Source organism: Alteromonas stellipolaris (genome assembly GCF_001562115.1).
Lineage (GTDB): Bacteria > Pseudomonadota > Gammaproteobacteria > Enterobacterales > Alteromonadaceae > Alteromonas > Alteromonas stellipolaris.
The window spans coordinates 1-922,746 of the sequence record NZ_CP013926.1; the positions used below are offsets into that span (position 1 = coordinate 1).

Below are 922,746 nucleotides of genomic sequence, written 5' to 3' on the forward strand. Positions count from 1 at the left end.
CAAATTCTCGCTGCTACCCAACAGTACACATCCGCCTGATTCCTATTCTTGGCGCGCATCTCGGTGCCTTTTTCTTTGTATTGGTTGTTATTTGCGAGTTACCGGAGCTAAGTAACTTACATGTCTTTATGGAATCAATGTCTTGAGCGTTTGCGTCAAGAATTACCCACGCAACAATTCAGTATGTGGATCAGACCTTTGGTTCCTCAAGAGGAGGAAGGTGTTGTAGCCTTATTTGCCCCTAACCGTTTTATTCTTGATTGGGTAAGGGATAAGTACCTCGATAACATTACTGGGTTATTACGGGAGTTTGCAGGTCCTAACGCACCTCAGTTACGCCTTGATGTTATGAGTAGGGAAAGTTTAAGCCGCAGTAGAGCCGCTGCTTCATCTGCGCCCCAGCAACCTCAAAACCAAAATCAAAGTCACAGCGAGAATCAGAGCTTCAGCCAAGATCAGAGCCAAGCACCTGATCAATCGTATAACCAGGCACCTAGTCAGTCATTTAGCCAAGGTTCTGGTCAATCGTCTAACCAATATTCAGGGCGATCATCAGGAAATATGGCGGGTCAAGCGGGGAACGATCAACATTCTATTGATAATAACAATAGTACTGCGCGATCACCTGTACAGGCGAGTGCCCGCTCTGCCATGCCTCAAACTGGGTACAGTCAGCAAAGCCACTCTACGTCTAATCATGACAATAGACAGTATGATCAAGGAAGAGCTGGATCTAACACAATGCGATCTGCGTCTCAGCAGCCTAAAGTGATCCCGATCCCAGAAGCGGCTAAGCATAAAAGTAATATCAACCCGACGTATCAATTTGACAACTTCGTTGAAGGTAAATCTAACCAATTGGCCCGTGCTGCGGCTACTCAAGTGGCAAATAACCCAGGTAGCTCTTATAACCCGTTATTTATTTATGGCGGAACGGGTTTAGGTAAAACGCATTTATTGCACGCTGTAGGTAATGGCATTGTCGCAAATAATGAAAATGCTAAAATCGTTTATATGCACTCTGAGCGCTTTGTTCAGGATATGGTTAAGGCACTACAAAATAATGCGATAGAAGACTTTAAACGCTTCTATCGTTCAGTAGATGCGTTATTAATTGATGATATTCAATTCTTTGCTAATAAAGAACGTTCTCAAGAAGAATTCTTTCATACCTTTAATGCACTACTTGAAGGTAATCAGCAAATCATACTCACGTCTGATAGATACCCTAAGGAAATTGATGGGGTAGAGGACCGCCTTAAGTCCCGTTTCGGCTGGGGCTTAACTATTGCTATTGAGCCTCCTGAATTAGAAACTCGTGTTGCCATCTTAATGCGTAAAGCTGCAGAGAACCGTATTCACTTACCTAATGAAGTTGCCTTCTTTATTGCCAAACGTTTACGTTCGAATGTTCGTGAGTTAGAAGGGGCATTGAACCGAGTGATTGCCAACGCTAATTTCACAGGTCGTCCGATAACCATCGATTTTGTGCGTGAAGCCTTGCGTGATTTATTAGCGCTTCAAGAAAAATTAGTTACGGTTGATAATATTCAGAAAACTGTGGCAGATTATTATAAGATAAAAGTTGCTGACATTTTATCTAAGCGAAGAAGTCGAAGTGTTGCAAGACCCAGACAAGTGGCGATGGCTTTAGCGAAAGAGCTGACCAATCACAGTTTGCCTGAGTTAGGAAATGCCTTTGGTGGACGAGACCATACAACGGTACTTCATGCTTGCAGAAAAATAACGCAGCTTAGAGAAGAAAGTCATGATATAAAAGAAGACTATAAGAACCTCATTCGGACTTTGTCTTCCTAAAAATGACCTTTAGAGGCGAGATAGCACAGCAATGAAATTTAGTATAAGCCGCGAACAATTTTTACAACCCCTTCAGCTGGTATCGGGGGCTGTAGAGCGTAGACACACCTTACCTATTCTCTCCAACGTGCTCATTAAAGTTAGTGAAGACGCACTATGGCTAACAGGTACAGATTTAGAGGTTGAGCTCATTTCTAGCGTTAAGTTAGAAGGGGAGTTCACCGAAGGCGAAATCACCGTTCCTGCCAAGAAACTCTTCGATATTATTCGAGGTATTTCTGAAGGCACCGATATTCATTTCTCTATAGATGGTAACAAAGCGCTTATAAAAGCAGGGCGTGGTCGTTACACCCTATCTACGTTATCAGCTAACGATTATCCGAACCTAGAAGATTGGGAAGGCGAAGTAGAGTTTGAAATCACCTGTAGCGATATGAAACGCTTAATTGATTCAACAAGCTTTTCAATGGCTCAGCAGGATGTTCGATATTACTTGAACGGCATGTCGTTAGAAACCGAAGAAAATATTATTCGTACTGTGGCAACTGACGGTCACCGTCTTGCACTTTGTCGTTTAAGCTACGAAACAACACTTCCTGCCCGACAAGTTATTATTCCTCGCAAGGGTGTACTTGAAATATCGCGTTTAATTACGGAAGACGATAAATCATTAAAAGTACAAATAGGTGCAAACCATTTACGTATTTTTTCAAACGACTTCATCTTTACCTCTAAATTGGTAGATGGCCGATTCCCTGATTATCGTCGTGTACTTCCACAGGATGGCGATAAAGAAATTATTGCCAGCAAAGCGGTATTAAAAGATGCTTTTTCTCGTGCAGCTATTTTATCCAATGAAAAATTCCGCGGTGTTCGATTAAATCTTTCTTCTGGTGAACTGAAAATTACAGCGAATAACCCAGAGCAAGAAGAAGCCGAAGAAATCGTAGATGTGAATTATCAAGGCGACGACTTGGAAATTGGTTTCAATGTAGCTTATCTAATCGATGTATTGAACTCGCTAGGTTCTGATGATGTGAAAATCAGTTTGTCTGATTCTAATGCAAGTGCTCTGATTGAAGATGCTGCCGATGATGCTGCACTTTATGTCATTATGCCAATGCGTCTGTAGTTATTAATACACTTCATTATTTATCGGCGATGCGTTTGTATCTAAATTCTAGGATTTCTAGATTCATTCCATCGCCGTTTATCTTTTTTTATTACCTTGCTTTTTACCGAGTTTTCTTATGAAACTGGACAAAGTCCAGCTTACGAACTTCCGTAACATTTCTTCTGCAACCCTTTCACCTTCGCCTGCATTAACAATTATTCGCGGTGTAAATGGCAGTGGAAAATCCTCACTTGTTGAATCTATTTTCTATTTGGGTTTTGGAAGATCGTTTCGTACCAGTAAACATACTTCTGTTATCAAAACAGGGGAAGATGAATTCAGTGTATTTGCAAGTTGCCGGAATGAGGACAACGAGAAACTGAATGTAGGGTTTCAGCGTCGACGCAACGATACGTTTACCTGCAGCATTAACGGTGAGCATTCAAATAAGCTTTCTGATTTAGTCAGTTTAGTACCCGTTCAATTATTTACTCCCCAAAGTACTGATCTTATTTTAGGGTCACCTTCTGAACGTAGACGTTTTTGTGACTGGGGATTGTTTCACGTGGAACATGACTTCCAAACGCTCTCGGTACAGTTTTCTAAATTTCTTAAGCACCGTAATGCATTATTGAAACAACAGTCCGACTTGTCGGCACCTCAAAATCAATACTGGGAGCAATGTTTTCTAGAGCGGGCGGAGGCACTATCCACGAAACGCGAAGAATATATATCAAAATTGGCGCCTATTTTTAAAAAATATGCGACAACATTTCTAGCTGAGTACGAAGTTTCCCTCAATTACTATAAAGGATGGGAAAAAGATGCGTCTTTAGCAGAAAGCTTAGTTAAAAAACGTGAGTATGATGGTAAAATAGGTCATACAACTTCTGGCCCCCACAAGGCTGATATTAAGCTGAAAGTGAATGGGGTTAATGCCCAAGAGCTATTGTCTCGAGGGCAGCTTAGAATGGCTGTTGCGGCGCTGCAAATGGCGCAAACAGAACTATTTAATACTTTAACTAACAGAAAGAGTATCTTCTTGTTAGATGATGTAGGCGCAGAACTTGACGCCGATAAACGTGAGTTATTTATAGACGGGCTGTTGGATATGGATACGCAGGTTTTCGTTACTGCAATTGAATCTTCGCAGCTTGAATTCATACAAAAATATAACGAAAAGAAAATGTTTCACGTGGAACATGGAAGCGTGAAAGAGGAGTAAAACCTAGTATGTCAGAACAGAATAATTACGACTCGTCCAGTATCAAGGTACTTAAAGGATTAGACGCCGTACGAAAGCGTCCTGGTATGTATATCGGTGACACGGACGATGGTACAGGACTTCACCACATGGTTTTCGAGGTTGTTGATAACTCGATAGATGAAGCATTGGCTGGACACTGTTCAGAAATCGTTGTGCAAATACACACAGATGGCTCTGTTTCTGTTTACGATGATGGTCGCGGAATTCCAACTTCAGTGCATGAAGAAGAAGGTGTTTCTGCAGCAGAAGTTATTATGACGGTTCTGCATGCCGGCGGTAAGTTCGATGATAATTCTTATAAAGTATCAGGCGGACTTCACGGTGTAGGTGTATCTGTAGTAAACGCTCTTTCAAGTAAATTAAAGCTACGTATTCGTCGTGAAGGTAAAACTCATGAACAAGAATACCAGCATGGTGTTCCTCAAGCACCTTTAGCCGTAATTGGTGAAACTGATAAAACAGGTACAAGTGTACGTTTCTGGCCAAGCTCAGATACTTTTACGAACACCTTGTTCCACTACGATATTCTAGCTAAACGCTTAAGAGAACTATCTTTCCTTAACTCTGGTATTTCCATTCGCTTGAAAGACGAGCGTGATGGAAAAGAAGACCATTTCATGTACGAAGGTGGTATTAAAGCTTTCGTTGAATACTTGAACCAAAAGAAAACACCTGTTCACCAGAAGGTTTTCCATTTCACTCATGAACAAGAAGATGGTATTTCAGTAGAAGTATCTATGCAGTGGAATGACGGCTTCCAAGAGAATATTTACTGCTTTACCAACAACATTCCTCAAAGAGACGGTGGTACTCACTTAGCCGGTTTCCGTGGTGCGTTAACGCGAACGCTTAACAACTACATGGAAAAGGAAGGGATGAACAAAAAGGCCAAGACAAACGCCAGTGGCGACGACGCCCGCGAAGGTCTAACGGCAGTTGTATCTGTAAAAGTACCTGATCCTAAATTCTCTTCACAAACTAAAGACAAGCTTGTTTCATCAGAAGTGAAATCTGCAGTTGAGTCGGCAATGAATGAGAAGCTTGCAGAGTTCTTGCTTGAGAACCCTGCAGAGAGTCGAATTATCGCTGGTAAAATCATCGATGCAGCTCGAGCACGTGAAGCTGCACGTAAAGCCCGTGAAATGACTCGCCGTAAAGGTGCATTAGACTTAGCTGGTTTGCCAGGTAAACTTGCTGATTGTCAGGAAAAAGATCCTGCATTAAGCGAACTATATATAGTGGAAGGGGACTCTGCTGGCGGTTCAGCCAAGCAGGGACGAAACCGCAAGAACCAAGCTATTCTTCCGCTTAAAGGTAAAATACTGAACGTTGAGAAAGCACGTTTTGACAAGATGCTCTCTTCACAAGAAGTGGCCACGCTGATCACTGCACTAGGTTGTGGTATTGGACGCGATGAATATAACCCAGAAAAACTACGTTATCACAGCATCATTATCATGACCGATGCTGATGTGGATGGCTCGCACATTCGTACATTGCTACTGACATTTTTCTACCGTCAAATGCCAGAAATCATTGAGCGTGGTTATATCTATATTGCACAGCCGCCGCTTTATAAAGTGAAAAAAGGTAAGCAAGAACAGTATCTGAAAGATGATGATGCGTTAACTGCATACCTAACTTCTATCGCTATTGATGGCGCATCTTTGCATACTAGTGATGATGATCCAGGTATCAGCGGTGTCGCGTTAGAGCAATTGGTAACGTTATACCAATCTGCAGAGAAGATGATTACGCGCATGAAGCGTCTAATGCCTTCCTCTATTCTTTATAGAATGATTTATACGCCTACATTGAATCTAGAAGATTTAAAAGACGAAAGCACGCTAGCGAACGTGGCGGAGCACTTTGTAGCACAGCTTACTGAACGTGAAAATGATGGCGCAACATACCGTTATGAAATTCGCAGAGACATCGAACTTAGCGAGTTCTATATCACCATTATTATGCGTATGCATGGTATCGATTACGAATACGTAATTGGTCACGACTTTATTGAGTCTACTGAATATCAGCGTCTTAAAGAGCTTAATTTGGCGATTAACGACATGATGAGTTCTAATGCGTTTATACAACGTGGTGATCGTAAAATGCCTGTAGAGTCATTCAAAGAAGCATTAGATTGGTTAATGAGTGAAGCTAAACGCGGTCAGTATATTCAGCGCTATAAAGGGCTAGGTGAGATGAACCCAAGCCAGCTTTGGGAAACCACCATGGATCCTGAAGGTCGTAGAATGCTTCAAGTGAAAATTGAAGATGCAATAGCGTGTGATCAATTGTTTACTACGCTAATGGGCGACCAAGTAGAACCAAGACGAAACTTCATTGAAGCTAACGCGTTAAGAGTAGAAAACTTAGACGTGTAAAAGGTCAATGACCGACACCATAGTGTGAATGTAATAAAGAAAAGCCTGGCTTCTTTAACAAAAAAGAATCCGGGCTTTTTTGTTTTTAAACCACGCTTATATTCGTAGCCTCAATACATATATTTCAGCGCAGGGTATCCGCCTACAACCGATTATGTTCCGTTTGACTTGCTACCACTTGAAGCGCAAGAAACCCATTGAAGCGCCCATGGAGCCGCGCCTGAAGTATTTGATGGGGCAAAGCTAGTGTCGGGTGGTAAACATTATGGCTTTTTAGAAGTAGAAGTTATTCCATCAGGTACTGATGATTATGAAGTTATAATGACGCCGCGCTATGTCTTTCCATTAATGGATGAAACTGGTGTGGCGACAGGTGAATATGAGCAACGACAATATGACAACGTAGTGACGATTTTAGTCGGGCGTTAATTCGTAATGTTTAGGGATAGAATAGGTAGGGATTAGGTGTAGGTAATTGAGATAATAATACGCTAATACTAAAAACCTGGTTAATAAAAGAGCAGGCTTAATGCCTACTCTTTTTCTTTATTATAGCGCTATGAACCAGTGATGTAGCCGTTCAGGAACTAAAGCCCTACGGCTTTCTAGTTATCACCAAACTCACTTCGTTGTCATCTGCCGGAGCAACCTGAAAACGATAAATGCCGGTATTAGAGGGTGTGAATTGCAGGTTCTCAGAACCCTGTTTACAAACTAAAAATATTTTAGTGCTTACCATGACAGGCTGGCCCTTGTAATTACCTCCGCAACTTTGACTCGGTGTCCAAATAGCATCAGACAAACGAAAGTCATAGGGTTGTCCATCAGCAATAAGCTCTACATTGACGTACCAACCGTTACTATCTTTATTAAATTGATAGGCTGATGTGGCTTCCCACCAGTTAAATACGCCTCGAAGAAACAAGTTTTCAAACTGGATTTTTGGTGATGGCTGCGCCACTTCTGGAATAGAAAAACCACTTCTGCTTGAACAGGCAGAAACAAAAAGCGAAAAAATAATGACTAATAGGGTTTTATTCACACTAACTCCAATAAAAAACGCTCAACAGATGTCGAGCGTTTTTAGTCTATAACGTACTTACCAAACTAACTTAAGACTTCGCCAACAAGGAAACATCTGCGGTAGTTAGGAAAAGTTGCCTTAAAAGCGATAACAACGCAAGTCTGTTTTGTTTAACCGCGTCATCTTCTGCCATTACCATTACGTCATCGAAGAAACTATCAATTGCACTACGTAGTGTAGCCATAGTAGAAAGTATCTTAGTGTAATTTTGAGTAGCAACAGCTGTGGTTACCACAGACTCAGCAGAAATTAGCGCGCTATAAAGTGCTTTTTCAGCATCTTCACTTAACAATGATTCATCTATAGAAGCATTAACGCTACTATCGACACCTTGCTTCGCTAGAATATTCGCTACACGCTTATTAGCTGCTGCCAATGCTTGGGCTTCTTCAAGTTGTTTAAACTCGGCTACGGCGTTTACACGGGCTACATAATCGCTTGGTTGAGTAGGCCGTCTTGCTGAAACCGCTTGAATAACATCAATAGCGATACCTTGGTCTTGCAACACCGCGACAAATCTTGCTAATACAAAGTCGACAACTTGTGTTTGGAAGTCTTGGTTAGAAAGCTTATTTCCATACACTTCACCCGCTTTAGCAACAAGCGCTTCAAGATCGAGAGGTAGTGAAAGCTCGGTGATAATCCGTAGCACACCAATAGCGGCACGGCGTAACGCGAACGGGTCTTTATCGCCTTTCGGTAGTTGGCCAATACCGAAAATTCCAACCAGCGTATCTAGCTTATCAGCAAGCGCTACTGCAGCACTAACACCTGGTGAAGGTAAAGCATCGCCGGCAAACCTAGGCATATACTGTTCGTACAGGGCTTCAGCAACCGCAGCATCTTCACCATCATTTAACGCATAGTATTTCCCCATAACGCCTTGTACGTCTGGGAATTCCATTACCATATTGGTCATTAAGTCAGTTTTAGCAAGTAAACCTGCACGAGCCGCAAGGGCTTCATTCGCGTCGATTTGTGAAGCAATAAAACCAGATAACGCAGAAATACGTTCAGATTTTTCTTTAAGTGTTCCTAATTGCTTTTGGAAAAGCACGCTCTCAAGGCTAGCAAGTCTGCTTTCAAGTGATGTCTTTTTATCACTGTTAAAGAAGAACTCAGCATCAGCTAGGCGAGGGCGAATAACTTTTTCATTTCCGCTTATTACCTGAATAGGATCTTGGCTTTCAATATTACTTACAAATAAGAACGTATTAGAAAGCTGACCTTCGCTATCAAGCAATGGCACATATTTCTGATCGTCTTTCATGGTGTAAATAAGCGCTTCTTTAGGCACCGCTAAAAAGCCTTCTTCAAAGCTTGCTTGCATCACTACCGGCCATTCAACCAATGAAGCAATTTCTTCAAGCAGGTCTTCATTAAAATCGGGTGTAAGCGAAAGCGCATCAGCAGCCGTTTGTAGTTGCTGACGTACCTTGTCTTTACGCGCGGCAAAATCAGCTACCACGTAATGGGCTTCCAAGGCGCTTGCGTAGTTGTCTGCATGGTCTAGCTCAAAGCGCGCGTCACCATGAAAACGATGGCCTTGAATAGTCCTTCCGCTGGCTAAGCCTAACGCGGTTAAGTTCACTACTTCACTGCCATACAGCGCAGTAAGGGTATGAACTGGGCGAATAAATTGCGTAGTGTAATTACCCCAACGCATCGCTTTAGGGATTGGAAGCTTAGCAATAGCCTGGTTAAGTAAAGACTCAACTAGCTCACCAATCTGTTTACCAGGCACGTGCGCTTTGTGTAACAGCCACTCACCTTTGTCGGTAACAAGGCGCTCAGCATCTTCTACACTAATACCATTACCACGGGCCCAACCTTGAGCGGCCTTGGTAGGAGTACCATCTGCGTCAAAAGCGGCACTTACAGCAGGGCCGCGTTTTTCTACTGTTTTATCAGCTTGGCTTTCAGCCAAAGCAGACACATAGACAGCTAAGCGACGAGGTGCAGCAAACCAACTTACGCTGGTAAAACTAAGTTCAGCAGCGGTAAGTGCTGCCTCAAATTGCTGTGCAAAGGCTTCGCCAAGAGACTTAAGCGCTTTAGGTGGAAGCTCTTCTGTTCCAAGCTCTATCAAACAATTCTCTGTTCGCACCCTTAAGACTCCTTATTACAAAGTGGGAAACCAAGCGCTTCACGCTTCTGGAAATAACTTTCAGCACATGCTTTTGCAAGAGTACGTACGCGTAAAATGTAACGTTGACGTTCTGTTACTGAAATAGCATGGCGAGCATCAAGCATATTAAATGCGTGAGATGCCTTCATTACTTGCTCGTAGGCAGGTAATGGTAAATTTTTCTCGATAAGTAGTTGGCTAGCTGCTTCGCATTCATCGAATGTACGGAATAGGGCATCAACGTTGGCATATTCAAAGTTATAGGTAGATTGCTCTACTTCATTTTGATGGAATACGTCGCCATAGGTGACTTTACCCATAGGGCCATCTGCCCATACTAAATCGTAAATGCTATCTACGCCTTGTACATACATGGCTAAACGTTCTAAGCCGTAAGTAATTTCGCCAGTAACTGGCTTACATTCAATACCGCCAACTTGTTGGAAGTAAGTAAACTGAGTCACTTCCATACCATTTAGCCATACTTCCCAACCAAGGCCCCAAGCGCCAAGGGTAGGTGACTCCCAGTTATCTTCAACGAAGCGAATGTCATGCACTAGTGGATCGAAACCTAATTCTTTCAAAGAACCCAAATACAATTCCTGAATATTGTCAGGAGAAGGCTTCAACATGACTTGGAATTGATAGTAATGCTGTAAGCGGTTTGGGTTTTCACCGTAACGTCCATCAGTAGGGCGACGGCAAGTTTGAACATAGGCACTGCTCATAGGCTCTGGGCCTAATGAACGAAGAAATGTCATTGGGTGAAAGGTACCCGCACCTACTTCCATATCAAGGGGCTGAATTATAACGCACCCTTGACGCGCCCAATAATCTTGAAGCGCAAGGATCAAACCTTGAAAGGTATTAATATCGTATTTCTGCATACATCCGCTGCTTGTTGGTTATCTGTATCTTCAAAGGTGGGATAGTATACAATTTGTAACGCATAGTATGTAGGTGTAAAGCGTTAAAAAGCGCCATCAAATCCGCTAAAAGATGACTAAAAGGTCGATTGAAGAGGCTATTTAAGATTATGACATCAACTAGATTGAATCGTTGTGGATGGGTGAGCGATGACCCTCTATATCAAAAATACCACGACGAGCAGTGGGGGCGACCCGTTATAGACAGCAAAGAGTTGTTCGCTAAACTTTGTTTAGATGGTCAACAAGCCGGATTGTCGTGGATAACCATCTTAAAAAAACAAGCAAATTACGAAGCCGCTTTCCATGACTTTGAACCAACAAAAATAATTCAAATGGATGAGCAAGAAATAGCGGCATGCTTGCAGAACCCTGGTATTGTGCGCAACAAGCTAAAAGTGGCGTCAATTATCAAAAATGCCCATGGCTATTTAAATATCGAAAAGCGCCAACGTTTTTCTGACTTTATTTGGCAGTTTACCGACGGTAAAACTATCATTAATGAATGGGAAGACTTTAAGGAGGCGCCTACCTTTACCGCTGAATCCAAAGCTATGTCAAAGGCGCTGAAAAAAGAGGGTTTTTCATTTGTAGGTGAAACCATTTGTTATGCCTTCATGCAAGCGGTAGGCATAGTGAACGACCATGTTACAAGCTGCCACTGCTACGAGGAAACGCGAAGTTTAGCAAGGCGCTAATCTTTATTAAATCCCAAAAACCCAATAAAAAAGCGCTTCTCATGAAGCGCTTTTAAAAAACATACACATACCAACAACGATAAGTACTTAACTAATAGACTGGCAATAAGCCTTGATTGCTGGCATTTCACTTAACACTTTAGATTCATAATCTGACTCAATTTGCTCTCTAGCCAAGTCTTGCTTACGCCTTTCTTGTTTAGTCAGTTTCTGCCTATCTTCTAGCACGGCAAAGCCGCTAACTTCTACGAATAACGCATAAGTATGAGGGTAGGAGGCTTTATGATCTGGCGGAGACAAAATAGGTAATGCACCCAATAAGTTGACTATCCGAATAACCCCTTCAGATAAGTCGCACTGTTGTTGCTCCATAGCTTTAGCGATAGTGTAAATACTTTCGCTAATCGTTTTTACGCGCTCGTCTCTGACCTTCTGCTGGCGTTGGTTTTGTTGCTTTAGCTGGAACAACAACCGACCGGCATAAAAACCAAGTGCGACGATAACTAATAGCGCCACAATAACTAACACTGTCCACAGCATAAAACAGAGCCCGCCTTACTATTTCTTAAAGTCGTTAATATCTATAGCGTCTAAATCGTCTAATGGATCCATCTCGTCGTCATCCTCATCATCGTCTTCTACGATGCCAAGCAAATCACAAAGAATGCGGTGGCGTGCCATTTTTTCATCAACGTAAGATTGTTGCTCTTTAGTAAGTTGCTTGTCGTCATCAAGCTTATCTAACAATGACGCTAAACGCTGATCTGCTTCAAGTGCCGCTAGCTCTTCGCTAGGTGTGGCGAATTTCTGCTTTTCTTTCGGCGTGGTAATTGTCGTTTTCTTAACGACTAAAGGAATAGGTTTCTTACTGCCTAAACGTGGGTCTTGATTTTCACGACGTTTAGAAGCACCGTTTTCACCTTGCTCAACGTTGTGACGGCTACCCGCTGGTTTGCCTTTATGCTTCTTTGGACGAGGAGTACTTTCCAGACGTTTTTGCCCAGGTTTACGATCAGGATCTTTCCTGACGCCAATGAGTCCAACTTTACGAGACTTTTTTGATCTTGCCATATATAAAAGGTATCAAATTTTTAGTGATTGAAAGGGCATATTATAGCGCGAATTGCTCAAAGCTTCTTCATCAATACAGCATGATTCATCTGAAAGTGAATATACCGTTTAGTGTGTTCGCGATAATATAACTAGAGGAACTACGAAAAAATAGGTGTTTGCCGAATAATGCGTATTACAAACGCTGGATAATCGTAAATTTCGGCAAGAAAAAAGGCGATGGCTTTCACCATCACCTTACATTGTTTGAGTGTCAGATGACACCTCTCCCGTTATTTACACTTCTATGTGTAATTGTGCTTCCCAGCTTGGCTCCCCTTTTTATTAGTTTTAGCAGAGCTCATTTTGTTCTTGGCCTTCTTGGCGCTTTATCCAATCTTCCGTGTTGTATTTTTGTTATTATTCTTGTTATTTAGCCTGTAAAGTTTCAGACAAACCTACAAACTATTGCGATAGACTACACGAATATTTTTGAAATACAACTTTATACGCAACAATTAATTAACAAATGCGCATATAATTTCAGAGTCTTAGTGTAAGCCCGCGATATAGTTAGATAAAATTTCGATATCTTCATCGGTTAATTTCATCGCAATATCACGCATCATGCCATTCATATCGTTGTGGCGCTCGCCTGCACGGAAAGATTTCAATTGTGCTGCAGTATAGGTCACATGCTGGCCACTGATATCAGGGAAACCCGCTAAGCCCATACCGTTACCTTTAGGACCGTGACATGCAATACATGCAGTAATACCACGAGACTCATCGCCGCCTTGGTATAAAGCACGACCAGCTTCAATGTATTGTTCTGGCGTTTCACCTTCTTTAGGTGTTTGGCTAGAGAAGTAAGCGGCGAGGTCTTTCATGTCTTGTTCTGAAAGAGGGGCTGCCATACCATTCATTACGGCATTGTTACGGCCTTCTTCGCCACCTGTCTGTGACGCAAGCTTGAACTCCATTAATTGCTTAACGAGGTACTTTTCGTGTTGTCCTGCTATTTTGGGATTCATGTCTATCATGCTGTTACCATCAGGTCCATGACATGCTGCACATACTGCAGATTTTGCTTTACCGGCTTCAGCATCACCTTCTGCCATCGCAGAAACTGAAATACCTAAAGACACACACAATAACAAACACAGTTTTTTCATAATAAATCTCTTAAATGGATCCAACGGCTCGCGTAACATACGTGATATCATGCGTATTTTACACATTTAACGCGTCAGAAAAACCTATTCCATGATAAAACTATGGTTTTTAGCAGGTTTAGATCATTAATAGAGTTTAATTCTAGGGTTATGACGCATTTGAGGTAAGTCTAGATGTCGTATTACACCAAAGCAAAGTTCTTTACCAGTGCACCTGATATTCGCCATTTAAAAGATGATAGCGGTATTGAGGTAGCGTTTGCTGGCCGTTCTAACGCGGGCAAGTCGAGCGCGTTGAATACACTCACTCGTCAAAAGAACCTGGCAAGAACCAGTAAAACACCGGGTCGTACACAACTTATAAATGTTTTTAATCTTGAAGAAGACCGTCGTTTAGTCGATTTGCCTGGTTATGGCTTTGCCCAAGTACCGCTTGCGATGAAAAATAAATGGCAACAAGCATTAGGTGAATACCTTCAAAAGCGTAAATCGCTTAAAGGTTTAGTTGTGCTAATGGATATTCGCCACCCATTTAAGGATCTTGATCAAGATTTGATTCACTGGGCGGTAGATTCCAATATCCCAGTATTAGCCTTACTAACTAAGTCAGATAAGCTTAAATCAGGGAAGCGAAAGGCTCAGCTACTTATGGCGCAGGAAGCTGCACTGGCGTTTATGGGTGATGTAACGGTAAATACCTTTTCATCATTAAATCGTCAGGGATTACCTGAACTCGAGAAAGTGTTGAATAAATGGTTGGCACTTGACGAAAAAACGGCTGACGAAGAATAAAAATAAAAGGCTAGATAAAAGAAAGCCCCGCTAAAAAGCAGGGCCAAAATACTGAGAGAAAACACATAAAAACCGAATATATAGAGTGTGCAGATTTCGGTTAGTTCACTTTAAATTATAAAATTATCTATTCTTTAATTTAAGTTCAAGATTTTTAAGTTCTTTTATTTCTGAATTTTTGGAAACTTTATTGCAGACATAAAAAAACCCCGACAAATCTGTCGGGGTTAAAGCAAAGGTTTGAAAACAGATTTCTCACCTCTGTACCCTACACGCATTAGGGTACAATAATGGTGAAAAAAGGCAAGTAAGAGTGTAATAAAATTACCAAACTTGCCCATTTTTGAGCTATTGCTCACTATTTTCTGTAATCTAATTACTTTTTAGTGAGCTTCATCCCAGTTATCGCCCACGCCCGCTTCAACCACCAGCGGCACATTTAATACAGCGGCTTGTTCCATCAAGCTGACGATATTTTTAACCTGTTCCTCTAGATGTTCTTCTTTAATCTCAAACACCAATTCATCGTGTACCTGCATCATCATGATTATATTGTCGCTTTCAAGTGAGGTGATCCAGTCATCAACCTTTATCATGGCCATTTTAATGATGTCGGCAGCTGTGCCTTGCATCGGCGCATTAATTGCTGCCCGTTCTGCGCCTTTACGGCGCGCCCCATTACTGGCTTTAATGTCGGGTAGGTACAAGCGTCGACCAAACACTGTTTCCACGTAACCTTTTTCTTTAGCGCCTTCTCTAGTGCTGTCCATGTACTCAAGCACGCCAGGGTAGCGCTCAAAATATAAGTCCATGTATTTTTGTGCTTCGTGACGTGGAATATTAAGTTGTTTGGCAAGGCCAAAGGCGCTCATTCCATAGATCAAACCAAAGTTTATGGCCTTAGCACTACGACGTTGCTCCGTTGTCACTTCATCAAGCGTAACCCCAAATACTTCTGCAGCGGTAGCTTTGTGAATGTCTCTGCCGTGAGCAAATGCATCAAGAAGACCTTCATCGCCCGACAAATGGGCCATTATTCTAAGTTCAATTTGAGAATAATCGGCAGCTACAATCTTATAGCCTTCACGTGGAACAAATGCTTGTCTTACCTTACGGCCTTCTTCATTTCGAATAGGAATGTTTTGAAGGTTAGGATCCGTTGACGACAACCGGCCCGTTGCCGTAATAGCTTGATGGTAGGAAGTATGAACACGACCCGTGCGATGATTAATCATTTTAGGGAGTTTGTCGGTATACGTATTCTTAAGCTTGGTTAACCCTCTATACTCCATTAACTTTTTAGGTAACGGGAATTCAAGGGCAAGTTCTTGTAATACTTCTTCAGAAGTAGAAGGGGCACCCTTGGGGGTTTTCTTGATAACCGGTAACGACATCTTCTCAAACAAAATGTGTTGAAGCTGTTTTGGTGAACCTAAATTAAATACTTCGCCTGCTTCTTCATGCACTTCTTTTTCTAGCTCAGCAATACGCGTAGCTAAGTCTTGGCTCTGCTGGCGCAACCGTTGGCTTTCAATTAATACACCTTGCTGTTCCATACGAGATAAAACACAAGCAACCGGCACTTCAACATCAACCAACAACGTTTTAAGTTTGGGTTCGTTCTCTAGCTTTGCCCATATTGCTTGATGAAGGCGCATAGTAATATCAGCATCTTCGGCAGCATAAGGGCCAGCTTCTTCTAACCCAATTTGGTTAAAAGTAAGCTGTTTAGCGCCTTTGCCGGCAATTTCTTCAAAGTGAATCGTTTTATGACCTAAATAGGCAAGGGCTAGCGAATCCATGTCATGTCGCTGCGCGGTGCTGTTTAACACATAGCTTTCCAGCATAGTGTCAAAGCCGATACCATTTAGGATGATGTCGTAATGCGCGAGTACATTCTTGTCATATTTAATGTGCTGACCCACTTTGATGATGGTTTCAGACTCTAAAATAGGCTTCAATGCTGCTAGCACGTACTCTCTTGATAACTGCGTGGGTGCATCAGGGTAATCATGAGCAACTGGCACGTAAGCCGCAGCACCAGGTTCAATACAAAAAGAAACACCAACAAGTTCAGCTTCCATGTAGTTAACACTGGTCGTTTCAGTATCAACAGCAATAAGCGGTGCTGCTTTTAGTTTTTCAATCCAAGCCTCAAACGTAGCTTCATCTAACACCACCTCATAACCAGATTTATCGATATTACTTTCTGGTAATACTTCATCTGTATCGCTTGAATCTGATCCGCTCTCAACACTTGTTGGCTTTGAGGACTCACTACCATCACCTGCGATCAATGCGCTAATTTCGGTATGCCAGCGCTTGAATTCATACTCTGCAAACATCGACTGTAAGGTTTGGTTATCCGGAGCAGTAGGGCGAAGCTCATCTATTTTGTATTCTAGATCTAAATCAATGGCAATCGTGGCAAGGGTGTATGACAAGCGAGCTTGTTCTTCATACTCTTGCATTTTAGTTGCCATCGTCTTGCTCCCTCTAAATGAGAGATCGGCAATTTTATCAAGATTGTCATAGATAGCACTGATGCCACCAATACCGTTTAATAGCGCTTGGGCACTTTTATCACCCACACCGGGTACGCCAGGAATATTATCTACCTTGTCACCCTTAAGGGCTAAGAAGTCGATTACCAGTTCCGGTGGAATACCGAATTTCATGTTTACCCCTTCAATATCCATAATCTGATTCGTCATGGTATTGATCAAGGTGACATTGTCGTTGACGAGTTGCGCCATGTCTTTATCGCCAGTACTGATCAACGTATCGATACCGTGCTCTGTGGCACGACAGGCTAGGGTACCTATAACATCATCGGCTTCAACGCCAGACTCAACGATTACAGGTAACCCCATGGCTTTGATGATGGTATGTAATGGTTCTATTTGACTACGTAACTCTTCCGGCATAGGTGGGCGATTCGCTTTATATTCTTCATAAATATCGTCGCGAAACGTTTTACCTTTGGCATCAAAGATGACTGCCATGTGAGTAGGGTTGTACTGTCTAATCAAGCTTTTCAGCATGTTGACAACACCATAGATCGCACCGGTATCCTGACCTTTTGAGTTCGTCAGAGGTGGTAATCCGTGAAATGCTCTAAATAGATAAGATGATCCATCTACTAGAATAAAAGGGGGCTTTTTCGAATCTGTCATAGCTATGCATTAACCAAGCTTAGAATAAGGCGCAAGCATGCCATAGGCGCTAGTGGATCGCCATAGAGCATAACAACATAAATAAAGGGATCATCTGTGGATAAGATTGTGATCTAATAAAATAAGCACAACAAAATGAACGATCTTTGTTTATAGAAAGATTGTCCTGTAAAGCAATAAAAATAAGGGAATGTAAAATAAGAGTGTGGACTGCGTACCTGCAACTCATCATTCCGTTTTATGTGGATAACTTGGTGAACTTATTTTTTTCGTTTAACCAAATTGGTCAGATAATGTAGCATAACAAATTAACAATCCAATACAGGTTATTAAGACTTTTTTTTGAACAGTTGGTGGTTTTATAGCCAAAAATAGAATAAGTCGGTTTGGCAAGGTCTAGGAGGACATTATGAAACAAGTTGCAGTTATTTTAAGTGGTTGTGGTGTATTTGATGGCGCTGAAATTCATGAGTCAGTATTAACGCTTTTAGCTATTGAACAAGCCGGGGTAGGTTACCAATGTTTTGCGCCAGATAAAGCTCAAATGCACGTAGTGAATCATTTAACGGGAGAAGTTTCAGAGGATGAAACGCGTAATGTATTGGTTGAGTCTGCACGAATTGCCCGAGGCAATGTTAAGCCTATTACAGAATGTAAGGTATCAGACTTCGATTACCTTATCTTACCTGGTGGATTTGGGGCTGCTAAGAATTTGTGTTCATTTGCAGTTGATGGTGAAAAAAGCACGGTAGATAAGAACGTACTCGCGGTATGTACCGACTTTGCGAAAGCAAAAAAACCTGTGGCCTATGCATGCATTGCACCTGCTATTGCAGCTAGCGTATACGGAAACGATGTTAAACTGACCATTGGTAGCGATGAAGATACCGCCAATACCTTGAACGCGTTAGGAGCATGCCACGTAAACTGTGAAGTAGATGAAGTGGTGGTAGACGTGGAAAATAAACTGGTTACTACGCCAGCTTATATGTCGGCACAAAATATCTTACAAGCCCATGCTAGTATTAATAAAATGGTAGAAACGGTACTAGCGATGAAATAATTTGCTTATGGCCCTATAATCGCGTCAATGTAGTAGAAACCTTGTATCCTCTAAAAACCGCGACAACTGTTAATCGCGAGTTTACTAATAACGAAAGGCATAAAGAAGCATGCACTACCGTGCCATTGTACGAATTTTAGGGCTCCTTATTGCGCTATTTAGCGTAACCATGATCCCACCTGCTGTGGTATCTCTGATTTATCAAGACGGTAGTGGTTTGCCCTTTACCCTTGCGTTTTTTATTTGCGTGGGTGGTGGTATGGTGCTTTGGTACCCAAACCGACAGCAAAAAAATGATTTGCGAGCGCGAGAAGGCTTTTTAATTGTTGCTCTATTCTGGTCGGTACTAGCAAGTGTGGGTGCCATTCCACTTATGTTACTAGAACAGCCTAGCATGACCGTCACTGATGCTTTTTTTGAATCATTCTCAGGGCTAACTACAACCGGTGCGACGGTCATTGAAGGCATTGATTTCCTACCTCATTCGGTGCAGTTCTATCGACAACAACTACAATGGCTTGGCGGCATGGGTATCATTGTACTCGCCGTAGCAATATTGCCTATTTTAGGGGTTGGGGGCATGCAGCTATACCGTGCAGAAACTCCTGGGCCGGTTAAAGATAATAAAATGACCCCCCGTATTGCAGATACGGCTAAACACCTTTGGTACATTTATCTTTCTATCACTATTGCATGCGCTGCCGCTTACTGGTTGGCTGGTATGGATATGTTTGATGCTATTTGCCATGCGTTTTCTACGGTTGCCATTGGGGGCTTCTCTACCCACGATGCTAGCCTTGGCTACTTTAATAGCCCAATGGTGAATGTGGTTTGTACGGTCTTTCTATTAATCGCTGCACTTAACTTTTCACTCCATTACGCAGCAGTGAGTACCCGTTCGGTAAAAGGCTATTTTAACGACCCAGAATTTAAAGCTTTTTTCTTTATTCAAGCCACACTTATCATGCTGTGCTTCTTAGTACTCACCCTATCTGGGTTTTACGACTCTGCGGAAACAGCGCTCGATCAAGCTATGATTCAAGCCGTATCAATCAGCACTACGGCGGGGTTTGCCACCACAGACTTCTCAATTTGGCCTACGTTTTTACCCATACTACTCATCTTTTCAAGTTTCATTGGAGGCTGTGCTAGCTCTACGGGGGGCGGGTTAAAAGTGGTTCGTGTCTGTTTGTTATTCCTGCAGGGTAAGCGTGAAGTAGACAGGCTTATTCATCCTAAGGCGGTGTATTCCGTTAAGTTAGGTGAGCGAGCAATGCCGGATAAAGTCGTCGAGGCGGTATGGGGCTTCTTCTCGGCTTACGCTGTTGTGTTTGTGATACTAATGATAGGCCTAATCGCCACAGGGCTAGATAACTTAAGCGCGTTTACCGCCACTGCAGCCATGTTAAATAACCTTGGTCCTGGATTGGGCAGTGTTGCATCTAACTATGCGGGTGTGACCGATGCTGGAAAGTGGATTTTAGTTGTGGGAATGGTGTTTGGGCGACTGGAAGTCTTTTCCTTGCTGGTACTATTCTCTCCTACTTTCTGGCGAAGCTAGTGGGATAGCGAGCTGCTGGGTGCTTTTACCAACGCATCACCAAAGTGCGTAAGCAAACCGAGTCTTTCTTTTTAACCAAAGAAGAATGCGCTGGGTTGGAACAGTTTTTCTACATCGCCAATATATTTTTTGTCGACTAAGAACAAAATAACGTGGTCATTTGCTTCAATAAGCGTATCACTATGGGCAATGATTACTTGGTCGTCTCTTACTACCGCGCCTATGGTAGTACCAGGAGGCAGTTTAATTTTACCGATTTCTTTACCCACAACCTTAGAGGTATTTTCATCGCCATGGGCAATCGCTTCTATTGCCTCTGCAGCACCACGGCGTAAAGAATATACGTTTACAATATCTCCGCGTCTAACATGGGTAAGTAGGGCCGAAATAGTTGCTTGCTGTGGCGAGAAAGCAATGTCTATTTCACCACCTTGTACTAAGTCTACATAAGCACTACGTTGAATCAGTACCATGGCTTTTTGTGCGCCCATGCGCTTGGCCAACATGGCAGACATAATGTTAGCTTCATCATCATTAGTTACCGCAATGAATGCATCGACTTGCTCGACATTTTCTTCACTGAGTAACTCTGGATCTGATGCATCACCGCTAAAGACAATAGTTTTGTCTAAGTGGGCAGAAAGGTATTTTGCTCTTTCGTGACTAAACTCGATCAGCTTTACGTTATGTTTGTGCTCAAGTTTTTTCGCTAGCCCTGCGCCAATTAAGCCGCCACCGGCTATCATAATGCGTTTATAGCTAGACTCTAATTTTTGAAGTTCACTCATTACCGCACGAATATGCTTTGTTGCAGCAATAAAGAATACTTCATCATCGGCTTCTATAACCGTAGTACCCAGCGGTCGAATAGGGCGACCACGGCGATATATTGCTGCCACCCGGGTTTCCACATTGGGCATGTGGTCTTTTAGCGCGGATAACGCATGACCTACCAGTAAACCACCATAATACGCTTTTACCGCCACTAAGCTGGCTTTACCGTCAGCAAATTCAACAACCTGCAAGGCGCCAGGGTAGTCTATAAGCCGTTTAATGGCTTTAGTCACTAACTGTTCAGGGGCAATGATATGGTCTACAGGAATGTCCTGCTGTTTATAGAGTTGTTCTTGGTAAATAATGTATTGTTCTGAGCGAACGCGAGCAATCTTGGTCGGGGTTTTAAATAAACTAAAAGCCACTTGGCACGCAAGCATATTACTTTCATCACTGTTCGTTACAGCGATAAGCATGTCGGCATCTTCTGCACCGGCTTTTCGTAATACGTCAGGGTGAGAACCCACCCCATTAACCACCTGTAAATCTAATCGGTCTTGAAGCGCACGTAAGGTATTAGGATCAGAATCGATAACGGTAATATCGTTCTTCTCTCCTACAAGGTTTTCAGCAAGTGTTCCGCCAACCTGACCTGCGCCTAAAATGATGATTTTCATCGGTGTTTATGTGCCTTATTGCTTTTATTTGCTCAACGACTTTACCAGTCTCGCATAGTAGAAACCATCCATTTGTTGCTCACCAGGTAGGATTTGTCTACCAGGGTTACTCGGAGTTTCCGTTTTTATAACAGGTACTAATGTGGCATCTGCATTACGTTCTAAAAATGCGCTAATCTGTTGGCTATTTTCTTGTGGCAGTATAGAGCAGGTGGCGTAAAGCAATGTGCCACCGGGCTTGAGTGTTTGCCATAAGCTAGTCAGTATTTCAGCTTGTAGTGCTGCAAGTGCATCAATATCACTCGACTTTCTTAGCCAGCGAATATCAGGGTGGCGTCGAATAACACCCGTGGCAGAGCAGGGTGCATCAAGCAAAATTCGGTCGAAGTGTTGCCCATCCCACCATGTATCAGGCTTAGCCGCATCGCCTTGCTTTATAACCGGCAGATTGGTTTGCGTATGTTGCAGGCGAGCCATGTTTTCTTCAACGCGCTTTAAGCGATTCTCGTCAGCATCAAGGGCAAGGCAATAGGCTAAGTCGGGAGTACGCTCAATAATATGACCTGTTTTACCACCCGGTGCCGCGCAACAATCTAATACGCGCTCATGTGGTTGAGCGTCCAAATAATGGGCTGCAAGCTGAGCTGCACCATCTTGTACAGCAAAGTGGCCTTTTTCAAACCCTGGAAGCCCAGTAATATCTTCACGGCCTTCAAGTCTGATGGCGTCTGGGTGTGCAGGACTGAGTGAATAGCTAATCTCAGCAGCATCCAATGCAGCAGCGTAATCGCTAATAGATATTTGTTTGGTATTAACCCTTAGCCAAATTGGCGCCATGGCATTGGTAGCTTCTCGCACGGCATCAGCATCTTGACCATAGGCATCTTCTAGTGCCTTAAATAACCACTTAGGTAACCCACTGGCAATAATGGGATTATCGATAGGCTTGTTAATCAGTTCTTGACGCATGAAGTTGCGCAGTACAGCGTTCACTAACCCTTTTAATGCTGTGCCGCCTAAGTAAGGCGAGGCATTAACGGTTTCGCCCACCGCAGCATGTTGACTTACACGAGAAAACGCTAACTGGTATAACCCCAACAGAATAAGGTGCTCTATTACCTTCTTATTCCCCTTTAAAGGGCGGTCGAGTAACTCTCGTAACCAATGCTGCAAAATGGGAAGTTTACGCATGACGCCCAAAGACATTTCTTGAATCCACGCATTGTCTCTAGGGTGATGACGACGTTGAACCCGCTCTAGGCAGTCTCTTGACGATTTACCTTGTTCTAGAATTTGATATATCACCCATGCACAATCGGCACGAAGGTTTTTTTGTTTCGGTAATGGAGTGGGTTTCACTATTCTTCCGTACTGGCAATGCAGTTACCTGGTGCGAACCAGTCTTTGCGAGCATTAACGACATCTGCAGCGGGCAATGCTTTTTTCCCAGGTATTTGCAGGGTGTTGATTCGTAGGGCACTTGAGCCCGTAGCTACCACAATGCCGTGCTTGTCAGCTTGAATGATAGTACCTGGGGCATGTGAAGTCGGTAGGCCATCAACCACATCCACCGACCAAATTTTAATATTTTGCGATTCAATTTTAGTCCAAGCTACAGGCCATGGATTAAAGGCGCGCACGTTTCGTGCAATTTGCGCTGCGCTATCGTGCCAATTAATAAAAGCTTCTTCTTTGGAAAGCTTTTTGGCGTAAGTTGCTTCGCTATCATCTTGCTTCACAGGTGATAGGGTGTCGATACTGTTTACTACATCTAATAATGCAGTAGGACCAAGTTCTGCTAGCTTCTCGTAAAGCGACGCACTGGTATCGCTTTCGCTAATAGGCAAGGTGGCTATATGCAACATGTCGCCGGTATCTAGCCCTTCATCCATCTGCATGATTGTAACGCCAGTCTCACTATCGCCAGCCCATATCGACCGTTGGATAGGTGCAGCACCACGCCATTTAGGCAAAATTGAGCCATGCACATTCAGACAGCCTAATTGGGGAGCATCAAGTACAGACTTAGGTAAAATTAACCCATAGGCAACCACAATCATTAAATCGGCTTTAATGTCTGCCAATATTTTCTGCGCTTCGTCATTCTTTAAGCTGGCTGGCTGATAAACTGGAATCTCATGTTCTTGAGCAAGTACTTTTACGGGGCTTGGTGTAAGTTTTTTGCCTCGTCCAGCAGGACGGTCTGGTTGGGTGTACACCGCAACAACTTCATGAGTGCTAGATAATAAAGCACTCAGATGCTGAGCAGCAAAATCCGGTGTGCCGGCAAAAATGATGCGTAATGGTTTTATCAAAACTAACCTCAGTCGCGTGCAGCTAAACGTGCTTCTTTTTCAAGCTTTTTACGAATACGCTGGCGTTTAAGCGGAGACAAGTAATCAATAAACAGTTTGCCTTTGAGATGATCCAATTCGTGCTGAATACAAATAGCCAATAGACCGTCTGCTTCCAACTCAAATGCTTCACCATTTTCATTCAGTGCTTTTACCGTAATTTCTTCTGCGCGCTCAACTTTTGCGTAGTTGCCTGGAACCGAAAGACAACCTTCTTCACTAATAGTGCTGCCGTCTTTTTTGGTGATTTCCGGGTTGATAAAAACACGAGGCTCGTCTTGATCTTCCGCTACGTTCATTACAACAACTTGAACATGTCTGTCGACTTGAGTAGCAGCCAAACCAATTCCATTCTCGTCTTTCATGGTTTCAAACATATCTGAAACCAATTGTTTAATGTCGTCATTCACTTCTTCTACCGGTTTTGCTACGGTACGAAGTCGCTCATCGGGAAAACTTAATACGTCTAAAATTGCCATGTGTCGCTTATTTAACCTTTTCGCTGTATAAATTCATATACGATCTAGTCGCTCGCACCCTTTACAGTGCCTTTTGAGTTACTATTCTAACGTATATCGAGTTATATCGTGCAGTTTTTTGCTGCCGCGCCACAGTATTGGGGCACAATATCGATATAGTAGTATTGTCTGAAATTTCAACAGTAAATGGCAGTGGAAAAATTGCGGAAGGTTAATTTGAAAAATCGATTGAAGAATGTAACACGTGCAATGGTATTGGTAGTGGCGTGTTTTGCCGCATTTTCAGCAATGGCCAAACCGCTAAAAGAATCCGCGCCAGATACTTACACAGTTCAACAAGGTGATACCTTATGGGGCATCGCTAATCTTTTTTTAAATCAGCCATGGCTGTGGCCTGAACTTTGGCGTCACAACACCCAAATAGATAACCCGCATTTAATTTACCCCGGTGATGTTATCTCGGTGTCTTATATAAATGGTGAACCCGTATTTTCGATAAATCGAGATAAGCCAACCCTAGTGCTTTCGCCTGGTTCTACCCGAAGAGTGAAGAGTACACCTATAGAGACCCTATCATGGTCGGTATTAGCCCCTTATATAAAACAACACACGCTGGTATCTGAGGAAGAGTATGAATTACTTCCTCATTTATTAGGTAATCACGATGGTAATGTGAGTTTTGTGTCTAACGACCTAGTGGTAAGCCAAAAAGAAAACCGCACTGAGGATCAGTATCAGGTGGTAAGAAAGCAATCTATTATACGCAATATGCAGGGTAAGGTGCTTGGTGTGCAACTTACCCATGTAGCGAAAGCTAGCTTAGAGAATGACGTGTCATTGCCAAACGCTAGAATGGTGAAGCTTTCAGATTCAAATCAAGAAGCAAAACGTGGAGATAAGCTACTTACGGGTAACTTTACGTTAGACGATGATTTAGTTCTGCAAGAAGCAACATCACAACGAGGATTTGTAATTGGCGATTTACACGATCACGACTTACTCGGCCGTTACGATGTTGTGGTTTTAGATTTAGGCGCACGTGAGCTAACAGCTGGCACCGTAATGGGCATCTACGCTGGTGGGCCTGACATTATAGATGGCGAAGAACCCCAATACGCAAGCAATCGTGATGTTATAAAAGGAAACGGGCTTTTTACCGATAAAGTACAGCAACCTGCACTTAAAATTGGTGAAGTCATTGTGTTTAAAACTTTTGATTCAGCTAGCTACGGCATTATAACTCGAGCAAAAGAAGGCGTAAGACGCGGCTTCATTGTGGCAAAACCCTAATACGTTATTGCCGCTTATTATTTAGGAGCGGCAATGACAACTTCCCAACCACATGAAGCAAGTAGTGATTCTGTTCAAGTATTGGATAAAACCTTAAGCAAAGAACAGATGGCGTGGGTGACAATGGCGTCAGCAATAAATATCGCTACAGGGAAGTGGCTCAAGGCGCTTGAAGCACACTCTCTTAGTGAAGTAGCATTACTCGATGCTTTTCACAAAACTGCTTTCACCTCGGGTGTTCTTCATACCCTTACACAATCAATATCTCTCAACTTACTTGAAAAAGCGAAACACTGGCACGCTTCACATGCAAAGCATCATATCGTTACCCTAGGGTGTGCCCATTACCCTGAACTATTAAAAACCCTGCCAAACCCACCACTGGTGCTATTCGTTATAGGTAATATTAATACCTTGGTGATGCCCCAAATAGCGATAGTAGGGAGTAGGCGAGCTAGCCATCAAGGTAAGCAAATTGCTACTGAATTTGCTGAAGCACTAGCAACTAATGGGGTAGCCGTAACCAGCGGGCTGGCTGCAGGAATAGATTCAGCTGCCCATACAGGTGGGTTGGCGTGCGAGGGTGGCACGATAGCGGTAATGGGAACGGGCCCTGATATTGTCTACCCCCCTAAAAACGTATCGCTACACCGTGACATAGTGAACGCAGGGGGAGCCTGTATCACCGAGTTCTTTCCAGGTGTATCTGCTAAGCCTTGGCATTTTCCCAGGAGAAACCGAATAATTGCGGCTATGTCACTTGGAACCTTAGTAATAGAGGCAAAAATAAAGAGTGGCACCTTGATAACTGCGAATTTGGCCGCAGATATGGGGCGTGAAGTATTTGCAGTTCCTGGAAGTATCTTCCATGCTTACTCCGAAGGCTGTCATTGGTTAATTCAGCAAGGCGCTAAGCTGGTTACCTGTGTTGATGACATTTTCGATGAAATTATAGTGTCTGCTGGTGAGAGAGAATGCCAGAGTGAAGCGTTAAGTAAAAAAAGTGAAGTGAATAACTTGGCAACCGATAAATTATTAGATAGTGTGGATTACGACATCACCGCTATTGATGTTATAGCGCAGCGCTGTACCTCTCCTGTTAATGAGGTTATGGCATCATTATTAGAATATGAGTTGCGTGGTTTAGTAGCCGCTGTCCCTGGTGGCTACATTAAATTGAGGGGAAAATAATATGTTCGATATCCTCATGTACCTGTTTGAAAACTTCATTCACAGTGAAACTGAAATTCGAGTCGATCAAGACGAGCTTACCGAGGAGTTGGTACGCGCGGGTTTCCATCATGATGAAATCTACAAAGCATTAGCGTGGCTTGAAAAGCTAGCGGCTTTGCAAGAAACAGATATTAAGCCTTATTTTTGTAAAGGGATTAGTACCAGCCTTAGTCGTATTTACACACATGAAGAGCAAATGCGATTAGACGTGGAGTGCCGTGGCTTCTTGCTATTTTTAGAGCAAGTAGGTGTGGTAGATGCGTCAACCCGAGAAATGGTAATAGACAGAGTAATGGAAATAGACTCTTCTGAATTTTGTTTAGAAGACCTAAAGTGGGTAGTGCTCATGGTACTGTTTAATGTACCAGGTAAAGAAAAAGCCTATGCACAAATGGAAGATTTATTATTTGATGAACCTGACGGCGTGTTGCACTAATGTGCATCATGTCGTGCTAGTTTATGTCAAAAATTGATCATTCACTTTTCTCTGCGCACGAACATGCCTTAGAAGACGCTTTCGGTGATTGCCCCGATTGCGGTAAACCACTGCATATAAAAAACAGCAAATCAGGCCCTTTTATTGGCTGCACAGGTTACCCAGACTGTCATTTCAGCAAGCCATTACACGATAAACAAACCACCTTATTAAAAGTACTTGATGGCGTTAGCTGTCCAGAATGTGATTCTACCTTGGCTATCAAAAAAGGTCGCTTTGGTATGTTTATAGGCTGTACCAATTTTCCTGAATGTCATTATATCTCACCAATTAAACAGCAAGAAGACACCCATGTTATTTGCCCCAAGTGTAAAAAAGGGCAACTTACATCACGTACCAATAAATACGGTAAGCAGTTTTTTGCGTGTGATCATTATCCCCATTGTCGTTATGTGCTAAATTTCACGCCAGTAAATGAAGCATGCCCCGATTGTGGCTGGACCGTTCTGATAAAAAAGAAAGGCCAAATTTGTTGCCCTCAGCCAGGGTGTGGCTTTAAAAAAGACGATAAATAACACCTATAGAGAAAAGCATTAATGAGTATCCCGACCAAGGGGCAAATAGGCACTAGCGATCCAATTGTCACCGCGTTTAAAAATGGTGACCTATTGGTTTACCCTACCGAAGCAGTTATGGGCATAGGCTGTGACCCAGATAATGAAGCGGCTGTAATGTCGCTTTTAGCATTGAAGCAGCGCCCTATAGAAAAAGGGGTAATCTTAATTGCTGCTAACTATTCTCAGCTATTACCCTATATAAATGATGAAGCCATACTTCAGCACAAACGTACTGAAATTGTGTCCAGTTGGCCTGGGCCAAATACTTGGTTGCTACCTAAGTCGGCGTCGGCCCCACTATGGTTAACCGGCAAGCATGAAAAAATAGCGGTTCGAGTAAGTAACCACCCAGTGGTTAAAGCTTTATGTGAAAAGCTAGGAAAGCCGCTGGTATCTACAAGTGCCAACCTAACTGGCCAACAACCCGCAATAACCCAGCAGGAAGCAACCGATATATTTGGTGATAGTGTTTTCTATGTTGATGGGGAAGTAGGTGGCCACGCTAAACCCAGTACCATCCGTGACGGCGATACCGGAGAGATAATAAGATCATGATTGACCCCCAACACGTAAACCAACAGTTAGACGGTAAAGACGCCGCTGAAGTGATAGAACAAGTTAAAGCGTACTTACTGTCATTACAGGACAACATTTGCCAAACCCTTGAGCTCGCCGATGGTAAAGGGCAGTTCAAAGAAGATTCGTGGGTTCGCGAAGAAGGCGGTGGTGGTCGTTCTCGTGTTATCAAAAACGGTGCAGTGATAGAGCAAGGTGGGGTGAACTTTTCTCACGTGTTTGGTAGCCAAATGCCTGCGTCAGCTACGGCTAACCGCCCAGAACTGGCCGGTAGAAACTTTCAAGCCATGGGGGTCTCGTTGGTTATTCACCCACATAACCCTTATATTCCTACATCTCATGCGAATGTGCGCTTTTTTATCGCCGAAAAAGAAGGTGAAGCACCTATTTGGTGGTTTGGCGGTGGGTTCGATTTAACCCCGTTTTACCCCTTTAAAGACGACGTACTACATTGGCACAATACCGCTAAGAAATTATGCGCCCCCTTTGGTGAAAACGTGTATGGAAAATATAAGAAATGGTGTGATGACTATTTCTTCTTAAAGCATCGAAATGAAACCCGCGGTGTAGGTGGCTTGTTCTTTGACGATTTAAACGATTGGGGGTTTGAAACGTCATTCAACTTTATGCAGGCGGTAGGAAATGGTTTCGTTGATGCTTATGTACCTATTGTAGAAAAGCGCAAGAGTACGTCGTACGGCGAAAGAGAGCGTGACTTTCAGCTATATCGCCGTGGTCGCTATGTAGAGTTTAACTTAGTATTCGATAGAGGCACCTTGTTTGGATTACAAACTGGAGGCAGAACTGAATCAATCTTAATGTCTATGCCACCACTTGCCCGATGGGAGTATTGCTATACTCCGGCGCCGGGGAGCGCAGAAGCAAAGCTAACCGACTGGCTTCAGCCTACAAACTGGTAATATTTTGCACCATGGGAATACCCTGTGGTGCAATTCCTTTGATCCACATCAAATTCCCTCATTACCAAGGTATATAGAGATATTGCACCTTGCGCTGGATCAAAGGATTTTCTTTTTAAACGTATACAGTGTCGTCATTATCATTAAACACATGAGAGACACACAATGCGTACACACACACTTTCAGCCATATGTATTTCTTTAGCGCTTGCCGCCCCTTTTGCTTCAGCTCATGAAAAGGGTGACTGGTTAGTTCGTGGCGGATTAACAACAGTAGCGCCCGACGAGTCAACCTCAAACATCATTGCAGGTGGTAGCGATTTAGGTGTAGCACTGACTATCGATAACGATACCCAGTTGGGATTAAACGTTGCCTATTTCATTACCGACAATATCAATGTTGAATTATTGGCCGCAACACCGTTTACTCACGACGTGAATTTTTCGGTAAGCGATCCACTAGGTACAGGTAACACATTGGGAGAGGTCACGCACTTACCCCCTACTATTACCGTTAACTACTACTTCAACGACGCAAACTCAGCGTTTCAGCCATATATTGGTGCGGGTTTAAACTATACCTTTATCTTTGATGAATCATTTACTGCTGCAAATAAGGAAGCAGGGCTTGATGATTTATCTTTAGATAACTCTGTAGGCATTTCTGCACAAGTAGGGATGGATTATCAAATAGATAAAGAGTGGCATGTAAATGCGTCAGTACGTTACATCGATATTAATACCGAGGCGTCATTTACCGTAGGTGGTGCAGAAGGTAGCGTAAACGATATTGACATCGACCCTTGGGTTTATACCTTGTCAGTAGGTTACACATTCTAAGGTTCGTTTAATAAGGTAAGTTGCCTTAAATAAGCAGCTTAGCAAGGCGTAAAACCTTATATCGTAATCTAAAGCGTTCCGTGTTTTACGGAGCGCTTTTTTATTTACTATTAATCATATGCTCGGCAAGTTGATCGAGTGCATTAAGAAGTTGCTGTGCGAGGGGGAGGTCATCAACAGTCTCGTGCATGGCTTTGCGCATACAATACATCCACTGGTCTTTTAATTCAGGTGTAACACTAAAAGAAAGATGCCGTGAACGTAACCTTGGGTGACCATATTGTTGCTGATAGGTGTCAGGTCCGCCTAACCACAAACTTAAATAAAGAAAAAACACTTCTCTAATTCTATCTGTTGGCTGAGGATGAATGGCGTAAAGCTCCTTCGCAATAGGATCATCACGCATAACATCATAAAAGCGGTTTGCCAAAAGGCGTACCTTATCTTCTCCACCTATACGGTAATATGGTGTAGTCTCTGACACAGCAGGTTTTTCCTTTCGTATCGATTTAAAGAAGTTAGACATTCCCATGACAGACAGCCTTATTAATAATCCAATGAAAAAGTTTGCCGTTTTCGGTAACCCTATTGTTCAGAGTCTATCACCAACTATTCATGAAATGTTCGCTAAGCAATGTGGCGAGCAAATTAGTTACGAAAAGATCCTTGCGCCAGAAGATGGTTTTACGCCTGAAGCGAAGGCATTCCTAGCGCAACCAGACGCTATAGGTTGTAACGTTACTATGCCGTTTAAACAAGATGCCTTTGCCCTTGCTAACGTAGACGACCAGGCTGCGTTAGACGCAAAAGCAGTTAACACCTTAATGAAGCGCAGCGATGGCACTGTTGCAGGTTTTAATACCGACGGGGTGGGACTGGTGAATGATTTACTTAACCACGGCGTACAGCTAAAAAATAAACGTGTGCTATTAATAGGTGCAGGTGGAGCAGCAAGAGGCGTGATAGCGCCACTTATTGCTTCAGGCATAGCGTCGTTACATCTTACTAACAGGACAAAGGCTAAAGCAGAAATAGTGGCAAGTGAAACGGGCGGAGGAAAGGTTAAGGTTGTTGGTATAGAAGACTGCGATACAGTAGCCCCACATATTATTATCAATTCAACAGCCGCCAGTTTGAGTGAAACACTGCCTTTTGATATGAGCCCTACGTTATTTGCAGAATGTGAAACAGCGTATGACATGGTTTATCGTGCAGAGCCTACTTATTTTATGCAGCAAGCATTATCGTTAGGTGCTTCACGGGTACTTGATGGTTTGGGTATGCTGGTGGAACAGGCTGCTGCATCATTTACGATATGGACAGGTTACAAACCACAGACCAGTGCGGTAATTGATGTATTACGTAGCCAGTTAAAAGCAAAGTAATCGAGACTGATATGAATAAGCAGGCTGTTAAGCCTGCTCTTCTCTATATTCATCTTTTAGTTTTACGTAGTTCAATGCTGATTGTTTAAGGAAGGCTGTCTCGCTTTCTTTTAATGGGCGTTTCTTAACGGCAGGGTTCCCTACATATAAGTAACCACTTTCAAGTCGCTTATTCGGTGGTATTAATGCACCGGCTCCAATAAAGACATCGTCCTCCACAATAACACCGTCCATAACAATAGCGCCCATCCCTACCAAAATACGATTTCCAAGCACACAGCCATGAAGCATACATTTATGGCCCACAGTAACATCGTCACCAATAATGAGTGGAAAACCGTCTGGGTTGGACACAGATTTACGAGATACATGTAACACACTGCCATCTTGAATATTGCTGCGTGCACCAATCGAAATATAATTTACATCTCCACGGGCAGCGACCAATGGCCAGATACTGGCATCGTCGCCTAGGGTAACGTCGCCAACGATAACGGCAGACTCATCTATATAACAGCGATCACCGAGTGTGGGAGAAGTTGATTGATAGGTTCTAATTGTCAAAATTGCACCTTTATACATAAATTCACCAATAGTGATTGCATTAAAACAGAGAACAGGGGGAAAGAACCAACCTTATTCCACCACTGTTTGAGTAAAAGTAGGCAATGGACGTAATAGTTAATTGGCAAAAATCCGTATTTATGTGTGATTTATAGGCTGTGTGGTTGGTATTTTAAGCAGTTAAACGAAATGTGACACTTTTTTTAAATCAGAGGTTGACGCAGGCTCAGAAATCTCTAGAATGCGCATCCGCTTCGACAGGAAAGTGAAATAACTTACACTGACAAAGCAAGTCACTACTTACCTTTAAGGCCAAGTGTGACGGGGTTTTAAAGAAAACACTTCAGAAAATAAAAATTCAAAAAGTGTTGACACTGAAAACTTCAAGCGTATAATACGCACCTCGCTCAAGCAGAGTGAGTCACGAAGAGGCAACGGCTTCTAGTGAATTGCGACAACCAAGGTTGTCCGCTAGCAAGGAAAATGAATCAACTGAGAGTAATGTTGGTCCTCCTTGCGCAGAAGTCACGACAAACAGCGTCGCGATTCTGCACTATGTTCTTTAACAATTTAGACAAGACAATCTGTGTGGGCACTCATTAAGAGTGTCACACAACGACGATTCATATTCGATATATTTAATTGAAGAGTTTGATCACCATTCGAAGAAAGGGCTATCCTAACGGATAGCCCTTTTTTTATGCGTGAAAGAAGTGCTAGTTAGCACTACGTTCGTAAATTAGCACTTATCAATGAACGCCTATCTATAAGCCCGTTACCAATGTCAGTCATTAAGATCTTATTAGAAATCAGTAAAAGGCTACTGCGACTTCTCGGAAAGAAAGAGGGTAAGATGAAGATCTGAATAAAGATGATCTGCTGCTAATGACATCAGGGTAAAACAAATGCCCTTACATGCTTCATAGTAAATCACCTAGTATAAAATTACGGGTAACTAATAGGCTAAGCTACAGATTTCACGCCATAGCTTATCTGACTGTTTTAGAAAATAAGTGAAAACGAAACGCGTAGAATGCGCATCCGCTTCGAAGAGAAGCGCTCATCGAAAAGGCAACGGCCGTTCGGGTGAGGTGAGGAAGTCTAAGCAACTATATGTAGTGTTAGTCCTCCTTGCGCAAAAACAGAATGCTTCGCATTATGATTTTTGCACGATAGTTCTTTAACAATTTATAACAAGACAATCTGTGTGGGCACTCATTAAGAGTGTCACACAACGACGATTCATATTCGATATATTTATTTAATTGAAGAGTTTGATCATGGCTCAGATTGAACGCTGGCGGCAGGCCTAACACATGCAAGTCGAACGGAAACATGTCTAGCTTGCTAGATGATGTCGAGTGGCGGACGGGTGAGTAATGCTTGGGAACTTGCCTTTGCGAGGGGGATAACAGTTGGAAACGACTGCTAATACCGCATAATGTCTTCGGACCAAACGGGGCTTCGGCTCCGGCGCAAAGAGAGGCCCAAGTGAGATTAGCTAGTTGGTGAGGTAAAGGCTCACCAAGGCAACGATCTCTAGCTGTTCTGAGAGGAAGATCAGCCACACTGGGACTGAGACACGGCCCAGACTCCTACGGGAGGCAGCAGTGGGGAATATTGCACAATGGGGGAAACCCTGATGCAGCCATGCCGCGTGTGTGAAGAAGGCCTTCGGGTTGTAAAGCACTTTCAGTTGTGAGGAAAAGTTAGTAGTTAATACCTGCTAGCCGTGACGTTAACAACAGAAGAAGCACCGGCTAACTCCGTGCCAGCAGCCGCGGTAATACGGAGGGTGCGAGCGTTAATCGGAATTACTGGGCGTAAAGCGCACGCAGGCGGTTTGTTAAGCTAGATGTGAAAGCCCCGGGCTCAACCTGGGACGGTCATTTAGAACTGGCAGACTAGAGTCTTGGAGAGGGGAGTGGAATTCCAGGTGTAGCGGTGAAATGCGTAGATATCTGGAGGAACATCAGTGGCGAAGGCGACTCCCTGGCCAAAGACTGACGCTCATGTGCGAAAGTGTGGGTAGCGAACAGGATTAGATACCCTGGTAGTCCACACCGTAAACGCTGTCTACTAGCTGTTTGTGACTTTAAGTCGTGAGTAGCGAAGCTAACGCGATAAGTAGACCGCCTGGGGAGTACGGCCGCAAGGTTAAAACTCAAATGAATTGACGGGGGCCCGCACAAGCGGTGGAGCATGTGGTTTAATTCGATGCAACGCGAAGAACCTTACCTACACTTGACATGTTGAGAAGTTACCAGAGATGGTTTCGTGCCTTCGGGAACTCAAACACAGGTGCTGCATGGCTGTCGTCAGCTCGTGTCGTGAGATGTTGGGTTAAGTCCCGCAACGAGCGCAACCCTTGTCCTTAGTTGCCAGCATTTAGTTGGGCACTCTAAGGAGACTGCCGGTGACAAACCGGAGGAAGGTGGGGACGACGTCAAGTCATCATGGCCCTTACGTGTAGGGCTACACACGTGCTACAATGGCATATACAGAGGGATGCGAGACAGTGATGTGGAGCGGACCCCTTAAAGTATGTCGTAGTCCGGATTGGAGTCTGCAACTCGACTCCATGAAGTCGGAATCGCTAGTAATCGCAGGTCAGAATACTGCGGTGAATACGTTCCCGGGCCTTGTACACACCGCCCGTCACACCATGGGAGTGGGATGCAAAAGAAGTAGTTAGTTTAACCTTCGGGAGAACGATTACCACTTTGTGTTTCATGACTGGGGTGAAGTCGTAACAAGGTAACCCTAGGGGAACCTGGGGTTGGATCACCTCCTTACCATGTCGATGGTGACATTGTTAGTGTAGTGCCTACACAGATTGTTTTGTTATTAAATGAAGAACGACACGAAGTTTTTTGTAGTTATACAGAAAATGGGGCTATAGCTCAGCTGGGAGAGCGCCTGCCTTGCACGCAGGAGGTCAGCAGTTCGATCCTGCTTAGCTCCACCACTACAGGCTTGTAGCTCAGCTGGTTAGAGCGCACCCCTGATAAGGGTGAGGTCGGCAGTTCAAGTCTGCCCAAGCCTACCATTTACCTTCACTTGCTTTGCAAGTGGTCGTAAAAAATCCGCTTAACCGGAAGCGGAGCTTCCTGACGGTTTTTCTACTCGCTAAAGTTAGCGGTAGTTATGAATCAACTTAGAAAGCTTGTTTTTGTGTCATGTTGGACCATGAATCCTAATGAATTTTTACTCGAATGAGTAAGCATTGATTAGGGTTTTTTACTCTAAGGAAGAAAGTAATGCTTTTAGCATGAAATATCCAACGTTCTTTAACAATTTGGAAAGCTGATATTTAATTAGTAAATCAATCAAACGAAAGACGTACTTACTACTCTACTTGACTTGAATTGCTTGTTATCAATCTTAATTTGATAGCAAGGCAATTTCACGATTAGCTTGTCATGCATACAACTGAGTTAGATCTCATCCAGTCCTGATTTCAAAAGGCGGGAGAGCTCTTCGCTCAATCATTGTTTTAATATCACTTCGGTGTGTATTAGCGCAATGGGCGAGGTAACAGTTTCTAGTCGACTAAATCGACGCGTAAGCGAAGGCACATACTTTTAGTATGTAACTGAGCGAACGAGGAAAATTTAGGAAGAATAGGAAGTGTTAACGAAGGCCATTTGGGGACTAAGCGTATACGGTGGATGCCTTGGCAGTTAGAGGCGATGAAGGACGTGTAAGTCTGCGAAAAGCTGTGGTGAGCCGACAAAATGCATTTGAGCCACAGATGTCCGAATGGGGAAACCCACCTATTTATAGGTATCGTTACATGAATATATAGTGTAACGAGGCGAACGAGGGGAACTGAAACATCTAAGTACCCTTAGGAAAAGAAATCAACCGAGATTCCCCTAGTAGCGGCGAGCGAACGGGGATTAGCCCTTAAGCAATTATGAACGTAGTGGAAGCCTCTGGGAAGTGGCGCGATACAAGGTGATAGCCCTGTACACGAAGTGTTTGTTTTTGTGAAATCGAGTAGGTCGGGACACGTGTTATCTTGACTGAATATGGGGGGACCATCCTCCAAGGCTAAATACTCCTAACTGACCGATAGTGAACCAGTACCGTGAGGGAAAGGCGAAAAGAACCCCTGTGAGGGGAGTGAAATAGAACCTGAAACCGTATACGTACAAGCAGTGGGAGCCCCATCACTAAGTGCCTTTAGTGATGTGACTCACAAAGTGCAACCGTTTGATAAGCGCGTAACGTTGACCTGCGAAGCAGCCAACGGTAAACCGCCAAAAATCAAGCAGGGTGCTTAGTGATGGGGTGACTGCGTACCTTTTGTATAATGGGTCAGCGACTTATATTTAGTAGCAAGGTTAAGCGAATAGCGGAGCCGTAGCGAAAGCGAGTGTTAACTGCGCGTTTAGTTGCTAGGTATAGACCCGAAACCCGGTGATCTAGCCATGGGCAGGTTGAAGGTTGAGTAACATCAACTGGAGGACCGAACCCACTAACGTTGAAAAGTTAGGGGATGACTTGTGGCTGGGGGTGAAAGGCCAATCAAACCGGGAGATAGCTGGTTCTCCCCGAAATCTATTTAGGTAGAGCCTCGGACGAATTCCATTGGGGGTAGAGCACTGTTAAGGCTAGGGGGTCATCCCGACTTACCAACCCTTTGCAAACTCCGAATACCAATGAGAACTATCCGGGAGACACACGGCGGGTGCTAACGTCCGTCGTGAAGAGGGAAACAACCCAGACCGCCAGCTAAGGTCCCAAAATATTGCTAAGTGGGAAACGATGTGGGAAGGCATAGACAGCTAGGAGGTTGGCTTAGAAGCAGCCACCCTTTAAAGAAAGCGTAATAGCTCACTAGTCGAGTCGGCCTGCGCGGAAGATGTAACGGGGCTAAGCAATATACCGAAGCTGCGGATACGTGTTTACACGTATGGTAGGGGAGCGTTGTGTAAGTGGATGAAGGTGGATTGAGAAGTCTGCTGGACATATCACAAGTGCGAATGCTGACATGAGTAACGATAATGGGAGTGAAAAACTCCCACGCCGGAAGACCAAGGTTTCCTGTCCCATGCTAATCAGGGCAGGGTAAGTCGGCCCCTAAGGCGAGGCAGAAATGCGTAGTCGATGGGAAACGGATTAATATTTCCGTACTTATATAATCAGTGATGGAGGGACGGAGAAGGCTAAGCAAGCTTGGCGTTGGTTGTCCAAGTGAAAGCAAGTAGGCCGAGTGTTTAGGTAAATCCGGACGCTTAAAGCTGAGATGCGAGACGAGCTACTACGGTAGTGAAGTTGTTGATGCCCTGCTTCCAGGAAAAGCTTCTAAACTTATGATTATATAAACCGTACCCCAAACCGACACAGGTGGTCAGGTAGAGAATACTAAGGCGCTTGAGAGAACTCGGGTGAAGGAACTCGGCAAAATTGTACCGTAACTTCGGGAGAAGGTACGCCCTTGTTTGTGATAGGACTTGCTCCTTGAGCAGATGAGGGCCGCAGTGACCAGGTGGCTGGGACTGTTTATTAAAAACACAGCACTCTGCTAACTCGCAAGAGGACGTATAGGGTGTGACACCTGCCCGGTGCCGGAAGGTTAATTGATGGGGTTATCTTCGGAGAAGCTCTTGATCGAAGCCCCGGTAAACGGCGGCCGTAACTATAACGGTCCTAAGGTAGCGAAATTCCTTGTCGGGTAAGTTCCGACCTGCACGAATGGTGTAACCATGGCCACGCTGTCTCCACCCGAGACTCAGTGAAATTGAAATCGCAGTGAAGATGCTGTGTACCCGCACCTAGACGGAAAGACCCCGTGAACCTTTACTACAGCTTGGCACTGAACATTGAACCTACATGTGTAGGATAGGTGGGAGGCTTCGAAGCACAGTCGCTAGATTGTGTGGAGCCGTCCTTGAAATACCACCCTTGTATGTTTGATGTTCTAACATTGGTCCCTTATCGGGATTATGGACAGTGTCTGGTGGGTAGTTTGACTGGGGCGGTCTCCTCCCAAATAGTAACGGAGGAGCACGAAGGTTAGCTAATCACGGTCGGACATCGTGAGGTTAGTGCAATGGCATAAGCTAGCTTAACTGCGAGACAGACACGTCGAGCAGGTACGAAAGTAGGTCATAGTGATCCGGTGGTTCTGTATGGAAGGGCCATCGCTCAACGGATAAAAGGTACTCCGGGGATAACAGGCTGATACCGCCCAAGAGTTCATATCGACGGCGGTGTTTGGCACCTCGATGTCGGCTCATCACATCCTGGGGCTGAAGTCGGTCCCAAGGGTATGGCTGTTCGCCATTTAAAGTGGTACGCGAGCTGGGTTTAGAACGTCGTGAGACAGTTCGGTCCCTATCTGGTGTGGGCGTTGGATGATTGATGGGAGCTGCTCCTAGTACGAGAGGACCGGAGTGGACGAACCGCTGGTGTTCGGGTTGTCATGCCAATGGCATTGCCCGGTAGCTACGTTCGGAACGGATAACCGCTGAAAGCATCTAAGCGGGAAGCCGGCCCAAAGATGAGTCATCCCTGACTTTTAAAGTCCGGAAGGGTTGTTATAGACGATGACGTTGATAGGCAGGATGTGGAAGCGTTGTAAGGCGTTAAGCTAACCTGTACTAATTGCCCGAGAGGCAGAGGCTTTATATCTTGAGTGTTGTAAGACAAAGCTGATTAAAGCAACGAGAGTAGTAGTACTCAGTGCTCAAAAGATTGATTACGTGAATATCAGAATTCCTAAATTGTTAATTATTAAAGTAATATGGACTAAATAAGTCGGTATTACGCAAACTAACGTTTGCAAAAGTTTTTGCTTGGCAGCCATAGCGATACGGTACCACCTGATCCCATTCCGAACTCAGAAGTGAAACGTATTAGCGGCGATGGTAGTGTGGGGTTTCCCCATGTGAGAGTAGCACACTGCCAAGCTCCCATTCGAAGAAAGCCCTTATCGTATGATAAGGGCTTTTTTTATGTCTAATAGAAAATAATATTAGCAGTTACGCCGTAGTAAAAAACTGAGCGTACTGCAGGTCCTCCTTGCGCGCTCATTCCAAAAAAGCATCATGATTCTGCACCCAGTGGTATATGAGCCACCGAACTCTGAAGTGAAACGTATTAGCGCATGCCGAGACTCGGCGGCCAGTAACTGGCGTGGGGATAGTGCGGGGTTCCGGTGACCGGCCCAGCCAGTGTGGCCCAGCTAGTGTGGCCCAGCCCCATGGGACAACGTGCAAGCCATGAAATGGTTGCCAGAGTTAGCACGGGGTGGCCCTCCACACTGCCATAGTTCGTTGTGAAGCAATCCCATTCGAAGAAATTGCTTCACAACGATTGCTTCACAACGATTGCTTCACAACGATTGCTTCACAACGATTGCTTCACAACGATTGCTTCACAACGATTGCTTCACAACGAAGCCTATCCTAACGGATAGCCTTTTTTTATGCTTGTAAGAAAGTGAACAGGCAATAAAAAGCCCCGCAGGGGCGGGGCTTAAACTAGGCGACTATTATTTCAATTCAACAAATTTAGGTATTCTCATAAGACTCACCAAGTGAAATAGACATAAAAGTATTTATGGGCATATAGCCCACTACGCTAGAAGTAATGACTATTAGAAGCTGTATGCGTACGACAGGTTCATGAAATCTAATCCAGGGTTATCACTATTAAACCCACCATTGGAGAAGTGCATGTAGCGCAAGGCGACGTGTTGGCTTTCATCAAGCTCAAGCACTAAACCGAGCCTATCTTCGAATTGGTAATTAGACCCTATATCCTTACCTGCTACTTTCTCATCATTAATGAAACTTGCCCCTATACCTGCTTCAACATACAAAGGGTAGTCATACACAGTGCTAATTTGTTTCATAAATATTGGCGTTATTGAAAGCGCGTAGCTTGTGCTATGGCTATTATCTTCGCCGTATTCCCAATGGTATGCGCTAAGTTCCCAGTAAAGTTTGATATTACCAATCCATCCAGTGCTTAAGTTATGTTCTATGGGGCGATAGGCAAATCGAATACCGTCGATATCGTCAAAGCCATGCATGTAATCAACGCTGACGGTTTGTTTAGCTTGAACTAAGCTTGGTACTAAAAGCAAAGCTAGGACGGTAAGTTTGAATGTATGTTTGAACATGTTGTCTCCTTAATATACAAGGAGAGAAGCAAAATTATTACCAGAAATAAAAGTCTATTATTTTCAAAGCATTAACGTTATTTAGAATGCTTATGTATTTTTTGCTATTTAATAATTTTCTTGAAATAAGTAATTATTACAGGGGTTTCCACACATCGTCTTCCTCAACATTTTGCTCTGTTCGAAACCTTTCTATAAGATCTTCAGGTAGACTTATATCGTATTTTTCGTAAATGTCAGATATCAACCTAGGGTTATTCACTAAGAATAGGTTTAACTCTTTTATTATTTCAGGGTGACGTAAAGTAGATAATAGAAAAGGGACATCAATAAAGGGAAGTGTAACATCAACGGAAAAAGGACCTAGTTGAGGGTAACTCTGTGTAAAATACTTTCCAACATGATATTCAACATCTACTGCATCCACTTCTTTATGTTGAAGTAGTGAAAGTGCATTATAAGTTTCTTCAATGGGAACTACAGATAAAAGGTTATCATCAATTCTCTTTTGCCATTTAACCGGCGTAAACCCCTGTGGAATAGCTAATTTCTTAATGAAGTTTAGCCCTTTTCCAATATCTTCCGATCTAATGAGTGTTCCAGATAAGGTATGAGCAACAGGTTTAGAAAAAGTTTTTTCACCTAGGGTTGTACCTTCGCTATTCCAACGGGGGTTATCAGGATAGACGAAATCTACATTCCCTTTATTTAATTCAATTTGTAACCTTCGAACGGGCATGTCTAAATATACGAATTCATGGCCTGATACATCAGAAAACGCTTCTAATATTGCCCAACCAACACCCTTATCAACATTCGAAGTGAAGTCATAGTGGGGAAAGTACTCAATATTTTGAGCACCAATAATATACTGTTCTGCTTGCGCTAAATTGCCGCCGAAAAAAAAGAGAAGGCAGTAGAAAGTCCGTTTTATGTCGCCCACTGATGTTACCTTATTGATGAATACTATTATTGAACACAGAAATTAATAGTAGCTCATAAACGCTTATTGAGGCTGCCAAATGTCTTTGTCTTCAATAGTAAATTCAGTTTGAATTTGTTGTGTCAGTGCTTCTAACGAAGTAATGCCGTAGCGCGATCTAATTGAATCAATAATCGCAGGGTTGTTATTTATAAAAGCATTAAGTTCCTCAATGACTTCCTGATGTCTTAATGCAGAAAGCATAAACGGGATCTCATTATGGGGCAGAGTAATATCCAATATGAAAGGACCGATTTGCGGCGACTGACTAGTATAGTAATTACCCACATGGTATTCGAAATCTATGGCGTCTACACGCTCTAGCTGTAGCAAGGACAAGCCTGCAAAAGTATCAGAGATGGAAACTATTTTAATAAGGTTTTGATCTAATCTTGTTTGCCAATTCACTGGAGTAAAACCAAGAGGCATAGCAATTCTCTTGATGGAGCTGATACCTTTATTTACATTTTTGGGTTTAACAAAAGTACCTGTAACAGCGCGGGTAAGTGCAATCGAGAAGTATTTTTCTTTGGTCTTAGTGACATCGTTATACCAACCTGGATTATCGGGATACACAAAGTCCACATGTCCTTTAAGCATTTCCATTTGAAGACGCCGAATAGGCATGGTTAGGTACGAAAACTCATGACCAGATGCTTCTGAAAAAGCTTCAAGTATTGCCCAGCCAACACCCTTATCAATAGGTGAAGAAAAATTATAATGGGGGTAATACTCTATATTTTGTGAGCCTACGATAAATTTTTCTGCAGTTGCCGCTGTACTAATCCATATCAGTAAAAGGCAAAACAACCCCTGCTTCATGCCATACTCCTACTCATTATGATAATAAAATACCCAAGCCTGCGCGAAGTGTATATACGTAATTGGACTTAGTGAAAATCTCTAGATGGCATAGAGATATTCTCTAGCCATGAAGTGCGGTCAATTAACTTTCCCGCAATAATATGAATAACCCCTTCCTTAGAGCGCTCAATAATACCATCAACTTGCATAAGTTTAGCTTTTAAAAAGGTTTTATGCTGGGCGCGCGAGGTCGCTTGCCATACGACAACGTTAATATTTCCGGTATGGTCTTCTAGCGTTAGAAAAGTAACCCCTGCCGCACTGCCTGGCGCTTGTCGCCCAGTCACGCATCCAAGTATTTTTACCATTGATTTATGGGGCTTTTGGCGTAAAGCTTTAGCTGGGGTAATAAAACCTAGCTCTCGCTCTCTGTGCAGCAGTGCCACAGGGTGATCGTTAACCGAAAGCCCTATAGAAGCATAATCTTCAATTAAGGTTTCTGCTACGCTCGGGGCAGTATTAAAAGTGTCCTCGTTACTAGTATTTTCAAACAGTGGTAAATCGGCTTGCTTGTCCATAAGCCGCCAGCGTGTTTGATAGCGATTACCTGCAATAGCTCTAAAAGCATCTGCACTAGCTAATGCTTCTAGCTCGTCAGAACGTATGGCGAGGGTTCGCACAGCCTCTATATTTTTATAACCTGCAGATGGCCTGCAGCTAACAATAAGGTTTGCACTCTTTTCGTTTAAGCCTTTTACAAGTGTTAGGCCAAGCTGAATTTGCTTCTCGTCTTTGCATTCAACAATCAAGTGTTCGTAGTTTGATGCATTCACGCAAGGCGCATGTACGGCAATATGATGACGTTTAGCATCTAGTACCAGTTGTGAAGGTGAATAAAAGCCCATTGGCCAACTGTTTAACAAGGCAACATAAAACTCTACAGGGAAATAATACTTTAACCAGCTAGACACATAAGCTAACACGGCGAAGGATGCTGAGTGCGACTCTGGAAAACCATAGCCAGCAAAGCCTTTAATTTGTTCGAATAGATTATTTGAAAAAGAGGCATCGTAGCCGCGTGATACCATGCCTTTTATCAGCTTTTCTTTGAACTCAAAAATACGGCCATCTTTTTTCCAGCTAGCCATCGCGCGGCGTAGTTGATCTGCTTCACCGCCACTAAAGCCAGCAGCTACCATAGCAAGTTTTATCACTTGTTCCTGAAAAATGGGAACGCCCATGGTGCGCAACAGTACTTCTTTCACTTCCTCAGAAGGATAGGTAATTGCTTCCTTTTTGTGCCGTCGTAGTAGATAAGGGTGCACCATATCACCCTGAATAGGGCCTGGTCTTACTATGGCTATTTGCACCACTAAATCGTAATAGCGACGAGGTTTTAAACGAGGTAGCATCGACATCTGTGCGCGAGATTCAATTTGAAATACGCCCACGGTATCAGCCTGACAAATCATATCGTAAACCTGTTTGTCATCGCCTAATTTGGTAATGAAAGGAATATCTATATCGACAGGGAATTGCTTGTTAAGTAAGTCGAAAGTGCGTCGAATAGCACTTAGCATGCCTAGTGCTAACACATCAACTTTAAGCAGCCCTAGCGTCTCAATATCATCTTTATCCCACTGAATAATAGTGCGCTCTTGCATAGCGGCGTTTTCAACAGGGACCAACTCATACAATGGCCCAGAACTAATAACAAAGCCACCAACGTGTTGAGAAAGGTGGCGAGGGGTACCCATTAATTGCTCGGTGATACTAACTAGAAGTTTTACCCTTTCATTCACCGGGTCGAGCCCTAAATTCGCGAGTTGAGACTGCCAAGGAATGACACTGTCTCGGCGATTAATTTGCTTCATCACAAAGCTTAATTGCGACTCGCTGAAGCCCAAGGCCTTACCTACATCTTTAAACGCTGATTTAAAGCGGTAGCAGATAACCGTAGAAGCAATGGCGGTTCTTTCCCTGCCATATTTTTCATAAATGTATTGGATAATTTCTTCACGACGTTGGTGTTCGAAATCTACGTCGATGTCAGGCGGTTCGTTTCGTTCTTTAGAAATAAAGCGTTCGAACAAAACATTAATTTGTCGTGGATCAACGGCGGTAATTTCTAAGCAATAACACACGATAGAGTTAGCAGCAGAACCTCTGCCTTGATAGAGAATTTTGCGCGCCTTAGCAAACTGTACAATGTCGTAAATGGTCAGGAAAAAGTACTCATATTCTTGTTCACGAATGAGTGAAAGCTCTTTTTCAATAAGTGCCCTCAGCGCATCGGTCAGGCCATCCGGGAAACGCACTTTTATGCCTGCTTCTACACGCTCTCTTAAATAGATAGTAGGCGATGTACCTTGGGGGATAAGTTCAGAAGGGTATTGGTAGCGTAGTTCTGCTAACGAAAACAGGCAGCCTCTCGCGACATCAATGGCATTGGAAATCCATTTTTCAGGGAACAGTTTTTTTAATTTTGAAACGGTACGCAAGCTACGCTCGGCATTGCTTAATGCTGCTCGCCCCAATTTACTTACTTGCGTATGTGCTTGGGTGGCATGAAGAACATGTTGAAGTGGAAGATTATCTACATGGTGCATAAGCACACCAGTACACGCCACTACAGGAAACTCAAATTTTTCCTGTAGTTGTGTGTAAGTCGCAAATCGATGATGGTCATACCCATCAAGTAAACGTTGCGCACCTACGTATGTTTTTATATTGGGCTGACTGGTTAGCCACGTCGCCCAGTAATTATTTTTTTCTTCCTGAGTATTGGGAAGCCATATAAAAATGCAGTGACGAATGGTCCGCAAGTCCCACTCTGCAAGTTGATACTCACCCTTTTGGCTGCGTCTTCTGGCATTTGTAATTATGCGACAAAGCTCGGTATATGCCGCTTTATTGGGGCAAAGTAATACAAAAGACAATGCATCATCGAAGCGGAAATAGCTGCCGACAATGAGCTTAATAGGGAGTTTTTGCTGTGTAATTTCAGCATAAGCTCGCACCACTCCCGCCACAGAACATTCATCGGTAATCGCTAACGCTTCGTATCCAAGAAAAGAGGCGGTAGTCACTAACTGTGCAGGCGAAGATGCCCCTGTTAAAAAGCTATAGTGGCTCTGACAGAAAAGTTCGCTATACATTAGCTGTATACGCCTTGTGTCCACCAACAGGCATTTACATCTTTAAAGACGAGCAAGCGTACACCGTGATTAGTTTCTGCTATAAAATAATCTTTCTGGCTAGCAGCGCTACTCCACCACTGCGTTTGAAGTCGTATAGGGCCAAAGCAAATACGTGTTGGTAGATTTAGGGGCATGGGGCGCTCAAACAAAAATGTCGGAATGATATCAGCGGTATAAGCAGGTGTAGTTTCCTCTACTTGATTGACTGTCATGCCTTCAAAAGTATGACTGTTTCCAGCTTTAGGGTGAAGCGTGCTGTTGTCGCCTAATTTGGCTTTTAACCTTCCAACAAGTTGCTTTTGTGCCACTGAGGTAAATCGATGAGAAAAAAAATCATTCCCATCGTTTTCAATGGGCTCAAATTGCTGGCAGGTTAGGGATATAGCGATAGCGGGCTCGGGCAGTAGAAGGGACTCAACTTTAAGCTCAACCAGCGCTAACCAGTCTTTCTGCGTGGCAAAAGGCATAGCACCATTAACCGCTATAGATAAAGGCTCTGCTTCTCTAAAATGCACCTGAAAAAGTATAGATGACGTGAGTAAATTGCGTGCGCGTAAGTAGTGTTCTAACGAAATTAGTAGCGCTTTAATGCTCGGCAATAAGTGTTGAGTGTTTTCCACTTCAAACGATAAATTTTTTAACTGCTTGAAGCTTATCGATGGCCTGAATAAAACGTATTTGGGAAAGGTTTCCCCCCGCAGTGCGGTTAAATAGCGAATAGTATCGTTTGAAAATCGTTGCCCAAGTTCATGGACGGGAAGTTTAAGTAGTTGGCCTACCTGTCTAACACCGACTTTAGCAAGTGTGGCAATGGTTTTCGAATCAAGGGCAGTTTGTTCTAGCTTACAGCGTGACAATAACAGAGTTATGTTTTCTTTATTATCGGTATAGCGATTGGTTTTATTTTTAGCGAGAAGGCGTGCTGCATCCACTCCCCATGCAGTGGCGAAATAAAAGTGAATACCAGTAGAATGTAGCTCGTTTGTAAGTACATGCCATAAAGCGTCAAGACCACCGTAATACTGCAGTAAATTGTCTAGTCGAATAGCAATGGCGTTGTGAGCTTCAATCACAATGTCTGAAGCGAGTGGGTATAACCGATGTGCAAGAAATAGAAGGGTCTCTTTTTCAGCTTCGCGATTAAACGCTAGAATGTGCACGTGAGGGCAAAGCGCAGCCGCTTGTGCAAGCCCTTGACCGCATTCAACACCTTCGTTTATAGCCTGAGAATTAGCTTGAACTACTTGGTTGCTTTGTTCGTGATAAACCACAGTAGGTATATCACCGTCTGTGAAGCCGCCATCTTTTTTATGGGAATCAAGAGTTAACTGATAGCAGTAAAAGTAAGCCCATAGCATCATTAAATCACCGAGTGTAATGCTGGCTCGGTGTTCTTATTGTTTTGCATGGCTGATTGAATGGCGCGATTGTTAGGGGTCCATGAATGGGGGATCACGATATCGGATACGGGCCATCCATGACGCTGTTTAATAATGTTAACAACCAATTGCGCATCACGAAGATGCAGACTTAAATCTAGGGTAATTGGAAAAGAAGCCCTTTGTTGGTTAGGGGAAGTAAACAGTAAGCACAGCGTATCGTTATGCGACGCCGCCACTTGCAAACGCCGAGCAGCTTTTGCATCCATGGTGTTATTCCAAAGCAATACACAATGACAAGCTGCACTTTTTAAGCATTGCTCTGCTGCCCACAAGGCTTCTTGATCTGTTTTTGGAAGCACGACGATGACTTGTTCTAAGTCTACGCCTAAGCTGCTTAACCAAGGCGCTTGGAGCTGGGCGGGTGGTTTTATAAATACACGTAGTTTGTGTGTGCGATGCGTAGTTAAAACATGTTTGAAAAGCGTGATTTCCCCAATACCCGTTAATGACGCAACTCTTACGACGCCTGATGTGGCGATACCACCGTGCAGGGCTTCATCCAATATAAGATTACCCAGCAAAAACTTGTTTTCGCTTACAGGCTTCTCTCGAGCTCGCCATATATGAGGGTGCTTATCAAAAAGCGCTGCCTTTGAACGAACTTCATTAATGGGTGAAATAGGAATATTCATAACACTATAATACTGTATATTTGTACAGTATTATAGTGTAGAGGTTTGTCTTTTCAAGATGGGTGAAATAGTTAAGGCTGTGAGGACATCTAACTATTTGAAAAAAATGCTTAAATAATTACGCCGTACTGGCATCGCTGCTAGCAGGGCTTTTTTTAGTGTTACCTCCCACCGAGCTAGTTATTAATTGGCAGGCTGCAATAAAACCATCAGCGCTGTTTTTAGACCAAGCCATACGAATGGGGCCAGGCATTTCTTTAATCACGTCTCGCACATCGCTTTGTGATACCTCGGTGCTGCTTAATGCAGAATCTAATGCTTCTTCTAACGTAGCGCCTTTTTCACAGCACGCCATTACAATACTAGAGAAGTTAAGCATAAGCGGCATAAGAGCAGTATGTTGTTGCTGACTTATCAGGCGGCTTTTATAAGCACTTTCGATACGAGCAGCATACGCTTTTTCTAGCGCATCAGTGACGAGCACTAAATTCTTATAAGCATGGTTAACTTTATTACCATTTTGTTTTGCAGATGAACGCGTAAGCGTAAGTTCACGTTGTAGCGTTTGCACACGAAGCGCTAGATAAATCAAAAACAGGACAAGTAGTCCTATGATCCCGAATGCAAATATCATTATCTTGCCGCCTTTTGTTCTTCTATGAATTGGTTAATTTTTTGTTCTAAAATGAATAATGGCACAGAACCATTTTCTAAAACTGCTCGGTGAAATTTACGTACATCGAAATGCTGACCTAGCGCAACCTCAGCCTTTTCACGTAGCGCCTTTATTTTAATTTCACCAATTTTATAAGATAGGGCTTGTGCTGGCCATGATATGTATCGGTCTATCTCAGTATTCACATTATGCTCTGACAAAGCCGTATTGGACATCATAAAATCAACAGCTCTTTCGCGGCTCCATCCCATGGTGTGCATGCCGGTATCTACGACAAGGCGACACGCGCGCCACATTTCGTAGCTTAAGCGACCGAAATTATCATAGGGGTCTTCATAAATTCCCGCTTCAATCCCTAAGAATTCAGAATACAAACCCCAACCTTCACCAAAAGCTGAAATATAAGTGTTACGGCGTACCATGGGTAAACTTTCTAATTCCGCCGCTAAAGATATTTGCAAATGATGCCCAGGCACAGCCTCGTGCAAGGTAAGAGCTGGAAGGGCATAAAGCGGACGCTTATCTAGCGCATAAGTATTTACCCAGTAGTAACCGGGTTGATCGTCTCGACTAGGGTGAATATAACGACCCGTGGTGTACTTCGGGGCGATACTATCGGGTACAGGAGCAACGCCATAAGGCGTACGAGGTAAATATTCAAAGAGCGATGGTAATTTTGCGTCCATCTTTTTCGCAATAAATGAGGCCTCTTTAAGCAGCTCTTCTGCGCTGGTGGCATAAAACTGAGGATCATCACGTAAAAAGGTAATGAACTCATTAATACTGCCATCGAATTCAAGGCTATCTACCACGCTTTGCATTTCAGCTCGAATACGCTTTACTTCTTTTAAGCCAAGAGTATGAATGTCTTCGGGGCTCATATCTGTGGTGGTGTAGTGCTTGGCGCGGTTAGCGTAATAAGCTTTGCCATCAGGCCATTCGTTAGCAGCAATGGCGGCTCGCGCGCCAGGAATATACTCATCAACCATGAAGTCATAAAATGCTTGGTAAGCAGGGAAAACGCTGGTGGTAATGGCTTTTTGGCCTAGTTGGGCTAGCGCAGCTTGTTGTGAAGCATCAATATGTTTTGGAAATCGAGTAAATGGACTGTAGAAGCCACTTTTCACTGGGTCGTCCAGAATATAAGCGGCTACCGCATCTTCGAAGCCTTCAAGAACCACTTTAGGTTGGGTGTAACCCTCTTTTAGCCCTTGGCGCATATAGGCAATTTGTTGTTCAAAGTAGGAGGTAAGTGCATTCAAACGAGACAGGTAAGCGTGATAATCCTCCACCGTTTTAAATACAGATAAATTTGGCAAGGATGCCATGGCACCATGAAAACCGTATTCGGAATTAATGGGGACAAGATAAGCGCGAAAGTGATATTGGCTAATATAATTCTCTAGCCGATACTGCTGCATAAGCAACGAGATAAAAGCGTCGTCAGATAGATTTTCCTTAGAATACGCTTTCAATGCATGACGGTACGTTCGCCATTGTTGATCTTGAGTGGCTAAGCCTTGTGGTGAAATATCCGGTAGCTCGCTATTTTGCGAACTGTTGCCTTGTCTCGAAGCTAGAAGCGGGGAAACACTTAGTTCGTATTTCCAAATTTCATCTAACAAAGCATAAAACGACTTATCCTCGTTGGAGCTTGCCAATGAGGTAAAGCTAGTAAGTACTAGTATAAAAGTTAACAAATAACGGTACATGAAAGCCTCCGGTAACCTTAGACCGGATTATCAACGGTGGGTTACTCTTTGTTAGGTGTATAAATTGGGCTAGGGAAAGGCATCACTTTATCAGACTTATTATCTAATTTAGTAATTTTGGCTGTGCCTTTTTTCCTCACCGCATCAATTCGAAGGATGTTATGCATAGGAATATACGTACTGGTAACATCTGCGAACTCTGATTTAAGCTTTTCATGGCTTGGATCTACCACTATGCCTGTGTGGGTGTCCCACACAAATTCCCCAATTTCCACAAATCCAAATAAGCCACTTTGAGAAAGTGATTTGACGTACACATCGTAGCGTTCGCCATTACTTATGAACTGTACTCGATACAAAGGGTCGGTTTTTGTCATGGGTTTATTAACATGTTGATGAATTAAAGGGCGTGAATTTTACAATGGTCTAGAAATACGGGCAATGGTCGAAAATCGTTAGGCTTAAACGTTACGGAATCGCTTGGGTAAGGTAATATGTAAAGACCTCAAAAATAGTGGAAATACAATGATAAAAAAACTATTACTTGGAAGTGCGATGACGGCGATGGCATTTGCTGCCACTGCGCATAACCATGAAACGACAGAAAATAGCTTTAACCCTGACACTCAGCGTATAAAGTCACACTTATTTTTCTTAGCCGATGACTTACTTGAAGGCCGTGATACGGGGTCTCGAGGGCATGAAATTGCCGCGTTATACATAGCGACAGAATTCGCAAAATACGGTTTAAAGCCAGCAGGTACAGAAGGCTACATGCAACAGGTAAGCTTCCGTAAAGCAAATCTATTGCAAGAGTCGCCAGAATTTACGCTTACTCGTAATGGCGAAAAAATTGATTTTGCTTACCCAAAAGAATATTTAGCAGGTCCTAGCTTACTTAGCGTAGATGCTAATGTTTCAGGCGAACTTGTGTTTGTTGGCTATGGCATAGTGGCTGACGAGTTGTCTCACAACGATTATGAAAATATCGATGTAGAGGGCAAAATTGTGGTTTCGCTAGCCGGTAAACCCAGTGATTTTCCTTCGGAAGAAGGTGCTCATTTTGCCTCAGGGTATCAAAAGCAAAAGTACGCCGCTGAGCATGGTGCAATTGGTATGATCACCATCACCACGCCTAAAAACGAAAAGGTACGTCCTTACCAAAGCCGCTTAAGCTATATTCATACACCGCGCATGGCTTGGTTAGATGACGAAGGGCAGCCAGCCAATACCTTCCCGCAAATTAAAGGTGGTGCGTATTTAAGTGAAGCTGCAGCAAAAACCTTATTTGAAGGGGCTGAGCGGGAACTTGTCGATATTTATGCCGATCTTGAGGCAGATAAAGTACCAACAGGCTTTGCATTACCTGGCACAGTAAGCTTAAGTAAAAAGAGCACTCACGAAGTAGTGACTAGCCCGAATGTTGTTGGCGTGCTTGAAGGTTCAGATCCAGCGCTTAAAGATGAATATGTCGTCTTTTCCGCGCACTCTGACCACATTGGTTTCGCGAAAACAGTCAAAAAAGACAATATCAACAACGGCGCTATGGATAATGCCTCTGGCACATCGGTAATGCTAGAAACTGCACGCTTATTCAGCGAAATGGACGTAAAACCTAAACGTTCGATATTGTTTGTATCGGTAACAGGTGAGGAAAAAGGATTATTAGGGGCAGATTACTTTGCTCGCAATCCTACCGTGCCGGTGACGTCAATGGTGGCAAACGTTAACCTTGATATGCCCATTTTAACCTATGAGTTTGCCGACGTAATTGCGTTTGGTGCAAACCACAGTGATTTGAAAGCGTCGGTTGAAACCGCTGCAAGTAATGCTGATATTTCATTAAGCCCAGATCCTTGGCCAGACCAAGCGCTATTTACTCGCTCAGATCACTACGCATTTGTTAAACAAGGCGTACCAGCAGTATTTTTAGTTCCTGGTTTAACATCAAAAGATCCCGAGGTAGATGGTAGTAAAGTGTTTGGTCACTTCTTATCAACGAATTACCACAAACCTAGCGACGATATTAACCAGCCATTTAATTGGAATGCTGCTGAAGCCTTTACCAAAGTAAATGCACAAATTGGTTGGACCTTAGCTAATCAAGAAGACAAACCGAAATGGAATGAAGGTGACTTCTTCGGTACTACCTTCAGTAAGTAACGAATCTTTATTCTAAATAGAAAAGCAGCATATATATATGCTGCTTTTTTTGTAGGTGAGTTTTGATCCCGTTACGAGATTTGAAAGCCCTTTGAGGTTAAGCATAGCCTGTATCGATGCCGCACTTGGAAATTGATGCTAGAGGATATTTAAACCTACATTTTTTTACTAACACAGAACTAGTAAGCTTTTTGCTACTCTAAATCAGGTATTACATGGAATTTTTACGTTTGAGTTATCAATTAGTAAAAAAGTATCTTCTAAATTTTTACTGGTAGCATTATGTTTCAGCACTTTATATTAACTCGCTTCAACCTTAGGAAAAAGGTTGGGATGAGACAAAATCTCAATCTAAAGTTTTAACCCACAGCTGGATGGAAAATAGATTAAAACTGTTTGAACAGTATTGTTATTCTTCGATGAAAGCTCAAAATAAAAAGGATTTTGAATGGTTAGTGTTTTTCGATAAAACTACACCACAAATTTTTCGTGAAAAAATTAGTGAGCTCTCTTCTAATTTTTCCAAATTCATACCTATTTATGCAGATGGAATGGACGATTTTTTACCGTCTATTACCAGAGAAATAAAAAATCGCCTTACAGAGCCTTATTTAATTACAACTAGATTAGATAACGACGACAGCCTTCATCAAGATTTTGTAAAAGAAGTACACAGTCAATTCTCTAAGCAAGAATTTAGGGTTATAGATTTTGTTGACGGTTATACACTGCAAGTTGCACCGCGGGTAAGGTTTGGTCAACATTCACATGTTCACAACCCATTTATGAGTTTGATTGAAAAGAGTGAAAACTTTAAAACAATATGGACTCAAGAAAGGCATGGCTATTGGCGCAGTGTAAAAGAAGTTACCCCTGTTCGTGGTAAAAGGTTGTGGATGTCAGTAATACACAGTGAAAACAAAGCAAATGAATATAAAGGCTATGGTAACGTAGCAAAGAGCGCTATTGATTCATTTAATCTGAACCCACAAGCATTAGAAAATTTCAAATCTAATGCAGAAAATCTTCATTTAAATAGAGCGGGCGCTTTTAAGCATAAGCTAAAAACAAATTGGAAAGTTAACTTCAAGTTATTAGAGAGAAGGTTATTTTCTTAGTTATTTATTGTAGATGAAAATAAATAAATAAAATCTAATCTAATTATTTAACCTACACAAATCAAAAAGGCGCTGTATTAAAATTAAAGCGCCTTTATTTAATCCGTGATTTGCCTTAAATAAACATCTGCTTAAAAGCAGCCCACTGTTCATTGAACTGTTCGGTTGGTTTACGGGTGAAACCACTTCGAATAAACAAGTTAATGCGGCCATCGGTGTAACAAATAAGCATATTAGCAATTATCGCTTCATCGGCTGCTAGGGTTTTTCCTTCACGCAACTTGCGCTCACGTAGCACCTGCTTAAGCTGAGTCTCAAGTCGTTCAAAGAGTTTTGCAATACGCGCACGCAATCTGTCTTGCTCACCCATCAAAGCATCACCGTTTAATATACGAGTAATGCCTGGGTTCTTTTCGGCAAAGCCTAAAATGAGGTGAAGAATAAGCTGACATCGAGTAAGCGAATCTTTTTCTTCGTTAACTATTTTATTAATGCGGGTAAACAAGGTTTCTTCGATGAACTCAATGAGTCCTTCGAACATTCTGGCTTTACTTGGGAAGTGGCGATATAACGCCGCTTCTGAAACGCCCACTTTTTCAGCTAATTTTGCTGTAGTGATACGTTGACCAGGGTTTGTTTCCAACATTCCCGCTAGGGCTTGCAGAATTTGGGCTCTGCGATTTGTTTTTTTGACAGCAGGCATGATGAGAGTAATTCCTCCGCAACCGGACTTAAGAGGTCCGTTCCATGTTAAGTTGGCTCAGGCCAAATCGTTATTATGAGTTCTTGTTATTATCGACACGCAGAATACTTGTATTAGCGTATATCGTTATTTTTATTTTTGAGTGATGTTCTAAGCTTGGCTATTGAACAATATTCTTACTGTTAAATCGATTCGCAATAAGTAGTAACAATGCTTCAGCTAACTTAGGTTTTGTGGTGGCAGGTAAGTGTTTATCGCCATCGTCCCAAATTACATGTAACGCATTATTGTCGCTATTAAAACCAAGTCCGTCTGCAGTTATGTCATTCGCCGCAATCATATCAAGCTTTTTGTTTTTCAGCTTTCCACGGGCGTACAATTCCACATCTTGGCTTTCTGCGGCAAAACCAACACAGAAAGGTTTGTCAGTTCGCATTGCAATCGTTGCTAGAATATCAGGGTTTTTAACAAAAGTAAGTGTTAACTCATCACCGATTTTCTTAATTTTATTTTCGGCAACCTGAACCGCTTTATAATCTGCTACCGCAGCTGTAGCGATAAAAATATCGGATTCAGAAACCGCTTGCTCGCATGCCGCTAACATTTCATCGGCGGTAGCCACATTAATACGCTTACAACCATCAGGTGTTGGTAAGTTTACTGGGCCTGCGATAAGGGTAACGTCGGCGCCTGCTTTAATGGCCATGTCAGCAATAGCAAAACCCATTTTTCCTGAACTATGATTGGAGATATAACGGACAGGATCCAGTGGTTCTCGGGTTGGGCCTGCTGTAATAAGGATGTGCTTGCCCGATAAAATCTTATCATTTGGCGCACTTAAGCTTCTGTTAATGGTTGAAGCAATTTCTACCGGCTCCACCATGCGGCCTGAGCCTACATCACCACAAGCCTGCTCTCCATCAGCTGGGCCAATAAATAATGCGCCATGCTGCGTCAAGATGCCTAAGTTCACTTGCGTTGCTGTCGCTTTCCACATTTGCTGATTCATTGCAGGGGCAATAAATATTTTCGCTTCTGTGGCCAAGTACAAAGTGGTGAGCAAGTCGTCAGCCAATCCATGCGCCAGCTTAGCCATAATATTGGCTGTAGCGGGGGCGATAAGCAAAACATCTGCCCACTTAGCCAATTCAATGTGACCCATCGCCGCTTCTGCAGCGGGGTCTAGCAAATGTTGGTGTACCGGGTTACCTGAAACCGCTTGTAACGAAAGAGGGCTTACAAATTCAGCCGCAGAGCCTGTTAGTACTACCCGTACATTAGCGCCTAACGCGGTAAGCTTACGCACTAAATCTGGAGTTTTATAAGCGGCAATCCCACCACTAACACCAAGCAGAACATTTTTATTTGCTAAAGACATATTTGAAACATCATTTTTTACATAACCTAAGACTATCATGATGGCTATTTTTGCGGTAGCTGAACAAAAGTACACTCACTATTTCAAACGCACCTATGAGTAAGGCATTTCAACAAGAACTCGCCCAATGATCAGTCGATTATAAATAGACTACTGCGCTATAACCCTATATTCATTTTGTGTGTGAGAAATTAATAATGTCGATAAAAGTGTGGCCTATTAAAGAACGGCCAAGGGAAAAACTACTTTATTATGGTGCTGAATACTTAAGTGACGCTGAGTTAATTGCCGTTATGCTAGGCGCTGGAGTAGCAGGGAAAACGGCATTAGGTTTGGCCAGAGATCTGTTAGAGAAAGTGGGATCGCTACGAGGCGTGGTTGCGGCAAATGAATCAGAGTTTACCGATGTGAATGGTCTCGGCGCCTGTAAATTTGCACAATTTCAAGCCGCTTTTGAGATATTTAGGCGTAATTTAGAAATCCCACTTGCTAGACAAGACGTATTCAATAATGTGGATGATACAAAGCGTTATTTGCAAGCAAAACTACGGGACTGCCAGCAAGAAAAATTTTTGCTATTAATGTTAGACAGCCAGCATCAACTCATTGCATGTAGAACCATGTTCACAGGTACCATTAATAGTGCGGCGGTATATCCTCGAGAGCTTTTAAAGCAAGTGATGAAAGATAATGCAGCGGCCGTGATCTTAGTTCATAATCATCCCTCAGGCGTGGCAGAACCGAGTCAAGCAGATATTAGGCTGACCGGGGAGATCCAGAATGCTATGGCAATGATCGACGTTTCTGTTCTAGATCATTTTGTGGTCGGAGACACGGAAACGGTTTCATTTGCCCAGCGAGGCCTGTTAACATAGAAATTGTTAGTCATTCATCGAATATAATCTAGTCAAATCGTTGAAAATGATTTAGCATGTGACTCTAATGGGTAAATTTTCTGAAAGGACTAATATGAAAAAGTCAATTATTGCATTGTTTGCAGCAGCAGCTATGTCTGCTGGTGTTAGCGCTCAAGACGCCGAAGGCGGAGCTGGATCTACAGGGCTTGGTGCTGTTACTGCTCCAGTTGTAGCTACTGCTGCTGTGGTAGCTGGCGTTGTTGCTGGTGTTGTTTCTAATAATTCATCAACTACTCCAGTTGAAACAGTTACATCGTGTGAAGGCGATGATCCGTTAGTAGACGGTGTTTGTGTTGGTACTACTGAAACAGTAACTGTTACAGGTACTGCAACTGCTACTACAACTATCACTGTTCCAGTGACATTTACTTACGCACCGACCGTACAGTAATAATAAATAGTTTCGAAAAAGCCGCTTTCATTAGCGGCTTTTTTATTGATGCAAAGAAAGTGTTCTTATTACTAAATAATAGTTGTCGAAATTTTCAATGAAAACATCCCTATTACTGATTGTTATCAGCCTGCTATCTCTTCTTGTTTCTGGGTGCTCCTCCACCGTTAATGCCTATATTAAAACCATTAGTCTTGCCCTTGAGGATCGCACCGTTTCCTACACCGTAGATGAAATAGCGGCAAGTAAAGCAGACTTACTACAGATTAAAGCGGGTGGGCGTGATGCTGCTTCACTTGCTCTTGCCTATATTGATGGTGATAAATACCGCTGGGTATCAGGCGATAAAGTTATTTTCACCATGCATCATGGCGTGATAGTTCGCACCGAAGGGCTAGATAATGAGCTGTATTATACGGGGAATTTAAAGCATAACCCATTAGCCAGTAACGATGTACTAGCCTACTCATGGCAAAGAAAACTCGACTTAGAAAACGTAGGTTATGGGCTACCGGTTAGTTCTACATGGCGAGTGCACGGTGAGGAAACTCAGACTTATCTAGGTACTACTTTCACGGTCACTAAAATAACGGAAACTGTTATTTTTCCAGAAACCACGCCTTTTATAGACACTAATTTGGAATGGAAAAATACCTACTACCTTGAAGCCAAATCAAAACAACTTTTAGCCTCTACACAAAAGTTTAGCCCACAAGGTGATGTATACGACATGGTCTATTTAAGTCGAGTAGTACGTTTAATTAAAAGTAAGGAGCAGTAAATAAAATGAGATTTTTTATTACCTTACTAATGAGTTTTTGGCTTTTACTATTTACCGCGTCAGTATCTGCCCAAGTGACCATCATAATAAATAAGCAATCTTACGAGTTTGCGCAGCCCATAAGGCTTAACAGTGTATTGTCAATTGTGGCTGAATCTGGTGATTGGTATTGGCCAACATCAGGTATTTACAACTTGAATGACGCTTATGCTGAGCGAGAAAAAGGCGCTGTTTTATCAGAAATTCGTATGGTTTTAAAAAGCTACAATTCGAACAGTGATACATACCGCGCGTTAGAGAGCCTCTATCAGCAGGTATCTTCTTGGACAGTATCTACTCGTGTTATCACGCCAATATCCTATAACCGTGCACGTTTGATTGCTGAAGAAAACCCTATGTTCCAACCAGGACGATATTTGCTTCGCATTAGTCCTCGTCCGTCAGTTGTGCATTTTTCAGGGTTAGTTATTAAGCCTGGCGCTTATAGACACGGTGATGACCTTTCTATTTTTTCTACCGCTAAGTCAGTCACTAAAGCCTCCGATGCTGATAAAAGCCATGTTTTCGTGATTAATCCAATGGGCGAGATAGAGAAACGTGGTATTGCCTACTGGAACATTGATTACTCGCAATTAATGCCAGGCAGCCAAATTTATGTACCCATTACAGGGCAGATATTCAGTTCAACGTTGGATGCACTCAATACCCGCATCGCAAACTTAGCAGTACATAGGATCCTTCCTCAATGAGCGCTTTTCCTTATAAGAAAACATCTTTAGCACTCATCATTAGTGCATCAGCCTGTCCCGCTTTGGCTGATACAGATAACATCGACACCGAGTTTCGGGTTACTCCTTCGCAAATGGTGCAAGGCGGTAACGGGCTTATTCAAACCCCTACAGCGCGTATGCGTGAAGAAGGGGGATTAGCAATAAACTACACCGATAACGGTGAATATCGCTTTTGGTCAGTAAACCTACAATTATTCGATTGGATGGAAGCGACTGCTCGCTATACCGACGTGCGTACACAATTTTATAGTGATGTTGAATCGTTCAGTGGCGATCAAACCCTTAAAGATAAAGGCTTAGATGTAAAATTTAGGCTGTGGAAAGAAGGCTACTACACGCCAGATATTTCGGTTGGTTTTCGCGACTTTGGCGGTACAGGATTCTTTGAAAGTGAATATATTAACGCGAGTAAATCGTTCGGACCTTTTGATGTTCATTTAGGATTAGGTTGGGGCTACTTAGGTACGGCAGACGATATCACTAACCCACTTTGTGAGTTTAGAGACAGTTACTGTGATCGACCCACAGGGTTTTCTGGTCGCGGCGGAAAGGTTGATTACGATCAGTTCTTTAAAGGGACAACGGCCTTTTTTGGTGGTATCGAATATCAAACACCTTGGGAGCCATTAACGCTTAAGCTTGAGTTTGAAGGTAACGATTACTCTCTAGATAGAGCTGGCGAGTTGGAGCAGGATTCTCGCTGGAATGTGGGTGCGGTGTATCGCTGGAAAGAATTTGATTTCAGTATGAATTATCAGCGCGGAAACACGTTTGGTTTCGGCGTAACCTATCGCTTCAATATGAATACCATAAGCCAAGTTAAGTACGATAAGCCACCAAAAACATTAATGGCTAGGGAAGTACCAAATACTATCGATAAAGTCGATAAGTCACGCTTGTATAATACGCTTGTGCAGTCTGGTGGCTTTGCATTGTCCGACGTTAATATTGAAGAAGACAAAGCTGTATTTTATGGCACGCAGTTCGTTTACCGTAATCAAGATGAAGCGATTGAGCGCATAGGACGCATTGTTGCCTCAGAGCTTCCTGATTCGGTGACGGACTATCACATTGTTGAAAATAGTGGTGGTCAGCCTATGGTTGATACCATAATAGATGCTGAACAATTTATAGCGGCAGCACGCTATGAGTCGATAGATGCAGACATCACCACGTCTTATGCGCGATCAACACCTTCTAAAGAGGTGATGGATGCTTATGAGCCCACGAATACCCACGGGTTGTTCTATAGCGCTAATTTCTTCTGGACACAATCATTTGGTAACCCCGAAGATTTTTATTTGTATCAAACAGGCTTAATATTAAGCTCAGGGTATGCATTTAACAATAAGCTATCTGTTATGGGCAGTGCTCGGGTTACCTTATTAGATAACTTTGATAAATTTAACTTCTTGGTTGATAACGAAGAAACCGTATTACCACGAGTAAGAACACGCGTACGGGAGTATGTGTCAGAAAATCCTATTGGGCTAGATACGGCTTTCGTTCACTATAAAGACAGTATTAGTGAAAATGTATTTGGGCAAGTCTACGGTGGATATTTAGAAACGATGTTTGCTGGTGTCGGTGGTGAAATTTTATACCGTCCTGTCGATAGTAGATTGGCATATGGGTTTGACATAAACTATGTGAAGCAGCGTGACCCTTATAATCAATTGTCAACTCTAGATTACGATGCTATCACCGGCCATGCCAGCGTTTATTGGCAACCTGAAATGCTTAAAGGTACCCAATTAACCGTCAGTGCTGGCCAATTTTTGGCAAAAGACAAAGGCGTTAATATCGATTTCGCAAAACGCTTCGATAGTGGAATTGTTGTAGGTGCGTATGCAGCTTTCACCGATGTCTCATCTGAAGAATATGGGGAAGGTAGTTTTACCAAAGGCTTCTATATCTCAATTCCTTCCGACTTGTTCTTACTGCAACCTTCGAAGGGGCGAGGAACATTCCCATGGGTGCCAATCTCTCGTGATGGCGGACAAATGTTAGGGCGGCCAGTAAGACTTATCGACTCCACGGCAGTACGCTCACCGTTTTACGATTAGCTAGTTAGGTAAGCACGGAGTAACGATTACTCCGTGCTTATTTTCATCGTAACTAAAGATTTTTTCCACAAGCTTTTGATAACATTAACAACGCGTTAATCGCTGCTTTCCTTTATTATTTCAATAATTTCAGTGGTTGAAATAGAGGGGGTTCGAGGCAGATAAACCACGTCGCATATATCCTTAAACTCATCAAATTTACCGTACCAGTCATCACCCATAACCAACACATCCGCTTTATGTTGAATAATGTAATCACGTTTCTTTTCTAAAGATTCTTCGGTAAAAATTTTGTCGACAAAGCGCAAGGATGCGAGTAATTCCTCCCTACTGTGGTAGGGATAAATAGGAGTCCGCCCTTTTTTACTTAAATTGAGTTCGTCTGAAGAAAGACCCACTATAAGTGCATCGCCTTCTGCGCGAGCACGTTTAAGAATTCTTATGTGACCAATGTGCAGTACATCGAATGTACCGAAGGTTATAACGCGTCTCAAAATGCCACCTGATTATTGTGTTGTAAGATATTCGGCAATGCGGTTGCTGCATTGACCATCAGTAATGCCTACCATTTCTTGCGTGATTTTTTTGCGATTTACGCTTAATTCCATCGGCTGTTTTAAGCACTCTACTATCAACATATTCGCTTGAAAAGCATTGCTAGCTCTATGTGATATCTGGTTAAACAGGGCGATATCGGGATCGAGTCGTTTCTTTAATCTGAAATTGAAGAGGCCTGAGTAATTCCAGCGTGTATGAAAAAAGTCGCACCATACGATTGGGCGATCTATCGAAGCAAATTCAAAAATAGCGGATGATGCATCAGAAAGCATAATATCGGCGATTTGCATGAATGGCAGTAGGTCAAAGTCTTTTGCATTTGCCAAGTACACATTTTCATAACGACCCCATGCTTCAACCCTTTGCTTTTGAGATTTGTATTTAGGTTTTGTCAGGCTAAAGAAATGAGGTTTAACAATAATATTTACGTTGCTCAGGGTTTCAGGCCAGTGTGGGGGAAAACACTCGATACTTGATGGGAAAAAGGTGGGCGCATACAGTACAGTAGGCTTGATGGAGTCTAGCCCCAATGCTGACAAATCAATAAGTTGTTCGGTTTCATTAAATATTGGGTCGAGTTTCGCGTAGCCTGAATTTATAAAGTGTCTATCAGGGTACATTTCTTTTAGTCGTTCAAGGCGACTTTCCCCTTCAACAAATCTAACATCGAAGGGAAATTCAGAGACATCGTAATAGCATGCTTTAGGGCCGATGCCGTGCAACATAAGCGCAAGGCGTGAAGTAATATGCTTTTTTTGTTCGGCATTAAAATAAGGTCGATTTCCGAATACAATCCAGTCAGCGTTACTTTTGCTGTAAAGGGACAGTGTTTCATCTTTATTTGAAATAAATTGAAATTGAAAGCCTTCTTTCTCTATGACTTCCTGTTTCAAAGCATCTAAACCAAGTTCTTGGTGTAAAACGAACTCGCATAAAACACCCGCTTTTAACAGTGTACGGGCCACAGGTATATATTGGGGAAGGTAGTAAAGGTGTTGTACATCAAAGAGGACTTTACCTAGCATTTGAAACGCTCCGACATCGCGGCGGCAAAGTTATTAAACAGACGCACCGTCAATTATTATTATTTTTATTGCGTATAATCTGCGTTTAACGCAGTATAGCGCGCGTTCGTAAAACAGTAACAGAGATTAAGCGCGATGACTTTACACTTAAGTGTAATTTTTTAGCTCTTTTTAAAAATAATCGTTATTTTTGACTAAAAATGTGACAAAAATTGAGCTTTTTTCCTTTTCTTATTGAAATTGGGATCTGTTTGCTGTATAAAATGCGCCCTCTAATTTATAGTAATACGTCATTTGATCCAGTGACCTTTTGATAGGTGGAATCGATTGACGCGACAGTTATCGTTGTTCTGGAGACAAATCAATGTCAAGAGTATGTCAAGTAACAGGTAAGCGCCCTACGGTTGGTAATAACCGTTCGCACGCAAGAAACGCGACTCGTCGTCGTTTTTTACCAAACCTTCACTCTCACCGTTTTTGGGTTGAGAGCGAAAACCGTTTCGTTAAGCTACGTTTATCTGCTAAAGGTATGCGTATCATCGATAAAAATGGTATCGATTCAGTACTAACTGACATCCGTGCCCGTGGTGAGAAAATCTAAGGAAGCCTACAATGCGTGATAAAATTAAATTAGTTTCTTCAGCAGGTACAGGTTTCTTCTACACCACTGATAAGAACAAACGTAACATGCCTGGTAAAATGGAGATCAAAAAGTTTGATCCTGTTGTACGTAAGCACGTTATGTTCAAAGAGGCCAAAATCAAGTAATAAACTTGCTTTTGTCTCCACGAAAACCCAGCCTTTGCTGGGTTTTTTGCTTTTCTGAGTTTGAAAATATTGCTGCTGGAATGTGACGGTCTCAGGCATTACCATACAAGCTATATTCGTTAAATAGGATTGCTGGTGGCAAGACTCTCACAACGCGCGATGAACAATGTGGTTATTGTGGCTATGTTGGTCATGATTGCGCTTTTTAATTTAGACAGCTTCCTGCCTAAACGTGCCGTTCCCGAATTAAGGCCGCTACTGCCACCTGACGCCTATGTACTTAAAATAGAGCATGCCAGTAGCAAGTTAGAGAGAAATGGTCAGCAGTGGCGTCAAGTGTCCTCTAAAGGGGCCTTGCCTGTATCAGCACAGGAGCAAATTGCAGCGTGGCAAGCCGCTCAGCTTAAAACGGCGTCTTTGGTAGACAACGCATTTCAGTCAATTGAGCCCATAGTGGTGGTTATCTGGCTAGCAGGGCAAGCGAATGGCCATGTCTTTGCGTTTTATAACAATACGCAGCCGGTTACTGTAAAATACAACGGCCTTTGGTACACCCTTGAAAATACTGAACTGAACGCGCTTCTTCCATGGCTTAGTGAACCCGCTAATTAATTAAGCGTATTAGCCTAGTCACTACTGTCAGTGACCGGTGACGCTTAACCAATCTTCATTGCAACGAACTAGACAACCCAAAGCTGGAGGGGAAAATGCCTGAGTTACCAGAAGTCGAAGTAAGCCGTTTGGGCGTATCCCCTTATCTGCTAAACGAAACTATAGACAATATTATTGTGCGCGAACGCAGAATGCGCTGGCCTATTCCCGAAGACGTGGCGTTAGCTATCGGACAAAAGGTGATAGCCGTTAAGCGTAGAGCAAAATACCTCATGATCGAAACCGAAGCGGGTACGCTTATTTTGCATTTAGGCATGTCGGGTAAATTGCGGGTTATTGATGCGTCTACACCTGTTGCGAAACATGATCATGTTGATATTGTGATGGCGACAGGGAAATGCTTACGTTTTAACGATCCTAGGCGCTTTGGGGCCTTCTTATGGCAACCCCCGGGCGAGGCCTTGAAATTACTTGCTAACCTAGGACCAGAGCCGTTGACTGACGATTTCGATGATGCGCGTTTGTTCGCTTTATCTAGAGGCAAAAAAAGTACCGTGAAAAACTTCATCATGGACAATGCAGTTGTGGTGGGCGTAGGGAATATTTATGCCAATGAAGCTTTATTTTTAGCGGGTATCGACCCAAGAAGAGAAGCAGGGAAAGTCAGTAGCGCTCGCTACAAAAACCTTACGCAAATTATTAAGCAGGTATTAGCAAAAGCGATAGAGCAAGGCGGCACTACACTAAAAGATTTTGCGCAAACTGATGGGAACCCTGGCTACTTTGCACAGCATTTGAATGTGTATGGAAGAAAAGGAGAGCCGTGTGAGGTATGCAAAACAGAAATACAAAGTAAGGTGATTGGCCAGCGAAATACGTTCTTTTGTAAACAGTGCCAGCGCTAGTTTTAGTGCACACTAGATAGAACACGTTAGATAAAACAGACTGAGCTCAATAGGCATGTTGAGCGCAGTGTGTTTAACATTTTTTATTAAAGCGTTTTAGTCTTCTCGGCGCAGTCTATCTTGCAATGCTTGATCGACCACCGGATGGCAAAAACCACCTACCTTACCTCGATGCAGTGCAACTTCTTTTACTAACGTAGATGATATAAAAGAGTTTTCTTCTGCTGGTGTCAAAAACACACTTTCTAATTTTGGATTCAAACGGCGATTCATATTTGCTAGCTGAAATTCGTATTCGAAATCAGATACCGCACGTAATCCGCGAATAAGAATGGTGGCTTTTTGCTCATCGGCAAAATCTGCAAGTAAGCCCGTGAAACCCATCACTTCTACGTTAGGTAAATCGGCGGTAACCTTACGAATCATTTCCACTCTCTCATCAAGGGTGAACAATGGTTGCTTGTTGGGGTTAGCGGCAATTCCAACTATTACATGAGAGAAAAGCTGTGATGCCCTTTCTATCAGGTCTGCGTGCCCATTAGTAATGGGATCAAAAGTGCCTGGATAAAGTGCTCGTGTATGCATGTTAATCTAATCTTTATAGTTGTAAGGCAACAGTATCGATAAATATGGGTAGATGCAATTGCAATTCAGTTGCTTCTGTAACCCTCTAAACAATACTGCCAGTCATCTTGTGTCCAGTAAAACTGAGTATTCAAGCTTTTCTCTTTGTTTAAAGAACGTAGTAAACGAGAGAGGTTATCTTTCTTCCAATGATTGCCTCTACGCTGGTGGCAGCGATCAAAATCTATCAGCCAAATATTACGTTCGTTATCCATCATAATATTTCTGATGTTCGCATCGTGATGATAAATTTGGCAGGCATGCATTTTAGCCAAAGCTTCACCTACGGCATACCAGTCTGCTTTAGTTAATGGCTCGCGGGTAAGCATGTGATGCAAGTCTTGGCTTGCAGGGATATTCTGGGTAATAAGATTACCGCGATAAATAAAGCCTCTACGGTGTATATGGGCACCAACCGGAACCGGAACGCGCAGGCCATGCTCTCGCATTTTGGCGAGCAAGCGAAACTCTTCAAATGGCCGGGAACGTTCAACGCCTAGAAAAAAGTACTGATCACTTAAGCACTTTCCTACTAGGCCACCCCGTCTAAAATGACGAAGTACCCAATGCTGCGTATCATGCTCAATAAAAATAGTGGTACCACGACCCTTGGCCTCACCGGTAATTTTATTCTGAAATAGCCAAAATTCATGGCTGAACATATCTACGCTAGGTTCAGTCATTAACTTATCGTTATATAAGAAGTGATGCCCTGCACCTAAGTCTCGTCGTATTATCGCCATGACGCCTGTTACTTATGGTAAAATTTACCATTCTAATGAATTATTTCGGCATTTCAGCAACGAGAGAGCATTTGTGGGAAAAAAGATTTGCTTAATGCGTCTATCTGCTATTGGTGATGTTTGCCATGCAGCCGCTATGGTAACACGTATTCAAACCCATTGGCCTGACGCTGAGCTAACTTGGGTCATTGGCAAGGTAGAGTATCAACTGGTTAAACTAATGCCGAATGTGCGCTTTATCATTTTTGATAAAAAACAAGGCAAAGCAGCGGTTGAAAGCTTAAAAAATGCAGTGAAAGGTGAAACCTTCGACGCATTGCTAATGATGCAAGTTGCCCTACGCGCGAACATGGCCTCTAGAGTTATAAAGGCGAAGCGCAGAATTGGTTTCGACTGGGCCAGAAGCAAAGAACTGCATTGGTTATTCGCGAACGAGCGCGTAGCGCCACGCCAACATTCTCATGTGCTCGACGGTTTTATGGATTTTGCCGACGCGCTAGGCGTGCCAAAAGTCGCTACGCCATCATGGAATATCCCTGTTAGCGAAGAAGATGAACGCTGGGGTGAAGAACAGGCCGCAGCGCTAGGCGACTATGTGGTTATTGCGCCTGCCGCCAGCAAAGCCGAACGTAACTGGCTTCCCGAAAGGTATGCTGAAACCGCTGATTATTTATCGCAACAAGGTAAATCTGTCATATTGGTGGGCGGTCCAGGAGATCTCGATAAAACCACTGCCAATGCTATTTTAGCGTGTAAGCCCACCATTAAAGCCGACTTTACTGGCAAAACTAGTCTTCACCAATTATTGGTATTGTTAAAGCACGCAAGTTTAGTACTTGCGCCTGATACCGGCCCTGCTCACATGGCAACCACGGTAGGCACGCCCATTATTGGATTGTATGCCCATTCAAACCCTATTCGCACTGGTCCGTATAACAATATAGATAACACGGTCTCCGTGTACGATGAATGTATTGAAAAGCAAAAAGGAAAAAAGTGGGAACAATTACCTTGGGGAATTCGCGCAAAGGGCGATAACTTGATGGAAGGTGTTACCACAGATGCGGTATTCTCAAAAATTAATGCATTGCTTTAATGAATAAATACTATTTCTGGGAATTTCTTCTAACCGTTATCTACACTTAGCGTATACGCGCCAATTTTTCTAAGATATGGAGAGCGCCCTTTGGTGATTATGCTCGCATTGATTAAACGAATACGAGCTTTAACTAGCAATTCAGAGTACTCAGCACTGATGCTCAGCATGCTATTTTTAGCTTGTAGTCCCGTTGCTCTTGCACAACAGGCCGTTGTTGTCGCAAATGAGTCGGTGGATAACACATCCCTTACTCAATCAGAATTACGCCAAATATTTACAGGCCACAAACAATACTGGAGCAACGGAGAAAAAATCCATGTTGTTGTTCTTGAGGATGTTCACATTCTGCATAAAACCTTTTGTCGTGAAAATATACAAATGTTTCCCTATCAACTCTCTCGGCTTTGGGATCAACTTACTTATTCTGGTCAAGGAGTTACACCTACACGGGTGTCATCGCAAGAAGCCCTTCTCAACATGGTTGAGAATACGGTTGGCGCTATTGGATATGCTGATATCAGCAAAGTAAAAGATGTACAAGTTATCGAGGTGCGTGAACAATGAATAAGCAAGTGTTCGTATGGTTTCTACGCGCTGTTTTACTTACAGCTCCTAGTTCAATGGTCATGGCACAAGAAGAGCCCAAGTTTTCATGGCATGGCTACATAGCTCAAGGACTAACGCAGTCTATTGATAGCGATTTTATTACCGAAGATAATAATATTACTGGTGAGTTGTCTGAAGTCGGTATTAACGGCCATTATCGTTTGAATAGCAATTTATCAGTAGCGGGGCAGGTGGTTTATCTTGACGCAGGAAATAGGTTTGAAAAGGGTACAAGGTTAGATTATCTGTTTGTCGATTGGACTATCCCCGATGTGGCAGGGTGGCAAGCGCAAGTGCACATTGGCCGCTTTAAAAATACGCACTGGTTATATTCAGTCACTCGCGATGTCCCTCAAACTAGAGATACTACAGTTTTGCCTCAATCAATATACTTCGATGGTTTTCGCGATATTGCGTTAGGGAGTGATGGGCTGCAGGCAAAATTTAAGAAATACTCAACAGACAATATTTGGGAAGTAAATTGGAGTTACGGGCGTTCTCCGCTAAATGACGCCCAAAGAGACTTTTTCCTAGGTGACGATGCTCAGGGGAAAATAGAACAAGACTTTGTACATCAAGCCAGCGCATTTTGGCAACCTGCCACAATGGCGTGGAGAGTAGGCCTAAGTTGGCTTGAGTCCGATTTTGGATACACCGCAGCGCAGGAAGACAATCGGTTAGACGGCGGTGCGAATATCCGCAGGTTCATGTTCTCCATGCAATACTTTAGTGAAAAATGGCAATTTAGCAGCGAGCTAGTTAGAGAATTACAAGAATATAATGGTCTCTTCGCCCCTGATTATGTGGATAGGATCACCGGAGAAGGCGGGTTTGTTCAATTTAGATACTTATTCAACAACCGCTTTAGCGGCCTTATTGGTTACGACACCTATGTGAATAACAGCAACGATCCAAATGGCGAAGACCTTGAAATAAGTACTGGTGGCCTTGTTCCTTCTTATTTTGGTTATATGGATACAGTTACCGTTGGGGCAAGATGGGATATCTCACCAGGGTGGCGTTTACAGGCAGAGCATCACTGGGTTGATGGAGCCGCAAGAGTGGTAAGCTTGCTTGACCCTAGCATACGGGATCATTCACAGGAGCACTGGCGTATGTGGTCTGTACAACTTATGTATTGGTTCTAGGTTCAATCATGAAAGTGGAGATGTCGTTTACCACTAAAACCATCATTATGCTGATGGCGATGGTGCTTACCGTCACTGTGGTTATCTCTATGGTGCTCATTCGTGAGTCTGATTCAAGCTTGGTTTTTCAGCAGGAAGAAGAGCAACTAAAAAACCAACGTCGACTACAGCTTTTCGAAGATATTCTGCATAACCGTATGGTGTTGTGGGTAGACATGTTTAGCCACATAGAAATGTCGGAGCATCAGGATTTAGGCTACTTTTATGAAAATCTTCAGCGAAATCAGGAATACCTGATGCTGAACTTTCATGTGGAACAGCTGTATCTGTTTGACCGAAACGGCGTAGTGGGAGAGCAATCCACCCCCATTAGCGATTTTGTTCTAAAATTAGTGCGCAGTACGCAGCAGTCTCTTAGCAGCAGAGCCTTAATTCGCTGCGAGGACGTGTGCACTCATTATTTATCTGTGCCCATCATGACCGACGACGAGGTAGTACCTGTCGTTATTCTATCTGCTTCAATGCGTGAGCTTTTGTCATTGTTTAATCGCTCTACCGATGCCCATAAGGTCGTCATGGTTCAGCACAAGCAAAATGACAATAATAAACCCGCGTTAACCCTATCTAGCCAGCTTTCACAATCTAATCAAGACTATTTAACCGAGCTGATTGCCGCTTTTCCCAAAGAGTGGAGTGCAGAAAAGCTTGTGGTTAAAGGGCTTCGAGTGTCATTTCAGGGAAAAGAGTTATCGGTCAGCCTGTTACCCTTTGCCCATAGTATGACCGAGCAACCTTACCTCATGGTAGTGCAAGATATCTCTGCACTGGTAAATCAAAAAGAGCAATACGAATTACTGGTTATAGTAAGTGCGATTGTGCTGTTTATTCTGTTTTCATTACTTCTAAGGCTCTTTCTAAATCAATACCGTATAAGACTATTGGGCATCAGTGAGCGTTTACCCATGCTTGCCGACCACAAATTTGCAGAATACCGTAAACTGGTTGAGAAAAAGCATCACGCTTCGCTTTGGCGATTAAACGACGAACTTGATGTGGTAGAAGATGCTGCGAATGCCCTGGCAAAACAACTGGAAGACTTCGATGGCCAAATGGCGGTGAATACTGCCAAACTTGAAAAAATGGCCATGTTCGATGTGCTTACCGGCCTGCCGAACCGGAATATGCTGACCTTTCAAATTGAAAACCAACTTGCCCACTCAGCGCGAGACGATAGGTTGGTTGCACTGATGTTCATGGACTTAGACGACTTTAAAAAAGTTAACGACAGCTATGGTCATGACGTGGGAGATAAGCTTTTAAAAGCCGCGGCTATGCGGATATCGCGGCCTATTAGAGAAACTGATATTGCTTCACGATTTGGTGGTGATGAGTTCGTTGTATTGTTATCTAGCATCGAAAACAAAGAACAAGTGGAACACGTTGCGAAGAAAATCATTGAAGAGTTTGACCAGCCGATTGAAGCGGGTGGCATGCAATTTTACGTCTCTATTAGTATAGGTGTGGCCGTGAGCCGCCATGCCAGAGCTACGCCAGTGGAATTGTTACGGCATGCTGATATTGCTATGTATGAGGCAAAATCGAAAAAAGGGGCGGGCTTTAGAGTTTACGATGCCACCATGAACTTGAAGGTAATGAAAAAGGTTGAACTTGAAGCCGAAGCGCGGGTGGCGCTAAGAGAAAGTCAGTTCAGTTTGGCCTTGCAGCCTCAAATCGACTTGCGAACCAATGAATTAATAGGCTTCGAAGCACTACTTCGCTGGTATCACCCTGTTAAGGGGACCATATCACCGGCAGAGTTTATTCCTTCACTTGAAAACACCTCTTTCATGCTAGAGCTAGATTATTGGGTAATAGCCAAGGCCACTTACCTTATTAGAGAACTGAACGCGAATGGTTACCCTAATGTGAAGTTAGCGATTAACCTGTCTGCTGGGCAGTTTCTTGACCCCAGTCTTCCTGATTTTTTGCAGCAGCAAATTATTCGCAATGATATTTCACCATCCCAAGTGTGTTTGGAATTAACAGAAACCGTATTGGTCACCGACATTGAACGTGCAACCTCTATTATGCGTACTATTAGAGACATGGGGTGTACTTTGGCCATTGATGACTTTGGTACGGGCTACTCGTCACTCAGTTACTTAAAATCACTGCCCGCTGACTTTATAAAAATCGACCGTTCTTTTGTAGCCAATATCGTCGAGAATGCCGACGATAGAAACATCGTGCATTCAACCATTGCCATGGTGCGAAAAATGGGGTTAATTGTGGTAGCTGAAGGCATTGAAACAGCAGAGCAGTTTGAAATGCTATGTCACTTTGATTGTCAGATGGGGCAGGGGTATTTAATTAGTCGACCCATTCCAGAGCCAGACATTTGGACCACCCTAAGCAAGAACGTACACATGGGCATATGGGACAGTACGCGGTCTAACGAATAGGGCAGCCTAGCCAGTTAGATTTTTAGCCACAGCTAACAAGTGTGCTAAAAAGTTTACAGCTACAAGTTTTAATACTGTTAAAACGCCCCCTTCCTTGTGTAACCTTTATATCGCTTTCTTTAAAATACATTTTTTATTAATTTCGGAGTCTGACATGTCAGCGGCATTTATCTCTCACCTGCAAGCGCAAATTGAGGCCACTAAAGAAGATGGTCTGTATAAAAAAGAGCGCGTTATTACTTCACAGCAACAAGCAGATATAGACGTGGCCAATGGCGAGCATGTCATCAACTTCTGTGCGAACAACTATTTAGGTTTGGCTAACCACCCTGATCTTATCGCTGCGGCTAAAAATGGCCTTGAAACCCACGGGTTTGGCATGGCGTCTGTGCGTTTCATTTGTGGTACGCAAGACATACACAAACAGCTAGAAACCGAAATTAGTGGCTTCCTAGGTACCGAAGACACTATTTTATACCCTTCATGCTTCGATGCGAACGGCGGGTTATTTGAAACCTTGCTTGGCCCAGAAGACGCCATTATTTCTGATGCGTTAAACCATGCGAGCATTATTGACGGCGTGCGTTTGTGTAAAGCTAAGCGCTACCGTTATGCCAATAACGACATGGACTCACTGGAAGATCAACTTAAGCAAGCCATTGCCGACGGCGCACGATTTAAAGTGATTGCTACCGATGGCGTGTTCTCGATGGACGGTGTTATAGCCAACCTTGCAGGTATTTGCGACCTTGCTGAAAAGTACGATGCACTGGTGATGGTAGATGATTGTCACGCTACAGGCTTTTTAGGCGAAAACGGCAAAGGTAGTCATGAATACTGCGACGTAATGGGCCGAGTGGATATTCTCACTGGTACTTTAGGCAAAGCTATGGGCGGCGCATCAGGCGGTTATACGTCAGGCAAAAAAGAAGTGGTTGAGTGGTTACGTCAACGCTCTCGCCCGTACTTATTCTCAAACTCTGTTGCTCCACCTATAGTTTCGGCTTCACTTAAAGTATTTGAAATGATGAAAGATGGCGCAGCATTGCGTGAACAACTATGGCGCAATTCAGCCCACTTTCGTTCTCGTATGGAAGATGCTGGCTTTACCCTTGCAGGTAAAGATCACGCTATTATTCCTGTGATGCTAGGCGATGCGCGTGTTGCTAGCGAGATGGCAGACAAGCTACTTGAAAAAGGTATTTACGTGATTGGTTTCTCATACCCTGTAGTACCTAAAGGGCAAGCTAGAATACGCACCCAAATGTCAGCTGGGCATTCTATTGAACACGTAGACAAAGCCATTGATGCGTTTATTGAAGTAGGCCGTGAAATGGGAGTTATTGCATGAAGTCGTTAGTTAAAGCAAAAGCTGAAAAAGGCATTTGGCTTCAAGATACCCAAGAGCCTGAAGTTGGCCATAACGATTTATTAATCAAAATTCGTAAAACCGCCATTTGCGGCACCGACATGCACATTTACAACTGGGATGAATGGTCGCAGCAAACCATACCTGTACCTATGGTAGTAGGTCACGAGTACGTAGGTGAAGTGGTTGGCATGGGCCAAGAAGTACGTGGGTTTGCTATTGGTGACAGAGTATCTGGTGAAGGCCATATTACATGCGGACATTGCAGAAACTGCCGTGCAGGCCGTCGCCATTTATGCCGCAACACTGAAGGCGTTGGCGTAAATCGCTCTGGCGCCTTCGCAGAGTATTTGGTTATTCCTGCGTTTAACGCATTTAAAATTCCCGATAATATTAGTGATGAACTGGCATCTATTTTCGACCCATTTGGTAATGCTGTGCACACCGCCCTTAGCTTCGACTTAGTGGGTGAAGATGTATTAATTACCGGTGCTGGTCCTATTGGTATTATGGCAGCTGCAGTGGCGCGTCACGTTGGTGCGCGCCATGTGGTTATCACCGACATCAACCCGTATCGCTTAGAGCTTGCTAGGAAGATGGGCGCAACTCGCGCCGTTGATGTTAGCAAGGAAGACTTGCAAGACGTGATGAACGAGCTTGGGATGAGTGAAGGCTTTGATGTTGGCCTTGAAATGTCGGGCGTACCGGTAGCCTTTCGCGACATGCTAAAGAAAATGAATCACGGCGGAAAGGTGGCAATGCTAGGTATTCCACCACAAGATGTATCGGTTGATTGGAACCAAGTTATTTTTAAAGGGTTAGTGATCAAAGGTATCTACGGTCGTGAAATGTTCGAAACCTGGTACAAAATGGCAAGTTTGCTGCAAAGTGGCTTAGATTTGTCGCCAATCATCACACATACCTTTTCGGTTGATGACTTTCAGAAAGGTTTTGATACCATGGGTTCAGGACAATCAGGCAAAGTTATACTGGACTGGCAATAATGACAGCATTTTCACACATTAGTGTACAAGACGTAGCAAACTTCAGTGGCGATGTAGCCATTGTAGATATTCGTGACCCGCAATCTTTTGCTAATGGTCACATGCCAGAAGCGAAGCCGTTGAATAACGATAACTTCGCGGCCTTTGTAGAACAAACGCCAAAAGAAACCCCTGTGGTAGTAGTGTGCTATCACGGCGTAAGCAGTCAGCAAGCCGCACAGGTTATTGCCGAGCAAGGTTTTAACACCGTTTATAGTATGGACGGTGGTTTCGAAGCATGGCGATTAGGTCAGTCTGTGGTGTCTGAAAATTCGTGAGCCATCCTTTAATTGCTTTTCGTCAGCAAGGCGTGGCGCATTTACTGGCTAACTACTTAGGTAGCCAGAATATCACCGCCACGGTAAAGCCTACTGAAACGGGTGATGAGTTTGTTGTATTATTGGCCGACGACAACGATGCACTTAAAGCCCGCGCCATAACTGAAGAATTTATTCAGCAACCGAACAATCCTAAATATCAGCAAGCTGCTTGGCAGCATGGTGAAAACGTCGATTTAGTGCCCTCACGTCAGTTTGATATGAAAGGGTTCATCAACAATGCATTGTCGGTACCTTTAACCAGTATTGTGTTTGTACTTTGTGTATTGGTGTATGGTTTGTCGTTGCTAGGCTTGTTCAGCCCCATTGCGCAACACCTGCTCATGCAGCCACTTAGCGTGCTTGCTGAAAACCATGAATGGTGGAGGCTATTAGGGCCCGCGTTTATTCACTTCAGCGCACTGCATATTATCTTCAATCTGCTTTGGTGGTGCATGTTAGGCGCCAAAATAGAAAGTACCTTTGGTAAAAGCATGCTGTTTGTGGTGTTTGCACTATCGGCCATTATATCGAACGTGGCTCAAGCCATGTTTACCACGCCAGTTCAAGGTAACTTAATGTTATTCGGTGGGCTTTCAGGTGTGGTATACGCCGTAATGGGCTTTGTGTGGTGGTTGGGTTGGCTGAAGCCACAGTGGGGCTTGTCGCTGCCTAAATCGGTAATCGGTTTTATGTTGGTATGGTTAGTATTAGGCTTTGCCGATGTGCTTTGGGTGAATATGGCTAATGCAGCCCACACGGCAGGGTTAATTACCGGCTGTTTGCTAGCAGGGCTATTAAGCCTTGGGGCCGATAAACGAAAGCAAGGGCAATAGCGCGAGCCTTCGTTCTTGACTAGGTGCTGCTGTAGTAGCGCCTAGCCCTGGTATAAATATTTGGTAAAGATAACGTTTTTAATAACCTCGCCACCGGTTTCTTTTTTCATATGATCTTGAAGCGCTTTTAGAATGGCGCGGCGAATATCTTCTCTGCCCGTTAGCGATTTTACTTTTTCTTCAGGCTGTCTGCCGAAAATATCGATGGCCGTTGCACGTAATAGCGGCATATGGTGTTCTGCAATTTCCAGCTGATCTACGTCATAAATCATTAATTCAACGGTAACGCGTACATAACCAAGCTTTCTAGAAGACTCGCCAATGTAATTGGTAACGATGTCTGGCTCTAACCCAAGATAAGCAAAATTTGCCTTTTCTTGCGCAAATGCAGGCGTGAAAGCACTACTAACTAATAGAGCGGTAGCTATAAAGCGTGAAGCAAGTGACTTTGTCATGATTTGAGCCAAAAATACCAATTAATTTAGATGACAGGCTGTAGTGTAGCAAATCATAGGTTAATGACACTACTGCAAAAGTACTAAGGTACACGTAAAATCAATATGCTAGCTATTAGCAATCAGATAAACCACCATGTCACCAACAAGTGATATGATACTTTTTTTATCGTGTAAAATTATGACAGAGATTTGGTAGTGAGTTTTCCTAGCAGCTTTCCCGTTGGCTTAAATGTAGAGTGGATGCAAGCCGACAGTGCGCCCCGTAACAATCCGTATTTAAAAAATTGGTTACTAGATACGGGCTCCTTAACCGAGCGGGTGCAGTCGCTTTGCCATCAATTTTCGTTAAGCGTGCTAGGGCAAGCTGAAACCGCACTTCATGCCAATGAGCAAAGCCTGCTGTCGAACCAGCTATCACATCAGCTTTCGCAGGCATTTCAGGTACGAGAAGTACTGTTATGTGGTAACACCCTGCCATGGGTTTTTGCCCGTTCCGTTATTCCCCAGCGTTTGGTAGAAGCAGAACTAGCAAATTTAGGCAGTGAACCGCTAGGTAAGCGGTTGTTTAACGATGCTAGGTTCATACGCTCTGAGTTTGAATTGTGCCAATTGCCTGCCACGGCACTAGGCTTTGAGCGCAACCAACAATTATGGGGCCGACGTTCATTATTTACGTTGGGTGAAGACAGCATGATAGTGGCCGAAGTTTTTCTACCCGATGCGCCCGTTTATTATTCAAGGTACGACAATGGCACAGAGCTTTAACCTGACCCAGAATTTGAAGCATATGAAAGAAAATAAAGATGCGTATATTCGCCTGATGCGGCTAGACAAGCCCGTAGGTATTTACCTGCTGCTTTGGCCCACCTTTTGGGCATTGCTTATGGCATCAGAGGGCTTGCCCAGTATAGGCATGGCGCTTATTTTTACCGCCGGCGTGGTAGTGATGCGCTCAGCGGGCTGCGTCATTAACGACTACGCTGATAGAAAAGTAGATGGCAGCGTAAAGCGCACCGCCACGCGGCCATTAGCTACAGGGGAAGTTACCCCTAAACAAGCGTTAAACCTGTTTGGAGGGCTAATTATACTGGCCTTCTTGTTAGTGTTTATGTTGAATTGGCAAACCGTTGCCTTGTCGGTTATTGCGCTATTGCTTGCTGCGAGTTACCCCTTTATGAAACGCTACACCCACTTGCCACAAGTGGTATTGGGCGCTGCCTTTGGGTGGGCAATTCCGATGGCGTTTATGGCGGTGTCTGAAACTGTGCCTGCGTATGGCTGGTGGTTGTTTGTGGCAAATCTATTATGGACGGTAGCTTACGACACCATGTATGCCATGGTAGACAGAGACGACGACCTAGAAATAGGGGTTAAATCTACCGCCATTTTATTTGGTAAGTACGACGTGCCCATCATTATTGGGCTTCAAGCTGCTACATTAACGATTTTGTACTTTATCGGCGGGGCTATTGAAGCGCACTGGCCGTATTACCTATCGCTAATCATTGGGGTAGGGTTGTTTTATCGTCAGTACCAATTTATTAAGCACCGGCAGCGAGAAGGGTGTTTTACCGCTTTTATCGAAAACCACTATGTAGGCTTGGTATTTACGTTAGGTTTAGTGGCGAATTTTTGGATAGGCTAGGTATTTTTGTAGAGGCTAAAGGCTTAGCAAGTAAGCATCCCCTTGCATCACATGCGTTGTCTAAAGCTATTGCGATGTGTAGCAAGGGAGTGTGGAAATTAGCGTTTAGCTACTCAGGTTTAGCTGCTTCTGCCGCTTTCGCTTCTAATTGAACAATGCGAGCTTCCATTGCGTCTAACTTTTCGCGAGTGCGAATAAGCACCTGGCTTTGAATATCGAACTCTTCACGAGTCACTAAATCAAGCTTCGAAAGCTGCGACTGTAAAACCTGTTTAATTTTACCTTCTGCGCCTTCAGCCATGTTACGCACACCCGGTGGTACGGCGTCAGCAATCTGTTTCGCTAAATCTTCGAGTTTTTTCGGATCCAACATGGATTTCCCTTATAATGCGCTTCGTTAGAATAGGCTTCTATTCTATCGGTATCGCCACTTCTTGCAATGAAAAAGCACGTTAAACAAAAACAAGCCTTATCGTAAGGCGCTTTAAAGTAAGCACGGCACACATTACACCTGTTAGCTTTTAGGAACGTAATTTAGGAACGCGATGAAATTAAACGATGCGCAACAATCAGCTGTCACCTTTGTGTCTGGCCCCTGCTTAGTATTAGCGGGCGCCGGCAGTGGTAAAACTCGGGTTATTACCAACAAAATTGCGCACCTTGTCAGAAATTGCGATATGCCAGCACGGTATATTGCAGCGGTAACCTTTACCAACAAAGCCGCCCGAGAAATGAAAGAGCGGGTAGCCGAAACCCTAGGGAAGCCAGAGGCACGTGGTTTGAAGGTATGTACCTTTCACACCATGGGGCTAACCATTATAAAAGCGCATATTAAAGAGCTAGGCTTAAAACCTGGTTTCTCATTGTTCGACGACAAAGACTCGTTGGCACTGTTAACCGATTTAACCGGAGACACGATAGATGGCGACAAAGATCAGCTTTCACTATTACAAAGCTGTATTTCAAACTGGAAGAACGACTTACTGCTGCCCGAAGCGTTACTAAAACAAGCCACCAGTACCGGTGAGCGAGAGTTTGCAGAAGCTTACAAGCGCTATCAAGATAACTTACGGGCCTATAACGCCCTTGATTTCGATGATCTTATTTTATTGCCCACACTGCTATTAAAAACCAGTGAAACCGCACGGGCCAAGTGGCAAAACAAAATTCGTTATTTGCTGGTGGATGAGTACCAAGATACCAACACCAGTCAGTACGAACTAGTAAAGCTATTGGTAGGCGAGCGCTCTCGCTTCACCGTAGTAGGCGACGACGACCAATCTATTTATTCATGGCGCGGTGCCAAGCCACAGAACTTAAACTTGCTACAGCAAGATTTCCCGCGCTTGAACGTTATTAAGCTTCAGCAGAACTACCGCTCTTCAGGGCGAATACTGCATTGCGCAAACATCCTTATTCAGAACAACCCGCACTTGTTCGACAAAACCCTGTTCTCTGAGCTGCAATATGGCGAACCGCTTAGAGTTATAGAAGCGAAAAACGAAGAACATGAAGCTGAACGCGTGGTTGCAGAATTGCTAGCGCACAAGTTTATGAACCGTACTAAGTTTAAAGACTACGCTATTTTGTACCGAGGAAACCATCAAAGCCGCTTGTTCGAGAAGTTACTAATGAGCAACCGCATTCCTTATAAAATTAGTGGCGGTATGTCGTTCTTCGGGCGTACCGAAGTGAAAGACATCATGGCTTACTTGCGCTTGTTGGTGAACCAAGACGACGATAATGCCTTACTACGTGTAATTAATACGCCAAGTCGCGGCATAGGGCGCGTTACACTAGAAAAGCTAGGTAACTTTGCGAACAGCTTAGGCGTGCCCATGTTTGAAGCGGCCACTCACCCAAATTTAAACAGCGTGTTGTCGGATAGAGCATACGATGCCGTATCGGGGTTTGCTCGTTGGATAGTGGAAGTGTCTGACAACGCGACTCGTGGCGAAACTAAAGATGCCCTTCGCGGCATGATCAAGTCGATGGGCTACGAAGAGTGGTTATACGAGCAAAGCGCTAGCCCTAAAGCGGCTGAAATGGGCATGGCGAACGTAAGTACGTTGTTTGGCTGGGTAACCGACATGCTAGAAGGCAACGAGCTTGATAGCCCTATGAACCTTACCGAAGTAGTAAACCGCCTTATCTTGCGCGACATGATGGAGCGAGGCGAAGACGACGGTGATGGCGACCAAGTACAGCTAATGACACTGCACGCTTCTAAAGGACTAGAGTTTCCAATTGTGTTCTTAGTAGGTATGGAAGAAGGTTTGTTACCCCATCAAAGCAGTGTAGATGAAGACAACGTAGAAGAAGAGCGCCGCCTCGCGTATGTAGGCATTACTCGTGCGCAGCGAGAGCTTATTTTCAGCCTAGCCAAAGAACGCCGCCAGTTCGGTGAAGTTATAAACCCTGAACCAAGCCGCTTTCTTTACGAGTTGCCCACAGACGACCTTCAATGGGAAAACCAAAAGCCGAAAGAAAGTGCCGAGGTACGCCAGCAAAAAGGCCAAAGCAGTATTGCTAATTTAAGAGATATGCTGGGTAAGAAATAGTGCTAACAGCGTTGACGGCTATGAACGTAAGGTAATACAGGCCCCTACAACAAACTGCGCTGATAATCTGAATTAAAAGGTGTTAGTAATAACTAGCAGGGGAAGATAGCAACAAACAGCTAGCCTGCTAGCTGTTTCATATCAAGCACGGTTGCGCGAGTAAGCACTTTACCTTGGGCGTAATTACACTCAATGTCGGTAAGCGCATTTAGCTGTGCAGGTGAATCAACCCCTTCGGCAATTACCTTAAATTTAAGGTGTTCAGAAATAAGCATCACCGATTGAATAAGCTTAAGGTTTCGCTGTGAACGCGGTAGCGAGCGCACAAATCTGTGGTCAATTTTGATGAAATCGAACGGGTAGGCGAATAAGTAACTAAGCGACGCTAACCCACTACCAAAGTTATCAAGCACTAAGGTCACCCCAGCACGTTTCAACTTCTTAATAGCGGGCAAAATAAACTGCGAACGACGATTTAAATCGTTTTCATCAAACTCAAATACTAAATCATGAGGCGATATTTTGTATTCGTCTATAAGCGAAATCATTTGATTCACCATAGACGCTTGCAGCAAATGAATAATAGAAACGTTTACCGCAATTCGGCCAGTGTCTTCGCCTGTTGTTTTCGCGTGAGCCAGTAGCTCGCAAGCTTTGCGTAACTGAAACAAATCTAAATCTAATGTTAAGCCACTTTGTTCGGCCACTTGGCGAAACTGCTCTCGGGCTATTTTGCCGAAAGTAGGGTGGCTCCAACGCACGTACATCTCGTTATAAAGCGTTGTGTTGTCTCTTAAATCAATAACAGGCTGCAAGAAGTATTCAAACTCTTCATCGCGCAAGGCACGGCGAAATTCGTTCTCTAGCTCAAGCTCTTCAATTAAGCGGTCGCGCATGCTCTTATCGAACATAACAAATCGGCCTCGGCCCAATGTTTTTGCCTGATACATAGCAGCATCAGCATCACGCAGCACTTCATCGGCACTACGGTAATACGACTCTAAATTAGCAATGCCGATACTGGCACCCGAATACATTTCTCGGCCTTCCAACAAAAAAGGCTCGGAGATTGAGTTGATAATACGCGATGCCACTTCTTGCACATCGGTTAAATCTTCAAAGTTATCGAGTAAAACAACAAACTCATCGCCACCTAAGCGGGCCAGTAAGTCATGCCCACGAATGCATAATGCAATACGTCTAGCCACTTCAACTAAGAACTCATCACCCGCGTGATGGCCTAAGGTATCGTTAATAACTTTGAATCGGTCCAAGTCGATGAACAACACCGCAAAGTAATTTTCGGTGTAACGCTGCTTACTGGCAATGGCTAATTCAAGCCTGCTGGTAAACATTGAACGGTTCGGAAGGTCGGTGAGTGAATCGTGATGTGCATCGTGAATAAGCTTAAGCTCAATTTCCTTACGCTCTTCAATTTGCTGCTTTAAGTATTTGTTGGCTCTATCGAGCTCGGCAGTACGCGCGGCAACCCTAAGCTCAAGCTCACTGTTATGGCGTTGAATTTCTTCAGTACTGCGCTTACGCTCCATGGTTACCGCAATATGGTGTGAAACAAAGCGCAGTAACTCTAGGTCTCTGGCGTTGTATTTGGCATGCTTACCATAGGTTTGTACCGCAATAACCCCAAACACTTCACCATCTACCACTAGGGGTGACCCAAGCCAAGAGTTGGCACTGTTTAGCATGCTTTGGGCAACAGACACATCTATTTCACCCGCTTCGGCAAGTTCCAGTACCCGTGGCGGGTTAATCAGTTCAGCTTGGCCGGTACGCAGTACAAATTCCGTTAAACCTAAGCCCATAGGCCTAGCTTCAACGCCGGTGTCTTCAACATCACTGAAATACGGAAACTCTAGCATTTGCTTCGATTCATCAATAATAGAGATAAAGCAGTTTGGCGCACTAATAAGGCGGGCTAGAATTTCGTGCAGGCTAGAATAGAAGACCGACATGTCGCCTTCTAGGTTGGCCGCTAATTCAGAAATTTCAAATAAGGCTTGTTGTAACGACTCTACTTTTTGGCGCTCAAGAATTTCCTCTTGAAGGTCGTCGTTAATTTTTCTTAGCTGGCGAGTACGTTCACGAATGGTACGTTCGGTTAGTTCACGGTTTTTAACCCTGTCTACCGTGGTAACAATGTGCTGAGAAACAAACAGAAGTACTTCGAGGTCTTCTTGGGTGTAATGCACACCTTCATCGTAGGTTTGAACCACCATAGCGCCAATCACTTGGCTGCCACGTTTAAGTGGAACCCCAAGTAACTCAAAAGGCTGCGAGCCTACTAGTTTAATACCGTGATCTTCAGCAAAAACTTCTTCTTCTTCACGCTTGTAGAATAAGTGCTGACCGGTGCGCAATATAAAACCCGTCATGCCATCCATTAAGGAATTTGCGGGTAACTGCTTTACGGTTTGTTCGTCAAACTCGTCAACGAAATAGGCGAAGTCGACAATTTGGCTGTCTTGTTCGTAGAAGGCAACAAAGAAGTTATCGGCGTTCATGAAATCGGCAATGATTTCATGGATTGCGGTGTAAAGACGGTTTAGATGACTAACAGAACTTGCAAGCTCGGAAATGTCGAATAGCGCTTTCTGAACTCGTTCAGCACGCTTATATTTATTAGTGAGTTGTTGAAGCTGCGGTATAATTTCCCGCAGCTCTTCTTCTGTCAACTCATATTGCGTTGAATCTGATGACATTCCGTTCGCCGGCAAGTAAAAAGAGCTTATTCTTAGATGCAGTTAAATTACCCGATCTACTCGAAAAACGCTACTTTTTCCAACATATTGTTAGTAAATGTCGAAGGTTAGATACCTTCAATCATGTACTCAATTGCGGCTTTAATTTCATCATCTGAGCACGAAGCACAAGTACCACGAGGAGGCATAGCGTTTATACCGTTAAGGGCATTTTGCCATACGCCATCTAGGCCTTTTTCGTCTAAACGAGGCTGCCAATCAGCGGCTACGTGAACTTTAGGTGCGCCAAGCACACCAGAACTATGACACGCTACACAGGCAGAGTTATAAACATCTTCACCCGACTTAGCACCACCACCTGCAGCAGCAGGACCAGCAGCTTCCGCGCCAGCTACGTGTATCTGACCAACCGGTTTAATACGGTTAGCAATATCGTCGTTACTCATTTCTTGTGCTTGCGCCGCAAACACAGTAAGTGCTGTAGCTGCAACAATAAACCAGGTTTTCAATTTCACATCTGTCTCCAGGCAATCATGAACTTTAAATTAAAGTATAACTGGCCAGATTATAACGGTAATTCAAGCCCGAACAACTATTTGCTATCAATTACCTATAAAAAGTAGGGATAAAGTACTTTCAAAACCCATTAAAGTAAGAGAATTACACAAACCAGTTGATGCGAGCCCATGGCCTAAGTATTATTACGCCGCGCTTAAGCAGGAAGTTTAACAACACCACGTTCTTATTCCTTTAGAACAGGTTAAATTTTTATCATATTAAGCCATTATCAATGCACCCGTAGCTCAGCTGGATAGAGCGTCGCCCTCCGGAGGCGAAGGTCACAGGTTCGAATCCTGTCGGGTGCGCCATTTTTAAAGGGCTGTAGTTCCATTCTCTTCTTCGAAAAATTCCCTTTTTGAAATATGTAGCAAATGTGTAGCAGTTAATGTTGTCAATTAAACCCTTTTTTGTGAATCTATGATTTATGAAAGCACATTAAGGATGAACAATGCTTGCGCCAACGATCAAAAGTGAGGGAACAACTCCCACTGAAAAGCTGCTAGTAGAACTCTCGGACAAAAGTTTTTTTGGGTTATGGAGCTATCCAAATGTATTTACCGACGAAGGGAAAACTTCCGGTGTTGGGATTGGCAAAGAGCTTTGCGACTTGCTGGTTGTATTCGATAAGCATGTATTTATATTTTCGGATAAAGATATCAAATTTAACTCTTCTAAAAATCAAGGAGTGGCTTGGAAGAGATGGTTTAAGAAGTCAGTCATAAATTCTGCGAATCAGCTATTTGGGGCTGAGACATGGATAAAGAGGTTCCCAGATAGAATTTTTCTGGACAAAGAATGTCAAAATCCGTTCCCGCTGGACTTGAGTGACAGTGAGCTAAAAATACATCTGATAGCAGTAACCTCGAACATTGAAGAACCGATAAAAAGCCATTTCGGTGGTAGTTCTGGAACATTATTTCTTCTTCCAAGCCTAAACGCACAGGATTGTTTAGAAACTCCTTTTTTCACAGGGGATCTTTATCCAAACAAAACATTTGTGCATGTTCTCGATACTTCTGCTTTAAAGCTGCTTATGAAACAGCTTAATACGATAGTAGACTTTGCAAACTATCTGCTTCAAAAGGAATACTTTTTAAGGACAGAGAATGTCGCAGTAGTTGCAGGTGAGGAGGAGTTACTGGCATTTTATCTTTCGAATCCAGCAGCGGATGATGGGCTGTCAACTCTGGCTCATCCAGCTCCAAAATCCGATAGGGCCTTAGCGATTGATACTGGGGTCTGGGAAGAATATAGGGAATCTGTAGAGTATCAGCACAAGCTAAAATTAAATTCAGATAGCCACTTCTGGGACATGTTGATAAATGACTTTTCGAATTTGATACTGAGTGGAAATGTAGGGCTTGGACAGAGCCAAACTTTTAGCACACATGAAACAGCAATAAGACTGATGGCTGAGGAAAGCAGATTTTCACGGGCTATCTTATCTCAGCATTACCTCGATAAGCTTGCCCGTGTGCCGTCAAATCATAGAAGCTCAGCGATAGTCCAGTCCCTATCTAAAAAAAATAAATGTTTCATATTTCTCTTCTGGCCTAGACATAAGAATGAAGGCTACGAAAAATACCGAGAAGAAAGAGTCTCTGTAGCGGAAGCCTATTCACTTAGTATTAAATATCATTACCCACAAATAGAACAAGTGGTTGTTATTGCTACAGAGCCCAAGCATGCAGAAGGCAGGTCTACTGACATTCTTTGTTGTGAATTTGACAGTGTATTAACCAAGGTGGAAAGAGAGCATGTCAAAGGGTTGATGCATGAGTTTAGTATACTCACAAAACATACTATGCAACAAAAATCATCTTTAAAGTCGCTGCAACATATAGCAGATAAAGGTAAAAAAATTGGTAGAAATGATCCTTGTTATTGTGGTTCTAACAAAAAATACAAAAAATGTTGCCTTTAAACTTTTGTCTGTCTGTCTTTCTTTCTTCGATCGATTGCAATTTGTTAATTAGTATACTTATTTACAGAACTCCAAGTAAAAGCATGTGAGCCGCTATGCGGCTCTAGTTCCACGGTTTTCAATACGCCATTCATGAACTCGGGTAATCACTTCTTTTTCTCCTAGCTTTACGCCTCGCAATGAAATCGAAATAACTTCATCAAAGTAAGTTTGTTTGAGCTCACCCGTATCTGTGTTCACTTTCTCTTTGTATAAAGGACGTATAGGTTGCTCATCCCGCTTACAGAATACACCACCCATTAACGTTACGAATTCAGCCCATGCACCTTTGTCAGCGGCGTCATGTATTTTTGAGAAGCTTTCATTTTCACCTAGTAACTCTTTCAATCTTCTTAGTTCACGCCATACGGTTACTGAGCCTGCCCCTATTTGCTGAAATTGGCGTATGCCCCAACAACTAGCCCAAGCCTCTACACGTTGCGATGCTTCTATTGCATTACCACCGTCAATATCACTGTCTAAGTTCGCACCATTTACGTTCTTACTTACGTATTTTGCTATGTAGCCTATAGCGCTGCCTCTTGAGTAATCAATGTCTTTAAAGTCGCAGCGGTTCTCTATTGCGCCCGCTTCGTCACCATCTTCGCGTAACGCATAATGCTCAATGATTCCTTTGAACTGTTCTGCCTGCTCTTGCTGAACGAATATAAGCATGTGCCAGTGTGGTGTTCCGTCGTGCTGGGGTTCAGCAATGCGAAACTCGTAAACTTTAATTCTCGGAGGCGAAGGTCACAGGTTCGAATCCTGTCGGGTGCGCCATTTCTTCCAAATGTATTAATTTTTCTTAGTCACAAGACTTTTCAAAGTAGTTATACTCCTTCTCACTACTTCATTTTTAAGTGTGACAACTTGTCTTTAACTTCGCCTCACCCAATGCGTAGCCCCAGCTTTGCCCAGTCATTGCTATGTTTCAGCGTTATTGTAGCGTTGATAGCGGGCGGTTTGTTTGGCTTAGGCATTAGCCTGCATGCACTAATTTTCTTGTGTTTGCTTTGGGCTGGTATTAATGCTTTTAGTTTAGGGTACAAATACCTGCAAATCCGTGAGCTAATGACCAGTGCATTAACGCGGGCAATGCCGGCAATATATATTTTTATCCTTATTGGAATGGTGATCGCCAGCTTCATGCAAAGCGGCACTATCTCAACCCTCATTTATTACGGCCTAAGTTGGCTGAACCCTAGTATATTCTTAGCGGTGGGACTAATTCTGTGTGCGGTAATGTCGGTAGCCACAGGTACGTCGTGGGGCACGGTGGGAACTATGGGGGTAATGCTAATGGGCATTGGCGAAGCCATGAATATTCCGTTACCTATCATCGCGGCCATGGTGGTGTGTGGTGCTACGTTTGGCGATAAAATGTCTCCGGTTTCTGATACCACCAATCTCGCGTCGATGAGTGCGGGCACCACTATTTATCGGCATATGTATGCCATGCTGCTAACTACACTGCCTAGCTTTCTTCTAACATTCGTAATTTTCTTAGTTATGGGATTTACCTACGCAAGCCAAAGTTTAAATGTTGAGGAGATATACGAAATCAAAGCAGCGCTTGCCAGCCACTATAACCTTGCGCCTTACATTACTTTGTTACCGCTGGTGTTGCTAACGGTTATGAGCATTAAAAAAGTCCCAGCTGAAGTCGCCATGTCATGCAGCATTCTTCTTGCCGTTATCATCGCTATTTTCTACCAAGACACCAGCACAATTAGCGTACTCAACGCACTTTGGGAAAACACCCCACAAAATACAGGTATAGCAAATTTAGATGCATTACTAGGCCGGGGCGGCATCAGCAGTATGAGTTGGACGCTATTACTCGCGTTAATGGCCATAGCATTGGGCGGAATATTACACGGTACAGGCTTTTTAGCGGCGTTATTGTCGGGCATTATTAAAAGGGTAAAGCGCACCGCAACGTTAATCGCCGTTACCATAGCATCTGGTTTTTTAGGAAACGTGGCAATGGGCGAGGCGTATATCTCTATTATTTTAAATTGCCAATTGTTTAAATCAAAATATCAGCAACAGAAGCTTGATCCTGCCGTGCTGTCTCGGTCAGTGGAAGAAGGCGCCACCATGACCACGGGCCTTATTCCTTGGACAACAGCGGGGGCGTTTTACTCTGCAACCCTAGGGGTTGAGGTTCTCGACTACGCGCCCTATGCATTTTTTAACTATCTAAATGGTGTTGTTGCGATAACCATGGCTGCATTGGGCGTAGGTTTATTGAAAGGAAAAAGGGCACAACACCACTGACGTACCAATAAGCAGCCCGCCTGCTAAACCGGCTAATGGTTCAAACGGGGTTGTTGTCCCGTTTTCCAACGCGTTCTTAACGTTTAACTTTGCACGTACTAATGCCCAAAATCATTTAAGCATTGTTGTGGGTCGCAGGGACGTGAACTATCATTCTTGACCATTTTTTAAGAAGTACAAATCAGAAAATCCCATTTTTACAAATTCGGCATCTCTAAAATTTCTTACGGTTTTTTTATCTTTACTGATTGAGGCAAGTTGCTGTTCAGTTTGCAAAAACTGGGTAAGGTCTATTCCCTCAGCATCGGCCACTGCTTCATGCATATTTTGATAGCGGCTGTATGAAAAATTTATCTCTTTTGCCACACCATTAAACTTATAACGTACTTTATGGGCCATGTTCTACTCAGGTTGGTCGATGTAATTCAAAAACTGTTTAACCGCCATTATAAACTCAATTAGCGGTACGTAATCAAAAAGCTTAACAATAAAACCATCGACGCTTGGTGAACATTAAGCTTAAATTCGGCTCAGCATTTGGCATGTTAGGATGCATTTTTTGTTTTTAAAACGGCACAATTAACTTTTTCTAGAAACTAGTTGTGCTACCGTAATTACCATCAATTGCCCTAAATTCTTAAACATTTAGCAAGTAGCAAGTAGCAAATAGCAGCATGTCAGTAAAGAATTATCAAAAATTCTACGAACCACTAAACGCGGTACGCTCGGCTGACTTTAACCGCTGTATTTACTGTGGCTGCGAAGCGGCACGCCCCGACTTTATCCCACCCATAAAATTTATTCACGACTGGCGAGACGTAAACTCAAGTGCTGATTTTATTTGTGTACCCTCATGCAATGAATGCTGCGACCTACTTAAAAATGAAAACAGCGGCACGCTAGAACCCAGAATTACTGTGTTAAAAAAACTATTGGCAGCAAAATATGAAAAAGCCATTAGAGTGTTTAACCACTGGAGCATGGATGAAATTGAAGAAATGGATACCGCATTTCAAATAAGCCTTAAAGGCGGCATGCATTTAGGCAAAGAAGCCCTTTCACGGCTTCAATTTGCTGGGTTCGACTATGAAGTAAACGGCAGCATAACGCGGGTAGCCAAACCGCAGCGCGAAGTGTTTAAAGTGTTCGATGAAGAATTCGAGAGCTTCAGAGAAGCGTTAGCCTTTGCCAGCGAAACCTACCAAATAAAGAAAAGCCGACTAAGCCAACTTTATTATGAGCATGATGAAAGCTTTGATAGGGCGGTTGAGGTTTTTCATGGGTTGGGGAAAAATCAATAGAGCATATCTGTAGTGACATTTCAGGTTAAGCTTCACGATTAGAGATGTCTATTTGATATTCGCCATTACATTAAATTGAACCACTTTGCGCCCAGCTCTCAGAGTTTCTACTATCTTTGGTAACGACGCAGAGATCTTTCAGTATGTTGATCTTCATATCATCCTCTAATGCGCATCTTAGTATAAATAAAACAAGACAACCGTTGCTCTCGCTATGCTCAACCGGTTGAGTATCTTAAATATCGATGTATACAACTTTTCGAAGGGCCGCCCAAAAAGCCAAGGTCACAGGTTCGAATCCTATCGGCTGCGACACTTAAAAAGCTATTGCAGCAAAGCTTCCCATATCCCGTGGTATGCTATTGAAAATTATTTCCTTGGTACATTGTTCGATACTACTTTTGCTTTTGTCGCAACCATTCAAAAGAATCTAAACCTACTCTAGCAAGCTGTGCAGCCAAACCATTAACAATAGCTTGAGATATTGTAAATTTGAATTCACCGCACCATTCGTATTTTTCATTCGCCTCACTTAAAAATTCTGGAGTTTCGTTAGCGTTGATGACTGAAAGTACGGTCTTCTTCTCATCATTAGCTTGGAAACAGATAGACTTTAATTGTTTAACCGAGGAAACTATTTTTAACTTCAAATGGCCATCCCTTTTTCTCATGACATGAGTAAAATCACCATTACTTAGCCGTGTTTCTATAAAAGTGAAGCTTTGATTGCCGGTCAATCTGACAGTGTCACATACTGGCTGAATACAAAGATAAAACTTGCTATGCCTACATTTTATCAATGTTCCTTGCTTGAGTACTGGTGTATGCTTTTTAAGGCTAACAATGTCACGCCTAGTGCTTTCTAAAGAGCACAAATCAAGTAATGGCTCCGTACTGTAATTATCAAAACTCAATTGTATTAGAGCTTTGTTAAATGTATCGATCGTTGATGTTTCTTTATTTCCTTTTATATCTAAATCATCTTCTAGGACTGTAATTAAGTCTTCTTCTTTTGAAGCAGATATAAGCTTTTCCATCGTCTTGTTGTTAAATTCAACCTTTTTTGAACCCATCTTAATTTTGAAACGATTAGCTTTTTGTTTTGGACTCATGTGTTGAGGCCATGACTTTAATATTTCCTTTGATAAGCTATCTTTTACGATTTGGCTTATTTGTAATTCTGACTTCAACTCTTCTGAAATTAGATCTACAGCATAATCAAATGCAACCTCATTTGCTTGTTCGCGCATATCAGGCGAAGAAATTAAACCTAAAACATGTGATAGGTAAGCAGTGTCAAGCTCCTTGTTGAATTTATGCAACAAATTGTGGGTATTGTCACGAATCGAAGCAATAGAAGATAATGCAGCATTAGATAAAAGGCCTGCTGTTAACTCTGTAAACGAATCAATAAGATACTCACATAACTCAATCTCTTGGGTATCACCTTTATTAACTACTTCAATTTTCCAATGTGTTAAGTTAGATAAACCAAAAGTTAAAGTGCACTTAGATACATTTGGCTGAAGAGAATTAAGTGACTTTTGAAGTGTATCTACAACCGCGCTCGCTTCTTTTGCGGTATAAATGCAAATTAACCGAGTTCTCCCACCTTCTTTAATATCAATCTCAGATATATTAAGGATCGTATTTGTTGCAAATTCGCCATCAGGCGCACCTATATCCATTTGCCAATCTAGTATTGTGATATCAGCGTTCTTAGATGTATTAACAACTGCTTTCAATGAAGATGCGACATCGCCTTCAGGTGCAAAACCACCACATATAATTCCTTTAATCGCAAATTCGTGAGATAAATCTTGATAATATAGCTCATGAGAAAGAGCTGGGGTCACTTCCTGTTTATTGCCACCAGTCTCAAATTCACCCAAATCAGCATCATCAGGCTCTATTAATTTTTCATTGCTCAAATCAGGTCTTGGCTCAAATTTAATATTGTCATCTACTGCTACAACCGATTGTAGAAAGTGCTGTGCAATCTTTTTCGAGTTTTCTTTAAAACTTAACACTGGTGTCATCCCTTACGCCTCTGCATCGATTACTGCTTGTTCTAGTTTGGGTGCTATAGTAAAGCACGCCCCTTCATTAGGGTTATATGGAGCTAACGATATTTCAAACCCTTCATCTTCTAGTGTCTTTCTTACTACGTATAAACCCATTCCGCGGCCGCCAGATTTTCGAGAGAAAGCAAATTCGAACACATTATCTTTATCTATAGTTGGAATACCAGGGCCTGAATCTTTTACGATAAAACCAGTACTTGTAGCATCTAATGTTATTACTTTTTCCCCACTAGCTTTGCCAAGCCAAAAAATAGAGTTATCGATTAGGTTTATGATCGCGGGGTATATAGTAGAGGTAAATCCTATAATGCTTTGCTTTAAAAAGTTATCGGTAACCTTTAATTGAATTTTTTCATTGTCTAAACGATCCCAGAAAACACTATTAACAAAATCAGATACCGCTTTACCTGTTATAGATACTTTCTTTCTAGTTAATCTTCTAGTGAGTGGAGTGAACACTTTAAGGTAACCTTCAAGATGTTCAAAACCGCTCCGAATATCTTCGTATATCAAATTGAGTTTTTCATTTTTATTTGCCCAGGGTTGCATTTCCTTTAATGCTCGCCTTATACCCAATACATTTCCGCTAAACTCATGGTGTATAATTCCAATCGCCATACCTAAATGGACCATTTCAGAATTTCGATCATTTACTTCTTTTAGATGTTCATATTCTGACTCAAGTATTTCAGTAAGCTTATTTCCTGCTATTGAATTTTGCTCATTACCTTCTCTGATTGTCTGAATTTGTTCAGCTATATGTTCTACCCTCTCTAGAACAATATTTGCTGTTTCAGTTATTTTTCCCTCTAGGGAGGCTTTAAGCTCATATAACTCATCAGCAGATCTTTCATTAAAGCTTACAGAAGATAGATCATGTTTAACCTGTTCTAGAGTCGTTTTAGCTAATTCTCTATTTCTAGAAATTTCGTCCTTAGTCCAGCCTTCTAATTCTTCTAGTACTTTATTAGCTTTGTAATAAACCGCATTGAGTTGCTTTTTTTGGAATTCCGTTTGTGAATCAATAGAATCAGTAAAACGCCTTCGCATACCTGTTCGATTTCCAAATTTGTCCTCAAATACTACTAAGCGTTTTTCTGTTTTTGTCTTTAGTTCATTAATGTTGTATTGAATTTTATCTTTTTTTACTTTATACAAATCACACAGGTCTGTAAGCGTTTTACCAAATCCTACTCCTGCTGGAAAAGTGATATTGAGATTATTTACTAGTGGTTTTAGTCCATTTGATAAGATCTCTTGAACTTCAAAAATAAAATCATCGGCAGACTCAGATTGCTTATCAAAATCTTTAAATCTATAATTGATTTTCTCAGATATACTTGTTAATCGACTGCTCCAATAGTCATTATCGTAACGTTTGAAAAACACTTCTAGTTGCTGTTGCAGCCTTTTTTTCTTGGTGCTTGTAAGGTTCTCTCGCTTTTTGAGTAAATCATATGCTTCTTGATGTCTTGACCTTATTTGTAAAAATTGTTCTGATAAGTCACCTTTTTCATTAAAAAAATCGCGTGCTGCTTGTATAAAGAAGTTCTCTAAAATTGATTTGAATTGTTTATAAGCCTTATTTTCTATAAACCCTTCTCGGCCAGCTTTCTCGTGTAATGCATAATTGTTTTCTTTAGTTAGCTCGACGCTTCCAAGCATCCTACGATAGGAAAAGAAAGCTTGACCAGTCTTACTTCTTCTTTGCTCAATGTGTAAAAAATCAACATCTGAATCACCATAAGGAAGAACGCGAATTCCATCTCTATAAATGTACAGCCCACCGATTTTGTTGGTTTTATGGTAAATTTCTTGCCATAAGACATTTGGTAGTTTTGATTCTCTGGCAGTTCCCATAATGACAGCCAAATTAATTTTAAAATGTCCACAAGTTACAGGCTTGTTAAGTCCTTCAGGCCAAGACAATACATATTCTCTTTTTTCTTCACCATAGATAGTTACGGTACCTGTAAACTGACCAAATTCGTTGAATGAGCCTTTGATATGATGGTCAGATTGCTCAAATTCCTGTGGAGTAAAAAAGATTGATTCACTTATTCTATCGACGACTGAGCCATCTGCTGTGTGGTCTCTAAAACGAGCCAAAATAGGTGGTTTATTATCTTTGTCCATTGTATTGGTAAAACCAAGCAAAGCTTTTTCTAAACGAGATGCTTGGTCTGTCGCAGCTCTTGCAGCCAAGTCGCCTTCAACCTCTTCATTTAAGATCTCATCTACTGGGGATATGACAAAGTGAGTTCCAAAACCGTCTTCATCTAAATAGAGCTTTCGAGTTGATGTGATACCATCACTTTTTAATTGGTCATCGACTTTAGCATCAAAAGCTTTCAAGTTTCGATACCAGACTTCAGGATTGAATTCAAAGGAGTCGATCTGATGAACAACAGCGTCAATTTTATCTTGAGATATTTTATTATTTAATGTTTTTACGTTGTCTTTTGCTTGCGATAACAAATTTAAAAACTGGTCATTTGTTATCATTTTATTATTTCTAATTTCAATTAAAGGGATGTCTATATCGCTTAAATCTAGAGCAGGAAGTGAAAATAATGTCCAATTTATAAAGCTCGCAACTAGGGTTGATAAACCATCCTCTCTTTTTGCCCTAGTCAAAACTAGTACCTGAGGACCTATAGCAGCAATTGATAGTCGGCCTATACCTTTCTCGCCCATAACAGGACGAAGGGCTTTCGACATGTTTGTTGCAGGTAAAGCAATGCTATTTTCATCAACAAACTTGCTGTCTGTGCCTATTGTTAGCCATCGCTCTTCAAACTCATCACGAGTCATCCCAAGACCATCGTCTCGAAGAATTAAAAGGTTCCTTTTACGTATGTAATCGACTTCTACATTGTCTGCATACGCATCATGTGCATTCTTAAATAATTCGCTTAAAGCTGTTGGAATACCTGCTATTTGCTGCCTTCCTAACATATCCAAAGCTCTTGCTTTTGTTTTAATCTGAGCCATTACTCTTGTCCTTCCTGAACGCGATTAAAATGATTTAAAATTGCTAAACCAAAATTTCTAGCCAACTCGCAGGGTACGGCATTTCCTATTTGTTTAGCCATGGAAGTAAGTGTACCTGAAAAAATATAGTCGCTTGGAAATGTTTGAAGGTTTGCAGCTTCCCTCATGCTTATTGGCCTATTTTGATTTACATCTGGATGTCCAAATCTACCATTAGAGTAACCATTACATCTTGTAGTTAGTGTAGGTGATGGTTTGTCCCAACTCATCCTCCCATATGTGTCGTAGTGTCCGTCATAATCTTTATGAGCTTTATTTACCAACCTGGTGGGCCAATTCCTTCTATCACCCCCTTCAGGTGTCAAACTAATTCGTTCAAGATTGATAGAATCTAAATTAGAGCATCTATGAACTGGATCTTCGCCAGATACTTCTCCCGCGCGAAGTGCTGGTAGCATAAAAATTGCGTCTCTGACTGTAACGTATGGGATACCATTTACACCGTGTGTTTTCTCTGGTTCCTCTATTCTTCCGAGTCTACTTGCTAATAGAACCAACCTTTTTCTTTTTTGTGGGACGCCGTATTCTTCGGACTTTGCGATAAATTTTAAGTGTTGGTAGCCGTTTTTTGACAAGAAAGATAGAAAGCGACAGAATGGCCCTTCGACATTAGGGTTAACGTTTTGCATTCCTGGTACATTTTCAAGCAATATATATTCAGGATTAAAGGCTAATATAAACCGATGTGTTTCATCTAAAAGAGTTCTTCTTATATCAGCATCAGACTTTTTATTGTTTTGATTTGAAAAAGGCTGGCAAGGCGCGCAAGTACATATTAACAAAGGCTCTTCGGTGATATTGGGAACTTTGGTAACAATATCTTCAACTGTTATATTTCTGACGTCATCTAAAATAAACTGTGCGTCTGGGAAATTGGCTTTATAAGTCGAAGCAGCATTCGGTTCGAAATCTATCCCTAATGAGATATTACAACCAGCCTGCTCTAATCCTTTGCTTGCCCCGCCGCAGCCACTAAAAAAGTCAATTACATTCAACGTTTATACTCAAAAAACTATAATTATTCTCGTGTAGATGGTATCAGGTTAGTGTTGTATCGTCATTACTGGGTCAGTTCTACGACAAAAAGATTATCTATGTAGTGAATACCCTTGCATTAGAAGTTATAGACATAGATAGATGTATTTTCGAAGGTGCGCTCCAGAGTCGCAAAACTAAAGACTGTAATTTTTCGAGAGCTATACTCTTCTTTTTGTGAAATATAGAAAAATCTCGCAAGTTAGATACCTTCATACCAATTATCACCAATCCCACCAGCCTCTACATGTTTATTAAAGTAAGCCTCCCCATCACTACGCATCTGCTTCCTTATTAACTCTATATCGCCATTTTCTAGGTTCTCCCATAGCACGGGGTCGAACGCCAACTTATCTAACTCCTTTGAGTGGTACATGAAGTTTTTGCGTTCAAATTTTTCGAAAGGGTTTTGCAATATACTTTTTGTAATAGCTGGTACATCATCTAAGTATTCTTCATTGTTCAGCGGGCTATTGGTTTTTTCCGCTTGGCCGTATTTTGTCAACAGCTTTTTATAAAATGATTGATAATCCGCTCTCAGTAGCGAAAGAGTAACTTCCCCAGTTTTATCAGCATGCTTTAGCATCAGTAGTAGAAATATAATTTTGAACGAAAACGAGTAATCACGTTGTTCTAAAAACTCGAAAAAATCATCTCTTCGTGTGTCTTCATTACGGTACTTGAGATTTTTCTCCTCGCGTATTTCATCCACTCTACTTTGTTCATAGTAATTGAGCGTATGGCTACCAAACGGCAACTGTTTATCTGGTAATAAACTTTGGTTTTTTACCCAAGCTTTAACTGTACCAGTCGATACAAAAAGTTCTCTAGCGAGTTGTTCATCATTAATGTAATCACCAAACTCATCTTCAAAGTTAAATAGCTTGATGGGATGAAGTTTGCGCTCGTGTTCGTAAAGGTGATCGAGAATCACTTCTTCGCCTACAAACGCCTCGTTTGGATTAAATATGTCAGCAAAGGGCTTATAACCATCAAGATTGAATATACTGTGTAGGCTCCATGGTTGCAGCGCGGGACCATAGCTATCTACCACATCTATCGCGTAAAGTGCTTCCTTGCCAGGATGATTACGTGTGCCTCTTCCTAGTTGCTGCATATATAGCACTTTTGACATCGTGGGCCGTGCCATTACCACAATGGAGGTATTGGGCGCATCCCATCCTTCATTTAATAAATCGCAAGCACATAAAAACCGAACATTACCTTCTTTGTATTTCTTCAATCCTTCTCTGCTATTTGCAGAAACGCCTTCAGCGCTAATTTTGTGTTTATTTAGAAGCGCAGCTAATCGATTGGCGTGTTTCACGTCAACACAGAAGATAACACCTTGCAGCGTCGCTAAAGACTGGCCTGTTACAGCATCTTGTTGAGTAAAGTATTTTGAGAGTACGTCTACAATAAGTTGGTCTCGGGAGGGCAAAATGACGCGCTTGTTTAAGTCGCTTTTAACGAACTCTTTTCCGTTGAATCTAACCTGAGAAAAATCAATGTTACTTTCCAAACGAAAAGCGCGAATTGGTGGTAATAGCTTTTGTTTAATCGCCTCTTCAAGAGTCATGTTCAATTGATATCGACCGAATATTTCAGCAAGATCTTTTTGGTCGAGTCTTTTATCCGTAGCGGTGCAACCAAACAACGTTTTTGGATTGAAGTGTTCTAATACTCGTTTGAGGCCTTGTGCAGGGGCATGATGAGCTTCATCCACCACAATATAATCAAAATGATCCGTTGAAAGCGAAGCAAATTGTCGTTGGATTGCTTGTGTCGTTTGCACTATTACATCAGCTGATGAGTCCAAAATGTTGGAGGAAACTATGAGGTTGGGGTTTCGTTCTATGAACCGTGCTTTTGTTTGTTCGCGTAAGTCTTTGAACGGAACAATGACTAACGCTCTATCAGCGTTGCCTAATTTTTTTTGATTGCTGTGGTCTGCAATAAATACTTCGGTTTTTCCGGTTCCAGTCGGCAGTACTAGCAAAAACGTATTTTTACCCTGCGTTCTGCCATTTTCAATATCTAAAAGCGCATCTTGCTGGTGTTTGAAAAGTGAAAAACTAATGTTTCTAAATTGGCTTGCTGTTGGCTTACTGCAAAATTTTTCTTCTTCTCCAAAGTAGAGGCGAATTTGATCTGCAAACTTCTTCTCATCAGCCATTCCCGCATTAGACCAGCGATATACTTTGATACCGTCTTTCATAAGCGAGTTTTGCTTAAGTAGCTGGGATTGATAGCGGCTTTGTCTAATGTGCAGTGGATGGTGAAAGCTTTCACCGTTAAGCTCTATGGCAATTTCGCCTTCAATAGTTTTAAGAACGTAATCCACATATCGGCTTTTACCAAGCAAGTCTACATACTGATATTCTCGCTCTAAAGCATGCAGATATTTTGAACCATAAACCTGCTCAAATAGACTCTCAAAATTGTATTCTGGGCGAGTTGGGTCTGTTTCACTAATCTGTCTGTCAGCGCCAAACTGCCGAAAATCATACTCATCAGTACTGTCATTCAATATCGCATCAATTAGCAATCTATCTTCGTGTGCTTCGCTGTCGATAAATCGGTATAGCCGCTCAAATTTATGCATCAACATGTTTTGCCACGAAGTATATTCGTGGTAGCGATAGCTGGGTTTATTGGTTCCATACAGTTGCGTATCGATGATGATACCGACTTTTTGAGTGTTATCACTGAAAAGGTAGGAAGTGAATTGAGAATCTATCTGTTGAAAACCTAGGCTTCTGAGATAGTCTGATAAAGTCATTTAAATCTATCCATGATCGATTCCTTCTTCACGTCGTGTGAACATTGTTGTATCCATCTTCAAATCGCTAGAGTTAGCGCACTACAAAAGATACTTTAAATATGAGCATAATGGAGGATTGATTGTCCAGACAAACGTATGAATAGTAGTGATATTTGCTATGTTAATGTACGCGGCGCTAGTTAGCACACTCGCCGTGAAAACTCTTACCCTACTGCTGACTAGTTATTGTTTGAAAAATATCTTAGCTATTGGGTAGTGACTGGCTGTTTTTTCTATCTAACACGGCTGGGTTAATCATCATCCACCAACCCCAACCCCAACCCCAACCCCAACCAACAACACACCCATCCCCCCAGCCACTACAGCGAACACGGCCAGTATCAATGACGTGCTTTTTAGTATGTCGCCGTCGCGGTTTTGCAAACCCAGAATAGCGGTAACGGCCACTATGTTATTTATGCACACCATGTTGCCCATGGCGGCGCCTACACTTTGCAGTGCCAATATAGTGGTAAGGGGTAATGACAGTTGTTCGGCAATAGTGGTTTGAATACCCGCGAAGGTTAAATTAGAAATTGTGGCCGACCCTGAAAAGAACGAACCTAGCGCGCCTAAAAGCGGGGCGAAGAAGGTCCAGTTTGCGCCCGTTATTTGTGCCAAGTGATGACCTATTTGGGCTACCGCTGCGCTGTTTTGGCCAGAACTGTCGCCAAGCATCATCATGTTCACAAAAACAAGCGCGCCTAGCATGGCGAAAAAAGGTGTGCGCATGCGCGTTAGAGTTTGTTGGCTTGCTGTTTTTAATGAGTTCGAGTCTGATGAATGACGAAATAGCCACAAGGTCGCGCTGCCTGTTACCGCAAAAGGAATGATAGACGGAATATACAAAACGCTATGTTTCCAAGTTACCGCGGTATCTAAAATGCTGGTTAAGCTGGCCACTAAACTTGTGCTTATGTGAAAGGTGCCTAAAAAACCTAGGCTAATGTGTAATGCAGGTTCGGTGGCTTGTAAAAGCGCTTTAAGCCCTAGCTCGGGCAGGCGAGTTAATACTAACAGTAACACAGTGCCCCACAGCGGGAACGCGGCTTTTATTAACGTTTTCAGTGGTACCGTATTCTCTGGGGTTTGTTCTGGGGGTTGTTTTGGGGAGTGTGCGGTGGCTGCTGTTCGATTAGCTGCGGGTCGATTTACTGCCGGTTGATTTGTTGTCTCTGTCCCTATTTTATATTTCGCCAGTAACAGGGTAATAACTAAGCCAATTAACCCGCCTAGTAACGAAGGAAATTCCACACCAAAATAACTTAGCCCCAAATAGGGCAGGGTGCATGCGCAGGTGGAAAGTAGAATAAAAAGCAGGTTCTTTTTAATATCGGCGGTATCGCTCACTACTAATCGTAATGCCAATATCACAATGATAGGTGCGGCTATGGTGTTAATAAGGGCCGCTTGCTGGGCTATTTCTAGCACGCTTTGTTGAGGTAGTTCCAGTAGCGATAAGCCAAACCATACGGGTGTGCCCATGGCTCCAAAAGTAACGGGAATGGTATTAAGCACTAAACAGAACAGTGCCACTCGTATCGCGGGAAAACCAAGGCTGTAAAGTATGGGGGCGGCAATGGCGGCAGGTGTACCAAAGCCACTGGCACCTTCAATTAGAAACATAAACGCCCAGCCCACAATCATTAGCTGGGCTACGGGGTTTGCACTTACGCCGTCTAGCGCTTTGCGTAAAATAGCTAATGCACCGGTAATTTCCATGCATTTAAAAAGGAATATAGCGCCTGCAATAATAGACAGCGGGGTGAGTGCTAGCAATGCGCCACTTATTACATTGGCATTCACTAACCTTGCATCTTGCTTAAATACTAATAGCACCACCATATAAGCAACTACAGCGCTTAAAGGTAAAGCTTTGCTAGATGGCATAGGGTTCTTTTTTACCATTAAGGTAATAAGCAAAATAAGAGGTAGGTAAGAGAACGCTAAATTCATCATAGTGAGAAGGTTTCGCTTAGTGTAAGCATCTTTATACTTTGCTAGTTGCCTATTAACTAGTCAAATTATTAGCACATATGAGTTACAGCGCAATTAAATAGTTTTACAACACCTTCTCATCTTTCAATATTTTAAAAATAGCGTCGGCTGCTTCTTGGTTGTTATAAATGACCTTTCCTGCGCCGCCTTGGGCTTTGGCTGTGGCGGCTTTGAATCTATCAGCTGCAGTTTTGGCTTTAATTATTTTAAGCCGTTTAGGGCGGGGTTGAGCTGGGGTTATTTTCCATTCGGCTTGCAAGGTTTCGCAGTTTGTTAAATCAGGTGAAATAGATGCGCTACCCGCCGAATCTGTATGGGCAGCGATGGTATCTATTACAGTAATTTTACCTCGCATGGCTGCACCAAAAGCACTTTGTCGTGGCGCTTGCGCGGCCATATCGACAGTTGCGACAAAAGGCAGTTTTACGCTTATTTTTCTGCGCTGGCCTCTTGGTAGGGCTTGCAATAGTTCTGCGTATCCGGCTGTTTTATTAATGCATAAAATTTCGGTTATGCTGGGTACTAATGCCATGCCTAATTTTTCAGATAATACATAAGGTGTCATGCCTGACGATTCGCCGGTTTCGGCGCGTATTCCGGTAAGTAGAATATCGGGGATATTTTTATCAAAAGTGTTAATTAACGCGGTAAGGCTATCGTTTTCATGCGGTATGTTTAAAAGCTTAATTTCGGGTAAGCCCATACCTAAATAGTCTTTTAATACGGTATTGGTTTGCACATTGTTTGCAGCGCCTGCGTGCATCACCTGTAGGTTGGTATCAGGTACATTCAGCCCAATTTCTAACGCTCTAGCGTCTTGTTCTGCTCGCCGTGGGCGCTTTGATAGCGGGTGCTCTCCTACCGACACTAATACGGTTATATTCACGTTATCTTCAACGGTCTGTTTATGCATGCTGAGCCTCCGGTGCGTTCTTGGCCGTTGCTCGATATGGGGTTAACCCTGAAGTATCGCTGGTGGCGTTATTGTTTTTCTGATCGCGTTTCTGATTGCCTTTGAGTGCGCTTTTTTGCTCATGTACCAAATCGAGTAACGCGGCTAATATTGCGCTGCTATCCCCTATGGCGCTTAAATCGGCGCGTTTAACCATGTCGCAGCTATCATCGGTATTAATGGCAATGACCTTTTCACACTGTGCTATGCCTTGCATGTGCTGAATTGCGCCAGATATACCTACCGCAATGTACACCTTTGCTGTAACCCAGGTGCCGGTTGCGCCTACTTGTCGTTCACGTGGCATAAAGCCATCGTCTACCGCTACACGGCTTGCGCCTTCGGTAGCGCCCAATATAGCGGCTGCGTGGTGAAATTGATCCCAATCGGTAATGCCATTACCGCCAGATAAAATAAACCCAGCTTCGGCCAAATTAATATCGTTAGGGTTCACGCTTTCATTGCCTAGGTCTGTAATTTTTTGTTCGTAGGTATTTGTTATCGCTTGTTCTAGTGTTTGATCAGATGCCTGTTTAGGAAGCGGAATAAGTGGCTGCTCAAGCACTTTGCATTCGTGCCTAGTATCACTCACCGGCTCATTGCATTCTTCTAATGCCAGCATAATGTTTGTAATTGGGCGGGTAATGTCGGTTTTACCTGCCGAGCCTCGGCATACTATTTGGTTACCATTAACTTTCCACACATTGCTGGCCACCGTGGTATTAAGCTTTGCGGCTAGTCGGCGGCCTAAATCTGCTCCGCCATGAATGCTATCTGGAAATAAAATATGTTTAGGATTTATCTGGTTTACTAGCTTGTATAAATCGGCGCACCGCTTTTCAGGGTTGTATTGCTGATATTCATTGCCTTCAAAATTTACCAGCCTGTCTATGCCGGCGGTGTCTAGCTTTTCTTCGGTAATGGTATCGAAAAATACCGCCACTACTGCGCCTGTTCTTTCGCCTGGGTCTACACCTACACCTGCATCTACACCTGCACCTGTTCGTGCTTCGTTGCCTCCAGTACCTTTATCAAAAGCTGCGTCATTTTCGATAGTCGCAGGCTGGGTTGCCAATTTATGGGCTAAGCCTAAGATATCTCTGTCGTGGCTAGATAATCGGCCTGAAACGCCGTCTACCACCACTAGAATATAAAAATCTGGGTTAGCTACTTTGTGTAGCGGTAGCACAATCTCTTCTTGGGCTGCTGACTTACTACCTTGAGCCGATTGTCTGTTTAGCTGTTTGAAAGAGCCCGCAGCGCCCGACCTATCAATTCGCTTTAACCCATTCGGGCCAATAAAGCCGATGGCGTGTACGTTTTTACGCAATAAACCGGTAGGGCCACGTTGAACTAGCTGGCCTTCAGGTACATGTAGTGGATGTAGCCTGTTTCGGGCAATCCATTGGGCTCGTGGGTCGCGACGAAATAGGTTAGACATCGGCAGTACTCGCTATTTCGCCTGAAGCTTTCGCATCTGCCGCTAGTGCCGCAGTGGGTTTAAGGTTTACGGCTGGCGCTTGAAAATCAACAGCAGTTTCGGCTACTAAAGCCTGTGTAACTAAAGTCTTTGTATCTAAAAGCTGCGTATCTAAAACAAGCGCATCTAACATTAACTCGGCAATGTCTTTTACCTGTGGGCGTGGCTCTACAACCCCCTCTAGCATTAAGCTACATTGTGGGCAGCCCACTGCGATAATGTCTGCGTTAGTTGCTTTTGCGTCTTCCATTCGCATATCGGGAATGCGCTGCGTGCCGGGTATATCGGTAACGGGGGCGCCGCCACCGCCGCCGCAACAGCGGGCTTTTGTTTTGCTTCGCTCCATTTCCTTTATGTTAATACCCATCGCTTCAAGTAAGTATCTAGGGGCGTCGTATTCGCCGTTGTATCGTCCTAAATAGCATGGGTCGTGGTAGGTAAGCGATAAGGCTTTGTCGGTGCTTAAGCGTAGCTTTTGGCTTTTCACCAAATCTGCGAAAAAACCGGTGTGGTGATACACATCGTAATGGCCGCCAAAATCACTATATTCATTTTTAAGGCAATGAAAGGCGTGGGGGTCGGCGGTAACAATATGCTTAAATTGATATTGCGCCATGGTGGCAATATTGGTTTTCGCCAAACGCTGGAAGGTGGCTTCATCGCCTAGTCTACGTGCGGGATCGCCACTGTCGCATTCGCTATCGCCCAATACTGCAAAATCTACGTTAGCAGCGCGCAATAAACTTACCATGGCACGCAAGGTACGTTGGTTTCGCATATCGAAAGCGGCATCGCCTATCCACAACAATACGTCTGCTTTATCTACATGTTGGCCAAATACGGGTAAATTCTGATCTGCTGCCCAGTTCATTCGGCTGTTAGGGGCATAGCCGTTGGGATTGTCGGTGGTTTTTAAGTTCTCGAGCAATTCAGCACCTTTGCCCGGTGTTTGGCCTTTTTCTAAAGTTTCGAAGCGGCGCATATCAACAATGGCGTCTACATGTTCAATCATCATGGGGCATTCTTGAACACAGGCGCGGCAGGTGGTGCAAGACCACACGGTTTCAGAAGGTACTAGCACGTTCACTATAGGAATAATTGCGCCGCCTTTATGAGTTCCTGCCTGCACGCCAGGGTAGGGGCTGCCAGCAAACTGCGCATCGCTACCTCCGGCCATGCCAACTACCATGTCTTGAATAAGCTTTTTAGGGTTAAGTGGTTGGCCTGCTGCAAAGGCAGGGCAGGCTTTTTCGCATCGCCCGCATTCTACGCATGCGTCGAAACTAAGTAGCTGGTTCCATTTAAAGTCTTCAGGCTTTTCTACGCCTAGCTTTGCTGTTTCAAGGTTAATGCTTTTAAGGCCTGTTGAGCGCCCGCCGCCAAAACGTTCTTGCCTGCGGTGAAAGCCTAAATGCAGCGCGCCAGCAAAGGCATGTTTCATGGGCCCGCCCCAGGCCATGCCTAAATACATTTCGCCCACGCCCCAAGTTATGCCAAGCAATAACACCACGGCTAACAACCAACCGCCTGTGTTTGCGGGTAACAGGCCGGTGGCGGGTAAACTTAAAATAAAGAAGCTACTTGCATAGGTTAACAAGCTATAGGGTAGGCGCGACCACGGCCCTTTAGACAAATTAGGCGGTGGGTTCCTACGCCGTAAAAATACAAAAACTGCGCCAATAAACATAAGGGCGCTACTGGCCAGCAAGGCATAGTTTAAAACAGAGCCTGTTATGCCGAATAAGTAAATGCTTAGCACTAAAATTGTCGTTAAAACAAAGCCGCCCGCGGTGGCCACGTGGGTATTTGAAATGTATTTGTCGCTAGCAACTACGTGATGAAGGTCTACCAAATAGCGCCTTGGAATGGAAAGTAAGCCAGCCCAATGCACAGTAGAAGCCTGACCTTGTCGCCATAAACGCACGCGGCGTCCCGCGCCAATTAGCGTAAGCAGTACCGACACTAACAACAGCACAAATAATACAGCCGGTAAAAAATCATCAGCAAACATGACAACGCCTATGGTGGTTCGATTTCTCGTTTTTTATCGCCAAACACTTAGCAGGGTTGGCGCCGTATATGGTCAAAGAGGAAAAGAAGGCGAAGTAAGCCAAGCTTTCCTCTGATATTAGAAATCTTTGCATAGCCTTAGGGCGTCATAAATGGCGGCGTGTGTGTTGCGCTGGGCCACGCAGTCGCCAATTCTATACAGCAAATAGCCGCTGGCCTCTTCTAAAAGCATAGGCTGAGGTTTTGCGTCGTATAGGGCTTCAATATCTATTTGCCCTTTATTGCGAGAGTCTTGTTTTAGTTGGTAGTACAGCAATTCGTCGGGGCGGGTGCCGTTTTCTACTACAACTTGGTCAACCACGCGTTCTTCTTGCTGCCCTGTGTACTCGTTTTCAAGCACGGCCACAAGCTTGTCGCCTTCCTTGTATACCCTTTCTAGTAACAAGTCAGAGGTCATAATAACTTCTCGCTCGTACAAGCTGCGGTAATAAGTTGGGAAGGTGGTGCCGCCTACTGCTGCACCTGGCTTAATATCATCGGTAACTACTTCTACTAATGCGCCATTGTGGGCCAAGAAGTCGGCAACCGATAAGCCGCTGAATTCGCAAATGGTGTCGTACACCAATACATTTTTGCCCGGCTCAATGTGGCCGTTTAATATATCCCATGAACTCACTACTAAGCCGTCATCAGCACCCCAATGTGGGTTTTGGTTAATGAATGGTGTCGCGCCGGTGGCAAGAATGACTACATCAGCATTGAACCCGCGAATACTGGCTTCGTCGGCGGCAGTATTTAGCTGAATATCTACCCCTAAGCGTGCAAGTTCTAGGGCGAACCAGCGAGTAATGCCCGCTATTTGGTCCCGCTGCGGCGCTTTGGCAGCTATGGTAATTTGACCGCCTAGCTCACTGCTTTTTTCTATTAGGGTTACTTTGTGGCCGCGCTCAGCGCAAACTCGCGCCGCTTCCATGCCCGCAGGGCCGCCGCCTATAATCACTACAGTGCGAATAGGGCCGTCGGTTTTTTGAATAATATGGGGCATAGTAGATTCACGGGAAGTAGCCGCGTTTTGAATACACAGTACATCTAACCCTTGGTATTGGCGGTCTATGCAATAGTTCGCGCCCACGCACTGCTTTATTTGATCTACTTGGTTAAGCTTAATTTTGGTTATGAGGTGCGGGTCGGCAATGTGCGCCCGTGTCATGCCCACAAAGTCTACGTAGCCTGCTTCTAATATGCGCTGCGCTTGGTTAGGATCTTTAATGTTTTGTGCGTGCATAACCGGCACGCTCACCACTTCTTTAATGCCTGCCGCTAAGTGCAAAAATGGCTCTGGTGGGTAGCTCATGTTAGGAATAACGTTAGCAAGGGTATTGTGGGTGTCGCAGCCCGAGCCTACTACGCTAAAAAAGTCGAGTAGGCCGGTATTGTTGTAATAGGCCGCTATTTCTTTCATGTCGTCGTGATTAAGGCCATCGGCGTGAAATTCATCGCCAGTAATGCGTAAACCTACGGCGAAATCGCGGCCTACTTCTTCACGTACGGCTTTTAGTACTTCCATGCCAAAGCGCATGCGGTTTTCAAAGCTGCCGCCCCATTCGTCGGTGCGCTGGTTTACCCTAGGGCTCCAAAATTGATCGATTAAATGTTGATGTACTGCTGAAAGCTCAATGCCATCTAATCCGCCCGCTTTAGCCCGGCCTGCAGCTTTAGCGAAGTCGCCAATAATGCGCTGCATTTCTTCTATTTCAATGGTTTTACAGGTAGCACGGTGTACTGGTTCACGAATACCACTTGGGCTAAGTAGGGTGCTCCAATTGCCCCCGTCCCATCTAGAGCGCCTTCCCATATGCGTAATTTGAATCATAATTTTGCCGCCGTGTTTGTGCACGGCATCGGCTAAATTTTGAAAATGAGGGATAATACGATCGGTAGATAAATTAACAGATTTCCACCAATCTTGAGGGCTATCAATAGATACCACGCTCGACCCGCCACAAATACACAGCCCTACACCACCTTTGGCTTTCTCTTCGTAATATTTTACGTAGCGTTCTGTGGTCATACCGCCTTCGGTGGCATACACCTCTGCGTGAGCCGTACTCACTACTCGGTTTCGAATAGTCAGTTTATTAATTGCTAATGGCTTAAATAAGGCTTCAAACTGCGCCATGGTGTTCCCTCAAGAAATGCGTATTGCGACTGCGTGTTTCAATCAATATGGTTGTGGCTACAAAGGAGACACTTCAAAAATGCCATAATCACAGCCTTCTTCGGCGGCGCATTGGGTTTGCTCGGCTTGCGTTTTCACCGTGTAGCCTAGGCTTTGGGCAATTTGATCCATGGCGCCAGCAAACCAGCCTGTAAACATGTAGTCGACCTTGCGGTTCACGTTGCCGTACTGATACACAAAAGCGGAATTTTCAAGGCGAACGCGGGCAGTGCCCGCTTCTAAGTCTAGGGATTCGGTAATGAAAAAACCCCAGCCGCGCTGAGATAAACGCTTCATGTAATGCTCAAATACCGCTTCGCCCGATATGCCGTGGGCCTCTGCTTCCTTTTCGCACCAGTAATAAGCCGATTTATAGCCCGCTCTATAAAGAATGTCGGCATACTTTTCTGCGCCAATTTCTTCTTCAATGCCCATGTGGTTATTCACAAAAAAGTGACGTGGTACATAAAGCATGGGCAGGGCGTCGGTGGTCCATACGCCGGTTTCATCGTCTACTTGTATTGGCATTTCTGGGCTGTGATACGACATCATTATTCTCCCCACACTTGTTTTAAAACGTTAACCCAGTTTTCACCCATCACTTTTTTAATTTTTTGCTCCGACCAACCGTGCTTTAACATGGTGGCGGTTAAATTGGGGAACTCGCCAAGAGTACGAATACCAAGTGGGTTCACAATTTTTCCAAAGTTAGTGAGGTTACGTGCGTAGCCTTTATCGTGAGTTAGCATGTCGAAGAAGGCTTTATCGTGGCCTTGAGTGAAATCTGTGCCAATACCTACGCAGTCTTCCCCTGCAATATCAATCACGTAGTCCATGGCTTCTACGTAGTCGTCTACGGTGGAATCGATGCCTTTTGCCAAGAAAGGGGCAAACATGGTTACGCCAATGAAGCCGTTTCTGTCGGCAATGAATTTCAGTTCTTCATCTGACTTATTGCGGGGATGATCTTTCAACCCTGATGGTAAACAGTGGGAGTAACACACAGGTTTAGTAGATGCTTCAATGACTTCAATTGAGGTTTGTGGGCCTACGTGGCTTAGGTCGCACATAATGCCCACGCGATTCATTTCAGCTACAATTTCACGGCCAAAACCCGATAAGCCGCCGTCCCGTTCATAGCAACCTGTACCTACTAAGTTTTGCGTGTTGTAGGCCATTTGCACTATGCCTACACCCAGTTTCTTAAATATTTCTACATAGCCAATTTGGTCTTCAAAAGCATTCGCATTTTGAAACCCTAAAATAATGCCAGTTTTACCAAGCGCTTTTGCGGTGGCGATATCAGCAGTTTTGGTTACCGGCATGATAAGGTCACTGTCGGTTTCAAAAAACTGATTAAATTCCACGATGTTATCTATGGTGCTTTTAAAACCTTCCCATACCGATACCGTACAATTCGCTGCGGTTAGGCCGCCGCGATGCATGTCTTCAAACAAATCTCGGTTCCATTTGGCTATCACTAAACCGTCGAATATTATCGAGCTGTCGTGTAACTCTTTAGCGTCTTGCATGGGAAAATTCCTTTACTAAAAGCGGTTATTTACAGGCGCTTTGTGCTTACAATTTGGAAATTAGAATAGCACTAGCAAATTGGCCGATTAGAGCTAATACGACTCATTATTTGCTAAATGCGTCGTGTGAAGCAGATAGTTGAAAATTGTTGTTAAGGCTAAATTTCAAGTGCAAAGGCTAGTGACGTTGCGCCATTGAAAAAAAGCCAATTTATGCAATTGAAAATAAGTAAAAAGGGGATAGGAAAATAGTCTGGCAGGAGGTTTAAAGCGAGCATTTCATAAAAAGGGAAAAGTGAAACAGCGTTATAGAAATGCCCGCTTACCAGTTAATCTAAGATAAGTGAGCATTAACTAATGCGTGTTTTTGAGGGTATTTACATTAGCCACATTCTAACTGCGGTGTAGGTAAGTGATGTATTTTAACGGTACCGTAAGTAGATTCGCCACTGGCATTATCAAACTGTAAGCCGCGGTTGGCGCGTTCTTCTCGAGGCGGTATTTTAAACGCGTTTCGATAACACTTACTAAAGTGAGGAGTAGAAACAAATCCACAGCAAATAGCTACTTCAATAATAGAAATATTGGTTTGCTTAATAAGCTGCCTTGCGCGGGTTAAACGAATTTGCATGTAATAACGATGGGGGGAGCAGTGCAAATACCGTTGAAACAAACGTTCTAACTGCCTGCGAGACAAATTCACAAAACCAGCTAGCTCGTTTAGATTCAAAGGCTCTTCAATATTGGCTTCCATCAAATGCACTATATCTTGAAGCTTAGATTGATTAGCGCCTACAACGTGCTGAAGTGGAATGCGCTGCATTTCTGATTCGTCGCGAATATGCTCATGGGCAAACATCTCACAAATCGCAATTTGAAGTTCTTTTCCGTACTCTCTGCCTATTAGGCAAAGCATCAAATCCATAGGGGCAGTGCCACCGGAACTACACCAACGTTTATGTTCAATGGTGTAAAGTTGGTTGGTGCTTTTAATTTTGGGGAAGTCTTCTTGCCAGCTGGCTAGCATTTCCCAGTGAATGGTGCAGTTTACGTTATCTAACAATCCCGCTTTTGCTAATGCATAACTTCCCGTGCAAATACCACCCAAAATCACGTTCTTTCTGGCTAAGTAATTTAACCAGTTCAAATCGAGTTTGGTAATGTTTTCTTTTACCGCAACGCCGCCGCAAACCATTACCGCCGAGTAGCTTTCATGGTTTTCGTATCGGGCGCTTACGTTAACACTCAAACCGTCACTAGCAACAACGGGTTCTCCGCTGGCGCTAATGGTAGCCCAGGTGTACAAGGTTTTACCTGAAAGATGGTTTGCCATGCGCAAGGGTTCAATGGCAGACGTTAATGCCATCATGGTGAAATTTGGCAGTAACAAAAAGCCAATATGACGAACACGGTCGCCCTTTCCTTCGTACTTTGTCTGTATCGGTATCATTGCATTAGCCTCTAGCTTGCCATGTTTTTATTATTTTTAGTGGGTCTATTTTTTGATCAAAATTTGATTCAAATAACCGTCAGATTAGCGATGAGGCTAGGTGACGATTATTGAATCACTACAGGCAAATGCAGTATAAAAATAACGACTTTATCTATTCTAATTGCGTCATTTTTATTCAAAATACAAATTTATTGATGTTTTATTACACATAACGAAAGTTTTTTCTACAACGAATATGCACTCTCGTTAGTTTGTGTGTACAGGTTGATAAAATTAGTATGGTGAAAGCTGGTTGATTTAGGCCTCTTAGCTTAACCCTCTTATTTTATATCTTTCAGTTAAGGCCTTTTGGTTAAAGCCCTTAACTGCGAGTTGTCGACGTCGCAATATTCACTTGCATGGTGTAACTAAACCAGTCGATAAAGTTAATTACTCCAAACTCATAAGTGGCAGAATAAGGCCCTGGTTGATAGGCTATTGAATTAATACCTCGTTGGTTGTTTTCTACCAAACGTCTATCTTGTTTATTGGTTTCATCCCATACATAGGTGAGTCTTTCAGGGTCGTAATCTACACCTTCAACCGCGTCTTTATGTACCACCCACTTTGTTGTTACTTCTGTTTTACGTGGTCCAAGGGGTTTAACTTGAAAGGCAACAATATGGTCACTTTGCGCATGGTTCCACGAATTCGGCAGGTGCAAAATTCGCATTGAACCTAACTCTGGGTTTTTAATCCTTCCCATTAATTTCTTTACCGCTAATTGGCCATCTACTGTCATTGCTAGCGTCCCCTCTTTTAACGGCATACGAACAATGCGGTTGCGCTTGGCGTACCCGTGAGAAACGTGCTTGTGAGGAATTCCTTCTGCGTCCCATAACGCCTGCTTCGATGCTACTAGAAACTTAAACTCATCGCTGGCTCTTGGATCTTCAGTATCATCCCACTCCAGCAACGAGCCTAAAAGCTCTGGATGCGAGCCGCTACAGTGATAGCACTCACGGTTGTTTTCTATCACTAGCTTCCAATTTGCCTCTTCTACTATGGTCTTTTCAACGGCCACTTTTGCATTTTCTAAATCGTAGGGTTCAAGGTAGTGGGCAAGATCTTCAAAGTAATCGTCGATATTGGTTGGGTTGTCACTAAGCGAAATATAAATGTACCCGCCCGCATTTCGACAATGCACAGGGTGTAAGCCGAATTTTGATTTATCAAAATCGTCACCCATGTCGGTACCAGCGTACAGTAAATTACCATCTAGTTCGTACGTCCATTGATGGTACGAACATACTAGCTTGGCCGTTTTACCTTTTTCGGTTAAACACAATTTCGAACCACGATGGCGGCAAACATTATGAAATGCGCGTACTTCGCCGTTTTGATCGCGCACTATTGTGATAGAGCTATTACCAATTTGCTGAGTCATGAAATTACCTTTCTTAGGAATTTCGCAGCTAAGCCCTACAAACAACCATTCTTTTTGAAAGATTTGCTCCATTTCAACATCGAAGTTGGCTTGCTCGGTGTAGAAGGGCTGAGGAAGCGACAACGAGATAGGGTGCGCTTTTAAGCTATCCGCTATCGCTTGCTCTTTGGTACAAGGTATTGTCGAACTCGGTATAATATTTAGGTTTGCCATTCTATGTGTTTCCTTGCCCTGTATGGTTTCCAGCGTTTTTATATGGTTAAGCTGGTGAAGTGTTGGTTTTACAGAGCCTTTGTATGTTCGACATGTGCTCTACCTGAATTTTTTGATTTTGCAGCGCCTGAGTGATTAAAGCATTTCCAAAAACGACAAAACTAGCGTGCAATTCCGACCTGTCGCGTTTTTTCTTAACCCGTTTAATTTGCGCAAGCGAGATTGGATTTTTACTGTTGGTGTTATTGGTTATAGGCTTGTCGTTTTTGAATAAGTGGGGCATTTCTTACTAGTAGATATTGAGCGCATATCCCGTTTAGTTTTATGGAATGTGTTCGCAATGAGCGAGAATTTTTTAACCGATGTAAATACGCAAAGTTGGGCCAATGGGCGCCATGAAGTGCAGTGCGTTAACGTTATCTATGAAACCATGGATGTGCGCACATTTTGCTTTAAGGCAAGCTCACCGGTTATGCATTTTTTCAAGCCAGGGCAGTTTGTTACCTTTGAATTGCAAATAAACGGTGAGCAAGTATTTCGTAGCTACACTATTTCGTCGTCACCCTCTGTGCCCTACAGCTTTTCCGTTACCATAAAACGCATACCTGGCGGCCAAGTATCTAACTGGATGCACGACAATTTGAAGCTTGGTGATCTACTCACTATTCACGGCCCCGTTGGTGCATTTAATTGCTTTGATATTGTTAGCGACAAAGTCTTATTGCTATCTGGCGGGGTAGGTATTACCCCTATTATGTCAATGACACGCTGGTGGTACGACACCAATGCTAACGTAGATATCACCTTCGTTCACAGCGCCAGAACACCTAGAGACATCATTTATTATCGCGAACTGAAATTAATGGACTCGCGCATTGATAACTTCAATTTAAATATCGTGTGCGAGCGTTACGAAAATGGTGAAAGTTGGAATGGTTATTATGGGTTTGTCGATCAGCGCCAACTAGAAATTATTGCCCCTGATTTTATGCAGCGAACTATTTTTTGCTGCGGACCGCCAGCCTACATGGATGCCATCAAAAAGCTGCTTACGGTAGTGGGTTTCAACATGGAAAATTACCATGAAGAAAGCTTTGGCTTGCCGCCTACCGAAGCCCACGAAGATGCGCAGCAGCAAGCTGACGATAATGCGAATATCGATATTGATACCGACGATTTATTACAGGTTGAATTTAGTAACAGCGGTAAATCAATCAAAATTCAACCCGATCAAACCGTGCATACCGCCGCGGCATTGGTGGGGCTGCATATTCCCAAAGGCTGCGGGCTAGGCATGTGCGGTACTTGTATGGTGAAGAAAACAGCTGGCGAAGTTGAAATGTCACACAACGGCGGTATTACCGATGAAGATGTGGAAGATGGCTATATTCTAAGCTGCTGCAGCATACCTAAAGGCGATGTGTCGATAGAGTATTAAGCGCCCTCATTCATATTTCCATACTGATTACTTTCCTATTAAAAATTCCGGCTAGCCCGGAATTTTTCGTTTTTATAACCCTTTTTTTACAAGCCTTTTGATAAGCCAAATGGGTGAGTTAAGCCAAGTTTTTACGCCATGAAAAAATGTCGCTAATGGTGGCAATTGTGGCGTTAGCAGAACTATTAGCCAGTAAAACGAGGGCTAATATGCTGCACAAGAAGTCGAACTAAACAGCGAAAAGATTCACTTTGAATCAGCTAGATACAAAGCGCCTTCGTCCAAAAGTTAGTGTCATTACATTCACATTTATTTACGACAATGTTCGCTGCTGTCGGTGCTGAGGAAAGAAAAATGTTTTGCAAAGATGATCAGATTGCCGAGTACGATAATGAAATTTGGCAAGCTGTGCTTGAAGAAGAAAAACGCCAACAGGATCATGTGGAACTGATTGCGTCTGAAAATTATACCAGCGCCCGGGTGATGCAGGCGCAAGGCACTCAGCTAACGAATAAATATGCTGAAGGTTACCCTGGTAAACGTTACTACGGCGGTTGCGAACATGTTGACGTAGTAGAGCAATTGGCTATCGATAGAGCGAAAGCGTTGTTTTCAGCTGATTACGCAAACGTGCAACCCCATTCTGGATCGCAAGCTAACGCCGCTGTATTTATGGCATTGCTCGAGCCAGGCGATACGGTATTAGGCATGAGCTTAGCGCACGGTGGGCACCTAACCCACGGTTCAAAGGTTAGCTTTTCAGGCAAAATTTATCATTCTGTGCAATACGGTTTAAATGAAGCTACTGGCGAAATCGACTACGACCAAGTAGCGGCGTTGGCGCACGAACACAAACCTAAAATGATTATCGCCGGTTTTTCGGCTTATACTCGCGTAGTAGATTGGCAGCGTTTTCGCGATATTGCCGATGAAGTTGGCGCATGGTTCTTCGTTGATATGGCCCATGTGGCAGGCTTAGTAGCGGCGGGGCAGTACCCTAACCCAGTACCCATTGCCGATGTGGTCACCACCACTACCCATAAAACCCTTCGCGGCCCTCGTGGTGGGCTTATTTTGAGCAAACACAATGAAGCTTTAGAAAAGAAATTTAACTCGGCGGTTTTCCCTGGCGGCCAAGGTGGCCCGCTAATGCATGTTATTGCAGCCAAAGCCATTTCGTTTAAAGAAGCGATGGAAGCAGACTTTGTTGAATACCAAAAGCAGGTTATCGATAACGCCCGTGCCATGGCCGATGTATTTAAAAAACGTACTTATAAAGTGGTGTCGGGCGGTACCGATAACCATTTATTTTTGCTCGATTTAATTGATAAAAGCATGACCGGTAAAGATGCTGATGCCGCCCTTGGTAAGGCAAATATTACGGTAAATAAGAACTCAGTGCCTAACGACCCTCAATCACCTTTTGTGACCAGCGGGCTGCGTATAGGTACGCCAGCTATCACCACTAGAGGGTTTGGCATTCAACAGGTGACTGACCTAACCCATTGGATTTGCGATGTGTTAGACGACATTCACAACGAAGACATGATAGCCACCGTACGCGCTAACGTGTTGGCTCTGTGTGAAGCTCACCCGGTCTATCGATAACATCTTAGCCATTTTTACTATGACTAGCAGCCTACAGAAGTAGGGTTGGCATTAATAAACAGATATTGCTGCGCGCAATGAATGAAAGGTAGAACCATGCAAAAATACTCTGGGTTCGGACTGCTAAAGCATTCCTTGAGTCACCACGAAAACTGGCAGCGAGTATGGCGAAACCCAACGCCTAAAAAGCACTACGATGCCATTATTGTTGGCGGTGGTGGTCATGGTTTGGCCACGGCCTATTACATGGCAAAAGAGCATGGCATGACCAATATTGCCGTGGTTGAAAAGGGCTACCTTGGCGGCGGCAATACGGCGCGTAATACCACCATTATTCGTTCCAATTATTTGTGGGATGAAGCGGCGCATTTGTATGAACATTCATTGAAGTTGTGGGAAGGCTTGGCCCAAGATTTAAACTACAACTTAATGTTCAGTCAGCGAGGAGTGCTTAACTTAGGTCACACATTACAAGACATGCGTGACATTGAGCGAAGAGTAAGTGCTAACCGACTTAACGGTATCGACTCTCAATTACTTAATGGTCAAGAAGTACAAGACCTAGTGCCAATTCTTGATTGTTCTAAAAACGCACGTTACCCCGTTATGGGGGCATCGTGGCAACCCCGTGGCGGCACAGCTCGTCATGATGCCGTGGCATGGGGCTATGCCCGCGCCGCAGATGCCCTAGGCGTAGACTTATTACAGCAAACCGAAGTAACCGGAATTCGTCGTAAAGACGGTGCAGTTTGTGGTGTAGAAACCAATCGTGGCTTCATTTCTACCGATAAAGTTGCCTGCGTAGCCGCAGGTAACTCGGGTACGCTAGCCAAAATGGTTGGCATGGAGCTGCCATTGGAGTCTCATCCTTTACAAGCCATGGTGTCTGAGCCCATTAAACCCATACTCGACACGGTTGTTATGTCTAACCATGTACATGGTTACGTAAGCCAATCGGATAAAGGCGACTTAGTCATAGGCGCGGGAATCGATGGCTACTTGGGCTACGGGCAACGTGGCTCGTTTAATATTCTTGAACATACTATTTCTGCCATTATCGAAATGTTCCCTATTTTTAGCCGAGTAAGGCTTAATCGCGCATGGGGCGGCATTGTTGATACGTGCCCTGATGCCTGCCCGATTATTTCGAAAACCCATATTAAGGGGCTGTACTTTAATTGCGGTTGGGGCACCGGTGGGTTCAAAGCTACGCCGGGGTCGGGCCATGTTTTTGCACACACAGTGGCAAAAGATGATCCACACCCACTTGCCAAAGCCTTCGATGTGAACCGTTTTACATCGGGCAAACTAATTGACGAACACGGCGCTGCCGGTGTTGCGCACTAAGCCAGGGAGATTAAAACATGTTACATATCTACTGCCCTTATTGCGAAGAATATCGCGAAGAAGAAGAGTTTCATCCCCATGGTCAGGCCCACATTGTGCGCCCTTTAGCGCCAGAGTCGTTAACTGATGAAGAATGGTCTCAGTATCTGTTCTTCCGCAAAAACCCACGTGGTTTACACCATGAAATGTGGGTGCATGCAACTGGGTGTCGAAAGTTCTTCAATATGACCCGACACACCGTGACCTACAAAATACTCGAAACTTACAAAATGGGGCAGCAGCCCAGTATTACTGCTGAGGACACACAATGAGCCAAGTAAACCGTCTTGAACAAGGTGGCCGCATTAATCGGTTTAAAGCCTTAAATTTCACGTTTAATAACAAAACCTATCAGGGCTTTGAGGGCGATACACTCGCCTCTGCATTATTAGCTAATGGCGTTGATGTAGTCGGCAGAAGTTTCAAATATAGCCGCCCCAGAGGGATTATTACCGCTGATGCCCAAGAGCCCAATGCTATCTTTCAAATAGGCTCGAACGACGCTTCTACTATTCCCAATCCGCGGGCAACCCAAACCGAGCTGTATCAAAACCTTGTGTGCAACGCCACAAACGGTTGGCCTAATGTAGATTTCGATTTAATGGAAACGGTAGGCAAAGTAGGCGGCGCAGCTATGCCTCCGGGTTTTTACTACAAAACCTTTATGTTTCCGCAGTCTATGTGGATGTCGTATGAAAAAATTATTCGCAAAGGCGCTGGTTTAGGCAGTAGCCCATTACAACCCGACCCAGATACCTACGACAAAATGTATCATCATTGTGATGTGATGGTAGTGGGTGCTGGCCCAGCTGGTTTATCTGCGGCATTAGCTGCAGCGCAAGCAGGCTGCCGCGTTATTATTGCCGATGAACAAAACGAAATGGGTGGCAGCTTACTGTGCTCTACCCAATTGCTTGATGGAATGAGTGCATCTGCTTGGGTGGCCAATACCCTAAGTGAGTTAGAGCAAAATGAAAACGTTACGCTACTTCCACGCAGCACCGTATTCGGTTATTTCGACCATAACTTTTTAGGTATTAACGAGCGCCGTAGCGATCATATTGGTGAAACTGATAGCAATGGCACGCGTCAGCGGGTGCATAAAGTACGGGCTAAACAAGTTATTCTGGCCACGGGCGCCCACGAACGGCCATTGGTGTTTGGTAATAATGATGTGCCGGGTTGTATGTTGGCGTCTGCGGTTTCTACTTACATTAATCGTTATGCGGTAGTACCTGGCAATACATTGGCCTTAATGACCACCAACGACAATGCCTATAAAGCAGCAATAGCTTGGCATAACGCTGGTAAACAGGTGGCCTTAATAGCAGATACACGGCCTACCCCAGAAGCTGGTACTGAAGGCGATTTGGTAAAACAAGCCATTGAGCTTGGCATTAAGGTTTTATTCGGCCACGCCATTATTAACGTAAAGGGCAGTAAGCGGGTTAAATCGGTGGAAGTGGCACCTATTAGCAGCAATGGCGAAAAGGTTGAGGGTGAAGTGGTGAGCTACACCTGCGATACCGTCGCCAGTTCTGGCGGTTGGAGCCCTGTACTGCATTTATCGTCGCACACTGGCAGCAAACCAGTATGGCGAGATGATATTCAAGGTTTTGTGCCAGGTAAAACCGAGCAAGCTCAGCTTATCTGTGGCGGCGTTAATGGCGTATATTCGTTAGCACAAGTGTTGAATGATGGTATGCAGTGCGGCACTAAAGCATCACAAGCGGCAAACGGTGAGTTGGTGCTAGAGCCTTCAGCGGATCAAGAGCCTTCAGCGGATCAAGAGCCCTCAGCGGGTCAAGAGCCTTCAGCGGATCAAGAGCCCTCAGCAGGTCAAGAGCCCTCAGCGGGTAACAAGCCATCAGCTGAACCAGCTCCCAAATTAAAGCTAGTAGAGCCAAGCAGTGCACCTGTTATTAATGAGCCAGTTGAAGCACCCGCCATGGCACTATTTCATATTCCGCATGTGAAACCTACTAGTCGTGCTCCAAAACAGTTTGTCGACTACCAAAACGACGTGACCGCCGCAGGTATCGAGCTTGCAAACCGCGAGGGCTTTGAGTCTATCGAACATGTTAAGCGTTACACCGCGCTGGGATTTGGAACCGATCAAGGCAAGCTAGGTAACATTAATGGCATGGCCATTACTGCCAAGTCATTAGGTAAAACTATTCCTGAAACAGGCACCACAATTTTTCGGCCTATGTATACGCCGGTTACCTTTGGTGCGCTGTCGGGCAGTGATGTTAAGCATCTTTTCGACCCCGCTCGCTTTACCGCTATGCACAGCTGGCATTTAGCCAATGGCGCAGAGTTTGAAGATGTAGGTCAATGGAAGCGCCCATGGTATTTCCCTAAACCAGGTGAAACTATGGAGCAAGCACTGCAACGTGAATGCTTGGCCACTCGCAACAGCGTAGGTATTTTAGATGCTTCAACCCTTGGCAAAATAGACATTCAAGGCAAAGACGCTCGAGAATTTTTAAACCGTGTTTATACCAACCCATGGAGCCAGTTAGCCGTAGGGAAATGTCGCTACGGGGTAATGTGTAAAGAAGACGGTATGGTCTTTGATGACGGGGTTACCTCGTGTATTAACGACAACCGCTTCTTAATGACCACCACCACAGGCGGCGCGCCTGCTGTTTTAAGCTGGCTAGAACTATGGCATCAAACTGAATGGCCTGAATTAGAAGTGTACTTCAGCACGGTTACCGATCATTGGTCTACCATGACCATTTCGGGCCCTAATAGCCGTAAAGTGTTGGAAAAACTCACTGATGCTGATGTGAGCAACGAGGCCTTTCCATACATGGGCTGGATTGCCACAGAAGTGGCTGGTGTGAAGGCGCGTATCTTCCGTATATCGTTCACTGGTGAACTGTCTTTTGAAATAAATGTGCAAGCCAACCATGGGCTTCATACATGGGAAGCAGTAATGGAAGCCGGAGCGGAGTTCGAAATAACCCCATACGGCACGGAAACCATGCACATATTACGGGCTGAAAAAGGCTTTATTATAGTGGGGCAAGATACCGATGGCTCGGTAACGCCGCAAGATTTAGACATGAACTGGGTGGTAGGGAAAAAGAAAGAATTCAGTTACCTAGGTAAACGCTCGTGGACTCGAGAAGATAACCAGCGCAGCGATCGTAAACAATTTGTAGGGTTAAAACCCAAAGATAAGCACTTCGTATTACCCGAAGGCGCGCAGCTTGTGTTCGACCCCAACGAAAGTATTCCTATGACTATGGTGGGCCATGTTACCTCTAGCTATTACAGTGCGTGCTTAGGTCACTCTTTTGCACTGGCTGTTGTGAAAGGAGGTCTTGAGCGCATGGGGCAGTCTGTATTTGTCCCTCTGGCCGATGGCACCACAGTGGAAGCCGAGATATGCAGTTCCGTATTTTATGATGCCAAAGGAGACCGTCAAAATGTCTAATATCGTTAATGTACAGTCACCTTTGTACCATGCAGATTTTGAGTCTTTAGCTAGTGTAACTAACGAAGGCGGCGTATCTCTTCGTGAAGCTAAATTACTGGGGCACCTTAATTTACGAGGTAATAGCGACAGTCCAGAATTTAAAAACGGTGTAGAAAAAGCACTGGGTTTAACCTTACCGCTAACCCCGTGTACGTCGGTAGAAAACGATGACGCTACTATTATGTGGTTATCGCCCGATGAGTGGCTAATTATTATTGAAGGCGGGAAGGAAGAAGCAATAGAAGCAGCCCTAAGAGAAAGTATCACTGGGCACTTTGCGGTGTCTGATATTAGTGGCGGGCAAACTATTCTTGAGCTTAGTGGGCCTGATTGTATCAAGGTACTAAAAAAATCAACGGGCTACGATTTCCACCTTAAGCAGTTCCCTGTTGGTAAGGTTATCGGTACCGCATTCGCTAAATCGTCAACTCATATTCGCCGCACAGGTGATTACAGTTTTCAGCTTATTGTACGCCGCAGCTTTGCCGACTACTTTTGGTTGTGGATACAGCAAAGCAGCAAAGAATATGGCTTGCGTGTAACCCTCTAATTGGGTCTACATCTTTATATTTCGTGAAAGGAACCGTAATGGCGCTGCCTAGAAATACTCAACAACAAAACGCGCAAGCACAAATTATTACTGCTAGCTGTTCAAGTAAGTTAGGTACGGTCGATGTGGTCACCCGTTATTTGTATCAAAACGGCTTCTACATTACCGAAATTCACTCGTTTGACGACACTGAAAACGAACAGTTCTTTATTCGCATCGAATTTCGGCCAGACAACGGCGCGAACTTCGACAGGCAAGCCTTCTTTGACGGTTTTAGCCCGCAAGCCGATAAGTTTTCGATGCAATGGCAGTTGGTCGCAAAGGCATATAAACCTAAAATTGTGATCATGGTGTCGAAGCAAGATCATTGCTTAAATGATTTGTTATACCGTTGGCGGGTGGGCAGTTTGGCGGTAGATATACAAGCTATAGTGTCTAATCACCCCGACTGCGAAAGCCTAGCAAAATGGCACAATATTCCTTACTACCACTTTCCTATTAGCAGCGAAACTAAGGCTGAACAAGAAGCCTTGGTTTGGGGAGTCATTCAGCAATACGATACGGATTTAGTGGTACTTGCACGGTATATGCAGGTGTTGTCGAACGACATGTGCGTGAAGCTAAAAGGCCGCGCGATTAATATTCACCACTCGTTGCTACCTGGTTTTAAAGGGGCTAAGCCTTATCATCAGGCTTATGAAAAAGGCATTAAATTGGTAGGCGCTACTGCCCATTATGTTAGCGATGAACTTGATGAAGGGCCTATTATTAGTCAAGGCGTGGAAACGGTAGATCATGGTTTCTTGCCGCAAGACCTAGCTGCAAAAGGGCGTGACGTAGAGTGCTTAACTCTGGCTCGCGCGGTACAAAATCACATTGAAAACCGCATATTTCTGTATGGGCAAAAAACCGTGGTGTTCACTAAGTAACGCCACGGCAGTATATGCGCGTATTTCTATGGTTTAGCCTAAGCATCTGGTTTTGGTTCATGCTCACCATAAGCGGCTGACGTAGAGTCCTGTTCTAGTCCAAAAGCGGGCGCGTATTCTGTTACTGGCTCTGGCTCTGAAGCTGACTCAACAGCTGAAGCTTCCTCAGAATTAACAGGCTCTTCTTCATCAATACCCACTTCTATAACTTCATGGGTCGTTTTGCTTACACTTACGAAAGGCATGAAGTGCTCACGGTCTACCTTGTGGAATTTAATTCGGTACACCGTCCAGCAAGCCAAAATGAAAAAGGCGAGGGCGGACACTATAAATAAAGCATGCGGGGTGTATTTAATTAACGAAGACACCACTATTGGCCCAAATACACTGCCTAAGCTATTCATCATTAACACACCGCTCCCAATCTCAATCACCGATAGGTCGGTGTTATCGTTAGCGTGGGCTAAGCACAGTGCATAAAGCGGAAAGACTAAACCGCCGAATAAAAACATGGTGATGAATATAAACGATGGGCCTTCAAAAAAGGGCTGCACAGCAATAATACAAATAATGAACCCAACAACAGCTAGACCAGCAATGACTAGGCGTCGGTCGATAAAGTCAGATAATCGACCTAATGGGTATTGCAACGCGGCCCCCCCTAGCAGGGTGACGGCCATAAAAATACCCACTTGGCCTGCATCAAGGCCATTGCTGTTGGCGGCCACAGGCCCTAATGCCCAAAAGCCGCCTGTCACAAAGCCGCCTAAGAAGGCTCCTACCATGGCAATTTGTGAAACCGACATAATACGTTTAAAACTAAATTTTATATCAGGAATAGGATTTGGCGCTGTGCGTGAGGTTAACCCAATAGGTAATATGCCTAGTACTAATAGTGCCGCGGCCAGCATGAATAGCCTTTCAAAGCCAATATCGAAGCCGACCAACACTTGCCCTATACAGATGGCGAATAACGTAATAACCGCATATATTGATAGAATACTGCCGCGATGATCAGAGCTAGTTTTCTCGTTAAGCCAGCTTTCAATTACCATGTAGATACCCGCCATCGACCATCCCATCAGCAATCGCGCTATCAACCAAGATTCAAAATGGTTCACCATGCCAATGAACAGCATAGAGGCAGTAGTCAGGGCAATTAACACAGTAAACACTCTGATATGACCTACCCTAGCTACAAGCTTTGGCACACTTAAACACCCAAATACAAAGCCAAGAAAATAGCTAGAACCGATATAGCCTATGGTAGAGGGCGCCCAATCTAGACTAACAGCATACAAAGGCACTAGGGTATATTGTAGACCGTGGCCTATCAGTAAAATGGCCGCAGAAAGCAGCAATGAAAACATAGATTGAAGTAAAACGCGCATAACTCTACTCAATGTAAGAGGCGCTAGTAGGGTAGTTTACTAACGCCATGCCTGTAACTGGTTAATTGGAAAAGGTTAAAAGCCTTCAGGAGGGTCTATATTCCTGTGGTTTTTTGCTGGCTTCGGTTCCAGCATATTGCCACGAGCTACGCGGTATATCAGCACAAATAATGAAGCGTTTACGCAAATAATGATAAACATGGCAGGCAGGCCGCCTAAATTCGACATCATTTTAATGCCGTCAATACTGGCAAAGCTCACCATTACCCATGCGATAACGCCAATACTAATACCCCACACGAATTTAAGCATTAACAATGAGCCCGAGTTTGCACTCGCATCTTCGGTGGTATCTGTGGCGCATTCAACACTAGCAGCTGTCTCTGGTTCATCGGAATCTGTAGAGCACAAGTTACTCATGGTGTCGGTGTTGGAGTCGGCGGCGGTAACGTAAGAAATAAACGTGATACAAATGAATATAGTCGCCACGATAGCGCTAATTGGCAGGTTATCAAATAGCGAGTAAATAGCGCCTTCAGCCCCGCTGGTATCCATAGCTTGGCGAATGCCGCCATTTAATTCTTGGTCAAAGAACAAGGTGCTGCCAGAAAACGTAGACATCCATATCATGGCGAATAAGGCAGGAAGTACTAAGTTCACCACAATGAACTGCCTAACGGTGTAACCACGGGCAATTCTTCCTAAAAATAACGCTACCACGGGGGCCCATGCGTACCAATTTGCCCAATAAAACACTATCCATAACTTCGGCCAGTCGTCGTTCGGTCCGGTGTAAGTATTTAGGCTTCGGGCAAAAAAGTTAGTGCCATAGTCAATTAACCCTTCAATACCTAACGAAAATACATAGCTGGTGGGGCCGAATAAAAGTACAAATATACAAGCAACGATAAAGATTTTAGCGTTCAGATTAGATAGCTTAGCAATACCTTTTTGTAACCCACTTACCGCAGATGCCACGAAGGTAATAACAATGGCGGCACACACTAATGCCATCACGGTTTTCGTATTGGGCAGCCCTAATACTGACTCTAACCCGCCGCTTAACATCAACACTCCTGTGCCTAACGAAGATGCCATACCGGCAACTAACGCAAACAGCGCAATCGCATCGATAACCTTGCCTGTTGCTGGGGTGATGAGCTTGCCTAAAAAAGGCCTTAGTGACGAGCCAAGAGAAAAGGGCATTTGTAAGTTGTAAAAACACAGGGCAAATACCAATGCTGGCAAGCAGTAAATAGCATAGGGGGTGAACGTCCAATGCATAAACATGGTGGCCATGGTAAATACCGCTGCGGCTTCACTTTGCGCTTCAATATTGAGTGACACGGGCGGTTCATAGAAATGGAACATGGGCTCTGCCGCACTCCAAAACAAAATGCCGGTGGCTAATGTGGTACATAAAGTAATAGAAAACCACTGCCATTTAGAGAGCAATGGAGTAGCACGGCTACCACCAATTCTAATTTTGCCTAACGGGGAGAAAAAAGTAGCGATAAGTGAGAGCAGCAAACACAGCGTAGAAAAGCTAAATAACCATGCGAAGGTATCTAATATCCAATCATTGATGTTGGTAACCACGCGTAAGAAATGTGCTAAATCAATAAAACTGAAAACCATGGCGGCGAGAAGGAGCAAAAAGGGAGGCCAAAATACGCTGTGTTTAATATCGTTTTTAAAATCGAAGCGTAGCCATGCAGGGGGCTTTTTAGCTAGGGCTTTTTTTGCATTTAATGCTTTAGCTGCATTATGAGACATTTTTTACCTTCTTTTGCTTATTGTTTGCTGTACGAAGCAGCGCTTTAAATTTTTAAGGTAAAGCCAAGATTTGGTGAATGTAAATTGTAAATGGCAATCACAGTGTGAATGTGTTTTTTGCCCAGTTTTTGTTCTCACCAAACTTCTTGTCGATTGCGAAAAGTGAACAAACCTTGTTCGGTTATTGCTTATTAATGATGCCATTGTTGTAGTCAAAAAATGGCAGTGAGTATGTTCACTATTATTCTTGAATAGGGCTCTTTGTGCCAGATTAGCATTCAAGGGTGTTGATATTTTGATTATAACGACTCATAACTTTCTAAATACGTCGCTACAAGTTTAAAAATTATTTCCTTTGATTATCTGGTTATAAAAATTAATTTTTAAGCTTGTAAATCATTTAGCATTTTTTAATTAGACCTGAGTTTTTCTCTGGCTTTACCAATTTTCACGTTTTTTTAGTTTGGAATTAATACAAACCAATTTTTAGTATATAGAAATAAAATTCGTATGTCTTATATGAACCAGTAAATGTCTTGATTGGAAAAGTGAAACATATCTACAGTGCTTTAATAGACGGCTATTCAGGGTAAAAATTAATTTAACGAGTAAGCCATGATCAGCGTCTTCGATATGTTCAGTATTGGTATAGGGCCGTCAAGTTCTCATACCGTTGGACCCATGCGTGCTGGCATCGCCTTTTGTGAACAGCTGAAGTACCTTCAGTTGTTTGAGCAGGTTGATGAAGTACGTGTAGAGTTGTTTGGATCGCTAGGGCAAACGGGTAAAGGGCATGGCACGGGAAAGGCGGTTATATTAGGCCTTCAAGGTTTTACCCCAGAGTCTATTGAGATAGAAAGTGTCGAGCGCAATTTGGCTGATGTTGCACATCAACAATGGCTAAAATTGCATGGCCAGCGACAGGTTATTTTTAAGCGTGAAAACGCTATTGTATTTCATCGCCGCAAAACACTGCCCCTTCATGCAAACGGTTTGACCTTCCATGGGCTTCAAGGGCAACGCATAGTCGCTAGCCAAAGTTACTATTCCATTGGTGGCGGTTTTATATTGCGGGATGAAGACTTCCATCAAGAAAAGGCAGCAGCGGTCCAACAAGACGATAAAAGCGTACCTTACCCTTTTTCCTCAGCGTCTGAATTACTGCGTTTATGTAAAGAGCACGGGTTATGTATTAGTTCTCTGATGTTGGCAAATGAAAGCGCAGTGTGTAGTAACGGTGAAGTTAAACAGAAGCTATGGCACCTGTGGCAGGTTATGCAAACCTGTGTATCTAATGGTATTGCCAACGAGGGAATTCTACCAGGAGGCTTAAAAGTGACACGGCGTGCCCCTAAGTTATTCCGCCGACTTCAAAATGAACGTACCACCGATCCTATGCAGGCAATGGACTGGGTTAACTTATTTGCATTGGCTGTAAATGAAGAGAATGCGGCGGGCGGCCGAGTGGTTACTGCACCTACTAATGGTGCGGCGGGCATTATTCCTGCTGTACTGCATTACTATGAAAAGTTTGTTCGCCCGGTAGATGAAGATATTGCGGTACGGTATTTACTGACGGCAGCGGCGATTGGTATTTTATACAAGAAGAATGCGTCTATTTCTGGGGCTGAAGTAGGTTGCCAAGGTGAAGTGGGTGTGGCTTGCTCTATGGCCGCTGGGGCGTTAACCGAGATACTTGGGGGCACGGTAAGCGAAGTTGAGAATGCGGCTGAAATTGGCATGGAGCACAATTTAGGGCTAACGTGCGACCCTGTAGGTGGCTTAGTGCAAGTGCCTTGTATAGAAAGAAACGCGATGGGAGCGGTAAAAGCAATTAATGCCTCTCGACTGGCGCTTCGGGGCAACGGCGATCAAAAAGTCTCCCTCGATAAAGTGATTAAAACCATGCTTGAAACCGGCAACGATATGAAATCAAAATACAAGGAAACCGCTCGTGGAGGCTTAGCGGTTAATATTATAGAGTGTTGACATAAATGCGTGGGTGATTGAGCTCACAAGCCTGTAACGCACAAAGCATTGAAAAGCTGAAGAATGTTAGATAGCGTCCTCTGCAAATAAGACATTAAGGTCTTACACTATACCTGGGAAGTGATTTTTAGCATCCAGTCAAAGAAGTGTTTAACATCAGGTTTGTCTTTGTCTTCCTTGCGACAAATAATACCCCAGCTTCCAGAAAACGTGGTTTCATGCTCACAGGGCTTTACCAATCGACCCATGCGTAAATCATCGTCTATAAAGGGCCCATTCACCAACGCCACCCCTTCATTATTAATGGCCATTTCAAGGGCAACAGCTTTTGTATCTACCACCATATAAGGTGTAATAACATTGGGTGTAAGATTGGCGCTCTCAAACCACCGCTTCCAATAATCTACTTCGGTTTCTACAGACAGTAGGGGTAAATCTAATAAATCTTCGGGTGTTAATTTACCATCGTATTTTTCAAGCAAGGTTGGGCTACACACCGCGTATACACGGGAGTCGAAAATGGGCTCCCAATGATACCTGTCTGAAGGCGCGGTATCGCAATACACTATGCCTACATCTGAAGATTCTTCGTCGAATTCCCATTTCGAAGCATACGTATCAAGTTGAACATTTACCGTGGGGTGTTCATCGTGAAAAGCGGGTAATCGGCGAGCCAGCCAGCGTATAGATAGGGTGACATAAGTTTGTACTCGCAGTGGCGCGTGCTCTACCGCTTTTTTAACCGTTGCCACACCTAAAGCAAGTTGCTCAAGTGCTTCTAGAACATAGGGGTAAAACAACTTTCCTTCATCGCTAAGAATGACATTTCTGCCGTCGCGATTAAATAGTTTTACTCCTAAGTGCTCTTCTAAGTTTTTGATTTGATGGCTAATCGCTGGATGCGTTAAATTTAACTCTTCCGCCGCTGCGCGGTGGCTCAGCCTGCGTGCAGCGGCCTCAAAACCGCTTATGGTACTGAGTGGCGGAAGTAACCGACGTTCCATTTAGAGACCTTAATCATTGAAAAATTATCACAACATAACTACCAAACAATGGCGTAAAATCCAACTAATAACTACAGATAGACCCGCGAAAGTAGTTGTTTTCACACCTAAACGCATAAGCTTAAAGGCATTAACCTTAAGCCAATAAGATGAAGGCAACCCGTTCAGGTTGCCTTCTAGTAAAGGTGCTGCCTAGTGCAATGTTTTCTTAGTTAAGCATGCGATAAATGGAAATAATGGCTTTAGTAATCGCTTCTTAGTGGCACCACAACTTCGTAGCCTTTTTCTTCTGGCTCGTCGTCAACCATAAACGCCGGAAAGCCTTTACCAAGTACTTTAACGTCGCAAGCATCTTCCATTCGGCGAATGATATTAGGCGAATATTCACGAGGGCCGTAGCGCTCTTCACCATCTTTAAATATATCTACCATTAAAGGTGCAAGCTCTAAAGGTATGCCTGCGCGCTTTGCCACTTCGTCAAACAGGCCAACATCTTTGGATACCAAATCCATAGTAAAGCCAATATCACGGCTACCGTTAAGTATTACCTGAGATTCAGTTTCGTGAACGAACGAATTACCCGATGACGCTTTAATGGCTTCATAGGCTACGTTCATGTCCATCCCCATCACTTTAGAAACCGTTAATGCCTCTGACAATGCAGCAAGGTGCACTGTGCAAAGGTAGTTAGTCACTACTTTTAGGGTTGATGCAGAACCAAGCGCGCCAGTGTGAAGCACACGTCTGCCCATAATGGTCAAAATAGGTAGAACGGTATCGAACGCTTCACGGTCGCAGCCTGCAAAAATAGAGATGTTGCCCGTATCGGCACGATGGCAACCTCCAGATACTGGGCAATCGACAGGCATGGCGCCTTTTTCTTTTACTAAGGCGCCAATGCGGCGAACTTCAGCTTCATCGGTTGTACTCATTTCTAGCCAAATCTTACCAGGACTAATACCTGCCAACACGCCGTCTTCGGCTTCCATAACGAGAGAACATGCGGCTGGAGAAGGTAAGCATGTGAATATAACATCACACTTTTCAGCTATCTCTTTTGCTGAGTCGGCAGACTTGGCACCACGTGCAACAAAGTCTGCGACGAATTCTGGATTTAAATCTCTAACGGTAAGGTCGCAGCCGTTACGTATTAAGCTCCCTGCTAATTTGCCACCCACATTACCTAATCCGATGAATCCTATCTTCATGTGTTTACCTTTTTATTATATTGCGGTGTGCCATTGCAAAGCACAGCTGTTGGCCTGTTGAAGTTCGTATAACTTCAAGAAAACCGATAGTTATATAAAAATGGATTAGGTAAAAATGATTAATTTTGGGTGTATGGTTAATTTTTCTAACCAATCACATTTTGGTTATTCGAGGCCTCACTGACCTGGAGTGAAGCAAAAGCGAGGCAAGAGCAAAGCAAGATCTCAGCAAGGGCGAAATAGGAATGAAGCGGTATGCCTTTGCACCGTGATAATCTTAATGAATAACCATTTAGGGGGACCGCTATCGCTCTAAACGATGTGGGCAGACAATTGACGAGCGGCTTGAACCAGATTTTTTGAATAGTCTCGAGCGCTTTGTTTACTTAAAAAATCAGCGTTTATCACTACACTTATTGCCGCAATAGGCTCGTTTCTTAAATTCAATACTGGCGCGGCAATGCAGCAATAATGGCTACCGTTCTCTCGCTGAGTAACCGCATACCCCAAGCGTTTAGCCCGTGCTAACTCCTCGTGTATCTTTGGCAACTGGTTGCTGATACTAGGGTCATGCTTTTGCTCTACATCAAAGTAGTTTTTTTGTAGTACTGGAGATTGCATAGACAAGATGGCTACCCCAGATGCAGAACAATGCATGGCAGTGGTTTGCCCTAAATGGAAGGTTAAAGGGCCGCTCAGTGAAGAGTCTACCTTTGCTACTGTTACCACCCGATTACCTACTGGGGAATACAAAAAGATAGATTTATGAATTTCGTTTTTTAAAATTTCAGCCACGGGATAGAAGAACGGGATGATGCTTTGTTTGTTGTAAATCGTAGAGGCAATTTGAAAGATTTTAGAGCCAATGCAGTAGGCTTTTTTACGATTTGGATCTAGGGCAATCATCTGATGCTCTAACAACGCGTTAATAATACGGTGCCCACTGGCCGGCGGCATGTCTAGCTGAGAGCAAATTTCAGAAAGGGTTAAGGGGTATGACGATGTAGCAATTAAATTCATCATTAAAATAGAGGCATCTACAGCCGGCGCTTTTGATTTTGCTTTTAACGTTTCCATCGACCATTTGCCGCTATTTTATATATAAAAAAATAATCTTACGTTATCTGGTGTAGTAAGGCCAGCAGGTAGGTACGGTAAATCTAAGATTAGCTTAAGATGGAACTCGGCTAGATGTACGTAAATAAAGCCCTCTAGGCCACAAAATTAGGTGGGGGCAATCAAAAGCAACGGCTAGTTGGCTATTTCAATGTATGAAATAAACAGAAGTTTAATACTTTATGCATTAATTTGACTTCAAAAAATAAAGAATACACCGCTAATTTTTCCATATATGGAATCAATATTCTAAATATAATAAAAGTTTGACTTGAAATTTTAACCCTGCTTACAATGGATTAACTAAGATTTAAGGCCTGCCCAATGAGAATCGAAAAGAACTTTATTAACAATGAATTTGTTAGCTCTACTCAAAATTCATTAATAGACGTTTATGATCCTGCAACTGAAGTGCTTATTGCTCAGGTTCCAGCGGCAAGCCCAGAAGAAGCTGCATCGGCAATTGAAAGTGCTACAGAAGCACAGCGCGCATGGCGAAAGCTTACCAGCATAGAACGTGGTGGTTACTTACAGAAGTTGGCTGACACCCTGGTATTACGCAAAGATGATATTGGTGCTGCGCTGGCTGAAGAGTCAGGAAAGAGCCTAGAAGACGCGACCAACGAAGCTGTGTATGCCGCTGATATAACTCGTTATCATGCTGAATGGGCGCGCCGTATCGAGGGTGAAATTATTCCCAGCGATACTCCAGATGAAAACCTGTTATTGCAACGAGAAGCTATTGGCGTTGTGGTGGCATTAATCCCGTTTAACTACCCTGTTTACACATTTCTTCGCAAAATTGCACCGGCTCTTATTACCGGAAATACGGTGGTAGTTAGGCCCAGTAACAACACGCCTTGTTCAGCATTTGCCATTGCCAAAGTTATTCAAGAAGCGGGCATTCCTAAGGGTGTAGTGAACGTACTTACCATGACCCACGCTACGGCGGAATTGGTGTGTACACACCCTAAAGTAGGCATGATTACCCTTACGGGAAGCGTTGGCGCTGGGCGCAAGGTTCTAGAGTACTCGCAGGTTAATATTGCTAAATCGTCGTTGGAACTAGGCGGAAAAACCCCCGCGATTGTTGAGCCAGATGCCGACTTAGAAAAAGCGGCCAGAGAAATCGTTGGTTCTAAAAATACCAACTGCGGCCAGCTTTGTACTGCGGTAGAGCGGGCTTACGTACACGAAGATATCTACGATGAATTTGTAGCCTTGCTGCATAAGAACATGAAAAGCCAACAGTTTGGTAGCCGTGTAGACAACCCTGGTTTCATGGGGCCATTAGTTAACGGCAATGCGCGATTGAACATTCATCAAATGGTGGAAAGAGCGATTGATGATGGGGCTAACCTAGAGCTTGGTGGTTTCATTCCTGAAGGTAAAGGCTATTTCTATCCGCCGACCTTACTGACTAATTGCCGCCAAGATATGGAAATCGTTCAAGAAGAGATATTTGGACCTGTATTACCTGTTTTGAAATATTCAAATGTAGATGAAGCACTGGCGTTAGCTAACGATCACCAGTTCGGTTTGGCGTCAGTGATTTACACCGAAAACTATCGTACTGCAATGAAAGTGGCGAACGAAATGGAAGCCGGTGAAGTGTACATCAACCGTACTCCTTCCGACCCTTATCAAGGCTTTCACGCCGGGTGGAAACGCTCAGGTTTAGGCGGCGATGATGGTAAGCATGGCATGCTGGAATACACGCAAACTCGCTTAGTTGTTCTTAAATACTAGTTTTGAATCAATAGTTTATTCAACCCAAATACGTTAGTGCTCGTTCGATAAAAGTTTGCGCTTATACATCAGTTTTGCTGGCAACAATGCCAAACTGCTACACAATTTAAAAAACTCGCACCATGGTGCGGGTTAAAAAAAAGGTAAAACCATGAAAGTTGTTTCTTGTGAATCTTATGTCGTTGCTACGCCGCCTCCTCACGTTGGGGGTATGTACTGGATTTTTGTTTCACTTAGAACCGACTGTGGTATTGAAGGTATTGGTGAGGTTTACGCCGCTACCTTTCACCCTAGTGTAATGACTCATGCAATTGAAGATGTGTTCGATCGCTACCTAAAAGGTTTCGACCCCCATCATGTAGAGCGCTTTTTTCGTGCAGCGTATTCTAGCGGCTTCACACAGCGCCCCGACTTAAGCATGATGGGCGTGGTCAGCGGGTTAGAAATGGCGTGCTGGGATATTATCGGTAAGGCAGCAGGCAAGCCGGTTTACGAACTTATTGGCGGAAAAATTCACGATAAACTTCGTACTTATACCTACCTTTACCCTGAAAACAAAGACGGCGATTACGATTACGACAATCTTGAGTTGGCGGTTGAATGTGCCGAAAAAAATATGGAGCAAGGTTTCACTGCATTGAAGTTTGACCCCGTAGGGCCTTATGGGAATTACTGTGGTCATCAACTGTCTTTAGAAGCTATTGATAAAGCCGCTACTTTCTGCGAGCGAATTCGCAAAACTGTGGGTAATAAGTGCGACTTACTGATGGGTACCCATGGTCAAATGACGCCAGCAGGGGCTATTCGTTTGGCAAAACGCCTCGAACCGTTCGATCCTTTGTGGTTTGAGGAGCCTGTTCCTCCTGGTCAAGCATCGGCCATGGCCGAAGTGGCCAAAAATACCAGCATTCCAGTGGCTACCGGCGAGCGCTTAACCACGAAATACGAGTTCTTCGATTTACTTAAGCATGGCGCTGCGTCTATTTTGCAAATGAATTTGGGCCGAGTAGGCGGAATTCTAGAGGCTAAGAAGATAGCCAGTATTGCAGAAGTACATTACGCCCAAATAGCCCCCCATTTATACAATGGCCCAGTTGGTGCGGCTGCTAGTGTGCAGCTTGCCACTGCTACGCCAAACTTCCTTATTCAAGAAAGTATTATGACGTGGGACGGTTTTCATGCCGACGTTCTACAACAAAAAATTGAATGGAAAGACGGCTACATAATTCCGTCTACCAAGCCTGGCTTGGGTGTTGAGTTAAATATGGATGTAGTGAAAGCACATTCGCCCTACACAGGCAAAGCACTACATTTATCCATGGATGCCAAGCCCTACGATGTGAAAGAACAGTCTAATCAAGACTGGAAACGGTAGGCGCATATGAGTATCTCTGAGTACGACTTTATCATTACCGGTGCAGGGTCAGCAGGATGTATTCTTGCTGATAGGCTCAGTGAGTCTGGTGACTATTCCGTACTCTTAATTGAAGCTGGGGGGAAAAACCGCTTACCTTGGATTAAGTTGCCTATTGGTTTTGCGAAAACCTATTATCACCCCACCTACAATTATATGTATTACAGTGAAGAAGAGCCGAACATGGCGGGGCGTAAAATGTATGCCCCACGTGGTAAAGGGCAAGGCGGCTCGGGCTCCATCAATGCAATGATATATGTACGGGGGCAAGCCTCAGACTTCGATGCGTGGGCACAAGCTGGCAACGAAGGCTGGTCGTATGCCGATGTATTACCTTATTTTAAAAAGCTAGAGCGACACCCCTTAGGCGACACCGAACACCATTCTGGCAGTGGAAAGGTGGGTATTACTCAAATGAAAAAAGGGGCACACCCTTTTTGTAGTCATTATTTGAAAGGCGCTGAACAGCTTGGCTTCACATTAAATGACGACTTCAATGGTGCCCAGTTTGAAGGGATAGGTATTTACGATGCCAATATCTACAAAGGCTTTCGCCATTGCAGTAACTCGGCACACCTCAAACCTGCACTAAAGCGCCCTAACTTGCATGTATTGCGCGATACGGTGGTCGAAAAAGTCTTATTTAATGAAGACAACCATGCTTATGGTGTACAAGTAAATACCGCGGGTGTTCAGCAAACCCTTAAGGCGAAAAGAGAAATTGTGCTGTCAGCTGGCGCAGTAGACTCGCCAAAATTACTTCAGCTTTCAGGGGTTGGAGATACTCGCTTACTCGATAAGTATGGTATTCCTGTTGTCACTCACTCTCCTGCTGTAGGCCAAAACCTTCAAGATCACTTATGTGTTAGTTACTACTTCAAAGCAAAAGTAAAAACATTGAACGACGATTTGGGGTCGTTGTTCGGGCAAGCTAAAGCGGCGTTACAGTATGTATTTACACGTAGCGGGCCTTTATCGATAAGCGTTAACCAAGGTGGAGGCTTTGTAAAAGGGTCAGATACCGAAACGCTGCCTAATCTTCAGTTGTACTTCAACCCCATGTCATATCAAATTCCGGCCGATCCTAATGCTAAGTTAGCGCCGGACCCCTATTCAGGTTTTTTAGTCGCGTTTAATTCTTGCCGACCTAGCAGTAAAGGCACGGTAGAGTTGTCATCGAACAATCCCAGCGACAAGCCATTTATCCGTCCTAATTATTTATCTACCGAGAAAGACATAGAAGAAGTGCGTCAAGGGAGCCGACTCATCAGGCGCTTAATGCAAGCACCCGCATTAAAAGCGGTTACCGCAGAAGAAGTAAAACCAGGTGATGCTGTTAATGATGACGATAGCATGCTGCAGTACTTTAGAGAGCAAGGCGGTTCGATTTACCACCTATGCGGAACCTGTGCCATGGGACCTGAGCAAAGTAATGCAGTCGTAGATGCAAGACTGAAAGTTCATGGTGTTACCGGCCTTCGTGTTGTAGATGCTTCCATTTTTCCAAATATCACGTCGGGCAACATCAACGCACCTGTAATGATGGTGGCTGAAAAAGGCGCCGATTTAATTTTAGAAGACCAAATAAATCACTAGTTTTGGCTTATTACATTTTTCATGAAAAGTAAATTTAAGCTTGGCTTAGTTTTCTATAAAAGACCAAAAAGTGATTATTACGTCAAAGATATTTTAATTTCTAATTAGTGTTAACTTTTTCAATTTAATTCTATTCACTTGTTGTGTTGAAAATTAATAAAAATGGCAGTGATATTAAAGGTCGGCGCGTCAATATTTCCATTTATATGTGAAATTTTTTAACCGACTTACGCATAGGTTAGAAATTTTAATGAATAATCAAATAATGCTCAATTGTGCCTTTGTCATATTTAGATTTATGATTGATGAATAAATGAGCAAAAAAGTATCAAGAGGTTTTATACATGCCATCCACGTTGTTGAATAAATCAGATCCTGCAAAGTTTTCACTCGAAGATTGGGTAAGTATTGCAGAAGATTTGGAAATACAATCTGACTTATTCATAAATGGTAGTTATGTTTCTGCAAAAGGTGGCGAAACCTTCGATTCTATTAATCCGGCAAATGGCGAAGTTAACGCTAAGGTTGCATCAGCAAGTGATGCAGATGTCGATGCAGCCGTAAGTTCTTGTAAAGCGGCTTGGGATGATGGGCGCTGGAGACACATGCCTCCTCGTGAGCGGGTGAATGTTCTTTTACGATTGGCTGACCTGGTAGATGAACATGCGGGCGAACTCGCATTACTAGACAGTTTAGACATGGGTAAACCCATTACCGATTGCTTAACTATTGATATACCCGAAGTGTCAGTGTCACTACGATTCTTTGCTGAGTGTATTGATAAAGTAAGTGGTTCGGTCACCAACACCGAAAATAATGCATTGCATATGATTCATCACGAACCACTGGGCATAGTGGGGGCCATTTCGGCATGGAATTACCCGTTACTGATGGCTATTTGGAAAGTGGCACCTGCGTTAGCTGCAGGTAACTGCGTTGTATTGAAGCCTTCAGAACAAGCTCCACTGAGTTGCACGCGATTAGCTCAACTGTTTATCGAAGCTGGCGGGCCTGTAGGCGTTTTTAATGTAGTCAATGGTTATGGTCATATTGCCGGCAAGGCATTAGCACTGCATATGGATGTAGCCAAAATAAGTTTTACAGGGTCTACCGCGGTTGGCAAAAAGCTAATGATGTACTCCGGTGAATCAAATTTGAAACGTGTGGCATTAGAAACGGGTGGTAAAAGCCCACAAATATTCATGCCAGACCTCGCTGACTTAGATCAGGCTGTAGATATTGCCATCGCTGGCATCTACGACAACGTAGGCCAGGTATGTAACGCAGGCTCTCGATTACTGGTTCACAAAGATATTCACGATGCCTTTGTGGAAAAATTTATTGAGAAGAGCCGTGAAGTATACCAACCGGGTAATCCATTAGATCCAGCTACGAGTTTGGGCCCCATGGTTTCACTGCAGCAACGCCAAGGCGTATTAGAAAAAATTGAAGCAGGTAATAAAGAAGGCGCAAAACTGGCGTTTGGCGGAGAAGTGCCTTCAGGCTTAGAGCATGGCGCCTATATACAGCCAGCACTATTTACCCAAGTTACGTCTGATATGTCTATTGCTCAAGAAGAAATTTTCGGCCCTGTTGTGGCGTTAATTCCCTTCGATGACGAAGCGCAAGCACTAAAGATTGCGAACGATTCTAAATATGGATTGGCGGCGGGCTTGTGGACTTCTGACTTAAATACCGCGCACAGAATGACAAAGTCGATTGAAGCCGGTGTGATTTGGGTGAACTGCTTTGGTGACGGAGACATGACACAGCCGTTTGGTGGTTATAAACAGTCGGGTAACTCTAGAGATAAGTCCCTTGAGTGTTTCACTGCCTACACCCAAAGTAAATCGACCTGGATAAACCTAGCTTAAAAGCAACCGTAAACTAATTCAAATAACCAAGAAGTAAGGCATTAAAGCCCAAGCAGTAAAGCCCAAGCAGTAAAAAGGTACCCTAAGTAACAACATAACGAGCGTGTAAGAGAATTATAATAAAAATTGGAGATATTCATGAAAATGTTAAGAAAGACGAAAGTCAATTATGCAGTATGTATAGCGATGGCGGCTGCTGTAGATGTTCCTCTAGCGTTTGCGGATATTCAAGAAACACAGCAAGCAACTGAACAAGTTGCTGAGGAAACACAACCCACTAAAAAGCCCAAACGGGCAGCTATTGAGCTTATTGAAGTAACGGCAACCCGCCGGGCTCAAAGTATTCAAAGTGTACCTATTTCAGTTACCGCACTGAGTGAAAGGGCCCTTAAAGAAAACAACATTTCTAAGTTCGATGATTATATAGAAATGATCCCTAGCGCAAGCATGGGTGGACGTGGTCCGGGTCAGTCTGACGTTTATATTCGCGGATTAGCATTAGGCCATAATGGTATTACCGGTACTGAGTTTACCCCAGCACCAACAGTAGGCTTATACCTAGATGACATGCCAATTAGTGCAACAGGGCGTAACCTAGATGTTTACGTCACTGACGTTGAACGTTTGGAAGTTCTGGCTGGTCCACAGGGAACTTTATTCGGTGCGAGTGCGCAAGCAGGTGCATTGCGCATTATTACAAACAAGCCGGATTCTGGCGGTTTTGATGCAGGTTTCGAACTCGATTATTCACAAACCAAAGGCGGCGATGACAGCACTTCGATTGAAGGCTTTGTCAATATTCCTATCATTGAAGATGAGTTGGCGGTACGTATTACTGCATACAATGATAAGCAAGGTGGCTATATTGACAACGTCTACAGCACGTTCACGCTAGACCCAACTATAAACCCTAACGCTAACCCAGACTTTTTTAATAATGGTGATGTTGAGCAAGGCTTAAAAGACCAATGGGTAGACGCCACCTATACCGAAATAGATAACGAAGAGTTTGTTGAAGACGATTTCAACGACAGCGAATATATTGGGGTTCGTTTCGGCGTTAGCTGGGAACCAACAACTGATTTCAGTATCTTGTTACAACATACCCATCAAGACTTAGACGTTGATGGCGTATTTGATTACGATCCAACATTAGGTGAAATGAACGTTGCACGTTTCGATGATGACAGGCTGGAAGATAGCTTCGACTTAACCTCTTGGACTATCGAGAAGCAGTTAGAATACGTAGACATTGTTTATACCGGTGGTTATTTAGATCGTGATATCTATCAAACCGTTGACTACATTGGTTACAACAACAGTGGTGCATTTGCCGCCGATTATTACACCTGTACTTACACCGAAGTAAGACAGTGTTTAGATCCAAGCAAGCGCTTTGTAGGTCAGGTAACTAACGAACGTTTAACGCATGAAATTCGTTTCAGCTCGCCTTATGATAAGCCGGTGCGTGGTGTGCTTGGCTTGTTCTATGACGATCAAACTATTACCCACGATGGTGAGTATGATTACGCCGCTGCACCAGAGCTCGGTTTCTTCCAAAATAGACCAAACGTAGGCTCTACGGCGAACAACCCTGACTTTAGAGAACCAGGTGTTACCTTCATTAACGACTTAACACGTGAAGAACAGCAAACGGCTATTTTTGGTGAACTAGCGTGGGATATTACCGATAAACTTACCGCCACAGCTGGTTTACGTTATTACGAACTAGAAGCGACCTTCTTAGGTTCATCTGCCTTTGCCAACACTAGCGTGTTTGGCGCGACAGAAGACTTCCCTGACTACGGCCGTAACTATGATGTCAGCTTGGCTGATATCTCGCCGCTAAAACAAGATGGCACTATTACTAAATTCACGTTGGACTATCAGTTCAGTAAAGATATTTTGGTGTACGCTACGTACTCAGAAGGTTACCGCGCAGGTGGATTCAACCGACTGTCTGGCCCGGCAATAAACACCAATAACCTGCCTGAGTTCGAAGACTTCGTGGTACCAGATACCTACGAAAGTGATGAAGTGGTTAACATGGAACTGGGTTGGAAAACCACGTTTAACAACGGTAACCTGAAGATTAATGGTGCAATTTACAAAATTGATTGGGACAACATCCAAGTCGCCATTCTTGATAGTGCCAACATCTTACAGTTAACCTTTACTGACAACGTGGCTGACGCAGAAATTCTAGGTATAGAACTTGATGCAGCATGGACTGCAACCGACAACTTAACCCTATTCGCCGCTGTGTCTAACAACCATTCTGAAATTACCGATTTAGTCAGTGGTATTTCGTTTACATTGGCACCAGAGGGTAGCGAATTAGCATTGTCGCCCGAGCTTAACTACAGCTTGCGTGGACGATATGATTGGACGGTGAAAAACGTAGATGCTTACGGTCAAGTCACCCTTCAATATACTGACGAGAGCTATAGCTCCATGTATATTGATGCCCGTGAAAAGCAAGACAGCTACACATTAGTTAATGCTTCAGTAGGTGCAAACTTTGATGAGTGGGGAGTTGAACTATACGTTGATAACCTTACTGATGAAATTGCAGAAAAGTACATTAACACCATCGATGATATAAGACGGGTAACCACCAATCGCCCTCGTACCATTGGTATGCGTGTGTCTTATGCGTTTAACTAATGTAAATAGCTAGACAACACGTATCAAGAAGCGGCTTACCCATAGCCGCTTTTTGTTTATAAATGTAAGTCATGTATGCTAAATCTGTGTTTGTCTAAATAGGCAACTGCCAGTCTTTATAGGTAGTTTGGCACTTTAGTTAAGATTAGTGTAATAAGTGATTGAGCTGGAGTAACGTATATGGGTGTTTCTGAACCCACAAATTCTGAAGCTAAAACCAAGCAGTTTAGTAATGTTAGTAGCATGAGTGATAGCATCACTGAAGCCAAATTGTTGCTGCAAAAAAAGCAATTTTCAAACGCACTAGCCATTACCTCAAACCTACTCACTCGTTATCCAGACAACATTGAAGCGCTGTATTTAACGGCGGTATGTCAGCGTTACTTACAACAGCCCCAGCAAGCATTAGCTACACTGAATACACTTAAAAGCTACCATCCAAATTACGCGAGGGCCTATCAAGAAGAAGGCCACAACTATCGGCTGAGTAATAGCCAAGCCGCTATTAGTGCGTATGAAAAAGCAGTACAACTGAATGCCGCTCTGATTGCGAGTTGGAAAAATTTAAACGAACTGTATCGCGCAGAGGGCCAAATATGGTCGGCGGATCACGCCCAAAACCAAGTGGATTATTGGTCTGGCATGCCTCAAGCGTTAGTGAGTGTAAGTAGTTTAATCAACGAAGATAATGTGGTTAAGGCGGAAGAAATATGTCGCTTTTTCCTTAAAAAACAGCCTAAACATACCGAAGCGATGCGCTTGCTTGCTGCTATTGGTGTGAAACATAAAGTGTTAGACGACGCCGAGTTTTTGCTTGAAAGCTGTTTGCACTTCGACCCTGAGTTTCATCAAGCACGATTAGATTACGTCAATGTTTTGCATAAAAGGCAACGCTACGAAAAAGCCTTAGAGCAAGCACTACTTTTGCGCAGTAAGTCACCAAATGATGTGCGCTATCAAATGGCCGTAGCGAATGAAAGCCAAGCCGTAGGCGAGTTTAATCAAGCTATTCATATTTATCGCGAAATACTCAATCAGCTACCAGATAATTCAGGCGTACTTATTATGTTGGGGCATGCGTATAAAACGGTAGGGGAAACCGACAATGCCGTTACCGCCTATCAAAAAGCGGGTGCGTGCCAAGAGAATTTTGGCGATGCATTTTGGAGCCTAGCGAACCTTAAAACATACAGCTTTAGCACCGATGAAATTACGACTATGCAAGCGCGTGAACAGGCGCCCAATACTCCCTTTGAAGATAGATTTCATTTAAGCTTTGCGTTAGGGAAAGCATTTGAAGATGCAGGCGATTACTCACAAGCCTTTTCCTATTATGCCAAAGGGAATGCGCTTAAAAAGCAGCAGTTGGGCTATCAAGCTGCGCGGGTAGATGCTGAATGTAAGGCACAGATAGAAGTATGTACGCCCGCGCTGTTTTCGCAACACGCACCTCCTTCGAACACGCCGAACCCCCCGAACATACAAACGAGCCAGGCAACGCCAATTTTTATAGTGGGCCTGCCCCGTGCTGGTTCAACCTTGTTAGAACAAATATTGTCTTCCCATTCCATGGTTGATGGCACCATGGAATTGCCTAACATAATGTCACTTTCTCATCGATTAAATGGCCGTGGCGGTATTGATAAGCCAAAGCGTTACCCGCAAGTTCTCGCTGAACTTTCGGCAGAGCAGTTAGGCAAATTTGGCGAAGAATTTATTAGAGATACAGAAGTTTTTCGCCAAGGAGCTCCTTTCTTTATAGATAAAATGCCAAATAACTTTAGGCATATAGGGCTTATTCATCTCATTTTACCGAATGCGATAATTATTGATGCGCGAAGAGACCCTATGTCATGCGGGTTTAGTATCTTTAAGCAGTTGTTTGCGGAAGGACAGGAATTTAGCTACAACCTTGAAGATATTGGAAAGTACTACAATAATTATGTTGAGCTTATGGCGCACTGGAACACGACGCTACCAGGTAAAATTTTGAAGATGCAATATGAAGACGTAGTCACCGATTTTGAAGAACAAGTACGTAAATTACTTGATTTTTGCGGGCTACCCTTTGAAGAGAGTTGTTTAAATTTTTATAAAACCAAACGCTCAGTAAGAACCGCTAGTGCTGAGCAGGTTCGCCAGCCTATTTATCAAAGTGGAATGCAGCAATGGAAGCATTTTGAATCAGATTTAGGGCCATTAAGTACTTTGGTGTCAGCATTAACGTAGCCATTAATAGCCAAAGCTAGCTTATTTGCGGTACGGTACGACTTAGGTGTTATACTTTAGTATAATGCGATAGCCGTTGCAGTAACCCGAAAGGATGCATTGTGGTCAATAAAGTCTCTAAATCAGCACTCTTTATTTCTATTTTCTGCGTATTATTTATAGGTATCTTGGCGGTATTAGCCAATATCTTGTGGATAGAAACTAAGCGGTTTAGTCATGACGCTATCAGCCAACAATTCGATGTCCTGCATCAAAATTTTCAGAGCGAAATAAACCACGTCATATTGGATGCGCGTTCAATCGCTATTCAAGAAAGTAAAAGTACCCTTATTGTTGATTCACTCGTTGAAGGCGATGCTAAGCGGTACCTTACTGCACATTGGTCAGCACTGTTCGATGCGTACCCAAGTTTACAGCAAATTCGTTATATTGCGCTTGATGGTAATGAACAACTGCGTGCTGAAAAATCAGCCGAAAGCCTGATTTGGCGAGACACCAAAGACCTGCAAAACAAAGCTGATCGGTATTATTTTATTGAAGCCGTTGAGTCACCTAAAGACTATTACATATCGCCCTTAGATTTAAACAAGGAGCGGGGAATAATAGAGCTCCCTTATCGTCCAACTATCAGAAGTGTTGCTAAATACCGCGTTGATGGAGAAGTTTTAGGGTTAGTTGTATTGAATTTTGATTTGCGTGAATTGTTTTCACGCCTAAAAGCGCTGCAATCCACAAGCGCGCATTGGCTAATAAACCCTGATGGATTCTTTTTATCTTCACCGAATAACTCAGCGTGGGGCTGGCTGCTCGACAGGCCTAAAAACCAAGTAAGTATGCAGTTTCCAGGTTTTGAAAAACGCTTTAATGGCAGCGAAGATGATACCCCAGACGGCAATTTTACGAGCCGATTCAAACACGGCATTATTCCTATTGGTAAAAGAAATACTGACGACACAGACATTGAAGATGCTTACTACTGGTTAGTTATGGAAAAGCCCACTGAGGCCGTGGCGTATTTGGAGCGAACCAAGCACTTTTTTATTTTCGGCTTTGTTGCCGCAGCTTTGTTTCTAATAGGTTTGGCGTACTTATTGATACGACTGCTTAATCAATTGAGCTTGGAAAAAGAGCTTGCCATAAAGGCAAAAATTAAAGCCAATAATGCCGAGAAATCCAAAGCCGATTTTCTTGCCAGAATGTCACATGAAATTCGAACCCCTATGAATGGTGTATATGGCCTACTTCAAATTACGTTGGGTGAACGTAACTACAAAAAAATCAACGATAATATAGAGCAAGCTATCACAAGCTTTTCTTTATTAAGCCGAATTATTGATGACGTGCTCGATTTTTCTAAAATTGAAGCTGGGAAACTCGATATGGTTGAGGCACCGTTTCGTTTAGATAGTTTGCTTAATCAAGTTGGCAAAATGATGGGCCGTGCTGCTTACGGTAAACACATTGAACTATGGATTGATGTTGATCCTAAATGCCCTAAACATGTTGTGGGCGATGCGATTAGGCTCAATCAAATTATCAGTAACTTAATTAGCAACGCCATTAAGTTTACCTCTCGCGGGGAAGTAAACTTAAGCGTTGAACTATTAGGCGAAAACGAAGACACCGTTCAGTTAGGATTTGAGGTTCAAGATACGGGTATTGGCATGACTGAAAAGCAAGCCAATCAAGTATTTGGGGCGTTTACTCAAGCTAGCCGCGATACCAATACTAAGTTCGGCGGTACAGGGCTGGGGCTAAGTATAGCGAAGCAACTTGTTGAAATGATGCACGGAAAAATTGGTGTGGTGAGCCAGCAGGGTAAAGGCAGTAAATTCCATTTCAATGTGTTGCTTAAAAAAGCTTCGGCAGCGCAAGCAGAAAGCTTAAGTGAGCAAGATGTCGTGTCTTATCAGGCGATAGTGCTTACGCAAAATGTGAACGTAGAAACTGGCATTCAGCGCCAATGTTCTGTTCTTGGATGGCCGTCCTATGTCGCGAAAAGTGTTGAAGACTTAATGTCTCATAAAGTGTCGAATAGCCTACCTAGGGTAGTTATCATTGATGAAGCAATCTTGAGCGTTATAAGTAAAGAAGCATTGGCAGATTGGCAGCAAGAACAAAAAGAAATTACCCATTTAGTTGTGGTTTCACACAACACAGAAAGCTTTGATAAAAATAGCTTGGTGTTATTCGATGACCTCTTATACAAGCCATTCACGCCTTCTACGTTGTACGACACGGTTATTTCGTGTAATCAATCTACCGATGAATTAGCGCAAAAGCCTGTGGTTGAAGATGATGAAAAGCTGTTGGCTAAAAGGTTAGTGCTGGTGGTAGAGGATAACCCCATTAATCAGCAAGTTGCGGGCGCAATGCTTAAAAGCGCAGGGGCTATTGTTAAATTTGCCGAGAACGGACAAGAGTGTTTAGATCTTCTCCTGAGTGGGTTTAAACCTCACTTAATATTGATGGACATGCAAATGCCAATTATGGGCGGCGTAGAAGCCGCAGAGCACATTCGCGCAAATGCTACCTGGGACAATATACCTATTCTGGCTATGACAGCTAACGCCATGGAAGCTGACAGAAAGCGTTGTATCGATGCCGGTATGCAAGGGCATATTGTTAAGCCCGTGGTGAAACAAGATCTTATCACGCAGGTGAAGTTGAGGCTTACCGACAACTAGTATTTTCACTATCCAGCAAAGGCCGATGGCGCTAGCTTCTTCGGCCTACTCAATTACCTCATTTATATTTTGAATACGTCACAATGCCGATCATTTTTACTTAAAGATCGCGCATTGTGATAATTATGTAAATGCTAATAATTATCATTTGCGATCCATCTCTACTTACGTATAATCCTCTGCGACTAAAAACTAAACCAAAATCACTGTAGAGAACACAATGAAACTGACCACGCTCTTTGCGCTTACCCCCATCGCGCTTGCTTTTTCGATTAACGCTCAAGAAACTCAACCAGACACAGCAACTGTAGAAGAGTCTCAGGTAGAGAAAATTCACATTGTTGGTGTACGTCAAAACCGCGTAAGTCGCGGGGCAACTGGCTTGACAATGGAGCTAAGCGAAACGCCTCAGTCAATTAGCCTTATCTCTGAAGAGTTGATGCAGTCGTTTGGTGCCTACAATGTTAACGATGCACTTAAACTTGCGCCGGGTATTAACGTAGAAGAGTGGGAAACGAACCGAACGAACTACACCGCCCGTGGTTTTGAAATTAAAAATACGCAAATTGATGGCGTAGGTTTACCTAACGATTGGGGTATTGTAACGGGCGCACTTGAAGCTTACGGCTATGAAAAAATTGAAGTTATTCGTGGTGCGAACGGCTTACTAACCGGTGTTGGGAATGCATCTGGTACATTAAACTATGTACGCAAGCGCCCCACCAATGAAGAAGGCGGTGAAGTCACAGTGAGCGCAGGATCGTTTGATTTTAAACGCTTGCAGGCTGATTACTCTACTTTGCTAACCGAAGATGGCCGTTGGGCTGCACGTTTTGTAGGTGCTATAGAAGATAAAGAGTCTTACTTGGATGGCCTAGAGAACGATCGCACCTTTTTATATGGCGTAGTAGATGGGCAACTTACCGATAACGCCACCATTACCTTGGGCTACTCTTACCAAGACGCTAACACGGATGGAAACAATTGGGGCGGGTTAGTATTTAATTACACCGACGGCACACAAGCCGAGTGGGATGTTAGTGATACCACAGCGCAAGAGTGGGCAATGTGGGACACTGAAAACACCAACGCCTTCGTTGAATTCGATTATATTTTCGATAACGACTGGCAAGTAAAAGTAAGCTACAACTACCGTGGCTACGAAGAACAAGATAAGTTGTTTTACGCTTACGGTGCTATCGATAAAGACACGGGCTTAGGCTTAGTAGGCTGGCCGGGTCGTTATGATTCATACATAGACTCAAACTTAATAGAAGCGCGTACTTTTGGTACTTTCGAGCTTTTCGGTCGCCAGCATGAAGTGAATGTTGGTGTAAGCCATGCCTCAAGCAGCGACACCATGTATCAGTACGGTTTCGACTATGCCAATACGCCTGCCTACGGCGCAACCCCAGCGTTCCCGTATGCATTTGATGCCATTGCTGAGCCTGACTGGTTTGACGCGGTACTTTATTCTGACATTGAACAAGATCTTACCCGCTACTTTGGCTCTACAAAAATTAGCCTAACCGATGAATTGTTCGTTATTGCGGGCTTCAATGCGATTGATTTTGAGCGCAGTGGTAACAATGCGGGCACCACTATCGACAACGGAGAAAGTGAAGCCAGCCCTTACATTGGGGCGACCTACGCGGTAACCGAAAACATCAATACCTATGTAAGCTATTCAGATGTGTATCAGCCGCAAGAGCAATATGATTTATCTGGCCAATACTTAGCACCCACTAAAGGTAAAAACTTTGAAGCTGGTGTTAAAGCTCAGTGGTTGGACGATACCTTAATGACCACATTTGCTTATTTCACTGCTGAACAAGACAACTTAGCCTCTTTTGCAGGAATTAACCCTGAAAATGGTCAGTACTACTATGAAGGCGTGTCGGTTGAGTCTGAAGGTTTTGAAGTAGAAGTCGTTGGACAAATTACCGATGCCTTACGTGTTCAAGCATCGTATACCGCAATTGATGTAGAAGATGAAGCAGGCAACGACGCAAACCTGTGGGCTCCACGTGATGTAGTGACATTCCAATTAGGTTACGAACTGCCGGCAGTACCAGAACTAACGGTTGGTTTAGGCGGAAGATGGCAGTCTGAAATCAGCAATACTGACTACAACGTAGAGCAAGACAGCTACTTCTTAGCAAATGCCTATGCGACCTACGCGGTAACCAACGACCTTACCTTGCGTGCAAACATCAATAATATCTTTGACGAAAAATACATTACCAGCCTACACACCATAGGCTTTTATGGTGCACCAGTGAATGGTTCAGTGAGCCTGACTTACGCATTCTAAAATGTATAAAATAAGACACTAAAAAGCGCCCAAGGGCGCTTTTTTTATATATGTTGACCCGCCCTAAATAACGTTGGCGTTAGCATTAGCTCGATAACCCTGTGACTAACTCAGAATATATCAGCGTGTTTTTGCACGGTATCGTTCAACCAATCTAAAAATACATTTACTCTGGCTAAGTGCCTTACATCGCGATGGGTTGCTAGCCAAAAGGTGCGGGTAATGTTTATTTTATCTTGCAGTACCGGTTGTAGCTCATGGGCATTTTTGGCAATAAAATGAGGCAGAATGCCTACACCCGCTTTGTTTCGTAGCATTTGAAATTGCGCATTAATACTGGTGCTTTTAAGGGCGTGAAGCGGCGAAAGTAGCGATTCTTCAATGAAGTTAAGTTGGGGTGCATAAATTAAATCGGGCACATAACTGACCAAATTGAAGGGGCTTAGCTGCTCGATAGAACTAGGGGCGCCATGCTCTGCTACCAGGTCTTCGTGCATGTACAAATTTAAACGGTAGTCGGTAAGTCTTTTAGTGTACAACAGGCCTTTCGTGGGTTTTTCTAGCAAAATGGCAATATCGGCTTCCCGTTTATTGATATTTAAAAAGCCACTGTTTGCCACTAACTCCACACAAATAGCGGGGTAGCGCTGCTTAAATTCAGCCAACGCTGGGGCCAACACCCAAGAACCAAACCCTTCAGATGCACTGACCCTCACCGTGCCGGAAAGCTCCTGACGCTCGTCGGTTAAATCATTTTTCGCTTCTAAAATGTGTCTTTCTGCATGTTCAATATAGTGCACTAAGCGCTTACCGTGATCGGTAAGTAAATAGCCTTTGTTACTTAGCTCAAACAAGTTGCAATTAAGGGCTGTCTCCAGCCTTTTTACACGGCGAATGAGCGTAGTTGCATCAAGATGTAAGTTTCTGGCAGCAATGCTAATTTTTCCATTTCTGGCAAGGCCAAGAAACAGTCTTAAGTCATCCCAATTCACGTGATTACCTTTTTGACTTGCTGCAAAAATGCAGCACTGTGCTGTAACTATATTGACTTGCAGTTTTTAACGCAAGGTTTCAAAATTGTAAATAATCTGTTTTATTTTTTAGTTGTCGAGGTAGGCCATGAGAACCATAACGCACTTTATTGAAGGCAAAGATTATATTGCTGAAGGCGAGCGTCACGCCGATGTATTCGCCCCTAACACGGGTAAGGTTCAAGCCCACGTTACGCTGGCTACCGTGGAAACGGTAAACCACGCTGTTGAAGTAGCCCAAAAAGCCCAGCGCGAATGGGCCGCCACAAACCCTCAACGCCGCGCACGTGTCATGTTTGAATTTAAACGCCTTGTTGAGCAAGACAAAGACAGGCTTGCCCAGTTGCTATCAAGCGAACACGGTAAAGTGCTATCTGATGCCCAAGGCGATATTCAACGAGGACTAGAGGTTATTGAGTTTGCGTGCGGTATTCCTCATGCGCAAAAAGGGGAGTACACCGATAGCGCAGGGCCGGGTATTGATGTGTATTCCATGCGCCAGCCATTAGGTGTGGTTGCGGGGATAACGCCGTTTAATTTCCCAGCAATGATACCCATGTGGATGTTCGGCGTAGCCATTGCCTGCGGGAATGCCTTTATTTTAAAACCTTCAGAGCGGGATCCGTCGGTACCTGTTGAATTAGCCAAGCTCATGCTACAAGCAGGGTTGCCTAAAGGCGTATTGAACGTGGTACATGGTGACAAAGTAGCGGTTGATGCGCTGCTTGACCATCAAGAGGTAAAAGCGGCCAGCTTTGTGGGCTCATCTGACATTGCCAATTATGTTTATGAACGTGGTGCTCGAGCTGGCAAACGTATTCAAGCCATGGGCGGCGCCAAAAACCACGGCATTGTGATGCCAGATGCTGATTTAGATCAGGTGGTGGCTGACTTAGTGGGCGCAGCGTATGGGTCTGCGGGCGAGCGATGCATGGCATTGCCTGTGGTAGTGCCAGTAGGTGAAGGCACCGCAGAAAAGCTTATCGACAAACTTATTCCAGCCATTAAAGCTATTAAAGTAAGCCATTCAGAAGATAAGTCGGCGCACTACGGCCCTGTGGTAACGGCTACCCATAAGTCACGTATTGAAGAATATATTGAACTTGCCATATCGGAAGGTGCGAATCTTATTTACGACGGCCGCACGTCGCAAATACCCGAGCACACCAATGGCTATTTCATTGGGCCCACATTGTTCGACAATGTAACGGCAGATATGCGCTCTTATCAGGAAGAAATCTTCGGGCCAGTACTACAAATTGTGCGCGCCACAGACTTTAACCATGCGGTATCGTTGGCGAGCGATCATCAATACGGTAATGGCGTGGCCATTTACACCCGAAACGGCCATGCCGCCAGAGAGTTTGCACAACGGGTGAACGTGGGCATGGTAGGTATTAATGTGCCAATTCCCGTCCCTGTTGCCTATCACACCTTCGGTGGTTGGAAGCGTTCAGCCTTTGGCGATACCAATCAGCACGGCATGGAAGGGGTGAAATTCTGGACCAAAGTGAAAACGGTTACTCAGCGGTGGCCTGATGGTTCTGATACTAACGACAATGCGTTTGTTATTCCTACTATGGAATAAGCTGTGTCCATCGACATAAATCTGGAGTGAATAATGACTAAAAATATTGCGTTTATTGGCCTAGGCAATATGGGCTCGGGCATGGCTAAAAACCTAGTGAAAAATGGGTTCAGCGTATTGGCGTTTGATTTAAGCAATGAAGCTATGGTCATGGCAAAAGAGAATGGCTGCGAATTAGCTGAATCTGCCAAGCAAGCCGTAGAACGCTGTGATGCGGTGGTGACAATGTTACCTGCAGGCAAGCACGTTAAGAGTATATACGAAGGCACTGTGTTGCCTAACGCAAAAACCGGTACTTTGATATTAGATTGCTCGACCATAGATGTGGCGACTGCCAAGGACGTGGGTGGCATGGCAAAAGCGCAGGGCTTGCTTATGGTAGACGCGCCAGTGTCTGGAGGCACTAAAGCTGCTGGCGACGGCACTCTTACTTTTATGGTGGGTGGCGAAAGCGCGGCCTTCGAACAGGCAGAAAAAGTGCTTTCAGCCATGGGTAAGAAAATTATTCATGCGGGGGAGTGTGGGGCAGGACAATCTGCGAAAATTTGCAATAATATGCTGCTAGGTGCCAGCATGATTGCAACCTGTGAAGCATTTCAGCTAGCAGAAAAGCTAAATTTAGATCCGCAGGTGTTTTTCGATATTGCGTCGAATGCGTCGGGTCAAACATGGTCGATGACCAGCTACTGCCCAGTAAAAGGGGTAGGGCCAGTTAGCCCTGCAGATAATGATTTTGCCGGTGGTTTTGCCGCCGCGCTTATGTTGAAAGACTTAACCTTAGCCATGCAGGGCGCTGAGTCTGTGGGAGCAAAAGTGCCTATGGGAGAAAGAGCCGCCGAGTTGTATCGTGACTATTGTGAAAAAGCGCAAGAAAACGGTGGGCTGGATTTTTCTTCTATTATCAAAACCCTTTAGCCCAACGCCTTAAATCAAGGGTTTTAGCTAAAAAGCTTTGTTTAAAACTAAGTTATTCAAGGTGTAAAAATGTGAGGCTGACTCTCATTTTTGCACCGTTCTCAGGTTCTATAATCTCTTACTTTCCATACAGCTACCCTCACTCACGCTTGTGAACAATGCCAGTGTTAAAAACGCCAACCTACTACTCGATCAACACTGACTTTTGTTGATTTAGAACAAAGATGCTTCTTTCCCAATAGGTAAAATGAGTAGTTCATCTAGTAAGCCAAATAATTGATTAAATCACGGGGGCAGCTTATGCGTTCCCCACACCGTGAAACTACTCGCGCTTTTCAGGCAGCGAGATTCATTACACAGGAAGCGTTGCCGTGAAGACAGTGAAGAAGACCCCCTTCGTTTTAGTTTTTTTGTTGATTGTATTGTTAGTGCTTGGCTATAACGCCCTCTTCGGTGGTGCAGAGCAAGAAGATGTGGTGTCGAGTAATGGTCGAATTGAAGCGATTGAAATTGGTATTGCTGCTAAGGTAGCGGGAAGAGTGGAAGCCATTTATGTGGATGAAGGTGAGCAAGTAGAGGCAGGAATGCTAGTTGCTAAGCTCGATACCACGACTATTCAAGGGCAACTTCGTCAAGCCAATGCACAGCGCGTGCAGGCGCAAAGTGCAGTAGCCGCAGCGCACATGGCCATTGCACAGCGTGAAAGTGAAAAAGTCGCGCTAGAAGCAGCGTTACTTCAAACCGAAGCCGAGTTAAAAGCGGCAGAAGCCCACGCTAAACGCACCGATGAGCTTTCAAAAACTGGCGCTGTGTCGAAACAATTGGCGGAAGATAACCAAACTACGGTAGAAAGTGCAAAGGCGGCAGTAAATGCCGCGGCGGCCAGGCTTGCAGCGGCAGACGCCACTATTGAAGCCTCTAAATCTCAGCATTTATCAGCCCAAGCGGCGGTAACGGCAAGCGATGCTACCATCGCGCAAATTGAATCTGAAATAGACGATATGTTATTAAAAGCGCCGCGCAACGGGCGTATTCAATACCGTGTTGTGCAACCTGGTGAAGTAGTGGCCGCGGGTGGACGTGTGCTAAGCCTTGTAGATTTAACCAATGTTTATATGACATTTTACTTGCCTGCTACTCAAGTAGGGCGACTTTCTATTGGCTCTGAAGCACGTATTGTTTTAGATGCCGCATCTGATATTTCTATTCCTGCCAGTATTTCTTACGTGGCAGATGTCGCGCAGTTTACGCCCCGTTCAGTGGAAACCGAAAGTGAGCGAGAAAAGTTAATGTTCCGAGTAAAAGCGCAAATTCCTAAAGACTTACTACAAAAACATATCGAAAAGGTAAAAACAGGCTTGCCTGGCGTGGTATGGGTTAAGCTTGATGATAACGCCACGTGGCCAAGTGATGTGCCTGAGTTGGTTGCGCTATGACAGACGTCATTACCTGTGAAGGTCTGACGGTTCATTACAAATCAACTACCGCTATCGCAGATATATCACTTCGAATTCCCCGTGGTGCAACAGTTGGTTTTATTGGGCCTGATGGCGTAGGTAAATCTACTCTTTTATCGTTAATTGCGGGCGAGCGTATATTGCAGCAAGGTACGCTTAATGTGCTGAATGGCGATATGCGTGAGCGGGCTCACCGAGAAGCCATTTGTGCGGATATTGCTTATATGCCTCAGGGCTTGGGCAAGAATCTATACCCTACTTTGTCGGTGGAAGAAAACTTACAGTTTTTCGCCAAGCTATTTGGGCATGGGCGCAGCGAGCGCCGCAAACGTATCGATAATTTAACTAAGCGTACTGGGCTGTTTCCTTTTTTATCTCGCCCTGCGGGCAAGCTATCTGGGGGCATGAAGCAAAAGTTGGGCTTATGCTGTGCCCTTATTCACGACCCTAAATTACTGATTTTAGATGAGCCTACTACCGGCGTAGACCCCTTAGCGCGCAGCCAATTTTGGCGTTTAATTGCAGATATTCGAAAAGGTGGGGCTGATAGAGAGCAATCTGATTTAACCGTGCTGGTTGCTACTGCGTATATGGATGAAGCGCAGCAATTTGAACACCTCATCGCCATGAATGATGGTCAGGTACTCGCGATAGGTACGCCGCAAGAGCTGCTGGCGAAAACTCAAACCGACAATCTAGAGTCGGCATTTATTGCGTTGCTGCCCGAATCGATAAGACGCAAACACCTGCCCGTTGTTATTACCCCCATAGATGAAAGTGCTCACGCGCCTATTGCCATAGAGGCGAAAAGTCTCACCATGAAGTTTGGTGATTTTACTGCGGTTGATAACGTCAGTTTCTCTATTCGAAAAGGCGAGATATTTGGCTTTTTGGGTTCGAATGGTTGCGGTAAATCTACCACCATGAAAATGCTGACTGGCCTTCTGCCACAAACTTCTGGCGAAGCATGGATGTTAGGCAGTGTATTAGATCCGAACGACATTGCCACGCGATACCGTGTGGGCTATATGTCGCAAAGCTTTTCCTTGTATACCGAGCTTACCGTTGAACAAAATTTGGTACTACACGCGCGGCTATTTACACAGGCTAATACTCAAGATAACAAGCAGCGTGAGGCTCGCGTACAAGAGATGCTTGAGCGCTTTTCACTAAGTCATCACAAAGATGCGTTGCCCGCATCGTTACCGTTAGGGTTGCGTCAACGGTTGTCGTTGGCGGTGGCCATGGTACACAAACCTGAAGTACTGATTCTAGATGAACCCACATCGGGGGTAGACCCCATCGCGAGGGATAATTTCTGGCGTTTGCTCATCACCTTGGCCAGAGAAGATGGTGTGACTATCTTTATTTCCACACACTTTATGAACGAAGCGGCAAGATGCGATCGCATTTCGCTTATGCACGCTGGCAAAGTGCTAGTAACTGATTCACCTGAGGCTATTGTGGCCCGTAAGCAAGCTGCTAGCTTGGAAGAAGCGTTTATCGACTATTTAGAAGCCGCGCAGCCAAGTAAAGACATTGCCCAAAGTGAAGAGGCTAGCTTAAAGAAAGGTGTTTCTGCAGCGAGACAAGAAGCCAGTCCAGAAAAAGAAAATACCAGCGCAGTGCCTGCGGCTACGAAACAAAAAAGCCGCTATAAACAGTCGCTACAACGTTTAATGAGTTACGCCACTCGAGAGACGTTGGAGCTAATGCGAGATCCTATCCGGCTAACTATGGCATTTTTAGGCTCTATCGTGTTGATGATGGTGATTGGCTACGGTATTACCATGGATGTAGAAGACCTTCAGTACGCGGTGTTTGACCGCGATAGGTCTGCTATTAGTGAGCAATACACCAATAGCCTTGCGGGTTCACGGTATTTTGTTACCCAGCCTGATATCACCAGCTATGAAGATATGGATAGGCGAATGAAAAGTGGCGAGCTGTCACTTGCCATTGAGATACCGCCTGATTTCGGTCAAAAGCTACACAAAGGTGAAAATGTACAAATTGCCGCGTGGATAGATGGCTCTATGCCTTCTAGAGCAGAGACCATTGAAGGCTATGTTGAAGGTATCCACTTAACCTGGTTGTTAGAACAAGCCTCTCAAATGAGCACTACCACTTCTACCTCGCTTATCGATGTGCAGTCTCGCTATTTGTATAACCCTGATATTAAAAGCCTGGTGGCCATTGTACCTGCGGTTATTCCAATGTTATTGCTGATGATCCCGGCATTACTTACGTCATTAGCCGTGGTACGAGAAAAAGAACTCGGCTCAATTATTAATTTGTATGTCACCCCAGTATCAAAGCTTGAATTTTTGCTTGGCAAACAAGTGCCCTATATTCTCACTTCATTTGTAAGCTTCATTTTATTGGTGCTTATGGCGGTGTACTTTTTCAATGTACCCCTAAAAGGCGATGTATTCGCGTTTGCCATAATCGCGTTACTGTTTGTAACCTTTTCTACCAGTTTTGGCTTGTTGGCGTCAGTTTTTACCAATAGCCAAATTGCCGCCATACTGCTTACTACCATAGGCACCATGGTGCCAGCGGTTCAATTTGCGGGCATGATCACGCCGGTTTCAGCACTAGAGGGCGCAGGAAAAATTATTGGTGAGATGCATCCCATTAGTTACTTTTTATTAGCCAGTCGAGGCATTTTCAGTAAAGGGTTGGGCTTTGGTACATTAGATTTTGCGGTGTATGCCATCGCTATCAGCATTCCTATTACCCTGTGGTTGTCAGTGGTGCTACTTAAGAAACAGGAACGCTAAGTCATGAAACTTAACAATGTATTGCATCTTAGTGTAAAAGAATTGTGGAGCTTATGGCGCGACCCTGTGATGTTGGTGCTCATTTTCTATGTGTTCACCTTAAACATTTACACGGCGGCCACAGCAGTGCCTGAGTCTTTGCATAACGCGCCGATTGCGTTTGTGGATCATGACCGTTCGCAGCTTTCTCATCGGGTGATAGACGGCTTTGTGCCTCCCTATTTTTTAACCCCCGTCATTATTTCTGAACAAGACGTTACCCCCAGCTTAGATACGGGAAAGTACACCTTTGTCGTGACGATACCTCCTGAATTTGAAAAAGACGTAATGAAGGGTTCAGTACCTGATGTGCAAGTTAACGTAGATGCTACCCGCATTAGCCAGGCGTTTACCGGTAACGGCTATATTACTGAAATTATCGGCGAAGAGGTGGCCGCTTATGTGGCGGGGTATAAGTCAGAAACCAGTTATACCGTAGATTTAATCATGCGCGCGCGGTTTAACCCTGCCTTAGAAAGTTTCTGGTTTGGTTCAGTGATGGAGCTCATTAATGCGGTGACGATGATTGCGATTATTTTATCGGGCGCTGCGCTTATTCGAGAAAAAGAGCGGGGTACAATAGAGCATTTATTGGCAATGCCAGTATCAAGCAGTGAAATAATGTTATCGAAAATTGCCGCAACATTGTTGATGGTGTGGCTTGCTACACTCATGTCGGTGTATTTGGTCATTCAATACGTGTTGGGTGTCCCCATTAATGGCGATGTGTGGTTATTTATGCTGGCGGTGGCTATTCACCTATTTGCGGTGAGCAGTTTAGGTATATTCATGGCTACTATTGCACGCTCTATGCCGCAGTTTGGGCTTTTACTCATTCTTGTATTATTACCGCTTCAGTTATTATCTGGCGGAGTAACAGCAAGAGAAAGTATGCCTGAACTAATCCAAAACATTATGCTTATTGCCCCTAATACTCACTTTGTTATGGCATCACAAGGCGTGCTGTATCGAGGGGCTGGGCTAAGTGTGGTGTACCCTCAACTTATTGCGTTAACTGTCATTGGGGGGGCATTTTATTATATTGCTCTGCGCCGATTCAAAAGCACAGTGGGCAGCATGGCCTAAAAAGAAGGTGTTGCCAAGAAAGCCGCGAACCCAAGCTGTAGTCAGTAAGAAGGCCCAGTAGTCATCCTTTTGCTTAAATATTGTACACGTGCTAGATTAAGTTTAACGCATCAATAAAGGAAAACATGATGAAGGCACACACCACTTTCGCTATATTTAACGCCCCCGTGAAGTACCTAACAGGTTTATTCACAGTGGTTACCTTACTGTTTAGTAGTGCAGTATTAGCGCAGCACGATAAAACTCGAAAATATGAGCAGTTTGAAATACTTGGCCAAAAAACAAAACCGCAATTACAGCGTGAATTCGATAAAGCTAAATTTGATTTCTTGGATATGTATCATGAAATAAATGAAGTGGCGAAGTTTGACGTGCTATGTTCTTACCATCGGCCTCTAGGCAGTAAAATTGCCAAAAAAACCTGTGAGCCTCGGTATGTTAAAGCTGCGCGAGCACTGTATATCAAAACCATGTCTACTAGCCCAGGGATTGACTTTAATAGATTACCTAGTGACGAAATGATTAAATTTTTAACCAAACAAACTCGCGAAGAAAGCTATGAACATGTAGCGGCGTTAGTTATGACGAACCCTGAGTTGAACAAAAGTTTTGCCAAACTTGAGTTTCTTCATAGTCGTTTAAATGAAGACAGTGAATAACTTAAGTACCCATGTGGGACGATAGACGGTGAACGAAGAATAGTGAATATGAAAAAAGGGGCCTACTTAGAAGAGTAGGCCCTTTTTTTGTTCGACGCTCAAGGCTATTTATAAACGCTCAGGGCTGTTTATAAACGCTCAGGGCTGTTTACTCGCTCAAGGCTGATTACCCGCTCAGGGGTGTTTACCCGCTCAAGGCTGTTCTAACTATTGATACTTTCTAAGCTCTATGCGTGACACCATGCCTTTATGTACTTCATCGGGGCCATCGGCTAATCGAAGTGCGCGAGCGCCTGCGGCAAATCTTGCTAATGGGAAGTCGCTACACATGCCTGCACCGCCGTGAATTTGTAGTGCCATGTCTACTACCGATTGCAGCATGTTAGGCACCACCACTTTAATGGCAGATATTTCTGTCATGGCGTGCTTCACGCCAAGGTTGTCTATCTTCCATGCGGCATGAAGGGTTAATAGTCTGGCTTGCTCTATGGCCATACGTGCTTCAGCAACACGCTCTAAATTACCGCCTAAGCGAATAATGGGCTTACCAAACGCGACCCGTTCGTGGCCACGTTTAAGGGCAAGCTCTAGTGATTTTTCAGCCATGCCGATGGCGCGCATACAGTGGTGAATTCGGCCAGGGCCTAAACGGCCTTGAGCAATTGCAAAGCCTTTACCTAAACCCATCACTAGGTTTTCTTTACTTACCCGTACATTATCAAAATGCATTTCACCATGACCATAAGGGGCATCGTAATCGCCATACGCATCTAGCATACGGGTTATGGTAATTCCTGGTGTATCTAGTGGCACAATCACCATGCTATGGCGGCTGTGTTTGTCATTTTCTGGGTTAGATAAGCCCATGAATATGGTAAACGCTGCATTAGGATGGCCTAAACCAGTAGACCACCATTTTTTACCGTTGATCACTACATCATCGCCATCTTCAATAATGGTTGCTGCCATATTGGTGGCGTCAGACGATGCCACGTCAGGCTCTGTCATACCAAACACGGAACGTATTTCGCCTGCTAGTAACGGCGTAAGCCACTTGGCTTTTTGCGCATCGTTACCAAAGTGATAAAGCACTTCCATGTTGCCTGTATCTGGCGCGTTACAGTTGAATATCTCAGGGGCGAAAAGAAATCTGCCCATACGCTCAGCCATGGGCGCATATTCAAGGGTAGTTAACCCTTTGCCAAGCTCAGCATCGGGTAAAAACAAATTGGCTAACCCTGCCTCGCGCGCTTTTCGTTTTAGTGCCTCGGTGCCAGGGTGTAGCTTCCATTTCTTCCAATCACTGTGGTGATTCTCTTTATGATGAAAATCATAAACTTCATTTTCAATGGGCTCGATATGTTCAGCAATAAATGCATCAAGTTTTTCGAGTAGGGCGTTTGTTTTATCGTTATGCGAAAAATCCATGACTATCCTCGGGTGCTTAACAAATGGCGATTAGCTTAAAAAGCAGTGGGCAATAAATTTGATAGCTATAGAGTAGTTTAGTTACTAAAATGAATGAAATGAAATGTAGTCCGACAGTGTTGTGAATTGCATTCATGGAGCATTGCTCTTACAAACCGGTCTCAAAACCAGTCCCAATGCCGGTACTGAAGCTGGTTTTAAGAGTTGGTTTGCTAAGTAGCGTGTGAACCGAGCGTTTCAGGCACCATAGGAATAAGTCTTTATGCAAGATGATCGACAATTCGAAAAGCTCGACTTAAATTTACTGAAAGTGTTTGAGGCCTTGTGGCAGCAGCGTAACATGACCCATGCAGCTGAATCGCTACATATCACCCCATCAGCGGTTAGCCATGCCATGCGAAGGTTTCGCGAAATTCTTGGCGACCCACTATTTGTTCGTGAAAAAAATCACATGCTGCCTACTGCCGCCTGCGAACGTTTAGCACCTCAAATTCTAGAAGCGCTAGCCAATATTCGCCGTGCATTAAGTGAATTTACGGCCTTTAATCCAGCTCACAGCCATCAGCGCTTTGTTATTGCTATGCAGGAATCGCTAGAACTCAGTGTTCTCCCTGCACTATTGGCAAAACTTGAAGTGCATGCACCTAATGTTGAAATTGTGAGTGCGCGATTAAATCGTGACACTATGGTGGCAGACTTAAGCAATCGCAATTTACATCTAGTGGTAGACATAGGGCGGCCAATTTCGCCGCCGGTTGAACATTGTTTGCTAACCCGTGACAACTACGCTGTACTAATGAATACACAGCATGATTTACGTGACAGCCTAAGTGCAGAGGTTTACCTAAATGCCCGTCATATTACGGTGTCGAATAGAATTAAAGGGGCATCGGTAGAAGAAATTGCCCTGCAGCAACTTGGCGTAAGTCGCCCTTCACTATGGCGTTGTCAAAATTATAGAGCAGCGGCAGAGGTTACCGCGAACACCAACGCACTGTTAACCTTACCAGGCTCCATTGCCAGCGCCCTTGCTGACGAAAGCTTAAGTATCGCGGCACTGCCATTCGACCTACCTGCATTAGAAACACATCTGTACTGGCATCAGCATCAAGAGGGCGAGCCAGGATTAATGTGGCTAAAGGCGCTAGCATTACAGTTGTTTGCATGAACTGGTTATTGCGTGTAATGTTTGCTAGTATTTCAGCATAAATTATTGGCTTGCTGCGCTATAAAACATGCCACATTTGAAGCGCACGTATCAATGATGACAGCGTTTAACGCCTTGAGAATCTATATGAAGATCCACACCATTTCTGGCTACATTCAACACATCTACCTAGCAGAGCACGACCATGGCTTACTGCTATTAGATGGCTGTAGCCGCGCAGATGTTGAAACGGTGAGCCGGTTTATCACTGATACCTTGCATCGGCCGTTAAGCGACTTAAAATTAATTGTGGTCACACATATGCACCCCGATCATGCTGGTGGGGCGGTTCGACTAAAAGCGTTAACCGGGGCGCCTATTGCAGCGCACCCAAAAGCAAAAAGTTGGTATGCAGGTTTAATGGGCAGAGCAGCTCACGCCATTGATTTGGGCCTGACATGGTGGGTGGCAAATCGCATAGGCAAGCAGCGAGAGTCTATTTGGTATAACCCTGTATTGTGTGCTGATATTCTGCTGGAAGATAATCAAAATCTGCCCTTATTTAACGAGTGGAAAGTGCTTTACTCACCTGGTCACACTGATCACGATATAAGCATTATGCACGAACCCACCCGACAAGCTTACGTTGCCGATTTATTGGTGAAGGTAAAAGGTGAGTTAGTACCACCTTACCCCTTGTGTCATCCGAATCAGTACCGTAAGTCGTTACAACGCATCGCACAGTCGTCTATAGAAACGATTTTCTGTGCCCATGTGGCACCGGTACAGTTGGTTGATATTCCCTTTGACCACGTTATCGAGAATGCGCCAACCCTGCCAAAGAATCACTGGCATTCAGCCAAAAATCGCATTAACCGAAAGCTGTTCGGCAAAACCGCTCAGCACTAGTGGATTCAGTAAAAGTGCATATTGCAAAAGTGCGAAAGCGGCTGTATGTAAAAGCGCTATAGCGGTAGCCGCTTTAATACAAAGTCTTTTAAAGACAAAGCCTCCTGATGACAAAGCCAGCACGCTCTCTTCAGTTAACGTGTATTACCCTTGGGTAAATTGCTCGTAGGCTAACATGGCATCAGCGGCATACATTAATGATGGGCCGCCACCCATATAAATGGCCATGCCTAGGGTTTCTTCTAACTCTTCTTTGGTTACGTTTAAATCGACCAGTGCTTTTACGTGAAAGCCAATGCAGCCGTCACACCGCGTTGAAATACCAATGGCTAATGCAATTAGCTCTTTGGTTTTTTTATCTAGGGCGCCGTCTTGAGTTGCTGCTTTCGCCATAGCTGAAAAACCTTGCATGGTGTCGGGTATGCCAGCTCGAAGAGACTTCATGTTATCTGAAATGCGTTTAGTTATATCAGGGTACGACTTGCTCATTTGATGATCCTTTTTACTATTAACGGTAAAGACTAAGCACAAAGTAAACAAATTCTTATATGCACATTAGCTTATGTATCAGTGCGTCATATAGTCGTCAACTTAGATTAAGGTGAAATTGCGGAAGTTGTAACAAAACGTGCAATATGCTTGTCTTACATCAATTAATGACCACATTATGTAGAGGCACGTATGGTTAAGTGCAACTAAAAGGGAACGGGTGGCTCATGCAAAACAGTTTGTCTTCTTTACTTGATAAGGTGCGCTTAGCCGCGTCAGCATCAGGGGAAACCCTGTCTGATATTTTCAGTAAAGAAACCCATAGATTTACCATTACCGGCTTAAGCCGAAGCGGAAAATCTATGTTGTTCACCAGCTTAATGACCATGCTGAAAAGTCGCAGCGAAGAAGGTTATGCTTGTATGCCTTTGTTGCGATATCTTCCGCCTTCACAGGTAGAATTCATGCGGATTGAACCCATAGACGGGTACAAGCCTTTCCCTCTCAAAGAGAACATGGATGCGCTGGCATCAGGTCGGTGGCCTGAGGCTACCGAAGAAGCTTATGGATTTAAGCTTGTTGTGCGGTTAACACAAACCATGAGTATTAAGCGCCACCTTTTGCCCCACACCGATATTGTTTTTGAATTTATCGACTATCCAGGGGAGTGGATAACCGATATTCCTATGCTAGGTAAAACCTACGCTCAGTGGTCTGATTCTGCATGGGCGCAATTAAGTAGCGGGCCTCAGCAGCATTTTGCGAATGAGTGGAAAACGGTGGTTAACGCCTTTGACTTCGAACAACTGCCCACACAAGAGAACATTAACGCGCTCGTGAGTGCCTATCGACATTATTTAGTGGTGGCGAAAAAAAATGGAATATCCTTGCTACAACCCGGCAGCTTCTTATTAGATTCGAGTGATTTTGACTGGCAGCAGTTAGGCTTTGCGCCGTTACCATCAAGTATTACCAGCGATGTATCTCATCCTTGGTATAAGGTATTTGATGCGCATTTTACGAGGTTTCAAAAAGACTGGTTAACGCCGTTAAAACAGTCTGTATTTCGGGAAACCGACAAACAAATTATTTTGGTGGATTTATTCGAAGGGTTAAATCACAGCCGCCAGCATTTGTATCAATTAAAAGAAACGCTTAGTCATTTGGCCGACACCTTTGTGTATGGCCAAACAGGGTGGTTTGCCCGCAATGTTATGCGCAAAGAAGCCATTGGCCGAGTGGCTTTTGTAGCCACAAAAGCGGATTTAATCCCGGTGTCTGAGCGCGAAAACTTGTTATCGTTACTCAAGCAGGTCACCGAAGGTGCAAGAGCTCGGTTTGTTGATAAGCCTATTAAGTTTGAGCATTTTTTAGTATCGGCAATACAAGTCACGGATGAAGGCAGCTCGCCAAATGCATTGCGTTATCAAGATGCCGAGAATGGTTATGTAGAAGCGGCATTTGAACCGATACCGGCTTCACTTAAAGCCATGGAAGCAGATGCACATTTTCCAGTATTGAACACCCAAGTGCCGCAAGACTATATGGCGCGAATACTATCCGGCAGAGGGTTGGACAGACTACTGCAATTCTTATTGGCCGAAGGAGTTTCCAATGAATAAACAAGACTCGATGAGCGAACAAAGCTCGATGGATGAACAAAGCTCGATGTATAAAGATACCGAGAAACTAGCAAGTGCAACTCCGCCAGCCTATCGCCCCAAAGTAGTAAAGCAGCGTATTGATGTTACGCCCCCGGATACGGCGATGCCCGCAAAAACTGAAACCAACGAATGGCAAATGGACAGCGCAAAAGCGCGTATTTCTACTGGCGGATTAACCTTGGGGCTAGGTGTACTTTCCATTATTGGCTTCTTTGTTTTCGATGCCTACACCACGCTTACGGCAAGCGTAGCTGAGCATCCCATTGCTAGCACTGCTTTGGCCGTACTACTTAGTGGTTTTGTGGCCTGTTTCAGTTATTTGAGCTTTCGAGAATGGCGAGGTTATAAGCAAATCAATAAGGCCATTGATGATGGGCAAACTATCGCTTCGTTAACCGGTGAAGATAGCATTGAGACCGTCGACAAAGTACTCAAACGCCATGGTAGCCGTTTTACATCATCGTCTTATGCTGCGCACTGTTTCGCTATTTATCAAAAGCAGCTGCACAATGATATGTCTGCCAAAGAGCGGCTGGGGCTGTATCACGATACGGTATTAAACGCGGTGCAGCAAAAAGCGCAAAAAGTGCTAAACAAAGAGTCGATAACCGCAGGAAGCTTGGCATTTATTAGCCCAAATAACTTAATTCAAACTTTTGCAGTCATGTGGATAAGCTTTCGTACCATAAGGCGCATGGCCAAAATTTATGGCCTTCGACCTGGCACCATAGGCAATTGGAAACTACTCGGCGTACTTGCCCAAAATATTGCCGCACAGGGGGTATTCGACTTGGCTACCGATGAAGTAGCCAATCAAATTGGCGGTTCGTTAAGTGCAAAATTTATGGAGAATTCCGCTGAAGCCGTCGCCGCAGGGGCGCTTAACGTGCGTTTAGGAAAGGCATTAATGAAGCTATTAAAATAGGGCGAATAACAGCGTTATTCATAACGCTGTTATTTCCCAAGTGATACCTTTTACAAGCATGAATACGTGACGAAAAGTCGATGTATCTTGCTAAGCTACCCCCGCACTACAGGGCTTTTTTAGTTGGCATTACAACGTTAGCAAATATAAGCCCTGCTACTAGCGACATAAAAATCAAGAACACTTCCTGACCTAAATGATCAGCTTGTACAAAGTCTTGCCCCGAAATAAACGAGTTTAACCCAATATAGGTTTTAGACCCCGGTACCAATACAATCAACCCATGCATAGCCACAATGGTAGCAGGCTGATTTGCAATGCGGGTAAACGCATTGGCAAAGAGACCTAGCGCGAAGGCTCCCACGAAAGCCCCTAAACCTTGGCTCATATAGTCAGAGCTCCACGCCGTGGCACTGTATGCAATAAAGGCTGCCGCCATTGCCCACGGAATATGTTTAACCCTTGTGCGAAATATAGCCACTAGCGCTAAACATAACAAAAATACTGATAACCACGTTGCCCAATAAGGCAAAGACTCGGCAGGTTGATACACATTCTCGCCAAATAAGCTAAAGCCTGCAGATACGCCTAAAAAAGCACCGAAGTAAAGCTTAAACAACTGCATTACCGCGTCCATGGTGCGAGCGGTGCCCGATACCATATTGCGTGATGAAAGCTCGGCAAGCCCCATGGTAAGGGCAAGGCCAGGAACAAATACAATTACCGAGGAAAGTACGATAAGAGGGATATTAATACCTGGGTCGATATAAGTACCAATAGCACAAGTTAATAAGGCGGCAATAAAGGCTGTAGCCGGTTCAAGCATTAAGTTAACCCGCTTAGAGCGCTGGGACCAAAGTGTCCACACATAGGCGAGTAAGCCTAACAACCCTGACCAACCAATCTCTGCCCAACTTGCACCCATTAGCATGGCAAAGGCACTGGTAGCCATACCATAAGCGCCACCAGTCAGCCATTTTCCATATGGGCTTCCCATAGCATCTATTTCGTCTAAGCGCTTATCAGCCTCGGCAAGCGTTAAATCACCACTGAGTAATGAACTTGCTAGTTCGTCGGTAAGTGATAACGCATTCATGTCTAAGTCGCCTGGCAGTAGGCGAGATGCATGGTTGTATTCGTCTTCGTGCCTGTCACTCCAAATAACAAAAGTTAATGAAGTTGGGGTAGAAATGAATGAGGCGTGTACGCCCAAGTAGCTAGCTACTTCTAATAAGTAAGCTTCTAGTCGAAAAGCAGGTGTACCGTACTTATGCAGCATTTTGCCAAGCTTTACAATAAATCTCCGAATTTGAATAAATTCTACAGTGTCCAACGACTTGTCCTACTTGGGGGCTATATTTCTAAAAAACTAAGAGTGCATTCACCGCTAAGCACGGCAGCGCGAAACGCCAAGCCTGTTATTTAACATTTAAAAAGGTTTGGCTAAAATTTGCGCGGATTGTAGAGGCAAAATAGATATAACGCAAAAAACATTTATTATTTATTCACGTTAGAAAATCTAATCCATCTTCTTAAGATGGTTTGGGTGGCGGTGGACGATTTCCTGGCGGTCCACGTCGCACATCGCAATGCATACTGTCACCTTCAATAGCGCAACCTGAAGGTGCACTGAAGCAGGCTAAAATTTGGTTACTTCCAGCATCTCCCGCATGGTAGTGGTAACCAATTCCTTCTTGTCCACCAACACCACTTCCATCGATAGCATGCCCACCACAGTCATCAAGATCATCAGGCACTAACCCATCAGGGTGTTTGCGTTCAAAAATAGTAAAACCGTCTAGTGCCACACCTAACATTTTTCCGTGGGTAGAAAGCGCAGTATCAATAGATGAGCACTCGGTAATTGCATGGTAATGGTACCCAACATGCGGGTTAACATGGCCACCGCAGTCATCAAAAGGTGCCAGAGTGTAGGCGCCTAATATGGCATCAACCGGTGCCGGCGCATCCATCTTTACACCGTTAAATGCAAGGCCGACACCACCATGAGGGTCGAATTGGGTAATACGTGATGCTTTTTCAGGGTAGGCGGGAATGAGGTACTTTTGTGGTTCAACATCTTCTGCGTATTCAGGTAGGCATTCAACGCAGTAGTTCTGATATTTGGGGTCGACATCGGGTCGCGCAGCTGCAAGGCAAGCATCTTTGCTGTCAGTGACTTTAATTTCGCCAGTTTCAGGGTTAAATAGCTGCCAATTGTCGTCACTATAGAAGGTGGCTAGGTTTTCGATAAAATTGCCATCTGCATCGTATACTTCGTTATCATTTAACCAAATACCTGCGTCTTCAGCGGTATCGCTAATATTACGTGGGCACCAAGGGCCTTTGTCGTGGCCAACATCAATTTCACTATTTATGGGCATAGTAACGATGTAACAGCTAGTTTCGGTTCCATCGCTTAATGTACATTCTACAAGACTGTCACTAACTATAACGTCATCAGTAAAGTAGTTGGTAATGGTTGGGAGTGAAGCGGTTGTACTTTGTTTTCTTGCTTCATTTTGGGCGTGGACATGGGCTTCTGAATTGGAATGATCGCCGCAGGCGGTGAGTGTACCAAGGGTTAATACCCCTGCGATCAACGCTAATCTTCTTACATTGATATTCTTCATTGCCATCCTTTTTCCACTGTTAAAACAAAGCTGCTTAGTAATAGTAGCTTACAAAGGGCTTTTTGGATTAACACTCAGAAACAATAAACGTTTACTCATCGCTTAACTAGCATGATGGGAAAGTGTTATAGCTATATCCAGCGACTAGAAATAGGCGAACGCCAGTGGTTAGAAAAAGAGATATACAAAATGGCTAGCTAAAAGCCATCCAGTCTTTCCATACGGGCTCCAATCCTTTCGCTTCAATAGCCGCGGCTACCAAATTTACGGGGCGAGTATCATCTATATCAAACTGGTTAAGCGCTTCTGACGGCGCACTGTAACCGCCTGGTTGAGTTTGTGACCCTGCTGACATAGTAGTAATGCCTAATGGCAACACACCATCGCGAAATCGCGCCGATTCACGGGTAGATAGGGACAGCTCGGCTTGTGGGTTAAACAAACGGTGAGCGCATATCAATTGCAATAGTTGTGTTTCGTTAGGAAACTGCTGGGTTAATAAATTAGCTGAATCGTTAGTGTTGCCTTCACATTGTCGTAACCTGGGGAAAGAAATCGCCACTCGACTTCGCCAGTAATGTTGCTGAATTAGTTGGCCGTGAAGGGCTGTCATCACACTATCGGTGCGCCAATCACCTAGCCCTAATAAGGCACCAATGCCTATTTTATCGATACCTGCTGCGCCAATACGATCGCAGGCCTGTAAACGCCATAAGAAATCCTGCTTTTTGCCTCGAGTATGGTAACGTGCGTACTCTTGAGGGTTATAGGTCTCTTGGTAAACCAGTACCGCATCCACCCCTAACAACTTTAAGGTTTCGTAGTCTTTTTGTGGCAACGGCTGTACTTCCATCATTACATTGCTCACTTTAGCCCTGATTGTGGGTATCACCTCACTAAAATAAGGCATGCCTACCTTTTGCTCGTGCTCGCCTGTTACCAGCAATACTTGTGAGAACCCCATATCGGTAATGGCGGCTATTTCTCTTTCTATTTGGTTTATGTTCAGCACTGTGCGCTTTATTTTGTTACTCATGGTGAAGCCGCAATATGTGCATTCGTTCGCACACAAGTTGGCAAGGTATAGTGGCACAAATAACCCCATGGTATTGCCAAATCGTGCCCGGGTTAGCATTTGAGATTGCGAAGCCATCTCTTCTACATAAGGTGTGGCAGCAGGTGATATCAACGCCATGAAATCATCTAAATTACGGCTGGTTTTACTCAGGGCTTGCTCTACGTGCTTGCTGGTTTTGCTTTGAATAGAAAGGGCTATATCTGATAAGTTTTGCGACATGAGTGTGCTTGCTATACGCATGACTAACTACTCCTGCACCAAAAACTGCGTTAAGGGGCTAGAAGGCTTCGCATTTTGCTGCGTAATAGGCATGCCCGCTTCATAAGCTTTGCGGCCTATTTCAACGGCTTTAGAAAAAGCGCTCGCCATGGCAACAGGATTGCTTGCAGTAGCAATAGCCGTATTCACCAATACAGCATCTGCACCCATTTCCATGGCAGCCATGGCTTCGCTGGGTTTGCCAATTCCCGCATCAACAATAACGGGCACATTCGCTTGCTCAATAATAATGCGCAAAAAAGGCGCCGTTTGTAACCCTTGGTTGGTGCCAATAGGCGCGCCTAATGGCATAACTGCAGCGCAGCCCACTTCTTCTAATCGCCGACAAAGCACAGGGTCAGCATGGCAATACGGTAGTACATTGAACCCCTTTTTCACCAATGCTTCGGCAGCCTGTAAGGTTTCGATAGGGTCAGGTAAAAGGTGCTGCTGGTCAGGGTGAATCTCTAACTTTATCCATGGTGAACCTAGTACTTCGTAGGCTAACTCAGCGGCAAAAATGGCTTCTTGTGCATTTTTTGCTCCGGAAGTATTTGGCAATAGCGTAACGTCTAATTCTTTCAACAAGGCTAAGGAATTATCGTGTTCAATATGCGCAGAGAGCCGCTTCATGGCTAGCGTCACCATGGTGCTTTTGGCACTTTTCACACTGCGTTTCATTATGCTAGGCGAGCTAAATTTACCTGTGCCCATTAATAGGCGTGATGAAAATGTCTGGTTAGCTAAGGTAAGCATTTACCCTCCTGCTACAAGCGTGAAAACGTCAAGCTTGTCGTTATGTTGTAAGTGGCTGTCACCCCAAAGAGGCTTGGCTAAAATACTGCCGTTTTTAGCCACAGCAGTGCCGTCTTGGCTTGTGTCTTGGATTACGCCTTGGGCTGTTAGAAATGCTAACACCGACGTATTTGGTGCACAGTTAGCCTGCTCACCATTTAATGAAATATTTATGTGTGACATTGGCATACCTCGCAGTGTTTGTAAGGCGGAAGTGAGAAAGATTGAAACTGTGCGGAGGCCACATTCATGATGGTGTATTGCCCCCACGTAATGTTTACCTTGGGGTTGGCCATATACAGCAGGGCTTGGGTAGCTTGATAGCACGCGGCCATACCTACCACTGGGCCTAAAATCCCTTGGCTGATACAGTCTTCTTGTACTTTGGTTTGGGCAAGCAAGCATGCATAGCAACCGTGGTTGTTTTCATTCAACTGCAGGTTTAACGCTTGCCAGCTGCACTGGCTAGCGGCGGCAATAAAAAGTGCTGTGCGCTGGTTAACGCAAGCAGCATTAATGGCTTTTCGGGTAGTGATGTTGTCGCTGCAATCAAGCACGCAATGGGCACCGGATATCAATGAGGCTAAGTTACTGCTATTTGCTTGAACCTCGGCCAGTTCAATTTGGGTGTTTGGGTTTACAAGGCGCAATTGGGCATAGCTAGCTTGGGTTTTGTGCTGGCCGATATGGTCTTGGTTGAACAGCACTTGCCGATGAATATTACTTTTATCCACAGTGTCGTTATCTACCAGCAATACTTTGCCAATACCTGCACCTACCAAATAACGCGCAACCAAGGAGCCCAGGCCACCTAGCCCGATGACAACCGCGTAAGCTTGTTTAAGGCGCGCTTGCCCTTTTTCGTCAATGTCATCTAGCATCAACTGGCGACTATAGCGGCTGATGTCGTCGCTAGATAAGTGCGCATTATTCATGGTTAAGTCCGTGTTGAACCGAAGTGCTAACTTTGTCGGTGTCATCATCAATGACATCGCTAATTACCTCGCCACCACTCATCTGTTGTCGCAGGTTGTGATATGCCGCCGCGGGATCCTTTGCTTGCGTAATAGCACGTACTACTGCAATACCCGATACACCAGTACTGGCTACCGGATTAATTCGCGCCAAGTTAATACCGCCAATGGCCACTGTTGGCGTATCTCCACAAAGACGAACGTAACGTGAAAGGCGATCGAGTCCTTGAGGTTTCGATGGCATATCTTTGGTGGTGGTGGGAAATATATGGCCAAGTGCAATGTATGAGGGGTTTAGCCATTTTATACGTTGAAGTTCACAGTAACCGTGGGTTGAAATGCCCAGTCTAAGCCCTGCACGCGAGATGGCGTGTAAGTTGGCTGTTTCGAGATCTTCTTGGCCTAAGTGCACGCCGTAAGCACCATGCTTGATGGCTAGCTCCCAGTCATCATTAATAAATAACTGACAGGGCGTGTTTTTTACCATCTCAACAGCCTTAGCAATTTGTAAAGACTTATCATCTTGAGTGCCAAACTTTATTCGTAATTGAATAATCACGGCGCCTGCCTCTACTAGCGCTTCCAATTGCGATATATCGTTCAGTACTGGGTAAACCCCTAACGAAGTGTCGGTTAATCTAGGGAAATGCATTGGGGTTTGACGCCGGATTGGGTCGCTTTCACCAAAGCGAACGGAAGGGTAGTGTACCGGTGTTAATGGAAAACCAACCAATTCTGCGCAATGTATATGATCGGCAGAACAGACGGAATTGGTAGAAAGCAAGGATGCGTTGCGCACTTTATGCAGGTAAGCATTAGCGAGCGTTAGCGCATCTTGAATATCATAGTCGCTTGCCACAAAACCAGCTAATGCACTGGCAAACATGCAGCCTGTACCTCTAAGGTTCCCCATGTTGTCTCGGGGTTGCTGAAAAATTCGAACCGCATGCGTAGACACAAAAGTATCAATGGCTGTACTTTGCCAATGCGCGTGGCCGCCTTTCACGTATACCGCCTTAGCGCCACGGGCGATAAGCACCTTTGCCGCTGCTAACAGTGATTTTTCACAGTGCACAGGCCAGCCTGATAACTGGGATAGCTCTTTCACGTTAGGGGTTACAATATCCACAGCCGCAATAAGCGCATCAACACTTTGTTGGCTAAGTTCACTTAATACACCTCCTGAAGAACTCACCAACACCGGATCCCAAACAACAAAACAACTTGTGCTTTTATATTGTTTTATTTTTGTCACATGCTCACACAAGAACAGGGCTTGTGCTGTGTTTGCAATTGCGCCAATTTTTATTGCCTTAGGGGGAAGTTCGATTTCTAGCGCTTGCCATTGTGCATTGAGCGTTTCGATACTCAATGCCGATGCACTTCGCATTGTTGAATGAGACTGGTTAGCGACTTGTGTGGTTAATACGCATGCATGCACACTTATATCAGCAAGTGTGATGGCGTCGCGGGTAATACCCGCGCCTCCACTTGTATCTATGCCACCAATAACCCACGCAACAGGCTCTTCGCTCATGGCTTGTGTCGCAGCTTTAAGTGTGTCTTGTGTTGAAGCTTCGCTCACGGTAGCTGTACCTTGGTATCGGCACCGTGATATAGCGCGGCGCCAGATTCGTTAAAGGCGGTAGCCATGTCTTGCATGCCTTTTTCCTGATTAGCTTTGGCTACATCTCGCACTTCTTGAGAAATTTTCATAGAGCAAAATTTGGGGCCACACATAGAACAAAAATGTGCCACTTTACCTGAGGCCTTGGGTAGGGTTTCATCGTGATAGGCTCGGGCGGTATGAGGGTCCAATGCTAGGTTAAACTGGTCTTCCCAACGAAACTCAAAGCGAGCTTTCGACATGGCATTATCGCGAATTTGTGCACCAGGGTGACCTTTGGCTAAGTCGGCCGCGTGTGCCGCAATTTTGTAGGTAATTAGCCCTTGCTTAACGTCTTCTTTGTTTGGTAAGCCCAAATGTTCTTTAGGGGTAACGTAACAAAGCATGGCGCAGCCATACCAGCCAATCATGGCGGCACCAATGCCTGAGGTAAAGTGGTCGTAACCTGGCGCAATATCGGTAGTTAACGGGCCTAACGTGTAAAAAGGCGCTTCATGACAATGGGTTAGTTGCTCTTCCATGTTGGCTTTAATCATATGCATTGGCACATGTCCTGGGCCTTCAATCATAACCTGAACATCGTATTCCCAGGCTATTTTAGTGAGCTCACCCAAGGTGCGAAGTTCAGAAAATTGTGCCTCATCGTTTGCATCGGCTACGCTGCCTGGGCGTAACCCGTCACCTAAAGAAAGCGATACATCATAAGCGGCACAAATTTCACAAATATCGCGGAATCGTTCGTACAAAAAGCTCTGTTTGTGATGACTTAAACACCACTTGGCCATAATAGAGCCGCCGCGCGACACAATGCCCGTTACTCGATTTGCGGTAAGTGGCACGTATTCAAGCAATACGCCTGCGTGAATGGTGAAGTAATCTACCCCTTGTTCGGCTTGCTCGATAAGGGTGTCTTTAAACAACTCCCAGGTAAGATCTTCAGCCACGCCATTTACTTTCTCGAGGGCTTGGTAGATGGGCACAGTACCTAAAGGGATTGGGCTGTTTCGAAGCAGCCATTCACGGGTTTCGTGAATGTTGCGGCCGGTGGATAAATCCATAATGGTATCGGCGCCCCAGCGTGTAGACCACACCAGCTTTTCCACTTCCTCTTCAATAGACGAGGTTACCGCTGAATTCCCAATGTTGGCGTTAATCTTTACTAAAAAGTTGCGGCCAATAATCATGGGTTCTAGTTCAGGGTGGTTTATATTCGCAGGAATAATCGCGCGACCTGCTGCCACTTCTTGGCGAACAAACTCAGGGGTAATGTTCGAAGGCAGGTTGGCCCCGAAGTGTTCGCCTTTGTGTTGCTGACTTAGCGGGCTGTCTTTTAATGCATCACGCCCCATGTTTTCCCGAATAGCAATGTATTCCATCTCGGGCGTGATAATGCCTTGGCGAGCGTAATGCAGCTGTGTCACGTTTTTACCTTCTAGGGCTTTACGTGGTTTTAGCGTTCGGGTGAAGCGAAAATCTTCGGTGACAATATCTTGCTCACGCTGTTTCGCAAAGCGTGACGATACGCCTTCAAGTTCGTATGTATTTTCACGTGCTTTAATCCAGTTGCCTCGTAGCGGCGCTAACCCTTTTTGCACGTCAATGGTCACGTCTGGATCGCCGTAAGGGCCGGACGTATCGTAAACCCCAATGGGTGGGTTACTTTCAAATATGGGGTTTTCTTCGGTGCCGCCTATTAAGCTGTCGTGCTGATGAATCAGTCGCATGGCAACGTTAATATCGTCGCGGCTGCCTGTCTCGTAATGACGAGTAGAATTAGGGTAGGCTTCACCAGCCAATTGATTAATAAAGTTTTGCGCCTGTTGGCGCTGTTCGCGTCGAGTCGACATAGCATTTTCGCCTGTTAGTTTAGGTTATAAAATGCTTGTCAGGAGTGGAGGAGAGAATACAAAGGGCGCAAAAGCATGACCGGTACTACAGGCAAAATCCCGCAGGATAAATTCTTGCCATACTACATGGTTTCACTTTTACAATTTACGACTTACCACTTTGTACTTTCTTGTTCCCTTCGCAGGTATTAGCCTGATCAGGTTCAACGGATCCCGCTTTCGCGGTCTCAGCTCACTGGATTAATTCAGTTGAGCACTCCGACAAGTAACTATATTCAGTATAAAGCGAAAGAAATTTAAATATCAAGCCTTGATTTGGCGTGGTAGGGGGATGGTGTGTTCCTCAGAAACACGGCGTAGACCCATCCATGGGGCCTCTCTACAGCATCCATGCTGTAGAAGGTTTCTGAGGAACACACCATCCCCCTTATAACAAAACTTGAAATTTTAGAGAGGGTTGAGAGGTGTGGGGCCTCTACTGGCAGCATCCATGCTGCAAAAGATTTCTAAGGTGAACGCACTAACACTCTTGTTCAAGGTGGAATTTGGCGGTGAGAGGTGAGGGGGCCTCTCTACAGCATCCATGCTGCAGAAGATTTCTGAGGAACACACTATCCCCCTTATAACAAAACTTGAAATTTTAGAGAGGGTTGAGAGGTGAGGGGGCCTCTGCTGGCAGCATCCATGCTGCAAAAGATTTCTAAGGTGAACGCACTAATACTTTAGCGCGAATGATATGTATTTGGTGGGGGTTGGCTTGCTCTCGTTAAAGCTTTACACGGGCAACGAGAAGGTAGAATGGGGTAAGTTTGATTACACTAAATTCACGTAAATAAAAGATAAAAAGACCCCAAAAGGGGCCTTTGCTTACAGGATGTTCGTTGAGCGGTTTTATATCTGTATCCGCAGCTAACCTTTCATAGATTAGAAATTACGTCTAACGGTTACGCCGTAAGTGCGTGGTTTCGCATAAGAGATTTGTGATGTACCGTAGAAACCTGATACGTCAAAACCAATTAATTCGTGATCTGAATCGGTAAGGTTATCTACGTAAGCGGCTACGCTCCATAAATCTTCTTTGTCAGTCCAGGTAATGCGTGCATCAGCTTTGAAGTGGCTTTCAATGGTATGCGCCGTAAAGTTTCTCGCGTTGTGGAAAGATTCAGACTGGTATGAACCACTGATTAGCGCTGCAATACTGCCGCTGTCTATATCCCATGTGTAGCGCACTAAACCAGATGATTGCCATTCAGGTGTGTACGGCGGGGTAGTGTCTACAAATACGCCTGAAGCCACCTCTAAGTCTTCAACAACGGCATCGGTGTAAGACACGCCGAACATGATGTCTAACGCATCAATAGGGTTTAATAGTAGTTCAACTTCAGCACCGGTAAATTGCGCGTCTTCGTTGAAAACCACACCGGCATTGTTTACCCATGAAAACGACTGATAGTCAGTATAATCATAGTAGAAAATACTACTGTTTAACTGTGCTTTGCCGTCCATTAGAGTTAGCTTCGCGCCCGCTTCATAGGCAAGAAGTACTTCAGCGTCGTAGGTGCTAAAACTGCCGCCTAAAGGCGCGTTGAAGTTACCGGCTTTTACGCCTCGGTTAATACCGGCATATAACAGGGTGTCTGAGTTTGGCTTATAGTCTAACTGTAGCTTTGCAGACCACATGGTTTCATCGTTATCCATGGCTACATCTACTAATGGATCAAGGCTGTAATCTACTTCAATATCACGGTCTACCAAGTTGGCATTTTGGCGTAGCTGGCCGTCCATCGACTTATTTTCACGTACTAAACGTAAGCCCGATACCAGTACTAGTTCGTCGGTTAAATCGTAGTCGATTTGCCCAAATACTGAGTATGAATCGGTATCGATAGTGGCTAATGTGTTTTGTTCTTCACCGGCCAAATAGCCGCCTGTTGGGCTTGCGGCTAGACCTTGTAAGTAGTCGGTTTCAATGCTTAAGTAATAAAAACCTGCTACCCATTTACTGTTCATGGTGTTGCCGCTTACTCGCAACTCTTCACTGAACTGGGTAATGTCGCCATCTGACTGGAAAATTAATTCTGGTGAGGCGGTTTGATCTGAATCTAGGCCGATAACGCGAGTAAAGTTCTTCCAGTCGGTCACCGAGGTAAAAGTGAAGTCGTCAAAATCATATTCGTAAGTTGCTGCTAGGCCGCGAGACTTAATTTTGTTTTGATCTTCAAAGGCGAAGTCTTTATTTACTTTTTCGCCGCTTCCATCAGGGTCGATATTACCGTTAAAGTCACCGCCTTGAACTGGGCGCAGTGGGTCGCCGTTAAAGTTACCATCTACACAAGCGCCAGCTTGAATAGTGTCACAACCTAGTGGATCGTCAGCGGCATAAATAACATCAATAACATTGCCAGCAGCGTCTTTTACTTCTGTGGTATTAACCACTTGATAAGGGCCTTCACTTTTGGTTGTATCTGCCCAGTTTGCACTAACTAGTAGGTTTGAATTAGCGCTTAAATCAAAGTTTAACTGAGCACGGAATGCCTTGGTATCGTCGTTGTAACCGTCTTCACCGCCGCCAATGCTGCCCGCACGAGTATCTGGCGCGGCTTCATCTTCATACACGTTCTCAAGGATGTTACCCATCTTGTTTGCCATCACCGAGATACGGCCAGATACTTTGTCGCTTAGTGCGCCCGATACCGCACCTTCAAACCGTTTTTGTTCGAAGCTAGCAAAGGTGAGTTCAGCGTAACCTTCCACTTCTTCGGTAGGCTTCGCTGTAATGGTATTTACCATACCGCCAGTGGCGTTCCGGCCAAAAAGGGTGCCCTGTGGGCCTTTCAAAATCTCAACACGGGCGATATCGAATAAACCAAATGTTTGCGCTTGTGTACTGGCTAAGTACCCGCCATCTACGTATACCGCCACCGGAGCTTCAGCAATGTCTGCGTAATCGTTTTGTACCACACCACGAATATTAAAGATGGCGCGTTGACCACCAATATCACCAGCTAGGGAAACACCTGGCGTAAATGCAATTAGGTCGGTGCTGCTTTCAAAACCCAATGACTCCATTTGCTCGCCACTGAATGCCGTTACCGCAATACTTACGTCGTTTATGTATTGCTCACGCTTTTGCGAAGTAACCGTAATTTTTTCAAGTACCACCGAATCTGCTGCTGCAGTGTAGGAAGATTGAAGCGCCAATCCTATTGCTAAAGCGCATAGCGTCTGTTTCGATTTCATGATGTGTTCCCTTCTTGTTGTTGTTACATCTACAAACTACATAGAAGTATTTTTTGTTTTTTATTTGATTAACTTTTGTTCTAACGAAACTAAAGGGGTTTTACCAAGGGGTAAATATTCATGTGTCGAAGTCATGTTTCATGTTTATGAAACTAAGTGGTACTTACTTTCCTTAATTTACAATATATTAACAATGAGGCGGTATTGGTTAATTCGAACGGTTTGTTGTTAAGCTTATGATATTAAAAAATAAAGTGGGGTTTTTGGGGCTTTAAAGCTGTTTTGGGGTAAAGGGTTTATTGATATGGGTATAAGAAAACGCGATAGCGTAGGGCTAAGTTACGCGCAAATTAAATGACAATAATTTACGTGAAACTCGCCCTAGGCTAGCCATCAAATTTAGCGGAAAGCAGGGATAACTTCTTTGCCGTAACGAGTGATAATATTTTCTTCATCACCGTTATCTAAATAGATATTAAATTGCGTGGTTCCAGCGTTTTTAAGCGCCTGAATTTTAGTAATGTGATCTTCAGCTTCACCTAACACACAGAAGCTTTTGACGATGTCGTCAGTAATAAAGTCTAGGTAGGGGTTATCGCTTTGACCATGCTTCGAGTAATCGTAGCCACGACGTTGTTCAATATAATCGGTTAAGCTTTTTGGTACTAAGCCTGAATCTGTACCGTATTTTTCAACAATATCGGCCACGTGATTACCTACCATGGCAGGGAACCACTTGGTTTTTTCAATACAGGTTTCCATGTCACCAAAGTAAGCAGGTGCAGCGGCTTGAACTTTGAAGTTGCTCATGTCGCGCTCAACTTTGTTCCCGGCATCTTGGCACTGTTGACCAAACCATTGCACCAAATCTGGGTCGCCAATTTGAAGAATGACACCATCGCCATGTTCACCGGCTACTGCTAAGGCTTTCGGACCATAAGCGCCCACCCAAACTGGCAGTTCATAGCCTGTAGCCCACGGGAATTTAACCGGCTTTTCGCACTCGCCGTACATCACTTCTTCACCACGCACCATGGCTTTCACTTTATGGGTGAATTCGGTTAAGCGAGCAAGGTTCGCAGGCTTTTTACCCATTACACGCATAGAAGAATCACCACGACCTAAACCAATGTCGAAACGGCCATTACTTTGCAGTGCCAAACTGGCGTATAAGCTTGCCGCTACAGACCAGTCACGTACGTTAGGGTTGGTCACACACGGGCCAAAGCGCATTTTGGTGGTGTGCTCCATACACATGGCCATTGCCACGAACGACTCGCGCCAAAGGATGTGTGAATCGTAAAACCAGCAATAATCGAAACCGGCTTCTTCAGCCATTTTTACTAATTTACGGGCACGATCTGGGCTAACAAAGCCTTTAAATGTGATACCAAATTCCATGAGTTTTTCCTCTGTTTCTTTATATTTTGTTTAATGCGTGTTTTTGCTTAATTTATTTAGTAGCTAATCACTAGCGGCTTACGTTGTTTTTGACCTGCCCGTATTAATGATCCGGTGGGCAAATACGAATGCCTGCATGACTAAATGGCACTGCTTTGGATATGTTTAAGCGAATTAAAATAGGGGTAATGGCTTCAATACAACGGGCGCTTTCAGCTAGGCCAGCGTTGTAACTTTGAACGCCTAAGTTATCTAGTAATGCTATTACTTTGTTTTTCGCTTCAAGCTGATTACCGCACACCAAAATGTCGCAGTTAATGCTTTGCTCAAGATTGTTAAGGGTGACAGCTGATACATTATGCAGCGCGCCGACTACGGCATAGTCATCGCCTAATAATGCTTGAGCAGATTCTGTGGCTGAACCTTCTGGTGGCATAGCAACCGCTTTGGGGTTGTTTTCAGCCAACGGCACGACAATGTCGATAACAATTTTGTCGCGAAGTAATGGGCGAATTTGATCTAAGGTCGCGTGATGTGCTGCCCAGGGTACTGAAATAATCACGAATTCATCTGCTGCCGATGTGGCTGCAATAGTGTCTGTGCCACTGATGGTGCCAGTAGTGGCAGTACTTGCCGCAGCAATGGATTCTTGTAGTGCTTTAGCTTTTTCTGCTGCCCGTTCGCCGTCTCGCGAACCAATAACTACGTCTATTCCCGCTAGGGCGAAGCGTTTCGCTAGCCCCGAACCTTGCGGGCCAGTGCCGCCTAAAATAGCAATCTTCATGCGAATAAATCCTCTTGGGTTGGTCTTAACAGGTCTGAGGCTTTACTGTCTGGGTTACTTTCCCATTCAAGCCCTTTAAATAAAATAACGGGGCACTTACCTTGTTTACTCATCAGCAAACCAGAGGCTGCAGCAAGTTCATCGGCAAGGGCAGGCGCGGTAACTTTTAGGGGGCGACCCCACGCATCACATTCACCATAAAGTGGGTTTAGTGCAGGCACATTCGCTACGCCAATGGCCACGTTGGTTTGGCCTAAACGCCATGGGCGGCCAAAAGTATCGCTTATCACCACACCAATACTGTGCTCTGGTGCGCCGTAATATTTGCATAAGCTTTCGGCAATAATGCGTGCGCTGGTATCAGGGTCTTTAGGTAATAAAATCAGCTCGCCTGGGTTATCGGTATTCGATTCATCCACTGCGGCATTGGCACTTATATGGCCTAATCTGTGCTCGGTAATAATAATCCCTTCATTGGCAGCAGGGTGTTTATGCACTTTTACTAAGCGAGTAGATTCAGACAGAATCACAGTAACTTTACGAGGGTCTTTATTCACCTTTTCAGCCACGTCGATGGCTTCTTCGGTAGGGGTAATATCGTCAACATGGCAAACCGCGCCTTCCGCTTTCGATATGATTTTTTGTGCGATAACCAGTACATCGCCTTCACATAACACCTGTCGCTGTGCGGTAAGCTTTTCAATTATCAATTCCACAAGGTTGTCGCCTTCGCGAATATCCGGTAAGCCTTCTATGGTGTTGATGGTAAGTGCTCGCATACTTTAAACCTCAAGCAATTAAGGAGTCGACAACGTCATTCACATGACGAAGATCGTCTGGATGGTCGATGTCTTGACTTAAAAATTTAGGCTGAACGGTCACGCACTTTAAGCCTTTTTCAATGGCCGCTTGGTGATGCTCATAAGAAGATGATTTGCCAAATGCAAAATCAATGGCGTTAGGGGGCGTAGTGCATAGTGCGTTAGTGCCGCCATCATATGCACTGCCAATAACCACTGATGTATCGCCTGAGGCCAATGATGCAATAGAACTCAGCTCTTTTTCTTCTAACCGAGCAATATCAGCAGGCAGAATAAGTTGATGGCTAAACCCTTGTGACATACTCCATTCGGTGGCTTGAGTTAAGGCTGTGTTTAAGTTGCTGCCTTTGGTCTCAAATATTACTTTGCAGCCTAAGCTGGTGGCTAAATCGGCGATATATAGCGACGGCGTTACCACTAGTTTTTGCCATTGTGGAAATGAACCGTTTAACGACATAACGGTTTTCTTGAACAACTTAATGGCTAACGCTTTACGTACGCTGGCAGGCAAATGTGGTGACAAACGCTGCTTGCTGAACGCAGGATCTTTCATGGGGATAACAACGCATAGTTTATGCACAAGGCACCTCCGGTTGATAAGTGGTGGCCGCCGAAATAACCTCTTCCATTAGTGCTACTTTGTCGTGATCTGATTTCATTAAGGTTGAAGTGCAATGAGCGTGCAACCCAAAACTTTCGATAACGTTTGTTTCGCCTTCATCTTGATTATCAATGACCAATACATCGCAAATATCTTGGTAAAATTCAGCAATGCCTTTGTTACCGGGTGTATAGCTCATTTGTTGTAGTAGCTTTTCAGCAGGGCCTTTTATGGCCTTGCCACCAATTAGCGGCGAAACCGCAATTTTGGTGGCGTTGCTTGCTGATAGCGCATCGCGAAATTGGGGTATGGCTAACATGGGAGCAATACTGAGTAGCGGGTTGCTAGGGGCAAATACGATAATGTCAGCAGCGCTAATGGCCGCCAACACTTCAGGAGTAGCAGAAGCAAGATGTGCCCCTTCGTACGCAATATTGGTTACGTTAGCTTCGCAGCGTTGGTGTACAAAGTAAGTCTGAAAATCCACCCAGCCGTTTTCAGTTTCAAGACGAGTTTGCAGAGTATCGTCGGTAGCTGGCAGCAAAGGTACGGTAATACCTAATCGGGTGGTAATTTGGCGAGTAATCGCCGTCATAGTCATGCCTTCGGCCCGCTTAGCGCTTCTGAAAATATGGGTGGCAATATCCATATCTCCCAAATGCATCCATGTGCTTGAACCAAATTGAGCAAGCCGAGAAAGAATGCGGCAGCTGTCGTTTTTAAGCCCCCAACCAGTAACTGGATTCACTTCGTTCGCTAATGTGTAGGTAAGCGTATCTAAGTCAGGCGACACCCATAAATTATGGAATTCGTCGTCATCACCTACGTTGCCAATAATGGATAGGTTATCTTTGTAAGCCGACTGATACAGGCCCTTCGCAGCTTTTGCACCGCCTACGCCACCGGCGAGTAACACAATGTTTTTCATGCGCTTACCTTCACGGGAATGTGAGATGACGTGTTAAATGGGCTAAAGACTGTTTTGTCTTTTTGTGGGGCTGCTGGGCTAGCAGTTTCTGAGCCCACAAGCGCCGCTTGGTGAGCAGGCTTTTTGTCACGGCCGTACGGGGTAATTACGTCGTACAAAGTATTACGTTGATGGGCGCTTAGCCCAGCGCGCTGAATAAAGTTCACCATATCCCGAGGGACAATTTCTTGACCGTGGCTAGCACCTGCTGCACGAGAAATACTCTCGTTCATTAGGGTGCCTCCTAAATCGTTAGCCCCTGCACGAAGCACTTTCGACGCCATATCTGGCCCCATTTTCACCCACGAGGCTTGAATGTTATCGATGTAACCTTGCAACACTAATCGCGCAATGGCGTGCATTTTGAAATGCTCATCGGCTGTTGGGCCAGTTCTTACTTCGCTAGGGTTATTTTTATAAAGGGGGCTGTCGTTATGTATAAAGCCTAACGGAACAAATTCGGTAAAGCCGCCAGTACGAGCTTGCATGTCGCGCAATAAAATAAGGTGAGCGGCCCAGTGTGATGGCCCATCTATGTGCCCATACATAATGGTAGATGTTGTCGGTAAACCAACGTTGTGCGCGGTTTCTATGATTTTAAGCCAGTTTTCGGTGCTAAGTTTGTTTTTAGTTAGTTTGCGTCTTACTTCAGTATCTAGAATTTCAGCTGCCGTACCAGGCATAGATGCTAAGCCGCGCTGTTTTAAGTCGGTTAATAAATCTGTGTAGCTTTTGCGGCCTTTCATTGCGCCATACCAAATTTCAAAAGGCGAATAGGCATGAATGTGAACATCAGGCACGGTAGATGACACCGTATCGAGTAAGTCGCCATAAAAACTGGCGGGTAAGTCAGGGTGAAGGCCACCTTGAACACAAATTTCAGTTGCGCCCCGAGCGTGGGCTTCTTTGGCTCTAGCGGCCACTTGATGAGGGGCCAAAAACTCTGCATCGCCGGCGTTTTTATTCACCCCGAAATTACAAAACTGACAGCCCATATGGCATACATTGGTAAAATTAATATTGCGAGTTATTACAAACGACCCGTCATTACCGGTACGCAGTTCGCGCACAATGTCGGCGGTGTGCAATAGGGCATCGGTTTCCGGCCCTTGGCAATAAAACAAGGCTTCCGCTTCTTCATGATTAAGCATTTTGCCTTCTAAAGCCCGCTGTAAGATATGGGCAATAGCAGGGCGAAGTTGGCTTAGCTTAGTTTGAATAGGTGTATCGCTGTAGGGCAAGGTGAAGTCGCCTGCTGGCGTTAAGTCGCAAGGTGAAACCGAGGTGATATTTTGCAGTATGTTACCCATGAGCAACTCCTTGAAAAGTGGTGTTATCAATACATTGCTCTACGGCAAGACCGTCGTTGCGCCAAGCCGGCATAGCTTGATGGAGCGCCTTGGTAACGTAACGTTCGCCAGCTTGTAGGTACTTCGGATATACGGTTAAACGTTCTTGCAATGCATAGCCTTGTTGCTCGCATGCATTTGCTAATTCTGTAATTTGCGGCCAGCTGCGCTCTGGGTTAATAAAGTCTTTCGTTAACGGTGAAATACCGCCCCAATCGTTAATGCCTGCAGCAATGTAATGAGGGTATTCTTGGGCTAAATTCGGCGGCGCTTGCAGAGAAATTGCTGGGTCTAAAATTAACCGAGCCATGGCCAGCGTGCGGCGCATATCATCAAGGGTTGGCTCTGGCGCATTGGCCATAGCGGTACCTGCTTTCGCTCGAAAGTTTTGAACGATGACTTCTTGAATATGGCCATATTCTTGGTACATCGTGTTTATGGCCATTAAGCTATCAACACGCTCTTCCCAGGTTTCACCAATGCCAATAAGAATGCCGGTGGTGAAGGGGATATCTAGCTTTCCTGCGTCTTCCAACGTCTTTAAGCGTATACCTGGTACCTTGTCTGGACAGGCATAGTGGGGTTGGCCTTTTTTCATTAACCGGTCGCTGGTGCATTCGAGCATCATCCCCATGCTGCCGCTTACATTTTTTAGCTGTTTCAGTTCGTTAAAGGTTAACGTTCCCGCATTCACGTGGGGGATCATTAAACTTTTATCCAGCACCATTTCACACACTTCGGTTAGGTAATCCACCATGCTGGTATGGCCCAATGTGGCCAACCAATCTTTCGCGTAGCGATAACGCTTCTCGGGTTTTTCGCCCAAGCTGAACAAGGCCTCTTTACACCCTTGCGCTTGGCCTTTTAATACAGAAGCCAACACCTGACTTGGGTTTAAAATATTGGCTTGGCCTGAGTCTGGGTGTTTTACAAACGTGCAATAACCACAGGTATCACGACACATGTTAGTCAGCGGAATAAATATCTTTCGTGAGTACGTCAGGGTATTAGGCCAGTGCGTATCGCGAACGCCTGCAGCTTGTTCGCAAAGTGCATCAAGCTGTGCACCTGTAGCATGTTCAAGGGCAATGGCGTGTTGGCGCGATAGCATAATAGGCGTCTCCTGCAAGTAAGGTTAATGCACTAAATATTCAATTTAGGCTGTTGCTTTTTTAATCTTTATCATGGTTTTTACCAAATGGTAAAGAGATTATTTGCAGGTTTTTTTGGTGCGAAGTGTGTCTCAAAATAGAGCAAGTTGGGTGTGCTGGCAGGGTATTTAATAGGTTTTGTTGATAGGGTTTTTATGATTAAAGTTGTTTTATTACAGTTACTTATGTTTGTTCTTTGACGGTGGTGGAATAGGGCGAGTAGAAAGTAAAAGGCGCGCTTTTACGATGAAGCGCGCCAAAAAAAGTAGGGTAAATTAAATTTTATGCACTAGTGTTGTGCATCTAGGGCGCTTAAAACGAAATTGCATAAAAATTCAGTGGCTTCGTTAAAATCATCTTGCTCTAACGCGGGTTTACCTAGCAACAACTGAATTTGCGTAGAGAAGTCGGCATAGGTTTGTGTGGCAGCCCAGATGGTAAAGAATAGATGCTTAGGATCAACAGGGCGAATGTGACCTGCTGCTATCCAGCGCTCAAGAATTTTCACGTCTCGTTCAAACGCAGGCTTTAAATTTTCTATCAAATACGTTTTCAGTACCGGTGCGCCGTTTATGATTTCATGGGCGAATACTTTCGAACCATTGGGGTAATCACGAGATAATTCTATTTTCTGCTGAATGTACTGACGAATGGTACTGGCTGGAGATGCCTCAGGGTCGTCGTTGAACTGCATTTTCTCAAGCCATAAATCAATCATGTTTTCGAGTACGGCTTGGTACAACTTATCTTTGCCTGAAAAGTAATACAAAATGAGTTGTTTAGAGAGGCCGGCTTGTTGCGCCACTGCATCCATTGAAGAGCCAGCAAACCCTTTTTGTGCAAATATTTCTTCTGCGGCGCGCAGAATTCCGGCCTCTGTTTTTGCACGATTGGCCTGCGTCTTTGTAGGTTTTGTCATTTTTATGTCCTGTTACCGCTTCCATGTGGCGTTGTGTAAAGTTGCCACTTGTTGTTCTTGTTTGTTTTCTTAACCGCTTTCTTTAACCATTTTGAGGTGCTCATGTAACAGAGCCTCAATGTCTTAGAAATGGGTAGTCACTGTGCTAAATAGCAATGGGTTCTTCCTTCCCATGTTCTTTGGCAAGCGCTTCTAAAAAGAGCTCTACCAAGCGGGTGGGCTTAGGTGACTTACGATAAATGGCCGCGAATTCACAATGATAGGCGAAATTATTGGGCTCGATAGCCCGCATCTGGCCTTTTTTTACGAAAGACTCTGCATAATGATCAGGCAAGAAGCCTAAATAACAGCCCGAAGAAATCAGTGTGGCAATACCTTCTTGATCGTTCGCAACCGCCATTTTGTTAAGCCCCAGAGACATACTTTTGTCCATATTTGGGCTGTGAAAGCTTAGCCCCGCATACTTGGCGTCGCAAATCTCTTCACGGGAAATATCCCCTAGTTCTATGTAAAAAGGGTGCTTGCGTCCGCAATACAAATGCATCTGCTCACCAAACAAGGGTAAGTAATTTAGGCTTGAGGAAGAGCGATGGGTAGGAATAATGCCAATATGATAGCGCCCATCCAATATACCTTGCTCAATGGTATTAACTGGCACCACATGAATTTCGACATTCACATTAGGCGCCTGCTGCTGATAGGTGTATATGGCTTCATTCACTTTACATGCATCGTTCGACACGGTTTTATCAAACATGGCTACCACCACATTGCCCTGCAAATGCCGATGCATGTCGTTTACTTCGTTTCTAAAGTCTTGCAACGACAACAACAAACGCTGTGTAGATTCATAAATACGCTTTCCTTCTTCGGTAAGCGAAAAGCCCCCACGGCCTCGATGACAAAGCACCATACCTAATCGGGTTTCTAAATCTTTCAAATGTCGGCTAATGGTAGAACGCCCAATATTGAGTTCAAGCTCGGCAGCAGAAAGGCCGCCAGCCTGTGCCACCACTATGAATACTCTCAATAAGCGAATGTCTGTATCTGATAGGTTTCCAAGAATTGCGCGCATAGTTTCATATTTATGAAAGTAAGATTTGAATATTTATAATTTATCGAACTTATGCGGCTGGGTAAAGTAGACCAAGTGAACAAATACCATAGGAAAACAATTATGACCCAGTGGGCTTCCAAGCTATCACAACCGCAAATGGACGCGTTGTGGATGCCTTACACTGCAAATCGCCAGTTTAAAGCATCGCCTAAAATGATTACCGGTGCACAGGGCAATTACCTCATTGATGACAATGGTCGTAAAATCTTCGATGGATTATCTGGGTTATGGACATGCGGCGCAGGGCACAATCGCCCTGAAATTGCCGAAGCAGTCGCTAAACAGTTAACAACACTAGATTATGCACCCGCCTTTCAGTACGGCCACAATTTGGCGTTTGAGCTAGCCGACAGGCTAGCCAACATGGCGCCGGCTGATATCAATAAAGTGTTTTTCACTAACTCAGGTTCTGAAGCGGCTGATACGTCAACCAAAATAGCCCGTGCTTATTGGCGCCAGCAAGGTCAGCCTACTAAAACTCGCATTATCGGCCGAGCGAAAGGCTACCACGGTGCAAGCTGGGGCGGCATTAGTTTTGGCGGCATTGGCGCAAACCGCAAAATGTGGGGGCCAGCCATGGAGTCTGATCACCTTTCACATACCTTGCTGCCGAATAATCAATTCTGTAAAGGCGCACCGAACTATGGTGAAGAGCTTGCTGATGAGCTTATCGAAATGGTGGCATTACATGATGCGTCGAATATTGCGGCGGTGATTGTTGAGCCAATGAGTGGTTCTGCAGGGGTTATTGTTCCGCCAAAAGCCTATTTACGCCGCTTACGTGAATTGTGTAACCAGCACGATATTCTGCTTATTTTCGATGAAGTAATTACCGGCTTTGGTCGCACAGGTAGCTTATTCGGGGCCGATGCGTTTGATGTAGTGCCCGATATGATTAACGTGGCCAAGCAAATCACCAATGGCGCCGTTCCTATGGGCGCGGTACTGGCTCGTGAATTTATTTACGACACCGTAGTTAACGCAGGCGGTGCCGATTACAACATTGAGTTACCACACGGTTACACCTATTCCGGCCATCCTGTTGCTTGCGCGGCCGCCATGGCTGCCCTTGATATTTTAGAACAAGAAAACCTCGTCAGCCGCGTTGCCGAACTTAGCCCTTACTTTGAAGAAGCGGTGCATAGCTTAAAAGGCATGCCATTCGTTAGTGATATTCGAAACTTCGGCTTTGCCGCAGGCTTCAGCATTGAAAGCTACCCAGGCGAACCGGCTCGACGCCCTTATGAAATCGCTGACGCCATGTGGAAGAAGGGGTTTTACGTACGCTACGGCGGCGACACTATTCAGTTAGGCCTTCCGTTTACCACTGAAAAAACGGAAATCGACACCTTAATTAACGCGATGCAAGACACGTTAATGGGCAAATAGCCCTTTACCGTCTTGGTCCACTTACGCAAAAAAAGAGATACAGATATGACTTCATTGGTAGGACACTTTATTCATGGCGAACACGTAGCGCCGCAAGATGGAAATTTGATTGATATTCACAACCCTTCTACTGGCGCTGTGTGCGGAAAAGTAGAAATGGCCTCGGCTGCGTTGGTGCAAAAAGCGATAGATTCAGCAAAAACGGCGTACCCAGCATGGCGTGCTACGCCACCAGCAAAACGTGCACAAGTGATGTTTCGTCTAAAAGTATTGCTAGAGCAACACAGCGATAAAATTTGTGAATTAATCAGTGAAGAGCATGGCAAAGTGCTACACGATGCGAAAGGTGAATTACAACGCGGTATTGAAAACGTTGAGTTTGCTTGTGGCATGCCTCAATTACTTAAAGGCGAACACAGCAAAGATGTGGGCCCAGGTATAGACGCGTGGAGTGAATTCCAGCCGCTAGGTGTAGTGACAGGTATTACGCCGTTTAACTTTCCGGCCATGGTGCCTTTATGGATGTGGCCCAGCGCTATCATGTGTGGCAACACCTTTGTGTTGAAACCATCCGAAAAAGACCCTTCCAGCGCACTATACATAGCAGCCCTAGCGGCAGAAGCCGGTTTACCACCGGGTGTACTTAACGTGGTAAACGGCGACAAGTCAGCCGTTGACCAACTGTTAGAAGACCCGACCATTCAAGCGGTAAGCTTTGTAGGTTCAACCCCTGTTGCTGAAGCTATTTATCAAAAAGCCAGTGCCAACGGAAAGCGTTGCCAAGCTTTAGGTGGTGCGAAAAATCACGCCATTGTTATGCCAGATGCCGATGTAGATAACGTAGTAAATGCACTAATGGGCGCTGCGTTTGGATCATGTGGCGAACGCTGTATGGCGTTATCGGTCGTGCTTGCGGTAGGTGACGAAATGGGCGATACCCTGCGCGACAGATTGTCAGCGCAAATTGAAACGCTCAAAGTGGGTGCGGGTAACGACAATAGCAATGACATGGGGCCGTTAATCAGCGCTCAACATTTCGATACAGTGAGTGGGTTCATCGACTCTGGCGTTAGCCAAGAAGCTGATTTGGTCAGTGATGGTAGAAAGCTCAGTGTAGAAGGTTTTGAAGATGGCTATTTCTTAGGGGCTACTTTGTTCGACAAAGTAAAACCTCACATGGAAATTTACCAAAAAGAGATCTTTGGCCCCGTGCTTGTGATGTTACGTGTCCCCGATATGCAAACGGCACTTGAGCTAATTAACGCGCACGAATATGGAAATGGTACCTGTATCTTCACCCGTGACGGCGAGGCCGCACGCTTCTTTATCGATCAGGTTCAAGTGGGCATGGTGGGTGTGAACGTACCGTTACCTGTACCTGTGTCTTACCACAGCTTTGGTGGGTGGAAGCGCTCATTGTTTGGCGATTTACATGCGTATGGCCCAGATTCAGTGCGTTTCTACACGCGCAGAAAAGCCATTACACAACGCTGGCCGTCAACGAACTTGCGTGAAGGCAGTCAATTTTCTTTCCCAAGTAACTAATATCTCAAACAACAAAGTTCGCTAAGACAGCGAACTTTGTTGGTCATTAAAAACCGGTGCAACGGTCTCTGGCACAGGCGCTGGCATAAATGTTGAAAGTCCAAAATATAAGAATTTACCATTCGGTCAATTTTTACAGTGTTATTGGCATTAATTAAGCGCCTAAAAATAGAACAGCGCATTAGACAAAAGAATAATCACGCCCTTTGCTTTAGGCGTCTCAGCAATAGTAGCGATACATAATAAACAGTGAACAATCAGCATAAAAATAGAGAAAAAATTTATTTACCGTTTGGTAAATAAAGTTATCAAGATTGCACTCTTATAGTACGTTCGTTGAGCTAACTTGGGGCAAAGTGTTAATAGGAATAACCTTCCACCTGCGAGGACAAAACAATGGATAAGCTTAGAATTAACAGTCAAAGATTATGGGACAGCCTGATGGAAATGGGCGAGATTGGCGGCACTGAAAAAGGCGGTTGCAATCGCTTAGCCGGCACAGATCTAGACAAGCAAGCTCGAGACTTGTTTTGCGCATGGTGTGAAGCCACGGGGTGTGAAATTAGCATAGATAAGTTTGGTAATATTTTTGCTAAACGCCCGGGCATCAATAACGAACTACCTTCAGTGGCGACCGGAAGCCACTTAGATACTCAGCCTACAGGCGGAAAGTTCGACGGCGTATTCGGTGTATTATCCGGCGTTGAAGTACTTCGAACCCTACATGAAAACAACATTACTACCCCAACCCCAATTGAAGTCAGCGTTTGGACGAATGAAGAAGGTTCTCGCTTTCAGCCCGCCATGCAAGGCTCTGGTGTTTACGTTGGGCGCTTCGACTTACAAGAAGAATTAGATAAAACCGACGTAAACGGTTTGCGTTTAGGCGATGAACTCGCGCGCATAGGCTACTTAGGTGAAGAAGAATTAGGAAGCCGCAACATAGGCGCATTTTTTGAAGCCCATATCGAGCAAGGCCCAATATTAGAAGATGAAGAAAAACGCATTGGTGTAGTACGTTTAGGCCAAGGTATTCGCTGGTATAACGTAGAAATACAAGGTCAAGAATCTCATTCTGGCACAACGCCAATGCACTTACGCAAAGATGCCATGGTAGCCACAGGTAAAATTGTGGCAGAAATCGAATCGCTAGCTAATCGTTATGACAATGGTCTTGGAACAGTAGGTTTCATGCAGGTATATCCTAACTCACGTAATACTATTCCTGGAAACGTGAAGTTTAGTGCCGATTTACGCAACCCTAACCCAGATGTGTTGGCCACTATGCATGAAGAGTTTGTGGCTTACTGTGATTCGGTAGCCAAAGAGCGTAACTTAGAAATTACCGTGGATAACTTCTGGTACTTTGCGCCAGTAGAGTTTAATGCCTCTGACGATGTAAAAGCTGCCACTGAAAACTTAGGATATTCACACATGGATATCTACGCGGGTGCTGGTCACGATGCCTGTTACATGGCCGACCTAGTGCCAGCGGGCATGATTTTCACTCCATGTGAAAATGGCATTAGCCACAACGAAATTGAATACTCTAGCCCAGAGCAATGTGCAGATGGTGCAAACGTATTGCTTCATACCATGTTAACCGCCAGCAAGCGTATTGCTGAAGCCGCCGGTGCTTCAATTACTGAAGATGAAGGGGCAAGCGTATGAGTTCAGAAATTAGTGAGGTCACACTCAGTAAATCGGTGACCGAGAGTGATTATTTTAACGAAGACTTAGCGCCGACTAAATTATCGGAGCGTACTTGGGGTACAGGTAATATTGCCGCGCTTTGGGTGGGGATGGCGGTTTGTGTGCCTACCTATACCTTAGGCGGTGTTCTCACCACTTACTTTGGTCTGTCGGTCATTGAAGCCTTGTTTACTATTTTGTTGGCGAACATAGTGGTACTAATTCCGCTTACGTTAAATGCATTTCCAGGCACAAAGTTCGGTATTCCCTTTCCGGTGGTACTGCGCTCGTCATTTGGCATTGTAGGCTCTAACATTCCCTGTTTGATTCGGGGGTTTGTCGCCTGCGGCTGGTTTGGCATTCAAACCATGTTTGGTGGCCTGGCCATACATTTGTTTCTATCCTCTATTTCAGATGGCTGGGCACAGCTTGGCGGTATGGGAGAGGTCATTGGCTTCTTCGCATTTGGTGCATTAAATGTCTTTATTGTAATTAAAGGGTCGGAGTCAATTAAATGGCTAGAAACCTTAGCAGCTCCCTTGCTATTAATCGTAGGTGCCGGGCTAATCTGGTGGGCAAGCGACAAAGTATCGGTAACTGAAGTGTTGGCTACCCCAGCTAGCAGACCCGAAGATGCAGGCTTCTTTAGCTACTTCTTTGCAGGGCTAACTGCCATGGTCGGGTTTTGGGCAACATTGTCGCTGAATATTCCTGATTTCAGCCGTTATGCTAAAAGTCAAAAAGCCCAAGTTACTGGGCAAATCATTGGCTTGCCACTCACCATGTTCATGTTTGCCGCCCTTGGTGTGTTACTGACTTCAGCCTCTACCACGCTGGTAGGTGAAACGGTTTCAGATCCTGTTACCTTAATAGGTCATATCGATAGCCCATTTTTTGTGGCCATTGCCATGCTACTTATTATTGTGGCTACCTTATCTACTAACACCGCCGCAAACGTAGTATCGCCCACCAACGACTTTCAAAATATTGCCCCTAAGTACATTAATCACACCCGTGGGGTATTGCTAACTGGCATAGTTGGCGTGTTATTAATGAGTTGGGAGCTTTTGAAAAAAGCTGGGCTTATTGAATCTGATGTAAGCGTAGATAGCTTGTACTCAAATTGGCTACTTGGCTATTCAAGCTTACTAGGCCCTATTGCGGGCATTATGATTGTTGATTACTTCCTGATTAGAAAACAAGAGCTAGATGTAGCGGCGCTTTACACCAGCAGTGCTGCCTACCCGAAAGTGAATTGGGCCGGTTTTGTTGCCTTTTTAATTCCAGTAGGTATTACCCTGCTAGCCATAACCGCAGATGTACTAACGTGGTTCTATAGCTACGGTTGGTTTACCGGTTCTATTTCGGGCGCCATCATTTATTACTTTGCTGCAGGCAAGCTAGTTAACACCGTGAACACGAACGTTGGTGAACTAGCAAAAGCTTCATAAATTAAAGCGAACAGGACACAAAAATGGCCATATTATTACGCGGTGGTACCGTAGTTACCCACGAAATGACTTACAAAGCTGATGTACTTTGCGAAGACGGCAAAATTACTAAAATTGGCGAAGACCTTTCAGTAAATGATGTTTCTGTAGAAGGCACTGATGTAGAAATTGTTGATGTATCTGAAAAGCTAATCATGCCGGGTGGCATCGACCCGCATACCCATATGCAACTGCCATTTATGGGCACGGTAGCCGCCGATGACTTTGCTTCTGGTACAGCCGCCGCCCTTGCTGGTGGCACCACGACGATTATCGATTTCGTTATTCCAAGCCCAGGTCAGCCTCTGATGGAAGCGTATCAGCAATGGCGCGATTGGTCTGAAAAATCCATGTCTAACTACACCTTTCATGTGGCAATAACGTGGTGGGATGACAGTGTTCATAAAGACATGGAAACCCTTGCTACCGAATACGGTATTAATAGCTTTAAACACTTTATGGCGTACAAAAACGCCATTATGGCCACCGATGATATTTTGGTATCAAGCTTTACTCGTTGCATGGAGCTAGGTGCTATTGCCACGGTTCATGCTGAAAATGGCGAATTGGTGTACCACTTACAACAGCAATTAATGGATAAAGGGATCACTGGGCCAGAAGCCCATCCGCTATCTCGACCGCCCATGGTTGAAGGCGAAGCGGCTTACCGTGCTATTAGTATTGCTGAAACCCTAGGCGCACCTTTGTATTTAGTGCATTGCTCGGTAGAAGAGTCGGTTGATGCGATTCGTTATGCGCAGCAGCGCGGGCACCACGTTTATGGTGAAGTCTTAGCTGGGCATTTAACAGTAGATGATAGTGTGTATCAAGATGTAAGTTGGGAGCGTGCAGCAGCCCATGTTATGAGCCCGCCGTTTCGTCCTAAAAAGCATCAAGACGTACTATGGAAAGCCTTACAAGCGGGCACGTTACAAACCACCGCTACCGACCACTGCGCTTTTTGTAATGAACAAAAAGCCATGGGTAAAGACAACTTCACTCAAATTCCAAACGGCACTGCCGGGGTAGAAGAACGCTTGGCAGTATTATGGGAAAAAGGCGTTAACGGCGGAAAAATTACCCCTAACGAGTTTGTGGCAGTGACGTCTACCAATGCGGCTAAAATCTTCAATATGTATCCTGCCAAAGGCGCGGTACGGGAAGGCTCCGATGCCGATTTAGTGATATGGGATCCGAAAGGCACAAAAGTGATTTCTGCTGAAACCCATATGTCGAATATTGAAACTAATATTTTCGAAGGTATGGAAATTACAGGTGTGCCCGTTATGACCATTTGTAACGGTAATATCGCGTGGCAAAATGGCGAGTTATTAGCAAAGGCGGGCGATGGTAAATACGTGATGCGCCCCACTTACGCACCGTTTTACCAGTCGCTGCAACGGCGTAAAGCCTTAGCCGAACCTAAAGCGGTAGACCGCACATCAGCGTAAAACTCAGCGTATAGCGTAAATTAAAAAAGAAAAAGGCCAGTCAATTGAAATGACTGGCCTTTCTTTTATCTTCTTTTAAATTAAAAGTGAACAGCGTAAAGCTACACCAGCTGTTGACCTTCCTTATAATATTGCAACGCCGTGGTGCTATCGTGTCTACGCTCACTAATGGCTGACAGCAATAACAGGTCATCTTTGTTCGATTCCATCTTCACGGCTTTTAATAACACTTTCTCCGCTAGAATGTCGTCACCAGCGTTAAACGCGACTCTTCCCAGCGTTGAATATAACTCAACATTTTCGCTGTCTTGTTTAATCCAGCTTTCCAGCAACCGCAGTGAGGGGGCAGCATTCGGAATGTTCAACTGGGTGAAATAGGGAAATAGAGCAGGGTGCGGGCCACGTTTTTGCCACTCTACTAGCAGCGTTTGTGCTTCGGCATGCATGCCTTGTTCAAGCAATTGTTGAATATAAGCCGCGCGATAAGCATCGTCTTGCTTAATTTTACGAGGTAATCCTTCCCAGTGGGTTTTAAGCTCAGCAGCGCCATTCTTACTGGCAATTTCAGCTAGCTTACCCTTGGCAATTCTCTGTGACCATGCGGTATAATCTTCTTTTGGTAACGCCTTGCGCCAACCACTTAGCTTTTCTTGCAAGATTTGCCATTGACCTTGTTCTGCCATTATCGACGCTTTTAGCTTTATTACTTGCGGATTGTTGGCTTCTTCTTCATCTAAGTTGTCTAACTTTTCAAGCGCCTCGGTATACTTACCTTCTGTTATATCAATACGTGCCATCACTATCGTGGCTGCAACTTTGGCACTGTCATACTCTGCCGCTTGCAGTAAGAAGTAACGGGCTTTTTGTGGGTCATTTTGGCTTTGAGCCACTTGCGCAGCGGCCAAGTAATTTACCCCTTCAAAATCGCCATTGGTGGTTTGGCTTAACGCCTTGTGAGCACTTTTTAGGTCACCCGCTGCCAATGACTGTAGTCCATGATAGAAAGCACGCTTACGTTTACGTTCACCTAATGCACCAAACCAGCGGTGAGAACCCGTTACTAGGCTTAACGTCCATAACACCAACTTAGAGATGATATACCAGCTGATAATGGCGCAGATAATGATAATGCAAAAACCAATTAGGCTGGTTTCTATCGCGGTATTACCTAACGAAATGAGTACATAGCCTTTGTCGCCCAAAATCATAGGGCCAACAATAAGCGCAACAATAAATGCGGCCAGCACCGCAAGGGCAATGACTAACCATTTCATAATGCGCTAGCTCCCTGACTGAATGCTTGTTTTACACGAGACTCCAATAACTGCTCTAGCGGCTTTTGTGAAACTAACTGGCTAGGGATTGGTTGTGAAATGTCGGTATCAACAAGGTTATCTAGTGCTGAGATAAAACCAGTAACCTGAATCTTTTCAACATCATAATGCTCTTCAAGCATGGTTTTAGCGTAAAGCAAAGATTGCTCATACAAACCTGAGTCTGCTTTAAGAGCAGCAGACTGAGCATGCATCAACTGCAAGCGAAGCTGTTCTTTAACTAAAAACTGGGCTTGTAATGACATTACCGGTTCAACCGGGCCTTCTAAACTTTTCACTGTTAAAAAGCCATCAACAATGGAGTGCCACACTTTCGCTAGGTTCTCTTTCCAGTCGTCTGCCGATTCAGATAGCTCATTGCTATCAGCATCTGCCTCTACTGGCTTTTCAAAAGTATCTAACGGTAATTTGTCAATTTGCGCCAGCATGCCGGTAAGGGCAAGAGCCACCGAACTTTGAGATACAGGGTTCATTTGTTGAAGGGTTTGAATGTCTTCAGCAAGCTTGGCGCGAACCGGTAGTACGGAAGGATCTGCTAGTGATTTTAAACGCTTATCGGCGTTTACTAACAATAAGGTTGCTGTGCGTACATCGTTTTCTAACCACAACTTTCTACCCGCCATGCGAACTAAATAATCAGCCTCGGCTATAAGCCAATCGGCAGGGCGTTGACCTTCCATGCTATTAAGTTGCTGTTGTGTTGCTTCGGCTTGTTGCACTAAGGCACTATTTTGTTGCTGCAATGAATCTACAGCGTCTTTTAGTTCACCGTTCTGCATGTTGAGCATACGCAACGTGTCTGCTGTTTGCTTACGATCGGAAAGCATGTCGTTAACTTGCGCGGTATTTGCCTGTTGAGCTTTAGCAAGGGAATCGCTGCTGCCTTGTTGTTGCATGTAGTACCAATACCCAGCACCAATAATGCCTAGTACTAAAAGGAAAATAACAATAACCACAAACCATAGAAGCTTGGTTCCTGATGATTTTTTCGCTTTTTTCGGCGTGTTTTTATCCGTACCTTTAGGTGATACTGTATCTGTGCTTGATGCGGTGTTCGCTGACGTCGCTTCTGATGTCGTACTAGATGATGATTCCACGCTTACCAATTCCCCATTTTGAGGGTCCTTCTCATTCTTGTCAGACATTTAATACTCCCAATTTTCCTTTACCCAGGCAATTAATGCCTGATCGGTGGCGCGGTTGCACACCGAAACGCGTGCTATCCCAAGATTACGTAAACTCGTTGCAACTCGTTCACTTACCGTTAACCAGGGCAACGCTAATAATTGCATACTATGGCTAGAAATAAGCTGTTTTGCCATATTCTCGCTTGTAGCGATAATGCCGCTAACATCGCCAATTTTCCAGACTTTTGTGTAAATTGGGTTTGTAAGTGGTTCTCTTTTATATACACAAAACTCAGTAACCGATATACCTCTGCCGCCTAAAACATGAGCCAGCGTATCCCTGCCACCTTCACCCTTAATAATAACGACTTGTGTACAGTTTGCCTCATTAAGTTGCTGCATGACCAGTATACCTTCGGATGTATGTAGCGAAGGTGTAACAATTTTGAAAGGTAAATTCGCGCTGTGTAGCGCATTGGCTGTGGCATCGCCTACCGCAATTAACGTAGTAGGCGCAGATAACAACGAGACATGGTTGAGTGCATCAAGCGTCGCTGGCACGGCATAAATGCTGGTGACAATAATGCTATTAACGCTGGGCGAGCTCAACAAAAACTGTTGGAGCTCGTTTGCCTTGCTGGGGATGCTTTGAATATCTGATGTAGCAACCCCTACGGCATTAATACCCGCCTGCTCGAAAGCCTCTGCACTTGCCTGTAACTTAGGAAGAGGACGGGTTATCAATAACATATACTAGTTATACAACGCGCTAAGAATCTCTCCAGCGCCTTGTTCGAGCAGTGCCTCGGCGACTTCTACGCCTATGCTCTTTGCATTTTTTGTAGGGCCTGTGGCAGAAGCAAATAATAAGGTTGAGCCATCGGGCTGTCCGACCATACCGGTTAAGGTTATGCTGTCGCCATCAAGGGTAGCAAAACTGCCGATAGGAACTTGGCAGCCGCCTTCCAAACGTTCGTTCATCGCGCGCTCTGCGCTCACTCGGGTTTGGGTTTCATCGTGGTTCAGCGCTTGAAGTAACGCAATAAGTTCGGCATCGTCATTGCGGCATTCAATACCTACAGCCCCTTGCCCTACGGCGGGAAGCGATACCGAAGCCGGCAAACCGGTTTTAATCCGTTCTTCCATGCCCAAACGGATAAGGCCAGCAGAGGCAAGAATGATGGCATCGTATTCGCCAGCATCGAGTTTAGCGAGGCGGGTATTCACATTACCGCGCAAATCTTTAATTTTTAGGTCGGGACGATGCTTACGAATTTGGCACTGGCGGCGAAGACTAGAGGTTCCAACCACAGCACCTTCTGGCAATGCATCTAAATCATCAAAATGGTTTGATACAAAGGCATCGAACGGATTCTCACGTTCGCAAATGGCGTGAAGCCCAAATCCTTCGGGGAATTCAACGGGTACATCCTTCATTGAATGCACCGCAATATCGGCTCTGCCTTCTAGCATGGCAACTTCAAGTTCTTTGATAAACAAGCCCTTACCACCAATTTTTGCCAGCGGCGTGTCAAGAATTCGATCACCTTGAGTGCTCATAGGAACCAGCTCAACGACAATTGAATCATGGTGTTCTAACAGTTTCGCTTTCACATATTCAGCTTGCCATAGCGCTAGTGCGCTTTTGCGAGTGGCGATACGAATTGTTCTCTTAGGTGCTGCTTGCATTATTAATATCCTGTCTAGGGCCTTGTCTAAGGCATAGAACCTAAAGCAATCACATGGCTTTTGCTTAAGGCTATCGTTCGACTTATAAGTACATTGTACTTAAATCTTTAACTTGCGCACAGGTTTACGGTTGCGAAATTGTACGTAGAGTGACTATGCTTATTGCAATCATAAGATATGGATAAGCCTCCAGTTATATGGATAGTTCCTCGTTAAGCCAATTTCTCGAAAATACCCATTTAAATAGTGCTGAAGTGAAGCGCCGCCGTTTAACTTTGTATTTCATCTCATACATTGGCGGTATTATTATGGCCGTGTTAGCCGCTAAAAATTTAGTGCGGGGTGATCACTTTCTCGCCTTTTGGTTGGGGCTTTTTTCGTTTTCAGTTTTTGCTAATGCGGCGTTGTCGCATATCTTTAAAAATAATAATATTTTCTACTATATTGCAGGATGTATTGTTACTGCTATGGTGGCGGTAATCTCTGTTACTGGTGGTTACCATGATACGGGGCTGCACTTTGTTTACCCACTTATTTTAATACAAATTATTATTGTGCGTTTTAGAGCGGCCATTTTTTACGTCACGGGTACCGTCGGCGCGGTGGCCTTTATCGTTTACCACCAAGAATCTATTCCTGCTACCTATCGGGCAGAGGATGTATCTCGCTTCCTAATAGCGCTTGGTTGTTTCATTACAGTGGCTTTTATTTCTGAATACTTTTGGCATAAAAGTAGAAAGGAGATGTTGACCGATAATTTAGAGAAGCTTCGTCAAGCTAACTCTGACCCTCTGACCAAAGTACCCAATAGGCGATTTTTAGAATCGGTTTATTTTGAGCGCGCAATAAAAAACCCAGCGGATTACTTTCCGTTAAGTGTTGTTGTAGTGGATATCGATTACTTTAAAAAAATAAACGATAACTACGGGCATGACGTTGGAGACAGAGTATTAATTAACGTTGCTACATTAATGAAAAAAGCCATTAGAGCCACCGATGTTGTATCACGCACTGGTGGAGAGGAGTTTTTAATTTTATACCCCAAAACAACCTTGAGTATGGCGGTAAAGTTGGCTGAAAAAATTCGTGTAGAGATTGAAAGCTCGCCATTTATAGAGGGAGACATTCATCACCCGATCACAGCCAGTTTTGGGGTGGCAACAGCATTAACTGACGCCAATATTAATGCCACGGTTAAGTTGGCTGACGAGCACCTTTACGAAGCGAAAGGTGCGGGTAGGAACCGCGTCATGTAGCGCTATCCCAGAAAGCTACCAAAGCAGCCATTAGATAGAGCTATAAAAGCGAAGCGATTAAGCCCAAAGCCTTTGGTAAAAGTGCCTAGTAAAAGACCTTAGCTCAAAAAGACTAAGCAAGTACCTTTTGTAGCCAAGCTGAAATATCGTTTAACTCTTGCATGCACACATTGTGTTGCATGGTGTAGGTTTGCCAAGTGGCGTTAAAACCATTCTCGGTTAACGTCTTATATGCCGCATTACCCATAAAAATGGGCACGACTTCATCTTGATCGCCATGGGCCATCATAATGGGGATGTCACGATTGATCTCAGTCGCTTCATTGGCTAATAAGTTTGGCTCGCACATATAAGTGGAAAGTGCCAATACACCGGCAAGTTTGTGTGTGAAGCGAGGCGCCAAATGAAGTGCAATTACGCCACCTTGAGAGAACCCTGCTAACACAATGCGGTTTGTAGGAATGCCTTTATCTACCTGTTCTTGGATAAGGGCTTCTACTTGACTCGCCGACTCAAGTACACCAGTTAAATCTGCGCGACTATTGAAATCGAGTGATTTGATGTCGTACCACGCACGCATACGCATGCCACCGTTAATGGTAACGGGGCGTTCTGGCGCGTGGGGGAAAATAAATTTCACTGACATGCTATCAGGTAGCTTTAGCTCAGGTACGATAGGCGCGAAGCCATGACCAGAATCGCCTAAACCATGAAGCCAGATCACGCAGGCATTTGGAGTAGAGCTGGGTTTTTGTTCAACGTACGGCAAAAGTTCTTGCGCCATGTTGGTGTGTTCCTACTTCTTGTATTTTCCTAAAACAGCACGGGTATTAAACGCGCTGTAAACTCATCACACTGTTTGAAGTGTTGGCGCAGGCATCGAGAGTGTGTTTAAACGATTGCTACTACGGCTTAACGGTTCAATATGCTATCATTGCTCCACGAAATCACCATATTTTAAAATATATTTAATACTTTCATGGCATCATTACTCGGTAATTTATTTATACTTGCAGCGCCCTCAGGCGCAGGAAAATCCAGCCTTATAAAGGCGTTAATGGAAAAGTACGCGTCTAATAGCAACAATGCAATGGAAGTGTCAGTGTCCCACACCACGCGTAAACCTAGACCGGGTGAGGTTGATGGGCAGCATTACCATTACGTAAGCCGAGAGCAATTTGAAGCGCTGATTGAACAAGGTGTTTTTTTTGAGTGGGCAGAAGTGTTCGGAAACTATTATGGCACTTCTCGGGTAACCATTGAGCAAACGTTGCATCGTGGCATCGATGTTTTTTTAGATATCGACTGGCAAGGTGCGCGTCAGGTACAAAAGCTCATGCCAGATACCTGCGGTATTTTCATATTGCCCCCTTCAATCGAAGTGTTAGAGCAGCGTTTAACCAATCGTGGGCAAGACAGCGATGAAGTGATTGCCGGTAGAATGAAAGAAGCGGTGGCAGAAATGTCCCACTTTAGTGAGTTTAGTCACGTTATTGTTAACGATGATTTCGCCACTGCGCTTAACGATTTAGAAGCGATTGTGATTTCACAGCGTTTACGAACAATGAAACAACAAATGCGCTATCAGCCTTTATTGGACGAATTGCTCGGATCTGCTTAATATATTGTTTTAAATTCAAACAAACCGCTAGGATCGTGCCCTACAAGGGTGTATACTACGCGGCCGCTTTTTGAATTACTTGATCAACCTAATTTTCGGAGAAATACATGGCCCGCGTAACAGTTGAAGATGCCGTAGATAAAATTGGTAACCGCTTTGATTTGGTTTTGGTAGCTGCTCGTCGTGCTCGCCAAATTGCCACCGAAGGTAAAACTCCAATGGTTGATGTGCAAAACGATAAGCCTACTGTAACTGCACTTCGTGAAATCGAAGAAGGTTTGGTAACTGCTAGCACACTAGAGCAAGACGATTTGCGTGATCAGGAACAACAAGAACACGCTGAGTTTTCTTCAGTAGCAAATATTCTTTCTGATCAATAGTTACACCATAAGGGTAACTATTGTATGTTTAGGCGCCAGTGCTTTGAAAAAAGCACTGGCGCTTTGCTTTTTGGGTATTGGCTAAAGGCTCAATTCTACGTATTCTTAAGGTTGTAACGTTAATCAGGAGTCGCACTAGTCCGTGTATTTGTTTGAAGGCTTAAAACAGAAAGTAATAAAGTACCTGCCTGCTGACCGAGTTCAGCTGGTACAAGAGGCGTTTGTGTTGGCGCAAGAGGCCCACGATGGACAAATGCGCTCAAGTGGCGACCCTTATATTACGCACCCTGTTGCTGTTGCCAGTATTCTGGCCGACATGCATTTAGACCATGAAACCCTCATGGCAGCCTTGCTACACGACGTGATTGAAGACACCCATTACAGCCAAGAAGATCTTGCTGAGGCGTTCGGTGAAACCGTTGCCGAGTTGGTGGAAGGGGTCAGTAAGCTAGATAAAATTGCATTTAGCAGTAAGCAAGAAGCACAGGCTGAAAACTTCCGTAAAATGATGATGGCCATGGTGCAAGACATTCGGGTTATTCTGATTAAGCTAGCTGACCGTACCCATAATATGCGTACACTAGGTTCGCTTCGCCCTGATAAGCGCCGCCGTATAGCTCTAGAAACCCTTGAAATTTATGCGCCTATTGCCCATCGCTTAGGTATTCACGATATTAAAAATGAGCTAGAAGACCTAGGTTTTCTTGCCATGTATCCCATGCGTCACCGCGCGCTTAAATCGGCGGTTCGCCAAGCCCGTGGTAACCGTAAAGAAATTATCGAAAATATTCGTGAAGAACTCAGCACTCGTTTAGCGGCTTATAAAATTGAGTCGGACGTACTTGGCCGCGAAAAGCACCTGTACTCTATTTACCGTAAAATGCGTAACAAAGAGCTAATGTTCAACGAAGTGATGGACATTTATGCATTTCGTATTGTGGTCGACTCGGTAGATAATTGTTACCGCTCGTTAGGGGCTATGCATAGCTTGTATAAGCCGATTGAAAACCGTTTTAAAGATTACATTGCCATTCCACGTACCAATGGCTATCAATCATTGCACACCTCGCTTATTGGCCCCCATGGTATTCCGGTAGAAATTCAAATTCGTACCCAAGAAATGGATCAGATGGCAGATAAAGGGGTTGCTGCGCACTGGCTTTATAAAGAGCCTGGCGACAACGGCACTACTGCGCAATTAAGAGCGCGTAAGTGGATGCAATCGTTACTTGAGCTTCAACAGTCTGCCAGTTCATCCTTCGAATTTATTGAATCGGTTAAAACAGATTTATTCCCAGAAGAAATTTACGTATTTACTCCAGATGGTCGCATTATTGAACTGCCTATGGGCGCTACAGCCGTAGATTTCGCGTATGCAGTGCATTCAGATATTGGTAATACCTGTGTAGGTGTGCGGGTAGAGCGCAGAAACTACAGCCTAAGTAAGCCATTACAAAATGGTCAAACCGTAGAAATTATTACCTCGCCTAAAGCTAAACCCAATGCTAATTGGCTAAACTTTGTAGTCAGTGCTCGCGCACGCACTCGTATTCGCCAATATTTGCGTAAACAGCACTCTCAAGAAGCGGTAAACATGGGTAACCGCTTACTGCGCCATGCCTTAGGTGAAGTGAAGCTGGACGATATTCCAGAGGCCGATATTGAACGGGTAGTGGCTGAAACTAAGCACGACGACTTTGATTCTTTACTTATCGATATAGGCTTGGGTAACGAGCTAAGCGCTATTGTTGCCCGCAGATTGCTAGGTGAAAACACAGACTTACCAGAGAAGAAAGGTAACGTAGCTATTCGTGGTACCGAAGGTCTATTGGTGCATTATGCCCGTTGTTGTCACCCTATTCCTGACGATGAAATTGTGGCGGTGTTAAGCCCAGGTCGTGGTATGACGATTCACCAAATTGGTTGCAACAACATTCGCAAGCTTTCAAAAGAAGAGCCTCAGCGCGTATTACCAATGCGTTGGGACGATGAACCTCAAGGTGAATTTAAAGCCTCGCTGCGAATTGAACTGTTTAATCATCAGGGGACCCTTGCTACCCTAACGAACACAATTTCTGGTTGCGATTCCAATATTATTGGACTGCAAACAGAAGAAAAAGAGAGTAATATCTACTTTATCGACATCGAAATTACCACGCAAAATCGCGTACATTTGGCAAGAGTGATGAAAAAAATCCGCACCATGCCAGAGGTTCAGAAAGTGTCACGTCATAGTCAGTCCAGACACTAACTTTTAAAAAATTTTTAGGATCCATTATGTCTAAGTCTATTATTCAGACCGATAAGGCACCTGCCGCTATTGGTACTTACAGTCAAGCAGTTAAGGCTGGCACTACGGTTTATCTTTCAGGCCAAATTCCTTTGGTTGCAGAAACCATGGAAATGGTGTCAGAAGACTTCGCTGAACAAGCGGTACAGGTTTTTGAAAACTTAAAAGCCGTGTGTGATGCCGCTGGTGGCACCACCAACGACTTGGTAAAAGTGAACATTTTTCTTATCGATTTAGGTCACTTTGCTACGGTTAATGAAATTATGAGCCGTTACTTCAACAAGCCATACCCGGCTCGTGCTGCAGTACAAGTTTCTGCATTGCCTAAAGGCGCACAAATTGAAATCGACGGCGTGATGGAATTGCCGGAGTAAGCAATGTCGCCCGAGCGCTACCTTCGCATTCGTAGTGCGTTGGCAAAAAGGCAAACCGACCTTACGGTTTGCCTCGAAAATGTACACAAACCCCACAATGTATCGGCGGTAGTTCGTACCTGTGATGCCATTGGTATTCACCGTGTTCACACCGTGTGGGAAGAGAAATATCAGTTTCGTGGCGACACCGCCATGGGCAGCCAGCAATGGGTTCGCCAAACTAATCACGACAGTTTAGGTAATGCTATAGGTGCGCTAAAGCAGCAGGGTATGCAGGTATTAGTCACTCACTTATCTGATACTGCAGTGGGCTTTCGTGAAGTTGATTACACCAAACCTACCGCGATTATTTTTGGGCAGGAACGTTACGGTGCTACCGATGAAGCCATTGCCATGGCCGATCAGGATATCATCATCCCTATGGCGGGCATGGTGCAGTCGTTGAATGTGTCTGTAGCGGCAGCACTTGTGCTTTATGAAGCGCAGCGCCAACGTGAACTAGCAGGCATGTATGATGTTGAGCATTTACCGGAAGAAGAATGTCAAAAACTCTTGTTTGAAAGAGGTTACCCAAGGCTGTGCGCCTTAAGTAAAACGAAGGGGGTTCCATACCCTGCGATTGATGATATTGGCCGCATTGATGCACCAGCAAGTTGGTGGAAGCAAATGCAGCTAACGCCTGAAGCGTTACACGCCCTATCTGACAATGACGAGGCAGTGTCTACGCGCGCCTAGCCTGCTCATACTTATAGTACCTGTCATACTGGTCTTAAACCATACTCGCCAAGCTTCTCGCAATCTATTACACTTCGTTTCTAATAAATGATTGCTTTCATTACCCTAATGAAATCATACGCTTGTTTTAAGGAATGTCGGTCAAATGCAAACTCTTGCCACCACGCCCATCACCGCCCTAAAAGGGGTAGGCGCTAAAGTGGCCGAAAAGCTGGCTAAAATTGGCTTATTTACCTTACAAGACGTGCTGTTTCACCTGCCGCTACGTTATGAAGACAGAACTCGGGTTTACAGTGTGGCCGAGTGCCGCCCGTTTACCCATGTTAGTGTACAGGGCGAAGTAAAAAGCGCCGACATTCAATACGGCAAAAAACGCATGTTAGTGGTGAAGCTAAGCGATGGTACAGGCACTATTACTTTACGCTTTTTTCACTTTGGGGCAGTACAACGCACGATGATGACGCCGGGCAATGTTATTCGTTGCTTTGGTGAAGTTCGCACCGGTAAGTGGGGCATTGAAATGATGCACCCTGAGTTCAAACTCATTGATGAAGACGCGCCGCTTGAAGCAGAATCTCTAACACCTGTTTACCCCACCACCGAAGGGGTAAAGCAACTTACCTTGCGAAATTTAACCGACCAAGCCCTTAAAATGTTAGATAAAGGCGCACTGGCCGACTTACTGCCTGAAGGCATGTACAGCGACCAGATTAGCTTAAATGAAGCATTGCATGCGGTACATCGGCCTGCGCCCGATACCGATGTGCATGAAATGGAAGAAGGGCTTCATCCTGCGCAGTACCGGTTAATTCTAGAAGAGCTTTTGTCACACCATTTAAGTGTACTCAAAGTACGTAAGCTTTCAGATGCTCAGCCTGGCATTAGCATAAGGGTAGACAAGCCCCTTATTGAAAAGATGTTGGCGCAGCTGCCATTTTCACCCACAGGGGCACAACAGCGAGTTGTGGCTGATATTCAGCAAGACATGCAACACCCCAGGCCTATGATGCGCTTAGTACAAGGCGACGTGGGCTCAGGGAAAACCTTAGTAGCAGCTCTAGCTGCGCTATCCGCTATTGGCGCAGGTCATCAAGTAGCATTAATGGCGCCTACCGAATTGCTTGCCGAACAACATGCGAACAACTTTCGCGAATGGTTTGCACCGCTGGGCATAGAAATCGGGTGGTTAGCCGGTAAGCTTAAAGGCAAAGCCCGCACCGAAGTATTGTCGCGGCTTGAAAGTGGCGACGTGCAAATGTTGGTAGGCACCCATGCTATATTTCAAGAAAGCGTGACATACCAACAACTCGCCTTGGTGATTGTGGATGAACAACACCGATTTGGTGTGCATCAGCGCCTTGCGCTTCGCGATAAAGGTGAACAACAAGGGCGATACCCTCACCAGTTAATTATGACAGCAACCCCTATACCTAGAACGCTGGCCATGACCGCCTATGCCGACCTAGACACATCGATTATTGATGAACTACCCCCAGGGCGAACCCCAGTAACCACGGTGGTGTTACCTGACTCACGTCGAGCCGATGTGATTGAGCGAGTTCGCACGGCGTGCAAAGCAAATGGCAGGCAAGCCTACTGGGTTTGTACCCTTATTGATGAGTCTGAAGTATTGGAATGCCAAGCGGCTGAAGATGCTGCGGTTATTCTTCGCACCGCATTACCTGAACTTAACGTAGGTTTAGTGCATGGACGCTTAAAGCCTGCTGAAAAACTACAAGTCATGGCCGATTTTAAAGCTGGTGAGCTCGATTTGTTAGTCGCCACCACGGTAATTGAAGTAGGGGTAGATGTTCCTAACGCTAGTATTATGATTATTGAGAACCCTGAACGGTTAGGTTTAGCCCAATTGCATCAGCTTCGAGGCCGAGTAGGGCGTGGCGCAGTAGAAAGCCAATGTGTACTCATGTACCAAAGCCCCTTGTCTAAAACGGCAACTCAGCGATTAAGCGTACTGCGTGAGTCTAATGATGGGTTTTATATTGCGCAGCGAGACTTGGAAATTCGTGGCCCAGGGGAGTTTATGGGTACTCGTCAAACCGGCATGGCAGAGCTTAAAATTGCTGATTTAGTGAGAGACGCCGCGCTTATTCCCAAAGTACAAGAAATTGCGTATACCTTATGGGAACAATATCCTTCCCACGCACAAGCGATTATCAACCGCTGGATAGGGCATAAGGAGCAATATGGCCATGCTTAGTACTCTGCCTCTAGTGATTGCTAGCACCGAAATAGATGCGAATTTTGAAAGCGACAAAGCCCTCGCCCTGACTATCAGTGGAAACTGGGGTTTTCCTATTGATGAAAAACCTGTTGAAGGTTTTTACTTGCAGGTTAACGACAATGTACTTGGGCTTGCAGATGCAAACGAAAAGAAAACCCTGCCTGTTGTGGTAGATTTTGCTTCTCCTGCCAGTTTATATCGCAAAGCCCATGGCGGTGGCAGAAAAGAACCTATCGTGAAAGCCATCGGGTTTAAAGGCAATACGCTTAAAAGTACTGATTTTAAAAATACTGATCTTAAAAGTACAGAGCCATGGCATGTAGTAGACGCTACGCCGGGTTTAGGAAGAGATGCTTTTGTGTTGATAAGCGTAGGCTGCAAGGTCACTATGATTGAGCGTTCGCCAATTGTAGCGGCGTTGCTTGAAGATGGTATTCGACGTTTAAAAACTGCCTACCCAGAGCTTGCAGATCGATTCGCCCTACAACATGGAAATAGTGCCAATGTAATGCAATACTGGAATGGTGAGAACGTAGATGCGATTTACTTAGACCCTATGTTTCCGCACAAAAAGAAATCAGCCTTGGTGAAGAAGGAAATGCGATTGTTTCAACAATTGCTTGGACACGACCCCGACGCCGACGCCTTACTCGCGCCCGCGTTGGCATTAGCGTCGTCTAGAGTAGTGGTGAAACGGCCTAACAGCGCAGCAGTGTTAGCCGGAAACAATCCATCAATGGCAATAGAAAGTAAAAAACATAGATTCGATGTGTATTTACGTCAAAAATCCTAGGAGAGCAGCATGATAGAAGTAGGTAGCACCTTGCCAGAGGTGGATTTCAGCCTTTTAGTAAATGGTGAGATGACAAACCCCGGCACTGCCGAGCTTTTTAACGACAAGCGTGTAGTAATGTTTGCAGTGCCTGGCGCGTTTACGCCAACCTGCTCTCAAGCACATTTACCAGGCTATGTCGCATTGGCAGACAAAATCAAAGCAAAAGGCGTAGACACGGTTATTTGCTTATCGGTAAACGATGCATTTGTAATGGATGCATGGGGTAAGATGAACAACGCTGAAGAGATTATGATGCTGGCAGATGGTAACGGTCACTTCACTAAGCAAATTGGCTTAGACATGAATACCAGTGACTTTGGTGGCCTGCGTTCTATGCGTTACGCCATGCTAGTTGAAGACTGCGTAGTGAAAAAAATTAGTGTTGAAGATCCAGGTCGCTTTGAAGTAAGTGACGCTGAAAGCATGCTAAAAAGCTTGTAACAGTAAGTGTAGTAGTTAGCACTAAACCTATCGAAAGGCTTGAGCATAATGTGAAGTGATGCTCAGGCCTTTTTTTGATCGCAAAATTTACCAACCACGCTCAGTTTGCCAGCCTAAGTTAGTCAACGTCATAAAAATATCAATAGCTTTTTACGATTGCTTCGCATCAATAAAGTTGATCGCATCGTGTCGTTAAAATGTAATATAACTATGCTGTAAACAGCCAGTAAATGGCGGTTATACGATGAATTGCTTAACGCTACTTTCACTGAAAACACCGTGGTTACTGACTTTAAAGCCAATTTGGTAATGCGAAAGTATGACATAATCATACGTCGAGTTACCTTTACTTAATTAATGATAATAAGTATCATTTGCATAATTAAAAGCGTACTAGGAAAAATGATGACAACAACACTTAAGAAGCTAAGTGCCTCGGTATTAGTATTAGCAGTGACCTTTTCATTCGGCACAAGCAGCGCCTTTGCAAATGGTGTGATCAGCGAACATGTAAACAACCTTCAGGCTCATATTGGTGAGTACACGGAAGAAGTACACTGGTTAGAAGAAAAATTCGGCAGTGTTGTAGATGCTTACGAAAAAGACAGCAAGAACGTAGACACAGACGTGTTAATTGAATATTGGGAAGAAGTTGATTTCCATTCCGCGATAGAAACTCAATATGTGCCTGTTTATGCATCTATCTGGCAAGGTATCTATGGCATTAAAATGGGTATCGAAAACGGTAAATCACTAGAAGACGTTCGTGCAGAGCAAACCAAACTTAATCAAGCCTTGTGGCAAGCGTTAGGCGCAGTTAAACTTGCGTCACAATATCAAAAGCAGGGTTTGGTTGCCAAAGTACAAACCACTGAAGTTGAACCAACTACAGCGCCTGAAGTTATCGACGATATTAAAAAGCGTTTAGATCGCGTAGTGGCAAAGTCGGCTGAGCAACTAACTGAAGTTGCCACCACATTGGTTCACGATACTTACTTACAGCGTTTTGAAGGGGTAGAAGGGGCGCTAATTGAATTAGACGCTGACCTAGTTGAAGACTTAGAGAAAGACTTTAACGTAACCCTTCCACAAGCAATTACTGGCGGTAAAGGTGTAGAAGCGGTGCGTGGCGTAGTGGAAACTATGCAGACGAAATTAGATCGCGCTCGTTCCTTGTTAGTAGAAGCAGAAAAAAGTCGTAAAGACGTTTTCTAAGGAATAGTTTTTTCAAATGCAACGTAGAACATTTTTACAAGGTTTAGCCGCCGCAGGTGCGTTAGGTAGTTTACCTATCAGCAGTTTGAGCTTTGCCAACACTATCGCAAGTGTGTCGGTAGAATCACTGCCTAAGTTGGAAGGTGATCTCACCCTTTATTTGGGGCGTGGTGAAGGTGGTTTGTATGAAAATGTGCTCGATGCCATTAAAAAACGAAATCCAAAGCTTAACTTAAAAATTAGGCGCGGCGCTTCAGCCGCGTTAGCTAACACCCTTGCTGCGGAAGCAAAAGCTGGGGTGAAACGCGCCGATTTATTTTGGGCAGTAGATACCGGTAGCATCGGCATGGTAACCGACTCAGGTTTAGCTAAGCCGTTACCTACCGACTTAACCACCCAATTGAAAGACGGTTTCCAGTATCCTAGTTGGACACCGGTTACCGGCCGTATTCGTACGTTGCCGTATAACACAGAACGTGTAACACCTGACCAAATTCCCGATAGCGTAATGGCCTTAGCCGATAGTGATTTAGCACTAGGCTGGGCACCTGCGTATGCATCGTTCCAGTCATTTGTTACCGCTATGCGCATTTTAGAAGGCGAAAAGGCTACGGCCGATTGGCTTAAAGGCGTTAATAGCAAAGCGAAAAAATACGCAGGCGAACTTGGCGTAGTGATGGGCGTTGAACGAGGCGAAGTGGATATGGGCTTTGCAAACCATTACTACACACTGCGTTTAAAGGCCGGTAAGCCAAACGCGAATGTTGCTCTTGCCTATACGCAAAACGATGCAGGCTGCTTAGTGAATGCCTCTGGTATTGTGGCGTTAAGCGAGGGTGATTTACCTGTGAACTTCATTCGCTATTTACTTAGCCGTGAAGTGCAAGGTTATTTGGCAAGCGAAGCGTATGAAATTCCGCTGGTACAGGGGGTAACACCACCGCAAGGTTTACCTGCATTATCTGAAATATCACCGCCGGATATGGATCTTCGAAAACTAGCAGATTTACGCCCTACGCTTAACCTTATGCGAAAAGTCGGGGTGCTGTGAGCAACTGGCCAAAGTCGTACCCGCTGGCTCTAATTATCGCGTTAATGGCATTGTTGCCAGTAGGCGTTTTATTTTCGTTAGCATCAGATAGCGCAGAAATCTTCGACACCCACAATTTGCGCGTACTCGGGAATACCGTATCTCTTATGGTGTTAACCATTATTGGCTCGGTGCTAATAGGCGTGCCGTTAGCGCTGTTTACTGCCTATGTTCAAATGCCCTTCAAGCGGTTTTGGTTAATTTTATTAGCCGCGCCCTTAGCTTTACCCAGTTATATTGGCGCCTTTGCCATGTACTTTTCATTTGGTCGTGGCGGCGAAATAGAAAACGTATTAGGTATTTCCACTCCCAGTATTGATGGCCTATGGGGTTCAGCGCTGGTTATGTCGTTGTACACCTATCCTTTTGTGATGATGACCACACGGGCATCGTTACTAAGCCTTGATGCCAGCCTAATAAACGCGGCTCGCACCCTTGGCGTATCTTTATACACCAGCTTATGGCGTGTGGTATTGCCCCGCGTCGCGACCAGTATTGCTGCCGGTGCCTTATTAGCTGCACTTTACGCTCTGTCTGATTTCGGTACGCCTGCCATCATGGGGTTAGACACGTTCACTCGGGTTATATTTGTTGAATACAATGCCTTTGGCTTAAGCCAAGCTGCCATGCTGAGCTTGCAGCTAATGGTGATTGTAGGATTAATCTTATTTATAGAAAGTCGAATTAGCGGCGCTAAAGAACGCCCCGGTAGGCATTTAAGTCTATGGCCAGCACGTTGGCAGTGTAACCTTATGTTACTAGCTGCAATGCCTATATTATTGCTGGCAATTGTATTGCCTCTAGCGGTATTTACCCTGTGGTTAATACGGGAAGGGACCGGTGGGTTTGAATTCAGCTATGCATGGAATTCGGCTTATGCTTCATTCTTGGCGGCGATTGTGGCGGTTATTCTAGCCATACCCGTTGCCCAAGCGGCTATTGCAGGCAAAGCCGGCCGTTTAATGGAACGCATTACTTATTTTGGTTTCGGCGTACCCGGTATCGTAATGGGTACCGCGTTGGTTTATGTCGGACTTCAGTTGCCCTACCTATATCAAACTTTGGGTTTGTTGGTAATGGCGTATGTACTGCGGTTTATCCCCCTTGCTGTGGGCAGTGTGCGTAGTACCGCAGAAAATTTAGATACTGGATTAGTGAAAGCGGCGCGAGTATTAGGTGCAAGCCCTCGTGAAGCATTTATGCGCATTACCTTGCCACTTACCCTAAGAGGCATGATAGCCGGTGCCGCGCTGGTGTTTTTAGAAGCCATGCGAGAACTACCTGCCACTCTAATGTTAGGGCCCACAGGGTTTGAAACTCTAGCCACCTACATGTGGCGAGTATACGAAGCAGGTTATTTTGGCCGCGCAGCTGTTCCAGGTTTATTGCTGGTATTGCTATCAGGCTTTGGATTAATATTAATGCTTTCTGGCGAACGCCGCGCCCAGTTTACCGTTTCCGAGGATGAACGTAGTTAATGCTTAAAGTTAGTGAGTTGTCAGTTGATTATGGTGCTACCCGTGTAGTGAATAAGCTAAACCTAGCATTAGGTTCAGACGAAATTCTTATGCTGGTGGGTCCAACAGGCTGCGGTAAAACCACTATTTTACAGGCATTAGCTGGACTTATTCCTATTTCAGAAGGGCAAATGACCTTAGGGAATTGGACCGCCACACCTAAGAAAACTGTTCCCCCTGAAAAACGTAATGTGGGTATGGTGTTTCAAGATTTCGCCCTGTTTCCCCATTTAACCGTTCAGCAAAATGTCTGCTTTCGATTAAAAGACACTAAACTTGCCGATCACTGGTTGAAGCTTCTCGGTCTTGAAAATTTTCGTGATGCCAAGCCTGCTCGCTTATCCGGTGGTCAGAAACAACGAGTTGCGCTAGCCCGCACCTTGGCACACGAACCCGCTTTCGTGTTGCTAGATGAACCGCTTTCAAACCTAGATGCCGCCTTAAAAGACAGCCTTCGTTGGGAAATACGTGATGCCCTTAAAACCGCCGGTGTACCTGCTATTTGGGTAACTCACGACCAAGAAGAAGCGTTAAGCGTAGGTGATAGAGTCGGTATTTTAAACAAAGGTGTACTAGAGCAACTTGCTACCCCAGAAGCTTGTTATTCAGAGCCTGCTAGCCGATTTGTGGCCCGCTTTATGGGTGAAGCTAGCTTCGTTCCCGGTACTTTCACGAACGATACTGTCACCACTGAAATTGGCACAGTGCCCGGTACCTCAGTAGATGGTGCTACCGGCAAAGTGGATTTGTTAGTGCGCCCTGATGATTTAAGTTTAAGTGCGCAGCATGAATCACCCAATGGCACCGTAGATTGGGTGCGTTACGAAGGCGAAAGCCGCCTATATGCCGTAACCCTAGACAGTGGCAGCCAATTGAAAGTACGAGTAAGCCACGAAAACGCTATCAAACCTGGTGCTAGAGCACACATGGCGCTAATTACTACGCACCCATTAGCGGTGTTTGCGCAAGCATAAGTCTTCGCACTTAAAGATTAAAAACCCCTAACTACCAATACCCTATGCCAGTGGTTTAAAATTAAACTGCTGGCACACATTGTAGCCCCCCAGCAATTACGTATAATTCAGCTCTTTTTTGCCCTAATGCCTTACTTTTTTCGTGTTCGGCTAAGCAAAAGTTTAAGTCAGGTATAGCAATTAAAGGTGAGTAGTGTGAAACAGCGTGATGTAATCGTAATTGGTGCTGGTGCAGCTGGGCTGTTTTGTGCAGCGCAAGCCGGTGCCCGTGGGCGCAGTGTAGAAGTGCTCGATCACGCCAAAAAGGTGGGCCGCAAGATACTTATGTCAGGAGGCGGACGCTGCAACTTCACCAATATGTACGCTGGGCCTGAAAACTTCTTATCGCAAAACCCGCACTTTTGTAAGTCGGCCCTAAGCCGATACACCCAATGGGACTTTATTGGATTGGTTGCCGAGCACGGCATTGCATACCACGAGAAAACCCTAGGCCAGTTATTTTGCGACGACAGCGCGAAAGATATTGTCGAGCTTCTGCTAAAAGAGTGCGACAAAGCTGGTGTAACCATTACCCCTCGCTGTGAAATACTAAGCGTTGAGAAAACCGAAACAGGTTACACGCTCAATACCTCTATGGGTGAATACCAGTGTGAGTCACTCGTTATTGCCACCGGCGGCTTGAGCATGCCGAAGCTAGGCGCCACACCGTTTGGCTACAAAGTGGCAGAGCAGTTTGGCTTGAGCGTGCTGCCCACCCGAGCGGCACTAGTACCTTTTACTCTGCAAGATAAAGACAAAGACGTACTAGCAGAACTAAGTGGCATTGCCATAGATGTAAATGCAGAATGTAACGACACCTCATTCCGTGAAGCCATGCTATTTACCCACCGCGGCCTAAGCGGGCCAGCCATGCTACAAATATCAAGCTATTGGCAAGCCGGTGATGCGCTAAGTATTAATACTATGCCTACCGAAGATGCGCAGGCGCTTATCAACACCGCTCGCACCGACACCCCAGATGCCTTACTGGCAACCTGTTTAAACAAGGTGTTCCCTAAACGCATGGTACAAAGCTTTATTGAATACCATCAATGGCGCAACGTGCCGGTGAAGCAACTAAGCCACAGTGAATGCGAGGCTATTGCCAATACGCTAGAAAACTGGCAAATAAAACCCAACGGCACCGAGGGTTACAGAACCGCTGAAGTTACCATAGGTGGTGTAAACACCGACGAGTTATCGTCTAAAACCATGATGGCTAAGAATGTAGAAGGTTTGTATTTTATAGGCGAAGTGGTAGACGTAACCGGCTGGCTAGGCGGCTTTAATTTCCAGTGGGCCTGGAGCAGCGGCTGGGCAGCAGGGCAGGTGGTATAGTTATAAATCAAGTTATGAATCAAGTCATAAATTAAGTCAAAATGCGCATACTAAAAAGCGACTGTTCAGTAACATTGAACAGTCACTTTTAGCTATTTTTACATAGCTGCTTTTGTGCTTACCTGTGTCACATCAAAACTAGTTACTGGTTAGTTTCGTTAACCAAAATAACTTTACGATGTGGGAATGGAATTTCAATGTTCGCCTCATCAAGCCCTTTCTTAATTTGCTCAGGCACTGAGTAACGAATATCGAAGTAGTGCTGACCTTCACAGAAAGGACGCACAATGAAGTCTACCGAACTGTTGTTTAAGGTTTCAACTTCAACAAACGGTGCTGGCTCTTTAAGTACATGCGGGTGTTCAGCAAGTACTTTATCGATAACGGCGCGAGCTGCATCGATACTTTCACCATAAGCGACACCAAAGGTCATATCTACACCGCGAATTTCATGGTGTGAGTGGTTGGTAATTTGCTCGCCCCAAATTTGGCTATTTGGAATGATGATGTGTTGGTTATCGAAAGTTTGCAAAATAGTCGTGAACATATCTATTTCGGTGACTTTCCCAAACTTGCCTGCTGCTTCTACAAAGTCATCTACTTTGTATGGGCGGAAGATAAGAAGCATAACGCCAGCGGCTAAGTTAGACAGTGTGCCTTGTAGCGCTAGGCCTACGGCAAGCCCGGCTGCGCCCAGTAATGCAATGATAGAAGCGGTTTGTACACCAAAGCGGTTAAGTACGGCTATGCCCACAAACGCTAAGATGGTATAGCGTATTACGCTGCCAAAAAACTTAAATAGGGTGTCGTCTAATTGGGGGTATCGACCGGCTAGTGCAACCATGCCCTTATAGGCTTTGCCTGCTACCCACATGCCTATAATTAATATAAGTAACGCAAGTAGTATATTGGTGGCCCACGCTAGTGCGCCAGGGAGATACTGATCAACATCAAGTGATGCAATAAATTCTTCCATGTTAAAATTCCTCATAACGATGATTATTCTTTAATGATTCGTAAGGGTGCTTCAAGCCGCTATGTTATAGGCCATAATCAACATTAAAGGTATTCATCAATAGTATGAAGAGGTGAAAGTAAAGCAGTGAAATAAGCAATTTTTCCACTGCTTTATTTATATTAATCAGATGATTAAGGGTTTTTAAAAGGAATAGCGAACAAAGGCGGCAAACACTTCAGAATCGGAGAATTTGGTATATTCACCGCCAACTGCTATTGAATCCCAAAAGTATTGCGTGCCTAATTTATAGGCTTTTTGATCAGAACCTTCATCCCACTTCTGCCATTCTAATCCGCCATATATTTCCAGATTGTTTGTGATCATATGTCGAATATTGGCTTCACCGGTAAAGTACTCGGTGCCTGCAGAAACGGCATTGTCACTGTCGTTTATTTTAATATCAATTTCACCATAGCCAATTTTACCGTCTAATACTGTGCGGTTCGAGAAATGGTGAATGTAGCCAAGTGCTACTTTCCAGCGATCCACATCCATGTTTACCCCTTGGGTTTTGTCATCAGCCATAAAGTAGGTGGCTTCGCCAAAGAAGTTCATGCCAAATTCTTTACTTGCCTTGAACTCAAAGCCTTTCGGGGTAAACATATCTATATCAGCAAATTCCGTTTGCACTAATGAAACCTGCGCAAAGTCGTAGGAGGGGGCATTATTAATAGGTTTATCAGCCGCAAATACAGCACTGGCTGCTAAAAAACAGGTTGGAGCGATAAGTAGTTTATACATTGAATATCCTTATTAGGTTGGGAGAACTAATAAGAAGAATAGGGGATGTGAGATGAACGAAAAATGAACGCTAAGTTAATCAATATTCAGGTAAAAAGAAGACGTTTTTACCTATGCTGAATAGTGAAAAAAGTTGTTTGTATGCTGCGCAAAGTACTTTATAAATGATGTATTACAACAAGCACTTTGCGCGGCATTATCAAACTAGTACTTAATCCCAAAGGTAAGCCTAACGGTTCTTGGTTCTACGGGGTGGTAGTGTAAGTCTTCTACCCCTTCTTCTGGCTCGCCAGGTAAACGAGAGGCGTAGTAATAATCGATGTCGTGTGCATCGTTATCAAGCAGGTTCAATACCTCTAAACCCACTTGCCAATCGCTATGTTGATAAGCAACTTGGGTGTTTAACAAAAAGGTTGAAGGCGGTTCAATAACATCAAAGCTATCTACTGTGCGTGAACTTAAGTACCTTGCACGCAAGGTATAACTGAAGCCTTTTTGATTGCTTCGCTGGTACCACGTAGCACCCGCACTGACTACTACAGGTACTGTGCCGTCTATATGATCCCCTTCACCATCAACGGTATCGCTAAAGCGTGCCTTGGTGTATGCCGCTTCTACATCGGCAGTAAGGTGATGACTTAACCAGTAATAAGCGCTTAGCTCCACCCCGTAACGTTTAGAGGGGCGGCTTGCTTCGGTAAAGCCCGCATCACCTACGTATACTAACTCACTGTCTAATTCTAACTGCCAAAGCGCAGCTGAAATATTGTACGTTTTGTCGTCAGTCCAGTTAATGCCGGTTTCGTAACCTAGTGAGCGAACCAATAACGGTGCGGGCTCTACGGCTTCACCTGTGACCGGGTCTTGAGTAATGGTAGTCCCTCGAGCATCGTTCGAATGATAACCCTGGCCTATGTTGGCAAAGGTGGTAACCGTGTCGGTAACGCGATATTTCAGGCCCGCTTTTAGGCTAAACATACCATCGCTTTCGCTACCGCTGTTTTCACTTTGGCCGTCTACCTCTACGTCAAAGTAGTCGTAACGTCCACCTAGTGATAGAGACAGTGCATCTGAGAGCATTATTGTTGACTGGACGAAGGCAGCGTAAGAACTACTTTCTATCGCATCTTCACGAATGATACCTTCGCCATTAGTACCTATACGCTGCAAGTCTTGTGTGCGATACAACCCTACATTATCGATATCGTCATATCGCCATTGCCCACCCAAGGTAATACTGCTTCCTTCGACAACGGTAAATGGAGTAGAAAGAGGAAGTGTTGTAGATAATTCACCCCCATAGATTTTTCTATCATCAGCTTGTTCGAATTGATCTCCCATATCTGGGTTATCTAAGAAATAGGTGAAGTTAGAGAAAAGGGTAAGGTCGGTATCGATAGCATAAAGCGATGCATTTATCGTGTCGCTGCTGTATTGCGCTGACAAACTGTATCGCGACGAATCACCGCCTACTTGAGTATCAATCGAGCCTAATCGGTCTATTAGGCCGCTTTCAATAGCTCTAGCAGGGACTTGGTCGGCGCTATTCCAATTGTTTTCATAAGCCATGCCGCTAATGGCTAATTCACCATCAAATAAAGGCACTATATAACGTAAATTAGCGTTCTTTTTCTTTACGTCTTCGTTAATGTCTGTCCATGGGCCGTCATAGGTTTGGTATTCCAAAGCGGCAATAGCCGTCCCTTTACCAATACTGGCTGAATTTAGGGTTACGGCACGGCGATAGTTGTCTTCACCTAAGGTTACAAACAGTTGGTTACTTTCAAGGCTATCTTTAGAACTAAAATACGCGCCGCCAGCGCTAGAGAAATCGCCAATGTTGGCGTAGTAGGTGCCTTTAAAATAGCTTAAGTTGTCTACCATTTCAGGAATTACAAAATTAAGATCTGAGTAACCCTGTCCGTGGCCATGGCTTCGCATATTTACTGGCATGCCATCTACACTGACTGCGAAGTCGGTACCATGGTCTAAATTAAAGCCCCGTAAAAAGTACTGATTCGCTTTACCTGAACCACTGTGCTGGGTCACCATCATGCCTGGAATAAACTCTAGCATTTCGCCTGTGCGAAGCATGGGGCGCTCGACTAATGTATCGCCCGATACCCAACCTTGAGAGGCTGAAACAAATTGCCCACTTTGTGTTTGCGTGCTGCCTTGAATGCGTATGCGTTCAATATCTGGTTCTGGTACCGCGTCGGGATCGTCTAGTGCGTAACTAACGGGTATGAAAAGTGTTGATGACAATGCAAGCGCAATGGAAACGGAAGAGAAACGTAAAGGCAATTGAGCACAGCGTAAATACATGAAAAGTTGTCTTTTTTGATGGTGATATTAACCTTACGCGTAAGATAACGTATTGGACGCAGCTTTTTTATTCGTAAGAGTTAATATTTAGATTTTATAAGACAACTGTCTTGGGCACCTTCTCACTAATTACAGATAAATAGTTTCATATTTAATCGGGGCTAATTTTTGCAGTATTTGATTTTCTTGCTGATAAGTCAGCCCTACATCTCGCATAGCGCCCTGAACGTACTCCACCAGAATATAAAATTCTCGTTCTTTAATATTTAAATCTTTGTGGGTCTCTAACATGGCTTTGCCTTCGTAAACACAAGGGCCGCCAATAAGCTCGCAAGTTTGTGATACCAGTTGTTTGCGTAAATGACTTTTAGGCACGCCATTAAAATAATGCCCTATAACAGGGTCTTTATAAATTCGATTAATAGCAACACCAAACACAGTGTTAAGGGTTTTACTGCCACCTATTTCATCGTACAGACTAGCAGAAGTTTGGCTTGCCGTTAGCGTAGAAGTGCACCCGCTTATACCTCCTAACATACTTAAAAGTAACGCGATTGCGGCTGTCGTTATTCTTTTTTTCTGTAAATAGCTACTCATCATCACCAACTTAAAAATTTGCAGTGGCAGTTAGATAGAAGCCTGTCGAACTAGGCTGCATAGGCAAGTTGCCCAAATCTACATAAGCTGCGGTGAGGGAAAATGACTTATTGGGAAAGTAAGCAATGAAGGCGTCGGTTACCGTATCCTCTTCAGCTAACCCGCCTAGGCGATTGGTTTGAGTTCTAAACTCAACGCCGATTACGGTTGAAGGGCTAGTTAGCAGCGCTAAGGAGCCTTCCCATTCCACTTTATAACTATCGTCATTCTCACTAGCAAAACCAAGTAAGCCAAAGGTGTTAGCTTTGGTATAGCGGGCAGTTAAATTGGTCAATAAGTTAAAGCCGTTAATGTGGCCTAAATAAAGTTTGGTGGCAGAAACAAAAAAGTCAGTACCGCTATCATCTTTAGCGCCCAGTATGCGTGCTACACCTTGATTGGGAAGTGGGCCGCTGCCATCAGGCAATAGAAGGGTGGTATCAAAATCTCGGTGCTTTTTATATTGGGCACCAACAGCCACTTGGGGCATCCAAGAACGTTGAGTAAATACACCATCACCCAACACTTTCACTTTTGCAGACACAATATCCATGTCGATACGGGTAGATTGGGCGGCGCTAATTGCTCCATCGGTGAGTAAACTGAAGACATTGCTAGTAATACCAGATGAAATATCCAAGCTTTGGCGCTGCACACTTAATTCTATGCGGTCGTAAATGCCTAAGCTGGCACCAAAGGTGGTTAAGGTGTAGTCGTTTAAATGTAGGTATTGAACGTTGGCGGTGCCGTTAATTTCTTCTTTACTGCCATAGCCGCTAATAAAGGCCCAAGGGGTGATACCACCACCAGCGGTACCTTCAAACCCGGTAATGCCGCCCGTTGCAGTTAGGCGAGAGCCCGTGTTTGCACAGCTGAAAAATGAAATTAAACAAAAGCCTAGGCAAAACAATATCGCTTTGATCATAAAGTCCCTTTCTTGAAGGTTACCTAAATAATAGGTCAGTTTTGCCAGAAATAAAGCCTTGCACGCGTTTTTCCTAAGCTGCAACCGTGAAGCGATTTTTGCCAGCACGCTTAGATTGGTATAGCGCTGTGTCGGCAGACTCCATTAGTGATTTTACGTCTAAAGCAATAAACTTATTTTGATCATGATAAGCCACGCCCAAACTAGCCGTTACACTAAAATCTGCGCCTTCTTTCGTGATAAAACGGTGACTTCTAATATTCTCGAGAATTCGTTTGGCTATTTCTTTAGCTTGTAACAGTGTGGTGCGGGGAAGGGCAATAATAAACTCGTCTCCCCCAATACGTGCAATAACGTCATTAGTACGTAGCGTATTTGCTGCAGTTTGCGCCACGGTTTTAATGACTTCGTCGCCCACGTGATGACCAAGGTTGTCGTTAATGTGTTTGAAGTTGTCTATGTCGAAAGAAATGAGTGCCAATCCAACATGGTTGGGGTTCAGCTTAACCAAGTTATTTTCAAAGTAATCAAAGAAATAACGCCGATTGTGCAGGCCAGTAAGCTCGTCTCGAATAGATAACGCCAGTAGTTTTTTTGCGTTTTTATTTTGGAAAATCACAAAAATAAGCAATAAGGCAAATATTAATGCTACTCCTGATAGCATCATATTTTTCTGTCGTACTTTCAGCGATTGCTCCCTTGCCGTTACCGCTTGCAGTTGGGTTTGTTGTTTTAATAGGGCTATTTCTTTGTCTTTACGCTCGGCCTCCATCGTAGCCTGTACTTGTGTGACATATTCTGAATTGTTTAATCGCTGCAATTCAAGAAAGTCTTTGTAATACATATGAATATATTCAAAAGCTTGCTCGAAGCGATTATCTTTAAATGCCACTAAACCTGCAATGTAATCAAGCTCTAAATGCCACTGCGTATTGTGTAATGCTTCTATGCCGTTAAAGATAGTACGTGCTTTCGATAAATCTTGTTTAGCTGCAGACAAGTTATCAAGGGTCAAATTGCATAGGGCGCGCTTTTTGTATAGTTCTGCGTTGTAATCAATGGGCCCCGATAAGCTCAATGCATCATCAATAGCACCAATAGCAAGGTTACACTCTCCTTTTTCTGCCATCGTCATGGCGCGGCCATAATGCAAATAGAAATTTTCGCTGTGATTGTCAGTAAAGCTGAGTGCTATTTCGTAACGGTTAAAATAGGAAAGTGCATCATCCCAACTCTCTAGTTTCCGGTTCACCATAGCTAAACCCAACAAGGTACTGGCAACATGGGGTTGGTAGCCAATTGACTCGAAGAAGGTAAGAGCACCTTCGTAATACTCAATGGCTTTTGTGTAATTCCCCAAATAGTTATAGGTGTCGCCTAAGCTCTCTTCTAATAACCCATTAAAAAAGGGGTTGTTTAAAGTGACAAGGTTTTTATAAGCATCTTGCAGTATGAGGGTGGCGCGGTAGTAGTCCCCTGAAAGTGCAAACCCATAACCTAATTCTCTAATAGCGAGCACATAAATAGTACTGTTAGTGTTTTCTTTGGCGACTTCAACTGCATACTTTAAAGTGTCGATAGCGCCTGAAATATTGCCTGTTTGGTGCATCCGACTCCCTTGTAAATAAAGCCACAGCGCATGCTGCTCGTTGGTCATTACATTGGCGAGCGGTGCAACAGTAACTAGGGTGGCATCCATTTCTTTGTATAGGGTTAATACATTTTCGGACTGTGCTTTTCGTAGCAGTAACCAAACTCGGCCTTCATTGCTGAAGTCATTTGCTTGCGCGAGTGTGACTAATTTGCGGTAGGTTTGCTGAGGATGCAGAAAAATGGACTCTTCAAAATCACGTAATGCATTCTCGCTAATTGCACCTGGTGTAGTGTCAGAAGCAGCTGTGGCTTCAGTCTCAGGGATTGCAGACACAGAAAAAGAAAGGCTAAACAGCATCCCCAATGCGGCGAAAAGTATTAAGAAACAGGTACGTCTATTTACTACAGCCAAAAAAAGCCCTCCGGATGGCTACAACTTTGCTTAATTAACTGTGCTTGAATAACGTTGCTGGGATTTATGTTGCTTATTTAACCTGCAATCGAGCACTAGGTTAGTATGAAAAGTGTTCGGAGTGAAGCGACATTTCTGCTTATTTTGTAAAGATCAATGTTTGCCAACTCACCCCTTGACGGTGCAATTTGTCACTAGAGGCGATGTTATGCATTAAGGTTAAGCCGCAAGATTTTGCGAACTCGATGGTGTCACTTACATTCACCGGATTAGCTACCCGTTCGTCATCAAATTCGCCGTGTCGTAAAGTAATTACTAAATGTCCTTCGGCAAAAAGCAATTGGCTACATCGTTGCAAGCTTTGCTGTTGCTGAACGTGGGTTAGATGCATCCAAACGGCACTAATTAAAATTAACCCGTAGTGTTGTTTTTTTTGTGATGTCAGTAAGGGCAGGGTATCTTTAATCCACGTTACCGACTCTCCTGTAAAGGCCATGCCCGATTGCATTAACGCGCTTGCAGGCTCAATAGCAGTAACGTGATTTCCCATATTGGCCAAGGCTTTCGCGTCTCTGCCTGCCCCCGCACCTATGTCTAATATAGTGGTATGGGTTGGCGATGGTATATGTGACAACCATTCACCATGTACATCCTCAAATGCAACGCTAGTATATTGTGAAGCAAGCTTTGAAGCATGCTGGTGGTAATACGCGATGTGTTTATTGTACTTCATGGTGTTAGCTGTTCTTTTGATATGTGTTTAACCATTTGGCTAAAATCGCCAAGGGCACTTGATGCCTGTTCTGTCCAATGCCAAAACAAAGGCACACCTAATTGTTTGCTAGGAAATAGCGAGATGAGCTGGCCCGATTCAACTTCTTGTTTAACTTGTAAGGTTGGCAATAACGCCCACGCTACGCCTTCTATGGCCATTTTTGCAAATCCATGAGACGACGGATACCAATGACATGTGGTTAGGGACGGTGCGAAGTCTAAACACTCTCGCTGATAATCGGTGAGTAGGGTGGCATCAAATTCGTCATAAAGTAAGCCCGGTGTGCCCATTACCCGCTCAGGGCTTACGTCATTTTTAAGGTAACGTTTTATAAAGCTGGGTGATGCATAGAGTTGATAATTCATGGTTCCCAGCCTAGCTGACTGCCCGCCGGTAATGGGAGTGCCAGTTTGGCTAATGCAGGCCATGACTTTACCTTGCTGCAATAGGGTGCGGGTTTGGGTTTGATCAGCATTATAGATATGTACGGGGTTAGAACGTATCTCGCTGAAGCTTGCCATCACCTCAGTAAACCATGTAGCTAGCACATCGTTGTTTACTGCCACACTCAGTGGCGAAGCACTGTCCGCCGCCCCGCTGCGTGTGGTTAGTTGCTCTTCTAATACACTCACTTTTTGCACGTGGGACAAGAGTTGTTCGCCAAGTGGCGTGGCTTTCAACGGTTTCATTCGTACCAAAACCGGCCCGCCCACTTGTTGTTCTAGTCGCTTTATCTTTTGCGAAACTGCCGACTGAGTCAGGTTGAGTGCTTGTGCACCGCGCTCAAAACTACCGTAGCGTAGTACTTCGCGAAAACTGTGTAGGGCGGCGTAATCAAGCATGATGGAGGCTGGTTCTCTAATTAACTAAGTGCTCTTGATTGTATTAATTAAATTAATAACAAAGAAAAATTATTAATTTAATTTAGTCTAAAAGAGTAGCTAAAATCAACGCCTCTTATTCAATCATTTCAATTTTTGAGGTTTAGTTCATGTTTGCGGCAGCGTTGAGTGGTTTTGTGATGGGCGGCACCCTAATAATTGCCGTTGGTGCACAAAATAGCTTTTTAATCGAACAGTCTTTAAAGCGTCAATGGACAGGGTTGTTCGTACTGCTGTTTATCGTGAGCGATGCCATTTCCATTAGCTTAGGAGCAATGGGGTTCGGGCTGCTGTTACAAGAATATCCGTTGTTGGTATCAGTAACTAAATGGGCCGGCGTTGTGTTTCTTCTATGGTTTGCGTTTAACAAGCTTAAAGCTTCTATGGCTGATGATGCACTTGTGCTTGAAATGTCGAAGAAGCAAACGTCATTCAAGCGAGCCTTTCTTATTGCCATGGCGGTGACGTGGTTGAATCCTCATTTTTACTTAGATACGCTGTTGTTGATGGGAAATCTAGCTAGCCAGTGGCAACTGAATAAATGGTGGTTTGTCTTCGGTGCAATTTGGGCATCTATCGTATGGTTTGTGGGACTAAGTACCCTAACCGCTAAATTCGCGCACCATATGCAGCGCCCGTCATTTTGGCGTTGGTTCAACCGCTTAAACGCAGCAGTATTAGGGGCGGTAAGTATTCAATTGGCTAGCTTGTAGTACAAGGCCAGTAGTTAAAGCGATTGGTGAAAGGCTGAGGGTAAAAGGAGATAAAATGAGCTGGGTTTATTTGATTGTGGCTGGCTTATTAGAAATAGGTTGGCCGGTGGGTTTGAAGCTGTCTCAAGAGGCTGAAACCCGCGTGATGGGGATATTGTTAGCGATAGGGTTTATGGCGGCCAGTGGTTTTTGTTTATGGATGGCGCAAAAAAATATTCCCATAGGTACCGCATATGCTGTGTGGACAGGCATAGGCGCAGCAGGAACGTTTTTAGTTGGGGTCGTGTTTTATGGCGATCCTACTTCTATCGCGCGCTATTTTGGCGCAGCCCTTATCGTGGCAGGCGTAGTGGTATTGAAATTAGCTCACTAAGCTCACTAAGCTCACTATCAGAATGTCGGGTATAAAAAAGCTCAGGTAGTACCTGAGCTTTTTTGTGTATAGCCTAACGGTAACGATTAGTTAGCGTCTAGTTAGGGTTTAGTTGGGCGCGAAGTGCAGTTAAAAAGGTATCGATGCGCTCGGCGTTTTTACCTAAATCGCTTCTACCAACCCGAGACTTACTACGAATATCTACCAGGGTGTTATCGTCTTTAGCTTTAAGGCGAATAACCACATCATCTTTGAATCCAAACCACTGGGTGGTGTCAGTCGCTTCTAATGTATAGGGCAATGCGCCATCGGCAACACGCTCCCAGCCTAGTGCGTCAATAGTACGCTCGCTAGCGGCAAAGACTTCATCAATACTTTGCGCCAATAATTGGGTTCTAATTTCAGGGTAAGCATCGATTTGCTGACGCGTTACCTCACCACCTTCGTAAGTAATAGGATTTGGTGCATTTTCACGCAGCGGTGCAATAGCCACAAACGCCGGAGGATTGGTCACATCGGTAGTAATATCGTGAATAGGCGGTACGGTACTGGCTTTGCCCATCATGCTTACTGGCATGGCGACGGCAATTAACGCTAATACAGCAAAAACAAATGTACTTCCCCAGCTGACGCTTTTACGTTTTATTAGTACTTGTAGAATAATAAGTATAATGGCTGCGCCACCCACATATACGCCATAGCGCAGCGAGGTAAATGCGGTACCTAAATCGACGCCTGCGTATTGATATAGCGGGCCTGGTAGTACCACCATTAAAAATCCGATAATGCTGGTCAATGCAATAAGTGCTTTCAAGTGAGCTCCTAATTATTATTGTTGCTTTGAATAACATAACTTTAACAGCCATTTGGCTATTTTGGTTCAAATTTTCCACTAAATTTGTGGGAGAGGTTTTTTGATATATTACAAAAATCATATAGAGCAGTGAAATTACAAAGGTACCAGAAGCCCAAGTGCGCTTTTAGGTAAGGGGAATTAAGCATCCTCTGCTATGCTATAGGCTGATACAAACATGAGGTTTACCATGGGGAATGCCCAAGAGATACCTTCTTTTAACGTAACAAATGCGCAAAAAGTGGAGTTGTTGTTAGACATACTTTCCACTAAAAAAGCAGAGTTTGAGGAAGGGATGACAGAGTACGCGCTAATTTCTCAACTTAAGTCACCTCCTTATCAGTTGTTCAATGACAATGCGCTGCGCGATCCCCTCGCTTTGTTCAATACGCACTTTATCTTGTTTCATGCCCTATATTTACTAAGAAACCTTTGGCGTGATGCCCTGGTAGGCGAGCTAGATATTCATACTACCCGTATAGTGCTATTGCCCTTGAAATCGAGTGCTCAAAGCAACGGTGAGAGTAACACCACAACATTGGGTAAAAGCGATTCACTTGCTGACTACTACCTGAACTGGCAAAACTTAACCAGTACTGGCGAAGCCGATGTAGAAGCTTTATTGAATAGTTTTTGGCAGCGAATGACGGGGGCCGACCCCGTTTTTGATTCAAAAGAAAGTATTGAGCAATGTCACACTTTACTCAATTTAGACGAATCTGTATCCATCACATTAGCGATACTTAAGAGGCATTACCGAAAGCAGTTGGCAACAGTGCACCCAGACAAAGGGGGAAGCCATGAAGCAGCGCAGAATGTAATTTCGGCGTACCAAACTTTATTGCGGTATTACGGGCTCTGATGCTAAAAGTTGAATGAGAAGCGAGTTTTACTCCCTTAGTTTACCGTTGCAGTATAAAAATACTGCAACTGACCGACAAGATTTGCATCTTCGACTCCCTTTACTTTTAATCTTTAGTATATGCGCACACAATGCAAATATTGTGTCAGGTATGCCATGAATATAGGTCTGTCATTATTCGTGCTGGCAGGAGAGTAACCCCTTCGTCACAGTAATTTGCTACTTTGCTAAGTTACTGCAATGTCGCGCTGCATTTGAAGTTTACGATCTCATTAGTCCAGTTGGATGTGATCGGGCTGAGTAATGCCAAGGTATTTATAACTCGGCGCATGGAAGCTACCTAAAATAATATTGGTTCAAAATTTAAGTTTATGGGTTAAACGTTCTCGTTTGCCGGTAACCGTTAGTTTTTAAATTCGAGAAATTATTATGAAACGCGTTTTTTATGTCATCACTACCCTAGCTTTGTTGGTAGGTGCGATTGGGTGTTCGTCTGAGTCTGAACAGGCGGGTGCAGGGCAGCAAGCTATGCCGCCACAATCTGTGTCTGTGCTTACGATTGCTCGCCAATCGGTAACCCATGAAATGATCCTTCCAGGAAGGGTAACGCCGTCTCGGCAATCGCAAGTACGTCCACAGGTCGATGGGGTGATTACAGAGCGTTTATTTGAAGAAGGTGCACAGGTTGAAAAAGGCCAGCAGCTATATCAAATTGATGATGCGCGCTACCGTGCTCAGTTAAATAGCACCATCGCTGATGTTAAAAGCGCCGAAGCGAATTTGAAAACGTTAGAAGCGAAAGCTCGTCGCTACGACGACCTGATTAAAAAAAATGCGATTAGTCGCCAAGAATACGACGATGTTATTGCGCAAAAAGAACAAGCACAAGCGGCAATTATTGTTGCTGAAGCAGCGGTAGATTTAGCGCGAGTTAACTTAGGCTACACCAAAGTGTATGCGCCAATTAGCGGCCGTATCAGTCGCTCATTTGTAACCGAAGGTACGCTAGCGACTACCAACCAGACGCAACAACTTGCCACTATCACGCAATTAAACCCTATCTTTATTGATATGCAGGAGTCGGGTCGCGCTATTTTAACCCTTCGCCAAGCTATGCAAAAGCAGGGCTCTATGCCTGTTGAGCTAACACTTGATGAAGCCACAGGTAAAAAATATGAACACACAGGTAGCGTGAAGTTTTCAGAAGTTACCGTAGATGAAAGTACTGGTTCAGTTGCCCTTCGCGCCGAAATGCCAAATCCAGATGGCTTGTTGTTACCAGGTTTATTCGTGAAAGGCCATGTTATTACCGGTACAGAACAAGCGTTATTGGTGCCTCAGCGCGCCACTATGCGTCAACAAGATGGTTCGTTATCGGTATATGTAGTCAACAGCAATGACGAAGTAGAAGTTCGCGCACTAAAAACTAGCGATATCTACAAAGACCAATACATTGCCACTTCGGGTATTAAAGAAGGCGATAGACTTATTGTTTCTGGTTACCAAAAAGTGAAACCTGGCAGTAAAGTAAACACCAGCGAGTGGCAGTCAACGTCACGCGGCTCACGTTAAGATAGGATTAGTTTACTATGGCTCGCTTTTTTATCGACAGACCCGTCTTTGCGTGGGTACTTGCAATAATTACGATGATGGCAGGGATACTTGCCATCTATACCCTACCCATTGAGCAATACCCTAAAGTTGCGCCACCCACGGTGACTATCACCGCAACATACCCTGGTGCTTCAGCGGAAACCGTTGAAAACTCTGTCACGCAGGTGGTCGAACAAAACTTATCAGGTATAGATAACTTACGTTATTTCTCCGCCAGTAGCTCAAACAGCAGCATGTCTATTAGCCTTACCTTTGAGCCGGGTACCGACCCTGACATTGCGCAGGTTCAAACCCAAAACAAAGTACAAGCGGCGCTTCCGTTGCTACCAGCACAGGTGCAGCAACAAGGGGTTACGGTTGCGAAATCAAACTCAGCGTTTTCGTTAGCCATTGGCTTTTACGATGAAACGGGGCAAATGAGTCAGTACGACTTAAGTGACTTGTTGGTGTCTCAATTTCGCGATTCAGTCTCCCGTGTGAATGGTGTGGGTAGCGTGCGAGTCTTTGGTGCCCAGCGCTCAATGCGAATTTGGTTAGATCCAGACAAACTATACAGCTACAACCTAACACCGGTAGATGTTCAAGCCGCGGTAGAAGTGCAGAATACCGACGTATCCGCAGGGCAATTAGGCGGTTTACCGGCCATTCAAGGCCAGCAAATTAACGCCACTATTCAAGCTCAATCGCGCTTACAAACTGTAGATGATTTTGAAAGCATCGTGCTGCGTGTAAACACCGATGGTTCTCAAGTACGAGTACGCGATGTTGCACGAGTTGAACTAGGTGCAGAAAGCTACGATGTTATCGTTCGTTACGATCGTCACCCTGCCTCAGGTATGGCGATTAGCTTAGCGTCTGGTGCGAACGCGCTAGATACCATCAACGCAGTGAAACAACGTGTTGAAGAACTACGGGTTAACCTGCCTGACAGCGTAAAAGTGGTTTATCCGGTTGATGCGTCGCCCTTTATCGAATTATCAATTGAGTCGGTGGTGCACACACTGATAGAAGCCGTGGTACTGGTTTTCTTTGTCATGCTGCTGTTTTTGCAAAATTGGCGCGCTACCCTTATTCCTACTATCGCGGTTCCGGTGGTATTGCTAGGTACCTTTGCAGTACTACTGGCGTTTGGTTACAGCATTAACGTATTAACTATGTTTGCCATGGTGCTCGCCATCGGCTTGCTAGTGGACGACGCTATCGTAGTAGTTGAAAACGTTGAACGTATTATGGAAGAAGAGGGCTTACCACCTGCTGAAGCCACTAAAAAATCCATGACACAAATTACCGGTGCGCTGGTAGGTATCGCCGCCGTGTTATCAACAGTATTTATTCCTATGGCCTTTTTCAGTGGATCTGCTGGGGCCATTTATCGTCAGTTCTCAATAACTATCGTATCTGCCATGGGATTCTCGGTATTGGTGGCAATTATATTGTCACCTTCATTGTGTGCCACGCTGCTAAAACAGCACGACCCCGAGCACAACAAAGACAAAGGCTTCTTTGGTTGGTTTAACCGTACGTTCAACAAAGGCCGTGACCGCTATCAAAGAACCACTACCCACATGGCGAAACGCGCCAAGCGTTACTTCGCTGTGTACGGTATTTTAGTGGCGGGTATGGCGTATATCTTTGCCCAATTGCCAGGTGCGTTCTTACCCGATGAAGACCAAGGTCGCTTAATGGTGCTAATCAGCACGCCTCCAGGAGCAACCGCTGGGCGCACCTTAGAGTCGGTTAAGAAGGCAGAAGACTTTTTCTTAGACCAAGAGCAAGGAGCAGTTAATGGCTTGTTTACGGTAGTCGGTTTTAGTTTTGCAGGCCAAGCACAAAACGCAGGTATGGGGTTTGTAAACTTGAATGACTGGAGCGTGCGAGATGAAAGTGACTCAGCATTTGCACTAGTAGGCCGAGCCTTTGGGGCATTTAGTCAGATTGAAGATGCATCGGCATTTCCTATCGTGCCACCGCCTATTATGGAATTAGGTAACGCGACAGGTTTTGATATGCAGCTTGTGGATCGGGGAAGTAATGGTCATGTGGCCTTAATGAATGCCCGTAATCAGTTGCTCGGTATGGCCGCACAAAACCCTAAACTTGCGGGTGTTCGCCCGAATGGCTTAAGCGACGTACCTCAGTTTAAGGTGAACATAGATAGCGAAAAAGCATCTGCACTGGGGTTGAACCTAAGTGAAATAAACAGTGCACTGCAAATTGCGTGGGGCTCAAGTTACGTAAACGACTTTATTGATAAAGGCCGTATTAAACGGGTGTACATGCAAGCTGATGCTCAATATCGCATGTCGCCAGACGACTTAGATAAGTGGTTTGTACGCAACGCCGACGGTGATATGGTGGCCTTCAGTACTTTTGCCTCTACCCAGTGGGTTTACGGCTCGCCTAAACTAGAGCGTTTTAACGGTATTTCGTCGGTGAACATTCAAGGTAGCCCTGCTGAAGGTATTTCATCCGGTGAAGCCATGGAAGAAATGGAGAAACTGGTTGCTCAATTGCCTGATGGTTATGCCATTGAGTGGTCAGGGTTATCTTTTGAAGAACAACAAGCTGGCTCGCAAGCGCCTATGCTGTATGCTATTTCTATTCTCATCGTATTTTTATGTCTAGCGGCATTATATGAGAGTTGGTCTGTGCCATTTGCTGTAATGCTGGTGGTACCTTTGGGTATATTAGGGTCTGTGACGGCAGCGTTTTTATTCAATCTGCCAAACGATGTTTACCTACAAGTTGCGTTTTTAACCACGGTTGGTTTGGCGGCGAAAAATGCCATTCTTATTGTAGAATTCGCAAAAGACCAATACGAAGAAGGCATAGACTTAATGACGGCGGTATCAAACGCAGCTTCTCAGCGTTTTCGCCCAATATTAATGACATCTATGGCCTTTATACTCGGGGTAACACCGCTGGCATTGGCTAGTGGTGCAGGTTCAGCAAGCCAAAACGCGATAGGTATTGCGGTAATGGGGGGCATGTTTGCTGCCACCTTCTTAGCTATTTTCTTTGTACCTATGTTCTACGTGATGGTTGAAAAGCTGTTTCATAAACAAGATAAATAACTTAGACGTTGAGGTTTTACGATGACAACTGTCATTTTTTCTCATGGAAAAGAAAGTGGCCCTTGGGGCAGTAAGATCACTACATTGTCTAATGTAGCTAGCGATGTTGGCTTTAATGTTATTAGTGTGGATTACCAAGATTTACCATCGCCGGAAGATCGTATTACCCGGTTGGTGGATACGGTAGAAGAGCAAGGCGATGAAGTCATACTGGTTGGGTCTAGTATGGGCGGTTATGTGTCTTTAGTGGCTGCTGAGCGTGTATCTGCAAGGGGCTTGTTCTTACTAGCGCCAGCACTATATATGCCAAGCTATGAAGTGCAAGAATATAACTACACAGGCAAAACCAGTGTTATCCATGGCTGGAACGATGATGTTATTCCTGTTAGCCACAGTATTGATTATGCGAAGCTGCGTAATTCGCAGTTACTACTGCTAGAAGATGGTCACAGGCTGTCAAAGAGCATGTTCGCCATATCACCTTTCTTTCGCAATTGGTTGCATCCGTTTACACTGAACTAGTGGATGCTTTGCCGCTTTAACGTTTTTCCCGCTGTCTTGCCAGCTTGGTAACGCACAACGGGAAAAATGTGTCATTATAGTGGTACAGATTAGCGGGAGTAAGGCCGAGGGTATGGCAATAGGTTTACCGTCTGAACCAGATTGGAAAGCGCTGATAAAATCGGGCTGTCGATTATTTGTGGGTGGCAATGCATCAGTACCTTACGCACTGATTCAGCACTTAATTGATAATAGCGATGGCTTTAGCGATATTGAATTAGTACACATGCTTGCACTTGGCGATACGCGCTGGGTGAACGATGAGTACAAAAATTTATTTAAAGCCAATACCTTCTTTATTGGTGGTCAGGCCATGCGGCAAGCCGTTGATGAAGGCCGAGCCGATTACACTCCCGTATTTCTCTCTGAAATTTCAAGTTTATTTAGTGATGGCACCCTGTCTTTAGATGCCGCGCTGGTAAATGTCAGCCCCCCTGATGAATTCGGCTATTGCTCCTTAGGTGCGGCAGTTGATATTGCCATGTCGGCAGTACGTCAAAGCAAATACGTGATTGCACAAATAAACCCACAAGTTCCCCGAACAGCTGGTCATTCCTATATTCACGTCAGTGAAATTACCGCATGTATTGAAGCAAACGAGCCCTTAGTGGAAGTTATGCCGCCACCTATTGATAGCGTGGCCGAGCGTATCGGCCAGTACGTTTCAATGCTGGTTGATGATGGCGCTACATTACAATTCGGTATAGGCAAAATTCCTAGTGCCACACTTAAGTACCTTTGCCATCACAAAGACTTAGGTATTCACAGCGAAATGCTTACCGACAGCATTATTGAGTTGCTAGCATCAGGCGCAGTGACCAATAAGAAAAAAACCTTCCACCCCGGCAAGGTGGTCACTAGTTTCGCCATTGGTACTCGTAAGCTCTACGATTTAATCGACAACAATCCGCATATTGAATTTTACCCTAGCAGTTATGTGAACAAGCCTACCAATGTGGCTAAAAACGACAATATGGTGGCTATTAATAGTGCTTTAGAAGTTGATTTGACGGGGCAGGTGGTTGCCGACTCACTGGGATATGATTTCTATAGTGGTATTGGTGGTCAGGTCGATTTTGTCACCGGTGCATCTATTAGCAAAGGGGGCAAAGCCATTATTGCACTGCCATCAACGGCCAAAAATGAAACCATATCTCGCATTACGCCGCGCCTTGCTGAAGGCGCTGGAGTAGTTACCTCGCGGGGGAACGTGCAATATGTTGTTACCGAGTACGGTATTGCCTCGCTAAAAGGTAAAAGTATTCGTGAGCGGGCGCTTGAGCTTATTCGGGTGGCACACCCTAAGTTTCGATCTCAGCTATTAGAAGAAGTTAGGCAACATTATTGGGTGCCGCATTACCAAGAAAAGTACCCGACAGATATCCCAGAGCTAGGCGCCATTCAGCTTAAAAGGCTAAATATTCAGGGCGAAAAGTTTTACATGCGCCCGCTGAATCCCGCTGACGAACGCCGCCTTCAAGAGTTTTTTTATTCGCACACCAAAGAAACCCTGCGACTTCGCTACAACTACGACCCCAAACAAATGTCGAGAGAGAAGTCGTGTAACTTGGTGAGTGTAGATCAAACCTCTGACGTGGCCTTGTGCATAGTGCGCCAAGAAGGGTCTCGAATTACCATTCATGCCGTGGGCCGGTTTTATTACAACGCCAGCAATAACTCCTGTGAAGTGGCGTTTGTTACCCGAGAAACACAGCAGGGTAAAGGCATGGCAAGTCGGCTGTTGAACGAACTCATTCGTATAGCGAAAGCGCGTGAAATAAATCAAATGGTTGCCTATGTCAGGGGAGAAAATACCCCCATGATCACAATCTTTGAACAAATGCAGTTTAGACGGCTTTTTACCGGTGACCCCAGTGACGTTGAATTGGTATTAAACGTGAGTGAGTTACCATGACCATTCGAATTTATCGCACTAAACATGGCGTTAAACATGACTTAGGCTCAGAGCATCCTGAGTCGCCAGATAGGTTGTATGCAATAGACGACCAGCTATTAGCATCGGGTTTAGAAATGGTGTGTGAACACGCGGATGCAAAGCCTATCGCTGAGGCTTACCTTACCTTGGCGCATAGCCCAGAGTACGTGCAAAGTGTATTTGCCCGGGCGCAGCATCTGTCTGCATCAGCAAAAGCACACCCTGATGCAAATCATAAAGACAACAACCCAGTCACTTGGTTAGATGATGATACCGGCATGATGGAATATACTTTGCCCGCCGCATTAGAATCGGCAGGGGCAGGTTGTAATGCCGTAGATTGGGCTATGCAGGGCGATGATAGGCAGGCCTTTTGTTTAGCGCGCCCGCCTGGGCATCATGCTACCTACGATGGCTCAATGGGCTTTTGCCTATTTAATAATGTAGCCATAGCTGCACGCTATGCTCTACAAAACTATCAGCTTTCTCGTGTGGCAATTATCGATTTCGATGTTCATCACGGTAATGGCACTGAAAATATTATCGCAGGGGATCAACGCATCATGATGTGTTCTAGTTTTCAGCACCCGTTTTATCCTCATAGCGGTGCGCCTGTGTCAGCAAGCAATATTTTATCTGTGCCTATTGAAGCGGGTTCTACCGGCGAGGTATTTCGAGAAAAAGTATCCCATTGGTTTAATGCGCTAGAGAATTTTCAGCCTGAGCTTATCTTTATATCGGCAGGATTTGATGGCCATGCTGAAGACCCTATGGCGCATCTTCGCCTTACCGAAGATGACTATTTTTGGGTGAGCCAGCGCATCAGGCGTGTTGCTGATATATGCTGTAATGGCCGTGTTGTGAGTACGCTTGAGGGGGGGTATGACTTAAGCGCGCTTGGGCGCAGTGTGGTGGCGCATTTGAAAGGGCTATCTCACCCCTAACGGTGCGGGCTGCAAAAACACCCATCAGCTTCGGTTTTTACCACGGCACTTATGTAAGACGGATTTGATGCATACCCGCTAATCTCATCCACTAAATTTTTGCCAGTGAAGCAGCCATAGCCTGTTGCATAAGGGCCCAAGTAGCGAAGGTTATATAGGGTGTCCACAACAATAAGGGCAGGTACCGAAGGCAATATAGCGGCGAGTTCTGGCACATTTTCAATGTCTAATCTTAACCCGCTGTAGCCTAATTGACTGAGCTTATTAAACAGCTGAGTTTGATGAGAATCGGTAAGATTGTCGCAGTAACATTTTTCCTGCGTACCCACATGAACAATACTGCCTGCTGGTACATCATAGTCTTTAAGCAGCGTTATCAAAGAAGCGTCAAAGGTGACGCTTGTTGATTGATGCAGCAAAGTGCTTTTAGGATCGAACTCAGAAATCTGACGCTGGCTATAAAACAAAACAGCACTTAGTAAGCTGATTGCCCATACAAGCAGCAGCGTCCAACTTCCCTTTTTCGACATTACAGCTTAAAGCGACCTATAGCACCGCGCATTTGTTGTGAAATTTGAGACAAAATTTCCACTTCTGCTGACAACGATTCCGCCGTAGCTAGCTCTTCAGAAGTCAGTTCACTTAACCGTGCTGTACTTTCTGCGATGGAAGCCGATGCGGTTTCTTGCTCAACGGCAGAGGTCGCAATTTCTGTCATGCTCTCACTGGCAAACTGAATTTGCGACATGATTTCAGACATTGCTTGGGTGGCAGTATCAGCCGATAGTACCGCTTCATCAACAAGCTGAATACAGGTTTGCATTTGGTCTACCGAACTTGCCGTTTGACTGACTAATTGCTCGGTAACCGAGGTAATTTGGTCAGCACTTTCTTTTGAACGAATGGCCAATGTACGCACTTCGTCAGCAACCACAGCAAACCCTCGGCCGTGCTCACCAGCACGGGCTGATTCGATGGCCGCGTTCAGCGCTAACAGGTTAGTCTGCTCTGCCACTGAGGTAATGGCACGCATGGCTTCTGAAATGTGTGAACATTGTTCGTTAAGTGCAGTGTTAGTTTTTGCCGCGTTATTTAGCGTACTACGCAGCGAATCTATGGTTCGACTGGTGGTTACGATAGAGTCGCGAGTTGAACCTGAAGAGGCCTCTGCCGCAGACGCTTTGTCACTAGCGCGGGTTGTCTGTTCAGCAGACATTTGCATGGTTTGCGCAATTTCTTCAGACGAAGCAGACACCATGGCAATTTCTTGGTCGGTATTGCGGCTAATCTCAAACATATTGCTAGCCGCCGTTTCCATTTTCTCACAGCCTTTAACGACTTCATTCATTAATGAAGACGCTAAAGCAACCAAGTCTTTAACTTGGTCAATAAGTTCGCCAAATGGACGAAGTATTTCGTTTTCTCTCTCAAAGGATACAGATAAATCTATTTGCCCTTCAGATTTCTGCATATTCTCTATAGCGATACGTAACTCTGCGGCGCCAGCACCTTCTTGATGGGCTTGTTTGGTCATGTACATCAAAAGGCCACCTTCCGCTACTGCAAAAGCCGCGTGCATTAATAATATAGGGAACGTTAGGTCCCCCTCTTGAAAGATAAATACAGGAGCACCTTGCGTAGCAAGAATATAAAAGCTGATGTGATGTACCGCAACCACGGCAGTGGCGGTTGCAATTACCTTCCAGTCTCTGAAATAAGAAAGAAACGCCAGTGTCACGAATATTTCAAAGTGCATTTCAATAAGCCCGAAGGTTTGGTGAATATGCAGCGCTGTGAGTAATTGTATGCCAATGGCAACCGCATGACGGCTAATAACCGACTGGGGCTGTTGAAAGCTGAAGTAAAGAGGTAGAGCAGCGATAGGAATGCCAAGCACCACGGCAGTGAAGATATCGCCTGTCACAAAGCCGATGATAAAAGAAATGGCTAATTGAATAAGTATAACTACTCGAAAGATCTTGTGTCCTTCTAGTATCCAAGGGTACTGCATATTGTTTTCTCTCCACTAAAGCAGTTTGCCTAAGTGTAGGCAAGAAATGCTAAGAGCGCTATTTTGACCAATCATACGATTAAAAATATTAAAATCTATTAGCCTTTGTACTAATGCCTTGAAAATTAATTATTTTTAATTATTTTTAATTAATATTTATGGTTGGTTAAACGCTAGCTACAGCCAGCGCTTCCACAGCATCGCTACCAACATGCAGATGCTTAGCGCTCCCATTCCAAGCATTAAATATAAAAAAGCATTGGCAGATTCGGTACCCGGTAATCCGCCTACGTTCATGCCGAACACACCCGTTAAAAACGACAAGGGCAAGAAAATCGCCGTTACCATCGACAAGACATACATGCGAACACCTTGTTGTTCCGCTATTCGGTTTCGCAATTCGTCTTGAAGTACTATTGCCCTTTCTCGCAATAAGTCCATGTCTTCTACATACCGGCTCATGCGGTCGGTTTGCTCACGCAGTTCAAAACTCTGATTTTGCGATAACGCATCGGGCAAACGAAGTAGGGCATCTAACGCATCACGTTGTGGCGCAAGGTAGCGCCTGATAGATGCGGCTTGGCGTCTTACGATAGATAAATTTTGCCTATCTTCCTTTCGAAGTTGTTCACGGGTTTCAAACCCTACTAGGCTCTCGTCCATTTCATCCACCGTGTCCAAAATGGTGTCAGCGACTTTCGTGATCATGTTCAGTAAGAGTGCCGATGGGCTTATAGGTACCTGTGCCGAAGCTATTTCATCTCGAAGGTTTTGAATGGAGGCTAATCGCCTGTTTTTACGCCGAGCACTCACAATAATATTTTTGTTGTACCACGTACGTAGCGACACCATATCTTCTGGGTCGGCATCAGGGTTTTTATTGATGCCTCGCAAATACACCAAAGTTCCCTGATGTAAGGTCATGGCTCTTGGCCTTGTCTCTAAAGCAAGTAAGCTGTCTATAACCGTTTGGTGTAAGCCACTAGATTGCAACAAGGTGCCAGCGTCTTCAGCATCTGATTGGACATGCAACCAAAGGTATTCATCGCTGAACGAACATTGTGCTAAGGCGTCAGGAATGGCTTTCGCTTCAATGGTTTTAGTTTCACCATTGGGAGATAGTAAATAAGCCCATAATAAGGCTTGAGGAGTTGAGGCTGCGTGCATATGAACCATTACCATCAGAAAAAGTTACCTCATACTACGCAGAGATAAAGCCGCTTGCCATCTAAAAACAAACGCGCCTGTATGAACAAGCCGCGTTTGGTTTTTACGTTGGTGGCGTGTTTGCCTCAACCGGTTTAGTCTCAACCTACTTCTGTGAATGAGATTTGCTTTGCCCGCTTCTGTTACGGTTTACGTTGCTTTGCCTGCTTACGCTTTTCTCTCGACTTACGCTTCTGTCACGACTAGTGCTGCGATCAACATTTCGTGTAGCACGTTGTTGCGACATTGACGAACGGTTAGACGCTGTACGAGTATCCCTAGTTTGCGCCCGCTTTACATGAGTAGAAGCGCCTTGCTGGTACTTCTGCCCTGAAGCCTTATTACTCTCACGCTTCACGGTTTTAGTGGTCGTGACTGTTCGCGTTGTAGTGCTATTTCTAGGAGTCACTGTTCGTGGTGTTTTTAACGGCTTGTTTGCCACATTTACATTGCGCGAAGTTTGTCCTTTAAGTTGATTATTGTGTTGTATGTTTCGATGATTATTTTGAGAGACGCTTGTCTGCGTGTGCCTTGAAGACTTAGCGTTGATAACCCTAGTGTTACCACGCTCGTTGCTTCTTACTTTCACTGAACGATTGGCGCTATATCGTTTAGGCGCACTATGTACTACGCGGTTAGAGTAGCGGGCTCTACGGTGGTCAGCATTATGCTGCCAGCGCTGATAACCTTTGCTATAAACGCGTTTATTGGGGGTGCCTCTGTAATAATGGCGCACTGGTTCTCTGTGGATCACTACATGGCGATTGCTCCAACGAATACCACCAAAATAGAAGAAGCTTGAAAGCCTAACTTGCGGTGCCCAGAAAAAATTCCCGCGATGACGGTAGCTAACCCTATGATGCCAGTGCACAGGCGCTATGGCATGAGACCAAAGCCCAAACACAATAAGCGTGTCGTAGTAAGGCACGTAAACCACATCTCTATGGCGAGGTGCGATAACAATCACGCTGCGCTCTTGTTCTATCTCACGTTCGACTTCCAGATAATCATTCGATTGTAAGTTACCGGTGTTAAGGGCGTGTTGGCGAAGCAACTGCACTCTATCCAGTACACGGGCTTCACTAATTAGCACGTTATCACCAAGTTGCTGTAACCAATTAAGATCTTCGGCCATGGTGTGCAGAATATCGGTAAATGCTGCCAAGGCTTTTACACTCGGATCCCAAGTAACCGGATCTAGCGCTTGCTCTACTTGTTCAGGGGTAAGGTGCAAATTGCTTTGACGCCACCTGTCTGCTGCCACTACATCAAGAGGGTAGGTGGCCGCAATCATAATATGAGTAAGCAAGGTGTCAGGGTATAGCGCAATGGGCGCAAGTAAGCTATCTAGCTCAGCGTCTGAATACTGGTAGTTATCTACACTAGTTTCTGGTTCAACTGATGCCGATGCGAGCATGGGGAATGATGTTGATAGGGTTCCCATGGCTACGAGTAAAGCTAAAGTCAGTTTTTTCATACGTTCTCCTTACATTACTCTGCATGAGAGTGCTTAAACTAAGCACTTTTACAGGCAATGTCACAAAGTCTGTATGTGTTATAACGCTTCTGGTATTAACGTAACCTGAACCAACCTGAATTATTGTCATTCAGGTTGGAATAGATTGAATGGAAAAGTGACTTACTTGAAAGAGTGGGGGTCAAATGCGTGACCAAGCTTTTCAGTCTTGGTTTTGATGTAGTTTTTATTGTCTTCCGTAATGCCATGATCGATGGGCTTACGTGCCACTACATCAATGCCCAACGACTTTAACGCTGCTAACTTCTTGGGATTATTAGTCATCAACTCAACGCGATGAACATTTAAGGTATCCAGCATTAGCTTACAAATATCATAGCTACGTAAATCGGCATCAAAACCTAAATGTTCATTAGCTTCAACCGTATCCATGCCGCTATCTTGTAAATTATAAGCGCGAATTTTATTCAGTAACCCAATACCTCGACCTTCCTGACGAAGATAAAGTAAAACGCCAAAACCATTTTCGGCTATATTCTGCATGGCTTTTTCTAACTGAAAACCACAGTCGCAACGGGTGCTGAAAAGGGCATCTCCCGTTAGACACTCAGAATGAATGCGGATGGGCACCACATCGTTTTCTTTCCATTCACCATAGGAAAGCGCCACGTGCTCCTGTCCACTGGTTTCAACGAAACCATGGATTTTAAAATTACCATGACGAGTAGGTAATTTTGCGGAACTGACATATTCGTATTTAGGTTGTTTGCTGCTCATGTTACTTCTACACCTGGATCATAAGCGTTATGTGGGGGTGTTCTTGCCTTTTACAAGGGCTTGAGACAGGCACATCTCCCCATTCATTAATCCGCGAATGTTACAATATACCCCTTTTAAAGTGTAGCAATACCATAGCCTAATCGGTTTTAGGTTATAACGGTTTGAAGTCGTCAAGCAGAGCGGGCTCAGCTACACCGTAGCCTTGGGCGAAATCGATGCCCATATTACCTAGCTGCGTCATAGTGGCATCAGACTCTACAAATTCACCTACGGTCAGCATTCCTAAGGCTTTCGCAACATCTTTAATAGAAGACACCATAGCCACATCAACAGGATCTGCTCGCATGTCTTTAATGAAGGTACCGTCAATTTTGACAATATCGACAGGTAGGTGTTTCAGATAACCGTATGACGCAAACCCTCTGCCGAAATCGTCTAACGCAAAGGAACAGCCCAAACGATGGAAGGTACGCATGAAGTCGATGGTATACTCCATTTTGATAATCGCGACAGACTCAATCATCTCGAAGCAAATTTTATCGTACGGAATGTTGTAACGTTCAAACGCGTTTAGCACGAAGAGCTTAAAGTCTCTGTCGGCTAAGGAATGGCAGTTTAAATTTATACTACAGCGTTTTAATTCCGCCAAATGCTCAGGGTGCTCATTTAACCAACTAAAGGTATTAACAATGACCCACTTATCTATTTTGACGTTCATTTCGAAACGTTCAGCGGTAGGCAAAAATGCGGCGGGCTCTACAATGCGACCGTCGGTTTCTTTCATGCGCAGAAGTACTTCATAATAGTGGCCATCATTGGGCCGGCTTAATGGCCTAAGCGGTTGGTAGTAGAGTAGGAATCTGTCTTCTGATAATGCCGAATGAATACTGTTTACCCAATCAAGCTCATTTTGATAGCGCAGCGTACTTTCATCGTCTTTGCTGTACTTATGAATCTGATTACGACCCTGATCTTTAGCGTAAGAACACGCGGCATCAGCCATGCAAATATATTGCTCGGCACTGGCGTCGGGGTCGGTGCACACTACCATACCAATGCTAACCCCTAAGCTGAAAATACGGTTTTCCCAAGAAAAGCGATAAGCCTGAACGGCATTTAATAATGTGGTTGCTTGCAAGTAAGCTTGTTCTTCAGGCTGATTTTCAAAAATAACACCAAATTCATCGCCGCTTATCCGCGCCAGCATTGCCTCATTGGGAAGTGACTTTTCTAGCAAGTGGGCAATGTCTTTAATCAGCGCATCGCCCGCTTTGTGACCAGAGGTGTCATTAACAATTTTAAAGCGATCTAAGTCTAGGTACAGCACGCACGGCGGAATGGGAGACTTTTCGCTTAGCCTAGCGGTTAAAGTAGTTTCAAACTGTCGTCTATTATAAACCCCCGTTAGTGAGTCGTGAGTAGCCATAAATTGTAGGCTAGAGTCTGACTGCTTTTTCTCGGTTACATCGATAATAGAGCCATACAAAAAGCTACCACTGTCGTTTTCTCGTACTTGGCAAGATATAGAAAACCAAAATGCACTGCCGTTGGCGCGCATACCTTTAATTTCCCGCGCCGCTACCTGCCCGCTATGAAGTAGCTCTCCTACCAGTACGTCGCGGTCTTCTGAGTTGGCGTAAAACTGCTTCGTGTTTTTCACCTGTGCTAACATTTTAGCTTCATCTGGATAGCCAAAGAGGGCACACATGGCAGGGTTAACCGTTTTTAATTCCCCGTCTAAGGTTGAGGTGTATAGGCCTTCACTGGAATTTCTAAACAAATCATAAAAGTGATGAAGACTACTAATCGTGGCTTCACTTTCAGACAATTGTAGTCTGCTCACGTTTTGCTCTTTTAATTCAACAGCAAAGCCGATGCATAAAAGAGCCAAAGTCAGTAGGGTCAAAATAATCATGACAATGGGTGCGGTGTAAAAGGCATCGTCGAAGGCGATTTTTACGAATACAGCATACAGCATGAATACGAACACCCAGGCGAAGGCGAACAACCGGCTGGGTGCGAGGTTTTGTTTATCCTTAAAAATAAACGCTAAGCCAATATGATAAGCAGCAATAAATGGGCTGGCGGCAAAAAGGATGCGGGTCGCGTCGTACGCGCTTGTTGCCACCGCCGCGATAGCCATACCAATAGGGAGCGCAAAGCTAAGCAGCCTTAGCGCTAATGGAATGGGAGAAAACAAACTGTGAGTTACTTTAGCTAGTGTTACAAAACTAAGGCCAATGAGTACGGCAAAGGTTATTTCGCTTGCGTTAGTCAAAGATGGCCATGTTGCGAGCCCGCCTTGTGCCATAAAAAACAACGCAAATAAAACGAAATTGGTTACCGCTAGCCAGAATCGGGCTGGGGTGCGCTGATATAAATATGACAGCAGGAAGTAGCCAGTTAATACCGTGAGCATTCCCAGCACGATACCAAGTAAGATCAGCATGGTTTCATCGTATTGTTGAATCGCTTGTTTTTCCCATAGTGAAATAGGGAAATAACGAAGGCCATCGTCATACACACCAATAACAAGCCTGACATTTTCTTGTGGCGTGAGTGAGAAGTTTAGACGGATGGCAGAGAAGGGTTTTTTTAATGAAAAATCCCCTTTACCCGCTTGGTAACGGTAAGACTTGATAATTCGTGCGTTACCATCAAGCAAGTAAATTTGAAGGTCGTTAATATTTAGCCTGTCTATATTTAGCACGAGGGGAATAGTACTAAACCCCTCGTTCCTCAATTCATTAGAAATCCACAGTCGACTGTTATTTCTATCAAGGGGAATACTGCTGGTTAAGGGGCTTGAAGGGTGGAGTACATCTAAATATGTCATTGATTTGTGTGCGACAAAAAACGAGCTGCTTTCGTTAATGGTGGCAACACGAAAAGACTGATCAATAGTAAGCTCTGACGCGACAGCTGAATTTTGGATAGCGTCACTTAACGCCCATGTACATAAGGTGATACAAGCAATGAAGAATGCCAACATTCCTTTTCTTGTGAATGGCATAGCTACCTTATTAACGTAAATTCTCAAAGATCAGTAAACTAATAGTAACGGAAGATTCTGATTTTGGGGAAAGAAATAATGAAAAGAATGATGAAAAGTCATTCACGTTTCATTAAATAGATAGTCGTACAGGTCCTGTGCATTTTCATGACTTCCTATTGGTTCAAGCCAAATGGCTTCGCAAAGCCACTCGATAAATAACATACAGCTGAAGCTGCCGTTGCTTAACGTAACTTGATAGCGATCGGCTCCCCACTCTTGATGCGTCGCCGTTAAATTAAAAAGTGAACAGAAAGTTTGCTCCCACTGCTGAGTTTTTAAAGGCGTAGCGGGAAGCGGCGTATCGATGAATAGAGATTGCCCATTTATTTTTGCTGATGCTTTAATGTTTTGAATAGTTAACTGCTGCATGACAAGCTCGTGTGTGTGGATGATGAAGGTGGCTTTGAAAATGGATGCGTGTCCCATTTAGTATCAAAGGGGGTGCTTGTAGCTTCTAACAAGGCTTCAGAGAATGAAAAGTCATTGTTTTCGGCCAATTCAATTGCCTGCTGAAGCAAATGCGTGCGAGGAATAACCGCAGGGTTTAGCGATAAAAGCTCGGTGTCTTCTTCTCTTGCTAAACGAAGCTGGCGGTAGCTTTCCCACCATGCATCTAGTTTTTCTCTGTCAACGAATGTATCGCGAAAAGGACACTCGATACTGCTTACATTTGCTAACGCCAACTGACGAAAGTTATAAGTGTAATCTTGATTTTCGGTTTCAAGTACTTGGAGCCATGACTGCATTAGCGCAAGGCTTTGCTCTTGCTCACTAGTCTCAAGGCCCATACGGGAGAGCATCAGGTGTTGATATTGCGAAATGAAAGTTGGCTCGAAGGTAGATAGAGCGGCTTTTATTTCATCCACCGAACAATGACCTGAAAAGGCATGGGCAAGGGCATTTAAGTTCCAAAGGGCAATACCTGGCTGTTGATTAAAGGCATAACGGCCTTGATGGTCAGAGTGATTAAAGACCGCGCCAGACTCGTAGTTATCTAAAAAGGCAAATGGGCCATAATCAAAGGTAATTCCATGAATAGACATATTGTCTGTATTCATTACGCCATGCACAAAACCGTGGGTTTGCCACAGCGCGACCAATCTAGCGGTACGCCTTACTACCGCGCCTAGTAACGCAGCATAAGGGTTTGTAGCCTCTTTGCTTTCGGCAAAATGATGCTTAATGGTGAAGTCGAGTAAGCGTTGTAGCTTATCAGTTTGGCTAGCATAAAAGTAATACTCAAAGTGCCCGAAGCGAATATGGCTGGGTGCGGTTCTTATCATCATGGCACCGGTTTCTGAACGCTCTCGGTACACGGTATCTGAACTAGTAAAAAGGCACAGTGAACGGCTAGATGGAATACCTAAATAATGCAGTGCCTCAGCGCCAATATACTCTCTTAGTGTTGAGCGCAGTACCGCTCGTCCATCAGCACGTCTGGAATAAGGTGTTGGTCCAGCTCCTTTTAAATGGAGATCGTGAGGCTGCGCGTTTGAATCGATAACTTCCGCTAAAAGTAGCCCTCGTCCATCGCCTAATTCAGGGTTCCATTGACCAAACTGATGACCACCGTATTTTTGCGCAAATGCCCGTTGTGTGAGGGGCGTAACAGGGGAATGTAGCCAATCAAGCATGTTTTGAGGCTTCATTAAGGGCTCGGGAAGCGCAAGCTCATTGGCTAGCGTAGTGTTAAACAAGCCAACTCGCATGTCTTTAAGCGGTTCTGGAAGTATAAAACTACCCAGTTCAGGCAGGGTTTCTGCATAACGATTTAATAAACCCATTTGTTACTTATTTCCCGATAGCGTGCCACAATCTATAGGGCGGAAAGTAGCAAAATGTGAGGGCTAATAAAAGTGCCATTTACATCAGTGAGACACAGTGCAACTTATCACAGATTAAAATTAAACTTCCCTTCTATAAAGCGTGTATAAAAGACGCAAGCCAGCAATAATAAAAAACGGCCTTATTTGGGCCTAAAGGAAGCATTATGCTCACATTACATCACTTAAATAATTCTCGATCTCAACGCATTTTATGGTTATTGGAAGAGCTAGGCGTTGATTACAATATTGAACATTATCAGCGAGATAGCACCACAAACCTTGCACCGGATTCGTTACGTGCTGTGCATCCTCTTGGCCGCTCGCCAGTACTGACTACCCCTGAGGGCGCCATTGCTGAGTCGGGTGCCATTGTTGAATACTTAGTGCGTAAACACGGACAAACCCATTTTACCTCTCCAGAGAGTGGTGAAAACTTGCAGCAATATCTGTTTTGGTTACACTTTGCTGAAGGTTCGCTAATGCCACCCTTGGTCGCCAGGTTAGTGCTGGAAAAAGCCCGTCAAAAAGGTTCTAAGCCTTTCTTTATCAAACCCATCACGAACAAGTTAATTGATGGTATTTTGAATGCCTATTATGGGCCGAATTTAGCCCAGAGCTTGCGCTACGTAGAGTCTTACCTTGCTCATCACACGTGGTTTGCGGGTGAACAACCAACGGGCGCTGATGTGCAAATGATTTTCCCGTTGGAATCATTAGTGGCAAGTGGTAATGCCAAAGATTTTCCTGCTATTCGGGAATACGTGAAACGGGTACATGCAAGGCCTGCGTATAAGCAAGCGCTAGAAAAAGGTGGTGAGTACGCTTACGCCTGATGCGCAATGTTGAGCCTATCTCTGTTTGGATATAGGCTCTGATTAGGAATAGGCTTGAGCTAATTCACGTGTTAGCTGAAATGCGACACGCCAGTGCTAACCAAGCGCTACTGCTCGCGATGAATGTAATCGTTTATCAACTGCATAAAGGCGTCGCCATAGCGCGATAGTTTGGTTTGGCCTACGCCGCTTACATCTAGCATAGTGTCACGGGTGGTCGGTAGCTTAGCGGCCATGTCTACCAGTGTAGCATCACTGAATACTACATACGGCGGCACTTCGTTTTCTTCTGCCAGTACTTTACGTAGGTGCTTCAAGCGCATAAATAAGGTGCGGTCGTAGTTAGCCGGTGCTTGTTTGGCCTTTTTATCTGGCTTGAACTCTAATCTAGGCACCGCGAGTTGTACCGCAACTTCCCCTTTCAACACCGGGCGGGCAGCTTCTGTTAATCGAAGTGCTGCGTTGGCGGTAATATCAACCCGTATTAACCCCTTATGAATAAGTTGGTTAATCATGTTGTGCCAATAGCTGTCAGATTTGTCTTTGCCAATTCCATACGTTGAAAGCTGGTGGTGACCTGCTTCTTGCAAGCGCTTTAGTTGTTTGCCGCGCAGTACATCAATAAGATACTGCGTAGAAGCTTGCTGCGAAAGCCTAAGAATACAAGAAAGCACTTTTTGGCTAATGACCAAGCCGTCAATCATGGTGGGTGGATCTAGACAAATATCACAGTTGCCACAGGCGCTATCACTAAACTGAGAAAAGTAGTTAAGCAGCACTTGTCGACGGCAGGTTTGGGCTTCAGAAAATGCTTCCATGGCCGCAAACTTTTGAAGTTCGATGGCATTTCTATCGGCCTGCTCACCTTGTTCTATCCACTGACGTACCCGGGCTGCGTCTTTTTCATCAAACAGCAACATTGCCTCAGACTCAAGGCCATCTCGTCCCGCGCGCCCTGTTTCTTGATAGTAGCTTTCAACGCTTCGAGGTACATCGTGGTGTACAACGTAACGCACGTTCGACTTATTAATACCCATGCCAAAAGCGACTGTGGCTACCACAATATCAATTTTATCGTTCAAAAATTGACGCTGTACGAGTTCTCGTTCATCGGCATCCATACCCGCATGATAAGCCGCGCAGCGAAAACCTTGCTTGAATAGCTTGGCATGTAAGTCGTCTACTTTGGCGCGACTATTACAATAAATAATCCCGCTGCCCTCTTGTTGCTTAACGTAGCTAACAACTTGTTCAAAGGCTTTGTACTTCGACATCACCCGATAACGAATATTCGGTCTATCGAAGCTGCCTTTATAAACCAAGGGGTCATTAAGTTGCAGTTGGGTAAGGATATCGCTTTGGGTAGCGATGTCAGCTGTAGCCGTTAACCCAATAACAGGTATATCAGGAAAGCGGGCTTTAATCTGGCCGAGTGCACGGTAGTCATGCCTGAAATCATGCCCCCAATGGGATACGCAGTGCGCTTCATCGATAGCAAACAAGGCGACATCTGTTGTTCGAAGAGTTTGCTGAAAGCCAAATTGAAGCAAGCGCTCAGGGGAGACATACAATAAATCTAGCTGATTAGACACCATTTGCTCTGAAATGCTGGCTTGCTCTTCCTGACTAAGTGTTGAATTCAGGTAAGCGGCCTTCACCCCCAAGGCTTTTAACTGTTCTACTTGATCTTGCATTAACGAGATAAGCGGCGACACCACAATGCCAGTACCCGCGCGGATAAGCGCTGGTATTTGGTAGCACATTGATTTTCCACCACCGGTAGGTAGCAATACAAGTGCATCTCCACCTTTGCACACATGGTGGATGACGTCTCCTTGTCCATCGCGAAATTCGTCGTACCCGAACACATTTTTTAAAACGTTTTCAGGGGTTAGCGCATCAAAAACGGGAGAACTAATAGTGGTGTCGGCAATTACAGTAGTCATGGCGGGGGATTTTACGCGTTTTTCCATCGTTCTTCACGAAACAAACGCAAAAACTGGACTAAAATTCAGAAGTCATATGAAAAGGTATAACAAATAAAAACAGTGCAGCCCTTTAAAGTAGGCTAACGTCGAAGTAATGCTACTCATAAGAAAGGATGCAAGATGCGCACTTCAGACAATAAAAATATGCCTAGCCGCAACGATATGATTGCACATGTTATTAGCTTATTTCGTGATACTATGCCGTTTAACCAGTTATTAGGGCTAGAGTTTATTCGCTCGAATGAAGGGTTAGAAAGTGACAGCATAGAACTTCATGTTTCTTGGCGTGAAGCCTTAACCGGAAATCCACTGCAAAAAATTCTTCATGGCGGCGTGACAGCCACTATGCTAGATACCATAGGCGGCTTGGTCGCTATTATTGAAGCGATTAAACGAACTAACGATGCCGACCTAGCAAGCTTGCAAACCCGTTTACCGAAAATGGGCACCGTCGATATGCGCGTTGATTATTTACGACCAGGTCGCGGTGAACAATTCATTGCCACGGCCAAGGTAATTCGCGGTGGTGCTAAGCTGGCGGTTTGTAGGATGGAGCTTCACAACGAAAAAGGCGATCATATTGCCTTTGGTACGGGTACCTATATGTTGGGGTAGCCGGTAGAAAACGTATTTTGGAGGTGTTGAGTGGCGGAGCCATTACCCGATCTTATCGAAGAGTTTGTAACAGATGGTATGGGTGATGACCCAGCGTCTATTCTTACCGCATTAAGTGGGCAGGATACTGTCTACATTGCCTCCTTATTAGAATCGTTACCCCTAGAGCGACGTCTTGTCGTTTGGGAAGGCATTCCACGTGACCGCAAGCTTAGCGTGCTGGTGGAAATGCGTAGCGACCCCCGTGAAATTCTTATCGACGCCACGCCGCATAACGAGTGGGCGTCTATTTTTGCCGATATTGACGCAGAAGACTTACTTGAACTACTCGACTCACTACCCACTCGATTAGTTGATGTTGCCTACGAGGCACTAGATAGCCAAGAGCGTAAATACTTCCGCGAAGCGACTCAATTCCCTGATGAACAAGTGGGTCACTGGGTTAGTCATGAGTTGTTAGTACTGCCGGCTAATGCAAAAGTGAAAGAAGGCTTACGGCTTTTGCGACGAGACATACCTCAGCACTGCGATAGTATTTACCTAGTGAATCGTTCTGGTCAATTTACAGCACTGGTGAAAATTCATCGTCTTTTTGCAGCGCAAGAACACAGTTCACTGATTAGCATGGCCGAAGAAAATGTCACTATGCTAGTGGGCACCGATGAATCAACCGCCGCTTCATTACAAGTGCAGCGCTCGGGGCTATCCTCATTACCTGTGGTGGACGAATCGAACAAACTGATTGGCCGTTTAGATATAGCTTCGGCCAGTGAGTTAATGAATGAGTTTTACGAACGCCAAGTAATGGCGTCGGCAGGTATGGATGAAGACGAAGATTTATTCTCACCGGTGGCGAAAAGCGCGAGAAACCGTGCATTGTGGCTAGGTATCAACTTGCTAACCGCATTTTTAGCGTCTTGGTTTATCGGGCTGTTTGAAGCTACATTGCAGCAGGTGGTTGCCCTTGCGGTACTGATGCCCGTGGTCGCCAGTATGGGCGGTATAGCAGGTAGCCAAACCCTTACGCTGATTGTGCGCGGGTTGGCACTAGGACAGGTAACCCCAGCCAACTTACGTGCGCTTATGATGAAAGAGCTCAAAGTTGGAGGGCTAAATGGCGTGATATGGGCGTTAGTGATAGGCATAGTGGCCTATTTCTGGTTTGCCGATGCGCTACTGGGCATGGTGATTTGTCTCGCCATTCTGTTTAATATTGTAGCTGCAGCCCTTGCCGGTGTGTTTGTGCCCTTTATTTTAGACAGACTAAAGATAGACCCAGCGCTATCTGGCTCTGTTATTCTTACCACGGTAACTGACATTGTAGGCTTTGTTGCCTTTTTAGGTTTGGGAACGCTGTTTCTGCTGTAGCTGTAAATATAAGTAGGTTACGCACCTAACAAACTTTATCGAAAAATACCCCATTCTGGGCGCTATAGGCTTGTTATCTTAGGCAAGGTAATGAACACTATGCGCCTTTTTGCAGCCTTAAAAAGTGATAGCTAACTATGCGCGTTCAACAAGCCAGTGCTGCCCAAGTCGGAATAATGTGTGCCATTGCGGCTTACACCATGTGGGGCATAGCGCCAATCTACTTTAAACAACTTACTGTACTGCCGGCAGCAGAAATTCTAATGCACCGTATAATTTGGTCGGTATTGGTGCTTGTAGGGTTAATTGTGGCGTTAAATCAGTGGACCAAGGTCATGGCTGCCTTTCGCAACAAAAAGGTGATGCAGGTGTTATTGGTCGCTGGCATTTTGCTAGGCGCCAACTGGCTACTGTTCATCTGGGCCGTAAATAACGATCACATATTGGATGCTAGCTTAGGTTACTACATCAACCCGCTTATTAACGTTTTTCTTGGGCGGCTTTTTCTGGGCGAAAGGCTAAGAACGTTTCAGCGAGTGGCGGTGGTATTAGCCATCGTGGGCGTGGCTATTTTGATTTTCTCTTACGGTCATGTGCCTTGGATTGCACTTGTATTGGCGGGCAGTTTTAGTATTTATGGTATTTTACGCAAGCAGGTAGCGGTAGATTCTTTGCCGGGCCTTTTTATCGAAACGTTAATGTTATCACCCTTAGCTTTAGGGTATTGGCTGCTATTTGGTTCAGAATACAGCAACCTTTTTAATAACGACGCTAGCTTAAACATGCTTATTTTAGCCGCCGGTATTGTGACCACTGCGCCCTTATTATGCTTTACCGCAGCAGCACGGCGTATCATGTATTCAACCTTAGGTTTTTTGCAATACATAGGGCCAACACTCATGTTCGTGCTGGCGGTTTACTTGTACGATGAGCCGTTAGATGAGGCTAGGCTAATCACCTTTGGTTTTGTGTGGCTAGCACTTGCAGTATTTAGTGTCGACTCTCTTATTGCCTACAAAAAACAGCGAAAAGCCCTAAAGGCATCGGTGCAGTCGGCTAAGGTAACCAGTGAAACTCAAACTTCTTGAGTTTCACTGTTTAGGTAAACCTGGTTACGCCCAGCATGTTTTGCTTTGTATAAAAGCTTATCTGCGCTACTTAGCAAGGTTTCAATATTTTGCGTAGGTGTATTACAAAGCCCAATACTGCAGGTTACTTTCACGCTTTCTTCGCCTAATTGAATTGGCGTTTTCTCTAACGCTATTCTGAATCTATTTAGCCGCTCTTGTGCGTTATTAAGGTCGATTTTAGGCAAGTAAACGCAAAATTCTTCCCCACCAAAACGTGCAACCAGCGTATCGTTAAAATGCACTTGCAATAGGTTAGCTACTGCTTTGAGCACAAGATCGCCCGCATCATGCCCGTAGGTATCGTTAATACGTTTAAAATGATCCAGGTCGATAAGCGCTAAAGCATGCTGCTCAGGAAGCTTTTTGTACTGCACGGTAACGGTATAAAAGAAATGACGGCGGTTAGGCAACCCAGTTAAGTAATCGGTATTGGCCGCACGTCGAATGGCTTCTACGCTTTCGATATATTCAATATTCTGCATCACGCGGCATAAAAACTCTTCATGACAGTAAGGTAAATGCAAAAAGTCGTTCGCGCCGCTTTTTATGAAATGCGCAGACATAAGCGGGCGTTGGTCGCTTGCTAGCCCAATAATGGCTAACTGCTCTTTTGAAAAGGCTTTACGCAGGCCTGAAATAAATTGCGTGCCCGTCATATCTGGAAGCGCGTTGTCGGTGATAACCAACCTGATATGCGCATGCTCAGCCAATATGCTCATAGCATCGCTGGCAGTAGGGCAGTCATAAACCACAAAGTTGTGTCGATAAAGCAGTGACAGCATTTTTCGTCTAGATGAGCGGTGAGTACTAACAACCACAACACCGGTAGATTTGTTCTTCTCTAACCTAAACAGTAAACGGCTTAAATAATCGTAATTTTGCGCGTTTTCTTTGGGAATGTAATCAACGACGTCTTTTTCTAACACCTTGTCTCGGGTTTTTGCTTCTAACGCATCAGTAGTGACGATGGCTGGAATGAAGGCGTCAATGGCGAAGTCGATGGCTTCGCCATTCGGGGCATCCGGTAAGTTATGAGCAACAATGGCGCACAAAAAACTCTCTGGCATCATAAGCGCAAAACGTGCGCTCGCTTCCGTCAATGAGTGGGCGCCAACAGGGGTTAACCCTGCTTTTCTGACAAGTTTTGATACAACGTCTAAATTTTTATCGCTGTTTTCTATCACCAGCACGTTTTGCGGCATATTTCTCTACTTGGGTTCAGGCTTCTTGCCAGATGACTATGCTTTTTCCAATTTAGCATAGGCGAGAACGAGCCATTTTGTACCGAATTCGTCAAAATTAACTTGTACCCTAGCGTGTTCACCACTGCCTTCGTAGTTTAATACTATTCCTTCACCGAACTTGCGATGAGCCACTTTTTGGCCCAACTGAAAGCCGGTCTCTTCAAAAGAGGCATGTGATGTTGCTTGGCTGAATCGGTTATGTATCGGTCGAGAAATAGTAGACTTGAGCCTTACTTCTTCAACACAGTCAGCAGGAATTTCACGAATAAAGCGAGATGCCGTGTGATACTTGTCTTGCCCGTACAAACGGCGGCTTTCCGCGTAAGTAATATACAGCTTTTCCATGGCGCGGGTCATGCCCACGTAACACAGGCGGCGTTCTTCTTCCATTCTGCCAGGTTCATCATTGGTCATTTGGCTTGGAAACATGCCTTCCTCAACACCGGCCATAAACACCATCGGGAATTCTAGCCCTTTTGCGGTGTGAATCGTCATCATCTGCACTGCATCTTGGTCGGTACCTGCTTGGGTTTCACCCGCTTCTAACGAGGCGTGAGCAAGGAAGGCTGAAAGCGGCGTCATTTCCTCTGCTTCGTCAGGTACCGTAAATTGCTTACAAGCGGTAACCAATTCTTCCAAGTTTTCTAAGCGCGCTTGAGCCTTTTCGCCGCGTTCGGCTTGATACATGGCGTATAAGCCTGACTGCCTAATAGCCACATCGGCGTGTTTTTCTAATGGCTCGTCTACCGTAGCTTGTTCAAGCTCGGTAACTAACAGCACGAAACTTTGAAGGGCGTTAAGTGCACGGCCTTTTAGCGCGTTTTCGTTAATGAGAAGTTGGCTAGCCTGCCACATAGAGCAATTATGTGCTCTGGCGGCTTCTCGTACTTGTGAGAGGGTTTTCTCACCCATACCGCGAGTAGGTGTATTCACCACACGTTCAAAGGCGGCATCATCATGAGGGTGATTCATCATACGAAGGTAGCCAAGTGCATCTTTAATTTCTTGGCGTTCGAAGAATCGAAGGCCACCATAAATGCGGTAGGGTGTACCTTGGTGAAGTAAGGCCTCTTCTAATACCCGCGACTGGGCGTTATTGCGATACAAAATCGCGGTGTCTTTTAGTGCATTGCCTTGGTTCAGCCAGTCTTTAATTTTCGACACAATAAAGCGGGCTTCGTCTAACTCATTAAACCCAGCATAAACAGATATGGGCTCGCCATCGTTGCCGTCTGTCCAAAGCTCTTTGCCTAATCGGCCTGTGTTGTTATCAATAACCGTATTGGCGGCTTTCAAGATGGTGCCGGTAGAACGGTAGTTTTGTTCTAATCGAATGGTTGTGGGGTTATTGAAGTCTTTTAAGAAGTGCTGAATATTATCAACATTCGCGCCACGCCAGCCGTAAATAGATTGGTCGTCATCACCCACAATCATAATATTGTTTTGATTGCCGCTACATAACATGCGTAGCCACGCGTATTGAATGTTGTTGGTATCTTGGAATTCGTCCACTAATACAGCGCGGAAGCGGCGCTGGTAGTTGGCGAGTACTTCGGGGTTTTTAGCCCAAAGTTCGTGAGCACGTAACAACAACTCGGCAAAATCCACAAGCCCTGAGCGGTCGCACGCGTCTTGATACGCGGCGTAAATTTCACGCATTTTTTGTTGGGTTTGATCGTTGTGGGTTTCAATATGTTGAGGACGTAGCCCTTCGTCTTTATTACCGTTGATGTACCACTGAATTTGACGGGGCACCCAGTGCTTTTCGTCTAAATTCATGGCTTTTAGAATACGTTTAATCAAACGGTATTGGTCATCTGAATCAAGAATTTGGAAGTTTTCAGGCAAATTAGCTTCTGCATGGTGGGCGCGAAGCAGCCTGTGGGCTAATCCGTGGAAAGTACCAATCCACATGCTATTAAGACCACGGCCCATCAACGATTCTATTCGGCCACGCATTTCTTTGGCGGCCTTGTTCGTAAAGGTTACGGCCAGAATGGAAAAGGGGGCAATATTTTCCACTTCCATTAACCATGCTATTCGATGTACTAACACCCGAGTTTTACCGCTTCCTGCGCCAGCTAAAATGAGGGCGTTAGAAAGAGGGGCTGCTACCGCTTCACGTTGTTTGTCGTTAAGCTCGTCAAGCAGTCGGGATACATCCATAATATGGTCAACCTAATTTGTCTAGTTTCAATGCTGCAACATTATGCCAGCTGACTGTGAATTTATACAGGCCTGTTTAATGAAGCTTAGCGGCTAGGGGATAACTTTTACCCTGTTAAGCTGATATCGGCCGTATTCACGGGCGGGTTATCGATAAGTTGAACAATTTTCACGCTTGAAGCGTAGTCTGTAGGTGTTGTTTTTATGGTGGCTCATGTACACTTCGAGCCATTAAGCTGCCTACTACAATCTAGGCTTTGTACCATCTTGTGCCTTTTACCCGCACTTAGCGGGGTTTGAACTTTACTTTTACAGGAACTGCCTCATGCACGCACTCTCTCCATCGACTGACTTTTGGTTATCGTTAAAAAAAGAAGCGCAAACTGTGGCAGAAAGCGAGCCGCTATTAGCGAGCTATGTTCATGCCTGTATTTCAGCCCATCACAATTTTGAGTCGTCGTTAAGCTTTATACTATCAAGCAAAATGGCTGATGAAGTGATGCCTGCTATTGCCATTCGTGAAGTATTTGATGAGGCCTATTTGTTAGAGCCGTCGATTAGTGAGTCGGCAATGGCCGATATTAACGCGATTCGTGCTCGAGACGCGGCAGTAGATGACTTCTTAGTGCCATTACTGCACTTTAAAGGCTTTCATGCCGTGCAAGTTCACCGTATGGCGCACTACTTGTGGTTGCACGGTAGACATCAACTTGCCTTGTTCTTGCAAAGCCGTAACTCGGCTACCTTCGGCGTAGATATTCACCCTGCCGCTAAGATAGGTAAAGGCGTGATGTTCGATCACGCCACCGGTATTGTAGTGGGTGAAACTGCGGTTATAGAAGACAACGTGTCTATCTTGCAAAGCGTAACCCTGGGCGGAACCGGGAACGAGTCGGGCGATCGTCACCCTAAAATTCGCCAAGGCGTGTTAGTTGGCGCAGGTGCTAAAATTCTTGGCAATATCGAAATTGGCGAAGGGTCTAAAGTGGGCGCAGGTAGTGTTGTGCTAGACAATGTTCCACCTCACGTTACCGTAGTGGGTGTACCTGCAAAAGTCGTTGGGCGGCCGGTATGCCAGCGCCCTTGCGATTCTATGCGCCAAAACGTGCTAGAAGACAACCAGCCTTATTCGCAAAAGCCTTAAGCGCTATTTACTGCTTTTCTTATAAGAAGTAAGCTAACTCGTCTAACGAATCTAGTGTCACGTGAGGGAGTACAGATGCTCTCTCACGGGGTAAATGCATTTCTCGATTGCATGCAAACCACGCTGACTGAAACCCTGCATTTATCGCCCCATACACATCTTTAATGATGTTATCGCCCACGTGCAGTATATGTTTGGGCGCTTCCCCTATAAAGCTTGCTGCTTCATCAAACATAGCCCGTGAAGGTTTCATAGGGCGGCTAGTGCTAGCATGTAAAATGGTATCAAAATAAGGCGTTATACCTATTTGGTCGGCATTTACATTGCCGTTAGTTATACCCACTAGTGTCATATTTTCACTTAAAATCGATAAGGTTTTATGCACATCATCAGCCAACTCAAACTCGCTTCTGGCATGGTAAAAACAGTCGAAACATGCTTGCACAGCAGCCTCTAATGTGTGGCTATCTTGGGTTGGAATATCGTGTATCAATGCCGCATTTAACACCGCTAGGCGAAGCTTTCCCATATCAGACGAATAAGCAGGATTGGCTGCAAGCGCGTCGCGCTTTAGTTGCTGCCAGTGAGAGGGGGGTAAGTCAGCCGCTTTAGGGTGATGCTGCTTTAAATGCGCATTTAAGGCCGCTTCTGCTTGGCGAATAATAGGTTCGTTATTATATAAGGTGTCATCAAGATCGAAGGTCATTGCCTTCACGGAATTAATGGCTCTGAAGAACTGCATAATAGTTAAAGGCCTATTTTCAATAGAGGATTATTTTTTGTGTGCTCTAGGGTGCGCGGCATCGTAAACTTTGGCTAAATGCTGAAAATCTAAATGGGTATACACTTGCGTGGTAGATAGATTGGCATGGCCTAATAATTCTTGTACCGCCCGTAAATCACCGCTCGACTCTAATACGTGCGTGGCGAAAGAATGGCGCAGTTTATGGGGGCTAACTTTCTGACTAAGGCTTTGCAATTCAGCCATTTGATTAAGTCGATTTGCCACTTGGCGATTTGAAATGCGGGTTTTACGCTTGCTAACAAAAATAGCGGGCTCGTAGGGTGAAGCATAAGCGGGACGCACTTTAAGCCAAGCATGTAGCGCCTTTTGCGCTTGTCGGCCTAGGGGCAAAATACGCTGTTTACTGCCCTTACCCGTCACTTTAATGGTGCCGTCTTTCGGGTAGTCACTTAAGTTCAAACCCGTTAGTTCGCTTAATCGAAGTCCGCAGCCATAGAGCAATTCAAACATGGCAACATCGCGGCAAATAATGCCTTCATCCGTATCGCCGCTGGCGCCTTGCTCATTTGACAACAACTGCTGCATTTCATCAACGCTAAGCTGTTTAGGTAATGGTTTGCCTTGCTTGGGCGCTTGAATACCTTCCACTGGGTTGCTAAAAAGCTGTTCGTTATCAATAAGGTATTGGCAAAAGGTACGCAAGGCAGACAGGCGCAATGCAATACTACGAGGTTTATGCCCGTCCATTTTTGCTGCGGCCATTACACGTTTTACATCAGAGGGCGTAATTCCTGACCATCCATAAAGCCCTAGAGTAATGGCAATACTGGTGAGTTGTCTGCGGTAGTTGCTAATGGTTAAGGGGGATAACCCTCGTTCAACTTGTAGGTGAAGCAGGAATTTTTCAAGCCACAGATGGCAGGGTTCGCTAAGCATAGTTTCCGTTGTCACGAAAACTAGTACCCCATCATCTCGGGCAATATAATATTAAGCACTTGCTGCAACTGTTGTAGCAACAAGGTATCCATATCAGGGGTGAAATGGCTTGCGTCACTACTGCTAATGCCCAAAATACCGATATCTTGGTTGTCGCCTAATAGCATTAGTGCAACAGATTCTGCGCTGCTATCACTAAATAATAACTGACGTTCGTGCTGCGATAATCGTCCAAAAAAGAAGTTCGACGTTTTAAAACGTTTTTCGGTAAATAGCCTGCGTTGTAATTCAGGTATGGCGTGGGGGCCTTTGAAGCTTTTTATCACCGCAGAAGATAACTGCAAGCGTTCTTGCAACACGTCTTCAAGGGTGAACTGAACTTCTGCCACACTTTCGCAACGCAGTAGTTGTACGTTTAGGTCGGTGTACACGCGGTAAATTTTTTCGTTTTGCTTGGCAATACTCACCAGTTGGGTAAGCTTATAATTCAACTGGCGAACTTTTTTGCGCAATTGCTCACTTTGAATTTCAACCAGCGAGACGCTGCCTTTATGCGAATGAGGAATTTTGAGTTTTTCGAGTAGTTCGGGATGTTGAGCAAAAAAATCAGGGTTTTCTAACAAAAAAGCGCGAACCTGCTCTGAGGAAACATCGCTGTCGCCTGAAAACACTTCTACTACCGACGATGCGCTAGCTTGTCCTGATAATTCACTCATAAATTTATATGTCCGTCGTACACATGGTCGGCGGGCCCTGTCATTTTTAATACATTATCTGGGCCTGGCCAACGGATCCGTAAACTGCCTCCGGGCAAATCTACCCGAACATCTTTGCTTAATTTACCTTGAATCTGACCGATTGCAACTGCTGCGCATGCACCGCTGCCACATGCCAAGGTTTCACCCGAGCCACGTTCAAATACGCGCAATCGAATGTGCGATTCATTAATAATTTGCATAAAGCCCACATTCACGCCTTCTGGAAAGCGTTCATTGCGTTCTACGAGTGGACCTATTTCTTTAACGGGAGCGGTATCTACATCTTCCACTTCCATGACGCAATGCGGGTTACCCATAGATACGGCACCGTAAAACAAGGTTTTATCGTTTACCCGTAATATATAGGTGTTTTCTTGCTTGTTCGCTTTAAGTGGAATTTTAGCCGGTTCGAATTCGGGCTTGCCCATATTCACGGTAACTTGGCCGTCTTTTTCCAAGTACAACACCATTTTTCCGGCTTTGGTGCTCACCACTATTTTATTGCGGTTAATTAAGCCTTTTTGCTTTACGAAACGCGCAAAGCAGCGCGCACCGTTACCACACTGTTCTACTTCCGAGCCATCAGCGTTAAAAATGCGATAGTGAAAATCTTGTTCAGGATCGTAAGGCGGTTCAACCATAAGCAATTGATCGAAACCTATACCGAAGTTTCGATTTGCTAACTGCTGTATTTTGTCTTTCGAGAAAAAGACGTTCTGGGTGACATTATCAATCACCATGAAGTCGTTCCCCAGACCGTGCATTTTTGAAAACTGAACCTGCATTAACCGCGCATCTTTATTATGAGTTTAACCCTAGTTTACGTAAGTTTGTGCTCACCTTTCCAGAGATCTTTTAGAATTTCTCTTTCACGCACCACAATTGTGGCATCACCATCTACCATAATCTCTGCTGGACGGCAGCGGCTATTGTAGTTCGATGCCATGGCAAAGCCATACGCACCGGCACTTCGCACTGCCAACAGGTCGGTTGGTTCAATAGCAAGTTCACGGTCTTTACCGATGAAATCACCGGTTTCACATACCGGGCCTACAACATCATAATTGCGTGCTGTGGCAGTACTTTCTTGTTTTACTGGAATGATATTTTGCCATGCAGAGTAAAGTGCAGGTCGAAGCAGGTCATTCATAGCGGCATCAACAATAGCGAAGCTTTTCTCTTCACCTTCTTTAATAAACTCAACCTCAGTAACCAAAATACCTGCGTTTGCGGCAATGGCTCGACCGGGCTCTAAAATGAGCTTAAGGTTCTCACGACCCACCATTTTTTCTGCCATGGCCGCAGCGTAAGCTTTCGGATGCGGTGGTTCTTCATCGTTATAAGTCACGCCTAAACCACCACCAACATCTAAATGATCAATGGTAATACCGCGCTCTGCTAATTCATCAATAAGCAGCAATAGACGCTCTAGTGCATCAACAAAAGGCCCAATTTCAGTCAATTGCGAACCAATGTGGCAGTCCATACCCACTACGTTCAAGTAAGGAAGTGATGCGGCAAGTTCATAGGTTTGCAGTGCACGTTCACGGGCAATACCAAACTTATTTGCTTTCAATCCTGTTGAAATGTAGGGATGCGTTTTTGCATCTACATCTGGGTTTATGCGAAGTGAAATGGGCGCTTTTTTGCCGAGCGATTCGGCTACCGCGTTAATACGATGCAATTCAGGCTCAGATTCTACGTTAAAGCACATAATGCCTTGTTCTAACGCGTAACGAATTTCGTCTGCTTTTTTACCTACACCCGAAAAGACCACTTTGCTGGCATCACCACCGGCTTCAATAACTCGGGCAAGTTCACCACCAGAAACAATGTCAAAACCAGAGCCAATTTTGGCTAATGTACTGAGTACACCTAGGTTTGAATTGGCTTTTACTGCATAACAAATAAGGTGAGGGTGCTCACCAATTGCATCATTAAAGGCATGCCAATGACGTTCTAACGTTGCCCGTGAGTAGACATAAACAGGGGTTTGGTACTGTGCAGCAATATCTGCAACGGCAACATCTTCAGCGAAAAGCTGGCCGTTTTTATAAGCGAAAAAATCCACTAGTGAGATTCTCCTGGTGTGGAGGCGGGTTGGCTTTGCGTGTTTGGTGAAGACGCTGTTTCGTCTGGCTTTTCAGTAGGCGTCGTTTGTTCTGGCGCTTGTGGAATATACAGCGCCCCTTTATAGCCACAACCACTGAGTAGAATGGCTGCGAATGTAACTAAAACCCACTTCTTAAGCACGAAAAATCCCGCGAATACGACAATAAATGCCGTTATCATCGCATTGCGTGATTAAAATGCAAGAGACAATAAGCGTTCTTGTGTTTTATCGCCGTAACGAACCTCTTTCCACAGTGAGTTACATAGGCTCTGGGTATCTTGCAAGTCACCTTTTTTCAGCCAATCAATTAATACATCAGGGTTGTCTGGGAACTGAATGGCCTCTATATCTACTGCTTCTAGCCACTCTTCAACAATGTCCGTATCCAGTTGAAATAGGGTGTGGCACAGGTCGAGCTTATTAAGTGTTAATACATTCGACAGCTGCTCAAATTGCCCATGAAGGGGTTTAATAAGTAGCTTCTTACCTAATTGTAGGGCTTCGCTAGAAAGTTCAAAACCACCGTTCGCAATAACGCCGTTACAATGCTGTAGTGCTCGCTGGAAATGTTGTTTCGACGTCGGGTTCCACTGAATGTGACCAGTGTCCTTAATTTCGCTAATATCTGGGTGGAAACACTGAAATTGTTGGTCGCTCAAAGGCTCTAGCATTTGCTGAACGTCGCTTACATCTTCAAATGGTAAGTAAACCAATACATGGCCCTTACCCGGCACTGATAAAGGTTTGTCTGCCACAAAAGGCGGAATAATTGGTTGATTAAAGTGAAACCAATGTACGCCTAACTGAAGGTCGGTGGGGGCGAACTTTTTCATTAGCAGCCTATCAATGATGGTGTCGCCAGATTTTGGCACATCATAAGAAAATGCGGCTTGGTGGCTAATTGAAATTGACGGAATATGCTGTCGCTTTGCTGCCCATGCTGTGACAGGCTCGAAGTCGTTAACGAGAAGATCGTATCCGCTTGCATCAAAACGTTTCACGTCTTTTAGAAATTGACTGATGTTGGCTTCTTTAATAGTTTGCCAACGGTCTACGCGGCCACTTTTAGTAATAAAGCTTAAGCCTGTGAAGGTGCGATAGTCGCCAAATACATCCATATCGAAATATTTATCTGGTTCACGACCTGTGAAAACAAAATCTACTTCAACATCTGAACGCTTAGCTAGCGCTGCTGCCATAATTCGTGCACGAGCAATGTGCCCGTTTCCGGTGCCTTGCACGCCATACAATAATTTCATGTTACCCCAGGATGGAAATACTCAACGATGCGATAGTGATACCAAGTAACATACCTGCAACTACATCTGATGGGTAGTGCACGCCTAGCAAGACGCGAGACAGGCCGATTAGGGCTGCCCAACTGTATGCCAGTACCGCGAATGGTGGATAGTAATGCGCTACAATACTTGCCATTAAGCAGGCAGCAGCAGTATGCCCAGAGGGCAGAGAGAATTTATCGGATGGCGTAACGTGTGCTGTTAAATCCAATAGAAAATCACAAGGGCGCGGGCGCTTGAACATTTTCTTAAGCAGCACATAGATAGGTAACTCCAGCGCGTATGCCATCAGCGCCGTATAGAGGAAAAGTTCGCCGTGTTCCGGTTCAAAAGCCCATAGTAAGGCGCCAATAACCAAGTAAAGGTATCCATCTCCGGTTTTTGACAACCAGATGATACTGCGACAATCTCGTTTTACGGTAAGACTGTATAAGCGATAGAACAAATTTGTATCGTATTTGGTCAAGGATTTAAGAAGCATTAGCCTTGCCCCCTTTCGATTGATTATTGAACAATTTAAAAGCATTCTGTGACCAACCAGTGACAGAAAAAAGAAACCTTTATGACAGATTAAGCGGTGCGTTGGTCACGCTGTACTGCACGTATTAACTTCTATTTGGTGCAGTGCGGTAGCGAGTTGGTCTTTTGTAAAAAAGTAAGCAAGTTACGTGCTAAGTAGGTGGAAATGTCTTCACTAATAAAAGTGGCAGTCTATTTAGTGGAAAGGTTGTTGCTGTTTCCCTGAAACTTCATAAATCAGGCGTTTTCAACTATCAAATTAATGCTATGCTAGAACAAGGTAAATAACCTACTACTCTCAATTAAAGTAAGGTAGAGCAATGGATTACAACACTTCTGAATTGTGCGATTTATTTGCAGACAGCGTCGACGTAGTTGACCCTATCTTCGCAAGCTTTGGCGGCCGTTATTCTTTTGGTGGCGAAATCACCACGATTAAGTGTTTCGAAGACCGTGGTCTTATCGACCGTGTATTGGCTCAACCTGGTGCAGGTAAAGTTCTGCTGATTGATGGTGGTGGTTCTACGCGTCGTGCCTTATTCGATGCAGCGCTTGCTCAAGTGGCAATAGACAACGACTGGGAAGGCATCGTGTGTTACGGCAGTGTACGTGAAGTAGATAACTTAGCCGAGCTAGATATTGGCGTGTTAGCGGTAGCGGCGATTCCCGTTAACGCGGAAAGCGAAAGCATTGGCGATGTTGATGTACCGGTAAACTTTGGTGGCGTAACCTTCTTACCTGAAGATCACCTTTATGCTGATAGCACAGGCGTTATTCTTTCTCCAGAACCCCTTGATATTGACTAAAGGTTTTATAGTAGCGGCTCACGCATACGGTAAATTAAAGCTTACTAAGCTAAACCTATAGCGAATTCATGTGGTTCGGGTAACAAAAAGCGGAGGCAGCTGAATAGAGTGCCTCCGCTTTTTTGTGCCTAAAATTTGCTGGTTTGCGATTAGGGCTTACTTATCAAAAGTTTCGTTCAAGTACATAGCAAGTCGAATACCTGCCATTTGTAAGCGCTGCTTCGCGGTAGGGAGGTGCTGATATAAGTAGTCGTAACTCATGTTGTTGGCATCTTCAGGGTAAATTTTGTCACGGATGTTGGTGCTCTCTTCAATCCACACCAAAGGGTCTGTAGTTGCCCAACTACGAATGTCGCTCGGTGTGATATGTTGTGTAAGCCACGTTGTCCATTCTGTATAAGAAAGACTACGTTGCTCTAGCATTTGAGAGTCCCACACTCGATGTAAGTTAGAGTTCTGCCAAAAGAAATTTACTTTTACATCGTTACCACCGCGATCGCTACCATCACCCGCATGTAGTGGTTGGTGCAAATCACCAATGATGTGCACAACAAAACGTAGCGCTAAGCGTTTTTCTTCAATAGTGGCCGAGTCGCTTTTTAGCGTCTCTGTATAGGCTTCTAGTGCGGTAACGGCGTCGCCTTGTCTAGGCGCACCAACTTCAGCATAGTCTTTCCCTTGAGGTACTGTTACGTAGTGCCAATGGGTAGACATCTTTTGCCAAAAATCGCTTGGGTCTGAGCGCATTTCATCCGCATAAGTTGACGCTTCAGCTAACGAACCGTGTGGCAGTAGTTCTGCCACTGCCGCTTGAGACAATGGGCTTAAATATTGCTGTGCAATAGCACCGGTAATCCGATGGCCTGTTTGGCCCCAGCCAAATGCCGGAGACGCCATCAGTAATGTAATAAGTGAGCTAAGCGCAACGGCGAAAGTCCTGTTTCTCAACGCTGTCATTAATATTCCTCTGTACTAGTTATAAGTAGGTGGTTTTAAGTGGATAGTTAGTTTTTAGGAGTATGTTTAGCGGTCTCGTAACCCCAGCGTGCCACTAAAGATTGTTCAACGCCAAGATGATCAAGAATACGGGCCACAACAAAGTCGACCAAATCTTCGATGGTCTTAGGGTTATGATAAAAGCCAGGCGCCGCAGGCATTATTGTCGCCCCCATTTGTGACAGTTTAAGCATATTTTCCAAATGGATAGAGGAAAGGGGCATTTCTCGTGGCACCAGAATGAGCTGGCCTCTTTCTTTTAATACTACATCGGCAGCTCGCTCAATTAAGTTGTCACTGGCGCCGATAGCAATAGATGAAAGGGTACCCGTAGAGCAGGGGCACACCACCATCTTAGACGGTGCTGCTGAGCCTGAGGCGACAGGCGAAAACCATTCTTCTTTTCCAAATACTTGCACTTGGCCAGGCTTGCCGCCGCAGTGCTCAATGAAAAATGCACTAGCGTCTTCAGGCCTAGCGGGAATTTTTATGTTTTCTTCTGTAGCCATAACCACTTTGGCGGCAGAAGAGATAAGCACATACACTTGGTAGTCAGCTTTTACTAACGACGTTAACAGTGAGAGTGCGTATGGGGTACCTGAAGCACCCGTAATAGCTAGGGTGATTTGCTTATCATGTTTCATTTTTCTACCTCGATTGACGGGGTAAGTACGCTTAAAACACGGCTATGGATGCCTTCAAAACCACCATTACTCATAATAAGAATATGATCGCCTGGGCGCACTTCGCTTTGCAATACTTTTACAATCTTTTCAACATCATTGAATACTGTGGTTGGCGCTGGACTATTCGCTGCGGCTTCCTTCAAAGACCAGTCTAGACCTTGCGGTTCATAGACATAAACCGCATCAGCGGCCTGCCAAGAGTGGGCAAGAGTATTTTTATGTACCCCCATTTTCATGGTGTTAGAACGAGGCTCTAGCACAGCAAGAATGCGGTCGTTACCTACTTTCTTGCGAAGTCCGTCAATGGTGGTGGCAATGGCGGTGGGGTGATGAGCGAAGTCATCATAAACCGTCACGGGTTTACCTTCAGCCGCCAATGTCACTGCGCCCTTTATTTCCATGCGGCGCTTAACATTTTTAAAACTTGATAGCGCGGCAATAGCATCATTGAGGGTAACACCAGCATGATGAGCCGCCGCAATAGCCATAAGTGCGTTATCCACATTATGCTGGCCAAGCAGTTCCCACTGCACTTCACCTACAAGGTCGTTGTTAAATAACACGTTAAACTGGCTGCCATCTTTATTGATAAGTTCTGCCGACCATTCTTTGCCTAGAGATTGGCGTTGTGTCCAGCAACCCTTTTTAAGGGTTTCCTCAATAGCAGGTGTGTGATTGGGCGTAAGAATAAGACCGTTTTCTGGCACCATACGCACAAGGTGGTGAAACTGGGTTTGAATGGCTGCTAAATCGGCAAAGATGTCAGCATGGTCAAACTCTAAGTTATTAATCACAAGCGTTTTAGGGCGGTAATGCACAAACTTAGAGCGCTTGTCGAAAAAGGCACTGTCATACTCATCGGCTTCAATAACAAAAAACGGGCTTTCTCCAATGCGGGCAGACACACCAAAGTTTTCAGGCACACCACCAATAAGGTAGCCGGGATTCAATTCGCTGTACTCTAAAATCCACGCCACCATACTGCTGGTGGTGGTTTTGCCGTGGGTGCCCGATACGCCAATTACCCATCTATCTTTTAATAAGTTATCAAGTAACCACTGTGGGCCACTGGTATATGGCAAGTTTCTATTTAACACATACTCAACTGCTGAGTTCCCGCGAGACATGGCATTACCAATAATAACGATGTCAGGAATTGGCTCAAACTGGTTTGTATCGAAGCCTTCGGTAAGTTCGATGCCAAGGGCTTCAAGTTGGGTACTCATGGGCGGATAGACATTGGTATCTGAGCCTGTGACCTTATGGCCCAAGGCTTTCGCAATGGCTGCGATGCCACCCATAAAGCTACCGCAAATACCTAAAATATGTACATGCATAGCGAATTCTCATTTTTTACTGCATTGAATACTGGCTACTTTATCAGAACCATTGCAGGTTAAATAATGCATTTTCACTCATATTGCCTGCTTTCACTGGTATGTTGTGTAGATTGGCAGCGCCTGCCTTATTCCACTTCGGTGCATTCACGGTTACAATCAATTTAACAAGCATATAAAGCAGTGCTTGTTGGTAGTGCAAGAGAAAGCCGGTAAGGAAAGCTGCGCGCCTTGTATTGTCATACCCTACACACTAAAAAAAGGCTTAACTAAGATGAAACGTTTAAATTCCCAGTTGCAAGAAGATGGTGCCCCGCTAGAGCTCATATTGCTTATAAGAACCTTGTTGGCGAGCTGCAAAGAAATTTCATTCCGGGTGAGTCAAGGTGCGCTTGCTGGCGTATTGGGTTCTACTTTGTCAGAAAACGTACAAGGTGAAACACAAAAGAAGTTAGATGTTATCTCTAATCATATTATTAAAGATACGCTTCGCGAATCTGGCTATGTAAAAGCCATCTCATCAGAAGAGGAAGATGATGTAGTACCTTGTCATCCTGATGGGAAATACCTTGTTAGTTTCGATCCGTTGGACGGCTCTTCAAACACAGAAATTAATAGCTTAATTGGTACTATCTTTTCTATTACCCATGCACCTCAGTGGATGGAGCCAGATGATCCATCAGCGTTTCTTCAGCCGGGGACACAAATTGTTGCAGCAGGCTACGTACTTTATGGACCTTCTACTATGCTTGCTCTTAGTACTGGGCGTGGCACACATATTTATACCTTAGATAAAACTCACGGTGGTTTCCTTCTTACTCACCCTAATATTCAAGTGCCAGAGCAAACCACTGAGTACTCTATTAATGCATCGAACCAGCGTCATTGGGAACCTGCGATGCAAGAATACATTGCCGACTTGATAGCGGGTAAAGATGGCCCTCGTGAGAAAAATTTCAACATGCGCTGGGTAGCAGCCATGGTGGGCGATATTCATCGGTTGTTATGCCGCGGCGGTATTTTCATGTACCCATACGATAAACGTGACCCCTCTAAGCCGGGTAAATTGCGTTTACTTTATGAAGCAAATCCTATGGCATTTTTGATGGAGCAAGCCGGTGGTAAAGCGGAAACTGGTACAGGGCGTATACTTGAAGTAATGCCTGAAGAAATACATCAACGTGTGCCATGTATTATTGGTTCTAAAGAAGAAGTTGAAACCTGTTTAAGCTATTACGGTAAAAGTGAATAGAAAAATCGCTAAATAAAGGCGGTTTTGCGTGTGATTAGCGCTAAACCGTTTTTATTTTGCCGCCGTCACCGTATACTTAGCGCCAAATTTTTTAAAACATCATTGAAAGGACCTTAGAATGAGCTTGAATGATATTCCTGCGGGCAAGAACTTGCCTGAAGAAGTGAATGTAGTTATCGAAATTCCAGCACACGCTGACCCGGTAAAATACGAAGTAGACAAAGACTCAGGCGCTATGTTTGTTGACCGTTTCATGGCAACTTGCATGCATTACCCAACTAACTACGGTTACGTGCCTAACACCTTGTCTGAAGACGGTGACCCAGTTGACGTATTGGTAATGACACCATTTCCATTGCTAGCGGGTTCGGTAATTCGTTGTCGCCCAATTGGTGTTTTGAACATGACTGATGAGTCTGGTAAAGATGCTAAAGTATTGGCAGTGCCAATCGACAAGCTTTCTACTATTTACCGTAAAGTACAAGAAACTGAAGACGCACCTGAGTTGCTACTACAGCAAATCGAGCATTTCTTCTCTCATTATAAAGATCTTGAACCTGGTAAGTGGGTTAAGATTGACGGCTGGGCTGGTTCAGCTGCAGCGAAAGAAGAAATTGTCGCAAGCGTTAAGCGTTTCGAAGCAGAATAATTCACGCTGCTTACAAGACATGCTAAAAAGGGTCGGTGCTGGTAAGTACCGGCCCTTTTTATTTTAATAGCTACCCTTTTTTATTTAAGTGAGTGTTATGTTGAAAGTCATGGGAAAGGCATTGGTTTTAGCCTTGGTGATATTGCTTCCGTCGTTCTCAGCGTATAGCGACGAAGAACCTATAGAAGTGTATTGGGAAGATTTGGTACCAGAAGGGTTTAATGAACTTGCGCCTCCCGCCGTTCAGCACAACGGAGAAATGTCACAGTTGCAGCCTGATGCGCCAGTGGTCGATACATTCGATGGTAAGCGGGTCAAAATTCCTGGCTTTGTGGTGCCCCTTGAAGGCACGCCTGAGCTCACGACCGAATTTTTGCTAGTGCCTTACTTTGGCGCTTGTATTCATGTGCCGCCGCCTGCGTCGAACCAAATTGTGTACGTGACGTTTGAAGAAGGTATTCCTCTTGATAATATATACGACGCGATTTGGGTAACTGGCGAGCTTACCACTGAAGGCTGGAAAGGCGATATCGCATCGGTAGGCTATCGACTTAAAGGTATCGAGGTAAGTGCTTTTTAGGGTAATGCTGGCTTCGCTTAAGCCAAGATAAGCTCCACTTAGCTAGGGAGCTCATAATCAAAAAGAGTGGCCTAGCCTTGTGGTGTATAGATTTGTTCTGCACGATTGAACAATAGCCACGAAGTAAGAATGTACTTGTCGTTGCTTCTAGGTATTTGCCCACGGTGAGTATGGGTAAAATAAGCAGGGGCAATGACCATTCTGCCTGCCTTAGGCTTTACGGCTTTATCTTGATAATAAAATTCCGTTTCCCCACCATCTTCCACATCATTTAAGTAAAACATAAACAGTAATACTCGATGCAAAGCTTCATTGTGAGGCGCTTGCGGATACACTTCCGAATGCCAGTAAGGGTAGCCGCCATTACCTGCGGTGTAGCGCTGTGCGTTAATGTCGCCAATACGAAAAAGATAGTTGACCAAATTATGAAGGTTAGGTTTGCCTATTTCTTCAAAGTTTTCACCGGTAAGCTTAACCGGTTCTCCCGTTTTGGGATGGCGAACGGTTAGGCCAATAGGACCAACTAGTGCGTAATAGTATTTCTCTATATACTTCACCAATTGCTCGCCTGTTAGCTGCATCACCTGCTTAAATAAGTCTGCAAACTCAGGCTGCTGAGAGATAGACACATCAACACTACGCTTCTTATCTAAATCGACACCGCCGCCAGTTTTACCTTGAGTTAGGTTTGGGCTTTTCTCGAAACGCGCGATAAGTTGAGTACACAATTCGGGTGACAGAACGTCATCAATAACTTCAATTAAATCAGTCATTAGGTAGCGCCTTAAAGTGTGCTTGTAACGTAGCCTTTATATCGTCAGGAATGGGGGCTGAGCGCTGCTGCTTATAGTCGAAATGTACCATAGTCGTTATCCCCGTTGAGCACAGGTTACCGTCTTGCCAAAGTTCTTGGTACACATCAAACGCACTGTTCCCTAAACGACTGATAAATGTTTTTACGGTAACGGTTTTGCCGTAAAAAATTTGCGCAAGAAAATCAACTTTGTAGCTTGCTAAAATAAGCGGCCAGTTCTGTAAATCCATCGTTGGCGTGAACATTCTGAAGATAGGGTCCCGAGCAGCTTCAAACCAGCTGACTAACGCGGTGTTGCTCACATGTTGCAGGGCATCGGTCTCACAAAACCTTACTTCGAATGACATTTCCATAGGGATGGTTTCAGATGGAGTTACTGCTGACATATCGCCTCTAATTTTATTGTGATGTGTCTTCACTTTATCACGCTACATTGGGTTTTTCAGTAATCTGGCTCAATCTGACAGGCCATTGGAAACGAAATTAAGATGAAAAGTGATTCCAGCGTGGTTTTAAATTACAATCTGCGCCAAATTTCTGATTAAACAATAATTATGACTGCAATTGGGATTGATTACGGTACCTCAAATTCTGAGGTGGTGTACTTTGATGGCGCTACCCATAGACATATAAAGCTCGACCCGTCACTTGAACAGGGCAATAAAATTCGCTCGTCTGTGTTTATATACTTTGAGGATGAGCTGCCGCCTCCGCCTGATGCCATGGTGGAAGCTAAAGTGTCGCAGTTGCAGCGTTTAATCAACGAGCAAATAGACAAAGCCAAGCAGGGCTATTACGACGCTAAAGATCCCAAAGAGCAGTCGCGCTATAGCAACCGTATTGAATCGCTTCGTGGTGAATACCATAACCGACCTGCGTTGCAACGTAAGGCTATTCAGCAGCTTATGCACGCGATGTCACTGGAAGAAATTCCATTGTTACGCTTAGTGGAACATGGCAAGTTTGCCTTCGGTGAAGAAGGGTTTAAACGCTTTTTAAAAATGCCTGATAAAGGCCGCCTAATTTACTCACCTAAAAATTTCTTAGGTGCATCATTAGATGGCGACCAGAAAAAGGCGTTCATTGGCATTATTGCCAAACAGTTAGCCTATTTTAAACAGTGTGCAGAAACCCAACTAGAAACACCGGTTTCTTCGGTAGTTATAGGTCGCCCGGTTAAATTTCACGGTACTCGTGGTGAAGTGGGCAATACCCAAGCCATTCAGATTATGACCGAAGCAGCATCTAACGCTGGCTTCAGTAAAATTAATTTTCTGGATGAGCCAATTGCGGCAGCGTATAAAATAGAGCAGACATTACCCCGCGATACCACAGCGCTTATTGTGGATATAGGCGGTGGTACGACAGACATCTGTTGTATTAATCTTTCACCAGAACGAAATAACCAACTGGATAGAAAGCAGGACGTGCTATCGGTTACCGGAAGACGCTTAGGCGGCATGGATTGTGATAAGAGTCTGTTGCTGAAAGTAGTTGCGCCTGAAATGGGAATGGGGCTTAAAATGATTAATGGCCTGCCTATTCCCCCTACTTATTATTCTGATATGTGTGCGGTGGATAATATTCCAGCTCTTACTCGCTTTTTCTCTGACGATTACGGTTTAGAGATTTCTCAAACCATGTCAGTAACCAAACATCCTGAGCAATTAGAGCGTTTGCTGCTAGTACAAGAAAATAAGTTGTCGGCGCGGGTGGTGAACTCGGTGAGAATGGCAAAAGAACTGCTTTCTAGCAAAGACAAGATCACCTTACCGCTGCATTACATTGAAGAAGATTTTGATGTGAACATTAGTACCGAGGACTTAAAAAGTGCGTTAAAGCCATGGTTAAGTAAGGTAAAAGCCTTAGTGGTGGAATGTTTAGAGAAAAGCGCTGCGGCACCTGAGGTTGTGATGGTTACCGGTGGTATGAGCTTATCGCCTATTATTATCGACGCATTGTATGAGGAGCTACTGACCGGATTGCCTCGATTAGAGAACGATGCGTTTAACTCTGTGTGCGAAGGCTTGGCTATTCAAGCCTCTAAGTTTTAAAGCATAGTTATGCTAGCTGCCTAGCTGCTAAGCTAATCAAGCGCTGAAGTATTTAACAGTGCGAAAAAGAAAAACGCGCCGAAAGGCGCGTTTTTTTTCTTGATTCTAAGCCTTAAATACCAGGCCTTAAAAGCCAAACCTTAAAAGCCAAGCCTTTGAAGCTTAGGAGCTTAAGCTTGTGCTTCAAGCATTGGCTTTAAGAATCGGCCGGTATGAGAAACCTTAGATTCAGCCACTACTTCTGGCGTACCTTCAGCAATAATTTGACCACCGCCTGAGCCACCTTCAGGGCCTAAGTCGATGATCCAGTCGGCAGTTTTGACCACATCAAGATTGTGTTCGATAACCACCACTGTGTTGCCATGGTCACGGAGTCGGTGCAGTACGGCTAGTAACTGTTTAATATCGTGGAAATGCAGCCCTGTGGTGGGCTCATCCAAAATATACAGGGTTTGGCCGGTATCACGTTTCGACAGTTCTTTGGCTAATTTTACCCGCTGTGCTTCACCGCCCGATAAGGTAGTGGCTGCTTGGCCCAAACGAATATAAGCCAAGCCTACTTCTTTCAGCGTTTGCAGTTTACGGGCAATGGCAGGAATGGGATCGAAGAAATCTCGAGCATCTTCTACCGTCATCTCTAGCACTTCGTGAATGTTCTTGTCTTTGTATTTCACTTCCAAGGTTTCGCGGTTGTAGCGCTTGCCTTGGCAGACGTCACACGGCACGTATACATCGGGTAAGAAGTGCATTTCTACTTTAATTACACCGTCGCCCTGACACGCTTCACAGCGACCGCCTTTCACGTTAAAGCTAAAGCGACCTGGTTTATAACCGCGAGAACGTGCTTCCTGTGTACCGGCGAATATTTCACGAATAGGCGTGAAAATTCCGGCGTAAGTTGCAGGGTTTGAACGCGGTGTTCTACCAATAGGGCTCTGGTCGATATCGACCACCTTATCAAGCTGATCTAACCCCGTCATCGAAATATAAGGCGCTGGCTCAGAGGTAGTAGCTTTGTTTAATTCACAGTGGGCGATTTTATAAAAGGTGTCATTAATAAGGGTAGATTTGCCTGAACCAGATACACCGGTTACGCAGGTCATCACGCCCATAGGCACTCGCAAGTCTACTGACTTCAAGTTGTTGCCTGTGGCCCCTTTTAGCTCCAACCATTTATCATCTTTAATAGGTGTGCGAACTTCAGGAATAATAATTTTTTCACGGCCAGATAAGTATTTTCCAGTAAGTGAGTCTTCACTTGCTAGAATATCTTCAAGCTGACCTTCAGCAATAATTTCACCGCCATGTACACCGGCTCCAGGGCCAATATCTACAATATAATCGGCTTCACGAATGGCGTCTTCGTCGTGCTCTACCACCAATACCGTGTTACCCAAATCACGCAAGTGTCTAAGGGTCTTCAATAAGCGTTCGTTGTCACGTTGGTGAAGCCCAATAGAAGGCTCATCAAGAACGTACATTACACCTACTAATCCAGCACCAATTTGGCTCGCCAAGCGAATACGCTGCGCTTCACCGCCCGAGAGGGTATCGGCACTGCGTGAAAGGGATAAGTAGTTCAAGCCAACGTTAACCAAGAAGCGTAAACGATCGAGAATTTCTTTTAGAATTTTCTCCGCTATTTGGGCTTTTTGGCCTGTTAACGATAAGTTTTCGAAAAACTCGTAGGCATCGGCAATAGATTTATCTGCAATGGTAGGCAGTGTAGTGTCTTCAATAAAGACATTACGGGCTTCTACGCGCAAGCGTGTACCATTACAGCTGCTACAGTGCTGTTGGCTTAAGTATTTAGCAAGTTCTTCACGTACCGCGTTAGACTCGGTTTCCCGATAGCGGCGCTCCATATTTGGAATAATGCCTTCAAACGGATGCTTACGCTCCATTACATCGCCGCGTTCGTTAATATACTTAAACGCTAACGACTTACCTTTAGAGCCATACAGCACAATGTCTTTGTGTTTTTCATCTAGCTCGCCGAAGGGGCCAGTAAGGTCGAATTCGTAATGATCGGCAACCGATTGCAGCATCTGAAAATAATAATAACTGCGTTTGTCCCAGCCACGCACTGCGCCGCCTGCAAGGCTTAACTCGTCGTTACCCACCACACGTGTTGGGTCGAAGAACTGTCGTGTACCTAAACCATCACAGGTTGGGCACGCCCCAGCAGGGTTATTGAACGAGAATAATCTAGGCTCTAATTCACTAATACTGTAACCACAGTGCGGGCACGCGAAGTTAGCTGAAAATACAATTTCTTCAGCATCGCTGTTGTCCATGTCGGCTACAAGCGCATTGCCGCCAGCTAACGCTAATGCGGTTTCAAAAGATTCTGATAAGCGCAGCGCTAAGTCATCGCGCACTTTAAAGCGGTCTACTACCACTTCGATAGTATGCTTTTTGTGTAAATCTAATGGCGGTGGATCGGATAAGTCACATACATCGCCGTCTATTCGCGCACGAATAAAACCCTGGGCAGACAAATTCTGCAGAGTTTTTAAATGTTCACCTTTACGTTCTTTCACGATAGGTGCTAGCAGCATTAACTTGCTGCCTTCTGGCATTGCCAGCACCTTGTCTACCATCTGACTCACGGTTTGCGCATCAAGCGGCACATCGTGATCTGGGCATCGTGGCGTGCCAACACGGGCAAACATCAAACGAAGGTAGTCGTAAATTTCGGTAATAGTACCCACGGTTGAACGAGGGTTGTGTGACGTTGACTTTTGCTCAATGGATATAGCCGGTGACAAACCCTCTATATGGTCAACATCAGGTTTTTCCATCATAGATAAAAACTGACGGGCATACGCAGACAACGACTCAACGTAACGACGTTGACCTTCTGCGTATAGGGTATCGAAAGCTAAAGACGATTTACCTGAGCCTGACAGCCCAGTTATCACTACCAGCTTGTCTCGTGGCAGTGTTAAATCGATATTTTTCAAATTGTGGGTGCGAGCACCGCGTATCTCGATTTTATCCATTGAAGCCTAAGTGCGAAAAAAAGAATCAGTATGCCATAGTCGTCAAGCAAATTGATATTGCATTGCATGATCAAGTTATACTGATTGGCTATCAATGAGATCAACTTAAGATTACATTAATCGAATATTTCGAACGTAGGCAGCTTACTAATATATGCTACACTTCGCGCCCACATTGATTTAGAGGAACGGTACAGCTTTGAACGCTCTGGAATTGCGCGCCTCGCTAGCGCTAGCATCTGTTTATGTATTACGCATGCTGGGATTATTTATGGTGATGCCGGTGTTAGCCGTCGCTGCTATGGATTATTCAGACTACTCACCTTTAATGGTGGGGCTAGCGGTAGGTGGATACGGTTTAACACAGGCTGCTTTGCAAATTCCAATGGGTATGATGTCTGACAAATGGGGACGAAAACCCGTTATTTTGTTCGGACTGGCTGTATTTGCGTTCGGGAGTTTCGTGGCGGCCAATGCCGACACTATGGCGTGGCTGATTGTAGGGCGTATATTACAAGGAGCAGGCGCCATCGCCGGGGCCATTATGGCATTAGCCACCGACGTTAGCCGTGAAAGCCAACGGGCAAAAGTACTGGCAGTTATCGGCATAGCAATTGGCTTTTCCTTTTACATGGCAGTGCTGTTAGGGCCACTCATTGCGAATAATTGGGGCTTGGCGGGTATTTTCGCTATAACCGGTGTGTTAGCCATTGTTTGTATGCCGTTGGTGCAATGGGTTGTGCCTAATGGCGAAATACTCAGCAGCGGCGATACGTTACCTCAAAAGGGTCAACTTAAACGCTTAGTGTTCTCTTCACAGCTTTGGCGCTTAAACGTTAGCGTGCTTATTTTGCACATGCTTATCACTCTGTTGTTCGTGCAACTACCTTTAACCTTACTGCATTTTGATATGGCCCTTGATAGCCATTGGACCGTGTACTTACCGGTATTAGGTATTTCGGTGGTGGGGTTAGTTATTATGATGGGTATGGCCAGAGGCCGCACACCAAAATCCTATCTACTTTTCGCCGTGGTACTTATGGGCAGTGCATTTGCAGCCCTTGCCATGAAAGACCATAGTTGGTGGATAACGACTGCAGCTGTCGTGCTTTTTTTCACTGGGTTTAATTATTTAGAAGCCAACTTTCCCTCTCTTGTTTCCAGTATTGCGCCGGCAGGTCAAAAAGGCACTGCCATGGGCATTTACGCTAGCTTCCAATTCTTTGGCGCCTTTTTAGGTGGCATGTTATCTGGATTTGTAACCGATATTTGGTCGCCTGATATCGCCTATATGATTGGTGGGGTAAGTACGTTACTTTGGCTCTATATTATTTATGGGCTAAAAGAAGTAAGCCGCGTTAAGCGTGTCATGATGAACGGTAGCTTTAACTCGCATCAGGAAGACGCGTTAGAGAAAAATATTTCTTTGGTTCCAGGTGTTTTAGAGGTGACTTTAAATAGTCAAAATGGCACGGTATATTTAAAAGTGAACCGAGACTTCGATGCTACCCAAGCTAGGGCGGTAATTGATAGCGCTTAGTAAACAAAACCTAAGCTTAAATAGGCTGAAATAACGAACGTAAGGAGTGCGACCGTGATAGATTTATCGTCTTTTAAAGGCATTATTTTTGATATGGATGGCACCCTAGTTGATTCAATGGGCAGACATATCAACGCGTGGCAAGTGACCTGTGAAGTATTCGGCTACCCATTTGATGCTGATTACATCCACAGTTTAGGGGGCGTGCCAACACTTGAGACTGTTGAGATGTTGAACGCCAAATACAACAAACAAAATGATGCTGAAGAAGTCGCTGGTTTTAAAAAGCGTACTTCTGAAAATTTACCCGATATCCCTACGTTAATTCCAGATACCCTTGCCGTATTTAATCACTACATACAAAGCCACCCTATTGCGGTAGGCACAGGCTCTGACAGACCCCATGCCGAGTGGTTACTAAGTCATCATAATATTATTGAGCAATTGAAAGCATTGGTCACGGCTGATGATGTCAAAAATGGCAAACCCCACCCAGAAACCTTCCTTATGGCTGCAGAAGCAATGAATGTTGCGCCAGAAGATTGCGTAGTATTTGAAGATACTGAAATGGGTCAACGAGCTGCGTTAGGTGCAGGAATGACATGTGTTATGGTAAAAGACGGTAAGATAGTAAATTCATTGGTGTAAGCAAACACTTAGTCAACAAGGATTGTGATATGACATTCTCGAAAATATTTACTGTGGCGGTTATGTCATTAGGCTTAGCCGCCTGCGCAATTAATGTGACGCCAAGTGCTTTTTTTCATCAAGACACACAAACAAAGCCCCTGACAACCACGAAGCTACATGCGGCCATTGAGCAAGATAAAACTTCGGCGGGGATTACTCGCGTAGAAATTGATAATGAGCAAGGCCTAACGTTAAGAGGCGTTGCTGTGTCTTATGCCGAGCCTGTTGTGAATATTGTTTTTTACGCCGATAACCGTATGCCAGTGAGCGAAAACAATAGTGTGCTGCATCGCTTAGGAAAGATTCCAGCGAATATTCTTTGGATGGATTACCAAGGTGTGGGTGCCAGTGATAAATCTGAAAAGCTCAGTATTAACGCCATTAAAGCCGATGCATTGACTATTTTTGATTACGCTGAAGGTATATTCGATAAGTCGTTACCCACTATTGTGCATGGCAGAGGCGTGGGCAGTTACTTTGCCAGTTATGTGGCGGCGAATAAACCTATTGGCGGGCTAGTGCTCGATGGAGCGTTTAACAACATATCTGACCTTATCGCTAACATGGTACCTGGGTTTTCCAATTCATTGACCAGCATGAAACTTCATCCTGAAGTACACCTAATGCAAATAGCGCCTATTTTACGACATTATGAAGGCCCTTTGTGGCTGTTGGTTGGTGAGAAAGACGTTATCACCCCTTTTGAAATCAGCAAGCAATTGTTAGCGACCGCAGCCAGTGATGCGAAGTACATAAGTGTTGTACCGGGTGCTACCCATAACGCAACGCTCAAGCACGATTTCGCTATACAAGAATATCAACGTTTCATCAGCCATATAAGCCCGTAGAATCAAGGTTTATCACACTTTTTAGCCTGTGGATAAAGTGTGGATCAAGTTGTTGGTAACTCCCTTATCGTATAAATTTAAAATAAGATCGTGATCTGCCTAGACTAACTGGTCAGATCACGTTAACTCAACTAAATCAAGGGCTGTAGCAAGTTTATTTTAGATCGGTCAATAAGTAGATCTTTAGCAGTATCAGGATCGCTAGTAGCAGGGGATTGGGGATAAAAGTTTTCGTCAACAGATCAAGCTCAGTAAGTTGTCAAGATCTATCATCCATGAAATTTTCTAACAGATAGCGACTTACCTTCATAATTTTTACCTATCGATGAAGGTAAGTACCAAGCCTCGCTCTAGGATAGGAAAATAGCGAGCTAGACCCTTACCACCGAGTCACGTTTAACGATAGTAGGCGTATATTTAAAAGTAAGACCTTCTTCAGGTTTTGCCCCAGCAGCGTATTTCAGCGCAAGTTCTGCCGCTTTTGCTGCCATCATTTCTATTGGGTAACGCAAGGTGGTCAATTTAGGGCGACAATATTTGGCTAACAGCACATCATCATAGCCCATCACCGACACTTGCTCGGGTACAGCGATACCATGGTCTTGTAACATGGTCATTGCGCCAGACGCCATAGCATCGTTATAGGCAAGCACCGCAGTAAATTCAGCGCCAGTAGCGAGTAAGTTCTGCATGGCCAATTCGCCGCCTTCTTGATCTGGCGTCGCATACTCAATCATGCTTTCAGGTAAGGTAAGCTTGGCTGCTTCGGTAGCGTTAACTATGCCTTCTAAACGGTGATTAGGATCATCAATACGGTATTGGCTGCTTATTACCGCCAGTTTTTTATGACCTTGATTGATAGCATGTTCAGCCATCAAGCGCCCGCCGGTGACGTTATCTAACCAAACGCAACGATTAGCAATCTCGGGAATAAAGCGGTTAATCAGCACAAAGCCCGGCACTTGCTTAGAAAAGTCGATAAGGGTTTTATCATCTAACGCCTTACTGTGAACCACCATGGCTTCTACGCGGTGTTCCAGTAAAATTTCGATAGCACGCAATTCGGTTTCTTTTTCTATTGAGCCCGCACTTAATAGAATTTGAACGTTATTCTTACGAGTAACGGTTTCAACACCATGGGCAAGCATTGCGAAGAAAGGGTCGTGAAGTTCAGCTAACACTACGCCTAGCGATGCACTGCGCTTGGTCACTAAAGCTCTGGCATTAGCATTGGGTCTATAACCCATTTCTTCCATGATGAGTTTTACCCGCTGACGGGTATCTTTGCCAACCTTTGGGCCGTTATTTATAACGCGTGAAACGGTTGCAAGAGATACACCTGCAGCCTGAGCAATGTCTTTAATCGTAGCCATACAGAAAAATTAGCAATTATTATTAGGTTATAGAAGTGAAGACACGCAGTTTAGGTAGGCCAGTAAGCATTTCTGCCACTCACTTTAGGCATATTGGCTGCAACTATCCTCTGTTATGGCGTACAGCGTACAGTATATTTACAAAAAAACATAAAAATGTTCTACCAAATAGCACTATAAACAGAATAAGAAAACGTATACCCTCCTTGCTGTTGAGGTCGTGCCAGCCTATTAATTAAAAAATGGTAATCTTCATTTCTTGCAAAAAAGGTTAATGCATTGTTATGAAAGTTGAAGCGTCTGATTTTGGTGTCGTTAATGGTGATAAAGTCACCCTTTACACGTTAAGTAATTCACAAGGTATACAGGCAAAAATTTTGAATTATGGCGGCATAATTCACGAATTAAATGTGCCAGATGACCAAGGTAAGCTTCATGCTTGCGTGCAGTCATATTCAACCATAGATGGCTATGTGGACGATCCCAGTTACAGAAATGCAATAGTAGGGCGTTTCGCTAACCGCATTGGGCATGGAAAGTTCACCTTGAAAGGTACTGAGTATCACCTCGATAAAAATGGGGGGGAACATAACTTGCACGGCGGCATTCCAGGTTTCCATAAAAAGATGTGGAAAGCTAAGGCAGAAACGCATGCAGATAGTGTTTCGTTATCTCTAAGCTTATTTAGTCCTGACGGCGAGGGAGGTTTTCCTGGCAACGTAAATGTTGAGGCTGTTTATACCCTAGATGATTCTAATACATTATCGCTCTCATTGAATGCTACTACAGACAAAGCGACCCCTTTCAGCCTTACCCAGCACGCATATTTTACGTTAAGTAAAGATGAGACAGTGGAAAACACGTTGGTGCAAATTGACGCTGAACGGGTTACCGATGCAGACAGTACTTTATTGCCAACAGGTAAACTTATAGAAGTAGCCGGTACGCCCTTCGACTTTAGCGCACTCACCAGGGTGAACGAAAACAGCGCAAAATCACATGACTTGTATAATTTAGTGGGTGGATACGATCATAACTTTGTATTAAATAAGGTGGAAGCTGGAAAGCCTCAGGCACAAGTGTTTGCTGAAGATACAAATCTGCAAATGGATTTATACACCGACTTACCGGGTATTCAATTCTATACGGGTAGCTTAGAAACTGACAGTCAGCTTGGCGCATTATGTTTAGAGCCCCAGCACTTTCCCGATGCACCGAATAAACCAGAGTTTCCTGATTGCATCATTTCTCCCGATAAACCCTTTAGCGCTAAAATTCGGTATCAATTTACGCTGAATTAAACGAAAAGATAGTACATTTGAATTGTTAATTTATTTAACAATGTATTATCTTTATTCGATAATTGATAATCGTGAGCCCTTACTATATTATTGAGGGTAAACGTTTAACCTTTTTGGTTTGATTACACCCACTCACACAAAATTTATTTGGTGACGGTGTGGCAAAATTGCAACGAAAGCCAAATAAATAGTGAGAGAAATTATGGGAAAGCCCTTCGACCCAACTGACGATCCACATCGCCGTTATAACCCATTGCTAGGTGAATGGGTTTTAGTGTCGCCACATCGCGCTAAGCGCCCTTGGCAAGGACAATCTGAAGAGCCTTCGAACGAGCAAAAGCCATCATACGATCCCACTTGCTATTTATGCCCAGGCAATACTCGGGTAAACGGTGAGGTAAACCCTCATTACACAGGTACTTTCGTTTTTGAAAATGACTTTGCAGCGTTGAAAAAAGATACCCAACAAGCCAGCGAAAAGAGTGGGTTGTTCCAGTTTGAAACCGAGCAAGGTTGCAGCCGTGTTATCTGCTTCTCTCCAGATCACAGCAAAACGTTGCCGGAACTTACCGACGATGAACGCACTGAAGTGGTGAATTGTTGGAAAGCACAAACCGAAGAGCTAGGTAAAGAATTTACTTGGGTTCAAGTGTTTGAGAACAAAGGGTCAGCGATGGGGTGTTCAAACCCACATCCTCACGGTCAAGTATGGGCGCAGCAGCACTTACCTTCAGACCCAGCGAAAAAGCTAGTTCAACTTGGTCAATACTACGCAGAAAACCAGCGCCCAATGCTGCTTGATTACGCCGAACAAGAAGTTGAAAAGCAGGAGCGCGTAGTTTGCCAAAATGATGATTGGGTTGTCGTGGTGCCATACTGGGCTGCTTGGCCTTTCGAAACCTTATTGCTTCCGCGCTTTGACGTACAGTCATTAGATAAAATAACCGATGCTCAAGCGTACTCGTTGGCACAAATTATTGGTGATATCACCAGCCGTTACGACAACTTATTTGAAACGTCATTCCCGTATTCGATGGGCTGGCATAGTGCGCCGTTCGATAACGAAACGCATCCAGAATGGACTGTACACGCCCATTTCTTCCCACCACTTCTACGCTCAGCAAGTGTACGTAAATTTATGGTTGGCTACGAAATGATGGCTGAAGCTCAGCGCGACCTTACGCCCGAGCAAGCGGCAGACCGATTAAAAGCACTGCCTGTAGTGCATTATAAGAAACGCGAGAACACCAATGGATAACCAGTTACTTTCATCAGAATTTACACGTTGTTTCGGCACAGAGCTTACGCTTATTGCCCACGCGCCAGGTCGAGTGAACCTAATCGGTGAGCACACCGACTACAACGAAGGATTTGTGTTTCCAGCCGCCATTAACTTTGGTACTTGGGTTGCTGCATCAAAACGTGATGACAACGACATTGTTGTGACAGCCCTTGATTATGAAAACCAACAAAACCAGTTTTCATTGGCTGATATTCAGTATGATGATAATCAAGGCTGGGCCAACTATGTGCGTGGCGTGGTCAAAGTCCTTAAAGATGCCTTACCCGATTTTGCTGGTGCTAATCTTGTTGTAACAGGCAACGTGCCACAAGGCGCGGGTTTAAGCTCATCTGCTTCTTTTGAAATCGCTATTTTGAAAGCCCTTAGCGCATTATATGAATTACCGTTAGACGGTGTTCAAGCGGCCTTACTTGGTCAGAAAGCTGAAAACACCTTTGTGGGTTGTTCGTGCGGTATTATGGATCAACTGGTATCGGCCATGGGTCACGAAGGAAGTGCAATGTTGCTTGATTGCCAATCACTGGCGATTGAACATTCTCCACTGCCTTCATCACATCAAATTGTGATCATTAACTCAAATGTAAAACGTGGCTTAGTAGACAGCGAATACAATTTGCGTCGTGAACAGTGTGAGCAAGGCGCATCGTTATTAAGCGTTCCTTCGTTGCGTGAAGCGACTATTGAAATGCTCGAAACCGCTAAGCCTCATATGCCTGAAGTGGTTTATCGCCGTGCCCGTCATATTATTACTGAAAACGCTCGTACATTAAGTGCAAGTGAAGCATTGAAGATAGGTGATATCACTACGGTGAGCGAGGCGATGGCTGAATCTCATGTTTCTATGCGCGATGACTTTGAAATTACCGTACCGCCAATTGACTACCTTGTAGAGATTATTGGCGAAGTGTTAGGTCAAACCGGTGGCGTTCGCATGACTGGCGGCGGTTTTGGTGGCTGCGTTGTGGCGTTAGTTCCAACCGACTCAGTGGTTGCGGTTAAGCAAGTGGTGGCCGACAAGTACTTCGATGAGACGGGCTACAAAGCCGATATTTATGTATGCACAGCCACTCAAGGTGCCTTTGCTTAATTTTTCATGTAATACACAAGCCCCCCGTTAACGATTACTTGTGCCCCTTGCGTTGTTTTGAATTTCAAGATAACGCTTTTTTTTGCCTTAAATTTATATTTCTTGTTCATCCAAGTTAATGAAATGTGATATTAATGATGCGCTTTTTGGCGAAGTCATAAAGAAAGTCATGGTGTGGACTTTAACTTTAATAATAATACCAATAGCCTTCATCGACCCTGCATCGAGAAAATTCGCACCGCAAAACTAAAATAATCGTTGGGAAAAACTATGAAATTAGCATCGTTAGATATCACAGTGTTTGTGATCTATGTGGTGGCGCTTATCGGCATCGCATGGTGGGTATCAAGGGAAAAGCAGGGGCACGAAAAAGATACAAACGACTACTTCTTAGCAGGCTCTAGCTTGCCTTGGTGGGCAATAGGGGCATCGCTGATTGCTGCTAATATATCGGCAGAGCAGATCATTGGTATGTCAGGCTCTGGCTACCAGCTGGGATTAGCTATTGCCTCTTATGAGTGGATGGCAGCCATCACACTTATTATTGTAGGAAAATACTTTTTACCCATTTTCTTAAAGCACAAAATATATACCATGCCGCAGTTCTTAGAGCAGCGTTACGACCATCGCGTACGTAAAGTCATGGCAGTATTTTGGTTAGGGGTTTACGTATTTGTAAACTTAACCGCGGTATTGTGGTTAGGTGCCTTGGCCATTAACACTATTGCTGGTGTGGACATGGTTTACGGAATGATATTCCTAGGTGCTTTCTCACTAGCTTATTCGCTATACGGCGGGCTAAAAGCCGTGGCACTCACCGACATTATTCAAGTGGTACTGTTGATATTCGGCGGCTTGTTTTTATCCTATACTGCGCTTAATTTAATCAGTGGTGGTAATGGCCCTATTCAAGGTTTTATTGACCTAAGTAACCAGCTACCTGAAAAATTCGATATGATTTTATCGAAAGATAATCCGCATTATATGGACTTGCCGGGCATTTCAGTCCTCATTGGTGGTATGTGGATAATGAACCTGTCGTACTGGGGCTTTAACCAATACATTATTCAGCGCACACTGGCGGCGAAAAGCCTACAAGAAGCCCAAAAAGGGATTGCGTTTGCGGCATTCCTTAAACTGTTAATGCCATTGATTGTGGTGTTACCAGGCATTGCGGCAGTGCTATTAGTGCCGGAGCTTTCAAAGCCTGATCAAGCCTACCCATCACTAATGAGCATGATGCCAGTAGGGTTGAAAGGGATTATTTTTGCCGCGTTAGTAGCAGCGATAGTATCGTCGTTAGCTTCGATGACCAACAGTGTATCGACCATTTTCACTATGGATTTATACAAAGATAAACGCCCAAATGAAAGCCAACATCACTATGTGAAGGTAGGCCGAATTGTTAGCTTTGTATCACTTATTATTGCCATGATTACCGCAAAACCATTATTGGGTAATTTCGATCAAGCCTTTCAATATATACAAGAATTTACAGGCTTCTTTACGCCAGGTATTTGCGCCTTGTTTGTATTGGGTATGTTCTGGAAGAAAACCACCGCGACCGGTGGACTGTGCGCGGCATTAGGTTCGTTTGTTCTTAGTATAGTATTCCGTCAATTCTGGCCTGAACTGCCGTTTATTGACCGTGTTGGTATCGTGTTCTTACTTTGTGTTTCTGTGGCAATCATCGTGTCGCTTGCCGAGAAAAAAGGTGTACATGAAAATGCGGTAGATTTAGATGAGGTCGAATTCGCCACAACGAAAGGGTTTAATATTGCAGCCTTCGCCGTAGTGTGTTTGCTTATCGCCTTCTACGGCGCTTGGTGGTAAAGACTGCTGCTGGTAAAGCGCTGCTGGCGGTAAAAAGCCACTGGAGGTAGAAAGTAACTGGTAATGGTTTGGGCGCTTAATCTATCAAGCGCCCAATAAAACCATGCGAAAGTTCAGCCGACAAGCTATGAATATTTTGATAGCGTTCAAATTTGAAAGCGAGTGGGAAAGAAAAAACTTAATTTCTCCCGTTCAAAATAAGATATACTAATCGGCTAATATCGATGAAACTTTCGCACTTGTTGTTGTCACAAAGTGATAGATCAGCAAGGCACTAAATACGTTACAGGAGACACCAATGGCAACGAAAGGCGTTAACAAGGTCATACTTGTGGGAAATCTAGGTAATGATCCTGAAGTACGATACATGCCTAACGGTAACGCCGTTGCGAACCTAAGCTTGGCTACCAGCGAAAGCTGGAAAGATCCGCAAGGCCAAATGCAGGAACGCACTGAGTGGCACCGCCTTACTATGTACCGTCGCTTAGCAGAAATTGCCGGAGAATACCTGAAGAAGGGTTCTCAAATTTACGTTGAAGGTAAATTGCAAACGCGTAAGTGGCAAGATCAGTCAGGCCAAGACCGTTACACCACAGAAATCATTGTAGACCAAATGCAAATGCTTGGTGGTCGCGGTGGCGAAGGTGGTGGTGGTAATGCGGGTGGCGGTTATCAACGCCCTCAGAACAACCAGCAAGGTGGGTATCAGCAACAAGGTGGTCAAAGCCAAGGCGGTTATCAGCAGCAAGGCGGCCAGAGCCAAGGTGGTCAAAATCAAGGCGGTTATCAACAACAAGCGCCTAACCAAGGCGGTGGTCAGTCACAGCCTAAGCAGCCTCCAATGGCTGAGCCGGACTTTGATTTTGATGACGATATTCCGTTCTAGTCTTCCAACCTTTACAGTGTAAAGAAATTTTCATGAAAAGCCCTGTTAATACAGGGTTTTTTTAAGAAAATTTATTAGATATTATGATTGATTTTGTCGAGAACGCATCAAAATACATTTGCTCAGACAAAGCGGAGTGTTGAAGCGATGCTGACCGTTATAACACACTGGGCGACTGTCGGGTTAATCGTTCTTGGGATGGGCGTAAGATTTGCTTTGATTTTAAGTGTTCGATGATATCTGTCGTGTTCTCATCGCCCAGCGTCTCTGCAAGGTCAAGTAATGCCTGATCTCTTTCGCCATTAATCTTTCTTAAAATGCGATTATTTTTTATATCAAAAATAAATTGCTTATCTGATAACGTCTTGGTTTGCATAATGTTGACTGAAATACTCAGATCATTGGGTGGGATTTGTGTATGAATGTCAGAATTTATCCCCATGTGCAACACGTTGCCAGGTTTGAGCTGATACTGTTCATGACCATAAATCGGTACGCTCTCTCCCGATATACCTTCAATAGAGTTTACATCATATTGATAAATATCAGTTTTATAACCATCACCTAGGTAACCCAGGGTGATGAGGTTAAAGTTATGGTCGTGCGGAATATCGTAAATAAACGCTTTGTCTGACGCCAACCCCGACGCTGGCATCCAAATTGGTGCTCTTACATTAAAATATTTCTCTTGCGCAATCATGAAAACCTGAAATGTATAGAAATTCTTGTCTTCCTTTGTGAAATCTTTGAGCAGTGAGTTGAGATGCAAGGTTAAGAATCGTCGATTATTGTAAAGCTTTTTCAGGGCAAGGATTGATTCTTCAATATGATTGTCATCAAAAATTTTTGTATCAAATGATCGCAATAAATCAATTAACTCATCTAATTCAATACTTTCATTGATCGGCTGCTGATATATCTTTGCCATCTTTATATACCATTCATAGTTAGTGATTCATGAGCCGCCAGGCGAATTTCATGGTGCGGGTCGTTCAAAGCATCTTTCAAAAGCTCTTCAGCGTGCTCTGGACTAAGAAACGCCATGGTTTCGATGGCTGACCAGCGTAAAAAATGTTGATGATGATTCCGAGCGATTTTCGCAATGATAGGAATCGAATTCGCATCGCCAATCGATTTAAGTGCATTCATGGCGCTTTCCAGTCTAGAGCTACCTACGTCGGCCGCGGAGGGATAAAGCATGGTTTTAGACTTTGGATCGAAATTCCACACAATGTCACTATGTTTAAGTGCACTCACTTCAAACATCGCTAATTTATCAATCTTTAATATTTGCATTCCAGTGTCACCAGCGTGAAGCATAACGCTGTGTCCGTTTCGGAAGGTGACTTTCTCGCATTTCTGAATTTTTCTTTGTGCCTCGAAGTTGTTGTCGTTTTCGACGGCTTCAAATTCATAAATAATGGCTTCACATACTCCATCGCCATGAAAAAAAATGAACATATCGTTCGGCGTCAAAAAATGAGGTTCATTTGCGTTGTGAGGCGAACCCTTAAGGATCTTAATCACAAAATTTGCCACATCACTTTTGGCTATACGCCATGTTAGCGATGTAGTTTCCTCGTTGATTGATTCGCTCGATAGCGACGCTGAATTATTACGCAGTAGAATATCAGGGAGGTTTTCATTGACCAACTGAGAGAGTTCTCCCGTTTGTAATAACCTCTCAATTTTCGTCCGCGAAGCAGATTCATCAGGTGGTGACGACACAATATCGTTAATCGGGTGGTTACTATTCTCTTGAATTAAAAACAAGAAGTTCTCCTCTTTGCTAGACTTAAACTACAGACAGTGAATATCACCACATACATAGGATTAATTTGCACTGCGAAAAGCATCCTACAGCGAGTGTGTGATGATATTTATTTGAAGGCAGTCAATACTTAGCTAGCAGAACCATGTCTGCCGATAAACACGACGAAACATGGTGTATTATTTGTAAGGGCTCCCTTGTCGGCTGCTTGTACTATATTTTTCAGCTTTGCAATTTTCATTGTTAATTCCTCTATTTGGTATAGATTTAAAATTACTAATTAAACTTTTCTAATAATGTTGATTTTTTTATTCTGGTTAAATTCTCTTTGGTTTTTATGTTGTTTTCTCTCCCTTTGCCTTAATTTTTATTAGCGTGATGTAATGGTTGTTATATTTAGTGTAGGAACCATGGAAAACACCATCGGTTGGCGTATTTTTTCCCAGTAAATACGGAATAACGATGTTGAAATGTGCGTTGCGTTCATCTACATGCACGATTTCCGATGCGCTAAAATCTAAATATTGCGGAATAAACTGAAAAATAGCTTTGAACAAGCTCTCTTTTGCGGAGTAAACAAATGTAACGGCTTCGCTTTCATTCATCGCAAGCGTATTAAAATATTTGCGTTCATTGTTAGACATGACCAAACGATGCACATCGTTTGCTACGCCTAAAGACATGATAGGTTCTATGTCTACGCCCAGTGCAATGTGCTTTTGTCGTATTGAAGAAATACATATTGCTATTGAGTCACTGTGCGAAATTGACCCAATCGTTCCAGGCGGCCAAACTGGTGCGCGTTCAATACTCCGACCCACTTGCTTGTCTGGCACGTTTATATGTTTCAAGGCTTGCTGTGCTGCATACCGTCCAGCCAGAAATTCAGCTTGCCGTTTGTAAACTGCGCTGTTTAATTCCACTGGTTTTTCTATATTCAGCGCTTCAAAATAATTTGGATGGAAATGGTGTGGCACAAAATGACATACACTCAAACATATGTTCGTGCTATCAAGGAAACGCGTTGTTTGCTTTGAGACAAACCGTGTGAGAGCCGACTGTTTAGATGTTAGCGCGAGGCTATTCATTTAACTCACCATGTCCATTTTGGGTTTAGTGAACAACGCAAAACACCGAACAATTAAACGGCTGATTTCAGGTATTACATGAGGGTTTTGGTTGATAAAAAAGTGTCCGCCAGAAAAACACCTTACGCACCATGAGGACGTTGTAAATGATCCCCACTTTTTAACCAGCCCTTCGGGCACTTTATAATCTTCGTCGCCACATATCGCAGTTATCGGGCAGTCTAGAGGAATAGCTGTGCTAGTGTATTGTTCTGCTATTTTGAAATCCGCCCGAAAGGTAGGTTCCAGTAGGTGAAGCATTTCTTGACTCTCCCTCACCTCATCAGGTATCCCCCCCATTTCTAGAATAGTATTCATAAACTCTGAAGAGGGCAGCGAGTGTGTAGGAGAGGATACTTTAGGTCCATTAGGCGCTCTGCTGCCAGACGCAATAAAATGCAAGGGAGCAGGATAACCAAGTTGCGTAGCACGTTTTGCAAACTCGTAGGCGACTCTGGCGCCTAAACTGTGTCCTAATAAAATGTAAGGCTTGCGCTCTAAAACGTCTGCCTCATCTAGTAGACAATTTACCAGAGCGTCCATATTATCGAAAGCGGGCTCAGCAAAGCGCGCCCCTCTGCCCGGTGCATGTAGCCCTAGCAATTCGATGTCCGCACCCAAAAAGTCAGCCCAGCTTTGAAACATGGATGCATTGCCTCCTGCACACGGGAAGCATATCAATTGATATGGGGCTGACGCATTTTCCACAACGGGTTTCAAAAGTCGCGGTTCAGTCGATTTGAGTAAACTATTTTTCATGTTCATCATTGCACTCTTCACTGCTGAGGTTTTTGAGTAGTTTTTTTCAATCGAAACTTACTCAGTTGAGAACGATTTATAAGCTGTAGCTGTATTCCCCGCGTGTAGATGACAAAGAGCGCTGGTAGCAGCAACAGGCTTATTAATGTCGCGAAGAGCACTGACCAGCCAAGTGACACAGCCATTGGAACTATAAGCTTTGCTTGTAAGCTAGTTTCGAACATCAAAGGGAGTACGCCTGCAAACGTGGTGAGTGACGTGATCAATATGGGGCGAAAACGCACGCGCCCAGCCTCCATTATTGCCTGGACGCCGGCTATTCCACGCGCTTTAGCGTTATTAATGTAATCAATCATTACCAGAGAGTCATTGATTACGACACCTGCAGCGGCGACCAGACCAAACACGGACATTGTGCTTAGCGGTATCGAAAATAGATAATGCCCTAACACAGCGCCGGTATAACTCAGTGGTATTGCGATTAACACCAGTAGAGGCTGGACATAGGACTTAAGCGGAACGGCCAGCATAATGTAAATACCAATAACACCGATACACAAGAACAGCAGTTGCTCACTCATCTGGCTATTTTGTTCCTGAATGTCACCGCCAAGCTCTGTGGATACGCCAGGAAACTTTTGCATAATCATTGGTAAAATAGCTGACTTAATGACTGTAACAGCGTGGTGAGGCGATACAACTGAAGCATCAACTGAACCCCATACATAGACGTTTCTTACACCTTCTTCTCTGCGGATTGTGCTTGCTCCAGGAACAAGGGACAGGGCCGCAATATCGCCAAGCATGACTTCCTGACCAGAGGGCGAGGTTACACGCGCATATTGCAGAGATGCTACTTCTCTTCTGATATTCGAGGGATAGCGAACTAAGACTCGGACTTCCTCGTTCCCGTTCATTACTCGTTGCGCTTCACTTCCATAGAAGCCAAAGCCAACTTGAGTAGCAACATCTTTTAGTGTTAACCCCATATCATAAGCAACAGGTTTAAGGCTCAGTTGTATTTCTTTACTGGCCATATCCACCGACGAGTTAATATCAACCAGCCCATTCTGTTCTCTTAGTTCGTTGACAAGTGTTGATGCTGCAGTGCGAAGTTGCGCTATATCGGCTCCATACAATCGATAGCCGAAGTCTCCGCCACTATCTGAGCCATTTAAATCATCCTTGATCGAGATAGCTTTAACGCCAGGTAGGGTGGGAATGGCTTCGCGCCAACGTCTTGATAGCTCGAACGTATCGTATGGTCGTGAGTCATCGTTCACGAGAGGAATGATTAGCCTTGACGCGGTTCTGCCATCACTTAGTGCCAGAATATCGCGAACCATTTTTTTTCCGAATTCCTGTTGGGTTTGTGCATCAACACCACGAACTACGCGTTCCACTTTTTTAAGCGTCTCAATAGTTCGCTCAACTGAGCTGTCGTTGGTCATTTGTATGCTTATCATCGGAAAGTCATGCGGAACACTTGGGTTCGCAACAAACTGGACTCGGTTTGACGTTACCAACGATAGTGTTACTACAAACACGGCAATGAATGCGGTCAGGGTCAACCAGGCATTGTGAATACATTTTTGCAGTAATGCCTGATAAGGACCTTTAATAAAGTGGTTGAGGTAGCCATTAAACCTAGCTCGCCATCGTGATTGATTCTGAGTCCCCAGAGTGAGCGTTGATAAATGTGCGGGCAAGATGAGCTTTGACTCAACCAAGCTAAACACCAGACACAGAATGGCTACCATCGCGATAGTGAAGAATGTGGCGCTGTCAGGCCCACTAGAAAATACAAACGGAAAGAATACAGCCATGGTCGTTATTACGCCAAATGTAGCAGGTGTAGCGACTTTTTTGACGCCCGCGATGACGTTGTCGATGCGGCTACCTTTCGCTTCGACCTCAGTATAAACGCTCTCTGCCGTAACGATGGCATCATCAACAACAATTCCAAGCACCATAATAAAGGCAAAGAGTGAAATAATGTTGATACTTAGTCCAAATAGCGGCATCAACATTACCGCACCGAAAAAGCAAATAGGCAGCCCGGCCATTACCCACATGGCAAGTCGGAACCTAAGGAATATCGTTAAAAGCAGTGCAATTAGACATGCACCTTGCAGTAAGTTAGAAATCATCATCTGCAGGCGTGCATCAAGATAGTAAGTGTAGTCAACAAGCGTTTCCAACATCATCCCTGGCGGAAGTGTAAGGTTTTTCTGGATAATGTATTGCTTCACTGAGCTCGCGACATCCACAATGCTCTGCTCTTCAGTAGCATTAACAATCAGAGAAACCGCATTTCTACCTGAAAAAGTAAGGTAGCTTTCGCCATCTACATAATTGCGGGCTATGTGGGCAATCTCTCCCAGCAAGACTTTCCCGCTATCATTACCGTACTTAACCGGAATCGAAGCAAAGTCTTCCATTGATAGTGCTTGCTTGTCAGCTCGAATCGCAATGTTTCCTTGGTCAGACGTTATCATTCCAGCCGATTGTGTAAGTGAATGGTTAGATATTGATGCAGATACGTCGTGGATGGTCAGGTTAAACGCCCTGAGTTTATCGGGAGAAATTTCTATCGCAATCTCGTCTTTCGGTGCTAATAGTTCAACCAAAGAGACCTGGTCTAACAGAAGTAATTCGTCTTTTATCTTTTGACCGGCCAGCTTTAGCTGACTGGGCGCGATATCGCCAACCAAAGAGATTTCCATCACGTTTTTTGCCGCATTGTCCAGTGTTACCAGAGGTGGACTCATGCTTATAGGGAATGTCTCAATACTGGCGACCTGAGTTTTGACCTGTTCTAACGCCCGCGATTGGTTTGATTTATTCGCCAGCCGCAGTGTGAGTCTTCCTTGTCCTCGACTCGCATTCGAAATAACATTTTCAATTTCAGGAATACCTTTCAAGGTAGCTTCGACTTTTATAATAAACAACTCTTCAACTTCTTTTGCAGACGCACCGGGTAATGTTGCCGACACTCTAATGCTGTCTGGGCTTTGAGAGGGGAATAGCTGCTGTTTGACGGTTAGATAACTAAGCAAACCAATCAACACAATGAATGTCATCAAAAGGTTAGCCGCAACTGGGTTCTTGGCAAAATAGGCGATGAGGCCAGTGTGATTGTTGTTCGATTGGAAAGCCATCATTCCCTCACAATACCGGCGAAGCGGGTGAACGAGGGTTGACGATAGTGCCTTCAATTGGAAAATCCGGCAGACTAGTCACTATAAGAGCAGTATTGCCCAAATCCCCTTTTACTAAATAAAAACCAGGCTCGGAACGCAGTACTGATACCGATTCATTCTTCAGCTGGTTATCTTCATTGATAAGCCATACACCTTGGTCAACCAATGACTGGCGAGGTACTTTGTACGCTGACGTTATTTGCTTTCCCAGAAAACTAACTTCGACAAACTCACCAAAACGCATGGGTTGCCTATCTGTTGCAATTCCGTAAGGATCGTCAACCTTAACTACCACCTTGCGCATTCTCGTTATGCTATCGACGATACCAAGATCTCGTGAAATATTAACTTGTCTTGAAACTCCGGTCGCGCTTTCTACTTTCGCTGGTAAGTCATTAATTTGGTCAGGCAAAAATGCGGCGTCGAAACCTGCAATGGGTACATGAATTTCTGCAAATTCAATGTTATGTAACAGGGCGACCGTTTGTCCCACATTGACAAATTGCCCTTTGCCAATGTCTCGCCGCACAACAAGTGAATCAAATGGTGCTACCACATTACATTCATCCAGCATTCGCTCTGCGAGTTCTAGCTCTGCTAATGCAGCGTCAACTGCACGCTGAGCCTGAAGGAGTTGTGGCTCGCGTAAATACAGGGCGCTAATTTTTTCCTGTGCTACATCTGCTACGTCTTTGGCTGCAACATTAGCTTTGGCGCGCTCTTCAATTAGACGAGTTCGTGCCATGGCATAATTTTCTTTCGATCTTAATACACGTGCGTGATAAGTATCGCTTTCTATTTTGAAGAGTAGTTCCCCCTTTTTGATGACTCCACCAGGGGTAAATTCTGGATTCCACTGTATGACTTTTCCCGACAACTCTGAAGAAAGTTGAGTACTTTCATAAGGAGCAATCTCACCATACCCACGGATCATAATTTGGTGCTGCCTGAGTTCAACCTTTTGAATATCTACAACAGGAATGAAATCACTTCGAATATGACCGGTTTGCTCTACGGCAGTGGCATTGATAACTAACACCATTATCAATGCCACTGAGCAGATTAAACCTACTAAACGTGTGCTTGAGATTAGTTTTTTCATTTCACACTCCGTGCAGGGCCGAAGTGATACCACTTCGTAGCCCAAGGTTTGCGTTCGCGTTTACTGCTAAAAGTTGATTATGAATCGGTGGCGTCACATACAGGTATGATGTAACAATGTAACGGCTTTGAGGAATCATCATCGGTTTGGCTATTTGTATCGTCAGCGGCGTGCGCAAATGCAGTAACTGTTGAAAACATTAAAATCGCAATGACCTTTGTAATTGCAGTAGTTGGATTAAAAGTGGCCTTCGAGTTCATTGTAACTTTTCCTTGTATTTAAATATTAAGATTGAGTGTGCTGGGGCGGTTGCCGGAAACACAATCTCACTTTAGCCATAACCCAATGAACTTACATGCAACTTCTCATGACTAGTCATTACGTATTAGCGGTAGTGGCGTAAACGGAGGCGTGGAGATGTTACCTTTTGAGGTTTAAAATCAATAAAAACATAAGCTTGGAGTGGGTAACAAATAGTCACACGGTATTGAAGTGATGAGGTTTGACAAACAATTCTTTCTCTTTGAAAAATATAAAAATAGGTTTATTTACACGCTATTCTGCTAAATAAAGACTACATTTTTGAGAAAAGTCACACGATGGGTCTATTAAGACAAGAAATTAAATAAACAAATTAGAATGGTTACCGGAAGAATGGGTGTCATTGAAGAAAAAAAGCCTTTGGGAATGGTGCAATCAAGTGCATAGCACACGTTGAGTTAGCCCGTTGCTAACTATTCTCGCTTTACTCCGTTTCATTTGGCAGGAGGTCACAGGTTTCTTATTTCTACCAACTCGGTAGAGGGAGTGTTTTCTTGCAATAACAGTAACTTCTTCCCACTGGAATGCAGTTCAAATTTTGCATAGTAGGTGTTTTTCAGCCAGGGAATTGTGGTAGTTTGCTTCGTTTGCATGTCGATTTTATTTAACGTAAAGTTTTTACCTTCTGGTGCTGAGTAGTAAAGTGTGTGGTCAAAGATATGCCAAGAAATATTTGAAAAGATAGGGATATTGCCTATAAATTTGCTCTGTTCAAGATTCCCTATCTGCGCTTTATGTAACTCACCGTCATTATTGAGGAGGTAGATGTGGCGACCTCCCTTGTCTTCTTTGGCCTCGATGATGTTCTCTAACAGCCGTTCGTGCTCTCCACTCTGTAAATTGTATTTGATGAGTGCAGTGGTGCCCAGTTCACGACGAGAGTAATAAATGCTCTGGCCATCGTCACTCCAGTTAGGGCGCTGGGCATTTTCCATTTGCTTGCTAACAAACTCAATATTTCCAGTACCCACGTCTAAAACAAATATCTGTTCCTCTTGAAGGCCTAATACAAGATCTTGCTTTGGATTAAACTGTAGGTTGTTAATTCGGTAACCTCGATCAAACTGGGTAAGTACTTCAAGACCGACTTGTGCAGAGTAACTTACTATTTGTGAGGTATTTTTGATAACGGCCCTAAATACGACTTCGTCGGGATCGTTGCTGTAAATTGGATGCCCTTCATCTCCTAACATCGGTAATTCAAAGAAATCTAACTGGTCATTTTCAGATGAAAAAAATGGGTTGGCTAACTCCTTAACATCGCGATTGTTGTCGTCAGCCGTATTTGCTATAAGGCAATCATTTCCGCAATGAGCGAACACAGATTTTAATTCGTATCCTTCGATAGGGAGGCTAGTGAAGGATTGCTTTTCATTGTTGAAAAAGTGTAGTTTTCCTTTAGTGGAAAAGTAGACACCAGTGCTTTTATTGTTCCAACTTAACGTTATCGGCGTACTTTCAACTTTTCTATCGCTAAGTATCTTGCCCCTTGTCACATCCACAATAATAAGATGAACAAGGCCGTACCTCAAATACCTGAAGGTTGCTAAAAATCTTCCATCAGGGGAAAACTGTGCGGCGTAATCACCCAAGTTACCAATATTGGGAAAGGTAATTTGCGTAATTTCCCGCGTAGTAATGTTGATTGAAAAGATGGAATAGGGGTGATCTATGCTTTGACGGTGTGCAAAGTAAAGTGAGCTGTCATCAGGCGACCAATCCAGACTCGGCTGAAGCGAGTCGTAGGAATAAATAACCTCGGATTTTTCAACTTTCATACTTTCTGAGATCGAAAGTATAACCAACTCTGCTTTATCACCTAATTGACGTTGATAAGCAATTTTCTTCCCATCATTAGACCACGAAGGTGCATTGTGGTTTGCACCGCCATTGGTTAGCTTTCTTATCGTATGCTTATCGGCCGTCCTAAGGTAGAGATCAAAAAAACCGTTGGCCGTTTTTCGGTGAGAAAAGATAATCGCACTGTTTTGCGCATTGTAATCTGTCCAATGCTCCTCGCCAGGCATAGACATCAAAGGTGTAATGGAAACAGTGTCATCAGACTTGAAAACTGTGGATGAAAGTAAATACAGTGCGAATATTAGGGCAAAGACTGTAAGCAAAGTCAGAACAACAAGTTTTCTCGTTTTATGTTTATCTGATGTTTTTGTAACTGGCTGCGGTTGTTTGCTCTGAAATGTTTTCAGGTCAGTGCTTGATGTTTCATTTTGGTCAGCTTCTATGGCAGTTTTAGGAATAGGGGGTATCGGTTGATGCTCATCAATAACAACATCGGCGATGAGCAAATAGCCTTTATTTGGTACTGTTTTTATGTATTTGGGATCCCTAGGTTCGTCACCTAAGGCATCCCTCAATTTTTTTACAACACGACGAATCGCGTTATCAGAAACGACCCGGCCACCCCATACATTTTTAAGCAATTCTCTTTGACTAACATATTCACCTTTACGAGAAACAAGGTAGCAAAGCAATTCCATAGCGAGTGGCTCTAGCTTAATACGTTCTTCGCCGCGGGAAATACGCGACTTTTTGAAGTCAACGGCATAATCACCAACGATTATAATATTGCTGCCAAGCCAGTCTAAATTTCCATATTTTTCTATACTTATCATATAGTAATTCGCAATGTTATTAGTGTGATTATATGTTACCAAGCCAATATAGCACAAATAATAACGAGAAGTGTTTTGGCATGTATGATTTTTCACCACAGTATAGATTTACGACTTAAACAACGTGATTTGAACAGCTGTTAGGGGAAGAAATCCTGTGGTGTACTTGTTATTAATAAACAAAGTTAATACGCAGTTTGTTGTACTTGCTGTGTGTCTGCTTCATTTTCCTGCACACGTTGCCGAAATGGAATTGGCCAATGTTGTTCGTGATACCACTGGTGGCAGAAGCAATGCGACTACGTTTTATTCTCGGTTACTGAAAAGCGGTGTTCTCGCAGCAGCCTCATCTCTTTTTCCACATCACCATCAAATAACGAGAAACGCAGACAGCAATCAGCTTTCTTCTTTCAGTCAAATAACACTCGGCGATTGTTATATCAACAGTCCAAAAGGTGAGGACGCGACGAGATCTTCAAGCACCCAGCGTATGCAGGGGCTGCTCAGATACGTAGCTGAACAGAATAGGGGATCGCTCCCGATAGATCACCGCATATTAGAAAAAGACGCCTGGAGCCTATGCAGCGCAGTAGAGTTTGCATTCGGTCCGGTTTCACCACTCCATTTCATCACCGGCAGTCATCCGTCCGAACCAAGAGGCAACGATATCGGTGACGCACAATTTCAAACTTACAAAACAGGGAACTTCAATGAATTGTGAAAGCGCATCACCTCCAAATAGTTATTCGTTAACGTCTTCACAGATGGAGATATATCTGGATCAGGCTCGCGACCCCAGTAGTACAGCGTACAACACAGGTGGCTATGCACGATTTTTCAATCCACTTGATGTCGAAGCGATGCAACGCGCCATTGATAGTGTAATCAAGAGTCATGACGTGTTTCATATTGCATTTACAGAGCAGGACGGAGAAGTCGTACAAACCTATAATACGTCAAAGACAAAAGTACAGTACCTGGATTTTGCCGATTGTGAGGATCCGCAAACTGAAGCTCGAGTATGGGTTGAAGAGCAATTTCAACTGGTATTTCAGCTAAATGAGCATGGCCTCTACAGCACTTATGTCCTCAAAGTCTCAGATAAGGAGTATTGGTTAGTACTCTATGCACATCATCTCATCTTGGATGGCCTAAGTTACGGCATTTGGACCGAAAATATTTTCAGAGAATATTTTGCTCTGACAGGGGGGCGGTTCAAAGAGGTTGACGAACCAGTCCAATTTCAAGAGCTCGCCGAAAAATCATACAAGTATGCAGCAAGTAAGTCCTTTGCGAAGTCGGCTGGATTCTGGCAGCAGCAGTTGGAGCGTCAGTTTGAACCAGTTTTAAAGCCACGCCACACGTTAAGCGATAGTGACTCTGGAACATGTATGGTGAGCAAAGTAATTTGCCCTGCCTATTATCAACGCCTGATTGATTTTTCAGAATCTATCGGTACCACTATTCATCAGCTTTTTATCGGCACACTTTACAGTTACTTCGCAGCGTGCTCCGGAAGGAAACTGATTCCAATTTGTTTACCTTTTCACAATCGTACCGGCCCTGCAAAGCGGGCGATAGGGTGCTTTGCCAGTGTAAGCCCGTTGTTGTTGAATGTTGATACGACCAGCTCTTTCCCCGATTTACTTGCTGGCTTAAGCGATGGGTTACGGTCAATATCGCGACACACTAAATATCCAATCAGTAAGGTGCTGCATCAGGCCCGAAAACATCAACCACATATCAATCATCTTTTTGATATTAATTTTAATTACTACAAAGTTGCATTCGATATTGATACGAATGGCGCTGAACTTGAAACAAACTCATTGCGCACAGGACAGCAGCCCCCTTTCAAGTTTCATTTGTGTGAGTTCAGGGCTAAGCAGGACATTCAAATACAAATAGAGGCACAGCTAGCCTATTTCTCAGAGCATGAGTGTGAAAGCATTTTAGAACGAGTCATGTTCATGATTGAGCAAATTGTCGCTAACCCACAAATTCGTATAGATGAGTTCAAGCTTGTTGGTCCCAAAGATCAAAACAATTATGCAAATCTCAATCACAGAGCTAATGAAGTCAGTAGCCTTAGCAATATAACGCTTTGTCAGCTATTTGAACAACATGCTCATGACAAGCCTCACGATAGTGCCATTGTATTCAAAGACCAATCTCTCACGTTTGAGGCGCTGAATAAAAAAGCGAATCAATTGGCCAATAAGATTTTAAACCTTAACGCCAAGACTGATACAAATGTGCCCAAACCGGTTGGCTTATGTGTTAATCGCTCTATCGAAATGCTCATCGGGCTATTAGGCATTGTCAAAGCGGGAGCCGCTTACGTGCCGATAGATCCAAAAGCCCCCGCAGAGCGGCTTAGGTACATACGAGAAAATGCAGATTTGGACATCATTGTTTCAGATCATAGCAGCAGCGTGCTTTTGCCAGATGCCCTGCCGCATACAGTGCTAATCGATGAGGCGCTCGATCCTCAATGGCTCGCGCAATACTCGGTCAGTAATTTGGGTGTACCTGTGTCATATGAGGACGCGATGTACATTATTTACACCTCTGGCTCTACTGGACATCCCAAAGGCGTAAGTGTTTCCAACGCCAATGTCATGCACTTGCAAAATGCTATGGTGAAGACACTAAGCGAACATAATTTGCAAGCCCCATTCAAATGGGCCTGGAACGCGCCCGTATACTTTGATGCCTCCGTTCAGGCACTTACCCTTCTTGCAAAAGGCGCAGAGCTATATCTTCTGGATGATGAGCACAGAACTGAGCCTGATCTGCTTGCCCGATATCTGGATAGCCAGAAGATTGACCTTCTGGATACCACCCCGTCACTGCTGGATGTTCTGATTAAAGCGGCTGACTTCGCGCAAGTGAAATTACCTAACTTACTTGTTGGTGGAGAAGCGATTTCATCGACACTCTGGCAGCAAATCAGCAAGCACTGTAATCGTTCAAAGCGTTTTGCTCTGAACGTGTATGGGCCGACAGAGTGCACGGTAAACACAACATTTGCGCTAATTGAAGCGAACCGGGCACCAACGATAGGTAAGAGTTTACCTGGAACGGAAGTATTTGTTCTTAATGAAAGCAAGCAGTTACTCCCTCATGGTGTTGAAGGTGAGCTGGCAATTGGTGGTCATGGCGTCGCCCAGGGGTACATCAATAATCCGGTGATGACTGATAAACATTTTATCAGTCATCCAAACATTGGCCGACTTTACCTTACTGGTGATCTGGTCAGTTTGTCAGCGGACGGAAACCTGGAATACAAAGGTCGTGTTGACCATCAAATAAAGCTGCGCGGCCACAGAGTTGAACTTGGGGAAATTGAGGAAGTGTTATGCCGACATGACAGCGTCAGCGGTGCGGTAGTAACGTTTGAAAATGAACAACTTAGAGCCTTTGTTGTGTCAGAGGACGTTTCTCAGAATGCGCTTCAGCGATACCTTAAAAAATTGCTCCCTTCCTATATGCAGGTTAGCCACATCGAATTTATTCCAGAGATTCCCATCACGATAAATGGGAAGAAAGATCGCAAAAAACTTGCGGCGATGAAAGTGGAATCAATTACAGACCAGTACGTTGCTCCTCAAAACGAGACTCAAAGTGCCATTCAACAAATTTGGCACAAGCTCCTTGAGCGCGAAGACATTGGCATAGAAGACAACTTCTTCGATATCGGCGGGCATTCGTTAATGGCTATTCGCATTGCCAGTGCCTGTAGGGAGTTGTTTCAGGTGGAAGTCAAACTTTCTGAATTTATGGAAGCACCAACCATAAAGCAACTTGCCGAACGAATCATTAATGCAGCAAAGGCTCACAGCGCTGCTGCTCAAGTTATACACACAAATCTGAATCCTAAAAATAATCAAAGGGTAATACTATGAACGCGGAAAACATTATTAATATTTGTTTAGAGCAAGAAATCTATCTGTCGGTCGACAACGGTAACTTGCAGGTTGATACCAACAAAGATGCGCTCTCAGAGGATACGCTGGCTTTGCTAAAGGCGCAAAAGCAAGAATTGGTGCGCTACATTCAGGCGTTTCAGGCTCAACAGACGGCCTTAACGCGTCAGCAATTGAAAAAAGTAACTCACGACGGCCCGATACCGTTATCATTTGCTCAACAGCGTTTGTGGATTGTTGACCGAATGGAAGAGGGCGCTGCACAAAGCAATGTCTCCGCGCCTTTTCTATTGCATGGCAAGCTAAATAAACACGCCATGCAAAAGGCTGTTAATACCATTATCGCTCGTCACGAAGTGCTTCATTCAGTGTATCGAGAAAAAAATAATGCATGTTTTCAAGAACCTCTGACTCAGTTTGATTCTACTATTCCGTTAATTGATTTAAGTCAATTAACGGACGATGAATTTGATCAAAAAGTGAGAGAGTTGGCAAAGGTAGAAGCACTCACGGCCTTCGATCTGGCGAATGACCTGATGTTGCGAGTGACGTTACTGAAACATGCTGAAGATAAACATGTTGCTTTATTCAGCATGCACCATATCGCTTCTGACGGCTGGTCTGTTGGTATTTTTATTAAAGAACTCAATCAATTATATAGCGCTTTTTGTCAGGGACTGGAAAACCCACTTCCTGAACTGGAAGTCCAATACAGTGACTATGCGCACTGGCAGCGAGAATGGATGCAGGGTTCCGTCTATGAAGAGGAGTTGGATTACTGGTTAAATACCCTAGATGGTGCACCACCAGTACATGACATCCCGTTAGATAAGCCCCGTACAGCCAAGCCCAGTATTGTTGGTAAAAAAATAAACCGGACGTTGTCGTCCTCTACACTTAAAAAACTCAACGATCTTTGCAGGTCTGAGGGCGTTACTCTGTTTATGGCATTGCAGACGCTGTATGCCCTGACGGTGAGCAAATTCAGCAATGAAGATGACATCGTTATGGGCACCCCGGTAGCAGGCCGAATGCATCAAAATGCTGAGCCGCTTATTGGTTTCTTTCTCAACAATCTAGTCTTGCGTTCGAATGTGAGCGGCAACCCAACCCTCACAGAGTTGTTAGCAAACAACAAAAAAACCATTCTTGATGCCTTTGAGCATCAAAATTTGCCGTTTGATGCATTGGTGGAGGCGATTAACCCAGAGCGTACCAATAGTCACCAAGCGCTCTTCCAACTTTGGTTTGTGTTGCAAAATCATGAGAGTACTGACTTTGCATTACCAGAATTGAGCATGACACTGCAGGACTGTAATGAGTTTATCCACTTTGATTTGTCGTTAGAAGCGATAGAAAAAGACGGGCAATTAGAGCTTGGCTGGCTCTATCAATCGGACATATTTGAACAGCAAACGATTGAGCAAATAGCCACTGCTTTTGAAACTCTAATAGAAAGCGCATTGAAAAACCCTGAAAGCAAAATCAATCGCTTGGAGTTTGTTAGTAAGCAAAGTAACCAGCCATGGCTGACTTACGTTGAATCAGACAACACGAACGACCGCTCATTAATCAGCATGATTGAACAGCGTAGCAAGCTAAACCCTGAAGCTACGGCGTTGATGTATGAAGGGAAAATGCTGAGCTACGGACAGCTTGACGAAAAATCAAACCAGTTAGCTAACTATTTGATAATGAACGGTGTTGAACCTAACTCATCGGTTGGTCTTTGTTTACCACGTTCACAGGAATTGCTGATCGCTATGCTAGGGATTATGAAAGCAGGCGCAGCTTATATACCACTCGATCCAAATACACCAGCGCAAAGGCTCGACTATATTCTGAATGAAACGCAGGCGAGTGCATTAGTTGCGTTTTCCGACACTAATATGTCCGGTGAAGATGCGCAGGTGTTTGTGGTCAACATGGAACACGAGGGGTGGAGAACAGCTAGTCATGCGCAACCAGGGATTCAGATTAGCAGAAATGATTTAGCCTACATACTGTTCACATCCGGCTCTACCGGACGACCTAAAGGCGTCGCCGTCTCGCACGGTAGTGTAACTAATCTGGCAAACGCCATGCAGGAGATTCTGGCAGATCGGGGCTTAGTTGGCAGTTATAACTGGGCATGGAATGCACCCACCGTATTCGACGCCTCTGTGCAGGCTTTAACTCAGCTGGCGTTTGGCGTTGAACTGCACATGCTCACTGAGGAAATGCGTCGGGACCCCAAGGCATTAGCAACCTATATCAGCGAAGCTGAAATCGACATATTGGATACCACTCCGTCATTGGCCGAGCTGCTTGTGCGGGAGTGTGTTGAGATGGGGGGAGATCTTCCCAGCATGCTGATTGGAGGTGAGGCAATCAGCGCTGAGTTATGGCAACAACTTGCAAATTATTACGGTCAGCGAGATACATTCGCATTAAATGTATACGGTCCTACAGAGTGCACGGTTAACTCAAGTTTTGCAGACATCACGCCATCTAGCACACCCAATATTGGCTCAGGGCTACCTAATGTCAGACTGTTTGTGATGGATAAAAGTGGTGAGGTACTGCCCGCAGGTGCAAAAGGCGAGTTGTACATCGGCGGCCAAGGCGTGGCCCAGGGGTATGTAAATAACTCAGCACTGACAAAAGATAAATTCATCAATTCAGATCAGTGGGGAAGATTGTACAAAACCGGCGACCTCGCCAGATATGACAGCAACGGTCAACTCGATTTCCTCGGCAGAGTTGATTTCCAGGTGAAGCTGCGTGGCTATCGAATTGAGTTGGAAGAAATTGAGTCAGTAGCCCTTGAGCACCCGGGTGTTCAGGAAGCGGTGGTTTTGGTCAAAGACGAGCAGCTGGTGGCTTTCTTAGTTTCTGATGTCATGCACGAGAACCACATTCTTTCATTTCTTGAATCCCGCCTCCCTAAATATATGTTGCCTTCAAAGGTCGTCATGCTGTCTGAGGTACCTGTCACCTCCAATGGTAAGCGAGACCGAAAGGCATTGTTAACGTTAGATGTTGAAATAGAGCCGGTAACGTATGTTGCGCCTGAAACAGAATTGGAAGCAAATATTCAGGCCATTTGGCAGGAGTTGCTTGGACTAGAAAATATCAGTGTGGATGCAAACTTCTTCGAAATTGGAGGGCATTCATTACTTGGAATTCGTCTTGCTAGTGCCTGCAGAGAGAAGCTTGATGTAGAACTGCCTTTGAAAGTGTTAATGGAAGGTCCCACGATTAGGGCGTTGGCACAGCAATGTGAATTTTACGAAAAGCAACGCCAGGTATTAGCAGCGACAAGCCAGACATTTGCGTCTGCTGATGCGGAGAGAATTGTGATATGAAAATGCAGCACATTATTGAACAATGTGCGCAGCAGGGGATCAGTATCACTCTGGAGGAGAGTGGTATTGGTCTTACCGGCGACAAGCACATGCTAACCCCAGAACTATTGTCACTTATTAAAAACAATAAGGAAGAATTAACCGCTTACATTCAGTCTTTCAATAATGGGGCTACCAAGGCAGATGGCAGCACTATTAAGGCAATTGACCGCGGTCAGACACTGCCGTTGTCACCTACTCAGGAAAACATTTGGCTCGCCAATAAAGTGACTGGGGCATCTGCTGATTTTAATATGCCCGGCGCGTGTGAAGTTAAGGGCGCATTCAATTTTGATGCAGCCACGTTCGCGCTTAACGAAATTGTACGTCGCCATGAAATTTTAAGAACGTGTTATGTCAATATCAGTGGGGCGCCTGCTCAATTTATTCAACAAGAGAATAGACTCGCAATTACGCGCCATGATTTGACCAGCGTTGCGCCCGATATTAGGGCGGATGCGTTAATCGAGTTACTAAGAGAAGACATAAAAAAGCCGTTTGATCTTGAACTAGACTTAATGTTACGTGCCTCCTATATCGAGCTGGAGCGAGGCGAAAACCAGCGCGGAGTTCTGTTGTTCAACACTCATCATATTGCGTTTGATGGATGGTCAATGGAAGTGTTGCATAGCGAGTTCTTTGAACTCTACCATGCCTTTATTACAGGTACACCAAGTCGGTTGCCAGAGCTGTCAATTCAATATGCAGATTACGCCAGCTGGCAAATTAACCTCATTGAATCACAGGTGTATCAACAGCAATTTGCCTATTGGAAAAAACAGCTTGAAGACGCACCAGCATGTCATTCGTTACCGCTATCGTATGAAAGGCCTCTGGAAAAGCAGCAAGAGGCCGCGATTGTGGAGCGTAAAATATCCGCTCATACCGCAAAAAAGTTAATCAATCTGGCTTGTGCTTTCAAAATGACACCATTCATGTTGCTACATGGGGCGTTAGCGCTGGTGTTGGCAAGGCATAGTGGCAGCCAAGATATCGTGATAGGCACGCCGTTCGCTAATCGACAGCAACCCGAACTTGCTTCGTTGATTGGCTTTTTCGTAAATACGTTAGTTTTGCGTTGTAATACCAATCACCAACAGCTCGGTGAATACTTAAATCATATAAAACAAATTCATGTTGAAGCGCAATCAAATCAGGATGTCCCTTTCACGAAACTGGTTGATACACTCAAGATTGCCCGCAATCCTGCATATGCCCCTCTATTTCAGGTCATGCTTACCACCCAAAACAATTTTGGCGTCGCACAAGGTGAGCCCACTATGGCGCTTGCAGGCAGCACGTTATCTGTCCTCGCACCTGACGCGGTGTCAGTTTCTTCCGCTTATGATTTAGATGTCAATATTAGCCTGAGTGAGAAGGGGGCCAGTGTGAAATTCGTCTACGACATTGCCCTGTTCAGCTATGATAATGCGGACGAACTCAATCTGCATTTATGTCAGCTATTGGAGAACCTAGCAAGTCATGCTGAGACGGTACCATCAGATATCCCCATGTCAGCACTCACGTTACTGTCCGAAAAAGAAACAGACAAACAGTTCGCGTTGTTAAACGGTCCCAAACGAGCATTCGACAAAAGTGTGTGTGTACAAACCGTTATCGAAGAACAGGTTGCAGTTTGTCCTGACAAAATTGCTGTCGCGTTTGAAGGTAAGCGCTACACCTACCAACAACTTAATGAGAAAGCCAATCAACTTGCCCATTTGTTAATTGAAGAGTTTGGTGTCGGACCCGACACTATTGTTGGGGTTAGCATGAAGCGCTCGTGCGAACAAATCGTCACAGTGTTGGCGATCATGAAGGCGGGGGGAGCGTATTTACCGCTCGACCCAGATTACCCGTCTGATCGGCTCAGGGAAATGATAGCCGATGCAGGAATAAGCCTGTTGGTGGCTGATGAACGGTCTTCTGCGGCCCTGCGGCTTGACTCTTGCTGTGTACTTGCATTTGAAACGTGTGATTTTAATAATTTCCCCTGTACCAATATTGACCCTGTCAGCATAAACCTTACGTCGAATAATCTTGCGTATGTCATTTACACATCTGGCTCAACAGGTCGTCCAAAAGGCGTAATGATTGAACACAGAAACTTGCATCACTTTTTGTTGAACACTAGGGAACGCTACCGAATAGCCACGAGCGATAATGTTTTGCAGTTCTCCACCATTAATTTTGACATTTTTGTGGAAGAAGTATTTGCGACGCTGTGTAGCGGCGCCACGTTAACCCTACGAAATGAAAAATGCGTATCTAGCCTAGATGACTTCTGCCGTTTTTGTAAGCAAAACCAAATAACCGTGGTAAGTCTTCCCACTGCATTTTGGCATCAGCTTAATGCGGGGCGATTCAAGCTCAATTTTAATGGCTTACGTTTAGTTATTTTAGGGGGGGAAGCATTACAACCTGAGGCGGTGACTGAGTACTTTGAGCAGGTTGAGGACGTTGAGTTAATCAATAGCTATGGGCCGACGGAGGCTACGGTTACGGCAACCAGCTACCACCTGTATGGTGAACACGTAAACAAAACAGTGCCCATTGGCGAGCCAAACGTCAACACTAGTCTATTTATTCTTGATAACCAAATGGGGCTGGTACCCACCGGTTCAGTTGGAGAGCTGTATATCGGTGGGAATGGATTGGCGAGAGGGTATTTAAACCAGGATGCGCTTACTTCAGAACGTTTTTTGCCGAATCCCTATTTCAACTCAGCGGATGAACTCAGTAGTCGCAGGCTGTATAAAACCGGTGATTTAGTTTCCTGTGATGGCAGTGGAAACCTGAGGTTTCATGGCCGCTTAGATGACCAGGTTAAAATTCGAGGATTTAGAATTGAATTAGGTGAGATTGAAAACAGGCTCGCGCAACTACCCACGGTAGGCATGTCGATGGTTATGGCGCCCAGAGGTCCGGGCGGTAAAAGTCTCGTCGCTTATGTGCAAAGTACACACAACGTGCCGGACCGATATGAGTACATTACCTCATTGAAGACGGAGTTATCATCGCAGCTGCCAGACTATATGGTACCGCAGACCTTCGTTATCGTTGAGCAGTGGCCTTTAACGAAAAACGGGAAAGTGGATAAGAAAGCGCTTGCAGAACTGCGAAGCGACGATGTCAGTTCTACATTCTGTGCACCCCAAAATGACCTTCAAAAATCGCTTCTCAAAATTTGGTCAGAGGCGTTACAAATAGCGCCAGACAAGTTGAGCGTTACAGCCAACTTTTTTGAGATGGGCGGCAATTCCTTAGCGGCCGTGAAACTGGTTACTACGATAAAAGATCAACTTCATCTCGACATTTCGGTGGCCGACATCTTTAAAGCGCAAACGATTTGTAATCTGGCTGGCAAACTCGAATGCAGTATCCCACTGAATCGTGCACCGATAACAAAGGCGAAGCGAGAGAAGCAGGGAATGCCGTTGTCATTTCCTCAGCAACGCCTCCACTTCATCGATAAGCTTCAAGGCTCCAGCGCCGAATACAATATGCCAGCGGCACTCGAGGTAACGGGTACGCTTGATGAAAACGCAACGCGTATGGCATTCGAGGCCATTGTCCAGCGCCACGAAGTCCTGAGGACTGTTTTCAAAGAATCTGAAGAAGGTGTTGTACAATATATACAAGAAGGGGTTCCATTTACGTTGAGTCGCTTTGATCTATCCCACTACAGCAAAGACCTACGCGACCAAAAATTACAACAGCTTATCGAGAATGATGCCAAAGCTCCTTTCGACCTAGGCCAGGATATCATGCTGAGAGCGAGTACTATTCTACTGGCGGAGGGCGATGCGAACAGCCCGCGTCAAAGTATTTTGATGTTCAACATGCACCATATCGCTTCTGATGGCTGGTCGATGGATATCCTTGTGAATGAATTTCTGATTCATTATCACAATGTCACTACCGCACAGACTAGGATGCTGCCCGCACTTAATATTCAATACGCTGACTTTGCCGTATGGCAACGAGAGTGGCTGAAGAATGACATATTGGAAGAGCAAACGCGTTACTGGAAACAAAAATTGGAAGGTGCGCCGACCTTACATTCACTCCCATTGGATCAGGTAAGACCGAATAAAAAGCAATTCGATGCTGGACTCATAACCGATAGTATGCCAAGCGATATAGGAACGGCTTTAGGTTGTGTTGCGAGAGAATTTAGCATGACTCCCTTTATGCTTTTACACAGTGCCCTAGCGCTTGTACTGTCTCGCCACAGTAACAGTACAGATATGGTTATCGGTACGCCTGTAGCTAATAGATTAAACCCCGAAGTTGAACACCTTATCGGCTTCTTTGCCAATACTCTGGCGCTACGGGTGAATACAGATCACGAGTCGCTAGCCGATTACCTAAACCAGGTTCGCCAGGTGCATTTGGAAGCTCAGAAGTATCAGGATCTACCATTTGACTTCTTGATAGAGCAGTTAAGAGTACCGCGTGACACTGCGCATTCACCACTGTTTCAAATAATGTTAACCACAGGAGAAAAATCAACAGGTCGGGAACAGGCACCTTTATTGGACGCTATTCCCGGAGTGCAAATTACGCCAATGGCGTCAGACAACGTCGTTGCCAAATTTGATCTCTCTGTACATTTAGATATGGATGATAATGGCGTGATATTACGCTGGATATACGATAAATCATTGTTTAATGCTACGTCCATTTCCAGATTAAATACGCATTTGAAAAACTGTTTAGAAAGCCTTGCAGCGGTTAGTGGTTTCTCTGAAAATACGCCCCAGTTAAGAGACATTGCAATCTTGTCTGAATCGGAAATACAGGACCTAGTAACTACTGCTAAAGGAGCGTTTTCTACTTTCCCAGCTGACATGGCGCTGCATCACTATATTGAAGCGTATGCGAATGAGACACCCGATAAGACAGCGCTCTTGTGTTGTGGACAGCGTCTTTCATTTGCGCAGTTAAATGAAAAAGCTAATAAGCTTGCGCATTATCTGATTGAAGAAAATGACGTTAAGCCTGGTCAGTTAATCGGTTTGTGTACCGCGCGTTCGAGTGACATGGCCGTTGGTATTCTATCTATTCTTAAATCGGGTGCGGCATATGTGCCGTTAGATCCCGCATCCCCAAAATCACGGCGTGACTATATTGTAGAAGACGCAAAGTTGGAGCTTGTCCTATCGCAATCGAAGTATGTAATCAACAGACAGTTTGAGAATGTGAAAGCAATCAATTTTGAGGCAGGGCAGCGCCAGCATCTGGCGTCTCACAACCCGAATGTTCAGCTGCCACAAGCGAACAGCGAACAACTGGCCTATGTCATTTACACCTCTGGTTCTACCGGCAAACCTAAAGGCGTGTGTCAGTCCCACAAAACACTATTGTCTTTTTGCCATGAGTTTGAAGAGCAACTTTCCATATTGAACTCCAGTGATGAATCGCCCTGGCTATGGACATCATCTTATTCATTTGACGCCTCTTTAAAAGGGCTCGCAAGTCTGGCACGTGGTAAGGCCGTTGTCATTGCAACGGATGACGAAGCTGTCAACCCGGCTAAATTAGCCAAGCTGATGGCTGAGAACAATGTCGATGTATTTAACGCGGTACCTCAGCTATTAGATTTGGTTGTCGATGAGCTTTCATCTGAACCAGTAAACCTCATTTCCAGTGGTGACACCCTGTCAGGAAAAATACTGAATAAATTGCTTAACTACACCCGTACCGTGGGGACAAAGCTGCTCAATGCCTACGGTCCTACAGAAACCGGTGTGAACAGCAGTTTCGCGCTAATCGAGGATCAGAGTGTTATCGGTAAAGCGACGCGTAATACCGAATTGCTGATTTTAGATAGTTGCGAGCGGTTAGTACCGCAAGGAGCCATTGGCGAGCTACACATCGGTGGTGAAGGCCTAGCAATAGGTTACTTGCATAAGTCAGAACTGACGTCTGAGAAGTTTGTTTCTAATCCCTATTACGACGATACCTGCATCAGCAGTAGCCCAAAGCTATATAAATCTGGTGACTTAGTACGCATGTTAAGTGACGGTAATCTTCAGTTCATTGGCCGCATTGATGACCAGGTCAAGATCAGAGGATATCGAATTGAATTGGGAGAGATTGAGTCTGTTTTATCCAGCCATAAGACCATTGTGTCAGCAGCGGTTGTCCTGAATCAGTCCTCAGAAGACAACGCACAATTGGTTGCTTACGTCGCAGTACGTAACGCTGACACAATAAGTCTGGAGAGCCTCAAAAGTGATTTAAGGCAGGCATTGCCTAGTTACATGGTGCCAGATCACTTTGTTGTATTAGGCAGTCTGCCTGTAACAACGAGCGGGAAGCTTGACCGAAGTGCCCTGCCAGCGCTTTTCGAGCGTCCAATCAATCCAACCTTTATGCCTGCGCGCACGGCATGGGAGGAGAAGGTTGCAGAGATCTGGGCTGCGCTCTTAGGTGGCAGTGCCACACGTTTGAGTATAACCAGCGACTTCTTCATTTCTGGGGGGCATTCCTTGTTAGTGATAAAGCTGCTCAATGAGATGAAAAAACGTTTTGATATAGACGTCACATTGGCCGAATTGTTTGAGGCCAGCAGCATTCAAAAGCAAGCTTTGCTAGCAGAGCGTAAACACAATTCGTGTAGTAAAGCGCATGAAGTGCAATCGTTTGAAGAGCAGAGCCTAGTAACACTGCAAGCAGGTGCATCAAATCAACGGTCTGTATTCTTGATACATCCAGTCGGAGGCAGTGTTGTTTGTTACGGCGAACTGGTTAGCAGGCTCTCTGACGATCTGCCTATTTACGGCATTCAGACACCACAGGATAGCTTTGAAAGTCTTACCGCGATGGCAGGTCACTATCTAGCGCTGATTCAAGCCAAGTGTCCTTCTGGGCAGATTCAGGTTGCAGGTTGGTCTATGGGTGGCGTTATCGCGCATGAAATCCAGAGGTTAGCGTATCTTCAAGGCGATATTGGCGTTGAAGTTGTCATGATCGATTCCTATCCGACAACCCACGATGGTGAGCTTACAGATGACCTGTCACTCATGTACACCATGGCAAATGAAATGGGTATATCGCTGTCACAGACGCAAATTGAACAAGCTAGGTTGAATGGTTCTAAAGCAGCGTTACAGCAGCTACATGCAGTGGCAGTAAGGCAGAGCCGACTTCCTGCTGATTTTGGTATTGAGACGTTTTATCAGCGTTTTAACGTGATAAGACAAAATCACACGCTGCTCAATCAACACAAAATGGAACAAAGTCCCGGACACATTGTGCTTATCGCCTCTGATGACCAACCTTCACCACATGATTGGGAGGCCTATTGCGAAAGCCTTGAGACCACCGTTATCAGCAACAGCGATCACTTTAGTATCGTGACGTCACCCTATATCGAGCAGTTAGCAGAAGCGCTTGCTCGGCTACTCATTAACAGCACTCCATTGCAGTGTGCTAACTAACACAATCTCACTTTACCGATAAGGAAAAAAACTATGAGCATTTCTATTAAACCAGCTGGAGTTGAATCGAATTTACCTAATCAGATTATTGGGAAAGAGTTGTTTCGGCAGAACGATGTGTCTGAATCCGTTTTGTGTGAAGAAAGGGGTTTCCCTCTACTCCTTCGGTCCAACTCGAAAAGCACATCGCCAGCTCAGTGGATTGCACAGAATCAGCAAAAGATTCAGCAATCGCTCAATCAATATGGTGCGTTATTGCTCAGAGACTTTCAGCTTTCAGACGAAAATGATTTCAGAGAAGCGGCCAATCAGTTTATCCCCACTATTGCTAAATACATGGAGGGAGCTACTCCTCGCACAGATTTAGGAAAAGGGACGTATACTTCAACGGAGTTTCCTAACGAATTAAGTATTGCGCAGCACAATGAGTTGTCTTACGTAACGCAATGGCCTATGAAAATTGCGTTTTGTTGTCTCGTTGCGCCAGAGCAAGGCGGGGCGACGCCCATTGCTGATGTCCGCCAGGTTTTAGCATTTATAGACAAAGATGTTCGCGATAAGTTTGACGCACTGGGTTGGACACTGGTACGAAATTTTGGAAATGGATTAGGCCCAACCTGGCAAAAATCATTTAATACTCACGATATCGAAGAGGTTAAAGCGTATTGCCAACGCGCAGAAATCGATCTTGAGGTAATCAGTGAGTATCAAATCAGAACGCGCCAAACCCGACCGGCTATTCGCAGGCATATTCATACAAACGAGCAAGTCTGGTTCAATCACGCCGCGTTTTGGCACCCTTCAAGCCTCTGCCCAATTATCCGTAAAGAGCTCGTGTCACAATTTGGGGAAGATGCCCTCACTTACAACACTCTTTATGGAGACGGGTCTGTTATTGAAGATGAGGTGATAACGCATATCAACGAGGCATATGACAAAGCGACAGTGTCATTCCCATGGAATAAGGGAGACTTGATGTTGATGGATAATATGCTGGTGTCCCACGGGCGGGCCCCATTCGAGGGGCAGAGACGTATTGTTGTATCAATGGGTGACCCTGTGAACAGCGAAGCTAGCATGTCATAACCTCAGTTGCTTTTACTTTTAAGCCTAAAAATCAGAGAAACAATTATGTTATTTTTCTTCTTAAAAAAATTCAAAGGGATCATGCTTATCTCAGGTCTTCTGAGCGTTTTCACTGCGGCGGCGTCTCTAGGCCTGTTTCATGTGGTGGGCGAGTATGGTGAACAAGGCTTTTCGTTAACGACGGGTGGTATTTATCTTGGACTGCTAACCTTTTTGTTATGCAGTTCTATGCTCGCCAGCTATGCGCTGTCGTTTTTTACTTCACGTTCTATACACGGTGTGAGGCACTCGCTGGTAACCCGGATCTTAGGGAGTAAATTCACAACCTTAGAGAAAGCCGGTCGTTCGAGGCTATATAACGTCTTAACCAATGATGTGAATGCAATATCTAATGCACTGGCGGAAATGCCTGCCTTTATCTATAACGCGCTGTTGATGATAGCGTGTTTTGGGTATCTGATTTACCTGTCACCAATTGTTTTTGCCATAGTGATATCTACCGTCGTTGTTGCAGGTGTGTTCACCAGCGTCATTATGAAGCGCATCAGCAAGGATGCTTTTGCGCTACGCAGTCGGCAGGATGAGGTTTTTGAAGGCTATAAGGGGCTGCTGGAGGGGTCTAAACAACTCGCGTTAAGTTCCTTCAGGAAAAAGCACTATTTGGCCAACGTATTAAACCCACAGTTGGATAATCTAAAGGAAAGTGAGCGACGCTACGGTTTTTCTTGGGATATCAACCGCAATATCAGTCAGTCTTTAATCTTTTTGGTTCTTGGGGCTGTCATTATTGTTAGCCAAACGATGCAATCCAGCCACTTGGTAATGAGCTATTTGCTCATTTTAACCTACCTTGCCGGCCCTTTTGGGTATGTAATGGGGCTGTGGCAATCAATTATCAGAGCAAAAGTGTCACTACAGAAGATAGAAAGCTTACAGCTCGATGATCAAATGTATTCTAATTGTGAGATTAGTCATGAGCAACCTGATATGCACTGGGATTGTATTCATTTTGCAGATATCGGGTTCAAATACACGGAAAGTGCAGAACAATTTACTTTGGAGCGGATTAACTTTTCCCTGAAAAAGGGAGAGGTAGTTTTTGTCACAGGCGGCAATGGCAGTGGTAAGTCAACTTTCATGCACATATTGTTAGGGTTGTACAAGCCCACGTCCGGTCAAATATTGTTGGATGGTGAGCCCGTAACAGAGGCTACTATTTCGCAGTATATGAACAAAATGGCTATCGTTTTGCCGGACTTTTACTTATACAAGTCTTTGGTAGGGAAAAACGGGCAAGAAGTTGATCGAGAAAAGGTCAATGACATGTTGCGGCGTTTCGATTTAGATCAGAAAGTAGTGCTGGATGAATATGGTTATGAGTCCGTTTCATTTTCTATGGGACAAAGAAAACGTCTAGCCCTGATTTCTGCCATTTTAGAAGACAAAGAGATATATGTTTTGGATGAATGGGCTGCTGATCAGGATCCTCACTTCAGACATGTTTTCTATACACAAATTATTCCTTGGTTAAAAAGTCAGGGAAAAACTATTGTCGCTGTCACACATGACGATAAGTATTTTGATTGCGCTGATCACCAAATTAAGTTCGACCTGGGTAACATGGAAGAAGTAAACCGCCAACTAACCTCTGCAGCGTAACAACGCTAACGCAAACCTGGCTTGGCATCGAACTGAATGTTCGATGCCTTTTTTGCGGTGTTACTGGTATTTTGTCTTTACCAACATGCCCTCTACATGACAGACACCTTTGTAAATTTAAATACACATAGCGGAGTTTGATAGACTGTTCAATTTCCGTTTTGTCACAAATGGCTTAAGATCGAAGTAACGATCAGGCAACACCCTCACCATTATTGATAGGCGCGATTTATGGACGACTTAATTGCCTAAATGGTTAAAGTAATAGTTTTACTCACTCGGTTTGTTTTTTTTCACTACCATAGTTCAAAGCGCGTTGCTGATCAGACAAATTTAGAGGAATATTGATATAAGAAATCTCTTATCGACAAATAAAGGAAGATACGGCAGCATAACTTAAAAAATGAACAGTTGAACGCACGCGTTTGGTTGGAATTTGTATGAACAAGGAAGAATGGGATGGCAGTATATATCCGAGTGTTCGTTATCTTTTTGAGTTTCTTAGTGATAACTAACGCAAGTGCAGAATCGACTAGTATTGGTCCCGACGTCGAGACCTTATTAGCACTTAAAACAGACGCTATAGAATATGCAGAGAGCGGGGCAGTAATACTCAGTCGCAAAACCGAAATTACGGTTGACGAGCAACGCTTAGAGTCTACCAAATATTACCGCGCTATCTATATTGCAAGCGAAGAAGCGGTATCTGACTATTCAAAATTAGTTAACTCGTTCAATGCTTATTACCATACTAGTAGTATCGATTTTGCTCGGGTAATTGCTGCTGATGGTCAAATTTTCAATATGCAAGACGATGCTATCTCTGAGGTGGCAGCGAATAACGACGATTACCTTGATGATATGAAGCGAATTGAGTTCGCTGTGCCTCAGTTAAAAGTGGGTAATATTATCGAGTACCAAATTAACGAAAAGCAGACCAAAGCGATTATCGATGGTGAATGGTTCACCGGCATTCGCTTTAACCACGTAAAGTTTTTGCCGCAGAAAAACTGGGTGCGAATCGATCCTATTCTGACCTCGTTAACAATACTCACTATTCCAAATTCCGTTGATTTATATATCGAAAGTCGAAACACTGATTTGTCTCCGCTTGTGACGAAAAGTGGAAGCACAACGCAATACGAGTGGAAAATGGATAAGTTAGAAGGTATTGAAATTGAGTCTGGCATGCCGCCAATCGATGAAACCTTACCCCTCGTTTACGTCTCTACTATGAACAATTGGAAAACAGTAGATGATTGGTACTGGGACTTATTCAAGCCAAGCCTGATGCCAGCAGATAATGTTACCGCGTTAGCGAATGAACTGTTCAGTGGCCAAGATACCCAGACCGGCAAAGTAAAAGCGGTGTTTGATTACATGCAAAAAAATGTTCGTTATATAGGTGCGCATGTTAACCGTGGAGGCTACCAACCTCATACTGCACAAGAAGTGCTACAGAACGCCTACGGCGATTGTAAAGACCAAACCACTCTTATTGTTGCTCTGCTCAACGAAGCCGGTATTAAAGCATCGCCAGCGTTAGTTAATACTTACAACGGAAGTGTTGTATTTGATGATTTACCAGCACTTAACTTTAACCATATGATCACCTACGTGACCACGGATGAAGGTAGTTATTGGCTAGATACTAGTGGTCAAACGGGCACTTTCCCGGGATTGAGCGCCATGCTTGGGGGCAAACGTACATTCGTGATAACTGGCAACGCGGGTCAGCTCGTGGAAGTTCCCCATGTTGACCCTGAAGAGAATGTGGCAAAAGTGGCGGTTGATTATTCACTGAATGATTCTGCATTAAGCGCATCAGTGAAGATGAGTTTTGACGGTCAAGTGGAAACGAATCTTCGAAATTATTATCAATTTTCGCCAGAAAAGCGCGCTGTAGTAGAGCAACTTCTGTCGCCATTTGTTCACGATAATCGAGTAACGTCGTTTACAGCAACTGATCCTGCAGACTCTGCCACACCTTTTGAAATAGAAGGGAAGTTTGTAGATTTACTTTCTATTACCGAAGACATTTCTCGTTTTCATTACAGCATGAACTATGCGCAAATTTTAAAAGTCTTTACCGGTTTTTCTATCATGGAACCTGTATCTGAGCGTGCTCAAGACCTATATATACAAATACCCATTACGGTAGAACTTTTTATTACTTATCCAGCCCCTTGGTCAGATGCAGAACTAGTGCAAAATGGGCCTGCCAGTAATTATCAAAACCCATTTTTTGAAATTACACATACTGCGCAGCCTAGTGACAACGAGGTAACAAGTACCTCAAAGTTTGTACTGTATGCGCAAACCATACCGGTTGAAGAATATGCGGCCTTTTTTAATGCTATTGATGCCTTTCAAAAAGGCAGCGAGAGTATGTTCGTCTATGACAAGGTGATGGCAACATCACCGCAAAGCCACGAAGCGTTATCGATAGAAGAGCAAATAGCGCACTCGCGAGCCTTACTTGATAGTGGGCGCTTTGACGAGGCGTTGGAATATGTTACCGAACTTGCTAATGGCAACAAAGATAATGGGGAAGTGCAGTTTTTACTGGGTATTGTGCATGGTTTCAATGGCAAAGACGCGCTGTCTGAAGCGGCGTTCGAGCGTGCTGAATCGCTTGGCTATCAGTATTAGTACATAAAGGATTATTAGATGATGTTTTACCGAATTGTACTACTTGCTGGTGCGATATTACTGAGCGGCTGTGAGTCTACTTCAACCCAAAATGTAAATGCCTCGCCTGAACTCGTTGGTTTAGAGCAGCAGGTTAAGAGTTATCCCAACGATTCGCAGGCATTACGCAATTTAGTTGAGTACCAGCTGAAGGCGTTTGAGCGAGAGCCGGATTATGACTTATTGAATAAGCTGCAAAGCAATTTGCAACAAGGCATAAAACAAGCGCCTAACGATCGGTATTTTGCTTTTCACTATTACCGGTTGAATTTGCAATTAGCATTTGTAGAGCAAGAGTACGACGAACAAAAGTGGCAAGGTTTTTATAATCAGCACCCGTTCTTGAGTACGTTAGATATTGCACCGCCGGTGTATGTCTCTTACTTACTCGAGCAACCCCAAGATGAAAAAATGTTAGCGGCGTTAAAACAAACGGTTCGTGACAATCCATTTTTTATGAATGGGGCTTTAGAGTTAGCTTATTATTATTATAATCAGGATCAGGTTGAATTAGCGTTATACATTGTAGATGCGGCGCGCAAGCGAGATGACAACTACCCAGATCTAAAGTCGGACTGGGTGCTTTATCAAACCGAGTACGCACTTAAAAATATGTGTGATACCGGCACTTACAAGCCATTAGACGATATCATTACCGAAAGCCGACTTCTTACGCAGTCGTTTCCCAATGACCCATTTCAGTTTAATTTGCTCGCCGATTTATTTCGTCTTAGCAATAAAACCACACTGGCCGTGTATACCGCACAAAAAGCGGCAAAGTTAGATCCTAGTTATCAAAGTTACTTAAATGAAATGTATTTATGGGATACCAAAATCGATAAAGTCATCGACTATGAAATAACTGATGCAGATAGCAAAGCAGAGGTTTTACTTACCCAAATTTACGCAAATATTGTGGCGGGTAATTGGGATAAGGTAGGCAGTCTTGCTAGTCGTTATAGTCAAGTTGATGAGGCTAGAATTTATGGGGTACTTTATGGTGCTTATGGCTATAAAATGCAGGGCAATAGCCAAGGACATCGTGAGTTATTAAACTTTGCCTCTGAGCACCTCGAACTGGACGATTGGCAAAAAGGGATGCTTAGCTTTGCCAAAGGCAGTATTGATGAAGCGCAATTGATGGCACGGGCGAGTGATCGCTGCGAACAGTCTGAAGCCCTATTCATTGCAGCGCTAAACCACATAGAAAACGACAACGCTGAACTTGCAGAGACCTACTGGCAGCGTATTTACGAACTTGATATAAGAACGTTTTTCGAATTCGCAGTAGCGAAGAATAAAATTAAAGCTGCAAAAAAGTAGCAGGGCTAGACCTATTTTAACGTAACGGGGTTCCCGTCAGGGTTCCCCATACAGCTTTTTTTTCAAATAAAACGGTGAATAATTACCTAAATGTTTGTTTAAGCCTTAGGGATATATTTTTCAATTAACCTATCAAACGAGCTTTTTTGCAGGGGCTTAATAATGTAACCCTTAGCTCCCTTTTGCATCGCTTTAGTCACCGTGGCTTTATGTTTATCCCCCGACAACATAATAATTGGTGTGTCAGCATTTAGGCTTTGCTCCGAGTTAGCCTGGCCTACAATGTAGATGCCGTTAGTGTCTGGTAAATTCACATCCATCAGCACAAGATCGTACTTTTTGGCGGTCAAAGAAGCGAAGGCTTGCCTGCCTGTGGTAACGGTATCGCAATGCATCTTATATCTATCAATCAATCGCTTAGTTAATTGAATGCTAATAATGTCATCCTCAACCACAAGAATAGAGGGCGCGTCGTTCTTTTTTGCCAGTATTTTTTCAGGGTCGATATCTTGGTTGTATAGTCGGTTAAAGACATAGCCCTTGTCTTTTTCGTCTGCGCTTGTTTCAGTGCTCGCACCTGTCGTTGCTTCTTCAGCGTTAGTCTTTGACGTTAATTCTGCGGTTTTTAAATCAAGGGTTTTTTCTAATAAGCTAATTGCCCTTGCTTGCAGTTTAATTAGCTCTGGGCGAATTTGGTCTGACTTTATTTTAGATAGGGTCTCTTGTAACTTGGCAATATCAAGGTCTACGGACTGCTCCATTTCTACCCGTGTTACTGCGCGTTCTAATGCGTTTTCAATTTCTACAATAGAGCTTTCAAACTCTAACTGTAATTGATTTTTGTAGTCTAGGCCTTGTTTTAAAGCCTGCTTCATTTTGTCATCAAAATGGTCGATTTTGCTAAAGTAGGTTTGTTGAGCCAGCATCTCTTTATCTTGAACATGCACCCCTAGTTCGCTGAATAAATGTTCGCAAATTAATATAATGCGATGTAGTTCATAAACCGGCCGGGCAATCATGTAATCATCGATAATCCCAGCCGCATGGGCTTCATAAGCTTCTCTTTCAAACTGACGAGGTATTAAACTAACTATCTTGTGGTTGCATAGATGGTATGATTTTAGTGCTTCCAGTGTGCGGTAATAAGTAAACAAGCTTTTCTCTAATGAGTCGCCTGTCAGCAAAAGCACTTTGGGCTTAGAATCAATTAATAGCTTGCATAAGTCTCTTAAAGAATCACAGGTAACGTAGTCATCAAAGTGCTTCTTAATAACCTCAAGAACGATTTCGTCACTTTGCGGCTCTGTAATGTAGAGTATAATTTGGGCTTCACTGGAGTGAGTCATGATTTTCCAAATACTTCCTTATATGGGTAATGAGCTCTTCAATAGCGAGTTTCATTTCTTCCCAATCTAACAATATGAGTGGTTCTGCGGGAATTTGACGCCCTATATGTTCCACCGTTTCGCACTTCTGGCTTAAATGATAAGCACCAACAATTCTGGCACTACTTTTCAATCTGTGAGCAAACTTCGAGAGGGTTTGCCAGTCTTCAACATCCACTACATCAAGCATAAGAGGCAAGTCTTTACTCAGGCTTTGTTCAAACCCGCATAAATAGTCGTACTCCTCTTGTGGGCTAATATCGCCAACAATTTCGGTGAGTGCTGAAATATCAAAAACACGCGTAGAATCAACCTTACTATTAACCTCACTACTGTCATCAAAAAAGTCCGCTTCAAAGAGGAGATTTTCCGCATCGTGTTCATCTGTGACGGTTTCCACAGAGGAAGTCAGGGCGGATTGTTCGCTGTTAAGACGGCTAATTAAATCTGCTAGGGTTTGCAAGGTTAAGGGCTTCATTAAGATTCTATCGACACCCACCTCGTTACAGTGAGCCTGACACTGCTTAGAATTGTCGGCGGTAAGGATTAGCATGGTAGACTTGGGTCGCTGTTCACTTTCTTCTAAACATCGCAAAATACCAATCAGTTCTCCACCAGTAATGACGGGCATCTGGTAATCGCTAATAACCACATTGAACGGCTGTTGTTCGAAGAAAATAATCGCTTCTTCAGCAGACATTGCAAAGCTTGCTTTAATGTTCAGCGCATCAAACTGTTTTTTGAGCACGTAAATATTATCTGGGTTGTCCTCTACTACTAAAATTCGCAATCGGTCGGAAATGTTTTTGGGTGACATACTTGCAGCAGTAGCCGACAAGGAAGGGCAGTGTGGTGCTGCTAGGCTTAACAATTCGGCTAACTTGAGTGGAGCGAGATGAATTTGCTTAATAGTTAACTGGGCATGCATATTCACATTATCCACGAGCAGCGCGATTTGATGCACAGGGATAGGAGGCCTGTTATCTTGCAATGCCTGTTCAATATTAATCAATTCGGTTTCACAGCCGCTAGATGCATCCAGTAAGTAGAAGTGGTTTGGCAATGCGTTACTGGGTAAGGCGTCTGTTAAGATGGCCTTAAAGTGGAATCGCTGTGCATAGCGATTGAGGTCGTTAAAAAATACCGCGCTGTTAGTTTCAAAAGTGAACGTGTCTAAATTTGCTGGCGCTAGCTCTATTTCCGGCGCAGAACAGGCTTCTAATGGTAGTTGCACCACAAAGGTAGAGCCTTTGCCTAGCTCACTGTCTACATAGATACCGCCACCCATTAACTGTACTATTTTCTGACAGATGCTTAACCCAAGCCCGGTGCCACCAAACGTTTTGTGAATATCATCATTAGCTTGGGTGAAGCGATCAAAAATCGTATGTACTTTAGTACTCTCTATCCCAATCCCATTATCAATAACGTTGAAGTGAATGTAGTTGGTTAAATCATCTTGCAATACCTCAAGGCGAAGTGTTGCATTTAGCTTTTGATTAAATTTCAGACCATTGCTAATAAGGTTTGTGAGTACTTGGGTAAGGCGAAGTTCATCTACACTAACAATTCGAGATATGACGGGATCGACAAACAACGTAAGTTCCACATTTTGCTGCTTTGCCTGTCCATAGAAGGTGTTAATTAGCTCTTCACACAGTACTCTCAAATTAACGTCTGACGGCGAGAGCTGTACCATATTGGCATCAAACTTAGTGAAATCTAAAACATCATTGATGAGGCTTAACAGCGAGATAGAGCTTTTAGACACTCTTTTTAATAGCTCATTCCCTTTAAACTCTTCTTGATGCTCGCATAAATCTAGCAGACCTATAATGCCATTTAATGGGGTGCGTACCTCATGACTCATTGCTGCCATGAAGTTGCTTTTTGCATTGCTAAGTGCGGTGGCTTCATTAAAAGAGATTTCGAGTTGCTCGTTCAGCCCTTTTATTTGTGACTCATTGATAATGAGGCCAACACGTCCACCTGTGAAAGTGAGATTATCGCGATACTCATAGAATTGTCCGTCGGGCGCTGTGAACGACAAAGACATCTCTTGCTTACTATTAAATTTCCGTCGTAAAAAGCGATAGGTAACAGCCTGTAGATGGCTATCCCCTTGTGCGAAATAGTCACTAAAATCGTTAAGAATGGAATCTAATGGCACACCGTTTAAACTTTTGTTCCCGCAAAAAGGGAATATGTTTTGGAATTGCTCATTAACTAGGTCAATCTTTCCGTCACTACAAATTATTGCGGCATCGGGTATCTTATCGATTGCGGTAACCAAGTTATAGTATCGTTTTGCTAGCGCAGATGGCTTAGAACGAGCAATTTTAACTAGAGTCCTCCCATGTTCCATGGGCATGGCCGTGCACAGTTTTTCTTCGCCTTCTATCACGCAAAAAGCCAGTTCTTGCTCGCCGTTTAGCAAAGGTACTATGGCATCTATAATAATTGGCAAATTGGAAGACAGTGCCTCACTTTCATTCAACTTATTATTTGAAGCCAGAATGTCCAAGTCGTTATTAACCACAAGCACGGGATGATAAAACAGATTTATGAGACTTTGGGTTTTTTTCAGGTCTCTATTAATTTCAATATCTTTTATAGTCATGAAAAGGTGGTCTATTATTGAAGAATCGCCAAACAGTTTTATAAAAGCCTGTCTTAAATATTTATTACATAAGGTTTTTCTAATTAATTTTGTTCTCGCTTTGTAATAAAGCCAGTTAAAACCGCGACAATTTTAATGTAGATGACAATAGCGATAATTGCGAAGATCAGCGTGGTTTAGATAAGGACAATTATTGCTTCCCAATGCATTTTAATTAGAGGCCGATTTTCAGCCGCAGCCTAGTAATCTTATGGAGTAGCCGATGGTGAAGGATGTGTTAACTGCAAGGCAGCTTGTATTTAACGAAAACCACGAAATCTATGCTTGTGAGTTCTTATGCTTAGATGAAGGGGCGGAAGATACCTCTTCAAGTGTAAATGTGTGCCCATCAAAAAGGTTTATGACCACAAAGCGATTAGCCAGTGTTTGTGAGAGTATCGCTGAAAGTGAACGGCATTTAGATGTACCTATTTTTATCAATGTCGATCAAACCTTCTTGAGTGAAACTGATGATATTTATGCGGTAAAACCAAACATAATTTTGGAGATATTGGCTTCGGTAGAGCCTACGGAATCAAACCTGAAACGTATTCAGCAATTGCGACGCAAAGGCTTTGATTTTGCGCTAAGCGAATATGCATTAGACCCATCTAAAGCTTCTTTTTTTAAATACCTTAAAGTAATAAAAGTTGATGTGCTTAACGTGACCCAGTCACAACTTAGTAAAAGCCTACCAATTTTAAAGAAGTCGAAGTGCTTAATACTGGCAGAAAAAGTGGAAAGCCAAACGGTATACGAAAATTGTAAAGCGCTAGGGTTTGACCTATTTCAAGGCGACTTCCTTGAAAACCCTACCATTATTGGTGGAAAAGAAATAAGCGAAAAACAAAACAGTAGTCTGCAGCTAGTATCTGAATTCAGTAAAAACGACATAGAGGTTGATAAGGTCGCAGAAATCATTTCATTAGATCCTGTGCTGACTACTAAAATTTTGCTGTTAATTAACTGCCCGCTTTATCAACTGGTTCGAGATGTAAACAGTGTACGGGAAGCCGTTGTTATCTTAGGGCTAGATGTTGTTAAGCAGTGGGCAATTGTTATGTCGCTAATGTCTGTTTCTACTAGCCCAACTGAATTATTCCGGTCATTGTTAGCGCGGGCAAAAACCCTCGAACTTATTGCGTTTAATAATCAGGATGAGGAGGTTTCGCTTGACCCCTTAGAATGTTTTCTAGTGGGATTGCTCTCAGGTGTAGATGCCATTTTTAAAGTGAACATGGAGACATTAGTCGGCAGTTTGAAACTAGAAGCCCATTTAAAACAAGCGTTACTAACACATGACAATGCGCTAGGTTCCTTGCTTATTAATGTGATTGGTATTGAGCGATTTGATAGCCAAACGTTCGAGCGCTTATCAAACCAAGATATTTGTCTTTATGGTCGTTGCCAACAAGACGGCGCGTTATGGGCAGATACCGTAATGAAAAATCTATGATCAGCTTTTCAAAAGCATAAAATGTTGTTCTAGTTTAGAAGGTAACGACATGTATGTGGGCGAATGATAAGTGTATGATTGATGTATAGTAACGTTAATCGCTTAAATACATCGCTTGCCCTTCGCATTAGGAGCCTCCATGTTCACCGGATTGTGTGCTTTTCCTCTTACGCCCTTTCACCATGAAAAAATTGATTTTCACGCTTTTGAAAAGTTGATTGGTAACCTGAAGCAGGCCAATGTTGAGTCGATTTGTGCAATGGGGTCTACAGGTTTATATCCCTATTTATCAAGGGATGAGCTAGTTAAGGTGACTGAATCGTCAGTAGGAATAGCTGGCGACACGCCGGTAATGGTAGGCATTGGCTCACTGCGTACCTATGATGTATTGAAGAACGCAGAAGCCGCGCAACAAGCGGGTGCGAAAGCGCTGCTGTTAGCACCGGTTTCTTATCACCCGCTACACGACGCTGAAGTATTTGGCCTGTACGAGAAGGTTACCGCTGAAATCTCAATTCCCTTATGTATTTATGAGAACCCTGGAGTGACCCAGTTTAGTTTCAGCGACGAGCTATATCGCCAAGTTACCCAGCTTCCCAACGTTGGCGCGATTAAAATCCCCGGAATGCCTTTTGGTGATAACAATGCTAACGGGAAAATACGGCTTTCTAGCCTGCGAAATATAGTGCCAGAGCATGTCGCCATTGGGGTAAGTGGTGATAAATTTGGTGCCTTGGGGATGCATGCGGGATGCGATTTATGGTTATCTGTGCTCGGAGGCTTATTCCCTAATACGGTGAGAACCATGATTGCATCGAGTCAATCAACATCGCCGCAAGCAGCAATAGCACAATCTGAACGCTTAACCCCGTTGTGGGATTTATTCGCCCGCAATAAAGGCGGTATGCGCGTAATGGCCACCGCGGCGGCAATACTGGGGTACACAGAAGCAAACTGCTTACCACATCCGTTACAGCCCCTTCAGGGCGAAGATAAACAGAAACTCGAAGCGATTTTAACGCAACTATCACTGGATTAAGTTATACGTGACCCAGTTTAAATCTGTTGCTAATGCTAACGTACAGAGCCAAAGAGTAGCCCACCGTTGAACAAGGACCATTTCTCACCATTACTCAAATATGTTGTGTCTGCCATTATCGCGCGCACAGCAACAGGTGGTGCTATTGTTGCCATCGTATTGCTTGCTAGAAACCTTGAGCTTGATGGCAAAGCGGCAGGCATTTTGGCGGCGTGTTTAACGCTGCCCCACTTGTTAGGGCCAGTATACGGGCGTTGGTTAGATGGGGTTTCGCAGCCTAAGTATCTTATTAGCGCGGCGGCGCTGAGTTACACCGGCTTTTTTCTTTTGGCTATATTCAGTTTTGAGAAGCATTTGGCTTGGTTGTTGGCGTTTTCATTGTTGTTAAGTGGTGTTTGCAGTTCGTTTATAATGGGGGGATTAGGCACCCAGTTGCCAAGTTTAGTTAGTGCAAGCAATACATCCCTTAGAAAGGCGCAAAGCTGGGATACCATTACCTATGGGGTAGGGCACACGTTGGGGCCGTTTATTATTGCTTCCTTGTCGGCGCTGTTCTCGACAAAGGTGGCTGTCAGTGTGCTGGTGTTGACACCTATGTTAGCTGGCATGCTCATTTTAACTTTCCCTAAAAAGCATGTACTGCCGAAAAGTGATGCCTCATTAGATATAGGGTTTAAAAGCGTATTTTATGCGTTTAAAGACTCGAGCGCTTTGGTGCGTACGTTAGTGATGACATCGGGGGCGGCATTCAGTATTGCAGCCTTGCCTGTGTTGGCAGTTTATCTTAGCGAACATTGGCAGCACGCAGAGCATCATGGGGCTTATCTGGTCACGGCTTACGGGGTAGGAAATTTAAGTGGTGCGCTATTTCTCATCTTTAGGCCACTCTCGAAAGAGCCCCTAACATTGTTAAAGCGCTCAGGAAGCTTTTTGTTGGTTGCGTTACTGGTCACAACCCTAAGCCCTTCTTTCGTTCTTGGGGCGGCGGGCTACTGGTTATGTGGTGTTGCCAATGCCATTTTTTTTACTTCCAGCCTAGCGGCACGAACTGAGTTTGCCCCAGCGCACAGCGCGGCGCAAACGTACATGTGGGTTGCCGCGGCTAAGGTGGGAGCAGGCGCAATAGGTGCTTTAGTCGCTGGAACATTGTTAATACAAGGGGTAACCGTTTCGTTGGTAACATCTTGCGCTACCCTCGCACTCATTCTTATCGTGTGCTTTGCTGTATTCAAAGTACAAAAATAGTCTTTGGGTTATACGTTTACATTTTTGCTTTCAAAATTGCCGTTTAAATCTACTAGTCTTATTGATGACAATTCATTTAAACAATGGGCTATGCCTTGTTTATTGAGGTTATAGAGGTAATATGAGCTATGCACAATAATTAACATAAATTTAGCAAATTATGAAAACGTTATCCCTATTATGTACCGCAGCATTATTAGCAGCCACACCGGCATATTCAGCGCAGACGCTTTATCAAGACTATCCTAGTGATATTACGCCTGAACTAAGTGAAAAAGGTGCCTACCAAGTGGGTGTTAAAACCTTAACCGTTAACTATCCTAAGCCCGTAGTTACCTTACAAGGGCAGGTTGTTGAACGCGCGTTGAAATTGGAAGTTTGGTATCCCACCACTGATAGCGGCGCGTCAACAACGTATAAAAACCAAACCCGCAGTGGTAACGAATTTAGCATTCAAGCTGATGCTATTCGCGACGCCAGTGTGGCTAAAACGCAAGACAGTTACCCTATTGTTGTGTTATCACACGGCTATACGGGTTATCGCACAATAATGTATTACCTTGGTGAGCACCTAGCGTCTCATGGTTATATTGTGGCAGGGATAGACCATACCGACTCTACAAACGAAGATGTAGATTTCGCCGATGCTCCTTTTGCAGGTTTCCCTAGTACCTTATTGAATCGTTCGCGAGATCAAGTGTTAACACTTCAAGCGGTGAGTGAGCATGCGCTGTTCAGCGGTGTTGCCGATACCCAAAACGCTGGGCTTATTGGCTATTCTATGGGTGGTTTTGGTGCGGTGAATACCGTTGGCGGTTGTTATAACTTTGGCGCTGAAGCTACCGCAAGCTTTACTGGCGTAACCGATCCGGCGATTATCAGTGCGTTACAAAATGCACTTAACACCTGTGCTGGTGGTAACGCCGACGCTAAAAGCGTAGATACGCGCTGGAAAGCGGCTATGGCGTTAGCGCCGTGGGGCGGTCAACACAAAGTGTTTTCAGAAGATGCACTCGGTAATATTAAAGTTCCAATGCTATACGTAGCCGGCGATCATGATGATATATCTGGTTACCAAGGTATACAGTGGTTATTTGAAAATACGGGTAACAAAAACAGTAAACTGCTTACGTATAAAAATGCCAGACACAATATTGCTCCACATCCCGCCCCTAAAGAAGCATTTGGTAGCGAGTTTGATATTGGCCACTACTTAGAACCTGCATGGCGCTCAGAAACTATGAATGACATTAATGAGCACTTTGCATTGGCAATGATGGAATGCCATGTGAAAGGAAAAGCTGATTTTTGTGACTATTTAGATGTTGAAGGCGATAGTGGGCAAGTTGCCGTAGACGGGAAAGTACCAGAAGTCTGGAAAGGCTTCGACAATCGCTATGCGTTAGGCTTAATAATGGAAGGTAAGTCTAAGAAATAGGCGTTTACTTTACCATCATTCTACAAAGAAAAAATACAGTAAAGGCCTAACCACATGTTAGGCCTTTTTTGATTTTGCTCTGTATTATTCCCATAAGCGAACAGTTCATTAAGTAAGACATGCTTTGTTACTTATTCAATTAGAGAAGTCATTTTAAGCATGCTAATTTACTACCTCACGCTTATTCATTTGAGGCAAAGGAATGTTCCCCCAGCAAAACAACTTAACTGTTCTCTACCGTTTGTTTCCACGTGCTGTTACCGCGTTAAAGGGAGCACATGTAGCCGTGCTGCTGTGTTTATCATTCTTGGTATCATTTGCTAATGCTAATCCACTACCTTCTGACGATGCGTTAGACGCTATGTTTCAAGCGCAGGAATATGAAAATATAGTGAACGTACTTGAACCCATACCGTCGAAAACTCCGAAGCAATATAACGTGTTAATTTCGGCGTTAATGAATACAGATTTAGATGATGCTGAGGATATGGCGGCTAAATTTGTTGACGATCATAAAGACAATTATCGGGCCTACCATATGCACGCCAGCGTAATGGGTGCACAAGCGATGGATAGTGTTTTTTCCGCCTTAGGTTATGCCAAAAAAGCCAAAGCGAGCCTACAAAAAGCGATTGAAGTAGCACCAGATGAAATTGAAGTTTATCAGGCGCTAATGCAATTTTACATAGTGGCGCCGTCTATCGCTGGTGGCGATATAGACGAAGCCAAAATACTTGCCGATAAAATTACACAAATGGATGCACTTGAAGGTAAGTTCGCAACTGCAACAGTATATGCAGCTGACGATAAAGCTGCTGAAGCAAAGACGATGTTAAATGGGCTTAGCGAACAGCCTGAGTTCGAAGTTCGCGCACGTTTGGAACTTGGTCGATTGCATATAGATGGTGAAGAATACGATGACGCGATAGCCGCGCTAACCCCATTATTAAGCACTAACGTAGCTAAAGCCCATAAATCTGATGCACAAGCCTGGGATGTCTATTCAAACCGCAAATTTAGTCAGCTTTATGGCACCTATCGTATAGGGTGGGTAGCGGTAGAAACCAGTCAATATACTGAGTCGGGAATTGATGCACTTAACTATTACTTGGCTGAATTAGAGGCGACAGATATTGATACCCATCAGTTGCCAAGTAAGAACTGGGCTAATTTACGTTTAGCCGAGCTGTTTCTAAATGCTGATGATGTTTCAATGGCATCTAGCACCCTTGCTAAAGTGACAAAAGACGATGACAAACGTTTGGCAAAAATAATGAAAAGCCTTAAAAAACAAATAAAAAAGCGAACCTAGTGGTTCGCTTTTTTTGAAGCTTTATGTCGTGTATCTTTTTATGACACTACACCGCTTTAACAGTATAAATAAGCGCGGTTTGCGGGAATAATACCGGCATTTGCATACCGTACTTCATTAACGCTTCACCGCTAAATACTTGCCCATCGGTTTGTTGCAAAATAGACGGAGAGTATTCTTTTAAGGTACCCGGCCATACGCGTTCAAGCGTGTATGACTTATCAGCATCAAGCCCCGCAAAATAGAAGCGAGACGGCATGGTACGGCCAGTTTCTTTTACGCTGTTGTACGCAAATATACCTTCAGATTTATCTTTCGATACATAGCCAAATTTCACGTTAAGGCCATCGTCATCCATACGGAATAAATCGCCGCCGTGGGTAATATGGCGGTATTTTTTATATAGCGAAATAGCCGATTTTAGGGTCTCTTGCTCATGGTCAGTAAGTTCACGAGGGTCCATCTCAATACCCATGTGGCCAAACATCGATACTGCTGAACGAATCTCAATAGGTAAGTTACGCCCTGTAATATGGCAATCACGAGGCCCTACGTGTGCACCCATCACTTCAGAAGGGAAGAAGTATGAGAAACCCCGCTGAATGTACAAGCGGTCTAATGCATCGTTAGAATCTGACGTCCAAAACCGGTCGGTGTGAGGTAAAATGCCCAAGTCCACACGGCCACCACCAGAACAACAGCTTTCAATTTCAATACCCGGATGTGCTGCTTTAACACGGTCAATTAGGGTATATAAAGCCGCCATTTGGCCATGCATTGCAGGTTTACCTTTAAGGTTTCCTGGATGATTCACATCGCGGTTCATGTCCCACTTAATATAGCTAATTTTAGGGTAGGCCCTTAGTACGTCTGTGATGACTTTATAAAGGTACTCAACCACTTCAGGGTTAGTTAAATCAAGTACATACTGATTTCGAAACGGAACATGAGGGTTATTCTTGGTGTGCAGTGCCCATTCAGGATGTGCGCGGTACAAGTCGCTATCTGGGTTAACCATTTCTGGTTCAAACCATATTCCGAATTCCATGCCTTTATCGGTAACGTGGTCAATAAGCCCATCTAGCCCTTCCGGGTAAATGGCTTCATCAACAGTCCAGTCCCCTAAGCCCGCTTTGTCGTTTCTACGGCCTTTAAACCAGCCATCATCTAATACAAAACGTTCAATACCTAGCGGCGCTACTCTATCAGCAAGGGCTTTAAGTGTGGCTTCATCGTGGTCGAAATAAATACCTTCCCACGTGTTGTAGTGAACAGGGCGGGGCTTGTAATTTGCACTGGTGTTGTCAGCGCTGTGGGTTAACACATTGCTTCGAATAAAGTTATGAAACTGCTGTGAAAGAGATGAAAAGCCAGCGTCGCCGAACCCTGCATAAAGCACAGGCGATGTATAACTTTCACCCGCTTTAAGCGTCACTTCACCTGGAAACAATAGCTCGCCAAATTGAACGTAGCTTCTGCCATCGGCCATCATTTCAGCGCGGAATTTATGGTTAGCTGAAGCACCTAAATGAAAGCCGAAACACTCGCCGGCAAGCTCACCGGTTCCATTAGCATACGCAATTAAACCTGGGAAAGTATCGTGAGATGTTTTGCCGCGGCGGTTTTCACGCACATAACTACCGAAGAACAAGTCATGATCGGTAGTTTGAAATTCATTAGACCATCTACCTTCAAAGCTTTTAATTTTGCTCATGGTAGTTGGCAAGGCAAGACTCGCCGCATTTAAGTAATTTAACTGTAAGGTGCTTTCACCTTGGTTTTCGATACTTGAGGTAAATGTAGCTACTGTCGTTTCAGCATCTAGCACTACCCGAGTAATCAATTGCATTTTTCTGTCGGCATCAACCGCTGTAAACGTTACGCTGGTATCGGCTTGCTCAATGTTTGATAAAGTAAAACCTGCCGACCATTGATCTGCATCCCCAGAAATTTCAAGGCCAGGTGAGCCCGTCACCCCTTCACCGTGGGTTGGTACCAATGAAATAGGAGGCTCGATAACCGGCGCACATTTCGCTTCTTGGCGGGTGTTAAGCAGCGCAAGCATCTCTTGTGTTGTTGCATTGTTCAACTGCTGGCCGTAGTAAATCAGAGTAGGCATGCGCCCTTGGCAGTCAAAAATTAAAGTCGTTTTTTCATTGGATAAGCGAGCGAAGGCCGATAATGACGACATGAAAACCTCACAGTTATAAAGTTGTAAACAGTGTAGATAGCACTTAGTTTGTTAGCAATTTATAGCACACAAAGTAGTGCAGCTTAAGTCAATTCCATTAGATAGGGTAAACGTTTTACTATCAATGATAACGCGGTTTTGAGGCAATAAGAAATCAGACCAAGAAAAGCCATGCCGTATTGTTATTATTTTGTATAAAAACCAGGGAGGGTGTTTGTACAACACCTTCCCTGTTTAATGTTACTTAGCTTCTTCTTCTTTGTACAAAGCCAAACTAAATTCAGCTTTCTGATTGAAGATGACCTTGTTAGATATTAGTGCAAATGATACACAGGCAATCAGAGTGACAAACATTAAGTGAATGTAGTGCAGCCCAAAAGGTGCATACATAGGAGAGAACTCAAAAGACATTGCCGAGTACAAGGCGACACCAAAGAGTACCGAACCAATAGCCGCATTCGCATGAACGTTTCTAAACAACAGGCCCACAATGAATACCGATAAGATAGGCATGCTTAACAATCCGTAAAGCTGTTGAATAAGGTTAATAATGCTATCGGCTTGCTGGTAAACAGGGATTAGCGCTAACGACACTAAACAAAGCAGTACCGTAACGTAACCACTGAGTTTTGGAACATTTGGTGTCTTGTTAACGTAGCTTTCGTGAATATCACACACATACAAAGCAGTGGCTGAGTTCAAGTTACTATTGAATGTAGTCAGTACTGCTGCAGCCATTGCCGCTGCGAATACACCCGACAACCAATCTGGTAATACAGTGGCTACAATTTTTCCGTAAGCACTGTCACCAATATCGCCAAACAGTTTGTAAGATACTATGCCTGGGATCACGATGATTGCTGGCACGATTAGTAAGCGTATACCTGCTGCGGCAAATACACCCTTTTGTGCTTCTTTCAATGATGGCGCAGCCATAGCACGCTGAGTAATAACCTGGTTGGTTCCCCAGTAAAACATCTGAATGAAGATCATACCGGTGAGTAGTGTATGCCATGGAATTGGTGAGTCGTTGTCGCCAATCAGTGTTAGTCGCTCTACTGGAATACCATCGAAGTTATAATCGATCGCTTGAAGTGCCAATATAACCACTAACACAGCCATAGTAAGCAGTAATACGCCTGAGTAAGTATCTGAAACCGCAACGGCTCTAAGACCACCGAAAATAGCGTACAGCGCACCTACAACTACAAAAGTTACTGCGATGTACATAAGAGGTAAATCTACACCGAACATAGACTGCATAAATAATGAGCCAGAGTAGATAACCGCTGGGCAAAAAATTAGCGCACTACCTAAAAAGAACAATGCACTAATTACTGCTCGAATGTGTTTATCGTGATAGCGCTGTTCTAGCAGCTCTGTGGTCGTGGTGCATTTGAATTTGTAGTAAACCGGTAAGAATACCTTGGCTAAAACAAATAAACCTACCACAGCGGAAAACTCCCACAACGCAAGAAGCGCCATTTGGTTTCCGTTCATACCTACTAATTGATCGGTACTCAGGTTCGTTAGCGTGATACTACCGGCTACGAAGTACCAAGCAAGGCCACCACCAGCAAGAAAGTATTCTCGATTTTGGTTTTGCGAACTACGATTTTGGCCGCGACAACTTAAATAGGTTAAAAAACCGATTAGGGCAGTCACGAATACAAAAACAGACACTTGGATAGTGCTGGAAAACATTTATAAGCTCCTCGCTAAGGGTTATGACTTGCTGGTTTCGAATTTAATATTGCTTACAGAGCGGTCAGGGAATTTCGTGTTATGGAATCGAATTAACCTGTTTACTTGAAAGATAGAACCAAGAATATTGAAAACGACAGAAAGGACATTTTTTTGATTTAACGTATTTAGCTCTTCAGCGGTGAGAGCTTGAATACGGTGTTCGTTAAGGGTGGCTAAACCGCCAACCCGCTGTTGTGTGTTATCAGAAAACTCAATGACTAAATCGACAGGTTGAATCAGGCCTAATTCCGCTATTTCATTAAGAATACTTGCCGTTTGCGACATGGCTGACACGCGCTCTTTAAGTAATTTTTTCTTGTTGTCAAAATACGCAGTCGGTCGATTGGTCGATAAATAAAGTGCCTCGCCCTCACTGTGAGAAACAGCAGGTGAGTGGGTATCAATTAATACTGTAGGCTCTTGCTCAGCCGTTTCAAATTGAAGCGTAAAAGGTAGCGTCTTCAAACTAAGTGGTGTGTAAAGTGCCTGCCAAGATTGCTTAATTTCAAACACATTTTCACCCGGCGCTAAACCACAAAGAGCAGATAGTGCCCATTGATTAGCATTCGATACTTTACTGAAAAACAGGGGATATTCACCCGCAGCTTGTATCGCTTCGCCTATTTCAATATTGACCAAATGTGATGTTGAAAACTGGCTAATAAGCTTGCTTTCATCGATACGAATTTGGTTATGTTTTTCTGGTGATACAGTTTCAAAGTTCGTCATGCTTTTATCGTTCCATTACCCTTCTAACCATTGCGAAATATAATCGCGATGGTTAGGAAGGCTACTTAATTTTTGTTGAGTAATGAGCTTATTTTGACTCATTACTTTATCTGCAAGCGCTTGATCTCGATAGAAGTGAGACTGCAAACTAAAGTCGGGAGAAAAACCCATGCCGTAAAGCACATACTGATAACTTGCAGCAGGAAAAAGCTCTATAGCCGCCGAAAAGTCGGCTATCTGAGGGCCTCTATATTTCCATATCTCAAGATCTTCTTTTAATGATTCAGGAATGGAAGATGGGTCTCTATTCGCTACCCAATAAGGCTCGCTTCGCTGGTTGAAAATATAATGCAGTTTTAGAAAATCGATAATACGTTGCCAGCGATACTGCATTTGCTTATTAAATCGTTGGCTTACAATAGGCATAGCAGCTTGGGGAAGCGGCATTTGCTCAGCAATATATCGTGCCGATATTTCAATTAACATTAACGCGGTGGCTTCAAGGGGCTCTACAAAACCAGCAGAAAGGCCTACACCAACACAGTTTCCTTTCCAGATTTGCTTTCTATAACCCGATTCGAACCGGATAACTCTCGCCTTTAACTTAGCGTCAGTGTCGCCCACGTAGTTACGAAGAATAGACTCGGCTTGATCGTCAGAGGTGAAGTCCGTAGAGAAAACATGTCCAACGCCGCGTCTTGAAGATAAGCCAATGTCCCAAATCCATCCCGCTTCTTGTGCGGTCGCTTGGGTGTAAGGCTTTATCTCATAATCGCCATCGTAAGGCACATGTAAGGCAATAGCAGAATTATTGAATAGCACATCATTAGTGGAAACAAGGGGTTCTTTTAATGACTCACCAAGTAGCAATGAGCGAAAACCAGAACAATCCACAAACAAGTCTGCATGGTATTGTGAGCCATCATTTAATTGAATTGATTCAATATTGTCACTGCCATGAGCTTTTTTGACACTGTCGACGGTAGCGACTTTATGGCTTACCCCTAGCTTGTCTTTGCAAAACTCTTTAAGTAAGTCGGCAAATGCACCGGCATCTAAATGATAGGCATAATTTGATTGCGCGCTACTGTATTCCGCTTCGCTTAACGTACGCGGTGCCATGTTTTGTTCGCACACATGCTGCTGGAAATTGGTCGCATTAGCAAAGTTGGCGATATCATCAAGGTATGGCGCCATTTCAACTCGGCCATAACCTAACGGTACGGTGAAAGGGTGGTAGTAAGCGTCACCTTGGGGTTTTACCCAGTTAACGAATTTTCCACCTTGCTTAAATGCTGCAGAGCAGCGTCTAAACACTTCTTTTTCCGATAAACCAATATCTTTTAGCGTATTGCGCATGGTAGGCCAAGTGCCTTCACCCACACCAACGGTTGGAATGTCACTAGATTCTATTAAGGTAATATCGAGCCCACATTCACTAGGCCCACTGTTGTGTTTGGCTGCAATAATAGCCGCAGACAACCAGCCAGCGGTTCCGCCGCCAACAATGACAATACGTTGCTTAGATGAATGCTGAGAAGACTGTGCCATGAACTACCACTAAGTATGCGATTTATTTTATTTATTCATAGATTAACTGAAATAGCCAATTAACCTATGAATAAATGGCAGGGTTCTCACCCTGCCAGTATATTCTTAGAATGAACCTCGAATACCTACTGCGTAACGAGAGCCGTTATCTTCAATAGAGTATGTTTGGTCAGCAAAGCGACCAACCTGTGAAAGTTCTTCTTCTGTTACGTTAATGCCTTCAAAGAACACAGTGAAATGCTCGTTGATGTCATAACTTGCACTTACATCCCACTGACCGTAAGTTTCTGTGGTTACTGGCTCGCCAGTAGCACCGCCTACAGAAGTGTTATCAAGTGCAAACAAGAAGGCTTCACGGTTGTTAAATGCAACACGTGCCTGGAATGCGTCTCTTTCGTAGAACATAATCAAGTTCTGAGAATCACCAAGACCTTCAAGTGCAAACGTTTGTGTAACGTCATCAGATACTTCAGCATCACTGTTTACAACAGTCGCGTTAGCAGTAATACCGAAACCGTTATCCCAAACGTGAGTTAGCGCAACTTCATAACCATTAACCGTTGCAGTTTCACCATTTTGAGGGCGAGTTACTGTGTAAATCTCGCTTTCGCCATTTAACTCTTCAGTGTCAGCGACTACGTCACGAGTTGGATCCGTAGGGTCAAGTTGAACACCTACTGCACAAGTATCTTCTGCACATCGGTAACCGTTCGCTGCACTACGATCTGTCATAGAATAAGATTCTTCACCAGATAAGGTAACGATGAAGTTTTCAACTTCTTTACTGAACAATGCAAATGAGAACACAGAGTCGTCACTGTAGTACCACTCAAATGAGATATCCCAGTTTTCAGCTTCGAAAGGCTTAAGGTTAGGGTTACCACCACTCGCTTGTAAGTTCTGACGACGAGGTTCACCGAACGTAGTCGCTGGCGACATTTGATCCATAGTAGGACGAGATAATGAGTCGTAACGTGAGAAACGAACAATCATGTCTTCTTGAACTTCTAACTTCACGTTGATGCTTGGAAGAACATTAGCGTAAGAGCTTGAACCAGTAATATCTTCAGCTGGTGCGAAACGGTTAGCGAACAACGTTAAGTCGGTGGTTGGAACGATATCAGAGATAAATGCTTGAACCGCAGTAACCGAAACGTTGGTCTCTTCGTAACGAGCTCCAAAGTTCATGGTTAACGGCATATCACCGATGTCGTATCCAAACTCAAGCTGTGCGTAAAGCGCAGTAACATCTTCATCGATATTGTAGTAGTTAGGTTGCAGTGTTGGTATTACTGGTGCACCTTGCGACGCTAGGTAGTCAAGGTATGCATCACCGTCATAAGTGTACCAAGTGTCAATCAAACCGCTGAAGTAGTTGTTTGCTGTAAATGGACGAATGTTTAGTTCATCGATTGGAGCTTCTGTGCCGTAACCGCAGAATAAACATTCTGAAGCAAACATTTGGTAAACGTATTTTTCACGCTCTGAACGAAGAATACCGAAATCTGCTTTACGGAACACGTCAGAGTCTGGCAAATATGTAAAATCAGCTTTGTATTCAGTTACTTCGTCATCAGACGCTACCGTGTTTCCTAGGTCGTTGTAATGAAGGCGGTTTAAAGCAATATCTGGTAGTTGACCGTCTACAAAACCATCATGACGAACGGTTGGAACGCCACCCGTGCCGTCGAACTCATAGTTATTGATGATACCAACAACGTTAAAGCGACCTTCGCCAGCGATGTCGTTCTCTGCAGTAGAGTTAGAAACATCAAACGTTGCTGAAAGTGCATCGTTAATTTGCCAATCAACATTAAGTCCGAAACCTTTACTGGTTACGTCACGAACGTTACGAGTAGAAGATACGAAGTCAGAAGCAGGGTTACCACTACCTTGGTGCAAATCAATTTCTTGTGTGAATTGAATTGCGGTGCCTGTTTCTGGGTTGATGGTAGCCGAGCCCACACGATCTGGCTCAAACCATGATGCTAAATCAGTTACTTGAGAATCAACTTCAAATTTTGATACAAAACCATCAAGAGTAATAGTTACGTCATCAGTAGGTGCGTATTGCGCAACCAAAGATGCGTTAGTACGAGTACGCTCTTGCTGATCTACGATTTGATCCCAGTTGCGAGGCAGGTAAACGTTTTCAGCAATTACGCCGTCGTTACGGTTTGAAAGCGTTAAACCTGGACGCCAGCCCGCGGTTTGAATTCGGTTAATTTGAACTTCACGTTCCTGATGAGAAACGGCGAGCAATAGACCAAGTTTGTCGTCTGCAAAGGTATTGCTTACTAAGAAAGAGGCTTGAGGAGATACTTCCTCAGACAAACTTTCGTACATACCTTTAACGCTGCCTACTGCTTGGAATCCATCGTAATCGAAAGGACGAGCAGTAGAAACGTTGATAGTAGAGCCGATGCCACCTGATTGAAGGTTAGCAACGCCACTCTTATAAACATTAGCACCTGTAATTTGGTCTGCGGCTAAAATGTCAAAGTTAAACGCGCGACCCGCGTCATCAGAAGCTAACTGACGACCATTTACAAGTACAGTATTGAACTGAGGACCGAAACCACGCACAGTAACTTGTTGACCTTCACCACCACTACGGTCAATTGACACACCCGTAATACGTTGTAGTGATTCAGCAACGTTCAAATCTGGGAATTTACCCAAATCTTCTGCAGCGATACCATCAGAAACAGCTAAGTTTTCTTTCTTGTCAGCCATGGCACGCTTCAAGCTGCTTACAATACCGCGTACTTCGATAACCTCAACAGGGGCATCGTTCGCAGAGCTTGTATTAGCTTCTTGAGATAGTGCAACTGGCGCGTATAGGGCAGAAGCGACAGCAACACCTAAAAGTGAGCGTTTCGCGATAGGACCTATCATTGATGTGTTGGTTTTATGTGTCACTATGTTTTCTCCGTATTTCGGCTGTGTTTTACATATTTTAATTAACATTTAGCTTATATTTGGCATCTTGACCAAGCTAGTTAACATTTTCTTTACACATTCTTTAACCCAAAGTTCAATTTATTATTATTAACGCTATGAATTTTATAGGGTTTTATTTGTAAGGAAAAAGGTAAACGTTTTCCTTAATTTTTGATAGTAACACAAATTTACATTGTAATGACAATGTTATAAAAATATTTTTTTATATTAAAAGCGCGGTTTATTACCGCGCTGTATAAGGGAGGGGTAAATTAACTGCAGCGAATGCGAGCAACGGCGTTTTTCCAGCCGTCATAGGCCTTATCGCGCTCTTCTTTTGAAAGTCGAGGTGTGAAAATACTATCGCTTTTCCAGCACTCGGTAAGAGAATCAACAGAGGTAAATACACCAGCTTGAAGGCCAGCAAGGAATGCGGCACCAAGTGCGGTGGTTTCAGTAATTTCGGGGCGTTCAACTTCTGCGCCCAATACATCAGACAAGAATCCCATTACCCAATCGTTTCGAGACATCCCGCCATCGACTCTAATGGTCGTTGGCCTTGCGCCATCACTTTCCATGGCTTTTTGTAAGTCTTTGGTTTGATAACATACCGATTGCAAACCCGCGGCAACAATTTCGCTAATGCCGGTGTCTCGAGTTAGGCCTAGAATCGCACCTCGGGCGTCGGGATCCCAATAAGGAGCGCCTAATCCGGTAAATGCTGGTACAAGGAATACACCATTATCTTGTCGCGCTCTTTGTGCCAAGGCTTCGGTTTCGGATGCATCGTCAATAAGCTTCAAGCCATCCCTTAGCCATTGCACAGTAGCGCCGGCCATAAAAATACTGCCCTCTAAGGCGTATGTGGTTTTACCATTCAGCCTGTAGCCGACGGTAGTTAACAAACGGTTCTTAGATTGAAGCGGCTCATCACCTGTATTTAAAATCATGAAGCAGCCTGTACCATAGGTACTTTTTGCCATGCCTTTTTCGAAACAAGCTTGGCCAACAAGCGCAGCCTGCTGGTCGCCGGCTACACCTTGAATAGGGATAGTACAGCCCAAGATATCTTTACTCACAACACCAAATTCATCAGCACAATCCATGACTTCAGGAAGCATTGATTTAGGAATATTAAAGGTGGTGAGTAAACGCTCATCCCAACATTGTTTATTAATATCGAACAACATAGTACGGGATGCGTTGGTCGCATCGGTTTTGTGAGATTCGCCGTTGGTCAAACGCCAAATTAAAAAAGTGTCCACCGTACCGAAAAGAAGATCGCCAGCTTCGGCTTGTTCTCTCGCACCTTCAACGTTGTCTAAGATCCAAGCCAGTTTAGAGGCTGAAAAATAAGGGTCTAGCAACAAACCTGTGGATTCGGTGATATGCGCAACCAAACTCTCATCGTCATCGAGTTCGCGGCATTGCTGAGCGGTACGTCTGTCTTGCCACACTATAGCGGGGTATACAGGCTTTCCTGTGTCTTTGTTCCAAACCAACGTGGTTTCACGTTGGTTGGTGATGCCAACCGTAGCGATATCTTCAGGTGATAACGAGCACTTATCAAATACCTGTTTCATGGTAGTGGTTACGCTTTCCCAAATTTCTTCAGGATCATGCTCTACCCATCCATCTTGAGGATATTTTTGAGAAAACTCTTGTTGCGCAACGGCTACAATGGCGCCATCTGGTGCAAAGATAATGCTACGTGAACTCGTAGTTCCTTGGTCTATGGCAAGAATATATTGGCCCATGACACGTCTCCTGAACATAATTTGCTAAGAGTTTGCACCATTTACACCAGTTTAACAATGCTATATTTTCGAAAACGAACATTTGAGTGTTCGAATTGCCATAGGCAGGCAAAGGTGAACCACGTATAATGGCTAAATCGCCACAAGGAATGACCCAATGAACCAAACGCAAAGACACGAAAAAATTGTTAGCTTTATCAAACAAAATGGCTTCATGTCTATTGACGACTTGGTCACTCGCTGTGACGTTACCCCCCAAACTATTCGTCGCGATCTAAACCAGCTTGCTGAGGCTGGTATTGTTAGTCGATACCATGGTGGCGCTGGGCTTAATCGAAGTTGGGAGAATACCCCTTATCAAGAACGCAAAACACAAAACAGCGAAGTAAAAGAACGAATCGCTGAGGCCGTGGCTGACATGATCCCCGACGGAGCTTCATTATTTATAAATATTGGCACCACCACCGAAATGATAGCGAGTAAGTTGCTTAATCATAAAAACTTGCACGTGGTAACAAATAACATTCATGTCGCGACCATTCTTTCTGCGAAAGAAGACTTTTCAGTGATTATCGCCGCGGGCGAAGTACGCTACCGAGATGGCGGTATTATTGGGGAAGCCACCTGCGACTTCATTAGTCAATTTCGAATGGATTACGGCATTATAGGCATAAGTGGAATAAGTGCCGACGGTGCCTTGCTTGATTTTGACTTTAGGGAAGTAAAAGTATCCCAAGCGATACTGGAACACACCCAACACGTTATTCTTGCAGCAGATTACAGTAAGTTTGAGCGCCGAGCCATGGTAGAACAAGGGCATATTTCTCAGGTAGATTGCCTAGTGTGCGACCAAACACCGCCTCCTGCTATTCGAAAAATTATCGACGAAAACAATATCAGTTTCATTAAAGCCTAAGCGGCCAATCTATTACCTTTGTAACAACTTAACAGTGTCATCACTAACTCCAAAAAAACAGCATTGTGATTGGCATTGCTGTAGTAGCCCAACAGCCTTGTTAGCCACGTATTAACTGCTATGGTTATGTAAGCTAATGGCTATACATAAAGCACGTGGGCATACCTAATCTCCTTAAGAGTTTCTTTTAAACTGTGAGCCTATGTTTAACCGGCGGTTCAGTCGTGTAGGTTAAAATTGCGCAAGAATGTTCGTTAATGTTCGTTTTGTGTTGACATGTTTTCTTTTTGGTTGTCAAATAGCCAGCATGCTAGTGAAGCCGAAAGGGGCGAGAACATGAATCAGAATACAAATAGTACACAAACCGTTGACGTATTAGTGGTTGGCGGCGGTGTAAATGGTGCCGGAGTAGCATTAGATGCGGCTGGTCGCGGACTTTCGGTAGCACTATGTGAAAAAGGCGATCTTGCAGGTGCAACGTCTTCGTCTAGCAGCAAGTTAATTCATGGTGGTTTACGTTATTTAGAGCATTATGAGTTCCGCCTTGTAAAAGAAGCACTCGCCGAGCGTGAAGTACTATTAGAAAAAGCCCCACATATTATGTGGCCTTTACGTTTTCGTTTACCTCATCAAAAGCATCTTCGTCCTGCATGGATGATTCGTATTGGTTTGTTCTTGTACGATTCACTAGCCAAACGCAATGTATTACCGCGTTCAAAGAAAATGTCTACGTCACCTACAGGCCCGTTGGTTAACGATATTACAACCTGTTTTGAATACTCAGATGGTTGGGTAGATGATGCTCGTTTAGTGGTATTAAATGCACTAGCGGCGCAAGACCAAGGTGCTAGCATCTATACACGTACTGAATGTATTAGTGCTGAAAAACAAGATAAGTTATGGAAAGTCACTTTAAAAGACGCATTAGGGAAAACGTTTACAATTAATGCTAAGGCTGTTGTCAATGCAGCTGGCCCATGGGCTGTTTCATTCCTAGATAGACTTGCCGACACCAAAAATCCTAACGCAATGCGTATGGTGAAGGGCAGTCATTTCATTGTGCCTAAACTTTACGACACAGAAGAAGCTTATATTCTTCAAAATAAAGATGGCCGTATTGTTTTTGTTATTCCTTACGAAGATGATTTTTCACTCGTTGGTACTACCGATGAGAACTATGTTGGTGAGCCATCGCAAGCCGCTATTTCTGAAGATGAAACTGAATATTTGGTCGAAGTGGTAAATACGTACTTTAAAACGAAAATTGATGAAAGCGATATTGTTCATAGCTACAGTGGCGTGCGCCCATTGCTTGAAGAGAAAAATGCGTCTGCTCAAGAGCTAACTCGCGATTATAAAGTGGAACTAAGCGGAACTGAGTCTTCGCCAATATTGCTTAATATTTTCGGTGGTAAAATTACGACCTATAGAAAACTTGCCGAGCATGCAGTAGATAAGCTAACTAGTTTGTTTCCAAAGGCAGGGAAAGCCTGGACGAAAGATGTACCACTTCCAGGTGGCGCGTTCACTAATAAAGAAGATTTGATTAAACAGCTTCAACACGACTATCCATGGTTATCTGAGTCGTTAGGGGTTCGCTATGCGCGTCAATACGGCATGTTATGTATTAAGTTCCTTGAAGGCAAAAACGGACTCGATAGCATGGGTGAGAACTTTGGTGCCGACATGTACAAAGCTGAAGTTGACTACCTTATTGATCACGAATGGGCGATGTCCCTTGAAGACGTAATTTGGCGCCGTACTAAACATGGTTTACGTTTAAACCAAAGCGAGCAAGCCAACCTAGAAAGCTATATAACGAGTCGCGTTTCAAAAAGTGTCGATATGCAGCAATCTGCGTAGATATTAACTATAAAATCTTAACAGCCCGCATCTTTACTTCACAAAGTGCGGGCTTTTTTTATGTTCAATATACTTAAAAATGACAATATATTTAGCTATCTAGCTTTGATGCTATTAGTAAAAAGGAGGATAGGATGAAGGAAATAATTCTGATCCGGCACGGGAAGCCACTGTCTGCTCACAATAATAAATTAAGTGCAGGCGAATTTACCAATTGGGTTCGCCAATACAATCAGTCACCTTTAGACAGTGCCCATTACCCAAATGAAAAGCGCCAGTTTGCCACACACCATATCATCGCTAGCCCGCTAAAAAGAGCACAGCTTTCAGCGAATTATTATATGGGCGAGCCTGCAACCGATGTTATTCCTGAGCTAAAAGAGATGGATATTCCCTATTACAGGTTGCCACTTAGATTACGAGCTTGGCATTGGGTTTTATTAAACAGGTTAATGTGGATTTGTGGGAAAGCTGGGCGGTTTGAGTCTTTTATTGAGGCTAAAAATCGCGTTGGTAAAGCTGCCCATGAACTCGAAAAGAAAGCCGAACAGCACGCTCAAATTGTTGTGTTTGGACACGGTATGAGTAATCGTTACATTCGTGTTTTTCTGGCTAAAAGAGGCTGGGAAATAACGGAAAAAAATAACGGCTATTGGGGTGTGACTCGTTTAATAAAAAGTTGAAATATTCTTAAAAATAAACAACTTTCGTCTACTGGTGCTATTGTTATTACTTTGTTGTAATAACACAATTATTCATGGTCAAAGATTTTACAATGCACATTGGATGGCGCCAATACCTAAAGCAGAAATTTAGACGTGTTCCCAAGCACCATGTGCTCGGCGTTTCTGTAGACGCTGAGTCTGTATCCTTCTGCATCGTAAAGCGTGAGCAAGATTCAATAGTTTTAGTTGACGAAGAAACGGTAACACCAGAAAAATGGGGTGAAAAGCTTCATACTTGGCTAAAGGAAAAAAACCTTCTTGGTATTTCAACCTGCGTGTGTATGTCTCACAGTTGGTACAGCGCGTTACAACTAGACCGCCCAAATGTTGAGAACGATGAAGTTCACGGTGCACTGCAATGGTCTGTTGCTGAAATATTGGGTAGCGACAAAGCCTATGTATTTGATTATGTCGATTTGCCCGTGCCCCTTGCAGGCACGAACAAGGTAAATGTGTTCGCGCTACCTCGCTCTGTCATTGCTGATGTTGTCAGCCATATCCAATCCGCCGATGTCACTTTAAAAGAAATCACGACTGCTGAATTAGCGCTATGCGAGCTCATGCCGTCAATGGAAAGCGCCACCGTACTGTTAACACAAGAAGCCGGTGAAGAAGTGGTTTTGAATGTGGTTAAAGATGGAAACCTTTATTCTTCTCGGCGGTTAAAAGGTTTTGAAAATATTGGCTCCTTTTCCCAAGAAGAATTGGAAATGGGACTGCTTGATAATTTGGGTGTGCAAATTCAACGCTCTATGGATCACTTTGAAAGTCAGTTGCGCCAACCGCCCATCCGTTCGGTTTTATTTCGGTTAGACTCCCCGCATTCTAGTACGCTTAAGATGCAGCTCAGCCAGTTAATTCCGGCACAAATCGACCAGTTAATTTCGCCTATTCAAGTCAGCGATGAAATTGATGTTTATCGGCTGAACTTGGTGAGCTTAAGTGCTGCGTTTTGTGCATTGGTTCCACAACCTATAGCACCTCCTACTATGAGTACTGCAGGAGAGTTAAAATGAGACAGCGGATTAACCTCTATTGGCCAGAGTTTAAACCGGAGTTTCGCTGGTTGAATACAAGCACAATGCTCGTAGTGTGGTTACTCACATTACTGATAATTGTGCTAGTTACAATGAGGTTGAGCGCGACGGTTCAAAAACAAAGTGCAGTGTTAAACCAAGCGCAAGAGCGAACTATCCAGCTTGATGAAGACTTAGCCATGGCGAAATCTCAATTAGCTGAACGAAAGCCATCACAAGTTTTATCTGAAGAGCTCGAAACGTTAAACCTTTCGGTCAGCCAAAAAACTTTACTTATAGAAGAATTGAGTGGGCAAGAAACCAGAGAGCAGGCGCCATTTTACCAAGCCCTAAATGGTTTTGCCGATATTGCAGATGGTTCTCTATGGCTAACGCGATTTGTGGTGCACAGTGAGCGATTGTCATTATATGGAAAGGTAAACGACCCAGGTGCATTGCCAGCGTGGTTAAAACGACTAGGAAACGCTACCTACTTTGAAGAAAAAGAATTTGAAGTCATTAAATTAAGCCGTGATATCAACAAAGATGGCAATCCAAATGGTGTGTTGTCGTTTGAGTTACTCAGTGAACCAGCTGATCAAGACGGTGAGGTGGCACCAGAATGAGCAAAGATAGCTTGAACAGTAAACTAGCCGCCATGAGCCCCCGAGAACTCATCATGCTCTTCGTTGCGGGCTTAGTGGTGATTGTCCTTATTGGTTTTACGTTTTTCATCGAGCCACTTTGGAAAAAGTCGCAATCGATGGAAAGAAGGCTTGCGTCTGAAGCCACGCAAGCCTCTTCATTAAACCAACAATTGCAAATTTATCTCGAAGCGCTAGAAGAGGATCCCGACAAGGCCTTGATATCAAGCATTGCAGAATTAGAAGAAAAAGATGCGATATTGGAACAGCGATTTAGAGATGAACTTAAAACCCTAGTCACCCCCGATGAAATGCCAGCTTTGGTTAGTCGTATGTTTGACGATGCACAACAAGTGCGCTTGGAATCTATGGCAACTATTGCGCCGGTTAATATATTTGCAGGACGTGAAGACTTATCGGAGCTTACGCTTTATCGACATGGCCTAACCCTAATTTTCAGCGGTAGTTATTTTGATATAAGAGACTTTCTTCAACGTGCTCAAAAAGAAAATATAAAGCTTTATTGGGAAGCGATGGATTACCAAGTTAGCGATTACCCTAACGGAAAAGTGACAATAGAGTTTTATACCGTTAGCACGCAAAGGACATTTATCCGTGTTTAAACTAATACTAACGATAGTGCTCACTTTTAGCTCATTTTTGTTGTTTGCACAGCAAGACCCAACTCGCCCTGGAAATACCAAAATGGCAGGCATTGGTGCTACGCAGCAAGGGGAGTTTTCCTTAAGTGCCATTATGTATTCTGCGCAAAGTAAGCATGCCATTATTAATAATAAAGTGGTCAGGGAAGGGGATGATATTGCCGAGGGTAAAGTAGAAAGCATAACTAAGAATACCGTGGTAATTTTGAAAACCCGTTATGCCAAGCCCGTACGAACTGTATTGTCTCTAGCGCCAATAACAACAATTAAAAAAAATGTATCAGAGGATCTGTAAAATGGGCAAGTTACCCCGTCTGTTTGGAGTATTAAGCATAGCTTTAGCGATGACAGGTTGTCAGAGTACATCAGAGCCTCAGCAGCTCGTGTCAAAAGTTGAACAAGACTTACAAGAACAAATTGATACAGAAAAAGCGCGTAAATCTTCTCAAGTAAATACCCCAGTGCCCATTCCCTCTGCGGTATCAGCTGCATTGGCAGCACCTGAAAGTGTGTCTTCAACTAACAGTTTGTTCGGGCCACAGCGTTTCGATGTTAACGCGCAAAGCGTGCCTATAAGCGCCTTTTTCGCAGGCTTGGTTGAAGGTACGCCTTACAGTGTTGCTATTCATCCGCAAGTAACTGGGTCGGTATCGCTGCAACTCAAGCAAGTCACAATAGATGAAGTGATGTCATTACTCAGTGACTTATATGGCTATGACATTGCGCGCTCAGGAACGGTTTTTAAAGTGCGCGCTGCAGGTATGCGTACTGAAACCTTTGCCGTTAATTACCTCTACATGCAGCGAAGCGGCACAACCCAAACCAGTATTACCTCCGGCGGTGTAACGCAAAATAATAATCAAAATAACAACAATGGTTCTTCTTCGGGCTCGTACAGTGGCAACTTCAGTAGTTCCGATAGCTATGGAAGTCAGAACAACAGTAATACTAACGGCACAACCATAAACACTCGTACTGAAACAGACTTTTGGGCTGACTTAAAAGTGAGTCTTGAAGCTATGGTAGGTAAAGAAAACGGTCGTGCTGTATTTGTTACCCCGCAAGCTAGTTTGGTTACGGTGCGGGCCATGCCTGATGAGTTGTCTGACATACGCCGCTTTTTGAAAACATCAGAAGCTAATTTAACCAAGCAAGTTATTTTGGAAGCCCGTATTTTAGAAGTTGAACTGAATGACGGTTATCAGCAGGGTATTAATTGGAATGAAATACTGGCCAATACAGGAAATACCGACTTCTCACTTTCAACTACGGCGGGCACCTTAGGTAATGATATCAGCACTACCCTCGGTGGTGTGACAAGCCTCGCATTTTTGAACAAAGATTTCTCTGGGGTATTGTCGTTACTGTCGACGCAAGGGAATGTACAGGTGCTCTCAAGCCCCCGTGTTACCGCGATTAATAACCAAAAAGCGGTTATTAAAGTGGGTGACGATGAATATTTTGTCACTGATGTGTCAAGCGACAGCACGGTAACCAGTACGACAACGTCTATTTCACCGGATATTGAGCTTACACCCTTTTTCTCGGGTATTGCGCTAGATGTAACACCACAAATTGATGACAAAGGCACGGTACTTTTACATGTTCACCCATCGGTTATTGAAACCGCTGAGCAGCAAAAAGTTGTGACCATGGATGATGAGCAAATTGTATTGCCATTGGCACAAAGCACCATTCGAGAGTCAGACACCATAATTCGAGCTGGCTCTGGCGAAATTGTGGTGATAGGTGGGTTAATGCAAACCAGTCAAACCGATATGGTATCAAAAACGCCATTATTGGGTGACATTCCCTTGTTTGGTGAATTATTTAAGAATCGCCAAGTTAGCGAAACGAAAAAAGAACTTATCATTTTACTCAAACCCACTGTTGTAGGACACGACACGTTCGAACAGCAACTAGAAACCAGTCGCCAAAATATGGTGGATTGGTTGTATGTGGATTAAGTATGTACTTGTATCATTTTGGCATTAGAGAGCTTCCGTTTACTTTAACGCCAAACACCAGTTTTTTTTACGGTCTACCCAGTCATATTGAAGCCAGTGAGGTGTTACTCACTGCGCTTAAATCTGGTGAAGGTTTTATTAAAGTAACTGGTGAAGTCGGTACAGGCAAAACCCTTATTTGTCGTAAGTTTCTTAATGAGTTACCCGCGCATTTTCAATCAGCCTATATTCCAAACCCTCTTTTAAGCCCAGACGAATTGCGCCGTGCAGTGGCAAGCGAGCTAGGAGTAGATATTGGGCAAACCTGCGATCAGCAGCGTTTCACCCAATGTATTCAAGAGCGACTTATCGATATTAATGCCCAGCAGCGAAGTGCTGTTTTGGTGATTGATGAAGCGCAAGCGTTACCGGTTGAAAGTATTGAAGCGCTGCGTTTAATGACTAATTTAGAGACCGAAAGCCGCAAACTATTGCAGGTGGTGTTGTTTGGGCAGCCAGAGCTCAATCAAAAGCTTTCAATGCCAGAACTGCGACAGCTAAAGCAGCGCATTACATTCAGTTATTCGCTATCGCACATGGATACTGACCAAATATACCATTATGTAAAACATCGCTTAGTAGTAGCAGGGCATCCAGGCGAAGAGGTGTTCGACCTAGCGTGTTGCCGACTGATGTTTATGGCTACGAAAGGTACGCCAAGACTTGTCAATGTATTGTGTCATAAGGCCATGATGCTGGCGTACGGCGAAGGTAAGTACAAAGTGGATGTATCACACATTAAATTGGCGATTGCTGATACCGAAGCCACCACATTGCCTTGGTACGCTTCTCTTGCTCTATGGCCTTCTTTGGTAGCAGCCGGTGCGGTGGTTTCGGTTACCCTTGCCAGTGTGCTCGAGCTGGGAGGGATGGTATGAGTGTTGTGAATAAAATGCTGAAAGATCTTGAAGCTCGCGAGGGCGTTGAACAACCGCAAGCCCGCTATGAGGCCCCACAAAAAAAGCCAGTAAGTGCGCTTACTGTCGTTGTGGCGTTATTGGTTATCGTGACCATCGCGTTAGTTACGTGGGTGCTACTTAACCCTGCGGCATCGGTTTCATCATCGGTGATATCGTCTGAATCTCCCCCGGTATCCCCCACGGTATTGGCCTCTGAATCAAGGTCGATTACAGATATCGACGAAGTTGCATCAAGTGAGCAAAGCTCCGCTGTCTTGGCTGCCTCTTTGCCCGCCTCCTTGTCCACCCCATCTAATGCAAGCGCTCAACCAAGCACTGAATCTCGCGTTGTGCAAAACGACGACATGGATGCGCAGCAGATTTTATCAACAACTGTGCAGACGTCAGCCCCAGTAGCACCGGTTACTTTTTCAGAAACGGCGAAAAACATAGAGGGTAACGAGGGTAAAGAGGGTGAACCTCAGAAAAGCCCAAGTTCGGTTGCTGCTACTAATGCAAACCCTAACCCTATAACTAGCCCAGATATTAACGCCACTGGCATTGCTGAAGCGCAGACCACATCGAAGTCGGTAGACAGACTAAAAACAGTCGAGTCGGCACCAGTGCCGAGCTTTTCAAAACAGGTTGATAACACTAGAAGCGCCCCTGCGATAGAAGAGCAGGTTCGTTTAGCCCTAGATAATAATGACTACAACACAGCCATTGGGCTAATGCAGCAAAAAGTGCAAAGCCACCCAAGTGATAGTGGCGCTAAGAAGAAGCTAGCGTCCTTACTCTTTGCCAGCGGGCAAATAGACCAAGCGCAGGCATTGTTACAACGTATGCTTGTGAATACGCCGGATGATCACAGTGTTCGCCTAATGTTGTCGCGTTTGTATGTGAAGCAAGGGCTAACTAAAATAGCGATACAGAACGCAAGTGAGGCTGTTTCTTCACCCAGCAACCCACTGACTATTGAGTTACTCAGTTTTAGAGCGAATTTACTGCAGCAACATAGCGTGTTCGACAAGTCTCTTAATGATTATTTAGCGCTAACTAAGCGGCGACCTTTAGAGCCCAAGTGGTGGTTAGGTGCTGCGATAAGTGCTGACAGTCTGCAGCATTCGGCACTGGCGTTAAGCGCTTTCTCCCAAGTAATACAGATTGATACGCAGCAAACCCTATCACCAGACGTACACCATTATGTGCAAGAGCGCATAGCTAGGCTTCGGGAAGTAGTAAATGAATAAACCCAGAATTCGCCTTGGCGACCTTCTTGTTCAGCACAATTTGATCAGTGCTGATGAGCTAATGACAGCACTGTCTGAGCAAAAAAGTACAGGCCGTAAGTTAGGTGCCACATTGATTTCAATGGGGCTGGTGACTGAACACCAAATGCTTGAATTATTATCGCGGCATTTAAATGTTCCGCTTATCGATATCGATCAATATCGCGTGAATCAACAAGCGGTGCTGCTTCTACCTGAAATTCAAGCTAGGCGATATCGCGCACTGGTTATTGATGATAAGGGGGACACCCTGCTAGTCGCCATGTCAGATCCGGCAGATTTAACCGCGGTAGATCATCTTTCAGAAACGTTAAACAGGCAAATTGAACTCGCGGTAGTAAGCGAACAACAGCTGTTTACTGCTTACGATACTTTCTATCGAAAAACCCAAGAAATTGCGAGCTTTGCCCAAGAGCTGGCAGAAGAATACGATACCGAAGATAACTTCAATATAGAGCTTGGTGGTGCAGGGGATCAAGACACAACAGTTGCCCGCTTACTTCAATCTATCTTTGAAGATGCCGTGATAGCAAAAGCGTCTGATATTCATATAGAGCCTGATGAGAATCAGTTGAGAATACGACAGCGAGTGGATGGGGTTTTACAAGAAACTGTTATTCCCGAGAAAAGTATAGCGGCGGCATTAGTGCTGCGCTTAAAACTGATGGCGGGGCTAGATATTTCCGAAAAGCGTCTACCGCAAGATGGCCGCACTCAAATTAAAGTTAAAGGGCACAAAATAGACGTGCGTTTGTCCACCATGCCAGTACAAGGTGGTGAGTCTGTGGTGATGCGTTTGCTCGACCAGTCAGCAGGGCTACTTACCCTAGAACAAACCGGCATGCCTTCAGCGCAGTTAACCCGCTTTAGAAATTTATTACGCCGCCCCCATGGAATGATTTTAGTGACCGGGCCTACGGGTTCCGGTAAAACGACCACCTTGTATGGTGCACTAAGCGAATTAAATACGGCAAAGTCGAAAATTATCACCGTAGAAGATCCGGTGGAATACCGCTTGCCCCGTATTAATCAGGTTCAAGTAAACCCTAAAATCAACCTGACGTTTTCAAACGTACTTAGAACCACACTACGACAAGACCCCGACATTATTATGGTGGGGGAAATGCGAGATCAAGAAACGGTAGAAATTGGACTTCGTGGCGCATTGACCGGTCACTTAGTACTCTCAACCTTGCATACCAACGATGCTATCTCCAGTGTAGTGCGCTTATTAGATATGGGCGCGCCAGGTTACTTGGTCGCAAGTTCTCTTCGAGGCATTATTGCTCAGCGTTTGGTTCGTCGAATTTGTGATAATTGCACCACCTCCTATACACCAACAGATGATGAAAAGGTGTGGCTAAACGGTATTGATGAAAATGCCGCAGATGTTGCCTTTAAACAAGGTCGCGGATGTCAGAAGTGTAATCAAACCGGATACAGAGGGCGAATAGGGGTTTTTGAGTTGCTCGAAATGAGTGAGAACATGATGAATCATTTAAAGGCCAGTGATATTCAAGGGTTTAGCAATGCGGCTACTAAAAGCGCAGGTTATCGCTCTTTACCTCAATCTGCTTTGACTTACGCAAAAATGGGCGTAACCAGTGTGGAAGAAGTCTTAAAATTGGTTGAGATGGTAGCCCAAGATGCCCCCTCTTCTGAAACCACTGACCACGCCACATCACACCACGGCGCAACAGGGCAATGATAGATGGCACGGTTTAGCTACAAGGGGCGCGAACGAAATGGCGCCCTTACTGAAGGCGAGTTAGATGCGAACGATGCAACAAGTGCAGCGGCAATGTTGCGTGCTCGTAGTGTAACGCCCATTGCTATTGCCCCCCTGAGTGCAAAAAAAGAAAGTGTTGTTTCCGGCTGGCAAGGCTGGTTTGTACCAGAAGTTACCTTGGACGATTTAGTTATTTTTTGTCGTCAAATGTACTCACTAACCAAAGCGGGTATTCCTTTACTAAAAGCGGTATCTGGTTTAGCGGAATCCTGTAATTCTATTCGCCTTAAACTTGCTCTTGAAGATGCTATCGTGAGTTTGGAGCGAGGCAGAACCTTATCTTCTGGCCTAAATCAGCACCCTAAAATTTTTAATCAATTGTTTGTGAGCATTATTCATGTTGGCGAGAACACCGGTCAGTTAGAAGATGCCTTCGCTCAATTGGCGGTATATTTAGAGCGTGAGCAAGAAACCCGTAAACAAATTAAAGCCGCCACTCGTTATCCTATCTTTGTGCTTATTGCCTTAGCCGGCGCGTTTGTGGTGCTTAATATCTTTGTTATTCCGAAGTTCGCCGATATGTTTTCTAAGTTTAATGCTGAGTTGCCTTTAATGACCCGAGCACTTATAGGCACTTCAGATTTCTTGTTGAACTATTGGTACATGCTAATTGCTGGCGGGATATTTATTGCCTACATGATTAGGCGTTCATTAAGCACCAACGTTGGGCGTTTGAATTGGGATAGACGCAAGCTTTCACTGCCCATAGTAGGCAGTATTTTCAATCGTTCTTTACTTAGCCGCTACTGTCGAAGCTTTTCAATGATGTTGCGCGCGGGCGTCCCCTTAACCAGTGCACTAAACTTAACCTCAGACGCGGTGGGGAATGTGTATATGGGGCAAAAAATTATTGGGATGCGCGAGCGCATTGAAAAGGGCGAGGGGCTAGCACGAGTGAGTGCAGCAAGCGGACTATTTACACCTTTGGTGATGCAGATGATTCGCGTGGGTGAAGAGACAGGTCGCGTGGATGAATTATTGGTTGAGGCTTCGGAGTTCTATGAACGTGAAGTTGACTACGATCTTAAAAATCTGACAGCAAAGATAGAGCCTTTTTTGATTGTGGTAGTGGCAGCCATGGTACTGGTACTCGCACTGGGTATTTTCACCCCCATGTGGGACATGATGAATGCAATAAAAGGCGTATAACTCCCTATCTTAAAGATGTGCTATAACAGTATGTTAAGAACAATTAATGACTGCTAAAAAGCAATAGCAGCAAGGGTAGTAACATGGTGACGAAAAGCGAAGCCGCAAAAAATAACAACCGATCCCTATTTATCAATATTATTGTGATCACGTTGTTTGCTTCATTAATGGCCGTTTTTATAGTGCGACTGAATACCAGCGAAGCTAATTTTGAGGGCCAAATGCTTAGGCAGTTAGCGCTCAAGTTGGAAGAGTCTGCAGTAACCGCCCATTGGAAGTGGCAGTCAGAAGGGCGGCCAGTTCGCATTCTGCTTACGCACTATGATAGGCAAGGTAATGAAGTTGGACGTACGCCTGTGCTAATGAGTCATGAAGGATGGCCAGAAGTGTCGCCTTCTGTGCAAGGATGTAAGTCCCTTTGGAACGCGTTGCTAACAGTGCCTATGATAGTTAATGGTTTTAATGTACGTGGTGAATATTTCCGTGGTGAGTTAGTCGACGATGAGGCCGTGAATGCGCGTTGCCGATTTTCCTTAAGTGCGGGGGATTACTTTGACTACTTTGTATTTCGTGGTGATGTGGTTCCAGAAGACGAACAGTAGTAAACAAACTGAATTTTAATAATGAGAAAAACTGGGGTGGTCCAAATGAAAAAACAACGGCATCAAATAGCAGCAAAGCAATTAGGCTTTACGCTAATCGAGCTTGTGATTGTAGTCGTATTACTTGGGCTATTAGCGGCCGTGGCGATTCCACGCTTTCTTGATATTACTGAACAAGCTGAAGATGCCACAGTTGAGGGCGTTGCAGGTGGTTTCGCCACAGGTGTTGGACTAGTGCGCGCACAATGGGAGATAGAAGGTCGCCCGGAAGAGAATGCGTCTACCAATCAAACCTTTGTAACCCTTGATGGCATTAATGTTGCGGTTGATCAGGACACCGGTTATCCGACAGGCTTGCTAAATGGTGATGGTAACAGTCAAGATACGGCGATTACCGCATTAGACTGCGAAAGTATTTTTAGCTTAATAATGCAAAGTGCGCCTTCCATCACGTCGAGTTTTTCAGAGTCACCATTTGACGGTTACCGATACTTTGCTACAAATAGTAGTGGCAGCGGCGCAAGTGGTAATGACCTTTGCTATTATTACCTTAGCCAGTCTATAAAAAATCTGAACAGTAGCCCTACGAATGATACACAAGGTGATGGGTTTCTGTACGACCCACGGATAGGTCAAGTTATCGTATTTAGTAATGATTCAAACTCATAATTATGTATCGAGTTGTATACGTAAAGTAGTGATTTTTAAACTAAAGTTTTATATTCAATAACGTCATTTTTGTAATAATAAACGTAATTGAAACAAAAGGAAATTTTTATGCAGCAACGTGGTTTTACCCTTATTGAGCTAGTCATAGTTATCGTAATTCTTGGTATTTTAGCGGTGACCGCTGCGCCTCGGTTTGTAGGTTTCCAAACTGACGCTCGTATTGCTACGTTAGAAGGGGTGGAAGGCGCACTGATTAGTGCTACAGAAGCTATCCATGCAAAAGCAATTATTGCTGGCGCGACTGCATCGTCTAACACAACCATCACTGTGAACGGCACTGACATCAACGTTCGTTATGGTTACCCGTACAGCACATATTTCGATGACAACAACAACACAACGACTGTGCAGTTAGATTCGTACATGAACTTAGATATTCGTGCAGTAAACACCACAGCGGACCAAGGCACGACAGATTGGTATGTGAGTGCTAACGGTACGTGGGCTCGCATTTACCCTGACGGTTTTGAAGGTGCTAACTGTTTTGTTGAATACAGAAATGCGACAGCGGGTGGTTCACCGACTATCACATTGACCTCGACTGCTTGCTAAACATTACCTAGCACATGGCCAGGCATTTCGTTCCTGGCCAGCGTCAAGCCCGGGGCGCTGGCTTTACGCTCCTTGAGCTTATTATTGTCATCGTCGTTATTGGTATTATAGGCGTGGTCGCTTCTGCGCGAATACAAGATGATACCGGCTACACAGAATACTCCCTTCAATTTCGTTTTCTCTCTACCTTACGAAATATTCAAGGCAAAGCAATGCAAGATAACCGCGCAGGCTATTGCTATCGAACTATTGTAAGTTCGTCTGGTGACGGTGCTTACGGCCCTACTGTTGTTAATTACTCCAGTGCAAATCAATCAGCTAGCTGTGGCGCCACTATTGCCACCAATGCGCCCACATTTTTAGCGGCGCGGGGTGACGAAATAGGCGGTAAAGAAGTATCTGTTGCGTTTTCAGAAGGTGTTGCTTCGCCTTCTTATATTGACTTCGATTACCTTGGTCGGCCAATAACCTCCAGCGGAAGTTGCGCATCAAATATTTGCAGAGTGACCTTTTCGGGTACAGCTACAGTAGGCGTTTGCGTTGAAAGTCAGGGGCTTATTTATGCGTGCTGAGCAAGGTTTTACACTACTTGAGATAGTGATTGGCTTAGTGGTGACGAGCATTGTCATGCTAATTGTAACCGATTTACTTGGCGCGCAAGCGCAACAAAGCGTGGCACCTGTTACTCAAGCCCGAGCCAATGTGTTAGCTCAAGGACTACAACGAGAAATACTGAGTAAGGCATTTGACGAAAATAGCGGTGGGCATAATGCTGGTGAACGATGCAGCGACACCATTAGTTGCACAACTAGCGCAAATTTGGGGCCTGATAGTGGAGAAAATCGCAGTACTTTTGATGATGTAGATGATTACCACGGCTACAGCGTCATTAGAAACAGTGCGGGCCAAACCATCACGCAAAGTGGGCAAAGTCTATATCAAGGTTACCAGCTTAACGTAGTGGTGTTTTACGATGATAACCTTGATGGTATTGATGATGCGGCGGGCGTGGGTAGCTATACGGGCAATGCAAAATTGGTACGCGTGTCGGTTCTTACTCCTAACGATGAAACCATTGTCTTTAGTAGCTATCGGTGGAATTACTGATGGTAAATAGCACACCCATGAACCAGGTTCGAGGCTTTACGCTTGTAGAGCTTGTTATCGTGCTAGTGGTAATGGGGGTGATTGCCACAGGAATTGCAAAAGTGGTCACCAGTAGCATGTCTGTATTTGTTGGCGTAAGTGAAAGAGAGCAACTTGTCGCCCAAACGTCTTTTGCAATGAATCGTATGGCTCGTGAATTACAAAGCGCGGTGCCTGCCAGTGTTAGAGTAAGGGGCTCATCGTCTCAGCATTGCTTGCAGTTCGTGCCTGCTGATGTGGTAACAGGTTACAGCGACATTTCTATTCAACCTGCCGCTGAAAATACTATCGATATCTTATTTCCTGTGGACGCTCTCGATAACATTCAGCCCTTTTCCACCAGTGCATCTGTGATTGTTGCACCAAGTAGCGTATTAGATGTTTATAACGCCGCTAATGATTACCGCCAACCTATTGTAAATTGTACCGATGACGGCGATGGCGATTGTGCAACAAGAGACAGCACAGACGATACCCTCGAGGTTACGGTAAATGATGCTTTTGCTGAAGCATCACTCGTAAATCGTGCCTATATTGCTTCAAAAGCGGTGAGCTTTTGCTTAAGAAATTCTGTACTTCATCGGTTTGAGTCTGGGTTTACCACAACACAGCCTTTGGCTTCGGCAAGTAGCCCAAGGCTTGGAGTGGACTTCATTAACGCTTTATCTGCCTCGCCTGCTAGCGGTACCTTAAACGACGATCCTTTTCAAGTTCGTAGTGTGAACGGTGGGGTTAACAATATGGTGATGTTACGCCTACGCGCCCAAAAGGGCGATGAAGTTTTAAGTCTGACGACCGAGGTGGCAATTGAAAATGCGCCGTAAACCTTTGCCTCAAGAACACTCAGTGCATAAAGCGCTTTTAAGGCGTAAGAGCAATAGAACTGGGAAAACACTACCTAGTGTGGCAATGCTAGACGCTTCGTTCTCCACTATCTCGCTAAAACGCCAGCGAGGCAGTATGTTGGTCACGGCACTGTTTATTATGATAGTGCTGGCGCTGTTAGGCTTAACCCTAGCTTCGTCACTTTCTTCTACTGGTAACAAAGTTGTTGCGGATAACATCGGTTTTCGCGCCCAGTTGGCAGCAAAAGCGGGCCTAGAGCATATAAAGGCCACGGCAAACCCCGCAGGTGCAACCCCACTATCTTGCAGCGGTACTATTAATAGCCCCACTTCGTTTGGCCAAGTAAGAGGCCTTGAAGGGTGTGCGTATCAAGCCAGTTGCCAAACAACCAGTACAACGATTGCAGGCGTAGACTATTATTTCTATCGCTTTTCCTCCAACGCCCAATGCACCGCCAGCGAGTTAATTTCAACGCATACATTGACCGACTCAATGATGATTGAACAATAAATATCTGTATTTAAATGAAACTTGTGGTTCAAATGCTTGTCTACTCCACTGGTTTAAAAATAGCCGCTTAACAAGAAGTTGGTATGAAGTGAGTACAAGGTGCAGTGGGTTTCCACTTAATCGCAACCTAATCGTTTAAATAATGGTTCTCTGCTTGCCCAAATATGCCCCCATTGTTAAAGTGTGCGGATAAACATCGACTTCACGTTAAAGCGCTGTCATCTCACCCTTGCTAACACGCGATAACACAGAAACAGGAATACACTTTTCATGTTTAAAAAGCTTCGAGGCATGTTCTCTAATGATCTGTCCATCGACCTCGGAACAGCTAACACGCTGATTTACGTTAAAGACCAAGGTATTGTACTCAACGAACCCTCTGTAGTGGCTATTCGCCAAGAGCGAGCTGCTGGACCAAAAAGCGTTGCCGCTGTAGGTGCAGAAGCCAAACGAATGCTAGGTAGAACACCTGGTAACATTCGCGCTATCCGCCCTATGAAAGACGGTGTTATTGCCGACTTTTATGTCACAGAGAAAATGCTTCAGCACTTTATTAAACAAGTGCATGACAACAATTTCCTTCGCCCTAGCCCTCGTGTTTTAGTTTGCGTTCCATGTGGCTCTACTCAAGTAGAGCGCCGAGCCATTAAAGAGTCTGCGCTAGGTGCAGGTGCACGGGAAGTGTATTTGATTGATGAACCTATGGCCGCAGCTATTGGCGCAGGTTTGCCTGTATCAGAAGCAACCGGCTCAATGGTGGTCGATATTGGTGGCGGTACAACTGAAGTAGCTATCATTTCACTTAATGGTGTTGTGTACTCTTCATCGGTACGTATCGGTGGTGACAAGTTCGACGAAGCTATCATCAACTATGTACGTCGTAACTTTGGTTCACTCATTGGTGAAGCTACAGCCGAGCGTATTAAGCATGAAATTGGTGCTGCTTACCCAGGTGAGGAAGTGCGTGAAATTGAAGTGCGTGGTCGTAACCTTGCTGAAGGTGTACCTCGTGGCTTCACATTGAACTCCAATGAAATTTTAGAAGCCTTGCAAGAGCCGCTTACGGGTATCGTTTCTGCGGTTATGGTTGCCCTTGAGCAATCTCCACCAGAACTTGCTTCTGATATTTCAGAGCGCGGCATGGTGCTTACCGGCGGTGGCGCATTACTGAAAGATTTAGATCGTTTGTTAATGGAAGAAACGGGCATTCCAGTCGTTATTGCTGATGATCCACTAACTTGTGTTGCGCGTGGCGGTGGTAAGGCATTCGATATGATTGACCTACACGGTGGCGACCTGTTTAGCTATGAGTAAACAGGAAAGGCAACCTTAAGGTTGCCTTCTTTGTATTATGGATACTATTTTTACTCGCGGTCCCTCACTGAATAATAGATTAGCGCTGGCAATTGTGTTGTCAGCGTTACTTATTTTTGTGGATCACAAAGTGGAAGGGTTTAAATCGACACGGGTCTATTTAAATTCATTCATGAGCCCCCTTCAGTATTTAGCTAACTTACCTCGGTTAATGCTAAGCGAAAGCGCCCAGCGCTTAACCTCCCATGAAGATCTTCTCGAAGAAAACGACAAGCTAACGAATCAACTGTTGCTCATGAGCGAGAAGCTCCAGCGGTTTGAAGCCTTATCTCAAGAAAACAAACAGCTTAGACATTTACTGGATGCGCCTGTACGTAACGACTTACGTAAAATGGTGGCAGAGCTCATGGCGGTTGATAAAAACCCTTACAGCCAGCAGGTGGTTATTAACAAGGGTGCCATTGATGGAGTGTATTTATCTCAACCCATCATTGATGAAAAAGGCATTGTGGGGCAGGTTATGGAAGTGGGTAGCACTAACAGCCGTGTGCTATTGCTTGCCGATGTGACCCACGCTATTCCCGTTCGCTCCCAACGTAATGACATTCGCTTTATTGCGACTGGCAGTGGGGCGCTCAACGAGCTGTACTTAGAGCATGTTCCTCATAGTGTAGATATTAAAGCAGGAGATGTATTGATTTCCTCCGGCCTAGGAAAAATTTTTCCTGAAGGGTATCCCGTGGGTACAGTAAAAGAAGTACGGCGTGATGAAAGTCGCCCATTCTCTATTGTAACCGTAACACCTATGGCGAAATTAGACCGACTAAAGTACTTGTTACTCTTGTGGGCTGATGAAGGTAAACCTATCGACAGCGATGTGGATAATGAGAGTAAAAGCAACATGATAAGTAATGAGGAGACTGAAGATGATTCGTAAGCGTCATTCGGTTATCGTCACCACGCTATTGATTGCGCTTGTCCTTCAAATCGTGCCATTGCCTATTCAAGTTGATTTATATCGTCCAGATTGGGTTCTAATTGTGCTTGCGTACTGGAGCATGGCGCTTCCCCATCGCGTGAATGTTGGCGTGGCCTTCTTAACCGGCGTGGCGGTGGATATATTGGTGGGTACTACCTTAGGTATTCACAGTTTAAGCTTGAGTATCTCAATTTATATTTTGGCAGCGAACTATCAGCGGCTACGAAACTACTCTGTTTGGCAACAAGCTATCGTTATAGGGTTGCTTTCTTCGCTTTACCACTTGCTCACATTCTGGGTGCAGCACTTACTTACAGATATCTATTTCCAACTGGATTATTTGTGGCCTGTACTTACCTCTATGCTGTTATGGCCATGGGTATTTTGGCTACTCCGTAAAACCCGTCGCCAGTTTTCCATAAGTTAACGTTTGAGGCTCCTATCGTGAATTATTCAGTGGTTTTAGCCTCTGCTTCCCCTCGTCGCACCATGCTTTTAGATCAGATGGGCATTGCTCACTCAGTAAAGCCCGTAGACATCGATGAATCAGCTCTTGTTAATGAAACGCCTGAAGCTCAAGTGGCTCGTCTTGCTGAGCAAAAAGCGAAAACGGCCCTCGTACGGTTAGAGAATGAAGGGGGACTTAGCGAAAGTACGCGGGTGTTAGCCTCTGATACGCTTATTGCCTTTAACGGTGTTAGTTTGGGTAAACCAGAAGATAAAGAAGACGCTAGACGCATTCTTTCAATGTTGTCGGACAACCAGCATGAAGTACTGACGGCCATTAGTGTGGCGTCTACCACCAAGCAAGTCACACAAACTATTACCACCAAGGTAGCTTTTGCCGCATTGACGAACGATGAAATTGACGCATACTGGGACACAGGTGAACCTGCTGATAAAGCAGGTAGTTACGCCATTCAAGGTATTGGCGGTCAGTTTGTAAAAGCAATAAACGGCAGTGCTAGCGCAGTGGTTGGATTGCCTTTGTATGAAACAAGGCAGTTACTTAGAGAATTTGGAGTCGTGTCGTGAGTGCAGAGCTACTAATTAATGTTACACCGTCAGAGTCTCGTGTGGTTCTCATTGAAAATGGGATATTGCAGGAAATACACGTAGAGCGTCATACTAAGCGTGGCCTGGTGGGCAATATATATCGTGGTAAAGTTAGTCGAGTACTCCCCGGTATGCAAGCCGCATTCGTAGATATTGGTCTTGAAAAAGCGGCTTTCCTACATGCTTCTGACATTGTTATACATAATGAAATAGCTGAGGAAGTCTCAGCCAGTCACATTCAAAAACAAGACATTCGTGAGCTTGTTCGAGATGGCCAAGACATCGTTGTGCAGGTGGTGAAAGACCCTATTGGCACCAAGGGCGCTCGCCTTACTACCGACATTACTATTCCAAGTCGCTACTTAGTGTTTATGCCAAGCGTTACTCATGTTGGTGTATCTCAGCGTATTGAAGAAGAAGCTGAGCGTGAGCGCTTAAAAAACCTTGTGCAAGAATTCTGCGATGAAAACGGCGGCTTTATTTTACGTACCGCTGCTGAAGGGGTAGGCAAAGCTGAATTACAGCAAGATGCTGCCTTTTTACGCCGATTGTGGGACAAAATTCAATCGCGAATGAAGAAGCGTAAATCTAATGTTTTGTATGAAGATTTACCGCTGGCACGCCGCGTACTGCGTGATTTCGTCGGCACCGAGTTAGACAGAATTCGAATAGATTCGAAGCTATCTTTCCAAGAACTGTTCCAGTTCACGAAAGAATATGTACCTGAAATGAACGGTAAGTTGGAATATTATACGGGCGACAGGCCCATATTCGACTTGCATGATGTCGAAAATGAAACCCAGCGGGCGCTTGAACGCAGGGTCGATTTGAAATCAGGCGGCTATTTGATTATCGATCAAACCGAAGCCATGACCACCATTGATATTAATACCGGTGCATTTGTTGGGCACCGAAACCTAGAAGAAACTATCTTTAATACTAACACCGAGGCGACACAAGCCATTGCTAGGCAGCTTCGGTTACGTAATTTAGGCGGTATGATCTTAATCGACTTTATCGATATGATTGAACCAGACCACAAAAGACGTGTCTTACATAGTCTAGAAGTGGCGACAAGTAAGGACAGGGCCAAGATTAATATTCACGGGTTTACGTCGCTAGGGCTCATTGAAATGACCCGCAAGCGAACCCGCGAGAGTATTGAACACATACTGTGTGGCGAATGCCCCGTATGTAAGGGCCGAGGTACGGTGAAAACCGTTGAAACCATCTGCTTTGAAATTATGCGTGAAATTGTTCGTGTAAACCGCGCATATGATGCTGATAAATTTGTTGTTTATGCTTCGCCAAAAGTGGTTGAAGCATTAATGGGCGAAGAATCGCATATGCTTGCAGAGCTGGAAGTGTTTGTATCGAAGCAAATTAAAGTACAAACCGAAACCTTGTACAACCAGGATAAGTACGACGTCGTCATGATGTAATGCATTAACTATACGAAGGCGAAGTGTGACAAATTTAACGTCGGTAGCAGCCTATTTAGTTAAAAAAATATGGTTGCTGCTTGCCATCCTGCTTGTTCTATTCGCGCTGTTAATCAGCGCCGCTCGCTATGCGCTGCCGCATATTGAACACAACAAGCACCTGCTGGAAGACTATATCAGCCAGCGCTATGGCGTAAATCTTACTATTAAAAGCGTGCATGCAGTATGGCAACGCTCTGGGCCGAGTATTGTCTTAAATTCGGTCTCAATGGCGCAAAATGATGCGTCTCCTGTTGGGCTCAATATTCGTCAAGTCTATGTTGAATTAGATTTTTGGCAGTCTCTGAGACGACAAATGATCTCATCTACGCGCTTTGAACTTCGTGGTCTTAAGCTAGATGTTGATGCCGATAGGTTCGAGCGTGCAGGCGATAACAACTTCCCTGTTGTCGATGCATTAAAAAGCTTATTTCTAGAACAACTTCAAAGTTTCTCTCTCGAAGAGGGCGAAGTGATCCTCTCTAAAAATAGCCAGCCCCAGTCTTTTATCATCGACCAGTTAACGTGGAATAACAGCGGAAGACGTCACCAAGGCTTAGGGCAAATGAAGGTGGCCGATGTATCGTCGAATTCCGCTTCTTTCATTATTGATGTGACTGGCAATAAAGATGCTTTTGAAGGGGTGTTTTATGCCCGCGCTGAAGAGTTAGATATATCCCCCTGGGTGAGCGATTTGATTAAAACTAAGCGCCCGCTGACTGAAAGCCGAGCCAATTTTGAAATTTGGGCCGACGTACAAAGCAATGGCATTACGGGTGTTCAAGCCCAGTTTGAAGAAAGCTTATTGGAGTGGGGCGGAGAAGAATACTCAACCCTTGTCACGGGTATTCGCGGAGGCAGTATTGAAGCAGCACCCACGCAAGATGGGTGGAGCGTTAGGGTAGATCAATTGGTGATAGACTCTGGCAACGAAACCATAGAAGCTGATTTCGTAGGTAAAGTAACAAATGCAGGCGACGCAGTCGTCAGCATTGTAAAACCGGTTCAGATAAATCCATTTCTGATGCTTCTACCCTTGTTTATGGATGACACCAGCGAAGAGGAAATTCGCGCGTTAAATCCCACAGGGCAACTTGCCACGTTGGAACTTCAATTTAGAAATCGCCGCCCGGAATTAACCGCAAAAATTCTTGATTTGTCATGGGAGCAGGCTGGAAAAACTCCCGGCCTCACGTCGCTAGATGCCGATGTTTATTGGTATAAAGACGCTGGCGCTGTTTACCTAAAAAGTGAAAACAGTACCTTATCTGCCGACAATATCATTAAGCAAAATCTCGATATCAATGCCTTTAACGCCAATCTGTATTTTCACACCCAAGCGATAGGTGATGAAAAACAGTGGGTATTGACGGGTAAAGATCTCTTGTTCGATAGTGAACAGTTAGTGTTAGAGCCAGCATTTCGCGCCAATCTAACCTCAGGCCACCTAGACATATTTGCCAATATTGAACCCTTGGCATTAAACGCCGTCAGTGACTTCTTTCCTGCATCGTTAATGGGGGTTAACACCGATAAATTTCTTACCCGCGCCTTTACGGGCGAAGGTAGCGTAAGCAAAGCGCAAGTGTTGTGGCACGGAAACCCTAAGAACTATCCGTTTAACGACAATAGCGGAATTTTTCAAGCTTATGTCGATATTGAAGATAGCGACTTTCTATTTTCATCAAAGTGGCCTGCGTTAAATGAACTCGATTTGTCGGTGCGTTTTGAAAATGCCGGCTTAGTCATGATTAGTGATAAAGGAACGTTAGCCGGTATAGACGTGTCGGCTATGTCGGCAGAAATCCCGCGTTTACACCCCTCTTCAACGTTAACTATTGATGCAGAAGGCTCTGGCACAGGCGAAAAGTTAACATCGTTAATGAAGCAGTCTTCAATTGCCAGCTCGTTAGGGAAAGTGCTTGATAAAGACGTGCAAGTTTCAGGGCCGTTGTCAGCAAACTTGAAATTAGAGATACCGCTTAAAGGCAATAATGTTCGAGTTCAAGGTGCTGCCCAGTTAAACAATAATGACGTATACATCACTAGCACGCGTATGCAGTTTGGTGATGCCAGTGGAACACTTACCTTCGACAATGCAGAAATTGACGCTAATGGGTTAACTGCAAGCTTGTTAGGTCAGCCCGTGGAAATGTCACTGCAGGGGCGCCATAACGACAACTACGACGTTAATGTTAACTTGAAAGGGTTGTGGCATGTCCATCCGTTAGTGAAATATGTAAAAACCGACCTTATTGATTATCTAGACGGTGAAACCAATTGGCAGGCCGATGTGAATTTGAGCTTATCTGAAAACGACTTTTCCTATAATGCCCAAATTAACGCCGATTTAACGGCAACCCAAAGCTTGCTACCCGCACCGTTTGCGACAGTGCAAGGTACCAGCCTGCCACTTCAAATCAACAGTGAAGGTAATTTACAAGCCTCCAATGTAGAGGCAAGATTAGGTGACGATATTCATTTCGACGGCGTATTGCCTCATAAAGAAATGCAGTTCTCTCGAGCGCTCCTTTCCTTAGGCGATGCTGATGTGGGCGATAGAGGCACAGGGTTTAGTATTGCTGCAAACCTAGAGCAAGCGGACATTGTTGAATGGTTTACTACCCTGCAGACGCTGATCATGCCGAGCAAAATAGATGACGCTAGTACAAGCTTATCCGTTAACACAAGCTCCAGCGTAAATAGCGATACGTTATCGACGGAAGACCGTGCCCAAAAGAACAATATTTTCGGTGTGCCATCACGCATATTTGTAACCGCAGATACACTAAAGGGGTGGGGACATTCATTGAATAACGTGTCCTTAACCGCTCGGGAACAAGACAAAGATTGGCTGCTACAAGTTGATGCGGCGAAAGCGCGAGCAACCATTAGGGTTAACAACGATATTAATAACCAAGGTATTGATATCAAAGCGGATTACCTAGTGCTGGATAAACCTGCTACTGAGGGGGATGCTATTGAAGGTGGTGCTATTAAAGATGATAGTGATTCAAACGAAACCCAGATAGAAGAAATCGAGCTTGCTAGAAAGCAAGCTGATGTAGTGGAAGTTGACCCGCTAGATTTGCCTCCTATCTACTTCTATTGCAGCGTTTGTAGTGTCCATGGCCTTGATTTAGGCGAAGTCACCCTTGATGTAGCCAAAACAGACCAAGGTTTACAAATAAGACAATTACTTACGCGCTCTTCCAGTGCAGATGTTACCGCAACCGGATACTGGCAGCATGAAGACGGCGAAATCAGCACCCGTTTAAGCGGCACACTTTCTTCACCAGACGTAGGGCAAATGCTTAAACAGCGAGGGATAACGTCAGGTATTAAAGACTCTGAAGCCAATATTAAATTCGATTTAGGCTGGCCTTCTGCCCCGTTTGATTTCTCGTTAGATAAAGTAAGCGGCGACGTGGACTGGGCACTCACTGACGGTTACCTCACTGAAGTCAGTGATAAAGGGTCGCGCATATTTACGTTATTCAGCCTAAACTCGCTAGTACGTAAGCTAAGCCTAGATTTTAGAGATGTATTTGCCACTGGGTTTTTCTACGACAAAATGGGTGGAAGCTTACAAATTGCTGACGGTACTGCCTTTACCGAAGATACCGAAATAGATGGCGGTGCAGGTGAAATAGAAATTAAAGGGTATACCAATTTAAATACCGGTGGCCTTAATTACAATATTACCTTCGCCCCTAACGTAACGGGTAATTTACCGTTTTTAGTGTATTTTTTAGCTACGCCCCCAACGGCATTGGCAGCACTGGCACTAGATCAAGTGCTGACATCAGCTAAAGTGATATCGAACGTGAACTACAAGGTTTCTGGCACCATTGCTAATCCACAGTTCGATGAAGTAGAACGACATAGTAAAGATATAAGCTTACCGGCGAATGTGTCGCCAGAAAGCACTTCGCCATTAGATCGGCCGCTTACCGAAGATGATTTACGCAGAGTAAAAATGGAGGTTATCGATGGTTAATCTAGTTGCAGTTCAAATGACATCTACGCCCAGTGTAGAAGATAATTTGAATCATGTAGAGCAGGCTATTGCTCAAGAACAGGTTCCAAAAGACAGCTTGGTGGTATTGCCAGAATGCTTTGCCTGTTTTGGTACCAAAGATGGTGAGCTACTTAATGCCGCCGAAGTTAAAGACGAAGGGCTAATACAGCAACGTTTATCGGCGCTAGCCAAAGCCCATGAGTGCTATATTGTTTCGGGCACATTTCCTATGGCTACCGACGATGCATCAAAGTTTTCAGCGGCGTGCTTATTGTTTGGCCCAGACGGCACAGTATTAGCCGATTACCGTAAAATTCACCTTTTTGATGTGTCTGTTGATGACAATACGGGCAGCTACAAAGAATCTAAGTTTACAAACCCAGGCAGTGAAGTTGTTACTGTAGAAACGCCAATTGGCAACATTGGCCTAGCGGTATGTTATGATGTGCGCTTTCCAGGCTTGTTTACTGCTATGGGCGATATTGATATTTTAGTATTGCCTGCTGCGTTTACGCAGAAAACGGGCGAAGCACATTGGCACACGCTAGTGAAAGCCCGCGCCATTGAGAAACAATGCTATGTGGTAGCTGCCAACCAAACCGGTGAGCACCAAAATGGCCGTGAAACCTTTGGTCATAGCCTTGTCGTTTCGCCGTGGGGTGAAACCTTGAGTGAGCTACCTCAAGACATTGGCGTTATCCAAACCAGTGTTGATATTGAAGCGCGACAAGCCATTAAACAAAATATGCCGGTTGCCGAACATAACCGATTCAGGAGTCACTTTGTCTAAATCTGTTGAACGCCATTTACTGTCTGACTCTGGACTAGATGTAGCGTCGCTAGAAAAAGCCCTTTCGGGTATCCATCGTCACGATACCGATTATGCTGATCTTTATTTTCAGTCGAGCCAACACGAAAGTTGGGTTCTCGAAGATGGCATTATTAAAGAGGGTAGCTACAACATTGAACGTGGTGTTGGGGTTCGTGCCATTAGCGGTGAAAAAACCGGTTTCGCCTATTCAGATGAAATCAGTGAAGATGCTTTAGTAAAGGCGTGTAATGCTGCGCGCAGTATTGCCCCTGATGGTGGTTCTCAGAAGGTGTCATCGTTAGGGCGTAGCGATTATCAACCTCGCTATGGTGAGAAAAACCCTATTTTTGCCATGCAAGATGCTGAGAAAATCTCTCTACTAAAAGCCGTGGACGCGTACGTTAGACAGCAAGAGCCAACAGCCAATCAGGTTGTGGTTAGCATTAGTGGTGTGTACGAAGAAATTTTGGTGGCTGCCAGTGATGGCACCTTCGCCACCGATATCCGTCCCTTAGTTCGCCTAAACTGTTCTGTATTGCTTGAAGACGGTGATCGTCGTGAGCGCGGCAGTGCAGGCGCTGGCGGCAGATACGCGTATTCTTTTTTCGAGTCTGATAAAGACGGGCGCCCCTACTATGAGCAGTTAGCCGACGACGCCCTGCATATGGCGCGAGTTAACATGCAAGCGGTAGCATCACCAGCGGGTGCTATGCCGGTAGTGTTAGGTAATGGCTGGCCTGGTGTATTGTTACACGAAGCGGTGGGCCATGGCCTTGAAGGCGATTTTAACCGCAAAGGTGCGTCTACCTTTAGTGGGAAGATTGGTGAACGTGTTGCCGCTAAAGGCGTAACAGTGGTAGACGATGGCACATTAGCTGATCGTCGTGGTTCGTTATCGGTAGATGACGAAGGTACACCAACCCAGCATAATGTACTTATTGAAGACGGTATTCTAAAAGGCTACATGCAAGATAAGCATAACGCTAAGCTAATGGGTGTTGCGCCAACCGGAAACGGTCGTCGTGAGTCTTATGCGCATTTACCCATGCCGCGTATGACCAATACCTACATGCTAGAAGGGCAGTACGATCCTAAAGAGATTATTGCCTCTATTGATAAAGGTATTTACGCGCCTAACTTTGCGGGTGGGCAGGTTGATATCACATCAGGCAAATTCGTATTTTCTAGTGCAGAAGCATACCTGATAGAAAACGGAAAAATTACCGCACCAGTCAAAGGCGCTACTTTGATTGGAAATGGCCCTGAAGTCATGCAGAAGATTTCTATGATTGGAAACGATGTGGCATTAGACAACGGCGTTGGCGTATGTGGTAAAGACGGTCAAAGCGTACCTGTTGGCGTGGGCCAACCCACACTGAAAATAGATGAGCTTACCGTGGGCGGAACTGCGTAAATTACGCGTTAAGCGAGTGTAAGAATTTGAAAAAGGCGCCGGTTGGCGCCTTTTTTATTGCAATTTTTATCACTACTTATAGACGGTTATTGCAGCATGTCAGCTATATGAGAGCCAGCTATCGTAAGACGGCTAATCAAGAGCCTGCTATTCTAAAGTAACCACCATATCAAGACTGGTAGTAACGCCGCTGGGAGAGGTCACTAGCGCGCTAACAATCGAACTGGTGCTGGCTTCTGACTCATCTAATAGGTTAGTCAGTACGAATGTTAGTTGTCTGTTACCTGCCGCGTTGGTAGAAGGTACGGTGGCTTCAAGTGAACCTGAAATCCCTCCTTCAGAGCTTGTAATGCTAATTTCTGTATCTTCCGCTAATGGCTGATTGGCGGTATCTGAATACGCTAGCGATAGCAACGCATTGCTTCCTCTTGGGATACTCAATACAGGTGTTAACCCAGGCGGATTAGTATTGTTTGCTAGTTCATCGGTACTGCTGTTAAACGTAAGCAATGCCGACGACGATGACATAATAACCACCATAGCGCGCCTAACATGCAGCGCACTATTTCCGCAGCTTGTAGCATCGCATTGCGGGCCATCAAATAACCCATTGGCAGCAGTGAAGCTACCTGAACTGTCGTAGTCGAAAAATGGCTCTGTGGCATCATAACTACCGTCTTCGTTATCGTCCCGCCATGCTTCTGGGTAATCGATAAAACCCGTGGTGTCAGGTAGTAGTATAGAAATACCATTGCCTGTGCTACCGGTAATCGCGCCGCCATCAGCATCGTCGTATAGGTTATTGCCGTTAGCGTCTATTAAAGTTTCATGGCCTACCGCTGTCACCATTACCGTAATGCGGTGATCGGCTACTCTTGGCTCGGCACTCGTCCAAGTTACGCTGCAACTGCCGCTTTCAGTGGTGCAGCTTGGTTCAATTAACCCGCCTTCGGTGGTGAAGTTTAGCGTAGTGCCATCAGGCACTGGGTTATTAAACGCATCAGCTGCGCTAGCGGTAATGGTTAATTCGTTGCCGTTAATGTTGTGCGCTTCAGGGTTCAAACTCGATGGCGACAAACTAATACTGTTTTGATCAGGCAGGCCAGTGTTCACGCTAAGTAAGTCAGACTGAGACTGAATGCTAGTATCATCAATTTCAGTAACAGCAGTGACTCGAACTGCAGTAGGCACGCTACCCGCTGTCACAAAGGTGCTGACTTGGCCTTCAGAATTAGTCAGTGCAGTAGCAGGAGACAGCGCCAATCCACCAATATTACTGTTTAAGTTAAACGCCACTTCTTGTTGGGCAAGAGGGTTACCCAGCGCACTATTTACTTGAAAGGTTACCCGAGATACCGAACTCGCGTCTTGACCGCCGGTTCCACTTATCACAATAGATGAAGGAGACGCATCGATAAAAGCAATGCTACCTGCGGTTTCAGGCAAAATTTCTATAGAACGAGACACACTCAGTGTGCTGCTATTGATAGTAACCGTTGCACTTATCTCGTCGTCGAAGCCGGTATTTCCCGCGCAGCTATTATCCTGAAAGGTAGAGCGAGCTTGTCCGCTGGCGGTAAATACGGTTTCATCAATATCGGCGGTCTCGTTTGCCACACAAACAGAACTAAAGGTAACAGGAATGCTGGTGGCATAAGTTTCGCCTTCAGAATTAACCAGTGCTACGTTAACACCCAGGGTTGCGCCAGCCGCGATGACAACGTCTTCGTCCGTGGTGTAACCGTCTATTCCTAATAAACCAGCTACAAATTCACCGTTATCAAACGTACCAATTTGGATAACCTCATCGGTTACCGCAGAAGACTGAATTTCATAGTTGAGCGTGGCTGTTAAGGTTTGCTCATTATAAACGTATGACGCAGTGGCCGTGCCCGCACCTAGGTCGTTGTCAGTAGGAAGTAATTGGCTATTGGCTAGGCCGCCATTAGTTGTGAGAGCATCGTCTATGCTTACCGAGCCGCGAGACACTTGGAAGCTAACAATAGCATCTGTAATTGGGGTGTCATCGATATTTACCAGCGAAGCGCTAAGGGTACCGGTTTCATCAGCGGTAATTCTACTGACTTGATTACCTGCACTATCGCTTAAGGTGAGTGAAAGGGTAGGTAAAAAGACCGTGTCTGTGTCGGCAATCAAAAACTCAATGTTTGCTTGTGATGATGTGCTGTCGTAAGTGGCGGTAATTGTGCTGGCACCAGCAATAGCGCTATCTGAGTCTAAATACACAATCGCCTCACCGTTACTATTAGTGAGTTTGTCGCTAACAGAGAGTGTGCCGATACCGCTTGTAAAACTGACGATTTCTCCGGCTAACACCGTACCATCTTCGGTAATGGTCGCAGTGATACAGGCAGTATCACCAATATCGAAACTTGCTTGATTAACCGTATTACAGTTTGCGTCGCCTATTTCAAGTGAGAGTGCTACAACTGGAGAGGTGGTACTATCGTCGCCATCCGCACTGCCAAAGGGGTCGTCGCCGTTTGCCCCCGAGGTACCGTTACATCCTGACAATACCCAAACGAAAGCAAATGCCGCTAAAAGCCGCCCCATATACCTCTCCTTATGTTGCTACTCTTTTTGAGTAACGTCTTTTAAATATTGGAATAACTCCCTGTAAGCTTTAGGAGGAGCATTCTTTTCTTGCTCTTTTTTCACTTGGCGATGGAACTGCCTTAATTTTTGTCTATCTAGCTCAGGGTATTGTTCAATAAGCCCCTGAATGGCATCGTCACCACGAGTGATCACATCTTCGCGAGCACGTTCTAATTCATGGAACGCAGCGTTATTTGCTTGATGTTGATGGGTTATTTTAGCCAAGGCGACTTCAATAGGGGAATTATCCCTTTGTCTAAGTAGCTTACCAATGAACTGAAGTTGCCGTCTGTAACCGTCTTTTTTCTTATTGATGACACGTGCAATATCTAGCGCATCTTTCAATTCTTCATCAAGCGGAATGGTGGCGTAGTGGGCAGGGGTAAGGTTTACTACGGTTTGCCCTAGCTTTTGTAAGTCTTTAGATTGGCGCTTTAGTTCGCTTTTACTAATGAGCTCTTCTTCTGGCTCGGCGCTTTCTAACTTAGATTGTTGTCGTGATTTAGATTTCTGATCGCTCATTTCAAACTCATAAGTGTTACACTTTAGCTAAATTGTAACTATCACAGTCGGATTTAGACAGCGAAACTTACTATGCAAATTGAGCAACAGTTATCAGAAATTCAGAATGTCGTCGATGATGTACTGAAATTAGCCCTAAAAAATGGGGCAACCCAAGCAGAAGCAAGCATGTCAAAAGTGGAAGGTATTGCGGTATCTTCACGTATGCAAGAAGTTGAAAACGTAGAGTTTACTAACGATGGCGGCTTGGGCATTAGTGTTTACGTAGGTAAGCGAAAAGGCAGCGCCTCAACGGCTGACTTAAGCAAAGAAGCACTTACTCGTGCCGTGGAAAAAGCCGTAGATATTGCTAAGTACACCAGTGAAGATCCTTGTACTGGTCTTGCTGATGCTGAACTTATGGCCACAGAATTCCCCGATTTAGATTTATATCACCCGCAAGATCTTGATACAGAGAAAGCCATTGCCACCACAATTGAAGCTGAATCTGCCGCGTTAGATTACGACCCGCGCATTACAAATTCAGACGGTGCATCGTATAACGCTAATCTTGGTATGCGAGTTTACGGTAATACCCACGGTATTAATGCCGGGTATCCAAGTAGCCGTTACAGCCTTAGTTGTATGGTGATTGGTTCTCAAAATGGTGATATGCAGCGCGATTATGCGTACACAGTCGACCGTCAGGCGCCTTTATTGCAATCGGCAGTCTCTATTGGCACCGATGCAGCAAAAGCCACTGTAGAGCGTTTAGGTGCCCGTAAGATAAATACGGCTCAGGTGCCAATTCTGTTGCACAAAGATATAGCGTCCAGTTTATTTGGCCATTACGTGGGGGCAATCAGCGGTGGTAGTTTGTATCGTCGTTCATCGTTTTTGTTAGATAGCTTAGGGAAACAAATTTTTCCTGAGTGGCTAAACATTGAAGAACGCCCATTTATAAAGTCGGGCTTGGCAAGTTCTAGTTTCGACAATGAAGGCGTGGCTTGTAAAGACATGACCATCGTAGAGGGTGGAAAGCTCTCTACTTATCTTTACACCACCTATTCTGCGCGTAAGCTAAACACCCAAACTAATGGTCACGCAGGTGGCATTCATAACTGGTTGGTGGGCGACACAGGTCATAGCGACAGCGACTTGCTAAAAGAAATGGGCACTGGCCTGTACGTTACTGAACTTATGGGGCAGGGCGTTAACACGGTTACCGGCGATTATTCTCGCGGCGCCGCTGGGTTTTGGGTAGAAAATGGTGTTATTCAATATCCAGTCCACGAAGTGACCATTGCAGGCTGCTTACAAGATATGTTCGCTGGCATCGTGGCAATTGGTAAAGATAAAGATTTGCGCGGTAGCGTGCATACTGGCTCTATTCTTATTAATCAGATGAAAATAGCAGGAAGCTAGAGTCTCTGTTTCGATTTAAGTCGTTCAATCTCATTCGTTATATTTAGCGAGCTTGAACGAACTTGCTTAATTTAAAGATTGCCGCTGGCGAAATTCGCTGGGCGGCATGCCTTGTGACTTTTTAAACCGCTTCGAAAACGTAAATACATTGCTATAGCCCACGTAGTTGGCAATATAAGCAATGGGCCATTGCGTGCTAATCAGTAAATTTTTCGCCCTAAGCATGCGCAAATAAATAACATGCTGCATGGGGCTTCGACCGAACTGCGCAAGACATAGCCTGTGTAGGTGAGGGGCCGAGTAATGTACTTTGTCTACCAAGGCGCCTATATCCCAATTGAACTGCAATTGCTTTTCTACCGCCGCAAACAGAGCCGACAATCGAACTTGGTGCGTGCTTTTCACCGGGGTGGCAATATGCTGCAAATATTGCTGAATAATAGGAATAACCGCCTGTCGGTGCTGGCTGTTGGTTTCTAAATACAGTAACTCCATCGCATGATGTAGCCCTGACAACTCAATGTTGTGCTGTACGGGGTGCTCGACATCAAAAAAATGCTGCCATCGAGGACAATCAGATAAATTCAGCCAAATGATGTCCCACGGTTTTTGACCTGGACGTGGCGCTCTTTCGAGTTGCGGGGCTTTCTCGCCGTTAATTTTATTTTGTACTTCACTAGCTTCGTCTAGCACAGCGTTGGCTTTGCCTTGCATCGCATTAATTGCATCTGGCGTTGCGCTACTTTCATCAAAATGCGCAATTTGCACTTCAAAACTTTGGTGCGCAGGCAAAATAATCACACTTGAAGCAGGCAATGCATACTCGCCACTCGGTGTGAGTATTTTACCGCTACCTGTTAATGAATAAAAAATAGTGTGGTTAGGCGGGGTAACTCGGCCTACTTGATAAGTCCCTGATAAATTTGAGCAACCCGCCAACTCAATGTCTAGCGCTTTAATTTCTGGCGCATTCGTACTATCTATAAAACGTTCAAGGCAGTGTGGACCAATATTCACAATATCGCGAAAGGTTCGCTGCGCATGCGCGTTTTGGGAGCCATTGGAAATAAAGTTGGTAGGTTGCATAATTGTAAAATGAGAGTTTTGGATAAATCAAAGAGAGAAACAAGCATAAAGGATTGCGCGTGTTTCCGCTATATTTCACCTGTTATTAAAAAACCTTACCGTAAAAGGAGCCAGTAATGGCAAATGTTGCTCAAGTTGTTGCGCAAAAAGATTGGCAGAACCCTGTCGTATTTCAAAGAAATCGCGTGAATGGACATAGTCCATTAAACGGTTTTGTAACCCAAGACGATGCTAAACAAAATGTTAATGCGCAAAAACAAAGTTTAAATGGTGAATGGGAATTTAGGTTATACCCCCAACCTGAAGCCGTTGATGAAGACTTACTGAGCGAAGAGCTGTCTGAAGCTGCAAACTGGCAACCTATTACTGTACCTTCAAATTGGCAAATGCAGGGTTTTGATAAGCCTATCTACTGCAATGTTAAATATCCTTTTCCGGTAAACCCACCTGAAGTACCTAGCGATAACCCCACAGGCTGCTACCGTACTACTTTTTCGGTAACTGAAAATGCGTTGCAGCAGCGTAACCATATCGTGTTTGAAGGGGTTAATAGCGCGTTTCACCTGTGGTGTAATGGTGAATACGTAGGTTATTCGCAAGATAGCCGTCTACCGGCTGAATTCAATTTAACGTCCTTTTTAAAAGCCGGTGAAAATCGCTTAGCGGTTATGGTTATTCGCTGGTCTGATGGCAGCTATTTAGAAGATCAAGACATGTGGTGGTTAAGTGGCATTTTCCGCGATGTGGTGCTGGTAACAAAGCCACAACACCATATTCAAGATGTATTTGCTACACCAAAACTAGATGCTTGTTATCGCGACGGCAGTTTAGATGTGCGCACCGCCATTAACGCACCAGCAAGCTATACGGTGGGTATTCAGTTATTTGATGGTGAAACCGCCGTTACCGAACAAAGTGAGTCGGGCACCAATAACCGCCGTATAGATGAGAAAGGCGGGTGGGACGATGTGATATTTCAATCGTTAGCCATCACCGAGCCTAAGAAGTGGACGGCAGAGACTCCCTATTTATATCGCTTAGTCGTGACATTATTTGACGATGCGGGTGATGTGGTGGTGGCCGAAGGTTACAACATAGGTTTTCGTCAGATAGATATGCTTGATGGCCAGTTATGCGTTAACGGAAAGCCTATTCTTATTCGTGGTGTAAATAGGCACGAGCATCACGAAAGCAAAGGTCATGCGGTAAATGAAGCCGACATGATTGAAGATATAAAACTATTAAAGCAAAACAACTTCAATGCAGTACGCACCGCCCACTACCCAAATCATCCACGTTGGTACGAACTGTGTGATGAATATGGTTTGTACTTAGTAGATGAAGCGAACATTGAAACCCACGGTATGTTTCCTATGGGGCGATTGTCGAGAGATGCATTGTGGGCAGGCGCTTATTTAGCCCGCTACACACAAATGGTAGAACGAGATAAAAATCATGCTTCAATTATCATTTGGTCATTAGGTAATGAATGTGGCCACGGACCGAACCAAGATGCCATGTACGGTTGGTCTAAAGCGTTTGACCCTTCGCGACCTGTGCAATACGAAGGCGGTGGTGCCAACACTACCGCAACCGATATTATCGCCCCTATGTATGCTCGGGTAGATACCGATGTGCTAGATGACGCCGTGCCTAAATGGGCAATTAAAAAGTGGTTATCGTTACCTGGTGAAACCCGCCCTGTTATTTTGTGTGAGTACGCCCATGCCATGGGGAATAGTTTAGGGAGCTTTGCGGACTACTGGCAGGCATTTAAAGACTATCCCCGTTTACAAGGTGGATTCATTTGGGATTGGGTCGATCAAGGCTTAGTAAAGCATACAGACGGCGGTGAGGCCTATTGGGCCTACGGTGGTGACTTTGGTGATACTGACAACGACCGTCAGTTTTGCATAAATGGTTTGTTGTTTCCTGATCGCACGCCGCACCCTGCATTATTTGAAGCTAAATACTGCCAACAGCACTTAGCATTTACGCTTAAAGCACTAGAGCACGAACAAGCTGGCAGATATCAATTAACCATTACCAGTGACTATGTATTCCGCTCAACCGATAACGAAGCACTGCATTGGCAATTACTGGAAAACGGAGAGTGCGTTGCCAGCGGCACTAAAACACTAAGTATTGGCCCCCAGTCGTCACAAACGTTAACGATTAAACCAAATTTTAAGTTTGTACCTGATGCGACATATCACTTGAATATTGATGTAGTCCTAGCAAACGATTGTGATTGGGCGAATGCTGGGCATGTGTTAGATACCGAGCAGTTCGAGATTGCTAACACCGCTGGATTCTCTGTTTTTACATCGGCCAACACCAATACTGGTGACGCCACAAATGGCGAGAACAAAGACGAGGGCAAAGCCAAAGCTCAAGATAAATTAACGGTAGAGCACACTGAATCGAAGGTGAGTATTCAGGCGACAAGCAATTGTTTCGTTCTTAATGCTGACACTGGGTTACTTACGTCATGGCTAGTTGATGGCGAAGAGCAGTTAAGTGCACCATTGGAAGATAACTTTTTCAGGGCACCGTTAGACAATGATATTGGTGTAAGTGAAGTGGATAACCCCGACCCTAATGCGTGGGAGTCACGTTGGCGCCGAGCTGGAATAGGGCAATGGCAACGCAACTGTGCAGGTGTCGATGTAGTTGTAAGCACACAAGACGTGCGGGTGACGGCACTGTTTAACTATCATTACGATAATGCCTTAGTGGCATCAACAAGCTGGTGTTACCGCGTGAATGCTACAGGCACATTAGACTTAGATGTTCAGGTTAAGTTAGCCGATGCATTACCTCCGATGCCGCGTATTGGTTTGCAGTGGGCCGTGCCTCGTTCAAGTCAGGCTGAAGCAAAGATTCAGTGGAAGGGGTTAGGCCCATTTGAGAACTACCCCGACCGGTTAGCAGCAGCTAGATTTGGGAGTTACAGTGAAAGTATTGCCTGCATGCATACGCCTTACATCTTTCCTACCGACAACGGGCTTCGTAGTAATTGCCGAGAACTTAGCATTAACGCTATAAAAGTAGCGGGTGATTTTCACTTTGCTGTAAGCCCGTACGGGCAAAAGCAGCTTGATGAAGCTAAACACACCTGCGACCTAACGCCAGCCGACAATACCTATGTGTATTTAGACCATGCCCACATGGGGGTAGGAGGCGATGATTCGTGGAGCCCGAGTACACACAAAGCCTTTTTGTTAGAGAAAAAAGCGTATCGGTATCACTTAAGCTTGAGTGCTTTAAAAGCCAGTGCTGCAAATTTCTAAAGCAAAGTAAGAGGCCCGAAAGTTCGGGCTGTGATTGTTTGCGCACTGTTAATCGAGAAGCATGCACTAGCAGTCTGTCATAGTATGCAGAACTTAGTATAAGCTACACGAAAAAAAGCCGCTCTATTGAGCGGCTTTTTGGTATTTAATCAGGCTATTACTTACAACGGGAATACCGTTAGTATCTCTGTTTGGGACAATTAGCCGTCAACAGAGCCGCAGAAGCGGTAACCTTCACCGTGGATGGTCACAATCAACTCTTCATCAGAAGGATCTGATTCGAAGTGCTTGCGAATACGGCGGATAGTTACATCTACAGTACGGTCGTTAGGGCGAAGCTCACGACCTGTCATTTCCATAATTAGCTGCTCACGGGTAAGAATTTTACCTGGGTTGCTAAGGAATAAATGTAATGCACGGAATTCACTGCGTGGTAAACGGAACTCTTTACCTGTTGGTGAAATAAGTGAACGGCTGTCGCCATCCAAAATCCAGCCATTGAAGTTTACACGGCTTGGTAAATCATCGTCTTCTGCTGAGTTAGTGGTGCGAGATAACAAGTTACGCGCACGAATAGTCAGTTCACGAGGATTGAAAGGCTTGGTTAGATAGTCATCTGCGCCAATTTCTAGACCTAAGATACGATCGACATCGTTATCACGGCCAGTAAGGAAAATAAGACCTACGTTTTTACGGTCGCGTACTTCACGCGCCAAAATTAGGCCATTTTTACCTGGCAGGTTAATATCCATAATAACCAAATTAATTGCGTGATTTTCAAAGAAGTCATGCATTTGATCACCATTTTCAGCTTCAAATACATTGTACCCTTCTGCTTCGAATAAACTCTTTAGCGTGGTACGTGTGACCACTTCATCTTCAACAATTAACACATTTGGCGTCTGCATGGTGTTTTACACTCTTTATAAAATCGGTTTAAGCAATTACTGATTAAATTTTAATATTCGTTTACTTATATGCAAGTTACTACCGAATATTATTAAATTCAAGGTATTGGGGTTAGCCAACGAATTTCAAGCAAAGTTCAATAGTTATACAGGTATTATGACGTTTTCGCACTGGAAACAGGAAAAACAATAACAAATTCTACACCACTACCTACTTCGCTGGTAATCGATATAGAACCATTTAGCGCTTGAGTGACTAAATTGTACACTAAGTGCATGCCTAATCCAGACCCCCCTTGTCCACGCTTTGTGGTAACGAAAGGGTCGAAAATACGTTTACGAATATCTGATGGGATCCCGATACCGTTATCCCGATACACTAACTTTAGCTTGTTCGTTGTAATTAATTCAGCACAGATATCAATCTGGCCTTTTTCTATGTTCTCAAAACCATGAATAACCGAATTCATAATAAGGTTAATAATGATTTGATTAATAGGACCAGCCTTCGTTTCAACGCATAAGGTAGGGTCGCAATCTACGTTGATGTTGTGTTGTAATTTTTTTAAGCGAGGCTGTAACGACAGTAGTATCTCATTAACTAGCTGTGCAAAGCAAAAAGTTCGGCTACTTTCGCTCGATTGATCCACTGCAACCTGTTTAAAACTGGAAATAAGCTCGGCAGCGCGGTTTAAATTGCGATAAATGATGTTTAAATTTTCATGACTTTCATCCATGAAGCGTTTCATGGCACTGGCTTTTAGGGTTTTATTCTCAAAATCCCTTTCAATAACTGCAAGTCGGTCGAGCATCATAGTAGAAGCGGTAACCCCTAAACCAATGGGGGTATTAACTTCATGGGCAACTCCGGCCACCATGTCACCCAACGATGCCATTTTTTCATTTTGTACAATTTGGCGTTGAAACTCATGCAGCTTTTCAAGGGTTTGAATTAACTCTTGGTTGGCGTCTTTTAGCGCATTAGTTCGTTGGCTTACCATTTCTTCTAAGCTGGCATTCAGCTTTCTGTGCTGCTCTTCGGCCTGTCGCTGTTTATGCATGTATTCTTGTATGCGAGACAGCATAATATTCACATCATCAGACAGTACGTTTATTTCTTTAACATTCGACGGCTTTGCTCTAGCCGAATAGTCGCGCTGCCTAGAGGTGCGCTGTAAGAAAAATGAGAGCTTTTCGATAGGTGTGGTGACACGCCGCTGAAAACGCACGGCTAATAGAAAGCTGAATACCAGTAAAAAAAGCATTACGCTAAGATTAATGATGATGGTTTTAACTATATGATGATTAAAGTCTTCTGCCGACATGCGAAGGTAAACCCAGCCTAAAACATCATTCGTTTCTCGGTCAAAAATTTTCCTGCTACTTTCAAGGTAATCGTTGTCTTCCGTTAATAAAGGATTTTGATCTAAATTGATTAGCTGCTTTTGCTTGCCAGGAATTAGTAATTGACCGCCCTTGTTGTAAGAGGCGAAACGTTCTACAGAGCTTTGGGTTTCAGAGTCATCGGGTAAGCTTTTATAGATATGAACGTTTAATACTTTGTCTGCAGCGTCTAAAAATTGCAAAGACTCTTCAACCAAAGCTTGGCTAGAATTTTTAAGTGGGCTAGCAACAATGTTAACCGTCATTGTTAATAGTAGATTTGCGTGGCTATCCAGTTCATGTCGATAAGCATTAATTTGGGTGTAGATAGACAAACCGGAGGTACTTACCAGCGAAATGGTGGCGATAGACATCACCACCCACAAAAATAAACTTCGTATAGAAAGCTTTAAAGCCCGATCTGCCATGCTAATTATCAGATTTTCTAATTCAATGAACGCTCAATAATAGTGGCGCATTCTTTAACAAAAAGAAAGAAACGCCGTACAAGCCACTAAAGGCCGTATATCTAAACGAACATAGATTCGTAAAGTTTTATATATTCACCTGCAGCTCGTTCCCAAGTAAAGCGGGTGTTCATGCCTCTTTGCTGCATTTCTCTGAACTTCACTGGGTGTTCATAGTAAAACAATAAAGCGCGACGAATACAGGCAAGTAAGGCTTCAGGCCGTGGCTGTTCAAACACAAAGCCTGTGGCATCTTTGCTATGGCGATTATCCACTACAGTGTCTTTTAAGCCACCTACCGCTCGCACAATAGGGATAGTGCCGTAGGCCAAACTGTACATTTGATTTAAACCGCAAGGTTCAAACTGTGATGGCATCAAGAAAAAGTCGGCACCTGCCTCAACAAGATGCGCATGCTCTGAACTAAACCCATTAATAAACGCGAACTGAGAAGGGTTATTTTGCGCAAATTCACCTAAATCCATACACATTTTAGGATCGCCTGTGCCTACGATAACGATTTGCACATTATGCTGAACCAGTTCATCAAGAATAGGCAGAATATAGCCAAAACCTTTCTGCTCGGTAAGACGGCACACCATACCAATAAGTGGAATGCTTACATTCTTCGGCAACCCAGACTTTTCTTGTAAGGCGCTCTTACAGGTTTGCTTAGGCAGTAAGTTATCTACATCGTAGTGTTCTGGTAAGAAGGAATCAGTAGCGGGGTTCCATTGGGTATAGTCGCACCCATTTAATATGCCGGAAAGGTCGGTTTTGCGTCTAACCAAACGCTCGTGCAAACCGTGGCTGCCTAGGTCGGTTAACAGCTCTTGCGCGTAATGTGGGCTAACAGTCGTTACCTTGGTCGCAAATTCAATACCCGATTGAAGCATATTGATATAACCACCGTGAACCTGTGCCAATATACCGGGGTGATGGCGTAGAAACGGTACTTTTTCAAGCAGGTTTACCCCTTGGAACGCGGCATTGTGAATGGTAAACACGGTGCGGGTTTTATCAAAAAAACCTGTGTTATCGTAAGCCGTTAAGTATGGCAACATGGCTGTATGCCAATCGTGGCAATGAATAACATCTGGCGAATAATTAATGGCTTGAAGGGCAGCTAATACTGCGCCACTAAAGAAACAAAAGCGCTCGCCATTGTCTTCATAGGCTTCGTACGCGTTGGAGTACAAGCCTTCACGCATGAAGTATTCCGGATAATCTACAAAGTATACGGGTATGCCATGCCAGTCCATCACTCGCACTTCAAAATTATATACCTTGTATTCGGTGAATAGCGTTTGTGTTTCACATGCCGTAGGTAAGTCAAACGAGTCTGCTAATACCTTGTAGTAAGGCATAACAATGGCTACATCTTCTCCTGCGTCTTTTAATGCAAGTGGAAGTGCTTTGCCTACATCTGCTAAGCCACCTGTTTTTACCAGTTCTTCTACTTCAGAGATAGCGAATACAATTTTCACACGAATGCCTCGTATTTTATAAACGCGCCTATGGCCTCTGAATGGGCTCTATAGCTGTTGCGCGAATTAGGGCTGACATCTATTCAGCCCCATATATCGAATATAGGGGGAATTTATTTACGTTAGCACAGGCTTGAGTAAAAGTACTATTACTATGCTGCCTGATATAACGAAAATTGTGTGGTTTGTGCAGTTGTTAACACCCTTGGAAAGTGTTCAGCTAGCAGCCCTGGGTAGGGCAAGAAACGGTTAGCAACCATTTGCAACGTGCCGCTTTGACTTAGCATTTTACGGGCATCTTCAATAAATCGCTTAGTAATGGTGTAGTCGGTTTTAAGGCCAGTATGAAATGGTGGGTTGGTGACAATATGCTGTACTTTCCCCTCGATGCCATACAAACCGTTCGCAGCATGCAAGGTGGCTGATTGACCATTGGCCGCTAACGTCATCGCACTGGCATAAATTGCAAGGGCGCTAATATCTGACAGCTGCATTTTTAGGTGAGGGTAGGTAAGCATTAAGTAACTAGCAATTACCCCAGCACCACATGCAAAGTCTAATACGTTGCCACTCATACCCGAGGTATGCTTTTCTAGCAGTAGCTTGGTGCCCTTATCGAGTTCGCCATGGCTAAATACGCCAGGTAAAGAGCACACAGGCCAGCTTGTGCTGCCAATCTCATAAGTGTCGGTTTCAAGCCAAGCTTCTGGTTCAAACGCTAAGTGAGGCTGTTCAACAATGGTGGTTATTAAACTGCAGTGACGGGCAGAATCTACTTTATGGGTAACCCCGTAAGGTTGCATGAGTTTAGCCGCACTTTTAATGCCGCCTTTGTTTTCGCCTACTACATGGATACGGCCGTTTTGACCTACCATGCCTGCAGCCATACGCAATAGCATTTGAAAATGAGATTTTGCTTTAGGCAGGAAAATTAGCACGTCAGTGTGGGTATGCTCATTACGCATAAATGGCGTGAAATGATGGGTGTGCGCCCCCACTTTTTGTACTACCTCAAAGCCATCTTTGGTGATATCGCGGCTATCAAAGCTGGATGACGATATCACACGAACACATTCAGAAAATATGTCGAAGTACTGGTGCATTACCGTGACATTTTTATGCTTAAGGGCATCAAGGAAGTAGGCATCAGAAGGGTTAATAAACAACCATTCGCCTTGCTCAAAAATGTTGATATTGCGTTCTAATAGTTGGCTTTGAGGCGTTAAAATCATTACTGCGCTCGCTCGTAAATAAGATCCCAAACACCGTGACCTAGTTTTTGTCCACGGGTTTCAAATTTAGTGATAGGTCGATATTCAGGGCGAGGCACATAGGTACCTTCTTGTGCAGTATTTGCATAGCCTGAAGTAGCATGCATTACTTCGGCCATGTGTTCTGCGTAAGGTTCCCAGTCGGTAGCCATATGAAAACAGCCACCCTTTTCTAATTTGGTTAACACAAGGGCAGCAAACTCAGGCTGAACTATACGGCGCTTATGGTGACGCTTTTTATGCCAAGGGTCGGGGAAGAACAATTGCAATCGAGACAAAGCGCCATCTGGGATCATATTTTTAAGCACTTCAACCGCATCGTGATCCATCACACGCAAATTAGTTAAACCTTGTTCGCCAGCTTCAGCTAAACACGCACCTACGCCGGGTTTATGCACTTCAATGCCAATGAAATTTTTCTCAGGGGCAGCTGCGGCCATTTCAACCAATGATTTACCCATACCAAAGCCAATTTCAATGACTACTGGCGCGGTTCTGCCGAACAGCACAGATAGGTCCAGTTCAGCATTTTGGTAATCAATACCCATGGTAGGCCAAAATTCTTCAATGGCGCGAGTTTGCGCTTTTGTTAAGCGGCCTTCGCGCTTTACAAAGCTTTTAACTTTACTTACGTGAACACCAGCGGCTTCAGCCTCGGCCTGGCTTTTAAATGGCCTCATTTGTATTACCTTTCTTGCCCCAATTTACTGGTGGCGCATTATCCAGTTAGCAGCATGTTATGCAACGCTATATTTAGTAAAGAGCGCATAAAATGCGTTTTTTTTAAACATCTATACAATTGCTAAGCAGTGTAGCAAGCTTTTCGGGTTGTTCCATAAGCATCATATGACCAGCATTTTCAACTTTGTATATGTTCGCAGAGGGAATACTATCTGCCATGGTTTGTAACGAGGCAAAGGGAACAATTTCGTCATCGGTTGCTGCAATAATATTGACGGGCACTTTCGATTTCACCAGCGCTTTTACAAAATCTTCTCTTGGCGTAGTGGCCTGTGTATGAGCTAGCAACGTATTTTTACCTAAGTCTTCTGCCATTGATTGTACAACGCCCATTACATCAGCATTTTCCTGATGGGTTGGATGCACAAAACGTGCGAAATAGGCAGGGTTCTCTGGTTTAAAGTCGCCATTGCTCAGCATAGTGACCATTTGCTTACGTCTGGCTATTTCTTCTGTAGACAAGCCTTTGGCATCGTATCCAATAAGCGTAATAGAGGCTACGTGCTCCATATTTTGAGACGCCCATAACGCGGCAATGTAACCGCCCATGGAATAGCCCACAAGATGTACTTTTTCATCTTGAATGACGCGGTCAGATGTAAGCGCGAGCATGTCGTCTTTGGTGGCAGCCCATTGCAAGGGCACATAGCGACGCTGGGAAATTTTCATGCGTTGCCAAACGGGCAACCAAACACGTTCGTCGCATAAGGTTCCGGGTAAAAATAGAACAGGGGCGCTGGTGGTCACAAAGACTCCTAAAATACATTTGTACCTTCACATGCTAACATATCAGGCCATTTATCAATAAAACCTAATGGCTATTAAATGTAGCTAACGGTCATTCATTGCGCAGTTTTTATGACAAATACGGTTATACCTAATACTTTTGCTGAACGCGTGCTTGCTTGGTACGACATTCATGGCCGCAAGCATCTGCCATGGCAACAAGATATTACCCCCTATAAAGTGTGGGTATCTGAGATTATGCTACAGCAAACGCAAGTCACCACCGTCATTCCGTATTTTGAACGGTTTATGCAATCTTTCCCAAGTGTGGTGGCGCTAGCCAATGCAGCGCAAGATGACGTACTGCACCATTGGACGGGGTTAGGCTACTACGCCCGCGCTAGAAACTTACATAAAGCGGCGAAGCAAATTGTAGAGCAGTACGGCGGTACCTTTCCTGACAATATAGACGATGTAATAGCCTTGCCCGGAATAGGGCGCTCTACCGCTGGCGCGGTATTGTCTATTTCACGCAATCAGCGCCACCCCATATTAGATGGCAACGTAAAACGCGTACTTGCTCGCTTCTATGCTATTGGCGGCTGGCCTGGCCAAAAAGCAGTAGAGAATGCGCTGTGGGAGGTGGCAGAAAAAAATACGCCAGAAAAACGCAGTGCCAACTACACACAAGTGATGATGGATTTGGGAGCTATGGTATGTACCCGCAGCAAGCCAAAGTGTGATGAGTGCCCGTTACAACACGATTGCTTAGCATATGCTCAAGGGGCACAAACTGAATTTCCCGGTAAAAAGCCCAAGAAAGCCATACCAGAGCGAAGTACGTTACTTATAGTGCCGCTGTTCCAACAGCAGGTTTATTTGGAGCAGCGGCCTTCTAGCGGCTTATGGGGTGGTTTATATGGCTTTATTGAAGCTCAAGATCTACAAAGCGCCGAAGCTGAACTTGCTAAGCGAGGTATTGAAGCCAGTTCATTTGAAACCCAAACCGCGTTTAGGCATACCTTTAGCCACTTTCATTTGGATATAACACCGGTGTTTGCCGTGATAAACTCAGTACCCAGAAAGCAGGTGGCAGAACAAAAAGCCCAATGGTTTATGTTTAACGAACCTATTGAGGTAGGTTTAGCTGCCCCCACAAAGAAAATCATTCAGCAATTAGTGCATGTGCTTTAGCGCATCAAATAGGTTAAGGACATACAATGAGTAGAGTGGTATTTTGCCAACGTTTACAAAAAGAAGCCGACGGCTTGGATTTTCAGCTTTACCCCGGTGAGCTAGGAAAACGTATTTACGACAACATTTCAAAAGAAGCATGGGCCGACTGGCAAAAGAAACAAACCATGCTAATTAACGAAAATAAGTTAAATATGATGGAACCGACCGCCAGACAGTTTTTAGAACAAAGTATGTCGGCTTACTTGTTCGACGGCGTAGAACCTACAATTGAAGGCTATGTTCCGCCTGAAAAGTAATCAAAAAAGCGTATTTTGCATAAACAATGTGCAAACGGTAACAAAACCGAAAAAAAACCAACAAAAACGGTTGACTTGTTAGTCGGAAATCCGTTTAATACGCACCCACAGCGAGACAGGCAGTAAACGCCCAAACGCTAAAAGATTTTGCCTCGATAGCTCAGTTGGTAGAGCAGCGGATTGAAAATCCGCGTGTCCCTGGTTCGATCCCGGGTCGAGGCACCATTATTCGAAGAGCCCTGAACAGAAATGTTCGGGGCTTTTTTGATCTAGGCTATTGTATTAAGTTAGCGGAACACGCTGGCGTGTCCCTGCGTTTGCACCGCGCGTTACAATCCCGGGTCGAGGCACCATTATTCAGAAAGCCCTTGCAGAAATGCGAGGGCTTTTTTGATCTCGGTGGTTTAAAAACATAGAAACACGCTGGCGTGTCCCTGCGGTTGCACCGCGCGTTACAATCCCGGGTCGAGGCACCATTATTCAGGAAGCCCTTGCAGAAATGCGAGGGCTTTTTTGATCTCGGTGGTTTAAAAACATAGAAACACGCTGGCGTGTCCCTGCGGCTGCACCGCGCGTTACGACTTTAAATCAGATTCTGATTTTGCATCAAGCACTAACTGATTAACCTCTTTGATCCTATCACTGGGAGACATAGGTGTAGTGGTTGTTTGGTCTGATAATGAAGACGATTTCATAGCACTAGCATTTTGCTGAGGTTGAAACGTACTAATGCTAGATTGGCGAATGGAAGAAAAGAAGCTGTCGTATACCTTATCAAGCTGCCTATTGTAATCAGTCCAACCTTCCATCCCTACACGGAATTCTAGATTCGATTTCGCATACTCGTACAATGCATTTATATTCGTATTATTCCACTGCTGCTCTGGTGGCAAAGCTGCATCAGCGGTAACGCCGTTTATCCCAAACCCGTAGACCATAGAAAACATGGTTAGCTCCATACGTGCTTGCTCTCCCCAATCCATACCTTCTGTTGCTTTATCCCATGCGGCTTTTACATAAGCGGGGGCGTTGACAGGAGGAAAGTGAATAGTTTTACCTATGCCTATTTCAACAATACCATCATTGTTTAAGTCAACAAGGTCAGAGCCATCTGGTTGGCTTAATAGGTTTTGAGCACCTTCTTGACTAAGGGAGTCCACATCGATATTTGCTGCAAGGCTATTGGCTTTCTTTACTAATTGCAGTTCGTCGGATGACAGTGATTTCAAAAACTCTTTCGATGTAGTTGTTTGCTCATTCGCCTGGCGAAGAATGTTGCCGAAGCCAGATATTTCGTCGTCAGTTAAGGAGCGAACCTGAAGTTGATTTAACGAGGACTGACTGAATTCTGTATTGGATTTGATAATACTATCAAGCATAAGTATCTCCGTTCTAAATGAGTTCCCCCAGGCAAGCATCAATAGGACACCTGCGTTGCGGGGAAAGAGTAACGAGTTATCACACTATAAAGCGGCAACAAACCACCGATTTTCACTAAGGGGCGGAATAATCTCACCTATTCTTCAGCTGGCTATAGCCTAGTTTCAGTAATTGGTAGCAACAGCCTGAAAGGTGTTCAATAAGTGTGCCGCAACTTATATTAAAGGTAGGGAAACTGTTGTTACTAAAACCCAATAGTTACTGCTATTCAAAAATTGTAATCGTTAATGCGCATATGGCAGCTTTAGCCGTAAACCCTGTATAATAGTTAGAATGAGTGGGGCTGTTGAGGGAATTGGTTGTGAACCGTCGTAAAAAAATCATTAAAAAACTTCAGAAGAAAGATAAAAAAGCGAACGCTAAAATTCACAAGAGTAATAAGCCGGTTTATGTTTCTAAAGCTGAACGGGAAAAGCTAGCTGAGCAAGCGAATAGCGAACAATCATGTATTGAGGAAGAGGGAACTGATTCAACGAGCAATAAGGAACCATAAGTGCAGCGTCAAAATGAACAAAAATAACCTTCTATACATCCCTTCAGTCTAAATGTAACAAATGTAAAAACACTACCTTTTATCCAGAAAGTAAATGAGAATGTTTCTTATTTAGAATAACTAAACATTTAACTGGAGCCATCCTTGAAAAAACTAGTGTTCATTAGTGCAGTTTGCACACTATCTAGCGCGCTTTCCTATGCCCAAGCGCAAGAGACTGACGAAACAACTTCTGTCGAAAAAATCTCTGTAGTAGGTGCTACAACAAACCTAAGTATTACTGCTGAAGACATCGAGCAATACCAAGCTAATGATCTCGCTGATATATTTCGTAACTCGCCTTCAATTAGTGTCGGCGGTTCGGTAGGCGTGGCGCAAAAAATATATATCCGTGGCCTAGAAGACGCTTATTTAAATGTCACCGTTGATGGTGCGCAGCAAACGTCAACCCTGTTTCACCATATTGGCCGAGTAACTATCGATCCAGATTTACTGCAGCAAATTGATGTACAAGCAGGCGCTGGTGAAGCAACTAGTGGCCCTGGCGCAATTGGTGGTTCAATTCGATTTAAAACCAAAGATGCTGACGACCTTTTAGCTAAAGGTGAGCAATTTGGTGGCCGAGTTAAAGCAAGCTACTTTTCGAACGACGGCACCCGCTATAGCGGTAGCCTTTACGGTAAGCTAAGTGATACATGGGGCGTGCTAGGTTATTACAGCACAGTCGATCGCGATAACATGGAAGATGGCGACGGTAACGAAATTTACGGTACAGCAGCCGATCAAGACATGTTGTTCTTTAAAGCCAGTGGTGATATTGCTGAAAACCATTACTTGTCGTTAAGTGTTGAGCAGCGTGATGAAGAAGGTGAGTTTTCTGCCCGCCCTAACTGGGTAGTCTTGGAAGGCGCAGCACTTTACCCAAGTGAAGCACAGCGTGATACTTATGTAGCTAACTACCGTTTCGCGCACAGCGATATGGTGTACTTAGAAGCCACGGCCTATCAAACCGATTCTTCATTCCAAGGCGGTCGTTTTAACTGGTTAGCTGAAATCGACACTTACGGTTTCGATATTCGCAATACCAGTGAAACTGCCAAGCATAAGTTTGTGTACGGGGTAGATTATCGCAGTGATGAAGTTACAAGTGGTTCTGCTGGCGGTACAACAGATAACGCAGAAGAAAGCAGCGTAATGGGCATCTACGCTCAAGGTTACAGCGACATTACGCCTGAACTATTACTTAGCTACGGTGTGCGCTACGACGATTATGACTTCCAGCAACGCATTTTACTCGAAGAGTATTACGGTACACCAGTTACTGACAGCGAAGCTTCACTAGACGACTCTGAACTAAGCTTCAATATTGGTGTTGCTTATCAGCTGACAGAAGCTTGGACCTTAGGGTTAGGTTATGCCGAAGCCGCCAGAGGAAAAGAGATTGGCGATGGTTTCACTATCGACGGTTACCTTTACGATGGCTCAGATATTCCAGTGGTTGCTGATGATTTAGTGCCAGAAACGGTTCAAAACATTGAAGCCTCAATTGAGTACAGCGCTAATAACCTAAATGCGAGATTAAGCGTTTATAACTCAACCCTAGATGATGTGATTTTTGAAGGTTACGAAGGCAATTCTGTTTTCAATAACATTGGTACGGTAGAAAGCAGCGGTATTGAATTCGACCTTGCCTATCGCGTAGATTCATTCGACTTTTTCTTTGGTTTCTCAACTGCTGATAGTGAACTTGACCCAAGAGATGGCATTTACAACGTAGACTACTCGTCAATTGATTTGAACGGTTATGAATTTGTGGGCTTAGGTAATAGCCGCGGCGATACTATAGTGGTTGGCGTAGATTACACGGTTAACGCCGATATTAGCGTAGGTACAAGTATTAGACAGGTTAGGTCTATTGATATTGATACCTTGCATCAGGCGGTTGATTTGGGTTGGACAGACAGTTTGTATAGCTTGAACAAACCAAGCTACACCCTTGTTGACTTGTATGGTGAGTGGCAGGCCACAAGCAATATTCTGGTTAACCTAGCAGTGTCTAACTTGTTTGATGAGTACTACATCGACCATTCAAGTGTAGGTGACTACAGTGAAGTGTTTGCTACTGTTATCGGCCCCCATGAAGCAGGTAGGGATATTAGACTATCAGTATCTTATAACTTCTAGTACGCGTAAGTTATGAGTGCTAAATCTATAAAGAAGTGGGTCTTTTGGGCCCACCTTATTGCCGGCTTAATTGCCGGCATATTTGTTTTATGTATGTCCTTTACGGGGGTACTACTGACCTATGAACGGCAAATCGTTGAGTTTAGCGAAAGACGGTACGACGTAGAGCCTATACACGTAAATACGAATTCAGCTAAACAAAAAAACGAGCTTGCTAGCACTGAAGTCAGCTCAGGTAACAGCTCAGGTACCAGCACTGGCAGCAGCACCCGCATTAGTACCGATGATGTGGTGTCGATACTGCAAACGCTTAAACCTGATGAACCGCATATTTATGTTCGTTTGGTAAATCAAGAAGGTGCGGCTATTCCTGCATGGGCAGGCCGGCACAGCTTTTTACTACACCCTTACACCGGTGAAGTGCTTCGAGAAGGCGAGGGTTCTGTGGGTGAATTTTTTCACTTGGTCACCGACTTTCATCGCTATTTATCTCTTGCAGGTGACTATCGGGTAATAGGCAAAAACATCACGGCATACGCCAATCTTGTGTTTATCTTTTTGATCGTAAGTGGCCTTTATTTATGGCTACCCAAGCGTTTCAATTTAAGAGCCTTTAAACAGCAAATCCTATTACCCAAAACCTATCAAAATTCACATCATAGAAATCGGCAATGGCATTTTGTCTTCGGTATTTGGTGTTTAATACCGCTATTTGTTATTGCGTTAACAGCTACTATTTTCCATTTCGATTGGGCAAATAAAGCCATATACGGTGCCTTTGGCGAAAGTATACCTGCACGAGAGCAGCATGAGGAAATTACCAGTTTAGCGGCAGATATAGTGCCTTATGAAACGCTCTTTAAAGCAGCCCAGCAACATGCCAATGCGAATAGGTACGAAGATTGGTATTCAATGTGGATGGAAATAGGTGAGCATAAACACGAAGCCCGTTTCTTCATTGATAAAAGCATTGGGCATAGACAAGAACTCGCTTATTCGCTTTTTTTCGATACCCAAACAGGCGAAGTAACTCAGGTACTAAGAAAACAAGATTGGTCTCTTGGCGGGCAAGCCTGGGGTACCGCACGTTTTCTACATACCGGTGAATACTTTGGGGTTGTTGGTCAAACTGTGGCGGGGGGAGTGTCATTGTTTGCGTGTATGCTGGTTTATACCGGTATTGTGCTGGCGTGGCGCAGATTAATAACTGAACCTAGACGACGACAACGCAACGCTGAATTACAACCTTAACAATATGACAATAATTGGGCACACAGGGGTGTGAGTGAGCTGTGACGTTTAGGAACGCGGTAATTCAATTTGAATTTTTAGCCCGCTTCGCTGCCCAGCTTTATGCTTTTCGCTCTGGGCTTCATTTATATAGCTCTGGGCTTCCACTATATAGCTCTGAGCTTCATTTATATGGCTCTGGGCTTCATTTATATGGCTCTGGGCAGTATCCGTATAGTTTTGAGCCTTGATACTGCCGCCTACGGCTTCAATTTGTCGGTGGGCTAACGCCAAACCTAAACCAAAGCCAGTGCTTTGCGATGAATCTATTCGTTCGCCAATGGATGCTCTGGCTTTATCCACCCGAAAGAATGGCTTAAAAATGTCCCCAAGCATATGTTCAGGCACGCCAGGGCCATTATCTTTCACACACAACTGGTAGCCCTGTTCGGAGGTGGTGAGCATAACTTCTACTTCCGATTTTTCAGGCGTATGGCGTAATGCGTTACGAACAATATTCTCTATCGCTTGGCCCAATGCTATTTGGCTGCTTTGAGTTAACGGCGCTTTTTCTGGCAGCGTGCTAACAAGGTTTTTGTCAGGGTATTCGAATCGGGCGTCTTCACAAATAACCTGTATTAATTCCACCAAATCAAAGTCATCAGCATTTAGCTGTGGCGATTCTGTGTTCAACCACGCAAGGGTAAGCGTATCTTCAACTAAATTGCGCATGGTAGAGGCTTCGTAGCGAAGCCGAGCTAACGCTTGTTGCGGGTTAATTTGTTGCTCTACAAAATCAACTGCCATATCTATGCGGGTTAGTGGTGTACGTAACTCATGAGATAAATCTGCCAGTAACTGGCGTTGATTATAAATAAGTTTGCTGGTTCTATCGGCCATTTTATCGAAAGTAACGGCTAAGCGGGTAAGTTCGTCATTACGCTCAAGTAGCGACGCATTGGTTCTTACATCATAATGACCCGCACTGAATGATTTGGTAACGTTTTCCAGCTTTCTTAACGGCGACATTACATGGCGGTATAACACTAAACTTAATATGCACAGTAATATTAGCGGCAACGCAATTTGAAGCAGTGCGTTGGCATACAGCAACATCGCTCCAGGGCGCATACGCTGGGGCAATTCAATTAAAAGGTGTGTGCTCGCATCGGCAAAGGGGATTTCCATCACGGGGTTTTGTTGAAAGTATAAGTGTATTTTCCATTCCACACTTCTGCCGTATTGGAAACGGTCGAAAAACGGTTTGTAAAGGCTGGATCCAGCCAAAGGCGTAATATCTGAATTGACTACACCCACCCACGTTTGCTCTTTTTCTTGAAGCATCTTAAGCCAAACCGACAGGGCTTCTTCACCTTTATTTTTCCAAATTTCATCGGCTTCTTTTCCGTAATCTAGCAATTGCTGCTGATGTTTCTGTGCAATAAAGCTCATGCTAGATTCGGTATGGTTAGTTAACCAATCTATGGCCCAAAAAAGCAGTACGGTACCTACGCCAATTACAGTACACATACGCCAAAACAGGGTGTACTTCATGAAAAGCGATAGCCTTTGCCATGCAAGGTAGAAAGCCTTTCTGGTGGCATACCTGCTTCTACTAGCTTTTTACGCACGCGACTAATGTGCATATCTAAACTTCTATCATAACGACTGAATGGCCTGTTAAGCACACTTTGATACAAGAAGGCTTTGGTCATCACTTCATGATGGTTTTCTAGTAGCACCCATAGTAACTTAAATTGAATGGGGGTGAGCTCAACGCCGTTCCCCGAAAAGCGAACATCTTGCTTAATTCGGTTAAGTTGAAGCTCATCAATGATTAACTGTGAAGCTTGTTTGGGGGGAGCGATGTCTCGCTGGCTACGGCGTAACAAAGCCTCTATCCTAAGCATCATTTCTGTAAAGTTAAACGGCTTAGGTAAGTAATCATCAGCGCCTTTTCTATAGCCTTCAATGCGCTCTTGTTCAGCACCACTGGCGGTAATCATCATTACAGGAGTATGTTTAACTTTTCGAATTTGATTCAAAACAGCCAAGCCATTAAGCGAAGGCAATAAGATATCGAGTAAAATGAGATCGAAGCTTTCCTGCAGCGCCGTTAGCAAGCCTTTATGGCCATCTAAGCACTGGGTAGTGGTAAACCCTTTTTCTTTTAGCAGCATAGCTACCTGATCGCTAAGGGTTATATCGTCTTCTATTATCAAAATGCGAGCGGCAGACATAATATGTACCAAAGTTGTGAGTCTGTATGCTATTGATAATTGTTCTTATTTGCAAGTTGCTTGAGGTATCGCTTCCAAACATTAAGTATATTTGCTACTTTCAGCACACATTACGCAATATTGTACACTCGTACTTTTATCTTTTTTCTTCATCTTAAAACGGCAAGGACTAGTAATGCCCTCTCATTTTCTTAATTCGCTTTTTATTGTGTTGAGCGTGCTTTTTACCATTGTTGGGTGTAGTAATAACCCCTCGCAAACGTCAACAGACGGGGCTTCAGTGAACGAAGATGAATCTGCAATTACCCTAACAGGTACTTGGCAGGTGGAAAGCATCGACATGGGCGGCATTATCGATAGCAGTATGATGACCGTGGAGTTGGTAACAAAAAATCGAATTTCAGGCTTTACTGGCTGTAATCAATTTTCGGGCATACTTAATTTAAAAGCGGGCGAATTAGCAGAAGGTGAGTTTGCAACATCTAAATTGGTAACGACTCGCCGCGCATGTGTAGGTGCCATGTCAGCGCAAGAGCAGCGCTTTGTGAAAGCACTAGAAACGGCCAGTCGTTACGAAATTCAAAAGGGCACTATTCAAAAGGGCGCTTGGTTGGTTATTTATGATAACGCCGGTAAACAAAGGCTGAAGTTAATAAGAATGTCAGCACAAGACACGGCGAAGAATGAAAAAATGGATATAGCGACCACGGGAACGCATCAGTTTAATTGTGCAACCGCAGGAAACATTGTGGTGCGCTTTTTAAGCCCAGAAACAATCAAGCTATCTGAAAAAGGTAATATTCATATATTGCAGCGTACGCGTTCAGCCTCAGGGGCGCGTTATATCGGTATGAATACAGAATTTTGGAACAAGGGGAATTCAGCCGTTCTTAGCCTACAAAACCAATCGTATTCATGCACTAAGTAATTGAACTAGGTTATTTGAGTTCATATCCACAGGTTACATCTACAGTTCGCCGACTTTTATAGGTTTTTTTGCACATATAACAGTTTTTCGCATCTCGTTACTTGCCAACTTTCCAAATTGGGTACTACGCTTAGTCCATATTGTAATCAACATTGACTAACGCGTTGCCTACTTACTTCTTATTAATTTAAGAGTAAGTACCTTTATGACATTGAACACACATCATGCACATTTCACTCGGTTAAATCTGGAGTGATGAAGGAGTAGTGGCAAGGTATAAGGAGATCCTTTTGCATTCAAACGTGGAAAGTTCATCTACACAATCAGAAAGTAGCAATAATATTTATCTGGCAGGCGCAGTGGTAGGGCTATTGGCATCTTGGGCGCTGTTCTTTTTTGGCTCAGCGCTTTTCGGCTTTATTTTGCTTACGGTGGTACTAATAGGCTTTGTTGCTTACGCATCAAGTAAGAGAACATCGTCTGATGCCAATTCCTCTATTGAAGAAACATATTCCAGCACGGCTCATGTGGAAGATAATATTGCATTAGCAGGGGGAGAGATTGCCCACTCGCTATCAATATGTGAGGGAAACCTGTCTTCTATTAAAACAACTCAAGATGATGCGGTTGTTACCCTTAGTCAAGCCTTTACCAGCTTAAAAGACCTCGTAGCTGCACAGGTTAATTGTATTGATGCTCTGCTTAGTATCGATGCAACAAACAACACCGCTTACTCAGATAAAATGCGCAATTTTGCTGAAAATACCGATAGCACTCTTGTGAGTTTTATCGATTCTACCGAAAAAATGTCGTCTTCAACACAGCATTTAATGAGCCAAGTACAAACCATTCAACAAGCAATGCCCACGGTTATTGATGCCCTTAGTGGAATAGACGATATTTCAGCTCAAACTAATTTGTTAGCGTTAAATGCAGCCATAGAAGCAGCGCGGGCCGGTGAAGCTGGAAGAGGTTTTGCCGTGGTGGCGGATGAAGTAAGAGCCCTGTCTACCCGCTCAACCCAATTCAGTGATGTTATTAAGAAGCAGGTAGAGAATATTAAAGGGTTGGTAGACAAGCTCACCGAAACCGCCGAATTTGTTGCTTCTCAAGACATTTCCCATGTGGTTGAAGCCAAAAATCATATCAGTAAAGAGCTAAAAGACATTATTCGTAAAGCAGAATCAGACCAAGTTACCACTAAGCAACTAGAGGGTATTGGACAACAACTAGATGATGCAATAAATAACGCGATAAGAGGTATGCAGTTTGGCGATATAAATGGCCAGCACATTGATTATACGAAAGATATTGTAAAATTTATTATCGAGCGACTCCAACAACTAGAGCCTGAAAATTTAGAGGCTTTTGCTTCTGAATTAAAGGCTTACCAACAAGCGCTTGCCCAACGAGGAAAAACCGACCACAACCCAGTTTCTGCAACATCCATGCAGTCGGGAGAGGTAGAGTTATTCTAGGGTACAAAGGATTTTGACATTAAATGTAGTTACTTTTAGGCAGTTAGGGAATAGAAAGTATGAGCAAGCATATTTTAGTAGTTGACGATTCTATATCAATTCGTCAGATGGTAGAGATGACCTTAAAAGGTGCTGGCTACACAGTTACCACCGCACAAGATGGTCAAGAAGCATTAGACAAATGTAAGTCTCAGCAATTTGGATTTGTATTGACCGATCAAAACATGCCCCGCATGGACGGTTTAACACTTATCAAAAACTTGCGTAGTTTAAGCGGTTTTAATCGCACGCCTATTGTCATGCTTACCACGGAAGCGGGCCCAGAGATGAAAGCCAAAGGGAAAGCGGCGGGCGCTACAGGTTGGATGGTGAAACCTTTCGATCCTAATAAGCTGCTAGATGTGACAAAGCGCGTTTTAGGCTAATCCTTTTCACATCATACCGGCCTGGAAGGATTCAGAATGAGCATCGATATTGAGCAGTTTCATGGCGTGTTTTTTGACGAGAGCGATGAGCATCTCGACGATATGGAACAACTGCTAATTAGCCTTGATGTAGACTCGCCTGACTCGGAAGAACTAAACAGTATTTTCCGCGCGGCCCATTCTATTAAAGGGGGAAGTGGCATTTTTGGCTTCAATGCCTTAATGAATCTTACCCATGTAATGGAAAACCTGTTAGATAAGGCCCGTAATCAAGAGTTATCAGTTACCACTAATATCGTTAACCTGTTACTAGAAACCCTTGATGTATTAAAAGCGACATTAGCGGCCTATCGCGATCAAGTAGATGTGCCAGAACAAGCCATTGCAGTGAGTATTACCAAGCTGGAAAGAGCGCTAACAGAAACCCAAGATACAGATACATATATTGAGGCTTCTAGCGATAGCGACGCGTTTGGCTTTTTTGAAGATGAACCTGACAGCGACGCTTTTGGCTTTTTTGATGATGAGCCTGACACCACCTTAGATATCAGCCAACAGAGCGCAACCAGTGACAACGAATTGTCGACACCAAGTGATGATGGTTTTGGATTTTTTGATGATATTCCCAACGAACAAGTGGCTAGCGCAGAAGACGACGGCTTCGGATTTTTTGATGAACCAGACGTACCTGCAATAACAACAGTAGCCAGTGACGAAAGCTTTGGTTTTTTCGACACCGCAGATATGCCCAAGCCAAGTTTAAAAGCGAATGATTCCGTACTTAAAGAATCGCCCACATCACCTGTTCCCACTAATACCATACAGAGCTCTACTGCGCCCGACGCCGCTGCAAACAAATCTACCTCGCCGCCTCCCAGTATTTCAAAGTCGCCAGCTAGGCCAGCAAAAAAATCGGGTGGGCGAGACAGTGCTTCTATTCGAGTAGACACCGGTAAAATAGATGCCATGGTCAACCTCGTTGGTGAACTTGTTATTACTCAATCCATGTTGTCCTTGATTGGGCAGGAAGTAGATGGGCAGGTAGGCGAGCGTTTGCAGGTAGCGATAGACGAATTGCAGCGCAATACCCGAGAAATCCAAGAGTCGGTAATGTCAGTAAGAATGTTACCACTGACAGCGACATTCAATCGCTTCCCTAGGCTGGTGCGTGATTTGGCTGGCAAGCTAGACAAAAAGGTCGATTTAGTCTTGCAAGGTGCCCACACAGAAATTGACAAAAGCTTGATTGAAAAGCTGGTCGACCCGTTAACACATTTGGTTAGAAACAGTATCGATCATGGCATTGAATTGCCCGAAAAGCGACGTGCTGCCGGAAAACCAGAAATGGGCACCGTGATACTAGGCGCTGAGCAAAAAGGCGGCAGTATTATCATTAGCATTATCGATGATGGCGGCGGGTTGAATAGAGCCCGTATTTTAGATAAAGCACACGCCAACGGATTAGCCGTTAGCGATGACATGCCAGACAGTGAAGTGTGGCAGCTTATCTTTCAAGCTGGTTTTTCTACCGCCGAAGCGGTAACCGATGTGTCTGGCCGTGGTGTGGGCATGGATGTGGTAAGGCGGAATATTGAAGCCATTGGTGGGCGCATAGAAATAGAGTCTTCATTAGGAGAGGGATCGGGCTTCTTTATACATTTACCACTCACTCTCGCTATTGTTGATGGCATGTGCGTGACTGTGGGAAATCAGATTTTTGTTATCCCTTTGCTCAACATTGTGGAGTCTTTTCAGCCCACAGCCAGTCAGCTTAAAACCTTGGGCAACGATACGGTACTTTATATTCGCGACCAATACTGGCCCCTTGTGCCTCTTCACGATTATATGGACGTAGAAAACGCCAACCGAAAACCCACCGAAGCCATTGTGGTGCTACTCGAAAGCAGTAAGAAGCGTTTCGGGGTGCTGGTAGACGCCTTAGTTGGCCAACAGCAAGTGGTAATCAAAAGCTTAGAAGATCACTACCGAAAAGTAGCTGGAATTGCAGGCGCTACCATCATGGGCGACGGAAAAGTTGCACTCATTATTGATGCCGACTCTATCGCAACTACTTATACCTCAAGTCAATTAGAGGACATGCTCGCATGAGTGATACCGCATTACATCAAGCAGTTATCGGGGGCGATGACAAAGAATATCTGAGTTTCGTACTCGCCGATGAGCACTACGCTTTAGATATCAAAACCGTGAAAGAAATTCGTGGCTACGAGCAAGTCACTAAAATTGCTAACGCGCCAGCCTTTATTAAAGGGGTTATTAATTTACGAGGGGACATTGTGCCAATTGTAGATCTACGCCTTAAATTCAATGTTGGCGAGGCCACTTACACCGAATTTACCATCGTGATTATGCTTAATATTCAAGATCGCATTGTGGGCATTGTAGTAGATGGCGTATCGGACGTTATTCGTTTAATGGAAGACCAAATTCTAGCACCACCTGAATTTGGTGTGGCTTTTGACAGCCGTTACTTGCACGGGTTAGCAGATGTAGATGGTCAGATGGTTATTCTGGTGAATATTGAAAGCCTTATCACCAGCGAAGAAATGGGCTTAGTTGCTCCCGAAAGCGTTAACGAAGACGCGTAACAACTAAGACTGCAACGGTAAAAAATTTCGCAAATTTAGGATGAACTGGTTATGGGCGTGTTTAACTTTCTCAACAATGATGAGCTTAAAGCTGCACAGCACGAGGCGCAGCTAAAAACGCAGATCCTCGATGCAAGCACCGCAAGCATTATGGTAATTGATGGCGCGGGTAATATTGTATATCACAACCCTGCTTTTTTAACGTTGGCGCAGCAATATCCTGATGATTTTACGGTATCCACTCACGGTGGTCATGCTTCTTTGAAAGGGCAGAATTTATCGACGATCGTAAAGGGAAATACCCAACTGCTGAACGACATTTTGCAGTGCCGTGAAGCCAGCCTCTATGCGCAAATGGCCGAGACCGTGTTTACTCTTAATATTACCGCCCTTAGTGCGTCAAGCTCAGATCCCGCGCAATATGTTGTGCAATGGAATGACAGCGAACAAGAAGATCAGCGCGCCGGTATGGTTAATGCCATTAACCGAAGCCAAGCGGTTATTCTTTTTACTCCCGACGGTAATATTGTTAAAGCGAATGAAAACTTTCTATCTGCCATGGGGTACTCAGAGAGCGAAGTTGAAGGTAAGCATCACAGTTTGTTTGTTACTCGCGAGTACGCCGGTAGCCAAGAATACAAAGATTTTTGGTCAGTATTACGAAGCGGTGAAGCACACAGCGGTGAGTTTTGCCGAGTAAATAACAAAGGCGAAGACGTTTGGATTCAAGCTTCTTACAACCCTATTTTTGATCATAGTGGCAAGGTTACCGCTATCGTGAAATTTGCTATCGATATCACCGATGAGAAAAAGCAAAACGCCGATTATGAAGGGCAAATTAATGCCATTAGCAAGTCGCAAGCTGTTATCGAGTTCGACCTACAAGGCAATATTCTTACCGCGAATGATAATTTTCTCAGTGTGATGGGGTATTCCTTAGAGGAAGTAAAAGGTAAGCATCATAGTACGTTTGTGGAAAAGGAAGTAAAGCTTAGCCCCGAATACGCTGCATTTTGGAGAGATTTGCAAGCAGGTAACTATCGAACAGGTGAATTCAAAAGGTTAGGTAAGGGGGGCAGTGAAATTTGGATCCAAGCTTCTTACAACCCTATTTTAGACAGCAACGGGCAACCTTTTAAGGTGGTTAAATTCGCCACTGATATTACCGCTGAAAAAGCTAAGAATGCATACTTCGAAGGCCAGCTAACCGCCATTAGTAAGTCACAAGCGGTTATCGAATTTGATTTAGATGGCGTGATTTTAGATGCCAACAGTAATTTCTTATCGGCACTTGGTTATACCCTAGATGAAGTGAAAGGAAAACATCACAGCATATTCGTAGAGGCTGCTTTTAAAAATAGCCCAGAATACGCGGCGTTTTGGGAGCAATTACGCAAAGGGGTTTACGCCAGTGGCGAGTACAAGCGTATTAGTAAATTAGGCAATGCGGTCTATATTCAGGCTTCGTACAATCCCATACTTGATCAAAATGGCAAACCCTTTAGGGTGGTGAAGTACGCCACCGATATTACGGGGCGCACGGTAGCGGTAGACAGCATTAAAACCGTGATGTCTAAGCTTACTGAAGGCGATTTACTGCATAACATTGAAGAGCCACTAGATGGCGACTTCAAAGTACTTGGTGAGTCAATCAATCAGTTTGTAGATGAACTACGCGACACCATCATTAAAATTCACGATGCGGTGGAAACTATTGATACCGCCTCTAATGAAATTGCCACAGGAAACGCTGACCTATCAAGTAGAACCGAGCAGCAAGCGTCTAGCCTAGAGGAAACCGCATCGGCTATGGAAGAGCTCACAGGGACGGTAAAACTGAATGCGGAAAACGCTGACCAAGCGAAAGGCTTGGCCAGTCAGGCCTCAGATGTAGCATCAGAGGGCGGAAAGGTGATTGAAAAAGTGGTTCATACCATGGGAGAAATCAACGATTCGGCCCAGCGCATTTCTGACATTATTGGTGTTATTGATGGCATTGCATTTCAAACCAACATACTTGCCCTAAACGCTGCGGTAGAAGCGGCACGAGCTGGCGAGCAAGGCCGAGGGTTTGCTGTAGTGGCATCGGAAGTACGCACATTAGCCCAGCGCTCAGCTGAAGCGGCTAAAGATATTAAAGGGCTTATTTCAACCTCGGTAGAGAAGATTACCAATGGCAATGTGTTGGTGAATAAGTCTGGTGAAACCATGGCCGATATCGTCACAGCAATTAAGCGGGTGAACGACATTATGTCAGAAATTGCTGCGGCGAGTTCTGAGCAAGCCACCGGTATTCAAGAAGTGAACAATGCCGTGGTGCAAATGGATGAAATGACCCAGCAAAATGCAGCGCTTGTAGAAGAAGCGGCAGCCGCTGCAGACAGTATGAGGCAGCAATCTGGACAGCTAGCCCAGCGGGTCGCTGTATTTAAAGTGGGGCAGCAAAATTTTAGTTCAGCCTCTGCGTCATCGAATAGCATGACATCGTTTCCTACGTCTGCGCCAAGAGCGATATCTGGGCCTGGGCCTTCTAAGCCAAGAGTAGCGTTAAATCCAACGTCTCCAGATGAAGCAGAATGGGAGGCCTTTTAGTGTATGACGGAGTTACACGAGGTAGTGGCGCAAAGGGAATTTGCCTACAGTCGGCGGGACTTCGATAAAGTTAGGCGGCTACTGTTTGAGCGTGCCGGTATTCGCCTAGCCGATTCTAAAGATGCCATGGTGTATAGCCGCTTAGCGCGGCGCTTGCGCATATTAAAATTAACCCGTTTCAAAGACTACTTGGCAGTAGTGGCCGACAACCACCAAGAACAAGAGCATTTTGTTAACGCGCTAACGACTAACTTAACCTCCTTCTTTAGAGAGCCTCATCATTTTGAGGCGCTTTCAACGTACTTAAAGCAGCACCCTAATACCAAACGGATTTGGTGTTCGGCCAGCAGTACGGGGGAAGAGCCTTATTCCATTGCCATGACGGTGGCATCGGTATATGGCACCTTTACTCCCCCTGTGTCTATTGTTGCCACTGATATCGACAGCCGCGTGTTACAAAAAGCCGCCGCAGGAATTTATAGTGCAAGCGGCATTGAACAATTACCTCCTCACTATCGCCAACAGTTTTTCTATAAAGGCAAAGGCGCGCAGCTAGGAAAAGTGCGTGTAGCCGATGAGCTTAGGCGTATGGTGCAATTTGCAACCCTAAACCTGATGTCTCCTACTTGGGACATTGAAAGCCCAATAGATATTATTTTTTGTCGAAACGTCATGATCTACTTCGATCGAGACACCCAGCGTAAAATTCTATCCCGCATGGTTAAGTTAATGAAACCTGGGGGAATGTATGTAGCTGGTCATTCTGAAAACTTCACTATGTACCCTGAGTTGGTACGGCCAATGGGTAAAACTATTTATCGGCCAGCAAATTAAAAGGGGTTAGCAGTATGAGCCAAGATGAACAACCTATTAGTTACTTCGACAACCGATTTCGAAAAGAAGCCGTTAAATTATTACCCGGGCAGTACGTTGCCACTGCTTCTAATAAAGTGTTGGTTACTATTTTAGGGTCTTGTGTTGCCGCATGTATTTACGACCCAGAAAAGAAAATTGGCGGCATGAACCATTTTATGTTGCCTGAATTAAATTTAGCCAGTGAGCTAGACAGCAACCTTGCATCTAAATACGGCGTGCATGCTATGGATATGCTTATTGAAAAGCTCATCACGCTTGGGGCACGAAAGGAAAAGCTGGTAGCTAAAGCTTTCGGCGGAGGCAAAGTACTCGCGGGGTTCGTGCAACAAGATATTGGAAGAATTAACGCGGAGTTTGTAGTTAACTATTTAACTAGGGAAAACATCCCACTATTAAATAGCGACTTAATGTCAGACTACGCCCGCAAAATATACTTTCTACCCGATGAAGGTAATGTGTATATGAAGCGAATTAGGAACTTCAACAATGCCAGTTTGTATGAGCGTGAATCTAGCCACCGAACGCTGCTATCTCAGCAAGCCAACCCCGATGATTTCTCGCTAACGGAGCCTGACAATGCCCATCAAAGTTCTCGTGGTAGATGACTCTGCACTTATCAGGCAGTTGTTATCTGAAATTATTAATAATGAAGCTGACATGCTTTTGGTTGGAGCGGCACCCGATGCGTTTGTAGCAAAGAAAATGGTACAAGAGTTTAAGCCTAATGTGATCACCCTTGATATTGAAATGCCCAAGGTGGATGGCTTACGGTTTTTAGAAGTCATGATGAAAGCGTGCCCTACACCGGTGGTTATGGTGTCTACGTTAACCGAAAAGGGGGCAGATGCTACACTTCGTTCGTTAGAACTAGGCGCAGTAGATTTTGTACCAAAACCTAAGCTAGGTGTGGCGCAAGGTATGGAAGAGTATCGCTCGGTAATAACGGAAAAAATTAGAATGGCGGCACACTCCACATTAAGTGCACCTACCCAATCACGCGCGTCACAACATGCCGCTATGCGCTATACCGGCAGCGAAAAGGTAATAGGAATAGGGGCGTCTACTGGTGGCACAGAAGCAATTAAGGATGTACTCATGCATTTCCCTAGAAATGCACCTGCCACGGTTATTACCCAGCACATGCCACCGGGCTTTACCACAACCTACGCCCGTAGGTTAAACAGCTTGTGTGAAATAGAGGTAAGTGAAGCAAAAGGCGGAGAGCGTTTGTTACCAGGGCATGCCTATTTAGCACCGGGTGATAAACATCTAGTTGTTGAGCGTAGCGGCGCAGATTATCGAATTGCCTTGTCTGATGGACCAAGAGAATCAGGGCATAAACCTTCTGTAGACGTACTTTTTAATTCATTAGCGACCAATGCTGGCGCAAATGCTGTAGGTGTTTTGCTAACAGGGATGGGGCGCGATGGTGCGAACGGTTTACTGCAAATGAAACAACAAGGAGCTACTACGTTCTGCCAAGATGAAAAAAGCTGTGTTGTGTTTGGAATGCCCAAGGTGGCAATAGAATTAAATGCGGCTACCTACGTTACGCCGCTAGCTTCGCTAGCAGATGCTATACTCGATACATTAGAGTCGATTGGTGTAGGAACACGGCTTTAAGTAGATTTTGTTTAATCTATGTTGTCGCTAAGTTTTCCACTTAGCTTGTTAGCTGATTTATTTGATGTTTTAATAAAGCGGATCTGTTGTCACGATAACATTGCTGTTACAGAAAGCTGTTACTGTAACCTCAACTACGGAAGGGTTCTCGTGAATTCTAACAATGGGTCGATAACAATATAAGAAACATTAGCAACGCCCCTAAAAATCATGAGCAATACGAATACATGACGGGGAAATAAATGGCATGGGACGTTACGGCATACCTGAATTTATTATCATTAGGTATAATTTCTAACACCTAAAAATAAGATCATAATTGCTATAGTTTCAACACAAATCAGGGTATCGGATAGCCTTATCTCTATTTAAAATAAATGAGCTTGAACTATATCAGGCCATTGGGGAATCGTATGAAACAGCAAGCTCTAATCGCATCAGTCGCAATGGTAATATCATCTGCAGCATTTTCTTCTGTAGCCTCAGCAAATGGCGGGTTTCAGCCAACCGCTAAAGCGTGCGTGAATGTGGGTAAAGAAATTTCACGAGTCAGTGGCGAAATGAATGCAGCGAAATCGGGTATTCAAAAGTCTTGGTTAAAGCGCCAGTTGGGTGCGCTAGAAACAAAACGTTCAAACTGTTCGACAAATGGGTTTAAAGGTAGACAATTAGTTGCTAAAACTGATAACTAAAGTCTGCTACACGTTATATATCAAGGGTGCTTTATGCGCCCTTTTTCATTTCTTGCTCAAGCTCAGTTAAATTTTCTACGTTCAAGTTGGGTTTAAGCCCTAACGGATACATCATCTTGCCAGGTCGGCTAACAAATGTGGTTTGCATACCTATAGCCTTAGCACCACTCACGTCCCAGCCATGTGCCGCTACCATCATGGCATCTTTGGGCTCAACGCCAACCTCTTTGCATGCCCAGCGATATACATCGGGGTAAGGCTTATACGTTTTAATTTGCTCTGTGCTTAGTACATGGGAAAAGTATTCTTTAATGCCAGCAAATTCCAGTTGCGCTTTTAGCCCTTCAATAGAGGAGTTAGACAGCGCCACTAAAGGCACGTTAAACGATTGAAGCTTTGCAAGTGTTGGCTTTACATCATCATGTGCAGGAAGCTTGGTAATGTGGCTTTTTATGGCATTAAGGGCTTCGTCTTCAGAAACCGTAAAGCCTTTACTGTGCGACACCATCACCAAGGCTGCCGCCCCAATGTTGATAAAGTCGTTAAACTGGTTAGACGCAATATCGACAAGAGAGTGATGTAGAAGATTCGCAAACCACAAATCGACTAAGTCTTCATTGCCGCCAAGCAATGGTGCCAAGCCATGCTTCATTTCTGCCATATCAAGCAAGGTTTCGTTAATGTCGAAAAAAAGCGCTTTAGGTGCTGTCATGGTAGTAATTCCCTTTATTATTGCGCTTTCGCGCGACGTCTGAGCACATCTATACGTTTATCTAAGGGCGGGTGGCTCATAAATAATTCTGAAAATGCTGACTTACCCGAAATACCAAAGGCCATCATGGTGCCATCTAGCTGGCTTTCACTGTTCGATTTTAAGCGTGTTAACGCCGCTATCATTTTTTGTCTACCCACTAGTTTGGCTGAGCCTGCATCGGCGCGATACTCACGCTGACGGGAAAACCACATCACAATAATGCTAGCCAAAATACCAAACAGCATTTCAAGAACAAACACAATGCCATAATAAGCAAAGCCCCCTAAGGCGCTCCCTGCGCTATTACTGCTACGGGTGGCATTCGAAATAGCACCGGCAATAACCCGTGCTAAGAAGATAACAAAGGTATTCACAACCCCTTGAATTAACGTAAGGGTAACCATGTCGCCATTGGCAATGTGTGATACTTCGTGGGCAAGCACAGCTTCCGCTTCATCTTCGCTCATACCATTTAATAAGCCACTGCTTACGGCAACTAAGGCATTGTTCTTATTCATGCCGGTTGCAAATGCGTTTATTTCAGGGGAGTCGTAAATTGCTACGTCTGGCATGCCAATACCTGCTTTTTTAGCTTGTGCTGACACCATATTAATTAACCAGCGTTCAGTGGGGGTGGTGGGGTTGTCAATCACCTGTGCCCCAGTGCTTCGTTTGGCAATCCATTTCGACATGGCTAAAGAGATAAGCGCCCCGCCAAAACCAAAAACAGCAGAGAAAACCAATAAACCTGTGATGCTGCGGTTATCAATACCAAAGGCAGCAAACACAATATTCAGCACAACACCTAGCACTAATACTACGGCTAAGTTGGTAACAAGGAATAAGAAAACCCGTTTCATATAATGTCTCTATCTTGAGGTAAAAGGCTAAGGTAAAAGTTTAGGTGTTACATAAACTGAAACAAACCGATAGCTATATTATGGTGGCGAAATATTGCGCTTCAAAGAGGGGGCAATAAAAAAAGCCGATGATAAGTATCATCGGCTTTGGTTTAGTAGCTTATAGCCTGTTAATTAAAAGAACAGGTATGACACGCTAAGCTTCATGCTTCTTGGCATGATGTAGCGCCCGTTAGGTGAATCAGGGTTTCTAGGATCGCCTTCGGTAATACCTTGTTCGTCTGTTAGGTTATCTATAGACAGTTGAACGCGAAGGGCATCGGTAGGCTCAAGTGTCATACCCACATCAACTTTTTCATATCCTTCTAACACTACTGTATTTTCGTTATCGCCAAAGCGGTCGTCTACGGCTGAAAAAGTACCGTATACTGTGGCATACATATCGCCTACGTCGAAACCATAGCTTGGGGTCATACGTACTTGCCAACCAGGCTGACGCTGGGCTTCATTACCTTCATTGGTTGCGCTTGCCGTAATTTCAGTTTCTTGAAGCGTTGCATTTACGCTAAGTGAGAAACCTGAGTCGTGGTTGTACTTTCCGTCAAACTCAATACCGTAAGCTTCGTTTGTTAAAATTTCAGCCGGTGCACCTGGAAGACGTACAAAGGTATCGCCTTTGACTTCGTTGGCAAACGCAGTGGCAAAAAACTGAATGTTGTCATTCATGTATTTATAGCCAAGCTCGCCTTGGGTAACTTCTTTAATTAAATCGTTACCGCCTGTATAAGCACCCCAGTTATCACGAAAGTCATCGAAATAAGGCATCTTGTAGCCACGGTTCATACGAACAAACACGCCGCTAAAGTCATTGAGCGCGTAGTTAGCGCCTAACGTCCACGAGGTTTTGTTTTCGTCATACTCTAATGCTTTGTTTATTACGCCATCTAAGCCTTCATCTACTGAATAGCTTACTTCATGGTTTTCACGACGAAGCCCTAAGTCGATGCTTAAGTTTTCAGTGGCGTACCAAGTGCTAGTGGCGTACAGTGCAAATGTGCTGGCATCGCCTACCGAGTTTATATCGTAGCTCCAGCCACAGCCTTCAGCACTGTTATTACAAGCTATACCGTCAAGCATTTCGCCGCCAGGCACTAATGCATAGTAAGCTTGGTTACCAATGCTCCACCAGTCTTCTGCTTTGGTGGTTGCGCTATAAATACCAAAAGAGGTATCGAAGTTGTCCCATGATTTAGATACGGCTAAGTCGTTAGTGAATGACTCAACGTCTTTCAGTACAACCCAACGGCCAATTTGTTGAATAGGGGTGTCGCCGTCGTAGGTGTTTCCAGTAACCGCACCTGTAGCGCTTTCACCATTATCAGCCACATCGGCAACGGTAACAGCAGAACCATCTGGCACTAAGCCAAAGGTGTTTGCTGCGCCTTTAGTCAGGTTGAATCGGTCAACTAAATGCCAGCCGCCACCTAATTCAAGCTTTAAGCTACCACCACTCACATGACCATCCCAGCCGCGACCATCGCCAAAGTCGAAAGACTCAGAGGTAGCATTGTCTGGACCGTAGTTGATGGTGGCTTGACGGTTTAACGGACCTATTTGCGTATAGTTTGCATCAATGCCATCTACATTAAGCGGGGTAGGTAAGTACCATGTGCCGTGATCGTCAGTTTGACGGGTATAAAGGTTCAACTCACCTTTATCGAAAATTTTGGTTAGATTTACCGTGAATTGGTTACCCTCTTCAGAGCTAAACCCAGCATCGCGAATACCATCAGAACTTTTTACGTAACCGCCTACCATGTAGTAAAGATCGTCGGCTAGTGCACCGCTAAGTACAAGATCAACCCGATTCAAACCGTAATCAGATACCGTATATTTCACGCTGGCTTCAGTATCTTCACCGCCGCGTTTTAAGCGAAAGTTTGTGGTTAAACCGGGTTGGCCGTTACTCACTACAGGGTTAGGGCCACCACGTAAGCCTTCCACCATTTCAATGGTGTCGTCTATTCTAAACATTTGAGAGTTTTCTAAGAATGACAATGTAGAGGCGGGGTAAATAGGTGAGCCTTCTAGTGCAATGGTAAGGAAAGGTGCATCGCCGCCGCCTGGAAAGCCTCGAACAAATACGTTTGCACCTGACTCACCGCCAGAGCTTTCTACCCAAACCCCTGGAATGGCTTTGAACAAATCGGCAGTAGATTTAGGCGCCAATTTTTCAATGTCACTGGCATCAATATTGGTGACAGCAAAGCTTGCATCAATTTTTCTTATTCCTGCGCCGCCTGGCGTTCCACTCACTACAATAACTTCAGTATTTTCTGCAGTAGCCTGTTTTGTTTCTTCTTGTGCAAAGGCTGTTTGGGTTAACGCTAAAGAAATTGCAGTGGCTAGCATTCCTTTTGTGAACAACGTTTTCATGGTGTGTGCTCCTGAAAATAAGTTTTGGGCGTTGTTAACCGAATGCGTGAAACAGGTTAAAAAAATGTCACTCGCTTCGGGAATGAGCAACAAAATAGATCTCTTTGCAAACGATTGCAAGGGTAAAATACAATCGATTGCAAAATATTTGTTTAAGCGTGTTAATATTTGTTTGCGAAGTAGTTTGGTATTAAGACTTAATGAATAGAAGTAATTAACTTGGGATACAGAGACTTAGAAGGCTATGCGTTGAGCATAGGCTTTTCACGTATTTCTCGGTATAGTTTGAAAAAAAGAGAGAGCTAAATAACTTGAGTTCAGAAACAAAATTAACGTTAGCCAAGCTAGCAAAGTTAGCTGGGGTTTCTACCTCTACAGCTTCAAGAGCGCTAAAGGATAATCCGCTAATTAAGCAAGAAACACGGCTTAAAGTGCAGGCCTTGGCAAAGGAGCACAATTACAGCGTGAATGCGGCTGCTAGTAGGCTACGTACACAAAAAACTCATGTTATCGCAGTAATTTTAAACTTAATTGATCATACCGAACAAAGCACCACCGATCCGTTCTTGCTGAAACTGGTAGGGGAGTTGAACCAAGCGCTTAACGCCAAAGGCTACGAGCTGCTGCTATCAAATTCTTTTATGGCATCGGATGATTGGGCGAATTACTTTATTCACAGTCAGCGCGCCGATGGAATGATTGTAATTGGGCAGGGGAAGTCGACTAAGAAAATTGACCGTGCCGCCGAAGCCGGTGTTCCAATTGTTGTGTGGGGCGACCCTAAAAGTGAAGCTAACTATCCTATTGTTGGCGGAGATAATTACCAAGGTGGATTCGACGCCACCACGCACCTGCTACAAAAGGGCGCCAAGCGTGTGTTGTTTTTAGGTGATGCAGAGCACGCCGAGATGCAAGAGCGTTATAAGGGCTATTTGCAAGCGCATCAAAATGCCAATATTTCAGTGAGCAGCGATTGTACCTGCACTATCGATATAACGTCTAAAGCGGCCTACGAGTATATAAATCAAAGAGTAAAAGCGAACGGCTTAGATTTCGACGGTATCGTGTGTTCAAGCGACATGGTAGCGCTTGGCGCACTTAAAGCGTTGAAAGAGCGCTACGTTGGTATTCCAAGCGATGTGGGTATTGTCGGCTACGACGATATTTCGCTAGCTGAACTTATGCATCCGGCGCTAACAACCATACGCCAAAACACCCAGCAAGCCGCATCAGCTATGGTAGAGCAATTGCTTCGCCAGTTTGAAGGCCTACAAACAGCAAGTTACGTAGTAGATACCCAACTTGTGGTTCGCCGTTCAAGTAAACACGATTAATGTACTTAAATGTGGTTTGGTAAGAGAAAATAAAAGGTAAATGCAAACGTTTGCATTTTTATTTTTATCCGTCTACACTCCGGCTTAATTAAGTTAACAGAGTGTTTACACATGTCCCGATTGTTGATTATCGCTGCAATAGCCGTTAGCTATTATGTGTTTGCCATACTGCTAAACAGTGTGGGTACGGTTATTTTGCAATCGATAAACAGTTTCGATGTGTCGAAACCAGAAGCCAGCACCCTCGAAGGATTTAAAGACTTATCCATTGCGTTGGTATCTTTTCTTGTTGCGAGTTTCATTCCCCGCATTGGCTACAAAGTATCAATGCTATTCGGCCTTATTCTGGTGGCTGCACTTTGCGCTATTACGCCTAATGTTGGCAGCTTCTGGGTTATAAAACTCTTATTCGCGGGCATAGGCACAGCCTTTGCGTTAGTAAAAGTGTCGGTATACGCCATTATTGGCCAACTCTCTTCTAGCACCAAAACGCATAGCTCGCTGATGAATACCATTGAAGGTATTTTCATGTTGGGTGTACTTTCTGGCTATTGGGTGTTTGCTGCCTTTATCGACCCCACAAATGAAGCATCTCTTTCGTGGATGAATGTGTATTACTTAATTGCCGCTCTAGTTGCCGTAACGATTTTATTGGTGCTAGCCGCGCCCATTCAAAAACCAGAGGTAAACAAGGAAGTAGGGGTAGGTACAGCGTTTATCGATATGCTTAAACTTGCCTATAAACCTTTAGTGCTCATCTTTATTATTTCAGTGTTTCTCTACGTTCTGATTGAGCAGGGGATAGGCTCTTGGTTGCCAACGTTCAACCGAGAAGTATTGGGTTTACCTACCCAAGTGAGTATTCAAATTACCAGTATTTTCGCCGTAGCACTTGCTGTTGGCCGCCTATTAGCCGGAGTGGTGCTAGCAAGAGTAAGTTGGTATCCCTTCATGAACGCCTGTTTAGTGGGGATGGCCGCCGTCATGCTATTAAGCTTGCCTTTAGCTGAAAAGGTAGATGAGAACCTTATTGCTAGCTGGGTAGATGCACCAATAGCGGCGTACCTTATTCCGCTCATTGGGTTAATGATGGCACCCATTTACCCTGTTATTAATTCTGTAATGTTAAGTGCATTGCCCAAAGTACAACACGCCCCTATGACAGGCCTAATCGTGGTGTTCTCTGCCCTTGGCGGTACCACTGGCTCTATTATTACCGGCTATGTATTTGAAGCAATGGGCGGGCAGCAAGCGTTCTATTTATCGCTTATTCCCATAGGTGCATTGCTTGCTACCCTGTTCTTTTTTAAACGAGCAACATCTTCAATAGTGTTAAAGGATACCGCGTAATATGGCATTAACAACAAGTGGCTGGCGAAACTGCTTGCCATTCTTTAAAAGCAATTTGTTTAAAGATGTACAAAACGCGGCTTTATTTGAAGATAGCAAAACCTTTGCCGATGCCATTGTATTAGGTGATTGGCAGAACGTGATAAGCCAATACGAGCAGCAGAGGAATAACGAGGGCTTTAGTTTGTCGTCTTTCGTTGGCACTCATTTCAAAATGCCGGATATGGTAGCGAGCCGTGCAGGGGGAGCTTTTACTACTGTGCCAGAGTATGTGCAACATATGTGGGATGTGCTTACCCGTACACCAGATGCAAACAATGTGGATAGCTTAATTAGCCTATCACGCCCATACATAGTACCTGGCGGCAGATTTCGAGAAATTTATTACTGGGATAGTTACTTTACCGCATTAGGGTTAATTGATTCTGGAAAAGCTGACATGGTAATTAACATGTTGGAAAATTTCTTAGACATATTAGATGAAGTGGGCTGTATTCCAAATGGAAATCGCGCCTATTATTACACTCGCAGTCAGCCACCTGTTCTGGCACTAATGTTTTCGTTAGTAGAGGAAAAGTTAAGTGAAACACAGCGTCAAAGGGCTATAGCTGGCATCGAAAAAGAATATGCTTTTTGGATGAATGGTGCGCAAAGCATAAGCGACACGCAAGACGCTAAGCAAGCAAGTGAACACCTAGTGCGCATGCCTAGCGGTGCTTTACTTAACCGGTATTACGATAGCGAAGCCTCGCCACGTCCGGAGTCGTACAGAGAAGACATAGAAACGGCCGAGCAGGTAGGCGCAAAATCGGTAGAGTTTTACCGCCATATAAGAGCCGCATGTGAATCAGGCTGGGATTTCAGTTCCCGCTGGCTTGCCGATGAAAACGCCCTGTCTAGTATTCGTACTACTGAAATAGTGCCTGTTGACTTGAACGCACTGCTGTATTTTGTTGAAAATAAATTAGCGCGGGTTAGCAGTGAAGCCAATGCAAAAAAATACCGTGAAGCCGCTACTAATCGAAAGCAGGCAATAAATACGTATTTGTGGAATGAAGACAAAGCCTGTTTTTACGATTACCACTTCCCCAGTGCTACGCAAACTGCTGTGCTTTCGGCAGCTGCCACCGTTCCTTTGTTTGTAGATCTTGCCACCAATGCGCAGGCTGAAGGGGTTAATATTGCCCTTAAAACTCACTTGTTAGCCCGCGGCGGAATAGTAACTACAGCCAATAGCACCACCCAGCAATGGGATGCGCCAAATGGATGGGCACCTCTGCAATGGTTTGCGGTGAAAGGGTTACTAAATTATGGTTTTACCGAGGAAGCGAGCGACATTATTAATCGCTTTACGCAAACCATTGAAGAGCATTTTGCGCAAACTGGCGTAATGCTAGAAAAGTATAACGTGTGCGAGCCTGACAAAACGGCAAGCGGTGGAGAGTACGAAGTTCAGCTAGGGTTTGGTTGGACTAACGGTGTTTATACTCGCTTTAAAACTATGCAAGGCTAAACGAAAAGCCGCTAGTTCCGCTAACGCCTTTATCTTTGATTTATAAATTTAAGATTTAAAACAGGGTTAGCGGCGCTAGTCGCAGTTTATATTTGGCGCTGATTGCAAAGGCGCTGGCTCCACAAGGTATTAGCTATACACTGAATGCCAAAACGCCTTCTTGTACTACAAGGGCGTACCGAAGCTTACCAAAATGCCCACACCCACCAACGCAACAATCGACCATATCAGCGTAGCCTTCGTAGCTTTTTCGCCCATCACCCACGCAACGCCTAGCGACATTAAGGCGCTGGTGGCAATTAGGGTTTGCACCACGGCAGCTTTGGCATAGGCAAAGGCAAACATTTGAAGGTAAATAGCGGCGGTAGTGCCTAATAAAGTAGCCAGTATAAACGCAGGCCAAACCCGTTGGTTGGATTCAATTACCGGCAACCATTTACTGCGAGTAACGACAATTAACGGCACTACAAAAATCATACCGCCAACTAAGCGCAAGAAGGCAGCACTGGCGGCATCTATATCACCACTGCCTAAAATGTCACGGCTAACGACTGCGCCTACGGCCTGGCATAAAGCAGCACCTACGCCATACATATAGCCAGAGGTAGCAAATACATGAGTAGTATTGCGCCTGCGCGATTTTATTACCATGTCGACCGACAATAGCACTACCGCAATACCTACCCATTGTTGCCAGGTTATCCATTCGCCAATAAAGGCCATAGCAAAAAGGGCAGTAAATAAAGGCGCTAGGGTTTCGGCTACTAATACCGCTTGGCTATCGCCAATCGATTTTAAAGCTTTAAAGAAGCAGGTGTCGCCAATACCTATACCAATGAAACCACTTAGTAGTAGCCAAAGCACGGCATTGGTTTCATAAGCGTTTGGCTGCACTAGGGCAATAACCACAGCCAAAATAGCGATAGAAATAAGGCCCTTCCAAAAATTCATGGTAAGGGGCGAGAATGCGTTACCTGTGCCCCTAAATAAACGGGCGGCTATTGCCCAACAAAGTGCCGTACCTAGTGCTGCGAATACGCCCATTAGTAACCTATAAAATATGAAGCTTAGAAAAAAGAGCCGCTATGCTAAATGAAAGTGAATGCGTATGTTAGTAGATATTAGATAATATTGGTTAACTAACTAAAAGTTAACGGAAACACAGTCACGCTTGTGCCACTATCTTAGCCTGTGCACGGTAATAAGCATCTGCACGCTAATAGTATTAACCATGCTAGACGAGCAATATTAGTTTGCTGCCGAAGCGAGTTATAAAAGCCAGATACCAAAACTGGCTACGAAAACCGGCTATGAAAACACGTGTAAAAAACTAAAGGCAAAAAGAGTATAAAGAATGGATTTAAGCGGTATTAAAGGCGTTATTTTTGATTTAGATGGTACCTTGGTTGAGTCTAGCCTTAACTTCTCGCAAATGAGAGCCGACATAGGCTGCCCGCAAGACGAAGACATTCTTACGTTTATCGACAATATGGTGTGTGAACAAGAAAAAGCGAAAGCCAACTACGCCATACTGCAACATGAATTAGTTGATGCCCAAAATGCAAAATGGCTACCCCTTGGTAAGCAAATGGTAGATAAGGTACTTGCAAACAATTTGCCCATCGCTATTGTGACCCGCAATTGTCGAGAAGCCACCGCTATTAAAATAGTTAATAATTGTATTCCCATAGAGTTTGTACTTACCCGAGAAGATGCCCCAGCCAAGCCCGACCCCACAGCACTGTTACACATAGCCCAACACTGGCAGCTACAACCCGAAGACTGCCTGTATGTGGGTGACTTTATTTACGATCAATTAGCTGCCGAAAATGCCGGTATGCAGTGGTTGTTGGTTTAGCGAGTCTAGACCTATGCCTGGTGGAGTTGGATTTTCTGGTTCAATTTTATAACCCAACTCTGGAAAAGCCGCAAAAGAACTCATTCCACCATAGACATTAGTATAATCTTTCTCATTCAACTCTTGTATGTTTGTTTTTTGTTCGATATTCATAGTGTTTTACTCTTATAGTATTAATTTTTATCGGTATTGCTAGTTCAGCAATTACAGAATAATAAATAACTATGAGCATTGAATATGAATATAGGGACATATAAATGAAATGGGTCAAGAGCTCGTTTTTTGGCTCAATTGTTATTGTTTTGTTACTGGGTTTCGATGTTTTTGCATCAGTCGGAAGTGAAAGCTTCCACGGGCGTAGCGTATTTGCCGGGACTCCCGCAGGGGTAATATGGGATATAGAGGTTGTTGATGAAGCTATATACCTTGCCGCAGAAAATGGCGTTTTTCAGATTGTTGGACAAGAGTCTCAAAAAGTAAATTATAACCAGTCTAATTTAGAAACAGGCATAATTTCAGATGTGGCTTATGAGCAAGGCTATCTTTGGGTTAGTGAATTCGGGGTTGGTGTTTTTAAATACAACCTAAAGACAGGAGTATCAGAACAGTTTATTTCTGATTCCTCAGATTTAAAGAGTGTTTGGAATTTAGTTGTAACGCCTGACTATTTAGTAATCTCATTAATTAACGGTATATACGTTGTTAATAGAACAACGAGAGAAATACAAAATTGGGCAGATGAAATTTCATCTAGATCTTTATCTGGTGCCTATTCATTAGTGTCTGCAAATCAAACTAGCGTACACGCGATTTCAGAAACGTACCATATAGAGATAGATTTGACTGGTCAGAGTGTGAAGCTCAGTCCTTTGACAAAAGATTATCCCAAATTATCAAAGTTGACTGCTATTTCTTATTTTGATTTCAAGCAGTATGTAGGCGGACCTGAAGGTATCTACATAATAAATGAGCAAAAAAATACGAAAAATTTCTATCCTTTTGATACAGCTTTAACAATAAGAAAGCCATTGAGCAAAATATTTATCGCTGACGAAGATAATATCTGGATTGCTGCGGGCGGGCTATACAAAGTTATTGAGGGTGCTATTACAGCGATTGATTGGATGAATCCAATTATCACATCAGATGCGATACACTCGATAGCAGCAATTAATAAGTTAAGAAACGGAGAGTTGATTCTAGCATCAACACAATTGGGATTGATATCGTTGTCAGATTCTCAAAAGGCAGTTAACTATCTGAGTTTCAATGAAGTCCTCTACCAAAAAAATATTAGATCAGCAGGTACAACAAGGGAGGGAGTTGCATTTATAAAAGATGCTAGTAATAGTTATTTTTTGCAAACTAAAAATGGCTCGTTAACTCTCCACACTTCCAAAGCCGCGAAATGTCTAGATGGTTACGAGATTAAATTTGAAGAAATTTATTTGAAAGAGAGAGGGGAAATGAGTTTCTGCTCAAACCCCTACAACCACATTATCAAGTTAAGTGACAATAAATACTATGCATATGCTCTCACGGAAGATGGATGGAAATATTATCTAGCTGATGTCGCTTCAATTTTAGATGAATTTGATGCGCCCCCGTTTCTAAAAGATTCTATTGTATTGTCTTCTGGCGAGCTAATGGGATTCGATGTGAACAGCTCCATACATATTCAGTTGTCTAAGTTTAATTGGAAGGTGTTGCCTCCCTCAGAGACAGGTTGGAGCAGAATCACTTGCATCATAGAATTCAACGATACTTATTTGGTGTGCTCCTCTGGCAGTGGGCTCAGTGAAATAGATAGCACTACTGGTGACATTTCAAAAAGTAAATTACTAGATAATTCCGATATTAGATTTGTTCGAGCGGGACTTTTAAGTAGCAATGGAAATTTCTGGTTTACTACAAATATTGGACTCTTTCTTTATGATACAAGTGACGACAACTTGTATCAACTAGATAGCGAGAATGGTATTTGGGATGTCGACTTTGATTTCGGGGGAATTCACGAACTAAATGATACTATCGTTATCGAAGGAGATAGATTCGCTTATAGCATCAATGAGAAAGTAATAATCAAAAGTTTGAGTGAAGCAAACGTTGCACCAAAAATTTCTTTCCTCAAAGCCGAATGGCTCAATGAGAAGGGTGAGGTAGACTCCTTATACCCTATTTTTTCGAACTCTGCGTTTACCATCGGTAGCGGCTATCAGACACTTGATTTCAGCGTCGCATCAAATAGTTACGTGGAAAGCTACAAGCATAAACTAGAATTTAGAATACTCGGGTATATTGAAGATTGGCAAACTCATAACGCATCAAGTATGAATTTGGCTATTTCTGATATTGGCTATGGCAATTTTGAATTGCAAGCTCGGGTACAGTCACCCCATAGCAACCTTGATTACCCCATCAATTCTCTGCATTTCAAAATAAATCCACCGTTCTACTTAAGTCACTACGCCTACTTTCTATATGCCATCCTTATGATTATGTGTGTCTATTTATATCGAAAAGGCTATCTAAAACTAGTGGCCTCTATGGTTATTAACACTTCACTGGTACAGAAGGTATTAGGTAGGTACGGTGCTGAGCATAAGAATAAAATAGAAGCATTAGCACAAAACAAAATTCGGCTTTTCAGTAATGTTTCGCACGAGCTTCGCACGCCACTGCAACTCATTATGAGCGAGTTAGGTAATTCGAAGAAAAGTGATTCAGAGAAAGAAAAGCTCAATATCACGGCGTTAGTCCACAATGTTCAAAGAATGGAAAACTTATTAGATCAAGTGAACACGGTAGACAAACTGGGTACTTCAACGCTAGAAAACTTTAGGTTGTACTCTGTAGATGATATTAAAATTATAGCTTCAAGTTTAGACTCATTAGTGAAAACAAAGCGCCAAGTACTCGATGTAAGTACAAGAGGCACAGGCACTATTTCACTTTTAAAAGGTAGCTTAGAGTCGATTATCGGGAACCTCATTACTAACGCGGTTAAATTTACCGAAAACAATGGAATAATTAAATTTTCAGCGGTTTTTGATGAAGATAATCTAACACTTAGCGTTCGGGATAATGGGAAAGGCATCGATGAGTCTAACCACCAAGAAATTTTTAAGCGTTACAAAAGGATAGATCCATCTCCAGAAGCCACAGGCGAGGGAATTGGTTTGTCTTTAGTTAAAGAGTTGGTGGCTATGAATCAGGGCGAAATATCTGTCGACAGTGCGCTAGGCAAAGGCACCAAGTTTATAGCGACTTTCCCCATAGATGATATACAGCTTTTAAATAGTCAAAACTTAGATGAGAGTACTGATAGTAATTGGGAAGACAAGCCAGCTATCTTGTTAGTGGATGATAGCCGTCAACTTCGTAATCACCTTTTTAAGTTATTCTCTTCGACCTACAAATGCCTTGTGGCTAGAGACGGAAAGCAGGCTCTAGATATTCTACAGATTCACAAAGTTAACCTAGTCATAACCGATCTTATGATGCCGGTTATGAGTGGGCTGAACTTTGTGGAAAAATTGCGTGATACTGATGCTTTAAATTATTTACCCATCATTGTTTTAACGGCAAAAGTAGATGATGAATCAAAAGAAAGAGCCTTACAGGCGAATGTAGACTGTTTGCTCACTAAGCCTATCGCTGATGAAGAATTAATGCTCAGAGTAAGGCATCTTGTAGCATTAAAACGAGCCCCATCAAACAATCTCTCGTCGTCAGACATGAATAAAAGCGAAGACAGCTGTATTTTATTGCCAGAACTTTTGTCAGAAAAAGATATGGCTTTTTACCTTAACTTTATCTCTGTTTTAGAAAAAAATTATCAAGATGAATATTTTACTAGGGATAAAGCTGCTGATTTATTGCTAATAAGCCCCAGAAGTTTAAACCGAAAGCTTTCAGAGCTATTTGACTACAACTTCAGCGAGTTTCTCTCGCGATTCAGAATAGACAAATCCAAAGCGCTACTAGCCAATGGTGCCTCAGTTATTTCGGTCGCTATAAGCGTAGGCTTTGCCGGACCGTCCTATTTTTCGACCACATTCAAACGCATCATGGGTATACCACCCAAACAGTATTCCAGCACATTAGTAGAGCCTCGCAGTTCAGAACATCAGGTCTAATTAGCAGCAATTGTTTCACCAGTAAGTCATTTAAAAGCACACGAGCGTTACAGCTTATCGGCAAGTTGACTAACAATTTTTACCCAGTAAAAACTCTTACAAGTTTTACTATATACTGCTGAAATTAGGCGGTTTAAGTAGACTGCGTTTTACATGTGATTAGGTTTTTCAAACCATTTAATAGACGAGTAGAGCACTTAAGAGTGCGTGTTAAATTACCGTACATATAAATTTATATTAGTTTAAAGGTTTAACGTGAATAGAAGAAATAGATATAGACACTACCCTAAAGTTTTAGGGGCTATGGTGCTATGGGCATTGGTAGTTTCCGTCGTTAAGATTATACCAATAGACTGGCTTAGAACAACACTGATTGTATTAGCAACGGTTGTGACCTTTATCTATGGTTCTTTTTATATATCCAAAAAGGACTAAACATAGATTTTAATCAACAAGTAATAATGGATAGGGGTAATGTGTGCTAATAAAAAATCAATTTTAAGTTTGAAAAAGTCGGTGTTATTTTCACTAATGGTCTTGTGGAGCGCGTTATTCGGAATATCGGTTCTACTCAGTCAAACTGATGTCATTATTTTTTGGATGAAATTGAACCGTTTTATAGTTATCGTACTTTCGTTCATTTATTCAATTTTCTTCATTCTCGTTGCAACATCTTCAAGCATACAAAATTTAGTTATTCAAAATACAAAACGAAATCAATTTGATGAAAAAGTATTTTATTTTACTTCCTTTGTCTCTTTTGCCTTTTCAGCAACGACATTTTTTTTGAGTTTACAAGCAAAGTAGGGCGTTCCAAATTTGTGGGGGCTTAGCCGATGGCGCTTCAGTCATTTCGGTCGCTATAAGCGTAGGCTTTGCCGGACCGTCCTATTTTTCGACCACATTCAAGCGCATTATGGGTATACCACCTAAACAGTATTCCAGCACATTAGTAGAGCCTCACGGTTCAGAGCATCAGGTCTAATTACCGAAATACCTCCTACAAAAAGTCAGATTAAAGCGCATACATTAATTTTATTAACCAATTTTGCACTTATTGGTAATGTATTTGGTTTTTATTGGCCATTCTTTCTATCTCTTTTTTGCTTTGTAAACGTTTCCACTAGGTCCCATTTGTTAATGCTTATTATAAATAATTCTCATTTCTACCTTTTGATTGTTAATTTTAAGAATGCAATCATATCTATGATTTATAGTTGCTTTTTTGTTTATTTTTGCCCTTTCGAGTAATCCTGAATCTATCAGATTACTTTTTGGTAAGTGTTTTTGTTAATAATTTGTATTGATCTTATTGGTTTTTTGGTTAATCATTTTACATGTGGGTTGGATTATTGGTATTACCATTTTGGTAAGCTGTATTTCTAGCCTGTATCGAAAAATGAATTTCGTTTTTAGTCACAACTTATTTTGTTGCGATTACTTTAATTGGTTTACCAAACCATTAATTACAGGACAAATTGCATGAACATCAGGACACGAAAAACATCACTCTCTTTTGTAGTGGGGACCGCGCTTACCTTAGCAACCACCTCGTTTGTACACGGAGCCTCGGTAGCCATCGATAACCCAGGGTTTGAAAGTGGGTTCGATGGATGGACCGATACCGACCCTTCCGCGGTATCTGGTAACGCCTATGCAGGAAGTAGCTCTGCTAAAATTTCCGGTGCGAATGGTAAAGTAGAGCAATATGTTGATGTTACACCTAACACCGACTACACCTTGCAGGCGTACGTAAAAGGTATTGGTAAAGTTGGTGCCGATGTTAACGGCACGCGGTTTAATAGAACCGGTGGTGGCAGCGATTTTGAACCTGTATCGGTAAGCTTTAATTCAGGCTCTGCAACTTCGGTTAAAATTTATGCAAATTATTATGGCGGCGAAGGTCGATTCGACAATTTCACGCTGGAAAGTGCTGGCTCTACAACGCCGCCGGGTAATTCCACATGTTCAGGGAATGACAACTTAAGCATTAGTACTGCAACCGACAATGGCACTAACGATGGTCATGGGCCGCTAAATACCATCGATAACGACTTAACCGATGAGTCTCGTTGGTCTTCCAACGGCACTGGCAAAACGATTACTTACGATTTAGGTGAAGTGGCTACAGTAAAAGCATTGCAAGTGAAATGGTTTAAGGGGAATACCCGTAGTTCGTTCTTTGATGTGCATACTTCTACCAATAACAGTAACTGGAATGCCGTGTTACTTTCAGGTGCGTCAAACGGTTCAAGTTCTGGTTATGAAACCCATGATGTTACTGATTCTGATGCCCGTTATGTTCGTATTACTGGGTTAGAGAACTCGGCGAATACGTGGAACAGCATTGTGGAAACCAACATCTACGGCTGCGGCGGAGATACTGATAACACGCCTGATCCAACGCCTACACCAACTCCCGGTAATTTTGATATGAGCGATTGGGACATGGAAGGTGCCGACCCACGTGTTGGCGACACCATGGAGTTTGACGCCTTACGCGAACAGCATGTTACGCCAAACGGAAATGGCTGGCGTCACGAGCTTAAAATTAAAGAAGAAAAACGTGTAGCAATGACCGCCGTGTTTGAAGATTTCCAAGCAAACATAAAAGTGGAAATGTCAGACGGTTCAAAAGCCATCGTTGCCCAGCACCATGCTAGCGACACAGGCACCATTATGAAATTATATGTTTCAGACACCAGCGAAACCGGTTTTACACCAACTAACGCTGGCGTAGAAAGTGACAGCGTTGCCAGTAATGGTATTTTTGATGTGTATGTTCGCCTTGCACGAGAAGACGGTTCCGGTGAAGACAAGCAGTTGCTTGGTACTATGGTAAGCGGTCAAAATTTCGATTTTAGAGTTATTAACGACCATGGTTATGTGACGGTTTCAGCGTTTGGCGAGTCTTTCTCTCGAACCATTGAAGACAGCACAGATTCTTACTTGAAATTTGGTAACTACTTACAAGCGCAAGATCCAGAAACGAGGGAAGACGTAGATGACTCAGACGACTGGGCTGCGTTTTATGCCAGTGAAGGTATTACGGAAAGCTTGCTTACCTTTTCAAGCATTAACTACATTCGTAACGAAGATTAATGCCTAGTTAATTATGCTATTTAAAATAGAAAAGCGAAGCCAGTGGGCTTCGCTTTTTTTATATATATCTTCTACGCTCGGCCAAAAAACCAATAAACATGAAAGCGAATACGAAGCCTGCACCTTGGTATTTCCAAGGTAGGTAAGCAATGATGTGATGCAGAAAAGGGGCACCATAAAGGGTTAATGCACCATAACCAAAGGCGCATAGCACTACAAAAAGGCTAACCCGCAATATGAAATGATAGGGGGCTAAAATACGCTTTATATGGCTATTAATAATATCGCCGTACACCACTAAAATGGTGGCCATAAGCATGATGCTCATTTCGGCGTAATAAGGGCTTAACGTGCGGGATAGGGCACTGAACAGTTCGTTCATACGGCATTACTCATGATAACGACACCTACAACATAAAGGTGGCGTTATCATAACGATATATACGGTTTTGCTAAAGCGCTTTGCTAAAAGTGTCTTGCTACAAAGTACTGTTTAGCATACTTACCGCTTTATAGCCTTGTTCAATAGTGGCAATACGATCGCCGGTTTGATCCCGCTCTACAAATTTGTGTTCTATACCGGCCACATTGCCATGAGCGAAGATAGTTTCAAAGTCGATAACACCTGTGCCCACATCGGCAAAACTTCCGTCTGTCGCCATATCTTTTACGTGCCAAAGTTTGAAGCGCCCAGGATATTGCTTAAAGTAATCTACGGGGTCTTTTCCGGCTTTAACTGCCCAGTACAAATCTAGCTCCATAGATACTAAATCAGAGTCGGTTTCAGTAATAAGTACATCTAGCGGTATTTCACCATCACGCACTTCAAATTCAAAATCGTGGTTGTGATAAGCCAATGTAATATTGGCTTTACTACAGGCTTCACCAATTACGTTAAGTTTTTCAGCAAGTGCTTTGTAAGGCGCTATGCCCTCGCCGCGCTGCGCTTCGCTAAGCCAAGGCACCACAAGGTATTTATGACCTGCAGTTTGAGCATCATCTAACACTTTCTCTAAGTTATTATCAAAGTCATCTAGCTGGATATGAGCAGACGGGGCAGTTAATCCTTCACCGTCTAAAATAGTACTAATTTCTTTAGCGCTATGACCAAAGTAGCCTGCGAACTCAAGTTCGTTGTAGCCCACCGCACTTACTAATTTTAATGTGGCTGGCACGCTAACTTTCATAATATCGCGCAGGGTATAAAGCTGTAATCCAATACTGTTGCTCGCCATACCATTTGAGTTTAACGACTTAGCTGTATGTGAATGTGCAAGTACGCTGGGTATAGCGGCGCAGCCTGCACCTAATGCCGCGGCACGAATAAACTGCCTGCGGGTGAAAGTGGAAGGGGTGATCATAACATTCTCCTTAACGCGCCATTATGCGCTATTACACAATCTGGGCTGGGCCAGTGCTGCCCCTAGCAATGAGTTCAAACGGCATAATAACTTTTGGTGCTTTACGAATTTTGCCGTTAATGACGTCTATCAATAAGCTTACTGCCGTTCGGCCGAACTCTTCGGCTGGCTGGGCAATCGTGGTTAACGGTGGATCGCAAAATGCCGAAAAGGCAATATCGTCAAATCCCGCTACTGAAATATCTTCAGGTATACGCAAGCCTGCTTGTTTAAATGCTTGCATAGCACCTATTGCTGTTTCGTCGTTTTCACAAAATACGGCAGTGGGTCTTTGCGCTTGCTGGGCAATGGTTACGCCAGCGTTATAGCCTGCTTGAAGCGTGAAGTCGCCAGGAAATAGCAGGCTGTCGTCAAAGGCAATATTGGCGTCGTTCAAAGCATCTTTATAACCCGACAATCTATCTTGAGTGAGTGGGCTAGAGTGGGGGCCTTTAATCATGGCAATACGGGTATGGCCTAATGCTAACAAGTGTTCGGTCATGGCTTTGGCGGCGGCACGGTTATCAAGTGCCACGGTAGGGTACCTACCTTCATCAATAACTTCACAAGCATTTACCATGGGCAACAAGCCATTGTCATTAATCATGCTGTCATCTAGCGGGTTCAATGCGCGTAATTGAATTAATCCATCGGCCTGAGACGTGCTTACCATTTTAGCGTAATGGCTTTCAATATCGGGGTTACCTAAGGTATTCGCCAGTAAAATGGAGTAGCCCAATTCGGCAGCCGTTTCTTGCATGCCGCTAATCACTCGCGCAAAAAACACATTCGCAACCGTGGGAACCAACACAACCAAGTTGTGGGTTTTTCCAGAACGAAACTTTACCGCCATTAAGTTGGGCTTATAGCCCACTAGCTCAACCGCCGTCATTACTTTAGAACGGGTTTTTGGAGAAACGCGCTCGGGTTGTTGAAGTGCCCGAGACACTGTTGCCACCGATACGCCAGCGCTATCAGCAACGTCTCTAATATTTGCCATTTACTCGTGTCTTGTTTTTATTCGCACATTTGCGAACAGATTAGATTAATGTAACCGATATCATTTGGAATTTAGAATACGGATCTTTCTTAAAAAATCCAGTGCTAAGTGTATATTTTTTGTAAATGATTTTTGCGTCTTAACCCGTCAATTCGCTGTTTTAATGCAAAGTACGTTTGTTTTAAGACTATTTGGCTTATCTTCTTAAACTTAAGTTTAACAAAAAACGCTCAAATACATTGACAGACAAAAATGTAATCCGTTACATTTTAAATATAGTTACAATAATGCAACAAGTTTGCAATGAGTAAGCTTGATACTAGTACAGTTTACTGGTTAAGCACTGCACCACAACGGGAGCTACGCAGCATGGCGAGAATGCAGAAAGTAAGATTAGGTATGATAGGTGGTGGTGAAGGCGCATTTATTGGGGCGGTTCATCGCAACGCATTCGGGTTAGATGGTCAATACGATTTGGTATGTGGCGCCTTTAGTCGCGACCCCGGCAATAATGAAAGCACGGCCGATAGTTTAGGCGTTGAACGCAGCCGTACTTATGCTTCGTGGGAAGACATGCTAGATAAAGAATCTGCGCTTCCAGAGCAGCAACGCATGCAAGTGGTTTCTATTGTTACGCCGAATCATTTACACGTACCTATTTCAGTGGCCGCAATAAAAGCTGGCTTTCATGTATTCTGCGAAAAGCCCGCCGGTGTTGGCTTGGGCGAGGTAAAAGACTTACAAGATTTACTCCATAGTACCGACAGATTATATGGCTTAGCGCACACCTATTTGGGTTATCCCATGGTGTGGCAAGCGCGTCATATGGTTCAAAGTGGCATGCTAGGTAACATTCGTAAAGTGTTTGTTGAGTACCCACAAGGGTGGTTATCGGCAAATGAAGAAACCCATAATAAACAGGCTAAATGGCGTACCGACCCAAGTTTAGCTGGCGGTAGCGGCTGTATGGGCGACATTGGTACCCACGCTTTTGGACTTGCTGAATTTGTTTTAGACGATGCTATTACGGCCTTATGTGGTCAGCTTTATACGCACATTGATGACAGACAGTTAGATGACGATGGCGCAGCGCTGATTAAAACCAAGAAAGGTGCTACTGGTGTGTTGATTGCCAGCCAAGTGTGCGCAGGTGAAGAAAACGCCTTAAAGATAAAAGTGTATGGCGATAAAGGCGGATTAGAGTGGCATCAAATGGAGCCGAACTCTGTGGTGTATCGCCCCATAGGCCAGCCATATCAAGTATTCCGTGCTGGACTAGGGCAACCCGGGTTGTGTGATGAAGCTGTTAATCGTTGCCGTATTCCAGGCGGACACCCCGAAGGTTACCTAGAAGCCATGGCAAATTTATATAACGATTTTGCCAAAGCGGTTCGTGGCGATTCAAACCATACAAGCAGCAAAGCAAACGGTGTACCTGGCATTAAATCCGGTCTTCGCGGCATGGCGTTTATTGATGCCATGTTGGCCAGTAGCGACAGTGATACTAAGTGGGAAACCGTCAGCCCAGTTGGCACAGAATAAGTGGAGCATATGGCAATGGAACAACAAGCAAAAGAACAGAAAGCAAACGAACAACCAGCCAAAGAAGCTATGCCAATTAAAGGCCCTGCCGTCTTTTTAGCCCAATTTATGGGTAAAGAAGCGCCCTTCGATACACTTGAAAACATGGCCAAGTGGGCAGCTTCATTGGGGTATAAAGGCATTCAAGTGCCTACGGATCCGGCGCTTTTCGATTTAGAAAAAGCAGCAGAAAGCCAAGAATACTGTGACGAAATAGCCGCTACCTGTAGGGCGGCGGGCGTAGAAATTACCGAGCTATCAACGCACTTGCAGGGGCAATTGGTGGCGGTACATCCTGCTTACGATGAGCTATTTGATAACTTCGCACCAGCACATTTGCACGGCAACCCAAAAGCACGTACCGAATGGGCGGTAAACCAGCTTAAGTGTGCCGCTATTGCCAGTAAGCGCTTAGGACTAAGCGCCCACGCTACCTTCTCGGGTGCCTTAATGTGGCATTTAGTGTACCCATGGCCGCAACGTCCTGCCGGGTTAGTAGAGCAAGGGTTTGCCGAATTAGCTAAGCGTTGGTTACCTATTTTAGATGCCTTCGATGATGCGGGTGTAGACGTATGTTATGAAATTCACCCAGGTGAAGATTTGCATGATGGTGCTACCTTTGAAATGTTTTTAGCCGCGGTAGATAACCATCCTCGTGCCAATATTTTGTTCGACCCTAGTCACTTTGTGCTGCAGCAGCTCGACTATCTCGACTTTATCGACAGATACCACAGCCGTATAAAAATGTTCCATGTGAAAGATGCCGAGTTCAATCCCAACGGCAGAAGTGGCGTTTACGGTGGTTACCAAGATTGGAAAGATCGCCCAGGTCGCTTTCGTTCTCTTGGCGATGGGCAAGTCGATTTCAAAGGCATTTTCAGCAAGCTTACTCAGTATGGGTTTAGCGGATGGGCAGTGCTTGAATGGGAATGCTGCTTGAAAGATTCTGCCCAAGGTGCGGCTGAAGGTGCGCCTTTCATTGCCCAGCATATTATTCAGCCAACGCGCTACGCGTTCGATGATTTCGCCGGTGGCGAAGTAAGTGAAACAAAAAACAACCGCATTTTGGGCATAAGCGAATAACGCTTTCCCGCTGACACAGGATAATAATAATCATGATAACCCTTCGTCTTAGCACCATGATGTTTTTGCAGTTCTTCATCTGGGGGGGCTGGTTTGTCACCTTGGGGACTTACTTAGCCGGCACCCTAGCGGCCAGTGGCGGTCAAATTGGTATGGCCTTTTCAACCCAAAGCTGGGGGGCCATTATTGCGCCATTTATTGTGGGGTTGATTGCCGATCGATTTTTTAATGCCGAGCGCATCTTAGGTGTGCTGCATCTATGTGGCGCGGTACTCATGTATATGATGTATCAGGCGAGCGACTTCACCACCTTTTATCCGTATGTTTTGGGCTATATGATTGCTTATATGCCAACCCTTGCACTAGTGAATTCAGTCGCTTTTGGGCAAATGACAAATCCTTCAAAGGAGTTTGGCAAAATTCGTGTGTGGGGCACAGTAGGCTGGATTGTCGCGGGCTTACTTATTAGTTACGTGTTTTCTTGGGATTCCACTTCTGCTATTGCCGATGGCATGCTTAGAAACACCTTTATGTTATGTGCAATAGCATCGTTAGCCTTGGGCATATTCAGTTTCACCTTACCGGCAACACCGCCAAAAGCGGCAGGCCAAAAGACAGGTTTACGCGATGTGTTGGGGCTAGATGCGCTAGCGCTGCTTAAGGATAAGAACTTCTTCGTCTTCTTTTTATCTTCTGTACTTATTTGTATTCCCCTTGCGTTTTACTACCAAAATGCCAATCCGTTTTTAACCGAAATTGGTGTTGAAAATGCCACTGGGAAAATGACCTTAGGCCAGGTGTCTGAAGTGTTATTCATGCTTGCACTACCTGTGTTTCTAAATAAATTTGGCATTAAAGCTACCTTGTTAATTGGCATGGCTGCTTGGGTACTACGTTACGCCTTGTTCGCTTTTGGTAATGCAGACGAAGGGCTGTTTATGCTGATTGTGGGCATAGCCTTGCATGGTATTTGTTACGACTTTTTCTTTGTGTCTGGCCAAATTTATACCGATGCGAAAGCAGGTGAGCGTATTAAAAGCGCCGCACAGGGGTTAATAACTTTAGCCACATACGGCGTAGGTATGCTGATTGGTTTTGCAGTAGCTGGAAAAATAACTGATGAGTACACCACGGCAACATCTCACAGTTGGCAAGATATCTGGCTGTTCCCAGCAGGCTTTGCGGCTGTTGTATTAATTATTTTCTTGATGTTGTTTAAGTCAGAAAAGGTTAGCACCAATGCATAACGAAAGCAGACGAAGCTTGATAAAAGCGATGGCGCTGACGGGCGCTGGTGTATTAGCACCTTCAGCGTTTCACAGCGCACACGCGGGCAGTACAGCAGATATTAAGGCAAATCGAACAGAGAATGGCATGAAGCAATCATCGCTTAAAGGCAATATTAATCATTCTGTTAGTCGCTGGACATATGGCGATCTTTCCATAGAAGAGCTGTGTAATACAGTGAAAGAGCTTAACTTCTCGGCGATTGATTTAGTGGGGCCTGAAGATTGGCTGGTACTCAAGCAACACGGTATCGATTCTTCTATGTGCAATGGCGCTGAAATTAGCCTTGAAGATGGCTTCATTCATAGTGAACTTCACGACGAATTAGAAGCGCGATACTTAAAGCATATCGACCTTGTTGCTGATGCTGGCTACACCAACCTTATTTGTTTTAGCGGCAATGCCCGTGGAATGAGTAAAGAGGAGGGGTTGAACAATGCGGTGGCAGGTTTAAAGCGCATTTTACCTCATGCCCAGAAGCGCGGTGTGGTGATATTTATGGAGCTGTTTAATAGCAAAATAGACCACCCTGACTACATGGCCGATAGTTCAAAATGGGGTGTTCAGTTGTGTAAGCGACTTAATAGTAAGCACTTTTCGTTGCTGTACGACATCTATCATATGCAAATTAACGAAGGCGATATTATTCGCACCATTCGCGATTTTCATCCTTATTTTGGTCACTATCACACCGCCGGTGTGCCAGGACGAAACGAAATTGGTAGCACTCAAGAGCTGTATTATCCAGCCATTGCTAAGGCCATTTTAGAAACAGGTTTCGATGGATATTTAGCGCAAGAGTTTATTCCAACACCAGATACAAAAGCAGGCAGAGTTGAATCGCTTAAAGAAGCGATCAGTATCTGCGACGTATGACTTTACAATCAAACACCATACATGAAGTGCGTGTTTAAGGGGACATAACATGGCAACGAACGAATACGATGCAATCGTAGTAGGTTCTGGTATTAGCGGAGGCTGGGCGGCCAAAGAACTCACCGAAAAAGGCCTAAAAGTACTAATGCTTGAGCGCGGTAAAAACATCGAGCACATTAAAGACTACAAAAACGCACACAAAGAGGCGTGGGACTACCCACATCGCGACCTGCCTACACAGGCGATGAAAGTAGATTACCCTGTACTTAAGCGAGACTATCCGCTTAATGAATCTACCAAAGGCATGTGGGCGAACGAAGTAGAAAACCCTTATGTAGAAGACAAACGCTTTGATTGGTATCGAGGCTATCACGTCGGTGGGCGTTCGCTTACTTGGGGGCGACAGAGTTACCGATTAAACAAAGCTGACTTTGAAGCGAACGGCAAAGAAGGCGTAGCCGTAGACTGGCCTATTCGTTATGAAGATGTGGCGCCTTGGTACGACTACGTAGAAAAATTTGCAGGTATTAGCGGAAACCGCGACGGCCTAGATGTGTTGCCCGATGGTATTTACCAGCCCGCCATGGCACTAAACTGCGTTGAAAAAGACGTGGCTGCACGAGTGCAAAAAGCCTATAGCGGCGTTCGTCATATTATTTCCGGCCGCACTTCAAACATGACAGAGCCGAAGCCAGAGCACGGACGTGCAAATTGTCAGTACCGCAATAAGTGCTGGTTGGGTTGCCCATTTGGCGGCTATTTTAGTACTCAGTCTTCAACGCTTCCCGCAGCAATGAAAACCGGTAACTTAACGCTTCGCCCTTTCTCTATAGTGAAAGAAATCTTGTTTGATAAAGACAAGAAGCGCGCGACTGGTGTTGAAATTATTGATGCTGAAACGAACGAGACTTATGTTTTCAAAAGTAAGATTGTTTTTGTGAATGCTTCTGCATTCAATTCATCGTGGTTACTTATGAACTCTGCCACAGATGTATGGGATGGCGGTTTAGGTAGCAGCAGTGGTGAATTAGGTCATAACGTGATGGATCACCATTTCCGGGTGGGTGCGTCAGCACAAGTTGAAGGCTACGACGACAAATATACATATGGTCGCCGCCCAAGTGGTTTCTATGTTCCGCGCTTTAGAAATTGGGGCGATGACAAACGAGACTACTTACGTGGGTTTGGCTATCAAGGTGGCGCTAGCCGTTCAGGCTGGCGACAAGATGTGGCTGAGTTAGGTGTTGGTGCAAGCTTAAAAGAGGCTATGTCAGAACCCGGTGGTTGGACAATAGGTATGACTGCCTTTGGTGAAATGTTGCCTGACCATTCAAATCGCATTTATCTGAACAAAAAAGTAAAAGACAAGTGGGGTTTGCCCGTACTCGCTATGGATGTTGAGATAAAAGAAAACGAACTGAAAATGCGTAAAGACATGCAGCAAGATGCCATCGATATGTTTGAGGCTGCTGGGCTTAAAAACGTGAATGGCTGGGATGCAGACTACGCACCAGGCATGGGTATACATGAAATGGGTACTGCACGTATGGGGCGTGATGCTAAAACCTCAGTGCTAAACGGTCACAACCAAGTATGGGATGCTCCTAACGTATTTGTTACCGATGGTGCGTGTATGACATCCGCAAGTTGTGTAAACCCATCACTTACCTATATGGCACTTACCGCTCGCGCGGCTAGCTTTGCTGTAGAAGAGTTAAAGCGGAGAAACTTGTAATGGAACGTAGAGACTTATTAAAACTCATTGCTACCGCCACAGGTACTGCCCTTGTGGGTGGCAAAGCGTTGGCCTATGACATTGTTGCCCCTGTGCCTTTGTCTGAAACAGGCTTTTCAAAAGAAGATGTGGCGCTCATTAATGAAATGGCAGAAGTCATCATTCCGCAAACCGACACGCCGGGAGCAAAAGCGGCAAATGTTGGCTTAGTGATTCCGGTTATTGTTGCTGATTGTTATACCCCTAAGCTACAAAAAGCGTTTAAAGACGGCATGAAGGCGATTAATGTTCGTAGTAATGCAGCATTTAAAAAAGACTTCCTGTTATTAAGTAGTTCGCAGCGTGAAACCTTATTTACAACGCTAGATACAGAAGCGAAAGCCGCTAATTTGGCTGAAGGTATTAGCAACGGCATTCCAACGGCTAAACCAAGTCAATGGGAAACAGGCAGCGAAGGGCCTATTCCGCACTATTTCACGTTACTGAAACAGCTTACCTTGTATACCTTTTTCACGTCGAAATTAGGTTCAACTAAGGTGCTACGTTATGTAGCAATTCCCGGTTATTACAATGGTGAGCTGCCTTATAAAAAAGGTGACAGAGCGTGGGCTACCTAAGACTTTCACGTAAAAAAGAGTTAGCTGCGAAACCAAATACATTGTGCAGGGAAAAATACATGAAATTACATAACAACGGGTTGGCTAAAGTAGCTGCATTAGCTGCTCTGTTAACAACATCAATGACGCCTATGGCTTTTGCTGATAATACTGAGAGTGCAGAGCAACTTGAGCGCGCGGAGCGTGAAAAACAAGCGGCCAAAACAGAAGTGTGGAAGCCAGTACCCGCAGTAGTCACCGCGAAGAAGAACGCGGTTCCTTCTGACGCGATCCCCTTATTAGCTAACGATTTGTCGGCGTGGGAGTCGGTAAAAGGTGGTGACGCCAATTGGCAGTTTGTAAACGGTGAGCTTACGGTAAAGCCGGGTACGGGCGATATTAAAACCAAACAAGGTTTTTGTGATGTGCAGCTGCACGTAGAGTGGAAAGTGCCTCAGCCAGAGCCTGATATGGAAGGGCAACAGCGTAATAATAGCGGTATTTTCTTTCAACAACGCTATGAAATTCAGGTGCTAGATTCCTACAACAATGCCACTTACCCAAATGGGCAAGCGGGCAGTGTGTATAAGCAGACCATTCCACTGGTAAACGCTATGCGCGCGCCAGGTGAATGGCAAGAATACGATATTATTTTTAAAGCACCGGTATTCGATGGCGAGGCACTTGAATCGCCTGGGTATATTACCGTTATTCATAACGGCGTGGTGGTACAAAATCATGTAGAGATACAGGGTACTACCGAGTGGATTGGTGCACCGAAATATAAAGCCCATGGTTGTGAGCCTATTCAGCTGCAAGATCATGGTAACTTAGTCAGCTTTAAAAACATGTGGGTGCGAGAGCTGTAGGCAAAAAGCGCAAGTTTTGCTGATATACAGCTAAACGCTAAACATAAGCAATCGATACATACTGTCAGCAGGTGCTTTAATGAAAGACCTGCTGGCTGTTTTTTATTGGCCTATTTTACTAGCATGTTTTATGGCGGGTTTTATTCCGTGGAGTATTTACGCTAAGCGCACGGTTAGCGCATCTCGTTATGAAAGCTTTCAAAGCCCTCATAGCGCTTTGTCTTCCCAATCTGCGAAGTACTGCACCAGATAATCGATGGCCATTCGAACCCTAAGCGGCATGAAGCGTTTGTTCTGATACACAATCCAACTGCTTGCCCCGTCGCCCCAGTAAGGTTGTAGTATGGGCTGTAACTTTTCAGCTTCAACCGACGCACTAAAGGTACTTGTAGGCATATAGCCAATACCCAAACCTCGTTCACACGCATCAAGTACCGCATTCGCATTATTACTGCGCCAACGGCCTTTCACTTTTATATTTTCTTGTACGCCATTGTTTGAAAACTTCCATACATCGTTATTAGAAATAACGCAGCTATGTTTTTTCAAATCACTCGGGTTTAAAGGTTCGCCAAATTGCGCTAAATATTCCCGTGTGGCAACCGCCATCATGGGCCTTTCAATCAGTTTACGCGCAACTAGGCTAGAGTCGGCCAGTTCGCCGTAGCGAATAACAAAGTCTACATCGTCCTCCACAAAGTTAACCATGCGACTGTTAAAGTCCATATCAATGGTTAACTTAGGATGCGCTAAAGCAAATTGCATTAACGCGGGCGCCACGGCGTGCTCAGCAAACCCGCCTGCGGCACTTACTCGCAGCACGCCATCAAGTGTTACCTGCTGAAGGCTTACCTGTTCATTGGCTTGTTGAAGGCCAATAAGTAAGTCTTTAGCGTGCTGATAATAAAGCGCGCCGTTCTCGGTTAAATTGACTTGGCGGGTAGAGCGGGCCAATAAGGTACAGCCAACTCGCTCTTCAAGCCGAGCAACTTGCCTGCTGATGTGACTCGTGCTGCAACCTAGTTGTTTGGCCGCAGCTGAAAAGCCTTTACGCTCGGCCACGGCTACAAATTCTATAATGCCTTCGAAGCTTTCCATTCGTTCAACTCGGGTGATGTAAATTCGTTTACGCTTTAAAGAGTATCATTGTTGCTGTATGGCAATAGTGATTTAACTATTTCGTATATTATCAAATTTTCAGGGATATTCTATAGTGTATGCACATGATTACTACGGCGCAGATAATGTGCCTTACGCATAGGAAGAAACCATGAAAAAGATACTTATCCCAGTAACAAACCACGCAACACTAGGTACTACTGATCAAGCGAACGGTACTTATTCGCCGGAGATCACCCATGCAATTGATGTTTTTAATAAGCATGGCGTAGATTACGATATCGCGTCTATTAAAGGCGGTGCTATTCCTATTTACGGTACCGACATTGAAGGCGACGACGTTAATGCCGCGGTGTTAAACAACGAAGACTTTAAACAGCGCACCAGCAACAGCATGAGCGTGTCAAACGTGAACATTAATGAATATGATGCTGTGTTTTATCCAGGTGGCTTTGGATTATTGTCAGACTTAGCAAGCAACGAAGACTTTGCCAAGTTGTCTGCTGCCCATTATGAAAACGGCGGTATTATTGGCGCGGTATGTCACGGTCCAGCAGCACTGTTACCTATTAAACTTAGTAACGGCGAAGACCTAATTGCAAGTAAGGCAATTACTGGTTTTACCCGCGAAGAAGAAGTGGATTACGGCACTATTAACGATATTCCGTTTTTACTTGAAGAGGCGTTAGCTCGTAAAGCCGCTAAATTTAGTAAAGTTCAGCCATGGAATGTACATGTTATTGAAGATGAGCGTGTTATTACTGGCCAAAACCCAGCAAGTGCTCACGCCGTTGCAGAGGCTATAGTTAAGCATCTAAATAGCTAGCGTACTAGGTAAATAGATGTTTTATATTTATTGCGTAGTCTATTACCACTAACGGACTACTACTTTATAGGAATTATAGTCCCATCCTATTAGTAATTAGTCCATATTGTCTACTTATTATCTCATCTGAGTGAAAATTAACCGAATGGTTCAGTTTATTACACTTTTCTTAAAACAAGGGTTGACGCAGGCTCAGAAATCTCTAGAATGCGCATCCGCTTCGACAGGAAAGTGAAATAACTTACACTGACAAAGCAAGTCACTACTTACCTTTAAGGCCAAGTGTGACGGGGTTTTAAAGAAAACGCTTCAGAAAATAAATTTTCAAAAAGTGTTGACACTGAAAGCTTCAAGCGTATAATGCGCACCTCACTCGAACAGGGTGAGTCACTAACAAGCCAAGGCTTATAGTGAATTGCGACAACCAAGGTTGTCCGCTAGCAAGGAAAATGAATCAACTGAGAGTAATGTTGGTCCTTCTTGCGCAGAAGTCACGACAAAAAAGCGTCGAGATTCTGCACTATGTTCTTTAACAATTTATAACAAGACAATCTGTGTGGGCACTCATTAAGAGTGTCACACAACGACGATTCATATTCGATATATTTATTTAATTGAAGAGTTTGATCATGGCTCAGATTGAACGCTGGCGGCAGGCCTAACACATGCAAGTCGAACGGAAACATGTCTAGCTTGCTAGATGATGTCGAGTGGCGGACGGGTGAGTAATGCTTGGGAACTTGCCTTTGCGAGGGGGATAACAGTTGGAAACGACTGCTAATACCGCATAATGTCTTCGGACCAAACGGGGCTTCGGCTCCGGCGCAAAGAGAGGCCCAAGTGAGATTAGCTAGTTGGTGAGGTAAAGGCTCACCAAGGCAACGATCTCTAGCTGTTCTGAGAGGAAGATCAGCCACACTGGGACTGAGACACGGCCCAGACTCCTACGGGAGGCAGCAGTGGGGAATATTGCACAATGGGGGAAACCCTGATGCAGCCATGCCGCGTGTGTGAAGAAGGCCTTCGGGTTGTAAAGCACTTTCAGTTGTGAGGAAAAGTTAGTAGTTAATACCTGCTAGCCGTGACGTTAACAACAGAAGAAGCACCGGCTAACTCCGTGCCAGCAGCCGCGGTAATACGGAGGGTGCGAGCGTTAATCGGAATTACTGGGCGTAAAGCGCACGCAGGCGGTTTGTTAAGCTAGATGTGAAAGCCCCGGGCTCAACCTGGGACGGTCATTTAGAACTGGCAGACTAGAGTCTTGGAGAGGGGAGTGGAATTCCAGGTGTAGCGGTGAAATGCGTAGATATCTGGAGGAACATCAGTGGCGAAGGCGACTCCCTGGCCAAAGACTGACGCTCATGTGCGAAAGTGTGGGTAGCGAACAGGATTAGATACCCTGGTAGTCCACACCGTAAACGCTGTCTACTAGCTGTTTGTGACTTTAAGTCGTGAGTAGCGAAGCTAACGCGATAAGTAGACCGCCTGGGGAGTACGGCCGCAAGGTTAAAACTCAAATGAATTGACGGGGGCCCGCACAAGCGGTGGAGCATGTGGTTTAATTCGATGCAACGCGAAGAACCTTACCTACACTTGACATGTTGAGAAGTTACCAGAGATGGTTTCGTGCCTTCGGGAACTCAAACACAGGTGCTGCATGGCTGTCGTCAGCTCGTGTCGTGAGATGTTGGGTTAAGTCCCGCAACGAGCGCAACCCTTGTCCTTAGTTGCCAGCATTTAGTTGGGCACTCTAAGGAGACTGCCGGTGACAAACCGGAGGAAGGTGGGGACGACGTCAAGTCATCATGGCCCTTACGTGTAGGGCTACACACGTGCTACAATGGCATATACAGAGGGATGCGAGACAGTGATGTGGAGCGGACCCCTTAAAGTATGTCGTAGTCCGGATTGGAGTCTGCAACTCGACTCCATGAAGTCGGAATCGCTAGTAATCGCAGGTCAGAATACTGCGGTGAATACGTTCCCGGGCCTTGTACACACCGCCCGTCACACCATGGGAGTGGGATGCAAAAGAAGTAGTTAGTTTAACCTTCGGGAGAACGATTACCACTTTGTGTTTCATGACTGGGGTGAAGTCGTAACAAGGTAACCCTAGGGGAACCTGGGGTTGGATCACCTCCTTACCAAAAATGTCGATGGTGACATTGTTAGTGTAGTGCCTACACAGATTGTTTTGTTTAATAGTTTAAAGATGTGCCTTAGAGCGCTTAAGTTTGATTGTGAAATCAAACTTAAGTGCTTTCTTTGAAAGCATTATGTTCTTTAACAATTTGGAAAGCTGATATTTAATTAGTAAATCAATCAAAATTTGAGTAATTGAGAAGTCGAAAGACGTACTTACTACTCTACTTGACTTGAATTGCTTGTTATCGAAAAAGCGTTGAAAAGCGTGCCAATCGGCAAGTCCGATTAGCAAGAAGATAGCAAGGCAATTTCACGATTAGCTTGTCATGCATACAACTGAGTTAGATCTCATCCAGTCCTGATTTCAAAAGGCGGGAGAGCGCTTCGCTCAATCATTGTTTTAATATTCTTATTTATAAGATTATTAGTGCAATGGTCGAGGTAACAGTTTCTAGTCGACTAAATCGACGAGTAAGCGAAGACACATACTTTTAGTATGTAACTGAGCGAACGAGGAAAATTTAGGAAGAATAGGAAGTGTTAACGAAGGCCATTTGGGGTTGACTAAGCGTATACGGTGGATGCCTTGGCAGTTAGAGGCGATGAAGGACGTGTAAGTCTGCGAAAAGCTGTGGTGAGCCGACAAAATGCATTTGAGCCACAGATGTCCGAATGGGGAAACCCACCTATTTATAGGTATCGTTACATGAATATATAGTGTAACGAGGCGAACGAGGGGAACTGAAACATCTAAGTACCCTTAGGAAAAGAAATCAACCGAGATTCCCCTAGTAGCGGCGAGCGAACGGGGATTAGCCCTTAAGCAATTATGAACGTAGTGGAAGCCTCTGGGAAGTGGCGCGATACAAGGTGATAGCCCTGTACACGAAGTGTTTGTTTTTGTGAAATCGAGTAGGTCGGGACACGTGTTATCTTGACTGAATATGGGGGGACCATCCTCCAAGGCTAAATACTCCTAACTGACCGATAGTGAACCAGTACCGTGAGGGAAAGGCGAAAAGAACCCCTGTGAGGGGAGTGAAATAGAACCTGAAACCGTATACGTACAAGCAGTGGGAGCCCCATCACTAAGTGCCTTTAGTGATGTGACTCACAAAGTGCAACCGTTTGATAAGCGCGTAACGTTGACCTGCGAAGCAGCCAACGGTAAACCGCCAAAAATCAAGCAGGGTGCTTAGTGATGGGGTGACTGCGTACCTTTTGTATAATGGGTCAGCGACTTATATTTAGTAGCAAGGTTAAGCGAATAGCGGAGCCGTAGCGAAAGCGAGTGTTAACTGCGCGTTTAGTTGCTAGGTATAGACCCGAAACCCGGTGATCTAGCCATGGGCAGGTTGAAGGTTGAGTAACATCAACTGGAGGACCGAACCCACTAACGTTGAAAAGTTAGGGGATGACTTGTGGCTGGGGGTGAAAGGCCAATCAAACCGGGAGATAGCTGGTTCTCCCCGAAATCTATTTAGGTAGAGCCTCGGACGAATTCCATTGGGGGTAGAGCACTGTTAAGGCTAGGGGGTCATCCCGACTTACCAACCCTTTGCAAACTCCGAATACCAATGAGAACTATCCGGGAGACACACGGCGGGTGCTAACGTCCGTCGTGAAGAGGGAAACAACCCAGACCGCCAGCTAAGGTCCCAAAATATTGCTAAGTGGGAAACGATGTGGGAAGGCATAGACAGCTAGGAGGTTGGCTTAGAAGCAGCCACCCTTTAAAGAAAGCGTAATAGCTCACTAGTCGAGTCGGCCTGCGCGGAAGATGTAACGGGGCTAAGCAATATACCGAAGCTGCGGATACGTGTTTACACGTATGGTAGGGGAGCGTTGTGTAAGTGGATGAAGGTGGATTGAGAAGTCTGCTGGACATATCACAAGTGCGAATGCTGACATGAGTAACGATAATGGGAGTGAAAAACTCCCACGCCGGAAGACCAAGGTTTCCTGTCCCATGCTAATCAGGGCAGGGTAAGTCGGCCCCTAAGGCGAGGCAGAAATGCGTAGTCGATGGGAAACGGATTAATATTTCCGTACTTATATAATCAGTGATGGAGGGACGGAGAAGGCTAAGCAAGCTTGGCGTTGGTTGTCCAAGTGAAAGCAAGTAGGCCGAGTGTTTAGGTAAATCCGGACGCTTAAAGCTGAGATGCGAGACGAGCTACTACGGTAGTGAAGTTGTTGATGCCCTGCTTCCAGGAAAAGCTTCTAAACTTATGATTATATAAACCGTACCCCAAACCGACACAGGTGGTCAGGTAGAGAATACTAAGGCGCTTGAGAGAACTCGGGTGAAGGAACTCGGCAAAATTGTACCGTAACTTCGGGAGAAGGTACGCCCTTGTTTGTGATAGGACTTGCTCCTTGAGCAGATGAGGGCCGCAGTGACCAGGTGGCTGGGACTGTTTATTAAAAACACAGCACTCTGCTAACTCGCAAGAGGACGTATAGGGTGTGACACCTGCCCGGTGCCGGAAGGTTAATTGATGGGGTTATCTTCGGAGAAGCTCTTGATCGAAGCCCCGGTAAACGGCGGCCGTAACTATAACGGTCCTAAGGTAGCGAAATTCCTTGTCGGGTAAGTTCCGACCTGCACGAATGGTGTAACCATGGCCACGCTGTCTCCACCCGAGACTCAGTGAAATTGAAATCGCAGTGAAGATGCTGTGTACCCGCACCTAGACGGAAAGACCCCGTGAACCTTTACTACAGCTTGGCACTGAACATTGAACCTACATGTGTAGGATAGGTGGGAGGCTTCGAAGCACAGTCGCTAGATTGTGTGGAGCCGTCCTTGAAATACCACCCTTGTATGTTTGATGTTCTAACATTGGTCCCTTATCGGGATTATGGACAGTGTCTGGTGGGTAGTTTGACTGGGGCGGTCTCCTCCCAAATAGTAACGGAGGAGCACGAAGGTTAGCTAATCACGGTCGGACATCGTGAGGTTAGTGCAATGGCATAAGCTAGCTTAACTGCGAGACAGACACGTCGAGCAGGTACGAAAGTAGGTCATAGTGATCCGGTGGTTCTGTATGGAAGGGCCATCGCTCAACGGATAAAAGGTACTCCGGGGATAACAGGCTGATACCGCCCAAGAGTTCATATCGACGGCGGTGTTTGGCACCTCGATGTCGGCTCATCACATCCTGGGGCTGAAGTCGGTCCCAAGGGTATGGCTGTTCGCCATTTAAAGTGGTACGCGAGCTGGGTTTAGAACGTCGTGAGACAGTTCGGTCCCTATCTGGTGTGGGCGTTGGATGATTGATGGGAGCTGCTCCTAGTACGAGAGGACCGGAGTGGACGAACCGCTGGTGTTCGGGTTGTCATGCCAATGGCATTGCCCGGTAGCTACGTTCGGAACGGATAACCGCTGAAAGCATCTAAGCGGGAAGCCGGCCCAAAGATGAGTCATCCCTGACTTTTAAAGTCCGGAAGGGTTGTTATAGACGATGACGTTGATAGGCAGGATGTGGAAGCGTTGTAAGGCGTTAAGCTAACCTGTACTAATTGCCCGAGAGGCAGAGGCTTTATATCTTGAGTGTTGTAAGACAAAGCTAATAGCAACTAGAGTAGTAGTACTCAGTGCTCAAAGATTGATTACGTGAATATCAGAATTCCTAAATTGTTAATTATTAAAGTAATATGGACTAAATAAGTCGGTATTACGCAAACTAACGTTTGCAAAAGTTTTTGCTTGGCAGCCATAGCGATACGGTACCACCTGATCCCATTCCGAACTCAGAAGTGAAACGTATTAGCGGCGATGGTAGTGTGGGGTTTCCCCATGTGAGAGTAGCACACTGCCAAGCTCCCATTCGAAGAAAGGGCTATCCTAACGGATAGCCCTTTTTTTATGCTTGTAGAAAAGTGTGAGTTAGCGCGAAGCCCGTTGGTAGAAGTTACCATGTAGCTTACTTATGCTGATCGACTGACTCCAGCCGTATCCAGATCTTCAAAATAATATATTAATACGCCACTACTGAAAACTATGGTTAAAGTGAGTCGCTTAATTACGTACCTATAGTAAGTTACACAGAAAAAATAATAAAATCATGTGAGGCTAGTAGGTTAAGCTACATATTTCATGCCATAGCTTATCTGTCTGCTTTAAAACATAAGCTTTCAATTTAAGTAATTTAGTTAATCCCATAAGCCCCACCAAGTGAAATATGAACATGAAAGTATATGTGGGCATAAAGCCCACTAAACCAGAAGCATAAGTAAGATTGCTGAGGCGTTTAAAACGCCTCTTTGTATATCTGTGCGATATCTTGTTTGCTTAATACTCTTGGGTTGTTACGTAGTAACCGAGTCACCTTGCTCGCTTCTTCCGCTAACAAGGGAATAGCGTCTTCGCTAATGTCAAAGTCACGCAGTGTGGCGGGGATCTCTACGTTTCTGCACAATGCTTCAATGGCATCTACTACCTGATTAGCAATCTCTAACGTGGTTTTATTGGCAACGGGTAAGTGTAAAAAAACCGCCACATCTACAAATCGCTGTTGGCATGCGCCTATATTCCAGCGCATAACATGGGGCAACATAACCGCATTGCTCATCCCGTGAGATAAATGAAAGCGACCGCCTAGGGGGTAAGCTAGCGCATGCACGGCGCCAACTCCTGCGTTCCCAAATGCCAAACCTGCCATTAAACTTCCTGTTGCCATATCTTCACGTGCTTTAATATCGTGGCCGTTTGCATAGGCTAGGGGGAGCGAGTGAAAGATAAGTGTCATGGCCTTGCTAGCCAGTGCATCGGTGATAGGGCTGGCATTAACGGATAAGTAGGCCTCAAGCGCATGCACAAAGGCATCCACACCGCTGGCGGCAGTAATGTGTTTCGGGCAGCTTAATGTCATTTCAGGTGTCACAATCGCAACATCGGGTAACAGGTAATCGCTTACTATGCCTTTTTTAACGTGCGCGATGGGGTCGGCCAATATGGCAATATTAGTGACTTCTGAACCTGTACCCGCCGTGGTGGGAATGGCAATGAGGGGTAATGTGCGCCCTGCAACCAAGTTCTCACCAAACAGCTCTGTAATATTGCCCGTGTAATCAAACGTAGCCGCAAGCACTTTGGCGCTGTCTATTGCGCTACCGCCGCCAACGGCAATAATTCCGTCTACTTTATGTTGTTTTAATCGAGTAAGTCTTTGCTCAATAATGCCTATTTCAGGTTCAGGGGGAATGTCGTCTATTACAATAGTGCATTCGCAATTCAGCACATTGGTTACATGGCTAAGGGCACCTGATTGGCTAACGCCTTTATCGGTAATAATGGCGGGGGCCTTTATGTTTAATCTTGAAAGCTCATTGGCAAGGTTCGCTAACGCACCCTCGCCCGTAATGAGTTTATTGGCTGATTTGAAGACCGATACCTGCATAGTGCACCTGCTGTAAAAACTGAGCTTGATGCCAATGTAGAGGGATTAGGTGCTGTTTACAAATTAGTAACAATGATAATGGTAGAAAAGGGAAACGCTTTAAAAAGTGTCCATATAAGATTAGTAGGCATAAAAAAACCGCAAACATTGTTTGCGGTTTTTAGTTGTCGCTCTAATAGTCAGCGTTAGCTTTAATTACTAAGCTTTTGATTACTTAGCTTTGCCTTGCTTAGCAACGGCATCCATCATTGCTTTAATCGCTTCTGGGTCGCCTAAGTATTCTTTAGAGATAGGCTTCAAGTTTTCGTCTAGCTCGTATACCAAAGGTACGCCAGTTGGAATATTTAGGCTTAGTACGTCTTCATCAGACATGCCATCTAAGTATTTAACCAATGCGCGAAGGCTGTTGCCGTGAGCAGCGATAATAACGCGCTTGCCAGCTTGAATGTCTGGACGAATAACATCGTGCCAGTAGGGAAGTACACGCTCGATGGTCATCTTCAAGCTTTCACCGCGAGGAAGGATCTCGGCATCAACGTTATTGTAACGACGATCTACCCCTGGGAAGTGTTCGCTGTCAGTATCTACTGCTGGTGGTGGAATGTCGAAACTACGACGCCAAACTTTAACTTGCTCTTCACCATGCTTAGCGGCCGTTTCAGCTTTGTCTAGCCCTGTAAGCGCACCGTAGTGACGCTCGTTCAAACGCCAGTGACGCTCAACAGGTAAGTAGTGTTGACCCATTTCTTCCAAAGAGATATTCAACGTTTTGATAGCACGAAGTAATACAGACGTGTAAGCCTGATCGAATTCAAAACCTGCATCTTTCATTAACTGACCAGCGGTTTTAGCTTGTGCTACACCTGTGTCAGTTAAGTCGACGTCGTGCCAACCAGTGAAACGATTTTCAAGGTTCCACTGACTTTCTCCATGACGAATAAGTACCAGTTTATACATAGTAAGGTTACCTGCGGCGTTAAAGTGAAAATGCCCGACGAGTGCCAATGAATTGGTACGTCAGACGGATACGAAAAAAGATGAACGCTATCATCGTTGATCGGCAATGAAAAATCCAGTTTCGAAAAGCCAAGTTTAACAGGTAAGACAAGCGAAGTAGCAAAGTAGACCCTTTAAGTAGCAACGTAAACTGCTAGGGCAAGGGGATGAAATCAACATGAACTTTTTTTCACTTTGTTACCGTATACAGCTATAAGTGAGAGTAAGTAGGAGCGCTAAATCATTGCAGTGCAAAATAGAAGTGACCAATAGCACTGCAATTCAATAAGGTTAGCGCTTCCTAATTTGCTCCTAAAACTATATTTATGACAGGCAAATAAGGATGGTGAGCGCGTGAAATATCAATCTTTTTCCAATATCGATGTCGATGGCAATTCCTTCAAAGCCATTAGCTTTGACAAAGTAAATGAGAACTTTGCGCTCGACCGATTACCGTATTGTATTAAAATTCTCTTAGAAAACTTACTGCGCCACGAAAACGAAGAGTTTGTGACCAGTGACGACATTGAACAAGTTGCTACCTGGAACACTGAAAATCACGTCGAGCATGAAGTCTCATTCGTTCCTGCCCGCGTTATCTTGCAGGATTTCACTGGTGTTCCAGCCATTGTTGATTTGGCCGCCATGCGCGATGCAGTTAACAAGTTGGGGGGCGATGCTCAGGCTATTAACCCCCTAAATCCCGTGGAGTTGGTAATTGACCATTCAGTAATGGTTGATTTCTTCGCAGAAGAAAACGCGTTAGAGAAAAACACCGACGTTGAAATTGAGCGCAATAAAGAGCGTTACCAGTTTTTAAAATGGGGGCAATCAAGCTTCGATAATTTCAAAGTTGTTCCTCCTGGTCGAGGAATAGTCCACCAAGTTAACCTTGAATACCTTGCTCGTGTTGCTTTCACCAAGCAAGAAGGTAACGACACTCTAGTGTATCCCGATACGCTTGTAGGCACCGATTCACACACCACCATGATTAATGGGCTTGGCGTATTAGGCTGGGGTGTAGGCGGTATTGAAGCGGAAGCGGCCATGCTAGGCCAACCCGTTACCATGCTACTACCTAAAGTAGTGGGCTTTCGTTTAGATGGTAAACTGCCTACCGGCGTAACCGCAACCGACATGGTGCTGACTATTACCCAGCAATTACGAGCACACGGTGTTGTGGGTAAGTTCGTAGAATTCTATGGTCCGGGCTTGAAGCATTTAACCACAGCCGATCGCGCCACTATTGCTAACATGGCACCAGAATATGGTGCAACCTGCGGTATCTTTCCTATCGATGCAGTGGCGCTAGATTATCTGCGCTTAACCGGGCGTGACGAATCACAGATTAAACTTGTTGAAGCGTATGCGAAGGAAAGTTCGCTGTGGCACGACGACTTCAGTAAAGATGCACAATACCACGAAACGTTAGCGCTGGACTTAAACGACGTTGTGCCTTCTATTGCAGGACCTAAACGCCCTCAAGATAGAATTGCGCTAGATAGCGCTTCGAAGGCATTCAATGAATGGCACCGTTCGCAGATTGATGTGAAAGTGCTAGACGAAGAAACTGAGTTTGTCGCAGAAGGCGGTGCAGTACCTGAAGTGAACGAAGAGCATGATTCGTATGTAGAATTCCGTGGCAATAAATTTAACTTAGAAGATGGCGCTATTGTTATTGCGGCCATTACCAGTTGTACCAATACATCAAACCCTTCAGTGCTTATTGGGGCAGGGTTACTTGCGAAAAAAGCGGCGGAAAAAGGGTTAACCCGAAAGCCTTGGGTAAAAACTTCATTAGCCCCTGGTTCGCAGGTGGTGACGCAATACCTTGAAGATGCAAACTTGATGGACCCACTAGAAGCACTCGGTTTCAACCTTGTAGGTTATGGTTGTACTACGTGTATTGGTAACTCAGGGCCCTTGCCTGATGCTATTAGCGATGCAATCAAAAAGGCCAAGCTTACTGTTACCTCTGTACTATCAGGGAACCGTAACTTTGAAGGTCGTATTCATTCAGATGTTGCAGCGAATTATTTAGCGTCGCCACCATTGGTGGTGGCCTATGCGTTAGCCGGTAATATGAATATTGATATTACTAAAGAGCCATTAGGGTTAGGCAGCAATGGCGAGCCAGTATATTTAAAAGATATATGGCCAAGTGAAGATGAAATTCAAAGCCATATTGCCGAACATGTCACCAGTGATATCTTCAAGGCAAAATACGCAGACGTATTTAAAGGAAGTGGTGTGTGGAATGACCTAATGGTTAGCCCAACATCAGTATACGATTGGCCCGACTCTACCTATATTAAACATCCGCCGTTTTTCCAAACCATGGGCGAGCAACCTGAAGCTCTTAGCGCTATCGAGAACGCGAGATGTTTGGTAAAAGTGGGCGATTCAATCACCACAGATCATATCTCTCCGGCAGGCGCGATAGCGCCAGACAGCCCTGCAGGTGAATACTTGCAAGCAGAGGGCGTAGATACCAAAGACTTTAATTCTTACGGTTCTAGGCGTGGTAATCACGAAGTAATGATGCGGGGGACTTTTGCTAATGTTCGCTTACAGAATCAGTTAGCGCCGGGTACAAAGGGCAGTGCAACTACCCACTACCCAAGCGGTGAAGCTATGTCTATTTACCACGCGGCTATGCGTTATAAAGAGGAAGGTGTTGGTGCCGTGGTCGTTGGTGGTAAAGAATACGGTACAGGCTCTAGCCGAGATTGGGCCGCCAAAGGGCCCTCATTAATGGGCGTGAAAGCGGTAATGGTGGAAAGCTATGAGCGTATTCACCGTTCTAACCTAATTGGTATGGGCATATTACCGTTACAGTTTAAGCCTGGCGACAGTGCGAGTAGCTTAGGAATTAAAGGTAACGAAACCTTCTCAATTGGTGCAGTAAGTCGCGACCAAAAAGAAGTAGATGTAACTGTAACGTCTGATGCAGGCGAGTCGCAGACGTTCTCGATGGATATTCGAATCGATACCTCAAACGAGTTCACTTATTTCGAAAACGGCGGTATTTTGCATTATGTAATTCGCCAATATTTGAAGAAATAGGGATTGGATAAAAAGCGGCGTTTAGCGTTTTAGTGCGCTAGGAGCTAAAAGTAAAAAAGCCCGATGAATTTCGGGCTTTTTTATGAATTAACCGATTAATTAGTAGAATCGCTTACTACAGATAATCTCTTTAATATTAGAGCCAATTGCCGCACGCTTTTCGCAGCGTAAGTCTTGAGCTTTCGCGCCATACAGTGCGATGTGTTCATCTACATAGGGCTGCATCGAGGTCTTGAAATCTTCTGGCAAAGCATCACGAATAGAGCGAAAAGAACGATTCCACTCCGCCGTTTTTTGTTCCATCGCGACTTGCAACCACAACCAACCCTCTTCATAGTTAGGTTCAATTCCCCAACCCTGAAAATACATTTGAGCTAAGTAATATTGGGATGTCTTATTACCCAGTTTCGCGCCTTCCAGTAACTTAGTATAGGCCTCTTCGTATTTTTCAGCTTTTAGCGCGTACAAACCACCTTCAACAATCGAAAGATATTCACTTTCCCACATTTTGTCTTTGGTGCTTGATTGTGCGTCTGCTGCCGTTGATATTAGTATGCCAGCGAATAACATCGCAAAAGCTATTGCTTTCATCTTGGTTTCCTTTCCTTTAGTCATAAATGTATTAGCTTTATTTAATACTGAAACGCTCAAATCTACAAAATTAGAGTGTTAGTAAATATTTCATGATTAATCGCCGCCCACAATTTGCACCTGTGGAATGTCAGTATCCCCTTTAATGACTTTAAAAATGGCATCTTGTACTAAGGTGCGCATACCGTCTTGGGTGGCTTGCTTTTTCATCTCTGAAACACTGGCTTCTTTGTAAACCAACGAGCGTAATTCAGGTGTCATTCCTAGAAGCTCATGAACCCCTGTTCTGCCTTTATAGCCTGTATTACCGCATTCTTCACAGCCTTTTGCTCTGTGAAGTTTGAGCGGAGAAGGCAACGCTAATTCATCTAGCATCTGCGCACCATACTGCCTTTCAATGAAGGCCATGTCAGTATCACTAGCTACGTACTCTTCTTTACACTTACCACAAAGGGTTCGAATAAGGCGCTGGGCTAATATACCTACGCAGGCATCTGAGAAGTTTACGGGGTCTAGTCCTAAATCTAACAGACGAGTAATGGTTTCAGGTGCAGAGTTGGTATGTAGGGTAGATAATACTAGGTGACCAGTAAGCGAGGCTTCAATGCCAGCGTGAGCTGTTTCTTTATCACGCATCTCACCAATAAGAATAATATCGGGGTCGGCTCGCAAAAATGCCCGTAGGGCGTTAGCAAATGTGAAGCCTATTTTGGGGCTTACCTGCACCTGCTGCAAACCGGGCTGGGTAATCTCTACTGGGTCTTCTGCGGTCCATATTTTTTTCTCAGGCGTGTTTAAATAACCTAAAATAGCATGCAGGGTGGTGGTTTTACCGGAACCTGTTGGACCCACCACTAATAAAATGCCATGTGGCTTTTTAATCATGTCTTCTAAGCGCTTCAAATTGGTAGGCGCTAAGTTCATTTTCTCGATAGGCATAGCACCGCCAGATGCTAGCAAACGCATAACTACACCTTCACCGGCCACAGTAGGAATGGTGGCAACACGCACTTCTACCAGCTGCCCATTCATCTTAAACGCTAACTTACCGTCTTGAGGTACACGCTTTTCTGCAATGTTTAGGTTAGACATAATTTTAATACGGGCAATAACCGCATTATGGTGTGAGTTAGGAACCTTGTTCATGTCACGGCACACGCCATCAACTCGCATTCTTACACGAGTAGGGGCATTCTTCTCAGGGTCGATATGAATATCAGATGCACCAAGGCGTTTTGCATCGTGTAGTACACGACTAACTAAACGCACTACCGCTGGGGCATCGTCGGAAAGTTCATCGACAAGCTCGTCGTTTTCCTCACTTGATAAACCAATCTCATCAAGAATTTCATTCATGTCGCCTGGGGCAGCACCGCCGCCACCTTCACCCAAATACTGTAGTATGTGGTGAGGTAGGCCAACCGCAATTTCATAGCTCTCTATACCCAACGCGCTTTCCGTTTCCATCAACAGCGCCGCGTTATTAGGCTCTGCCATTAACACAATGGGATTACCTTCCACATCAGAAATAACCGCAACATGGTTACGTTTAAGATAAGACAGGTTTAGTTTACTTTCACCTTCATAACGATGGTACTTATCGGGTAAATAACCAATAAAGGGAACCTGGTAATGAATAGAAAGGGAATGCCCAATTTCATGCTCGGGAACGCGATGCTCTGACATCAAACCCTGCACGATAGTGCGAGTGTCTTTAGAAGTAGATAGCAGTGCTTTTAATGCAGGTTCGTTTATTAAACCTTTATGTAATAAAGAATCAAATGGATTGTTTGTACCACCAAGTTCATAACGGAATTTAGCCCCTAACACTAATGCTAAGTCGTTGGCGCGCGCTAAATCATTATCATCAAAACTGCCGTTTTGTTTATTGATAATTTGCATAACGCCCATCAATACGCCGGCATTAAGAATAGGCACACACAAAATATTAGTGGTTTTGAAGTCGTTGTCTTTATCGAATTTATCAGCAAACCGTAAACGAGGATGAATAGCTTTCAGCTCAGCGGCGTTATAAGGGTCGGCTATGAGTAAAGGCAGTTGTGAGATAGCAACATAGCCTGCAATAGACATAGGGCTTATAGGGACTTTAATCTCTAAGGTTTCTTTACCCGTTTTAAACCGAGCGACCAAGTCTTGGTGTTGTCGGCGACGCTGAAAGATGCTCATACGGGTAGCACCAAACATGTTAAGGATGATGGGCTCAAGCAAACTGTAAGCGTCTAATAAAGACGAGTGATTATTCAGAATGCGTTTAACATGGGTGAAAATATGCTGACTGTCTTCTACTTCCATAGTGCTCTTAGCACAGCGTAACGCTGCTATATCCAAATTTGATTAAACATTGTGGCATACGTTTTACCACTTTATAGGTATAGCGCATTAACGGCAATACAACTTACATTAAGGTAGTGCAACAATAACGTAACTTTACATCACCTATTGAAAAGAAGCAGCTGTACTAAAGTCATATATTTGCAATTAATTTTGCAATTAATGTGTACAAAAAGCGATCTAGCAGTTGCAATGTATCCTGCCTTCTGTATAATTCGCGCCCACTGCCCAAATAGGGCAATGTTTCTAGCCGCGACCTCACTGCTTTTAGGGTGGTTGCCAGCGTAGCAAGCGAAATCGATAAGATAAGACTGCTACAGGCGTGTTAGGAAAAAGAACAGGGTTCCAATTGGGAACCATCGGTTTACGCACATCTTTTCTTTCCAGAATAAAATGGAAGAGAAAAGGTGAATTTTTTTGTTCTTTCGATTGGAGCTTAATCGATGCCAAATCAAAGAATTCGTATTCGTTTGAAAGCGTTTGATCACAAGTTGATCGATCAGTCTACGGCTGAAATCGTTGAAACGGCGAAACGTACTGGTGCTCAGGTCAGCGGTCCTATTCCTCTGCCTACTCGCAAAGAACGCTATACAGTATTGACATCTCCTCACGTAAATAAAGATGCACGTGATCAATATGAGATTCGTACTCACAAGCGTTTAGTAGACATCATTGAGCCAACTGATAAAACAGTTGACGCGTTGATGCGTTTGGACTTGGCTGCCGGTGTTGATGTTCAAATCAGCCTGGGCTAACAAGAGAGGGTAATAACAATGGCGATTGGTCTAGTCGGTCGTAAAGTGGGTATGACTCGCATCTTCACTGAAGATGGTACGTCTATCCCTGTGACTGTTATTGAAGCGACCCCAAACCGTGTGACTCAGTTACGTACTGAAGAACTTGACGGTTATCGCGCTCTTCAGGTTACTACTGGAAGCAAGAAAACGAACCGCGTTAACAAAGCTGAAGCAGGTCATTTTGCCAAAGCTGGTGTTGAAGCAGGTCGTGCTCTAGTAGAATTCCGCCTGGAAGATAACGAAGGTGGCGATATTGAAGTAGGCAGTGAAATCACTGTTGAAATCTTTAACGACACTAAAAAGATTGATGTCACTGGTACATCAAAAGGTAAAGGTTTTGCTGGCGCGATCAAACGTTGGAACTTTAGTTCACAACGTATGACTCACGGTAACTCTTTGTCTCACCGTGCACCTGGTTCGATTGGTCAAAACCAATCACCTGGTAAAGTTTTCAAAGGTAAGAAAATGGCTGGTCAGCTTGGTAACAAGCAAGTGACTACCCAATCTTTGGAAGTGGTACGTGTAGACGTAGAAAACAGCCTAATCCTTGTTAAAGGTGCCGTACCTGGCGCAACTGGCGGCGATGTAATCGTTAAGCCAGCTGTTAAAGCGTAACGTCTGGGGAGTGAACTGATGGAATTAACATTGAAAGATGCGCAAAGCGCTCTTGAAGTATCCGAAGCGACCTTTGGACGTGAATTCAACGAAGCCTTGGTACACCAAGTCGTTGTAGCTTACGGTGCAGGTGCTCGTCAGGGTACAAAGGCGCAGAAGACTCGCGCTGAAGTACGTGGTGGTGGTAAGAAGCCATGGCGTCAAAAAGGCACAGGCCGTGCTCGTGCTGGTACTATCCGCAGCCCAATTTGGGTTGGTGGTGGCCGTGCATTCGCAGCCAAGCCTCGTGACTTTGATCAAAAAGTTAACAAGAAAATGTATCGTGGTGCTATCAAAAGCATCTTGTCTGAACTAATCCGTCAAGACCGTTTGGTTGTGGTAGAGAAGTTTGGTGTGGAAGCACCTAAGACAAAAGAACTTATTGCTAAGCTTAACGACTATGAACTAAATGATGTTCTTATCGTTACTGCTGATGTTGATGAGAACTTGTTCCTAGCGGCACGCAACTTGTACAAAGTTGACGTACGTGATGTTGCAGGCATCGACCCAGTAAGTTTGATTGCATTTGAAAAAGTGCTAATTACAGCTGATGCGGTTAAACAACTTGAGGAGGCGTTAGCATGAAAGAAGAACGTCTACTGAAGGTGCTTTTAGCACCGCATGTTTCAGAAAAGTCTACTATGGCTGCTGAAGCAAGCAACACGGTTGTATTTAAAGTAGCGAAAGATTCGAACAAAGCTGAAATCAAAGCTGCAGTTGAAAAACTGTTTGAAGTTGAGGTTGAAGGCGTTCGTACTGTAAACGTTAAGGGTAAAACCAAGCGTCACGGTCAGTCTTTCGGTAAACGCAGTGACTGGAAAAAGGCCTACGTGGTTCTTAAAGAAGGTCAGGACATCGACTTTGTCGGTGGCGCTGAGTAAGAAGGGGATTAGAAATGCCATTATTGAAAGCTAAGCCAACTTCTGCCGGTCGTCGTCACGTTGTTCAGGTTACTAACCCTGACCTTCACAAAGGCGCGCCTTACGCACCTTTGCTTGAAAAGAACAGCAAATCTGGCGGTCGTAACAACCATGGTCGTATTACAACTCGTCATATTGGTGGTGGTCATAAACAACACTACCGTGTGATTGACTTTAAACGCAACAAAGACGGCATTCCAGCCGCTGTTGAGCGTTTAGAATACGATCCTAACCGTTCTGCTAACATTGCTCTAGTATTGTATGCAGATGGTGAGCGTCGTTACATTCTGGCTCCAAAGGGTATGAAAGCTGGTGATGCAATCCAGTCTGGTTCGGATGCTCCGATCAAGTCTGGTAACACATTACCAATGCGTAATATCCCAGTAGGTTCTGTTGTACACGCAATTGAAATGAAGCCTGGTAAAGGTGCACAAATTGCACGTTCTGCCGGTGCTTATGCTCAGATCCTAGCACGTGACGGAAACTATGTTACCTTGCGTCTACGTTCTGGCGAAATGCGTAAAGTACTATCTGATTGCCGCGCCACCATTGGTGAAGTAGGCAATGCAGAGCACATGCTGCGTTCACTGGGTAAAGCCGGTGCAACCCGCTGGCGTGGTGTTCGTCCTACAGTTCGTGGTGTTGCCATGAACCCAGTAGACCACCCACACGGTGGTGGTGAAGGACGCACGTCGGGTGGTCGTCATCCAGTATCTCCTTGGGGTGTTCCTACTAAAGGTAAGAAAACCCGAAGTAACAAGCGTACCGATAAACTTATCGTACGTCGTCGTAATAAGTAACAGCGAGGATTCACCATGCCACGTTCTCTCAAGAAGGGTCCATTTATTGACCTTCACTTGCTGAAGAAGGTAGAGGCTGCAGTGGAAAAGAACGAACGTAAACCAATTAAGACTTGGTCTCGTCGTTCTATGATCATCCCAGATATGATTGGGTTGACCATTGCGGTCCATAACGGTCGCCAGCACGTTCCAGTCATCATCAGCGATGAAATGGTCGGCCACAAGTTGGGCGAATTTGCGCCAACGCGTACTTACCGCGGCCATGTCGCGGATAAGAAAAGCAAACGATAAGGGGTAGGATAAATGGAAGCATTAGCTAAACACCGTTTTGCCCGCTCGTCTGCTCAAAAAGCACGCTTGGTAGCGGATCAAATTCGCGGTATGCACGTTGAGAAAGCGCTTGAGCTTCTTACGTACAGCCCGAAGAAAAGCGCAGCGCTGGTTAAAAAAGTTTTGGAATCTGCGATTGCAAATGCAGAACACAATGAAGGCGCTGACATCGACGAATTAGTCGTTGCCAAGGTTTTCGTTGACGAAGGTCCAACTATGAAACGTATCAAGCCACGTGCCAAAGGCCGTGCAGATCGTATCTTTAAGCGTAGCAGTCACATCACTGTGGTTGTAGCGGATAACTAGGAGTAGATAATGGGACAGAAGGTACATCCTACAGGTATACGCCTGGGTATCAGTAAACCATGGACTTCTACCTGGTACGCTAATACTGGTGACTATGCGGATAACCTGTATAACGATCATCAGGTACGTAAGTATCTGACTAAACAGCTTAAAAGCGCTTCACTTTCTAAAATCGTGATCGAGCGTCCTGCTAAGAGCATCCGTGTGACTATTCACACTGCTCGTCCAGGCGTAGTAATCGGTAAAAAAGGTGAAGATGTAGAGAAGCTTCGCGCCTATGTTTCTAAGCTAGCCGGTGTGCCAGCTCAGATTAACATTGCAGAAGTTCGCAAGCCTGAGCTTGACGGACAACTGGTTGCCGATAGTATCTCTAGCCAGCTAGAGCGTCGTGTAATGTTCCGTCGTGCTATGAAGCGCGCGGTACAAAACGCAATGCGTCTTGGTGCTAAGGGTATTAAAGTTGAAGTAAGTGGCCGTTTGGGCGGAGCAGAAATTGCTCGTTCTGAATGGTACCGTGAAGGTCGCGTACCTCTGCACACATTTCGTGCAGATATCGATTACGCAACTTCAGAAGCTGCAACTACCTACGGTATTATTGGTGTGAAGGTATGGATCTTCAAAGGTGAAGTTCTGGGCGGTTTGCCTACAACTCAAGAGCAAGCTCCGCCTGCTCAACCTAAGAAGAAAGGCCGCAACTCTAAGCGTGAGGGCTAAATCATGTTACAACCAAAGCGTACGAAATTTCGTAAAATGCATAAAGGTCGTAACCGTGGTCTTGCCATTGCGGGGAGCAAGGTAAGCTTCGGTACTTATGGCCTGAAAGCAGTTGGCCGTGGTCGTATGACCGCTCGCCAAATCGAAGCAGCGCGTCGTGCTATGACTCGTCACGTTAAACGTCAAGGTAAAATTTGGATTCGAGTTTTCCCTGATAAGCCAATTACTGAGAAGCCTCTTGAAGTGCGTCAAGGTAAAGGTAAAGGTAACGTTGAGTACTGGGTATGCCAAATTCAACCTGGACGTGTTCTTTATGAGATGGAAGGTGTTCCTGAATCTCTAGCACGCGAAGCGTTTGAATTGGCAGCGGCTAAACTGCCATTTAAGACAACCTTTGTAACTCGGACGGTGATGTAATGAAAGCGACTGAACTGAAAGAAAAAAGCGTAGAAGAGCTGAACGCAGAGTTGATTAACCTGCTACGCGAACAGTTCAACTTGCGCATGCAGCACTCAACTGGTCAACTTGAAAAGACTGATCAATTGAGAACTGTACGTCGTAACATCGCGCGTGTTAAAACCATTCTGACTCAAAAGGCTGATGCGTAATGACTGAACAAAAAGTTCGTACAGTGCAAGGTCGTGTGGTTAGCAACAAGATGGATAAAACCATTACTGTTGTTGTTGAGCGTTTTGTAAAACACCCTATCTACGGGAAGTTCATCAAACGTTCTACTAAACTTCACGCCCACGATGAAGAAAACGTATGTAACCAAGGCGACGTAGTCACTATTAGTGAATGTCGTCCATTGTCTAAAAGCAAAAATTGGACATTGGTTAGCGTTGTAGAAAAAGCTGGCGTTTAATCGCTGACTTTTCTTACAATTGAAAAAGCCGCTCTTGAGCGGCTTTTTTATTGCTTAAAATTCAACAATACAAAATTATGATGGCTGTGTGACGGTCAAATACAACTCGCTATAACTAGCCGCCATTTCCTTGGTACTGAAATGCCCTTTTACATGTTGATACAACTGATTGCCTAAGGTCTCTCGGGTTTGCTTATCATTTACCAGTGTAATCAGCGCATCGGCTATTTCATCTATATTCCCTGGCGTCACCATTAATCCCGTTTCATCATGCTCGATAATTTCTGGAATGCCGCCTACAGGTGTAGATACCACAGCACGCTTACAGGCTCCCGCTTGAAGAAGAATAACGCCCAAGCCCTCTGCATAAGCGGGGTGAACCACAATATCAACACTGGGCAGAATTTTGCTAACCTCATCGGTAAAGCCGCACAGATGCACGTGTTCGGTAAGCAAATGTCGTTCGATAAGCGCTTGATAGCTTTCTTTAAGATTCCCTTTGCCAAAGAGTAAGCAGCTTACTTTAGGGTTATTTTGAACCACTTTTTCCATAGCCAAAATAATATCGGCTTGGCCTTTACGAGATATAAGCTGAGCAAAGTTGGCAATAACTGTATGGTCTGACGGAATGGAAAAGGTTTCACTTAGCCAGGCTTTGTCCGCAGTCTTAGAGAACTCCTTAAAGTCGACTGATGAGTGAATAACCGGTTGGTGTTTTACCGCTTCACAGTGATGGCTCACTACATTAAATACGCCCTCGGAAATACTCGCTACAGCCGCAAACTGGCTGTATTTGTAGGTAGCAAAAAGTGACTCAGGATTATCTACTCGTCGGGTGCATATAGCGGGAATGCCGGTTATCTTTGCTACCATGGCGCCGAATACATCTGCCCCACGGCGGCTATGTACATGAATCACGTCGGCCTTAATTTTACGAGCGATGTTCACCATGCGTTTTACTGCAAATAAGTCGGTTTCTCCGCGATAGGAAATAGTATGTGTTTGGCAGCCCGAAAGGGCCAGCGACGCAATTTTACTGTCTTCTGGACATATTAAGTGGTTTTCGTAATCAAACTGACGGTTCAGTGAATCTAACAAGTAGACCACTTGTTTAGCGCCGCCGTACAGGTTTCGACCCAATTCAATATGCAAAATCTTTAAGCTCACAAGTATTCCTTCACAGTGGTAAAAACTTCTTCTGGGCGAATGGATGCCATACAGTCAAATGTACCATTACAGGTTGGTTTACGCTTGCATGGCGCACAGACTAGGCTTTTATATAATACATGAGTGTTGGCATTATCAGTATATGTATACGGACAGGTAGACCCAAAAAGAGCAACTGTAGGGCGAAGAAAAGTGACCGCCATGTGTGTTAGGCCAGTATCAACGCCAATAAAGGCTTCAGACTCTTTCACGGCCACGGCTGATTCTGCTAACGATATATGCCCCGCTAATGAATAAACATCACTATCATTGAAGGTTAGTGACTCTGCTTCACAGCTATCTGACGGGCCGCCTAGAATAACAATAGAGATATCACTGTGTTGACGAATCAAGGTGATAAGTTGCTTCCAGTGATTAATTGGCCAGTGCTTTTGCGGGCGGGTAGTAAAGGGGGCTAGTACAATATAATTGCTATTCACCGGCAGTGCATCTAGTGTGCGCCGTAACTGTAGTGTGGCAGCTTCCCCCATCTCGACACGTAGTTGGTAGGAGTTAGCGCCCATATGCTTTGCTAAAAAACGGTACTCGCTACTGATTTCTTCTGATATTGGTTTATCTATCGTGTCGGTCAAAAAACGCTGGCTTTGCTCTTTACTGTTAAAACCAATACGGTGGGCCGCGCCACTGAGATAGGCTAAAAAGGCACTTTTAAGTAAGCCTTGGGCATCAATGGCGTGGGTAAAGCCTTTATCGCGGAGTTGTCGCCTAAATGCCAGAACGGATTTGAACAAAGACCAATAGGCGCGCTTCTTACCAAACGCTTTCCATTCGCTTTTCGGCCATACAAGAATGTCATCTACAAAAGGGTGGTGCAGTATTAGCTCTGCATACGGTTTTTCGACTAACCAAGTAACTCGGGCATTAGGTAGAGCTGCTTTTATGCTGTACGGAAGCCCTGAGGCCATTACAATGTCACCAATAGCGCTAAGCCTGATTAAAAGTACGTTCGGCTGGGTTGCAGTAGAGCTCATAAAACTTACATGTAGACGAGTTATAATGGGTGAGTAAAACACATAATAACGTCAGTTTGATGACGACCTAGCATAGCGCTACGCTTTTCGTTTATTGTGTAGTTAGCCAGTCAGGCTGCCAAAGAATAACAATAGGAATTACTAATGATAAGAGGCGGTAAAGAAGCCGAATACAGACCTACATTACTAGAAGATGTCTGTCGCTGGCTTTACTCCTGTGTATTATTTTGCATTATCCCTTTCGCATTTATCCAGCTAATGCGCCGTGGTGCGACAAGAAATAAAGAATATAACCAGCGCCGGTTTGAACGATTCGGTTTCGTAGCTATACCCCCTAAAACTGGCGGTTACCTGTTTCACTGTGTTTCAGTTGGTGAAGTGGTGGCGGCATCTTGCTTAATAAAGCGCATCATTCAGGCTGAGCCAGATACACAAATTACGGTGACCACCACTACACCCACAGGATCGGCAAGGGTACGTGATATTTTTGGTAATACTGTGCATCACTTTTACTTACCCTATGACCTGCATACGGCCATGGCTGCAATGATAAAGCGCGTTAAACCTAAAGCAGTACTTATTACCGAAGTCGAATTATGGCCTAACTTTATACATGCCTGCTGGAAGCGTCACATACCGATAATGGTGATTAATGCGCGTATGACAGATAGGTCGGCCAAGCGCTACATGAAGATAAGTAAGCTATTTAGGCCGATGCTAAACAAACTTTCTCATATATGTACTCAAGGTCAACGTGATTACAATAATTACCTTGCACTCGGTATGCCTGAAACACGTATGACCCAAACCAATAATATTAAGTTTGACCAAGCTGCTAGCACAACGGATCAAAGCGTAGGGTTTATGGGCCTTTCACTAACAGATGGCCCAATATTAGTTGCTGGCAGTACCCACGATCTTGAAGAGCAAGCCATGATTGATGCCATAAAGATAATTGGCTCATCAAGTGCAGTTAATCTTCGCCTACTGTTAGTGCCTCGTCATCCAGAACGGTTTGATACAGTCGCTAAGCTTTTAGAGCAAAACGAACTTGAATACGTTCGTACAAGTAACATTGATGCTATATCCCCAGAAACTAACGTTATTTTGCTTGATGAAATGGGCAAATTAAATAGTGCTTATAGCGTTGCCAGTTTCGCGTTTGTAGGTGGCTCGATTGCAAATCGAGGTGGCCATAATGCGCTAGAGCCAGCCGCCTTTTCAATTCCCATAATGATGGGGCCGCATACCTATAACAACCCAGTAATTTGTGAGTATTTGGCAGAACGTGGTGCCCTTACCAAAATAGAGAATGCACAGGAAATTGCTCAGCAGTGTGAAGCTTGGATTAATAACCCGTTGAAACGAGAAGAAGCTGGAAAAGCCGGCCGTAAAGTTTTAGAGGAAAACAGTGGTGCATTGGATAAAACGTTAGCGGTTGTAAAACGTAATGTAGATTAGCCTTACCTATAAATATCAATTGGTTAATTTTAGCTCACCAAAATTGTGCGCGCATTGCACCAAGGTTTTTCTTTGCACTCCTGTGGCAGCTCTTTAATTTATCAATAAATATATAACTTGTTGAAAATAAAAATAAAATACAAAGTGGTCTGTTCTTTGCTTTTATAACGCCGACAGCGTAGTTACGGTAAAATATAAACAATTATGCTTCTCACGAAGAAGCACTGAATTACGCGTTCTCCAGGGAGATGCACCCTGCTTAGGCAGGGTGCCATCTTAACCCGCTAGCATCTTCTTACACCGCTTCACCTTCAGGTAAAATCAAACTAATTACTCGCCACCCAGCTTTAGGGTGAATGCTGTTTCCATTCACAAACGTGAAGCTTTTTCCTTCAACATCTATGGCTATTAATGGTGTAGCTCTATCGCCATACTTTTCATTGTATTGCGCAAAGGTGAACTCATCAGACAGTCGTGTGGTTTTCACGCTAGCATCGCGGGCAATTGCAGAGGCTAAATAGCCATAAGTCACACCTTCATCGAATAAGGTAAGACGTTTAGCGTATTGTTCGCTTACTTGGTGACTTGGACGGGTGGACTGTTCGTTACTTGTCAGTGCCCACACTTTGTCTTTGCCCATGGTATTTTCAAAGTGATACGCAATGGGGGGGTTAAGTTGTTTGTAAGGCGACATAATTAACACCGTACCAAAGCTGGCAATATCGAGATGACGGGCTGCATGATCTGACATAGGGTTACCAAAATATACCGGAATATCCATCATTCGTGCTTCTCGAATGGCATCCCAGTTGGTATCTGCAACGGTAACGCTTAGCTCTTGTTTAATCATTTCATCAGCAAGCATACGGTTAAACTTACTACCACCGAACATAAGGTAAGCGGTAGGGGCGGGGGCTCTTACTTTAAGCAACGTAGCGACACTTCGAGAAGTCAGGCTTTGTACCACTACAGTCGCGATAATCACAAGAAAGACCATAGGCACGATAACACCAGCACCCTCGTAGCCAATTTCCTCAAGCTTTAAAGAAAACAATGCAGATACGGCTGCTGCCACAATTCCGCGAGGAGCAATCCAGCTCAGCAAGGCGAGCTCATTAAGTTTAAGACCTGTGCCAATAGAAGATGCTGCTACCGATAATGGGCGTGCAATAAACATGATTGCGCCAAGTACAACAAGCGCTCCCCAACCAATGTCCGCAATAGATTGAAGGCTAAGACGGGTAGCAAGTAAAATGAACAAGCCAGAAATAAGCAGTACACTCAAGGTTTCTTTGAACTCTAAAATGTCTTCTACTTCCACGTTCTTCATATTGGCTAGCACCATACCTGTGATAGTGACCGCCAATAGTCCAGATTCATGTGCAACATAATTTGACGCTGCAAACACACCAAGAATAATAGTCAAAACCGCGGTATTTAATAAGTAATGCGGTATCCAATCTTTGCGAATAGAAAGTCCTAGCAAGTAACCCGAACTAAACCCTAGTAGGAAACCAATCCCGATGGTTTTGCCAAAGGTGATAAAGGTATGGGAAATCGCATTGCCTTGAGAGGCGACAATAAACTCAAATACCAATACGGCCAGCAGAGCGCCGATGGGGTCGATAACAATGCCTTCCCACCGTAAGATACTCGCTAAGTTAGATTTAGGTCGTACCGTACGCAGCATAGGCACAATCACAGTAGGGCCGGTCACCGTCACGATAGCACCGAATAAAAAGGAGAGTTGCCACGACAAGTCTAGGCTGTAATGGGCCGCCACTGCGGCTATAACCCAGGTGACTAATACACCCACACTACAAAGGTTACGTACCATATTGCCATGGCCCGCAATATCGCCAAACTTAAGGGTAAGGGATCCCTCGAACAGAATAATAGCAACGGAAAGCGATACAACAGGAAATAAAAGGTCGCCAAAAAGCGCATCAGCGTTAAGCACACCAAATACTGGGCCAACCACAATGCCTACAATCAAAAGCGGCAAAATGGCAGGTAAACGAACTTTGTACGCGAGGTATTGGCAGCTAATCGACAATAAGCCTACTGCTACCAAAGACATGAGTGGATCTGACAATGCGTGTTCCCTTATTTTATAATGCTAAGTGTATAGCCATACTTATAATGTTATGCGGCTCCATCATATAGCAACTTATCTACATGCCGACAGAGACTTTCGTATAAGCGCAATATAATTAAAACAGAGTTTAGTCCATGAGGGATCAATTCGCTTATATTCAACGTTGTCGTGGAAGGGGAAGCGTAGTATTTTAAGATTTCACTTATTACGCGCCAAAGAGCGCCTTATCAACGGACTATAAACGTTGCTTAATCACTCATTTTTACCTGTAGCAGTTGCTACGTTTTTTTCGCTCTCGCTACTTTCTGGTTGTGCTGCTTCATACCCTGAAGCTCAGACAAAAATATCAGTGGGTGAGTTAACGGTACTTCCTGATGTGTTGGAAGAAACGTCGGGGCTGTTTTGTAATGCATCAACACTCGTGAGTTTGAACGACTCTGGCAACAAGCCGGAACTGTTTCATTTATCTTATGAAGGTAAGGTGGTCGAAACCGATAGACTGGCGTTAGACAATATCGACTGGGAAGCCATTACGGCAAGTTCAACCCATTGGTACGTGGCGGATGTTGGCAATAACAAAGGCCGTCGTGAGAGTCTTACTATTTATAAGGTTAATAAAAACGACCTTAACGATATTGTGACGATGACAGTAACCTACGAAGGCAACGAGCCAAGTAGCAATATGCCTTATGCCCATGATTTTGATTCTGAGGCCATGGTGTATGCCAACGGAAAGCTAATTTTGTTCTCGAAAAGCTGGCGTACTGGCGTAGCCAAGGTGTATGAAGTTAACGAGTCTACTCAACCACAAACATTAACCGCGTTTGCGCACATTGAAGGTTTACCAGGCGTTATTACTGGCGCCGATTACGATGCCGCTCGAAACCTTTACGTGATTGTGGGCTATAAATCTGACCCTTTTGGTAACTTTGATACTTTCATTGCACAGGTTGATAGTCAGTTTGTTCCTATTAATATCTGGCCGTTACCTGCTTATAAACAAGTAGAAGGTGTATGTGTTGATGACAACGGCAATTACTGGTTTTCAGAAGAAGCTGCTGGGCATCGCAAGGCATCGCTTACCGAAGTTAAAATTATTCAAAAATAAATTCGTCTATATTTTAATCACTTGAAGGGGGTTAGCATAATGGCTAATTCCCACGCTTTACACTTCGTGGTTATATAAGTTCCTACTCTGCTTTTGCATATTAGGTCGGTTTAATGCGTAGATTCTCTCAGCTTATAGTGATGCTTACAGCGCTTCAAAGTGCATGGGTATCCATGTCTGCATCTGCTTCAGCGATAGAAGATGCTGAACAGTGGTTGAGTGAATATGTAAGTTTGGATGATACTTTTTCCATCGCCTTATCTAAAAACAAAATTCGATTTAAAGGCTGTAAGCAGAAGCAATATCAGTTAGTGGTTAATCAGCAATTCACTAAACGCTTCAATGTGGAAGCCATTGTGCACTATAACAAAGGCTTACTCGATTACGGCGTACTCGCTCAGCGGGTTAAAAGCCATGAATTTGAGGTGGTGAGTTGGTGGGATAAAGGAAGTTACCGGGTTGGGTTAAGCCACAAAATTCGTCCTGAACATGAAATTTCCATTCCTGTTGCTGAAGTGATTCAACTCCCTACCAGTACTACAGCAAGTGTGTATTTTGAAGTTCCGTTAATGGAAGAAAGGCACACGTTGACGGTTGCGGCTTCTAGAGAATCATGGAAGTCGGACAGTGCAACAATCCAGTTGCCGTGGAACGAAGCCCACGACAACCAAGTAAAACTTCAATACGCCATCGCATTTTAACGCCAATAGCATTTATCGTTTTATAATTTAAACTGACTTACTTCTTGAGCCAGTTCGTTGGCTAATTCGTCTAGCTTCTCGCTAACCCCTACCAACACATGTGTGGCATTAAGGGTTTCATCACTCGATGAACTTATCTCATTAATACTCCGGCTAATATCTTCAACGACGGTAGCTTGTTGTTCTGTGGCGGTGGCCACTTGGGTATTCACATCGTTAATCAGCACAATTTCCTCAGCAATTTTCTGCAGCAGCTTATCGATATCATCGGTAGCACCAACCACTTCTCTGGTTTGTGCTTTACTATCTTGCATTTGAGAAACAGCCGTTTTGGAGTCTAGCTGGAACTTATCAATCTTAATCTGAATTTCATCGGTGGCGACAGCTGCACGCTGAGCAAGAGTGCGAACTTCATCGGCTACAACTGAGAAGCCTCTTCCATGATCGCCAGCCCGAGCGGCTTCTATAGCGGCATTCAACGCAAGCAAGTTAGTTTGCTCTGAAATACTACGAATAGTATCAAGTATGCCGCCAATAGCCGCAGTGTGCTCATCAAGGGACTGAATAACCTCAGACACGCTTTCTACTTGGGTAGAAAGATTTGATATTGCGTGCACCGCTTTTTGCGTAAATAGTCGGCCTTCTTGCGAGCTTTCAGTGGCTCGATTCGCATTTTGCGCCGCGTAAGTAGCAGACTGTGCGACCTCGGTTACGGTGCTCCCCATTTCAGTTAACGCTGTTGCCGCCTGAATGGTTTGGTCACGCTGACTACGAGTAGAGCGTTCATTTTGCTGCGATTGGCTGGCTACTTCTTGAGCTGAGGCTTTTAGGGCTTGGCTAGTTTTCGCTACCGATGCAATTGTGCTGTGAAGGTGGTCAATAAAGCTATTGAAGCCTTCAACCAGTCGAGCGGTTTCTTTTTGTTCTGGTACGTCAATTCTTGAACGTAAATCGCCTTGCCCTTTTCCAAGTTGCTGAAAAATATCAGCCAGTGATTCGATAGGTTTTGTAAGGGATGATGCCAGCCAAATACCAAGCAATGCAAACAAGCCCGCGATAGCAATGGACCATAAAATGATTTGTCGACTGCCGGCATTTAACGAGGCATAAAGTTCTTGTTCTGGTACTTGGGCAATCACGTACCAACCGGATTTTTCTACATACGTACTAGCAAAAAGGACGTCATTTGAATTTACTTCACTGGTTGCCATCGCAAAGTCACGCTGTTGCAGTAAAGACCGCGACGCATCTGCGCCACTTATCGCGCTCAGTTTGGATTTTCCCAACAGGCTAGTATCAGGGTGAGCAATAATAGTGCCTTCGCCATCAACCAAATACACAAAACCGGTTTGGGCAATTTTTACCGCGTTAATGATGTCTAGTAACTCGTCCACTGACTTCGCGACACCAGACATACCGCGGCCTGCGGTTTGTTGGAAGTTTGCGAACAATCTATAACCTTGGCCAGGTTCGTTATACAAGCTAAGTGAAATTGGCGTACCACTATCACGGTAAGCGAAAAACCAGCCGTCGAATTCATCGTTTTTCAGCACTCGTAAAAAACCGTCTTGGTTCCAATACTTGGTGGTTTTTCTATCGACGAAAGAGGCAACAGTTAAGTCGTTGAAATTCACGATGTCGTTCAGATAAGCGATAAGTCGCCTTTCACCGGAACTATCAGCGCCTGCTTCCGACCAAGCTAATATGTCAGGGTTGGATGCTATGCCATGGGCAACAGAAAGCATCACACTGGCTTCTCTGTCTACCTGATTACCTATTTGCTTCAACAGTGAAGGAAGCTGAAGCTGCTCCATGTTCTCTTTTACTAAGTCTCGGGCTATCCATTGGCTAATTGAACCTACCAAGATAGAGGCTGCCAAAACGGCCACCATTAGTGAAATAATCAGTTTTTGTTTAATACTCAAAGTCATAACTTCCGACCATATTTTGACTGCTGAAATAACGACGCTGCACTGCAGGCACAGTCACGTCTTGGGCGTTGGGTTATTACTGCTAGCGTCTACGTAGCTGCTTAGTTGCAGGTTATTAATCACTTCATGAAACACGAGGAGAGGTAGTGCGCACTAGTTTTTTTATTATTGTATTTATATCGGCTGACTATCGCGAATTATTATACTTTCGACGTATAAAAGCCGACAAGATGATTTTGAGGTTAAATTGACCGAAAGGTCAAGAAAAAGCCGCGAAATGAGATGATTTTTTCAATATCGCGGCTTCTTTAGAGCGGTTTAGCGATTAATCTTCGCTTTTATCTTCAGGGATAGGAAAGCCTCGGTCGCGCATTAATGCGTCAACTTTGGCATCGCGGCCGCGGAATTTGCGATAGGCTTCTGCTGGGTCCATCGCATTACGAACTGAAAAGAGGTACTTCACTAAGCGATCACCCACTTCTTTGTCGTAAAATCCACCCGGTGCTTCCATAAAGGCTTCTGATGCATCAGCCGTCAGTACCTCTGCCCACATATAGCCGTAATAGGCTGCGGCATAACCTTCACCCGAGAACACGTGACCAAAGTGAGGTGTGCGGTGACGCATAACAATCTCTTCAGGCATACCGAGTTTTGTAAGCTCTTCACGTTCAAAGGTATCTGGCTCAATATTAGCTGGATCAGTAGTATGGTACTTCAAATCCATAATGGCAGAGGCCATATACTCAGTGGTTTTGAAACCCTCGTTAAAGGTTGATGCCTTTTTAATCTTAGCAACAAGTTCAGCAGGGATAGGTTCACCCGTTTCATAATGTACTAAGAACTGATTAATGACTTCGTCGGTGGTTAACCAGCGCTCTAACAGTTGCGACTGGAACTCAGTGTAATCACGTACACCCGAGTGCGAAGAAGGGTATTTCACGTCAGCAGATAAGAAATGCAGTGCATGACCAAATTCGTGGAAATAGGTTTCTGCATCATCAAATGAGATGAGTGTGGGTTCGCCCTCAGCCCCTTTAACGAAATTAGAGTTGTTAGAAGATAGCACCGTCTTTTTACCATCGAAGGTTGTTGATGAGCGATACGTCGTTGCCCATGCGCCCGAGCGCTTACCTTTGCGTGAGAACGGATCTAAGTACCACAAACCAATGTGTTCACCAGAGTCTTTGTCGGTCACTTCCCATACTTTAACGTCTTCGTGGAATACCGGTACTTTACCTTCTTCTACAGGCGTAAAGTTGAAGTTAAACAAACGACCAGCCACATAGAACATAGCATCGCGAAGCTTATCTAACTGCAAGTATTGCTTCACTTCGTTCGAGTCTAGGTCGTACTTCGCTTGGCGAACTTTTTCTGCATAGAATCGATAATCCCAAGGCTCAATAGTGATATCGGCGCCTTCAGCATCAGCAATTGTTTGCATATCGGCCACTTCTTGCTCAACTCGGGCAATGGCTGCTGGCCAAACCTTCATCATTAGATCCATAGCGTTTTCAGGGTTCTTCGCCATACGATCTTCTAAACGCCACTGAGCATAGTTTTCATACCCAAGTAGTTCTACGCGCTCATCACGCAATGTGAGAATGCGTTTAATGATTTCGTTGTTATCAAACTCATCAGCGTTGTCGCCACGGCTGTAGTAGGTGTTCCATACTTTTTCGCGTAGCTCACGGTTCGTAGAGTACGTGAGGAAAGGATCCATAGATGAACGGGTATTAGTAATTGCATATTTATCCGGCTCACCACGGCTTTGGGCCGCAGATTTAGCACCTTTTACAAAAGACTCAGGCAAGCCACCTAGTTGGTCTTCAGTAATATACGTTACGTAATTTTCTTCATCCGCCAGTACGTTATTTGAAAACGACGTATATAGGGTAGCTAACTCTTCGTTAATGGCGGCATAGCGCTTTTTCGCTTCACTGTCTAAGGTGGCGCCATTGCGTGCGAATTCGTTGTAGGTCATCCAAGCAATGCGCTGTTCTTCTTCGGTTAATGTCGATAGTTCATCTGACTCATAAACCGCTTTAACACGTTCGAACAACTTTTCATTTTGTGTGATTTTGGTAGAAAATGCTGACAACTTGGGCGACATTTCTACTTGAATAGCACGAAATTCAGGGCTTGATTTATTCGCACTCCAAATGCCGTAGTAACGAAATACGCGGCTAAGCTCGCTACCTGAACGTTCCATCTCCACAATAACGTTTTCAAACGTAGGTGGCTCAGGGTTATTGGCAATCGCATCAATCTCTTTAAGATTGAGTTCCATTGCTTTTTCAAGGGCAGGCTTTAGGTCTTCCAGTTTCATTTTATCGAAAGCGGGAACGCCGCCGTACGGGCCTTTAAATTCTTGCAGTAGCACATTGTCGGACTGCTGAGTTTCTGTTGCGGCTGCTTCAGTAGTGTCTACGGAAGTTGTCTGAGGGGCTTTTTGCTCAGAACAAGCACTAAGTGCAACCACTACCGCCATGGCGGTAAGTGACGTTTTAAATTTTCCCATTATTTTTTCCTGTCTTATTATGGTTATGTTTTCTTTTGTTGTTTCTTGACGTGAGGGTGTGTTGACCTTTGATTTAGTCTGCTGGATAGCTTTACGATTGATACGCTTCCATTAAGACCAAAACTTCTACAGTAAAGGTTTACATACCCAAGTAAAGCAAATCAATTTCACCGATTGAAGTGCTAATTAAAATCACACACATTCAATACTATGCCATTGTAAAACTAACTTAAATGTCTCTTAACGTATTAAGCCGCTAGACCAACGAGAATGCGAGTAATAGCGCCTAGATGACACTCATCGAAAAGCCTAAAAAAACCATTGAAAGTTTTAGGCTAATCACTACACTTCGCGCCATTAAATAACTGATTTTTTGCCTCACTTGTTATCGACGAAGGAGCATTGGCGTGTTTGAATTATTGCTTCATACAATCCCTGTATTGTTTGCTGTTGGATCGTTTTGGTCCAATACAGAGCGTAAGCTTCTATTATTGAATTTAGGGCTGTGTGCGGCACTCGCCAGTTTACTTGCCTTCGAGCAAGCGTGGGGCGGGGTAGTAGTGATTATGGTGGCGGGGTTGAGTACTACCTATCGTGTCGTTACCCAAAAGCTACTACCCGCGTATGCTACTTACATCATTTTGGCATTAATGACGGTGCTTGTGGCAAGTATCAATACCCTTACGGGGAAGACTGGGTTACTAGAGCTAATGCCAGTACTGACTTTTATGGTGTATCGCTTTGGCGAGTTACACTGCAAAGAAGCAGGACTGCGTATTTGTATGATAATTGGCTCGGTAAACTTTACGGTATACGGTGTGGCTACTCAAACATGGGGGCTGGCAATTACTGAAGCCTTATTCGCTATTTCAAATGCGTGGTATTACGTTAAGTTACGCAGGCAAATTGCCGCACTGTCGGTATAACGTTAAATAGGCGGCCAAGTTTGCACCACAATAAAAAGCCAGACGAGTCACTCTCGTCTGGCTTTTTTGTTTATCACATTGCCGTATCTGTAAAACGGTGTCTTACGCAAATACCACGGTTTTATTGCGATGAATAATTACGCGGTCTTCTAAATGATAACGAACGCCATGGGCAAGAGCGGTTACTTCGCAGTCTTTGCCTTTTCTTACCATATCAACCGCGCTGTCGCTGTGACTAATACGCTTAACGCTTTGCTCAATAATAGGGCCTTCGTCTAAGTCTTTCGTGACGTAATGGCAGGTTGCTCCAATTAACTTAACGCCGCGGTCGTAAGCCTGTTGGTAAGGCTTAGCCCCTGCAAAGCTCGGCAAAAAGCTATGGTGAATGTTAATTGCTTTGCCTTGGAGTTGTTGGCATAGCGTATCTGGCAAGATTTGCATGAAACGAGCAAGTACTGTTAGGTCGATTTTATACTCTTCCAACAGGGTTGAGATTTGCGCAAACGCAGCCTCTTTACCGAGTGCTTTAAAGTCTACCCAGTGAAACGGCACCTTGTACCAATCGGCAAATTGTTTCATTTGCGGGTGGTTACCAATAATGCACGGGATATCGCAATCAAGCTCACCGGTGTGCCAGCGATGCAGTAAATCAACCATACAGTGAGATTCCACGCTACCTAATAAGGCAACGCGCTGCTTCTTGCCTGAATCAGAGAGCTTCCAATTCATTTGGAATTCGTTAGCCAAAGGCGCAAATTCTGCTAAAAAGCTGTCGTAATCTAACCCAATAGAATCGGCACCAATTTCGTGGCGCATAAAGAATCTACCGGTTTGTAAATCGGTGTGATGGTTAGCTTCAACAATGGTGGCACCATGGTTAGCTAAAAACTGAGAAACACTGGCAACTAAGCCAATTTGGTCAGGGCAATCTATTACTAATCGAAACGTTTGTTGCATGAAATTGAAGTCTCACTAAATAAGACCCCCTTTTTACCCAGCAACGCCAGTGAAGTAAAGGCTTTTAGGGTGAAAAAACCTAACTGAAATAGGCTATTTTGCTATAAATAATATCACTCGATGAATGGCAGTTAACGAACTACTCATCATTAATTCCTCGGCGTAGCTTTTCACGCACCGACATATTGTGCCTTAAATTCCAACTTTGCCTAATGGGGTACGTAACCCCTTGGGGGGTTGAGACAGATTCGAACAGGTGAAATGCCGAGGCGTGCATCTCTACATGTGGTGTATACAAAGGTACAGGAAGCGCCACCGTGGCTTTTCGAATAACAGTGACATGGGGCGCAAACCCTTTGCCATCTACCTCTATTGCCGCGGCTCTCGCGGCTTTGCGAGTCGATTTAGCTAATGCCATAAGTTCTGCTGGCGGTGACTCTGGTGCGGCGAAGAGAATCTTTGGGCCGTTCCAAATACCGGTAGTGTCTAGCGTTAGGGAGAATGGCGAATGTACTAGCGTATCGAGTTCGGCAACCAAGGCCTCATGCTGACGATGAGTAATAGAGCCAAGAAAACATAAGGTCATATGGTAATTGGCTGCGTTTACTGCATAAGGTTGGGATGCGCCTGCGTCACGCCTTTTACCTTTGCTCTCTTTACCTTTTTTCCCTCTACCCTCATTCTGGGCTCGGCTCTCAGAAAGAGTGAACATGTTGCGGGCTGTCACCTCTGGGAGGGCTTGTTGCCGCCAACTATCAAGGGCTAACTTTTCTGTTGAATGTAAATCTAAACCAATGAAACAACGCATACCCACTCCTCTATCTACGTGTAATTAGCTCAAAACGGCCTAGTTAATAGAAAATGATTTCAACCCCAATGGACATATCGTCAGGTGTCTCTATTTCGCTGTGCTTATGCTAGCTGTGCTTGCGTTAACGTAATGCAGAACTTCTGCTAAAGGTAAATTCAAGTACAATAGTGTGAGAAGTTTATCTAGGTATTGCAAACCTTTATGTTACAGCCGTTATTACATTTACCCGCCGCCCAGCTTATTGAACCCGTTAACACCGCGATCGGCGAGAACAACCTTATCATAGGTGCACCGCCGGGCGCAGGTAAGTCGACGGTACTCCCACTTTCTCTATTAAGCGCGATACCACAGGGCAAAGTGTTGTTGATGCAGCCTCGCCGCGTAGTCGTAAGGAATTTGGCGAATTACCTGGCAGGCATACTCAATGAAAACGTGGGCGACACAGTAGGTTACCGAATTAAAGGTGAAAGCAAAGTAGGAAAGAACACCCGCCTCGAACTCATTACCGAAGGTATACTCGCCAGAATGATTCAGTCAGACCCCGAACTTACTGGGGTATCGGCTATTGTATTTGATGAATTTCATGAGCGCAGTATTCATAGCGACTTCGGTTTAGCCTTAGCACTCGATGTGCAAGGGGGCTTGCGGGAAGATCTCCGCCTAGTGGTAATGTCAGCCACCCTTGATGTAGAGCCGCTGACTGCATTAATGGGTAATCACGGGGCCGTGCCTGTAATTAACCTCAATGCAGAAGGGCGAACTTTCCCCGTTAATATGCATTACAGCAAAGATGTGCTCGCCCATGATGTGGTTAGCGCTACCGCTGAAATGACGACGCGAGTGTTTTCTCAGCATCAAGGTGATGTACTGGTCTTCTTGCCAGGAAGCGGGGCCATTCGAGGCGTAGCACAACGACTCTCCGCGTTGGTAGATAAATATGATGTGGCATTGCACTCACTTTTTGGCGCGATGGGCAAAGACGCCCAACAAGCCGCTATCAACCCAGACCCACAAGGGCGACGTAAGATTATTCTTGCCACCAATATTGCCGAAACTAGTTTAACCATAGAGGGGGTTAAGGTGGTGGTAGACAGCATGTGGGAGAACCAAGCGCAATATAATCCTTCCAGTGGCTTTACCCAGTTAATGCAGCAGCGTATATCCCGCGCTTCGGCTATTCAGCGCGCGGGGCGAGCAGGGCGAGTTAGCGAAGGTGATTGCTACCGGCTATGCAGCCAGAGCAGTTTTGAGCGTATGGCGCAACATAATGCCCCGCAGGTATTGCGAGAAGATGTGTCGTCCTTATTGCTAGATGCGCTGCAATGGGGCGCTACACCCTCATCGTTGGCAATGTTAACCCAGCCAAGCACTGCGCAGGTAAAGGTGGCTAGTCATAACTTAACCGCCATTGATGCCCTTAGAGCCCTTGATGACAGCCAAATAATAACCCCTTATGGCCGAACACTGTCTAACATACCGTGTCATCCGAATTTGGCGAATTTATTAGTACGCTGCGAGCAAGGTGTGCAAGGGGTAGCGCCAGCAATGCAAAGGAAACTTAAATGTGCTGCGCCCATCGTAGTGGCATTGGCCGAAAACCTAGGTGGGCAGTTTACACAAACTTATGTTATTGATGCGTTGTTGAATCTTGATGGTCAAACGCGCAAGCAGCTTCATCAGCAAGCATCTAAATATGCTAAATATGTTGGTGTTAACCAGAACGATTTGGACATTAACGGAATAGATGAAGACGCATTGGCGCTTTGTATTGCTATTGCCTTTCCTCAGCGGGTGGCGTTCTATCGCGGTCTAGCTTCTGACAAGGTTAGCGAAGGGCTAAATGGAAAACAAAAAGGACAAGGGGCTACACAAGGTAAATTTAAACAAAGCGGATATAAGCTCGCCAGTGGCAAGGGCGGTGAGTTAGAGCAGCATTCTTCCCCTCAGTGGTTGGCAGTTTTACATGGTCAGCAAACCGGAAATACGGTGAAATTCAGGTTAGCCCAGCCTATTGATGAAGCGCTGCTTCGCGCCGTGTTCCCAGATGAGTTTACTAATAAAAAACAAGTACGCTTTAACGTGGTAAAAAAGGCAATGGAAGCACGGGTGATTACCGGTTTTCATGCTATCGACTTAGCCAGTGAGCCTGTGTCAGGGCAAGAAAAGCAACAAGGTAATAGCTTTTGGAAAAAACAGACTGCTCATGCTTGGTTTGAATATTTAGAGAATATCCCAGTAAGTGAGTGGCCACTAACTTCTGGCGACTGGCAATGGTGGAATAGACTTAAATTGGCAGCCTCGTTTAATTTACCTCAGCCGCAAGCGTTCGATAAGCCAGACCCATGGCCACAGTCTTTGCCGGCATTAATGCACAGCGCAAAAGAGGCATTAATTGAGCCTTTAAGCCGATGTGAATCTTTGACGAAACTACAAAAATTGCCATGGAAGAACACACTAAATAATGCACTGAGCTGGCCGCAACAAGATGCCCTAGCTTCATTATTACCAACCCATATTGCTATACCCACAGGGCGAGATGCCACACTTGAGTATCGCGATAATGGTGACGTAGTGTTAGCAGTTAGAATGCAAGAGATGTATAGCCAAACTGCTCCGCTTACGGTAGCCGGTGGCCAAATCAATATAGTGTATGAACTGCTGTCGCCAGCAGGACGCCCGCTTCAAACCACTCAAGATTTAGCAGGGTTTTGGACGGGGAGTTACTTAGCAATTCAAAAAGAAATGAAAGGGCGTTACCCCAAGCACTTTTGGCCGGATGAACCCGCTACCGCTAAACCCACTGCCAGAACAAAGAAGGCAATGGGTTAAAGCAGTAAACTATTTCATCGAAATGGCATTAGGCACTCTTATCGACTAAATCCAACGATTGCATGACATTTAGGCCAGGAAAGCCATCAGCAATCATATCGTTTGCAATTTGATAGTTTCGAATACCTTCACGGGTCGCAGGGCCAATGATCCCATCCGGGGTCCCAACATCGAAACCACGATCGTTCAGTTTTTTCTGAAGACCAATAATATCGTTTCGGCTGTAAGCCGGTAAGTCAGGAAGGGGAGCAACAATACCGGATGCCCCTGAAATTCTATCGGCTAACACGCCTACGGCAATGGCGTAAAACTCTGAATTATTCCAACGCATGATCACGCGAAAGTTTTGGTAACCCACAAAAGCTGGGCCGGCATGACCTGCAGGCACTACCACATACGCTTTGGTGTCGTCTTCACCCAACGGGCTTGCATCGGCTTGCCTCACGCCAAGTTCATTCCACTGAGCAATGGTACGGCGGTTTTTATACCCAGAGAGTTGATAGTCAAAATTTTCTGGAAGCTGCACTTCACGGCCCCAACGAAAACCTCGTTGCCAACCTAAACTCGCAAGAAAGTTGGCCGCAGAGGTTAGGGCATCTTCTTCACTGTTCCATAAGTTAATTTGACCGTCATTGTCGCCGTCTACCGCGTAGTGGGTATAAGCCGATGGCATAAATTGAGTATGACCCATGGCTCCAGCCCAAGAACCGACCATTTCTTCACGGGTAAGTGACTCACGCTCAAATAACTTCACTGCCACTAAAAGCTCTTGCGTGAAGTATTTACTTCTACGGGGATCGCAAGCGAGCGTGGCTAACGAATCGAGAACGGGCATTTTGCCTTTGTAATTACCAAAGTTAGTTTCAAGGCCCCAAAACGCTAGCAAATAGTGTGGCGGCACACCGTACTTGTCACTTAATTTGTGCAGCAAGTCTTTGTGCTTTTCGTACATTTCCTGGCCCTTGTTCGTGCGCCAATCGGTTACACGTTTGCTAAAATAGCCTGGAAAGGTTTGAACGAATTCTGGTTGGCTTCTATCAAGCTCAATAACACGTGCTTGGTATGCTAATGTGGGGAAAATGGCATCAACAGTTTCTTGACTCACACCTTGCTCAAGTGCTTTGTTAGCAAGTTCAGCGGTACACATGGAAAACGCCTCATCGGCCATTGCAGAGGTGCTGCAAAGCCCTGAAAGCAGTGCCGACATCATTGATACTGCAGTAACCCACTGCTTCCCTTTACCCTTAAAACCCATAATTCAATTCCTGTATTGCGAGCACACATGCTATCTCAATGTGACTGTAAAACGCGAGTATAATTCAATGATGCCCTAAGGTTTATGGCCGACAAGAGGCAATTACACGTAAACTTACCATGTGAAGTTATGCCGTTGGCGCTTGTTTTAGAATTTCAATGATTTCGCCATCATTATTTAATTCAGCAAGCTCGATTAAATATCCTTTTTGGAGTTCATCTAACGAACGCCCTTCCAGTAACTCTTTCACTCTGTCCGTTTCTCCCGCTACGATAGCCGATTGTAACCCTTCCATATTGGCAATAGAACTCGCCCTGTTTTCAGATGTCATAATTTTTCCTCGAGTGTAAGCATTCAACATTACTACGGGTGGCATCATTGAAACGATTGATTTTAACGTGGTGCTATTTTTGTAGTTGTTGCCGAGGGGGAGCAGTGGTAGTGTTCGCTAACTTCAGAGTGTGCAGCACGCAGATGTTGATATGCTGCTACAAAATTCTTCAGCATTCGCTGGAAATTATGTGTAGAAAACTGCACAATTTTTTCAGCTTCATATCATGGCATTCTCAGTGGCAAAAAAAGTGGCAAAAAAACAGACTAAAGCAGCATCTAAACCTAAATCTTTTTCAATAATGAAACTCTTCTTACGCGTGTTTTTGATAGGCGTAGTGGTACTGGGAGCCTATGCTTTTTATTTAGATGCGCAGATTAAACATGAATTTTCAGGCAACAAATGGGAAGTCCCCGCACAGATTTTTGCCCGTCCTTTAGCGCTTAGTAAAGGGCAAGAAATTACCCCCACAGAAGTGATTGATGAATTAACCTTGTTGGGATACCGCAAAGTTAATGAAGCAGATAGTAGCGGTGAATACAGTTATCGAAATGGTATCTTAAATATTCAGCGCCGGGCTTTTCACTTCCCAGAAGGAGCGGAAGGACTTCGTCATATAGAGATTACGTGGCAAGGCAGTCGAATTAGCCTAATTCAGGATAGAACCCAAACTCGTCCTTTTGGCACTATCAAGCTTGAACCATGGTTAGTTACGCGCATGGTAAGTGGTAGTCAGGAAGACAGAATGTTGGTCACACTGGACACTATTCCCGACATGCTGCCAAAAGCGCTAACCTTGGTTGAAGATCGCAACTTTTATAATCACCATGGTGTGGCGCCTTTATCCATATTGCGGGCGCTGTTAGCTAATATTGCGGCGGGCAGAACCGTACAAGGTGGCAGCACGCTTACCCAGCAATTAGTCAAAAATATGTTTCTAACTCGCGAGCGCTCAATTGTGCGTAAAGCGAAAGAAGCCATTATGGCCGTGATCATAGATGCCAGATATTCTAAGTCGGAAATCATTCAAGCTTACTTAAACGAAGTCTTCTTGGGGCAAAATGGTGACATGGCGGTGCACGGTTTCGGGCTGGCGAGTTATTTCTATTTCGACCGGCCAGCGAATGAATTGAGCACAACTGAAATTGCTACGCTTGTGGCTATTATAAAAGGCCCTTCTTATTATAATCCACGTAAACATCCCGAGCGTGTTAAAGAGCGCCGAGACTTGGTGTTGCGTATGCTATTTGACGAAAATGAAATCGACCGCAGCCAGTATGAGCGGGCGATAAATATGCCGTTAGGTTTGGCTAGTGGCGCGAGTTTAGCCAGCGGCAAACACCCTGCATTTATGGAGCAGGTGCGACGAGAGCTTGCAGATATTCTAGCCGACTCAAGCTTGCGTGACTCGGGTGTAAAAGTGTTTACCACCTTAGATATCGTGGCCCAGCGCAGGGCTGAAAAAGCCCTCTCGGGTACGATTTCAAGTTTACAAGCGAATAGAAAAAATCCTCTTCAAGGCGCGATGGTTGTCACCGACAGTGCGAAAGGCGAAGTGCGAGCGATAGTGGGTGGTAAAGATTATTCATTTAAAGGGTTTAACCGAGCGTTGGGAGCCAAGCGTCCAATCGGTTCATTGATTAAACCTGCGGTGTATTTATCGGCCCTTGAAGACCCAACTCGATTTAATTTAGCCACGCCTCTGGAAGATCAGCCTATAACGCTAGAAAGCCGCAATGGGCAGCAATGGTCTCCGTTAAATTACGATAAAGAATTTAGAGGACAGGTGCCGCTTATTCAAGGATTGGTTGAATCTTTGAATGTGCCTACTGTTAATTTAGGCATGCAAGTGGGGCTTGATGTTATTGCTGACACTATTGCGCGACTAGGCGTTACCTCTCAGGTTAATTTGGTGCCTTCACTTACGTTAGGGGCAGTTGAATTGACGCCGTTTGTTACTAACCAGATGTACCAAACGCTATCAAACGGTGGGCGTTATGTGCCGTTACATACGGTAAGTTCAGTTGTCACTGCTGACAATGCGCTGCTGTGGAAAAAAGCTGAATTCTACGCCCAGCGAACCGATGAAGCCGCTACTTACCTACTAAATTACGCCTTGTATAAAGTCACTGTAGAAGGGACGGCAAAACAAGTCGGCGCGAACTTTGGTAACGTGAATATGGCAGGTAAAACCGGTACTACCGATGATTACCGTGATAGTTGGTTTAGCGGCTTTGATCGTAACAATGTGGTTACTGTGTGGGTAGGAAACGATGATAACCTGCCAGTAAATTTAACCGGTGCTAGTGGTGCATTACCTGTCTTTATTAATTATATGAAGTCTCAGTCACCTAAGTCTTTATCTCGCCGCTTTCCTGAAGGATTGGGTATTGCGCACTTTGATGCCAAGACCGGTGCGGTTGTGATTGCCGGATGTACGGGCAGCATGAGTGTACCTGCTATTCTAGATGTATTGCCGCCTGCGCAACAAGATTGTTCTGGTAAAGCGGTGAAGCCTGATGGAGAAAAAGAGGGCGAAAAGAAAAGCTGGTGGGAAAGAATATTTGGATAAAAAAACAGGTAGGCAGTAAAAAGCATCCAACTCAATATGCTTTTTATTGCCTCCTGCAAAGCCCCAGGGAGTAGGCTAAACTTTAAAATTGGGTCTAAAACTGGTCTAGCATGTAACGCGCTGTTGAAAACACTACAGCGCTAAGTGCAAATGCTGCTACGGGTGCTAAGACCAACATAAATAAAGCGCTCGCGGTTAGCATACCTGCCTCCTTACGCGTCGTTATCGTTTTGAAACTCGTCACTTTTCATTGGCGTAATCGTAATATCTGCAATTGCAACTAACGTGCTTGCTTCTGCCGCATCCGGTTCAAAAGTATGACTGTCCGTTAATACGTCGTAAGTGATACCTATCGTCATATCTTGTTTTACCTCAGCCATTGCATTAGCCACTAAATAATCGGTTTGCGAAATTAAGTTACTTGTTGGTTCATCAGCCATCACTGTGGTGGCAGTAAATGCAGTACTTAGAATCAGCGCAGTAAGTAATTTTTTGTTAGTAAACATGGTTCATCTCCTATGAATAAAAGTTAGTCACTGCACTAAATCGGACTGCTTGGCAGTTATTTATTAAGTCGTTATCAATTAACAATTAGTTTATAGCGAGGGTTGTGCCATCTTTTAATAATGCATTAACCGATTGATTTTTATGTCCTTTTATTTTTAATGATTTTCAGGTAGGTCGTCAAAATAAATGAAATAACTAATATTTGGTTATTTTGTAAATATGTTTTGGTCAAAATGACTAACGTTGGGCTAGTGGGAAATGAAAAGTAACGTGGGAAGTAGTAAATCAAATAATATGAACAAGCTAAGTAGTTTACTAGTGGGCGAAATAAGCTTAAGGAGCGGTGACTCTGCTCCTTAAGCAAACTATTTAGTTTTTACGTAAGCGAGAAACCAAGGTGAAGGTGACTGCTAAAATAGCGCCTGCTATTAGGCCCGCAAGCCCATCAGCAATGATAGCCATTACCGTGAAGATAGATGGCGCGAGTTCGCTGAACCACACTGCCGCGTGATGCAGAAAACCAATATTGTGGGTAAGAATGCCGCCGCCCACCAAAAACATGGCAATAGTGCCGACTACCGCAAGGGTTTTCATTAAAATAGGCGCAGCAATTAATAGTGCGCGGCCCAAGAAGCGTTGAAGGCTATTCATGGTGCCCGTGAGTGATTTACGCAGTAAATACAGCCCCACATCATCCATCTTAACAATACCAGCAACCAGCCCATAAACTCCTAATGTAATGGCAATACTAAGGGCCACCAATACACCTACTTGGGTGGTAAAAGTCGCATCTGTTACACTACCTAGCGCAATAACAATAATTTCCGCAGAAAGAATGAAGTCAGTACGAATGGCGCCTTTAATCTTCTCTTTTTCAAACGCGACCATATCTACTTTTTCATCAGCTAAGGCGTTTATTCTCGCTTCACGTTCTGCTGACTCATCATCATGAGGTAAGTATTTATGAAGCAGCTTTTCAGCCCCTTCAAAGCACAAATACAGCCCACCGAGCACAAGAAGTACGGTGATCAACGAAGGCACAAAAGCGCTAATAAGCAAAGCGGCAGGAACCAAGATTACTTTGTTCAGCAATGAGCCTTTTGCCACGGCCCACACAACGGGTAATTCTCTGTCTGCTTTCACCCCCTGTACTTGGTTAGCGTTAAGCGCCAAATCATCACCCAAAACACCAGCAGTTTTCTTTGCTGCCACTTTCGACATAACAGCAATGTCATCCATTAATGTCGCGATATCATCGAGAAGGGCTAATAAGTTCGCAGCGGCCACATCACATTCCTTTAAAAAGCCAAAAATGCAGCATACGTTGCACTGTCATAGCTTGGCAATGTTAAGGTATAAAAAGTATTCGCAAATTTTTAATACATTGAGTTTTTCTGCCCTAGTTACTTTTAAACGTGGCTCGTAAGCTTAAAACGCTATGTATGACTGTGAGGTAACGTGAAGCCGTCATTATCTATTCGTTCCTATACCCGCACTATGTGCAAGCATGCTCATGACTATTACCAGTTAGTATTGCCACTTAACGGACATATTGATATTGCGCTTGATACTTTCAGTGGGAGCGTAGGAGTAGGAGAGGGGATTTGTATAGCACCTGGGTTCATACATGGTTTTACTGCTGATGAGCAGGCGAAATTTATTGTAGCGGATTTACACACAGTGCCGAGTAATATTGCAGATGGTTATAGATCAGCTGAATGCTCTTCACCCGCTAACGGCTCTCTGCCAGCTAACGGCTCCTTATTGACTGGCGGCGCTCCCACTTTTCGAATAAGCACACCCATGCAGGCGTTTTTAGCGTACGTGGAAGTGCAGCTAACGCATCATATAAGTGATGATGAAAATGACGCCATGATAAGATTGTTCTCGACTCTTCTAGCCCAGCAGCAACGTGGTGTTGTCACTGATAAGCGTATTACTCCCGTGCTTTCTTGCATTCACCAAGATGTCGCTTATCCTCACACCATAGCGTCGCTTGCTAATATTGCCTGTGTGGGAGCAACACAATTTAAAAAGCGCTTCATAGCAAGTACGGGGATAGGGCTAAGGGAATACCTGATTAAAGTGCGTATGGAAAAAGCACGGGCCTTACTGAGCAACACAGATATGCCTATTATTGCGGTGGCTGTAAACGTGGGGTATGACGATGTGTCGGCGTTTACCCGTCGGTTTAAACAACATGTGGGCATGCCGCCTACACACTTCAAACGAAGATTGCCACTAAGATAGCCACGTAACTAACTTTAATCAGCACCTGTCATTAGCGCAGTATTTGACAGCAAAATATGTGAAACCAAAACATTTATTAACACAGCAAAGTTCAACAGAAAATCAGGCTTTCAAACCAATCATGCCGTCTTTCCTGCACAGAATGAATATGCAATTAGGGGTATGCTTAGGTCTTCTTCAATTTTAACAATGAGAAAGCAATGGCAACGTTTATAGGGCTTGTAGCCATCATTTCGTGGGGCGTCTTAGCAGTGTTGGGCGTTTACGCATCGTCAGTGCCGCCTTTTCAGTTACTTTTTATCTGCTTTTCAGTTTCTGCGTTATTGCTTTTTTTAAAGCGATTAATTAAGCGAGAGCCATTATTTACATTACCTAAATTAACACTCACCCAATGGATAGTGGCTACCTGTGGTTTATTTGGGTTTCATTTTTGTTATTTCCTAGCTCTTCGCTACGCACCGCCCATTGAAGCAAGCCTTATTGCCTACCTTTGGCCGTTGCTGCTCGGTATTGCTGTGGCAAACGCGCACCAACGAGTGTTTGCGGTGATAGGAGGCGCACTGGGGTTTATTGGTTGCGGAATTTTAGTCACAGGTGGTGAAAGTATTCAATTTAATAGCGAATACACTCTGGGCTACGGGCTGGCTTTAATCTGCGCCTTAATCTGGTCAGGCTATTCGTGGTTTATGGCTGGCACAAAGAGCGATGTTGAAGACATTGGCTGGATATCCATTGCCGTGGCAGTACTAGCGCTGGGTTCCCACCTAACCCTAGAGTCGAGTCACTGGGATCTTTCATTTTACGCCTGGGTAAGTGCAATACTATTAGGGCTTGGGCCTGTAGGAGGCGCCTTTTACTTATGGGACATTGGGCTCAAATTTGGTAATCGGCAATTATTAGCGAGCTTAAGCTTTGCCACACCTGTCATTTCCAGTATTGCGTTATTTTTGTTTGGAATAAGTACACTGTCTGCCGCCATTTCAATGGCAATAGTGCTTATTATGATTGGCGCGCTAATTAGCAATGCTGTACCTGCGCTTATTATGAAGCGTCGTCTTCGCCAAGCGGCAAGAGTTTAATTAATTAAAAGAACTCAAAAGGCCTTAGAGTCTAAGCGGCTAGTCTTTCACAGGTTCTTTAGTGACGCGAGCCTCAATAAAGCGGTCGTAGTCGCTGCCCTTACTACATTCAAGTGTACCGCCCGCCAAACCACTTAAAACGGTAAGCGCTTTGTTAGTAGTGCCAGAACAATTTACTTTTTTCACCGGCCTTTCATAGTAGCTTCTATCCTCTTCGCCTTTTCGCGTATCAACAAGGTCTGGGCTTTCTATTTTCTGCCTATGTGCTTCAGCCGCTCTTAAGCCTTCCTCAGCAATTTCTTCTTGCTCTCTTCGATTAAAAAATTGCGAGGCACTGGCCCGTGGAGACAAGTTTAAAGTGCCAGCTTGCTGGTTCCTCGTTGTGGAGTTGATAGTGGCTCGGGCATTGGAAATAGTAGGCGCGGGTGCTTCTGTTGGTGCAGCCTTGTCTTCTTTAGTTTCTGTGGGTTTAGCTTCAGTAGGTGTAGCTTCAGTAGGTTTAACTTTTACTGGCTGAGTCTCTGCCACTTTTGGCCGCTCGGTAGTTTCGATCACTTTTTCCAAAGGGCGTTCTTGCGCTTTGGTTTCATTAACGGGAGGCGTGATTTCTGTGGATGCAGGTGCCTCAGCAATGGTTTTATTTACACTGACTTTGGGGAAATACAAGGTCGCACTAATGGGAGCAGGTTTATGTGCTGATGTCACACCGCTTTCGAACGTAGTAGAGAAGATCACTATTACTAACCCAATCAGGTGTACAAGGGTTGAGATAAGTAAGCCTTTTGCTAGCTTCCCCTTACTACTCGCATTAAAAACCTGCGCTCGTTCAGGCACATACCCACGCAAATACTCAGGCTCTATGATAGGTGTGATAATTGTCATATCTACTAACTGACCCGCAACGTCACTAATTAGTTCCATCCTAATTTCATCGCTATTTTCAGTTAATTTAACTCACGACGCTCCAAAATTGGGCATTGATGGCGCGATGCACCGCCGTGGTGCGATAAATGTAAACAAAATGCATCGTGTTTTAGTTAACATGTTGTTTTTAAATGCTAATTATTTGTGGCACATCTCTTGGTTTACTTCCCTGTACAAGACACGAAATGTGCAAAACAACCATTACAAAAACTGGGAGCAACTCATGAAACTAGTCACAGCGATCATCAAGCCGTTCAAGCTAGATGATGTTCGTGAAGCCATTTCAGAAATCGGAATTGACGGTTTAACCGTTACCGAAGTGAAAGGTTTCGGACGTCAAAAAGGACACACTGAACTTTACCGCGGCGCGGAATATCAAGTGGATTTCTTGCCTAAAGTCAAACTGGAAATTGCCGTTCAGGACGACCAGGTAGATCGCTTGGTAGAAGCCATCGTTGGCGCAGCCAAGACTGGCAAGATTGGTGACGGTAAGGTATTTGTTTACGACCTTGAACAAGCCGTACGTATTCGAACTGGCGAGTCAGACACAGACGCGTTGTAAGCCAAAACGATTAATTTGCGGAGAAAAGCATAATGGAAATTACATTTGAACTCGGGTATGCATTAGATACCTTTTACTTCTTAATCTGCGGTGCACTAGTTATGTGGATGGCGGCAGGTTTCGCCATGCTAGAAGCTGGCTTGGTACGCGCTAAAAACACGACAGAAATTCTAACTAAAAATATCGCGTTATTTGCCATTGCTAGCACCATGTATATGATTTGCGGCTACGGCATCATGTATGGTGGCGGCGAGTGGAGCCCGTTCCTAGGTGGAATTATGGGTGACGGCGCAACTGGTGTTGCTGAAGATGCAGCAACTTATGCACCTTCTGCTGATTTCTTCTTCCAAGTAGTATTCGTTGCAACGGCAATGTCTATTGTTTCTGGTGCAGTGGCTGAGCGTATGAAGCTTTGGGCTTTCTTAGCGTTTGCGGTTGTAATGACTGGTTTCATCTATCCTATGGAAGGTGCTTGGACTTGGGGCGGTGAAGCTGTATTTGGTATGTACACCCTTGGCGACCTAGGTTTCTCTGACTTTGCAGGTTCTGGTATTGTTCACATGGCAGGTGCTGCCGCAGCATTAGCTGGTGTATTGGTACTTGGCGCTCGTAAAGGCAAATATACTGCTGACGGTAAAGTTAACGCTATTCCAGGTGCAAACCTTCCACTTGCTACGCTTGGTACATTCATTTTATGGATGGGTTGGTTCGGCTTTAACGGTGGTTCAGTACTAGCTACTGCAACAGTTGAAAGTGCAAACGCAGTAGCTATTGTATTTATGAACACTAACGCAGCAGCTGCAGGTGGTTGTATTGCAGCGCTTATCTTAGCGCGCATTATGTTCGGCAAAGCTGACTTAACTATGGCTCTTAACGGTGCACTAGCTGGTTTGGTTGCTATTACTGCTGAGCCATCTACTCCTACTCCACTTCAAGCAACCTTGTTCGGTGGCCTAGGTGGTATCTTAGTAGTGCTAAGCATTGTAGCGTTAGATAAACTTAAAATTGATGATCCAGTAGGTGCTATCTCTGTTCACGGTGTTGTTGGTCTACTTGGTCTTATCCTTGTTCCATTCACTAACGACGGTTCAAGCATTGTTGGTCAGTTAATTGGTGCTGCTACCATCTTTGTTTGGGTGTTTGTAGTAAGCCTAGTTGTTTGGTTAGCGATTAAAGCCGTCATTGGTGTTCGTGTAACTGAAGAAGAAGAATTCGACGGTGTTGATATGAGTGAATGTGGTCTGGAAGCTTATCCTGACTTCACCAACGGCCGTACGTAAGGAAGTCTGAACAGGCAAAATTACTTATAATAACGATAATGCCTGTATCACCAATCTTAAGCCCCGCATCTGCGGGGCTTTTTTCGTTTTTCATAAAGTTAAAAATAACGCTAAACTATTGATAATTTACTTAGTTAGCAATAATGCTAAATTAGGTTTGTTCTCTTATTAGGATAATAAATCATGCTGTTGCGATGTTTGTTACTACTGTGTGTCAGTCAAATGGCTTATGGGTACGATAGAGTTACCGGCGCGCCTTTTGCGAGTCGTTCAGAAGTTATTGCTCAACATGGTATGGCCGCAACAAGCCAACCGCTTGCAACCCAAGTAGCTCTTGACGTGCTTAAACGCGGCGGAAGCGCCGTAGATGCTGCCATTGCTGCAAACGCTATGCTGGGGCTTGTTGAACCCACAGGAGCAGGTGTGGGCGGCGATCTATTCGCGATGGTATGGGATGCTAAAGAAAATAAGTTAATAGGGTTGAACGCATCGGGTCGTTCTCCAAAGCTACTGACTAAACAAGTATTTAACGATAGAGGTTTAGCTCAAATACCTAAATTCGGCCCACTTCCTGTGTCTGTGCCTGGTGCAGTAGATGGCTGGTTTATGCTACATGAAAAGTTTGGCAAATTACCTATGACGGCTTTGCTTACGCCGGCCATTGAATATGCCAAGAACGGCTTTCCTGTTTCTGAATTGGTTGCTTATTATTTAGCAATGAACAATGACAGAATTGGTCATTACGATGGTTTTGCAGAAACGTTTCTTATCAACGGAAAAGTCCCAAAAAAAGGGGATGTATTTAAGAACCCTGGTCTTGCGGTAACCTATGAAAAAATTGCAACCGGTGGGCGAGATGCTTTTTATAAGGGAGACATTGCGCAAAATATTGATGCCTATATGAAATCCCAAGGTGGCTATCTTTCTTATGCCGATTTAGCATCGCATACGTCAGAGTGGGTAGAGCCGGTATCGGCGAATTATCGTGGCTACGATGTATGGGAACTTCCCCCTAATGGACAGGGCATTGCGGCATTACAAATACTCAATGTATTAGAGCGCTATGACATTGAAGGCATGGGCTTCAATTCTGCCGAGTATATCCATACCTTCGTAGAGGCCAAAAAGTTAGCGTTTGAAGATCGCGCAAAATTTTATGCTGATCCCGCATTTAATGACATTCCCGTTGAGTGGTTAATTTCCAAAGATTACGCCACTAAACGCCAGCAACTTATAAATAACGATAAAGCCGCAGAGCGTGTAGATGCTGGTATTTACGATGGTGATACAGTTTATTTAACGGTGGCCGATAAAGACGGTAATATGGTATCGCTCATTCAAAGTAATTATCGCGGTATGGGATCAGGTATGACACCACCAGGGCTTGGTTTTGTGCTACAAAATCGCGGTGAAATGTTTACCCTAGAAGAAGGGCATTTCAACGAACTTAAGCCTGAAAAGCGCCCATTTCATACAATTATCCCAGCATTTGTTACTCGTAATGGTGCGCCGTTTTTAAGCTTTGGCGTTATGGGCGGAGGCACACAGCCTCAAATGCATGCGCAAATTATCGTGAACATGCTCGATTTTGGTATGAATTTACAAGAAGCTGGGGATGCGCCGCGTATTTTACATAGTGGTTCTAGTACCCCAACGGGTAAGTTGATGCGTGATGGCGGTTATATCAGCCTTGAATCTGGCTTCGATGAAACAGTGCAGCGAGAGTTAATGGAGCGGGGTCACACATTGCAGCGTGTTGTTGGCGCTTTTGGGGGCTATCAAGCCATAATGTGGGACGATAAGCGAAACGTTTACTTTGGGGCTTCTGAAAGCCGAAAAGATGGACAAGCAGCGGGTTATTAATACACACTTGTTTCATTGTTCGCCATGGTTAAATAACAATAAGAGTGCCCATGACACAACCACAAAAAGGGATTTGCGCAGAACCTAATTTACATGCGCAATATTTACTGCTTAACGTTATTGATGACGATTGTGAGGCGGTAAGGGCGAAGCTTGCCCGGGTGTTGGATATATTCGAACACTTTGAGTCTGAGCACTATGAAGCTATGGTGACCGGCGTTGTGGCGATTGGAACCGGTTATTGGACTGAAGTGTACCCAGGGTTAATTCCAGTAGAACTGATGCCTTTCCCTGATATGCAGTGTGAAGACAGAAGTGCGCCTACTATGCCCTGTGATTTGTTTATTCAAATTAGGGCTGATCGTTTAGATATTTGTCACGCCATCGGTATCGAAGTGATGGATTTACTTCGATTACACGTAGAAATGGTAGAACAAATTCGTGGTTTCCGTTACCTCGATGGTCGCGACCTTACTGGTTACTTGTATGCCGCTGACAACCCGCGTGGAATGAAGCGCAGAGAGGTTGCCATCGTAAACGAAAACGATCCTGATTTTAGCGGTGGAAGTTATCTTCATGTACAGCGCTACAAGCATGACTTACGCCGTTGGCACAGCCTCTCATCACGGCAGCAAGAACAAGTGATGGGGACAACTCAGCAGCATAACTTAGTCAGTGCAGAACAATCTGAATCTTCTCATAGCGTGCGCGCCAACATTATTACCACTGAAAGTGGTAAAGCTGGGCTGATAAAACAAGGTATGCCTTATGGCGATATGGTGTCGCAAGGGCTACTGTTTGTAAGTTGTTCGGCCAGTGCTAGACCCTTTAAAGCTATGCTTCATAGCCAAATATATGGCAATGGTGACGGAGATTACGACCGGTGGTTAGATTTCACCAACGCGGAAACTGGTGCTGCCTTTTTTGCGCCATCCGTTACCTTTATTCGCGAGCAGGCGAAAAATTCAGAATCTGAATAATGTTGGTGAGGCGTTACTGAATATTTAACGCGCCATCCCAGTCATCTGGCAGCAGCATGTTTTGATATATACGACACACATCGATGTGGTGCTTTGCCAAGGAGTCTTGAGGAAAAATGGCTAACGCCGCTTCAAAGTGCGCGATGGCCAAATCCCACTCTTTATCTATTCGACAAGCTAAGCCGGCGGCAATTTTAGATTGAACCGAAAACCGTTCTTCTTGCTGTTCATGCGGTAAATGGCTAAGCACCTCATAAATTTGGATGGGGGCTTTGCGTCCTTTTACCCGAACCCAGTCAAGAAGCCGTGTTTTAATAGGAAACTTGTCTCCCATTCCTTCAAGTACTTGGGCACTGACAATAATGTCAGCACCGTATTTTGGCGCTAGTGCTTCTAAACGACAGGCAATATTAACGCTGTCGCCAATAACCGTGGTATCCATCCTATCGTCGGAACCTACCGTTCCCATTACCACAGGCCCATAGTGTATTCCCACGCCTACATTAATGGGGACAAAGCCCTTTCGCTTACGACGAATATTATAAAAATCAAGGGTTTTGCGTAATTCCATCGCAGCGTTAATCGCGTCAATTGCTTTGTCTTGCGGGGTACCACCAGGGTGATCAAACAGTGCCATCATTGCATCGCCGATAAACTTATCGATAAACCCGCCGTTCTCGTGAATAGGTTTATTCATACGTAAGAAATACGAGTTGAGAAACCCCATGAGTTCCTGAGGGCGCATTTTTTCTGATAAGCCGGTAAACCCACGGATGTCGCAAAAAAGAATTGCCACATCTTGCTCATCGGCATAACCAAGCTCAATATGGCCTGAGCCGGTTTTTGTAATATGGTCGATAAACTGTTGGGGGACGAACTTTTGAAAGGCTTGAGATAACTTTAACGCTTCATCAGCAACGTGTTGATTATGCTGATTGGTTGAGGAGCCTGATTTTGACTTTGCTCTAATTCTTTGCCGGTAGACAAGTCTATTGAGTCTGTGCCGGCGATACTTCACCAGCACAGCGGTAACGACAACACTGTAAGCAAAAACTAAAAACAAGACACTTAGTAGTAACCAATCCGTTGTCGTCAAAATACCTATCCATTATTGTTATTTGAGCATTGCAAACACCTTGTCAGCTGCTTCTAAAGTTTTAGCAATGATATCCTTATCATGCGCTTTCGATACAAATCCAGCTTCGTATGAGGCAGGTGCCAAGTAAACACCTTGCTCCAACATGCCGTGGTAAAACTTGTTGAACTGTTCTGTGTTGCAGTTAATGGCCTGCTGATAATTAGTAACGCGCTCAATGTCGGTAAAGAATATCCCAAACATACTGCCGGCAACATTAGTACTTAGTTTAATGCCATGCTTATTGGCAAGGGCTTGCATACCATCAGCGAGTGCTTGGGTATTTTCAAAGATGCCTTCGTAAAGACCTTCTTCTTGAATTTGCTGCATGGCGGCCAAGCCTGCTGCCATCGCCACTGGGTTACCAGAAAGCGTACCAGCTTGGTAAACAGGACCTGTAGGGGCAATATGGGTAAGAATGTCTCTTCTACCACCAAAGCAACCTACCGGCATTCCGCCGCCAATCACTTTACCCAAGCAAGTTAAGTCGGGTGTTATGCCATAACGTTCTTGAGCTCCGCCGCGCGACACCCGAAAACCAGTCATCACTTCATCAAATATCAGAAGACTACCGTATTCGTCACACACTTCACGAAGACCTTCTAAAAAGCCTTCAACAGGTGGAATACAGTTCATATTACCAGCAACTGGCTCAACAATTATACAGGCAATGTCGTTTCCGTGAGCATTAAACACCTCTTTTACACTATCGATATTATTATATTCGACAGTAAGGGTGTGCTCGGCCACGTTAGCGGGTACCCCAGGAGAGCTCGGCACGCCCATGGTCAATGCCCCAGAACCTGCTTTTACTAGCAAAGAGTCTGCATGGCCGTGGTAACAGCCTTCAAATTTAACGATTTTATTGCGACCCGTGTAGCCGCGAGATAAGCGAATAGCCGACATGGTGGCTTCAGTTCCTGAATTTACCATGCGTACCATTTCCATCGACGGCACCAATTTACTGACCGTTTCAGCCATAATGATTTCAGCTTCGGTAGGCGCACCGAACGAAAGGCCGAATTCAGAGGCATCGATGACTGCTTGACGAATTTGTGGGTTGTTATGACCCAATACCATTGGGCCCCATGATTGCACGTAATCGATATACTGTTTACCGTCGGCGTCCCACATGTAAGGGCCATCAGCCTTGGTAATAAAGCGAGGTGTTCCGCCAACGGCTTTAAAGGCGCGAACGGGAGAATTAACACCGCCAGGAATTGTTTTTTGGGCGCGGGTAAAAAGGACTTCAGATTTTTGCATGTAATTCATTGCTCTTGTTGCTGAACCATACCACTTCACGTTCATATTTAGTCAATAACTCTTCAACGCCTAATGTAAGCGCAAATAGCGCCATGCGTACTAGAACACCGTTGTCAGTTTGTCTGAATATGGCAAGGTTTGGATTTAAATTTAGGTCGTTATCTAACTCGTTAGCCTCTATACGAGAATCCCGAGGAAGTGGATGCATAATGACGGTTTTAGACTGGAAATGGCGAGTATAAATAGAGTGGTTTAAACGAAATTTTCCACGGTATTTATTCGCTTCTTCTTGAGAAGGAAAGCGCTCTTCCTGAATGCGGGTTTGGTAACAAATGTCGGCATCCATACTGCCTTCAAGTGTTTCAGTGATATTAAGCTGATGCCCTGCATTTTCAATCGTATCTATAATTGGCTGTGGCATGGCTAACTCTTTGGGAGATATTAGCGTGAAGCGCACATTTTTAAATAAGCATAAAAGCCGAGATAACGAGTGTACGGTTCTGCCGTAACGAAGGTCGCCAATCATGGCGATATGCAATCCGTCAATACCATGCCCATGATATTCCAATTCACGTTTGATAGTGAATAAGTCGAGTAAGGCTTGAGTAGGGTGCTCATTAGCGCCGTCACCACCGTTAATCACTGGCACACGACTGCCTTCTGCAAACTCGGCTACCGATCCGGCAGCAGGGTGGCGCATGGCAATAATGTCTGAGTAGCCGCTTAGTACACGGGCAGTATCGTAAAGAGATTCGCCTTTAGCTAAGGCTGAACTGGCCATGCCGGTGGTTTCTCGCACTTCGCCACCTAAAAGGTTAAATGCGGTGCCGAAACTGACGCGAGTACGGGTGCTAGGTTCGAAAAATAAATTACCAAGAATGGCGCCTTCAAGCACAGTGGTGCGCTTTTGGCGTTTCGCATAAGGCTGCATAGAATCTGCAACTGAGAATACTTTCTCAATAGCCTCACGATCGAATTGATTAACCGAAAGAATGTGGTTACCGGTAAAGTCAGACATATGTCACTCAATCATCAACGAAAACGGCTGTAGTGTATAACAAACGAGAAAATAAGTAATCCTTCGTCGCCGCCTTGAGGGGGAGTTATTCGTCTTTATTTGAACAATACGTATTAAATAGCAGCAAGGTTTTCTCGACAGCAATTTCTACATGAGCGCTAATTGCTTTATCAGGCATTACCTCTTGAACCCCGCACAGCAATTTGTTGTGGAACTCACTTTGTAGCAATGAACAATAGTCTATGGCCAACTGCACGCTGTTAGCTTTCGTTAGCGCGCCTTTACCATAAAAGAAAAACATTTCAGAGAAGGCTTCTATCGATGCACCAGGCCCAGCATCATAAAATAGTTTTGCTACATGAGGGGTGCTTTGCGCTTCACCAATGACCAGCCTGAAAACAGCAACCGCCTCTGGGTCTTGTATCAACCTGATGAACTGCGAACCTACCTGCTTTAAATAATGGTTTAGCGGAAGGTTAGCATTAGTGCCCTGCATCAATTGATTGGTATCGAGTTGGTAAGACTGACACTTCTTTGTAATTGCGGCCTTAAACAAGGCATCTTTATTGTCGAAATGAGAGTAAACCGTTTGTTTTGATACTCCCGATGCCTTAGCAATATTGTCCATCGAGGTATTAGCAAAACCATTTTCGATAAATAAACACGACGCTGAATGAAGGATAAGGTTATGTTTTTCTTCGCTTTTTGGGCGGCCTTGTCGTTTGTTTTTTTGTTCAGGCAATGGGATCTCACTTAAATTTAAATATCATACTAGACGGTCTAGTATTTATAATCTAGCATAGTAAAAATAGTATACCAAATATGCCTAGGCTAATAAGCCTGCAGAAGCAAGGAAAATGAAATGACAATCGAGTCTACTGAACAAGGAAAAGGAGCATCGACAGCATTGTATGCTGCTATCACTATCTTCGTTGTTGGATTAACGCTTCTGCTGTTTGCTGCTGGGCTTAATGGTGCCACACAAACACTTACCGATCATCCACCTACCGCGGTTTCCACCAAACGGGTTACGCTGCAAAGCGGTTTTGAAATGCCGGTAAAAATTTATGGATTAATTGAATCTCCCAAAGCGGCTGATGTTTCTTTTGATACCAGTGGCCAAGTTATGGCAATTTTTGCTGATGAAGGGGATATGGTTCAAAAAGGTGATGTACTAGCCAAGCTAGACAATGACAGACTGTCTGCGCGCCTTGTTGAATTATACGCAACACTAGAACGTACCCGTGCAGATTTAACGTTGGCAGAGCTAAGCGAAAAACGGGTAACTGTGCTGGTGGAGAAAAAACTAGAATCGTCGCAACGTTTAGATGAAGTTAAAGCTAATACCGCCGTAGCCAGTGCGCAGGTAAAAGAAATTGAAGCAAGTATTGAAAGTCTAGATGTAGAGCAAACTAAAACAAAATTGCTCGCGCCTTTCTCTGGCACAATTAGCGCGCGTTACTTTGATGAAGGTAGTGTTGTTGCAGCAGGGGCTGCTTTGTTAAGTCTTACCAGCGATGCTCCCTTACAAGCTCGCTTTGCGGTGCCAGCAGATATGGTCTCTCTATTTCGAGTAGGTGAAAAGGTAGCCCTTGATGTTGATGCGTTAAATATTGAAGCAACGGTGAGCCAGCTTTCCCCTGTGCGCAATAGACAAACCCGTACTGTTGATATCCTCGTAAATCTATCGAGTAATGCTGGACTAAGACCTGGCGATCTTGCCACCTTGTTGGGACAACGTCACGGCGATAGCATCGGCAGTTGGATACCTGCTAGTGCTCTTAGCAACGGTTTACGGGGTCTATGGCGAGTCTTTGTAGTGAAAGAACAAAAGGGACTTACCCTTGAAAGCAGAACCGTTGAAGTTATTTATACCAACGGTGAGCGTGCCTTTGTACGCGGTGCCTTAAGTGATGGCGACCGCTTAGTAATAGGTGGTACGCATAAGTTGTCGCCAGGGCAATCGGTTAAATTAAGTGAGGGGAATTTGAATAGCGCCGAGGGAGCAACGCGATGAACCCCATGCTATTTGATACTGATAAAAAATACCCATGGTATACGTTGTTCTACAGACGACCTCACTTACTCGTTTTAAGCTTAGTGATACTACTCGTCGCAGGCATGTCTGCGCTAGGTAACTTACCGCGCTTAGAAGACCCTAGAATTGATACCCGAAATGCGCTTGTTATCACGTCCTACCCAGGAGCTTCGGCTGAACGGGTGGAAGCCTTAGTCAGTGATGTAATAGAAGATAAGCTACGCGAAATCTTTGAAATAAAGGAAGTTAAATCTACCTCACGAGCTGGTATTTCAGTCATTACTATTGAGACCCAAGATTGGATTGATAGTAGCAGCAACGAACAGTTATTCAGTGAGATACGAGATGCGATAGGCGAAGCATCAGCAGGCTTCCCTGAAGGCGTGGGTTCGCCTATTTTTGATGAAAAGCGTGGTGCCACTGCATTTACCTTATTATTGGCATTAAAAGCGTCACACCCTGATACCACATCACTTACCCTTACGGGGCGATTAGCGGAAGAGCTGACTGATAGACTTCGTAATGTACATGGCACTGAGTTAGTGCGTATTTATGGTGCTCCCGAAGAAGAAATTAGCGTAAGTATCTCCCCAGATAAACTTGCGGCCACCGGTCTAAACCTTGGGCAAGTAAGCAATATTATTAGCAACGCCGATCCTAAACTTCCTGCAGGTGTACTTGACACTGAAAGTACAAATCTACGCTTCACTGTAGCGAAAGGATTAGACGGAGTGGCCATGGTGTCTGCTATTCCACTCGTTAATCAAGAGGGTCGTTATTTACGGGTAGAAGACATTGCAAAGGTTTCCCGCGGCTATGTAACACCGCGTTCTGACATTGGTGTGCTTGATGGAGAAGAAGTTATCTTCGTTGCAGCCCGAATGCAAACCTCACTACGCGCCGATGTGTGGACTAACGATGCGCTAAGCGTGGTGGATAGCTTTAATCAGGAATTCAAAGGCACGGTTACAGCTGATATCGCCTTTGAGCAAAATAAATATACTGGCAATCGCTTAGCCGAACTATCGGGTAACCTATTGATGGGCTGTGCGGTAGTCATGTTAGTTATTTTACTCTTTATGGGGTTTAAAGCGTCATGGATTGTGGGGTTAGCGCTTCCTTTGTGTGCATCTTTTGCGCTGTTCTCTCTTAACTTTTATAACGAACAAATTCACCAAATGTCCATTTTTGGCATGATTATCGCCATTGGTCTGCTAATTGACAACGCCATTGTTATTACTGATGAAATTCGGATTAATTTACAAGACCCATCTGCTACTCGCGTTGGGGCGATGGCCAAAAGTGTTTCTCACCTTTTTGCGCCTTTACTCGCCTCTACACTCACCACCATATTAGGCTTCATGCCTATTTTTCTGCTAAACGGTAACATCGGTGATTTTGTTGGGCCTATTGCTATAAGCGTGGTGATGGCATTAATCGGCTCGTTGTTTATATCCCTAACCGTAATAGCGGCATTAGCGGCTCGCTTTCTTCCTAAAGGTGAACAAGCTGAGAATGTCGCTAATAAGCATTGGTGGCAAGTAGGGTTACAAGCCCCTAAATTAAGCCAAGCGTTTCGCGTACATTTAGCTGCGTGGATTGCACGACCCATTTTAGTATTACCGCTAGTGCTTGTTTTTTGTATCTCTGGTTTTGTACTTTCAGGCACCCTGGCTAACGTATTTTTCCCTAGTGCAGATAGAGATCAGTTCGAAGTTTACATGTGGACTAAAGAGGGAAGTAGCATAGATAACACCCTCACCTACACCCACAAAGTCGACAGTGTCATTCGCGAAAGTGAAGGGGTGAAGCAAGTGACATGGTTAGTAGGAGGCTCTGCCCCTTCGGTGTATTACAACCAAGTCATGACACGTGATAACTTGCCCAACTTCTCAAATGCGGTAGTTACGACCCATACCGTAGAAGAGGCCGCTAGGCTCATTAGCCGTTTACAACATCATCTTGATGATACCTTCCCCGAAGTTCAAATTGTAGTTCGCGCATTCGGACAAGGTCCGCCTATTGCAGCGCCGGTAGAAGTAGAAATCTTTGGGCCTGATTTAGACATATTGAATGAATTGGGTCAGCAGGTTCGATTTTTAATGTCATCAGTGCCTGGTATTTCCCAATCAACTGCTAGTATCACCATGGGGGAACCGGAACTTAATGTGGATGCTTCAAGTGATACATTGTCGTACCTTGGCTTAAGCCTTTCCGATCTAGCCAGTCAGATGCAAATTAACTTTTCAGGGCTTGCTGGTGGTTCAGTTTTGGAAAGTACGGAAGAAATTCCTGTGCGGGTGAGATTATCAGATAGCTTCAGGCATGATGTCGCGGGCATAAACGCCATGCCTATTCCGGTGACTGGGGATAGTTCAGTCAATAGCGCTATAAATTGGTCGTCGTTAGGTGCGGTAGCATCGTTAACACTCGCACCGTCTATCAGCAGTATTACCCGCCAAGATGGTGAGCGGGTCAATCGTATTCAGGCTTACTTATTGCCGAATGTCCCTCCTGTTGATGCCAGTAATACTTTAAGACAGAAGCTAAACGAAAGCTTAGCCTTACCAGAAGGGTATCGTATTCACCTTGCAGGGGATGCCGATGAACAACAACGGGCTATGGGGCAGTTAGGAACTTATGCGCCGGTTCTCCTTGTGCTGATGCTGACTACCTTAATTCTGACTTTTACGAGTTTACGTATGGCTGGAGTGATTGTATTGGTAGCCATACTATCTGTCGGGCTTGGCATGTTTAGCTTATGGTTATCAGGTTTACCGATAGGCTTTAACCCCTTATTAGGATCTGCAGGACTAATTGGGGTTGCGATAAATGGCTCCATCGTGGTTATTGCGGCGATAAATGCAAACTCAGAGGCTAAACATGGAAATATTGCTGCTATCGTACAAGAAACGATGGGCTGCAGCAGGCACATTCTTTCCACCACCTTTACGACCGTAGGTGGGTTAATCCCGCTATTACTATTCAGCGAAGGCAGCTTCTGGCCGCCTCTTGCTGTCGTGCTGGCCGGTGGCGTAGGCTTTTCTGTCATATTGTCGTTAGTGTTTACACCCACCTTGGTGGCAGCATTTCAGCGATACCGCTATCGACATCTGGCCTAACAACACGAGTTATAAACAGGTAAACTGTATTTATTATTAATCTGTTTGCCTGTTTATGCGTAAAGATCAGAATAAACGAAATGCGCCAACACGCCATTTTAGCTGGTGGAAGACAGACTGCGCCGTCTGCCAGCGAATTCGACTTTATGTGCTGTGGGCCTTAATTATGTTGGTTGTGTACCTGTATGTCTGGCAATAACCCTGAACCTATTCTTATTCGAGCCGCGTCAAAAAGTAATGGTATAACCAGTATTGTTATTGGTTGCGCTGGGTTAGTTTTTGCTGCGCTTTGGTTTGTATTGCTCCCTGATTGGCTATTTCTAGCGGGTATTCTGATCACCAGTGCGGCATTAGTTACCTTGCTGGTGGGCTACTTTAAAATTCGAGAGCCTGAATTCAGCCTAGAAATGACCACGGACGTTATCACCTATCGTCATCGTTTAGGCAGCTGGCAGATACATTGGGAAAACCTACAACGGGCAGACTGCCCTAGAGTACGACAAGGTTTGGATCATGTAGGGCTTGAAACCGTAGGCTTCAAGTTAAAAGACTATACCGAGTTTCTAACCAGTATATCGCCACGTTTAGCCACCCATTTGTTGATGGAGCAGCGGCCTTTGTTGCTGCATAATACGAATGAAGGCTGTGCCACGGGAAGTTGCTACGAAGAGTCTATGTTCGATGATAATCATTTTACGTTAAACAATGGCACTGTACTCACCGGGGTAAAAGCCATGTTGGCCAATCGTATGGCAGAGCTTCGCAAGCGCCTTGGTTATGACGTGTTTATTGCCACCTCTGATATAGACAGAACTCCAGAAGAGTTTGCTGCGCTTATCTCTCAATGCCAAGCCGCCCGTAGAACCAATAACGCTGAATAACGCTAGTTGGGCTAGCCAGTACGTGTCTGTCCTTCTGAACAGACTCGCTCAATTTCATCGAGTAACAACGGCATATGTTCAGCCACTAAAAAATGTTGCCCTAATTTAAGGGCGCTTTCGAGTTCATCTGCCAAGCTTTGCAGTCGCGGCGCACCTATGTAACAGCAGGCCCCATGTAATTTGTGAATTTCGAGCTTAAGTTCTGCGTAATCTTTTTCATTCCACAGTGCTTTTAAAGTCGTCAGCATGTCTGGCGCCATGGTAATAAAGTCTTCAAGTAGCTCTTTGGCTGCTTCATGGTTTTGATGTGCGCGCTTTAACGCAAGCTGCCAGTCTAAGGAAGGTAGTAATATGTGCCCCGGCTCAGTGTTATGGCACCAAGAACGTATAAGGTCTACCAGCAACCCAATCTCAATGGGTTTGGGCAAATAGTCGTCCATACCCGAAGCCAGCAACCTTTCCTGCTCTTCTTTAAAGGCATGGGCGGTTACTGCAATAATAGGCGTACCCATATTCAGTGTGGTTTTTCTGATTGCTCGCGACGCTTGAAGCCCATCCATGATGGGCATTTGAACATCCATTAATATCAAGTCAAACTCTTGGGTTTGGCACTGATTAACCGCGTCTTCGCCACTTGTTGTAGTGACCAATGATATCGGTGAGTTATCAAGCCAGGTATGCAGTAGCTTGAGGTTCATATCCATATCATCCACGGCTAAAATTCTTGCCCGTGGAAGTGAGTTCAATTTATCTTGAAGTGGGTTTCGTGGTACTGCTTTCTTATTGTTTACTAAACCATCAAGCTTACTTAGTGTCATCGGCATGCGTATTTGAGTATGAAAGTGCTGAGACAAACTCGGGTATTGGGTAAAAGGCTCAGGGCCTGAATACCAAAGCACGCGTTTGGTCGCATTAAACTGTACAAAGCGGCTTAAAAACTCATCCCGCTTGTCCATTTTTGATACCGGCACTGTTGCCATAAAGAAGTCAGTGGAAGATGACTGTAGTGACAGTCTAGAAAGATAGTCAACTGACTCGACAGTGGTAACTTTAGCACCCAGTTGCTTCAACATAGAGGCACTGGCACGGCGTGTTGCAGGTATGGGGTCGAAGATAACTACATGTTTTCCAAGCCACTCGGTATCAGCACTCAATGCATATTTCTGGCTTAAGTGATTGGTTCTTAGGGTAACCACAAAGGTAGAACCTTGCCTTGGCGTACTTTTGAGGGTTAAGTCGCCACGCATGAGTCGCACTAGCTCACGACTAATAACCAAGCCTAATCCGGTACCTTGATAATTGCGGTTTATCGAGTCATCTACTTGGGAAAACGCATTGAAGAGTTTCTTTCTGTCCTGTCGATTTATGCCTATACCCGTATCTTCAACAATGATTTCAATCTCATGAATCCCGTGCAAAAGCGGGCGGCCTTTGACCGCAAGGGTAATAGTACCGGAAGGGGTGAATTTTAGGGCGTTGCTAAGCAGGTTATTCAAAATTTGCTTTATTCTGAAAACATCACCGATTAATTTTTCTGGTAAAGGCGACAGGTCGAAAACAAATTCTAACTTTTTGCTATGGGAAGACTTCGCCATAATCGTCACCATTTCTTCCAATAAAGTATTGGGTGAAAATGGCTGGTTGTTAATTTGTAGCTTACCCGCTTCAATCTTAGAGAAGTCTAATACATCGTTGACTATTGTCAGCAAGTTATCAGCGGCAGTATTGATAATTCGCACTTGTTCTTGTTGATCAGATGGTAAAGAAGCATGGGTCAGTTCTCGGCTAAACCCTAGAATACCGTTAAGAGGCGTACGTATCTCATGGCTCATATTGGCAAGAAATTGCGATTTCACATTACTGGCCTTAATGGCATCTTTACGGGCAATATCTAAGCGCGCATTTTGCTCTTCAATGAGCTCCATATTGTTGCGTAAATCATCGGTAGCTTGCTCAACTTCGTGTTCAAGTTGGCTTCTGCTTTTTTCCATTAGCGCGAATGAAAACAGCCCAGATTCTAAAAATACGCCCACTTGGAAACAGTAAGTGGTGAAGTCGTTTGAGGGGAGTATCCCAACTAGACTTAGCATGCCAATAATGGCCCCTGTTGCCAGCATTCCCCATGCAAATATAAAGTATCGAGCAGGTTGGAAGCGGTTAACAAAGGCCTCGATACCGGCAAAAATATAACTACAAATAGCGATAAGGCCTACGCCGTAAACTAAGTTGTTCTTCCAAATTGAGGGAAGTAAACCCAGGAAACAAATTACCCCAATAGCTATTTGCACTGCCAATAACAGCACAATGACGGGGTGTGCGGACTTGGCATTCTTCTTGGTCTCTAGAAAGCTCACGGTAAACAAACCGGACGAAATACCTATGATCACAAAAATCAGTTCGGTGTGACCAACAAGCCAATAGGGTATCCCTCCTGAAAACAGCAGGTGGATATGGCCGCCCCAAATAAATTGCCAAAGAATAACCGCGAATATGTAGCCGACATAAGCAATCAGGCTGCGCTCGTGAACCCCGAAATACAGCACAAGGTTATAAATGGCCAGTATTAGCAAGCCGCCGTAAAATAGGCCCCACATCAGGCTGTCCATTTGGAACGAACTGCTGTGAACAGACTCAGGTTGCACTCTTAGTGGTGTAATAAGGCTTGATGATTGACTCTCAACACGTATAAAAAGATCGACCCGTTCGGCGTTGGCTAGCGTTACCCGTAATGTGGGTATGCGAAAAATTTGTTCTTTTTGAGATTTACCCTGATGGCTTTGTTGCAATACTTCGCCATTTTTAACCAAGTAGAAGTCGACTTTGTCGAGTTGGCTAAAATTGATAGAAAATACCCAGTTCTCTTGGTTTGACACGTTGGAAAATGAAGTTAACAACCACATTCCTTTGTCTCTAAAGCCGAAGTTAGGGTTGCTATAAGGATGCATGCGAAAGTCGCTGCGTCTTCTACTCACATCATTTATTGTGAGTGGTAGATTGGTTTCGTATAAATAGTACAGGGAGTCGGAGAGGTCTAAAGAAGCATCTTCATCGAAAAGTTGCTCAATGTGCTGGGCGTGACTTGGTTGAGGGGCGATAAGCCAAAGTAGTGCGCACAGCAGTGTAAAAATTCGAAACAAATACATCCTGAATAGCTTCTTAATCTTCTTCTATTGTTATTAAACCACTCTGGCGGACAATTGTACAAAAGATTGAGGCATTAACGTAAATCGGCATAGTGATTTTACCTAATAGTGATTATTGCACTAGCCCCTAGTTTCCCCCACAATAGAAACATTGAAGGCTTAATAAAAAGTCCTACTTTGTGGTTAAACTCTTCCACATAAACACGCCGTTCGTTAACGCTGCCACCTGTCTAAAAACTAAAGGCTTTGCATTAACGCTGAATTGTGAAAATAACAAAACGAAAAAATTATCATGAGCGACGAGATTATTATTAACCGCGACGGTGTAGAACAACTGCCTTTAAGGCGCTTTACCGAAGACGCTTACTTAAATTATTCCATGTACGTCATCATGGACCGTGCCCTGCCTCATATTGCCGATGGTCTAAAACCCGTACAAAGACGCATTATATACGCTATGTCTGACTTAGGACTGAGCGCCAATGCAAAGTATAAAAAGTCGGCCAGAACGGTAGGGGATGTATTAGGTAAGTTTCATCCTCATGGCGATTCCGCGTGTTATGAAGCAATGGTTTTGATGGCGCAGCCCTTTTCTTACCGCTATCCGCTAGTCGATGGGCAAGGAAATTGGGGGGCACCGGACGATCCTAAATCTTTTGCTGCCATGCGATACACCGAGGCTAAACTTTCTCGTTTTTCAGAAGTATTGCTGGATGAATTAGGCCAAGGCACCGTTGATTGGACGCCTAATTTCGATGGCACATTAGAAGAGCCTTGTGTGTTACCCGCTCGATTGCCGCATATCTTGCTTAATGGCGTAACGGGTATTGCTGTTGGTATGGCCACAGACATTCCGCCACATAATGTACGTGAATTAGCTTATGCCTGTGCCATGTTGCTCGATAATAGCAAAGCAGAGCTTAGCGATGTGTTAGAGCATGTTAACGGACCGGATTACCCTACCGAAGCTGAAGTTATTACGCCTAAAGCTGATATTCGTAAGCTGTATGAAACCGGCCGCGGCTCAATTAAAATGCGCGCGGTGTTCCACGAGGAAAATGGCGATATTGTTGTCACGGCTCTACCTCACCAAGCTTCAGGCGGAAAAATTCTAGAGCAAATTGCTGGGCAGATGCAGGCTAAGAAGCTGCCGATGGTAAGTGACTTGCGCGACGAGTCAGACCACGAAAATCCTACCCGTTTAATTATCACTCCGCGTTCAAACCGTATCGATACCGCGCAGTTAATGCAGCATTTATTTGCAACTACGGATTTAGAAAAGAACTATCGCGTAAACCTAAACATGATTGGTTTGGACGGTCGCCCTAAAGTAAAAGACCTTCGTACTATATTATCTGAATGGTTGGTTTACCGAAAAGAGACAGTTACCCGTCGCCTTCAATACCGCTTAGACAAAGTACTCGCTCGCTTACATATTCTTGAAGGTTTGCTCATTGCCTTTTTGAATATCGACGAAGTTATCGAGATTATTCGTACTTACGAAAAACCCAAGCAAGAATTAATCTCTCGGTTCTCGCTTAGCGATAAGCAGGCAGAAGCAATACTAGAATTAAAGCTTCGTCATTTAGCCAAGCTTGAAGAAATGAAAATTAAGGGTGAGCAAGACGAGCTGGCAGCAGAGCGTGATAAATTGCAAACCTTGTTAGGCTCAGATCGCCGCTTGAAAACCCTTATCAAGAAAGAAATTTTAGCCGATGCTGAAAAGTATGGTGATGATAGGCGTTCACCTATTGTTGAGCGCGGTGAAGCAAAAGCGTTATCTGAAAAAGAACTTGTGCCAGCCGAATCGGTTACCGTGGTGTTATCGGAAAAAGGTTGGGCACGTTGTGCTAAAGGCCATGACATTGATGCCGAGGGATTAAGCTACAAAGCGGGTGATGGCTATCTATCAAGCGCAGAAGGGAAAAGTAATCAGCCTGCGGTATTTATGGATACCTCGGGGAGAACTTTTTCCTGCGATGCCCATGGTTTGCCATCGGCGCGGAGTCAAGGAGAGCCGCTTACAGGACGTTTTGCCTTGGTAGGTGGAGAGTCATTCGAGCACGTCATTATGGCATCAGACGAGGCTAAATTTTTAGTTGGCTCAGACGCAGGTTACGGGTTCGTTGGTACATTCAAAGACATGGTGAGCAAAAATAAGGCGGGGAAAGCGTACCTTTCTTTACCTACAGCGGCCAAAGTGATGAAACCTAAGCCTGTGACTAACCCTGAATCAGATTGGTGTTTAACCATTTCTAACGAAGGGCGTATGTTGTTGTTCCCACTTAAAGACTTACCAAGCTTAGGTAAAGGAAAAGGGAACAAGCTAATTAATATTCCTGGTGCCAAAGCGCAATCCCGCGAAGAGTTTGTGACTGTATTGGCTGTAGTGCCTGATGGGGCTTCATTAAAAGTGACGGCGGGTAAACGTAATATGACCTTATCTGCTTCAGATTTGGAACACTATTATGGAGAGCGAGGACGTAGAGGAAACAAATTACCTCGAGGTTTACAGCGGGTTGATGGTGTTGAAGTGGTACAAAGTCAAAGCGCCCCAAGTGATGATAGTCCTGAGGGCCAGGACAGCGATATTTCCTAAACAATGGTTGTCGTTGGGTGGGACTGAACTACACTATTATTAATCGTATAAGGAGACCGTATGTTAGGGATTGTATTTACTTCGCTTATAGACATGCTAGAAGAAAAGGTATCGCCTGAATTTGCTGACGAAGTGATTGTAGAAGCTGAGTTAACTAATGATGGTGCCTATACTGCGGTCGGCTATTACCCTTTCGAAGAAATGCAGAAAATTTTATCTATTCTTGCCGCGAAAACGGGCAAATCGGTCAATGAACTGCTGTACGATTTTGGGGTTTACCTTTTTGGCAAATTGGCGGCAGTACATGGCAATGTACTTGCCGACACGAAAGACATTTTGCAGTTGCTAGAACACCTAGATGGTGACATTCATGTTCAAGTACGAAAACTTTACCCTGATGCCGATTTACCGCGGTTTACCGTTATATCTAGAACTGATACTGGTATGCGCTTGCGCTACTTCTCTGAACGAGAGTTATACCCCCTTGCTGAAGGGCTAATGGATGCCGCAGCGATGCATTTCGATTGCACTCTAGAGCGTGAAACTCATCAAATGTCATTCCCTCATACGTACGAATTTAGTATTCAGGTTGTGTAGCCGGTGGGCGCCAATCTAGTTCCTCTAGAGAAAAAACTACAAAGCTTAGAAAGGCGGCTTCAGCGTGAAAAAGCGGCCAGAGAAAACGCTGAATCCTTGCTGCTGCTAAAGTCTGACGAGCTATATAACTCACTACTTTTCAGTCAGCAATCACTGAAAAAATTAGAGCTCGCGTTGTGGGCATCGCAAGAGTCATTTTGGGATTGGCAAGCAAGCCATGACATCATTGATATTCGAGCGTTTTCGCTCAATTCAGAAAGCGAATCTACCTGGTCAGGAACGCCAATCGACTTAATGGCGTTAGTGCATGAAGACGACTTGGAAAACTTACAGTTTCAATGGTCGATGGCGCTTCATGGAGGCCGCGAACGCATAGAGCTTTCCTTTCGTATGAGCATACAAGGTCAGTTGCAATGGGTTCGTTTGAGGGGGCGTGTGCTTAAGCGTGGCGTTAGCGGTGAAGCCTTGCAAATAGTGGGCACCACCAGAGACATTACGCAGCTAAGGCAGGCAGAGCAATCCTTCCAGCTAATGGCATCAGCCTTTGCTAATTCCCGCGAACCCATGTTGGTATTGTCACCTAGCTTGAGCATAAATGAGTGTAATGAAGCGTTTGTGAAGTTAGTGGGCGCGCCAGATAAGATGGCTTGTATCAATCTCAATCTCAATGATTTGCTGATAGGGGAAAAAGTTAATACGAACAGCCTGCAACACAACAAACAGCTTAGGTTTGAATCTGTTATTGTGCCTAGAGTAGGTAAAAACACACCGGTAGATATTTCAGTATCAGTTTTTGATAATTATCTACAAGCCCAGTCGTCGCTCATAGCTACTATGCGGGATATTAGTGAACGTAAACGCAATGAAGCTCGCTTAAAGCAACTTGCCCTTTATGATGAGTTGACAGGGCTCAATAATCGCAGCGCCCTGCGAGATATTTTTCAACACCTTTTCGACAGCCAAACCGATTTTTTAGTGGTGTTTATCGACCTTGATGGGTTCAAAGCTATTAATGATACCGCTGGGCACGAGAAAGGAGATACCGAACTTCAGCGTGTTGCCGCATTACTTACCGCTGCTTTCGGTCCGCACGGGGATGTGGCGCGGTGGGGAGGCGATGAGTTTATCGCTGTACTTCCAAGGCAACATATTGACTGGGCGGTGGAAAAATCCGAAGCGCTTATTGGCCTCATAGAAGAAGATGTTGTGGTGACCAAAAAGGTCGAATTAAAACTGTCAGCAAGTATTGGTATTGCCAAATTCCCCAAAGACAATGACAGTATTGAAGGCGTTGTCCAATGTGCAGATGCAGCGATGTATCACGCCAAAAAGCTTGGTAAAGGCCAAGTGAATGTGTACGAAGAAGGGCTTTACGAGAGAATGTCGCAACAGGTCAGTATGGTGAACGACTTGCGTAAGGCTATCGAAAACAATTTACTCGATTACTATATTCAAGGTAAGTATGACTTGCAGGGTAATTTGAAAGGCGGAGAAGTACTTTGTAGGTGGATATCTGGGTTACACGGTGTTGTGCCTCCTGTGGTATTCATTCCTATCGCTGAAGAGCACGACCTAGACCGCCAGATTGGCTTGCAAGCGCTGGAAGCTGCATGTGACTACATCGCCATGATGGAAGCGCAGCAAGGAGAAAGCATACCGCTTTCAATTAATATCAGCGTTAACCAAATGCTCGACACCGAATTCCCCGCTCAAGCCACCAAAATTTGTGATGACTGTTCAGTGCGCACTGACATGATTGAACTTGAGCTCACCGAGTCTATTTTTATCCGTGATGAAAAAGCTGCGCTTGTTGCGCTAAATAGTCTGCGTGAAGTCGGCTTCCGCCTTTCACTAGACGATTTTGGCAGTGGGTTTTCTTCCCTAAGTTATCTTAAGAATTTTCATTTTGAAGTCGTTAAAGTGGACAGGAGCTTGGTGAAAGATATTCACAATAACAGTAAAGCAAATGCGCTTTTTTGTGGTTTGGTGGCTATGCTTAACCGGTTACAGATTGAAATTGTGGTGGAAGGGGTCGAGCAGGAGTCATACTTGCCTTTTATGGAAAATGCAGACGTGAACCTAATGCAGGGTTTTTATTTCGATAAACCTATGCCCTATGATCAGTTCCTTGCAAGGCATACGAACCCGTCAGATACTTTTCCTGACAGAAAATAAAAGGGCTTTCGCCCTTTTATTTATCGCATATCAGTTCTTACTTTTCGTTCAATACCCGCTAATTTAACGCGTAAATAACTCAACTGGCGTTAGTGCTTTCAAAAATCTTATCTGCAGACGCTGCCACAAAACCTTGGTAACGCTTGCCATTAGGCATGTTATAACGCTGAGCAAATTCGTAAAAACAGCTAGGAATAGCAGCGGTCTCATCGGAAAAATTCACAGGAGCGCGGTCGGCCATAGTAGAAGACTGTGCAAGGAAGACTTCAGGTCCGCCTTTTATTTCGCCGCCAGAGGTATTTAGCACAAAACCGGCATCTTTAAGACGCGCATTTACGTCTGAAAGCTCATCAGTTTGCCCTAAATGATTAACGCTAACCGTGAAGTGATTGGCGCAAAATCCCCATGCCGCCAACCATGCTGCATATTCTGACTCATCTAGCAGGGCATCATAATCGGCTTTACTGATATCCCAGTGACGGCCTGAATAAAGGAAGTTGTCAGCAGTCACTACATCCGCATCCATTTGTGCTACGAGCTTTTGAATTATAGCTTGTGCATTGTCAGACAGTTCGTTCACTCTCAACTCACTGATGAAAACTTTTGGTTTTGTATCATCAGGGTGTTCGAAGTGCTTAGCGGTTAGCTTCTTCGCTTCAAAATTGTAATCACCCATTTCGGTATACCCGAGGGCAAGAAAGTGAGCAGCCAATTTTTCAAGCGCGGTTTTATCTAATGCAAAGGTTCTAAAAGCAACATGATCGTTAACTATGTTATTCGTGCTTTCTTCATCGGCAAGAAGGGCATGGATTTTGTGAGCTGAAGGGGTAATTGCAACATAATCGTCCCACATATTGGCAAAGAGCGTATCGATATTGTTATGCATGGCGTGTGTCCTATAAATAAAGCCGCTATTAATAGCGGCTTTGAATGTAGTGGTGTAATTAAAGTGTTAGGCCTGGGCTTAACTTACCCGGCAAGGTTACTTTTTCAAGCTCTACCGAGGCGACTGGAAACGCACAGTAGTCGGCGGCATAAAATGCACTAGCGCGATGGTTTCCACTTTCACCAATGCCACCAAAGGGTGCTGCACTGCTTGCACCCGTAATAGGGCGGTTCCAGTTAACGATGCCTGCACGAATACGTGCAAAGAAATAGCGGTAGTCTTCTTCGCTATCTGCTAGCAATCCTGCCGATAAGCCAAAGCTTGTATTGTTCGCTTCTTCAATTGCGTTATCAAAGTCGGTGTAGCGAATAACCTTAAGCAATGGGCCGAAGTGCTCTTCATCAGGCAATTCAGATAGCATGTCAGTTACATCAATAATACCTGGTGTGGCGAAACCCTTTTGGTTATCAGGCTGTTCTAATCGCAACAACACCTTGCCGCCTAGAGCTTCAAGTTCTTGCTGCGCTTTAACCATAGATGCTGCAGCGTTTGCTGAAATCATTGCCCCCATGAAAGGCTGATCGTCGGCATCATAGTCATCAATTTTGATATTCTTAGTGACTTCAAGCAGACGAGCTAATGTGGCATCACCTTGAGCATTGGCAGGTAAAAACAAACGGCGCGCACAAGTACAGCGTTGACCCGACGTAATAAAGGCTGATTGCACGATATCGTGAACCGCACCATCAATATCGGCAACATCTTTCACAATTAACGGATTATTTCCGCCCATTTCAAGAGCCAAAATTTTACCTGGGTGTCCTGCAAATTGTTCGTGCAAAATTTTGCCAGTGCGTGAACTTCCGGTAAAGAATAACCCATCTATACCGTTGTGCGACGCTAGTGCTTTACCGGTTTCAACTTCACCTTGAACCAGGTTAAGTACGCCGGCAGGCAAGCCTGCTTGTTCCCATAGCTTGACCATTTCTTCGGCAACCATAGGGGTAAGATCGCTAGGTTTAAATACCACGGTATTACCTGCAATAAGCGCTGGTACAATGTGACCATTAGGCAAGTGGCCAGGGAAATTGTACGGGCCGAATACTGCTACAACACCATGGGCTTTATGGCGAATGAAAGCTTTACCTACAGGCATAGGGTTTTCAACATTGCCGGTACGCTCAAAATAAGCTTTTTCAGAAATAGCGATTTTACCCATCATGGCACCCACTTCTGTGGCGGTTTCCCACTCTGGTTTGCCGGTTTCTTTTGCTATTACTTTAGCTAGGTGCGCTTTCGCTTCGCCTAGCTTTTCGCCGTAAACTTTAATAATGTTTAAGCGTTCTTCAACCGTCATCATTCCCCAAGCTGGAGCCGCAGCGCGAGCTGCTTTTACCGCTAAGTCAATCTGGCTAGGGGAGGCTGACTTACCCTCCCAAATAACTTGGTTTTTAGCTGGGTCGATTGAGGCTAAGTCGTGCCCTTCACCGGTAACCCATTGTCCGTCGATAAAATGTGTGTGTAACATAAAAAGTGTCCTTCAATTAGTCTCTGAACTTTACAGGTGCAAGACGAACATGGTCGCCTTCTTGCACATTCAGAGCGGCTGCAGCCTGACGCGAAAGCACGGCAATATTTTGCTCTTCATTAACACCTATTTCGGTGGCTACCGCGCGAAAATCTGCAACAGAGGTGTTTATGATGTAATGGGTTTGACCTTGTGCGGCCGCTGCATCATCAATAACAATTGGCATTTTTAAGCTAGATTGCGCCGTTCGGATATGGCTGAGGTTGGCCTCTACCGTAGGGCCCGCATCAAAAATATCAACGTAACCGCGACAGCTAAACCCTTCACCTTCAAGCAACTGCAAGGCGGGGCGGGTTTTTTCATGAACCTGTCCAATAACCGCCTGTGCTTCTTTGCTCAATAGATTGACGTAAATAGGGTATTTAGGCATCAGCTCTGCAATAAATACCTTATTGCCAATACCGGTAAGGTAATCAGCAGTAGGGAAGTCCATCGAGAAAAAGTGGGTTTCAAGCCATTCCCAAAAAGGCGAACGACCTTTTTCATCACTCACACCACGCATCTCGGCAATGACAGTTTCAGAAAAGCGCTCACGGTGCTCCATCATAAATAAGAAGCGGACTTTCGATAGAAAACGGCCGTTAATGCCACCACGGGCCTGCTCTCTTAAAAACAGTGTACAAATCTCAGTTACGCCCGTGTAGTCATTACAAAAGGTGAGAATTTCAACCGTATTGTGAATGTTTAGCTCGCGAGAGGCGTGCACCACTTTACTCAAATGATAGTGGTAAAACGCATCATCAATACCTACAGCTGCTTCAATACCTGACGTGCCTACTACTTCACCGGTTGTCGTATCTTCCATAACAAAAAGGTACGACTCATCACCGGGTTGGGTCACGTTAGCTTTAGTGAAAGCTTCTTGCGCACGGTCGACTTTTCTATGCAGCAGATCATCGTTAACTGGTAAGGAGGTAAACCCGATACCTGACTCTACAGCAATGTCGTACAAGGCCTTGTAATCAGCTTGTGTAATAGGGCGAATTATATTCATGTTCGCTACTCGCTAATTTGGCGTTTATTCGGCGTTCACAACAGCGGCAACGGCACGTTCAAATCGGGCTAAGCCTTCTTTGATATCTTCATCAGGAATAACCAGTGAAGGGGCGAAACGAATAACATTAGCACCGGCAATTAAGCACATAAGGTGCTCTTTTGTTGCTGCCATCATAAAGTCGCGAGCGCGGCCTTGGTATTTTTCGTTTAACGCGCAACCAAGCAACATACCTTGTCCACGTACTTCAGAAAATACGTCATATTTGTCGTTAATGACTGTAAGTAGCTCACGGTACAAGGCTTCTTTGTGTAACACGCCTTCAAGTACTTCAGGCTGATTAACAATATCAAAGGCTTTTTCAGCCACGGCGCAGGCTAGTGGATTACCACCGTAAGTACTGCCGTGAGTCCCCGCTTTTAAATGCGCGGCAATCGCGGTTGTCGTTAACATGGCACCAATAGGGAAACCACCGCCTAACGATTTTGCGGTAGTTAAAATGTCAGGTGTTACACCTAAGCCCATGTAAGCATATAAGTGACCAGTACGACCAACACCCGATTGCACTTCATCAAAAATAAGTAAGGCATTGTGCTTATCACACAACTCACGCACACCTTTGATAAATTCAACATCAGGAGAGATGATTCCGCCTTCGCCTTGAAGTGGCTCCATCATAACGGCACATGTGTTGTCAGAGATTAATGCTTCAAACGCGGCTAAATCGTTATAATCGCAATGCTCAACAGCGCCAGGCTTAGGGCCAAAACCATCAGAATATGCGGCTTGTCCACCAACGGTTACGGTAAAGAAAGTACGACCGTGGAAACCTTTGTTGAAAGCGATGATTTGGTTTTTGTCTTCACCGTAGTTATCTAACGCGAAACGACGAGCTAATTTTAATGCGGCTTCATTGGCTTCTGCGCCTGAGTTAGCAAAGTATACTTTCTCTGCAAACGTGGCATTTACCAGTTTAGCCGCTAAGCGAAGTGCTGGCTCATTGGTGAATACGTTGCTCAAGTGCCACAATTTGCTGCCTTGTTCGTTAAGCGCCTTAACGAGTTCAGGGTGACAATGACCTAGTACGTTCACGGCAATACCGCCAGCGAAGTCGATGTACTCAGCACCATCTTGATCCCATACACGTGAACCTTCACCACGTACGGGTACCATGCCCGCAGGATTGTAGTTAGGCACCATCACTTCATTAAACGTTGCGCGAGTTACTGTCATTTTTGTTACCTCTGTTTTAAGCGCCTGTGTCGGTAAAATAGACCTCGAACAGGCGGAAAAATAAACGAAATTACCGATGAGTATGCCATTTTTTTAAGGGTTTGTCTTGTTTGTGAATGGCTGCAGCCCTTTATATACAAGGACTCTGGCTTAATTTGCAGGAAAAGTGAATAACTATTTACTACTAAGCCATATTGTTTAGGAATAGTGTAATTAAAAGGTGAATTAGGTGTGTAATCTCACAGCCAGAGCGCGTTGATCTGGTGTGGGTCAAATAAGGGTAAAAGAAGATATTTGGCTACTTTGCATGAATATCCACAAAAAATTAGCTGTTTTCTTCTTCCCGAGATAATGGAAGGGTGAAAATATCAACAGATCTTAGTTGTTCCAATGCACCTGATGGATACTCCTGCTCCTTAATCATTGGTTTTACCTCTGGCACTTCAACCATGCGTGATTGGTGTAACATTCTTACCTTCGAATAAGTGCGAGCTTGATGTAGAAGCTTGGGCATGGAGCCTACTTCACAGGGTTCTCTGGTGGCACATTGGCGCATCGCATCACCAATAAATAAGCGTTTCAACATCATGTTTTCAATGAGATCAGCGGATACCGCATCGGCATATTCATCTTGTAATGCAATCAGGTAATTTGCCGACGGCGCCAGCTTTAACAACGCTTCATGGCGCATGCGCTCTTTGTCTTTTTGGCTTTCGTTTAACAGGTGAAGCTGCACCTTATCGAATAACTTGAAGTACAATCGGATGATGGCACATCGACCTAATTGACTGAGCATGCCGAAACTATAAGCCTGAATCGGGTTCAGCTTGTAGTGTGGCGCAAGATGCCTAGCCGCGACCGCCGTGCCGTGCGCAAACTGAGTGAGTTTAAGTTTGATGCAAGGGTATGGGTCGGTTACCTGAGGCATGGCGCGTTTTACAACAAGAGAAGGAATTAGCAGGCGTAAATTCTCAATGCCTAAAAAGCTAAGCGCCGTCCTGAAGGTTTCAACCACGATTACCCGGCCTTTGGAATCTCGTCTTCTAAAAGCGGGAGAGTTCACGACTTGCATCAACTCGTCATAAAGCCAAGGTAAATTAGTTGCAATAGGTTCTAGTTTTGATACCGACGCCGCGCGAACCGAAAGCGCATCGAGTAATGCACCAGTGTCGTCACTTAAATTCAATGTGTTGTTGAATACGTCTGAGGTAAACGATAACTGCTCGGTAAGCTCACCTAATAACACTTCATGTAAGTAATGGTTAACAGTTTCGGTATATGAAGCATCAGACTGTGCTTTTAGGCGTTTATTCTCTATAGCGACTTTTTCGACGTGAAGTAATTGTCTGCGGGCGTCACCTTGTTCGGATTGCTCAAAGCTGACTTCACCAGGACCACGTTTTCCCAGCATTTTCATCGCGAGTTCTGGAGAGATTAATAGGCTCTCAAAGCGCTCATCGATAGGCGGCGGGGTCGATGCTTGGGTCGTCATCTTAAAGTAGCTCCTGCTAAGTAACTGTTCGTGCGTCTGTTCATAGATGCCGTGCATTGGGTCGCCCTACTTCCTAAATATATATATTTACAAAGGCGCTTTGTTGATTAACCTATAAAAGTAAACAAAAACAACGCCAAATGCGAATAATTGCAGAACTTTTTATCGGCAGGAAGCCCTATAGCTTAAGTTTATTCTGTATCCTTGGCAGAATAAATAAGGGTTACACCCTAGGCGTTTAGAAAAGCACATAAAATATCGTGGCCATACTCGGTGAGTAAAGATTCAGGGTGAAATTGTACACCCCATATAGGGAGAGCTTTATGAGAGATCCCCATAATTTCTTTTTCCCCGTCATCAGTTACGCACCACGCATCGATATTTAAGCTTTCAGGAAAGTGGCTTTCATCAAGCACTAATGAGTGATAGCGAGTTACCGCATAACCTTGTTCAAAGCCGCTAAATAAGCCACGGTTTTTATGAAAGAGCGCGGAAGTTTTGCCGTGCTTAATTTCTTTTGCTCCAATCACTGAAGCACCAAAAACCTGACCTATGGCTTGATGGCCTAAGCACACACCAAGTAAGGGGATCTTCCCAGCAAAGTGCTTAATAGCCTCTAAGCTAATTCCCGACTCATTGGGTGTACATGGGCCTGGTGAAATCACTAAATGACTGGGTGATAAGGCTTCTATATCGGCAATAGTAAGGGCATTGTTTCTCACCACCTTAACGCATGCACCTAACTCGGTAAGGTAACGGGCAAGGTTGTGAGTAAATGAATCGAAATTATCAATTAACAGCAACACGACAACCTAACCTGTTCAATACAACGCTAATTAAGGTTTTGGAATAAAGCCAACGGCTTCATAAACCTTTTTAAGAGTTTCCTCTGCGCGGGCCGAGGCTTTTTCTGCGCCATTTCGCATCACATCGTTTAAGTAGTCACGATTGGTGCGAATATCGGCATAGCGTTGCTGAATTGGCTCTAAAAGGCCCACTACCGCTTCTGCTACGTCACCCTTCAAGTGACCATACATTTTATCTTCGTATGCCGGCACTAATTCATCTATCGATTTTCCTGTCGATAATGACAATAGGGTAAGTAGGTTTGATACCCCAGGCTTTTCTTGTGGGTTGAAGTAAATGTTTGCTTTTTCGTCTGAATCGGTTACCGCACGTTTAATTTTTTTGGTGATTTTTTTAGGATCTTCAAGCAAGCCAATGAAGTTGTTTGGGTTAACGTCAGACTTCGACATTTTCTTTTCTGGCTCTTGTAGACTCATGATACGAGCACCAAACTCAGGAATGTGAGGTTCTGGTACACGTAGAATGTCGCCATATAAGTTGTTCATACGGTTAGCGATATCACGGGTAAGCTCTAGATGTTGTTTTTGATCATCACCTACAGGCACTTTGTCAGCTTGGTACATTAGAATGTCTGCTGCCATCAATACCGGATAGCCATAAAGGCCAACATTGATATTGTTTTCGTTCTTCGCTGACTTATCTTTAAATTGCGTCATGCGATTTAGCTCACCCATTTGGGTGTAGCAATTAAGTACCCATGAAAGCTGGGCATGTTGAGGTACATGAGACTGCACGAATAAGGTGCTTTTTTCTGGGTCGATTCCGCAAGCTAGGTATAACGCCAGTCCATCTAGGCAGGCCTCAAATAATTGCTTAGGATCTTGCCTAACCGTTATGGCATGCAAATCCACTAACATGTATAGGCAATCATGATCGTCTTGCATGGAAACCCACTGCTTAAGCGCACCCATGTAATTGCCAAGGGTAAGTTGTCCAGAAGGCTGACAGCCACTTAATACAATAGGCTTGTTACTCATAATGTGTACCTGTACGTTAACGTTGTTTAGTTACGCCTTAGAAAGACGAGATAATTCAGTGCGCATGTCATCAATAACTGCGCGGTAATCGGGCTCAGAAAAAATAGCAGAACCGGCTACGAACATATCCGCGCCAGCTTCAGCAATGGCGCGAATGTTATCGACTTTTACGCCACCGTCAATTTCTATTCTTATATCGTGACCACTTTCTAACACGCGTTGCTTAACGGCGCGCACTTTATCCAATGTGCTAGGGATAAACTTTTGTCCACCAAAGCCCGGATTGACCGACATGATAAGGATATGGTGTAACTTGTCCATGACATGATCCAGATAATGCAAAGGCGTGGCAGGGTTAAACACCAACCCAGGTTTACAGCCAGCATCAATTATAAGCTGTAATGAGCGATCGATATGCTCGGATGCTTCAGGGTGAAAACTAATATAGCTGGCACCGGCATCGGCAAATTTTTCGATTAAGTCATCAACCGGCTTCACCATCAAATGCACATCAATAGGTGCAGTAATGCCATACTTTCGTAAAGCCTCGCATATCATAGGGCCAAATGTGAGGTTGGGCACATAGTGATTATCCATTACATCAAAATGAACCACATCGGCACCTGCGTTTAGTACGTTCTCTACCTCTTCTCCTAGCCGAGCAAAATCGGCAGACAGAATTGAGGGGGCAATCAAAAATGGTTTCATCGGTTTTCCCTATTTACGAGGCAATGCACGTGCTAAAAGGTGAAGTTTACCGAAAGTTGGCTTTTGAAAACAGCGCTGATTACATTACTACTTGTGTTAAAGGGAAGTAAAAATAAGGGGTTGAAAAGATTAAATTAATTGCACCGTATTGGTGAGCATGCCCATTTTTGGGGCGATTTTGTGCACTTTAACTCAACTTTAAATTTATTTTTTATTTTTCATAATTTATTTTTATTCATAAAATCAGTATTTTATGTTTATTTTGGTGGTTGTGGGTATTGCGCTTTAAGTGGGCATCACTCTTGCGTAATCCAACTCAAATATAAGAAAAATCAAGACAGAAAAATTAATTACAACAAGTTTTGGAACTTCACGGAGAACACACACATGAAATTATCTACTAAAAGCACATTGCTTGCGGTTGCTGTATCGTCAGCTTGCCTATTTACTGCGTTACCTAGTTACGCAGAAGTTACGGCTAACGCCGGCGCGACAAGTAACTACATTTGGCGTGGTTTAACGCAAACAATGAATGAAGCTGCCGTTCAGGGCGGAATTGACTACGCACACGAAAGTGGCTTTTATGCAGGTACTTGGGCATCAAACGTGAAATACGGTTCAGACGACAATTATTCGTATGAGCACGATATGTATTTTGGATTCTCTGGTGAATCTAACGATATCTCCTATGATTTCGGTTACCTTTATTACAATTATGATGCTGCAGCAAACTTCGATTTTGCTGAAGTATACGGCTCTGTTGGTATGGGTGGACTTAGCCTGACCCTTTCTGTTCTTGCTCATACCGAAGCGGATGAAGCGGATAACCGTGATTACGGTTTTGGTGAAGCGACTTATGTTTCGCTTGATTATGGTTTAGAAGTACTAAATGGTTCGGAACTAGGTTTCCATGTTGGTTATCACCAAGGTGATTTTGCGGAAGACTTCAACGGTGTAGTTGGCGGTTACGCAGATTGGGGTGTGTCTATTGCGAAAGATGGATTTAGCTTCGCAGTAACCGGTACTGATTTAGATGACAGTGGTGATGCAGATTCGTTAGATAACGATGCAGTTAAGTTCACTGTTGCTTACAGCATGGACTTCGAGCTGTAAGTTTAAAATGACTTCGAAAACAATGAATTAATTGTTGTTGATGTCTGAAATTAAAAGCCTGATGCGTACGTGTCAGGCTTTTTTTACTATTGGAAATAGTAATTATATTCATCATTAGTGAATATTATCTTGTGAGTAATAAGGTTTTATTTATAATGAAGTTCAATGCAAAATAGCGCAAGGAGTGTTCAGGATGAAAGTACTTCCATTTTATGCAGTATGCGGCATGGTTGCGCTAGTTAGCGTAGCGGTGTATCCACGTTCGGGCTCGGAAGCCTCAGTGTGCGAGTTTCAACCCTCTTCTAGTTTTAATCCTAAGTTACCTGCTAGTCATGTGCAGAATCAGTGCGCCAGAGACAGAGATGGTGTTGCTGAAGTCAGTTGGCTGTCATGGATTGCTGGAAAGTCTCCTTCATTTCAGTTTCATTTTCTCGATTTGCTTGAGTTACTTCATAATGATGACAGCAAGTAAAACAGCAAGTAGCATCGCAGTTTCCCAACAAAAGACTTATCAGTAATGAGTCAACAACCGGGTACCGGCTTCTGGTCAGTGCTTATGAGTGTTGTTGCTGGTGTGTTCGGTGTGCAAAGCCATAAAAACTATGAGCGCGATTTTACGAAAGGAACCTTCGTTAGTTTTCTGATTATTGGCATATTTTTAGTTGCCATGATGGTGGTGTCTTTAATGATGTTTGTGAAGTGGCTAACCGGTTATTAGTTATTTTTTTGCTTCAACATTTCTGCGTTGGTTTCGTTTTGGCTTTTTTACTACTGCGCTAGGCGGGAAGTACGCCAAAATTTCATCTACGGGCTTTCTTGTAGCACCATTTTGACTAATGGAGCGCTTTACCGACAACATGCTGAAATCTGCGCCCTTGTATAAGGTGCGGGTAAGTGGCAAATCATGATTCGACACCAACACGGGGATCCCCCGCTTTTTTGCGGTTCGCATTGCAAGTTCTGCTAACTTCTCTTGCGCGTCTTGTCCAAAACTGCGCGCTGCATAACTTGTAAACGCCGCTGTTTTACTGATAGGTGCGTAGGGTGGGTCACAATAAATGACATTTCCGCGGCGGGCGCGAGTAAATACTTTTTCAAAGGGTAAACAAGTGAATGTGGCTTTTTGCGCCTTCTCTGCAAACACGAACATTTCATGCTCAGGGAAGTAGGGCTTTTTATAACGCCCAAAAGGTACGTTGAACCTGCCCGCTAAACTATAGCGACATAATCCATTGTACCCATGCCTATTAAGGTATAGAAATAAAATAGCTCGGTAGTACTCGTCTTCGGTGGCATTAAATTCTTCTCGCAAAGCATAGTACATTTTCTCATCGTTACGTTCGCCGTTAAAGAAACTACGAGCGTCATGAATGATGGCATCTGGCTGCGCTTTTAAGAAGTTATACAGGTTTATAAGGTCAGGGTTGATGTCGTTCAGCAAATACCGCTTATACTGAGTATTCAGAAACACTGACCCCGCGCCTACAAACGGTTCAATAAGTTTGTTTGCTTGAGGTAACCTGGCCTGAATATGCTCTACTAGGCTGTACTTGCCACCGGCCCACTTTAAAAAGGCCCGGTTCTTTTTCTGCATCATGCGTAAACGTTACTACCTGCACGGAATAAAGACGGTTGTCATTCCGGTACTCGCCGAGTGTGGCGTTATTCTGGGGAGTGGCGCTGCAAATATCTCGCAATACCACGCTAAAGATAGATTGTATCTTTCCTCATACGATGGAACAACCATGAAACGTAAAGCTGACGGCTTTTCTTTTGTTTGAAGTTAGTACAATGAGCACAACGTACTATTATTCGCCAGCTACCAGCGCCATTTCGTCTAAAATTTGCTGTCCAAGTTTAATGAACGCTTCGTTTTTAGTCGGATAATCCGGTAGGGCAGATAACGCAGTACGAGCGTCAGTTAGTGATTTAAATGGTTGATGGAAAACCACCACATGCCAATCACCGCCATACCGTGTAGTCACATACTGTCGGGTAACGGCATACAAGTTATGTTGAGCAATAAATTGGCTAACAACGTTTTTATCTTTAATGCCTACCATCTGAATCACAAAATCGTTGGGCAAAACCATGTCAGGCTTTAAGATTTCTGTGATAGCGCTGGTAGGGGGAGTGCTGGTAGCCCTTTCACTTGTTGATCCACCATCACTTTGTGATTGCACTTGCACGCTGGCTTGTTGAGCCTTGGCGGTTTGCGTGCTTTCATTTAAAGCGGGTTTTGCCGCAACGCTATCAGGAGTGTTTAAAGTAGATGCACTATTAGCCCCTTCACTCGAGATTACTTGTTGTTGAGGCTCTTGATTGCTGATTTGCATTGGTGTGCCCGCTACCAGCGTATCAGGGTCAGAAGTGCTGTCTATCAGAGCGCTGTTTGTTACGTCGCCAGCTACTTTGCCATCTGCATCGCGATCAAGCGAGGAGACCGCACCTTTCCAGTCTGTCACGAGTTCTACGTTGCTCTCATTGTCTGGAGTTGGCGCAATAGGCTGCTCAGCTTGATTATCTGCGACTTTGCTAAAAGCAGAGCCTGGTACCACATTCTCTGACTCAGAAGGCTTAGGTTGTTGTGCAATCGGTGAAAATAACGACGATATTGAATCGCCATACTGCCAAGTAACCAATCCGCCAAAGGTCAATAAAAATACCAAGGCTATAGCTATATAGAACCCCGTAGAGGTAAGTGGGTTAGACGGGGTGGCTTCGACAGGAAGATTCCGTTTATCAAGGTGAGCTTGAAACGCTTCTCGGCGCTGGGAAATCATCCTATCTAGTTCAGATCCTTGAGGCTTTGAAGTTTGAAGGTTTGAAGAAATAGATTGGCTACTAATAAGTAATGGGGTATCGGTATTTTTGGCTGGGAGCCATTTTTTGGCATTTTCAGCCCATTTGGTTGTGGCAAATAGCAATACATTCAAATGTTGCTTGTTACCCGCGAAGCGGCTTTGTAATACCAAATCCCATAGCTCTTGAAGCAGTTTGTCGGGCATGTGCTCGGCTTGCGTTATAGCAATGAGTACTGGCCCTTCATGGCTATTAAGTGCAGACAATAATTCATTAAGAGGGCGTACGAAACTACCGACTACTTGACCTAACAACTGGCGGCACAACTGACCACGGTAGTCAGAAATTTCCATATTAGATTCAGCGGTTAAATACGCTATCTCAGTATCGTCATGCTGCTGGTAAACGAAGGCTTCAAGAGTTTGCTGTTGCTCTGCAATAGAGTCGCCACTGACAAAAACCAGTTGAGAGGAATAATTAACTAAATACTCAAGACGTTCATGCAATTCACTGTGCATGCGCAATAACCCCATAAAGCCCAATACCTGTGTAAAGGGCTAGCAAATAAAACGAATGTAGGTGTTAGTTAGGTTTGCCAGTATACGGCTAGCGTAGAATTTTAGTAAGAATATCGTCAGTGACGTCTTTAGTGACAACTGCATTGCCCATATTCTTAGGAAGTACAAAACGAATATTACCGGCTTCTACTTTTTTGTCGCGCTTCATATGCTTTACATAATCTGCTTTACTCATTGTGCTAGGCCCTTCCACTGGAAGTGAAAATGCCTCAAAGAGTGAACGTACGCGACGAGTTTCTGACGCTGTAAACCAACCTAACTGCTCTGCAGCTACACAAGCAATTATAGTACCAGCTGACACAGCTTCGCCATGTAACCAGTTACCATAGCCTTGTTCAGCTTCAATGGCGTGACCAAAGGTGTGACCTAAGTTTAAAATAGCTCTCAGGCCGCCTTCACGTTCATCTTTAGCAACCACTTCCGCTTTAATTTCACAGCAGCGTTTAATGGCAACATTGAGGGTTGATTCATCAAGCTGTTTTAGTGCTTGCTCATTCGCTTCAAGCCAAGAGAAAAAGGCTTCATCATAAATGATGCCGTATTTTATGACTTCCGCCATACCAGCAGAGAACTCACGGGGAGGTAGCGTAGACAGTGATTTGGTATCAATAGCGACCAAGATTGGCTGATAAAAAGCGCCAATCATGTTTTTGCCCAAGGAGTGATTAACCGCGGTTTTACCACCTACAGAAGAATCTACTTGTGAAAGTAGGGTAGTGGGCACTTGAATAAAGGGTACGCCGCGTTGATATGTTGCAGCCACAAAACCACACAAATCGCCAATAACACCACCACCTAATGCAATAAGGGTGGTATCTCGAGCCGCGTTGAGTTCAAGCAAGCGGGTCATGACTACCTCGAATTGCTCGAGGTTTTTATATTGTTCACCGTCAGGCAATACAATGGTTTCAATTTGCTTGCTACCACATGCCGCTTTCACGGTATCAAGATATAATGGCGCAACAGTTTCATTGGTGACAATAACCACCAATGGACCTTTTATATAAGGCACAAAAAGGCCAGGCTGCTTGAGCAACCCAGCCTCAATATGTATAGGGTAGCTACGTTCGCCAAGTTCCACAGTTAAGGTTGACATGGGCGTAGCACCTCCTAATTATTTTATTTATAAACCGATTTTACTAATGATCTGATTTGCCACTGCACGAGCAGATTGGTCATCAGTATCAACTACATAATCTGCAACTTCTTCGTAAAGAGGATTACGCAAATCTGCTAGATCGCGAAGTACTTGCTCCGGATCGTCGTTTTGAAGCAAAGGGCGACGCTTATCGCGCTGTGTTCGAGCAACTTGCTTATCAATCGTAGTTTGCAAGTAAACAACAATGCCTCGTGCAGACAAACGATTACGTACTGCTTTGGTTACAATTGAACCGCCGCCAGTGGCAAGCACGATACCCTGCTTGTCTGTTAAATCATTGATGATGTTTTCTTCACGTGCACGGAATCCATCTTCGCCTTCAAGGTCGAAGATCCAGGCGATATCAGCACCAGAACGGCGCTCTATTTCCTGATCGGAGTCATAAAAATCCAGGTGAAGTTCGTCTGCCAGGTGTCTACCGATGGTACTTTTGCCAGCACCCATTGGGCCAACCAAAAAGATATTACGTTTTTCAGCCATATTTGCTTATATCACAACTTTATCATGTTAGGGGCATGCACTGTTGCCTTACCAGCCTACCCATTGACTCGTGCTTATTTAATGTCCAATAAGCACTACTCCTTTAACCTCGCTAAAATTTCGAGACCGCGATTATCTCAGTTTCTAACAAGCCCTTGCAAGTATTGTTGAAAACAATTAGCACTATAATGTAAATACAGGGGGATTGCAGTACCAGAAAACGCAAAAAGCGGACTGCTCTCAGCCCGCATTTTACCTTGAATAATAGCTTGTTACGGTTTTTCTGTAATTATTTTCGGTGTTACAAATATAAGTAGCTCACGTTTCTCTTGAAACTCCGATGTATTGCGAAACAGCACACCTAAAAACGGCAGGTCACCAAATAATGGTACTTTTGATACGTTATCGGTACTCGTTTGCTGGAAAATACCGCCTAATACTATGGTTTCGCCGTTTTCTACCAAGACCTGAGTTTTGATTTCTTGCGTATCAATGGCAACGGCATCACCGGTAGAAGTAGACACTGTTTCACCACGCGTATCTTGCGTCACCACTAAATCCAAAATAATGCGATTATCTGGCGTAATTTGCGGTGTTACGCGAAGCGACAATACCGCTTTTTTGAATTCAACCGAAGTTGCGCCACTTGAGGTGGCTTGAACATAAGGTATTTCGGTTCCTTGTTCAATGTAGGCTTCTTGTTGGTTCGCCACGGTAATGCGTGGGCTAGCGATAATCTCACCTTTGTTTTCAGACTCAAGTGCAGATAGCTCTAAATCTAATATGGTGCCATCAACCAAGCTTGCGATTTGAAAGCCAATAGTGCCCGTTGCACCAGAAACCGGAAGGTTTACGTTTAGTCTGTCGTCAATACTCGGAATAGAGCCACCTGCAATAGCTTCAGCCCCTTCAATACTCCCTGAAACACCACTGTCACTTTCTCTATCGCTTAAGCCCCAGCGAACACCTAGCTCTTCATCCACGTTATCAAGTACGGTAACCATTCTGCTTTCAATTAATACTTGTTTAACTGGGATATCCAGCGCATCAATCATTTTTCTTGCTTCATCAATGGAAGGTAACGTATCTCGAATAAGCATAGTGTTAGTGCGTTCATCCACGGTAACTGTCCCGCGCTCAGATAAAATGCCGCCTTCTGAAGATTTCAAAATAGTCGCCAGATTGGCTGCTTTAGCGTAATTTACCGAGATGTTGACTGTACTAAGCGGGGCTAAATCAGACACTTGCTTCTTTGACTGCAATGCCTGGGTTTCTCTGGCGGTTAGCTCTTCAGTTGGCGCAATCAACAGAATGTTACCCTCTAAGCGTTTATCTAATCCTTTAACACGCAAAATCATATCAAGGGCTTGATCCCAAGGTACACCTGATAGGCTAATAGTGACATTTCCAGTCACTGTGTCTGTGGTTACTAAGTTAAAGCCGTTAACTTGCGCGATAATTTGCAACACTTGACGTACAGGTACATCTTGAAAATCTAGCGAGATAGGGTCGCCTGTATAGGTTTTTTTGTTTTCTAACTCTTCTTGTTGCGACAAGCTCATCGGCTCAATTTTGATGCGAATGATGTTATCGTCTATCGCGTGGCGAGCTGTCACGGTATCGCTATAAAGAATCTCTATACGCGTACCTTTTTTATCTTGAAAGGTCTCAATGGTTGATACTGGCGTGGAAAACTCTGTTACGTTTAATTCAACGAGCTGACTGTCATCTAACACGCTATTAGCAAGGGTTATGGTAACCTTGCCTTGAGACTCAACGAGTTGCGGTGTAGGTGAAGCACCTTCAAAGGTGACTAACGTAACACCAATATTATTAGCTTCTCGAGTAAAGTCTATACCGGTAATTCGGGTTGAAGGAGTGTCGTCATTTGGGTCGTACAATACGGGTTCTAACGCTTTGGCGGGCGCAACATAAACCATCAATACCGTACAGATAGCAGCAAAGCCAAGCAACCAAGGCCAGCGAGAACTTCTACGATTTAAAGATTTGTTAAATAGGTAACGCTCAGCCATTATTTTTTCTCTCCTGACGTTGAGGTTTTGCTCAACGTTATCTCTTTTTTCTGCCAGCAACCTGCGCCATCAGGTATAAGCTGTTCTATTGTTAGTGAGTTTGGATTAATTTCAGTGATTTTACCGTAAAATAAACCGATGCGGCTGCCAATTTTGGCTTTATGTAGAATACCGTCATTACTGGTTACTAGCGCCCATTCAACGCCTTGGCTTTTAAAGTTTCCGGTTAACCCTAATGAGTCTAAGCCATACCTTTCCAATTTCTGCTTTGTGCGTTTAAAGTCAGGTTGAAAACAGTTTTGTTGTCGAGTTTGTGTCAGTGGTGGCGTGTTTTCTTTAGGCGAATCAAAAGGGCTAGGCAATTCGCTCGCCGAATATTCAAAGGTTTTAGGTGTAGCAAACTCAGGGTAGGGTTCAATGTTGTGAACCGCATTTTCGCTCACACTTTGCGTGTACGCCTGCAAGTCATCAAGTTTTGGCGAGCAAGCGGTTATCAAGACAACAGCAGCAAGAACTAAAAAATAGCGCATTACTTAGATCCCCCGCTTATACCGGTACTGTTTTCTGAGCGGTAGGTTTTTGCTTGCAATTGCAAGGTAAGCCCATTGCTTTCCCGTAAAATATCAAAGTCATGCAAGGTAACAATACGAGGAAGCCCAGCCACTTTAGAAACGAACTCTCCAAAATGGTGATAGCCTCCACTGACTTCAATTTCAATAGGCAGTTCGGTGTAGAACTCTTTAGGCACCTCTTGTTGCCAGTTCAATAACTTAAAGGTAAGCCCTGATGAGGTACCCACATAAGTTATATCGTCTAGCAAGCCTGGGGTTTCATTGCTGGTGGGTAGGCTTTTCAGCATGGAAGAAAAGTCATCTTCTAGCTGTGCGAGCTGCTCTCGGTACGCTTCTTTATTTACCGCAATGCGGTACTTGGCTTCGTATTGCAGCTTTAGCTCTTGTTCTTTTAATTCCGCAGCATCTAGAATAGGAAGCTTAGGGTTTATAAGTAGATAATAGCTAAGTGCACCAATTACGATTGCCACAAAGGCAGCCACCACTATACGTATTTCATTTGGCCAAATAGCAATTTGTTCAAAATCTAGTTCATTGAGTTCTTTAAGTTTTTCTACATCAAATTTCATTAGTTTGTCTCCCCTTCAGCATCTTGCTTCAACGGTGATACCGAGTCGCTAACCATGAAGGTAAGCGTGAAGGTGCTAATTGCACGAGAGGCATTGGTGTCTGCTTTTATAGAAGACAATTCAGCTCCAACAAAAACATCTGAATTATCTAATGAGCGCATGAAATCAGAAAGTCGGTTATTTGAATCGCTGATACCTTCAATTTGTAATTTATTACCTATGCGCTTCATGGATTGGAAGGTCACGCCCACAGGTACAATTTTAGCAAGCTCATCAAATATTATGGCTGCCACATTTCGGCTAGCCTGTAATTGCTCAATAAGGGCCATGCGCTGTTCAATCGCATTTTTGCTTTCTTTAATATTTTTTATATCTGCAATTTGCGCATCTAATAAGCCAATCTCTCGCTCAAGAAACTGGTTTCTTGAATTCTGGTGATTAATTTGTTGGTCGATGGCTTGACCGATAAACCAAAAAATTAACCCCATAATAGCGGCAACGGCAACTAAGGCCATTAGATACTGCTGCTTTTGATGTTGGCGTTGTTGTTCGCGCCAAGGAAGTAAGTTTACATGTGCCATGATGTGAAACTCCGGCTAGCAAGGCCTGCAGCTATAGTGAGCTGTGGGGCGATACGACGTAACCGCTGTGAATCTAACTTAGGGTTCATGGTCATGCCCAAAAAGGGGTCGAATACATCAACTTGTAGGCCTAAGTCTTGGCGTAATATGTCTACTAAAGGTTGGATAGTGGCAGCGCCGCCGCAAAGTAAAATTTTTGCAGGGCGGTCAACATGAAATGTTGTCATGTACATTTGCAATGCACGATTGATGTTCTGTTGTAAATTAGCGGCAAAGATAGGTAATACTTCATCTACCCAGCTGTTAGATGATGAATCATCCATTAATAAACGTTCGGCTTCTTCACGCTCAATCATTTGAATAGCGCTAATATCGTTGACTAAGTTATTTAGCCCGAATGCGTGTTCTTTTGTGTAGACCACGTTGCTGTTACGTACCACACTGATTTGAAGCAATGAGGCACCAACATTAACGGCACAAATGGCTTCATCTTCTACTTTTCCATTGTAGAAAAAGTCGATGGCATTCCCAATCGCGTAATTTTCAACATCAACAATTTTAGGTTCGAAATCGGCTTCGCGAGACAGCAGTAACCGGCTATCTACTAAATCTTTATGAGCAGCTGTTAATAGAACATTGACCTTGCCAGAATGGGTTTCACTGGGGCCAAGCTCTTCGAAATCCAAATAAACCTCTTCAAGGGGAAAAGGAATAAGGCTGTCGGCTTCAATTTCTATCTGGCTTTCAAGTTCATAATCATTTTGGTCGGGTTCCATATAAACGATTTTGCTGATTACCGATGTACCCGCTACCGCGACATTAGCTTGCTTTATTTTAGTTTTTAAGCTGTTACGCACTTTTTTAAGTGCTAAACTTACCGCCTCGTAATCTTTAATATCGCGCTCTGAAAAAGCAATTTTATTGATAGATTCACATGCATAGCCTTGAAGCATGTAGCCATTGACTGAATGTTCTAGCCATACCGCTTTTATTTGACGTGTGCCTATGTCTAAACCCACAATGGGAGGCATCTTTTTCTTGAACAGCGATTTCATTTACAAGTGTCCAGTTTCAATGGTAATTGCTCTAAAGTACAATATTACTCAGTTTTTATTGTGCGTATGGTTCTATTGATAACACATACGTATGAAAATATACGTCATTTTCGCAAAAATGCCTTGGTATCCTTAAATTGTGAAGTACATTAAACCGTTATTATTATTCTTTGTCATCTCCGGCCTTATTGGTTGTGTCGCGCTTGTTGGTATTTACTTTTATATCAAACCTAACCTACCAAGCGTCACTGTACTTAAGGATGTTAGACTCCAAACGCCGATGCAGATATATACCCATGATGGAAAATTAATTTCTCAGTATGGGGTTAAACGGCGGATACCCGTAAAACTTGAGGAAGTGCCTGAGCAATTAATCCACGCGATATTGGCGACAGAGGACAGTCGCTTCTTTGAACATCACGGTATAGACCCTATCGGTATCGCCCGTGCAGCGTTGAGCTTAATTCTTACGGGTGAAAAAAGGCAAGGTGCGAGCACATTAACCATGCAGCTTGCTCGAGGCTTCTTTTTAAGTCGAGAAAAAACATATATTCGTAAGGTAAAAGAGATATTTATCGCTTGGCACATGGAGCAGGAACTCAGTAAAGAAGAGATACTTGAACTTTATTTGAATAAAGTTGAGCTAGGCCATCGTTCGTTTGGCTTCGGTGCTGCCGCCCAAGTATATTACGGTAAATCTCTTAATGAACTCACATTGGCACAACTTGCTACTATTGCTGGCCTTCCAAAAGCGCCTTCAGCACTAAACCCTATTACTGATCCTGAAGCATCCGCAGGTCGCCGCCGCGTGGTGTTGCTGCGTATGCTTGATGAAGAATACATATCTAAAGCAGACTTTGATAGTGCGGCAAGCGCGCCTATAACTGCGCGTAAGCATGGTGCTGAAATTGAAGTGGATGCGCCATATTTGGCCGACATCATCTATAACGAAATGGTCGACATTTACGGTAAAGATGAAGCTGAAACCGGTGGCTATCAAGTTTATGCGACCGCAGGTTCCGACTTGCAGCTTGCTGCTCAGCGGGCGGTGGTCAGGAATCTTCACGACTATGATGAGCGTCATGGTTACAAAGGACCACTGGGCTATTTGTGGGATGCCCCATCGCCAGATAGCCAAGATGAGCCAGTGCCGCAGCTTTCTTTAAATACCGATATCAGTGATAAGTTGCTTGCTAGTGATTGGAGCGAGCGCGAGATGCTTGCTGCGCTGTCACAAGTGCCGTACATAAAGCCTCTTGTGCCAGCAGTTGTGCTTTCAGCAACTGAACAATCGATTGATGTGCTCGATGTAAACGGCGAGAAGCGCACAATTACCTGGGAAGGCTTAGACTGGGCTAGACGCTATATTACCGACTTTAGGCAAGGCAGTGAGCCTGAAACTGCATCGGATATTACGCAACCTGGCGCGGTTATTTATATTCGTGAGCAGAACGACGCATGGCGTATCGCACAACTCCCTGAAGTGAGCGGAGCCTTTATTGCGCTCAACCCACGAAATGGTGCGGTTGAAGCGGTAGTTGGCGGGTATAGCTTTTATCAAAGCCAGTTTAATCGTGCCACACAGGCTAAACGACAAGTAGGCTCTAACATTAAGCCCTTTATTTATTCTGCGGCTATAGACAGTGGGTACACCCTTGCTTCCATTATTAATGATGCACCTATTAACCAATGGAATGCGGCGACCGGTGTTGCGTGGCGCCCCCAAAATTCACCGGCTGAGTACGATGGCCCTATTCGTATGCGTAAAGCCTTGGGTAAATCAAAAAACGTAGTGTCAGTTCGTCTATTGCGGGGGGTTGGGCTTCGTAAAGCGGCCGATTATCTTACCCGCTTTGGTTTTGATCCAGACGATATCCCGTTAGATGAAACCGTATCGTTAGGCTCTAGCTCTCATACCCCGCTAGAGGTGGTTCGTGGTATGTCAGTTATTGCTAATGGCGGCTACTTAGTAAACCCTCACTTTATCGCTAAAGTGCTGGATGAACATAATCAAGTATTGTGGCAAGCCAATCCTGTATGGGCATGCGACAATTGCACCAAGGCTCATGCACCTGAAAGCTATCCAGAAAGTGATTTAGATAGCGGTTTGGACAACAATGAGGTTGATGTAGAAGCCTTACTCGAAGCCCAGCTCAATAAAGATGTGTTGCTCGCTGAAAACGAAACAGCTGAAAAGCAAAGTGCGCCGCAAGTTATTACCGCACAAAATGCTTTCTTGGTCGGTGAGATGATGCGTACCGGTGTGCGAGCAAATGGGAATTGGAGTAAGAAGACCTATTGGCTTGGTACAGGTTGGCGAGCACGAAATATTCTTCAGCGCACTGATATTGCCGGTAAAACCGGTACCACGAACGATTCAAGAGATACGTGGTTCAGTGGTTTCCAAAAAGATATCGTTGCGACTGCGTGGGTGGGTTTTGACAACATGGGCAGACAACTTGGCCGCGCGACCCGCAACCAAAACCTCGTCAATCGCAATCCTGAAAAATTCAATTGGATTGGTAATGCGTTAATTGGTACCGAAGACGGTGCCAAAGCAGCAGGTCCGGCATGGATAAGATTTATGGAATATGCGTTGGCAGGGAAGCCTCATTCACCTATCCCTGTACCTGAGAAAATAGTACGAGTTCGCATTGATCGTACCAGTGGGAAGTTGACCCGAAGGACAGACCATACGACACTGTTCGAATATTTCTTGCAAGGCACTGAACCCACCTCATATGTTCTTGATGATGAAGTGGTCGATCCTGCCTCGCAAAATAAAACAACGACGCCTGAACCTGAAGAAATATTTTAATAAAGAGCGTGCAAAAGCACGCTCAGCAGGTTGCTGCTAAGTGATTGCCTGTAAATACAACCGGATAACCCATGTCAGAAGATTCAAATCGATATCTTTATATTCCTCATGCTGGCCCCTCGCTGCTGGAAACGCCCCTATTAAATAAGGGCAGTGCCTTTACTTCCAGAGAACGTGCTGCATTTAACTTAACCGGCTTAGTACCGCCTCGCTACGAAAGTATCGAAGAGCAAGTTGAGCGCGCGTACATGCAATACAGTAGCTTCGACGAAGTTCTGAATAAGCATATCTATTTACGCGCCATTCAAGATAACAACGAAACCCTGTTTTATCGTCTTATTCAAAAGCATATTGATGAGATGATGCCAATTATATACACCCCAACTGTGGGTGATGCCTGTGAGCAGTTTTCAGACATTTATCGTAGTTCTCGCGGGTTATTTGTGTCGTGGGAAGAGCGCCATCAAATAGATGATATTGTTCGCAACGCCACCAAGCGTAAAGTGAAAGTTATTGTCGTGACCGATGGTGAGCGAATTCTTGGTCTTGGTGACCAAGGTATTGGTGGTATGGGTATTCCAATCGGTAAGCTTTCGCTTTATACCGCCTGTGGTGGTATTAGCCCAGCTTATACCTTGCCGGTTATGCTTGATGTAGGAACGAACAACGAGAAGTTACTTAACGACCCTATGTACATGGGGGCACGTCATCCTCGTATTGGCCAAGAAGACTACGATGAATTTGTCGATATGTTCATTCAGGCAGTAAAGCGTCGCTGGCCTGAAGTGATGATTCAGTTTGAAGATTTTGCACAGCCTAACGCGATGCCCTTGCTGAACCGCTATCGCAATCAAGTGTGCTGCTTTAACGACGATATTCAAGGCACTGCTGCGGTTACATTAGGTACCATTTTAGCGGCATGTCGCATGAAGCGACAAAAGCTATCAGACATGAAAGTAGTGTTTGTTGGGGCAGGTTCAGCCGGCTGCGGTATTGCTGAAATGCTTATCCAACAAATGGTGCATGAAGGTATTAGCGATGCACAGGCGCGTAAACAAGTCTTCATGGTAGACCGCTTCGGCCTAGTAACTGAAGGCATGGAAGGGTTACGTGACTTCCAGCAAAAACTAAGTCAACAGTTAGTCGACCTTGAAAGCTGGACCTTTAGCGGTGATTACGCATCGCTACTTGATGTTATGCACTGCGCCAAGCCAGATATTCTTATTGGTGTATCGGGGCAACCTGGTTTGTTCACCGAGCAGGTGGTTCGTGCCATGAAGCAAAACTGTGAATTACCTATTATCTTTCCATTAAGTAACCCGTCTCGTCAGGTTGAAGCGCGACCAGAGCAAGTTATCGAATGGACTGATGGCGAAGTGGTTATTGCAACGGGAAGCCCGTTCAAGCCCGTTGAGTATAAAGGTAAAGTATTCACCATTGCCCAGTGTAATAACTCGTATATATTCCCTGGTATAGGTCTTGGTGTCGTTGCTGCAAAAGCAAAATTAATCAGTGATGAAATGCTGATGGCTGCAAGTAATGCACTTGCTGATGCGTCGCCGCTGGTAAACACTGGCGAAGGTTCCTTGTTGCCGCCATTGGGTGCTATTGCTGAGCTTAGCCGCAAAATAGCCTTTGAGGTGGGTAAGGTTGCCATGGCACAAGGGCTAGCCCTTGAGATGTCAGACGATGCATTGAATGACCATATTGAACGTAATTTTTGGAAAGCTGAATACAGACCTTACAAGCGCGTTAGCATTTAAACTAATGTGCGTTTAATAAAAGTCTACGAGAGCAGCCCTAGGGCTGCTTTTTTTATCCCTTCTGTCAGGTTTTGCTAATTCAAATACACTGACTATTTTACTTCATGTTTTAAGTCTAGGTTTTTAATTCAAACTTCGGACGTTCCCCTAGTCAGTAATAAAGTGTTGCGAGAGTGCAACATTTTCTCAGTGCCACTTATCTCACGTACCGCGAGATTTTTCATAAGTATATGATATTATTTAAATTGTTGTGGTGGCACAATTGCTGCTTACTCTTAATCGAGAACACAGCAATAGCTGCATCGGTATTGTGACTCAAATCAATACCCACAGGGAGGAACCGTATGTTTGCAATAGTAAGGAATTTCACTAAAACCATTTTTGCTAATGAGATTATGTCTAATGAGCTCATGTCGAACGATTTCAATACGTGCATGTTGCTTGATGCACTGTCCTCTTTGGAACAAGACTAGGCTTTCTAAAGCAGTAGTTAGCACTTGTTAAAAAATTCGGTTACTGGTGATGCTCGTTGTAGCGAATACGCTATTAAATAGCACGCACCCAATAACCACACAGTTTGCGGGCAATGGATTGCGCGCCTTTTATTCAAGCAGGGGCAGTTTATAATACGTGTTAAACGATTTTATTCTGTCTTCTTTGTGAATTATCCCAGCGAGAAGCGCTTGGTCGTATATCATTCATCCAATCCCTTGTAATTTCATATTCAGTACACACATCAAATTTATAATCATGCTAACGCGATAGAAAAGGATCTGATATGTCTGACAGTAATACTTACACGCCTCCAAAAGTATGGAGCCAAAATGAAGATGACGGTAACAAATGGGCTAGTATCAATCGCCCTGTATCGGGTGCCACCCATGAGCAAGAACGCTCTGTAGGGCAGCATCCACTTCAGCTTTATTCTTTGGCTACTCCCAACGGTCAAAAAGTGACTATCATGTTGGAAGAGCTTTTAGCTGCAGGTATTACAGACGCCAATTACGATGCGTGGTTGGTTAACATTGGCGAAGGTGATCAATTTTCATCTGGCTTCGTTGATGTAAATCCGAATTCTAAAATTCCTGCTATGGTAGATACATCAACTACACCAGAAACAAAGCTATTTGAATCGGGTTCGATACTGCACTATTTAGCGGAAAAGTTTGATGTATTTATTCCTAAAGATCCTGCTGCAAAAGTAGAGTGTTTTAATTGGTTGTTCTGGCAAGTAGGTTCAGCACCTTACTTAGGCGGCGGTTTTGGTCACTTCTATAGTTATGCACCGTACCCAATGGAATATCCTATTAACCGATTTACCATGGAAGTAAAACGTGAGCTAGATGTGCTAGACAAACATCTCGCCAAAAATACCTATTTTGCCGGTGACGAGTACAGTATTGCTGATATGGCTATTTGGCCATGGTATGGCAACTTAGTACTTGGAAATCTGTACGACGCAGCAACTTTCTTACAAGTTAACGATTACAAACATGTTCTACGCTGGGCTACAGAAATTGAGGCTCGCCCTGCAGTACAGCGCGGCGTAATTGTTAATCGTACGTGGGGCGATGCGCAGCTTAAAGATAGGCATAGCGCGAAAGACATCGATGATGCGCTAAACGAAGCGAAATAAGCCGCGAACTTTGCTTTGAGTCAGCAACACATAGGTTGTCACCTAACTCGAGCCTACTCGTGGTAGGCCGGTAAATGTGTTGCTGCTTTGCAGTCTTTTTATGAGCGTCTTTAACAAGCGTCTTTAACAAGCGTCCATTATAAATGACTGTTGTGCGTAGCAACCAGCGCGTAAACGTGCAGCCGAATAGCATTCAATGCCCGCGCCTGCCAGTCCACCCAATTAATTCTATTGCGAATTTCATGTTGGTTTAGACTTATATAACCATGACACAACGCCCAAATTTGCATGGCTATATCTTGACGCTCTTCTACAGCAATCTCTTTTTTAATTATCGCTGAAACCACTTTAGTTAACGTAATAAACGCCTTTTCCCCTGCAGCAATTGCGTCCTCACTCGGGGTGTAGTCTTTAAGGTTAGACCCAAATATCAAATTGTAATGCGCTGCATGTGCTTCAGAGAATCGCAGTACGTGTTCGCAGGCATTTAGTAACCGGTCTGATGGGGTATTACCCTCTGACTTTTTCATCATCTCATCGACAAGGGTAAAGCCTTCAATATATAGGGCATCAAGAATACCTTGCTTCCCCTTAAAGTGGCTGTAAATGCCAATGGTAGACATACCAGCGCCCTCAGCAATAGCACGTACACTTAATGCATGGGTGCCCCCTTTCAAAAACAAGGTCGAAGCCGCTTCTAAAATTTTCTGACGAGTATCTTTTTTCATTTACATTGAATTTACATGTTGCGCAATATAACGGCGTTATATATATTGAATATAACACTGTTATATTCAATCGTTCCATTAGATTGTCGTTTAGCGTGATTACATTCTATAAACCCGCGTGCAGGCAGGTTCATACATAAAGGACATAGTATATGAAAGCAGAACAATTAACTTGCGATTATTTGATTGTGGGAAGTGGGGCGGTAGGCATGGCATTTGCCGATGTACTGCTCAGTGAAACCGATGCCAGCATTATCATAGTCGATAAATACGCTAAGCCTGGTGGTCATTGGAACTTAGCTTATCCTTTTGTCACCCTACATCAGCCTTCTGCTTTTTATGGTGTTTGTTCACGAGAGTTAAATCGCGGCGTAATTGATAAAACAGGAATGAATGAAGGATTAATGGGGCTGGCCTCTGGTGCTGAGGTGAGTGCCTATTTTGATGCAGTCATGCAAGAGACCTTTTTACCCTCAGGTCGCGTACAGTATTTTCCTCTCAGCCAATACGAAGGCGATGGCAAATTTACTAATATCACGGGCAATAAAACCTTTGAGGTTACCGTTAATAAAAAAATCGTGGATGCGACCTACTTGAAAACCAGCATTCCCATTACCCACAAGCCTAGCTTTACACTTGATGAAAATGTTGATTTTACGCCAGTAAACACCTTAACCCAACGTGTACGTGGGCATAAAAACTATGTGGTTATAGGCGGCGGTAAAACGGGGAGCGACACTTGTTTATGGTTGCTTAGCAATCTTGTAAACCCTGAAAACATCCATTGGGTGGTATCGCGGGATGCATGGCTGCTTAATCGAAAAAACACCCAGCCACTAGATGACTTTTTCTTCGATACCATCGGTGCGCAAGCGAACCAAATGGAAGCTATTGCTCAGTCGACCTCTATTGATGATATGTTCGATAAATTAGAGGAAAAGGGCGTGATGCTGCGTATAGATAAAGACATCAGGCCTGCTATGTTCCATGGCGCAACGGTAAGTGAAGCCGAATTAGCGGCACTGCAAACCCTACCCAATATTATTCGCCATGGCAGAGTGACCCATGTGTCAAAAGAGGCACTTACGTTCGAGGATACTCAGTGGGCAATGCCAGAAGATGCTTTGGTGGTGGACTGTTCGGCGTCAGCACTCACAAATCTAGAGATAAAGCCTGTTTTTGAGGGCAATACTATTACGCCGCAAACCGTGCGAGCTTACCAACCGGTGTTCAGTGCGGCGCTAATTGCGCATGTTGAAGCAGCCTATGATGATGAAGCTACCAAACAGAAACTGACCCAAGTTGTCCCTTTGCCCAATCGTGATATTGACTGGGTACCTATGACAGCAGCCATGCTGCGAAATATGCATATTTGGGGCGAGGCACCTGAGCTTCGAGCATGGATCCACAATTGTAGGCTCGATGGGTTTTCCAAAATTGTTCATGGAGTGGCCAAAGACGATATGCCGAAACTACAAGTGTTAGGGCGCCTTAAAGCCGCGTCGCAACCTGCTATGGGGAAACTCATGGAGTACATGCATATGCTATCAGCCAGTGGCAAACTCTAATTCTAAGAAAAAGGGAACAAGGTTATGCAACAGTTTCAAGTTGATAAACAAGACTTAAGCCAACACCGTATAGTCGCGACAGAAAACACCGATCTTTCTAATCAAGGGCTGTCGAAAGAGGGCGTGACTTTTGAAGTAGAGCGTTTTGCGTTTACCGCCAACAATCTCACTTATTTCATGATGGGTGAAAAGCTTGGATATTGGCAGTTTTTTCCAGCGGTTTCCGACAAAGCTCTTGCCGACAAAGCTGCTTCCAACAAACCACTTGAGAGCAACGTCAACAATAAGTGGGGGGTTATTCCTGTGTGGGGTATTGGGAAGGTGTCAGCGTCTAGCGCAGAGGGAGTGGACGTAGGCAGCCGTTATTTTGGGTATTTCCCGCCTGCCACGCACCTGCATATGGACGCCATTGCTTTTGCTCAAGGAAATCTGATAGATACCAGCGCGCATAGAACTTCATTACCGCAGGGTTATAATATGTATCGCCCGTTAGAAAGTGGCGGTGATAAGACCCAGTCACACCGTGAAAACCTGCAAATGTTACTGTGGCCTTTATACATTACATCTTATTGTTTATGGGATTTAATCGACCAGTACAACGCGCCTAAGCCAAAACAAGTGATTGTATTAAGTGCATCAAGCAAAACCAGTTTAGGGTTGGCCTATGCCCTTAAAAAAGATGACTATCACGTGGTAGGTGTAACTTCTGGTAAAAGCCAAGAGTTTGTTGAGGGACTAGATGTTTACAATCAAGTGGTTTGCTATGACAACCTAGATGACATCCACAGTAAAGCCAGTATTGTGGTAGATATGTCGGGAAACAGTGAGGTTAAGCAGCGGCTAAAGACAAGGCTTGGTGACGACCTAATGCGCTATGTGCAAGTGGGATTAACACATTGGCAAGACGCGGGCACAGAGGATGGCGCTGAAAATACCGAAGACGCCTCTGGCAATAGCGATGAGTTCTTCTTCGCACCAGCGCACATTCAAACCAGAATGACGGAATTAGGTGCAAGTAAATTTCACGCACAAAGCGGGGCTTTTGTAAAAGAAGCCATGTTGTGGACCTCTTCATGGTTGTCAGTAAAAGAGCATAAAAATATTGCGTCGTTAATACAAAACTTTACCGCTATTTGTCGCGGTGATGTTTCACCACACGAAGGGCTGATATTTATACCATAATCATAATAAAATTTGCGTTCACTCCTATCAAATAAGTTGTAGGCGCATCGCTTTTTGGGACACCAACTCAAAGTAGCTTTCGCACCAGGTTGGTGCTTTTAGTTAGTTTCATGTAAAAAATATTGTCATTTGTCAGTGATTTTTACATTTTTTCAGTTGGTATTAGGCTTTATTTCATAAACTTCATTAAAGTCATGGGGTTGAGTTTATGGTATGAATTTTGCTTTTTTTGCGGCAATGCACAAGTTTTGACTTAATTTCCTAAGTTGATGGACTTGTTTGAACTTCATACAAATATAAGGCAGTACGTGATGTTTCGCTTAGTCGTATTAGTGATATCGTTGTTTACATTTGTAGCTTCAGTGAGCGCCGCAGAGTCTACTTCAAGTACGCTGGGTACTTACAACCTCATCTTGTTGGAAGATTATAACTTTCAAGGTGGAGATGTGCAGGGCCAAGTCCTTATCGGTGGTGACTTAAACGCTAATGGTCGCGCGGTTGAGTTTGGTAGTCGGCTAGCAAATACAGACACTGCCATCGATGCCGTTACTATTATGGGTGACGTAAATGCCAATCAAATTCGCGTATTAAATGACAATAACTTGGTTTACGGTGGCGCGCTTAATGTGTCGCATGTAGAACTGAATGACGGTAATGATGGCGAAGCGATTTATAATGCCAACCTCAGTATTGATGAAGTAGCGGCCTCGCTGCACGCCGATTCAGCTTACTTTGCCAGTCTTAGCGCGAATGGCACATACAGTGATGGCATATTTAATTATGTAGGTACAGACAGCGTTGCAGTATTTAATGTATCCGCTGGCGATATCTTCGCGCAAAACAGTAATTTATCGCTGAACTGGGGCGATGCAGAAACCGTTATCATTAATGTTTCAGCAGGTGATGCTGTTGCGAATGACATCGTAGTGGGTGGTGGTGTAAACCTAAACAATGGTTTCAACGGTAGCGAAGCATTTTCAAATGTACTGTGGAACTTCTACGACGCAGAAAGTATTGATTTTAATAGTTTAGCTGTTAAAGGTTCGGTGCTAGCCCCTCTAGCGACAACCCAAGGTGGTGCGTCGTTTGATGGTTCTTTCGCCGCGGTTTCATATACAGGCGCTCGTGAATTTCATAACTATGTATTTAATTACGAGACACCTTCAGCGCCTCCGGTAGTAACTGTCCCAGAGCCGCCTACCATTGCAGTATTGGCGTTGTTCTTGTTATTCTTAAGCTTTAGAAGAGTACGCCGCTACTAGTGTATCGAGCGACTGCCTATAGCAGAGCATGTTACTTAATGAGTAAAACCTCGCCCCTGATATCTATAATTACAAGCGCACGGTGTGCGCTTGTTTTCTTTGTGAGTCTTTCTCTATCTTTCTCGGTATATTCAGTGAATAACGAGGATTATGAAAAAGGGAAAGCTTCCTTCGCCCAAAAGGAATACAAAGAAGCATTCATTTATGCAAAAAATGCACTTCAAGCTGAACCAGACTATTTACCTGCACAGATCTTATTAGCACAATTGTATCAAGTTAATGGCATGTTTACCCAAGCAGATGCTGCATTTAGAGAGGCCTTTGATGCCGGGGGCGACGCAGGACTCATTTTCGAACCATGGGGCGAAGTACTGCTTCGCTTAGGCGATAGTGAACGTATACTCGCTCTTGGTTTTGATTCACCACTGCCTCTTGAAACACGCATAAATTGGCATACGATCCGCGCAAAAGCCTGTATGCAGCAATCTAGAATGTTGTGTGCTAAATATGAAAATGACCAAATCCTCGCACTCACCTCAGATCACCCTAAAGGCCTAAATGGATTGGCATTATTAGCCATTCTTGACCGTCGTTATGCGGAAGCTGAAGCACTATTGGCTAAATCTATGACACAAAATGATAGCCAAGCACAAACATGGTGGTTAAAGGGGCGGTTGGCAAATGAGCGTCTAGAGTATGCACAAGCACAGGCCTTTTACAGTAGGGCCTTTTTATTGGCTCCAAACAACCCAACCATGGCGCGTAGTTTAATCGATGCTTACATTTCTTCTTCTGACTTTGATGCGGCGCTTTTAATCACAGAAGATTTGTTGTTACAAACGGAAGGCGATCTTTATGTACTTTTCGTCAATAGTTGGCTTACCAGTCAGGTAGAATCGTTAGCTGTTATTAGGCCCCAGTTAGAGCAAATAGCGACTCAATTAGCGAATGTTGATGACGTTATGCTGCAGACTGAACCTGCACTTTATTACCTGCGCGGTATGGTGGCGTTGATGCAGAAGAATTACGAAACAGCGCGTGATAATTTTCTCAGTTATGCAAAGCACACAGAAGAAGATGTACAAACGGCGATATTGCTAGCAAGCACTAATATAGCGCTTGGGGATAAGAAATCGGCGATGTCTGCTTTGCAACCTCATGCAGAAACCTTGATAGATAGCAATATTGATCAAGCGTTAGTGTTGGGAACACTATTTATCGAGAACAAGCAAAATTTTGCAGCAGTAAACTTATTGAATAAGCTTGAAGAGGCGTACCCAAATAACGTCAATGTCGCTTTATATGCAGTGCGAGTTGCCTTAAGTCGCGGAAAAGTTGCTCAAAGCAATGCGCAACTATCTAGCTTAAAGGCACGTTACCCTGAAAACCGACAAGTGCTGATGACCTATGCGCTACATCATCTTAATAACGGAAACTCGGTGCTAGCTGGTGAAGCAATAACGTTGTTGTTAGCCCGCTTTCCAAATGACGTGTCGATTCAAAATATGTACGCAGCGCAGCTTATTATTGATAAACAATACGAAAAAGCACAAGAGGTTCTTGATAGGGTTCTTATACAATCACCTAGGTTGTTCGCAGCACGCTATAATCAGGCAACTTTGTTGCTTCAACGTAATGAGTTAGATGAAGCTAGAGAAATATTACTCTCCCTTTCTACTTCGCGTCCTGAACATTTACAAGTTGCTTTTCAGTTGGCCAAAATTGATTTTCAAATGGGTAATCTTCAGGCTGCCATTTCTGGCTTTCGTAAAATATTAGTATCTAATGGAGCATCAACGCCGTCGAACGTTACCTTAGCGGCGGTAGCGGCTTATGCGCAAATAGGCGACTACAAGAGCGCTATAGAATTGCTAAGAAAGCTATTGGCTAGCGAGCCTGGGAACCAAGTCGCATTAGTTCAACTAGCAGGTTTTTTCATAAAAGTAAGCGATAAACAACAAGCGCTGACTACCCTTAAGAAGATGGATGTTATTCCGTCGCTTTCTATTAATACACGACTTGCGCAAGTCGCACTTTGGACAGCTTTAGGCGAGCAAGCCAAGGCCTTAGAGGTAATGCAAAGCACCCATCAACTAGTGCCAGATGATAAAAATATCCATTTACAGCTGGTGAAGTTGATGCTTGTTTCCGGGAAACTGAACGATGCCGCAGCCTCCCTTGAAATGCTTGAAAACGACTTTCCGAATGATCCGCTAGTTAGGTTTAAGCAGGGCGAATTAGCACAAGCGCAAGGGCAACTAGACACAGCCTATAAGCATTTTGAAAACGTATTGGCACTTGATGCAAGTTTCGATTTGGCCTTAGCTAAACTGTATTCAATTAGCGTTCAAAAACAAAGTTTTAACCGCTTTTTGGCGCGCCTAAATAGCATAGTAAAGCAAGAGCCAACGCGTTATTTTCCCCGCAATTTACTTGCTCAATATCACTATTACTATGGCGATAAAACCCTGGCTATTGGTCATTATCAACAGCTACTCAGTCTTGTTGATGATAATAGCCGATATGCCATGTTAAACCGGTTAGCTATTTTACACTTCCCTACCGATACAGACCAAAGCTTCGTGTATGCAAAAGAAGCGTATGAGCTTGCGCCTAACAATGCAGATGTCTTGCATTCCTACGGTTGGAGTTTAGCGCTTAATGATCGTTACAACGAAAGTTTACCCATTCTAAGAGAGGCGTCGGCAAGGGATGCTATATCACCATCGCTTAAATACCATTTAGCCTATACGCTTTATAACTTGGATAAACGTGATGAGGCCGAGCGAATACTAACGTCGTTACTTACCGTCGAAGAATATTCTGATATCCGCCCACAAGCCGAAGCATTGTTGGTAGAAATTAAGCGTTGAGGTGAGAGATAAGAAAATCACTTACCTCAGGCCACAACGACTGACATTTTCTAGAGAAAAACTTCATGTGGCCTATCTCTGTAAGATTATGGTCGCTGGGCTCGATTAGACGAATTTCTGCCTCTAGCGAAGGAAAGACGCTAATCATATCTTCAACGTTTGACAGGTTGGCAATATCATCATCGCTGGCTAACAACCATTTAGATGGCAGGCGTAGTTCATCATACCAGTGCTTGAGTACTTCTTTACCAAAAGCTTCCTTCACGTAACCTTGGCCATTACACCACTTTTGCCACTGCTTGCTAACACCTTTAGGTAAAGGCTCACCCATGCCGACTAAGTGAGACTTAGTGTGTCCGAAAAGTAAGTTGTTCAAAGGGATATAGACATTCATGAAAAAGTGCGCTTTGAGCAAATACCTAGCCCGCATGTTACGCAAACTACCCGATGAGCTACCAAAGTTACAAAATGCAGTAAGGTCATTCACGTTTGGCATTAGCCCTAACAGTTGCCCGCCAGCACTATGACCGACTAAAAAGTATTGAGTCTTGGGGAAGTGCATTTTTAAGGTTTCTAATACTGCGGGCATATCTTGCTGCCCCCAGGTGACCAAGGAGGCTTTACTGTGTTTGACCTTACCTTTTAACGATTCAGCAATACCGCGGTTATCGAATGTGATCACACCAAATCCCTGTTCACAGAGGTAGTTAGCAAATGCAGAGTAAAACTGACGTTTAATACCTGTGGCGGGCGCTATCATGACTGCGCCTTTAACGGCGTGTTCGGGTGTGTAGAGTGTTGCGGTTAAGTGAGTACTGTCTTCACAGGTAACGCTGATATCTTTAGGCATCTGTCGTTCTCGCTCTTCTGGTCTTACCAGTAAAGCGAGAGTCGAGTGAAAATGCAAGAGAATAGGTATTTAAATTTGTTATAGACGGTTATTAAATTGCAGGCTTTCCAACAGTAATAGCTTTGTCCATTCCGTGCCACGCTTCAAGTGGGGCTGGTTTCCCGTACAAATACCCTTGGAAAAGAGTAAAGCCCATATCAACAAGTAGGTTAAGCTGTGCTTGCGTTTCTACTCCTTCAGCAATGGTCTGCATATCAAGGCTTTTTGCCAACTCTATCGTCATTTGAACAATCTTGCGGTGGCGATCTGAGCTATCTATACGATCAATAAACTCTCTATCAACTTTTAACACCGATGCTGACATATCGATAAGTTGTGACAGTGATGCGTGGCCAGTACCAAAGTCATCAATAATAATAGTCGCGCCCACATTGGCCAATGAAGTTAGCCTGCGCTTCGTTTCTTGGTGGCTCGCTAATACCGAGGTTTCTGTTAACTCCAGCTTCAAGCGCTCTCGTAAAAAGGCGCTTTCTGAATATCGGCGCAGTAACTTTTCGTAGAATAAATCACTGAGTAGTTCTGGGCCTGACAAATTTATGGCCACGGGAACGGGGGGAATACTGCTTGGCCAATTTTCAATAAGCTCAATGGTGTTATCAAGCACTTTTTGGGTGAAGAGAATATGCCAGTTGTTTTTTTCAATCACAGGAAGAAACTGATAGGGGTGAAGTATTTTATTCTCTTCATCATCTTTGAGCCTAGCCAGTACTTCAAAACCTACAATTGCATTATCAATGGAAACCTGAGGTTGAAGCCATAATGCTAAACAGCGGTTGTCGAGTAATCGCTTCACCTTGTCTCTGTGTTGCGTGTCTTTACGAATAAGCTTTACTACATTGCTATCAAATTGGCTGAAATCTTTGTCGCTACTAGCTTGGCTTAGGGCAATAGCACAAGACTCAGTAACCTGAGAAGGCGACTGGGGGGTGGTAACATGTACAAAACCGCCCAGCCAGTTTAATGGTTGAGACAGCTTGACGAGATTGTCATCAATCTGAATAGCGCAGGGAAGCTTCTCCCGAAGCCAAGCATTAAAGTCTTTGGACTGGTGCGAGTCGTGTTGACATGAAACCAGAAATCTAGCGCCAGGTAAGCGATACACGCTCACCGATGCGGGCAGTGCGCTTTGTATCTGCGCTGCACATCGTGCCATTGCTTTGTCACCTTGGGTATAACCATACTGCAAATTAATGTCACGCAAATTCGCCAGTTTAAGCATGACCGCCTGCGTGTTTGCGGGTACCGGCTGATTAACACTGCTATTCCAATAATGATGGTTTCGCAAACCTGTGAGCTCATCATAATAATGCTTTTCAAAATGCTGTCGTTTAAATGCGTCGAACTTACGGTCATGTTCCGTTGCCTCAGATACATCGAAGCAATGGATTAATTGTTTTTTGTGAAGCTGAAGGCTGGCAGATTGAAGCTCGAAGGTGGCGTGTGGATTGCCCGTTATATGTGTTTTTTGTCGATGACCAGCACTAAGTGGCTTATTTAGCTCAAAAAGTTGATGAATATATTGGCAGGGTTCCGGTAATTGAGTAATCAGTTTTCGGGCGCTTTTGTTAGCTTGTAATATCTTCCCTTGTTGATCACAAAACAAAGAAGGGGTGCCGCCGTTGTTAAAGATTTCTTGATAGCGACTCACAAGCTTTTCCATCTTTTTCGTTTGCTTCAAGTTTAACGATGATTGACTTTCCAATGATGTCATCACGCGAATGACGGCCATGGGAAGGCAAAAATTGAAAAACATGAATATTAACGAACTCAAATAGGTGTGAGTGTCAGGTAAGGTGATGTCGATACCGAAAAGTGGGGCTATTGGCTCGTTGTTGATTAAAACCGCAAAAGGAATGAGGTTTACAAACATACCAATCATTGCGGCTTTATTGCCGTAAAATAGCCGCAAAATAATGGGAAGCGTGAAGAAAAATAACAAGCCGTAGCGAGCGGAAGCAATATCAATCGTGAAGAACAGTATGCACAGTCCTGCTAACACAATGGTGAGGGTAAGGCTGGCTGATGCGAGTTTTATTTGTCCTTTACGAAGCCCCAAGGTGGCGTAAAGTAACGCTGAAAAGCCAATGGTAAGGTATAGAACATAGTACATACCTTCTTGATAGGCAGCATAAGAAGAGTGCAGCACAATGGCTGAGGTTAGGGTAACGCCGATAAGCAGGATAATTCGCAGCACGCTAAGCTTCCATGTATCAGCGTCTGGGGCGCGAACATGCTCTGCATCGAGAAGAAGATAACGTTTGAGTAAAGTACTGCAACGATTAAACACTACAAATAACCGAGTAATTATTCTGTCATCAACGTTATCTCAGGCTAGGCTATTTGTCGAGAATATTGTTTTAAATTACTGATAATTATTAACAATTTTCTATTTTTGTTAACAGGGTGCGCGCTAAAGTGTTAGCGCGCCACGACATTGCTAGATATTTAGCGTGAACACTTTAGAGTTACGCTGAAAGTTATAAAGCTCTTTTTTCACTTGAGGTAAGGCACTAATATCTGCGTGTTCAAAACCTTGCTCTAAGAACCAGTGCGCGGTCACTGTGGTAAGTACGAATACACGATTGATATCTGCTTCGCGGGCTCGTATCTTAACTTCATCTAAAATGCGCTCACCACGGTTTTTACCGCGATAATCAGGATGGGTAGCCACACACGCTAATTCAGCGCAACCATCTTCGGGGTAAAGATAAAGCGCCGCACACGCGATGATCATACCGTCGCGAACAATTACAATAAACTGGTTAATTTCACTTTCTAGTCGTTCACGAGAGCGTTTTACCAACACGCCGCTTTCTTCTAGCGGTTTAATGAGCTTTAAGATGCCGCCCACATCATCAATAGTTGCTGCGCGAAGCTGTTCGTAGTGATGTTCCATCACCAACGAGCCTGTACCATCACGGGTAAAGAGTTCTTGCAGCAATGCGCCGTCTTTCTCGTAACTAATGCAGTGCGCGCGAGGTACGCCAGCAGCCACGCTGGTGGTGAGTGCACGTAATACAGTATCTTCGGTGGTGATATTGCCACTCATAATAAGCTGTTCTAACTGAGGGCGCTCAATAGTGCGAAGTAGCTTGTCTTCGCTATTGTAAATACCGTCGAAGTTAGAGAAAACAATAAGCTTGTCTGCTTTAAGGGCAATGGCTGCTTGGGTGGCTACATCTTCATGGGAAAGGTTAAAGACTTCCCCTGTAGCGGAATACCCCATAGGGGAGAGCAGCACAATTGAGCCATCGTTGAGGTGGTCGTTAATACCGGTGGTATCAATACGACGCACCATACCGGTATTTTCAAAATCAATACCGTTTCTCACACCCATAGGCTTAGCAACCACCAAATTACCTGAGCACACGCGAATTTGTGCGCCGTGCATCGGTGAATTGGGTAGCCCCATGGTAAGTAAGGCTTCTACCTGTGAGCGCACAGAGCCTGCGGCATCTTTAACGCACTCTAGGGTTTGCTTATCGGTAATACGCACGCCATTTTCAAATCGACCTTCAATATTGCGAAGGGCAACACGTTGATCAATTTGCGGGCGTGCACCATGCACCACTACCACGCGAACACCTAAGGTGTTCAGCAGAGCAATGTCATGAATAATATTGGGGAAGTTAGGATGTTCAATGGCTTCGCCACCGAACATCAAAACAAAGGTTTTCCCTTGATGAGCATTGATATACGGCAGTGAACTTCTAAAAAGTTTAACGCCGTCATGATGTGCAAGCACCATGTTACTACCCTTGCTTATCTAGGTTTTCTAGCTCTTGATACAGTGCTTTTGTCACTGTTTCTTTGCTAGTGCCGCCTAATATGTTGCGTTGGTTCACGCCGTACTCTAATTGCAATACGGTATAAACATCATCTTCAATTTTATCGCAAACCGCTTGTAAGCTTGCCAAAGGTAAGTCTTCAATCGCGCAGCCTGCTTCAATGGCTTCTAGTACCACTTTACCGGCAATGTCATGACCGGTTCTAAACGGAATACCTTTACCTACTAGGTAGTCGGCAAGTTCAGTGGCGTTAGCAAAACCTTGTGTGGCAGCTTCGCGGCAACGGTCTTCATTAAGCTGCAATGAATCAAGCACCTCGGTAGCAATACATAAGCAAATATGCCATTGGTTTACCGTATCGATAGCGCCTTCTTTGTCTTCTTGCATATCCTTGTTGTAGGCAAGAGGAAGACCCTTCATGGTCACAAGCAAGGCTTGAAGTGAACCGAATACACGGCCACATTTACCGCGCATAAGCTCTAATGCATCGGGGTTTTTCTTTTGCGGCATTAGCGACGAACCAGAGGTTACGCTATCGCCAAGCTGCAAGAAGCCCGCTTCACCAGAGTTATAAAAAATCATGTCTTCAGCTACGCGAGACAAATGCATCATGCTGGTGCTAGCAACGAACAAAAGCTCTAACACGAAGTCTCTGTCTGAAACCGCATCAAGGCTGTTTAAGCATGGCGAGTCAAAGCCTAACTCTTCAGCAATAGCGTGGCGGTCAACCGGATAGGTTGTACCCGCTAATGCACCAGAGCCCAATGGACACTGGTTCATGCGTACTTTTAAATCGTCCAGACGGCTTAAATCGCGCTTAAACATTTCGACATACGCTAAGCACCAGTGTGCAAAGTGAATAGGCTGAGCACGTTGCAAGTGGGTGTAACCAGGAATAATCGCTTCCTGGTGACGACTTGCGGCATTAAGGAGTGAGCGAATAACGGCTACAACATCATTACGAAGTGAAGCAATATGCTCACGTACCCATAATCGGAAATCTGTAGCTACCTGATCGTTACGGCTTCTACCCGTATGTAATTTACGACCAATATCACCAAGCTGCTCAATAAGCGCAGACTCAACAAAACTATGAATATCTTCTTCGCTAGATGCGTTAAAGTCTAGTTCACCCGCGTCAGCTTTCGCTTTTAAGTCGCTAAGTGCACCTTCAAGTTGTGCTTGTTCGTCTGTGGTTAGTACGCCTGCTTTTTGCAGTGCACGAGACCAGCTAATAGAGCCTTGAATATCTTGGCTTGCCATCACTTGGTCAAACGGCAACGAATCGTTAACCTGCTTGAACATGCTACTAGCGCCTGATTCGAATCGACCACCCCACAATGCCATGTGTTACTCCTTAACCTTGATTTTTCAATGCAGAAATACGACTTGAAAGACTGAACAGGCGAATAAAGCCTTCAGCGTGTTTTTGGTCGTAAACATCATCTGCACCAAAGGTAGCAAAATCTTCAGAGTATAGGCTGTTTGGTGAACGACGTTGAGTAACGGTCGCCTGACCTTTATAAAGCTTCACTACGATGTCGCCAGTCACTTTCTTAGCGAAAGATTCAGCGCCCGCTAGCAAGGCATCGTTTAAGGCTGTGAACCAACGGCCGTCGTACATTACGTGCGAGAATTCTAGGCCAATTTGTTCGCGGTACTTAAGCGCAGCTTTATCAAGCACCATGGTTTCAAGGGCTTTGTAAGCTTTAAGCATTACCGTGCCTCCTGGTGTTTCATAACAACCACGAGACTTCATGCCAACCAAACGGTTTTCAACAATATCGATACGGCCAACACCATGTGCAGCAGCAACTGTGTTTAGCTTAACCAATGCTTGGTAAGGCGATAAAGCTTCACCGTCAACGTGAGTAAGTTCACCTTCGTTAAATGAAAGCGTTACGCGCTCTGGCGCATCTGGTGCATCTTCTGGATCAACTGTCATGGTCCAGATTTGCTTAGTAGGCTCTTGCCATGGATCTTCTAATTCCCCACCTTCGTGAGAAATATGCCATGCGTTTGCATCGCGACTGTAAATTTTGGTGGCAGAGGCTGTGGTTTCGATATTACGTTCAGCTAAGTAAGCTAATAAGTCTTCACGAGATACCATGTCCCATTCACGCCATGGCGCAATTACAGTAAGCTGTGGTGCAAGGGCCGCAAACGTACTTTCAAAACGTACTTGGTCGTTACCTTTACCGGTACAACCGTGACAAAGTGCATCTGCACCTACTTTAAGGGCAATTTCTACCTGCGCTTTAGCAATAACAGGGCGCGCCATAGACGTACCAAGTAGGTATTCACCTTCGTATACCGCACCGGTTTTGATGGTAGGGTAGATGTATTCGCGTACGAACTCTTCTTTCAAGTCAACGATATGACATTCGCTAGCACCAGAAGCAATGGCTTTCTCGTGTAAGCCTTCAAGCTCTTCATCGCCTTGGCCAACATCGGCCGCAAAGGCAACAACTTCACAGTCGTAGTTTTCTTTAAGCCATGGAATGATGGCTGAAGTGTCAAGGCCGCCTGAATAGGCGAGTACGATTTTCTTTACGTTTTGCATCTAAAAGAGTCCTCTTAGGCACTTAATAATTGAGTGAGAATGGCGTTTTGGCCATGCATTCTATTTTCGGCTTGCTGCATTAACAACGATTTATCGCTATCAATCAACGAACCTGTAATTTCTAGGTCGCGGTGTGCTGGTTGGCAGTGCATAACATAGCTTGCACCGGTAGATTCCATCAGCGCCTCGTTAACCTGATAAGGCATAAATTTCGCTTTAATATCAGCCAAAGGCGTTTCGTCACCCATCGACAACCAGGTATCAGCGTAGATCACATCGGCGCCGTTTGCAGCGCTAACGTCATGGCTTTCAACAATGGTCGCGCCAGTTTGTTCGGCAAGCTTTTTAGCGTGCGCGACTATCTCGGCATCACATTCGTGACCTTCAGGGGTAACCACTACTTGATTGCAGCCTAATAACGCACCTGCAATTAACAAAGAGTGAGTGACATTATTGCCATCACCAATGTAAGCCATGGTAATGCCTTGGGTCTTACCAAAGCGTTCAAAGACGGTAAGGTAATCGGCTAATGCCTGGCACGGGTGATATTTATCGCACAGTGCGTTCACGACAGGCACTTTAGAGGCAAGAGAAAACTGCTCTAAGGTATTGTGAGAAAAAACACGGGCCACAATAGCATCTGCCCAGCATGCTAAATTAGCTGCCATGTCAACCGCGTCTTCACGACCAGCAAGTTTTCCACCTTGGCTATCAAGATACACCATGTGGCCGCCTAAGCGGTTAATGCCAATATCGAAGCTGACACGGGTACGCAAAGATGGCTTTTCAAACAAGGCGACTACCGATTTTCCGGCTAATACATTGCTGTAGCTTGAAGGTGATTGTTTAATTTCAACAGCCAAATTCAACAACTTATGCATTGCTTCGGGTGTCCAATTGGAAAAAGTCAGTAGGTCTTGTTTCATAATGCGTCTCCTAGTACGCCATGTTCCGGTGCTTGCGATGTAGGTAATACCTGCGTGCCCGTATTCTTATTCAAAATGTCAGTAATGTCAGCCGTCCAGCTAGCAATGTAAACAGGGAATCCGAGGGTATTGGCAGACTGCAGTGCGGCGTCTACCTTAACTTTCATACCATCAGTAATTACTCCAGCTTGTGCAAGCTCGGCAATGGAGTCTTGATTAAGCACTTCTATCAGTTGCTTATCAGCATCAAGTACCCCGTCAACGTTCGATAGCAACAGCAATTCAGCGTCAAGCAGCTCTGCAACCACTGTCGCGGCTTGGTCGGCGTTGATATTCAACAAGCGACCTTCAGGGCTGCTGCCAATTGAGCTTATTATTGGTAACGTGGCTTGCGCTAGCGCACTCTTAAGGAAAGTGGCATCGGCAGTTGAAGGAATACCTACAGCGCCATACTTCTCAGCCATCGGTTGGCACACTACCATATTGCCATCAAGTAAAGAAAGGCCGACGGGCGTTAATCCTGAGGCAATCGCCGCAGCACATAATTGTTTGTTTGCAGCGCCGGCTAACGCACCACAGATGTAAGGCATATGTTCATCAGGGGTTACCCGAAGGCCATCTATTTTGGTGCTTGCCAAGCCTAAACTTGCCATTAGTGTTTCAACCAAAGGGCCGCCACCGTGAACCACGGCAACAGGGCGCGATTCGCTGACTTGTTTTATACTTAAAAATAGCTTTTGCATTGCGGCAGCGTCATCTAGCAACGCGCCACCTACTTTAATTACAACGGGTGAACTGTTCATTATTGCACGAGTCCTGTTTCAACCGGCTGCGCAGTCATAATATTAAGGCATTGAATCGCCTGTGATGCGGCCCCTTTCATGACATTATCGATAGCTGCCGTCACTACTGCATAACCTGATGTTTCATCAAGCTTCCAGTGTAAATCAACAAAAGGCGTATGCGCCACATCGTCAATTTTAGGGAAACTTGAACGTAATCTTACTAAAGGTGCATTACTATAAGCTTCGGTAAAGGCGGTATGTAATTGAGCGCTGGTCACGCCCTTATTTAGTTTAACCGTAACCGTTGCAAGTATGCCCCGTTTGAAGTTACCTAAATGAGGGGTGAATATAACCGGCGTAGCTAAATAAGCTTCAATTTCTGGCGTATGGCGATGACCTAGTACACCATAAGCTTGCAAGCTAACTTCATAGAAACTTGACGTTAGGCTGGCTTTTCTACCGGCTCCGGATACACCCGATACGGCATTGATCACAGGGCGGACCGCGTCATCCAGTAAGCCATTAGCTGCCAAAGGTTTTAGCGCTGATAAACTCGCAGTAGGGTAGCAGCCAGGTACTGCAATAATATCTGCTTGTGCAATATCATCTTCGTACCATTCAGCCAACCCATATACCGCTTCTTGCAGACTCGCCTTCGCGGTATGAGGGAAACCATAAAACTGCTCAAAAACTTCGGTGTCTTTAATTCTAAACGCACCAGATAAATCTAGTATTTTTGCTTTGCCCGCAGACAAGGTTTCCATCCAGTCGTGACTAGCTTCATGAGGGGTCGCCAACAACACAAAATCCATTTCCGTTGCCAGCTCTACTAATATGTCATTGCTAATAGGCGTCAACGAATAGTTGAGGTGGGCTAGGTTGCCATGAAGTGCCGCAATATTTTTACCCGCATCAGCACTATTTTCTGAGACGTAAGTCCCCTCAAGCGACAAAGCAGGATGTTGATGAACTAATTGAACTAGCTGTGCGCCGGTGTAACCACTGGCACCAATAATCGATACGTTATACATAATGAGAAATTCAATAAATGGAGAAAAAAATCACTTTTTACCTTTGTAAACTGATTTGGCGAAATTACTTGCCTAACCGCTACCACATTACAAAGGTAAAAAGTGTGCTACCGAAAAAGCATATTCGCAGACATTCGTTGTCGCAAGCAATGCAATGTGCAGCTATCCAGGGGAGAGGTTAACTCATTGACGTTCCCAGTATTGCTACCACGAACGAGAGTTGGTTGTGTCATCGGTGCTTCCTGTGTCTGTATCAACCCTAAAAATGGGTTGGATGCCTTAACCGTCGCCTAGTTTACTTATATGGAATATTTATGCAATAAAAATGTATAAATATTTTAAGTTTTTGGTGCCACAGATGTCGCATTAAATAGCTGGGTAGGAGTTTTATCTATAGTAGCCACTGAGATATGACATAATGTTGACAATTGAGTGTATAAAACTGAATATTTATACTAATTATCGCATAAATCGGCGATGATATGGATTAACCATGGTTAAACAAACGACAGTTGGAATTTCTAAGTATGAGTAAACTTACCGTTGCGCTGGTAGCTCACGATCATAAAAAGCCCGAATTACTAGCATGGGTTAATAATCACATCGAAATAATGAAGCAGTGTGACCTAGTGGCAACTGGCACTACGGGTGGGCTAATCAGTGACGAAACTGGATTAGAAGTAAAACGGTTTAAAAGTGGTCCACTTGGTGGCGATCAGCAAATTGGTGCATTAATCGCTGAAAACAGACTCGATGCGCTGTTTTTCTTTTGGGACCCGTTAAACGCAGCTCCTCACGACCCTGACGTTCGCGCGCTATTGCGATTATGTTCAGTGTGGAATGTGCCAGTGGCATGTACGCCAGCTACCGCTGATTTAATGGTAACGTCACCGCTTTTCTTATCGTCTGAGTACAAGCCAATTAAGCCTAATTTTTAAGCGTGGCGGCGCTAGCCGCCGCTTACATCACTTAAGCACCTAGCTTTTAAACACAAAGCTCTTAAATACATAAAACTCTCATACGTTAGCTACCCAAGGCTAGCGCAACCCTTAGCCACTTACTTGGCGACGTACAAATTCATAAACGTCACTAGCAGCGGTTGAGGACGTCTCGCCATCAGCCTCATCTACCATTAGACTATTTTCATCGGTGGTTTCGGTGGGTGCATTGCCATTTATTATTTGTTTACCTGCGTCCCATAAATTATTTGAGATACTCTTACCGGTAAGCCCCTCTACAGTGAGGTCAACGGCGTTATAAAGTAGTCCACCGAGACCGCCATATAAGAAACTGCCCGCCATACTGGATGCCGCTGCAATATGGCTTGATGTCGTCGCCTCATAAATATCAGACACAACCGGTAAATGGTTCACAATGTTGAGTGTGTCAAAACCGTCTTGCAGCCCCAATCCATCCTCACCAAATGCTGATGTCATCATGCTATCGAACATCGAGGTTGTTGGCAGGTCGGTTTCCGTACTAGCTGCTTCAACCGTAGTTGAAGGCGCAGTGCTGCTTGATGACTGCGCTGCGGTGTCGGTTGAAGACGTTGATGCTGCCGCAGTAAGCGCCGCGAAAACATTATTTTGCAGGGCACCAAGCAATTGATTTTGCATTAGGCTAATGGCGTCATCAGTGACAAGGTTCGATAACAAGCTGGTATCAAATTGACTTGTGCTAGTACTGCTTTGTGAACTTGACGTTTCTGACGTTTCGTCATTGCTGGCTTCTTCATTTGACAACAAAGCGGCAAACATAGACGGCAAAGACTGGCTAGTCGTTGCCGCTTCCTCTGCCGTATTGGAGGTGGAATTTCCCCCCGCTGACGGCACTGCTGAAAGCAGCGAATTTATCGTGCCTTGTGTAGATGTTTCAATGGCCATAACTCCCCCATACCCGCAGGCATATCATTGTTTTGTAAAGGTTTTGCAAAGTTACTAAAGAACGTATTTCGTGTTGAAATTATTCGTTTAAACTTGCTCCTGTTCGGGTCATGGATGGCACTTAAACAACATTATTTTTTATTTCCTTCAGAGCACATTATGAAAAATCGATGCCAGAAAGTGTTTCTTGCCCTTATCTTTACAATGACCGGTTGCGCCCAGACGGTTTCACAAGAAGAAGAAGTGGTGGCAAGCAGTCCAACCAATCCAAAAGTAGAGCAACGCGCTATATCGCCCACCTCTGATGAACCTGCACCAGGCGATCCTACTTATGCACCGCCGCGGGCTTATTCTGTTGAACAAGTTCGTATCCCTAGCGGATCTTTGTTTAACCCAGAGCTGGCCATGGGGTTATATCAGCGCCATAGCCAGTACAAAGTTGGCGATATGATTTTAATAAAACTGGATGAGACCACCCAGTCTGAGAAGTCACTTGATTACAACCAAGACAAGAACAGCACCTTTGATATAGAACCTTTAACTGTGCGGGTAGGTGGAATTCAAATTGAAGGCGATGATCTTGAAGTTGACCATGAGCAAGACAGCGAATTTACCAGTTCGGCCCAATCAAGCCAGTCAAACTCATTGCAAGGAAGTATAACGGTTTACGTTACCGCCATTACGCCAGCTGGAAACCTGCTGGTCACCGGGGAAAAGTGGATAACCATGAATAAAGGGAAAGAATATATTCGTTTTTCAGGTGAAGTACGAAAGCAAGATGTTGATGAAAGTAATACGGTGGTGTCGTCAAAAGTGGGCAACGCACTCATTGAATATAGCGGCACCGGTGATTTGCAGAAGAATCAAGAGCGCTCTGTAATAGATAAACTGTTCGCAATATTCGGTTAGTAGGTGAAAAGCATGAAAGGCTACCTTTGTCTGGGTATAGCAATATTAACTATGTGGCACGGCACTGCCATGGCCATATGGGTACAAGGTGAAGCAAGTCTCAATTTTACCGGTGCAGACTTAGATTCTGTTCGCCCTACGGTAATTAAAAATGCTATTGCCGATGCGTCTTATAAGAGCGGAAGTGTTATTGCCGCCGAAGATGTTCTAATCAATGGGCTGATACTTAGCAGCAAAGCCGAGCTTCGTACCGCGGGTCGAATACAGCGGGTTGAAATCATTAGCGAAAGCGTTCAAGACAATGTGCTATCGGTAGTAGTAAATGTTAATTTAACGCCTTTGTTTGATTGTGAACCCAATCGTTTTCAAAAGCGTTTGCTGGTGACCCACTTCGCCTTACTCGATTCACGGCAGGCGGCCACAGGCGGTATTTATAATATTGGTAAACACATCACGCAACGATTCGCGCAGCAACTGAAAAACACTGCAGATACGCCTAATGTCATGCAAATATCACAGGCCATGACAAACGCCGATATGTGGTCTGCCGAAGCGCTCTCAGGGGTAGAGTTGCAACAAAAATCTACTTACTTACGTGATACCTATGGTCAGCAATTCGCACTATTCGGCTACATAAAAGATGTAAGCTTGTTTGAGCAGATAGCGCAAAGTGAGTCATTTTTTGACAGCGACGAGGTGGCGGTTAGGCGCAACTTTACCCTTCAAGTGTTTGTGTTAGATACCTTCAGGCAACGCATCATTTATAACGACAGTTATCACAGTGAAGCAGACTGGGGGTTCGAAAATACCTATCAAGTTGATACTAACAACAGCTTGTTTTGGCGCAGTGAGTACGGGCGAATGGTGTTGAATACAGTAAATGCAGCGGTAACCGATATCTCTGCCGCCATTACCTGCGAGCCCACTTTTGCGCGGGTGGTTAATACGAGTAATCAGCAGTTGATCGTCGATTTAGGTGTTGCCCAAGGTATTCGTAAAGATGACAGCTTTCAGCTATATAAACAGCAGTCATTACCGGTGCTTTTATCACCCACTAAGAGCGTTATGTTGCCAGTAGAAAATGGGCGATTTGCTATTACCCATTTAGGTGATGAAGTGAGTGTGTTAAAGGTCGAAGGCGCTGAATCTGCGGTTCACTTGTACGACATTGTTTCGCCAGTACAAAAAAAAGACGCAAACTAAAGGTTTGCGTCTTTGCTTACGTTCCATGTTGTTATCTGTTTCTAGCCAATAGGGTTAGTTATCGCTAAACAAACGGCGAAGCGCGTCTATGTTTTCGCGCTTTTGCTGCATCTCGGCTTGCTGTACATCGGTAAGTACTGCAAACGTGGCTTGTTTGTGAGTAATGTCTTCTATCGCTGCGTTAACGAGATCATCTTTATATTCAGCATAAAGGGCATCCCACGCAGATTCAGAGAAATTGCCACTTCTTACAAGGGCTCTTTCAGCGTCTCTGTGTGCATCCAATGTAGCTCTACGTTGTAAGCGGGTTTCACGATAAGCGGCATTTAAGGTTTCTAGTGATGCTATCTGCTCGTCAGTCAATTTCAGTTCTTCAAACGGTAGGCGAGGGCCTCTTGGTGGCTGGCCTCGCATAGCGCCTCTGTCAGCACCTCTATTAGCCCCTCTTCTCGGGCCGTGGGCAGTTTCTCGTTTGGATCCTCGCTTAGCTTCAAGCTCGGTTATCATATTGCGTTGCGACTCAGAAAGCAGGTTGTAAATCTGACTGCGAAGTTCGGCAATAGCAAAATGTTGCGATTGTTGTGTCGCCATTCTAGTTTCAACTAGGCTACGAATTTCACTTTCCGAAAGGCTGGCGAAACCGGGCTTATCTGGTCTCTCTGAGGGCGCGTCTGGCCGTTCGTGATTGGCCTTAAACGCGGTTACAAGGTTTTTCACCTCATCTATTTGCTCTGAAGAAAGAGAAAGGCGACTCAACGTTTTGATCATTTCCATCCCAGGAGCATGATCACGCATTTTGGGGCCTTGAGTGGCCGCATTTACGTTTTGGGCTAGGGTAAAGGTGGTAGCTAATAACCCAGCAATGAGGATTGAATTCACGGGCGTCTCCTTTGTATTCGCACACCAGAAGCTTACTCACTCTGGGGGCAAAAGCAGTCAACGCAGTGTAAAGCTTGTGTAAAGTTTGAACCATACGCAGATTCTATCGGTCACAAAGTTTATCATTTCCATCGTTTGTGTTTGGGAATGGCTAGGTAGCTGCTCATTGTGTTTCCTAGTTTTACAACGCAGCGCGCAGTATTTAACCGTTGTCATTCCTCTATGCATTATACTTGGGTATCCAAAAGATGAATCAAGCCGTCGTAGGTTTCAAAAACATGAGTTCAGAGTTTCATTTACAGTCCATTCTTATTATCGATGATGATAATGAACTAACTGACATGCTAGCCACCTATCTATCCAGTATGGGGTATCAAATTCAGGTCAGTAATGACGGGCAGGCAGGGTTGGCGGAAGCGACGGCCGGTGGTCATTATGATCTCATTCTGCTTGATGTCATGATGCCTAAAATGGATGGCTTCGATGTACTTAAGAAACTAAGAGTGAGCCATGCTACACCAGTACTTATGTTAACGGCGCGCGGTGACGATTACGACCGCATTCTAGGGTTAGAGCTAGGTGCTGACGATTACTTGCCAAAGCCATTTAATCATAGAGAGCTGGTGGCGCGAATTAAAGCAATTTTCCGAAGACTGGCATTGACCAACAGCGGTGGTACCATTGAGCAAGACTTGATTGTGAATGAGTTATTTTTAAGTAGTAGTAGCCAGGTCGCCAAAGTGGGCGAGGTTGAAATGACCCTGACCAGTACAGAGTTCTCTATTCTTCGGTTGCTTATGCTGAACACAGGTAGTCGAGTGACGAAAGAAGAAATTAGTTTGAAGGTATTAGGTAAATCTCTTCAAGCGTTTGATAGAAGTATCGATATGCACGTAAGTAACTTACGCAAAAAAATAGCCGCAATTAGTAATATCGAAAAAATTAAAACCATCCGCGGTGTGGGTTATATGTTGCTACCCGGTCAATGACGTTTCTTCGTAAAATAAACCCTGCCCGCGCCATTATGGGGCGCTTGTTTTTATGGTTTTGGGCTACCTTTATTGTTACTGCTGTACTTGCTGTGTGGGGCAGTCGGTTTTTCTTCGAAGAACTTCAAGTAAATAGTGCCACGCCGAAAGAATTGCAACAGCTAGAACGTGTATTAAGTGGCATTACGAGTGACCGTGCTATGCAAGCCCCCCTTCGGGCTGTTTTAGATAGAAACGGCCGAGCAGGACGAGGCAGGGCTATTGCAGTTGATGTTGACTCAGGTCGTGTGATTGCCGCGGGTGGTCCGCCGTTACGTGAAGATGATAGGCGTGATGTACAAAGAATCATCGATCAAAAAGTGCCCATCACGCTAAATCGGGGCGCCCTAAAAATAACCGGCCCCATGTTCTTTGAACGTGACGGTAAACGTTTTGCATTGTTTTCCGCTAAATTAGAAGCGCCAGGTGAAAACTCCCCTCCCTTCGTCCTCTTTCTTTGTATTGCCTTAGTAACAACGACCTTACTGTCTTGGCTATTTGCAAAATCACTTACTCGACCTATTCTTCGGCTGCAAAAATCAGCGCGTTTATTATCTACGGGTAATTGGGAAGCGAGAATTGATAACACTGACAAGCGACAGGATGAACTTGGTCAATTAGGTCGTGATTTCAATTCAATGGCCAATCAACTAGAGAAAATGTGGAGCGGACAAAAGCGGCTATTGGCTGATATTTCTCACGAGCTTCGTTCTCCCCTTGCTCGATTACAAATGGCACTTGGCTTGGCACATCAGCAAAATGTTGACCCCGCTTCGCTAGCTCGTATTGAACGAGAAGCTGAGCGTATGGAGGCCTTAGTCACGCAATTGCTAGAACTGAGTCGCGCTGAAAATGGGGTAACCAACTTCTCTTCCTACTCTTTATCTCTGTTGTTTCGCGATATCTTTACCGATGGACAGTTTGAGGCCGCGAACAGTAATAAAGCCCTCGATATAGATGAAATACCCAAGTTGACTGTATTAGTAGACCAAGTATTACTTTGCCGTGCGGTAGAGAATGTATTACGTAATGCCATTCGCCACAGCGCATACTTAACAACGGTTGAGTTTACAGTTACTGAAACCGAGTGGTCAGTGACCATATGTGACGACGGTGAAGGTTTATCAAGTGAAGAGTGCGAGCGGGTATTTGCCCCTTTTTATCGTGCAACCCTAGCCCGAGAAAGAGCTTCTGGAGGGGTAGGCTTGGGCTTATCCATTGCAAAAGCTGCCGTACAATTGCATCATGGCGTAATAAAAGCAGTGACAAGAGATGAAGGTGGCCTAAGCGTCACACTATCCTTCCCTCGTAAGTTAGAAAACACTTAACTAACGCGCATAGCTTCGCATTGCCCTGTCGCGTTCAAGTCATCACTGCCTCACTATTCTATTAGGATATGCCTCTATGAGCTGGACGTTTACGTCGGAGCAAGATTTAGCTTCAACCTTTGCCACTGCAATCAATCCTTTTTGGCAAACCTCCGTCACCTTTGGCGAATTTGTTGGTAAAGATAATGTTGATGTGCGCTACGCGTGGTGCATACCAGAAAAAACCAAATCCACGGTAGTGATCAGTTCCGGACGTATCGAGTCGTACTTAAAATACAAAGAACTCATTTTCGATTTGTACCAAAATGGCTTTGCGGTGTTCATTCTTGATCACCGTGGTCAAGGGTTATCGGGCCGTATGACTCACGACCCTCAACATGGATACGTGGCGGATTTCGCTGATTATGTGGAAGATTTAATTACTTTCGTAAATGATATTGTAATACCACGCCAACAGGGCGAATTGCAGTTACTTTGCCATTCTATGGGCGGTGCAATTGGCGCACTAACCCTATTGAAAGCCCCTAATTTGTTCGACAAAGCCGTACTTGCATCACCCATGTTTGGTATTAAACCGGCGTTACCCAATTGGTTGGCTAATTGTCTTATTAGTGTAGGGCTTAGAATTAATAAAATTAAAAAGCGTGAGTCGGGTTATTTCTTCGGGCAAACGCCTTATATCGCATTTCCTTATGCCCTGAATAAGCTTACGCATAGTAAAAGCCGCTACAGCTTGTTTCGTCAACTTTATGATGAAGAACGCCAAATACAACTCGGGGGTGTAACAACCGAATGGTTACGTGCAGCGCAAGCCGCGATGAATACCATTGAACTCAATGCGGCTTCGATTACTACGCGCTCACTAATCTTAAGTGCAGAAGGCGACAGTATTATTGAGAATAAACGCCAACGTCGTGTGGCAGCTAAGTTCCCCAATGCTCAGGTAGAAATTATTCCTGTGGCGTATCATGAAGTGCTTACCGAATCAGACGATATTCGTGATGCTGCACTTTCTACTGTATTTGATTTTCTAAGCGCGTAAAATAGCGCGAATGGGCGATGAGCGCCCATTCGTTATCGCCATTTAAAATCGTGGCAATTTAGCATTTCTACAGTGAGCCAGCATGTTAGACATCGTACTTTACCAGCCAGAAATTCCCCCCAATACGGGAAATATCATCCGCTTATGCGCAAATAGCGGCTTCATGCTGCATTTAATTGAGCCTTTAGGGTTTGAGTGGGACGATAAGCGTGTACGTAGGGCAGGGTTGGACTATCACGAGTTTGCGCATGTTAAGCGCCATGCTTCGCTAGATGCTTACATTGAAAGTGAAAAACCGAGCCGAATCTTTGCTTGTACTACCAAAGGCAAAGCATTTCACAGCGATGCACAATATAAAAAAGGTGATGCCTTATTGTTTGGGCCAGAGACCAGAGGCTTACCCGACGATGTGATTGATGCGCTTCCGCCTGAACAGCGAGTACGTATTCCCATGCTACCCGACAGCAGAAGCATGAATTTATCGAATGCAGTATCGGTATTTGTGTATGAAAGCTGGCGTCAGTTAGGTTACGACGGCGCACGCTAGACATAAAAAAACGCGCAGTGTTGAAGCTGCGCGTTTTGTTTTACGTGGTTTAGCTAGCCAAACTAGCCTTCGTTTTTGAGATCGCGACCGAGTAAGGTTAATGCGGCCTCTTTTGGCGATTTACCGTGATAAAGTACAGCGTAAATCTGCTCGCAAATCGGCATTTCAACACCTACTTTATGCGATAACACATGTACTTCTTCTGTGTTGCGATAGCCTTCTACCACTTGCCCAATTTCTTCAATCGCCGTGTCGACAGATTTACCTTGCCCTAAGGCTAAGCCAAATCGACGATTACGTGATTGGTTATCGGTACAGGTTAGTACTAAGTCGCCAAGGCCAGCCATGCCCATAAAGGTTTCTGGCTGCGCACCCAGCTTCACGCCAAGGCGGGTAAGCTCTGCAAGACCACGGGTAATCAATGCCGTACGAGCATTGGCACCAAAACCTAAACCATCGGCTAATCCAGCGCCTATGGCAATCACGTTTTTTACCGCACCGCCTAATTGAACGCCGGTGAAATCAGGGTTTTTGTAAACCCTAAACGATTTTGCACAATGCAGCTTAGCGGCAAATTCGTCAGCAAAGGTTTCGTCAGTGGATGACAATGAAATAGCGGTAGGTAAGCCCGCCACCATTTCTTTCGCAAACGTGGGCCCTGATAACACGGCTAGTGGATACGACGTACCCAGAATTTCTTCTGCCACTTCTCGTAGTAGGCGACCGGTCTTAGGTTCAAGCCCTTTGGTTGCCCAGATTATTCTATGGATAGGCTGCAACAAAGGCTTAATGCTTTGAAGCATTGCAGCAAAGCCGTGGCTTGGCACTACCACAAGAATATCTTGGCTAGCGGCAATGACGGTTTCTAAATCGGCGTCTACATTAAGCGCATCAGGGAAGGTCGCGCCTGGCAAATAGCGAGCGTTTTCTCTGCTAGAAGCAAGTGCTTCCATGTGCTTTTCGTCGCGCCCCCATAATAAGGTGGGGTTACCATTTCTGGCTAAACAAAAAGCAAGGGCGGTGCCATACGACCCCGCCCCTAATACTGAAACCGAATTCGGGTTCATCATAATGGTGCTTACGCGTCCATCTTAGGCGCTTCGCCTTGTGCCTGCTGTGCACGCTTTTGAACGTAAGCAGCGAAGATAGCGTCGAAGTTAACTGGCGCTAAGTTCAGTGGAGGGAAAGTTCCACGGTTCACAAGGTTTGAAATCGTTTCACGAGCATACGGGAAAAGCATGTTCGGGCAGAATGAACCTAGCGTATGCGCTTTGTTCTGATCTGGCATTTCGCCAATAGCAAAAATACCGGCTTGCTGAACTTCACACAAGAAGGCTGTTTCTTCGCCAAGTGTAGCGGTAACGGTTACTGACAACACAACTTCGTAAACGTTTTCGTCTAGTTTGTTTGTGCTAGTGTCAATATCTAGTTTAATTTCTGGCTTCCACTCTTTTGTGAAAATAGCCGGCGCATTTGGCGATTCAAAAGAGATATCTTTAGTGAAGATACGCTGAATGTTGAATTGAGGGGCTTGCGCTTGGTCGCCTGCTGCGGCGCCATTGGTAGTCTGATTATCGTCAGCCATGATATTTCCTGTTTAATTGTCGTTTTATTTTGATGTATTGCGTTGCTTTACGCGCTGACGCGTTATGCTAACCCAAGCATAGGATTTAGTTTTTGCTGTGCTTCTAGTGCCATCATGTCATCACAGCCGCCTACGTGCTTATCGTCGATGAAAATTTGAGGCACTGTCCAACCGCCATTTGCGCGTTCAATCATTACATCACGCAATTCTGGCTGAACATCAATAGGGTACTCTTGAAACTCAACACCTTTCTGTGCGAGAAGTGCTTTAGCACGATGGCAGTATGGGCAATGGCCCTTGGTGTAAATCTCTACTTTACTCACTATGATCACCTATTATTTTGAAATCGGTAAACTTGCACTTTGCCACGCGTTCATGCCGCCTTTAAGCACTTTCACATTAGTGAAGCCCGCTTTTGACATCGCACCAGCTGTACCACGAGCTTGATTGCCCATGGCGCATACAACGATAATGGGTTTATCTTTGCTGTTTTCAAGCTTAGCGAAGTTTTTCTCGCGCAATTCTTCTGGTTTTATTTGCTTAGCACCTAAAATGTGCCCCGCTTTAAAGTCTTTCGTCGCGCGAGTATCGAAGACAACCGCATCGTCTTTATTCATTAATAAAGTGGCTTCGTGTGTATTTACTTCTTTGATTGAAGAGGTAAGCGTTGAAATGTAGCTAAACACCAACATGCCCACCAAAGCAACCCATACACCAGCAAGTACAATATTATCGCTGGCAAACGCTATTAGCTGATCCATTACTTCAAACCTTGTCTACAGACCATAAAAAGAGTGCAAAGTATATAGAAAAACGGGCGAGAAACCACCCTGCAATAGACAAGCGTCTATTGTAATTGTGTGCGGTACAATAGCTGCTTGATATTACAACCAAATTGCACTGGGATTTAATCTAGCCCTCAGATACACTGATACGCTAACTATCACCATGATTGTGGGTAAATTCTGCAATCTGTTTTTACCATTAATATACCGCCAAAGGCTGCTATTACCTTTTTATGTTTACTCAACGCTTTTGCTCAATTGTATGTTTACTGGCTGCCATATTCGGCATGGGCATAGTCTCATCAACCGTGTCGGCGCAAGATGTTAGCCAAGAGAAGCTGGCAGAACTGCAAGTTGAATTAAGAGCGCGTCAGCAGGTTTTAGAAAATAACAAGGCTAGCGCACAAGAACTTGAGCAAGTACTCAAGCGCTCAGAGCTTGAAATAGCGAAAGTGGCAAAAGCCTTGGCGCAAAACAAACAGCAATTAAATAGTGTGTTAGCGGAAGAAGGAGCGCTTGTTGAAGAGCAAGAAGGCTTAAAAGAAGCCATTCGCCAGCAACAGTCCTTACTTTCAAGTCAGTTGAAAAGTGCCTTTATGGCAGGGCATTACGACTACGCTAAAATGTTATTCTATCAAGAAGACGCCCGTAATTTCGAACGGGTCATTACGTACTATAAGTATTTGGCAAAAGCCCGTCAGCAAGAAATTACTCGATTCAGAGACAATGTAGCTCGCCTTGAAGCGGTAACCGAAGAACTGGCTGAAAAAGCGGAATCTCTGCTCTCCCTTCGCAAGACACAAGAAAGTCAGCGCGGCGTGTTGTTAACTCGCCAAGACGATAGAAAGCAAACCTTAGCCAAACTTAATAAAACTATCGCCAGTGAAAGCGGACGTATTGCCACCTTGCAGGCAAATGAAAAAGCGCTACTAGACGCTATTGAAGCCGCCCGTATTGCCGCCGAGCGGGCTGCGGCTAGAGCCAAGGTATCGTTGGATGGGTTAGCCAAATTAAAGGGGAAGTTGCTAGTGCCTGTTGAAGGTCACATACGTAAACTCTTTGGCAACCGCAGACAAGGGCAAGTGCGCTGGAAAGGCATTATTATTGATGGTTCAGAAGGCGAGGCCGTTAAAAGCGTGGCATCGGGCAAAGTACTTTATGCTGACTGGCTTCGCGGGTTTGGTTTAGTGGCCATTGTCGATCATGGCGAAGGTTACATGAGTGTTTACGGACACAACCAAGCATTGTTGAAACAAGCTGGTGACGATATTCTTTCTGGTGAAAGTATTGCTTTGGTAGGAAGAAGCGGCGGACAAGATTACCCTAATTTGTATTTTGAAATACGCCATAAGGGAAAAGCGTTAAATCCCACCGCTTGGTTTAATTGATTTCGTAACTACTAGAGCTTGTCTTTACTTATCGCACCGACTCAAGCTCGTCTTTTGATGTACCCAAAAAACGCAAGCCAAAGCGAATCCAGAGCGTATTCAAAAGCGCAGTGATAAAAGTTAAACCTCAATGCCCGAACGGATTATACCGTTATTGAAAAAGTGGAATTGTCAGGTAAGTTCGACGCTTCTTGTTGTTGTGGAGGGGGCGGTGGTTTGCCGATACCCGCTAATTCGGCAATATTTTTACCTTCAAAGCCTGCACTGTTTAACGCGGTATTCAACGACTTACTTGGCTCGATACCTGCCTCTTTGAATTGCTCTACAATGGAAGCCGCATCTTCGCTTGATAAGTTTTCTGGATCGTAAGATGACAAGATAGCGCTGACAGATTCTTTTTGTGTATCACTAAGTGCTTGGCCTTCAGGGCGAGGCGGCATGCCAGCTTGAATAGCTGAGCTGTTTACAGAAGAAATCATAATTACTCCACAATAAATAGTATACGTTGTAACCTTATCGACTATTAAAGCTGAAATTGAGCCACTTGGTCACTCTTTACGCAACCTTTACACACTAAGAAGGGCTTAGCAGTGCTTGTTTCCTTTTTGTAAATTGGTATGCTGCACTAATGCTGGTTCAGTGAAACCAATATGCATTCACACTTTTTTATCTGGCTTGGCTTCTATCTTAATTAGCCTAGTTGTTAGTATCAGCAGTGCGCGTGGAAATAATAAAATCAATAATGGAAGTGAATAAACGTAGATGAAGGTGCTTTGGCGTCTGTGTATTTTATCGTTAATGATAATGACGAGTTTTACGAGTCATGCTGCTGCGTCAGCGACTATCCCGGTAAAGCCTCGCGTTATTATAATTCTCGATGATCTGGGGTACAGAAAGTCAGATATGGCGGCCTTTGCGCTTCCCAGTGAAGTTACCTTTTCCATTTTACCGCAAACCCCTCTTGCACAAACTATTTCACGTAAAGCCGAGCAACAAGGCCGCGCGGTCATGTTACACATGCCAATGCAATCAACCAGTGGCAAAGCCATGGGCCCGCTAGGTTTATCTACCGATATGTATCCTGCTGCCATTACTCATACGCTAAGAGCAGCACTTAAAAGTGTGCCAAATGCGGTGGGGGTTAATAATCACATGGGTAGTGCATTTACGGTTAAAGAACCCGCCATGCAGACCATTATGGAAGAGATAAAGCGCCAAGGGCTTTTCTTTGTAGATAGTAGAACCAGTGTAAATACCACAGCGCAACAAGTTGCAGATAGAGTGGGGGTGCCTAACGCGAGCCGGCAAGTGTTCCTTGATAATGACCGCTCGGTAGCATCACTTAATAAGCAGTTTGAATACACAAAACGATTAGCTAAACGAAATGGCACCGTTGTGGTTATTGCACACCCCTATCCAGAAACCATTACCTTTTTAGCACACACTTTGCCTAGCCTCGTTAACGAGGGAATTGCTTTGGCATCGGTAAATGATTACTTCGCGGAAGCGGCAGATACTTCCACTGGTGTCTCTAATAGCAGCTTGGCAAAAGGAGTTCATCGAAAGCCGCTGTCAGAGTCTGAAGCGGCTGCGCCTAATGAATAGCCCTTGTTAGTTTCATTGAAGTAATTAGCTCTACTTCTTTCCCTTTCTCCGTGATCAGCGCGTCAATAGTATTACCTTTAACAATCAGGCGCTTACCAGATTAAATATTCACATATGACATTTTGTTCTGTTAAAGATTGAAAATATCATAGGGGAAAGTTTCGCATTCCCCTTAAAATGTTATATTATAACGTCTCTGGCAGAGTTACTCTGCGGTTACAGTGCGCGTGCAGCTATTGTTCTGACTAAAGCGTGTACAGTGACGAGTTTTAAAGTTTTTGATGTTGCAAAGGTACAGTAAATGAATCCGGTAGAAGACAATCCGACAAAATTAGACAGACTTGGCATTTGGGTGTCGAGCTTGTGTGCGTTGCATTGCCTAGCGTTGCCTGTTGTTGTGCCTTTATTACCACTTATTGGTTCTTCGTTTTTTGCACAAGTTTGGTTTGAGCGGACCATATTAACCATTTCGTTAATTATTGGTGCGGTTGCACTTATCGGCGGGGCCACTCGCTATCACGGTCGTTATTATCCGTTGGCATTGTTGTTTACCGGTGGTGCAATTTACTGGAACAAGAACATGTTTGGTGAAGCCTACGAACCGTTCACCATCGCTGTGGGAGCCTTACTTATTGTGGCAGGGCATTGGGTTAACATGCGTTTATGCCGTCAATGTAAGTGCTGTAAAGAAACGGTATTTTCTAATCACTTATCTACCGAAGTAGAATAGTCTAAATTCCTCGTTAATTTTCTGACGTAAATTTTTTCTAAACCAAAAGCACAAAGTTTTAGCTTCTTAATTAAGAACTTGCTTTGCTATGTTGGGCACGTTGGTAAAAATACCGGTTACACCCCAAAGCTTCAATTGAAGCATATCTTCTGGCTCGTCTACCGTATAAACATACACATCCAATCCTGCCTGTTTCGCCGTATTCACAAAATCAGCATTCACCACATCTAATGCAATATTAATAGATTTCGCTTTAAGCTGGCGGGCGCAGTGCGTAGCATCAAGCGCGTAGGTAGCGGTTAATGCGCCAATAGCCACCTGTGGCCATAATGCGCTTATCGCAGCTAACCAATGATGATTAAACGAAGAGATAAGCAATGTATTCGAGTTTACTTGTGCATCTTCCACGGCCTGTTTTACATCTTTCACCCAGGTTTCAGCATTACGTAAGTGTTTTACTTCGATATTGCAAAGCGCTCCATTAGGCAAGGTGGTTAGCACCTCTTCCAAGGTAGGGATAACTTCGCCTTCTCCGGCGTCTAGCTGCTTTAACATAGCCAGTGGAGTTTGTAATAACAACCCTGAACCGTTTGTAGTGCGCCCTAGGGTTTTATCGTGAAACACCACAATGGCGTCATCATGCTGGTAGGTGTCGAACTCTATTCCATCAGATTGCTGCTCGAAGGCTAGCGTGAATGCTTTAAGGGTGTTTTCAGGTGCAAGGGTACTTGCGCCCCTGTGGGCAATAATGAGCATTTAGTCACTGTCCTTGTCTGATTTACCGTGCAGCTTATGGGTATTAAGCGTTTCGTAAATAGAGGCAGAAGTAATAAGAATACCGCCCAAAAGCGTGCTGCCACTGGGGTTTTCATCTAAAAGCAATACGGCAAGAATAACCCCGTAGAAAGGCTGCATACAGGCAATGAGTGAAAAGGTTTTTGCTCGCAAATGACGTAAACTTGCTGCAATTAATGCATGAGGTAACGCGGTAAAAACAGTACCTAATAGCAGAAGCATTAACCATGCACTCATCGGGGCACGTACAATTTCATTACTACCGCTAGGAAGCAAGAAAATAGCAATGACTAAAGTTTGCCACGCCATAGCTTTAGCGCCACTGTATTGTTTAAAGTGTTTTCGATGAATTATGTTTCTGAACGCGTAAAGCACCGCAGAGCCCACGCCAATAAGTACGCCTAAGGTAATGTCATTATCCAGTGACGTTTCAGGCACAATAAAATATACACCCGCAATAACCGTTAGCGCAGATACAATGTCTTGCCATACCAGGCTTACTTTTTCGAAGAACGGCTCTATCAGTACGGTAATCACTGGAAAAGTGAATAGCGCAATCATACCCACCGACACACTAGAGTATTGCATCGCCGCGAAGTAGGTTACCCAGTGAAGGGCCATCAAAATACCTAGCCCTATGGCTATTAGATAATCTTTGCGGCTTGCCAGCGTCAAATTTTCACTAGAAAACTTAAGAAAAAGAAATAACGCGATACAGGCAAATACCGATCGCATTAGTGTGATATCACTGGCACTGAGGGGCACTAAATGTGAAAAAAGCGCGGTACCGCCCAATAAGACAACGGTAAAGTGCAGTGATATCAAACTTCGTTTTACTGCATTCATAAACTAGCTTGTTGTCGCTTGCGTGCCTAAATCAGCGCCTGAGTTATCGCCTAAATCAACGCCCGCATCAGTATTTACTGGCGCGTTCGCAGCAAAAGCCATTGGTTCACCTAAACGGGTTACTTGCCCAGGTGCTAATGCATCAAAATCAATCATGTCTTTTTCGAAACATACCACAATGGTAGAGCCCAACTTAAAGCGACCTAGCTCGTCGCCCTTCGCAAGGTGTACGCTTGCTTCGGTATCTTTCTCGTAAGTCCAGTGTTGTACATTTTTACCTGTAGGTGGCGACACAGTACCAGCCCAAACGGTTTCTATACTGGCAACAATCGTAGCGCCAACCAGTACCATAGCCATTTTGCCTACGGGTGTATCAAATAGCGCCACAACACGCTCATTACGGGCAAACAAGCTTGGAATATTTTGAGCGGTAAGTGGGTTTACTGAGAATAACTCGCCAGGCACATACACCATGTCGGTAAGCGTACCCTCTACCGGCATATGAATGCGGTGGTAGTCTCGAGGGGCTAAATAAATGGTAGCAAATTTTCCGTCTTTAAATGGAGCCGCTAAATCTGGCTTTCCGCCTAATAGGCTGGTAAGGCTAAAATCGTGCCCCTTAGCTTGAAATATACTGTCAGCTTCAATGTCGCCAAATTGACTTACCGTGCCATCTACCGCTTGAATTAACACATCTTCTCGTGGGTCAATGGTGCGAACTTCAGGCTTTAATGGGCGAGTGAAGAAGGCGTTGAAACTGCGGTAATGGGCAGGATCTGAATGCAAAGCCTCGCTCATATCAACATTATATTGCTTGATGAAAAGCTTGATAAGAAACGTAGTGAAACCACCAAGCTCTGCTGCCGCTAATTTGCCTACTAGGCGTGACAACAAATGTTTAGGGGTAATGTATTGTAAGTTTATTTTAAGCCAGTCCAGCACGAAAGCTCTCCATTAAAAAGACAGGTTAATTGTACCCTAACTTATATGCGCGTAAGTAACTTTAAGATTATGTATGCTACAAACTTGGAATAAGCCAGAAGGGGTGGGCTTGTTGAAGTAGTGTCAATATTCTGTTTCAACAAGCCAAACAAAGCGTAAAAATGCGCCTTATGCGCCAGGCGGTTGGCTGTGGCTCGGGCGCTGCTCGTCCATGGTAGTTAGTATTTTGTGGTAGCTAGCAAAACGCTCGGCATTAATTTTTCCTTCGTCTACAGCCTCCCGAAGAATACAGCCAGGATCGTTAAGGTGTTTACAGTCACGGAACTTACACCCGCCTAAGTAATCTCTAAATTCGATAAAGCCCCAGGTAATTCGTTCGGTAGGAATGTGCCATAAGCCAAACTCACGGACGCCAGGGGAATCAATTAAATCGCCGCCAGCCGGTAAATGCAGTAGCTTGGCTGCGGTAGTGGTGTGTTGGCCTAAGCCTGAGTTATCTGATACTTCACCGGTAAGTATGTCAGCACCAGGCAAAACTTGATTAATTAAACTAGATTTACCTACACCCGATTGACCTACGAAAACACTGACGTTGTTATCAAGATAGGCATTAAGCTCATCAATACCTTCACCGGTTTTACAGCTGGTGAAAAGTACGTCATAACCTAAGTCGGTATAAACCTTTAATTGCTCATTAATGGTTTCTCTTTCACTTTGTGAAAGCAGCTCCACTTTGTTTAAAACAATAAACGGCGTAATACCAATGTCTTCACAGGCCACTAAATAGCGATCGATAATGTGAGTAGATAATGAAGGCAGGGTAGCGCTTACCACAATAATTTTATCGATATTAGCGGCAATGGGCTTTATACCATCGTAAAAGTCGGGGCGGGTAAGTACTGAATGGCGGTCATTAACAATTTCAATTACACCACGCACACTGCCAGAGTCGGCATCGTCGCCTTTACTAAAAAGCACTTTATCGCCACATACCACAGAGTCAACCGTACGGCGGATATGACACCGTGACACATTGCCTTCGGCGTCTTCAACATCTGCATGTTTACCAAAGCGACCCGTCACCACGCCGCTTATCAGTTGGCTTTCATCTAGCGATGATTGCTTATTGTCACCATGCTTATCTTGCAACCGTTTACTTCTATTGGCTGCGACTTGGCGTTTCTGTCTGTGTGTAAGTTTTGGTTTTTTCGCCACGATTCTTTTCTAGTTCACGTATACTGCGCTTATAATAACGTTTGTAGGGCATGGTTGCCATGCCTCAGTACTAAGAGGAAGCCGATGACAAAGCACGACAGTAATTTAGTGTGGATTGATATGGAGATGACAGGACTCGATCCAGAGACTTGTGTGGTGATGGAAATTGCCACCATAGTGACAGATGCACAGCTAAATGTGCTTGCTGAAGGCCCCGTCATTGCGGTGCATCAGCCTGATGACGTACTTGATAATATGGACGAGTGGTGTACGCGGGTACACGGTGAAACTGGGCTTACTGCGCGTTGTCGTGCGAGTACGATAAATGAAGCTGAAGCCGCCCGTCAAACCATGGCATTCTTGGCTGACTATGTTGATGCAGGCAAGTCGCCTTTGTGCGGTAACACCATAGGTCAAGATAGACGCTTTATGGTGAAGTACATGCCAGAACTAGAAGAATACTTTCACTATCGCAGTATTGATGTGAGCAGCGTAAAAGAGCTAATTAAGCGATGGAAGCCGGAAGTATTAGACGGATTTGATAAAAAGGGTGTTCACCTTGCCCTTGATGATATTCGCGAGTCTATTGAAGAAATGCGCTACTACCGTGAGAAAGTGTTCACGATTTAAGCGGTAAGGGGGCGTTTGTACAAAAAAATCCAATTAATGGTTGCCAAATAAAAATATTTTTGTACAATGCGCACCACTTCAAAACGAAGTGCCTTTTTTTGTATGCGGGAATAGCTCAGTTGGTAGAGCACGACCTTGCCAAGGTCGGGGTCGCGAGTTCGAATCTCGTTTCCCGCTCCAAAAAACTTAGTGTGAATTGAAAAGTTTAGACTATACCAATCTTCAGATGCAAAAGCATCGACTCTATGCGGGAATAGCTCAGTTGGTAGAGCACGACCTTGCCAAGGTCGGGGTCGCGAGTTCGAATCTCGTTTCCCGCTCCAAATTTTATACTTCAAATTACGTTAGCACCATATCAGATTGATTAAAACGACCCCTATGTGGCCGCGACCGGTTCCCGGCGAGCAACAAATCTCGTTTCCCGCTCCAAATTTTATACTTCAAATTACGTTAGCACCATATCAGATTGAATAAAGCGACCCCTATGTGGCCGCGACCGGTTCCCGGCGAGCAACAAATCTCGTTTCCCGCTCCAAATTTTCATATCTTAGTCATCAATTGAAACTATTTTAATTTGATTAATGCGACCCCTGTGGGTCCAGCGAATCTCGGTATAACAAGTGTCAGCCAGTTATCAATTTTATTTCCTACGCAGTAATTCCTAATAGTCGACGGGTTTCTGTTCCTGAAATTGCACCACTATTTAAATTAAGCTTGTTCATTTGTGCCCAGATTGCTAGCAAAAGCGCGTTAGCAAGCTCACAAAAGCGCAGATGAATGTAAATTTCCTTCCGGAATACGTATAAAAAGACCTTAAATTTTGAATGGGTTTTTATTCTTGAGTTATCGCACTTTTTTGGGGCGCGTTTTCACTAATTTGGTGATGCTGGGTAAAACTATCTAAGTATCAATAGTTAAGCTTGCATTAAATGCGGCTATCATTAGCTTTATTTCAAAATTAGTGCATGCATGCGCGATATTAGAGCATATTTATTCAAAAAATATTAAATATTAATGTGTTTTTGCTTTAGAATGCGCGCCGTTTACGGCACAGATTCTGCTACGGATCATGCTGAAAATACTGATGCACGTACCCAATAATAAAATTAATGGGTACTAGATAGAAGCCCCGCCAGGAGAAAACACAAGCATGCATTATAAAGGCAGCACTTTCGGGTACTCTTTGGTTGCCGGCGCTGTATTTACTGCTTTAACCAGCAGTGCAGTTGTCGCCCAAGAAGTTACTGTAGATGAAAAACAAGTAGAAACAATTGAAGTTACTGCAACACGCCGAAGCGGCACTTTGCAGGAAGTTCCAATTAATATCTCCGCCATAACATCGGACGTGTTGGCCCAACAAAATATTGAAGACCTAGACTCAGTAGCACGCTGGGTACCAGGCTTGACCGTCACCGATCAGGGTGGTCGAAATGATTCTCCTATTATCGTGCGTGGCTTGAATACAAACTCATCTGGACCCGGTTCAGATGGCGGCACGGTAGCAACTTACTTTGGCGAAATACCGCTTTTCCTTAACATGCGTTTACTCGATGTAGACCGTGTTGAAGTACTGATTGGGCCACAAGGCACCTTATATGGCGCTGGCACACTTGGTGGTGCCATTCGCTATATTCCAAAAGCAGTTGATTTAGATTTTACCACGGCAGAAATTACCGGTGATGTCTTCACCATGGAAGAGAGTAATTCACTAGGTGGCGAGGGAAGTTTCGTATTCAACGCGCCTATTATTGAAGGTGAGTTGGGTGTTCGTGCATCACTAAACTACTTCAATAACCCTGGTTTTATTGATTACAACTACGTTGTACAAGAAGGTGGGGTTTCACTGCCCGATCCTGATTGGACTGACAGCACTGCCATCAGCGATAACTTACGCCAAGTGGAAGATGCTAACGGTGAAGACACGCTAACAGGCCGAATTGCGGTACGTTGGTTACCCACCGACACCATAGACGCTACGCTTACCTATTTCTTCCAAACACAGGATGTAGAGGGCCGTTCAATCAGCCACTACAATGCGTTGTCTGATGAAAACGGTTTAAGTGCGTTAGTCGGTAAATACGAGTCGGCTTATCGTTATGAAGAGCCGCGTGAAAAAGAAGATTCATTATTAAGCTTAGAAGTAAAAGCCGATCTTGGTTTTGCTGAATTAGTGTCGGCGACGGGCTACTCGAAATTTGAATCAGACGGTCAACGTGACCAAACTGACTTACTTATTCGCTTAGACTACAGCTACGAAGAATTCCCAGCGTTTTCTTCTTACACGGAAGAATTATCGGAACGCTCTACGCTTACCCAAGAAGTTCGCTTAGTGTCGCTAGACGATGGTCCACTATCGTGGATTGTGGGTGGTTTCTATTACGACACTGATAGTGAAGGCACCAGTAAAGAATTTACTCCTAACTTTGACGTGTATGCCATTGAAGTATGGGGCGTTGAAGGTAACTATCGCCCAGATAGCCTTGAATACTTCTCTGCTGACGAAATTGATATTACTGAAAAAGCACTTTTCGGTGAGCTAACTTATGAAATTACCGATAAGTGGGATGCCACTATTGGTTTACGAGCTTATGATTATGAAGTGTCAGCACGCTCGGGCGTAGATTTGCCACTTTATTACTCTGTATTTGAAGGTCGTGCTTCTGATTCTATCGATTTAGAATTAACCGAAGCACCTACTGAAGATGACAGCGGTACGTTATTTAAATTTAATACGAGTTACAAATTCACTAGCGATACCATGGCCTACGCGACAATCAGCGAAGGTTTCCGTATTGGTGGTGCTAATGGTGCACCAGCGTGCCCAGACAACGTTGATGATTTGAATAACCAAATAGTGTGCGCATTACCTGATGAGCAAACTTACGGTGCAGATACTACGACCAACTATGAGCTTGGCGTTAAAACCAACTTCTTCAACAACAAACTTCAGGTTAATACCTCTTTGTTCTATGTTGATTGGGAAGACCCACAAGTTACTGGTGCAACTGTAAATGGTCAGCAAACCATTACGGTTAATGCTGAAGGCGCTGCATCTAAAGGGCTAGAGTTGTCGTTACGTGGTCGCGCAAATGACTACTTAACCATGTATGCCACGTATGCCCATACTAAAGCAGAGCTAACCGCTGATGCGCCATTCTTGTTTACAGCCCAAGGTGAAGCGGGAACTGAACTACAAGATTTTTATGATGGTAAAGACGGGGATCGTCTGCCAGGTTCAGCCGAGCATCAATTTTCATTTGGTATGACTTACAGCCAAGAAGTATTTGGCGATAAAATGCTAGATGTGAACTATGGTATCACTGCACAAAGTGATATCTACACAACGGTTGGTTTACGCCAGGATGGTGAAGCGTTACCAGGTTATGCTATCAGTAACTTGAATGCGCGTATTTCATCTGAAACTTGGTCGGTAACCTTGTACATCGACAACCTGTTCGACAAATATGCATTTGTGTCTACACGACGTAACGTAAGTGATATTGGCGAAGGTGTATACGACAGTGTACTTCAACCAAACGGCACTGAATTAAGCCGTAACTACGGCCATTACATATTGACGCCGCGTACCGTAGGCCTGAAGTTCAACTACAAGTTTGATATGTAGTAGTATTACTTATAGTACTTATTAAAGGCACTCCATGGAGTGCCTTTTTTTCAGGTTTATGATGATTAACGTTAGCAAAAAATATCAACGAAAAAACAATTACCACAAACAGTATTGACGATACCGCTATGACATACAAAAATGATAGATAAACAACAGCATTTCAATGTGGCTACCACAGCCATTAGCAAACGAGACTATACGTCAGCACATAAAGCCTGCGTAGAGGTTATTCAGACCTTTGGCGACGACCCTCATGCTTATTTTCTTTTGGGTATCATCCACATTGAAATAGGGCAAATTAATAAAGCGGTTAAATTATTAGAAAAGTCGAATAGCCTTGAGGCTAGAGCCCTGACTTATGCTTATCTCGCCAAATGCTTTGCACTCACTGGCGATCTTAACCTTGCCCAAGCCGCCGCTAAAAAGGCCCCACCAACGTCCCTGACGCGAGCGCTAGATTTAGATACCGTGGGCGTAGCGTTAAGCAGAGTAGGCGACCATGAAGGTGCGCTTTCTTATTTTAAACGAGCGTTATCTATTGATAACGACAATCCGCAGTTTCATTATAATTATGGCGTGAGTAGTAAGTTCGCCGGTCATTTTGCGCATGCTAGAGAGCATTTCGAACGCGCAATTTCATTAAACCCCAATTTTTATCAGGCACATTTTGCATTATCAGACTTAGGCGGGGTTACGACTGAGAAAAATCATATCGACCGTTTGCTAGTTGCATCACGCACCTGCGAAAAGCATGTGGAAGGGCGGCTACACATTGGCCATGCATTAGCAAAAGAATATGAAGCGTTAGGGCAATATGATAAGGCTTTTGAAGCACTACGGCACGCCAAAGCGCCTAAACAACAAGCCAGCCAAGATGCCTTTGCAGACTACCAAGCGTTATTCGACTATTTACAGCAGCAAGCGCAAAGCGCTATTGAAGGTATTGACGTAGACGCTGATAAAAGCGCGATTGAGCGTATTAAAGCAATAGGGGCACAAGATGATTCGCCAATTTTCGTCATAGGTATGCCCCGCTCTGGCACTACCTTGGTAGAGCGTATTTTAAGTCACCATAGCCAAGTCGCCTCTGGCGGCGAACTACAAGATTTCGGGGTGGCAGTAAAATCGCTGGCTAATACGCCATCACAACATGTTCTTGATTTAGACACCCTCAAAGCGGCCGAAAACCTTAATATGCAAGAAATTGGGGAATGCTACCTAGCGCGAACCGCTTACCTTAAACAAGACGGACAGCGCTTAGTAGATAAGCTGCCGTTTAATTTCTTTTATGTGGATCTTATTCGCCGTGCATTACCGAACGCTAAAATCATTTGTTTGATGCGAGATCCCATGGATACCTGTGTGGGCAACTATCGCCAGCTATTCTCTATTCATAGCCCATACTACGCGTATGCTTATGATTTAAATGTTGTCGGGCGTTTCTACCTGCGATTTAAAAAGGTAATGGAAGCATGGGCGCAGAAATTTCCTGACAACGTGCATATCCAATCTTACGAAGCATTGGCGACCAACCCTACTCAAGAAGTCCCCAAATTACTTTCGTTTTGCAATTTAACCTGGGAAGAACAGTGTCTACATGTAGAGCGAAATACACTGCCAGTTTCTACGGCCAGCAAGGTACAAGTGCGCGAAGCAATAAATACTCGTTCGATAGGGCGCTGGAAACAGTATGGCGACCAAACTGCATCGCTACAAAAATTGTTAGGCCATTGTTAAAATTACTTGCATCCTTTGCGGTGGGAGCATAACCTCACTGGTCTAACCAGAAGAAAGTGTTTCAGAGAGAAGATTATGTCCGTACCAAACCCCCTTCGCAGCTTTGCGAAAAAAGCCAATACCTATCCAACATGGCTACGCCAGCGTATGCTGACGTGGATGTTCCGGTACAAAGTGAAACTAACGGGTACGGTCAGCATCGATATTCTGGAAACCGATTTGAAATCGGTTACTTTCCGTCAGAAAAACTATAAAAAGGCCCAAAACCATATTGGCAGCGTGCATGCTGCGGCAATGGCATTGTTGGCAGAATCGTCAACGGGCTTTGTTGTGGGTGTTAACCTACCTGGTGACAAATTACCGCTTATCAAAGAAATGAATTTTAAATATGTGAAGCGCGCCCAAGGTGATATGCACGCAGTGGCGCACCTTACAGATGAACAAATAGCGTTGATGCAAACTCAAGAAAAAGGTGAGGTGACGGTAGCCGTTAAGGTAACAGATGCCCAAGGTATTGAACCGGTTCTGTGTGAAATGGTTTGGGCTTGGGTGCCGAAAACCAGGAAGTAGTACCTGCCCTACATGCCGTAATCAGAATGCGCGTTAGTACTAAGTGTGCGTTACTTATGTAGCGCGCTTCTCTATCGGTGCATTTTACAGTTTTGTTAAGTTTTCTTTTATCACGTTTTTCTGTTTGACAGCATTGTTGATCCCAACTATCTAATTATCAGTGTAATGAGCCAAGCGGCACAGTCGCGCGGTTAATGGTTCCTCATCGGCAGCAGATGGGGAGTATGATAATAGCTAGACAGGCTGAGATAGGGGGTCATATGACAACGTTATCCAGAGAGAAACTGATTAACCGTCCGTTTGCTGATAAAAAGCATTACCCTTATGGTTTTGCACGCTCCGGTGATTTTTCAATTTCTGAAAGCAAGTTATTGCAAGCCCATGGTAGTTTGTTTGCAGCCTTAGTCGATGGCAAGATTGAACCAAGTTCAGACATTGAAATAAATTATCTTAATGCTGCGTTGGGGCAATGTGAGCCACAAACGCCTCAGGCCAAAGCATGGGTCAAATATCAAACCCGAATCAATCGGCCAAAAGCGGCCAGTATTTATGGTTCTAAGCGTGCTGTAACAGAATATGCAGACGATAATATGGGAATAGATGATAATAGTGACCTTGAAATAGACATTGATGACGATTAGTTGTTAATTTCTTGTGAAGGCTATCCTAATAATAGCTATTAATTTCACCAAATCGAAAGATTCATCCTAATTATCTTGAATATTGGGATATATATCTCACTTTTGTGCGGTTTGGTGTTTTATCTTCCTACTTCCTTCGTTATAGTCCGCTCATCGTCAACATTCGCTGACAATACACCAAACCGATACAGGAGATAGTACTGTGAAAATGATGTCGGGCGCTGCCATGGTGGTAGAAGCGCTAAAAGATGTAGGAGTAACACATGTGTTCGGCTACCCCGGTGGTGCCGTACTAGACATTTATGACGCTTTATATGCGCAAGAAGATGTCGAACATGTCCTCGTACGTCATGAACAGGCAGCCGCTCATATGGCGGATGGTTATGCACGTTCAACAGGCAAAACCGGCACAGTCCTCGTCACCTCAGGCCCAGGTGCAACCAATACCATTACCGGTATTGCTACCGCTTATATGGATTCAATTCCAATGGTTGTGTTGTCAGGCCAAGTTCCTTCAAAGCATATCGGTGAAGATGCTTTCCAAGAAACCGACATGGTGGGGTGTTCTCGCCCTATTGTTAAGCACAGCTTTTTAGTTAAGCGTGCCGTAGATATTCCAGAAGCGATTGCAAAAGCCTATTACATTGCAAACACGGGCCGTCCAGGTCCAGTGGTAGTCGATTTACCTAAAGACATTGTAAATGTTGCTGAAGATCATCCTTATGTGTTCCCAACTGATGTAACCATGCGTTCGTATAACCCAACCGAGCGTGGGCATACTAAGCAAATTAAGAAAGCGGTCGCTTCATTGATGAAAGCCGAACGTCCAGTACTTTATGTTGGTGGCGGTGCGGTTACTTCTGAAGCGTCATCACGTGTTATTGAATTAGCTGAGAAGTTGAATGCACCGGTTACCTGTACGCTTATGGGCTTAGGCGCCATGCCTGGCACACACGAGCAGTTCGTGGGGATGCTAGGTATGCATGGCACACTTGAAGCAAACAAAACCATGCATAATGCCGATTGCATTATTGCCTTAGGGGCACGTTTTGATGACCGCGTTACCAACAACGTAGATAAATTCTGCCCGCATGCCGATATTATTCACGTAGATATTGACCCTGCGTCTATTTCTAAAACCATCAACGCGCATATTCCAGTGGTTGGCTCGGTAGATAAAGTACTCGACCAAATTTTAGAACAGCTGGTTAATAAAGACCTATCTGGTCAAAAAGAAAAGCTAGCCGATTGGTGGCAACAAATTACTCAGTGGCGCTCTCGTGAATGTCTGAACTACGAGCAAGGCGATACGGTAATCAAGCCTCAGCAAGTTATCGAGTCTATTTATAAGCACACCAATGGTGAAGCTTATGTTAGCTCTGACGTAGGTCAGCATCAGATGTTTGCGGCCTTGTATTATCCATTTGATAAGCCTCGCCAGTGGATCAACTCAGGTGGCTTAGGCACCATGGGCTTTGGTTTGCCAGCAGCAATGGGCGTGCAGTTTGCACATCCTGACTCTACTTCTGTAGTGGTAACTGGCGATGGTAGTATTCAAATGAATATTCAAGAGTTGTCTACCTGTTTGCAGTACAACCTGCCGATTAAAATCATTACTTTGAACAACCGAGCGCTAGGCATGGTTCGCCAGTGGCAAGATATGATTTATAAAGGTCGTCACTCGCATTCATACATGGACTCTATGCCAGACTTCGTGAAACTTGCTGAGTCTTATGGCCATGTAGGTATCAAAGTAGATAAATTAGACGAATTAGATGCAGCTATGGAGAAATGTTTCAGTCTTACAGATCGCCTCGTGTTTATGGACATTGCGGTAGACCAAAACGAGCACGTGTATCCAATGCAAATTAAGTTTGGCGCTATGGATGATATGCGCTTAAGTAAGACGGAGCGAACCTGATGAAACGTATTATTTCAGTATTAATGGAAAACGCCCCTGGCGCGTTATCACGTATTGTGGGTGTTTTCTCACAGCGCGGCTACAACGTAGACTCGTTATGTGTAGCACCTACTGACGATGGCAGCTTGTCGCGTCTTACCATCATTACTCATGGTGATGATAAAGTCATTGAGCAGATTACTAAGCAAGTGAATAAGCTTATTGATGTGCTTAAAGTGGTAGACCTTACTGAAGGCACGCATATTGAGCGCGAGTTGATGCTAATTAAAGTGGCTACTCGCACTGAATCAGTACGTGCTGAAGTAAAGCGCAATAGTGATATTTTCCGTGGGCGCATCTTAGATGTTCATGCGAATAACTACACCATTGAAATCACGGGTACTACAGACAAACTAGATGCTTTTGCGGCCACCATGGCTCAATGTGCTGAAGTGATTGAATCATCACGCACCGGCGTGTGTGGTTTAGCACGCGGCGAGCGCGCGTTGCGCCCGTAACAGGTAATCACTAAGTAAGTTTATTGATAATGTACCAAAGGCGAGTAACGAAAGTTACTCGCCTTTTCCGTAATAGGCCTCTAAACGCAGCGCCATACCGTAAGACGGCGAGAAGTCTTCACTTCGAAGCCAGAGTACAAAGGGTTCTACCTCGAAATAAAGCCATTCTCTAATTGGGTTACTACGCCAGCGTAACCCTGTGTAAACCTCTTCTACTTGATAAGTAGGTTTGTTCAACCCTTCCACCATAAAGCTGTAAACCAAGGCATTGTTGTTGTTGATAGGGTACAAGTGTTGTAACTCGTGTCGCCACAACCAGTCGTTACTATTGTCACGAAAATAAAAGCGGTTATTTAACCGAGTAACGTTGTTACTGCCACTAACATGCTGAATTGAGGTGCCTAATTCCGCACCAAATTGGTCACGGGTGTATTGATATATTTCGGTATCGTAAAGCATTGCCCAATGGGAATTAAATGCATAGGCATTACGGTAGCGCGCCTTTACATACAACTGGTCACGCCTGCCTGCACCCACACGAAATGAATAGTGAGAGTTTATATTGGGGCGAAAACGCAGGGAAATGGTTGTATTGTCTTGTCTCCCCAGCGAAGGAGAACGTGCCGCCTTTATAGTATCGCTTTGGGTTTCGTCTTCATTATCACTTAAAAGCAAATCTACGCGGTTTTCGAGGTGGGGGAGTGAAACACGAATACGAAACCTAAGATCGGTTTCTGCGATATCTCGGGTTCTAGGCTCCCAGCTAAGTTGAATTCGACCTTCTGCTTTCGCCTTTTCTATGCTTTGTGAGCCATCGGAAAACAAGCCATCGAACTTACTGACGGTAAAGTCCATAGAATCGGTGAAGCTGCGTTGCCACACATCAAACCATTGCATAGGTTGATGAGATTCGACATTGTTTTGCGCATTATTCACCACCTCGCGCGTAGGAATAGACTGGTTATCACTTTGGTTAGTAAGTAATAAACACAATGAGACAGCTAAACACAACATAACAACCCAAACTCCCTCTATCGATTACGCGGTGAAATGATATCCGTATCAATTAATTACCATCAGGATGCGTGTTGTGATAATAAACGTCAACGATTATTCATCCACGCAAATATTCACGTGAAAGCTAGCGCTTTGGGTGGCATACTGTCCTAACTGTTGTATCGGAGATTATTTTTATGGGCGGTATTGGAATCTGGCAGTTACTTATTATCTTAGTAATTGTAGTTTTACTTTTTGGCACTAAACGTTTGAAAGGGATTGGCACTGATTTAGGTGGCGCAATCAAAGGCTTTAAAAAAGCAGTCACTGATAGCGAACAAGATGCCGATTTCGAGCAGAAGAAGCAGGTAGAAGACACAGACACCGTTAACACCGCTGACACTGTATCAACTAAAACGCAGAGCGACGTTAAAGAAAAATCCTGATGTTTGACATTGGCTTTTGGGAGCTATTGGTAATTGGTGTGATGGCCTTGTTGATACTAGGTCCAGAACGTTTGCCAGGTGCCATGCGGTCCACCATTAACACTATTCGAAGTGTGCGAAATACAGCAACGGGCTTTAAGCAAGAAGTTGAGCATCAGTTGCGCGTGCACGAATTACACGAAAACCTGAAGAAAGCTGAGCAGCAAGGCTTGAAAGATCTCTCGCCAGAGCTTGAACAAAGTGTTGATGAGCTCAAAAAAGCGGCTGAGTCGGTTCAGGAACCATATAAAAAACAGTAAATGTCTGACGCAAACAATTTAATATCTCATTTAATTGAGCTTCGTAGCCGCATCCTAAAAGCACTATTAAGTGTGCTGGTGGTATTTTTGTGTTTGGCGTACTTTTCGCAAGATCTCTATCAATGGCTCGCTTTGCCGTTGCTTGATTCTATGCCAGAAAACGCTAGCATGATTGCCACCGATGTTGCCTCACCTTTTTTCGCACCGTTTAAACTTACGCTGGTGTTGTCATTCTTTATCGCTATTCCCTATGTACTTTATCAAGTATGGGGCTTTGTTGCGCCTGGGCTATATCGCAACGAGAAAAAGCTCGTTGCACCGCTTTTACTCTCAAGTACTTTGTTGTTCTATGCGGGCATGGCCTTTGCGTATTTTGTGGTATTTCCTATCGCGTTTGCGTTCTTTAATAGTGTGGCACCAGAAGGTGTTACGGTCAGTACCGACATCTCTAGTTATCTTAATTTTGTATTGAAACTCTTCTTTGCTTTTGGGGTCTCATTTGAAATTCCCATTGCCATTATCTTACTGTGCTGGACTGGGGTAACTGACGCAAAGTCACTTCGAGCAAAACGCCCTTATGTGGTTGTTGGTGCGTTCGTTGTGGGTATGTTACTTACGCCGCCGGATATTATTTCTCAAACACTCTTAGCTATTCCTATGTGGATATTGTTTGAAATAGGCGTTGTTGTAGGTAGTTTGTATGCGGGGAAAGGCCGCCGAGATAGTGACGAAGAAACTGGCACTGAAATCGAATAATAATTAAGTAAAATAAAGGATTTACCATGAACATACGTGCATTATTACTGTTAGTAAGTATGCTCCCTTTTAGTGCTTTTTTAGCACAGGCAGAAACTGTAGGCGAAGCACTAGCCAAATGTAGCGAAACCAAAAACAGCCTTCAACGTTTAGTGTGTTACGACCGTGTAGAAAAGCAAGTAAACCGCCTCTCAGGTGCGCAGGCAGGTATACCCGTTGCTATGCCTACCAACACACCTGCCGTGGCTTCTGAACGTCGCCGCGAAGCACCAGTAAGCCAAACCCCAGCGCCTAAAGAAGAACAGTTTGGTTTAGAGCACAAAGTAAAAACTGAAACCTTAGCCGATACATTTGCAGGTACAGTAACTAAGATCACGAAAACTGCTCGCGGAAAGTTTATTTTAACCTTCGATAACGGCTCGGTTTGGCAGCAAACTACAGATACGACGTTGAAGGTAAAAGAAGGCGAAACCGTACTAATTGAGCGTGGTTTGTTAGGGGCTTTCTATTTGAAAAAAGAAGGGCTGAACAAACGTATGAAAGTAAAACGTGTAAAATAATATGCCTTGGTTCGACGCTGGCGTTAATCTATTAGATCGCAGATTTGATCCCCACGAGATTATTTCAAATGCAGTGGACGCCGGTGTTTCCAGGCTGTGCATTATTACCACCCACCCTAATGAGTGGGATGCGGCAGCAGCACTTCATCAGCAGTATCCGCAAATTTGCAGCTATACCTTAGGCATACACCCCCATAATGCTAAAGATGTGGTTGAAAGTGACTACGCGCGTCTAAGGAGCATGGCCAACGATGCTGGCGTCGTGGCTGTGGGGGAGTGTGGGCTCGATTTTAATCGCAACTTTTCTCCCCCAGATGTTCAAATAAGTGTGTTCGAAGCTCAGCTAGCGCTGGCGGCAGAATTGAACTTGCCAGTGTATCTTCATGAGCGAGATGCGTTCGAACAACAAGTGGCCTGCCTGCAAAAGGTGCTGCAGTCTCTTAGCGGCGGTATTGCGCACTGTTTTACGGGTGATACAACGCAGCTAAACGCCTATTTAGATATGGGACTGTATATTGGTATTACCGGCTGGGCATGTGATGAAAAGCGCGGAGAGGCCCTTCGTACCGCCATACCCACCATTCCTTTAGATCGTATCATTTTAGAAACGGATGCCCCTTATTTATTCCCGAAAACATTACGCCCAAGAAAACGCAACAATGAACCTGCGCTATTGCCTCATATCGGTGAGCAAATTAGTGAACTAATGCAGGTTGCCCCTGATAAATTACGAGATAGCAGTTATGCTAATACTTGTCGTTTATTTTGTATCAGTGATTAATGGTAATGCGCATAAATCGTCAAGAGGTCCGCAATTACGATCTTTATCTCTTCGTTATTACCGTTGTCGCGGTATCGATTTTTGCGCTTGTTGCACTAAGTGTAGTACCTGAGCGAACCACAAATAGCCGCGTTGCCCAATTAGCTTTTATTAACGATCCCGAGAACCGACTCACCTTCGAAACGATACTCAATAAAGACCCAGGCGCATGGACGCCAGCGGTGTCACCTGTAAATTTAGGCATGAGCAGTGATGTACACTGGTTCTCGTTTGTTGTCACTCCCGATGAGTCCAAAGTGCTGCGTTATCTTTTCGAAATAGACTACGCGTTGCTAGATAGTGTTGATGTTGCGATTTATACGCCGTTATCGAATTCACCCGTTGTGCGTTACCGAGCGGGCGACACTTTAGCATTTCATGTGCGACCTATCGCAAATAATACCCCGCTATTTTCGATCCCTTTAAGTGCAAAACCGCAAACCGTAGTGGTTCGCGTTGAATCTAGCGGTACTATTCGCATGCCTATCGTGGTGTGGGAAGAGAAAGAGTTTATAGAATATGCAGCAAGCCAAAATCTAGCATTAGGTCTGTTTTTCGGTTTCTTATGTGCCATGGTCATAAGCAATATCTTCTTATTTTTTACTACTAAGAACCGCTCGTTTTTATTCTACACCGGCTATGCACTGAGCTTAGGCTTAACCCTCGCCTCATTGCAGGGATTGGGCTACGCATATTTATGGCCCGAGCAGGCGTGGTTTCAGGGTAAGGCGGTACTCATTTTTGGTAATGCGACGATTTTATTTGCTGTACTGTTTTCGCGGCATTTACTGCCTATTGCCGAATTTAGCCCTGTAGTAGATAAAATCTCCAAGGTAGCTGCGTGGGCATTTGGAGCCTGTATTTTCACAAGTACAATATTGCCTTACCCCTTTGCCATAAAGCTCTACTTAGTCATGTTGTCGATAATCGTGTTTGTGGCCATGTTCACAGGTGGTTGGTTATCATTTAAAGGCGTGCCTATTGCCCGATACTTCTCTGTAGCGTGGTTATTTTTATTGTTAAGTGGCTTCATTGTTAGCTTAGATAGCGTGAATATAATCAATTTAGGCATTTCTACGAGCTATTTGCTTATTATTGCTGGTACCGTCGAAACGGTGATTTTAGCCCTTATTTTGGCAATTAATTATAGTCATAGTTACGATGAACTCATTTCTACGCAAGCATTTGCCCTTGAACAAGAAAAACAGGCGAGTAAGGCAAAAGAAGATCTTCTAGAAGTGCAAAAGCGTTATCAAGATGATTTAGAGTACAAAGTTGAAGAACGAACGTTAGAGCTTGAAATTACTTTGCGTGAACTGTCTGAAGTTAACCAAGAATTAGAGCGCCTAACGGCAATCGACCCACTTACTGGGATTAATAATCGTCGTCACTTTGATAAAAAGTTAAAATCAGAAGGCAGACGAAGTCGCCGCGAGCAAACACCTTTGTCTATTGCGGTAATCGATGTGGACCACTTTAAACGTATTAATGATAAATACGGTCATGCTGGCGGAGATGCCTGTTTAATTCATATAACGGGCGTTATGCAAAGTATGCTGCTTCGTTTATCCGATGATTTATGTCGAATAGGTGGGGAAGAATTTGCACTTATCCTACCGAATACCGACAGCGAGGGTGCCTTACATGTTGTTGAGGCAATACGCGAACGTATCGAAAATTCCCCTCTTATGTTTGAGGGAGAGGCAATACACCTAACCATTAGTGCAGGGGTAACCACCAGCATTATCACGGACGAAGAACATGCTGAGGCGCTACTTCGGTTAGCGGATGAGCAGTTGTATGCTGCGAAAGAATCAGGACGAAATAAAGTACTTTTTAAACCGTTTTCAGGATAACTTATGAATGCTTCCTTCCCGGCTCGCCGTATGCGACGCCTACGTGCAAAAGATGCACTGCGAGATTTAGTTGCCGAGCAACGTCTTACGACTAACGATCTTATTTACCCTGTATTCGTGCTTCCTGGCACCGGCCAGCGTGAAGAAGTGCCTTCAATGCCAGGAGTTGAGCGTTTATCTATCGATTTATTATTAGAAGAAACGGCAAAGTGGGTAGCCCTTGGTATTCGTACGCTAGCCCTTTTTCCCGTTACACCCATGTCACTTAAAACCGAGTGTGCTAAAGAAGCGTTCAACCCAGATGGCTTAGCACAAACGGCTATGCGTGCATTAAAAGCACAGTTTCCAGATGTGATGTTAATGTCGGATATTGCATTAGATCCTTTTACGTCTCACGGACAAGATGGCTTGGTGGATGAAGCCGGATACGTGATGAATGATGTGACCATCGAAGTGTTGGTCAAGCAAGCATTGTCGCATGCCGAAGCAGGCGCAGATATTGTTGCACCCTCTGACATGATGGATGGGCGCATTGGCGTTATTCGTGACGCACTTGAGCGGGAGGGATTTATTAACACCTGCATTATGGCGTATTCTGCCAAGTATGCCTCTGCCTATTACGGGCCATTTCGCGACGCTGTCGGCTCTTCAGCGAACATAAAAGGCGGTAACAAGAAAACCTATCAAATGGACCCTGCAAACAGCGATGAGGCTATACACGAAATTGCCTTAGATGTGCAAGAAGGTGCTGATATGGTGATGGTGAAGCCTGGTATGCCTTATTTAGATATTGTTCGTCGTTGTAAAGACGAGCTAAAGGTACCTACCTTTGCTTATCAAGTCAGTGGCGAATATGCCATGCATCAAGCAGCATTTGCGAATGGCTGGTTAAACGAAGAGGCGGTAATTCTAGAGTCGTTACTGGCTTTCAAGCGCGCTGGCGCAGACGGTATTCTTACCTACTTTGCCCCTAAAGCTGCCGCACTTCTCGCAGGCAAATAGCACAGCGGTCATAAAACAAAGAGTAAGCACATAGGCCAACAGGCCAGTTGCTAAAAAAAATGGGATGCTACCTAAAGTCGCATCCCATTTTTTTATTATTTATTTTAAGCTGCACTGACTATTTACAGATAAGTTCCCAGCCTGCTTTGTGCTGTAGCCAGCTTTCATTGGCTAATTCCGCGTTAATCAGCGGGTGAGCTTTCAGCCAGCCTTCAGGGAAGGAGACTTCCCATTTGTCACCTTCGCAGACTAAATCTACATGGGGAATATGCTTGTTTTGTCTTCGCAAACACAGCACCACAGAAATGCGCAATAACCTAAGCAACCCCAATAACATAGGCTGGGAGTCATCGTGGTAATTGCTAAAGGCATCAGCTGGAATGGTTAATCTATGATGGGCAACAAGGTCTCGGATGGCCGCCCGCTGCAAGCGTGTAAAGCCAGGTAAATCGATAAAAGACAGAATATAAGCACCGTGCTCATGATGTTTTTTGTACTCTATATGCAAGCCGGTTTCATGAAGTAGTGCCGCTGCACCTAAAATAGCTTCGGTATCAAGATGGCAGATGTTTTGTTGTGAACATAGCTGCGAACATAACTGCGTTGCCACGCTTTTTACTGAATTCGCTTGGGCTTTATCGATGTGGTATCGCGCCATTGTTTGGTTTAGCGTTTGGTCGCGACGATCATTTTCCTGCATGTTATCTAACATGCCGTAAATCAGTCCTTCGCGAAGTGCACCGCCAGAAATATTCATATTTTTAATGGCTAACGCTTCAAACAAGCTAATTAAAATGGCTAAGCCGGAAGGAAAAATCGCCTTGCGATTTTCTTCTAAACCTTCAATGTTAAGCTGGCTAATTTCACCGCATTCAACACATTGTTTTTCTAGGTGATGAAGGTAATCAAGTCGTATTGAGTCGCTAATTCCCTGTGCCACCAATATTTCAGTAATGGCCTGCGGCGTGCCAGAGGCACCTAAGCAATTTTCCCAATCAAAGCAAAGAAAGGCGTCTGCAACGGGTGAAAGTAACGCTTTCGCGGCTTTTTTCGCATTCTCGAAGTTTTCAGTGGTAATCTTACCGCCATCGAAATAGCGTTCCATAAAGGTTACGCATCCCATATCCAAGCTTTTTAAGTGAATGGGTTGCATGTCGTTACCAATAACAATTTCAGTACTGGCACCGCCGATATCTATGACTAAGCTGTTGCCTTGATTTGCCGAGGTATAGGCTACGCCAAGATAAATCTGACGTGCTTCTTCCTCACCGCTTATCACGTTGAGTTTATGCTTAAGAATTTGCTCGGCTTTCCCAATAAACACTTGGGCATTAGTAGCAAGACGTAAGGTAGCGGTAGCCACTACCTTAATATTTGAAGGAGGAATATCTTGTAACCGTTCGGAAAAGGTTTGCAGGCATTGCCAACCACGTTCCATGCTCATTTCATCTAGTGCAAAGTCGTCATCCAACCCTGCCGCTAAACGTACTTTCTGTTTCACCTTGCCAATGATCTGAACACTACCATTAACAACGTGAACAATGACCATGTGAAAGCTATTAGAGCCTAAGTCTACAGCGGCGTAATACTCGCCATAGCTTTCAGAGTCGTGCTGAAGTTCTGCCTGCATATTGTCTCGAATGTTAGTTACTGTTTCCGCGATTAGACGGTTTACCTCTATTTCCACCGCTGTTACCACGACCTTTACCATTACCACGTCGAGACGAGTTTCTCGTGTTTGGCGTGCGTCTGCGTCTAGCTTTAGGCGCATTAACGTCATCAAGTAAGGCACTAGCATCGTAGTCAGTCACAGGGATTGCTTGTTGAATATACTGCTCAATCGCAGGTAAATTCAATGCATATTTTTCACATGCAAAACTAATCGCAATACCGCTTTGACCAGCACGACCGGTTCGACCAATACGGTGAACATAGTCTTCTGCATCGTCAGGTAAATCGTAGTTAAACACATGGGTGACAGAATCAATATGTAAGCCACGTGCGGCAACATCCGTAGCCACTAAAATGTCTAGCTTACCTTTGGTAAAGTCTTCCAATATACCTAAGCGTTTTTTCTGTGGTACATCACCGCTTAATAAGCCAACACGATGACCATCGGCAGTAAGCCAGTCGGTCACGCGCTCACAGCTGTATTTGGTATTAGCAAACACAATGGCTTTATCTGGCCATTCTTCTTCAAATAATGAAAGAAGCAGTAGCATCTTGTCATCATCAGAAGGATAGAACAGCTCTTGCGATACCCGAGTCGCCGTCGTTTGCTCTGGCGCAACTTGAACGTGAGTCGGGTTGTTCATGTGCTCGTAAGCGAGTTCTTGAACGCGATAACTAAGTGTAGCGGAAAACAGCATACTTAGACGTTCTGTAGCAGGCGGCAAGCGACGGAACAAAAAGCGGATATCTTTAATAAAGCCTAAATCGAACATACGATCGGCTTCATCAAGTACGGCAACTTGAATATTATTCAAGGTAAACACGTTCTGTTTGTAATAATCCAGAATGCGTCCTGTCGTACCAATAATAATATCTACCCCTTCTTCTAGGGTTTCCCGTTGACTTTGGTAACCTTCGCCCCCATAAATCAATCCAAGCGATAAACCGGTATGCTCACTGAGCAGTTTGGCATCGTTGAAAATCTGAACGGCTAACTCTCTCGTTGGTGCCATTATTATGGCTCGAGGGCCTTTTGATTTGCTGTTCTCGTCATTATCTGCTTTGCTTAGCAAATAATGAAAAGTAGCAACCAAGAAGGCAATAGTTTTACCTGTACCCGTTTGAGCTTGTCCGGCAATATCTAAGCCTTCAAGTAACGGAGGCAGAGATAACGCCTGTATTGGTGTACAATTATTGAAATTTGCCGCCGTTAAGGCGTCAACAACCTTGCTATTAATCGGCAGGTCGGAAAAATGAGTATCAGTTAAGTGAGTAGGCATAGCTTATAGCTTATCAGTGCTTGCATTAAAAACGGTTTCTATATAACACTTATGGTAGAGCTGAAACAAATCAGCGACCGACCAAAAATGGAGAAAAGAATGAGCGACAAAATTATCCAGTTATCTGACGATAAATTCGAAGCAGATGTTATCAATGCTGAAGGTCCTGTACTGGTTGACTTTTGGGCCGAGTGGTGTGGCCCCTGTAAAATGATCGCGCCAATCTTAGAAGAAGTTGCGAACGAGTTTGAAGGCAAGTTAACAGTTGGCAAGTTGAATGTCGATGAAAATAACGAAACTCCACCTAAATATGGTATTCGTGGTATTCCTACATTACTACTTTTCAAAAACGGTAACGTAGCGGCAACGAAAGTAGGTGCGTTATCTAAAACTCAGCTAGCTGAGTTCTTAAACGAAAATCTTTAGTAAGATAGCAGTATAGAAAAAACCGGTGGCCTAGCTACCGGTTTTTTATTTACCCATGAAAATAAGCAGTAGCAACGTCTACAACAGCGTGAATACAAGTTATTTAACAATTGGCGAGTAAAACGCTGGACGTTGATTAATTTTAGTGCTAACTTTTCTTAAGCGCTCACCCGAGCAGCATTCTGCTTAGCCTCTATTCAGGCATAATCAAATCAAAAATTAGAACAGAGTGACTACCAGTCCTGTAAGCAAACCCCAAGCACAAAGACCCACCAGTATGAATTTAACAGAATTAAAGAACAAACCAATTAGCGAATTAGTCGCCATGTCCGAAGAAATGGGCCTGGAAAATATGGCTCGCGCTAGAAAACAAGACATCATATTCTCGATACTGAAATCGCATGCGAAAGGCGGCGAAGATATTTTCGGTGACGGGGTTCTGGAAATTTTACAGGACGGTTTTGGTTTCTTGCGTTCAGCAGACTCTTCGTATTTAGCTGGGCCTGATGATATTTACGTATCACCAAGCCAAATTCGCCGATTTAACTTGCGAACGGGCGATACCATTTCTGGTAAAATCCGCCCGCCAAAAGACAGTGAGCGATATTTTGCCCTGTTAAAAATCCGCGAAGTAAACTTCGACAAGCCTGAAAACTCCCGTAATAAAATCCTCTTCGAAAACCTTACTCCTCTACATGCTGCATCTCGTATGCGTATGGAACGTGGTAATGGTTCAACAGAAGATATTACGGCGCGTGTATTAGACCTAGCCTCACCAATTGGTAAAGGGCAACGTGGTCTTATCGTTGCACCACCTAAAGCCGGTAAAACCCTTTTACTTCAGAATATCGCGCAATCTATTGCAGCGAATCACCCTGAAGCTGAATTGATGGTATTGCTTATCGACGAACGTCCAGAAGAAGTAACAGAAATGCATCGCCTAGTACAAGGCGAAGTGGTTGCGTCAACGTTCGATGAACCTGCAAGCCGTCACGTTCAGGTAGCTGAAATGGTTATCGAAAAAGCGAAACGCTTAGTTGAGCACAAGAAAGATGTCGTTATCTTACTTGATTCAATTACTCGTTTAGCACGTGCTTATAACACGGTAATTCCTTCATCAGGAAAAGTACTTACCGGTGGTGTTGATGCTAATGCACTGCACAAGCCTAAGCGCTTCTTTGGTGCTGCACGAAACGTTGAAGAAGGCGGTAGCTTAACAATTATCGCGACAGCACTTATCGATACAGGCTCTAAAATGGATGAAGTTATCTATGAAGAGTTTAAAGGTACCGGTAACATGGAATTACACTTAAATCGTAAGATTGCTGAAAAGCGTGTATTCCCAGCCATCGACTTCAACCGTTCAGGTACCCGTCGTGAAGAGCTATTAACGTCACAAGAAGAACTACAGAAAATGTGGATCTTACGTAAAATTGTGCACGAGATGTCAGAGATTGATGCCATAGAGTTCCTTATTAATAAACTCGCTATGACTAAGACTAACGATGAGTTCTTCAACGCGATGAAGCGTCAAAAGAGCTAACCCGTTTTTATAGAAAAAGCGCCTCAGGGCGCTTTTTTTGTGCCCGCATTTCACTACCCACTTAATCGAAATAATTCTTATTATACTTCTGTCTAATGTTCACTGGCCATTGAATAGGTTATTTTCAGAAGTCACACCGCAATTGGTACTCGTATTTTTTAGCTACCAGATAGTTTATTCTGGCGTTTTACTCTACAACGGAATAGATGTTATGTATCGAAAGTTACTCTCGCTCGCTGTGGCAAGTTGTGCCACTTTTGCCTTTGCACAAGTTGATGTTGATGCATTGGCTACAGAAGTAGAGCCAGACGTTATTGAATGGCGCCACCACTTTCACGAATTCCCTGAACTTTCTAATCGTGAATTTAATACCGCAAAATACGTAGCAGACTACCTAACATCGCTAGGTCTAGAAGTTGAAACCGGCGTAGCCAGCACAGGCGTAGTTGCGATACTCGATAGCGGCAAACCAGGCCCTGTTGTAGCGCTTCGTGCAGATATGGACGGTTTACCGGTTAAAGAGCAGGGGGATTTATCCTACCGCTCTACCCAAATGGGTGAATACAACGGACAAGAAGTGCCTGTTATGCATGCTTGTGGACACGATACGCACATGGCCATGCTAATGGGAGCGGCAAAAATACTGACCAGCATTAAAGGCGAACTTAAGGGTAAAGTGAAGTTCATCTTTCAACCTGCTGAGGAGGGTGCACCTGCTGGTGAGACCGGTGGTGCTGAAGTCATGGTCAAAGAAGGGGTGCTTAAAAACCCTGATGTAGACGTTATCTTCGGGTTACATATCAGTTCGAATACTGATGTGGGCACAGTACGTTACAATTCTGGTGGCACTATGGCTGCAGTAGACCCGTTTAAAATTGTTATTCACGGTAAGCAAGCCCATGGCGCATACCCGTGGAAAAGTGTCGACCCAGTGGTAACTGCGGCGCAAATGATCATGTCTATTCAAACCATTGTTAGTCGTGAACTTAAGCTTATTGATGATGCTGCTGTGGTTTCTATTGGCTCAATTCATGGTGGAAATCGCTCTAACATTATTCCTAATGAAGTAGAGATGGTTGGTACCATTCGTACCCTTAACAAAGCCGCTCGTGAACACATTTACGAAGCGCTTCCGCGTAAAGTGAATGCTATCGCCGAGAGCATGGGCGCCAAAGCCGAACTTACGCTTCCTTTAGATTACTACTATCCCATTACCTATAACGACCCTGCACTTACGCAAGCCATGGTACCGACCATGCAACGTACCGCAGGGGCTGAAAATGCCATCGTTTCGAAGCCGGTTACCGGTGCGGAAGACTTTTCCTTTTTCCAAGAAAAAGTACCAGGTTTGTACGTATGGGTTGGTGGGAAGCCACTGGATGTTTCCGAGCAAGATAGTCCTGCTCACCACACTCCTGAATTTTACGTAGACGATTCGGGTATGAAATTAGGTGTAAAACTACTGACTAACTTTACGTTAGATTACATGGCGCAACACTAATCATGGTGATGCCAGAGGGGGGCGTTGTTGTACGATAAACACCGGTGGTCATTAACTCTGGTATTACACCTGTTACTTGTAGTGGTTGTAGGTAGTGCTCTAAACGCAGTACCTGCGCCATTTGATAGCAGCGGTATTGCTGTATTCGGTGTAGGGGTTGGTGTATACGCGGCACTACGGTTCCCCCCTATCGTCGCCATTCCTATTGCGTTAATTATCTGCGTCCCCTTATGGCTCACTCACGGCAGTATTGTGGGGAAAGAAAGCCTGTCTTTACTGCCTATCGTAGTAAGCTTATTTGGGTATAAAAAATCCCTGAGCCGAGTAATTAAAGTTGGTGCTGGGTTTTGGTCGCTTATTTTCCTACCCATTCTATTGTTAGAGCACGCACTTTACGAAGCCGAACAGCCTACAATGATGTTTTCTGGGGTGCTTGTTACGTGGGTAAGTGGCGTTTTTGGGCTTATTTCTGGGCACTTTGTCTTCCTAGCGAATAAAGGGCTTAAACACACCAATACGGGTTCGCAAGAAAGAGTCTCACTGCATTTTCTGTTCAGCTATTTTTTCTCAGGTTGTTTTTTTGCCGCTTCCATGGCGGTGGTGTATTTATCTGTAGCGCTTTATCAAGACGATCAAGAAGCGCAAATTGTTCGCTACATGCATCAACGTGTTGCGGTATTAGAACAACAGTTGTCTGATTTTATTGGGCAACACCAAAAAGCGATAGCTGTTGCCTCGCAATCACTATCCACGCCCTATGCCATTGAGAAGTTGGAAGAGGCTAGCAGCAATCAGCTTTCAGTTTTAGCTGCGCACTACCCCGAATTCATCACATTTTTAGTGGCCGACGAAAATGGAAATATCACCCACTCTTATCCACCCGGGCTGCTAAATAAAGCGCAGGCCGTCGGGGCTGCCAATGTGGCTTACCGTCCTTATTTTTATCAGGCAATGGAAACGGGCGGGCCGTACCTTTCAGATGTTTTCCAAGGCAAAGGCTTTGGAAACGATGCTATTGTTGCCATGTCTTCACCTATTATTAATGAATATGGCGTGCCTATTGGCATCGTGGAGGGCTCATTATCCCTTCGAAGCTTCTCTACAGTAGATGCCCTTAACCTCGATGGTTTTTCGCTTTTACTCGAAGATGCTAAAGGCGAGGTTATCTACGCGTCAGATGCGTTGGGCTTAAAACCACTGAACAAAGCGCCTACGTATTTATGCGATGGTGAGTGCGATATAAAAATTGAAGACGGACCGCTTAACAAGCAGTGGCTGAGGCTAGAAGGTCAGCTGCCTACCGCAAATTGGCACGTTAGCTATTACTACGATTATCGACGTTTATTGTCAGTAATGAGTGGGTATTTATTGACTGATTTATTGCTGTTACTTGTCTTGTCTGTATTTGGTACGTTTATGGGCTCTGTGGTGGCACGAATGATAGAGTCTCCCATTCGCAGGCTCATACGTTATATCGCCAATTTTACCCCTTCAGAAGTGCGCAGAGAGCCAACCTTGGCGGGGAGTACATTGCATATTCAGGAGCTCGCCTCACTTAATGACGAGTTCAGCAGCTTAGAAGGGCGCTTAGTCGACGCATTTAAAGCCCTTGAATTCGCTCGGTCTAAAGAACAAGCGTTAAATGTAGAGCTTGCTGGTTTCAATCATAGCTTAGAAAATAAGATAGAAGAGAAAACGCGACATTTGGCTACGGCGCTTGATGAAGCAAAAGCGGCAAGCGTAGCTAAAACCCAGTTTTTAGCCAATATGAGCCATGAGATTCGTACCCCGATGAATGGCATTATTGGGTCGTGTGAATTAATGATGGAATTACCCTTACCTGACGGGGCACGCCATAGAACGGAAACTATTTCCACTTCTGCCAGCCACCTATTAATGATCCTTGATAGTATTTTAGATTGGTCGAAAATTGAATCTGGTAAAATGTTGCTAGATAAGCGTAGTGTTTCCGTTGAGCAAACCATCGATGCATGCAGTGTGCTTTACGAGCGAAGCGCAAGTAAGAAGGGCATTTCGATTAACGTGAATATTGATGAAAACGTGCCAAAAGCGGTTATTACCGATGGTGGCAAGCTAAGCCAAATCATTAATAACTTGGTTAGTAATGCGATTAAGTTTACTCACCAAGGCGTCATTTTAATAGAGGCCAAGTATAGCCAAGGCAAGCTATCTTGTTCGGTTACTGATACAGGCATTGGCATACCAGCGGAAAAAATAGAGAGTATATTCGACCAATTTGAACAGGCTGATGCCTCGATAACCCGTGACTATGGTGGGACTGGATTGGGCTTAGCCATTACCAAAGGGTTAGTAGAGCTACTTGGTGGCAGTATTTCAGTAGACAGTAATGAAGGCACGGGAACCACCTTTTGCTTTAGTTTTCCGTGTGAGAAAGGCGATACGCAAGAAGCTTCATCCAATGTAAAAGCCCAGTCTTTACCAAGTACGTTACGAGTATTGCTTGCTGAAGACAATGATGTAAATGCTAATATCGTGATGGATATGCTTGGCTCTGTTGGCGTTAAACGCTTTAGGGCTAAAAATGGTATGGAAGCGATAGAGGCCGCAACTCGTCATGCATTTGATGTAATTTTGATGGATTACCAAATGCCCGTTATGGATGGGCTTACTGCCTCGAAACACATTCGCCAACAAGCTAAAAATAAAGACAAGGTAATCATTATTGCATTAACGGCAAATGCTTATGCAGATGATAAGGCGGCATGTCTAGCCGCCGGTATGAATGCACATTTAAGCAAACCAATTAGAAAGCAGGTGTTAATCGACAGTATTGCCCGTGAACTTGCTCGCGTTTGAGGCTACTTTACCTTTGTTGTTAACCGGTTTGTTGCCTACCATATACAATACGATGTAACCCAAGGTTGCCGATACAACTGAACCGGCCAAAATACCTACTCGCTCGTCAAAAATCTGATTAATACCCGTTTCTTCAAAAGCTAAACCACCAATAAACAAGCTCATGGTAAAGCCCACACCACACAGTAGTGCACAACCGTAAATATGTTTTAAGTTAAGATCATCAGGCAAGGTTGCAAGTTTGAGCTTAATCATCAAAAAGCAAAAGCCAAAAACGCCAACCTGCTTACCGAGAACCAAGCCTAAAAATATGCCAAAGGTGACGGGGTGAAAAATACCCTCGGGGCTAATATTACCGAAGCTTATCCCTGCATTTGCGAAAGCGAACAGGGGTAAAATGGCGAAGCTCACCGTGCTATTTAAGCTACGCTCTAAGCGCGTAACCGGTGAATAGGTTTCATCCTTACTGTCTCGCATAGGAATAAAGGCCGCTAATATCACGCCTGCTAGCGTGGCATGCACCCCAGACTTGAGCATGGCGACCCATAAAATAATGCCCACCATCATATAAGCAGGAATATCAACCACGTTGCGCCTGTTCATTTGCCATAACAGCAGTAAGCACGCCGCTGCTACCATCAGTGCTCCCATAGTGATGTGGTTGGTATAGAAAATCGCAATGATCACAATAGCGCCAATATCATCAATAATGGCCAAGGTGACTAAGAAAATCTTAAGGCTAGTGGGTACTCGGCTTCCTAATAACGCCAAAATACCTAACGCAAAAGCAATATCGGTTGCCGCTGGAATTGCCCAACCGGCAATTGCCACAGGGTTGTCCCAGTTAATGCCTACGTAAATGAGGGCCGGTAAAAGCATGCCGCCAATTGCACCGGTGGCAGGTAATACAATGTCTTTGGGATTTGATAGCTCGCCTTCGCATATTTCACGCTTTAGCTCTAACCCAACATGAAAGAAGAAAACGGCCATAAAGCCATCGTTAATCCATAGCAATAAGGGTTTATCAATCGCCCACGTACCTGCTGAAATTTGTACTGGAAGGCTGATTAGTTGGTCGTAGAGGTGATCAATAGGGGAGTTGGCAATGATAAGCGCCAGTACAGTAGCAATCATCAGTAAAATGCCAGGGGCAGCTTCCCGATTAAGAAAATCCGATACTACAACCTGCACTTCTTCAAAAACTTCATCAATTTTGTCTGTTTCATGCGCTTTCGACATTATCGATACCTCCGTTTACCCTAGCCTAAAAAGCTATAACCAGCCAAATAACCACGGGTAGTCGTAAAGAGCACCAAGTGGCATTAGAAGGATTAACTATTTGTAATTATATAGGGGTTTTACGAAAATGAAGGCCTCGCTAGATCACTTACGGCTAATATGTGGGATTTGTTGGCGATTTAGGCTACAATCGCGGGCTTTTCCGGTTATCCAATTTACCTATCTCAGAGGATTTCTAGATGGCAAAAGTCGCAATAGTTATGGGCTCAACTTCAGACTGGCCTACCATGCAACAAGCAGCAAAAATGCTGAAGTCGTTTGGTGTTGAATTCGACGCAAAAGTGGTGTCAGCACACAGAACGCCAAACTTGTTGGTTGAATTTGCTGAAGGTGCAGCAGATGAAGGCTTTAGTGCCATTATTGCTGGCGCAGGTGGTGCAGCACACTTACCGGGTATGATTGCTGCGCACACGCACTTGCCAGTATTCGGTTGCCCAGTAAAATCTAAAGCATTAAGCGGTCTTGATTCCCTGTTATCAATTGTACAAATGCCTAAAGGCGTTGCGGTTGGCACATTAGCCATCGGCGAAGCGGGTGCAGCCAATGCAGGCTTGCTAGCGGCGCAAGTGGTGGCACTGCAAGATACTAACGTACGCGATGCGGTTATTGCCTTTCGACAGCAGCAAACTGAGACGGTGTTGGCTTCAAGCAACACTTTGGAGCTTGACGAATGAGAGTAGTCGTTTACGGTGCAGGCCAATTGGCGCAAATGATGTATTTGGCGGGCAGTCCGCTTGGCATTGAAGTGCTGGCTGTCGACGTAAACAACGATACTGTCGTGCACCCAGTAAGTAAAACTCCCCTGGATACTTCTTTAGATCAAGCCTTAGAAGGTGCTGACGCACTTACGGTAGAATTTGAGCATGTGCCCGAACACTTACTCGAAGAAGCCACCAAAACGGGCAAGTTAATGCCCAGTATTGAAAGTATTTTAGTTGGCGCTGATAGAGTGCGAGAGAAAGCATTGCTTGAGGGCATGAAGGTTGCTAACAGTGCGCACCGCATAGTTACCCATCTAGATCAGCTCGATGAATGCATTGAAGCGTTGGGCGAGAAGCTTATTCTAAAATCCAGTCGAGATGGCTACGATGGTTATGGGCAGTGGCGATTAGCCAATAAAGATGAGTTACCAGAGCTTAAACGAGCCTTAGCGACTTTAAATTTAGAGAAAGTGCCTCTTGTAGTAGAGAAGATGGTGCCTTTTGAGCGTGAACTTTCTTTAATAGGCGTACGTAATAAGCAAGGTGATGTGCGTACATACCCGCTTGCTGAAAACTTACATTATCAAGGCCAACTTCATGTTTCGGTTGCCCCGGCTACCCATGTTGACGATGTGCTTCAAGCTAAAGCTCACGATATTTTTGTGAAACTGGCTGAAGGCATGGACTATATCGGCGTGTTAGCGGTTGAATTGTTCCAATGTGGTGATGAACTCTTAGTTAATGAACTTGCGCCTAGAGTGCATAACTCTGGTCATTGGAGTCAATCGGGTGCAGTAACCAGCCAATTTGAAAATCATCTTCGCGCAATTTGTGGTTTACCTTTAGGTGACACATCGGCTATTGGCCCAAGCGCAATGATAAATATTATTGGCTGCAGTAGTTTTTCAAGAGAACTTTTGAGTATTGATGGCAGTCATTTGCACTGGTATGGAAAATCGGTGCGTGAAAAGCGCAAGATGGGTCATATCAATGTCACCACTGACAGCTACACAAAACTGGGCGAAAAATTACACGATTTGAGTCAATATTTGCCATTAGAGTACTTTCCTAAACTGATTGGCGAGGCAAAACGTTTAAAAGGTTGACAACCTTTTAATTGTGGCTATTATACGCATCCGCTGTTAACCCAGCGGGTGTGAAAAGTGTGCCGACTTAGCTCAGTTGGTAGAGCAACTGACTTGTAATCAGTAGGTCGCCAGTTCGATTCCGGCAGTCGGCACCATTCTTTCACACTAAAGCCTTCACGCAGTTTTTTTATCTAGTGCTTTCTAAGTTAACTCCCTCGTTATCGTTTTTCCCTTTCGGGATACATTTCCAGTTTTTCTATATTTTCTTCTTTATTAAATAAACCTACCGTACACTAGCAGCCAGTTTTTATTTTGGAAGCGGCGGTATGACGCCTAATACTCACTCATTATCCTTTAAGTTACTTGCCTTGTTTATGTTTGCGCTGACCGCGTGCAGCGTTCAAGCTACGCACCCTATTTCTATTAGCGACGGTTACGCTCGCGCCACGTTCCCCATGGCACAATCTGCAGCCCTTTACTTCACTTTGCATAATGAAAGCGACACTCCGGCTAAATTAACGGGTGTAACGGTGAGCGGTGATATTGCCAGCGACGCGCAAATTCATACTACCGAAATGAGCGATGACATGATGCGTATGCGAGAAGTAAAAGAAGGTATAGACATTGCGCCAAATGAGTCACTTTCCTTTACGTCTGGCGGTTATCACGTGATGTTGTTGGGATTAGAAAAAGGGCTGGTTGAAGGAAGTAGTGTGTCATTGACCTTGTCTTTCGATAACGCCGCTAATTACACCGTAGAATTGCCGGTTAAAGGAATGGGTAAAGAAGCCGGCCATCGGCATCATCATTGAAGTAAATCGTTAAAGTAGATGTGTACAATCGTTAAAATTATAATCCAAATCAATATTCTTAGAGTATCATTAAGGTAAGATTTGAATGGTATTCCCCATTCTAAATTAGTGAATTAGTTGCTAACCCAAGGAGAGATATATGAGCAAGATTGATATCGGCATTTCAGAAGAAGATCGTAATGCGGTGGCTGAAGGCCTTAAAAAACTATTAGCAGATTCTTACACGCTCTATCTACAAACCCATAACTTCCATTGGAATGTAGAAGGCCCACAGTTTAGACAACTACATTTGATGTTTGAAGAGCAATACACAGAGCTTGCAGAAGCCGTAGATGAAATTGCAGAGCGTATTCGTACACTTGGTGTATCAGCGCCAGGTACTTACAAGTCGTTCGCTGAACTAAGCGCAATTGACGAAGTGGAAGGCGTACCTGAAGCATCAGAAATGGTGGCTTTACTGACTCACGGTCATGAGCAAGTGGTTAAGACATCACGTGATTCACTTAAGTTAGCGCAAGACGCAGACGATGAGTCTTCTGCTGCACTTATTGGCGATCGTATGCGCGTTCACGAAAAGTCTGCTTGGATGCTTCGCGCAATGTTGGCAAAATAAGCCGGAATATACTTCACGGCGGAAAAATTATGACACGCACTATAGTAAATGTGCTGTCTGTTTGTACATTAACGCTGGCTGGGGCAACTCAGCCAGCGTTTTCGCAACAAGCAGACGCTAAAACTCCCACAAATGAAAATCTTGTCGTTACTGAATTAGCACAAGGGTTAGTTCACCCTTGGGGAATGACCTTCCTACCTAATGGCGATATGTTAGTTACCGAACGCGAGGGTGGCATTAGGCGCCTAAGTCAATCTGGTGAACTATCGCCGCGCTTGTCAAATGTGCCTAAGGTAGAAGCGAACAATCAGGGTGGTATGTTAGATATTGCTATCGATCCTGAATTTGAAACTAACAACACGGTTTATTTTTGTTTCAGCCAACCTGGTGAAGGTGGAAGCAGCAGTAGTGTTGCCAAAGCCACGCTAAACGGTAACACGCTGGCAAATGTAGAAACTATTTTTAGTGCCGCGCCACTAATTGACAACGGCTTTCACTTTGGTTGTCGTTTAGCGTTTGATGCCAACAAGCAATTGTTTATCACCTTGGGTGACCGTTATAAATACATGAAGGAAGCACAAAATACCGATAACCATTTCGGTACTATTGTGCGCATTAATCGCGATGGCAGTGTGCCTAGCGATAATCCTTTTACTGACGGTAAGGCCCCTGAAATCTATAGCTACGGCCACCGAAATGTTCAAGGCATTACCATTCACCCTGAAACCGGTGAAGTATGGGCAATGGAGCACGGACCCAAAGGCGGTGATGAAGTTAACTTGCTGTCTAAAGGTGCCAACTACGGTTGGCCTGTCATTACCTATGGTATTGATTACAGCGGCGACATTATCAGTGATAAAACCCATATGGACGGTATGGAGCAGCCAGTACTTTACTGGGACCCTTCTATTGCCCCAAGCGGTATGGCGTTCTACCAAGGTGACTTGTTTCCACAGTGGAACGGAGATTTGTTGGTAGGCTCGTTAAAGTTCACGCATTTACGACGTATCGAGATGGATGGCGGTAAACCTGGGGAGCAGCATGAATATATGCGTGATAACCAAGCCCGTATTCGTGATGTAGAAGTTGGGCCTAACGGTGCTATTTATCTGCTAACAGATGCCACCAACGGTAAAGTATTAAAACTTACCCCCGCCAAGTAAATGGTAGGCGTAATCTTATTTTTAGTGTGTTGAAAGCGACTAGATTTTAAAATTCAAAAAGCCAGCGTACAGGGGGTTATTTCACTGTGTACGTCTGGCTTTTTTGTTTTTTAACCCGACAAAATTTTAACGTTGATAGGCATCAAGCCCTAAGACTGACTTTACCTATTAAAATGTCCTTAAACATCACCCAGTCACCCAATAAGCTATAGAGCGGGTGGCGAAAAGTCGCAGGCCTATTTTTCTCATAAAAGAAATGCCCCACCCACGCAAAACCGTAGCCTACTACTGGGATCAGCAATAACAAAGCTAAGTTGCCCGTCATTATGCTACTGGCGATAACACCTAACACTAACCATGAACCAATAAAGTGTAATTTTCTGCAGGTTAAATTGGCATGTTCCGCAAGATAATAAGGATAAAACTCGCTAAAAGATTGAAATTGAGTTTGAACGTTTGACTCGGTAGCCATGGCGTAGCCCTCCAGTGAGTGTCGTCATGCATAAATTAACAACAAATTAACACGCGAGCGTAGGTAAGTATGTCGTGAATACGACATTGTTGCCGATTTTTTGTAGCGGTTGTTTTTTGCTATGAGTTACCCCATATTCATTGTCAGAAAATAAATGTTTTAAAAGGCCCACTTTATGGACAATCTTGTTGCGAACAATGCGGCAACTATCGTTGATATTACTGTTGAAAATTTTCAGCAGGTTATCTTAGAAGCATCACAAGAAAAGCTGGTGCTAATTGATTTTTGGGCAGACTGGTGTGAGCCATGTAAAGATCTACTGCCTATCTTAGAAAAGATAGCAGGAGAGTATGCACAGCATCTTATTCTTGCGAAGGTAGATTGTGAAACGCAGCAAGAAGTTGCAGGTCAATTTGGCATTCGTAGCTTGCCAACTGTGATGGTAGTGCAAAACGGCCAACCTGTTGATGGCTTTGCGGGCGTGCAACCTGAAGCACAAATTCGTGAGATGCTAGCTAAGTACCTGCCTAATCCTGAAGATGATTTTCTTGCAGCAGCAGGACAAGCCATTCAAAAAGGTGATTACGTAGAAGGCTTATCGAATGCGAAGCAAGTCTTAGAGATGAGCCCTGATAATATCAATGCCAAATATATGGTCATTGATTGCTACATTGAGACTGGGTCGCTAACACAGGCTAAAGCCTTGTTAGAAGAGATAAAGTTAGTCGATCAAGATGCGCGCTATAATACCCTTAACGGTAAAATAGAGCTTGCTGAACAGGCAGCCGATACACCAGAAATTCGCCAATTGCAGGCGTCGGTATCGGCTAACCCCGATGATTTACAACTCAAAGTAGATTTGGCTGTGCAACTACACCAAGCCAATAAATCGGAAGAAGCGTTATCCTTGCTGCTCAGCGTACTTAAAAAAGAGCTAGGGTTTGGGGATGCACGTAAAATCATGCTGGATATGATTAATGCGTTAACCGATGGTGATGCGCTTAAATCTGAGTATCGACGTAAAGTGTATAGCTTGCTTTACTAGCAATTAAATTTAAGGGCACAGATACGCCCTTACGTTTTCGCTATAGGTGAAAAGCCTTCCTTGTCTAGCCAATTAAGCGCTGCAAAGTAATGTTGAAAGTAGTTTCTTTCATAACCGTTTAAATCAAACGAGCGCTCTTTGGCTGGGTGGGTATATTCTAATTGCGCGCGCTTAACCATGCCTGTATCTAACACATAGGCAGAGCGTTTTAGCCCTTTAGTAATGCTAAATTTTATAGCGTCAACGATGATTTGTTGTGTATCTGGTGTCGATAACACCCACCTTCGACCATCTAGCAAAGCACCCCAAGGTTTGTCATCGAACCTGCTCACTAGGTCATGCATTTCTTCAGTAAAGGCTTCTGCGGTTTTTAAATTCCACGCACCCGTAGCAAACACTTCCAATACATTCCCAGAGATATCTAACGCATAATTTCCATATTTGGGAAAACGCATGAATTTGTTTCCGTGTGATTAAGTGCAATACTCTACGTATAGCAGATGATATATTTTTTGCACTACTTTGCGTTAAAAAAAAGTGAAAAATTTCAGTAGGTTGAATATAAAATGCTCGAATAACCATTAGGTTAGCAAAATAGGGTATTTATATGTGTTAATCCCTAATGAGCCATTACTATGCTTAAGTGACTACTTTAAGCGCATCTAGCTGCTACTAGGCTTTAAAATATATGGCGCAGATACACGAAAATAATTTAGATAAAACAGTGAGGTATAGAATGGACTGGCTTTGGCCCGCGCTAGCAATAGTGCTTATTGTAGAAGGCATAGGCCCTTTGTTATTCCCTACACGCTGGCGCTTATACTTATTACAAATAAGCCAGATGCAGACCAATCAACTACGACAAACCGGCGGTGTATTGGTTGTCATCGGTGTGGTTTGTCTTTTTTACTTGTCACAATAAGTCTAATTGCGTAACTAAAAATAGTTAGAGTATACAGATGCTTAGCGAGTTACAGACTGAAAAAGACCATGAGTTTCCAATAACTGGCGCATTTTTGCGCATAAAACAGATGATAAAGGGTATAAAATTTTGATAGAATCCCCGCCTAATTTTCTTACACAATATGATTCATGGCAAAGAACGTTGTGGTACTCGGCACTCAATGGGGTGACGAGGGTAAAGGCAAAGTAGTAGACCTACTTACTGATCGTGCAAAATATGTGGTTCGCTATCAAGGCGGTCACAATGCAGGTCATACTCTAGTAATCGACGGTGAAAAAACCGTTCTTCACTTAATCCCATCAGGCATCCTGCGTGACAACGTTACCTGTATTATTGGTAACGGCGTAGTACTTAGCCCAGACGCACTAATGACTGAAATGACTATGCTTGAAGAGCGTGGCGTTCCGGTACGTGAGCGACTGAAAATCAGTGAAGCATGCCCGCTTATTCTTCCTTATCACATTGCTTTAGATGTAGCGCGTGAAAAAGCCCGTGGTGCTAAAGCGATTGGTACTACCGGTCGTGGTATTGGTCCAGCATACGAAGATAAAGTAGCTCGCCGTGGTTTACGCGTAGGCGATTTATTCAATGCAGAAGACTTTGCAGCTAAGCTCAAAGAAGTACTTGATGTACACAACTTCACATTGACTAAATACTATGGTGAAGAAGCCGTCGATTTCGATGAAACCTTAAAAGGTGCCCTGGCCGTTGCTGATATTCTTAAAGCGATGGTGGTTGATGTTACTGACGAACTAGATAAAGCCCATAAAGCGGGCTTGCCAATCATGTTCGAAGGTGCGCAAGGTACATTGCTTGATATCGATCACGGTACGTATCCTTATGTTACGTCTTCTAATACCACAGTTGGCGGCGTAGCCACCGGCGCTGGTTTTGGTCCGTTAAAGCTAGATTATGTATTGGGTATTGTTAAAGCGTACACAACACGTGTAGGTTCTGGCCCTTTCCCTACTGAGCTTGATTGCGAAGTGGGTAATCATTTAGGCGTTAAAGGTCACGAGTTTGGTGCAACTACAGGCCGTAAACGCCGTACTGGTTGGTTTGATGCTGTAGCAATGAAACGTGCCGTACAGATTAACTCGATTACCGGTTTTTGCTTAACCAAATTAGATGTACTTGATGGCTTAGAGTCTCTACAAATTTGTATCGGTTATAAGGATGCAGACGGTAACGTGAAAGATGTTCCTCCTATGGCGGCTGACGGTTACGATAAAGTGACCCCAGTGTATGAAGAAATGCCAGGTTGGAGCGACAACACGTACGGTGTAACGACGTTTGAAGGTTTACCACAAGCTGCAAAAAATTATATTCAGCGCCTTGAGCATCTTACCGGTGTTCCTGTAGATATCGTTTCTACCGGCCCTGATCGTAACGAGACGATTGTTTTACGCAACCCATACGACGCGTAAACTAGCCCCGTCTAGTTAGGCTATTTGAAAGCCCGGTACTTATTTTAAGTACCGGGCTTTTTTGTGTAGGCAATAAACTGAGATTGAGGTAATAATTAAACATTAATTAACAAAATAATTGGGTTGTGGTTTATTGCCCTCATTACTATAAGATAAATATTGGCTTATTCGGTTGCGCCTGATCTTGAATTTAAAAACCAGCAGGTCAACAGTCTTCACATGCAGGTGGAATGTATTATGTCTAATCAACCAACGCTTCACGCCGTAGAACCCAGTTTTTGCTTTCTCGATACGGTAGCTTCGCTTCAAACTAGTTTTAGATCTGGCAAAACCCGCTCATTAGAATGGCGTAAGAGTCAATTAGATGCCCTAAAGCGACTGTTGATTGAAAACGAAAAAGAGATCTTACAAGCACTCCATCAAGATTTAGGCAAAAGCGAAAGTGAAGCTTACGTGGCCGAACATGGCTTTTTGCTATCGGATATTAAACATACCCTTAAACATTTAAATAAATGGATGCAGTCTCGTAAGGTATCAACTCCGCTTATTGCATGGCCGGGTAAGAGCTTTCAGCAACCAGAGCCTTTGGGTACAGTGCTTATTATAGGCGCGTGGAATTACCCTCTTCAGTTGTTGCTAGCGCCTTACATTGCGGCATTAGCGGCAGGTAACTGTGCGGTGTTAAAACCATCCGAATTATCTGTTGAAACCTCAACGATTGTGGCAAAACTTATTCCTCAATATATGGATACTTCGTGTGTTCAGGTGATTGAGGGCGGGAAGGAAGAATCGTCGGCATTACTTGCGTGTAAATGGGATCATATTTTCTACACCGGCGGCGAGGCGGTTGGCAAAATTGTTATGTCTGCTGCCGCTCGGCATTTAACCCCAGTTACGCTAGAACTGGGTGGTAAAAGCCCCTGTATTGTTGATAGCACTACCAACTTGAAAATTACTGCGCGCCGAATTGTATGGGGCAAATGGATGAATGCAGGGCAAACCTGTATCGCGCCCGACTACGTGCTAGTGGTGAAAGGCTTTGAACAAAAGTTAATAGACGCTATTAAAAAAGAGCTTAAATCCCAATTTGGTAAAAACCCTTTTTCGTCGAATGATTATGGAAATATCATCAATACCCGCCATTTACATCGATTACAAGGCTACCTCGATGGGGTTAATGTGGTTTACGGTGGCGATGTAAATGAAGCAAGACCCGCGATGACGCCCACATTGGTGCTCGACCCTGCGAAAGACAGTGCCATCATGCAAGAAGAGATTTTCGGTCCTATCTTACCCATAGTGCCCGTGAGCTCTATCGATGAAGCCATCGGTTTCGTTAACGACAGACCTAAACCTTTAGCCCTATATGCCTTTAGCGAAAGTGATAAAGTACTGAATAGTATTATTGAAAAAACCAGCTCTGGCAGTGTTTGCACTAACGATACGATGATATTTATGACTAACCCAGAACTTCCCTTTGGCGGCGTAGGTAATAGCGGTATGGGCAGCTACCATGGCCAAGCTGGGTTCGATACCTTTAGTCATTTAAAAACAGTGATGAAACGGGCTTTCGCGTTGGATGCACCCGTACGCTATGCACCGTTTTCTAAATTCAAATTATCGTTACTGAAGAAATTCTTATAGGATTCAATATATGGCGCAGCCGTTTCATTTAGCAATACCGGTTAGTAATCTTGCTAATGCAGAAGCTTTTTATGGAGAACTGTTAGGCTGTGAAAAAGGCCGCAGTGATAGCCAGTGGATTGATTGGAATTTTTTCGGTCATCAGTTGGTGACACACTGTGTTGAAAAGATGCCGTCACCGCCTTCCCATAATGGAGTTGATAGTCATGCTGTGCCTGTGCCGCATTTTGGCGTGGTGCTTGATATGCCGCAGTGGCAGGCGCTAGCCGACAAGGTAAGCGCTGCAGATATTGAATTTGTTATTGAGCCCTATATTCGGTTTAAAGATCAGCCGGGCGAGCAAGCTACTATGTTCTTTATGGACTACTGCGGTAATGCACTGGAGTTCAAAGCATTTGCCTCTATCGAACAGTTATTTGCGACTGATTAAAATCGATTTAACCCTGAGCGCTTTCTAGGTCGAAAGCGCTGCCACAACAGCACTATTCCAGTTAGCGTAAAAAGCAATGCGCCGGCGGAAAAGCCAATCAATAGTGGGTGATTGAAGTCACTGCGGTCTTCATAATCCATGATATGCAGCATCCACATAAAATCGAATAACCGCCAGGTGTCTGTTCTTACACGAAGTACGCTACCAGTGTTTGGATCGATATAAAGCCGTGTGTTTTCAGTATCATTAAATTGCACTTGCCAGATAGGCGAGGGAAGCTGCTGCACTTCTTGAGGTAACGTGGAAATAAAATCTATTTCACTCAAGGTGCCTGTCCCCGCGTATTGAACATTAGCGGCTTTTTGAATTTGTGTTTCGCTTAGTGGTGCCAAAATGGTCCCATTCACGGCATTGTAGCGAACAGTGGTGTTCTGCTGAGCCCCGTTTCCAGATATAGCTTCAGAGACTGTATAGACAGGTATTGCACGAGGTTTATCTTCATTCACAATCAACCGCTGGCTTAACGCTAATGTGGCGTCAGCACTATGAGAAGCAAGAACAGATTGTGGAGATTGAGTCGCGTGTTGCCAATTTGCTTGAAAGGTATGGCGAAGGTGCGCCCCGCGAACATCTTCAATAGGTAGCCACGCCATCACCAGACCACTGGCGAACCAAAGGGTAATTTGAATCGCCAGTATAAGCCCCAGCCAATTATGAACTGTGCGACATAGCTTATACATGGCTATTCCTTTCTTATGATTTAACAGTGCTTAACGTGCAGACACTATGCTTTTACCGCGCCCACTTGCTTCTGAAGCGGCTTCTACACCTTGCGCTGTACGCTTAATTAAGTGCACATCACCAAAGCGGCGGGCATCTATTGTGTAGCCCATGTCCGTTAATTCAGCCAATGTTGCCTCATCAAACCCAGGATGAACACGAATGGTATCTTTAGGTAGTAATTGGTGATGAAAGCGAGGAGCGTTAGCAGATTTTGTGGCATCAAAATCAAACAATAATGCGTTTAATAACGACTGTGCTACCGACGAAATAATGGTTGTGCCACCTGGTGAACCGGTTGCTAACACCACATCATCGCCCTGTTTTACAAGGGTAGGAGTCATTGAAGATAACATGCGCTTATAGGGCGAAATAGCATTAGCTTCTCCCCCAACAGCACCAAAGAAATTGGGTACGCCAGGCTTAGCACTAAAATCATCCATCTCATCGTTAAGCAAGAACCCGGCCCCAGCCACTACCACGCCACTGCCAAAAGTAAGGTTAATGGTGGTGGTATTAGCAATCGCGTTGCCCCATTTATCCATAATTGAAAAATGGGTGGTGTCTTCACTTTCTTTTAGGCCAGGTTTAACACTTGGCGTATCTGAAATACTATTGGGTTGAATAAGCGATGCGCGAGCCTTGATATAGTCAGGGGCAACAAGCTTAGCAACCGGTACTTCAACAAAGTCAGGATCGCCGAGGTATTCCGCTCTATCGGCAAATACGCGTTTACCAATTTCAGACATGACATGCAGGTATTCGGCGCTGTTATGTTCTGGCAGAGTATGATTGCTGCCGTAGCTTTCTAGCATGCCAATCCACTGCGCCACAGCTACGCCGCCTGAGCTTGGTGGCGGCGCTGTTACTAGGGTGTAACCTTGCCAATTAAGTTCAAGAGGTTTACGCCATACTGCTTTATAAGCCGCAAGGTCACTGTGGTTAATTAGCCCACCGTTTTCTTGCATAAAGGAAACAATTTTCTTGGCAACTTCGCCTTGGTAAAATCCATCTTGGCCATGCTGTTGAATCGCTTTCAAGGTAGTGGCTAATTCAGGCTGTTTAAACAAGGTATTGGCTTTAGCGTGTTCAAAGTAACTAGCAAAGTTGCTGTTTAAACCTTGCTCGCGGGTACGAGCTAAATAGCGAGTAATGTTACTGGCAAGTTTGTCAGGTACTAGAAAGCCATTTTCAGCCAGTTCAACTGCAGGCGCCACAAGGCGGCTCCACGGTAAGCTGCCGTACTTTTGATGCGCTGCCCACATGCCTGCAACCGTGCCTGGAATACCTGCTGCTTTCGCGCCAAAAAGTGATTCGTAAGGTTTCACATCCCCCTCGTCATCCAAGTACATATCTCGATGTGCATCAGACGGTGCCATTTCGCGGTAATCAAGAAAGTCAGTGCTGCCTTCAAACGCAATGGTCATAAAGCCTCCGCCGCCCACATTACCTGCTTCAGGTAGGGTTACTGCCAACACAAACTGCGCCGTAATGGCAGCATCTACCGCATTACCGCCGTCTTCTAAAACAGCATACGCGGCGTCGGCACTAAAGGTATCGGGCATCGCGACGGCTTGCTGTTGAGTTTGCGTTACTTCAACGCCTGTTTGACTACACGCTGTCAGAATTACAAATGAGAACAGAAAAAACGTTTTCTTCAACACCGTCTAACTCCTTAAAATTGAAAAACTTTGATAAAACTTACTATTAGAACTGTGAAAAATAGACTTAGCGTTAGCCTATCGTGGCTCGCACTAGCCAATCATAATAATGCTGGCAATGAGATAACCCACCAAAGTTAACCCGCCTGCCACAAGCGCGTAAGGAAACTGGGTTTTTACATGGGTTAATACGTCACAACCAGCGGCTAACGACGATACGGCAGTGGTATCGGAAATAGGCGAACAGTGATCGCCAAAAATACCACCACCTAAAATAGCTGCAACCACTAACGAAGGCGGTAATCCAAGGGTTTGAATTAGTGGCACGCCAATAGGAATAAGAATGGCAAATGTGCCCCACGAGGTGCCTGTGGTAAACGACATCACCGCCCCTGCAATAAACAACATAGGTACGATGAAAACAAGGGGTAGGTATTCACCCACCACACCGGCAACAAATACGCCAGTGCCTAAGTCTTTTAAACTATTCCCTAAGGTAAGAGACAGCAGCACAATGGTGACGAGGGGAAGCAATTCCCCCATGCCTTTAAAGCCGATTTCCACGGCTTCTTTATGGGTGAAGCGTTTGTGCCAAAGTAAAAGGCCATAAGCGATAGCGGTGGCAAGTGCCGTGGCATAAAGTACAGATTTACTGCCACTGCCTTCAGATAAAGTGCCGTTGCCGGTCCAAAACATAAAGCCCACCATGCTTAATACCATGGTAAGCAATGGCACTAACATGTAACGCGCTTTGGTGGCCGTTTCTGTTTGTTGGGGAATGTCTGTCTTCGACAGGGTTTTCTCTTCCACTGCCAATGGGCCGTGCACTTTGTCTGCAGCTATGGTGTAAGCCACAATCAGCAAGGTAAAAATAGCGTAGAAGTTAAAAAACACGCTGCCCCATAATATTGAGGCTGATGAAGCTGGCAGTTCGTAGGTGTCGAGCAAGCTTAATATGAATGCACCCCAACCATTGAGTAAAATGAGTATGCATACTGGTGCGCTGGTGGAGTCGATAATGTACGCTAAGCGGGCGCGGCTCATGCCGAAGCGGTCGAATAACCCTCGGGCAAAAATACCTGCCGTTAGCACACTTAAATTCGATTCTATAAATACCGCAATACCGGTAAACATAGTAAGGCTGCCAACTTGTTTCTTATTCTTAGCTACCCCTTTACCAACTAAGTAGTTAACCGTAGCCGTTACTCCGCCAGAGTCGCGAATAAATGCTAATAGCGCGCCTACTAATACAGAAAATAGAATGACTCGGGTATTACCTGGGCTGGAAGCGGTATCGACTACGCGTTCTATAGCATTTATTGGAGCAAGAAAGCTGGTGGCAGGACTTGCTGTTAACAAAATAAGTGCTTCAGAGCACAGCACCGCTAATAGCAATGCCAAGATAACTTCTTTTTTCCAGAATACGACAATGATCGCAACCAATGGGGGGATAATTGATACCCAATCCATACTACTTTCCATACTTTATTATTGTGAAATACTGCCATTCGCTTTAAAGCGAATATCTGAGCTTAAACGTTGATACTAAATTTAAACGACTTTGTTCGTGAATGCGAAGCGAACGACTTGCTAGTAAACGGCACAACGAATAACAATTCATGTGCATTAACATGAGCAATAGCGATAAGCGTACCGCAGAGCACACGGTTAATTCCACAGAATGACACGTATTTATTCTGTATGCATTGGTTTTTGATACCATGGCAATTATTATGCGTATCAAAGCTTAACGTATCGTTGTACTTACCCCGTCAACGGCAAGTAAAATAACAGTAATTGTAAATGTTACTAACAACGCTATTAGCACAACTGCTGGCAATGCTACTGGTATAGCTAAAAAGAATGCCACTGTTCAAACCTTTATTAAAACTTCTAGGATCCTGTTTGCGCCTTTTTCCATTACTCGTCAAATTTTTACCTTACACGTTCTTGCTTAGTCTATGCATGCTCATGCTACCTAGCGCTTATGCGAATGAGCTCAGCCAACAAGACCAAATAAAGAAATCTGTTGGGCAAAAAGTCATTCTCGATTTTCGTTTCTACTGCGATGATGGTACTAGCTCTAACGCATGCAAAAATCCGGTAACCACGCTACCCGATGCGCTTAAAGACCTACTCGTCACCCACAATATTGGTGGCGTTATTTTGTTTTCTGAAAACATTAAAACCAACAAGCAGCTAATAGAGCTGAACTACGCCTTGCAGCAAGCCATGGCAAAAGCGAAGTTGCCACCGCTGTTTATTGCAGTAGACCAAGAAGGGGGGAGAGTTGCTCGCCTACCATCTTCTATGCTAACGCCTTTTCCCGGAAATTTGGCAATAGGGGCAAGCTATTATCAGCACGGCACTGCTTTTGCTGAAAACGTAGCGAAAGGCATTGGCAGTAGTTTGAGTTCCTTAGGTATAAATACCAATTTCGCCCCGTCGGTAGATATTAACAGCGAGCCTAAAAACCCGGTTATTAACGTACGTAGTTTTGGCGGAACGCCTAGCGATGTTGCGGTACTAGGTCAATCTTTTGTAGATGGGTTGCAATCAAGCGGTGTAATAAGTGCTATCAAACATTTTCCTGGTCATGGAGATACACAAACAGACAGCCACACGGGCTTACCCAAGGTTAAACATTCTAAAGCTCAAGCGTTAAAGGGTGATCTATTGCCTTTTAGCCGAATTATCAGTGGTGGTAACCCGCCAGGTATGTTGATGAGTGCACATATCCAGTACCCATCATTAGATAGCACTACCGTAAAAGACAAACAGGGTAGGGTGATGACAATTCCTGCAACCTTGTCCCGTAAGATACTCCATGACGTTCTGCGAAATGAATTGGGTTACAAAGGGGTAGTCGTTACCGATGCATTGGATATGGCGGGCATTGCTAAATACTTCTCTCCCGAAGATGCCATGATAAGAGCTTATCAAGCGGGTGCCGACATCGCCTTGATGCCTTTCACCATTAGAACACCGCAAGATATCAAAGTGTTTGCTGCATTAATGGGTAAGGTAAGTGAGCGAATAAGCAAAGGCGAAATTCCCTCAACACAGCTTGCTACTTCCTTGCAACGCATAGCGTTACTTAAGGCTAAATTTAATGTAAGCAGCTACTCCGAGAAAGCGCTTTCTTGGTGGCTTTCTGACGTAGATAATAAAGCGAAGAAGACAAGAAATATTCAAATTGAGAAAGCGCTTTCTAAAGCGGCGATCACCACGCTTTTTGGCGCTAATAAACTCCCCGTTACACAGAAGACATGGCTGGCATTAATGCCCGATGCGCTCAGATGTTTAGCGCTCGAAAAAAGCTTATCTAGCATTGCGCCTAAAATAGGAATGGCATGTCTGCCGCTTACCAAGCTTCCAAACAAAGCAACCTTTGAATATGCATTAAAGCAGGCCGACCTACTAATAGTGGGAGACATCTCACCCCAACATGCCGTTTACGAAATGAAAGGCTTCGATAACGAAGAAGCCCTAGCTGCACGGGCGCCATTAGGCAATGTACATAATTTTATTAAATCGGCATTGCAGCAAGCTAAAAAACAAGGGCTTAGCACAGTTTTAGTGCCCCTTCGTATGCCCAATATGGCCAAAGAAATGCAGCCACACACCGATATCGCTATTGCTACATTCAGTTACAACGTAGATAGTAATATATACAGCCCAATTTTTGATGCTTTGGTAGAAACCCTATTAGGCTTGAACAGACCTAATGACTATGTGCCGGTTCAGTGGAAGGGTGCTTCAAAGTAGTGTTAGTGTCATAGAGCCGAGCAGATAGAAGGCTCTCAGTAAATTAGCCGCGCATACAAGTGATTGACGCTGTTAAATTAAATTAAGTAATTTGCAGCCGGTATTGTTAGCGGGCTGAAGCAAAAAAAGATAAAAATATAGTGCTATACGGCGAAAAACTAAGTTAATTGTGACTTGGTTATAAGAAAAAACGGAGTTTCAGTGTGGATGTAGTGGTCGCTTTTCTCATTCCTTTTATTCCATTAGTACTAGCAATTGTGCTGGTGGTGGTGGGGTTAGGTGCGCTTCATTACGTGCTACTTGCGCGACAATCCCACCTAACCAGTGAGCAAAAATTGCCGCGCCAGGTTACTTTGTTAGTACTTACTATTGTTGGTTTGGTAGCCATCTCCATGGCACTTCCTGTTAACGAAAGCACGCGTAATCAGGTCATCGCGTTGATTGGTGTTTTACTATCGGGTGTCATCGCATTTTCATCTACCACCATGGTGGGAAATCTGATGGCAGGATTGGTGTTGCGGGTTAATAAACCTTTTAAAGTTGGCGACTTTATTCGCGTAGAAGACTACAGCGGAAGGGTAGCTGAAATGGGCTTGCTAGATACTGAAATTCAAACAGAAACCCGGGAGCTAATTGCTTTTTCGAACACCTTAATGGTTAACACGCCAGTAAGAGTAACCCGGGCGTCAGGAGCGATTATCTCGGTTGACTTAAGCTTAGGTTACGATATCCACCACTCAAAGGTTGAGAAGCACTTACTAACTGCGGCAGCCAACGCTGACTTGGAAGATCCTTTCGTTCAAGTGATATCCTTAGGTGATTTCTCGGTAAGCTACCGAGTTGCAGGCTTGCTCAAAGAAGTCAAAAGTATGCTAAGTGCGCGCTCTCGACTACATAAATCTGTGCTTGATGCCTTGCACAATACAGGTATTGAAATTGTATCACCCACTTTCATGAATCAGCGACCTCAACCTGAAGGATTGCAAATGATTCCTCAGCAACCTGGCTCATCAATAGAGGTAGCAACCCCCGAGGTTGAAGAGGAAAACCATCCCGAGGCAATCATTTTTGATAAAGCAGAAGAAGCTGAACAGCATGAGAAAAATCGAGAAGGTTTAGCCGAGCAAATTGCGGCTATCAGCACGCAACTTGAAACCGCAGAGGGTGATGAAAAAGAACAATTGAAAACCCACAAAGCGACGTTAGAAAAGCGGCTGGCTGATCTCGTCGAGCAGAACCGCAATGTGTGAATAGACCACTCCACTGTGCTGGCTTAACCCAATAGCGCAAGTCGCACTATTCGACACTCCTCTATAACAATGTTCAGGCACCTGACTGGCAAGCGGTGCCAGTGCACTTTCGTTCAGCCCTGGGGTAGTGAATCCCTTAGTCCCCGCAAACCCGCAGCAGGTAATATCAGATGGAATAATAACGTTTGAAGTGCAAAGGTTCGCTAAAGCGTTAATAGCAACGCCCGCATCTAGCTTAGTACTTGAACACCCTATATGTAGCATTATAGGGTCATCTGTTTTACCCACCTTTACACGAGGTGAAATGTGCCGAAGTAAATACTCGCTTACTTCCAGTGCATTTATTTTATTTGGCTGTGAATCTTCAGCGCTTTTTGATGTTACGTTATATGCACAAGCGCTATTGTCAATGATGACCGGCCAGCGCCCTTGCTCTGAAAGTGCATAAGCTTCTTGTTTCCACGCCGTGAGTTTATCGCTTGCGGTGCTTGATTCACCCTCACTATCCCAAGGTTGACCACAACAATGGTCATCTGCGCTGGAAAATACCACATCAACATTGGCCTTATTACACAAAGAAATCACAGCTTGAATAACGCTTTTTTCTTTAGCGTTACCACCGAAAACTTTGCTCGGGCAACTTACCATGTAAACCACCTTCGAAGCCGCTTGGGATGGCGCTTGGGATGGCGCTTGAGAAAGTAAGCTGGAAAGCGCTTTCTCGCGTGCTTTCTCAAGCTCATTCTCAGAGCAGCCTGGCTGCCCTGAATTAGGGGGCACTTTAAGTGGATATTCAGCGTCTATTTCAGCTACTTTATCAATGTCAGAAGCTAGTGCATTAGCCTGGGTTATGGCATTAAACTCTGCCTCACTAAGATTTTGCGAGGTCTTAGCATGGTATTGCGAAGTATAGGTTTTATACTGCGAAGCTTTAGGAATACTATTATGAAGCTGCGGTAAATGAAGTGTATCTGTAATACGATTGAATGCCTTCTCACCAATTACGCCTTTTACTTTATGACCGGTATTTAGTGTAAAGCGTGCAATTGATAACGCCTTATCGGTATGTTTAGCTGCAAGGTCACTCACTAATTGGGTAGCGCGACCACTATCGCGGCGGCCACGTATTTGTTTTATCCACTGCCCAGTGTCAATGCCTACCGGACAAGCACTTGCACATAACCCGGTTGCTGCGCAGCTATCTACGGCTAAATGTGAAAACGCTTCGCTAATTTCAGTAATAACTTCAGGTTCTTTCAAAGACGTTTGTCGCCGCTTAAGTGCAATACGTTGACGGGGCGACAAGGTATAATTAAGCGAGGGGCACTGGGGCTCACAAAAGCCGCACTCAATACAGGCATCTACAGTGTCTTGCACTGCTGGCATGGGTTTTAAGTGAGTGATATGCGCTTGAGGATCGTCATTTAAAATAACGCCCGGGTTTAAGATACCTTTAGGGTCGATAATGTCTTTTAATGAGCGCATTAACGCCACGCCTTCATCCCCCCACTGTGCAGCAAGAAAAGGTGCCATGTTACGGCCCGTGCCATGCTCGGCTTTTAAACTACCCGCGAAGCGCTGTGTCACTAGCACACTTATATCTGCCATAAAGGCCTGGTAACGGCTGACTTCATCTGGGGTATTGAACCCTTGGCTAAACACAAAGTGCACATTGCCATCGAGTGCATGACCAAAAATAATGCCATCGTGGTAATCATGCTTTTCGAATAAGTCGACTAACGCATTTAACCCATCGGCCAAGCTTTCAAGTGGAAAAGCCACATCTTCAATAATGACCGTGGTGCCAGTAGGTCTTACCGCTCCTACCGCTGGAAATAACCCTTTTCGAATATTCCACAGCTTTTCAATGATGCGGGGCTCTGCAGTAAAATCTTGCAGAGGCTGTCCTTGCTTCTGATTTTGGTTAGAGGGGGGCTCATTTTCTTTGCTTAACCCCGATGCTGGCTGGCTTAAAATGTTGCGTACTGTCTTTAGCGTATCATCAAGCTCAGCTTGTGAAGGTGCGCCCACATCAATGAGTAGGGCGACAGCATGTGAGTTATTAGTATTATGATTGCCTTTGCTTGCCACTATTCCATATAACAGTGGCGCTACTGCGCGCAATGCTCTGGCATCCATTAACTCCACAGCATCCACATCACAAGCTTTAAGCGCAGGAATAACCGCACATGCGGCTTTAAAATCTTCAAATAAATATAGTCCAGTTTCTCGCGCACGAGGTAAAGGTACGGTGTTGTAGGTAATATTGGCTATGAAGCCCAATGTACCTTCTGAACCAATCATTAAGTGTGTAAAAATATCTAGAGGGTTTTCGTAATCAAGTAAGGCATTAAGGCCGTAGCCCATGGTATTTTTAAGGCGATATTGATAACGTACTTTTTCAGTCAGTGCCGAATTTTTTAATAGCGTGTTGCGAAGGGCAGCTAGGGAGGCTAATAAGCCACTATGGCTTTGCTCAAACGCTGCAACGCTTTTTGCATCAGCGGTATTAACTTCACTGCCGTCGGGCAACAATACGTGAATGTGGCGCAAGGTATGATACGAGTTGTTCTTTACCCCACAACACATGCCAGACGCATTATTCGCTGCAATACCACCGATCTTGCAGGCATTAATAGAAGCTGGATCTGGCCCGATTTTCCGGCCATAGCTTGCCAATATTCGATTCGCTTTCGAGCCAATTACACCTGGTGCTAACGATATTGCCTCGCCGTTATCTATTACCTCAAACTGCTGCCAATCTGGTGTTAGCATTACCAATACGGAATCGGTAATTGCTTGACCAGATAAACTGGTGCCTGCTGCACGAAATGTCAGGGCTATACTTAAGCGATTCGCCAATGCCAATATGCGGCACATAGCACGAATACTAGGTACTTTAATAACTAGCTTAGGTATTTTTGTGTAAAAGCTGGCGTCGGTAGCAAGGGCTATTAACCTAGCTTTGTCGCTAATAATATTATTAGGCGCTAACCATTCGCTGATACCCGTGAAAAAAGCACGAAAGTTATCATCTGCGTTATCTATTATTTGCTTGTTCTTGGCATTACCCATCGCGTTAGAGCTATTCATAGTGCGTTGCTACTTTCATATTGATGGTTTTAACACGGCTTTTTACGTCGTCAGGCAATTCAGAAGCCATTAACTGGTAAAGTAAATAGGGGGAGCGAAGCTGTTTAAATGTGGCTAAGCCTTCTGCCCAACTAGCTTGTATTTGAGTGCTGGTTTTCCCCGCGATAATGGCCTGTCGTAGCGAATCCGTACCGGCTAATTTATCGAAAAAATCTGGGCGAGTGAAAAAAGTAATGTCTTGTTCATTAAACTGAGCATAAGCGTCAAGCAGCACATCAATATTTAACCCTGAAATGGGAGCATCCGTCATAAACGAAGCCTTCAGGGTGGTGTTATTGTGTTTAGGCGAGGGAGCGGCTTGATTAGCTACAACGTCTATATTTTCATCGCCAAGCGCTATAACAGGGTGGCCAATAAGTTGAAAAGGAAGATTAGTACCTCTTCCAACGCTTACGTCCGTGCCCTCAAAAAAGCAAAGAGTGGGATATAAGGCAATAGCAGCATCATTAGGTAAATTTGGGCTGGGGGCAACAGGCAAAGAATAAGGCATTTGTTTATAGTAATTTGCCACGGGAATAACGGTTAAAAGCGCCTGCGACTGCATGTGTTTATTCACCTGCTGCGCTAGCTGTTTCCCTTCAATGGCATCGGTCGTCATCCATTGTTCACCCACTATCATTAGCGCGAGCTCACCTAACGTCATACCGTGCAATACAGGAATGGCGTGCATGCCTACAAACGAGGCATAATCCGACTGTAAAATAGGGCCATCAGTAAAGGCACCATTAGGATTGGGCCTATCTAAGACTATTACCGGAATGTGTGCCTCGGCAGCGGCCTCTAGTACGTAGTGCAAAGTACTTAAATATGTATAAAAGCGCACGCCTACATCTTGAATGTCGAACACCAGAATATCGGTGTTGGCTAACATGTCGGCCGTCGGCTTTTTCGTTTTACCGTAAAGGGAGTGAATAGGCAGACCTGTTTTAACATCAACATCGTTATCTATTTTTTCACCCGCTCCCGCCTTGCCGCGAAAGCCATGCTCGGGCGACATAATACTCACCACATTGATATCACGATTTAGCAGTGCGTCGACTAGATGGGTAGGCTCCGGCGAACTGTTAATAACAGCCGAGCCTTTTATAATCGGGCTTTCGATAATTGAGCTTTGGTTAACTACCAGTGAAACACGCTTGCCTTCAAGCAAGGGCAAGTATTCATTAAATTGCGCCGCACCTACTTGCAACCTACTTTCTGCAACTTCAGCCTTATCATGGGTTTTGGCCCTAGTAACTGTTTGGGCATGGCCTGACACACTAAGAGTAATAGCAGCGCTTAGTAGTAAAGCGAATGTAAGTAGCGACTTAATACGCATGTATGAACGTGGCCTTTTTAAAGCGGTTGTTTTACAGCGTGACGCAAATAGCCATTGCTTGCCACCAATTGTTTTGCCGCGTCGTCGGCACTGGCGCCGGTTAACACCATTAAAATGGCCAGCTTTGCATTGTTGTTCGACGCTTTTAGCGCGTTAGCTGCGTCGTGTTCATTGCACTCAGTGGCTTGCATCACAATACGAAGCGCGCGAGCCTTAAGCTTTTCGTTGGTCGCGTTTACATCCACCATTAAGTTTTCAAAGGTTTTGCCCAGCTTGATCATGGTGGCGGTGCTTATCATGTTAAGTACCAATTTTTGCGCTGTGCCGGACTTCATTCTTGTTGAGCCGGTAAGCGCCTCTGGGCCAACCACAAGACAAATGACAACATCGGCATGTTCAAATATGGCTGAGCTCGGGCTGCAGGCGATAGCCGCTGTCGTTGCTCCAATAGATTGCGCATAAGCAAGAGCGCCTGAAACATAAGGTGTGCGCCCACTTGCCGACAACCCAACCAGCGTGTCGTGTTGACTAAGCGTAATAGCAATAACGTCTTGCTTGCCGGCTTCTCGATTATCTTCAGCACCTTCAACCGCATGTAAAACCGCACGTTCGCCGCCAGCAATAATGCCTACTACAACACCATCTGGCACACTGAAGGTTGGCCTACATTCAGCTGCATCTAAAATGCCTAGCCTGCCACTGGTTCCAGCGCCTATATAAATAAGTCGCCCGCCATTTGCTATGCTTTTTGCAGCGGCGTCTACCACTTTGGCTATGGCAGGAATTTCTGTCGCCACGCTGGGTACTACTTTGGCGTCTTCGTGATTAATTCGCGCCAGCATCCCTTCTGTTGAAAGGGTGTCAATATCTACAGTATTGGGGTTTCGCCCTTCAGACACTACCCGTTCTAAATCTTTAGCCAGGTGATGAATACTGCGTGATGAATCGGTGGGCTGCATGGTGATACCTTACGAAAGACAAGGGAGTTAATTTGCTATACATACATAAGAACACGCATAAATACATTCATACTTGAATTCTTAGCTAGCACTTTGTTGCTCCACAATTGAGTAAGAGCAAACTACACATATTTACAACGCATTATAATGTGGCGAACCTATAGCGCAAACCCAAGAGGCGAAAACCAACAAGGCGCAAACCAATAAGTCGTAAACCTACAAGATGCAAAGCTCAGTGCTTTAGTTAATAGAAAATTAGCTCGTACGTTGCGTCTATAAATTTGTATACCGAGAATTCGAATTCATTCAACTCGTGATACACTCTGTGCCTAAGCAAATACAAAGGATTACTCGTTTACTGTGAGCCGTCAAACCCAAGCCATTATTCACGCTGATGCTATTTTAAGTAACTTTAAACTATTAGCAGAATTAGCCCCAACAAGCCGTTCTATGGCGGTGGTAAAAGCAGATGCGTATGGGCACGGTGCAGTTAACGTTTCACGTATTCTACAACATGTATCCCCTCGGTTTGCTGTGGCGATTATTGAAGAAGCTATCGCACTTAGAGAGGCGGGGATTACCGCGCCTATCGTAGTGTTAGAAGGTGCACACCAAGCTAAAGAATGCGCTATGGCTGCAGCCCATGACTGTATTTTAGTGATGCACAATAAAGCACAATTAGAATGGACGTTAGCGTGTCCCGAAGAGCGTCGCCCCATTATTTGGCTAAAAGCCGACAGTGGCATGCATCGACTTGGTTTTGCCCTTAACACGCTGCCAAGCATTGTTGAACAATACGCGTCGCTTATTACCAAAGACACTGTGCTTGTCACACACTTAGCTTGTGCAGACGACACCAGTAACGACTTTACTCAAAAACAGCTAAGTGCGTTTAGTCAGGTGGTTAGCCAATTAGGGCTACCTGTCAGTATTGCTAATTCTCCGGCCACCATTGAATGGCCAAAAAGTCGTGGCGATTGGAATCGCTTAGGCATTGCGGTTTACGGCGGTCAGCCCAACACCGCTAACGTGGCATTAGCCCCTACCATGACATTACGTTCTAGTATTATTGCCCTTCGCGATGTGCCAAAAGGGGAGTCAGTTGGTTATGGTCAAAACTGGGTTGCACAAAAAGATAGCCGCATTGCTACGGTAGGTATTGGCTATGCAGATGGTTACCCACGACATTGTCCTAACGGCACGCCGGTTGCGGTAAACGGCAAGCGAGCTTGCTTAGCAGGGCGTGTGTCTATGGACATGATCACCATCGATGTCACCCATATTTCAAACGTCAATATTGGCGATAGGGTAGAGCTGTGGGGTGAGAATGTTCCTATTAATGAGGTTGCAGGTGCTGCAGGAAGCATAGATTACGAATTGTTAACCCGAGTGTCCGCCCGGGTACCTAGGATCGTGAAATATCGCTAGTATTTACAGTATTTTACATTCCTGTAAATGCGCTGATGAATGACTATTCACCGAAACAATGAGGTATTTTTCACCTGTTTGTGCCTATACTAGACTCCCATTTTCAGGATTGAGATGAATATTTCATCTTCGACTGTAATGGGTATATCACGTAAGTGAGGTTTGTATGCGTACTTCGTTTTCTCGCCCTAGGGTGAATCGAGGACTAGTAAGTCGACCGTTTAAGCCTGTGCAGAAAAAAGCAGTAGGGTAGCGACAAGGATACAAAGCGTTACGTTAGAAATAATATAAAAACCCGGCATTAATGTGGCCGGGTTTTTTACGTTTAGCGCAAGCGAAACATTAACAGATTAGTTATTTTGCGCGTGTAGATTAGTGTTTACTGTTGCACACGTCTGCACGCTAGGCACCTTTTTTTCAGGTGACTTTCCACCTTCTTTTTTCGCTGGGATATAACGCTCTGGGCGATGATTTAATGAAATGACCATATTCAAGCAGAACGCTGCTAGAATCGATATAAGCACTAAATGCCATGGAATGAAGAAAAGCCCGCAAAGCAAAATAACGCTATCTACCGTAAGTTGGAACGTACCGGCGCGAATATTAAATCGAGATTGCAAATAGAACGCTAAAATTCCCAAGCCGCCTAAACTAGAGCTGTGTCTGAACATGATCAACATACCCACACCAATAAGCAAACCACCTAAAATGGCAGCAAATATAGGGTTAATACTAGAAATGTCGACGAAGGCTGGGATCTGCTCAGTCAGAATAGATACTGTGGTCACAGAAATAAACGTATTCAGTGTGAAGCGCTTGCTGATGCGAGTCCATGCTAGCGTGTAAAAGGGCAAGTTGATTAGGAAGAATAGAACACCGAAGTCCATATCAATCGCGTAAGTTCCCAGCAATGCGATACCCGCAGCGCCACCTACCATCAAATCTTGCGATTGGAACAGAAATACACCAAATGCCACGAACAATCCGGCACTAACTAATGCAAAGATATCTTCGATAACACTGTGATTGGAGTTTTGCATAAGTGGCGATTCTTAGTTGATAAGACACGCTGTAATTATACGTTTACGTTGGTAGGGTATACAGGGTTGTGGTTAGATAACATGCTGAGCTTAAAATCTATTGGTACGCGCAGCTTTACGACTTTTAACTGCAGGGTAAACAGTAAGTTGCTGACTTGTAAATACTGCACCATTTGTGAGCGAAAAGCGGGCTATTCCACCACTGAAAACACCACAATGTCTTGTCTGTTGAATTCAACGCGGCAGTGCATGTAACCGAAGTTTAGCGGACTATAGGCCACTATGCGGCTACCAACCACTAAAAACTCGGTATCCCATACCAATAAATTAGTGGTATTTAATTGTCGTTCAACACTATTTTTCGATACCCCTGGCGTAAAGTTATCACATAAATAGATAACTTCTTTTCTGGCTTCAAGCCCATAAAACGCAGTCGAAATTAATATCGCAATGGCCAATATAGCCACAATGTCGGCAATGATTGAACGCTTCATGGGGGACAAAACAAATCTCCAGAGGGTGTGGTTACACCTAATTAAGGTCGGCATGCGCGGGTTGTAGTAAATCCCACTTATTGCCAAAACAATCTTTAAAAATAGCTACCGTACCGTAAGCTTCTTCTCGCGGCGCTTCTAAAAATTCAACGCCTTTATCACACATTGACCGATGATCGCGCCAAAAGTCATCGGTATGTAAAATCATAAAAACTTTACCCCCAGCTTGCTTTCCAATCATCGCTTTATCTTCGTCCGATTTAGCTTTAGCTAACAGAAGCGACGTTGCACTGCCTTTCGGTGTGACTAATACAAAGCGCGACCCTTCCCCTTTATCTCTGTCTTCGGTAAGAGCAAAATTAAGGGTTTGGGTGAAATAGGCAATAGCACTATCGTAATTGTCTACAAGGAAGGTAATAGCTGAAATGTGATGCTGCATAGAATCTTGTTTTACGTAAATTTTGTGGAATTTTACCCACTATATAACGCAAATGAAATGTACTTCATCGACAATTTCACCTTACATATTTCGTGTACGACAATGATCTTTTTGTAAGGTTCACTCTATATAATTTGTACTGAAGGAATATATATCACAACGAGGGTCTCCAAGGCGGAGTGGTCTAAGTTGTGGGCAAATTGACATTAGGACAAGGAATGAACAGACAACTTCCACTACTTTCCTTAGCCGCACTATTAGGCAGCAACTCCTTTGCAGTGCAGGCAGATGAGCTCCCTTTTACTCTTAGCGGCCACGTACGGGTTAATTATGGTCATCAAGATTGGCAACTCCCTGAAATAAGAGATGGATTTGAATTTGAATCTATCAAGCTAGGTGTTGCTGGAGAGTCAGATCAGTTTAGCTATAAAGCAGAATATCGATGGTACGAGAATACCGATTTCGACACTATTCGCTTTGCCGAACTTACCTACCATTGGGATGAATCCACCGACATCACCGCAGGTATCACACAAACCCCTTTCGGCTTGCAGCCCTTTGGTTCAAACAACTTTTGGTTTTCAGTTAATTACTACCTAGGCTTTGAAGATGACTATGAAGCCGGTATTAAGATAAATCACGATTACGGTAATTGGGACTTTCAAGCCGCTTACTTCATGAATGACGAATATAACGATGCCGCTGAATTTGGCCGTTACTCATTCGATGTGGCCGATGATGGTGAGTTTCGTAACCAAGAAGATGGCCAATACAACTTACGTGCAAACTATACTGCGAAGCTGCTGCCAAGGAGTACCACCGACATTGGTGTGTCTTACCAATATGGCGATATCTTAAACTTAGATACGTTAGAAGATGGCGATATGACAGCTTACGCCGTTCACGTACGCCACCAGCAAGGTGATTTTAAAGTAGAACTTCAATACATTGATTACGAGTACGACTTAGCTGCACCGGAAGGCCAAGCCACAGATAGAATTTCGCTTTCTGCATTTACGTTTCCGTTCTTAGCGGCAGCCGATGGGTCGACGTATTCGGCGAATTTGGTGTATTCAGTACCTTATAAATTCACCCGTATTGACTCGCTAACGTGTTACACGGAGTACAGTGTGGCGCAGGGTGATGAAGCATCAGGCCGAGATTCATCGCAGTGGATAAACGGTTGTAGTTTTGGCTGGGACAAATTATTTGTTTATGTAGATAGTATTCAAGGGAAAAACATGTGGTTTTCTGGTGGTCCAGGCGTGGGCTTAGACCTGGGTGGTCGCCAAGAAACAACACACAGATTGAATATTAATTTAGGTATCTATTTCTAAGGGAAGATTATGCGTTTATTAGCTATTTTTACATTACTATTGGCGTTAGTCCCACTGCAAAGTTGGGGGCATGCTTGGTTAAAAATTAAAATTGCTACCACAGAATATGCGCCTTACACCTCATCTGAAATGGAGCATAAAGGGTATATTAACCACATCATTTCACAGGCTTTTTTAGAGACAGGTGTGGTGGTTGAGTTTGTATCAATGCCGTGGGATGAAGCCGTAGAAGCCACATTGAATGGCGAATTCGATGCGCTGTCTTACGGTAACTTCGTGCGCGCGCGTGGTGAAAAATTCTGGCATAGCGACCCAATCACCGCTGAAAGCCTAGTTTTTTACGTTAATGGAAAATCTGACATAGCGTCATGGTCGAGCTTCGACGAACTGAAAGATAAAAAAATGGGGGTGACAGAAGGCTATTTGTACAGTAACGAGTTGGCCACTTATATTGAAAATACCCCATCGGTAACCACCTACGCAACAGACAAAGAAAACCTAGAAGCGTTAGTGAGCGGGGAAATTGATTTGTTTCCCATTGATGATTTAACGGGTTGGTACTTGCTTCAACGCGACTTCACAGATGAGCAGCGCCAAGCGGTAATGACTATCGACCCGTTTATATCTACCGTCACCACGCACTTACTGGTAGCAAAGGGTAGAAATGACGACAGATTGCTTATTGAGCTTTTCAATAAAGGCTTGGAAGAACTAACACTAGACGGAAAGCTAACTCGCTTTAAACGGTTATTAAAAGACGGATTTTATCAAGATCCGAAAAGGCCGGTTAACTTCGACAGACGCTAACAGTTACAAACTTGCGTATATGCGATAACCGATAAAGACTGAATAGAAAATTTATTTTTGAAAAAGGAGAGCTTGCTCTCCTTTTTTGTGTGCTAAAAATGACCATGCAATAACCAGTTACACCCTGTGTATACCAAAGATATAAGGAAAATTTGCAATGGGGATATATACTTCAAGCGTTGAGAATACGCTCAATGATTAGTCTGCCAATTTGTATTTCAACAGTGCTATAAGCATTGCGAAGGCGGGCAGAAAACCAGCGAGAGCAGTAAATGTATACATGCAGTAGTATAAATGGGTGGCTAAACCCAGTTAAGAATGTAGCGTTTTATCTTATGTTACCGTGCACTGTAACGGTTGCTGCATTTGCGTGTACCGCCAGTGCCAGCGAAGAGCCTATTTCAGCAGTAAGTGTAGCGTCTAGCCCAAATAGCAGTTCTGCTGACAGTTTGAAGGCTCAAGCCTTGAAAAGCAAAGCCCCCACATTTGATATTAGTGGCTCTTATCGACTTAGATACGAACATCTCAACAACCCTATTTTTCCTTCTTCTAGTGAAGATAGAGCCCAAGTAAATCGACGAGTTTCATCTCGCCTGTTAGTGAAAGCGCAGACCAATTGGGATGTTTTCAATGTCACCCTTGAGTTGGCCGACTCCCGCGTATGGTTAGACGACAATGATCCAACACTGACCTCTTCCCAAGTTAACACATTGGAACCTTTGCAGTTTTTCGTTCGTTATACGCCCCAAGATAGCCAATACTTAAAAGGTATCACGGCGGGACGAATTACTTTTGACCACGGTAGTCGCAGGCTTATAGGCCAAGGCGTCTACCGCAATACAAAAAATGCTTTCGATGGCGTACTAGTCGATTATCAAGTTAGCGATTGGAACATTCGAGGTTTTTACTTGCTACCGGTCAGCAGACTACCTAGCGACAGCGGCGCAGTTGCTGATGCCGAACGCGCTTTTGACAAAAGCTACAGTGAGCGTGAGTTCTTCGGTTTATATATTACATCACCAGATAACAACGTGAAGCTACAGAGTTACTGGTTGAAAGAAGAAGATTCTGCAAAGCTTTCCACAAAAAATCGAGATTTGTACACACTTTCGGTTGATTATACGAAGCCCTTTGCTGATACATGGAAAGCTAACATTGAAGTTATTGGGCAAACCGGTACATCACATCAAACGGCAAGTGCAAGTGACACGACAGAATTAGACGTAGAAAGCTGGTTGCTTCATGCAAATATAGGCAAGAAAATTACCGACTACACGTTCTTACGCGGTGAAATAGACGCGATTAGCGGCGACAATGATAGTTCAGATAATACTATTTCTGACTTTGATAGCTTGTATGGAGTTAGGCGTTTCGATTTTGGCCCAACCGATGTTTACCAAGCCATGCCACGAAGAAACTTATACACAGTTGGGGCAAGGAGTGTGACCAAGCCTTCTAAAGAACATAATATTATGGTGAGCTACAAGGCCATGTGGTATCAAAAGGCACCAGAGTCGGTTGATAACTTTATTGGACAACAGTTAGAAGCAAGATGGCGCTGGCAAATAATGCCATCATTGAGACTTGCAATTGGTGCAGCTTATTTGCTGAAAGGTGACGGGTTTGAGCGGGGCGATTACCCCGACGATAGCCAATTTGTATTCACCGGCGCGCTGTATACGTTCTAGACAAATACTAATTTCTACACATTTTAATCTAATGCTGTTGGAAGCTCGCAATTTTGTGACGGGAATAGGTATACTCCGTAACCGCTTCTAGCAGTTTGTGATTAAAGGAAAAGGATTGAGCGACAGCAATTCACTCACACATTATCAACGATTCATGCGCATGGTGCAGTTACTTGGCCCAGGTGTGTTAATGGCCACTGCTGCAGTAGGGGGAAGCCACCTTGTTGCCTCTACCCAAGCGGGCGCCAAATTTGGTTGGCAGTTAGTAATACTTATTCTAGCGGTTAACGTTTTAAAGTACCCTTTTTTCCGTGCAGGCGTTAGCTATACCATAAGTACTAGGCAAACCTTACAGTTCGGTTACCATAAAATGGGTAAGGGTTATTTAATTGTGGCGTTGTGCTTAAATGCGTTAGCCTCAGTGGTAAATGCCGCGGCCCTCCTGCTATTTGCAGCAAGCCTGCTTTCTTATTTTCTGCCTTTTGATATATCTATTGCTATTGCTTCTGCAGCTATCCTTGGCGCTATTTTATTTATCTTGCTGGCAGGGCACTTCGAAGCGCTTGAAGGTGTAGCAAAAGCCATTATGGGTGTACTGGTTTTAGCAACCATTGCCGCTTTTTGTGCGGCGGTAATAAATATAGAGCCTAGGCCAGCCAATTTTGAGTCTCCCTCACCGTGGACGTTAGCGACCGTTGGGTTTTTGGTGGTCACCATGGGGTGGATGCCCGCACCAATAGAAATATCTAGCATTACGTCGTTATGGTTAAAACGCCAATGTAAAACACAAGCTGTCACCCCTAAAAATGCATTGTTCGACTTTAATTTAGGCTATGCGGTCACCACTATTTTAGCTTTGCTTTTTTTAGGCTTAGGCGCATTGGTGCTGCATGGAAGTGGCGAGACACTCGCAACAGGGGGGATCGGCTTTTCACAGCAATTAGTCAGCCTTTATGCCAACACGATTGGCGACTGGGCGCACTGGCTTATTGCCATCGTTGCCTTTCTTTGTATTTTCGGGTCGGCATTAACGGTTTACGATGGATATGCCCGCGTTATTGCCGAAGCTATTTCATTGGTATTGCCAAAGAAAATGGCGCGAGACGCAGTATTTGCACCTGTGCTACTGGCAATGGCAGCCATTAGTTTTAGTATTGTACTGTTTTTCAAATCTGCGCTACTGGCCATGCTAGGCTTTGCTATGACACTTGCCTTTGTTACCACGCCCATGTTTGCGTGGCTAAATCATCGTTTGGTAAAAAGCGCAGTGCTGCATGAAGATGCAAAAGCAAGCTGGTGGGTAACCCTACTTAGCTACGTGGGTTTAGTGTATTTGTTTGGCTTTTTACTGTTATTTGTATGGTGGAAATGGGGATAGCCTAAAACTTAGGTTTGGCTAGGGCTGAGCTTGGCGCGCCAAGTCACGATGGCGCGCGTTTTGTAAAGATAAGCACTATTATCTGATATAGCACGTAAAAGCCTACCAGCAATGAAACTAGCGCAATAATAGGGCTAAGAAATAACCAACAAAGTACATAAAGAACAAGCCCTATCACTCCTTTTTCAGACGCCCTAGCAAATAAGTCTATGGCGCCCAAGATAAGTGCTGCGGCGCATAAAAGGCCAACTACTACGGTGGTAACAATTAAAAGTGCGTTTTCCACTAACAAGCTATCCTAGCTTCTTTTGCCAAAACAATGCGTGGCCTTCGCCTTCCGCCAGTTCATAGCTAGTAAAACCAAACTTTTCGTAGGCCGATTTTGCTACTGTGTTGTTGCTTAATACTTCTAGGGTAATCTTGCAGCAGCCTTTCTCGAGCGCTATTTCCTCTACTTTATCCAGCATTTTTTGACTAAGGCCTAAACCTCTAAATTCGGGAAGAACAGCAATATCATGAGTATTGATAAGCGGTTTGCAGGCAAAGGTAGAAAACGCTTCAAAGCAATTTATTAGCCCAGCGGGCTTACCATCAACAAAAGCAAGAATACTAAAGGCATGGGGTAGTGTAGATAGCGCATCGACTAAGTTGTCGTAGGTGTGTTTAGAAAGTGCCTCAGCACCACCCATAGGATCTTTCGCATATTCGTTTAGCAAATACGGAATGGCTTGCTTATGTGCTTCGTCAAAATAATCTGCTTTTAAAATTTCTATATTCATACACACCTTCACTTCTTTATATGCCCCAGCTTGCTTTAGACCCCAGTTGTTAAGAGAAGTCATGCTGGCGGATTTTGCACTGCTAGGGTTTACTTTAGTTTAATTTACTTCGTGTCAAATCTACTTTGTTTCAGGTTTATCTTCTGCTTTTTTAACGCGAATATTCGCATCGCCTAACGCATGGTTGTTCAACGACTTAATGGCCGCTTTAGCTTCGCCTGGTTTTGGCATTTCTACAAAACCGAATCCTTTAGAGGCACCGCTTTTTTCATCAACAACAATCGTGCAAGACTGCACAGAGCCGAAGGTTTTAAATAAACTAGCAAGCTCTTCTTGTGTAGTTTGTCTGTCTAAATTACGTATTAATATTTTCATTTTGTTTCCTGCGCGCTCGACAAGGTAAGAAGAGGCTTGTTATACAGCAAAGCTAAAGCGATGTAGATAGGTTTCGTGTTACTTCGCGGTATTCGCGGTAGTAAATCAAATTAAAAGCACATCGAATCAACGGTTAGGTAATTGGCTCCAATTCCCTTTTCAATTTAAGGCGCACTGTGCTCTTTACCTTCGGGCGCGTTGTGCTCTTTACCTTTGGGCGCGTTGCGCTCTTTACCTTTGGGCGCGTTGCGCTCTTTACCTTTTGGGCGCGTTGCGCTCTTTACCTTTTGGGCGCGTTGCGCTCTGACGGTGCGGTCTTGAAGTTTTTAATCATCTCATGAGGATTAATATCTTCACTATGGCGCATGGCCGCTTCTGCCCACCACATCAATTGATGTAAAGTACGAGAAAAATAATCAAACCACGATGATTGGTCTTCCCCTGAACACATCTCTGCGTTTGCTTCGAATACTTCCTGCGCCTTTGGAATATGAATCATAGCCGATACTGGTAAGCAACCTAACTCAGAAAGGTAAGTGCGCATGCCTACCGCTGCCCGCATACCGCCCCATTGCCCAGCCGAATAGGTAACAATAGCGCTTGGCTTATAAGCAAATAACGAACTACCAAAGTGATTAAGCAAGTTCGAAAGGGCAGGGCTCATGGAATGATTGTACTCGGGGCTAACCATGACATAGCCATCACAATTGGCAATTTTTTCTGCCAATGTATTTAGCTGCTCAGGCGCTTTACCCTTTGCATAAGCAAAATGGGGCTTAAATACGGCATCTAGAGGGTAATCTAACGGGTCTATTAATTCTATGTCATGCTCATTGTAACGAAGCTGAAAGCAGGCCATAACCGCCTTTGCCACACGTTCACCAAGGCGAGCAGGTCTAGGTGGTGTGCTATCCCGTACCGTGCCTAAGAAAATAAGAAACTTCATTTGTACGCTCCTTTCACAAAACTATCCGGTTGAGCCGACAACGCCCGTGGTGGGAATAATAGTGAGGTACTGAAGCGCAGATCGCAAATCATCGCAGTGAATAATCCTTCGCAATTATCTTCCAAATCTTAATTCTGTTTCCATAATAGCCGCATTTATTAACTAAATCAGGTGTAATAGATTATAGGCATAGGTTTGGGAAACCGGTTTGATGTCGGTTTTGAAATCGTTTTGAAGAAGAACGCTAGTCCCCCATTTGCCATTGGAGATAATTTATTATGACATTTACTCAATTACAGCAAGCTCGTGCTTTAGATTTGCCAACGCGCGAAGCCATGCTTCATCGTGCACCATCCGTTCAACAGTTTTGGAATACAAACAACCAGCTGCTGAGCAATGCGTGGAAAGAGTGGGAAGCAAGTGAAAAAGACAACTTATTCACCCTTGATGATTCCCTGCTAGATGCCAAGTTACGTAACGCAGTAATGCAAGCGTGGGAAAACCCCGAAAAAGAAACAGACGTAAAAGCACTTTTGGAAGAGGTATCGCCCGATGTGTATCAATTCCAATTCTTTGACCCTGAATGTTTGGTTGAGTTACGCGCCTATTTAGAAAAAGTATGGGATGCAGAAATAGCGTTAAGACCACCCTACGGTATAGTGTTGAACCGTCGTGGTGCCATGTTAGATGAGCGCTCCGAAGGGTATTTGGCTGCGCCAAGTTTTCAAGCGTTTTATCGCATGATGCTAGACACATACATGCGCCCAATTGCTCGTTTACTGTTTCCTGAAATTATGGGGTACGACACACAAACCTTTGGCTTTTCTATTCACTATCAGCCAAATACAGACACGTCGATCAGGCCGCATACCGATGCATCAGCGGTAACGCTGAATATTAACTTAAATGTACCGGGAGAAACATTTACGGGCTCGACAGTAGACTTTTATGATGTGAAGGCGGGTAAAGTAAACCCATTAACGTTCAAGCCTGGTAGCGCTATGCTCCACCGTGGGAACGTGCCGCATGCAGCACAGCCTATCACCAGTGGCGAGCGAACTAATTTCGTACTCTGGTTGTATGGCAATCGTGGTCAAATGCCTCCACAAGGTGTGAAAGGCGTTAATGTTGATGCCCGTGAAAGATGGACAGTACCCTCTCAAGCACTAGATAACTTTGCACCATTTTAAGTGTGGTATCTAACAATAAGTAGCAGCAATAACGGGGGAGTGATCCTCCGTTATTATTCCTTCGAATTCATTTTTTTAGCGGCCATAAGACCAACAATAAAAATGATAAAAATAACAAACCCAACTGACAGTAAAATATTGAGTAAAAAATCCATTCTAGCCCCTTAATCTTTTCAGGTAGTTGCGAGTACAACAGTCTTCGCAATGACATAACCTCTATTTATACCATCACTACGCCAGATTAGCCCATATTGTTGTTGCCAAATTGTTACCGGTATAACGGCAAAGACACACCCGTGCTAGGCTTGTTCGATAGGGGATGGTTCACTTATCAGTAACTTCGCAAAAACATGCTTGTCGTAAAAGCGCCCATTTTTATAAATGGCTTTTTTCAGTATAGCTTCTTCGTTAAAGCCTGATTTCAAAAGCAGTTGCATAGATGCATGGTTACCCGCAAACACAGCGCCGAAAATTCTTACAATATTGGTATGGGCAAAGACAAAATCTGTCATTTGTCGAATGGCCTCTGAGGTTATACCTTTACGCCAATACTGCTTATCAAGCCAATAGCCAATCTCACCAGAGCGCTCATATTCAAACTGCCCTCGATTAACCCCAATGCACCCTACCAATACATTATCGTAAGAAATGGCTTTGATGATGCCAGATTGACTGCCTTCATTTACCCACCAGGCAGCATCTGCACTTGTATAAGGGTAAGGGATTTTAGTAGAAAGGAACTCGGTGACTACCTCATCATTTAAGATATGCACAAGCCTATCGATATCATTGTCATTGAAGTTTCGCAGGGTAACCATTCAAATCCTATTGTAGCTAAGCGCTTGCTGTATTTGATGTAGACCGTTTAAACACTCTACTCACATGAATCAGGCTGGTTAATTTAATGAATGGTTTAATAATTAATTGCGCGCTACCTACTATAAATAACCACGTACCACTTTCAACAAGCGAGTCATTTAAAAAGAAAAAGCTACCAATCAGAAACCAGATAGCGATTAGCAAATCATTGAATGCACCTAAAGCCTCATAGCGACGCTGTATTACAATATGGTCATTACCGATATTTACGTCGAATTCCACACCTTGACTCACAAAACCTCCTAAACTCAACCTATTCGTAAACAGCATAGGCAGCATTGAATAAAACTTAATTTCAGGTACATTCGTTAACAACCGCTAAGCCCAAGTCTATGCTAGCCGCAATATACCCATATTCCTTCTTTGACAATTTGCACAGTTTTGTACTGTGCCCAATAAATAAAACGTACCATAAACACAGCACATAATTGAGCTTATTACCCAAAACGTTACTGAATTTTGATGTACTACAGGGGCTGAGGTAAAAAATGGTCCAATTAAGCCTACGACACCGCGCAACAAATAGATGGTAGTAATTAAAACCAAACAAGTTTTAAGTAGCGGTAATTTAAAAATGACACCAGCGCCAGACAAAGCATACAAGCCCCAGCCAGTGAGAATCGAAGCAATTATCAATGTAACTATTGTTGGATATGGGTCGCTTTGGGCGGCGAGTTGAGCCATTCTTTGGCCGGCGCCAAAAAAGAGATACCAGTCTGGGCCGCCAAAAATACAACTAATGTGAAGTAACGCAGCTAAAATGCTTAAACTGCCAGCGATTACTAGTTGAGTATTCTTGCGCATGTAATTCTTTTTGGCACATAACACCCAAATAAGGGGTACAAACATGGCGGCTATAATCGGAACGAAGTGCCACAGCCGTCATGTTTGTATCCCAGCGAGCCAGCGAGCGACTTAATTTGATTGTTAGCTGCCACTTACTAGTAATGGTAACGACACGAGATAATCGTAATTGAGGTATCGTCCACGGCATATACCAAACGGTTGGTGTCATCTATTCTGCGGGACCAGAAACCTGAAAGATTTTCTTTAAGAGGTTCCGGTTTTCCAATTCCATCAAATGGAGAACGCTTAACATCCGAAATTAACTTATTGATACGTTTTAAGGTTTTCTTGTCTTGAGTCTGCCAATAAACGTAACTATTCCAAGCTTCATCAGTCCATGATAACAACCTGTTACTCATCAATAAGTTCTCGCTGGATCGTTTTTGCCGCTTTAAACTGTGCTATTGAACGATTTAAGTGTTCAGCGTTCGCTGGAGAACGAAGTAGATGAACGGTTTCCATAAGGCTGTTGTAGTAATCTAATGACATTACAACAGCATCCTCAGAGTCACGACGAGTGATTACTGTTGTATCTGCATCGTTGATTACATTGTCCAAAACGGCTTTTAGACCATTTCGTGCTTCGGTAAAAGAGACAATTCTCATTTTGCACCCCTCTTGTACATTATATGGGACAAGTTTAGACTGAAAACGGGAACATGTACAGGATGTTGTGCATTACTGCGCCGTGGCAGCTAACACCTCAATAATAAGTGAACCATGTGCTGGCGGGCGATTTGCTCAGCAAATGGCATGACAGCCTTGGTGAATCTTAATTTATTGACTTGTTAGATTACGACTACTCCGAGCTATTTAACTCTTGAGGGTTAAACTGGTGGTTGTGGCTATTCCACTTTGATGCAATACCAATATCATAACCATAGGTGAGTGTTACTTGAATCAAGTTTTTGTTTAATGACTCTGGATAAGTTTTAACTATCACCTGTGCTAATTGCTTAGCAATATCCGAATCGTCAACATTATTTTTATAGAGAAAAGCCTGTGTATTCACATAAGTAGTCGTTGTCGTGCCGGAATCAGACGAAGTAAAAGTAGTTGAACCTTCTGTGACACCTGCATATTTTACTGATTCGTTACTATTTATTGCTTCCTGGGTAGCTAGTAAGCCTTTGAAAGGTTCTGATTTAGCTAAGTCGGAAGTAAATACTGGTACAAGGGCTGCTGTAATGAATAAACCTGCAACCACGACTAAGTGCGGTTTCCACACGGAAGGTAACTCTTCAGGGCTAATCTCAGTATTTACAACATAAGTATCTACAGCAAGGTCATGTAATGACTGCCGAGTTGCACGATTAAAAGTATATAAGTAAAAAATTGAAAATAAGCCGCCAAATATAATAAATGACAACGGATACATTAAATATGAAAGCAATGCTTCGTTAGTAATTTGTGCTCCATTCAGTGAAAATGGAACTGCAAGGAAGCTATACCTTAAAAATGACTTAGGTAGACTAATAGTTGAATTGGATGAATCTACTACCTTGATATTTAGTATTCTCTTACCAATAGTTTGGCCATTTGATAAGGAGCTATTCATAACTCCGAAATATGTAATTGATACGGCAAAACCAATTAATCTTCCCCATCCACCAAGCTGAACAAAGATGTCTTCAAGGAATAAACCTACAACATATCCCAAAACACCTAAAACAATAGTGTCAATAAACAGCGCCCCGATTCTTCTCCAGAACCCGCAAATCCATTTTCCTTGTGCCTCTTCCAAAATTTAATCCTTACTACAATATTTAAAGTAATCTAACTTTCCAATAACGGGCGCGGACATGTGGGGCATAATGGCGAAGCCGCCCCGCATGTATGCGTCCCAGCGAACGAAGTGAGTGACTTAATTTTTTTGTTATATTGCATTGCCTATACATCCTCGATTGAGATACAACCAAACTCACCAGTTAGCTGCTCAATAAAAAAGCCGAGAAACAAGAAATAGTCTCCTGAACGGTGAGTATAAAAACCTTCGTTTGTAACGACAATTTCAAAGGACATATGCTCTCCGTGCATTGAGAGAATAATCCAATTTTTATCGTGTTTTTTAAATTTAAGACCTGTGCAAAGGTTATCTAGAAACAATGATGCTCGATCACAAGAGACTTTGTCTTCAAGCCTAATCTTTTGTGCTAATCCCAAAGATGCCTCCTGCAATATAACTTATAAATAAGAGGCGCAGGCATGTGGGGCACAATGGCGAAGCCGCCCCGCAGGTATGAGTCCCAGCGAACGTGTTAAGCGCTTTGTTAGTTGCCATTTTCTTGAAACATCCTAATTCGCTCTTTTGCATTTTCTAGTGTTTCGGGTGTCCAAATATCCACTTCACTGTCCTCAGAAAAATAGTTTTCCAAGAAGTTCTTCGCAAAGTGCCAAGGGTGATAAATCCAACCGTTTTCCGTTGCTGTTTTTGAATTACGAATCCACAAATCCCAAATGGCAATATCAATAGTTTTTGAAAGATTTAACTGTGAGACTACACTTTGCTTCCAGTTTCCATTCGTTGATTCAAAAAAACTAGAATGTTTATTTGAAAAGGACTCTAAAGCATCAAGCGTTCCTTGTGGAAGCTCGTTAAGCGTATAAACAATGTAAAGTTCAAAGAAGAAATCTAAGGGTTGTTCGGCTTTGTAGTACGGAGAGAGTGATGCCATGACCTCTTCATATGAAGAAGGATATTCCGGCATTTCAGGTGGGGTATCGTTTTCCATTTCAATCCCATTGATTTGACTTGCCGAAAAAAGAGCAAGAAAGAAAATTATAGACCTGATAAAACTTAATAATTTAATCATTTCGCTTGGCAACTAACGCCCGCATAAAGGGCGATAACACATGGGCTAAAATAGGGACGAAGTGACGCTGCCCATGTGTTAGCGTCCCAGGAGAACGAAGTGAGTGAGTTTATTGAGTTGTTATATGCGTTGCTCATTTAAACCACTCGTCTTTGTGAGACTTGATTGTAACTTCGTCGACCTCTGGAAGTTCGCTTAACTTTAAACCACATGAATTACATGAGACAGCCCACATACCTGATTTTGAATAAAAACTACCGTTGAATATGATGTTTAACAAGGAATAAAAGCGTTTACCGCAACGTGGGCAGGTTGATAATGACAGTCGAAGCAATAAAAAGAGAAAAAGGTAGATGAATAGTGGGGCAATGAATCCTAGTGGCGGAAATAATAAGCCAAGAAAGATACCTATTGATACTAAATAAAAGCATGGCCAGCGAGCAGCATGTACGTTGTCAGAACGAAGCTTGATTTTTCTTAGACCAGCGAAATATTCTTCCATGAGTTAAGTACCAATTAGCATATAACGCCCAACTTAGGGGCAATAACACGCAGGCTAAACTGGGAGCGAAGCGACTGAGCCTACGTGTTATTGTCCCAGTGAGATAATTGGACTCCCCAACCTAATAGGTTGGTCTAACATTTACGTTGTCACACACAAAGGTTAGGTAGGAGTCCATGTATGTATAATATGCTCACTGGTGTAGATTTAGCAAAATAGAGCCGGGATAGCTTCCCATTATGAGCTCGTACATAAGCACGCATTACATCTTGAATGGTAAAAATAGTTGTTGACTATGGGGAGTCCACATAAGCGCAGCGAGAGTTTATGCGTTTGTTATGTCACAATTGGTAGGCGAAACTTATTTTCCTTAAAACAAACTCGTTTTCTGAACCATAACCACCGACACCAGAAAATTGCAAATCGACTAATACTTCGTCTGTTCCGGCTGAGACGCTATAGGATGGAGCTCCTAATTCAATATTTAACGCTTCTTCGACTTTTTCGAACCGCTCTCTGAGGAATGGCTTCCCATTGATAGTTAAGTTGCTGACATCATATTTTGTATTAAAAGTTGTCGGAAGTTCGGAAAGTGCGTCTGATAAATCACCGCCTATATTAACTTCTCGGAGTCTATTTCTTGAAATGAGCAAGCTTACCGACTTTCCGTAGAACAAAAGTGTTCTATTCTTATTTATCCGGTAATATCCATTCGGTTTGCCTAAGACAGTTTCAACTTCTTCTTGGGAAGAGAGCCATTTAGCTCCTAAAAAACCTTTGTTTATATCTATGTCTAAGTTTGATGCAAATGCATAACTAGGCAGTAGTAATATCAAAAATATTAAATTCTTCAAAAAAACCTCCTTGTGACATAACTTTTAAATAAGGGGCGCAGGCATGTGGGGCATAATGGCGAAGCCGCCCCGCATGTATGCGTCCCAGCGAACGAAGTGAGTGACTTAATTTTTTTGTTAGAAGCCTGCACGCCGTTGTTCCTTAAGAGGATCGTGTGGATTTACATTACCACCAAATGTTTGTTTATACACCTTGCCTAAGTCTGACGTGATTTCCAACGTTACCAGGTAGGGTGAGCCCAGAGCTAAACGCCAATAGTGATACTGCTTTTGATATTGTTCATTAAAGCTAAAAGTAACATTAGCTGACGTAAGCCATAATGAGGGAATTTTATGAGAGTTCAGTATATTAATGAGCGATTTCCGCATGCTTTTAGCAAAAGGTTCGAGGTGGTTTTTTACGCTGTTATGTTCTATTTCTAACAGATTGATTGATACAGAAGAGGTGTTCTCTTGCTGTGCGAGCAAGCATAGTTGCCCTATAGCCCAGTAACCAAGATGATCGTTATTGCGGTTGTTTAGCATGTGAGCAAAGTTTCTTACAATTCCTTTGAACTCTGAACGACGAGCCATGATTCTCCTTGGCTTCTAACTTTTCAATAACGGGCGCAGGCACGTGGGGCATAATGGCGAAGCCGCCCTGCGTGTATGCGTCCCAGCGAACGAAGTGAGCGAGTTTATTGAGTTGTTATATGCGTGCCTATTACAACACATGGACGTCGTTGATAGTCGCTGCATAAAATCCATTACCTTGCGGGATAAACTCAAACTCCACTGTTAAATCCGTAATCTCACTATTAGACGGAAGATAGAAACCAAAAATTAGGTTTCCAGATTCGGTTTCCAAATATTCAGGAAAACATTTGGAAAGGTCTTCATTTTGGAATGTTACTGGCGATGTATTGTTGTAATATTCCTGAACAGCAAACTTTAATTTGGCTTCCGTCCAAATTTCTCCGTAGCTGTTTGGACAATCCAATAGTTTCTGGGCTTCGTTGAACTTTTGTAGAGAGAGCAGCCTTAACCAACTCTGACAGTAAGACTTCACATGCACTTCTTTGTTTTGTTCGGCGATAGATAGCATGAATTCCTCAAAAGCATATAACTTTTCAATAACGGGCGCAGGCACGTAGGGCATAATGGCGAAGCCGCCCTGCGTGTATGCGTCCCAGCGAACGTAGTGAGCGAGTTGATTGAGTTGTTATGTAGCGTTTTAAAAAAGAGCATGCCAGATAAATCCGTAGAGCACAAAAATCCCGAATATTTGAAAATACTGTGTTTTGCTTACGCTACCACTTCTAGCAGACATGTAGCCAAAGTGTGTTACAACCATAGCCATAACTAAAGGGAGAAGATAAAAAAACATCCCGGGTTGATAAATTTTAGGAGATGGCTCAGATGCATGGGTAAAGATTGAGAGTACATACGTGAGAAAAAACAACTGAAATGCTAGGTATCGAGGAAGAGTTCCTAAGGCTATGACTAGTTTATTCTGCATTGTGAATGTCCATATCCTTCAAGCTACATAACTTTTAAATAAGGGGCGCAGACGCGTGGGCTATAATGCGAAGCAGCCCACGTGTATGCGTCCCAGCGAACGAAGTGAGTGACTTAATTTTTTTGTTAGGTTTCACTGCTTAATTCACCTGTGAACTCGATTATTTGCCCGTCATTTAGAGAAACGCCTTCTTCAAGTTCTAGAGTAATCGTTACTGAATTTGATGGGCTAATTATATACTCGTAATCATTAACCCTTGAAATTACTTTGGCTCTTCCTTTAGTGGTAGCACCTTTGCCCATTTGAGTTACAAATAAATCAAATTCTACAGGCGAAGTATTTGTAACAACTCCAAATTGGATAAAACACTCGAGTCTAACCTTGCTGCCAACCTGAACCAAGGGTAACGATATCTCTTCTGATGATTGAACAGTGACAAAATTTAACAGAGGAACGTTTGTTTCTGACAGTTCAAGTAAAGCCAAATATGGCATACGATCTACTGACTTAATACTTCCATTGACCCTCATATTTCCACCTGAAACCTAACTTCCAAATATGGGGCGCGGACGCGCAGGCGATAATGGCGAAGCCGCCTGCGTGTTAGCGTCCCAACGAGCGGCAGCGAGTGACATAATTTGTTTGTTATGTGCCACTACCGATGAGACCACTCGTATTCCCAACTAAAATGTTTAGCGATTTGTTTAAACATACCTTCCCAGCTAACGTCTGTACAATTTGAAAGTATTTTATTTGTTTCCTCTAGAGTTTTGTCCCAAGAGTAATAAGGCAAAGTAAGCAGATGCCTTTTGTCATTGATTTGCGATAGAAGTTTTTGTGTAACCACATGAACTTGAAAATCATTAGTTCCGTCCATGCCTTCCGCGCCAACAGAAATATTTAACCAAAAATCTACTTCGGCAGGATCTTCGAATACCCACTCGTTAATTGGGTCAAAGTCTGAACAATCGAAACTTCTGATGACGGGAACAAAATTATTCATATGGCACATAACTTTTAAATAAGGGGCGCAGGCATGTGGGGCATAATGGCGAAGCCGCCCCGCATGTATGCGTCCCAGCGAACGGAGTGAGTGACTTAATTTTTTTGTTAGCTGACATTATTTGAATTTGTACCATTTTTTTCGTTGGTAGCAAGCCGCACCTATAGCAATGCCAAAAGCTATGAGAAAATAGTGAGTAGTGAACACAGCCCAAAAAATCAATGGAGCTGCGACAGAGATTGCAATTGATAACCTTTGATTTGATGAGTAATCGACTTCTACAAATTTACCTTTTTTAAAGGCAATAATTTGAACGATTAAGGCGACAACTATCAAAACTAAAATTAATAGTTGAAAAGGGCTTAAAAATTCCATCTTTATATCCTTTGGCAGCTAACTTTTAAATAAGGGGCGCATACATGTGGGCTATAATGCGAAGCAGCCCACATGTATGCGTCCCAGCGAACGAAGTGAGTGACTTAATTTTTTTGTTATGTGCGTTACTCAAAAAGATCTCCTGCTGCGGCTTCAATATCCCCACAGTCAGATATTAAGTTCCCATCTTCTCCAAAGATTTTATATGTTTGTTGATTTCCGCCAAGTTGAGCGCAGCCGTCTAGTGCCATAAGAAATGTATATGCGGTATCGTTTAACATTACTTCCGCAGCTTCCCAGAAAGTTTTCTCTTGTTCAGTTGTTAAGTTTAACTTTTGATACAAAGCTTGCACTAAAGACTCCTGATTTGTGTCCTGGTACTGACTTAATGAAGTATTAATTTCTTCTTTCCAGAGGCTAACAAACTCTCTTGCATTCATTTTAAATCCTTGAGCACATAACTTTTAAATAAGGGGCGCAGGCACGTAGGGCATAATGGCGAAGCCGCCCTGCGTGTATGCGTCCCAGCGAACGAAGTGAGTGACTTAATTTTTTTGTTAGGTGCGTGCTTACCATGAAATATCATATTTTGTACCGTAGGAATTTATGTGGTCCCTTGCGGAGAAATAGGTACTAAATGTAGATGATTTACTTTTGCGCCCCTGTCCTTCAAATTGCCAGAAATAAATAAAGCCTTCATCACTTATGGAGTAATCGATGTAATCTAGATTATAAGGGTGAACCGTCACTTCTATTTCTGGTAAATCAAAGGATGTGTAATCATATTTTTGCTTAAGCAATTTGGCGCAGAATGGTATTTGATCATCGTAAAACCAAACACCAGAGGCCAAAATTTCCTCTGAAAGAAGCGTTGGTTCCCATTCCGAAGTAAACCTATTTTTCACTAAAGCACCTAACTTCCCACTAAGGGGCGATAACACATGGGCTAAATTTAGGAACGAAGTGACGCAGCCCATGTGTTAGCGTCCCAGCGAGCGAAGCGAGTGCCTTAAGTGGTTTGTTATAAGCCACTGTTTAAATTAACTTAGTACTAGCCAAAGGCCAAATAACAACGCAACAAATTTTAATGCAAGTTCCCCGACTGACAGTAGAGCAACTTTTTTTGAGGCATCAGGATTAGACCAACCACCGGCGAGATCATCATCTAGTGTTACGAAATGCCCCAGAAAAATTAAAAATAAAATTATCAGACCTGGTACACCTGAAATTACCTGATATTGCTCTATTCCTAACAGCCTGAACAAGGCAGAAAGCACTAGGGAAATGAAAAGAGTAGTACCAAAAATAATCTGAAATTTTTTCATATACAACGTGGCTTATAACTTTAAGCTAAGGGGCGCAGATACGTGGGGCATAATGGCGAAGCCGCCCCGCGTATAGGCGTCCCAGCGACCGAAGGGAGAGGCTTGAGCGCTTTGTTAGAAGCAGAGCCTGTTCCTTTGGCCTTATTAAAAACTAATAAAGTCAGCATACGATTGATTATTAACACAAACAAGTAAAACAACAGTGCTGTGATGGTTTTGATTTGACTGAAGCAAGCTGCCATTTGAGCTGACAGACGCAATGGCGCTTGCAGAATTGAAATAATAACTTGGCGATAAAGCGCCTATTGCGCGACATTAAAACTACCAATGCTTGGGCGATGTTTGAAACAACAGGTGAGGGAGGTTGTACTGATTTTTTTATTAGGCCAAACGTAGTTTAGGCTGACGCCTTCTAACTTTAAGCTAAGGGGCGCAGATACGTGGGGCATAATGGCGAAGCCGCCCCGCGTATAGGCGTCCCAGCGACCGAAGGGAGAGGCTTGAGCATTTTGTTAGGCATTGGGCTCAAACTTTGCCTTTGCGGCCAAAATAAAACAACACAGACTAGCAAAAGTAGCTAAGTAATAAGGTAAATCGTTGTACAAATGAATATCATCATATACGGCATCGTCTATTATTGCAGTACCAACTGCTATTGAGACTATCGGGATAAATATAGATAAGAAAGTAAAACAAAATCCCAGTGAAAGGTACTTGTACACTTGATGACCAGAAAGTTTTGCGCTTTTACGAAAATTTAAAGATAAGTAACCAAAGGTTATTAAAACTAACAGTTCAAAAATACCAGAAAGCATCCCTTCTGTTCCTAGGAGCTCTAAAAATAAATCCATTGTTTACGATTACCTTTAAATGCCTAACTTTTCAATAACGGGCGCAGACATGTGGGGAATAATGGCGAAGCCGCCCCGCGTGTATGCGTCCCAGCGAACGTAGTGAGTGTGTTGATTGAGTTGTTATGTTGCACAGCCCAATACGGCCTATTTTTCATTAAAAACCATTTGCTTGAAGCATGTTACTGCTTCTTGAACATCCTTGAAACTTTTTAGTTCAAAGCGATTTCCACGCTCAAAATAGAATACTTCAATTTCACTACGTGCATCATAGATACAGAAGCCTTCGTAAGACGGAAGGGTGTCTATTGCATAGATTGACTCGTTCACGCCACGAGCAATCATTTCTTTTTTCAGTTCTTGGAGTTCAATTCTCATCGTGCTACATAACTTTTAAATAAGGGGCGCAGGCACGTAGGGCATAATGGCGAAGCCGCCCTGCGTGTTTGCGTCCCAGCGAACGGAGTGAGTGTGTTGATTGGGTTGTTAGGTGCGTGCATATTAAACCCTAGCTTTTACGCCATTTTCCCATTTGCACCACTAGCCTAGGATAGCGCCAACTGGCGATAAATAGAATGGGTGAGACAAAGATGACCACCGAAAACAGAAGGAAAACCAATTTTTGTATTTGTGGCAGATTTAGTGATGAATACGCATGCCAAAATATGGCTACTCCTATTAAGGTGAAAACAAGATAAAAGGCAGTAATAAGGTAGTGAATAAAAAGATTTATGACTGTTTTACTTTTAGCTATTTGCTTTTCTTGTAGCTTACAGTGAAGTTCGGCTGCTAATGCAGCGACAAGGGTTGAGCAAAGAACCAAAAGAGTTTGAGAAATCATTACAAAGTTTTCTTCCCTGAAAAGCACCTAACACTAAGCTAAGGGGCGTAAACGCAATGCGAAAATGGCGAAGCCGCATTGCGTTTGCGTCCCAGCGATTGCCGTAGGCAATTGCGACTTGAGCGTTTTGTTATGTTCGCTCGCTTTCATCCTATTAATCCACTTTTGATCATACGGCAATAGCCACTTGAAACAGTGTTGTAAGCGACGAATAAGCAAAAACTTATAAGTAAAGCTGGTTTCAACCAGTCAATTCCTCTTAGTCGGTCATTATAAGCAATATAAGCAAATAAAATTGCAGCGGCTATGAAGACAAAACCAAAGAGAAAAACTGCAATAGCAAAAAAAGAGTCCAACTGAACTTTTCCTTTTTAGAACATAACACCCCACTAAGGGGCGATAACACATAGGCTAAAATTAGGAACGAAGTGACGCAGCCTATGTGTTAGCGTCCCAGCGAGCAGCGCGAGCGCCTTTAGTGTTTTGTTAGGCACTTACACGTAACCCTGGCCAGATCGCCTGCCAATTTTTACTGCGAACTCGATTATAGAACACTGCTGGTTTTCTGCGCTTAGGATTAATGGTAATGGTTTTATTGAACAAATGTTCTAAACCAAACGGTGCCATAAACTTGATATTTCGAGCTTTGTCCATGTTAACGCCTACTGCGGTTTCGATTTCTGGCCAATAACTCATTGCATCTGATGTAGATGAATACGGCAAGTCTTGATTGCGAATATGCATACGAGCTTGATTTTTAACTGACCAAGGAAGCGAGAGCTGATTCCTTAGATTATTCTCTACTTCTTTGTCTGTTTCTGGGCATATATTATCCGAATTGTAATACACCAGATCTATATCGTTGAGTGGCGTAGGGTGCTCTTTTTGGTGAAGATTGTCCCAAACAAGGTTTCTAAGAAAGCCAGCTGATAAACACCAATCGTTTAGTCCTAACTCCGAGGCGATGAGAAGCGCCGAGTATCTTGTATTATCTAATTGAAGCCATGACTTGATGAGAGATTCGTAGTTCATAAGGTGCCTAACTTTTCAATAACGGGCGCAGGCACGTAGGGCATAATGGCGAAGCGGCCCTGCGTGTATGCGTCCCAGCGAACGAAGTGAGCGAGTTTATTGAGTTGTTATGTGCGTGCCGATTAACCCTATGAGTATTACTTATGTTTGCAGCTTTAAGAGTCACTTTGTTTCCACCAATTTGACTAAGTCTTAATTTCACTTGACCAAAAACGTTTATGAAGCAAAAACCCAAAAATGCTTCCCGCAATAGCCCCAACTGGAGCAGTTACAAACGCAAGTATCCATATCCACGCGAGATTTGATGGGTCTATTAGCCCTGCAATCACGAATAATCCAACAACACCGAAGATTCCACCAAGGACAAAGCCTAGCAAAATTAGCAATAGTTTTAAGACGGTATTCACGGAACCTCAGCCATCAAAGCACATAACGCCTTTGTAACGGGCAGCCTTGTGGCGAAGCCACGCTTAAGGCTGTCCAGCCCGAAGGGCGATCGTTGACAAACTTGTTAGGCATTTTTTACTTGATCCAATATTGATGCTGGACAATGATCATTTTGTAGTAAATATGTCCATTGTTGAGCAGCCCCCAAACCTAATTGCCCGGATATACAAAGAAACGAATTAACGTACTTAGAGAAGTGTAAGCATAAACGTTCGACTACTTCTTTGCTCTTTCCACTAATAGAAATTGTCGAGGTGATAGCTTCGGGGCAGTTACCTAGAGAAAAATCTATATCAACCTTATTCTTTGAGTCCTTGGCAAAGGTATAATTTGTTTTATCATTGCCTCCAGATAGAACATCATAGATCTCTTCTGCGCTGCCACTCCACTTCCTTGGAGGGTCATTCTTACCCAAATGTGTAAGCTGTATTCCTGAAGCAGAAATGGCCTCAGCAATCCCTTTTATATACTCCTCCTTATTGGGAGGAAAATAATTAAATGCTACGAAATCCATATGATGCCTAACAATTTAATGTACGGAAAAAATCCTTTATGCAAGGCGGAAAGTTTCCATATATCACCCAAATAATATTTTAACTTTCGCATGTAAGTTAACTTATATCAATATCCTACACTTTGTATCTGAAAACACTGTACTTAAGTACGGAATATTTCCTTTTTATTTTACGCAGCGTAAAAAAAACGTAATGCTGTATATAATTACAGTTGAGATGTGAAAAATAAAAATGAAGTCGATGTTTATGCAAATGGTGGTTCAACACATGAGAAATCGCCGTTATGCCAAGCGCTCTATCCAGCTTTATAGCGGGTGGATTATTAGCTATATACGCTTTCACAATACTAAGCATCCTGCCGATATGGGAGACAAAGAAGTAGAGTTATTTTTATCTCACTTAGTGAATAAAAAGAATGTTGCGCCAGCCACGCAAGCCAGTGCGCTGAATGCGTTGGCATTTCTGTATCGTGACGTACTAGAAAAGCCGCTTTCCTTGAGTCTCGATTTCGTTACAAGTCGCAGGCAAGCCAAGTTACCTGTTGTGCTAACACAAGACGAAGTGGTCGCGCTTTTCGCCCAATTGCCTGCCCATTTAAAGTTACCTATTTCATTGCTGTATGGCAGCGGTTTGCGTTTAATGGAAGCAGTTCGGTTACGGGTGAAAGACATCGATTTCGACTACAACGCTATTCGCATTTGGGATGGAAAGGGCGGAAAGCATCGTGTTGTTACCTTAGCAGCAGAGCTCAAGCCTGGGCTTACTCGGCAAATAAGTGTGGTTGAAACTTACCTCATTGCTGATTTAGATAACCCTAGTTACCAAGGGGTATATCTGCCACATCGTTTGCGTGTCAAATATCAAAATGCGCCTAAGGAGTTAGGCTGGCATTACCTTTTCCCCTCTTCGCGTTTATCGATTGACCCTGAAAGTAAAAAAGTGCGTCGACATCATATTGATGAATCAAGCATACAAAAGGCGATAAGAAATACAGCAAATGCATGTGGGCTTAAAAAGAAGGTTACGCCGCATACTTTGAGACATTCGTTTGCTACTCATCTTTTACAGTCGGGGGCCGACATTCGTACGGTACAAACGCAGCTGGGTCATTCTGATGTGAAAACCACCCAAATTTACACTCATGTGTTGCAACAGGGCGCGCAGGGGGTAGTTAGCCCTCTCTCCCGTGTTTTAAAATAGTATTTTTTGCTAAAAAATACTGAAGGTCAAAAGCCAATCAACAAAAAAGGGCCCGAAGGCCCTTTTAATAAAACGTGAATAACTAATTAAACACGTTCAAATACAGTAGCAATACCTTGGCCTAAACCAATACACATGGTGGCTAGGCCTAGCTCTACATCTTGCGATTCCATCAGGTTAATCAAGGTACCTGAAATACGTGAACCAGAACAACCTAGTGGGTGACCTAGTGAAATAGCGCCGCCGTTAAGGTTAATCTTGTCATCAAGATTGTCCATCCAACCTAGTTGCTTAATGCACGATAGTGCTTGGGCTGCAAAGGCTTCGTTGAACTCAGCAAGTTGAATGTCGTCCATGCTAAGGCCAGCACGTTTAAGCGCTTTTTGTGTTGCAGGTACTGGGCCGTAACCCATAATAGCGGCATCACAACCAGCCACTGCCATCGAACGAATTTTAGCGCGAGGTGTTAAACCAAGGGCTTTCGCTTTATCGGCAGACATAAGCAACATGGCAGACGCACCGTCAGACAACGCTGAAGATGTACCCGCAGTAACGGTTCCATTTACTGGGTCGAATACAGGGCGAAGTTGCGCCATACTTTCAGCAGTGCTTTCTGGGCGAATAACTTCATCATAATCAATCAGTTTAAGCGTGCCGTTAGCATCATGACCTTCAATAGGCACAATCTCGTTGGCCCAGCGGCCTTCAACATGTGCTTTATGTGCTAGCTGATGCGAACGTGCACCAAAGGCGTCTTGCATTTCACGGCTAATACCGTTTTGACGGCCAAGTAGCTCGGCAGTCATACCCATCATGCCTGAAGCTTTTGCGGTGTACTTAGCTAGGCCTGGGTGAAAGTCGATGTTGTAGTTCATAGGTACATGGCCCATGTGCTCAACACCACCAATCATGTATATATCGCCACGGCCACTCATAATACCGCTAGTAGCGTCATGCAATGCTTGCATTGAAGAACCGCATAAACGGTTAACGGTTACTGCACCTGTGGTACGTGGAATTTGGGTTAGCAATTGGGCATTACGCGCAATGTTGAAACCTTGTTCTTTGGTTTGCTGTACACAGCCCCAAATAATGTCTTCAATTTCTGCTGGATCAACACCTGGGTTGCGCTCAAGTAACGCGGTCATTAGTGCAGCAGACATCGTCTCTGCACGAACATTTCTAAACACACCGGCTTTCGAGCGTCCCATAGGGGTACGAACACAATCGATAACTACGACTTCTTTCATTATTAGTCTCCTTGGGAATTAAGCGAAGTAAGATTTACCTTCAGCGGCCATCTTGCGAACGCCATCTGAAATTTGGTAAATCGGGCCAAGACTGGCGTATTTGTCGGCTAGTTCGACAAAGTTCGCTAATCCCATTGTTTCAATCCAGCGGAATACACCACCGCGGAATGGAGGGAAGCCTAAACCGTAAAGTAAGGCCATATCTGCTTCAGCTGCAGTACCTACAATGCCTTCTTCTAGGCAACGAATTGCTTCGTTAGCCATAGGGATCATCAAGCGTGCAATAATATCTTGCGCGTCGAAGTCTTTGGTATCGGCAGTAATAGGAGCAAGCAAGCTATACGCTTCTTCAGCAGCCACTTTGGTAGGCTTGCCGCGCTTGTCTTTACCGTAGTTATAAAAGCCTTTGCCATTTTTCTGGCCTAAGCGTTTTTCTTTATAAAGAACGGTTACTGGGTCGTCGCCAATACGTGCCATACGCTCTGGAATACCCGCAGCCATAACGTCTGCAGCATGGTCGCCGGTATCAATACCAACAACGTCCATTAGGTAAGCAGGGCCCATTGGCCAGCCGAATTGTTTCTCCATTACTTTATCAACGGCAACAAAATCAGCGCCATCTATTAGCAATTTACTGAAGCCTGCAAAGTAAGGGAACAATACACGGTTTACTAGGAACCCTGGGCAATCGTTAACTACAATAGGGGTTTTACCCATGCGAAGTGTTGTGGCCACTACGGCATTGATGGTGTCTTCCGAGGTGTTTTCACCACGAATGATTTCAACCAATGGCATGCGGTGTACTGGGTTAAAGAAGTGCATACCACAGAAGCGTTCTGGCTTGTCTAAGCTTTTCGCTAGTTGGTTAATTGAAATAGTAGAGGTGTTAGAACAAATGATAGCGTCATCGGCCACTACGTCTTCTACTTCTTTAAGCACGATGCCTTTTACTTTCGGGTTTTCAACAACCGCTTCAATAACAAGATCGGCGTCTTTAAGCGTGTTGTAGTCAAGGGTAGGCGTAATAGCGTTAAGGGTTTTTGCCATGGTTTTGGCATCAACTTTACCGCGCTGCATACCTTTACCAAGAATGTTGGCGGCTTCGTTTAAGCCTAGGTCTAGTGCATCAGTGTTAATGTCTTTCATTATCACTGGCATGCCTTTAACAGCACTTTGATACGCAATACCACCACCCATAATACCCGCACCCAGTACGGCATTTAGTTTTACGTCTTTAGTGGCTGCTTTAGCTTGTTTCTTGCCTTTGCTTTTAACTAGCTGGTCGGCTAGGAAAATACCAATTTGCGCTTGCGCTGCATCGGTTTTAGTTAGGGCTACAAAGCCTTCGTTCTCAAGCTTAAGTGCGCCGTCGCGGTCAAGGCCAGCGGCTTTTTGAACGGTTTCTACCATTTTATGCGGTGCGGGGTAGTGTTTGCCTGCTTGGGCAAATACCATAGCTTGCGCAGTTGAGAAGCTCATCATGGCTTCGTTTTTATTCAGTTGTAAAGGGGCTTTTTTCTGAGCACGACGTGCTTCCCATTTAAACTTACCATCTACTGCATCTTTCAGCATAGAAAGGGCACTGTCACGTAATGACTCAGGGGCAACTACGGCGTCAACGGCGCCTTCGGCAAGGGCTTTTGCGCCCTTACGATCTTTACCTGTAGTCATCCACTCTAGTGCGTTATCGGCACCGATAAGACGAGGTAAACGTACTGTGCCACCAAAGCCAGGCATTATGCCTAGTTTAACTTCTGGTAGGCCAATAGAAGCTGTTGTGTCTGCAACGCGAAGGTCACAAGCTAGTGTCATTTCACAGCCGCCACCTAGTGCGAAACCGTTAATGGCAGCCACGGTAGGGAAAGGCAAATCTTCGAAGCGGTCAAACACTTGAGATGTGTTTGCTACCCAGTTTAGTACTTCGGCTTCATCCATCGCGAATAAGCCGGTAAATTCGGTGATATCAGCACCTACAATAAATGCAGATTTTGCGCTGCGTACTACTAAGCCTTTAACACCGCTTTCTTTAAGCAGTGCTTGGGTTGCTTCATCAAGCTCGGTCACTGTTTGGCGATCGAACTTATTTACTGAACCTTCGGCATCAAATACCAGTTCAGCAAAACCGTCATCTAACAGACTGACGGATAGACTCTTGCCTGTATATATCATTATCATCTCCTTCGGCGTTGGCCGGGATATTAGTGAAGCAATCTAACCATTCGCTATAAGCGTATAAACCAATCATGCATTCTGGTCGTACCACAACACTAATGCATTAGGGTGGCTAGCTTTTTAACTAAACTTAAACAAAATATCAATGAAAAATTCAAACGAGTGTTTCAATTGTTAAAAATGGTGGCCATTCATTGAAAATCAAGCTCGATTTCAATAATAGTGCTTGTATAATGGGCACTATTGACGCAAAGCGCCAATCCAGCATAAGAATAATCTACAATCATGGCATTAATGTTTGTAAGGTATAACTAACAGCGCTGGCACTTTTTACTTCTGTGGCATGGAGCCACGCCGATAATTTATCGGCTTTCAAGCAAGCATCGTTCTATAATTACACCAACTCTGGTGTGTTTGAATGCAACAAGGGGTAGGAGTTCACATTGTGTCGAATAAAGTAGGTGTAAGTTTTCTTTTAAAAGCGGTAACGTTCTTCAAGCGGTTACCTATGCTCAAGTCGTTTCACGTTTTCACGTTAGTCGCTATTTCAAGCAGCTTTCAGCTTAGTCATGCGCAAGTTTCACCGCTATTCCCTGACGACATCTACGCCGATGAACGAGCTCGCTTCTTAATTTTAGAAAAAAGCCTGCGTACGTTACCGAAAAGGCGTTTAGAAGATTTAGACGCAGAAATTTACGGGTTGGCGAATTACCCTCTTTATCCGTACCTGCTTCGTTTGCGATTAGAACGCACTATGTCGCTTAAAACCCAGCGTGAAGTAGAGCAATTCTTAGAAGATTACGCGGGGCAACCGGTCAGTTATGGTTTGCGCTATCGCTGGTTAAATTACCTAGCCTCTCGTGGTCATGAAAACGCGTTTTTAAGCAGTTATCGAAATGGCATGGGCGCTAAACTTACCTGCCAAGCGTTGGGTTACAAATTAAAACGTACAGACAACCCTAAACCTGTGCTAACCGAAGTCGACCCTCTTTGGTATAGCGGTCAATCGCAGCCCGATGAATGCGACCCATTATTTGCAAAGTGGCGAAGTAATGGCCTCATGACGCCAGACAAAGTAGTTAAACGTATAGCTATTGCTGCGAAAGAAGATAATCGCCGCATTATTCCTTATTTAAAACGCCAATTACCCAGTAGTCATCAGTATTTAGCTGATGCGTGGTCATCGGTATCACGTGATGTAAGTTTAGTTAACCGAACCCGCTTATTTCCTATGAAGCACAAACACAACGAGGCTGAAATTCTAACATGGGGCATAGAAAAGCTGGCGTGGAGAAACCCTAAAGCGGCAATGAAGGCTTACGATACTTATGCCCCGAAAAACATTTTTTCCGTGCCTGAACTGCATATTATACAGCGTGCTATCGCGCTAAGTGCTACCCTCGATTTTCTACCAGAAGCCCATGAATGGTTAGATAAAGCCGACATTGAAGGTGCTAGCGATGATGTGAAATTATGGCATGTATCGTTTTTGCTTCGCGCCAAACAATGGCAGCGGGTAGTGGATGTGATTGATGCCGCAAGCCCTGAACTCCAACAAGAAGAAAACTATCGTTACTGGAAAGCGCGCGCCCTCGAAGAACTAGGGAATGTGATGCAGGCCACAGTGATGTATCAGCAGCTAGCCAATGAACGCAATTATTATGGATTTATGGCCAGTGCCCGTATTAACAGCCAGCCGAACTTGTCTCATACGCCAGCGCCTCGAGTACAAAGTGCGGTGCAAGCCATTGCTAATACCCCAGCTACCCAACGGGCTATGGAATTTTACCGCTTAGAACGTTCAACCGAAGCCCGCCGCGAGTGGCGTTATTTGTTGTCAAATTTACCTGACTCACAAGTAACAGACGCCGGTGTGTTGGCTTACGAGTGGGGTATATACGACCAAGCCATTATTAGTTTTGCGAAAAGTGGTTATTGGGACGATGTTGAACGTCGCTTCCCCTTGGCGTTCGAGTCACAGTTTAGTGAAAAGAGTGAAGCTTACGACGTATCCAAAGCGTTTGCGATGGCTATTGCCCGTCGTGAAAGTTCGTTCATGGTAGACGCGGTATCGCCGGTGGGCGCTGCGGGGTTAATGCAACTTATGCCAGGTACAGCGCAGTATTTGGCTAAAGAGAAAGTGAGTCGAAATACCTTGTTTCAAGTTGACGATAACCTTGACTACGGCGTGCAATATTTACGTTATTTAGGCGATAAGCTTAATAACAACCCAGTATTGGTGTCGGCATCTTATAATGCTGGCTGGCGCAAAGTACTAGAATGGCTGCCTGCTGGCGAAGCGTTGCCAGTGGATATTTGGATTGAAAATATACCTTATAAAGAAACCCGTAGTTACGTAAAAGCGGTGTTGGCTTATCAGTACATTTACGAGCATCAGTTGGGAGAAAATAAAAACGTGTTTCCGCAGCTTACTCAAGATGTTATTCCTTCATCAAGTGCAGTGAGCACGCATCCTGTAACGGGAACCTTGCAATTGGCGCCTCGCTAGGGCAGATGAATCATTAGTGGATACAAGCCACTCGGTGAAAGCCGAGCGGCTATCGTGTTACACTCTTCGCCTTAAACATAAGCGTACGTAAGAGCAAGCGCACTTAACGACAATGGCTAATACTTTTCTCTTCTGGCGAATTAGCGTAGCAAACTGGAATCAGTGCAATTAACGCAGCTGGCATTACAGTGCTAATTGAAGAAGACCAGTTAGCCATGCAAATCAGAAAACTTAAATGAGGTGTTATGTCAAAACATCAGGCAAGCTATCAGCAACATATTGAGGAACTTCAATCTCGCACTCGCGAAGCACTTCAGCGTGAAGGACTAGAAGGGTTAGTCATTCATTCAGGGCAAGGCAAACGCTTGTTCTTAGACGACAACCATTATCCGTTTAAGGTAAACCCACAATTCAAAGCTTGGGTGCCGGTTATCGATAACCCTAATTGCTGGTTGGTGGTTAATGGTGAAGATAAGCCCACCCTTATTTTTTATCGCCCTGAAGATTTTTGGCACAAAGTACCGCCAGAGCCACAAGATTTTTGGACCGACAGCTTTAATATCATTTTGCTACAACAAGCCGATGCTGTTGAAAAGCATTTGCCTTACGATAAGCGCGGTTTTGCTTATGTTGGTGAATACATTGAAGTAGCCAAAGCGTTAGGGTTTGAGAACGTAAACCCAGACAGAGTGCTGCATTATTTACATTACCAACGGGCGTATAAAACCGATTACGAACTAGATTGTATGCGAGAAGCAAACAAGCTGGCGGTAGCGGGGCATAAAGCTGCAGAACAGGCTTTTCTTGAAGGTAAGAGCGAATTCGATATCAATTTAGCGTACAGCGCAGCGTGCCGCCAAGGCGATAACGACGTGCCTTACACCAGTATTATTGCGCTTAACGAACACGCGGCAATTCTGCATTACATGCAGTGCGATACCACTGCGCCTAAGCAGTCTCGTTCGTTCTTGATTGATGCAGGCGCAAATTACCACGGCTATGCTGCTGATATCACGCGTACTTACAGCCAAAACTCAACATTATTTTCCGATCTTATTCAGGCCGTTGATAAAGTGACGTTAACCTTGGTTGATTCTCTAAAGCCAAGTGTGGCCTATACCGATATTCATTTGCTAGCCCATGCGGGCATAGCACAAATTCTACAAGACACTGGCATTGTGAACCTTCCAGCGGCAGATATTGTAGAGCAGGGCATTACGCGAACTTTCTTCCCTCACGGCATTGGCCACTTTTTAGGGCTACAAGTGCACGATGTAGGCGGATTGGTAAACGACGACAGAGGCACGCCTAAACCTGCCCCTGACGAGCATCCTTTCCTACGCTGTACGCGCATGATTGAAGCGCGTCAGGTATTTACTATTGAGCCTGGTTTGTACTTTATCGACAGCTTGTTACGAGATTTAAAAGCAACCCCAGCGTCGAAATATATCAACTGGGATACAGTTGATACTTATCGTCCGTTTGGCGGTATTCGCATTGAAGACAATATTATTGTGCACCGCGATAAAAACGAAAACATGACCCGAGACCTTAATTTAAAATGATCTCATCGCGGCGCATTACTCTATGATTAATAGCGTCAGGCTTATTAATTTATAGATGCGCTCAGTAATAGAAAAAGGCAGCCAGTTTTGAGCTGTCTTTTTTATGGCTTCTGAGCATGCTACCTGTAGTGTTAGGCCAAGTAATGGAACAACTCAAGGCATAGGGAGCAAACATGCAGGAACCCGACATTTTAAATTTAATTATAGTGGCAACCCTGGCTGGCCTCGCTATGCCTGCTGGTGCTGTTTTGTCGAGGGTGAAAGGTTTGCGCCCTAAGTGGTTAGAGCAAGAATTACGACACGGTATTTTGGCCTTGGGGGCCGGTGCGTTAATTTCAGCGGTTGCTTTAGTATTAGTGCCTGAGGGTATTGAAGACGTATCGGTATTAATGGCATGTAGCTGCTTTATCGGCGGGGCGCTTGCCTTTATGGCGTTGGATATCTATTTGGCTAAAAAGAAAACTGCAGGCAGCCAACTTGCCGCCATGTTAAGCGATTTTGTGCCTGAGTCGGTAGCGTTAGGCACTACTGCGGCATTGGGTGGCGGTACTATGCTGTTAGGCGTGTTAATTGCGGTACAAAATTTACCGGAAGGGTTTAATGCTTATCGTGAAATGACCCCAACCAATAAAAACCGCAGCACTAAGCTTATTTGGATTTTTGTACTAATGAGCTTACTTGGGCCGCTAATGAGTGCGGTAGGGTTTTATTATTTGGCTGAATTCCCCGTCGTGATGAGTGGCATTATGCTATTTGCTGCAGGGGGAATTTTGTATTCAGTATTTCAAGACATAGCCCCAGGAATTCGCATGGAAAACCATTGGTTACCACCTTTAGGCGCAATACTCGGCTTTTTGGTGGGGCTGGTGGGCGCTATGCTTGAGGGGGGCTAACGCACTAGCTAGTGCGTTCTACCGAAATATGAGCAAGGGCAATTAATGCCTCTTTATAAGGTGAATCTGGAATAATAGATAAACTATCAATAGCCATTTTCACTTCATTGTTGGCACAAGCGCGAGTGTAATTCAATGCCCCGGTGCTTTCCATGATATGTTGAATACGAGTAAGGTGAGGTAAACCGTTGCTCTGCTCTATGGCATCGCGAATAAGCGCTTTATCTTCTTCACTGTCGGTATTCCACATTGCGTATAGCAAAGGTAGCGTTGGCTTTCCTTCCGCTAAATCATCGCCCGCGTTCTTACCCATTTCGTCACTGTCGGCCATGTAATCTAAAATATCGTCGGCTAACTGAAAGGCTGTACCTAAGTGCTTACCGTATTCTTGCATGGCATGCTCTACGTTTTCTGGTTGGTCGGTTAATACCGCTGCCAGTTGCGTAGCCGCTTCAAACAAACGAGCGGTTTTACCGTAAATTACGTCGAAATAGCGTGCTTCGGTGGTAGAGGCATCATTGCAGTTCATTAACTGCAATACTTCACCCTCAGCAATTTGATTGGTTGCTTCAGATAAAATATCCATAACCCGCATGCGTTTCAAACTTACCATCATCTGAAATGAGCGGGTATATAAGAAATCACCTACTAAAACCGATGCTTGGTTACCAAATACGGCGTTAGCGGTTTCACGGCCACGTCGCATAGTCGATTCATCAACCACATCATCGTGCAACAAGGTTGCTGTATGTATAAATTCAACAATAGCGGCAAGGGTGTGATGGTCAGCATTTTCGATACCCATTGCACGTGCACTTAGCACGGTAAGTAATGGGCGAAGGCGCTTACCGCCACTATTTACAATATAGAATCCCAACTGATTGATAAGCGCAACGTCAGAGTCTACTTGTTGTTGAATCAGTTGGTTAACCGCTTGCATATCATCATCTGATAGCGCGCGTATTTGATTAATATCCATTGGCATGGGCGTAAAAACTTATTCATTTCTTAGGCAATTATAGGGGCTGATTGTACCTGAATGCGCTGTACTATCCACCCAATTAAACGTAATGGCCACCGAATTAAACGTATTTAGCTACCGAATTAAACGCATTAGCCACCTAACTTAACCGATAGCGGGCCAATAGTGCTAAAAATTCTCTTTTAGTACGTTATAGAAAAATTCATATACCGCTGACCGACCAATCGCTCATTTCTTTGTTAGATTATGTCTTATTATAGGTGCTATCGCGTATTTATGACCTGAAGTGTGTATTTTCAGAAAAATTCTTTTTGCTAGCTGCGAAGTACAGATCAAAATGCTACAATCTCGGATCTGTTATCCGATCGTTTTGATCATTGTGATTAAAAAGCGCGTTTTAGGTGCGTTTTTCATGCTCAGATCGGCGCGATTGGATCGTATTCGATTTTCCATCTACAGATATCGCATTCCATGCTTTTTTAGCAATAAATGCTTATCGAATTTGGCGGTTATCATCTTCAATTTTACCGTTTGTCATTCACTTAGTGATGTTTTCTAAGTGTGACATCGTGCATTTTTGGGTGAATTCACGCAAAAATTCACCCATGTTGGAAAAATAATCTACTTTTATCAGAATCGGGGTTGTGATTTGCGGATGTTTCACGTACAATTCGCGCCCTGTTTTTTGAATTGATTGCGTCAGTGACGCAGAGCGGAGTTAACTATGTACGCGGTTTTCCAAAGTGGCGGTAAACAACACCGTGTGGCCGAAGGCCAAACCGTTCGTCTAGAAAAAATCGAAGTTGCCCCAGGTGACACGATTGAATTCGACAAAGTTTTAATGGTCAGCAATGGTGACGATGTAAAAATCGGCACACCAAACGTTGCTGGTGGTAAGGTGACTGCTGAGGTGGTTACACACGGTCGTGGCGATAAAATTAAAATCGTTAAGTTCCGTCGTCGTAAGCATTCACGTAAGCAGATGGGTCACCGTCAGTGGTTCACGGAAGTGAAAATTACTGGCATTAACGCTTAATAGGAGCACGAACACATGGCACATAAAAAAGCTGGTGGTAGTACCAAAAACGGTCGTGATTCAGAGAGTAAACGCCTAGGTGTTAAACGCTTTGGTGGAGAATCTGTTCTTGCTGGTAACATCATTGTTCGTCAACGTGGTACTCGTTTCCACGCTGGTGACAACATGGGTATCGGTAAAGACCACACGTTGTTTGCATTGAAAAGCGGCAAAGTTCAGTTTGATGTTAAAGGACCGAACAACCGTAAATTTGTAAGCATCGTAGCAGAGTAAGCGCTTTAGCTACTCGCCGAACAGGCTTAGAAAAACCCCGCGCTTGCGGGGTTTTTTGTTTTATGGAAACCCGCACTTTAGTATTTGGGCAGTACATAACAATTTGGTGTAAACTTAGTAGTTAGATACTGAGTATTAATAACCCCTACGGCAACAATGCCCGGAGTGATAAATGAAATTTGTAGATGAAGCTGAAATTCGTGTTGAAGCCGGTGACGGCGGCAACGGCGTAATTGGCTTTAGACGGGAAAAATATGTTCCCAAAGGTGGCCCTGATGGTGGCGACGGGGGCGACGGCGGTAGTGTTTTTCTTCTTGCCGATGAAAACCTAAATACATTGATCGACTATCGTTTCGAGCGTTTTCACCGTGCAGAGCGTGGCCAAAATGGTCAAGGCGCTAACTGTATTGGCCGTGGTGGTAAAGATTTAACCGTAAGTGTTCCAGTCGGAACCCGCGCTACCGATAGCGATACTGGTGAAGTACTTGGCGACCTTACTCGTCATGGGCAACAGCTTAAAGTGGCACAAGGTGGATTTCACGGTTTAGGTAATGCGCGTTTCAAAAGCAGTACTAACCGTGCACCACGTCATAAGACCAATGGTACGCCAGGCGAAATTCGTAATTTAAAACTCGAATTAATGCTATTGGCCGATGTGGGTTTATTAGGTATGCCGAATGCAGGTAAATCGACCTTCATTCGCTCTGTATCTGCAGCTAAGCCTAAAGTGGCTGATTACCCGTTTACGACACTTGTGCCAAACTTGGGTGTAGTACGTCAAGACGCGCAGCGTAGCTTTGTGGTAGCCGACATTCCTGGGCTTATTGAAGGTGCAGCTGACGGCGCAGGTTTAGGTATTCGTTTCCTTAAACATTTAGAGCGTTGTCGTATACTGCTTCATGTTGTCGACATTATGCCAGTAGATGAAAGCGATCCTGCAGAAAATGCTAAGGCTATTGTTGAAGAGCTTGAAAAGTACAACCCTAAACTAGCAAGCAAGCCTCGCTGGTTAGTGTTTAACAAAGTTGATTTGATGCTTGAAGACGAAGCCAACGAGCGCTGCAAAGAAATTGCCGCACAACTTGGGTGGGAAGGCCCGATATACCAGATATCTGCTTTCCAGAAACTTGGCTTAGAACCGCTTTGCCGAGAAATTATGAACTTTATCGAGACGCTTCCAACCGAAGTTATCGAAGAAGAAGAAACGAAAGACGTTGAATTTAAGTGGGATACTTACCATCGTAATACGTTAGAAGCACAAGACGCTGACTTAGGCGACGACTTCGAAGACGATTTAAGTGATGACTTAGACGATGATGAAGATTGGGACGAAGATGACTACGATGTTGAAGTCGAGTACCGTCGCTAATTGAACAACATTAAAACCGCTAGTTTGCCAAAACTAGCGGTTTTTTGTTAAAAGCTTCTGATTTCTCGAAGGCGAAGTAAATATAACCTTTCCAATAATGTCGCTTGGCTTTATCCAGCCCATTGCCAACGTGCTTACACTTTCAAGTGCATTATCACCTTGCAGCATAACGCCTTTAATAGAGCATACTTTGGTAATGCGCTTTACAATTACACCATATTTATCGCTATTAACTACCACGACATGGCCAATTTGAAGCCACGCTTTTGGCCACTTGCAGGTTAAAATAAAGTCACCAGCAAACAGCATGGGTTGCATGCTGTTTCCTTCAATCGCTAATAATCGAAGCATGATTAAAGTTTAGGATATACCACTTGTTCCGCAGGCGGATAAGGGCAGGTGGCTGTCTTAGTTTCAACACCTTTAGTGGCCCAGAAACTTTCAGCGAACTCATTCACCAATGTTAATAGTGCTTCTGCTTTATCCCGTGAAACATGTTGCTTACACGCCGATCCGGTAAGCATAATATTGTGGACCAATTCGTTAGTATCTGGGTATTTTTCAAATTGAGGCGCTTTGAAGTAATCACCCCAAATAACTCTGACTTCATGTTTTACTTTTTCTGCATGAGTCTCTTTTTCACTAATTAGGCGGCTGAATTGGGCATGATCAGCAAACGAAAGGTTTTCTTTTTCACTTAACTCATTCAGTAAATCAACAAAACGAATAACACTTAACGCAGCGAGTTGGGCTGAAATAGGATCGTAAATTTTGCATGGAATATCGCAGTGAGCGCTCGCGGTAGTTAAGGGGGTCCTACGGTGAAGCGTCGTCAGTAAGCTGTTTAGCATGATTACTTTCCCTATTTAGATGAAGATTGTTTGCGAGAATAGGTCTTGTAGCCTGCGAAAACGCATGCAGCACCTACCGCAGCAAGTGACAAATAGAAAAGCCCGTGCATGAACTGGCTGCTCCAGTGATTATGATCGTGTCCAGCATGTGCGAAGGCGGGGGAAGAGGTTATAGCCACAGACGCGACGGCGTAAATGACATTATTTATCGTGTTTTTCATATAAACTCCTAATTAATTGAAAGTAGAATCAGCTAATGACTATCTTTGCCTGCGGTTGCTGCAAAGACAGTAAATGAATTGTCGATAGAAGGGGTATTATTTAGCGCAATCTCCAACTCGGGATGCTGTTTTAATAATAACCATCGTTGTTGATGCGCAATTCGCCTAGCGCGCAGCACATCAGTGTTATCAGGCAATAGCACTGCTTGCGTATCAATGCGTGTTTGTACTTCAGATAAAGTAGCAAGTGCCATATGGTAAATGGCCATTCTTTCTTCAGGCGGCGCCTCGCTGGCGTATTGCAAGTAGGTGTCGGAAAGATTGTGAAAGCTCACCAATAGCGAAAATGTGGCTTCTTTGCGGTAGGGTGATATCGCTATTAACTGGTTGGCATGTGCTATAGCTTGGTTGTACAACGCTATTGTCGAGAGCCATTGACCATTTGAAAACGCGTTATTGGCAAGAAGAACTCGCCGTTCCCACTGGCCTAATAATGCCTTAAAGTCAGTAGTATCGTGCTGCTTAACGTTGCGTTTATGATTTGCTGCAAGATAAGTATGCATAGTATTCTCAACTTATTGATGCACAGATTTAAGCAAAAAAGCTGATAACATTGCCGATTCTGTGGCTTGTAAGACAGAATTAGCTCTATCTAAAATGGCGTTTCGGTACTCGGGCAGTTTCAAGTGGTAATAGGTTTCTTCAAGTAATCCAGCTAGGCTCTTAACTTTGCTTTTCATCGCTTCATTCTCGCCTCCATCTACTTCTAAAAGAATAACCGCAATATCAAAAGCGCAGCCCAAGTAAGGAATAGCATCTGTGTATTGGCCGCAATGCAGTAAAAGCGTGCCCTGCATCTCGTCCCTGGCCATAAAGTGAAGCGCTTGCTTCGGGTTACTGTAAATCCAATCTTCGTGTTTTGCACACAAGTAAGTTATTTGCATTTGCTTGCCCTCCTGAATACACCCTAGTCGATATAAAACATGATCGCAAATGATAATTGTTATTATTTGCATGTGTGGTTTGAGTCATACAATGGAGAAACGACTAACAGTGAACAGAAACAAGATAGGTAAACACAATGGGCATAGCGTTATGAACATGAAGAGGACAGTTTAGAAAGGAAAGCGAGAAATAATGGATTGTTGTTAACGCAAGAGTTATCGCGATAGGTCTAATCAGTTATCATAGGGAAAAGAACAACGCATTGGTCAAATTATTATGAAAATTGCCATGATTGCCGCAATGGCTAATAATCGCGTTATCGGTGCAGATAACGACATGCCCTGGCATTTGCCAGCAGATTTAAAACATTTTAAGCAAGTAACCATGGGTAAGCCTGTCATTATGGGGCGTAAAACCTATGAGTCAATTGGCCGCGCTTTGCCGGGAAGACCAAACATTGTTATCACTACAAACCGTGCTTACAGTTTGCCAGATGCAACTGTAGTATCGTCACCTGAAGCGGCAATAGAGCATGTTTCGGCGCTAGAGAGTCAGTCGGACGAGGTGATGATTATTGGCGGCGGGACAATTTATCAGGCGTTTTTGAATAAGGCTGATACTTTGCACCTAACCTTTATCGAACTAGCGGTGGAAGGTGATACACAGTTTCCTGATTATGAAGCCCAAGATCATTGGGAAGAGATAAGCCGGGAAGCGCATACCGCTGATGAGAAAAACCCACACGACTTCACGTTCGTGAGCTTAGTTAGGGTTTAATATTACAAATAAAAATGCCGAGGGAAACTGCGCCTCGGCATGGTGTCATATCACTTTGCTATTAATTCATTTGATTAAATAAATTCTCTAGTGATAGGCCTTGGTGGCCTAGAATGTCTCGCAATCGACGTAGTGCTTCTACTTGAATTTGACGAACTCGTTCACGAGTAAGACCAATTTCAGCACCCACGTCTTCAAGTGTTGAGGGCTCATAACCCATTAATCCAAAGCGTCTTGCCAATACTTCACGTTGTTTAGGATTGAGTTCTTCCAACCAGCCAACAATATTTGATTTGATGTCTGAGTCTTGCAAGTTCTCTTCAGGGCCGAATTCTTTTTCATCGGCTAGAATATCTAACAAAGCTTTATCGTTTTCGCCACCAATCGGGGTATCTACCGACGTAATACGTTCATTAAGTCGCAGCATCTTGGTAACGTCTTCGACAGGTTTGTCTAAGGCAAGGGCGATTTCTTCGGCAGTAGGTTCGTGGTCAAGTTTCTGAGATAACTCACGAGCTGCGCGTAAATATACATTAAGTTCTTTAACGACGTGGATTGGCAAGCGAATAGTGCGCGTTTGGTTCATAATTGCGCGTTCAATGGTTTGTCTTATCCACCACGTTGCGTACGTTGAAAATCGAAAACCACGTTCGGGATCGAACTTTTCAACAGCACGTATAAGTCCTAGATTCCCTTCTTCGATTAGGTCTAACAGGGCAAGACCGCGGTTGTTGTATCGACGCGCTATTTTAACAACTAGGCGTAAGTTACTAACAATCATGCGTTTGCGTGAGGCTTCACATCCACGTAGAGCCTTTCTGGCGAAAAACACTTCTTCTTCTGCACTAAGCAGAGGCGAGAAACCGATTTCACCTAGATATAACTGTGTGGCATCTAGATTTTTCGGTTGGTCGTCTTGGCTTAACACTAATTCTTCTGAATCGGTGTCAGTGTCATCAGATATTGTTTTATCTGTTTTCAGATCGGCTGGCATATCAATGACGTTTAAGTCATCTTTCGTATTTGATTCTAGGCTTTTATTTATATGACCCACAATGAATCTCCTGCTTCAAGGTTTACCTTTCGACGTTTCTCCTTTATTCGTTTCTTATTGTTATTTATTATTATTATGGTCGTGTAGCTGGCAGATAACGCAGTGGATCTAAAGACTTTCCACGATATCTAACTTCAAAATGAAGTTTTACCGAATTTGTTCCGCTGTCACCCATGGTGGCGATTTTCTGCCCCGCAGACACCCAGTCTCGTTCATTGACGATAATGGTGTCGTTGTATGCGTAGGCACTTAAAAAGGTGTCGGTATGCTTGATGATGACCAATTTACCGTAGCCTCTTAAGGCGCTTCCTGAATAAACAACTTTTCCATCTGCTGCCGCGTGTATCGATGTACCTTTTGCCGCAGCGATATCAATTCCTTTGTTGCCCGACTCTGACTTACTGAACGTTTCAACAACCTTACCTTTGGTAGGCCAAACCCACTTTTTCACCTTATCAGGAAAACTGTTGGGTGCCGTTATTTTGACGCTTTCTGACGGCCTGTTGACGCTCGTAACGTTTTGTCGCTTAACAACTTTTTCACCTTCACCATACCCCTGTGATATAGGGGGGTCAATCAAACTTTTGTCTACTGAGGTCGTGGTCGGATCTGCTGACTGAATGGTCTGAGGTTTAGATCTTGACGGGATCTTTACAATTTTGGGTGGGGGAGTAATGCGTAATTCTTGACCAGGAAAAATACGATAAGGTTCTGATAAGCTGTTAAATTTAGCGATATCACGATAGTCATTTCCAGTATACCAAGCGATGCCAAAAAGGGTGTCCCCAGGCTGTACTTTATAGGTATCGGATGTAAATCCACCAGACTCTTGATCTGCTTGACTATTTAATAATACAACGGGCGCTGGGTCAGTTCGGTTACTGCAACTTTGTAGCAGCAGTAACACAACACTGATCAGAAAGAAGCGGTATGACATCGCTGCGCAATTATCGCAAGATGAGGTAAGCGGCAACAGCCAATAACACTACTGCCCAGCCCAATACTTCTACATATTGGCGTAGTTTGGCTTCCATAGGAGCACCGCCCCAACGCATAAGTCCTGCGACCAAGAAGAATCTTGCGCCACGGCCAACCGCAGAGGCAATAAGAAAGGGAAAGAAGGCCATCTGTAGAAAGCCAGCGCTTGTGGTAAAGACTTTGTAGGGAATAGGGGAGAAACCCGCTACAAACACCACCCATACGCCGTAGTCAGCAAACCACTGCGTGGCTGTTTCAATTTTGTGAGTATAACCCCAACTTTCAATGATAGGCGATAGCCAAGCATCAAATGCAAAATAACCCAGCCAGTAACCTGCAATGCCGCCCAAAATAGACGCTAGTGTAGTGATAAGGGCAAAGCGCCACGCTTTGTCGGGTTGAGACAGCGACATGGGCGCAAGCATGACATCAGGCGGAATAGGGAAAAATACTGACTCAGCAAAGCTTAGCCCCCCTAAATATTTTACCGCATGACGGTGTCTAGCCCATCGAAGTGCCATGTCATACATTGGCTCAAACAATTTCACAATAGCTCTCCTGCTACTAAGGGAACAAAACGCACTGCCTCTATGGTGGTGGTTTTTAATTCGCCTTCTATCCTGTCGATACACAATAGAGACTGCTGTTCATTTCCTACGGGAATAATCAGTCGGCCTCCTTCTTTTAATTGATCACATAAATCTTGCGGCAAACTACTGGCCGCCGCCGTCACAATAATGGCATCGTAAGGACCTTTAGATACCCACCCTTTCCATCCATCACCATGCTTCATGGCAATATTATGTAAATCGAGTTGGTTCATCCGTCTTTTTGCATGAAACTGTAGCGATTTGATTCGTTCTACACTGAATACAGCCGAAAAAAGCTGTGCAAGAATAGCGGTCTGATAACCAGAGCCTGTACCAATCTCTAACACTTTTTCAGGTTTATTCGGACTATCTAGCAGCAGCTCAGTCATTTTCGCAACAATATAGGGTTGCGAAATAGTTTGCCCCTGCCCGATAGGCAAGGCAGTATTCTGATAGGCTTTATGCTTAAGCGCATCAGGTAAGAATGTTTCCCGGGGTGTACCTGCAATGGCATTGAGCACAGGCTGCGAACGGATTCCTTCGTCATAAAGCAGCTGTGCTAGCGCATCCCCTTTTCTGGAGGCTCTCATGGTGGTGCTTATTATCCTTATTATCGGCTGCGCACTATTGGGTTACTTGGCTAACCATTCTTTCATATTGTCTAAGCTTTGGTAGGCAGTCATATCAACACTAAGTGGGGTTACGGAGCAATACCCGTTTGCCACTGCGTGAAAGTCTGTACCTGGGCCTGCATCTTGTTCTGAACCTGCTGGACCGTACCAATAAATGGTTTGACCAAACGGGTCTTTATCTTCAAACATAGGTTCAGCACGGTGTCGGCGACCCTGTCTGGTTACTTCTATACCTTTAAGCTCATCATAGGGTATATCAGGAACATTTACGTTCAAAATTTGATTTGCAGGTAAAGGATGAGATTGAAGTTTACGAATAATATCTAGTACTACTCGAGCTGCCGTTTCAAAATTCTCACCTTTCTTACTGGCCAGCGACACGGCAATGGCAGGCAAGCCCATATATCTGCCTTCAGTCGCCGCGGCTACCGTACCAGAATAAACTACATCATCGCCTAAGTTAGCACCATGATTAATACCAGATACCACCAGTTCGGGGTCATCTTTTAAAATTCGGCTGATACCTAAGTGTACGCAGTCTGAAGGCGTGCCATTAACTGAATAAAAGCCACTGTCCATACGTTGAATACGAAGGGGTTGATGTAACGAAAGGGCGTTACTTGCGCCGCTACAGTTACGATCGGGGGCGATAACAGTAATATCGTGCTCGCTGGCAATGGTTTCGTGCAAAACAGCTAGGCCTTTTGCAAACACACCATCATCATTACTCATTAGGATCTTCATGCAATCTCAACTAAATACTGTGAATGGGGGAAACGGTTTCAACACATTCCCTAAGTACGGATGTAGCGAAACAACCGCTAGGCAATGAAAACGATAGCGTTAATGTATCACCCTTACTTTGCCATTCAAGTTGCGATGGCCATATTTTTATTGCACGACGTTCTTGCTCGAAGCCACATTGGCCTAAAAAGTCGATAACTTCTGGATGACTTGATGCAACCTGCTCTTCGGTGGCGTTTGCCTCTGACGTAGTGACTAAGTCTCCCTTGCCCCACAGCGGTGCCGAAGGACATACATCTTTATCTTCATAACGTTGCTGGCTATCTTGCTGTTTATCATCGTCAATAAAGAAGCTGTTCGAGCCGGTTAATACCAATGCGTCACCGGTAAGTACCTTATCGAAGGTCTTGTTTTCTAAACGAATAGAAATGACCTCATTAAATAACCAACTACGCAGGGCGGACAGTGCCATAGAGCGCTTATTGCGGTGGCGAATGGTTTCACCGTTTATCATCCGCTCAGCCATGGCAAGGTTACCACCGCGCTGAACTTCGCCTTGCTCGTTTACCCGCATGACGCCAAATCGCTGTTCGCCGTAATAATTCGGCACACCATGTTTGGCGATTTCCTGAAGGCGTTCTTCAATGGCTTCTGGATGCACAACTTGACGCAGTGTAATGGTGAAGGCATTTCCTTTTAATTGACCGGTACGAAGCTTTCTATTGTGGCGAGTTTGCTTAATGACCCGCACCCCCTCAAGCTCAAAATCGCTGAAGTCGAAATCAGCTTGTCCTGGTGCATGTAAACCGAACCACTGACGGGTGAGGGCATATTTGTCTTTCCTACCTGCATACGTCACTTGGCGAAGTGGCAGTTTGGTGTAGCGAGCAAGTTGCTCTGCAACAAATGCAGTATTGGTATTAATTTTTTCAACAAAAACAAACTGGTGCTCGCCTTCACCGCAGGGCTCGTAGCCTAAGTCCTCAACGACTTGAAAGTCGTCGGCTTGAAACTTAAATAAGCCGGTTGATACGGGTTTACTGTAATAATAATTCCAGTGTTGGGTATGTAATGGTTTCATATCTTTTCCAGCAGCACTACCGCGTGAGCAGCAATGCCTTCCTTTCTGCCTGTATATCCTAATTTTTCAGTCGTGGTAGCTTTCACGTTGATTGCATCAAGCTCGCAATGACAGTCTTTGGCTATGATTTCTCTCATGGCCTGAATGTGCGGTGCCATTTTGGGAGCTTGCGCCACTACGGTCATATCAGCGTTGCCTAACGTATAGCCTTTTTCATTTACTACGTGAATAACATGCCTAAGCAGTACACGGCTATCGGCACCTGAATAGGCATCATCGGTATCAGGAAAATGCTTACCTATATCACCTAGCGCCGCAGCGCCAAGTAATGCGTCGCATAAGGCATGTAGCAATACGTCGCCATCAGAATGGGCGACTAGGCCTTGTTCATAGTCAATGCTTACACCACCAATAACAATGGGGCCGTCGCCACCAAATTTATGAACGTCGAAACCGTGTCCTATTCGCATTCTGCTTGTGCCTTCTGTCGTTGATGTAAGTAAAAATTTGCCAAGGGTAAATCCCCAGGGTGGGTTATTTTAATATTTGCCGGGTCGCTATCAATAAGTGCAACCTTGTGTCCGCTGTATTCTATGGCTGATGCTTCATCGGTAATGGTTGCGCATGCGGCAAGGCCATCTTGCAGCGCGCTTTTAAGCAGTGCTGTAGGAAACAACTGGGGCGTAAGGGCATGCCATAGGTTTTCTCTGCTTTCAGTATGAAGAACAGTGGGGAAATTGATATCAGCCCCTTGGCTGGCAGCGCCTCGTTTCATAGTATCTCGAACCCGAGAAGCCAAAATGCCGCCCGCTACCTGTTCATTATCCATCACCGCCAGCAACTGAGTAATATCATTGGTACTTACGCAAGGACGCGCGGCATCGTGCACTAGTGCCCAAGTATTGTCTGGCAAGGTATTTACGGCGTTTAGCACAGAGTCAGCCCGTTCATTGCCACCCTCTACCACTTTCACCTTCGGGTTATTAGCAATGGCAAGAGAAGGGAAGTAGGTGTCGTGAGGACTAATGGCTATAACAAGGTAGTCGATGGCGTGATGGTTAAGCAGTATTTCAACAGTGTGTTCAAGAATCGTTTTCCCTTGAAGGGTTAAATACTGCTTGGGGCGATCAGCCTGCATTCGGCTGCCAATTCCAGCTGCGGGAATAACCGCAACCACAGAGGAGGATGTCATGTTACTCACTTAGTTTCTGGCGGTAAAATCCGGTAAAAAGTTTCCCCTTGCTTAATCAGACCGAGTTCATTGCGAGCGCGCTCTTCAATGGCTTCTAAACCTACTTTAAGGTCGGTGATATCTGCGTTTAGCAGGGCGTTTCGCTGCGCAAGATTAGCGTTTTGCTGCGCTTGAGTTTTCACTTCCTGCTCTCGACTAAGATAGTCAGGAATACTGTTTTTCCCAAACCATAGCCGATACTGCAACAACCCTAATAGAGTGATGAGTACGATAGGAAGCCATTTATCTTGCCACACAAAAATCACCTGAAAATCGGTAAGCGGAGGAAAATTCAAAAAGGGCAGTAAACTGCCCTCCACGTTATTACCTATTATGCCGCGAAGGGCTTAGGAATCAAAGGCGCTTTATTCACCTTGCCCTAATTTACCTTTTAGTTTGTCGAACAATTTATTCTTTTGTTCTTCAACCACACTGCTCAATTGGCTTTGAAGCAATTCTTGTAAGGCGCCGCTGTCGCCCTGTGCCGCACTTAGCATTGAGTTAATATCAACCAATTCACCAGAAAGGGCATCTTGTTCACGAGCAACCATCGCATTTAGCTTGGTATTAAGTTCATCAAGCTTATCTTGCTGAGACGCGGTGAGCTGAGAAATCGCGGCTTGAGCCAATTTGTTGTCTAAATCTGACTTAATGTTAAACCCGGGGTTAGCAAGGGTGCCATCAAGTAGCATGGTCATCGATAAACTACTTAACGATTGCAGTGCAGAAGCAATGGCGCTAGTCACGTCGCTTGTACCTGTGGCTTCCATCACTAGTTCTTGTAAGTTAACTTTCCCGTTGCCGCTTAACTTATTATCAACCACTTCCATCGAGCCTGTGGTTGCCATGAGTGCAGTTTTCATCACCGCGTTAAGGGTTTCATTGCCGCTTACTGGAATATTCGACATATTCACCCCAGCTAGCTCCCAAACTTGGCTCGCATCTACGCCACTTTCATCAATCCAGAATTCACCGCTTGAGGTAAATTGCTTAAGCATGTCGCCAGCCGCTTCAATGGTAAAGGTTGTTGGGTTACCAAACACACTGTGCGTATTGGTAATGTTCTGCCACGAACTGCTTATCGACTCGTTTTGCCAAAGCACAGACACGTTAGCTTGCTTCACCAAAATAGAAGGCATATCGGCTGCAGGTTCTTCGGGCGTATCTCCGCCTTGAAGTAATGGCATCACAATTTGCATGGCAGACATCAAATACTCTGTATATTCAGCGGCTTTGTCGCCAAATACGAAGTACGTCACTTGAGATAGGGCCGCTTCATCGCCGGCAATCACGCCCTTAAGTAATGCATAATCTTCTCCGGGCGCTTCTTTTAACGCTTTAACCGAGTTGCTCAACGCACTCTTAGCATTCGACGCTTTATCGGTAAAACTGCTGATAAGCGCACGGTCTGCACTCATCTCTTCTTTTAGCTTATCTAACGATGACTTAGCTTGAATAAGGGCTTGAGGATCTTTGTAATTCGTTTCTTTAAGCGCAGCAACTTGGGTTTTGTAATAGTCGATACGTTCTTTATCAGGCAAGTTTTCATAGTCTTGCTTTAGGCCTTGTGAATAGGTGGCGTAGGCCTCTTTTGCTTCGGCAACGGCAGCGGTAGTTTTAAGGGGGTTACGAGCAAGCATTTCGTCTACAGAAGGCACGGCCTCTTTGGCTTTTGCTTTAATTTCATCGTAAGACAGTGAGCTTTCTGGCACCCGATAAACTTCACCTTCGTGCTCGCGAACTTGGTCAAATTGCACATCAAGTAAATTAAGGTTGTTTACCACAACTTGATTAGATAGTAGGGGCATAAGGGCAACGTCAGCATTTGCTTCGCCAACTAACACTTGATTATGCGAGGGCTTAGTTGCGTTGGTTAAGCCAATGCCTTTAAGGGTGACAGTGGTAGGGTATAAAGAGTGATCAAATTCGGCAATGTTGACTTCTGCACCATAAGACTCGCCTAATTTCGACTCTAGTACGGCTTTAATAATGGTATTAGCAAATAGAACATACACTAAGATAAGTAGAACAAAAAAGCCCAATACCCAATACTTGATTGGGATCCCTTTACTATCACTGCTCATATATCACTCCTTGTAAACGACGTTTAGCTGGTTATCTAACGATGTAGATAACCAGTCTAAAGCACCGCTTTAAATACTTCCATACGCAGGAAGTAGTATAAACCTGTGAATACCTTCCTTTTTACGACTAATTTGGTTCACTAAAGTTTAAATTTGCTGGCAATTTCTTTTATAGCCACACAGCTTGTTTTAAGTGCCTGACTGGCACTGGCTAATTGATCCGCTGTTTTTAAACTGTTATCCGCTGCACCCGATAATGCATTGATACGAATGTTGGCTTCATTGGCAGCTTCGGCCTGTTGCTCTGTCGCACGGGCTATTTGACTACTCATACCTGCAATTTCATTCATAAGTCGGTCGGCTTCTTTTAAGCTATCGTTCGCTTTAATTGCATTGTCTACCGTAGTTGTTGAAGCATTTTGACTGACTTGCACCGCATCTACTGCGGCTTTTGCGTTGCTTTGTAGCTTTTCAATCATCGCTTGAATTTCATCGGTACTTTGGCCTGTTCGACTGGCTAAGGTACGAACCTCATCGGCTACGACTGCAAATCCTCTGCCTTGCTCTCCCGCGCGAGCAGCCTCAATCGCCGCATTAAGTGCAAGTAAGTTGGTTTGATCAGCAATGCCACGAATAACGTCTAGTACTGCGCCAATACTATTAGTTTGTTCAGCAAGCTCGGTTACTACATGGCTCACACTTTCAATATTTGACGTTAAAGAGTGAATATCACTCACGGTACTTTCTACCACGCGGGTGCCTTGTTCTACATTGGCTCGGGCACCACTGGTACTGGTTTCAGCAGTATCTGCATTCTGACTGACTTGTTGTATTTGTGTGGTCATTTGCTCCATGGCTACGGCAACTTGCATCATGTTTTCATTCTGACTTTGCGCTTGACCATTGCTATCTTGGCTAACGGTTTCAACGAGCACCGCTTGCTGGGTAAGGGCGGTGATGTTTTCACGTATACCTAACAAAGAATGCCGCATTTTATTGGTGTATTCATTGAAGTAACGCGCAAGTCTGGTAATTTCATCTTGGCCTGATTCAGGAAGTGACCGGGTTAAATCGCCATCTCCCATAGCAATATCTTTCATTCGTTCAGTGACTTCATGGACAGGCTTAACAATACTGCCGCCAATATAGAAGATAAGCGCCACGACCAATAACACGCTAATAATACAAATAATGATAAGTAAATTGCGTAAGTGGGCGTACTCAGCTTCAAGGGTAGATAAGTAAATACCAGAGCCGACGGTCCATCCCCATGGTTTGAATTCTTTAACATACGAAATTTTGTCTACCGGCGTTTCTTCCCCCGGAAGTGGCCATACGTAATCAACAAAGCCACTACCTGAAGACTTAACCAGTTGCGCCATTTCCACAAAAAACGCTTTACCGTTGCCATCCTTAAAACCTCGTAAATCCTGCCCGTTAAGCGATGGTTTGATAGGGTGCATGACCATGGCAGGGGTAGCATCTTGAATCCAAAAATAGTTGCTCTCATCGTATCTAAGGCGGCTAACTGCGGTCAGCGCCTGTTGTTTAGCGGCCTCTTCATCTACTCCTTCCAAGGATTCAAAGCTTGCAAGCAAGGTATGAACAACTTCTACCAGGTGTTGATTTTCTTTATACGACTTTTCTTTGAGCGCCTTGTAGTGCTGGTTTAATACCGCACCGGTTAGCACCAAAAACAACAGCGCCGTCAGCGCGACAATGATACTGAGCCTTTGAATTAAACTAAAATTGCGTAACCACATCAGCAGGAACCTCCAGTTTTTATATTATCTAGTGTAGACCTTATATTGAAGTTGTTGGCCTTGAATAGATATTTTTAAACATTTATTTAACATGGTATGGAGTGCCACCCGTGAGTTGAATCCCTGTGAAATGTTATTCACCTGCGTTCTTAGACGCTCTATCACAGTGGCGCAAAAAGTTGACAGCAAGGGCTTGGCGAAATAAGCATTTATGCTAGTATCCGCGCAATTTCAGCGATATCGTGATCTTCATTAAGACGATCTAAGTTTAAATACCTAGATACGCATGCGCAGCACACTTTAGGTGGGGCGCTTCAAGTAAGGCTCAGCTTTGCTTGTTAATTCATTTTTTCCATGTAACGTTATTCTTGTTTTCCGTTACCGGAAACATTTTCTACAGCTATTCGAATAAAGGGTTGCAATGCTCATTAACGACACACTTCATACTACATCTCCCCTACGCCAGCGCATTCGAGACTACTATCGAATTAGTGAGTCTGTGGCTGTGGATCAAATTTTACCGATTGCTGAGGTAAACCCTCGCGCCAGAAGTCGAGCGTGGGAACGCGCCCGTAAAATGGTACTGCAAATTCGTCGTGACCAAGAGGGTCATGGTGGCGTGGATGCACTGTTAAACGAGTATTCATTATCCACCTCTGAAGGTGTGGTATTGATGTGTTTGGCCGAAGCCTTGTTGCGTGTGCCCGATGGCGATACGCAAGACGAACTTATTCGCGACAAATTATCTAAAGGGCAGTGGACGCCACACCTTGGTAATTCAGATTCTTTATTCGTGAACGCTTCAGCATGGGGCTTATTGTTTACCGGTAATATGGTGAATTATGCCGACAAGCGTAAGAAGGAACAGTTTGGCCTGTTGAAGAAAACCTTGGGTCGCTTAGGTGAGCCGGTTATTCGCCGCGCAATGAATATCGCTATGCGCGTAATGGGCCGTCAGTTCGTTATGGGTGAAACCATCAAAGATGCGGTAGAGCGTGCTAAGGAAAAAGAAACCAAAGGCTATGTATATTCCTACGACATGCTGGGCGAAGGCGCTCGCACTATGGAAGATGCAGACCGTTATTATGATTCTTACGTTAAAGCTATTGAAGTGATTGGTAAAGCGGCTAACGGCCGTGGACCTAAGCGCTCACCAGGTATTTCAGTTAAGTTGTCGGCAATACATCCACGCTTTGAGTTCTTACACAGAGAGCGCGCAATGCGTGATATTCCGCCGCGCTTAAAAGCCTTGTGTATGTTGGCTAAAGAGTACGATATTGGCTTAACGGTTGACGCTGAAGAAGCTGACCGTTTAGAGCTTTCCCTCGATATCATTGAAGCGGTATTCCGTGATGAAGATTTAAACGGATGGACTGGCTTTGGTTTAGCGGTTCAAGCCTATCAAAAACGTGCTATTCATGTAATTGAACATTTACGCGTGCTTTCATTAGAAGTTGGCCGTTCATTAATGGTGCGGTTGGTAAAAGGCGCTTACTGGGATACGGAAATTAAGCTTACCCAACAAGCGGGCTTAGAAGAATTCCCTGTGTTTACCCGTAAGTCATCTACCGATGTGTCTTACCATGCTTGTGCAAACCGATTACTAGAATACCGCGATACTTTGTACCCGCAATTTGCTACTCACAATGCCTACTCTGCATCAGTGATTATTGAACTGGCAGGAGATGATAAAGAAGGATTTGAGTTCCAGTGCTTACACGGCATGGGTGATACGTTGTACGACAAAGTAGTGACTGAAGAGAAAATTCAGTGCCGTGTTTATGCGCCGGTAGGCGAGCACGAAGACTTATTAGCTTACCTTGTACGCCGTTTGCTAGAGAATGGGGCTAACTCTTCATTCGTTAACGCCATTGTTGATGATGAAAAACCGGTAGAGTCATTACTTGAAGATCCGGTAGAGAAAACCCAACGACTGAAAGTGCGTTTCAACAAGCTGATTAAAACGCCACGGGGTTTATATGCCCCTGAACGTGACAACTCTCGCGGGTTAGATTTAACCGATGTAAACGCGGTGAATGCACTTCAACATGAACTAGAGCGCTGGCAAGAATTTTATAGTGTAACTGATGGTGTGCCGGAGGGCGCAACGGCAGTACGTAACCCAATGAATCATAACGATGTGGTGGGTTACCACTATTACGCACAACCTGATGATATGCGTAAAGCGCTAGATGATGCAGATGCGGGCTTCGACGCGTGGTCTAAGCGCGATGTGTCGGAACGTGCTGAAATTCTTAACCGTTCAGCCGACGCCCTAGAGCGTCACATGGCAGAGCTTATTGCTATTTGTATGCGTGAAGCGGGCAAAGTCGCGCAAGACAGTATTGATGAAGTACGTGAAGCGGTGGATTTTTGTCGCTACTACGCCGCTCGTGCTCAAGAACTTGCTGAAGATAAGCGCTTGTTACCTCGTGGTGTTGTACTTTGTATTAGCCCGTGGAACTTCCCGCTAGCAATATTTTTAGGTCAGGTATCAGCAGCATTGGTTACCGGAAACACGGTTATTGCTAAACCTGCTGAACAAACCAGCATGGTAGCGAAACGGGCTGTGGATATTATGCAGTCGGTAGGCTTACCTGAAGACGCTTTGAAACTCATAATTGCACCAGGTAAAGAAGTGGGCGAAACCCTACTTTCCGATGAACGCATTAAAGCGGTTATGTTTACCGGTTCTACCCAAACTGGCACGCTTATCTCACAAGAACTGGCCAACCGAGGTGGTGAGCAAGTGCCGTTAATCGCTGAGACCGGTGGGCAAAACTGCATGATTGTGGATTCAACCGCCCTACCAGAGCAGGTCGTTGACGATGTTATTCATTCTGGTTTCCAAAGTGCGGGGCAACGCTGTTCAGCCCTTCGCGTATTATTCGTGCAAGAAGAAATTGCAGATGATCTCATCAGCATGTTAACCGGAGCCATGAAAGAATTAACCATTGGCGACCCAACCATGTTAGCAACTGATGTAGGCCCTGTTATTGATGAGAAAGCACTGAAGAGCCTAACCGACCATGTAGAGTTTATGGAAGGAAAAGGAAAACTGCTTTATCGCAACGAACTTCCAAAAGGCACCGAAAACGGCACCTTTTTCCCTCCTACGCTTTATCAAATTGATAACTTGGATGTATTAGAAAAAGAAGTCTTTGGCCCAGTGGTGCATTTAGTACGCTTTAAATCGAAAGAGCTAGACGACGTACTGGCGCAAATCAATAGCACGGGTTATGGCCTAACGATGGGTATTCATTCGCGTATTGAAGAACGTGCATACGAACTTGCTGCGAAAAGCCGTGCAGGTAATGTTTATATTAACCGCAACATGATTGGCGCTATTGTTGGTGTACAACCATTTGGTGGTCGTGGATTGTCTGGTACGGGACCAAAAGCCGGTGGGCCTAACTACTTGCCGCGTTTGATGATGGAACGTGCTACACCAAAACCCACGTTGATTGACGATGTTGATGGTACTGATAACGCGTTGGTCGGTGATGATAAAATTGCCGAACGTGCGCATGTGGTAATGGATCAAGCCAAAGAAGTTGAAGCCCAGTGGCGTCATATGGCCTTAAATGATCGTATCTCTATGGTACGTCAGTTACTGGCTAAAATTGCCAAGGTCGACATTGTTGACGACCTGGCCGACGATTTAAATCGCACCTTGGCCACTGCCCGTCAGCAGTTAACCAGTGTTGAGCGTAAGTTAGCGAAACCCACAGAACTTCCTGGCCCAACGGGTGAATCTAACAAACTGTACCTAGAACCTAGAGGCACCTTGGTATGTTTCGCAGATAAGGGGGTATCGTTCGAGTATTGGATGCTGTCAATCGTGACCGCACTTGCCACAGGAAACACGGTTGTGTCGGTTGTATCTGAAATCTTCTATGAAGAAGCCATTGAGATTCAAAATAAGTTTGAAGCGACCGGTGCGCCTAAAGGGGTATTCCAAGTAGCGCGATTAGGTCACTTCGATGCCTTGTTAATGGATGAAGATTTAGCGGGTGTTGTTGTTGATTCAAGTACAGAGCGTACCGCTCGTATTACTGCGATGCTGTCTTCGCGTGAAGGCGCTATTTTGCCAGTTATTACTGCTGAATATAACGATAAGTTGATTCAGCGTTTAATGACAGAAAAAACCATTAGTATCGATACTACGGCATCGGGTGGTAATACATCTCTCATGACGTTAGTGGAAGACGATGAGTAATAGCGCAAGGTAATTTTCCTTGTAGTAATCGGTAACCATGTAAAGCCAGTCCTTGTGACTGGCTTTTTTTATTTCATAGTGCATTAGTGACTCGCTTATTTGAGCGCGATAAAACACTTCAAACAAAATTTTGGTCGTTAACCCCGCCTTAACCCCCGCTGTGACACCCTGTATGCATGGTAGGCAATAATCGAATTACAATGATCGGGTTAGGTAAAATTTCATTTATGCCATTTGTGGCACTTGTACTGACGGGGTTAACCGCGTGTGCCAGTCATGACGAGGCTTCGCTTAGCGAGTCGGCATCTGCAATGACAGGAGAAAGTGTTACGTGGCAAGTGCAATCAGAAGATGCTGTTGCGGCCACTGCATTAACCGACTTAGTGTCGGTAGAAGGGTTGCAAGACTATATTGATGAAGCGCTTGAAAACAACGCAAGCTTGCAGCAAACGCTTATTACGTTAAGGAAAGCGCAGGTGGCGATTAAGTCGGCTGATGCGGCAGATAACGTTAATGTAGATGCCAGCTTTTCAGGCGCTAAAACGGAAAATAGTGATGCAAATTACACTAGCGCCTTAACCGTTAGCTGGGAAGTTGATCTATGGCAAAAAATTAGCGACAGTGTAACTGCCGCTAGTTTTGATGCTGCCAGCGCCCGCTCAGCGTATCAGTCTTCTCGCGATGCACTTGTGGCAAGCGTGATCCGAAGCTACCTAGATATTATTACTCAACAACAACTTCTTGCTATTGAGCACGAACGGTTAGGCGTTTACGAAAATAGTGAAAGTATTATCCTTAAGCGCTACCGCACAGGGCTTGGCTCTCTTGATGATTTAGACAACGCGAAAACCAGTAGCGCAAATACTAAAGCGTCACTTGCTTTGTATGAAAACGCCATTAGTACCGCGAAGCGTACACTAGCCGTTCTATTAGGGCGCGAAGACCAATCTCTATCTGACTTTCCCGCAGTAACAAAATTTCCAGAAGTGCTTGAACCAATGCTTGCCTTGCCAGAGCAAGACCTAGCTAGACGCCCCGATTTACAAGCGGCTTACTATGCTATTAAAGCCGATGAAGCCAATGTGAAAGTCGCATACAAAGCACTCCTACCTAGTATCAATCTGTCGGCGGGACTAACTGACAACGGTGTCACACCTTCTCAATCTCTGTTTTCTAACCCTCTGTGGAATCTTCTTGGGCAGGTAACCGCACCCTTGTTTCAAGGCGGCGCTCTTCGCGCGCAAATCGATGATGCCAAGTTAAATACGTTAAACAGTTGGTGGCAATATCGGGAAACATTACTTAACGCAGTACAAGAAGTGCAAAACGCGTTAGATAACGAAAAAGCGTTTACTCAACGTCAGTATTACACCGACATTGCTTACCGTAATGCATTAAATAGCGCCGAAACTTTTTCGGGGCAATACCGTCAAGGCTTGGTAGACATTTTAGATTTACTGTCAGTTTACGACACCACCTTTAATTTGCAGGCGCAGCGCGTCGAGCTTCAATATTCTCAGTTAAGTAATCGTATCGACTTGGGCCTTGCGCTAGGCCTTGGAGTGTCACAATGAACAAGAAAAAAATTATCGTAACCCTTGGTGCCGCAATGACTATTGTTATTGCCATTCTTTGTACCATGAGCCAATTAGGTGGCTCAGGAGGTCCGGGTATGGGCCCTGGCCCCAAAGGAGGAAAAGAAGGCCGGGCAGGTAAAGGAAATCAAGAGATTAGTGTGCCTAGAAATGCGAATGCTGAAAAAGCGATTACTCAAGTAGAAGCACAACGTGGTGTAGAACAAACCGTGCTTGCGCCGACAGATGAACAAGGTGAAGGCCGTCAGCCTGGTGAGCGCCTGCGTCGCGATATATCTGGTCAAAAGTCAGGTCAAAAGCCTGAACAAAGCCAAAGTCAAAACGGGGCGAAAGGTGCAGCCAACAATCAAGCGGCTGGCAGTAGCTCAGCAGATGTTGCCGAAGTGGGCGTGGTAGAGGTTTATCCAACTACCTACAATGCAAAAGTAAAAGGGTACGGGCAAGCCAGTGCTACTCACATGCTTACGTTATCAGCGCAAGTGAGTGGGCAAATTACTGAATTGTCGCCACGCTTTGAAACCGGCGCTTTGTTAAATAAAGGTGAGGTGATGGCGTATGTAGATAATACTGATTATCGCCAAGCACTAGCCGCTGCCGAAGCAACTTATGAAACTGCTTTCGTCGCTCTTGAAGAAGAACGCCTTCAAGGGTTGCAAGCACAAGACGAATGGACACGCTCAGGGTTGACCGGTGAGCCAGAGTCGGCCTTAGTGCTTCGCGCACCTCAACTTAAATCAGCGCAAGCAGCATTGCGAGAAGCCGAGCAGAATGTCGCGGCGGCAAAGCGCGATTTAGCTTTTGCTAACATCAGCGCCCCATTTAATGCCTTAGTGGTTAGCCGCAGCATTCAGCCTGGAAGTTATGTACAAGTGGGCACCGAAGTGGCCGGTTTGTATTCCGCTGACGTGGCAGAAATTTCTATCCCACTCTCGCCTAGCCAATGGGCACAGTTGCCCCAAGCACAGGTAGGTGAAAAGCCAGATTGGAAAGTACAACTAACCGATACCACTGGCGAACATCAGTGGCTGGCAAGTATTGAGCGTATAGAGTTACACCAAGACGAAGATACCCGTCAGCGCAGAGCTGTTGCCGTTGTGGAAAAGCCATTATCGTTAGCGAGCCCTTTGTATTTCGGTACGTTTCTAGTGGCTGAAATTGAAGGCCGTGAACTTGATAATGTATGGAAAGTGCCGTCTTCGGCCATATCGCAAAAACAAGAAGTATGGTTTGTCGCGCCCGATAGTAACTTGCTCAACAAGTTTACCCCTACCGTGCTTTTTGAGTACGAAGGTTTTGCTTATATCACACCTATGGCGGGTGCTAACCAAGCGCTTATTGTAGCGCGCCCGCTTAATAACTATCTTGTAAACACTCTGGTGAAGCCTGTAGTTGAGGGCAATGGCAATGAATAGTCACAAGGGCATTATTGCGTGGTTTGCGCAAAATTCGGTGGCCGCCAACCTTCTAATGGTTGGTCTTATCGTGCTAGGCATGGTGTCCTACGGCGATATTAGAAAGGAAGCCTTTCCTAGTATGGAGCCTAGGTTTGTTAGTATCTCCATGACATATGAAAGTGGTGATGCTGAGCAAGCCGAAGAAGGCATCGCGATTAAAATAGAAAATGCGCTTGAAACCGTGCCAGGAATTAAGCGCATCACTTCTACCTCTAACGCCAACGGCGCGAATGTTCAGGTCGAAAAAGAAACCGACTACGATTTAGATGTGCTGTTTAACGACATTAAAACCGAAGTCGACAGTATTTCCAATTTACCTTCTGATGCTGAAAACGCCATTATTGACAAAGCTACCCGCGACGAGCACGTTATCTGGGTGCAGCTGTATGGCGATGCCAGTCATGCTGAATTGCAGTATTTAGGTGAGCAATTAGAGCGAGACTTGCTGGCGCAAGATGATATTCGCGATGTGAGCGCAGCCAGCTTTATTGACCCTATGATGTCGATAGAAATTGATGAGGCGAAACTACAAGCCTACGGCTTAACCTTGTCAGATGTGGCCTCACGTATTAACCAAGAGTCGTCTACGTCACTCACCACTAGCTTGCGAAACCAAGAGAAAGTTATTCGTTTAAAAGCCTCTGAACAAGCTTATTACGCCGGTGATTTTGCCAAGATACCTTTAGTGACTAGCGTTGATGGTGCGGTGTTAACCGTAGGTGATGTTGCAGAAGTAACCGACACGTTTGCCGACGATAGCTACTCATTAGCCAGATATAACGGCCAAAACGGTTATGGCTTGCAAGTATTGATGGATAAATACGGCGATGTTACCGATATGGTGGCACAAGCTCATGCTGTGGTTGATAGCTGGCACGAGCGCGGGTTACTCCCCGAAGGTGTACAGCTTGAAACCTGGTATGACAGAAGTACGCTTATCACAGAGCGCTTAGACTTACTTACCAATAACGCACTAATGGGTATTGTATTGGTATTTATTACCCTTGCGGTATTTTTAAACTTACGAGTCGCCTTTTGGGTGGCCGCAGGACTACCGTTTATTTTCTTCGGTACTTTGTATTTCATGACCGATTCTTACACCGGCATGACCCTTAACGAAATGACCACCTTTGGTTTTATTATGGCGCTGGGGATTGTGGTAGATGATGCCGTAGTGGTGGGCGAAAGCGTTTATTCCACTAGGCGGCGTTACGGCGATACTTTAGCAAATACCATAGAAGGTACCCGAAAAGTCGCCGTCCCTACTATTTTTGGTGTGCTTACTACGGTGGCCACTTTCTTTGCCTTGTCGAACGTATCTGGCGGCCTTGGCACCTTGTATTCTCAGTTCGGTACCATTGTTACCCTTTGCCTTTTATTGTCGGTAGTGGAATCTAAATTAATACTGCCTTCTCATTTGGCGCATCTACCCACCAAGAAAACCACGAAAAAAGGCATTGCTGGTTTGTGGGGTAAAGTGCAAGACGGTGCCGACAATGGGCTAAATTGGTTTAACGAAAAGCTCTATCAACCAGCATTAAGTGCCACGATTGCTTATCGCTATGCTGCGGTGCTGTTGTTCATTACCTTGTTTATTGTAGTTATGAGTTTGCCGTTGACCGGCGTAGTACGGGTAGGGTTTTTCCCAAGTATGCAAGGCGATACCGTGTCGGCCAATATGTCGCTTTACAGTGATGCCAGCTTTGGTCAAACCGAACGTAACTTACTACGCTTAGAAAACGCTGCACTTGAAGCCGACAAGCAGCTGGTAGAAGAAAAGGGTGTGAGTGCGAGTGGCATGAAGAGCCTGCAAGTGACAGCTAGTGGCGATCAAAGTGGCACAATTACCATTTCGCTGTCTGAAGATAAGCCTTATACCTTGGATGAACTAGCCGCACGCTGGACAGCACTAAGTGGCAACTTAGAGGCGGTGAAAAAGCTTAAGATTCAAGCGCGACGTGAAATGGTTGATGCCTTCAGAGTAGAGCTAAAAAGTATAGACGACGCCACCTTAACAGCGGCTAACACCGCCTTTCAAGACGCATTGGAAAACATAGATGGCGTATTTGGTGTGGAAAGTTCTTTAACGCCCGGTGAAGCCATGATGCGCTTTGAGTTAACGCCAGAGGGTCGTGCCATGGGCATGGATACCCAAAGCTTATCGCAACAGCTGTTAAAAGCGTTTGGGGGCGAAATAGTGCAGCGTTACTTGCGCAATAAAAACGAAGTGAAAGTGCGCGTACGTTACCCTGAAGAAGACAGAATGGACCCGTCTGATGTGATGAATACGCGAGTACGTTTAGATAACGGTACGGTAGTGCCATTAAGTGTTATCGCCACTATGACACCTGATGTTCAGCAAAAGCAGGTGGTGCGTATTGACGGGCTTCGTGCGCTTACTGTTAGCGCTTCAGTAGACAGTGACGTAATAACCGCCACTGAACTGGTGAACTACTTAAACGAAAGTTTCGTGCCTACTATATCTCGTCAGTATCAAGACTTGTCACTGCATTTTGCGGGGGAAGCCGAGCAGCAAGAAGAAACCCAAAGCTCAATGGAGAGCGTATTTATATTAGCGTTAATTTCTATTTACGCCTTGCTCGCCATTCCGCTTAAATCTTACGTTCAGCCGCTTATTATTATGACCGCTATTCCGTTTGGCATTGTAGGTGCGGTATTAGGACATTGGAGCAACGGGCTAATGCTTAGCATACTCTCTCTTAACGGAATATTGGCGTTGAGCGGGGTAGTAGTTAACGACAGCCTGCTGTTGGTGTCTCGCTATAACGCATTGAAAGAAGCGGGTATGCGTGTGCAAGAGGCGGTTATTGAAGCCTGTTCAAGTCGTCTTCGTGCCGTATTGCTTACTTCCATTACTACCTTTTTAGGTTTGTACCCCATATTGGGTGAAACCTCCATGCAGGCACAATTCTTAATACCTGCCGCTGCGTCCTTGGGGTATGGTATTTTGTTTGCCACGGCTATTACATTAGTATTAATTCCTGCATTGCTGTTAATTTACGAAGATGTAGCTCAGCTAGGTAAAAAAACCAAAGACGCTGCTGTACAAGTGGCAGGGTAGAAAAGGTGGACGGAATGATTCGGGTGTTGTTAGTGGAAGATGATATTGGCTTGGCTGGTAACGTTTTTGACTACTTGGAACTAGAGGATATGCAATGCGACCATGCCAGCAATGGCGTGGCGGCATTGCAGTTTATTAATCAGCATCAATACGATGTGTTAGTGCTTGATATCAACTTGCCTCGACTCGACGGTTTCAGCGTTTGTGAGCGTTTGCGAAACGACGGCAACGATACCCCTGTTATTATGCTCACCGCGCGAGATCAGCTTGAAGACAAACTCACGGGGTTTCAAAAAGGGGCCGACGATTATTTGATTAAACCCTTTGCGATGGCTGAATTAGTGGCGCGGGTAACCGCATTATCGGGGCGCCGTTCTGCGCAGGTAAATCAAATCGCTATGGGTAATGTGACACTCAACATGAATACGCAAGAAGCCCATACAAGTGGCAACCTTATTAAACTTAGCCCCATTACCTATGCACTGCTTAAAAAACTGTTGTTAGCTAAAGGGGAAGTGGTTAGCCGAGAACGGCTTATTGAAGCAGCTTGGAAAGATGGAGCACCCGAAAGCAATGTGCTCAAAGTGCACATGCACCATTTACGAAAAAGTCTAGAACAGGTGAATGCCTCACTTTCGGTGCTAAGTAAACCAAACAGTGGTTTTTACCTCGCCGAGGACGTTTGATATGGTTAAAGGCTTACACCTGAGTTTACGTCGCTATGTGTTGTGGACCTTGCTTGCCGTAGGAAGTGTGCTGATCACGTTGTTTTCAATGTTTTCAGCTGAGCGCTTTTTTCAAGGTATGGACGGCATGTTGCGCGGCACTATGGTAAGTGTGGCAAGCAATACCGAGTTAACAGGTGAGTTACCTCAACGTGTTTTGAACTTCTACATCAGTGCCGAATTTGACCAACAACCAGAAGAAATCCTCGCGTCATTTAGGCAAGACGAGCTTATTCCTTTTGTTTTAGCTAAAGATTTAAAGCGTGATTGGTTTTTCACGCGCCCGTACGCAGCACGATTTTTAGTGATGGTACCGCTTGAAAGCGGCGAGGTAAGGTACATTTCTCAGGTGTTTGGTGAGCCAAAAGGGCGTGGCCGTCGGCCGGTGTGGTTAAGCCATGAGTTGGTGAGTATCATTATTGGAATAAGTGCACTGGTTGTGTTTGCAATTGTATTGTTGCTTATCATGCGAAGCGTGACTAAGCCCGTAGAAATGCTTCAGGATTGGGCGGCGGCGCTAGATGAAAAGCAACTTGATGCGCCTATCCCAAGGTTTCGTTACAAAGAGCTCAATGCGCTTGCGTCACTGATACACAACAGCCTGCAAAGCGTGAAACAAACCCTTGAGCGAGAGCGTACTTTTGTTAATCACGCGAGTCATGAGTTACGTACTCCCATTGCTGTTATTCGAAGCAGTACGGAATTGCTACAGCGTGTTTTGGAAAAAGAGCAGCTAGAAAATCAAGCGCATACAATAGGCAGTAAAGGGGAAAATGCCTTAATGCGGATTGATAATGCCTCTAAAACAATGACCGATTTAACTGAAACCTTATTGTGGTTAGCGCGCGAAGACAGTCAACCTTTGCCTTATCATCCCGTGGACATTGCCACCACGGTTGAGCAGCTTTGTGATGACTTAGCATACTTACTAAAAGGAAAAACCGTAACCGTCGATGTGAATGTGCCAAGTACAACAATGTATCTGCCAGATACTGCTAGTAGAATAATTATTGGTAATGTTATCCGAAATGCCTTCCAACATACCGACAGCGGCGTAGTGTCTATTACATTACGTGACACTACCTTAACTATCGAGAACCAGAATGACGCAGAGGCTTCTCCACTATCAAACGTTGAAGATACTGGTTACGGGTTGGGACTTAAGCTAATTACTAAATTAACAGAACGGTTGGGATGGCAGTGCCAGGCAGGTGTGGTCGTAAATGGTTATCACGTCACGCTAACTCTCAATGAACCTGAAAATACCGATGTGTAGTTGTGAGTGTAGTTGTGAGTGTCACTTAACAGGCTAGATTTAAAATAAGCGGCTAAGAAGCCGCTTATTTTGTTTAACCTCGACAATTTTGCCTTGTCGATAGAGCAGTACAGGTAATCACATCCATTCTTTACTGCGGTTACGCTTTTTAGGCAAATAAGTCAGAAGTACGCCTAATAAAATACCTGCGCCGGCAACAATACCGCCACGGGTGAACCAGGTGACCAGTTCATCTTTATCAGCGCTTTCTACTTGCGCACTTAAGCGTTTAATATCGTTGCTTTGTTGTTCAGTATCCGTTGTGAGTTGCGTAATTTGCTGGCGCGCATCATTAAGCTGCTGGCGCAGGTTCGCATTCTCACGTTGGGTAGTTTGTAAGCTGGTTTGGCTTTGTGCTAACTGCTCACTTAGAATAGGTAGTTTTTCAGCTTGTGACATCTCTGTAGTCACATACTTTGATTCAACCCACCCCTTACGACCTTCATCATCGGTCACTTGCGTGAACTCTGCATCAGCATCACGGTCTAGCACAGTAATCGGTGTGCCTGCCTCTACAGACCCTAGAATACGGTAGTTTCGGCCTGGGCCCGTGTGTAAAAAGATAAATAAATCATCGCGAATATAGTGCGACGACGACGCTTCTAGCGTATCGCTCTCTTGAAGAGCCAGCGCTTGGCAAGAGCATGCAAAAAGGGCAACTGCTAACCACTTTCGAATCATAGGTAGTCCAAATACTCGTCTAAAACATGGAGATGGTATTGGTTGACCGCGATAAAGGCAAGTTTGTTCCACTTTTGTCTACTGGTTAATTTCATCGCAACCAGTTAATAGTGTCATTGCGAATTAGTTTGGACACAGGTAAGGTTGCATCATTATCACGTATGCCACTGCGCAAATATGTCTGAAATTGAACTAAAATTTGTTACTCAAGATGGTGCGCATCAAGCTTTTAAAGACCGCGTACTTCCTCTTTTTGAAAAAAATAATATTACCCTCATTTCCCACTCCGAACTTCGGCTTGAAAACGATTACTACGATACGGTAAATCACGATTTTCAAGAAAGTAAGATGGGTTTTCGTGTGCGCGGCAATAATGGCAGCTACGAGCAAACCTTAAAAACCAATGGGAAAGTCAGTGGTGGGTTACATCAACGTGCAGAATACAACATTGACCTTGATGCACCTGAACCCGACTTAACCCTGTTTGATACTTCAGTGTGGCCTTCTAGCTGGAATATTCCCAGCATGAACAGCAAATTGGAAAAGCAATTTAGTACCCACTTTACTCGCCATGCTTATATTGTAGAGGTAGAGAAGAGTCGCGTAGAGGTAGTGCTTGATTGCGGTGAGGCGGCTACCGATAAAGCCAGCTCGCCCATTAATGAAATTGAGCTAGAATTGCAAAGTGGAGACCTAGACAGCCTCTTTATATTGGCAACGCACATAAATAGTTGTATGGATGTCAGGCTAAGCGACGTGTCTAAAGCGGCGCAAGGGTATCAGCTACTACATGGCTTTAACGCCAAAGTAAAACCCTTGCCAGACTTTTTGCCGCTAAATCCAAAATCGTCTACCGAAGAAGCCTTTTCAAGCGCACTTCAATTGGCTTTAGCCCATTGGCAGCACCATGAGCATGTATTTATTGAAAGTGGCTCTATTAAAACCTTAGCTGAAGTGGCCAAGAGCGTGCGCTTGCTGTTACAAAGCGTGTCTTTGTATTTACCTGTTTTACAGTGCCCAGAAATGCTTGCGTTGCATAAAAAGCTTATTGCTTACGCACAGCAATGGGCCTGGCAAGATGACTTGCAAAGCTTACGGTATTTATTGTCTAAAAAGAGCCTGTTTCACAAAACCTTAAGCAAACACCCTGCTATTGTCAGTTATTTGCAAGGACGTAAAGCAGGGCTGCTGCATGCACATGACCCAGCCAGTTTATTTTTCGACAGTATGGCTACCGATATTAAGCTGAAAGCTATCGACTTAATTAACGCAAAACCATGGCGTAGAGAAGCTACAGGGTACGATTTGCTAGTTTTAGATCATGCCAAAGGGTGGTTATCTCAGGGGTGGCAAACGGTGCAGCAAAGTATGCCAGCCAATAAAGCGATGGGCCCCGCCAACTATACGTTGGTAGAAGTTGTGCTTCGACAAACCTTGTGGAGCGGTTTTTTACTTGGGGATTTGTTTTTAGAAGAGCGGGGTAACTTCAGAGCACCTTGGTTAGATTTGTTAACCGGCATAGAGGAGCTTAATGCGTTACTTATGCTTCGCCAAGCAGTACAAGACTCCGAATTAGAAACACAAGATGAACTTAGTAAGTGGACAAGCAGTAAGCTGACCGTGCTCGTGAAAGTCATGGAGCGAACCCGCGCTGTGGCGTTAGAACGAGATATTTACTGGTAATGACACTAGGTAAATCGTGAACAAGGATGTAGTAAGGTGAAAGCAGATATGGTGTATGACTACGCCCTTTATGCGGCGCTGTTCTTCTATTTTATTGTGGTAGTAAGATTTGTGTATTATCGCCACCGTATATTTCAGAGCCCCTGGTTAGCGGCGGCTATTCTGAGCTGGCCCATTTTCATGCTAGATGAATGGATGCGGTTGTGGCAGTTAACCCAACTGGCGCCCCTTTATGGGCTGTCAGACGTCTTTGCGGTGCTACTGATGACATGTAGCTATAGAATGGTAAAGCCCATGCTTTTGGCTTATCCGTCTAAACGTTCTCGATTGTGGGTGCCTTTTTGGGTAATGGCCGTGCTGCAACTAACTATTTTACTTATTCCCACTGAAGACAAGCTATTGTGGTTAGAAGCCTCCCCAAGTGGCGAGCCATTAATGTTATGGCCAGCTTACTTAGCTTCGTTAACTACAGGGTTCTGCGTGTTGCTCATTGGTATTCTCATCACTGAACACATTCAAATGTATCATAGGCATTTACCCGAACAGGCGGTTGACGTTCAAGAGTTTCGCGTACCAAGACTTGCCAGCGTCATGGCAAATACGGTTGTTGTGGCGTTTGCCAGTATTTTGCTGGTGACTGCTGCCACCTTTGGCTTTTTTGCAGTGCCTTTTTGGGAAAGCCTACACCATACGGCCCTTGGCGTTTCTCTGCTCGTGGTGCTATTCAGCCTTACTTTTCCTAGGGTAACGTCACCATCGCCTTTAGATTACGAGCGGCTGGATGAAGGTGCAGTAAAGCCAGCCGAAGTGCGAGCGGTCATTGGTCAAGCTAAGCGCACCATGATTGATGGTAAAAACTACAAGAAGCTGGGGCTAACATTGAAAGACTTTAGCGATGAGGCAGGAGTTGATCCCACCACATTGGCGATTGCCTTGCACTTAGAGCTTAAGAAAAACTTTCGCGGTTTTGTGAATCAGTACCGGCTGGACTACGCCAAAAATGTACTGCTGCGAAGTGATGCCAAAATAGCAAAAGTGGCGAAACGCTTAGGTCTTAATTCTGAAAAGTTTTTAGGCGATGTGTTAGTGAAATACCTGCGCAATAGCCAAGAACCACACTAGTTCAGTAGGCTTATTTATTTAATCTACAAAGCCATGCTAGCTAAAGGCATTATAAAGCACCTGCTGGGTAAAGGTTTTACGCAAGTAGAACCCACGAGGGCGAGTTTTAATTCGCTCGCCTTGCGGACCTAAGGCATCAGTTAATACTTTGCCGCTGGCAGCCTTAGGTCGAAGGTGCAACGCCTCGCCTTGTCGAGAAGTGATTGATTCTACATGCCCCGTCAGTATTTGCTCTGTAAGCTCTTCCCAGTCTTGTTTTAACATCGCATCTTCTAGTGCACTCGGCTGCCAATAAAACGCACTGGCGACTCTGCGCTGCGCCAATGGAATGCGTCTGTCTCCCTCAATAGGTAACCACAGCACTTGTTGAATTTTATTGCGTACATTGCTTGTTTCCCACGTTAACCCTGGCTGCATCAATAAGGGGGCGTAGCAAACATAGGTGGTTTCAAGAGGCATAAAATTGGCATCAATGGGAATAGTTTTAAGTTCAATACCCAGTTCTGGGAAGTCTTGCTGAGGTTTAGAGCCGGCACTGGCCCCTAGCCAACGTTCAATTAACATACCTGGCCAACCTTTATGACGCTGTAAGTTTTCTGGTATGGCAACGTCAGCCATATGGGCTAATTCTCCCAAGGTTAAGCCCGCAATGGCGTCACAGCGGGCTAATAACGTGGTTGAATTTTCAGGTGGAGACTCGGGTGGACGCATAGTTCAGCTCAGTAATTTTCTATAAGGAAAGCATGAATTTCGATTAATGCTTTGAATGGTGTATATATTATGGAAGAATGCAGAGATATAAAAGTATAGTGTGCCCGGGAGTCTATGTGATAGATGCCGATGGATTCCGTGCGAATGTGGGCATAGTGATTTGCAACAAAATGGGTCAAATATTTTGGGCAAGGCGTTATGGTCAACATTCATGGCAGTTCCCTCAAGGCGGAATTGATGAAGGGGAATCTGCCGAACAAGCTATGTACCGCGAGCTGCACGAAGAAGTGGGACTGACACCGAAAGATGTCACCATTTTAAGTGTTACACGTAACTGGCTTAGATATAAGCTTCCTAAGCGATTAATTCGTCAGGGAAGTAATCCGGTCTGTATAGGCCAAAAACAAAAGTGGTTCCTGCTGCAGCTTGACTGTAATGAGCGGGACGTGAATGTATTGAAAACAGGGCACCCAGAATTTGATGATTGGCGTTGGGTGAGCTATTGGTATCCAATTAGAAATGTCGTGTCGTTCAAGCGAGACGTCTACCGTCGGGTTATGAAGGAGTTTTCCCCTGTTGTAATGGCTGCTCAACAGCGTCCACAACAGCGCCATAATACGTCGTCGCAAAAGCGCGGTAAAAAGCGTAGGCGGGGCTAGGCGAACGAGCAAAGTATAGGGAGTAGCGATTGGACACTCAGGGTCACAAAGGCGCAATGTTAACCACGCTTAAACGTATCGTGCAGGAAATGAATCAAATTCCTGCGCTAGATACTGCCTTGTTTCGTCTGGCATCTCGCGTTAAACAAACGCTTGATGTCGACTCATGCTCCATTTATCTAGCCGATTACGAGAAACAAACCTTTATTCTAAAGGCTACCGACGGTCTGCACCCTGATGCAGTAGAGCAAGTTCATATAGGCTTTTCTGAAGGCTTAATTGGCTTAGTCGGTCAGCGTGAAGAACCGCTTAACATTGTTAACGCCCAGCATCATCCTCGATTCAAACACTATCCTGAAGTTAAAGAAGAAAACTACAACGCATTTTTGGGTACGCCCATTATTCACCAGCGTAAAGTGTTAGGCGTCATTACCCTACAGCAAAGTGAAATGCGCCGTTTCAGTGAAGACGAAGAAGCATTCTTAGTCACCCTCGCTGCCCAGCTAGCGCTTGAAATTACCAATGCTGACATGCGCGGCGCACTAAACAATACCGCCAATGTAAACAGTATTGCACTGCAAAAAAATGTCTCTGGTATTGCGGGTTCGCCCGGCTTAGCAATTGGTAAAGGCTTCTCACCAGATAAGTCACTTAATTTAAAAAACTGGGTTGTTAAACGCAGTAAAAATCCAAACGACGAAATCCAAACCTACCGCAAAGGCGTGGAAGTCACGCGCCAACACGTGGATGGATTATCGAAAAGTTTAGATGACGATATTCCTGATGACGTTAAATCCATATTTCAGCTTTATCACCATTTACTTGATGCCAATAGCTTAGGCCGCGAGGTAGAAGAGAAAATCAGGCAAGGGTGGGATGCTGCGTCGTCACTTAAAATGGTGGTCGAAAATTACGCCGCACGTTTTCGCGCGATGGACGACCCTTACATGCAAGAGCGTGCCATCGATATCGTCGACCTTTCCGATCGTATTTTGGCGAATATTCTTACCGAGGGCCAAGGGCAAAAGCTGGTAGAAAAACTCGCCACCGAAGATAGTATTTTGGTGGCCGATGAAGTATCGGCAACCATGCTGGCTGAGTTTCCAAGAGAAAAGCTCAAAGGCATTATCTCTATACGGGGGTCAAACAACTCTCATGCCGCTATTTTAGCAAGGGCAATGGGTGTGCCTGCGGTGATGGGGTGTCAGAATGTGTCTCCTGCACTGCTTGAGGGTAAAGAGCTTTTACTCGATGGTTATGCAGGTGAGGTAATTGTTTCCCCAGAGCGGAACATCAAAACTGAATTTATTCAGCTTATTGAAGAAGAGTCGGCAATAACCGAGCGCATAGACGCCGAAGCCGGGCAGCCTTGTGAAAGCGTAGATGGCTGTCGCATGTCGCTATACATCAATGCGGGTTTGTCTGCTGAAGCCGAGCTTAATGCTGGGCATATTGGCTCGGGTATTGGTCTGTACCGTACTGAAATTCCCTTTATGCTACGGGAGCGTTTTCCTTCTGAGCAAGAGCAAGTTGAGCTTTATCGCCAAATCTTAGAGTCGGCACCCGATTTACCGATTACCATGCGTACCCTTGATGTGGGAGGAGACAAACCCCTTCCTTATTTCCCCATCAATGAAGAGAACCCGTTCTTAGGGTGGCGGGGCATACGGTTAACACTCGATCACCCCGAGATATTCTTGGTACAAGTACGGGCCATGCTAAGAGCCAGTATTGGGCTTAAGAACCTACGCATTATGTTACCGATGATATCCACGGTGGCAGAAGTGCAAGAAGCCAAGCGCTTAGTTAACCAAGCCTACTTTGAGATATGTGACGAGGTTTGTGAGTCAGATGAAGTACTTCAGCGGCCTAAGTTAGGTATTATGTTAGAAGTACCCTCGGTATTGTATCAACTGCCGCAGCTTGCGAAACACGTAGATTTCTTCTCGGTGGGCAGTAACGACTTAACGCAATACTTGTTGGCGGTAGATAGAAACAACACCCGTGTGGCGGGGCTGTACAACAGCTACCATCCTGCGGTATTGGCTGCACTTTACGACATTGTGCAGCAATCAAACGAGAACCAAATCCCCGTTACCATTTGCGGCGAGATTGCCGGTGAACCGGCAGGTGCTATTTTATTAATGGGCATGGGGTATCGTCGTTTAAGTATGAATGCGTTCAATATTCGAAAAATTAATTGGCTTATTCGTAAGGTTTCGCTGGCGGAAAGCAAACAGCTTCTTTCTCTCGCGTTAACCTCGCAAAGCCATGAACAAGTATTCGGACATTTAAACGAATATTTAGAAACAAAAGGCTTAGGTGGGTTAATACGGGCAGGTGCGTAAAATAGGCATGGCGCTAGCAGTGTAAATGCTAGTTTCTGCTGTGTGATAAAGGATTTTGTATGGAACCGTTAACCATCATTTTTGTGAGCTGCTTAGTCCTTGGCGTGGTCGTCGGGTTATTAGCAGGAATGTTAGGTATAGGTGGTGGTCTTATCATCGTTCCTGTACTCTCCTACTTACTGATTCACTTTGCTGGTATGACCGTTGAGACCGTGATGCCGGTGGCCATAGCTACCTCACTTTCTACCATCATTTTTACGGGCATGTCGTCTGCGTTCGCACACTATCGCTTAGGTAATATCCATAAACCAACGGTGCTTTATACTGGGTTTGGTATAGCAATAGGTGCTATCTTAGGGGCGCAAATTGCCAGTCATATTTCCGGTGCGCTATTAAAAGACATCTTTGCGGTTTTGGTTATTATTATTGCCGCACAAATGATATTTGGTAAGCAGAAAACATCAGACAGCGAAGCATCGCCATGGGTGCTAAGTTGCGTGGGTAGCGGCACAGGTTTAATTAGCGCACTGATGGGTATTGGTGGTGGCGCCTTGTTAGTACCAGCTTTAGTGTGGTTCAGAATTAACATAAGATTGGCGATTGGCTGCGCGGCATTTAGTGGCTTGCTAATCGCAGTATTTGGCACCGCTAGTTTTGTTGCTGCGGGCTGGCAGCAAGCAGGTATGCCACAGTGGAGTTTAGGTTACGTATATTTGCCCGCCACAGCAGGTATTGTCACCACATCAATATTTACCGCAGGTATCGGCGCTAAGCTGGGCCAGCGGGTAAATACTCGAGTTTTAAAAGCAATGCTAGCGTGTTTGTTAGTGTTGGTAAGTATCAAAATGTTTGTAGGAATTAATTAAGCGTATGGCTGAAAGCAGTTATTTGGTTTTTCCCAGTATAGACCCTATTATTTTTAGCCTCGGGCCATTAAGTGTCCGTTGGTACGGCATGATGTACCTCGTTGGTTTTATTGCCGCGTATTTGTTAGCGCAGAAGCGTTTGTCGCGCACTGAATGGACGCGAGATCAACTCAGCGACTTATTGTTCTGGAGCTTTGTTGGTGTGATTTTAGGTGGTCGTATTGGCTATGTGTTCTTCTATCAGTTTGGCATGTTTCTAGAAAACCCCCTCTACCTGTTTAAAATATGGGCCGGTGGTATGTCGTTCCATGGCGGGCTTGTTGGCGTATTAGTGGCGTTAATGTGGCAAGCTAAGCGAATGAAAGCCACCTTCTTGCAATTAGGTGATTTCGTTGCACCACTAGTTCCCATTGGTTTAGGCGCAGGACGCATCGGAAACTTCCTTAACGCTGAATTATGGGGCCGTACCACTGATGTGCCTTGGGCTATCATTTTCCCAAACGCCGGTAATGTGCCTCGCCATCCTTCCCAGTTATATGAATTTGCCTTGGAAGGCGTATTATTGTTTGTTATTTTATGGCTTTATTCTGCTAAACCTCGACCGGTTGGCGCGGTAAGTGGTGTCTTTTTACTTGGCTATGGGAGTTTCCGTTTTATCGTGGAGTACTTTAGAGAGCCAGATGCTCACATTGGTTTATACCAAATGGGGCTAAGCCAAGGGCAGCTATTATGTTTACCTATGATTGCATTAGGCATAGGGCTATTAGTGCGCGCCTACACCCGCCAACAGCAACAAATTAAACAATAAATAAGAAGAAAGATGAAAGAATATCTCGCATTGATGCGCCATGTACGTGATACAGGTGTAAAAAAGGAAGACCGCACTGGAACCGGCACATTAAGTGTATTTGGCTATCAAATGCGGTTTGATTTACAACAAGGCTTTCCGTTAGTTACCACTAAAAAATGCCACCTTAAATCTATTATTCACGAGCTGCTATGGTTCTTGAAAGGCGAAAGTAACATCGCTTATTTGAAAGAAAATGGCGTGAGCATTTGGGATGGTTGGGCAACAGAAGAGGGCGAATTAGGCCCTGTATACGGTAAGCAATGGCGCAGTTGGGATAATGGCGATGGTACAACTATCGATCAGATAGCCGATGTGATTGACCAAATCAAAACCAATCCAGATTCTCGCCGTCTTATTGTCAGTGCATGGAATCCGTCTGTATTGCCAGATACACAATATTCGCCAAGTGAAAATGCGAGTATGGGTAAGCAAGCATTGCCACCGTGTCATACTATGTTTCAATTCTATGTGCTTGATGGCAAATTGAGTTGTCAGCTATATCAGCGCAGCGGTGATATTTTCTTAGGTATTCCTTTTAATATTGCTAGCTATGCTTTACTCACCATGATGATCGCCCAAGTATGTGACCTAGCGCCAGGTGACTTCATTCTGACATTAGGTGATGCGCATTTATATAGTAATCATCTAGAGCAAGTTGACCTGCAACTAAGCCGAGAGCCTTTTGCGCCGCCCGTTATGGAATTAAACGAAAGCGTGAAAGATATTTTTGATTTTTCATTTGAGGACTTTACGCTTAAAGGCTATCAGTCTCACCCTCACATAAAAGCACCGGTCGCAATATAAGGAGGTTTTGTGTCTACACCTATTCTTATATGTGATGATTCAGGCTTTGCACGACGCCAAATGGCACGCAGTATCCCAGATGGTTGGGATGTAGAGATTTCATTTGCCGGCAATGGGCAAGAAGCTCTTGAGGTTATCCGTGCTGGTAAAGGCGATGTGGTATTTCTTGACCTGAATATGCCTGTTATGGATGGCTATGAAACCATGGAGGCCATTCGTAAGGAAGACTTACCTTGCTTGGTTATCGTGGTATCAGGTGACGTACAAGCGCAAGCGAGAGAACGGATGTTAGCCTTAGGTGCCATCGATTTCATTCGTAAACCTATCGATAACGAAAAACTTACCAATATTTTATCTTCTTACGGTATTTACAGCGGCATTTCTACTGCAGTGCAGCGAGAAGCCGTTGCAAGAGACACCGATGCGTCATCGTTGGACGACAAGCTAGATGCGTACCGTGAAATGGTGAATATCGCCATGGGGCGAGCAGGTGAAAGCCTAGCGCAACTTATGGGCGAGTTTGTCGACCTGCCTATTCCCAATGTTAATTTGCTAGAAAGTAATGAACTGTCGATGGCCATTGCCGAAATAAATCGCAACGACTGTGTATCGGCAGTGTCGAAAGGTTTTGTCAGTGCTGGAATTCGCGGTGAAGCGCTGGTTATCTTCAATGATACTAACTCGCAAAACATTGTTGAGTTATTAAAATATGATGCCCATCAGTCCACGGGCAGCCTAGAGCTTGAAGCCTTAATGGATGTGTCGAATATTTTAATCGGAGCATGCTTAAATGGACTGTCTGAACAACTAAACGTGTCATTTAGTCATACGCTTCCTGTATTGCTCGGTCGCCATCAGGGACTAGCTGCGTTGCTTAATGACAATGTTAAGAAGTGGGGCAAGGTAATGGCAATCGAAATTGGTTACGCCATTAAAGCCAGAGATATTGCATTCGATTTGTTACTCCTGTTTCCCGATGAAGCGATGAACCATATTTATGGTCGTTTAGTGGATGTAGAAAGGGAAGCTTCATAATGATTTCACTTACGGAAAACGGAAATTTACCTGCTGAACTGCTCGACTCTATCGAAGTGGGTATTGTCGTGTTGGATAGAGATTTCAAGGTAGAGGCGTGGAACAAATTCATGGAAAACCACTCTTCAATTCTACCCCGCGATATTAAAGGCACCTCGTTATTTACCCATTTTTCAGAAATTGATGAAAATTGGCTAAGGCTTAAATCAGGCCCAGTATTTAACTTAAAAAGCCCTGTATTTATTATTTGGGAACAGCGCCAATACTTATTTAAATTTGGCGGCAATAGACCTATTACCTGCCAAGCAAGTTACATGTATCAGAACGTGACCATGTTTCCTTTAATTTCTGAAACCGGTAATGTTGAGAAGTTCTGTATCGTCGTTTATGACGTAACAGACCAAGCACTTAGCAAAATTGGTATGGAAAGACTGAATGAAGAGCTAAAAACTGCCAGCCGAATTGATGGCTTAACGGGGCTGTTTAATCGTCGATACTGGCAGGAGCGTTTTGAGCAATCTTATAAGTTAGCAAAGCGCCAAGACAAGGCGAGTACCGCAATGATGTTAGACATCGATCACTTCAAAAAAGTGAACGATACTTATGGTCACCAAGCAGGCGATAAAGTTATTCAGATGCTGTCCGCGCTTATTAAGCGCTGTGTTAGGGAAACTGATTTAGCAGGCCGTTATGGCGGCGAAGAATTTGCCGTGATTCTTACCGACTCACCCGTTGAAAAAGCCGTTATAGTGGCTGAGCGTATTCGTCGTTTAGCGGAACGTTTGGTGGTAGAGCACGATGGTGAAGAAATTACTTTTACGGTGAGTTTGGGCCTAGCTGAATTCGACCTTAACAGTAAAAGCTCCATGGCTTGGCTTGAAAAAGCTGACCAAGCGCTTTACGAAGCTAAAGAAAGTGGGCGGAATAAATACTGTATTAGCGCGCTAGCCAGAGTGTAACGCAACTCTTTGCAACGCAACTATTTGTAACGTAACTACATGCATAGTCTTCTTCGGTAGCTTCAAACAGAGTTGGTAGTGCGCTTATTACACTAACTCTGCGTTTACTCCCTATAACTTCAACAGGGTTAATCCTAATGTATTTTTCAACTCTTGAAAGGTAACAGGTTTAACTAAGTGGTATCGAACACCAGCAAGCTCAGAGGCCTTCCTGTCGTCTTTATGTGCGTTAGCCGTAATAGCAACGATGGGAATATTTGGTTTTTTCTCTTTAATGATTTTTGCCACCTCTAATCCGCTTATATCAGGTAAATTAATATCTAACAAAATAGCGTCGTAGGACTCTTCACTCGCTAGCATGATGGCGTCATTACCATTGGTTACTGTCTTAGGTGAGTGACCCATGCATATCAGCATATTTTCAAGCATCTGTGCATTGATAGGCTCATCTTCTACCACCAGTATCTTGGCATGACTCACCGATTGATAGGCGGATTTATTCGGATGTGCTAAGTGATGAAGCGTATCTACAATACGGTTTTTATCAACTGGCTTAACAAAAGATTGCCATATTTCAAGCTTACTGTTTGCAATAACATTGGCAATATCTGGTGTCGCCGACAACACCACAATAGGTGGCGTACGCTTTCCGTAAATTGCATGAAGTGTTCGAGTTAGCTCTAAACCATCGATGCCAGGCATGTAAAGGTCGGCGAAAATGGCAGTGTATTGTAGTAACTCATCATGCAAGCTTAATAGGTCTGAACCTGAAGCAAAACAACGGGCGGAAAACCCTTCGCTAGTAATAATGTTTTGTATATGCAGTCGAGAAATTTCTAAATCATCAACAATAGCGAAGCGCGCATTGCTAGTATTAGCTTTGGGTGTTTCGATATCGGGTAAAGGCGTAATAGGAATATTGGCAACAAATTCAGTACCAATGCCCTCTTGGCTTGTAAACGAAAGGCGGCCGCCAAGTTGATCAATACTTTTCTGCACCACAGTTAGCCCAATGCCAGCCCCTGGAAACCTATGATCTAGCGGCTGTTCGCCACGAAAAAAGCGTTCAAAAATTTTAGACTTTATATCATCCGCAATGCCTAGTCCTGAGTCTCTCACTTTTATGACCAAAAATACCTTTTTGTTTCTCACCAAGGTTGTGACATTTACATCGATGATGCCATTGGGTGTGAACTTAACGGCATTGTCTAACGTGTTGCGGATGACTTTAGATAAGTTTATGGCATCCCCTTCGATAAAGTGCGGCACGCTATGGTTGCAATGCATCGTAAATTCGACTTTTTTCCCTCTAACCTGAACGGAGTAAGGGGATATGCACTCGTCGAGTAAACTGATGAGGTCAACTCGGCCAATGTGTTTATCTTGTTCGCTATCAATCGATAAAATATCGAGCAAGTTATTGGTTAAATTTAACAGCCGATAGCATGATTGTTCAGCTTGTTGAATGAGCTTTCCTTGCTGGTGCTTCATGTTAGGAATAAGTTCTAGTGCAGTAATGATGGCACTAATTGGTCCTCTAAACTCGTGGCTCATTAAGTTTAGGAAGTCGCGCTTTTCATTCTCAAGTAAGGCTTCAGATTCTTGATATTTCGAAGAGATATGCGCTTCTTTCTTAAGTAGGCGAGTTCTATTTTGGTTGATTTTTGAGAAAACAAATAGCCACAGCGCCATAAGAGAAAGTGCTAACAAGGCGGTAATCACGAACAAGCTTACCTTGAGGTTCTGAGCACTGTGACTCAACCGATTCAAGGTGATTTGTTCTTGAAGCCGAATATCTCTAATGAGTGGCGAAAGCTGAAGCGGGGGGGATAGATAACCCGCTACTTCACTAGGTGGTAAACCAACAATAGTACGGAGCAAATAAAAAGTAACTTTCACCTGCTCGGGAAGTGAAAGTGAAGTGCTCATTTGTTGTTCGCTGATATAGGCATCTAAACTGAGTGCTTGGGTATTAAAGTCATCGAAATGCGCATCGTCAATTAAAAAAGCATGTTGAAAGTGATACTTTGCTTCAACGACAAGGGGCATTAATTCCCTCTGAATAGTGGCTATTTCATCTGAAGGTTGTGGCTTAGTAAGTGTCTCAATATGGTTTTCTATTTCAATAAGTGCATGATGCAGTGAGTTGCTCGCACTTAGCGATTGCGACAACGTATAGTGGGTGTGTAAAAAGTGGTATAGGTAGGCGAAAAAACACAATATAACTACGGCAAACCCTGTAGCGATGTATAAATTCCAATGCGTTACTTCGTTAAACGGTACTTCATTCTTGCTCATAGCGACTCCATGCTACTACGCCTACTATTGGTCTTTTCTTGATTTTCCATTAGACGTTACTGGCTTTCCACTCAGCCATTGGGCTTTCGCCAGACCCACTACTACTACTACATTTTAATCGGCTACATTGAAGCCAAGTGAAAGCTTATTATATGGCTAATTTAGGCCATCCTTTTACGAACTCATTTCCTCATCATTGCTATATGCACAGTAGTTTAACTTTAGATGGGAAATGAGTTATTGCAATGTTATTGCTCAGAAGTTTTAGATTTTTCTAAATGAGTGATTTTATGTCTAATATTGTGTAAGAACAGCAAACTGGGAATAACCATAAGTGCTGTAATAACAAAGAACTGGCTCCAATTACCGTCAAGGAAATCAACCACGAAACCACTACTGGATGCTACTAAGGTTCTTCCCGCTACACTTAGCGATGCCATAAGGGCGTATTGGGTGGCACTGAAAGCGCGATTACACAACAGAGAAATAAAAGCGACCATAGCCACGGTGCTCCAAGCAGCCGTAAAACCGTCGATAATAACCGCGGCGGCCAGTAGTGTAACATCAGGCCCAGTAGTGGCTATAAGTGAGAACATAAGGTTAGAAGCCGCCATAGCAATACCGGCGGTCATTAAGCCCTTGTAAATGCCGTAGCGAATATTGACTAGCCCACCTATCAGAGAAAAGATAATGGTTACCCACCAATTGAGCAGCTTTGAGTAAGTGCCTATATCGCTATTTGAAAAACCAATCTCTTTGTAAAAAACGATACTCATTCTTCCTAAGAAGGCTTCTCCAATCTTAAACAAGAATATAAACAGCAAAAACGAGAGGGCGAGCTTGACGCCATTACGGGAGAAAAACTCGGAAAAAGGGGCCACTAAAGTTTGTTTAAACCAAAACGCTATTCTAGAAGAGCCTTCTCCGGCACTGCCTTGTGTTGGGCTCCCCACCACTTGGCTACGCAATAAATCCCTGTCTATGTCTGGTTCTTTAGCAAAAAGTGTTGAGACCATAAGTAGAAGCATGAAAAGGGCAAGTAAGCCGTAAATATCAGGCCAATACCAGCTGCTGTTGTCTGCAATAAAAAACGGGATGGCCCCAAGTCCACCATAACCCGTCCACCATCCTGCGGTGGCAACGGAAGAGGCAGCAGATAAACCGTCATTGTCATTTTCTTCAATAACATCAATTCGATAACCATCTATCGCAATATCTTGAGTAGAAGAAAAAATAGCGATGAGCAAACCCACCAATGCCAAATAAAATAAGTGACTATTGGCCGATAACTGTGTCATCAACGCACAACACAGGGCTATGCCACCTTGCATGATGAAAATCCAGCCTCGACGCTGGCCAAGAAAGCGAGGTTTTACGCGGTCAATTAAAGGAGACCAAAGAAAATTGAATGAATAGACCGCAAAGATAGCACCAAACAAGCCAATGGCTGACCGAGATAGGCCTTCATCTTTTAACCAAGCAGATAGCACTGAACCAATCATAATCCATGGAAAACCACTGGTAATGCCAAATAGAAAAATACTGAGGTAACGTCGGTCGTGATAAGTTTTCAGAGAGTCTAACAATTGCGTTCCATGGCCAAAGCGTGATCGTTTCGTATTGAGCCATGATCACGCTTGAGTTTCAATGAAAACGAGCGATAAAGGGTTGAATCACTGATAAATTAAGGAATAAAGAAAGTCGTTAGGGACGGATACCAACACAATCGATGGGGCAGTGCCCTTTTCCTTCTAAGAACAATACACAGTTCATTAACTCATCGACGAGATATTTATCTGAACGTAACTTATCTTCTTGCCAAAAATGGACTTGATGGAGCAAATGCCAAAAGACCCGTTCCTTATAGGTGTAAGGTTGGGTAAATGTGTACTCTATCTGGCCCCATTCTTCCATACTATCCCAAAAGAATAGTTCGATCTCCTCGACCGGAAGCTCTCCTTGCCAAAATGACCTCAGATAAAAACACAGCTGCTTGGCCTTTTTGTTTACGAATGTTTGAACAGTCATAGACACACAGCCGCCGTTATTAAAGATTAAAATGAATTATAGTTCAGAACAATCAGTGATACCTTGTGAAACACAAGGCACATGAGATAGATTACTGTTTTAAGCTGTAAATTAGACTAGTTGGTTTAGATTCTAATTACCAGCCTAAATGTTGAGTCCATCCAAGAACGCTGCCAGCAATCAACTGAATTTTAGCTCTATTCTCATTGTCCATTAGACCAAAGGTTGAATTTTGGGTTGAGAGTGACTGTTGTCTGTAGTGGAGTTTGAGTGAGGTGATGGCAAGTTGTTTTCGTTTCGTTTCTGTTTGCGATGCCCATGTATTGGTGTCGTTAATAGATAAATCTAATACCGGGAATTCTGTTCCAGCAATAAATTCAGGTACACCGCGATTTATGTCGGCATTCGGCCAAAAGGGGGTGATGGCGACTAAAGTGTCTGGTGAGGGAATAATGCCTTTAGAACCTAAATCCAGCAATTGTGCAGCCTGCATACCATAAGCAATGTTCATTCTAAACCCTTGATGACTTTCAAGGTGCGTATTAAGCGCATTGATTAAGATGGTTAAATGCTGACTGGACGATACGTAACTTTGTCGCTGAAGTCGACTGTCACTTTTCGGGTGAATGGCTTCATCGACGGGAAGGTCAGGGTCTTCTTCTAGCGTGAATGAAACTGGGCTAACCACAGCATGCCAACCTTTTTCATTCAGTAAGCTGGCTAAGTGACGCGCGTCCCCAATAGAAAGTCCGGTGGGTGAGGCATCAGCTAATATAATGGCCGCTCCGCGAGAGATGGGTAATGCTGATGGGCTCTCAAAAATAGGCACGCGGATTTCCCCAGCCATTACATAGGTAATGTCATCGGGTAAAAAAGCGTGGGTAATATCCTCATACAAGCTTTGGGCTTGCGCACCAGGCGCAAAATATCCCATCAAAAACATAAGGCTAAAGCTGCAACCCACCACGAGAAAGCGAAATAAACGTAACATGGCGTACCAATAAAGCATTCAACAGTTTTATTATCGGCTAAAGCTTTGAAAACTTCAGTTCGAACCAATAGTATTTTTTAGCACTTGGTTAATTAACCGCTTAAATGATAAAAGCTGAAACAGGTAGCTAAGAAGCGCCCCAAAGTCTCAATCTATAGATAGTGGGGCGGGGGAGTAATGGGCATAAGCAGTAAACGGGATAGGCGTTTGAAAGGTTAACCAGTCTTCCGAGGCAGGATGCGCAAAGCTCAAGCTTTCTGCATGCAACTGCAAACGTTCGGCCATACTCAGCGCTTCAGCATGAGCATACAACCTATCACCTAAGATAGGGTGACCTAACTCAAGCATGTGAACACGTAATTGGTGGGAGCGCCCAGTAACGGGGTACAAGGCCACTAACGTTTCGCTTAGCTCACTCGTAGTGCTAGTGCTGGGGCTAGTATAAGAGCTAGCGCTAGCGGCTGAATTAACGGGTTGAGGTGATACTTTTGGTATAACGTCTACCACTTCATAATGGGTGAGAGCTTTTTTGCCTCGCGCATAATCCACCATTTGCTTAGGGCGATTAGGCCAATCACAAATTAGGGGTAAATTTACTTCTCCCTCACTGTTTTTCACGTTACCGAAAACCCGAGCGAAATAACGTTTCTTGGTTTGACGTAATTCAAATTGCTTTGAAATATGTCGATGGCTTTCTTTGTTAAGCGCCATCACCATAATACCCGACGTTGCCATATCGAGCCTATGGACTACCGTCGCCGTAGGAAACACAGTATTAACTCTGCTAATGAGCGAGTCTTTATGTTCTTCTGCTTTACCTGGCACACTTAACAGGCCGCTGGGCTTATTCGCTACCAAGATGTCATCATCTTGGTAGAGAATGGTTAAATAGGGCTGTACGGGCGGGTTATAAACAAACGCTGGATTAGCCATTAAGGGTTATTCACCACTAAACGAAGGGCATCAAATTGCACATCAGCGCCTTGTATTACTTTGTCCAATGCGTTCATTTGATTTTCAATAAACTCGATTTCACTGTCACGTACTGACGGGTTACGCTTCTGCAAATCGACTAAACGCTGGATTTCACTGTTTAGGGTTTTATGCATGTCTTGCAGTGCATCGTGTAGCTTTTGATTCGCTTGTTGATGCGCCAGTTTACGGCTGTTTTCAATTGCTAAGGTAAGCGGCTGTTGAAGCGCTTTTATTAACTGATGCGAAATTTTGCGGTTTACTTTACGCTTTATCTCGAAGGTTAAATCTACTTGGTTACCTTGTGCATCTAAACAAATACGCAGTGGCGTTTGAGGTAAGAAGCGGCCAAGCTGGAGGGCTTTTGGGGCGTTGGCATCTAGCACAAACAAAGCCTCTAACCAGTAAGCGCCTTTGGGCAAGTCAGGGTCAGCAATAAAGCCAATGCTGCTTTTACCATGCACATCACTAAGCACTAAATCGATAGCGGTATGCACAAGAGGGTGATCCCAACTTAAAAACTGTACATTTTCTAGGGTTGTAGCAACTCGGCGCTTATAGGTTACGGTCATGCCTTCAGGGTCAAGCCCCGGTAATTGGCTAACCATAGATTCTGTTGGCATAAGAATGAAGCAATCGCTGCCTTTTTCTTCTTGCTGAACACCAATAGCATCAAACAAACGACCCATAAAACGGGACAAATCTTGCGAGTTATCAAGCAATATGATGTCTTCAAGCAACTGCTCAACGCGGCCTTCACCAGAGGCATTAAGTTCTAATAAACGGTCACGGCCGGCTTCCAACTGTGCCACTAACTGACTATTTAACGTGGTACTTAAGTTGATAAGTTCATCACGAGTATGGAGATCGTGAGGATGCAAACACGCTCCAATCAACAAGGTTTTTACGTCGTCAAACACACCTGAGCCGGTAGGGCAGGTTTTCTCGAACGCATTAAGCCCTTCATGATACCAATCCACCAACACATGCTGAGCGGTGTTTTTCAAATAAGGCACGTGAATTTCAACGGTTTGAGTTTGACCGATACGATCTAAGCGACCAATTCGTTGTTCAAGTAAGTCGGGAGTGACGGGTAAATCGAATAACACCAAGTGATGAGCAAATTGGAAGTTACGCCCTTCACTGCCAATTTCGCTACACAGCAATATTTGCGCGCCATCTTCTTCATCAGAAAAATAATGGGCGGCTTTGTCTCGTTCTACAATGGTCATGCCTTCGTGGAATACGCTATGACGTACACCGGTTTGAGTGCGAATGACTTCACCAAGTTCTTGTGCGGTGCGCGCACTGGCACAAATCAGTAATATCTTTTCTGGTTTTACCGATTGCATAAAATCAAGTAACCAGCCTACCCGAGGATCTTCATCCATCCAGCTATTCACCACGCTTGGCATACGCTCAGGGTATAACGCATGGGTTAAATCACCACCGGTTACCGCACTTTCATATACCACTGGCAGTTCAAGTTGGTAGCCAAGCAATACGCGGTCAGGAAAGCCTTCAATATTGGCTCTGCGGTTTCTAAACAGCATTCTGCCAGTACCGTGGCAATCAATAAGCTGATGTACTAGTTCTCGGCGTGCTTCAGGTTGTGCTAAATCACCTGCATTTTCCATCACATCCGGGGCGAAGTCGGTTAGCTTAGTGCGCTGCTTTTCGTCCGGTGTGGTGTCTGAAAGTAACGGGGCTACAGCGTCAGCAAGCTGACTGTAACGCGACTCTTCTGTTAAAAACGCTTCGTAACTATGGAAGCGGGCAGGGTCGAGTAATCGCAAGCGGGCAAAGTGGCTTTCATGGCCAAGTTGATCTGGTGTTGCGGTTAATAGCAATACACCTGGCGTTTCATTAGCCAACGCTTCCACCAAAGTGTATTCAGCAGAAGGGGCATCGGCAGACCACGCAAGGTGATGGGCCTCATCAACCACCATTAAATCCCACGATGCCGCTTGAATTTGTTGTTGACGTTTTTCGCTCTGACTTAAAAAGTCTATGCTACATAGCACTAACTGGTCGTTATCAAATGGGTTGGTTTCCCCATCATCATCTAAAGCTTCGCATCGGCTTTCATCAAAAATAGCGAAAGGTAGATTAATTCTGCGCAGCATTTCAACTAACCACTGATGTACCAATGAATCAGGCACTAAAATTAATACTCGCTGAGCGCGCCCCGTGCGCAGTTGCTGATGAATAATAAGCGCGGCTTCAATGGTTTTACCTAAGCCAACTTCATCGGCAAGTAAAACACGTGGTGCGTGGCGTCCACCCACTTCAGAGGCAATATGTAGCTGGTGGGGAATGAGCGAGATACGTGCACCCGCTAAGCCCAAGGTGCTTGAGCGTAAATAATCGTATTGGTGGTTCAGGGCATTAAGACGTAAGTCGAACCACTTAGGGTGGTCAAGTTGCTCGCTGAACAAGCGCTTTTCAGGTTGGTTTAATCGAATATGGTGATCAAGCAAGGTTTCAGATAGGCGAACCTGTGCTTTGGTGTCTTCGCGGATACCGAAATAAATGCAAACGCCCTGACTTTCTTCAATTTCAGAAATCGTCATTTGCCAGCCGTCTTGGCTCTTTATTGTTTCGCCAATATCAAAGACTAAACGGGTAAGTGGTGCATCTTGTTTTGTATACATTCGTGCTTCACCCGTGGCAGGGAAAAACACCTCAACTGAGCGAAAATCAACACTAATAACAGCGCCTAAACCTAATTCGGTTTCAGTATTACTTAACCAACGCTGACCAATGGAAAACGGATTTCCTGAACTCATAAATCACCAACCTTTTTTGCGGGGGCGGTATTGTACGCATTGTGTATTAATAAGTCATTAATACTAGCCCATTTGTGCGTTTTAATCTTGGGTAGGAAAATGTGGTTGGAGGAGGAAGGCAGAAACAGAAGAAAAAAATTTATCAGAAAAACAGTGCTAATAATGAAAATCTGGATTATGGTGGATTTAGCGCTTGTGATTGTTTGTTGGGCAAGCGTGTGAAGTGGCGGTGTTTAGGTAACTGCCACTTTTCGGTCGACGCGACAAGGAGTGGAAGTCCTGTTCGAGCGACAACTTCTTCTCCTTCAGCGGAACTGTTCCTAGCACGCTAATTTGTTGTGTGTGCCTGGCCTTATTTACCGGAGTAAAGGATGCCAAGAAAAAATTCCACTGATACAAAAATATACGTCCTCGATACCAATATTCTGCTGCACGAACCTCACGCATTTCTCTCCTTTAAAGAACACGATGTCGTTGTACCAATGACAGTGCTTGAAGAACTAGATTACATCAAAGACAGTAAGAAAGACGTTGCCCGAGATGCGCGAGTATCTATTCGTGCAATGGAAGACTTATTGCACGATGCGTCACCTGACAATATGGTGGCCGGTGTATCTATGGTGGGAATGGGCGCAGGTGAAACAGCACCCACAGGTTCGTTGTCTATTTATACTGATTTGGGCATGGCACAATCGCAGCAAGTGTTCACCAGTAATGAGAACGACAACCGCATCATTAATGTGGCCCTGCATTTGCAAAAAGCGAATGCACCGCAACAAGTGGTGTTGGTCACCAAAGATCTCAACATGCGCCTTAAAGCTAAAGGGGCAGGTCTGGCTCATGTAGAGGATTACCGCACCGACCAACTTATCAGTGATATTAAATACTTATCTCGGGGCTTCCATCGGTTTGAAGGCAATTTCTGGGACAAGGTTAAAAGCGTAGACAGTCGTACTGAAGGTCGCGATACCATTCACACCATTCCCAAAGCCATGCTGCCAGAAGCTTACATCAATGAGTTTCTACTTGATGAAAGCAACGATTTTGCTGGACTCGTTGAGGCGATTAACGGCGACTCTCTTGAAGTGCTCGATTTAGGCTATGAGCGCTTAATGGGCCGCCATGCATGGGGAATTACACCAAAAAACATTGGCCAAGCTATGGCGCTTCATGCGTTGCTTGACCCACACATCGACTTGGTGATCCTTACTGGCCCTGCTGGGAGTGGTAAAACCCTATTGGCCTTAGCCGCCGCCCTTGAAATGGTGGTAGAGCGTAACATGTACGATAAGATAATCGTGACACGTAGCACGCCAGAAATAGCCGAATCGATAGGCTTCTTGCCGGGCACGGAAGAAGAGAAAATGCTGCCGTGGCTGGCGGCCATTACAGACTCGTTAGAGGTGCTACATAAGCACGACGAAAATGTGAAAGGCTCTATGAATTACATCATGGAGAAAGCCAATATCCAGTATAAGTCGGTTAACTTTATGCGCGGGCGAAGCATTCAAAATTCTATTGTTATTTTGGATGAATCTCAGAACTTAACTGCGTCACAGCTTAAAACCATTATCACCCGATGCGGTGAAGGTACCAAAATTATTGTGGGCGGAAACTTGGCCCAAATCGACAGTAATTACTTAAGTGCCGTAACTTCAGGGCTTACTTACCTGGTAGAGAAGTTCAAAGACTTCTCCGGCAGTGCAACACTGAACCTAGATGGGGTAGTGCGAAGCCGTTTAGCCAGCTTTGCAGAAGAGAATCTTTAGTGTTGTAGCTTGCTAATAATGGTTTGCCTTGGGGGAATTTCCCCCAAGGCAAAATTATTGATAAGCGTAGAATAATCCTTATTTTTGCGTTGTATTAAGTAGCGCGACACCATTTCTATTTTCTTAGAACTTACCTCTCACACCCACATTGTAGCGGGGGCCATACGTTTCATAGTCGATAAGCTGATTGCTGAAGCGACCATGTCTACGGGTACTTTCATCGGTTACGTTAATACCATCTAGGTACACAGATACATGGTCATTAATATCGTAACTTGCTGAGATATCAAGTTGGCTGTACGCCTCGGTAAAGGTAGGCTCTAAACCACCAGAAAGTAAAAACTCATCTCGCCAGTTATACGCTGCTCTAACTTGGTAATAGTCCTTTTCATAAAACAATACGAAGTTAGCTGAATCGCTTAAGCCGGTTAGTGCAAAGTTGTTTTCCAAAGAATAAACATCATATTCGTCTGCACTATTTACCATGGTGTAGTTAACCACGGTGCCAAAACCTGTTTCACCAAACAGATGCTGTACGTTGAACTCCCAACCATAGACACGCGTGGCATCAAGATTTAACGGCGTAGAAATTTCCCATGCGATAGCAGGATCGCCAGGTTGGGAAACACAGGCGGCTACTGGGTCAGTAACAGTGCCATCTGGGCAGTTCGCTCTCGCGCTTACACTTGGGTCAGTTAGTGGGCCATTAGGGCCTTCTATTTCGCTCTCTATCTGGCCAGTAGAAATAAAGTTATCAACTTGCTTACGGAAGTGGCCAACGGAAACATAGCTACCATCGTCGTAGTAGTACTCTAGCGATAAGTCCACGTTTTGAGACTCGAAAGGAAGTAGATTAGGGTTGCCTTGAGACGCACGAAATGGCCCACCTGCACGGTGTAAGTCTAAACTTGTGGCTGGGAACATAGCGCCAATACTACTTCTTGCGATAGTTTTACTGTAAGAAAACCTAGCGACTAAATCGTCAGTAATTTCCATACTAATATCTAAGTTGGGCAAGAATTGTTCGTAGTCTCCTTCCAGCGTTTCGGTTAGCTCCTCGGCAGCCAATACTTTTGCCAGTTGTATTGGCGTAATCCAATTAAAGCCTACCACTGGGCGTTGCACTGAGTAAGACTCAACGTCAGTTTCTTCGTATCTCACACCAAAGCTAGCGTTGATCGGCATGTTGTTAAAATCGGTGACAAAATCAAAGGAGAGAAATACCGCAGTCGTTTCTTCCGAAATACCATTGCGACGAACATCGGCTTCATTATAAAGGGATTGTTCCCTTACGAGATCAAGAAAGTCATTGGCACTATAAATAGGAAGAAATTCAAAGCCTACGCCACCAGGACGAAACTCATAGTCGAGTTCACTAATGTCCAACGTGCCATTGCCTAGCGCAAAATTATCACTATAAATATTGTTACTATCTACATCATATTTGGTATGAGCAAAACCGAAATTAATGGCATCTAATGCCCCTGTTTCCATATTTAGCCATTTACCGAATAACTGTATTTGCTGAATATTATTTTCAATCTCGTAACCACGTTCCTGATATAGATCTGCCTCTATATTTTCAGGCGCATAGGCGCCACCAGGTACCCCAGTATCATCATAATATGCAATAGGAGTATCGCCGCTGAAGTCAGCACTGATATGGACAGGTGCCAGGTCGCCAAATGGATTTTTTAAGTTAGCGATCCGTTCAGCAGGTAGACCGCCGGGATTTGAATGTGATGTTGAATCATGCAAATCTAATTCGAAGCTCAGTGCGTCGGTAGCCCGCCACTCAAAATTAACGCCATAGGAGTCATTTTCAGTTTCAAAATTGTATTCCCATGCCCAGAAATTAAGCTCGTCATTCATGCGGCTAGGATTGATAATGGTGCCGTTTTCGTCAGCTGCACCTTCTTGTACGTTATCAAACCAAAAACTCATACGGTTCATTTTACCGTTTTCATCTAAGCGAGATATAACATAATCTAATGTGGTGGTGAGTGAATCTGTTGGTCTGAATTGAAGCACTACCTGTCCATTTATTCGGTCACGACTGTAGTTAGACTCTTCTAAATCAACGGTGGGTGTGCGCCATGTTGCCAGGGTAGGGTTTTTTGAAATATCGATAGCACTGGTATCTGGGTTAGCTTGGCCTGGGTAGCCACGACTCCACCCTTGAGTTCCAATACGATCCACATGGCTATCTCGTTCAGCATAGGAAAACGACGCCAGTACCCCAAACCTTTTATCATCGAATGTTTTACTTACCATGCCAGAGAACTCAGGCGTAACACTATCTCCATCGGTTACGCTGGTGTCCATTACTGCTTTTGCACTCCACGCAGCCATGAATTCATCCATCTCAAAAGGACGAGCGGTATTAATGTTTATAGTAGCGCCTAAGCCGCCGGAACTGACATCGGCTTTACCTGTTTTGTGTACTTCCACACCAGAAACACTTTCGGCCGCAATCTCCCGGAAGTTAAAACTCCGTGATATGCCGCTTGTCAGCAGAGAGGATGAATTAGGCATCTGACGGTTATTTAAAGTGACTAAATTAAAGCTAGGTCCGAAACCTCGAACTGTAACCTGATTACCTTCATTGTTGGTTCGGTCAATAGATACACCGGTGATACGTTGCAATGATTCTGCAAGGTTGGTGTCTGGAAATTTTCCAATGTCTTCAGCAGAAATGGCTTCTACAACACCAGATGATTCTCGCTTGATATCCATCGCTGAGGTGAGTGAGCCTCGAATACCTTTCACTTCAATAACTTCGACAGACTTATCTTCTTGAGCCATCAAACCATTACTTAGCAGGGCACAGGCTACTGCAGCCGAGACCGCATTAAACTTTTTCGTTTGCATAAATATTCCCGTCACTATCGTGTAAAAGCTTTGTTAATAAGATTCATTATTAATGTTCTAATGTTAATTGTCAACAATATGATCTGGCGGTTATGTGAAGAGAATCTATGAAGTCCCTTTTTTAAAAAGCACAGCAGAGTAGATTTGGGCGAAACGAGTACTTATTGTTTGAGGTTAGCGACTGCAGATGTGGTAGATAGCAAGGCTGGATGTATTGTAAAGGTTGACGTGTTAGAGCATAGAAATTGGAAAGGTAACTTTTGTGATGAGTTTAAGGCTCTAGTTTTATTTAGTTTTTGTAAAATACAGAATTGTCTTTGGGCACTGCTGTGGCTTAAGTGGTAATTTGAAAAAGGTTGAAGCGGAGAAATTTGCTGAGGTAAGTAGGAAGGTAAGAAAGGAAACCATTTTTAATGGCCGCTAAATGATTTGGCGGCCATTATTGTAGTGCTGGGATTAATTTAAGGCTAATACCCTAAGAAGCCGAAGACGGCTATTTGATATTTTTACGGATGGCGACAATAGCGCCTTTGGCGTCACCTTCTCGAAATGCATTTACGATATCTCGGTGTTCATCTACTAATTTGTTAGATGATTTGATGCGTTGATAATTCATACGCATACGGATAACAATGGGGTACCACAAGTTAAGTAGGCTTTCACCGCCAGCAAGTTCAACAAAGTATTCATGGAACGCGATATCAGCTTTAGTCAGTTCAGTGTACTCATCGCGCTCAAAATGCTCTTGCATATTGTCGATAAGCTTATCCATATTAGCCAATTGCTCTGGGGTTAAATTTCCCGCCAATTGCTTAGCCGCATACTCTTCAATCTTCTTTCGCAAATCAATACTTAGTTTTTGTAGTTCAGAAGGAAGTGGTGTGTTTACAGACGCGCCAACGTTGTTTTTACTTACCAATAAACCTTCTTTGGTAAGTTTTAATATGACGTCACGAATAGGGCCTCTGGACACATCAAACCGGTCCGCTAGTTGAATCTCATTTAGCTTAGTGTTTGGCGCTAGTTCACCGGAAATTATATCTGAACGGATAAGGTCAGCAATTTGATCACGAACAGAGAGAATTTTCGGTTTCATGGGAACTCCAACTTTTATAGCAATAAGATTGGCGAATTGTTAACGTTTTTCTTTAAATTGTCCAGTAAAAAACCAAGTGAGAGCACAGTACGAATGCTAAATACCAAGGTGCCATTCACTTCGGGGCAACGCTAAAATGGTAAACCAATAACCGATACTGAATAAGCCGATAGCCGTGCAGAATGGCTACAAGGTTAAAGTGGTTTACCAAAACTACGCTGGTGGTACGTAATACCAAACAACGACTGCATTGTTCATTGCAGTCGTTGTTTAACCAGCACTTTACGGAGTAAAAGCGCAGCGAAAATAACGTAGGCGTCAATTACAAATTGAAACGTTGTGGATTAGTAACGCCAGGTTGAGGGATAAGGTCGTTGGGGATATTGATTTTTTTGTCATCGGCACCGTCTGCAAAATTGCTAATATTATAGTTATTGACCGTGTTCCAATCCATTTCAACCCGGCCATCCCCTAACACAATACGCCCGAGTTTTTGACGAAACCATTCTGCAAGTTTTAAATACTCAACCGTATACGCAACGTTCTGTCGCTCAAGAGGATCGACTCTTAAGTCATACAGCGCTAAGTCTACTTTCAAGGGGTGTGCAGTTAAGGCCCACGTAATATCATCGTTTAGATAGGGCGTAGTGGCAGGTTCACGTCTGTCTCGGGTTCGCATTGAGAACGCAAAGTTTTCAGTACGTAAGTAAGCTCTATGACCACTGACTAAATTCATTTCTCCTAAAATATACTCTCGGCTAAAACCCTCATCCTTGGCAATGCTCGCGAGGTCGACGCCATCTAAGTAGTCGTATTGGGCAGTCCGAATATCGATATTTGCGCCAGCCAAAAGGGTCGGGGCTAAGTCTACGTACTCCACTAATTCATCGACTACCTTACCGGCGGGATAGGTTTTTTTATCTGACGACACGACAATAACCGCGCCATTGAGCGATTGTTTCCAAGGGCCAAATTTAGCCATCATACCTTGCTCACCTAAATGCCAACCGTGGTCGCCTACCGTGAAAACAATTAGGTACTCGCGATTTTGTTTCGCTGAATAGGCTTTGAAAGCATCTACAGCTTCACCGATGAGTGCATCACCAAATGCGGTAAAAGCATAGTAATCGCGAACAGCCTGAAGCTTGTCTTGTTCTGTCATACCATCGGTTTTAGATTCGTTATAAATTTGCTGAAGCTGGGTGGGGAAACTTCCAACTTCTTCAGCACTAAACTCGGGTAATTTATAGGGTTGGTCTTTGAATTTGTCTCTGTAAGACTTAGGCGGAAGTACCGGTGTATGAGGTAAGTGAAACCCTAGGTTTACGAAGACGGGTTTAGATGCGTCAGGGCCGTTAACTTTTTTCCCTGCTAGGGTAGTGTAACTTTGACTTGCATTGGCTAAGTGGTTTTCAAACTCTTCAACAATGAGTGCATCTACTGTCTTATCGGCGGGTTGAGGGTTGACGCCGCCAAGAATTAATCCTGTGTTTATACGTGTGTAGGCACGCAAAATATCAAACTCGTCTTCTACTGAGGTTTTAATAGCCTCTTCTTCTGCGCTTAAGTTTCGGTCAGCTTTCGATAGCACATATTGTTTTTTCGTACCATCAGGGTAGAACACGGTTTCAGTCGCGTCTTGGCGCAATAGCACGCCATCAGTTAGGCCGTGTGACCCCGTTGAATATAAACCGCCTAAACCCGCCCTGTGTAGGTCACGATTGTATTCTAGGGCAAAATCGAAAATAGTGCTCGGCTCTCCCAGCTTTTCTGAAATACCATGGTGATGTTTGCCAATTATTGCCGTGTTATAACCTGCATCACGTAAGCTTTGGGACACTGCTGGGCGCGTAAAATCAGCTTCTTGATGGGTATGTTCCCATGCATATTTACCATTGCGAAAAGGGTAACGACCCGTATGCATCGACGTGCGGGACGGTCCACAGGCAGGAGAGTTGTTATAAGCGCGGGTAAACATGACGCCTTCAGCTGCCAGTTTATCGATATTTGGCGATGACACGTAGCCCAACGCGCTTTCGCTTTTACCTGTTGTCGCACGATTGTAAGCTTGAACTGAGTCTGGCCGGTGGTCGTCAGTAATAATCCACAGAATGTTAGGTTGCTCATTTTGCGCAAAACTATAGGTGGAGCTCACCACTAGGGTAGTAACAAATGCTATTTTGGATATCGTCGTTTTAATCAATGTAGGAGCCTCACTGTTAAGTGCCAATACAGCGAAATTTATGGCGGGAAAGACTCCCTATCTAGATGAAATCCAGATAGGAAGGGTTGGTAGCTAAGTGATTCTAGTGTGTTGACTGAAGTGTGATTAGGTTGGTTCGTGCATATAAATGGTTTTTTTATCTAGGTACTGCTCTAGGCCGTACAAACCATCTTCGCCACCCATTCCACTTTTTTTCCAGCCATTGTGAAAGCCTTGGTGCTGCTCACCGATGCCACGGTTTACATACACTTCACCCACTTCCATCTCTGCAATAGCTTTGTTTATATGTTTTAGTGAAGAGGTATAGAGGTAGGCGGAAAGGCCATACTCACTGTCGTTAGTAAACTCAATAGCTTGTTCGATACTGGCTATTTTCATGACGGGCAGGATTGGTCCGAAGGTTTCTTCATGCATTAACACATTGTCGTGAGAAACATTGCCCACTAGGGTTGGCTCAAACCAGTGGCCTTTTTCAAAGCCATCAACATTTGCTTCTTTACCGCCGCACAAGATTGTTGCACCTTGGTTTAGACCGTCTTTTAAGAGTTTGCTTATATTAGTAATCTCACGGGCGTTAATCTTTGGCCCCATCTGGGTATCAGGATGCATAGGATCGCCCACCTTAATCGACTTCACCTTAGGTAAAAGCGTTGCAATAAAGGCATCGTATACATCTTCATGTACATAAAGACGCTCTGCGCAGGTACACACTTGGCCACAGTTGGCGAAGCGAGTGTCGATTAGGTCATTGGCCGCTTTTTCTAGGTCTGCATCATCCATGACAATGAATGGCGCCTTACCACCAAGTTCTAACATCACCGGTATCATGTTCTTACCGGCTGATTGATAGATTTTTTCACCTGCTCGGGTACTTCCCGTCATGGTGATAAGCTTGGTAATCGGGCTTTCACAAAGGAATTGCCCAACCGAAACACCTGTACCATTAAGAATATTAAGAACGCCTTTAGGGATCCCTGCTTTTATCGCTAATTCACCTAACATGAGCGTGGCAAGTGGCGTTTCTTCGGTGGGTTTCAATACCAGTGTGTTTCCGGTGATAAGGGCAGGGCCTATCTTCCGTCCTGCCAATGCCAAAGGGAAATTCCACGCGGTAATTGCCACTACAACCCCACGAGGCACCTTATGAATGTATATTTTTTCATTGTCATTGTCTGAAGGAAGAATATCACCGCGAATGGTTAGCGCATTGTCACACGCATAGTCGATAAAACTTGCGGTTACTGCCACTTCCATTTCTGCAACGCCAATTAGTTTGCCTTGTTCACTTACTAGCAAGGGCGCTAGGGTGTCGGTGTGCTCCCTGATCAGCTGTGCAAATTTACGTAACACGGTGGCTCTTTCTCTCGCGGTCTTTAAAGCCCACGCACGCTGCGCGTTTTGCGCTGCGTCCAGGGCACTTTGCGCGTCTTCTTCACAACCAAAAGGAATGTCACCCACTCGCTTACCGGTGCTCGGGCTCGTAATTGAGATATGCTCTTCAGAAGCAGAGCTTACATATTCACCATTAATAAAATGCTTCTTGTTATGTGGGTACATGTTTACCTTCCCATCCAGCCGCCATCAACAAGAACGGTAGCGCCGTTCATATAGTCTGATGCTTGCGAGGCTAAAAATACGGTAGGGCCAATAAAGTCTTCTGGTTCACCCCACCGCCCCTGAGGAATTCGCGCCAATATTGATTCAGCACGACTTGGATCATTACGTAGTGCTTCTGTATTATCAGTGGCAATGTAACCGGGCGCAATAGCGTTGACATTGATACCTTGTCCCGCCCATTCGTTGGCCAGAGCCTTGGTAAGTTGACCAATAGCACCTTTACTCGCGGCGTAACCAGGTACGGTAATACCGCCTTGAAACGTCAGTAATGACGCGGTAAAAATAATTTTACCCTGCTTATTAGCTACCATCTGTTTGCCTATCTCACGGCTTAACACAAATTGGGCATTCAAATTGACTTCAATAACCGTATCCCAATACTCGTCGCTATGTTCGACAGCGGGGTCGCGCATAATAGTGCCCGCGTTGTTAACTAGAATATCAATAGTCGAATGTGCTTCCTTTACTTCACTGATGAAGCGATACAGGTCTTTTCGGTTACTAAAATCACATTGATAAGCACTGAATTCACGGCCAGCAGCCAGCACACCTTTTTCGGTTTCGGAGCCAGAAGAGGCTAAACTAGCTGATACGCCAATGATGTTTGCGCCTGCTTGTGCTAGCCCGATAGCCATTGCTTGGCCTATTCCACGGCTACACCCTGTTACTAAGGCAGTCTTTCCTGATAAATCAAACAACGATGACATCTTAGAATTCCTCACTTAACGACACGAGTGCTTTCATACCAGAAGGGTTACCATCCATAGAAGCAAAAGCACTACCAATATCATTGATTTTGCTTACCGAGCTGATAAGCGGCTCAAGATCTAGTGAGCCATCTGCAATTAGCTTAATCGCTTGCTCAAAGTCTTCATGCTCATATACCCGAGCACCTAGCAGTTCTAATTCTTTCCAAAAGAACTTGAAGAGATCGACCTGAGGTTTTTGTGAGTGGATGGCCACCATGCAAATGCGACCACGCACTGCCGCGATTTCTGTCATCACGTCAACGGCTGGCTGAACGCCTGAAACTTCAAAGACCACATCTGCGCCTTTTCCGTTAGTCACTTTCGCGATTTCGGCAACCGGGTCTTGGTTTATTGGATCAATCGTATTAATACCATTATCTTCTGAAAATTGTCTCCGAGTGGCATTAACTTCAGAGATGATGACATTCGCCCCTTTAGCTTTAGCTACCATTGCAACGAGTTGACCGATAGGGCCACCGCCAATAACCACAACGTCCTCACCTTTTGCAACACGTGCTCTAGCAACATCGTGACAAGCCACTGCAAGAGGCTCAACAAGGGCGCCCATTTTTAAAGAAACATTACTAGGAAGTTTATGCAACGTGCGTGATTTCACTGTCCATGAACTTTGGAATGCACCAGGAGTATCAATACCCATAAATTTAAGGTTTTGGCAAACGTGTGAATGACCCGCATCACAAGCGGGGCAATTCAGGCAATAATCAAGCGGGCGGACAACGACATGGTCACCTATAACCACATTTTTTACGCCTTCACCTACCTCGGCTACCACCCCTGACATTTCATGACCTATAATTTGGGGAGGGGCAACACGTGCGTCCATCACGCCGTGATATATATGCATGTCTGTACCACAAATTCCAACATAACCAACTGAAAGTCGAACTTCTCCGGGTCCTGGTGGAACTGTGGTTCCAGGTTGAATGTTAAAGGTTTTTTCACCTGCGTATTGTGCTGCAAACATAGTCAAATTCCTTACTTTATTTGATAAGGTGAGAGTTTCACGTCGTCGAAAGTTACACCCGTACCTATGGCGTTCGGTGCCAATGCATAGCCTTGCTTATCAAGGGAAACCGGGTGTGTCGTATATGTGTCTATAGGAAAAGAGTGATACTCCATCATCCCTGCATTAGGTTGTGAGGCCATCAGTGAAACATGCAGCTCTTGCATGCCGTGGCTACATACTTTTAAGTTATTAATGTGGGCAAGAGATGCCACTTTAAGCCAACCTGTTATACCGCCTATATTCGATGCGTCTGGTTGTAAGTAGGCTAGTTTTGATTGTTGAATGGCATAATTGAATTCGTACACGGTATGTAGGTTTTCACCCATTGCGATGGGTATGCTCGTAGCCTCAGCTATTCGTGCGTAACTTTGATAATCGTCGGGAATAGTAGGCTCTTCGAACCAATGGATATCATACTGCTCGATGGCTTTGGCAAAGCGAATAGCTTGAGCGGGGGACATAGAATAGTTCGCATCCACCATAAATTTTATATCGCTGCCAATATGCTTTCTTATAGCGGCGACTCGGGCAATATCCTCTTCTACATCATCTTTGCCGACTTTGATTTTTACAGCAGTAAAGCCCTTATTTAAATATCCTTCGATATGGGACTTTAGCTTATTCTCATCAAAATTTAGGTCGATGCCTCCTGCATAACAGGGGGTACGATTATCAAAGCCGCCAGCAAGACGCCATAGCGGTTGATTTATTCGTTTGCAGCGGATGTCCCACAAAGCAATATCAATAGTTGAAATTGCGAAACTCGCTAACCCACCACGACCTACATAATGTAAATGGTATTGCAATTGTTCCCAAATAGCTTCAACACAATCGGCATCTTTGCTATGTAAAAAATTGGCTAAATCGTCCTTTACAAGGCTATAAATTGCTTTCCCGCCCTTGCCCCCTGTGTAGGTATAACCCGTTCCAGATACGCCGTCATTGCAAGTAATTGTGCAAGTAACTAGCTCGAAGTGTGTGTGATCACCATGTTTGGCATCACTTAAGACCTCTGGCAAAGGAATAAGGTAGTAGTTGACTTGGACGTCTTTGATACTACTTGCAGAAAGCCTCGATGTGTTGATAGGGACTGCGGTCACGTTACCATCCTTACATATAACAATTCATTAATTGTACATTGTTAACAATTAATAGCAAACTTTTATCGGTAAGGGAAATGTTAATTTAAGAAAACTGAGGTTTAAATAAAGGTTGGAATAATAAAAATAACTTTGAAGTCATGGAGTAAGAACAAGACTAAAAACATCATTATCAATGAAGAACAAAACATATCAGTGTTATTGGGAGATAAGGCCATTCGGCACTTGTAGCTTTATATAAGGATAAGTAGATAAAAAGCGATGTAACTTAGCGCGTACGATTACGAATGAGCTGGGGCGCAGAAATTTGGAAAAGTTACCACCGGAGCGAACAGGGAATACGTTAACAAAATCATTTTGTATATATTTTATTGTTAACAATTAGTGTTTGTTGGGTTAGTATGTATGTTAATTCGGGTTTGCGATTTTTAACGTCGACTTAACAACTATAAAGATGAGTACTGATGAACACCAGACAAATTTTTGCCAATGCGATCATTGTAGCCCTCGGTGGTTTTATTTTTGGATTAGACGCCGCGCTTATTTCAGGTACGGTTAAATTTATTAGCATGGAATTTGGCTTGGGAGACCTTGAAATTGGTGCCGTAGTGAGTGCGCCAGGCTTTGGTGTTCTGTTCGCTTTATTAGTAACGGGTCATCTATGCAATAAATTTGGGCGTCGAACTACGTTAATTTTTATTTCGTTTCTTTATTTGTTCTCTGCGGTTTTCTCCGTAATGGCATTTTCTTTTGAATCTTTAGTGGCTGCCCGTTTTATCGGGGGGCTCGCTTTTACCTCGCTATCAGTGGCAGCCATGTACATTGGTGAAGTGGCACCGTCAAAGTGGAGAGGAAAGCTGGTCTCCATGATTCAGATAAATATTGTTGTAGGGCTCTCGTGCGCCTATTTTGCCAACTATGGCATTGTGCAATTAAGTAAATCTGAGCTTGATTGGGTACAAGCAATGGCGATAGACACTGCAACGTGGCGGTGGATGCTAGCGGTAGAAATTGTGCCTGCAATTATATGGTTCTTTCTATTATTTAAAATTCCACGTAGCCCCCGTTGGTTAGTGATGAAAGGGCGTGATGAGGAAGCGCTAGAGGTCATGCAAAGTATGATGCCAGCAGTGCAGGCGAGTGAAGAGCTACATGATATTAAGCGTAACCTTGATAAAGAAGGCGGAAGCAGCGCAACCTTAAAAGAGTCTTTTAAAATTTTATTCTCGGGCCCAGCTAAGACAGCAGCGCTAGTGGGGTTTACGATTGCTATTGTTCAGCAAATTACGGGAATTAACGCCATTATGTTTTATGCGCCTACTGTTTTTGAACAGGTGGGGATCGGCTCTGATGCGGCCTTCTTCCAAGCTGCAATTATTGGGTTGATCAGTTTATTTTTCACAGCACTAGCAATCATATTAATAGATAAATTAGGTCGCAGACCGCTTATTATTTGGGGGCTTGCTTGGGCGGCCTTGAGTTTATTTGCATGTTACATCGGTTTTGAAAGTGCGATTTATGAAGTGAATATTGAAGCGTTATCTCAGCTGCACACTAGTGACAAACTTGCGGGCCTTAAAAACTTAGAAGGTATTGTCTATCAGTCTGATATCTCGTTTAAACACGCGCTGCAGCAAACCATTGGATTCGATTTGGCTAAAGAATTCGAAAGCGAGATATTACAGGCCTCAACTACCATGAACAGTATGTTGGTGCTGGTGGGTATTTCTAGCTTTATAGCAGCATTCCATTTCTCAATAGGGCCAGTGATGTGGGTATTATTCTCTGAAATTTTTCCTACTCGTATCCGTGGTATCGCGATTCCAGTGTTCGCATTAATAGCTAGTTTAGTCAGTTATTTAGTTCAACAATTCTTTCCTTGGCAACTGAGCAACATGGGCGCTGCTGATATCTTCCTGTTTTATACCATTTGCGGGGTAGTGGGCTTCCTTGTGCTCTTTAAATTGATGCCGGAAACAAAGAACAAAACGATTGAAGAGATAGAAGCTTATTTTGCCAATAAGCAATTTGCAAAGGGCTAATTTGATGAATGTTGATAGAGGTACTCAAAGCAAGCGATTGATGGCTGTTGGGGAATGTATGGTCGAACTTATTCATACAGGAAACGATAGCTGTAAATTAGGTTTTGCCGGAGATACATTAAATGCGTTGATATACAGCAAACGATGGGTTCCCGAAACAGATTGCATTTTCTTTAGTGCTGTTGGACTTGATACTTTCAGCACTAAAATGATGTCTTTTTTCGAGCAAAATGACATTAATACTGTGGGAGTAGCCCGCAGTAAAAATAGAAACGTAGGTTTATATAGTATTGTTACCGATGAGTCTGGCGAGCGAAGTTTTGATTATTGGCGAGACCAGTCTGCGGCTAAAGTAATGATGTCACTGCATAAGGTCGAACCGCCAGAGTTAGACTCCATCGACATGGTTTATTTTAGTGGTATTGGCCTAAGTATTTTAAATGATGCTGATAAAAATGAACTATTAACACTTATTCAGCAATATCGCGATCGAGGCGCCTTGATTGCGTTTGACTCAAATTACAGACCTTCAATGTGGAACGGTTATCAGCATGCACAAGTTTGGTTTGACCGTGCTTACCGTGTTTCAGATATTGCGCTGCCTGGCCTTGACGATCACAAGAGCGTCTATCATCACGATTGCGTGCAAGATGTGTTGAATTATTTGAATAGCGTAGGCTGCAAGGAATACGTGGTTAAGGCCGGTACGCAGGGCATGTTTGGCTATCTGGAAGGGGGCTTAGTGCACCATCAAGCCTTCAATCCTGCGCCCAGTCAGATAGATACCACTGCCGCTGGTGACTCATTTGCCGGGGTGTATCTGGCAAACCGACTGGCTGAGAGAAGTATCGAGTTTAGTATCAAAGCCGCAGATGCTGCCGCAAGAGAAGTTGTGCAGCACGCAGGCGCTATTATCAGTAAAGATGCGCTGGCTAGCGTGAAAGCGCGTTTCCTAGCCAATTGCAATGAAGGAGTATTAGTCGATGGGTGAAAAACTAAGTTTAGCCAGCAAGCGAGCTTTAGCGCGGGGGTATGATTCCCTAGGTCCTGACTGGATGACTGAATTTGATGTTACACCACTGAAAGGCGATTTTGCTTTTGAAGAAGGGGTTATAAGACGCGACCCGTCCTCTGTTATTAAAGTTGATGGTGTGTATCACTGTTGGTATACACGAGGTACAGGAGAAACTGTAGGCTTTAACTCGAGTAATCCCAACGACAAGGTATTTCCGTGGGATTTAACCGAAGTATGGCATGCATCTTCTAAAGACGGTGAAACATGGAAAGAACACGGCATCGCAATTGGCCGCGGCGAACCAGGTGATTATGACGACAGAGCGGTATTCACCCCTGAAGTCTTAGTCCATGGCGATAAATTCTATCTCGTTTACCAGACCGTTAAGGCGCCTTATACCAATCGACAGTTTGAGCATATCGCCATTGCAGTGGCCGATACGCCTTTTGGGCCTTGGCATAAATCGAAAGCGCCAATTTTATCGCCCGCACAAGATGGTGAGTGGAAGGGCAGTGAAGATAATCGGTTTAATGTTAAGTCAAAAGGCAGTTTTGATAGTCATAAAGTACACGACCCTTGTTTATTAGCCTTTCAAGATAAATTTTATCTTTACTATAAAGGCGAAACCATGGGGGAGGAGATGAACATGGGCGGGCGTGAAATAAAGCATGGCGTTGCTGTGTCTGATTCTCCGTTTGGGCCTTATGCGAAGTCAGACTATAACCCTATTTCAAACAGTGGGCATGAAGTGGTGGTTTGGAATTACAATGACGGTATCGCTTCGTTACTTACCACCGATGGCCCAGAAAAAAACACGATTCAGTTTGCCAAAGACGGTATTAATTTCGATATTAAAGCCTACATAAAGGGAGCACCTGAAGCGATTGGGCTTTTCAGAGACGGCACAAATGAAAGCCAGGCTCCCGGACTATCTTGGGGGTTATGTCACAAATATGATGCTAGCTGGAATTGGAATTTCATCTGCAAGTTCAAAACCCGTAAACAGATACTCGATGCAGGCACGTTTCAAAATGAAGCCGGTTAGTTTGATATGCATTGTGCGAAATACAATTTTGGCTAAAGGGAAGGTGGTCTCAACGGCGAGATATGGTTGTCGCCTATTACCACATAAAATGAAGTTTTCAGGGCAGTACTACTGTTGATGGAGGCATTTATATGATTCAAGGTGTTTACTGCGAACCCTATTGCATCGAGCAGGGGGACGAGTTTGAATTTCATCACGTGGAATTTGCAGACAACGAGGCGTACGACTGCGCTACCCATTTCCACGAAGTTCACGAATTTATAATATTTGAAAAAATTGAGGGCAGTTACTTTTACAGCCAAGGCGAGTCGTCCTTAAAAGACTCCGACATTGTTTTTACGCCAGCGGCAGAAACACACAATTTTGAGTGTACTGCTCGAGGAAAGTCTTGGTTTATCGTACAGTTTAAACCTCTCGTGCTGGAAACAAAAAACATGTCTAACGTACGTGCTTTTTTTGACCACGGTTTGCATTTGCGATTACCTGCTCGGCGCATCAACGAGATTCAGCAGCAGGTAAAGTGGCTTTATGAAAGTTATCACCACGACCCCCTTAGCCCACGAAGCATCACGCTCTTGAATCTGCTAATTTGTACCATTGCTGAATATGCAACCTCTGTGGAAGCAAGTCAGTCACAACCCATTACACGCTCCCCGCTTTATGAAAAAATGCTGCCAGTCATTAATCAATTTAAGAACAGTACCGCGGTAGAATTATCGGTAACAGAGGCGGCTGAAGCATGTCATTTATCGCCCTCTCATTTCTCTAGAATGTTTAAACATATTTTCAGGGTTAATTACTCTGAGTATACGATGAAGCATAAGCTATATAGTGCCGCGCGCTTACTTAGCCAGTCGGGTTTGTCTGTGACGCAAATAAGTTACGAACTAAATTTTTCTAGTCCTTCCCATTTTATATCCCAATTCAAAAAACACTTCTCAGTAACACCACGGCAATACCGCACCTCTTTTTCCAGTAAGGCATGGTAATGCTATTTAAAGCCCATTTAAGAAGCGTTTTTCTACTAATTCGACATATTTTTGATATTTCTTTGCATTGAGGTGCCATTAATACCCAATCGATATTGCTAAAGTTTATTCGTACTGCACTTCTGCTTAACCGCGTTTAAAGGAGATTGGGAATGCAAACGAAGAATAGCGATGGGGGCTGTGGAACACCTTCACATCAGCAATTTGAGGGGGAGAAATCAAAGTGCCCTATGTCTGAACATGTTATGGGCAATGTGAGTCAGCTTGACGACCCCTTTACTGCGTTGCGACAAGGTGATGGCGTACTCGATATAGACGATCAGGGCGATCCAGTAAAGATGGTGCTGGGTCTGAAAGACGTTAGAAAAGCGGCTCACAGTTGGCAACTGTTCCAGTCGGGGGCAATTCCCGGTCGCATTGTTGTACCTTCAGAGGTGGCAATCCGCGATGTACGACAACTTCCATTTGAACTAGATCCTCCAGCCCATAAAGGTTTTAGGGGGCTACTAGAGCCCTGGTTCAAAAGGCCTGCTGGGAAAGCCTACCAAGACAAACTGACTGACATTGTTAGCATTATGTTCGATAGCATACTCGACAATCATACTGCTATAAACAAGCGCTCCTCTCCCGAAATGGTTACTCATGATGCGGTAAAAGATATTGCCTTGGTTTTACAGTCTCGCGCGCTAACCGTGCTCATTAATGTACCCATGACAGAAGCGCAAACATGGATTAATTGGGGAACACATGTATTTAGAAGTGACGATAACCCCTTAGATGCGAGCAAAGCGAATGTATTGTACGACTATCTCGACGAGCAAATAGCGCATGCCAAAAAGGCTCCAGGTGAAGATATTTACACCGAATTACTTCACGCCGAAGTGGAAGGTAAAGCGCTAACTGAAGAAGAAATCAAAGGGATAATGATACTTACCTTTGCAGGGGGCAGAGACACAGTTATTAATGCTCTTACCAATTCCCTTGCCTACTTTTCAGAAAATCCTGACGCACTGAATTTTATTAATGAACACCCTGAAAACCTCAATAGCGCAATAGAAGAATTGCTGCGCTATTTTTCGCCGTTAACCCATATGGGGCGAGTAGCCACAAAAGACACCCAAGTTGCGGGGCACGATGTAGCGTATGACTCACGCATTTCACTGTGTTGGGCATCGGCAAATCGTGATGAATCCGTATTTGAGTCACCCAATGAAGTCAATCTAACCCGTAAAGCGAACCCTCACGTCGCGTTTGGTTTTGGAATTCATAACTGTTTAGGGGCTACCCATGCAAGGGCGTTGCTCAGAATTTGGGTGGGACAATTAGCCGAGCGCGTAGCAAGGGTAGAGGTGGTTGAAGCCGATGAAAATACTGAGCAGTGGGGAGAGGTTGCTCGCAAAGTTGGTTTTCATAAATTGCTAGTACGATTACACAAGCGCGCATAAAACTGTTTAAAACCCGTAATGTCGCGGAGGCTTTCCGCTTAATTGGAGAAGATAATGATCAAAGTAACGTTCAATACTGCCGATGGCGAACAAATAGTCGCTGAAGGCACAGGCGGTTCTATGATGGAACTAGCCTTAGAAAACAATGTGCCTGGCATTGATGGTGATTGTGGGGGCGTGTGTTCTTGTGCTACTTGCCATGTCCATATTGCTCAGGATGACTTTGCCAAAGTGGGCGAGCCCAATGATATTGAAAAGGACATGCTGGAATTAACCAATGATGTATCAGGCACGAGTCGCCTTTGCTGTCAGGTGCCCTTATCAGAGGATATAGATGGCATTAGCGTGACTGTGGTAAGGGACTAGGTGATGACGTTTTTGGCTACTGCTGAAGAAACTTCAAATCAACAAACCTGCGTTATTATTGGTGCAAGCCATGCAGGCGTGACGTGTGCCTTTGAATTGCGTAAACAAGGTTTCGCTGGGCGAATTCTACTCGTTGATGGGGGGAAGCACCTTCCCTACCATCGACCTCCATTATCAAAAGCCTACTTAAGCGTGCCAGTGGGTGAACCTCCACCGAAGCTCAAGTCAGAAGCCGCCTATACCAAGGCTAACATCGAACTGTTATTGGGGGTGAACGCAACCTATATCAGTACTGATAAAAAAATGGTTTATGTTAAAAGCATCAGCGCACCGTTTGAACAGCGTAAGTTAGTATTTACTCACTTAGTTTTGGCCACAGGGGCTACACCAATTATTCCCCCTGTTGATGGGCTTAACGGGTGTTTTGAAAAGGCGAGAGAAAATACGCAAAACAATGTACTCGTGATGAGAAACGCCGATAACGCAATGTCGCTGAAAGCATTAGTGAATAATCCGAATAAACCAATAGCTGATTTCCACGCTGTTGTGATTGGCGCAGGCTATATAGGGCTAGAAGCCGCATCATCACTTCGAAAAGCGGGAGCGCAAGTGACCGTGATTGAGCGAGAAAGTCGTCCACTGGCAAGAGTCGCTAGCGAAGAGGTTTCACAATTTGTCGAAACCTTACATAGACACCAAGGTGTTAATATCATGTGCAATGAAGCTGTTGTATCTGTCGCGCCGAGTGCTTCGCAAGTAACCCCAAAAAAAGAAGTCACTGCGCAATATGACGTTGTGTGTAATAGCGGTAAACGTCTTCTTGTAGATTGTATATTAATTGGTGCTGGAGTTTGCATAAATACTGAGTTGGCGGCCAGTGCAAACTTGCAAATAGAGAAGCGCGCGATACGCGTTGATGGTCGCATGCAAACAAGTAACGATATCATTTGGGCGATAGGTGATTGCACCGTATTTCCCCACCCTGAGTACGGAAACGATACACATATTGAATCGGTACAAAATGCCCTGGAGCAAGCCAAAATTGCAGCCAAAAATGTTACGCTAAGTACGAATCAAGATACTATATGTAGAACCGGAATAACGCCTTCAGCATACTGCGCCATACCTTGGTTTTGGTCAGATCAATTCGATATCAAATTGCAAATAGCAGGGCTCATGCAAAGCGCTGACACCCGTATTCTGCGAATAGATTCAGAGCATGCTCGTTCAATTTGGCATTTTAAAGGGGATACCTTGTGTTGCGTTGAGGCAATTAATTCTCCTAAAGCCTATGTGTTAGGCAGTAAATGGATTGCAGCCCATGCAGTTATAGACCCGCAAAAACTTATCGACCCTTCAATTGACTTAACCACACTTAACTCTGACTGACAATTTATCGAAGTAGTAGACCAACCATCGCACTCACAGAATACGAGAGTAGGTGAAATTCTTGTTATCCTAATGTATATTGTAAATTGTAAACAATTTGTTTTAATTGAAAAGGGTATACCTTCAATGAAAGGCAGTGATACTCGTAAGGCTGATTTTAAACCCAGAGACAACGAGATTGCTGAGCTGTTAGATAAAGGATGCAGACGCGTGGCACCTGTTCACCGTTTATCAGTAAAGAGGCAGGTAAGATGATAAAACAAAAATTAATAATGGCATTCGCGTTTTTTTGTGGGATGTGTGTACTAACCGGTTGTGGCACTTCACAACCGACCGCAGTCACCGCCAACAATACCATAATGGTGACACCAGAAGCGCCGGTAGAGATTGTTATTGTCGCAGACACACTCGGGCCTAAGCGTATTACTTTTATCGTTGATAATCTTAAGTCTTACGCCAACCTTTCACTTTATCAGGGCACAAAATTACTCGCTGATAACCTTAATGTGCCAGTGCAAGGCGAGCAAGTTATTAGTGCGTTAGTCGATGTGGGTCAAACGGGAGAAATCTCGTTGTCGCTGCGCACGTTAAATGCACAAGTAAACATACTTTCTTGGCATGTCGATGATGTGGAATTCAGTAATTTACCTCAGTTTGAAGATATTACCGAGACGGCGGGTTTAGACAAAGTAATATCATTGAAGTATGGCGGCCCCAGTGTTGCTGATCTTGATCAAGACGGAGACTACGATCTCGTACTTAATAATCATAACGCTGAAACCAGCAAGATATATTTGAACAACGGCGATGGCACTGTCGTTAAATATCACACTGACTTATCTCGTTGGTTTATGCAGGATTTACATGGTACGGCGCTCGGTGATTATGACCGAGACGGCGATTTAGATTTGTTGTTAAGCCGAGGAGGGGGAAATGGCAAGAACCCTTCGGTGTCTTATTTTTACCTTAACGATGATATCAACTTTGTGCGTTTTACTGGTGATGCAGGAATAAATAAAGGTGGTCGAGGTCGGGGGGCTCGCTGGATTGATATGGATTTAGATGGTGATCTCGACTTGTTCATCATGAATGAAACCAGCTTATTCAAGAAGTCACCGCAGCACATATTTTTTGAAAACATGGGAAAGGGCCGATTTAATCAGCGCCGTGTGAAAGGCTTAGAAGATGTTACCGCGTCCCGCACTTTGGTGACCGATTTTAACCGCGATGGCATAGACGATATCATCATGTATAGCCCACTTTCTCTTTGGCAAGGCAACGGCGACTTCGGATACGACAATGTTACTACTATGCTGCCCTCATCAGTGACTGATACTGCAAGTGTTATGGCAATGACTGACATTGATATCGACAACGATGGGGACCTAGACCTTTATTTAGCCCGCGGTAAGAAATTTGAGCACGGTTTTGGTGAAAGTCCCTCGGTTGATTTCGACCCAGTTGAAAAGACCTTCTCAATAAAAACCCGTGGATATAAAGGTATCGACGAATTCTCATTTAATGCTGAAAGCGAGATAACCTTAACCAATTATTATTTTCTAGGGCAGTCTGGCTTTAGAGGAAAAGACTATCCGGCCTTTCTTGGAAGTAATAAACAGCCTCATATGGTGCCCTCAGGTGGAGAGTTTAGTTTTAGTGCATCTATGGCGCAAGGTTGGCCTTCTGAGCGCAATGCAAACGGTGTGTACTTCGGCCACACAGGTAAAGGCAAGTGGAAAGCTGAGCTGGTAAGAAACGGCAATATATTTTGGTCTTACTTCTTTACGCTCAAAGGCATAAATGAGGCAAATACGGCATTTGAACCAGATAATCGAAATCAACAGGATATCCTTCTTGAAAACAGAAACGGGAAATTTGTGGATGTTTCTGACCAGTGGCAAATACCAGTAGGCGGCAATGCACTGGGCGTTACAACAGGAGATTTTAATAACGACGGTTTTCAGGACCTCTTTGTGTACCGATGGGGGCGCGTTGACAAACGTATTGCTGACAACATGTTGCTTAATACCGGTAAGGGCTATTTTGAAGCTACGACCATGCATGGCGCTAGCGACCATGGCGGCCCAGGCTTTGGGGATATGGGGCAAGCGTTTGACTTCGATTTAGATGGAAAGGTGGATTTACTATCTGGTAGTGAGCACGGCTATTGGAATTTATACCTTAACACTTCCAAAAATGCAGGGAGGCATACGCTAGTTAAGGTAGGTTACTCACCCGACGAGCAGGTAGATGCCTTGGGCGCACATGTGGAAGTTGAAACATCTGAAGGAAAACAGTTTCGGCGAATTGGTTCAGCTGGTGAAATATTCTCCCAAAGCTTCCTCAACATTGTTCATTTTGGCGTGGGTACTGCTCATCAGATAGAACAAATAACCGTGCGCTGGCGAAATGGCGAAACACAGAAAATTTTGCATCCAGACATTAATAAGCGCGTAAATTTCGGTCTTGCCAAACCATCAATATCCTCAGTACATCCAGTAGTGCAAGAGCTTGAAGAACCCCATTCAAACTCTGACGCTGCACAGGCTCCTTTCATCAAAATTAAAGGTAAAAGTGCACTTGCCAAGCTAGGGATTGCGATTGGCGAGCCAATTGAGCTAACGGCTGATTACCATGCTGGCGGGCAGCACCAAGTAATAGCCGCCGATGAAGGCGGGGTACAATTTTGGTTGCGTCACCAAACGCCGAGTCATGTTCCAGTTGAAGACCGCGTTGTAGTAGACAATAACGCACTATATAGCACAAAAGGTAAGGCAACCGCACTCATTCAGACGACGGGCTTAGCGCCAACATCATTGTTGCCCGAAGGGCATTTCTACTCCTTGCGCGCCATTTTTACTTCAAGCGACGGCAAGATGTACGAAGACGCATTGGGCGAAGTCATTCTGTATTAAATTATCGAGAAGGAGATAAACCTTGCTAGGACAAAACGATTGGACTTATCAAATTGATGAGATGTGGGGCGAGCATAATCCTGCGAAACCCAAACCTGAAAATGCGCATGCGTTAGCGTTTTTAGACGACAGGCTTTTATTGGTTACTGATAATCTCGATCACAACGTTATAGAATATGATAGCAACGGCAAAGTTATTGATGCATGGGGCAAGCAATGGCCAGGCGCTCATGGCATCAAAGTAGTGCCTGATGGCGACAGTACCGCCATTTTTATTGTTGATAGCGGCTGGGTATTAAACAGTAAGTGGGACGGTACAAGTTACGATAAGTGGGACTCACCGTATAATAAAATGCGTCAGCAAGCCGGCTCAGTGGCCAAGCTAGATAAAGAGGGAAAGGTGCTGTTTTCTATAGGGCACCCTCAAACAGTGGGCGCCTATCGTGATGACATGCCATTTAATCCAACCGATATGGTTGTTACCGATAACGGCGACTTTTATATTGTAGACGGATACGGCAGTGACTACATATTGCACTATGATAAGCATGGACGTTACCTACAAAAGTTTGGAAAAGAGAATGCCAATAGTGCTGAAAATATCAATAACGGACATGGCATTACGCTAGATTACCGAGGTGAGACGCCTTTATTGTTGGTAAGTTCAAGAGCTGACCACTGCCTGAAATGGTATACCCTCTATGGTGAATTTATACGTACCCTACACGTACCCGGGGCATTTATTCATGCGCCTCTTTTTAATGGCAAGCATATGATAGCTGCAGTATGTTGGACAGGCGACACTTCAGCTCCTGAATTGAACTCAGGGGTGATATGTATCTTTGATGAGAACGAAACTTTGGTATCGGTTTTAGGCGGTGAGCTGCCTGAACATGGTGCGCCCGTAAGAAGTGATAAAAAACACTTCTATCATTGTCATGGACTCGAGCAAGATAAAGACGGTAATTTATATTTAGCACAGTGGAAGGCGGATGCAATGCATCCCATACGTTTACTCAAATGCTAGCATTACGGGGAGTTAAGCAAACGTTTTAAGTAAACGTTTGCTTATCACTTTGTTAGAACGGATTGACTGTGCCAAGGCTTATATCAAGGCTAAGGCGTAGTTTAGCTAAGTATTAAAGTGACGCGATGTCAGGCCATAACGCAATAGCGTCATCATCAATCTTATCTAATGGTCTATACACTAGTGAATTTTCCTTAAAAGGTTTAGCTGATTCGGCGCAGTAGGCGGCAATCATCACCCACCTTGGATCTTTAGATTTATTTTGATTTGATTTGTGCAGTAAATTGCAATGAAAGAACAAGGTATCTCCGGGTTCAAGCTCAACATTGACCAGCTCCAAATGTTTTAGTGCCTCATCCACAAAGGTCATGTCAGCCCCTTTTTGGTCTCCGGTTTTCGTGTGATTAATTCGGCCGATATGATGAGACCCTTTTAATACCTGAAGGCAGCCATTTTCAATTGTTGCACGGTTAATAGCTATCATGCAGCTAACTAACTTGGGGTATAAATGATAATTATCATTTGCCCAGTAACCATAATCTTGATGCCATTCCCATGCGCCACCTACGAAAGGTTCTTTCATCATAATTTTAGTCGTGGTGTGAAACACAGGTTCTTGCAGTATGTCTTCAGCAGCATCAGCAAGGCGTTTACCGCGAGAAAACATGGAGTAAAAATCGTCCCCAAGTTCTTGCCACAAACACACTTTACTAACCGTGCCTGAAGCATCTTTTTTGTCCCACGCTTTTTCATAAAGACCTTCATCATTGAAAACGGTATTTTGCAATTTTTCAATTTCTTTTTCGCTGTAGTACCCACGAGCAATTACGTATCCGTCGCGGTGAAAATCAGAAATTTGCTGCGGTGATAAGCTTATTTTACTCATTTTTTGCCTCTAATACTTTGTGTTTAATGTTGACAATATTGAGCAGAATTGGCATTAATGCAATGGGTAATTCATATAAAAATATGACTTTTATATATGAATCAATAAGTCCTTTGTTTTACATGGTTTCAAGACACAAAAATTATTTTCAATTCACTGGTAAATAACAGCAGGGGAAAAGTTATGGAAAAGCAAAAATACGCCGTTCCAGCATTAGATAAGTGCTTTGAGATTATGGAGTTTTTAGCTAGTTCTGGTAAGGCTAGTACGCAAGCGGAAATAGCGAAAGGTATCAGTCGCAGTACGAACCAAATTTATCGTATTTTAGTCAATTTAACGGAAAATGGTTACTTAACGAGAGATGAATTTAATGGTAAATATGCATTGTCATTTAAGTTATATAATCTTTCCCGTTCTATCTCTCCATTAGATGAAATACGTAAACAAGCGCTGCCCTTAATGGAAGATCTTGCTGTACGATGTCAGTTGTCCTGCCAGCTATTTGTTTTGTATCAAAGCCAAACTATGGTGTTGGTGCAGGCAAAAAGCCCATACTGTGTTTCCCTCAACTACGCTGAAGGAAGTCGTTTTTCTTCACTGATATCGAACCCTGGTAATGTACTGCTCGCCCACAGTAACAAGGATGTGCAACAAATGATTTTACGAACTGAGCCAAGTTGGCAAACATTTTCAGAGAAAGAAAAGCGAGCTTTTGGCAATAAATTAGACACTATCGCCGAGGCTAAGCAATTGGATGCGTCGAGCCAACATATTTTAGGCATTACAGAGTCAGTATGCTTAGTGGGGCAGCATGAGGGTAAACAAATTGCTGCGTTGATGATAAGCCACTTGAGCCATGTTAACGAAGTGACTGATAATCGAGAAAACCTGACTTTACTTCGTGAAACGGCGAACCGACTCACCACTAATTTGGGCTTATAAATACGGTACACATGAATGGACTACCTCTGAACGAGGTTATTTGTCCATTGTTTGCACTATTTTATATTCTTACGTATTGCTGCGACAGCTTGTTTAACATCACCTAATTTGAATGCTTCAACAATATCACGATGCTCCTCTACCAGCTTGCTAGAGGTTTTAATGCGCTGATAGTTCATCCGCATTCTAATCACAATTGGATACCAAAGGTTGAACAAATTCTCTCCGCCTGCGAGCTCGATAAAATACTGGTGAAAGGCAATATCAGCTTTGGTAAGTTCTGTATATTCCTGTTTTTCAAAGTGCTCTTGCATGTTATCGATAAGAATATCCATATGGGCAATTTGTTCTACGCTTGCACTTCCAATGACCTCTTTTGCCGCGAATTCTTCAATTCTCTTTCTGAGGTCGATACTGAGCTTTTGTAATTCAGGAGAAAGGGGGCTATTAACAGATGCGCCCACATTGCTTTTGCTAATTAGTAACCCTTCTTTGGTCAATTTTAATATGACATCTCTAATAGGCCCTCGCGATACTTCAAAACGTTCAGCCAACTGTATTTCGTTCAGTTTTGTATTCGATGCGAGTTCTCCAGAGATGATATCTGAGCGCAACACATCTGCAATTTGGTCCCGAACAGAAAGAATCTTGTTTTTCATAAACCTCATCATAATTAAAAGTAATAGGAGTAATGGTAAATTGTTAACTTTATTATGTGGAATGTCCAGTTTTTGAGGTCTTAGGGCTAGTATTTGCAGGAAATTTACAGTGAAATAGCTTTTACTTTAGTAAACGGGATTTATTTATATTGTTAACAGTTTAATGTTTAAACTGATGTGGGTATACTGATTTAAATTGTTAACAAAGTGTGAGATATAGGATGAATAAAACAGCAATAGCTTTGGCGCTTTCTCTCAGCTTATTGGGATGTCAAAAATCAGAAGAGGCGCCTACGTTTACTGCCAGCAAGTCTGACTCAATTGAAGCTAGCGCTTCATTGTCAAAAGAGCAGCCTTTAATACAGCTGACCAAAGAGGTCATCGACTCTCAGGTCGAACTGGTTAATGCAAAGGCTAGCTTTACAAGTCGCGGTATGAAGGTCACGTTGTTAGCCAAAGACAATCCTAACTCAGGGGTTAATATAAAGCCCAGTGAACCTTGGGACTTGAGTGAATTTGACGACTTTAACCTCGCAATGGATATTGAAAACCCTGGACCCCATTCGGTACAGCTGTTTCTAAATATTACCGATATAGATGGTGCCACTTATACGCGAAGTGTGGCCGTTCCTGTGGGGGAAAAAGCAACATACTACGCTAAGATGCGCGGTCATGATCTTGCTACCCCTGATGGCGATGTGAACCAAGAGCTCAATTTTTTATCTGGCTTACGCTCTAACCCTGAAACATGGGAGTCTGGTGACGTGCAGTTTATCTCGATGTGGGGGAAGAAAAATCTAAACCTTAAAGGCATTACCGAAATCAGTTTATCGGTACAGAGTGCGTTATTCGACAAGCATATTGAGCTTAGCAATATTCGGCTGCGACCAAACCCTGAGATGAATACTGACTTCTTGACGAAGATTGTAGACAAGTATGGTCAAAATGCCACCGTTGAGTTTCCAGGTAAAATCCACTCTCAAGAAGAGCTTATTCAAGCTAGAGAGACGGAAGCAAAGCAACTTGATAATAAACTCATGCCAGACCGATCTAGATTCGGTGGATACAAAGAGGGGCCAAAGTTAGCGGCTACGGGGTACTTTAGAACCGAAAAGATAGACGGTAAATGGGCGATGGTTGACCCTGAAGGCTACCTTTATTTTGCAACAGGTTTAGACATTATAAGGCTGTCTAATACGTCGACTATGACAGGTTATGGGTTTGATGATGGATTAGTTGACCTCGGCGGTGACGGTGTAACCCCAGAAGATTCTAAAGGGCTAAATCGGGTAAACGACGAAGCCATACCCAGCAGACATATAGTGTCTGATGTTAGAGCGAATATGTTCAACTGGCTACCAAGCTATGACGAGCCATTAGGTAAGTGGTTTGGGTATCGTGGTAGTGCACACTCTGGGCCAGTTAAAAAAGGCGAAACCTTTAGCTTTTATGCGTCCAATTTAGAGCGCAAATACGGTGAGCAAGACCCCTTAGAAGCTTGGGAACAAGTTACGTTAAAACGGATGAAGAATTGGGGTTTTAGTTCATTAGGAAACTGGACTGATCCTCGTTTTTACCAAAATAATGAAGTGCCTTACTTCGCTAATGGCTGGATCATTGGTGATTTTAAAACGGTATCTAGTGGTAACGACTTTTGGTCACCACTACCAGATGTGTTCGACCCTGAGTTTGCTAGAAGAGCCGATGTTACCGCCTCTAATGTGGCTGAACAGGTCAAGAATAGTCCTTGGTGTGTAGGGGTATTTATTGACAACGAAAAGAGCTTTGGGCGCAGTGAAAGTAATGAAGCGCGTTACGGCATCGTCATCAATACGTTAACGCGAGACGGCAAAGACGTACCAACGAAAGCTGCATTTACTGGGTTAATGAAGAAAAAGTACGGCAGTATTTCAGCATTAAATGCGGCTTGGGGAACTAAGATTGCCTCTTGGGGGGCTTTCAATGCGGGTATAGATTCCAGTATTCGAAATGAAGTACAACTGGCCGATTACAGTGAAATGCTGTTTCACTACGGGGAAAAGTATTTTAGCGTAGTGAATGCTGCTTTAGATAAACACATGCCTAATCATATGTATTTAGGCGCGCGCTTTCCAAGTTGGGGCAAACCAATGGAGATTGTTGAGGCTGCTGCTAAGCACGTTGATGTGATGTCGTACAATGTTTACAAAGAGGGTATTCATCCGAAATCGTGGGAATTCCTCCAAGACATTGATATGCCCAGTATCATTGGTGAGTTTCATATGGGCGCGCGTGACAATGGTTTATTCCACCCAGGCTTAATACAGGCTGCGACTCAAGAAGATCGCGCACAAATGTACATAGACTACATGCACTCAGTAATCGATAACCCTTACTTTGTTGGCGCACATTGGTTCCAGTACATGGACTCGCCCATTACCGGCCGAGCGTATGATGGTGAAAACTACAATGTGGGATTTGTTAACGTAGCTGATACGCCCTATGCGCCTATGATTAAAGCGGCTAAAGAGGTTAATAGTAAAATGTATCCACGCAGATTTAAATAATCTGCAGCCATACATTACGAGCCAACAGCCTTAACAGCGAAACCCGTAGATAGCTAAAACTTCATGCAGCTAACGGGTTTCAAACGCCCTAGTAGGCTCGTTATTCATAGCTTGGCCTTGTCTATACAAGGCCAAGCTTTTTTATATGTGTTAATTGAGTGAAAGCGGTATAGGCCTATTACTTAAGCAAAATAAGTGCGTTGTAGAGTGAATAGATAGGCTTAAGTGTATTTTTAATGTGTTGGGTAGAGCTCGGTGGGATATTTGGGCTATAAGATTTCAAAGGGTAGAGAAGTGTCATTACATAAAGCGAAGCACTCACTTTATGTAATGACATGAAAAGTAAAATTAATCCGTGGTATAGCGTTTATTAGCGGTAAGGTTTTTCAGTTCAATCTCCTCGCCATTTCGCCACCGAATAGTGGCGGAAGTGATGTGCGTATCGCCTCCTAAACCGAAATGCACGATATCCATTAAGCTTTGAGAATGTACCTCACCGGCTGAACCCACTCGCTTTTGATAGGTTTTACCTGATCCTGTCTTAATACTCACAAGTGCGGAGTATGGGTCGACGTTGTCTTTGGGGCTGTAGTTAACATCAATCAGAATATAGTTATTTGCGGTATCTGATTGGTTTTTGTAAAGATACCAGGCACCTTCCTCTTCGCTTCCATTGAGCAAATCAACCTGTCCATCATTATTAAAATCAAACGCCTGACCCATATCGCCGTGACCTGTATCGGTTATGGCTGATGCTCCGTGTGTCATCAAGTTTTCAAAGCGGCCTTTACCATTATTTAGCAGCATCAAGTCAGCAACTCTCTCAGCCAAAAAACCGTAACGGTATAAGAATAAATCTTGCCACCCATCGTTATTAAAATCTCCACGGGTGACACCCCAGTGATTTCCGCCAAGTGGAATATTCCAATCCGAAGTACGGTCAACAAAAAAGTCACTACGGTTAACTAATAAGAGGTCTTGAACGTTCCTATTATTGGGCTCCCAATCATACTTAATGTCTTGAAGTCCAGTAAGTGAAAAGGAAACCTTCCAATAAATATTTCGATCTCTGACCCACTCAGCCTGCCATTGGTTATTGCCTAAATAACCGATATACAGGCCATTGACTTTACGCTCCTCGGGCCATCCCACAGCATCATTGTTATTAATCGTAAGTTCTGATGGCGCAGTGCGCATTTCCATGGGTCGTTGAGAGGGCATAAAGCCTTTAGCGTTTACCACCATTCGCTTTTTGTTCTCACCTAAGAATATAGCAAAGCCATCATTGTACTGGCGGTAAGTAAGGTCTAAGTCAGCTAATACGATGGCATCATCGGCGGTGAAAGACACAGCAGTGCTACCAGTCTCGCCATCATCTCGAATGTCGAGGCGGGTGGTTTTTGGATTGAAATCAATAGACTTTCTAGAAATTTGATAATGTGTTCGGCTACCTGCAAAGTATAAATCTAGTAAGCCATCATTATTTACATCAATATCGGTAGCCGCATAGTATCCCATTTTTCCCTGAAGACTCGGAGGAAGCTTAGCCGCGGTAACGTCTGTATAACTGAAATCGCCGTTGCCTTCCCATAAGGTAATGGGTGAGAACATGACAAAATCATCAATGCCGTCGTGGTTAAAATCGGTGACTAACACACGTTCACCAGCAGCATCTTCTAGACCTTTTACTCGCTGCTGACTGAAGGTGCTATCGCCATTATTTTTGAAAAAGTACTGAACGGGGTTTTTACTGAAAGGTGTAGGTGCATTGAATAAAGCGACATCAAGATCACCATCTAAATCCATATCAACCCAACGTGGAGAGCGCCCACGAGCTGGGGTAAGGATACCAGCTTGTGCTGATACATTGGTGAAGGTTTGCTTGTCATTATTAAGTAAAATATACGAGGTAGGGTTGGTACCGTTGGCGCCGCCTTGTGCCACCATAATATCCAAATCACCATCGTTGTCGTAGTCGCCCACAGACGAACCGTGAAAATCTAGCGGGTAGTCGAATAGCCGCTCTAATTTAACAGGATTATCACCATTGTAGGTAACCAGTTGTGTGGGTACATGATTGTGATTATTTAACACATAATCGTAGTCTCCATCCGCATCAATATCGCCTATTGCGGGCCCACCATATTTGTAACTTATCTCGGTTTCTAATTGGTACTGTTGTGAAGCGTCGACGAAGCTTGGCGTCTTCAAATCTTGAACGTCTTCAAAATTAACAGTATTAATCGCAATGTCGTTGCTTCGGCGAACGAAGGTTAGGGTGTGTTGCCCCAGTGTTTTAAAATCTACCAAAACATTTAGGTTATGACTTCCTGTTGCGGGAATGTCTAGATTGTCTACCACCACACGTTGTCCATCCATGATGGTGAGCTGGGCATAACTTGCATCGATTTCTACAGAAAGGTTAAGGCGTTTTAAGGCGCTGCCAGTAACATTGTACGCGAGAGTGAAATCTTGGGAATTAGTCAGTATTACCGGTTTATCTAGAGACTTTTGAAGCTCACTAGCAGCATATGCACTGGTTTCATTACTGGCCATATTTTCGCAACCGGCTAATAATCCCATACAAATACCGCCACATGCCATGTAAAAGTAATAGGGCTTTTTCTTGCTAAGCAACATATTAGGTTTCCAACTTTTTAGCTAAAAAAGTAAATCGTTATTTCATATTTACCATAAAATTGTTAACATTTAAACTTATTGTTAACAAAGTGTGTGCAATGGTCATTCGTGGAACGCTTCCATTATGTAAGCTTTTTGACGAAAGAATGACGTGTGTATTTACGCAAAGGTAGGCGGGTGATAATGAGTTCTATGAAAAAAATGGTCTATATATTTGTGGCTGTTTCAACAGCTGTTGCAGCGATTCCTTTCATCAGCAAGGCCACTGAAAAAAGTTTTGATGTTGATGAAGCAGGCCCATTAATGCCATCGTTTGTCGCATTCGAAGATACAACGCCCGCCGGTATGACATGGCAAAAAGTTGAAGCTCTTTCCGATGAGTTTAATCAGTCGTGGGACGCGTCTAAATGGAAAAGATCAAATTGGAATTATTCTGACACTCCTGTGAATATGGTTGATACAAACTCAGGGGTGGAGAATGGCTACCTTTGGATTAGTGCTACGCTGGATGATTCAACAGAAGAAAGCTGGTTTAAAACTTCACGGGTACATTCTAAAGCGAAAATTAGCTTTCCTATGTACACAGAAACACGTTTGAAAGTTGCACACATAGCGGCTTATAACACATTTTGGTTGAATAATGGTGATGCAGATAATCGAGATGAAATTGATATTATTGAGATTAATTCTGATCCAACTTGTGGGGAGAATGATGAATATCCTTGGCAGATGAATTCTCAGTATTTTATTGTTAAAAATGGAGAAACAGAGCGTAATAAAGGGCCTTGGAGCACGAAAAAATTATCGGATGCCAACACCCGTAAAGGCGTGACGTGGAACCAGGACTATCATGTATTTGGCGCATGGTGGAAAGATGAACATAATGTACAGTTTTACCTGAATGGGGAACCGGCGGGTCATGTAGTGAGCAGTCAGCCTTTCACGTTACAGCAGGAGCTGATTTGGGATCTCTGGACGCAAGACAGTTCTTGGGTTTGCGGCCTGCCAGAAAAAGAAGACTTACTAGACCATAAGCGCAATACAATGAAGGTTGACTGGGTTAGGACATGGAAGTTAGTGTCCAAATAAATGACCAGAAAACTTGCAGCCTAAGTAAATACCTTTACGGTAACCTTGCGTTAAACTATCAATGCAAAAAGCTGCTTCATTTTCAGCTATTAGTAAAACTATAACCGTCGAGCCCTAATGAAGTATTTTACGTTTTATTGCTTATTCATACTTAGCCTGCTGTTACTTTCACCCTTATCCGCTAAGGGAAATACAAACTGCGTTGGTTGTCATCAGCAAGCCGTGTCTAACTGGCAACAATCTGATCATGCGAAAGCTATGGATGTAGCTGAAACACAGACTGTATTAGGCGACTTTTCAGGTGTGGAAGTTACCCACTATACCCAAGTTGCTAAATTCTACCAAAAAGACCAAGGCTTCTATATCCACTTTACAGAAGCTGGGGAAAGTACTCAATATCGCGTTAAGTACACCTTCGGACATTATCCATTACAGCAATATTTGATTGAAGGAACTGACGGAAAAGTTCAGGTGTTCCCTTTCGCTTGGGATTCCCGAGTTGCAGAGGATGGCGGGCAAAAGTGGTTTCCCATGTATGAACAGGAAGATATCCAGCCAGCCGATCGACTGCATTGGTTACAGCCGCTGCAAAATTGGAATGGTATGTGTGCCGATTGCCATTCAGATGGTTTAACCCGTAATTACGACGTTGAACACAATCAATTTGACACCAAATGGGACAACATTAATGTGGGCTGTCAGTCATGTCACGGTAAAATGCCCGACCACGCTGAAACTGCCTCATCAGGTCAGCTGTCTTTGTCGTTAAGCGAACAGAAAGCCATAGGGCAGTGGCTGATAGATGACGGAGAAAAAATTGCTTCTTGGCATGGAGAGCCCAGAGATAACACCTTTATGGAAACGTGCTTTGCCTGCCACTCGTTACGCACGCCAATCACTGATGGAATAAAGCCGAATGTCGCCTTTCTCGATCAGTTTTTGCCATCGCTGTTAGTTCCCCCTATGTATCATGCAGATGGCCAAATTAAAGAAGAGGTGTACGTTTACGGTTCTTTTTTACAAAGTAAAATGTATGCCGCGGGTGTTAATTGTCTCGATTGTCATGACAAACATACGATGAAAATTAAAGTAGAAGGTAACGGGTTATGTTTGCAATGTCATAGCGCTGAGGTTTATCAACAACCTGCCCATATTCGTCATGAGATTGATTCATCGGCGGGGCAGTGTGTGAGTTGTCATATGCCAGAAACAACGTATATGGGAGTGGATGCTCGCCGTGATCACAGTTTTAAGGTTCCACGTCCTGACCTCAGTATTAAGTACGACACGCCGAACGCATGTAATGGATGCCACCTTTCTCAAACACCAAGCTGGGCTGCAGATATTATTACGCAATGGCGCGGTGCGTCTGTACTTTCAGCATCTCAGGGTGAAGATTTTCTTGCGCTTATGCATGAAGGGCGCTTGCCGGTATCTGCGCACTTTTCCCTTATCAATAACGCAGAACTTAGTGAAATAGTGCGTGCCAGCGCGATAGCGATGTTACCAAGCAGTGTTGCCGAACTCACTGACAAGGATATAAAAGCGTGGGTAAATTCACAGCATGATCTTATTCGGTTCGCCGTTGCTGGTGTAGGGCAACTACTGCCAGTAAAAGAGCGTTTAAAATCTTATCGAACACTGTTAGATGACAAGTTAACGGCGGTGCGACTGACTGCAGCCAATCATTTGCTGGATGCGGGTTTAAGCCACAACGACAGTTTCAAAAATGCATTGCAGATATTATTAAATGCTAATGAAGTCTCAATGTGGCGTGGGGAGTCTGCACTTAACCAAAGTATGGTATACCTGCAATTAGGTAAGTTTAAAGACACGGTGAAAACGTTACAGCATGGTATTAACGTTGACCCATATTTTGTGCCGAACTATGTAAATTTAGCCGATGTGTATCGCAATACCGGGGAAGGGAGCAAAGAAAGCCTGATCCTCGAAAAAGGCTTAAAAGCGAACCCTACGTCGGCGGTTTTGCACTACGCCCAAGGTATGTCTCTTATACGCCAACAGAAAAAGCCAGATTCTATTCAGGCATTTCGTCAGGCGGTTAAATTAGCACCTGAGAATGTACAGTACGTATATGTGTATTTCCTAGCCTTGGATGGCATTGGACAAACGCCACTAGCGCTACGGGAGCTGAAGCTGGCTTTAAGTCGCTACCAGTATCACCCACAATTACAGCAGTTGGGTTTCAATTTCGCACAGAAAATGAATGATCTTGAAGCACTCGCGTATTTTCAGAAAATAGCAAAAAAAACGGCAAGGTAACTTGCCGTTGTAGATAACCATATAACCTTCACCGCTTAGGCTTACCGCTGATTAAATCTTGCTGGATATAAGGTGGTGTTAAATTCTCTTGCGGCGTTTACCATTTCTGTATAGGGAATGTCTGTAACAGAAACAAAGCCCACGTTATAGTTCTCTCCGTCAAATGCTCGACCACTAATAGGTGAGTCTACGTATTGGAACCAGTGAGCGCCTACCATGTTGGGATGGTCGACTACAGACTGCATATACTGCTGATACATTTTAGCCCGATCTTCTTGGTCGGCGGCGGCAACCAGCCCTGGGTGAAATAAACCCGAGTCAGTATTGGTCCCTATATGAAATTCGCCGATAATACTTGGCAGGTCTATATCTTCAATAAAGCGCCATTGTGAAGGTTGAACGCCCTCTTTGTATATATTAAAACTAAGTACATCGCTGTATCGTGTGGCTGCGCTAATCGTTTCATCTGGCATTCCCCAGCTGGCCATACGTGCGCCCATATAAAGGTGGTGTGGTAACGCAGTTTCAAGTGCATCATGCACCACTTTAAAGTATTGTTCAGATAGCATTTCAAGCATCATCGACAAATCCTTCTCGAGCGCAGCCGTAGGCTGTTGTGGCTGCCAGGCATTATTCAGCGCTTGCCATGAGGTGAATGAGGTGCCCCAACCTTCATTCAGTGAGTTCAATGACGAGTATTTTTGTTTTAACGCGTCAACAAACGCTTTTTTAGCAGGGCTTTCGTCAATGGAGTGAGATAGTGCATCTAAAATAAGCCCGTAGCGTTGTTCAAGAGTACCTTCTGTTCGACCCCAACTTTTTTCATTATCGACAAAAATTCCGATGCACCATGGTGAAGATTGTATTTCTTTTGCTATTTGATTGATGGTGACTTGTGCTCGACGCACAAATTCTGGGTCGAAGGAATCGGGCATTGAGTCCCAAACATCATGGACGGAACTGAGGGTTTTGAAGTCGCCGATAATCCATCCATTGGCGAAATATGGAACTTGCTCATTAGGGTAAAAGGCAGGATCTACCCAGTTCCCCATAGACGTAAATCCCCAGTCTTGAAACCGGTCTAAGGTAACTTCTTGCCACTTTTCTTCGTATGCTCCTGGGCTTGATTCACCATATCTGCGTTCTAAATTTGCGCGGTAGAAACTAAAGGTTTCTCCTGAAGTTAATGGTCCTGCGTGCACTGAACGCCTATAGCTATAATGGTCAGCTAAGGCGTCGTCGTAGGGGGGGAGCCAAGAAAACATCTCATGGCGTACTTCAGAAGCGATATAACGAGTATCCCGTACCGCATCTGAAACGTTCACTATACCCATAGAATCTTCAGGCGTTACTGCTTCTGGGTCGATATAGCGCACCGATTCATCTTTAAAATCAACGCCCGTCAGTGTGGTTAAGTTTGCCATACGAACGTTCGCTAACCCGTTAGAGAAGAAGAGGTAGCCATCTGGGTCAACCAACCACCATTTACCCTGCATTTTATGAGTACGGAAATAGCCCGTTGCTTCTAGTTTTGGACCCGCTTTCCAACCTCCGAAACGCGAGCGATCGGGTAATGGGCCTGACGCATTTAACCGGGTTAACTCTTCGTTGGCCTTTTCTTTTAGCTCTGCTTCGGAATGAACCTTTAAGGGGAAATCGCGTTTGGCGTTTTGCCCAAATTTATCAACGGTGTTTTGACGATACTCATCGCCGTAGTCAGGGTTCTCTCGTAGCCTTAGATTATCAATAGTAAGGCGCTTACTTACCATATTCCCTCGAGTATATAGACGGATAGCCTCAACCGAACTTAGGTCAAGCTTGATGCTGCCTATGCGAAAATGTGCCATTTGCTCGTTACTCTGCCACGCTTCCATTCGAGAACGCTTGTAACCTAGGTCCGTGTCTAGAACTTGACCATTTAGGACAAAATAGTAGGTAGATGTAGAGCCCGGGGGAATGATGACACTATGGCTAGCCTGATTTCCGCTCTCTGTCATTACACTAATATAAAGTTGGACAGATTCCTCTTCAGGATTAGTCGCTTCAAACGCCAAATTGATTTCTTTATGCATACTCCAATCCCAGTTTTGTGCTGGAATAAGTTTGACCGATGCTTCAGCTACGTCTCCTTCAAAGCTCACATGCAACGCCTTCCCACTATTAGGCGACATTGGTTGCACAGTGGCAGATGCAAATTCTGTTTCTATTTTGCCATTTAAGGGCACATCAAAACTATAGAGGTTGTCTATAACATTCTGAGAACTCGATGAAGGTAAAGACGTTTGATTTTTTTGTGTGTTGCAGGCGGCTAAGCTTAAACAAGCCACTGCGACTGCCATAGAAATACTATGAATTTTCATCGTTAAATTCCACCTTATTGTTTACAATATATTGTTAACAATAAGTAAAGCAGAATTTAACTTTTATAGCAATTGCTACCTGCGCAGTGTTCACTGCTGCGGGCGAGTTTTTGATGGTGTTTGCTTAAGCTGGCTGAGACTGAGGTAGTGCTCTTAAATGCTACTTCTTTTTGAAAATAGATAAGAAGCCAGACGATATACTCAGAGGCTAGTTAGCCCCATAAACGGTGCCGAGATACAAGATACTCGGCACCGTTTATGGGGCTTAATACAACGTAGATTCAGCCTAGACTAAGTTGAGGTTAATAAGGGTCTTTGGGTTTAAGCTCGATAATATTAGAGTAATCCACGATACTGTTTTCTGCCTTCCATCTTTCGCACATCGCGACTAACTTTTCGACCAACTCGGGATGTGATTTTGCTAGGTTGTTTGACTCCCCTGGGTCTGAGCTTAAATCATATAGCTCATGAGCAATGCCTGGTTTAGCTAAGGTTTGTAAATACCAACCTGGCTCTATAAGCAGTTTCCAACGCCCCTGATACACCACACTCTGCTGACCTTTATCATTAAAGAAGATAGCTTCTGGTGGAGACTGCTTTTCTCCCTTTAGCGTGGTAAAAACACTTCGTCCATCGGGTTTTCTCGGCGTGCTTCCATGAAACTTGTCTGGAAAAGGGGTTTGTGTAATTTCCAGTAGTGTTGGAAGTATATCGCCAACCCAAACGACGTTGTCAGAAATACGGTCTGCCGGAATAACACCAGGCCAGCTTGCAATTGCGTGGGTTCGAGCACCGCCTTCCCATAACAGTGCTTTAACGCCACGGTAGGGCACATTGAATAATCCATCGGTATGCGCTGCGGCGCCATTGTCTGAGAAGTACAAAATTAATGTGTTGTCGTATTCGCCAGACGCTTTCAATTCATTAATCATTTTACCGACGTTTTCATCTATCTTTTCCATCATTGCAGCATGTACCGCACCAATAAGTCGAAGCTCATCTCTTTTTTCATCCGACATCGAGCTTAGTAACTGTTTTGCACTTTGAGACGTAGCTTCTTCAGGAAAGAGACCAGAGGCAATCAAGCCTTTATAGCGCTCATCAACAAGTAGCTGTAAATCTTGATATCGCTCTAGGTATTTTTCAACCAGTTCCTGAGGCGCTTGTAAGGGTTTATGGGGCGCCCTAAATGCGGCGTACATGAAAAAAGGCTCTGGTTTTTGTGATGCTGCTTTGAGCATATCAACAGCACGATCGCTCATACCATCAGTAGCGTAAAAAGCTTTCTCAGACTTGCCATGGCACGCGCTGTACTGGCGTTTTTCAGCAGGACTTTTCGCATAGCAATGCATGTTATAGGTGTTTGAAAATACTAAGTCAGCCTTTTCATTTGATTCATAGTAGGGGTGATTATCTTTTGGGGTATAAAACAAGTTTCCTTGCGCACCCAGAAAAACGAAACTTTTTTGAAATCCTCTTTGAGGGGGAAGGGCAAGGTAATCTAGCTCCATTTCCTCTTGAGTTAATTCCATCGCGGTGTGCGTTTTATGCCATAGTGGTGCTAGTTTTTCTGGGTCATTTTTTATGTAGCTTCCACCAAGATGCCATTTACCGACCATCATAGTTTGATAGCCATTGTCGGCCAACAGTTCTGATATAAGCGGTTGCTCATAAGCAATACGCCCACGGTGAGCAGAAAAAGGGAGTTCACGGCTCCAGTCACCTACCACGCCACCGCCAAAGCCAACGTGGGCTGCATCGACACCTGTCAACAGCGATGCCCTTGTAGGACTGCACCTAGCATTACTATAAAATTGGCTGAAACGCATTCCACCTTTTGCCAACGCATCTAAGTTGGGAGTATCAATTTCACCGCCAAATGTGCCTAAATCTGAATAGCCTGCATCATCTGACAAGATGACCAGAATATTTGGGCGAGTGTCTTTGGCGAAGGTTGCTGCTGACAGTAAAGTGAGCATCGCTAACGCTGTATTTACTATGTATTTATTCATTATGATATTTACCTAAATTTCGAAGTCTTTTTATGTAAGCGTTTATCGTCATTAAGATGCGGGTGGTAAAGTTGATGGACGCCACGTTCTTATCCAATCGTATCGTGTGGTTCGTTGCTCTTTTGTGCCGGTCACTACCATACCCCCGTCTTCAGGAACTGGGTTCCAATCGTAGGTTTCAATCGCCATTTGATAGAACGCTGGTACATCCCAATCCACGCTCGGTTCAATTGAATAAACGTATTTCCCGTCAAGATAAAAACGAATTTCTTTGGCTGACTTCCACCATGCCGCGTAAACAAAATAACGTTCATGATTTTGTTCGGGCAAATACTTAATACCTTGAATTTGCACCTTTTCGGGATTGTGTTTATTGACGCGGTGAATCGCATTGGAATGAAAGATGTGATCCCAGTTTTTAGCCCACTCGGTAGCGTCTGGTGACATCTTCCCCACACACTCTTGAATATCTAATTCAAGTTTTTTGACGCCATCAGATTTCGTCATCAGCCAGAATGTAGAAGACATTTCAGTAGCATTCGCTTTCATACGGGCTTCGTAATACCAGCCTGGCTGGCCGGCTTCAAGAGAGCGTACAATTGCGCCTTGATACTTATATTCTCTTCCTTTAAGTTCAGTGGTTTTCTCTAGCGGGCTCACTTCAACATTCATTGAACCGTTAGATACGCTGACATTCTCAGGTTTAAACAACCCCGGTGGCCGACCAATCCACATCCAGCCATTCCCCACGGGCTCTATTTGCCATTTATTAAGGTTGATGGCGTTGCCGTTAAACTCATCTGACATGGCATCTACCCGTGACCATTGCATGCGTTCAATTTGTGGCGCGTGACCGGAAACAACAAAAGGGGCCGTGGCAGCACTGTGGTGCTTGTCGCTGTCTGGGTCAACGGAAGTGACCGAGTCGGCGCAGGCTGTAAGAAAGCCAATCGCGGTACTTAATATTAAAAATTTTACTTTGTGAGCGACTAATTGAATTCGTTTAATAGCCAATGATGGATTAGCTTGCCTAATATACATTTTGCACTGATCCTTGTTGATTTGCTGACACGCTGGATTGAAACTGCGCTACACAGTGATTGAAAAACGCTTTCATGTTGGCTTTTGATGTCTGAAACTGCTGGTTTAGAGATGGGTTTTGATAATGGGCGGAGGGGAAAACCCCCATGCCTGTTAAAATCACGTGCCATGATAGCGAAGGGTAATATTGGCTAATATTTTGGCGTTGTAATTCTTGCTCTAGATCCCCGCCTTGGCTCCATATTTCAAGTATACTTCTTAGGGAATCAGAGATGGCCACATCTCCTCGACAATCACGCCAGTACTGAGTGTCGTTGCGGTTATTTGCCAAGTAGTGCAGCAATACATAATCACGAATATGGTCGAAGGCGGCATTGATGCCGTTATTTACATTCTCTTGATAGCGGGAAGTGAAGTTCCCTTTTTCAAAGTGTGCGATAAACTGCTCTATGGTGATAAGCGTCATTTGTAGGCCAGTTGCCTCAAGGGGTTCAATAAAACCCTGTGACAAACCAACAGCTAGGCAGTTACGTTTCCAATGGGCCTGATTTCGACCCACTCTCATCTTAATGTGATGGGCAGCAGTTCTGGCATTATTAATACCCGCAGCATTTCTTAGCTGTTGTTCGGCTTCATCGCCCGACAGGTGGTCACTGCTGTAGACATAACCGTTACCGGTACGGTGAGTTAGCGGTATTTTCCAACGCCAACCGCAAGGCATGGCCGCTGAAAGGGTTTGCGGTAAAAAAGGGGCTTCTGCTGCACTTGGTATCGCGACAGCGGCATCATTGTGCAACGAATCACGGTAGCTGATAAAAGGTACATCGAGTGCTTTTTGCATCAGCAATGAACTAAACCCACTGCAGTCCACAAAGAAATCGGCTTCAATGCGTTGGTTCGAATGGGTTTGTATTGCGGCAATATCACCGTTAGGGTGTTTCTCTATCTCGAAAGCCTTATCGACAAGGTATTTAACACCAGCACAAAGCGCTCGTTTTTTAAGAAAATCTCCCAGTAATTTGGCATCAAAATGGTAGGCGTAAAAAAGCGTATGTGAGAACTGTCCAGTGGGCAAGGGGAGCTTTTTACGTTTTGTCATGTGGGTCATCAAAAAGTAATCGTCAGGGTGGACTGATATATTCAACCCTTGTCTTCTTAACGCCACGTGCTGTTTGAATAAATTAAAGTGGGGGTTATCTATGTCGGTAGCGAAGGGGTGAAAGTAGCTTTCAAACCCTGGCTTTGTTGTCCAATCGGTAAACCTAATACCATTCTTATAGGTAGCGTGACACTGAGGCATCCATTCACTTTCGGGTATGTCCATTTGCTCAAAAAAACGACGTATATAAGGTGTAGAACCTTCTCCCACACCAACAGTAGGTATATCAGGAGACTCCATTAAAGTAATAGAGAAGCCCTGCTTACTCCATGACTTAGCCATGAGATTAGCGGCCATCCAGCCCGCCGTCCCACCGCCTAAAATCAATATCTTGTAGGTCTTTACCATTAAATATGCCCCTGTAAACAAAAAAGGAGCCCCAGTGACACGGGGCTCCAAAGGCCAACGGATTAGTGTTTCGGTACGGGGTACATAGAGATGTTGTCGATTTGCAGTTCATCTCCAGGGCGGATATATAAAGCTGGCTGCACTATTGTCGAGGTCCAATCAAAGTTAACATCACTGTTAATGCTGCCACCAAAATAGGCACTGTCAGACGTGGTATCAATATGCATATAGTAGGTTGTCCACTCAGTAGGACTGCGATTTGCAAAGTCGACACGCTTACTAAAGTTGTTACCACCGACTTCGAAAATACCGAACTCTATAGGGATAGCACCAGTGTCAGAGGTATAAGAAGGGGTTCTCATATCAAACTGGATAATATAGCGCATTCCATTTTTAACCGCGCCTTGAGGGAAGAAGTTAGGATCTAACTCAATACGCTGGGTCTCTGCAGTATTATTGGTGATTTGCAGTCCATAATCTGCACCACTTGGGTTCGCAGCTCTGTTTGCATCTAGTGTTGCTTCAATGCTTGCTCCGCCGGTTATGCTCCAACCTTGGGTAGAAGGACTTAGGAACCGTCCATTGGCAATCATCTGACGTACTTGACCGCCGCTTTTCACTTTGATCATCGCCACGTCATCGAACTGAGTGTTCTGATTCATCAGTAGAGATAAGCTCACCGTTTCTTCGGTAGTCGGGGCGAAGTAGTCTGAGGCGCGCAGAGTGGTAATGCGTTCAACCCAGCTATTAGTGACACCTAGCGCCGACTGGAACGTTAAGTTCTCAACCGCGTTGTTGCGGTCGAAGTTGTCTCCACGATTCAGTAAGCCATTAAGTGTGTTCCACTGACCCGCTGCAACCTTGGCATAAACACTGATATAAAACAGATCATTTTCATTAAGCTGATTTTGTTGAATACCCGTTGTGCCCAGGGTGGTGAACATTCCATCTTGCATACTACTAAGGCTGTAGTCGCCAGAGTGCTTTTCAGCATCAGTTACTATCAAGTTCTCTTCAGTGGCTGCTGAAGCAGGGTCGAGTTGGAATTTCCAAGCACTTCCTTCTAAAGAGCCTGACTCAAAGCCCGGGTCGCTCTGTGCGCCCCTTGCTGCGAGGTTTGCACTTACACCATTAACGGTAATATCAACACGGCGTTCTTCGGAAGTCATCGAGCCATCAGTAATCTGATAGGTATACGAGAAAACTTTAGACTCACCAGGCGCTAAATAAGAGAAATGATAGGGGTCGATGGTAATGTTACTCGTACCAAAGAAAACGCCATACTCGGCTTCGGTAGCGCCTACTGGTGTTATCCCAATTGCTGACATTTCATCTCCGTCCAGCTCTATTGCCCCTTCTAACAAATTAATGTTAATAGGGTCGCCAGTCGTCTCAACGGTTTTCTCAATGCCTTCAAAGAAGACAGGGGCGTTCTCTTCATCGGCGCCAAGTACAGTAATTTCAATTTCTCTTGAGGTTACGTTGTTACCATCTGTGATATCAAAACTGACAAGTACATCTACCACTTCACCAGCGCTCAGAACATCAGCTAAAACGGCGGCATTAATCGTTAGATCAGCACCTGTGACTAAACCTGTGACAGGGTCTACACGCTGAACAAAAGACGCAAAGCCATCCGGTATTTCCATACCATTTGATGCCGTTACGGTGAAATTCGTAATACTAAGGTTTTCTCTGGCGTATAAGTTGTTGATGGCACTATAAAACGAAGCCAAATCGCCAATTTCTCGTTGCCAAGCTAAAGCATCATAGATGTCTTGGTCGTATAAACCCGCTGTCATATCAATGGTAGTGACGCCTGATTTTTCAGAAACCAAGAGCGAAGGTGGCTCAATGGGAATTTGGTTGCCATCAGAGTCTAAACGTGGCGTTCCATCAGGGTTGGTTTCTATGAACGAAGGAGCTTTATCTTCACCGTTTACGATGGCAACTAACTGACGACGTAACGTGTTTTCTCCATCAGTAATTTCGTAATTAATTCCCAGTTCTGCGGTTTGTCCTGTAAGTAGAATGGGAGCAAAATTTCGAGGCGTTACACGTAAGCTATCTGCAAGAAACTCGAAGCCGAATATTGCTTGGTCAACAATCGGTAGATTTTGATATTCACGAATATCGGCAGCGATGTCAGGGGTAATAGTATTGCCTGACTCCACGCCAAATTCTGCAAGGATAGGGTCACAAATATCAGGGAAGTTAACGGCATCGACCGTGGTATTCGCACAATTAGGACCAGGCCAAATGAAGGTCACATTCTTAACTGATAAGGTATCACCATCAGGGTCGGTAACCCCAGCCAGTAAATCTATGTCAAAGAAGTCTACTGTTGCGTTGGCATCATACGGGTCTGTAAATGTGTTTTCAGATTCATTAAAACTTACTTCCCATCGTACCACCTCTTCATTTTCGGAAGTCACGACCATGGCTTGGCCGCGATCTGTGTTTAAGGCTTCAGCATTTAACTGGGGTGTGCGGTTTGCGCCACTTGCACCTGAACTATCTGAACCGCTGTCGCTGTCACCGCCACAGCCTGTTAAGGCTGCTGTAATAGAGAGCGCAAGAAGCGCCGGTAGTTGTCTTTTCATTATCGGTACTCCTAGAAGTCTATGCGCAGGTCTAAACGGAACGTGCGACCAGTTTTGTATAATTGTTGTGTTCTTGATTGTGTCACGCTGCTGTCTTCCAATGGGTTGCCTTCGTCATAGAGCACGGCGACTTCTTGACCATCGATAATTTGAGTATCACCAAGGTTAATAGTGCGACTAGTAAAGTAGTTACGGGTTTCTTCATCCGTTAAATTGATAGCTTGGAAAGAGACACGCATGGTTTTCGATATTTGATAGCTTGCGGTTAAGTCAAAAAGAAGACTTCCGTCTCGCCACAGCGAACCTTCGTTCCACGTTCGCTGAATCAACTCATCTGATTTACCGCGCATTGCTAAGCGTATTTGATGACCCCCTTTCTCCCAGAAAACAGTAGCGTTGTAGCTGTGTTCTGGAGTCCAAGCTTGTGGGTACTGTGGCAGTGCTTGGGTGGAATCAAAAGAGGAAAACTCTGCATCTGTTTTACTATCTTGATAGGTATAGTTAACCTGAGCGCCTAGCCCAGACCAAATGCCGGGTAAAAAGTCGTAGGTTTGTTGATAGCTTAACTCTAGCCCTTTTATTGACGCACCTGCGCCATTTCTTAAGCGTGTGGCGGTAAATTGTGAGCACCAACCAATTAAGTCATCTGATTCGTCAAACCACCAATCTGCTTGAAGGTCGCTAATGTTGCCACGATCTGGGAAGCAGGCTGCATAACCTACACCGTCAATGGCGTCAGGGTTTTGAAGGTTTTCTCGTACTTGAGCTTCTGTCAGAATTAACCCGCCCACATCATAAGGTTGGGTTAAGTCGACGTGACGTAAATCTTCGGCGTAAACAAGCGCGGCTTCACGTTCTTCAAAATTGGATAGATCTTTATAGAAGAATGCTGCCGACAGTAAACTCGTATCGTTAAAGTACCACTCTAAAGATATGTCGAGGTTGTTTGACTCTTGAGGCATAAGCTCAGGGTTAAACAAGTTGATGTTGCCGCTTGCTGCGTCATTTGGAGACCAAAAGTTCTCATTTAGGTTGAAGCCTGGGCGCAGAGAATCAATGTTAGGACGTGAAATTGTTTTTGATACGGCAAAACGACTGATTAAATCATCACTAACCTGATAGTTAATATTAAGGCTAGGTAGGAACATGTCATATTCGTTGGCGCCTTCAGTGGCAAACGAAACTAATGAGCGGTCTTCAGGGTTATTAGGATCGTCACCCCACACATAAAATGGATGTCTAGAAATGTCTTCATGACGGCTTAAGAAAAATGAACCTGCCGCACCTTGCAACGCCAATGGGTCATAACAAGGGTAACCTGAAGGGTCTGCTGCCAATCTAACAGGGGTATCTCCAGTTAAATCCCAACCCAATCCGTCTAGTCTGTTGTAACCTGCGAATTGATCAACAATTCTAGGATTACCTGGAATTTGGCACTCAGGGTTATTCACGAAGTCACGTAATTGACGAAACATAAAGGGGTCGAATACACGACCAAATACGTTATCCCCAGCAAAGCGTGCACTGGAGTTACCAAGGCTACTGGATTCAGTTTTTATATAACGTACACCTACATCACCCGTTAATCGGCCATCTAGATACTCATAATTAAATTTCACATAAGCCGCTTGATGTTTTAGCTCTGTTTCCCGATAGTTGCCTGGGTCAGGATTCAAGGCAAGGTTATCAATACCAAATGCTTGCTCTTGAAGTAACTGCGCTGATACCAAAGGCCAGCCGTCAGTTGCAGCACTCATAGGAACACCTAAAGATTGCATGAAATTATCGTAGGGAAAGGCATCTGATAGGGTGTAGTTTGCAGTTGGTACTGTGCCTAAATTTTGCCCTTCTTGTAGTACTTGTTGCCCCACTAAGTTACCGTCTGCGTCGAAGATATCTACGGTCACGGCTCGTGAGGTATTGTTGAGATCGTAAAATTGGTCATCGACCGTTTTCACCCGTTTACGATACTTGGCGCCAAACTCCACTTGCGTAATACCTGCAAATTCAACATCCCAATCAAAATCGACGAAGAACGTCTCTTGCTCGTCATCTACCTCTCGGTCTAGCAAACGGAAGTTGTTGGTATTGTGCGAGGCAATGTCATCTGGGTTCCACGCGGTATTAGAGGTATTATCAAATTGATTAAATGGGTCATTTTCTGAAATTAAACCATCACCAAAAACCATCTGACATACGCCAGAGGTGCAATCGTAACCAGCCGGTTGAATACCAGTATGAGGCTCTCCCTCTGGGCCAGCGTATAACCGCCCCATTGCTGGGTTTGCACCATTGAGCAAATACACAGTAAAACTCTGGTCGGGGCGCTCTGAAGTTTTTGAGTAGTTTGCGCCTGCTTCCATACGTAAATTGTAAGTAAGCTCTTGTTCAAGAGTCAGCCCAAGCTGAATGTTAGAAGTATCTTCACCTCTATCGGTATGTCGGTAGCCACCATCTGCAAAACGTCTGAGCTGACGAGTTACTGTGCGAGTATCTGTGTCGACATTTGTCCAATCTAGGGTGGGGTCTGAAAACGTAGGGATAAAATCTTGGCCATCAATTTGAACTGCACTGGCTTCTCCCTCTACAAAGTTTTCACGTTCGGGAAAGGCGTTACGGACAATAATGCCGTTGGTGTATTGTTCACTGCTAAATTGGCTGTAATTGAAATCTAGAACAATATTAGTGGTGTCAGTGGGTAAATATTGAAGGCTACCATTTACGCCAAACCGATCTCGGTCATTTTGGAATAGGCTATACTCGACCTCTGTAGGGGCAATAGCGGTATAGTCGGTTACGATATTTCCATTTTGGTCATAGGCAGCGGCGATATCACGTTTTTGAAAATCATTAATTCTCATTTCATCGCGACGAACCGAATTTGTTTCTGTGTAACCCTGAATAATAAAGCCGAATCGTTCGTCTAAGAACTTTTCAGAAAATACACCTGATATTTTATAATCTTCGTTCTCTGAAAAGTCATTATAGCGCCCTTGAATTGTCAGAGCGCGCCGGTCATTCTTAATGTCAAGAGGGCGTGTAGTATTAAGGCTAATTGACGCTCCAAGTGATCCTTCATCGTGATCGGCACTGGGAGTTTTAACAACATTTATACTAGATAAAATATCTGAAGAAAACGCACTTAAGTCAACGGCTTGGTTGAAGTCAGAACTAGTAAGTTGAACGCCGTTTAGGGTAATCATATTCTGATTAGGGTTAGCGCCGCGAACTGTTATTCGGGTACCTTCGCCATCTTCAGATTGTACGGAAACACCGGTAACCCTTGAAAGCGCATCAGCAATGTTTTGGTCGGTAGATTTTCCAATATCTTCAGAGAATATAGAGTCAGAAACGTTTTTAGAGTTTCGCTTCTGTGACATTGACTTAATCAAGCTGCCTTTAAAGCCACTTACAGTAATAACCTCGACAGTCTCTTCGTCTTCTTTCTTGCTCTGTTTCTCTTTTTCAGAGACCTTAGTCTCACTCGATGAAATCTGGCGTTCAATATCGTTATTTTCTTGCGCGCCAACATATGCCGATGGTGTGATTCCCAACATTGCAAGCGCCAGAGCACTAAGTTTAAACTTTGGTCCTGAATTAATCACGCGTACCTCCCATAGACGAAATAAAGTAGCTTGGTTTTTATGAGCACTATCCTTCGTCCTAAGTTTCTAATGGTTTTCATCCCAGCTTCGCTTGATGCCTATCCCGTGCTTACTGCAAATTACGGATTCTACCTCAGCAAAACATGTGTATAACAATTGTTTTACAATTATTTCGTTAAACCATAATACTTAATTTTAACAATGTAAATGGTAAATAGTTTTTTGTTAACAATGTGGTGGATTTTTAGAATGGTTTTTTTGAGTATTTTTGTAATTAATATTCTGATTTTTATGGTTTTTATATTCAATAAGCTTAATGTTATGTAATTTCAAAAATTAACAGTTTCATTTGGATTTTCTTTAAAGTTGACCATTATTCTAGACTTTAGTATTAACGAGAGCCTTACAGGCTATGGTTTTTGAAACGTTTTATGGACTAGGCCATACAGGGTTAGGGATGTTGATATCGCTGAAATCGATGCGTTGCTGGAAGTTACGCTAAGAGGAGAGCTGAAATAGAATTAGCTATTTTAATGAGAGAAGGCGTTAATCATAATTTAATTGGAGTCTCTCTTAAGCTAGTTTAACATTTGATAAACATTTAATTGTTGACAATTTGGCGCGGTGAGTGGTTGAATTACGTGAAATAAATACAACAGTTACTACAAATAGCTGAGAGAACTCTATGACAAAGCCATTTTCTCGTCGTGATACCTTAAAGTTGGCTGTTGCTGGCTTAGCGACAACCGCAGTGGGTTGCAAATCTACCGAAAGCCACATTCAAGCGCCACCTTCAAATTCTTTACACACAAAAGTTACCGATGCTTGGAGCAATACCCATGATCGAGTTTGGTTAGGCGGTGAATATTGGGCGAACCCAATGGAAGACTGGCGTGTTGTAAATGGCGCTGCTGAATGCATTAGCACGGGTGGTAACCGAAGTGTGCACTCTCTCACTACGCAAATTGTAGACGCTAACGGCACTATTAATATGTCAGTTGTTGTACATCGTACTTCTTCAGGGGTAAACGATGGCGGTGGTGGCCTAAGATTTGGCGCAAAAAGTGATATTAATGAATACAAAAGTAATTGCTTTGTTCAGTCGGGTATAGATGCGGGTATTAAAGACGACCAACTAATTTTAAATAACAAATCTGTTAAATTGCCGCGTTTGCCAAACAGCAGCAAAGTTCGTATTAAGATTGAGGGAAAGCCCTACAACGGCACCACAAAGTTGACGGCTAAAGCGTTGGATCTCAATAATTCAGAGGTATTAGCGCAAGTTGAAACCTGGGTTGATTCCAGTTTATTACTGGGAAACGTAGCGGTGACGAGTAATTTCACTCTGTCCTCAGAAGCGCCTGCACCGAAAAATGGTACGCGTTACGGGTTTTCAGATTGGCAAATCAAAGGTTCAGCATTTGTATATTCACCGGAACAAAAATTCGGTCCACTACTATGGGCAATGTATACGCTAAGCGATACTCGCACCGAAGAAGGCTTTGTCCTTAAACTCAGTGCCTTTACGGGGCCTATGGGTAAACACGATAATCATCAAGTCGAGTTGCAAGTATTAAATAATGGCAATTGGCAAACAAGGGCGATGGCACCTTTAGACCCTGATGCATGGGTAGCTACATTTCGAATTCCTAATTGGAAGGAAACTCAGGCTACTAAGTATCGACTCGTTTATGCAGAAAAACGTCGAGATGGAACTATCGCAACAGATACGTTTACAGGTCTAATTAGGGCGAACCCTACAAAGCGCAATCTGCGAATGGCGGCATTAACGTGTCAGAATGATTATGCATTTCCCTATGAACCTGTTGCCAATAATGTTGCTAAGCTACAGCCAGATCTTATTTTATTTTCCGGAGACCAAATATATGAAAACCATGGTGGATTCGGGTTTGTTCGCACCCCTGCTTTACCTGCAATCCATTGTTACTTGAGAAAGTATTACCAGTTTGGCTGGTCATTTAGAGATGCCATGCGAAATGCCCCTACCGTTTGCTTGCCAGATGACCACGATGTATTTCAGGGCAACCTGTGGGGGGAAAGCGGTGCTGCAATGGATGAGAAGTTTGTTAAAACAGGTCGCAGCGATGGTTGGGGGGGGTATATTCAACCAATTCCTATGCTTGAGGTGGTACACCGCACCCATACGGCTCATCATCCAGATCCTATAGACCCCAGGCCGTCAGAACGTGGCATCAGTGTTTACTATACCGACTTAGTGTATGGCAATGTGAGTTTCGCTATTATTGCCGATCGCCATTGGAAAAGTGGACCTGAAAGATTAGACATCATTGTTGGGGAGACAGGGGACGGAGAAGCGCCAACCTATATTAACCCTGAATACGACAGCCCAGATTTACAATTGTTGGGACAACGTCAAGAAGACTTTTTACGACAGTGGGGGCAAGATTGGCGAGGTCATGAACTTAAAGCCGTACTGAGCCAAACCGTATTTGCTGGTATCTCCACCCATCAACCTCTACCTGACAGATATCTAAAATACGATTTTGACAGTAGTGGTTGGCCAGCAAGTGCTCGTAATCGAGCTATTGACATCATGCGCGAATCAAAAGCATTGCATATCTGCGGTGATACGCACTTGGGCACGCTGTCGCAATACGGTGTGCATGAACAAAGAGACAGCAATTGGGCGTTTTGTACGCCCGCCATTGCAGCAGGGTGGCCAAGGTGGTGGCGACCTGACGACCTAGGTTTGCCTTATCAACATCGCCCGTCTCATGGCTTAGCCCAAACCGGTGAATATTTAGATAGTTTCGGGAACAAAATATATGTTTACGCCGTCGGGAATCCGCTGGTGAGTAAAGCGGAAAACCGCTATATCGAAGCACACGAAAAGGGCAGTGGCTTTGGCTTTATCACATTTGATACTGATGCTAAAACCTACACCATAGAGGCTTTTCGATTTCTTGTAGATGCTGCAAACGCTAGCCAAGACGATCAATTTTCAGGTTGGCCCGTTACTATCCATCAACAAGAAAATATGGGTAAAAATAGGCTCTCTTAATCGTCTATATGCACGAGTAAATAGCATGAAAAAAATCCTCTGGTTCAAATTAGTGTTGTGTACAGCACTAATGATTAACATGGTCACTAACGCCTATGGCGACGAAAATGGTGAAAAGACCAATATTGTCCTCATTTTAATCGATGATTTAAGCCACTATGGTGTGACCGCTTATGGGGCGAATCGAATAACCAGCAATGATGGTAAATTCACCAATAAAGTATTTGCTACCCCTAATATAGATGAGCTTGCTCGGGAAGGACTCCGTGTAGACCACGCTTATGCATACCCCCTTTGTGAAAATACGCGTGTCGCATTGATGAGTGGCAAACGCAATGACAGAAATTATCTAAGACCAAAATCACTGCATGCCTCAGATATCACCTTTGGTGATGCCTTTAAAAATGCAGGTTACGCCACAGGGTTGTTCGGAAAGTGGAAACAGACGCGCGGCACTAAAGAGGTTCCAGGGGAACGCTATATCTCGGAGTTTGGTTGGGATGAGTACGCCGCTTTTGATGTAACTAAACAAGGTCAGCGGTACATTAACCCTAACTTGGTCATCAATGGGAAGGAATACAATTACAATGGAAGGAACGATCTGGATCCCAACACCGGACGTCGTTGGTATGGGCCTGATATCGTCAATCGTCATGCACTTCAATTTATTGAAGATAACCGAGATAAACCATTCTTTTTGTATTACCCGATGATTTTAGTTCATGACGAACACAAACCTACTCCCCTCACTCAGCCTGCCAGTGCATTTGATAATTTTCCAGAAATAGCACAGTACAACAATCAAGGAGGGGATGACCGCCAGTACTTCCCCGATATGATTGAATATATGGATCACCTCATTGGTAAGGTCGTGATGAAACTCGATGAAGTAGGTGTTCGTAACAACACCTTAATCGTGGTGATGGGGGACAACGGAACAAAAGAAGTCTTTGGTCATGTTTTGCCTGATGACACGGTTTATCCAGGAAGAAAAGGGGGCAATGCCGACAATGGCCTGCATGTTCCATTAGTGTTGAATTATCCTACTGTGGTTCCAGCATCTAAAAAGGAGGAATACAGAACATACCAAGGCTTGGTCAACCTTACTGATATATACCCCACTGTTGCTGAAGCCGCTGGTATAGACATGCCGCAGGCTGAGCACGTTGACGGTATTAGCTTTTGGTCACAAGCAAAAGGGGCCGAAGGTGAACCTAGAAAGTACATCTATACATGGTTTATTGGCAACAACAGCTATGAAGAAGTCGATGAAGTGGGCATCATCTATGCGTTCAACAAGGAGTTCAAACGATATGCACCCACTAAAGAATTTCCTAAGGGGCGCTTTTTTGATTTACGCACCGACCCACTTGAGCGTGTGGGAAAAAAAGTAGTTGAAGCCAAGTTTGGTAAGTTACGATACAGTGGGATCCCGCTAGATTCCCTCACTAAAGAACAGCAGAAAGCCTACAAGGAGCTAGGTGATGTACTGGAAAAGAACACCATGCGCCCAGTTCGTGAAGTGCAAATTTTAGCGCCCTATAAAACGTTAAACGTTAATCAACAAGTTCAACTTTCTTACCACCTTTCACCTGCTAACGCACAAAGAGCCGGCGTAATATGGCACTCTGATAACCCCCTTATCGCTTCTGTTAATAAGTTTGGGCAAGTCATCGCTCATCGCAAAGGGCAAACAACAATTCGGTTGTACTCTTGGCAAGATGCTTATCCTGTAGCAAATAACCGCAACCCCTCATACCTTACAAACGGTGTACAAGATGCCATTGATGTAGAAGTGAAATAATTCCTAGGATTCAAAGTTTCTTTCTATTTAAGCCGTTTACATAGCGTGGCCTACATTAGGTGAACCTACCTCGCTATGTGGAATTAAAAGAACGAAGTTGCAACATTTTGTTTACCTAAAATGCAATTTACTATGTTCCTAGCTTACATTAATTGTTACTATTTGATTGATGATTGTTAACAAAGTGGTTCGATTGGAACTCTGCTGAAGTGTCTAGGGAGAAGTCATATGCGCATTGCGACAAGCGCGACAGTATGTTTATTTTTATATTGTGTTGGTATCAATGCTAACGAAAAGGAAGATTCTGAAGTTATTGAAATTTATGGAAACTTTCAACCTTCAGCCGTTAGCCAAATGGTCAGCCCAGTATTTGTGCTATCAGCACAAGATATCCGCTCTATTGTCGGCTCCACTGCATTGGATGTATTAGCTCAAGTCCCAAGCGTCACCATTAAAAAGTCCGGTGCCGTGCAAGAAATATTTTTGCGTGGCGCAGAAACCAATTTTGTCATCGTTCAAATAGATGGGGTTCAAGTTAACAACCCTCTTGATACTCGAGGGGGTAGTTTTGACTTAGCTTCGATATCGAAAAGCGCGCTGCAACGTGTTGAGGTTATAAAGGGCGCCCAATCTTCTATTTATGGTTCAGACGCAATAGCAGGTGTTATTAACCTTGTTACATTTACGCCCGGAGACATTGGGACAGAGCTATCAGTAGGTGTTTTGCCGAAAGGTCAAAAAGTAGCGAGCGTAAATGTTGGCGCAGATAATCTTCAAGGGAGATTTAGCTATTTAGATACCGATAGGCAACCGAATGGTGATCAACAAGAATCCTTAGAGTTCGCACTACAGGGAGATTTTGTGTTGATGGATAACAGCAGCACGCGGCTAAATGCGCGATATAGCGACTATAAACAATGGGCATACGCAGATCAAAGCGGTGGAATTGTATATGCGCCAACAAACCCTCGTGATGAAAAACGTGGCGAGTTAGTTACCGCAAGTGTCCGCCATACTCATGAAATTAACTCATGGTACGAATTAGCTGCTCAGGCCGAGCTCTACCACATCGATGACCAATTAGTATCGGCCGGTATTGCTCCTTATACCAACGCGCCCCCGACAGAATCACAAAACCAATATGATTATTACAAGTTACGTTGGTTGAATATGATGTCATTAAACAGTGTGCAAGTTACTGCAGGGGTGGATTACAAAAGTGAGGAAGGGGGTGCTTCGGGTTTCGTTAGTCTATTTGGTACTGACATCCCTACTGACTTTGGTATCGAACGGGACACGCTAGCGGGCTTCATAGATGCGCAATGGTCTTATGAGGCATTGACCCTATTTTCGGGTCTACGTCACGATGATGCCGAAGGTTTTGCCAGCGAAAATACATGGAAAGTTGGTGGTGTCTATCAACTCTCTAAGCAAATACGATTTTTTGCCAACATTGGGTCGGCGTTTAAGTTACCGAGCTTATATGCGTTAAGTAACAATATGATTGGTAACCCTGATTTGAAGCCCGAGCAGGCTACCAACAAAGATATCGGTATTGAATGGCAAAGTGACTCGAGCGAATTAAACGCTTCTATTTTCTTTTACCACTACAAAAATCTCGTCGACTTTGATGGGCAAACTTTTTCGCTAGTCAATAGGTCAAACATCGAAGGCAGTGGTGTGGAGCTGTTTGCCAGCCATCAGCTATCAGAAGACATCGCCGTCGAAGGAGATATCACCTATGTCAATCTTGATACAGAAAGTGGAGAGATATTAACGGGTAGACCAGAATGGCAGGGTAGGCTGGCAGTAAATTATCAAGTTACTGACAATATAAAAACGATAGCAAGACTCAATTATGTTGGCGCTACTGAGTCTACAAGCCTGTATTCGGGAGAATTTGAGCAAAGTGACTTAGCCGCTTTCAATAAAGTGGATGTTACGACCACGTGGGATATTTCCAATCAGCATACCCTCGATTTCTACGTACAAAATATCTTCGATAAAAATTATCAAGTGGCCGTTGGCGTTCCTGGGCCTGAGCTAGGTGTAGGGCTACAACTTTCGTGGCATACAAACTAACAAGGACTCAGCAACAATGAAGAAACTCACTTACGCAATGACGGTGTTGGTAGTTACGATGGTGTTTAGTGTTAATGGAAACGAATTAGACACCACGCTAAGGTTAAAAAGTCAGGACGTAAAAGTAACCCAGCAAGGCCAAAAGCTGTTCGAACAAATATGTGCATCTTGCCACGCTAAAGATTTAAGTGGCGGGACTGGGTTTAACTTAAAAGACGGCGAATGGGTGCACGGAAGTGCGCCTTCTCAGATACTCAGTAACGTAAAGACAGGTTTTCTCAATGCAGGGATGCCGGGATTTGAGCAGGTTTTTGATGCGACGCAAATTGAAGCAATAGTGGCCTATGTATTGTCTAAACGGGAAGGGTGGGACAACCTAACTTACAAGCTATATCAACTAAACGGTGCAGACGATACGGATGTTACAGCCGATAAGTTGATAAAATCGGGTGAGTTAGCAAAGGGGCTTGCAGACTTTGCTATCCCTGAGGTTCAGCACTATTTTATTGAGTTCGAGGGTGACTTTTATGCACCTAAAGACTTGGATACACAAGTATGGTTACAGTGGGGATTCCCCCATGAACTGAAAGTTTACATTAATCATAAACAGGTGACGAAGGGCGGTACTGCATGGTTCCCTACTTGGCGTTTGGAGCGCGGTAAACAACACTTGAAAGTCACTTATCGTTCCGGCGACACAAAGCCAAATCAACGAGACCTCATACTCATCGGTACGAATTTAGATTTAACGGTAAAGCTCTTTCCGTTATCGAGTAAAGCCAAAAATATAGTGGAAGAGAAGAAGTTTGAATTAAAAGCCTCTGACCATATACTCATTCAACGAAAGCGAATTTTAGACCTACCTCCTTCCACTATTTCCGTTGGTTTCCCTACAAAAGTAAACTATGGCTTTAACACAAAGACATGCGCCGTAGTCGGTTTATGGCAGGGCGATATGTTGAATGTTGGGCCCAATATTGCTGGTCGTGGTGAAGATCCTAGTTTGCCTTTGGGCGAGTGGGTATTTCATGCACCTGAGCAGCTTCAGCACGTGAACGAAGAACACAAGTGCCACTACAAAGGCTATCGATTAGAAAACGGTAACCCCGTATTTTCCTACACATTGGGTGGACAGCAGTACGCACTTTCAGTGGAAACTAAAAGCAGCAATACCCTCAATTTTATCTATTCGATAACAGGAAACCAGCCCATAAAGCTAAAGATTCCTGAAACCTCAAACTGGCAATGGACACATGGGCTGCAGCCTATTGAACGGCAAAGCGCATTATTAACCCCGAAACAAAATGGGCGTGTCGTGGTTACGGCGACAGCAACCGCAACAGTGAAAGAGTAAAACCAGCCATAAGTAGGAATGACAATATGAAATTCAAAGGATTAAAAAAAGTCGCGCTCTGCCTAGTCGGTGCAGGTTTAGTGAGTTCGCTTCAGTTGGAAGCCGCGCAAGCGCCAAAGCAGGAATACAAACCTGATGGTTATGACATTGTCACCATAGAAACCCCCAAAGATGAACGCTTCCATGTCACGGGAATAGACAGTGATAGTGATGGGGTTATCTGGGTCGCTACCCGCTTTGGGGATGTGTGGTATTACAAAAACGATACTTGGTTTAAATTTGCGCAGGGCTTACACGAGCCGACTGGATTACTAATAGACACTGACGGAAGCCTTCTAGTTTCTCAAAAGCCAGAACTCACTCGCATTGTAGATAGTGATAAAGATGGTGTTGCCGATATCTATCAGCCTGTCGCTAACGATTGGACATTCAATGATAACTATCATGAATTCGTCTTCGGTCCGGTTAAAGATGAACAAGGAAACCTATACGGTACGCTGAACTTGAGCCACAATAATCCTGATGCCTTTACAATGGGTGCGATGGGCTCTCCAGGGGGATATCGTGGATTTGCTTTTCAAGTGGATACCAAGGGAGTCTTTACACCCTACGCTTGGGGGTTGCGCTCTCCGGCTGGACTTGGTACCTCGCCGCAAGGGGAAATCTTCTTCACCGATAATCAAGGTGATTGGGTCCCGACATCTAAAATGCACTTGTTAGAACAAGGTAAGTTCTACGGTCATCCTGTGTCGCTAGTTGATGTAGAAGGTTACACGCGAGAGTCTATCAAGGAAATGTCTGTAGAGACATTTGCACAAATGAGTGAGAAGCCTGTGGTGTGGATCCCTCATGTGGAAGTGGCTAACTCGCCAGGGAATCCAGAATGGGATACCACCGAAGGTAAGTTTGGTCCATTTAAGGGCCAAATTTTCATTGGTGATCAAACTCAGTCCAACCTATTTCGCGTATTGCTCGAGAAGGTCAACGGTCAGTATCAAGGCGCAGTCATCAACTTTATGAATAAATTTCAAAGCGGTAACATTCGCACTGAGTTTGATGTAAATGGCCAGCTATGGGTTGGACAGACTGCTCGCGGGTGGGGGGCGCAAGGTGGCAAACCATTTGGGCTACAAAAAGTAGTATGGGATGGCACTATGCCCTTCGAATTGCATTCTATTACGCTGACTGAAACAGGGTTTAGAATGTCGTTTACCGATACCTTATCTTCTGAGACTGTTGTTAAAGAAAGCCTTAAAGCCCAATCATGGCAATATCATTACTCTAGTAGCTATGGCTCGCCTAAGGTGGACTTGTCTACGTTGCCGATTACTAATGTTGTTTTGTTAGATGATGGAAAAACCATCGACGTAACACTGCCATTAACTTCGGGCAAGGTGGTACAAATTGATTTCACAGGTCTGAAAGATGTTAACGGGCGTTCAGTAAGTGTTGACAAGGTTTACTATACGCTCAACCAGTTGCTCGCGAGTAAGCAGCAATGACGCTCAGTGAACGTCGCATTCGGACATGCATATTGTTTGCTATCACCTGCCTGCTCATGGCGTGTGTTTCACAATATATAGCGCCTGAGCCTAAAAAAGTGTTGATCGTAGATGGTCAAAACAACCATCCTATCTGGCCAAAATCAACGGCAATGATGAAAGCTTTTTTGGAAGGAAATGGACAGTTCGTCGTTGATGTTTATCGAACGCAATATACTTGGCGGGGAGATAAGTGGCTTGAGCAGTATCCGGCCAATGACGGCCGTGAGCATCAATCAATGTCCCAAGCTAAAACAGACCCCTCGTTTTCCCCCGACTTTGCGCAGTACGATGTGGTTATCTCTAATTTTGGTTGGAAGGCCGCGCCATGGCCACCTGCAACCCAGCGCAAATTTGAGCAGTACATGCAAAACGGAGGCGGTTTCGTGTCGGTGCATGCTGCCAATAATGCATTTCCCAATTGGCTTGAATACAACAAAATGATTGGCCTAGGTGGTTGGGGAGGGCGAAACCAAAAAGATGGGCCTTATATTTATTACAACGACGATGGTGAATTGCAGCGCGATATGTCAGCAGGACAGGGCGGCGGACATGGTTATATACACGAGTTTACTATACAGGTAAGGCATGCAACTCATCCCATAATGCAGGGGCTGCCTAGCAATTGGCTGCATAGCAAAGATGAATTATATAATCGCCTGCGGGGACCTGCAGAAAACTTAACAGTGCTAGCTTCGGCGTACGACAACAAAAAATATAACGGATACGGGCGGCACGAACCTATGATTATGACCATTGACTATCATCAAGGAAGAGTGTTTCACACAACGTTGGGTCATGGTGAAGCGGTCTATTCTGATCCTACTTTTATGTCGATATTGGCTAAAGGGGTTACCTGGGCAGCGGGCACTAATCATGAGGGGCTGCGATAAAAAACGAAGTTATTATTGTGCTATGGTTGGTTGCTACAAGCTTAATGAACACCGGTTGATAGCGACAGGTTTTTAACCTGTCGCTATACGATAAATGACTTATCAGCGGTTAAATCGGCGTACGCCAATAAATGTGATAGCAACCATCAATATAATACTCAAGGTGTTGGGTGCAATTACGTTTACCGCATTAACAGTTGCCGACGCTTGCCCGCTATCTATTGCAACATCTAACTCCCCAACGACAAATTCAGCAGCAATGATATTTTCCATGTTGAAGTTGCTTTGCCCTGCATCGAGAGCATTTACGCTGAATCTAACAATTGTGAAATCGCCACCGGAAAACGCGACAAAGTCTAAATAAGCCACCGCGACACCAAACGCCTGAGGTGTCACATTGAATATAAACGGTAGTGAATCGTATAAGTCCCCGCCTATGGAAAGTGCATCAAGCTCAAATAAATCAGTATCAAACGCAATATCTAAGCTCAAAGTGTCGAAGTTTGTAAATCCTGTGCCTATTACCGAAACCTCTACGGTATCGCCAACAATAACGTTGCTAGTATCAAGCTCAATACTAATGAGTCCAGCTTGAGCTTGAAAGCCAATTAATAGCGTAATAAAAGTAAACAGTTTTTTCATTCAATTGTGTTCCTGTAAGTGGTTATTTAGCGACTTATTCCGTTTCTTCTTTTACGCATCGAGCACGGGTACATAAGGCCATCATGGCGCGAGCGTCTAGAATATTAACGAGGCCATCATTGTTGATGTCGAAATTGGGAGGGACATCCTGACGGGCTTGTATTGCGGCCAGAAGTCCGCTGATATCAGCACTGTCTACATCGGCGTCACCATCCCAGTCACCGAATAACGCTGCAGGTGCGACCACATTTAACGGTGCAATGCCTTGAATTTTATAGGTGCTGCCGTCGGTTGAGATAAATTGCGCAAACAGGAAGTAAAAATGCCCCTCAGGTAACGCTTGGGTTGGGGGAATACCACTAAGTGGCAACGACACCTGTGCAGTACCGCTCTGTTTACCAATAGCATTAGGATCGGATACCACGATGTCGTTAAACGAACGTGACCAAGTTTGATCCATTTCCCTTAGGAAAAATTTTACGCCACCAAGCTCGTCGGTTACGGTTTGTCCCTCGCCGGCTTCAAAAAACGCAGTGACATCAAGAGTGCCATTGTTGCTATATGTGCTAGAAAGGTACTTACTCTCATCATCTAAGGCCAGACTAGGTTTAACCGTATCTTCACTTGGCACGATAGTAATAGGGTAAGCTGCCACGCTTTCGGTGTCACCAGAGGATGAGCGCACGCGCACAAACAAAAAGTAAAATTCACCGTTGGTTAAGTCCTCGCTGGGCGTAAGTCCTGACAGAGGAATGTAAACTGTAGAAGTGCCTTTCTGTGTTCCAATAGCGGTACTGTCCGTCACTTTGATATCACTAATGACTGTCCAGTTGCTCGCCATGTGCCGCAACAGGTAATTAATACCGCCTAAATCAGCCGTTACCTCAAAGCCCGTGCCAGCGTCATATTCAGTAGTGACTTGCATATTTTTATCTAAATGGAATTCAAGCGTTTCATATTTTTGAACATCATCAAAACTTATCGATGTTTGCGTGGGCTCTTCAACGGTTATCTTGGTGGTTGCCGTAAAATTTCCATCACGTGATGTGGCAGTGATAGTCACATCACCAACGTTCAGGGCTGTTACCATGCCATTGCTATCGACCATAGCGACTGATTCATCGCTAGACGCTAAATTGAAACTTTGATCACTAGCAAAAAAGGGCGTGACGGATGCGGATAGTTTTAATGTAGCTCCGATGGCGAGCGTAGCGTTGTCAGGGCTAATATACATGCCGGTAACTGCGCCGCCATCCGGTCTGATCTCTTGGTCAAAACCAAACACTTTCATATTAACGCTGGCAATGTGGCCTCCCGTATCGGGGAAGGTAATATCGATTTGGTTATCGTTTTTAAGTAATGAATAGGGAACCGGAATTTCAAGTAACCCAAAAAAGCGGTCTCTTCCTAATTGTTCGTCTCCGCTAATACGTGCATTCGAAGTGAGTAACTGACCATTGAATCTCACTTCTGGTGAAAGTGATTGACCATGGTCTCTGCCGAGCGCTATGCGCAGAATTGATTCACCTAGGGAGGTGGTTTGAACCCCTTTTATTTCAAATTGATTAACTTGATTGGCGTCTATTTCTTTTAAGTACTCTGTTGCAAAGTACTTGTTTTCAGTGGATAGGCCATTGATGTTCAAATCGGCGTCGTAACTATATTCGACCACTATCGTTGCTTCTGGCGCTAGCTCGAAGTGATCGAGGCCCAACGGAGCATTAATAATATCTAACTGCGGCGCATTATTGGCTAGATATAAATGTTTAACTTTTATGTTTTGAACCTTGGCACCTGAAGTACCATGTTGATGAAGTAATATGGTTTCGTTGTCTTCAGTCAGGTTACTGAAAATAACGTACAACTTTTCCTTGCTGACATAGCTGTCTATCAATATATCTTCGTTGGTAGTAAACGAATCTACACGTGTCCCTTGCACGTCAGACCAAAGCTCATAGAACTTCACCATTTCAGTGAACACCCAGTGCTCACCTTGTTCTCCTTCGCCCTCTTTAGCTTGACGAAGTAAGCGCCAGTTATAAGGAAAACCGTTTCTAGTTCCCCATAATGCTTTTACGGTGACAAAAGGAATTGCTTTGCTGATAGCATCTGGACGATCCATAAATTGCATCATCATGGGGCTGGCGGTTTTAAGAAACCACCAGTCTCTCAGCGGTGTCCAGGGGGCATTCTCTAGGGGGCGATTACGGCCGCCGTATTCTGAAATGACATGTTCTTTGGTTTTACCCAGAGTGAGCAGAGAATAATGATCCATCATATCTAATGTGGCTTCAATACGACTACCCTTGAACCGGTTGTCATCTTCTAAGTCATAAAAGTGGGTTGAATAAAAATCCATGCTTTCGCCAGCGGTATCAATGAATAACTTCATTCTTTCCCCCCACCGTGCAAAGTTACGTTCTTCGTAAATTGGGAATGCAACCGTATAGCCACCAATTTTTATGTCTTGATTGTGCTGGCGAAAGGCATTGGCAACATCTTTGTGAAAATTAAAAATATCAATGGGAGGAATGGGCGCCTCTAAGCCCATTTCATGTGGCGCATCGGTAAGTTGATATAAAGGTTCATTTAATACCTCAAAATACGTTGGCTTCACTCGTCCTTGGGTAGAGGGTTCGCCCTCGGTACGAAAAAAAGCATTCATATATTGACCCATGAAGTCACCCACTGCATCTGCGCCATTTGCTTGCCAGCTTTGACCTCCACAGCAAGGATTTACCGTTGCAAACCAGTGCGGGCGAGGTTGCCCTCCCACCATAACGTCACCGCGGCCATCATATTTGTGAACGCTCGCGTCGTTAATTCCATACGTGGTTTCACGAGCGAATCTACCGCGATTGACTAAGTGTGTTGGGTCGACATAACCAGGGTTGAGCGGATCTTCAGCAGACTGATTAAAGTTCCAGCCAGCACTGCCGTTTTCTCGGCCAAAATAGACGTCTAAGTCTTCCATCAAATACTTAAGCTTGTCTGCTTCTCCGTCCCAATCACTTTCTGAAACCGTGGAATGCAACGTAATATATTTGTGTCTATCAAAGCTGTCTTTACCTCCGACGGAATGCTTAATATTTGCATTCACCACGGCCTCTGTTTTAGCGATTAACTCCGGCGATGATAAAGCCAGTCCTACTCCAAGTAAGGCGGAGAATAATTTGTAATTCATTGTTCTAGGATCCTTAATATTGATGCGTTGCTGAGTTGTTAACTAAACGTAAATCCTATTGCATGATTGTTATTTATACAATCAATTGTTAACAGTTTACTATTGTTTTTAATGGTGCTGTCCTTCTTTGCTGCCAAGGAAGGAATGGTATGTCATTGATAAATAATATTTTTAGTGGGGTTTTGGTGAGGGTTTTCTATAGGGGTTAATAGCAATGATGAAAATAAAGAGTTGATTTCACTCTTGATAATTGTTAACAATGTGGTATCTGGAGTTGTGCTGAATTCTAGTGATTGGTAGATGGTGAACCTTATTGCTATCTATCTAAAATGCTCATTTACTTATTAAATTCTGAACAGGTTCCTAGCAATGAAACGTACTTGTCTCCCTATTTTTTTCCTCGTGTTAGCCATGTTTGCTCTGATCTCGTGTGCTCATGAATCACAGGATAAAGTATTGGAAATAGCGCCTGATACTCTAACTCAGGCCCAAGACCGCAAGCTCCCCATTCTAAACACCGCCAATACTGATAAAATTCAACCCAATATTCTTTGGATAATTACCGATGACCATCGACCGGATTCGGTATCTGCATACAATAAAGCTATATATGGGCAAAGTGATAGCCCGCTAGGGTACATTGAATCACCTAATGCTGACCAGTTAGCCGAAGAGGGAGTGCTCTTTACCCAGGCCTTCACTAACTCCCCTGTATGTGCGCCATCGCGAGCCGCATTACATTCTGGCAGGTATCCATTTCGTACCGGGCGATTTGCTTTTGAACTGTCCCACCCAGGCCCGGATTTTTCTAAGCCTTTGCTATCTGAATACCTAAAAGGTGCTGGCTATTACACAGCAATGTTTGGAAAAGAAGACCATTACTTCATGCAATGGGGGCCTGGTCAATCGTTCAATAAACTCCCCTTATTTGATTTTAGGGTGCACTTCAAACATGACCTGCAAAATCATGGTATTGGTGATATTTACACCCGAGCGTCATATGGCGACGAACCTGGTAATTCAACCCCTATCGGCTATAGCGAATACGTGAACTACCCAGATGGCACTAGCAGAAGCTATTTAATTAAGAGTAAAGAGGGAGAGGTTAGTGAGCAGGATCTTCAATTGCGAAGCAAGACCGATGAAGAATTTGATATTTTACGAAGTTATACACGCAGCAATCCCAACCTCATCATCGGTGGCGTAAATCCCAACACGGCTACTGAAACCATTGATGCGAAGGTAGTTAGAGAGCTACGCAATCATTTAGAAAATGCCAAGCAAACCTACAGTACATTATCAGGTAAGCCGGCAGAAGGAGCCGATTCTGATAAGCCATTGTTCGTGAATTTGGGCTTCCATTTACCTCACACTCCTGTATTGCCGCCCAAGTCTGTAAGAGATAGGTTTAAAACAAAGGAATACAAGGTTCCAAAATTCGAATTATCTGAAGTAGAGAAGCTGCCTTTGCAACTTCAAAAAATGTATCACGCCACTAAAATTACAGGCATGACAGATGCTGAAGTTCAGCAGGCAATACAGGACTATTATGCGTTTACTGCGCATGGCGATGAACTTATTGGCGAAGCGGTCGACGTTTTTAAAGCTTACAGCAAAAAACAAGGTCGTCCTTGGGTGGTGGTTTACACCGTGGGTGACCATGGGTGGCATTTAGGTGAGCAAGGCATTGAGGCGAAATTCGGCCCCTGGCAGCAAAGTGTAGCCAATGCTGCAATCATTACTGCCTCTGATAAGTCTTTAGTTCCTCGTGGTTTGGTTAATCATGATTTGGTTGAATTTGTTGATTTTGCGCCGACCATACTAGATCTGGCAGGGGTCGATATTAAGCAAGAAAGATTTAATCATTTAGATGGTTACAGCTTACTTGATGTGGCGGCTGGTGAGGCACCAAAGCGAGAGTATATCTTGGGTGAAACCAATGTAGTGGTTGGCTCTCGTGCATACCTGCATTCAAAGCGGTTTCGTTTTTCTATGCGAACTCGACCTCCAGGCGCAGCGACTGGTGAGCGTATGCGTTGGGCGTTAGATGCAGATGCGAATGACGTCGACATGGCATTATACGATTTAGCTGTGGATCCGTTAGAGAGGCAAAATGTTGCTGATACAGAGGCCTATAGACCTTTAGCGCTATGGCTAAGAAATAAACTAGGCAACATAGTGCTAGGCGATGGCAGAATTGAGGTGGACTGGTCACAAGAAAATAGTTATGTAGAAAGTAATTTCGCTGAAGGTGCTGATGACAAACGGTTGGATATTCCTAAAGACTTAATTCCTTCAGTTCCTCAAAATGTGGCGACGAATAAATGAACTACCTTCAAAGTCGCTTTATGCAATCCGCCTTTTACGCATGTGCAGCTGTGACCTCGTGTTTAATACTCGGGTGCAGCTTCACTGCACCTCAAGATAGCGGGAGTGAAAGAATACCTTTATCACCAAACTCTTCTTCAGATACACCAAGGCAGAGCGATGCTTCAGATGAATTATCCCGTCATGCACACAAGAAATCACAGCTTCAGCCGAATATATTATGGATTTTAACTGATGATCAACGTGCTGACTCAATCGCTGCCGTTAACCGAGTCATTAGGGGAACCAGTGAAAGTGCGTTGGGCTATGTAGAGTCGCCGAATATCGATGCGTTAGCAAAGGAAGGCGTCTTGTTTACTTATGCTTATAGTCAGTCTCCAGGTTGCTCTCCATCACGATACTCTATGGCAACAGGACAATATCCTCATCGAAGTGGACGTTATGGCTTTGAATATGCGCACCGAGGGAACGAACATGCAAAACCCACAATGCCTGAAATACTGCGACAAGCAGGTTATCAAACAATGCTTAGCGGAAAGTCAGGTTTGCGGCTACGAGAATGGCAGCCTGAAAAAGGTGAGCGGCAGACACCCTTAACTTATGATTTTGAGGTTGAGCGATATGCGTTAAGTAAAGCTGGGTTTACCGATTGGGGTAAAAATACCGCTTACGACCCTGAAACATGGGAGCCACTGTCTACATCCGAGCATTTTTATTATTCTGATGGCAGTAAAAAATCTTTTTTAGTTAGTGAAAATGGCAAGAGTATTGGTGCTAAGAATCCAATTGATGAAGAACTGGATATTGTGCGCTCTTATACCCGAAGCCTTAAATCGTTGATTCTAGCCGGGGAGAGTCCCAAACCCGCAGGTGAAACTTTAGATGGGTTTATATTAAAAGCATTTACTCAGTATTTAAGCCATCCAAATGCCTCGTATACCTCTGTGCTTGGCGACAAAATTGAAGGGCCAGATCCGACTAAACCGGTAATGCTAAGTTTAAGCTTCGGATTTCCTCATACACCAGTGCTCCCTCCAAAATCCTTCCGAGACCGGTTTAAAACTAAACAGTACCGTATTCCTAAGTTTTCAAAATCTGATGTTGAAAGTCTGCCACCACAACTGGTGAAGCTATATAAAAATATGAAAACGGATGACATGACAAGCGAAGAAAAGCTCAAAACCATTCAGGATTATTATGCCTTTACAGCCTATGGTGATGCTCTCATCGGCGAGGCGATTGAAAAATTTAAGGTATTTAATGAAACATCGGGACGGCCATATTTGATTGTTATGTCAGTAGGGGATCATGGCTGGCACCTTGGCGAGCAGGGGATTTCTGCAAAGTTTGCGCCTTGGAATAAATCTAATCATGGGGCGATGATTGTTGTAGATTCTTCCGGTGAATATTTTCCGAAGGACACGGTATATAACGACTTTGTCGAATATGTGGATATTGCGCCTACGATATTAGCAGCGTCTGGCCTTGATGTAGAAAATGATGAAAAGCTATCTCATTTAGATGGTTTCGATTTGGCCTCGGTTGTTCGAAACCCGACATTAAAACGAGACTACGTTATAGGTGAATTAAATCAAATTATCGGTGATCGTGCTTATTTGAGAACGAAGCGATTTGGTTTCTCCATGAAAGTACGGCCTAAACTAGGGAAGCCGGGGGAAACCCATGCGCCAGGCGAAGATATACACTGGGCGTTAAATGCGAAAGCAGAAGATGTTGAAATGGCACTCTATGATTTAGCGTGCGATCCGCACGAGCGACAAAACGTGGCTTACCACAAAGATTATGCTGATATTGTTGCTGTGCTTCGCACAAAAACTCAAAACATCTTTCTGGGCGACAAGCGCTTAGAAATAGATTGGCAGAAAGAAAACGTCTCTTTTGAATCACACTTTGCGTCAGGCGCCCATGATTACCGTTTGCCAAAAGCGCTTACAGAAGAGGCCTCATGTACTGCAGGGCTATAAACTGTATCGTGCAATTAAACCACATGGTATGGACTATAGATGGTTTAATTACTGAGCTTTATGATGAGATTGGCTGGGGCGATTGGAGACATAATGGAAAGCTAACCGATAGCCAATCAAAAGCAATGCTAGTCAATATGCTCCACTTGATAGCGGCCAGTAGAAATGTAGCGTTTCGTATCTTCTGAAATGTCGCCAAAGGGGATAAGTGCTGGGCCGGTTGGGTCAAAAAGCACGTAAGTCTTACCCTCAACTTCTAACTTCTCGTCTTCGGAAATGGCATTTATCGCGACTCCCAATAACGCATGATGGGGAAGAAAAACCATAATGATGCTGGTAGAAGGAAGAAAGGCACGTACCAAAGCGCCCGTTAGCACCGCCTTACTGTCGCAGTCGCCCCTGTTTTGCATCAGTAACCCTAACGGAGGTGCAAAACCAGAACCATTACTGGCGACTCTGTCTTCAAGGGAATCGTAAGGAATACTTTGTACCCAGCTAGTCATCAATTGTAAATAAGCACGGTTATTTTCGATACGATCTACTTTGTCGTAAAACGCTTCCGAGATAGGCCTAAGTGATTCAAAGGTTTGGGCAACGTAGCGAAGGTGGTCCGGCTTTACCGCTTGCTGGTTAAAAAGCGTGGTGAATCGGGTGTAATAATGCTTATCAAGGTAGTCAGTATAAGCTGTTCGCTGCACGTCTTTTAGTTGAGATAATATCTGGTCAGCTTTATTCGGCTTGGTTGATTTAACCTTAATATTAATGGCGTCATTTTCATGGGTAACTGACACAACTGCTTCGCGTGGGTCGACTTTCTTCGCTTCTTTCAATAACGACACAGTAACATAACGCTGGGCTATTTCAGGTTTATAGTTGGCCTGTGTGGTAGGCGCTACCTTTAATGCGCTATTGGGCAAAGAGAATGCAATGGTTTGCTCAGTACCTTCGTTATCTAGCCATCGATATTTAAACTGAATATCATCAGGCGTCACGGTTTTGTTGAAAGTGAGTTGCGACGCGTAAGTAGCGACAGGGGTAAAACAAAGAAGGAAAAGTGCGATCCTAAGCGGCAGCGCTAACCAAAGCGCTAGCGACTTAAACAACCGAGTAGGCAAGCCTATGGCAAACATCGCCGTTTTCCTGCAAAGACAGCTTACATGCCCTACAAATTGAAACCTTCGCTTTGGTGTTATTACCAATGTATAAATGCCGACATGCCGCTTAGCTGATTAATTCAGTATGCGTACGCAGGGGGAAATTGCAACAAATTAGTTAAAACCAACGCCTGCTCACAAGGGTAAGTTAGTCACCAAACCAGTTTAGCTGGTTATGCAAACTTACTACAGTACCTACGATAATGAGCGTCGGGGGCTTCAACGCTGACGTAGCAGGGTTTTGCGTAATATCGCTAAGCGTGCCTGTTACCACCACTTGGTTTTCGGTGGTAGCCGATTGGATTAGGGCGATAGGGGTATCTGCGGTAAGACCATTTTCAATCAGTTTTTTACAAATAATGGGTAAGCCAGTTAACCCCATATAGAATACAATCGTCTGATTGGCGTGCGCTAACGATTGCCAATTCAAATCGATAGTACCGTCTTTTAGATGGCCGGTAGCAAACACCACTGATTGGGCGTGATCTCTGTGGGTTAACGGGATACCTGCATAACTTGATGCGCCATTCGCCGCAGTAATACCGGGCACTACTTGGAACTCAATACCGTGCTGAATAAGGGTTTGAATTTCTTCCCCGCCACGACCAAATATGAATGGGTCTCCGCCTTTTAAGCGTACCACTCGATTGCCTTTTTTCGCCTCATCAACCATAAGCTGGTTAATATCATCTTGTGGCAAGCTATGGTTGCTCTTTGCTTTACCCACGTAAATTTTTTCGGCATCCCGGCGAACGAGTTCTAAAATCTGCGGTGAAACTAATCTATCGTAAACCACTACATCAGCTTTTTGCATTAGCCTTAGTGCACGAAACGTCAATAAATCAGGGTCGCCAGGGCCTGCACCAACAAGGTAGACCTGACCTTGAACTTGGTTGTTTTCAGCCGCTGCCGTTAGGGCGGTTTCAAAGGCTGCATCGGCTTTACTGTCTTGGCCTTTTTCGACCATTTCAGCTATGTCGCCATCTAAGACGTCTTCCCAAAAATATCGTCTAGCCGTTACACCGTTTAAGGTTTGCTTTACTTTTTCTCTGAATTTTTCTGAAAACGCACCAAGCTTACTCAAGTTAGCAGGCAGCACAGTTTCCAGTTTTTGGCGTAAATAGCGTAATAGTACGGGCGCTACGCCGCCGCTACTCATGGCAATAATAATGGGTGAGCGATCTACAATAGAAGGGGTAATGAATTGGCAAAGTGGGGTGTTATCTACCACATTCACAAGCACTTTTTGTTCGCGAGCTAAATCGTGAATAGCTTGATTGGTTTCAGATTTATCGGTGGCAATAAAAACCATGTCTTTATCGGCTAAATCGCTATCGATAAATTCCCGCTCAATAAGGGTTACTTTCTCGTTTTGCGCCAAACGTTTTACCGTGTCGCATGCCCAAGGCGCTACCACAGTGATGTGAGCTGGAGTCTTCATGATGAGCTCAAGTTTGCGGGCGGCTACTTCTCCTGCGCCAACGATTAAGCAGCGAAGAGAGCGAGCATCTAAAAATAGGGGAAAGTAATCCATCAAGGGGCACGTAAAAAAAAAGAACTAACGCTATTTTGCGCTAATTCTTTTTAATTAGAAACAACGAAATCAGCCTTTATATTCCACAACGTTATATAAAGGCAGAAGTTGCTTTTATTTCGATCTTACGACTTGCGACGTGCGCGGTTATCACGACTGCGGTTTTCACCACGGTTGTCGCCACGCTCGCGTTTCGCTGGTGGTGTATCCGACCATTCGCGAATCGACAAACGCTGACCCGCTACGCGAGTACCTTGAAGCTTGTCTTTAGTCTCTTTTGGCATGCCTTCAGGCAAATCAACAGTACTGAAGTTATCATAAATTTCGATAGCACCAATGTGCTTAGAATCCATGTTACCTTCGTTTGCGATTGCGCCGACAATATTACCAGGCTTAGCACCGTGTGTATGACCTACGTCGATGCGGAAGCGCTGCATACCAGCTTCTGGCTTACGACTAGTGCGAGGCGCTCTAGGCTTACGTTCACGACCGTCGCCGCGGCCATCTCTGCGATCGCCACGAGGTTCACGGCTGTCACGAGGTGGTTTGCTGTGAAGATCAGGGCGGTCGCTTTCTTTAAGGATAAGCGGCTCATCACCTTGTGCAATCTTAAGCAATGCTGCCATAAGCACTTCAGGAGAAGCTTCAGCTTCTTCTTTAATCATCTCAACCAAAGGAATAAGCGTTTCAATGCTGTCATCTTGCGTAGCTTCAATAACAGATTGCTTGAAACGGCTTAAGCGAGTTTCGTTGATTTCACTAATTGAAGGAATTGGCATTGCTTCAATTGGCTGCTTAGTCGTTTTCTCGATAGAGAAAAGCATACGCTTTTCACGATGAGAGATGAAAAGTATTGCATCACCTTGACGTCCAGCACGGCCAGTACGACCAATACGGTGAACATAAGATTCACTATCGTAAGGTACGTCGTAGTTAACTACGTGGCTAACACGTTCAACATCAAGACCACGTGCAACAACATCAGTTGCTACTAAGATATCAATGTTACCTTGCTTAAGTTTATCAACAGTACGCTCACGAGCGTTCTGAGGAATATCACCATTTAGCGGTTCAACATCGTATCCACGTGCAGAAAGTTTATCAGCAAGTTCAACAGTCGCTGTTTTAGTACGCACGAAAATAATCATGCCGTCAAAACGCTCTACTTCCATGATACGCGTAAGTGCCTCAAGCTTATGATGAGGCGCTACTTGGCAGTAACGTTGACGGATAGTACTTGCAGTACTTACCTTAGACGCAATTTTTACGTGCTTAGGATCTTTAAGATAACGCTGAGTAATCTTCTTAATTGGACCAGGCATAGTGGCCGAGAACAACGCTGTTTGGCGTTCAGCTGGCGCGTGGCTCAAAATAAGCTCAACGTCATCAATGAAGCCCATGCGCAGCATTTCGTCGGCTTCATCAAGTACAAGGAATTTAAGTTCGCTTAAATCCAACGTTTTACGTTTGATATGGTCGATTACACGACCAGGTGTACCTACTACAACTTGAACGCCGCGTTTAAGCTGGCGAATTTGATTGTCGTAAGATTGACCGCCGTAAACAGGCAGTACTTTAATTTTATGGCTGAAACTAGCGTACACTTGGAACGCTTCTGCTACCTGAATCGCTAATTCGCGAGTAGGTGCTAGTACCAGTAATTGCGGCTTACGTTGCTCAGGATCGATATTTGCCAACATTGGAAGGGCAAACGCTGCGGTTTTTCCTGTCCCTGTCTGGGCCTGACCGAGTAAGTCGTGACCTTCAAGCAGTAATGGAATACTCTCGGCTTGAATAGGTGACGGTTTCTCGTAGCCAACTTTTTCAAGGGCTTGTAAGATAGGTTCTGGTAGTTTTAGATCTTTAAATGTCATGTCGACAGTTGTTGTCATTAAGGGTCCTGATGCTTTAAGTAAGGAGGGTGCGGCATACTGTAGGACGCCTTCAAACGTCGGAGTGTGCTCGCGGTATTGCAAAAAACGTTATTATATTCGAATAATGGTCAGGTTGCCACGAAATTGCACAATAATGACGAAAAAACGCACAATTGGTAGTGTAAACTTCGGGTATACCTCGAAATTCAAATGATGTAGGGCAAAGGAACGACAATGAATAAGAAATACCCACAGCAGATTTTTAAGCGATCTTCCATTGCAGTTCTGCTTTTGAGCAGTCTTTTGACAGGATGTGGTGACAAATCGATAGATGCTCACCTAGAAGATGCTCGTGCTTATGTACAAAATCAAAATAATGCTGCCGCAATCGTTGAATACAAAAATGCCATTCAGATGGATCCCAATGCTGCAGTACCTCGTTTTGAATTAGGTCGACTGTATCTTCAAAATGATAATTATGTGTCAGCTGAGAAAGAATTAAATAAAGCATTAGAGCTTGGACATCCAGCCAGTGAAGTGATTCCCTTACTTTCTGTTGCTTATCAACAGTCAGGTGCTGAAAACGCTTTAGGCGAAGTGGATTACCGAGCAGAAGGGATGACTACCGTCGAATCTGCCGAAGTCGGTTTTTATAAACTACAAGCCTTAGTGCAGCTAGAAAAGCTCGCAGAAGCAGAAGCGCTACTAGACGATTTACTCACCCTCGATACACAGTCTGTGTACAAGGGCTTAATTGAAAGCTACCAGTATGTACTCTCTGAAGATTATACACAGGCACTTAGCGCCACTGAAGCACTGCGAGAGCAAGCGCCAAGCAATAAAGATGTTTTACTACAGCTTGCCCGCCTTTACCTGCTAGAACAAAAGCAAGTCGAAGCCATTGGTGTTTATGAAGATTACACCAAAGCCTACCCAAAAGACGTAACCAGTAAGTTCGCTTACGCTGCTTTGCTAATAGAGCAGCGTGATCTTGAACGTGCTGAGCCAGTGGTGGATGAGCTGTTAACGCTGAATGAAGCACACCCATTGTTGAATACTTTTAAAGGTATAATTGAGTCGGCCAATGGTAATCATGCAAAAGCGTTAGCGCATTTAGAGACAGCAGTACAAAATGGTCGTAACGATCAAGTGGTGCGATTGGTTGCCGGTTTCAGCGCGTATCAAATTCAAGATTTTGAAGCTGCCCAACGACACCTGACTATGGTGGCATCACGGTTACCTGAAAATCACCCAGGCTTAAGAATGCTGGCAGACAGCATGTTACAACTGGGTGAAAATGATGAAGCCCTTGCCGTGTTAAACCGAGTGGAAGGCGGCGCGACCACAGACGCAGCGTTATTTTCAAAAGCGGGGTATCAATTACTTCGTGAAGGTAACGTGCTTGGTGCCAAGCAAATGGTAGAAAAAACCGAAGCGGTTGTTGATACCTCGCCAGAAGATCTTGCTCGTTTAGGCGTACTGCAACTTTCACTAAACGATGTGACCGGTTTGGTTAATATTGAAGAAGCGGTTCAACGTGCGCCAGAATCAACAGCTTCTCAAAATACCTTACTGCGCGCATACATCGCGACTGGTGAGCTTGATAAAGCTAAAGTAGCTGCCAGCGAATGGCGTGACCAAGCGCCAACCGAGGCCTTGCCGCTGGTGTACTTAGCCAGCATTGCGATTGTTGAGGAAGACTTCACAACGGCAACCGACTTACTAAATAGCGCTCAGAAGCTAGAGGGTGCCGATAAAGAAGTGGCTTATGCCAAAGTGAAATTGCTGATTGCGCAGAAGCAGTTTGCTGACGCTGTAACGCTTGTTAAGTCTCATTTAAAAGATAACCCGTCTGACGTGCAAGCGTTGACCATGTGGTATGCCCTAGAAGCGCGCGAAAATAATGATGGGGTAGTGGTTGATTACTTAGAGAAGCAACTTGCAACGCAATCAGCTGATATCGATTTGCGTTTATTATTAGCCCGTATTTATTCGCGAATGGGCGAAGTCGCCAAGAACAATAGCTTGCTAGCCTCTGTGGAAGGTGATGAAAGCACCCCAATGGCGTTTTGGAATTTAAAAGGCCAAGGGCTAATTCGAGCAAACGAAGTTGGAAAAGCCAAAGCATTGTTTGAGCGTTGGGTAGCGTTTTACCCACAAGATAAAAACGCGGTACTGGGCATGTTGCTTATCCTCGACTCAGAAAATAACTACCGCGACGGTTTAGCGCTTACTGAAAAAGTGTTAGCGAAACGTCCTGATGCACAGATTAGCCTTTTAAAAGCGTATTTCCACGCCATGATGGGGCAAAGCAAACCGGCATGGGAGGTTGTTAATGGCACCTCTGATGAAGTACAAGCTCTGCCATTCGTACGCGGTATTCTTGCACGACTGTATGTTATCGATAAGCAACCAGAACAAGCATTAGAACATGCAGAGGTGGCTTATGAAGCTACGCCAAACTCAGACATGGCCTTGCTAATGGTCGCCATTCTTGAAATGACCGGTAAACAAGCCGAAGCTTTATCATTTCTTGAAAAACATGTGGATAAAACGCCAGACGATGTGCGCAGTGCCATGCTGTTAGCTGAACGCCAAATTGGTAGCGATAAAGAAACAGCCATAGCGACCTATGAAACTATTTTGACTAAAACTCCAGATAACTTTGTAGTGTTGAATAACTTAGCGTTTTTGAGTTTCCAAAATGGAAACCTAGATAAAGCTGAAACCATGGCGAAAAAGGCCGTGTCTTTGCAACCTGAAAATGCTGACTCAGTAGATACGCTGGCGCAAATACTGATTGCTAAAGGCGATAAAGAAGCCGCCCTTAAACTGTATTCAGATATTGCAACTCGGCCTATCTTAAATGATGAGGTTTATCTTAATCACGTAGAGCTTTTATTACAGATGGATAAACAAGCGTTAGCTAAGCGTCGCTTAGCCAGTAGAGAGTTTGAAAAAGAAGTATCACTTCAGCGTATAGTAACGCTTAAAACTAGCTACGGATTGTAACAAGTTATTGGTTACTTAAAAGCTAGTAGCTATTGATTTAACTATAATAATAGCTAAATTAACAGCTAAATGAATACAAACAAAAAAAGCGCCTAGGTTGTCACTTCTATCTTCCTTAGGCGCTTTTTTATTGTCTGTTATTTACTGTTGTTGATTAGTGCATATTATTGTTTTTCGAGTTTGGCCTTAATCGCGGTAAGCTCTGCCATTACGTCTTGTAATGTAGGTTCGCTATGGCCTTCGGCTTCTAATTCAGCTCTTAACAAGGCTTCTTTCTCTTCCCTGGCTTTTTCGTTTTCACGCTCCATCACGTTCACCACAATACCAATCACCATGTTTAAAAAGGCGAATGCAGTAAAGAAGATAAAGGTTAAGTAATACACCCAGCTTAGCGAATAAACCTCCATGGTTTCGTACATGACATCAGTCCAATCTTCAAATGTCATTACCCTAAACAGGGTAAGCAGTGAAATAGTAATGTCGCCCCAAAGGATAGGGTTAATATCGCCAAACAACGTACTGCCCACGGCAGCGTAAATATAGAAAATGATAAACATGAGCAACATTACGTAGCCCAGTTGAGGCAATGCTTTTACTAGCGATACTAAGAGTATGCGCAGTTCAGGGATGATAGATATCATCCGCAGCACCCTAAACACCCTTACTAGTCGTGCTATCAACGCAAGTTCAGTATCATCGGCGGGTATAAGGCTGATAATAACAATGACGGTATCGAAGACATTCCAGAAACTTTTGAAAAAGTTCCGCTTTCGGCGTTCGCCTAAAAAACGAATAGTGATTTCAGTTAAGAAGAACGCGCTGATAAACCAATCGAGTAGCAGGGTAACACTGCCAAATCCAGCGGGAAGTTCATAGGTTTTAGCGCCAACTAATAACGCTGAAATGACGATAACGCTAACCACAAAGGCTTCAAACCATTTATTAGCGCGAATGCGTTCAAATCGACTTTGTAACTCAGAAGCTTGCATGTTTTTCTTTGCTCACATTACAAACAAATAAGCGCTGCCAATCATTTACGATAAATAGGCTTATTTAGGGATAATAAAAAAGGGGCAACATCATGGACGATGCATTGTGCTTGTTGCAAGTAAAATTGTATCACCGGCATGGTGTGCGTGACATCATTTACAAAGAAGGCGGCTAATGCCGCCTTCTTTAATAACGCTGGTTGTATCGCCAGAATATTTTTTCAGTTTGTGCGTAGATGACTATTCAGCGTCTTCCATTGGCTTTAAGCCACGGTTGATAATAGCCACATCTTCACCGGTTAAGGTACCTGCAGCTTGTTTTAAGGTAACAACCGATTGGATAAAGTCGTAGCGGGCGCCAGATAAGTTGTTACGTGCATCAAACAAATTACGGGTGCTATCGAGTACATCAACAATAGTACGTGTACCCACATCAAAACCCGCTTCAGTTGCTTTCAATGCACTGTTGGCAGAAACCACAGATTGCTCAAGGGCACGAATGGTTGATATTGATGCTTTAACATTATTAAACGAGCTACGAATAGACTGAACCGTTTCACGGTAAGTTTGTTCAGCAGCCTGACTCGCCGATACGTACAAGAATTTCGCTTGGTCAGTTTGCGAACTTACACGATGGCCAGAGTAAATTGGTACTGACACTGATAAGCCGATTGATTGGCTATCAAGGTAAGGCGTCTCGTACTGAATAACCTGAGAATCTACGTCATTTTTCGAGCGACCCAGGCTGGCCGATAAATCAAGCGTAGGTAAGTGGCCTGAACGAGCAGCAGCGATATCTTCTTTAGCAATATCCATGGCTAAACGGTCAACCAACAATGCTAAGTTTTTATCTTGCGCCGTTTCTAACCAATTATCGACTTTTGCTGGTACTGGCATAGTGGCAGAAAATGTTTCTTTATCTAAGCCAAACAAGCGGTCGTGGTACTTGCCGGTGATCACTCGTAATGCTTCAAGGGCGAATTCTAGTTGGTTTTCAGCCTGAATCTCTTGAGCGACTGTGCTGTCGTAATTAGCTTGTGCTTCATGCACGTCAGTAATAGCAGTAAGCCCTACTTCGAAGCGCTGACGGGTTTGTTCTAACTGACGTTCAATGGCACGTTTTTCTGCGTTAACAAACTCAACGCTATCTCGGGCACGTAATACATCAAAGTAAGCGGTAACCGTCCGCACGATTAAATCTTGCATGCTAGCGGCTAATTGCGCATCGCTTTGTTCTGCAACCTTTTCGGCGCGATCTAAGCCAATCCAGTTTGCATGATCGTACAACGACATAGATAACGAAATACCGTACTCGATATTGTCATTGTCGGTCTCGAAAGTGACAACTTGTAAATCTTCTGCGTTTGTACCTAATGTTTGTGCACTTTCTGTGGTAGAGGTGGTGTAAGACATAGACCCAGAGATTTGAGGAAGAAGGTTTGCACGGCTAATGCTGATCCCTTCAAATGCAGCATCACGCTGCGCTTTCGCTTGATTTACCAAAGGGTCATTGGCAAGTGCTTGTTGATACACTTGCGTCAGATCATCGGCAAGCGCACCGGTTGTTACTGAGAAACCGATTGCCAGCGACAGAAGTTTTCGATTCATGCTTACGTCTTCCTGTTATGTCTAGGTGAGTCTAAGTGACTGCTAATAATTATAAATAATATGTGAAGTGTATAAATTTTATTCGCAAACCGAAACAGTTCAGTCGTAACAGTATTGCTTTAACTGTAACAGAATATGTGATCCAACCTAGTTCATTGGCAAGTAATCACATTTATCTCAGAAAATTCGGTATTAACTTTTTATGCTTCCGTCCGCGATTAGGGCGCGTATACAAAAGTTGTATGTCTATGTACTATGCATGATAAATCGTTTCGAACCAAAAGTGTCTGCAAATGAGCAAGAAAATCCTTTCATTTACCTCAAACGACGTTGAAATTAAGAGTGTAAAATCGGTTTATCGTGGTTTTTTCACCATGCAAGAATATCTGTTTACGCACAAATGCTTCGACGGCACCCAAAGCGGTACGGTGAAACGAGAGCTATTTGAACGCGGTCATGCTGTAGGCGTATTGCCCTACGATCCTATTTTGAATGAATTTGTTCTTATTGAGCAGTTTAGAATAGGGGCATTAGCGACATCTTCAACCCCTTGGCTGATAGAAATAATAGCGGGCATGATTGATGAAGGCGAAACAGACGTAGATGTATGCCATAGAGAGTCGATGGAAGAGGCCGGTATTGAGCTTGAAAATCTCACCAAAGCAATGAGTTATTTATCTAGCCCTGGGGGAACGACCGAGCGTATTCATATTTTTATTGCAAAAACCGATGCAGAAAAAGCACATGGCATTCACGGATTAGAGAGTGAGTCGGAAGATATCAAAGTACATAGAGTGGCTGAGCAAACTGCCCTTGAATGGCTGGAAAACGGCCATATAGACAACGCTGCCGCAGTAATTGCGCTACAATGGTTCTTTATGAACAAATCCACGCTAATGGAGCAATGGAAGATATCGTGACACAACGTACCCACAGAAAATACGTCCCTCATCTACCCACAATGCAGGCATTGTGCGAGTTAAACTACGCGCACATTCTTCGTATTCTGCCCGATTGTGATACAGAGGAACTTAACTACGTATTTACCGTGGGCGACACGCTTACGTACGAAATTAAGATTATTGAGTCTGCTCGATACACCAGTACGTTAAGCCTTAAACAAACGTCCGACGATATGCCCAGCTATTTAACACCTTCAATGACGGTGCGTTTGTACCATGATGCCAGAATGGCCGAAGTAATAAATAGCCAAAATACGGGCGCACTTCAACCTTCCTACGAATACCCTAATTTGAAAATGCGCCAACGCAATGAAAAGCAAATGGTGAATATCTTTCTTGCTGAATGGTTAGATTTTTGCCGCAAACTTCGTCCTAAGGTAACTTCGCTAGCGTGAGTACCCTGCTGCATATTAGCGACTGCCATTTATTTGGTGATACCACTCGCCAAGGTTACGGTGCGATTAATCCCTATCAAAGCTTAAAACAGATATTGATTGAGGCTTTCGAGCACAGCGCCAATATTAGCTCGATTATCGTTACCGGTGATATTAGCGGGGATGACTCTCTGGCAAGCTATCAGCACTTTACCGCGTTGATGGAAGACTACGCCAAGGCACCGGTTTATGTGATTGCCGGCAATCATGATAATAACCTTCATTTTGATACATTATCTGCTCACCATCTTGTTGCTGGCGCGCCAGTTGAATTAGGCGACTGGCAAATTCACGGTTTAGATACACGTTTTGAAGGCGCGAGAGGGCAGGTAGATATTCATGAGCTTAAGGTTATAGGCAAACAAGTATCTGAACATTCACATCGCCATCACTTACTTGCCATGCACCACCACGCCTCGCCATCTAAAAGCTGGATGGATAAACACGACTTGGCAAACGCCGGTGAGTTTTTAAACTGGGTAGAGGAAGGCATTCCATTAGTGGCCATCATTCATGGCCATGTACATTCGCCCCTTCGTTACACGCTAGGTACAAATAATAAAGTACCAGTGATGGGCTGCCCAGCAAGTTGTTGGCAGTGGGAAATGGCACCTGAATTTGCGTTAAGTGACGAGCAGCCCGGTTATCAATTAATTAGGTTACACGACGATGGAACGTTAACCTGCGACATAAAGAGAACAAAAACAATATGAAACATGTGTTATACCTTCATGGCTTTTTAAGTTCACCAATGTCTGTGAAAGCGCAGGCTACCAAAGCGTATTTTGAGCAGCATCACCCCGATGTAACATTACATATTCCCGCGCTTTCGAATTACCCGAGCCAAGTAGAAAGCCAGTTACTGACACTGATAGAAAGCACGCCTGCGCTAATTAAAGATGGCCTGCGCGTTATTGGTAGTTCTATGGGCGGTTATTTATCGACTTTTTTAATTGAAAAGTTCTCGGGTAAAGCGGTATTGATTAACCCTGCGGTAAAACCTTATGAATTGCTGCAAGGTTTTATTGGAAAACATACCAACCCGTATACGGGTGAAGTGTTTCATATTGTTGAAAGCGATATTGAAGTGATAGAAAAATTAGACGCTAAAGAATTGCAGCATGCACCAGCGTACAAGGTGTTACTGCAAACTGAGGATGAAACCTTAGATTACCGTTTAGCAGAAACCAAATACGCAATGAGTACGCTAGTGGTTGAGGAAGGCGGCGATCACAGCTTTACTGGCTTTGAGAATCACTTACCCGCCATTGCAGATTTTCTGCTTAAAGACTAAAAGCCGTTAAATGCGTCGCGCTTCCCATTGTTGCGCTACTATCAACAGCGTATCGTTTCTACCAAGTTTGCTGACTATCGCCTTTTCATTGCGAGGGTAGGCAAGCCTTGGTAACATCAATTTATCTTGCGTTGCAGTTGTCTTCTGCGTACGTTAACCCTTGTTGCTGGCTTAAATAATAACCATAACTATGTCAAATCAATATAACTCTGATGCAATTGAAGTCTTAAACGGTCTCGACCCGGTTAAGCGCCGCCCAGGCATGTATACCGATACCACTCGACCCAATCATTTGGGCCAAGAAGTTATCGATAATAGTGTGGATGAAGCCCTAGCAGGTCATGCTTCCAACATTAAAGTTATCTTGCATGAAGACCAATCACTTGAAGTCATCGATGACGGCCGTGGTATGCCGGTAGATATTCACCCTGAAGAGAAAATTTCTGGCGTAGAGCTTATTTTAAGTAAGTTGCATGCTGGAGGAAAATTCTCTAACAAAAACTATGCGTTTTCTGGGGGATTGCACGGGGTGGGTATTTCAGTGGTCAACGCCCTCTCTACACGGGTAGAAGTGACTATTCGTCGTGATAGTAACGTGTATCAAATAGCCTTTGCCAATGGCGATAAAATTGAAGAGCTGGCGGTAATAGACACCTGTGGCAAACGTAATACAGGTACACGCGTGCACTTTTGGCCCGATCCACAATATTTCGATTCAGCTAAATTCTCAGTCAGCCGTCTTATTCACAACCTTCGTGCAAAAGCAGTACTAAGCCCAGGTTTACGTATTCGTTTTGACAATAAAATCGCCAAAGACTCGCAAGAATGGTACTACGAAGATGGTTTGCAAGATTACTTGTATCAAGCGGTACAAGAATACGAAACACTCCCTACTGATGTGCCTTTTGTCGGTAGCTTCAAAGGCAACACTGAAGGGGCTGATTGGGCGGTAATGTGGCTACCAGAAGGCGGTGAATTAACTACCGAAAGTTACGTTAACCTTATCCCTACTGCCCAAGGCGGTACGCATGTGAATGGTATGCGCCAAGGCTTGTTAGAGTCTATGCGTGAGTTTTGTGAATTTAGAAACTTAATGCCCCGTGGTGTGAAACTGTCTCCTGATGATATCTGGGACCGATGTGCTTATATTTTGTCTACCAAAATGCAAGACCCACAATTTGCAGGGCAAACTAAAGAGCGCTTATCGTCACGCCAAGCTTCTGCGTTTGTATCAGGGGTAGTAAAAGACGCGTTTAGCTTATGGTTAAACCAACATACTGAAGTGGCTGAAGCTTTGGCAGAGATGTGCATTAACAATGCACAGCGCCGTTTACGTCAAAACAAAAAAGTGGCGCGTAAAAAGGTAACCCAAGGGCCAGCACTGCCAGGTAAGTTAACCGACTGTTCGTCTCAGGATATTTCCTACTCTGAACTCTTCCTCGTGGAAGGGGATTCAGCGGGTGGTTCTGCTAAGCAAGCTAGAGACCGAGAGTTCCAGGCTATCATGCCTCTTCGCGGTAAAATCCTAAATAGCTGGGAAGTAGACTCTTCACAAGTATTAGCGTCACAAGAAATTCACGATATATCAGTAGCGTTAGGTATCGATCCAGATTCTACGGATTTGTCTGGTCTACGTTACGGTAAGATTTGTATATTGGCTGATGCCGATTCCGACGGACTGCACATAGCCACTTTGTTGTGTGCATTGTTTGTAAAACACTTTAGAACGTTAGTCGACCAAGGTCATGTTTATGTAGCCATGCCGCCGCTGTTTCGTATTGATGTGGGCAAGGAAGTTTTCTATGCGCTAGATGAAGGCGAGAAAAAAGGCATATTAGACCGTATAGAAGCAGAGAAAAAGCGGGGCAAAGTAAACGTTCAGCGCTTTAAAGGGTTAGGTGAAATGAACCCGTTGCAGCTTCGTGAAACTACGATGGATCCCAATACTCGCCGTTTAGTTCAACTCACCATAGAAGACTCGGCAGAAATGCTAGAGTTGATGGACATGCTGTTAGCTAAAAAGCGCTCTGGCGACAGAAAAATATGGCTTGAGAGTAAAGGGAACATGGCGGAAGTCGGGGTTTAACCTTTGTTCGCCTGATAGCCATATTGGTATCGATATGGCTTATACCTTGTTTGATACACGCTCAAGTCTGTCTTTCAGATCATGGCGTCATTTAATAACGACATGCCCTCATCGCTCATAAACCTCTTTTACCGATCCTGTTTCAACCTATTAATAGTCGCTAACCTATATTTTTTCTCACAAGTACCTCGTGTGCCTAATTGGCGCGCCCATCGCAAAATCAAACTTAGGGTGTTGGAATAGCTAGCGGATAACTATCGAATAACTATCAAGTAACTATCAAATCAGGCCGATGTATTAGTGATATAAAACCAGCTAGCTATCGTGATCGTTTCGTTGGTTTTGAGTATAAACAATGGGTTTTTTGAACCTTTTAGGTACGTAACGCGTTTTATTTAACGTAATAAGATTAGACTTTAGTATACTTCTACAGTGCTAATTACTGGTATAGTAAGCGTATTAGATGCGGTGAAGATGCCGCAAATACTGAATGTTCGCATTGGCATTCAGTTAACTCAAATGGAGCTAAATGTAGTATGGAATCTTTACCGTCATCGCGGGTGACTAAACCTGAGATAGCTCCTTTTATTGTTGGCGTAGGCTCTTCAGCGGGCGGAATAGAAGCATTGATTAATCTGGTAAGTGAATTACCAAAAGACATTAATGCGTCTTTTATTATTGCTCAGCATTTATCGCCTACCCATAAAAGCCAAATGACGGAAATATTGGCGCGGGAAACTGAATATCCTGTGGTTGAGGCGACGCCGCATTGCAAAATCAAAGCGAACACCATTTATGTAGGCCCACCTGGCTTCCACCTCAAATACAAAGAGGGGTATTTACACCTCGATAAGTCACCGGATGAGCTTTCGCCTAAGCCTTCAGTAAACCTCTTGTTTGAATCATTAGCTGATGAAATTGGCGATCACGCCATTGGCGTTATCTTATCTGGTACTGGCGGCGATGGTGCCAGAGGGCTTAAGGCCATTAAAGGTGTTGGTGGATTTGCCTTTGTACAAGACCCTGCCTCAGCAAAATATGATGGCATGCCCAAAGCGGCGCTTGAAAATGTGGCTGTGGATTCAATTCTTGAACCCCAAGAAATGGGGCAAGAAATTGCACATATTTCGCAAAACATCGCGCGTAATTTCTTAGCGGTGCAGGAAGACACTCGAAGTGAATTAATGAGTGAGCTCTACGGAAAGATAAGAACGGCGACCAAAATAGATTTCAGTTTTTACAAACAATCGACCTTATTGCGCAGGGTGAATCGCCGTTTAATTGCCACACAAACTGAAGATTTACCCTCATACTTGACCTATTTAGACAATAACGCCGATGAAGTTATAGCGTTGTCGAAAGAGCTTTTAATTTCAGTTACCGACTTTTTCAGAGACAACACTGCCTTTAACGCTATCAAAACGCACATACAAAGCATTGTAGAGAACAAAAACAGCGGCGATGCTATTCGTTTATGGGTAGCAGGATGTGCCACTGGAGAAGAGGCGTACTCATTAGCCATCTTGTTTCTTGAAGCTATTGAGAAGCAAGGCATTGATGCCAACTTACAGATTTTTGCGACTGATATCGACGAACATGCACTCTCAGTTGCCCGCAAAGGGGCTTATTCTGTTCAGGCCATTGCAAGCCTTTCATCCGATTTAACCGACAAATACTTTCGGTATGCTGACAATGCGTATTACCCGCAAAAACTACTGCGTGATGTAATCACCTTTTCTCGTCAGGATATCACGCGAGATCCGCCATTTTTACACCTTGACATGGTGTCGTTTAGAAATGTACTTATCTACTTTAATAGCGATTTACAGCAGCGGGTGTTATCGCTGTTTCGTTATTCGTTAACCAAAGAAGGTATTCTCTTTTTAGGTAAGTCTGAATCGATTGGCTCGACAGAAGATATCTTTGTTGCCCTTGATAGGCGCAGTAGAATTTTTAAAGTAAGCGAGGCGTCTAAGCCTCCCTCACTGCCGAAAATGCTAAAAAGCCATGTAGATATAACTAAAACGAAAACGGCTATCACTAACAGCTACGAAAATATTTTCACTCGTTCTGTACTAGATAGCTTCGGGCCAAGTTTACTCATCAGTGAAAGGTTTGCCATTTTGCACTCACATGGCAACTTACAACGCTTTATTACGTTCCCATCTGGGGTGCCCGATCTTAACTTATCGAAACTCATTGCTGCGCCTTTTGCCGCAGACTTGATTTCTTGCGTGAATAAGGCAAGTCGTACTGGTGAAATAGCAATAAGTCGAGCTAAGCGCTTAGCCGACGATGATAGTCGGCTGTGGAAGTTACGGGTGCTACCGCTAGAAAACCAAAGTCCTCAGCACTACTTAGTTAATTTTTATGAATACGACACTATTATTGATGCCGAGCCCAAAGAGCCGACGGCAACCAATGAAGCTGATGTTGCTGAATTAATTGCAGCTCGAGAGCAACTACAAACGCTTACCGAAGAAATGGCTGCCTCAGCGGAAGAAATGCAGGCACTTAATGAAGAAGTGCAAGCCGCTAATGAAGAGCTACAAGCGAATAACGAAGAGCTTGAAGCCACCAACGAAGAGCTTCAGGCTACTAACGAAGAACTCATTAGCGTAAATGAAGAAAGCATGCGGAAATCTGCTGATTTAGGTGCTATTAACAGTGAGTTAATGAGCGTTTATAACACGTTAGATTTCCCCATCTTGGTGTTTGATACCGATACCTGCCTAAGTCGAACGAATGACGCTGCCAATCGGCGTTTTCATTTAAATAACGGCTCGTTTAAAAAGCCAATTTACTCGCTTAATTTCCCTGACTATTTTGAAGATATTGAAAAGCGCTTAAGTAAAACCCTCCGTAATGGGGTAAATACGAGCATGGTGATCAAGCCATCGAGCCAAGAAACTTACAATGTATTCATTACGCCAATTTTAAATAGTCGAGACCGCATCACTGGGGCTATTTTGGTTATTATTGATAACTCAGAATTGGTCCTTGCCCACGAGCGAATTGAAAAAAGCCAAGAGCAGCTTTTATCTATCATGAATAACTCGTTGGCGTTAATTGCACTAAAAGACAATGCGGGCAGATATGAGTTTGTTAACTCACGTTTTGAAGAAGTCTTTGGCGTAACCGCGCAAGATGTGATTGGTAAAACCGACCTTCAAATTTTTGAGCGAGATACTGCCCGTCAGTTCCGTGAAAAAGACTTAGATACCATGCGTACTTTATCCCCGGTAGAAACCCTTGATGAGTTCACCTTGCGGGCTGGTAAAGTTATCATCAAAAGTGTGCGATTCCCTATTTTTGATGCTGAAGGCACTATTAAGTCAATTTGTACCCAAGCAACAGATATTTCAAAAGAATTACATGCCAATGAACAGTTGCGTTTAGCTGGCAAAATATTTGAGCGTACCAGTGAAGCTATCCTTGTTACTGATGCTAACCAGCGCATTCTTACTACCAACGAAACGTTTGCTGAGCTAACTGGTTTTTCTCAGCAGGAGCTAACCGGCAAAACACCAAAATTGCTGGAATCAGGAGAGCACTCTAAAGATTTCTTTATAGCAATGAAAGCCTCCTTAACCGAACGAGGGTTTTGGCAGGGCGAGGTTGTTAACAAGGTCAAAGATGGCAGTCATGTGAAAATGTGGCTAACGGTTAATGCGGTGAAAGGCGCTAATGGCGATATTGTTAATTACGTAGCGGCTTATAGTAATATTGACGAAATAAAGAATATGCAGCGCCGCATTGAGTATCTTGCTACCCATGATGAGCTAACGGGGCTCCCTAATAGAACCGTGTTACTTGAACGTCTTGAACTAATGATCAGTGGGGCGAAGCGTAGCAAGCAACTGTGCGGTGTGCTCTTTGTTGACCTAGATAACTTCAAGCCGGTTAATGATAACTTAGGTCATAAAGTGGGCGACTTGCTACTTAAGCAGGTTACTAAGCGACTGCAACAATGTATTCGCGACACAGATATGTTGGCGCGAATTGGCGGTGATGAGTTTGTAGCCTTAATATCAGCTTCTCATATCGACGAAATTGATGATATTGCAAAGCGTATTATAGGGCAGGTTCAAAACGAGTTTGATGTGTCTACGCATTCTATTTCGGTTTCTGCGAGTATAGGTATTGCCGTTTATCCCTCAGATGGAATTAGTTCTGAAATACTCTTGCAGCATGCAGATGAAGCCATGTATTTAGCAAAATCGTCTGGGCGCAATCAATATCAGTACTTTACCGCGAAGATGAAAGAACAAGCTTTAGCTCGCTTAGAAGTGGAGAAACAACTTAAAGTAGCACTAGAAGGTAAGCAGTTCTCTATGGTGTACCAGCCTCAGTTCGAGTCTACTTCGAATGCCATAATTGGCGCCGAGGCATTACTGCGCTATAAAAATAGCGACGGTGAAGTACTCAATGCAGAGTCATTTATTAATATTGCAGAGCGTGGCAAGCTCATTGAAAGTATCGGGTTTCACGCAGTAGAGCTGGTGGCAAGAGAAATTGCCCAATATATTCAGCTTGGCAACAAACTGCCCGCTATAGCGATTAATTTGTCTGGAGCGCAGCTGCTCACATCCGATTTCATTAAAAAATTTGTGGCGGTGCTTGAGCGTTATGAACTTACCGCAGGTCTATTTAAATTCGAAGTATCAGAAAAAGACATTGAAAGTGGCGAAGAGCGAATTTACCATCGGTTGAAAACATTGGCCTCGATGGGCAGTGTAATAAGTATTGATGACTATGGTCTATATAACAGTGCCATATCTCAGCTTCAACGAAGCGGTGCAAGTGAAATTAAGCTTTCCAGCCATTTGCTAAACGATGCTAGTGATAACAATGATACAAACAAACTCATCCAAGCATTGATTACTGCAGGAAAAGCGCTAGGCCTTAAAATTATCGCCAATAAAGTTGAAACTCAACAGCAACTCGAATCTTTACAGGATTTCGGGTGCGATATAATACAAGGGTTGGTACTTTCACCTATGCTTACTTGCTCAGAGCTTAATAAAAAAGTTAGCCAATAAGATTATGAACACTGATACGATTACTCGTAATAAACATGATGCTGAGATGGACACCTTAGTTGAAAATTGTGAAAAAGAAGCGCTGCACCTAAGTGGCAAAGTACAGCAGTTTGGCGGTGCTTTTTTCATTGATGGCGAGTCTCTCCAGGTTACTGCTGCTAGCACTAACCTGGCCAGTTTTATCCACCTATCTCCTGCTAAATTGGTAGGTTGTCCGGTAAAATCACTGGACTGGTTGCCATTAAGCTTGCTTTATAATTTAGGTTCAAAAGCAGGCGATAGAGCCTATGCCTTTAACGAGCCCTTCAACGATGATGTACTAAATTTTAGAAGTCATCGCAGTGAAGAAGGTATCTTAATAGAGATAGAATCTAGTATTACCAATGTATCTCAGCGCCAGTACCTACAGTTAAGATCGTCAATACTTCCGACGATTGAGCAGCATTGGGAAGACAAAGATTTTTGGGACCAGCTTATCTCAACCCTTGATGAATTCTTGCCTTGTGAACGTATATTACTTTACCGCTTTAACGAACTTTGGAGCGGCGAAGTGGTAGCAGAAAAAGTGATTGAAGGTGCACCAAAGTATATCGGGTTAAAATTTCCGGCATCGGACATACCTGCTATTGCCCGCCAAATGTATTATGAAAACCCGTCGCGATATATTGCTAGCAGTGCCACACCGCCTGCTGACTTTTTGAATCAAGCGGAACAAGCGCTAAACTTAACGTATTCGGATTTACGTAGTGTGTCGCCTATTCATGGCGAATACATGCAAAACATGGGCGTGGCTACATCGTTTTCTATTCCCATCATTCAAACCGGCAAGTTGTGGGGCATAGTGTCCTGTCACAACAGCACTGAATCGCACATTGACGCACAGTTGCGCCATCAAGCGGAAATGCTGGTGAAGTATTTCTCTATGGTGTATTCCACACACAAATCGAAAAAGCGCCTGCAATTACTCACGTCATTGGATGAGAAGGTTGGGGCTATTACGCATAAGCTTCGCTTGAAAGATGCCCAAGCAACGCAAGATTTTCTCGAAGAGGTAAAGCGAGATTTCACCGCATGTGGGGCTGCCGTTTTCATAAATGGAAAATGGTTTATTAGTAATGATAGTGGCTATGACATTAGCCAACTAAAACGTATCGATAAAGCCTTTCAGTCAGACACTTCTGATGTCATCCTGCATACTGAAGATATTCGCCAGTGCTCAGGACTAGAGGCATTAGACTCAGAAAATGTGAGAGGCGTGATGCTAATTCGTATGAACTATGAATTAGCCAAAGCGCGATTATATATTTTTAGACAACCGGAGGCGCAAATAACACACTGGGCTGGCAAGCCGGAAAAAGACATTAACGAACAAGGCATGCTATCGCCACGTGCGTCTTTTGAGCGGTGGAGCGAAGTTGATGGTGAGCAAAGCTTACCGTGGACTAAACGAGATATTTTGTTTTCCAAAAAGCTGCGGGCATCGTTAATTCGAACGCTAACACGTTAGGCATTGAGCCTGACCATCTATCAAGGGCCTCCTGATTGGAGGTTCTTTTTTCCAGTTCAGTAACCAGTACATTTTCCAGCAAGCATTCATGCGAGTAATAAAAAATTCGTTTTAGTACTTGCTCATATTCGAGGTGAACCGATGGCAAATTCTTCCGTTTCCAAAAACACTACTACGCTATTGTTTGATCACGATGGTACCTTGATTAATTCAGAGCACGTCCACTTTACACTTTGGCAAGAAATAGTCGCCAGTTATGGGGCTGAATTAACTGACGAGTTTTACTGCAAGGTAATGGCGGGCATACCAGTTAAACAAAACGCCAAAGATGTTGTTAAGCATTTTTCATTAGACGCAGTCCCTGAGCAATTGGCTAAAAAGAAACACGATAAAATTGAAGAATATCTCTTACAGCAAGCTTTCCCACTTATGCCTTATGCTGCTGAAACTATTAAAGCGTGCGCAGAAGCAGGGTACACCCTAGGGATAGTGACCGGGGGAAGTACATTATCAGTCGAAAAAACACTGACTAGTTATGGCCTAGCGCAATACATTTCCTGTGTGGTGGCGGTAGAAGATGTTACCCACAGTAAGCCTGCACCCGATTGCTACCAGCTAGCAATGAAGAAGTTGGGAGTATCGCCTGGCGAATGTATTGCCATAGAAGATACGTATACTGGCATGCAATCAGCGTTGTCTGCTGAATTAGCGTGTGTGGTTGTCCCTACCACTCAATCAGCTATCCATGATTTCACCAAGGCCACCTCTCGTTACGAAAGCTTACAATTATGGGTGGAACAAGAGATCACAGGTCGCTAGTCATAAACACTAGATTTAGCTACTATTTCTATTCTTCACAACGTAGCGTTTAGGTAAGGTCGTGGTGGTATGTATTCATGGTGTTTGGGAAGTGATTAAATCATGAGAAGTGTAGGTCGTTGGATTCTTGGCATCGTTGTGACCTTATTCGTGGTTACTTTTGTCGTATTGATAGGGGTAAGCGTCGCTGTAGTTCAGCGCTCGCCGTTAGTGGTAGCCAGTGCACCGAACCAATTGGATGGCGCAGACAGTGTTAATGACTTATTGTCTCAGTTACAAAATGCGTTTACCGAGCGTAGTTCTAATCATGTTATTCGCCTAACTGAAACCCAGATAGAAAGCTTAGTAGGGGTGTTGCAGCGGGCCGTGCCTAATTTTAGTGGCGTAGTAAACGTAACCGAAGTAGGCAGTACTATCACCTTTACCTTTTCACCCAGTAGCGTTGATTTATATTTCAATGTATCAGCACTGATTTTACCCGGCGATAGCCTGCAAATTGATTATATTAGTGTGGGGGATTTGTCTTTGTCAGGGCCTCTCATGCTCTCGTTTGCTGAAAAGGGGATAAATTATTGGACCAAGTCTGAAATTGCCACTATTGCCCTGACTCGTGTTGAAAAAGTGACCATGCGCCGCGGTGAGGTGTCTTTACATACTGCGCCACTGGCCTCGCTGTTAGAAGAGCTTACTGTCGTATCTAATAATATGGGCGTTGAAGAAGAAACAGAGCTGCAAACCCTTGCCGCTTACTACTTGCGTTATATTTCAGGACGAGATTTAGCCCTATCAAAGCAGCCAGTGCCTCTTATTGAGTACTTACGGGAAGGCATGGCTCGCGCAAGAGAGCAAAGCAATTCGCCACAAGAGGCAGCACTGCATAATAAAGCGGTTATTTTGGCCCTTGCTGCGTACGTGGGGCACTATCGTATTGGTAGCTTAGTGGGTGATTTACAGCCTGACCCAACCAAAGCACTAAAGCCTCGTGCCCCTGCTATTTTATTGGAACGTAACGATTTAGCCCGCCATTTCATTATTTCCGCTGCCCTTGAATTACTTGCCGAGCAAGATATGTCCTGGGCGATTGGTGAATTTAAAGAGTTAATGGACAGAGGTGCGGGTGGTTCAGGCTACAGTTTTGTTGATTTAGGCGCCGATATGTCGGGCTCTCAATTTGCCCGAGTGGCGACCATGCCAGAGCATGCCGAAAGTACGCAAAACGCGGTGGCACGAATTCAATCGGACAACGATATTGTCCCTGCGATAAAAGCCTTTCCTGAAGGGTTGAGTAAGCAAGCATTTACCGAAAAGTATGGGCAAGTAGACAGTGACGCCTATTTAAATGAAGTGGCTGAGATTAAGCGTCTTATCAAACAAGTGCCTATGTATCAAAAGGCGCATGCTGAAGGGAATTTAATAAATCAAATTGAAGCAGGCGAGGTAGGGGAACACTAATAGCTTGCGCTAGCTCGCTGAGCCTGAATATAAACGTGGCCATGATACCCAAATTGCGAGCCAAAACAGCATGGTATTTATAGGTAGCATGGATTTTTATAGGTTAAAAAGCTCATCTATTTACTTGCCAAAGACTGCTGAAATTGAGAGACAGTAGTAAGTGCCATTTCAATTTTTTTAACAAGTGCAGGTAGTGCTGCCTTTGCTTCTTCTTCTGTCATTTCTTTTAGCGCTTGCCAATCTAACGCTATCTCTTCTACATAAGGCCCAAAGCGTTTAGCTTGTGTGGTGAACGGGCTATCTTCAGCAAATATGGCGGCAAACTTGCCTTGGCTATCTTTTTGCAAACGATCTAATGCCTGATCTGCATCCACCGCCTTACGGTAAAGGGTCTGGATAGTATCTTGAAGTTGTTGGTGAATAGCTTGCATATCGTTTCCTGTAAAAGAAGCCCATAAAAGTAGCCTCTTAAAAAATGCCTAAAAAAGACAGCTCGTGAAAGTCGCTTAAAAAAGCAGTGTAAAATTAGATTAAAGTTTCAGCATATCGAGCCGATAACCTCGAAGGTGGGCAATTTTGCCTATTTTTTTACTTTGCTTCAAGCAACAAAGGAAAACGGTATGGATCTACAAGGTGCTAGTGCCTCTGGAACGTCCGGTGCGTCACTTGAACTCGCTTCGCTTAAGTTGGCCAAGGGTCAACAAGAGCAAGAAGGAAAAGCGGCGCTTCAGCTTTTAGAAAATTCAGCTGACGTACCAAAATCAACATCTTCTAATCCTGCTGTAGGCGGAAATATAAACACTTTCGCTTAAGGTTAGGGATGTAACTGTAAGTCGATGGGCGTTTTGCCAGGCTGAGCGCCTATCTCTCTAACGAGTTTAGGCACAAGGAAACCTGGTAAGCGCTTTATCGCTTCTCGCATTATCTCCCTTGCCTTATCATCGCTGACATAAAAGTGACTTGCCCCTTGTACTTTATCAAGTACATGCAAATAGTAGGGCAGAACTCCCGCTTCGAATAAACTCTCACTTAATTCACACAATGCATCTGCTGAGTCATTCACACCTTCAAGTAACACCGATTGGTTTAACAAGGTAACCCCTTGATTGCGCAGCGTTTCTAAGCGGCGCTTAAGCGCGGGAGATACTTCATTTGCATGGTTTACATGTAGCACGAGTATTTTTTGAATAGGCAACTGAGTAAACCAGCCAGAAAAAGCATTATCCAGCCGCTCGGGTAGTACAACGGGTAAACGGGTGTGAATGCGAAGTCGTTTAATATGAGGTATTGCAGCAATTTCCTTTGCTAATTCGGCTAAGTGATCATCTTTTGCCATTAGCGGATCGCCACCTGAGAAAATCACTTCGTTAATTGCTGGGTTGCCAGCAATATAAGCTATTGCCTCTTGCCACTGGGCTTTATTCACCGCGTTATCGGCATAAGGGAAGTGCCTGCGAAAGCAATAGCGGCAGTTAACGGCGCAACCAGTGCGTACCATCAATAGCACCCGGGAGTCGTACTTATGTAACAAACCTTTACCCGCAGTATCGTGTTCATCTAACGGGTCTTTCGTATAACCCGGTTCAATACTAAACTCTTCTTTAAGGGGCATCACCTGAAGAAAAAGCGGATCTTTCGGGTTTCCTTTTTCCATTAACGAAGCAAAGTGTCGTGGAACACGCATAGGAAAAAGGCGTCTTGCTTTACTGTCTTGTTCGTAGTCTTTGGCAGGTAAATCTAAAAAAGACAACAGCTTTTCAGGGCTGGTAAAGCTATTAGCTAATTCTTTTTGCCAGTTATGCTCTACAGAAATCGCTTTTTTAGGTATTATTTGTTCCACGAAATTTTTTGTACCTTATGTTTAGACAGAGGAATTATGGCTAATTACAGCACTAACGAGTTCAAAGCCGGCCTGAAAATCATGCTGGACGGTGAACCTTGTAACATTTTAGAAAACGAATACGTGAAGCCGGGCAAGGGTCAGGCATTCAACCGCGTTAAAATTCGTAAACTTATTTCAGGCAAAGTTTTAGAAAAAACTTTCCGCTCTGGTGAGTCAGTAGAAGGCGCAGATGTTTTGGACACTGAGCTTGCTTACTTGTACACAGATGGCGAATTCTACCACTTTATGAACAACGAAACATTCGAACAAATCGCGGCTGACGAAAAAGCAGTGGGTGATAGTGTTAAGTGGTTAGTCGAAAACGATGTGTGCGTTATTACCTTGTGGAACGGTACGCCAATTACAGTAACGCCACCAAACTTCGTTGAACTTGAAATTACTGAAACTGACCCAGGCCTTAAAGGCGATACTGCGGGTACAGGTGGTAAGCCAGCTACGCTAACAACGGGCGCAGTAGTACGTGTTCCTTTGTTTGTGCAAACAGGCGAAGTGATTAAAGTAGATACTCGCTCTGGTGAGTATGCGTCTCGTGCGCAGAAGTAAGAATAAGTAAAAAGTAAGTAGAAAAGCTGAAGTTAGCCGATGCTGTATTTGGCATCGGTAACTCGCTTATCGTTACGCATTTTTTTAAGCGTTATTCGCCAGACTAAGCCCAAGAATCTTGAGCTTAGGCTTTGTAAGCATAGGCATCTCAAGCTCGAATCTCGTATGGTTAAGAGTTGATAATCACAACGCTGTTTATCGTATTTATCACCACCCTTTTCAATAAGTAAACACACATCTGTTCATGAACGACTGGCAACCTACCTCATCACATGATTCTCGAATTGCGCGAGCCCACTTACTTCGCAGCATAAGGCATTTTTTCTATACACGTGATGTGCTAGAAGTAGAAACCCCTTTGTTGTCCAGCGGTACGGTAACCGATGAACATCTTGATGCATTTTATACTAGGTTCAATCATTCACATGATGGCAAGCCCGTAGACTTATACCTGCAGACATCCCCTGAGTTCGCTATGAAACGCCTTTTGTGCGACCAAAGTGGTGCTATTTATCAAATCTGCAAAGCATTTAGGCATGAAGGGGAAGGGCGCTGGCATAACCCTGAGTTCACTATGCTTGAATGGTATCGTCCTAGATTCGACCATCACGCTCTTATGCAAGAAGTCGATGCGTTATTAATAGAAACCCTAGGTACAGACGCTAGCGAGATGGTCAGTTATCAAGATGTTTTTCAATCTCGGTTGGGTATTGACCCACTAACCGCTACGGATGACATGCTTTTGGCTAAAATGGCTGACTGCAATATTAATATTTCAAGCCCGGAACAACTCGATAAAGACAGCAAACTACAACTGCTTTTTGCAATGGCGATTGAGCCAGCTATAGGCCAAGAACGCCCGTGTTTTGTATTTGGGTTTCCTGCTTCACAAGCATCGCTTGCCCGTATCAATACAGAAGACTCACGTACTGCCGACAGGTTTGAAGTGTATTTTAAAGGGGCTGAGTTGGCGAACGGATTTCATGAACTCAGCGATGCTTCAGAACAAGAGCAGCGTTTCGAGCAAGACAATGAGAAGCGTCGCAATAATGGCCAATCTGTAAAGCCTATAGATACACGATTTCTGTCAGCACTGAAAAGCGGCTTGCCACACTGCGCAGGTGTAGCGCTAGGTATAGATCGGTTGTTAATGCTTAAAATAGGTGCTTCGCATATTAAAGAGGTGCTCAACTTTCCAGTGAGTAGGGCGTAAGTTTCACTCTTTACGCTATTTTCTACCCAGTGCCTTGCCCCACACTTCAGTTTATTCTAAGTGTTAAGCATGACGGCGACTGCCTCTAATCAAAGTACTACCTTAACCAGTGTCCTCGGTGAATGAAGTTAAATCGTAGACAAGTTGCCATTGACAATAAACGGCTCAACCCACAAAATGTTATAACATCACAAGAATGGCCATGTAAATGGTTAAACAAATAAAGAAATTGTTAGGGAAACCGTTATGAAAATGCGTTCACTGCTAAGTCTTACAATAGCAGGTCTACTCTCGTCTCCATCCTTTGCGACTGTTATCAGCGGTAAAGTTACCGATGTGTCAGGTCAACCCGTTGAAGGTGCCGAGGTTAGCATTGAAGGTACTCGCCGAGTCGTTACCACCGATGAAAACGGTGTGTACCGTTTTAGCGATGTTAAGCAAACTCATGTGCATCTTCACGTATTTTCAAGCCAATATATTCATGGTGACAATGACCTTGGTGAAATCGTCGGTGATAAAACCGTTGATTTTTCACTTACCCCTTCGTCTGTTGAAAATATTGTTGTTACGGCTACCGCATTACAATCTTCAGTACTTGAGTCTGTTACGCCCGTTACTGTTATTGGCGCAGAGCGCCTTAGACGTATTGAAGCGCCGACATTAGGTGAAACGTTAAAGAATACTCCTGGGGTACAAAGCACGTATTTTGGTCCAGTCTCAAGTAGCCCAATTATTCGTGGTAACGATGGCCCACGGGTTAAAATTGTTCAAAATGGATTAGATGTTTCTGATGTATCTCGTGTTGGTCCTGACCACAATGTAACTAGTAACTTGGCCAGTGCCACACAAGTAGAAGTACTTCGCGGTCCTGCCACTTTGCAATATGGTAGCGGCGCCATTGGCGGTGTGGTTAACATCGTTGATAAGCGTATTGTGCAACACCAAATGGACGGCGTTGAAGGTGAAGCCGAAGTAAGCTACAGCACAGTAGATAACGGTAAATTTGCTCGCGGCGATGTAACTGGTGGCAGCGGTAACTTTGCATGGCATATCGATGGCTATTCTCGTAACACAGATGACACGGATATTCCTGGTTATGCTTCAGTAGAACCTGATGAAGACGAAGCATACGGCGTATTAGAAAGCACCGCGATGGAAACCAGCGATATTACCGCGGGTTTGTCATACATTGGTGAAGAAGGTTACTTTGGCTTTGCGGTAGAGCAACTTGATAACCGTTATGGCGTGCCTGGTCACAGTCATGAGCATGAAGAAGAGCATGATGATGAAGATCACGACGATGAAGATCATGATGAAGAGTTGCACGAAGAAGAAGGCGTATTGATTGACGTAGATATGACTCGTTATCAAGCGGCAGGCGAATGGCATTCACCTATCAGAGGGTTAACCAATGCGAAGTTTGCAGCGGCTTATACCGATTACGAACACGTTGAAATTGAAGATGGCGAGCAAGGCACTATTTTCACTAATAAATCTAGTGATATTCGCGCTTCAATTTCTCATGAAGAAGTGGATGGCTGGCATGGTGTGCTAGGTGTCCAGTTCCAACACAGCGACTATGAAGCTGAAGGGGAAGAAGCCTTTACCCCTGCAAATACCTCTTCTAACTATGCTGTCTACCTTGTAGAGCAAAAAGTAGTGGGAGACGTGACCTTCGAACTAGGTGGTCGTGTTGAATACACTGAGTACGATGCCGACGACAGTGAATTGTCTCTTGAGGTGACGCATGCTGATGAAGATGAGCATGAAGAAGAAGAGGATCACGAAGAGCATGAAGAACAAGTTACTTCATATAGCTTCAACAAGTATGACTTCACCAGTACGTCTTTATCAGCTGGTTTAAATTGGGAATATGCAGAAGGGCGTTCAATTGCTACTACACTTTCACGCAGTGAGCGTGCGCCTAGCCAACAAGAGTTGTTCTCTGCAGGCCAGCATCTAGCCACACAAAGCTACGAGCTAGGTTTGGTTTTCGATTTAGATGAAGACGGTCATATTGAAGAAGACTTAAAAGACGTTGAAAAAGAAGTTAGCACTAATATTGATGTTACTTTCCGCAAATTCACCGGCGATTGGGGTTATACAGTTTCATTGTTCTATAACCAAGCGGACGATTATATTTATCAAACGAATACTGGGTTACTGGCAATAACCGAAGAGCACGAAGATCATGAGGAAGAAGAAGAGGAAGGCCATGATGAAGAAGGCACGCCTATCTATTACTTCCAACAAGCCGATGCGGATATTTGGGGCTTAGAAGCTGAAGCCTACTACGATGTAAATGCGCAAGTACGCGTGACTGTATTTAGCGATTACATTAACGCAGAAATTGATGATGATAACCTTCCTCGTACGCCACCTATGCGATTTGGTGGTAACATCAGTTATGTTAACGATGGCTTAAGTGGTGATGTTGGCGTCACTTGGTATGATGACCAAGACGACGTTGCGTCTTACGAAACACAAACAGATGGTTACACGCTGTTAGATGCCAGTGTTCAGTACGAGTTTGGCGGCCAAGGCGTTGAGTGGATTGTTTATGCCAAAGGAAACAATCTAACAGACGAAGAGGCTCGTGTTCATACGTCATTTTTGAAAGATCAAGCGCCACTACCTGGCCGTAACCTTACGCTAGGAGTACGTGCGCTGTTCTAATATTGCAGCTAAAACGGAGTGCGCTTGATAGACGTAAAAGCAGCAGACTGCTTATTAGCAAATACTGTAAAAAGCTCGGCGAATAGCTCAGAAAATACCACAGCAGAAAACAGTTGGTTAGCTACCTTAGCTAACCAACAAAGTAAGCATATTGTGCTGGGTTACGGCAGTTTGCTTAGCCGAGATTCCCGAGAGCGTCACTCCGGTATTTATACTCAAGGTTTACCCGTGCGTGTTTCAGGTTTTAAACGCGCATGGGTTACCCGTAGTCTGCAAGAAAAACAAACTTATGTAGGTGCGGTTGCCGACAATACATCTCAATTAAATGCACAGCTTATTCCCGCTGAGGTAAACCCTTCATTGCGTGCGCGAGAAAAGAATTATCGCTTTGTGGAAGTGCCTGTTAGTGCAATTGAACATGTAAGTTCCTCCTTGTGTAATCAATCCTCTTTCACCCCTGTGCTTCGCGATGCGTTAAGTCATCACCAACTCTGGTTATGCGAAACCTTACTTTGTCATCATGCCAGTAGCGACTTCCCGGTTTCACAATCTTATATCGATACCTGTCTTGTCGGTTGTTTAGAGCATGGTGGGGTAAGTGAAGCTCACGCTTTTATCGAGCATACTCATGGCTGGGAACACCCTAGAATTAACGACAGAGCAAACCCTCTGTACCCAAGAGCTGCTGTTATTTCTAAACAACATTTAGCGCAGATAGATAGGTTGCTTAATAATGTAAAACCACCCACCCAGAGGCACACTCATCCATGTTGTTACTAACTGAACGGTTGGAGTTAAGCCCGCTAACGCAAGCCGATAAACTGTGGATAGTGGAAATGCACCAAGATTCGCTATGGAAGCAATTTATTGGTAATCGTGGTGTGGCAAGTGTTGAAGATGCTGCTGATTATATAGACCGGGTTAACGCGCAACTTAATGAGTGGGGATACGGGGTGCTGGCAATAAGAAATAAGAAAACCAATGCGCCGTATGGTGTATGTGGACTGATTAATCGCTATGTTTTCAGTTGCCCTGACTTAGGTTTTGCGCTGCTACCGATTGCGCGTAAACAGGGGATCGCGTTAGAAGCCGCTAAAGCGGTTATGGATTGGGTGGAAATGGAAGAAGAAATGCATTTCATTACCGCTTCTACCCATCCCGATAACACGCGTTCTCAACATTTGTTACAAAAGCTAGGGTTTGAAAAACGCGGTCCTTATTTTATTGATAAGTCCACACCGGTTCAAACCCTATTCTTGCGCAATAGTGAGTTCGCTGGCCGTTAGAAAGGAGGAAGCACAATAATCTTTTTAATGATAATAGGCTCAATGGGTACGTTATTGGTGTTAAGCACTAACGAGTATTCGGTCTCTACTTCAGACATCGCATCGACAATATCTTCACCTTCTACAATCATACCAAAAACCGCATAGCCCCAGTCTCGTCCGGGGTTTAATGTTTCGTTGTCATTCACGTTGAAGAAAAACTGACGATTTGCGGTATGTGGATCATCTTGCCGAGCCATAGCGATGGTGTGCAAATCGTTGGTAAGCCCATTGCCCGACTCGTTAAATATTTCTGGATAATTAGACTTACCCTCAAAATCAGTCGTATAGCCTCCGCCTTGCACCACAAACCCTGGCACAATGCGATGAAAAATAGTGTTTTCATAACTGCGCTTATCTACATAACGCAAAAAGTTATTCACAGTAATCGGCGCACGTCGGCGGTCTAATTCAACCACAATATCGCCCATAGTGGTTTCAATTTTTACTCTAGGGTAATAGTTATCAGGTTGAATTTGTGAGCCATCGTCTTTTTTAGCCGCCAATGCATTAGGGCTAATGGCTGCAGACGTAAAAACGAGAGCTGAGAAAATTAAGGCTGTTATAAACGGTTTTAACATGTACATTCCTTATCGTTTAGCAGTGCCCAAAATAACAAATTTTTTGTCGCTTGCCAGCACGTCTGAACCACCAAACATGCGTTTAAGTTTAACGTGATGTTCGAGGTGTCTATTTCCAACCACCACCAATTGCCCACCTTTTACCAAGGCGTGTTTTGAGTCGTTAAACATTTGCCAGGCAATATGATCGGTAATGGCATTTTGTTGATGGAAAGGAGGGTTACACAAAATCTTGGTTACCCAAGGCGATTGTTGCTGTTCTAACAAGCTTTCAAGACAGTTACTGGCAATAAACTCACATTGATCAATTTTGTCTGGGAAATTCTCTAGTACATTTAATCGTGCACTTTCCACTGCCATAAAAGACTCATCAATGAATATTACCTTGCAGTCGCCTGCTAGGGCTAATGCGTTTACCCCTAACACCCCATTGCCGCAGCCTAAATCGACTACCGTTTCATTAGCACTTACCGTCATGTGCTCAAGCATAAGACGGGCACCAATATCTAACGACTGACGAGAAAATACATTTGCATGGTTTTTTAATACGAAGGTTTGGCTCGTAGCACCCTTGCATTCCCATGTTTCAGGGTAAGGCGAGGGGATAGGAGTAATACTTTCATCAAGGATACTGAAAACCAGCCGTGACTTTTTCTTCGCCAAGGAGGTTTTAGCTGGGCCAATGATTTTCTCGAACAGAGCAGATACCGACTTGGTCACGGCTTTTATTTTTCCCGCTGCCACAATATGCGTACCAGGCGCTGCATATCGCTTAATATCGATAAGCTGTTGTTCAAGTAATGCCAATGTGCGCGGCACTTTCAGCATAATTACGCTTGGGGCACTTTCTGGCATGAAAGTAAGGCTTTCAACACTGGTTAAACTTGTCACGGGTGACGTTAGCGCGCCTTCCTCATTCATAACCGGTTTTAAATGGTTACGCCTTAGGTTTTCTTGTAATGAACGCAAGCTAATATACGAATCTGAAATCCAAATGGGATTATACTGCGTAAACCAACAGCCAAGGGTACCAAAGTCGTCATTAAAAATGAGCATGGGCCCCAAGGTCGATGACGTTTCAGACTGGTCTTCATTTGGACCCTGGTTATTTGAAATTGAAGTAAGCGCATCAAGGTGTGCTTCAACATGCTCAATAAGCAGCTCATCGGCACTGTCCCATGCTTGTAGGCTTTTGTGCTGATGTTTTTCAGGGTAGCGTATTAAGGTAAACTGGCGCTCTGCCATTGAAAATTCTGTATTCATTATTTTCTTGTCTAAAGTTATCGGGGGGTTATGCAATTACCACTTTTTACTGACGCGAAAGCAGCGAAAAACTCACCCATTACGCTACCGTTGCCAGAAGCTGAGGTGCGCTATTATCCGCAATGGCTTAGCTCAGAGCAAGCGAATGACTATCTAGGTGTGTTTGAAAGCACATTGCCGTGGCGACAAGACACTATCCGCATGTATGGAAAGCGCCTAGACGTGCCTAGATTACAGGCTTGGCATGGTGATCCAGAGTGCTTTTATAAATATTCGGGTATTAAGCTTGCACCACAACCTTGGACTCAAGAGTTGGCAGCTATTCGGGATAAGTGCATCGAGGTTTGTCATATTCCTTTCAACAGTGTGCTGGCAAACTGGTATCGACATGGTCAAGACAGCATGAGTATGCATGCTGATGATGAGCCAGAACTTGGGCCAAACCCCGTGGTGGCGTCGGTAACTTTTGGCGAATCTCGGCCTTTTGTGTTTAAACACAAAGAAACCGGCGCTCGTTATACCCAACTATTAGAGCACGGTAGTCTGCTGGTTATGGGGGAAACCACTCAATCGCATTATCTGCACGGTATTGCTAAGACGACTAAACATATCGGTGGTAGAATTAACCTTACTTTCCGGCATTTAATTTCAACCAAGTAGTTTTCATATGAATGTTAAAGAATTTATAGAATCGACCATTACCAGCGCACTTTCACCTGCTTTATTAAAGGTAGAAGACGAGAGTTTTATGCACAATGTGCCTGACGGTGCGCAAAGTCATTTCAAGGTAACCGTGGTTGCTGATGCCTTTGAAGGCAAACGTTTAATTGCTCGTCATCGTGAAATTAATACGTTGGTCGATGAAGCCTTGAAAGGGCCCGTACATGCGCTAGCATTACACACTTACACCCCATCAGAGTGGGTAGCACGGGGTGGCGAAGCGCTAACATCGCCAGCGTGTTTAGGTGGCAGCAAGTCTTAACGCGTATTTATTCGTTTCATCCTTTAATTAAGTATTCATTTTAATTTTATATAGCCCCAATAGGAGCGCTACGCAGCATGGAAGTAAGAAGTTCGGTTAACGCGTATTTGCAAATAGTAAAAACACCCACGGTGCAGGTGGTGTTATTAGGTGGTGGCTTTTTGCTGCTAATGCTATTTGCCACCATGGAAGTATTAGCGCCTTTCGACAAAGCCGTCATTCAAATGTTGGTGTGGGACGATATGCCGGGGGTTATCCAACGCTTCTTTGAAAATTTCACCGCACTTGGCAGTAATGAAGTACTTATCTTTTTTTCACTTGCCGTCGCCGGTTGGTTGAAGCTGACCGGGCATCCTAAAAAAGCATTTACGCTATTAATAGCGGTAGTAGCAGGTTTGGTGATTACCTTTGTTCTTAAAGCCGGTATAGACCGCCCTAGACCACCGCTGTCTGGCCATCAAGTTACCGTATTAACGCAAAGCTTCCCTTCTGCTCATGCCATGATGTCTACTCTTGTTTACTTCTGTATTGCTAGGCTGTTTTGCTTTTCTATCACAAAAGTTAAATTAAAAGTTTGGGTATATTCTCTGACTACACTCTTGGTATTTATGATTGGCCTGAGTCGAGTGCAATTAGGCGTACATTGGCCGACCGACGTAATAGCAGGATGGCTAGGAGGCGGGGCGATAGCCGCATTTAGTTTCTATGTGATCAAATGGCAAAGGAATCTGCGGATTCGTTCTGAGCATTCGAAATAACACCTAGCTTTCTCATGCTAGCTTTTCTATGTTGGCCTTTTCATTAGTCTTATGAAATTAGTCTGCTCAAGTAAACGGCTTTAATGATGACGAACCCAGACAGTACAGGCATTACAGAAAGCGAAGCCCGATTAGCAGTTAGCCGTATGCTAACCGAAGATCTCTATCGCATGCAGTGTTTGACTGCGCTCAAAGCGCTAAACCTGCCCCAAGGGTATTTAGCGGCGGGATTTCTACGTAATGCCATTTGGGATGAGCTTCATGGCTATAAGAAAGCTACGCCATTAAACGACATCGATGTTATTTACTTCAACCCATCAGATACCTCAAAAGACACCGAACTCAACATAGAAAGAGCGTTAACTTCGCAAGTTCCATCAGCCCACTGGCAAGTGAAGAATCAGGCCCGTATGCATCTGAACCATGGCCATAACGTCTATAAAGATTGCGAAGAGGCCATTAGTTATTGGGTGGAAAAAGAAACCTGTGTCGCCATCAGGCTTTGCCCAAATGAGGGGAATGATACGTTTGATATGCTTGCGCCCTATGGGCTATCAAGTAATTTTGCTGGTACGATTTCAATAAACCCCCGTCATCCTAGAGATGACGTGTTTACCCAACGTGTAAAAGCGAAAAATTGGCTGGTAACGTGGCCGCAACTTACTTTAGGTTCAGCGTTGATTCGCTCTATTTGATATTTCAACAACGGTAGCAGCGATGTCAGTAAGCTTTTTATGTTCATTCATGGCTTGTTTTTGAAGCTTTCGATATGCATCATTTTCATTCAACTGAAATTGCTGCATAAGAATGAGTTTGGCTCTATCTACTAACTTGTGCTCGGTAATAGCGCGTTTAGCTTCTTCCAACTCACGGCTCATGTCTTCAATATACTGAGCTTGTCCTCTTAATAAATCATAAAATGAACGATGCGCGGACAAGGTTTGTGTCTGCTCGCTAATATCAGCATCTTTATTTAAGCCAGTCATATCGTGCTGTATCAGGGCGAGATCACTGTCTTCCACTAAGCCCGGCATGCGAGGGTCAAAAAGCATCGTAAGGGGGGAACCATCTTGCGCATGTTCATCGGTAAAGCTTTCAATCAACCGTTGATGGTTTTTCATTTCATGATGCGCGTTACTGACTTTAGTTTGCGCTTCTTTAGTTAAGCTGTCGGTCAGTTTATTTTCAATTTCTTGCATGGCATCAATGCGCCGCGTGGCCACATCGAACCACACTTCACTAATTTCAGCCGCAATCGGGCTGCCATCAGCAAGCTGTGCAATCATTTTGCGTAATTGATTAATATCGTGTGCGGCAGGGCTGTCATCTAAAAGCTGGTAAGCGTCTTTATGGCAAGCCCGCGCGAATTCGTTAAACACGGTAAAGTGATGCTGTTGGGCGTGTTGAAGTGCGCTGAGTTTATCGCATAAGCGTTTATCAAAATGCGTCTCTGCAAAGCCAATAGCACCCCATGCGCGTTCTTGCCCCGCATATTCCTTTCCCTGCATAAAGTTAAAAAGTGCAACTAAAAGGCGGGTTATCACAGGGTCACTTGCAATGTCAGCGGCTTCAAAAATAACGGTAAGTAGCCCAGCGACTAAGCGGCAATAAGCGCGAGTGGAATCTAGCGGGGAAAGGGTTAAATTTTTCGCTTGTTCACGAAGTACGGGCAGGTAATCAATGCCTTGCAGAGCAAGAGTAATGCTGCTTAACAAGCGAGGGTTAGCGGTGTCATGGCTATCGGTTAAATACAGTGATTTGAGTTGACTGCGTAACATCGATTCTGCTTCACAGCTTGCTTCAATATGAGTGGTACGCTGCCCTGCAAACCTATCACCTTTAGACGCTAAATAAATGTTGGTGGCACCACGCTCGCGCTGTAGAGCATGCACCATATTTCGAACCGAAATAACAATACGGCAGTTGCTGGATAGCTGCTCAAGCACCGTAATTTCGGCGCGTTTGGCAGCGAGCAAGAAGCGCTTTGTAGCATCGCTATAATGGGTAGCGGCCGTTATTTCATGGTCTGTTTGCATGATACGTTATGGATTTAGCGAACTAAGTGAATAGTTTATAAAAGCAATGCCTATGCCTTAACGTACCTTTCTTGAATGCTTTTGCTTAAGAATCTGTTTTTAATGGGATATTTATTAAAGTGGAATTTATTAGAGATGGGTTTTTGAACCAATATCTATAACCAGTACTACGCGTGCCACGTTTTGTGCTCGATAACGGTGCAAGTTAAAATGATCTTAGCCTTGCACCTAGCTTAATATTCGATATTACGCTCTTACTAGGCTCTTACAACTCGAAGAAACCAGCCCACAAAAATAGAAATAAGAAGCCCGAAGAAAGACATCAACGCAGTAATCATCAGTAATTTACCTGAAAAGTCGGGGTCTTCACCGGTTTCAGTCATTAGCATGCCGGATGCTTTGAAGATAAATAATGCGGCAATAGAAAAGAGCAGAATGACTGCAGTAGACATTAACGTGGATTTCCAGAAGGTTTTTGGAAATGCCCAATGAATAGCGCCAGCCACTAGCACGCATAAAATAGTGAGTAAATAAGGGACCACTTCCACTCCTTATCGGTTGGTCAAATACACTCGCCACCAAAAGTATCAGCAACGTAGTTTAAAAAATCAGTGAGAATACCATTGAGAGCGTCAATGACAATAAACGACGAATCAATTGTTAGGGAAAAATTAAGTTTGCTACGATGCCATGGAAAGCCAGCCTTGTCAGCTTAAAATCCTCTGTTCGATTAACATTCTATTAAAAGATTTTAAGCCTTAAAGGTGATAGAATCGCACCAAAATTTGTGCATGGCAGTGATTTACAGCATCCACAGCTATACTGTTACCGCACGACCCCTAAAACCTCTAGACTCCTGAGAAAACATGTTTGATTTAATTACTAATCGAGATAGTAATGTAAAAAATGACGTGCTTTCTGGTATTACCGTTGCACTAGCACTGGTACCAGAAGCGGTTGCTTTTGCATTTGTTGCTGGTGTTGAACCCATGATTGGGTTGTATGCCGCATTTATGATGGGACTTATCACGTCGGCCATTGGCGGACGTCCAGGAATGATTTCTGGTGCGACAGGTGCTATGGCCGTGGTCATGGTGGCACTAGTAGCACAGCATGGCGTTCAATATTTGTTTGCCGCTGTTATTTTAGCCGGCTTACTGCAAATACTCTGCGGCATATTCAAGCTAGGTAAGTTTATACGATTGGTGCCTTACCCAGTAATGCTAGGGTTTGTAAATGGTCTAGCGATTGTTATTTTCCTCGCTCAATTAGGTCAATTCAAAGTCGTGAATGCCTTAGGGCAATTGGAGTGGATGCAAGGGTCTATGTTGTATTGGATGCTTGGGCTCGTCGCGCTTACCATGGCGATTATTTACTTACTGCCTAAGCTTACTACCGCAGTGCCAGCCTCGTTAGTGGCTATTGTTACTGTAACTGCCATGGTACACGGACTTGATTTAGAAGCGCGTACCGTTATCGATTTCGTGCGTGATTTACTGCCTGAAGCACAGAAAGCTAGCGCTACCCTAGCGGGTGAACTACCAACTTTTGCTATCCCTATGGTGCCGTTTACCTGGGAAACGGTAATGATTGTTCTGCCTACTTCAATCATTTTATGCTTGGTTGGTTTGATTGAATCACTCCTTACATTATCGCTTATTGATGAAATGACAGACACCCGCGGCCGTGGCAACAAAGAGTGTGTTGGTCAGGGCGTAGCAAATACTGTAAATGGCTTCTTTGGCGGCATGGGTGGTTGTGCCATGATTGGTCAAAGCATGATTAACATTAACTCTGGTGGCCGCGGACGTTTATCAGGTATTACTGCGGCATTGGTACTTCTTGCTTTTATCCTTTTTGCAGCACCATTAATTGAAATGATTCCTCTAGCGGCATTAGTTGGCGTAATGTTCGTAGTAGTTATCGCTACCTTTGAATGGGCATCGTTCCGCATTATTCGTGGTGTAAATAAAGAAGATGCGTTTGTTCTGTTTTTAGTTACCGCGGTCACGGTCATTGCCGACCTTGCGATTGCGGTTGTGGTGGGTGTTATCGTTTCTGCCTTGGTCTTTGCGTGGAAGCATGCTCGCCATATTGAAGTTAAGAGTCATATCGATAACGACGATTGGAAAGTGTATGACTTAGAAGGGCCACTGTTCTTCGGCTCTGTTTCCCACTTCAAAGACTTGTTTGATATTGCCAATGATCCTGAGCATGTAGTTATCGACTTTAAAGAATCGCGAATTTGGGATTCTTCAGGTATTGATGCCTTAGACACCTTAGCTGACAAATACGAACAGCAAGGCAAGAAGCTGCATATTCGCCATATCAGTGATGAGTGTCGAAACTTACTGCGTAAAGCAGACAAGTTTGTAGAAATTAACGTGAATGAAGATCCACGTTATAGAGTTGCTACCGATAAACTTGCTTAACTGCTGTTGGTCAACGCCTTGGTGTTACTACTGAGGCGCATTACTAATACAAGAAAGTAAGATAGAGCGCTTAAATGCACCAAATGAAATCGCAAATGCTTTTGTTTGGTGCAAACTTAGGTGGTTCGAAAAGCCTGGCATTTGAATAAATCTATATAAAACAGGCTTGTAATGACATGGCACTAATATTGGATATACTTTATTGTGTGAAAAATTATGTGTGTATGTTTAGAGCAACTTAGCTCATAAAAATTTGATAGCTACGATCACTCGTAGCGCTTGATAGGCAACGAAGCCCGCAACAACGAAAGTTGATGCGGGCTTTTTTTTGTCCCGAATAAAGGGGAGAGACCATGACATCTTTGGCATCTAAAACGCGAATTCTGGTTGTTGGTAACGGAATGGTAGGGCACCATTTTGTTGAACAGCTTCATCAAAGCAGCGATAACGTTGATATCACCGTACTGTGTGGTGAGTCGAGACTAGCCTACGATAGAGTACATTTGTCCTCTTACTTTAGTGGTGCTAGTGCAGATGATTTAGCGCTGACCACCGCTGATGTATATCGTGATTGGGGCGTTAATGTGGTAACAAACGCCATAGTGACTGACTTGCTGCGCGACGAAAAAAAGGCGTTAACAGAAGATGGCCAGGTGTTTCCCTACGATAAGTTGGTACTTGCCACGGGTTCTTACCCGTTTGTTCCGCCTATTCCTGGAAACGATCAAGAACACTGCTTAGTGTATCGCACTATTGATGACCTGATTGCGATTGAAAACTCTGCCCGCGAAAGCAAAGTGGGTGTGGTAGTGGGTGGCGGTTTATTGGGGCTTGAAGCGGCAAACGCATTAAAAGAAGCAGGCCTTGAAACCCATGTTGTGGAATTTGCGCCACAGCTTATGGCAGTGCAGTTAGACGAAACCGGCGGTGACGTACTTCGAAGTAAAATTGAATCATTAGGGGTAACTGTACATACCCAGAAAGCGACACAGGTTATTGAAGCCGGTGAGCAATCACGTTATCGCATGGTATTTGCCGACGGTACTTTTCTTGAAACTGATATGGTGTTGTTTTCAGCAGGTATTCGCCCATCAGATCAACTCGCCAGAAAATCCATGCTAGCCCTTGGGGAGCGTGGGGGTATTGTCGTTGATGACAACTGCTTAACCTCAGATCCTGACATTTTCGCCGTGGGCGAATGTGCGCTGTGGCAAAACCGCATATTTGGTTTGGTTGCGCCTGGTTACACCATGGCTCGCGCCGCAGTAAGTGCGCTAACAGGTGGAGATACCGTATTCACTGGCGCCGACATGAGTACTAAACTCAAGCTGATGGGCGTGGAGGTGGGCTCTATTGGTGATGCGCACGAGCGTACTACTGGCGCACAAAGCTATACCTACTTTAATCAGCCTGAAGGCGTGTACAAGAAGTTGGTAGTAGATGAAAGCCAACAAAAAGTGTTAGGTGCCGTGTTAGTGGGTGATACTAGTGACTACGACACCTTGTTGCAATATGCCTTAAACGGTATTGATTTGCCGGAAAACCCAGAAACCCTCATTCTGCCGAGTTCAGGCGCTGCGCCAGCGTTAGGCGCTGATGCGCTGCCAGATACCGCAACGATATGTTCATGCCATAACGTGGCTAAAAGCGACATTGTCTCGGCTATCGACGAAGGCTGTTGCAGTCTTGGCGACGTAAAAAGCTGCACAAAAGCCAGCACGGGTTGTGGTGGATGTACAGCACTGTTGAAAAACGTGGTTGATAGCGAACTTGAAAAACGCGGCGTTGAAGTCTCGAAAGCCATTTGTGAGCATTTCAATCATACCCGCCAAGAACTATTTCACATTGTAAAAGTGAACGGCATTACCTCTTTTGACGAGTTACTCGAAAAGCATGGTACGGGTCTTGGCTGTGAAATATGCAAGCCAGCTGCAGGCTCTATTTTAGCGTCTGTGTACAACGACTACGTACTTAAACAAGAGCATTTACCCCTGCAAGATACCAACGATATTTACCTTGGTAATATGCAAAAAGATGGCACTTATTCTGTAGTTCCTCGTGTGGCGGGGGGAGAAATTACCCCAGAAAAGCTTATTTTGTTAGGCGAAGTTGCCAAAAAATACAGCCTGTATACCAAAATAACTGGCGGTCAGCGTATTGATTTATTTGGCGCGCGGGTCGATCAACTTCCTGATATATGGGAAGCCTTGGTTAAAGGCGGCTTTGAAACTGGGCATGCATACGCTAAAGCCCTTCGTACCGTGAAATCTTGTGTAGGTAGCACTTGGTGTCGTTACGGGGTGCAAGACTCGGTGAAAACCGCAATCGATTTAGAGAACCGTTACAAGGGCCTACGGGCACCGCACAAAATTAAATTCGGCGTTTCCGGCTGTACCCGGGAATGTGCAGAGGCACAAAGTAAAGACATTGGTGTTATTGCTACCGAAAATGGCTGGAACTTATATGTGTGCGGAAACGGCGGTATGAAACCTCGTCATGCCGATTTATTCGCTACTGATTTAGATACAGAAACGCTGGTTAAATACATCGACCGCGTATTGATGTTCTATGTACGCACCGCCGATAGGCTTCAACGTACATCAGTGTGGATGGACAACTTAGAAGGCGGTTTAGCTTATCTTCAAGATGTTGTTATGAATGATTCGCTAAACATTAACGCTGACTTAGAAGCCCAGATGGAAACTGTGGTTGGTGCTTATCAATGTGAGTGGAAAACTACGCTTGAAAGCGAAGCATCCCGCAAACGTTTCCGTCAATTCGTTAACACAGATGGCACAGATACAAACATTCAATTTGTATCTGAACGGGGCCAAGTTAGACCTGCCACTGAAATGGAAAAGTCTAAAGGTGCCGACAACCTCATTGCGGTTGACGTAATTTAATAAGGAACAAACTGATGACAGCAAATACAGAAGTGGCGCCCCTTTGGCATGACGTGTGTGGCATTGACGACGTGGTAACAAACAGTGGTGTTTGTGCACTTATCGAAGGTCAGCAGGTGGCGTTGTTTAGTGTAATGAAAGGTGGCGAGCAGTTTCTTTACGCTATTAGCAACTGGGATCCTATCGGCAAGGCGAATGTGCTTTATCGTGGCCTTATAGGCTCCATAGCGGATGATGTCGTGGTGGCATCGCCTCTTTATAAAGAGCATTACGTGTTGGCCACAGGCAAGTGTATTGAACGTGATGACGTAAGCGTAGTGGCGTACGACGTGAAAGTGGAAGGTGAGCGAATACTCGTTGCTGTTTAACCCATTTTTATCCGTTGTCTTTGTTTACTAAGAGAGTTTTTCCATGAATATGGCTACACCAAAAACCACTATGCTGGAACCACTACTACGGCAAAAGCAAACCACCTGCCCTTATTGTGGTGTTGGTTGTGGTGTAGATATCAGTTGCAACGTTAGCGGGCGCACAACCTCCCTGGACAAGGTTACTGGTACGCCCGAGCATCCGGCCAATTATGGTCGTCTGTGTGTGAAAGGCACAAACCTGCTTGAAACAAACGATCTTAGCGGCCGTTTGCTTCACCCAACCATGGCAGGTGCAAGGGTAGATTGGGACACGGCTACTCGCGCGGTGGCTGATAAAATCACCCAGACTATTGCTGAACATGGGCCGGATGCCGTTGCGTTTTATGTATCAGGGCAATTACTTACTGAAGATTATTATGTTGCGAATAAGCTCATGAAAGGGTTTATTGGCAGCGCAAATATAGACACAAACTCACGGCTTTGCATGTCATCTGCTGTTGCAGGTTACAAACGTGCGTTTGGCGAAGACGTGGTGCCTTGTGATTACACCGATTTAGAGTGTACTTCGCTGTTGGTGCTTACGGGCAGCAACACTGCGTGGGCACACCCTGTGTTATTCCAGCGTATTCAACGGGCTAAGCTTCGCAATCCAGATATGAAAGTGGTGGTGATAGACCCTCGGGAAACCGAAACATGTACTATCGCCGATTTACACTTACCTATTAAAGGGGGCAGTGACGTCGCACTGTTTAATGGGCTACTTCAATTTGCTCACACCAATGGGGCAATCGATGAACCTGCTATTGGCGAGTTCACCCAAGGATTAAATGACGCCATCGCAAGTGCTAACACGCTTGATGCAAAAGACGTGGCGAGTGTGTGTGGTTTAAATGAAGCAGATTTGGCCACTTTCTATCAATGGTTTATTAGCGCAGAAAGTGCGGTTACCTTCTATTCCATGGGGGTTAACCAATCCTCTGCTGGTGTAGACAAGGCCAACGCCATTATTAATTGCCACTTGGCGCTAGATTTCATTAGCAAGCCAGGTTGTGGACCCTTTTCAATAACAGGCCAGCCCAACGCCATGGGTGGCAGAGAAGTGGGTGGTTTAGCCAACATGCTGGCGGCGCATTGTGATATTGAAAACCCTGAACACCGTGAAAATGTTAAAGCGTTTTGGCAGTCTCCTGCTATGCCAGAGCAAGGCGGCTTAAAAGCGGTAGACTTGTTTTCTGCTATGGATGCGGGGCAAATAAAGTTTGTTTGGATAATGGGTACAAACCCCGTAGTCAGTATGCCTTATCGTGAGCAAGTTGAATCGGCGCTCAAAAAGTGCGACATGGTAGTGGTATCTGACATTGTGCAAAGTAACGATACCCTTGCCTTTGCCGATATTGCACTGCCTGCAACAGGATGGTCGGAAAAAGACGGTACTGTAACGAATTCAGAGCGCAGAATTTCCCGTCAACGTGGCATTATGTCGCCTCCAGGTGAAGCCAAACACGATTGGCAAATTATGTGTGATGTAGCCAGTAAAATGGGCTTTAGCAGCGCATTTTCCTACTCTCACCCTAGTGAAATATTTGATGAACATGCCCGCTTAACAGCATATAAAAATGATGGTGCACGACAACTTAATCTTGCCCCCTTAGCCGGTAAATCGCATGCACAATATGATGCGATGGCGCCCGTACAATGGCCTCTGATTACCAACAGCGACCAGACACTTGCACCTGTTCGCCCCTTTTATAACAAAGTGTTTTCTACCCCGACGGGCAAAGCAAACTTTATTGCTGTGAAATTTACAGTGCCTGTTCAGTTGACCTCGAATGAATTTCCATTTGTGCTTAATAGTGGGCGAATGCGCGACCAATGGCACACCATGACTCGAACAGGTAAGGCGCCGGTACTTCATGCCCACACTGCCCACGCTAATGTTTATATTCATCCCGAAGATGCAAAAGCATTGCTTGTAGCACAAAACGACTATGTTGCTCTTAGCAGTAAAGTGAGCGGCGAAACACCCTGTATCTTCCCTGTGCAAATCGATAAACGTCAGCGTCGAGGCGATGTGTTCGTTCCTATCCATTGGTCTGGAGAGTGGGGCTCGCACAGTAAATTAGCAAAGCTTTATGCGCCTGCAACCGATCCTATTTCAGGGCAGCCAGAACTAAAACATGGTGCGGTATCTATTACCCCTCACGAATTTTTAAGCTACGGAAAGCTTTTTATTAGTGACAACGTACAATTGGCAAATAGCGAATTAAATATCGTCAATGTGCTCAGCGAGGTAGTGGAATGTAATGGCGGCTACTGGGCTAAACAATTAATCGAAAATGGGCTGGGAGTATCTATTGCCAGCCAACTTACATCGCAAGCGTTAATGACGGGGTTGCTAGAAAAATTACCTAAAACGTGGGTGTGCTATCAACACAAAACTACCGATAGCCAAGTGCTGATTTGTACTTATGAAGATTCGTTTTGTTTTATGGCATTTTTCGGTACGAAAAGCCCGAGTGCCAAGCCAAAGTATGATGTGCCAAATTCTTGGATAGACAGTGCATTAACGCAAAGTTTCAGCCCTGACAAACTGGCTAATTTTTTACGCTGCGAAGTGGATGAAGCGTTTTTAAATGGCCCTGTGGTTTGCAGCTGCTTTTCTGTAAGGGAAAAAACCATTAACAAAGCGATTGCAGCAGGGTGTTCATCAGTGTCTGAATTGGGCGATACGCTAAAGTGCGGCACAAATTGCGGTTCGTGCAAACCTGCTTTAGCAACATTAATTACCGAACATGTTACCCCGGTAGGAGGCGTCGCGCGTGAGAGTTAACACTAAGAGCGTGTCTGCCAAAAAGCTATACAGAGTGCATCCTTGTATAAATGTAACTAATACAAGAGCGATTAACACAAAAGCTACAGACACGAGCCTTGCTCTGGAGACATTATCATGAACACTTTAGTTAACACATTTGGGCTGTTGTTTCGCGAAGCATTATCGTTACCTGTTCGTCACTCGACATCAAATTTTTTAAGTGGATGGTTGGGCAACGGGAAAAACGCGCCACGCAGTAAGAAAGAAGGAAAAGTGTACATTGTTGGGGCGGGTCCTGGTGATGTAGAATTACTAACCCTTAAGGCGCTTAGGTTAATCAAGCAAGCCGATATTGTATTGTTTGATGCGTTAGTGGGCAAAGATGTCATTGCAGAAATTCCCCGTCATGTGAAACGTGAATATGTGGGTAAACGCTGTGGGCAACACAGTATGAAACAGCAAGATATTAGTGCGAAGGTGGTTGAGCTGGCCAAGGCAGGTCATTGCGTAGTGCGACTTAAAGGTGGCGACCCTGCGTTGTTTGCCAGAACGTGCGAAGAAACCATGGCGCTAACAGAAGCGAATATTCCTTTTGCTATTGTACCTGGTATTACGGCAGCTTCTGGCATGTCTGCCTACACAGGTATCCCCCTGACTGATAGACGTTGTGCACAGGCGGTAAGCTTTATTACTGCACACTTTCAAAACCCTGAAACATGGCCAGAGATGACGCAATTGGCAAAAAACGTAGCCTCTCAAACGGTGGTGGTTTATATGGGGTTAAGTCGCTTGTCTATACTGTGTGACGCGTTAGGAAATCAGGGTATAGCCGATGATTGGCCTGTAGCCGCAGTAGAAAATGCAACAAGTCCACAACAGCGGGTCATAGAGGGTACCTTGAGTACCATTGGTAGTTTGGTATCTGAAGCGAATGTGAGTGGTCCTACGTTACTTATTTTTGGAAAGGTGATAGAGTCACGACAACTCGTCAATACATCACTTTTACATAATAAGCAGCATGTCTCAGCAATTTAGCAACTATATAAAAATCATCGGCAAGGGCCAAAAAGGTGGGCGCAGTCTTACCCGTCAAGAAGCTTACGAGTCTATGAAGATGGTTTTGTCTAACCAAGTTACCGGCGATCAACGTGGTGCTTTTTTAATGCTGTTACGCACGCGAGAAGAAACCCCAGAAGAAGTTATTGGGTTTGTAGATGCATGCCGTGAATTACTGGAGCCTGAACTTGCTGAATTAACACCCACGTTAGATGTGGGCTGCTATGCCGGTAAGCGCCGCCAACTACCTTGGTATCTGCTATCTTGCGCGATACTAGCCAAAAACGATTACACCGTTATGTTACATGGCGCCCACGAGCCAGGCTCTGGTCGGTTATACGCCAGCAAAGCGTTACCTACTTTGGGGCTTGTAGAAGTAAATAGTATTGCCGATGCATCTCGCCAAATGCGTGAATTTGGTGCTACCTATCTCGACTTATCGCATTTATTGCCAGCGCTTAATACCATCATTAAATTACGTGAAGTATTTGGGCTGCGCTCATGTGCAAATACCTTGGCGCGCTTACTAAACCCAACGTCAGCCCCTTTTTGTGTACAGGGTGTGTATCACATGCACCTTGACCATAAGCATTGCCGGGTGAATGAAAGTTTTCCCGCGTTTGAAGCGCTGTGCTTTCGAGGCGATGGGGGAGACCCCGAAGTAAACAGTGAGCGAAAAACCGAACTCTATGTCACGCGTAATGGAAGTACAGAAGAAATTATTCTTCCTGAGTTGACAGAAAAAATGGCCTTTAAAGATACCCAAATGAACGTAAGCGATATGCTGGCGGTTTGGCGAGGCGAGGCTTCGCATCTTTACGGTGAACAAGCCATTCATGCTACGCTGGTGAGCTACCTTATTTTACTTGAAAGGTGTGACGTAGAAAAAGCGAATACGCTTGCCACACAAATGTGGGCAAAACGAGATATAACTACACTTCCATTTGCCCAGCATTAGGCCATTTGTGTCTAATGCTGTTGCCTATTAATCAATTCATTTTCAAATTTCTCCAATAATTAAGTAACTTGTAAATCCTCTGCTATCTTTAGATCAGCCAACTAAAGCAATAACGACTTTGTATCCTCGCTCGCTCTCATAAACGTTATGAGAAGTTTGTGTGAGCGAGATGCTATACCCGAATGTCGAGGAGCACGGGATGTTTTTTAAGAATAAGCAATTGTTAGAAGAAGTAGAACGTTTACGCAAAGATGTTGAATCATTTCACACGGTAGAAAGCGAACTCAGGGCAGAAATGCTTTATGTTGAATTAGACAGAAACGGCAGAATCAATAGAGTTAACGACGGCTTTGCAGATGCTATAGGTTTTTCATCCAATGAACTTGATGGAAAAACCATGGATAGTCTCATTCCTCAGGGAGTCATGAGCCAAGCCGCTACGAAAGAGTTTCTTTCTGCTATCAAGCAAGCGCAGCATTGGCATGGTGCGATTAATCTTGCTAATGCGAATGGCGAAGACCGTTGGTTTAGAGGAATATTGCAACCCATCCTTAATGACAGCGGCGTGGTCGACCGGCTCGCCTTGTATATGGCTGAACAAACGAGAAATATTAATAAAAGCCGTGAGATGAAAGACATGCTTGAGGCTTTACATCGCTCCACTGCGGTAATTGAGTTTGACCTCACAGGTATTATTCTTAAAGCCAACGATAACTTTTTATCTTCTATGGGCTATTCATCAGAGCAAATAGTGGGTAAGCACCACAAGATATTTTGCCCCGCAGATGAAGTCGACACGCCAGAATACCGACAATTTTGGAGCGACCTTTCGCAAGGCAAAATGTTTTCAGACCGCTTTAAGCGAGTAGATAGTCGCGGTAATGAAGTGTGGCTAGAGGCATCTTACAACCCAATACGAAACGACAAGGGCATACTGTACAAAGTCGTTAAGTTTGCCACCGTCATAACCGAACAAATGCAGAGAGAGTTTGCTATTTCTGAGGCCGCTAATGTTGCTTTTAACATTTCGGAAGGTACGGGAGAGCAAGCCCAGAAAGGTAAAGAGGTTGTGGGTAGCATGGTGCGAATTATGGGTGAGCTTACTTCGCAGATGGGAACGGCGAGCGAGGGTATTCGTGAGCTTGATGAACAGTCACAGAAAGTGGCCGACTTAGTTAAAAGCATCAGTGGTATTGCCGACCAAACTAACTTACTGGCGCTGAATGCGGCAATTGAAGCCGCCAGAGCGGGGGATCAAGGAAGAGGTTTTGCCGTTGTTGCTGATGAAGTGCGCCAACTTGCATCCAGAACCAGTACAGCCACTGAAGAAATTGTCAGTGTGGTAAATGAAAACAGAAAGCTCACAGAAAATGCCGTGCAACTCATTGAGGCTGGCCAGGAAAAAGCGAGAGAAGCGCTTGAATACTCTACCGAGTCGGGCAAAGTCATGAACGAAATTCAAAATGGATCTTCAGAAGTAGTGAACGCCATTGGTCAATTCACCCAAAGGTTGTAACCGATAAACTAACAATAAAGCACTGGGGGAGAACGTAGTGTCTTCCTCTTGTTTTTATTCTTCGTCCCCGCTTTGCAACAAATATCCCTGTTCAACAAACACCCCTGAGCTGTGCATCGAACACTTCTAGTGCAATAAACGCACTGTTATTGTTCAGGTAAAAGAATGATTACCATTTCTATTTTTTCTAAATCCTATAATTTCAGTAGGTTAGGGTTTTGGCACGAACTCTGCTTTATCAATGGCAGTTACACTGTTAAGCGATACTAAAATAAAAAAGTACATTAAGTACTGGTAGCTACAATTAATACCCAAACAATAAGTTCGCCTGTACTTCATTAACTAATGATTACAGGCTCGGCATCGAAGCCCACCAAGCGCGACGTTTATTCGTCTACGCTGGTGGGTTTTTTTTTGGCTAAAGGAAACATAAATGACCAAGTTTAAAAACGTTTCAATGCTCAAACAAATAAAGAAAAAAATGACGGCTGGCATAACCGCTGCTATAGCGCTTTCTTTCACCTTGGGAGCGCCACTTGCTAGTGCGCAAAGCGATGAAAAAGTGGGGTGGCCAGAAAAAGAAGAATTAAAATTTGGTTTCATTAAGCTAACCGATATGGCGCCGTTGGCCATCGCTTACGAAAAAGGCTTTTTTGAAGACGAAGGCTTGTATGTAACCTTAGAAGCCCAAGCAAACTGGAAAGTATTACTAGATAGAACCATCGACGGTCAACTTGATGGCGCTCACATGCTGGCAGGGCAACCTCTTGGCGCAACCATTGGTTTTGGTACTGAAGCACACGTTGTGACGGCGTTCAGCATGGATTTAAATGGTAATGGCATCACGGTTTCAAACGAAATATGGGAAAAAATGAAAGCCCATATTCCGGTAGAAAATGGCAAACCAGTGCATCCTATTAAAGCTGATTACTTAAAGCCTGTCGTTGAAGAATATCGTGATGCGGGTAAGCCGTTTAACATGGGTATGGTTTTTCCAGTATCTACACATAACTACGAGCTTCGTTACTGGCTTGCTGCGGGTGGTATTCACCCAGGCTACTATGCACCACACAAAGGTGATAATGCTGGGCAGATAGATGCCGAAGCTTTGCTATCAGTTACTCCTCCTCCTCAAATGCCAGCCACCATGGAAGCCGGCACTATCTATGGGTATTGCGTAGGCGAGCCTTGGAACCAGCAGGCAGTATTTAAGGGCATTGGTGTTCCGGTTATTACCGATTATGAAATTTGGAAAAACAACCCAGAGAAAGTATTTGGTGTGAGCCAAGCATGGGCTGAAAAATACCCGAATACTCATATTCGAGTGGTTAAAGCGTTAATTCGAGCTGCCATGTGGTTAGATGAAAATGACAATGCTAACCGCCCAGAAGCAGTAAAAATCTTAGCGAAAAGCAACTATGTTGGCGCTGATGAAGATGTATTGGCTAACAGCATGACAGGCACCTTCGAATATGAAAAAGGCGATAAGCGTGAAGTACCAGACTTCAACGTATTCTTCCGATATAACGCCACTTACCCATTTTACAGTGATGCGATTTGGTATTTAACGCAAATGCGCCGCTGGGGACAAATTTCAGAGCCTAAATCAGACGATTGGTATAAAGAGACTGCACGTAAAGTGTATAAGCCAGAGGTTTACGCCATGGCTGCAAAAGCACTTATTGCCGAAGGAAAAGCAAAAGCGACGGACTTCCCCGCGTTTGCCACTGAAACTGGCTTTAAACCACCTCAATCTGAATTTATCGACGGCGTTACCTACGACGGTAGCAAGCCAAATGCTTATCTTGAGCAGTTTGGTATTGGGCTAAAGGGTGAAACTGTTCTTTAACAGTTTCACAGTCATACACAAATAGCGGAGAACAACATGAGTAAGATGGCAAATATATTAAGCTTTTCGCCAGCCAAGTCACCAATGAGCGGTACCATGGGGGCGGTTTATAGTCGAGCACCCGCTTTATTATTGCCTCTTATTGGCCTTTTGATGTTCCTCGCTGTTTGGAATGGTGTGGCGAAAAGTATTGATACCTCACTCGGGCAATTCCCTGGTCCTGCTCAAGTGTGGGAGCAAGCAGGTTCGCTTATTACTGAGCACAGTGCACAGCGAGAAAACGCTAATGCGTTTTACTCCAGACAAGAAGAGCGCAACGCCGCTCGGGTTGCACAAGACCCAACTTACGAACCAAAAATTCGTGAGTATACCGGTTCACCCACCTTCTTTGATCAAATATGGACAAGTCTTTACACCGTCATGGTGGGGTTTCTTATTGCCTCAGTGATTGCTGTACCCGTGGGTATTTTATGTGGGCTGAGTAAGTCAGCCTATGCGGCCATCAATCCGCTCATTCAACTGTTTAAACCCGTGTCACCTTTAGCATGGCTACCATTAGTCACTATGGTCGTGAGCGCGCTGTATGTTAGCGACGACCCTATGTTTTCAAAGTCATTTGTAACATCGGCACTTACGGTATCTTTATGTTGCCTTTGGCCTACGTTAATTAACACTGCAGTGGGTGTATCTGCTATTGATAAAGACTTGATTAACGTGAGTAAGGTACTGCGTTTAACGCCGATGTCTCATTTAACTAAAATCATTCTGCCTTCTTCTATTCCTATGATTTTCACAGGGTTAAGACTGTCTCTTGGCATCGGCTGGATGGTATTGATTGCAGCAGAAATGCTGGCACAAAACCCAGGCCTTGGTAAGTTCGTCTGGGATGAATTTCAAAATGGTAGTTCAGAATCTTTGGCTCGTATCATGGTAGCGGTGCTCACTATAGGCGCTATCGGTTTCATACTAGACAGGATAATGCTGTCGGTTCAACGTGCAGTGAGCTGGGATAAAACCAGCGTATTACGGTAATTAAGGAGAAAGAACATGCAAGCTAAGCACTTGGAATTAGAACAAGTAGGCATCGATTTCCCTACACCGAAAGGCCCGTTTACGGCACTTACTGATGTAAACCTTAAAATTGCGAAAGGTGAGTTTGTCTCATTAATCGGTCACTCGGGCTGTGGTAAATCAACCGTTCTTAATATTGTGGCGGGTTTACACCAAGCCACCACGGGCGGTGTCATACTTGATGGTGCTGAAGTAAAAACACCAGGGCCAGAACGGGCGGTTGTTTTTCAGAACCACTCATTATTGCCTTGGTTAAGCGTTTATAAAAACGTGGAATTAGCGGTAAAGCACACCATGCGTGGCAAGCCTAAGAAAGAAATGCGAGATTGGATAATGCACAATTTAGAGCTTGTGCATATGACCCACGCTCTTGATAAATTACCCAGTGAAATATCTGGGGGTATGAAGCAACGTGTTGGTATTGCTCGCGCACTAGCGATGGAGCCAAAAGTCTTACTCATGGATGAGCCCTTTGGGGCACTAGACGCGTTAACGCGCGCGCACCTGCAAGACTCTTTAATGGAAATTCATGCTGATTTAGGGAATACAGTGATTATGATCACCCACGATGTCGACGAAGCAGTGTTGCTTTCCGATAGAATCGTGATGATGAATAACGGCCCTGCAGCGACGATAGGCGAAATCCTTGATATTGAGCTGCCTAGACCACGAGACAGACTTAAGCTTGCTGACAACCCTCAGTACAACCACTATCGACATGAAGTTCTGACCTTTTTGTATGATAAGCAAAAAAAAATTGAGCCGGTGTCTTCCCATATCAAATCTAATCAAGCTGGAGGTGGTTCTGCAAAAAAAGCAAACAGTAAATCCGACGCTGCTTGAGTTAGGCGTTTAACGCTAATTTAAAGCGTTACAGCATAAGTCGCTAAAACTGATTTAAACCCTTAGGTGCTCATCCCATTTTTAACTGGGAGGGAGCCCCTTAACTAAAAATCGTCAATAAGAACGCTAACCAACAAACGTTAATATCGTTAATAACAAGGGAACGCACATGAATACGCAAGATATAAAACCATCAGCACAGCTAACAGAAGCACCGTCAAATAGATATAAACCGGCACAAAAGCGCTTCGCAAAAGCGGCACTCACAAGCGCCATGTTGGCATGTTTCAGTGCGCCATCGTTTGCCCAAAGTTGGCACGATGTATTAAGCGAAGCTTCTGCATGGGCAGACTTGAACTTACGTTATGAATCAGTCGACCAAGACAATGCGCTTGATGACGCCAGCGCATTAACGCTTCGTACTCGCTTAGGTTTTAAATCGGGTACGTTAAATGGATTTTCTTTTACCGCAGAAGTGGAAGATAGCCGCATTGTTATGGGGCAAGGCGATTATACAGTAGGCCCTACAGGCTATAACGTTGGTGAGTATTCAGTGATTGCAGATCCTGAAACCACAGAAGTAGATCAAGCCTTCATTCAGTACAAGAATGAAAAGTTAACACTTAAAGGGGGCAGACAAGTGATTGCCCTCGACAATCACAGGTTCGTTGGACATGTGGGATGGCGCCAAGATAGGCAGACCTTCGATGGTGTTACTGCTACCTATGCGTTTAACGAGAAAGTGAATTTCTTTTATGGGTACCTTACACAGCGAAATCGAATTTTTGCAGAAGCCGCTGATTTTGATTCAAAAGATCATTTGTTCAACGCGAGTTTCAAAACCGCGGTAGGAAAATTCACCGCTTATGGTTATTTATTAGAAATTGATAATGACACCGATAATGCGCTTGATACCTATGGTATTCGCTATAACGGCAGTATGAAAGGTGAGACAGTGAATTGGGCATACGGCGCTGAATTTGCTACGCAAAGTAGTGAATCAGGCTCTGGTGAAACCGCTACCGACTATGATGCTAACTACATTAATGCAAACCTTGCAGCTACCTTTTCAGGCATTACCGCTAAGATTGATTATGAGTTGTTAGGTTCTGACGACGGTGCATATGGTTTTGCCACGCCACTGGCCACTCTGCATAAATTTAACGGTTGGACAGATCAATTCTTAGGTACACCTGCACAAGGTCTTCAAGATGTTACTTTCTCGCTATCCGGAAAATTAGCTGGTGGTAAATGGTTGTTGGCCTATCACGATTTTAGTGCCGATGAAGCAACAGCCGAGGTGGATGATTTAGGTAGCGAAATTAACGTACAGTACGTAACTAAAGTGATGGATAAGGTCACTCTTGCGGTGAAGTATGGTAGCTACTCGGCTGGTGATATCAAAGTAGACGCCAATAAGTTATGGGTGTGGGCAAGTACACGTTTCTAAACGAGTTCGAAGGTTTTTTGATGACGGTTTTTTAAAAAGCGACATCAATCTTAAGCCATCAGCAGGGCCGACAAAACAAATTTATCAACAGACACACCAACAGGCCAATTTAAAAGACTTATAAAAAAGGTGCTAGAGAACAGATTCTCTGGCACCTTTTTTGTTGCTTATGAGCGCGAAGGTCGGAGCGTTTAACCGCTTTAGCTTTTTGCTGGAAGCAGCCACTTGTTCTGTACCGCGGTATCTAATTGACGCGTTACGTAATCCCATAACTTAGGCGCACAATGCTTCAAGTGTAAGTTACGCTTTTCTATCTTATCTCTGGTAACAGCATGTTTATTCCAACTACCACCTTGGTTTTGCATGTTTTGAAACACAGGAAGCACTCGGTCCATCGCCTTGGCAAACTCGGCATCAGGGGTCTTTGCTTCTTCAAACTCTACCCATAATGACAGTAATTCATCGGCAAAAGAACGGGGCAGTAAGCCAAAAATACGCTTTGCAGCATCGAGCTCTTTTTGTGCTTGCGCATCGTGTTCCGAGGCCTCGTTGAAAGCAAACAAATCGCCTGCATCAATTTCGACTACATCATGAATTAAAATCATACGAATAACCCGAGAGACATCAATAGGTTTCTCGGAATAATGTGCCAAGGTACTGGCCATAAGCGCAACGTGCCAACTGTGCTCGGCAGAATTTTCCTGACGATCGCCATCACAAGGCAAGGTTATTTGGCGCTTAACACTTTTTAGTTTGTCTAATTCGCAAATAAAGGCACTGAAATCTTCCGGTAAAAACGACATGAATCGCTCCTGCTTTTTTACGTATTAAAAATGAAAATGGGCCTTAGCGATAACCGCTACGGCCCATTTAAGTCTGTACTGAAATAGGCATGTTGAAGCCTATTTCAATAATTTTGGAAATTACTTTTGCTCAGATAACCAAACAATCAAATCAGCAATATCGTCAAAGGTCATTTCAGCAGTAAACTTAGGCTGATATTTACCGTTAATGACGAAGCTTGGTACGCCTGAAAGGTAGTCTCGGTTCTTGTCGATAAGCTGCTGGTTCTTACGAATCATGTTGTTTACACCAAAGCTGGTGGCTAACTTATCAAACTCAGCGCCATCAACACCGTTTACCACAAAAATGTTACGCAAATCTTTAAGGTTGGTAATGGTTGCGCGTTGCTTATGAATGTAGTTGAAGATAGCTGTATTCATTGCATCTTCTTGTTTCATTGCACGGGCAATTAACATGGCATGCGTTGCGGCATCTTGAACGTCAGGGCCGGTAAAGCGCATAAAGTTAACATGCACTTTCTCAAACTTAGTGTTCTCGCCTTTCTTCTCTTTAATTTGTTTTACGATTGGCTCAAATTGGAAGCAATGTGGGCACCAGAAAGAGAAGTATTCTGTGATTACTGGCTTTTTAGTCGCTTCTTCATCTAATACCGTGTAGTGGGTACCTTCTTTCCATTTAGCTGTACCTTCTTGGGCACATGCGGTCAATGGCAAAAGCATTGCCATTACAAACAATACTGCAAACTTCTTCATGTAATTGAATCCTTTGATTTCAAATCTATCTATCAATGCTGAGGTTACCACAGGCTTTTATTGGGCACTAGTTTACGCGACAAGCGAGCGGAAAAATGCAACGAATGGATGATATCTGAGGGGGAAGTTTCGCTTCTTCGTAAAGAAGAAGCGAATAAAGTGTCACTATTTGAGTCTAAAAAGTGACGGAATAGGTGTTACTGGTGGCTGTAGCTCACCGATAGCAATGCACGTCGTTCTTGTCCTGCATAGCCCACGATATCCTCGTAGTCAGTATCAAAAAGGTTATTCACTTTTAATGATAGCGCCCACTTTTCAGAAACTTGGTAGCCAAGGTTAACTGACGCTAGGGTATAAGCTGACAGCCCCAAGGTCTCTGAACTAGCAGGGTAGGGGGGGAAGTAAGTATCGTAATGGGTTCCAGTGTAGGCCAGTTTTGCATAAAGGCTAAATTTCTCGGTACCTAAATCAGACAATACCGATAATGCGCCTTGATGACGTGCACGGCGAAGCTCTGTGCTGGCAATTGCAAAACTGGTTTGGTCAGCTTCTAAATAACTATAAGACGCCGACACCTTCGCTAAATCGCTAAGCCAATTTACTTCAACGTCTGCGCCATCACGGCTACTTTCACCATCTACATTGGCAGCGGTGTACACGCCTTGGGTGGCGTCATAAGCGAAGCCATTAATTTCGTCTTCAAGTTGGGCACTATAAGCACTCACCTGTGCGGTCACCGAATTCCAATTCGCTTTTACGCCAACTTCCCATTCTTCACTCTCTTCAGGGATTAAGTCGGGGTTGCCAATAAAGCTGTCGGGGAAAAAGCCAAATCGTTCAGTGAAGGTTGGGGTTTTAATCGCCTTGCCGTAGCTTGAAAATAGCGCATAGGTTTTTGATACTTGCCATGTTAGGCCCGCGCGATAACTAACGGCGTCATCAAATTCACTGTTGTTGTCGAACCGTGCGCTCAACGTTGCGAAGACATTATCTACGATATCTCCAGTGGCCTCACCAAATAAGCTGGTCGTATTGTCGTGCTGCTTTTGATTCGGATCGCCAAATACAATAGGGCCACGTTGTTCAAACAAACGTTGTAAGTATTCAGCACCACCCGCTACTTGCCAGTTATCAAAGTTGTAAAAACTTGTCCAATTTAGGGCTAAGCGCTCACCCGTGGTGCCACCTGCATCGGCACCTGATGTGGTATTGTCATTGTCGTCTTTTCGGTAATCGAAAGACACGGTAGACGCATAGGCCGATGCATCTGGCGCGTAGCGCCAAGCTAGTTTAGTACTAAGTTGGCTACCATCAGTCACATTGTCGGCATCAGCTGGCAGGCCAGTCGTTACATAATCAGTACCATCGTAATCATTTTCGTATTGGGTGCTGCGAAATTTAGCACTTAATGTGTGTGCATCAGCCAATGCGTAATCAACGTTGATGCCTGCGGTCATGTTGTCATAACCGTCATCTTCATTACCCACCCGCGAAATGTTATCGCCATCTGTTTTTAGGTAACTGGCATAGGTGCGCACAGCCACATCGCCATTTTGGGTGGCGGCATTAATGCTGCCTTGGTAAGTACCTTGTGTGCCGATTCCAGCAGTTAAATTAACGCTAGGTTTTGCACTGGCTCCTTCACCGGCTTTGGTGGTGATACTCAATACGCCACCAATTGCACCACTGCCCCATAAGGCACTTTGCGGGCCACGTAGTAGCTCTATACGTGCCACGTTCGCCGAGGTTAAGTGGGCCAAGTCTATCAAGCTTCCTTGGCCAATATCGTTAGACACTACGCCATCAATAAGCACGAGTAAGTGGTTACTTTCGCTGCCTCGAACACGAACTTCGGTAAGGCCGCCTGGGCTACCTGATTGGGAAAGGCTTACGCCAGGTAGGCCGCGAATTAAATCGGTAAGTTGTACTGCGCCTGAGGCTTGAATATCTTGCTCGGTTAATACGCTTAACGATGCAGGCAGCTTAGCTATTTGTACAGGTAAACGGGTGCCAGTAACGGTGAGTGTTTCTATTGTTTCAGGAGTTTGCGCTAAAACAGGTGCAGAAAGCAGTGTAGCCACGGCAGCGTAAACTGCAGTGCAGGTAAAATGTGTTTGAAATTTCATTGTATTTCTCGCTATGTACTCCGCCCGAGTACAAGGGTGAATGTAAGCAGAATAACTGCCGTGAAGCTAGGCCGGTATCCGGGCTCACTCACCAATACTGTGTATGGTTTCTCTGCCTTCCCATGTCGCGCCATTAATAGCGATGACACAGTGGCGTAATAAGGAGAATGTGTGTGTTCACACTGAGTTTACCGTTGCGGGGGCAGCATCAGATTTCACTGATTTCCCGTTTAACCCATAGATGGGCACCTAAGCGCGAAGGAGTATAGCTTAAGTGCCTAATAAATAGCGAGTGTGTTCAGGTTTTGCCAGCTAATACCCGAGTTTTAGAGGCGGTTCCTGCATGGCAGAAAGTTGTTCCTTTAACGCAAGAATTTGACCTTCCCAGTATTTATCGTCGGCAAACCATGGGAAGGCGCGAGGGAAGGCTGGATCTTCCCAGCGGCGAGACAGCCATGCCATATAGTGTACCATTCGCATGGCGCGTAGGGGTTCTATTAGCGCAAGCTGATTAGTATTAAATGGCTGGAATTCTTCATAGGCTTCAATTAGCGTATCAAGTTGTAATAGTTGTTGCTGTCTGTCGCCACTTAACATCATCCATAAATCTTGGATAGCAGGGCCCATCCGACAATCATCTAAATCAACAAAAGTAGGGCCATCACGCCATAGAATATTTCCTGGATGGCAATCGCCGTGCAATCGAATAACGTCGGTGGTTTTATAAGCCGAAGAAGCCGCGGTTATCACGGGGTTCAAAATAGCAAAAAATGCTGTTTTTAGATGATCGGGAAGCAAGGTGCTATTTTCTAAAACTTGTCTAGGTTCATCTAAATAGCTTTGCGTATCGATATCGGGGCGTTGTTTAAAGGTTTTCGCTTGAGATACGCGGTGAATACGGCCAATAAAGCGGCCCATCCATTCAAGCTGGTCTAAATTATCGTTCTCAAACTGGCGCCCGCCTACCGAGGGGAAAACCGTAAAGCGATAATCGCCATGGTGGTGAAGGGTTTTTCCGTTTAGCGCTAAGGGCGCAACAACCGGAATTTCGCTATTGGCAAGTTCTTGGGCAAAGTTATGTTCTTCCAAGATTTGCGCGTCTGTCCAACGGGCAGGGCGATAAAACTTAACCACGTAACGTTTGTTATCATCGGCTTGAAATTGGTAAACCCGGTTCTCATAACTATTGAGAGCAAGTAAGCCGCTTTGAAGAAAAATGCCCTGAGTTTCCAGGGCATCTAATATAGTGTCTGGATCTAATCCAGAAAACGAAAAGTCTTTCATCGATAAAGGAATTTGGTTGGCTCATTAACCGTAACGTTTTCACCTGAATCGGTGGTAGTGGTAACGGTGAATTGAATGTCTGTTACCACATCTTCCAGATTATACGGGTCGGTTGCAACCGAAATCGGTGTGCTATAAACCTCACCACCTTGCACAGTCACTTCTTTGTTGCCAATAAAGGTGTATTCAGGCAGCCCTTGTACCGAAATGGTATAGGTATGAGTTTGCTGAGATTTGTTCAATACTTTAACGGTATAAACGTTCTCAATTAACCCTTCATTTGTTTCACGATATAATGAGTTACGATCGCGAATAATATCAATTTCAAGAGGAACCCGGGTCACAATATCAGCAACCAATAACCCTGTCATGACAATAAGCACGATGAGGTAGCCAATCAGCTTAGGTCGCACGATGTGTGTTTTACCCCCCGCCAGCTCTTCTTCCGACGTGAAGCTTATAAGCCCTTTGGGATAACCCATTTTATCCATTACACCGTTACAGGCATCTACACACGCACCGCAGTTAATGCACTCATATTGCAAACCGTTTCGAATATCGATGCCGGTGGGGCAAACCTGCACACAGAGGTTACAGTCAATACAGTCGCCTAAGCCTTTTTCGTGTACCTGTTCATGGCTAAGTTTACGAGGGCGAGGGCCTCGCTGTTCGCCTCGTTTAGCATCGTAAGAGACAGTAAAGGTGTCTTTGTCGAACATGGCCGATTGGAAACGGGCATAAGGACAAATATGAGTACACATAATTTCTCGCATGTAACCCGCATTGGCATATGTACACACTGCAAAAAAGACCACAGAAAACGCGGCCCAGAAACCTGTATTAAAGGTGAAAAAGTCAATAAAGAGCGCGCCGATTGGGGTGAAATACCCCACAAAGGTGAGTGCGGTAAGTAGGGCAACCGCCACCCAAGCCGTATGTTTGAGGGTTTTGCGAATAAACTTATCCGCATCCATGTTTCGTGCGTCTAGCTTAATACGTTTATTTCTAGGGCCTTCTATCTTCTCTTCAAACCAAGTGTAGATATATACCCAAGTAGTTTGAGGGCACATGAAGCCGCACCACACCCTACCTGCAAAGGTCGTCACGAAAAACAGCGCGAATGCGCCCACGATGAAGATATAGGCAAGCAAGGTTAAATCTTGCGGCCATAACGTTAACCCAAAGATAGAAAAGCGCTGCTCTACAATATCGAGTAGCACTGCCTGCTGGCCATTAAATCTTATCCAAGGAATAGCGGCGAAGATGGCGAGAAAAAACAAACCGAAAAAACGTCTGAATGTTTCAAGAGGGCCTTTAACCGCACGAACATAAATACGACTACGCGAGTCGTATCGCTTCCCTTCAGTGGTTGATGCGGGTTTGTGCACCTTAACTGGAGTAACGTTTTTAACTGGAATTTGTTCGTTCATTTTTTCAAAACCTTAGCCAACTTCTTGTATTGCGCGGCGCATTATAACAGCTGAAAATTCAGCGTGTTTAACATAGATCAATGATAGGGCTAATGATCATCTTTATTTATCTTTCAGTCAATACTGAAAGTTCAGAAATTATATTTTATCAATCTATCTTTACTTAATGCTAGTTGACTACTATGGCGATAATAGTTTTAATACCGAATGAAAATTATACAAGTAATTATCCTTTTGATTTTTTTGACGAAAATTTTTGTTGAAAATAACTAACGATAGCTGCGTTGTTTGAATTAAGTATAGTAGTGGAATAATTTTAAATGCTTCGTTTCTTTGTAATCTGTGCTGAAATTGTATTATTGGTGATAGTGCTACGATCGCCTTTTGTTCAGTACTTTTTTTCAGATATACAAAGTACCGTTTCAGGTTGGTTTACTTCTATTTCTGAGTTACCTGAACAAAGAGAGCTGGATGCGTTGAGAGATCAGGCGGCGGCGCAGCTTGCGCCCTTAAAAGAATTCGAAGCAAACTACCTTCGAAGAATTCTGGCAAGTCGTTCAACGGTCATGCGCTTTCATATCGCTTATTGCGAAACCACCGATATAAACCCTAATTTTAGCCGCGGCAAGCGCCAGCAGTTGTGCGCAATGATAGAGCAATCTACGCTACTGGAGCCCGATAAATAGCTACTGGAGCCCGATAAATAATTGGCGCTAAAGCTGCTGTTTCTTATCTTAGTTTTTCTTTTGTTTCTTCCGTTATGCCTACTAATCTTTCCATACTGTTACCCTGTATATAGATAAAGTCGTTCACTTTACGTTCAGCTACCTGTGCTATTATTGAGCATATAGTTGTGATAAAAGTAGTAACATTGCTATAAGTTGAAGCCATGCTTCACTAAGCGCCGTTACCCGCTTACTCAGTTTTTTGTCGCTGACTAATACCGGGTTTTTAGAAATGAGGTAGGGGGTTACATGAAAATAGCTAAGTTAACGAGTTTATCTGCGCTCTTGCTCGCCAGCGTGGGTTTATCTGGTGTATTGCAAGCAGCACAGGTAGATGTAACCTGGGAAGAACCAAAGTCTTACCGAGATGTTAAGCCATCGAATGAATCTCGAACTCGCTTTAGAGAACGCACTTTTAAAGAGCTCGATGAGTTTTTTACTGAACTCGCAGAAAAACTTCCCGAAGATCAGAAGCTGTCAATTACCGTCACTGATTTAGATTTAGCCGGTCAGGTTTGGCCTGCATCTTTTGTTGGTATGGGGCAGTCTGCTACCGATGTCAGGATCATTAAAGAAATAGACATTCCTAGAATGTCATTCTCATATGTACTTACAGGCGGTGACAGCACAGTGCTTAAAAGCGAAGAGGTTAAGATTAAAGATATGATGTTCATGAATACCGTTAATCGTAGGTTACCCAGCGATAATCTGGTTTACGAAAAGAACATGATTGAAGATTGGTTTAACGATACGTTTGCAGAAAGTCTGGTTGCTAATAAGTAGTTACGTTTAGCTACCAGCTGTTATGTATTGTATCAATATGAATAAAAAAACCGCCTATACAGGCGGTTTTTTAGTTTAACTTGCTTGATTAAATGTAATCAAACTCACTGCCGGATACGGCCAGCGTGCTTTCGTAGCCTGCTGAGTATGCTTGCTTGTGCGCATTGCGACGAGGCAATATACGTTGCATGTAGAAATCACGGGTCTTCTGCTTAGAAGAAGCTAGCACAGCGTTGTCGGTACTCGCCGCTTTATCTGCCATGCTGTACCACAGCACACCAATTAGCGAGTAGGCAGAATAGGCTAAATAATCTGCTGCTGCCGCAGCTGCTGTAGTGCCATCCATACCTAGACAGTCAGCTGATGATGCGCGCCAATCGTCAAGTAAGCCCTGCGCTAGCCCTTTACTTTCAGCATCGCTAATATCAGCAACTAGCTCAGCAAAAGCTTGGTAAGTGGCTTCCATCATTTGCCCGCCATCACGGGTTAACTTACGACCAATTAAATCTAATGCCTGAATACCGTTGGTGCCTTCATACAACATGGCGATACGAACATCACGCATCAATTGCTCCATGCCCCACTCACGGATAAATCCATGACCACCAAAAACTTGCACCCCAATGCTGGTAGTTTCAAGGCCCATATCTGTCATGTAGGCTTTGCAGATTGGCGTAAGAAACTGCAGCACTTTATCTGCATTTTCTTTTTCTTCGTCAGTGCCTAATTTTTCGATATCCATGAACTTTGCGTATAGCAAAGACAGTGCGCGGCTACCTTCAATTTGTGATTTTTGCGTAAGTAGCATGCGGGCTACATCAGGCTGAAATACAATAGGATCGGCTTTGCCATCAGGATTCTGAATACCTTGAGGCGCACGAGATTGAACGCGCTCACGGGCATACGTTAACGCACCTTGGTAAGAGGCTTCGGCAGCGCCTAAGCCTTGTAAACCCACTTGGAAGCGCGCGTCGTTCATCATGGTGAACATGCAGGCTAAGCCTTGGTTTTCTTCACCCACTAACCAGCCTGTCGCGTCATCAAAGTTCATCACACAGGTTGGGCTCGCTTTAATACCCATCTTGTGTTCAATGCTGCCCACAGATAAAGAGTTTGCAGTGCTTGGCTCGTTATTTTCATCAAGCATTAATTTAGGCACTAAAAACAAGCTAATGCCTTTTACACCTTTTGGCGCATCTGGCAAGCGAGCGAGTACCAAGTGAATAACATTGCTGCTCCAGTCTTGATCGCCAGCAGTAATAAAGATTTTATTACCTGTTACTTTATAGCTTCCGTCACCTTGCGGTTCAGCCTTAGTGCTGAGCAAGCTAAGGTCGGTACCTGCATGAGGTTCGGTTAAGTTCATCGTACCTGTCCACTCACCGCTGATGAGTTTAGCGAGATACTTGTCTTTCAATTCCTTGCTAGCATGTTTAGTGACTGCCAAAGTGGCACTTTCTGTCAGCATTGTTGTTAAACGCCAACTTAGGTTTGCGGCATTTAGCATTTCATGTACAGGCACTGCCATGGTGTAAGGAAGTTCCTGTCCATCATATTCTGCCGTACCTAACATGGCGTTCCAGCCATTTGCTACGTACTCTTGATAAGCGTCGGCAAAGCCTTTCGGTGTGGTGACTTTTCCGTTTTCTAGCTTACAGCCTTCTTCATCACCTTCACGGTTTAATGGTGCTACAACATCAATAGCGAATTTAGCGCCTTGCGCAATGATCTCGTTGGCCAGTTCGCTGTCAAAATCGCTGATACCCAATTTTTCATAGTGGGCATCTAGGCCTAACCAGTCCTTAAGTAAGAACTGAAAATCGGTAGTAGGGGCGTGGTACAGAGGCATAGAAGACTCCCTTTTCAAACAAGTGTTTTAATTTTGCCACATTATAGACACAAAAAGCATAGACAGAGTAGTCCGTTAAGGGAAAGTTAATGAAAAATAATATCACTGAATTTGCACAACAACTGTTCAATGCCTTTAAATTTAAATCACAGGCCATCATAATCTTTGGCTACGCTTGCTTTTCAATAGCTCGCTGTCATCCTATAACTATAGTTAATTCCATGTATTAAGAAGTAGAGTACTCATGAACCACGGGCAATCAGTTTGTGTCGTTACTGGCGGAAGTTTAGGTATAGGCTTAGCGGTTTGTAATACCTTTAGTGAAAATGACTACCGAGTAATAAACCTAGATGTAAGAGATTTTGACGACACACCAACTAACGCTGAATGGGTGGCTTGTGATGTCAGTAACGTGGAACAAGTGCGACATACTATCGATAATATTGCCGTAAAATATGGTCGTATAGATGCGTTAGTGTGTAATGCAGGCATGCACGTGTCGGCAACCATTGAAGATACCGATGAAGCATTACTCGATAAGATAATGAGCCTAAATATTAAAGGCGCATATGGCGCAATTAAAGCGTCACTACCTACCATGAAAGCACAAAAAAGTGGGGCTATTGTGGTGATGGGTTCCGATCAGTGTTTTGTCGGTAAACAGAACTCTTTTGCCTATGGTTTAACAAAGTCAGCCTTAGCGTCTATGGCTAAAACCACGGCACTGGATTATGCCCCCTTTAATATTAGAGCTAACGCGGTATGCCCCGGTACGATTGAAACCCCCTTGTTTCACCACGCTATAGATAAATATGTGGCAGCATCAGGGGCCGATAAAATCGCAGTTGTGGCCCAAGAGGCCGCTGAGCAACCTATTGGGCGTATTGGCCAACCCGAAGATGTATCTGAACTGGTGTATTTTCTTTGCAGTGATAAAGCGACCTTTATTACCGGAAGCTTACACGCTGTTGACGGCGGTTATACCGCCAAGTGAATATTGTTGATGGTCATCTACATTTTTTTGCCCTTGAGGCGGGGGATTACCACTGGCTTAAGCCGCAAAATCCGCCGTATTGGCAAGATAAGCAAGCCATTGCGTTGTCGTGTGATGAAAGAAGCTTAACACTTTCTAGCGGTCACACGCTTGCGGGATACGTGCATGTTGAAGCAGGGTTCGACAATGAACGTCCTTGGCGTGAAATCCGGTATCTAGAACAACGAGCCCAACTACCTTTTAAAAGCGTTGCTAGTATCGATTTATGTAGTGAACGGGCCCTGTCTGATATTCAAACATTGGCTGGGTTTTCTTCAGTAGCGGGGCTTCGCCATATATTAGATGAACAAGCCAGCTTTATATTAACCCACCCTAAAACAAAGCACGCGCTTAAGCTTAGTAGTGAATATGGATTGTCTTTCGATGCCCAACTGGATGTGGGCGACGGCAAAGCGGTAAGTGCCTTATTAAGGTTATTAGAGGCATTACCCGCACTTTCAGTCATTATTAATCACGCAGGTTCATCGCTGTTAGGCTCTGCTGTTACCGCTACCTACATTAAGCAGTGGCGAATTAATATGAAAGTACTCGCACAGTGTCCTCGGGTGGCAGTAAAACTCTCAGGGTGGGAAATGCAGTGCAGAGACTGGCATTGGCGCAGTGCGCAAAATGTGGTCGTGGAAACGGTAGCTATATTTGGCGTGTCGCGAGTAATGTTAGCAAGTAATTTCCCACTTTCTAACTGGCGCCACAGTTATCAAGCGCTTTGGCTGCAATATGAAAAAATGCTGGCGCAGTTTACCTTTGACGAGAAATGCGGCCTGTTGGCAAACAATACCGCCCGTTGGTATGGCCTAGATATATAAACGACTAATGTCAGCCATTATTTTAAGCGATAGTGCTACGCCGCTAGCTTGCACCCAAGAGCGGGCACCCAAAGGCTTGCACCTTTACACCGCTTTTTAGTCTATAAGTTGATGGTGGGCCGCCACTGTCTGGCTTTCAATATGAATAAAGCTAAAGTCTGCGTTTTGCTGCTTTTTCAATATAGTGAGGAAGGCTCGAAGCTCATCCACAAAGCGCTCTGCTTTATCTGGCATTACCGCGCACCACACACATAGTGACTTCTCGGTAATTAAATTAGCGTCGTAACGAGGTTTGAATTCGCAAGCATCTTCGCGCCAAGTCCCTTCACAATCAATGTGCGTGCATCCACCATAATAGGTCGATAAATATTCGTTTAACGCTTCTTTCACTGGTTCGTAAGCGTGTGTGCCTGGTGTCAATATAATGGTAAATTTTGTGCGCTTATTCATTTGTTCTTCGCAAATAGTAAGGCCATTAACAGCACCGCTATTAAGGCTAGGTTAACCGTATTTTCAGATGACATTAGCGAGAATATATCGTAGATACCCCACGTTGAATCATGCTTCACAGATTGTGATGCGGCAACAAAGTTGTTGGTAATATCCACCAAAGAAATACCCCCAATTAGCATGAGTATCACTTCAATCGATTTATTTATAGCACGATTAAGTTGGTTCTCGTAACTTGATATGGCGTTATTAATATAGGCCGCCCTATCAAGTAAACTCTCTTCTACGGCATTAATTTCCCATGCATCTATGAGTGCGTTCGCGAGTGGCTTTCGACTTCCTTGAAGTCCTCGAAGCGAATCACAAAACTCCAATCGAATATACTCTAGGGTTCTAATTGAAACCATGCGCTGGATCAACTTTTCAAGGGCTTTTCTGCGCCGCCCCGACGACAGAGCTTTAAGCGATTGCAGCTGATGGTAGGCGTTGCTCATCGATTGTTGATAGGCATACAACATCGCATTGTAATGCTGAAGCAAAAACAGAACCCTCCGGTTATCCAACGACAGTGAAATATCATTGTTTAAAAATAGGCAATTTCCCGAACGAAAGAAAGCCTCATCGTTCTCGTAGTTGCTAGGCGGACATTCATGAATAATTGAGAACGCCTGTTTGGCTTCTGCGGCAGATTCTGGAACGCGAGTAATATAACAACGTCCGGTCCACAATACCGCGTCACTGTCGGTGAGTTCAGAGGTCAATAACTTACAACGCTTGCTCAGTGTATCGAAAGTGGTGTTTAGCAAGTTAACCATTACACCTCCTGCCGCTTGTAAAATTAAAGACAGACGTTGTTCAATATCTCTGTTTTCAATCTTTTGCCAACATAGAGTGAGTTGTTCCTGAGATGAGGGTGCCAATGTCGCTTGTAAGGTAGCAATGCCTGTTTGATATAAGCGTAAATTTAAACCTTGAAGCTTAAGGCCTATTTCTTCTAGGGTTGAAAATGCATGTTGAAAAGCTGGACTTTCATGATCGACTTCAAGTTTTACCAATGGGGTAAACATGGGGCTTAATAAGTCAGAATCGGTAGATACATAGCCCATGTCCAGTTTACTTTCTTGATTTAGTACCCAATCTTGGCTGTGCATGACTTCTTCAACTTTGCTGGTTAAAGACGGCGTAAGCGCACTGAATTTACGGGTTAACGCGATAGGCGTATACGTAACAATAGAGACGGGCGGTGGGCACAAAAAAGCCGATGGGGAAGCCGAGGCTGACATACTTCTTCTTATCCTTGAAAACAGGCGGGGCAAAAGAATCATTGCCCCAATCTAAGCGCTTCGTTATTTAAGCTCTGTTACTGTCATATGAGGCGAGCGGTAAACAATCTCGTCATTTAAATCGATACCTAATCCAGGAGTGTCTGGCGCTTCAATAAAGCCATTTACAGGCTGTGGGTCTTGTAAACAAAGCTCACGATTCCAGTCTTTAATGGCGTAAGTGTGATGTTCGTGAATTAAGAAGTTAGGTATTGCGGTTTCTAAGTGCAAACTGGCTGCTGTCGCCACAGGTCCGCCACATACATGGGCTTGAATGCGCACATCGTAAATGTCGGCGTAATCACAAACTTTTTTCGCTTCAGTAAACCCGCCACACAAGCCTACGTCAGGCTGCAGTACATCGATAGATTGGTCTTCTAAATAAGGGCGCACGTCCCAGCGATGATATAAGCGTTCACCACCAGCAATCGGTACGTTTACATTTTTAGCCACTTTATCGTGTAGTTTTGAATTTAGGTAATTCACAGGCTCTTCGTAATACAAGCAGCCAATTTCTTCGACAATGTCGCCAAGCTGTATGGCGGTAGATGCCCCTAACAAGCTGTGACATTCAAAAATAATATCGCCGTCTTCACCCATGGTGTCGCGTATAGCTTGTAAGCGAGCTTTAAATAATTTTAATTCTGGCTTAGAGAAAAGTTTAGTGCGATCGAAATGTGTCACGCCATCTTTATCGTAAACAATAGGGTCAACTTTTACCGCATCGTAGCCGTCTTTTAATGCTTTTTCGGTAGCACGAGCATAGTCTGCTGGGTCGTTAAGCTTGGTGACTTCTTTATCCCAGTCGAACTGCAATTGGCTAGCATAGCTGCGTAGTTTGCCATTGGTTTTTCCGCCCAATAGTTCGTACACCGGCAAGCCTAGGGCTCTGCCTTTAATGTCCCAAAGTGCAGTATCAATGGCACTCATTGCTGCATAAATAACAGGTCCGCCACCTAAGCCCCAAAAACCTTCACGTAGCATACGCGACCACAATAGCTCTGTGTGAAATGGGTTGAAGCCAATTAACATGGCTTCGGCAATTTCTTTTATCATGTGCGCTGCAGCACTATGACCCCAATCATAAGCTAAGCCCGCTTCACCCACACCGACAATGCCTTCATCCGTATACACTCGCACAAAAACAGGGTTCCATGCCGGGCGTTTGGGGCACTCAATATCGAATATTTCTACTTTGGTTACTTTCATTTATTGTTTCTCTATTGTCTGTTTGTAGTCGCTGCTAGCGGTACTGGCAACGACGCTTTAAAGGGGTTATTCACAAAAACCAGGGTCAAGCTTATAGGCTTTTCTTAGCATAGCGGGCCAGGCTTTCTGGCCGCCGGTTTCACCACTGTGAACTACGCTGGCTTGCTGATAAATACCGTCGATAATAGGCTGTGGTATATCAATAATCTCTTCATTCGACTGCATGAGTGCCAGCTGAATTTCACAGGCCCTTTGTAAATCATAAAAGCGCATGAACGCATCGCCAACGGTGGGGCCTACTGTTAGCCCTCCATGATTAGGCAATAGCATATGATTGGTATCGCCCAAATCATCTTGTAGGCTTTTCTTTTCACTGTCGTTCACTGCCAAGCCTTCGTAACTATGGTAAGACAGCGAGGGAAGTGAAAATAAAGAATACTGGCTCCAAGGCTTTAAACCGCCTTTTACCGATGCCACTGAAATGGTGGCGAGAGTGTGCAAATGAATAACACAGAGTGCATCGTGACGAACTTCGTGAATGGCACTATGGATAGTAAATCCGGCTGGGTTTATTTGATAAGGTGAGTCATCAAGAATGTTACCTTCAAGGTCTACTTTGACAAGGTTAGACGCTGTCACTTCGTCAAACCCTAAACCAAAGGCGTTAACTAAGTAATGGTCGGTACCGGGGACTTTAGCCGAAATATGCGTATAGATAAGGTCGCCCCAACGCATATCAGCAACCAGTCGATAGCATGCAGCTAAATCGACGCGGGTTTGCCATTCTATTTCAGATACTTTGCCTTTAAGGCTAAGAGGAGCTAATGAATTCACGGCCTGTCTCCTAAATATCGTAGGCTAAACATGAAGATAATGATGGCATAATGCCTTCTGATAACAGCGGGTAGTCAAATTACCAAAGCAAGAGCATTGGCACAACTACTCACACATTATTCTTGTTGGGACTGGCGGTGCTTAATTTTATTAAAGCTATCGCGAAACGCAATTAGATCATCAGGAAAGCGAAGTTCGATATGAGTGAGTAAAAAGGGATCGGCTTGTACTAATTCAATCACTTCTAGTTTTGCCCATGGCGGCGCATCAAATACATCTGGTAAGTGTTCTACCCCAGCGTTTAATGTACACTCAAATAGCGCTAGACCGTTTTGTGTAACGGCCAATTTTTCACCGACCTCGACATTGAAACCTGTTTCTTCCCATGTTTCACGGTGGGCTGCGCAAACTAATGATTCGCCATCTTTTTTTCCGCCACCGGGAAAATCTAAACGATTTGAAAGACGATGTTTAATCAAAAGCGCTTTGCTTTGCACCTTAATGATGCATGCCGCGGCACTTTGAGTATGCTCATCGTTATTCGTGCTTCGGCAAAAAGGCGCTTCAGGCACCGTCTTTGTACATCCAAAAAGCGTTAAAACTACCAAAATGGATGATAAGCGAAAATTGATACTCATTAGTTTGGGTAAAATACTATTCAGAAAAAATTAATAATAATAAAAACGTAGATAAAGGTTTTGGTTTGAACGCGACCCTGAATCTCGTTAATGCACCAACTTGGTTACTTTATCACGTGGTGTATATTTACCAATAGGAAAGGTTATGTCTTCACGCAAATTACTATCTCCATTACTAATAGGGGCTTTATTGTTAGCGGCGGTGGTTGTCTATTTAAACTTGCCTGCAGAAGAAGAAGTGAAAAAAGGCGGGCCTTTAGCCACAACAGTGAAAACCATATTGGTAGAGCAAGGCGCAATGGCGATAACCATTGAAGCCCTCGGCACTGCCAGAGCAAATGAATCGATAGCGGTCACTGCGCAAGTTACCGAAACCGTACGCTCAGTTAACTTCGAAGATGGCGATAGTGTGAAAGCTGGGCAAGTGCTTATTCAGCTAAACAACAATGAAGAGTTGGCTCGGGTTGCTGAATTGCGCGCCAATATTGATGAAGCAAAGCGCCAATACACCCGTATTTTTAACTTACGTGAGTCTAGCGCGGCATCAGAACAACTGCTTGACGAACAACAAGCCCGGGTAAAAGGACTAGAAGCTCAATTAGACATCGCTGAAGCACAGGTTGATGATTTACAAATTCGCGCGCCATTTTCAGGCGTACTGGGCGCACGACAAGTCAGTATTGGCTCATTAGTGCAGCCCGCTGGTGTTATTACCACCCTTGATGATATTAGCGTAGTAAAAGTTGATTTCAGTATTGCTGAAAACCAATTGGCCAGTGTAGCCAAAGGTCAGAAGGTTTCGGCTACATCAGTGGCTTACCCCGGTGAAACTTTTAGCGGTGAAATCACGCATATTGATACCCGATTAGATCCCATCAGCCGCGCTATTAGCGTACGTGCCATTATCGATAACAAAGACCAACGATTAAGACCGGGTATGTTACTCACTATCGTGGTTGAAAAACGTGTGCTTGATACGCTTATTCTCCCTGAGAAAGCCTTAGTGCCAGTGCAAGATATTCAATATGTGTATGTGGTAGAAGATAACGTTGCCCATCAGCGTGAAGTGGTGATTGGCGAACGCCGTCCCGGTATCGTTCAAATTGTGTCAGGCCTTAAAGCTGGTGATGAAGTGATAACAGAAGGCACGCTTAGAGTACGCGACCAGTCTGCTGTTAACGTTCTTAACCGTAACAACGAGGGTTAAGCCATGTTGTTATCTGACATTTCAGTAAAAAGGCCGGTATTTGCAACGGTTATTAACCTGCTGTTGATTATATTTGGCGTGGTCGCCATTTCCATGCTGGCCCTTCGTGAATACCCAGACATTGACCCGCCTATTGTGTCGGTTTCAACCAAATACACGGGCGCATCGGCCAATATTGTTGAAACTCGCATTACTCAATTACTCGAAGACCGAATTTCGGGTATTGAGGGGATTAAAAATATTACCTCAACGTCCACCAATGGACGTTCTGATATCACCATAGAATTTAAATTATCTCGAGATATCGACGCTGCCGCCAACGATGTGCGAGAGCGAGTGAGTAGGGCGTTAAATAACCTGCCTGATCAGGCAGATCCCCCAGAAGTTTCAAAGGCCGATTCCGATCAAAGCGCTATCGTTTGGTACAACTTACGCAGTACCAATCTTAATACCATGGAGCTTACCGACTACGCAGAACGCTTCTTGGTTGACCGTTTGTCTGTTGCCGATGGGGTTGCTCGGGTGCAAATTGGTGGTGGCCGCCGCTACGCCATGAAAGTGTTTCTTGATAGAAACGCAATGGCTGCACGCGGTATTACTGTAAGCGATGTTGAAAGTGTTATTAGTTCTGAAAACGTTGAACTTCCTGCCGGTGAAGTTGAGTCGCTAGATAGAAACTTTGAAGTGCGTGTAGCGCGTACGTTCTTATCGCCGGAAGATTTTGCGGCGTTAACTGTAGCAGTAGGAGAGGATGGATACCTGGTTCGCTTAGGAGAAATTGCGAACGTGGAATTAGCGGCTGAGGACGACGAAACTGAGTTTAGAGGTGACGGCGTTAACATGATTGGTTTGGGCATTATAAAGCAGTCAAAAGCCAACACCTTAGATGTTGCTCGCTCAGCAAAAGCGCAAATCAGAAAAATTGAAGAAACCTTGCCGGACAATATTTTTATTGTGCCCAGTTATGACTCTTCAGTATTTATTGAAGCATCGATTAACGAAGTTTATGAAACCCTTGCCATAGCGATGCTTATGGTGGTGATTGTTATTTACCTTTTCTTGGGCAATGTACGCGCCACACTGATTCCTGCGGTCACCGTACCCGTGTCTTTGGTAGCTGCATTTATTGTGATGTACGCATTAGGCTTCTCTATCAACCTACTTACCTTACTTGCCATGGTGTTGGCAATTGGGCTGGTGGTAGATGACGCCATCGTGGTACTTGAGAATATTTCCCGGCGTATAGAAATGGGTGAGCCGCCCATATTAGCCGCTTATCGAGGTGCTAGAGAGGTTGGCTTTGCAGTTATTGCAACTACTTTGGTACTGATTTCTGTGTTTGTACCCTTGGTGTTTCTTGAAGGGAATGTTGGGCGTTTGTTTACTGAGTTTGCTCTGGCCATTGCTGCTGCTGTGGCGTTTTCAAGTTTCACCGCATTAACCCTATCGCCCATGATGGCCTCGAAAATTCTGAAAAAGCGTACTCGTTCAGCAGGATTTGGCGCTTGGATGGATAAGCGTTTTCATGCGCTAGAAAATCGTTATTTTAAAAGTTTGGGAAGTACTATTCACCAGCCGTTTATCATGGTGCTACTACTGATTGTTTCAGTGGTGGCGTTAGTGCAGATTTCGGAGAAACTACCCAGCGAATTTGTACCAAAAGAAGATCGCGGTAATTTTTATATTTTAATGAATTCGCAAGAAGGAGCTAGTTTCGAAAGTAATGCGGCTAACCTAAAACTTATCGAAGATATCCTAATGCCATATCGTGAAAGCGGTGAAATAGGCAGGTTACTGGTACGTACACCCGGGTTTGGCAATAATGCGGGTATGGCGATTATTGGTTCTGCTGATTGGGATGAAAGGGATTTTAGTACTTTCACATTGATGGATGAAATAAGTGCAAAGCTTGATGCCGTACCTGATGTGAGAGCGTTTGCCATTATGCGAAGTGGTATTTCAGGAGCAGGTTTCGGCCGCCCAGTGCAATTCGTCTTGCAAGGTGATACCTACGAGAACTTAGTGGAATGGCGTGACACTCTAATTGAAAAGGCATCAGAAAATAGAAACTTAGTTCGTATTGATTCTGACTATAAAGAAACATCACCTCAGCTTCTGGTCAATATCGACAGAGACAGAGCCGCTGATCTGGGGGTGTCTATTAGTGATATCGGACGTACCTTAGAAGTGATGCTAGGGCAACGTACGGTATCTACATTCTTAGATAGAGGCGAAGAGTACGATGTGATTATTGAGGGTATAGAGGCTGATTTTAGAAGCCCAAATAGTATCGATAATCTTTATGTTCGCTCTTCAAGAAGCGGCGAGCTTATTCCCATGGACAACTTGCTTACCTTCGAAGAGCAGGCGACGTCGTCTCGCTTAAATCGCTATAACCGCATGCGAGCTGTCACCATTTCAGCAAACCTTGCCGGCGATTATACGTTAGGAGAAGGCTTAGCTTACCTTGAAAATATCGTACGCACAGAGTTACCGGACAATGTGTCAATTGACTACAAAGGCGAGTCACAGCTTTATCAAGAACAAGGGAATTCCTTCGTCTACGTATTTATGCTGGCGTTAGCGGTTACCTACCTGATTCTAGCGGCGCAATTTGAAAGCTGGGTGCATCCGTTAGTCATCATGTTAACCGTACCGCTGGCGCTGGTAGGTGCTTTTATCGGCTTATTCTTTGCCGGTATGACACTTAATATTTACAGCCAAATAGGGCTGGTTATGCTGATTGGCCTTGCTGCGAAAAACGGTATTTTGATCGTAGAGTTTGCTAATCAACTTCGAGATGCAGGTATGAACTTCGAAGATGCCTTACGTCGCGCCGCTGCTCAGCGTCTTCGCCCAATCGTTATGACTGGTTTTACTACGGTATTTAGTTCTTTGCCCTTAGTGTTTGCCTCTGGGCCTGGTGCGGAAAGTCGCATGGTAATTGGTATGGTTATCGCGGCAGGTGTGCTGGTTTCAGCTTTCATGACCTTATATGTAGTGCCTACCGCTTACAGTTGGCTAGCCCGAAATACCGGATCGCCACAGCAAAGAAGTACTGAAATAGAACGCCTAGAAGTTGACATTCCCTACCGTAAAGGCGAGGAAAATTAGACCTCTGTTAATAAGGGCAAGAGCGTGTTTTTTAACGCTTATTCCATACGCTTATTCTCAGTGCTTGACCAATAAGCACTAAAAAGTTCAAAAAGTCGTTCGGTATTAAGGTATATATTTTTATACACTAATATCGTTCGGCACTCCTAAGTTAATTTGTTGTTTTTTTCTCATCTAATTGATTTTAGATAGTTAAATTGATTTATCTGCTACGCTTTAGTTATTTTTACGTATGAATTTTTACGCCCTTTCGGTGCGTTTATCCTTTAGTCTAGTTGCTTCTACGCCTCTCTTCCCTAAACTGCGCATACTTTTTAAAGCCGGACTGAACACAACGAAATTTAAAACGAAAATTTTTCGTAACTCAGTTGGCAGTTTTTCTAATCCTTGCTAATACTTATCTTAATCTTGAAGCAGGAAGATATCTGTATGAGTAAGAATAAAAAATAAGCATATTGGTATTGTAAATTTAAAAGTTAACGTTTTTTTTAATTGCGCTACCAAAACAAACACGACTTAGAGGACATGTAATGAAACAGTGGATACTAGCAGCAAGTTTGTGCAGCAGCATGGCTTTTGCAGATGTAGCAGTGATAGTTCACCCATCCAATGGGGATGCGTTAGATAAAGATTCAATCAGCCGACTCTTCCTTAACAAAATGAAAGCTTTTCCAAACGGCACTAAAGCAGTACCTCTAGCGCTTGCTGAAGGTCAAGCTGCGACAGATGAATTTAACGGTAAAGTTTTGAATAAGTCAGCATCTCAGCTTACCGCGTTTTGGTCAAAGCTAGTTTTTACAGGGAAAGGTCAGCCCCCTAAAGCATTAGGTAGCGACGCTGAAGTGGTTTCGGCTGTTGCTTCAAATCCAGGTGCTATTGGCTATGTAGATGCGGGCTCGGTAGATGGAAGCGTACGCGTAGTAGCCACTTTCTGATTACACAGTTTAAGAATATTTTAAGGATTTAACATGAAAACCAAACTTGCCCTTTTATCAGTTGCTAGCTTACTTGCCATGCCGGCGGTTGCAGACATAAAAATCAATGGATTCGCCAACCTTATCGGTGGTATGACACTAGATGATGACGAAGCTGTATACGGTTATGACAGTGATTTTAATTTCGAGCCTGCGAGTGTTTTCGGTCTACAAGTTCGTGGCGACGTAAGTGAGAAGCTTTCTGCAACAGCGCAGCTAGTTGGCCGTGGAAGTGACGATTACGATGCAAGTTTTGAATGGGCATACATGACTTATGCACTTTCAAATAACTCGAGTATTAGTGCTGGTCGAGTTCGCTTGCCATTTTTCAAGTATTCTGCTTCTTTAGATGTGGGGTATTCATATCACTGGTTAACACCACCTGATTCAGTTTACGGCGTACTTATTAACAATATGGACGGCGTTCGTTATGACTACAGTAACTATGCGGGTGATTGGGAATACGGTGTTCAGGCTTTTGCAGGACGCTCGGAGGCTGATACAGTAGAGGCGGATAACCTTACTGGTATTTCTTTTGAAGCCACTCGTGATTGGTTTAATATTCGTACTATTTATGCGCAAGCTAAATTTACTAGTCCAAATGAAGATCTTGATTTTTTAACTGATAGCATCAATCAATTTTCTGCAATTGTTCCTACTGTCACTAATTTTTCAAACAACTTCTTAATTGAAGACGATACGGTTGGTTTCTTCGAACTTGCTGTGAATATAGATAAATACGATTGGTTTGTAGGGGCAGAGTATACCCACATTTCATTTGATGAGGCTCCTATCGCAAATGATGATGCTTGGTATGTAACCGCGGGAATGCGTTTTGGTAAGTTCACGCCGCACATTACCTATGAACACAAAGAATCAGATCCAGATGATGTTGCAACTTACTTAAACGATGTTCCTTCTACTATTGCTACTGGCGATGCCGTTACTGATGGAACATGGTCAGCGTTGTATCAAGGTTTTGCAGCTGTAGCCGCATCAACATTAGAGGATACATCTGCGTTAACGGCTGGTTTACGTTACGATGTTGAGCCTGGTTTCGCGGTTAAGGGTGAAGTGACTTGGTTTGAAGACGATGCAAACGACGCTAATGATGCGACTCTCTTAAGAGTTGGTGTTAACTATACTTTCTAGTATTCATTTATTACTGTCGTTTTGGCCCCGCTCAGCAATGAGTGGGGCTAAGATATTTCTAAAGTTTTTTAAGAATGTGAAGATATAGAATTATAAAGCCATGATTAGTGGCCGTGCCTAAAGTAACGTGACGTAATTGGTGAGATAAAAATGAATTTTCTAAAAAAAATGCCCATCGCAACAAAAATTTTTCTGATACCAGGAATTGCTGCACTAAGCTTTATTATTTACCTCTTAATTACTGTTTTCGTTGCTCTAAACAACGGCGACACCCTTGAGAAAGTTGAAAAGGTCCAGTTTCCCGCACTTCAATTGTCTGCCTCTACATTAGTTGATATGCAAAAAGTGAGAGACACGCTAAGTAGTGCTGTGACCACTGGCGATCAAGATACATTAAGCGCTGCGAGTGAGATAGCTAAAGAAGCGAAAGCTGGGCTAGACGAGATAAGCGCGATAAGTCCAGAATTTCGTTCCGCGATATCGAAAATTTCTGACGGGTTCGATAACTATTTTGAAGTAGCTTTCGGTGTTTCCCAGTCAATGGTTGATGGCACTGCTGACTTTAGCCGCTTAGGTCAACTATCTGCCCAAATGAATGGTTCATACGATGCGGTGATCGCCTCGATGACGAATTTTAGAGATGAGCAACAGTCCGCATTTGATGCTTCATTCGCCAAAACCGATGCGGCGAATACTTCGTTAATTAGCACTGGTGTGGTAATGACTATTGTCGTTACTTTATTATTATTTGCTACTGCTGTGCCTATTGTTCGTGGCATTAAGCAGAGTATTGATGATGTGGTACGCTCGCTTAAAGATATTGCCCAAGAAAATGGTGACCTGACTGTTCGAATCGCAACGAAAAGTGAAGATGAAATTGGCGAGCTGGTTTATTGGTTTAACCAATTTATGGATAAACTGCAAGGCGTTGTGAAAGACGTGGTAGAGGCAAGTTTACCGTTATCAAATTTAGCGCAAAACCTTCGCGGCCTAACGGAAGAAACGCAACGTACCATCGACATTCAACAGCAGTCAGCACAAAACGCTAAACTCGCGGTTGATACTATGAGTGGTTCGGTAGATGGTGTAGCACACAGTGCCGCGCAAGCGGCTGGTGATGCCAATGAAGCCACTAGCGCTGCGGGTGAAGGTCGTCAAATCGTACAACAAACTGTTTCTAGTATTCAGCAGTTAGCCGAAAACGTGCGTGAAACCGCTGATGTGATTGGCCGTCTTGAATCAGATTCGAACAAAGTTGGCTCGGTACTCGACGTTATTAAAGGTATTGCTGAGCAAACCAACTTACTTGCGCTTAATGCCGCTATTGAAGCTGCTAGAGCCGGCGAACAAGGGCGTGGTTTCGCCGTTGTTGCTGATGAAGTACGTACACTAGCATCACGTACTCAACAATCGACTGAAGAAATTCAAAGTACTATTGAGCAACTACAAAGTGCAGCGCATTCAGCGGTAGAAGTGATGTCTCGCGGTACCGAGCAAGCAACGAATAGTGTTGAGACCGCTAATAGAGCGGGTGTTAGTTTAGAAACGATTACCAGTACAATTGGTCGTATTAACCAAATGAACGAACAGATTGCACACAACACTGAAGATCAACGTTCAGTGGCGGTAGACATTGTGAAGCACGTTGAAGAAATTCATCAACGTACAGAGCAAACTTCTACTCGCTCAGGCGAATTAGGTGTTATGTGTAACGAGCTTGCGGATTTAGCACAGCATCTAGAATTGATAGCGAAACAGTTCCGCGTATAACCGCTAATCCAATATTAAAAACGCCCTCTGCATTGAGGGCGTTTTTGTATCTGGCATTAATCAATTAGCCCGCAGTGCAAATTGCGAAGCTACTGATCAATCAATGTTGAAAATGGAACTTACTCATCGTGGCAAGTGACCACTTTTTTGCCATAGCTTTAGCGCTAACTCAAAATAAAAAAATCCCCTGACGAAGCAGGGGATTTTTAATTTTTTATTACTTTTATTGGCGAGTATTCTACTCGTCTAAGAAGCTTCGTAGCTGCTCAGAGCGGCTAGGATGACGTAGCTTACGCAATGCCTTCGCTTCAATCTGACGAATACGCTCACGGGTAACGTCAAACTGCTTACCCACTTCTTCAAGTGTGTGGTCAGTATTCATGTCGATACCGAAACGCATACGAAGTACTTTCGCTTCACGTGCTGTAAGCCCTGCCAACACTTCTTGTGTTGCGTCTTTAAGGCTACCGCCGGTCGCAGAATCGAGGGGCTGAATAATGGTGCTGTCCTCGATAAAATCGCCTAGGTGCGAATCTTCATCATCACCAATTGGCGTTTCCATTGAGATTGGCTCTTTAGCAATTTTCAACACTTTACGAATTTTGTCTTCTGGCATAAGCATGCGTTCAGACAATTCTTCAGGTGTTGGCTCACGACCCATTTCTTGCAACATTTGACGAGAAATACGATTAAGTTTGTTAATCGTTTCTATCATGTGTACAGGAATACGGATAGTACGCGCTTGGTCGGCAATAGAACGAGTAATTGCCTGACGAATCCACCAAGTAGCATAAGTTGAGAACTTATAACCACGGCGATATTCAAACTTATCTACTGCCTTCATCAGGCCGATGTTACCTTCCTGAATAAGGTCAAGGAACTGCAAACCACGGTTCGTGTATTTCTTAGCAATTGAAATAACCAAACGTAAGTTAGCTTCAACCATCTCTTTTTTCGCACGGCGAGCTTTTGCTTCACCAATTGACATACGACGGTTGATGTCTTTGATATCAGCAATAACTAAACCAGTTTCTTGTTCAACCTGGTTCATTTTGCTAATACAGCGTTCGATTTCTTCTTTATTGACGGCTAATGCATCAGAGTACGCAGCGTTAGCTTTAATCGCTTTTGTTAACCAAGCAGAAGACGTTTCGTTTCCTGCAAATGCCTTGATAAAATCTTTCTTAGGCATTTTGGCGTTAACCACACAGAACTTCATAACAAGACGTTCTTGGATACGCACTTTGTCCATCATTGAACGCATGTTTTTAACCATACGATCAAATTGCTTAGGCACTAGACGGAATTCTTTGAAGACTTCACTCAATGCATTGATTTGCTCACGAGCGGCAGCATGAGAGCGACCTTTCTTCTCGATAACGTCACGTGCTTTGATGTACTGATCACGAAGGGCACCAAACTTAGCGCGTGCTAGTTCAGGATCTACACCGCCTTCATCTTCGTCTTCTTCATCATCGTCGTCATCTTCATCTTCCAGTTCTTCTTCTGAAAGTTCAGAGCCGATATGCGTGGCCGTGGGAGCAAGATCTTGATCATCATTCGGGTCAACAAAGCCCGAAATAATGTCGCTAATGCGAATTTCTTCTGCTTCGTACAAATCCCATTGATCGAGCAAATAGGTGATTGCTTCAGGATATTCAGCAACAGAGCACTGAACCTGATTAATACCATCTTCTATACGCTTGGCAATTTCGATTTCGCCTTCACGAGTAAGAAGTTCTACCGTACCCATTTCACGCATATACATACGCACAGGGTCGGTGGTACGCCCAATTTCGCTTTCTACTGTAGCAAGCGCTTGAGCGGCAGCTTCAGCTGCGTCTTCATCGGCGGTTGCTTCTTGCATGAGAAGTTCGTCTGAATCTGGAGCAGATTCAGAAACTTGAATTCCCATGTCGTTGATCATGCGGATAATATCTTCAATTTGATCAGAATCGACAATATCTTGCGGCAGGTGGTCGTTAACTTCTGCAAAGGTTAAGTAACCTTGCTCTTTACCTTTTGCAATCAGGAGTTTAATCTGAGACTGCTTGCTTTGCGCCATATAACCTACACTTCTCACATTCAATTAGTTTGCAATAGAAATACCCATACCAAAGAGGTATGTACATTATTTCTCTGTAGTACTACTGTTGTATCAATGCCGCTTCCGCTCGGTGTCACGTCATATTAAACGGTGCACACCTGCCCGGGTTTGGTTCTGCCCGTTTTGTTCGGCTTTATAATTGCTACTGACATTGCTGCAAATTTGTTCACATTTATGCTTATAAGCTTGCGTGCAGCGAATTAGCCAGTATAGCAGAATTACTAATGGTTTTACCAGATTGACGGCTGTTTTTTTAGCCAGTTATTAGCCTCGACCTTATGGTCAGCTTTTCTGGCGCTCCTTCATTAACAAGTTCAGTTCCTCTTTTTCCACTTGAGTTAGTGGCTGAACCCGAGAGCGGGAAATTAAAGTTTCAATACGGCTATCGAAATGCCAATCGAGTAATCGAGCAAAACTGTCGCTATAAACACGTTCAGCATCCTCGTCTTTAACAAGATGTTCTTGTAACAATAATTTCGCGATAGTAGGAGAATGGGGATGATTGCGGAAGTTTTCAACTAGCTGCGCAGTGGTTGCTTGAGGATATTGTGAACAATAACGATGAATATCCAATAAAAGGTCCATCCCGGTGGCATCACTTCCTTCAAATACAGAAGGTTGCACGTCATCACAGCGTGTGGCTAGCGAAGGAGAATCTAGCAGTAATCGAATCAGCATACGTAGCGGTGACAAGCGGGCTTTTCCTACCTGGTTTCTATTCGCTGAATAAGCGGGCTTGCTACTGGCGTGATTCGCTTTGGATATATCTTGCTGTAACTTAAATCTATCGTATTCACCGGTGTGCTTAGCAAGCTCTTCTAATAACATCTGCTTTTGGTCGTCGCCCTGAACACTTTCAATTAAGGGCATCGCGGCTTTGCGAAGTGCTATTTTGCCTTCGGGTGTACCTACTTTATGGGTTTTTAATTGGTTTTCGAAGAAGAAGCGTGACAATGGCATGGCATTATCAAGCATTTCCATAAAGGTATCTTTGCCAACTTTTCTTACCATAGTATCTGGGTCTTCGCCGTCAGGTAAGAATAAGAAAGACAGTCTGACGCCGTCTTTTAATGCGGGTAGGGCATTTTCCAATGCCCGCCAGGCCGCTTCACGGCCAGCACGGTCGCCATCGTAACAGCAAACAATATGCGGCGTTGCTCGCACTAACATTTGCATATGTTCAGCCGTGGTAGCGGTTCCAAGCGCAGCCGTTGCTTGGTTGATACCAAACTGACTTAACGCCACTACATCCATATAACCTTCAACAATGAGTACTGCATCGAGTTGACGGTTTTGTTGACGAGCTTGGTAAAAACCAAATAGCTCACTGCCTTTATGGAAGATACGGGTTTCTGGGGAGTTTAAGTATTTTGGGCCGCCTTCTTCTAATACACGTCCACCGAAACCGACTACGCGGCCTCGCTTGTCTCTGATAGGGAACATGATTCGGTCGCGGAAGAAGTCGTATCGTCTGCCTTGGTCGTTTTGATTAACCAATTTTAAGTCGATAAGTTGCTTTACACGGGCTTGGTCTTTGCCAAAGGTTTTTAGCAGGGCGTCCCAGCTGTCTGGTGCATAGCCAATTTCCCATTGCTTGACGATATCGCCGCTAAGTCCACGGCTTTTCAAATAATCTATGGCTTTTCCGCTATTTTCATTTTGTTTTAGTTGGTGTTGAAAAAAGCGAACAACTTGTTCCATTAGTGAATAGTCATCTTGCTGCTGTTGCTTTTTCTCTTCGCTAACAACAGGCAAGTGGCCTTTCTCTCTCGGCACTTCTAATCCGTAGAGTTTGGCGAGTTCTTCAATGGCCTCAACAAATTCAAGACGGTCGAATTCCATCAAAAAGGAAATAGCGTTGCCGTGCGCACCACAACCAAAGCAATGATAGAACTGCTTTTCTTGGCTTACGGTAAAAGAAGGGCTTTTCTCATTATGAAAAGGGCAGCAAGCTTGATAATTTTTGCCCGCTTTTTTTAACTTCACCCTACTATCAACAATGTCTACAACATCGGTGCGTGAGAGAAGATCATCAATAAAATCGCGAGGTATTTTTCCGGCCATGAGGAGACACTAATGCTTATAACGGTAATTAGGGTAGCACAAAAAAGTACTTTAACAGGGAAGGTAAATAATGAAAACGCCAGGTTTGCGATTACACAAACCCGGCTAATTCTATTTCTACCGTTGTATATTTAACGATATTTAGGCGTTCAAACGGGCTTTTATTTTAGCGCTTAGAGCGCCCATGTCGGTGCGGCCTTGCACTTGTGGTTTTAAGCTACCCATTACTTTACCCATGTCTTGCATACCTTGAGCACCGGTGCTTACCATTGCTTCATCAATTAAGGTGGCAAGTTCGTCTTCGGTTAAAGGCTGAGGAAGAAAACCTTCCAACACAACAATCTCTTCACGCTCTTTACTAGCCAAGTCATCACGGTCAGCGGCATCAAACTGAGAGGCGGCATCTTGACGTTGTTTAACCATCTTGGTTAATACTGCAAGAATATCGCTATCACCTAAGGTAATTTGCTCGTCAATTTCACGTTGTTTGATGGCTGCTATTGCCATGCGAATGGTGCCTAGACGTAATTTCGCTTTAGCGCGCATTGCATCTTTTTGTGCGGATTTTAAATCGTCTATTAAAGCCATGATGCTCCCAAATTAAGTAAAGTTTCAACAAAGAAGGGTTGTCACTATAAAGGTATAAAAAAAGGAATAAAGAAAAAAGTAAAACAGTAAAAGTAAAAAAGCACTTTATACAAGCATACCCATAAAAAGGCATACACTATTAATAAGGGGCGAGTCAGTGGCACTTTAAAACCGGGTGTCTAACAGGCGTTCTTGATGTCCTTCAATTCGCTGTTCATAAATAATGGGCAGTACATCAATATTACGCTGTGCATTAATAAATAATGCTAACAAGCACTAAAGAAGAATTTTCTGTGGCCCAGAAACGCGAAAGGTGTTGCAAATGCAACACCTTTCAGACTCGTAAGTTAACCCTGTATTAGTAGAGTTTTACGCGACGTGCGTTTTCACGAGCTAATTTCTTTAGATGACGCTTTTTCGCAGCGGCTTTCTTACGCTTGCGTTCCCAAGTAGGCTTTTCGAAGAACTCACGACGACGAACTTCAGACAATACGCCTGCTTTTTCACAAGAACGCTTAAAACGACGCAGCGCTACATCAAACGGCTCGTTTTCTCTAACTTTAACGATAGGCATTTAAACACTCACCTCAAAACTTTTGCTGTATAATTCCGGGAAATTGAGCGCTAAAAAGGCCACCCGGGTTAAAAATGGTGCGAAATTCTAATCATTTCCGAACAGAAAGTAAAGACTGAATTGCCAAAAAATAGGCAATATTGCGCAAATAAACGAAGCACCATTCCAAGATATGCGGAATAAAGGTAAACTCTGCGCCTTCTGAGACAAGGTAATACCCTTTTGTCTGTCTACAGGAGAAAAAGAATTCAGCGCGATCCCGCATTGGTTGAGTCGATCATATCACAGATCGCAGATGATCAAACAGGTCAGGTACTGATCTATTGTAATAAACTTTGTTATTAAAGACGTAAAAGTAAGGCTTGGCTCAAAGCAAATATTAGGAATAGTATGCGTATATTAGGAATAGAAACTTCTTGTGATGAAACGGGTATTGCCGTTTACGACGACACTGCGGGGTTATTGTCACACGAATTATACAGCCAAGTTAAATTGCACGCCGATTACGGCGGTGTAGTGCCTGAACTTGCGTCACGAGATCATGTTAGAAAAATTATCCCGCTAATTGAAAAAGCGCTTAGTGATGCTAACACCCAGCCTAGTGAATTAGACGGCGTAGCCTTTACCCAAGGTCCAGGTCTTGTTGGTGCCTTATTAGTAGGTTCATCAGTGGGCCGTTCTTTAGCGTATGCGTGGGGTGTGCCTGCGGTAGGCGTTCATCATATGGAAGGGCATTTACTTGCTCCCATGCTAGAAGACAATGCGCCTGAATTTCCCTTCGTTGCATTATTAGTTTCGGGCGGCCACTCTATGTTAGTAAAAGTAGAAGGTATAGGCAGCTACGAAGTACTTGGCGAGTCGATAGATGACGCAGCCGGTGAAGCCTTCGACAAAACCGCTAAGCTTCTAGGGCTTGATTACCCTGGTGGGCCTTTATTAGCTAAATTGGCTGAAAAAGGTGAACCAGGCCACTACAAATTCCCACGACCTATGACCGATCGCCCCGGTTTAGATTTTAGCTTTAGCGGCTTAAAAACGTTTGCAGCTAATACTATTCGTGCTGCGGATGACAACGAACAAACTAAAGCAAATATTGCTTATGCATTTCAAGAAGCGGTTATCGACACGTTAATCATTAAATGTAAGCGAGCACTTAAACAGACCGGTATGAAACGCCTTGTTATCGCGGGCGGCGTAAGTGCGAATACCATGCTGCGTACACAAATGAAAACTTTGATGGACGATTTACGTGGGGAAGTGTTTTACCCCAACTTGGCATACTGTACCGACAACGGTGCCATGATTGCCTATGCAGGCATGCAGCGTTTGAAAGCAGGTGAAATATTAGGGCTTTCTTCACAAGCAAAACCTCGCTGGCCGCTAGATACGTTAGCGCCTGTATAATAAAGCTGTCATGGGGTAGGGTTATTATGCTAAATAAAAAGAGTATCTTATTTAGTTTGTAGGAAAAAACATCATGTTTGACAAGATTAGATCTTGGCGAGTCATTCAATTCTACGGACCGCTATCTGCAGTTATCGTTTTATTGTTAATGGCCTTTCAAGCTGATGCGCAAAGCAATAATGAAGTCACTACAGACCCAGCTACCAATGTGTCGGTCCAGTACGAAAAAAATCATGTTGTACTCATCTCCTTAGATGGATTTAGGCATGATTACATTGAACTTCACGCTGCAAAAAATCTTGCCCGTATTGCAAAAGCGGGTGTGCGATCGACCTCATTAACGCCAGTTTATCCTGCGAATACATTTCCTAACCATATTTCGATTGTTACAGGGCTGTTGCCTATAAACCACGGTATAATTGATAACAGATTCTATGCAAAGTCGCGGCCTGATAATCAGGGAGGCTATGCTAAATATTCGATGGGTAAAGCCAAGGGCGACAGTAGTTGGATTACGGCATTACCGCTTTGGCATTTAGCTGAATTCCAGGGGCATAAAGCTGCGACCTTTTTCTGGCCTGAATCTGACGCCAGAATAGCTGGCGCTCTTCCTACCTATCTTTATCATTATTCAAAATATGCAGACTACCAACAGCGGATTGATCAAATTGTTCAATGGCTACGTTTACCTGAAACATCACGCCCGCTCTTCGTTGCAGGCTATTTTTCGCTAACCGATACGGTAGGCCACGATGAAGGGCCTACGTCGTCAGTAACAAAAGAAGCCGTCGCTAAAGTTGATGAGTTAATTGGTCAACTGTATGACCGTCTGAACACGCTTCCCATAAAGGTAGACTTAGTAATAGTGTCTGATCACGGTATGACAACATTAAACGATAGTCACAACGTTATGGTGGAATCTTTAGATATTCCTGATTATTTTACGATTAGTAATAGTGGTGCTCTGGTTCGGCTATATGCACACTCTGAGGTGTCGCCCAAGCTAATTGAAAATGAGGCATCACGGCTTAATGCGCTCGCAAACGGCCAATTTAAAGTACTGAGCACCGCAGAGCGCAATAAAAGGCAGATACCGTACAACGAACGTACTGGCGACATTATTATTGAAATTTTGCCTCCAGGCCGCTTTAGAAGTGAGGAAGACATTCATGTTAGCAAAGGAGGCCATGGCTACTTAAATACGTTATCAGATATGGGTGGGTTATTTGTTGCATCAGGCCCTTCATTTCAAAAAGGAAAGACATTGCCTGCGTTTAGTAATTTGGAAATATACCCAGCGTTGGCGGAAATTATGGGGTTGGAATTACTGACACCTATTGATGGCGAAATTGACGTATTAAGGCAAGGTCTACAATAAATCAGCAATAGCGTTTGTTTGGCCTGCGCTATGATTGTAATTACTCTTTGGTGTTGCCCTTATCCCAAATCTTACCTTCAGAGCGGCTCATCAATCGGGCGATATTTTCACGGTGCCGTAAGATAATAAGTAAAGACAGCATGAGCACAGGAACGGTATAAAGTGGCTTTATTAACCAAGTAAATAACGGCGCTAGGCTGACGGCAACCAATGCGCCTAGTGACGAATAGCCGGTAAGAAATACGACAATAACCCAGCTTAGAATAAGTAGCCCTGCCAAATCTAATCCAATAGGTAACATGGCACCAAATGCCGTTGCAACTCCTTTGCCGCCTTTAAAGCCAAAATACAAAGGGAAAATATGGCCTAAACATGCAGCGATAGCGATAAGACCTAAAAGCACGGGCTCCAAGCCTAGAAAGTAGCTTGAGTAAACCGGAATAGTCCCTTTCAAAATATCCATTACCAGCACTAGCAACGCCGGAATTCTGCCGCCAATTCGATATACATTGGTGGCACCGGGGTTCTTAGAGCCTGCAGTACGGGGATCGGGGAGAGAAAATGCTTTGCAAATAACTACCGCGCTCGATAAAGAGCCAAACAAATAGGCTACACAAATCATTAATAGGGCTAACGGTATCATTATTGCTGCTTAAACCTGCTGCTTTGTACACTAAACGTATATCTACACCCAAATAATATGGGGCGAATGCTATAGTGCGTGTTGCCCCCACTTGCAGTACAACGGTATAGTTGTGCCACCATCGCCCTAAGGCGAACAACGTAAAGCGTAAAGCTACTCTATTCAAAAGTGATATACCACCTTTTGAGAAGAAGTTAACGTGGTAGTAAGACCAGTATGGTCATAAGAATGAAAAGGTTTATGGGAAAAATATATATAACAGGGCTAGCTGTCGATACCCTCATCGGTGTGTACGATTGGGAACGGGAGCGTTTAACCACGTTGTTGCTCGATGTTGAACTCGACGCTGACCTAAATGCTGCAATGCTGTCGGATAATGTTGATGACACCATTAACTATGCCGACGTGGCTGATTGCATTACTGAGGTTGGAAAAAACAGTCGCTTTATGCTGCTAGAGGCATTTGGTGGCGCTGTAATGAAGCAAGTACTTGCCACCTTTCCGGCCCATGCTATTCGCTTGAAAATTGTGAAGCCGAATATTCTTCCTAATGCACAAACGGTGGCAGTGGCTATGTATCAGGATAAGTCCTAGTGGGGCGTCATACAATTTTAATTAGTGTGGGTTCTAATATCGACAAAGAACACTACATACGAGAAAGTATTAAAGCGCTTAAACAGAATTTCGATGACGTTAGCTACTCTTCGGTATATGAGAGTGAGTCAGTCGGCTTCGATGGCAGTGCCTTTTATAACTTAGTGGCGAAAGCCGTGACTTCTATGAGTATTATTGAAGTGCGAGATACCTTTCGTCAGATTGAAAGCGACAATGGTCGTAAACACGGGGAAAAGAAATTTTGTTCCCGTACACTAGATTTAGATTTACTCACATACGACGATCAAGTTACCCATGAACCCGTTGTATTGCCTCGGGAAGAGATTCTGTATAACGCCTTTGTACTATGGCCGTTAGCTGAGTTGGTTCCTAATGATATCCACCCTGTTGAAGGCAAAACCTACGAGGCACTTTGGCAGGCTTTCGATAAAGAAAAACAAACACTCTCGCCCATCAATTTTACTTGGAGCTAAGCAACGGAATGACACTGTTCGAAATAATCATATTGGCCATTATTCAGGGCGTTACCGAGTTTTTACCTATTAGTAGTTCTGGGCATCTTCTTTTGCCTGCAGAGTTATTTGGTTGGGTAAGTCAGGGGTTAGCGTTTGACGTGGCTGTTCACGTGGGAAGTTTACTGGCGGTAATGATTTACTTTCGCCAAGAAATCGCACAAATGACAGTGGCTTGGGTTACCAAGGGATTCACAAAAGAGCAAAACACTGACAGTAAGTTAGCCTGGTATGTGATTATCGCAACTATACCTGCTGTGATTATTGGTTTTGTAATGAAAGACTGGATAGAACTTAATGCCAGAACAGCCCTTGTTATCGCCGCAACCACTATTATTTTTGGTCTTGCCCTATGGTATGCCGACGCCACCGCGAAACGCACTCAAGAATTAACATCGCTTAACTGGAAACAAGCATTGTTAATTGGTTTAGCGCAAGTACTGGCGCTGATTCCCGGTACTTCTCGCTCGGGTATTACCATGACAGCAGGTTTGATGCTGGGCTTAAATAGAGAGAGCTGTGCGCGCTTTTCGTTTTTACTGTCTATTCCCGTTATTTTGGGCGCCGGTTTGCTTGCCACTCTTGATTTATTACAAGCTAACGAAGCCGTTGATTGGTCTGCGTTGCTCTATGGCGCTGCGTTCTCATTTGTGAGTGCTTACTTATGTATTTACCTCTTCCTTAGCTGGATATCGCGAATTGGTATGCTTCCATTTGTGATTTATCGCTTACTGTTAGGCGTCATTTTGCTTTGGTTCGTTTTTGCATAAGCGATTAGCATAAATTCGGGTTAATAAAAGACTGTGTTGGCGTAATACAATGGAGCGATTTCCTTTTAGGGAGTTGCCTCTTATGAAGTATTCAGCAACGCAGTATGGTTACAATAATTGAAGCAGGGAGTACGCAATGTTAGACACTATTTTTACGAAGATTATCAATAAAGAAATTCCAGCAGATATCCTTTATGAAGATGATATCTCGTTGGCGTTTAGGGACATAAACCCGCAGGCCCCGGTTCATTTTTTAGTGATCCCGAAAAAAGCCATCCCTACTATCAATGACATCACAAAAGAAGATAGAGAGGTTGTAGGACACTTATCTTTTGTTGCCGCAAAAGTAGCAGCAGAGTTGGGTGTAGACGAGCAAGGTTATCGCACGGTAATGAACTGTAATGAGTTTGGTGGGCAAACGGTGTACCACATACACCTACATGTACTGGCCGGTAAAATCATGGGCTGGCCGCCATATACCGATACGGCTAAGCGTTTAGAATAAAAGCGTTTGGAATAGCTTTTAAACGCATACCGATGAGTTTAATAACCAGTTAGTTGCTTAACACGGGCAACTAACTGGCTTAGTCTTTATCGAAACATCTATCGATAGGCCGTGGTTAGTTCAAACCAAGTACCTTTTTACCTTGCTCAAAGTGAATATCCACAGGAATATTTGCCGCTTCTAAGCGAGCTAAATCTGCCGCTAGCTGTGGTTTAATCACGCCCATACTGTCAACAAGTTCTGCAACACCGTCGTAGTCGCCATCACCTTGCAACGTTAAAATCAGCTCAGATAAGGCGGCAACTGCAGCGCCCATTTTCTCAACATTAACGCGATAAACACCTTCTTCGGTTTGTTCAAAAGCGCCTTCTTGTGCAAAGAAATTAAAGCGGATCATATTCGCTTTTCCGTGTGCACTAGACGCCCCAAAACGTACTGAGCGGAAAATTCCAGCCATAAAGGTGACATAGTAATCTTCAAGTGTACCTTCTGAAATCTCACCTTTTTCAAGCAAGCTTTGAATCATGTAAAGGCCCAAAATGTCAGCTTTACCTTCTTCTAACGCAGAGGCGTGCTCTTTTAGCGAACCCCTTACAGTATCGCTCCCATCAAGCGTGTTTTTTATCCCTAAGCCATGCGCCACTTCGTGAAACATGGTGTTAGCAAAAAACGCATCAAACGTAATATGAGCGCGTTGCTCAGGTGCAATTAGCATGTCCGCAATAGGAATAAGAATATTGTCGAACTTGGCACGCATAGCGTTTTTCAGTTGCAAGCGACGGGTGCCTTTTTCAAGCTGTACACGCTCATCGTTAGGCAAGTTAATCGCAATGGTTTTACTGCCAGCGTTTGAATGACCCGCGTAATACACTACATCATAGGCGTTTAAGTCGGCATCAGAGCCAGGTACTTCTGCTTTGTACTGGGCAGGAACAGGTAAACCTTCTTGTAACTCTGGAAGAAAAGCGGCGTATTTTGCGAGCTTTTCACTCCACGCTAAATCTTTTACCAGAACGTAGGCTTCAAAGGCGGCGCGATAACCAAATAGCTGGTCTTCATAGCTTTCGATTGGCCCAATCACCAACTCTACAGGGTTAGTCTTCATGTCCATCCACGCCATGTCCGAAGCTAGGTAATCGTCGGTAAGCAGTGCCTGTGCACGAAGGGTTAAGTAGGCTTTAAAGCTTAAGTCTTCTGCAAGTTCAGCCGCTTCTTTTAGAATCTTAGATGCAGCGGTTAATTCACTCTTGTACGCCTCGGAATAGGGAACCGAGTAGAGGTTGCCAGCTTCATCTTGCTTCACTAACGAGTATAAGCCTTGCTTGCCTTCAAATGTGGCGGTCGCGAAGTCGGCCTTTGTCATGGTGTGAGGATAAAACTCAGCACCCAGTGCTTTTTCTTCATAGCCCGAAAGGAAGGGGCTATCGCCGTTCAATCTGTCCCATGGGCCGTAGTTGATTGAAGCAAAATGTTTAACTTCATCGCTTTCGATACTATTTAAAAACTCACTTTTGTCACCGAAAAAGGCTTGTTTCCAAAATAAGTCATCCATTATCTTTGAAGCATCAATAAGCAAAGCAATCATCTTTTGTTGGTTGTTGCTTAAATGGGATAAATCGCTGGTTAGTTCAACGGGATGATAAATAGATAACCGAGACTCATTCACAAGAAGGGCACTATCGGGTGATTCAGTTTGCGAAGCCTCTACAGAAGGATTTGTTTTTGATACGGTCTCTTCTGGTGCCTTAGAGCAGGCGCTCATAAATAAACTTGTGGCAACAGCCACTGCAAGAGTAGAGTAATGTTTGCGTGGAAATTTCATCATAAAGTTTTCTGTTCTACATTTATTGGCAGGATAAGAATATACAATAAAGTTACACGTTAGCGAGCGGCGTTTTGATGTGTATCAAGGTTTCATGTAAAGGCATATGTACTACACTGTTCATAACGCGTAATAATGCATATTCAATGTTGAGTTAGTAAAAGGTTCAATATTATTCGAGCTCAATAACGGTTATAACATAAGGGGAATGTGATTTCCTGCTATCATAAAGCTATGCTTTTCAGATGTGTAGCGTATAGTAGGATAGTAAGTCTCTGAGCAACTGCAACTTGGTCATTTACTCGCAAACAAGGATTACAGTGTAACCGCGGGTATCTTAAATTCATTGCCTTTTAGTGGCTATTTGAAACATATCTAAGGGTAGGTATATGTCTACACAAAATGCGCTCTCAACAATTCTTGTTGAAAAAATAACAAACGACACACTCGTACTTCCTACATTACCGGCTATTGCTTTAAAAGTAAGAAAGTCAGCGGACGATCCTAATATCAACTTAAGTGCAATGGGTGATGTTATCGGACAAGACCCCTCGCTAAGCGCAAGAATGATTAAAATTGCGAACAGTGCTTATATGGGGCGCAGTATCAAAGTAAATTCTATCAGCCAAGCGGTAACCCGCATTGGTTTACGCCAAATCAAAAATATTTCAACTGCGCTTGCCATGGAGCAGCTGTTCGTTTCTAAAAACGATGTAGTGAGTGCCTATTTGCAAAAAGAGTGGGCGAATACGGTGAATATCGTGGCTAACTCAATGGCGGTAATGCAGCTTTATATCGCGCGCACGAAAAAGCGTGAAATGAGTATGGATATTATGACGCTCACAGCGTTAACCCATAATATTGGTGTATTACCCATTCTAACTGAAGCGGAAAGACACCCTGAAGTGTTTGCGAATCCAACCTTTTTAGAAGTGGCCATCGACAAACTGGCTGGGCAAATTGGCGCTAGCATCATGCGAGAGTGGGGCTTTGGTGAAGAGTTTGTGAGTGTAGCTAAATGCTGGAAAGATTTAAGCTATATTCCTGAGCAGGTTACTTACATAGATTTCGTTCGTGTTGGTGCGGCCGTTTCTGGCGCAATGGACAGTCAAAAAGACGCTGTTTTGAACTTAGCCATACAGCGTGATGTGATTGACGATGTAGCGATACTTCATTCTGATGAATTTGCCGACCTTGCCAGTGCCGCAAAGCAAATATTTGCCTGACACTTTGCTACCATAATGCTGGTCAAGCATGACTACCTAAAGCCGAACTTATGTTCGGCTTTTTTGTTTGTTACTTTCAACCAACATTAACAATAAGCCGAGTAGTAGGCCCCACACCGCTGATGTGATAGATAAAAGACTGAAGCCTGACGCCGTACATAAAAAAGTGACCAAGGCAGCGTGACGGTATTTGTCGCTCTCTACGGTTTTGACCAAGGCGGCTTGCAAGGTAGCCAGCAGCGCAAGACCTGCCAGTAAATGCACTACAATCGGGGGCATTGAAACGAACAAAACCACCACAACAGACGCAAGTAGCCCCATAAATAGGTAACCAATACCTGCGGCGATGGCCGCTTTATAACGCTGACTTTTATCTTTATCTGCTTCTTCCCCCATGCACAAGGCCGCGGTTATTGCCGCAAGATTGAACGTAAACCCGCCAAATGGCGCTAGCAGCCCCTGCAATATGGCAATGCCACTTAGTACTTTTTTATGGTCGGGGTGGTAACCATGGGCATGGTGTATCGCAATGCCGGGTAAATTCTGAGAAAGGGTAGTAATAATGTACAAAGGAACGGCAAGCCCAATGACGGCGGTAATTGAAAACTCGGGGCTGACCCACACGGGAGTGGGTAGTGAGAGAGTTAACGGGATTTCACCGTTTAAGAAGCTACTAGTGACAATAGAAACAGCCAGTAAACACAACATAAGGTAGCGAGGGAAAAATCGGCTTCCAACAAGATAGATAGCCAGAAAACTGGCAACAATATAGGGGTGTTGTTCTACATCAGTGAATATCGATATACAGATAGGCAATAGAATACCTGCCAGTAGCGCCGATGAGATACTAGCCGGAATGCGGCTTATTTGATTGAGCAAACTGCGACTTTGCGCGGTAACCAGCGAAAGCACTGCGCAGATAATAAAGGCGCCAATACTCTCAGGAAGGGTGTACTGCTCCACGCTACCTAATAAAAAGGCTGCACCAGGGGTAGACCAGGCGGTGACAATAGGCATTTTCATTAGCCAAGAATAGAAAATACAGGAAATGCCCATGCCTAGGCCTAAGGCGAGAAGCCAACTAATGACCATATCAGGGCTTGCCCCCGCTTTACGGGCAGCATCAATAACAATAACAACAGCACTGCTATAGCCAACGGTGACTGCCGTTAATCCTGAAGAAATGTGGCTAATCTGCCATTCTGATTTCATCTTTGCCCCAACCATTTGAACCTAAACCTAAACTACTTCATACTGTGTGCGTTATAACGTACACAATAAGTTAACTCTACACTTGTGCGTTATAGCGCACAAGGCGTTTTGCATTAAAATGCTAAATCGACTCTATTTGTAAGAATGTGACAAGAAGCAGTAAATGATGAAGACCAATAGCGATGCACTACAGGCGGGAGACTTTTCGTTAAGTATTTCTGCGCGTTTAAAGCAGTTGCGTGGTGATATGGGCTTGTCTCTTGATAAAGCCGCCACGTTAACCGGTGTGTCTAAAGCCATGTTAGGCCAAATAGAGCGGCAAGAGTCAAGCCCGACTATTGCCACATTGTGGAAAATTGCGACAGGGTTAAATGCCTCGTTCTCCTCTTTTATTGCAGCAACCGCACAATCTGAATTCGATGTTAATCACGGCTTTATTCACGACCCAAACATGCAAGTGAAAACCCTTTTTCCGTTTGATGTAAACAAAGGTTTTGAGGTGTTTGAAATTACCCTAACTCACTTCCATGAGCAACGCTCTACGGCCCATCAAAGTGGGGTTACTGAACATATTCATTGCATTGGAGGCAGGTTAACCTTGTGGCAAGGTAATGAGTGTAAAACCATCAAAGCCGGCGAGCAGTATTTAATAGATGCCGATCAAGCGCATGGCTATAAAGATGAAAGTGGGGAAACCCAGTTTATTAATATTATCCACTACCCAGTGCTGTAAAGGCAGCTGGCAGGCAAGTGATTAGAGGTGAAGCGGGTAACTAACGGGTGGCAAAAATAAACAAAATGTTGAGCAATACCCATGGGGCACTGCTCAACACGTATTAATTTCACGCTAGTTAAACACGGTTTAGGTGTTAGCGTCATTCAAGTTGAGCGTTTCACGCAAGAAGTTTAGCAAAGTACAAAGCTCTGCAGACATTAACGCAAATTCAGCATCTAGGCGTGCTTCAACTTGGTCTTTAGGAATGTCTTCAGTCTCTTCTTTTAATCTATCGGTAAACTTAATACGCTTTAACGAGCCATCTTCAGCAATAACTGCAGTTAGGGTATCTTGATATTCAAACGCCACTTTTTGTACCAGCTTACCTGCATCCAAATGAATCGTGATTTCATCACTATCAAGCGGCTGGTTTTTACAGCGAATAATACTGCCAGCATCATCTGTAGATTTGAACTCGGCTTCTTCAAGTAGTGCTATGCCATCTGGCGCTGAGTCAGTCAGCCAGTGAGTCAGTTCAGACTGCAAACTGTGGCGGGCTAAAGGCACAACCGGTAGTGAGCCAATGGCTTTTCGAACTAGGGCTAAAAAGGCTTCAGCTTTGCCATCGGCAGAGGCATCAACAGCCACCAGGTTATCTTCTAACGAAATAAACCCATGGGTGTAAGTGTTTTTAGTAAACGCTTGAGGCAACAACCGAGTTTGAATTTCCTGCTTAAGATCGGCTTTCGCCTTTTTACCGACAGGCGAACCGGTTTCCATTTCAATTTTGGCAACCATGTCGTCCAATTCGGCATTAATTACTGCAGCAGGAAGCAACTTTTCTTGCTTCTTAACGGTAAGCCAGTAACGTTGCCCAACGCGCTGAAACATGGTGCCTTGTTTGCCAGCTTGAGAGAATGGGGAAGCAAAGCCCATCGTAGCCAAATCTTGACTCTTACAAGGACGGAATGCTTGTTCGCTTAGGACGCGCTCTAGGTCGCCATCGTCAAGGGAAAGTGGCTGGGTAATTTGGTAGGCTTTTATATTTTTAAACCACATTTGAGGCTATCTCTTTTAAAAATGGTGGGCAAGCGTACCAAGCTAGCGAATGCGGTGCAACGGATATAGTACGGGAGTTATAGAGATTTTTTGTTAAGCCGGTTTACCCTTCATAGGAAAGCGAATGGTATATTGAAGGCCATCGCCAGGTTTGCTTTGCGCTTCAATGTGGCCAGATAAAGACTGAGTAACAAGGTTGTACATAATGTGTGTGCCAAGTCCGCTGCCACCTTCTCCTCGTTTAGTCGTAAAGAAGGCGTCAAATAACCTATCTAAGTCGTCATTAGATAAGCCTTTCCCGTTGTCACGATAACGCATTTCTATGGTGTTGTTATCAACGCTCACATCTAACGTAATTTTGCCATCGTTAGTATCTTCAAAACCATGCACTAAGGAGTTCACAATCATGTTTGTGACAATTTGGGCAATGGCCCCTGGTGCACAGCGAATATAAAGATCTTCAGGGCAATTAACCACTATTTCATGATTATTATGCTTGAAGCTTGGCTTAAGTGATTTAATGATGTCACGAATGTAATCGTTAAGGTTTATCTCTCGTTCAGTTTCGCTGGTTTGATCTACCGCCACTTGTTTGAAGCTGGCGATAAGCTCAGATGCTCTGTTTAAGTTAGTTAACAGGAGATTAGCTGATTGTTCTGCTTCATTAATGAAGTTTTCCATGTTTTTTGTAGTCAGGCTTTTTTCTTCAAAACTCGTTTTTAAGTTATTAAGTCGCTCTTGCAAAAAGCTGGCGGCAGTTACGCCAACGCCAAGTGGTGTATTTACGTCATGGGTAATCCCAGCTACCAAACCGCCAAGAGAGGCCATGCGCTCAGATTCGACCAATTGGTCTTTGGCGAGTTGTAAATTTCCCATTGAATTCGCTAACTCCGAATTTTTTTTGCGAAGCTCATCTTCTATATACTGCCTATTTTCATTCTCTTGACGAAGCTCTCTTTGATTTGCGATAAGCTCGTCTTTTTGTTGTTCAAGGCTAAGCATAATTTGAGAAAGCGAAGAGGTTTTCTTAGCGACTTCTTGCTCTAAAATAAGATTCTGATCGTCTAGCTTTTTATTGGCATGCGATAGCTGGCTTTGAGCATTGGTCAACTTACCATTAGATACGATTAAATCGTCGATAACATTGTTGTACGATTCTTTTAATTGCAATAACTCATTATCGTCACTTATTTTGACTGAAAGCTTGCTTTCATCGGGATGAAGCGGATCAAATCCTTCCATTTGATGAATTATTTCAGCCAAGGGTTCGGACAACATGGTGCGAAACGCGGTCATAAAAAGAAACACCAAAAAGGTGGTTTTTATTAACGCATTTCCAATAAGAAAAAAGATGCCAATTTCGATACGGCCAAAAATAGTATCGAAACTTGAGTAGAGCGTTACATCGCCTACGGTCGATTCTCGTCCTGAAAATTTAAATATTAATGGAAAGCTATAACTGAAAATCCCACCCGGGTGGTCTTCAATAAGTTCTTCTTCGATAGGAGAGCGGGGACGCTGAATACTTAAACCGAAGTCGGCAATTTGATTGCCATTTTCATCCCTAACTTGTACACCTTCAACAATAGGAAGTTCTAATAACCCCTCTGCTATTGAGCTAGCTTGTTCGCTGTTCAATTCCCACAGGGCACGGGTTAAGCTGGTTGAGAAGGTATTTTTTAAAGTTTGTAATTCGTCTTCGACATGATCTTTGGTACTTAGATACTCGGTAAAAATCTGTCCAACGGTAACAATAAGCGTAAGAATGAAGTATACAGAAAGCACTCGTGTCAGCAGTTTTCTTGATAAACCCGTTTTTACCGCCGCCATTGAACAACATTCCTCTGTCTACAATTTACTTGACCTTCATTGCCAAGAATATGCGTAAATGTATGAATAAACAAGCAACCTCTATGAAGAAAATTTTACCTATCTTTGTCGAAAACTTGACACATTAATGTAATCGTTTTAATAAAAGTGTCACAGTGCACATTAATAATAGCGGCGTTTTGTGATGAGCAGGAAAATAATAATGTCTCGTACAGTTTTGGTGGTTGAGGACGAAGCGCCCATCCGTGAAATGCTTAAGTTTGTGTTAGAGCAATCTGGTTTTAATATTATTGAAGCCGAAGATTACGATATAGCGCAAGAAAAAATATGTGAACCTTACCCAGATTTAATCTTACTTGATTGGATGCTACCGGGTGGTAGCGGCGTGCAATTAGCTAAGAGTTTAAAGCAACATGAGTTCACTCGTGATATTCCAGTGATTATGCTTACCGCTAGAGGCGAAGAAGAAGATAAAATTCGTGGCCTTGATGCGGGTGCGGATGATTACGTCACTAAACCGTTTTCACCTAAAGAGCTTATTGCTCGAATTAAAGCGGTGATGCGACGCGTAACGCCTACTTCAAATGAAGAGCCTATTGAATTTAATGGCTTGAAACTTGAGCCTGTGTCTCACCGTGTTATGGCCAATGAAGAGCCACTAGACATGGGGCCAACAGAGTTTAAATTACTGCATTTCTTCATGACCCACCCAGAGCGTGTTTATAGCCGTGAGCTATTACTCGACAATGTATGGGGTACGAATGTGTATGTGGAAGACAGAACGGTTGATGTACATATCAGGCGTTTACGTAAAGCTATCTCTCGTCATGGGCATGATGCTATGATTCAAACCGTGCGTGGAGCCGGTTACCGTTTCTCTACCAAACTCTAAATTCCCAGCGGATAAGAGACGCTATTAGCGTCTCTTCGCTCTCCGCGTTTCACTGTTTCAGGGCGCATTCACTATGTATTACCCGTTCTCATGGCTGAGAAGTACGCTTCGACTAGTGCTATACCTTCTGGTATTTGCGCTAATCGGTTGGTACATGAATGACATGTTATTTGCCGTAGCCATTGGCGCCACTTTGCTGCTCATTTTCAACTATTGGCATTTATACAAGCTTAACCGCTGGTTATGGCATAGCCGTAAGATGTCACCGCCTACAGTGCGTGGGGTGTGGGAGCATATTTACGAGGGTATTTATTACCTGCAGCGCAGAAACAGAAATAAACGTAAAGAGCTTGGGGAGTTAGTAAAACGCTTTCGGGAAGGTTCTGAGGCACTCCCCGACGCTGCGGTAGTAGTAGATTCTAAGGCATGTATTATTTGGTGTAACCGCTTAGCACGGTTGGATCTGGGCTTAAAGTGGCCACAAGATGCGGGCAGAAGGCTCGATAACTTACTACGACACCCAGAATTCATTCAGTATTTTCATGCTGGAAATTTCAAATATCCTATTGAAGTACCATCGCCAACCAACCCGCATAAAACCTTTGAATATCGGGTTATGCCTTATGGCGACGAGCACTTGTTATTGATTGCGCGAGATATTACTCGCGTTTCTCAGTTAGAGGCCATGCGTAAAGATTTTGTCGCCAATGTGTCACATGAACTACGAACGCCTCTCACGGTTATCAATGGCTATTTAGAAATTTTGCCGGTGGATGAAACCGCAGATCCTTTTATGCAAAAAGCCATGAAGGAGATGACTGCGCAAACTCACCGTATGCAAAATTTGATTGAAGATTTATTGGTGTTGTCTCGCATTGAAGCCAGCTCGGAACGGATTTACGAAAATGTGGTTAATATTCCCACGGTACTGTCTCAGATAGAGCGAGAAGCCCAAGCACTGAATAAAGAAAAACAGCACCATATTGAATTTCATATTGATGCCGACCTTAAAGTCTTCGGGGTTGAAACCGAGCTGCGAAGTGCTTGTTCTAACTTAGTATTTAATGCGGTGCACTACACTCCACCTGGTGGTGAAATTCATGTATATTGGCGGCATGATGAGGAAGGCGCAAAGTTCGCGGTGCACGATAATGGTGATGGTATTGAATCTAATCACCTGAATCGACTCACAGAACGTTTTTATCGAGTAGATAAAGCACGGTCACGCAAAACCGGTGGTTCAGGGTTGGGGTTGTCGATTGTGAAGCACGTACTTAGCCACCATAATTCTCGTTTAGACATTGCTAGCACCTTGGGGGAGGGCAGTCAGTTTTCCTTTGTGCTAGATAAAGAGCTAATTGCGGAGCAAATTTAAATGCGAATAAAGCAATTCATCGCCTTGTGCAATGTGGCCGTTTTGCTTCTTGTTTCAGGCACGCTAGGCGCTGAAACTACCCACGAGTTAGACTACGAACGTCAACCTGGGGTGGCGGGAAAAATCACTTCGGTAGGTTCAGACACACTCGCAAATCTAATGACTTTTTGGTCACAAGAATTCAAAGCCCTCTATCCGCAGGTGGGTTTTCAAATTCAAGCTTCTGGTTCTTCTACTGCGCCTCCTGCGCTCATTGAAGGTACAGCCACTATCGGCCCAATGAGCCGAGAATTAAAACCTAGCGAGATTCGCGATTTTACTCGCAAGCACGGTTACCCGCCTTTAGTCCTTAAAGTCGCGATGGATGCCATTGCTATCTTTGTTGAACGCAGGAATCCGTTGCAAGGGCTTACCCTAAATCAAGTCGATTCTATTTTCTCTCAAACGCAATTTTGCGGAGGAGATGGGCCAATTAATAAATGGTCAGAGTTAGGCATTGATGCCAACGGATATCGCGCCCCAATTCGTTTGTACGGACGAAACTCGGTATCAGGAACCTACGGTTTATTTAAAATGATTGCCATGTGTGACGGAGATTTTAGAAATACAGTTAACGAGCAGCCGGGGTCGGCTTCAGTGGTACTTTCTGTTGCTTCAGGAAAAGGGGCGATGGGATATGCCGCCTACGGATATAAAACCGCAGGGGTTCGGGCGTTACCGTTAGGTGAGACCATAGATTCGTTAGTGCCACTTACCATAGATAACGTGCGCAGTGAGTCTTACCCGTTTTCCCGTTTCTTGTATTTAGTCATAAACAAAAAACCTGGCGAACCTTTACCTACACTGGAAAAAGAGTTCTTGCGCTATATTTTATCTGAGCAAGGGCAAGAGCAAGTATCCCGGGATGGCTACTTTCCTATTCGGGAAGATATGCTCTTAAGGCAGCGTAGGTTGGTCGATTAATTTGTATCAAACAGGTGAATAACCGTGGAGCATGTTTCATCACGCTGGAAAAATTGGGTAGTTAAAAACCTTCTCGCAGGCACAGCACTTCCCGTGATTACAGAGCAGTTAACGCTAAATGGGTTTGATGCAGATACAGTTCGTCGGCTTTTAGGCCGTAATTTACCTTCAAACTATGTTTTCGACCGAGATGTAGAGTTTTATCGCAAGCTCGCAACGCCCGCATTTTTACATCAGCCTTCAATTAATAATGTGACCTGTTTGTGCGATGAAAAGGAAGTTCAGCTTTACCGTGTAGATGACTTTTTATCGGCAGAAGAGTGCCATGCTGTAATCGACCTTTCTTCTAGCAAGCTTTCGCCCTCAAAACTGACAGGGGCACCCTCTGCAAAAGGGATCAGAACATCGTCAACTTGCGAACTCGCCTTTATGGACAGCGCACTAGTTACCTCAATAGATAGCCGCATCGTCAATTTTTTAGGCTTGGGCATAGGAGAAAAAGAAGTTATACAAGCTCAGCATTATGAGCAGGGTCAATACTTTAAACCGCATTTTGATTTCTTTCCCCCAGGTACGCCGCAATATTTAGAACACGCAAAGCGGCGAGGTCAACGAACATGGACTTGCATGGTTTACTTAGATGATGGCATGGAAGGAGGCCATACTCATTTTACAAAAATGGGTGTATCGGTAAAACCCCATCGAGGCACAGCACTCCTATGGAATAATCTGACGAACACAGGGGTGCCTAACTTCAATACGCTTCATTATGCTGAGCCTGTAACGGCTGGTAATAAAAACGTCATAACTAAGTGGTTTCGAGATAAAAATTAGTCCCTTTGTCAATATAACCACCCGGTTCGCCCCTTCAATCTCTCGCTAACAACATAAAAAACAAGACAAAATTTAAGCTATCAACTGATTTTATAAAAGTTCCAAAAATTTCAGTGTGAATCCACATTTGTAACAAAAATGTCACCCTTCTCATTTAACCTCTACCGGACTTTGAAATTCAAACTAAGATCTAACTGGAGAATTTAATGGAAATTCGTAATGTTTTTAAGATCAGTGCTATTACCACAGCACTTGTTCTTGCAGGTTGCGGTGGCGATATAAATATTAACGAAGGTGACGAAGTTGTTGTAACGCCAACGACTCCAACCACGCCAACGACCCCAACTACGCCAACGACCCCTGATGTTGATACGCCATTTTCATTAGGCTTGGCGACTGACGCCTCAAGCGAATTCTCTACAATTACCGATAAGCCTGTCTATCGCTTAAACGACGATTTAGTGTTAACCCAAGACATGACGTTAACAAATGATGCTCACTGGATCATCAAAGGTCGTACGGCAGTAGGTAACGACAATGCTGATTCAACAGTACTGACGATTGAAGAAGGTACAACCGTTATCGGTGAAGACGGTGATGACTTTTTAGTCGTACGCCGTGGCTCACAAATCGAAGCGTCTGGTTCATCTTCAGCGCCAATCATAATGACGTCTATCCAAGACGTTACTGGTGAAGAGACATCAATTGGCCAATGGGGTGGTGTGGTATTACTAGGTAATGCACCAACTAACCTTTGTAACACAGGTGACGATGACCAAACTTCTGACGATGAATTGGCTTCTTGTGGTGTTTCAGCGGAAGGTGATGCAGGCCTATATGGCGGCAACAACGCGGAAGATAACTCAGGTACGCTTGAATACGTTGTTGTAAAGCATGCTGGTAAAGCATTGGCTTCTGGTGATGAACTAAACGGTATTTCATTTGCGGGTATCGGTTCTGAAACAACAGTTAATCACATTCAAGTTCATCAAAACCTTGATGACGGAATCGAATTTTTCGGTGGTACGGTTAGTGTAAGTAATGTTGTACTTACTGACATTGGTGATGATTCACTCGATTGGTCTTTCGGCTGGACGGGTAGTGCAACTAACGTTTACATTCAGCAATCTGCAGACGGTGGTGACAACGCTATTGAAGCGGATAACAATGAAGATAATCCTTCATGGTTACCACTTACCAAGCCAACTGTTTCTAACGTAACCATTGTAAGTGCCGACGGTACTAACGGCGTACGTTTACGTAACGGTACAGCAGGGGTGCTATCTAATGTAGTCGTTACCGGCTCTACATTAGCGGCTAACTGTCTGCGCGTAAATGGCGATGAGTCTATTGCGAATGCAGAGTCTGGCGAGCTAGCGATAACTAACTCTGTTGTTGCGTGTGAAACACCAGCAAATAACTTTGGTTCTGATGATATTGGTGGCGAATCTACGCAAGCTTGGTTTGAAGGTCAAACAGGTAATAGCGTATTAACGCCTTCTGAACTTTTATTTGAAGATAACGGTTATTTCCCAACTTCTGCATCGCCTTTAGCCAACAGTGGAAATTACATCGGCGCATTTGACCCAGCGGGAGAAGATTGGACGACCGGTTGGACGGTTGGTGTAAACGGTGGATTCCCAACTGATATTCAGACTGCTTTCGAGCAAGGTCTTGCGACAGATGTTTCAGCTAACTTCCCTGAATTAACTGACAAGCCAGTTTATGAACTTGCTGAAGATACAACACTAACCAATGATGTAACGTTAACTAACGATGCTTATTGGTTAATTAAAGGTCGTTTAGCTGTTGGTAACGATAACGCAGACAACGCGGTACTTTACATTGAACAAGGCACAACCGTTTTCGGTGAAGAAGGCGATGACTTTTTAGTAGTGCGTCGTGGCTCTCAGATTCAAGCTGAAGGTACGGCTAACGCACCAATCACTTTTACGTCGGTTCAAGACTTAACAGGTCAAGAAACGTCAATCGGCCAATGGGGCGGTCTAGTTTTACTTGGTAACGCACCTACAAACCTATGTAACACGGGTGATGACTCAGATACTTCAGATGCTGAGTTAGCGGCATGTGGTGTAGCAGCTGAAGGTGACGCAGGCCTTTACGGTGGTGCAGATGCTGAAGATAATTCAGGTACACTTCGCTATATCGTTGTTAAGCATGCAGGTCGCGCATTAGCGGCAGGTGACGAACTCAACGGTATCTCATTTGCGGGTATCGGCTCTGGTACTGAAGTTGAATTTATCCAAGTTCACCAAAACCTAGATGACGGTGTTGAATTCTTCGGTGGAACAGTAAGCGTTCGTAACATTGTGTTGACTGATATCGGCGATGACTCACTTGATTGGTCATTTGGTTGGACTGGTAACGCACAAAACGTTTATATCCAGCAATCGGCTGCAGGTGGTGATAACGCTATTGAAGCGGATAACAACGAAGATAACCCTGCATGGTTGCCGCTTACTAGCCCAACTATCTCGAACGTAACTATCGTTGGTGCAGATGGCACAAACGGTGTGCGTTTACGTAACGGTACCGCTGGTGCAGTACGTAACTTAGTCGTTACTGCGGGTGAAGGCTATTCAAACTGCCTACGTGTTAATGGCGCTGAATCTATCGCGAATGCAGAGTCTGGTGCGCTTTCAGTTGAAAACTCAATAGTTGCCTGTGAGACAGATGACAACTTCGGTTCTGATGAAATCAGCGGTGGTTCAACACAAGATTGGTTTACCGGCCAAACTGGGAACAGTGTACAAACGGCTGACGCATTGATGCTTTCTACTGATGGCTTCACACCTCGCTCAGGTTCTCCTTTGCTTGACGCTGGCGTTGATATGTCTGCTGACAGTGATTTCTTCACGTCAACTGACTACATCGGTGCGTTCGACGGTGAAAATAACTGGATGGATGGTTGGACTGTTGCTGTTAACGATTCAATTCCTTCTGATGTGACTAATGCATTTGAGCAAGGCCTAGCCACTGACGTTTCAAGCAGCTTTGCTGCGATTACTGATAAGCCAGTGTATCAACTTGCTGCTGATACTACCTTTACCGCAGACGTTTCTTTAACCAATGATGCTCACTGGTTAATTAAAGGCCGCACTGCCGTAGGTAACGATAATGCTGATAGTGCCACGCTTTATATCCAACGCGGTACGACCGTATTTGGTGAAGATGGCGACGATTTCTTAGTTGTACGCCGCGGTTCCAAAATGGAAGCGTCTGGTACAGCAACATTACCTATCACGTTCACTTCATCTGAAGATATGACAGGTGGCGAAACGACTATCGGTCAATGGGGTGGCCTAGTTATCTTAGGTAATGCGCCAACTAACTTGTGTAACACAGGTGACGACGATGCAACCTCAGATGCTGAATTAGCAGCCTGTGGTGTGTCTGCTGAAGGTGATGCTGGCCTATATGGCGGCGCTGACGCAGAAGATAGCTCAGGTACTTTCCGCTATGTTATCGTTAAACATGCAGGTAAAGCACTTGCAGCAGGTGATGAACTAAACGGTATCTCATTTGCAGGTGTCGGTAGTGGTACTGAAGTTGACTTCATCCAAGTTCACGAAAACTTAGACGATGGTGTTGAGTTCTTCGGTGGCTCGGTAAACGTTAGTCACCTAGTACTAACTGCAATTGGTGATGACTCACTAGATTGGTCTTTCGGTTGGACAGGTAAGGCACAGTACGTACTTATCAAACAGGGTCTTAACGGCGGCGACAATGCATTTGAAGCTGACAATAACGAAGATAACCCTACTTGGACGCCACTTACTACGCCTACTGTATCTAACGTAACCATCATTGGTTCTACAGATACCAACGGCGTACGTCTTCGCAACGGTACAGCAGGAACCATTAAAAACTTAGTAGTTACTGGTGGCGCTGACTACAGCAACTGCCTACGTGTTAACGGTGACGAATCAATTGCAAACGCAGCAAATGCTTCGCTTACTGTTACCCATTCTACTGTGGCTTGTGAGTCTACAAGCGCATTTGGTTCTGACGTGATTGGCACGGCAACAACCCAAGAGTGGTTTGAATCACAAGACGGTAACACCGTTGTTGCGGATATTGATGCACTAAGCTTCGATGATGCAACCGGCTATGTGCCAAGCAGTGATTCAGCGTTACTTGGTTCTGGTTTTGATGCGTCTACGCTAGATAGCTTCTTCGATAGCACTGATTATAAAGGTGCATTCGATGGCGAAGCTAACTGGACGCTAGGCTGGGTAACTGTAGGTCTTGAAGACTAATTTACTTTCGTCATTCATTGAAGCTAAGGCGCTTGTGCGCCTTAGCTTTTGTGTTGAAAGGTCTTCCTAACTACAGTCCCATAGGAGTTTCCATAATGAAAAATAATCAATCGTCAATATTCAAGTTAGGTAGCCTGACTCTTGCCATTTCTTCCATTCTGGGTTCAAGTTTGTTGTCGACAGCGGCAATAGCGCAACAATCAGAAGATGAAGTGATTGAAGAAGTTGTTGCTACAGGTACCCGATTAAAAGGGACTGCAACAGCGGTAATGCAAGAACGTCAAAACCAAGCGTTTGTTGCCGATATCATGGGTGCAGATCAAATTGCACGTACCGGTGATGGCGATGCAGCAGCAGCACTTCGTCGTGTAACTGGATTGACATTGGTAGATGGTAAATTCATCTACGTTCGTGGCTTGGGTGAACGTTACTCAAGCACACAATTAAATGGTATGACAGTACCTAGCCCTGATCCTACGCGTTCAGTGGTTCCATTGGATTTATTCCCTTCAAGTATCATTGAAAGCTTGAACGTACAAAAATCGTTTTCACCCAATATGCCTGGTCATTTTGGTGGCGGTAACGTTAATATTCGTACTAAATCTATTCCAACTGAATTCGTTTTCAGTGTGTCTGGTGGGGCAGGTTGGAATTCAGAAAACAGTAACGATGGATTTTTCTATGAAGGTGGCAGCGACGATTGGACTGGACGAGACGATGGCACACGTGCTTTGCCGTCTATCATTGCATCTAACCTTGCCGCTTCTGGCTCTGACGGCTTTGAAGGTGATTCTTCACGCACGTTAGCGCAAACACAAGAAATATTGAATTCATTCAACTGGGATATTGGCCCTGAAAGTAAGTCTGCAGAGCCAGACTTCAATTTAGGCGCAACCCTAGGTAATCGTTACACGTTTGACGATGACAGTGTACTGGGTTTCTTAGCGACGGTTTCTTACAGTAACGAATGGTCAATTACCGAAGAACAATTGGGTAATGATATTGGTGGCGGACAAGATAATCCTCGCTTCACCAAATATCGTGACATGATTTCGACCGAACAAAATGTTCGCTGGAGCGGCATGTTTAATGTGGGTTACGAGTTAAATAGTAACCACAAAATTGAACTGGTTAATATGATGTTGCACGACATGCGTGACCGTCTGCGTGACGGTGAATACTTCGACGATAGTGAAAGCACCATCGGCGTGGAAGAGTTCAGTCGTATGGATATCATTTTCGAAGAGCGTGAAATGGTGTCGTCACAGTTGAAAGGGACACATAACTTCCTCGATATTGCTAACGGTGTGTTTTTTGATTGGTATGCAGGTACAAGCCGTGCCTCGCGTGAAGCGCCAGATATTATGGAAGTCACTTACCAGTTATTCTATGACGACGCAGGTGCGTTAGAGCTTGAGCGTATTGATGATACTTCAGGGACTAACTTAAACCGTCAATATCAAAGCCTTCAAGATGAATCTGATACTTATGGTTTTAATATCTCTACCCCCTTCTACGGAGACGGGTATGACATCGAAATTAAAGCTGGTTTTGATTATTACGAGAAAACCCGTGATGCCGTTAATATCGATTTAGCGATTCGCCATTTTGGTATTAATGATGAATTTAAAGTGGGCAACCGACTGTATGATATTTTCTCAGAAGAAAATATTAATAACCCTGACTTCTATGCAAGTTCAACAGGTAGCTCGCTATTTCAAGACAATACCGGTGAAGGTGATAAGTATTCTGCAGCCAGTAAACTGACTGCTGGTTACTTGATGGTTGATGCCTTCATTGATAAAAAGTGGCGTTTAAGTGGTGGTGCCCGTTGGGAAGAGTTCCAGCAAATCTCAGTGCCTTTTGTTGAACACTCGAATGAGTTTGCAGCAGAAACGGATGAAATTGCGGACAGTATTTATAATGAAGACGATATTCTTCCTTCATTCGCATTAACCTATATTGCCAGTGATGAAATGCAATATCGTTTCAACATCAGCCAAACGTTAATTCGTCCTGATTTACGTGATATCAGTACTACATTCTTTATCGATCCGCTTACCGAATTCCTTGTTCGTGGTTCACCATCTTTGGTTGAAACAGAGCTTATGAACATAGATGTTCGCTGGGAATGGTACATGTCTCAAGGGAATAACGTGTCTGTTGCTCTATTTTATAAAGACATGGAAAACCCTATCGAGATGGTTCAGTTCGATGGCGGTGAGGGGGTACCTCAGCTGCTTACCGCTAACGGCGAAGAAGGTGAGTTATATGGGGTTGAAGTGGAGTTTTTACACGACCTCAGCTTCATCAGCGATTCAATGAGTAACTTCTTTATATCTGGTAACATGACGATATCAGATTCAGAAGTGACCATTGGCAGCGGTGATCAAGATTCTTTGTTCTCACAGCAAGCACGAGAAGCTTATGGCGGCACCATTACAGCGACTATTACTAATGACCAACGTCGTTTAGTGGGTCACTCTGAGTGGGTTGCTAACCTTCAATTAGGTTGGGATTCAGACAATGGAGAGCATTCGGCTTCATTGGTGTATAACTCTTTTGGTGAGCGAATTATTGCACCAGGTGTTCGCGGGTTCGAAGACGGGATAGAAAATCCATTCCATTCTTTGGATTTTGTTTACACTTACTATCCTGACTTCAACACTACGGTCAAACTGAAGTTTCAAAATATCCTCAACGAGGATAAGGAAATTGAACAAGAAGGACTCTTGTTGCGCCGTGAAACCGTCGGCACAGGTATTAGTGCTAGTGTAAGTTACGACTTCTAATTTAAAAAGCCCGGAATTGTCCGGGCTTTTTATTGCGCGATTGTCTGCTGAATATGACGGTTATGTAATAAAACTGTCATGGAAAACTCCTATCCTACGCCCAGAATTTTATAGTCGGTAATCCCGATTTCTTTTAACTTTAAAGGTTTGAATGTATGAAGCTTATCAATTCTTTGCTTATTGCAGGCGCGCTTGTAGCGACACCTGTACTAGCACAAGACGATGAAGTACTAAATCCCGTTATCGATGAGGCGGCGAAAATTAATGAATCTGCTGCGAAGTCGCAGGAAAAAATAAACGGCATTACCGATCAGATTGACAGTAAACTTCAGCAATTCAAAACTTTGATGAAAGAAATTGAAGGTTTGGAAGTTTATAACACTCAACTTCGTAAACAAATTAGCAGCCAAGAACAAGAAATGGATGACTTGAACGCCGCTATTGATGAAGTATCGGTTGTTGAGCGTCAAATTACCCCGCTTATGATGCGTATGATTGACGGCATGGAACAGTTTATTGCCCTAGACGTACCTTTTCTTCCTGAAGAACGCAAAAACCGCGTTATGGATTTGAAAGCCATGATGGACCGCGCCGATGTAGCCGCGTCTGAGAAGTTCCGTCGTGTAATGGAAGCGTACCAAGTTGAGATGGACTACGGTCGCACCATGGAAGCCTACAGCGGCTTGCATACTATTAATGGTCAAGAGCGTGACGTAGAGTTTTTACGCTTAGGTCGCACAGCGCTTATTTATCAAACTCGTGATGCTAGTTCACAAGGTGTTTGGAACAAGCAAACTCGCCAGTGGGAAGAGCTAGACAGTAGCTACCGCACACAAATTACTAAAGGTCTGCGCATGGCGAAGAAACAACTTGCCCCAGACTTGCTAATGTTACCAGTGGCTATTACAGACTAAGAGGTTGATGAGAATGTTTAATTCAGTAAAACGTATCGCTTTTGGCCTAGTAGCCCTTAGCTTAAGCGCTGGTGCAGTAGCACAAAACGACCGCGCAATGGACCTAGACGCACTGCTTAAGCAGCTTGAAGAGGGACAATTTGCACAGTCTGAGCAAAATAAACAACGTGAGCGAGATTTTGTTGCTCAACGTGCTGAGCAAGATCAAGTATTGCGCGATACACGCGCTCGTCGTGACCAGATGTTGGCACAGTCAGAGCAGCTTGAAACACGATTTGAAGAAAATGAATTTAAATTGGCCGACCTTAACGGTGCGCTAGATACACGTTTAGGTTCACTAAAAGAATTGTTTGGTGTACTTCAGCAAATTGCTGGCGACACGAAAAACAAATTTTATAACTCAGTAGTATCGGCTCAAATCACAGGTCGTTCAGACTTCCTTGATAAAATGGCACAAGACATGGGCTCTAGCTCAAAGCTTGCTTCTATCGAAGAAATTGAGCGTGTTTGGTTTGAAATGCAACGTGAAATGACTGAGTCAGGAAAAGTAACCAAATTCACTACTGACGTCGTTGAAGCGGGTGGTCAGAAAGTATCGAAAGAAGTGGTACGCGTAGGACCTTTCGCGCTAGTTGCTGACGGTAAATACCTTGAGTACAACGGTGTGACCGGAACGGTTTCAGAACTTATCCGTCAGCCTGCTGACCGTTACAACAGCTCAGCTGCAGAACTTCAAGAATCTGCAAGTGGTGAGTTAGTTCAGTTTGGTATCGACCCAACAGGTGGTTCAATTCTAGGTCTTCTAGTTCAGGCGCCCAATCTTAAAGAGCGTGTTGAACAAGGCGGCGTAGTAGGGTACATCATCCTTATCGTTGGCGCGTTCGGTTTGTTACTTGCCCTAGAGCGTTTGATTACCTTGTCGCTTATTCGCATGAAAGTGAACAAGCAGCTTAAGAGTAAAGAAGTTAAAACCAACAACCCACTTGGCCGTGTACTTAAAGTACGTGACGAGCATCCAAACGCTGATGTTGAAGCACTAGAGCTTCACCTTACTGAGGCGATTTTGGGCGAAGTACCTAAGCTAGGGCGTAACCTTACTATCATAAAGATTATCTCAGTAGTAGCGCCGCTTATGGGTTTACTTGGTACGGTAACCGGTATGATTAATACATTCCAAGCCATTACCTTATTTGGTACAGGCGACCCGAAACTAATGGCTGGTGGTATTTCAACAGCACTCGTTACGACGGTTCTTGGTCTAGTAGTAGCAATCCCTATGACTTTGCTATACGCCATGCTGAATACACGTTCTAAGAACATTGTATATATCCTACAAGAACAGGCATCTGGCGTTATTGCAGAGCGCGCAGAGCGGAGCTAATCATGATCGAGTTTCTGGAAGCAATTCGCGATTTCACAGAAACAGGTGGCCAGGTTCTTCTGGTCATCGGTCTGCTGATATTCGTTATGTGGCTTTTGATCCTCGAGCGTGCCATGTATCTGATGATTTGGCATAAGCAAGCTAAGAAAGAAGCGGTATCTATGTGGACTGCACGTAACGACCGCGCTTCTTGGATTGCACAGCAAGTTCGTCAGAAAACGATTTCACAGTTAACTATGCGTCTTAACGGTAGTATCCCGATTATTCAGTCTTTGGTTGCGCTTTGTCCGCTGCTTGGCTTGATGGGAACGGTAACCGGTATGATTGAAGTGTTCGATGTTATGGCCATTGCAGGTTCGGGTAACGCCCGCTCTATGGCATCAGGCGTATCGAAAGCCACTATCCCCACTATGGCGGGCATGGTTGGTGCACTTTCAGGCGTATTCGCCTCTACGTGGCTTAACCGTATGGTGAAATCTGAACGCACGCATCTTGAGGATGCATTGACTATTCAACGTTAATGCTACGGCATTAAGGTAAGGTAAAAATTATGAAGCAACATTTTCAAAACCTAGTTGATGAAGAAGAAGCAGCCATCGATATGACGCCCATGCTGGACGTTGTATTTATCATGTTGATTTTCTTTATTGTAACCGCATCGTTTGTGAAAGAAGCGGGTATTGATGTTAACCGCCCTGAAGCAGCTACTGCTGTGAAAAAAGACCGCGCTAACATTCTTATTGCTATCTCTGATAAAGGCGAGATTTGGATTAATAAGCGTCGTATCGATGAGCGCGCAGTACAGGCTAACATCGAGCGTCTACACGCTGAAAACCCGCAGGGTACTGTTGTGATTCAAGCAGATAAAGAATCAACGACTGAAACCCTTATTAAGGTTATGGATGCCTCCCGTGCGGCAGGTGTTTTTGATGTTTCGATTGCAGCTCAAGAGCCATAAATCATGCCACGATATATAATCGCATTTGTTATATCCCTTGCGATCACGTTAGGCCTGTTCTTCTTGATGCAATCACTTATCAAGATGGGTGGCAGTGCGTTAACGGAACCGCCAAAGGGTAGTGTACTTGACTTTGTTAGGGTTAAGCAGGACGAACAGGTCGAGAAAAAAGACCGTAAGCCTAAAAAGCCGCCTAAGCCAGATCAGCCACCACCACAAATGGAGCAGCCTCAAATGGACTCACCCACTCCTGATGCGGAAGGGACGTCTATGGATTTCGGTGCAGATGTTGGTGATGATATTTCATTAGACGGCGGGTTAGCCCTTGAGTCTGGTGATGGCGAGTATTTACCTATTGTTAAGGTGGCGCCGGTGTATCCTCGTCGTGCTTTACAACGTGGTATTGAAGGCTTTGTTATTGTTGAATTTACGGTAACTAAGCAAGGCGCAGTGCGAGACCCTATCGTGATAGAAGCCAACCCAGAGGGTATATTTGAACAAGCAGCAATGGATGCAGCAATGAAGTTTAAGTATAAGCCGCGAGTGGTAAATGGCGAAGCCACGGAAGTGTCTGGTATTCAAAACCGTATTACCTTCCAGATAGACGGATAATGACATGAGAATAAAACAAACGAATACATTGCTTAGTGCACTGGCGTTTGCCGTTGTTTTTGCAACTGTGTCTGTTCCTACTATGTTGGTTGCCAATAATGCGGTTGCCCAGGAACAAAAAGCCAGTGATAAGAAAACCCGTCGTGTTCCTACACTTCGCGGGAAGGTGTACGAGCAATTAGCACGTGCACAGTCAGCCGCAGATGATGCAGGCGATGTAGAAGAAGCTATTGCTATTCTTAAAGAGGTAGAAGAAAAAGCTGACTCTATGAATAGTTACGAAAAAGCCATGATGTATAACTTTTTCGGCTTCATTTACTACAACGACGAAAATTACGATAAAGCCCTAGAATCGTTTGAAAACGTGGTAAACCAGCAACCTATTCCTGAGAAGTTCGAGATGTCGACACTTTTCAGCTTAGCGCAGTTGCATTTGATGCAAGGTAACTACGATAAAACGATAGAATTTATCGAACGCTGGGAAGTATTAAACAACGGTGTGATTCCACCTAAAAATAAGGTGTTAAAAGCACAGGCGTATTACCAGAACAAGCGTTACGATGATGCAGCTGATTGGATAACACAAGCCATTGAAGAACATGAAGCAGAAGGCATGTTGCCCGATGAAGCATGGCTTATTCTTCAACGCGCGGTGTTCTATGAACTTAAGCAGCCTGCTAAAGTAAAAGATGTTTTGATCAAGCTAGTAAAGCTTTATAGCGAACCAAAGTATTGGATACAGTTAGCCGGCATGTACGGCGAACTTGGTGAAGAGCGTAAGCAGCTTGCCATTATGGAAACCGCTTACCAACAGGGTTTTGTAGAATCTCCAGCGGATATCTTTAACATGGCTCAGCTTTATTACTATCACCGTGCTCCTTACAAAGGTGCATTGTTGATGGAACAAGCTATGAAAGAGGGTGTGCTGGAAGAAAACCTTCGTAATCTTAAGTTTTTAGGTCAAAGCTGGACTCTCGCCAAAGAGCAGGACAAGGCGATTCCGGTAATGATGCAAGCAGCAGAATTATCAGAAGACGGTGAGTTAGATGCTCAGCTAGCGCAAATTTTGCTTAATGAACAACGTTGGGATGAGGCGATTACCTCAGCAGATCGCGCGATTGAAAAAGGCGAGATGCGTAACCCTGGTTTGGTATATTTGATTAAAGGCATGGCCCTTTACAATCAAAAGCAGTATGCACTAGCACTTAACCAACTTGCTGAAGCTGAAAAGCATCAGAAAAGCCGTGCTATGGCGCAGCAGTGGAAACAGTTTGTGCAATCTGAAAAGACACAAGCCGAAATCATTGAAGCTGAGCTTGGTAACAGTTAAACGCAACAGCTAGCACGCTTATACGCTTATAGGTGTCAAAAGAAACGCCGCAGGCATCTAAACGAGCCGGCGGCGTTTTTGTTTGTGTTGTTGTAGTTAATAGCTCACTAGGCTGAAGTCTTACTCTTAAAGCCGTTGGCTAAATGACAACGATATAAAATCTAACCCTGGATTGGGCTTTTTAAAACCTGCATTCGAATAGTGAAAGTAGCGCAGAGACACGCGGTATTCTTGGTATTGCCCAAACGTGGTTGAAAATCCAATTCTATCTTCAAACTGATAGTGGGTAGACACGTCTTTACCTGCAAATTGAGTATCATCTAGTAACGACACGCCAATGCCCAACTCTAAATCGATAGGCTTGTTAAACATTGTGGTTAGCGGAAACCGTAAAATAGGTGAAAGGGCGAGTACAATATTTGAGTCGTACTGATTATCGTCACCATATTCCCAAAAGTTAGCGCTGGTTTCCATGGTTAAGGTCATAGGCCAACTTACGTTTAAAGGCTGATCGATATTGTATTGATAGGCTAATTTGATGCCATTTACCGCGCCCTCTCCACGTATGAAGTCGATAGCGTAGCCATGAGCGCTTTGTGTTGGTGCTGGCCATAAGCTAGGCGATTGGCTTTCGCTACTGTTAGCAGAAAATGGGGTAAGTAATAGAGTGAGTAGTGCAGCAAGGGTGAAAATGTGTGTGTTAGTCATAGTATGTTCCTCCAACGCCCTATATGAGGGAGGAATACCGGTAACCCAATTCTAAAAAAAGACGTGTTTTATTCGATTAAATATGACAATTTTATTCTGATAATTTAGAGAAAAATGAACTAACAGATCATCGTTTAAATCTGTGGTTTCACCGTAGTATTTTGCATAGATAAACTGCATTCGCTGATTAGCGTCATTCAAACAAGCCCTAGGGAGTTAGGGCTTCAAGCATAAGGACTCAGGGAAGAAACGCTTCTATCGATGGGAGTTCATTTCTAGCTTCAAGTTCATTCCAATACGCTTTTGTTTTCAATACTTCTTCTTTGATAGACAAAAAAGCAGACACTAATTGTGGGTCGAAGTGCTTGCCCGATTCACTCTCAATGTAGGCAAATGCTTCTTCATCCGGCCATGCCTTTTTATAAGGGCGTTTCATAGTCAGGGCATCGAACACATCTGCAATTGCCACAATGCGAGCGCTCAACGGAATTCGATCACCTTTCAATGCATAAGGGTAGCCACTACCATCCCATTTTTCATGGTGATAGCGCGCAATTTCTGCGGCTAAGCTAAATAAGGGGGAATTACTGCGAGTTAATATTTCATACCCAATAGCCGCATGAGTACGCATCACTTCCATTTCATCGAAGGTAAGTCGTCTAGGGGCTTTTAAAATACTATCGGGGATACCTATTTTCCCGGTATCGTGCATAGGCGCGGCTTGTGCCAGTAATGAGGCATCTTCAGGTGACCAACCAGAGGCTAACGCTAAGCACTGACAATATGCAGCCATGCGCCAAATGTGATGGCCGGTGTCAGTATCGTTGTAATGTCCCGCAGCGGCCAACATGCTAATAGCACTTTGCTGGCTACGAAGCAGTTCTTGCGTTCTGATTTTAACTTCTTGTTCAGTTACTCTTACTTGATGTGCTAACGAGATGTGAGTTTTTACTCTAGCAAGCACTAATGCGGGTGAGATAGGCTTAGTAATATAATCTACTGCACCTAATTCGAACCCTTTTTCTTCATCTTGACCTTGACCCAAAGCCGTAACAAAGATGATAGGCACTTTAGCCAGCCTGGGGGCAAGTTCTGGTGAAGTTTTAATTTGTCTGCATACCTCATGCCCATCAATACCCGGCATCATAATATCGAGTAAAATAAGGTCTGGGGTGAACTGCTCTACGACTTTCAATGCGATATGCCCAGTGGGCGCTACTTTTACTTGATAATAGGGCGATAAAATACCCTGCAATAAATCGATATTTGCTGGCTCATCGTCGACGACTAAAATGCTAAAGTCCGTCTTTTTCGATTTTTGGTTATCAGCCATTTAGCAGTGTATCCCTTAGGCGTAAAAGTTCTTCAAGTGCTCGGCCGTAATCGTAAACACTAACAAGTTGCCTTGCATGGTTTAAGGCATGTACCGATGCCGATGTTGATGCTGCATGTTTGTGGTATAGCGCTGATAGTAGAGATACCGCCTCAGCATCGTAAGATTCAAGGCTAGTGATCACCGCTGATAAATCTGAGATAGATAGTGTCTCTTCTACTTCTTTTTCATCATACTCTTTTGGCAATGAAAGCGTATGAGCAATAAGTCGAAGAGTGGCGTCTAAAGCGAAAGAGATGTTGGATATCTTATGCGCATAATTAGCTTTGTTTTCAAGGCTGCTTGGTAGCTCTTCTAACGCGGCCACCAAAGTATCAGCCCCTATTTTTCTCGCATCGTCCAATAGCGAATTAATGGCATCATGCTTTGAGTCGTTTTCAACCATGATATTAATAAGCTGCGCGAGTAATTCTGCATTTCCATAATTTAAGTAAAACTCAGCGAGGGAAGTGAGGTAGGGATCGTCACTGTCATGCATGTTACTTAAATTTGCAGAAGTGTGAATGTTGATATCGATGACATGTAATATCTCAGCCGCGCTTGCGGGTTTTAGTAAGTGCGCGCACATACCTACGCTAGACCCTTTTTGTATGTTTTCGCTACTACTATCTGCACTAAGTGCAATAATAGGGCAGTGCCAGCCGTTTAAATTATTGAGTTCTTCAGCAACAGTGAATCCACTTTTATTGGGAAGAATACAATCGAGCAGTACCACATCGAAGTTGTTACTCTTACCTAATACTAGGGCTTGCTCGCCAGTGGTTGCTGTGGTGACTTTCAACCCTGCATCAAGTAAAATTTGTTGCGCTATTTCAAGGCTAATACTGTCATCATCGACCAATAGGGCGTGCTTTCCTGCTAAGCGTCGCTTACGCCAGAGTTTACTTTCCAGTCCATCAGCGTGCGTCGCTAATGTGGAACCAGAGGTTGGGAATAATGCCCGTAAGATGTGAACATCGGTAAAAGGTAGCTCTATTATATTAAGCGTGTTGAGTTTGATAGATTGTAATCGTCGCTTGGCTTCTTCGGTGTCGACGGGAGTGACAATACACATCAGGTTCAAATTTTCATATTCACCAAGTTTTATGTGGTTGACGAATTTTTGCCATGCTGCTGGCTTAGCGGGAAGCAAAACAATTACATCATGAGGGGTGACTGGGAACGCATCTGCATCTGCATTTACTTTAATAAAGCTGCAAGGTATGGAAAGGCGCGACAGGGTGTGAGCTAAAATATCGTTCGCTTCATCCATATCTTGACTGGTATTCACACACAGCAGTGGGTGATTCAATTCCCGCAGGGGCACGGATTGACTCGCATTTATTGAGATTGTCTCATTAGCCTTTTCATAAACCATTCCAGGCAGGGTAAAACAAAAGCTAGTCCCTTTGCCAAGCTCACTGGTGAATTCAAGTTCACCATGCATTAGCTCAACTAAACGCTTACTAATGGCCAACCCTAACCCTGTACCGCCATATTCTCTTGAAATTGACGCATCTGCCTGCACGAAGGCTTTGAACAGTTTTTCTTTGTTGTCTTCATCAATCCCAATACCTGTATCGCTCACACAAAAAGAAAGCGCCTCTCCTTCTTGGCTAACGATTAATTTAACGAAGCCGTGACGCGTGAACTTAATTGCATTTCCCAATAAGTTAACCAGCACCTGATAAATCTTGTCACTGTCACCTTTACAGGTAACATCCGTGTCTAAACGCATATCGAAAAGTAACTGTAGGTGCTTTTGACGCGCTTTATGTTGAAACACTTGCGCGAGCTTGTTCATCATATCGGCAAGATTAAAATCAGCGTGGTGCAATTCAATTTGTTGGGCTTCAACTTTTGAAAAATCTAAAATGCCGTTTATTAGCGTGAGCAGCGAGGTGGCGCTACCTCTCACCTTGGACATGTAGTTCTGTTGCTGCGCTTGATTATCACTTTCAAGCGCTAAATGAGTTAAGCCAATAATGGCATTCATAGGCGTGCGAATTTCATGGCTCATTGTGGCCAAGAAATCCCCCTTGGCCTTGTTGGCTTTAGCGGCTTCTTGGTAGGCATGCTGTAGCTGCCGCTCTAACCTTTTACGGCCACTTATATCTCTGAACACACCCACATGCCCATTGGGCTTGCCATGAATGTCTTGAAGGGGAACTGCAACAATTGATATAGGAAATATACGTCCTCGCTTATCGGTAAAGAAGTCTTCATCGGAGCTATAGGTTTTTCCTTCACAAATAGCATTGTTGACTGCACAATCCTCTCGAGATAAGAGTGTGCCATCTTCTTTTTGATAATGAACCGCATTATGAAATCTATGACTTTGTAAATCCTCTAATTCCCACCCTAATAAACGTGATGCTTCAGGATTAAGAAATTGAGTTTTGCCATTGGCGTCTACAGCATATACGCCTTCACCAATGCTATTAGTAATGCTTTGATAAAACTGCCTACCTGTCTCTAACCTTTTTTCTAACCTTTTTTGATTGGAAATATCGGTACAAAGTACGACTAAGTTTTCAACACGGTCTTGATCATTTACATTGGGTACGATGGTACAAAATACAAACCAAGGGGTGCCGGACTTAGTGATACTTTGAAGCTCGCCGTGCCAAATTTCACCTTCAAATAAGGATTTCAGAATAGCGAGGCGTGTGGGTAAGGGGACATTTTTAACATTGAGCATATCCGCATTATTCCCGATAAGCTCGTCCCGAGTAAATTCAGATAACTGGCAGCACTTATCATTAGCACTTAAGATAGTGCCGTTTAAGTCGAGCGTGACCACTATGCTGTGCTGATCCATTGCTCGTCTCTGGATCAGCATGTCGTTTTCGTTGTGTTGTTGCTCAGTAATTAAGTCTAAGACCAAGGTGGACAGCGAGGTTAAGCTAGCAATGTCGTTATCAATTTCAGGTCGCGCTTGCGCCGTTAATAATGTATTGACCGATTGAACAAGGTTATCTGTAATGGCTGCTAATTCTTGAGGCGAGGTTTGCCCTTGTTCTAAAGGCTGTCTATCCATACTATTTTGACATGCGTACCCGCCGCTTGTCGTCTCATCTTCGGCTTCAAGACCATGTTGGCGGTATGTATTGTCAATAGAGGCAAGCAATGCACTAAGGCCAGTGGTAAGGCGGGATGCATCATGATTGTCTAACAAAGTAGTTTTATTGAGTATATCGTCTAACCAAAGTTCGCCTTCTTCGTTGTTTTTACAAGAAAATGCAGCTTTGATTTGCTTGATTAAAAGGGAGTTCACAGCGTTGGGGTAAACTTACGTTGGGCTTAATAGATTATTTATAGAACGGAAATGATATTGCAGCAAACAAATCAGGTTATTCTTTGGTAGCAATAACCTGATTTTATTCACATTAACGGCAAGTAGGGCTAAGTTAATTTAGGCTGAACGCAGCTCTCTACGGAGTATTTTCCCTACGGTAGATTTAGGCAGCTCTTCTAAAACGGTAAGTTCCTTAGGTACTTTGTAATTGGTTAAGCTTTCTTTGCAAAACGCAATGATGTCATCGTTAGTAACTGGCTTGCTGACGGTAATGAACGCGCATACTCGCTCACCAGATTTTTCATCTAGTTTACCGACTACAGCGGCTTCCATAATATCTGGATGGGCAGTGAGTACATCTTCTACTTCATTAGGGTACACATTGAAACCAGAAACAATAATCATGTCTTTCAAGCGATCGACAATTTTAAGTGCGCCAGATGCTACCCAAACGCCGATATCACCGGTTTTAAAGTAGCCATCTTTTGTCATGACTTTTCCGGTTTCGTCGTCTCTGTTCCAATAGCCCAGCATAACCTGCGGTCCGCGAACCGCAATTTGTCCTGACTCTCCTTCGCCTACCGGGTTATCGGAGCTGTCTAGCAACGCAACTTCAGTATCTTGCAGTGGTTTACCAACGGTACCAATTTCTTCTTCGCCAGGTAAGTTAAAAGAAACCACTGGCGCGGTTTCTGACAACCCGTAACCTTCAGTAATAGTATTGCCTGTTACTTGTTTCCATATAGATACTGCGCCTTGAGTGAGGGCTGTACCACCAGACATGGTTAAATGCAGTTTTGAAAAGTCGAGCTTGGCAAATTCTGGGTGACGACCCAAACCAACGAACAAAGTATTGATGCCCGCAAACGCGGTAATTTTATGCGGCTTTAATGTTTGAATGAAACCGTCGATATCACGAGGATTCGGAATAAGCACGATATGGCTGCCCTTCGCGAATAGTGCCATCATACAAACAGTAAAGGCATAAATGTGATACAAAGGAAGTGGACAAACTACCACTTCTTCACCTTCCTTGAAGAACCCGCCTAGGTGGTCAAGCATTTGAACGCTGTTGCTCATAACGTTTTTATGGCTAAGGGATGCGCCTTTAGATACCCCTGTAGTTCCTCCCGTGTATTGCAACATGGCAAGGGCTTCAAACTCTGTTTTAGGTCTTACCACGGCGGGCAAATCTGCACCGGCGTTAATCGCATCAGTTAACGATACAGTACCTGTTAAAGTAGGCGCCGTAGCAGCATCTAATAATTCAGTCGCCGATGTAGCAACAACGGTTTTAATTTGAGTGTCGCTTTTAATGGCATCAAATTTTGGCAGTAAATCACTTAAGATAACTAACGCTGTTGCGCCGCTATCAGTAAATTGGTGCTTCATTTCCCGCTCGGTATAAAGCGGGTTAGTGTTAACCACTACCAAGCCTGCGCGCAAAGCAGCATAAACGGCAATAGGGTTTTGAATAAGGTTAGGCAGCTGGATAGCAATTCTGTCGCCGGCTTCTAGCTTGGCTTCATGAGTGAAGTAGCGCGCTAAGGCAGCAGATTTTTCGTCTATTTCTTTGAAGGTAAGGGTTTGACCCAATGCGGTATACGCAGGCTTATCAGCATGCTTAGTAAGAACGGCTTCAATATTGTCGGCCAGGCAAGTAACGTTTTCTGGGTACGTTAACATAATGCTTTATCCTGAATGAGAGGTTTCAATGAAAGATGACTATGTCGCTACAGTAACAAATGTTCATTTTTATTTACATACCTATTACATTATAGCTAAACATTCACCTCAGTGATGGTTGCTGACAGTTTGAATAAATTTGAATGGGGCTGGGGATCGCTGGTTTGAGCAAGGTTTAAGCGTGGATCCTGTGTGACATTAGCGTTGGGAGTGGCGGCTATTACCTATTTGAAAGTGCACCCGACTCACTCGTTGCCCGCAATAAGCCATAAATGAAACCACCTAATAGTCCTGCGAAACATTGAAGTAAAAAGCCATCGTACCCGCGCGCTCCCGCAATAAGCGTGACGTTAAGAATAGGCTGCATGGCAAGTAACGCAACGGCAATGCTGCTTGCACCCGCTACACTCGTTAACGTGATAAAGCGAGGTTTTTTAATGTCGTGCTTTATCGCGTATTTGCGAATGATAGTGACAACCCCGAACGCAAGTAACAGTGCAACAGCGATGATAATGCCGTAGGTGGGTAGCAAGCCTACGGCATCCTTCCAAGCAGTAGATAACCACTCAGTGGATGATATTTCTACCCCAATACTGGACAGTGCATTCAGTACTTGAAACGTGTGTAAACTGCTAGCCACTAGAAAGGTTGCTAACCACGCAGGAAGAAAACTTTTGATAAAAGACCACATAACCGCTGTTTCCGCTATTTTAAGGTGTTATAACAATCAAACTACTATTGCATGCTAAGGTAGCGTAATAAATAGGGTAAGGGAATGCTGTTTAGCAATAGTGAGTCGGCAAGACTAGGTAATAAAATGGCTATTAATAAAATGCGAGTTTACAAAATAAGCGGATTTAAAAAACATCGGACACAATCGATTTCACGACATGTAGCCATTTTGTTGCTCATGTTTTTGAATGTACAGTCAGCGTTTGGTGTTTCAGCAAATATATCAGGTAAAAGTGCTCTTAAGGCGCAAACGTCTGATACAGCAATAACGACGGCAATTGCCAAAGATTTACATTATCCGAAAGCACTTTTGCAATTGCCCGATAGCAGCTGGCTAGTGGCAGAACGAGACGGCACGATTGTCACCGTACCTTCTACTGTGGTTAGTTCTGACAAACCATCTTCGCCCCAACAAGCCGGCTCAGCACAAGCATCAGCTCGAAAAACCTTGGTTCAACAAAAATTACCCCTTCCACAGCTTTATCAAAAAGGGCAGGGCGGTCTGCTACACATGGCGCTTTCTCCTGATTTTAGCACCTCGAAAGTCATTCTTTTTTCGTACTCGAAGGGCACCGACGACGCGAATCGTTTGGCAATCATGCGCGGTGTTTTGGCTGATGATGGGCAAATTGAAGCACTCACACCAGTAATAGAAATTAACGACAGCAAGGCTACGCCTGTGCATTTTGGTGGCAAGCTGGTGGTCATGGATGATGGCACTTGGTTGGTGACTACAGGAGACGGTTTCGATTACCGCGAGCAGGCCCAAGTATTAAGTTCACAGTTAGGGAAAGTGCTTCGTTTTACTTTAGAAGGAGAGCCTGCCTCAAATGTGCCTTTTAATAATGCACCGTTTGTTTATACCTTGGGGCACAGGAACCCACAAGGGTTAGTGAAAATGCAAAATGGTGACGTCTACTTGCATGAACACGGCCCAGATGGCGGCGATGAACTAAACCAGCTGACGCCTGGAGCGAACTATGGTTGGCCGGTGGTTACGCTAGGAAGGGACTATTCTGGGGCAACCATTTCCCCCTTTAATCATTACGAAGGCATGGTGAATCCGCTGGTGGATTGGACGCCATCTATAGCGCCATCGTCTATGGCGATATACAACCACAATACTTTTCCGGCACTCTCTAATCACTTGCTTGTTTCGGCCTTAAAAGCGAAGGCGCTTTATGCGGTTGACTTATCAAGCCAGCCTTTTCAATATCGAAAGGTGTTTTCTTCGGTAAATCAAAGGGTTCGTGATGTTGCGGTAGGAAACGATGGCGGTGTTTATGTGCTGACTGATGGGGAAAGAGCCGAGCTGATACAGTTACTCCCCCCTAACCCTTTTATCGCTGAAACAAACTTAGATTAGTTACAGAGAATTCAATAACTAGAAAATATTGTAAAATTACTACATTATTGTTTATTATTTCATCTGGTTCGACCATAAATACGAGAAATACCTAAGATAAGTCGTACTTTGTATAGCTCGCTTTTCATATTGCCCAAAGAAGCAGTATAAAAGTAGTTTAACGCTAGATCGTTTTCCTAACTCAATGATAATTATTGATTATTTTTTGTTTTAGTCAATTGGCTTTTAACTGACAAGTAAGAAAATTGTAAATACGCCGAAGTTAATAAAAAGTGTAAATAGGGCTTTGCGCCATTCTGCCGTTTTCTAATGATTACCTGACGCTTAAAAATCAGTTAAAATAACCACTATAATTTCATGCGTATAGCTAAGACCGACGTATAATTAAACCCTGCGTATAAAAATACCTACGTATAACCAAGACCGAGAGAATTATATGAGTTTGTATTCAGATTACATGGCCGAAATCGAGACCCGTAAAGCGGAACTTGGTTTACACCCTAAGCCTATCGACAGTGCCGATTTACTGTCAGAAATTATTGCTCAAATTAAAGATACGAATAACGAGCACCGTGAAGACTCTCTTAACTTCTTCATCTACAACACACTGCCAGGTACAACAAGTGCTGCAGGTGTTAAAGCTGCATTCCTTAAAGAAATCGTACTAGGTGAGTCAGTTGTTGCTGAAATTACACCTGAGTTTGCGTTAGAGCTGCTTTCACACATGAAAGGTGGCCCGTCTGTTGAAGTACTTCTGGATTTGGCACTTTCAGACAACGAAGCCGTCGCTAAGGCTGCTGCTGAAGTAGTTAAAACACAGGTTTACTTATACGAAGCTGATACAGAACGTTTAGAAGCGTCGTATAACGCAGGTAATGTGATAGCAAAAGAGATCCTAGAGAGCTACGCAAAAGCAGAGTTCTTTACTAAACTGCCTGACGTTCCAGAAAAAATTGATGTAGTGACTTATATTGCTGCAGAAGGTGATATCTCTACTGATTTGCTTTCTCCTGGTAACCAAGCTCACTCTCGTGCAGATCGCGAGCTACACGGTCAGTGCATGATCACCCCTGAAGCACAGCAAGAAATTGTTGAGCTAGGTAAAAAGCACCCTAACGCTAAAGTAATGCTTATTGCTGAAAAAGGCACCATGGGCGTAGGTTCTTCGCGTATGTCTGGTGTGAATAACGTTGCACTTTGGGCCGGTGAGGCAGCAAGCCCTTACATTCCATTTGTGAACAAAGCGCCAGTGGTGGCAGGTACTAACGGTATCGCGCCTATCTTCTTAACCACAGTAGACGTTACCGGCGGTATTGGTTTAGACCTTAAAAACTGGGTTAAAAAGACGGATGCTAACGGTGAAGTGGTTCGTGATGAGAACGGCGACCCAGTATTAGAGCAAGCATACTCTGTTGCGACTGGTACCGTACTAACGATCGATACTAAAGCGAAGAAACTGTTCAACGGCTCAGAAGAACTTGCTGATATATCAAGCGCTTTCACTCCGCAAAAAATGGAGTTTATGAAAGCTGGTGGTTCTTACGCGGTAACGTTTGGTAAGCAATTACAAACTTTTGCTGCGAAAGTGTTAGGCACAGACGTACCAGAAGTTTACGCACGTTCGAAAGAAGTGTCTGTAGAGAACCAAGGCCTAACGGCTGTTGAAAAAATCTTTAACCGCAATGCGGTAGGCGTTAAGTCTGAGACCCCGCTTCACGCTGGCTCAGACGTTCGCGTTAAAGTAAATATTGTAGGCTCACAAGATACAACCGGTCCGATGACATGCCAAGAGCTAGAATCAATGGCAGCATCAACGATTTCTCCGCTTGTAGACGGTGCATACCAGTCTGGCTGTCACACAGCATCGGTATGGGATAAGAAAGCCCAAGCTAATATTCCTAAGCTTATGTCTTTCATGAATAACTTTGGTGTAATCACGGCACGTGACCCTAAAGGGGTTTACCATGCAATGACTGATGTTATTCACAAAGTATTGAACGATATTACCGTTGACGATCGCGCTATTATTATTGGTGGTGACTCACATACTCGTATGTCTAAAGGTGTCGCATTCGGTGCTGACTCGGGTACGGTAGCGGTAGCACTTGCGACAGGTGAAGCGGCGATGCCAATTCCTGAGTCGGTAAAAGTGACGTTTAAAGGCGAAATGAAGAGCCACATGGATTTCCGTGATGTTGTTCATGCTACTCAAGCTCAAATGCTGAAGCAATTTGGCGGCGAGAACGTGTTCCAAGGTCGTGTTATTGAGGTGCAAATCGGTACGCTGCTTGCTGATCAAGCGTTCACGTTTACAGACTGGACTGCTGAAATGAAAGCGAAAGCGTCAATCTGTATTTCAAACGATGAAACTATGATTGCGTCACTAGAGCTTGCTAAAACACGTATCAAGATCATGATCGACAAGGGCATGGATAATGATGCGAATATGCTTCAAGGTCTTATCGACCTTGCAGACAAGCGTATTGCTGAAATCAAGTCTGGCGAAGAGCCAGCACTGGCACCAGACGACAATGCAAACTACTACGCAGAAGTGGTTGTTGATTTAGACCAAATCGATGAGCCAATGATTGCCGACCCAGACGTAAACAACGACGACGTTTCTAAGCGTTATACTCATGACGTTATTCGTCCAGTTTCTTTCTACGACGGCAAAACAGTTGATTTAGCCTTTGTTGGTTCTTGTATGGTTCACAAAGGTGACATGCAGATTATCGCTCAAATGCTTCGTAATTTAGAAAAGCAAAATGGCAGTGTGTCGTTTAACGTACCACTTGTTGTTGCCCCACCAACATACAACATTGTTGATGAGCTAAAAGCGGAAGGCGATTGGGATATCCTTACTAAGTACGCTGGTTTCGAGTTTAACGACGACAAGCCGAAAGAAGCAGCACGTACTAAGTACGACAACATCATGTACCTAGAGCGTCCAGGATGTAACCTTTGTATGGGTAACCAAGAAAAAGCAGAACCTGGTGATACGGTAATTGCTACTTCTACGCGCTTATTCCAAGGTCGTGTTGTTGCAGACTCTAACGAGAAGAAAGGTGAATCTCTGCTAGGCTCAACGCCATTGGTAGTGCTATCTGCCGTGTTAGGTCGTTTCCCAACGATGGAAGAGTACAAAGCGGCGGTTAAGGGTATTAACCTTACTGACTTCGCTCCACCGGCTGAAGACATGGCCGTTGCGCCTAAATTTTCGCCAAGCGTTGCTGTTAAAACAGTAGGCTAAGTTCAAATTTAACCCTCGGTTAAATGATATTTAGTGTGAAAGCCCCAACTTCGGTTGGGGCTTTTTTATATCTCCTATTCCTACATAAATTTCTCTGTCTTCATATAAACCCGTCTTAAGCCCAGTTTACTCCAGGGGGTATCAGCGTAAGCTTTTTTGTTTTTTAACAAGAATGTCGAAATGAATATCAAACGTTTTACCTTAGTATTAATACTCGCTACAAGCTTGCCTCCAGTGTCATTCGCCGCCACCGTCGCTCACCCAGTGTCTAACGTTACTAAACTAACGCTTAACGCTGCTAAACCAATATCTGGCGTTGCTAACGTAATCTCTAATCCAATACAACGAGTGCCCGGGCAGACTAGTACGCCCATCCAATTGGCAGCGACCTACAAGGCAAGTGATAACATCAATATTGCTGAGTATTTCGTAAGCGAAAAGTTAGATGGCGTACGGGCCCGCTGGACGGGAACACAGCTTCTTACCCGAAACGACAACGTCATTCACGCACCTGCGTGGTTCACCCAAAACTGGCCAAACGTAGCGCTCGATGGAGAGCTATGGACTCAGCGTAGCAGCTTTGAAGCCATCGCTTCTATTGTACTTAGCCATACGCCTGATGAACGCTGGAGAGCGGTGAAGATGATGGTGTTTGATATGCCCATCAGTGATGTACCTTTTGCCTCGCGCTTATCTACAATGGAATCATTAGTGAGGGGAGCAGATAGCAACAGTTTGGCTACAATCCCACAATTTACGCTGAGTTCTCAGAAGCTTCTTGAAGCGAAAATCGATGAGGTCACCGCAAAGGGCGGTGAAGGTTTAATGCTACATCACAAAGCGGCCTTTTATCAGAGCGGGCGCAGTAATCAGTTATTAAAAGCGAAACGGTATAGCGATGCAGAAGCCAAAGTGATTGGCTATGTAAGAGGAAAGGGGAAGTTCGTTGGCATGATGGGCTCTCTTATTGTAGAAACGCCCGAGGGTATACAATTTAAAATTGGAACAGGGTTCAGTATGAAACAGCGTCAATATCCGCCACCAATGCACAGTTGGATCACCTTCAAATATTATGGCGTAACAAAAAAAGGCATTCCCCGCTTTGCGAGCTTTAGGCATATTCGTCCAGTTAAAGACCTACCAAATTTATAAGATGTTATGCCCACCTGTGGTATTCAATAATAGCTTGGTTTTAACGTTGGTAACCTCCATGCTGCTAATGACAGAGAATGATGGCTGGTAATGATGACAGAGAGCGATCACCGGAACAATAAGATGAATATTTAATTAGTTTTAAGGTTTTATTTCTCTGTTTTTAATAGCTTTAACCGTTCAATATTAAGTGCGCTGAATGGCGACTATAACTGAATAAAAAGCCGCAAAAATTTAATTTATGAAGGTAAATCGTTATACTCATGATGTATTTTTAATCAGACCTTGCGTCAAGACCGTACAAGACCGTTTATTCCCATTGCGCAAGCGACATCAAGAGGAAGACATCGTGTTACAAGACTATCGCAAACATGTAGAAGAACGTGCTGTTGAAGGGATCCCTCCAAAGCCACTGAATGCTGAGCAGGTAGCAGGCTTAGTTGAATTAATTAAAAATCCACCAGAAGGCGAAGAAGACACCCTTTTAGAATTGCTTTCAGAGCGCGTCCCTCCCGGGGTTGATGAAGCTGCTTACGTAAAAGCAGGATTTTTAAGTGCTATCGTAAAAGGCGAAGACAGCTGCTCGTTAATCTCAAAAGAAAAGGCCGTTGAACTATTAGGCAACATGCATGGTGGATACAACATCGTGACATTGGTTGAGCTTCTCGACGATGAAAACCTAGCGCCACTAGCCGCAAAAGAGCTTAAGCACACGCTGCTTATGTTTGACGCCTTCCATGATGTGGAAGAAAAACACAAAGCCGGAAACAAGTTTGCCACAGACATTATTAGATCGTGGGCCGAAGGCGAGTGGTTTACTTCACGTAAATTAATGGACGATAAAATTACATACTCCGTTTTTAAAGTGACCGGCGAAACCAATACCGATGACTTATCACCGGCACCCGATGCATGGTCGCGGCCTGATATTCCCCTTCACGCCTTAGCCGCTTATAAAATGACCCGTGATGGCCTAGAGCCAGAAGAGCATGGTGTGAAAGGCCCAATGCAACAAATTGAAGATGTGAAAAATCAAGGTTATCCCGTTGCCTTTGTAGGTGATGTGGTAGGTACGGGGTCGTCACGTAAATCCGCAACTAACTCAGTATTATGGTTTTTCGGGGAAGACTTACCTGGCGTCCCCAACAAGCGCGGCGGTGGTGTATGTATTGGTAGCAAAGTGGCGCCAATCTTCTTTAATACCATGGAAGATGCAGGGGCCTTGGTGTTTGAAGCCGATGTAGAAAAAATGAATATGGGCGATGTTATCGACATCTACCCGTTTGAAGGCAAAATCACCAATCACGAAACCGGCGAAGTATTAGCTGAATATGACTATAAATCTAAAGTGATTTTAGATGAAGTGCGCGCAGGTGGTCGTATCAACCTGATTATTGGCCGCGCGCTCACTGAAAAAGCACGAGAAACATTAGGTTTAGGCGCAACAGATTTGTTTCGTACCCCAGAGCAACCTGCCGATACCGGAAAGGGCTATACCCTTGCCCAGAAGATGGTAGGTAAAGCGTGCGGTGTTGAAGGTATTCGCCCTGGCACTTATTGCGAACCTAAGATGACCACCGTAGGCTCGCAAGATACCACAGGCCCTATGACGCGAGACGAGCTAAAAGATTTAGCCTGTCTTGGTTTCACTGCCGACTTAACCATGCAGTCGTTCTGTCATACCGCGGCATATCCTAAACCTGTTGATATTGAAACCCAACATACTCTGCCTGACTTTATGATGAACAGAGGCGGTGTTTCACTTCGCCCTGGCGATGGCATTATTCACAGCTGGTTAAACCGCATGCTATTGCCTGATACAGTCGGTACAGGTGGTGATTCACACACCCGTTTTCCCCTGGGTATTTCATTCCCAGCAGGGTCTGGATTAGTCGCTTTTGCTGCCGCAACCGGTGTGATGCCCCTTGATATGCCGGAATCTATTCTGGTGCGGTTTAAAGGCGAAATGCAGCCAGGTATTACCCTACGTGATTTAGTGCACGCCATTCCCTTATACGGTATTAAGCAAGGCTTACTCACCGTAGAGAAAAAAGGCAAAATTAATGCGTTCTCTGGTCGCGTACTAGAAATTGAAGGACTTGAGCACCTAACGGTAGAGCAAGCATTTGAATTATCTGACGCATCAGCTGAGCGTTCTGCGGCAGGTTGTAGTATTAATCTGTCTGAAGAGTCTATTGCTGAATACTTAAACTCAAACATCACTATGCTTCGTTGGATGATTAACGAAGGCTACGGTGACCCACGTACCCTTGAGCGCCGTGCCCAGAAAATGGAAGAGTGGTTGGCTAACCCTGAACTTATGCGCGCCGATGCGGATGCTGAGTACAAAGAAATTATCGAGATAGACCTTAACGATATTAAAGAGCCTATTGTGTGTTGCCCGAACGACCCTGACGACGCGAAAACTTTATCAGACGTAGCCGGTGAAAACGTAGACGAAGTCTTCATTGGTTCGTGTATGACAAATATTGGCCATTTCCGTGCTGCAGGTAAACTCCTTGAGCAGTTTAATAAAACCTTACCTACCCGTTTGTGGATGTCGCCACCGACAAAAATGGATAAGGCTCAGTTAATGGAAGAAGGCTACTACAACATCTATGGTCGAGTGGGCGTGCGCACAGAGATGCCTGGGTGTTCACTGTGTATGGGTAACCAAGCACGTGTAGATGCAGGCACTACAGTACTGTCTACTTCAACTCGTAACTTCCCTAACCGTTTAGGTGATGGGGCGAATGTGTACCTAACATCGGCTGAATTAGCGGCGGTAGGTGCTATCGTTGGTCGTATTCCTACGGCAGAAGAATACATGGAATATGCGAGTAAAATTAACTCCATGTCGTCTGAAGTATTCCGCTACTTAAACTTTGATAAAATGCCAAGTTTCAAGAAGGCAGAAGAAGAGGCGAAGGCCAATATCATTCCAACGTTGAATGTTGCCTGATTTAGTGTATAAACTACAAAGCCGGGCACCGTAAGTGTCCGGCTTTTTTTATGGGTTAAAGGAATGTCTAATGGCTAAAACTACTTTTATCGCAATCGCGCTTTTTGTGCTTCTAGGATATGGCACTTTGAATGCCAGCGCACAAATGGAACCTAGCGTAGAGTTTGATCAAATCACCTTAACGATTGACGGCAAACTTTACCAAATGGAATACGCGCATTCTTTTGAACAACGTGCCCAAGGGTTAATGTTCAGAGAATCACTGTGTGATGATTGTGGAATGTTCTTTAAGTTTGCATCGTCAAGATACGCCAGTATGTGGATGAAGAATACGAATGTTGCTTTAGATGTCGCCTATATCGACAGAAATGGCGTAATTACAGATATAAAACCTCTAGAGCCTCACGACCTAACGTCTGTGCAGGCAACTAAAGAGGTACTCTACGCGCTAGAAATGAACCAAGGGTGGTTCGCTTCACACAATATAAGTGTGGGTGACCAGATAGAAATTAATCGTTAAACCGGTGCGAATGATCTATTCGCCGGTCAGTATCGAGTAACATGCTCGGTAAAAGAAATTCGGAGTAAAATCGTGGCAAATGCTTTAACCATCGCCAAGTTCGGCGGAACCAGTGTTGCGAACTATGAAGTGATGCAAAACTGTGCGCGAATTGTTGCCTCAAACAGTGCGACTCGTATTGTGGTAGTCAGTGCATCAGCAGGGGTGACAAACCACCTTGTGAATTTGGCGCACAGCCCACTCACCCAAGAGCAAATAGAATCTACTTGCCAGTCTATTGTTGATATTGAACTTGCCATTCTCAACAAGCTTGCTGATAAAAGCTCGGTTGAAAGCAAACTAAACGATTTGCTAGATGAAGTGAAATCGCTAGCATTTCACGAAGAGATTCTGCATAGAAACGATTTGAAAGACCAGTTGCTTTCTATGGGGGAGCGCATGTCATCATTGATGTTCAGTGCAGTGCTGGCTGAACAAGAAGTGGCTACCATGAACTTTGATGTACGCAAAGTTTTGCGCACCGACAGTGAGTTTGGTGAAGCTGTGCCACAGGTTGACACTATTGAAGCCTTGGCGAAGCAGTTGCTGGCCTCTGAAATTGAAAATGCCATTGTGGTAACGCAAGGGTTTGTAGGAGCTGATGATGAAGGTCGCACTACGACATTAGGTCGCGGTGGTTCTGATTTTACAGCTGCGCTTATTGCTGAAGCTTTAGACGCGGATGCCTGTGAAATATGGACCGATGTCATTGGGGTTTATACCACCGATCCTCGTATTACTGCAGCTGCTCGTCCGTTACCAGAACTTAGCTTTGAAGAAGCGGCTGAAATGGCGACCTTTGGTGCTAAGGTGCTTCATCCCGCCACCATGGAGCCAGCTCTTCGTAAAAATATCAAAGTTTTTGTAGGCTCAAGTAAAGAGCCAGAAAAAGGCGGTACTTGGATTGTTCGAGACTGCGTGGAAGAGCCTCCATATCGTGCCATCACTCGCCGTAAAGACCAAGTTATGGTGACAGTGAAAACACCTAAGATGATGTACGCACAGGGCTTCCTACAGCAGGTTTTTGCCATTATCGCGAAGCATAAGCTAAGTGTGGATTTGGTGACTACATCAGAAATCTCAGTGTCGTTTACCTTAGATAACCCTGCCAATTCTGTGGCACAGCGTTTAAACAAAGAAACCATTGCAGAGCTTGAGACTATTTGTGATGTGAAAGTAGAGAACGGTTACGATTTAGTCACTGTGGTCGGTAACCACATGCAAACGGCAATTGGTGTGTCTAGCAAGATTTTTGCTGCGGTGTCTGACTTTAACTTGCGCATGATTTGTTTCGGTGCGAATCCGCACAATCTGTCATTCCTAGTGAATGAAACTGACAGCGATAAAATAGTGAAGGACTTACATAAAGCGCTCTTCGAATAGCGTGATATGTGTTTTTCACAGACAAAAAAGGGAAGGTGTTAACCTTCCCTTTTTCATTTAAAGCAGACTATTTAAGTCAATCCAATTTAACCAAATTAAACCAAACCAAATACTCAGTGTGGTGTTATACCTTAAACTGACGGATAGATTGCTGTAGTTCTTCAGCAAGTCTTGCCACTTCGTGGCTAGAGTCAGAAGTTTGCTGAGCACCTGATGTGGTTTCTTCAGCAATATTAACGATAGTTTCAAGCTTCTCGCTAATTTCTTGTGACACAGTATTTTGTTCACGTGCCGATTGCTCAATTTGAGAACTTACGTCGTGAGCTTTGTGTACAGCTTCAGAGATAATATCAAGGGCTTGAGTCGCTTTTTCCGTTTGCTCTACACAGGCAACGGTTTGCTCTTTACCTTGATTCATTACCGATACCGCGCGTTCAGCACCCGCTTGAAGTACCTCAATCATAGCGTTGATTTCTTGCGTAGACTGTTGCGTACGGCTGGCAAGAGTACGGACCTCATCAGCAACTACCGCAAAGCCTCTACCTTGCTCACCCGCACGGGCAGCCTCAATGGCCGCATTCAAGGCAAGTAGGTTAGTTTGGTCGGCCACGCCGCGGATAACATCAAGAATGCCACCGATGCTGGCGCTGTCTTGATGAAGTTTGTTAATAACATCTGCAGCGTCTTGTACGTCTTTAGCTAGAATTTCGATAATACGTTTATTCTCAAGCGAGAGTTGACGTACATTTTCAGCCTCTGCATCTGCATGGCGAATTTGGCTCAGCGTATCTTCAGCGTTTTGCACTACCAATTGCGAGGTAGAGTGCATTTCTGTAGTAGCTGTTGCCACCTGGCCAATTTGCGACTTCTGATCTTGAATCGAATGGGTGGTTTGCGCAGTAACGGCTGAGGTTTGTTCTGATGCCGCGGCAAGTTGCTCGGCACGGGTGTTAATTCCTGAAATCAGCTCTTTAAGGTTGCCAATCAAGTTATTACAGTTTTTAGCTAATAGGCCAAATTCATCTTCAGCAGAATCGTCAAGGCGATGGGTTAAGTCTCCAGACGATGCTACGGTAAGCAACTCGTTCACGCGGTACAGCGGGCGAGTAATGGCACGTACTGTTATGTAACCAATAATGATGGCTATCGCGATAGAGAGAATAACCACCGCACTGATAATAATGTTACCTGTGGTGATAGCACCATTTACTTGGTTTTCAACGTCTTTTGCTTTTGCGTCGGCAAGAGAGAGAAGCTGCTCAAGTTCCACAATACCATTCGCAATGTTTTTATCTGAAGCAGTAAGCGCGGTTTCAGAGTCATTTCTGCGCTCTAGTCTTTCTACATGCAACGCCATGACGCCATCACTGGCGGTAATCGCATTTAGGGCATCGTTTACCAATTCATTAATATCGCTAAGAGTACCAGATTGGTCGCGCTGCCCAGCGGCTTGGCCCATATCACTAAGTAAAGTAGCAACCTTATCTACCACTAAGTCAACTTCGTTACCTAGAGTTTGAGAGCGTACGATAGTTTCGGTTTTTACGTATTCATAAGAAACGGTAAGTAAAGAAAGTAATGAGGTTTCTAGTTGGCTACCAATATCTGCTGCGCGTCTAAGATTTGGGTCACTTTGCACTGCGTCAAGGTCTGAAAAGTCTAGTAGGTAAGTAGATGCATCGTCAGCATTGTCTTCAGCATCACCTAAACGGTCGTCAATGGTATTTCGAATATCCATGAACTTTTGGTGGTTCAGGTAAACCGCTTCAACATTTTTAATGTAGTTATCATAGGAAGCTCGAACACTGTTCAACTTACTTTGCAGTTCAGGTTCATTGGCAACTGCAGTGGCAAGCTTCTTATATTCAGTCTCGAACATATCTCGGCTTTGATTGAATGCAGTGCGCTTTTCCTGAAGGCCCGATAAATCTTCTTCAATATAGGCTTCGAATGTCAATCTACCCATGTTTAGAAAGTTCGCTTTTAAGGCGTTACTCCCCGCTACTGTAGGAAGCGCTACGTCATTTACCTCTTCGGTTGCTGAACCGATGGAATTGAGGTTAAACAACGAAACAACGCTAATGACAATCAGTAGACAAGTAATTGCTACAAAACCGCCGATTACGCGAGTGGCTACTGTAATCTTCATTGAAACTCCTAGACTATTTTTTATTCTTTTGCGTGACGATACTACCCCGCACTACGTCCAAAATACACCTCAATGACCTAGAATAAGGTATTAAAATGTATAACATGAACTGTAATGGGATTATAGACTAACGTATATAACCAGAGTATCGGCAGGTAAGCTATTAAGTTAACAAGTAAAGCACAAGAATTTGTGATTTAGTAGTTTGCTGTATCAATTAAGTAATTTACGCATGTACTCTGATGAGCTTACCTGTGTTGACATCCAGCATAGTCATTTCTTGACCCCAAACATAGCCAGTGTCTAGTGCGACAAAACGATTATCTTGCGTCTCACTATTAAGTGCAGCCCAATGACCGAAAAGTATCTGTTCTTGCGCCTTAAGATGGGTATTGTCTACTTTGAACCAAGGCACAACAGACTTCGAAGCCTGAGAAGGGTGGGTTTTTGTCTCAAACTCTAAACTAGTATCTGCGTTTAGAAAGCGCATTCTGGTACATGCGTTTACAATAAAGCGAGTTCGCGATACGCCTTCAAGTTTATCAGACCACTTGAGTGGCGTGTTGCCGTACATGTTTTTCAAAAAGTCAGTATAGTGCTTTGATTGTAATTGTTGACTGATTTCATCGCTTAGGCTGACGAGCGTGTCTGTACTCCAATGAGGGTAGAGACCAGCATGTACAATAGTATGGTTGGCATTGATTTTTTTAGCGAGGGGAAACTGGCGAAGCCAATCCAGCAATGCTTTTAAATCGGGAGCATCAAGCAAGGGCTGAAGGTTGTCAGCTTTCTTAGGTTTACGAATTTTGTTCGCAACAGCCAACAAGTGAAGATCATGGTTTCCTAGCACTGTCTCGAAACTGCTACCTAAGCTTTTTAGAAACCGTAAGGTGCCTAACGAGTCTTCGCCTCTGGCAACTAAGTCGCCAACGGCGATGAGTTTGTCTTTATCCGCAGAGAAATTGGCTTTTTTTAGCAGTTTCTGTAGCCCGCCATAACAGCCTTGAATATCACCCACTACAAAGGTGTTGCGATAGGTCATAAGTCTCAAACTTAGTGAAGAATGTTGGGAACCGCTAAACGGAATACTTCAATGGGAACACGAAAACGTTCACCGTTTTCACGCTCCATTTCGTAATAGCCTTGCATATTTCCTACCGGGGTATCAAGTACTGCACCACTGGTATAGTCAAAATCTTCGCCCGGTTTTAATATGGGCTGTTTACCGACAACTCCTGAGCCACTCACCTCTGAGGTTTTACCGTTAGCATCGGTAATTTGCCAGTAACGATTAATCAGTTGTACCGTTTCCTGGCTGTCATTCACAATGGTCACGTGATAAGCGAACGCGAATTGTGGCGAATCAGAAGGTAGATGTTCGGGCAGGTGACGGGTTTTCACCCGCACCTTAATTTCAGACTCATTCATAAGCTAACTTTAATTTTCTTGTGCTTCTTCTAACGCTGATACTGCATTCGCTATGGTGGCGAAATCCTGCAAGGATAGCACTTCAGCCCTTACGGTTGGGTTTATACCCAGTTCGCTGATTTGTGCTTCAGTAAGACTTTCTTTCAACGAGTTTCGTATTGTCTTACGACGTTGATTAAACGCCTGCGCGCATACTCGCTCAAGGGTAGCTACTGAAACCACATCCACTGGCGGTGTTTTGTGTGGAATAAGACGTACTACCGCAGAATCAACCTTCGGGGGCGGCTTAAAGGCACCTGGCGGCACATTGAGTACCGGCATGACTTTACAATAGTATTGCGCCATTACCGATAATCGACCATAACTTTTAGAGCCATGACCAGCAGCTAAGCGGTTCACCACTTCTTTTTGTAGCATGAAATGCATGTCATCTACGCAGGCGGCGTGAGAGAACAAATGAAACATTAAGGGCGTTGAGATGTTGTACGGTAAGTTACCAAAAACGCGCAAGCCTTTATCTTTCACCGGCATGGTTTTAGCCAGCTCAGTGAAATCCATTGTCATTGCGTCTTGCTCAATAACCGTTAGCTTATCGCCGTTAAACGGATGCTCTCGTAAGCGTTTGGCCAAATCGCGGTCAAGCTCTATAACCGTAAGTGCTTCAACTTCATCACAAACCGGATCGGTTAGTGCGCCTAATCCTGGGCCTATTTCAACCAAGTTTTGCTCGTGTTGCGGATTAATCGCCGACACAATCTGACCAATCACATAGTCGTCGTGTAGGAAATTTTGTCCGAAGCGTTTTCTGGCCGTGTGGCCTAAATGTGTTTTACTCATTGTTGATGATGTGCAAGCTCAATGGCTTTTTCCAATGCTTTTCTGAAACTGCCAGGATCGGCATTACCATGGCCTGCTAAATCTAGTGCAGTACCGTGATCGACGGATGTTCTTATAAATGGAAGACCAAGGGTGATGTTAACCGAAGCGCCAAACCCTTTATATTTTAGCACGGGAAGGCCTTGGTCGTGGTACATCGCAAGAACAACGTCTGCATCTTCCAGATATTTAGGCTGAAATATAGTGTCCGCAGGAAGTGGCCCGGTAATATTTAGCCCTTCTTCACGTAACTCATTTAGTGCCGGAATAATGGTTTGAATTTCTTCTGTACCAATATGTCCATCTTCACCTGCATGGGGGTTAAGCCCACACACGTAGATATGTGGATTACGAACGCCAAACTTCAGTTTGAAGTCGGTATTGATAATATGGAGCACTTTGTGAAGACGTTCTTTCGTGATGGCACGAGACACATATTCTAAAGGAATATGGGTAGTCGCTAGCGCGACATTTAAGCCCTCAGTTGCCAACAACATAACAACATCAATGGTATTGGATTGATAAGCGAAAAATTCAGTGTGGCCACTAAAAGATACGCCCGCTTTATTGATAATACCTTTATGCACAGGTCCTGTGACTACCGCATGAAAGTCACCTTCCATGTTTGCTTGGCACGCTTGTCGAAGGGTTTCTACTACGTATAACCCGTTCTCGCTATCTAACGTTCCGGCTACCACATCGGCGGCTTTATCAATTTGCTTAATAAACAGCGAACCCGCAGGCTGAACCTGCGGGTTTGATGCATCATAAGGAAGTAAAGTAAGCGGTAAACCAAGCGCTTTCGCTCTGGTCTCTAGTATCTCGCCATCGGCGAATACCACTAATTGAGCTTGCCAAGATTCTTGAGCCAGCTTAATGATTAAGTCTGGCCCAATACCGGCAGGCTCACCTGGTGTTACTGCAATTTTTATCGGTGTCATTTATGCTCTATATATTACTCGATAACTTCAATGTAGGCAGCGTCGCGCATTTCACGTAACCAGTTTTCCGTTTCTTCTGCGAACTTTCTGTTGAAAATAAGCTGATACGCTTTGTCTTCTTTGCGGCGCTCTGTTGCGTCGTCTACACGTCTATCGATTAATTGGATTAAGTGCCAACCGTGTACTGAACGTACTGGGTCGCTGTATTCACCAGCCGATAATTGCGCAAGGGCGTCTTTAAAAGCTGGTACGTAGTTGTTTGGATCTGACCAACCAAGCTCACCACCTTTAAGGGCTGAACCTGGATCTTCTGAATGTTCTTTAGCGAGATCTTCAAATTCAGCTTCACCCGCTTCAAGCTGAGTCCTGAACTTAACAAGCATCGCTTTTGCTTTATCTTCACTGAGTATAATTGAAGGCTTAACGAGGATATGACGTGAGTTAACCTCTTCAATGGTTACTTTTTCAATGCCTCGAGTATCTAAAACTTTCAAGATATGAAAACCAGCACCACTTCTAATAGGGCCGACTAGCTCGTCTTTTGCTTTACCCTGAATCGCTTCAGCAAACAGGGTAGGCATAGCGTTAATGTTCAACCAACCCATGTCACCACCTTCTAAGGCTTCATTACCTGATGATGATGCAATTGCTATTTTAGCAAAATCTGACCCAGAGTTTAATAGTGAAAGTACTTTGTCTGCACGTTCTCTTGCAGCATTAATTTGCTCGTCAGAAGGATCTGATGGGAAACCAACAAGAATATGGCCTAGACGGTATTCTTCTTGTTCTGCACCTTGTTGTTCCATAAGTTCAATAAGGGTCTGTCTTTCTTGATCGGTAATGTAAACACGGCGACGAACATTCGCGCGACGTACTTCACCCATCACGATTTCTTCGCGAATATCTTCACGGTAGTCTTCATAAGCGATGCCTTCTAAACGCAATTGCCTGCGTAGTTCATCTATCGTGGTATTTTGGTTTGCAGCAATATTTGCAATGGTTTGCTCAAGCTGTGGGTCACTTATTTGAATACCCATTCTTTGTGCCATCTGCAACTGAAGGCTCTTAGTGATCAAACGCTCGATGGCTTGAGTACGCAGTGCACGGTCGGAAGGAAGGTCTTGCCCATTTGCCTCTGCATTACGTTTGACGTCATTCATGAGTGCATCTACTTCACTTTGAAGTACAACACCCTGATCGACAATAACCGCTACGCGGTCAAGCATTACTTCTTGCGCGTAGCTGCTAAACGACAACACTGCACTGACTAACAAGGCCCGGATTATGAACTTCATACTCACTCTTTTATTATTGGTTAATGCTTAACGTAGGGCTACTCCCTACGCTACAACGGATTAATTTAAACTATATGGCTGACGATAGCCAAACATGCCATCTTGTAACATGCTTCTTTGTGTACCAGACGTACCGATACCTTTGAATATAAATTGTAATGACACACCAGTATCGAAATCGTCGGTAGATTGCTCCCCCGATGAATCGTAGCGGTTGCTTAAACTTCTTTCTGCCACTAATCGTATTGCCCAACAACAGGATTCATACTGAATACCTGCATAAGTCTCGATACTGCGGTCGCGCTCAATATCACGGTAAGTTCGTCCCACCCATTGCCAGTTTTCCGCAATAGGCCAACTCGCAGATATTCCCACTTGGTCAATGGTTTCACCACTTAAATCACGAACGTATCGATGACTTAACTGAATGAATCGCTTTGCATCTTTTCGATATTCTAAGCCAACACTGCTTAAGTCAACTTTGTCAGTGTCGGTGGTCACTTGAATATCAGAATGGGCGTACCAGTTTTTGTTAAATTGCCAGTCCATCTCAGCTGCAAGCGCCGAACGGTCTTGATTTTTAGTCGCAGCAATGACTTTGTTATCTTCAAGGTAGAATATCTGACCCAAGCTAAGTACAAATTGTTCCCTATTGTTTTTATCCAATATTCGACTGGTTACACCAAGGGTAACTTGGTTGTTGTCTGATATTCTATCCAATCCGGTAAATTCTTGCCCTCTGAAAAGCCCTTCAACATCGGTTAGCAGGGGCGTTGAATCGTAAAGTCCAATTGCAGTTTGGTCTTCATACGAGGTATACAGATACTGAATTTTAGGCTCTAGCGTCATGGCGGTATTATTACCAAACCATGAAGAGTCTTTTTCAAAATACAGGGCACCGAATAAGCGAGCTTGCCCCAAGGTACGCTCTACATTTTCTTCTAAGTCTGTATCTTGAATATTTTCTTGTTTATAAACCGTTTGCAATACGGTGGTTTCGGCAACAAATTCACCCCATGCAGCCCGAATAGGCATAGCAAAAGTAGGGGCTACATGAAAGCGAGTTGCTGTTGGCGCGGTTTCAGAAGTGTTATCGAAATACGCTAGTTCAGAATTCACACTGAATTCGAAATAGCGGCCAAAAGACGTGCGATAATCAATTTTAACTTCTGGAAGCGCGCGATAACTGTCAGCAGTATCACCGAGTATCTCGAAGTCTTTAACTTGCATGTTTACCGAGAGATCTCGAGTGTAATAGCCCAAGCTCACGGTACGGTAAAGGTGCGTGTCTGCGCTGTTATAATAATCAGAGCCTAAATCGACAATATAGTTATCATCACTCAATCCATTGAAATCGATGCCCAACACCCAGTTTTCATTTAGCTGCCCTTGGTGCTGTAAACGGTAGAAGTAGCGATCGGGAGACCCTTCAATATCACTGTCGCTTGGCAAGTACTCCACGTACGCGGTACCTTCACTTTTCTCGGTGAGGTAACGAAATTCGGTATTTAGTTGAACACCACGCTGGGTCATCACCCGAGGCGATATAGTCATGTCAAAGTTAGGGGCAATATTCCAATAGAACGGCTGGGTGTAATCGATGCCGGTATTGCTAGAGCTCGTTATTTCAGGAAACAATAAGCCGGTTTGACGTTCATTACTTACTGGAAATGCGAAATAGGGGAGATAGAAAACAGGAACATCAGCAACATAAAAGCGGGTATGTTTCGCTTTACCCCACGCAGTGCCTTTTTCAATGCTAATCTCACTGGCCCGAATCATCCAATCTTCATGACCTTCAGGGCAGGTAGTAAAACTCACTTCCTTTAAAACAATACCTTCATTGGTATCAACCAATATGTCTTCAGCAGCGCCTTGACCAACAAACCCAGTTAATTGATAACGGGTGTTTTGCATTTCTAAGCGTTCTTCTTTCGAACGAAGTGACACCGCATCACTTTCTACGCTTAACTGTGCGTCGCGAAAATGCACATCGCCTTTTGCCAGTACGTCTTCACCGTTGCCATTCACTTGTGCTTGAGATGCGCTAATAATGGCGCTATCAGACGTAATATCCACATTACCTGAAAACAGTGCTACTTTATTTTCGATGATTTCAGTTCGGTTGGCTTCAACCTTCACATGCCCCTTCGGCATAAGTGCTGAGCTTTTAAAGACAATGGGCTCCACCGAGCAAAAGGCTAGCGGTGAGACTGATTCTGGATTAGCTTCCTGTGCAAACGCGACGTGAGTAGACAAGGTCGCGGAAACAAGCATGGCGCAGGTCTTTTTCATGCGGTGGTGAATGGCCTGTTTTGTTATTCGGTGCTGACACTATAATGGTGTGACCTTAAGGCGCACATATAGTTCTGCATAGAGTTAATAATACGCCAACCTAAGTAGCGTTGGCAGTTAACGCAATGTAATTAGCCGTCAATTCTAAGCACTTCTGTTGTATTTACCAACCATTGGATTAAAAAAATCGTATTTCTCTTTATCTAAATAGTGATTTACCGCATATTTACTGACTTATTGCATAAAAAACTACTCAATTAATGAAGTGAATAGACAAGTTTTTAGCTTGAAAAGCGTCAAGCTATACCTACTTCTAATGATTACTCTATTTTTATAGCCTTATAAGGCTTGCAGATCATGGTGCTTAAACAACGATTTTAGACGTTGGCTGGGTGCAGAATCATCATCAACAATGCGCTAATGATTACAGGAGAATGCTGATATGGCGGTGTGGGGAAAAGTCCTTGGTGTACTTTTTGGGTTTATGTTTTTAAAAATCCCCGGTGCTATATTAGGGCTAATTGTAGGGCATTTTTTTGATAAGGCTTATAGCCAAGACTTTAATCAACTTGGTGGGTTCGGCCGTTTCTTTACCGATCAAAATAGTATGAAGCAACAAGCCGTATTTTTTCATAGCTTGTTCTCAGCCCTGGGTCATTTAGCGAAATCTGATGGCAAAGTAACCAGTCGTGAAATTCAAATTGCCACTGCACTCATGGATGACATGAAGTTAACCGGTGATGCACGTAAAGAAGCACAAGAAGCGTTTCGTGAAGGTAAAGCCAGAGACTTCCCTATTACTGATACGTTGAAAGGGTTGTACGAAGCCAGCCACGGTCGCCGAGATATATTACAGGTTTTCTTGGAGATATTGATTCAAGCAGCATTTGCCGATGGAAAGTTAACCCAAGAAGAGTATGTGGTATTAGAAAAAGTAGCGAAGCCACTGGGTTTTAGACGCCGAGATCTCGATTATCTTATTTCTATGTTTGAAGCTGAAATACGCTTTAGGCAGCGAGGAGGACAAAGTAGCCAAGGCGGCCATGGCCAGCAGCGTTCTTCGCAGCAAAGCGCGTATACCGAAAAACAATCTCTTGATGATGCTTACCGTATTTTGGGTGTTACTGCGTCTGATGATGAGAAAACCATTAAACGAGCCTACCGAAAACGTATGGCAGAGCATCATCCCGATAAGCTTGTATCAAAAGGCTTGCCTGAACAAGCCATGGAAATGGCGAAGAAAAAGACCCAAGATATTCAGTCTGCTTACGAGTTGATAAAACAAAAGCGTGGCTTTTAATGAAGCGTGAGCTTACTTATGTGCCTGCTGCTAGTCAGGCACATATCGATGGCTTTATAGAAATGCTGTGGCTTGAGAAGGGATTGTCTGATCATACTCAACAAAGTTATCGCACCGACTTAACTAAACTGGCTATATTCTGCAATAACCAAGGCATTAAAGACATTGCGGTACTTACCACCGAAATGATGCAAGATTATCTTGCCTACCGTCACGACAAGGGGCTTTCAGCACGAAGCACACAACGTGCAATGAGTGCGTTACGGGCTTTTTATACGTATTTAATTGGTAAACAAATACGGGTAGATAATCCAATATCTTCCTTATCAAACCCTAAATTACCTAAATCTTTACCTGCCTCGTTAAGTGAGCGTCAGGTAGAAGACTTACTCGCCGCGCCCTTAGTTGAAGACCCTATAGAGTGCCGAGATAAAAGCATGCTCGAAGTGCTTTATGCCACGGGATTGCGGGTAAGTGAACTTATCGGTTTACAAATGAGTGAGGTAAGCTTGCAGCAAGGCGTGGTTCGGGTGACTGGTAAGGGTAACAAAGACAGACTAGTACCATTGGGTGAAGACGCCATAGAATGGCTGTTAACCTACATAAAAACGGCTCGGCCAGTTCTTGCGACAAAGCAATCAGATTATGTATATTTGAGCAGACGCGGTCAAAAGATGACGCGGCAAACCTTTTGGCATCGTATAAAATATTATGCAGTGAAAGCCAATATTGACCAGCACTTGTCTCCACATACTTTACGTCATGCCTTTGCCACGCATTTACTCAATCATGGCGCCGACTTGCGCGTTGTGCAGATGTTGTTGGGGCACAGCGATTTGTCGACGACCCAAATCTATACCCATGTGGCGACCGAGCGATTACAAACACTTATTCACAGTCATCACCCTCGGGGATAACTCCACTAATTGGTAAGGCAAACTTCAGTGTTCCCCAGCGAGGGGTGTGTTAGCATTGCTTTAAATACTCGCTAAGTATTGCTTTAGTGAAACGAATAGATGAAATTTTTCTCAACGTTAAGCGGTCTTAGTTATATCCCATTTTAATATTTTGAAAGCATGGTTGCTGTCGGAGTAAATATAGTGAAAGTAGTAAAATTTAGCCTATTAGTTGCAATGGTGTTCACCACGAGCCTTTTTGCGAGTGTTGCAAGCGCAGCTGATGATGCGGCAATTAAAGATAAGCTGACTAATATGCTTGGCTTAGACGTTGACTCTCTTGCCGATTCTCCTATTCCGGGCTTGGTACAAGTATCTACCAACCGTGGTTTCTTTTATGTCAGTGATGATGCTAAATATCTAGTTCAAGCGCGTATTCTTAATATTGATGAAGGCATGCGTAATGAAACGGAAGTTGCCTATTCAGGCCTTCGTATTGAAGGGGTGAACGAAATGGCGTCATCGGCCATTACGTTTAAAGCTAAAAACGAAAAGCATGTGATCAGTGTTTTCACCGATACCACTTGTGGTTACTGCCGAAAGCTTCATAAAGAAGTGGGCGACTTAAACGACATGGGTATTACCGTAAACTACTTGGCCTTTCCTCGTGCTGGTTTAGATAGCCAAAATTACCGAGACATGGTGTCGGTATGGTGTGCGGCAAATCCACAAAAAGCATTAACTGACGCAAAAGCGGGCAACGATGTGGCAACCGCTAAATGTGCTAATAAAGTTGCAGAACAATATTTGTTAGGGCAAAAGTTGGGTGTAAATGGTACCCCTAACATTGTATTACCAGATGGCTCGCTTATTCCTGGTTACCAACCTGCTGGTATGATTGCACAGGCTATTGAGCAAGCCGAATAGCGTCAATCTTAATTTTTTAAAAACGCACCATAGCAAAAGGTAATGCTTAGGCTAGGTGCGTTTTTTATGTTCTCATTTTACCTACCTCATTCCCTTGGGTATCATTACCCTCTAATTAACCGTAGTGATGAATGTCGATGATATTGCCTGTAGTGCGCCGTGAAACTGGTGACGCCCCTCTTGCTTCTGCTTTGCACCCTGTTATAGACCGGATTTATCGCGGCAGAAACGTACAAGATGTTAGCGAATTAGAAAATGGCCTTAAGGGCCTTACCCACTTTAATGAGCTAAAGGGTATGGCTGCTGCGGCGAGCATTCTGGCTGACACCATTGAGCAGGATAAGACCCTTATTATTGTAGGTGACTTCGATGCCGACGGCGCGACTAGTATTGCGGTGTGTATCCACTCACTGCACATGATGGGCTTCAACAATGTGGACTATCTTGTGCCGAATAGATTCGACTTCGGCTATGGTCTAAGCGTGCCTATTGTGGATATCGCTAAGCAGCAAGGCGCCGATGTTATCATTACGGTAGATAATGGCATTGCATGTATTGAAGGGGTGACGCATGCAAAAGCATTGGGCATAGAGGTTATTGTTACTGATCACCACTTACCCGGTGATACGCTTCCTCCCGCCGATGCGATTGTAAATCCCAATCAACCAGGTTGTACCTTCCCCTCTAAAAACTTAGCTGGGGTAGGTGTGGCGTTTTACATTATGTTAGCGCTTAAAACCGAACTACAGCAACGAAACTGGTTTACTGAAAAGCATATTCCAGCGCCTAATTTGGCATCGTTACTAGACATTGTGGCTGTAGGCACCGTGGCCGATGTGGTGGTATTAGATAAAAACAACCGAATTTTGGTACACCAAGGCTTACAGCGAATTCGAGCAGGTAAATGCAGACCGGGTATTAAAGCCTTAGTTGAAGTGGCTAATCGAGACTGCACTCACCTTACCTCTACCGATTTAGGTTTTGTTATTGGCCCTCGCTTAAATGCAGCCGGCAGATTAGACGATATGTCTCAAGGCATAGCTTGCCTGTTAGAAGACGATACTATGCAAGCTCGCATGATAGCCTCGGAGCTAGATGCACTAAACCGCGAACGTCGAGAAATAGAAACTGGAATGAAGGCGCAAGCCGAACAAGTGCTAGAAAAAATGTCCCTCACTGAAGGCGATATTCCTGCCGCATTGGTAGTATATCAAGCGGATTTTCACCAAGGTGTAATTGGTATCGTGGCGGGGCGCTTAAAAGAAAAGTATTTGAAACCGGTTATCGCTTTTGCTCATCAAGACGATACGACTATAAAAGGTTCGGCTCGCTCTATCCCAGGAGTGCATATTCGTGATGTACTCGATGAAGTGAATACCCGCTTTCCGGGCGTTATTGATAAATTTGGTGGACATGCGATGGCAGCCGGGTTGAGTTTACCGGTTGCTAACTTAGCCGCATTCGAGAAGGCCTTCATCAACATTGCTAAGCAGCATGTGGATAAACTAGACGGCAACCAAGTACTACTGTCTGACGGCAGCTTAACGGGACAAGAGTTGTCTTTGTCTTTTGCCCATTTGCTCAGGCAAGCAGGTCCCTTTGGTCAGGGCTTTGAATCGCCACTCTTTGATGGTGAGTTTCAAGTGGTGCAACAACGTCTGGTGGGTGAAAAACACTTAAAGCTGGTATTGCGAGAACCTTCAGTGGGCGAAGTAGATGCCATTGCCTTTAACATTGATATTAAAGCTTGGCCGAATGCCATGGTAAAACAAGTGCGTATTGCCTACCGATTAGATGTAAATGTATTTCGCGGCCAAGAGTCTGTACAGCTTATTATCGAACAGCTAGAAAGCGCATAAAGGCAAAGCACGCAGAGCATAGCGCTCACTCATCAGAACACAACGCGGTGCAAGGTGAATAATATGAAATCAGAGACTGACAAATTAATCAGCAAGCATGGCCAGTTAAATCAGTCTGATAATATGAAGGTGGTGTCTCATGTTCAGCGTGAAGAAGATGACTGGATACGGCACACGGTAATGCTAGAAGGCATTGATGTCCCGTTTATCTATCGACGAAAAAAGCAGTACCAAAGCTTAAAGGGCGCGCGGGTTAATATCACTTACTACCGACAGGTAGAGGAGGTGGCGGGCATTGAATTTGAAACCATGAAAGTGGTACGCATTAAACGAAGCTAAGCCCACTAGTCTGCTAGCGCTGGTAAATAAAACACAGGAAAATGAATGAATAACGACTGGTTGACTGCTTTTGTGTTGCACCGCCGAGCTTATCGGGAAACCAGTTATATTGTCGATTTCTTTACCTTAGAACAAGGTAAAGTGAGTGCTGTGGCAAAAGGTGTACGTAACAGTAAATCTGATAAAAAAAGCCTGCTTCAACCTTTTCAAGCGCTCAAACTTCAACTTGCCGGTAAATCTGATTTAAAAAATTTACGGCACGTAGAAAGCACCGCGCCATCCATTAATTTAGCGGGTACGCCGCTATTTTGTGCCATGTACCTCAATGAACTCACCAATAGAATAATGCCTGCTGGCCTTGCCAGTGAAGCGGTGTTTGAGGCTTACGAGCAGGCGCTTACGGCGCTATTTAACGATGATGACATTGAAATTACCCTGCGAAAGTTTGAATTATCGCTTCTAGATGAAATGGGGTTACTGCCTGATTTCACTGAAGATGTAGAGTACGACATGCCCATTGAAGCAGAAAAACACTATGTGCTTCAGCCTGAGTTTGGCTTTTGTGCGCTGCCAGATGATGTGCCAAATGGCTACACTCGTAAGGGCTTGCCAGGCAGTGCGTTACTTGCCTTAGCCCAAGGTGAATTTACGCCCATGAGCAAACGGGTGGCCAAAGTATTGTGCCGTGATTTACTCAAGCCGCTAATTGGTGATAAACCGCTAAAAAGTAGGGAATTATTTGTTATTCGAAAGCACTAGTGCAATAAGTGTTACGCATATTTAATCACGCTTTTTGCCACGTGATAGTTCGAAAGTTTGTTACAATGGCGCTTATTCAATTTTAGACAGGCAATACGCGAAACTTCTATGACTCGCTGATTGCCAAATGCTTGTTCTACTATAGGTATCTGTTAATGAGTACACTTCTTCTTGGCGTTAACATCGATCATATTGCCACACTTCGAAATGCCCGCGGCACCAACTACCCAGATCCGGTGCATGCTGCTGATGTTGCAGAACGCGCGGGTGCAGACGGTATTACCGTTCACTTACGAGAAGATCGTCGCCATATAAAAGACAGAGATGTACGCATTTTGGCGCAAACTATCAATACCCGCCTAAACTTAGAGATGGCGGTTACTGATGAAATGCTCTCTATTGCTGAAGAAGTGAAACCGGTGTTTTGTTGTTTAGTGCCGGAAAAGCGTGAAGAGCTAACCACTGAAGGCGGTCTTGATGTTGCGGGTAATTTAGCCGTGATGAAACATGCTTGTGAGCGTTTAGCGGCTGCAAATATTTTGGTTTCGTTGTTTATCGATGCAGATAAAAAACAAATAGATGCAGCGGTTGAGTGCGGTGCACCTTATATAGAAATTCATACAGGCCAGTATGCTGAAGCAACCAGTGAAGCAGAGCTTGAAGAAGAGTTAGCCCGATTAGTAGAAGGCATTGAATATGCCGATAAACTAGGGCTTAAAGTGAATGCTGGGCATGGGTTGCATTACCATAACGTGAAACCGATTGCGGCTATTCCTCAACTTATCGAGTTGAATATTGGCCATGCGATTATTGCACGAGCCGCGTTTGATGGCTTAGCAACTGCGGTTGCTGATATGCGCAAGCTTATGCTAGAAGCACGAAGCGGCGTGTAAACTCGAATTTCAAAAAATGCACATTAACGCTAGCAACAACTAAGAGAATACCTTGTGGCCATAGCTGGATTAGGCACAGACATTATTGAAATTGCACGTTTAAATAAAAGCGACGCTACCACCGAGCGCCTCGCCAAACGTGTGCTCACGCCTTACGAACTTACCCTTTATGTTGCTAGCAATGACCCCGTGCGCTACTTAGCCAAGCGTTTCGCCGCTAAAGAGGCTGCGGTTAAAGCCTTAGGCACTGGTATTGGTAATGGAATAAGTTGGCAACATATTGAAGTGCGTAACAATGACCTTGGCGCACCAGAACTTCACTTTTCCGGTGAATTTGCCACGCTGTGTAAACAGCGCGCTATTACCTCTAGCGTAATAAGCATATCTGATGAAATACACTATGCGGTTGCTACCGTTATTCTTGAAAATTAATGTAACGGGAGCGCCACGTGGCCATATTTTATAAACCGAGCAAAGGCAAAAACAAAAGCAATGTGAAAGGACGAGTGCGCGGCGCAGGCTCGGGCGAAAAGCAGCACATTGTAAAAACCAAACAATCTTGGCCCTCGGTTGATGACATCAATGCAGCCAATGAAGCGGTAACTATTGATGGTATGGATTGGCAGGGGCAGGGTGTTGCTCGAGGTGAAACCTTATATTTTGTTGATGGTGCATTACCTGACGAAACCATACAAATAAAAGCGCTTTCAAGCAACAAACAGATTGTTAACGCAAAAGTCACTAAAGTGAATACACCCTCAGTACACCGCCAAAAACCGTTTTGCGGGGTGGCAAATCAGTGCGGTGGTTGTCAGCTTCAGCACGTAGAGCCTCAAGTAGCCCTGGCACTACGAGACGATGCGCTTAAAAGTATGTTCCAGCGTAAACTCGGTTTCAACGAGGGGGCATGGCAAGCGCCCATCAGCGGCGACAGGCCACGCTATCGCCGTAAAGCCCGCCTAGCAATTGATGCAAGAAACCCAGATAAAATAAAACTTGGCTTTCGAGAAAGTGCGGGCAAAAACATTGTTGATATCGATGGTTGCCCGGTTTTGGTTGAGGCGCTAAGTCAGCTTATTGCGCCACTTAAATCTGCCATTACAGGCTACGCAAGCGCTCGCCTTGTTGGGCATATCAGCCTATTGGCGGGGGAAAATGCGGTGCAAGTTACTGTGAAGCATACCCGCTCTCTAGCCAACGACTTTATTGCGTCACTGTCCCAGTTTGCTGTGGAACAAAACGTGAATATGACAATCGAAGACGGTAATGGCGATTTTACCTCATTGCATGAAGTAGCACCTATCACTTGTAACACAGTAGACGGCTTTTATTTGCAACCTGGGCCTAATGACTTTGTTCAGGTTAACGCAGAAGTAAACACTAAAATGGTGGCGCAAGCTCTGTCATGGTTAGCACCAAAAGCCGGTGAACGCATTGCCGATTGGTTCAGTGGTTTAGGTAATTTCACCTTGCCCATAGCCAACAGTGGCGCTACGGTAAGAGCAGTGGAAGGAGTTGCTGAAATGGTGCAGCGCGCCAAAAGTAACGCCCTCGAACAGGGCATTATTAACGTTGACTGGATGCAGCTTGACTTAGCTGACGAAAAATCAGTCGATAAAGCGCTAGCAGGTGGGTTCGATAAAGTACTACTCGACCCGTCTCGTGAGGGGGCTTTGACGGTTTGTCATGCACTGGTTCGCGCTATACCAAATACGATAGTGTATGTTTCTTGCAACCCGAACACATTTTCACGGGATGCGCGTATTCTGATAGATGGAGGTTATCAAATGCAAAAAGCGGGTGTGATTGAAATGTTCCCCTTTACCCATCATATGGAAACGATGGCGCTATTTACACGCCAACAGCAATAGCGAGCAGCGGTTATGGTGACAACAAGAAAAGTGCATGCAGCCGATAGACCTCCCTTTGAGGTTTGGCTAGATAGCCTCGATTTAAGTGAAGAAACCAAAGACAAACTACGCAGTGTGTCTTCTATGCCAGAGCGCCTTCTCGTCGGCCAGGAAATGGTTGAAATACTCTGTCAGCTCAATATGGACGATGTCACCTTGCAGGCGGCATTAGTCTTTCCCTACTGCGAACAACATTGTTTGACCGAAGCGGATATTGAGCAAGAGTTTGATAGTGAAATCCGTGACTTAGTCGTGGGTGTAAGGCGTATGGACGCCATTAAAACCTTACATGCTAGAAAAGCGAATGGCTCGCCGTTCAACGAAAAATCTGATGAACAACATATAGATAGTATTCGTCGTATGTTGCTAGCTATGGTTGAAGATGTACGTGCCGTTGTGATTAAAATGGCAGAACGTATTTGCGCCCTTCAACAAGCGAAAAAAGCAGATGAGGAAACGCGGGTTATGGTGGCTCGTGAATGTGCCAGCATTTATGCCCCATTGGCTAACCGTTTAGGGATTGGTCAATTAAAATGGGAACTAGAAGATTTAGCCTTTCGCTATCTGCACCCTATTACTTACAAACAAATTGCTAAGCAACTTGACGGTAAACGTCGAGAGAGGGCTGAGTATATCGATGGAATTGTTGATGATCTGCAATCATTAATGAATAGCGAAAATATTCGCGCCGATGTGTACGGCAGGCCAAAACACATTTTCAGCATTTGGAAAAAAATGCAGAAAAAACGCCTCACCTTCGAACAATTATTCGATATACGTGCCGTGCGGGTTATCGCCGAGCGGTTGCAAGATTGTTATGCCGCGCTTGGCACCGTGCACGCCAGCTACAAGCATTTACCCAACGAGTTCGACGATTATATCGCCACCCCTAAATCAAATGGCTATCAGTCTATTCACACGGTTATCGTGGGCCCCGAAGGTAAGCCTGTCGAAATTCAAATTCGTACACATAAAATGCATCAAGACGCCGAACTAGGGGTTGCTGCGCATTGGAAGTACAAAGAAGGCAGTACGGGTAAACAGTCGGGTTACGATGAACGTATAAACTGGCTTCGCCGCATATTGGCTTGGCAAGAAGAAGTGGCCGAATCTGGCGATATGGTGGAAGAGCTGCGCAGTCAGGTATTTGATGATCGCGTGTATGTATTTACCCCAAAAGGCGATGTTATCGATTTGCCTCAAGGCGCTACGCCCCTAGACTTTGCCTACTATATTCACAGCAACGTAGGGCATCGCTGTATTGGGGCAAAAGCGAATGGACGAATTGTGCCTTTTACTTATCAGCTGCATAGCGGCGACCAAGTGGAAGTGCTCACAGGCAAAGAGCTGAACCCTAGCCGAGATTGGATGCACCCAGGTTTGGGCTATGTGCACTCATCTCGCGCCCGCGCTACTATTCATTCGTACTTCAAAAAGCAAGATAGGGATAAAAACCTAACTGCAGGTAAAGAGCTGCTAGAGCGTGAACTACATCGCGCCCACTTGCCCACCAAAATAGCCAGTGAAGTGTACGAGAAGTTTAACGGCCATAGTGCTGATGACCTTTATGCGGCAATAGGCACAGGTGATGTAAGGGTAATGCAAGTGATTAACTTCATTCATTTCCTACAAGAACCAGAGCCAGAAGAGCCTGAAATTAGCCCTAAAGTAAAAACAAAACGTACGGCTAAGGGCGCAGGCAAAAAGGATGCAGTGGTTGTACAAGGGGTTGGTCATTTGATGAGCCAGTTGGCCAATTGTTGTAAACCCGTGCCTGGTGAGCCCATTATGGGGTATATCACGCAAGGGCGTGGGGTAAGCGTACATAAAGAAAGTTGCGATCAATTACAGCATTTGCTTGAGCAGCACCCAGAACGCCAAATTGAGGTGAACTGGTCACAAGAGCTTAAGGTAGGGTTTGAAACCTCCGTCGATATCTTCTGCCACGACAGAACCGGTTTATTGCGCGATATCACAACCGTACTCGCCAATGAAAATGTGCCATTATTGGGTGTGAATAGCTTAAGTGATAAACACAGGCAAACGGCGCTAATTACCATTTCAATTGAAGTACAAGACTTAGATACTTTATCAAAAGTACTTGCTCGTTTACGTCAGTTAAAAGGCATTACGGATGCAAAACGCAAACAATTCTGAGTTGCCAGAGGTAAAACGACTTCAAGAAATAATGGCGAAGCTTCGAGACCGAGAGTCTGGTTGCCCGTGGGATGTTCAGCAAACCATGGAAAGCCTAACCCGTTATACCATTGAAGAAGCCTACGAAGTGGTTGATGCTATCGCGAAAGGTGAGCCCTCAGATATTCGTGACGAACTGGGCGATTTGCTGTTTCAAGTAGTGTTCTATTCGCGCATTGCAGAGGAAGAGGGCAATTTTACCTTTGATGATGTTGCGAAAAGCATTAGCGATAAAATGACTCGCCGTCATCCTCACGTATTTGGTGACCCTTCTTCTCAGCCAAGTAATGAGGAAGATTTAACTGCACAGTGGAACAGTATAAAGGCCCAAGAAAAAGCCCTCAAACAACAGGTCTTAAAGCAAAACCTGAATGCCACTTCGAACACTAATGGCGATGAACAGGCTTTTTCCAGTCTTCTTGATGATGTGCCGGTGGGAATGCCGGCATTAATGTATGCCCAAAAACTTCAAAAAGCCTGTGCAAAGGTAGGTTTTGATTGGCCAGAAGTGGCGCCTGTTTTGGATAAAGTGCGTGAAGAAGTTGAAGAGATTCAACAAGAACTTGATGCTGAAACTCTAAATCAGCAAGCCTTAGAAGAAGAAATTGGCGATGCATTGTTTGCTATGGTAAATCTGGCAAGACATTGTAAGGTAGATGCTGATACGGCGTTGCGTAATGCCAGTAACAAGTTCGCCAAACGCTTTAAAGTGGTAGAGTCTTTAGCCTATAAATTAGCTTCTGACGACTTGACTGTAAAAAACCGCGAACCTGAGAGTGATGCGTCACCGTTGGCAAACATGACGCTTGATGAGATGGAAGCGCTATGGCAGCAAGCGAAAATCAGCACTGCTAAGTCATAACGCTTTATAGCGTTCTATTAAAAAGCTTAGCCGTTATAGCTTACTCGCTACTTTGGCCTCTAAACTTTCTATTTCTGCTCTGCGCCCTTTATCCGCAATAGGGCGGTTTTGTTTTTCAGGCGCGCTTTTGGCTAATGTCAAATGCCGAGCTGCCTCTTCATACTCGCCATCATCAAACAAGTATTCTGCGTAAAAGTAGTGCGTATCCATACTGTTTGGGTAAAGCGCTAGCGCCTTTTCAAACAAGCGCGCTGCTTTTTTGTCACTGCCAAAAGCAACCGGCCAGCCAGGTACATTGTGATACAGCGCCGCTAATACGGTTAATGCAGTACCTTCTAATACTTGCTCATCTGCCTCTATGGCTTTTTCTAGATTTGCTCTTGCCGCTTTGGCAAAGTCTAACGCATCTAAACCACCTTTTGCTTTTGCGGCACTAGATTGAGTAATGGCTAACCATGTCAGCGCTTCGGCACTGTTATTGGATGATGCAACAAAGGCTTCAGCATCAACAATAAGCGCTATAAAGGCTTTTTCTTTTTCGCTGTTATCAGCTTCATAATTGATTGACGCCCACTGCTGCTGGATATTAAGCAATGTGCTGCTGTTGTCAGCGAAGGTAAGATTTGCATAAACCATAAGAGAGATACAAACCGAGATTAGTCCACGTTTACCGCGCATTGTGGGGTTCCTAATTGATGATAAATAGAATTTTAGTCGGGGGTTTTACCAGTAACTCGGGGTATAAAACAAGAAAAATGGGCCCACGAGGTAATTATTCACCTAAAAGCGCCTTCATGGCTTTTTCTTTTTCTAAATCCCAGCGTGCGTAATCAAGCAAATATGGTAAAGAATGGTTTTGCAAAAAATGCCTAGCGCGATGAGGATCGTCCGCCAATGTCAGGGCGAGTTTATGAGATTCAAATTGATTAAACAGGGCTTCAAGAGTGCCGTTTTCAATCAGTCGTGACAGGCCAACACGAATTCTTTTTGCTAGAGCACTGTTATCAGGGTGCACGAAGAAGTATTCGTAATTGGGGTAAATAAGAAGATGATTTTTATCGATAGTAACGGGTTTGTCGGCATGACGTATTAAGTCACCGTTTACCTCAATAACATTTCGAGGAAAACCATCCACAATACCTTTTTCCACCATGGTGTACATTGACGTAAACCATAAACTCCATTCTTCGCCTGCTGCATTAAAGCCATTTGATTGGAGTACGTGTAAGTCGGGCCAGTCGTTCCCCTGCACTAAGGTGCGGGTTTTAAGCTCATCGGTACTTATTGCATGTGGAAAGTTGTGTTGGGCATCTTTCGCAATCACTAATACTCGGTACCCAGCCAATCCTTTTAATAGGGGGAGTTTGATTGGGGTTAGTAATTTCTCACGCTCAGCATTAGTCACACTCCACATTATATGGGCATCACCTTTTAACAGGGACACTACTTGTCGACTTTGTGACATAGGTTGAGGGTGCAGGGAAATCTGCGCATCACCATATTCTGGAGTTGCCGACATTACAGCCTCAAGAACTTCCTGCTGATAAAAACCATAATCGTCATCAGCGAATGCCCGTGTGAGAATAACGTTATTAGACTCTGCTTTAGCATAATCACTTGCCATAAATTGGAGTACTACTAAAACAAAGACCGATAAACGCATTCTTTCCCTATTCATTCTTTTCAAAAAAGTATTCTGCTTGAAATTAACGGAATTAATTAAGCTTGTCACGGTTTCTGTAGAAACTTTGCGCAGAAAAAGAGCCCATATTTGCAAATTAGGGGTTCGCATTTTCGTCAAAACCTGTATAATTCGCGCCCTGCCCAGTTACGCCCACCTTTGGGAAGGTGGAAGAATCGACCGGCTCGAAGGGGTCTTTGTGTTGATTTTATGGTGATTTCTGGTGTTCAGAAATCAGTAACGACGATATTATTCGGGTGATATTTAAATGAAAACTTTTGTTGCAAAGCCAGAAACGGTACAACGTGACTGGTACGTGGTTGACGCCACAGACAAAACTCTAGGCCGTTTGGCTTCAGAAATCGCATTGCGCCTTCGTGGTAAGCATAAGCCAGAGTACACTCCTCATGTGGACACTGGTGATTACATTGTAGTTATCAATGCTGATAAAATTACGGTTACTGGCCGTAAAGCATTGAACAAAATCTATTATGCACACAGTGGCTATCCAGGTGGTCTGAAAGAAACTAACTTTGAAAAGCTGCTAGCTTTCAAACCAGAAATGGTTATTGAGAAAGCAGTGAAAGGAATGCTGCCAAAAGGTCCTCTAGGCCGTGCAATGTTCCGTAAAATGAAAGTTTACGCTGGTGCAGAACATAAGCACGCAGCACAGCAACCACAAGTTTTGGACATCTAAGGGGCAATCGAAATGGCAGATACTCAATACTACGGCACCGGCCGCCGCAAAAGTTCTACCGCTCGTGTGTTCCTGCGTCCAGGCTCAGGTAACATTCAAGTAAACAAACGTGCTCTAGACGAGTACTTTGGTCGCGAGACTGAGTGCATGGTTGTTCGTCAACCTCTAGAACTTGTTGAAATGTTGGAAAAGTTTGACCTATACGTCACTGTTAAAGGTGGTGGTTCTAACGGTCAAGCTGGCGCAATTCGTCACGGCATCACTCGCGCTCTTATGGAGTACGATGAGACGTTACGTCCTGCTCTACGTAAAGCTGGCTTCGTTACTCGTGACGCTCGTCAAGTTGAACGTAAGAAAGTGGGTCTACACAAAGCGCGTAAGCGTCCACAGTTCTCAAAACGTTAATTTTACGTTTTATGCAAAAAACCCGGCTTTCGCCGGGTTTTTTATTTTCTGGCTTAAATAAAATCAAAAAAAGTGGAGGTGTTTATGCTTCACTGCGTATTAGTAGGTAGGCCAGAAATGAACGAAGAATTAGTGTGAAAGTTGTTTATTTAAATACTCAATCAGCTATAGCGCAGTCTCAAAGCGACAACGCTACGCTCTACCATCTTATTTCTGAGCATGAGCCGGCACTTCGTCGATTTATCCGAGTAAGGGCACGAGCTAATTCCCCAGAAGTGGAAGATATTATCCAAGAAATGTACGCCAAACTGTTTTCACTAGATGGATTGGCTCAAAAGATTGAAGCGCGCCAAGATACGTTTAGAAGCTTTCTGTTTACCGTGGTCACCAATTTAATCATCGATAGAGAACGGCGAGCAAAAGTGCGTGCTCATGAGGCGCATGAACCATTTTCTGATACCCTATACTCTACGTGGAGCAATGAGCCCGAGAAGCATGCAGGGATAGCTGAAAAACTCATAGAAATTGAAAACGTGCTTGAAAATATCAATCCTCATCACAAATCTGCATTCGTGCTTTGCCGTGTTGAAGGTAAGGCTTATCGGGAAATTAGCGATATATTAGGTGTTTCTGTCAGTACGGTAGAAAAATATATCTCAGCCGCACTCTCGGCGATTCGTAATAAGGTACAAGATTAATGGCTACGGGTTTGAACCAGCATTTAATAAATAAACGCGCAAGTGAATATGTTGTGCGCCTTTACTCTGGTGAGCTAACAGCTAAAGAAGAAAGTGAGATCCTTGCGTGGTGCGATGCCAAAGCTGCCCATCAAGCAGCTTTTGATGATGCACTTTTAGTATGGGAGAGCTCTGCTCACATTGCGCCTCATATAGGTTGGCGACAAAAGCTGGAAAAGCGCTTCTATCGCATGCGCTATCTAGCGGCATCTATTGTTGTAGCATCGTTCTGCTTTTTACTCATCACGCATCACAATGCGCCTGACCAAAGTATTGATAACAGTGAGCTTGCCAATAATTACTCTACTGCCATCGGCGAGGTCAGCAATGTTGGATTATCAGATGGCTCTACCATTACGTTAAATACAGATACCCGCATTAATATAAAGTTTAGCGAAACGCACAGAGAGCTTTGGCTAGAACAAGGTGAGGCATTTTTCGATATTGCTAAAGATCGCTCCCGTCCATTCCTAATTCATACCGCAAAAAAAACAGTGAGAGTCGTAGGGACGAAGTTTAATATTAAGCTATCACAGGCTGGATTTGATATTGCTGTAGAAGAAGGAATCGTCGCCATAGAAGAAAAGGCAGAGGCGAACACCAACAAACCAACGAAAGATGATACCCAAGTGTTATTGGAAGCCGGCGCAGTTGCATCGTTCAATGATACCAGCGCACTTATCGCAAAAGAAAGTGTGGACAGTGTAGTAAAAGCGCAAAGTTGGCGTACGGGTTACTTACGTTTTGATGAAGAACGGTTAGATAAAGTTATTGCCAGTTTTAATCGCTATAGAAGCAAAAAAATAGTGATTAATCAGGATGTAGCCGATTTGCGTATTAGTGGCGTTTTTAAGCTGTCAGATGGCGATGCAATTTTAACGGCACTTGAAGCAACCTTGCCGATAGAAGCGAAAAGAGATGAAGAAAATATAAAATTAGTGAAGAAATAGCGGAGGGTTTTGTTTTTGGCTGCGTATTAACTAAAAGGGAACACATTACAATACTATAGGAGCAGCCATGAAGTTGCCAAAAACTACAACAAGTACGTTAGCCCTGTGTGTCGCATTGTCACTTAGCACAGGCTTAAAAGCACAGCAAATAGATAACCTTTCAATTCAAGCTACTACACTTGATAACGCATTACTCTCACTGGCACAGCACAGTGAAATTCAAATTTTGTTTTCAGACGCTAGAATAAAGCAAAAACTAGCCCCTAAGCTAGAAGGCAATATGGATGTGCAAGATGCACTTTCCACCTTGCTTAAAGGCACGGGCTTCACCTACAAGCAAACCTCTGAAAGTACCTATATCGTTACACCGATTGGAAGCGAAGAGAAAAACCAACCACAAAACCCTTCTGCCGTTCCCGTTACTGCTGACGTTCAAAAACAAGAAGCAAGTGTAGAGCGTATTCAAGTTACTGGCTCAAACATCCGTGGAATGCAAGATACTGGCGCATTGCCCGTCACCATGATGTCATCTGAAGATATTGATGGTTTAGGCTTAAGCAGTGGCGCGGAAATTTTAGCGGAGTTACCACAACAAGGTGCCGTAAATTTTAATAGCGAGCGTGTAGTTGGTGGCGTAAACGATGCACGTGGCGATGTCTCTTCAGTAAATCTACGAGGTATAGGTACAGGCTACACACTTACACTGTTGAACGGTCGCCGATTAGTGCTACACCCAGGTACGCAGGCCGAAAACTTGGTGCCTGTCACTACTGTGAATTCAAATACGCTGCCAGTTAAAGGGCTAAAAAGAGTTGAAGTGTTACGCGATGGCGCTGCGGCTATTTACGGTACTGATGCCATATCAGGTGTAGTGAATTATGTATTAGACGATAAATATACCGGCGGTGAGCTTCAAGCTCAATATGGCAGTAGCCAAGGTACAGGTCGCGACCAAATCAATTTATCAGGCGCTGGTGGCTGGTTATTTAATAATGATAAAACACACGTTACTTTTAGTGGTGGGTACTATCATCGTGACATGGTAATGGCGAGTGAGCGGGACTATGCCGCCAGTTCTGACTTACGCAACTTCAGCGAAGTGCCTGCTGATTTTGTTGGCGATACACAGCTAGATAATCGCTCAACGGTAACGCCATGGGGCGAATTCTCCTCAGACAGTTTAGGCACGTTTCACCTTGAGCCAGCGTCATACAACGATTGTGTTGCAGACGTTAGTGGCGATGTGTGTGCGTCTTCTGGATCAACACCTCGAGATATGCGCTTCGATTCAAACTCACAGCGTAGCTTAAGCTCTGAAGTAGATAGGCTCAACCTGTACACCTTGGTGAATCATCAAATCAACGACGACGTTGAGATATACGGTGAAGCCCTTTACTACTCGGCAACGGCAAAACGTATTCGTGAACAATCGGGCAATCTAACAGCACAGCGTTTTACGGTGTCTGCTGATGCATTTTACAACCCTTTTGGTGAGGACGTAACAGTTCGTCGCTATCGTCCCATTGATACAGGCCCACGAAATATCGAAGTCGATGACTACAGTTATCGTTTATTAGCAGGCTCCCGTGGTTATATAGGCGATTGGGACTTCGACTCAGCCGTGTTGTATTCAAAAGCGAATACCATAGATACCGCAAATCGAA

739 protein-coding genes, 7 tRNA genes, 6 rRNA genes and 2 riboswitches (1 of these 754 only partly in view) are annotated in these 922,746 nt (G+C 44.3%); of the genes, 413 read left to right on the top strand and 339 right to left on the bottom strand.

Annotated elements, in window-relative coordinates; all coding sequences use genetic code 11:
* The first annotated feature begins 120 nt into the window (after positions 1-120).
* The 5 genes from dnaA (at position 121) to AVL57_RS00025 (ending at position 7,015) form a co-directional block, all read left to right on the top strand.
* Positions 121-1,818 carry a chromosomal replication initiator protein DnaA gene (dnaA, locus tag AVL57_RS00005; protein WP_057795041.1) on the top strand — a complete coding sequence of 566 codons (1,698 nt, stop codon included), beginning with the start codon at positions 121-123 and terminating at the stop codon, positions 1,816-1,818.
* 31 nt (positions 1,819-1,849) lie between these two features.
* The gene (gene dnaN, locus AVL57_RS00010) at positions 1,850-2,950 is read left to right on the top strand and encodes a DNA polymerase III subunit beta (RefSeq protein WP_013782507.1); all 1,101 of its coding nucleotides are present in this window, start codon (positions 1,850-1,852) and stop codon (positions 2,948-2,950) included.
* 118 nt (positions 2,951-3,068) lie between these two features.
* Positions 3,069-4,157, top strand: a complete 1,089-nt coding sequence (gene recF, locus AVL57_RS00015; protein WP_057795040.1) for a DNA replication/repair protein RecF — start codon at positions 3,069-3,071, stop codon at positions 4,155-4,157.
* Positions 4,158-4,165: 8 nt separating this feature from the next.
* A complete protein-coding gene (gyrB, locus tag AVL57_RS00020) occupies positions 4,166-6,586 on the top strand; it encodes a DNA topoisomerase (ATP-hydrolyzing) subunit B (RefSeq protein ID WP_057795039.1) in 2,421 nt (806 codons plus the stop codon).
* A 246-nt stretch (positions 6,587-6,832) separates the two neighbouring features.
* The gene (locus AVL57_RS00025; protein ID WP_057795037.1) at positions 6,833-7,015 is read left to right on the top strand and encodes a hypothetical protein; all 183 of its coding nucleotides are present in this window, start codon (positions 6,833-6,835) and stop codon (positions 7,013-7,015) included.
* 166 nt (positions 7,016-7,181) lie between these two features.
* Here AVL57_RS00025 and AVL57_RS00030 read toward each other — a convergent pair whose 3' ends face one another.
* The 3 genes from AVL57_RS00030 to glyQ form a co-directional block, all read right to left on the bottom strand.
* Positions 7,182-7,628, bottom strand: coding sequence for a hypothetical protein (locus AVL57_RS00030; RefSeq protein ID WP_057795035.1), 447 nt, complete (start codon positions 7,626-7,628; stop codon positions 7,182-7,184).
* A 70-nt stretch (positions 7,629-7,698) separates the two neighbouring features.
* A complete protein-coding gene (gene glyS, locus AVL57_RS00035) occupies positions 7,699-9,777 on the bottom strand; it encodes a glycine--tRNA ligase subunit beta (RefSeq protein WP_057795033.1) in 2,079 nt (692 codons plus the stop codon).
* A gap of 2 nt (positions 9,778-9,779) precedes the next feature.
* The gene (glyQ, locus tag AVL57_RS00040; RefSeq protein WP_013782512.1) at positions 9,780-10,685 is read right to left on the bottom strand and encodes a glycine--tRNA ligase subunit alpha; all 906 of its coding nucleotides are present in this window, start codon (positions 10,683-10,685) and stop codon (positions 9,780-9,782) included.
* A gap of 149 nt (positions 10,686-10,834) precedes the next feature.
* Between glyQ and AVL57_RS00045 the strand changes: the two genes are divergently transcribed.
* Entirely contained in the window at positions 10,835-11,422 is a 588-nt protein-coding gene (locus tag AVL57_RS00045; RefSeq protein ID WP_057795031.1) for a DNA-3-methyladenine glycosylase I, read from the top strand.
* Positions 11,423-11,509: 87 nt separating this feature from the next.
* Here AVL57_RS00045 and AVL57_RS00050 read toward each other — a convergent pair whose 3' ends face one another.
* The 3 genes from AVL57_RS00050 to AVL57_RS00060 form a co-directional block, all read right to left on the bottom strand.
* Entirely contained in the window at positions 11,510-11,962 is a 453-nt protein-coding gene (locus AVL57_RS00050; protein ID WP_057795029.1) for a DUF2489 domain-containing protein, read from the bottom strand.
* A gap of 18 nt (positions 11,963-11,980) precedes the next feature.
* Positions 11,981-12,493 (bottom strand): Der GTPase-activating protein YihI, encoded by a 513-nt coding sequence (gene yihI, locus AVL57_RS00055; RefSeq protein ID WP_057795027.1) that lies wholly within the window; start codon positions 12,491-12,493, stop codon positions 11,981-11,983.
* 530 nt (positions 12,494-13,023) lie between these two features.
* Positions 13,024-13,647, bottom strand: coding sequence for a c-type cytochrome (locus AVL57_RS00060; RefSeq protein WP_057795017.1), 624 nt, complete (start codon positions 13,645-13,647; stop codon positions 13,024-13,026).
* Positions 13,648-13,821: 174 nt separating this feature from the next.
* Here AVL57_RS00060 and yihA point away from each other — a divergent pair, with 174 nt between their 5' ends.
* A complete protein-coding gene (yihA, locus tag AVL57_RS00065) occupies positions 13,822-14,439 on the top strand; it encodes a ribosome biogenesis GTP-binding protein YihA/YsxC (RefSeq protein ID WP_057795014.1) in 618 nt (205 codons plus the stop codon).
* A 383-nt stretch (positions 14,440-14,822) separates the two neighbouring features.
* Here yihA and polA read toward each other — a convergent pair whose 3' ends face one another.
* On the bottom strand, positions 14,823-17,615 hold the full coding sequence (polA, locus tag AVL57_RS00070; RefSeq protein ID WP_057795013.1) for a DNA polymerase I: 2,793 nt from the start codon (positions 17,613-17,615) through the stop codon (positions 14,823-14,825).
* Positions 17,616-18,024: 409 nt separating this feature from the next.
* On the opposite strand from polA, the gene elbB reads away from it, so the two are divergent.
* A complete protein-coding gene (gene elbB / locus AVL57_RS00075; RefSeq protein WP_057795010.1) occupies positions 18,025-18,678 on the top strand; it encodes an isoprenoid biosynthesis glyoxalase ElbB in 654 nt (217 codons plus the stop codon).
* Between the two features lie 109 nt (positions 18,679-18,787).
* Positions 18,788-20,239 (top strand): TrkH family potassium uptake protein, encoded by a 1,452-nt coding sequence (locus tag AVL57_RS00080; RefSeq protein WP_057795008.1) that lies wholly within the window; start codon positions 18,788-18,790, stop codon positions 20,237-20,239.
* A 71-nt stretch (positions 20,240-20,310) separates the two neighbouring features.
* Here AVL57_RS00080 and trkA read toward each other — a convergent pair whose 3' ends face one another.
* Genes trkA through def form a run of 4 tightly spaced genes read right to left on the bottom strand, consistent with a single transcriptional unit; the run spans position 20,311 to position 24,523 of the window.
* Positions 20,311-21,690 carry a Trk system potassium transporter TrkA gene (gene trkA / locus AVL57_RS00085; protein WP_013782523.1) on the bottom strand — a complete coding sequence of 460 codons (1,380 nt, stop codon included), beginning with the start codon at positions 21,688-21,690 and terminating at the stop codon, positions 20,311-20,313.
* Between the two features lie 24 nt (positions 21,691-21,714).
* Positions 21,715-23,049, bottom strand: coding sequence for a 16S rRNA (cytosine(967)-C(5))-methyltransferase RsmB (gene rsmB / locus AVL57_RS00090; RefSeq protein ID WP_057795006.1), 1,335 nt, complete (start codon positions 23,047-23,049; stop codon positions 21,715-21,717).
* Positions 23,049-24,005: a methionyl-tRNA formyltransferase gene (fmt, locus tag AVL57_RS00095; RefSeq protein ID WP_057795004.1), complete on the bottom strand. Its 957-nt coding sequence runs from the start codon at positions 24,003-24,005 to the stop codon at positions 23,049-23,051. Before fmt ends, rsmB begins: the two co-directional genes overlap by 1 nt.
* Positions 24,006-24,013: 8 nt before the next feature.
* Entirely contained in the window at positions 24,014-24,523 is a 510-nt protein-coding gene (gene def / locus AVL57_RS00100) for a peptide deformylase (RefSeq protein WP_013782526.1), read from the bottom strand.
* A gap of 216 nt (positions 24,524-24,739) precedes the next feature.
* On the opposite strand from def, the gene AVL57_RS00105 reads away from it, so the two are divergent.
* The 7 genes from AVL57_RS00105 to AVL57_RS00135 all read left to right on the top strand — a co-directional run bounded on the left by AVL57_RS00105 (position 24,740) and on the right by AVL57_RS00135 (position 30,435).
* Positions 24,740-25,813: a LysM peptidoglycan-binding domain-containing protein gene (locus AVL57_RS00105; protein ID WP_057796496.1), complete on the top strand. Its 1,074-nt coding sequence runs from the start codon at positions 24,740-24,742 to the stop codon at positions 25,811-25,813.
* A gap of 33 nt (positions 25,814-25,846) precedes the next feature.
* Positions 25,847-27,004 carry a DNA-processing protein DprA gene (gene dprA / locus AVL57_RS00110; RefSeq protein WP_082605006.1) on the top strand — a complete coding sequence of 386 codons (1,158 nt, stop codon included), beginning with the start codon at positions 25,847-25,849 and terminating at the stop codon, positions 27,002-27,004.
* A 1-nt stretch (position 27,005) separates the two neighbouring features.
* Complete coding sequence (locus AVL57_RS00115; RefSeq protein ID WP_013782529.1) at positions 27,006-27,482, top strand: DUF494 family protein; 477 nt, start codon at positions 27,006-27,008, stop codon at positions 27,480-27,482.
* Between the two features lie 23 nt (positions 27,483-27,505).
* Complete coding sequence (locus AVL57_RS00120; RefSeq protein WP_057795003.1) at positions 27,506-28,057, top strand: DNA topoisomerase family protein; 552 nt, start codon at positions 27,506-27,508, stop codon at positions 28,055-28,057.
* Positions 28,058-28,078: 21 nt separating this feature from the next.
* The gene (gene tsaC / locus AVL57_RS00125; protein WP_057795002.1) at positions 28,079-28,654 is read left to right on the top strand and encodes an L-threonylcarbamoyladenylate synthase type 1 TsaC; all 576 of its coding nucleotides are present in this window, start codon (positions 28,079-28,081) and stop codon (positions 28,652-28,654) included.
* Entirely contained in the window at positions 28,651-29,595 is a 945-nt protein-coding gene (gene hemF, locus AVL57_RS00130) for an oxygen-dependent coproporphyrinogen oxidase (RefSeq protein ID WP_057795000.1), read from the top strand. Before tsaC ends, hemF begins: the two co-directional genes overlap by 4 nt.
* Before the next feature lie 165 nt (positions 29,596-29,760).
* Positions 29,761-30,435, top strand: coding sequence for an OmpW family outer membrane protein (locus AVL57_RS00135; RefSeq protein WP_057794999.1), 675 nt, complete (start codon positions 29,761-29,763; stop codon positions 30,433-30,435).
* 100 nt (positions 30,436-30,535) lie between these two features.
* Here the strand turns inward: AVL57_RS00135 and AVL57_RS00140 are convergent, their stop codons facing one another.
* Complete coding sequence (locus tag AVL57_RS00140; protein ID WP_057794997.1) at positions 30,536-30,967, bottom strand: group II truncated hemoglobin; 432 nt, start codon at positions 30,965-30,967, stop codon at positions 30,536-30,538.
* 25 nt (positions 30,968-30,992) lie between these two features.
* Here AVL57_RS00140 and aroE point away from each other — a divergent pair, with 25 nt between their 5' ends.
* The gene (gene aroE, locus AVL57_RS00145; protein WP_057796492.1) at positions 30,993-31,820 is read left to right on the top strand and encodes a shikimate dehydrogenase; all 828 of its coding nucleotides are present in this window, start codon (positions 30,993-30,995) and stop codon (positions 31,818-31,820) included.
* A 27-nt stretch (positions 31,821-31,847) separates the two neighbouring features.
* Here the strand turns inward: aroE and AVL57_RS00150 are convergent, their stop codons facing one another.
* A complete protein-coding gene (locus tag AVL57_RS00150; protein ID WP_057796490.1) occupies positions 31,848-32,384 on the bottom strand; it encodes a gamma carbonic anhydrase family protein in 537 nt (178 codons plus the stop codon).
* A gap of 1,262 nt (positions 32,385-33,646) precedes the next feature.
* On the opposite strand from AVL57_RS00150, the gene AVL57_RS00155 reads away from it, so the two are divergent.
* The 5 genes from AVL57_RS00155 (at position 33,647) to rrf (AVL57_RS00175) (ending at position 39,305) form a co-directional block, all read left to right on the top strand.
* Positions 33,647-35,179: ribosomal RNA gene (locus AVL57_RS00155) — 16S ribosomal RNA — on the top strand.
* A gap of 97 nt (positions 35,180-35,276) precedes the next feature.
* Positions 35,277-35,352 (top strand) — tRNA-Ala (locus AVL57_RS00160).
* Between the two features lie 4 nt (positions 35,353-35,356).
* Positions 35,357-35,433, top strand: a tRNA-Ile gene (locus AVL57_RS00165).
* Between the two features lie 593 nt (positions 35,434-36,026).
* Positions 36,027-39,020, top strand: a 23S ribosomal RNA gene (locus AVL57_RS00170).
* Between the two features lie 169 nt (positions 39,021-39,189).
* Positions 39,190-39,305: ribosomal RNA gene (gene rrf / locus AVL57_RS00175) — 5S ribosomal RNA — on the top strand.
* The 16S, 23S and 5S rRNA genes sit together here with 2 tRNA genes alongside, the layout of an rRNA operon.
* 688 nt (positions 39,306-39,993) lie before the next feature.
* Here rrf (AVL57_RS00175) and AVL57_RS00180 read toward each other — a convergent pair.
* The 9 genes from AVL57_RS00180 to AVL57_RS00220 form a co-directional block, all read right to left on the bottom strand.
* Positions 39,994-40,521, bottom strand: a complete 528-nt coding sequence (locus tag AVL57_RS00180) for an acyloxyacyl hydrolase (protein ID WP_057794987.1) — start codon at positions 40,519-40,521, stop codon at positions 39,994-39,996.
* 136 nt (positions 40,522-40,657) lie between these two features.
* Positions 40,658-41,464 (bottom strand): transporter substrate-binding domain-containing protein, encoded by an 807-nt coding sequence (locus AVL57_RS00185; protein WP_082605005.1) that lies wholly within the window; start codon positions 41,462-41,464, stop codon positions 40,658-40,660.
* A 63-nt stretch (positions 41,465-41,527) separates the two neighbouring features.
* Positions 41,528-42,325: a type 2 periplasmic-binding domain-containing protein gene (locus AVL57_RS00190; RefSeq protein ID WP_057794986.1), complete on the bottom strand. Its 798-nt coding sequence runs from the start codon at positions 42,323-42,325 to the stop codon at positions 41,528-41,530.
* A gap of 68 nt (positions 42,326-42,393) precedes the next feature.
* Entirely contained in the window at positions 42,394-45,465 is a 3,072-nt protein-coding gene (locus AVL57_RS00195) for an error-prone DNA polymerase (RefSeq protein ID WP_057794985.1), read from the bottom strand.
* On the bottom strand, positions 45,465-46,868 hold the full coding sequence (locus AVL57_RS00200) for a Y-family DNA polymerase (RefSeq protein ID WP_057794984.1): 1,404 nt from the start codon (positions 46,866-46,868) through the stop codon (positions 45,465-45,467). Before AVL57_RS00200 ends, AVL57_RS00195 begins: the two co-directional genes overlap by 1 nt.
* Entirely contained in the window at positions 46,868-47,581 is a 714-nt protein-coding gene (imuA, locus tag AVL57_RS00205) for a translesion DNA synthesis-associated protein ImuA (RefSeq protein WP_057794981.1), read from the bottom strand. Before imuA ends, AVL57_RS00200 begins: the two co-directional genes overlap by 1 nt.
* A 118-nt stretch (positions 47,582-47,699) precedes the next feature.
* On the bottom strand, positions 47,700-48,215 hold the full coding sequence (locus AVL57_RS00210) for a hypothetical protein (RefSeq protein WP_057794977.1): 516 nt from the start codon (positions 48,213-48,215) through the stop codon (positions 47,700-47,702).
* Entirely contained in the window at positions 48,215-49,969 is a 1,755-nt protein-coding gene (locus AVL57_RS00215; RefSeq protein WP_057794974.1) for a DUF885 domain-containing protein, read from the bottom strand. Before AVL57_RS00215 ends, AVL57_RS00210 begins: the two co-directional genes overlap by 1 nt.
* A gap of 41 nt (positions 49,970-50,010) precedes the next feature.
* Positions 50,011-50,346 (bottom strand): DUF1820 family protein, encoded by a 336-nt coding sequence (locus tag AVL57_RS00220; RefSeq protein WP_057794972.1) that lies wholly within the window; start codon positions 50,344-50,346, stop codon positions 50,011-50,013.
* 148 nt (positions 50,347-50,494) lie between these two features.
* Here AVL57_RS00220 and AVL57_RS00225 point away from each other — a divergent pair, with 148 nt between their 5' ends.
* Positions 50,495-52,132: a M28 family metallopeptidase gene (locus AVL57_RS00225; protein WP_057794970.1), complete on the top strand. Its 1,638-nt coding sequence runs from the start codon at positions 50,495-50,497 to the stop codon at positions 52,130-52,132.
* 374 nt (positions 52,133-52,506) lie between these two features.
* Positions 52,507-53,250: a glycosyltransferase gene (locus AVL57_RS00230; RefSeq protein WP_231751146.1), complete on the top strand. Its 744-nt coding sequence runs from the start codon at positions 52,507-52,509 to the stop codon at positions 53,248-53,250.
* 115 nt (positions 53,251-53,365) lie between these two features.
* Here the strand turns inward: AVL57_RS00230 and slmA are convergent, their stop codons facing one another.
* Together slmA and coaBC are read right to left on the bottom strand one after the other, a co-directional pair.
* The gene (gene slmA / locus AVL57_RS00235) at positions 53,366-53,953 is read right to left on the bottom strand and encodes a nucleoid occlusion factor SlmA (RefSeq protein ID WP_057794968.1); all 588 of its coding nucleotides are present in this window, start codon (positions 53,951-53,953) and stop codon (positions 53,366-53,368) included.
* A gap of 160 nt (positions 53,954-54,113) precedes the next feature.
* The gene (gene coaBC / locus AVL57_RS00240) at positions 54,114-55,331 is read right to left on the bottom strand and encodes a bifunctional phosphopantothenoylcysteine decarboxylase/phosphopantothenate--cysteine ligase CoaBC (RefSeq protein WP_057796486.1); all 1,218 of its coding nucleotides are present in this window, start codon (positions 55,329-55,331) and stop codon (positions 54,114-54,116) included.
* A 197-nt stretch (positions 55,332-55,528) separates the two neighbouring features.
* Here coaBC and radC point away from each other — a divergent pair, with 197 nt between their 5' ends.
* The 5 genes from radC (at position 55,529) to AVL57_RS00265 (ending at position 60,277) form a co-directional block, all read left to right on the top strand.
* A complete protein-coding gene (gene radC, locus AVL57_RS00245) occupies positions 55,529-56,206 on the top strand; it encodes a RadC family protein (RefSeq protein WP_057794966.1) in 678 nt (225 codons plus the stop codon).
* Between the two features lie 94 nt (positions 56,207-56,300).
* Positions 56,301-56,639, top strand: a complete 339-nt coding sequence (locus AVL57_RS00250; protein WP_057794964.1) for a hypothetical protein — start codon at positions 56,301-56,303, stop codon at positions 56,637-56,639.
* Between the two features lie 97 nt (positions 56,640-56,736).
* Positions 56,737-57,420 (top strand): YjbF family lipoprotein, encoded by a 684-nt coding sequence (locus AVL57_RS00255; protein WP_057794963.1) that lies wholly within the window; start codon positions 56,737-56,739, stop codon positions 57,418-57,420.
* Between the two features lie 5 nt (positions 57,421-57,425).
* A complete protein-coding gene (locus tag AVL57_RS00260; protein WP_057794961.1) occupies positions 57,426-58,169 on the top strand; it encodes a capsule biosynthesis GfcC family protein in 744 nt (247 codons plus the stop codon).
* The gene (locus tag AVL57_RS00265; protein ID WP_057794959.1) at positions 58,166-60,277 is read left to right on the top strand and encodes a YjbH domain-containing protein; all 2,112 of its coding nucleotides are present in this window, start codon (positions 58,166-58,168) and stop codon (positions 60,275-60,277) included. The genes AVL57_RS00260 and AVL57_RS00265 overlap by 4 nt, the downstream gene beginning before the upstream one ends.
* A 95-nt stretch (positions 60,278-60,372) precedes the next feature.
* On the opposite strand, the gene AVL57_RS00270 is transcribed toward AVL57_RS00265, so the two are convergent.
* Positions 60,373-60,771 (bottom strand): FAD synthase family protein, encoded by a 399-nt coding sequence (locus AVL57_RS00270; protein ID WP_057794957.1) that lies wholly within the window; start codon positions 60,769-60,771, stop codon positions 60,373-60,375.
* A gap of 12 nt (positions 60,772-60,783) precedes the next feature.
* Positions 60,784-61,860, bottom strand: coding sequence for a CDP-glycerol glycerophosphotransferase family protein (locus AVL57_RS00275; protein WP_057794955.1), 1,077 nt, complete (start codon positions 61,858-61,860; stop codon positions 60,784-60,786).
* A gap of 364 nt (positions 61,861-62,224) precedes the next feature.
* On the opposite strand from AVL57_RS00275, the gene rpmB reads away from it, so the two are divergent.
* The 4 genes from rpmB (at position 62,225) to mutM (ending at position 64,145) form a co-directional block, all read left to right on the top strand.
* The gene (gene rpmB / locus AVL57_RS00280; RefSeq protein WP_013786149.1) at positions 62,225-62,461 is read left to right on the top strand and encodes a 50S ribosomal protein L28; all 237 of its coding nucleotides are present in this window, start codon (positions 62,225-62,227) and stop codon (positions 62,459-62,461) included.
* An 11-nt stretch (positions 62,462-62,472) separates the two neighbouring features.
* Positions 62,473-62,628, top strand: coding sequence for a 50S ribosomal protein L33 (gene rpmG, locus AVL57_RS00285; protein ID WP_013786148.1), 156 nt, complete (start codon positions 62,473-62,475; stop codon positions 62,626-62,628).
* 135 nt (positions 62,629-62,763) lie between these two features.
* Positions 62,764-63,240, top strand: coding sequence for a hypothetical protein (locus tag AVL57_RS00290; protein WP_041452617.1), 477 nt, complete (start codon positions 62,764-62,766; stop codon positions 63,238-63,240).
* A 95-nt stretch (positions 63,241-63,335) separates the two neighbouring features.
* Positions 63,336-64,145 (top strand): bifunctional DNA-formamidopyrimidine glycosylase/DNA-(apurinic or apyrimidinic site) lyase, encoded by an 810-nt coding sequence (mutM, locus tag AVL57_RS00295; protein ID WP_057794953.1) that lies wholly within the window; start codon positions 63,336-63,338, stop codon positions 64,143-64,145.
* Positions 64,146-64,241: 96 nt separating this feature from the next.
* On the opposite strand, the gene coaD is transcribed toward mutM, so the two are convergent.
* Together coaD and AVL57_RS00305 are read right to left on the bottom strand one after the other, a co-directional pair.
* Complete coding sequence (gene coaD, locus AVL57_RS00300; protein ID WP_057794951.1) at positions 64,242-64,730, bottom strand: pantetheine-phosphate adenylyltransferase; 489 nt, start codon at positions 64,728-64,730, stop codon at positions 64,242-64,244.
* Between the two features lie 65 nt (positions 64,731-64,795).
* On the bottom strand, positions 64,796-65,512 hold the full coding sequence (locus tag AVL57_RS00305; RefSeq protein ID WP_057794949.1) for a 3-deoxy-D-manno-octulosonic acid kinase: 717 nt from the start codon (positions 65,510-65,512) through the stop codon (positions 64,796-64,798).
* A gap of 94 nt (positions 65,513-65,606) precedes the next feature.
* On the opposite strand from AVL57_RS00305, the gene AVL57_RS00310 reads away from it, so the two are divergent.
* From AVL57_RS00310 to glpG, 8 genes are all read left to right on the top strand, one after another.
* Entirely contained in the window at positions 65,607-66,608 is a 1,002-nt protein-coding gene (locus AVL57_RS00310) for a glycosyltransferase family 9 protein (protein ID WP_057796484.1), read from the top strand.
* A 99-nt stretch (positions 66,609-66,707) separates the two neighbouring features.
* Complete coding sequence (locus AVL57_RS00315; protein WP_231517572.1) at positions 66,708-67,175, top strand: type 2 periplasmic-binding domain-containing protein; 468 nt, start codon at positions 66,708-66,710, stop codon at positions 67,173-67,175.
* Positions 67,172-68,365: a hypothetical protein gene (locus tag AVL57_RS00320; protein WP_057794947.1), complete on the top strand. Its 1,194-nt coding sequence runs from the start codon at positions 67,172-67,174 to the stop codon at positions 68,363-68,365. Before AVL57_RS00315 ends, AVL57_RS00320 begins: the two co-directional genes overlap by 4 nt.
* An 8-nt stretch (positions 68,366-68,373) precedes the next feature.
* Positions 68,374-70,827 carry a bifunctional diguanylate cyclase/phosphodiesterase gene (locus AVL57_RS00325; RefSeq protein ID WP_057794945.1) on the top strand — a complete coding sequence of 818 codons (2,454 nt, stop codon included), beginning with the start codon at positions 68,374-68,376 and terminating at the stop codon, positions 70,825-70,827.
* Positions 70,828-70,981: 154 nt separating this feature from the next.
* Positions 70,982-72,178: a glycine C-acetyltransferase gene (gene kbl / locus AVL57_RS00330; RefSeq protein WP_057794943.1), complete on the top strand. Its 1,197-nt coding sequence runs from the start codon at positions 70,982-70,984 to the stop codon at positions 72,176-72,178.
* A complete protein-coding gene (gene tdh / locus AVL57_RS00335) occupies positions 72,175-73,200 on the top strand; it encodes an L-threonine 3-dehydrogenase (RefSeq protein ID WP_013786138.1) in 1,026 nt (341 codons plus the stop codon). Before kbl ends, tdh begins: the two co-directional genes overlap by 4 nt.
* Positions 73,200-73,517 carry a thiosulfate sulfurtransferase GlpE gene (glpE, locus tag AVL57_RS00340; RefSeq protein WP_057794941.1) on the top strand — a complete coding sequence of 106 codons (318 nt, stop codon included), beginning with the start codon at positions 73,200-73,202 and terminating at the stop codon, positions 73,515-73,517. The genes tdh and glpE overlap by 1 nt, the downstream gene beginning before the upstream one ends.
* On the top strand, positions 73,514-74,392 hold the full coding sequence (gene glpG / locus AVL57_RS00345; RefSeq protein ID WP_013786136.1) for a rhomboid family intramembrane serine protease GlpG: 879 nt from the start codon (positions 73,514-73,516) through the stop codon (positions 74,390-74,392). Before glpE ends, glpG begins: the two co-directional genes overlap by 4 nt.
* A gap of 41 nt (positions 74,393-74,433) precedes the next feature.
* Here glpG and AVL57_RS00350 read toward each other — a convergent pair whose 3' ends face one another.
* Entirely contained in the window at positions 74,434-74,847 is a 414-nt protein-coding gene (locus AVL57_RS00350) for a flagellar basal body-associated protein FliL (RefSeq protein WP_057794938.1), read from the bottom strand.
* A gap of 198 nt (positions 74,848-75,045) precedes the next feature.
* Between AVL57_RS00350 and AVL57_RS00355 the strand changes: the two genes are divergently transcribed.
* Positions 75,046-75,615, top strand: a complete 570-nt coding sequence (locus AVL57_RS00355; protein ID WP_057794936.1) for a chorismate--pyruvate lyase family protein — start codon at positions 75,046-75,048, stop codon at positions 75,613-75,615.
* A 22-nt stretch (positions 75,616-75,637) separates the two neighbouring features.
* Positions 75,638-76,495 (top strand): 4-hydroxybenzoate octaprenyltransferase, encoded by an 858-nt coding sequence (ubiA, locus tag AVL57_RS00360; RefSeq protein ID WP_057796480.1) that lies wholly within the window; start codon positions 75,638-75,640, stop codon positions 76,493-76,495.
* A 109-nt stretch (positions 76,496-76,604) separates the two neighbouring features.
* Here ubiA and ubiK read toward each other — a convergent pair whose 3' ends face one another.
* Positions 76,605-76,868: a ubiquinone biosynthesis accessory factor UbiK gene (gene ubiK, locus AVL57_RS00365; RefSeq protein WP_057794934.1), complete on the bottom strand. Its 264-nt coding sequence runs from the start codon at positions 76,866-76,868 to the stop codon at positions 76,605-76,607.
* A 172-nt stretch (positions 76,869-77,040) separates the two neighbouring features.
* Between ubiK and rep the strand changes: the two genes are divergently transcribed.
* Positions 77,041-79,056 carry a DNA helicase Rep gene (rep, locus tag AVL57_RS00370; protein WP_057794932.1) on the top strand — a complete coding sequence of 672 codons (2,016 nt, stop codon included), beginning with the start codon at positions 77,041-77,043 and terminating at the stop codon, positions 79,054-79,056.
* Between the two features lie 119 nt (positions 79,057-79,175).
* On the opposite strand, the gene AVL57_RS00375 is transcribed toward rep, so the two are convergent.
* Together AVL57_RS00375 and AVL57_RS00380 are read right to left on the bottom strand one after the other, a co-directional pair.
* Complete coding sequence (locus tag AVL57_RS00375; protein ID WP_057794930.1) at positions 79,176-81,776, bottom strand: sensor domain-containing phosphodiesterase; 2,601 nt, start codon at positions 81,774-81,776, stop codon at positions 79,176-79,178.
* Positions 81,777-81,883: 107 nt separating this feature from the next.
* Positions 81,884-82,291, bottom strand: a complete 408-nt coding sequence (locus AVL57_RS00380; protein ID WP_013786129.1) for a c-type cytochrome — start codon at positions 82,289-82,291, stop codon at positions 81,884-81,886.
* A gap of 277 nt (positions 82,292-82,568) precedes the next feature.
* Between AVL57_RS00380 and AVL57_RS00385 the strand changes: the two genes are divergently transcribed.
* Positions 82,569-82,645: transfer RNA gene (locus AVL57_RS00385), tRNA-Arg, on the top strand.
* A gap of 140 nt (positions 82,646-82,785) precedes the next feature.
* Positions 82,786-84,261 carry an SEC-C metal-binding domain-containing protein gene (locus tag AVL57_RS21365; protein ID WP_057794928.1) on the top strand — a complete coding sequence of 492 codons (1,476 nt, stop codon included), beginning with the start codon at positions 82,786-82,788 and terminating at the stop codon, positions 84,259-84,261.
* Between the two features lie 93 nt (positions 84,262-84,354).
* Here the strand turns inward: AVL57_RS21365 and AVL57_RS00395 are convergent, their stop codons facing one another.
* The gene (locus AVL57_RS00395) at positions 84,355-85,035 is read right to left on the bottom strand and encodes a replication endonuclease (RefSeq protein ID WP_082605003.1); all 681 of its coding nucleotides are present in this window, start codon (positions 85,033-85,035) and stop codon (positions 84,355-84,357) included.
* 159 nt (positions 85,036-85,194) lie between these two features.
* On the opposite strand from AVL57_RS00395, the gene nhaC reads away from it, so the two are divergent.
* Positions 85,195-86,580, top strand: a complete 1,386-nt coding sequence (gene nhaC, locus AVL57_RS00400; protein WP_057794926.1) for a Na+/H+ antiporter NhaC — start codon at positions 85,195-85,197, stop codon at positions 86,578-86,580.
* A gap of 150 nt (positions 86,581-86,730) precedes the next feature.
* Here nhaC and AVL57_RS00405 read toward each other — a convergent pair whose 3' ends face one another.
* Positions 86,731-86,979: a DUF2960 family protein gene (locus tag AVL57_RS00405; protein WP_057794924.1), complete on the bottom strand. Its 249-nt coding sequence runs from the start codon at positions 86,977-86,979 to the stop codon at positions 86,731-86,733.
* 275 nt (positions 86,980-87,254) lie between these two features.
* On the opposite strand from AVL57_RS00405, the gene AVL57_RS00410 reads away from it, so the two are divergent.
* On the top strand, positions 87,255-87,881 hold the full coding sequence (locus AVL57_RS00410; RefSeq protein WP_057794921.1) for a hypothetical protein: 627 nt from the start codon (positions 87,255-87,257) through the stop codon (positions 87,879-87,881).
* Positions 87,882-88,276: 395 nt separating this feature from the next.
* On the opposite strand, the gene AVL57_RS00415 is transcribed toward AVL57_RS00410, so the two are convergent.
* From AVL57_RS00415 to gbca, 13 genes are all read right to left on the bottom strand, one after another.
* A complete protein-coding gene (locus tag AVL57_RS00415) occupies positions 88,277-89,920 on the bottom strand; it encodes a response regulator receiver domain (RefSeq protein ID WP_057794919.1) in 1,644 nt (547 codons plus the stop codon).
* A gap of 3 nt (positions 89,921-89,923) precedes the next feature.
* Positions 89,924-92,959: an ATP-binding protein gene (locus tag AVL57_RS00420; protein WP_057794917.1), complete on the bottom strand. Its 3,036-nt coding sequence runs from the start codon at positions 92,957-92,959 to the stop codon at positions 89,924-89,926.
* Positions 92,959-94,014, bottom strand: a complete 1,056-nt coding sequence (locus tag AVL57_RS00425; RefSeq protein ID WP_057794915.1) for a DNA cytosine methyltransferase — start codon at positions 94,012-94,014, stop codon at positions 92,959-92,961. Before AVL57_RS00425 ends, AVL57_RS00420 begins: the two co-directional genes overlap by 1 nt.
* Before the next feature lie 242 nt (positions 94,015-94,256).
* A complete protein-coding gene (locus AVL57_RS00430; protein WP_057794914.1) occupies positions 94,257-96,836 on the bottom strand; it encodes a DEAD/DEAH box helicase in 2,580 nt (859 codons plus the stop codon).
* A gap of 300 nt (positions 96,837-97,136) precedes the next feature.
* The gene (locus tag AVL57_RS00435) at positions 97,137-98,837 is read right to left on the bottom strand and encodes an L-lactate permease (RefSeq protein ID WP_082605002.1); all 1,701 of its coding nucleotides are present in this window, start codon (positions 98,835-98,837) and stop codon (positions 97,137-97,139) included.
* 103 nt (positions 98,838-98,940) lie between these two features.
* On the bottom strand, positions 98,941-99,789 hold the full coding sequence (locus AVL57_RS00440; RefSeq protein WP_057794913.1) for an adenine nucleotide alpha hydrolase family protein: 849 nt from the start codon (positions 99,787-99,789) through the stop codon (positions 98,941-98,943).
* Complete coding sequence (locus AVL57_RS00445) at positions 99,782-101,269, bottom strand: electron transfer flavoprotein subunit alpha/FixB family protein (RefSeq protein WP_082605001.1); 1,488 nt, start codon at positions 101,267-101,269, stop codon at positions 99,782-99,784. Before AVL57_RS00445 ends, AVL57_RS00440 begins: the two co-directional genes overlap by 8 nt.
* Positions 101,262-103,319, bottom strand: a complete 2,058-nt coding sequence (locus AVL57_RS00450; RefSeq protein ID WP_082605000.1) for a (Fe-S)-binding protein — start codon at positions 103,317-103,319, stop codon at positions 101,262-101,264. Before AVL57_RS00450 ends, AVL57_RS00445 begins: the two co-directional genes overlap by 8 nt.
* Before the next feature lie 117 nt (positions 103,320-103,436).
* On the bottom strand, positions 103,437-105,497 hold the full coding sequence (gene dgcA / locus AVL57_RS00455) for a dimethylglycine demethylation protein DgcA (RefSeq protein ID WP_057794912.1): 2,061 nt from the start codon (positions 105,495-105,497) through the stop codon (positions 103,437-103,439).
* Positions 105,498-105,554: 57 nt separating this feature from the next.
* Complete coding sequence (locus AVL57_RS00460) at positions 105,555-106,088, bottom strand: 4-vinyl reductase (protein WP_232363255.1); 534 nt, start codon at positions 106,086-106,088, stop codon at positions 105,555-105,557.
* Positions 106,088-107,068 (bottom strand): dipeptidase, encoded by a 981-nt coding sequence (locus AVL57_RS00465; RefSeq protein ID WP_057794910.1) that lies wholly within the window; start codon positions 107,066-107,068, stop codon positions 106,088-106,090. Before AVL57_RS00465 ends, AVL57_RS00460 begins: the two co-directional genes overlap by 1 nt.
* 382 nt (positions 107,069-107,450) lie before the next feature.
* The gene (gene gbdR, locus AVL57_RS00470; RefSeq protein WP_057794909.1) at positions 107,451-108,518 is read right to left on the bottom strand and encodes a choline metabolism transcriptional regulator GbdR; all 1,068 of its coding nucleotides are present in this window, start codon (positions 108,516-108,518) and stop codon (positions 107,451-107,453) included.
* A gap of 364 nt (positions 108,519-108,882) precedes the next feature.
* The gene (gbca, locus tag AVL57_RS00475; RefSeq protein WP_057794908.1) at positions 108,883-110,160 is read right to left on the bottom strand and encodes a glycine betaine monooxygenase oxygenase subunit; all 1,278 of its coding nucleotides are present in this window, start codon (positions 110,158-110,160) and stop codon (positions 108,883-108,885) included.
* Positions 110,161-110,500: 340 nt separating this feature from the next.
* Here gbca and gbcB point away from each other — a divergent pair, with 340 nt between their 5' ends.
* The 7 genes from gbcB (at position 110,501) to purU (AVL57_RS00515) (ending at position 119,561) form a co-directional block, all read left to right on the top strand.
* The gene (gbcB, locus tag AVL57_RS00485) at positions 110,501-111,598 is read left to right on the top strand and encodes a glycine betaine monooxygenase reductase subunit (protein ID WP_057794904.1); all 1,098 of its coding nucleotides are present in this window, start codon (positions 110,501-110,503) and stop codon (positions 111,596-111,598) included.
* Between the two features lie 354 nt (positions 111,599-111,952).
* Positions 111,953-113,206, top strand: a complete 1,254-nt coding sequence (gene glyA, locus AVL57_RS00490; RefSeq protein ID WP_057794902.1) for a serine hydroxymethyltransferase — start codon at positions 111,953-111,955, stop codon at positions 113,204-113,206.
* Between the two features lie 96 nt (positions 113,207-113,302).
* Complete coding sequence (locus tag AVL57_RS00495) at positions 113,303-114,553, top strand: sarcosine oxidase subunit beta family protein (RefSeq protein WP_057794900.1); 1,251 nt, start codon at positions 113,303-113,305, stop codon at positions 114,551-114,553.
* A 17-nt stretch (positions 114,554-114,570) separates the two neighbouring features.
* Complete coding sequence (locus AVL57_RS00500) at positions 114,571-114,864, top strand: sarcosine oxidase subunit delta (RefSeq protein WP_057794898.1); 294 nt, start codon at positions 114,571-114,573, stop codon at positions 114,862-114,864.
* Complete coding sequence (locus AVL57_RS21370; protein WP_057794896.1) at positions 114,861-118,040, top strand: sarcosine oxidase subunit alpha; 3,180 nt, start codon at positions 114,861-114,863, stop codon at positions 118,038-118,040. The genes AVL57_RS00500 and AVL57_RS21370 overlap by 4 nt, the downstream gene beginning before the upstream one ends.
* On the top strand, positions 118,033-118,632 hold the full coding sequence (locus AVL57_RS00510; protein WP_057794894.1) for a sarcosine oxidase subunit gamma: 600 nt from the start codon (positions 118,033-118,035) through the stop codon (positions 118,630-118,632). The genes AVL57_RS21370 and AVL57_RS00510 overlap by 8 nt, the downstream gene beginning before the upstream one ends.
* A gap of 38 nt (positions 118,633-118,670) precedes the next feature.
* Positions 118,671-119,561 carry a formyltetrahydrofolate deformylase gene (purU, locus tag AVL57_RS00515; protein ID WP_057794892.1) on the top strand — a complete coding sequence of 297 codons (891 nt, stop codon included), beginning with the start codon at positions 118,671-118,673 and terminating at the stop codon, positions 119,559-119,561.
* A 38-nt stretch (positions 119,562-119,599) separates the two neighbouring features.
* On the opposite strand, the gene AVL57_RS00520 is transcribed toward purU (AVL57_RS00515), so the two are convergent.
* Together AVL57_RS00520 and AVL57_RS00525 are read right to left on the bottom strand one after the other, a co-directional pair.
* Complete coding sequence (locus AVL57_RS00520; protein ID WP_082604999.1) at positions 119,600-120,952, bottom strand: MFS transporter; 1,353 nt, start codon at positions 120,950-120,952, stop codon at positions 119,600-119,602.
* A gap of 75 nt (positions 120,953-121,027) precedes the next feature.
* Positions 121,028-122,728: a BCCT family transporter gene (locus AVL57_RS00525; RefSeq protein WP_082604998.1), complete on the bottom strand. Its 1,701-nt coding sequence runs from the start codon at positions 122,726-122,728 to the stop codon at positions 121,028-121,030.
* Between the two features lie 615 nt (positions 122,729-123,343).
* Here AVL57_RS00525 and AVL57_RS00530 point away from each other — a divergent pair.
* The gene (locus AVL57_RS00530; protein WP_057794889.1) at positions 123,344-124,717 is read left to right on the top strand and encodes an L-serine ammonia-lyase; all 1,374 of its coding nucleotides are present in this window, start codon (positions 123,344-123,346) and stop codon (positions 124,715-124,717) included.
* 107 nt (positions 124,718-124,824) lie between these two features.
* On the opposite strand, the gene AVL57_RS00535 is transcribed toward AVL57_RS00530, so the two are convergent.
* The 3 genes from AVL57_RS00535 to AVL57_RS00545 all read right to left on the bottom strand — a co-directional run bounded on the left by AVL57_RS00535 (position 124,825) and on the right by AVL57_RS00545 (position 128,006).
* The gene (locus AVL57_RS00535; protein WP_057794887.1) at positions 124,825-125,721 is read right to left on the bottom strand and encodes a LysR substrate-binding domain-containing protein; all 897 of its coding nucleotides are present in this window, start codon (positions 125,719-125,721) and stop codon (positions 124,825-124,827) included.
* Positions 125,722-125,963: 242 nt separating this feature from the next.
* Entirely contained in the window at positions 125,964-126,929 is a 966-nt protein-coding gene (locus AVL57_RS00540) for an NAD(P)-dependent oxidoreductase (RefSeq protein WP_057794885.1), read from the bottom strand.
* Positions 126,930-127,241: 312 nt separating this feature from the next.
* Positions 127,242-128,006 carry an IclR family transcriptional regulator gene (locus AVL57_RS00545; protein WP_057794883.1) on the bottom strand — a complete coding sequence of 255 codons (765 nt, stop codon included), beginning with the start codon at positions 128,004-128,006 and terminating at the stop codon, positions 127,242-127,244.
* 363 nt (positions 128,007-128,369) lie between these two features.
* Here AVL57_RS00545 and aldA (AVL57_RS00550) point away from each other — a divergent pair, with 363 nt between their 5' ends.
* From aldA (AVL57_RS00550) to AVL57_RS00585, 8 genes are all read left to right on the top strand, one after another.
* Entirely contained in the window at positions 128,370-129,794 is a 1,425-nt protein-coding gene (gene aldA / locus AVL57_RS00550) for an aldehyde dehydrogenase (protein WP_057794881.1), read from the top strand.
* A gap of 151 nt (positions 129,795-129,945) precedes the next feature.
* On the top strand, positions 129,946-131,169 hold the full coding sequence (locus AVL57_RS00555; RefSeq protein ID WP_057794879.1) for a mandelate racemase/muconate lactonizing enzyme family protein: 1,224 nt from the start codon (positions 129,946-129,948) through the stop codon (positions 131,167-131,169).
* 6 nt (positions 131,170-131,175) lie between these two features.
* Entirely contained in the window at positions 131,176-132,804 is a 1,629-nt protein-coding gene (locus AVL57_RS00560; protein ID WP_057794877.1) for a GMC family oxidoreductase, read from the top strand.
* Between the two features lie 344 nt (positions 132,805-133,148).
* Positions 133,149-134,678 (top strand): aldehyde dehydrogenase, encoded by a 1,530-nt coding sequence (locus AVL57_RS00565; RefSeq protein WP_082604997.1) that lies wholly within the window; start codon positions 133,149-133,151, stop codon positions 134,676-134,678.
* Between the two features lie 138 nt (positions 134,679-134,816).
* Entirely contained in the window at positions 134,817-137,345 is a 2,529-nt protein-coding gene (locus AVL57_RS00570; protein ID WP_057794874.1) for a TonB-dependent receptor, read from the top strand.
* 180 nt (positions 137,346-137,525) lie between these two features.
* A complete protein-coding gene (locus AVL57_RS00575) occupies positions 137,526-139,574 on the top strand; it encodes a tetratricopeptide repeat-containing sulfotransferase family protein (RefSeq protein ID WP_167542077.1) in 2,049 nt (682 codons plus the stop codon).
* Positions 139,575-139,675: 101 nt separating this feature from the next.
* A complete protein-coding gene (locus AVL57_RS00580) occupies positions 139,676-142,261 on the top strand; it encodes a hybrid sensor histidine kinase/response regulator (protein WP_057794872.1) in 2,586 nt (861 codons plus the stop codon).
* A 220-nt stretch (positions 142,262-142,481) separates the two neighbouring features.
* Positions 142,482-144,575, top strand: a complete 2,094-nt coding sequence (locus AVL57_RS00585; RefSeq protein WP_057794870.1) for a TonB-dependent siderophore receptor — start codon at positions 142,482-142,484, stop codon at positions 144,573-144,575.
* Positions 144,576-144,685: 110 nt separating this feature from the next.
* Here AVL57_RS00585 and AVL57_RS00590 read toward each other — a convergent pair whose 3' ends face one another.
* Positions 144,686-145,567 carry a LysR family transcriptional regulator gene (locus AVL57_RS00590; RefSeq protein ID WP_057794868.1) on the bottom strand — a complete coding sequence of 294 codons (882 nt, stop codon included), beginning with the start codon at positions 145,565-145,567 and terminating at the stop codon, positions 144,686-144,688.
* 127 nt (positions 145,568-145,694) lie between these two features.
* Here AVL57_RS00590 and AVL57_RS00595 point away from each other — a divergent pair, with 127 nt between their 5' ends.
* The 6 genes from AVL57_RS00595 to AVL57_RS00620 all read left to right on the top strand — a co-directional run bounded on the left by AVL57_RS00595 (position 145,695) and on the right by AVL57_RS00620 (position 154,133).
* The gene (locus AVL57_RS00595) at positions 145,695-147,194 is read left to right on the top strand and encodes a CoA-acylating methylmalonate-semialdehyde dehydrogenase (RefSeq protein ID WP_057794867.1); all 1,500 of its coding nucleotides are present in this window, start codon (positions 145,695-145,697) and stop codon (positions 147,192-147,194) included.
* Positions 147,195-147,227: 33 nt separating this feature from the next.
* Positions 147,228-148,109 carry a 3-hydroxyisobutyrate dehydrogenase gene (gene mmsB / locus AVL57_RS00600; RefSeq protein WP_057794865.1) on the top strand — a complete coding sequence of 294 codons (882 nt, stop codon included), beginning with the start codon at positions 147,228-147,230 and terminating at the stop codon, positions 148,107-148,109.
* Positions 148,110-148,480: 371 nt separating this feature from the next.
* Positions 148,481-149,545 (top strand): HlyD family secretion protein, encoded by a 1,065-nt coding sequence (locus tag AVL57_RS00605; RefSeq protein ID WP_232363254.1) that lies wholly within the window; start codon positions 148,481-148,483, stop codon positions 149,543-149,545.
* A complete protein-coding gene (gene rbbA, locus AVL57_RS00610) occupies positions 149,542-152,349 on the top strand; it encodes a ribosome-associated ATPase/putative transporter RbbA (RefSeq protein ID WP_057794863.1) in 2,808 nt (935 codons plus the stop codon). The genes AVL57_RS00605 and rbbA overlap by 4 nt, the downstream gene beginning before the upstream one ends.
* 3 nt (positions 152,350-152,352) lie before the next feature.
* Complete coding sequence (locus AVL57_RS00615) at positions 152,353-153,474, top strand: ABC transporter permease (protein ID WP_057794860.1); 1,122 nt, start codon at positions 152,353-152,355, stop codon at positions 153,472-153,474.
* 125 nt (positions 153,475-153,599) lie between these two features.
* Positions 153,600-154,133, top strand: coding sequence for a hypothetical protein (locus AVL57_RS00620; RefSeq protein WP_232363253.1), 534 nt, complete (start codon positions 153,600-153,602; stop codon positions 154,131-154,133).
* A 207-nt stretch (positions 154,134-154,340) separates the two neighbouring features.
* Here the strand turns inward: AVL57_RS00620 and AVL57_RS00625 are convergent, their stop codons facing one another.
* Positions 154,341-155,561 (bottom strand): acyl-CoA dehydrogenase family protein, encoded by a 1,221-nt coding sequence (locus AVL57_RS00625; RefSeq protein ID WP_057794858.1) that lies wholly within the window; start codon positions 155,559-155,561, stop codon positions 154,341-154,343.
* Between the two features lie 262 nt (positions 155,562-155,823).
* Between AVL57_RS00625 and AVL57_RS00630 the strand changes: the two genes are divergently transcribed.
* The gene (locus AVL57_RS00630) at positions 155,824-156,729 is read left to right on the top strand and encodes a LysR family transcriptional regulator (protein WP_057794856.1); all 906 of its coding nucleotides are present in this window, start codon (positions 155,824-155,826) and stop codon (positions 156,727-156,729) included.
* A 126-nt stretch (positions 156,730-156,855) separates the two neighbouring features.
* Positions 156,856-157,617 carry an MBL fold metallo-hydrolase gene (locus tag AVL57_RS00635; RefSeq protein ID WP_057796466.1) on the top strand — a complete coding sequence of 254 codons (762 nt, stop codon included), beginning with the start codon at positions 156,856-156,858 and terminating at the stop codon, positions 157,615-157,617.
* 144 nt (positions 157,618-157,761) lie between these two features.
* On the opposite strand, the gene AVL57_RS00640 is transcribed toward AVL57_RS00635, so the two are convergent.
* On the bottom strand, positions 157,762-158,106 hold the full coding sequence (locus AVL57_RS00640) for a carboxymuconolactone decarboxylase family protein (protein ID WP_057794854.1): 345 nt from the start codon (positions 158,104-158,106) through the stop codon (positions 157,762-157,764).
* Between the two features lie 227 nt (positions 158,107-158,333).
* Here AVL57_RS00640 and AVL57_RS00645 point away from each other — a divergent pair, with 227 nt between their 5' ends.
* A complete protein-coding gene (locus AVL57_RS00645; RefSeq protein ID WP_057794852.1) occupies positions 158,334-159,728 on the top strand; it encodes a YcjX family protein in 1,395 nt (464 codons plus the stop codon).
* Positions 159,721-160,695: a YcjF family protein gene (locus AVL57_RS00650; protein WP_057794850.1), complete on the top strand. Its 975-nt coding sequence runs from the start codon at positions 159,721-159,723 to the stop codon at positions 160,693-160,695. The genes AVL57_RS00645 and AVL57_RS00650 overlap by 8 nt, the downstream gene beginning before the upstream one ends.
* A 106-nt stretch (positions 160,696-160,801) precedes the next feature.
* On the opposite strand, the gene AVL57_RS00655 is transcribed toward AVL57_RS00650, so the two are convergent.
* The 18 genes from AVL57_RS00655 to AVL57_RS00740 all read right to left on the bottom strand — a co-directional run bounded on the left by AVL57_RS00655 (position 160,802) and on the right by AVL57_RS00740 (position 182,215).
* The gene (locus tag AVL57_RS00655; protein WP_057794847.1) at positions 160,802-162,028 is read right to left on the bottom strand and encodes a threonine/serine exporter family protein; all 1,227 of its coding nucleotides are present in this window, start codon (positions 162,026-162,028) and stop codon (positions 160,802-160,804) included.
* A 199-nt stretch (positions 162,029-162,227) separates the two neighbouring features.
* On the bottom strand, positions 162,228-163,328 hold the full coding sequence (locus AVL57_RS00660; protein WP_057796464.1) for a YHYH protein: 1,101 nt from the start codon (positions 163,326-163,328) through the stop codon (positions 162,228-162,230).
* 193 nt (positions 163,329-163,521) lie between these two features.
* Positions 163,522-164,646 carry a 2-iminoacetate synthase ThiH gene (thiH, locus tag AVL57_RS00665; RefSeq protein ID WP_057794844.1) on the bottom strand — a complete coding sequence of 375 codons (1,125 nt, stop codon included), beginning with the start codon at positions 164,644-164,646 and terminating at the stop codon, positions 163,522-163,524.
* A gap of 6 nt (positions 164,647-164,652) precedes the next feature.
* Complete coding sequence (locus tag AVL57_RS00670; RefSeq protein ID WP_057794842.1) at positions 164,653-165,420, bottom strand: thiazole synthase; 768 nt, start codon at positions 165,418-165,420, stop codon at positions 164,653-164,655.
* Complete coding sequence (thiS, locus tag AVL57_RS00675) at positions 165,421-165,642, bottom strand: sulfur carrier protein ThiS (RefSeq protein ID WP_057794840.1); 222 nt, start codon at positions 165,640-165,642, stop codon at positions 165,421-165,423. It abuts the gene before it with no gap.
* Positions 165,630-166,394 carry a HesA/MoeB/ThiF family protein gene (locus tag AVL57_RS00680; RefSeq protein WP_057794838.1) on the bottom strand — a complete coding sequence of 255 codons (765 nt, stop codon included), beginning with the start codon at positions 166,392-166,394 and terminating at the stop codon, positions 165,630-165,632. The genes thiS and AVL57_RS00680 overlap by 13 nt, the downstream gene beginning before the upstream one ends.
* The gene (gene thiE, locus AVL57_RS00685; protein ID WP_232363252.1) at positions 166,387-168,018 is read right to left on the bottom strand and encodes a thiamine phosphate synthase; all 1,632 of its coding nucleotides are present in this window, start codon (positions 168,016-168,018) and stop codon (positions 166,387-166,389) included. The genes AVL57_RS00680 and thiE overlap by 8 nt, the downstream gene beginning before the upstream one ends.
* Positions 168,015-169,907: a phosphomethylpyrimidine synthase ThiC gene (thiC, locus tag AVL57_RS00690; protein WP_057794836.1), complete on the bottom strand. Its 1,893-nt coding sequence runs from the start codon at positions 169,905-169,907 to the stop codon at positions 168,015-168,017. The genes thiE and thiC overlap by 4 nt, the downstream gene beginning before the upstream one ends.
* 157 nt (positions 169,908-170,064) lie before the next feature.
* A riboswitch (TPP riboswitch) is annotated at positions 170,065-170,178 on the bottom strand.
* 653 nt (positions 170,179-170,831) lie between these two features.
* Positions 170,832-173,147 (bottom strand): TonB-dependent receptor, encoded by a 2,316-nt coding sequence (locus AVL57_RS00695; RefSeq protein WP_057794834.1) that lies wholly within the window; start codon positions 173,145-173,147, stop codon positions 170,832-170,834.
* A gap of 399 nt (positions 173,148-173,546) precedes the next feature.
* Positions 173,547-174,548, bottom strand: a complete 1,002-nt coding sequence (locus tag AVL57_RS00700) for a TIGR03842 family LLM class F420-dependent oxidoreductase (protein ID WP_057794832.1) — start codon at positions 174,546-174,548, stop codon at positions 173,547-173,549.
* A 103-nt stretch (positions 174,549-174,651) separates the two neighbouring features.
* Positions 174,652-175,332: an NADPH-dependent F420 reductase gene (gene npdG / locus AVL57_RS00705; protein WP_057794830.1), complete on the bottom strand. Its 681-nt coding sequence runs from the start codon at positions 175,330-175,332 to the stop codon at positions 174,652-174,654.
* Positions 175,329-176,111 (bottom strand): coenzyme F420-0:L-glutamate ligase, encoded by a 783-nt coding sequence (gene cofE, locus AVL57_RS00710; protein ID WP_057794828.1) that lies wholly within the window; start codon positions 176,109-176,111, stop codon positions 175,329-175,331. Before cofE ends, npdG begins: the two co-directional genes overlap by 4 nt.
* 10 nt (positions 176,112-176,121) lie before the next feature.
* Complete coding sequence (cofC, locus tag AVL57_RS00715) at positions 176,122-176,733, bottom strand: 2-phospho-L-lactate guanylyltransferase (protein ID WP_138118143.1); 612 nt, start codon at positions 176,731-176,733, stop codon at positions 176,122-176,124.
* Entirely contained in the window at positions 176,726-177,682 is a 957-nt protein-coding gene (cofD, locus tag AVL57_RS00720; RefSeq protein ID WP_057794826.1) for a 2-phospho-L-lactate transferase, read from the bottom strand. Before cofD ends, cofC begins: the two co-directional genes overlap by 8 nt.
* The gene (gene cofH / locus AVL57_RS00725; RefSeq protein ID WP_057794824.1) at positions 177,679-179,031 is read right to left on the bottom strand and encodes a 5-amino-6-(D-ribitylamino)uracil--L-tyrosine 4-hydroxyphenyl transferase CofH; all 1,353 of its coding nucleotides are present in this window, start codon (positions 179,029-179,031) and stop codon (positions 177,679-177,681) included. Before cofH ends, cofD begins: the two co-directional genes overlap by 4 nt.
* On the bottom strand, positions 179,024-180,181 hold the full coding sequence (gene cofG / locus AVL57_RS00730; protein ID WP_057794822.1) for a 7,8-didemethyl-8-hydroxy-5-deazariboflavin synthase CofG: 1,158 nt from the start codon (positions 180,179-180,181) through the stop codon (positions 179,024-179,026). The genes cofH and cofG overlap by 8 nt, the downstream gene beginning before the upstream one ends.
* Positions 180,182-180,510: 329 nt before the next feature.
* A complete protein-coding gene (locus AVL57_RS00735) occupies positions 180,511-181,140 on the bottom strand; it encodes a TetR/AcrR family transcriptional regulator (RefSeq protein ID WP_057794820.1) in 630 nt (209 codons plus the stop codon).
* A 145-nt stretch (positions 181,141-181,285) separates the two neighbouring features.
* The gene (locus AVL57_RS00740; protein ID WP_057794817.1) at positions 181,286-182,215 is read right to left on the bottom strand and encodes a LysR family transcriptional regulator; all 930 of its coding nucleotides are present in this window, start codon (positions 182,213-182,215) and stop codon (positions 181,286-181,288) included.
* Between the two features lie 102 nt (positions 182,216-182,317).
* On the opposite strand from AVL57_RS00740, the gene aptA reads away from it, so the two are divergent.
* The 5 genes from aptA to hydA all read left to right on the top strand — a co-directional run bounded on the left by aptA (position 182,318) and on the right by hydA (position 189,824).
* Positions 182,318-183,646, top strand: coding sequence for an omega-aminotransferase AptA (aptA, locus tag AVL57_RS00745; protein WP_057794815.1), 1,329 nt, complete (start codon positions 182,318-182,320; stop codon positions 183,644-183,646).
* A gap of 45 nt (positions 183,647-183,691) precedes the next feature.
* Positions 183,692-185,191, top strand: coding sequence for a CoA-acylating methylmalonate-semialdehyde dehydrogenase (locus AVL57_RS00750; protein WP_057794813.1), 1,500 nt, complete (start codon positions 183,692-183,694; stop codon positions 185,189-185,191).
* Positions 185,192-185,587: 396 nt separating this feature from the next.
* Positions 185,588-186,862 carry a Zn-dependent hydrolase gene (locus AVL57_RS00755; protein ID WP_057794811.1) on the top strand — a complete coding sequence of 425 codons (1,275 nt, stop codon included), beginning with the start codon at positions 185,588-185,590 and terminating at the stop codon, positions 186,860-186,862.
* Positions 186,859-188,334, top strand: coding sequence for an NCS1 family nucleobase:cation symporter-1 (locus AVL57_RS00760; protein ID WP_057794809.1), 1,476 nt, complete (start codon positions 186,859-186,861; stop codon positions 188,332-188,334). The genes AVL57_RS00755 and AVL57_RS00760 overlap by 4 nt, the downstream gene beginning before the upstream one ends.
* 23 nt (positions 188,335-188,357) lie before the next feature.
* The gene (hydA, locus tag AVL57_RS00765) at positions 188,358-189,824 is read left to right on the top strand and encodes a dihydropyrimidinase (protein ID WP_057794807.1); all 1,467 of its coding nucleotides are present in this window, start codon (positions 188,358-188,360) and stop codon (positions 189,822-189,824) included.
* A gap of 101 nt (positions 189,825-189,925) precedes the next feature.
* Here hydA and AVL57_RS00770 read toward each other — a convergent pair whose 3' ends face one another.
* From AVL57_RS00770 to hemC, 4 genes are read right to left on the bottom strand one after another with little or no spacing between them, the layout of a single operon-like run.
* On the bottom strand, positions 189,926-191,098 hold the full coding sequence (locus AVL57_RS00770; protein WP_057794805.1) for a heme biosynthesis HemY N-terminal domain-containing protein: 1,173 nt from the start codon (positions 191,096-191,098) through the stop codon (positions 189,926-189,928).
* Positions 191,095-192,303: a uroporphyrinogen-III C-methyltransferase gene (locus tag AVL57_RS00775; protein WP_057794803.1), complete on the bottom strand. Its 1,209-nt coding sequence runs from the start codon at positions 192,301-192,303 to the stop codon at positions 191,095-191,097. The genes AVL57_RS00770 and AVL57_RS00775 overlap by 4 nt, the downstream gene beginning before the upstream one ends.
* On the bottom strand, positions 192,304-193,035 hold the full coding sequence (locus AVL57_RS00780; protein ID WP_057794801.1) for a uroporphyrinogen-III synthase: 732 nt from the start codon (positions 193,033-193,035) through the stop codon (positions 192,304-192,306).
* A 3-nt stretch (positions 193,036-193,038) separates the two neighbouring features.
* Positions 193,039-193,974, bottom strand: a complete 936-nt coding sequence (hemC, locus tag AVL57_RS00785) for a hydroxymethylbilane synthase (RefSeq protein ID WP_057794799.1) — start codon at positions 193,972-193,974, stop codon at positions 193,039-193,041.
* A 197-nt stretch (positions 193,975-194,171) separates the two neighbouring features.
* Here hemC and AVL57_RS00790 point away from each other — a divergent pair, with 197 nt between their 5' ends.
* Entirely contained in the window at positions 194,172-195,230 is a 1,059-nt protein-coding gene (locus AVL57_RS00790; RefSeq protein WP_057794797.1) for a GGDEF domain-containing protein, read from the top strand.
* Positions 195,231-195,342: 112 nt separating this feature from the next.
* Here AVL57_RS00790 and AVL57_RS00795 read toward each other — a convergent pair whose 3' ends face one another.
* Complete coding sequence (locus tag AVL57_RS00795; protein ID WP_057794795.1) at positions 195,343-196,014, bottom strand: alpha/beta hydrolase; 672 nt, start codon at positions 196,012-196,014, stop codon at positions 195,343-195,345.
* Positions 196,015-196,209: 195 nt separating this feature from the next.
* Here AVL57_RS00795 and gmk point away from each other — a divergent pair, with 195 nt between their 5' ends.
* From gmk to AVL57_RS00865, 13 genes are all read left to right on the top strand, one after another.
* Positions 196,210-196,851 (top strand): guanylate kinase, encoded by a 642-nt coding sequence (gmk, locus tag AVL57_RS00800; protein WP_057794793.1) that lies wholly within the window; start codon positions 196,210-196,212, stop codon positions 196,849-196,851.
* 107 nt (positions 196,852-196,958) lie between these two features.
* Positions 196,959-197,231 carry a DNA-directed RNA polymerase subunit omega gene (rpoZ, locus tag AVL57_RS00805; protein WP_057794791.1) on the top strand — a complete coding sequence of 91 codons (273 nt, stop codon included), beginning with the start codon at positions 196,959-196,961 and terminating at the stop codon, positions 197,229-197,231.
* Positions 197,232-197,373: 142 nt separating this feature from the next.
* Positions 197,374-199,482, top strand: a complete 2,109-nt coding sequence (spoT, locus tag AVL57_RS00810) for a bifunctional GTP diphosphokinase/guanosine-3',5'-bis pyrophosphate 3'-pyrophosphohydrolase (RefSeq protein ID WP_057794789.1) — start codon at positions 197,374-197,376, stop codon at positions 199,480-199,482.
* 26 nt (positions 199,483-199,508) lie between these two features.
* Positions 199,509-199,895, top strand: coding sequence for a deaminase RidA (gene ridA, locus AVL57_RS00815; protein WP_057794787.1), 387 nt, complete (start codon positions 199,509-199,511; stop codon positions 199,893-199,895).
* Positions 199,896-199,898: 3 nt separating this feature from the next.
* The gene (trmH, locus tag AVL57_RS00820; RefSeq protein ID WP_013786065.1) at positions 199,899-200,630 is read left to right on the top strand and encodes a tRNA (guanosine(18)-2'-O)-methyltransferase TrmH; all 732 of its coding nucleotides are present in this window, start codon (positions 199,899-199,901) and stop codon (positions 200,628-200,630) included.
* Between the two features lie 145 nt (positions 200,631-200,775).
* Positions 200,776-202,848 carry an ATP-dependent DNA helicase RecG gene (recG, locus tag AVL57_RS00825; protein WP_057794785.1) on the top strand — a complete coding sequence of 691 codons (2,073 nt, stop codon included), beginning with the start codon at positions 200,776-200,778 and terminating at the stop codon, positions 202,846-202,848.
* A complete protein-coding gene (locus tag AVL57_RS00830; protein ID WP_057796461.1) occupies positions 202,841-203,665 on the top strand; it encodes a class I SAM-dependent methyltransferase in 825 nt (274 codons plus the stop codon). Before recG ends, AVL57_RS00830 begins: the two co-directional genes overlap by 8 nt.
* 9 nt (positions 203,666-203,674) lie before the next feature.
* A complete protein-coding gene (locus tag AVL57_RS00835; protein WP_057794783.1) occupies positions 203,675-204,148 on the top strand; it encodes a peroxiredoxin in 474 nt (157 codons plus the stop codon).
* Positions 204,149-204,553: 405 nt separating this feature from the next.
* A complete protein-coding gene (locus AVL57_RS00845) occupies positions 204,554-205,363 on the top strand; it encodes a hypothetical protein (RefSeq protein ID WP_057794780.1) in 810 nt (269 codons plus the stop codon).
* Positions 205,364-205,379: 16 nt separating this feature from the next.
* Positions 205,380-206,414, top strand: a complete 1,035-nt coding sequence (locus tag AVL57_RS00850; RefSeq protein WP_057794778.1) for an extracellular solute-binding protein — start codon at positions 205,380-205,382, stop codon at positions 206,412-206,414.
* Positions 206,411-207,931 carry an ABC transporter permease gene (locus AVL57_RS00855; protein WP_082604994.1) on the top strand — a complete coding sequence of 507 codons (1,521 nt, stop codon included), beginning with the start codon at positions 206,411-206,413 and terminating at the stop codon, positions 207,929-207,931. Before AVL57_RS00850 ends, AVL57_RS00855 begins: the two co-directional genes overlap by 4 nt.
* Positions 207,931-208,944, top strand: a complete 1,014-nt coding sequence (locus AVL57_RS00860; RefSeq protein ID WP_057794776.1) for an ABC transporter ATP-binding protein — start codon at positions 207,931-207,933, stop codon at positions 208,942-208,944. Before AVL57_RS00855 ends, AVL57_RS00860 begins: the two co-directional genes overlap by 1 nt.
* Before the next feature lie 195 nt (positions 208,945-209,139).
* Complete coding sequence (locus AVL57_RS00865; protein WP_057794774.1) at positions 209,140-210,321, top strand: BaiN/RdsA family NAD(P)/FAD-dependent oxidoreductase; 1,182 nt, start codon at positions 209,140-209,142, stop codon at positions 210,319-210,321.
* A gap of 142 nt (positions 210,322-210,463) precedes the next feature.
* Here the strand turns inward: AVL57_RS00865 and AVL57_RS00870 are convergent, their stop codons facing one another.
* The 8 genes from AVL57_RS00870 to AVL57_RS00905 form a co-directional block, all read right to left on the bottom strand.
* A complete protein-coding gene (locus AVL57_RS00870) occupies positions 210,464-211,297 on the bottom strand; it encodes a mechanosensitive ion channel family protein (protein WP_057794772.1) in 834 nt (277 codons plus the stop codon).
* 183 nt (positions 211,298-211,480) lie between these two features.
* Positions 211,481-212,080, bottom strand: a complete 600-nt coding sequence (locus AVL57_RS00875) for an outer membrane beta-barrel protein (protein ID WP_057794770.1) — start codon at positions 212,078-212,080, stop codon at positions 211,481-211,483.
* 204 nt (positions 212,081-212,284) lie between these two features.
* Positions 212,285-214,405 carry a TonB-dependent receptor gene (locus AVL57_RS00880; RefSeq protein ID WP_057794768.1) on the bottom strand — a complete coding sequence of 707 codons (2,121 nt, stop codon included), beginning with the start codon at positions 214,403-214,405 and terminating at the stop codon, positions 212,285-212,287.
* A gap of 129 nt (positions 214,406-214,534) precedes the next feature.
* Positions 214,535-214,942, bottom strand: coding sequence for a group I truncated hemoglobin (locus AVL57_RS00885; protein WP_231751151.1), 408 nt, complete (start codon positions 214,940-214,942; stop codon positions 214,535-214,537).
* A 70-nt stretch (positions 214,943-215,012) separates the two neighbouring features.
* A complete protein-coding gene (locus AVL57_RS00890) occupies positions 215,013-215,966 on the bottom strand; it encodes a DUF3034 family protein (protein ID WP_057794763.1) in 954 nt (317 codons plus the stop codon).
* A 73-nt stretch (positions 215,967-216,039) separates the two neighbouring features.
* Complete coding sequence (locus AVL57_RS00895; protein WP_138118153.1) at positions 216,040-217,971, bottom strand: diguanylate cyclase; 1,932 nt, start codon at positions 217,969-217,971, stop codon at positions 216,040-216,042.
* 139 nt (positions 217,972-218,110) lie between these two features.
* Positions 218,111-218,704: a class I SAM-dependent methyltransferase gene (locus tag AVL57_RS00900; protein ID WP_057794758.1), complete on the bottom strand. Its 594-nt coding sequence runs from the start codon at positions 218,702-218,704 to the stop codon at positions 218,111-218,113.
* Positions 218,701-219,588 carry an ArgP/LysG family DNA-binding transcriptional regulator gene (locus AVL57_RS00905; protein ID WP_057794757.1) on the bottom strand — a complete coding sequence of 296 codons (888 nt, stop codon included), beginning with the start codon at positions 219,586-219,588 and terminating at the stop codon, positions 218,701-218,703. Before AVL57_RS00905 ends, AVL57_RS00900 begins: the two co-directional genes overlap by 4 nt.
* A gap of 149 nt (positions 219,589-219,737) precedes the next feature.
* Here AVL57_RS00905 and AVL57_RS00910 point away from each other — a divergent pair, with 149 nt between their 5' ends.
* Together AVL57_RS00910 and AVL57_RS00915 are read left to right on the top strand one after the other, a co-directional pair.
* Entirely contained in the window at positions 219,738-220,340 is a 603-nt protein-coding gene (locus AVL57_RS00910; protein ID WP_057794755.1) for a LysE/ArgO family amino acid transporter, read from the top strand.
* Between the two features lie 55 nt (positions 220,341-220,395).
* Complete coding sequence (locus AVL57_RS00915; protein WP_057794753.1) at positions 220,396-220,713, top strand: DMT family transporter; 318 nt, start codon at positions 220,396-220,398, stop codon at positions 220,711-220,713.
* A 97-nt stretch (positions 220,714-220,810) separates the two neighbouring features.
* Here AVL57_RS00915 and AVL57_RS00920 read toward each other — a convergent pair whose 3' ends face one another.
* Positions 220,811-221,527 carry a DUF1499 domain-containing protein gene (locus tag AVL57_RS00920; protein ID WP_057794751.1) on the bottom strand — a complete coding sequence of 239 codons (717 nt, stop codon included), beginning with the start codon at positions 221,525-221,527 and terminating at the stop codon, positions 220,811-220,813.
* Positions 221,528-221,744: 217 nt separating this feature from the next.
* On the opposite strand from AVL57_RS00920, the gene AVL57_RS00925 reads away from it, so the two are divergent.
* From AVL57_RS00925 to AVL57_RS00950, 6 genes are all read left to right on the top strand, one after another.
* Positions 221,745-222,428 carry a DNA-J related domain-containing protein gene (locus tag AVL57_RS00925; RefSeq protein ID WP_231701263.1) on the top strand — a complete coding sequence of 228 codons (684 nt, stop codon included), beginning with the start codon at positions 221,745-221,747 and terminating at the stop codon, positions 222,426-222,428.
* A gap of 429 nt (positions 222,429-222,857) precedes the next feature.
* On the top strand, positions 222,858-224,000 hold the full coding sequence (locus AVL57_RS00930) for an efflux RND transporter periplasmic adaptor subunit (RefSeq protein WP_057794747.1): 1,143 nt from the start codon (positions 222,858-222,860) through the stop codon (positions 223,998-224,000).
* A 17-nt stretch (positions 224,001-224,017) separates the two neighbouring features.
* Positions 224,018-227,116 (top strand): efflux RND transporter permease subunit, encoded by a 3,099-nt coding sequence (locus AVL57_RS00935; RefSeq protein ID WP_057794745.1) that lies wholly within the window; start codon positions 224,018-224,020, stop codon positions 227,114-227,116.
* Positions 227,117-227,137: 21 nt separating this feature from the next.
* A complete protein-coding gene (locus AVL57_RS00940) occupies positions 227,138-227,638 on the top strand; it encodes an alpha/beta fold hydrolase (protein ID WP_057794743.1) in 501 nt (166 codons plus the stop codon).
* A gap of 112 nt (positions 227,639-227,750) precedes the next feature.
* A complete protein-coding gene (locus AVL57_RS00945) occupies positions 227,751-229,592 on the top strand; it encodes a GNAT family N-acetyltransferase (RefSeq protein ID WP_057794740.1) in 1,842 nt (613 codons plus the stop codon).
* A complete protein-coding gene (locus tag AVL57_RS00950) occupies positions 229,589-230,557 on the top strand; it encodes a histone deacetylase family protein (RefSeq protein WP_057794738.1) in 969 nt (322 codons plus the stop codon). The genes AVL57_RS00945 and AVL57_RS00950 overlap by 4 nt, the downstream gene beginning before the upstream one ends.
* Here the strand turns inward: AVL57_RS00950 and AVL57_RS00955 are convergent.
* The 8 genes from AVL57_RS00955 to AVL57_RS00990 form a co-directional block, all read right to left on the bottom strand.
* A complete protein-coding gene (locus AVL57_RS00955) occupies positions 230,554-231,087 on the bottom strand; it encodes a DUF6436 domain-containing protein (RefSeq protein WP_057794736.1) in 534 nt (177 codons plus the stop codon). The two genes, AVL57_RS00950 and AVL57_RS00955, sit on opposite strands and share 4 nt — an antisense overlap.
* On the bottom strand, positions 231,087-232,568 hold the full coding sequence (locus tag AVL57_RS00960) for a methyl-accepting chemotaxis protein (protein ID WP_057794734.1): 1,482 nt from the start codon (positions 232,566-232,568) through the stop codon (positions 231,087-231,089). Before AVL57_RS00960 ends, AVL57_RS00955 begins: the two co-directional genes overlap by 1 nt.
* A 177-nt stretch (positions 232,569-232,745) precedes the next feature.
* Positions 232,746-233,735: a zinc transporter ZntB gene (locus AVL57_RS00965; protein WP_082605070.1), complete on the bottom strand. Its 990-nt coding sequence runs from the start codon at positions 233,733-233,735 to the stop codon at positions 232,746-232,748.
* A 145-nt stretch (positions 233,736-233,880) separates the two neighbouring features.
* A complete protein-coding gene (locus tag AVL57_RS00970) occupies positions 233,881-235,251 on the bottom strand; it encodes a DUF3300 domain-containing protein (protein WP_057794732.1) in 1,371 nt (456 codons plus the stop codon).
* Positions 235,252-235,413: 162 nt separating this feature from the next.
* On the bottom strand, positions 235,414-236,028 hold the full coding sequence (ribA, locus tag AVL57_RS00975) for a GTP cyclohydrolase II (RefSeq protein WP_057794730.1): 615 nt from the start codon (positions 236,026-236,028) through the stop codon (positions 235,414-235,416).
* A 154-nt stretch (positions 236,029-236,182) separates the two neighbouring features.
* On the bottom strand, positions 236,183-239,023 hold the full coding sequence (locus AVL57_RS00980) for an EAL domain-containing protein (protein WP_082604993.1): 2,841 nt from the start codon (positions 239,021-239,023) through the stop codon (positions 236,183-236,185).
* A 123-nt stretch (positions 239,024-239,146) separates the two neighbouring features.
* Entirely contained in the window at positions 239,147-239,455 is a 309-nt protein-coding gene (locus AVL57_RS00985) for a DUF3630 family protein (protein WP_057794726.1), read from the bottom strand.
* Positions 239,443-240,870: a protein adenylyltransferase SelO gene (locus AVL57_RS00990; RefSeq protein ID WP_057794724.1), complete on the bottom strand. Its 1,428-nt coding sequence runs from the start codon at positions 240,868-240,870 to the stop codon at positions 239,443-239,445. The genes AVL57_RS00985 and AVL57_RS00990 overlap by 13 nt, the downstream gene beginning before the upstream one ends.
* A 206-nt stretch (positions 240,871-241,076) precedes the next feature.
* Between AVL57_RS00990 and AVL57_RS00995 the strand changes: the two genes are divergently transcribed.
* The gene (locus tag AVL57_RS00995; protein ID WP_057794722.1) at positions 241,077-241,745 is read left to right on the top strand and encodes a glutathione S-transferase family protein; all 669 of its coding nucleotides are present in this window, start codon (positions 241,077-241,079) and stop codon (positions 241,743-241,745) included.
* 107 nt (positions 241,746-241,852) lie between these two features.
* Here AVL57_RS00995 and recQ read toward each other — a convergent pair whose 3' ends face one another.
* Complete coding sequence (gene recQ / locus AVL57_RS01000; RefSeq protein WP_057796456.1) at positions 241,853-243,691, bottom strand: DNA helicase RecQ; 1,839 nt, start codon at positions 243,689-243,691, stop codon at positions 241,853-241,855.
* A 162-nt stretch (positions 243,692-243,853) separates the two neighbouring features.
* On the opposite strand from recQ, the gene AVL57_RS01005 reads away from it, so the two are divergent.
* The 3 genes from AVL57_RS01005 (at position 243,854) to rarD (ending at position 246,804) form a co-directional block, all read left to right on the top strand.
* Entirely contained in the window at positions 243,854-244,348 is a 495-nt protein-coding gene (locus AVL57_RS01005; RefSeq protein WP_057794720.1) for a thioesterase family protein, read from the top strand.
* Between the two features lie 30 nt (positions 244,349-244,378).
* Entirely contained in the window at positions 244,379-245,716 is a 1,338-nt protein-coding gene (locus AVL57_RS01010; RefSeq protein ID WP_013785925.1) for a magnesium transporter, read from the top strand.
* Positions 245,717-245,853: 137 nt separating this feature from the next.
* On the top strand, positions 245,854-246,804 hold the full coding sequence (gene rarD / locus AVL57_RS01015) for an EamA family transporter RarD (RefSeq protein WP_057794718.1): 951 nt from the start codon (positions 245,854-245,856) through the stop codon (positions 246,802-246,804).
* Here the strand turns inward: rarD and AVL57_RS01020 are convergent.
* On the bottom strand, positions 246,792-248,048 hold the full coding sequence (locus tag AVL57_RS01020) for a GGDEF domain-containing response regulator (protein WP_057794716.1): 1,257 nt from the start codon (positions 248,046-248,048) through the stop codon (positions 246,792-246,794). The genes rarD and AVL57_RS01020 overlap by 13 nt on opposite strands.
* Before the next feature lie 36 nt (positions 248,049-248,084).
* Positions 248,085-250,256 (bottom strand): DNA helicase II, encoded by a 2,172-nt coding sequence (uvrD, locus tag AVL57_RS01025; RefSeq protein WP_057794714.1) that lies wholly within the window; start codon positions 250,254-250,256, stop codon positions 248,085-248,087.
* A 325-nt stretch (positions 250,257-250,581) separates the two neighbouring features.
* On the opposite strand from uvrD, the gene cysE reads away from it, so the two are divergent.
* Positions 250,582-251,400, top strand: coding sequence for a serine O-acetyltransferase (gene cysE, locus AVL57_RS01030; protein WP_013785921.1), 819 nt, complete (start codon positions 250,582-250,584; stop codon positions 251,398-251,400).
* Between the two features lie 19 nt (positions 251,401-251,419).
* Here the strand turns inward: cysE and AVL57_RS01035 are convergent, their stop codons facing one another.
* From AVL57_RS01035 to AVL57_RS01070, 8 genes are read right to left on the bottom strand one after another with little or no spacing between them, the layout of a single operon-like run.
* Positions 251,420-252,142, bottom strand: a complete 723-nt coding sequence (locus AVL57_RS01035; RefSeq protein ID WP_057794712.1) for an HAD-IA family hydrolase — start codon at positions 252,140-252,142, stop codon at positions 251,420-251,422.
* 30 nt (positions 252,143-252,172) lie between these two features.
* A complete protein-coding gene (locus tag AVL57_RS01040) occupies positions 252,173-253,081 on the bottom strand; it encodes a tyrosine recombinase XerC (RefSeq protein WP_057794710.1) in 909 nt (302 codons plus the stop codon).
* 20 nt (positions 253,082-253,101) lie between these two features.
* Positions 253,102-253,797, bottom strand: a complete 696-nt coding sequence (locus AVL57_RS01045; protein WP_057794708.1) for a DUF484 family protein — start codon at positions 253,795-253,797, stop codon at positions 253,102-253,104.
* A complete protein-coding gene (gene dapF, locus AVL57_RS01050; RefSeq protein WP_013785917.1) occupies positions 253,794-254,624 on the bottom strand; it encodes a diaminopimelate epimerase in 831 nt (276 codons plus the stop codon). Before dapF ends, AVL57_RS01045 begins: the two co-directional genes overlap by 4 nt.
* A gap of 35 nt (positions 254,625-254,659) precedes the next feature.
* Positions 254,660-255,910, bottom strand: a complete 1,251-nt coding sequence (gene lysA / locus AVL57_RS01055) for a diaminopimelate decarboxylase (protein ID WP_013785916.1) — start codon at positions 255,908-255,910, stop codon at positions 254,660-254,662.
* A complete protein-coding gene (gene lptM / locus AVL57_RS01060; RefSeq protein ID WP_057794706.1) occupies positions 255,910-256,131 on the bottom strand; it encodes an LPS translocon maturation chaperone LptM in 222 nt (73 codons plus the stop codon). The genes lysA and lptM overlap by 1 nt, the downstream gene beginning before the upstream one ends.
* 12 nt (positions 256,132-256,143) lie before the next feature.
* The gene (locus AVL57_RS01065; RefSeq protein WP_057794704.1) at positions 256,144-257,211 is read right to left on the bottom strand and encodes an MJ1255/VC2487 family glycosyltransferase; all 1,068 of its coding nucleotides are present in this window, start codon (positions 257,209-257,211) and stop codon (positions 256,144-256,146) included.
* A 1-nt stretch (position 257,212) separates the two neighbouring features.
* The gene (locus tag AVL57_RS01070) at positions 257,213-257,731 is read right to left on the bottom strand and encodes a phosphatase PAP2 family protein (protein WP_057794702.1); all 519 of its coding nucleotides are present in this window, start codon (positions 257,729-257,731) and stop codon (positions 257,213-257,215) included.
* A gap of 358 nt (positions 257,732-258,089) precedes the next feature.
* Here AVL57_RS01070 and rraA point away from each other — a divergent pair, with 358 nt between their 5' ends.
* Complete coding sequence (rraA, locus tag AVL57_RS01075; protein WP_057794700.1) at positions 258,090-258,575, top strand: ribonuclease E activity regulator RraA; 486 nt, start codon at positions 258,090-258,092, stop codon at positions 258,573-258,575.
* A 156-nt stretch (positions 258,576-258,731) separates the two neighbouring features.
* Here the strand turns inward: rraA and AVL57_RS01080 are convergent, their stop codons facing one another.
* From AVL57_RS01080 to mpl, 3 genes are read right to left on the bottom strand one after another with little or no spacing between them, the layout of a single operon-like run.
* On the bottom strand, positions 258,732-259,532 hold the full coding sequence (locus AVL57_RS01080) for a S1/P1 nuclease (protein ID WP_057794698.1): 801 nt from the start codon (positions 259,530-259,532) through the stop codon (positions 258,732-258,734).
* A gap of 47 nt (positions 259,533-259,579) precedes the next feature.
* A complete protein-coding gene (locus tag AVL57_RS01085; protein WP_057794696.1) occupies positions 259,580-260,215 on the bottom strand; it encodes a flavin prenyltransferase UbiX in 636 nt (211 codons plus the stop codon).
* Complete coding sequence (gene mpl, locus AVL57_RS01090) at positions 260,212-261,594, bottom strand: UDP-N-acetylmuramate:L-alanyl-gamma-D-glutamyl-meso-diaminopimelate ligase (protein ID WP_061996859.1); 1,383 nt, start codon at positions 261,592-261,594, stop codon at positions 260,212-260,214. The genes AVL57_RS01085 and mpl overlap by 4 nt, the downstream gene beginning before the upstream one ends.
* A gap of 274 nt (positions 261,595-261,868) precedes the next feature.
* On the opposite strand from mpl, the gene AVL57_RS01095 reads away from it, so the two are divergent.
* From AVL57_RS01095 to AVL57_RS01105, 3 genes are all read left to right on the top strand, one after another.
* On the top strand, positions 261,869-262,846 hold the full coding sequence (locus AVL57_RS01095; protein WP_057796453.1) for a class 1 fructose-bisphosphatase: 978 nt from the start codon (positions 261,869-261,871) through the stop codon (positions 262,844-262,846).
* Between the two features lie 118 nt (positions 262,847-262,964).
* Complete coding sequence (gene ppa / locus AVL57_RS01100; protein WP_013785907.1) at positions 262,965-263,495, top strand: inorganic diphosphatase; 531 nt, start codon at positions 262,965-262,967, stop codon at positions 263,493-263,495.
* 97 nt (positions 263,496-263,592) lie between these two features.
* Positions 263,593-264,075, top strand: coding sequence for a DUF3299 domain-containing protein (locus tag AVL57_RS01105; RefSeq protein WP_082604991.1), 483 nt, complete (start codon positions 263,593-263,595; stop codon positions 264,073-264,075).
* 71 nt (positions 264,076-264,146) lie between these two features.
* On the opposite strand, the gene AVL57_RS01110 is transcribed toward AVL57_RS01105, so the two are convergent.
* Entirely contained in the window at positions 264,147-264,848 is a 702-nt protein-coding gene (locus tag AVL57_RS01110; RefSeq protein WP_057794692.1) for a 2OG-Fe(II) oxygenase, read from the bottom strand.
* The gene (locus AVL57_RS01115; RefSeq protein WP_082604990.1) at positions 264,841-265,275 is read right to left on the bottom strand and encodes an acyl-CoA thioesterase; all 435 of its coding nucleotides are present in this window, start codon (positions 265,273-265,275) and stop codon (positions 264,841-264,843) included. Before AVL57_RS01115 ends, AVL57_RS01110 begins: the two co-directional genes overlap by 8 nt.
* 168 nt (positions 265,276-265,443) lie before the next feature.
* Here AVL57_RS01115 and AVL57_RS01120 point away from each other — a divergent pair, with 168 nt between their 5' ends.
* Positions 265,444-266,943 carry an Hsp70 family protein gene (locus tag AVL57_RS01120; protein WP_057794690.1) on the top strand — a complete coding sequence of 500 codons (1,500 nt, stop codon included), beginning with the start codon at positions 265,444-265,446 and terminating at the stop codon, positions 266,941-266,943.
* A gap of 170 nt (positions 266,944-267,113) precedes the next feature.
* Here AVL57_RS01120 and uvrA read toward each other — a convergent pair whose 3' ends face one another.
* Entirely contained in the window at positions 267,114-269,948 is a 2,835-nt protein-coding gene (gene uvrA, locus AVL57_RS01125; RefSeq protein WP_057794687.1) for an excinuclease ABC subunit UvrA, read from the bottom strand.
* A 199-nt stretch (positions 269,949-270,147) separates the two neighbouring features.
* Here uvrA and AVL57_RS01130 point away from each other — a divergent pair, with 199 nt between their 5' ends.
* Genes AVL57_RS01130 through AVL57_RS01140 form a run of 3 tightly spaced genes read left to right on the top strand, consistent with a single transcriptional unit; the run spans position 270,148 to position 273,026 of the window.
* Positions 270,148-271,488, top strand: a complete 1,341-nt coding sequence (locus tag AVL57_RS01130) for an MFS transporter (RefSeq protein WP_057794686.1) — start codon at positions 270,148-270,150, stop codon at positions 271,486-271,488.
* 54 nt (positions 271,489-271,542) lie between these two features.
* Entirely contained in the window at positions 271,543-272,136 is a 594-nt protein-coding gene (locus AVL57_RS01135) for an HAD family hydrolase (RefSeq protein ID WP_057794683.1), read from the top strand.
* Positions 272,137-272,165: 29 nt separating this feature from the next.
* Complete coding sequence (locus tag AVL57_RS01140; RefSeq protein WP_057794681.1) at positions 272,166-273,026, top strand: alpha/beta hydrolase family protein; 861 nt, start codon at positions 272,166-272,168, stop codon at positions 273,024-273,026.
* 371 nt (positions 273,027-273,397) lie between these two features.
* Here AVL57_RS01140 and AVL57_RS01145 read toward each other — a convergent pair whose 3' ends face one another.
* Positions 273,398-274,399 (bottom strand): substrate-binding domain-containing protein, encoded by a 1,002-nt coding sequence (locus tag AVL57_RS01145; protein WP_057794679.1) that lies wholly within the window; start codon positions 274,397-274,399, stop codon positions 273,398-273,400.
* Positions 274,400-274,683: 284 nt separating this feature from the next.
* On the opposite strand from AVL57_RS01145, the gene AVL57_RS01150 reads away from it, so the two are divergent.
* The 5 genes from AVL57_RS01150 to AVL57_RS01170 all read left to right on the top strand — a co-directional run bounded on the left by AVL57_RS01150 (position 274,684) and on the right by AVL57_RS01170 (position 280,809).
* Positions 274,684-275,700, top strand: coding sequence for an aldose epimerase family protein (locus tag AVL57_RS01150; RefSeq protein WP_057794677.1), 1,017 nt, complete (start codon positions 274,684-274,686; stop codon positions 275,698-275,700).
* Between the two features lie 202 nt (positions 275,701-275,902).
* Complete coding sequence (locus AVL57_RS01155; RefSeq protein ID WP_057794675.1) at positions 275,903-276,958, top strand: UDP-glucose--hexose-1-phosphate uridylyltransferase; 1,056 nt, start codon at positions 275,903-275,905, stop codon at positions 276,956-276,958.
* On the top strand, positions 276,951-278,090 hold the full coding sequence (galK, locus tag AVL57_RS01160) for a galactokinase (protein ID WP_057794672.1): 1,140 nt from the start codon (positions 276,951-276,953) through the stop codon (positions 278,088-278,090). Before AVL57_RS01155 ends, galK begins: the two co-directional genes overlap by 8 nt.
* 270 nt (positions 278,091-278,360) lie before the next feature.
* Positions 278,361-279,923: a sodium/sugar symporter gene (locus AVL57_RS01165; protein ID WP_057794670.1), complete on the top strand. Its 1,563-nt coding sequence runs from the start codon at positions 278,361-278,363 to the stop codon at positions 279,921-279,923.
* A gap of 298 nt (positions 279,924-280,221) precedes the next feature.
* Complete coding sequence (locus tag AVL57_RS01170) at positions 280,222-280,809, top strand: single-stranded DNA-binding protein (RefSeq protein ID WP_057794667.1); 588 nt, start codon at positions 280,222-280,224, stop codon at positions 280,807-280,809.
* Between the two features lie 157 nt (positions 280,810-280,966).
* On the opposite strand, the gene AVL57_RS01175 is transcribed toward AVL57_RS01170, so the two are convergent.
* The 8 genes from AVL57_RS01175 to AVL57_RS01210 all read right to left on the bottom strand — a co-directional run bounded on the left by AVL57_RS01175 (position 280,967) and on the right by AVL57_RS01210 (position 291,725).
* On the bottom strand, positions 280,967-281,737 hold the full coding sequence (locus AVL57_RS01175; RefSeq protein WP_057794665.1) for a hypothetical protein: 771 nt from the start codon (positions 281,735-281,737) through the stop codon (positions 280,967-280,969).
* A 2-nt stretch (positions 281,738-281,739) separates the two neighbouring features.
* Positions 281,740-282,582 carry a HEAT repeat domain-containing protein gene (locus tag AVL57_RS01180; RefSeq protein ID WP_057794663.1) on the bottom strand — a complete coding sequence of 281 codons (843 nt, stop codon included), beginning with the start codon at positions 282,580-282,582 and terminating at the stop codon, positions 281,740-281,742.
* 333 nt (positions 282,583-282,915) lie between these two features.
* The gene (locus tag AVL57_RS01185) at positions 282,916-283,503 is read right to left on the bottom strand and encodes a 4'-phosphopantetheinyl transferase family protein (RefSeq protein ID WP_057794661.1); all 588 of its coding nucleotides are present in this window, start codon (positions 283,501-283,503) and stop codon (positions 282,916-282,918) included.
* Positions 283,504-283,668: 165 nt separating this feature from the next.
* The gene (locus tag AVL57_RS01190) at positions 283,669-284,475 is read right to left on the bottom strand and encodes a thioesterase II family protein (protein ID WP_082604988.1); all 807 of its coding nucleotides are present in this window, start codon (positions 284,473-284,475) and stop codon (positions 283,669-283,671) included.
* A gap of 8 nt (positions 284,476-284,483) precedes the next feature.
* Positions 284,484-287,630 carry an efflux RND transporter permease subunit gene (locus AVL57_RS01195; RefSeq protein WP_057794657.1) on the bottom strand — a complete coding sequence of 1,049 codons (3,147 nt, stop codon included), beginning with the start codon at positions 287,628-287,630 and terminating at the stop codon, positions 284,484-284,486.
* A 4-nt stretch (positions 287,631-287,634) separates the two neighbouring features.
* Positions 287,635-288,771, bottom strand: coding sequence for an efflux RND transporter periplasmic adaptor subunit (locus tag AVL57_RS01200; RefSeq protein WP_057794655.1), 1,137 nt, complete (start codon positions 288,769-288,771; stop codon positions 287,635-287,637).
* Between the two features lie 77 nt (positions 288,772-288,848).
* Positions 288,849-289,031, bottom strand: coding sequence for a hypothetical protein (locus tag AVL57_RS01205; RefSeq protein WP_057794653.1), 183 nt, complete (start codon positions 289,029-289,031; stop codon positions 288,849-288,851).
* Positions 289,032-289,541: 510 nt separating this feature from the next.
* Entirely contained in the window at positions 289,542-291,725 is a 2,184-nt protein-coding gene (locus tag AVL57_RS01210) for a winged helix-turn-helix domain-containing protein (RefSeq protein WP_057794651.1), read from the bottom strand.
* A gap of 157 nt (positions 291,726-291,882) precedes the next feature.
* Between AVL57_RS01210 and AVL57_RS01215 the strand changes: the two genes are divergently transcribed.
* The 8 genes from AVL57_RS01215 (at position 291,883) to AVL57_RS01250 (ending at position 313,247) form a co-directional block, all read left to right on the top strand.
* Positions 291,883-292,446, top strand: coding sequence for a hypothetical protein (locus tag AVL57_RS01215; RefSeq protein ID WP_057794649.1), 564 nt, complete (start codon positions 291,883-291,885; stop codon positions 292,444-292,446).
* Positions 292,436-295,633 (top strand): non-ribosomal peptide synthetase, encoded by a 3,198-nt coding sequence (locus AVL57_RS01220; RefSeq protein ID WP_057794647.1) that lies wholly within the window; start codon positions 292,436-292,438, stop codon positions 295,631-295,633. Before AVL57_RS01215 ends, AVL57_RS01220 begins: the two co-directional genes overlap by 11 nt.
* On the top strand, positions 295,630-299,001 hold the full coding sequence (locus AVL57_RS01225; protein ID WP_057794644.1) for a non-ribosomal peptide synthetase: 3,372 nt from the start codon (positions 295,630-295,632) through the stop codon (positions 298,999-299,001). The genes AVL57_RS01220 and AVL57_RS01225 overlap by 4 nt, the downstream gene beginning before the upstream one ends.
* Positions 298,998-306,488 (top strand): non-ribosomal peptide synthetase, encoded by a 7,491-nt coding sequence (locus AVL57_RS01230; RefSeq protein ID WP_057794642.1) that lies wholly within the window; start codon positions 298,998-299,000, stop codon positions 306,486-306,488. Before AVL57_RS01225 ends, AVL57_RS01230 begins: the two co-directional genes overlap by 4 nt.
* 33 nt (positions 306,489-306,521) lie before the next feature.
* Entirely contained in the window at positions 306,522-307,574 is a 1,053-nt protein-coding gene (locus tag AVL57_RS01235) for a TauD/TfdA family dioxygenase (protein ID WP_082604987.1), read from the top strand.
* Between the two features lie 45 nt (positions 307,575-307,619).
* A complete protein-coding gene (locus tag AVL57_RS01240) occupies positions 307,620-309,233 on the top strand; it encodes a cyclic peptide export ABC transporter (RefSeq protein WP_057794641.1) in 1,614 nt (537 codons plus the stop codon).
* 459 nt (positions 309,234-309,692) lie between these two features.
* On the top strand, positions 309,693-311,885 hold the full coding sequence (locus AVL57_RS01245; protein ID WP_057794639.1) for a transglutaminase family protein: 2,193 nt from the start codon (positions 309,693-309,695) through the stop codon (positions 311,883-311,885).
* Positions 311,886-311,903: 18 nt separating this feature from the next.
* Positions 311,904-313,247, top strand: coding sequence for a tetratricopeptide repeat protein (locus tag AVL57_RS01250; protein ID WP_057794637.1), 1,344 nt, complete (start codon positions 311,904-311,906; stop codon positions 313,245-313,247).
* Between the two features lie 98 nt (positions 313,248-313,345).
* Here the strand turns inward: AVL57_RS01250 and AVL57_RS01255 are convergent, their stop codons facing one another.
* Complete coding sequence (locus AVL57_RS01255) at positions 313,346-314,593, bottom strand: response regulator (RefSeq protein ID WP_057794635.1); 1,248 nt, start codon at positions 314,591-314,593, stop codon at positions 313,346-313,348.
* Positions 314,577-317,252 carry an ATP-binding protein gene (locus tag AVL57_RS01260; RefSeq protein WP_057794633.1) on the bottom strand — a complete coding sequence of 892 codons (2,676 nt, stop codon included), beginning with the start codon at positions 317,250-317,252 and terminating at the stop codon, positions 314,577-314,579. Before AVL57_RS01260 ends, AVL57_RS01255 begins: the two co-directional genes overlap by 17 nt.
* A gap of 262 nt (positions 317,253-317,514) precedes the next feature.
* Between AVL57_RS01260 and AVL57_RS01265 the strand changes: the two genes are divergently transcribed.
* The 5 genes from AVL57_RS01265 (at position 317,515) to AVL57_RS01285 (ending at position 323,781) form a co-directional block, all read left to right on the top strand.
* On the top strand, positions 317,515-318,747 hold the full coding sequence (locus AVL57_RS01265) for an EAL and HDOD domain-containing protein (protein ID WP_057794632.1): 1,233 nt from the start codon (positions 317,515-317,517) through the stop codon (positions 318,745-318,747).
* A 139-nt stretch (positions 318,748-318,886) separates the two neighbouring features.
* Entirely contained in the window at positions 318,887-319,786 is a 900-nt protein-coding gene (locus tag AVL57_RS01270; protein ID WP_057794630.1) for a dihydrodipicolinate synthase family protein, read from the top strand.
* 66 nt (positions 319,787-319,852) lie between these two features.
* Positions 319,853-321,031 (top strand): MFS transporter, encoded by a 1,179-nt coding sequence (locus tag AVL57_RS01275; protein ID WP_082604986.1) that lies wholly within the window; start codon positions 319,853-319,855, stop codon positions 321,029-321,031.
* Between the two features lie 160 nt (positions 321,032-321,191).
* Positions 321,192-322,469, top strand: a complete 1,278-nt coding sequence (locus AVL57_RS01280) for an alpha/beta hydrolase family protein (protein WP_057794626.1) — start codon at positions 321,192-321,194, stop codon at positions 322,467-322,469.
* A gap of 202 nt (positions 322,470-322,671) precedes the next feature.
* Positions 322,672-323,781 (top strand): tetratricopeptide repeat protein, encoded by a 1,110-nt coding sequence (locus tag AVL57_RS01285; protein WP_057794624.1) that lies wholly within the window; start codon positions 322,672-322,674, stop codon positions 323,779-323,781.
* Positions 323,782-323,827: 46 nt separating this feature from the next.
* Here the strand turns inward: AVL57_RS01285 and AVL57_RS01290 are convergent, their stop codons facing one another.
* The 6 genes from AVL57_RS01290 to glpK all read right to left on the bottom strand — a co-directional run bounded on the left by AVL57_RS01290 (position 323,828) and on the right by glpK (position 334,698).
* On the bottom strand, positions 323,828-325,972 hold the full coding sequence (locus tag AVL57_RS01290) for an alpha-galactosidase (RefSeq protein WP_057794622.1): 2,145 nt from the start codon (positions 325,970-325,972) through the stop codon (positions 323,828-323,830).
* A gap of 240 nt (positions 325,973-326,212) precedes the next feature.
* Positions 326,213-327,676: an SLC5 family protein gene (locus AVL57_RS01295; RefSeq protein WP_057794620.1), complete on the bottom strand. Its 1,464-nt coding sequence runs from the start codon at positions 327,674-327,676 to the stop codon at positions 326,213-326,215.
* Positions 327,677-327,697: 21 nt separating this feature from the next.
* Positions 327,698-328,447, bottom strand: a complete 750-nt coding sequence (locus tag AVL57_RS01300) for a SapC family protein (RefSeq protein ID WP_057794618.1) — start codon at positions 328,445-328,447, stop codon at positions 327,698-327,700.
* A gap of 15 nt (positions 328,448-328,462) precedes the next feature.
* Positions 328,463-329,998 carry a tryptophan halogenase family protein gene (locus tag AVL57_RS01305; protein WP_057794616.1) on the bottom strand — a complete coding sequence of 512 codons (1,536 nt, stop codon included), beginning with the start codon at positions 329,996-329,998 and terminating at the stop codon, positions 328,463-328,465.
* 105 nt (positions 329,999-330,103) lie between these two features.
* Positions 330,104-332,896 (bottom strand): TonB-dependent receptor, encoded by a 2,793-nt coding sequence (locus AVL57_RS01310; RefSeq protein WP_057794614.1) that lies wholly within the window; start codon positions 332,894-332,896, stop codon positions 330,104-330,106.
* Between the two features lie 317 nt (positions 332,897-333,213).
* On the bottom strand, positions 333,214-334,698 hold the full coding sequence (gene glpK / locus AVL57_RS01315; RefSeq protein ID WP_057794612.1) for a glycerol kinase GlpK: 1,485 nt from the start codon (positions 334,696-334,698) through the stop codon (positions 333,214-333,216).
* 157 nt (positions 334,699-334,855) lie between these two features.
* Between glpK and AVL57_RS01320 the strand changes: the two genes are divergently transcribed.
* From AVL57_RS01320 to tldD, 27 genes are all read left to right on the top strand, one after another.
* Complete coding sequence (locus tag AVL57_RS01320; RefSeq protein WP_057794610.1) at positions 334,856-335,614, top strand: DeoR/GlpR family transcriptional regulator; 759 nt, start codon at positions 334,856-334,858, stop codon at positions 335,612-335,614.
* A 336-nt stretch (positions 335,615-335,950) separates the two neighbouring features.
* The gene (gene glpD / locus AVL57_RS01325; protein ID WP_057796428.1) at positions 335,951-337,477 is read left to right on the top strand and encodes a glycerol-3-phosphate dehydrogenase; all 1,527 of its coding nucleotides are present in this window, start codon (positions 335,951-335,953) and stop codon (positions 337,475-337,477) included.
* A gap of 134 nt (positions 337,478-337,611) precedes the next feature.
* A complete protein-coding gene (locus AVL57_RS01330) occupies positions 337,612-338,160 on the top strand; it encodes a histidine phosphatase family protein (protein WP_057794608.1) in 549 nt (182 codons plus the stop codon).
* A gap of 92 nt (positions 338,161-338,252) precedes the next feature.
* Positions 338,253-339,218: a hypothetical protein gene (locus tag AVL57_RS01335; RefSeq protein ID WP_057794606.1), complete on the top strand. Its 966-nt coding sequence runs from the start codon at positions 338,253-338,255 to the stop codon at positions 339,216-339,218.
* Positions 339,215-339,844 (top strand): PilN family protein, encoded by a 630-nt coding sequence (locus AVL57_RS01340; protein WP_057794604.1) that lies wholly within the window; start codon positions 339,215-339,217, stop codon positions 339,842-339,844. Before AVL57_RS01335 ends, AVL57_RS01340 begins: the two co-directional genes overlap by 4 nt.
* On the top strand, positions 339,841-340,485 hold the full coding sequence (locus tag AVL57_RS01345) for a type II secretion system protein M (RefSeq protein WP_057794601.1): 645 nt from the start codon (positions 339,841-339,843) through the stop codon (positions 340,483-340,485). Before AVL57_RS01340 ends, AVL57_RS01345 begins: the two co-directional genes overlap by 4 nt.
* Positions 340,478-340,819, top strand: coding sequence for a hypothetical protein (locus AVL57_RS01350; protein WP_057794599.1), 342 nt, complete (start codon positions 340,478-340,480; stop codon positions 340,817-340,819). The genes AVL57_RS01345 and AVL57_RS01350 overlap by 8 nt, the downstream gene beginning before the upstream one ends.
* A gap of 1 nt (position 340,820) precedes the next feature.
* Positions 340,821-342,491 (top strand): pilus (MSHA type) biogenesis protein MshL, encoded by a 1,671-nt coding sequence (gene mshL / locus AVL57_RS01355; RefSeq protein WP_057794597.1) that lies wholly within the window; start codon positions 340,821-340,823, stop codon positions 342,489-342,491.
* A 2-nt stretch (positions 342,492-342,493) separates the two neighbouring features.
* Positions 342,494-343,408, top strand: coding sequence for an ExeA family protein (locus tag AVL57_RS01360; protein WP_057794594.1), 915 nt, complete (start codon positions 342,494-342,496; stop codon positions 343,406-343,408).
* Entirely contained in the window at positions 343,405-344,679 is a 1,275-nt protein-coding gene (locus AVL57_RS01365; RefSeq protein WP_057794592.1) for a tetratricopeptide repeat protein, read from the top strand. Before AVL57_RS01360 ends, AVL57_RS01365 begins: the two co-directional genes overlap by 4 nt.
* Positions 344,672-346,426: a GspE/PulE family protein gene (locus tag AVL57_RS01370; protein WP_057794590.1), complete on the top strand. Its 1,755-nt coding sequence runs from the start codon at positions 344,672-344,674 to the stop codon at positions 346,424-346,426. Before AVL57_RS01365 ends, AVL57_RS01370 begins: the two co-directional genes overlap by 8 nt.
* Positions 346,427-346,429: 3 nt before the next feature.
* Positions 346,430-347,656 (top strand): type II secretion system F family protein, encoded by a 1,227-nt coding sequence (locus AVL57_RS01375; protein ID WP_057794588.1) that lies wholly within the window; start codon positions 346,430-346,432, stop codon positions 347,654-347,656.
* An 83-nt stretch (positions 347,657-347,739) separates the two neighbouring features.
* On the top strand, positions 347,740-348,258 hold the full coding sequence (locus AVL57_RS01380) for a hypothetical protein (protein WP_057794587.1): 519 nt from the start codon (positions 347,740-347,742) through the stop codon (positions 348,256-348,258).
* Between the two features lie 45 nt (positions 348,259-348,303).
* Entirely contained in the window at positions 348,304-348,927 is a 624-nt protein-coding gene (locus AVL57_RS01385) for a prepilin-type N-terminal cleavage/methylation domain-containing protein (protein ID WP_082604984.1), read from the top strand.
* Positions 348,928-349,035: 108 nt separating this feature from the next.
* Entirely contained in the window at positions 349,036-349,539 is a 504-nt protein-coding gene (locus AVL57_RS01390) for a type II secretion system protein (RefSeq protein ID WP_057794583.1), read from the top strand.
* Positions 349,540-349,553: 14 nt separating this feature from the next.
* A complete protein-coding gene (locus AVL57_RS01395; RefSeq protein ID WP_057794581.1) occupies positions 349,554-350,111 on the top strand; it encodes a prepilin-type N-terminal cleavage/methylation domain-containing protein in 558 nt (185 codons plus the stop codon).
* Positions 350,101-350,646, top strand: coding sequence for a type IV pilus modification PilV family protein (locus AVL57_RS01400; RefSeq protein ID WP_057794579.1), 546 nt, complete (start codon positions 350,101-350,103; stop codon positions 350,644-350,646). Before AVL57_RS01395 ends, AVL57_RS01400 begins: the two co-directional genes overlap by 11 nt.
* On the top strand, positions 350,646-351,509 hold the full coding sequence (locus AVL57_RS01405) for a prepilin-type N-terminal cleavage/methylation domain-containing protein (protein ID WP_057794577.1): 864 nt from the start codon (positions 350,646-350,648) through the stop codon (positions 351,507-351,509). Before AVL57_RS01400 ends, AVL57_RS01405 begins: the two co-directional genes overlap by 1 nt.
* Positions 351,499-352,041, top strand: coding sequence for a pilus assembly PilX family protein (locus AVL57_RS01410; protein ID WP_057794575.1), 543 nt, complete (start codon positions 351,499-351,501; stop codon positions 352,039-352,041). Before AVL57_RS01405 ends, AVL57_RS01410 begins: the two co-directional genes overlap by 11 nt.
* A gap of 270 nt (positions 352,042-352,311) precedes the next feature.
* The gene (locus tag AVL57_RS01415; protein ID WP_013785855.1) at positions 352,312-353,355 is read left to right on the top strand and encodes a rod shape-determining protein; all 1,044 of its coding nucleotides are present in this window, start codon (positions 352,312-352,314) and stop codon (positions 353,353-353,355) included.
* Positions 353,356-353,392: 37 nt separating this feature from the next.
* Positions 353,393-354,292 carry a rod shape-determining protein MreC gene (mreC, locus tag AVL57_RS01420; RefSeq protein WP_057794573.1) on the top strand — a complete coding sequence of 300 codons (900 nt, stop codon included), beginning with the start codon at positions 353,393-353,395 and terminating at the stop codon, positions 354,290-354,292.
* Positions 354,285-354,761 (top strand): rod shape-determining protein MreD, encoded by a 477-nt coding sequence (gene mreD / locus AVL57_RS01425; protein ID WP_041453083.1) that lies wholly within the window; start codon positions 354,285-354,287, stop codon positions 354,759-354,761. The genes mreC and mreD overlap by 8 nt, the downstream gene beginning before the upstream one ends.
* Positions 354,762-354,778: 17 nt before the next feature.
* Positions 354,779-355,369 carry a Maf family protein gene (locus AVL57_RS01430; protein ID WP_082604983.1) on the top strand — a complete coding sequence of 197 codons (591 nt, stop codon included), beginning with the start codon at positions 354,779-354,781 and terminating at the stop codon, positions 355,367-355,369.
* The gene (gene rng / locus AVL57_RS01435; RefSeq protein WP_057794571.1) at positions 355,366-356,832 is read left to right on the top strand and encodes a ribonuclease G; all 1,467 of its coding nucleotides are present in this window, start codon (positions 355,366-355,368) and stop codon (positions 356,830-356,832) included. Before AVL57_RS01430 ends, rng begins: the two co-directional genes overlap by 4 nt.
* Positions 356,833-356,857: 25 nt before the next feature.
* Positions 356,858-360,871 (top strand): YhdP family protein, encoded by a 4,014-nt coding sequence (locus AVL57_RS01440; protein WP_057794569.1) that lies wholly within the window; start codon positions 356,858-356,860, stop codon positions 360,869-360,871.
* Positions 360,864-361,682, top strand: coding sequence for a carbon-nitrogen hydrolase family protein (locus AVL57_RS01445; RefSeq protein WP_057794567.1), 819 nt, complete (start codon positions 360,864-360,866; stop codon positions 361,680-361,682). The genes AVL57_RS01440 and AVL57_RS01445 overlap by 8 nt, the downstream gene beginning before the upstream one ends.
* Positions 361,675-363,117 carry a metalloprotease TldD gene (tldD, locus tag AVL57_RS01450; RefSeq protein ID WP_057794566.1) on the top strand — a complete coding sequence of 481 codons (1,443 nt, stop codon included), beginning with the start codon at positions 361,675-361,677 and terminating at the stop codon, positions 363,115-363,117. The genes AVL57_RS01445 and tldD overlap by 8 nt, the downstream gene beginning before the upstream one ends.
* A gap of 147 nt (positions 363,118-363,264) precedes the next feature.
* Here tldD and AVL57_RS01455 read toward each other — a convergent pair whose 3' ends face one another.
* Positions 363,265-365,691, bottom strand: coding sequence for an Ig-like domain-containing protein (locus AVL57_RS01455; protein ID WP_057794564.1), 2,427 nt, complete (start codon positions 365,689-365,691; stop codon positions 363,265-363,267).
* 18 nt (positions 365,692-365,709) lie between these two features.
* Positions 365,710-366,255, bottom strand: a complete 546-nt coding sequence (gene yjgA, locus AVL57_RS01460) for a ribosome biogenesis factor YjgA (RefSeq protein ID WP_057794562.1) — start codon at positions 366,253-366,255, stop codon at positions 365,710-365,712.
* Between the two features lie 72 nt (positions 366,256-366,327).
* On the opposite strand from yjgA, the gene pmbA reads away from it, so the two are divergent.
* Positions 366,328-367,659, top strand: coding sequence for a metalloprotease PmbA (gene pmbA, locus AVL57_RS01465; RefSeq protein ID WP_057794560.1), 1,332 nt, complete (start codon positions 366,328-366,330; stop codon positions 367,657-367,659).
* A gap of 66 nt (positions 367,660-367,725) precedes the next feature.
* Here the strand turns inward: pmbA and AVL57_RS01470 are convergent, their stop codons facing one another.
* Positions 367,726-368,745, bottom strand: a complete 1,020-nt coding sequence (locus AVL57_RS01470) for a helix-turn-helix transcriptional regulator (RefSeq protein ID WP_057794558.1) — start codon at positions 368,743-368,745, stop codon at positions 367,726-367,728.
* Between the two features lie 116 nt (positions 368,746-368,861).
* On the opposite strand from AVL57_RS01470, the gene AVL57_RS01475 reads away from it, so the two are divergent.
* Positions 368,862-372,038 (top strand): beta-galactosidase, encoded by a 3,177-nt coding sequence (locus AVL57_RS01475; RefSeq protein ID WP_057794556.1) that lies wholly within the window; start codon positions 368,862-368,864, stop codon positions 372,036-372,038.
* A 200-nt stretch (positions 372,039-372,238) separates the two neighbouring features.
* Here AVL57_RS01475 and arcA read toward each other — a convergent pair whose 3' ends face one another.
* From arcA to AVL57_RS01505, 6 genes are all read right to left on the bottom strand, one after another.
* The gene (gene arcA, locus AVL57_RS01480) at positions 372,239-372,946 is read right to left on the bottom strand and encodes a two-component system response regulator ArcA (RefSeq protein ID WP_013785842.1); all 708 of its coding nucleotides are present in this window, start codon (positions 372,944-372,946) and stop codon (positions 372,239-372,241) included.
* A 155-nt stretch (positions 372,947-373,101) separates the two neighbouring features.
* Positions 373,102-374,757: a HAMP domain-containing sensor histidine kinase gene (locus AVL57_RS01485; protein ID WP_057794554.1), complete on the bottom strand. Its 1,656-nt coding sequence runs from the start codon at positions 374,755-374,757 to the stop codon at positions 373,102-373,104.
* A gap of 101 nt (positions 374,758-374,858) precedes the next feature.
* The gene (gene glgA / locus AVL57_RS01490) at positions 374,859-376,283 is read right to left on the bottom strand and encodes a glycogen synthase GlgA (protein WP_057794551.1); all 1,425 of its coding nucleotides are present in this window, start codon (positions 376,281-376,283) and stop codon (positions 374,859-374,861) included.
* A gap of 152 nt (positions 376,284-376,435) precedes the next feature.
* Positions 376,436-377,515, bottom strand: a complete 1,080-nt coding sequence (locus AVL57_RS01495; RefSeq protein ID WP_057794549.1) for a methyltransferase — start codon at positions 377,513-377,515, stop codon at positions 376,436-376,438.
* Positions 377,515-378,234, bottom strand: a complete 720-nt coding sequence (trmB, locus tag AVL57_RS01500; RefSeq protein ID WP_057794547.1) for a tRNA (guanosine(46)-N7)-methyltransferase TrmB — start codon at positions 378,232-378,234, stop codon at positions 377,515-377,517. The genes AVL57_RS01495 and trmB overlap by 1 nt, the downstream gene beginning before the upstream one ends.
* A 103-nt stretch (positions 378,235-378,337) precedes the next feature.
* Complete coding sequence (locus AVL57_RS01505; protein ID WP_057794545.1) at positions 378,338-379,042, bottom strand: alpha/beta fold hydrolase; 705 nt, start codon at positions 379,040-379,042, stop codon at positions 378,338-378,340.
* A 111-nt stretch (positions 379,043-379,153) separates the two neighbouring features.
* Here AVL57_RS01505 and mutY point away from each other — a divergent pair, with 111 nt between their 5' ends.
* The 3 genes from mutY (at position 379,154) to AVL57_RS01520 (ending at position 380,739) form a co-directional block, all read left to right on the top strand.
* The gene (gene mutY, locus AVL57_RS01510; RefSeq protein WP_057794543.1) at positions 379,154-380,215 is read left to right on the top strand and encodes an A/G-specific adenine glycosylase; all 1,062 of its coding nucleotides are present in this window, start codon (positions 379,154-379,156) and stop codon (positions 380,213-380,215) included.
* 26 nt (positions 380,216-380,241) lie between these two features.
* On the top strand, positions 380,242-380,514 hold the full coding sequence (locus AVL57_RS01515; RefSeq protein WP_013785835.1) for an oxidative damage protection protein: 273 nt from the start codon (positions 380,242-380,244) through the stop codon (positions 380,512-380,514).
* 149 nt (positions 380,515-380,663) lie between these two features.
* A tRNA-Phe gene (locus tag AVL57_RS01520) sits at positions 380,664-380,739 on the top strand.
* A 350-nt stretch (positions 380,740-381,089) separates the two neighbouring features.
* Here the strand turns inward: AVL57_RS01520 and AVL57_RS01525 are convergent.
* The gene (locus tag AVL57_RS01525; RefSeq protein WP_061093568.1) at positions 381,090-381,893 is read right to left on the bottom strand and encodes a hypothetical protein; all 804 of its coding nucleotides are present in this window, start codon (positions 381,891-381,893) and stop codon (positions 381,090-381,092) included.
* A 362-nt stretch (positions 381,894-382,255) separates the two neighbouring features.
* Here AVL57_RS01525 and AVL57_RS01530 point away from each other — a divergent pair, with 362 nt between their 5' ends.
* From AVL57_RS01530 to AVL57_RS01540, 3 genes are all read left to right on the top strand, one after another.
* The gene (locus tag AVL57_RS01530) at positions 382,256-382,447 is read left to right on the top strand and encodes a DUF2986 domain-containing protein (RefSeq protein WP_057794539.1); all 192 of its coding nucleotides are present in this window, start codon (positions 382,256-382,258) and stop codon (positions 382,445-382,447) included.
* A 144-nt stretch (positions 382,448-382,591) separates the two neighbouring features.
* Positions 382,592-384,631: a TonB-dependent receptor gene (locus AVL57_RS01535; protein WP_057794537.1), complete on the top strand. Its 2,040-nt coding sequence runs from the start codon at positions 382,592-382,594 to the stop codon at positions 384,629-384,631.
* Positions 384,632-384,643: 12 nt separating this feature from the next.
* Positions 384,644-385,882 carry a PepSY-associated TM helix domain-containing protein gene (locus AVL57_RS01540; protein WP_057794536.1) on the top strand — a complete coding sequence of 413 codons (1,239 nt, stop codon included), beginning with the start codon at positions 384,644-384,646 and terminating at the stop codon, positions 385,880-385,882.
* A gap of 48 nt (positions 385,883-385,930) precedes the next feature.
* Here AVL57_RS01540 and AVL57_RS01545 read toward each other — a convergent pair whose 3' ends face one another.
* Positions 385,931-387,415, bottom strand: a complete 1,485-nt coding sequence (locus AVL57_RS01545; protein ID WP_231751152.1) for a sensor histidine kinase — start codon at positions 387,413-387,415, stop codon at positions 385,931-385,933.
* The gene (locus tag AVL57_RS01550) at positions 387,412-388,101 is read right to left on the bottom strand and encodes a response regulator transcription factor (protein WP_057794534.1); all 690 of its coding nucleotides are present in this window, start codon (positions 388,099-388,101) and stop codon (positions 387,412-387,414) included. The genes AVL57_RS01545 and AVL57_RS01550 overlap by 4 nt, the downstream gene beginning before the upstream one ends.
* A 175-nt stretch (positions 388,102-388,276) precedes the next feature.
* On the opposite strand from AVL57_RS01550, the gene AVL57_RS01555 reads away from it, so the two are divergent.
* The 10 genes from AVL57_RS01555 to AVL57_RS01600 all read left to right on the top strand — a co-directional run bounded on the left by AVL57_RS01555 (position 388,277) and on the right by AVL57_RS01600 (position 399,324).
* Complete coding sequence (locus AVL57_RS01555; RefSeq protein ID WP_057794532.1) at positions 388,277-389,029, top strand: META domain-containing protein; 753 nt, start codon at positions 388,277-388,279, stop codon at positions 389,027-389,029.
* Positions 389,030-389,319: 290 nt separating this feature from the next.
* The gene (locus AVL57_RS01560) at positions 389,320-390,507 is read left to right on the top strand and encodes a methyl-accepting chemotaxis protein (protein ID WP_057794529.1); all 1,188 of its coding nucleotides are present in this window, start codon (positions 389,320-389,322) and stop codon (positions 390,505-390,507) included.
* Between the two features lie 59 nt (positions 390,508-390,566).
* Positions 390,567-390,932 carry a response regulator gene (locus AVL57_RS01565; protein ID WP_013785776.1) on the top strand — a complete coding sequence of 122 codons (366 nt, stop codon included), beginning with the start codon at positions 390,567-390,569 and terminating at the stop codon, positions 390,930-390,932.
* 36 nt (positions 390,933-390,968) lie between these two features.
* Complete coding sequence (locus AVL57_RS01570) at positions 390,969-393,041, top strand: chemotaxis protein CheW (RefSeq protein WP_057794527.1); 2,073 nt, start codon at positions 390,969-390,971, stop codon at positions 393,039-393,041.
* On the top strand, positions 393,038-393,541 hold the full coding sequence (locus tag AVL57_RS01575) for a chemotaxis protein CheW (protein ID WP_057794525.1): 504 nt from the start codon (positions 393,038-393,040) through the stop codon (positions 393,539-393,541). Before AVL57_RS01570 ends, AVL57_RS01575 begins: the two co-directional genes overlap by 4 nt.
* Before the next feature lie 51 nt (positions 393,542-393,592).
* A complete protein-coding gene (locus tag AVL57_RS01580; protein ID WP_057794523.1) occupies positions 393,593-396,133 on the top strand; it encodes a PAS domain S-box protein in 2,541 nt (846 codons plus the stop codon).
* A 3-nt stretch (positions 396,134-396,136) separates the two neighbouring features.
* Positions 396,137-396,967: a CheR family methyltransferase gene (locus AVL57_RS01585; protein ID WP_057794521.1), complete on the top strand. Its 831-nt coding sequence runs from the start codon at positions 396,137-396,139 to the stop codon at positions 396,965-396,967.
* A gap of 14 nt (positions 396,968-396,981) precedes the next feature.
* On the top strand, positions 396,982-397,614 hold the full coding sequence (cheD, locus tag AVL57_RS01590; RefSeq protein WP_057794519.1) for a chemoreceptor glutamine deamidase CheD: 633 nt from the start codon (positions 396,982-396,984) through the stop codon (positions 397,612-397,614).
* Positions 397,586-398,632, top strand: coding sequence for a protein-glutamate methylesterase/protein-glutamine glutaminase (locus AVL57_RS01595; protein ID WP_057794518.1), 1,047 nt, complete (start codon positions 397,586-397,588; stop codon positions 398,630-398,632). Before cheD ends, AVL57_RS01595 begins: the two co-directional genes overlap by 29 nt.
* Before the next feature lie 413 nt (positions 398,633-399,045).
* A complete protein-coding gene (locus tag AVL57_RS01600; protein WP_057794516.1) occupies positions 399,046-399,324 on the top strand; it encodes a hypothetical protein in 279 nt (92 codons plus the stop codon).
* 31 nt (positions 399,325-399,355) lie between these two features.
* On the opposite strand, the gene AVL57_RS01605 is transcribed toward AVL57_RS01600, so the two are convergent.
* The 3 genes from AVL57_RS01605 to AVL57_RS01615 form a co-directional block, all read right to left on the bottom strand.
* Entirely contained in the window at positions 399,356-400,036 is a 681-nt protein-coding gene (locus AVL57_RS01605) for a haloacid dehalogenase type II (protein ID WP_057794514.1), read from the bottom strand.
* Positions 400,037-400,053: 17 nt separating this feature from the next.
* Positions 400,054-400,938 (bottom strand): protease HtpX, encoded by an 885-nt coding sequence (htpX, locus tag AVL57_RS01610; RefSeq protein WP_057794512.1) that lies wholly within the window; start codon positions 400,936-400,938, stop codon positions 400,054-400,056.
* Positions 400,939-401,112: 174 nt separating this feature from the next.
* A complete protein-coding gene (locus AVL57_RS01615; protein ID WP_057796424.1) occupies positions 401,113-403,374 on the bottom strand; it encodes a TonB-dependent receptor in 2,262 nt (753 codons plus the stop codon).
* A gap of 311 nt (positions 403,375-403,685) precedes the next feature.
* Here AVL57_RS01615 and AVL57_RS01620 point away from each other — a divergent pair, with 311 nt between their 5' ends.
* The 3 genes from AVL57_RS01620 to treF all read left to right on the top strand — a co-directional run bounded on the left by AVL57_RS01620 (position 403,686) and on the right by treF (position 407,571).
* Positions 403,686-404,708, top strand: coding sequence for a LacI family DNA-binding transcriptional regulator (locus AVL57_RS01620; protein ID WP_057794510.1), 1,023 nt, complete (start codon positions 403,686-403,688; stop codon positions 404,706-404,708).
* 111 nt (positions 404,709-404,819) lie between these two features.
* Positions 404,820-406,058 carry an MFS transporter gene (locus AVL57_RS01625; RefSeq protein ID WP_057794508.1) on the top strand — a complete coding sequence of 413 codons (1,239 nt, stop codon included), beginning with the start codon at positions 404,820-404,822 and terminating at the stop codon, positions 406,056-406,058.
* A 1-nt stretch (position 406,059) separates the two neighbouring features.
* Positions 406,060-407,571 (top strand): alpha,alpha-trehalase TreF, encoded by a 1,512-nt coding sequence (gene treF / locus AVL57_RS01630; RefSeq protein WP_057794506.1) that lies wholly within the window; start codon positions 406,060-406,062, stop codon positions 407,569-407,571.
* A 165-nt stretch (positions 407,572-407,736) separates the two neighbouring features.
* Here treF and AVL57_RS01635 read toward each other — a convergent pair whose 3' ends face one another.
* Positions 407,737-408,615, bottom strand: a complete 879-nt coding sequence (locus AVL57_RS01635) for a DMT family transporter (protein ID WP_057794504.1) — start codon at positions 408,613-408,615, stop codon at positions 407,737-407,739.
* Between the two features lie 310 nt (positions 408,616-408,925).
* Here AVL57_RS01635 and AVL57_RS01640 point away from each other — a divergent pair, with 310 nt between their 5' ends.
* Positions 408,926-409,429 carry an HAD family hydrolase gene (locus tag AVL57_RS01640; protein WP_057794502.1) on the top strand — a complete coding sequence of 168 codons (504 nt, stop codon included), beginning with the start codon at positions 408,926-408,928 and terminating at the stop codon, positions 409,427-409,429.
* Here the strand turns inward: AVL57_RS01640 and AVL57_RS21150 are convergent.
* A complete protein-coding gene (locus AVL57_RS21150; protein WP_138118157.1) occupies positions 409,388-409,582 on the bottom strand; it encodes a hypothetical protein in 195 nt (64 codons plus the stop codon). The two genes, AVL57_RS01640 and AVL57_RS21150, sit on opposite strands and share 42 nt — an antisense overlap.
* 104 nt (positions 409,583-409,686) lie before the next feature.
* On the opposite strand from AVL57_RS21150, the gene AVL57_RS01645 reads away from it, so the two are divergent.
* The 3 genes from AVL57_RS01645 to AVL57_RS01655 all read left to right on the top strand — a co-directional run bounded on the left by AVL57_RS01645 (position 409,687) and on the right by AVL57_RS01655 (position 416,670).
* Entirely contained in the window at positions 409,687-413,568 is a 3,882-nt protein-coding gene (locus AVL57_RS01645; protein ID WP_057794500.1) for a hybrid sensor histidine kinase/response regulator transcription factor, read from the top strand.
* 817 nt (positions 413,569-414,385) lie between these two features.
* On the top strand, positions 414,386-414,553 hold the full coding sequence (locus AVL57_RS21480) for a helix-turn-helix domain-containing protein (RefSeq protein WP_082605068.1): 168 nt from the start codon (positions 414,386-414,388) through the stop codon (positions 414,551-414,553).
* A gap of 497 nt (positions 414,554-415,050) precedes the next feature.
* Positions 415,051-416,670 (top strand): polysaccharide lyase family 7 protein, encoded by a 1,620-nt coding sequence (locus AVL57_RS01655; protein WP_057794496.1) that lies wholly within the window; start codon positions 415,051-415,053, stop codon positions 416,668-416,670.
* 58 nt (positions 416,671-416,728) lie between these two features.
* Here AVL57_RS01655 and AVL57_RS01660 read toward each other — a convergent pair whose 3' ends face one another.
* The 3 genes from AVL57_RS01660 to AVL57_RS01670 form a co-directional block, all read right to left on the bottom strand.
* The gene (locus AVL57_RS01660) at positions 416,729-417,052 is read right to left on the bottom strand and encodes a DUF3392 family protein (RefSeq protein WP_057794494.1); all 324 of its coding nucleotides are present in this window, start codon (positions 417,050-417,052) and stop codon (positions 416,729-416,731) included.
* A 97-nt stretch (positions 417,053-417,149) separates the two neighbouring features.
* A complete protein-coding gene (locus AVL57_RS01665) occupies positions 417,150-418,031 on the bottom strand; it encodes a sugar phosphate isomerase/epimerase family protein (protein ID WP_057794484.1) in 882 nt (293 codons plus the stop codon).
* A gap of 31 nt (positions 418,032-418,062) precedes the next feature.
* Entirely contained in the window at positions 418,063-419,070 is a 1,008-nt protein-coding gene (locus tag AVL57_RS01670) for a LacI family DNA-binding transcriptional regulator (RefSeq protein WP_057794482.1), read from the bottom strand.
* 378 nt (positions 419,071-419,448) lie between these two features.
* Here AVL57_RS01670 and AVL57_RS01675 point away from each other — a divergent pair, with 378 nt between their 5' ends.
* The 7 genes from AVL57_RS01675 (at position 419,449) to AVL57_RS01705 (ending at position 427,097) form a co-directional block, all read left to right on the top strand.
* The gene (locus AVL57_RS01675) at positions 419,449-420,612 is read left to right on the top strand and encodes a Gfo/Idh/MocA family protein (RefSeq protein WP_171008972.1); all 1,164 of its coding nucleotides are present in this window, start codon (positions 419,449-419,451) and stop codon (positions 420,610-420,612) included.
* A gap of 15 nt (positions 420,613-420,627) precedes the next feature.
* Positions 420,628-421,734, top strand: coding sequence for a sugar phosphate isomerase/epimerase family protein (locus AVL57_RS01680; protein ID WP_376738711.1), 1,107 nt, complete (start codon positions 420,628-420,630; stop codon positions 421,732-421,734).
* Positions 421,735-421,766: 32 nt separating this feature from the next.
* Positions 421,767-422,981 (top strand): nucleoside permease, encoded by a 1,215-nt coding sequence (locus AVL57_RS01685; protein ID WP_057794480.1) that lies wholly within the window; start codon positions 421,767-421,769, stop codon positions 422,979-422,981.
* A complete protein-coding gene (locus tag AVL57_RS01690; protein WP_057794478.1) occupies positions 422,974-423,897 on the top strand; it encodes a hydroxypyruvate isomerase family protein in 924 nt (307 codons plus the stop codon). The genes AVL57_RS01685 and AVL57_RS01690 overlap by 8 nt, the downstream gene beginning before the upstream one ends.
* 49 nt (positions 423,898-423,946) lie before the next feature.
* Positions 423,947-425,632 carry a GMC oxidoreductase gene (locus AVL57_RS01695; RefSeq protein WP_057794475.1) on the top strand — a complete coding sequence of 562 codons (1,686 nt, stop codon included), beginning with the start codon at positions 423,947-423,949 and terminating at the stop codon, positions 425,630-425,632.
* Positions 425,632-426,249, top strand: a complete 618-nt coding sequence (locus AVL57_RS01700) for a gluconate 2-dehydrogenase subunit 3 family protein (RefSeq protein ID WP_057794473.1) — start codon at positions 425,632-425,634, stop codon at positions 426,247-426,249. Before AVL57_RS01695 ends, AVL57_RS01700 begins: the two co-directional genes overlap by 1 nt.
* A gap of 131 nt (positions 426,250-426,380) precedes the next feature.
* The gene (locus AVL57_RS01705) at positions 426,381-427,097 is read left to right on the top strand and encodes a 3-keto-disaccharide hydrolase (protein WP_231751186.1); all 717 of its coding nucleotides are present in this window, start codon (positions 426,381-426,383) and stop codon (positions 427,095-427,097) included.
* A 207-nt stretch (positions 427,098-427,304) separates the two neighbouring features.
* On the opposite strand, the gene AVL57_RS01710 is transcribed toward AVL57_RS01705, so the two are convergent.
* Positions 427,305-428,195: a LysR family transcriptional regulator gene (locus tag AVL57_RS01710; protein WP_057794470.1), complete on the bottom strand. Its 891-nt coding sequence runs from the start codon at positions 428,193-428,195 to the stop codon at positions 427,305-427,307.
* A 172-nt stretch (positions 428,196-428,367) separates the two neighbouring features.
* Here AVL57_RS01710 and AVL57_RS01715 point away from each other — a divergent pair, with 172 nt between their 5' ends.
* From AVL57_RS01715 to rrf (AVL57_RS01730), 4 genes are all read left to right on the top strand, one after another.
* Entirely contained in the window at positions 428,368-429,042 is a 675-nt protein-coding gene (locus tag AVL57_RS01715; RefSeq protein ID WP_057794468.1) for a type 1 glutamine amidotransferase domain-containing protein, read from the top strand.
* 611 nt (positions 429,043-429,653) lie between these two features.
* Positions 429,654-431,186, top strand: a 16S ribosomal RNA gene (locus AVL57_RS01720).
* 560 nt (positions 431,187-431,746) lie between these two features.
* Positions 431,747-434,733 (top strand): 23S ribosomal RNA (locus AVL57_RS01725).
* Positions 434,734-434,898: 165 nt separating this feature from the next.
* Positions 434,899-435,014 (top strand): 5S ribosomal RNA (rrf, locus tag AVL57_RS01730).
* Between the two features lie 429 nt (positions 435,015-435,443).
* Here the strand turns inward: rrf (AVL57_RS01730) and AVL57_RS01735 are convergent.
* Positions 435,444-436,592: an iron-containing alcohol dehydrogenase gene (locus AVL57_RS01735; protein ID WP_057794466.1), complete on the bottom strand. Its 1,149-nt coding sequence runs from the start codon at positions 436,590-436,592 to the stop codon at positions 435,444-435,446.
* Positions 436,593-436,802: 210 nt separating this feature from the next.
* A complete protein-coding gene (gpmA, locus tag AVL57_RS01740) occupies positions 436,803-437,549 on the bottom strand; it encodes a 2,3-diphosphoglycerate-dependent phosphoglycerate mutase (protein ID WP_057794463.1) in 747 nt (248 codons plus the stop codon).
* Positions 437,550-437,942: 393 nt separating this feature from the next.
* On the opposite strand from gpmA, the gene acnA reads away from it, so the two are divergent.
* On the top strand, positions 437,943-440,654 hold the full coding sequence (acnA, locus tag AVL57_RS01745) for an aconitate hydratase AcnA (RefSeq protein ID WP_057794460.1): 2,712 nt from the start codon (positions 437,943-437,945) through the stop codon (positions 440,652-440,654).
* Positions 440,655-440,753: 99 nt separating this feature from the next.
* On the opposite strand, the gene AVL57_RS01750 is transcribed toward acnA, so the two are convergent.
* Positions 440,754-441,245, bottom strand: coding sequence for an SEL1-like repeat protein (locus AVL57_RS01750; protein WP_057794458.1), 492 nt, complete (start codon positions 441,243-441,245; stop codon positions 440,754-440,756).
* Between the two features lie 96 nt (positions 441,246-441,341).
* Positions 441,342-443,558, bottom strand: coding sequence for a GspE/PulE family protein (locus AVL57_RS01755; protein WP_082604982.1), 2,217 nt, complete (start codon positions 443,556-443,558; stop codon positions 441,342-441,344).
* Between the two features lie 482 nt (positions 443,559-444,040).
* Between AVL57_RS01755 and rpsJ the strand changes: the two genes are divergently transcribed.
* The 11 genes from rpsJ to rpsQ are packed head-to-tail and all read left to right on the top strand — an operon-like array spanning position 444,041 to position 448,983.
* Complete coding sequence (gene rpsJ / locus AVL57_RS01760) at positions 444,041-444,352, top strand: 30S ribosomal protein S10 (protein ID WP_006012796.1); 312 nt, start codon at positions 444,041-444,043, stop codon at positions 444,350-444,352.
* A gap of 18 nt (positions 444,353-444,370) precedes the next feature.
* Positions 444,371-445,009 carry a 50S ribosomal protein L3 gene (gene rplC / locus AVL57_RS01765; protein WP_013785735.1) on the top strand — a complete coding sequence of 213 codons (639 nt, stop codon included), beginning with the start codon at positions 444,371-444,373 and terminating at the stop codon, positions 445,007-445,009.
* Positions 445,010-445,027: 18 nt separating this feature from the next.
* The gene (rplD, locus tag AVL57_RS01770; RefSeq protein WP_013785734.1) at positions 445,028-445,633 is read left to right on the top strand and encodes a 50S ribosomal protein L4; all 606 of its coding nucleotides are present in this window, start codon (positions 445,028-445,030) and stop codon (positions 445,631-445,633) included.
* A complete protein-coding gene (gene rplW, locus AVL57_RS01775; protein ID WP_013785733.1) occupies positions 445,630-445,929 on the top strand; it encodes a 50S ribosomal protein L23 in 300 nt (99 codons plus the stop codon). Before rplD ends, rplW begins: the two co-directional genes overlap by 4 nt.
* A 14-nt stretch (positions 445,930-445,943) precedes the next feature.
* Positions 445,944-446,768 (top strand): 50S ribosomal protein L2, encoded by an 825-nt coding sequence (gene rplB, locus AVL57_RS01780; protein ID WP_057794456.1) that lies wholly within the window; start codon positions 445,944-445,946, stop codon positions 446,766-446,768.
* 15 nt (positions 446,769-446,783) lie between these two features.
* The gene (gene rpsS / locus AVL57_RS01785) at positions 446,784-447,059 is read left to right on the top strand and encodes a 30S ribosomal protein S19 (RefSeq protein ID WP_013785731.1); all 276 of its coding nucleotides are present in this window, start codon (positions 446,784-446,786) and stop codon (positions 447,057-447,059) included.
* 12 nt (positions 447,060-447,071) lie between these two features.
* Entirely contained in the window at positions 447,072-447,404 is a 333-nt protein-coding gene (gene rplV / locus AVL57_RS01790; protein ID WP_013785730.1) for a 50S ribosomal protein L22, read from the top strand.
* 9 nt (positions 447,405-447,413) lie between these two features.
* Positions 447,414-448,118: a 30S ribosomal protein S3 gene (gene rpsC / locus AVL57_RS01795; RefSeq protein WP_013785729.1), complete on the top strand. Its 705-nt coding sequence runs from the start codon at positions 447,414-447,416 to the stop codon at positions 448,116-448,118.
* Between the two features lie 3 nt (positions 448,119-448,121).
* On the top strand, positions 448,122-448,535 hold the full coding sequence (gene rplP, locus AVL57_RS01800; RefSeq protein ID WP_013785728.1) for a 50S ribosomal protein L16: 414 nt from the start codon (positions 448,122-448,124) through the stop codon (positions 448,533-448,535).
* Entirely contained in the window at positions 448,535-448,726 is a 192-nt protein-coding gene (gene rpmC, locus AVL57_RS01805; protein ID WP_013785727.1) for a 50S ribosomal protein L29, read from the top strand. The genes rplP and rpmC overlap by 1 nt, the downstream gene beginning before the upstream one ends.
* On the top strand, positions 448,726-448,983 hold the full coding sequence (gene rpsQ, locus AVL57_RS01810) for a 30S ribosomal protein S17 (protein ID WP_013785726.1): 258 nt from the start codon (positions 448,726-448,728) through the stop codon (positions 448,981-448,983). The genes rpmC and rpsQ overlap by 1 nt, the downstream gene beginning before the upstream one ends.
* A 75-nt stretch (positions 448,984-449,058) precedes the next feature.
* Here the strand turns inward: rpsQ and AVL57_RS01815 are convergent, their stop codons facing one another.
* Positions 449,059-450,150, bottom strand: coding sequence for a glycosyltransferase (locus tag AVL57_RS01815; protein WP_057794453.1), 1,092 nt, complete (start codon positions 450,148-450,150; stop codon positions 449,059-449,061).
* Positions 450,147-451,181, bottom strand: a complete 1,035-nt coding sequence (locus AVL57_RS01820; protein WP_057794451.1) for a glycosyltransferase family 9 protein — start codon at positions 451,179-451,181, stop codon at positions 450,147-450,149. Before AVL57_RS01820 ends, AVL57_RS01815 begins: the two co-directional genes overlap by 4 nt.
* Positions 451,182-451,325: 144 nt before the next feature.
* Between AVL57_RS01820 and AVL57_RS01825 the strand changes: the two genes are divergently transcribed.
* Complete coding sequence (locus AVL57_RS01825; RefSeq protein ID WP_057794450.1) at positions 451,326-452,642, top strand: 3-deoxy-D-manno-octulosonic acid transferase; 1,317 nt, start codon at positions 451,326-451,328, stop codon at positions 452,640-452,642.
* A gap of 295 nt (positions 452,643-452,937) precedes the next feature.
* Here AVL57_RS01825 and AVL57_RS01830 read toward each other — a convergent pair whose 3' ends face one another.
* Positions 452,938-454,737 carry a cation:proton antiporter gene (locus AVL57_RS01830; RefSeq protein WP_057794448.1) on the bottom strand — a complete coding sequence of 600 codons (1,800 nt, stop codon included), beginning with the start codon at positions 454,735-454,737 and terminating at the stop codon, positions 452,938-452,940.
* Between the two features lie 247 nt (positions 454,738-454,984).
* Here AVL57_RS01830 and AVL57_RS01835 point away from each other — a divergent pair, with 247 nt between their 5' ends.
* The gene (locus AVL57_RS01835) at positions 454,985-455,848 is read left to right on the top strand and encodes a YjiK family protein (RefSeq protein WP_057794446.1); all 864 of its coding nucleotides are present in this window, start codon (positions 454,985-454,987) and stop codon (positions 455,846-455,848) included.
* Positions 455,849-455,961: 113 nt separating this feature from the next.
* Entirely contained in the window at positions 455,962-456,549 is a 588-nt protein-coding gene (locus tag AVL57_RS01840) for a hypothetical protein (RefSeq protein ID WP_057794444.1), read from the top strand.
* Positions 456,550-456,569: 20 nt separating this feature from the next.
* Here the strand turns inward: AVL57_RS01840 and AVL57_RS01845 are convergent, their stop codons facing one another.
* The gene (locus AVL57_RS01845; RefSeq protein ID WP_057794442.1) at positions 456,570-458,480 is read right to left on the bottom strand and encodes a methyl-accepting chemotaxis protein; all 1,911 of its coding nucleotides are present in this window, start codon (positions 458,478-458,480) and stop codon (positions 456,570-456,572) included.
* Positions 458,481-458,805: 325 nt separating this feature from the next.
* A complete protein-coding gene (locus AVL57_RS01850) occupies positions 458,806-460,998 on the bottom strand; it encodes a M3 family metallopeptidase (RefSeq protein WP_057794440.1) in 2,193 nt (730 codons plus the stop codon).
* Between the two features lie 407 nt (positions 460,999-461,405).
* On the opposite strand from AVL57_RS01850, the gene AVL57_RS01855 reads away from it, so the two are divergent.
* Complete coding sequence (locus AVL57_RS01855) at positions 461,406-461,924, top strand: YgjV family protein (RefSeq protein WP_057794438.1); 519 nt, start codon at positions 461,406-461,408, stop codon at positions 461,922-461,924.
* Positions 461,925-462,026: 102 nt separating this feature from the next.
* Here the strand turns inward: AVL57_RS01855 and purU (AVL57_RS01860) are convergent, their stop codons facing one another.
* Together purU (AVL57_RS01860) and thpR are read right to left on the bottom strand one after the other, a co-directional pair.
* Positions 462,027-462,881, bottom strand: coding sequence for a formyltetrahydrofolate deformylase (purU, locus tag AVL57_RS01860; RefSeq protein ID WP_057794436.1), 855 nt, complete (start codon positions 462,879-462,881; stop codon positions 462,027-462,029).
* 139 nt (positions 462,882-463,020) lie between these two features.
* Complete coding sequence (gene thpR / locus AVL57_RS01865; RefSeq protein ID WP_057794435.1) at positions 463,021-463,689, bottom strand: RNA 2',3'-cyclic phosphodiesterase; 669 nt, start codon at positions 463,687-463,689, stop codon at positions 463,021-463,023.
* 204 nt (positions 463,690-463,893) lie between these two features.
* Here thpR and hrpB point away from each other — a divergent pair, with 204 nt between their 5' ends.
* Positions 463,894-466,521 (top strand): ATP-dependent helicase HrpB, encoded by a 2,628-nt coding sequence (gene hrpB / locus AVL57_RS01870; RefSeq protein WP_057794434.1) that lies wholly within the window; start codon positions 463,894-463,896, stop codon positions 466,519-466,521.
* 28 nt (positions 466,522-466,549) lie between these two features.
* On the opposite strand, the gene AVL57_RS01875 is transcribed toward hrpB, so the two are convergent.
* Positions 466,550-467,776, bottom strand: coding sequence for a lytic murein transglycosylase (locus AVL57_RS01875; RefSeq protein WP_057794433.1), 1,227 nt, complete (start codon positions 467,774-467,776; stop codon positions 466,550-466,552).
* 127 nt (positions 467,777-467,903) lie between these two features.
* The gene (locus AVL57_RS01880; RefSeq protein WP_057794432.1) at positions 467,904-468,107 is read right to left on the bottom strand and encodes a hypothetical protein; all 204 of its coding nucleotides are present in this window, start codon (positions 468,105-468,107) and stop codon (positions 467,904-467,906) included.
* Positions 468,108-468,333: 226 nt separating this feature from the next.
* On the opposite strand from AVL57_RS01880, the gene mrcB reads away from it, so the two are divergent.
* Positions 468,334-470,679: a penicillin-binding protein 1B gene (gene mrcB / locus AVL57_RS01885; protein WP_167542078.1), complete on the top strand. Its 2,346-nt coding sequence runs from the start codon at positions 468,334-468,336 to the stop codon at positions 470,677-470,679.
* A gap of 212 nt (positions 470,680-470,891) precedes the next feature.
* Here mrcB and AVL57_RS01890 read toward each other — a convergent pair whose 3' ends face one another.
* Together AVL57_RS01890 and AVL57_RS01895 are read right to left on the bottom strand one after the other, a co-directional pair.
* Positions 470,892-471,185 (bottom strand): hypothetical protein, encoded by a 294-nt coding sequence (locus tag AVL57_RS01890; RefSeq protein WP_057794430.1) that lies wholly within the window; start codon positions 471,183-471,185, stop codon positions 470,892-470,894.
* 370 nt (positions 471,186-471,555) lie between these two features.
* Positions 471,556-472,473: a DUF808 domain-containing protein gene (locus AVL57_RS01895; protein WP_057794428.1), complete on the bottom strand. Its 918-nt coding sequence runs from the start codon at positions 472,471-472,473 to the stop codon at positions 471,556-471,558.
* Between the two features lie 171 nt (positions 472,474-472,644).
* Here AVL57_RS01895 and AVL57_RS01900 point away from each other — a divergent pair, with 171 nt between their 5' ends.
* Positions 472,645-473,436: an AraC family transcriptional regulator gene (locus AVL57_RS01900; RefSeq protein WP_082604981.1), complete on the top strand. Its 792-nt coding sequence runs from the start codon at positions 472,645-472,647 to the stop codon at positions 473,434-473,436.
* 200 nt (positions 473,437-473,636) lie between these two features.
* Positions 473,637-474,515, top strand: a complete 879-nt coding sequence (locus AVL57_RS01905; RefSeq protein ID WP_057794426.1) for a DMT family transporter — start codon at positions 473,637-473,639, stop codon at positions 474,513-474,515.
* Between the two features lie 39 nt (positions 474,516-474,554).
* On the opposite strand, the gene AVL57_RS01910 is transcribed toward AVL57_RS01905, so the two are convergent.
* Positions 474,555-475,436 (bottom strand): dihydrolipoyllysine-residue succinyltransferase component of 2-oxoglutarate dehydrogenase complex, encoded by an 882-nt coding sequence (locus tag AVL57_RS01910; protein ID WP_057794424.1) that lies wholly within the window; start codon positions 475,434-475,436, stop codon positions 474,555-474,557.
* 226 nt (positions 475,437-475,662) lie between these two features.
* On the opposite strand from AVL57_RS01910, the gene glnK reads away from it, so the two are divergent.
* The 4 genes from glnK (at position 475,663) to AVL57_RS01930 (ending at position 480,124) form a co-directional block, all read left to right on the top strand.
* The gene (gene glnK / locus AVL57_RS01915) at positions 475,663-476,001 is read left to right on the top strand and encodes a P-II family nitrogen regulator (protein ID WP_013785695.1); all 339 of its coding nucleotides are present in this window, start codon (positions 475,663-475,665) and stop codon (positions 475,999-476,001) included.
* Positions 476,002-476,033: 32 nt separating this feature from the next.
* The gene (amtB, locus tag AVL57_RS01920; RefSeq protein WP_013785694.1) at positions 476,034-477,281 is read left to right on the top strand and encodes an ammonium transporter AmtB; all 1,248 of its coding nucleotides are present in this window, start codon (positions 476,034-476,036) and stop codon (positions 477,279-477,281) included.
* A gap of 183 nt (positions 477,282-477,464) precedes the next feature.
* Positions 477,465-479,144 carry a gamma-glutamyltransferase gene (gene ggt, locus AVL57_RS01925; RefSeq protein ID WP_057794422.1) on the top strand — a complete coding sequence of 560 codons (1,680 nt, stop codon included), beginning with the start codon at positions 477,465-477,467 and terminating at the stop codon, positions 479,142-479,144.
* A gap of 50 nt (positions 479,145-479,194) precedes the next feature.
* On the top strand, positions 479,195-480,124 hold the full coding sequence (locus AVL57_RS01930) for a Dyp-type peroxidase (RefSeq protein WP_057794420.1): 930 nt from the start codon (positions 479,195-479,197) through the stop codon (positions 480,122-480,124).
* 13 nt (positions 480,125-480,137) lie between these two features.
* Here the strand turns inward: AVL57_RS01930 and AVL57_RS01935 are convergent, their stop codons facing one another.
* The 4 genes from AVL57_RS01935 to AVL57_RS01950 form a co-directional block, all read right to left on the bottom strand.
* Complete coding sequence (locus AVL57_RS01935) at positions 480,138-481,220, bottom strand: adenylate/guanylate cyclase domain-containing protein (RefSeq protein ID WP_057794418.1); 1,083 nt, start codon at positions 481,218-481,220, stop codon at positions 480,138-480,140.
* 18 nt (positions 481,221-481,238) lie between these two features.
* Positions 481,239-482,522, bottom strand: coding sequence for a glutamate-1-semialdehyde 2,1-aminomutase (gene hemL, locus AVL57_RS01940; protein ID WP_057794416.1), 1,284 nt, complete (start codon positions 482,520-482,522; stop codon positions 481,239-481,241).
* Positions 482,509-483,540, bottom strand: coding sequence for an aspartate carbamoyltransferase (locus AVL57_RS01945; RefSeq protein ID WP_057794414.1), 1,032 nt, complete (start codon positions 483,538-483,540; stop codon positions 482,509-482,511). Before AVL57_RS01945 ends, hemL begins: the two co-directional genes overlap by 14 nt.
* An 85-nt stretch (positions 483,541-483,625) precedes the next feature.
* Positions 483,626-484,282 carry a TetR/AcrR family transcriptional regulator gene (locus AVL57_RS01950; protein ID WP_057794412.1) on the bottom strand — a complete coding sequence of 219 codons (657 nt, stop codon included), beginning with the start codon at positions 484,280-484,282 and terminating at the stop codon, positions 483,626-483,628.
* A gap of 120 nt (positions 484,283-484,402) precedes the next feature.
* Here AVL57_RS01950 and AVL57_RS01955 point away from each other — a divergent pair, with 120 nt between their 5' ends.
* The 3 genes from AVL57_RS01955 to AVL57_RS01965 all read left to right on the top strand — a co-directional run bounded on the left by AVL57_RS01955 (position 484,403) and on the right by AVL57_RS01965 (position 489,581).
* Complete coding sequence (locus AVL57_RS01955; RefSeq protein WP_057794410.1) at positions 484,403-485,557, top strand: efflux RND transporter periplasmic adaptor subunit; 1,155 nt, start codon at positions 484,403-484,405, stop codon at positions 485,555-485,557.
* Entirely contained in the window at positions 485,554-488,700 is a 3,147-nt protein-coding gene (locus AVL57_RS01960) for an efflux RND transporter permease subunit (protein WP_057794408.1), read from the top strand. Before AVL57_RS01955 ends, AVL57_RS01960 begins: the two co-directional genes overlap by 4 nt.
* A 185-nt stretch (positions 488,701-488,885) precedes the next feature.
* Complete coding sequence (locus tag AVL57_RS01965; RefSeq protein ID WP_057794406.1) at positions 488,886-489,581, top strand: DUF2982 domain-containing protein; 696 nt, start codon at positions 488,886-488,888, stop codon at positions 489,579-489,581.
* Between the two features lie 11 nt (positions 489,582-489,592).
* On the opposite strand, the gene AVL57_RS01970 is transcribed toward AVL57_RS01965, so the two are convergent.
* The gene (locus tag AVL57_RS01970) at positions 489,593-492,724 is read right to left on the bottom strand and encodes a hybrid sensor histidine kinase/response regulator (protein WP_057794405.1); all 3,132 of its coding nucleotides are present in this window, start codon (positions 492,722-492,724) and stop codon (positions 489,593-489,595) included.
* 292 nt (positions 492,725-493,016) lie between these two features.
* Between AVL57_RS01970 and parC the strand changes: the two genes are divergently transcribed.
* From parC to AVL57_RS01985, 3 genes are read left to right on the top strand one after another with little or no spacing between them, the layout of a single operon-like run.
* Positions 493,017-495,323 (top strand): DNA topoisomerase IV subunit A, encoded by a 2,307-nt coding sequence (parC, locus tag AVL57_RS01975; protein WP_057794402.1) that lies wholly within the window; start codon positions 493,017-493,019, stop codon positions 495,321-495,323.
* A 60-nt stretch (positions 495,324-495,383) separates the two neighbouring features.
* Positions 495,384-495,920, top strand: coding sequence for a heme NO-binding domain-containing protein (locus tag AVL57_RS01980; RefSeq protein WP_057794400.1), 537 nt, complete (start codon positions 495,384-495,386; stop codon positions 495,918-495,920).
* A gap of 3 nt (positions 495,921-495,923) precedes the next feature.
* Entirely contained in the window at positions 495,924-498,095 is a 2,172-nt protein-coding gene (locus AVL57_RS01985; protein ID WP_057794399.1) for a putative bifunctional diguanylate cyclase/phosphodiesterase, read from the top strand.
* Positions 498,096-498,174: 79 nt separating this feature from the next.
* On the opposite strand, the gene AVL57_RS01990 is transcribed toward AVL57_RS01985, so the two are convergent.
* The 8 genes from AVL57_RS01990 to rpe form a co-directional block, all read right to left on the bottom strand.
* Positions 498,175-498,981 carry a DUF1338 domain-containing protein gene (locus AVL57_RS01990; protein ID WP_057794396.1) on the bottom strand — a complete coding sequence of 269 codons (807 nt, stop codon included), beginning with the start codon at positions 498,979-498,981 and terminating at the stop codon, positions 498,175-498,177.
* Between the two features lie 58 nt (positions 498,982-499,039).
* Entirely contained in the window at positions 499,040-500,509 is a 1,470-nt protein-coding gene (astD, locus tag AVL57_RS01995) for a succinylglutamate-semialdehyde dehydrogenase (protein ID WP_057794394.1), read from the bottom strand.
* Positions 500,510-500,525: 16 nt separating this feature from the next.
* The gene (gene astA / locus AVL57_RS02000) at positions 500,526-501,563 is read right to left on the bottom strand and encodes an arginine N-succinyltransferase (protein ID WP_057794392.1); all 1,038 of its coding nucleotides are present in this window, start codon (positions 501,561-501,563) and stop codon (positions 500,526-500,528) included.
* 24 nt (positions 501,564-501,587) lie between these two features.
* Positions 501,588-502,796, bottom strand: a complete 1,209-nt coding sequence (locus AVL57_RS02005) for an aspartate aminotransferase family protein (protein ID WP_057794390.1) — start codon at positions 502,794-502,796, stop codon at positions 501,588-501,590.
* A 325-nt stretch (positions 502,797-503,121) separates the two neighbouring features.
* Complete coding sequence (locus AVL57_RS02010; RefSeq protein ID WP_057794387.1) at positions 503,122-504,288, bottom strand: HDOD domain-containing protein; 1,167 nt, start codon at positions 504,286-504,288, stop codon at positions 503,122-503,124.
* A 230-nt stretch (positions 504,289-504,518) separates the two neighbouring features.
* A complete protein-coding gene (locus AVL57_RS02015) occupies positions 504,519-505,094 on the bottom strand; it encodes an anthranilate synthase component II (protein ID WP_057794385.1) in 576 nt (191 codons plus the stop codon).
* Between the two features lie 30 nt (positions 505,095-505,124).
* The gene (gene trpS / locus AVL57_RS02020) at positions 505,125-506,132 is read right to left on the bottom strand and encodes a tryptophan--tRNA ligase (RefSeq protein WP_057794383.1); all 1,008 of its coding nucleotides are present in this window, start codon (positions 506,130-506,132) and stop codon (positions 505,125-505,127) included.
* A gap of 30 nt (positions 506,133-506,162) precedes the next feature.
* A complete protein-coding gene (gene rpe, locus AVL57_RS02025; protein WP_057794381.1) occupies positions 506,163-506,840 on the bottom strand; it encodes a ribulose-phosphate 3-epimerase in 678 nt (225 codons plus the stop codon).
* A 387-nt stretch (positions 506,841-507,227) separates the two neighbouring features.
* Between rpe and AVL57_RS02030 the strand changes: the two genes are divergently transcribed.
* From AVL57_RS02030 to AVL57_RS02040, 3 genes are all read left to right on the top strand, one after another.
* Positions 507,228-507,953 carry a TorF family putative porin gene (locus AVL57_RS02030; RefSeq protein WP_057796408.1) on the top strand — a complete coding sequence of 242 codons (726 nt, stop codon included), beginning with the start codon at positions 507,228-507,230 and terminating at the stop codon, positions 507,951-507,953.
* Between the two features lie 193 nt (positions 507,954-508,146).
* The gene (locus tag AVL57_RS02035) at positions 508,147-508,425 is read left to right on the top strand and encodes a hypothetical protein (protein WP_057794379.1); all 279 of its coding nucleotides are present in this window, start codon (positions 508,147-508,149) and stop codon (positions 508,423-508,425) included.
* A gap of 45 nt (positions 508,426-508,470) precedes the next feature.
* A complete protein-coding gene (locus tag AVL57_RS02040; RefSeq protein ID WP_057794377.1) occupies positions 508,471-508,671 on the top strand; it encodes a DUF2970 domain-containing protein in 201 nt (66 codons plus the stop codon).
* On the opposite strand, the gene AVL57_RS02045 is transcribed toward AVL57_RS02040, so the two are convergent.
* Positions 508,672-509,550 carry a Dam family site-specific DNA-(adenine-N6)-methyltransferase gene (locus tag AVL57_RS02045; RefSeq protein WP_057794374.1) on the bottom strand — a complete coding sequence of 293 codons (879 nt, stop codon included), beginning with the start codon at positions 509,548-509,550 and terminating at the stop codon, positions 508,672-508,674.
* Here AVL57_RS02045 and AVL57_RS21155 point away from each other — a divergent pair.
* The gene (locus AVL57_RS21155) at positions 509,549-509,734 is read left to right on the top strand and encodes a hypothetical protein (protein WP_138118164.1); all 186 of its coding nucleotides are present in this window, start codon (positions 509,549-509,551) and stop codon (positions 509,732-509,734) included. The genes AVL57_RS02045 and AVL57_RS21155 overlap by 2 nt on opposite strands.
* 27 nt (positions 509,735-509,761) lie before the next feature.
* Here the strand turns inward: AVL57_RS21155 and AVL57_RS02050 are convergent, their stop codons facing one another.
* From AVL57_RS02050 to pilM, 8 genes are all read right to left on the bottom strand, one after another.
* On the bottom strand, positions 509,762-511,288 hold the full coding sequence (locus tag AVL57_RS02050) for an SPOR domain-containing protein (protein ID WP_232363251.1): 1,527 nt from the start codon (positions 511,286-511,288) through the stop codon (positions 509,762-509,764).
* Between the two features lie 73 nt (positions 511,289-511,361).
* Positions 511,362-512,429: a 3-dehydroquinate synthase gene (gene aroB, locus AVL57_RS02055; RefSeq protein ID WP_057794372.1), complete on the bottom strand. Its 1,068-nt coding sequence runs from the start codon at positions 512,427-512,429 to the stop codon at positions 511,362-511,364.
* Positions 512,430-512,456: 27 nt separating this feature from the next.
* The gene (gene aroK / locus AVL57_RS02060) at positions 512,457-512,972 is read right to left on the bottom strand and encodes a shikimate kinase AroK (protein ID WP_057794370.1); all 516 of its coding nucleotides are present in this window, start codon (positions 512,970-512,972) and stop codon (positions 512,457-512,459) included.
* A gap of 272 nt (positions 512,973-513,244) precedes the next feature.
* Positions 513,245-515,005 (bottom strand): type IV pilus secretin PilQ, encoded by a 1,761-nt coding sequence (locus AVL57_RS02065; protein WP_057794368.1) that lies wholly within the window; start codon positions 515,003-515,005, stop codon positions 513,245-513,247.
* Positions 515,005-515,535, bottom strand: a complete 531-nt coding sequence (locus tag AVL57_RS02070) for a pilus assembly protein PilP (protein ID WP_057794366.1) — start codon at positions 515,533-515,535, stop codon at positions 515,005-515,007. Before AVL57_RS02070 ends, AVL57_RS02065 begins: the two co-directional genes overlap by 1 nt.
* Complete coding sequence (locus AVL57_RS02075; RefSeq protein ID WP_057794364.1) at positions 515,535-516,146, bottom strand: type IV pilus inner membrane component PilO; 612 nt, start codon at positions 516,144-516,146, stop codon at positions 515,535-515,537. The genes AVL57_RS02070 and AVL57_RS02075 overlap by 1 nt, the downstream gene beginning before the upstream one ends.
* Complete coding sequence (locus AVL57_RS02080; RefSeq protein ID WP_057794362.1) at positions 516,146-516,727, bottom strand: PilN domain-containing protein; 582 nt, start codon at positions 516,725-516,727, stop codon at positions 516,146-516,148. The genes AVL57_RS02075 and AVL57_RS02080 overlap by 1 nt, the downstream gene beginning before the upstream one ends.
* A complete protein-coding gene (pilM, locus tag AVL57_RS02085; protein WP_057794360.1) occupies positions 516,715-517,782 on the bottom strand; it encodes a type IV pilus assembly protein PilM in 1,068 nt (355 codons plus the stop codon). The genes AVL57_RS02080 and pilM overlap by 13 nt, the downstream gene beginning before the upstream one ends.
* 139 nt (positions 517,783-517,921) lie before the next feature.
* Here pilM and AVL57_RS02090 point away from each other — a divergent pair, with 139 nt between their 5' ends.
* The 4 genes from AVL57_RS02090 to yghU all read left to right on the top strand — a co-directional run bounded on the left by AVL57_RS02090 (position 517,922) and on the right by yghU (position 523,999).
* On the top strand, positions 517,922-520,600 hold the full coding sequence (locus AVL57_RS02090) for a penicillin-binding protein 1A (RefSeq protein ID WP_057794358.1): 2,679 nt from the start codon (positions 517,922-517,924) through the stop codon (positions 520,598-520,600).
* A gap of 71 nt (positions 520,601-520,671) precedes the next feature.
* On the top strand, positions 520,672-522,363 hold the full coding sequence (locus AVL57_RS02095; RefSeq protein WP_057794356.1) for an NAD-dependent malic enzyme: 1,692 nt from the start codon (positions 520,672-520,674) through the stop codon (positions 522,361-522,363).
* 344 nt (positions 522,364-522,707) lie between these two features.
* Positions 522,708-522,836 (top strand): hypothetical protein, encoded by a 129-nt coding sequence (locus AVL57_RS21375; RefSeq protein ID WP_257721357.1) that lies wholly within the window; start codon positions 522,708-522,710, stop codon positions 522,834-522,836.
* A gap of 305 nt (positions 522,837-523,141) precedes the next feature.
* Complete coding sequence (gene yghU / locus AVL57_RS02100) at positions 523,142-523,999, top strand: glutathione-dependent disulfide-bond oxidoreductase (protein WP_057794353.1); 858 nt, start codon at positions 523,142-523,144, stop codon at positions 523,997-523,999.
* Positions 524,000-524,136: 137 nt separating this feature from the next.
* Here yghU and AVL57_RS02105 read toward each other — a convergent pair whose 3' ends face one another.
* Positions 524,137-524,727 carry a TetR/AcrR family transcriptional regulator gene (locus AVL57_RS02105; protein WP_057794351.1) on the bottom strand — a complete coding sequence of 197 codons (591 nt, stop codon included), beginning with the start codon at positions 524,725-524,727 and terminating at the stop codon, positions 524,137-524,139.
* Positions 524,728-524,879: 152 nt separating this feature from the next.
* On the opposite strand from AVL57_RS02105, the gene AVL57_RS02110 reads away from it, so the two are divergent.
* The 4 genes from AVL57_RS02110 (at position 524,880) to AVL57_RS02125 (ending at position 531,612) form a co-directional block, all read left to right on the top strand.
* Entirely contained in the window at positions 524,880-526,295 is a 1,416-nt protein-coding gene (locus AVL57_RS02110) for a hypothetical protein (RefSeq protein ID WP_057794349.1), read from the top strand.
* Positions 526,296-526,319: 24 nt separating this feature from the next.
* Positions 526,320-527,477 (top strand): DUF2855 family protein, encoded by a 1,158-nt coding sequence (locus AVL57_RS02115; protein WP_057794347.1) that lies wholly within the window; start codon positions 526,320-526,322, stop codon positions 527,475-527,477.
* Positions 527,478-527,788: 311 nt separating this feature from the next.
* On the top strand, positions 527,789-528,739 hold the full coding sequence (locus AVL57_RS02120) for a choice-of-anchor A family protein (RefSeq protein ID WP_057794345.1): 951 nt from the start codon (positions 527,789-527,791) through the stop codon (positions 528,737-528,739).
* Between the two features lie 134 nt (positions 528,740-528,873).
* A complete protein-coding gene (locus AVL57_RS02125) occupies positions 528,874-531,612 on the top strand; it encodes a tetratricopeptide repeat protein (protein ID WP_057794343.1) in 2,739 nt (912 codons plus the stop codon).
* On the opposite strand, the gene AVL57_RS02130 is transcribed toward AVL57_RS02125, so the two are convergent.
* From AVL57_RS02130 to argC, 8 genes are all read right to left on the bottom strand, one after another.
* Positions 531,602-532,462 carry an alpha/beta hydrolase family protein gene (locus AVL57_RS02130; RefSeq protein ID WP_057794341.1) on the bottom strand — a complete coding sequence of 287 codons (861 nt, stop codon included), beginning with the start codon at positions 532,460-532,462 and terminating at the stop codon, positions 531,602-531,604. The genes AVL57_RS02125 and AVL57_RS02130 overlap by 11 nt on opposite strands.
* 91 nt (positions 532,463-532,553) lie before the next feature.
* Entirely contained in the window at positions 532,554-534,809 is a 2,256-nt protein-coding gene (locus AVL57_RS02135) for an EAL domain-containing protein (protein ID WP_057794339.1), read from the bottom strand.
* 150 nt (positions 534,810-534,959) lie between these two features.
* Positions 534,960-536,270: an amino-acid N-acetyltransferase gene (gene argA, locus AVL57_RS02140; protein ID WP_057794337.1), complete on the bottom strand. Its 1,311-nt coding sequence runs from the start codon at positions 536,268-536,270 to the stop codon at positions 534,960-534,962.
* Positions 536,271-536,274: 4 nt separating this feature from the next.
* Complete coding sequence (gene argH, locus AVL57_RS02145; protein ID WP_057794335.1) at positions 536,275-537,657, bottom strand: argininosuccinate lyase; 1,383 nt, start codon at positions 537,655-537,657, stop codon at positions 536,275-536,277.
* A 10-nt stretch (positions 537,658-537,667) separates the two neighbouring features.
* Positions 537,668-538,873 carry an argininosuccinate synthase gene (locus tag AVL57_RS02150; protein ID WP_061093569.1) on the bottom strand — a complete coding sequence of 402 codons (1,206 nt, stop codon included), beginning with the start codon at positions 538,871-538,873 and terminating at the stop codon, positions 537,668-537,670.
* A 14-nt stretch (positions 538,874-538,887) separates the two neighbouring features.
* On the bottom strand, positions 538,888-539,799 hold the full coding sequence (locus AVL57_RS02155; RefSeq protein ID WP_057794330.1) for an ornithine carbamoyltransferase: 912 nt from the start codon (positions 539,797-539,799) through the stop codon (positions 538,888-538,890).
* Positions 539,796-540,602, bottom strand: coding sequence for an acetylglutamate kinase (gene argB, locus AVL57_RS02160; protein ID WP_057794328.1), 807 nt, complete (start codon positions 540,600-540,602; stop codon positions 539,796-539,798). The genes AVL57_RS02155 and argB overlap by 4 nt, the downstream gene beginning before the upstream one ends.
* On the bottom strand, positions 540,602-541,615 hold the full coding sequence (argC, locus tag AVL57_RS02165) for an N-acetyl-gamma-glutamyl-phosphate reductase (protein WP_057794326.1): 1,014 nt from the start codon (positions 541,613-541,615) through the stop codon (positions 540,602-540,604). Before argC ends, argB begins: the two co-directional genes overlap by 1 nt.
* 527 nt (positions 541,616-542,142) lie before the next feature.
* On the opposite strand from argC, the gene AVL57_RS02170 reads away from it, so the two are divergent.
* Positions 542,143-542,553, top strand: coding sequence for a methylglyoxal synthase (locus AVL57_RS02170; protein WP_057794324.1), 411 nt, complete (start codon positions 542,143-542,145; stop codon positions 542,551-542,553).
* Positions 542,554-542,664: 111 nt separating this feature from the next.
* On the opposite strand, the gene AVL57_RS02175 is transcribed toward AVL57_RS02170, so the two are convergent.
* A complete protein-coding gene (locus tag AVL57_RS02175) occupies positions 542,665-543,498 on the bottom strand; it encodes a hypothetical protein (protein ID WP_057794322.1) in 834 nt (277 codons plus the stop codon).
* Between the two features lie 159 nt (positions 543,499-543,657).
* Here AVL57_RS02175 and AVL57_RS02180 point away from each other — a divergent pair, with 159 nt between their 5' ends.
* Positions 543,658-544,407, top strand: a complete 750-nt coding sequence (locus AVL57_RS02180) for a flagellar basal body L-ring protein FlgH (RefSeq protein ID WP_057796404.1) — start codon at positions 543,658-543,660, stop codon at positions 544,405-544,407.
* A 12-nt stretch (positions 544,408-544,419) separates the two neighbouring features.
* Positions 544,420-545,610: a flagellar assembly protein T N-terminal domain-containing protein gene (locus AVL57_RS02185; protein ID WP_057794320.1), complete on the top strand. Its 1,191-nt coding sequence runs from the start codon at positions 544,420-544,422 to the stop codon at positions 545,608-545,610.
* A 54-nt stretch (positions 545,611-545,664) separates the two neighbouring features.
* Here AVL57_RS02185 and AVL57_RS02190 read toward each other — a convergent pair whose 3' ends face one another.
* The gene (locus AVL57_RS02190) at positions 545,665-546,489 is read right to left on the bottom strand and encodes a Spy/CpxP family protein refolding chaperone (protein ID WP_057794318.1); all 825 of its coding nucleotides are present in this window, start codon (positions 546,487-546,489) and stop codon (positions 545,665-545,667) included.
* A gap of 248 nt (positions 546,490-546,737) precedes the next feature.
* Here AVL57_RS02190 and AVL57_RS02195 point away from each other — a divergent pair, with 248 nt between their 5' ends.
* The 4 genes from AVL57_RS02195 (at position 546,738) to trmL (ending at position 550,434) form a co-directional block, all read left to right on the top strand.
* Entirely contained in the window at positions 546,738-547,478 is a 741-nt protein-coding gene (locus AVL57_RS02195) for a response regulator transcription factor (protein ID WP_057794316.1), read from the top strand.
* Positions 547,475-548,845: an ATP-binding protein gene (locus tag AVL57_RS02200; RefSeq protein WP_057794314.1), complete on the top strand. Its 1,371-nt coding sequence runs from the start codon at positions 547,475-547,477 to the stop codon at positions 548,843-548,845. The genes AVL57_RS02195 and AVL57_RS02200 overlap by 4 nt, the downstream gene beginning before the upstream one ends.
* A gap of 76 nt (positions 548,846-548,921) precedes the next feature.
* Complete coding sequence (locus AVL57_RS02205; protein ID WP_057794312.1) at positions 548,922-549,887, top strand: alpha/beta fold hydrolase; 966 nt, start codon at positions 548,922-548,924, stop codon at positions 549,885-549,887.
* An 82-nt stretch (positions 549,888-549,969) separates the two neighbouring features.
* Entirely contained in the window at positions 549,970-550,434 is a 465-nt protein-coding gene (gene trmL / locus AVL57_RS02210) for a tRNA (uridine(34)/cytosine(34)/5-carboxymethylaminomethyluridine(34)-2'-O)-methyltransferase TrmL (RefSeq protein ID WP_013785635.1), read from the top strand.
* Between the two features lie 62 nt (positions 550,435-550,496).
* Here the strand turns inward: trmL and gpsA are convergent, their stop codons facing one another.
* The 4 genes from gpsA to AVL57_RS02230 all read right to left on the bottom strand — a co-directional run bounded on the left by gpsA (position 550,497) and on the right by AVL57_RS02230 (position 552,780).
* Entirely contained in the window at positions 550,497-551,501 is a 1,005-nt protein-coding gene (gene gpsA / locus AVL57_RS02215) for an NAD(P)H-dependent glycerol-3-phosphate dehydrogenase (protein WP_057796402.1), read from the bottom strand.
* Positions 551,502-551,512: 11 nt separating this feature from the next.
* The gene (gene secB / locus AVL57_RS02220; protein WP_013785633.1) at positions 551,513-552,019 is read right to left on the bottom strand and encodes a protein-export chaperone SecB; all 507 of its coding nucleotides are present in this window, start codon (positions 552,017-552,019) and stop codon (positions 551,513-551,515) included.
* A 62-nt stretch (positions 552,020-552,081) separates the two neighbouring features.
* On the bottom strand, positions 552,082-552,342 hold the full coding sequence (gene grxC, locus AVL57_RS02225; protein ID WP_013785632.1) for a glutaredoxin 3: 261 nt from the start codon (positions 552,340-552,342) through the stop codon (positions 552,082-552,084).
* A gap of 12 nt (positions 552,343-552,354) precedes the next feature.
* The gene (locus AVL57_RS02230) at positions 552,355-552,780 is read right to left on the bottom strand and encodes a rhodanese-like domain-containing protein (protein WP_057794310.1); all 426 of its coding nucleotides are present in this window, start codon (positions 552,778-552,780) and stop codon (positions 552,355-552,357) included.
* Between the two features lie 311 nt (positions 552,781-553,091).
* Between AVL57_RS02230 and AVL57_RS02235 the strand changes: the two genes are divergently transcribed.
* A complete protein-coding gene (locus tag AVL57_RS02235) occupies positions 553,092-554,192 on the top strand; it encodes a murein hydrolase activator EnvC family protein (protein WP_376738716.1) in 1,101 nt (366 codons plus the stop codon).
* A gap of 143 nt (positions 554,193-554,335) precedes the next feature.
* Here the strand turns inward: AVL57_RS02235 and AVL57_RS02240 are convergent, their stop codons facing one another.
* Positions 554,336-554,671 (bottom strand): hypothetical protein, encoded by a 336-nt coding sequence (locus AVL57_RS02240; protein ID WP_057794306.1) that lies wholly within the window; start codon positions 554,669-554,671, stop codon positions 554,336-554,338.
* A gap of 325 nt (positions 554,672-554,996) precedes the next feature.
* Between AVL57_RS02240 and AVL57_RS02245 the strand changes: the two genes are divergently transcribed.
* A complete protein-coding gene (locus tag AVL57_RS02245; RefSeq protein WP_231751155.1) occupies positions 554,997-555,797 on the top strand; it encodes a divergent polysaccharide deacetylase family protein in 801 nt (266 codons plus the stop codon).
* Between the two features lie 301 nt (positions 555,798-556,098).
* On the top strand, positions 556,099-556,527 hold the full coding sequence (locus AVL57_RS02250; RefSeq protein ID WP_057794303.1) for a MerC domain-containing protein: 429 nt from the start codon (positions 556,099-556,101) through the stop codon (positions 556,525-556,527).
* Between the two features lie 66 nt (positions 556,528-556,593).
* On the opposite strand, the gene AVL57_RS02255 is transcribed toward AVL57_RS02250, so the two are convergent.
* From AVL57_RS02255 to rsgA, 4 genes are all read right to left on the bottom strand, one after another.
* Complete coding sequence (locus tag AVL57_RS02255; RefSeq protein WP_057794301.1) at positions 556,594-557,283, bottom strand: glycerophosphodiester phosphodiesterase; 690 nt, start codon at positions 557,281-557,283, stop codon at positions 556,594-556,596.
* Positions 557,284-558,168, bottom strand: a complete 885-nt coding sequence (locus tag AVL57_RS02260; RefSeq protein ID WP_057794299.1) for a DMT family transporter — start codon at positions 558,166-558,168, stop codon at positions 557,284-557,286. It abuts the gene before it with no gap.
* Between the two features lie 3 nt (positions 558,169-558,171).
* Positions 558,172-559,110 carry an archaetidylserine decarboxylase gene (asd, locus tag AVL57_RS02265; protein ID WP_057794296.1) on the bottom strand — a complete coding sequence of 313 codons (939 nt, stop codon included), beginning with the start codon at positions 559,108-559,110 and terminating at the stop codon, positions 558,172-558,174.
* A 168-nt stretch (positions 559,111-559,278) separates the two neighbouring features.
* A complete protein-coding gene (gene rsgA, locus AVL57_RS02270) occupies positions 559,279-560,325 on the bottom strand; it encodes a small ribosomal subunit biogenesis GTPase RsgA (RefSeq protein ID WP_057794294.1) in 1,047 nt (348 codons plus the stop codon).
* Positions 560,326-560,409: 84 nt separating this feature from the next.
* Between rsgA and orn the strand changes: the two genes are divergently transcribed.
* From orn to ilvN, 9 genes are all read left to right on the top strand, one after another.
* Entirely contained in the window at positions 560,410-560,955 is a 546-nt protein-coding gene (gene orn / locus AVL57_RS02275) for an oligoribonuclease (RefSeq protein ID WP_057794292.1), read from the top strand.
* Positions 560,956-561,059: 104 nt separating this feature from the next.
* Positions 561,060-561,135 (top strand) — tRNA-Gly (locus tag AVL57_RS02280).
* Positions 561,136-561,202: 67 nt separating this feature from the next.
* Positions 561,203-561,278 (top strand) — tRNA-Gly (locus AVL57_RS02285).
* Positions 561,279-562,105: 827 nt separating this feature from the next.
* Positions 562,106-564,580 carry a TonB-dependent receptor gene (locus tag AVL57_RS02290; RefSeq protein ID WP_057794290.1) on the top strand — a complete coding sequence of 825 codons (2,475 nt, stop codon included), beginning with the start codon at positions 562,106-562,108 and terminating at the stop codon, positions 564,578-564,580.
* A gap of 141 nt (positions 564,581-564,721) precedes the next feature.
* Entirely contained in the window at positions 564,722-566,320 is a 1,599-nt protein-coding gene (locus tag AVL57_RS02295; RefSeq protein ID WP_057794287.1) for a sulfotransferase family protein, read from the top strand.
* Positions 566,321-566,395: 75 nt separating this feature from the next.
* Complete coding sequence (locus tag AVL57_RS02300; RefSeq protein WP_057794285.1) at positions 566,396-566,890, top strand: DUF4442 domain-containing protein; 495 nt, start codon at positions 566,396-566,398, stop codon at positions 566,888-566,890.
* A gap of 260 nt (positions 566,891-567,150) precedes the next feature.
* A complete protein-coding gene (locus AVL57_RS02305) occupies positions 567,151-567,531 on the top strand; it encodes a MaoP family protein (RefSeq protein ID WP_057794283.1) in 381 nt (126 codons plus the stop codon).
* A 202-nt stretch (positions 567,532-567,733) separates the two neighbouring features.
* Positions 567,734-569,452: an acetolactate synthase 3 large subunit gene (locus tag AVL57_RS02310; protein WP_057794281.1), complete on the top strand. Its 1,719-nt coding sequence runs from the start codon at positions 567,734-567,736 to the stop codon at positions 569,450-569,452.
* Positions 569,452-569,949, top strand: coding sequence for an acetolactate synthase small subunit (gene ilvN, locus AVL57_RS02315; protein ID WP_013785617.1), 498 nt, complete (start codon positions 569,452-569,454; stop codon positions 569,947-569,949). The genes AVL57_RS02310 and ilvN overlap by 1 nt, the downstream gene beginning before the upstream one ends.
* Positions 569,950-570,003: 54 nt before the next feature.
* On the opposite strand, the gene AVL57_RS02320 is transcribed toward ilvN, so the two are convergent.
* On the bottom strand, positions 570,004-570,963 hold the full coding sequence (locus tag AVL57_RS02320; protein WP_057794279.1) for a hypothetical protein: 960 nt from the start codon (positions 570,961-570,963) through the stop codon (positions 570,004-570,006).
* A 179-nt stretch (positions 570,964-571,142) separates the two neighbouring features.
* On the opposite strand from AVL57_RS02320, the gene tatA reads away from it, so the two are divergent.
* Genes tatA through hemB form a run of 7 tightly spaced genes read left to right on the top strand, consistent with a single transcriptional unit; the run spans position 571,143 to position 576,684 of the window.
* Positions 571,143-571,391 carry a Sec-independent protein translocase subunit TatA gene (gene tatA, locus AVL57_RS02325; protein WP_057794277.1) on the top strand — a complete coding sequence of 83 codons (249 nt, stop codon included), beginning with the start codon at positions 571,143-571,145 and terminating at the stop codon, positions 571,389-571,391.
* Positions 571,391-571,690 carry a Sec-independent protein translocase protein TatB gene (tatB, locus tag AVL57_RS02330; RefSeq protein WP_013785614.1) on the top strand — a complete coding sequence of 100 codons (300 nt, stop codon included), beginning with the start codon at positions 571,391-571,393 and terminating at the stop codon, positions 571,688-571,690. Before tatA ends, tatB begins: the two co-directional genes overlap by 1 nt.
* Positions 571,691-572,446: a twin-arginine translocase subunit TatC gene (gene tatC / locus AVL57_RS02335; protein ID WP_057794275.1), complete on the top strand. Its 756-nt coding sequence runs from the start codon at positions 571,691-571,693 to the stop codon at positions 572,444-572,446.
* 26 nt (positions 572,447-572,472) lie between these two features.
* Positions 572,473-573,006 carry a hypothetical protein gene (locus AVL57_RS02340; RefSeq protein ID WP_057794273.1) on the top strand — a complete coding sequence of 178 codons (534 nt, stop codon included), beginning with the start codon at positions 572,473-572,475 and terminating at the stop codon, positions 573,004-573,006.
* A gap of 1 nt (position 573,007) precedes the next feature.
* Positions 573,008-573,787 carry a TatD family hydrolase gene (locus AVL57_RS02345; protein ID WP_057794271.1) on the top strand — a complete coding sequence of 260 codons (780 nt, stop codon included), beginning with the start codon at positions 573,008-573,010 and terminating at the stop codon, positions 573,785-573,787.
* Positions 573,788-573,792: 5 nt separating this feature from the next.
* Positions 573,793-575,682, top strand: a complete 1,890-nt coding sequence (locus AVL57_RS02350; RefSeq protein ID WP_057796400.1) for a sensor domain-containing diguanylate cyclase — start codon at positions 573,793-573,795, stop codon at positions 575,680-575,682.
* A gap of 3 nt (positions 575,683-575,685) precedes the next feature.
* The gene (gene hemB / locus AVL57_RS02355; protein ID WP_057794269.1) at positions 575,686-576,684 is read left to right on the top strand and encodes a porphobilinogen synthase; all 999 of its coding nucleotides are present in this window, start codon (positions 575,686-575,688) and stop codon (positions 576,682-576,684) included.
* A 118-nt stretch (positions 576,685-576,802) separates the two neighbouring features.
* Here hemB and AVL57_RS02360 read toward each other — a convergent pair whose 3' ends face one another.
* Complete coding sequence (locus AVL57_RS02360) at positions 576,803-578,314, bottom strand: Ppx/GppA phosphatase family protein (protein WP_057794267.1); 1,512 nt, start codon at positions 578,312-578,314, stop codon at positions 576,803-576,805.
* A gap of 13 nt (positions 578,315-578,327) precedes the next feature.
* Positions 578,328-579,635: an ATP-dependent RNA helicase RhlB gene (gene rhlB, locus AVL57_RS02365; protein ID WP_057794265.1), complete on the bottom strand. Its 1,308-nt coding sequence runs from the start codon at positions 579,633-579,635 to the stop codon at positions 578,328-578,330.
* 99 nt (positions 579,636-579,734) lie between these two features.
* On the opposite strand from rhlB, the gene trxA (AVL57_RS02370) reads away from it, so the two are divergent.
* From trxA (AVL57_RS02370) to AVL57_RS02385, 4 genes are all read left to right on the top strand, one after another.
* The gene (trxA, locus tag AVL57_RS02370; protein ID WP_013785606.1) at positions 579,735-580,061 is read left to right on the top strand and encodes a thioredoxin TrxA; all 327 of its coding nucleotides are present in this window, start codon (positions 579,735-579,737) and stop codon (positions 580,059-580,061) included.
* A 277-nt stretch (positions 580,062-580,338) separates the two neighbouring features.
* Positions 580,339-581,604, top strand: coding sequence for a transcription termination factor Rho (rho, locus tag AVL57_RS02375; RefSeq protein WP_057794263.1), 1,266 nt, complete (start codon positions 580,339-580,341; stop codon positions 581,602-581,604).
* A gap of 211 nt (positions 581,605-581,815) precedes the next feature.
* On the top strand, positions 581,816-583,105 hold the full coding sequence (locus tag AVL57_RS02380) for an amidohydrolase (protein ID WP_057794261.1): 1,290 nt from the start codon (positions 581,816-581,818) through the stop codon (positions 583,103-583,105).
* A 27-nt stretch (positions 583,106-583,132) separates the two neighbouring features.
* Positions 583,133-585,943: an ATP-binding protein gene (locus AVL57_RS02385; protein ID WP_057794259.1), complete on the top strand. Its 2,811-nt coding sequence runs from the start codon at positions 583,133-583,135 to the stop codon at positions 585,941-585,943.
* On the opposite strand, the gene nhaA is transcribed toward AVL57_RS02385, so the two are convergent.
* The gene (gene nhaA, locus AVL57_RS02390; RefSeq protein ID WP_057794257.1) at positions 585,905-587,182 is read right to left on the bottom strand and encodes a Na+/H+ antiporter NhaA; all 1,278 of its coding nucleotides are present in this window, start codon (positions 587,180-587,182) and stop codon (positions 585,905-585,907) included. The genes AVL57_RS02385 and nhaA overlap by 39 nt on opposite strands.
* Positions 587,183-587,421: 239 nt before the next feature.
* Here nhaA and purE point away from each other — a divergent pair, with 239 nt between their 5' ends.
* From purE to AVL57_RS02420, 6 genes are all read left to right on the top strand, one after another.
* Positions 587,422-587,916, top strand: a complete 495-nt coding sequence (gene purE, locus AVL57_RS02395; RefSeq protein WP_057794255.1) for a 5-(carboxyamino)imidazole ribonucleotide mutase — start codon at positions 587,422-587,424, stop codon at positions 587,914-587,916.
* A complete protein-coding gene (locus AVL57_RS02400) occupies positions 587,913-589,049 on the top strand; it encodes a 5-(carboxyamino)imidazole ribonucleotide synthase (RefSeq protein ID WP_057794253.1) in 1,137 nt (378 codons plus the stop codon). Before purE ends, AVL57_RS02400 begins: the two co-directional genes overlap by 4 nt.
* A gap of 61 nt (positions 589,050-589,110) precedes the next feature.
* Positions 589,111-589,186: transfer RNA gene (locus tag AVL57_RS02405), tRNA-Thr, on the top strand.
* A gap of 171 nt (positions 589,187-589,357) precedes the next feature.
* Positions 589,358-589,843 (top strand): copper chaperone PCu(A)C, encoded by a 486-nt coding sequence (locus tag AVL57_RS02410; protein WP_057794251.1) that lies wholly within the window; start codon positions 589,358-589,360, stop codon positions 589,841-589,843.
* A 139-nt stretch (positions 589,844-589,982) separates the two neighbouring features.
* On the top strand, positions 589,983-590,456 hold the full coding sequence (locus AVL57_RS02415) for a Dps family protein (RefSeq protein WP_013785598.1): 474 nt from the start codon (positions 589,983-589,985) through the stop codon (positions 590,454-590,456).
* A gap of 29 nt (positions 590,457-590,485) precedes the next feature.
* On the top strand, positions 590,486-591,619 hold the full coding sequence (locus AVL57_RS02420; RefSeq protein WP_057794249.1) for a PQQ-dependent sugar dehydrogenase: 1,134 nt from the start codon (positions 590,486-590,488) through the stop codon (positions 591,617-591,619).
* A gap of 142 nt (positions 591,620-591,761) precedes the next feature.
* Here the strand turns inward: AVL57_RS02420 and AVL57_RS02425 are convergent, their stop codons facing one another.
* Positions 591,762-592,091 carry an Mpo1-like protein gene (locus tag AVL57_RS02425; protein WP_057794247.1) on the bottom strand — a complete coding sequence of 110 codons (330 nt, stop codon included), beginning with the start codon at positions 592,089-592,091 and terminating at the stop codon, positions 591,762-591,764.
* A gap of 175 nt (positions 592,092-592,266) precedes the next feature.
* Between AVL57_RS02425 and trxA (AVL57_RS02430) the strand changes: the two genes are divergently transcribed.
* Complete coding sequence (trxA, locus tag AVL57_RS02430) at positions 592,267-593,136, top strand: thioredoxin (protein WP_057794245.1); 870 nt, start codon at positions 592,267-592,269, stop codon at positions 593,134-593,136.
* A 29-nt stretch (positions 593,137-593,165) separates the two neighbouring features.
* On the opposite strand, the gene AVL57_RS02435 is transcribed toward trxA (AVL57_RS02430), so the two are convergent.
* The gene (locus AVL57_RS02435) at positions 593,166-593,591 is read right to left on the bottom strand and encodes a hypothetical protein (RefSeq protein ID WP_057794243.1); all 426 of its coding nucleotides are present in this window, start codon (positions 593,589-593,591) and stop codon (positions 593,166-593,168) included.
* A gap of 281 nt (positions 593,592-593,872) precedes the next feature.
* Here AVL57_RS02435 and AVL57_RS02440 point away from each other — a divergent pair, with 281 nt between their 5' ends.
* From AVL57_RS02440 to AVL57_RS02455, 4 genes are all read left to right on the top strand, one after another.
* Entirely contained in the window at positions 593,873-594,058 is a 186-nt protein-coding gene (locus AVL57_RS02440) for a DUF2065 domain-containing protein (protein ID WP_057794241.1), read from the top strand.
* 170 nt (positions 594,059-594,228) lie between these two features.
* Complete coding sequence (locus AVL57_RS02445; RefSeq protein ID WP_057794239.1) at positions 594,229-595,527, top strand: adenylosuccinate synthase; 1,299 nt, start codon at positions 594,229-594,231, stop codon at positions 595,525-595,527.
* A gap of 237 nt (positions 595,528-595,764) precedes the next feature.
* Positions 595,765-597,171: an aldehyde dehydrogenase family protein gene (locus AVL57_RS02450; protein ID WP_057796398.1), complete on the top strand. Its 1,407-nt coding sequence runs from the start codon at positions 595,765-595,767 to the stop codon at positions 597,169-597,171.
* 10 nt (positions 597,172-597,181) lie between these two features.
* Positions 597,182-597,601 carry a VOC family protein gene (locus tag AVL57_RS02455; protein ID WP_057794237.1) on the top strand — a complete coding sequence of 140 codons (420 nt, stop codon included), beginning with the start codon at positions 597,182-597,184 and terminating at the stop codon, positions 597,599-597,601.
* On the opposite strand, the gene AVL57_RS02460 is transcribed toward AVL57_RS02455, so the two are convergent.
* From AVL57_RS02460 to AVL57_RS02470, 3 genes are all read right to left on the bottom strand, one after another.
* Entirely contained in the window at positions 597,598-598,341 is a 744-nt protein-coding gene (locus tag AVL57_RS02460; protein ID WP_057794235.1) for a PepSY domain-containing protein, read from the bottom strand. The two genes, AVL57_RS02455 and AVL57_RS02460, sit on opposite strands and share 4 nt — an antisense overlap.
* Before the next feature lie 30 nt (positions 598,342-598,371).
* Positions 598,372-600,009, bottom strand: a complete 1,638-nt coding sequence (gene ggt / locus AVL57_RS02465) for a gamma-glutamyltransferase (protein ID WP_231751187.1) — start codon at positions 600,007-600,009, stop codon at positions 598,372-598,374.
* A 126-nt stretch (positions 600,010-600,135) separates the two neighbouring features.
* Positions 600,136-601,512: a Na+/H+ antiporter NhaC family protein gene (locus tag AVL57_RS02470; RefSeq protein WP_057794231.1), complete on the bottom strand. Its 1,377-nt coding sequence runs from the start codon at positions 601,510-601,512 to the stop codon at positions 600,136-600,138.
* A gap of 435 nt (positions 601,513-601,947) precedes the next feature.
* Here AVL57_RS02470 and AVL57_RS02475 point away from each other — a divergent pair, with 435 nt between their 5' ends.
* Together AVL57_RS02475 and AVL57_RS02480 are read left to right on the top strand one after the other, a co-directional pair.
* Positions 601,948-603,810 (top strand): glycoside hydrolase family 3 N-terminal domain-containing protein, encoded by a 1,863-nt coding sequence (locus AVL57_RS02475; RefSeq protein WP_057796396.1) that lies wholly within the window; start codon positions 601,948-601,950, stop codon positions 603,808-603,810.
* 203 nt (positions 603,811-604,013) lie between these two features.
* Positions 604,014-605,060, top strand: a complete 1,047-nt coding sequence (locus AVL57_RS02480; RefSeq protein ID WP_057794229.1) for a mechanosensitive ion channel domain-containing protein — start codon at positions 604,014-604,016, stop codon at positions 605,058-605,060.
* On the opposite strand, the gene AVL57_RS02485 is transcribed toward AVL57_RS02480, so the two are convergent.
* From AVL57_RS02485 to murQ, 3 genes are read right to left on the bottom strand one after another with little or no spacing between them, the layout of a single operon-like run.
* Positions 605,013-608,153, bottom strand: a complete 3,141-nt coding sequence (locus AVL57_RS02485; protein ID WP_057794227.1) for an FAD-binding and (Fe-S)-binding domain-containing protein — start codon at positions 608,151-608,153, stop codon at positions 605,013-605,015. The genes AVL57_RS02480 and AVL57_RS02485 overlap by 48 nt on opposite strands.
* A complete protein-coding gene (locus tag AVL57_RS02490) occupies positions 608,146-609,531 on the bottom strand; it encodes an exo-beta-N-acetylmuramidase NamZ family protein (RefSeq protein WP_057794224.1) in 1,386 nt (461 codons plus the stop codon). The genes AVL57_RS02485 and AVL57_RS02490 overlap by 8 nt, the downstream gene beginning before the upstream one ends.
* A gap of 17 nt (positions 609,532-609,548) precedes the next feature.
* Positions 609,549-610,490 (bottom strand): N-acetylmuramic acid 6-phosphate etherase, encoded by a 942-nt coding sequence (murQ, locus tag AVL57_RS02495; protein WP_057794222.1) that lies wholly within the window; start codon positions 610,488-610,490, stop codon positions 609,549-609,551.
* Positions 610,491-610,850: 360 nt separating this feature from the next.
* On the opposite strand from murQ, the gene alr reads away from it, so the two are divergent.
* Positions 610,851-611,918, top strand: coding sequence for an alanine racemase (alr, locus tag AVL57_RS02500; protein ID WP_057794220.1), 1,068 nt, complete (start codon positions 610,851-610,853; stop codon positions 611,916-611,918).
* Positions 611,919-612,268: 350 nt separating this feature from the next.
* Here alr and AVL57_RS02505 read toward each other — a convergent pair whose 3' ends face one another.
* The 3 genes from AVL57_RS02505 to AVL57_RS02515 form a co-directional block, all read right to left on the bottom strand.
* A complete protein-coding gene (locus AVL57_RS02505; RefSeq protein ID WP_057794218.1) occupies positions 612,269-612,958 on the bottom strand; it encodes a YitT family protein in 690 nt (229 codons plus the stop codon).
* A 191-nt stretch (positions 612,959-613,149) separates the two neighbouring features.
* Positions 613,150-613,452, bottom strand: coding sequence for a hypothetical protein (locus tag AVL57_RS02510; RefSeq protein ID WP_057794216.1), 303 nt, complete (start codon positions 613,450-613,452; stop codon positions 613,150-613,152).
* Positions 613,453-613,489: 37 nt separating this feature from the next.
* Positions 613,490-613,891 carry a VOC family protein gene (locus tag AVL57_RS02515; RefSeq protein WP_057794214.1) on the bottom strand — a complete coding sequence of 134 codons (402 nt, stop codon included), beginning with the start codon at positions 613,889-613,891 and terminating at the stop codon, positions 613,490-613,492.
* Positions 613,892-614,109: 218 nt separating this feature from the next.
* Here AVL57_RS02515 and AVL57_RS02520 point away from each other — a divergent pair, with 218 nt between their 5' ends.
* The 4 genes from AVL57_RS02520 to AVL57_RS02535 all read left to right on the top strand — a co-directional run bounded on the left by AVL57_RS02520 (position 614,110) and on the right by AVL57_RS02535 (position 619,101).
* Positions 614,110-615,228: a TonB-dependent receptor gene (locus tag AVL57_RS02520; protein ID WP_057794212.1), complete on the top strand. Its 1,119-nt coding sequence runs from the start codon at positions 614,110-614,112 to the stop codon at positions 615,226-615,228.
* 9 nt (positions 615,229-615,237) lie between these two features.
* Positions 615,238-616,035 carry a substrate-binding periplasmic protein gene (locus AVL57_RS02525; RefSeq protein ID WP_057794211.1) on the top strand — a complete coding sequence of 266 codons (798 nt, stop codon included), beginning with the start codon at positions 615,238-615,240 and terminating at the stop codon, positions 616,033-616,035.
* Between the two features lie 335 nt (positions 616,036-616,370).
* The gene (locus tag AVL57_RS02530; protein WP_232363250.1) at positions 616,371-617,723 is read left to right on the top strand and encodes an alginate export family protein; all 1,353 of its coding nucleotides are present in this window, start codon (positions 616,371-616,373) and stop codon (positions 617,721-617,723) included.
* Positions 617,724-617,838: 115 nt separating this feature from the next.
* Positions 617,839-619,101 (top strand): NRAMP family divalent metal transporter, encoded by a 1,263-nt coding sequence (locus AVL57_RS02535; RefSeq protein WP_082604978.1) that lies wholly within the window; start codon positions 617,839-617,841, stop codon positions 619,099-619,101.
* 43 nt (positions 619,102-619,144) lie between these two features.
* Here AVL57_RS02535 and AVL57_RS02540 read toward each other — a convergent pair whose 3' ends face one another.
* The 4 genes from AVL57_RS02540 to AVL57_RS02555 form a co-directional block, all read right to left on the bottom strand.
* Positions 619,145-619,387 (bottom strand): hypothetical protein, encoded by a 243-nt coding sequence (locus tag AVL57_RS02540; RefSeq protein WP_057794207.1) that lies wholly within the window; start codon positions 619,385-619,387, stop codon positions 619,145-619,147.
* A 7-nt stretch (positions 619,388-619,394) separates the two neighbouring features.
* Positions 619,395-619,880: a GNAT family N-acetyltransferase gene (locus AVL57_RS02545; RefSeq protein ID WP_057796393.1), complete on the bottom strand. Its 486-nt coding sequence runs from the start codon at positions 619,878-619,880 to the stop codon at positions 619,395-619,397.
* 120 nt (positions 619,881-620,000) lie between these two features.
* A complete protein-coding gene (locus AVL57_RS02550; protein WP_057794205.1) occupies positions 620,001-620,255 on the bottom strand; it encodes an RNA recognition motif domain-containing protein in 255 nt (84 codons plus the stop codon).
* A 280-nt stretch (positions 620,256-620,535) separates the two neighbouring features.
* Positions 620,536-621,201, bottom strand: coding sequence for an NADPH-dependent FMN reductase (locus AVL57_RS02555; RefSeq protein ID WP_057794203.1), 666 nt, complete (start codon positions 621,199-621,201; stop codon positions 620,536-620,538).
* A gap of 278 nt (positions 621,202-621,479) precedes the next feature.
* Here AVL57_RS02555 and AVL57_RS02560 point away from each other — a divergent pair, with 278 nt between their 5' ends.
* Positions 621,480-622,391 (top strand): 2OG-Fe(II) oxygenase family protein, encoded by a 912-nt coding sequence (locus AVL57_RS02560; RefSeq protein ID WP_057794201.1) that lies wholly within the window; start codon positions 621,480-621,482, stop codon positions 622,389-622,391.
* 299 nt (positions 622,392-622,690) lie between these two features.
* On the opposite strand, the gene AVL57_RS02565 is transcribed toward AVL57_RS02560, so the two are convergent.
* From AVL57_RS02565 to AVL57_RS02690, 22 genes are all read right to left on the bottom strand, one after another.
* The gene (locus tag AVL57_RS02565) at positions 622,691-623,209 is read right to left on the bottom strand and encodes a GNAT family N-acetyltransferase (protein WP_057794199.1); all 519 of its coding nucleotides are present in this window, start codon (positions 623,207-623,209) and stop codon (positions 622,691-622,693) included.
* 16 nt (positions 623,210-623,225) lie between these two features.
* Positions 623,226-623,504 carry a YrhK family protein gene (locus AVL57_RS02570; protein ID WP_057794197.1) on the bottom strand — a complete coding sequence of 93 codons (279 nt, stop codon included), beginning with the start codon at positions 623,502-623,504 and terminating at the stop codon, positions 623,226-623,228.
* A gap of 96 nt (positions 623,505-623,600) precedes the next feature.
* Entirely contained in the window at positions 623,601-624,074 is a 474-nt protein-coding gene (locus tag AVL57_RS21380; protein ID WP_057794195.1) for a hypothetical protein, read from the bottom strand.
* The gene (locus AVL57_RS21275) at positions 624,007-624,285 is read right to left on the bottom strand and encodes a hypothetical protein (protein ID WP_167542076.1); all 279 of its coding nucleotides are present in this window, start codon (positions 624,283-624,285) and stop codon (positions 624,007-624,009) included. Before AVL57_RS21275 ends, AVL57_RS21380 begins: the two co-directional genes overlap by 68 nt.
* On the bottom strand, positions 624,212-624,475 hold the full coding sequence (locus tag AVL57_RS02580) for a Txe/YoeB family addiction module toxin (RefSeq protein ID WP_057794193.1): 264 nt from the start codon (positions 624,473-624,475) through the stop codon (positions 624,212-624,214). The genes AVL57_RS21275 and AVL57_RS02580 overlap by 74 nt, the downstream gene beginning before the upstream one ends.
* Positions 624,468-624,722 (bottom strand): type II toxin-antitoxin system Phd/YefM family antitoxin, encoded by a 255-nt coding sequence (locus tag AVL57_RS02585; protein ID WP_057794191.1) that lies wholly within the window; start codon positions 624,720-624,722, stop codon positions 624,468-624,470. The genes AVL57_RS02580 and AVL57_RS02585 overlap by 8 nt, the downstream gene beginning before the upstream one ends.
* A gap of 193 nt (positions 624,723-624,915) precedes the next feature.
* Positions 624,916-625,860 (bottom strand): RDD family protein, encoded by a 945-nt coding sequence (locus tag AVL57_RS02590; protein WP_057794189.1) that lies wholly within the window; start codon positions 625,858-625,860, stop codon positions 624,916-624,918.
* 146 nt (positions 625,861-626,006) lie between these two features.
* Positions 626,007-626,279 (bottom strand): hypothetical protein, encoded by a 273-nt coding sequence (locus tag AVL57_RS02595; RefSeq protein ID WP_057794187.1) that lies wholly within the window; start codon positions 626,277-626,279, stop codon positions 626,007-626,009.
* A 107-nt stretch (positions 626,280-626,386) separates the two neighbouring features.
* Entirely contained in the window at positions 626,387-626,848 is a 462-nt protein-coding gene (locus AVL57_RS02600) for a hypothetical protein (RefSeq protein ID WP_057794185.1), read from the bottom strand.
* Positions 626,849-627,772: 924 nt separating this feature from the next.
* Positions 627,773-628,285, bottom strand: a complete 513-nt coding sequence (locus AVL57_RS02610) for a hypothetical protein (protein ID WP_057794181.1) — start codon at positions 628,283-628,285, stop codon at positions 627,773-627,775.
* Positions 628,286-628,402: 117 nt separating this feature from the next.
* Positions 628,403-628,858: a hypothetical protein gene (locus tag AVL57_RS02615; RefSeq protein ID WP_057794179.1), complete on the bottom strand. Its 456-nt coding sequence runs from the start codon at positions 628,856-628,858 to the stop codon at positions 628,403-628,405.
* A gap of 130 nt (positions 628,859-628,988) precedes the next feature.
* On the bottom strand, positions 628,989-629,423 hold the full coding sequence (locus AVL57_RS02620; protein ID WP_082604977.1) for a hypothetical protein: 435 nt from the start codon (positions 629,421-629,423) through the stop codon (positions 628,989-628,991).
* 485 nt (positions 629,424-629,908) lie between these two features.
* A complete protein-coding gene (locus AVL57_RS02630; protein ID WP_057794175.1) occupies positions 629,909-630,313 on the bottom strand; it encodes a hypothetical protein in 405 nt (134 codons plus the stop codon).
* A gap of 125 nt (positions 630,314-630,438) precedes the next feature.
* A complete protein-coding gene (locus AVL57_RS02635; RefSeq protein WP_057794173.1) occupies positions 630,439-630,786 on the bottom strand; it encodes an Imm8 family immunity protein in 348 nt (115 codons plus the stop codon).
* Positions 630,787-630,903: 117 nt separating this feature from the next.
* Positions 630,904-631,161 carry a hypothetical protein gene (locus AVL57_RS02640; RefSeq protein WP_057794171.1) on the bottom strand — a complete coding sequence of 86 codons (258 nt, stop codon included), beginning with the start codon at positions 631,159-631,161 and terminating at the stop codon, positions 630,904-630,906.
* Positions 631,162-631,286: 125 nt separating this feature from the next.
* Positions 631,287-631,601 carry a hypothetical protein gene (locus AVL57_RS02645; protein WP_057794169.1) on the bottom strand — a complete coding sequence of 105 codons (315 nt, stop codon included), beginning with the start codon at positions 631,599-631,601 and terminating at the stop codon, positions 631,287-631,289.
* A gap of 129 nt (positions 631,602-631,730) precedes the next feature.
* Positions 631,731-632,066, bottom strand: coding sequence for a hypothetical protein (locus AVL57_RS02650; RefSeq protein WP_063456580.1), 336 nt, complete (start codon positions 632,064-632,066; stop codon positions 631,731-631,733).
* A 135-nt stretch (positions 632,067-632,201) separates the two neighbouring features.
* Positions 632,202-632,486 carry a hypothetical protein gene (locus tag AVL57_RS02655; protein WP_057794164.1) on the bottom strand — a complete coding sequence of 95 codons (285 nt, stop codon included), beginning with the start codon at positions 632,484-632,486 and terminating at the stop codon, positions 632,202-632,204.
* A gap of 512 nt (positions 632,487-632,998) precedes the next feature.
* Complete coding sequence (locus AVL57_RS21165; protein ID WP_057794162.1) at positions 632,999-633,337, bottom strand: hypothetical protein; 339 nt, start codon at positions 633,335-633,337, stop codon at positions 632,999-633,001.
* Between the two features lie 147 nt (positions 633,338-633,484).
* The gene (locus AVL57_RS02665; protein WP_057794160.1) at positions 633,485-633,715 is read right to left on the bottom strand and encodes a hypothetical protein; all 231 of its coding nucleotides are present in this window, start codon (positions 633,713-633,715) and stop codon (positions 633,485-633,487) included.
* 949 nt (positions 633,716-634,664) lie between these two features.
* Entirely contained in the window at positions 634,665-635,210 is a 546-nt protein-coding gene (locus AVL57_RS02680; protein ID WP_057794154.1) for a nucleotidyltransferase family protein, read from the bottom strand.
* A 511-nt stretch (positions 635,211-635,721) separates the two neighbouring features.
* Positions 635,722-636,171 carry a hypothetical protein gene (locus AVL57_RS02690; RefSeq protein WP_057794150.1) on the bottom strand — a complete coding sequence of 150 codons (450 nt, stop codon included), beginning with the start codon at positions 636,169-636,171 and terminating at the stop codon, positions 635,722-635,724.
* 232 nt (positions 636,172-636,403) lie between these two features.
* Between AVL57_RS02690 and AVL57_RS02695 the strand changes: the two genes are divergently transcribed.
* Positions 636,404-637,372: an integron integrase gene (locus tag AVL57_RS02695; RefSeq protein WP_057794148.1), complete on the top strand. Its 969-nt coding sequence runs from the start codon at positions 636,404-636,406 to the stop codon at positions 637,370-637,372.
* A gap of 86 nt (positions 637,373-637,458) precedes the next feature.
* On the opposite strand, the gene fadA is transcribed toward AVL57_RS02695, so the two are convergent.
* Both fadA and fadB read right to left on the bottom strand, forming a co-directional pair.
* Positions 637,459-638,622 carry an acetyl-CoA C-acyltransferase FadA gene (gene fadA, locus AVL57_RS02700; protein WP_057794146.1) on the bottom strand — a complete coding sequence of 388 codons (1,164 nt, stop codon included), beginning with the start codon at positions 638,620-638,622 and terminating at the stop codon, positions 637,459-637,461.
* A gap of 18 nt (positions 638,623-638,640) precedes the next feature.
* On the bottom strand, positions 638,641-640,791 hold the full coding sequence (gene fadB / locus AVL57_RS02705) for a fatty acid oxidation complex subunit alpha FadB (RefSeq protein WP_057794144.1): 2,151 nt from the start codon (positions 640,789-640,791) through the stop codon (positions 638,641-638,643).
* 448 nt (positions 640,792-641,239) lie between these two features.
* Between fadB and AVL57_RS02710 the strand changes: the two genes are divergently transcribed.
* The 3 genes from AVL57_RS02710 to AVL57_RS02720 all read left to right on the top strand — a co-directional run bounded on the left by AVL57_RS02710 (position 641,240) and on the right by AVL57_RS02720 (position 645,761).
* Positions 641,240-643,303 carry a transglycosylase SLT domain-containing protein gene (locus AVL57_RS02710; RefSeq protein ID WP_231517818.1) on the top strand — a complete coding sequence of 688 codons (2,064 nt, stop codon included), beginning with the start codon at positions 641,240-641,242 and terminating at the stop codon, positions 643,301-643,303.
* A 245-nt stretch (positions 643,304-643,548) separates the two neighbouring features.
* Positions 643,549-644,868 carry a Xaa-Pro dipeptidase gene (pepQ, locus tag AVL57_RS02715; protein ID WP_057794140.1) on the top strand — a complete coding sequence of 440 codons (1,320 nt, stop codon included), beginning with the start codon at positions 643,549-643,551 and terminating at the stop codon, positions 644,866-644,868.
* Between the two features lie 173 nt (positions 644,869-645,041).
* Positions 645,042-645,761 carry a ZIP family metal transporter gene (locus AVL57_RS02720; protein ID WP_057794138.1) on the top strand — a complete coding sequence of 240 codons (720 nt, stop codon included), beginning with the start codon at positions 645,042-645,044 and terminating at the stop codon, positions 645,759-645,761.
* 4 nt (positions 645,762-645,765) lie between these two features.
* Here the strand turns inward: AVL57_RS02720 and ispB are convergent, their stop codons facing one another.
* Positions 645,766-646,740, bottom strand: a complete 975-nt coding sequence (gene ispB / locus AVL57_RS02725) for an octaprenyl diphosphate synthase (protein ID WP_057794136.1) — start codon at positions 646,738-646,740, stop codon at positions 645,766-645,768.
* A gap of 727 nt (positions 646,741-647,467) precedes the next feature.
* On the opposite strand from ispB, the gene rplU reads away from it, so the two are divergent.
* From rplU to cgtA, 3 genes are all read left to right on the top strand, one after another.
* On the top strand, positions 647,468-647,779 hold the full coding sequence (gene rplU, locus AVL57_RS02730) for a 50S ribosomal protein L21 (protein ID WP_013785542.1): 312 nt from the start codon (positions 647,468-647,470) through the stop codon (positions 647,777-647,779).
* 15 nt (positions 647,780-647,794) lie between these two features.
* A complete protein-coding gene (gene rpmA / locus AVL57_RS02735; RefSeq protein WP_013785541.1) occupies positions 647,795-648,052 on the top strand; it encodes a 50S ribosomal protein L27 in 258 nt (85 codons plus the stop codon).
* A 172-nt stretch (positions 648,053-648,224) separates the two neighbouring features.
* On the top strand, positions 648,225-649,421 hold the full coding sequence (cgtA, locus tag AVL57_RS02740; RefSeq protein WP_057794133.1) for an Obg family GTPase CgtA: 1,197 nt from the start codon (positions 648,225-648,227) through the stop codon (positions 649,419-649,421).
* Between the two features lie 33 nt (positions 649,422-649,454).
* On the opposite strand, the gene AVL57_RS02745 is transcribed toward cgtA, so the two are convergent.
* From AVL57_RS02745 to AVL57_RS02765, 5 genes are read right to left on the bottom strand one after another with little or no spacing between them, the layout of a single operon-like run.
* Positions 649,455-649,772, bottom strand: a complete 318-nt coding sequence (locus AVL57_RS02745; protein ID WP_057794131.1) for a S24/S26 family peptidase — start codon at positions 649,770-649,772, stop codon at positions 649,455-649,457.
* Positions 649,773-649,774: 2 nt separating this feature from the next.
* Positions 649,775-650,272, bottom strand: coding sequence for a superoxide dismutase, Ni (gene sodN / locus AVL57_RS02750; protein WP_057794129.1), 498 nt, complete (start codon positions 650,270-650,272; stop codon positions 649,775-649,777).
* An 11-nt stretch (positions 650,273-650,283) separates the two neighbouring features.
* Entirely contained in the window at positions 650,284-650,493 is a 210-nt protein-coding gene (locus tag AVL57_RS02755) for a hypothetical protein (protein WP_057794127.1), read from the bottom strand.
* 32 nt (positions 650,494-650,525) lie between these two features.
* Positions 650,526-651,056 (bottom strand): DUF2753 family protein, encoded by a 531-nt coding sequence (locus tag AVL57_RS02760; protein WP_057794125.1) that lies wholly within the window; start codon positions 651,054-651,056, stop codon positions 650,526-650,528.
* Positions 651,057-651,068: 12 nt separating this feature from the next.
* Positions 651,069-651,437, bottom strand: a complete 369-nt coding sequence (locus AVL57_RS02765; protein ID WP_057794123.1) for a hypothetical protein — start codon at positions 651,435-651,437, stop codon at positions 651,069-651,071.
* A 289-nt stretch (positions 651,438-651,726) separates the two neighbouring features.
* Between AVL57_RS02765 and folA the strand changes: the two genes are divergently transcribed.
* Positions 651,727-652,215, top strand: coding sequence for a type 3 dihydrofolate reductase (gene folA, locus AVL57_RS02770; protein WP_057796389.1), 489 nt, complete (start codon positions 651,727-651,729; stop codon positions 652,213-652,215).
* Positions 652,216-652,276: 61 nt separating this feature from the next.
* Here the strand turns inward: folA and rpoS are convergent, their stop codons facing one another.
* From rpoS to AVL57_RS02825, 11 genes are all read right to left on the bottom strand, one after another.
* Entirely contained in the window at positions 652,277-653,269 is a 993-nt protein-coding gene (gene rpoS / locus AVL57_RS02775; protein WP_082604976.1) for an RNA polymerase sigma factor RpoS, read from the bottom strand.
* A gap of 73 nt (positions 653,270-653,342) precedes the next feature.
* Complete coding sequence (locus AVL57_RS02780) at positions 653,343-654,206, bottom strand: peptidoglycan DD-metalloendopeptidase family protein (RefSeq protein WP_057794121.1); 864 nt, start codon at positions 654,204-654,206, stop codon at positions 653,343-653,345.
* 10 nt (positions 654,207-654,216) lie between these two features.
* A complete protein-coding gene (locus AVL57_RS02785; RefSeq protein WP_057794119.1) occupies positions 654,217-654,795 on the bottom strand; it encodes a YqaA family protein in 579 nt (192 codons plus the stop codon).
* On the bottom strand, positions 654,792-655,427 hold the full coding sequence (locus AVL57_RS02790; RefSeq protein WP_057794117.1) for a protein-L-isoaspartate(D-aspartate) O-methyltransferase: 636 nt from the start codon (positions 655,425-655,427) through the stop codon (positions 654,792-654,794). The genes AVL57_RS02785 and AVL57_RS02790 overlap by 4 nt, the downstream gene beginning before the upstream one ends.
* A 42-nt stretch (positions 655,428-655,469) precedes the next feature.
* Complete coding sequence (gene surE, locus AVL57_RS02795) at positions 655,470-656,213, bottom strand: 5'/3'-nucleotidase SurE (RefSeq protein WP_057794115.1); 744 nt, start codon at positions 656,211-656,213, stop codon at positions 655,470-655,472.
* 10 nt (positions 656,214-656,223) lie between these two features.
* Positions 656,224-657,294 (bottom strand): tRNA pseudouridine(13) synthase TruD, encoded by a 1,071-nt coding sequence (gene truD / locus AVL57_RS02800; protein ID WP_057794113.1) that lies wholly within the window; start codon positions 657,292-657,294, stop codon positions 656,224-656,226.
* On the bottom strand, positions 657,291-657,764 hold the full coding sequence (gene ispF / locus AVL57_RS02805) for a 2-C-methyl-D-erythritol 2,4-cyclodiphosphate synthase (protein ID WP_057794110.1): 474 nt from the start codon (positions 657,762-657,764) through the stop codon (positions 657,291-657,293). The genes truD and ispF overlap by 4 nt, the downstream gene beginning before the upstream one ends.
* Positions 657,755-658,486 (bottom strand): 2-C-methyl-D-erythritol 4-phosphate cytidylyltransferase, encoded by a 732-nt coding sequence (gene ispD / locus AVL57_RS02810; RefSeq protein WP_057794109.1) that lies wholly within the window; start codon positions 658,484-658,486, stop codon positions 657,755-657,757. The genes ispF and ispD overlap by 10 nt, the downstream gene beginning before the upstream one ends.
* A gap of 5 nt (positions 658,487-658,491) precedes the next feature.
* Positions 658,492-658,782 carry a cell division protein FtsB gene (gene ftsB, locus AVL57_RS02815; RefSeq protein WP_013785529.1) on the bottom strand — a complete coding sequence of 97 codons (291 nt, stop codon included), beginning with the start codon at positions 658,780-658,782 and terminating at the stop codon, positions 658,492-658,494.
* A 108-nt stretch (positions 658,783-658,890) separates the two neighbouring features.
* Entirely contained in the window at positions 658,891-660,609 is a 1,719-nt protein-coding gene (locus tag AVL57_RS02820; RefSeq protein ID WP_057794107.1) for a TIGR03545 family protein, read from the bottom strand.
* Positions 660,610-660,749: 140 nt separating this feature from the next.
* Positions 660,750-662,372 carry a methyl-accepting chemotaxis protein gene (locus AVL57_RS02825; protein ID WP_057794104.1) on the bottom strand — a complete coding sequence of 541 codons (1,623 nt, stop codon included), beginning with the start codon at positions 662,370-662,372 and terminating at the stop codon, positions 660,750-660,752.
* Between the two features lie 421 nt (positions 662,373-662,793).
* Between AVL57_RS02825 and putA the strand changes: the two genes are divergently transcribed.
* The 6 genes from putA to AVL57_RS02855 all read left to right on the top strand — a co-directional run bounded on the left by putA (position 662,794) and on the right by AVL57_RS02855 (position 674,723).
* Positions 662,794-666,591 (top strand): bifunctional proline dehydrogenase/L-glutamate gamma-semialdehyde dehydrogenase PutA, encoded by a 3,798-nt coding sequence (gene putA, locus AVL57_RS02830; protein ID WP_057794102.1) that lies wholly within the window; start codon positions 662,794-662,796, stop codon positions 666,589-666,591.
* A 227-nt stretch (positions 666,592-666,818) separates the two neighbouring features.
* A complete protein-coding gene (locus AVL57_RS02835) occupies positions 666,819-668,165 on the top strand; it encodes a TolC family protein (protein WP_057796385.1) in 1,347 nt (448 codons plus the stop codon).
* A complete protein-coding gene (locus AVL57_RS02840; RefSeq protein WP_057794100.1) occupies positions 668,162-669,598 on the top strand; it encodes an efflux RND transporter periplasmic adaptor subunit in 1,437 nt (478 codons plus the stop codon). The genes AVL57_RS02835 and AVL57_RS02840 overlap by 4 nt, the downstream gene beginning before the upstream one ends.
* Positions 669,591-672,722: an efflux RND transporter permease subunit gene (locus tag AVL57_RS02845; RefSeq protein WP_057794098.1), complete on the top strand. Its 3,132-nt coding sequence runs from the start codon at positions 669,591-669,593 to the stop codon at positions 672,720-672,722. Before AVL57_RS02840 ends, AVL57_RS02845 begins: the two co-directional genes overlap by 8 nt.
* Before the next feature lie 14 nt (positions 672,723-672,736).
* A complete protein-coding gene (locus AVL57_RS02850; protein WP_057794096.1) occupies positions 672,737-673,408 on the top strand; it encodes a response regulator transcription factor in 672 nt (223 codons plus the stop codon).
* A gap of 1 nt (position 673,409) precedes the next feature.
* Positions 673,410-674,723 (top strand): sensor histidine kinase, encoded by a 1,314-nt coding sequence (locus tag AVL57_RS02855; protein WP_057794093.1) that lies wholly within the window; start codon positions 673,410-673,412, stop codon positions 674,721-674,723.
* Between the two features lie 117 nt (positions 674,724-674,840).
* Here AVL57_RS02855 and AVL57_RS02860 read toward each other — a convergent pair whose 3' ends face one another.
* Positions 674,841-675,443: a TIGR04211 family SH3 domain-containing protein gene (locus AVL57_RS02860; protein WP_057794092.1), complete on the bottom strand. Its 603-nt coding sequence runs from the start codon at positions 675,441-675,443 to the stop codon at positions 674,841-674,843.
* A gap of 177 nt (positions 675,444-675,620) precedes the next feature.
* Between AVL57_RS02860 and AVL57_RS02865 the strand changes: the two genes are divergently transcribed.
* Together AVL57_RS02865 and AVL57_RS02870 are read left to right on the top strand one after the other, a co-directional pair.
* Positions 675,621-677,126, top strand: a complete 1,506-nt coding sequence (locus tag AVL57_RS02865) for a CYTH domain-containing protein (protein WP_057794090.1) — start codon at positions 675,621-675,623, stop codon at positions 677,124-677,126.
* A 36-nt stretch (positions 677,127-677,162) separates the two neighbouring features.
* A complete protein-coding gene (locus AVL57_RS02870) occupies positions 677,163-678,248 on the top strand; it encodes a helix-turn-helix domain-containing protein (RefSeq protein ID WP_138118131.1) in 1,086 nt (361 codons plus the stop codon).
* Between the two features lie 36 nt (positions 678,249-678,284).
* Here AVL57_RS02870 and mutH read toward each other — a convergent pair whose 3' ends face one another.
* Positions 678,285-678,959: a DNA mismatch repair endonuclease MutH gene (mutH, locus tag AVL57_RS02875; RefSeq protein ID WP_057794088.1), complete on the bottom strand. Its 675-nt coding sequence runs from the start codon at positions 678,957-678,959 to the stop codon at positions 678,285-678,287.
* Positions 678,960-679,075: 116 nt separating this feature from the next.
* On the opposite strand from mutH, the gene rppH reads away from it, so the two are divergent.
* Genes rppH through AVL57_RS02910 form a run of 7 tightly spaced genes read left to right on the top strand, consistent with a single transcriptional unit; the run spans position 679,076 to position 686,480 of the window.
* Positions 679,076-679,618, top strand: coding sequence for an RNA pyrophosphohydrolase (rppH, locus tag AVL57_RS02880; RefSeq protein ID WP_041453052.1), 543 nt, complete (start codon positions 679,076-679,078; stop codon positions 679,616-679,618).
* Between the two features lie 56 nt (positions 679,619-679,674).
* Complete coding sequence (ptsP, locus tag AVL57_RS02885) at positions 679,675-681,966, top strand: phosphoenolpyruvate--protein phosphotransferase (protein ID WP_057796381.1); 2,292 nt, start codon at positions 679,675-679,677, stop codon at positions 681,964-681,966.
* 59 nt (positions 681,967-682,025) lie between these two features.
* A complete protein-coding gene (locus AVL57_RS02890; RefSeq protein ID WP_057794086.1) occupies positions 682,026-682,832 on the top strand; it encodes a sulfite exporter TauE/SafE family protein in 807 nt (268 codons plus the stop codon).
* A 4-nt stretch (positions 682,833-682,836) separates the two neighbouring features.
* Complete coding sequence (gene lgt, locus AVL57_RS02895) at positions 682,837-683,640, top strand: prolipoprotein diacylglyceryl transferase (protein WP_057794084.1); 804 nt, start codon at positions 682,837-682,839, stop codon at positions 683,638-683,640.
* 12 nt (positions 683,641-683,652) lie between these two features.
* On the top strand, positions 683,653-684,486 hold the full coding sequence (locus tag AVL57_RS02900) for a thymidylate synthase (protein WP_057794082.1): 834 nt from the start codon (positions 683,653-683,655) through the stop codon (positions 684,484-684,486).
* 9 nt (positions 684,487-684,495) lie between these two features.
* Positions 684,496-685,521, top strand: coding sequence for a response regulator (locus tag AVL57_RS02905; RefSeq protein ID WP_057794080.1), 1,026 nt, complete (start codon positions 684,496-684,498; stop codon positions 685,519-685,521).
* Positions 685,521-686,480 carry a sensor domain-containing diguanylate cyclase gene (locus AVL57_RS02910; protein ID WP_057794078.1) on the top strand — a complete coding sequence of 320 codons (960 nt, stop codon included), beginning with the start codon at positions 685,521-685,523 and terminating at the stop codon, positions 686,478-686,480. The genes AVL57_RS02905 and AVL57_RS02910 overlap by 1 nt, the downstream gene beginning before the upstream one ends.
* 111 nt (positions 686,481-686,591) lie before the next feature.
* Here AVL57_RS02910 and AVL57_RS02915 read toward each other — a convergent pair whose 3' ends face one another.
* The 6 genes from AVL57_RS02915 to rapA all read right to left on the bottom strand — a co-directional run bounded on the left by AVL57_RS02915 (position 686,592) and on the right by rapA (position 695,558).
* Positions 686,592-688,778, bottom strand: a complete 2,187-nt coding sequence (locus AVL57_RS02915) for a hybrid sensor histidine kinase/response regulator (RefSeq protein WP_057794075.1) — start codon at positions 688,776-688,778, stop codon at positions 686,592-686,594.
* A 248-nt stretch (positions 688,779-689,026) separates the two neighbouring features.
* Complete coding sequence (locus tag AVL57_RS02920) at positions 689,027-690,364, bottom strand: AmpG family muropeptide MFS transporter (RefSeq protein ID WP_057794073.1); 1,338 nt, start codon at positions 690,362-690,364, stop codon at positions 689,027-689,029.
* Between the two features lie 118 nt (positions 690,365-690,482).
* The gene (locus AVL57_RS02925) at positions 690,483-690,806 is read right to left on the bottom strand and encodes a hypothetical protein (protein WP_013785507.1); all 324 of its coding nucleotides are present in this window, start codon (positions 690,804-690,806) and stop codon (positions 690,483-690,485) included.
* Positions 690,807-690,942: 136 nt separating this feature from the next.
* Positions 690,943-691,797, bottom strand: coding sequence for a DUF3530 family protein (locus tag AVL57_RS02930; RefSeq protein WP_158443235.1), 855 nt, complete (start codon positions 691,795-691,797; stop codon positions 690,943-690,945).
* A gap of 147 nt (positions 691,798-691,944) precedes the next feature.
* The gene (locus tag AVL57_RS02935; protein WP_057794069.1) at positions 691,945-692,730 is read right to left on the bottom strand and encodes a pseudouridine synthase; all 786 of its coding nucleotides are present in this window, start codon (positions 692,728-692,730) and stop codon (positions 691,945-691,947) included.
* Positions 692,730-695,558, bottom strand: a complete 2,829-nt coding sequence (gene rapA / locus AVL57_RS02940) for an RNA polymerase-associated protein RapA (RefSeq protein ID WP_057794067.1) — start codon at positions 695,556-695,558, stop codon at positions 692,730-692,732. Before rapA ends, AVL57_RS02935 begins: the two co-directional genes overlap by 1 nt.
* Before the next feature lie 371 nt (positions 695,559-695,929).
* Here rapA and AVL57_RS02945 point away from each other — a divergent pair, with 371 nt between their 5' ends.
* The gene (locus tag AVL57_RS02945; RefSeq protein WP_057794064.1) at positions 695,930-697,327 is read left to right on the top strand and encodes a PhoH family protein; all 1,398 of its coding nucleotides are present in this window, start codon (positions 695,930-695,932) and stop codon (positions 697,325-697,327) included.
* A gap of 123 nt (positions 697,328-697,450) precedes the next feature.
* On the opposite strand, the gene AVL57_RS02950 is transcribed toward AVL57_RS02945, so the two are convergent.
* From AVL57_RS02950 to AVL57_RS02980, 7 genes are all read right to left on the bottom strand, one after another.
* Complete coding sequence (locus AVL57_RS02950; RefSeq protein WP_057794062.1) at positions 697,451-700,198, bottom strand: TonB-dependent receptor; 2,748 nt, start codon at positions 700,196-700,198, stop codon at positions 697,451-697,453.
* Positions 700,199-700,691: 493 nt separating this feature from the next.
* Entirely contained in the window at positions 700,692-701,294 is a 603-nt protein-coding gene (locus AVL57_RS02955; RefSeq protein ID WP_057794060.1) for a GntR family transcriptional regulator, read from the bottom strand.
* Between the two features lie 322 nt (positions 701,295-701,616).
* A complete protein-coding gene (locus tag AVL57_RS02960) occupies positions 701,617-703,497 on the bottom strand; it encodes a sulfatase-like hydrolase/transferase (RefSeq protein ID WP_197467645.1) in 1,881 nt (626 codons plus the stop codon).
* 126 nt (positions 703,498-703,623) lie between these two features.
* Complete coding sequence (gene aldA, locus AVL57_RS02965; RefSeq protein ID WP_057794058.1) at positions 703,624-705,075, bottom strand: aldehyde dehydrogenase; 1,452 nt, start codon at positions 705,073-705,075, stop codon at positions 703,624-703,626.
* Positions 705,076-705,077: 2 nt separating this feature from the next.
* Entirely contained in the window at positions 705,078-705,842 is a 765-nt protein-coding gene (locus tag AVL57_RS02970) for an SDR family oxidoreductase (protein WP_057794056.1), read from the bottom strand.
* Position 705,843: 1 nt separating this feature from the next.
* Positions 705,844-706,869 (bottom strand): zinc-dependent alcohol dehydrogenase, encoded by a 1,026-nt coding sequence (locus tag AVL57_RS02975; protein ID WP_057794054.1) that lies wholly within the window; start codon positions 706,867-706,869, stop codon positions 705,844-705,846.
* Positions 706,870-706,880: 11 nt separating this feature from the next.
* On the bottom strand, positions 706,881-708,011 hold the full coding sequence (locus AVL57_RS02980) for a mandelate racemase/muconate lactonizing enzyme family protein (protein WP_057794052.1): 1,131 nt from the start codon (positions 708,009-708,011) through the stop codon (positions 706,881-706,883).
* Between the two features lie 464 nt (positions 708,012-708,475).
* On the opposite strand from AVL57_RS02980, the gene AVL57_RS02985 reads away from it, so the two are divergent.
* From AVL57_RS02985 to AVL57_RS03030, 9 genes are all read left to right on the top strand, one after another.
* A complete protein-coding gene (locus AVL57_RS02985; RefSeq protein WP_057794050.1) occupies positions 708,476-710,053 on the top strand; it encodes an MFS transporter in 1,578 nt (525 codons plus the stop codon).
* 4 nt (positions 710,054-710,057) lie between these two features.
* Positions 710,058-711,044 (top strand): sugar kinase, encoded by a 987-nt coding sequence (locus AVL57_RS02990; RefSeq protein ID WP_082604975.1) that lies wholly within the window; start codon positions 710,058-710,060, stop codon positions 711,042-711,044.
* A complete protein-coding gene (locus AVL57_RS02995; RefSeq protein WP_057794047.1) occupies positions 711,037-712,113 on the top strand; it encodes a glycoside hydrolase family 117 protein in 1,077 nt (358 codons plus the stop codon). The genes AVL57_RS02990 and AVL57_RS02995 overlap by 8 nt, the downstream gene beginning before the upstream one ends.
* Before the next feature lie 131 nt (positions 712,114-712,244).
* A complete protein-coding gene (locus AVL57_RS03000) occupies positions 712,245-713,102 on the top strand; it encodes an AraC family transcriptional regulator (RefSeq protein ID WP_061093570.1) in 858 nt (285 codons plus the stop codon).
* Between the two features lie 230 nt (positions 713,103-713,332).
* Positions 713,333-714,547 carry a cytochrome P450 gene (locus AVL57_RS03005; protein ID WP_057796377.1) on the top strand — a complete coding sequence of 405 codons (1,215 nt, stop codon included), beginning with the start codon at positions 713,333-713,335 and terminating at the stop codon, positions 714,545-714,547.
* Between the two features lie 54 nt (positions 714,548-714,601).
* On the top strand, positions 714,602-714,913 hold the full coding sequence (locus AVL57_RS03010) for a 2Fe-2S iron-sulfur cluster-binding protein (RefSeq protein ID WP_057794043.1): 312 nt from the start codon (positions 714,602-714,604) through the stop codon (positions 714,911-714,913).
* Between the two features lie 3 nt (positions 714,914-714,916).
* The gene (locus AVL57_RS03015; RefSeq protein WP_057794041.1) at positions 714,917-716,302 is read left to right on the top strand and encodes an NAD(P)/FAD-dependent oxidoreductase; all 1,386 of its coding nucleotides are present in this window, start codon (positions 714,917-714,919) and stop codon (positions 716,300-716,302) included.
* Between the two features lie 251 nt (positions 716,303-716,553).
* Positions 716,554-719,217, top strand: a complete 2,664-nt coding sequence (locus tag AVL57_RS03025) for a CRTAC1 family protein (RefSeq protein ID WP_057794037.1) — start codon at positions 716,554-716,556, stop codon at positions 719,215-719,217.
* Positions 719,218-719,239: 22 nt separating this feature from the next.
* The gene (locus AVL57_RS03030; protein WP_057794034.1) at positions 719,240-720,244 is read left to right on the top strand and encodes an NHL repeat-containing protein; all 1,005 of its coding nucleotides are present in this window, start codon (positions 719,240-719,242) and stop codon (positions 720,242-720,244) included.
* Between the two features lie 112 nt (positions 720,245-720,356).
* Here the strand turns inward: AVL57_RS03030 and AVL57_RS03035 are convergent, their stop codons facing one another.
* The gene (locus AVL57_RS03035) at positions 720,357-721,130 is read right to left on the bottom strand and encodes a phytanoyl-CoA dioxygenase family protein (RefSeq protein WP_057794032.1); all 774 of its coding nucleotides are present in this window, start codon (positions 721,128-721,130) and stop codon (positions 720,357-720,359) included.
* A 183-nt stretch (positions 721,131-721,313) separates the two neighbouring features.
* On the opposite strand from AVL57_RS03035, the gene AVL57_RS03040 reads away from it, so the two are divergent.
* Positions 721,314-722,072, top strand: a complete 759-nt coding sequence (locus tag AVL57_RS03040) for an IclR family transcriptional regulator (protein WP_057794030.1) — start codon at positions 721,314-721,316, stop codon at positions 722,070-722,072.
* Between the two features lie 56 nt (positions 722,073-722,128).
* On the opposite strand, the gene AVL57_RS03045 is transcribed toward AVL57_RS03040, so the two are convergent.
* Entirely contained in the window at positions 722,129-722,740 is a 612-nt protein-coding gene (locus AVL57_RS03045; protein WP_082605063.1) for a GntR family transcriptional regulator, read from the bottom strand.
* Positions 722,741-722,952: 212 nt separating this feature from the next.
* On the opposite strand from AVL57_RS03045, the gene AVL57_RS03050 reads away from it, so the two are divergent.
* Positions 722,953-725,277: a beta-galactosidase gene (locus tag AVL57_RS03050; protein WP_057794026.1), complete on the top strand. Its 2,325-nt coding sequence runs from the start codon at positions 722,953-722,955 to the stop codon at positions 725,275-725,277.
* 348 nt (positions 725,278-725,625) lie between these two features.
* Here the strand turns inward: AVL57_RS03050 and AVL57_RS03055 are convergent, their stop codons facing one another.
* Positions 725,626-727,917: a CRTAC1 family protein gene (locus AVL57_RS03055; protein WP_231751159.1), complete on the bottom strand. Its 2,292-nt coding sequence runs from the start codon at positions 727,915-727,917 to the stop codon at positions 725,626-725,628.
* A 183-nt stretch (positions 727,918-728,100) separates the two neighbouring features.
* Here AVL57_RS03055 and AVL57_RS03060 point away from each other — a divergent pair, with 183 nt between their 5' ends.
* Complete coding sequence (locus AVL57_RS03060) at positions 728,101-729,006, top strand: LamG domain-containing protein (RefSeq protein WP_057794024.1); 906 nt, start codon at positions 728,101-728,103, stop codon at positions 729,004-729,006.
* Positions 729,007-729,123: 117 nt separating this feature from the next.
* On the top strand, positions 729,124-731,289 hold the full coding sequence (locus AVL57_RS03065; protein ID WP_057794022.1) for a multiheme c-type cytochrome: 2,166 nt from the start codon (positions 729,124-729,126) through the stop codon (positions 731,287-731,289).
* Between the two features lie 41 nt (positions 731,290-731,330).
* On the opposite strand, the gene AVL57_RS03070 is transcribed toward AVL57_RS03065, so the two are convergent.
* The 6 genes from AVL57_RS03070 to AVL57_RS03095 all read right to left on the bottom strand — a co-directional run bounded on the left by AVL57_RS03070 (position 731,331) and on the right by AVL57_RS03095 (position 744,369).
* A complete protein-coding gene (locus AVL57_RS03070) occupies positions 731,331-733,649 on the bottom strand; it encodes a hypothetical protein (protein WP_057794020.1) in 2,319 nt (772 codons plus the stop codon).
* 302 nt (positions 733,650-733,951) lie between these two features.
* Positions 733,952-735,661, bottom strand: coding sequence for a sulfatase-like hydrolase/transferase (locus tag AVL57_RS03075; protein ID WP_082604974.1), 1,710 nt, complete (start codon positions 735,659-735,661; stop codon positions 733,952-733,954).
* Positions 735,662-735,712: 51 nt separating this feature from the next.
* Positions 735,713-736,702 carry a LamG domain-containing protein gene (locus AVL57_RS03080; protein ID WP_138118127.1) on the bottom strand — a complete coding sequence of 330 codons (990 nt, stop codon included), beginning with the start codon at positions 736,700-736,702 and terminating at the stop codon, positions 735,713-735,715.
* Positions 736,692-738,209, bottom strand: coding sequence for a tryptophan halogenase family protein (locus AVL57_RS03085; protein ID WP_057794018.1), 1,518 nt, complete (start codon positions 738,207-738,209; stop codon positions 736,692-736,694). The genes AVL57_RS03080 and AVL57_RS03085 overlap by 11 nt, the downstream gene beginning before the upstream one ends.
* A 62-nt stretch (positions 738,210-738,271) precedes the next feature.
* Positions 738,272-740,812: a hypothetical protein gene (locus tag AVL57_RS03090; protein WP_057794016.1), complete on the bottom strand. Its 2,541-nt coding sequence runs from the start codon at positions 740,810-740,812 to the stop codon at positions 738,272-738,274.
* Positions 740,813-740,823: 11 nt separating this feature from the next.
* Positions 740,824-744,369, bottom strand: a complete 3,546-nt coding sequence (locus AVL57_RS03095; protein ID WP_063457212.1) for a TonB-dependent receptor — start codon at positions 744,367-744,369, stop codon at positions 740,824-740,826.
* A 733-nt stretch (positions 744,370-745,102) separates the two neighbouring features.
* Between AVL57_RS03095 and AVL57_RS03100 the strand changes: the two genes are divergently transcribed.
* The 6 genes from AVL57_RS03100 to AVL57_RS03125 all read left to right on the top strand — a co-directional run bounded on the left by AVL57_RS03100 (position 745,103) and on the right by AVL57_RS03125 (position 755,134).
* A complete protein-coding gene (locus tag AVL57_RS03100) occupies positions 745,103-747,460 on the top strand; it encodes an alkaline phosphatase D family protein (RefSeq protein ID WP_057794012.1) in 2,358 nt (785 codons plus the stop codon).
* 25 nt (positions 747,461-747,485) lie between these two features.
* A complete protein-coding gene (locus AVL57_RS03105) occupies positions 747,486-749,264 on the top strand; it encodes a sulfatase-like hydrolase/transferase (protein ID WP_057794011.1) in 1,779 nt (592 codons plus the stop codon).
* A gap of 228 nt (positions 749,265-749,492) precedes the next feature.
* Entirely contained in the window at positions 749,493-751,346 is a 1,854-nt protein-coding gene (locus AVL57_RS03110; RefSeq protein WP_057794008.1) for a TonB-dependent receptor plug domain-containing protein, read from the top strand.
* A gap of 16 nt (positions 751,347-751,362) precedes the next feature.
* Positions 751,363-752,700, top strand: a complete 1,338-nt coding sequence (locus tag AVL57_RS03115) for a c-type cytochrome (protein ID WP_061093571.1) — start codon at positions 751,363-751,365, stop codon at positions 752,698-752,700.
* A gap of 26 nt (positions 752,701-752,726) precedes the next feature.
* Positions 752,727-754,202: a DUF7133 domain-containing protein gene (locus AVL57_RS03120; RefSeq protein ID WP_138118125.1), complete on the top strand. Its 1,476-nt coding sequence runs from the start codon at positions 752,727-752,729 to the stop codon at positions 754,200-754,202.
* Positions 754,199-755,134, top strand: coding sequence for a ThuA domain-containing protein (locus AVL57_RS03125; protein ID WP_303538022.1), 936 nt, complete (start codon positions 754,199-754,201; stop codon positions 755,132-755,134). The genes AVL57_RS03120 and AVL57_RS03125 overlap by 4 nt, the downstream gene beginning before the upstream one ends.
* 102 nt (positions 755,135-755,236) lie before the next feature.
* On the opposite strand, the gene AVL57_RS03130 is transcribed toward AVL57_RS03125, so the two are convergent.
* Together AVL57_RS03130 and AVL57_RS03135 are read right to left on the bottom strand one after the other, a co-directional pair.
* Complete coding sequence (locus tag AVL57_RS03130) at positions 755,237-755,776, bottom strand: cohesin domain-containing protein (protein ID WP_057794004.1); 540 nt, start codon at positions 755,774-755,776, stop codon at positions 755,237-755,239.
* Positions 755,777-755,810: 34 nt separating this feature from the next.
* Positions 755,811-758,960 (bottom strand): Ig-like domain-containing protein, encoded by a 3,150-nt coding sequence (locus AVL57_RS03135; protein ID WP_057794002.1) that lies wholly within the window; start codon positions 758,958-758,960, stop codon positions 755,811-755,813.
* A gap of 369 nt (positions 758,961-759,329) precedes the next feature.
* Here AVL57_RS03135 and AVL57_RS03140 point away from each other — a divergent pair, with 369 nt between their 5' ends.
* Together AVL57_RS03140 and AVL57_RS03145 are read left to right on the top strand one after the other, a co-directional pair.
* Complete coding sequence (locus AVL57_RS03140; protein ID WP_231751160.1) at positions 759,330-761,288, top strand: sulfatase-like hydrolase/transferase; 1,959 nt, start codon at positions 759,330-759,332, stop codon at positions 761,286-761,288.
* The gene (locus AVL57_RS03145; protein WP_057793999.1) at positions 761,285-763,273 is read left to right on the top strand and encodes a sulfatase-like hydrolase/transferase; all 1,989 of its coding nucleotides are present in this window, start codon (positions 761,285-761,287) and stop codon (positions 763,271-763,273) included. The genes AVL57_RS03140 and AVL57_RS03145 overlap by 4 nt, the downstream gene beginning before the upstream one ends.
* A 128-nt stretch (positions 763,274-763,401) precedes the next feature.
* On the opposite strand, the gene AVL57_RS03150 is transcribed toward AVL57_RS03145, so the two are convergent.
* The 3 genes from AVL57_RS03150 to AVL57_RS03160 form a co-directional block, all read right to left on the bottom strand.
* Positions 763,402-764,403, bottom strand: coding sequence for a hypothetical protein (locus AVL57_RS03150; RefSeq protein WP_082604972.1), 1,002 nt, complete (start codon positions 764,401-764,403; stop codon positions 763,402-763,404).
* A gap of 172 nt (positions 764,404-764,575) precedes the next feature.
* Positions 764,576-765,961, bottom strand: coding sequence for a siroheme synthase CysG (gene cysG / locus AVL57_RS03155; RefSeq protein WP_057793997.1), 1,386 nt, complete (start codon positions 765,959-765,961; stop codon positions 764,576-764,578).
* A gap of 125 nt (positions 765,962-766,086) precedes the next feature.
* Positions 766,087-767,853, bottom strand: a complete 1,767-nt coding sequence (locus AVL57_RS03160) for a DEAD/DEAH box helicase (protein ID WP_057793995.1) — start codon at positions 767,851-767,853, stop codon at positions 766,087-766,089.
* A gap of 216 nt (positions 767,854-768,069) precedes the next feature.
* Between AVL57_RS03160 and prsT the strand changes: the two genes are divergently transcribed.
* Positions 768,070-770,847 (top strand): XrtA/PEP-CTERM system TPR-repeat protein PrsT, encoded by a 2,778-nt coding sequence (gene prsT, locus AVL57_RS03165; RefSeq protein ID WP_057793993.1) that lies wholly within the window; start codon positions 768,070-768,072, stop codon positions 770,845-770,847.
* Positions 770,848-771,011: 164 nt separating this feature from the next.
* On the opposite strand, the gene AVL57_RS03170 is transcribed toward prsT, so the two are convergent.
* Together AVL57_RS03170 and tolC are read right to left on the bottom strand one after the other, a co-directional pair.
* The gene (locus AVL57_RS03170; protein ID WP_057793991.1) at positions 771,012-771,836 is read right to left on the bottom strand and encodes an ion transporter; all 825 of its coding nucleotides are present in this window, start codon (positions 771,834-771,836) and stop codon (positions 771,012-771,014) included.
* A gap of 240 nt (positions 771,837-772,076) precedes the next feature.
* The gene (tolC, locus tag AVL57_RS03175) at positions 772,077-773,444 is read right to left on the bottom strand and encodes an outer membrane channel protein TolC (RefSeq protein WP_057793989.1); all 1,368 of its coding nucleotides are present in this window, start codon (positions 773,442-773,444) and stop codon (positions 772,077-772,079) included.
* Positions 773,445-773,737: 293 nt separating this feature from the next.
* On the opposite strand from tolC, the gene nudF reads away from it, so the two are divergent.
* The 9 genes from nudF to AVL57_RS03220 all read left to right on the top strand — a co-directional run bounded on the left by nudF (position 773,738) and on the right by AVL57_RS03220 (position 787,040).
* A complete protein-coding gene (gene nudF, locus AVL57_RS03180) occupies positions 773,738-774,364 on the top strand; it encodes an ADP-ribose diphosphatase (RefSeq protein WP_057793987.1) in 627 nt (208 codons plus the stop codon).
* A 41-nt stretch (positions 774,365-774,405) separates the two neighbouring features.
* Complete coding sequence (locus AVL57_RS03185) at positions 774,406-774,801, top strand: DUF1249 domain-containing protein (protein WP_171008969.1); 396 nt, start codon at positions 774,406-774,408, stop codon at positions 774,799-774,801.
* Entirely contained in the window at positions 774,798-775,553 is a 756-nt protein-coding gene (locus AVL57_RS03190; protein ID WP_057793982.1) for a metallophosphoesterase, read from the top strand. The genes AVL57_RS03185 and AVL57_RS03190 overlap by 4 nt, the downstream gene beginning before the upstream one ends.
* Positions 775,550-776,134, top strand: coding sequence for a YqiA/YcfP family alpha/beta fold hydrolase (locus tag AVL57_RS03195; protein ID WP_057793981.1), 585 nt, complete (start codon positions 775,550-775,552; stop codon positions 776,132-776,134). The genes AVL57_RS03190 and AVL57_RS03195 overlap by 4 nt, the downstream gene beginning before the upstream one ends.
* A gap of 190 nt (positions 776,135-776,324) precedes the next feature.
* Entirely contained in the window at positions 776,325-778,220 is a 1,896-nt protein-coding gene (gene parE / locus AVL57_RS03200; RefSeq protein WP_057793978.1) for a DNA topoisomerase IV subunit B, read from the top strand.
* A 536-nt stretch (positions 778,221-778,756) separates the two neighbouring features.
* Positions 778,757-783,262 carry a chemotaxis protein CheB gene (locus tag AVL57_RS03205; protein ID WP_057793976.1) on the top strand — a complete coding sequence of 1,502 codons (4,506 nt, stop codon included), beginning with the start codon at positions 778,757-778,759 and terminating at the stop codon, positions 783,260-783,262.
* Between the two features lie 4 nt (positions 783,263-783,266).
* Complete coding sequence (locus AVL57_RS03210; protein WP_057793974.1) at positions 783,267-784,769, top strand: GAF domain-containing protein; 1,503 nt, start codon at positions 783,267-783,269, stop codon at positions 784,767-784,769.
* A gap of 141 nt (positions 784,770-784,910) precedes the next feature.
* Positions 784,911-785,588 (top strand): HAD family hydrolase, encoded by a 678-nt coding sequence (locus AVL57_RS03215; RefSeq protein ID WP_057793972.1) that lies wholly within the window; start codon positions 784,911-784,913, stop codon positions 785,586-785,588.
* A 102-nt stretch (positions 785,589-785,690) separates the two neighbouring features.
* A complete protein-coding gene (locus tag AVL57_RS03220; protein ID WP_057793970.1) occupies positions 785,691-787,040 on the top strand; it encodes a YfiM family lipoprotein in 1,350 nt (449 codons plus the stop codon).
* A gap of 116 nt (positions 787,041-787,156) precedes the next feature.
* Here AVL57_RS03220 and AVL57_RS03225 read toward each other — a convergent pair whose 3' ends face one another.
* A complete protein-coding gene (locus tag AVL57_RS03225) occupies positions 787,157-787,471 on the bottom strand; it encodes a hypothetical protein (protein WP_057793968.1) in 315 nt (104 codons plus the stop codon).
* 189 nt (positions 787,472-787,660) lie between these two features.
* On the opposite strand from AVL57_RS03225, the gene AVL57_RS03230 reads away from it, so the two are divergent.
* On the top strand, positions 787,661-787,852 hold the full coding sequence (locus tag AVL57_RS03230; protein WP_057793966.1) for a hypothetical protein: 192 nt from the start codon (positions 787,661-787,663) through the stop codon (positions 787,850-787,852).
* A 2-nt stretch (positions 787,853-787,854) separates the two neighbouring features.
* On the opposite strand, the gene epmB is transcribed toward AVL57_RS03230, so the two are convergent.
* Positions 787,855-788,880, bottom strand: coding sequence for an EF-P beta-lysylation protein EpmB (gene epmB, locus AVL57_RS03235; protein WP_057793964.1), 1,026 nt, complete (start codon positions 788,878-788,880; stop codon positions 787,855-787,857).
* 36 nt (positions 788,881-788,916) lie between these two features.
* Here epmB and efp point away from each other — a divergent pair, with 36 nt between their 5' ends.
* The 5 genes from efp to AVL57_RS03260 all read left to right on the top strand — a co-directional run bounded on the left by efp (position 788,917) and on the right by AVL57_RS03260 (position 794,661).
* The gene (gene efp / locus AVL57_RS03240; RefSeq protein ID WP_013785484.1) at positions 788,917-789,486 is read left to right on the top strand and encodes an elongation factor P; all 570 of its coding nucleotides are present in this window, start codon (positions 788,917-788,919) and stop codon (positions 789,484-789,486) included.
* A gap of 244 nt (positions 789,487-789,730) precedes the next feature.
* Positions 789,731-790,699, top strand: coding sequence for an elongation factor P--(R)-beta-lysine ligase (epmA, locus tag AVL57_RS03245; protein WP_057793962.1), 969 nt, complete (start codon positions 789,731-789,733; stop codon positions 790,697-790,699).
* Between the two features lie 246 nt (positions 790,700-790,945).
* Complete coding sequence (locus AVL57_RS03250) at positions 790,946-793,375, top strand: TonB-dependent receptor (RefSeq protein ID WP_057793960.1); 2,430 nt, start codon at positions 790,946-790,948, stop codon at positions 793,373-793,375.
* An 18-nt stretch (positions 793,376-793,393) separates the two neighbouring features.
* On the top strand, positions 793,394-794,155 hold the full coding sequence (locus AVL57_RS03255; protein ID WP_082604971.1) for a gamma-glutamylcyclotransferase family protein: 762 nt from the start codon (positions 793,394-793,396) through the stop codon (positions 794,153-794,155).
* Positions 794,143-794,661 (top strand): GNAT family N-acetyltransferase, encoded by a 519-nt coding sequence (locus AVL57_RS03260; RefSeq protein WP_057793957.1) that lies wholly within the window; start codon positions 794,143-794,145, stop codon positions 794,659-794,661. Before AVL57_RS03255 ends, AVL57_RS03260 begins: the two co-directional genes overlap by 13 nt.
* Here AVL57_RS03260 and AVL57_RS03265 read toward each other — a convergent pair.
* Together AVL57_RS03265 and AVL57_RS03270 are read right to left on the bottom strand one after the other, a co-directional pair.
* Positions 794,658-795,281, bottom strand: coding sequence for a peptidylprolyl isomerase (locus AVL57_RS03265; protein ID WP_057793955.1), 624 nt, complete (start codon positions 795,279-795,281; stop codon positions 794,658-794,660). The genes AVL57_RS03260 and AVL57_RS03265 overlap by 4 nt on opposite strands.
* A 9-nt stretch (positions 795,282-795,290) precedes the next feature.
* Positions 795,291-796,544 carry a methyltransferase gene (locus AVL57_RS03270; RefSeq protein ID WP_057793953.1) on the bottom strand — a complete coding sequence of 418 codons (1,254 nt, stop codon included), beginning with the start codon at positions 796,542-796,544 and terminating at the stop codon, positions 795,291-795,293.
* A gap of 30 nt (positions 796,545-796,574) precedes the next feature.
* Between AVL57_RS03270 and AVL57_RS03275 the strand changes: the two genes are divergently transcribed.
* The 4 genes from AVL57_RS03275 (at position 796,575) to AVL57_RS03290 (ending at position 798,979) form a co-directional block, all read left to right on the top strand.
* Positions 796,575-797,204, top strand: coding sequence for an alpha-ketoglutarate-dependent dioxygenase AlkB family protein (locus AVL57_RS03275; RefSeq protein WP_057793952.1), 630 nt, complete (start codon positions 796,575-796,577; stop codon positions 797,202-797,204).
* A gap of 7 nt (positions 797,205-797,211) precedes the next feature.
* Positions 797,212-797,526: a BolA family protein gene (locus AVL57_RS03280; RefSeq protein WP_057793950.1), complete on the top strand. Its 315-nt coding sequence runs from the start codon at positions 797,212-797,214 to the stop codon at positions 797,524-797,526.
* A gap of 77 nt (positions 797,527-797,603) precedes the next feature.
* Positions 797,604-798,284, top strand: a complete 681-nt coding sequence (locus AVL57_RS03285; RefSeq protein ID WP_057793948.1) for a phosphatase PAP2 family protein — start codon at positions 797,604-797,606, stop codon at positions 798,282-798,284.
* An 86-nt stretch (positions 798,285-798,370) separates the two neighbouring features.
* Entirely contained in the window at positions 798,371-798,979 is a 609-nt protein-coding gene (locus tag AVL57_RS03290) for a nucleotidyltransferase family protein (RefSeq protein ID WP_082605060.1), read from the top strand.
* Here AVL57_RS03290 and AVL57_RS03295 read toward each other — a convergent pair.
* The gene (locus AVL57_RS03295) at positions 798,956-800,320 is read right to left on the bottom strand and encodes a nitrate regulatory protein (RefSeq protein ID WP_057793946.1); all 1,365 of its coding nucleotides are present in this window, start codon (positions 800,318-800,320) and stop codon (positions 798,956-798,958) included. The two genes, AVL57_RS03290 and AVL57_RS03295, sit on opposite strands and share 24 nt — an antisense overlap.
* Before the next feature lie 257 nt (positions 800,321-800,577).
* Positions 800,578-800,862 carry a hypothetical protein gene (locus AVL57_RS03300; protein WP_057793943.1) on the bottom strand — a complete coding sequence of 95 codons (285 nt, stop codon included), beginning with the start codon at positions 800,860-800,862 and terminating at the stop codon, positions 800,578-800,580.
* Positions 800,863-801,186: 324 nt separating this feature from the next.
* Here AVL57_RS03300 and AVL57_RS03305 point away from each other — a divergent pair, with 324 nt between their 5' ends.
* The 11 genes from AVL57_RS03305 (at position 801,187) to AVL57_RS03355 (ending at position 817,581) form a co-directional block, all read left to right on the top strand.
* Entirely contained in the window at positions 801,187-802,752 is a 1,566-nt protein-coding gene (locus AVL57_RS03305) for a SulP family inorganic anion transporter (protein ID WP_057793941.1), read from the top strand.
* 353 nt (positions 802,753-803,105) lie between these two features.
* Positions 803,106-805,655, top strand: a complete 2,550-nt coding sequence (nirB, locus tag AVL57_RS03310; RefSeq protein WP_057793939.1) for a nitrite reductase large subunit NirB — start codon at positions 803,106-803,108, stop codon at positions 805,653-805,655.
* 14 nt (positions 805,656-805,669) lie between these two features.
* On the top strand, positions 805,670-806,023 hold the full coding sequence (gene nirD, locus AVL57_RS03315) for a nitrite reductase small subunit NirD (protein WP_057793937.1): 354 nt from the start codon (positions 805,670-805,672) through the stop codon (positions 806,021-806,023).
* A gap of 43 nt (positions 806,024-806,066) precedes the next feature.
* On the top strand, positions 806,067-808,856 hold the full coding sequence (locus AVL57_RS03320) for a nitrate reductase (RefSeq protein WP_057793935.1): 2,790 nt from the start codon (positions 806,067-806,069) through the stop codon (positions 808,854-808,856).
* 117 nt (positions 808,857-808,973) lie between these two features.
* A complete protein-coding gene (gene cobA / locus AVL57_RS03325) occupies positions 808,974-809,873 on the top strand; it encodes a uroporphyrinogen-III C-methyltransferase (protein WP_057793933.1) in 900 nt (299 codons plus the stop codon).
* Positions 809,857-810,852: a glycosyl transferase family protein gene (locus AVL57_RS03330; protein ID WP_057793931.1), complete on the top strand. Its 996-nt coding sequence runs from the start codon at positions 809,857-809,859 to the stop codon at positions 810,850-810,852. The genes cobA and AVL57_RS03330 overlap by 17 nt, the downstream gene beginning before the upstream one ends.
* 199 nt (positions 810,853-811,051) lie before the next feature.
* The gene (locus AVL57_RS03335) at positions 811,052-812,368 is read left to right on the top strand and encodes a methyl-accepting chemotaxis protein (protein ID WP_057793928.1); all 1,317 of its coding nucleotides are present in this window, start codon (positions 811,052-811,054) and stop codon (positions 812,366-812,368) included.
* A 433-nt stretch (positions 812,369-812,801) separates the two neighbouring features.
* Positions 812,802-814,217, top strand: a complete 1,416-nt coding sequence (locus AVL57_RS03340) for a CmpA/NrtA family ABC transporter substrate-binding protein (RefSeq protein WP_057793926.1) — start codon at positions 812,802-812,804, stop codon at positions 814,215-814,217.
* A gap of 36 nt (positions 814,218-814,253) precedes the next feature.
* Positions 814,254-815,249 carry an ABC transporter permease gene (locus tag AVL57_RS03345; RefSeq protein WP_057793925.1) on the top strand — a complete coding sequence of 332 codons (996 nt, stop codon included), beginning with the start codon at positions 814,254-814,256 and terminating at the stop codon, positions 815,247-815,249.
* A gap of 15 nt (positions 815,250-815,264) precedes the next feature.
* Positions 815,265-816,131: an ABC transporter ATP-binding protein gene (locus tag AVL57_RS03350; protein WP_057793922.1), complete on the top strand. Its 867-nt coding sequence runs from the start codon at positions 815,265-815,267 to the stop codon at positions 816,129-816,131.
* A 274-nt stretch (positions 816,132-816,405) separates the two neighbouring features.
* The gene (locus AVL57_RS03355) at positions 816,406-817,581 is read left to right on the top strand and encodes an alginate export family protein (RefSeq protein WP_057796359.1); all 1,176 of its coding nucleotides are present in this window, start codon (positions 816,406-816,408) and stop codon (positions 817,579-817,581) included.
* Between the two features lie 200 nt (positions 817,582-817,781).
* On the opposite strand, the gene AVL57_RS03360 is transcribed toward AVL57_RS03355, so the two are convergent.
* The 5 genes from AVL57_RS03360 to ccoG all read right to left on the bottom strand — a co-directional run bounded on the left by AVL57_RS03360 (position 817,782) and on the right by ccoG (position 823,977).
* Positions 817,782-818,384: an HD domain-containing protein gene (locus AVL57_RS03360; protein ID WP_057793920.1), complete on the bottom strand. Its 603-nt coding sequence runs from the start codon at positions 818,382-818,384 to the stop codon at positions 817,782-817,784.
* Positions 818,385-818,504: 120 nt separating this feature from the next.
* Complete coding sequence (locus AVL57_RS03365) at positions 818,505-819,137, bottom strand: thiol:disulfide interchange protein DsbA/DsbL (RefSeq protein ID WP_057793918.1); 633 nt, start codon at positions 819,135-819,137, stop codon at positions 818,505-818,507.
* A 197-nt stretch (positions 819,138-819,334) separates the two neighbouring features.
* On the bottom strand, positions 819,335-821,263 hold the full coding sequence (locus AVL57_RS03370; RefSeq protein ID WP_057793916.1) for a TonB-dependent receptor plug domain-containing protein: 1,929 nt from the start codon (positions 821,261-821,263) through the stop codon (positions 819,335-819,337).
* 52 nt (positions 821,264-821,315) lie between these two features.
* Positions 821,316-821,531: riboswitch (cobalamin riboswitch) on the bottom strand.
* Between the two features lie 44 nt (positions 821,532-821,575).
* Positions 821,576-822,547 carry a serine/threonine protein kinase gene (locus AVL57_RS03375; RefSeq protein WP_057793914.1) on the bottom strand — a complete coding sequence of 324 codons (972 nt, stop codon included), beginning with the start codon at positions 822,545-822,547 and terminating at the stop codon, positions 821,576-821,578.
* Positions 822,544-823,977, bottom strand: a complete 1,434-nt coding sequence (gene ccoG, locus AVL57_RS03380) for a cytochrome c oxidase accessory protein CcoG (RefSeq protein WP_057793913.1) — start codon at positions 823,975-823,977, stop codon at positions 822,544-822,546. The genes AVL57_RS03375 and ccoG overlap by 4 nt, the downstream gene beginning before the upstream one ends.
* Before the next feature lie 320 nt (positions 823,978-824,297).
* On the opposite strand from ccoG, the gene AVL57_RS03385 reads away from it, so the two are divergent.
* Positions 824,298-824,663 (top strand): hypothetical protein, encoded by a 366-nt coding sequence (locus AVL57_RS03385; protein WP_057793906.1) that lies wholly within the window; start codon positions 824,298-824,300, stop codon positions 824,661-824,663.
* Between the two features lie 288 nt (positions 824,664-824,951).
* The gene (locus tag AVL57_RS03390; protein WP_057793904.1) at positions 824,952-825,485 is read left to right on the top strand and encodes a DUF3016 domain-containing protein; all 534 of its coding nucleotides are present in this window, start codon (positions 824,952-824,954) and stop codon (positions 825,483-825,485) included.
* 88 nt (positions 825,486-825,573) lie between these two features.
* Here AVL57_RS03390 and AVL57_RS03395 read toward each other — a convergent pair whose 3' ends face one another.
* Positions 825,574-827,334: an acyl-CoA dehydrogenase family protein gene (locus AVL57_RS03395; RefSeq protein ID WP_057793902.1), complete on the bottom strand. Its 1,761-nt coding sequence runs from the start codon at positions 827,332-827,334 to the stop codon at positions 825,574-825,576.
* Positions 827,335-827,578: 244 nt separating this feature from the next.
* On the opposite strand from AVL57_RS03395, the gene AVL57_RS03400 reads away from it, so the two are divergent.
* Entirely contained in the window at positions 827,579-828,328 is a 750-nt protein-coding gene (locus AVL57_RS03400) for an SDR family NAD(P)-dependent oxidoreductase (RefSeq protein WP_057793900.1), read from the top strand.
* Positions 828,325-829,194, top strand: a complete 870-nt coding sequence (locus tag AVL57_RS03405; protein WP_057793898.1) for an amidohydrolase family protein — start codon at positions 828,325-828,327, stop codon at positions 829,192-829,194. The genes AVL57_RS03400 and AVL57_RS03405 overlap by 4 nt, the downstream gene beginning before the upstream one ends.
* Before the next feature lie 96 nt (positions 829,195-829,290).
* On the opposite strand, the gene AVL57_RS03410 is transcribed toward AVL57_RS03405, so the two are convergent.
* The 5 genes from AVL57_RS03410 to AVL57_RS03430 all read right to left on the bottom strand — a co-directional run bounded on the left by AVL57_RS03410 (position 829,291) and on the right by AVL57_RS03430 (position 833,647).
* Positions 829,291-829,644, bottom strand: a complete 354-nt coding sequence (locus tag AVL57_RS03410; protein WP_057793896.1) for a hypothetical protein — start codon at positions 829,642-829,644, stop codon at positions 829,291-829,293.
* Positions 829,641-830,927, bottom strand: a complete 1,287-nt coding sequence (locus AVL57_RS03415; RefSeq protein WP_057793894.1) for a hypothetical protein — start codon at positions 830,925-830,927, stop codon at positions 829,641-829,643. Before AVL57_RS03415 ends, AVL57_RS03410 begins: the two co-directional genes overlap by 4 nt.
* 63 nt (positions 830,928-830,990) lie before the next feature.
* The gene (locus AVL57_RS03420) at positions 830,991-832,175 is read right to left on the bottom strand and encodes a mandelate racemase/muconate lactonizing enzyme family protein (protein WP_057793892.1); all 1,185 of its coding nucleotides are present in this window, start codon (positions 832,173-832,175) and stop codon (positions 830,991-830,993) included.
* Positions 832,176-832,241: 66 nt separating this feature from the next.
* A complete protein-coding gene (locus tag AVL57_RS03425; RefSeq protein ID WP_057793890.1) occupies positions 832,242-833,009 on the bottom strand; it encodes a class II aldolase/adducin family protein in 768 nt (255 codons plus the stop codon).
* 116 nt (positions 833,010-833,125) lie between these two features.
* Positions 833,126-833,647 (bottom strand): NUDIX hydrolase, encoded by a 522-nt coding sequence (locus AVL57_RS03430; RefSeq protein WP_057793888.1) that lies wholly within the window; start codon positions 833,645-833,647, stop codon positions 833,126-833,128.
* A gap of 145 nt (positions 833,648-833,792) precedes the next feature.
* Between AVL57_RS03430 and AVL57_RS03435 the strand changes: the two genes are divergently transcribed.
* From AVL57_RS03435 to AVL57_RS03455, 5 genes are all read left to right on the top strand, one after another.
* Complete coding sequence (locus tag AVL57_RS03435) at positions 833,793-834,854, top strand: efflux RND transporter periplasmic adaptor subunit (protein WP_057793886.1); 1,062 nt, start codon at positions 833,793-833,795, stop codon at positions 834,852-834,854.
* A gap of 3 nt (positions 834,855-834,857) precedes the next feature.
* Complete coding sequence (locus AVL57_RS03440) at positions 834,858-837,968, top strand: efflux RND transporter permease subunit (protein ID WP_057793884.1); 3,111 nt, start codon at positions 834,858-834,860, stop codon at positions 837,966-837,968.
* Between the two features lie 530 nt (positions 837,969-838,498).
* Positions 838,499-838,903, top strand: coding sequence for a type 2 periplasmic-binding domain-containing protein (locus AVL57_RS03445; protein ID WP_057793881.1), 405 nt, complete (start codon positions 838,499-838,501; stop codon positions 838,901-838,903).
* Between the two features lie 33 nt (positions 838,904-838,936).
* A complete protein-coding gene (locus AVL57_RS03450; RefSeq protein ID WP_057793879.1) occupies positions 838,937-840,094 on the top strand; it encodes a hypothetical protein in 1,158 nt (385 codons plus the stop codon).
* Positions 840,095-840,244: 150 nt separating this feature from the next.
* The gene (locus AVL57_RS03455; protein WP_057793877.1) at positions 840,245-841,864 is read left to right on the top strand and encodes a methyl-accepting chemotaxis protein; all 1,620 of its coding nucleotides are present in this window, start codon (positions 840,245-840,247) and stop codon (positions 841,862-841,864) included.
* Between the two features lie 238 nt (positions 841,865-842,102).
* Here AVL57_RS03455 and rpoD read toward each other — a convergent pair whose 3' ends face one another.
* The 4 genes from rpoD to rpsU form a co-directional block, all read right to left on the bottom strand.
* A complete protein-coding gene (rpoD, locus tag AVL57_RS03460) occupies positions 842,103-843,929 on the bottom strand; it encodes an RNA polymerase sigma factor RpoD (RefSeq protein ID WP_013785437.1) in 1,827 nt (608 codons plus the stop codon).
* A 324-nt stretch (positions 843,930-844,253) separates the two neighbouring features.
* Complete coding sequence (dnaG, locus tag AVL57_RS03465; protein ID WP_057793875.1) at positions 844,254-846,035, bottom strand: DNA primase; 1,782 nt, start codon at positions 846,033-846,035, stop codon at positions 844,254-844,256.
* A gap of 141 nt (positions 846,036-846,176) precedes the next feature.
* Complete coding sequence (locus AVL57_RS03470; protein ID WP_057793873.1) at positions 846,177-846,623, bottom strand: GatB/YqeY domain-containing protein; 447 nt, start codon at positions 846,621-846,623, stop codon at positions 846,177-846,179.
* A 358-nt stretch (positions 846,624-846,981) separates the two neighbouring features.
* Positions 846,982-847,197 (bottom strand): 30S ribosomal protein S21, encoded by a 216-nt coding sequence (gene rpsU, locus AVL57_RS03475; protein WP_012517258.1) that lies wholly within the window; start codon positions 847,195-847,197, stop codon positions 846,982-846,984.
* 390 nt (positions 847,198-847,587) lie between these two features.
* On the opposite strand from rpsU, the gene tsaD reads away from it, so the two are divergent.
* Entirely contained in the window at positions 847,588-848,601 is a 1,014-nt protein-coding gene (gene tsaD / locus AVL57_RS03480; RefSeq protein ID WP_057793871.1) for a tRNA (adenosine(37)-N6)-threonylcarbamoyltransferase complex transferase subunit TsaD, read from the top strand.
* 73 nt (positions 848,602-848,674) lie between these two features.
* On the top strand, positions 848,675-849,979 hold the full coding sequence (locus tag AVL57_RS03485) for an alkaline phosphatase family protein (protein ID WP_082604970.1): 1,305 nt from the start codon (positions 848,675-848,677) through the stop codon (positions 849,977-849,979).
* 40 nt (positions 849,980-850,019) lie between these two features.
* Here the strand turns inward: AVL57_RS03485 and plsY are convergent, their stop codons facing one another.
* Positions 850,020-850,622, bottom strand: a complete 603-nt coding sequence (gene plsY / locus AVL57_RS03490) for a glycerol-3-phosphate 1-O-acyltransferase PlsY (protein ID WP_057793869.1) — start codon at positions 850,620-850,622, stop codon at positions 850,020-850,022.
* Between the two features lie 240 nt (positions 850,623-850,862).
* Between plsY and folB the strand changes: the two genes are divergently transcribed.
* From folB to AVL57_RS03510, 4 genes are all read left to right on the top strand, one after another.
* Complete coding sequence (folB, locus tag AVL57_RS03495) at positions 850,863-851,216, top strand: dihydroneopterin aldolase (RefSeq protein WP_057793867.1); 354 nt, start codon at positions 850,863-850,865, stop codon at positions 851,214-851,216.
* Complete coding sequence (gene folK / locus AVL57_RS03500; protein ID WP_057793866.1) at positions 851,216-851,710, top strand: 2-amino-4-hydroxy-6-hydroxymethyldihydropteridine diphosphokinase; 495 nt, start codon at positions 851,216-851,218, stop codon at positions 851,708-851,710. Before folB ends, folK begins: the two co-directional genes overlap by 1 nt.
* A gap of 8 nt (positions 851,711-851,718) precedes the next feature.
* Positions 851,719-852,519: an undecaprenyl-diphosphate phosphatase gene (locus AVL57_RS03505; protein ID WP_057793864.1), complete on the top strand. Its 801-nt coding sequence runs from the start codon at positions 851,719-851,721 to the stop codon at positions 852,517-852,519.
* Between the two features lie 136 nt (positions 852,520-852,655).
* A complete protein-coding gene (locus AVL57_RS03510; RefSeq protein ID WP_057793862.1) occupies positions 852,656-853,024 on the top strand; it encodes a histidine triad nucleotide-binding protein in 369 nt (122 codons plus the stop codon).
* 115 nt (positions 853,025-853,139) lie between these two features.
* Here the strand turns inward: AVL57_RS03510 and AVL57_RS03515 are convergent, their stop codons facing one another.
* Positions 853,140-854,846 carry a dipeptidyl-peptidase 3 family protein gene (locus tag AVL57_RS03515; RefSeq protein WP_057796357.1) on the bottom strand — a complete coding sequence of 569 codons (1,707 nt, stop codon included), beginning with the start codon at positions 854,844-854,846 and terminating at the stop codon, positions 853,140-853,142.
* Between the two features lie 389 nt (positions 854,847-855,235).
* Here AVL57_RS03515 and AVL57_RS03520 point away from each other — a divergent pair, with 389 nt between their 5' ends.
* Positions 855,236-856,072, top strand: coding sequence for an HDOD domain-containing protein (locus AVL57_RS03520; protein WP_013785426.1), 837 nt, complete (start codon positions 855,236-855,238; stop codon positions 856,070-856,072).
* A 48-nt stretch (positions 856,073-856,120) separates the two neighbouring features.
* Here AVL57_RS03520 and AVL57_RS03525 read toward each other — a convergent pair whose 3' ends face one another.
* On the bottom strand, positions 856,121-857,284 hold the full coding sequence (locus tag AVL57_RS03525; protein ID WP_057793860.1) for a benzoate/H(+) symporter BenE family transporter: 1,164 nt from the start codon (positions 857,282-857,284) through the stop codon (positions 856,121-856,123).
* Positions 857,285-857,447: 163 nt separating this feature from the next.
* Between AVL57_RS03525 and AVL57_RS03530 the strand changes: the two genes are divergently transcribed.
* A complete protein-coding gene (locus AVL57_RS03530; protein ID WP_057793858.1) occupies positions 857,448-858,017 on the top strand; it encodes a helix-turn-helix domain-containing protein in 570 nt (189 codons plus the stop codon).
* Positions 858,018-858,146: 129 nt separating this feature from the next.
* Here AVL57_RS03530 and rdgC read toward each other — a convergent pair whose 3' ends face one another.
* Both rdgC and AVL57_RS03540 read right to left on the bottom strand, forming a co-directional pair.
* Positions 858,147-859,058, bottom strand: coding sequence for a recombination-associated protein RdgC (gene rdgC, locus AVL57_RS03535; RefSeq protein ID WP_057793855.1), 912 nt, complete (start codon positions 859,056-859,058; stop codon positions 858,147-858,149).
* A 93-nt stretch (positions 859,059-859,151) separates the two neighbouring features.
* A complete protein-coding gene (locus AVL57_RS03540; RefSeq protein WP_057793853.1) occupies positions 859,152-860,888 on the bottom strand; it encodes a sensor histidine kinase in 1,737 nt (578 codons plus the stop codon).
* A 202-nt stretch (positions 860,889-861,090) separates the two neighbouring features.
* On the opposite strand from AVL57_RS03540, the gene phoB reads away from it, so the two are divergent.
* From phoB to AVL57_RS03600, 12 genes are all read left to right on the top strand, one after another.
* Positions 861,091-861,780, top strand: a complete 690-nt coding sequence (gene phoB, locus AVL57_RS03545) for a phosphate regulon transcriptional regulator PhoB (RefSeq protein WP_057793852.1) — start codon at positions 861,091-861,093, stop codon at positions 861,778-861,780.
* Between the two features lie 73 nt (positions 861,781-861,853).
* Positions 861,854-863,155 carry a phosphate regulon sensor histidine kinase PhoR gene (gene phoR / locus AVL57_RS03550; RefSeq protein ID WP_057793850.1) on the top strand — a complete coding sequence of 434 codons (1,302 nt, stop codon included), beginning with the start codon at positions 861,854-861,856 and terminating at the stop codon, positions 863,153-863,155.
* Complete coding sequence (locus tag AVL57_RS03555) at positions 863,156-864,118, top strand: PstS family phosphate ABC transporter substrate-binding protein (protein WP_057793848.1); 963 nt, start codon at positions 863,156-863,158, stop codon at positions 864,116-864,118.
* A gap of 24 nt (positions 864,119-864,142) precedes the next feature.
* Positions 864,143-864,952 (top strand): 2OG-Fe(II) oxygenase, encoded by an 810-nt coding sequence (locus AVL57_RS03560; RefSeq protein WP_057793846.1) that lies wholly within the window; start codon positions 864,143-864,145, stop codon positions 864,950-864,952.
* A gap of 206 nt (positions 864,953-865,158) precedes the next feature.
* A complete protein-coding gene (locus tag AVL57_RS03565) occupies positions 865,159-869,232 on the top strand; it encodes a beta-helix domain-containing protein (RefSeq protein WP_057793844.1) in 4,074 nt (1,357 codons plus the stop codon).
* Positions 869,233-869,327: 95 nt separating this feature from the next.
* Positions 869,328-872,024, top strand: a complete 2,697-nt coding sequence (locus AVL57_RS03570; protein WP_057793842.1) for a TonB-dependent receptor domain-containing protein — start codon at positions 869,328-869,330, stop codon at positions 872,022-872,024.
* A gap of 155 nt (positions 872,025-872,179) precedes the next feature.
* Positions 872,180-872,938, top strand: a complete 759-nt coding sequence (locus tag AVL57_RS03575; RefSeq protein WP_057793840.1) for a DUF3450 domain-containing protein — start codon at positions 872,180-872,182, stop codon at positions 872,936-872,938.
* Positions 872,939-872,951: 13 nt separating this feature from the next.
* The gene (locus AVL57_RS03580; protein ID WP_057793838.1) at positions 872,952-874,319 is read left to right on the top strand and encodes a MotA/TolQ/ExbB proton channel family protein; all 1,368 of its coding nucleotides are present in this window, start codon (positions 872,952-872,954) and stop codon (positions 874,317-874,319) included.
* Between the two features lie 2 nt (positions 874,320-874,321).
* Positions 874,322-874,840, top strand: a complete 519-nt coding sequence (locus AVL57_RS03585) for a MotA/TolQ/ExbB proton channel family protein (RefSeq protein WP_013785413.1) — start codon at positions 874,322-874,324, stop codon at positions 874,838-874,840.
* 29 nt (positions 874,841-874,869) lie between these two features.
* Positions 874,870-875,277: an ExbD/TolR family protein gene (locus AVL57_RS03590; RefSeq protein WP_013785412.1), complete on the top strand. Its 408-nt coding sequence runs from the start codon at positions 874,870-874,872 to the stop codon at positions 875,275-875,277.
* Between the two features lie 3 nt (positions 875,278-875,280).
* The gene (locus tag AVL57_RS03595; RefSeq protein WP_013785411.1) at positions 875,281-875,889 is read left to right on the top strand and encodes an energy transducer TonB; all 609 of its coding nucleotides are present in this window, start codon (positions 875,281-875,283) and stop codon (positions 875,887-875,889) included.
* Positions 875,890-875,893: 4 nt separating this feature from the next.
* Complete coding sequence (locus AVL57_RS03600; RefSeq protein ID WP_057793836.1) at positions 875,894-877,219, top strand: tetratricopeptide repeat protein; 1,326 nt, start codon at positions 875,894-875,896, stop codon at positions 877,217-877,219.
* Between the two features lie 126 nt (positions 877,220-877,345).
* Here the strand turns inward: AVL57_RS03600 and AVL57_RS03605 are convergent, their stop codons facing one another.
* From AVL57_RS03605 to AVL57_RS03625, 5 genes are all read right to left on the bottom strand, one after another.
* Positions 877,346-877,927, bottom strand: coding sequence for an acyloxyacyl hydrolase (locus AVL57_RS03605; protein WP_057793834.1), 582 nt, complete (start codon positions 877,925-877,927; stop codon positions 877,346-877,348).
* A gap of 238 nt (positions 877,928-878,165) precedes the next feature.
* Positions 878,166-879,260, bottom strand: coding sequence for a response regulator (locus tag AVL57_RS03610; protein WP_057793832.1), 1,095 nt, complete (start codon positions 879,258-879,260; stop codon positions 878,166-878,168).
* Positions 879,253-882,576 (bottom strand): hybrid sensor histidine kinase/response regulator, encoded by a 3,324-nt coding sequence (locus AVL57_RS03615; RefSeq protein WP_063456553.1) that lies wholly within the window; start codon positions 882,574-882,576, stop codon positions 879,253-879,255. Before AVL57_RS03615 ends, AVL57_RS03610 begins: the two co-directional genes overlap by 8 nt.
* A 138-nt stretch (positions 882,577-882,714) precedes the next feature.
* A complete protein-coding gene (locus AVL57_RS03620) occupies positions 882,715-884,283 on the bottom strand; it encodes an AMP-binding protein (RefSeq protein ID WP_057793830.1) in 1,569 nt (522 codons plus the stop codon).
* A 220-nt stretch (positions 884,284-884,503) separates the two neighbouring features.
* Positions 884,504-884,974: a hypothetical protein gene (locus AVL57_RS03625; protein ID WP_057793827.1), complete on the bottom strand. Its 471-nt coding sequence runs from the start codon at positions 884,972-884,974 to the stop codon at positions 884,504-884,506.
* A gap of 84 nt (positions 884,975-885,058) precedes the next feature.
* Between AVL57_RS03625 and AVL57_RS03630 the strand changes: the two genes are divergently transcribed.
* The 6 genes from AVL57_RS03630 (at position 885,059) to lysC (ending at position 895,687) form a co-directional block, all read left to right on the top strand.
* Entirely contained in the window at positions 885,059-886,381 is a 1,323-nt protein-coding gene (locus AVL57_RS03630; protein ID WP_057793825.1) for a PQQ-dependent sugar dehydrogenase, read from the top strand.
* Positions 886,382-886,817: 436 nt separating this feature from the next.
* Complete coding sequence (locus AVL57_RS03635; RefSeq protein ID WP_057793823.1) at positions 886,818-889,631, top strand: bifunctional aconitate hydratase 2/2-methylisocitrate dehydratase; 2,814 nt, start codon at positions 886,818-886,820, stop codon at positions 889,629-889,631.
* Positions 889,632-889,811: 180 nt separating this feature from the next.
* Positions 889,812-890,783 carry a DNA ligase gene (locus tag AVL57_RS03640; protein ID WP_057793821.1) on the top strand — a complete coding sequence of 324 codons (972 nt, stop codon included), beginning with the start codon at positions 889,812-889,814 and terminating at the stop codon, positions 890,781-890,783.
* Positions 890,784-891,132: 349 nt separating this feature from the next.
* The gene (gene acnB, locus AVL57_RS03645; protein ID WP_057793819.1) at positions 891,133-893,745 is read left to right on the top strand and encodes a bifunctional aconitate hydratase 2/2-methylisocitrate dehydratase; all 2,613 of its coding nucleotides are present in this window, start codon (positions 891,133-891,135) and stop codon (positions 893,743-893,745) included.
* Between the two features lie 70 nt (positions 893,746-893,815).
* A complete protein-coding gene (locus AVL57_RS03650; RefSeq protein ID WP_057793817.1) occupies positions 893,816-894,265 on the top strand; it encodes a DUF192 domain-containing protein in 450 nt (149 codons plus the stop codon).
* 72 nt (positions 894,266-894,337) lie between these two features.
* The gene (gene lysC / locus AVL57_RS03655) at positions 894,338-895,687 is read left to right on the top strand and encodes a lysine-sensitive aspartokinase 3 (protein WP_057793815.1); all 1,350 of its coding nucleotides are present in this window, start codon (positions 894,338-894,340) and stop codon (positions 895,685-895,687) included.
* A 124-nt stretch (positions 895,688-895,811) separates the two neighbouring features.
* Here the strand turns inward: lysC and AVL57_RS03660 are convergent, their stop codons facing one another.
* The 7 genes from AVL57_RS03660 to AVL57_RS03690 form a co-directional block, all read right to left on the bottom strand.
* Positions 895,812-897,836, bottom strand: a complete 2,025-nt coding sequence (locus AVL57_RS03660) for a HAMP domain-containing methyl-accepting chemotaxis protein (RefSeq protein WP_057793813.1) — start codon at positions 897,834-897,836, stop codon at positions 895,812-895,814.
* Positions 897,837-898,062: 226 nt separating this feature from the next.
* Complete coding sequence (locus tag AVL57_RS03665) at positions 898,063-898,878, bottom strand: symmetrical bis(5'-nucleosyl)-tetraphosphatase (RefSeq protein ID WP_057793811.1); 816 nt, start codon at positions 898,876-898,878, stop codon at positions 898,063-898,065.
* An 11-nt stretch (positions 898,879-898,889) separates the two neighbouring features.
* Positions 898,890-899,264 carry a Co2+/Mg2+ efflux facilitator ApaG/CorD gene (apaG, locus tag AVL57_RS03670; RefSeq protein ID WP_013785396.1) on the bottom strand — a complete coding sequence of 125 codons (375 nt, stop codon included), beginning with the start codon at positions 899,262-899,264 and terminating at the stop codon, positions 898,890-898,892.
* A gap of 9 nt (positions 899,265-899,273) precedes the next feature.
* Positions 899,274-900,101 carry a 16S rRNA (adenine(1518)-N(6)/adenine(1519)-N(6))-dimethyltransferase RsmA gene (gene rsmA, locus AVL57_RS03675; RefSeq protein WP_057793809.1) on the bottom strand — a complete coding sequence of 276 codons (828 nt, stop codon included), beginning with the start codon at positions 900,099-900,101 and terminating at the stop codon, positions 899,274-899,276.
* Entirely contained in the window at positions 900,098-901,081 is a 984-nt protein-coding gene (gene pdxA, locus AVL57_RS03680) for a 4-hydroxythreonine-4-phosphate dehydrogenase PdxA (protein WP_013785394.1), read from the bottom strand. The genes rsmA and pdxA overlap by 4 nt, the downstream gene beginning before the upstream one ends.
* A gap of 14 nt (positions 901,082-901,095) precedes the next feature.
* Entirely contained in the window at positions 901,096-902,382 is a 1,287-nt protein-coding gene (gene surA / locus AVL57_RS03685) for a peptidylprolyl isomerase SurA (RefSeq protein ID WP_257721356.1), read from the bottom strand.
* A gap of 54 nt (positions 902,383-902,436) precedes the next feature.
* Positions 902,437-904,671, bottom strand: a complete 2,235-nt coding sequence (locus tag AVL57_RS03690) for an LPS-assembly protein LptD (RefSeq protein WP_057793805.1) — start codon at positions 904,669-904,671, stop codon at positions 902,437-902,439.
* Positions 904,672-905,113: 442 nt separating this feature from the next.
* Here AVL57_RS03690 and djlA point away from each other — a divergent pair, with 442 nt between their 5' ends.
* The 11 genes from djlA to mazG all read left to right on the top strand — a co-directional run bounded on the left by djlA (position 905,114) and on the right by mazG (position 916,612).
* A complete protein-coding gene (gene djlA, locus AVL57_RS03695) occupies positions 905,114-905,971 on the top strand; it encodes a co-chaperone DjlA (RefSeq protein ID WP_082604969.1) in 858 nt (285 codons plus the stop codon).
* A complete protein-coding gene (gene xerD, locus AVL57_RS03700; protein WP_057793803.1) occupies positions 905,971-906,888 on the top strand; it encodes a site-specific tyrosine recombinase XerD in 918 nt (305 codons plus the stop codon). Before djlA ends, xerD begins: the two co-directional genes overlap by 1 nt.
* A gap of 183 nt (positions 906,889-907,071) precedes the next feature.
* A complete protein-coding gene (gene dsbC / locus AVL57_RS03705; protein WP_138118119.1) occupies positions 907,072-907,794 on the top strand; it encodes a bifunctional protein-disulfide isomerase/oxidoreductase DsbC in 723 nt (240 codons plus the stop codon).
* Between the two features lie 137 nt (positions 907,795-907,931).
* Positions 907,932-909,653, top strand: coding sequence for a single-stranded-DNA-specific exonuclease RecJ (gene recJ, locus AVL57_RS03710; protein ID WP_057793799.1), 1,722 nt, complete (start codon positions 907,932-907,934; stop codon positions 909,651-909,653).
* Positions 909,654-909,716: 63 nt separating this feature from the next.
* Positions 909,717-909,992: a hypothetical protein gene (locus tag AVL57_RS03715; RefSeq protein WP_057793797.1), complete on the top strand. Its 276-nt coding sequence runs from the start codon at positions 909,717-909,719 to the stop codon at positions 909,990-909,992.
* A 45-nt stretch (positions 909,993-910,037) separates the two neighbouring features.
* The gene (recO, locus tag AVL57_RS03720) at positions 910,038-910,751 is read left to right on the top strand and encodes a DNA repair protein RecO (protein ID WP_057793795.1); all 714 of its coding nucleotides are present in this window, start codon (positions 910,038-910,040) and stop codon (positions 910,749-910,751) included.
* Positions 910,752-910,906: 155 nt separating this feature from the next.
* The gene (gene pdxJ / locus AVL57_RS03725) at positions 910,907-911,644 is read left to right on the top strand and encodes a pyridoxine 5'-phosphate synthase (RefSeq protein WP_057793793.1); all 738 of its coding nucleotides are present in this window, start codon (positions 910,907-910,909) and stop codon (positions 911,642-911,644) included.
* A 54-nt stretch (positions 911,645-911,698) separates the two neighbouring features.
* Positions 911,699-912,076 (top strand): holo-ACP synthase, encoded by a 378-nt coding sequence (acpS, locus tag AVL57_RS03730; RefSeq protein ID WP_057793791.1) that lies wholly within the window; start codon positions 911,699-911,701, stop codon positions 912,074-912,076.
* Between the two features lie 17 nt (positions 912,077-912,093).
* The gene (gene rlmD / locus AVL57_RS03735; RefSeq protein WP_057793789.1) at positions 912,094-913,515 is read left to right on the top strand and encodes a 23S rRNA (uracil(1939)-C(5))-methyltransferase RlmD; all 1,422 of its coding nucleotides are present in this window, start codon (positions 912,094-912,096) and stop codon (positions 913,513-913,515) included.
* A 12-nt stretch (positions 913,516-913,527) separates the two neighbouring features.
* Complete coding sequence (gene relA, locus AVL57_RS03740) at positions 913,528-915,711, top strand: GTP diphosphokinase (RefSeq protein WP_057793787.1); 2,184 nt, start codon at positions 913,528-913,530, stop codon at positions 915,709-915,711.
* Positions 915,689-916,612: a nucleoside triphosphate pyrophosphohydrolase gene (gene mazG / locus AVL57_RS03745; protein ID WP_057793784.1), complete on the top strand. Its 924-nt coding sequence runs from the start codon at positions 915,689-915,691 to the stop codon at positions 916,610-916,612. The genes relA and mazG overlap by 23 nt, the downstream gene beginning before the upstream one ends.
* 33 nt (positions 916,613-916,645) lie before the next feature.
* On the opposite strand, the gene AVL57_RS03750 is transcribed toward mazG, so the two are convergent.
* Together AVL57_RS03750 and AVL57_RS03755 are read right to left on the bottom strand one after the other, a co-directional pair.
* Complete coding sequence (locus AVL57_RS03750) at positions 916,646-917,290, bottom strand: tetratricopeptide repeat protein (RefSeq protein WP_057793782.1); 645 nt, start codon at positions 917,288-917,290, stop codon at positions 916,646-916,648.
* Between the two features lie 94 nt (positions 917,291-917,384).
* Entirely contained in the window at positions 917,385-918,275 is an 891-nt protein-coding gene (locus AVL57_RS03755) for a type 2 periplasmic-binding domain-containing protein (RefSeq protein WP_057793780.1), read from the bottom strand.
* 286 nt (positions 918,276-918,561) lie between these two features.
* On the opposite strand from AVL57_RS03755, the gene rplM reads away from it, so the two are divergent.
* The 5 genes from rplM to AVL57_RS03780 all read left to right on the top strand — a co-directional run.
* The gene (gene rplM, locus AVL57_RS03760; protein ID WP_013785378.1) at positions 918,562-918,990 is read left to right on the top strand and encodes a 50S ribosomal protein L13; all 429 of its coding nucleotides are present in this window, start codon (positions 918,562-918,564) and stop codon (positions 918,988-918,990) included.
* A 12-nt stretch (positions 918,991-919,002) separates the two neighbouring features.
* Positions 919,003-919,395 (top strand): 30S ribosomal protein S9, encoded by a 393-nt coding sequence (gene rpsI / locus AVL57_RS03765; protein ID WP_013785377.1) that lies wholly within the window; start codon positions 919,003-919,005, stop codon positions 919,393-919,395.
* A 134-nt stretch (positions 919,396-919,529) separates the two neighbouring features.
* Positions 919,530-920,093: an RNA polymerase sigma factor gene (locus AVL57_RS03770; RefSeq protein WP_057793778.1), complete on the top strand. Its 564-nt coding sequence runs from the start codon at positions 919,530-919,532 to the stop codon at positions 920,091-920,093.
* Positions 920,093-921,082, top strand: a complete 990-nt coding sequence (locus AVL57_RS03775) for a FecR family protein (RefSeq protein WP_057793776.1) — start codon at positions 920,093-920,095, stop codon at positions 921,080-921,082. The genes AVL57_RS03770 and AVL57_RS03775 overlap by 1 nt, the downstream gene beginning before the upstream one ends.
* A gap of 67 nt (positions 921,083-921,149) precedes the next feature.
* On the top strand, positions 921,150-922,746 hold the 5' portion of the coding sequence (locus tag AVL57_RS03780) for a TonB-dependent receptor (protein ID WP_057793774.1). The gene runs 1,529 nt beyond the window's last position; the window shows 1,597 of its 3,126 coding nt (coding positions 1-1,597); its start codon is at positions 921,150-921,152; the stop codon falls past the right edge of the window.

What these genes read in the sequence shown, in the direction of transcription:
- ubiA (WP_057796480.1), top strand. Translation starts at nt 75,638, where the DNA reads ATGAAAGAAAATAAAGATGCGTATATTCGCCTGATGCGGCTAGACAAG.
- hydA (WP_057794807.1), top strand. Translation starts at nt 188,358, where the DNA reads ATGGCCATATTATTACGCGGTGGTACCGTAGTTACCCACGAAATGACT.
- mpl (WP_061996859.1), bottom strand. Translation starts at nt 261,594, where the DNA reads ATGCATGTACATATTTTAGGTATTTGCGGTAGCTTTATGGGTGGCATC.
- AVL57_RS01550 (WP_057794534.1), bottom strand. Translation starts at nt 388,101, where the DNA reads ATGTCTGCCGCTCGCATTTTGATAATAGAAGACGATATAACCCTTAGC.
- AVL57_RS02565 (WP_057794199.1), bottom strand. Translation starts at nt 623,209, where the DNA reads ATGGTTACCCTGCGAAACTTCAATGACAATGATATCGATAGGCTTGTG.
- treF (WP_057794506.1), top strand. Translation starts at nt 406,060, where the DNA reads ATGGCATTAACAACAAGTGGCTGGCGAAACTGCTTGCCATTCTTTAAA.
- cofE (WP_057794828.1), bottom strand. Translation starts at nt 176,111, where the DNA reads ATGCGAGCACTTACCATCAACACCATAGAAGGCTTACCGGATATTCGC.
- AVL57_RS02755 (WP_057794127.1), bottom strand. Translation starts at nt 650,493, where the DNA reads ATGAAAAACACGATAAATAATGTCATTTACGCCGTCGCGTCTGTGGCT.
- AVL57_RS00530 (WP_057794889.1), top strand. Translation starts at nt 123,344, where the DNA reads ATGATCAGCGTCTTCGATATGTTCAGTATTGGTATAGGGCCGTCAAGT.
- AVL57_RS01470 (WP_057794558.1), bottom strand. Translation starts at nt 368,745, where the DNA reads ATGCAACCTACCAACTTTATTTCCAATGGCTCCCAAAACGCGCATGCG.
- AVL57_RS21150 (WP_138118157.1), bottom strand. Translation starts at nt 409,582, where the DNA reads ATGAATATCGAACAAAAAACAAACATACAAGAGTTGAATGAGAAAGAT.
- AVL57_RS01570 (WP_057794527.1), top strand. Translation starts at nt 390,969, where the DNA reads ATGAGCATCGATATTGAGCAGTTTCATGGCGTGTTTTTTGACGAGAGC.
- plsY (WP_057793869.1), bottom strand. Translation starts at nt 850,622, where the DNA reads ATGATACCGTTAGCCCTATTAATGATTTGTGTAGCCTATTTGTTTGGC.
- AVL57_RS03385 (WP_057793906.1), top strand. Translation starts at nt 824,298, where the DNA reads ATGCTTCGTTTCTTTGTAATCTGTGCTGAAATTGTATTATTGGTGATA.
- AVL57_RS03470 (WP_057793873.1), bottom strand. Translation starts at nt 846,623, where the DNA reads ATGGCTTTAATAGACGATTTAAAATCCGCACAAAAAGATGCAATGCGC.
- AVL57_RS00880 (WP_057794768.1), bottom strand. Translation starts at nt 214,405, where the DNA reads ATGTATTTACGCTGTGCTCAATTGCCTTTACGTTTCTCTTCCGTTTCC.
- AVL57_RS01365 (WP_057794592.1), top strand. Translation starts at nt 343,405, where the DNA reads ATGAGTGTTGTGAATAAAATGCTGAAAGATCTTGAAGCTCGCGAGGGC.
- AVL57_RS02780 (WP_057794121.1), bottom strand. Translation starts at nt 654,206, where the DNA reads ATGTCATACCGCTTCTTTCTGATCAGTGTTGTGTTACTGCTGCTACAA.
- AVL57_RS03125 (WP_303538022.1), top strand. Translation starts at nt 754,199, where the DNA reads ATGACGCTCAGTGAACGTCGCATTCGGACATGCATATTGTTTGCTATC.
- AVL57_RS21165 (WP_057794162.1), bottom strand. Translation starts at nt 633,337, where the DNA reads ATGGATTTATTTTTAGAGCTCCTAGGAACAGAAGGGATGCTTTCTGGT.
- AVL57_RS01710 (WP_057794470.1), bottom strand. Translation starts at nt 428,195, where the DNA reads ATGGAAAGCTTCGAAGGCATTATAGAATTTGTAGCCGTGGCCGAGCGT.
- AVL57_RS00565 (WP_082604997.1), top strand. Translation starts at nt 133,149, where the DNA reads ATGCCATCCACGTTGTTGAATAAATCAGATCCTGCAAAGTTTTCACTC.
- AVL57_RS01205 (WP_057794653.1), bottom strand. Translation starts at nt 289,031, where the DNA reads ATGAACTCGAAGGCCACTTTTAATCCAACTACTGCAATTACAAAGGTC.
- AVL57_RS01990 (WP_057794396.1), bottom strand. Translation starts at nt 498,981, where the DNA reads ATGCATAACAATATCGATACGCTCTTTGCCAATATGTGGGACGATTAT.
- rarD (WP_057794718.1), top strand. Translation starts at nt 245,854, where the DNA reads ATGCGCGTTCAACAAGCCAGTGCTGCCCAAGTCGGAATAATGTGTGCC.
- AVL57_RS01875 (WP_057794433.1), bottom strand. Translation starts at nt 467,776, where the DNA reads ATGGGTTTTAAGGGTAAAGGGAAGCAGTGGGTTACTGCAGTATCAATG.
- AVL57_RS00990 (WP_057794724.1), bottom strand. Translation starts at nt 240,870, where the DNA reads ATGGGTTTATTAAATCGTTATGCAGAAACCCTGCCTGAACTGGGTAGT.
- AVL57_RS03265 (WP_057793955.1), bottom strand. Translation starts at nt 795,281, where the DNA reads ATGTTAAAACCGTTTATAACAGCCTTAATTTTCTCAGCTCTCGTTTTT.
- argH (WP_057794335.1), bottom strand. Translation starts at nt 537,657, where the DNA reads ATGGCATTGTGGGGTGGTCGATTCGAATCAGGCGCTAGTAGCATGTTC.
- AVL57_RS00615 (WP_057794860.1), top strand. Translation starts at nt 152,353, where the DNA reads ATGAAACTTAACAATGTATTGCATCTTAGTGTAAAAGAATTGTGGAGC.
- rhlB (WP_057794265.1), bottom strand. Translation starts at nt 579,635, where the DNA reads ATGCCTACTCACTTAACTGATACTCATTTTTCCGACCTGCCGATTAAT.
- AVL57_RS02860 (WP_057794092.1), bottom strand. Translation starts at nt 675,443, where the DNA reads ATGATTCGAAAGTGGTTAGCAGTTGCCCTTTTTGCATGCTCTTGCCAA.
- pmbA (WP_057794560.1), top strand. Translation starts at nt 366,328, where the DNA reads ATGCAAATTGAGCAACAGTTATCAGAAATTCAGAATGTCGTCGATGAT.
- AVL57_RS03060 (WP_057794024.1), top strand. Translation starts at nt 728,101, where the DNA reads ATGAGTTCTATGAAAAAAATGGTCTATATATTTGTGGCTGTTTCAACA.
- thpR (WP_057794435.1), bottom strand. Translation starts at nt 463,689, where the DNA reads ATGCGTTGTTTCATTGGTTTAGATTTACATTCAACAGAAAAGTTAGCC.
- cofH (WP_057794824.1), bottom strand. Translation starts at nt 179,031, where the DNA reads ATGGGTAACATACTGCAAAATATCACCTCGGTTTCACCTTGCGACTTA.
- AVL57_RS02360 (WP_057794267.1), bottom strand. Translation starts at nt 578,314, where the DNA reads ATGCAGGCAGAACTTCAGCACGACTCTGAAAGCTATGGCGAGTATTAC.
- AVL57_RS00375 (WP_057794930.1), bottom strand. Translation starts at nt 81,776, where the DNA reads ATGTCATCAGATTCAACGCAATATGAGTTGACAGAAGAAGAGCTGCGG.
- AVL57_RS01405 (WP_057794577.1), top strand. Translation starts at nt 350,646, where the DNA reads ATGGTAAATAGCACACCCATGAACCAGGTTCGAGGCTTTACGCTTGTA.
- AVL57_RS03100 (WP_057794012.1), top strand. Translation starts at nt 745,103, where the DNA reads ATGACAAAGCCATTTTCTCGTCGTGATACCTTAAAGTTGGCTGTTGCT.
- AVL57_RS00495 (WP_057794900.1), top strand. Translation starts at nt 113,303, where the DNA reads ATGCAAAAATACTCTGGGTTCGGACTGCTAAAGCATTCCTTGAGTCAC.
- AVL57_RS02510 (WP_057794216.1), bottom strand. Translation starts at nt 613,452, where the DNA reads ATGAAGCGTTCAATCATTGCCGACATTGTGGCTATATTGGCCATTGCG.
- AVL57_RS01070 (WP_057794702.1), bottom strand. Translation starts at nt 257,731, where the DNA reads ATGCTTCTTAAATCCTTGACCAAATACGATACAAATTTGTTCTATCGC.
- AVL57_RS03690 (WP_057793805.1), bottom strand. Translation starts at nt 904,671, where the DNA reads ATGAAAAAGACCTGCGCCATGCTTGTTTCCGCGACCTTGTCTACTCAC.
- secB (WP_013785633.1), bottom strand. Translation starts at nt 552,019, where the DNA reads ATGGCTGACGATAATCAGACTACCAATGGCGCCGCAGCAGGCGACCAA.
- ridA (WP_057794787.1), top strand. Translation starts at nt 199,509, where the DNA reads ATGTCTAAGTCTATTATTCAGACCGATAAGGCACCTGCCGCTATTGGT.
- rplU (WP_013785542.1), top strand. Translation starts at nt 647,468, where the DNA reads ATGTACGCGGTTTTCCAAAGTGGCGGTAAACAACACCGTGTGGCCGAA.
- AVL57_RS00910 (WP_057794755.1), top strand. Translation starts at nt 219,738, where the DNA reads ATGTTTGCGGCAGCGTTGAGTGGTTTTGTGATGGGCGGCACCCTAATA.
- glpE (WP_057794941.1), top strand. Translation starts at nt 73,200, where the DNA reads ATGACAGCATTTTCACACATTAGTGTACAAGACGTAGCAAACTTCAGT.
- AVL57_RS02450 (WP_057796398.1), top strand. Translation starts at nt 595,765, where the DNA reads ATGTCTAATCAACCAACGCTTCACGCCGTAGAACCCAGTTTTTGCTTT.
- AVL57_RS02600 (WP_057794185.1), bottom strand. Translation starts at nt 626,848, where the DNA reads ATGGAAAACGATACCCCACCTGAAATGCCGGAATATCCTTCTTCATAT.
- prsT (WP_057793993.1), top strand. Translation starts at nt 768,070, where the DNA reads ATGAATAAGAAATACCCACAGCAGATTTTTAAGCGATCTTCCATTGCA.
- AVL57_RS00630 (WP_057794856.1), top strand. Translation starts at nt 155,824, where the DNA reads ATGCAAGATGATCGACAATTCGAAAAGCTCGACTTAAATTTACTGAAA.
- AVL57_RS02050 (WP_232363251.1), bottom strand. Translation starts at nt 511,288, where the DNA reads ATGGGGTTATTGCGCATGCACAGTGAATTGCATGAACGTCTTGAGTAT.
- AVL57_RS01155 (WP_057794675.1), top strand. Translation starts at nt 275,903, where the DNA reads ATGGGAAAGCCCTTCGACCCAACTGACGATCCACATCGCCGTTATAAC.
- AVL57_RS00140 (WP_057794997.1), bottom strand. Translation starts at nt 30,967, where the DNA reads ATGGGAATGTCTAACTTCTTTAAATCGATACGAAAGGAAAAACCTGCT.
- slmA (WP_057794968.1), bottom strand. Translation starts at nt 53,953, where the DNA reads ATGCCTGCTGTCAAAAAAACAAATCGCAGAGCCCAAATTCTGCAAGCC.
- AVL57_RS02290 (WP_057794290.1), top strand. Translation starts at nt 562,106, where the DNA reads ATGCATTATAAAGGCAGCACTTTCGGGTACTCTTTGGTTGCCGGCGCT.
- AVL57_RS01625 (WP_057794508.1), top strand. Translation starts at nt 404,820, where the DNA reads ATGTCCCGATTGTTGATTATCGCTGCAATAGCCGTTAGCTATTATGTG.
- AVL57_RS03640 (WP_057793821.1), top strand. Translation starts at nt 889,812, where the DNA reads ATGAATATCAAACGTTTTACCTTAGTATTAATACTCGCTACAAGCTTG.
- AVL57_RS00945 (WP_057794740.1), top strand. Translation starts at nt 227,751, where the DNA reads ATGGCAATAGGTTTACCGTCTGAACCAGATTGGAAAGCGCTGATAAAA.
- AVL57_RS01235 (WP_082604987.1), top strand. Translation starts at nt 306,522, where the DNA reads ATGAGCATTTCTATTAAACCAGCTGGAGTTGAATCGAATTTACCTAAT.
- rpe (WP_057794381.1), bottom strand. Translation starts at nt 506,840, where the DNA reads ATGAAACCATTTTTGATTGCCCCCTCAATTCTGTCTGCCGATTTTGCT.
- AVL57_RS00965 (WP_082605070.1), bottom strand. Translation starts at nt 233,735, where the DNA reads ATGCACGCAGCCTCAACTCCTCAAGCCTTATTATGGGCTTATTTACTA.
- AVL57_RS01845 (WP_057794442.1), bottom strand. Translation starts at nt 458,480, where the DNA reads ATGACTTTGAGTATTAAACAAAAACTGATTATTTCACTAATGGTGGCC.
- hemC (WP_057794799.1), bottom strand. Translation starts at nt 193,974, where the DNA reads ATGCAAGCAGCACCTAAGAGAACAATTCGTATCGCCACTCGCAAAAGC.
- ppa (WP_013785907.1), top strand. Translation starts at nt 262,965, where the DNA reads ATGAGCTTGAATGATATTCCTGCGGGCAAGAACTTGCCTGAAGAAGTG.
- AVL57_RS00180 (WP_057794987.1), bottom strand. Translation starts at nt 40,521, where the DNA reads ATGTTCAAACATACATTCAAACTTACCGTCCTAGCTTTGCTTTTAGTA.
- sodN (WP_057794129.1), bottom strand. Translation starts at nt 650,272, where the DNA reads ATGCTAAACAGCTTACTGACGACGCTTCACCGTAGGACCCCCTTAACT.
- AVL57_RS02640 (WP_057794171.1), bottom strand. Translation starts at nt 631,161, where the DNA reads ATGGAATTTTTAAGCCCTTTTCAACTATTAATTTTAGTTTTGATAGTT.
- AVL57_RS01715 (WP_057794468.1), top strand. Translation starts at nt 428,368, where the DNA reads ATGAAAAAGATACTTATCCCAGTAACAAACCACGCAACACTAGGTACT.
- AVL57_RS03505 (WP_057793864.1), top strand. Translation starts at nt 851,719, where the DNA reads ATGACACTGTTCGAAATAATCATATTGGCCATTATTCAGGGCGTTACC.
- AVL57_RS02065 (WP_057794368.1), bottom strand. Translation starts at nt 515,005, where the DNA reads ATGGCTGAGCGTTACCTATTTAACAAATCTTTAAATCGTAGAAGTTCT.
- mazG (WP_057793784.1), top strand. Translation starts at nt 915,689, where the DNA reads ATGCAAAACGCAAACAATTCTGAGTTGCCAGAGGTAAAACGACTTCAA.
- AVL57_RS00645 (WP_057794852.1), top strand. Translation starts at nt 158,334, where the DNA reads ATGCAAAACAGTTTGTCTTCTTTACTTGATAAGGTGCGCTTAGCCGCG.
- AVL57_RS03410 (WP_057793896.1), bottom strand. Translation starts at nt 829,644, where the DNA reads ATGAATAAGCGCACAAAATTTACCATTATATTGACACCAGGCACACAC.
- AVL57_RS00255 (WP_057794963.1), top strand. Translation starts at nt 56,737, where the DNA reads ATGAAAACATCCCTATTACTGATTGTTATCAGCCTGCTATCTCTTCTT.
- AVL57_RS00830 (WP_057796461.1), top strand. Translation starts at nt 202,841, where the DNA reads ATGCTTAGTACTCTGCCTCTAGTGATTGCTAGCACCGAAATAGATGCG.
- AVL57_RS02350 (WP_057796400.1), top strand. Translation starts at nt 573,793, where the DNA reads ATGCGCATAAATCGTCAAGAGGTCCGCAATTACGATCTTTATCTCTTC.
- AVL57_RS00905 (WP_057794757.1), bottom strand. Translation starts at nt 219,588, where the DNA reads ATGCTTGATTACGCCGCCCTACACAGTTTTCGCGAAGTACTACGCTAC.
- apaG (WP_013785396.1), bottom strand. Translation starts at nt 899,264, where the DNA reads ATGAATGAGTCTGAAATTAAGGTGCGGGTGAAAACCCGTCACCTGCCC.
- parE (WP_057793978.1), top strand. Translation starts at nt 776,325, where the DNA reads ATGTCAAATCAATATAACTCTGATGCAATTGAAGTCTTAAACGGTCTC.
- AVL57_RS00900 (WP_057794758.1), bottom strand. Translation starts at nt 218,704, where the DNA reads ATGAAGTACAATAAACACATCGCGTATTACCACCAGCATGCTTCAAAG.
- arcA (WP_013785842.1), bottom strand. Translation starts at nt 372,946, where the DNA reads ATGCAGACGCCAAATGTGTTAATTGTTGAAGATGAAGTGGTCACACGT.
- AVL57_RS02530 (WP_232363250.1), top strand. Translation starts at nt 616,371, where the DNA reads ATGTTACCGTGCACTGTAACGGTTGCTGCATTTGCGTGTACCGCCAGT.
- AVL57_RS03330 (WP_057793931.1), top strand. Translation starts at nt 809,857, where the DNA reads ATGTCTCAGCAATTTAGCAACTATATAAAAATCATCGGCAAGGGCCAA.
- recO (WP_057793795.1), top strand. Translation starts at nt 910,038, where the DNA reads ATGAATAACGACTGGTTGACTGCTTTTGTGTTGCACCGCCGAGCTTAT.
- aroB (WP_057794372.1), bottom strand. Translation starts at nt 512,429, where the DNA reads ATGTCAACCTTAACTGTGGAACTTGGCGAACGTAGCTACCCTATACAT.
- AVL57_RS02550 (WP_057794205.1), bottom strand. Translation starts at nt 620,255, where the DNA reads ATGAAAATATTAATACGTAATTTAGACAGACAAACTACACAAGAAGAG.
- AVL57_RS00680 (WP_057794838.1), bottom strand. Translation starts at nt 166,394, where the DNA reads ATGAATAATGCGCACTTATCTAGCGACGACATCAGCCGCTATAGTCGC.
- AVL57_RS00410 (WP_057794921.1), top strand. Translation starts at nt 87,255, where the DNA reads ATGTCAGTAAAGAATTATCAAAAATTCTACGAACCACTAAACGCGGTA.
- AVL57_RS03450 (WP_057793879.1), top strand. Translation starts at nt 838,937, where the DNA reads ATGAAAACCAAACTTGCCCTTTTATCAGTTGCTAGCTTACTTGCCATG.
- AVL57_RS01140 (WP_057794681.1), top strand. Translation starts at nt 272,166, where the DNA reads ATGACATTCTCGAAAATATTTACTGTGGCGGTTATGTCATTAGGCTTA.
- AVL57_RS02835 (WP_057796385.1), top strand. Translation starts at nt 666,819, where the DNA reads ATGCCATTTGTGGCACTTGTACTGACGGGGTTAACCGCGTGTGCCAGT.
- AVL57_RS00560 (WP_057794877.1), top strand. Translation starts at nt 131,176, where the DNA reads ATGAGTATCTCTGAGTACGACTTTATCATTACCGGTGCAGGGTCAGCA.
- nirD (WP_057793937.1), top strand. Translation starts at nt 805,670, where the DNA reads ATGACAGCAAATACAGAAGTGGCGCCCCTTTGGCATGACGTGTGTGGC.
- AVL57_RS00625 (WP_057794858.1), bottom strand. Translation starts at nt 155,561, where the DNA reads ATGGATTTTTCGCATAACGATAAAACAAACGCCCTACTCGAAAAACTT.
- AVL57_RS02850 (WP_057794096.1), top strand. Translation starts at nt 672,737, where the DNA reads ATGATTCGGGTGTTGTTAGTGGAAGATGATATTGGCTTGGCTGGTAAC.
- AVL57_RS01575 (WP_057794525.1), top strand. Translation starts at nt 393,038, where the DNA reads ATGAGTGATACCGCATTACATCAAGCAGTTATCGGGGGCGATGACAAA.
- trmH (WP_013786065.1), top strand. Translation starts at nt 199,899, where the DNA reads ATGTCGCCCGAGCGCTACCTTCGCATTCGTAGTGCGTTGGCAAAAAGG.
- AVL57_RS03520 (WP_013785426.1), top strand. Translation starts at nt 855,236, where the DNA reads ATGTCTACACAAAATGCGCTCTCAACAATTCTTGTTGAAAAAATAACA.
- AVL57_RS03575 (WP_057793840.1), top strand. Translation starts at nt 872,180, where the DNA reads ATGAAGCTTATCAATTCTTTGCTTATTGCAGGCGCGCTTGTAGCGACA.
- AVL57_RS01270 (WP_057794630.1), top strand. Translation starts at nt 318,887, where the DNA reads ATGTTCACCGGATTGTGTGCTTTTCCTCTTACGCCCTTTCACCATGAA.
- nhaC (WP_057794926.1), top strand. Translation starts at nt 85,195, where the DNA reads ATGCGTAGCCCCAGCTTTGCCCAGTCATTGCTATGTTTCAGCGTTATT.
- AVL57_RS02555 (WP_057794203.1), bottom strand. Translation starts at nt 621,201, where the DNA reads ATGAAGTTTCTTATTTTCTTAGGCACGGTACGGGATAGCACACCACCT.
- mreC (WP_057794573.1), top strand. Translation starts at nt 353,393, where the DNA reads ATGGATACTATTTTTACTCGCGGTCCCTCACTGAATAATAGATTAGCG.
- AVL57_RS02925 (WP_013785507.1), bottom strand. Translation starts at nt 690,806, where the DNA reads ATGACTGTTCAAACATTCGTAAACAAAAAGGCCAAGCAGCTGTGTTTT.
- AVL57_RS02525 (WP_057794211.1), top strand. Translation starts at nt 615,238, where the DNA reads ATGCGTTTATTAGCTATTTTTACATTACTATTGGCGTTAGTCCCACTG.
- AVL57_RS02560 (WP_057794201.1), top strand. Translation starts at nt 621,480, where the DNA reads ATGACATTTACTCAATTACAGCAAGCTCGTGCTTTAGATTTGCCAACG.
- AVL57_RS01170 (WP_057794667.1), top strand. Translation starts at nt 280,222, where the DNA reads ATGGCAACGAAAGGCGTTAACAAGGTCATACTTGTGGGAAATCTAGGT.
- AVL57_RS03305 (WP_057793941.1), top strand. Translation starts at nt 801,187, where the DNA reads ATGTTTGATTTAATTACTAATCGAGATAGTAATGTAAAAAATGACGTG.
- AVL57_RS02010 (WP_057794387.1), bottom strand. Translation starts at nt 504,288, where the DNA reads ATGACGACCCAAGCATCGACCCCGCCGCCTATCGATGAGCGCTTTGAG.
- rho (WP_057794263.1), top strand. Translation starts at nt 580,339, where the DNA reads ATGAATTTAACAGAATTAAAGAACAAACCAATTAGCGAATTAGTCGCC.
- mmsB (WP_057794865.1), top strand. Translation starts at nt 147,228, where the DNA reads ATGACTAAAAATATTGCGTTTATTGGCCTAGGCAATATGGGCTCGGGC.
- AVL57_RS00960 (WP_057794734.1), bottom strand. Translation starts at nt 232,568, where the DNA reads ATGCAGTACCCTTGGATACTAGAAGGACACAAGATCTTTCGAGTAGTT.
- AVL57_RS03145 (WP_057793999.1), top strand. Translation starts at nt 761,285, where the DNA reads ATGAACTACCTTCAAAGTCGCTTTATGCAATCCGCCTTTTACGCATGT.
- AVL57_RS00265 (WP_057794959.1), top strand. Translation starts at nt 58,166, where the DNA reads ATGAGCGCTTTTCCTTATAAGAAAACATCTTTAGCACTCATCATTAGT.
- AVL57_RS03625 (WP_057793827.1), bottom strand. Translation starts at nt 884,974, where the DNA reads ATGTGGTCTTTTATCAAAAGTTTTCTTCCTGCGTGGTTAGCAACCTTT.
- truD (WP_057794113.1), bottom strand. Translation starts at nt 657,294, where the DNA reads ATGAAACCATTACATACCCAACACTGGAATTATTATTACAGTAAACCC.
- AVL57_RS03435 (WP_057793886.1), top strand. Translation starts at nt 833,793, where the DNA reads ATGTCTTCACGCAAATTACTATCTCCATTACTAATAGGGGCTTTATTG.
- recQ (WP_057796456.1), bottom strand. Translation starts at nt 243,691, where the DNA reads ATGACTACTGTAATTGCCGACACCACTATTAGTTCTCCCGTTTTTGAT.
- AVL57_RS03650 (WP_057793817.1), top strand. Translation starts at nt 893,816, where the DNA reads ATGGCTAAAACTACTTTTATCGCAATCGCGCTTTTTGTGCTTCTAGGA.
- AVL57_RS02970 (WP_057794056.1), bottom strand. Translation starts at nt 705,842, where the DNA reads ATGTCATCGTTGTTTGATTTATCAGGAAAGACTGCCTTAGTAACAGGG.
- ccoG (WP_057793913.1), bottom strand. Translation starts at nt 823,977, where the DNA reads ATGAACGAACAAATTCCAGTTAAAAACGTTACTCCAGTTAAGGTGCAC.
- phoR (WP_057793850.1), top strand. Translation starts at nt 861,854, where the DNA reads ATGTATTACCCGTTCTCATGGCTGAGAAGTACGCTTCGACTAGTGCTA.
- AVL57_RS02130 (WP_057794341.1), bottom strand. Translation starts at nt 532,462, where the DNA reads ATGCCTAAAGATATCAGCGTTACCTGTGAAGACAGTACTCACTTAACC.
- dnaG (WP_057793875.1), bottom strand. Translation starts at nt 846,035, where the DNA reads ATGGCCGGAAAAATACCTCGCGATTTTATTGATGATCTTCTCTCACGC.
- AVL57_RS02070 (WP_057794366.1), bottom strand. Translation starts at nt 515,535, where the DNA reads ATGCGCTATTTTTTAGTTCTTGCTGCTGTTGTCTTGATAACCGCTTGC.
- AVL57_RS03290 (WP_082605060.1), top strand. Translation starts at nt 798,371, where the DNA reads ATGACGAACCCAGACAGTACAGGCATTACAGAAAGCGAAGCCCGATTA.
- AVL57_RS00315 (WP_231517572.1), top strand. Translation starts at nt 66,708, where the DNA reads ATGCTCGCATTGATTAAACGAATACGAGCTTTAACTAGCAATTCAGAG.
- gpsA (WP_057796402.1), bottom strand. Translation starts at nt 551,501, where the DNA reads ATGAACCCGAATTCGGTTTCAGTATTAGGGGCGGGGTCGTATGGCACC.
- AVL57_RS03445 (WP_057793881.1), top strand. Translation starts at nt 838,499, where the DNA reads ATGAAACAGTGGATACTAGCAGCAAGTTTGTGCAGCAGCATGGCTTTT.
- AVL57_RS03040 (WP_057794030.1), top strand. Translation starts at nt 721,314, where the DNA reads ATGGAAAAGCAAAAATACGCCGTTCCAGCATTAGATAAGTGCTTTGAG.
- AVL57_RS02580 (WP_057794193.1), bottom strand. Translation starts at nt 624,475, where the DNA reads ATGAGTAACAGGTTGTTATCATGGACTGATGAAGCTTGGAATAGTTAC.
- AVL57_RS00695 (WP_057794834.1), bottom strand. Translation starts at nt 173,147, where the DNA reads ATGAAATCGAAACAGACGCTATGCGCTTTAGCAATAGGATTGGCGCTT.
- AVL57_RS01250 (WP_057794637.1), top strand. Translation starts at nt 311,904, where the DNA reads ATGATGTTTTACCGAATTGTACTACTTGCTGGTGCGATATTACTGAGC.
- purE (WP_057794255.1), top strand. Translation starts at nt 587,422, where the DNA reads ATGGCAAAAGTCGCAATAGTTATGGGCTCAACTTCAGACTGGCCTACC.
- AVL57_RS03635 (WP_057793823.1), top strand. Translation starts at nt 886,818, where the DNA reads ATGAGTTTGTATTCAGATTACATGGCCGAAATCGAGACCCGTAAAGCG.
- AVL57_RS02415 (WP_013785598.1), top strand. Translation starts at nt 589,983, where the DNA reads ATGAGCAAGATTGATATCGGCATTTCAGAAGAAGATCGTAATGCGGTG.
- AVL57_RS01605 (WP_057794514.1), bottom strand. Translation starts at nt 400,036, where the DNA reads ATGACAGCACCTAAAGCGCTTTTTTTCGACATTAACGAAACCTTGCTT.
- AVL57_RS03070 (WP_057794020.1), bottom strand. Translation starts at nt 733,649, where the DNA reads ATGAAAATTCATAGTATTTCTATGGCAGTCGCAGTGGCTTGTTTAAGC.
- fadA (WP_057794146.1), bottom strand. Translation starts at nt 638,622, where the DNA reads ATGAAAGAAGTCGTAGTTATCGATTGTGTTCGTACCCCTATGGGACGC.
- AVL57_RS02490 (WP_057794224.1), bottom strand. Translation starts at nt 609,531, where the DNA reads ATGCGTATTAAGTCGCTACTTACATTCGCTTTACTACTAAGCGCTGCT.
- AVL57_RS21380 (WP_057794195.1), bottom strand. Translation starts at nt 624,074, where the DNA reads ATGCGCAAGAATACTCAACTAGTAATCGCTGGCAGTTTAAGCATTTTA.
- folA (WP_057796389.1), top strand. Translation starts at nt 651,727, where the DNA reads ATGATTGCCGCAATGGCTAATAATCGCGTTATCGGTGCAGATAACGAC.
- AVL57_RS01295 (WP_057794620.1), bottom strand. Translation starts at nt 327,676, where the DNA reads ATGTTTTCCAGCACTATCCAAGTGTCTGTTTTTGTATTCGTGACTGCC.
- yihI (WP_057795027.1), bottom strand. Translation starts at nt 12,493, where the DNA reads ATGGCAAGATCAAAAAAGTCTCGTAAAGTTGGACTCATTGGCGTCAGG.
- AVL57_RS01120 (WP_057794690.1), top strand. Translation starts at nt 265,444, where the DNA reads ATGACTGCAATTGGGATTGATTACGGTACCTCAAATTCTGAGGTGGTG.
- AVL57_RS01245 (WP_057794639.1), top strand. Translation starts at nt 309,693, where the DNA reads ATGGCAGTATATATCCGAGTGTTCGTTATCTTTTTGAGTTTCTTAGTG.
- parC (WP_057794402.1), top strand. Translation starts at nt 493,017, where the DNA reads ATGAGCGACGAGATTATTATTAACCGCGACGGTGTAGAACAACTGCCT.
- rpoD (WP_013785437.1), bottom strand. Translation starts at nt 843,929, where the DNA reads ATGGCGCAAAGCAAGCAGTCTCAGATTAAACTCCTGATTGCAAAAGGT.
- AVL57_RS01195 (WP_057794657.1), bottom strand. Translation starts at nt 287,630, where the DNA reads ATGATGGCTTTCCAATCGAACAACAATCACACTGGCCTCATCGCCTAT.
- AVL57_RS02455 (WP_057794237.1), top strand. Translation starts at nt 597,182, where the DNA reads ATGGCGCAGCCGTTTCATTTAGCAATACCGGTTAGTAATCTTGCTAAT.
- AVL57_RS02155 (WP_057794330.1), bottom strand. Translation starts at nt 539,799, where the DNA reads ATGAAACAAGACCTACTGACTTTTTCCAATTGGACACCCGAAGCAATG.
- AVL57_RS02515 (WP_057794214.1), bottom strand. Translation starts at nt 613,891, where the DNA reads ATGCAGCATCACATTTCAGCTATTACCTTCCTTGTAGACAATTACGAT.
- AVL57_RS02985 (WP_057794050.1), top strand. Translation starts at nt 708,476, where the DNA reads ATGAACACCAGACAAATTTTTGCCAATGCGATCATTGTAGCCCTCGGT.
- AVL57_RS01035 (WP_057794712.1), bottom strand. Translation starts at nt 252,142, where the DNA reads ATGCAGTTCTTCAGAGCCATTAATTCCGTGAAGGCAATGACCTTCGAT.
- AVL57_RS03260 (WP_057793957.1), top strand. Translation starts at nt 794,143, where the DNA reads ATGTTGTTACTAACTGAACGGTTGGAGTTAAGCCCGCTAACGCAAGCC.
- AVL57_RS02855 (WP_057794093.1), top strand. Translation starts at nt 673,410, where the DNA reads ATGGTTAAAGGCTTACACCTGAGTTTACGTCGCTATGTGTTGTGGACC.
- AVL57_RS02080 (WP_057794362.1), bottom strand. Translation starts at nt 516,727, where the DNA reads ATGGCACATGTAAACTTACTTCCTTGGCGCGAACAACAACGCCAACAT.
- hemB (WP_057794269.1), top strand. Translation starts at nt 575,686, where the DNA reads ATGAATGCTTCCTTCCCGGCTCGCCGTATGCGACGCCTACGTGCAAAA.
- AVL57_RS02425 (WP_057794247.1), bottom strand. Translation starts at nt 592,091, where the DNA reads ATGGCTACCGAGTCAAACGTTCAAACTCAATTTCAATCTTTTAGCGAG.
- AVL57_RS00555 (WP_057794879.1), top strand. Translation starts at nt 129,946, where the DNA reads ATGAAAGTTGTTTCTTGTGAATCTTATGTCGTTGCTACGCCGCCTCCT.
- AVL57_RS02545 (WP_057796393.1), bottom strand. Translation starts at nt 619,880, where the DNA reads ATGAATATAGAAATTTTAAAAGCAGATTATTTTGACGAAGCACATAAG.
- AVL57_RS00870 (WP_057794772.1), bottom strand. Translation starts at nt 211,297, where the DNA reads ATGGAAGAATTTATTGCATCACTTGATGTTGATCAGTATCTCCCTGGC.
- hemF (WP_057795000.1), top strand. Translation starts at nt 28,651, where the DNA reads ATGATTGACCCCCAACACGTAAACCAACAGTTAGACGGTAAAGACGCC.
- trmL (WP_013785635.1), top strand. Translation starts at nt 549,970, where the DNA reads ATGTTAGACATCGTACTTTACCAGCCAGAAATTCCCCCCAATACGGGA.
- AVL57_RS03280 (WP_057793950.1), top strand. Translation starts at nt 797,212, where the DNA reads ATGAATGTTAAAGAATTTATAGAATCGACCATTACCAGCGCACTTTCA.
- AVL57_RS02115 (WP_057794347.1), top strand. Translation starts at nt 526,320, where the DNA reads ATGCAACAGTTTCAAGTTGATAAACAAGACTTAAGCCAACACCGTATA.
- yjgA (WP_057794562.1), bottom strand. Translation starts at nt 366,255, where the DNA reads ATGAGCGATCAGAAATCTAAATCACGACAACAATCTAAGTTAGAAAGC.
- AVL57_RS00700 (WP_057794832.1), bottom strand. Translation starts at nt 174,548, where the DNA reads ATGGAATTTGGTATCACATTTAAAGGCTTTGTTAGCCCAGATCGTGCC.
- AVL57_RS01375 (WP_057794588.1), top strand. Translation starts at nt 346,430, where the DNA reads ATGGCACGGTTTAGCTACAAGGGGCGCGAACGAAATGGCGCCCTTACT.
- AVL57_RS00440 (WP_057794913.1), bottom strand. Translation starts at nt 99,789, where the DNA reads ATGCATAAACAGACCGTTGAAGATAACGTGAATATAACCGTATTAGTG.
- ggt (WP_057794422.1), top strand. Translation starts at nt 477,465, where the DNA reads ATGCTGTTGCGATGTTTGTTACTACTGTGTGTCAGTCAAATGGCTTAT.
- ilvN (WP_013785617.1), top strand. Translation starts at nt 569,452, where the DNA reads ATGAAACGTATTATTTCAGTATTAATGGAAAACGCCCCTGGCGCGTTA.
- AVL57_RS03160 (WP_057793995.1), bottom strand. Translation starts at nt 767,853, where the DNA reads ATGACAACAACTGTCGACATGACATTTAAAGATCTAAAACTACCAGAA.
- AVL57_RS21375 (WP_257721357.1), top strand. Translation starts at nt 522,708, where the DNA reads ATGTTTGCAATAGTAAGGAATTTCACTAAAACCATTTTTGCTAATGAG.
- rpsQ (WP_013785726.1), top strand. Translation starts at nt 448,726, where the DNA reads ATGACTGAACAAAAAGTTCGTACAGTGCAAGGTCGTGTGGTTAGCAAC.
- AVL57_RS02260 (WP_057794299.1), bottom strand. Translation starts at nt 558,168, where the DNA reads ATGAATGCAGTAAAACGAAGTTTGATATCACTGCACTTTACCGTTGTC.
- AVL57_RS00925 (WP_231701263.1), top strand. Translation starts at nt 221,745, where the DNA reads ATGAGGTTTACCATGGGGAATGCCCAAGAGATACCTTCTTTTAACGTA.
- cofG (WP_057794822.1), bottom strand. Translation starts at nt 180,181, where the DNA reads ATGCTATCGCGCCAACACGCCATTGCCCTTGAACATGCTACAGGTGCA.
- xerD (WP_057793803.1), top strand. Translation starts at nt 905,971, where the DNA reads ATGAAGCGTGAGCTTACTTATGTGCCTGCTGCTAGTCAGGCACATATC.
- AVL57_RS03540 (WP_057793853.1), bottom strand. Translation starts at nt 860,888, where the DNA reads ATGGCGGCGGTAAAAACGGGTTTATCAAGAAAACTGCTGACACGAGTG.
- AVL57_RS03595 (WP_013785411.1), top strand. Translation starts at nt 875,281, where the DNA reads ATGCCACGATATATAATCGCATTTGTTATATCCCTTGCGATCACGTTA.
- AVL57_RS03055 (WP_231751159.1), bottom strand. Translation starts at nt 727,917, where the DNA reads ATGTTGCTTAGCAAGAAAAAGCCCTATTACTTTTACATGGCATGTGGC.
- AVL57_RS02695 (WP_057794148.1), top strand. Translation starts at nt 636,404, where the DNA reads ATGAAGTCGATGTTTATGCAAATGGTGGTTCAACACATGAGAAATCGC.
- AVL57_RS02435 (WP_057794243.1), bottom strand. Translation starts at nt 593,591, where the DNA reads ATGCGTTTTCCCAAATATGGAAATTATGCGTTAGATATCTCTGGGAAT.
- AVL57_RS01890 (WP_057794430.1), bottom strand. Translation starts at nt 471,185, where the DNA reads ATGTTTACTAACAAAAAATTACTTACTGCGCTGATTCTAAGTACTGCA.
- astD (WP_057794394.1), bottom strand. Translation starts at nt 500,509, where the DNA reads ATGTTACACACACATTTTATCGACGGACAATGGGTTACCGGTGAAGGG.
- AVL57_RS02170 (WP_057794324.1), top strand. Translation starts at nt 542,143, where the DNA reads ATGAGTAAACTTACCGTTGCGCTGGTAGCTCACGATCATAAAAAGCCC.
- AVL57_RS01665 (WP_057794484.1), bottom strand. Translation starts at nt 418,031, where the DNA reads ATGATCACCCCTTCCACTTTCACCCGCAGGCAGTTTATTCGTGCCGCG.
- glpD (WP_057796428.1), top strand. Translation starts at nt 335,951, where the DNA reads ATGAATCAGAATACAAATAGTACACAAACCGTTGACGTATTAGTGGTT.
- AVL57_RS01565 (WP_013785776.1), top strand. Translation starts at nt 390,567, where the DNA reads ATGAGCAAGCATATTTTAGTAGTTGACGATTCTATATCAATTCGTCAG.
- AVL57_RS02825 (WP_057794104.1), bottom strand. Translation starts at nt 662,372, where the DNA reads ATGTGGTTACGCAATTTTAGTTTAATTCAAAGGCTCAGTATCATTGTC.
- AVL57_RS00405 (WP_057794924.1), bottom strand. Translation starts at nt 86,979, where the DNA reads ATGGCCCATAAAGTACGTTATAAGTTTAATGGTGTGGCAAAAGAGATA.
- AVL57_RS00445 (WP_082605001.1), bottom strand. Translation starts at nt 101,269, where the DNA reads ATGTCTAACCTATTTCGTCGCGACCCACGAGCCCAATGGATTGCCCGA.
- cheD (WP_057794519.1), top strand. Translation starts at nt 396,982, where the DNA reads ATGAGCCAAGATGAACAACCTATTAGTTACTTCGACAACCGATTTCGA.
- AVL57_RS01555 (WP_057794532.1), top strand. Translation starts at nt 388,277, where the DNA reads ATGCCCTCTCATTTTCTTAATTCGCTTTTTATTGTGTTGAGCGTGCTT.
- AVL57_RS03455 (WP_057793877.1), top strand. Translation starts at nt 840,245, where the DNA reads ATGAATTTTCTAAAAAAAATGCCCATCGCAACAAAAATTTTTCTGATA.
- AVL57_RS01335 (WP_057794606.1), top strand. Translation starts at nt 338,253, where the DNA reads ATGCACATTGGATGGCGCCAATACCTAAAGCAGAAATTTAGACGTGTT.
- rpmG (WP_013786148.1), top strand. Translation starts at nt 62,473, where the DNA reads ATGCGTGATAAAATTAAATTAGTTTCTTCAGCAGGTACAGGTTTCTTC.
- surE (WP_057794115.1), bottom strand. Translation starts at nt 656,213, where the DNA reads ATGAAGATCCTAATGAGTAATGATGATGGTGTGTTTGCAAAAGGCCTA.
- epmA (WP_057793962.1), top strand. Translation starts at nt 789,731, where the DNA reads ATGAACGACTGGCAACCTACCTCATCACATGATTCTCGAATTGCGCGA.
- AVL57_RS03590 (WP_013785412.1), top strand. Translation starts at nt 874,870, where the DNA reads ATGAAGCAACATTTTCAAAACCTAGTTGATGAAGAAGAAGCAGCCATC.
- AVL57_RS01230 (WP_057794642.1), top strand. Translation starts at nt 298,998, where the DNA reads ATGAAAATGCAGCACATTATTGAACAATGTGCGCAGCAGGGGATCAGT.
- argB (WP_057794328.1), bottom strand. Translation starts at nt 540,602, where the DNA reads ATGAACAGTTCACCCGTTGTAATTAAAGTAGGTGGCGCGTTGCTAGAT.
- purU (WP_057794892.1), top strand. Translation starts at nt 118,671, where the DNA reads ATGGCGCTGCCTAGAAATACTCAACAACAAAACGCGCAAGCACAAATT.
- AVL57_RS03755 (WP_057793780.1), bottom strand. Translation starts at nt 918,275, where the DNA reads ATGCGTTTATCGGTCTTTGTTTTAGTAGTACTCCAATTTATGGCAAGT.
- AVL57_RS02945 (WP_057794064.1), top strand. Translation starts at nt 695,930, where the DNA reads ATGCCAAGAAAAAATTCCACTGATACAAAAATATACGTCCTCGATACC.
- AVL57_RS01360 (WP_057794594.1), top strand. Translation starts at nt 342,494, where the DNA reads ATGTACTTGTATCATTTTGGCATTAGAGAGCTTCCGTTTACTTTAACG.
- AVL57_RS02095 (WP_057794356.1), top strand. Translation starts at nt 520,672, where the DNA reads ATGTCAGAAGATTCAAATCGATATCTTTATATTCCTCATGCTGGCCCC.
- AVL57_RS02585 (WP_057794191.1), bottom strand. Translation starts at nt 624,722, where the DNA reads ATGAGAATTGTCTCTTTTACCGAAGCACGAAATGGTCTAAAAGCCGTT.
- AVL57_RS00225 (WP_057794970.1), top strand. Translation starts at nt 50,495, where the DNA reads ATGATAAAAAAACTATTACTTGGAAGTGCGATGACGGCGATGGCATTT.
- AVL57_RS00620 (WP_232363253.1), top strand. Translation starts at nt 153,600, where the DNA reads ATGATGAAGGCACACACCACTTTCGCTATATTTAACGCCCCCGTGAAG.
- AVL57_RS00305 (WP_057794949.1), bottom strand. Translation starts at nt 65,512, where the DNA reads ATGGCGATAATACGACGAGACTTAGGTGCAGGGCATCACTTCTTATAT.
- AVL57_RS03085 (WP_057794018.1), bottom strand. Translation starts at nt 738,209, where the DNA reads ATGGTAAAGACCTACAAGATATTGATTTTAGGCGGTGGGACGGCGGGC.
- AVL57_RS00450 (WP_082605000.1), bottom strand. Translation starts at nt 103,319, where the DNA reads ATGTTTGCTGATGATTTTTTACCGGCTGTATTATTTGTGCTGTTGTTA.
- gbdR (WP_057794909.1), bottom strand. Translation starts at nt 108,518, where the DNA reads ATGATACCGATACAGACAAAGTACGAAGGAAAGGGCGACCGTGTTCGT.
- AVL57_RS02865 (WP_057794090.1), top strand. Translation starts at nt 675,621, where the DNA reads ATGTCTGAAATTGAACTAAAATTTGTTACTCAAGATGGTGCGCATCAA.
- AVL57_RS01540 (WP_057794536.1), top strand. Translation starts at nt 384,644, where the DNA reads ATGAGTGCTAAATCTATAAAGAAGTGGGTCTTTTGGGCCCACCTTATT.
- AVL57_RS02470 (WP_057794231.1), bottom strand. Translation starts at nt 601,512, where the DNA reads ATGGATTGGGTATCAATTATCCCCCCATTGGTTGCGATCATTGTCGTA.
- AVL57_RS00415 (WP_057794919.1), bottom strand. Translation starts at nt 89,920, where the DNA reads ATGACACCAGTGTTAAGTTTTAAAGAAAACTCGAAAAAGATTGCACAG.
- AVL57_RS03170 (WP_057793991.1), bottom strand. Translation starts at nt 771,836, where the DNA reads ATGCAAGCTTCTGAGTTACAAAGTCGATTTGAACGCATTCGCGCTAAT.
- rdgC (WP_057793855.1), bottom strand. Translation starts at nt 859,058, where the DNA reads ATGTGGTTTAAAAATATAAAAGCCTACCAAATTACCCAGCCACTTTCC.
- AVL57_RS00500 (WP_057794898.1), top strand. Translation starts at nt 114,571, where the DNA reads ATGTTACATATCTACTGCCCTTATTGCGAAGAATATCGCGAAGAAGAA.
- AVL57_RS03360 (WP_057793920.1), bottom strand. Translation starts at nt 818,384, where the DNA reads ATGTCGTTTTTACCGGAAGATTTCAGTGCCTTTATTTGCGAATTAGAC.
- gmk (WP_057794793.1), top strand. Translation starts at nt 196,210, where the DNA reads ATGGCATCATTACTCGGTAATTTATTTATACTTGCAGCGCCCTCAGGC.
- tolC (WP_057793989.1), bottom strand. Translation starts at nt 773,444, where the DNA reads ATGAATCGAAAACTTCTGTCGCTGGCAATCGGTTTCTCAGTAACAACC.
- AVL57_RS01040 (WP_057794710.1), bottom strand. Translation starts at nt 253,081, where the DNA reads ATGCTTAGCGAACCCTGCCATCTGTGGCTTGAAAAATTCCTGCTTCAC.
- AVL57_RS01105 (WP_082604991.1), top strand. Translation starts at nt 263,593, where the DNA reads ATGTTGAAAGTCATGGGAAAGGCATTGGTTTTAGCCTTGGTGATATTG.
- AVL57_RS03400 (WP_057793900.1), top strand. Translation starts at nt 827,579, where the DNA reads ATGAACCACGGGCAATCAGTTTGTGTCGTTACTGGCGGAAGTTTAGGT.
- AVL57_RS03210 (WP_057793974.1), top strand. Translation starts at nt 783,267, where the DNA reads ATGAACACTGATACGATTACTCGTAATAAACATGATGCTGAGATGGAC.
- AVL57_RS00670 (WP_057794842.1), bottom strand. Translation starts at nt 165,420, where the DNA reads ATGCTTACCTTAGCTAACCAGACATTTTCATCACGCCTATTAATGGGC.
- AVL57_RS00215 (WP_057794974.1), bottom strand. Translation starts at nt 49,969, where the DNA reads ATGTACCGTTATTTGTTAACTTTTATACTAGTACTTACTAGCTTTACC.
- putA (WP_057794102.1), top strand. Translation starts at nt 662,794, where the DNA reads ATGCTCATTAACGACACACTTCATACTACATCTCCCCTACGCCAGCGC.
- galK (WP_057794672.1), top strand. Translation starts at nt 276,951, where the DNA reads ATGGATAACCAGTTACTTTCATCAGAATTTACACGTTGTTTCGGCACA.
- AVL57_RS01840 (WP_057794444.1), top strand. Translation starts at nt 455,962, where the DNA reads ATGCGTAGATTCTCTCAGCTTATAGTGATGCTTACAGCGCTTCAAAGT.
- AVL57_RS02045 (WP_057794374.1), bottom strand. Translation starts at nt 509,550, where the DNA reads ATGATGCAGAAAAAGAACCGGGCCTTTTTAAAGTGGGCCGGTGGCAAG.
- AVL57_RS00585 (WP_057794870.1), top strand. Translation starts at nt 142,482, where the DNA reads ATGAAACTGACCACGCTCTTTGCGCTTACCCCCATCGCGCTTGCTTTT.
- AVL57_RS00875 (WP_057794770.1), bottom strand. Translation starts at nt 212,080, where the DNA reads ATGTATAAACTACTTATCGCTCCAACCTGTTTTTTAGCAGCCAGTGCT.
- tatA (WP_057794277.1), top strand. Translation starts at nt 571,143, where the DNA reads ATGGGCGGTATTGGAATCTGGCAGTTACTTATTATCTTAGTAATTGTA.
- rpsS (WP_013785731.1), top strand. Translation starts at nt 446,784, where the DNA reads ATGCCACGTTCTCTCAAGAAGGGTCCATTTATTGACCTTCACTTGCTG.
- AVL57_RS02890 (WP_057794086.1), top strand. Translation starts at nt 682,026, where the DNA reads ATGGAACCGTTAACCATCATTTTTGTGAGCTGCTTAGTCCTTGGCGTG.
- pdxJ (WP_057793793.1), top strand. Translation starts at nt 910,907, where the DNA reads ATGAGTACACTTCTTCTTGGCGTTAACATCGATCATATTGCCACACTT.
- AVL57_RS01445 (WP_057794567.1), top strand. Translation starts at nt 360,864, where the DNA reads ATGGTTAATCTAGTTGCAGTTCAAATGACATCTACGCCCAGTGTAGAA.
- AVL57_RS01145 (WP_057794679.1), bottom strand. Translation starts at nt 274,399, where the DNA reads ATGGCTACGATTAAAGACATTGCTCAGGCTGCAGGTGTATCTCTTGCA.
- AVL57_RS01400 (WP_057794579.1), top strand. Translation starts at nt 350,101, where the DNA reads ATGCGTGCTGAGCAAGGTTTTACACTACTTGAGATAGTGATTGGCTTA.
- AVL57_RS02655 (WP_057794164.1), bottom strand. Translation starts at nt 632,486, where the DNA reads ATGAAAAAATTTCAGATTATTTTTGGTACTACTCTTTTCATTTCCCTA.
- AVL57_RS02180 (WP_057796404.1), top strand. Translation starts at nt 543,658, where the DNA reads ATGAAAAATCGATGCCAGAAAGTGTTTCTTGCCCTTATCTTTACAATG.
- dapF (WP_013785917.1), bottom strand. Translation starts at nt 254,624, where the DNA reads ATGCAGGTTCAGTTTTCAAAAATGCACGGTCTGGGGAACGACTTCATG.
- recJ (WP_057793799.1), top strand. Translation starts at nt 907,932, where the DNA reads ATGATATTGCCTGTAGTGCGCCGTGAAACTGGTGACGCCCCTCTTGCT.
- yihA (WP_057795014.1), top strand. Translation starts at nt 13,822, where the DNA reads ATGTCGTATTACACCAAAGCAAAGTTCTTTACCAGTGCACCTGATATT.
- AVL57_RS01980 (WP_057794400.1), top strand. Translation starts at nt 495,384, where the DNA reads ATGTTAGGGATTGTATTTACTTCGCTTATAGACATGCTAGAAGAAAAG.
- ispF (WP_057794110.1), bottom strand. Translation starts at nt 657,764, where the DNA reads ATGCGAATAGGACACGGTTTCGACGTTCATAAATTTGGTGGCGACGGC.
- AVL57_RS03440 (WP_057793884.1), top strand. Translation starts at nt 834,858, where the DNA reads ATGTTGTTATCTGACATTTCAGTAAAAAGGCCGGTATTTGCAACGGTT.
- AVL57_RS02790 (WP_057794117.1), bottom strand. Translation starts at nt 655,427, where the DNA reads ATGAGAGCCTCCAGAAAAGGGGATGCGCTAGCACAGCTGCTTTATGAC.
- AVL57_RS01150 (WP_057794677.1), top strand. Translation starts at nt 274,684, where the DNA reads ATGAAAGTTGAAGCGTCTGATTTTGGTGTCGTTAATGGTGATAAAGTC.
- AVL57_RS01680 (WP_376738711.1), top strand. Translation starts at nt 420,628, where the DNA reads ATGGAACAACAAGCAAAAGAACAGAAAGCAAACGAACAACCAGCCAAA.
- ispB (WP_057794136.1), bottom strand. Translation starts at nt 646,740, where the DNA reads ATGGATATTAATCAAATACGCGCGCTATCAGATGATGATATGCAAGCG.
- AVL57_RS03335 (WP_057793928.1), top strand. Translation starts at nt 811,052, where the DNA reads ATGTTTTTTAAGAATAAGCAATTGTTAGAAGAAGTAGAACGTTTACGC.
- rplW (WP_013785733.1), top strand. Translation starts at nt 445,630, where the DNA reads ATGAAAGAAGAACGTCTACTGAAGGTGCTTTTAGCACCGCATGTTTCA.
- AVL57_RS00325 (WP_057794945.1), top strand. Translation starts at nt 68,374, where the DNA reads ATGAAAGTGGAGATGTCGTTTACCACTAAAACCATCATTATGCTGATG.
- ribA (WP_057794730.1), bottom strand. Translation starts at nt 236,028, where the DNA reads ATGAGCAGCAAACAACCTAAATACGAATATGTCAGTTCCGCAAAATTA.
- AVL57_RS02410 (WP_057794251.1), top strand. Translation starts at nt 589,358, where the DNA reads ATGACGCCTAATACTCACTCATTATCCTTTAAGTTACTTGCCTTGTTT.
- AVL57_RS00260 (WP_057794961.1), top strand. Translation starts at nt 57,426, where the DNA reads ATGAGATTTTTTATTACCTTACTAATGAGTTTTTGGCTTTTACTATTT.
- rpmC (WP_013785727.1), top strand. Translation starts at nt 448,535, where the DNA reads ATGAAAGCGACTGAACTGAAAGAAAAAAGCGTAGAAGAGCTGAACGCA.
- AVL57_RS01345 (WP_057794601.1), top strand. Translation starts at nt 339,841, where the DNA reads ATGAGCAAAGATAGCTTGAACAGTAAACTAGCCGCCATGAGCCCCCGA.
- relA (WP_057793787.1), top strand. Translation starts at nt 913,528, where the DNA reads ATGGTGACAACAAGAAAAGTGCATGCAGCCGATAGACCTCCCTTTGAG.
- AVL57_RS00060 (WP_057795017.1), bottom strand. Translation starts at nt 13,647, where the DNA reads ATGAAAAAACTGTGTTTGTTATTGTGTGTGTCTTTAGGTATTTCAGTT.
- AVL57_RS03270 (WP_057793953.1), bottom strand. Translation starts at nt 796,544, where the DNA reads ATGAATACAGAATTTTCAATGGCAGAGCGCCAGTTTACCTTAATACGC.
- AVL57_RS00045 (WP_057795031.1), top strand. Translation starts at nt 10,835, where the DNA reads ATGACATCAACTAGATTGAATCGTTGTGGATGGGTGAGCGATGACCCT.
- AVL57_RS02305 (WP_057794283.1), top strand. Translation starts at nt 567,151, where the DNA reads ATGACAACGTTATCCAGAGAGAAACTGATTAACCGTCCGTTTGCTGAT.
- AVL57_RS01690 (WP_057794478.1), top strand. Translation starts at nt 422,974, where the DNA reads ATGCATAACGAAAGCAGACGAAGCTTGATAAAAGCGATGGCGCTGACG.
- gyrB (WP_057795039.1), top strand. Translation starts at nt 4,166, where the DNA reads ATGTCAGAACAGAATAATTACGACTCGTCCAGTATCAAGGTACTTAAA.
- AVL57_RS01340 (WP_057794604.1), top strand. Translation starts at nt 339,215, where the DNA reads ATGAGACAGCGGATTAACCTCTATTGGCCAGAGTTTAAACCGGAGTTT.
- AVL57_RS03105 (WP_057794011.1), top strand. Translation starts at nt 747,486, where the DNA reads ATGAAAAAAATCCTCTGGTTCAAATTAGTGTTGTGTACAGCACTAATG.
- AVL57_RS03775 (WP_057793776.1), top strand. Translation starts at nt 920,093, where the DNA reads ATGGCTACGGGTTTGAACCAGCATTTAATAAATAAACGCGCAAGTGAA.
- AVL57_RS01880 (WP_057794432.1), bottom strand. Translation starts at nt 468,107, where the DNA reads ATGACATCTGAAAACAGGGCGAGTTCTATTGCCAATATGGAAGGGTTA.
- AVL57_RS01825 (WP_057794450.1), top strand. Translation starts at nt 451,326, where the DNA reads ATGATAAGAGGCGGTAAAGAAGCCGAATACAGACCTACATTACTAGAA.
- AVL57_RS03065 (WP_057794022.1), top strand. Translation starts at nt 729,124, where the DNA reads ATGAAGTATTTTACGTTTTATTGCTTATTCATACTTAGCCTGCTGTTA.
- AVL57_RS02005 (WP_057794390.1), bottom strand. Translation starts at nt 502,796, where the DNA reads ATGACAGTAACTCGCGCAACGTTTAATGAAGTGATGGTGCCTAACTAC.
- AVL57_RS02030 (WP_057796408.1), top strand. Translation starts at nt 507,228, where the DNA reads ATGAAATTATCTACTAAAAGCACATTGCTTGCGGTTGCTGTATCGTCA.
- AVL57_RS00310 (WP_057796484.1), top strand. Translation starts at nt 65,607, where the DNA reads ATGCGTCTATCTGCTATTGGTGATGTTTGCCATGCAGCCGCTATGGTA.
- glpK (WP_057794612.1), bottom strand. Translation starts at nt 334,698, where the DNA reads ATGGGCCAATATATTCTTGCCATAGACCAAGGAACTACGAGTTCACGT.
- AVL57_RS03570 (WP_057793842.1), top strand. Translation starts at nt 869,328, where the DNA reads ATGAAAAATAATCAATCGTCAATATTCAAGTTAGGTAGCCTGACTCTT.
- AVL57_RS00640 (WP_057794854.1), bottom strand. Translation starts at nt 158,106, where the DNA reads ATGAGCAAGTCGTACCCTGATATAACTAAACGCATTTCAGATAACATG.
- rplV (WP_013785730.1), top strand. Translation starts at nt 447,072, where the DNA reads ATGGAAGCATTAGCTAAACACCGTTTTGCCCGCTCGTCTGCTCAAAAA.
- AVL57_RS01190 (WP_082604988.1), bottom strand. Translation starts at nt 284,475, where the DNA reads ATGATGAACATGAAAAATAGTTTACTCAAATCGACTGAACCGCGACTT.
- def (WP_013782526.1), bottom strand. Translation starts at nt 24,523, where the DNA reads ATGGCAATTTTAGACGTATTAAGTTTTCCCGATGAGCGACTTCGTACC.
- AVL57_RS02995 (WP_057794047.1), top strand. Translation starts at nt 711,037, where the DNA reads ATGGGTGAAAAACTAAGTTTAGCCAGCAAGCGAGCTTTAGCGCGGGGG.
- tdh (WP_013786138.1), top strand. Translation starts at nt 72,175, where the DNA reads ATGAAGTCGTTAGTTAAAGCAAAAGCTGAAAAAGGCATTTGGCTTCAA.
- AVL57_RS03025 (WP_057794037.1), top strand. Translation starts at nt 716,554, where the DNA reads ATGATAAAACAAAAATTAATAATGGCATTCGCGTTTTTTTGTGGGATG.
- AVL57_RS03195 (WP_057793981.1), top strand. Translation starts at nt 775,550, where the DNA reads ATGAAACATGTGTTATACCTTCATGGCTTTTTAAGTTCACCAATGTCT.
- AVL57_RS00650 (WP_057794850.1), top strand. Translation starts at nt 159,721, where the DNA reads ATGAATAAACAAGACTCGATGAGCGAACAAAGCTCGATGGATGAACAA.
- AVL57_RS01110 (WP_057794692.1), bottom strand. Translation starts at nt 264,848, where the DNA reads ATGACTGATTTAATTGAAGTTATTGATGACGTTCTGTCACCCGAATTG.
- dprA (WP_082605006.1), top strand. Translation starts at nt 25,847, where the DNA reads ATGACAACTTCCCAACCACATGAAGCAAGTAGTGATTCTGTTCAAGTA.
- AVL57_RS00995 (WP_057794722.1), top strand. Translation starts at nt 241,077, where the DNA reads ATGCTCACATTACATCACTTAAATAATTCTCGATCTCAACGCATTTTA.
- AVL57_RS01455 (WP_057794564.1), bottom strand. Translation starts at nt 365,691, where the DNA reads ATGGGGCGGCTTTTAGCGGCATTTGCTTTCGTTTGGGTATTGTCAGGA.
- glyQ (WP_013782512.1), bottom strand. Translation starts at nt 10,685, where the DNA reads ATGCAGAAATACGATATTAATACCTTTCAAGGTTTGATCCTTGCGCTT.
- AVL57_RS00190 (WP_057794986.1), bottom strand. Translation starts at nt 42,325, where the DNA reads ATGAAGCAGGGGTTGTTTTGCCTTTTACTGATATGGATTAGTACAGCG.
- AVL57_RS02635 (WP_057794173.1), bottom strand. Translation starts at nt 630,786, where the DNA reads ATGAATAATTTTGTTCCCGTCATCAGAAGTTTCGATTGTTCAGACTTT.
- AVL57_RS03370 (WP_057793916.1), bottom strand. Translation starts at nt 821,263, where the DNA reads ATGAAATTTCAAACACATTTTACCTGCACTGCAGTTTACGCTGCCGTG.
- thiC (WP_057794836.1), bottom strand. Translation starts at nt 169,907, where the DNA reads ATGTCGACTCGACGCGAACAGCGCCAACAGGCGCAAAACTTTATTAAT.
- tsaC (WP_057795002.1), top strand. Translation starts at nt 28,079, where the DNA reads ATGAGTATCCCGACCAAGGGGCAAATAGGCACTAGCGATCCAATTGTC.
- AVL57_RS02990 (WP_082604975.1), top strand. Translation starts at nt 710,058, where the DNA reads ATGAATGTTGATAGAGGTACTCAAAGCAAGCGATTGATGGCTGTTGGG.
- trpS (WP_057794383.1), bottom strand. Translation starts at nt 506,132, where the DNA reads ATGAGTAACAAGCCTATTGTATTAAGTGGCTGTCAGCCTTCTGGACAA.
- AVL57_RS03665 (WP_057793811.1), bottom strand. Translation starts at nt 898,878, where the DNA reads ATGACCTATCGCAACACCTTTGTAGTGGGTGATATTCAAGGCTGTTAT.
- mshL (WP_057794597.1), top strand. Translation starts at nt 340,821, where the DNA reads ATGGGCAAGTTACCCCGTCTGTTTGGAGTATTAAGCATAGCTTTAGCG.
- AVL57_RS03000 (WP_061093570.1), top strand. Translation starts at nt 712,245, where the DNA reads ATGATTCAAGGTGTTTACTGCGAACCCTATTGCATCGAGCAGGGGGAC.
- trkA (WP_013782523.1), bottom strand. Translation starts at nt 21,690, where the DNA reads ATGAAAATCATCATTTTAGGCGCAGGTCAGGTTGGCGGAACACTTGCT.
- AVL57_RS00780 (WP_057794801.1), bottom strand. Translation starts at nt 193,035, where the DNA reads ATGTTATTGATAACCCGTCCTCTTCCTAAGTTACAGGCAAGTGCAGAG.
- AVL57_RS01220 (WP_057794647.1), top strand. Translation starts at nt 292,436, where the DNA reads ATGAATTGTGAAAGCGCATCACCTCCAAATAGTTATTCGTTAACGTCT.
- rpoZ (WP_057794791.1), top strand. Translation starts at nt 196,959, where the DNA reads ATGGCCCGCGTAACAGTTGAAGATGCCGTAGATAAAATTGGTAACCGC.
- cysG (WP_057793997.1), bottom strand. Translation starts at nt 765,961, where the DNA reads ATGGATTACTTTCCCCTATTTTTAGATGCTCGCTCTCTTCGCTGCTTA.
- AVL57_RS01660 (WP_057794494.1), bottom strand. Translation starts at nt 417,052, where the DNA reads ATGAACGAACTGTTCAGTGCCCTATCCCGCACGTTAAGCCCTTATTAC.
- AVL57_RS01955 (WP_057794410.1), top strand. Translation starts at nt 484,403, where the DNA reads ATGACAATCGAGTCTACTGAACAAGGAAAAGGAGCATCGACAGCATTG.
- AVL57_RS03130 (WP_057794004.1), bottom strand. Translation starts at nt 755,776, where the DNA reads ATGAAAAAACTGTTTACTTTTATTACGCTATTAATTGGCTTTCAAGCT.
- AVL57_RS02120 (WP_057794345.1), top strand. Translation starts at nt 527,789, where the DNA reads ATGTTTCGCTTAGTCGTATTAGTGATATCGTTGTTTACATTTGTAGCT.
- AVL57_RS01820 (WP_057794451.1), bottom strand. Translation starts at nt 451,181, where the DNA reads ATGAGCTCTACTGCAACCCAGCCGAACGTACTTTTAATCAGGCTTAGC.
- aldA (WP_057794881.1), top strand. Translation starts at nt 128,370, where the DNA reads ATGAGAATCGAAAAGAACTTTATTAACAATGAATTTGTTAGCTCTACT.
- AVL57_RS03420 (WP_057793892.1), bottom strand. Translation starts at nt 832,175, where the DNA reads ATGAAAGTAACCAAAGTAGAAATATTCGATATTGAGTGCCCCAAACGC.
- AVL57_RS00115 (WP_013782529.1), top strand. Translation starts at nt 27,006, where the DNA reads ATGTTCGATATCCTCATGTACCTGTTTGAAAACTTCATTCACAGTGAA.
- pepQ (WP_057794140.1), top strand. Translation starts at nt 643,549, where the DNA reads ATGTCAAAACATCAGGCAAGCTATCAGCAACATATTGAGGAACTTCAA.
- AVL57_RS02665 (WP_057794160.1), bottom strand. Translation starts at nt 633,715, where the DNA reads ATGAGAATTGAACTCCAAGAACTGAAAAAAGAAATGATTGCTCGTGGC.
- AVL57_RS00210 (WP_057794977.1), bottom strand. Translation starts at nt 48,215, where the DNA reads ATGATATTTGCATTCGGGATCATAGGACTACTTGTCCTGTTTTTGATT.
- AVL57_RS03600 (WP_057793836.1), top strand. Translation starts at nt 875,894, where the DNA reads ATGAGAATAAAACAAACGAATACATTGCTTAGTGCACTGGCGTTTGCC.
- cgtA (WP_057794133.1), top strand. Translation starts at nt 648,225, where the DNA reads ATGAAATTTGTAGATGAAGCTGAAATTCGTGTTGAAGCCGGTGACGGC.
- AVL57_RS03320 (WP_057793935.1), top strand. Translation starts at nt 806,067, where the DNA reads ATGAATATGGCTACACCAAAAACCACTATGCTGGAACCACTACTACGG.
- AVL57_RS00420 (WP_057794917.1), bottom strand. Translation starts at nt 92,959, where the DNA reads ATGGCTCAGATTAAAACAAAAGCAAGAGCTTTGGATATGTTAGGAAGG.
- AVL57_RS02910 (WP_057794078.1), top strand. Translation starts at nt 685,521, where the DNA reads ATGATTTCACTTACGGAAAACGGAAATTTACCTGCTGAACTGCTCGAC.
- AVL57_RS00635 (WP_057796466.1), top strand. Translation starts at nt 156,856, where the DNA reads ATGAAGATCCACACCATTTCTGGCTACATTCAACACATCTACCTAGCA.
- AVL57_RS03075 (WP_082604974.1), bottom strand. Translation starts at nt 735,661, where the DNA reads ATGAATAAATACATAGTAAATACAGCGTTAGCGATGCTCACTTTACTG.
- AVL57_RS02935 (WP_057794069.1), bottom strand. Translation starts at nt 692,730, where the DNA reads ATGGCTAATCCAGCGTTTGTTTATAACCCGCCCGTACAGCCCTATTTA.
- AVL57_RS02150 (WP_061093569.1), bottom strand. Translation starts at nt 538,873, where the DNA reads ATGCAAAACGTAAAGAAAATCGTACTCGCCTATTCAGGCGGCCTTGAC.
- AVL57_RS00050 (WP_057795029.1), bottom strand. Translation starts at nt 11,962, where the DNA reads ATGCTGTGGACAGTGTTAGTTATTGTGGCGCTATTAGTTATCGTCGCA.
- rraA (WP_057794700.1), top strand. Translation starts at nt 258,090, where the DNA reads ATGGATTACAACACTTCTGAATTGTGCGATTTATTTGCAGACAGCGTC.
- AVL57_RS03715 (WP_057793797.1), top strand. Translation starts at nt 909,717, where the DNA reads ATGAAATCAGAGACTGACAAATTAATCAGCAAGCATGGCCAGTTAAAT.
- trxA (WP_057794245.1), top strand. Translation starts at nt 592,267, where the DNA reads ATGGACAATCTTGTTGCGAACAATGCGGCAACTATCGTTGATATTACT.
- AVL57_RS00735 (WP_057794820.1), bottom strand. Translation starts at nt 181,140, where the DNA reads ATGACAAAACCTACAAAGACGCAGGCCAATCGTGCAAAAACAGAGGCC.
- mrcB (WP_167542078.1), top strand. Translation starts at nt 468,334, where the DNA reads ATGGCATTCTCAGTGGCAAAAAAAGTGGCAAAAAAACAGACTAAAGCA.
- nhaA (WP_057794257.1), bottom strand. Translation starts at nt 587,182, where the DNA reads ATGTCGAAAGCGCATGAAACAGACAAAATTGATGAAGTTTTTGAAGAA.
- AVL57_RS03555 (WP_057793848.1), top strand. Translation starts at nt 863,156, where the DNA reads ATGCGAATAAAGCAATTCATCGCCTTGTGCAATGTGGCCGTTTTGCTT.
- AVL57_RS01080 (WP_057794698.1), bottom strand. Translation starts at nt 259,532, where the DNA reads ATGACAGCGTTGAGAAACAGGACTTTCGCCGTTGCGCTTAGCTCACTT.
- AVL57_RS02230 (WP_057794310.1), bottom strand. Translation starts at nt 552,780, where the DNA reads ATGGATCAGCTAATAGCGTTTGCCAGCGATAATATTGTACTTGCTGGT.
- AVL57_RS03660 (WP_057793813.1), bottom strand. Translation starts at nt 897,836, where the DNA reads ATGAAGATTACAGTAGCCACTCGCGTAATCGGCGGTTTTGTAGCAATT.
- AVL57_RS00570 (WP_057794874.1), top strand. Translation starts at nt 134,817, where the DNA reads ATGAAAATGTTAAGAAAGACGAAAGTCAATTATGCAGTATGTATAGCG.
- AVL57_RS03375 (WP_057793914.1), bottom strand. Translation starts at nt 822,547, where the DNA reads ATGAAAGACTTTTCGTTTTCTGGATTAGATCCAGACACTATATTAGAT.
- AVL57_RS01655 (WP_057794496.1), top strand. Translation starts at nt 415,051, where the DNA reads ATGAACATCAGGACACGAAAAACATCACTCTCTTTTGTAGTGGGGACC.
- purU (WP_057794436.1), bottom strand. Translation starts at nt 462,881, where the DNA reads ATGCAACAAACGTTTCGATTAGTAATAGATTGCCCTGACCAAATTGGC.
- AVL57_RS02615 (WP_057794179.1), bottom strand. Translation starts at nt 628,858, where the DNA reads ATGGCTCGTCGTTCAGAGTTCAAAGGAATTGTAAGAAACTTTGCTCAC.
- AVL57_RS01850 (WP_057794440.1), bottom strand. Translation starts at nt 460,998, where the DNA reads ATGGGAAAATTTAAAACGTCACTTACCGCCATGGCGGTAGTGGTTGCA.
- amtB (WP_013785694.1), top strand. Translation starts at nt 476,034, where the DNA reads ATGGAAATTACATTTGAACTCGGGTATGCATTAGATACCTTTTACTTC.
- yghU (WP_057794353.1), top strand. Translation starts at nt 523,142, where the DNA reads ATGTCTGACAGTAATACTTACACGCCTCCAAAAGTATGGAGCCAAAAT.
- polA (WP_057795013.1), bottom strand. Translation starts at nt 17,615, where the DNA reads ATGACAGATTCGAAAAAGCCCCCTTTTATTCTAGTAGATGGATCATCT.
- AVL57_RS01525 (WP_061093568.1), bottom strand. Translation starts at nt 381,893, where the DNA reads ATGCTTGATAGTATTATCAAATCCAATACAGAATTCAGTCAGTCCTCG.
- aroE (WP_057796492.1), top strand. Translation starts at nt 30,993, where the DNA reads ATGAAAAAGTTTGCCGTTTTCGGTAACCCTATTGTTCAGAGTCTATCA.
- AVL57_RS01670 (WP_057794482.1), bottom strand. Translation starts at nt 419,070, where the DNA reads ATGGCAAATATTAGAGACGTTGCTGATAGCGCTGGCGTATCGGTGGCA.
- AVL57_RS02245 (WP_231751155.1), top strand. Translation starts at nt 554,997, where the DNA reads ATGACGAGTTTTACGAGTCATGCTGCTGCGTCAGCGACTATCCCGGTA.
- AVL57_RS00250 (WP_057794964.1), top strand. Translation starts at nt 56,301, where the DNA reads ATGAAAAAGTCAATTATTGCATTGTTTGCAGCAGCAGCTATGTCTGCT.
- AVL57_RS02760 (WP_057794125.1), bottom strand. Translation starts at nt 651,056, where the DNA reads ATGCATACTTATCTTGCAGCAAATCATAAACGCAACGTTAAGCAGCAC.
- AVL57_RS03150 (WP_082604972.1), bottom strand. Translation starts at nt 764,403, where the DNA reads ATGTTTGCCATAGGCTTGCCTACTCGGTTGTTTAAGTCGCTAGCGCTT.
- AVL57_RS03530 (WP_057793858.1), top strand. Translation starts at nt 857,448, where the DNA reads ATGATGAAGACCAATAGCGATGCACTACAGGCGGGAGACTTTTCGTTA.
- tatC (WP_057794275.1), top strand. Translation starts at nt 571,691, where the DNA reads ATGTCTGACGCAAACAATTTAATATCTCATTTAATTGAGCTTCGTAGC.
- AVL57_RS00660 (WP_057796464.1), bottom strand. Translation starts at nt 163,328, where the DNA reads ATGAAGAATATCAATGTAAGAAGATTAGCGTTGATCGCAGGGGTATTA.
- AVL57_RS03095 (WP_063457212.1), bottom strand. Translation starts at nt 744,369, where the DNA reads ATGTTGGGAATCACACCATCGGCATATGTTGGCGCGCAAGAAAATAAC.
- AVL57_RS01545 (WP_231751152.1), bottom strand. Translation starts at nt 387,415, where the DNA reads ATGAAGTACACCCTGTTTTGGCGTATGTGTACTGTAATTGGCGTAGGT.
- AVL57_RS02645 (WP_057794169.1), bottom strand. Translation starts at nt 631,601, where the DNA reads ATGAATGCAAGAGAGTTTGTTAGCCTCTGGAAAGAAGAAATTAATACT.
- AVL57_RS03565 (WP_057793844.1), top strand. Translation starts at nt 865,159, where the DNA reads ATGGAAATTCGTAATGTTTTTAAGATCAGTGCTATTACCACAGCACTT.
- AVL57_RS21370 (WP_057794896.1), top strand. Translation starts at nt 114,861, where the DNA reads ATGAGCCAAGTAAACCGTCTTGAACAAGGTGGCCGCATTAATCGGTTT.
- AVL57_RS01410 (WP_057794575.1), top strand. Translation starts at nt 351,499, where the DNA reads ATGCGCCGTAAACCTTTGCCTCAAGAACACTCAGTGCATAAAGCGCTT.
- AVL57_RS03250 (WP_057793960.1), top strand. Translation starts at nt 790,946, where the DNA reads ATGAAAATGCGTTCACTGCTAAGTCTTACAATAGCAGGTCTACTCTCG.
- AVL57_RS00525 (WP_082604998.1), bottom strand. Translation starts at nt 122,728, where the DNA reads ATGTCTCATAATGCAGCTAAAGCATTAAATGCAAAAAAAGCCCTAGCT.
- AVL57_RS00970 (WP_057794732.1), bottom strand. Translation starts at nt 235,251, where the DNA reads ATGAAAAAACTGACTTTAGCTTTACTCGTAGCCATGGGAACCCTATCA.
- rsmA (WP_057793809.1), bottom strand. Translation starts at nt 900,101, where the DNA reads ATGAGTAAAACACATTTAGGCCACACGGCCAGAAAACGCTTCGGACAA.
- AVL57_RS02915 (WP_057794075.1), bottom strand. Translation starts at nt 688,778, where the DNA reads ATGAGCAAGAATGAAGTACCGTTTAACGAAGTAACGCATTGGAATTTA.
- AVL57_RS00320 (WP_057794947.1), top strand. Translation starts at nt 67,172, where the DNA reads ATGAATAAGCAAGTGTTCGTATGGTTTCTACGCGCTGTTTTACTTACA.
- AVL57_RS03140 (WP_231751160.1), top strand. Translation starts at nt 759,330, where the DNA reads ATGAAACGTACTTGTCTCCCTATTTTTTTCCTCGTGTTAGCCATGTTT.
- AVL57_RS00200 (WP_057794984.1), bottom strand. Translation starts at nt 46,868, where the DNA reads ATGATGCTATGGGCTTACTTTTACTGCTATCAGTTAACTCTTGATTCC.
- pilM (WP_057794360.1), bottom strand. Translation starts at nt 517,782, where the DNA reads ATGAAATCGCTGTTCAAGAAAAAGATGCCTCCCATTGTGGGTTTAGAC.
- AVL57_RS01280 (WP_057794626.1), top strand. Translation starts at nt 321,192, where the DNA reads ATGAAAACGTTATCCCTATTATGTACCGCAGCATTATTAGCAGCCACA.
- rplM (WP_013785378.1), top strand. Translation starts at nt 918,562, where the DNA reads ATGAAAACTTTTGTTGCAAAGCCAGAAACGGTACAACGTGACTGGTAC.
- rplP (WP_013785728.1), top strand. Translation starts at nt 448,122, where the DNA reads ATGTTACAACCAAAGCGTACGAAATTTCGTAAAATGCATAAAGGTCGT.
- gbcB (WP_057794904.1), top strand. Translation starts at nt 110,501, where the DNA reads ATGAGCGAGAATTTTTTAACCGATGTAAATACGCAAAGTTGGGCCAAT.
- AVL57_RS01585 (WP_057794521.1), top strand. Translation starts at nt 396,137, where the DNA reads ATGACGGAGTTACACGAGGTAGTGGCGCAAAGGGAATTTGCCTACAGT.
- thiH (WP_057794844.1), bottom strand. Translation starts at nt 164,646, where the DNA reads ATGCGTATAGCAAGCACACTCATGTCGCAAAACTTATCAGATATAGCC.
- mutY (WP_057794543.1), top strand. Translation starts at nt 379,154, where the DNA reads ATGACAAATACGGTTATACCTAATACTTTTGCTGAACGCGTGCTTGCT.
- AVL57_RS00860 (WP_057794776.1), top strand. Translation starts at nt 207,931, where the DNA reads ATGCTTAAAGTTAGTGAGTTGTCAGTTGATTATGGTGCTACCCGTGTA.
- AVL57_RS02175 (WP_057794322.1), bottom strand. Translation starts at nt 543,498, where the DNA reads ATGGCCATTGAAACATCTACACAAGGCACGATAAATTCGCTGCTTTCA.
- AVL57_RS02720 (WP_057794138.1), top strand. Translation starts at nt 645,042, where the DNA reads ATGCAGGAACCCGACATTTTAAATTTAATTATAGTGGCAACCCTGGCT.
- aldA (WP_057794058.1), bottom strand. Translation starts at nt 705,075, where the DNA reads ATGTACCCACATAACAAGAAGCATTTTATTAATGGTGAATATGTAAGC.
- AVL57_RS02035 (WP_057794379.1), top strand. Translation starts at nt 508,147, where the DNA reads ATGAAAGTACTTCCATTTTATGCAGTATGCGGCATGGTTGCGCTAGTT.
- AVL57_RS01285 (WP_057794624.1), top strand. Translation starts at nt 322,672, where the DNA reads ATGTTCCCCCAGCAAAACAACTTAACTGTTCTCTACCGTTTGTTTCCA.
- uvrD (WP_057794714.1), bottom strand. Translation starts at nt 250,256, where the DNA reads ATGGATGTATCCCGACTGCTTGACGAGCTTAACGACAAACAACGTGAA.
- AVL57_RS03415 (WP_057793894.1), bottom strand. Translation starts at nt 830,927, where the DNA reads ATGTCAGCCTCGGCTTCCCCATCGGCTTTTTTGTGCCCACCGCCCGTC.
- pdxA (WP_013785394.1), bottom strand. Translation starts at nt 901,081, where the DNA reads ATGACACCGATAAAAATTGCAGTAACACCAGGTGAGCCTGCCGGTATT.
- AVL57_RS01225 (WP_057794644.1), top strand. Translation starts at nt 295,630, where the DNA reads ATGAACGCGGAAAACATTATTAATATTTGTTTAGAGCAAGAAATCTAT.
- dnaN (WP_013782507.1), top strand. Translation starts at nt 1,850, where the DNA reads ATGAAATTTAGTATAAGCCGCGAACAATTTTTACAACCCCTTCAGCTG.
- AVL57_RS03230 (WP_057793966.1), top strand. Translation starts at nt 787,661, where the DNA reads ATGGATCTACAAGGTGCTAGTGCCTCTGGAACGTCCGGTGCGTCACTT.
- AVL57_RS03610 (WP_057793832.1), bottom strand. Translation starts at nt 879,260, where the DNA reads ATGGCTGATAACCAAAAATCGAAAAAGACGGACTTTAGCATTTTAGTC.
- AVL57_RS01370 (WP_057794590.1), top strand. Translation starts at nt 344,672, where the DNA reads ATGAATAAACCCAGAATTCGCCTTGGCGACCTTCTTGTTCAGCACAAT.
- AVL57_RS03080 (WP_138118127.1), bottom strand. Translation starts at nt 736,702, where the DNA reads ATGTATATTAGGCAAGCTAATCCATCATTGGCTATTAAACGAATTCAA.
- ispD (WP_057794109.1), bottom strand. Translation starts at nt 658,486, where the DNA reads ATGACATCCTCCTCTGTGGTTGCGGTTATTCCCGCAGCTGGAATTGGC.
- AVL57_RS00790 (WP_057794797.1), top strand. Translation starts at nt 194,172, where the DNA reads ATGGATAGTTCCTCGTTAAGCCAATTTCTCGAAAATACCCATTTAAAT.
- lptM (WP_057794706.1), bottom strand. Translation starts at nt 256,131, where the DNA reads ATGATAACGGCATTTATTGTCGTATTCGCGGGATTTTTCGTGCTTAAG.
- coaD (WP_057794951.1), bottom strand. Translation starts at nt 64,730, where the DNA reads ATGCATACACGAGCACTTTATCCAGGCACTTTTGATCCCATTACTAAT.
- AVL57_RS01475 (WP_057794556.1), top strand. Translation starts at nt 368,862, where the DNA reads ATGGCAAATGTTGCTCAAGTTGTTGCGCAAAAAGATTGGCAGAACCCT.
- AVL57_RS01960 (WP_057794408.1), top strand. Translation starts at nt 485,554, where the DNA reads ATGAACCCCATGCTATTTGATACTGATAAAAAATACCCATGGTATACG.
- rpsJ (WP_006012796.1), top strand. Translation starts at nt 444,041, where the DNA reads ATGCCAAATCAAAGAATTCGTATTCGTTTGAAAGCGTTTGATCACAAG.
- mutH (WP_057794088.1), bottom strand. Translation starts at nt 678,959, where the DNA reads ATGCGTCCACCCGAGTCTCCACCTGAAAATTCAACCACGTTATTAGCC.
- AVL57_RS03045 (WP_082605063.1), bottom strand. Translation starts at nt 722,740, where the DNA reads ATGAGGTTTATGAAAAACAAGATTCTTTCTGTTCGGGACCAAATTGCA.
- AVL57_RS01240 (WP_057794641.1), top strand. Translation starts at nt 307,620, where the DNA reads ATGTTATTTTTCTTCTTAAAAAAATTCAAAGGGATCATGCTTATCTCA.
- AVL57_RS03580 (WP_057793838.1), top strand. Translation starts at nt 872,952, where the DNA reads ATGTTTAATTCAGTAAAACGTATCGCTTTTGGCCTAGTAGCCCTTAGC.
- AVL57_RS01685 (WP_057794480.1), top strand. Translation starts at nt 421,767, where the DNA reads ATGATAACCCTTCGTCTTAGCACCATGATGTTTTTGCAGTTCTTCATC.
- AVL57_RS01640 (WP_057794502.1), top strand. Translation starts at nt 408,926, where the DNA reads ATGGATTTAAGCGGTATTAAAGGCGTTATTTTTGATTTAGATGGTACC.
- AVL57_RS01385 (WP_082604984.1), top strand. Translation starts at nt 348,304, where the DNA reads ATGAAAAAACAACGGCATCAAATAGCAGCAAAGCAATTAGGCTTTACG.
- AVL57_RS00890 (WP_057794763.1), bottom strand. Translation starts at nt 215,966, where the DNA reads ATGATCAAAGCGATATTGTTTTGCCTAGGCTTTTGTTTAATTTCATTT.
- AVL57_RS02440 (WP_057794241.1), top strand. Translation starts at nt 593,873, where the DNA reads ATGGACTGGCTTTGGCCCGCGCTAGCAATAGTGCTTATTGTAGAAGGC.
- AVL57_RS01005 (WP_057794720.1), top strand. Translation starts at nt 243,854, where the DNA reads ATGCGCACTTCAGACAATAAAAATATGCCTAGCCGCAACGATATGATT.
- AVL57_RS01175 (WP_057794665.1), bottom strand. Translation starts at nt 281,737, where the DNA reads ATGGCAAAGATATATCAGCAGCCGATCAATGAAAGTATTGAATTAGAT.
- AVL57_RS01495 (WP_057794549.1), bottom strand. Translation starts at nt 377,515, where the DNA reads ATGATTTTAACGCCTCAAAGCCAACTATTAGAACGCAATATCAACATT.
- AVL57_RS03430 (WP_057793888.1), bottom strand. Translation starts at nt 833,647, where the DNA reads ATGAGTATCAATTTTCGCTTATCATCCATTTTGGTAGTTTTAACGCTT.
- AVL57_RS02745 (WP_057794131.1), bottom strand. Translation starts at nt 649,772, where the DNA reads ATGCTTCGATTATTAGCGATTGAAGGAAACAGCATGCAACCCATGCTG.
- recG (WP_057794785.1), top strand. Translation starts at nt 200,776, where the DNA reads ATGCAAACTCTTGCCACCACGCCCATCACCGCCCTAAAAGGGGTAGGC.
- tatB (WP_013785614.1), top strand. Translation starts at nt 571,391, where the DNA reads ATGTTTGACATTGGCTTTTGGGAGCTATTGGTAATTGGTGTGATGGCC.
- radC (WP_057794966.1), top strand. Translation starts at nt 55,529, where the DNA reads ATGTCGATAAAAGTGTGGCCTATTAAAGAACGGCCAAGGGAAAAACTA.
- AVL57_RS00985 (WP_057794726.1), bottom strand. Translation starts at nt 239,455, where the DNA reads ATGCAGCAGTTAACTATTCAAAACATTAAAGCATCAGCAAAAATAAAT.
- AVL57_RS00885 (WP_231751151.1), bottom strand. Translation starts at nt 214,942, where the DNA reads ATGTTAGGAGGTATAAGCGGGTGCACTTCTACGCTAACGGCAAGCCAA.
- AVL57_RS03275 (WP_057793952.1), top strand. Translation starts at nt 796,575, where the DNA reads ATGCAATTACCACTTTTTACTGACGCGAAAGCAGCGAAAAACTCACCC.
- AVL57_RS01300 (WP_057794618.1), bottom strand. Translation starts at nt 328,447, where the DNA reads ATGACGAACTTTGAAACTGTATCACCAGAAAAACATAACCAAATTCGT.
- AVL57_RS01735 (WP_057794466.1), bottom strand. Translation starts at nt 436,592, where the DNA reads ATGCAGGTATCGGTCTTCAAATCAGCCAATAAACTCATTACGGGCGAG.
- AVL57_RS01380 (WP_057794587.1), top strand. Translation starts at nt 347,740, where the DNA reads ATGGTGACGAAAAGCGAAGCCGCAAAAAATAACAACCGATCCCTATTT.
- AVL57_RS02320 (WP_057794279.1), bottom strand. Translation starts at nt 570,963, where the DNA reads ATGTTGTGTTTAGCTGTCTCATTGTGTTTATTACTTACTAACCAAAGT.
- orn (WP_057794292.1), top strand. Translation starts at nt 560,410, where the DNA reads ATGACAAAGCACGACAGTAATTTAGTGTGGATTGATATGGAGATGACA.
- AVL57_RS00120 (WP_057795003.1), top strand. Translation starts at nt 27,506, where the DNA reads ATGTCAAAAATTGATCATTCACTTTTCTCTGCGCACGAACATGCCTTA.
- AVL57_RS00955 (WP_057794736.1), bottom strand. Translation starts at nt 231,087, where the DNA reads ATGTCGAAAAAGGGAAGTTGGACGCTGCTGCTTGTATGGGCAATCAGC.
- AVL57_RS02295 (WP_057794287.1), top strand. Translation starts at nt 564,722, where the DNA reads ATGATAGATAAACAACAGCATTTCAATGTGGCTACCACAGCCATTAGC.
- AVL57_RS02255 (WP_057794301.1), bottom strand. Translation starts at nt 557,283, where the DNA reads ATGCTCATTATTGCCCACAGGGGCGCAAGTACCCTTGCACCTGAAAAC.
- AVL57_RS02040 (WP_057794377.1), top strand. Translation starts at nt 508,471, where the DNA reads ATGAGTCAACAACCGGGTACCGGCTTCTGGTCAGTGCTTATGAGTGTT.
- ptsP (WP_057796381.1), top strand. Translation starts at nt 679,675, where the DNA reads ATGTTAACCACGCTTAAACGTATCGTGCAGGAAATGAATCAAATTCCT.
- argC (WP_057794326.1), bottom strand. Translation starts at nt 541,615, where the DNA reads ATGTATAACGTATCGATTATTGGTGCCAGTGGTTACACCGGCGCACAG.
- tsaD (WP_057793871.1), top strand. Translation starts at nt 847,588, where the DNA reads ATGCGTATATTAGGAATAGAAACTTCTTGTGATGAAACGGGTATTGCC.
- AVL57_RS02200 (WP_057794314.1), top strand. Translation starts at nt 547,475, where the DNA reads ATGACGTTTCTTCGTAAAATAAACCCTGCCCGCGCCATTATGGGGCGC.
- rapA (WP_057794067.1), bottom strand. Translation starts at nt 695,558, where the DNA reads ATGAGTTCAGGAAATCCGTTTTCCATTGGTCAGCGTTGGTTAAGTAAT.
- AVL57_RS02765 (WP_057794123.1), bottom strand. Translation starts at nt 651,437, where the DNA reads ATGCAAATAACTTACTTGTGTGCAAAACACGAAGATTGGATTTACAGT.
- rplB (WP_057794456.1), top strand. Translation starts at nt 445,944, where the DNA reads ATGCCATTATTGAAAGCTAAGCCAACTTCTGCCGGTCGTCGTCACGTT.
- folB (WP_057793867.1), top strand. Translation starts at nt 850,863, where the DNA reads ATGGGAAAAATATATATAACAGGGCTAGCTGTCGATACCCTCATCGGT.
- AVL57_RS02195 (WP_057794316.1), top strand. Translation starts at nt 546,738, where the DNA reads ATGAATCAAGCCGTCGTAGGTTTCAAAAACATGAGTTCAGAGTTTCAT.
- AVL57_RS01200 (WP_057794655.1), bottom strand. Translation starts at nt 288,771, where the DNA reads ATGAAAAAACTAATCTCAAGCACACGTTTAGTAGGTTTAATCTGCTCA.
- AVL57_RS00755 (WP_057794811.1), top strand. Translation starts at nt 185,588, where the DNA reads ATGGATAAGCTTAGAATTAACAGTCAAAGATTATGGGACAGCCTGATG.
- AVL57_RS03285 (WP_057793948.1), top strand. Translation starts at nt 797,604, where the DNA reads ATGGAAGTAAGAAGTTCGGTTAACGCGTATTTGCAAATAGTAAAAACA.
- AVL57_RS03015 (WP_057794041.1), top strand. Translation starts at nt 714,917, where the DNA reads ATGACGTTTTTGGCTACTGCTGAAGAAACTTCAAATCAACAAACCTGC.
- dnaA (WP_057795041.1), top strand. Translation starts at nt 121, where the DNA reads ATGTCTTTATGGAATCAATGTCTTGAGCGTTTGCGTCAAGAATTACCC.
- AVL57_RS03350 (WP_057793922.1), top strand. Translation starts at nt 815,265, where the DNA reads ATGCAAGCTAAGCACTTGGAATTAGAACAAGTAGGCATCGATTTCCCT.
- murQ (WP_057794222.1), bottom strand. Translation starts at nt 610,490, where the DNA reads ATGCAGCCCACCGATTCATCACGCAGTATTCATCACCTGGCTAAAGAT.
- AVL57_RS00430 (WP_057794914.1), bottom strand. Translation starts at nt 96,836, where the DNA reads ATGACTTTATCAGACTATCTCAGAAGCCTAGGTTTTCAACAGATAGAT.
- AVL57_RS01750 (WP_057794458.1), bottom strand. Translation starts at nt 441,245, where the DNA reads ATGAAAGCAATAGCTTTTGCGATGTTATTCGCTGGCATACTAATATCA.
- AVL57_RS02420 (WP_057794249.1), top strand. Translation starts at nt 590,486, where the DNA reads ATGACACGCACTATAGTAAATGTGCTGTCTGTTTGTACATTAACGCTG.
- aptA (WP_057794815.1), top strand. Translation starts at nt 182,318, where the DNA reads ATGACCCAGTGGGCTTCCAAGCTATCACAACCGCAAATGGACGCGTTG.
- htpX (WP_057794512.1), bottom strand. Translation starts at nt 400,938, where the DNA reads ATGAAACGGGTTTTCTTATTCCTTGTTACCAACTTAGCCGTAGTATTA.
- AVL57_RS02950 (WP_057794062.1), bottom strand. Translation starts at nt 700,198, where the DNA reads ATGCAAACGAAAAAGTTTAATGCGGTCTCGGCTGCAGTAGCCTGTGCC.
- AVL57_RS02955 (WP_057794060.1), bottom strand. Translation starts at nt 701,294, where the DNA reads ATGAAACCGAAAATTCTCTCTGTTCGTGATCAAATTGCTGACCTTATC.
- AVL57_RS21365 (WP_057794928.1), top strand. Translation starts at nt 82,786, where the DNA reads ATGCTTGCGCCAACGATCAAAAGTGAGGGAACAACTCCCACTGAAAAG.
- AVL57_RS01320 (WP_057794610.1), top strand. Translation starts at nt 334,856, where the DNA reads ATGAACCAAACGCAAAGACACGAAAAAATTGTTAGCTTTATCAAACAA.
- AVL57_RS00980 (WP_082604993.1), bottom strand. Translation starts at nt 239,023, where the DNA reads ATGTTGGCATTCTTCATTGCTTGTATCACCTTATGTACATGGGCGTTA.
- AVL57_RS02235 (WP_376738716.1), top strand. Translation starts at nt 553,092, where the DNA reads ATGGGCATAGTCTCATCAACCGTGTCGGCGCAAGATGTTAGCCAAGAG.
- AVL57_RS03510 (WP_057793862.1), top strand. Translation starts at nt 852,656, where the DNA reads ATGTTAGACACTATTTTTACGAAGATTATCAATAAAGAAATTCCAGCA.
- coaBC (WP_057796486.1), bottom strand. Translation starts at nt 55,331, where the DNA reads ATGTCTTTAGCAAATAAAAATGTTCTGCTTGGTGTTAGTGGTGGGATT.
- AVL57_RS03525 (WP_057793860.1), bottom strand. Translation starts at nt 857,284, where the DNA reads ATGAAATCAGAATGGCAGATTAGCCACATTTCTTCAGGATTAACGGCA.
- AVL57_RS01965 (WP_057794406.1), top strand. Translation starts at nt 488,886, where the DNA reads ATGTCTGGCAATAACCCTGAACCTATTCTTATTCGAGCCGCGTCAAAA.
- AVL57_RS00435 (WP_082605002.1), bottom strand. Translation starts at nt 98,837, where the DNA reads ATGATGAATTTAGCGTTCTCTTACCTACCTCTTATTTTGCTTATTACC.
- AVL57_RS01165 (WP_057794670.1), top strand. Translation starts at nt 278,361, where the DNA reads ATGAAATTAGCATCGTTAGATATCACAGTGTTTGTGATCTATGTGGTG.
- AVL57_RS01695 (WP_057794475.1), top strand. Translation starts at nt 423,947, where the DNA reads ATGGCAACGAACGAATACGATGCAATCGTAGTAGGTTCTGGTATTAGC.
- AVL57_RS03120 (WP_138118125.1), top strand. Translation starts at nt 752,727, where the DNA reads ATGAAATTCAAAGGATTAAAAAAAGTCGCGCTCTGCCTAGTCGGTGCA.
- AVL57_RS00195 (WP_057794985.1), bottom strand. Translation starts at nt 45,465, where the DNA reads ATGTATAGCGAACTTTTCTGTCAGAGCCACTATAGCTTTTTAACAGGG.
- AVL57_RS00750 (WP_057794813.1), top strand. Translation starts at nt 183,692, where the DNA reads ATGACTTCATTGGTAGGACACTTTATTCATGGCGAACACGTAGCGCCG.
- AVL57_RS01330 (WP_057794608.1), top strand. Translation starts at nt 337,612, where the DNA reads ATGAAGGAAATAATTCTGATCCGGCACGGGAAGCCACTGTCTGCTCAC.
- AVL57_RS03185 (WP_171008969.1), top strand. Translation starts at nt 774,406, where the DNA reads ATGCAGGCATTGTGCGAGTTAAACTACGCGCACATTCTTCGTATTCTG.
- AVL57_RS02445 (WP_057794239.1), top strand. Translation starts at nt 594,229, where the DNA reads ATGGCAAAGAACGTTGTGGTACTCGGCACTCAATGGGGTGACGAGGGT.
- AVL57_RS00510 (WP_057794894.1), top strand. Translation starts at nt 118,033, where the DNA reads ATGTCTAATATCGTTAATGTACAGTCACCTTTGTACCATGCAGATTTT.
- AVL57_RS00845 (WP_057794780.1), top strand. Translation starts at nt 204,554, where the DNA reads ATGACAACAACACTTAAGAAGCTAAGTGCCTCGGTATTAGTATTAGCA.
- AVL57_RS01085 (WP_057794696.1), bottom strand. Translation starts at nt 260,215, where the DNA reads ATGAAACATGATAAGCAAATCACCCTAGCTATTACGGGTGCTTCAGGT.
- AVL57_RS00915 (WP_057794753.1), top strand. Translation starts at nt 220,396, where the DNA reads ATGAGCTGGGTTTATTTGATTGTGGCTGGCTTATTAGAAATAGGTTGG.
- aroK (WP_057794370.1), bottom strand. Translation starts at nt 512,972, where the DNA reads ATGGCTGAAAAACGTAATATCTTTTTGGTTGGCCCAATGGGTGCTGGC.
- AVL57_RS02630 (WP_057794175.1), bottom strand. Translation starts at nt 630,313, where the DNA reads ATGAGGGTCAATGGAAGTATTAAGTCAGTAGATCGTATGCCATATTTG.
- AVL57_RS01265 (WP_057794632.1), top strand. Translation starts at nt 317,515, where the DNA reads ATGGTGAAGGATGTGTTAACTGCAAGGCAGCTTGTATTTAACGAAAAC.
- AVL57_RS02185 (WP_057794320.1), top strand. Translation starts at nt 544,420, where the DNA reads ATGAAAGGCTACCTTTGTCTGGGTATAGCAATATTAACTATGTGGCAC.
- AVL57_RS02690 (WP_057794150.1), bottom strand. Translation starts at nt 636,171, where the DNA reads ATGGATTTCGTAGCATTTAATTATTTTCCTCCCAATAAGGAGGAGTAT.
- glnK (WP_013785695.1), top strand. Translation starts at nt 475,663, where the DNA reads ATGAAACTAGTCACAGCGATCATCAAGCCGTTCAAGCTAGATGATGTT.
- AVL57_RS03390 (WP_057793904.1), top strand. Translation starts at nt 824,952, where the DNA reads ATGAAAATAGCTAAGTTAACGAGTTTATCTGCGCTCTTGCTCGCCAGC.
- cysE (WP_013785921.1), top strand. Translation starts at nt 250,582, where the DNA reads ATGCACGCACTCTCTCCATCGACTGACTTTTGGTTATCGTTAAAAAAA.
- AVL57_RS03225 (WP_057793968.1), bottom strand. Translation starts at nt 787,471, where the DNA reads ATGCAAGCTATTCACCAACAACTTCAAGATACTATCCAGACCCTTTAC.
- AVL57_RS03215 (WP_057793972.1), top strand. Translation starts at nt 784,911, where the DNA reads ATGGCAAATTCTTCCGTTTCCAAAAACACTACTACGCTATTGTTTGAT.
- AVL57_RS02505 (WP_057794218.1), bottom strand. Translation starts at nt 612,958, where the DNA reads ATGCAAAACTCCAATCACAGTGTTATCGAAGATATCTTTGCATTAGTT.
- npdG (WP_057794830.1), bottom strand. Translation starts at nt 175,332, where the DNA reads ATGAAGATTGCTATTTTAGGCGGCACTGGCCCGCAAGGTTCGGGGCTA.
- recF (WP_057795040.1), top strand. Translation starts at nt 3,069, where the DNA reads ATGAAACTGGACAAAGTCCAGCTTACGAACTTCCGTAACATTTCTTCT.
- AVL57_RS03205 (WP_057793976.1), top strand. Translation starts at nt 778,757, where the DNA reads ATGGAATCTTTACCGTCATCGCGGGTGACTAAACCTGAGATAGCTCCT.
- AVL57_RS03365 (WP_057793918.1), bottom strand. Translation starts at nt 819,137, where the DNA reads ATGAAGAAGTTTGCAGTATTGTTTGTAATGGCAATGCTTTTGCCATTG.
- AVL57_RS00740 (WP_057794817.1), bottom strand. Translation starts at nt 182,215, where the DNA reads ATGCGCGCAATTCTTGGAAACCTATCAGATACAGACATTCGCTTATTG.
- nudF (WP_057793987.1), top strand. Translation starts at nt 773,738, where the DNA reads ATGAGCAAGAAAATCCTTTCATTTACCTCAAACGACGTTGAAATTAAG.
- AVL57_RS00535 (WP_057794887.1), bottom strand. Translation starts at nt 125,721, where the DNA reads ATGGAACGTCGGTTACTTCCGCCACTCAGTACCATAAGCGGTTTTGAG.
- AVL57_RS02400 (WP_057794253.1), top strand. Translation starts at nt 587,913, where the DNA reads ATGAGAGTAGTCGTTTACGGTGCAGGCCAATTGGCGCAAATGATGTAT.
- AVL57_RS00760 (WP_057794809.1), top strand. Translation starts at nt 186,859, where the DNA reads ATGAGTTCAGAAATTAGTGAGGTCACACTCAGTAAATCGGTGACCGAG.
- AVL57_RS03630 (WP_057793825.1), top strand. Translation starts at nt 885,059, where the DNA reads ATGCTGTTTAGCAATAGTGAGTCGGCAAGACTAGGTAATAAAATGGCT.
- AVL57_RS02820 (WP_057794107.1), bottom strand. Translation starts at nt 660,609, where the DNA reads ATGAGCAGTGATAGTAAAGGGATCCCAATCAAGTATTGGGTATTGGGC.
- glyA (WP_057794902.1), top strand. Translation starts at nt 111,953, where the DNA reads ATGTTTTGCAAAGATGATCAGATTGCCGAGTACGATAATGAAATTTGG.
- AVL57_RS21155 (WP_138118164.1), top strand. Translation starts at nt 509,549, where the DNA reads ATGCGTAAACGTTACTACCTGCACGGAATAAAGACGGTTGTCATTCCG.
- AVL57_RS03345 (WP_057793925.1), top strand. Translation starts at nt 814,254, where the DNA reads ATGAGTAAGATGGCAAATATATTAAGCTTTTCGCCAGCCAAGTCACCA.
- AVL57_RS02300 (WP_057794285.1), top strand. Translation starts at nt 566,396, where the DNA reads ATGTCCGTACCAAACCCCCTTCGCAGCTTTGCGAAAAAAGCCAATACC.
- rpmB (WP_013786149.1), top strand. Translation starts at nt 62,225, where the DNA reads ATGTCAAGAGTATGTCAAGTAACAGGTAAGCGCCCTACGGTTGGTAAT.
- AVL57_RS01930 (WP_057794420.1), top strand. Translation starts at nt 479,195, where the DNA reads ATGACACAACCACAAAAAGGGATTTGCGCAGAACCTAATTTACATGCG.
- AVL57_RS03110 (WP_057794008.1), top strand. Translation starts at nt 749,493, where the DNA reads ATGCGCATTGCGACAAGCGCGACAGTATGTTTATTTTTATATTGTGTT.
- AVL57_RS02205 (WP_057794312.1), top strand. Translation starts at nt 548,922, where the DNA reads ATGAGCTGGACGTTTACGTCGGAGCAAGATTTAGCTTCAACCTTTGCC.
- AVL57_RS02485 (WP_057794227.1), bottom strand. Translation starts at nt 608,153, where the DNA reads ATGAATAGCTCTAACGCGATGGGTAATGCCAAGAACAAGCAAATAATA.
- AVL57_RS01115 (WP_082604990.1), bottom strand. Translation starts at nt 265,275, where the DNA reads ATGTCAGCAGTAACTCCATCTGAAACCATCCCTATGGAAATGTCATTC.
- hemL (WP_057794416.1), bottom strand. Translation starts at nt 482,522, where the DNA reads ATGCAAAAATCTGAAGTCCTTTTTACCCGCGCCCAAAAAACAATTCCT.
- AVL57_RS01485 (WP_057794554.1), bottom strand. Translation starts at nt 374,757, where the DNA reads ATGGCAGATCGGGCTTTAAAGCTTTCTATACGAAGTTTATTTTTGTGG.
- AVL57_RS02075 (WP_057794364.1), bottom strand. Translation starts at nt 516,146, where the DNA reads ATGAAATTTGATGTAGAAAAACTTAAAGAACTCAATGAACTAGATTTT.
- rbbA (WP_057794863.1), top strand. Translation starts at nt 149,542, where the DNA reads ATGACAGACGTCATTACCTGTGAAGGTCTGACGGTTCATTACAAATCA.
- AVL57_RS01705 (WP_231751186.1), top strand. Translation starts at nt 426,381, where the DNA reads ATGGCTTTTGCTGATAATACTGAGAGTGCAGAGCAACTTGAGCGCGCG.
- AVL57_RS01310 (WP_057794614.1), bottom strand. Translation starts at nt 332,896, where the DNA reads ATGATAGGTCCTATCGCGAAACGCTCACTTTTAGGTGTTGCTGTCGCT.
- elbB (WP_057795010.1), top strand. Translation starts at nt 18,025, where the DNA reads ATGAAACAAGTTGCAGTTATTTTAAGTGGTTGTGGTGTATTTGATGGC.
- thiS (WP_057794840.1), bottom strand. Translation starts at nt 165,642, where the DNA reads ATGTCACACATAAATATTTCATTAAATGGTGAGCAGGCTAACTGTGCA.
- cobA (WP_057793933.1), top strand. Translation starts at nt 808,974, where the DNA reads ATGAACACTTTAGTTAACACATTTGGGCTGTTGTTTCGCGAAGCATTA.
- AVL57_RS01700 (WP_057794473.1), top strand. Translation starts at nt 425,632, where the DNA reads ATGGAACGTAGAGACTTATTAAAACTCATTGCTACCGCCACAGGTACT.
- AVL57_RS01390 (WP_057794583.1), top strand. Translation starts at nt 349,036, where the DNA reads ATGCAGCAACGTGGTTTTACCCTTATTGAGCTAGTCATAGTTATCGTA.
- AVL57_RS02340 (WP_057794273.1), top strand. Translation starts at nt 572,473, where the DNA reads ATGAACATACGTGCATTATTACTGTTAGTAAGTATGCTCCCTTTTAGT.
- AVL57_RS00350 (WP_057794938.1), bottom strand. Translation starts at nt 74,847, where the DNA reads ATGACAAAGTCACTTGCTTCACGCTTTATAGCTACCGCTCTATTAGTT.
- AVL57_RS01580 (WP_057794523.1), top strand. Translation starts at nt 393,593, where the DNA reads ATGGGCGTGTTTAACTTTCTCAACAATGATGAGCTTAAAGCTGCACAG.
- AVL57_RS03395 (WP_057793902.1), bottom strand. Translation starts at nt 827,334, where the DNA reads ATGCCTCTGTACCACGCCCCTACTACCGATTTTCAGTTCTTACTTAAG.
- AVL57_RS03515 (WP_057796357.1), bottom strand. Translation starts at nt 854,846, where the DNA reads ATGAAATTTCCACGCAAACATTACTCTACTCTTGCAGTGGCTGTTGCC.
- AVL57_RS00545 (WP_057794883.1), bottom strand. Translation starts at nt 128,006, where the DNA reads ATGGAAACGTTAAAAGCAAAATCAAAAGCGCCGGCTGTAGATGCCTCT.
- ubiK (WP_057794934.1), bottom strand. Translation starts at nt 76,868, where the DNA reads ATGTTGGATCCGAAAAAACTCGAAGATTTAGCGAAACAGATTGCTGAC.
- AVL57_RS01910 (WP_057794424.1), bottom strand. Translation starts at nt 475,436, where the DNA reads ATGGAACTAATTAGTGACGTTGCGGGTCAGTTAGTAGATATGACAATT.
- fadB (WP_057794144.1), bottom strand. Translation starts at nt 640,791, where the DNA reads ATGATATATACAGGCAAGAGTCTATCCGTCAGTCTGTTAGATGACGGT.
- AVL57_RS03340 (WP_057793926.1), top strand. Translation starts at nt 812,802, where the DNA reads ATGACCAAGTTTAAAAACGTTTCAATGCTCAAACAAATAAAGAAAAAA.
- rplC (WP_013785735.1), top strand. Translation starts at nt 444,371, where the DNA reads ATGGCGATTGGTCTAGTCGGTCGTAAAGTGGGTATGACTCGCATCTTC.
- AVL57_RS03750 (WP_057793782.1), bottom strand. Translation starts at nt 917,290, where the DNA reads ATGCGCGGTAAACGTGGACTAATCTCGGTTTGTATCTCTCTTATGGTT.
- argA (WP_057794337.1), bottom strand. Translation starts at nt 536,270, where the DNA reads ATGGTGCTTGCACATCATGACGGCGTTAAACTTTTTAGAAGTTCACTG.
- AVL57_RS00930 (WP_057794747.1), top strand. Translation starts at nt 222,858, where the DNA reads ATGAAACGCGTTTTTTATGTCATCACTACCCTAGCTTTGTTGGTAGGT.
- AVL57_RS21275 (WP_167542076.1), bottom strand. Translation starts at nt 624,285, where the DNA reads ATGACACCAACCGTTTGGTATATGCCGTGGACGATACCTCAATTACGA.
- astA (WP_057794392.1), bottom strand. Translation starts at nt 501,563, where the DNA reads ATGAATATAATTCGCCCTATTACACAAGCTGATTACAAGGCCTTGTAC.
- AVL57_RS03035 (WP_057794032.1), bottom strand. Translation starts at nt 721,130, where the DNA reads ATGAGTAAAATAAGCTTATCACCGCAGCAAATTTCTGATTTTCACCGC.
- trmB (WP_057794547.1), bottom strand. Translation starts at nt 378,234, where the DNA reads ATGAGGCCATTTAAAAGCCAGGCCGAGGCTGAAGCCGCTGGTGTTCAC.
- nirB (WP_057793939.1), top strand. Translation starts at nt 803,106, where the DNA reads ATGACATCTTTGGCATCTAAAACGCGAATTCTGGTTGTTGGTAACGGA.
- AVL57_RS00220 (WP_057794972.1), bottom strand. Translation starts at nt 50,346, where the DNA reads ATGACAAAAACCGACCCTTTGTATCGAGTACAGTTCATAAGTAATGGC.
- AVL57_RS01095 (WP_057796453.1), top strand. Translation starts at nt 261,869, where the DNA reads ATGAAACGTTTAAATTCCCAGTTGCAAGAAGATGGTGCCCCGCTAGAG.
- AVL57_RS02240 (WP_057794306.1), bottom strand. Translation starts at nt 554,671, where the DNA reads ATGATTTCTTCTGTAAACAGCTCAGCTATTCAAGCTGGCATGCCGCCT.
- AVL57_RS01635 (WP_057794504.1), bottom strand. Translation starts at nt 408,615, where the DNA reads ATGGGCGTATTCGCAGCACTAGGTACGGCACTTTGTTGGGCAATAGCC.
- AVL57_RS03220 (WP_057793970.1), top strand. Translation starts at nt 785,691, where the DNA reads ATGAGAAGTGTAGGTCGTTGGATTCTTGGCATCGTTGTGACCTTATTC.
- AVL57_RS00520 (WP_082604999.1), bottom strand. Translation starts at nt 120,952, where the DNA reads ATGCGCGTTTTACTTCAATCTATGTTTTCATTGCTGCTTTCTGCGGCC.
- AVL57_RS00775 (WP_057794803.1), bottom strand. Translation starts at nt 192,303, where the DNA reads ATGTCTGACAAGAATGAGAAGGACCCTCAAAATGGGGAATTGGTAAGC.
- AVL57_RS03050 (WP_057794026.1), top strand. Translation starts at nt 722,953, where the DNA reads ATGAATAAAACAGCAATAGCTTTGGCGCTTTCTCTCAGCTTATTGGGA.
- AVL57_RS01615 (WP_057796424.1), bottom strand. Translation starts at nt 403,374, where the DNA reads ATGAAAACGTTGTTCACAAAAGGAATGCTAGCCACTGCAATTTCTTTA.
- dgcA (WP_057794912.1), bottom strand. Translation starts at nt 105,497, where the DNA reads ATGGCGCAGTTTGAAGCCTTATTTAAGCCATTAGCAATTAATAAACTG.
- AVL57_RS01395 (WP_057794581.1), top strand. Translation starts at nt 349,554, where the DNA reads ATGGCCAGGCATTTCGTTCCTGGCCAGCGTCAAGCCCGGGGCGCTGGC.
- uvrA (WP_057794687.1), bottom strand. Translation starts at nt 269,948, where the DNA reads ATGGATAAAATCGAGATACGCGGTGCTCGCACCCACAATTTGAAAAAT.
- AVL57_RS03115 (WP_061093571.1), top strand. Translation starts at nt 751,363, where the DNA reads ATGAAGAAACTCACTTACGCAATGACGGTGTTGGTAGTTACGATGGTG.
- phoB (WP_057793852.1), top strand. Translation starts at nt 861,091, where the DNA reads ATGTCTCGTACAGTTTTGGTGGTTGAGGACGAAGCGCCCATCCGTGAA.
- AVL57_RS01515 (WP_013785835.1), top strand. Translation starts at nt 380,242, where the DNA reads ATGAGTAGAGTGGTATTTTGCCAACGTTTACAAAAAGAAGCCGACGGC.
- AVL57_RS01675 (WP_171008972.1), top strand. Translation starts at nt 419,449, where the DNA reads ATGCAGAAAGTAAGATTAGGTATGATAGGTGGTGGTGAAGGCGCATTT.
- efp (WP_013785484.1), top strand. Translation starts at nt 788,917, where the DNA reads ATGGCTAATTACAGCACTAACGAGTTCAAAGCCGGCCTGAAAATCATG.
- AVL57_RS01600 (WP_057794516.1), top strand. Translation starts at nt 399,046, where the DNA reads ATGAAACAGCAAGCTCTAATCGCATCAGTCGCAATGGTAATATCATCT.
- AVL57_RS02680 (WP_057794154.1), bottom strand. Translation starts at nt 635,210, where the DNA reads ATGAACTACGAATCTCTCATCAAGTCATGGCTTCAATTAGATAATACA.
- AVL57_RS02930 (WP_158443235.1), bottom strand. Translation starts at nt 691,797, where the DNA reads ATGTTACGTTTATTTCGCTTTCTCGTGGTGGGTTGCAGCTTTAGCCTT.
- lgt (WP_057794084.1), top strand. Translation starts at nt 682,837, where the DNA reads ATGGCTGAAAGCAGTTATTTGGTTTTTCCCAGTATAGACCCTATTATT.
- AVL57_RS02840 (WP_057794100.1), top strand. Translation starts at nt 668,162, where the DNA reads ATGAACAAGAAAAAAATTATCGTAACCCTTGGTGCCGCAATGACTATT.
- mutM (WP_057794953.1), top strand. Translation starts at nt 63,336, where the DNA reads ATGCCTGAGTTACCAGAAGTCGAAGTAAGCCGTTTGGGCGTATCCCCT.
- kbl (WP_057794943.1), top strand. Translation starts at nt 70,982, where the DNA reads ATGTCAGCGGCATTTATCTCTCACCTGCAAGCGCAAATTGAGGCCACT.
- AVL57_RS00540 (WP_057794885.1), bottom strand. Translation starts at nt 126,929, where the DNA reads ATGAAGATAGGATTCATCGGATTAGGTAATGTGGGTGGCAAATTAGCA.
- imuA (WP_057794981.1), bottom strand. Translation starts at nt 47,581, where the DNA reads ATGAATATTCCTATTTCACCCATTAATGAAGTTCGTTCAAAGGCAGCG.
- AVL57_RS00275 (WP_057794955.1), bottom strand. Translation starts at nt 61,860, where the DNA reads ATGCTAGGTAAAGTCCTCTTTGATGTACAACACCTTTACTACCTTCCC.
- hrpB (WP_057794434.1), top strand. Translation starts at nt 463,894, where the DNA reads ATGTTACAGCCGTTATTACATTTACCCGCCGCCCAGCTTATTGAACCC.
- AVL57_RS01970 (WP_057794405.1), bottom strand. Translation starts at nt 492,724, where the DNA reads ATGTATTTGTTTCGAATTTTTACACTGCTGTGCGCACTACTTTGGCTT.
- AVL57_RS01045 (WP_057794708.1), bottom strand. Translation starts at nt 253,797, where the DNA reads ATGAGTGAATTATCAGGACAAGCTAGCGCATCGTCGGTAGTAGAAGTG.
- AVL57_RS03620 (WP_057793830.1), bottom strand. Translation starts at nt 884,283, where the DNA reads ATGTTAACGTACCCAGAAAACGTTACTTGCCTGGCCGACAATATTGAA.
- rpsC (WP_013785729.1), top strand. Translation starts at nt 447,414, where the DNA reads ATGGGACAGAAGGTACATCCTACAGGTATACGCCTGGGTATCAGTAAA.
- AVL57_RS01415 (WP_013785855.1), top strand. Translation starts at nt 352,312, where the DNA reads ATGTTTAAAAAGCTTCGAGGCATGTTCTCTAATGATCTGTCCATCGAC.
- AVL57_RS00850 (WP_057794778.1), top strand. Translation starts at nt 205,380, where the DNA reads ATGCAACGTAGAACATTTTTACAAGGTTTAGCCGCCGCAGGTGCGTTA.
- rpmA (WP_013785541.1), top strand. Translation starts at nt 647,795, where the DNA reads ATGGCACATAAAAAAGCTGGTGGTAGTACCAAAAACGGTCGTGATTCA.
- AVL57_RS02250 (WP_057794303.1), top strand. Translation starts at nt 556,099, where the DNA reads ATGAATCCGGTAGAAGACAATCCGACAAAATTAGACAGACTTGGCATT.
- AVL57_RS03605 (WP_057793834.1), bottom strand. Translation starts at nt 877,927, where the DNA reads ATGACTAACACACACATTTTCACCCTTGCTGCACTACTCACTCTATTA.
- AVL57_RS01255 (WP_057794635.1), bottom strand. Translation starts at nt 314,593, where the DNA reads ATGACTCACTCCAGTGAAGCCCAAATTATACTCTACATTACAGAGCCG.
- AVL57_RS03295 (WP_057793946.1), bottom strand. Translation starts at nt 800,320, where the DNA reads ATGCAAACAGACCATGAAATAACGGCCGCTACCCATTATAGCGATGCT.
- AVL57_RS03010 (WP_057794043.1), top strand. Translation starts at nt 714,602, where the DNA reads ATGATCAAAGTAACGTTCAATACTGCCGATGGCGAACAAATAGTCGCT.
- AVL57_RS01260 (WP_057794633.1), bottom strand. Translation starts at nt 317,252, where the DNA reads ATGACTATAAAAGATATTGAAATTAATAGAGACCTGAAAAAAACCCAA.
- AVL57_RS00080 (WP_057795008.1), top strand. Translation starts at nt 18,788, where the DNA reads ATGCACTACCGTGCCATTGTACGAATTTTAGGGCTCCTTATTGCGCTA.
- trxA (WP_013785606.1), top strand. Translation starts at nt 579,735, where the DNA reads ATGAGCGACAAAATTATCCAGTTATCTGACGATAAATTCGAAGCAGAT.
- AVL57_RS00230 (WP_231751146.1), top strand. Translation starts at nt 52,507, where the DNA reads ATGGAAAATAGATTAAAACTGTTTGAACAGTATTGTTATTCTTCGATG.
- AVL57_RS01645 (WP_057794500.1), top strand. Translation starts at nt 409,687, where the DNA reads ATGAAATGGGTCAAGAGCTCGTTTTTTGGCTCAATTGTTATTGTTTTG.
- gpmA (WP_057794463.1), bottom strand. Translation starts at nt 437,549, where the DNA reads ATGTATAAACTGGTACTTATTCGTCATGGAGAAAGTCAGTGGAACCTT.
- AVL57_RS02460 (WP_057794235.1), bottom strand. Translation starts at nt 598,341, where the DNA reads ATGTATAAGCTATGTCGCACAGTTCATAATTGGCTGGGGCTTATACTG.
- AVL57_RS00770 (WP_057794805.1), bottom strand. Translation starts at nt 191,098, where the DNA reads ATGAAATGGTTAGTCATTGCCCTTGCGGTGCTGGCCGCATTTATTGTT.
- rplD (WP_013785734.1), top strand. Translation starts at nt 445,028, where the DNA reads ATGGAATTAACATTGAAAGATGCGCAAAGCGCTCTTGAAGTATCCGAA.
- AVL57_RS01755 (WP_082604982.1), bottom strand. Translation starts at nt 443,558, where the DNA reads ATGGAAGTAGAAGACAGTCAGCATATTTTCACCCATGTTAAACGCATT.
- AVL57_RS02110 (WP_057794349.1), top strand. Translation starts at nt 524,880, where the DNA reads ATGAAAGCAGAACAATTAACTTGCGATTATTTGATTGTGGGAAGTGGG.
- AVL57_RS02845 (WP_057794098.1), top strand. Translation starts at nt 669,591, where the DNA reads ATGAATAGTCACAAGGGCATTATTGCGTGGTTTGCGCAAAATTCGGTG.
- rpsI (WP_013785377.1), top strand. Translation starts at nt 919,003, where the DNA reads ATGGCAGATACTCAATACTACGGCACCGGCCGCCGCAAAAGTTCTACC.
- AVL57_RS01905 (WP_057794426.1), top strand. Translation starts at nt 473,637, where the DNA reads ATGGCAACGTTTATAGGGCTTGTAGCCATCATTTCGTGGGGCGTCTTA.
- AVL57_RS02620 (WP_082604977.1), bottom strand. Translation starts at nt 629,423, where the DNA reads ATGCCCTACGTGCCTGCGCCCGTTATTGAAAAGTTATATGCTTTTGAG.
- AVL57_RS01305 (WP_057794616.1), bottom strand. Translation starts at nt 329,998, where the DNA reads ATGGCACAGTCTTCTCAGCATTCATCTAAGCAACGTATTGTCATTGTT.
- AVL57_RS01945 (WP_057794414.1), bottom strand. Translation starts at nt 483,540, where the DNA reads ATGTCTGACTTTACCGGTAACCACATTCTTTCGGTTAATCAATTCGAT.
- AVL57_RS01020 (WP_057794716.1), bottom strand. Translation starts at nt 248,048, where the DNA reads ATGCCGCAAAACGTGCTGGTGATAGAAAACAGCGATAAAAATTTAGAC.
- djlA (WP_082604969.1), top strand. Translation starts at nt 905,114, where the DNA reads ATGGCGGTGTGGGGAAAAGTCCTTGGTGTACTTTTTGGGTTTATGTTT.
- AVL57_RS00575 (WP_167542077.1), top strand. Translation starts at nt 137,526, where the DNA reads ATGGGTGTTTCTGAACCCACAAATTCTGAAGCTAAAACCAAGCAGTTT.
- AVL57_RS01290 (WP_057794622.1), bottom strand. Translation starts at nt 325,972, where the DNA reads ATGTCGTCATTATCGGCCTTCGCTCGCTTATCCAATGAAAAAACGACT.
- AVL57_RS00460 (WP_232363255.1), bottom strand. Translation starts at nt 106,088, where the DNA reads ATGATGTCGTATCACAGCCCAGAAATGCCAATACAAGTAGACGATGAA.
- AVL57_RS03005 (WP_057796377.1), top strand. Translation starts at nt 713,333, where the DNA reads ATGTCTGAACATGTTATGGGCAATGTGAGTCAGCTTGACGACCCCTTT.
- AVL57_RS03585 (WP_013785413.1), top strand. Translation starts at nt 874,322, where the DNA reads ATGATCGAGTTTCTGGAAGCAATTCGCGATTTCACAGAAACAGGTGGC.
- rpsU (WP_012517258.1), bottom strand. Translation starts at nt 847,197, where the DNA reads ATGCCTATCGTTAAAGTTAGAGAAAACGAGCCGTTTGATGTAGCGCTG.
- AVL57_RS00795 (WP_057794795.1), bottom strand. Translation starts at nt 196,014, where the DNA reads ATGGCGCAAGAACTTTTGCCGTACGTTGAACAAAAACCCAGCTCTACT.
- gbca (WP_057794908.1), bottom strand. Translation starts at nt 110,160, where the DNA reads ATGGCAAACCTAAATATTATACCGAGTTCGACAATACCTTGTACCAAA.
- AVL57_RS02900 (WP_057794082.1), top strand. Translation starts at nt 683,653, where the DNA reads ATGAAAGAATATCTCGCATTGATGCGCCATGTACGTGATACAGGTGTA.
- AVL57_RS00465 (WP_057794910.1), bottom strand. Translation starts at nt 107,068, where the DNA reads ATGCAAGACGCTAAAGAGTTACACGACAGCTCGATAATATTCGACGGT.
- AVL57_RS01595 (WP_057794518.1), top strand. Translation starts at nt 397,586, where the DNA reads ATGCCCATCAAAGTTCTCGTGGTAGATGACTCTGCACTTATCAGGCAG.
- AVL57_RS00835 (WP_057794783.1), top strand. Translation starts at nt 203,675, where the DNA reads ATGATAGAAGTAGGTAGCACCTTGCCAGAGGTGGATTTCAGCCTTTTA.
- AVL57_RS01065 (WP_057794704.1), bottom strand. Translation starts at nt 257,211, where the DNA reads ATGAAATTATTGTATGGCGTGCAAGGCACCGGAAACGGGCACATTGCT.
- AVL57_RS02345 (WP_057794271.1), top strand. Translation starts at nt 573,008, where the DNA reads ATGCCTTGGTTCGACGCTGGCGTTAATCTATTAGATCGCAGATTTGAT.
- AVL57_RS03090 (WP_057794016.1), bottom strand. Translation starts at nt 740,812, where the DNA reads ATGAAAAGACAACTACCGGCGCTTCTTGCGCTCTCTATTACAGCAGCC.
- AVL57_RS02520 (WP_057794212.1), top strand. Translation starts at nt 614,110, where the DNA reads ATGAACAGACAACTTCCACTACTTTCCTTAGCCGCACTATTAGGCAGC.
- AVL57_RS03355 (WP_057796359.1), top strand. Translation starts at nt 816,406, where the DNA reads ATGTTGGCATGTTTCAGTGCGCCATCGTTTGCCCAAAGTTGGCACGAT.
- AVL57_RS02975 (WP_057794054.1), bottom strand. Translation starts at nt 706,869, where the DNA reads ATGTTTGCAGCACAATACGCAGGTGAAAAAACCTTTAACATTCAACCT.
- AVL57_RS00135 (WP_057794999.1), top strand. Translation starts at nt 29,761, where the DNA reads ATGCGTACACACACACTTTCAGCCATATGTATTTCTTTAGCGCTTGCC.
- AVL57_RS01210 (WP_057794651.1), bottom strand. Translation starts at nt 291,725, where the DNA reads ATGATAAGTATAGAAAAATATGGAAATTTAGACTGGCTTGGCAGCAAT.
- AVL57_RS03485 (WP_082604970.1), top strand. Translation starts at nt 848,675, where the DNA reads ATGTTTGACAAGATTAGATCTTGGCGAGTCATTCAATTCTACGGACCG.
- AVL57_RS02105 (WP_057794351.1), bottom strand. Translation starts at nt 524,727, where the DNA reads ATGAAAAAAGATACTCGTCAGAAAATTTTAGAAGCGGCTTCGACCTTG.
- rep (WP_057794932.1), top strand. Translation starts at nt 77,041, where the DNA reads ATGAAATTAAACGATGCGCAACAATCAGCTGTCACCTTTGTGTCTGGC.
- AVL57_RS02380 (WP_057794261.1), top strand. Translation starts at nt 581,816, where the DNA reads ATGTATCGAAAGTTACTCTCGCTCGCTGTGGCAAGTTGTGCCACTTTT.
- cofD (WP_057794826.1), bottom strand. Translation starts at nt 177,682, where the DNA reads ATGAAAAACATTGTGTTACTCGCCGGTGGCGTAGGCGGTGCAAAAGCT.
- AVL57_RS00595 (WP_057794867.1), top strand. Translation starts at nt 145,695, where the DNA reads ATGAGAACCATAACGCACTTTATTGAAGGCAAAGATTATATTGCTGAA.
- AVL57_RS00940 (WP_057794743.1), top strand. Translation starts at nt 227,138, where the DNA reads ATGACAACTGTCATTTTTTCTCATGGAAAAGAAAGTGGCCCTTGGGGC.
- AVL57_RS03135 (WP_057794002.1), bottom strand. Translation starts at nt 758,960, where the DNA reads ATGAATTACAAATTATTCTCCGCCTTACTTGGAGTAGGACTGGCTTTA.
- AVL57_RS00950 (WP_057794738.1), top strand. Translation starts at nt 229,589, where the DNA reads ATGACCATTCGAATTTATCGCACTAAACATGGCGTTAAACATGACTTA.
- AVL57_RS00935 (WP_057794745.1), top strand. Translation starts at nt 224,018, where the DNA reads ATGGCTCGCTTTTTTATCGACAGACCCGTCTTTGCGTGGGTACTTGCA.